Source organism: Actinomyces oris (genome assembly GCF_001553935.1).
Taxonomy (GTDB): Bacteria; Actinomycetota; Actinomycetes; order Actinomycetales; family Actinomycetaceae; genus Actinomyces; species Actinomyces oris_A.
The window spans coordinates 1,147,146-2,069,891 of the sequence record NZ_CP014232.1; the positions used below are offsets into that span (position 1 = coordinate 1,147,146).

708 protein-coding genes, 12 tRNA genes, 3 rRNA genes, 8 pseudogenes and 2 riboswitches (1 of these 733 cut by a window edge) are annotated in these 922,746 nt (G+C 68.6%); of the genes and pseudogenes, 418 read left to right on the forward strand and 313 right to left on the reverse strand.

Annotation, left to right across the window (positions count from 1 at the left end):
- Positions 1–74: 74 nt before the first annotated feature.
- From AXE84_RS04845 to AXE84_RS04855, 3 genes are read left to right on the forward strand one after another with little or no spacing between them, the layout of a single operon-like run.
- Positions 75–425, forward strand: a complete 351-nt coding sequence (locus AXE84_RS04845) for a PadR family transcriptional regulator (protein WP_060957056.1) — start codon at positions 75–77, stop codon at positions 423–425.
- Positions 422–1,411, forward strand: a complete 990-nt coding sequence (locus tag AXE84_RS04850; RefSeq protein WP_060957057.1) for an ATP-binding cassette domain-containing protein — start codon at positions 422–424, stop codon at positions 1,409–1,411. Before AXE84_RS04845 ends, AXE84_RS04850 begins: the two co-directional genes overlap by 4 nt.
- On the forward strand, positions 1,408–2,199 hold the full coding sequence (locus AXE84_RS04855) for a hypothetical protein (RefSeq protein WP_060957058.1): 792 nt from the start codon (positions 1,408–1,410) through the stop codon (positions 2,197–2,199). Before AXE84_RS04850 ends, AXE84_RS04855 begins: the two co-directional genes overlap by 4 nt.
- On the opposite strand, the gene dnaB is transcribed toward AXE84_RS04855, so the two are convergent.
- The gene (gene dnaB, locus AXE84_RS04860; RefSeq protein WP_009406849.1) at positions 2,190–3,614 is read right to left on the reverse strand and encodes a replicative DNA helicase; all 1,425 of its coding nucleotides are present in this window, start codon (positions 3,612–3,614) and stop codon (positions 2,190–2,192) included. The genes AXE84_RS04855 and dnaB overlap by 10 nt on opposite strands.
- Positions 3,615–4,376: 762 nt before the next feature.
- Between dnaB and AXE84_RS04865 the strand changes: the two genes are divergently transcribed.
- Entirely contained in the window at positions 4,377–5,831 is a 1,455-nt protein-coding gene (locus AXE84_RS04865) for an MATE family efflux transporter (protein ID WP_060958160.1), read from the forward strand.
- Between the two features lie 187 nt (positions 5,832–6,018).
- Here the strand turns inward: AXE84_RS04865 and rplI are convergent, their stop codons facing one another.
- From rplI to AXE84_RS04890, 5 genes are all read right to left on the reverse strand, one after another.
- Positions 6,019–6,474, reverse strand: coding sequence for a 50S ribosomal protein L9 (gene rplI / locus AXE84_RS04870; protein WP_003788450.1), 456 nt, complete (start codon positions 6,472–6,474; stop codon positions 6,019–6,021).
- A 15-nt stretch (positions 6,475–6,489) separates the two neighbouring features.
- A complete protein-coding gene (gene rpsR, locus AXE84_RS04875; protein ID WP_003783656.1) occupies positions 6,490–6,726 on the reverse strand; it encodes a 30S ribosomal protein S18 in 237 nt (78 codons plus the stop codon).
- Between the two features lie 84 nt (positions 6,727–6,810).
- Positions 6,811–7,416 (reverse strand): single-stranded DNA-binding protein, encoded by a 606-nt coding sequence (locus AXE84_RS04880; RefSeq protein WP_060957059.1) that lies wholly within the window; start codon positions 7,414–7,416, stop codon positions 6,811–6,813.
- Between the two features lie 27 nt (positions 7,417–7,443).
- On the reverse strand, positions 7,444–7,731 hold the full coding sequence (gene rpsF / locus AXE84_RS04885) for a 30S ribosomal protein S6 (RefSeq protein ID WP_003788455.1): 288 nt from the start codon (positions 7,729–7,731) through the stop codon (positions 7,444–7,446).
- Between the two features lie 259 nt (positions 7,732–7,990).
- Positions 7,991–10,513 carry a transglycosylase domain-containing protein gene (locus tag AXE84_RS04890; protein ID WP_236750162.1) on the reverse strand — a complete coding sequence of 841 codons (2,523 nt, stop codon included), beginning with the start codon at positions 10,511–10,513 and terminating at the stop codon, positions 7,991–7,993.
- 523 nt (positions 10,514–11,036) lie between these two features.
- Between AXE84_RS04890 and AXE84_RS04895 the strand changes: the two genes are divergently transcribed.
- Both AXE84_RS04895 and AXE84_RS04900 read left to right on the forward strand, forming a co-directional pair.
- A complete protein-coding gene (locus AXE84_RS04895; protein WP_060957061.1) occupies positions 11,037–12,341 on the forward strand; it encodes an anaerobic C4-dicarboxylate transporter in 1,305 nt (434 codons plus the stop codon).
- Between the two features lie 128 nt (positions 12,342–12,469).
- Positions 12,470–15,886, forward strand: coding sequence for a hypothetical protein (locus AXE84_RS04900; RefSeq protein ID WP_060957062.1), 3,417 nt, complete (start codon positions 12,470–12,472; stop codon positions 15,884–15,886).
- Between the two features lie 169 nt (positions 15,887–16,055).
- On the opposite strand, the gene AXE84_RS12985 is transcribed toward AXE84_RS04900, so the two are convergent.
- Positions 16,056–16,214: a hypothetical protein gene (locus AXE84_RS12985; protein ID WP_009406747.1), complete on the reverse strand. Its 159-nt coding sequence runs from the start codon at positions 16,212–16,214 to the stop codon at positions 16,056–16,058.
- A complete protein-coding gene (locus tag AXE84_RS04905) occupies positions 16,214–16,987 on the reverse strand; it encodes a class E sortase (RefSeq protein ID WP_060957063.1) in 774 nt (257 codons plus the stop codon). The genes AXE84_RS12985 and AXE84_RS04905 overlap by 1 nt, the downstream gene beginning before the upstream one ends.
- A 195-nt stretch (positions 16,988–17,182) precedes the next feature.
- On the opposite strand from AXE84_RS04905, the gene AXE84_RS04910 reads away from it, so the two are divergent.
- Positions 17,183–17,698 carry a cell division protein CrgA gene (locus AXE84_RS04910; RefSeq protein WP_010612883.1) on the forward strand — a complete coding sequence of 172 codons (516 nt, stop codon included), beginning with the start codon at positions 17,183–17,185 and terminating at the stop codon, positions 17,696–17,698.
- A 1,172-nt stretch (positions 17,699–18,870) separates the two neighbouring features.
- On the opposite strand, the gene AXE84_RS04915 is transcribed toward AXE84_RS04910, so the two are convergent.
- Together AXE84_RS04915 and AXE84_RS04920 are read right to left on the reverse strand one after the other, a co-directional pair.
- Positions 18,871–19,725, reverse strand: coding sequence for a rhomboid family intramembrane serine protease (locus tag AXE84_RS04915; protein WP_060957064.1), 855 nt, complete (start codon positions 19,723–19,725; stop codon positions 18,871–18,873).
- 187 nt (positions 19,726–19,912) lie between these two features.
- On the reverse strand, positions 19,913–20,434 hold the full coding sequence (locus AXE84_RS04920; protein WP_029316092.1) for a peptidylprolyl isomerase: 522 nt from the start codon (positions 20,432–20,434) through the stop codon (positions 19,913–19,915).
- Positions 20,435–20,611: 177 nt separating this feature from the next.
- Between AXE84_RS04920 and AXE84_RS04925 the strand changes: the two genes are divergently transcribed.
- Positions 20,612–21,157, forward strand: coding sequence for a hypothetical protein (locus AXE84_RS04925; RefSeq protein WP_009406927.1), 546 nt, complete (start codon positions 20,612–20,614; stop codon positions 21,155–21,157).
- Positions 21,158–21,293: 136 nt separating this feature from the next.
- Here the strand turns inward: AXE84_RS04925 and AXE84_RS04930 are convergent, their stop codons facing one another.
- The gene (locus AXE84_RS04930; RefSeq protein WP_060957065.1) at positions 21,294–22,052 is read right to left on the reverse strand and encodes a Rossmann-like domain-containing protein; all 759 of its coding nucleotides are present in this window, start codon (positions 22,050–22,052) and stop codon (positions 21,294–21,296) included.
- 580 nt (positions 22,053–22,632) lie between these two features.
- On the opposite strand from AXE84_RS04930, the gene AXE84_RS04935 reads away from it, so the two are divergent.
- Complete coding sequence (locus AXE84_RS04935) at positions 22,633–25,269, forward strand: CshA/CshB family fibrillar adhesin-related protein (RefSeq protein WP_060957066.1); 2,637 nt, start codon at positions 22,633–22,635, stop codon at positions 25,267–25,269.
- Between the two features lie 89 nt (positions 25,270–25,358).
- On the opposite strand, the gene AXE84_RS04940 is transcribed toward AXE84_RS04935, so the two are convergent.
- The 17 genes from AXE84_RS04940 to dnaA all read right to left on the reverse strand — a co-directional run bounded on the left by AXE84_RS04940 (position 25,359) and on the right by dnaA (position 41,000).
- A complete protein-coding gene (locus AXE84_RS04940; protein ID WP_060957067.1) occupies positions 25,359–26,207 on the reverse strand; it encodes an AraC family transcriptional regulator in 849 nt (282 codons plus the stop codon).
- Positions 26,204–26,653, reverse strand: coding sequence for a GyrI-like domain-containing protein (locus AXE84_RS04945; protein WP_060958161.1), 450 nt, complete (start codon positions 26,651–26,653; stop codon positions 26,204–26,206). The genes AXE84_RS04940 and AXE84_RS04945 overlap by 4 nt, the downstream gene beginning before the upstream one ends.
- A gap of 65 nt (positions 26,654–26,718) precedes the next feature.
- The gene (locus AXE84_RS04950) at positions 26,719–27,690 is read right to left on the reverse strand and encodes a quinone oxidoreductase family protein (protein WP_060957068.1); all 972 of its coding nucleotides are present in this window, start codon (positions 27,688–27,690) and stop codon (positions 26,719–26,721) included.
- A gap of 136 nt (positions 27,691–27,826) precedes the next feature.
- Complete coding sequence (locus AXE84_RS04955; protein ID WP_060957069.1) at positions 27,827–28,327, reverse strand: MarR family winged helix-turn-helix transcriptional regulator; 501 nt, start codon at positions 28,325–28,327, stop codon at positions 27,827–27,829.
- A 1-nt stretch (position 28,328) separates the two neighbouring features.
- Complete coding sequence (locus tag AXE84_RS04960; RefSeq protein ID WP_010612892.1) at positions 28,329–28,532, reverse strand: helix-turn-helix transcriptional regulator; 204 nt, start codon at positions 28,530–28,532, stop codon at positions 28,329–28,331.
- Complete coding sequence (locus tag AXE84_RS04965; RefSeq protein ID WP_060957070.1) at positions 28,529–28,918, reverse strand: hypothetical protein; 390 nt, start codon at positions 28,916–28,918, stop codon at positions 28,529–28,531. Before AXE84_RS04965 ends, AXE84_RS04960 begins: the two co-directional genes overlap by 4 nt.
- Before the next feature lie 103 nt (positions 28,919–29,021).
- Positions 29,022–29,546: an HXXEE domain-containing protein gene (locus AXE84_RS04970; protein WP_060957071.1), complete on the reverse strand. Its 525-nt coding sequence runs from the start codon at positions 29,544–29,546 to the stop codon at positions 29,022–29,024.
- Between the two features lie 93 nt (positions 29,547–29,639).
- Positions 29,640–29,715, reverse strand: a tRNA-Ala gene (locus AXE84_RS04975).
- 32 nt (positions 29,716–29,747) lie between these two features.
- Entirely contained in the window at positions 29,748–29,882 is a 135-nt protein-coding gene (locus tag AXE84_RS13055) for a DLW-39 family protein (protein ID WP_009396342.1), read from the reverse strand.
- Between the two features lie 30 nt (positions 29,883–29,912).
- Positions 29,913–29,986: transfer RNA gene (locus tag AXE84_RS04980), tRNA-Ile, on the reverse strand.
- A gap of 49 nt (positions 29,987–30,035) precedes the next feature.
- A complete protein-coding gene (locus AXE84_RS04985; protein ID WP_029316099.1) occupies positions 30,036–30,533 on the reverse strand; it encodes a DUF3566 domain-containing protein in 498 nt (165 codons plus the stop codon).
- Positions 30,530–33,211 carry a DNA gyrase subunit A gene (gene gyrA / locus AXE84_RS04990; RefSeq protein ID WP_060957072.1) on the reverse strand — a complete coding sequence of 894 codons (2,682 nt, stop codon included), beginning with the start codon at positions 33,209–33,211 and terminating at the stop codon, positions 30,530–30,532. The genes AXE84_RS04985 and gyrA overlap by 4 nt, the downstream gene beginning before the upstream one ends.
- Before the next feature lie 68 nt (positions 33,212–33,279).
- Positions 33,280–35,307, reverse strand: a complete 2,028-nt coding sequence (gene gyrB / locus AXE84_RS04995; RefSeq protein ID WP_009406855.1) for a DNA topoisomerase (ATP-hydrolyzing) subunit B — start codon at positions 35,305–35,307, stop codon at positions 33,280–33,282.
- Positions 35,308–35,633: 326 nt separating this feature from the next.
- Positions 35,634–36,311: a DciA family protein gene (locus tag AXE84_RS05000; protein ID WP_208854576.1), complete on the reverse strand. Its 678-nt coding sequence runs from the start codon at positions 36,309–36,311 to the stop codon at positions 35,634–35,636.
- The gene (recF, locus tag AXE84_RS05005) at positions 36,304–37,521 is read right to left on the reverse strand and encodes a DNA replication/repair protein RecF (protein ID WP_060957073.1); all 1,218 of its coding nucleotides are present in this window, start codon (positions 37,519–37,521) and stop codon (positions 36,304–36,306) included. Before recF ends, AXE84_RS05000 begins: the two co-directional genes overlap by 8 nt.
- A 13-nt stretch (positions 37,522–37,534) precedes the next feature.
- On the reverse strand, positions 37,535–38,665 hold the full coding sequence (gene dnaN / locus AXE84_RS05010; protein WP_003788502.1) for a DNA polymerase III subunit beta: 1,131 nt from the start codon (positions 38,663–38,665) through the stop codon (positions 37,535–37,537).
- 655 nt (positions 38,666–39,320) lie between these two features.
- Entirely contained in the window at positions 39,321–41,000 is a 1,680-nt protein-coding gene (gene dnaA / locus AXE84_RS05015; protein ID WP_060957074.1) for a chromosomal replication initiator protein DnaA, read from the reverse strand.
- A gap of 596 nt (positions 41,001–41,596) precedes the next feature.
- Here dnaA and rpmH point away from each other — a divergent pair.
- From rpmH to AXE84_RS05055, 8 genes are all read left to right on the forward strand, one after another.
- Positions 41,597–41,734, forward strand: a complete 138-nt coding sequence (gene rpmH / locus AXE84_RS05020) for a 50S ribosomal protein L34 (RefSeq protein ID WP_003788507.1) — start codon at positions 41,597–41,599, stop codon at positions 41,732–41,734.
- A gap of 52 nt (positions 41,735–41,786) precedes the next feature.
- Positions 41,787–42,104, forward strand: a complete 318-nt coding sequence (rnpA, locus tag AXE84_RS05025) for a ribonuclease P protein component (RefSeq protein ID WP_236750209.1) — start codon at positions 41,787–41,789, stop codon at positions 42,102–42,104.
- Between the two features lie 23 nt (positions 42,105–42,127).
- Positions 42,128–42,412, forward strand: coding sequence for a membrane protein insertion efficiency factor YidD (yidD, locus tag AXE84_RS05030; protein WP_029316102.1), 285 nt, complete (start codon positions 42,128–42,130; stop codon positions 42,410–42,412).
- Positions 42,413–42,505: 93 nt separating this feature from the next.
- Positions 42,506–43,690 (forward strand): membrane protein insertase YidC, encoded by a 1,185-nt coding sequence (gene yidC / locus AXE84_RS05035; RefSeq protein WP_060957076.1) that lies wholly within the window; start codon positions 42,506–42,508, stop codon positions 43,688–43,690.
- 50 nt (positions 43,691–43,740) lie between these two features.
- Positions 43,741–44,355 carry a protein jag gene (locus tag AXE84_RS05040; protein ID WP_010612904.1) on the forward strand — a complete coding sequence of 205 codons (615 nt, stop codon included), beginning with the start codon at positions 43,741–43,743 and terminating at the stop codon, positions 44,353–44,355.
- A gap of 2 nt (positions 44,356–44,357) precedes the next feature.
- Positions 44,358–45,002, forward strand: coding sequence for a 16S rRNA (guanine(527)-N(7))-methyltransferase RsmG (rsmG, locus tag AXE84_RS05045; RefSeq protein WP_010612905.1), 645 nt, complete (start codon positions 44,358–44,360; stop codon positions 45,000–45,002).
- A gap of 107 nt (positions 45,003–45,109) precedes the next feature.
- On the forward strand, positions 45,110–46,012 hold the full coding sequence (locus tag AXE84_RS05050; RefSeq protein ID WP_003788519.1) for a ParA family protein: 903 nt from the start codon (positions 45,110–45,112) through the stop codon (positions 46,010–46,012).
- Positions 46,012–47,613, forward strand: a complete 1,602-nt coding sequence (locus AXE84_RS05055) for a ParB/RepB/Spo0J family partition protein (protein WP_060957077.1) — start codon at positions 46,012–46,014, stop codon at positions 47,611–47,613. The genes AXE84_RS05050 and AXE84_RS05055 overlap by 1 nt, the downstream gene beginning before the upstream one ends.
- 4,480 nt (positions 47,614–52,093) lie before the next feature.
- Here the strand turns inward: AXE84_RS05055 and AXE84_RS05060 are convergent.
- The 8 genes from AXE84_RS05060 to AXE84_RS05095 form a co-directional block, all read right to left on the reverse strand.
- The gene (locus tag AXE84_RS05060) at positions 52,094–53,041 is read right to left on the reverse strand and encodes a D-alanine--D-alanine ligase family protein (protein ID WP_060957078.1); all 948 of its coding nucleotides are present in this window, start codon (positions 53,039–53,041) and stop codon (positions 52,094–52,096) included.
- 8 nt (positions 53,042–53,049) lie between these two features.
- Positions 53,050–54,363, reverse strand: a complete 1,314-nt coding sequence (locus AXE84_RS05065) for a PLP-dependent aminotransferase family protein (RefSeq protein ID WP_060957079.1) — start codon at positions 54,361–54,363, stop codon at positions 53,050–53,052.
- Positions 54,364–54,592: 229 nt separating this feature from the next.
- On the reverse strand, positions 54,593–56,032 hold the full coding sequence (gene thrC / locus AXE84_RS05070; protein WP_060957080.1) for a threonine synthase: 1,440 nt from the start codon (positions 56,030–56,032) through the stop codon (positions 54,593–54,595).
- A 229-nt stretch (positions 56,033–56,261) separates the two neighbouring features.
- Positions 56,262–56,588: a thioredoxin gene (trxA, locus tag AXE84_RS05075; protein WP_003788529.1), complete on the reverse strand. Its 327-nt coding sequence runs from the start codon at positions 56,586–56,588 to the stop codon at positions 56,262–56,264.
- Between the two features lie 109 nt (positions 56,589–56,697).
- A complete protein-coding gene (gene trxB / locus AXE84_RS05080) occupies positions 56,698–57,624 on the reverse strand; it encodes a thioredoxin-disulfide reductase (RefSeq protein WP_060957081.1) in 927 nt (308 codons plus the stop codon).
- An 87-nt stretch (positions 57,625–57,711) separates the two neighbouring features.
- A complete protein-coding gene (locus tag AXE84_RS05085) occupies positions 57,712–62,022 on the reverse strand; it encodes a murein biosynthesis integral membrane protein MurJ (protein ID WP_060957082.1) in 4,311 nt (1,436 codons plus the stop codon).
- Complete coding sequence (locus tag AXE84_RS05090) at positions 62,019–64,517, reverse strand: DUF6049 family protein (RefSeq protein WP_060957083.1); 2,499 nt, start codon at positions 64,515–64,517, stop codon at positions 62,019–62,021. The genes AXE84_RS05085 and AXE84_RS05090 overlap by 4 nt, the downstream gene beginning before the upstream one ends.
- Positions 64,514–65,023, reverse strand: a complete 510-nt coding sequence (locus AXE84_RS05095; protein ID WP_060957084.1) for an NUDIX hydrolase — start codon at positions 65,021–65,023, stop codon at positions 64,514–64,516. Before AXE84_RS05095 ends, AXE84_RS05090 begins: the two co-directional genes overlap by 4 nt.
- Positions 65,024–65,218: 195 nt before the next feature.
- Here AXE84_RS05095 and AXE84_RS05100 point away from each other — a divergent pair, with 195 nt between their 5' ends.
- The 3 genes from AXE84_RS05100 (at position 65,219) to AXE84_RS05110 (ending at position 69,581) form a co-directional block, all read left to right on the forward strand.
- Positions 65,219–66,706 carry a CCA tRNA nucleotidyltransferase gene (locus AXE84_RS05100; RefSeq protein ID WP_060957085.1) on the forward strand — a complete coding sequence of 496 codons (1,488 nt, stop codon included), beginning with the start codon at positions 65,219–65,221 and terminating at the stop codon, positions 66,704–66,706.
- Between the two features lie 10 nt (positions 66,707–66,716).
- Positions 66,717–67,916 (forward strand): Gfo/Idh/MocA family protein, encoded by a 1,200-nt coding sequence (locus AXE84_RS05105; RefSeq protein ID WP_081093079.1) that lies wholly within the window; start codon positions 66,717–66,719, stop codon positions 67,914–67,916.
- 156 nt (positions 67,917–68,072) lie between these two features.
- On the forward strand, positions 68,073–69,581 hold the full coding sequence (locus AXE84_RS05110; protein WP_060957086.1) for a glycoside hydrolase family 36 protein: 1,509 nt from the start codon (positions 68,073–68,075) through the stop codon (positions 69,579–69,581).
- Between the two features lie 43 nt (positions 69,582–69,624).
- Here the strand turns inward: AXE84_RS05110 and AXE84_RS05115 are convergent, their stop codons facing one another.
- Positions 69,625–70,935 (reverse strand): ATP-binding protein, encoded by a 1,311-nt coding sequence (locus AXE84_RS05115; RefSeq protein WP_060957087.1) that lies wholly within the window; start codon positions 70,933–70,935, stop codon positions 69,625–69,627.
- A 389-nt stretch (positions 70,936–71,324) separates the two neighbouring features.
- On the opposite strand from AXE84_RS05115, the gene cas3g reads away from it, so the two are divergent.
- The 5 genes from cas3g (at position 71,325) to csb2 (ending at position 78,203) form a co-directional block, all read left to right on the forward strand.
- Positions 71,325–74,114, forward strand: a complete 2,790-nt coding sequence (gene cas3g / locus AXE84_RS05120) for a type I-U CRISPR-associated helicase/endonuclease Cas3 (RefSeq protein ID WP_060957088.1) — start codon at positions 71,325–71,327, stop codon at positions 74,112–74,114.
- Between the two features lie 88 nt (positions 74,115–74,202).
- The gene (locus tag AXE84_RS05125; protein WP_060957089.1) at positions 74,203–75,018 is read left to right on the forward strand and encodes a hypothetical protein; all 816 of its coding nucleotides are present in this window, start codon (positions 74,203–74,205) and stop codon (positions 75,016–75,018) included.
- A gap of 24 nt (positions 75,019–75,042) precedes the next feature.
- Positions 75,043–75,618 (forward strand): type I-E CRISPR-associated protein Cas6/Cse3/CasE, encoded by a 576-nt coding sequence (locus AXE84_RS05130; protein ID WP_060957090.1) that lies wholly within the window; start codon positions 75,043–75,045, stop codon positions 75,616–75,618.
- A gap of 64 nt (positions 75,619–75,682) precedes the next feature.
- Positions 75,683–76,894 (forward strand): type I-U CRISPR-associated RAMP protein Csb1/Cas7u, encoded by a 1,212-nt coding sequence (gene cas7g / locus AXE84_RS05135; RefSeq protein WP_060958164.1) that lies wholly within the window; start codon positions 75,683–75,685, stop codon positions 76,892–76,894.
- Positions 76,887–78,203, forward strand: a complete 1,317-nt coding sequence (gene csb2 / locus AXE84_RS05140) for a type I-U CRISPR-associated protein Csb2 (RefSeq protein ID WP_060957091.1) — start codon at positions 76,887–76,889, stop codon at positions 78,201–78,203. Before cas7g ends, csb2 begins: the two co-directional genes overlap by 8 nt.
- Before the next feature lie 1,014 nt (positions 78,204–79,217).
- On the opposite strand, the gene AXE84_RS05145 is transcribed toward csb2, so the two are convergent.
- The gene (locus tag AXE84_RS05145; protein WP_060957092.1) at positions 79,218–80,144 is read right to left on the reverse strand and encodes an ADP-ribosylglycohydrolase family protein; all 927 of its coding nucleotides are present in this window, start codon (positions 80,142–80,144) and stop codon (positions 79,218–79,220) included.
- A gap of 128 nt (positions 80,145–80,272) precedes the next feature.
- Positions 80,273–81,829 (reverse strand): DUF4832 domain-containing protein, encoded by a 1,557-nt coding sequence (locus AXE84_RS05150; RefSeq protein ID WP_060957093.1) that lies wholly within the window; start codon positions 81,827–81,829, stop codon positions 80,273–80,275.
- Positions 81,830–82,100: 271 nt separating this feature from the next.
- On the opposite strand from AXE84_RS05150, the gene serC reads away from it, so the two are divergent.
- Together serC and AXE84_RS05160 are read left to right on the forward strand one after the other, a co-directional pair.
- Positions 82,101–83,180, forward strand: a complete 1,080-nt coding sequence (gene serC, locus AXE84_RS05155) for a 3-phosphoserine/phosphohydroxythreonine transaminase (RefSeq protein ID WP_060957094.1) — start codon at positions 82,101–82,103, stop codon at positions 83,178–83,180.
- 66 nt (positions 83,181–83,246) lie between these two features.
- Positions 83,247–84,437, forward strand: a complete 1,191-nt coding sequence (locus AXE84_RS05160; RefSeq protein WP_010612931.1) for a phosphoglycerate dehydrogenase — start codon at positions 83,247–83,249, stop codon at positions 84,435–84,437.
- 194 nt (positions 84,438–84,631) lie between these two features.
- Here AXE84_RS05160 and AXE84_RS05165 read toward each other — a convergent pair whose 3' ends face one another.
- From AXE84_RS05165 to AXE84_RS05200, 8 genes are all read right to left on the reverse strand, one after another.
- Positions 84,632–85,849: a Fic family protein gene (locus tag AXE84_RS05165; protein WP_060957095.1), complete on the reverse strand. Its 1,218-nt coding sequence runs from the start codon at positions 85,847–85,849 to the stop codon at positions 84,632–84,634.
- Between the two features lie 881 nt (positions 85,850–86,730).
- Positions 86,731–88,773, reverse strand: a complete 2,043-nt coding sequence (gene pknB / locus AXE84_RS05170; protein WP_060957096.1) for a Stk1 family PASTA domain-containing Ser/Thr kinase — start codon at positions 88,771–88,773, stop codon at positions 86,731–86,733.
- Entirely contained in the window at positions 88,770–89,897 is a 1,128-nt protein-coding gene (locus tag AXE84_RS05175) for a serine/threonine-protein kinase (RefSeq protein WP_060957097.1), read from the reverse strand. The genes pknB and AXE84_RS05175 overlap by 4 nt, the downstream gene beginning before the upstream one ends.
- Positions 89,894–91,396, reverse strand: coding sequence for a peptidoglycan D,D-transpeptidase FtsI family protein (locus AXE84_RS05180; RefSeq protein ID WP_060957098.1), 1,503 nt, complete (start codon positions 91,394–91,396; stop codon positions 89,894–89,896). Before AXE84_RS05180 ends, AXE84_RS05175 begins: the two co-directional genes overlap by 4 nt.
- Positions 91,393–93,090, reverse strand: a complete 1,698-nt coding sequence (locus AXE84_RS05185) for an FtsW/RodA/SpoVE family cell cycle protein (RefSeq protein WP_060957099.1) — start codon at positions 93,088–93,090, stop codon at positions 91,393–91,395. The genes AXE84_RS05180 and AXE84_RS05185 overlap by 4 nt, the downstream gene beginning before the upstream one ends.
- Position 93,091: 1 nt before the next feature.
- Entirely contained in the window at positions 93,092–94,522 is a 1,431-nt protein-coding gene (locus AXE84_RS05190) for a PP2C family protein-serine/threonine phosphatase (protein ID WP_060957100.1), read from the reverse strand.
- On the reverse strand, positions 94,519–94,995 hold the full coding sequence (locus AXE84_RS05195; protein WP_010612937.1) for an FHA domain-containing protein FhaB/FipA: 477 nt from the start codon (positions 94,993–94,995) through the stop codon (positions 94,519–94,521). The genes AXE84_RS05190 and AXE84_RS05195 overlap by 4 nt, the downstream gene beginning before the upstream one ends.
- A complete protein-coding gene (locus AXE84_RS05200) occupies positions 94,992–95,699 on the reverse strand; it encodes an FhaA domain-containing protein (protein WP_003788601.1) in 708 nt (235 codons plus the stop codon). The genes AXE84_RS05195 and AXE84_RS05200 overlap by 4 nt, the downstream gene beginning before the upstream one ends.
- Before the next feature lie 257 nt (positions 95,700–95,956).
- On the opposite strand from AXE84_RS05200, the gene AXE84_RS05205 reads away from it, so the two are divergent.
- Positions 95,957–96,040: transfer RNA gene (locus AXE84_RS05205), tRNA-Leu, on the forward strand.
- Positions 96,041–96,133: 93 nt separating this feature from the next.
- On the opposite strand, the gene AXE84_RS05210 is transcribed toward AXE84_RS05205, so the two are convergent.
- From AXE84_RS05210 to AXE84_RS05220, 3 genes are all read right to left on the reverse strand, one after another.
- Positions 96,134–96,694, reverse strand: coding sequence for a VanZ family protein (locus AXE84_RS05210; RefSeq protein ID WP_236750163.1), 561 nt, complete (start codon positions 96,692–96,694; stop codon positions 96,134–96,136).
- A gap of 88 nt (positions 96,695–96,782) precedes the next feature.
- Positions 96,783–97,070, reverse strand: a complete 288-nt coding sequence (locus AXE84_RS05215) for a YbdD/YjiX family protein (RefSeq protein WP_060957101.1) — start codon at positions 97,068–97,070, stop codon at positions 96,783–96,785.
- Positions 97,067–99,457 carry a carbon starvation CstA family protein gene (locus AXE84_RS05220; protein ID WP_060957102.1) on the reverse strand — a complete coding sequence of 797 codons (2,391 nt, stop codon included), beginning with the start codon at positions 99,455–99,457 and terminating at the stop codon, positions 97,067–97,069. Before AXE84_RS05220 ends, AXE84_RS05215 begins: the two co-directional genes overlap by 4 nt.
- A 264-nt stretch (positions 99,458–99,721) precedes the next feature.
- Here AXE84_RS05220 and AXE84_RS05225 point away from each other — a divergent pair, with 264 nt between their 5' ends.
- Together AXE84_RS05225 and AXE84_RS05230 are read left to right on the forward strand one after the other, a co-directional pair.
- On the forward strand, positions 99,722–101,305 hold the full coding sequence (locus AXE84_RS05225; protein WP_060957103.1) for an aspartate:alanine exchanger family transporter: 1,584 nt from the start codon (positions 99,722–99,724) through the stop codon (positions 101,303–101,305).
- 103 nt (positions 101,306–101,408) lie between these two features.
- Positions 101,409–101,717, forward strand: coding sequence for a thiamine-binding protein (locus AXE84_RS05230; RefSeq protein WP_060957104.1), 309 nt, complete (start codon positions 101,409–101,411; stop codon positions 101,715–101,717).
- A gap of 118 nt (positions 101,718–101,835) precedes the next feature.
- On the opposite strand, the gene mtnN is transcribed toward AXE84_RS05230, so the two are convergent.
- The 3 genes from mtnN to AXE84_RS05245 form a co-directional block, all read right to left on the reverse strand.
- Positions 101,836–102,579 carry a 5'-methylthioadenosine/S-adenosylhomocysteine nucleosidase gene (mtnN, locus tag AXE84_RS05235; protein ID WP_060957105.1) on the reverse strand — a complete coding sequence of 248 codons (744 nt, stop codon included), beginning with the start codon at positions 102,577–102,579 and terminating at the stop codon, positions 101,836–101,838.
- Positions 102,580–102,968: 389 nt separating this feature from the next.
- Positions 102,969–103,937 (reverse strand): helix-turn-helix domain-containing protein, encoded by a 969-nt coding sequence (locus tag AXE84_RS05240; RefSeq protein ID WP_060957106.1) that lies wholly within the window; start codon positions 103,935–103,937, stop codon positions 102,969–102,971.
- Positions 103,938–104,381: 444 nt separating this feature from the next.
- A complete protein-coding gene (locus AXE84_RS05245) occupies positions 104,382–104,864 on the reverse strand; it encodes an S-ribosylhomocysteine lyase (RefSeq protein ID WP_060957107.1) in 483 nt (160 codons plus the stop codon).
- A 40-nt stretch (positions 104,865–104,904) separates the two neighbouring features.
- On the opposite strand from AXE84_RS05245, the gene AXE84_RS05250 reads away from it, so the two are divergent.
- A complete protein-coding gene (locus AXE84_RS05250; RefSeq protein WP_060958165.1) occupies positions 104,905–105,729 on the forward strand; it encodes an alpha/beta fold hydrolase in 825 nt (274 codons plus the stop codon).
- A gap of 183 nt (positions 105,730–105,912) precedes the next feature.
- Positions 105,913–107,223: an AI-2E family transporter gene (locus AXE84_RS05255; RefSeq protein WP_060957108.1), complete on the forward strand. Its 1,311-nt coding sequence runs from the start codon at positions 105,913–105,915 to the stop codon at positions 107,221–107,223.
- Positions 107,224–107,423: 200 nt separating this feature from the next.
- Here the strand turns inward: AXE84_RS05255 and AXE84_RS05260 are convergent, their stop codons facing one another.
- The 5 genes from AXE84_RS05260 to AXE84_RS05280 all read right to left on the reverse strand — a co-directional run bounded on the left by AXE84_RS05260 (position 107,424) and on the right by AXE84_RS05280 (position 112,659).
- Positions 107,424–108,371: an ROK family glucokinase gene (locus tag AXE84_RS05260; protein ID WP_060957109.1), complete on the reverse strand. Its 948-nt coding sequence runs from the start codon at positions 108,369–108,371 to the stop codon at positions 107,424–107,426.
- Between the two features lie 193 nt (positions 108,372–108,564).
- A complete protein-coding gene (locus AXE84_RS05265) occupies positions 108,565–109,503 on the reverse strand; it encodes a DsbA family protein (protein WP_060957110.1) in 939 nt (312 codons plus the stop codon).
- 219 nt (positions 109,504–109,722) lie between these two features.
- Positions 109,723–110,220 carry a fluoride efflux transporter FluC gene (locus AXE84_RS05270; RefSeq protein WP_060957111.1) on the reverse strand — a complete coding sequence of 166 codons (498 nt, stop codon included), beginning with the start codon at positions 110,218–110,220 and terminating at the stop codon, positions 109,723–109,725.
- Positions 110,217–110,954, reverse strand: a complete 738-nt coding sequence (locus AXE84_RS13245) for a fluoride efflux transporter FluC (protein ID WP_236750164.1) — start codon at positions 110,952–110,954, stop codon at positions 110,217–110,219. Before AXE84_RS13245 ends, AXE84_RS05270 begins: the two co-directional genes overlap by 4 nt.
- Positions 110,947–112,659, reverse strand: a complete 1,713-nt coding sequence (locus AXE84_RS05280; protein ID WP_060957113.1) for a DUF2079 domain-containing protein — start codon at positions 112,657–112,659, stop codon at positions 110,947–110,949. Before AXE84_RS05280 ends, AXE84_RS13245 begins: the two co-directional genes overlap by 8 nt.
- Positions 112,660–112,739: 80 nt before the next feature.
- Here AXE84_RS05280 and AXE84_RS05285 point away from each other — a divergent pair, with 80 nt between their 5' ends.
- From AXE84_RS05285 to AXE84_RS05300, 4 genes are all read left to right on the forward strand, one after another.
- Positions 112,740–114,206, forward strand: a complete 1,467-nt coding sequence (locus AXE84_RS05285) for an amino acid permease (RefSeq protein ID WP_208854577.1) — start codon at positions 112,740–112,742, stop codon at positions 114,204–114,206.
- The gene (locus AXE84_RS05290; protein WP_060957114.1) at positions 114,203–115,069 is read left to right on the forward strand and encodes an inositol monophosphatase family protein; all 867 of its coding nucleotides are present in this window, start codon (positions 114,203–114,205) and stop codon (positions 115,067–115,069) included. Before AXE84_RS05285 ends, AXE84_RS05290 begins: the two co-directional genes overlap by 4 nt.
- A 231-nt stretch (positions 115,070–115,300) precedes the next feature.
- Positions 115,301–116,863, forward strand: coding sequence for an MFS transporter (locus AXE84_RS05295; RefSeq protein WP_060957115.1), 1,563 nt, complete (start codon positions 115,301–115,303; stop codon positions 116,861–116,863).
- Between the two features lie 114 nt (positions 116,864–116,977).
- The gene (locus tag AXE84_RS05300; protein ID WP_060957116.1) at positions 116,978–118,810 is read left to right on the forward strand and encodes an alpha/beta hydrolase; all 1,833 of its coding nucleotides are present in this window, start codon (positions 116,978–116,980) and stop codon (positions 118,808–118,810) included.
- Positions 118,811–119,193: 383 nt separating this feature from the next.
- Here the strand turns inward: AXE84_RS05300 and AXE84_RS05305 are convergent, their stop codons facing one another.
- The 3 genes from AXE84_RS05305 to mpaM form a co-directional block, all read right to left on the reverse strand.
- Positions 119,194–119,898: a response regulator gene (locus AXE84_RS05305; RefSeq protein WP_010612965.1), complete on the reverse strand. Its 705-nt coding sequence runs from the start codon at positions 119,896–119,898 to the stop codon at positions 119,194–119,196.
- Positions 119,895–120,953 (reverse strand): sensor histidine kinase, encoded by a 1,059-nt coding sequence (locus tag AXE84_RS05310; protein WP_029316124.1) that lies wholly within the window; start codon positions 120,951–120,953, stop codon positions 119,895–119,897. The genes AXE84_RS05305 and AXE84_RS05310 overlap by 4 nt, the downstream gene beginning before the upstream one ends.
- A gap of 400 nt (positions 120,954–121,353) precedes the next feature.
- On the reverse strand, positions 121,354–122,109 hold the full coding sequence (gene mpaM, locus AXE84_RS05315; RefSeq protein WP_060957117.1) for a daptide-type RiPP biosynthesis methyltransferase: 756 nt from the start codon (positions 122,107–122,109) through the stop codon (positions 121,354–121,356).
- A gap of 457 nt (positions 122,110–122,566) precedes the next feature.
- Here mpaM and AXE84_RS05320 point away from each other — a divergent pair, with 457 nt between their 5' ends.
- The 12 genes from AXE84_RS05320 to AXE84_RS05365 all read left to right on the forward strand — a co-directional run bounded on the left by AXE84_RS05320 (position 122,567) and on the right by AXE84_RS05365 (position 132,414).
- Entirely contained in the window at positions 122,567–123,520 is a 954-nt protein-coding gene (locus AXE84_RS05320) for an ABC transporter ATP-binding protein (RefSeq protein WP_010612968.1), read from the forward strand.
- A 31-nt stretch (positions 123,521–123,551) separates the two neighbouring features.
- On the forward strand, positions 123,552–124,388 hold the full coding sequence (locus tag AXE84_RS05325) for an ABC transporter permease subunit (protein WP_010612969.1): 837 nt from the start codon (positions 123,552–123,554) through the stop codon (positions 124,386–124,388).
- 400 nt (positions 124,389–124,788) lie between these two features.
- The gene (locus tag AXE84_RS05330) at positions 124,789–126,696 is read left to right on the forward strand and encodes an asparagine synthase-related protein (RefSeq protein ID WP_060957118.1); all 1,908 of its coding nucleotides are present in this window, start codon (positions 124,789–124,791) and stop codon (positions 126,694–126,696) included.
- Between the two features lie 31 nt (positions 126,697–126,727).
- Positions 126,728–126,976, forward strand: coding sequence for a PqqD family protein (locus AXE84_RS05335; RefSeq protein ID WP_060957119.1), 249 nt, complete (start codon positions 126,728–126,730; stop codon positions 126,974–126,976).
- A gap of 178 nt (positions 126,977–127,154) precedes the next feature.
- Complete coding sequence (locus AXE84_RS13400) at positions 127,155–127,283, forward strand: hypothetical protein (RefSeq protein WP_255304736.1); 129 nt, start codon at positions 127,155–127,157, stop codon at positions 127,281–127,283.
- A 51-nt stretch (positions 127,284–127,334) separates the two neighbouring features.
- Positions 127,335–127,463 (forward strand): hypothetical protein, encoded by a 129-nt coding sequence (locus AXE84_RS13405; protein WP_255304735.1) that lies wholly within the window; start codon positions 127,335–127,337, stop codon positions 127,461–127,463.
- Positions 127,464–127,582: 119 nt separating this feature from the next.
- A complete protein-coding gene (locus AXE84_RS05340) occupies positions 127,583–128,488 on the forward strand; it encodes an ABC transporter ATP-binding protein (protein WP_208854578.1) in 906 nt (301 codons plus the stop codon).
- Entirely contained in the window at positions 128,485–129,453 is a 969-nt protein-coding gene (locus AXE84_RS05345) for an ABC transporter permease (RefSeq protein ID WP_060957120.1), read from the forward strand. Before AXE84_RS05340 ends, AXE84_RS05345 begins: the two co-directional genes overlap by 4 nt.
- A complete protein-coding gene (locus AXE84_RS05350) occupies positions 129,450–130,367 on the forward strand; it encodes an ABC transporter ATP-binding protein (protein WP_010612972.1) in 918 nt (305 codons plus the stop codon). The genes AXE84_RS05345 and AXE84_RS05350 overlap by 4 nt, the downstream gene beginning before the upstream one ends.
- A gap of 65 nt (positions 130,368–130,432) precedes the next feature.
- A complete protein-coding gene (locus AXE84_RS05355; RefSeq protein ID WP_150116252.1) occupies positions 130,433–131,152 on the forward strand; it encodes a lantibiotic ABC transporter permease in 720 nt (239 codons plus the stop codon).
- A gap of 3 nt (positions 131,153–131,155) precedes the next feature.
- Complete coding sequence (locus tag AXE84_RS05360) at positions 131,156–131,902, forward strand: ABC transporter permease (RefSeq protein WP_010612975.1); 747 nt, start codon at positions 131,156–131,158, stop codon at positions 131,900–131,902.
- A gap of 86 nt (positions 131,903–131,988) precedes the next feature.
- Positions 131,989–132,414 (forward strand): lasso peptide biosynthesis B2 protein, encoded by a 426-nt coding sequence (locus AXE84_RS05365; protein ID WP_010612976.1) that lies wholly within the window; start codon positions 131,989–131,991, stop codon positions 132,412–132,414.
- A gap of 52 nt (positions 132,415–132,466) precedes the next feature.
- Here the strand turns inward: AXE84_RS05365 and AXE84_RS05370 are convergent, their stop codons facing one another.
- A complete protein-coding gene (locus AXE84_RS05370) occupies positions 132,467–135,436 on the reverse strand; it encodes a lysylphosphatidylglycerol synthase transmembrane domain-containing protein (protein WP_150116253.1) in 2,970 nt (989 codons plus the stop codon).
- A gap of 158 nt (positions 135,437–135,594) precedes the next feature.
- On the opposite strand from AXE84_RS05370, the gene AXE84_RS05375 reads away from it, so the two are divergent.
- Entirely contained in the window at positions 135,595–136,248 is a 654-nt protein-coding gene (locus tag AXE84_RS05375) for a hypothetical protein (protein WP_060957121.1), read from the forward strand.
- Position 136,249: 1 nt separating this feature from the next.
- Positions 136,250–136,666 carry a winged helix-turn-helix domain-containing protein gene (locus tag AXE84_RS12550; RefSeq protein ID WP_236750165.1) on the forward strand — a complete coding sequence of 139 codons (417 nt, stop codon included), beginning with the start codon at positions 136,250–136,252 and terminating at the stop codon, positions 136,664–136,666.
- A 148-nt stretch (positions 136,667–136,814) separates the two neighbouring features.
- Here the strand turns inward: AXE84_RS12550 and AXE84_RS05385 are convergent, their stop codons facing one another.
- From AXE84_RS05385 to AXE84_RS05395, 3 genes are read right to left on the reverse strand one after another with little or no spacing between them, the layout of a single operon-like run.
- On the reverse strand, positions 136,815–137,618 hold the full coding sequence (locus tag AXE84_RS05385) for an ABC transporter permease (RefSeq protein WP_060957122.1): 804 nt from the start codon (positions 137,616–137,618) through the stop codon (positions 136,815–136,817).
- Between the two features lie 4 nt (positions 137,619–137,622).
- Positions 137,623–138,486, reverse strand: a complete 864-nt coding sequence (locus AXE84_RS05390; RefSeq protein WP_060957123.1) for an ABC transporter permease — start codon at positions 138,484–138,486, stop codon at positions 137,623–137,625.
- Positions 138,483–139,640, reverse strand: coding sequence for an ABC transporter ATP-binding protein (locus AXE84_RS05395; protein ID WP_060958171.1), 1,158 nt, complete (start codon positions 139,638–139,640; stop codon positions 138,483–138,485). The genes AXE84_RS05390 and AXE84_RS05395 overlap by 4 nt, the downstream gene beginning before the upstream one ends.
- 144 nt (positions 139,641–139,784) lie before the next feature.
- Between AXE84_RS05395 and AXE84_RS05400 the strand changes: the two genes are divergently transcribed.
- Positions 139,785–141,299, forward strand: a complete 1,515-nt coding sequence (locus AXE84_RS05400; RefSeq protein WP_081093082.1) for a sensor histidine kinase — start codon at positions 139,785–139,787, stop codon at positions 141,297–141,299.
- Between the two features lie 127 nt (positions 141,300–141,426).
- Positions 141,427–142,161: a response regulator gene (locus AXE84_RS05405; RefSeq protein WP_010612989.1), complete on the forward strand. Its 735-nt coding sequence runs from the start codon at positions 141,427–141,429 to the stop codon at positions 142,159–142,161.
- Positions 142,162–142,380: 219 nt separating this feature from the next.
- Here AXE84_RS05405 and pulA read toward each other — a convergent pair whose 3' ends face one another.
- On the reverse strand, positions 142,381–145,305 hold the full coding sequence (gene pulA / locus AXE84_RS05410; RefSeq protein ID WP_060957124.1) for a pullulanase-type alpha-1,6-glucosidase: 2,925 nt from the start codon (positions 145,303–145,305) through the stop codon (positions 142,381–142,383).
- 349 nt (positions 145,306–145,654) lie between these two features.
- Here pulA and AXE84_RS05415 point away from each other — a divergent pair, with 349 nt between their 5' ends.
- A complete protein-coding gene (locus tag AXE84_RS05415) occupies positions 145,655–147,037 on the forward strand; it encodes a replication-associated recombination protein A (RefSeq protein WP_060957125.1) in 1,383 nt (460 codons plus the stop codon).
- Between the two features lie 249 nt (positions 147,038–147,286).
- Here the strand turns inward: AXE84_RS05415 and AXE84_RS05420 are convergent, their stop codons facing one another.
- Both AXE84_RS05420 and AXE84_RS05425 read right to left on the reverse strand, forming a co-directional pair.
- Positions 147,287–149,878: a (Fe-S)-binding protein gene (locus AXE84_RS05420; RefSeq protein WP_060957126.1), complete on the reverse strand. Its 2,592-nt coding sequence runs from the start codon at positions 149,876–149,878 to the stop codon at positions 147,287–147,289.
- A gap of 384 nt (positions 149,879–150,262) precedes the next feature.
- Positions 150,263–150,580 (reverse strand): DUF4235 domain-containing protein, encoded by a 318-nt coding sequence (locus tag AXE84_RS05425; RefSeq protein ID WP_010612994.1) that lies wholly within the window; start codon positions 150,578–150,580, stop codon positions 150,263–150,265.
- A gap of 447 nt (positions 150,581–151,027) precedes the next feature.
- On the opposite strand from AXE84_RS05425, the gene AXE84_RS12555 reads away from it, so the two are divergent.
- Complete coding sequence (locus AXE84_RS12555) at positions 151,028–151,345, forward strand: hypothetical protein (RefSeq protein WP_236750167.1); 318 nt, start codon at positions 151,028–151,030, stop codon at positions 151,343–151,345.
- A gap of 247 nt (positions 151,346–151,592) precedes the next feature.
- Here the strand turns inward: AXE84_RS12555 and AXE84_RS05430 are convergent, their stop codons facing one another.
- The 3 genes from AXE84_RS05430 to AXE84_RS05440 form a co-directional block, all read right to left on the reverse strand.
- A complete protein-coding gene (locus tag AXE84_RS05430) occupies positions 151,593–151,958 on the reverse strand; it encodes a hypothetical protein (protein ID WP_060957127.1) in 366 nt (121 codons plus the stop codon).
- Between the two features lie 81 nt (positions 151,959–152,039).
- A complete protein-coding gene (locus AXE84_RS05435; protein WP_060957128.1) occupies positions 152,040–152,489 on the reverse strand; it encodes a TetR/AcrR family transcriptional regulator in 450 nt (149 codons plus the stop codon).
- Between the two features lie 78 nt (positions 152,490–152,567).
- A complete protein-coding gene (locus tag AXE84_RS05440) occupies positions 152,568–153,635 on the reverse strand; it encodes a YdcF family protein (RefSeq protein WP_060957129.1) in 1,068 nt (355 codons plus the stop codon).
- A 483-nt stretch (positions 153,636–154,118) separates the two neighbouring features.
- Between AXE84_RS05440 and AXE84_RS05445 the strand changes: the two genes are divergently transcribed.
- From AXE84_RS05445 to AXE84_RS05495, 11 genes are all read left to right on the forward strand, one after another.
- Positions 154,119–155,351, forward strand: coding sequence for an integrase core domain-containing protein (locus AXE84_RS05445; RefSeq protein WP_060957130.1), 1,233 nt, complete (start codon positions 154,119–154,121; stop codon positions 155,349–155,351).
- Between the two features lie 251 nt (positions 155,352–155,602).
- Positions 155,603–155,747: riboswitch (TPP riboswitch) on the forward strand.
- 53 nt (positions 155,748–155,800) lie between these two features.
- Positions 155,801–156,907, forward strand: a complete 1,107-nt coding sequence (locus AXE84_RS05450) for a thiamine ABC transporter substrate-binding protein (protein WP_060957131.1) — start codon at positions 155,801–155,803, stop codon at positions 156,905–156,907.
- A complete protein-coding gene (locus tag AXE84_RS05455; protein ID WP_236750168.1) occupies positions 156,904–158,925 on the forward strand; it encodes an ABC transporter permease in 2,022 nt (673 codons plus the stop codon). Before AXE84_RS05450 ends, AXE84_RS05455 begins: the two co-directional genes overlap by 4 nt.
- Complete coding sequence (locus AXE84_RS05460) at positions 158,922–160,058, forward strand: ABC transporter ATP-binding protein (protein WP_060957132.1); 1,137 nt, start codon at positions 158,922–158,924, stop codon at positions 160,056–160,058. The genes AXE84_RS05455 and AXE84_RS05460 overlap by 4 nt, the downstream gene beginning before the upstream one ends.
- Before the next feature lie 328 nt (positions 160,059–160,386).
- Positions 160,387–164,040: a DUF3320 domain-containing protein gene (locus AXE84_RS05465; protein ID WP_236750169.1), complete on the forward strand. Its 3,654-nt coding sequence runs from the start codon at positions 160,387–160,389 to the stop codon at positions 164,038–164,040.
- A gap of 876 nt (positions 164,041–164,916) precedes the next feature.
- Entirely contained in the window at positions 164,917–165,972 is a 1,056-nt protein-coding gene (locus AXE84_RS05470) for a hypothetical protein (protein WP_010614312.1), read from the forward strand.
- Positions 165,973–166,133: 161 nt separating this feature from the next.
- On the forward strand, positions 166,134–166,625 hold the full coding sequence (locus AXE84_RS05475) for a hypothetical protein (RefSeq protein ID WP_060957134.1): 492 nt from the start codon (positions 166,134–166,136) through the stop codon (positions 166,623–166,625).
- 124 nt (positions 166,626–166,749) lie between these two features.
- A complete protein-coding gene (locus AXE84_RS05480) occupies positions 166,750–167,190 on the forward strand; it encodes a YbjN domain-containing protein (RefSeq protein ID WP_060957135.1) in 441 nt (146 codons plus the stop codon).
- On the forward strand, positions 167,190–168,017 hold the full coding sequence (locus AXE84_RS05485; protein ID WP_060957136.1) for a hypothetical protein: 828 nt from the start codon (positions 167,190–167,192) through the stop codon (positions 168,015–168,017). Before AXE84_RS05480 ends, AXE84_RS05485 begins: the two co-directional genes overlap by 1 nt.
- Before the next feature lie 389 nt (positions 168,018–168,406).
- Positions 168,407–171,442 carry a tetratricopeptide repeat protein gene (locus AXE84_RS05490; RefSeq protein WP_060957137.1) on the forward strand — a complete coding sequence of 1,012 codons (3,036 nt, stop codon included), beginning with the start codon at positions 168,407–168,409 and terminating at the stop codon, positions 171,440–171,442.
- 433 nt (positions 171,443–171,875) lie between these two features.
- Positions 171,876–172,742 (forward strand): glutathione S-transferase C-terminal domain-containing protein, encoded by an 867-nt coding sequence (locus tag AXE84_RS05495; RefSeq protein WP_060957138.1) that lies wholly within the window; start codon positions 171,876–171,878, stop codon positions 172,740–172,742.
- Positions 172,743–172,807: 65 nt separating this feature from the next.
- Here AXE84_RS05495 and AXE84_RS05500 read toward each other — a convergent pair whose 3' ends face one another.
- From AXE84_RS05500 to AXE84_RS05505, 3 genes are all read right to left on the reverse strand, one after another.
- The gene (locus AXE84_RS05500) at positions 172,808–174,154 is read right to left on the reverse strand and encodes a DUF4921 family protein (protein WP_060957139.1); all 1,347 of its coding nucleotides are present in this window, start codon (positions 174,152–174,154) and stop codon (positions 172,808–172,810) included.
- 90 nt (positions 174,155–174,244) lie between these two features.
- Positions 174,245–174,481, reverse strand: a complete 237-nt coding sequence (locus AXE84_RS12560; RefSeq protein WP_081093085.1) for a hypothetical protein — start codon at positions 174,479–174,481, stop codon at positions 174,245–174,247.
- On the reverse strand, positions 174,468–174,698 hold the full coding sequence (locus tag AXE84_RS05505; RefSeq protein ID WP_040322114.1) for a hypothetical protein: 231 nt from the start codon (positions 174,696–174,698) through the stop codon (positions 174,468–174,470). The genes AXE84_RS12560 and AXE84_RS05505 overlap by 14 nt, the downstream gene beginning before the upstream one ends.
- Before the next feature lie 194 nt (positions 174,699–174,892).
- On the opposite strand from AXE84_RS05505, the gene AXE84_RS05510 reads away from it, so the two are divergent.
- A complete protein-coding gene (locus AXE84_RS05510) occupies positions 174,893–176,503 on the forward strand; it encodes a cation:proton antiporter (RefSeq protein ID WP_060957140.1) in 1,611 nt (536 codons plus the stop codon).
- A gap of 199 nt (positions 176,504–176,702) precedes the next feature.
- Here the strand turns inward: AXE84_RS05510 and AXE84_RS05515 are convergent, their stop codons facing one another.
- Entirely contained in the window at positions 176,703–177,362 is a 660-nt protein-coding gene (locus AXE84_RS05515) for a GOLPH3/VPS74 family protein (protein WP_060957141.1), read from the reverse strand.
- A 255-nt stretch (positions 177,363–177,617) separates the two neighbouring features.
- On the opposite strand from AXE84_RS05515, the gene AXE84_RS05520 reads away from it, so the two are divergent.
- From AXE84_RS05520 to AXE84_RS05535, 4 genes are all read left to right on the forward strand, one after another.
- Complete coding sequence (locus AXE84_RS05520; RefSeq protein ID WP_060957142.1) at positions 177,618–181,298, forward strand: DEAD/DEAH box helicase; 3,681 nt, start codon at positions 177,618–177,620, stop codon at positions 181,296–181,298.
- A 516-nt stretch (positions 181,299–181,814) separates the two neighbouring features.
- Positions 181,815–182,066, forward strand: coding sequence for a DUF4244 domain-containing protein (locus AXE84_RS05525; protein ID WP_010615468.1), 252 nt, complete (start codon positions 181,815–181,817; stop codon positions 182,064–182,066).
- A gap of 200 nt (positions 182,067–182,266) precedes the next feature.
- Positions 182,267–182,581, forward strand: a complete 315-nt coding sequence (locus tag AXE84_RS05530) for a TadE family type IV pilus minor pilin (RefSeq protein ID WP_060957143.1) — start codon at positions 182,267–182,269, stop codon at positions 182,579–182,581.
- Between the two features lie 221 nt (positions 182,582–182,802).
- Positions 182,803–183,120 (forward strand): Rv3654c family TadE-like protein, encoded by a 318-nt coding sequence (locus AXE84_RS05535; RefSeq protein WP_060958173.1) that lies wholly within the window; start codon positions 182,803–182,805, stop codon positions 183,118–183,120.
- 190 nt (positions 183,121–183,310) lie between these two features.
- On the opposite strand, the gene AXE84_RS05540 is transcribed toward AXE84_RS05535, so the two are convergent.
- The 7 genes from AXE84_RS05540 to AXE84_RS05570 all read right to left on the reverse strand — a co-directional run bounded on the left by AXE84_RS05540 (position 183,311) and on the right by AXE84_RS05570 (position 194,868).
- A complete protein-coding gene (locus AXE84_RS05540) occupies positions 183,311–185,515 on the reverse strand; it encodes an ABC transporter ATP-binding protein (protein ID WP_081093087.1) in 2,205 nt (734 codons plus the stop codon).
- A complete protein-coding gene (locus AXE84_RS05545; protein ID WP_060957144.1) occupies positions 185,512–187,245 on the reverse strand; it encodes an ABC transporter ATP-binding protein in 1,734 nt (577 codons plus the stop codon). The genes AXE84_RS05540 and AXE84_RS05545 overlap by 4 nt, the downstream gene beginning before the upstream one ends.
- Before the next feature lie 197 nt (positions 187,246–187,442).
- Positions 187,443–190,367, reverse strand: coding sequence for a DEAD/DEAH box helicase (locus AXE84_RS05550; RefSeq protein WP_060957145.1), 2,925 nt, complete (start codon positions 190,365–190,367; stop codon positions 187,443–187,445).
- 261 nt (positions 190,368–190,628) lie between these two features.
- On the reverse strand, positions 190,629–191,468 hold the full coding sequence (locus AXE84_RS05555) for a zinc transporter (RefSeq protein WP_420480486.1): 840 nt from the start codon (positions 191,466–191,468) through the stop codon (positions 190,629–190,631).
- Complete coding sequence (locus AXE84_RS05560) at positions 191,465–192,103, reverse strand: DUF6318 family protein (protein ID WP_081093182.1); 639 nt, start codon at positions 192,101–192,103, stop codon at positions 191,465–191,467. The genes AXE84_RS05555 and AXE84_RS05560 overlap by 4 nt, the downstream gene beginning before the upstream one ends.
- A 534-nt stretch (positions 192,104–192,637) precedes the next feature.
- Complete coding sequence (locus tag AXE84_RS05565) at positions 192,638–194,419, reverse strand: M20/M25/M40 family metallo-hydrolase (protein WP_060957147.1); 1,782 nt, start codon at positions 194,417–194,419, stop codon at positions 192,638–192,640.
- Between the two features lie 140 nt (positions 194,420–194,559).
- A complete protein-coding gene (locus AXE84_RS05570; protein ID WP_060957148.1) occupies positions 194,560–194,868 on the reverse strand; it encodes a hypothetical protein in 309 nt (102 codons plus the stop codon).
- Between the two features lie 510 nt (positions 194,869–195,378).
- Between AXE84_RS05570 and AXE84_RS05575 the strand changes: the two genes are divergently transcribed.
- From AXE84_RS05575 to AXE84_RS05605, 7 genes are all read left to right on the forward strand, one after another.
- Positions 195,379–196,257: an endonuclease domain-containing protein gene (locus AXE84_RS05575; RefSeq protein ID WP_236750210.1), complete on the forward strand. Its 879-nt coding sequence runs from the start codon at positions 195,379–195,381 to the stop codon at positions 196,255–196,257.
- 618 nt (positions 196,258–196,875) lie between these two features.
- Positions 196,876–198,855: a ribonucleoside triphosphate reductase gene (locus tag AXE84_RS05580; protein WP_060957150.1), complete on the forward strand. Its 1,980-nt coding sequence runs from the start codon at positions 196,876–196,878 to the stop codon at positions 198,853–198,855.
- A gap of 291 nt (positions 198,856–199,146) precedes the next feature.
- Positions 199,147–199,833: an anaerobic ribonucleoside-triphosphate reductase activating protein gene (locus AXE84_RS05585; protein WP_236750211.1), complete on the forward strand. Its 687-nt coding sequence runs from the start codon at positions 199,147–199,149 to the stop codon at positions 199,831–199,833.
- 414 nt (positions 199,834–200,247) lie between these two features.
- On the forward strand, positions 200,248–201,879 hold the full coding sequence (locus tag AXE84_RS05590) for a catalase (RefSeq protein ID WP_167542068.1): 1,632 nt from the start codon (positions 200,248–200,250) through the stop codon (positions 201,877–201,879).
- A gap of 135 nt (positions 201,880–202,014) precedes the next feature.
- Positions 202,015–202,404, forward strand: a complete 390-nt coding sequence (locus tag AXE84_RS05595; RefSeq protein WP_060957152.1) for a hypothetical protein — start codon at positions 202,015–202,017, stop codon at positions 202,402–202,404.
- 140 nt (positions 202,405–202,544) lie between these two features.
- Positions 202,545–202,814 carry a type II toxin-antitoxin system Phd/YefM family antitoxin gene (locus tag AXE84_RS05600; protein ID WP_236750172.1) on the forward strand — a complete coding sequence of 90 codons (270 nt, stop codon included), beginning with the start codon at positions 202,545–202,547 and terminating at the stop codon, positions 202,812–202,814.
- Positions 202,811–203,212: a PIN domain-containing protein gene (locus AXE84_RS05605; protein ID WP_060957154.1), complete on the forward strand. Its 402-nt coding sequence runs from the start codon at positions 202,811–202,813 to the stop codon at positions 203,210–203,212. The genes AXE84_RS05600 and AXE84_RS05605 overlap by 4 nt, the downstream gene beginning before the upstream one ends.
- On the opposite strand, the gene AXE84_RS05610 is transcribed toward AXE84_RS05605, so the two are convergent.
- Positions 203,207–203,845 carry a malonic semialdehyde reductase gene (locus tag AXE84_RS05610; protein ID WP_060957155.1) on the reverse strand — a complete coding sequence of 213 codons (639 nt, stop codon included), beginning with the start codon at positions 203,843–203,845 and terminating at the stop codon, positions 203,207–203,209. The genes AXE84_RS05605 and AXE84_RS05610 overlap by 6 nt on opposite strands.
- A 456-nt stretch (positions 203,846–204,301) precedes the next feature.
- Positions 204,302–205,099 carry a CPBP family intramembrane glutamic endopeptidase gene (locus AXE84_RS05615; RefSeq protein ID WP_060957156.1) on the reverse strand — a complete coding sequence of 266 codons (798 nt, stop codon included), beginning with the start codon at positions 205,097–205,099 and terminating at the stop codon, positions 204,302–204,304.
- Between the two features lie 410 nt (positions 205,100–205,509).
- Between AXE84_RS05615 and AXE84_RS05620 the strand changes: the two genes are divergently transcribed.
- Positions 205,510–205,995, forward strand: a complete 486-nt coding sequence (locus tag AXE84_RS05620; RefSeq protein WP_236750174.1) for an excalibur calcium-binding domain-containing protein — start codon at positions 205,510–205,512, stop codon at positions 205,993–205,995.
- Between the two features lie 224 nt (positions 205,996–206,219).
- On the opposite strand, the gene AXE84_RS13250 is transcribed toward AXE84_RS05620, so the two are convergent.
- Complete coding sequence (locus AXE84_RS13250) at positions 206,220–206,588, reverse strand: hypothetical protein (protein WP_060957157.1); 369 nt, start codon at positions 206,586–206,588, stop codon at positions 206,220–206,222.
- Between the two features lie 46 nt (positions 206,589–206,634).
- On the opposite strand from AXE84_RS13250, the gene AXE84_RS13255 reads away from it, so the two are divergent.
- On the forward strand, positions 206,635–206,709 hold the full coding sequence (locus tag AXE84_RS13255; RefSeq protein ID WP_236750212.1) for an excalibur calcium-binding domain-containing protein: 75 nt from the start codon (positions 206,635–206,637) through the stop codon (positions 206,707–206,709).
- Between the two features lie 259 nt (positions 206,710–206,968).
- Here the strand turns inward: AXE84_RS13255 and AXE84_RS05630 are convergent, their stop codons facing one another.
- Both AXE84_RS05630 and dcm read right to left on the reverse strand, forming a co-directional pair.
- Positions 206,969–207,475, reverse strand: coding sequence for a very short patch repair endonuclease (locus tag AXE84_RS05630; RefSeq protein WP_060957158.1), 507 nt, complete (start codon positions 207,473–207,475; stop codon positions 206,969–206,971).
- A 3-nt stretch (positions 207,476–207,478) separates the two neighbouring features.
- The gene (dcm, locus tag AXE84_RS05635; RefSeq protein ID WP_060957159.1) at positions 207,479–208,828 is read right to left on the reverse strand and encodes a DNA (cytosine-5-)-methyltransferase; all 1,350 of its coding nucleotides are present in this window, start codon (positions 208,826–208,828) and stop codon (positions 207,479–207,481) included.
- A gap of 587 nt (positions 208,829–209,415) precedes the next feature.
- On the opposite strand from dcm, the gene AXE84_RS12575 reads away from it, so the two are divergent.
- From AXE84_RS12575 to AXE84_RS12585, 3 genes are all read left to right on the forward strand, one after another.
- Complete coding sequence (locus AXE84_RS12575) at positions 209,416–211,692, forward strand: DUF262 domain-containing protein (RefSeq protein ID WP_081093089.1); 2,277 nt, start codon at positions 209,416–209,418, stop codon at positions 211,690–211,692.
- Positions 211,693–212,077: 385 nt separating this feature from the next.
- Entirely contained in the window at positions 212,078–214,471 is a 2,394-nt protein-coding gene (locus AXE84_RS12580; protein WP_167542042.1) for a Z1 domain-containing protein, read from the forward strand.
- Positions 214,472–214,473: 2 nt separating this feature from the next.
- A complete protein-coding gene (locus AXE84_RS12585; RefSeq protein ID WP_081093090.1) occupies positions 214,474–215,538 on the forward strand; it encodes a PD-(D/E)XK motif protein in 1,065 nt (354 codons plus the stop codon).
- A 78-nt stretch (positions 215,539–215,616) separates the two neighbouring features.
- On the opposite strand, the gene AXE84_RS05640 is transcribed toward AXE84_RS12585, so the two are convergent.
- Genes AXE84_RS05640 through AXE84_RS05650 form a run of 3 tightly spaced genes read right to left on the reverse strand, consistent with a single transcriptional unit; the run spans position 215,617 to position 217,966 of the window.
- The gene (locus AXE84_RS05640) at positions 215,617–216,360 is read right to left on the reverse strand and encodes a hypothetical protein (protein WP_060957160.1); all 744 of its coding nucleotides are present in this window, start codon (positions 216,358–216,360) and stop codon (positions 215,617–215,619) included.
- The gene (locus tag AXE84_RS05645) at positions 216,357–217,166 is read right to left on the reverse strand and encodes an ABC transporter (RefSeq protein WP_060957161.1); all 810 of its coding nucleotides are present in this window, start codon (positions 217,164–217,166) and stop codon (positions 216,357–216,359) included. The genes AXE84_RS05640 and AXE84_RS05645 overlap by 4 nt, the downstream gene beginning before the upstream one ends.
- Positions 217,163–217,966 carry an ABC transporter ATP-binding protein gene (locus AXE84_RS05650; protein ID WP_060957162.1) on the reverse strand — a complete coding sequence of 268 codons (804 nt, stop codon included), beginning with the start codon at positions 217,964–217,966 and terminating at the stop codon, positions 217,163–217,165. The genes AXE84_RS05645 and AXE84_RS05650 overlap by 4 nt, the downstream gene beginning before the upstream one ends.
- 130 nt (positions 217,967–218,096) lie before the next feature.
- Here AXE84_RS05650 and AXE84_RS05655 point away from each other — a divergent pair, with 130 nt between their 5' ends.
- The 4 genes from AXE84_RS05655 to AXE84_RS05670 all read left to right on the forward strand — a co-directional run bounded on the left by AXE84_RS05655 (position 218,097) and on the right by AXE84_RS05670 (position 220,998).
- Complete coding sequence (locus AXE84_RS05655) at positions 218,097–219,161, forward strand: sensor histidine kinase (protein WP_060957163.1); 1,065 nt, start codon at positions 218,097–218,099, stop codon at positions 219,159–219,161.
- Positions 219,158–219,880 (forward strand): response regulator, encoded by a 723-nt coding sequence (locus tag AXE84_RS05660; RefSeq protein ID WP_060957164.1) that lies wholly within the window; start codon positions 219,158–219,160, stop codon positions 219,878–219,880. The genes AXE84_RS05655 and AXE84_RS05660 overlap by 4 nt, the downstream gene beginning before the upstream one ends.
- 120 nt (positions 219,881–220,000) lie before the next feature.
- Positions 220,001–220,732 carry a RelA/SpoT domain-containing protein gene (locus AXE84_RS05665; protein ID WP_150116254.1) on the forward strand — a complete coding sequence of 244 codons (732 nt, stop codon included), beginning with the start codon at positions 220,001–220,003 and terminating at the stop codon, positions 220,730–220,732.
- Positions 220,729–220,998: a hypothetical protein gene (locus AXE84_RS05670; protein ID WP_060957166.1), complete on the forward strand. Its 270-nt coding sequence runs from the start codon at positions 220,729–220,731 to the stop codon at positions 220,996–220,998. The genes AXE84_RS05665 and AXE84_RS05670 overlap by 4 nt, the downstream gene beginning before the upstream one ends.
- A gap of 156 nt (positions 220,999–221,154) precedes the next feature.
- Here the strand turns inward: AXE84_RS05670 and AXE84_RS05675 are convergent, their stop codons facing one another.
- Positions 221,155–222,318 carry a bifunctional glycosyltransferase family 2/GtrA family protein gene (locus AXE84_RS05675; RefSeq protein WP_060957167.1) on the reverse strand — a complete coding sequence of 388 codons (1,164 nt, stop codon included), beginning with the start codon at positions 222,316–222,318 and terminating at the stop codon, positions 221,155–221,157.
- Position 222,319: 1 nt separating this feature from the next.
- Positions 222,320–223,351 (reverse strand): phosphodiester glycosidase family protein, encoded by a 1,032-nt coding sequence (locus tag AXE84_RS05680; RefSeq protein ID WP_060957168.1) that lies wholly within the window; start codon positions 223,349–223,351, stop codon positions 222,320–222,322.
- Between the two features lie 299 nt (positions 223,352–223,650).
- Between AXE84_RS05680 and AXE84_RS05685 the strand changes: the two genes are divergently transcribed.
- From AXE84_RS05685 to AXE84_RS05710, 6 genes are all read left to right on the forward strand, one after another.
- Positions 223,651–223,815, forward strand: a complete 165-nt coding sequence (locus AXE84_RS05685) for a hypothetical protein (protein WP_236750176.1) — start codon at positions 223,651–223,653, stop codon at positions 223,813–223,815.
- Positions 223,812–224,528: an ABC transporter ATP-binding protein gene (locus tag AXE84_RS05690; protein ID WP_060957170.1), complete on the forward strand. Its 717-nt coding sequence runs from the start codon at positions 223,812–223,814 to the stop codon at positions 224,526–224,528. Before AXE84_RS05685 ends, AXE84_RS05690 begins: the two co-directional genes overlap by 4 nt.
- A gap of 19 nt (positions 224,529–224,547) precedes the next feature.
- Entirely contained in the window at positions 224,548–225,645 is a 1,098-nt protein-coding gene (locus tag AXE84_RS05695; protein ID WP_236750177.1) for a hypothetical protein, read from the forward strand.
- Positions 225,646–225,824: 179 nt separating this feature from the next.
- Complete coding sequence (locus AXE84_RS05700) at positions 225,825–226,997, forward strand: ABC transporter substrate-binding protein (protein WP_060957172.1); 1,173 nt, start codon at positions 225,825–225,827, stop codon at positions 226,995–226,997.
- Entirely contained in the window at positions 226,997–228,172 is a 1,176-nt protein-coding gene (locus AXE84_RS05705; protein ID WP_081093091.1) for a FecCD family ABC transporter permease, read from the forward strand. Before AXE84_RS05700 ends, AXE84_RS05705 begins: the two co-directional genes overlap by 1 nt.
- The gene (locus AXE84_RS05710) at positions 228,169–228,927 is read left to right on the forward strand and encodes an ABC transporter ATP-binding protein (RefSeq protein WP_060957173.1); all 759 of its coding nucleotides are present in this window, start codon (positions 228,169–228,171) and stop codon (positions 228,925–228,927) included. Before AXE84_RS05705 ends, AXE84_RS05710 begins: the two co-directional genes overlap by 4 nt.
- An 84-nt stretch (positions 228,928–229,011) precedes the next feature.
- Here AXE84_RS05710 and AXE84_RS05715 read toward each other — a convergent pair whose 3' ends face one another.
- The 5 genes from AXE84_RS05715 to AXE84_RS05735 all read right to left on the reverse strand — a co-directional run bounded on the left by AXE84_RS05715 (position 229,012) and on the right by AXE84_RS05735 (position 232,833).
- Positions 229,012–230,067, reverse strand: coding sequence for a tetratricopeptide repeat protein (locus AXE84_RS05715; RefSeq protein WP_060957174.1), 1,056 nt, complete (start codon positions 230,065–230,067; stop codon positions 229,012–229,014).
- Positions 230,064–231,488: an ATP-binding protein gene (locus AXE84_RS05720; protein ID WP_060957175.1), complete on the reverse strand. Its 1,425-nt coding sequence runs from the start codon at positions 231,486–231,488 to the stop codon at positions 230,064–230,066. Before AXE84_RS05720 ends, AXE84_RS05715 begins: the two co-directional genes overlap by 4 nt.
- 238 nt (positions 231,489–231,726) lie before the next feature.
- Positions 231,727–232,143, reverse strand: coding sequence for a hypothetical protein (locus tag AXE84_RS05725; RefSeq protein ID WP_060957176.1), 417 nt, complete (start codon positions 232,141–232,143; stop codon positions 231,727–231,729).
- 76 nt (positions 232,144–232,219) lie between these two features.
- On the reverse strand, positions 232,220–232,489 hold the full coding sequence (locus AXE84_RS05730) for a hypothetical protein (RefSeq protein ID WP_236750178.1): 270 nt from the start codon (positions 232,487–232,489) through the stop codon (positions 232,220–232,222).
- 5 nt (positions 232,490–232,494) lie between these two features.
- Entirely contained in the window at positions 232,495–232,833 is a 339-nt protein-coding gene (locus tag AXE84_RS05735; RefSeq protein ID WP_236750179.1) for a hypothetical protein, read from the reverse strand.
- A gap of 671 nt (positions 232,834–233,504) precedes the next feature.
- Here AXE84_RS05735 and dnaK point away from each other — a divergent pair.
- The 8 genes and pseudogenes from dnaK to AXE84_RS05775 all read left to right on the forward strand — a co-directional run bounded on the left by dnaK (position 233,505) and on the right by AXE84_RS05775 (position 242,124).
- Positions 233,505–235,364 (forward strand): molecular chaperone DnaK, encoded by a 1,860-nt coding sequence (gene dnaK, locus AXE84_RS05740; protein ID WP_060957177.1) that lies wholly within the window; start codon positions 233,505–233,507, stop codon positions 235,362–235,364.
- On the forward strand, positions 235,361–235,990 hold the full coding sequence (locus tag AXE84_RS05745; protein WP_003788850.1) for a nucleotide exchange factor GrpE: 630 nt from the start codon (positions 235,361–235,363) through the stop codon (positions 235,988–235,990). The genes dnaK and AXE84_RS05745 overlap by 4 nt, the downstream gene beginning before the upstream one ends.
- Before the next feature lie 193 nt (positions 235,991–236,183).
- The gene (locus AXE84_RS05750) at positions 236,184–237,215 is read left to right on the forward strand and encodes a DnaJ C-terminal domain-containing protein (protein ID WP_060957178.1); all 1,032 of its coding nucleotides are present in this window, start codon (positions 236,184–236,186) and stop codon (positions 237,213–237,215) included.
- Positions 237,212–237,709 carry a heat shock protein transcriptional repressor HspR gene (locus tag AXE84_RS05755; protein WP_060957179.1) on the forward strand — a complete coding sequence of 166 codons (498 nt, stop codon included), beginning with the start codon at positions 237,212–237,214 and terminating at the stop codon, positions 237,707–237,709. The genes AXE84_RS05750 and AXE84_RS05755 overlap by 4 nt, the downstream gene beginning before the upstream one ends.
- Positions 237,710–237,815: 106 nt before the next feature.
- Positions 237,816–238,373, forward strand: a pseudogene (locus tag AXE84_RS05760) (DUF418 domain-containing protein); the annotation flags it as partial.
- Positions 238,374–238,497: 124 nt separating this feature from the next.
- Positions 238,498–239,910: a DUF418 domain-containing protein gene (locus AXE84_RS05765; protein WP_060957180.1), complete on the forward strand. Its 1,413-nt coding sequence runs from the start codon at positions 238,498–238,500 to the stop codon at positions 239,908–239,910.
- A 161-nt stretch (positions 239,911–240,071) separates the two neighbouring features.
- Positions 240,072–241,400 carry a DUF418 domain-containing protein gene (locus AXE84_RS05770; RefSeq protein WP_060957181.1) on the forward strand — a complete coding sequence of 443 codons (1,329 nt, stop codon included), beginning with the start codon at positions 240,072–240,074 and terminating at the stop codon, positions 241,398–241,400.
- A gap of 259 nt (positions 241,401–241,659) precedes the next feature.
- Positions 241,660–242,124, forward strand: a complete 465-nt coding sequence (locus tag AXE84_RS05775; protein WP_010613357.1) for a hypothetical protein — start codon at positions 241,660–241,662, stop codon at positions 242,122–242,124.
- Positions 242,125–242,205: 81 nt separating this feature from the next.
- Here AXE84_RS05775 and AXE84_RS12865 read toward each other — a convergent pair whose 3' ends face one another.
- The gene (locus tag AXE84_RS12865) at positions 242,206–243,471 is read right to left on the reverse strand and encodes a sensor histidine kinase (RefSeq protein ID WP_420480493.1); all 1,266 of its coding nucleotides are present in this window, start codon (positions 243,469–243,471) and stop codon (positions 242,206–242,208) included.
- 3 nt (positions 243,472–243,474) lie between these two features.
- Positions 243,475–244,086: pseudogene (locus AXE84_RS12870) on the reverse strand (response regulator transcription factor); the annotation flags it as partial.
- A gap of 178 nt (positions 244,087–244,264) precedes the next feature.
- Between AXE84_RS12870 and AXE84_RS05790 the strand changes: the two are divergent.
- The 4 genes from AXE84_RS05790 (at position 244,265) to AXE84_RS05805 (ending at position 247,927) form a co-directional block, all read left to right on the forward strand.
- Positions 244,265–244,732 (forward strand): hypothetical protein, encoded by a 468-nt coding sequence (locus AXE84_RS05790; protein ID WP_060957182.1) that lies wholly within the window; start codon positions 244,265–244,267, stop codon positions 244,730–244,732.
- Positions 244,733–244,813: 81 nt separating this feature from the next.
- The gene (locus AXE84_RS05795) at positions 244,814–245,989 is read left to right on the forward strand and encodes an efflux RND transporter periplasmic adaptor subunit (RefSeq protein ID WP_060957183.1); all 1,176 of its coding nucleotides are present in this window, start codon (positions 244,814–244,816) and stop codon (positions 245,987–245,989) included.
- Positions 245,986–246,699, forward strand: coding sequence for an ABC transporter ATP-binding protein (locus AXE84_RS05800; protein WP_060957184.1), 714 nt, complete (start codon positions 245,986–245,988; stop codon positions 246,697–246,699). Before AXE84_RS05795 ends, AXE84_RS05800 begins: the two co-directional genes overlap by 4 nt.
- Positions 246,674–247,927, forward strand: a complete 1,254-nt coding sequence (locus AXE84_RS05805; protein WP_081093093.1) for an ABC transporter permease — start codon at positions 246,674–246,676, stop codon at positions 247,925–247,927. Before AXE84_RS05800 ends, AXE84_RS05805 begins: the two co-directional genes overlap by 26 nt.
- 221 nt (positions 247,928–248,148) lie before the next feature.
- Here AXE84_RS05805 and AXE84_RS05810 read toward each other — a convergent pair whose 3' ends face one another.
- From AXE84_RS05810 to AXE84_RS13270, 7 genes are all read right to left on the reverse strand, one after another.
- Positions 248,149–248,331, reverse strand: coding sequence for an Rv0909 family putative TA system antitoxin (locus AXE84_RS05810; protein ID WP_009407609.1), 183 nt, complete (start codon positions 248,329–248,331; stop codon positions 248,149–248,151).
- A 266-nt stretch (positions 248,332–248,597) separates the two neighbouring features.
- The gene (locus tag AXE84_RS05815) at positions 248,598–249,071 is read right to left on the reverse strand and encodes an MmcQ/YjbR family DNA-binding protein (protein ID WP_060957185.1); all 474 of its coding nucleotides are present in this window, start codon (positions 249,069–249,071) and stop codon (positions 248,598–248,600) included.
- A 217-nt stretch (positions 249,072–249,288) separates the two neighbouring features.
- Positions 249,289–249,498, reverse strand: a complete 210-nt coding sequence (locus AXE84_RS05820) for a helix-turn-helix domain-containing protein (RefSeq protein WP_010613349.1) — start codon at positions 249,496–249,498, stop codon at positions 249,289–249,291.
- The gene (locus tag AXE84_RS13430; RefSeq protein WP_060957186.1) at positions 249,495–250,256 is read right to left on the reverse strand and encodes a hypothetical protein; all 762 of its coding nucleotides are present in this window, start codon (positions 250,254–250,256) and stop codon (positions 249,495–249,497) included. The genes AXE84_RS05820 and AXE84_RS13430 overlap by 4 nt, the downstream gene beginning before the upstream one ends.
- A 382-nt stretch (positions 250,257–250,638) precedes the next feature.
- On the reverse strand, positions 250,639–251,358 hold the full coding sequence (locus AXE84_RS05830; RefSeq protein ID WP_060957187.1) for a hypothetical protein: 720 nt from the start codon (positions 251,356–251,358) through the stop codon (positions 250,639–250,641).
- 143 nt (positions 251,359–251,501) lie between these two features.
- Positions 251,502–251,882: a hypothetical protein gene (locus tag AXE84_RS13265; RefSeq protein WP_236750181.1), complete on the reverse strand. Its 381-nt coding sequence runs from the start codon at positions 251,880–251,882 to the stop codon at positions 251,502–251,504.
- Complete coding sequence (locus AXE84_RS13270) at positions 251,852–252,187, reverse strand: hypothetical protein (protein WP_236750183.1); 336 nt, start codon at positions 252,185–252,187, stop codon at positions 251,852–251,854. Before AXE84_RS13270 ends, AXE84_RS13265 begins: the two co-directional genes overlap by 31 nt.
- 244 nt (positions 252,188–252,431) lie before the next feature.
- Here AXE84_RS13270 and clpB point away from each other — a divergent pair, with 244 nt between their 5' ends.
- The gene (clpB, locus tag AXE84_RS05840) at positions 252,432–255,113 is read left to right on the forward strand and encodes an ATP-dependent chaperone ClpB (protein WP_060957188.1); all 2,682 of its coding nucleotides are present in this window, start codon (positions 252,432–252,434) and stop codon (positions 255,111–255,113) included.
- 152 nt (positions 255,114–255,265) lie between these two features.
- Here the strand turns inward: clpB and AXE84_RS05845 are convergent, their stop codons facing one another.
- The 3 genes from AXE84_RS05845 to AXE84_RS05855 all read right to left on the reverse strand — a co-directional run bounded on the left by AXE84_RS05845 (position 255,266) and on the right by AXE84_RS05855 (position 257,599).
- Entirely contained in the window at positions 255,266–256,297 is a 1,032-nt protein-coding gene (locus AXE84_RS05845; protein WP_060957189.1) for a DUF3152 domain-containing protein, read from the reverse strand.
- A gap of 85 nt (positions 256,298–256,382) precedes the next feature.
- The gene (locus tag AXE84_RS05850; protein WP_236750185.1) at positions 256,383–257,012 is read right to left on the reverse strand and encodes an RES family NAD+ phosphorylase; all 630 of its coding nucleotides are present in this window, start codon (positions 257,010–257,012) and stop codon (positions 256,383–256,385) included.
- A complete protein-coding gene (locus AXE84_RS05855; protein WP_060957190.1) occupies positions 257,009–257,599 on the reverse strand; it encodes a hypothetical protein in 591 nt (196 codons plus the stop codon). The genes AXE84_RS05850 and AXE84_RS05855 overlap by 4 nt, the downstream gene beginning before the upstream one ends.
- Before the next feature lie 538 nt (positions 257,600–258,137).
- Between AXE84_RS05855 and AXE84_RS05860 the strand changes: the two genes are divergently transcribed.
- A complete protein-coding gene (locus AXE84_RS05860) occupies positions 258,138–258,827 on the forward strand; it encodes a TetR/AcrR family transcriptional regulator (RefSeq protein ID WP_010613340.1) in 690 nt (229 codons plus the stop codon).
- Positions 258,828–258,983: 156 nt separating this feature from the next.
- Here the strand turns inward: AXE84_RS05860 and AXE84_RS05865 are convergent, their stop codons facing one another.
- A complete protein-coding gene (locus AXE84_RS05865) occupies positions 258,984–259,664 on the reverse strand; it encodes an HAD family hydrolase (RefSeq protein WP_010613339.1) in 681 nt (226 codons plus the stop codon).
- Between the two features lie 198 nt (positions 259,665–259,862).
- Here AXE84_RS05865 and AXE84_RS05870 point away from each other — a divergent pair, with 198 nt between their 5' ends.
- Entirely contained in the window at positions 259,863–260,873 is a 1,011-nt protein-coding gene (locus tag AXE84_RS05870) for a LacI family DNA-binding transcriptional regulator (RefSeq protein WP_060957191.1), read from the forward strand.
- A 206-nt stretch (positions 260,874–261,079) separates the two neighbouring features.
- Here AXE84_RS05870 and AXE84_RS05875 read toward each other — a convergent pair whose 3' ends face one another.
- Positions 261,080–263,911 carry a GH32 C-terminal domain-containing protein gene (locus tag AXE84_RS05875; protein WP_060957192.1) on the reverse strand — a complete coding sequence of 944 codons (2,832 nt, stop codon included), beginning with the start codon at positions 263,909–263,911 and terminating at the stop codon, positions 261,080–261,082.
- A gap of 248 nt (positions 263,912–264,159) precedes the next feature.
- On the opposite strand from AXE84_RS05875, the gene AXE84_RS05880 reads away from it, so the two are divergent.
- Positions 264,160–264,456: a PspC domain-containing protein gene (locus AXE84_RS05880; RefSeq protein WP_010613335.1), complete on the forward strand. Its 297-nt coding sequence runs from the start codon at positions 264,160–264,162 to the stop codon at positions 264,454–264,456.
- A 166-nt stretch (positions 264,457–264,622) separates the two neighbouring features.
- Positions 264,623–266,851 carry an NAD(+) synthase gene (locus AXE84_RS05885; RefSeq protein WP_060957193.1) on the forward strand — a complete coding sequence of 743 codons (2,229 nt, stop codon included), beginning with the start codon at positions 264,623–264,625 and terminating at the stop codon, positions 266,849–266,851.
- Positions 266,852–266,872: 21 nt separating this feature from the next.
- Here the strand turns inward: AXE84_RS05885 and AXE84_RS12875 are convergent, their stop codons facing one another.
- Complete coding sequence (locus tag AXE84_RS12875; protein ID WP_150116255.1) at positions 266,873–267,058, reverse strand: hypothetical protein; 186 nt, start codon at positions 267,056–267,058, stop codon at positions 266,873–266,875.
- Positions 267,059–267,153: 95 nt separating this feature from the next.
- On the opposite strand from AXE84_RS12875, the gene AXE84_RS05890 reads away from it, so the two are divergent.
- The 8 genes from AXE84_RS05890 to AXE84_RS05925 all read left to right on the forward strand — a co-directional run bounded on the left by AXE84_RS05890 (position 267,154) and on the right by AXE84_RS05925 (position 273,593).
- Positions 267,154–267,594, forward strand: coding sequence for a PTS sugar transporter subunit IIA (locus AXE84_RS05890; RefSeq protein ID WP_060957194.1), 441 nt, complete (start codon positions 267,154–267,156; stop codon positions 267,592–267,594).
- Complete coding sequence (locus tag AXE84_RS05895) at positions 267,594–268,085, forward strand: PTS system mannose/fructose/N-acetylgalactosamine-transporter subunit IIB (protein ID WP_009407462.1); 492 nt, start codon at positions 267,594–267,596, stop codon at positions 268,083–268,085. Before AXE84_RS05890 ends, AXE84_RS05895 begins: the two co-directional genes overlap by 1 nt.
- 108 nt (positions 268,086–268,193) lie before the next feature.
- Complete coding sequence (locus tag AXE84_RS05900; protein WP_010613332.1) at positions 268,194–269,126, forward strand: PTS mannose/fructose/sorbose transporter subunit IIC; 933 nt, start codon at positions 268,194–268,196, stop codon at positions 269,124–269,126.
- Positions 269,127–269,147: 21 nt separating this feature from the next.
- Positions 269,148–270,002 (forward strand): PTS system mannose/fructose/sorbose family transporter subunit IID, encoded by an 855-nt coding sequence (locus AXE84_RS05905; protein ID WP_060957195.1) that lies wholly within the window; start codon positions 269,148–269,150, stop codon positions 270,000–270,002.
- Between the two features lie 186 nt (positions 270,003–270,188).
- On the forward strand, positions 270,189–270,971 hold the full coding sequence (locus AXE84_RS05910; protein ID WP_060957196.1) for an HAD family hydrolase: 783 nt from the start codon (positions 270,189–270,191) through the stop codon (positions 270,969–270,971).
- Complete coding sequence (locus AXE84_RS05915) at positions 270,964–271,563, forward strand: hypothetical protein (protein WP_060957197.1); 600 nt, start codon at positions 270,964–270,966, stop codon at positions 271,561–271,563. Before AXE84_RS05910 ends, AXE84_RS05915 begins: the two co-directional genes overlap by 8 nt.
- Before the next feature lie 92 nt (positions 271,564–271,655).
- Positions 271,656–272,582 (forward strand): HAD family hydrolase, encoded by a 927-nt coding sequence (locus tag AXE84_RS05920; protein ID WP_060957198.1) that lies wholly within the window; start codon positions 271,656–271,658, stop codon positions 272,580–272,582.
- 150 nt (positions 272,583–272,732) lie between these two features.
- A complete protein-coding gene (locus tag AXE84_RS05925) occupies positions 272,733–273,593 on the forward strand; it encodes an HAD family hydrolase (RefSeq protein WP_236750188.1) in 861 nt (286 codons plus the stop codon).
- 50 nt (positions 273,594–273,643) lie between these two features.
- Here the strand turns inward: AXE84_RS05925 and AXE84_RS05930 are convergent, their stop codons facing one another.
- Complete coding sequence (locus tag AXE84_RS05930; protein WP_003788918.1) at positions 273,644–274,090, reverse strand: GNAT family N-acetyltransferase; 447 nt, start codon at positions 274,088–274,090, stop codon at positions 273,644–273,646.
- 226 nt (positions 274,091–274,316) lie between these two features.
- Complete coding sequence (locus AXE84_RS05935) at positions 274,317–275,678, reverse strand: serpin family protein (protein WP_208854580.1); 1,362 nt, start codon at positions 275,676–275,678, stop codon at positions 274,317–274,319.
- A gap of 290 nt (positions 275,679–275,968) precedes the next feature.
- Here AXE84_RS05935 and AXE84_RS05940 point away from each other — a divergent pair, with 290 nt between their 5' ends.
- Positions 275,969–277,333, forward strand: coding sequence for a PAS domain-containing protein (locus AXE84_RS05940; protein ID WP_060957200.1), 1,365 nt, complete (start codon positions 275,969–275,971; stop codon positions 277,331–277,333).
- 127 nt (positions 277,334–277,460) lie between these two features.
- On the opposite strand, the gene AXE84_RS05945 is transcribed toward AXE84_RS05940, so the two are convergent.
- From AXE84_RS05945 to AXE84_RS05960, 4 genes are all read right to left on the reverse strand, one after another.
- Positions 277,461–278,459, reverse strand: a complete 999-nt coding sequence (locus AXE84_RS05945) for a hypothetical protein (protein WP_236750189.1) — start codon at positions 278,457–278,459, stop codon at positions 277,461–277,463.
- Positions 278,460–278,705: 246 nt separating this feature from the next.
- Complete coding sequence (locus tag AXE84_RS05950; protein ID WP_167542043.1) at positions 278,706–279,911, reverse strand: methyltransferase domain-containing protein; 1,206 nt, start codon at positions 279,909–279,911, stop codon at positions 278,706–278,708.
- A gap of 92 nt (positions 279,912–280,003) precedes the next feature.
- Positions 280,004–280,079 (reverse strand) — tRNA-Thr (locus AXE84_RS05955).
- Between the two features lie 167 nt (positions 280,080–280,246).
- On the reverse strand, positions 280,247–281,140 hold the full coding sequence (locus AXE84_RS05960; RefSeq protein WP_060957203.1) for a DsbA family protein: 894 nt from the start codon (positions 281,138–281,140) through the stop codon (positions 280,247–280,249).
- A gap of 255 nt (positions 281,141–281,395) precedes the next feature.
- Between AXE84_RS05960 and AXE84_RS05965 the strand changes: the two genes are divergently transcribed.
- The 4 genes from AXE84_RS05965 to AXE84_RS05970 all read left to right on the forward strand — a co-directional run bounded on the left by AXE84_RS05965 (position 281,396) and on the right by AXE84_RS05970 (position 283,989).
- A complete protein-coding gene (locus tag AXE84_RS05965) occupies positions 281,396–281,848 on the forward strand; it encodes a hypothetical protein (RefSeq protein WP_236750190.1) in 453 nt (150 codons plus the stop codon).
- Between the two features lie 92 nt (positions 281,849–281,940).
- A complete protein-coding gene (locus AXE84_RS13275) occupies positions 281,941–282,519 on the forward strand; it encodes a hypothetical protein (protein WP_236750191.1) in 579 nt (192 codons plus the stop codon).
- Between the two features lie 324 nt (positions 282,520–282,843).
- Positions 282,844–283,374, forward strand: coding sequence for a hypothetical protein (locus tag AXE84_RS13280; protein WP_236750192.1), 531 nt, complete (start codon positions 282,844–282,846; stop codon positions 283,372–283,374).
- 192 nt (positions 283,375–283,566) lie between these two features.
- Positions 283,567–283,989 carry a hypothetical protein gene (locus tag AXE84_RS05970; RefSeq protein ID WP_060957204.1) on the forward strand — a complete coding sequence of 141 codons (423 nt, stop codon included), beginning with the start codon at positions 283,567–283,569 and terminating at the stop codon, positions 283,987–283,989.
- A gap of 94 nt (positions 283,990–284,083) precedes the next feature.
- Here AXE84_RS05970 and AXE84_RS05975 read toward each other — a convergent pair whose 3' ends face one another.
- The gene (locus AXE84_RS05975; protein WP_060957205.1) at positions 284,084–286,135 is read right to left on the reverse strand and encodes a serine/threonine protein kinase; all 2,052 of its coding nucleotides are present in this window, start codon (positions 286,133–286,135) and stop codon (positions 284,084–284,086) included.
- A 354-nt stretch (positions 286,136–286,489) separates the two neighbouring features.
- Here AXE84_RS05975 and AXE84_RS05980 point away from each other — a divergent pair, with 354 nt between their 5' ends.
- The 3 genes from AXE84_RS05980 to AXE84_RS05990 all read left to right on the forward strand — a co-directional run bounded on the left by AXE84_RS05980 (position 286,490) and on the right by AXE84_RS05990 (position 289,742).
- On the forward strand, positions 286,490–287,617 hold the full coding sequence (locus tag AXE84_RS05980) for an ABC transporter ATP-binding protein (RefSeq protein ID WP_010613314.1): 1,128 nt from the start codon (positions 286,490–286,492) through the stop codon (positions 287,615–287,617).
- A 181-nt stretch (positions 287,618–287,798) separates the two neighbouring features.
- A complete protein-coding gene (locus AXE84_RS05985) occupies positions 287,799–289,175 on the forward strand; it encodes a DUF4032 domain-containing protein (RefSeq protein ID WP_060957206.1) in 1,377 nt (458 codons plus the stop codon).
- 111 nt (positions 289,176–289,286) lie between these two features.
- The gene (locus tag AXE84_RS05990; protein WP_060957207.1) at positions 289,287–289,742 is read left to right on the forward strand and encodes a hypothetical protein; all 456 of its coding nucleotides are present in this window, start codon (positions 289,287–289,289) and stop codon (positions 289,740–289,742) included.
- 216 nt (positions 289,743–289,958) lie between these two features.
- Here AXE84_RS05990 and AXE84_RS05995 read toward each other — a convergent pair whose 3' ends face one another.
- The 4 genes from AXE84_RS05995 to ispF form a co-directional block, all read right to left on the reverse strand.
- Positions 289,959–291,200: a hypothetical protein gene (locus AXE84_RS05995; RefSeq protein WP_060957208.1), complete on the reverse strand. Its 1,242-nt coding sequence runs from the start codon at positions 291,198–291,200 to the stop codon at positions 289,959–289,961.
- Between the two features lie 167 nt (positions 291,201–291,367).
- Positions 291,368–292,366 carry a 23S rRNA (guanosine(2251)-2'-O)-methyltransferase RlmB gene (rlmB, locus tag AXE84_RS06000; protein ID WP_060957209.1) on the reverse strand — a complete coding sequence of 333 codons (999 nt, stop codon included), beginning with the start codon at positions 292,364–292,366 and terminating at the stop codon, positions 291,368–291,370.
- Positions 292,367–292,441: 75 nt separating this feature from the next.
- Positions 292,442–294,025, reverse strand: coding sequence for a cysteine--tRNA ligase (gene cysS, locus AXE84_RS06005; RefSeq protein WP_060957210.1), 1,584 nt, complete (start codon positions 294,023–294,025; stop codon positions 292,442–292,444).
- Positions 294,026–294,151: 126 nt separating this feature from the next.
- Entirely contained in the window at positions 294,152–294,790 is a 639-nt protein-coding gene (gene ispF / locus AXE84_RS06010; protein ID WP_236750214.1) for a 2-C-methyl-D-erythritol 2,4-cyclodiphosphate synthase, read from the reverse strand.
- 205 nt (positions 294,791–294,995) lie between these two features.
- On the opposite strand from ispF, the gene AXE84_RS06015 reads away from it, so the two are divergent.
- Together AXE84_RS06015 and AXE84_RS12990 are read left to right on the forward strand one after the other, a co-directional pair.
- Positions 294,996–295,472: a hypothetical protein gene (locus tag AXE84_RS06015; RefSeq protein ID WP_060957211.1), complete on the forward strand. Its 477-nt coding sequence runs from the start codon at positions 294,996–294,998 to the stop codon at positions 295,470–295,472.
- A gap of 919 nt (positions 295,473–296,391) precedes the next feature.
- Positions 296,392–297,099 carry a DUF559 domain-containing protein gene (locus AXE84_RS12990; RefSeq protein WP_167542044.1) on the forward strand — a complete coding sequence of 236 codons (708 nt, stop codon included), beginning with the start codon at positions 296,392–296,394 and terminating at the stop codon, positions 297,097–297,099.
- A 317-nt stretch (positions 297,100–297,416) separates the two neighbouring features.
- On the opposite strand, the gene AXE84_RS06025 is transcribed toward AXE84_RS12990, so the two are convergent.
- Positions 297,417–298,094, reverse strand: a complete 678-nt coding sequence (locus tag AXE84_RS06025; RefSeq protein ID WP_010613305.1) for a uracil-DNA glycosylase — start codon at positions 298,092–298,094, stop codon at positions 297,417–297,419.
- A gap of 119 nt (positions 298,095–298,213) precedes the next feature.
- Between AXE84_RS06025 and AXE84_RS06030 the strand changes: the two genes are divergently transcribed.
- The 3 genes from AXE84_RS06030 (at position 298,214) to groL (ending at position 302,300) form a co-directional block, all read left to right on the forward strand.
- The gene (locus AXE84_RS06030; RefSeq protein WP_060957213.1) at positions 298,214–298,855 is read left to right on the forward strand and encodes a LytR C-terminal domain-containing protein; all 642 of its coding nucleotides are present in this window, start codon (positions 298,214–298,216) and stop codon (positions 298,853–298,855) included.
- A gap of 6 nt (positions 298,856–298,861) precedes the next feature.
- Positions 298,862–300,361: a hypothetical protein gene (locus AXE84_RS06035; protein WP_060957214.1), complete on the forward strand. Its 1,500-nt coding sequence runs from the start codon at positions 298,862–298,864 to the stop codon at positions 300,359–300,361.
- 316 nt (positions 300,362–300,677) lie between these two features.
- Positions 300,678–302,300, forward strand: coding sequence for a chaperonin GroEL (groL, locus tag AXE84_RS06040; protein WP_060957215.1), 1,623 nt, complete (start codon positions 300,678–300,680; stop codon positions 302,298–302,300).
- 227 nt (positions 302,301–302,527) lie between these two features.
- Here the strand turns inward: groL and AXE84_RS06045 are convergent, their stop codons facing one another.
- The 7 genes from AXE84_RS06045 to AXE84_RS06075 form a co-directional block, all read right to left on the reverse strand.
- Positions 302,528–302,887, reverse strand: a complete 360-nt coding sequence (locus AXE84_RS06045; protein WP_060957216.1) for a WXG100 family type VII secretion target — start codon at positions 302,885–302,887, stop codon at positions 302,528–302,530.
- A 206-nt stretch (positions 302,888–303,093) separates the two neighbouring features.
- Entirely contained in the window at positions 303,094–304,512 is a 1,419-nt protein-coding gene (locus AXE84_RS06050; protein ID WP_060957217.1) for a hypothetical protein, read from the reverse strand.
- Between the two features lie 137 nt (positions 304,513–304,649).
- Entirely contained in the window at positions 304,650–306,248 is a 1,599-nt protein-coding gene (locus AXE84_RS06055; protein WP_060957218.1) for a sensor histidine kinase, read from the reverse strand.
- The gene (locus tag AXE84_RS06060) at positions 306,248–306,985 is read right to left on the reverse strand and encodes a response regulator transcription factor (protein WP_009407606.1); all 738 of its coding nucleotides are present in this window, start codon (positions 306,983–306,985) and stop codon (positions 306,248–306,250) included. Before AXE84_RS06060 ends, AXE84_RS06055 begins: the two co-directional genes overlap by 1 nt.
- A 252-nt stretch (positions 306,986–307,237) precedes the next feature.
- The gene (locus tag AXE84_RS06065) at positions 307,238–307,840 is read right to left on the reverse strand and encodes an NYN domain-containing protein (RefSeq protein WP_029316267.1); all 603 of its coding nucleotides are present in this window, start codon (positions 307,838–307,840) and stop codon (positions 307,238–307,240) included.
- A gap of 403 nt (positions 307,841–308,243) precedes the next feature.
- Complete coding sequence (locus tag AXE84_RS06070; RefSeq protein ID WP_081093096.1) at positions 308,244–309,092, reverse strand: PspA/IM30 family protein; 849 nt, start codon at positions 309,090–309,092, stop codon at positions 308,244–308,246.
- Positions 309,093–309,312: 220 nt separating this feature from the next.
- Positions 309,313–311,484, reverse strand: coding sequence for a TPM domain-containing protein (locus AXE84_RS06075; RefSeq protein WP_060957219.1), 2,172 nt, complete (start codon positions 311,482–311,484; stop codon positions 309,313–309,315).
- Between the two features lie 112 nt (positions 311,485–311,596).
- Here AXE84_RS06075 and AXE84_RS06080 point away from each other — a divergent pair, with 112 nt between their 5' ends.
- Complete coding sequence (locus AXE84_RS06080; protein ID WP_060957220.1) at positions 311,597–312,505, forward strand: type 1 glutamine amidotransferase; 909 nt, start codon at positions 311,597–311,599, stop codon at positions 312,503–312,505.
- A gap of 82 nt (positions 312,506–312,587) precedes the next feature.
- On the opposite strand, the gene AXE84_RS06085 is transcribed toward AXE84_RS06080, so the two are convergent.
- Entirely contained in the window at positions 312,588–314,282 is a 1,695-nt protein-coding gene (locus AXE84_RS06085; RefSeq protein WP_060957221.1) for a DNA repair helicase XPB, read from the reverse strand.
- A gap of 511 nt (positions 314,283–314,793) precedes the next feature.
- On the opposite strand from AXE84_RS06085, the gene AXE84_RS06090 reads away from it, so the two are divergent.
- From AXE84_RS06090 to AXE84_RS06100, 4 genes are all read left to right on the forward strand, one after another.
- The gene (locus tag AXE84_RS06090) at positions 314,794–315,093 is read left to right on the forward strand and encodes a hypothetical protein (protein WP_060957222.1); all 300 of its coding nucleotides are present in this window, start codon (positions 314,794–314,796) and stop codon (positions 315,091–315,093) included.
- A gap of 97 nt (positions 315,094–315,190) precedes the next feature.
- The gene (locus AXE84_RS06095; RefSeq protein WP_236750193.1) at positions 315,191–317,809 is read left to right on the forward strand and encodes a helicase-associated domain-containing protein; all 2,619 of its coding nucleotides are present in this window, start codon (positions 315,191–315,193) and stop codon (positions 317,807–317,809) included.
- 254 nt (positions 317,810–318,063) lie between these two features.
- Complete coding sequence (locus tag AXE84_RS12880; RefSeq protein ID WP_150116256.1) at positions 318,064–319,449, forward strand: hypothetical protein; 1,386 nt, start codon at positions 318,064–318,066, stop codon at positions 319,447–319,449.
- Positions 319,450–319,585: 136 nt separating this feature from the next.
- Entirely contained in the window at positions 319,586–321,250 is a 1,665-nt protein-coding gene (locus AXE84_RS06100; protein WP_261340411.1) for a DUF3027 domain-containing protein, read from the forward strand.
- A 24-nt stretch (positions 321,251–321,274) separates the two neighbouring features.
- Here AXE84_RS06100 and AXE84_RS06105 read toward each other — a convergent pair whose 3' ends face one another.
- Complete coding sequence (locus tag AXE84_RS06105; protein ID WP_060957224.1) at positions 321,275–322,111, reverse strand: uracil-DNA glycosylase; 837 nt, start codon at positions 322,109–322,111, stop codon at positions 321,275–321,277.
- 67 nt (positions 322,112–322,178) lie between these two features.
- The gene (locus AXE84_RS06110; protein ID WP_060958185.1) at positions 322,179–327,182 is read right to left on the reverse strand and encodes a DEAD/DEAH box helicase; all 5,004 of its coding nucleotides are present in this window, start codon (positions 327,180–327,182) and stop codon (positions 322,179–322,181) included.
- A 94-nt stretch (positions 327,183–327,276) separates the two neighbouring features.
- On the opposite strand from AXE84_RS06110, the gene AXE84_RS06115 reads away from it, so the two are divergent.
- A complete protein-coding gene (locus AXE84_RS06115; RefSeq protein WP_081093098.1) occupies positions 327,277–328,800 on the forward strand; it encodes an NCS2 family permease in 1,524 nt (507 codons plus the stop codon).
- 337 nt (positions 328,801–329,137) lie between these two features.
- Here AXE84_RS06115 and AXE84_RS06120 read toward each other — a convergent pair whose 3' ends face one another.
- The 4 genes from AXE84_RS06120 to AXE84_RS06135 are packed head-to-tail and all read right to left on the reverse strand — an operon-like array spanning position 329,138 to position 333,230.
- Positions 329,138–329,767: a hypothetical protein gene (locus AXE84_RS06120; RefSeq protein ID WP_060957225.1), complete on the reverse strand. Its 630-nt coding sequence runs from the start codon at positions 329,765–329,767 to the stop codon at positions 329,138–329,140.
- A gap of 11 nt (positions 329,768–329,778) precedes the next feature.
- Positions 329,779–330,198, reverse strand: coding sequence for a hypothetical protein (locus tag AXE84_RS06125; protein WP_060957226.1), 420 nt, complete (start codon positions 330,196–330,198; stop codon positions 329,779–329,781).
- A gap of 43 nt (positions 330,199–330,241) precedes the next feature.
- Complete coding sequence (locus AXE84_RS06130) at positions 330,242–330,883, reverse strand: hypothetical protein (protein WP_060957227.1); 642 nt, start codon at positions 330,881–330,883, stop codon at positions 330,242–330,244.
- 40 nt (positions 330,884–330,923) lie between these two features.
- On the reverse strand, positions 330,924–333,230 hold the full coding sequence (locus tag AXE84_RS06135; RefSeq protein ID WP_060957228.1) for a PrsW family intramembrane metalloprotease: 2,307 nt from the start codon (positions 333,228–333,230) through the stop codon (positions 330,924–330,926).
- A 394-nt stretch (positions 333,231–333,624) separates the two neighbouring features.
- On the opposite strand from AXE84_RS06135, the gene AXE84_RS06140 reads away from it, so the two are divergent.
- From AXE84_RS06140 to AXE84_RS06160, 5 genes are all read left to right on the forward strand, one after another.
- Positions 333,625–334,968 (forward strand): MFS transporter, encoded by a 1,344-nt coding sequence (locus AXE84_RS06140; RefSeq protein WP_208854581.1) that lies wholly within the window; start codon positions 333,625–333,627, stop codon positions 334,966–334,968.
- A 263-nt stretch (positions 334,969–335,231) separates the two neighbouring features.
- On the forward strand, positions 335,232–335,903 hold the full coding sequence (locus tag AXE84_RS06145) for a metal-dependent transcriptional regulator (RefSeq protein ID WP_060957230.1): 672 nt from the start codon (positions 335,232–335,234) through the stop codon (positions 335,901–335,903).
- Between the two features lie 449 nt (positions 335,904–336,352).
- Positions 336,353–336,515, forward strand: a riboswitch (cyclic di-AMP (ydaO/yuaA leader).
- A 3-nt stretch (positions 336,516–336,518) separates the two neighbouring features.
- Positions 336,519–337,331, forward strand: a complete 813-nt coding sequence (locus AXE84_RS06150; RefSeq protein WP_060957231.1) for a C40 family peptidase — start codon at positions 336,519–336,521, stop codon at positions 337,329–337,331.
- A gap of 210 nt (positions 337,332–337,541) precedes the next feature.
- Positions 337,542–338,480: a universal stress protein gene (locus AXE84_RS06155; RefSeq protein WP_010614264.1), complete on the forward strand. Its 939-nt coding sequence runs from the start codon at positions 337,542–337,544 to the stop codon at positions 338,478–338,480.
- Between the two features lie 101 nt (positions 338,481–338,581).
- Positions 338,582–338,654, forward strand: a tRNA-Arg gene (locus AXE84_RS06160).
- 117 nt (positions 338,655–338,771) lie between these two features.
- On the opposite strand, the gene AXE84_RS12610 is transcribed toward AXE84_RS06160, so the two are convergent.
- The 4 genes from AXE84_RS12610 to AXE84_RS06180 all read right to left on the reverse strand — a co-directional run bounded on the left by AXE84_RS12610 (position 338,772) and on the right by AXE84_RS06180 (position 342,040).
- The gene (locus AXE84_RS12610) at positions 338,772–339,692 is read right to left on the reverse strand and encodes a tyrosine-type recombinase/integrase (RefSeq protein ID WP_167542045.1); all 921 of its coding nucleotides are present in this window, start codon (positions 339,690–339,692) and stop codon (positions 338,772–338,774) included.
- A 110-nt stretch (positions 339,693–339,802) separates the two neighbouring features.
- On the reverse strand, positions 339,803–340,108 hold the full coding sequence (locus tag AXE84_RS06170; protein WP_167542046.1) for a hypothetical protein: 306 nt from the start codon (positions 340,106–340,108) through the stop codon (positions 339,803–339,805).
- On the reverse strand, positions 340,095–341,507 hold the full coding sequence (locus tag AXE84_RS06175) for a type IV secretory system conjugative DNA transfer family protein (protein WP_167542047.1): 1,413 nt from the start codon (positions 341,505–341,507) through the stop codon (positions 340,095–340,097). The genes AXE84_RS06170 and AXE84_RS06175 overlap by 14 nt, the downstream gene beginning before the upstream one ends.
- 95 nt (positions 341,508–341,602) lie before the next feature.
- A complete protein-coding gene (locus AXE84_RS06180; protein WP_060957235.1) occupies positions 341,603–342,040 on the reverse strand; it encodes a hypothetical protein in 438 nt (145 codons plus the stop codon).
- 427 nt (positions 342,041–342,467) lie between these two features.
- On the opposite strand from AXE84_RS06180, the gene AXE84_RS12885 reads away from it, so the two are divergent.
- Positions 342,468–342,764 (forward strand): hypothetical protein, encoded by a 297-nt coding sequence (locus AXE84_RS12885; RefSeq protein ID WP_150116257.1) that lies wholly within the window; start codon positions 342,468–342,470, stop codon positions 342,762–342,764.
- A gap of 500 nt (positions 342,765–343,264) precedes the next feature.
- Here AXE84_RS12885 and AXE84_RS13510 read toward each other — a convergent pair whose 3' ends face one another.
- On the reverse strand, positions 343,265–344,704 hold the full coding sequence (locus tag AXE84_RS13510) for a replication initiator (RefSeq protein WP_420480487.1): 1,440 nt from the start codon (positions 344,702–344,704) through the stop codon (positions 343,265–343,267).
- Positions 344,705–344,961: 257 nt separating this feature from the next.
- Here AXE84_RS13510 and AXE84_RS06185 point away from each other — a divergent pair.
- Positions 344,962–349,274: pseudogene (locus AXE84_RS06185) on the forward strand (DNA helicase).
- A gap of 70 nt (positions 349,275–349,344) precedes the next feature.
- On the forward strand, positions 349,345–349,659 hold the full coding sequence (locus tag AXE84_RS13065) for a hypothetical protein (RefSeq protein WP_236750195.1): 315 nt from the start codon (positions 349,345–349,347) through the stop codon (positions 349,657–349,659).
- Positions 349,660–349,758: 99 nt separating this feature from the next.
- Here the strand turns inward: AXE84_RS13065 and mscL are convergent, their stop codons facing one another.
- The 3 genes from mscL to AXE84_RS06200 all read right to left on the reverse strand — a co-directional run bounded on the left by mscL (position 349,759) and on the right by AXE84_RS06200 (position 352,048).
- Positions 349,759–350,199: a large conductance mechanosensitive channel protein MscL gene (mscL, locus tag AXE84_RS06195; protein WP_060957237.1), complete on the reverse strand. Its 441-nt coding sequence runs from the start codon at positions 350,197–350,199 to the stop codon at positions 349,759–349,761.
- Positions 350,200–350,301: 102 nt separating this feature from the next.
- Positions 350,302–351,087 (reverse strand): SAF domain-containing protein, encoded by a 786-nt coding sequence (locus tag AXE84_RS12615; RefSeq protein WP_081093102.1) that lies wholly within the window; start codon positions 351,085–351,087, stop codon positions 350,302–350,304.
- Between the two features lie 298 nt (positions 351,088–351,385).
- Positions 351,386–352,048, reverse strand: coding sequence for a 5-formyltetrahydrofolate cyclo-ligase (locus tag AXE84_RS06200; RefSeq protein ID WP_060957238.1), 663 nt, complete (start codon positions 352,046–352,048; stop codon positions 351,386–351,388).
- Between the two features lie 95 nt (positions 352,049–352,143).
- Here AXE84_RS06200 and glp (AXE84_RS06205) point away from each other — a divergent pair, with 95 nt between their 5' ends.
- From glp (AXE84_RS06205) to AXE84_RS06230, 6 genes are all read left to right on the forward strand, one after another.
- On the forward strand, positions 352,144–353,355 hold the full coding sequence (glp, locus tag AXE84_RS06205; protein WP_060957239.1) for a gephyrin-like molybdotransferase Glp: 1,212 nt from the start codon (positions 352,144–352,146) through the stop codon (positions 353,353–353,355).
- Positions 353,355–354,101: a GNAT family N-acetyltransferase gene (locus AXE84_RS06210; RefSeq protein WP_060957240.1), complete on the forward strand. Its 747-nt coding sequence runs from the start codon at positions 353,355–353,357 to the stop codon at positions 354,099–354,101. Before glp (AXE84_RS06205) ends, AXE84_RS06210 begins: the two co-directional genes overlap by 1 nt.
- A gap of 253 nt (positions 354,102–354,354) precedes the next feature.
- Positions 354,355–355,971: a type II secretion system protein gene (locus AXE84_RS06215; RefSeq protein WP_236750198.1), complete on the forward strand. Its 1,617-nt coding sequence runs from the start codon at positions 354,355–354,357 to the stop codon at positions 355,969–355,971.
- Between the two features lie 111 nt (positions 355,972–356,082).
- Positions 356,083–356,158, forward strand: a tRNA-Ala gene (locus AXE84_RS06220).
- 286 nt (positions 356,159–356,444) lie between these two features.
- Positions 356,445–357,710: a polysaccharide deacetylase family protein gene (locus AXE84_RS06225; RefSeq protein ID WP_060957242.1), complete on the forward strand. Its 1,266-nt coding sequence runs from the start codon at positions 356,445–356,447 to the stop codon at positions 357,708–357,710.
- A gap of 55 nt (positions 357,711–357,765) precedes the next feature.
- The gene (locus AXE84_RS06230; protein WP_060957243.1) at positions 357,766–359,298 is read left to right on the forward strand and encodes a glycosyltransferase family 2 protein; all 1,533 of its coding nucleotides are present in this window, start codon (positions 357,766–357,768) and stop codon (positions 359,296–359,298) included.
- Between the two features lie 180 nt (positions 359,299–359,478).
- On the opposite strand, the gene AXE84_RS06235 is transcribed toward AXE84_RS06230, so the two are convergent.
- Positions 359,479–359,805, reverse strand: a complete 327-nt coding sequence (locus AXE84_RS06235) for an ArsR/SmtB family transcription factor (protein ID WP_060957244.1) — start codon at positions 359,803–359,805, stop codon at positions 359,479–359,481.
- 120 nt (positions 359,806–359,925) lie between these two features.
- On the opposite strand from AXE84_RS06235, the gene AXE84_RS06240 reads away from it, so the two are divergent.
- The 6 genes from AXE84_RS06240 to rrf all read left to right on the forward strand — a co-directional run bounded on the left by AXE84_RS06240 (position 359,926) and on the right by rrf (position 370,285).
- Complete coding sequence (locus AXE84_RS06240) at positions 359,926–361,155, forward strand: MFS transporter (protein WP_060957245.1); 1,230 nt, start codon at positions 359,926–359,928, stop codon at positions 361,153–361,155.
- 209 nt (positions 361,156–361,364) lie between these two features.
- A complete protein-coding gene (locus AXE84_RS06245) occupies positions 361,365–363,359 on the forward strand; it encodes an OPT family oligopeptide transporter (protein WP_060957246.1) in 1,995 nt (664 codons plus the stop codon).
- A gap of 114 nt (positions 363,360–363,473) precedes the next feature.
- A complete protein-coding gene (gene ppgK, locus AXE84_RS06250; protein WP_060957247.1) occupies positions 363,474–364,247 on the forward strand; it encodes a polyphosphate--glucose phosphotransferase in 774 nt (257 codons plus the stop codon).
- Positions 364,248–364,857: 610 nt separating this feature from the next.
- A 16S ribosomal RNA gene (locus AXE84_RS06255) occupies positions 364,858–366,410 on the forward strand.
- A gap of 403 nt (positions 366,411–366,813) precedes the next feature.
- Positions 366,814–369,995 (forward strand): 23S ribosomal RNA (locus AXE84_RS06260).
- Positions 369,996–370,168: 173 nt separating this feature from the next.
- Positions 370,169–370,285: ribosomal RNA gene (gene rrf, locus AXE84_RS06265) — 5S ribosomal RNA — on the forward strand.
- Together the 16S, 23S and 5S rRNA genes form the textbook arrangement of a ribosomal RNA operon.
- Positions 370,286–370,502: 217 nt before the next feature.
- Here the strand turns inward: rrf and AXE84_RS06270 are convergent.
- Complete coding sequence (locus AXE84_RS06270; RefSeq protein WP_236750199.1) at positions 370,503–371,384, reverse strand: LysR family transcriptional regulator; 882 nt, start codon at positions 371,382–371,384, stop codon at positions 370,503–370,505.
- Positions 371,385–371,489: 105 nt separating this feature from the next.
- Here AXE84_RS06270 and AXE84_RS06275 point away from each other — a divergent pair, with 105 nt between their 5' ends.
- Entirely contained in the window at positions 371,490–372,437 is a 948-nt protein-coding gene (locus tag AXE84_RS06275) for an EamA family transporter (protein ID WP_060957249.1), read from the forward strand.
- Positions 372,438–372,448: 11 nt separating this feature from the next.
- A complete protein-coding gene (locus AXE84_RS06280; RefSeq protein ID WP_060957250.1) occupies positions 372,449–373,141 on the forward strand; it encodes an NAD(P)-dependent oxidoreductase in 693 nt (230 codons plus the stop codon).
- Here the strand turns inward: AXE84_RS06280 and AXE84_RS06285 are convergent.
- Positions 373,094–375,286, reverse strand: coding sequence for a dolichyl-phosphate-mannose--protein mannosyltransferase (locus AXE84_RS06285; RefSeq protein ID WP_060957251.1), 2,193 nt, complete (start codon positions 375,284–375,286; stop codon positions 373,094–373,096). The genes AXE84_RS06280 and AXE84_RS06285 overlap by 48 nt on opposite strands.
- 53 nt (positions 375,287–375,339) lie before the next feature.
- Here AXE84_RS06285 and rsmI point away from each other — a divergent pair, with 53 nt between their 5' ends.
- Both rsmI and AXE84_RS06295 read left to right on the forward strand, forming a co-directional pair.
- A complete protein-coding gene (gene rsmI / locus AXE84_RS06290) occupies positions 375,340–376,269 on the forward strand; it encodes a 16S rRNA (cytidine(1402)-2'-O)-methyltransferase (protein ID WP_060957252.1) in 930 nt (309 codons plus the stop codon).
- Positions 376,270–376,313: 44 nt separating this feature from the next.
- On the forward strand, positions 376,314–376,916 hold the full coding sequence (locus tag AXE84_RS06295) for an isochorismatase family protein (protein ID WP_060957253.1): 603 nt from the start codon (positions 376,314–376,316) through the stop codon (positions 376,914–376,916).
- A gap of 146 nt (positions 376,917–377,062) precedes the next feature.
- Here the strand turns inward: AXE84_RS06295 and AXE84_RS06300 are convergent, their stop codons facing one another.
- Entirely contained in the window at positions 377,063–378,139 is a 1,077-nt protein-coding gene (locus AXE84_RS06300; RefSeq protein WP_060957254.1) for a hypothetical protein, read from the reverse strand.
- Between the two features lie 255 nt (positions 378,140–378,394).
- Here AXE84_RS06300 and metG point away from each other — a divergent pair, with 255 nt between their 5' ends.
- From metG to AXE84_RS06335, 7 genes are all read left to right on the forward strand, one after another.
- Entirely contained in the window at positions 378,395–380,242 is a 1,848-nt protein-coding gene (gene metG, locus AXE84_RS06305; protein WP_060957255.1) for a methionine--tRNA ligase, read from the forward strand.
- A gap of 5 nt (positions 380,243–380,247) precedes the next feature.
- Entirely contained in the window at positions 380,248–381,174 is a 927-nt protein-coding gene (locus tag AXE84_RS06310; protein ID WP_060957256.1) for a TatD family hydrolase, read from the forward strand.
- A gap of 319 nt (positions 381,175–381,493) precedes the next feature.
- On the forward strand, positions 381,494–382,498 hold the full coding sequence (locus tag AXE84_RS06315) for a G5 domain-containing protein (protein ID WP_010613840.1): 1,005 nt from the start codon (positions 381,494–381,496) through the stop codon (positions 382,496–382,498).
- A gap of 197 nt (positions 382,499–382,695) precedes the next feature.
- On the forward strand, positions 382,696–383,583 hold the full coding sequence (locus AXE84_RS06320) for a resuscitation-promoting factor (RefSeq protein WP_060957257.1): 888 nt from the start codon (positions 382,696–382,698) through the stop codon (positions 383,581–383,583).
- Positions 383,584–383,712: 129 nt separating this feature from the next.
- Complete coding sequence (gene rsmA / locus AXE84_RS06325) at positions 383,713–384,807, forward strand: 16S rRNA (adenine(1518)-N(6)/adenine(1519)-N(6))-dimethyltransferase RsmA (protein WP_060957258.1); 1,095 nt, start codon at positions 383,713–383,715, stop codon at positions 384,805–384,807.
- The gene (locus AXE84_RS06330; protein WP_060957259.1) at positions 384,804–385,790 is read left to right on the forward strand and encodes a 4-(cytidine 5'-diphospho)-2-C-methyl-D-erythritol kinase; all 987 of its coding nucleotides are present in this window, start codon (positions 384,804–384,806) and stop codon (positions 385,788–385,790) included. Before rsmA ends, AXE84_RS06330 begins: the two co-directional genes overlap by 4 nt.
- Positions 385,790–387,700, forward strand: a complete 1,911-nt coding sequence (locus tag AXE84_RS06335; RefSeq protein ID WP_060957260.1) for an ABC-F family ATP-binding cassette domain-containing protein — start codon at positions 385,790–385,792, stop codon at positions 387,698–387,700. The genes AXE84_RS06330 and AXE84_RS06335 overlap by 1 nt, the downstream gene beginning before the upstream one ends.
- Positions 387,701–387,822: 122 nt before the next feature.
- Here the strand turns inward: AXE84_RS06335 and AXE84_RS06340 are convergent, their stop codons facing one another.
- Positions 387,823–388,368 (reverse strand): hypothetical protein, encoded by a 546-nt coding sequence (locus AXE84_RS06340; RefSeq protein ID WP_010613844.1) that lies wholly within the window; start codon positions 388,366–388,368, stop codon positions 387,823–387,825.
- A gap of 244 nt (positions 388,369–388,612) precedes the next feature.
- Between AXE84_RS06340 and AXE84_RS06345 the strand changes: the two genes are divergently transcribed.
- The 3 genes from AXE84_RS06345 to AXE84_RS06355 are packed head-to-tail and all read left to right on the forward strand — an operon-like array spanning position 388,613 to position 392,846.
- Positions 388,613–389,179 (forward strand): FHA domain-containing protein, encoded by a 567-nt coding sequence (locus AXE84_RS06345; protein WP_236750216.1) that lies wholly within the window; start codon positions 388,613–388,615, stop codon positions 389,177–389,179.
- 8 nt (positions 389,180–389,187) lie between these two features.
- Positions 389,188–391,380: an FHA domain-containing protein gene (locus AXE84_RS06350; protein WP_029316477.1), complete on the forward strand. Its 2,193-nt coding sequence runs from the start codon at positions 389,188–389,190 to the stop codon at positions 391,378–391,380.
- Positions 391,380–392,846, forward strand: coding sequence for a serine/threonine-protein kinase (locus AXE84_RS06355; protein ID WP_010613847.1), 1,467 nt, complete (start codon positions 391,380–391,382; stop codon positions 392,844–392,846). The genes AXE84_RS06350 and AXE84_RS06355 overlap by 1 nt, the downstream gene beginning before the upstream one ends.
- Before the next feature lie 126 nt (positions 392,847–392,972).
- On the opposite strand, the gene AXE84_RS13000 is transcribed toward AXE84_RS06355, so the two are convergent.
- Genes AXE84_RS13000 through AXE84_RS06370 form a run of 3 tightly spaced genes read right to left on the reverse strand, consistent with a single transcriptional unit; the run spans position 392,973 to position 400,140 of the window.
- On the reverse strand, positions 392,973–396,425 hold the full coding sequence (locus tag AXE84_RS13000; protein WP_167542048.1) for an RDD family protein: 3,453 nt from the start codon (positions 396,423–396,425) through the stop codon (positions 392,973–392,975).
- Positions 396,422–399,004, reverse strand: a complete 2,583-nt coding sequence (locus tag AXE84_RS06365; protein ID WP_060957261.1) for a transglutaminase domain-containing protein — start codon at positions 399,002–399,004, stop codon at positions 396,422–396,424. Before AXE84_RS06365 ends, AXE84_RS13000 begins: the two co-directional genes overlap by 4 nt.
- Entirely contained in the window at positions 399,001–400,140 is a 1,140-nt protein-coding gene (locus AXE84_RS06370) for a DUF58 domain-containing protein (RefSeq protein WP_236750217.1), read from the reverse strand. Before AXE84_RS06370 ends, AXE84_RS06365 begins: the two co-directional genes overlap by 4 nt.
- Here AXE84_RS06370 and AXE84_RS13285 point away from each other — a divergent pair.
- Entirely contained in the window at positions 400,133–400,381 is a 249-nt protein-coding gene (locus tag AXE84_RS13285; RefSeq protein ID WP_236750231.1) for a hypothetical protein, read from the forward strand. The genes AXE84_RS06370 and AXE84_RS13285 overlap by 8 nt on opposite strands.
- Before the next feature lie 13 nt (positions 400,382–400,394).
- Here the strand turns inward: AXE84_RS13285 and AXE84_RS06375 are convergent, their stop codons facing one another.
- From AXE84_RS06375 to AXE84_RS06390, 4 genes are all read right to left on the reverse strand, one after another.
- Positions 400,395–401,360 carry an AAA family ATPase gene (locus AXE84_RS06375; RefSeq protein ID WP_003787581.1) on the reverse strand — a complete coding sequence of 322 codons (966 nt, stop codon included), beginning with the start codon at positions 401,358–401,360 and terminating at the stop codon, positions 400,395–400,397.
- Positions 401,361–401,440: 80 nt separating this feature from the next.
- Complete coding sequence (locus AXE84_RS06380; protein ID WP_081093103.1) at positions 401,441–407,731, reverse strand: Ig-like domain-containing protein; 6,291 nt, start codon at positions 407,729–407,731, stop codon at positions 401,441–401,443.
- Positions 407,728–408,168, reverse strand: a complete 441-nt coding sequence (locus tag AXE84_RS06385; RefSeq protein ID WP_060957263.1) for an adenylyltransferase/cytidyltransferase family protein — start codon at positions 408,166–408,168, stop codon at positions 407,728–407,730. Before AXE84_RS06385 ends, AXE84_RS06380 begins: the two co-directional genes overlap by 4 nt.
- On the reverse strand, positions 408,168–409,625 hold the full coding sequence (locus tag AXE84_RS06390) for a sugar transferase (protein WP_060957264.1): 1,458 nt from the start codon (positions 409,623–409,625) through the stop codon (positions 408,168–408,170). The genes AXE84_RS06385 and AXE84_RS06390 overlap by 1 nt, the downstream gene beginning before the upstream one ends.
- Before the next feature lie 718 nt (positions 409,626–410,343).
- On the opposite strand from AXE84_RS06390, the gene AXE84_RS06395 reads away from it, so the two are divergent.
- The 3 genes from AXE84_RS06395 (at position 410,344) to AXE84_RS06405 (ending at position 413,538) form a co-directional block, all read left to right on the forward strand.
- Complete coding sequence (locus AXE84_RS06395; RefSeq protein WP_060958189.1) at positions 410,344–411,603, forward strand: oligosaccharide flippase family protein; 1,260 nt, start codon at positions 410,344–410,346, stop codon at positions 411,601–411,603.
- Positions 411,604–411,772: 169 nt separating this feature from the next.
- Positions 411,773–412,507: a CDP-alcohol phosphatidyltransferase family protein gene (locus AXE84_RS06400; RefSeq protein WP_010613856.1), complete on the forward strand. Its 735-nt coding sequence runs from the start codon at positions 411,773–411,775 to the stop codon at positions 412,505–412,507.
- A gap of 125 nt (positions 412,508–412,632) precedes the next feature.
- Complete coding sequence (locus AXE84_RS06405) at positions 412,633–413,538, forward strand: NodZ family protein (RefSeq protein WP_010613857.1); 906 nt, start codon at positions 412,633–412,635, stop codon at positions 413,536–413,538.
- 90 nt (positions 413,539–413,628) lie between these two features.
- Here AXE84_RS06405 and AXE84_RS06410 read toward each other — a convergent pair whose 3' ends face one another.
- Together AXE84_RS06410 and AXE84_RS06415 are read right to left on the reverse strand one after the other, a co-directional pair.
- Positions 413,629–414,804: a glycosyltransferase family 4 protein gene (locus AXE84_RS06410; protein WP_060957265.1), complete on the reverse strand. Its 1,176-nt coding sequence runs from the start codon at positions 414,802–414,804 to the stop codon at positions 413,629–413,631.
- On the reverse strand, positions 414,801–415,934 hold the full coding sequence (locus tag AXE84_RS06415) for a DUF1972 domain-containing protein (protein WP_060958190.1): 1,134 nt from the start codon (positions 415,932–415,934) through the stop codon (positions 414,801–414,803). The genes AXE84_RS06410 and AXE84_RS06415 overlap by 4 nt, the downstream gene beginning before the upstream one ends.
- Positions 415,935–416,642: 708 nt before the next feature.
- On the opposite strand from AXE84_RS06415, the gene AXE84_RS06420 reads away from it, so the two are divergent.
- The 4 genes from AXE84_RS06420 to AXE84_RS06435 all read left to right on the forward strand — a co-directional run bounded on the left by AXE84_RS06420 (position 416,643) and on the right by AXE84_RS06435 (position 424,562).
- Positions 416,643–418,199 carry a hypothetical protein gene (locus AXE84_RS06420; RefSeq protein WP_060957266.1) on the forward strand — a complete coding sequence of 519 codons (1,557 nt, stop codon included), beginning with the start codon at positions 416,643–416,645 and terminating at the stop codon, positions 418,197–418,199.
- 140 nt (positions 418,200–418,339) lie between these two features.
- Complete coding sequence (locus AXE84_RS06425) at positions 418,340–419,023, forward strand: hypothetical protein (RefSeq protein ID WP_236750001.1); 684 nt, start codon at positions 418,340–418,342, stop codon at positions 419,021–419,023.
- Positions 419,024–419,478: 455 nt separating this feature from the next.
- Positions 419,479–422,547, forward strand: a complete 3,069-nt coding sequence (locus AXE84_RS06430; protein WP_060957268.1) for a LamG domain-containing protein — start codon at positions 419,479–419,481, stop codon at positions 422,545–422,547.
- 1,043 nt (positions 422,548–423,590) lie between these two features.
- Entirely contained in the window at positions 423,591–424,562 is a 972-nt protein-coding gene (locus AXE84_RS06435) for a diaminopimelate dehydrogenase (RefSeq protein ID WP_060957269.1), read from the forward strand.
- Positions 424,563–424,634: 72 nt separating this feature from the next.
- On the opposite strand, the pseudogene AXE84_RS06440 reads toward AXE84_RS06435, so the two are convergent.
- Positions 424,635–425,713 (reverse strand): annotated as a pseudogene (locus AXE84_RS06440) (glycosyltransferase family 2 protein).
- Between the two features lie 208 nt (positions 425,714–425,921).
- Here AXE84_RS06440 and AXE84_RS06445 point away from each other — a divergent pair.
- Positions 425,922–426,974, forward strand: coding sequence for a glycosyltransferase family 2 protein (locus AXE84_RS06445; RefSeq protein WP_060957270.1), 1,053 nt, complete (start codon positions 425,922–425,924; stop codon positions 426,972–426,974).
- Complete coding sequence (locus tag AXE84_RS06450; RefSeq protein WP_060957271.1) at positions 426,971–428,023, forward strand: glycosyltransferase family 2 protein; 1,053 nt, start codon at positions 426,971–426,973, stop codon at positions 428,021–428,023. Before AXE84_RS06445 ends, AXE84_RS06450 begins: the two co-directional genes overlap by 4 nt.
- Before the next feature lie 363 nt (positions 428,024–428,386).
- On the opposite strand, the gene AXE84_RS06455 is transcribed toward AXE84_RS06450, so the two are convergent.
- From AXE84_RS06455 to AXE84_RS06475, 5 genes are all read right to left on the reverse strand, one after another.
- Positions 428,387–429,706 carry an MFS transporter gene (locus AXE84_RS06455; RefSeq protein ID WP_060957272.1) on the reverse strand — a complete coding sequence of 440 codons (1,320 nt, stop codon included), beginning with the start codon at positions 429,704–429,706 and terminating at the stop codon, positions 428,387–428,389.
- A gap of 746 nt (positions 429,707–430,452) precedes the next feature.
- Complete coding sequence (locus AXE84_RS06460) at positions 430,453–431,715, reverse strand: hypothetical protein (RefSeq protein WP_060957273.1); 1,263 nt, start codon at positions 431,713–431,715, stop codon at positions 430,453–430,455.
- A 114-nt stretch (positions 431,716–431,829) separates the two neighbouring features.
- Complete coding sequence (locus tag AXE84_RS06465) at positions 431,830–432,489, reverse strand: chain-length determining protein (RefSeq protein ID WP_060957274.1); 660 nt, start codon at positions 432,487–432,489, stop codon at positions 431,830–431,832.
- 242 nt (positions 432,490–432,731) lie between these two features.
- Entirely contained in the window at positions 432,732–433,493 is a 762-nt protein-coding gene (locus tag AXE84_RS06470; protein WP_060957275.1) for a TetR/AcrR family transcriptional regulator, read from the reverse strand.
- Between the two features lie 4 nt (positions 433,494–433,497).
- Positions 433,498–434,718, reverse strand: coding sequence for an acyltransferase family protein (locus AXE84_RS06475; protein WP_060957276.1), 1,221 nt, complete (start codon positions 434,716–434,718; stop codon positions 433,498–433,500).
- A 233-nt stretch (positions 434,719–434,951) separates the two neighbouring features.
- On the opposite strand from AXE84_RS06475, the gene AXE84_RS06480 reads away from it, so the two are divergent.
- From AXE84_RS06480 to AXE84_RS06495, 4 genes are all read left to right on the forward strand, one after another.
- Positions 434,952–435,023, forward strand: a tRNA-Gln gene (locus tag AXE84_RS06480).
- Between the two features lie 192 nt (positions 435,024–435,215).
- A complete protein-coding gene (locus AXE84_RS06485) occupies positions 435,216–436,208 on the forward strand; it encodes a bifunctional N-acetylglucosamine-1-phosphate uridyltransferase/glucosamine-1-phosphate acetyltransferase (RefSeq protein WP_150116259.1) in 993 nt (330 codons plus the stop codon).
- 137 nt (positions 436,209–436,345) lie between these two features.
- Positions 436,346–437,338, forward strand: coding sequence for a ribose-phosphate diphosphokinase (locus AXE84_RS06490; RefSeq protein ID WP_010613874.1), 993 nt, complete (start codon positions 436,346–436,348; stop codon positions 437,336–437,338).
- Between the two features lie 417 nt (positions 437,339–437,755).
- Positions 437,756–439,678 carry a hypothetical protein gene (locus tag AXE84_RS06495; protein ID WP_060957277.1) on the forward strand — a complete coding sequence of 641 codons (1,923 nt, stop codon included), beginning with the start codon at positions 437,756–437,758 and terminating at the stop codon, positions 439,676–439,678.
- A gap of 120 nt (positions 439,679–439,798) precedes the next feature.
- Here AXE84_RS06495 and AXE84_RS06500 read toward each other — a convergent pair whose 3' ends face one another.
- Positions 439,799–442,039 (reverse strand): YveK family protein, encoded by a 2,241-nt coding sequence (locus AXE84_RS06500; RefSeq protein ID WP_060957278.1) that lies wholly within the window; start codon positions 442,037–442,039, stop codon positions 439,799–439,801.
- A gap of 520 nt (positions 442,040–442,559) precedes the next feature.
- Here AXE84_RS06500 and AXE84_RS06505 point away from each other — a divergent pair.
- Complete coding sequence (locus tag AXE84_RS06505) at positions 442,560–443,933, forward strand: hypothetical protein (protein ID WP_060957279.1); 1,374 nt, start codon at positions 442,560–442,562, stop codon at positions 443,931–443,933.
- A 10-nt stretch (positions 443,934–443,943) separates the two neighbouring features.
- On the forward strand, positions 443,944–447,711 hold the full coding sequence (mfd, locus tag AXE84_RS06510; RefSeq protein ID WP_060957280.1) for a transcription-repair coupling factor: 3,768 nt from the start codon (positions 443,944–443,946) through the stop codon (positions 447,709–447,711).
- Between the two features lie 34 nt (positions 447,712–447,745).
- Here the strand turns inward: mfd and AXE84_RS06515 are convergent, their stop codons facing one another.
- Genes AXE84_RS06515 through AXE84_RS13005 form a run of 3 tightly spaced genes read right to left on the reverse strand, consistent with a single transcriptional unit; the run spans position 447,746 to position 450,029 of the window.
- Positions 447,746–448,423, reverse strand: a complete 678-nt coding sequence (locus AXE84_RS06515) for an ABC transporter ATP-binding protein (protein WP_060957281.1) — start codon at positions 448,421–448,423, stop codon at positions 447,746–447,748.
- The gene (locus tag AXE84_RS06520; RefSeq protein WP_081093106.1) at positions 448,420–449,511 is read right to left on the reverse strand and encodes a hypothetical protein; all 1,092 of its coding nucleotides are present in this window, start codon (positions 449,509–449,511) and stop codon (positions 448,420–448,422) included. The genes AXE84_RS06515 and AXE84_RS06520 overlap by 4 nt, the downstream gene beginning before the upstream one ends.
- Positions 449,508–450,029: a hypothetical protein gene (locus tag AXE84_RS13005; protein ID WP_167542049.1), complete on the reverse strand. Its 522-nt coding sequence runs from the start codon at positions 450,027–450,029 to the stop codon at positions 449,508–449,510. Before AXE84_RS13005 ends, AXE84_RS06520 begins: the two co-directional genes overlap by 4 nt.
- 943 nt (positions 450,030–450,972) lie before the next feature.
- On the opposite strand from AXE84_RS13005, the gene AXE84_RS06530 reads away from it, so the two are divergent.
- The 10 genes from AXE84_RS06530 (at position 450,973) to pth (ending at position 461,075) form a co-directional block, all read left to right on the forward strand.
- Entirely contained in the window at positions 450,973–451,839 is an 867-nt protein-coding gene (locus tag AXE84_RS06530) for a hypothetical protein (RefSeq protein WP_060957282.1), read from the forward strand.
- Between the two features lie 210 nt (positions 451,840–452,049).
- Positions 452,050–453,336, forward strand: coding sequence for a phosphopyruvate hydratase (gene eno, locus AXE84_RS06535; protein WP_010613885.1), 1,287 nt, complete (start codon positions 452,050–452,052; stop codon positions 453,334–453,336).
- A gap of 234 nt (positions 453,337–453,570) precedes the next feature.
- The gene (locus AXE84_RS06540) at positions 453,571–454,263 is read left to right on the forward strand and encodes an FtsB family cell division protein (RefSeq protein ID WP_060957283.1); all 693 of its coding nucleotides are present in this window, start codon (positions 453,571–453,573) and stop codon (positions 454,261–454,263) included.
- The gene (locus AXE84_RS06545; RefSeq protein ID WP_060957284.1) at positions 454,260–454,775 is read left to right on the forward strand and encodes a DUF501 domain-containing protein; all 516 of its coding nucleotides are present in this window, start codon (positions 454,260–454,262) and stop codon (positions 454,773–454,775) included. The genes AXE84_RS06540 and AXE84_RS06545 overlap by 4 nt, the downstream gene beginning before the upstream one ends.
- A 55-nt stretch (positions 454,776–454,830) precedes the next feature.
- Positions 454,831–455,856 carry an exopolyphosphatase gene (locus AXE84_RS06550; protein WP_060957285.1) on the forward strand — a complete coding sequence of 342 codons (1,026 nt, stop codon included), beginning with the start codon at positions 454,831–454,833 and terminating at the stop codon, positions 455,854–455,856.
- Entirely contained in the window at positions 455,853–456,722 is an 870-nt protein-coding gene (locus AXE84_RS06555; RefSeq protein ID WP_060957286.1) for a type I 3-dehydroquinate dehydratase, read from the forward strand. The genes AXE84_RS06550 and AXE84_RS06555 overlap by 4 nt, the downstream gene beginning before the upstream one ends.
- A gap of 299 nt (positions 456,723–457,021) precedes the next feature.
- On the forward strand, positions 457,022–457,609 hold the full coding sequence (locus tag AXE84_RS06560) for a hypothetical protein (protein ID WP_060957287.1): 588 nt from the start codon (positions 457,022–457,024) through the stop codon (positions 457,607–457,609).
- A 215-nt stretch (positions 457,610–457,824) separates the two neighbouring features.
- Entirely contained in the window at positions 457,825–459,057 is a 1,233-nt protein-coding gene (locus tag AXE84_RS06565) for an integrase core domain-containing protein (protein WP_060956695.1), read from the forward strand.
- A 704-nt stretch (positions 459,058–459,761) separates the two neighbouring features.
- Complete coding sequence (locus AXE84_RS06570) at positions 459,762–460,373, forward strand: 50S ribosomal protein L25/general stress protein Ctc (protein WP_060957288.1); 612 nt, start codon at positions 459,762–459,764, stop codon at positions 460,371–460,373.
- A gap of 99 nt (positions 460,374–460,472) precedes the next feature.
- The gene (pth, locus tag AXE84_RS06575; protein WP_060957289.1) at positions 460,473–461,075 is read left to right on the forward strand and encodes an aminoacyl-tRNA hydrolase; all 603 of its coding nucleotides are present in this window, start codon (positions 460,473–460,475) and stop codon (positions 461,073–461,075) included.
- Between the two features lie 11 nt (positions 461,076–461,086).
- Here the strand turns inward: pth and AXE84_RS06580 are convergent, their stop codons facing one another.
- The 4 genes from AXE84_RS06580 to AXE84_RS06595 form a co-directional block, all read right to left on the reverse strand.
- Positions 461,087–461,821, reverse strand: coding sequence for a response regulator (locus AXE84_RS06580; protein ID WP_060957290.1), 735 nt, complete (start codon positions 461,819–461,821; stop codon positions 461,087–461,089).
- Complete coding sequence (locus tag AXE84_RS06585) at positions 461,803–463,482, reverse strand: sensor histidine kinase (RefSeq protein WP_081093108.1); 1,680 nt, start codon at positions 463,480–463,482, stop codon at positions 461,803–461,805. Before AXE84_RS06585 ends, AXE84_RS06580 begins: the two co-directional genes overlap by 19 nt.
- Before the next feature lie 234 nt (positions 463,483–463,716).
- Positions 463,717–464,619: an ABC transporter permease gene (locus AXE84_RS06590; protein WP_060957291.1), complete on the reverse strand. Its 903-nt coding sequence runs from the start codon at positions 464,617–464,619 to the stop codon at positions 463,717–463,719.
- A gap of 69 nt (positions 464,620–464,688) precedes the next feature.
- On the reverse strand, positions 464,689–465,657 hold the full coding sequence (locus AXE84_RS06595; RefSeq protein WP_060957292.1) for an ABC transporter ATP-binding protein: 969 nt from the start codon (positions 465,655–465,657) through the stop codon (positions 464,689–464,691).
- Positions 465,658–466,091: 434 nt separating this feature from the next.
- On the opposite strand from AXE84_RS06595, the gene AXE84_RS06600 reads away from it, so the two are divergent.
- The 7 genes from AXE84_RS06600 (at position 466,092) to AXE84_RS06630 (ending at position 475,129) form a co-directional block, all read left to right on the forward strand.
- A complete protein-coding gene (locus AXE84_RS06600; protein WP_060957293.1) occupies positions 466,092–467,066 on the forward strand; it encodes a Bax inhibitor-1/YccA family membrane protein in 975 nt (324 codons plus the stop codon).
- Positions 467,067–467,279: 213 nt separating this feature from the next.
- Positions 467,280–467,687 carry an FKBP-type peptidyl-prolyl cis-trans isomerase gene (locus tag AXE84_RS06605; RefSeq protein WP_003787493.1) on the forward strand — a complete coding sequence of 136 codons (408 nt, stop codon included), beginning with the start codon at positions 467,280–467,282 and terminating at the stop codon, positions 467,685–467,687.
- Between the two features lie 368 nt (positions 467,688–468,055).
- Positions 468,056–469,942 (forward strand): dihydroxy-acid dehydratase, encoded by a 1,887-nt coding sequence (gene ilvD, locus AXE84_RS06610; RefSeq protein WP_010613899.1) that lies wholly within the window; start codon positions 468,056–468,058, stop codon positions 469,940–469,942.
- Positions 469,943–470,023: 81 nt separating this feature from the next.
- Positions 470,024–470,875 carry an ATP-binding cassette domain-containing protein gene (locus tag AXE84_RS06615; RefSeq protein WP_060957294.1) on the forward strand — a complete coding sequence of 284 codons (852 nt, stop codon included), beginning with the start codon at positions 470,024–470,026 and terminating at the stop codon, positions 470,873–470,875.
- On the forward strand, positions 470,872–471,786 hold the full coding sequence (locus tag AXE84_RS06620; protein WP_060957295.1) for an ABC transporter ATP-binding protein: 915 nt from the start codon (positions 470,872–470,874) through the stop codon (positions 471,784–471,786). Before AXE84_RS06615 ends, AXE84_RS06620 begins: the two co-directional genes overlap by 4 nt.
- 47 nt (positions 471,787–471,833) lie before the next feature.
- On the forward strand, positions 471,834–473,387 hold the full coding sequence (locus tag AXE84_RS06625) for an ABC transporter substrate-binding protein (RefSeq protein ID WP_060957296.1): 1,554 nt from the start codon (positions 471,834–471,836) through the stop codon (positions 473,385–473,387).
- 5 nt (positions 473,388–473,392) lie between these two features.
- The gene (locus AXE84_RS06630) at positions 473,393–475,129 is read left to right on the forward strand and encodes an ABC transporter permease subunit (RefSeq protein ID WP_060957297.1); all 1,737 of its coding nucleotides are present in this window, start codon (positions 473,393–473,395) and stop codon (positions 475,127–475,129) included.
- Positions 475,130–475,291: 162 nt separating this feature from the next.
- On the opposite strand, the gene AXE84_RS06635 is transcribed toward AXE84_RS06630, so the two are convergent.
- The 3 genes from AXE84_RS06635 to AXE84_RS06645 form a co-directional block, all read right to left on the reverse strand.
- Positions 475,292–475,825: a DUF4242 domain-containing protein gene (locus tag AXE84_RS06635; RefSeq protein WP_010613904.1), complete on the reverse strand. Its 534-nt coding sequence runs from the start codon at positions 475,823–475,825 to the stop codon at positions 475,292–475,294.
- Between the two features lie 154 nt (positions 475,826–475,979).
- The gene (locus AXE84_RS06640) at positions 475,980–476,303 is read right to left on the reverse strand and encodes a helix-turn-helix domain-containing protein (RefSeq protein ID WP_010613905.1); all 324 of its coding nucleotides are present in this window, start codon (positions 476,301–476,303) and stop codon (positions 475,980–475,982) included.
- A complete protein-coding gene (locus AXE84_RS06645) occupies positions 476,300–476,659 on the reverse strand; it encodes a type II toxin-antitoxin system RelE/ParE family toxin (protein ID WP_314195518.1) in 360 nt (119 codons plus the stop codon). The genes AXE84_RS06640 and AXE84_RS06645 overlap by 4 nt, the downstream gene beginning before the upstream one ends.
- Before the next feature lie 147 nt (positions 476,660–476,806).
- Between AXE84_RS06645 and ilvA the strand changes: the two genes are divergently transcribed.
- From ilvA to AXE84_RS06665, 4 genes are all read left to right on the forward strand, one after another.
- Positions 476,807–478,372: a threonine ammonia-lyase, biosynthetic gene (gene ilvA, locus AXE84_RS06650; protein WP_060957299.1), complete on the forward strand. Its 1,566-nt coding sequence runs from the start codon at positions 476,807–476,809 to the stop codon at positions 478,370–478,372.
- Between the two features lie 210 nt (positions 478,373–478,582).
- Positions 478,583–479,137 (forward strand): NADPH-dependent FMN reductase, encoded by a 555-nt coding sequence (locus tag AXE84_RS06655; RefSeq protein WP_060957300.1) that lies wholly within the window; start codon positions 478,583–478,585, stop codon positions 479,135–479,137.
- Between the two features lie 144 nt (positions 479,138–479,281).
- A complete protein-coding gene (locus AXE84_RS06660; protein ID WP_060957301.1) occupies positions 479,282–481,285 on the forward strand; it encodes an ABC-ATPase domain-containing protein in 2,004 nt (667 codons plus the stop codon).
- Positions 481,286–481,429: 144 nt separating this feature from the next.
- The gene (locus AXE84_RS06665; protein ID WP_060957302.1) at positions 481,430–482,380 is read left to right on the forward strand and encodes a hypothetical protein; all 951 of its coding nucleotides are present in this window, start codon (positions 481,430–481,432) and stop codon (positions 482,378–482,380) included.
- Between the two features lie 113 nt (positions 482,381–482,493).
- Here the strand turns inward: AXE84_RS06665 and AXE84_RS06670 are convergent, their stop codons facing one another.
- From AXE84_RS06670 to trhA, 5 genes are all read right to left on the reverse strand, one after another.
- Positions 482,494–483,222 carry a hypothetical protein gene (locus AXE84_RS06670; protein ID WP_060957303.1) on the reverse strand — a complete coding sequence of 243 codons (729 nt, stop codon included), beginning with the start codon at positions 483,220–483,222 and terminating at the stop codon, positions 482,494–482,496.
- Between the two features lie 152 nt (positions 483,223–483,374).
- On the reverse strand, positions 483,375–484,091 hold the full coding sequence (msrA, locus tag AXE84_RS06675; protein ID WP_060957304.1) for a peptide-methionine (S)-S-oxide reductase MsrA: 717 nt from the start codon (positions 484,089–484,091) through the stop codon (positions 483,375–483,377).
- 393 nt (positions 484,092–484,484) lie between these two features.
- Positions 484,485–485,891: a hypothetical protein gene (locus AXE84_RS12895; RefSeq protein ID WP_150116260.1), complete on the reverse strand. Its 1,407-nt coding sequence runs from the start codon at positions 485,889–485,891 to the stop codon at positions 484,485–484,487.
- Between the two features lie 229 nt (positions 485,892–486,120).
- Positions 486,121–486,606, reverse strand: a complete 486-nt coding sequence (locus AXE84_RS06680; RefSeq protein WP_003787454.1) for a GreA/GreB family elongation factor — start codon at positions 486,604–486,606, stop codon at positions 486,121–486,123.
- 335 nt (positions 486,607–486,941) lie between these two features.
- A complete protein-coding gene (trhA, locus tag AXE84_RS06685) occupies positions 486,942–487,652 on the reverse strand; it encodes a PAQR family membrane homeostasis protein TrhA (RefSeq protein WP_060957305.1) in 711 nt (236 codons plus the stop codon).
- Positions 487,653–488,023: 371 nt separating this feature from the next.
- Between trhA and uppS the strand changes: the two genes are divergently transcribed.
- The 3 genes from uppS (at position 488,024) to AXE84_RS06700 (ending at position 491,902) form a co-directional block, all read left to right on the forward strand.
- Positions 488,024–488,851 (forward strand): polyprenyl diphosphate synthase, encoded by an 828-nt coding sequence (gene uppS / locus AXE84_RS06690; RefSeq protein WP_060957306.1) that lies wholly within the window; start codon positions 488,024–488,026, stop codon positions 488,849–488,851.
- A 384-nt stretch (positions 488,852–489,235) separates the two neighbouring features.
- The gene (locus AXE84_RS06695; RefSeq protein WP_060957307.1) at positions 489,236–490,813 is read left to right on the forward strand and encodes a DEAD/DEAH box helicase; all 1,578 of its coding nucleotides are present in this window, start codon (positions 489,236–489,238) and stop codon (positions 490,811–490,813) included.
- Between the two features lie 234 nt (positions 490,814–491,047).
- Positions 491,048–491,902, forward strand: coding sequence for a hypothetical protein (locus AXE84_RS06700; protein ID WP_050783197.1), 855 nt, complete (start codon positions 491,048–491,050; stop codon positions 491,900–491,902).
- A 340-nt stretch (positions 491,903–492,242) separates the two neighbouring features.
- Here AXE84_RS06700 and AXE84_RS06705 read toward each other — a convergent pair.
- Positions 492,243–492,316 (reverse strand) — tRNA-Lys (locus AXE84_RS06705).
- A 271-nt stretch (positions 492,317–492,587) separates the two neighbouring features.
- Here AXE84_RS06705 and AXE84_RS06710 point away from each other — a divergent pair.
- From AXE84_RS06710 to pstB, 7 genes are all read left to right on the forward strand, one after another.
- Positions 492,588–493,250: a hypothetical protein gene (locus tag AXE84_RS06710; protein ID WP_060957308.1), complete on the forward strand. Its 663-nt coding sequence runs from the start codon at positions 492,588–492,590 to the stop codon at positions 493,248–493,250.
- Between the two features lie 259 nt (positions 493,251–493,509).
- On the forward strand, positions 493,510–496,437 hold the full coding sequence (locus AXE84_RS06715; RefSeq protein ID WP_060957309.1) for an RNA degradosome polyphosphate kinase: 2,928 nt from the start codon (positions 493,510–493,512) through the stop codon (positions 496,435–496,437).
- Between the two features lie 12 nt (positions 496,438–496,449).
- Positions 496,450–497,478 (forward strand): NUDIX hydrolase, encoded by a 1,029-nt coding sequence (locus tag AXE84_RS06720; RefSeq protein WP_060957310.1) that lies wholly within the window; start codon positions 496,450–496,452, stop codon positions 497,476–497,478.
- A gap of 177 nt (positions 497,479–497,655) precedes the next feature.
- The gene (pstS, locus tag AXE84_RS06725; protein WP_060957311.1) at positions 497,656–498,729 is read left to right on the forward strand and encodes a phosphate ABC transporter substrate-binding protein PstS; all 1,074 of its coding nucleotides are present in this window, start codon (positions 497,656–497,658) and stop codon (positions 498,727–498,729) included.
- 100 nt (positions 498,730–498,829) lie between these two features.
- A complete protein-coding gene (gene pstC / locus AXE84_RS06730; protein ID WP_060957312.1) occupies positions 498,830–499,846 on the forward strand; it encodes a phosphate ABC transporter permease subunit PstC in 1,017 nt (338 codons plus the stop codon).
- Between the two features lies 1 nt (position 499,847).
- Positions 499,848–501,071: a phosphate ABC transporter permease PstA gene (gene pstA / locus AXE84_RS06735; RefSeq protein WP_208854546.1), complete on the forward strand. Its 1,224-nt coding sequence runs from the start codon at positions 499,848–499,850 to the stop codon at positions 501,069–501,071.
- An 89-nt stretch (positions 501,072–501,160) separates the two neighbouring features.
- On the forward strand, positions 501,161–501,940 hold the full coding sequence (gene pstB / locus AXE84_RS06740) for a phosphate ABC transporter ATP-binding protein PstB (protein ID WP_003781705.1): 780 nt from the start codon (positions 501,161–501,163) through the stop codon (positions 501,938–501,940).
- Positions 501,941–502,389: 449 nt separating this feature from the next.
- Here pstB and AXE84_RS06745 read toward each other — a convergent pair whose 3' ends face one another.
- Positions 502,390–503,061, reverse strand: a complete 672-nt coding sequence (locus tag AXE84_RS06745) for a winged helix-turn-helix domain-containing protein (protein ID WP_060957313.1) — start codon at positions 503,059–503,061, stop codon at positions 502,390–502,392.
- Positions 503,062–503,268: 207 nt separating this feature from the next.
- Here AXE84_RS06745 and AXE84_RS06750 point away from each other — a divergent pair, with 207 nt between their 5' ends.
- From AXE84_RS06750 to AXE84_RS06775, 6 genes are all read left to right on the forward strand, one after another.
- A complete protein-coding gene (locus AXE84_RS06750) occupies positions 503,269–504,405 on the forward strand; it encodes a hypothetical protein (protein WP_060957314.1) in 1,137 nt (378 codons plus the stop codon).
- Positions 504,406–504,708: 303 nt separating this feature from the next.
- Positions 504,709–505,458: an FABP family protein gene (locus tag AXE84_RS06755; RefSeq protein ID WP_060957315.1), complete on the forward strand. Its 750-nt coding sequence runs from the start codon at positions 504,709–504,711 to the stop codon at positions 505,456–505,458.
- The gene (locus AXE84_RS06760) at positions 505,458–506,687 is read left to right on the forward strand and encodes a YgfZ/GcvT domain-containing protein (RefSeq protein WP_060957316.1); all 1,230 of its coding nucleotides are present in this window, start codon (positions 505,458–505,460) and stop codon (positions 506,685–506,687) included. Before AXE84_RS06755 ends, AXE84_RS06760 begins: the two co-directional genes overlap by 1 nt.
- Positions 506,688–506,890: 203 nt before the next feature.
- Positions 506,891–507,280 carry a DUF2516 family protein gene (locus AXE84_RS06765; RefSeq protein ID WP_060957317.1) on the forward strand — a complete coding sequence of 130 codons (390 nt, stop codon included), beginning with the start codon at positions 506,891–506,893 and terminating at the stop codon, positions 507,278–507,280.
- Entirely contained in the window at positions 507,280–507,708 is a 429-nt protein-coding gene (gene dtd / locus AXE84_RS06770) for a D-aminoacyl-tRNA deacylase (RefSeq protein ID WP_060957318.1), read from the forward strand. The genes AXE84_RS06765 and dtd overlap by 1 nt, the downstream gene beginning before the upstream one ends.
- Positions 507,709–507,756: 48 nt before the next feature.
- Entirely contained in the window at positions 507,757–508,263 is a 507-nt protein-coding gene (locus AXE84_RS06775; RefSeq protein WP_060957319.1) for a DUF3995 domain-containing protein, read from the forward strand.
- A gap of 174 nt (positions 508,264–508,437) precedes the next feature.
- Here AXE84_RS06775 and AXE84_RS06780 read toward each other — a convergent pair whose 3' ends face one another.
- Positions 508,438–509,274: a DUF559 domain-containing protein gene (locus AXE84_RS06780; RefSeq protein ID WP_060957320.1), complete on the reverse strand. Its 837-nt coding sequence runs from the start codon at positions 509,272–509,274 to the stop codon at positions 508,438–508,440.
- A 410-nt stretch (positions 509,275–509,684) separates the two neighbouring features.
- On the reverse strand, positions 509,685–510,710 hold the full coding sequence (locus AXE84_RS06785) for a threonine ammonia-lyase (protein ID WP_081093109.1): 1,026 nt from the start codon (positions 510,708–510,710) through the stop codon (positions 509,685–509,687).
- Positions 510,711–510,792: 82 nt separating this feature from the next.
- On the opposite strand from AXE84_RS06785, the gene AXE84_RS06790 reads away from it, so the two are divergent.
- Positions 510,793–511,710 carry a LysR family transcriptional regulator gene (locus AXE84_RS06790; protein WP_060957321.1) on the forward strand — a complete coding sequence of 306 codons (918 nt, stop codon included), beginning with the start codon at positions 510,793–510,795 and terminating at the stop codon, positions 511,708–511,710.
- A 52-nt stretch (positions 511,711–511,762) separates the two neighbouring features.
- Complete coding sequence (locus AXE84_RS06795; RefSeq protein WP_060957322.1) at positions 511,763–512,746, forward strand: ribokinase; 984 nt, start codon at positions 511,763–511,765, stop codon at positions 512,744–512,746.
- A 115-nt stretch (positions 512,747–512,861) separates the two neighbouring features.
- On the opposite strand, the gene AXE84_RS12900 is transcribed toward AXE84_RS06795, so the two are convergent.
- From AXE84_RS12900 to AXE84_RS06875, 18 genes are all read right to left on the reverse strand, one after another.
- Positions 512,862–514,064 carry a hypothetical protein gene (locus AXE84_RS12900; protein ID WP_150116261.1) on the reverse strand — a complete coding sequence of 401 codons (1,203 nt, stop codon included), beginning with the start codon at positions 514,062–514,064 and terminating at the stop codon, positions 512,862–512,864.
- Between the two features lie 2 nt (positions 514,065–514,066).
- Positions 514,067–516,262 carry a hypothetical protein gene (locus AXE84_RS12905; RefSeq protein ID WP_150116262.1) on the reverse strand — a complete coding sequence of 732 codons (2,196 nt, stop codon included), beginning with the start codon at positions 516,260–516,262 and terminating at the stop codon, positions 514,067–514,069.
- A gap of 172 nt (positions 516,263–516,434) precedes the next feature.
- Positions 516,435–517,235, reverse strand: a complete 801-nt coding sequence (locus AXE84_RS06800) for a hypothetical protein (protein WP_236750002.1) — start codon at positions 517,233–517,235, stop codon at positions 516,435–516,437.
- Positions 517,236–517,640: 405 nt separating this feature from the next.
- A complete protein-coding gene (locus tag AXE84_RS06805) occupies positions 517,641–519,848 on the reverse strand; it encodes a hypothetical protein (RefSeq protein WP_060957324.1) in 2,208 nt (735 codons plus the stop codon).
- A 24-nt stretch (positions 519,849–519,872) separates the two neighbouring features.
- Positions 519,873–521,063 carry a hypothetical protein gene (locus AXE84_RS06810; protein WP_236750003.1) on the reverse strand — a complete coding sequence of 397 codons (1,191 nt, stop codon included), beginning with the start codon at positions 521,061–521,063 and terminating at the stop codon, positions 519,873–519,875.
- A 26-nt stretch (positions 521,064–521,089) separates the two neighbouring features.
- A complete protein-coding gene (locus AXE84_RS06815) occupies positions 521,090–523,249 on the reverse strand; it encodes a hypothetical protein (RefSeq protein WP_060957326.1) in 2,160 nt (719 codons plus the stop codon).
- A 140-nt stretch (positions 523,250–523,389) separates the two neighbouring features.
- A complete protein-coding gene (locus AXE84_RS06820) occupies positions 523,390–524,466 on the reverse strand; it encodes a hypothetical protein (protein WP_236750004.1) in 1,077 nt (358 codons plus the stop codon).
- Between the two features lie 152 nt (positions 524,467–524,618).
- On the reverse strand, positions 524,619–526,802 hold the full coding sequence (locus AXE84_RS06825; protein ID WP_060957328.1) for a hypothetical protein: 2,184 nt from the start codon (positions 526,800–526,802) through the stop codon (positions 524,619–524,621).
- A 108-nt stretch (positions 526,803–526,910) separates the two neighbouring features.
- Positions 526,911–527,861, reverse strand: coding sequence for a hypothetical protein (locus AXE84_RS06830; RefSeq protein WP_060957329.1), 951 nt, complete (start codon positions 527,859–527,861; stop codon positions 526,911–526,913).
- Positions 527,858–529,942 carry a hypothetical protein gene (locus tag AXE84_RS06835; protein ID WP_060957330.1) on the reverse strand — a complete coding sequence of 695 codons (2,085 nt, stop codon included), beginning with the start codon at positions 529,940–529,942 and terminating at the stop codon, positions 527,858–527,860. The genes AXE84_RS06830 and AXE84_RS06835 overlap by 4 nt, the downstream gene beginning before the upstream one ends.
- A gap of 19 nt (positions 529,943–529,961) precedes the next feature.
- Positions 529,962–531,218, reverse strand: a complete 1,257-nt coding sequence (locus AXE84_RS06840; protein ID WP_236750005.1) for a hypothetical protein — start codon at positions 531,216–531,218, stop codon at positions 529,962–529,964.
- Positions 531,215–533,329 carry a hypothetical protein gene (locus AXE84_RS06845; protein WP_060957332.1) on the reverse strand — a complete coding sequence of 705 codons (2,115 nt, stop codon included), beginning with the start codon at positions 533,327–533,329 and terminating at the stop codon, positions 531,215–531,217. Before AXE84_RS06845 ends, AXE84_RS06840 begins: the two co-directional genes overlap by 4 nt.
- Before the next feature lie 19 nt (positions 533,330–533,348).
- Complete coding sequence (locus AXE84_RS06850; protein WP_236750006.1) at positions 533,349–534,635, reverse strand: hypothetical protein; 1,287 nt, start codon at positions 534,633–534,635, stop codon at positions 533,349–533,351.
- A complete protein-coding gene (locus AXE84_RS06855; protein ID WP_060957334.1) occupies positions 534,635–536,743 on the reverse strand; it encodes a hypothetical protein in 2,109 nt (702 codons plus the stop codon). Before AXE84_RS06855 ends, AXE84_RS06850 begins: the two co-directional genes overlap by 1 nt.
- Positions 536,744–536,778: 35 nt before the next feature.
- A complete protein-coding gene (locus AXE84_RS06860) occupies positions 536,779–537,666 on the reverse strand; it encodes a hypothetical protein (protein WP_236750007.1) in 888 nt (295 codons plus the stop codon).
- Between the two features lie 288 nt (positions 537,667–537,954).
- Entirely contained in the window at positions 537,955–540,108 is a 2,154-nt protein-coding gene (locus AXE84_RS06865) for a hypothetical protein (protein ID WP_060957336.1), read from the reverse strand.
- 35 nt (positions 540,109–540,143) lie between these two features.
- Complete coding sequence (locus tag AXE84_RS06870) at positions 540,144–540,836, reverse strand: hypothetical protein (protein ID WP_060957337.1); 693 nt, start codon at positions 540,834–540,836, stop codon at positions 540,144–540,146.
- Positions 540,837–541,312: 476 nt separating this feature from the next.
- The gene (locus AXE84_RS06875; RefSeq protein WP_060957338.1) at positions 541,313–543,415 is read right to left on the reverse strand and encodes a hypothetical protein; all 2,103 of its coding nucleotides are present in this window, start codon (positions 543,413–543,415) and stop codon (positions 541,313–541,315) included.
- Positions 543,416–543,862: 447 nt separating this feature from the next.
- Here AXE84_RS06875 and AXE84_RS06880 point away from each other — a divergent pair, with 447 nt between their 5' ends.
- The 8 genes from AXE84_RS06880 (at position 543,863) to ppdK (ending at position 557,585) form a co-directional block, all read left to right on the forward strand.
- Entirely contained in the window at positions 543,863–546,463 is a 2,601-nt protein-coding gene (locus AXE84_RS06880) for an ATP-dependent Clp protease ATP-binding subunit (RefSeq protein ID WP_060957339.1), read from the forward strand.
- Between the two features lie 586 nt (positions 546,464–547,049).
- Positions 547,050–548,498: a hypothetical protein gene (locus tag AXE84_RS06885; RefSeq protein WP_060957340.1), complete on the forward strand. Its 1,449-nt coding sequence runs from the start codon at positions 547,050–547,052 to the stop codon at positions 548,496–548,498.
- Entirely contained in the window at positions 548,495–551,011 is a 2,517-nt protein-coding gene (pelF, locus tag AXE84_RS06890; RefSeq protein WP_060957341.1) for a GT4 family glycosyltransferase PelF, read from the forward strand. The genes AXE84_RS06885 and pelF overlap by 4 nt, the downstream gene beginning before the upstream one ends.
- Positions 551,008–552,117 (forward strand): putative glycoside hydrolase, encoded by a 1,110-nt coding sequence (locus tag AXE84_RS06895; RefSeq protein WP_060957342.1) that lies wholly within the window; start codon positions 551,008–551,010, stop codon positions 552,115–552,117. Before pelF ends, AXE84_RS06895 begins: the two co-directional genes overlap by 4 nt.
- Before the next feature lie 202 nt (positions 552,118–552,319).
- A complete protein-coding gene (locus tag AXE84_RS06900) occupies positions 552,320–553,732 on the forward strand; it encodes an MFS transporter (RefSeq protein WP_060957343.1) in 1,413 nt (470 codons plus the stop codon).
- A 36-nt stretch (positions 553,733–553,768) separates the two neighbouring features.
- Positions 553,769–554,215 (forward strand): universal stress protein, encoded by a 447-nt coding sequence (locus AXE84_RS06905; RefSeq protein ID WP_060957344.1) that lies wholly within the window; start codon positions 553,769–553,771, stop codon positions 554,213–554,215.
- A 399-nt stretch (positions 554,216–554,614) separates the two neighbouring features.
- On the forward strand, positions 554,615–554,740 hold the full coding sequence (locus tag AXE84_RS13410; protein ID WP_255304779.1) for a hypothetical protein: 126 nt from the start codon (positions 554,615–554,617) through the stop codon (positions 554,738–554,740).
- 139 nt (positions 554,741–554,879) lie between these two features.
- A complete protein-coding gene (gene ppdK / locus AXE84_RS06910; RefSeq protein ID WP_060957345.1) occupies positions 554,880–557,585 on the forward strand; it encodes a pyruvate, phosphate dikinase in 2,706 nt (901 codons plus the stop codon).
- 66 nt (positions 557,586–557,651) lie between these two features.
- Here the strand turns inward: ppdK and AXE84_RS06915 are convergent, their stop codons facing one another.
- Positions 557,652–559,091: an alpha/beta hydrolase gene (locus AXE84_RS06915; RefSeq protein WP_060957346.1), complete on the reverse strand. Its 1,440-nt coding sequence runs from the start codon at positions 559,089–559,091 to the stop codon at positions 557,652–557,654.
- Positions 559,084–561,642 (reverse strand): bifunctional lysylphosphatidylglycerol flippase/synthetase MprF, encoded by a 2,559-nt coding sequence (locus AXE84_RS06920; protein ID WP_060957347.1) that lies wholly within the window; start codon positions 561,640–561,642, stop codon positions 559,084–559,086. Before AXE84_RS06920 ends, AXE84_RS06915 begins: the two co-directional genes overlap by 8 nt.
- A 411-nt stretch (positions 561,643–562,053) precedes the next feature.
- Between AXE84_RS06920 and AXE84_RS06925 the strand changes: the two genes are divergently transcribed.
- Positions 562,054–564,120, forward strand: a complete 2,067-nt coding sequence (locus AXE84_RS06925; protein ID WP_060957348.1) for a hypothetical protein — start codon at positions 562,054–562,056, stop codon at positions 564,118–564,120.
- Between the two features lie 37 nt (positions 564,121–564,157).
- Here AXE84_RS06925 and AXE84_RS06930 read toward each other — a convergent pair whose 3' ends face one another.
- On the reverse strand, positions 564,158–565,228 hold the full coding sequence (locus tag AXE84_RS06930) for an alpha/beta hydrolase (RefSeq protein ID WP_060957349.1): 1,071 nt from the start codon (positions 565,226–565,228) through the stop codon (positions 564,158–564,160).
- A 147-nt stretch (positions 565,229–565,375) separates the two neighbouring features.
- On the opposite strand from AXE84_RS06930, the gene AXE84_RS13415 reads away from it, so the two are divergent.
- The 23 genes from AXE84_RS13415 (at position 565,376) to AXE84_RS07035 (ending at position 585,379) form a co-directional block, all read left to right on the forward strand.
- The gene (locus AXE84_RS13415) at positions 565,376–565,501 is read left to right on the forward strand and encodes a hypothetical protein (protein ID WP_257721694.1); all 126 of its coding nucleotides are present in this window, start codon (positions 565,376–565,378) and stop codon (positions 565,499–565,501) included.
- Positions 565,502–565,587: 86 nt separating this feature from the next.
- Positions 565,588–565,869, forward strand: a complete 282-nt coding sequence (locus AXE84_RS06935) for a type II toxin-antitoxin system RelE/ParE family toxin (protein ID WP_010613968.1) — start codon at positions 565,588–565,590, stop codon at positions 565,867–565,869.
- A 43-nt stretch (positions 565,870–565,912) separates the two neighbouring features.
- Complete coding sequence (locus AXE84_RS06940; protein WP_236750008.1) at positions 565,913–566,167, forward strand: HigA family addiction module antitoxin; 255 nt, start codon at positions 565,913–565,915, stop codon at positions 566,165–566,167.
- Positions 566,168–566,225: 58 nt separating this feature from the next.
- A complete protein-coding gene (locus tag AXE84_RS06945; RefSeq protein WP_236750009.1) occupies positions 566,226–567,659 on the forward strand; it encodes a dihydrolipoyl dehydrogenase family protein in 1,434 nt (477 codons plus the stop codon).
- A gap of 107 nt (positions 567,660–567,766) precedes the next feature.
- A complete protein-coding gene (locus AXE84_RS06950; RefSeq protein WP_060957352.1) occupies positions 567,767–568,216 on the forward strand; it encodes an RpiB/LacA/LacB family sugar-phosphate isomerase in 450 nt (149 codons plus the stop codon).
- Positions 568,217–568,384: 168 nt separating this feature from the next.
- Positions 568,385–569,209, forward strand: a complete 825-nt coding sequence (locus AXE84_RS06955) for a class I SAM-dependent methyltransferase (protein ID WP_060957353.1) — start codon at positions 568,385–568,387, stop codon at positions 569,207–569,209.
- 54 nt (positions 569,210–569,263) lie between these two features.
- Positions 569,264–569,713, forward strand: coding sequence for an RpiB/LacA/LacB family sugar-phosphate isomerase (locus AXE84_RS06960; protein ID WP_060957354.1), 450 nt, complete (start codon positions 569,264–569,266; stop codon positions 569,711–569,713).
- A gap of 380 nt (positions 569,714–570,093) precedes the next feature.
- Positions 570,094–570,834, forward strand: a complete 741-nt coding sequence (locus AXE84_RS06965) for a TetR/AcrR family transcriptional regulator (RefSeq protein WP_060957355.1) — start codon at positions 570,094–570,096, stop codon at positions 570,832–570,834.
- Positions 570,835–570,929: 95 nt separating this feature from the next.
- Positions 570,930–572,594, forward strand: coding sequence for an MDR family MFS transporter (locus AXE84_RS06970; RefSeq protein ID WP_060957356.1), 1,665 nt, complete (start codon positions 570,930–570,932; stop codon positions 572,592–572,594).
- Between the two features lie 19 nt (positions 572,595–572,613).
- Positions 572,614–573,108 carry a methyltransferase family protein gene (locus tag AXE84_RS06975; protein WP_060958196.1) on the forward strand — a complete coding sequence of 165 codons (495 nt, stop codon included), beginning with the start codon at positions 572,614–572,616 and terminating at the stop codon, positions 573,106–573,108.
- Positions 573,109–573,191: 83 nt separating this feature from the next.
- Positions 573,192–574,259: an LLM class flavin-dependent oxidoreductase gene (locus tag AXE84_RS06980; protein WP_060957357.1), complete on the forward strand. Its 1,068-nt coding sequence runs from the start codon at positions 573,192–573,194 to the stop codon at positions 574,257–574,259.
- 48 nt (positions 574,260–574,307) lie between these two features.
- On the forward strand, positions 574,308–574,757 hold the full coding sequence (locus tag AXE84_RS06985; protein WP_060957358.1) for a hypothetical protein: 450 nt from the start codon (positions 574,308–574,310) through the stop codon (positions 574,755–574,757).
- Positions 574,758–574,938: 181 nt separating this feature from the next.
- Positions 574,939–575,151 carry a hypothetical protein gene (locus AXE84_RS12645; RefSeq protein WP_003780572.1) on the forward strand — a complete coding sequence of 71 codons (213 nt, stop codon included), beginning with the start codon at positions 574,939–574,941 and terminating at the stop codon, positions 575,149–575,151.
- Positions 575,151–575,366 (forward strand): hypothetical protein, encoded by a 216-nt coding sequence (locus AXE84_RS06995; RefSeq protein ID WP_060957359.1) that lies wholly within the window; start codon positions 575,151–575,153, stop codon positions 575,364–575,366. The genes AXE84_RS12645 and AXE84_RS06995 overlap by 1 nt, the downstream gene beginning before the upstream one ends.
- A 56-nt stretch (positions 575,367–575,422) precedes the next feature.
- Positions 575,423–576,844: a Rep family protein gene (locus tag AXE84_RS07000; RefSeq protein WP_060957360.1), complete on the forward strand. Its 1,422-nt coding sequence runs from the start codon at positions 575,423–575,425 to the stop codon at positions 576,842–576,844.
- Entirely contained in the window at positions 576,841–577,431 is a 591-nt protein-coding gene (locus tag AXE84_RS07005; protein WP_060957361.1) for a hypothetical protein, read from the forward strand. The genes AXE84_RS07000 and AXE84_RS07005 overlap by 4 nt, the downstream gene beginning before the upstream one ends.
- The gene (locus AXE84_RS12650) at positions 577,428–578,711 is read left to right on the forward strand and encodes a relaxase/mobilization nuclease domain-containing protein (protein ID WP_081093110.1); all 1,284 of its coding nucleotides are present in this window, start codon (positions 577,428–577,430) and stop codon (positions 578,709–578,711) included. The genes AXE84_RS07005 and AXE84_RS12650 overlap by 4 nt, the downstream gene beginning before the upstream one ends.
- A 37-nt stretch (positions 578,712–578,748) precedes the next feature.
- Positions 578,749–579,204: a hypothetical protein gene (locus AXE84_RS12655; protein WP_017195603.1), complete on the forward strand. Its 456-nt coding sequence runs from the start codon at positions 578,749–578,751 to the stop codon at positions 579,202–579,204.
- Positions 579,205–579,292: 88 nt separating this feature from the next.
- Entirely contained in the window at positions 579,293–579,661 is a 369-nt protein-coding gene (cmtR, locus tag AXE84_RS07015; protein ID WP_003780589.1) for a Cd(II)/Pb(II)-sensing metalloregulatory transcriptional regulator CmtR, read from the forward strand.
- Complete coding sequence (locus AXE84_RS07020; protein WP_060958197.1) at positions 579,658–581,562, forward strand: heavy metal translocating P-type ATPase; 1,905 nt, start codon at positions 579,658–579,660, stop codon at positions 581,560–581,562. The genes cmtR and AXE84_RS07020 overlap by 4 nt, the downstream gene beginning before the upstream one ends.
- 28 nt (positions 581,563–581,590) lie before the next feature.
- Positions 581,591–582,415, forward strand: a complete 825-nt coding sequence (locus AXE84_RS07025; protein ID WP_060957363.1) for an LLM class flavin-dependent oxidoreductase — start codon at positions 581,591–581,593, stop codon at positions 582,413–582,415.
- Between the two features lie 48 nt (positions 582,416–582,463).
- Positions 582,464–583,444: an arsenic resistance protein gene (locus AXE84_RS07030; RefSeq protein ID WP_060957364.1), complete on the forward strand. Its 981-nt coding sequence runs from the start codon at positions 582,464–582,466 to the stop codon at positions 583,442–583,444.
- Between the two features lie 576 nt (positions 583,445–584,020).
- Entirely contained in the window at positions 584,021–585,379 is a 1,359-nt protein-coding gene (locus AXE84_RS07035; protein WP_060957365.1) for a PAS domain-containing protein, read from the forward strand.
- 106 nt (positions 585,380–585,485) lie between these two features.
- Here the strand turns inward: AXE84_RS07035 and AXE84_RS07040 are convergent, their stop codons facing one another.
- A complete protein-coding gene (locus tag AXE84_RS07040; protein ID WP_060957366.1) occupies positions 585,486–586,772 on the reverse strand; it encodes a M48 family metallopeptidase in 1,287 nt (428 codons plus the stop codon).
- Positions 586,773–587,049: 277 nt separating this feature from the next.
- Here AXE84_RS07040 and AXE84_RS07045 point away from each other — a divergent pair, with 277 nt between their 5' ends.
- A complete protein-coding gene (locus AXE84_RS07045; protein WP_420480480.1) occupies positions 587,050–587,862 on the forward strand; it encodes a peptidyl-tRNA hydrolase in 813 nt (270 codons plus the stop codon).
- Between the two features lie 10 nt (positions 587,863–587,872).
- Here the strand turns inward: AXE84_RS07045 and AXE84_RS07050 are convergent, their stop codons facing one another.
- Both AXE84_RS07050 and AXE84_RS07055 read right to left on the reverse strand, forming a co-directional pair.
- Positions 587,873–588,436, reverse strand: a complete 564-nt coding sequence (locus AXE84_RS07050; RefSeq protein ID WP_060957367.1) for a GtrA family protein — start codon at positions 588,434–588,436, stop codon at positions 587,873–587,875.
- A 96-nt stretch (positions 588,437–588,532) separates the two neighbouring features.
- Positions 588,533–589,186: an HAD family hydrolase gene (locus tag AXE84_RS07055; RefSeq protein WP_060957368.1), complete on the reverse strand. Its 654-nt coding sequence runs from the start codon at positions 589,184–589,186 to the stop codon at positions 588,533–588,535.
- 83 nt (positions 589,187–589,269) lie between these two features.
- Between AXE84_RS07055 and AXE84_RS07060 the strand changes: the two genes are divergently transcribed.
- Positions 589,270–590,613 carry a M18 family aminopeptidase gene (locus AXE84_RS07060; protein WP_060957369.1) on the forward strand — a complete coding sequence of 448 codons (1,344 nt, stop codon included), beginning with the start codon at positions 589,270–589,272 and terminating at the stop codon, positions 590,611–590,613.
- A gap of 2 nt (positions 590,614–590,615) precedes the next feature.
- Positions 590,616–591,071: a YchJ family protein gene (locus tag AXE84_RS07065; RefSeq protein WP_060957370.1), complete on the forward strand. Its 456-nt coding sequence runs from the start codon at positions 590,616–590,618 to the stop codon at positions 591,069–591,071.
- 49 nt (positions 591,072–591,120) lie between these two features.
- Here AXE84_RS07065 and AXE84_RS07070 read toward each other — a convergent pair whose 3' ends face one another.
- From AXE84_RS07070 to AXE84_RS07080, 3 genes are all read right to left on the reverse strand, one after another.
- A complete protein-coding gene (locus AXE84_RS07070) occupies positions 591,121–592,161 on the reverse strand; it encodes a zinc-binding alcohol dehydrogenase family protein (protein ID WP_010613985.1) in 1,041 nt (346 codons plus the stop codon).
- Positions 592,162–592,460: 299 nt separating this feature from the next.
- Positions 592,461–592,796, reverse strand: a complete 336-nt coding sequence (locus AXE84_RS07075) for a winged helix-turn-helix transcriptional regulator (protein WP_010613986.1) — start codon at positions 592,794–592,796, stop codon at positions 592,461–592,463.
- A 137-nt stretch (positions 592,797–592,933) separates the two neighbouring features.
- Positions 592,934–594,040 (reverse strand): NADH:flavin oxidoreductase/NADH oxidase, encoded by a 1,107-nt coding sequence (locus AXE84_RS07080; RefSeq protein ID WP_010613987.1) that lies wholly within the window; start codon positions 594,038–594,040, stop codon positions 592,934–592,936.
- Positions 594,041–594,129: 89 nt separating this feature from the next.
- On the opposite strand from AXE84_RS07080, the gene AXE84_RS07085 reads away from it, so the two are divergent.
- Positions 594,130–595,065 carry a patatin-like phospholipase family protein gene (locus AXE84_RS07085; protein ID WP_010613988.1) on the forward strand — a complete coding sequence of 312 codons (936 nt, stop codon included), beginning with the start codon at positions 594,130–594,132 and terminating at the stop codon, positions 595,063–595,065.
- 2 nt (positions 595,066–595,067) lie between these two features.
- On the opposite strand, the gene AXE84_RS07090 is transcribed toward AXE84_RS07085, so the two are convergent.
- Positions 595,068–595,634: an NUDIX domain-containing protein gene (locus tag AXE84_RS07090; RefSeq protein ID WP_060957371.1), complete on the reverse strand. Its 567-nt coding sequence runs from the start codon at positions 595,632–595,634 to the stop codon at positions 595,068–595,070.
- Between the two features lie 386 nt (positions 595,635–596,020).
- Between AXE84_RS07090 and AXE84_RS07095 the strand changes: the two genes are divergently transcribed.
- From AXE84_RS07095 to dapC, 17 genes are all read left to right on the forward strand, one after another.
- A complete protein-coding gene (locus tag AXE84_RS07095) occupies positions 596,021–597,046 on the forward strand; it encodes an alpha/beta hydrolase (RefSeq protein ID WP_060957372.1) in 1,026 nt (341 codons plus the stop codon).
- Positions 597,047–597,177: 131 nt separating this feature from the next.
- On the forward strand, positions 597,178–597,765 hold the full coding sequence (locus AXE84_RS07100; protein WP_060957373.1) for a biotin transporter BioY: 588 nt from the start codon (positions 597,178–597,180) through the stop codon (positions 597,763–597,765).
- A 115-nt stretch (positions 597,766–597,880) separates the two neighbouring features.
- Complete coding sequence (locus tag AXE84_RS07105; protein WP_060957374.1) at positions 597,881–598,996, forward strand: LLM class flavin-dependent oxidoreductase; 1,116 nt, start codon at positions 597,881–597,883, stop codon at positions 598,994–598,996.
- 164 nt (positions 598,997–599,160) lie between these two features.
- Complete coding sequence (locus tag AXE84_RS07110; RefSeq protein ID WP_060957375.1) at positions 599,161–600,786, forward strand: ABC transporter substrate-binding protein; 1,626 nt, start codon at positions 599,161–599,163, stop codon at positions 600,784–600,786.
- Positions 600,787–600,803: 17 nt separating this feature from the next.
- Complete coding sequence (locus AXE84_RS07115) at positions 600,804–601,733, forward strand: ABC transporter permease (protein ID WP_060957376.1); 930 nt, start codon at positions 600,804–600,806, stop codon at positions 601,731–601,733.
- The gene (locus tag AXE84_RS07120; RefSeq protein WP_060957377.1) at positions 601,726–602,685 is read left to right on the forward strand and encodes an ABC transporter permease; all 960 of its coding nucleotides are present in this window, start codon (positions 601,726–601,728) and stop codon (positions 602,683–602,685) included. The genes AXE84_RS07115 and AXE84_RS07120 overlap by 8 nt, the downstream gene beginning before the upstream one ends.
- Positions 602,682–604,565: a dipeptide ABC transporter ATP-binding protein gene (locus AXE84_RS07125; protein WP_060957378.1), complete on the forward strand. Its 1,884-nt coding sequence runs from the start codon at positions 602,682–602,684 to the stop codon at positions 604,563–604,565. Before AXE84_RS07120 ends, AXE84_RS07125 begins: the two co-directional genes overlap by 4 nt.
- A 235-nt stretch (positions 604,566–604,800) precedes the next feature.
- Positions 604,801–605,760, forward strand: coding sequence for an ABC transporter permease (locus AXE84_RS07130; protein WP_060957379.1), 960 nt, complete (start codon positions 604,801–604,803; stop codon positions 605,758–605,760).
- 30 nt (positions 605,761–605,790) lie between these two features.
- Complete coding sequence (locus AXE84_RS07135; protein WP_060958199.1) at positions 605,791–606,777, forward strand: ABC transporter permease; 987 nt, start codon at positions 605,791–605,793, stop codon at positions 606,775–606,777.
- A complete protein-coding gene (locus AXE84_RS07140) occupies positions 606,774–608,981 on the forward strand; it encodes an ABC transporter ATP-binding protein (protein WP_060957380.1) in 2,208 nt (735 codons plus the stop codon). Before AXE84_RS07135 ends, AXE84_RS07140 begins: the two co-directional genes overlap by 4 nt.
- Before the next feature lie 106 nt (positions 608,982–609,087).
- Positions 609,088–610,755, forward strand: coding sequence for an ABC transporter family substrate-binding protein (locus AXE84_RS07145; RefSeq protein WP_060957381.1), 1,668 nt, complete (start codon positions 609,088–609,090; stop codon positions 610,753–610,755).
- Positions 610,756–610,816: 61 nt separating this feature from the next.
- Positions 610,817–611,524 carry a PH domain-containing protein gene (locus AXE84_RS07150; protein ID WP_081093111.1) on the forward strand — a complete coding sequence of 236 codons (708 nt, stop codon included), beginning with the start codon at positions 610,817–610,819 and terminating at the stop codon, positions 611,522–611,524.
- A gap of 75 nt (positions 611,525–611,599) precedes the next feature.
- Positions 611,600–612,802 (forward strand): MFS transporter, encoded by a 1,203-nt coding sequence (locus tag AXE84_RS07155; RefSeq protein ID WP_060957382.1) that lies wholly within the window; start codon positions 611,600–611,602, stop codon positions 612,800–612,802.
- A gap of 207 nt (positions 612,803–613,009) precedes the next feature.
- Positions 613,010–614,932 carry a translational GTPase TypA gene (gene typA, locus AXE84_RS07160; RefSeq protein ID WP_060957383.1) on the forward strand — a complete coding sequence of 641 codons (1,923 nt, stop codon included), beginning with the start codon at positions 613,010–613,012 and terminating at the stop codon, positions 614,930–614,932.
- Between the two features lie 15 nt (positions 614,933–614,947).
- Positions 614,948–617,782: a VanW family protein gene (locus AXE84_RS07165; protein ID WP_060957384.1), complete on the forward strand. Its 2,835-nt coding sequence runs from the start codon at positions 614,948–614,950 to the stop codon at positions 617,780–617,782.
- Between the two features lie 244 nt (positions 617,783–618,026).
- Positions 618,027–618,377 carry a ferredoxin gene (gene fdxA, locus AXE84_RS07170; protein ID WP_009394099.1) on the forward strand — a complete coding sequence of 117 codons (351 nt, stop codon included), beginning with the start codon at positions 618,027–618,029 and terminating at the stop codon, positions 618,375–618,377.
- 54 nt (positions 618,378–618,431) lie between these two features.
- A complete protein-coding gene (dapC, locus tag AXE84_RS07175; protein WP_060957385.1) occupies positions 618,432–619,640 on the forward strand; it encodes a succinyldiaminopimelate transaminase in 1,209 nt (402 codons plus the stop codon).
- A 16-nt stretch (positions 619,641–619,656) separates the two neighbouring features.
- Here the strand turns inward: dapC and AXE84_RS07180 are convergent, their stop codons facing one another.
- Entirely contained in the window at positions 619,657–620,892 is a 1,236-nt protein-coding gene (locus AXE84_RS07180) for an ATP-binding protein (RefSeq protein ID WP_060957386.1), read from the reverse strand.
- A gap of 239 nt (positions 620,893–621,131) precedes the next feature.
- Here AXE84_RS07180 and AXE84_RS07185 point away from each other — a divergent pair, with 239 nt between their 5' ends.
- Complete coding sequence (locus AXE84_RS07185) at positions 621,132–622,553, forward strand: citrate synthase (protein WP_081093191.1); 1,422 nt, start codon at positions 621,132–621,134, stop codon at positions 622,551–622,553.
- A 393-nt stretch (positions 622,554–622,946) separates the two neighbouring features.
- On the opposite strand, the gene AXE84_RS07190 is transcribed toward AXE84_RS07185, so the two are convergent.
- The 4 genes from AXE84_RS07190 to AXE84_RS12915 all read right to left on the reverse strand — a co-directional run bounded on the left by AXE84_RS07190 (position 622,947) and on the right by AXE84_RS12915 (position 628,040).
- A complete protein-coding gene (locus AXE84_RS07190) occupies positions 622,947–623,195 on the reverse strand; it encodes a ribbon-helix-helix domain-containing protein (protein ID WP_060957387.1) in 249 nt (82 codons plus the stop codon).
- Between the two features lie 65 nt (positions 623,196–623,260).
- Positions 623,261–624,109, reverse strand: coding sequence for a VOC family protein (locus tag AXE84_RS07195; protein ID WP_060957388.1), 849 nt, complete (start codon positions 624,107–624,109; stop codon positions 623,261–623,263).
- Between the two features lie 96 nt (positions 624,110–624,205).
- Positions 624,206–625,954: a VWA domain-containing protein gene (locus AXE84_RS07200; RefSeq protein WP_335339252.1), complete on the reverse strand. Its 1,749-nt coding sequence runs from the start codon at positions 625,952–625,954 to the stop codon at positions 624,206–624,208.
- Positions 625,955–627,476: 1,522 nt separating this feature from the next.
- A complete protein-coding gene (locus tag AXE84_RS12915) occupies positions 627,477–628,040 on the reverse strand; it encodes a hypothetical protein (protein ID WP_141676014.1) in 564 nt (187 codons plus the stop codon).
- 693 nt (positions 628,041–628,733) lie between these two features.
- On the opposite strand from AXE84_RS12915, the gene AXE84_RS07205 reads away from it, so the two are divergent.
- Positions 628,734–629,561, forward strand: a complete 828-nt coding sequence (locus AXE84_RS07205) for a class I SAM-dependent methyltransferase (protein WP_060957390.1) — start codon at positions 628,734–628,736, stop codon at positions 629,559–629,561.
- A 126-nt stretch (positions 629,562–629,687) separates the two neighbouring features.
- On the opposite strand, the gene AXE84_RS07210 is transcribed toward AXE84_RS07205, so the two are convergent.
- The 4 genes from AXE84_RS07210 to dapD form a co-directional block, all read right to left on the reverse strand.
- Entirely contained in the window at positions 629,688–630,443 is a 756-nt protein-coding gene (locus tag AXE84_RS07210) for a succinate dehydrogenase/fumarate reductase iron-sulfur subunit (protein WP_060957391.1), read from the reverse strand.
- Positions 630,440–632,401 (reverse strand): fumarate reductase/succinate dehydrogenase flavoprotein subunit, encoded by a 1,962-nt coding sequence (locus tag AXE84_RS07215; protein WP_060957392.1) that lies wholly within the window; start codon positions 632,399–632,401, stop codon positions 630,440–630,442. Before AXE84_RS07215 ends, AXE84_RS07210 begins: the two co-directional genes overlap by 4 nt.
- Positions 632,398–633,177: a succinate dehydrogenase cytochrome b subunit gene (locus AXE84_RS07220; protein WP_081093114.1), complete on the reverse strand. Its 780-nt coding sequence runs from the start codon at positions 633,175–633,177 to the stop codon at positions 632,398–632,400. Before AXE84_RS07220 ends, AXE84_RS07215 begins: the two co-directional genes overlap by 4 nt.
- Positions 633,178–633,354: 177 nt before the next feature.
- The gene (gene dapD, locus AXE84_RS07225; protein ID WP_060957393.1) at positions 633,355–634,338 is read right to left on the reverse strand and encodes a 2,3,4,5-tetrahydropyridine-2,6-dicarboxylate N-succinyltransferase; all 984 of its coding nucleotides are present in this window, start codon (positions 634,336–634,338) and stop codon (positions 633,355–633,357) included.
- Between the two features lie 60 nt (positions 634,339–634,398).
- On the opposite strand from dapD, the gene AXE84_RS07230 reads away from it, so the two are divergent.
- Positions 634,399–635,139: a histidine phosphatase family protein gene (locus tag AXE84_RS07230; RefSeq protein ID WP_060957394.1), complete on the forward strand. Its 741-nt coding sequence runs from the start codon at positions 634,399–634,401 to the stop codon at positions 635,137–635,139.
- Positions 635,136–635,906 (forward strand): hypothetical protein, encoded by a 771-nt coding sequence (locus AXE84_RS07235; RefSeq protein ID WP_060957395.1) that lies wholly within the window; start codon positions 635,136–635,138, stop codon positions 635,904–635,906. Before AXE84_RS07230 ends, AXE84_RS07235 begins: the two co-directional genes overlap by 4 nt.
- 46 nt (positions 635,907–635,952) lie before the next feature.
- Here AXE84_RS07235 and AXE84_RS07240 read toward each other — a convergent pair whose 3' ends face one another.
- Positions 635,953–636,387 carry a PLD nuclease N-terminal domain-containing protein gene (locus AXE84_RS07240; protein WP_060957396.1) on the reverse strand — a complete coding sequence of 145 codons (435 nt, stop codon included), beginning with the start codon at positions 636,385–636,387 and terminating at the stop codon, positions 635,953–635,955.
- A 109-nt stretch (positions 636,388–636,496) separates the two neighbouring features.
- Between AXE84_RS07240 and AXE84_RS07245 the strand changes: the two genes are divergently transcribed.
- The gene (locus tag AXE84_RS07245) at positions 636,497–637,861 is read left to right on the forward strand and encodes an AMP-binding protein (RefSeq protein ID WP_060957397.1); all 1,365 of its coding nucleotides are present in this window, start codon (positions 636,497–636,499) and stop codon (positions 637,859–637,861) included.
- On the opposite strand, the gene AXE84_RS07250 is transcribed toward AXE84_RS07245, so the two are convergent.
- A complete protein-coding gene (locus AXE84_RS07250; RefSeq protein WP_060957398.1) occupies positions 637,845–638,777 on the reverse strand; it encodes a PfkB family carbohydrate kinase in 933 nt (310 codons plus the stop codon). The genes AXE84_RS07245 and AXE84_RS07250 overlap by 17 nt on opposite strands.
- Positions 638,774–639,832 (reverse strand): ADP-ribosylglycohydrolase family protein, encoded by a 1,059-nt coding sequence (locus AXE84_RS07255; RefSeq protein ID WP_060957399.1) that lies wholly within the window; start codon positions 639,830–639,832, stop codon positions 638,774–638,776. The genes AXE84_RS07250 and AXE84_RS07255 overlap by 4 nt, the downstream gene beginning before the upstream one ends.
- Positions 639,833–640,010: 178 nt before the next feature.
- Here AXE84_RS07255 and AXE84_RS07260 point away from each other — a divergent pair, with 178 nt between their 5' ends.
- Positions 640,011–640,991 (forward strand): 1,4-dihydroxy-2-naphthoate polyprenyltransferase, encoded by a 981-nt coding sequence (locus AXE84_RS07260; RefSeq protein WP_060957400.1) that lies wholly within the window; start codon positions 640,011–640,013, stop codon positions 640,989–640,991.
- A gap of 18 nt (positions 640,992–641,009) precedes the next feature.
- The gene (locus tag AXE84_RS07265; protein WP_060957401.1) at positions 641,010–641,792 is read left to right on the forward strand and encodes a hypothetical protein; all 783 of its coding nucleotides are present in this window, start codon (positions 641,010–641,012) and stop codon (positions 641,790–641,792) included.
- 223 nt (positions 641,793–642,015) lie between these two features.
- On the opposite strand, the pseudogene AXE84_RS13290 reads toward AXE84_RS07265, so the two are convergent.
- A pseudogene (locus AXE84_RS13290) lies at positions 642,016–642,186 on the reverse strand (DUF1440 domain-containing protein); the annotation flags it as partial.
- 245 nt (positions 642,187–642,431) lie between these two features.
- The gene (locus AXE84_RS07270; protein ID WP_060957402.1) at positions 642,432–642,938 is read right to left on the reverse strand and encodes a hypothetical protein; all 507 of its coding nucleotides are present in this window, start codon (positions 642,936–642,938) and stop codon (positions 642,432–642,434) included.
- 225 nt (positions 642,939–643,163) lie between these two features.
- Here AXE84_RS07270 and AXE84_RS07275 point away from each other — a divergent pair, with 225 nt between their 5' ends.
- The 3 genes from AXE84_RS07275 to AXE84_RS07285 are packed head-to-tail and all read left to right on the forward strand — an operon-like array spanning position 643,164 to position 646,492.
- Positions 643,164–644,870 carry a cytochrome c biogenesis protein CcdA gene (locus tag AXE84_RS07275; protein ID WP_060957403.1) on the forward strand — a complete coding sequence of 569 codons (1,707 nt, stop codon included), beginning with the start codon at positions 643,164–643,166 and terminating at the stop codon, positions 644,868–644,870.
- Between the two features lie 39 nt (positions 644,871–644,909).
- A complete protein-coding gene (locus AXE84_RS07280) occupies positions 644,910–645,542 on the forward strand; it encodes a sigma-70 family RNA polymerase sigma factor (protein ID WP_081093115.1) in 633 nt (210 codons plus the stop codon).
- Complete coding sequence (locus AXE84_RS07285) at positions 645,539–646,492, forward strand: anti-sigma factor (protein WP_081093116.1); 954 nt, start codon at positions 645,539–645,541, stop codon at positions 646,490–646,492. Before AXE84_RS07280 ends, AXE84_RS07285 begins: the two co-directional genes overlap by 4 nt.
- Before the next feature lie 396 nt (positions 646,493–646,888).
- Here AXE84_RS07285 and AXE84_RS07290 read toward each other — a convergent pair whose 3' ends face one another.
- The 4 genes from AXE84_RS07290 to AXE84_RS07305 all read right to left on the reverse strand — a co-directional run bounded on the left by AXE84_RS07290 (position 646,889) and on the right by AXE84_RS07305 (position 650,206).
- Positions 646,889–647,968 (reverse strand): 1,4-dihydroxy-2-naphthoyl-CoA synthase, encoded by a 1,080-nt coding sequence (locus tag AXE84_RS07290; protein ID WP_081093117.1) that lies wholly within the window; start codon positions 647,966–647,968, stop codon positions 646,889–646,891.
- A 65-nt stretch (positions 647,969–648,033) separates the two neighbouring features.
- Positions 648,034–648,705 (reverse strand): response regulator, encoded by a 672-nt coding sequence (locus AXE84_RS07295; RefSeq protein ID WP_003787214.1) that lies wholly within the window; start codon positions 648,703–648,705, stop codon positions 648,034–648,036.
- On the reverse strand, positions 648,698–649,417 hold the full coding sequence (locus AXE84_RS13295; protein ID WP_236750012.1) for a hypothetical protein: 720 nt from the start codon (positions 649,415–649,417) through the stop codon (positions 648,698–648,700). Before AXE84_RS13295 ends, AXE84_RS07295 begins: the two co-directional genes overlap by 8 nt.
- A gap of 594 nt (positions 649,418–650,011) precedes the next feature.
- On the reverse strand, positions 650,012–650,206 hold the full coding sequence (locus tag AXE84_RS07305) for a hypothetical protein (RefSeq protein WP_010614035.1): 195 nt from the start codon (positions 650,204–650,206) through the stop codon (positions 650,012–650,014).
- A 195-nt stretch (positions 650,207–650,401) separates the two neighbouring features.
- Between AXE84_RS07305 and AXE84_RS07310 the strand changes: the two genes are divergently transcribed.
- Entirely contained in the window at positions 650,402–651,745 is a 1,344-nt protein-coding gene (locus AXE84_RS07310) for an arginine deiminase family protein (protein ID WP_060957405.1), read from the forward strand.
- 19 nt (positions 651,746–651,764) lie between these two features.
- On the opposite strand, the gene AXE84_RS07315 is transcribed toward AXE84_RS07310, so the two are convergent.
- From AXE84_RS07315 to AXE84_RS07350, 8 genes are all read right to left on the reverse strand, one after another.
- Entirely contained in the window at positions 651,765–653,030 is a 1,266-nt protein-coding gene (locus AXE84_RS07315; protein WP_236750013.1) for a galactokinase family protein, read from the reverse strand.
- Positions 653,027–653,869, reverse strand: coding sequence for a nucleotidyltransferase family protein (locus AXE84_RS07320; RefSeq protein WP_060957407.1), 843 nt, complete (start codon positions 653,867–653,869; stop codon positions 653,027–653,029). The genes AXE84_RS07315 and AXE84_RS07320 overlap by 4 nt, the downstream gene beginning before the upstream one ends.
- A gap of 22 nt (positions 653,870–653,891) precedes the next feature.
- Positions 653,892–655,310: a phosphoglucomutase/phosphomannomutase family protein gene (locus AXE84_RS07325; RefSeq protein WP_060957408.1), complete on the reverse strand. Its 1,419-nt coding sequence runs from the start codon at positions 655,308–655,310 to the stop codon at positions 653,892–653,894.
- 87 nt (positions 655,311–655,397) lie between these two features.
- Positions 655,398–656,261, reverse strand: coding sequence for a carbohydrate ABC transporter permease (locus AXE84_RS07330; protein WP_060957409.1), 864 nt, complete (start codon positions 656,259–656,261; stop codon positions 655,398–655,400).
- A complete protein-coding gene (locus AXE84_RS07335) occupies positions 656,258–657,211 on the reverse strand; it encodes a carbohydrate ABC transporter permease (RefSeq protein ID WP_060957410.1) in 954 nt (317 codons plus the stop codon). The genes AXE84_RS07330 and AXE84_RS07335 overlap by 4 nt, the downstream gene beginning before the upstream one ends.
- A 66-nt stretch (positions 657,212–657,277) precedes the next feature.
- Complete coding sequence (locus AXE84_RS07340; RefSeq protein ID WP_081093118.1) at positions 657,278–658,570, reverse strand: extracellular solute-binding protein; 1,293 nt, start codon at positions 658,568–658,570, stop codon at positions 657,278–657,280.
- Positions 658,571–658,715: 145 nt separating this feature from the next.
- The gene (gene gnpA, locus AXE84_RS07345; RefSeq protein ID WP_060957412.1) at positions 658,716–660,926 is read right to left on the reverse strand and encodes a 1,3-beta-galactosyl-N-acetylhexosamine phosphorylase; all 2,211 of its coding nucleotides are present in this window, start codon (positions 660,924–660,926) and stop codon (positions 658,716–658,718) included.
- 97 nt (positions 660,927–661,023) lie between these two features.
- Positions 661,024–662,235, reverse strand: a complete 1,212-nt coding sequence (locus AXE84_RS07350) for an ROK family transcriptional regulator (RefSeq protein WP_236750014.1) — start codon at positions 662,233–662,235, stop codon at positions 661,024–661,026.
- A gap of 644 nt (positions 662,236–662,879) precedes the next feature.
- On the opposite strand from AXE84_RS07350, the gene AXE84_RS07360 reads away from it, so the two are divergent.
- The 3 genes from AXE84_RS07360 (at position 662,880) to AXE84_RS07370 (ending at position 665,986) form a co-directional block, all read left to right on the forward strand.
- Positions 662,880–664,166 carry a quaternary amine ABC transporter ATP-binding protein gene (locus AXE84_RS07360; RefSeq protein ID WP_010614045.1) on the forward strand — a complete coding sequence of 429 codons (1,287 nt, stop codon included), beginning with the start codon at positions 662,880–662,882 and terminating at the stop codon, positions 664,164–664,166.
- Complete coding sequence (locus tag AXE84_RS07365) at positions 664,166–665,044, forward strand: ABC transporter permease (RefSeq protein ID WP_010614046.1); 879 nt, start codon at positions 664,166–664,168, stop codon at positions 665,042–665,044. The genes AXE84_RS07360 and AXE84_RS07365 overlap by 1 nt, the downstream gene beginning before the upstream one ends.
- A 66-nt stretch (positions 665,045–665,110) precedes the next feature.
- Complete coding sequence (locus tag AXE84_RS07370; RefSeq protein ID WP_060957413.1) at positions 665,111–665,986, forward strand: glycine betaine ABC transporter substrate-binding protein; 876 nt, start codon at positions 665,111–665,113, stop codon at positions 665,984–665,986.
- Between the two features lie 304 nt (positions 665,987–666,290).
- Here AXE84_RS07370 and AXE84_RS07375 read toward each other — a convergent pair whose 3' ends face one another.
- A complete protein-coding gene (locus tag AXE84_RS07375) occupies positions 666,291–666,758 on the reverse strand; it encodes a hypothetical protein (protein WP_236750015.1) in 468 nt (155 codons plus the stop codon).
- A 223-nt stretch (positions 666,759–666,981) separates the two neighbouring features.
- Complete coding sequence (locus tag AXE84_RS07380) at positions 666,982–667,554, reverse strand: hypothetical protein (protein WP_148229166.1); 573 nt, start codon at positions 667,552–667,554, stop codon at positions 666,982–666,984.
- Between the two features lie 215 nt (positions 667,555–667,769).
- Between AXE84_RS07380 and AXE84_RS07385 the strand changes: the two genes are divergently transcribed.
- The 3 genes from AXE84_RS07385 to AXE84_RS07395 all read left to right on the forward strand — a co-directional run bounded on the left by AXE84_RS07385 (position 667,770) and on the right by AXE84_RS07395 (position 672,691).
- Positions 667,770–668,870 carry an o-succinylbenzoate synthase gene (locus AXE84_RS07385; RefSeq protein ID WP_060957414.1) on the forward strand — a complete coding sequence of 367 codons (1,101 nt, stop codon included), beginning with the start codon at positions 667,770–667,772 and terminating at the stop codon, positions 668,868–668,870.
- 124 nt (positions 668,871–668,994) lie between these two features.
- The gene (menD, locus tag AXE84_RS07390) at positions 668,995–670,740 is read left to right on the forward strand and encodes a 2-succinyl-5-enolpyruvyl-6-hydroxy-3-cyclohexene-1-carboxylic-acid synthase (RefSeq protein ID WP_081093194.1); all 1,746 of its coding nucleotides are present in this window, start codon (positions 668,995–668,997) and stop codon (positions 670,738–670,740) included.
- Positions 670,741–670,951: 211 nt separating this feature from the next.
- Positions 670,952–672,691 (forward strand): S1C family serine protease, encoded by a 1,740-nt coding sequence (locus tag AXE84_RS07395; RefSeq protein WP_060957416.1) that lies wholly within the window; start codon positions 670,952–670,954, stop codon positions 672,689–672,691.
- A 23-nt stretch (positions 672,692–672,714) separates the two neighbouring features.
- Here AXE84_RS07395 and AXE84_RS07400 read toward each other — a convergent pair whose 3' ends face one another.
- Together AXE84_RS07400 and AXE84_RS07405 are read right to left on the reverse strand one after the other, a co-directional pair.
- The gene (locus AXE84_RS07400) at positions 672,715–674,085 is read right to left on the reverse strand and encodes an isochorismate synthase (RefSeq protein WP_060957417.1); all 1,371 of its coding nucleotides are present in this window, start codon (positions 674,083–674,085) and stop codon (positions 672,715–672,717) included.
- Between the two features lie 48 nt (positions 674,086–674,133).
- A complete protein-coding gene (locus tag AXE84_RS07405; protein WP_060957418.1) occupies positions 674,134–674,859 on the reverse strand; it encodes a demethylmenaquinone methyltransferase in 726 nt (241 codons plus the stop codon).
- Between the two features lie 376 nt (positions 674,860–675,235).
- Between AXE84_RS07405 and AXE84_RS07410 the strand changes: the two genes are divergently transcribed.
- The 19 genes from AXE84_RS07410 (at position 675,236) to AXE84_RS07500 (ending at position 699,494) form a co-directional block, all read left to right on the forward strand.
- A complete protein-coding gene (locus AXE84_RS07410) occupies positions 675,236–676,537 on the forward strand; it encodes a geranylgeranyl reductase family protein (RefSeq protein WP_009747861.1) in 1,302 nt (433 codons plus the stop codon).
- On the forward strand, positions 676,534–676,893 hold the full coding sequence (ndhC, locus tag AXE84_RS07415; protein WP_003787163.1) for an NADH-quinone oxidoreductase subunit A: 360 nt from the start codon (positions 676,534–676,536) through the stop codon (positions 676,891–676,893). Before AXE84_RS07410 ends, ndhC begins: the two co-directional genes overlap by 4 nt.
- A 62-nt stretch (positions 676,894–676,955) precedes the next feature.
- Complete coding sequence (locus tag AXE84_RS07420; RefSeq protein WP_175284728.1) at positions 676,956–677,570, forward strand: NADH-quinone oxidoreductase subunit B; 615 nt, start codon at positions 676,956–676,958, stop codon at positions 677,568–677,570.
- Positions 677,567–678,343: an NADH-quinone oxidoreductase subunit C gene (locus tag AXE84_RS07425; RefSeq protein ID WP_060957419.1), complete on the forward strand. Its 777-nt coding sequence runs from the start codon at positions 677,567–677,569 to the stop codon at positions 678,341–678,343. The genes AXE84_RS07420 and AXE84_RS07425 overlap by 4 nt, the downstream gene beginning before the upstream one ends.
- Complete coding sequence (locus AXE84_RS07430) at positions 678,343–679,731, forward strand: NADH-quinone oxidoreductase subunit D (RefSeq protein ID WP_060957420.1); 1,389 nt, start codon at positions 678,343–678,345, stop codon at positions 679,729–679,731. Before AXE84_RS07425 ends, AXE84_RS07430 begins: the two co-directional genes overlap by 1 nt.
- A complete protein-coding gene (gene nuoE / locus AXE84_RS07435; RefSeq protein ID WP_060957421.1) occupies positions 679,731–680,501 on the forward strand; it encodes an NADH-quinone oxidoreductase subunit NuoE in 771 nt (256 codons plus the stop codon). The genes AXE84_RS07430 and nuoE overlap by 1 nt, the downstream gene beginning before the upstream one ends.
- Positions 680,498–681,829: an NADH-quinone oxidoreductase subunit NuoF gene (nuoF, locus tag AXE84_RS07440; RefSeq protein WP_010614072.1), complete on the forward strand. Its 1,332-nt coding sequence runs from the start codon at positions 680,498–680,500 to the stop codon at positions 681,827–681,829. Before nuoE ends, nuoF begins: the two co-directional genes overlap by 4 nt.
- Before the next feature lie 3 nt (positions 681,830–681,832).
- Positions 681,833–684,583: an NADH-quinone oxidoreductase subunit G gene (locus AXE84_RS07445; protein WP_060957422.1), complete on the forward strand. Its 2,751-nt coding sequence runs from the start codon at positions 681,833–681,835 to the stop codon at positions 684,581–684,583.
- The gene (gene nuoH, locus AXE84_RS07450) at positions 684,580–686,223 is read left to right on the forward strand and encodes an NADH-quinone oxidoreductase subunit NuoH (protein ID WP_060957423.1); all 1,644 of its coding nucleotides are present in this window, start codon (positions 684,580–684,582) and stop codon (positions 686,221–686,223) included. Before AXE84_RS07445 ends, nuoH begins: the two co-directional genes overlap by 4 nt.
- Positions 686,216–686,923, forward strand: a complete 708-nt coding sequence (nuoI, locus tag AXE84_RS07455; protein ID WP_060957424.1) for an NADH-quinone oxidoreductase subunit NuoI — start codon at positions 686,216–686,218, stop codon at positions 686,921–686,923. Before nuoH ends, nuoI begins: the two co-directional genes overlap by 8 nt.
- The gene (locus tag AXE84_RS07460; protein WP_060957425.1) at positions 686,920–687,930 is read left to right on the forward strand and encodes an NADH-quinone oxidoreductase subunit J; all 1,011 of its coding nucleotides are present in this window, start codon (positions 686,920–686,922) and stop codon (positions 687,928–687,930) included. Before nuoI ends, AXE84_RS07460 begins: the two co-directional genes overlap by 4 nt.
- The gene (nuoK, locus tag AXE84_RS07465; protein ID WP_003787144.1) at positions 687,927–688,232 is read left to right on the forward strand and encodes an NADH-quinone oxidoreductase subunit NuoK; all 306 of its coding nucleotides are present in this window, start codon (positions 687,927–687,929) and stop codon (positions 688,230–688,232) included. Before AXE84_RS07460 ends, nuoK begins: the two co-directional genes overlap by 4 nt.
- Before the next feature lie 17 nt (positions 688,233–688,249).
- Positions 688,250–690,244, forward strand: a complete 1,995-nt coding sequence (nuoL, locus tag AXE84_RS07470) for an NADH-quinone oxidoreductase subunit L (RefSeq protein WP_060957426.1) — start codon at positions 688,250–688,252, stop codon at positions 690,242–690,244.
- 13 nt (positions 690,245–690,257) lie between these two features.
- A complete protein-coding gene (locus AXE84_RS07475) occupies positions 690,258–691,859 on the forward strand; it encodes an NADH-quinone oxidoreductase subunit M (protein ID WP_060957427.1) in 1,602 nt (533 codons plus the stop codon).
- Positions 691,856–693,469 carry an NADH-quinone oxidoreductase subunit NuoN gene (gene nuoN, locus AXE84_RS07480; RefSeq protein WP_009407422.1) on the forward strand — a complete coding sequence of 538 codons (1,614 nt, stop codon included), beginning with the start codon at positions 691,856–691,858 and terminating at the stop codon, positions 693,467–693,469. Before AXE84_RS07475 ends, nuoN begins: the two co-directional genes overlap by 4 nt.
- Positions 693,466–694,572 (forward strand): polyprenyl synthetase family protein, encoded by a 1,107-nt coding sequence (locus tag AXE84_RS07485; protein ID WP_060957428.1) that lies wholly within the window; start codon positions 693,466–693,468, stop codon positions 694,570–694,572. The genes nuoN and AXE84_RS07485 overlap by 4 nt, the downstream gene beginning before the upstream one ends.
- 162 nt (positions 694,573–694,734) lie before the next feature.
- Complete coding sequence (locus AXE84_RS07490) at positions 694,735–696,339, forward strand: OmpA family protein (protein ID WP_081093120.1); 1,605 nt, start codon at positions 694,735–694,737, stop codon at positions 696,337–696,339.
- A 13-nt stretch (positions 696,340–696,352) separates the two neighbouring features.
- Positions 696,353–697,915, forward strand: coding sequence for an OmpA family protein (locus AXE84_RS13300; RefSeq protein WP_060957430.1), 1,563 nt, complete (start codon positions 696,353–696,355; stop codon positions 697,913–697,915).
- 13 nt (positions 697,916–697,928) lie between these two features.
- Positions 697,929–699,494 (forward strand): OmpA family protein, encoded by a 1,566-nt coding sequence (locus AXE84_RS07500; RefSeq protein ID WP_081093122.1) that lies wholly within the window; start codon positions 697,929–697,931, stop codon positions 699,492–699,494.
- Between the two features lie 12 nt (positions 699,495–699,506).
- Here AXE84_RS07500 and AXE84_RS07505 read toward each other — a convergent pair.
- Positions 699,507–702,016 (reverse strand): annotated as a pseudogene (locus AXE84_RS07505) (DUF222 domain-containing protein).
- A gap of 460 nt (positions 702,017–702,476) precedes the next feature.
- On the opposite strand from AXE84_RS07505, the gene AXE84_RS07510 reads away from it, so the two are divergent.
- The 7 genes from AXE84_RS07510 (at position 702,477) to AXE84_RS07540 (ending at position 709,126) form a co-directional block, all read left to right on the forward strand.
- Entirely contained in the window at positions 702,477–703,964 is a 1,488-nt protein-coding gene (locus AXE84_RS07510) for an FAD-dependent oxidoreductase (protein WP_060957432.1), read from the forward strand.
- A 114-nt stretch (positions 703,965–704,078) separates the two neighbouring features.
- Positions 704,079–704,657, forward strand: a complete 579-nt coding sequence (locus tag AXE84_RS07515) for a GNAT family N-acetyltransferase (RefSeq protein WP_060957433.1) — start codon at positions 704,079–704,081, stop codon at positions 704,655–704,657.
- Between the two features lie 33 nt (positions 704,658–704,690).
- Positions 704,691–705,560: a zinc metalloprotease HtpX gene (htpX, locus tag AXE84_RS07520; RefSeq protein ID WP_060957434.1), complete on the forward strand. Its 870-nt coding sequence runs from the start codon at positions 704,691–704,693 to the stop codon at positions 705,558–705,560.
- A 2-nt stretch (positions 705,561–705,562) separates the two neighbouring features.
- On the forward strand, positions 705,563–706,105 hold the full coding sequence (locus AXE84_RS07525) for an AAA family ATPase (protein WP_060957435.1): 543 nt from the start codon (positions 705,563–705,565) through the stop codon (positions 706,103–706,105).
- Positions 706,102–707,133, forward strand: coding sequence for a phosphotransferase family protein (locus tag AXE84_RS07530; RefSeq protein ID WP_060957436.1), 1,032 nt, complete (start codon positions 706,102–706,104; stop codon positions 707,131–707,133). The genes AXE84_RS07525 and AXE84_RS07530 overlap by 4 nt, the downstream gene beginning before the upstream one ends.
- A 95-nt stretch (positions 707,134–707,228) precedes the next feature.
- On the forward strand, positions 707,229–708,494 hold the full coding sequence (locus AXE84_RS07535) for a sensor histidine kinase (protein WP_060957437.1): 1,266 nt from the start codon (positions 707,229–707,231) through the stop codon (positions 708,492–708,494).
- Positions 708,482–709,126: a response regulator gene (locus AXE84_RS07540; protein WP_009747718.1), complete on the forward strand. Its 645-nt coding sequence runs from the start codon at positions 708,482–708,484 to the stop codon at positions 709,124–709,126. Before AXE84_RS07535 ends, AXE84_RS07540 begins: the two co-directional genes overlap by 13 nt.
- Positions 709,127–709,146: 20 nt before the next feature.
- On the opposite strand, the gene AXE84_RS07545 is transcribed toward AXE84_RS07540, so the two are convergent.
- Complete coding sequence (locus tag AXE84_RS07545; protein WP_003787109.1) at positions 709,147–709,644, reverse strand: YajQ family cyclic di-GMP-binding protein; 498 nt, start codon at positions 709,642–709,644, stop codon at positions 709,147–709,149.
- A gap of 159 nt (positions 709,645–709,803) precedes the next feature.
- Here AXE84_RS07545 and AXE84_RS07550 point away from each other — a divergent pair.
- The 6 genes from AXE84_RS07550 (at position 709,804) to AXE84_RS07575 (ending at position 712,499) form a co-directional block, all read left to right on the forward strand.
- A tRNA-Tyr gene (locus AXE84_RS07550) sits at positions 709,804–709,885 on the forward strand.
- 110 nt (positions 709,886–709,995) lie between these two features.
- Positions 709,996–710,068 (forward strand) — tRNA-Thr (locus tag AXE84_RS07555).
- Positions 710,069–710,106: 38 nt separating this feature from the next.
- Positions 710,107–710,180, forward strand: a tRNA-Met gene (locus AXE84_RS07560).
- 30 nt (positions 710,181–710,210) lie between these two features.
- Positions 710,211–710,411 (forward strand): 50S ribosomal protein L33, encoded by a 201-nt coding sequence (rpmG, locus tag AXE84_RS07565; RefSeq protein WP_009395479.1) that lies wholly within the window; start codon positions 710,211–710,213, stop codon positions 710,409–710,411.
- 334 nt (positions 710,412–710,745) lie between these two features.
- Positions 710,746–711,321, forward strand: a complete 576-nt coding sequence (locus tag AXE84_RS07570; protein ID WP_236750016.1) for a MaoC/PaaZ C-terminal domain-containing protein — start codon at positions 710,746–710,748, stop codon at positions 711,319–711,321.
- Between the two features lie 506 nt (positions 711,322–711,827).
- Entirely contained in the window at positions 711,828–712,499 is a 672-nt protein-coding gene (locus tag AXE84_RS07575; protein WP_010614098.1) for a MarR family winged helix-turn-helix transcriptional regulator, read from the forward strand.
- 13 nt (positions 712,500–712,512) lie between these two features.
- Here AXE84_RS07575 and AXE84_RS07580 read toward each other — a convergent pair whose 3' ends face one another.
- On the reverse strand, positions 712,513–713,178 hold the full coding sequence (locus AXE84_RS07580; RefSeq protein WP_060957438.1) for a Maf family protein: 666 nt from the start codon (positions 713,176–713,178) through the stop codon (positions 712,513–712,515).
- Between the two features lie 34 nt (positions 713,179–713,212).
- On the opposite strand from AXE84_RS07580, the gene AXE84_RS07585 reads away from it, so the two are divergent.
- From AXE84_RS07585 to AXE84_RS07600, 4 genes are all read left to right on the forward strand, one after another.
- A complete protein-coding gene (locus AXE84_RS07585; protein ID WP_060957439.1) occupies positions 713,213–714,130 on the forward strand; it encodes a biotin--[acetyl-CoA-carboxylase] ligase in 918 nt (305 codons plus the stop codon).
- 88 nt (positions 714,131–714,218) lie between these two features.
- Entirely contained in the window at positions 714,219–715,367 is a 1,149-nt protein-coding gene (locus AXE84_RS07590) for an adenylate/guanylate cyclase domain-containing protein (RefSeq protein WP_236750017.1), read from the forward strand.
- Between the two features lie 217 nt (positions 715,368–715,584).
- Positions 715,585–716,256: a response regulator transcription factor gene (locus AXE84_RS07595; protein WP_029316521.1), complete on the forward strand. Its 672-nt coding sequence runs from the start codon at positions 715,585–715,587 to the stop codon at positions 716,254–716,256.
- An 86-nt stretch (positions 716,257–716,342) separates the two neighbouring features.
- The gene (locus AXE84_RS07600; protein WP_060957441.1) at positions 716,343–717,419 is read left to right on the forward strand and encodes a sensor histidine kinase; all 1,077 of its coding nucleotides are present in this window, start codon (positions 716,343–716,345) and stop codon (positions 717,417–717,419) included.
- Positions 717,420–717,471: 52 nt separating this feature from the next.
- Here the strand turns inward: AXE84_RS07600 and AXE84_RS07605 are convergent, their stop codons facing one another.
- From AXE84_RS07605 to AXE84_RS07615, 3 genes are all read right to left on the reverse strand, one after another.
- Positions 717,472–718,203 carry a VTT domain-containing protein gene (locus tag AXE84_RS07605; protein WP_060957442.1) on the reverse strand — a complete coding sequence of 244 codons (732 nt, stop codon included), beginning with the start codon at positions 718,201–718,203 and terminating at the stop codon, positions 717,472–717,474.
- A 101-nt stretch (positions 718,204–718,304) separates the two neighbouring features.
- On the reverse strand, positions 718,305–718,883 hold the full coding sequence (locus tag AXE84_RS07610; protein ID WP_060957443.1) for a GtrA family protein: 579 nt from the start codon (positions 718,881–718,883) through the stop codon (positions 718,305–718,307).
- A 40-nt stretch (positions 718,884–718,923) separates the two neighbouring features.
- On the reverse strand, positions 718,924–720,195 hold the full coding sequence (locus AXE84_RS07615; RefSeq protein WP_081093123.1) for a hypothetical protein: 1,272 nt from the start codon (positions 720,193–720,195) through the stop codon (positions 718,924–718,926).
- Between the two features lie 65 nt (positions 720,196–720,260).
- Between AXE84_RS07615 and AXE84_RS07620 the strand changes: the two genes are divergently transcribed.
- Together AXE84_RS07620 and purE are read left to right on the forward strand one after the other, a co-directional pair.
- Positions 720,261–721,556, forward strand: a complete 1,296-nt coding sequence (locus AXE84_RS07620; protein ID WP_060957444.1) for a 5-(carboxyamino)imidazole ribonucleotide synthase — start codon at positions 720,261–720,263, stop codon at positions 721,554–721,556.
- Between the two features lie 74 nt (positions 721,557–721,630).
- Complete coding sequence (gene purE, locus AXE84_RS07625) at positions 721,631–722,182, forward strand: 5-(carboxyamino)imidazole ribonucleotide mutase (protein ID WP_176713458.1); 552 nt, start codon at positions 721,631–721,633, stop codon at positions 722,180–722,182.
- Between the two features lie 228 nt (positions 722,183–722,410).
- Here purE and AXE84_RS12670 read toward each other — a convergent pair.
- Together AXE84_RS12670 and AXE84_RS12675 are read right to left on the reverse strand one after the other, a co-directional pair.
- Positions 722,411–723,760, reverse strand: a pseudogene (locus AXE84_RS12670) (ISL3 family transposase).
- A 754-nt stretch (positions 723,761–724,514) separates the two neighbouring features.
- Positions 724,515–724,703, reverse strand: coding sequence for a hypothetical protein (locus AXE84_RS12675; RefSeq protein ID WP_080553315.1), 189 nt, complete (start codon positions 724,701–724,703; stop codon positions 724,515–724,517).
- Positions 724,704–724,858: 155 nt separating this feature from the next.
- Between AXE84_RS12675 and galE the strand changes: the two genes are divergently transcribed.
- The gene (galE, locus tag AXE84_RS07640; RefSeq protein WP_060957446.1) at positions 724,859–725,851 is read left to right on the forward strand and encodes a UDP-glucose 4-epimerase GalE; all 993 of its coding nucleotides are present in this window, start codon (positions 724,859–724,861) and stop codon (positions 725,849–725,851) included.
- Positions 725,852–725,854: 3 nt separating this feature from the next.
- On the opposite strand, the gene AXE84_RS07645 is transcribed toward galE, so the two are convergent.
- Positions 725,855–727,351 carry an LCP family protein gene (locus tag AXE84_RS07645; protein ID WP_236750018.1) on the reverse strand — a complete coding sequence of 499 codons (1,497 nt, stop codon included), beginning with the start codon at positions 727,349–727,351 and terminating at the stop codon, positions 725,855–725,857.
- A 15-nt stretch (positions 727,352–727,366) separates the two neighbouring features.
- Complete coding sequence (locus AXE84_RS07650; RefSeq protein ID WP_060957447.1) at positions 727,367–728,641, reverse strand: LCP family protein; 1,275 nt, start codon at positions 728,639–728,641, stop codon at positions 727,367–727,369.
- 197 nt (positions 728,642–728,838) lie between these two features.
- Between AXE84_RS07650 and AXE84_RS07655 the strand changes: the two genes are divergently transcribed.
- On the forward strand, positions 728,839–729,714 hold the full coding sequence (locus tag AXE84_RS07655) for a glycosyltransferase (RefSeq protein ID WP_010614117.1): 876 nt from the start codon (positions 728,839–728,841) through the stop codon (positions 729,712–729,714).
- Between the two features lie 43 nt (positions 729,715–729,757).
- Here the strand turns inward: AXE84_RS07655 and AXE84_RS07660 are convergent, their stop codons facing one another.
- Both AXE84_RS07660 and AXE84_RS07665 read right to left on the reverse strand, forming a co-directional pair.
- Complete coding sequence (locus tag AXE84_RS07660) at positions 729,758–730,171, reverse strand: DUF2304 domain-containing protein (protein ID WP_010614118.1); 414 nt, start codon at positions 730,169–730,171, stop codon at positions 729,758–729,760.
- A gap of 23 nt (positions 730,172–730,194) precedes the next feature.
- A complete protein-coding gene (locus AXE84_RS07665; RefSeq protein WP_010614119.1) occupies positions 730,195–730,911 on the reverse strand; it encodes a glycosyltransferase family 2 protein in 717 nt (238 codons plus the stop codon).
- A gap of 252 nt (positions 730,912–731,163) precedes the next feature.
- On the opposite strand from AXE84_RS07665, the gene AXE84_RS07670 reads away from it, so the two are divergent.
- From AXE84_RS07670 to AXE84_RS07690, 5 genes are all read left to right on the forward strand, one after another.
- Positions 731,164–731,820 (forward strand): acyltransferase, encoded by a 657-nt coding sequence (locus AXE84_RS07670; protein WP_060957448.1) that lies wholly within the window; start codon positions 731,164–731,166, stop codon positions 731,818–731,820.
- On the forward strand, positions 731,820–732,953 hold the full coding sequence (locus tag AXE84_RS07675) for a DegT/DnrJ/EryC1/StrS family aminotransferase (protein WP_010614122.1): 1,134 nt from the start codon (positions 731,820–731,822) through the stop codon (positions 732,951–732,953). Before AXE84_RS07670 ends, AXE84_RS07675 begins: the two co-directional genes overlap by 1 nt.
- A 1-nt stretch (position 732,954) precedes the next feature.
- Entirely contained in the window at positions 732,955–734,022 is a 1,068-nt protein-coding gene (locus tag AXE84_RS07680) for a Gfo/Idh/MocA family protein (protein WP_060957449.1), read from the forward strand.
- 89 nt (positions 734,023–734,111) lie between these two features.
- The gene (locus AXE84_RS07685) at positions 734,112–735,410 is read left to right on the forward strand and encodes a lipopolysaccharide biosynthesis protein (protein ID WP_236750219.1); all 1,299 of its coding nucleotides are present in this window, start codon (positions 734,112–734,114) and stop codon (positions 735,408–735,410) included.
- 58 nt (positions 735,411–735,468) lie between these two features.
- Positions 735,469–736,728 carry a glycosyltransferase gene (locus tag AXE84_RS07690; RefSeq protein ID WP_236750019.1) on the forward strand — a complete coding sequence of 420 codons (1,260 nt, stop codon included), beginning with the start codon at positions 735,469–735,471 and terminating at the stop codon, positions 736,726–736,728.
- On the opposite strand, the gene AXE84_RS07695 is transcribed toward AXE84_RS07690, so the two are convergent.
- Complete coding sequence (locus AXE84_RS07695) at positions 736,709–737,821, reverse strand: glycosyltransferase family 4 protein (RefSeq protein WP_060957452.1); 1,113 nt, start codon at positions 737,819–737,821, stop codon at positions 736,709–736,711. The two genes, AXE84_RS07690 and AXE84_RS07695, sit on opposite strands and share 20 nt — an antisense overlap.
- A gap of 12 nt (positions 737,822–737,833) precedes the next feature.
- A complete protein-coding gene (locus AXE84_RS07700; RefSeq protein WP_081093124.1) occupies positions 737,834–739,501 on the reverse strand; it encodes a 7-cyano-7-deazaguanine synthase in 1,668 nt (555 codons plus the stop codon).
- A gap of 298 nt (positions 739,502–739,799) precedes the next feature.
- Here AXE84_RS07700 and AXE84_RS07705 point away from each other — a divergent pair, with 298 nt between their 5' ends.
- From AXE84_RS07705 to AXE84_RS07730, 6 genes are all read left to right on the forward strand, one after another.
- The gene (locus AXE84_RS07705) at positions 739,800–740,999 is read left to right on the forward strand and encodes a glycosyltransferase family protein (RefSeq protein WP_236750020.1); all 1,200 of its coding nucleotides are present in this window, start codon (positions 739,800–739,802) and stop codon (positions 740,997–740,999) included.
- On the forward strand, positions 740,992–741,186 hold the full coding sequence (locus AXE84_RS07710; protein WP_060957455.1) for a hypothetical protein: 195 nt from the start codon (positions 740,992–740,994) through the stop codon (positions 741,184–741,186). Before AXE84_RS07705 ends, AXE84_RS07710 begins: the two co-directional genes overlap by 8 nt.
- 2 nt (positions 741,187–741,188) lie before the next feature.
- Positions 741,189–742,238: a glycosyltransferase gene (locus AXE84_RS07715; RefSeq protein WP_060957456.1), complete on the forward strand. Its 1,050-nt coding sequence runs from the start codon at positions 741,189–741,191 to the stop codon at positions 742,236–742,238.
- Positions 742,235–744,241 (forward strand): DUF6541 family protein, encoded by a 2,007-nt coding sequence (locus tag AXE84_RS07720; protein WP_060957457.1) that lies wholly within the window; start codon positions 742,235–742,237, stop codon positions 744,239–744,241. Before AXE84_RS07715 ends, AXE84_RS07720 begins: the two co-directional genes overlap by 4 nt.
- 119 nt (positions 744,242–744,360) lie before the next feature.
- Entirely contained in the window at positions 744,361–745,665 is a 1,305-nt protein-coding gene (locus AXE84_RS07725; RefSeq protein ID WP_003787076.1) for a nucleotide sugar dehydrogenase, read from the forward strand.
- 43 nt (positions 745,666–745,708) lie between these two features.
- On the forward strand, positions 745,709–747,763 hold the full coding sequence (locus AXE84_RS07730) for a DUF6541 family protein (protein ID WP_236750021.1): 2,055 nt from the start codon (positions 745,709–745,711) through the stop codon (positions 747,761–747,763).
- Between the two features lie 36 nt (positions 747,764–747,799).
- On the opposite strand, the gene AXE84_RS07735 is transcribed toward AXE84_RS07730, so the two are convergent.
- From AXE84_RS07735 to rfbB, 3 genes are all read right to left on the reverse strand, one after another.
- Positions 747,800–748,141 carry a type II toxin-antitoxin system HicB family antitoxin gene (locus tag AXE84_RS07735; RefSeq protein ID WP_010614134.1) on the reverse strand — a complete coding sequence of 114 codons (342 nt, stop codon included), beginning with the start codon at positions 748,139–748,141 and terminating at the stop codon, positions 747,800–747,802.
- A gap of 175 nt (positions 748,142–748,316) precedes the next feature.
- Positions 748,317–749,951 (reverse strand): DUF6020 family protein, encoded by a 1,635-nt coding sequence (locus tag AXE84_RS07740; RefSeq protein WP_236750022.1) that lies wholly within the window; start codon positions 749,949–749,951, stop codon positions 748,317–748,319.
- 207 nt (positions 749,952–750,158) lie between these two features.
- Entirely contained in the window at positions 750,159–751,154 is a 996-nt protein-coding gene (gene rfbB, locus AXE84_RS07745; RefSeq protein WP_060957459.1) for a dTDP-glucose 4,6-dehydratase, read from the reverse strand.
- A 401-nt stretch (positions 751,155–751,555) separates the two neighbouring features.
- Between rfbB and AXE84_RS07750 the strand changes: the two genes are divergently transcribed.
- The 11 genes from AXE84_RS07750 to AXE84_RS07800 all read left to right on the forward strand — a co-directional run bounded on the left by AXE84_RS07750 (position 751,556) and on the right by AXE84_RS07800 (position 767,168).
- Positions 751,556–753,958 carry an N-acetylmuramoyl-L-alanine amidase gene (locus tag AXE84_RS07750; protein ID WP_060957460.1) on the forward strand — a complete coding sequence of 801 codons (2,403 nt, stop codon included), beginning with the start codon at positions 751,556–751,558 and terminating at the stop codon, positions 753,956–753,958.
- A 123-nt stretch (positions 753,959–754,081) separates the two neighbouring features.
- The gene (locus AXE84_RS07755; protein WP_060957461.1) at positions 754,082–756,148 is read left to right on the forward strand and encodes a rhamnan synthesis F family protein; all 2,067 of its coding nucleotides are present in this window, start codon (positions 754,082–754,084) and stop codon (positions 756,146–756,148) included.
- 99 nt (positions 756,149–756,247) lie between these two features.
- The gene (locus AXE84_RS07760; RefSeq protein ID WP_236750023.1) at positions 756,248–757,363 is read left to right on the forward strand and encodes a glycosyltransferase family 2 protein; all 1,116 of its coding nucleotides are present in this window, start codon (positions 756,248–756,250) and stop codon (positions 757,361–757,363) included.
- Complete coding sequence (locus AXE84_RS07765; protein ID WP_060957462.1) at positions 757,360–757,827, forward strand: GtrA family protein; 468 nt, start codon at positions 757,360–757,362, stop codon at positions 757,825–757,827. Before AXE84_RS07760 ends, AXE84_RS07765 begins: the two co-directional genes overlap by 4 nt.
- Complete coding sequence (locus AXE84_RS07770) at positions 757,817–759,826, forward strand: membrane protein (protein ID WP_010614144.1); 2,010 nt, start codon at positions 757,817–757,819, stop codon at positions 759,824–759,826. Before AXE84_RS07765 ends, AXE84_RS07770 begins: the two co-directional genes overlap by 11 nt.
- A gap of 35 nt (positions 759,827–759,861) precedes the next feature.
- Complete coding sequence (locus AXE84_RS07775) at positions 759,862–760,704, forward strand: NAD-dependent epimerase/dehydratase family protein (RefSeq protein ID WP_060957463.1); 843 nt, start codon at positions 759,862–759,864, stop codon at positions 760,702–760,704.
- A 75-nt stretch (positions 760,705–760,779) separates the two neighbouring features.
- Entirely contained in the window at positions 760,780–762,660 is a 1,881-nt protein-coding gene (locus AXE84_RS07780) for a rhamnan synthesis F family protein (protein ID WP_060957464.1), read from the forward strand.
- A complete protein-coding gene (locus AXE84_RS07785) occupies positions 762,657–763,754 on the forward strand; it encodes an acyltransferase family protein (protein ID WP_060957465.1) in 1,098 nt (365 codons plus the stop codon). Before AXE84_RS07780 ends, AXE84_RS07785 begins: the two co-directional genes overlap by 4 nt.
- A gap of 145 nt (positions 763,755–763,899) precedes the next feature.
- Positions 763,900–764,994 carry an NAD-dependent epimerase/dehydratase family protein gene (locus tag AXE84_RS07790; RefSeq protein ID WP_010614148.1) on the forward strand — a complete coding sequence of 365 codons (1,095 nt, stop codon included), beginning with the start codon at positions 763,900–763,902 and terminating at the stop codon, positions 764,992–764,994.
- A gap of 4 nt (positions 764,995–764,998) precedes the next feature.
- Complete coding sequence (locus tag AXE84_RS07795) at positions 764,999–765,865, forward strand: ABC transporter permease (RefSeq protein WP_060957466.1); 867 nt, start codon at positions 764,999–765,001, stop codon at positions 765,863–765,865.
- Positions 765,866–765,869: 4 nt separating this feature from the next.
- On the forward strand, positions 765,870–767,168 hold the full coding sequence (locus AXE84_RS07800) for an ABC transporter ATP-binding protein (protein WP_081093125.1): 1,299 nt from the start codon (positions 765,870–765,872) through the stop codon (positions 767,166–767,168).
- 28 nt (positions 767,169–767,196) lie between these two features.
- Here the strand turns inward: AXE84_RS07800 and AXE84_RS07805 are convergent, their stop codons facing one another.
- The 3 genes from AXE84_RS07805 to AXE84_RS07815 form a co-directional block, all read right to left on the reverse strand.
- The gene (locus AXE84_RS07805) at positions 767,197–768,297 is read right to left on the reverse strand and encodes a glycosyltransferase family 2 protein (RefSeq protein ID WP_060957467.1); all 1,101 of its coding nucleotides are present in this window, start codon (positions 768,295–768,297) and stop codon (positions 767,197–767,199) included.
- Between the two features lie 131 nt (positions 768,298–768,428).
- Positions 768,429–769,427 carry a glycosyltransferase family 2 protein gene (locus tag AXE84_RS07810; protein ID WP_060957468.1) on the reverse strand — a complete coding sequence of 333 codons (999 nt, stop codon included), beginning with the start codon at positions 769,425–769,427 and terminating at the stop codon, positions 768,429–768,431.
- Positions 769,424–770,536 (reverse strand): glycosyltransferase family 4 protein, encoded by a 1,113-nt coding sequence (locus tag AXE84_RS07815; protein ID WP_060958210.1) that lies wholly within the window; start codon positions 770,534–770,536, stop codon positions 769,424–769,426. The genes AXE84_RS07810 and AXE84_RS07815 overlap by 4 nt, the downstream gene beginning before the upstream one ends.
- Before the next feature lie 161 nt (positions 770,537–770,697).
- On the opposite strand from AXE84_RS07815, the gene AXE84_RS07820 reads away from it, so the two are divergent.
- From AXE84_RS07820 to AXE84_RS07830, 3 genes are all read left to right on the forward strand, one after another.
- Positions 770,698–771,819 (forward strand): glycosyltransferase family 4 protein, encoded by a 1,122-nt coding sequence (locus AXE84_RS07820; RefSeq protein ID WP_060957469.1) that lies wholly within the window; start codon positions 770,698–770,700, stop codon positions 771,817–771,819.
- Between the two features lie 151 nt (positions 771,820–771,970).
- Entirely contained in the window at positions 771,971–772,900 is a 930-nt protein-coding gene (locus AXE84_RS07825) for an SDR family oxidoreductase (RefSeq protein WP_060957470.1), read from the forward strand.
- Between the two features lie 54 nt (positions 772,901–772,954).
- Positions 772,955–774,532: a DUF2142 domain-containing protein gene (locus AXE84_RS07830; RefSeq protein ID WP_060957471.1), complete on the forward strand. Its 1,578-nt coding sequence runs from the start codon at positions 772,955–772,957 to the stop codon at positions 774,530–774,532.
- Between the two features lie 105 nt (positions 774,533–774,637).
- Here AXE84_RS07830 and rfbA read toward each other — a convergent pair whose 3' ends face one another.
- Positions 774,638–775,510 (reverse strand): glucose-1-phosphate thymidylyltransferase RfbA, encoded by an 873-nt coding sequence (gene rfbA / locus AXE84_RS07835; protein ID WP_060957472.1) that lies wholly within the window; start codon positions 775,508–775,510, stop codon positions 774,638–774,640.
- A gap of 203 nt (positions 775,511–775,713) precedes the next feature.
- Between rfbA and AXE84_RS07840 the strand changes: the two genes are divergently transcribed.
- On the forward strand, positions 775,714–776,295 hold the full coding sequence (locus AXE84_RS07840) for a dTDP-4-dehydrorhamnose 3,5-epimerase family protein (protein WP_060957473.1): 582 nt from the start codon (positions 775,714–775,716) through the stop codon (positions 776,293–776,295).
- A gap of 32 nt (positions 776,296–776,327) precedes the next feature.
- The gene (manA, locus tag AXE84_RS07845) at positions 776,328–777,518 is read left to right on the forward strand and encodes a mannose-6-phosphate isomerase, class I (protein ID WP_060957474.1); all 1,191 of its coding nucleotides are present in this window, start codon (positions 776,328–776,330) and stop codon (positions 777,516–777,518) included.
- Between the two features lie 55 nt (positions 777,519–777,573).
- Here the strand turns inward: manA and AXE84_RS07850 are convergent, their stop codons facing one another.
- Entirely contained in the window at positions 777,574–778,389 is an 816-nt protein-coding gene (locus AXE84_RS07850) for a TIGR03089 family protein (protein ID WP_060957475.1), read from the reverse strand.
- 329 nt (positions 778,390–778,718) lie between these two features.
- Here AXE84_RS07850 and AXE84_RS07855 point away from each other — a divergent pair, with 329 nt between their 5' ends.
- The 3 genes from AXE84_RS07855 to AXE84_RS07865 are packed head-to-tail and all read left to right on the forward strand — an operon-like array spanning position 778,719 to position 784,971.
- A complete protein-coding gene (locus tag AXE84_RS07855; protein WP_003787027.1) occupies positions 778,719–779,039 on the forward strand; it encodes a WhiB family transcriptional regulator in 321 nt (106 codons plus the stop codon).
- Entirely contained in the window at positions 779,036–783,043 is a 4,008-nt protein-coding gene (locus AXE84_RS07860; protein ID WP_060957476.1) for a glycosyltransferase, read from the forward strand. The genes AXE84_RS07855 and AXE84_RS07860 overlap by 4 nt, the downstream gene beginning before the upstream one ends.
- Positions 783,040–784,971, forward strand: coding sequence for a DUF5719 family protein (locus AXE84_RS07865; protein WP_060957477.1), 1,932 nt, complete (start codon positions 783,040–783,042; stop codon positions 784,969–784,971). Before AXE84_RS07860 ends, AXE84_RS07865 begins: the two co-directional genes overlap by 4 nt.
- Before the next feature lie 32 nt (positions 784,972–785,003).
- Here AXE84_RS07865 and AXE84_RS13305 read toward each other — a convergent pair whose 3' ends face one another.
- Complete coding sequence (locus AXE84_RS13305; RefSeq protein ID WP_081093126.1) at positions 785,004–785,480, reverse strand: metallopeptidase family protein; 477 nt, start codon at positions 785,478–785,480, stop codon at positions 785,004–785,006.
- Between the two features lie 60 nt (positions 785,481–785,540).
- On the opposite strand from AXE84_RS13305, the gene AXE84_RS07875 reads away from it, so the two are divergent.
- Both AXE84_RS07875 and AXE84_RS07880 read left to right on the forward strand, forming a co-directional pair.
- Positions 785,541–785,975: a DUF3499 domain-containing protein gene (locus AXE84_RS07875; RefSeq protein ID WP_060957478.1), complete on the forward strand. Its 435-nt coding sequence runs from the start codon at positions 785,541–785,543 to the stop codon at positions 785,973–785,975.
- A complete protein-coding gene (locus tag AXE84_RS07880) occupies positions 785,972–786,214 on the forward strand; it encodes a Trm112 family protein (RefSeq protein WP_060957479.1) in 243 nt (80 codons plus the stop codon). Before AXE84_RS07875 ends, AXE84_RS07880 begins: the two co-directional genes overlap by 4 nt.
- Before the next feature lie 58 nt (positions 786,215–786,272).
- Here the strand turns inward: AXE84_RS07880 and AXE84_RS07885 are convergent, their stop codons facing one another.
- Positions 786,273–787,157 (reverse strand): RDD family protein, encoded by an 885-nt coding sequence (locus AXE84_RS07885; RefSeq protein ID WP_010614167.1) that lies wholly within the window; start codon positions 787,155–787,157, stop codon positions 786,273–786,275.
- A gap of 14 nt (positions 787,158–787,171) precedes the next feature.
- On the opposite strand from AXE84_RS07885, the gene AXE84_RS07890 reads away from it, so the two are divergent.
- Positions 787,172–788,167, forward strand: a complete 996-nt coding sequence (locus AXE84_RS07890) for a stage II sporulation protein M (RefSeq protein WP_060957480.1) — start codon at positions 787,172–787,174, stop codon at positions 788,165–788,167.
- Positions 788,168–788,190: 23 nt separating this feature from the next.
- Here AXE84_RS07890 and AXE84_RS07895 read toward each other — a convergent pair whose 3' ends face one another.
- The 5 genes from AXE84_RS07895 to AXE84_RS07915 all read right to left on the reverse strand — a co-directional run bounded on the left by AXE84_RS07895 (position 788,191) and on the right by AXE84_RS07915 (position 793,891).
- A complete protein-coding gene (locus AXE84_RS07895) occupies positions 788,191–789,483 on the reverse strand; it encodes a DUF58 domain-containing protein (RefSeq protein WP_060957481.1) in 1,293 nt (430 codons plus the stop codon).
- A 65-nt stretch (positions 789,484–789,548) separates the two neighbouring features.
- Positions 789,549–790,652, reverse strand: a complete 1,104-nt coding sequence (locus AXE84_RS07900; protein WP_060957482.1) for an AAA family ATPase — start codon at positions 790,650–790,652, stop codon at positions 789,549–789,551.
- Positions 790,649–791,860 (reverse strand): DUF4350 domain-containing protein, encoded by a 1,212-nt coding sequence (locus tag AXE84_RS07905; RefSeq protein ID WP_060957483.1) that lies wholly within the window; start codon positions 791,858–791,860, stop codon positions 790,649–790,651. Before AXE84_RS07905 ends, AXE84_RS07900 begins: the two co-directional genes overlap by 4 nt.
- Positions 791,857–792,543, reverse strand: coding sequence for a DUF4129 domain-containing protein (locus tag AXE84_RS07910; protein WP_060957484.1), 687 nt, complete (start codon positions 792,541–792,543; stop codon positions 791,857–791,859). Before AXE84_RS07910 ends, AXE84_RS07905 begins: the two co-directional genes overlap by 4 nt.
- A 7-nt stretch (positions 792,544–792,550) precedes the next feature.
- Positions 792,551–793,891 (reverse strand): hypothetical protein, encoded by a 1,341-nt coding sequence (locus tag AXE84_RS07915; RefSeq protein ID WP_060957485.1) that lies wholly within the window; start codon positions 793,889–793,891, stop codon positions 792,551–792,553.
- 280 nt (positions 793,892–794,171) lie between these two features.
- Here AXE84_RS07915 and mtrA point away from each other — a divergent pair, with 280 nt between their 5' ends.
- The 3 genes from mtrA to AXE84_RS07930 are packed head-to-tail and all read left to right on the forward strand — an operon-like array spanning position 794,172 to position 798,572.
- Positions 794,172–794,852, forward strand: coding sequence for an MtrAB system response regulator MtrA (mtrA, locus tag AXE84_RS07920; RefSeq protein ID WP_003786992.1), 681 nt, complete (start codon positions 794,172–794,174; stop codon positions 794,850–794,852).
- Positions 794,853–794,886: 34 nt separating this feature from the next.
- On the forward strand, positions 794,887–796,770 hold the full coding sequence (gene mtrB, locus AXE84_RS07925; protein WP_060957486.1) for an MtrAB system histidine kinase MtrB: 1,884 nt from the start codon (positions 794,887–794,889) through the stop codon (positions 796,768–796,770).
- An 8-nt stretch (positions 796,771–796,778) separates the two neighbouring features.
- On the forward strand, positions 796,779–798,572 hold the full coding sequence (locus tag AXE84_RS07930) for a GerMN domain-containing protein (protein ID WP_236750024.1): 1,794 nt from the start codon (positions 796,779–796,781) through the stop codon (positions 798,570–798,572).
- A gap of 141 nt (positions 798,573–798,713) precedes the next feature.
- Here AXE84_RS07930 and hpf read toward each other — a convergent pair whose 3' ends face one another.
- Both hpf and AXE84_RS07940 read right to left on the reverse strand, forming a co-directional pair.
- Positions 798,714–799,364, reverse strand: coding sequence for a ribosome hibernation-promoting factor, HPF/YfiA family (gene hpf, locus AXE84_RS07935; protein WP_060957487.1), 651 nt, complete (start codon positions 799,362–799,364; stop codon positions 798,714–798,716).
- A gap of 216 nt (positions 799,365–799,580) precedes the next feature.
- Positions 799,581–800,504, reverse strand: coding sequence for a ComF family protein (locus tag AXE84_RS07940; RefSeq protein WP_060957488.1), 924 nt, complete (start codon positions 800,502–800,504; stop codon positions 799,581–799,583).
- A gap of 341 nt (positions 800,505–800,845) precedes the next feature.
- Between AXE84_RS07940 and secA the strand changes: the two genes are divergently transcribed.
- On the forward strand, positions 800,846–803,680 hold the full coding sequence (secA, locus tag AXE84_RS07945) for a preprotein translocase subunit SecA (RefSeq protein ID WP_060957489.1): 2,835 nt from the start codon (positions 800,846–800,848) through the stop codon (positions 803,678–803,680).
- A gap of 71 nt (positions 803,681–803,751) precedes the next feature.
- Here secA and AXE84_RS07950 read toward each other — a convergent pair whose 3' ends face one another.
- The gene (locus AXE84_RS07950; protein ID WP_060957490.1) at positions 803,752–804,267 is read right to left on the reverse strand and encodes an Rv3235 family protein; all 516 of its coding nucleotides are present in this window, start codon (positions 804,265–804,267) and stop codon (positions 803,752–803,754) included.
- A gap of 108 nt (positions 804,268–804,375) precedes the next feature.
- Entirely contained in the window at positions 804,376–805,218 is an 843-nt protein-coding gene (locus tag AXE84_RS07955; RefSeq protein WP_060957491.1) for a LysM peptidoglycan-binding domain-containing protein, read from the reverse strand.
- Between the two features lie 180 nt (positions 805,219–805,398).
- Between AXE84_RS07955 and AXE84_RS07960 the strand changes: the two genes are divergently transcribed.
- The gene (locus AXE84_RS07960; protein WP_010614183.1) at positions 805,399–805,947 is read left to right on the forward strand and encodes a hypothetical protein; all 549 of its coding nucleotides are present in this window, start codon (positions 805,399–805,401) and stop codon (positions 805,945–805,947) included.
- A 23-nt stretch (positions 805,948–805,970) separates the two neighbouring features.
- On the opposite strand, the gene AXE84_RS07965 is transcribed toward AXE84_RS07960, so the two are convergent.
- Positions 805,971–806,195, reverse strand: a complete 225-nt coding sequence (locus AXE84_RS07965; RefSeq protein WP_003786975.1) for a helix-turn-helix domain-containing protein — start codon at positions 806,193–806,195, stop codon at positions 805,971–805,973.
- A 203-nt stretch (positions 806,196–806,398) separates the two neighbouring features.
- Here AXE84_RS07965 and AXE84_RS07970 point away from each other — a divergent pair, with 203 nt between their 5' ends.
- From AXE84_RS07970 to rplL, 5 genes are all read left to right on the forward strand, one after another.
- On the forward strand, positions 806,399–807,079 hold the full coding sequence (locus AXE84_RS07970) for a hypothetical protein (RefSeq protein WP_081093127.1): 681 nt from the start codon (positions 806,399–806,401) through the stop codon (positions 807,077–807,079).
- Positions 807,076–809,079 carry an AAA family ATPase gene (locus AXE84_RS07975; RefSeq protein WP_060957493.1) on the forward strand — a complete coding sequence of 668 codons (2,004 nt, stop codon included), beginning with the start codon at positions 807,076–807,078 and terminating at the stop codon, positions 809,077–809,079. Before AXE84_RS07970 ends, AXE84_RS07975 begins: the two co-directional genes overlap by 4 nt.
- 84 nt (positions 809,080–809,163) lie before the next feature.
- Positions 809,164–809,646, forward strand: coding sequence for a DUF6912 family protein (locus AXE84_RS07980; RefSeq protein ID WP_010614187.1), 483 nt, complete (start codon positions 809,164–809,166; stop codon positions 809,644–809,646).
- Between the two features lie 271 nt (positions 809,647–809,917).
- On the forward strand, positions 809,918–810,439 hold the full coding sequence (rplJ, locus tag AXE84_RS07985) for a 50S ribosomal protein L10 (protein WP_009407225.1): 522 nt from the start codon (positions 809,918–809,920) through the stop codon (positions 810,437–810,439).
- 63 nt (positions 810,440–810,502) lie between these two features.
- Positions 810,503–810,892, forward strand: coding sequence for a 50S ribosomal protein L7/L12 (rplL, locus tag AXE84_RS07990; RefSeq protein ID WP_009747839.1), 390 nt, complete (start codon positions 810,503–810,505; stop codon positions 810,890–810,892).
- Positions 810,893–811,221: 329 nt separating this feature from the next.
- Here the strand turns inward: rplL and AXE84_RS07995 are convergent, their stop codons facing one another.
- Positions 811,222–812,055, reverse strand: a complete 834-nt coding sequence (locus tag AXE84_RS07995; RefSeq protein WP_236750025.1) for a hypothetical protein — start codon at positions 812,053–812,055, stop codon at positions 811,222–811,224.
- Between the two features lie 1,049 nt (positions 812,056–813,104).
- Here AXE84_RS07995 and rpoB point away from each other — a divergent pair.
- Positions 813,105–816,626, forward strand: a complete 3,522-nt coding sequence (rpoB, locus tag AXE84_RS08000) for a DNA-directed RNA polymerase subunit beta (RefSeq protein WP_010614191.1) — start codon at positions 813,105–813,107, stop codon at positions 816,624–816,626.
- Between the two features lie 180 nt (positions 816,627–816,806).
- Entirely contained in the window at positions 816,807–820,760 is a 3,954-nt protein-coding gene (locus AXE84_RS08005; protein ID WP_060957494.1) for a DNA-directed RNA polymerase subunit beta', read from the forward strand.
- 125 nt (positions 820,761–820,885) lie between these two features.
- Here the strand turns inward: AXE84_RS08005 and AXE84_RS08010 are convergent, their stop codons facing one another.
- The gene (locus tag AXE84_RS08010; RefSeq protein ID WP_060957495.1) at positions 820,886–821,842 is read right to left on the reverse strand and encodes a DUF4862 family protein; all 957 of its coding nucleotides are present in this window, start codon (positions 821,840–821,842) and stop codon (positions 820,886–820,888) included.
- 148 nt (positions 821,843–821,990) lie between these two features.
- On the opposite strand from AXE84_RS08010, the gene AXE84_RS08015 reads away from it, so the two are divergent.
- The 16 genes and pseudogenes from AXE84_RS08015 (at position 821,991) to AXE84_RS08085 (ending at position 850,257) form a co-directional block, all read left to right on the forward strand.
- Complete coding sequence (locus tag AXE84_RS08015) at positions 821,991–824,423, forward strand: sialidase family protein (RefSeq protein ID WP_060957496.1); 2,433 nt, start codon at positions 821,991–821,993, stop codon at positions 824,421–824,423.
- Positions 824,424–824,494: 71 nt separating this feature from the next.
- Positions 824,495–826,741, forward strand: coding sequence for a beta-galactosidase (locus AXE84_RS08020; protein WP_060957497.1), 2,247 nt, complete (start codon positions 824,495–824,497; stop codon positions 826,739–826,741).
- 126 nt (positions 826,742–826,867) lie between these two features.
- Positions 826,868–827,383: a hypothetical protein gene (locus tag AXE84_RS08025; protein WP_060957498.1), complete on the forward strand. Its 516-nt coding sequence runs from the start codon at positions 826,868–826,870 to the stop codon at positions 827,381–827,383.
- 157 nt (positions 827,384–827,540) lie between these two features.
- The gene (locus AXE84_RS08030) at positions 827,541–828,380 is read left to right on the forward strand and encodes a hypothetical protein (protein WP_060957499.1); all 840 of its coding nucleotides are present in this window, start codon (positions 827,541–827,543) and stop codon (positions 828,378–828,380) included.
- Positions 828,381–828,662: 282 nt separating this feature from the next.
- Positions 828,663–829,040: a hypothetical protein gene (locus tag AXE84_RS08035; protein WP_148229175.1), complete on the forward strand. Its 378-nt coding sequence runs from the start codon at positions 828,663–828,665 to the stop codon at positions 829,038–829,040.
- A gap of 97 nt (positions 829,041–829,137) precedes the next feature.
- Positions 829,138–829,650, forward strand: a complete 513-nt coding sequence (locus tag AXE84_RS08040; protein WP_060957500.1) for a hypothetical protein — start codon at positions 829,138–829,140, stop codon at positions 829,648–829,650.
- Between the two features lie 229 nt (positions 829,651–829,879).
- Complete coding sequence (locus AXE84_RS08045) at positions 829,880–832,492, forward strand: VWA domain-containing protein (protein ID WP_236750026.1); 2,613 nt, start codon at positions 829,880–829,882, stop codon at positions 832,490–832,492.
- A 125-nt stretch (positions 832,493–832,617) separates the two neighbouring features.
- Positions 832,618–836,199: a tubulin-like doman-containing protein gene (locus tag AXE84_RS08050; RefSeq protein WP_060957502.1), complete on the forward strand. Its 3,582-nt coding sequence runs from the start codon at positions 832,618–832,620 to the stop codon at positions 836,197–836,199.
- 1 nt (position 836,200) lies between these two features.
- On the forward strand, positions 836,201–838,930 hold the full coding sequence (locus AXE84_RS08055) for a hypothetical protein (RefSeq protein ID WP_060957503.1): 2,730 nt from the start codon (positions 836,201–836,203) through the stop codon (positions 838,928–838,930).
- 137 nt (positions 838,931–839,067) lie between these two features.
- Entirely contained in the window at positions 839,068–841,227 is a 2,160-nt protein-coding gene (locus AXE84_RS08060) for a hypothetical protein (RefSeq protein ID WP_208854549.1), read from the forward strand.
- A 38-nt stretch (positions 841,228–841,265) separates the two neighbouring features.
- A pseudogene (locus tag AXE84_RS13515) lies at positions 841,266–841,628 on the forward strand (hypothetical protein); the annotation flags it as partial.
- 150 nt (positions 841,629–841,778) lie between these two features.
- Positions 841,779–844,025, forward strand: coding sequence for a hypothetical protein (locus tag AXE84_RS08065; RefSeq protein WP_150116263.1), 2,247 nt, complete (start codon positions 841,779–841,781; stop codon positions 844,023–844,025).
- A gap of 30 nt (positions 844,026–844,055) precedes the next feature.
- Positions 844,056–844,979 (forward strand): hypothetical protein, encoded by a 924-nt coding sequence (locus AXE84_RS08070; protein ID WP_060957506.1) that lies wholly within the window; start codon positions 844,056–844,058, stop codon positions 844,977–844,979.
- A gap of 278 nt (positions 844,980–845,257) precedes the next feature.
- Positions 845,258–846,166, forward strand: coding sequence for a hypothetical protein (locus AXE84_RS08075; RefSeq protein ID WP_236750027.1), 909 nt, complete (start codon positions 845,258–845,260; stop codon positions 846,164–846,166).
- Positions 846,167–846,267: 101 nt separating this feature from the next.
- Complete coding sequence (locus AXE84_RS08080; protein WP_060957508.1) at positions 846,268–847,326, forward strand: hypothetical protein; 1,059 nt, start codon at positions 846,268–846,270, stop codon at positions 847,324–847,326.
- A gap of 393 nt (positions 847,327–847,719) precedes the next feature.
- A complete protein-coding gene (locus AXE84_RS08085; RefSeq protein WP_236750028.1) occupies positions 847,720–850,257 on the forward strand; it encodes a hypothetical protein in 2,538 nt (845 codons plus the stop codon).
- Positions 850,258–850,323: 66 nt separating this feature from the next.
- Here the strand turns inward: AXE84_RS08085 and AXE84_RS08090 are convergent, their stop codons facing one another.
- The 3 genes from AXE84_RS08090 to AXE84_RS08100 are packed head-to-tail and all read right to left on the reverse strand — an operon-like array spanning position 850,324 to position 857,735.
- A complete protein-coding gene (locus tag AXE84_RS08090) occupies positions 850,324–853,776 on the reverse strand; it encodes an AAA family ATPase (protein WP_060957510.1) in 3,453 nt (1,150 codons plus the stop codon).
- Complete coding sequence (locus tag AXE84_RS08095) at positions 853,773–855,098, reverse strand: metallophosphoesterase family protein (protein WP_060957511.1); 1,326 nt, start codon at positions 855,096–855,098, stop codon at positions 853,773–853,775. The genes AXE84_RS08090 and AXE84_RS08095 overlap by 4 nt, the downstream gene beginning before the upstream one ends.
- Before the next feature lie 51 nt (positions 855,099–855,149).
- Positions 855,150–857,735 carry a tetratricopeptide repeat protein gene (locus tag AXE84_RS08100; protein WP_236750221.1) on the reverse strand — a complete coding sequence of 862 codons (2,586 nt, stop codon included), beginning with the start codon at positions 857,733–857,735 and terminating at the stop codon, positions 855,150–855,152.
- A gap of 330 nt (positions 857,736–858,065) precedes the next feature.
- On the opposite strand from AXE84_RS08100, the gene AXE84_RS13310 reads away from it, so the two are divergent.
- Entirely contained in the window at positions 858,066–858,398 is a 333-nt protein-coding gene (locus AXE84_RS13310; RefSeq protein ID WP_236750232.1) for a hypothetical protein, read from the forward strand.
- 186 nt (positions 858,399–858,584) lie between these two features.
- On the opposite strand, the gene AXE84_RS08105 is transcribed toward AXE84_RS13310, so the two are convergent.
- From AXE84_RS08105 to hisN, 4 genes are all read right to left on the reverse strand, one after another.
- Positions 858,585–861,011 carry a tetratricopeptide repeat protein gene (locus AXE84_RS08105; protein WP_060957513.1) on the reverse strand — a complete coding sequence of 809 codons (2,427 nt, stop codon included), beginning with the start codon at positions 861,009–861,011 and terminating at the stop codon, positions 858,585–858,587.
- 239 nt (positions 861,012–861,250) lie between these two features.
- Positions 861,251–862,087, reverse strand: a complete 837-nt coding sequence (locus AXE84_RS08110) for an undecaprenyl-diphosphate phosphatase (protein ID WP_060957514.1) — start codon at positions 862,085–862,087, stop codon at positions 861,251–861,253.
- 247 nt (positions 862,088–862,334) lie between these two features.
- Positions 862,335–863,447 carry an ATP-binding protein gene (locus AXE84_RS08115; protein ID WP_029316541.1) on the reverse strand — a complete coding sequence of 371 codons (1,113 nt, stop codon included), beginning with the start codon at positions 863,445–863,447 and terminating at the stop codon, positions 862,335–862,337.
- A gap of 105 nt (positions 863,448–863,552) precedes the next feature.
- Positions 863,553–864,446: a histidinol-phosphatase gene (hisN, locus tag AXE84_RS08120; RefSeq protein WP_060957515.1), complete on the reverse strand. Its 894-nt coding sequence runs from the start codon at positions 864,444–864,446 to the stop codon at positions 863,553–863,555.
- Between the two features lie 270 nt (positions 864,447–864,716).
- Here hisN and AXE84_RS13455 point away from each other — a divergent pair, with 270 nt between their 5' ends.
- Positions 864,717–866,039, forward strand: coding sequence for an NAD(P)H-dependent oxidoreductase (locus AXE84_RS13455; RefSeq protein ID WP_208854550.1), 1,323 nt, complete (start codon positions 864,717–864,719; stop codon positions 866,037–866,039).
- An 82-nt stretch (positions 866,040–866,121) separates the two neighbouring features.
- Here the strand turns inward: AXE84_RS13455 and AXE84_RS08130 are convergent, their stop codons facing one another.
- The gene (locus AXE84_RS08130) at positions 866,122–866,673 is read right to left on the reverse strand and encodes an NAD(P)H-dependent oxidoreductase (protein WP_060957516.1); all 552 of its coding nucleotides are present in this window, start codon (positions 866,671–866,673) and stop codon (positions 866,122–866,124) included.
- A 46-nt stretch (positions 866,674–866,719) separates the two neighbouring features.
- A complete protein-coding gene (locus tag AXE84_RS08135) occupies positions 866,720–867,742 on the reverse strand; it encodes a zinc-dependent alcohol dehydrogenase family protein (RefSeq protein WP_051349190.1) in 1,023 nt (340 codons plus the stop codon).
- Between the two features lie 909 nt (positions 867,743–868,651).
- On the opposite strand from AXE84_RS08135, the gene AXE84_RS08140 reads away from it, so the two are divergent.
- The gene (locus AXE84_RS08140; protein ID WP_081093196.1) at positions 868,652–869,293 is read left to right on the forward strand and encodes a DUF6318 family protein; all 642 of its coding nucleotides are present in this window, start codon (positions 868,652–868,654) and stop codon (positions 869,291–869,293) included.
- On the forward strand, positions 869,290–870,129 hold the full coding sequence (locus tag AXE84_RS08145) for a hypothetical protein (RefSeq protein ID WP_060957517.1): 840 nt from the start codon (positions 869,290–869,292) through the stop codon (positions 870,127–870,129). The genes AXE84_RS08140 and AXE84_RS08145 overlap by 4 nt, the downstream gene beginning before the upstream one ends.
- 212 nt (positions 870,130–870,341) lie before the next feature.
- Here the strand turns inward: AXE84_RS08145 and moeB are convergent, their stop codons facing one another.
- From moeB to AXE84_RS08185, 8 genes are all read right to left on the reverse strand, one after another.
- The gene (gene moeB / locus AXE84_RS08150; protein WP_060957518.1) at positions 870,342–871,574 is read right to left on the reverse strand and encodes a molybdopterin-synthase adenylyltransferase MoeB; all 1,233 of its coding nucleotides are present in this window, start codon (positions 871,572–871,574) and stop codon (positions 870,342–870,344) included.
- Positions 871,575–871,629: 55 nt separating this feature from the next.
- Entirely contained in the window at positions 871,630–873,756 is a 2,127-nt protein-coding gene (locus AXE84_RS08155) for an ABC transporter permease (RefSeq protein WP_060957519.1), read from the reverse strand.
- Between the two features lie 42 nt (positions 873,757–873,798).
- The gene (modA, locus tag AXE84_RS08160; protein ID WP_060957520.1) at positions 873,799–874,794 is read right to left on the reverse strand and encodes a molybdate ABC transporter substrate-binding protein; all 996 of its coding nucleotides are present in this window, start codon (positions 874,792–874,794) and stop codon (positions 873,799–873,801) included.
- Positions 874,795–874,828: 34 nt separating this feature from the next.
- Positions 874,829–875,617, reverse strand: a complete 789-nt coding sequence (gene narI / locus AXE84_RS08165) for a respiratory nitrate reductase subunit gamma (RefSeq protein WP_060957521.1) — start codon at positions 875,615–875,617, stop codon at positions 874,829–874,831.
- Positions 875,614–876,381, reverse strand: a complete 768-nt coding sequence (gene narJ, locus AXE84_RS08170) for a nitrate reductase molybdenum cofactor assembly chaperone (RefSeq protein ID WP_060957522.1) — start codon at positions 876,379–876,381, stop codon at positions 875,614–875,616. The genes narI and narJ overlap by 4 nt, the downstream gene beginning before the upstream one ends.
- A 1-nt stretch (position 876,382) precedes the next feature.
- Positions 876,383–878,062, reverse strand: a complete 1,680-nt coding sequence (gene narH / locus AXE84_RS08175; RefSeq protein ID WP_060957523.1) for a nitrate reductase subunit beta — start codon at positions 878,060–878,062, stop codon at positions 876,383–876,385.
- Positions 878,062–881,838: a nitrate reductase subunit alpha gene (locus AXE84_RS08180; RefSeq protein WP_060957524.1), complete on the reverse strand. Its 3,777-nt coding sequence runs from the start codon at positions 881,836–881,838 to the stop codon at positions 878,062–878,064. Before AXE84_RS08180 ends, narH begins: the two co-directional genes overlap by 1 nt.
- Positions 881,839–882,052: 214 nt before the next feature.
- Complete coding sequence (locus AXE84_RS08185) at positions 882,053–883,384, reverse strand: MFS transporter (RefSeq protein WP_010614245.1); 1,332 nt, start codon at positions 883,382–883,384, stop codon at positions 882,053–882,055.
- Between the two features lie 319 nt (positions 883,385–883,703).
- Between AXE84_RS08185 and AXE84_RS08190 the strand changes: the two genes are divergently transcribed.
- A complete protein-coding gene (locus AXE84_RS08190) occupies positions 883,704–884,237 on the forward strand; it encodes a MogA/MoaB family molybdenum cofactor biosynthesis protein (protein WP_060957525.1) in 534 nt (177 codons plus the stop codon).
- Between the two features lie 43 nt (positions 884,238–884,280).
- On the opposite strand, the gene mobA is transcribed toward AXE84_RS08190, so the two are convergent.
- The 3 genes from mobA to glp (AXE84_RS08205) are packed head-to-tail and all read right to left on the reverse strand — an operon-like array spanning position 884,281 to position 886,899.
- Positions 884,281–884,940 (reverse strand): molybdenum cofactor guanylyltransferase, encoded by a 660-nt coding sequence (gene mobA, locus AXE84_RS08195; RefSeq protein WP_081093197.1) that lies wholly within the window; start codon positions 884,938–884,940, stop codon positions 884,281–884,283.
- Positions 884,941–884,959: 19 nt separating this feature from the next.
- Complete coding sequence (gene moaC, locus AXE84_RS08200; protein WP_060957526.1) at positions 884,960–885,472, reverse strand: cyclic pyranopterin monophosphate synthase MoaC; 513 nt, start codon at positions 885,470–885,472, stop codon at positions 884,960–884,962.
- A gap of 11 nt (positions 885,473–885,483) precedes the next feature.
- A complete protein-coding gene (gene glp, locus AXE84_RS08205) occupies positions 885,484–886,899 on the reverse strand; it encodes a gephyrin-like molybdotransferase Glp (protein WP_236750030.1) in 1,416 nt (471 codons plus the stop codon).
- A 178-nt stretch (positions 886,900–887,077) separates the two neighbouring features.
- Between glp (AXE84_RS08205) and AXE84_RS08210 the strand changes: the two genes are divergently transcribed.
- Positions 887,078–887,545: a molybdenum cofactor biosynthesis protein MoaE gene (locus AXE84_RS08210; protein WP_236750031.1), complete on the forward strand. Its 468-nt coding sequence runs from the start codon at positions 887,078–887,080 to the stop codon at positions 887,543–887,545.
- 87 nt (positions 887,546–887,632) lie between these two features.
- Here AXE84_RS08210 and AXE84_RS08215 read toward each other — a convergent pair whose 3' ends face one another.
- The 3 genes from AXE84_RS08215 to AXE84_RS08225 all read right to left on the reverse strand — a co-directional run bounded on the left by AXE84_RS08215 (position 887,633) and on the right by AXE84_RS08225 (position 889,569).
- Positions 887,633–887,944, reverse strand: a complete 312-nt coding sequence (locus AXE84_RS08215) for a MoaD/ThiS family protein (protein ID WP_060957527.1) — start codon at positions 887,942–887,944, stop codon at positions 887,633–887,635.
- Positions 887,945–887,965: 21 nt separating this feature from the next.
- Complete coding sequence (moaA, locus tag AXE84_RS08220; RefSeq protein ID WP_060957528.1) at positions 887,966–889,156, reverse strand: GTP 3',8-cyclase MoaA; 1,191 nt, start codon at positions 889,154–889,156, stop codon at positions 887,966–887,968.
- 116 nt (positions 889,157–889,272) lie between these two features.
- On the reverse strand, positions 889,273–889,569 hold the full coding sequence (locus tag AXE84_RS08225) for a DUF2249 domain-containing protein (RefSeq protein WP_003785642.1): 297 nt from the start codon (positions 889,567–889,569) through the stop codon (positions 889,273–889,275).
- Between the two features lie 258 nt (positions 889,570–889,827).
- On the opposite strand from AXE84_RS08225, the gene AXE84_RS08230 reads away from it, so the two are divergent.
- Genes AXE84_RS08230 through AXE84_RS08240 form a run of 3 tightly spaced genes read left to right on the forward strand, consistent with a single transcriptional unit; the run spans position 889,828 to position 894,103 of the window.
- Positions 889,828–891,009 (forward strand): hypothetical protein, encoded by a 1,182-nt coding sequence (locus AXE84_RS08230; RefSeq protein WP_060957529.1) that lies wholly within the window; start codon positions 889,828–889,830, stop codon positions 891,007–891,009.
- Entirely contained in the window at positions 891,006–892,409 is a 1,404-nt protein-coding gene (locus AXE84_RS08235) for a hypothetical protein (RefSeq protein WP_060957530.1), read from the forward strand. Before AXE84_RS08230 ends, AXE84_RS08235 begins: the two co-directional genes overlap by 4 nt.
- Complete coding sequence (locus AXE84_RS08240; protein WP_060957531.1) at positions 892,406–894,103, forward strand: multicopper oxidase domain-containing protein; 1,698 nt, start codon at positions 892,406–892,408, stop codon at positions 894,101–894,103. Before AXE84_RS08235 ends, AXE84_RS08240 begins: the two co-directional genes overlap by 4 nt.
- Positions 894,104–894,231: 128 nt before the next feature.
- On the opposite strand, the gene AXE84_RS08245 is transcribed toward AXE84_RS08240, so the two are convergent.
- From AXE84_RS08245 to AXE84_RS08265, 5 genes are all read right to left on the reverse strand, one after another.
- Positions 894,232–894,963: a helix-turn-helix transcriptional regulator gene (locus tag AXE84_RS08245; RefSeq protein ID WP_010613371.1), complete on the reverse strand. Its 732-nt coding sequence runs from the start codon at positions 894,961–894,963 to the stop codon at positions 894,232–894,234.
- Between the two features lie 261 nt (positions 894,964–895,224).
- Positions 895,225–896,343, reverse strand: a complete 1,119-nt coding sequence (gene rsgA / locus AXE84_RS08250) for a ribosome small subunit-dependent GTPase A (protein ID WP_060957532.1) — start codon at positions 896,341–896,343, stop codon at positions 895,225–895,227.
- Entirely contained in the window at positions 896,343–897,809 is a 1,467-nt protein-coding gene (gene aroA, locus AXE84_RS08255) for a 3-phosphoshikimate 1-carboxyvinyltransferase (protein ID WP_081093130.1), read from the reverse strand. Before aroA ends, rsgA begins: the two co-directional genes overlap by 1 nt.
- A complete protein-coding gene (locus tag AXE84_RS08260) occupies positions 897,806–900,082 on the reverse strand; it encodes an NADP-dependent isocitrate dehydrogenase (RefSeq protein ID WP_060957534.1) in 2,277 nt (758 codons plus the stop codon). Before AXE84_RS08260 ends, aroA begins: the two co-directional genes overlap by 4 nt.
- A gap of 223 nt (positions 900,083–900,305) precedes the next feature.
- The gene (locus AXE84_RS08265) at positions 900,306–900,806 is read right to left on the reverse strand and encodes a DoxX family protein (RefSeq protein ID WP_060957535.1); all 501 of its coding nucleotides are present in this window, start codon (positions 900,804–900,806) and stop codon (positions 900,306–900,308) included.
- A 374-nt stretch (positions 900,807–901,180) separates the two neighbouring features.
- Here AXE84_RS08265 and AXE84_RS08270 point away from each other — a divergent pair, with 374 nt between their 5' ends.
- From AXE84_RS08270 to AXE84_RS08280, 4 genes are all read left to right on the forward strand, one after another.
- A complete protein-coding gene (locus AXE84_RS08270) occupies positions 901,181–901,849 on the forward strand; it encodes a sigma-70 family RNA polymerase sigma factor (protein WP_010613374.1) in 669 nt (222 codons plus the stop codon).
- Positions 901,846–902,283 carry a mycothiol system anti-sigma-R factor gene (gene rsrA, locus AXE84_RS08275; RefSeq protein WP_060957536.1) on the forward strand — a complete coding sequence of 146 codons (438 nt, stop codon included), beginning with the start codon at positions 901,846–901,848 and terminating at the stop codon, positions 902,281–902,283. The genes AXE84_RS08270 and rsrA overlap by 4 nt, the downstream gene beginning before the upstream one ends.
- Before the next feature lie 157 nt (positions 902,284–902,440).
- Positions 902,441–902,515 carry a 50S ribosomal protein bL37 gene (locus AXE84_RS13520; protein WP_370538935.1) on the forward strand — a complete coding sequence of 25 codons (75 nt, stop codon included), beginning with the start codon at positions 902,441–902,443 and terminating at the stop codon, positions 902,513–902,515.
- Between the two features lie 294 nt (positions 902,516–902,809).
- Positions 902,810–903,544 carry a YczE/YyaS/YitT family protein gene (locus AXE84_RS08280; protein ID WP_060957537.1) on the forward strand — a complete coding sequence of 245 codons (735 nt, stop codon included), beginning with the start codon at positions 902,810–902,812 and terminating at the stop codon, positions 903,542–903,544.
- 18 nt (positions 903,545–903,562) lie between these two features.
- Here AXE84_RS08280 and AXE84_RS08285 read toward each other — a convergent pair whose 3' ends face one another.
- The 3 genes from AXE84_RS08285 to AXE84_RS13010 form a co-directional block, all read right to left on the reverse strand.
- Positions 903,563–904,156: a GDSL-type esterase/lipase family protein gene (locus tag AXE84_RS08285; RefSeq protein ID WP_003785741.1), complete on the reverse strand. Its 594-nt coding sequence runs from the start codon at positions 904,154–904,156 to the stop codon at positions 903,563–903,565.
- A 130-nt stretch (positions 904,157–904,286) separates the two neighbouring features.
- On the reverse strand, positions 904,287–908,114 hold the full coding sequence (locus AXE84_RS08290; RefSeq protein ID WP_060957538.1) for a multifunctional oxoglutarate decarboxylase/oxoglutarate dehydrogenase thiamine pyrophosphate-binding subunit/dihydrolipoyllysine-residue succinyltransferase subunit: 3,828 nt from the start codon (positions 908,112–908,114) through the stop codon (positions 904,287–904,289).
- Positions 908,115–908,317: 203 nt separating this feature from the next.
- Positions 908,318–910,495 carry a tetratricopeptide repeat protein gene (locus AXE84_RS13010; protein WP_060957539.1) on the reverse strand — a complete coding sequence of 726 codons (2,178 nt, stop codon included), beginning with the start codon at positions 910,493–910,495 and terminating at the stop codon, positions 908,318–908,320.
- Between the two features lie 876 nt (positions 910,496–911,371).
- Between AXE84_RS13010 and AXE84_RS13015 the strand changes: the two genes are divergently transcribed.
- The 5 genes from AXE84_RS13015 to AXE84_RS08315 all read left to right on the forward strand — a co-directional run bounded on the left by AXE84_RS13015 (position 911,372) and on the right by AXE84_RS08315 (position 917,792).
- Positions 911,372–911,545, forward strand: a complete 174-nt coding sequence (locus tag AXE84_RS13015) for a hypothetical protein (protein WP_167542050.1) — start codon at positions 911,372–911,374, stop codon at positions 911,543–911,545.
- Positions 911,546–912,023: 478 nt separating this feature from the next.
- A complete protein-coding gene (locus tag AXE84_RS08300; RefSeq protein ID WP_060957540.1) occupies positions 912,024–913,367 on the forward strand; it encodes a hemolysin family protein in 1,344 nt (447 codons plus the stop codon).
- Positions 913,364–914,443, forward strand: a complete 1,080-nt coding sequence (locus tag AXE84_RS08305) for a hemolysin family protein (RefSeq protein WP_060957541.1) — start codon at positions 913,364–913,366, stop codon at positions 914,441–914,443. The genes AXE84_RS08300 and AXE84_RS08305 overlap by 4 nt, the downstream gene beginning before the upstream one ends.
- Positions 914,444–914,786: 343 nt before the next feature.
- Positions 914,787–917,024 (forward strand): peptidoglycan DD-metalloendopeptidase family protein, encoded by a 2,238-nt coding sequence (locus AXE84_RS08310; RefSeq protein WP_236750032.1) that lies wholly within the window; start codon positions 914,787–914,789, stop codon positions 917,022–917,024.
- A 12-nt stretch (positions 917,025–917,036) separates the two neighbouring features.
- Positions 917,037–917,792: a glycerophosphodiester phosphodiesterase family protein gene (locus AXE84_RS08315; protein ID WP_060957543.1), complete on the forward strand. Its 756-nt coding sequence runs from the start codon at positions 917,037–917,039 to the stop codon at positions 917,790–917,792.
- Between the two features lie 32 nt (positions 917,793–917,824).
- Here the strand turns inward: AXE84_RS08315 and AXE84_RS13420 are convergent, their stop codons facing one another.
- The gene (locus AXE84_RS13420; protein ID WP_257721698.1) at positions 917,825–917,950 is read right to left on the reverse strand and encodes a hypothetical protein; all 126 of its coding nucleotides are present in this window, start codon (positions 917,948–917,950) and stop codon (positions 917,825–917,827) included.
- A gap of 43 nt (positions 917,951–917,993) precedes the next feature.
- On the opposite strand from AXE84_RS13420, the gene AXE84_RS08325 reads away from it, so the two are divergent.
- Positions 917,994–918,344, forward strand: a complete 351-nt coding sequence (locus tag AXE84_RS08325; RefSeq protein ID WP_060957545.1) for a ribbon-helix-helix domain-containing protein — start codon at positions 917,994–917,996, stop codon at positions 918,342–918,344.
- Positions 918,345–918,439: 95 nt separating this feature from the next.
- Here AXE84_RS08325 and AXE84_RS08330 read toward each other — a convergent pair.
- A tRNA-Arg gene (locus AXE84_RS08330) sits at positions 918,440–918,515 on the reverse strand.
- Positions 918,516–918,648: 133 nt separating this feature from the next.
- On the opposite strand from AXE84_RS08330, the gene argS reads away from it, so the two are divergent.
- The 3 genes from argS to AXE84_RS08345 form a co-directional block, all read left to right on the forward strand.
- The gene (argS, locus tag AXE84_RS08335; protein WP_060957546.1) at positions 918,649–920,334 is read left to right on the forward strand and encodes an arginine--tRNA ligase; all 1,686 of its coding nucleotides are present in this window, start codon (positions 918,649–918,651) and stop codon (positions 920,332–920,334) included.
- Between the two features lie 6 nt (positions 920,335–920,340).
- Complete coding sequence (gene lysA / locus AXE84_RS08340) at positions 920,341–921,801, forward strand: diaminopimelate decarboxylase (RefSeq protein ID WP_060957547.1); 1,461 nt, start codon at positions 920,341–920,343, stop codon at positions 921,799–921,801.
- Positions 921,802–922,288: 487 nt separating this feature from the next.
- A protein-coding gene (locus AXE84_RS08345) for a DUF5979 domain-containing protein (protein ID WP_060957548.1) crosses the window boundary here: on the forward strand, positions 922,289–922,746 show its 5' end (the start). 1,366 nt of this gene lie beyond the right edge of the window; 458 of the gene's 1,824 nt are visible here — the first part of the coding sequence; its start codon is at positions 922,289–922,291; its stop codon lies beyond the right edge, outside the window.

Here is a 922,746-nt window from a genome sequence, read left to right on the forward strand (position 1 = left end):
GACAGATCGGCCCCTGGGAAACAGCACGCCGGTCCAGTAGATAGACAACCTAGTAACTAGGTAGTCTATGAACCATGGACTCATCAGCGTCGCGCCTCCTGCGCGGATTCCTGGAACCCTGTCTGCTCTCACTGCTGGCCGAGCACGCCGACTACGGGCTGTCCCTGGCGCAGCGGCTCGCCGCCGCCGGATTGGACGAGGTACCCGGCGGCACGCTCTACCCGGCTCTCATGCGCCTGGAGAAGCGCGGCCTCGTCGCGGTCTCCTGGCGCCCCTCCACCTCCGGGCCCGCCCGCAAGTACTACGAGCTGACAGACGCCGGACACACTGAGCTCGCCGCACGACGGACCGAATGGCGCACCTTCTCCACGGCGGTCGGCGCTCTCATTGAGGGCCGCAGGGTACGCACGGAGGCCCCCTCATGAGCCGGCCCGAGGAAGCCAGGGACCCAGCACAGAACACAACGGCCGAGTGGTACCGAAGCTTCACGGTAGAGCTTGCCTCCCGCGGTCTGCCGTCCTCCGAGGTCGAGCGCACGGCTGCCTCAACCCAGGCGGAGGCCGAGGCGGCCGGGGTTCCGCCCGGCGACCTGTACGGTCCGGCAGTCCTCTACGCCCGCGAGGTCGCCTCTGCGCTGCGGGACTACCAGGCGGCAGCACCCACCCCGGCCCCACACAGCTCGTCACCCCACGCCACTGCTGACCTCGGCACCACCGACTTCGCCACCACATCTGCCAAGACTTCGCCCGCAACCCCCGTGGTCCTGCGCCTGACGGACGTCTCCGCGCGCCGCGGCAGGCGCACGGTCCTGTCCGGAATCAACCTCACCATCCACCGGGGCGAGGTCGTCGCCGTCGTCGGGGCCAACGGCGCCGGCAAGTCGACTCTGCTTCAGCTTTGCGCGGGCCTGCTGCGCGCAAGCGGTGGGCGCATCGAGAGGACGCCGAACTTCGGCTACGCGCCTCAGCTCGACTCCTTGGCACCGCTGCTGACGGTGGACGAGCACCTCCGGCTCTTCGGGGCGGCGCGCGGCATGCGGCAAGGCCGCTCCATCTCGACCGGCCGCCGTCTCCTGACCCGCCTGGGCTGGACCGCCCGCGGAGACCAGACCGCCGGGACGCTCTCGGGCGGGACCCAGCAGAAGCTCAACGTCGCTCTCGCCCAGCTCGACGCGCCCGACCTGCTCCTGCTGGATGAGCCCTACCAGGGCATGGACGCCCTGGCCTACGAGGATCTGTGGGCCCTCATCGCGGCCTGGCGCACCTCGGGCGCGGGCGTCCTGCTGGTCACCCACCTGCTGCGCGACGTCGACCTGGTCGACCGCGTCGTCGAGCTGCCGGCCCCGCAGGAGGACGCAAGCCGGACTGTCCTCCGAATGCCCCGGCGGGTACAGCGAAAGGAGTCCGCATGAGCACCTCGCCTGACCAGTCCACGCCACAGACCGAGTGGGACCGCTCCGAGGGCGCCCGGTTCCGGTCGAAGGCCGCGACCACGGGCCTGGTCGCGCTCGTCACCCTGCGTGAGCTCGCTCGACGACGCGGCGCACTCGCGCTGGCAACCCTCCTGCCGCTGACCTTCTACCTGGTGCGCCTGGAGACGCACTGGACCGCCATCCGGCTCCTGTCGATCGGCCTGGGCTGGGCGACGGCGACGCTGGCGCTGTTCACACAGGTCTCGTCCCGCTCAGTGGACCGCCGCCTGGCCGTAAGCGGGGCTCAGCCCGCAAGCCTGCTGCTGGGCCGATACCTCGCGGTGCTCGGGCTCGGGTGGATTCTCGGCCTGCTCTACAGCGGCCTCGTCCTGGCCACGATCGGCGACGAGCTCACCCACCCGAGTGCGGTGCCGGTCATGCTGCTGCTGACCGCCACCGTCGCCACTCCCCTGGGCTCCCTGGCCGCCGCCCTGGTTCCACGGGACCTCGAAGGCGCGCTCCTGCTGCTGTCAGTCATGGCGGTGCAGGTACTGGTGGATCCTTCCGAGGGCTGGACCCGAGTGCTGCCGCTGTGGTCGACCCGGGAGCTCGCGAGCGTCGTCGTGGAGAACCTGGGGCCCGAGACCGCCGACTACCTCCGCCGCGGGCTGGCGCACGGCGCCGCCATGGCCATCCTGCTGACGACGGCGAGCTGGGCCGTGGGCGTCCTGCGCCTGCGCACGGTCCGCCTCCCGGCCCCGGCCCCTGCCGGGCCGGCTTACTCGTAGGCGGGCTCGGGGGTGACGTCGCGCGCCATGTTGGCGAAGCGCGAGACGTGCCCCTGGAAGGCCACGGGGATGGTGCGGGTCTGCCCGTTACGGTGCTTGGCCACGATGATGTCGGCCTCGCCGGGGCGCTCCTCGTTGTTGTAGTACTCCGGGCGATGCAGCAGGACGATGATGTCCGCGTCCTGCTCCAGCGACCCGGACTCGCGCAGGTCGCTCATCTGGGGCTTGTTGCCGGTGCGCTGCTCGGGACCGCGGTTGAGCTGGGCGACGGCGATCACCGGGATCTCCAACTCCTTGGCCAGCAGCTTGAGGGAGCGGGAGAACTCGGAGACCTCCTGCTGGCGCGACTCGACGCGCTTGCCCGAGCTCATGAGCTGGAGGTAGTCGATGACCATGAGCCCCAGGTTGTGCTGCTGCTTCATGCGCAGCGCCTTGGAGCGAATCTCCGGCATCGTGAGGTTCGGCGAGTCGTCGATGAACAGCGGCGCGTTGGAGACGGGGTTGTAGGCCACGGCGACGTCGGTCCAGTCCCGGTCCTCCATCTGGCGCGAGCCGCGCAGCTTGTTCATGTCCACGCTGGACTCGGCGGCCAGGATGCGCATCATGAGCTCCATGCGCCCCATCTCCAGGGAGAAGTAGCAGCTGGTGATCCCGTGGTGGATCGAGGCCGAGCGGCAGAAGTCCACGGCGAGCGTGGACTTCCCCATGGCGGGGCGCGCCGCCACAATGATCATCTGGCCGGGGTGGAGCCCGCCGGTGAGCTCGTCGAGCTCGATGAAGCCGGTCGGCACCCCGGTCAGCGCCCCGTTGTCGCGGTTCTGGGCGGCCTCGATCTCCAGGTTGGCCTCGCCCAGGAGCTCGGAGACGGCGACGTAGTCCTCCTTCTCCCCCTCGTGGTGGGCCACCGAGTAGACCTCAGCCTCGGCCAGCGTGACAAGCTCGGCAATGTCGCCGGCGTCGGTGGAGTATCCGAGCTGGGTGATGCGGGTGCCGGCCTGGACCAGGCCGCGCATGAGCGCCTTGTCCTTGACGATGCGGGCGTAGTAGCCGGCGTTGGCGGCGGTGGGGACGGTGGCCATGAGGGTGGCCAGGTAGGGGGCGCCACCAATGCGCTCGAGCTCGCCGCGCTTGGAGAGCTCGTCGGCGACGATGAGCGGGTCGGCGGGCTCGGAGCGGTTGTAGACCTCGACGATCGCGTCAAAGATCGACTCGTGGGCCGAGCGGTAGAACTCCGGGCCACGCAGGACGTCGATGACGTCGGTGATGGCCTCCTTGCTCAGGAGCATGCCGCCGAGCGTGGCCATCTCGGCCTCAAGGTCCTGGGGCGGGAGACGGTCGAAGGCGGAGCTGTCGGTACGGACGCTTCCGCCGTCGGCGCCGCCCGAGCCGGCCTGAGCGCCCATGCCGTTGTCCATCGGCCACCTCCCGCACTGTCACGCCGGTTGGTCCCGGCTCGTCCTACTGCTCCCGACGACGGCCCGCGGCGTCAGGAAGACGCTCGCCCGCGTGGAGCGCGCGCGTGACGATAACGCCATCGGGCAGGCCCCGCAAACTCTCAAGTTCACCGGCCTTGGGGATATCGGCACGACCGCTGTGGGAAGACCCCCAACGCCTGGGGACAGAGGTGGGCAGGCTGTGGACACAGATGTGCGCACTGGTGGCGACTCCCCCACAGGAAGGCGACTTTTCCTTGGTATACCAGGAATCTGAGAGTTCAGGGTTCCTATAGGTTCTTCCCACGACATCACAATGTGATCTGTGGACAAGTGGGTAAACCTGTGGACAAACATCATCTTCGACTTGAGGTCCGCACCGTTTGTGACTCCCCTACAGGGTGGTCCGTTCCAGTTATCCCCAACCCCCGCCATCTCGGCCGAACATCGGCTTCATCAGGCATATCCTCAGCAAATATTCAGCCTTCTAGTACTTTCCTAGAACTCGAATAGTTGTGCGATCCCCCAGGACAATCCCGGCGATCCGTAGCCTCGGTCACGCCCAGGCTCCACCGCCGCGACCTCACCTCAACCTCATCCTCAACCTGGCCGTGAGGACCTCCCCGGACAGTCTCCCTCCGTGCTCGGAGCCGGCACCCGGCCCCTACCCTCGAGCACTCTGCGGTGGCGGCCACACGCCCTTCCCTCTCCGCGCGGTACCGCCCGGGGACCGCCGAGGCACTGATGCTCCGGCGCGGACCCCTGGTCCACAATGGGCCCGTGCCCAACACCAGTCGCCCCGCCTCCTCCGGCCTCAACCATCAGGTCCTGTCCCTGGCCGTCCCCGCTCTGGGAGCTCTCATCGCCGAGCCGCTCTTCATCCTGGCTGACTCGGCCATGGTCGGCCACCTCGGCGCGGTGAGCCTGGCGGGCCTGTCCCTGGCCTCGACGATCCTGACGACGACGGTGGGCCTGTTCGTCTTCCTGGCCTACGCCACCACGGCGACGACGGCGCGTCTATTCGGGGCCGGCCGGCGCACCGAGGGCCTGCGGGCCGGCGTCGACGGCATGTGGCTGGCACTCCTGCTGGGACTGGGCGCGGGCGCCTTCCTGGGACTGACCGCCCCCTGGCTGACCGCTGCGATGGGCGCCGACGGCGCGGTGGCTCAGGCGGCCGTCGCCTACCTGCGCGCCTCCTGCCCGGGGTTGCCAGGCATGTTCGTCGTCCTGGCCGCCACTGGTGTGCTGCGCGGTCTGTTGGACACGCGCACGCCCTTCGTCGTGGCCACGGGCGGGGCGGCCTTCAACGTCGTCGTCAACGCGATCCTGCTCTACGGCGTCGGAATGGGGATCGCGGGCTCGGGTGCCGGAACCGCGATCGCGCAGACGGCCATGGCGCTGGCGCTGGCCGGTCCGATCACCCGGGCGGCCCGGGCAGCCGGAGTGGGTCTGCTCCCCCACCGCGAGGGCCTGCGGGCCTCCCTGGGCAGTGGGGCGCCACTACTCATCCGCTCACTGAGCCTACGGGTGGCGATCCTGGTGACCGTGTGGGCGGCGACCGCGCTTGGGGAGGTGTCGCTGGCCGCCCACCAGGTGGTCAACGCCCTGTGGACCTTTGCGGCCTTCGCCCTGGACGCACTGGCTGTGGCGGCGCAGGCCCTCATCGGCACCGCCCTGGGACAGGCCCAGCGAGCGGACGCGGACTCGGCCGCACCGGAGGCTGAGGCCCTCACCGAGGAGGAGGCCGGGGCTGCTGCGGCGACCGCCGGCTGGTCCATTGACGAGCTCCTCAAGCGGATGCTGGCCTGGGGCGCTGGGACGGGGGTCCTTATCGGCGTGCTCATGGCAGCGGGCGCCGCCTGGCTGCCCCGCGCCTTCACCTCCGACCCGGGAGTCATCGCGGCCGCGACTCCAACGCTCCTGGTCGCGGCGAGCGCGCAGCCACTCGCCGGGGTCGTTTTCCTGCTCGACGGCGTGCTCATGGGCGCCGGCGACGGCCGCTACCTGGCCCGGGCGGGCCTGGTGACGCTGGTGCCCTATGTGCCGCTCGCGCTGCTCATCGGGGGCGGCGTGCTGCCGGGGGCTGACGGGGCGACGTCGGGCTTGGTGCTGCTGTGGATCGCCTTCGCCTGGGTCTTCATGGCCGCCCGCGGCGCCACCACCTACCTGCGCTCGCGCGGTACCGCCTGGCGCCACTGACCGGCCGCCCTCGCCGCCAGGTCCCTTCCCCGCGCGTTCGTACCTTGTGTCGTGCGTTCGAGGGGTAAAGGGTACGAACGCACGACCTACCCTACGATCCGGACAGCCGGCACGACCCACGACAACGCCGTCGGGCCGGAGCCCCCACGGGGAGGACCCGGCCCGACGGCGGAAGGATGCCCGGCGCTCAGCGCGCGGGGACGACGTTGACCTCGAGGGGGGCCACGACGTCGGCGTGCAGGCGCACGGAGGCGCTGTGACGGCCGGTCGACTTGATCGGCGGCACGACCTGGATCTTGCGGCGGTCGACGGCGGGGCCGCCGGCGGCCTTGACGGCGTCGGCCAGGGTCGCGGTGGTGATGGCGCCGAAGAGGCGGCCGTTGTCACCGGCGGTCGCGGAGACGGTCACAACGTTCTCCTGCAGCCAGGCGCGAGCGGTCTGGGCGTGCTCGAGGGACTCGATGGAGCGCTTGCGGCGCGCCTCGGCCATCTGGTCGATCTGGCGCTGGGCGCCCTTGGTCCACGGGGTGGCCAGCTTGCGGGGCAGGAGGTAGTTACGGGCGTAGCCGTCCTTGACCTCCACGACCTCGCCGGCGGAGCCGAGGTGGGAGACGTCGTGCGTGAGGATGAGCTTGGTGGTCATTGCGCGTGCCTCCGATCAGCGAGCCGAGCTCGAGTAGGGCAGCAGAGCCATCTCGCGGGCGTTCTTCACGGCCTTGGCGATCTTGCGCTGCTCCTGGACGGAGACGCCGGTGACGCGACGGGCGCGGATCTTGCCGCGGTCGGAGATGAACTTCCGCAGCGTGGCGGTGTCCTTGTAGTCGATGGTGCCGACCTTGATGGCCTTGACGGGGCTGACCTTCTTCTTCGGCTTGCGAAGTTGGGGCTTCGCCATGGTGGTACTCCTTGGTCTGAGCGCCTGGGCGCTCTACGAGATGAAAAGTGTTGTGTGAGGGAACGGGACGACGACGTCGCGGCTTTAGAACGGGGGCTCGTCACCGAAGGAGGTGGAGCCGCCCGTGGCCCACGGGTCGTCCGCGGCGCCGCCGGCGGGAGCGTTGTACCCGGACTGGCCCTGGCCGCCGAAGCCGCCACCGCCGTTGTAGCCGCCCTGCTGGGGGCCGCCCTGGTTGTATCCGCCCTGACCACCCTGGTTGCCGCCGAAGCCGCCGCCCTGGGGGCCGCCCTGACCTCCGCCGAAGCCACCCTGGCCGCCGCCGCGCGGCTGGCGGGTGACCTGGGCCTTGGCGTAGCGCAGGGAGGGACCGATCTCATCGACCTGCATCTCCACCACCGTGCGGTTCTCGCCCTCACGGGTGGTGTAGGAGCGCTGGACCAGCCGGCCCTGGACGATGACGCGCGTGCCCTTGGTCAGCGACTCGGCCACGTTCTCCGCGGCGTCGCGCCAGATCGAGCAGCGCATGAACAGGGTCTCCCCGTCCTTCCACTCGCCGGCCTGGCGGTCGAAGGTACGCGGCGTGGAGGCGACCGTGAAGGAGGCCACCGCTGCCCCGGAGGGCGTGAAGCGCATCTCGGGGTCCGCGGTGAGGTTCCCGACGACGGTGATGATGGTGTCTCCGGCCATGGCGTTGTCTCCGTTCCCGGTAGAGGCTCAGGCCTCGGGACGCAGCAGCTTGGTGCGCAGGACAGTCTCGTTGAGGCCGAGCTGGCGGTCGAGCTCCTGGGCGATCTCGGGCGTGGTGGTCATGTCCACGACGGCGTAGAAGCCCTCGGACTTCTTCTTGATGTCGTAGGCCAGCCGGCGCTTGCCCCAGATGTCGACCTTGTCCACGGTGCCCCCGTTGCTGGGGACGACCTGCAGCAGCTTCTCGAGCGTCGCGTTGGCGGTGCGCTCGTCCGTCTCGGGGTCGAGGATGATCATGATCTCGTAGTGACGCATGCTTGGTACCCACCTCCTCTGGTCTGTGGCGGTCACGGTCCTTCCGTGACAGGAGGGTGATGCGTGCGGCGCACCATCTGACGGAAACAGGCTTCATTCCGCCTTCCGCCCAACGGCGCAGCCAGTTCGCCACATTACCGGACAACCGGGTGGCCCTGAAAGCCAAGACGGTGGGCCGACGACGTGCCATGCAACACGTCGTCGGCCCACCGTCAGGTGCCCACGGGAGAGCGGAGGTCAGCCGTAGGGCAGCGAGGCGCTAAAGGACGCCCTGGTCGCGGTTGTTGCCGCCTTGGCCACCGCCGCCTTGGTCTCCGCCTTGACCGCCGCCGCCTTGGCCACCGTTACCTTGGCCGCCGCCTTGGTCTCCGCCTTGACCGCCGCCGCCTTGGCCACCGTTGCCGTTCTGGTCGCCACCGATGCCGTCCCGACCGTCTTCACTCGGCTTCTTCTGGGAGTCCGATGGCTCGGTCTTGTTCCCCTCAGGCTGCGGGGTGCCCTGCGGCGTCGGCTCGGCGGTGGGCTGCTGGGTGGGGGGAGCAGTCGCCTCCGGCGGAGCGGTGGGGGTCGCAGTCGCCTCCTCCTCCGGCTCACCGGTGGGCTTGGCGGTCTGAGGAGCCGTCCCGCCACGAGTGGCCAGCAGCTCGGCCGGCGCCGGGAACTTCTCGACCTCAAGCCCCTCATGGGCGACATTCATGTAGTTGATGAAGATGTCCGCCGGGTAGGTCGAGCCGGTGATCTCCTCGTACTCGCCCCAGGGCTCGATCGACTCCTCCGAGCCGTCCGTTCCCGACTGGTAGAGGGTGACCGCGGTGACCACCTGCGGGGTGAAGCCCACGAACTGGGCGGACTTGTTGTCCGACGACGATCCGGTCTTCGCGGCGACCGGGCGATCCATCTGGGCGGCTACCTTGTCCGCACTGCCGTTCGGGCCGGAGACGACCTGCTGGAGGGCGTAGGTCGTGTCCGCCATGACGTCCTCATCGAACTCGCGATGCCCCTTGGTGTCGGCCGTGTAGCGGTCCGTGCCGTCGGGGTTCTTGAGGGAGGCCACGATGTGGGTGTCGTGCCGGATGCCCTGCGAGGCGAAGGTGGAGTAGGCCGTCGCAATGTCGATCGTGTGCGGGGAGGCCGACCCGAGCACGTTCTGGACGAGCATGCGCTGCTCGGGGGTCTTCAGGCCCTCGGTTTTCTCCGGATAGCCGGCGCGGTTCGCCACCTTGGCGGTGACCCCTTTCTGATCCTGCAAATCCGGGGCATTCAAGAGCTCCTGATTGAGCTGGAGGTAGGGGGTGTTGAGCGACTGCTCCGTTGCCTGAGTGAGGCTGGCCCACTTCAGGGAGACGTTCTTGAAGTTCTGGAACTCGTGGCCCTCAATGGTCATCGGCGAGGTGGCCGGATAACCGCTGTCCAAGGACCACCCGTTCTCCAGGGCGGCCACCAGCGCGAAGGGCTTGAAGGTGGAGCCGGCCTGTGCAATGGCGTCAGTCGAGGTGTTGACCTGACTGATCAGGTAGTCCTCACCCCCGTAGAGAGCCAGCAGACCACCCGTCTTGGGGTCGATGGACACCAATGCTTTGCGCAGGTTCGGGGAGGCGCCCGGAGGCAGGGAGTGGACCGCGTTGACGGCGGCCTCCTGGTCCTTCTGGTTGATCGTGGTGACGATCTTGAAGCCGCCGGTGTCGATCTGCTCCGGCGAGATCTTGGCCTTGTTCTCAAGCTCGGCACGCACCATCTGCAGCAGGTAGCCGTTGGTGCCGGCGTAGACCTGCTTGGTCTGGGACTCCTTGACGTCCGGCATACCCGTCTGCTTGGCCTCGTTGTACTGAGCCTGGGTGATGTAGCCGTCGTCGAGCATGAACTGCAGGACTCGTCCCCACCGTTCCTCGGCCTTCTTCGGGTTCTCGGCCGGGTCCCAAGCGCTGGGCGACGGCAGGATCCCCGCCAGGAGCGCGGCCTCCGAGGGGCTCATGTCCTTGGCGGGATGGTGGAAGAAGGCCTGCGAGGCGGCCTCGATGCCATAGGCGCCACGACCGTAGTAGACCGTGTTGAGGTAGTCGCCCAGGATCTCCTTCTTGGGCTTCTCCCGGTCGATCTTGATGGCCATGATGGCCTGCTTGAACTTGCCGGAGTAGGAGCTGGTCGTGTCGACGTAGTAGTTCTTCACGTACTGCTGCGTCAGGGTCGAGGCTCCCTGGGTGTCACCTCCGCGCAGGTTGTTGACCAGGGCGCGCGCGATGCCCTTGGGGTCGACGCCCTTGTTGGAGTAGAAGGAGCGGTCCTCAGAGGCCACCACCGCGTTACCCACATAGTCCGGCAGGGTAGAGGCATCCACGGACTGCCGGTTGATCTCGGCGAACTTCCCCATCTCCGTGGTTCCGTCGGCGTAGTAGACCGTGCTGCTCTGAGCCAGCGCGAACTCACTGGGCTTGGGCACCTTGATGGTGTTGTAGGCCCACATGAAGGCGCCGACGGTGCTGAGCACCCCCAGCAGGAAGGCGCCCAGGACGAACCGCCAGCTGGGGATCCAGCGGTGGATCTTCCCCTTGCCGGCGCGGGGGTAGTTGAAGAAACGGCGCTTGCGCCCCGAGGCGGCGTCCTTGGAACGCTCGGCCGTCGACCGCTTGCGCCCCTTGCCGGGCTTCTTACCAGCCCCTGAGACCCTGCTCAGGGACTGCCGACCGGCGTTGGCCACCTGGGTCAGCTTGTTGCCGACGGGGCGGCTGGGTCCGCTCCCACTCGTGCCTTCTGCCACGCGCTCCTCGTTTCGGTTGACTGTCATGGAGGTGACTGGGTGCCGCGACGGCGCGGGGGATAACGCTCCGGTTGCGACATGAGGTCCTCATCATGACCGATGTTGGCTGCTGGCGCCGACTCACAGACCGGTCACCGTCCAGCAGGACCGCCGACGGCGATCGGGAGTGATCGCTGCGGACAGGCCGCATTGGGCGCCGACATGCGTCCAGTATGGGGGAACACGGGCCAGTGATGGTAGCGATACGGACCTGGGAACCAGCCATGACGCCGCCGACTCACGTTATCGCGTTGTCACCTAAATCGGCCTGAACAGTGCACTCATGCGCTTTGAGGGCCGTAGACAACGCAGCAGGGACCAGAATGTGAGTTGGCGCCCAGCCGGCAACGAAGCACACCGAAAACGGCCGGTATCAACCAGGACGATGGTCCCCGGCTGCTGGTGAGACACTGACCTCAATCCTCCCGCTAGGTCAGTTTCGCGTCTCGGCTCCTCGTCCGCTCGAGGAGCGCCACCCCTCACCCGTTCCGCCCAACCGGGGAGATCCTTCATGGACGCCAGCACAGCCCTTCAGACCCTCAGCATCATCCTTCAAGTCGCCATCATCCTCACCTGCCTCATCATCGGGGCGAAGAAGGGCGGGATCGCCCTCGGTCTCATCGCTGGGATCGGCCTGCTGGTCCTCGTCTTCGGCTTCCGCCTGGAGCCGGGCGAGGCTCCGGTCGACGTCATCCTCACTATCCTGGCCGTCATCGGCTGCGCGGCCACCCTCCAGCAGTCTGGCGGCCTGGACGTCATGATGCAGGTGGCCGAACGGGTCCTGCGTCGACATCCCGAGCAGATCACCATCCTGGGCCCCTGCGTCACCTGGTTCCTCACCGTCCTGTGCGGGACCGGCCACGTCGTCTACACGATGCTCCCGATCATCGCGGACATCGCCATCAAGAAGAACATCCGACCCGAACGCCCTATGGCCGCCTCCTCGGTCGCCGCCCAGATGGGCATCACCGCCTCACCGGTCTCGGTGGCCACGGTCTCCATCGTCTCCATCATCGCCAAGAACACCGATCGGCACTGGTCAGTCCTCCAGATCCTGGCGATCTCCATCCCGGCGTCGCTGTGCGGGGTCCTTCTGGCCGCCCTGTGGTCGATGCGCCGGGGCAAGAACCTGGACGAGGACGAGGAGTACCAGAAGCGCCTGGAGAACCCGGAGTTCCGCGCCACCGTCCACTCCAGCTCCGAGACCCTCATCGGCAAGGTGTTCCCGCCCCAGGCCTACCGCGCCACCTGGATCTTCCTGGGCGCCATGGAGCGCCTGAGCATGAACCTGGTCATCCAGATGGTCATGCTCGCCGCGGGGGCGCTCATCCTGCTGACCTGCAAGGTGGAGGCCGGCAAGATCGCCTCCACCGCCGTGTTCAAGGCGGGGGCCACCGCCATGTTCTCCATCTTCGGGGTCGCCTGGATGACCGAGACGGTCGTCCACGCCCACCTGGAGAGCCTGGAGCACAGCCTCTCGGGCGTCCTGTCCCAGCACGTGTGGATGTACGCCATCGTCCTGTTCATCATCGGCAAGCTGGTGAACTCCCAGGCGGCCGGCCTGCTCATCGTGGCCCCCATGGCCCTGTCACTCGGGGTGAGCCCGGTCGTCGTCGTAGGGTTCATCGGCGCCTCCTACGGGTACTTCATCCTGCCCACCTACCCCTCGGACCTGGCGGCGATCGGCTTCGACCCCACCGGCACCACCCACATCGGCAAGTACGTCATCAACCACTCCTTCCTGGTGCCGGGGCTCATCGGAGTGCTCACCTCCTGCGTCGTGGGCACCGCACTGTCCCAGATGCTGCTGTCCTGAGAGCTCGACGTCGTGCCGGTCGGTCGATGCGGCCGACCGTCGGGTGTGACGTCAAACACGCCGTCGAAGCCGTTCGTCTGGGCAGAACGTAACAGGAGCGTGTCATCGCGCTTGTCTAGGCTCGTGCCATGACAACTACAGACGCGGCCACCACTCCCGCCATCGCCCTGCGTTTGGAGCTGCTGGGACTCCCCGTTCCGGCACCGGTCAAGCAGAGTGAGGCGGACCGTCTCATGTCCCCGATTCTGGCTCGCCAGCGCGAGCTCTCCCGTCGGCTGGCTCACCGCCCCTGTGCCGCCGACCAGCGCATTCAGACCTTCCTCGACTCCTACCTGGAGGGCGCGGCCGTCACCCCGAGGCTGCCCCGCTCCACCTTCGTCCTGGACCAGCCGGGCCTGGCGCGGGCCCTGTCCCTGCCGGAGGACGCCACCAGCTTCACCTCCGACTACGTCGAGAGCTACCGGGTGCTCGGCGGCGTCCTGCACAACCCCCGCAACGACCGGCGCACCACCGCCGGCGTCTTCCACGTCGCCGAGGGCGGGCTGCCGATCCCCGATGACAAGATCGCCGTCCCACGCGATGTCTTCGCCCGCCTGCTGGCCCACGCCGTCGAGGCCCCCGAGGACCTGCTGACCCTGCCGTGGGCCTCCCGGCAGGAGGACCCGGCGCGCTGCTTCGTGTCCCTGCTGCTGCGCCCCGTCGTCGTGCCCAAGGTCCCCGGCTTCTCCGCCGAGCGCTCCATGGAGATCCGCTTCATCGCCCCCGGCGGCCTGGTCTCCAACCTGGACTTCGTCGAGGGCATCTTCGGCAACGGCGGCGACCCCTACCTGCCGGAGAACGACTCCTCCCTGGCCCCGGAGTCCTGGACCGGCCACACCGGCTGCGTCATCCTCGCCCCGCACCTGACCACCCTGACCAAGAAGGAGCTGGGCCTGCCCTCCTGGGAGGAGGCCACCGAGCGTCAGCGCCGCGACGGCCAGTGCTGGAAGGACGAGGCCGAGCTCTACAACGGCGGCAAGGCCTTCAAGTGCGTGGCTCGTGACGAGCGCGGCGTCATCGTCACCGTCATCGCGGACAACTACTTCGGCTACTGCAAGAAGGAGGTCAAGACCCAGATCGGGTACTCGGCCAACCTCTTCGGCTGCGTGGAGGAGGAGCACGCCGGCGGCGCCGTCGCCTACCCGCGCTACAACCTGGGCCAGGAGTACACCGACGTCCACACCCCCGAGGGCCTGACCCTCGAGCACGTCATCGAGCGCAACCCCGGCCGCTTCGAGGCGCGCCAGGACGGGTCCGCCGTCGTCGTGGCCGACCCCACCGTGGTGCTGGTGCCCGCCGGCGCCCGCTACTCGATGCGCAGCCAGACGATCACCTGGACCGGCCCCGACGGCCAGGAGGCCTCGATCCCGCTGCTCGTGGGCAACACCTACGTGGCCCCCAACGGCTACCGGGTCCACGCCAAGCACCGCGAGGGCGACGCCACCCAGTGGCACCTGGTGGGCACCGCCCCCTGGTCCACGCAGGCCCACAAGCCGGCCACCGTCTCCGGCGGCGGCAAGTCGGAGATCTCCAAGTCCCTCCTGGACGCCTTCGTCTTCGGTGAGGCCTACGTCGGCGACGTCGACGAGGACTTCGACGCCGTCCAGGCGATCCTGGACGGCAACTACGCCGACCGCTTCGTGGACCCGGCCAACAAGAGCGACAACCACCGCTCGATCCTCTCCGAGCGCCGCTCGCTGGGAAGCGTCATCAAGCTGCTGACGCCGTCGTCGATGTACACCGAGGAGTACAACGCCTTCCTGGAGTCGATCCCGGCCCACATCAAGGAGCTCGTCTTCACCGTCAAGCGCTTCTACCAGCCCAGCTGGGACCAGGACTGGCGCAGCCACTTCTCCGTGGGCATCATCAACGGCCGCAAGGGCAACTCCCTGCGCCTGGACGGTGAGGTCATCAAGGTCAACATGCTGCGCGTGGGCTTCGAGGACGACGGCGCCTGGCGCCTGCTGTCTCTGCGCCCGGACTTCTCTCCGGCTGCCAAGGTCCAGACCGAGGACGACATCACGGCCTCGATCGTGGCCCCCGGTGGCCTGGTCTCCACCCCGGACTCGCAGCTGTCGCGCAAGTTCGTCACCAACTGTGAGTCCCTGCTCTTCCAGCGGCCCGACGACGCGATCGTGCGCGGCTATGACAAGCAGACCGAGTCGGACATGTCCGATCCGCAGGCGGACCTGTTCATCTCCAACTTCCAGCCGCTGACGCCCGCTGACGCACGGGCGATGGCCGCCGACGCCCCCGGTCTGTCCCGCTTCACCCAGCCCATGCAGGACCTGGTGGCCCGCGCCGCCGCCCTGCCCGAGGCCGAGGACCCCGCCGAGGAGACCTACTGGGTCTCCACGGCCGACCCGCGCCTGGTCAACGAGGCCCCTACCAAGAACCCCCGCTACCTCCAGGTGCGTCCCGACATCGCCAACCCGAAGGACGTGGCGCTGGCGGACCTGACCAACCACCTCTTCCGGGATCTTCCCCTGGACGAGGCGCTGCGCCACAGCGTCGACGTCGTCGCCGCCGGGCGCCGCAACAACCCGCCCGAGGACGGGGTTCCGCCGCTGTGCGCCTACAACCCGCTGCACTACATGGAGCTGCCCGAGCTGTTCATGGAGTTCATCTCCTCCATGACCGGCAAGTCCCCCTCGACGACGGGCGCCGGTAGTGAGGGAGCGCTCACCAAGGCCCCGTTCAATGCGCTGCCGGCCATCTACGACCTCAACGCGGCCCTGCTGTCCTACGCCCTCAGCGGCTATGACGGCTGGCTGTCCTCGGCCGGCTATATCGGCCCGAAGGTGCAGGTGGCCCACGACATCTCGCTGCTCATCCCGGAGATCTTCTCGCGTATGAGTGCTGAGGAGCGCGACGCCCACCGCCTCGTCGAGGGCGGCTACCTCGAGCGCATCGAGGACTTCGAGTACGAGGGCCGCACCGTCCAGGCCTCGCGCCTGGGCTACCGCATGAACCAGGCCTTCGCCTCGACCTTCTTCGGCCGGATCTTCCTGCACCCCGACGTCGTCTTCACCGAGGAGATGCTGCGTCCCGAGCTGCAGGATGAGGCGGTCTTCGCCGACTCGGTGGACATCATCGTCACCACGCACAAGGTGGTGGCCGAGCACTACCGGGCCGACGGCTCCATCGAGTGGGCCGTGCCGCCACTGCGGGCCCTGCTGGAGATCATGATCGACGGCACCTCCCGTGAGGGCTGGGACCTGACGAGCCCGGAGTTCCGCGCCCTGTTCGAGCGGGAGAACATCCTGAGCTCGTCGTGGTATGCGGAGCGCCTGGACGCCAAGGTCGCACGCGACGCCCGTCAGGCCCAGCAGGCCATTGAGGACCTCACCCGCTTCTACACCGCGGAGAACAACGAGGAGGTCGTCGAGCGCCTCAACATCGAGGGGCGTTTGGCCGAGGCCCGCGCCTGGCTGGACAAGGTCAGCTCTCCGGCCTACCGCGAGCACCTCGTAGGCACGCTCGGCCTCCAGCCCTCGCTTGCCTGAGCGGCGTCGCGCCGGACCCGCACCGACTTCCCGCGGGCCCGGTCGCGCACCCACCCTCTCGCTGACGACGACGGAGCGCGTGTGGGGAACAGGAATCCTGTTCCCCACACGCGCTCCGTTCCTCACACTGCCTCTTCGTTCCGATGGAAGAGGCCTGACGGGCCGCCGGTCAGCCGACGTCGGCGTTGCCGGACAGGTGCCAGGTGGCGTTGGCCCAGGGGAAGACGTACTGCATGAGCACGTAGACGACTCCGGCGATGAGGATGAGCGACTCAATGGCCTTGAGCCACGCGGGACCCGGCAGGTGCCGCCAGATGAAGCCGTACATCAGTTGACCCCCGGGTCGTTGAGCACGGACTCCGGACGACCCTCGGAGCGATCCATCCAGTAGGCGAACTTCGCGTGGACGATCCAGCGCAGGTCATTACCGAACTCACCGGCGGTCGATCCGTGGCAGGTGGTCAGTGTGATGTACCGGTCCGTGGGCTGGGCGTCCGGCTGGTTGGGGACCGGGGCGATGACCTCGACCTGCTCGGGCTTGACGAGCTCGTGACCAGTCACCTTGAACACGTACCAGGTCTTGGCGGTGGAGACGATGATCTCGTCGCCCTCCTGGAGCAGGTCAATGCGGCGGAAGGAGTTGCCGTAGGTACGGCGGTGCCCGGCGATCGCGAAGTTACCGACCTCACCGAGCTGCTGGGTGTTGGTGTAGTGGCCCGCTGCGGCCTGGTCCAGAACGTCGGAGCCGGTGCCCTCCATGATGGGCATGTTGTTGTTGGTGACGCCGTACCACTTGGGGACGACGAGCATCCCGATGGTCTCCCCGTAGCCAACCTGCTCCATGACGGGCGGAGCGTCAGTGCGCTTCGTGCCCGCCTTCTGAGGCGACTGGACCTGCTTCTCGTGGAACTGCGTGGCCACCGCCTGCGCGCTGGCGTTGGCGTCAATGCCGGTCCACCACAGCTGCCAGCACAGGAAGAGGGCGACGACGAGGCCGGCGGTGATGAGCAGCTCACCGATTCCGGTCAAGGTGCCGTTGAAGATTCGGACAGCACGACTCTGGCCGGGTGCTCGGTGTCGCACAAGACCTCCTCTAGTCATCGCCCCTCCTCAGAATTGGGACATCATCAGGCTAGCGGCCAGTCTAAGGGGGTACACCCCCCACATGACCAGCCAGGAGTGGTGGACTCATCACAGGGCGCACCGCGAGGAAGCTTCACAGCATGTCCTAGGCTAGGCCCGGATGTATTTGCGGTGGTCTCATGCCACCATCCCCAACCAGTGAGGAGACCCAGGGTGGCCTTGGAGAAGAAGTCCACAGCGGACGACGCCGACAAGAGCTCGGAGAAGGTCTCGAAGAAGAGCTCTGAGAAGAACAGCGCAAAGAGCGCTGAGAAGGACAAGGGCTCGACGAAGGACTCTGCCGCCTCTGAGAAGACGGAGAAGAAGAGCAAGGCGGACAAGGGTTCGAAGAAGAGTTCGTCGTCGAAGAAGAAGCACCCTGAGCGCTCCGGCAACCCGGCCAAGGCCGCCAAGGCCCTCGAGGAGGAGTCGCGCGCCGCAGCGAACCGGGTCTCACGCACCCCCAAGAAGATCAAGGACACCGCCTCACCGCGCTGGTACGCCCCCACCATGGTGACGCTCCTGGTCATCGGGCTGCTGTGGGTTGTCACCACCTACCTCTTCCAGGGCAAGTACCCGCTGCCCTACTTCGTCGAGCACCATGTCGGCGACTGGCTGTTCAACGGCAACCTCTACATCGGCTTCCTCATCATGATGTCAGGCTTCCTCGGCCTGCTGCGCTGGAAGTGACAGTTTCAGACACTCCCGCGATCAGGCATCCGCGTCAGGCCCCCGAGCACCGGCTCGGGGGCCTTGTCGTGTCGTCTCGCCCCTGGGGATCTCCGGGCCCCGGCGTCCAGACGTGCGAGGTACTGACGAGGCGGGTTGAGCCGGTGGGCAGGGGTGCTTGATCGCATCGTCGAGGGGCCCGTACCGAGGAGGGGAACCGGGCTGGAGCCACTGAGTGTCCCCACGGCCTTGCGGGCATGGGCTCGGCCCGCGTCTCCTTTCTCCCCAGGTCGCCTGTGGATCCGTGGACAACCGACTCCCCACAACCCACGCCGACTTTCCCCATGTGTGGACACACCTGTGGATAACTACACGCTTGTGTTTCCACACCTGTGTCCACAGATGTGGATGAACCACAGGGATGTTCTTTCAGCCTTGTCATTCATGGCCGCACGGGCTGCTCGGTGCTTCTCAGGGGCGGTGCATCTCGTGTGCTGTCTCCTCACGTGGGAGAGATGTGGGTGTCATGCCTTCTGAGGCACTCGCTGGGAGGGGAGGCCGGGGCAGGCTGGTGGTCCAGGAGGCGAGGGCGGGGCCGAAGGGAAGAGGTCTGGCAGGTCCTGGCAGGTCGCTGGTGTCCACAGCGCTGACATTAACCCCGAATCGGGGCTGAACGACTAGGAAGAACCGCAGGATTCCAACGATCTCAGCTGGGCGCGCTGACGCCGGGCCAGCTAATGTCAGCGTTGTGGACACCGGGCCGCGCAGGAGTGAGTCCGGGGTTCTTGCGGCAGAGCCCAGCGCCTCCGTCACAGGTCCGCCCCCACCGCTCCCTGCCCGCTGTCTACACAGGGTCCCGGTGGTCATGGTTCGACGCCGGGTCCGCCCCGAGTCGGCGTGAGTCGGCCTGCTCCACGAGGGTCGGGATCCACTGACCAAGGGTTGTGCGTACTGCACGAAGGCCCCACCTACCCTCAGTACCCCCGACCCTCGACCAGTAACACCCACCCCTCGTGCAGTGCACCCAGCCGACGCCGGAAGCCACCACAGTGACCGGGCCAGCCACTTCGACAGGCCGAAGCAGCAGCTCTCCCATCTCTCTCCCATCTGGCGGACGCACCCAACCGGTGTCTTGAGACGTCATGACATCCGAAACTCTCAGAAGTCATGAGACAACACAGGGGCGGTGCGTCTCAGGAGAGGAGGGCCCGAAGCAGATCGAGCCCCACCAGAACCACCGCGACCGCAACGGTTCCAGCGATCCCCACGACCTGCCGCTTCCCCCGTGGCGCCCAGGCGTAGATCGCCGAGACGATCCCTCCAACGACAAGCCCACCGAGGTGCCCCTGCCAGGAGATGTTGGCCCCCAGGAAGGAGATGACGGCATTGACCGCCACCAGCGCCACGATTCCCGAGGTGTCTCGCCCAAAGCGCCGTTGCACGATGAACATGGCCGAGAACAGGCCGAAGACCGCTCCCGAGGCGCCCACCGTCAGCGTGAGCCAGGACTCCGTGTCCGGCCAGGAGAGCCAGTAGATCATCGTCGAGCCGCCCAGGGCGCTGAGCAGGTAGACGCAGGTGAAGCGCCACCGCCCGAGCACCGGTTCAAGAGCACCGCCCAGCACCCACAGAGCCCACATGTTGAAGCCGAGATGCATGTAGTTCGCATGCAGGAAGGCGGTGGTCAGGAACCGCCAGGGCTCGGAGGCGGCCAGTGCCGGCACGAAGCCCAGGCGGAGCTCCAGCGACTGCATCGTCACCTCGGGGATGAGGACTTGAAGCGCGTAGACGACGACGCACAGGCCGACGAGGATCTTGGTGACCAGGGCCCCGGAGGTGACGTTCCCGCCCAGCAGCGTGCGCGCCTGACGTCGGCCGGCCTGAGACTGACGAGCACAGTCCACGCAGTGGACCCCCACCGAGCTGGGCACCTGGCAGGCGGGACAGGTGGGTCGGTCGCAGCGCTGGCAGCGCACGTAGGCCACCGTGCCCGGGTGCCGCGGGCACACCGGCGGTGCCTGCTGCGGAAACGAGTTCGTCGAGGTCATCGGATGCTCCTGTGCGGACGATCGGGGCTTGAGCGGGTTGGGACGGGTGAACCGGATACGACGACGCCGCCGGGACGCGGGTCCCAGCGGCGTCACAGAGGCGAATCACACCTGATTCCGGTGCTTCGGTAGCGGTGCGGTGGGTGACCCCTCGTTGCTGAGCGGCCACCCCATGCCCTCGTGGAAACTACTCGGTGATGTCCACCGAGGTGATGATGACGTCCTGCACCGGGCGGTCACGCGGGTCGGTCTCCACAGCGGAGATCGCGTCGACGACGGCGCGGGAGGCCTCGTCGGTGACGGCACCGAAGATCGTGTGCTTGCCCTGGAGCCACTCGGTGGGGGCGGTGGTGATGAAGAACTGCGAGCCGTTGGTGCCCTTGCCCAGGCGGCGGCCGGCGTTGGCCATGGCCAGGACGTAGGGGGCGGCGAAGGTCAGGGAGGCATCGATCTCGTCGTCGAAGACGTAGCCGGGTCCTCCGGTACCGTCACCCAGCGGGTCGCCTCCCTGGATCATGAAACCGGGGATGACACGGTGGAAGATGACGTTGTCGTACAGCGGGGCGTGGGACTCCGCGCCGGTGCGTGGATCCGTCCACGCCTTCTGGCCGGTGGCCAGCCCCACGAAGTTGGAGACGGTCTCAGGAGCCTGCTCGGGGTAGAGCTCCAGGCGGATGTCACCGAGGTTGGTGTGAAGAGTCGCTTCCATGAGTGACATGGTGGCACGGTCGCGGGCCCATCGGCATGAACCCCTCAGTGGTGTGCGGTGCTGTTCACCCCAGGCAAAACGTCTGGACATCGTGTAGGCCAGGCCGCGCCGGGGTGCGACCATTGGTGCACGTTGCACAACGACCGTCTGTATCCGTTTCCAACCTGGGAGGCAACCATGTCCTGCCTGACGAAGACATGCTGCGACAAGAAGCTCGACACCACTCATCTGCGCAAGGAGGCAGCATCCCTTGCCGGATCCGTCGTCGGCCAGGCTGAGAAGGCCGCCCTGTGGGCTGCTCCGCACGTCAGCAAGGCCGCCGGGGGCGTGGCCCGCGCCGCCAAGGACGCACAGGAGCGTCTGGAGCCCGTGGTCCACGAGGCCCGCTACCGGGTTGTCGAGGACTACATCCCGCGTGCGCAGCGCGCCGCCGTGGCTGCCCAGGCTGCTGCAGGTACGGACGGTACCCTGACAGAGCGCGCCCAGCGCGTGGCTGTTGCCGCAAAGTCCGCCGCATTGGAGGTTCCCGTGAAGAAGCAGAAGAAGCACCGCGTGCTCAAGACCCTGGGTTGGCTCGCCGTCGCCGGCGCGGCCGCTGCCGGCGCCTACGTCGTGTGGCGTCGTAGCCAGCCCGTTGAGGACCCGTGGGCCGAGGAGTACTGGGCCGACTCCACCGAGGATGAGGCCGGCTACGGCATCAGCCCCGAGGACGCTCAGGCCTGACCGCCCCCTCTGAATTCACGACGGCGCCGCGCTGGCCATGACCCAGCGCGGCGCCGTCGTCGTTCCAGTCGTCATTGCCCGCCGCTGGGGCGCGACCGGTCTGAACCAGGAGGCCCCAGTGGCAAGGGCTGCCGATTCAGGCCCGATGACGGTGGACCCGGAATCCGGGGCCGATGTCGCCGGCCGGAATCATCTCAGCCAGGGAGGCGGGGTCGCTCAGTGAACTCGCCGCGATGAAACCGGTGATGGTGTCCACGCCGTAGTCGAGGAGCACCGGGTTGAGTGGCGTCGATGGCCCCACCAGGACGGTGTGCGCCTGGCGGGAGAGCTCGATGAGACGCGGCGCGGTCTTGTTGACGAAGCTCGATGAGGAGATGAAGACGAGGTCGCACTCGGGCAGGACGTACTCGCAGGCGCTGTCCGGCCAGTCGCCGGGCTGAAGGTTGCGCTCGAGGCAGATGTACTCGCCGGCGCCGGCCAGGGCGGCCTCGGCGAAGGGGAAGTGCCCGATGACTGCGACTCTCTTGCCGACGATCATCTCCCGGTAGGGGTCGAAGACCTGGCGCCAGGTCAGTCCCTCCCCGGTGGGTTCGAATCCGTTGGCCGCAGCCGTCTGCTCGCGCGAGTACCAGGAGTTGATGGCGGCCTGGCCGATGCTGGCCTCAGCCAGGTTCCAGGACTTCGCCAGGGCGCCGACGTCGCGCAGCGGCCGTCCGTCGAGCGGCCCGTCGTTGAGGGCCGGGCGGCTGCGCACATCCATGGTCCAGGCCGTGCCGACGCCGCCGGCGGAGTTGAGGACGCGGCTCCAGCGTGGCCCCTGTCCCGCTGTGCGCACGACGACGTCGTCGGGCAGTCCGTCAAGAAGCGCGTCGTAGATCTCCCAGGGTTGTGACATGACCTCATCCTTCTGCAACCGGGCGGTGACTGAGCCTTACCTATCCTAAGCAGTCCCGTCCGACGGCGCAGCCCTTCACCCCAGTGCCTCAGCGACTCCTCGAGGCATCGCCTCAGCGCAGACAGAACCGGGCGCCACCGCCCGAGCACCGCTGCCCGCACAATGAGCGCACGTACAATGAGCGCAGGCACAATGAGTGCACCGGAAGAATACTAATGCGTCACTTTCCGACCGATGACGCAATTCATTGACGACACTCAACCGTGATATTGATTGCTGTTGAGTTGCAGGAATCTCACCGTGATTCTCTGTGGAATTCCTTAATGCTACCGTGTCAAGGCCCATGACCCTAAAACTGAGGTAGCGCTTCATGCTTCGCCGATTCTTTGTCCGCTCACACCGGCGGGAACTGACGTCATCACGTCAACCCTCACGCCAGTCTCGTCGGAGACTGAGGAGCGGCGCCGCCATCTCGACATTTGCCCTGATTGCCGGCGCACTGGGCACAGCGACGCTCCCGGCTCCCCCGGCTGAGGCCGTTCACGGCAATCCTGCCGGAGGATCGGGAAAATACACCCAGGTGATCGACTGGATCGACTGGACCGAGATGACTAATACCTTACCCGGGAAAGGCACGAGAATCCTTCCCGACGGAAGCACCGGCGTGGTCTGGTCGACTCCCTCACGGATCTCCGGCGATAAGTGGCGAACCAGTCGATGCACCCTATCCAATGTGCGCACCACTGCCGTGGGAAAGAATGAGACGGGGCTGCCCACGGACCGGGGCCTGAGTGTCGGATACTATCCGGGTAACTGGAGGGGAGACGGCCTGGCTCGCCTTTACAACGACGGCACCAACTACACCGCCGGGGTTGCCAAGAAGCCCTATGCGACCTCATCGAACCTGCCTCTGGGCATTGCCAACCTGAGGGACTCCTCTACACAGCAGTTCCAGATCGAGTGCAGCGCCTACCTGGTGACCTCCGCCTCCCAGCCTGCGAAGAGCCAGCTGGAGCACTTCCCCAACAAGGTGGAGGTTCCGATGGAGGGTATCGTCTTCGCCGATGCTGAGGCCTCGAGCTGGCACATCCCGAACGGCCAGAAGGAGTACATCTCCGTTTCCCCGATCCCCTACGTCGCCTCCCAGAACGTCACCTACCGCCTGTTGGAGAGCGCCCGGCCACCGGGATGCATCACGAACTCCGTCGTGGGCAAGGTCTCCGTCTCCACCCCTGTTGGTAACCGGCCCGGCGTCAAGCTGCGCCCGGACGACGCCGAGTGCAGCGCCAAGGTTCCCAACGGCTACGGCCCCTCCTCGGTCATGCTGCTGAGCAACATGCGCACCGGCTACGTCGAGATCCACGGAGGCGGTCGAGGCGCCGTCGCCTTCGGTGTCGTCTCCTACATGGACTACGGCGACGCGCCTGAGAGCTACGGTGTTGCCGGCAGCGCGTTCCAGCCGGCCTGGAGCGGTGGGGAGCTGTCTGACAGCGGAGAGCGCAACATCGCCCGCGGCAAGGCACCGTATGAGGGCGACGCCGGAGACTGGTACAACCTGAGTGCGGCAACGGACCAGGGCAACGTGGCCACCACGAACTCCGCCGTCGTGCGTCTGGGTGCCCTGACGGACCACGATGACACCATCACCCACAGCGCTGACGCCTCGAGGGACAACACCACGGATATTGATGACGAGGACGCCCTGCCCGCCGGCTGGGACCGCGTCATCTGGACCGATATCGGCCAGAAGTGGAGCCAGGAGATCACCTGCTCGGGCAGCAACACCAAGATTGCCGGCTGGGTGGACTGGAACCGGGACGGCACCTTCTCCGCCGGTGAGCGCTCCGCGGTGACCTCCTGCTCCAGCGCCGGTAAGGCCACTGTGACCTGGACCGTCCCCCAGGACGCCAAGCGGAGCACCATCAATGGCAACGGTGCGGCCACCTTCATGCGTCTGCGCATCACCGGCGCCCCGCCCAACGGACGGGAAGCCGAGGACCCTCAGCCCACTGGCATCGCTGTCAACGGTGAGGTCGAGGACCACCAGGTGCAGGTCCAGCTGCCCAACCTGTCCCTGGTCAAGCAGGTGGACAACACCGCGGCCGGCTCCCTGGGTCTGTCCGCCAAGGACTGGACGCTCACGGCAACCCCCAAGCGCGGTAAGACCGCCTCAGGCGCCGGCGGCTTCGACTCCGCTTACCTGCCCCAGGGCCAGACGGTGCTGTCGGAGTCCTCATCGTCTCCCAAGTCGGCCGGGTACAAGGCCGCCGTCTCCTGCGTGCCGCACCCGAACTCGGATATCAGGACTCCGTCGTCGACGGTCAACTCCGCCTCCAAGACTCTGGATCTGGCCACCGGTGAGTGGATGCAGTGCACGATGGTCAACACGGCTCAGCCCGGTCAGGTCATCTGGAGCAAGGTCGACGACGCCGGCAACCCGCTGGCGGGGACCGTGTTCACGCTGGCCTCCCCGGCGCTCAACGGCGGTCAGAAGGAAGTGACCGACTGCGTCGTCACCGGTGGGAAGGCCACGTGCCCCAATGGCTCGGTGGACCAAGACCCTCGTGCCGGGTTCTTCAGGGTCTCCGGGCTCACCTGGGGCAACTACTCCATCACTGAGACCCAGGCGCCGGCCGGCTACCACCTGTCCTCCACCACCCTGACCAAGACCCTGGACGGATCGGCGCCGGCCGCGGGCACCGACGACGACACTCCCACCCTCGACCTGGGTCAGGTCACCAACACCCGGATCAAGGGGTCGGCCACCTGGACCAAGACCGATGAGCGGGGCAACCCCATCAAGGGTGCCCAGTGGTCGCTGGTTCCCCTCGACTCCAACGGTCGGCCCCAGCCGGACCAGGCCCGCACCATCACCGACTGCGTGGGCACCTGCGCCCAGGGCAGCCTGGACACCGATGGGAACCCCGGCGCCTTCAAGCTGGCGGAGCTGGGCTACGGCTCCTACGGGCTCATGGAGACCAAGCCACCGACCGGCTACATCCTGGACGCCACCCCCCGCACCATCACCATCTCCTCCCAGGGGCAGGTCGTGGCGCTGGGCAAGATCTCCAACCGCAAGTCGGCGGTGCCCGCCATCCCCTTCACCGGAGGGAGCGCGGCCGACACCTTCCTCATCGCCGGTGGGGCGGTGCTGGGGATCACGGCCCCGGTCATGATGATCCAGGCCTACCGACGCCGGCGGGCCCTGGACTCATGACCTGAGCGAACCATCGGGACGCACGTGATGGGCCGCAGACACCACGGTGTCTGCGGCCCATCGGCGTCAACCGCATCAGGCCGGATGCCTCACAGGAGCGGGAGGAGGATGTCGGTGACAGCGTCGACGGGCGGGGTGGTCGCCGGGTCGGTGAGATACTCCTCGATGATCGGATGGTCTCGCGGCTCCTCGCCCGAGCTCGGCAGCCACTGACCGTAGAGCCACCGGTAGGCGGCATGCATCGAGGAGTAGGGGCCGATGTAACGCATGATCGCGTGCCGGCCGGCCGGCACCACCCTCTCAGCAAGGCCGTGGGGAATCCTCATACCGGGGTCGACGACGGTTCCAGCCGCCGAGCGCAGATCAGCCGGAGGAACGGCGTCGGGATCGTCCTCATAGATGGCAACCATCAGACTCCCGGAGCCCACACGGTCTCTGACTCGGCTGAAGGCCCGGCCGATATCCAAATAGGAACCACGGTGCTCGGATACGGCAAGTCGATAGCCGCGGCGAGTCTCCACGCGCACCGCCCACCCCGGGTCCTGACTCACCGACGACGTCGATCCCGAACCGCAACTCATCGCCGGTGAATCGATCGATGCCGGGCGTCCATCGATGCGGAATCGACTGGGAGTCGTCCCATAGGAGCGGAGAAAGGCCCGACTGAACACCTCGGTGCCAGTGAACCCAGCTTTCCAGGCGATCCGTTCCACCGGCCACGAGGTCTCTGTGAGCATGGCGGCCGCTCGCTCCAGGCGGAGACGACGTACGGTCTGAGCGGCCGTCTCTCCGCGCACCGCCCGGTAGATGCGGTGCCAGTGATAGCGGGAGAACCCGGAGACGCGAGCGAGAGTCTCCAGGCTGAGGTCGTCGTCGAGATGCGCGTAGATGTAGTCGGTGACAACGTCGAGGTGGTGCAGGTACTGCTCGGCCCTCATGTGTTCGGAAGGACCCCGATGGACAGGTGGATCGAGCCGTCCGGAGCGTAGTACTCGTAGTCGGCCCGATAGTCACGGGCCAGGTCCTCGCGGGCCCAGACATCCACCCACGCGTCATAGACACTCTCCGGCCGAACATCAGCCAGCGTGACGATCTCGTGAGTAGAGGCCGGGACCGTCACAGTCACCTGGCCAGGGGGAACCGGACCTCCGGCCTCGATGCGCCTACCGATGACGAGGGTGTAGACACCGTCGACATCGTCACCGGGAGTCTCGTAGTCGGTGTAGACCGCATAGATGCCGGGGCCGACGCCGGGCTTCTCGGGTGCGAGGAGCCCGGCGTCGGCAGCGGCCTGCCAGTGAGGAGGGATGGTTCGGGCTGCCTCTCGGTTCGACGTCCGAAGAGGCAGGCCAACAACGTCGAAGGAGCCGATCGTTTCTCTCATGCGCACCATGATGCTCTTACGGCGCCCTGAGCTCACTGACGAATCTTGCGGACCTGGACGGGTCGTCAGTCCTGCGAGTGGGTCAGAACGATCTTGCCGGTGGTGGTTCCCGCGCGCACCGCGGTAACGGCCTGAGCGGCCTCCTGGATCGGGAGGCGGTCGGTGACGTGGACCTGGAGCTCTCCGGAGGCCACAAGCTCCACCGCGCGCCTCAGGTGGCCTCCGACGAGTCCTGGGTTCGCCTGGCTGAAGGCCCCGAGGTTAAAGCCGATGACGCCAATGCCCCGCAGCCACAGCGACGTGGTGCTCACCTGCTGGACCTCCGCCTGGGAGGCGTCCCCCAGCGCGAGGAGCCGTCCTCCCGTACGCAGCAGGTCGAGGCTGCGCAGCCTGGCCGGGCCGGCCACCGGGTCGGCGACGACATCGAACTGGGCGGGGTCGGCCTCGGAGAGGTCCTCGGTCAACCAGGCCTCGTCATAGCCCAGGTCCAGGATCTCCTGGCGCTTGGCCTCGCTGCGGGTGACGCCGACGACGCGGCCCGCACCGAGCAGTCGGGCCACCTGACCCATCTGCGATCCGAGGCCGCCGGCGGCGGCGTGGACCAGCACGCTCTCGCCGCGGCGCAGGTGGGCGATCTCCTCCAGGGCGACGAGCGCCGTCGTCGAGTTGGCCGGAACTGCGGCGGCCAGGATCGGATCGAGTCCCGCGGGGAGCGGTACGACGAGCTCCGCGGGGGCCACGGCGACCTGCCCGTAGCCGCCACCTCCGGTGATGGTCAGGGCGACCACGGCGTCCCCAACCCGATAGTCATCCACCCCGTCGCCGAGGGCGCGGACCCGGCCGCTCACCTCCAGCCCGGGAGTCCAGGGCAGGTCGATGGGCACGAGGCCCTCGGTGAAGAGCGCCTCGACGTAGCCGACGCCGGCATGGTCCACATCCACGGCGATCTCGCCCGGTCCGGGCTCAGGGGTCGGAGCCTCCTGGTACCGCAACCCGGACGCCGGACCATCGAAGCTGACGATCTGCATGGCCTTCATGAGCAACACCTTCCTGTATCAGTCATCGACACAGTATCAGATACCTGATACACGACACGGAGCAGCCCCGTTGCGATTCGCTGAGCCAGTGGTGATCGTAGGTCCGTGAACGCCTTGATCGTCGATGTCTCGGCCGCTACTCGGCGATGAGGTTGTCGCGCAGGAGGGAGGTGACGCGCCCGAGCATCTCGGTGAGCTGCTGACGCTCCTTGGCGGTGAAGGACTCGGCCATGCGCTGCTCGATGCGGCGTGCAACCTTGTCGGCGCGCAGTAGCAGGGCCTCACCCTCGGTCGTGAGTGAGGCGATGAGGACCTTGGCGTGGTCGGAGGAGGGGTGACGGGTGACGAGTCGTTTCTGCTCCAGTTTGGCGATGACGGTGGCCATCGTCTGCGGAGTGACCGCGGCGGCCCTGGCCAGCTGGGCCGAGGACTGCTCGGGCACGTAGTACAGGGAGAGCATGGCCGCGTACTGGGCCACGGTGAGACCGAAGCTCCTGAGGGCCTCGGTCTTGGCGGCCATCATGGCTTGCTCGGCGGACTTGATGTGTAGGCCGAGCCGCACCTCGGTGTCCTCGACGAGTTCGCGACGTCCTCGCCTCGGGGGCGGAATGTCAACGGTGCGGCTCACGGCGTTCATCCTAGGAGGCCTCGTCATCGGGGAAGAAGATCTCCTCGATGGTCAGGCCGAAGACGCGAGCGATGGTGAAGGCCAGGGGCAGGGAGGGGTCGTAGCGCCCGGCTTCCAAAGCGTTGACCGTCTGGCGAGAGACACCCAGCTCCTCGGCGAGCCGAGCCTGAGTCCAGCTGCGCTGGGCGCGCAGCACCTTGAGATCGTTCCTCACCGGTACCGCCAGGAGGACCACAGCATCCCGACACCGAAGAACAGAGCCCACGCACCGCCGACCCAGATGAGACTGACTCGAGGAGCCCCCACCTCCTCCAACAAGCTGTAGGCGATCGACGCGATGACTGTCCCCGCTGCGGAAATAACAAGCGCTTCCATCACCTTGCGCGCCTGCATCTCATCCGCCTCGCGCACTAAGCGCATCATCGCCCACGCGCAGATGAGGACACCAAGCATGGGAAGCAGTGCGAAGGCGAATCGCCATGGGTCGCCTTTCATGGATCGCGCCCATCTCAGGCCGACCAGAACTCCGACGGAGTAGAGAACGGCGCCGACAGTGAATCGGATGGAGTAGGCAGTACCTACCTTACGCTCGATAGTCATGGCTGCCTTCCGTCCATGGAGACAATGAAACGGATCAGTTGCCGGCGATCGACCGGATCAACCCTGACCACAACACGAATGATAGGGTCACCCTGTCATCAAGTCAAGGTCGCTTGACTTCCCGACGATGTCCTCCCGACCTCCCTGTTGTCATCAGGTACGCACTGCCCAGGGCCGTGCCGGCGATGACCGGGAAGGCGGGGATCACCCACCGGTGGGGGCGCACCTCGACCCCATGAGCTCGCAGCGTCCGCTTCGCGAAGATCCAGAAGGGCAGGACGAACGGCAGCGCCGTCACCACCCCCGGGGTGTAGCGCCGGGCCAGAGCCGCTGAGCCCAGGTGGCTGAAGGTGTGCATGCCGTAGCCGTAGAGCGCGGCCTGGTAGACGGGGGAGCGTCCGCGGGTGCGGTAGCCGTCCATGGAAGCAGCAGCCATGAGGACACCCATGAGACCGATCCCCAGGTAGACCTGCTCGCGCGAGCAGCCGTGACGTCGGATGTCCTCGGGCAGGAAGGGGACCTTGTCGAAAAGCGGGTGCGTCCAGCCCGGCATCGTGGCCAGCTCCTCGAGGTCATGAGCCAGCCACGAGAAGAACAGTCCCCCAGTCGCCAGTGACACAGGATCCATCACAGTCACCTCCAGTAATCACGGTACCGGAGAAAGAATCCCCGAGGCGGACCACCACGGCCCATCTCAGGGATCAAGGAGTATAAGAAACAGTGGTGGAGCCAACGGGACTCGAACCCGTAACCCCCTGCTTGCAAAGCAGGTGCGCTACCAATTGCGCCATGGCCCCTTAGGGAGGATGCTCACCGGTTCCGTCAGCTGCTAGTCAACGGGGTCGGTGACCTCGGCCCACGCGGCCCGCTCCATACGGGCCGCCTCGAACCTGAGCCACGCGGCATAACCCGCAGCGGCCAGGAACGAAAAGACCGCGGCTGATACGACTGCACGGTTCCTCATGAAACCTCCTCATCGTCTCACCGCGGACGGTGGGCCTAGCTGGACTCGAACCAGCGACCTCATCCTTATCAGGGATGCGCTCTAACCAACTGAGCTATAGGCCCTTGCGACCGGAGAAGATTAACCTGTCCGGCTATCGCAGACCAAATCCGATCACTCGTCCGCAAGCGTGAGATGGATCCCACCGACGAGGGTGGCGGTGATGTTGTAGAGAAAGGCGCCCAGCGTGGTCAGAGCGGTCACCAGCACGATATCCACCACGGCCACAATCGTGGAGACGGCCAGTGCGCGCGGCAGCTCGAGGTAGGCCACGATCGCGGAGAAGGTGTTGGAGCGCTCACCGGCGACCGTCTTGACAAGCTCCTCGATGGTGGAGAAGACGTGCATGGCGTCGAGCATGAACCACACGACCGCCGTGGCGACGATGAGCATGATGCCCGCGGCGAAGCTGAGCAGGAAGCTCGCCTTCATCACTGACCAGGGGTCGACCCGGGTCAGGGCCAGACGCACGCGGCGCGGCCCGGCGATGGTCTTCTTGCTCTTCTTGCTCTTGCCGCCCGACGCGCTGCCGGAGGCATCCGCGCCACCCACAATGGATGCGGCACCTGCGGACTGCCCACCGTCAGGGGACATGGAAACCGGCTGGCTCATGCTTCGACCTCACTCTCGTTGTCTTCCAACGCTACCGTGTCCGCCGCTGAGTCCGCAGGAGAGTCGCCAGTGTCACCTTCCGGGGCCTGGAGAGCCTGGGTCTGGTCGGTGGAGTCCGCAGAGTCGGCACTCGGGGCGCTATCGGCGGCATCGACCGCCTCCTCCATGTCCCGTTCAGTGCTACGGGCCACCGCGATGATGCGGTCTCCGGCGTCGGGCTTGGCGAAAGTCACGCCCTGCGTGGTCCGACCGGTCCGCGAGACCTCGACGACGGCGGAGCGGACCACCTTGCCCGAGGCCATGATGCACAGGACCTCGTCACCGGAGTCGGTCACCAGGGCACCCACGAGGTTGCCTCGGGCCTCGACGAGGTTGGCGACCTTGACGCCCAGGCCGCCACGGCCCTTGACGGGGTAGTCGACGACGTTGGTGCGCTTGGCGTAGCCGCCCTCGGTGACGACGAACAGGTCCGCGTCCTGCCAGGAGGGGTCGACGACGTCCATGGCCAGCAGGTAGTCGTCCTCACGGAAGCGCATGCCGGTGACACCGCTGGTGGCCCGGCCCGTGGGCCGCAGGGTGTCGTCGTCGGCGTGGAAGCGCAGCGACTGGCCGGCGCGGGAGACCAGCAGGAGGTCCTGCCCGGTGCTCAGGAGGCGGGCGGAGACGAGCTCGTCGTAGTTGCCCTCCTCGTCCTGGCGCAGGTTGATGGCGATGACGCCGCCGGAGCGGTTGGAGTTGTACTCGCTCAGGCGGGTCTTCTTCACCAGGCCGCGGCGAGTGGCCAGGACCAGGTAGTCGGCCTGGTCGTAGTCCTGCAGCTCCATGACCTGGGCGATCTCCTCGCCGGGCTGGAAGGCCAGGAGGTTGGCCACGTGCTGGCCCTTGGAGTCGCGCCCGCCCTCGGGCAGCTCGTAGCCCTTGGCGCGGTAGACGCGGCCGTAGTTGGTGAAGAACAGCAGCCAGCGGTGCGTCGTGGTGACGAAGAAGTGGTCGACGACGTCGTCCTCGCGCAGCGTGGCCCCGCGGATTCCCTTGCCGCCGCGGTGCTGGGAGCGGTAGGAGTCGGTGCGGGTGCGCTTGGCGTAGCCGGAGCGGGTGATGGTGACGACCACGTCCTCCTCGGGAATGAGGTCCTCCATGCTCATCTCGCCGTCGAAGGGCACGATCCGGGTGCGGCGCTCGTCGCCGTACTTCTCGACGATCTCTGCCAGCTCGTCGGAGACGATGCCCCGTTGGCGCTCCGGGGAGGCGATGATCTCGCGCAGGTCCTTGACCCGGGCGCGCAGCTCCTCGGACTCCTCCTGGATCTTGAGGCGCTCCAGAGCGGCCAGACGGCGCAGCTGGAGGGAGAGGATGGCCTCGGCCTGGGCCTCGTCGACGTCCAGCAGCCCCATGAGGCCGGTGCGGGCCTCCTCGGTGGTGGGCGAGCGCCGGATGAGCGCGATGACGGCGTCGAGGGCGTCGATGGCCTTGAGCAGGCCCTCGAGGATGTGGAGACGCTCCTCGGCCTTGCGCAGGCGGAAGCGGGAGCGGCGCACGATGACGTCGATCTGGTGGGCGACCCAGTGGCGCACGAAGCCGTCCAGGCTCAGGGTGCGCGGCACCCCGTCGACCAGGGCGAGCATGTTGGCCGGGAAGTTGTCCTGAAGCTGGGTGCGCTTGTAGAGGTTGTTGAGGACCACCTTGGCGACGGCGTCGCGCTTGAGGACGATGACCAGTCGCTGACCGGTGCGCCCGGAGGTCTCGTCACGGATGTCGGCGATGCCGGTGACCTGGCCGTCGCGCACGAGCTGGGCGATCTTGTCGGCCAGGTTGTCGGGGTTGACCTGGTAGGGCAGCTCGGTGACCACCAGGCACTGGCGGCCCTGGATCTCCTCGACGTTGACCACGGCCCGCTGGGTGATGGAGCCGCGGCCGGTGCGGTAGGCGTCCTCGATGCCCCGCCGGCCCAGGATGGTGGCGCCGGTGGGGAAGTCGGGTCCGGGGATCCGCTCGATGAGGGCGTCGAGCAGCTCCTCGCGCGAGGCGTCGGGGTGCTCGAGGTACCACTGGGCTCCGCGGGCGACCTCGCGCAGGTTGTGCGGCGGGATGCGGGTGGCCATGCCGACGGCGATGCCTTCGGAGCCGTTGACCAGGAGGTTGGGGAACCTCGACGGCAGGATGACCGGCTCCTGGTTGCGTCCGTCGTAGTTGTCCTGGAAGTCAACGCTGTCCTCGTCGATGTCCCGGAGCATCTCCATGGCCAGGGGCGCCATCTTGCACTCGGTGTACCGGGGTGCGGCGGGCCCCAGGTTGCCGGGGGTGCCGAAGTTCCCCTGGCCGGCCACCAGCGGGTAGCGCAGCGACCACCACTGGACCAGGCGGGCCAGGGCGTCGTAGATGGCGCTGTCGCCGTGGGGGTGGTAGGTCCCCATGACGTCGCCGACGATGCGCGAGGACTTGGAGAAGGAGGCGGTGGGGCGGTAGCCGCCGTCATACATGGCGTACAGGACGCGGCGGTGGACCGGCTTGAGCCCGTCACGCACGTCGGGCAGGGCCCGGCCCACGATGACGCTCATCGCGTAGTCGAGGTAGGAGCGTTGCATCTCCATCTGGAGGTCGACCGGCTGGATGCGCTCGGGGGCGGGTGCGTTCGTCGCTCCCTCGTCGCCGATGATCTCTTCAACTTCGTCGCTCACAGGATTCCTTCGTGTTCAGAGGAGGTCGCCGGCCGCGGGCCGGCGCTTCACGTGTGGCTCGGTGCCGCTCAGATGTCCAGGAAGCGGACGTCGGAGGCGTTGCGCTGGATGAAGGAGCGCCGCTGCTCGACGTCGTCGCCCATGAGGATCGCGAAGGTCTCGTCGGCGTCGGCCGCCTCATCGAGCGTGACCTGCTTGAGGATCCGGGTGGTGGGGTCCATGGTCGTCTCCCACAGCTCGTGGTCGTTCATCTCGCCCAGACCCTTGTAGCGCTGGATTCCGCCGTCCTTGGGGAGGCGGCGGCCCTTCTCCTGTCCGGCGGCCAGGAGCTTGTCGCGCTCGGCGTCGGAGTAGGCGAACTCGTGCTCGGCGTTGGACCACTTGAGCCGGTAGAGCGGCGGCATGGCGATGTAGGTGTGGCCGTGCTCGATGAGGGGCCGCATGTAGCGGAACAGGAGGGTCAGCAGGAGGGTGGCGATGTGCTGGCCGTCGACGTCGGCGTCAGCCATGATGACGATCTTGCCGTAGCGCAGCTTGGCGATGTCGAAGTCCTCGCCGATTCCGGTGCCGAAGGCGGTGATGAGGCTGCGGATCGTGTCGGAGGACAGGGCCCGGTCCAGGCGCGCCTTCTCCACGTTGAGGATCTTGCCGCGGATCGGCATGATCGCCTGGTGCTCGGGGTCGCGGCCGCCGACGGCGGAGCCACCGGCGGAGTCTCCCTCGACGATGAAGATCTCGGAGTCCGCGGCGTTCTTCGAGGAGCAGTCGCGCAGCTTGCCGGGCATGGAGGCGGACTCCAGGACGCCCTTGCGGCGGGTGGCCTCACGGGCCTTGCGGGCGGCCAGGCGCGCGGCGGCGGCCTGGGAGGCCTTGGTGATGATGGCGCGGGCGTCACCGGGGTGGGAGTCCAGCCAGTCGCCGAGCTGGGCGTAGACCGTCTGCTGGACGAAGGTGCGCGCCTCGGTGTTGCCGAGCTTGGTCTTGGTCTGGCCCTCGAACTGCGGCTCGGAGAGCTTGACGGAGATGACAGCGGTCAGCCCCTCACGGATGTCGTCACCGGTGAGGTTGTCGTCGCGCTCCTTGAGCAGGCCCTTGTCCCGGGCGTACTTGTTGACCAGGGTGGTCAGAGCCGTGCGGAAGCCCTCCTCGTGGGTGCCGCCCTCGGTGGTGTTGATCGTGTTGGCGTAGGTGTGGACCGACTCCGAGTAGGCGCTGGTCCACTGCATGGCGATCTCCAGGCTGATGGAGTGGTTCTCGCCCAGGGACTGCTCGGCCTCGAAGTCGATGATCTCGGGGTGGATGAGCTCGGCCTTCTTGGACTTGTTGAGGAAGGCGACGTAGTCGCGCAGGCCGTGCTCATAGCAGTAGGAGTCGGTGCGGAAGCCGACCTCGGGGGCGTCGGGGGCGGAGTCGTCCCCGGCGATCTCGTCGCCGGCGTCCTGGACGCCGAGGCGCTCGTCGGTCAGGGTGATGCGCAGGCCCTTGTTGAGGAAGGCCATCTGCTGGAAGCGACGGCGCAGCGTCTCATAGTCGAAGTCGACCGTCTCGAAGATGGTCGGGTCCGGGTAGAAGGTCTGGGTGGTGCCGGTGGAGTCGGTGGCCTCGCCCTTGACGAGCTCGGTGATGGGACGCCCACCGTCGGCGAAGGACATGCGCCACACGAAGCCCTGTCGGCGGACCTCGGTGTCCACCCGGGTGGACAGGGCGTTGACCACGGAGATGCCCACGCCGTGCAGACCGCCGGAGACGGCGTAGCCACCGCCCCCGAACTTGCCTCCGGCGTGCAGAATCGTCATGACGACCTCGACGGTGGGTTTGTGCTCGGTAGGGTGCTCGTCGACCGGGATGCCGCGGCCGTTGTCGCTGACGCGCACGCCGCCGTCGGCCAGGATGGTGACCTCGATGTGGTCGCAGTAGCCGGCCAGGGCCTCGTCGACGGAGTTGTCGACGACCTCGTAGACGAGGTGGTGCAGACCCCGCTCACCGGTGGAACCGATGTACATGCCGGGGCGCTTCCGGACCGCTTCGAGCCCTTCGAGGACGGTGATGTCCGAGGCTCCGTAATCGTGATTCACAGTGGCGTCCTGGTCAGACACGTGTCAGTTGCTCCTCAATCTGTGCGCATCGGGACCTCAGTGGTCCGATGTCTCCGTCCGGCCCCTTCACACGACGATCCTGAGGAGGATCGTGCGCACACGTAGGTGGGTACATCAGGACGGTCCTGGGCGCACCTTGGGCGGTTTCACCGCATTCTAGCGTAGATGGGCCCGTGAACCGTTGTGCCGTGAACAGCTGGGGGCGTGCCCGTGGTCACCTCTGTCCCGCGTGGATCGGCGCGCCGCCCGATTCCTGGCGCCCGAACCGTGTCTTTCCCACGACGACGGCCGCGGCCGGTGCGTTGACAATGATACCCGCGCCCCCGCTACCCGTAGGTATCGCGCGGACCGCGGGTGCCGCGCAGGCCGACTCCGCGGCGCTTCCAGGTCGGGCCGGCCGGCCCCAGGATCCGCAGCTCCACCGCGTCGCCGGTGCTGATCCCTCCGGCCTGGCGGCCGCCGGGCCCCGAGCGCAGGGCCTCGACGATCCTGGCCTCGATGGTGGGCTGGAGGAGCCGCAGTTGCTGGGCCCAGCTCGAGGACGAGGCGCGCAGGGTGATGCGACCGGCGTCGAAGGACTCGATGGTGCAGTGCTCGGCGACCTGATCGCCCACGATGGCCCGCCACCGGGCGACGACGCCGGCCACCGCGAGCTTTCCGGCCCAGCCGTTGTCGGCCACCATGCGGCGCAGCTCGCGCTTCCCGGTGCGGGGGTCGAAGGGGGTGGGGCCGGGCCGGTCGCGTCCCCGCGCCAGTCCGGGGCCGCGGTCGGCCGGGTCGTCGGGGTTCTGTCCCAGGGCCCGGGCCAGCTCGCGGCGTTGGTCCCAGGGCGCTGCCGGCTGTGCGTCCTTGCCCCCGGAACCGCCGGCCGGCTCGCGCAGCCGGCGGACGGGGACGCGGCTGTCGCCCTTCTCCCAGGCCTGGGCGCGCTGGCGGGTCAGGGCCCGCTGGGCCAGGACGTCGGGCAGTGGGCCATCGCCGGTGGGCGCGGAGGGCTCAGCCACGGGTGACCTCACCGTCGGCCACGCGGTACCGGGCGCCGGCGAGCTCGGCGGGGACGTCGTCGTCGACGGCGGCGGTCAGCAGGACCTGCTGGGCGCCGGCGACCATCTGGGCCAGGGCGCGGCGGCGCTGCTCGTCCAGGGAGGCGAAGACGTCGTCGAGGATGAGGACCGGCTCGCCGTCCCCGCCATAGGCGTCGACGTCGGTGCGCAGCATGTCGTACGAGGCCAGGCGCAGCGCGAGGGCCAAGGACCACTGCTCGCCGTGGGAGGCGAATCCGCGGGCGGGCAGACCGGTGAGGAACAGGCTCAGGTCGTCGCGGTGCGCCCCGACGAGGTTCGCGCCGCGGTCGATCTCGCGGGCGTGGAGCTCACCCATGGCGCTCTCCAGGCGCGTGGCCAGGGCGGTCTCATCCAGGAGCGTCTCCTCGCCGGCGAGCCAGGCCGTCTCGTCGTGGGGGTCGGGCTCCGGGTGTCCCTCGTGAGTCAGCAGGCTCGAGCGATAGGCGATCTGGGCACGGGAGCGCTGCCCACAGGTCCCCGAGACGGTCTCGTAGGCGGAGGCCACCCAGGGGCGCAGGCGCCGCACGACGTCGACCCGGGCGGCGATGAGCCGGGCGGCCGCCGCGGCGAGCTGGGCGTCCCAGACCTCCAGGGTGGAGAGCATGGAGGAGGTCGAGGAGCGGGCCGCGCGCGCAGACTTCAGGAGGCTGGCGCGCTGGGCGAGGATCTTGTCGTGCTCGGCGCGCACCCCGGCCAGGCCCGGGCGCAGCGTGACCGCCAGGTCGTCGAGGAAGCCCCGGCGGACCCCGGGCTCGGCGCGCACCAGGGAGAGATCCTCGGGGGCGAAGACGACCGCGCGCAGCACCCCGAGCAGGTCGCGGGGCCGGCAGCCGCCCCGGTTGAGGCGGGCCCGGTTCGCCTTGCCGGCAATGATCTCGATCTCCAGGACGCTGGGCCTTTCCCCGTGGACGGCCCGGGCACGCACGACGGCGCCGGCCGGCTGGGTCTGTCCCGGTGCCGCCCGTCGGACGAGGGCGGTGTCCGCGCCGATCCGGTGGGAGGAGAGGGTCGCCAGGTAGACGATGGCCTCGACCAGGTTGGTCTTGCCCTGCCCGTTGGAGCCGACGAAGGCGCTGGGGCCCGGCTCCAGGGACAGCACCAGGCTGCGGTAGGAGCGGAAGTCGTCCAGGGAGAGGTCAGAGACGTACATGCACCGTCGGGTCTCAGGCCCCGAAGCGGATCGGCATGAGCAGGTAGCGGAAGGAGGAGTCCTCGGTGCCCCCGATGGAGTCCATGCCGGTGAGCACCGCGGGCTTCGAGGCGTGGGTGAAGTCGAGGCGGACGTAGGGCTGGTTGAGGGCGCCCAGGCCGTCGAGGAGGTAGCCGGGGTTGAAGGCGGTGGAGATGTCGTCGCCCTCGAGGTGGGCGACGAGTTGCTCGGTGGCCTGGGCGTCGTCGCCCTGTCCGGCGTCGAGCTCCAGGTTGCCCTGGGTGAAGGACATGTGGATGGGGGTGGAGCGGTCCGCGACGAGGCTGACGCGGCGCACGGCGGCCATGAGCTCGTCGGTGCCCACGGTGGCGTGGATCGAGGTGGACTCCGGGAAGAGCCGGCGCACCGGCGGGTAGTCGCCGTCGGTGAGCAGGGAGGTGGTGCGCCGCCCGCCGGCCTCGAAGCCGATGAGGCTGGAGGCGGCCGACTCGCTGCTGAGGGCCACGGTCACGTCTCCGGAAGAGGTCAGGGACTTGGCGACGTCGGAGAGGGTGCGGGCCTTGAGCAGGGCCGTGGTGGACAGCTCGGTGTTGGACGGCGACCAGGTCAGCTCCCGCATGGCCAGGCGGTAGCGGTCAGTGGCCATGAGGACCAACGAGCTGCCCTCGACCTCGATCTGGACGCTGGTGAGCAGCGGCAGGGTGTCGTCGCGGGAGGCGGCGATGGAGACCTGGCCGACGGCGCGGGCCAGGTCGTGGGCGTCGATCGTGCCGGCGACGGCGGGCATGACCGGCAGTGCCGGGTAGTCGTCAGCGGCCATGGCCGCCAGGGAGAAGCGGGCCGACCCGCAGGAGACGGCGACCTTGTTGCCCTCGACCTCCAGGTCGACGGGCTTGTTCGGGAGTGCCTTGGCGATATCGGCCAGGAGGCGTCCGGAGACGAGGACGACGCCGTCCTCCTCGACGTCGGCGGCCACCTCACAGTGGGCGGAGACCTCGTAGTCGAAGGAGGCCAGGACGAGGCTGGAGCCCTTGGCCTCCAGCCTGACGCCGGCGAGCACGGGTACCGGCGGGCGGGCGGGCACGGATCGTGCAGTCCAGGTGACGGCTTCAGCGAGGATGTCTCGGTCAACCCTGAGCTTCACGGTAGGTGCCTCCGTCAATCGTGGTCGGTCGGCCGGTAGGCGTCGTGGCACTACTGAGCCGAGAAAAATACGTGGTGCCGGCAGGTCGCCGGCGGACAGTCGTCATGGGAACGGCGTCGCTGGGTACGCAGTCCTGGGTCGAGAGTGTAGACGGTAGTCCGTGGGAGTCACCCTGTCACCAGCGATCACCCATGCTCATCCCATGAGCCTTTCCGAATGACAAGCGCCCGGGGCCTGGTCCGGTCTCGTTGGCCGATCGTGCTTCGCGATTTCTTGTCATCTAGATCTGTAGGGGTAGTAGCACGTGTGGATGCTGGGGATAACAGGATTTTTCGCCGTCATGACGCCAGTGGCGCTGGGGAATGACACGTGGGTGGTTTTGGTGAGTCAGGCACCGTCCCGGTGGAGAGAGCGAATGACATCCCTGTCATTCCACAGTGGGGGTGCGCTACCTCCACAGCGACACGCTCGCTCCTCCACGTCCCCTCCTCAGCACCGTCCACAGCTGCGGTTGACGTGGTCCGGTGAAGGCACTCTTGGCAACCATCCGCGCCGCTCGTTCCTCGCGGCGCTCCCGCCAGTCCCGTCCACGCCTTCGAGCACCTTCACCGGACCACATCTGTCAATCGCGTGAATGATGCGTCCCGTCGTCGGCTCAGGAGGGTGACTGGGCGGCCTGCTTGATGCGGCTGGTCAGCTCGGTGACCTGGTTGAAGGTGGAGCGCCGCTCGGCCATGAGGGTGCGGATCTTCTTGTCGGCGCTCATGACGGTGGTGTGGTCGCGCCCGCCGAACTCCCGCCCGATCTTGGGCAGGGAGAGGTCGGTGAGCTCACGGCACAGGTACATGGCGATGTGGCGGGCCGAGACCATGGTGCGGGAGCGGTTGGCCGAGCACAGGTCATCGATGGTGATGCCGAAGTAGTCGGCGGTCTGGGCCATGATGAGGGAGGTCGTGATCTCCTGGCCCTCGGGGTCGGAGATGATGTCCTTGAGGACCATCTCGGCCAGGGTCTGGTCGACGGGTTGCTTGTTGAGGGAGGCGAAGGCCGTCACCCGGATGAGGGCGCCCTCGAGCTCGCGGATGTTGGTGGTGATGCGCGAGGCGATGTACTCCAGGACGTCGAAGGGCAGGTCGAGGCCCTCGGCGGTGCCCTTGCGGGAGAGGATCGCGATGCGGGTCTCCAGGTCCGGGGGCTGGACGTCAGCCAGCAGGCCCCACTCGAAGCGGGAGCGCAGGCGCTCGTCGAGCCCACCGAGGGCCTTGGGGGGCTGGTCGGAGGTGAGGACCACCTGCTTGCCCGAGGAGTGCAGGGAGTTGAAGGTGTGGAAGAACTCCTCGAGGGTCGACTCCTTGCCCTGGAGGAACTGGATGTCATCGACCAGGAGGATGTCGACCTCGCGGTAGCGGCGCTTGAAGCCCTCCATGCGGCCGTCGTCCTGGTTGCCGTCGCGCACGCAGGCGATGAAGTCGGAGACGAAGACCTCGGAGTTGACGTACTTGACGCGGATCCCCGGGTTGAGGGTCTGGGCGTAGTGGCCGATGGCGTGCAGGAGGTGCGTCTTGCCCAGGCCGGAGCCACCGTAGATGAACAGGGGGTTGTAGGCGCGGGCCGGGGCCTCGGCCACGGCCAGCGCGGTGGCGTGGGCGAAGCGGTTGGAGGAGCCGGTGACGTAGGTGTCGAAGGTGTATCTCGGATTGAGCTGGGAGACGTCGTGGGCCGCTGTGGGGGTCAGCAGCCCGGTGGGGTTCTGGGGGCCGGTGCCCCCGGGGCTGTAGGTGCCGGCAAGTCCCGACCTGCCGGGAAGGGACCCCGACATCGTCGACGGTGCTGAGGACGCGGAGGCCTGGGGTTGAGGCATCGGTGAGGGTGCGCTCGCCGAGTAGGGCGAGGGCTCGGCGAGCTGCTCACCGTAGGTGGGCACCATTGGTGCGGCGGGCGCGGCGGACACAGCCGATGCGGTGGAGGGCCCCGACGGCTGGGGTGGGACGGAGGGGGACGGGGAGGATGCCGGTGCGGGGGCGACGGTCGTCAGGTTGACCGGTTCGGGGGCCACCGGGTGCATGGGTGCCCGCGAGGCCTCCGAGGAGGTGTCGACCGTGACCTCCATGGGCATGGGGCGGCCCCAGACCTGGGTGATGGCGGCGCTGATGGGAGCACGTGCCTGCTCGACGATGTCCTTGGCGAAGGCCGATCCGACGACGAGGACGAGCGTGCCGTCGACGTCGATGAGATGGGTCATGCGGATCATGGACATCTTGCCCTGCCCCAGCTCTCCGGAGCTGGAGAGCACCTCGAGGGCTGAGAGCCATTTGGTATTGGCGGCGTCGGGCACGACGGACTCCTGATCAGCATGGTTGGTGAACCCGGTGACTGCAGCCCGACCGACGCCGGTCGGGACCCTGCGTCGATGATGACAGGGTTGTGTGGAACTGGCGAACCGGAAGGTCTTGACCGGGCGTCCCATCATGCTGGTTCTCCACAGCCTTGTCCACACCTGGGGACACACCGAGCGATGACTCACAGATAACGTTCAGAATAAACTCCGAAAACAGTAGGCATGGCCGGTTCCGATCATGTGCTGTCAGCCCGCGGAATGACACATGTGTCGTCATTGATGGGACTTTCGAGTCGGTACGCGCAGGTCCAGGAGTTATCCACATATCCGCAAGGGTGTGGACGCAGGACTTCCCACAGTCGTGGACACGAACGACCCCGCTTGTGGACGGAGTGTGGAGAGGGTGTGGATGACGCCACCGGTCACAGTGGTCACAGTCGGCCACATTCGTTTGACCGGCAAGAGGGCCAAACGTAGGCTGTTGCAGACGTTCGCGCGGAGTCAGGTCCCGAACCATGGGGCAGCCGCACGAGCGACAGTGCCGCGAACCTCGCGATGCACTGTTCCGATCACCTCAAGCAGGAGTTAAGCCCGTGAGCAAGCGGACCTACCAGCCGAACAACCGTCGTCGTGCCAAGGTGCACGGCTTCCGTAAGCGCATGTCCACCCGCGCAGGCCGCGCCGTCCTCGCTTCGCGGCGCCGCAAGGGCCGCGTTCGCCTCGCCGCCTGAGGTGCTCGGCGCGGCGCACCGATTAGCGCGGGGTGAGGACTTCACTACCGCGATTCGTCGGGGTACGCGCTGCGGGAACCGCAGGCTGGTCGTGCACTACCACGCCGGCGGGAGAGGGGATGACTCCCCGGCTCTCGTCGGCGTCGTCGTGCCCAAGAAGCAGGTCCCGTTGGCGACTCGCCGCAACCGCGTCAAGCGCCGGGTGCGAGCCCTCATGGCGCAGCGGGTCGGTTCCCTCGAACCGGGCGCCCGCGTCGTCGTACGCGGACTGGCAGGTGCCGACGGCGCCGACAGCAACACCCTGGGACGGGACCTGGACCGGCTGCTGAGCCGGTGCCGGGAGCGTCAGGACGAAGGGCGTCGGCGGTGAGCCGGCCGGTTGCGGGCGCAGCGATGGGCAGATGGTTGACACGAGTCCTTGTGGCTCCGGTGCGTTTCTATCAGCGCTTCATCTCGCCCGCCCTGCCGGCCTCCTGTCGCTACTACCCCACATGCTCGGCTTACGCCGTCACGGCGCTGGAGGTGCACGGTCCGATCAAGGGCCTGCTGCTGGCCCTGTGGCGTCTGCTGCGATGCAACCCATTGACCCGCGGTGGAGTCGATCATGTCCCGGACAGGGGGCAGTGGCGATACCACCATCCCCGTGACGTTCCGAGGTTCACGGTCGAGGACCCCTGACCGAACCCGCTGAACCGGCGGACACGACGCCGGCTCGAGCCCTGAGCCCACACTGATACCTCTCGCACGAGAACCCTCATACAAGGAGTACGGATGGACACGTTGCTGTGGCCCCTCAAGGTGGCCGTGGCCTGGGTCATGGTCACGATCCACAAGGCCCTGGTCCTCATCGGGTTCCCCGACGGACCGGGTATTGCCTGGGTGCTGTCCATCATCGGTCTGACGATCGTGGTGCGGCTACTCATCATGCCGCTGTTCGTCAAGCAGATACGAGCCTCCCGCGGGATGCAGCTCCTCCAGCCCGAGCTGCAGGCCCTTCAGGCCAAGTACAAGGGCAAGAAGGATCCCGAGTCGCGCCAGCGCATGAACGAAGAGATGATGGCGCTGTACCGCAAGCACGGGACCAACCCCATGGCCTCCTGCCTGCCGATTCTGGTGCAGATGCCCATCTTCTTCGCCCTGTTCCGGGTTCTGGCCTCCCTGGGCGCCGTCGCCGGTGGCACCTACGGACGTCCCTCGATCGGTCCGCTCACGCAGCAGCTGGCCGAACAGGTCCAGGCCTCCAGCGTCTTCGGCGCCAGTCTGTCCTCCTCCTTCCTGGGCAGCTCCGACACGCAGGTCAAGATCGTCACGGTCGCCATGATCATCATCATGTCGGTGACGCAGTGGTACACCATGGCGCAGCTGTCGATGAAGAACATGTCGACGGACTCCCTCAACTCCGACAACCCCATGATCCGTTCCCAGCGGATGATGCTGTACGTGATGCCGGTGATCTTCGCAGTCTCCGGCGTCAACTTCCAGATCGGTGTGCTCGTCTACTGGGTCGTCTCCAACCTGTGGACCATGGGCCAGCAGTTCTTCACCATCCGCAACATGCCCGCACCCGGCAGCGAGGCGGAGAAGAAGTACCGCGCCCGGATCAACGCCAAGCGGGCGCGCAAGGGCCTGCCCTCCCTGGAGGAGGAGGAACGGGCCGAGGCGATCGCCAAGGCCGAGGCCGAGGGACGTACCGGCGGCCAGCGGGTGCAGCCGGTGCGCAAGAACCGGCAGAAGAAGTCAGGCGGTCAGGGCGAGTCCCGCAGTGAGGCCTTCACTGACGACTTCGATGTCGAGCAGCTCGAGGACGCCGATGAGGACAAGGACTCGACGTCGGCCAAGAACGGTGGCCTCAGCGATGAGGAGATCGCTCGACGTCGTTATGAGCGCCGAGCTCGCCAGCGTCGAGAGGCGGCGGCTCGACGCAAGGCCCAGGCCAAGAAGAAGCACAACCGCTGAGACGTGCTCAGCGGCCAGATAACCCGGTTCCCAGCACAGATACGGATGACATGATGAGTGAGCAGCACAGTAACGACTCCTCCCAGCAGACAGCGGAGGAGGCCTCGAGCAGCCCCGTGAGCAACACCGTCTCGCGCCTCGAGGAGGAGGGCGAGATCGGTGCCGACTACCTCGAGGAGCTTCTCGACATCGCCGACCTGGGCGGTGACATCGACATCGACATCGATCACGGGCGCGCCTCGATCGCCGTGGTCGCCTCCGAGGAGGGTGACGAGCGCGAGCTCGCCGACCTCGTTGGACGCGACGGTGAGGTTCTCGAGGCCGTTCAGGAGCTGACCCGTCTCGCCGTCCAGGCGCGCACCGGTAACCGCTCCCGGCTCATGCTCGACATCAACGGCTACCGCGCGGACCGACGCACCGAGCTGACCAAGGTGGCCCAGGAGGCGGTCACCAAGGTCCTCACCTCGGGAGAGGCCGTCAGTCTCGAGCCGATGAACCCCTTCGAGCGCAAGGTGTGCCACGACGTCGTCGCCGCCGCCGGACTGGTCTCCGAGTCTGAGGGCGCCGAGCCGCACCGCTACGTCGTGGTCCTGCCTGCCGACGAGGAGGGCGTGGACGACGCTGCCGAGGACGCGGCCGACGACTCCGCTTCGGAGCAGGCCTGACCATGAGTGAGGAGCAGCGGGCCCAGGTGGAGGAGCCGACGGCGGAGATGCGGGAGATCTTCGGGGTCTCCTTCTCCGCGGCGGAGCACTTCGCGCAGATGCTCGCTGAGGAGGGTGAGCTGCGCGGTCTTGTGGGACCGCGTGAGCTTCCCCGCCTGTGGACCCGGCACATCGTCAACTCGGCGGCCGTGGTCCCCTTCCTGCCGGCCCGGGGAAGCGTGGCCGACGTGGGTTCCGGGGCCGGCTTTCCCGGTATCGTCGTCGCGCTGCTGCGCCCCGACCTCGACGTTACGCTCATTGAGACGATGGAGCGGCGCACGCAGTGGCTCTCCGACGTCGTTGAGGAGCTCGACCTGGACAATGTGACTATCAGGCGGGCCCGGGCCGAGGAGATCAAGGATCGCTATGACGTGGTGACGGCTCGCGCGGTGGCGAACCTGTCCAAGTTGGTGCGGTTGACGGCGCCCTTGCTCCGACCGGGGGGTGCCCTGCTGGCCCTCAAGGGCATGAGGGCGCAGGATGAGGTCGACGACGCCAAGTATGTCATTAAAAAGGCAAAGTTATCAGTTGCCGTTGTTCATGAGGTTGTCACTGCCGGCGAGGAAACGACGGCTGTCGTTGAGATTCGCCGCCCGAAGAACCGTTGAGATACGGCGCGCGTTCGGTGTAACGCGTAAGGATCGACCTGCTCGCGTAGACTCGTAACTGCCCGACTGGCTCGGGCTGTTGGGTCACCGTCCGAGGAGAAGCAGGTTTGTCCGGATCGTCTATCTTCGATCAGCTCCAGGCCGAGCACCTCGCATTAGACGAGGTAGCGGGTGGAGAGTTCCCACATCCCGAACGGACTCGTGTCATCGCAGTCGCCAATCAGAAAGGCGGCGTCGGAAAAACATCGACGGCGGTGAATCTTGCAGCGGCTTTAGCTGAAGGCGGGTTGCACGTCCTGCTCATTGATGCCGACTCTCAAGGTAATGCCTCTACGGCACTGGGGGTGGAGCATGATGAGGACAGTGCCTCCATCTACGACGTCCTCGTCGACGCCATGCCGATCAAGGATGTCGTCGCTAAGACGCGATTCTGTGAGTCCCTGTGGTGCGTACCGGCGACCATTGACGTGGCTGCGGTTGAGATAGAGCTCATCTCCACGGCCGAGCGTGAGTCGCGGCTGCGGCGTGCCCTGGTGGACTACCTGGTTTCACGTGAAACCGACGGTCTGGAGCCTCTCGACTACGTCATCATCGATTGCCCTCCGAGCCTCGGCATTATGACGATCAACGCCTTCGTCGCTGCGGACGAGGTTCTCATTCCGATGCAGGCCGAGTACTACGCTCTCGAAGGCCTCGCCCTGTTGACGCGCTCCATTGACAGGATCGCGCGTATTCACAATCCGGGGCTGGGAGTCTCCATGATTGTGCTCACCATGTTTGACGGACGTACCACCCTGGCTCGTGAGGTGGAGTCTGAAGTTCGTTCCTATTTCCCTGATGCGACGCTGGACACCAAGGTGCCACGTTCCATCCGTGTTGCCGAGGCCCCCTCCTTCGGTGCTCCTGTGGTGTTCTGGGATCCCCGGTCCACCGGCGCAATTGCGTACAAGAAAATGGCTCGTGAGGTCGCTCTGCGGGGCGCTCCCCGAATTGAAGGCGAGGAAGCCTGATGGCTCAGAAACGGCGCGGACTGGGACGAGGTCTGCAGGCGCTGATTCCCGAGGCGCAGAAGGAAAAGGTACCGGCTGCGTCTCGTCCTTCCGATGTGTTCTTCCCCGACTCCCGGAAGGACGAGTCGCGTGATGAGGATGCGGCGTCCCAGGCCACGCATGACGCTCCGGAGCCTGAGCCGGCCGCCGAGGCGCGCAGTACTCGCGATCTGGCCGCTACTCTCCTGGCTCCGTCTCAGCGGAAGCGTGGCTCCAAGAGCCGTTCGACTCGTTCGACGACAGCTTCCAAGACCGCTGCCTCAAAGACCGCTGCGCAGAGTAGGCAGACGAAGCCGGTTTCACGTGAAACCACGCCAGACTCGGAGACTGCTGCTCAGGCGACGGAGAAAAAGTCCACGAAGAAGTCGTCCTCTGCTGCCACGAAGCGGACGTCGTCGGCGGCGCCGAAGCGAGTAACCACGAAGGCGACAAAGGAAGCGTCTGTCGCGGTGGAAAAGCCTTCGCATGAGTCCTCCACGGTCGAGGATCCCCAGGAGGAGATTGCGCCGACGTCTGTTGCTCAGCCGGACGAAACGCCCGTGGTCCCCGAGGTTTCACGTGAAACGGCAGAGGAGCAGCCTGTCGCTGCCGATCTCGGAAGCTCCGATGCCGAGGAGGAGAGGACCGAGGAAGACCTGGCGGCGGTGTCATCTGACGCTGGCACTGAGGCGTCGGACGCGACCGTTGCTGAGGAGGAGACGGCGGATACAGGCGCGGACGACCTCGTTCCCGTTCCGGGTGCTCGCTTCGCTGAGATTCCAGTGGGGCTGATTCACCCGAATCCCCGTCAGCCCCGTCAGGTCTTCGACGAAGAGGACATCGCCGAGCTGGCGGCTTCGATTGCTGAAGTGGGTCTGCTGCAGCCGATCGTGGTGCGCCAGGTGCCGACTGCTCCGGGAGAGGAGCTTCGGTATGAGCTCATTATGGGTGAGCGGCGTCTTCGCGCTTCCAAGGAGGCCGGACTGGAGACCATTCCGGCGGTCGTTCGGGACACTGACGACGTCGACCTGCTGCGTGACGCACTGCTGGAGAACCTGCACCGCGTCCAGCTCAATCCCTTGGAAGAGGCCGCGGCCTACCAGCAGCTGCTGGAGGACTTCCAGTGCACTCACGCGGAGCTCTCCGAGCGGATCGCCCGGTCTCGTTCCCAGATCTCCAACACGCTGCGTCTCATGAAGCTGCCACCGTTGGTGCAGCGCCGGCTTGCTGCGAATGTCATTTCCGCAGGACATGCCCGCGCACTTCTGGGTCTTCCCAATGCGGCGGAGATGGAACGACTTGCTCAGCGTGTGGTTGCCGAGGGACTGTCAGTGCGCGCCACGGAGGAGCTCGTGGCCCTTCATGAGGAACCTGAGCCGGGACCGGATCAGCCGAGGGTCTTACGCGCTCGAAGCACCCCTCTCCCGGCGCTCTCGACTCGGCTGTCCGATGCCTTCGACACTCGCGTGAAGGTGACACGGGGAGCGAAGAAGGGGCGCATCACCATTGAGTTCGCGGGTGATGAGGACCTCGCCCGCCTGGTCGATGCGCTGGCGCCGGGAACGTCTCTTGACGAGGAGTAGCCTGCTCTGATCCTGCGATTCACGGTGGGGCCGAGACACTGAGTGTCTCGGCCCCACCGTTGTCTTAGCTGAACAGCCATTGATGGGTCTTGTGGATGGTCGACGGTCGTGTTTCACGTGAAACATGGCGCCACTCATCGGTGATCCCATGACTCGGGACGAACTCAGGGTGTCACTCACGGCGGCGAACGTGATTGTGTCAGCCCAGGGTTTCACGTGAAACATGTGGATACCGAGTTGTCCGTCATGCTGAGGCACGTTGACAGCGACGCACGCTTAGCCGGCCGAGGTGAGAGTGGTTTGTCGTCTCATGATGTGTGAGAGTTCCGAGTTCATGGCATCTGGGACGCTGGTGGGAATGGTGCCTACTGCATTCGTGAATGCGTGAATGAGCACTGACCAATGCCTCCCGCCACCCGCAGAGTGGGTCGACCTGGGGAGGGGGTCGGAACCGGCCTTTACCCTCCGCCTCGCGCCTCCGTGCTGAAGTCTGGGGGCAGGTAAGGGAAGGTGCGGCCGATCCCCAGTTGAGAACGGAGCGTCGCTGGAATACGACTTCGGTTTCACGTGAAACCACTGGTCACTACGGGTTCAGGGCTTGGAAGTACTACCGATGCTCGATCCATGAACGCCGTTGCGTCCTCAGATGCTTTCGTTGGCTCACCCCGAGACGATGAACAACCACCCCACGTTCCTACTCGAGCAGAGTCCTGGATGTGAGGAGACCAGATACAGACAGGTCCTGGTGCTCCTAAGGTTTCACGTGAAACACGGGAAGCGGTTGTCGCGCCGGCGCCAGAAGTATGTCGCGCGACCGTATCGAAGCGTAGCGGTACTGGTCGATGTGGTTTTCAAGCGGCGATAGAGGAGTGGGTATGGCAAAGCGCAGAGTCACGACGCCTCCCGCGTTGCGTTGCATGGGCGATGACGCGGATGAGGCTGTACGCGTACGTCCTCTTCAGAGTCGTTGCTAGATGCGCTCGAAACTGACGTGGGTCTCTCGCATGGATACGCAGACACGGTCAAAGCTCGCCGCGCCAGCGTCTCAAGAACGGGGGCGGTGGCTCCTGAAATGCTGAGTTCGTTGTCATGAACCTATGCGTCGTTGATTGCTCCGGGACGTCGGTTCTGTCGGTAGCGGGGAGACTGGGGATTCCCACGGTTTCACGTGAAACCGAGGGTCGAGTTGTCTCCCCTCCCCGTGGGGTAGGGGTGGTGCTCTGCGGGTCACCATCGCCTTGTCGTGGCCAGACAGATCCGCGGCAGGAGAAGGCCGCTTCCTGGTGAAACGCACGACCGCAGGGCCAGGCTGACCTCAGTGTGTCGGCCACGAACAGCGGAGGAAAGTACACAGGGGAACTCATACCGAATCCTCGTGAACGCTGGTTTCACGTGAAACCAGATGAGTGTCGATGGAGAGTGGATTTCGTTGAGGGTCTTCTAGCGGACGTGGTGCTTACGAATGTTGCCGATGAGTGGTCGGCGATGCCGTCTCAGCCCCTTCCCCGGGGGAGGCATCGGTTCGCATTCCAACAGTGAGGAGTGCTCGTGATGCTCACGTCTTCTGTAGCGCATCGGTTGGCGCACCAAGCGCGGCGTCAAGGGCGGAGTTCTGCATCGTGGCGCAGTGCTGAGGCATGGGTGAGGCTACTACTCGCAGGCGCCATGAGCGTGCCAGGCACGGCCAAGAGGTGCGCCGAGCTTACCTACCCTGGGAGAGCGGACCGCGGAATGACGTCGGCGCTGCCATGACGCCCGCGCCGTGTTTGTGAGTCGGTTTCACGTGAAACGTATGGTGAAGCCTCTGACGGTCATGATCCGTGAGTCTCTGCAAACGTCACCGAGCGCAGAAGCCGTGACTTCAAGCTGCTGATGAGATGTGATGCCCTCTCCCTCCTCGGAGGCAGGTAGGGCGTATGCCGTAGCCAGTGAGGAACAACTTGATGCCGCCTCCCAGTGCCCGGCAGCGGACTCGCGTTGAATACGTCGTGCTCGGCGGGATACGACGGACTGCTACCGCGAAAGAAGTGGCAGATGCATCTGCTTCGGGCGGGGCAGATCGTGTGCCGTCTGTTAGAGAAGCACGGCAAGTTCGATCGTGACAACGTGTGCCGCCTGACTGCGTTGGAGGCATGACAGCCGTTTCTCGGGGGCTGGGGCCGGTTTCACGTGAAACCAATGGCGAAGCCTCCGCCGGGAGTGGTCCATAGGACTCTGCAGATTGAACCGAGCATTGAGGCCGTCACTTCAGGTTGCCGGATGACCATTGATGGGACTCTCCTTGCCGGAGGTAGACCCGTCGTGTGCTGTAGCACGTGAGGACGAGCCGGACGCCGCTGCTATGTGGATATTGAAGGTCGGCCGTCGAGTACGTGGCGTCCGATGGGATGGAAGGCGTTGTGCTGAGATGAAAGAGTGTGGAAGATACATCTGCTTTGGCAGGTGCTGATCAAGTTGCCGTGCATTGGGAAGGACAAAGAATCCGAAAGTCACGATGTGCACCGCCGGACTGAAGGGGCAGGTATGGTGCACTTCCTGGGGGCTATGAGCCGGTTTCACGTGAAACCGCCGTAAGTCGTTGAAGAGCGCTCTCGTTCCGATTGGGCCAGCGGTGTCGCGTCAATGTTCGTAGGGTTCATCCTGGCGTGCGGGAACGGGATGCCATGCCTCCCCCGGGGGGAGGTACCGCTCGTCCCCGAGCGATGAGTACGACGTGAAGGTCCCGCACACGTTCCGACGCGAAGAACAGAAGTCGGTCATGCTCCTGATCGCATGTGCCGATAGTCAGTGTTGGGCACGGAGCCGCGCAGCAGACTACTCGACTCGTTCACTTGGATTGTGAATGCATCTGCCTCCGCATCGGCGCATGAGGACGACGGAGGAGACGATACAGCGGAGTCCTGACTGTGCTGACGCTATACCAACGCAATGCAGAGCATGTTTCACGTGAAACCGCGAGATCAACGGGGTAGGCGGTACGCGGAGCGATCTGGTTCATTACAGCAGTCCGGAATGCGTGCTGATCGATCAGAGGTCATGAGGGGTTTCGCGGGCCTGCCCATCGACCCGATGTGTGGGAGAGGCGGAGTGGCCGCTCCAGATAACGGAGGCCATCGGTGTTGAGCTCGTTCGTCAGGCTTCATTGGCAGATACAGGAACCTCCGGGGCCTTCGACACCCCTCCCCACCTACCCGGCAGGGAATCCTCGCTGGTTCGGCCACCCACTATCAGGGCAGGAGGGGCAGATAACGGCGGTCGTCATCGACCACCAGTAACGCGCCACGCGGTACGGTGGCTAGCTCCAGGGTATGGAGCCGGGGTTGTCATACATGAGCGTGTTCCATCCGAAACCGATCTATTGGGACGCCGCTTGCTGGCTTGGAGTACACCTACCCCGGGGATGGCTGTCCCTTATGGGAACCGTTGGGTGTCAGGCTGAGCCGGGCTGTATCTGGAACCGGGCCTCCTTCTCGTCATAAGGCCCACGCCCGTCTGCGCAGGAATCGAGTAAGGCCGCAGCCAACAGCAGGTTTCACGTGAAACAAATGGACGCAGTATCGGTAGTCGGTCGCGGGTGCCAGTGCGAGTCCTACGTGGCTCTGCGTCGACCTCGCTGGTGGCATTGCCCCATGCTGACGATGAGAGCCGATTCGTGTCCTGCTCGTCTGAAGCCGCCTACTCCCGCGTCTCCTTGTAGCAGCCGTGCGGCACGCCTTATCGCAACGCTGGGTAGACCGGATGCGCTACCGCGCTTCTGACGCGCCACACGGTCTCTCAACGGCACACGACGACATACTGAATGGGAGAAGGGTCTGTGCGCCGTGGACCTGGCTGAGACTTGCTGATTTGGTTGGTGGCACCGTTGACGTCTGCTTTCACGTGAAACATGATCGCGTTGCGTTGAGCTTGCGTGCTCCATCTCCCGATCGGCTAGTGCTTGGGTATGGGCAATGACGTCCATACCTGTGACCCGGTGGGCAGCATTGTTTGCCGTACGTTGCACTTGAAGCACATCAACGAGGGCGGCAGCGCCTTGCGTTCAAAGCACGCCGTTCCCCGAACGAAGGAACCGTAAACCCCCTCCTCAGCACGAGAAGCGGGAAGCTCATAAGCAGGTTTCACGTGAAACGCTGAGGATTCCGAATGTCCCGATGCTCTGTCCTGCCGTTACGATGCCAGCACTGATCGTTCTGACGGGACATTGAGGGCGGTCCGAGCAACGCCAGCCCCTGCCCTGTTCCGAGAGCAGCGTGTCTCGATGACCGTACGGCAGACGTGTCTCACCAGGCGATAACACACGCAGACCGCATCCGGTTTCACGTGAAACCGCAGGCCCTCCAGTTACTCGTGATGGAGCGTCGTTGAGAAGAAGACGCCGATGGGATATCCCCTCGACGCCCTGAGGAAGAGCATCCGGAAAACAACGGTGGCTCCACCCGACATGAGTGGAGCCACCGTTTCACGTGAAACCGAGCCGGCGTTACGGATGCACTAGTGGGTTCCTCACCAGCGCGTCATACAGCTCTTCTAGGGAGCCCTCCGCCTTGGCGGCGATAGGCAGCAGGGACGTTTCTGTCATTCCTGGAATGACGTTGACGTCGATGAACCACGGAGTCCCCTTGTCATCGAGAATGAGGTCGGTGCGCGAGAGATTGCCCAGCCCGAGAGTGGTGTGAACCGTGATAGCCGTCTTCTTCACCTTCTCGATGACCGCCTCATCCAGCCGAGCCGGCACGAAGTACTCCGAACGGCCCGGGTTGTACCGTGCATCGAAGTCGTACTGCCCATCGGTGACGACCTCTACCGGGGGAAGTGCGCGCGGCCCCTCTCCTGTGTCGACGACGGAGACCGCCAGCTCTGTCCCCGGGACATACCGCTCGATGAGGGCGCGTTCGTCATACGCGAAGCACGCCACCATTGCGGAGCGCAGTTCGTCCGCCGTCGATGCGTAAGAGACACCAAGGCCCGAGCCCCCCTGGTGCGGCTTCACCACCACAGGAAGTCCCAGATGACTGGCGACGACGGTAAGCACCTCCTGGGCCCCAAGTTGACTGAAATAGGAGTGTGGAAGCGTTAATGAATCAGGAGTAATCACTCCTCCGGTGCGAACACTTGCCTTGGCCGTCGGTTTGAAGGAGGCTCGCTGGCAGCCGTCGGAGTGCGTGCCGACATATGGCAGTCCCAGGGAGATGAGGACATTCTGAAGCCCCCCGTCCTCCCCGGGGCCGCCGTGAACCAAGGGCCACACGACGTCGGGCCCGAAGGTCTTGAGCGACCCAATGGTGCGTGCATCGATGTCCAGGACGAGGACGGTGTGCCCGAGATGCTTGAGCACCTGGGCGACACGATGCCCCGAGCGCAGGGAGATGTCCCGCTCGTGGCTCAATCCGCCGGCGAGGACAGCGATACGGAGTGGAGACTGGTTCATCGTCAACCTCAGATCTGGTCGGGTGCGGGCGCGTGGACGCCCTCGGACGGATGGGGACTGTGGGTGGGCCCGAACAGGCTCAGCAGCTCGAGATCGCGGGTCACGACGCCGGACAGCCTGCGCACCCCTTCACGGATCTCGGCGGGTTCGGGATAGCAGAAGGACAGTCGCAGGTGGTCCTGCCCCGCCCTGCCGCCGGCGTAGAAGGCCGTGCCGGAGACGTAGGCGACCAGGCTCGTGACCGCGCGCGGCAGCATGTCTTTGGCATCGAGTCCCTCGGGAAGCCGTACCCACACGTAGAAGCCGCCATCGGGCACGTTCCAGTGGCACATGGGCAGGAACTCCTCCAGTGCCGAGACCATGGCGTCGCGCCGCTCCTGGTACATGGCCCGGAATTCCACGATCTGCCGCTTCCAGTCGAACTGCTCCAGGTACATGGAAATCGAGAACTGCCCCACCGACGACGGGCACAGGATCGCCGCCTCGGAAGCCAGCTTCATCTTCTCCCGCACGGCCGGCGGGGCCACCGCCCAACCCACGCGGTAGCCCGGGGCGAAGATCTTGGAGAAGGAGCCCAGGTAGACGACGTCGTCGGGCGCGAGGGTCTTGAGCGCGGTGTAGGTCTGCCCCTCGAAGCCCAGAAGACCGTAGGGATTGTCCTCCACGATGAGGATGTGGTGGCGTCGGCAGATCTCAACGACCTGTCCACGGCGCTCCTCGGCGAGGGTCACTCCGGCGGGGTTATGGAAGTTGGGGAGGCAGTAGAAGAACTTGATACGGCGTCCTTCGCGTTCGAGGCGGACGATCGTCTCCTCCAGCGCCTCCGGGACGACGCCCCCGGCATCAATGGGCACCTGCTGCACATCGGCCTGGTAGGTCGCGAAAATCGACAGTGAGCCGACGTAGGTGGGCGCCTCGGTCAGCACGACGTCGCCGGGGTCGACGAAGAGCTCGGTGATGATGTCGACGGCCTGCTGAGAGCCGGTGGTGACGATGACGTCCTCGGGATCGGCCCTGATCCCCTCCAGGGCCATGACCTCGGTAATCTGCTCTCGCAGCCGCGGCAGTCCCTGCCCGTTCCCGTACTGCAGCGCCCGGCCGCCGTCCTCGCGGATCATCCGTGCAGTGGCCTCGGCCAGACGCTCCAGCGGGAGGTCCTTGAGGTTGGGCATGCCGCCGGCCAGGGAGACGACCTCGGGTCGGGAGGCGACGGCGAACAGGGACCGCGTCTCCGAGGCACGCAGTCCGTGGGCTCGTGCCGCGTAGCTGTCCAGCCACGGGTCGAGTCGGTTGCCCTTCACCTGGTTACTGCTCTCACTCACCTGCGGTCCTTCCTTGGTCGCCACTGATGCGTCCGTGGACCCAAGTCTGCCACGGACCCAGCCGTGCTCAGCAGCCAACGCGGGCTGGAGTATTCCGCAGTGTTTCACGTGAAACACGCTCCTCACCTCATCGCTGGGACGGCGCGCGCGCCGGACAAGGACGCGCCGCGCATCGTGGGTGCGATGCGCGGCGCGGTGAGGTGTCATTAGCCCTACGGGCCGACCTCGGTCAGCATTTCAGGGCACGCTCCTCGATGAGGGCGCGCAGAGGAGCCTCCTCGTTGTCGATCGTCTCGACCTTCTGGGGCCGGGCAAGCAGATCGGCGACGACGTCGGGGGTCTCCGGCTCACTCCCGAGCGCCTCGGCCACCGTCTGCGGGAACTTCGCGGCCTTGGCGGTCTCCATGACGAGTGTGGGGAAACCGGGCTCCATGACGCGCAGAGCGACCGTCACGCCGTCGGCGGTGTGCGGGTCGATGAGCCGTCCGGAGCGCTCCTTGACGGTGCGGATGGCCTCCAGCCGGTCGGCGTGCGTGGACGTGCCGGCGACGAAGCCGAACTCCTCGCGCAGGCGCGGGAGCTGATCGCGCAGGTCGAGCGTGCCGGTGGCCTCCAGCTCGGCCCAGCGCTGCACGAAGACCTCGGGGCCCAGCAGCGTCCAGACGAAGCGCTCCAGGTTGGAGGCCTTGGAGATGTCCATCGACGGGCTGGAGGTGGCCAGGGTGTCCTCCGCGGAACGGGGTCGGTAGATGCCGGTGGTGAAGAACTCCTCGAGTACGTTGTTCTCATTGGTGGCCAGAATGAGGCGGCGGATCGGCACCCCCATGGACCGGGCCAGGAAGCCGGCGTAGATGTTGCCGAAGTTGCCCGAGGGAACGCATACGTCGATGCGGTAGCCGGCGCGGCGCCCCTCCTCCACGGTGTCGGTGACTCGCAGCCAGGACCACACGTAGTAGACGGCCTGCGCGGCGATCCGGCCGATGTTGATGGAGTTGACGGCGCCCAGGTGATGAGCGGCCTTGAACTCGGCGTCGTTGCTCAGGGCCTTGACCAGCGCCTGGCAGTCGTCGAAGACACCGCGCACCGCGATGTTGTGGATATTGGCGTCCTGGAGGGTGTACATCTGGGCGCGCTGCACCGGACTCATGCGGCCAGCCGGTGAGAGCATGAAGACGCTGACGCCCTCCTGCCCCCTGAAGGCGTGCTCGGCCGCCGAACCGGTGTCGCCGGAGGTGGCGCCCAGGATGTTAAGGACCTGTCCGTGCTTGGCCAGCACATAGGGAATCGCCTGCCCCAGGAACTGCATGGCCAGGTCCTTGAAGGCCATCGTCGGCCCCTCGGACAGGCCCACGAGGGCCAGGCCGTCGGCGACCTCGTCAAGCCCGGTGACAGGGACGACCGGCTGGGGGAACCTCCCCTCTCCATAGGCGGCCCGGGTCAGCCCGGCGAGGTCCTCACGGGGAATGTCGGTGGCGAACAGGCCGATGACCTCCGTGGCCAGGTCGGCGTATCCCAAGGGCCGCCAGGCCTCGATCTGCTCGGGGCTCAGGGCGGGAAGACGGCTCGGTACCGCCAGGCCACCGTCGGGCGCCAGGCCCGCCAGAAGAACCTCCGTGAACTCGGCTGCCGCCATCTGGCCACGGGTGGAGATGTACTGGGTGTGCTGCATGTGCCGCCTTCTTGCCGTGTCGCATGCCCTGGTGCCGCGTGCGAATCCGGTGCGATTCTACGGGGCCGTGACGGCGGGTGTCAGATGAGGTTGGCAGACCGCCCGATGACGGAATCAGACATCAGACAACCCCTAGGACAGTGTCACGCGCATCGGCCCACCAAAACGCCTGAGTGGCGGCTCGGTGGGCCGATACGTGAGAGTTGGAGGGAGGGCGTATGCCCTGGGCTCAGGCCAGGACCTTCTCCACCTCGGCCTTGAAGGAGGCCTTGGGGCGCGAGCCGGCGAACTGGTGGAAGACCTCGCCGTCGCGCACCACCGCGAAGGTCGGGATGGAACGCACGCCGTAGGAGCGGGCCGTGGCCGGGTTGGCGTCCACGTCGACCTTGACGAACTTGACCTTGTCGCCGAAGTCGGCGGCGACCTCGTCCACGATCGGCGCCATCTGGCGGCAGGGGCCGCACCACTGGGCCCAGAAGTCGATGACGACGGGCACCTCGGACTTGAGGACCTCCTCCTCGAAGGTGGCGTCGGTGACGGCGAGAGCCTCGGACATGATTGTTCTCCTCGAACGTTGTGGGTGGGTGAGTCAGGATGGGACGGGGCCGGCGATGCGACGTCGGCGGAGCCGACTCCGCCCTGTGCTGAGTGGAGGCAGCCGGCCCTCAGGCCTGCAGAGTGGTCAGGTAGTGCTCGGCGTCCAGGGCCGCACGGCAGCCGGAACCGGCCGCCGTGATCGCCTGCTGGTAGGTGGGGTCGGCGACGTCACCGCAGGCGAAGACCCCGGGGATACGGGTGCGCTGAGAAGGCGCTTCGACCTTGATGTAGCCGGCCTCGTCGAGGTCGAGGACGTCGGTGACGAGCTCACTGCGCGGCACCTGCCCGATGGCGACGAACAGACCCGAGGCCTCAAGCCGGCGGCGCTCCCCGGTGACGGTGTCTTCCAGGGTGATGCCGGTCAGCGAGTCCTCACCGTGGAGCTCGACGACTTGCGAGTTCCAGGCGAAGGAGATCTTCGGGTCCTCCTGGGCGCGCTTGGCCATGACGGCCGAGGCACGCAGCTCGTCGCGGCGGTGGACAACCGTCACGGAGCGGGCGAAGCGGGTCAGGAAGGTGGCCTCCTCCATGGCCGAGTCCCCACCACCGACGACGACAATGTCCTGGTCCTTGAAGAAGAACCCGTCGCAGGTGGCGCAGTAGGACACGCCGTGGCCGGAGAGGCGCTCCTCCCCGTCGATACCCAGGTGCCGGTACTCCGAGCCGGTGGAGATGATGACTGTGCGGGCCTCATAGACGCCGTCAGAGGTGGTGATGCGCTTGACGTCGCCCTCCAGCTCGAGGGCGGTGACGTCCTCGTAGCGGATGTCGGCACCGAAGCGCTCGGCCTGCTCCTGCATCTGGGTCATGAGCTCGGGGCCCATGATGCCCGTGACGAAGCCGGGGTAGTTCTCCACCTCGGTCGTATTCATCAGGGCACCGCCGGCAGTCACCGAACCGGCCAGGATGACCGGATTGAGCTGGGCGCGGGCCGCATAGATGGCAGCTGTGTAGCCGGCGGGACCGGAGCCGACGATGACGACGTCGTGAATCATGACTCTCCTGACGAGCGGATAGGGAGCCGCAGTGCGCGGCTACCTGAGGTAACTGGTTACCAGTACGGCCTGTTCCCAGGGAAGGTCCTATTTGATTGTGACCTCAGTCACTGTCGCTTTGTAGGGGAACTCGGTGGGATCACTGTTCTTGGGCAGCTGGGTCACCCTGATGACGATGGTGTCGACCTCCTGGGGGTTGTCGACCTTGAGGGTGGTGCTTCCCGCGGTGAAGGCTCCCTGGGCGAGGAGCGTGCCGCCGCCCGCGTTGCTGAGGTCCGTGGCTCGGACCTCGACCTGTCCGCCCTCGTTGGTGCCCTGCAAGTCGATCTCTGAGACCTTGGCGCGGCTCTTGAGCTTGATCTCAATATCGATCGGCTGGGTCAGATCCTGAGTGCCGCTGTTGTGGGAGAACCAGGGGCGGCTCGTGTCTCCGTCAGCGAGGTACTGCTGGTTGTTGGCCGCCTGCGTGCTCGGGTTGTTGGCCACGCTCACGCCCGCGATCTCGGGCTTGGCCGCAGCCGGCTGGGGTGCGGGCTGCTGGCCGCCGCCTCCACCGCCGTTCTCCTGGGCGCTGGCCGAGGGAACGGTATCCGCGGCCGCGCGGTCCTTGTCTGCGAAGGGGATGCCGATCGTCTGGTACACGATGTAGCTGGCCACCACGAGCAAGGCGATGACCATGAGGAAGAAGGTGACCAGGACCGAGCTGGTCGTGCGCTGCTCGCGGCGCGCGGCCTCGGGGTCGACCTCCTCATCCTCGTCGTCATCGAAAGCCGGGAAGCTGCCGGTGAAGGGCTCGGCCGGGACCGGTGCCGGCCCGGGAACGGTCTCCGACGCAGTGGACAGGACATTCGGGATCGGGTTCGTCGGCCCCGTGACCTGGATGTAGGCGTCGTCGGCGGGCTGCTCCTGCGCAGCCGCCGACTCGGGCTGCTGCGGATCAGGGGCCGGCGTGGCCGGTGCCGTGGCAACCGAGGCCGCCTCCATGACGGAGGTCTGCTCGGCCGGTGCGTCGGAGGCGGCGGGCACGGACGGTGCCGGCTCCGGCTGAACCGGTGCGGGTGCCATCTGTCCCGCCGGGGCGCTGACCGTGGTGCTCTTGCCCGCGCCGGTACGCCGTAGCCTGTCCAGGACTCCGCGCGCCGCGTTGGCGACACCGGCTCCTGCGGCGCTGACGGCGGCCGTCGCACCTGCGGAGGCGCTGCCACTGCCACCGGTGGCGCCGTTCGACGAGGGGCGCTGGGACGTGGGGCGCTGTGTTGGCCCGGACTCGTGGTAGCCGACCACCTGGTCCCAGGTGCCCAGTGAGCGCGCCACCTCCGCTGCGGAGATGGGGGGCTGGCTGCTCCAGGTGCGTTCGCACAGCTCGTCCAGGACCGGGTCGATTCCCGGCACGAGCGTGGAGGGCTTGACCGGGACGCCGCCCAGACGAGGCGCGGAGGGAATGCCGGGGCGCTTGCCCGGCCACCGTCCGGTCAGGCCGTAGTAGAGGATCTCCACCAGGGAGCGGGCGTCGACACGGTCGGCGGCTGACGGGTCATGGCCGGCGACCCGGCTCTCCAGGTCGAGGGCGGCGGCCTCAATGCCCAGGCCGCTGACCTTCACCGTTCCGTCGGGAAGAACGCGGATGGACTCCGGAGACAGGTTGAGGTGGTGCAGGCCCTTGCGAGCACCGGCGTCGAGCGCCTGCGCGGTCTCACCGATGATGGCTCGCGCCTGCGCCGGGGGCATGCCCCGGGAGACCAGTGAGGAGAAGGTGCGTCCGGTCAGCGGCTCGGTGACGATGACGGAGGGTTCGGCGCGTTCGACGTCGTAGACCTGCTGGAGACGCTGGTCCTCGACCAGGACCGCCCTACTGGCCGACTCCAGGACGTTGTCGCGATGAAGCGTCGCATCGGTGAGAACCAGGATCGTGACGTCTCGATCCAGGATCGTGTCGACGCCACGGTGCCTGACAATACGCGGCAGGGTGGTGGACAGCGTTCCCAGGAGCCCGTAGCGACCACTGCCGATCGGCGTCGCCTCCGACATGCGTCTCCTTCCTTGAGATGGTTGTCCATCTGAACCAGTTGACCCCATCGTAACTGTCTGCGGGCTCCAGACCGGGGTGATGTGGCCCGTGTGGGCAGAGCTGTGTGACGGGTAGGCGGCGGAGCGCCCTGTGGCCACCCGGGACGGGGGAATGCTGGCCGGCAGTGACGGCGGGATACTCCCGGGTGCGTCGGCTGGGACGTGCCTCGGGGTGTGCCAGTGCTGGGAGGAGCCGGATGTGGCACCTGCACTCGGGGGCGGCGGTGCGGCTGCGGCCTGCGAGGGTGCCGGTGGTGGCGGTGCGAGCCGGTGGTCGGGCTGCCCGTGATAGGTGCGGCCCGCCACGGGCTGAGACGGGTGGCCACCCGCGGGCTGGGACCCCATTTGACCCGGCTGTCCCCAGGAGTGGATCTGCGTCTGTGCAGGCGGCGGCGGTGCGGGCGGAATCGCCTGCGTGCCGCCGGAGGTGTAGCCAACAGCACCATGCGCCACCGCTCCCGTTGACGCACCGGAGGGGCCTGAAGCCGCCTGAGCCGGCGGCGGTGGGGGCGGGGGCGCAGGCGCCTGGACCGCGGCCATCTGGGCAGTTGCCTGGGTCTGTGGCGGCGCCGGTGACAACCAGGCCGCCGCCGCCAGGACCGCTCGCCCGGGGGCGCCGGGTAGACGACGACCGAGCGTGGACAGGATCCGCGAGAAGGGCCGGAAGGCGACCGCGATTTCCTCGATCCTGACGATGCGCCCCATCAGCAGGTAGATGAGCGACATGACGGTGGCGACGACGGCGATGTGTCCGAGCGCTGCGGTCATGTTCGCCAGGGTGGAGTCGGCGTCGATGTCACCAAGCATCGCGTTGAGCAGGATCCCGACGACGACTGCGGGCGCCACCGCCAGGATGAGACGCAGGTGGGTGGTGACGATCTTGCGGCCGTCGAGGCTGGGCAGGTGGGAGCGCATCATGGGGATGACCACCACGCAGCCCCCGATCTGGCTGATCGTGTTGGCCGCGCCCGCCCAGGTCATCCAGTGGTTGGCCGGGGCGACGAAGTAGGCCAGGACGCACAGGATCACGGGGATGACGCCGACGACGACGTCGGCCAGCAGCAGCCGCTTGGTATCGGAGTAGGCCAGCATCACCCGCTGGGTCCCGAACCAGATCCCCTGCGGGACGATGCCCAGCGCCAGAGCGATGAGCATGGGGGCGCTGGCCTGTGCCTCGGGCAGGGTGATCGAGGGGGTGAAGAGCTGCAGGGCCGGGACGGCCAGGACGCAGATGCCCGCGGTGGCCAGCACCGTGAAGACGCCCGCCGAGCGCAGTCCCAGGGAGAGGTCCTCGCGCACGCCGGCCGCATCCCCGGCCGCGGCCTTCTCACTCATCCGGGTGAACAGGGCCGTGATGATGGAGGTGACCACGAGGGACTGGGGCAGCATGTACACCAGGTAGGCGTTGAGCCACATGGTCGTGGAGGGCACGATGACATTGGCGTACTCGGGCTGCTCGGAGGCCGTCACTGCGTAGGAGCCCAGGTTGGAGGTGATCCAGTTGCTCAGGCTGGCCACGCCCACCCCGGCCAGTGCCCATAGGGCCACCTTGACGGTCTTGCCCAGCCCCAGGCCCCGCACCCCGAAGATGATGCGTGGCCGGAACCCGGAGCGCACCAGGGGGATGTAGAGGATCAGCGCCTGGACCGCGATGCCCAGGGTCGTCGTCGCCCCGATGAGGGTGATCCGGCCCCAGCCCCAGACCTCTGCGCCTTCACCAGCGGTGTAGCGACCGTAGAGATGGAGGTAGAGCAGGATCGAGGCGATCGAGATGATGTTGTTGAGCACCGGGGACCACATGTAGGGCCCGAAGCTCGAGCGGGCGTTGAGCACCTGCCCCCACAGGGCGTACAGGCCGTAGAAGAAGACCTGCGGCATGAACCAGAACGCGAAGGCGAAGGACAGCGCGCGCCACTGCCCCTGGGCCAAGGAGTTGGCGTTGAGGGTGAAGATGAGGGGCGCGGCAGCGGTCGCGATGCACGTGACCGCCAGCATGAGCGTGGCCGCGGCGGTCAGGAGGCGGTTGACGACCTCCTCGCCGTTGCGCCGTCGCAGCGCCTGAACGATCTGCGGCACCAGGATCGCGTTGAGGATCCCGCCGATCATCATGTTGTACAGGTAGGTGGGCAGGTTGTTGGCCGTGTTGAAGGCGTCGGCGGCCCCCGACCCGGTGGCGCCCAGCGCCATGACGATCAGGGCGTTGCGCACCATGCCCAGGATGCGGGAGACCAGGGTCCCCGAGGCCATGATGGCTGAGGAGCGCGCCAGGGAGGCCTGGCTGCGCCCCTGGGAGGAGGATCGCCCGATCCGTACACGCTTGATGATGCTCATGCCGTCTCCTGTGCAGCCGGTGCAGCCGGGGCCACTGCGGTGCGGCGGCCTCGTCTTACTGTCCTCACCGTACCGATCACCACGATGGAGACCAGCACCCCGACGATGACGCCGGTGCCGCGTCCCTCCCAGTCGGCGCGCACGCGCATGTTGACGGTGGTGGGGGTGCCCACGGTGGTGCCGTCGGCGGCGAGAACCTGCACCGTCAGGGCGACATCGCCCGAGCCGACGGCCTGGATCGGCACCGTGACCTTGGCCTGTTGGTGGGCCGGGACCCGCACGGTCGTGGTGCGCGGGACCTGGAGGCGCTTGTTGTTCGAGACCAGGTAGACCTGGACCGTGACGTCCTGACTCAGGGAGGAGGTGATGCGCACCGGCAGCTGCGCCTCGGAGCTGATGACGTTGATGGTCGACGACGGCACCGCGGCCAGCGAGGAGGTGACGCCGGCCCCGGCCGCCTCGGCAGCGGGAACCTGGGCGTTGCGGGTCGCGGGGTCGGCCCGCCAGGACGCTGAGGAGACCACCGCCTCCAGGCTGGTGTAGTCGCCCAGCAGCGCGGCCGGCTCGGAGAGCACTGAGGAGATCGACTGCAGGGTCGTGGCCGTACGGCCGGCGGCGGTGAGGGTGTCGGCGGACAGCTCGTCGTCGTCGATCACCGTGTCCGGCGTCTCGGAGCGCTCGATCCGTGAGCTGCCCTCGTTCACGGCCGCGACCTCGTGCTGGGCGCGCTCCTGGAGGGCGCCCAGGGACTGGGACTGGACCCAGGGCACTGAGCGCAGGGCGGCCACCCGCTCCCGCACGACCGAGGACTGCACGGCGGAGGTCGCCCGGCGGGGCATCGCCACGATGATGTCCCGTTCCAGCACCGGGGCCTGGCGGACCAGAATGGCACTGTCCCCACGCAGCAGCTGGCGGGTGTCGAGTGCGGAGGCCTGGGCGCTCTGGGCAGTCGGATCGCCCTGATCGGAGGCCGCGGGTGTGGCGTCCTGGCCGGTGAGTGCCCCCGACAGGGACTGCTCCGGGATGAGGATCGCATGGTTCCCGGAGGCGCCCAGACCGGAGGGGGTGTAGGTGAGCTCGTCGGACGGAGGCAAGGACTCCGGTGAGGCGATGATGGTCGAATCCGGCTGCGCCAGGGCACTGACCGTGGTGGCGTCCGCGACGCTGGATGCCAACCAGGACACTGACGTCGGGGCCCCCGCCTTGACGATGACCGACTCCTGGGTGCGCCGCGCGGCCGTCTCGATGAGGCTCGTCTGCTGCAGGTGCGCCAGGGCGGCGGTGTCGGAGTCGCCCCACGGCAGAGCCACCAGGCTGTCGGAGTGGATGGCCCGTGCAAGAGCCGCGGAGAGCTGGATGACCTCGTTGGGGACCTGCGGGGCCTTGCCCGACGGCGAGGCGGTGGCACTGCCCCCCGGCTGCGGGGACGGGGTGGCGCTCGCCGAGGGGGCCGTCGTCGCCGGAGCAGTCGGGGGCGACGACGCGGAGGAGTCGGTGCTCTGGGGCGCCTGAGAGACGGCATCCGGCGAGGAGGGCTGGGAGCCGTTGTTGCGGGCGGCCTGCTCGAGGCTGGCCGTGGTGACACCGAGGGCCTCGACCAGTGACGGGTCGACGGCGGCGACGACGCCGTCGCCGGCCATGCTTACCAGGCCCAGGACCCGGTTGTGGATACGACTGAGGGCCTCCGTGCGCTCCTGGGTGTGCGGGCCGGACAGCACCGCCATCTCCTGAGCGGAGGCGGTGACCGGCAGGAAGACGGTCATGCGCAACGGCGAGACGGAGGCGCCGCTGTCCCACACGAGGATGCTGCGGTCCTGGGCCAGGGAGACGTCCTGGGTCGCCAGGGCGACGGAGACGCCGCGCGGCCCCCACTGGTCGGTACTGTTCAGCGGCAGCTCGTCGGCGGGGATGGTGATGGAGAACTGGGAGACGCCCCCCGGCTGGAGATCGTGCCCCAGCGGGACCGTGAACGGGTCCGACAACCCCGACTCATCGGTCCCGGTCAACCACTTGCTCAGGCCCCCGCTCGTGGACTCCGTGGATCGCTGCACCCGCGTCACCAGGTCCGCCCCGGTGATGGTCTGAGCGGTTCCGTTGGTGATGGTGCCGGTCAGGTTGAGGTCCTGATCGCTGCGGAGCACCTCGGGGGTCAGGGCGTCGATGCTCACAGTCACCTGGTTGGTGGGCTTCTCGCCCGTTGCCGGGGCCGTTGCCGGGGCCGTTGAGGGGGCCGACACCGGGGCCGACGCCGTGGACGGCTTCGCCGAAGCCGCCGGGGCGGCCGGTGCGATGTCCGCGGGGAGTCCGGCGGACTGCGCGAGCGGGAGCGTGCCGGAGCCCTGGTCCGCCTCGGCCACGGGCAGCGCGGCCACCGGCCACGTCACCAGGCCGGCCACCCCCAGTAGGGCGGCAATGGTCACCATCGCCCTGCTCCGCATCCGGGAGCCCAGCGTGGTGACCACCTTCGCGTACACAGAGGCGGCGGTGCCCGTCATCCATCCCCCACCAGGATGTCCCAGGCCGCGGCCACGATACGGCGCTCGTTGGGGTAGGCCAGGCGGTGGGAGACGTCGTCGAGGGCGACCCACTCGACGTCCTCGGCCTCATGGTCCGGGTCGTTCTCCGTGGTCAGCGTGCCGCTGACCGCCTCCAGCAGGAAGTGGTGCACCACCTTGTGGACGCGGTGCTCGTGGCCGGCGAACCAGTAGTCGATGGTCGCCAGGTGCCGAAGAACCCGACCGGTGATCCCGGTCTCCTCCATGATCTCGCGGACCGCGGCCTGCTCGGGGGTCTCGGCGCCCTCCAGGTGCCCCTTGGGCAGGCACCACTCCAGGCGCCCGCCCCGGTTGCGCCGGGCGATGACCGCGGTGAAGGCCTGCCCGTTCTGAACGTCGACGACCAGGCCGCCGGCGCTGGTCTCGTTGACGATGGGCAGGGCGCGCCCACTCGCCCGGTGGGCCGGGTTTCCGGCGCGGGGCGTGCGAGTGCGTGGAGAGGGCATGGGGACACTCTAGGGCGTTCGGGCCGCCGGGCGCCGCTGGCCGAGTACGTCGTCGCACACAACTGCGCCATCCGCGGACGGACGTTGGGGGCGGCGGTGACCGATGGTGGCCCGGTGCGGGATGGTCCTCACCACAGGGATGCTGAGGCCGAGGACGACGGCGCACCGGTGAGGGTTCATGGCAGGCTTGGGCCGATGACTGCGCACCCCGCTCCCGCTGACCCCGCCGACTCCCCGGATGCCGCCGAGAACCGCGGCCTGACGCCCCAGGCCCGTCGGGCGCTCGAGGGCCTGCCCCCCGCCCTGGCGGCCCTGGGCCACGCCTTCGTGCGCGCCGGGCACGAGATCGCGCTCGTTGGCGGGCCGGTGCGGGACGCCTTCCTCGGCGTCGCCCCCCACGACCTGGACCTGACCACCTCGGCCCGCCCCGAGCAGACCGAGAAGATCCTGGCCGCCTGGGGCGAGACCACCTGGGACGTGGGCCGGGCCTTCGGCACCATTGGCGCGCGCAAGGGATCCACCATCGTGGAGGTCACCACCTACCGCACCGAGGCCTACGAGGTCGGCTCGCGCAAGCCCCAGGTGACCTATGGCGACACCCTCACCGGGGACCTCACCCGCCGCGACTTCACCGTCAACGCCATGGCGCTGCGCCTGCCCGACCTCGAGCTCGTCGACCCCTGCGGCGGCCTGGCCGACCTGAGCGCCGGCATCCTGCGCACCCCCGTCAGTGCCGAGCAGTCCTTCGACGACGACCCCCTGCGCATCATGCGGGCCGCCCGCTTCGCCGCCCAGCTCGGCTTCGACGTCGAGATGGACGTCATGACCGCCATGGAGGAGATGGCCCCCCGCCTGGAGATCGTCTCCGCCGAGCGCGTGCGCGCCGAGCTCGAGCGCCTGCTCATCAGCCCCTGGCCCCGGCGCGGACTGGAGCTCATGGTCCACACCGGTGTGGCCGACGTCGTCCTGCCCGAGCTGAGCGCCCTGCGCGAGACCGTCGATGAGCACAAGCGCCACAAGGACGTCTACGAGCACACCCTGACCGTCCTGGACCAGGCCATCGACCTGGAGACCGGGCCCGACGGGCCCGTCCCCGGCCCCGACCTGGTCCTGCGCCTGGCCGCCATCCTCCACGACATCGGCAAGCCCGCCACCCGCCGCTTCCTGCCCGACGGCACCGTCACCTTCCACGGCCACGACCACGTCGGCGCCCGGATGACGGCCAAGCGCCTGCGGGCCCTGCGCTTCGACAAGCAGACCATCAAGGACGTCTCCCGGCTGGTCGAGCTCCACCTGCGCTTCCACGGATACGTCGACGCCGCCTGGTCGGACTCGGCCGTGCGCCGCTACGCCACCGACGCCGGCCCCCTGCTGGAGCGCCTCCACCGGCTCACCCGGGCTGACGTCACCACCCGCAACCGCCGCAAGGCCGCCATGCTGGACCGCGCCTACGACGACCTCGAGGAGCGCATCGAGGCCCTGCGCGCCGCCGAGGAGCTGGCCGCCATCCGCCCCGACCTCGACGGCGGCCAGATCATGGCCGAGCTCGGCGTGGCCCCCGGGCCGATCGTTGGCGAGGCCTACCGCTTCCTCATGGACCTGCGCATGGAGAAGGGGCCCATCGGCGAGGACCTGGCCCGCCAGGCACTGCGCTCCTGGTGGGCGGCCCGCCAGAAGAGCTGAGGGAGACAGAGTGCGTGAAACATCAAGGCAACTGCGGGTCGGCGTCGTCGGCATCGGGGCCCGCTGCTACCTGGCCGCGCTCGCGGACTCCTCGCCGGTCCCGGCCCGCCTCGTCGCTGCGGCCGACACGGCCCCTGACGCGGCCGCGCGCGCCCGGCGCCTCCTGCCCGAGGGCGTGGCGGTCGTGGCCGACCACCGCGACCTGCTGGGGCACGGGATCGACGCCGTCGTCCTGACCACGCCCGATGACACGCACGAGGAGCTGGCCTGTTTCTTCCTTGAGGCCGGTATCCCGGTCTACCTGGAGAAGCCCCTGGCCATCACCATCGAGGCCGCCGATCGCATCCTTGAGACCGCCTGGCGCACCGGCACCCGCCTGTACGTGGGCCACAACATGCGCCACATGGAGGTGGTGCGGCTGCTGAAGTCGATCATCGACTCCGGGCGGATCGGCGAGGTCAAGGCCATCTGGTGCCGCCACTTCGTGGGCAACGGCGGCGACTACTACTTCCGCGACTGGCACGCCGAGCGCCGCCACGTCACCGGCCTGCTGCTGCAGAAGGCCGCCCACGACATCGACGTCATGAGCTGGTTGGCGGGCTCCGCGCCGGCCCGCGTCGTCGGCATGGGCGGGCTCATGGTCTACGGGGAGGCCGAGCGGCGCCCGGCCGGGACGAGCGCCGGCACCGTCATGCAGGACTGGTTCAGCCTCGATCACTGGCCGGCCGACGAGGTGGACGGGCTCAACCCCGTCATCGACGTCGAGGACCACTCCATGCTCATGATGACCATGCGCAATGGGGCCATGACCTCCTACCAGCAGTGCCACTTCACCCCCGACTACTGGCGCAGCTATACGGTCATCGGCACCCGCGGCCGGGCCGAGAACCTCGGTGACGGGGCCGGCGACGTCGTCAAGGTGTGGACCGAGCGCACCGAGCACTACGCCGAGCGCGCCACCCAGGAGTACGTCATCGCCGAGGAGGGCACCGGGCACGACAGCGCCGACCAGCTCGCCATCGACGAGTTCCTGCGCTTCGTGCGCGACGGCGGGGCCACCGAGGTCTCCCCGGTCAGTGCGCGCGACGCCGTCGCGGCGGGGGTGCTGGCCACTCGGTCCCTGCGCTCGGGTTCCGTGCCCTTCGACGTGCCCGAGCTCGACGCGGAGCTGGCGGACTACTTCCACCGCGGGCAGCACAACTCTCACTGATCGACGGAAATCTCATCAACGACGCGGCTCCGCGTCATCTGTGAAGAAAATGTCGGTCTGTACGGTCGGTAGCACGTACAGTGCGAGCCGGGCGGTGCTGGTGCCTCGCGGGGGACCCGAGCCGCGGGCAGGACAGGCCGGAGCCGAGGAGAGCGCATGATTCACCACATCACCCTGACCGGGCGGAGCATCGCCCTGGCCTGCGACGGCACGGTGACCACCCAGCACGGGGCCGGCGGCGCCACCGGCGCGGTCTATGTCGAGGCCTCCCACCTGACCCTCCTGCACGACATGCGCGACGGCGAGTTCTACCGCACCGGCCAGAACTCCTGGTCGCCGTCGGGCTGGCGTCGCCTGAGCGAGGCGCCCATGCGCATCGCCAACGAGCAGCGTCGTCGGACCGCCGACGACGCCCCCTGGGACGACCCGGCCCGCCACCACTCGGCCTGGATGGCGGTCCTGGAGGACTCCGCCGGGGCGCTGCTCGTGGGCTGCCTGGACGGGCGCACGCCGCGGCTGCGCGCCGACACCGCGGTCCTGGAGGCCTTCACCGAGTCCGGCGACCCGGCGCGCTGGGTGATCCTGCCCGGCCCGGCCACCGCCGTCATGGCTCGCTACGCGCGCGAGCTCGGCGAGAGCCTGGGGGCCCGGGCGATCGAGCCGCAGAGCGTGTGGTGCTCCTGGTACTCCTACTACGAGGGGATCTCGCAGGAGGCCCTTGAGCGGGAGATCCCGCAGGTCGCCGAGCTGGGCTTTAAGACGCTTCAGATCGACGACGGCTGGGAGGTCGCGGTCGGCGACTGGGAGGCCGGCGAGAGCTTCAGCGACGGCATGGAGGCCGCCGCGAGTCGGATCCGGGAGGCCGGCATGCAGCCGGGCCTGTGGGTGGCGCCCTTCATCGCCCTGCCCGGCTCGCGGGCCGTGCGCGACTACCCGGAGATGTTCGTCCACAACGCCGACGGCGGACTGGCCGTGGCCGGCTCCAACTGGGGCGGCGACTACTACGCGCTGGACACGACTCACCCCACCGCCCAGACCTACGTGCGCAAGCTCATCGCCAAGATCGTCCACCGGTGGGGCTTCAGCTACCTCAAGCTCGACTTCATCAACGCCGCCGCCATCCCCGGGTACCGGCACCGCCAGATCGACCGGGAGGAGGCCTACCGCACCGGGCTGCGGCTCGTGCGCGACACCGCCGGGGAGGAGACCTTCCTCCTGGGCTCCGGGGCGCTCATCATGCCCTCCATCGGGCTGCTCGACGCGGTGCGGGTGGGGCCGGACGTGGCCCCTATGTGGGAGAACTACGCCTCCGACGACTTATCCGACGCCAAGGCCTACAACGCCCTGCACGCCGGCATCAACCGGCTCTGGCTGGGGCGGGTTATCGGGGTCGACCCCGATGTCGTCTTCTTCCGCCACCGCCGCAACCTCCTGGACGACACCCAGATGCAGTGGCTGCGGGACGTGGCCGAGGCCAGCCGCTACCGGTGCCTGTCGGACCAGATGACCTGGCTTGATGAGGAGGAGAAGGAGGCCGTGCGCGCCTTCCTGGCCGCCGAGGACGAGCCCCTGGAGATCCTGGGCCGCTACCGCTTCAGCCTGGGTGAGCGCCAGATCGACCTCACCGAGGCCATCGAGGGGACGCCGTCGGCCTACCCCCTGTGAGGCGGGGCTGGGGTGACGTCGGGGCCGGGAATCGGCTGAGGTCCTACGGTCCCAGCAGGGCGGCGGGCACGACGGCGATCCCGTCCTCGTCCCGGTAGGCCAGACGGCCGGTGGTCACCAGGACTGCGTCCGCGAGCCTCGGTCCGATCTTCTTGCGCAGCCAGCGCAGGTGCTTGGTGTCCTCCGGCTTGGGGGTGGCCCTTGCCTTGATCTCGATGGCGACAACCCGGCGGTCGGACCCTTCGAGGATGATGTCGATCTCCTGGAGCCCGCCTTTCGTGCGCAGGTGGAAGACCCGGGCGCTGAGGACCTCTGCATAGACCTGAAGACTCTGAATCACCAGGGACTCGAATAGTGAACCGAGTACTCGGGGGCGGCGCGGGGTGCCCCGAGGGCTGGTGAGGATCGGGTGGCCGACCCCGAGCACCTCGGAGGGACCGTATCCGAGAAGGCGGGCGGCCAGGGCCGGGTCGCACAGCTGGTGCTTGTCGGTCAGGTTGTTGCGGGAGAACTCGTTCTCGCTGGGGCTCCAGCCCGGAACCGGGTCCAGTAGCCACATCCCGCTGAGGTGGTCTCGGTAGGAGCGTGCCGTCGCCAAGCCCATGTCGGTGCTCAGGGGCCTGGTCGCCAGCTCGGCGATGGAGGTAAAGCTCGCCGTTGTGGCCACTGCGCTGGCGTAGGCCGTCAGCCACTCCCTCACGGTTCGTGAACGTCGCCTGCCGCCCGTCGCTTCTGGTAGATCATGTCGAAGCGTTTGTTCGATGTATCCGTCCAGCTGGGCCTTGCGCCCCAAAGGTGGCTGCTCCCTGATGGCGGGGAAACCCGAGCGGCAGATCTCATCGACGTACTGGTCGATCGTGACACTCGTGTACCCCTCGATCGGGGTCAGGGCGGAGAGATCCTGAGTGCCGAGACCACTGCCTAACAGGCGCCCCACCGAGACCGTTGGAGTCTCGATCGCGCGCTCGGCCAGGCTGAAGGGACGCATCCTGAGAGTGATGATCCGTCCTGCGCCGGTGTGGGTGGGGGCCTGGGACGGTGTGGAGGACCCAGTGAGCAGAAAACGGCCGGGAGAGGGATCGTCGTCGACAGCGCGACGTACCCGGTCCCACAGCTCGGGCATGCGTTGCCACTCGTCGATGACGAGAGGACTGGGAAGAGTGGTGAAGCGCGATCCGATGGCGGCGAGCTGGGCGCGTTCATCGGGATCGTCAACGGCAATGAAGGTAGTGCCGTGGGCCCTGGCGGTGCGGGTCTTCCCGACGGCGCGGGCTCCCTCGACGCTGACCGCCGGGACCGACCGCAGCAGCTCCTCGAGGCGCTGGTCCATGAGACGCGGCTGGTAGGTGGTCATGAACTGATCGTAAGGGCCACTTTGTGCTGCCGTACAGCCAAAAGAGTGGGTCTGTGGATAACTCTGAAGCCTGGGAGCGCTGGGTGACGATCAGATTGGTCGTGCCTTCATCGACTATTTGGTCAAGAGTTAATGATCGGTTTGGTCAAGTTCTATGTTGACCGCAGTGCCCCTCTGGACCCTCGGCGCAGCAGCGGGCAGTGACAGGGGGACTCACCAAGTGTAAGATGAGTCTCATCATCGCCGTGCCCCTCATGGGAAGCATCGGCTCCACAGCTGGTGGAGGTAGCGGATTATCAATGGTCCGCACGGAAGTGCTGGCGATGCTGCCCCAGGGGACTGGGGGTTGAACTTATCTATGGTTAGACCAAGTTCTCAGGAGTGTTGATGTGAGCAGCCTGGACTTCACAGACCTCTTCCGCGAGATCACTGGGCATGAGCCCAGGGACTACCAGGTGCGCCTGGCCGAGCGACTCGCCCGGGGAGAGCCGCCGTCCCACCTCAGCGTGCCGACCGGGATGGGCAAGACCCTCGCGGTCCTCATCGGATGGTTGTACGCGCTGGCACAGGACGCCGAGCAGGTAGGCCGACGTCGTCGGAGGCGGGTGGTCCCGCTGAGACTGCATCTCGTTGTCGACCGGCGTGCCGTCGTCGATGATTCCTTCGAGGCGGCGCAAAGGATCAGGAGGGCGCTCGCAGAAGGTGCGGGTGATCGGTCGGCGGTGAGATACGTGGCCGAGGTACTGCGCTCGGCTTTCACGATCCCTGCTGCAGCGGAAGTGCTCGAGGTGCGGCGCCTGCGCGGCGGGCTCGCTGATGCTGATCGAGACCTCACGGAGCACACACGCTACCCCTCGCGCCCAGCCATCATCCTGGGAACACTCGATATGACCGTGTCCCGTCTGCTGTTCCGCGGCTACCAGCTCTCGCCCTACCGCCGCAGCATCGATGCGGCGCTGACGGGGATGGATGCGTTCTGGGTCCTCGACGAGGCGCACCTCTCCAAGCAGGCCCTGACCACCTTGTTCGTGCTCCGCAGCGAGGAGAGCAGGCTCGAGGATCGTTGTGGTGGCAGCGTCCCGGGCCTGCAGGTCATGCCGATGACGGCGACACCCATGACGCTTCCCACCCTCCACCGGGGGGCCGACCAGGAGCCGACTCCCGGTCTCAGTCTGGACTGGGAGGAGGAGTGCCGCCTGGATCCGCAACTGGCTGCGCGGCGGGCGCATCGTGACGGTGTCCCGGTGGACGTTCACTGCGTGGATGGCAAGGCGGCAGCCGCTCTCACGGAGCAGGCATGTAGCCGCGCGAAGGAGCTGAGCCGGGGAGAGTCGCTGGTCGTCTTCTGCAACACCCTGGACACCGTCAAGAGGGTCGTGGCCGGGTTGAAGAAGCAGGCCCGAAAGCTGAAGGATCAGGCTCCTCACGTGGACGTCATGGTCGGCGGGATGCCTGCTCGCCGTGGAGAGCACGTCGTGGAGGGACTCTCGCCTTATCGGACGGGGGCCGAGGGCCGTCAGGACGCGCAGGCCACCGTCGTCGTGGCCACATCGACTCTGGAGGTTGGTGCTGACCTCGACTTCACCCACCTCCTGACGGAGAGCTGTCAGGCCGGCTCCCTGGTGCAGCGCCTGGGGCGAGTCAATCGGGTCGGCGCCCGCCTCGACGGCAGCGTGACCATCGTTCACTCCACCACGAGTAAGGACCCGATCCACGGCGGAGCCGCAGACGCCGTCGTCGAGCTGATCGGCGGAGCCACCACCCTCGGTGAGGTGGTGAAGCGGCTCGATGAGGCTGACGGGCGGGAGGAGCTGGTGAACGCGACTCAGGTCCCGGTCATCATCCCTCCGAATGTCTTCGCCGCCTATCTGCGCACCCTGGGGTCCCGCAACGACGCCCCGGTCCACCCATGGATCCGACCGCTGTCCGATCCACGGCCGGACACATTCATCGTCTTCCGCAAGAGTGTGGGAGACCTTGCCGGCGTCAGTTCCAAGGCCCTCCAGGAGGATCTGACTCGTTGGCGGCCCGATCTTCGAGCCGAGGCCTGGAGCATCCCGCTGAACGATGCTCAGGAGGTGGCGAAGCAGGCGGTGAAAACGCAGCCCCTCGTCATCATTGATCCGACGTCGCAGGAGCCGCGCGTCCTTGAGGCCGGGGATTCTCCTCCCGATCTGGTTCCCGGTCAGATCCTCGTTTTGGCGCCGAGTGACGGCAGCAACCCCTATGGGCTGGAGAACGCCGGCCGTGACTACTCCGGGCAGCACGTCATGCCTGGCGCCACGGCTGAGGAGGTGTCCAAGGAGTTGGTGTCCCTGGCGACGGGGACGGACCGGGGGACGAGCCGGAGGAAGGAGGTCATCCTCACGGACCTGTCCGGGGGTGACCTGCGAACTGACGACCCGTACGCCGACCTCCTGGAAGAGGCGGCCCTGCTCGCAGTGCCACCGGGCTGGCAGATCGTCGACGACGTCCTTGGCGCCGACAGTCTTCACCCATGGCTCCGCCTGCGACTCGTGGAGGTCGCCACCGAAGGTCCCGCGAACACCGAGGATGACGCCGACGAGCGCACCCTGTGCGGCCACGGAGACCGGGTGGGTGAGCGTGCGGGACAGTGGGCCCGAGCCATCGGCCTGCCCGAGAACCTGGTGGAGGACCTCGTCACAGCCGGGTATCACCATGATGATGGCAAGGATGATCCCAGGATGCAGGCCGCCCTCGGGGCTGCCGTGGATGAGAGCGGCTTCCTCGTCCTGGAGGAACCGGTTCAGCGGAAGCATCGAAGGCAGCTGAGCAAGTCTCGGCTCCCTCGCAGGTACTGGAACCGCTCCATGCGCATGGCCGGCGTTCCTTCCGGCTGGAGGCATGAAGCGGCCTCAGCGGATCGCTTGGAGGAGCAGCTGGAAGAAGGTGAGCAGACGGCGCACGATCCTGACCTGGTGATGCATCTGGTTCTCAGTCACCACGGACGCTTCCGAGGCCCAGGACCAGTGTGCCTGCCCGAACACGGACCAGCACCACGACATCAGGACCCGAATGAGGCCTCCTGGGCCGAGGCCATGAGTCGTTTCCACCGTCTCAATGATCGCTACGGCCCCTACACCCTGGCGCTGATCGAGACGATCCTGCGCCTGGCTGACTGGGACGTCTCGCAAGAACTGGAGCAGAACCATGAGTAGTGCGCCATGCCCTGATGAGCCTGCCGAGTACCGCCTGACTGCGCTGCCGGGAAATCGTGCAGCCTATGTCCTGGCGACCTGGGGACTGGTGTCGCTACTGCCGGGGGCGACGCTCCGCTTCGAGGGGGAGGCAGTCCCCGTCGTCGGCTATGGCGGGGATACGGATGAGCTGGTGAATGTGGCCGCTCGTGGCCTGGTGGAGCGGACCTGGGGCCTCGGGGAGCGTGGGTTGCGCGGCATCACCACGACGACGCCCGCGCGATCTGCGGTCAACGTCCTGTCACATGCCGGCTGGCGGGCCGCCGACAAGACGAGCGACCTCAGCGCATGTGGGCCGGTAGCCGTCTTTGATGCGTCGGTGACGTCGGCCGAGCGGTTGAAGAGTACGGGCATGCAGGATCTCCAGGTCCGCTCCTCGGCGTTGACCTTGCTCAGTGGCAAAAGCCATACCGCCAAGTCGGTGCAGGACACCTGGGGGCTGATGGGGGCGTCACTGACCACTGCCGACGATGCTGTCGCTGCGGGGGTGGCACACCTTGACCGACTTGTGCATGGCGACCTTGCTGTTGCCCGGGCCAAGCCGGGGCTGCGCTTCTCCGCCAGCCAGGCAACCCCGCGTATTACCAGCGGATCCGAGGAGTGCGACGTGTACCCGCTCGTGGATCTCCTGGCCGTCTGCGGGCACCTGCTCCTCCAGCCGCAGCAGCGTGAGATGACGCGAGAGTATCCGGCCAAGGCCCTCACCTGGGTGCTGCATCCGGTTCCCCTCACCATGGAGGCGATCATCGATCTGCACGAGTCCCCGCCGCCCGAACTGCCCTGGCACCGGTGGACATCCCTCATTCGCGGAACCGGATTCACAGCCAAGGTGACATCGTTCGCGCCCGCCCACCCCGGGGCATGAAAAAGGAAGAGGTGACAATAACCCATGCCTGATCGCATTGCAGTCCTTCCGCTGGTACAAGCGCTACCGGACCTAGGAACACCGGATGGCGTCCATCGCCGCGCCATGTCGTACTTGCCGGATCTCAGAGGCGCTTCGCGGTCGATTCGCGCAGACCTCGGCGTTTTGTACCGCCTGGCCCTACCAACCGAGTACGGCGGGCAGAAGGGTTCCCTGGTCATCAGATTCCGGGCCGATCTCGATCTGCCCGGAACACAGCCCATCGAGGCGCCGTCAGGGTTCGCCGTCGGTCAGCGCTTCACTGTCCGAGTCGTGGCCGAGAAACGCCATGCCGACGAATCGGGAAAGAACCGCGTCCGCGCCGTCCTCGACGAAGAAGCTCACGGTTGGGCCACCGATTTGCTGGGGCGCCACGGTCTGGGGGTCAGTGAGCTGACGGTCTCTCCGAGGTGGTTCGTGGGCCGACGAGGCGGACGCTCCTTCACGCTCCGCGATCTCGCCGGCACTGTGAACAGTATCAGTGAGGCTGGGGCATCCGCCTACCACCAGGGCATTGGGAGGGGAAAGGCCTACGGCTACGGAATGCCCCTGGTGCTGTGAGGGCGTGAATGAGAACTGTGTTCGACCAGTATGACAATAGATATGTAGATAAGGAGATTGAATGATGACAACGGCTCAAGAATTTCGCTCCACCATCGGTGCCCTCATGGAGGACAGTGCGGTGGCTGGAATCAGTGTGAACAGCAAATACGACTCATTGTCGGGAATGACCGTGACGCCGCCGGCGGGGACGATCCGTCAGAAGGGTGAAGTTGTCGGCTTCTTTGAAACTGTCGACGATGGGAAGGCGGCCACCATTGATACGTGGGGATCCCAGGCCTCACGGTGCGAGGTGCTTCTCGCTAGTCGCTTCAGAGGAGGAACCAACACCCTCGCTGAGGTGCTGGGTTTCCCCATGGTGGTCCTCGTCGATGAGGACGGAGAGGTGCTGACCACCTCCGTGGAGCTCTCGCACCGGCAGGCCGATGCCACGTGGAGGCTCATACGGAAAGAGCTCACCGACAAAGGGGTCGATTTCGAGGGGATCCAGAATGCCACCCGCTCCCAGCCGGATGCTCTGCTCACTGGATTCCCTACAGCGATCCCCTTCGGATGGTGGCACTCGCAGACGAAGCGCTCCCAGAAGGCTGTTGATGAAGCCAATAAGGGAGGGAAGAAAGGTGGGGGTAAGGATGCTCGTGAGCTGAATGCGACGCGGGATGAATTTCTTGGTTACTACGTCATGAATCCTGCGGAGTCGCGTTCTGCGAGACTGTTCACGTCGGAGATTATTGCGACTGGTGTGTCTGAGCGTCGTCGTATGGCTGGGAAGACGGATCCGCTCTTCGCGGCGACCAGTAATAAAACGACGATTCGGGGAGTAAAGCTTTCCACTCTGGGAATTGGGTCATTGCCTCCGCTTGATATTTCTGAGGCTCCATCAGATTTAACGTACAACTCTATCGTGGGGAAGGCTTTCTTCTCCCTTGCTGGGTTGAGGACATTCGCCTTCTCTCGCCCGGAGCCTGCGCGAGCGCTGGTGGTCAGCCTGACCCTGCTGCTGTACCGACTGCTGCAGGAACGGCTGGACTTGCGCGCAGGGGCGGAGCTGCGTCTGCGTGAACCGGGCCTCGAGGTCAAGGTCGAGAGGCACGGAGCGCCCTCCGAACCCCTCGCACTGCCGGAGGTCGACGAGCTGGTGGACCTCGTGCGTGACCTGGGCCAGGAGATCGGTTGGAACGGCGCCACCGTTGTCACGATCACCCACGACTCCCCGCTGGGAAAGATCATCCTGGACGTCGACGGGCGCAAGACCGACGGACGCAGCGATGACTGATCTGACCATCACGGCCTCATTCCCCCTCGGAGAGTTCAATGCGCACAATGGAGAGGGGCGTGCCGAATGGCCGCCGGCTCCAGCGCGGGTACTGGCCGCGATGCTGTCTGCCGCCCATGGCCTCGGAGAAGGCATCACCGAGGTCGAGGCACTCTTCCGGTGCCTTCCTCCACGAATCACCGCCCCTCCGGCCGGTGAGCGTCAGATCGGTTACCGGCGGTGGGTCCCCGTCAACAATGAGTTGAAGACGGACAAGAACGGTTCGCCGACCGGGATTGTCGACCGAAACGACCGTCTTCTGGAGAAGCAGGCGAAGGATCCCGAGTGCGGCATGATGGTCGGTACCGGCGCGGACGACGTCGTGCGTTGGACCTTCGCTGCCGATGGTCCGGCCGATCTGGGCATTCTGCAGAAGGTGGCGCGGTCCGTGGAGTACCTCGGGCGTCCAACCTCACCCGTGCTGCTCGACGTCGTCGACGGTGCTGTCGAGGTGCCACCTGGCCATTCCTGTTGGGAACCGGACCCGACGGGCTGGATTCAACTCCGGGTGGGAACAGAAGGACTCCTGGCTGCTTTGGACGCCCGAGAGGAGGAGCGGCGCCGCAGCACCGTGACGGGGACGCATCCATATATGAGCGTGCGACCCACCGCTCTCTATCGGCTCGTGGATGGGAGGTCCGGTGATGGGGCTGCGCCTGATACTCGGGAGCTGCTGCGCACGTGCTTGCTCTACCGAATGCTCCACAGTGGCAGGCAAGGGGCAGTTCTGGTGCATGCCTCCGATGCTGCTCTCGTCACGGAGCAGCTGCGAGACTCCCTTGGGGAGGCGGGCTGGATGCTGCCACTCATCGGTGGGTTGGGTCGCCGTCACCTGCCCGTCCTGCGGGGGGTGCTCGTGGCCGGGGGTTCTCGGCTTGCCTCCGTGGGACTCGCGGTGAGAACGGGGGTGGTGGAGGCCAGACTTGCCGAGACCAGGACATTGGCTTCCCTGCCTCGAGTTCTGCGGGCCGCTACGGCTCCTTCGTTACGGTGGACCACTGTTGTGCCGACGGCGGAGGAGCCTGAAGGCATCATGGACATACTGGAGGAATGCGCCTCGGGGCTCGGCTGCAGACTCGTTGGGGCTGAGCGTCACTCCGATTCACGAAGCGACGGAGGTGTCGATGTGCAGGAGAACAACGGGCGCTGGCACGTCTCGATCGCCTTCGACGCGGTGGTGCCCGGGCCGGTTGTCTTCGACGGCTCCCTCATGGTTCCCCTGGGGTCCACCACCTTGGCAGTGAACCCACGGCGACCTCGAGCCGACTAACATCGCAGGTCAGCCAGTGTCAGCCCCGCGCATGCGGGGGTAGAGGGTGGTACGACCCCTCCCAGCTGGACTCCGACGGGTCAGCCCCGCGCACGCGGGGGTAGAGGGTCGAACACCCCCGACGGCTCGGTGGAGCGTACGTTAGCCCCGCGCACGCGGGGGTAGAGGCTGGAAGCACCGCCAAGTCGCGGGGCCCGCGACGTCAGCCCCGCGCATGCGGGGGTAGAGGGCACATCACCGGCAGGGGCAGCATCCCGCTCAGGTCAGCCCCGTGCATGCGGGGGTCGAGGGATCAAAGGCCACCAAGGCCATGGTGTCGTCCGGTCAGCCCCGCGCACGTGGGGGTCGAGGTAGCGAATCGACGTGCTGAACCAGGTGTCGGCTGTCAGCCCCGTGCATGCGGGGGTAAAGGCGTGAAGTCGAAGCCGTGCACCGCGCGGTTCTTGTCAGCCCCGCGCACGCGGGGGTAGAGGCGAGCACACCAGCCCGCACCTGGTGGCCGGCTCGTCAGCCCCGCGTACGCGGGGGTATAGGGATGATGGCGGCGGCCAGCGAGGTGATCATGACGCGGCGGCGGCCGGTCTCAGTCATGGTGTTCCTTCCCGAGAGGATGTACCCTGACCAGGAGGGCGGGGATTGAAGATGCTAGTTCCATTTTCAATCCCCGCCGTCTCTCACTTCCGGTGCTTGCCGTTACCGTCCGGCGGCCAGGTGAGCCGCAGTGCGTCAGCCTCGCGTAAGCGGGGTACACGGACCTGCGGCTGACGCTGTCATGGGCAGGACCTGAGATGAGGGCGCCCGGCCCGGCCACCAAGACCTCGGCAGACCTCGCGGAGTCGAGCCCGTCGGCGGCTCAGTGTCCACGGTGCTGACATTAGCGGTCCCGCCGTCGAGGCGCCCAGCGGAAATCGTTGGAATTCCGCGGTTCTTTCTTGGATTGTGGTACCGGAGTGGCGTTAATGTCAGCCTTGTGGACATTGACGCCCCGCCAGGCGGCCGTGAACGCCCTGCTCCTCAGCCGGCCGCGACCTCGAAGGTTCCGACCCGCTCCGCGATCCCCGCCGCTAGGTCCTCGATCATCCTGGCGTCGTGGAGGCGTGTCCGCCAGCCCTCCGGGATTGCGCTGCGCCCGTAGAGCGCCCCCGCCAGCTGCCCATAGATGGCCCCGACGGTGTCGGCGTCGTCCCCCAGGTTCACGGCCAGCAGCGCCCCGTCGAGGAAGGTATCGGTGCGGGCGAGGGCCCACAGCACCGCCTCCAGACTGTGCAGGACGTAGCCCGACGACGAGATCTCCTCGCGCTCCTTAACCCGGTAGGAGCCGCCCAGGATTGACGCCAGCGCGGGGCTGGTCACCTGCTCGGCCAGGCCCACGGCCACCGCGTACAGCTCTGCGTGAGACGCCCCCTGGATGGCGGCTGCGATCAGGCGTCCGTAGGCCCCGCACGCCTCGACGCACTCGACGGCCGGATGGGTGGTGCGTGAGCTGTCGGCGCAGAATCGTCCCGCTGCCTCGAGGTCGTCGCAGAAGGCCATCGCGACCGGTGCCAGGCGCATCAGCGACCCGTTGCCCGCGCTCATCCCACCGGCCGTCTCACGGTAGGGCTCGCCGGTGGCCTCGAACTCTCTCAGGGCGGTCAGGGTCTGGTTGCCGATGTCGAAGCACCGGCCCGTGCTGCTGAGGTACCCGTCGCGGTACCAACGGACGAACCGGCCCAGCTGGTCGCCCGGATCGTAGGTTCCGGTCTCCACCAGGCTCGCTGCGATGCACAGCGCCATGGACGTGTCGTCCGTCCACTGCCCTGGCGCCAGACCGAATACCCCGCCGCCCACCATGTCGGTGACGGGCGGGAAGGAGCCGCGCGGCTGGAACTCCACGGTGGTACCCAGGGCGTCGCCCACCGCCAGCCCCAGGAGGCTGCCCACCATCCGATCCTCATGCATGGGGTCACAGTACAGAGGATGGGCGGAGGACGACCGGGAATGACGGCCCACGGGTGGCTTCTCGGAGCCGGACCGGCCGGTTCCGGGCGGTCCGGGCCCCCCGCCGGGACTCCGCCGTCGGGCCCGGCCTACTTGGTGGGGGCGCGGCCCAGGGTGAGGTAGCCGGGAAGCGTCTGGTCCTGGCCGGCGCTGGAGAAGCGCAGCGGCTGGCCTGAGTCGAGCGGGTTGACCACGCGCACCAGGATCGTGTTCTCCCCGGCCGGGTCCGCCGGGAGCTGCCCGGAGAAGGTCTGGGTCTTGCCGACCGCGACCTTGCGCAGGTCGCCGCTGAGCGTGGTGCGTCCGACCTCCATGCCGTTGGAGGTGTTGATGGCCACCGCCTCCACGTTCCAGTTGTAGTAGAAGGGCGCCACCCCGTTGTTGGCGATCTGCACCTCGACCTTGCCGTTGCGCATCCGCCAGCGCGCCACCGCCAGGTCGTAGCCGGTCTCGGCGGAGGCCTGCACGGTCCGCTCGCGCTCGGGGCCGTTGAGGGTCGTGGTGAAGGCCCAGTTGTCCACCAACCAGCTCGCGTGCGTGGCCTTGATGGAGGCGTTGATGTCCACCGTTCCTCCGTTGGAGCCCGAGGCCATGCAGCTGCCCGGGTTGCGCACGGAGCACTCCTGGATGCCCGGGTAGACCTCGCCGCCGATGGGGTGCTGCTGCCAGGCCTGGTCCGCCTTGGCCTCCTTCAGCTTCGGCAGGAAGTGCCAGTCGGCGGTGTCCATCGTGGCGTAGCCGAAGGAGTCGTCGTGGTAGCCGACGCCGCGCTTGACCGTCTCCGCGGACGGGTATCGCGCCAGCGTCGGCGTCACCTGGAAGGCGCCGTCCCAGGTGTCGATGAGCGTGTTCTGGTTCGCCGCCGACGGCATCCAGTTCTCGCCGGAGGGGTTCTCCCCGGAGACCTTGCCGTTCATCGGGTAGGTGTGCCCCTCACCCCAGAAGCCCACCAGGCCGTGGGTGATGAAGGCCAGGCGCGGGTCGCCGTCGTACTGCTGGCCCAGGGCCGAGACGAAGCCGGTGAGCATCGACATCATCTCGGGGTCGTTGTAGTCCGGCGCCAGCGACTGGCCCGGTGCGTTGCCGTTGAACGTGTACTCGTGGGTCGGCACCGCGTGGGAGCTCAGCAGATAGGCCGGGATGCCGCTGGGGCGCCCGGGGTAGTCGACGTAGAAGCGCAGCACCGCCTGGTGCCCGCGCGAGGCGATGGCGTTGAGGTGTGCATCGAGTTTGTCCCATGCGTACGAGCCGGGTCCGGTGACGACGTCGCTGACCGGCAGCGTCAGCCACTCCATCGTGTGGGGCGGGGCGTTGTCCTGCAGTGCCGGTGAGTGGGAGGCGTCCGCCGGCGCGAAGGGCATCATGCCCTTGAGCGGGTTGGCCTCCGGGGTGGCCGCCGCGGAGACCTCCGTCCAGGCCCGGTTGCAGTTGCAGGCCCGGAACCCGGTGGCCAGGGACACCACGGCGACCAGCGCCATGAGGATGGCGCCCAGGCGCGGCTTGCGTCCCCTGCGGAGCCGGTCGAGCACCTGGTGTCCCAGGGAGGGCGTGCGATCGGAACCTGGGCCGTGCGATTGCTGCGCGGCCGCCGACGTGGAGCCGGAAGCTGCTGCAGAAATGGTCTCGTCGTGCTGTGAATCGATCATGAAAACTTGTCAGGTAGGGACTTGGGCGTGGGTAAACCCTACCGGCCAGTTGAGCGGTCCACCTGTGCTATCGCTGACAACGTGCTCGGTTGACGGGGTGAAGGGTCTGTGCCACCCGTACTTTTGGAGGACATGAGAATTTCGCGCTGCGCCGCGTTCTGGCCGTGTTCTGGCCGCATTCCGGCAGCGGTTCGGCTGCGGGCCGGCGTCGGCGGGCGTCGCTATGCGGGACGAGATTGCCGCTGCGCGTATAAGCGGCAATGATGACTCCGTGCGCGTCTTCAATTTCTCCGCCGGTCCCGCCCAGCTCCCTCTGCCCGTCCTCGAACAGGCCGCCTCCGAGCTCACCAGCTGGGGCGGATCGGGAATGTCCGTCCTGGAGGTCTCCCACCGCGGAGCCGACTTCGTGGCCTGCGCGGCCGACGCCGAGGCCACCCTGCGCCGCCTCCTGTCCGTTCCCGAGGGCTACCGTGTGCTCTTCCTTCAGGGCGGGGCCAGTGCCCAGTTCGCCGGCATTCCCCTCAACCTGACCGCCCCCGGCGATACGGTCGCCTACCTCAACACCGGCCAGTGGTCCGCCAAGGCCATCAAGCAGGCCGGAGCCTACGAGCTCGACGTCGTCGTGCCGGCCGACGAGGCCGCCTCCTCTTACACGACCACCCCCGAGCCCGGCTCCTTCACGGTGCCCGAGACCGCCCGCTACCTGCACTACACGCCCAACGAGACCATCGGCGGCGTCGAGTTCGACTACGTGCCCGAGGCCGGCGAGGTCCCGCTGGTGGCCGACTTCTCCTCCACGATCCTCTCGAGGCCCATCGACGTCTCCCGCTACGGCCTCATCTACGCCGGGGCTCAGAAGAACATGGGGCCCTCGGGCCTGGCCGTCGTCATCGTGCGCGAGGACCTGCTGGGGCGGGCCCGCCCGGTGACCCCCACCGTCCTGGACTACCAGAAGATGGCCGACGCCGACTCCATGCTCAACACGCCCCCCACCTTCGCCATCTACCTGCTGGGGCTCATCGGCCACTGGATCGAGGACGGCGGCGGCCTGGAGGCAATGGCCGAGCGCAACCGCGCCAAGGCCGAGCTCCTCTACGGCTACATCGACTCCTCCGACTTCTACGCCAACCCCGTTCAGGAGCGCTCGCGGTCCTGGATGAACGTGCCCTTCACCCTGGCCGACCCCGCCCGCGACGCCGACTTCCTGGCCGGCGCCGAGGCCGCCGGGCTCACCAACCTCAAGGGGCACCGCTCCGTGGGCGGCATGCGCGCCTCCATCTACAACGCCATGCCGATTGAGGGCGTGCGCGCCCTCATCGACTACATGACCGACTTCGCCGCCCGGGCCTGAGCGCCCGCCGGCCCGCCGGCCCCTGCCACAACCTTCCCCCCGGACCGCTCTGCAGAAAGTACTTCCGTGACCACCAGCAGCGTTGACCACAAGTTCCGCATCCGCACCCTCAACGCCATCTCCGGTGCTGGCCTGTCCCGCCTGCCCGACGAGCTCTACGAGGTCGGCGGCTCCGTGGAGGAGCCCGACGCCCTGCTGGTGCGTTCGACCAAGCTCCACGACACCCCCATCGAGGACTCGGTCCTGGCCGTGGCCCGGGCCGGCGCCGGCACGAACAACATCCCGGTCGAGGCGCTCACCGAGCGCGGCGTGCCCGTGTTCAACACTCCCGGCGCCAACGCCAACGCCGTCAAGGAGCTGGTCCTGGCGGGACTGTTCATCGCCTCGCGCAACCTCATCCCGGCGGCCCGCTTCGCCCACACCCTCGAGGGCGACGACGCCGAGATCGCCAAGGCCGTCGAGGCCGGCAAGAAGCAGTTCGTCGGATTCGAGCTGCCCGGTCGCACGCTCGGCGTCATCGGCCTGGGGGCCATCGGTGTGCAGGTGGCCAACGCCGCCCTGGGGCTGGGGCTCAACGTCGTCGGCTTCGACCCGGGTATCTCCGTGGAGCACGCCTGGCACCTGAGCGCCGAGGTCGAGCGGGCTGACTCCATGGAGGAGGTCTTCCGCCGCGCCGACATCCTCACCGTTCACGTGCCCCTCATCCCCGCCACCCGCGGACTGGTGAGCACCCAGCGCCTGGCCCTCATGAAGGAGACCGCGGTGCTGCTCAACTTCGCGCGCGCCGAGATCGTCGACACCGACGCCGTCGTGGCCGCCCTGGACGAGGGCACGCTGCGCGGCTACGTGTGCGACTTCCCCTCCACGCAGGTCCACAAGCACCCCAAGTGCATTTCCCTGCCCCACCTGGGCGCCTCCACCAAGGAGGCCGAGCGCAACTGCGCCATCATGGCCGCCGACTCCCTGCGAGGCTTCCTCGAGGACGGGCAGGTCCACAACTCGGTCAACTTCCCCGAGGCCGTCATGACGCGTCAGGAGGGCACGCACCGGCTCGTCATCGTCAACCGCAACGTGCCCAACATGGTCGGCCAGGTCTCCACGATCGTGGCCCAGCACGGGCAGAACATTGCCAACCTGCTCAACAAGTCGCGCGGCGAGCTGGCGGTGACGCTGGTCGACGTCGAGGGCGAGATCGAGCCCAAGGTCCTGGAGGAGCTGCGCGCGATCGACGGCGTGCTGTCCGCGCGCGGCATCTGAGCCGGGGGCCCCGCGCTGCCGGGGGCATATCTGCACGGCCGAGGACATCCTGCGCGTGCGGGGACATTTCTGTGCGGCCGGGGGCATTCGACGCCGTCGGGGACAGCATTCCCGTCCCCAGACGCGCAGGATGGCCCTGGCCGGAAGGACACGCACCCGGCCGCGCGGAATGTCCCCGCCGTGACGACGTCCTGTCACATGTCCGTGGGAGCCTGCCGGTGCCCGAGTCCCTCGGCCACCTCGTCCATGAGGTCCAGGACGTCCTGAGCCCTCCAGGCTCGGCGGCCCCGGGAGACCTGGTATCCCCGAACGACACCAGCGGTCTCCAGACGCTCCAGCGCGCGCCGCGCCGCCTGCTCCGAGACTCCTGCTGCGTTGGCAGCCCCGCGAACATCCGTCACCGGCTGGGAGACCAGATGGCGTACGAGGTCACGGTCGGGGGTCCCAGCACGGGAGGACACACGATCCTGCATCTGCCTGTGCACGTCGTCGAGCTCCCGGCTCGCCCAGGCCCCGAGCTCCGCGGCGCGCTGCGCCGCATCGATGAACAGCTCGACCACCGCCAGCGGCGCCCCTGCTCGGTACTTGTCCAGGGCTCGGAAGTAGGTCCCTACATCGGTCAGGAGGATCGCCGACAGCGGCAGTGGTGCGTTGAGGCACAGTCCTTCCCCCGACAGGATGACGTGAATCAGCGCCCGCCCGGTGCGGCCGTTGCCGTCCGCGAAAGGATGGATCGTCTCCAGCTGGGCGTGCGCCAGCGCCGCCTTGGTCAAGGGCGGCAGGTCCGAGCGCCGTAAGAAGGAGAGCAGATCCTCCAGTGCGCTCGGCACTCGTTCATGGTGAGGCGGGACGAACATGGCGCCTGCCGGGGATAGGTCCGAGCCACCGATCCATACCGGCTCTTGCCGGAGCCGGCCCGCGATGGTTGGGGCCGAGTCCCCCAGCAGGGCCTGATGCATGGACAGCAGGGAGCTGAGGCCCAGGGGCCAGGGTGCTGCGGTGGCCGCCTCCATCGTTCGGGTGTTGGCCACGATGAGGGCGGCGTTTCCACTGCTGCGGTCGCCGCCGAAGGTCTCCTCCTCCACGATGCGGCGTGCCGACGACGTCAGGCGCTCAATGCGCGAGGACGCGCTCGACTCGCTGCGCAGAAGCAGGGGTGTGAAGGGAAGCAGGGTGCAGGCCGCCGTCGTATCGAAGCGCGTGATGGCGGACACTGCTGCCGCTTCACGTGCCATGACCTCGGTGGGGAGCTCGATGGCGGCGTCGGCGATATTCGGTACGACGGCCGAGTCGTAGGTGCGTGGCAGACGAGAGCGCTGCCGAGCGCTGAGAGCAGCGCCGTCCCGGGGGCGCCAGGGCAGGGTCTCCCAGGTCACGCGCGGCCATGAGGCAGCTGCGGCTGCATCATCCATTTCTGACACCCCCGGTCGATCTGATGACAGTTCACCACCATAAGTGTCAACAGAATGCGTGTCGAGTCTTGTGCGTACTGAGGCCGGGGCACATCCTGCGCGTGCGGGGACATTTCTGTGCGGCCGGGGACATTCTCTTTCGGCGGGGGACGTCTCGCGCGTGCGGGGACGGGATTGCTGTCCCCGACGGCGTCGAATGCCCCCGCCCGGAAGGACACGCACCCGGCCGCGCGCAATGTCCCCGTCGGTGGTGACGGCCTGCCGGATGGAGGTGCCCCGAGTTCGAGGACGCACCTGAGGGCTCCCGGTCTGTGCCCGCAGGGGCCGTGCTCGTGGCCTCAGGTGCGTCCTCGACGACGTGCGGCTCACCTGTCTGTGCACAAGGAGTGACAGGGCAACGGGTGGGGTGCGCCGGCGACGGATCCAGGGCTCGGCTGTCCGCACGCATGGAATGACGGGGGGCGTGGCCGCGACGGACTTTGGGACCGGTTGCCCGCACGAGGCGTTGCAGGACAACGATAAGGTGCGTCCGTGACAGGCCCCTGGGGTCAGCTACTCCCACGCAAGGAGTGGCAGAGGGACGGCAGGGTGCGCCGGCGAGGGACCCCGGGTAGTTGCCCGCACGAGGCCTTGCAGGACAACGGCGAGGTGCGTCCGTGACGGACCTTGGGGTCGGTTGTCAGCGCGAGGCACGGTAGGACGGTGACAGCGGGGCCGTCCTCACGCGCCGGGCCGGCCACGCCCCCGGGCCGATGTTGATCGTCGCAACACGACTCCATCGAAAGGACATGGTCGGTGTCCCAGGCCAGGAAAGCCTGGGGACCGACCAGTCACCTGAGCGAAGGGATCAACCAGAGCGTGGCGCCTGAACCTCCAGGCGCTCAGTTGACGCCTCCGCCTCCGCCGCCAGGATTGGGGTTGCCCGGTTGCTGGTTGTCGCCGCCTCCGCCGTCCTTACCGCTGGAGACCGTGAGGTTAACGGTCGAACCGGCGGGCACTTGGTCTCCGGCCTTCGGGCTCGTACCGATGACCTTACCGGCGTCCACCTTGTCAGAGGACTTGTAGTCCACGGTGACGTTGAGTCCGAGCTTCTGCAGTTCGGCAGTTGCCTCCTCGACGGTCTTGCCGTTGAGGTTCTTGGGAATCGTCACGGGACCGTTCGGCGCCTGCGTGGCCGCGCCGCTGGAGAAGTGCACGGTGATTGTGTCTCCCGAGGAGGCGCTGGAGCCCGCGGCCGGGTCGGAGGAGACGGCCTTGCCGCGCTCGACCTCCGCCGAGGCGACGTCGTCGCCCTTCTTGAACTGCAGGCCGGCGTCCTCAATGGTCTTCTTCGCCGTGGCCTCGTCCTGACCGGAGACGTCGGGGACGGAGGTATTGCCGGTGGAGAGCACCAGGTCCACCGTGGTGCCGCGCGCAACGGAGTTCCCCGCCGGCGGGTTGGTGTAGATGACCCGGTCCTTGGCGACCGTGGCGGAGTCCTCCTGAGAGGTGTTTCCGCCCTCGAGCCCGGCGTCCTTGAGGGCCTTGCGGGCGTCCTCCTGGGTCTTGCCGGTCAGGTCGGGAACCTTGACCATGGCGGATCCGGTGGAGAAGTGGACGGTGACGGTGGAGTTCGGCTCGACCTTCGTGCCCTTGCCCGGGTCGGAGGAGACGGCCAGGCCCGCGCTGACCTCCTCGTTGGCGACCTCGTCCTTGGCGAACTTCAGGCCGGCGCCCTCGATGGTCTTCCTGGCCGATTCCTCGTCCTGACCGGAGGTGTCGGGGACCTCCACCTTGCTGATGGTGGGGCTCGGCGTCGGGGTCGGGTGAGAGTCGAAGGCCCCGGAGGCCCACAGCCCGCTGGCGACGGCCAGGGCCATGAACAGCAGGAACACGAGGATCCAGACCCAGGCGTGGCTCTTGGGCTTCTCCTCGGGCTCCTCGGCCTCCTTGGCCGCCTGCATCGGAGAGGGCTCGGAGGCCACCTGGGCGAAGGTGGAGGTGGGCTGAACCGGCTCGGCCTCCGGTGAGGCCATGACCGAGGTGGCCGGGGACCAGGAGTCGGCGGCCGGCGCGGCCACGGACAGGCCTCGGACGGCCGCCTGCAGGTCGGCGCGCATGTGGGCGGCGTCCTGGTAGCGGTCCTCGCGGCTCTTAGCCAGCGACTTGAGGATCACCCGGTCCAGGGACTCGGGCACATCGGCCGCCAGGGACGAGGGGCGCTTGGGGATCTCCCGCACGTGCTGGTAGGCGATGGCCACGGCGGAGTCGCCCTGGAAAGGCGGCTGGCCGGTGAGCAGCTCGTAGAGAAGACAGCCGGTGGAGTACAGGTCCGAGCGGGCGTCCACGGACTCGCCGCGAGCCTGCTCCGGGGAGAGGTACTGGGCGGTGCCCACCACCGTGTGGGTCTGGGTGACCGTGGAGGCGGAGTCCTCAATGGCCCGCGCGATGCCGAAGTCCATGACCTTCACCGCGCCGGTGGAGGTCAGCATGATGTTTCCGGGCTTGATGTCACGGTGGACGATCCCCACCCGGTGGGAGTACTCCAGGGCGTCCAGGACTCCGGAGACGATCTCCGCCGCCTCCGCGATCGGGACGGCCTCGCCCTCGCTGAGGAGCTCACGCACCGTGTGCCCCTCGACGTACTCCATGACGATGTAGGGAACGGTACGGCTGGCGCCACCGGGCTGGAGGAGCTCCTCCTCCCCGGAGTCGTAGACGGCGACGACGGCGGGGTGGTTGAGGGCCGCCGCGGACTGGGCCTCTCGGCGGAAGCGGGCCTGGAAGGTGGGGTCGCCGGCGATGTCCGAACGCAGCAGCTTGATGGCCACGACCCGCGACAGGCGAGTGTCGTAGCCGAGGTGCACCTCTGCCATACCACCACGTCCGATGAGGTCGCGGATCTCGTAACGGCCCGCGAGGACCTGGGGGAACTGACTGGTCACAGTACCTCCTTGACAGGGATGCTCAGCATCAAGGCTGGCATGACCTGATGCGCATGGGCAAGCGTACCCGTGCTGTGCAGGGTGATGAGCGCGAGCGCCGGGATGACGACCCTCAGCGTCAGCAGGTTGAGGCCAAGGAAGGAGCGCCCTGAGGCGTGCCGGGCGGTGCGCGACGGCGTCGGCTCCTCGGCCGCGTGACGGCCGGGACGCACGGTGGCCGGCCGGGGCAGCTCACGGGTCTGCGGGCCACGGCGACCGGTGGCCTCCCAGCTGAGCGCCTCACGGGGATCCCACGCGTCCGTGGGGAGGTTCACCACCGCCCGGTCCAGGGCGCGGGCCACCTCGCGGGCGGAGTGCGGCCGGTCGGAGGGCTTCTTGGCGAGCAGCTTGAGGATGATGGCCTGGACCTGGGGCGGGACGGCGTCGGGGAGGGCGGGCACCTCCTCGTTGACGTGCGCGAAGGCGATATCGACCTGGGTGGCTCCGCTGAAGGGGCGTCGCCCCACCAGGGCCTCGTAGGCGATGATGCCCAGCCCGTAGAGGTCGCCGGCCGGGGTGGCCATGTTCCCCATGGCCTGCTCGGGGGCGAGGTACTGGGCGGTGCCCATGACCATGCCGGAGGCCGTCAGGGGGCGCTGGTTGATGCCGGTGGAGATGCCGAAGTCGGTGAGCTTGGCCAGGCCCTCGCGGTTGATGAGGATGTTGGAGGGCTTGACGTCCCGGTGGACGACGCCGGAGTCGTGGACGACCTGCAGGGCGCGGGCCACCTGCGCCAGGACCGGCAGGATCTCCGCGGGTGACAGGGTCCCCTTCTCGGCGATGATGTCGGACAGGGCGCGCCCCTGGACGAGCTCCATGATGAGCCAGCCGGTCCCGTCCTTCTCCCCGGAGTCCAGGACGACGGCGAGGTTCGGGTGGCGTAGCCCCTTGGAGTTCTTGGCCTCCGCACGCAGGCGGGACAGGAAGATCTCGTCACCGGTCAGCTCGGGGCGCAGGATCTTGGCGGCCACGGCACGTCCCGAGCGCAGGTCGGTGGCGCGCCACACCTGGCCCATGCCGCCCAGAGCGATCTGCTCGACCAGCTCGTAGCGGCCCTGGAGCTGGAGCCCGGCAACAGGTTTCACTGGTTCACCGCCGCATCGATGACCTGGGCGGCGACGGGGCCGGCGACCTTGCCGCCGGTGGCGCCGTCCTCGGTCTCGGCATTGCCGTCGAGCACGACGGCCAGGGCGATCTCAGGCTTGTCGATGTCGGTGCCGGCGAAGCCCACGAACCAGGTGGTGGGGCCGCTGTCGGTGCCGGTCTCGGCGGTACCGGTCTTGCCGGCGACCTGGACCCCGCTGACCTGGGCGCTGGTGCCCGTGCCGGTGGCCACGGCCTCCTGCATGAGGGAGGACAGGGAGGAGGCGGTGGCCGAGTCGATCGGGGTGCGGGCCACCTTCGTGGAGGTGGAGCTGACCTCGTTGAGGTCGGGGTCCAGGATGCGCGAGACCAGGTAGGGGGTCATCTGCTCGCCCTTGTTGGCCACGGTGGCGGCCACCATCGCCATCATGAGCGGGGTCGCCTGCACCGAGGCCTGACCGATGCCGGCCATGGCGGTCTGCGCCTGGGAGTCGTTGTGCGGGTAGGTCGACGGCGTGACCTTCAGCGGGATGGACAGGTCGGAGTCGAAGCCCCAGTTCTTCGCCTCCTTGGAGAGCTCCTCCTCACCGACGTTCATGGCCAGCTGGGCGAAGGGGGTGTTGCAGGACTCGGCGAAGGCTTTGGAGAAGGTGGTCCGACCGCCGCCGCAGGACTCCCCGCCGTAGTTCTCCAGGGAGTGGCTGGTGCCCGGCAGGGTGATGGTGTCGGGGGCGTCGACCTCCTGATCCGGGGTGATCTTGCCGGTGCGCAGCGCCGCCGCCGTGGTGAGGATCTTGAAGGTCGACCCCGGCGGGTAGCGGTTGCCGGCGATGGCCCGGTTGTCCAGGGGGCGGGAGGAGTCCTGGCTGAGAGTCGTGTTGGCCTCGTTGGCGGCGTTCCCGTTGCGGGTCGCGAAGGCCGAGGGGTCGTAGGAGGGGGTGGAGACCAGGGCGAGGATGGCCCCGGTCTTGGGGTCCAGGGCCACGACGGCGCCCTCGCGGCCGCCCAGGGCGTCGTAGGCGGCCTGCTGGATCTCGGGCTTGATGGTCAGCTCCACGGCCCCGCCCCGCTGGGAGTCACCGGTGATGAGGGTCTTGATCCGGGAGGAGAACAGGGAGGGGTCGTCCCCGTTGAGCACGGAGTTGCCCTCCTTCTCCATGCCGGTCATGGAGGCGAAGGCGGGCGAGAAGTACCCGGTCACCGGGGCGTAGAGCGGCCCGTTGGCGTAGATGCGCTGGTAGTCCTCAGAGCCCTGACCGTCGTCGGACTTCTGGGTGCTGGCGATCGTGGTACCGCCGGCCAGGAGGATCGGGCCCCGCTCGGTGTCGAAGTTGCGGCTGACGGTGCGGCGGTTGCGCGGATCGGAGTTGAGGGCCCCGTTGGCCGACCACGACTCCCACACGGACGGACGGGCCAGGCCCTGGACGCTCGTGACGGACAGGGCCAGCGTGGCGAACATGACCAGCACCAGGAAGGCGACCTGACGGATCTGTCGGTTCATGGCAGCTGCCTCCTGTCAGAGTCCTCAGTGAAGCCCGGGGCCCGCGATGAGCGCAGGGTCGCCCCGTCCGGTGCGGTGTGCGGCGGAGGCGGCGCCTCCGGGCTGACGGCGACGGCGGGGCGGGCGTCATCCGCCAGGTCGCCGAAGCCGGGTGCGGGCGATGGGGACGCGTAGCCCCCGGCGTCGGCAGGTGTCGTTCCGGTGGGCGCGTCGCCGGCGGCCTCCGGCGTCGTCTCCTCGGCTCCGGCGTCCTGGACCCGACGGCGCAGGGACAGCGGCAGCTCGGCGGTGTCGATGATCCGCGGCGCGTGGGTGGCCGGACGCCGGGCGGCGTCGGACAGGCGCAGCAGAAGGGCCAGGATGATCCAGTTGGCGATGAGCGAGGAGCCACCGTAGGCCAGGAAGGGCAGGGTCAGTCCCGTCAGCGGAATGAGCCGGGTGACGCCGCCGATGACCACGAAGATCTGCAGGGCGATGGCGAAGGACAGGCCCACGGCCAGGAGCTTGCCGAAGCCGTCGCGCAGCGAGACCGCCGTGCGCAGTCCCCGCTGGATGAGCACGAGGTAGAGCACGAGGAGGACGAGCGTGCCGGTCAGGCCCAGCTCCTCACCCAGTGAGGCGAAGATGAAGTCGGAGTTGGCGAAGGTGACCAGGGTCGGTGAGCCCTTGCCCCAGCCGGCGCCCATGAGCCCGCCGGTGGACATCCCGAACATGCCCGTCAGCAGCTGCCAGGAACCGCCGGCGGCGTTGTACACGGCGTCATCGGTGGCGTGGAGCCAGCCGTTGATGCGCTGCTGGACGTGGTGGAGGTGCGTGGCCGCGAACCAGGCCGCTGGGAGGAACAGGGCGGCGCCGATGAGCAGCCAGGAGGGCCGGTCGGTAGCCACGTACAGGACGACGACGAACAGGCCGAACAGCAGCACCGAGGAGCCTAGGTCCTTCTGGAGGACCAGGACGCCGATGCTCACGCCCCACACGATGAACAGGGGGCCCAGGTGCCGGGCGCGCGGCAGGCTCATCCACAGGACCTTGCGACCCGCCAGAGCCAGGTTGTCCCGGTTGGCCACCAGGTAGGAGGCGAAGAAGACCGCCAGCAGCACCTTGGACAGCTCGGCCGGCTGGAAGCTCATCGGTCCGATCCGGATCCAGATGCGGGCGCCGTTGATGCTCTGGCCGATCCCCGGGATGAAGGGCAGGACGAGGAAGACCAGGCCGGACCACATGGCCCAACGGTCCCAGCGCCTCAGACGCCGGTAGTCGCGCAGCAGCAGGAGCGTGGCGGCGAAGAGGATGACGCCCAGCAGCGTCCAGACCAGCTGCTTGGAGCCGACGTAGAACTGCCACTGCTCGTTGACCTCGTAGGCCAGGTCCAGGCGCCGGATCATCGCCAGACCGATCCCGTTGAGCGCCACCGCCGTCGGCAGGAGGACCGGATCGGCCCATGGGGCGGCGTAGCGCACACACAGGTGCATGAGGACGGTCAGGACGAGGAAGGCGATCGCCACGCCCACGGTCTGCGCCGGGGAGGAGCCGGTGCGGTTGAGGGCGGTGAGCACGAAGCCGCCCAGCCCCAGGACCAGGGCGACGCCGAGCAGCGCCGCCTCCGCCCACCGTCCCGAGTACTTCGCGACGCCGGCCGGTTGGATGGTCGCGACGCCCGCGGGGGCGCCCAGGGGGCCGGGAGCAGCAGTCATCTCACCCCTCCTGCCCGGGCTTGGCGGGCTGGGTCGGTGCGGCTGAGGTCGGCGACGGAGCGGCGGAGGGCGGGGAGATGGAGGACGAGGGCTTGGCCGTGGGACTCGAGGTGCCCTGCGGGGTGGCGGCCTGCTTGCGGTAGGAACGGACCGTCTTGTCCACGTAGGTCTCCGCGGCGCTCATCGACGGCTGGGTGACGGTGGCCTGGAGCCGCTCGCGGATGTTGTGGTCGAGGCTTTCCACGGGCAGGTCCGCGTAGGTCTTGACCGAGTGGCTCAGCTTGAGCGGGCCGACGGACTGGGGGATCCCCTGGTAGATGGCGACCTCGCCCTTGTAGGTGGAGACGTAGTAGCGGGTCTGGGTCCAGCGGTAGAACAGGGCGCTGGCACCGACGAGCGTGGCCAGCAGGACGAGGCTGCCCACGAAAACCCGACGGCGATGGCGGCGTCGGGCCTTCTCCTGGGTGGCGGCCTCGGCGGCGATGGCCTCGCTGACCTCGGAGGACTCCTTGGCGGAGGCGGCCTCGGGCTTGTCCTCCAGGGTGGCCATGAGGGCCGCGGCCTTGGCGGCGGGGCTGGCGGCCTCGGGCTCCTGGGCCTTAGCCTGCTCGTCACCGGCACGGTGGGCGGCGGCGGCGCGCTCCTGGGCGAGGCGCTCGGTGGCGGCGCTGCCCACCACCTGCGGGACGGTCTGGGGCTCGGGGTCGTCCTTGACGACGTCGAAGACGACGGCGGTGACGTTGTCCGGTCCGCCGGCGCGCAGGGCCAGGTCGATGAGCTGGTCGGCGGCCTGACCGGGGTCGGCGACGCCGGCCAGGACCTCACCGATGGTCTCGGCGGTCACCGGGCCGCTCAGGCCGTCGGAGCACAGCAGCCAGCGGTCGCCGGGAACGGCCTCGCGGATCGACTCGTCGAGCTGGACCTCGCCCTCGGTGTCCCCCAGGACGCGCAGGAGGACCGAGCGCTGGGGGTGCTGGCGGGCCTGGTCCCGGGTCAGGCGCCCGGTCTCCACGAGGTACTCCACGAAGGTGTGGTCGGTGGTGACCTGGGTGAGGGTGCCGTCGCGCAGCATGTAGGCGCGCGAGTCGCCCACGTGGACCATGGCGAGCTTGTTGCCGCTGCGCATGACGCCGATGCAGGTGGTGCCCAGGCCGGCGAGGTCGGGGTCCTGCGAGGACAGGGTGACGAGCTCGGTGTGGGCGGCCTGGACGGCGTCCCGCATGAGGCCCAGCAGCTCGCCGGCCTGGTGGGAGTCGGCGTCCAGGGGCATGAGGTGCTCGACGGCGACCGCCGAGGCGATGTCTCCGCCCGCAGGTCCGCCCATCCCGTCGCACAGGAGGCACAGGTGGGGGCCGGCGTAGCCCGAGTCCTGGTTGGACTGGCGGACCAGGCCGACGTCGGAGCGTGCGGCGAAGCGCAGGGAGATGGTCATGAGCGCAGCTCCAGCGTCGTTTGGCCGATTCTGACAGGAATGTTCATGGGGAGCTCCACGGCGCCGTGCACGGGGCGGCCGTCCATCATGGTTCCGTTGGTGGATCCGAGGTCCTCCAACCACCAGGCGCCGTCCTTGGGGAAGACGCGGGCGTGGCGCGATGAGGCGTAGGAGTCATCGAGGACCAGGGTGCAGGAGGGGGAGCGGCCGATGATGATCGACGAGGGGCTCAGGGGCACGGTCGAGCCGGCCAGGGGGCCCTCGGTGATGACCAGGCGGGTGGCGCTGCGGCGCCGACCCCTGGGAGGAGGGCCTGAGGGCTGCTCGGAGCCGCCCATGGAGCGTCGACGCGACGGGCCGGCGACGGGGGAGTCGGCCATATCGCGGCGCATGACGCGCACGATGAGGTACAGGAAGAACCACAGCAGGACTAAGTAGCCCAGCCGCAGGATTGTGAAGGCGAGTGCGCTCAACCGTTGACTCCGCTGTTCTGGGTGCCATCCCAGAACAGGATCTGGGTGCGGCCGATGGTGAGGGTGTTGCCGTCCACGAGCGTGACGGCGTCGACCCTCTGGCCCTCGACGAAGGTTCCGTTGGTGGAGCCCAGGTCGCTGGCGATGGCGTTGCCGTGCGTCAGACGGATCTCCAGGTGACGGCGGGAGACGCCGGAGTCGTCGACGATGATGTCCGCCTCAGAGCCACGCCCGATGACGGTGACCGGTCCGGTGAGCAGGTAGCGCTGGCCGTTGATGTCGACGATCGGGTGCGCCGGGGTGGCGGTGGCGGAGGCGGCCGGGGCGGCGGCGCCGCGCCGCGTGGAGGACTCGATCTCGATCGCCGGGGCGTTGGGGTTGTTGTTGACGAGGAAGGAGACCTCGACCGGGCCGACGAAGGAGTAGCCCTGGTCCGCGGCGTGCGAGGTGGCGACCTCCTCCATCTGGCGCACCATCTCGTCCTGACCCCAGGCGGTGATGCGCTCGATGCTCGGCGGGGTGAGGTGGATGCGGAAGATGTTGGGAACCACGGAGCGGTCGCGGGCGAAGGACGCGGCGCGCTTGTCCATGGTCTCGCGGAGCTTCGAGGCGATCTCGATGGGCTCGATGTCGTCCGAGAAACGGGACATGGCGCGGTTCGTGACGTTCTCGACGCCCTTCTCGAACTTGTCCAGGAATCCCATGGACAGTACCTCCCCCAAATATGGTGTGGCGGCCCCCGGGATGGAGCCGGGAGACGGGACTGTCCCGCCTCGCTATGGGCCTGCACGGACCTGCGTGCAGGCCGATACCGTTCCCATCGTAACGGTAGCGAAGCCATCGCAGGGAAGACGGCCCCCTCTGTGTGAGGTAATTGTGTCGTGAGCGGTCTCACGGCCGGATATGGCGGTGAGGATTGGACGTGGGCCGGGATGGCAGGCTAGTCTCATGCTCGCTTCTCGCGCGAGTGGCGGAATTGGTAGACGCGCACGGTTCAGGTCCGTGTGATCTTACGATCATGGGGGTTCGAGTCCCCCCCCGCGCACAGAACGGAAAGGCCCGGACCAGATGGTCCGGGCCTTTCGCTGTCCCCGGTTCCCGTGTCGGCCGCCTTGCTCGGGTCCCGTAGCGGGGCGGCCTACTCGACGGGGGTGGGTTCTACTACCCGCGCGTGCAGGCGGCGCAGCAGGTACCAGGCGGCCAGGGCCCCGGCCCAGGCGCCGACGGCGTTCTGGCCGACATTGGCCAGCGAAGGGCGCCGCTCCAGCATCGGCAGGAGGCTCTGGAGCACCTCGGCGCTCAGCCCGACCACGCAGCCCACCAGCGCCCACATCCACCAGGGGATGTCCCGCCAGCCCGCGACCGCGCAGAAGGTGGCCGGAGCCAGCATCACCAGGTTGAGGACGATGTCCTTGCCCTCGGAGCTGAGGAAAGCCGGCCCCACGGTGTCCTTGAGCTCGGCGACCTCGCGCCCGGAGGGCCACACCACCGCCACGCAGACGATGGCCAGCAGGATGACCGCCGCGACGCGGGCAATCCGCTCGTGAGAGGCGTGGCGCGGCAGGAGGGCCTCAGAGGACCTCGACCCGGAGGCTCTGCCGCCCGACGGCGAAGCGGCCGACGCCGGCGATGTCCCCCAGGAGGTGTCAGGGGACTCGGCGGACGTCAGTGCGTCGGGCGCGGGCTGCTGGGCGGGCACGCTCACGACGCTACCGCCCGCCTTCCGGGAACCCCGGAAGGCGGGCGGTAACGATCGGAGCACATCGGAGTGCGGGAGCGGCCCCGGCTCAGCAGCAGCTGGCGTTGATCTCCGTCTCGGCCTGCTTGGCCCGGGCGCGCCAGAACTCGCGCTCACTCATCGGGCCGTGCCCGGAACCGTGCCCTGGGCTGTGGGCGCCCCCGTGCCCGTGGGGGCACTGCGCGTGCTCGCGGGCGTAGCGCTCCAGGTAGCGGTCGTAGGCGGACTCGCCGGTCATGTCCCGCCACAGGGTGCGGGCCCGGGTCAGGACCTGTCGGACCCGACGTCGGGCGCTGGGTCGATCCGCCGGCTGCGGCGTCGAAGGAGGAGGTGTCATGACTTCTCCGCGTGGGCCTTGTGCGGGATGAGGGCCGGGTCGCCCACCTGCTCGTACTCCCGGGAGACCTTCTTCATGAGCGAGGAGGCGATCATCGTCTCGGGCGCGTAGAAGTTGGACTCCTGGTACGGGTCCTCCGACGTCGTCGTGTCCCGGTTGCGGAGCGTCTGGACGATGCGGATGAGGGCGCAGACCATGACGAAGGCCACCATGACCAGGAAGATGATCGACAGCGTCCCCTGAATCATCGTGTTGCGCACAATAGCCCGGGTCTCCTCGATCTTGGCCGGGTCGGTGAGCGTGCCCAGCTTGGCCACGGCCTCCTGATGCTGCTGGAAGTAGCCCACGAGCGGGTCGCTGGAGAAGATCTTCTGCCATGAGGCCGTGAAGGTCACGGCCGTGTCGAAGACCAGCGGGATCGCGGGGATCCACACCCACTTCGTGTAGCCCTTGCGCACCACCATGACGGTGACCACCAGAAGCGCCACGGCCGCGATGAGCTGGTTGGCGATACCGAACAGCGGGTAGAGCGTCTGGATGCCGCCGCGCGGGTCGGTGACACCCATGAGGAGCAGCGCCCCCCACGAGGCGACGACGACCGCCGTGGTCCCCCAGGCGCCCACGTGCCAGGACGGGTCCTTGAACTTGGGGAAGGCGTTGCCCAGCGCGTCGGAGAGCTGGAAGCGGGCCACGCGGGTGACGGCGTCGACGGCCGAGAGGATGAACAGGGCCTCGAACATGATGGCGAAGTGGTACCAGAAGCCCATCATGGCCCGGCCTCCGCCGATCTGGTGGAGGATGTGGGCGATGCCCACCGACAGGGTGGGGGCGCCGCCGGTGCGCGAGACGACGTTGGGCTCGCCGACGTCGCTGGCCAGGCGCTCCAGGGCCTCGGCACCCGTGTAGGTCTTGGGGTTGCCGTTGTCGTCCCAGGAGTCCCACTTGGGGGTGGGCTTGTGGCCCTGGGCGTCGGTGACGCCGAGGTTGCCGACGGCGACCTCGGCGAGCTTCTCGCAGTGGTGCTCGGGGTCGTCGGTGGTCTTGCAGGGGGCCGCGGCCACCGTCTCGGGGCCGGCGAGCTTATTCATGGTCGCCGTCGAGGTGTTCATGGAGAAGTAGATGCCCGGGCTCAGCGAGACCGCGGCGGCCAGCGCCATGATGGCCACGAAGGACTCCATGAGCATGCCGCCGTAGCCGATCATGCGGACCTGAGTCTCCTTCTCCACCATCTTGGGGCTGGTGCCCGAGGCGACCATGGCGTGCATGCCGGACAGGGCGCCGCAGGCGATGGTGATGAACAGGAAGGGGAAGAGGGTGCCGGCGAAGACCGGGCCCGCGGTGTTGAAGGCGAACTCGGTGACGGCGGACATCTCCACCAGGGGGCGCACGATGATGATGCCCAGGGCCAGGATCGTGATCGTGCCGACCTTCATGAAGGTCGACAGGTAGTCGCGCGGGGTGAGCAGGACCCACACCGGCAGGACCGCGGCCAGGAAGCCGTAGATGATCATGGCCCACACCAGGGTCTTGGGGGACAGGTGCAGGTAGTGGCCCAGGGGTGACTCGGCCACCCAGCGCCCGCCGATGATGACGGCGATGAGCAGGCCGAAGCCGACGAAGGAGACCTGCGTGATCTTGCCGGGCTGGACGAAGCGCAGCCACAGGCCCATCCCGATGGCGATCGGGATGGTCATACCCACCGAGAAGACTCCCCAGGGGGAGGCGGCCAGGGCGTTGACGCAGACCATGGCCAGGACCGCCAGGACGATCATGAGCATGACGAAGACGACGATGGTGGCCACGATGCCGCCGATCCGGCCGATCTCGTCAGTGGCCATCTGGCCCAGGGAGCGGCCGCCGCGGCGCATGGAGAAGAACAGGACGAGCATGTCCTGGACGGCGCCGGCCACGAGCACGCCGATGATGATCCACAGGGTGCCGGGCAGGTAGCCCATCTGGGCGGCCAGGACCGGGCCGACCAGCGGGCCGGCGCCGGCGATGGCCGCGAAGTGGTGGCCGTAGAGGACGACGCGGTGGGTGGGGTCGAAATCGCGCCCGTTGTTGATGCGCTCGGCCGGGGTGGCGTTGGTGTCGTCGGGGCGCATGATGCGCCGCTGGATGTAAAGGGCGTAGAAGCGGTACCCGATCGCGTAGGTGCACACGGCGGTGACCACGAACCAGATGGTGTTGACGTGCTCGCCGCGCACGACCGCCAGCATCCACCACCCCAGGACGCCCAGGGCGGTGATAGCCACCCATGTGGCGATCCGTATGGGTGTCCATCGATTGTCAGGACGTATGCCGACGGGGACGCCGTCGGCGTTGCGGATGATCCGCTTCTCCTCCTCCGGTGAGTAGGTCGGCAGAGAGGCTTCTGTCTGGGGCATCGGGATTCCGTTCTCGTCGTCGAGAAAAGGTGTGACGTCATCGTCTGCGGTGACTCTCCCAGGGTATTCCTCCTGGTGGCGGAAAGGAAGCAATCGTGAGACCAACGGCGGGGCGTTCGTTTCTCAACCTTGATATCAGCACCATTTATCCCACCTATTGAATAGTGCTTCCGGTGGCCGCTTCGCGGCCTCGCGCATGACGCCGGCCGGCCCGGGCGGGGAATTGGTGGCGTGCGGTTCGGGGCGTGCGACTAACCTGGCGTCGTGTCCGTGCTCCATCCCGTCCTCGACGTCCTCGCGCAGGCGCCGATCCTCACCGTCTTCCTTGTCATCGGCCTGGGGACCGCCGCCGGGCAGATCCCGTTGGGACCGATCCGCTTCGGCGCGGCCGGGGCCCTTTTCGTGGGCCTCGCGGTGGGCGCCCTCGACCCCCGGCTCGGTGCCGATCTGACTCTGCTGCGCAGCCTCGGCCTGGCGCTGTTCTGCTACACGGTGGGACTGGGCGCCGGTAATACCTTCTTCCGTGACCTGCGCAGGCAGCTGCCGCTCATGGCCCTGTGCGTCGTCGCGCTCGTGATCGCCGGCGCGGCGGGCGGCCTCTACTCCCACCTGACCGGGGTGAGCCCCGCCATGGACTCTGGCGCCTATGCGGGGGCTCTCACCTCACCGGTGCTCGACGCCGCCATCGAGGCGGCCGGGACCCAGGAGCCCGCCGTCGGCTACGCCCTGGCCTACCCCGTGGGCGTGGCCGTCGCGATCCTCATCGTGGCCGGGGTCGTGGGGCGCACCTGGCCCGGGCGCCGCGACCCGAGGCCCGCCAGCGCCGACGGGATCACCGCCACCAGCGTCTACCTCCTCCAGCGGGTGGCCCTGGGTGAGATGAAGGCCTTCAAGGAGGGCCGCATCCGCATCTCCTACCTGGAGCGCGACGGCGAGACGCGGGTCGTGGCCCCCGGTGAGGAGCTGCTGCCCGGGGACAAGGTCGTCATCGTCGGGGCGCCGGCCGCCGTCGAGTCCGCCATGCACGACCTGGGCACCGGGCTCCACAACTGCCTGGCCAAGGACCGCACCGCCGTCGACTTCCGGCGCCTGACCGTCTCCTCGACACGCGTGGCCGGGCGCACGATCGCCGAGGTGGACATGCCCGGGCGCTTCCAGGGCGTCATCACCCGCGTCAAGCGCGGCGACCTGGACCTGCTGGCCCGCGAGGACCTCGTCCTGGAGCTCGGCGACCGGGTGCTGGCGGTCGTCCCCAGCGACGAGCTGGAGAAGGCCGCCGACTGGTTCGGCGACTCCGAGCGCTCCATCGCCCAGATCGACGCCTTCTCCGTCGGGGCAGGCATGGCGCTCGGCGTGCTCCTGGGGCTGGTGGCGATCCCGCTGCCCGGTGGCATCACGCTGCGGCTCGGGGTGGCGGCCGGGCCGCTCGTCGTCGGCATGGTCCTGGGGTGGGTGGGGCGCACCGGACCCTTCGTGTGGGGGCTGCCGCACGCCGCCAACTCCACCATCCGCCAGCTGGGGCTGCTGTTCTTCCTGGCCGCGATCGGGCTGGCCTCGGGGCCGGACTTCGCGGCCTCGGCCTTCTCGATGACGGGACTCAAGGTGGGGGTGCTCGCCGCACTTATTGTGGTGGTCAACGCGATCGTCCTGCTGGCCGGGGCGCGGTGGGCCGGGGTGTCCGCGCAGCGCGCCTCCGGCGGCCTGGCCGGGCTCGTCGGGCAGCCCGCGATCCTCGCCTTCGCCCTGTCCAAACGCGATGACGAGCGCATCGAGGCCGGCTACGCGACCCTGTTCGCCCTGGCCATCGTCGTCAAGATCGTCATGGTCCAGGTCCTCGTGGCGCTGTAAGGGGTGACCTGGTGGCGGTGGGTGGGGGAGTGCCTCAACGACCTCCTCGCGGGTCAGCCCCACGTTGAGGGCGGCCCCGGCGGTGCCGGGCTAGCCTGGCCGCATGCTTGTCGCCTTCTCCGTGTCCCCGACCACCACTGACGCCCCTGACGGATCTGTCTCCGAGGCGGTGGCCCGGGCTGTGCGCGTGGTGCGCGACTCCGGCCTGCCTTATGAGACGACCTCGATGTTCACCACGGTCGAGGGCGAGTGGGACGAGTGCATGGACGTGGTCAAGCGGGCCTGCGAGGCGGTCGCCGAGGTGAGTCCACGCGTGGCGCTCGTCCTCAAGGCCGACATCCGCCCCGGCTGGACCGGCCAGATGGCAGCGAAGGTCGAGCGCGTCGAGGCCCGCCTGCGCCAGGCCGACTGAGCCGACTGAGCTGGCCCGGCAAATCGACCAAAACTTCATAAACGACGCGGCTCCGGGTCGATTCTGAAGATTCTGTCGAAGTGTGGGTGGAGAGGGAGGCGCGGGCGGCGTCAGCGACTCAGCCGAGCAGGGCCAGGACGACCGCGGCGCTGCGGGCGGCGGCCTCCTCGGCGGCGATGTGGAAGTCCTGGCCCGCCTCGGGGCCGCACAGGTCGGACACGCCGCGCACCGAGATGAAGGGGACGCCGGCGCCCGCCGCCACCTGCGCCAGCGCCGTCGACTCCATGTCGGTGCTCAGTGCTGCCGGGAAGACCTCGCGGGTGTCGGCGACGTTCGCGGCCGTCACGAAGGAGTTGCCGGCCAGCATCTGACCGACGCTCAGTCGCGCCGAGCCCGACGACGCCGTGGCGCCGCGCAGGGCCTCCTGGCCCACCTGCTCCAGTCGCTCCAGCAGGGCCGCATCCCCGGCGAAGGTCTCCGGCTGGCCCGGGGTCTGGCCGCGGGCGTAGCCGAAGGCGGTGGCGTCGGCGTCGGTGTAGGCCAGAGTTGCCGAGGCGCACACGTCGCCGACCTCGACCTGGCGGCCGAGCCCGCCGGTGGTTCCCGCCGAGACGACGGCGCTGGGGCAGACCTGAGCCAGGACCGTCGCCAGCGCGCTCGCGGCTGCCACGAGCCCGATGCCGCTGCGCACGACGATGAGCTCGCGCTCGCCGTCGGGAAGCTGGAGGGACCAGGCGCGTGCGGCCCCCGGCAGGGGCGGCGCCTGGGCGGCCGCGCGCTTGGGCAGGGCGTCGAGGAAGGGCTGGGCCTCCTCTGCCATGGCGCAGGAGACGATGACGGGTGCGGCACTGGTGCGACTCACGCGCCGAGCCTACAGGGGGTGGGTGGAGGGCGATGGGGTCAGTGAGGGCTGCCCTGAGGGTTGCCCTCTTTCTGGCTCCCGGCTCCCGGGCTCACTGGCGGGGACATTCCGCGCGGCCGGGTGCGTGTCCTTCCGGGCGGGGGCGTTCGACGCCGTCGGGGACAGGAATACGGTCCCCGCACGCGCAGGATGTCCCCGGCGGTGCGGAAAGGTCCCCGGACGCGCAGGATGTCCCCGCACGCATCGGGCCAGTTCGCCGTGTCCGCCGAGCCTTGCCCTGCTTCGCCCCACTGCCGGGCTTTGCCGTGTCTGCCGGGCCTTGCCCTGCTGCACCCCATCACCAGGCCTCGGGCTCCACTGGGTTCCGGTGCCCCATGGTCTACGACGCCCTACTGACCCGCGCCCTCGTCGTCCCGGGAGCCCGTGGCGGCGGTGACGGCCGCGGCCGGGTTGATGGGCAGCGCCCGGCGGGACTGGTCGCGGCGCAGCAGGAAGTTCCCCAGCCGGATCGGCCAGGCCACGTGGTTGATCCGCGGCCAGCGCAGCATGACGTAGTCGACCGCGTCGTCCACCTCCAGGCGCCGCGTCGAGTTGCCGACCCGCACCCACAGCGCCGCTCCGTCGTGCCCTTTGGTCGGCTTGAGGTAGACCGGCAGCGGGGATGGGGGCGCTGTCACCCGGCACACCTCCGCGGTCCCGTCCGGGGTGGGCGCGAAGTCCACCTGCGGCAGCGCCGCCGCGTTCGTGCCCATGCGTGTGCGCCACATGCCGCGCAGCCACAGCTCGAAACGGTCGGCGTCGGGCTGTTTGAGGGTCGTGTAGTCGGGGCCGAGCCCGATGAGGTTGCCGCCGTCATCGACGCCGAGCAGGAGCGTGCCGCCCGCGGAGTTCATGAAGGCCGCCACCGTCTTGGCCACGACCTCCTCCATGGCCTCATCGCGCTTGTCCGTGCGCAGGTTCCAGCGCGCCGAGGACTTGAACTCCAGGCGGTCGGACTCGCCCATCTGGGCGACCTCCGCGATCGGCAGCAGCGTGGGATGGTGCTGGACACGCGCCAGCACCGCGGAGGTTGCCACCAGCACCACGACCGCCACGCCGCAGGAGGTCGCCAGCATCTTGATCGAGAACAGGTCGCCCTCGTCGAAGATCCACCCCGCCAGCAGCAGCCCCAGCCACAGGCCGACAAGCGCGATGAGCGTGGCCGCCGCACCCGACACGGAGACTCGCCCGCGCAGCAGGAACCGCGTCAGCCGCCCCACGAGGAAGGACAGCAGGAGCAGCAGTGGCTGAGCGATGACCCACCAGATGAGGATGGGGTTGGCGGGGTTGGTGATGGTGACGGTCTCGATGCTCTCCACGTGCGTCAGGTTCTTTTCGTCTCGGTGCCTCGCGGCGCGGGCACAGGGTGGGCGGGGGTGGGCTGAGTGCGATTCGGGATGCGGTTGGTGCCGGTGCTGGTGCCGGTGCTGGACCGGGCCCGATGTCGGAGCCCGGCGACGGCGCGCCGTTCCGCTCCATGACTGTGCCAGCCCCGGTGTTGCCAGACTGTGAGGACTGTCCTCTCTGCGGTTCCTGGTCTCGGTGGTTCCTGGTCTCGGTGGCGCTTGGTTGTGCCGGCTCCGCGTCTCGCCGGCGGGGACATTCCGCGCGGCCGGGTGCGTGTCCTTCCGGGCGGGGGCGTTCGACGCCGTCGGGGACCGGAATCCTGTCCCCGCACGCGCAGGTTGTCCCCGGCCGGGAGGGAATGTCACCGGCTGGGAGGGAGTGTCCCCGGCCGGGCGGGACAGGGTCGCGCGGCTGCGTCAGGCCATGACCTGCGTCCACTCCTCGCGGGCGGCGAGGAAGTCGCGCACCGCCTCCTGGGCGGCGGCCAGCGAGTGGTTCGCCCCCCAGCCGCACTGGACCTCGTTGGCCGCCGGCACCTCCTGGGCGGTGAGGATGTCGCGGAAGGTCGCCTCCAGCAGCGGCAGGAACTCCTCGATCCCCACCCCCAGCATGAGGGCGTAGAAGCCGGTCTGGCAGCCCATGGGGGAGAAGTCGATGAGCCGGTCGGTGTGGTTGCGCATGAGCTCTGCGCTCAGGTGCTCGATGGAGTGCACGGCCTCCATCTCCAGGTGCGCGCGGTTGGGCTGGCAGAAGCGCACGTCGTACTTGACGAGCACGTCCCCGCCGGGCAGCTCCTTGCGGTCGGCCACGCGCACGTAGGGCGCGGCGACCTTGGTGTGGTCCAGGTTGAAGGACTCGACGTTCATCCTCGGCGTGCTCTGCTGGCTCGTCTCGCTCATGGGCTCAGCCTACGGGGCGGTCACGAGGCAGGATGGGGCCATGACTTCACTGGCGCGCATCGTTACGGGGCCCGACGACGCCCCCACCCTGGTTCTGCTCCACGGCATCACCGGCTCCGCAGTCTCCCTGGCCGAGGCCATCGACCACTGGGTGGGCCGCGGCTACCGGGTCGTAGCGGTCGACGCCCGCGGGCACGGCCTGTCCCCGCGGTGGGAGCCGGGCCAGCTCGAGCGGGCCGGGGAGGTCCTCGTGGAGGACCTCATCGCCGTCCTGGAGGAGTTGGAGGCCGCCTCGCGCGGCCGGGCCGCCCTGGGTCTGCCGACGCCGCCCGCCCCAGTCGTCATCGGTCACTCGATGGGCGCGGCCACCGCCATGGTGGCCGCCGTCCGTCGCCCCGACCTGGTCACCGGCGTCGTCCTGGAGGACCCGGCCCGCTTCGGTACCCGCAGCCCGCGCGAGCTCCTGGCCCGCGGCGCCGCCCGGGAGCGGGCTCGCGCCGCCGAGGTCGCCGACCTGCCGGCCGCCGTCGGCCGCGCCCTGGAGACCATGCCCGACGCCGAGGCCCTCCCGGGCGTATGGGCCTCCCAGCGCACCGACCCTGGCCTGCTGCTCTCCGGCGTCGTCACCCCCGAGGTCCCCTGGGACGAGGCGATGGCGGCGCTCGCCGTCCCCGCCCTGCTGCTCACCGGTGACCGGCCTGGCAGCGCCCGCGTGGGCAGCGAGGGCCTGGCCACCGCCTCCCGCAACCCCCGTATCACCCCGGTCCTCGTGCCCGGGGCCGGCCACCAGGTGCGCCGCAGTGACCCACAGGCCTTCTACCGCGCCGTCGACGCCTGGCTGGCCGAGGTCCTGCCAGTGGACTGAGGTTGGGTTGCAGGCAGCCGGAGAGCCACCGGCCCTCGCCGGAATGCCACCAGAGAGTCGCTGCCGCGCCACTGCCGCGCCACGGCAGCGCCACCACCGCGACCGCGGAAAGGGGGAGAGCTCCCACGGCGCGTCTAGGACGTCGGGGCGCAGCGCGCCGCCAGTCCGTGGGAGGATGCGCCCATGGCAGTTGTGTCGGACAAAGCTCGGAAGGCCGCCGTTCCCCTCCCCGGGGAGCGCACGCAGGGGGAGACCATCGCCTACCTCCTCGCGGCACTGACCATTGGCGCGGTGGGGCTCTACCTCATCCAAGACCTCTTCGCCCCGGCCTTCTTCGCCCTCACCCTCGTGGTGACGGTCCGGCCGATGGTGTCCTGGATGACGCGCCACCGGGTGCCGCGCGTGGTCGCGGCGACGGCGGCGATCGCGCTCATCTTCGCCTTCGTCGTCCTACTGTTCGCGGCCCTGGCCGTCGCCGTCGCCCAGCTCGTCGACACCCTGCCGCAGTACGCCCCCAAGTTCCAGGCGATCTGGAAGCAGGCCGAGACCCAGCTCAACAGCATGGGGGTCGACCAGTCCGCGGTGCTCAAGCAGGTCACCAATTTCCTGGACACCTCCCAGCTGGTCATGGTGGCCCAGTCGGTCCTGGGGCAGCTGACCTCGGCCAGCGCGATGCTCGGCGTCATGTCGATGGTGGTCGTCTTCCTCATGTTCGACACCGCCAAGATCGAGATCCGCACCGCGGCCCTCGGCGTCCTTAAGCCGGGGATGGCCTCAGCCCTGGCCTCCTTCTGCGAGGCGGTGCGCTCCTACTGGATGGTCTCGACGGTCTTCGGTCTCATCGTGGCCGTCATCAACGCGGTCACCCTGTGGTACCTGAACGTGCCGATGGCCATCACTTGGGGCGTGGTCTCCTTCATCACCAACTACATCCCGAATATCGGCTTCGTCCTGGGCGTGGTGCCGCCGGCGATCCTGGGGCTGGTGGACTCCGGCCCGTGGACGGCGCTGTGGGTGGTGCTGTCCTACACGGCGGCCAACTTCGTCATCCAGTCCCTCATCCAGCCCAAGTTCACGGGGGACGCGGTGGGGCTCAATACGACGACGACCTTCCTGTGCCTGCTGTTCTGGTCCACTGTCACCGGGGCGATGGGGACGATCCTGGCGGTGCCGCTGACCCTGTTCGTCAAAGCCCTCCTCATCGACTCCGACCCGCGCTCGCGCTGGGTGGGGATCTTCCTGTCCGCCGGCGACTCGCCGGTGCGCGACCCCGATGAGCTCGACCAGGGCGTACTCGACCAGCTCGACCTCGACGGTGACGGCGTTGGCGAGGCCGACCCCGACTACGGCCGGGCCGTCGTCGAGAAGCGCGCTGAGGTCATCAAGGAGCGTGAGAAGGCCAGCAAGTCGGCCACGCGCGCCAGCGGCGGTGGGGACGGCGACGACGTCGAGGTCTCCGCGCCCGCGGACTCGAGCCGGGCCACCAAGGACTGAGCTCAGGCCTGCGCCCCGGCGCACTGATGGCCGCAGGGCGAGCCTGGCGCTCAGGGAATCGGCGACTGCGTTTCGCCCCGAGAACGTACTTCTCCTCCAGATCACTGAGGTCCGTCCCCAGTCATCTGGAGGAGAACGCAGTCCTCGTGCAGAAAGTACGTTCTCGACGACGTGGCCTCCGGCCCGGCCGGCCGCGGCCCTCAGGGCTGGCGGGCCAGGTCCGCGGCCCCGACGAGCCCGGCCTCCTGACCGCCCTCGGCCAGGACCACCGGGATGGCGGGGCGGTGGGTACCGGCCGTGAGGTTGTCGGCGAAGGCCTTGCGCGTGGGGGCGAGCAGGATGTCGCCGGCCTCGGCCAGGCCGCCGGCGATGACGATGACCTCCGGGTCCAGCAGCGCGCACATATCGGCCAGTCCCACCCCCAGCCAGTGGGTGAGCTGCTCGTAGCACTCCAGGGCGGCGGGGTCCCCCTCGCGGGCGGCTGCGGTGACGGCCTTGCCGGAGATGTGCTCCGGGTCGCCGCCGGAGAGCTCGATGATGCGGGCCGCATAGCCGGGGCGGAACTGCGCCAGCTCCCAGGCGTTGACTCCCAGGGCCGTGCCGGCGCTGTAGCGCTCCAGGCACCCGCGCAGGCCGCACCCGCAGGGGCGCCCGCCGGGAACGACGTTGAGGTGCCCGATCTCCCCGCCGAATCCGGCCGCCCCGCGCAGGAGGTGGCCGTCAACGATGATGGCCCCGCCCACGCCGGTGCCGATGGCCACGATGAGGGCGTTGCGTTTGCCGCGGGCCGCCCCGAAGCGGGCCTCGGCCCACCCGAAGGCATTGGCGTCGTTCTCGACGACGACGGGCAGGCCCACGCCCTCGGAGACGACGTCGCCGATCCGCATCCCAGTCCAGTCCAGGTTGGTGCCGTGCGCCATCGTGTTGCGGTCGGAGGACACGAAGCCCGCCGCCCCGATGCCCACGGTGGCCACGTCGGGGAAGTCCTCCCGCAGCCGGCGCACCACCATCGTGATCGTGTCAATGATCGCCTGGCGGTCGGCGGCGGGGGAGTCGCGCCGAATCGTCTGAAGAACCTTCCCCTCGTCGTCGACGACGCCGGCCGCGATCTTCGTTCCGCCGACATCCACTCCGATGCTCAGTGCCATGCTCGCGCTCCTTGGTGAAACGACCGTTGCTGACGTCGCTGGTTGCGTCGTTGCTCGTCAGACGATCAATGGGATAAGTCATGGAAGAATAGCGTCCCCCGGCCCGCCCAGGGGGCGAGTCGGGGGAGGAGCCCCGGGGTGGGGCAGGAGCACCTGAGCCGACGGGCGCCGTCGGCGTTCCGCTGCGCGGCGGTCAGTGCGCCGATGCCGGTGCCGCGGGGCTCGCGGACCCGGTAGTGCCCTGGGCTCCCTTGGCCTCCTTGGCCTTGGCGGCCTGGCTCTTGACGACGGATGTCATGTAGTCGGCGTCCTGGTACCCGTTGATGTAGGTCTCGCCCACGATCATGAACGGGGTTCCCTGAATGCCGATGGAATGGACGTGGTCGGTGGACTCGGAGACGGCCTTGACGGTCTCGGCGGCGGTCATGTCAGTGCGGAACTTCGACAGGTCCGCCACCCCGGCCTTCTTGGCGAAGTCGACCAGGGAGTCCTCGGTGTAGGTCGGGTGGCCCTTGGGGTCGGCGGCGGCGTAGACGGCGTCGTGGAACTCCCAGAACTTTCCCTGCTTGGCGGCGGCCCGCCCGGCCTGGGCGGCCAGGGGCGAGGTCTCGCTGATCTGGGCCAGGTCGCGCCACTCGATGCGCAGCGTGCCCTCCTTGACCAGCTTGTTCAGCTCGGGCTCGACATTCCGGGCGAACTGGGTGCAGAAGGGGCAGGCGAAGTCGGAGTAGATGACCATGACGACCGGCGCGTCGACCTTGCCCTTGGCCTGGCCGTCGGCCGGGTCGCGGTGGATCTCGGAGTGGATGAGCTCCAGGGTCTGCTGGTCGGCGACCGGCGGGGCCGGTACGGGCTCGGGGACCGCGGCGGCCGAATCGGAGGAGGAGGCGGGCGCCTGGCTGGCGGCGGCGGCTTGATGGCGGCGGGAGGCGACGTTCTGCAGCAGCACTGCGGCGAGGACGGCCAGGATGACGGCGATGACCACGAGGGTGATGACCGTGGCGCGGTTGGTCCTCGACTGCGTCCGCGTCGGCGTCGAAGAAGGCGGCTGAACACTCATGGCAGCGAGTCTGTCAGAGGAGACAGGCCCCGCAATACGCCTGATATGGCTGATGAGAGCACAGTTCGTCACAGCCGTCTCGGGCCGATCTCGGCAGGCCCGCCAACCTCACGGGGCGCTCACGAGCCGCTTACGGCGCGCTCACGAAGGTCACCGAAGCTCATCGGCCCCGGAGGCGCCGTCGCCCATCCTCCGACCCACACACTTCGACCGAATCTTCATATTCGACCCGGAGCCGCGTCGTTTGTGAAGTTTTGGTCGAAGTGAGGCCGGGGCCGGCCCGGTGGCGCTCTAACGCAGGGCTGCGCCGGCAGCCAGCCCGAGTCCGACGGCGCCCAGCGTCCCCGCCGTCATGAGGGTCGCGTGCGCCAGGGCCGGCCCCCACCGCCCGGCCAGCAGCAGGCGCGCCCCCTCGACGCAGGCCGTGGAGAAGGTCGAGTACCCGCCCAGGAAGCCGGTCCCCACGACGGTCAGCGCGGTGGCGGCCCAGGTTCCGGAGTGCGGCGGGTCTGCCGCCCGGCCCACGAGCAGGCCCATGAGGAGGCAGGCGGTCACGTTGACGACGACCGTGCCCCACGGCATTCGCAGCATCCGCGACATCCAGGGCGCCCGCACCCCGGAACGACGCCGCTGCCGGCCTCCCGCCGCAGCCTCCCGGGCGACTCGGCTGCCGAGGCGGCTGACCGAGGTGTCCACGCCCCAGCGGCAGGCCGCCCCCACCCCGCCGGCCAGCGCCAGGGGGAGCCAGTCGGTGAGCCAGGTTCCCAGCCCGGCGGCGGCCCCGCTCATGACACCTCCGGGAGGCGGCCGCTGCCTGCGCGGTCCACTCGGCCTGCACTGCCCACACTGCCCGTGCGACCCGTGCGGCGCAGACGGCCGGCCAGCCACAGCCCGAGCCCGGCCGCCACCAGCCCGGCCACCATCGACCCCACCAGGTAGGCGGCGCCGAGGACCGGGTGGCCGCCGTCCCCGCTGGAGGTCAGGAGCCGGTGGCTCTCCAGGATGAAGGTCGAGTGCGTCGTCAGCCCGCCCAGCACCCCCGTGCCCAGGGCCAGTCGCAGGCGGGGGCGGCCTTCGCCGAGCGCCCCGAGCAGCAGCCCCAGGGCCAGGGCCCCGACGACGTTAAGGGCCAGGGTCGTGACCGGCAGGTGCCCGGGGGAGGCGGGCCAGGCCCGCTCCAGGGCCGCGCGTACCAGCGTGCCCGCGCATCCGCCCGCGGCGACCAGGGCCAGGGAGGCAGTCACGGACGGGGCCCGCCCGGCTGCCGATGGGGAGCCGGCTGCCGGCGGGGAGCTGGCTGCAGAGGGGGACGCAGCCACGGCTGGCAGCCGCCCGGCCACCCGTGGGGAGCCGGCTGCTGGCGGGGAGTCTGCGGCAGCTGCCGAGGGGGAGGGGGTCACGGACGGAGCCAGCTCAGTCCCCGGCCCGGCCCCGCCTCCGGCCCCCGACGTGGGAGCACCCCCGGCCCAGACCCCAGAGGCACCGCGGGTTCCGGCACCGGCGCCGGGGACGGCCTCAGCCATTGCGCTTGGCGATCTGGTAGTTGTCCTTGTTGAAGATGACGGTGTAGGTGGCCCCCTGCTTGGAGTGCTGCTCGCCCCAGGTGGCGGCATTGGTGGTGCCCCACTGGTTGGCGCTGGTCGGGGTCATGACGATGTACTCCTTGTCGGGGCCGCTCGTGCCCACCCAGGAGACCTCGGCCCGGGGCACCAGGTAGGCCAGCAGGGACAGGTCGGTGACCACCGTGGCCCCCTCGGGGATGGTGGCGATGGCCTCGTGGGCGACGGCCACCCGATGCGTCTCGGTTCTCTTCGCCTCGTCGCTCTGCTTGGCCTCGGCGGCAAGCGGGTCGAAGTTCTTGTTGGTGGCCTGCCACAGCGGGAGGTAGGGGGCGGTCAGCACCCCGGTGGCCACCGTGGTGAGGATGCTCGTGGCCACCACGAAGCGGTGCCGCAGCGGCACCGTGAGCCAGGTGGGGAAGGCGGTTGGGCTCCGGCGCGGGCCGTCGACGTCGGACTCGCCGGCGGTGCCTGCCTCCCCGGCAGCCAGGGCGGCCTGGGCGGAGCGCCCCATGACTGCTCGGCCATCGACCCCCACCTGCCTGACGGGGTGGTCGGCCACGTAGGAGCCGTGCGCCCGGCGCCGGGCGACGACGTCGAGCAGCGCCCCCAGCGCGATCGGCATGAGGGTGGCGTTGTAGTGCCAGTTGTCCCACACCCAGTAGAACTCCACCGACCCCAGGAACCGCCACGCCAGCGTCGGCAGCACCACGAGCAGCCACGGCGAGGTGACCCCGACGATTCCACTGGTGAGGATCAGCATGACGACCACCGTGGCCTTCTGGGTCAGGGCGTCGGGTGAGGTGGGCTGGTCCTGTGAGCTCAGGCCGTAGTCCCACACCCCGTTGATGTTGAAGGCCGGCAGGAACACCTGGATCGCGAAGAGGAAGGCCGCGATCCCGCCGACGATCATGCCCACGCCCAGGCGCAGCCCCCGCCGCCGGTTGCGGGCGGCGTCGTCCTGGGGAGCGCTTTCAGCGGCGTTCCCAGCAGCATCCCCAGCGGCGTCGAGGCCGTCGGCCCCACGGCCACCGGGCCGGATGACCGTGCACGTGCGGTACCAGGCCGGGACGGCTGAGGTGAGGATGACGGCCACTCCGATCATGAGCACCGTCAACCCCATGTCCTCCTTGACCAGGACCAGGGGCACCGACCAGGCCGTCACCGCCCCCCAGCGCCGCTCCACGAAGGCCACCGAGGCGTAGGCCAGCAGCGGCATCGCGAAGGCGATCTCATGGAACTGTGCCGCCACGGCCCCCTGCATCCCCCAGGACAGGACGTAGACGAGCCCCAGCCCACCGGCCACCCACTGATTCGTCAGGCGGCTGGCCAGGCGGGTCAGCGGCCAGGCCGAGAACGCCAGCAGCAGGTCCTGAGTGATGAGCAGGCTCAGGGGCGTGGGGAAGAGCCTCCAGATCGGCCCCAGCAGAATGAGGATCGGATGGAAGTGGTCACCCAGGAGGTTGTATCCGTCACCCTTGACCGGCACGATCGGGGTCTGGAAGTGGGCGTAGGCCTTGGCCAGCTCGGAGAAGATCGCCAGATCCCAGCTGGGCACCGGCTTCATCGTCTCCCACTGGACGATCGAGTAGTAGATCATCACCCAGGCGCCGATGACGACGACGATCGCAGCCGGAATCGAGTGGCGGATCTGCTCCTTGAGGTTCACGGCGCCGAGCCTACCCGTGTGAATCGGGGATGAACCTGGTAGCGCTAGGCTCGTGGCGTCACCCACGATCAGGAGACGAGATGCCCCTCACGCCGCCGCCCGCCGATTCCACCTCGGCGGCCGAGTCCTCGCCGCCTCAGCGGCCTGACCTCGACCAGATGGTGGACCACGACGCCGAGCCCCAGCTCCAGCGCCACCTCACCAACCGCCACGTCCAGCTCATCGCCATCGGCGGGGCCATCGGAACCGGGCTGTTCATGGGGTCGGGGAAGACGATCTCCCTGGCCGGCCCCGGTGTGTTCCTCGTCTACGCGGTCATCGGCGCCATCCTCTTCCTGGTCATGCGAGCCCTGGGCGAGGTGCTGCTGTCCAACCTGTCCTACAAGTCCTTCGCCGACGTCGCCCACGACCTCATCGGGCCGTGGGCGGGCTTCTTCGTGGGCTGGACCTACTACGTGTGCTGGCTGGTGACGGCTGTGGCCGAGGTCATCGTCATCACCGGGTACGTGAGGTACTGGTGGCCGGACCTGCCGTTGTGGATCGTGCCGGTGGCCACCGTGGTCCTGCTGTTCAGCCTCAACCTCGCCACCGTCAAGGCCTTCGGGGAGATCGAGTTCTGGTTCTCCATCATCAAGATCGTGGCCATCATGGCGCTCGTCGTCGTCGGTGTCCTCATGGTGCTGCGCGGGTTCACGGCGCCCAACGGCGCCCACGCCCAGTTCTCCAACATCTGGAGTGGCGGATTCTTCCCCAACGGTGCGAGCGGGTTCTTCGGGGCCTTCCAGATCGCCATCTTCGCCTTCGTGGGCACCGAGCTCGTGGGGACCGCGGCCGCCGAGGCCAAGGACCCGGAGGTCACCCTGCCCCGGGCCATCAACGCCATCCCGGTGCGCATCGTCCTGTTCTACCTGGGGGCGCTCGCGGCCATCATGGCCGTCACCCCGTGGCAGGAGATCAACCCGGAGGCAAGCCCCTTCGTGGCCATGTTCGCCCTGGCGGGGCTCGGCGTGGCCGCCAGCGTCGTCAACTTCGTGGTGCTCACAGCCGCGGCGTCGTCGGCCAACTCCGGGGTCTACTCCACCTCCCGGATGCTCTTCGGCCTGTCCTGGGCGGACAACGCCCCCCACATCTTCCGCAAGCTGACGGCCCGTTCGGTGCCGGGAGTATCCCTAGCCGTCACCTGCGCCAGCCTGCTCACCTCGATCCCGCTGCTCTACACCTCCAAGTCCATCATCGCGGCCTTCACGACGGTGACCACGGTGGCCAGCGTCCTGTTCATCCTCGTGTGGTGCGTCATCGTCGTGAGCTACCTGCGCTTCCTCACCCTGCGGCCCGAGCTTCACCGCGCCAGCACCTTCCGCCTGCCCGGTGAGCGTGGGGCGGCCTGGCTGTGCCTGGCCTTCTTCGCCTTCGTCATCTGGACCCTCACTCAGGCCCACGACACTCGCATCGCGGTCTTCGCCTCGCCCCTGTGGCTGGTGGTGCTGGGCGTGGCCTGGCTCGTCCACAGCAGCCGGCTCGCCAGGCAGCAGGAGCTCCAGTCGTGAGTGCCGGTGGTGGGTCAGTGACACCGGAGCTGTCGGTCGGGCCGACGTCGTCGGCCTGCCTGGAGGAGCTGCTCACCTGCGGGGTGGCTGCGGTCCGCCAGGCGGCCGCCTTCGCCCTGGACCCGGGTGAGGAGCTGCGCATCGAGGCCAAGGCCCACCGCAACGACCTGGTCACCCAGGTCGACCGCGGCGTCGAGGAGCGCATCGCCGGCCACCTGGAGGCCACGGGCGTGCCCATCCACGGCGAGGAGGCGCACCGCGTCGAGGACTTCGAGACCTACCGCGGGCGGGCCTGGGTGCTCGACCCCATCGACGGGACCCTCAACTACGTGGCCACCCACCGCGACTGGGCCATCTCCCTGGCCCTGGTCGACGACGGCGCGCCCACGGTGGCCGTCCTCGCCGACCCCGTGGCGGGCCGGCTCTACACGGCCATCCGCGGGCGGGGCGCATGGGTGCAGCCGCTTTTGGCGGGGTCGGCGGGCACCGACGACGCGGCGCCGCGGGCCCTGGAGCGGCTGGAGGACCTGCCCTTGAGCGAGGGCATGCTCATCGCCCACTACCAGCTCACGCAGGATGCGGGCATCGGCCAGGCCATCGAGGCCTCGCGCGGCATGCGCTGCTACGGGGCGGCCGCCCTGGAGATGGCGGAGGTGGCCGCGGGCGGCGCGGTTGTCTATGCCCAGCCGCGGCTCCAGCCCTGGGACGTTGCGGCCGGTGCGCTGCTGTGCACCGAGACCGGCGCGGTCCTGACCCGGATGGACGGGGCGCCCTTCGACGTGCGCCGCGCCGGCTCGCTCCTCGTGGGCACCCCGACCGCCCACGCCGAGGTGCTGGGGCACCTGCGCGCCGTCGGGGCCTGAGGCTCGCAGGGGCGGCGCACGTCGAAGGGCGCCCGCTTTCGCGCGGTCGTGCCTTATGCCTCGAGATCGAGGGTTCGAGGGTGCGACCGCGCGACCTACCCTACGACCGCGCGGTCGTGCAGCCGGGTGAGCGCTGCGCACAGGTGGTCGCCCCGGTGTTAATCTGTGTGGCGGTCGTTTAGGTCTGGGGTGCGTGCCGCCACCCGGGAACCCTCGCGAAAGGTGCGCCATGTGAGGCAGACACTCGTCTTGCTGCTGATCTGCACCGCCAGCTTCATGAACGTCCTGGACGTCACGGTCGTCTCCGTCGCGCTGCCTGACATGGGGGCCGCGCTGGGGGCGTCGCTGAGCGAGCTCCAGTGGGTGGTCAACGCCTACACCCTGCCGCTGGGGACACTCCTCATGTCGGCGGCGACGCTGAGCGGATCGATGGGGCGGCTGCGCCTCTTCCGCTGGGGGGTTGTCCTGTTCACGGCCGGCTCCCTGGTCTGCGCGCTGGCGCCGTCGGTCGGTGTCCTGGACTGGAGCCGCTTCATTCAGGGGGTCGGTGGCGCGATCTTCCTGGGCGTCGGCGTCCCCATGATCTCGGACCGCTACCAGGCCGGCCCCGCCCGGGCGCGGGCGATCGGTGTCTACGGCGCGGTCTCCGGTGCGGCGATCGCCCTGGGCCCGCTCCTTGGCGGAGGGCTCGTGCTGATGGCGGGCTGGCGCTCGATCTTCTGGGTCAACGTCCCGGTGGGCCTGGCGGTCTGGCTCGGATCGCGCTGGGTTCCCGAGGTTGGCGCGGACCGGGGCGGCGCTGCGGGCAAGGCGGCATCCAGGAAGGTCGATTGGCCGGGCACGGTGCTGTGCGTCGCCATGACGGGGGCGCTCACGCTGGCGCTCCTTCAGGGAAACACGTGGGGATGGGCCTCGCCCATGATTGTCTCCCTGCTGGCCGGCTCGGCGGCGCTGCTCGCCGCGTTCTGCCTCGTCGAGAGACGATCGGCCAGCCCCATGGTCGACGTCTCGATCCTCACCGAACCCACCTACGCCGGCAGCGTCCTGGTCGGCTTCATCATCCAGGCGGCCCTCATCGGGCCAATGGCCTTCCTGTCCCTGTACGCGCAGAACATCTACCGGCTCACCCCCGCCCAGACCGGACTGTGCTTCCTGCCCTTCAGCGCCTCCGCCCTCATCGTGGCCGCCACCTGCGGGGGAGCGGTCAGACGCCACGGAGCCAGGGCGAGCCTGCTGGGAATCGTGCTGGGCGGCGTCATCGGCTCCTGCCTGCTCATGCTCCTGCGCGGATCGAGTACCTGGCTGGTCCTCATTCCCGGGCTCGTCCTGGCGGGGGCCGCCACCGGGGCCACCGGGACGATCGTCAACCAGCTGGCGGTCTCCTCGGCCGATGAGGACACCGCGGGGATGACCTCGGGCTTCTCCGCCTCGGCCCGGCAGCTCGGCATCGTCATGGGGGTCGCGGTCATGGGTGTGAGCTATGAGCGCGTCATCCGGAGCGTGATGACGATGGCCCCGCAGATCGGTGTCCTGGGGCGGACTGCGGATCGGGAGCGTCTCATCTCCCTGGTGGCCTCCGGCAAGGGGCTGCGGGCACTGGACGGATGGCCCACCGCCATGACGGCTGACATGCGCTCCCACCTGGCACCGCTGGTCCGCTCCGCCACGGATGCGGGGCTCAGCGTCAGCCTGGGGGTGGGGGCCGCGGTGATGCTCGCCGTCGCGATCCACCTGGCCCTGACGGTCCCCGGACGGCGCGCAAAGAGCGAGGTCTCACACCTGTTCGCCTCGTGATCGTGCTCCCGCGCGGCCGTGGGTTATGCCGCGCGGTGTGGGTTCAGGGGACGACCGCGTGACTTACCCTACGAACACGCCGGGCATATGGGGGACACAGGTGGCCTTCGTAAGATGCCGCGCATGACAAGAACACTAAGGCAGCGCCCGGCCGATTCGGGGCGCGCCATCGCGGCGCAGGCGTCCGCGCAGTCCTCGATGACAGGTGGCGCATCGCGCCGTCGTCGCACGAGCATCGGTGTGCTGGCGGTCCTCGTCGGCGGATGCCTGAGCGCCTGCGGGACGGGACTGGCCCCCGCAGCGGGCGGCTCGGCCACCGTCGCGGGCCCGATTCCCTCCGGCCTGGAGTCCTTCTACCGCCAGGCCGTCAACTGGTACCCCTGCGCCGCCACCGACGGCGTGGAGAAGGCCTCGGAGACGACCGCCCAGGCGAGCGCCTCCACGACGGCCGCCACGGCCTCGGCGCAGGCAACCGCCGCCCCGAGCTCCGACGGCGCGACCGGCGCGACCGGGACGGCCGGCTCCTCCGAGGAGGAGACCGACACGGCCACCTTCAGCTGCGCCGTCATCACCGTCCCCCTGGACTACGCCAACCCCAAGGGCGAGACCATCTCGATCGCCGTGAAGAAGCGCGCCGCCACCGGCGGCCACGCCCAGGGCGCCCTGTTCATCAACCCCGGTGGCCCCGGCGACTCCGGGGTCTCCTTCGCCGAGCGGGCGGGCAACGCCTTCAGTCCCGATCTGCTCAACGCCTACGACATCATCGGCTTCGACCCGCGCGGGGTCGGATCCTCCACGGCCATCACCTGCTCCAGCGACGACGACTCATCCTCCAGCACCGCCGAGCCCTCCACCTCCGCTGGGGCCACGGCCTCGCCATCGGCAGGAACGGAGGCCTCGGGCGGCGAGTCCTACGAGGAGTGGGCGGAGTCAACTCGGCAGTCCTTCCAGGAGCTGACCGAGCAGTGCGCCTCCCACACCGAGCCCGCCGCCCTGCTCGACCACGTCGACACCGTCTCCGCAGCCCGGGACCTCGACATCCTGCGGGCGCTGGCCGGCCAGGAGAAGCTCAACTACCTGGGATTCTCCTACGGCACCTACCTCGCCTCCGTCTACGCTGAGACCTTCCCCGGCAACACGGGCCGCATGGTGCTCGACGGCGCCATCGACCCCTCCCTGTCCCTCGCCGAGCAGGGACTGGGGCAGGCCAAGGGCTTCGAGCAGGCGCTGCGCACCTACGTGGACTACTGCCAGAACTCCACCGGCTGCCCGCTGAGCGGGGGCACCGACGCCGGAGTCCAGCAGATCCGCGACCTCATCACTTCCGCCAACAGCACGCCCCTGGCGACCGGTGACCCGAACCGCACCGTGACCGGCTCGGACATCGTCGCCGCCCTGAGCGAGTACCTCTACACCACCGAGCAGAACTGGGAGCCCCTGAACAAGGCCCTCGACCAGGCCATCAACCACCGCGACGGCTCAGCCTTCGTGGCCTCCGAGGAGCAGGACACCTCCTCGAAGGACGACGGCGGCGGTGCCTTCCAGGCCGTCACCTGCCTGGACTACCCGGTGGAGGGTGACAAGACGACCTGGGCCGCGCAGTACGAGCAGGCCAAGCGCGAGGCCCCGGTCTTTGCGGACTCCGCGGTCGGCATGGACCTGGTGTGCAGCGTGTGGGGGCACAACGGGACCCGCAAGCCCACGCAGATCCATGCCCGCGGGGCTGCGCCGATCCTCGTGGTGGGAACCACCGGGGACCCGGCCACCCCGTACGCCTGGTCGAAGTCCCTGGCCGAGCAGCTCGACTCCGGCCAGCTGCTGACCTGGGAGGGCAATGGGCACACCGCCTACGGCGGCGACGCCTCCTGCGTCAACGACGCCGTCGACGCCTACCTGATCTCCGGCACCATGCCCAAGAAGGGCCTGACCTGCCACGGCAACGAGTAGACGTGTAGCCAACGACTCAGCGGGCGGGCCGAGGTGCACTCGGCCCGCCCGCTCACGTCACTGAGGGCGTGCGTTCGACGACAGGGGCGCAGGGGTGACTTTCCTCGACGAACGCGCGGCGGCTCAGGCGGCAATGTCGGAGCTTCTCGCTCAGCCCGGGTCTGCGGCAACAAGCATGTGTGTTCTGGTCAGAAGCTGTTATCCCCAGTTCCGAAAATTCCGCCAGTCGAAATCTTTGCTGAAAGAGGTGAGGTTGAGTGAGAAGGGGAAGAAGTGGAACATCGTTCGTCCTTTCCGGTTACGGTGTTGGCAACGCACTAAGTCTCTTGTTTTAAGTGACAGGGCGAATCGCCCGACCGGATAGGCGGATCGGATGAGTCCGATCACACCAGATTGTGCTGCAGGGCGTACACGGCTGCTCCCACCCGGTCTTGGACTCCGAGCTTGGCGATAATGGCGGATACGTGAGTCTTGACCGTGGCCTCACTGACTCTCAATCGAGTGGCAATCTGCTTGTTGGTCTTGGCGTCCACGACAAGTGTCAGCACCTCCCGTTCTCGTTCTGAGAGGGTGACCCCGTGGGGGAGGGGGGAAGGGGGCTGCTGCGCGTGAGTCGGAACCGGGATGGACTCCGAGGGGCGGGAGGAGCCGCTTGCCCACAGTCTGGCCTGGTCGCTGATGATGGCCGATGATGTTGGTGACAGGACGAGATTGCCTGCGACCGCCTGGTGGATGGCGCCGGCCAAGGATGAGGCACCATCCTCCTTGGCAACGAATCCGCGTACCCCCAGTGCCATGGCTTCGTCAACGATGGAGTCGGCTGTAAAAGTCGTCAGGATGAGGATCGCAATATCTGGTTTCTCCTCGAGAAGTGCTTGAGCCAGTGCGAGGCCATCCATCTTGGGCATCTGGACGTCCACGAGAACGGCTTGGACCCTGCTCTCGACCTCCGAGGAGTGGAAGAGGTCGAGCGCCTCCTGGCCGTCCTTGGCTGTCCAGGCAACGACGATGTCGTCGTTCCTGGAGAGAAGATCCGTCAGCGTCTGACGAACCAGGGCATCGTCGTCCGCAATACCAATACTGATCATGACTCATCCTCGATGACTCGGGTGGGTGGCTGTGAGAGAGGGATGGAGGCGGATGTCAGCCAGGTGCCGTTGTCCATCAACGTATCCAGTGAGCCGCCGACGGTTGAGAGCCTCTCCTTCATACCAAGAATCCCCATCCCGGAGGAAGGAAACCTGTGATGCGAAGAGAGGACCCCATTGGTCACAACCAGGCGAGCCTTGTGAGCGTCTTGACTCAGGGTGATGGTGACCGGTTGATCGTGATCCGCATGTCTCAGAACATTGGAGCACATCTCCCGAAGCACCCGGGAGAGGATGGCAGCTTGAAGGCGAGTGTAGTGCCCGTCTCCCCTGCACTGGTAGGTCACGGAGTAGCCGGACGCGGAGAGGTCGTCGGCGACGGCGCGCACGGACTCCTCAAGATCCAGTACGACGGTTCCCAATCCGGCGGCGGTGTGTTCATGATCGGTGTGCTCGTCCTCGTTGCTTCTTAGGGCTCGCAGCACGAGGCGCAGCTCGTGAAGTGCGTCGGCCGCGGTGGACTCGATCGCGGCGAACTCCTGCTGAGCGGCGACGGGATAGGAGGGATCTGCAGCCGCGCGTTGCGCCCGCAAGGCGGTCTGGGACATCGAGTAGGCGACGAGATCATGCATTTCCCGTGCAATTTCGGAGCGGATGGACTTCAGCTTCTCTGTGGCGGTTGATACTTCTTCTCTTAACGATGCCTCCGTGTGACGCAGTATAGATCCGGGAAGAAGGGTGCAGGCTGCGAGGAACAAATAAGAAACTGCATCCGGAAGGGGGCCTGTTGGTATGATGAGCGCCGCTGGGACGACTAACGCGAGAGTGAGTGCCACCCGCAGGGGAAGAAATGTCGCCAAGAAGAAAAAAAAGGCGGCGTTGGTGATGGTCATGTCGCTGGCGGGAACGTGTGGAACCTGAAGAAGCACGATCCATAGGGTCAGATAACCGAGAGAACCCCATATGGGGAATATGGGGATCAGGAATAGAGCAACAACTGTTAAGAGAAGAAAAAAGAGGCGCTCTGGGGTAGGTGATGTGACAAGGGTGAGCATGAGTGTCATGTTGATGACACCAACCATAGTGCCAATGGCGGCATATCGCCGCTGAGTTCGAGTGGCGCTCCGTAGATGCGTGCCCGGCCACCAGTGGGAGTGGGTTCTGATGGCATCTAGGAAGTTACTCACCACACTTTAATACCGGATAAATTATTGGTATGTCAAGTGCTATTTATGAACGTGAATTCGGGGGGATACCGGTTGTCGTGCGTTGCTGGTGGTAGGCGCTGGGGTGGGGTGGGTGAGGGTGGTACCTGACCAGCCTGCGGTGCCACTCTCCAAACCCCGCAAGCTGTCAGCACTCCCGACGAGGAACTGGGCTGCCGGTGGTCAGACAAGATCGGTTGCCTCACCCACTATGAAGGCGTGGGGTCAGGGGTGCTCGCGCCCGGGTGTGTCACCGTCGATTGACGGCGCCGAGGGTGACGCTGATGTGGTGGGGCAGGACCGGGTCTGGGGTGGATCGTTGGGTGGCCAGGAAGAGGCCGGCTCCCTTGAGGTCGTTGACGAGGTCCTCGGGCGCGACGAGGTGGTGCTCGGAGACGTGCTCCTGGTCGCGGCAGCGCAGGATGGTGCGTCGCCGGCGACCCACCTGGTCGATCTCCTCGGTGAGGTACGTATCTGGCTGGAGCTGGATGGTGCTGGTTTCAGCCGCCTCTGGGAGTACGTGATCGATGGAGGTGATGAGGGTTCCGCCGATCGCCATGTGGGCGGCCATGCATCGTATGGCCGCTCGTCGCTGCTCAGGATTCAACAGACTGATGGATGCCATGGGGAGGCAGACCGCCTTGAACAACTCCTTGATGTCGAAGGAGACCATGTCCGCCTGCCGGAGCTTGATCCGGTCTGCAGCTCCCGACTGGATGGCCCGCCGTTCTTTCAGTCGATCGGCGAGGAGGTTGAGCACGTCGATGCTGATGTCTGTGGCGAGCACGTGGTGTCCCGCGGCTGCGATGGGCACAGTGGTGCGTCCTGAGCCGCACGCGAGCTCGAGGACTCGCAAACCGGCCAGTGCCGGATCGGGCAGGGTGTCGAGAAAGCTGAGGATCGAGGTGATCTCGGTGTTGTCCCGGCGTGCGAGCTCCCAGCGTCGGTGAGCGTCGTCGTCGGCGTAAAGGCTGGGCGTATGGTTCGCTGCTCGTTCGTGAAGCACGGGCTATCACCTCCGGAACTCTGTGGTGGTCATCAGTGGCTCCTTCCCGTTGGAGGAGCGGAGTTCTTTCGATCTCACCATTCAACGATGGTGAGCTCTCTTGGGCATCGGTCGATCGGATGGGTCGACCGGCGGACGCGCCGAGGGGGCTGTGGGGGAACCCTGGTCGGGTAGTACGCGAGTCCGATCCGTTCATCGCAACAGATCGAGCATGCTGTGGGGCCTCGAGGTCTTGAGGCCGCCTCGATAGATGATTCGTCGCCTCGCCCTTTGAGGTGTTCTCGAAGGCCAGGAACTCTCATGCCGACGGGTGGGGGTTTTCTCCGTCCATCGGGTACCCCACATGGGCGATCCGCGCCGTTCCTGGCCCTGCCTAAGGTTTACGGGACAAACACGGAGCAGAAGAGGGCTGCCTTCGCCCGCACCTCCTCTTCTTCACGCGAGAAAGGAGCGCCTCATGATCGAGGCACGTGGATTAACGAAGCGCTACGGCGACAAGGTTGCTGTAGACAACATCTCTTTCACCGTCGAGCCGGGCACCGTTACCGGCTTCCTGGGCCCCAACGGCGCAGGCAAGTCCACCACCATGCGCATGATCATGGGCCTGGACAAGCCGACGACCGGCACCGTGACCGTGGCCGGCAAGAAGTACAAGGACCTCAACGCCCCGCTGTGCACCGTCGGTGCCCTGCTGGACGCCAAGGGCCTGCACGGATCGCAAACGGCCCGCACCCACCTGACGCAGCTGGCTGTGTCCAACGGCATCCCCGTCAACCGGGTTGACAAGGTCCTGGACATGACCGGACTCACCTCGGTGGCCAAGAAGCGGGTCAAGGGGTTCAGCCTCGGGATGGGGCAGCGTCTGGGCATCGCCGCCGCCCTCCTGGGAGACCCTGACATCCTCATCTTCGATGAGCCCGTCAACGGTCTGGACCCCGAAGGCGTCATCTGGGTTCGCCAGATCTGCCGCTCCCTGGCGGCCGAGGGACGCATCGTCTTCATCTCCTCCCACCTCATGGGCGAGATGGCCCAAACAGCCGATCGCCTCATCGTCATCGGCCGCGGCCGCATCCTCAGCACCGGTCCCGTGACCGACGTCATCGCCTCGGCCACCTGCGACACCGTGCGCGTCGCCTCCCCCCAGGCAACCGACCTCGCCGACCTCCTGGCCTCCCAGAGGATCGCCGTCGAGACCCCGGAGCGTGGCGTGCTCACCCTGACCGCCGCCCCTGCCGCTCGCATCGGCGAGCTCGCCGCCGCCCACGGCATCGTCCTGCATGAGCTGACCACCATCAAGGCCAGCCTCGAGGACGCCTACCTCGAGCTCACCGGCGGCAACACCGAGTACAACACCAGCATCCCCAGGGGCCAGGCTGACCAGCCGGTCGCCCAGCAGCACGCGTTGCGTTGAGCCTGACCCCGCAGACCTCAAGGAGAACCCCATGACCGCGATCACCGCATCCGGCACGAAGCTACGTGCCCCCCGCATCAACGGCCACCAAACCTTCGGCCGCGCTCTGCGCTCCGAGTGGATCAAGATCCGCTCTCTGCGCTCCACCTGGGTTACCTCTGCCGTCGCCATGGGCGTCATGGTCCTCTTCGGGGCGGCCACCGCCATCGGCTACCACGACATCCCGGAGCAGGTGGATCAGGCCAAGTACCAGATCACGTCCGCCGCGCCCTTCGGCTATATCATCGTCGCCGTCCTCGGCGCACTCCAAGTCACTGGGGAGTACGCCTCCGGTCAGATCCGCTCCAGCCTCACTGCGACCCCCCACCGGGGTCGACTCCTCATGGCCAAGGCCGCGGTCGTCGCAGTCTTCGCCTTCTTCCTGGGACTACTGTCAACCATGGCGACGTGGGCCGTCACCGTCCCCTTCCTCAAGGATGACGCCGGGAGTATCACCGACAGCGAGTACCTGGGTTTCTTCTGGGGCTCCGGACTCGCCTTCGCCGCCATCGCGCTGATGGGTCTTGCCTACGGCTTCCTCCTGCGCTCCACGGCCGGCGCCATCACGACCGTCGTCGTGGTGCTCTTCGTCATCATGGTGCCGTTGCAGATGATGGCCTCGCAGTGGGAGTGGGCCAAAGAGCTCGCGGGTCTGCTCCCGACCTCCGCCGACGCCGCCATCACGGATCCCTTCGCCGTGGCGAACACCTGGGGCGTTGAGGATACGGCGACCTTCCTCTCCCAGGCGCAGACGGCTCTGATATTCCTCGCCTGGACTGTGCTTCCTCTGCCCATCGCGGCGGCAATCTTCCTCACGCGAGACGCCTAAGGGGCGCACGCCTCGGGAGGATACGCCTCAGGGGCGCATAGGCCGGGGCGCCGACATCCTGCGGGGTGTTGGCGCCCCGTCGCGTCTGCAGCCATACGCAGTGCTCGTTCGGGTGCTGGAGGCGCAACACTTCGACCGAATCTTCATAAACGACCCGGAGTCGCGTTGTTTATGAAGATTCGGTCGAAGTGTGTGGTGGGTGGATGGTGGTGTCGAGCTGCGGGAGATAGCCGAATCCGTCATTTCCCAAGTGGTGCTCCCGCTCGTTGGACGAATGGGTGACCAGATATCAATCGACCGGATAACCCGAATGGCGGATTACATGGCTGTCCGGAACCGGCAGTATTAAGTCATCGACAACGACACACCAACGAGATCAGTGAGGAAGGAGGCGAGCGCCATGACGATCACCGCCCCGGAGATGACGGAATCGGATCACGCGGATAACCCGACGATCACCGTCCGGTCCGTCGATCAACAAGATAATTCCATCATCCTGCCTCAGGCATTCGCCATCGCAGTACCGGACACGGTCGAGGCTGACAACGTCATCAGCATCGCCGCCCCGCAGGCGACGATGATCGCCAGGCACGCCTCGGGCAGGCCTTGGCTCATGGTGCGCATGCCGCAGGCGTACGTCACGGCCTCAACAGCTCCCGGCACCAGTATCGTGGTAGTAGGAACGTGCTCCGCCTCAGTCGAGGATCTCAACAGAATCGCGCGACGCGGTGCCTCGCTCTCGGAAACAGCCGCCGAGGTCATGCGGTTCGACGGGAGCTTCACCGTCTACGCGCTGCGGGATGCGACGATCCTCGCCTGCGGGCCGGCGATGCAGACGCATCGCGTCTTCCACGCCCGCATCTTCGGCACCACCATCGTCTCGGATCGCGCCGATACTCTCGCGGCCCTGGGGAGGCTCCCGCTGGACACGGCAGCCGTGACTCGCTCCCTCCTGGGCAGCCAGCCCAACTTCGACGACGCCCAGCAGCCCATGTGGAAGGGCATCACCCCGGTGTACGGCGGTCACTGTCTCACCGTGGACGCCAGCGCCTCGACTTCGACCCATGCCTGGTGGCGGCGGCCGAGTCCGCGGTTGAGCCGCTCCGAGGGCGCGGCATTACTTCGAGAAAGGCTCCAGGCGGCAGTAGCCGTGCGCTCCCAGCAGCATCGCGAGCTGGCATGCGATCTTTCTGGAGGACTCGACTCCACGCCGGTGTGCTACTACGCCTCCACCGCACCTCAGGGGGTCACGGCTCTCACGTTTTACAGCGATGATCCTGGCGGCCGTGAGGACCTCCGCTGGGCTGAGATCGCCGCTCAGGCGATGCCTCGAGTCAGGCATGAAGCACTCTGGCTGGGCGATGCGCCGTCGTTCTACGAGGGAATCGGCGAGATGGACATTCCCGTCGATGAGCCCACCCAGGTGCCACTCACCGCCCCCCGTATCCTCTACGCGCTCGACCGCGATCGCGACCAGGGCGTCACCATGCACCTTCATGGCGCCGGCGGTGACCATCTCTTCCGCGGTGTCCCTGCATGGGACCACAGCATTGCCCGGCGCCACCCCATTCTCGGCTGGAACCGGGCCCGGGCGGAGGCCGCCGCGATGAAGCAGAGCAGCCTCACGGCGCTCCGGCGCCTCATCGACCGGCGATCGTACTCGCGCTGGTTGAAGGACATGGCGTACGAATCGGTGCGTCCCTCTGCGGAGACCTTCTCCCTCAGAGCAAGCGACTGGTACATACCGCCCCGCATCCCTGCCTGGATCGCCCAGGAGGCGCGAGAGGAACTCATCGCCTCCATGGTCGCCTCGGCCGAGCATGCCAAGCCGCTCTCCCCTGAACGTGGTGAGCATTTCGATCTGGCGAGCATCATCGACGCCTCGAGAGTGACTCGAGGAATGTCTCAGGTCGGCCTCCACCAAGGTATTGGGTATGAGTCGCCACTCATGGATGACCATGTCGTCGAGGCAGTTCTCAGTGTCGCCTACACAGATCGGGACAGCCCCATCGAGTGGAAGCCCCTCATGAAAGCAGCGATGCGCGGGATTCTCCCCGACGAATACCTGCTCCGAACCACCAAGGTGGGGGGGTCGCCACAGGCCGTTCGTGGATACGCACAGAACTTCTCGACAGTGAAGGATCTGCTGGACGAGTCCAGCCTCATGGATCTTGGGATTATTGACCGTCACGCCCTGGAGGAGTCGATTCGACCGTCGGAAACCAGTATGCCACCCACTCTGATTTCCCAGCTCATCAACACCGCTCTTTTCCTCAGGAACTCGCCCTCGGTGACGACTGCTTCCTGATCCCCCACGTCAACTGACCAAAGGAAGACACATGGCAAACAAGAAAGCCGCCCCTCTGCGGGTGCAGACCGATTACGGCGAGGTGGCGCTGGCCCCGAAGAGTGGGAAGTACTGGCACCTTAATTCCACAGCGGCACAGATACTCGATGAGCTCCAGACCGGGGGCGACGCCAGGAGCGCTACGGATGCTCTTGTGGCCACATACGGGATCAGTGCCGAGCAGGCCTCACGTGATGTCGCTTCGACCATCGCATCACTTCACCGTGAGGGTATCGTCTGATGATCCTCCTCCCAGTCCACCCGGTGAGTCACCGGGTCAGGGATGGCCCCGCCACCCCGCCTCCGTTCAAGGCCCGCTCCGAACTGCGGGGCCAGCGGCCCTGAACCGTCCCAGCTGACCACGACGTCACTCCACTGATCGGATGACAGAAGAAAGAACTCGAAAGGAGGTGAGCACTGTGCGCAACTACATTGCACCCGAGATTCACGAGCTCGGTGGATTCGCCAAGGAGACCGGCTTCGGCATCGGCGGCGCCCAGGAGGGCTGGTGGATCATCGCAGACATCTACGGTCCGAACCCGTTCTGATCACATTCAGAAACAATCACAGCACAGATCACCAACACAAGAAAGGAGGTCATGACAATGACCGCATACGCAACTCCGACCGTCCAGGAGCTGGGAGACTTCCAGACCCGTACAGGTGAGTGGGTCGGTCCATACACCGAGTACGTCCTCCCGTTCTGGGACTTCTCCTACGAGGGCTGATCCCCCGTAACCCCGGGAAGGAAGTGGGGGCGGGTCCTGCACCCGCCCCCGCCCCTTCTCAGATGCAGCCGCGCGCTGACAACAACCATCGAACGCACCCGCGCCAAAGGAGGAGAACCATGCCGCAGATGACTCAAGCCCCTGCAGTCCAGGCCTCACAGCTCACCATGTCGTACGACGACAAGACCGTGCTGGCCGGAACCTCCTTCACCATCCCGCGCGGCTCCGTCCTGGCGCTCCTGGGACCCAATGGCGCAGGCAAGAGCACGACCATCGATATCCTGTGCGGGCTCAAGCGCCGCTCCTCGGGATATGTGCGGGTCCTGGGGATCGATCCCGCCCACGCCGACGAGGCGTGGCGAGCGCGAGTGGGCGTGGTACGTCAGTCCTGGCGTGATCACGAGCGCTGGCGCGTCGGCGACCTCCTGCATCACCTCAGCCAGTACTACGGCGCTTATTCCTCCTCTGAGGCGGGATGGGACCCCGATGAGCTCCTGCGCGTCGTTGGTCTGTCCTCGGTCGCTGCGAAGCGCATCCGCACGCTCTCCGGTGGCCAGAGACGGCGGCTCGACGTCGCCATCGGGCTTGTCGGCAACCCCGACATCCTCTTCCTCGACGAGCCGACCACCGGTTTCGACACCGAGGCGCGCAACGAGTTCCACGCACTCATCCATGCTCTGGTCGCGCGGAAGACCCTGACCATTGTCCTGACCACTCACGACCTCAGGGAGGCCGAGGAGCTCGCCAGTCACGTCATCGTCCTGGCCGAGGGGACGGTGAGGTTCCAGGGCACGGTGGAGGAGTTCGGACAGCGGGTGCAGGTCAAGGACCGCATCAGCTATACGGACCGGGGTGAGTTCCACGTGCTGGAAACACCTCCCGATGCCACCGTCCCCACTCTCAAGACGCTCGTCAACACCGCAGGCGAGTCCCTCGAGAATCTCGAGGTCCGACGCGCCACGCTGGAGCAGCTCTACCTGCGCATCACCAACGAGGCCGCACACGCCCGGAGGGCCGCATCATGATGGCGGCCGGAAGCCCCAGCGGAATCGTCGCCCTTGGATACCGGCGCAGCCTCATCGAGCTGAGGAACAACCTCGGCTCTCTGCCAGGTCATCTCATGTTCCCAGTCATCGCGGTGGTCACGATCTCCATCGTCCGTCACAGCGACGCACTCGCCGGCCGGGGCGCCTCCTTCGGGAACTACGCCCTCATCGGCATCCTGCTCATCAACACGCTGCTGTCAGGCGTCATGGGTGCCGCCTCGACCGTCATGCAGGAGAGGATGGACGGCACCCTGCTCAGGTCGAGCTGTCTGCCCCACGGCACGACGGCGTACGCCATCAGCAAGGTCCTCAGCCACTTCCAGCTCGCCGTCACCGCATTCGCGGCGGCGCTCCCGCTCCTGTGGCTGGTCACGGGCCGCACGGCACTCTCCCCCGTGAGCACCGCGGCCCTCCTCGTCGTCGCTCCTGCCGGGCTCCTCTCACTGCTCCCGCTGGCCGTCGTCGTCGGCGCGACGCTCAGGAGTCCGCGCCAGCTCAGCCTTGCCTCCATCAGCGTCATGCTCATCGGAGCAGCCTCGGGGGCGTTCCATCCGATCGCAGGATCGGGAGGGCTCACGCAGGCGGGTGCGATGACGCTGCCGACCTTCTGGGTGAGTGCGAGCCTGCGCAACGCCCTCCTGCCCGAGTCCTCCCACTCGGGTGATCCCAGCGACCTCACGGTGCTGCTCGGTGGCCTCATCGTTCCCCTCATCTGGCTGGTCATCGGGATCTCGCTGGCTCGCAGAGCCCTGCGCCGCGCCTCCAGGTGCTCCGGCGGTCGACGAGGCTCGGCCCGGCACAAGGCGTGCGAGGGCGGCCAGCGCGCACGCAGAACGAGCCCACAGAACCCACGAGCCTCCGGTGCTCGGGCGCGCCATCAAGCCGCCACGAGGCGCAGACGCCGATCCACGACGCAGACAAGACAGAGGAGCATCGCCCGATGAGCGACATCGTCACCACCCATCAGCTCAGCAAGCGTTACGGCGACCGACAGGTCGTTCACGACGTGGACCTGCGGATTCCCGAGGGCGTCGTGTACGGGTTCCTGGGACCCAACGGCGCTGGCAAATCGACCACGATGAAGATGCTCCTGTCCCTCATCCGCCCGAGCAGCGGGAGCATCCGGATCCTCGGTGAGCCGATGACGCGCGAGAACCGTCACAGGCTCCTGGGCCGGATCGGCTCGCTCATCGAGTCCCCTCCGGGGTACGGCCACCTCACCGGCGCGGAGAACATGCGCATCGTGCAGCACCTCCTCGGTCTGAATGACGACGACGTGCGTGACGCCGTGCGGACCGTCCATCTCGAGAGGCACATCGACAAGAAGGTGCGCGCCTACTCCCTCGGCATGAAGCAGCGCCTCGGCATTGCCATGGCGCTGGTCCGCCGGCCCCGCCTGCTCATCCTCGACGAACCGACCAACGGCCTCGACCCCGCGGGGATCGAGGAGATACGAGACCTTCTCCAGCGGCTCGCCGAGCGCGGGACAACAGTCATGGTCTCCTCGCACCTGCTCGGTGAGATCGACAAGACGGCCACCGTGCTGGGCGTCCTGGCCCAGGGACGACTGGTCTTCCAGGGGAACCGCTCGGAGATGCTCGACGTCACCGCGCCGGACATCCTGATCGACTGCGCGGCCCCATCGCGCGCCTGCGAATCCCTCTCCTCCCTCTCCCCGATCCTCGAGCAGAGGTCAGACCGCGCTCTCATCAGGCTGCGTGGGATCACACGGGAGACAACTGCGCAGGCCATCTCCAGCCTGGTCGGCCGAGGCATCGACATCTACAGCGCCGTCCCGGAGGAGCAGACGCTGGAAAGCGCGTTCATGCGGATGACGCAAGGGGGTGGCATCCGGTGACAGCGGCAACCCGGACCTCGATCAGACCCCGCCCTTTACGCGTCCTGCGTGCTGAGTACTCCAAGATGAGGAATCTGAGAATCCTCCCCCTTCTGCTCTTCCTGCTCCTCGGTGCGGTGGGCATCGCAGTGCTCTTTGCCCTCGGCGCCGGTGTTTCCGTCGATCTCAAGGCTCCTGACGGGGATGGCTGGAAGGTGCTGCTCGGTGGCCTTCACGCCGGGGTGTGCCTCCTGGCTCCGCTCCTCATCGCGGTCATCGCCAGCAGGGTGACGGAGATCGAGCGCGCGGGCAATGGATGGCTTCTCTTTGCGGCGTCGGGAACAACACCTGGGCAGCTGTGCCGTGCGAAGTTCCTCGCCCTCGGTGCGCCACTGGCAGCCGTCTGCGTGCTGTGGGGACTGTGCGTGCCGATGTGGGGGGCACTGCTTGGCGTCCCCGCCCCAGTGCCCACCGGCAGGATCGTCGCGTACACCGCCTCGGTGTGCGTCATCAGTCTTGTCATTCTCGCGCTCCAGCTCCTCATCTCCTTGGCATCGGACAACCAGCTGCTGGCAGTAGGAGCCGGAATGCTGGGGGTGCTCCTGAGCATGATCGGCGCTATGGCGCCCACCTGGGCGCAATACCTCACCCCCTGGACCTATTACTCCCTCGTTGTGCCCATGACGTTCGCGGGATCCGATCCCGTGTACCTGGACGCGCCCTTCCCCGGGGCGCTGGTACTCGCCATCGCGGGCGCCGTCGCCTTCACCATCATCACCACTCGTCTCGACCGCAAGGAGGTGTAGGACATGGGAGTCTTCATTGCGGAGCTGATCAAGATCCGGCGCTCAGCGGCGTGGATTCTCGCCGCACTCGTCCCTTCCGTCACTGCCGTGGCCAGCGCCATGGGAGCCTGGACCTCTGGCGGCTTCGAGGATGGCTGGAACACCCTGTGGATCCGATCGATCGGCCTCTACGGGATGCTGATGCTCGGCGTCGGACTGTCCGTCCTGGCCTCCCTCGTCTGGCGCGCCGAGCACACCGGGAACAACTGGAACGCCATGACCGCCCAACCGGTGGCCGCCTGGAGGCTGGCCTCCGCCAAGGTTCTCGCGCTCGCCCTCCTCGCGACCTTCATGCAGGCAGTCCTCCTCCTGACCGTGCTCTTCCTGGGAAAGGTGGTGTTCCACCTGCCCGCTTGGCTCCCGGCTCGCTACTACGCCGTCAGCGTCCTCGTGGTCGTGGCCAGCGTGCCCGTCTGCGCGGCACAGTCCGCTCTGTCAGCGAGGTCCCGCTCGTTCGTTCTTCCCGTCGTGATCGGGTTCGTGCTCACGTGCGTCGGTGCCGTTCTTCTCGCCATCAAGGTCAGGGCGGCCCTGATCTACGCCTACTGCCTCCTGGCTCATACCACTCAGCTCGGATCAGGCTCTGGGGCGGACGCGTCGGCGCTCACGATCCAGTCGGCCACCCTCACCGTCGTTCTGTCCGTCGCGCTGACCGCGCTCTGCGTTCTTGCCACAGCGCGCTACTTCAATCGGACGGACACGCACGCCTGAGTCCCTCCCACCCGTCACTGACCGCCCATCGCCACCACCAGGGCATCGGCAGCAAAGCCGGCTCGCATTCAGAAAGGTGTCCTCTCATGAGCCAGATGCTCCCCACCACCCGCCACTCGATCAGCCTGGTCCAGCGCACGAACATCGCCGTGCTGGTCGGCCTGTCCCGCCTCCTGCGCCATCTCAAGCCCCACCGTCTCCAGCGCCTCATGTCCTTCGTCGTGCGGGGCGCGCAGCCCGCCGACTACAGCATCGCCCGCGACGCCAGGGATGACATCCTCTCCGCCAGCGCCGTGTGCCGCGGGGACAGGGCGTGCCTCATCAGGTCGGTGGCCGCGATGCTCCTGTGCAGGCAGCGCGGCTACGCGCCGACGTGGTGCGTCGGCGTCGTCGCCACGCCCCCCTTCGCCGCCCACGCCTGGATCGAGGCCGACGATCGCATCGTCGATGAGCCTATCGACGCGTCGTACCTGCGGACTTTCTACCGCGTGGGCGCCTCCGCCCGGGCGTGACCGGCCCGCACCGACGGCACCTTCATGACGGGGCCCTGTCCGTGCACGCGCGCTACAGGTCTCCGACCTTCTGTAGGCGCTGGAGGCTGAGCCAGCCCACCGGGATCGGGATCCAGAAGGTCACCAGGCGGTAGACGATCGCCGTGGACAGCGCCACCCCGTAGGGGACGCCGGCGGCGACGAGCCCGGCGGTCAGGGCGAGCTCGACCGGCCCGATACCGCCGGGGGAGGGCACGATCGAGCCCACCGTGTTGGAGGCCAGGTAGGTGATGGCCAGGACCGCGAAGGGCACCGTGTAGCCGAAGGCCCACAGGCTCGCGCTGAAGGACAGGATGTAGGACAGGCTCAGCGTGAGTGCGCCGCCCACGCCCAGGGCCAGTCGCATCGGGTTGGACATGACCCACACGAGCCGTGGCCACACCTGGCGGTAGGTGGGCTCGATCTTGGCCCACACCCAGGTGCGCGCCTTGGGGATGGTCAGGACCACCGCCGCCACGACGACGACGGCGCCCGCGGCGACCAGCACCCAGCCCGAGGGCAGGGTCAGTCCCGTGGACTGGCCGGTCATCGCCGCCAGCACCACGAGCAGCACCACGGTGACGATGAACTGGACCACCTGGACCAGGGCCACCGTGGCCACGCCGACCGCGGTGGGCACCCCCTTGCGGTTGAGGAAGCGCAGGTTGATGGCCGCCCCGCCCACACCGGCCGGGGCCACGAGTGAGACGACGGCGCTGGCCAGGTGCACCTCGGTGGAGCGCCACAGGGAGAGCCGCTCGGGACTGAAGGCCACCAGCGTGAGTCCGGCGCCCACGTAGGTCGCCACGGAGAAGACCAGGGCCGCCAGCATCCACCAGACATTGGCCTGCGAGACGGCGGTGGAGACCTGCTGGAAGTCCATCCCGGCCATGAGCGTCCACACCGCGACCAGTCCGACCACCACCATGAGGACAACACGCGTGGAGAAGCGGTTGAGGCGGGCCGGCTCGGCGTCGGCCGTGGGGGTCAGTGCCACGAGGGCGTCACGCAGGTCCTGGAGCACCTGCCGGCTGGCGCCGCGCCGTCCCATGACCTCGCGGGTCTGGCGCGGCAGCACCACCCGCTGGAGCATGGGGGCGATCGAGGCCAGCTGCGCGGTGGTCAGTGAGCGGGAGGCGGCGTCGATGGCCCGCTCGGCTCCGACCGCCAGCGCCGTCAGCGCCAGGGCCTGAGCCAGGTCCACGCGGCGGGAGAGCTCGGAGGAGATCGTCTCGCCCGAGGCCCAGTCCAGGAGCCACAGCCTCCCGGACTCGTCGACGACGACGCTCGAGGCGTCGATGCTCCCGTGCGCCAGCCCCGCGGCGTGAGCGCGCTGGAGCTGGCTCCACAGCTGTTCCAGGACGTCGTCGTCGACCTCGGCCCCCAGGTCGCTGATGGAGCGGGCGCCGACGACGTGGTCGGTCACCAGCAGCATGGACTCGGCGGCCTCGGCCATCCCCAGCAGGCCGGGGGTGCGCACCTGGGCGCGGCGGGCCTCCATCGTCATGAGGGCGGCGTGCTCGGCGGCCGGGCGCAGGGACAGGTCGCGGGTGGGGGACAGGCCCTTGACGCGGATCTGGTCCCAGATGTTGGAGAGGAACCCGGCCACCTGCCGGTCGGCGTCGAGGAGGGTGACGTTGCGGCGCTCACCTGCCGAGTCCCACACGGCGTACATGCGGTGGACTGAGGCCCGCTCCTGGGACAGGGCCTCGCTGGAGGCCTCGGCCAGGACCGCGGCCAGGTCGACGTCGGTGGCCGGCTTGATCGTGTTCGCCTCCGCCGAGGTCTGCGTGCTCCCGGTCCCGGCCGTGTCCACTGGCGCCGAGTCGAGAGGGGAGGCGGCCTGTCCGCTCGATGGGGCGGCGGTCGCGTCGGTGACCTGCTCGTCAGCGGAGGCCTCGTCGGCGGCGGGCTCGAGGCCCGCGGGCTCCTGTGGCGGTGGGTTCAGCGGGTTCTCGCGCACCTGCTCACGGACCTGCTCGGTGTAGCCCAGGGGGGCGTCGGTGGTGACGACCCAGGCGCGCGCCTCGGGGGCACGGTCCATACGGACCACGCGTACGGCGTCGATCCCGGCCCGGCGCAGGGCGCGCACGAGCGTGACCCCGTGGGCGCGGCGATCCTCGACCCCGAAGACGTAACGGACCAGCAGGCCGACGACGCGGCCCAGCAGCAGGGACAGCACCGCGCCCGGCAGGGTCAGGGCGCCGCGCAGTACCGCCATGCCCAGGACCGCCCACAGGGCGCCCCAGCCCGAGCGCATCACGGTGGAGCTGTTGCGGTCGCCGGCGGCCGTGAGCAGGCCGGCCATGGAGGCGAAGACGGTGGAGACGCCCAGCTGGGCGGTGCCCGAGGCGGTGACCGTCAGCCCCATGACCAGGGCGGTGGGGCCCCAGACCACGAGGCCGGTCATCGCGGCGACGGCGACCAGGTGACCGGCGATCCCCGACAGGACGGCTTGGCCCAAGGAGCGCCAGGAGCGGCGCAGGACCCGGTCCAGCAGAACGGCCAGCGGCACGATGAAGGTGACCAGGCCCTCAATGGTCTGCAGGGGGAAGACAAGGATGCGGCGCAGCACCACCGCCAGGGCGTTCTGGACGTCCTGGGTGACGCCGGTCGTGGTCTCGCGGGCGTAGATCGCCAGGACGAGGACGGCGAAGATGCCCAGGAGCGTCAGGGTCAGGTCGAGCAGATCCTCCGTGCGGCGCAGGCGGTGCGCGGTGGTGTCCACCAGGAGCGTCGTCGAGCGGGGGGCGGCGGGACCGGAGACCGGGGCGGGCTCGGCCACCGGGGCGACCCCGATGACGGGGATGCCGACGGGCGAGGTGGAGGTCGACTCCGCTGAGGGTGCAGAGGATATGGAGGGCGCGGAGGCGGCCGAGGGGACGGGAGGCGCGGGTTCCTGCCGGGCGACGGCGGTGGCGGGCTCGCCGGGAGGCTCGGTGTGCATCGAGGCGTGGTCGAGGTCGCCGGCCGGCGGGGGCGAGCCTGGTGCCGCATCTGTCATGACGCCGATTCTAGGGGGAGAGCCTGGGCGGACCCTCCTACGCCGGAAGGAGCCGCGCGGCGGCGTTGGTCTGTTCAAAGTAGTTTGCAACGCAAACCAAAGGGCGCTATCCTGGAGCTGGTTTGAAACGCAAACCCATGTTGACGAGGAGGTTCACCATGAGTGCGGCCACTGAGGATCAGAGGATCCCGGCGGGGCCCGATGAGGCCCTCGCCGTCGTCGAGGCCCAGCGGAGCGCCTATCTCAAGCGGCACAGGGTCAAGGCGACTCCGGTTCTGGTCGCCTGGGGGCTGGCCTGGCTGCTCGGCTATGCCGCCCTGGCCCTCTCCCGCAGGGCGGACTACAGCCTGCCGCTGGCGCCCTACCTATTCTTCTGCGGCTGCCTCGCGGCGGCCCTGCTGTTCACCTTCGCCTATATCGTCCCCAAGGTGCGCGGCATCCGCGGCCGGAGCAGCCGAGAGGGCACCTACTACAGTCTCGCCTGGTTCCTCGGGATGCCGCTGAGCGCCCTCATCCTCAGCCGGGTCAATGCCTTCCTGGCCGACCTCAACACGAGCCAGGCCAACGAGGTCGCCAGCGTGGTGTCCAACGCCCTGCCCTGCCTCGTCGTCGGCGTCATCTTCCTCATGAGCGCCGCACTGTGGAATGAGGTGGTCATGGGGGTCCTGGGCGGCTGGATCCTCCTGGTCACCCTGGTGGTCACGATTGTCGGGATGCCCTGGGCCTGGTGGATCATGTCCGTGGCCGGTGGGGGCGGCATGCTGGTGGCCGCCGTCGTCGCTGCTGCCGCAGAATCGAAGCGAGGTGCGTGACGTGACCGGAGGGGTCAGGGTGCAGCGGCCCGAGAGGCCGGAGAGCGCCGGCCGGGCAGAGGGGTCGGCTGAGTCGGCTGAGTCGGCCGGCGCCGGAGCCGAAGTCTTCGCTGCCGCGACGGCCTCCGCCGTCGATATCGACCCCGTTATTCACGCCCAGGCCCGGCTGCGGATCATGGCGACCCTGGCCGCCGTGCCCGTTGGCGACGAGCTGCACTTCCCGCGGCTGCGCGAGCTGCTGGACATGACGGCCGGCAACCTGTCCACGCACCTGTCCAAGCTGGAGGGGGCGGGCTACGTGCAGCAGAACAAGACCTACGCCGGGCGCAGTCCAGCCACCTACCTGGCACTGACCCCTGAGGGGCGCATCGCCTTCGATCGGTACGTGCGCAACCTGCGCGCCCTGCTCGACGCCTGAGGTCCTCTGGGTCGGCCGCGACAAGGGGCGGCCGGCTGGTACGGGGACCCGTCCTCCAAGCATTCAGCAGGACATCGACTCCCTGCTCAACCACTTCCCCAAAGCCGGGTGAAGGCGGGGTGGTCGAACGGTGCGCGGTGACGATCTGCTAGCGCACGCCGCCGGTGCGGCGGGCGACAAGGACCAGCAGACACCACATGACAGCGCCGACACCGACGATGGAGAGCAGGAGAGGAACCATGCTCGCCGCGTCCAGTTCCCCGGCCGTCAAGGCGGTCGATCCCAGAGACAGTGTCATGCTGACAAGCCCTTGGGGGATGGCGTAGGCCAGAGGGTTCTGTGCCGCTCCCAGGCCGAATCCGAGGACGCAGCCGACGAATCCCAGTGCCACTGGCGCGGCGAAGGACCGCATGAGCATGCTCAGCAGTGACTGCAGGGCGATGAGCGGGATGATGCTGACCACTGCCAGAAGATTGGAGGCGATGACGGTGCTGGGCATTGCGAGACCGAGACCCATCACGAATGCCCCCGAGATCCAGGCCAGCACGATGAGCGCCACCTGCATGGCCAGCACCGGAAGCACAATGACCAGGGTCTTGGCCAGGACGACGGATACCGGGGAGTGCGGGGAGGTCCGCATGGCGTTCCAGCTCGTGCCCCGGTGCTCCATCCGCCATGCGGCGGAGGCCAGCAGGGCCACCCCCAACGAGCAGAAGAACATCGAGTAGAACAAGGATATCTGGGACGTCAGAGCTCCCCATTCCGCGGAGAAGACCCCCAGATTTCGGTAGAAGTTGAAGGTGCCGGTGATGACTGCGAGCAGCGGCAGCAGAACGGCCACCACCCACACCGAGGAGCGCTTGAGCTTGATGACCTCGGCGGCCAGCAGGGACGGGAAGCCGGTGTTGCCCGCGCGGCGGGTCGTGACGGGAATGAGTGCAGAAGTGCTCACGGGACTACCTCTCGATCTTGTCGAGCCGGTGGGTGACAACGGTGAAGAGGAGAACCGTCAGGATGAGGAAGCCGGCGATCCACCCCGCCGGGACGTCGATGTAGGTGACGTCCGGCTGAGAGTGCGCGGTGGCGCTCATGGCGGCGGGAGTGATGAGGGCGTAGTACCCCCAGGGGGTCCATTGGACTATCTCAGGTGGTACGAGCAGGGTGAAGATTCCGATGAAGCCGCTGAGCAGCCCGGTGCTCATGACGATCATCTGGTTCTCCACCACGGCTGCCAGCCACAGGAAGTAGGCGCACATGGCCAGGTCCACGCAGATGAGGAGAGTCGTGTACGTGGCCCAGGGGCCGACGTCGAGCGCCACCGACAGTCCTCTGAAACGGGCGAGCGTGATGATGCCCAGACTCTGACCCGTCACAGCTGGGACGATGAGGAGTGACAGGGCGACGAGCTTGGCCCGGCACAGGGTTCCCGGCGTCAGGCCGGAGGCGGCGGCCAGGTTCCAGCCGGAGCCGGTGTGTTCGATATCCGTCTGCCGGCTGGCGAGCACGGAGACGAGGATCGGCCCGATCATCGCGTTGAAGAAGCCCGTGGTCAGTAACAGCCTTGCCCACGGCATCGCATGCGGGTCATGGGAGCTCTCCGTGAACGACGCGCTGAAGAGGCTCATGCTGCACAAAGCCACCGATGTGCCGACGATCAGCGCCGTGATCACAGGCGTGCGCAGCCGGCGCATCTTGAGGAGCTCGACACCCACAGCCGTCAGGAAGCCGGGTGCGGATGACTGCCGGGAACCGGGCGAGCCATGATCCGACGTCGGAGCAACGACGGCGGGGACGGAGGAGAGTGCAGCGCTGGTCGTCACAGCACACCTCCGCGACCGGTGAGGTCCATGAAGACGTCCTCGAGGCTCTGGGCCTTGCGCCGTACCTCGTGCAGCTCGACGCCGGCGCTCACCAGCCGGTTGATGAGCTCGGCGACCGCCTCCTTCGACATTCCCGGGATGCGCACGCCCTGTGGCGTCAGCGTCGGGCCGGTGGCAGAACCGGTGACGGGAACAGCGGTCCGGTTGGGCGAGGCGGACGCATCGGGGGCGCCGGCCGCCGTCGCCGCCGCGAGTGCCTGCGCCGGTACGAGCCCGGCCAGGACCTGAGGGCTCAGGACGGCCTGCGGCGTCGGGGTGGCGACGAGCACGTCCGGCACCGAGCGCTCCATGAGCTCGGCGCGCGTGCCCTGGAAGACCAGGCGCCCGCCCGACAGGATGCCGAGCGTGGACGCCATGCGGTCGATTTCGTCGAGCAGGTGGCTGGAGACCATGACGGTGACGCCCTCGCCGGAGAGCTCGACCAGCAGCCGGCGCACCTCCTCGATACCGGCCGGGTCCAGGCCGTTGGTGGGCTCATCGAGGATGAGCAGCTCGGGCTGGCGGGCCAGCGCCAGAGCGATCCCGAGGCGCTGCTTCATGCCCAGTGAGTAGGTGCGCACCAGGCGGTCCTTGTGCTCGGTCAGGCGCACCAGGGCGAGGGCGCGACTGATCTGCTGGTCGCTCAGTGCCTGCATCTTCGCCGCGATCCGCATGTTCTCCGCGCCCGTGAGGTGGCTGTAGCCGGGCGGGTTCTCGATCATCGAGCCGGTGCGCGACATGATCTCGGCTCGCGTGGTCGGGCTGAAGGGCCTCCCCAGCACGCTGATCTGCCCGCGCGTGGGCGCCAGGAGTCCCAGCAGCATCTTCATCGTCGTCGACTTGCCCGAGCCGTTGGGGCCCAGGAAGCCGTAGACGGCCCCGCGGGGCACCACGAGGTTGAGCCCCTCGACGACGGTGCGCCTGCCGAAGGTCTTGGTGAGGTCGTGGGTCAGGACGACGGCGTCGGAGGCAGGCGCTCCCGGGGCCGGCCCGCCGGCCTGCGGGAGGCGAGCCGGAGAGGAGGTCCGGACTGGCTGAGCCGGCGTGCTGGAGGCGGCCGCCTGCGCCTGGAGAGGTGCTGAAGGCGCTGGTGGGATGCGATGCGAGGTCGTCATGGGAACAAGGATGCTCGCGTCGGACCTGGTGAGCATCAGCCCGTGGTCTGCTCCGGGAATCGGTGGGATGGCGGGACTCATACCCGGGTATGAAATCCTGGCGGCGGCCTCGGAGGCGTGCGGTCGCGACGGTACGGTTCAGGCATGAGAAAGCGGCTGGGGCGTGAGGCGGCGCGGGCCGACTCGGTGGACCCCGCCCCGACCGGGCCGGCGGCGCCGGTGGGATCGACCCCGGTTGCCTGGCGCGACCCGCGCTCGGTCCCGTGGACGAGCGCGGTCGACGTCGTCATCGCTCTGGCCTTCTTCTTCCTGTTGTGCCTTGGCCGGCCCGACTCGGCGTTCTGGCTCGTCGACGGGGCGGGGCCGGTGCTCCACGCCCTGCTGGTGGGGGCCTGCGCCCTGGCTCTGGCCGTCCGGCGCCGCTGCCCGCTGCTCTTCGTTGTGGTGGCCGGCATCTGCCTGAGCGCGCACCTGGTGTTGTTCACGGGGTTCTCCGTCTTCTTCGTCGTGACCGGTCTGATCGCGGTGGAGACGACGCAGTCCCGCTTGGAGGCGCCGTGGCGGTGGGTGGCGCTCGTCCTCGAGATCGTGGGCGTGGAGCTGACGACGGCGCGCGTGTTTCACCTCATCGGCGGCTACGTCCACGCAGGTGAGGCACGGTCCGTGGTCGTCGTCAATATCTGGCTGGTGACGATTGTGGCGGCCTTCGTCGGCGCTGCGCGGCGCCGTAGCCGTGACCGCTACAACCGGGCCCTTGAGCGGGCCTCGGTGCTCGAGGCGCAGCAGGCCACCGAGCGGCGCCTCGCGGTCATCGAGACCCAGCAGCGCATCGCCCGTGACGTCCATGACCTGCTCGGCCACAGTCTCACCGTCATCGCCATGCAGGCCGAGGGAGCCCGGGCCATCCTGGCCACCGACCCGGCCTCCGCCGACGAGGCCCTGGCCGTCATCGGAGAGACCTCCCGTCGCTCCGTCGACGAGGTGCATGCCCTGGTCGACATGCTGCGTTCCGATGCCGGTGCCGCCGGTGTGGGAGGTTCCGGGGCTGGAGGCCGTCCCGCCGGTGGTGCCGGCGGCGGGGCTTCCGGCACTGTTGAGGCCGGAGCCGAGGCTGGCACCGGAACCGGAGAGGCGACGTCGGGACAGCACGTGGAGCTTCTGCGCGAACCCGTGCGTCAGGCGCAGCGGGCGGGACTGCCCGTCACCCTGGAGGCCGACCCGGCCGGCCGGGTTCCCCCGGCGGTGGCGCAGGTCCTTCACCGGGTGGCCCAGGAGTCGCTGACCAACGTGCTGCGCCACGCTCCCGGTGCGGCCACGAGAGTCTCGCTGCGCACCGGGGCGGGGCGCGTCATCCTCGTCGTCGAGAACGCCCCGGTCCCGGAGTCGCTGGCAGGAGATGCGGATCCGATGCCGAGGACCGACGACCCGCATCGTGAGGACAGAGGCGAACAGGTGGACGCCGTGCCAGGGCAGACGCCACACGCCTCGGCCGCGACGTCTCGTCCCGCGGTGAGCGTCTCCGAAGGTCTCAGGCACGGCGGCTTCGGCCTCATCGGCATGCGTGACCGGGTTGCCCAGGTCGGAGGCACCTTCACCGCCGGTCCCACGGCTGAGGGCGGATGGAGGGTGACGACAGAGCTCCCCTGTGTTCCACAGTGAGAGCCACCTCTGCTCATATGGCGAACATCGCAGGGGGGCGTCGGTACCTCGTCAGCACAAAACCGCACCAGCCGAACCCGAAGGGCGGATACTTCCGGTGAGTTACCGTCAAGAAGGGGAGGCACCTGTGATCCGCCTGGGTCTGGCCGATGATGAGCCGCTGTTCACCATGGGGCTGGCCATGCTGCTGGGGGCGCAGCCGGATATGGAGGTCGTCTGGCGCGCCGTCGACGGCAACGACGCCCTCAGGTGCAACGCCGCCGACCCCGTCGACGTGCTCCTCCTCGATGTGCAGATGCCCGGGCTGGACGGGCTGTCCGCGACCCGGGAACTCATGGCCCGTGGCGTCACCGGACGGGTCGTCATTCTGACCACCTTCGACACCGACGGTTACGTCATGGGTGCCATCGAGGCCGGTGCAGCCGGTTTCCTGCTGAAGAACACCCCGCCCCAGGACCTCATCGCAGCGATCCGCACTGTCCACGATGGCGACTCCGTCATCTCCCCGGGACCCACTCGCCAGCTGCTCACCGCCGTGCGCACCGGCCAGTTCAGCGGCGTTCTTCCTGGGGACGGCGCTGGCCGCCATGCCTCCCAGGACTCAGTCGAGGCGGTTCGGGCCGCCGAGGCCTCCCAGCAGGTCGCGGGCCTGACCCAGCGTGAGCGCGAGATCCTGGCGCTTATCGCCCTGGGGCTCACCAACCAGGAGATCTGCGACCGGGAGTGGCTGTCCATGCCCACGGTCAAGACCCACGTGAGCCACCTGCTGTCCAAGACCGGCTGCCGAGATCGGGTTCAGCTGGTGCTGCTGGCCCTGCGCGGCGGCGTCATCGGCCTCGATGACGTCCTGGGACGGGCGTGAAGGTGCACGCAAGCTCCTTGAATCAGCCGCCTGGAACCGGTTTGTGTCACTGTGGGCGACTTTTAGGGCTGATCGCCTCCTTGGTCCTCCGTGGCTTGCGAGCATCTGCCCAGGTCAGGACGGTGTGCTGGTTGCGTCGGGGCACCCAGGGCCGGGGAATAGTCGCCAAACGTGACACTTCTCCTCGTCGGGGAGCCGCCCGGGAACGAGCGCGCCCCCTCAGCGGCTCTGGGGCTCTACCAGGACGGCCACGGTGCGCGCCGGCACCGAGATCGTCCCGCTGGCACGGTCGAAGCCGGTGCGGCGCACCACCTCATCGGCCCCCTCGGCCTGAATGGGGCAGAGGCGGAAGTCCCGGCCCGCCAGCTCGGGCAGCGGCTGAGTGAGCGTCTGGCCCGAGGCGTTGAAGACCACCAGGACGGCGTCGAGCTCGGGGTCCACGTCGCTCCCGCCCCGGGTGTCGTCGATGAGCATGACGATCACTCCCGCCGGCGCCCCGAAGCCCGCCCCCGGGAAGCTCAGCTTGTCCTGGATGAGGCGGGCCGAGCCCAGGCTGAACAGCGGCGTCGAGGCGCGCAGCCGCAGCAGATCCAGGGCCTGGGAGCGGGCCGCCGCGATCTCCTCGGGCGAGGGCCGCAGCCAGTCGTCCTGCAGCAGCGGCCCCTGGATCGCCCAGGAGCCCTCGTTGCGGCTGGCCGGCGGCAGACCCCGCCCGAAACCGTTGGACTGCCCCGTGAAGTCAATGGCGTTGAACCAGTCCCCCGAGTTGTAGGAGTCCCGGTCCAGTGACTTGCTGCGCAGCAGTTCGGTGCCCGCGCTCCAGAAGGACGGCGACTGCGCCAGCGCCACCGTGGCCAGGCACACGGTGTTCATCCGCACCCGCTCGGCCACCGGCATGCCCTGGGGCAGCTTGTAGGCCAGCAGGTCGTAGAGCGTCTCATTGTCGTGGGCGTCGACGTAGTTGACGTTCTCCTGGGGGTGGGAGGCGAAGGCCGCCGGCGCCCCGTTGTGGATGAGGTCGATGCCGCGGCGCACCGACCCGTCCGAGATCGTCATGACGTAGTCCTTGAGGTTGCCCGCCAGACCTAGGCGCACCAGGTCGGTGCGGTGGGCCAGGTCCGCCGACTGCTCGTTCCAGCCTCGATGGTCCAGGCCGCTGGGCTGCGTGAGCAGGCCGGTGCCGAAGCCCTGGAAGACGCGGTGGTCGGGGTCGAAGGCACCCCCGCCGTGGACGGCGTCACGCAGGCGGTCGTTGAAGGCACCGATCCCGGTGCCGTCGAGCTGGCCCTGGGTGGCCTGCATGAACAGGGCGTTGCCCGCCACCTCCCCGAAGTTCCACCCCTCCCCGTACAGGTAGATGGAGCGGCCGTCGACGCCGTCGGCCTCCAGCGTCAGCTCGTCCAGGGCCGCCCGCACGCGCTCCATGACGGCTCGCGGGTGGTGGCCCATGAGGTCGAAGCGGAAGCCGTCGACCCGGTACCAGCGCGCCCAGCGCACCACCGAGTCGACCATGAGGCGCGCGCACAGGGCGTTCTCCGTGGCCGTGTTGGCGCAGCAGGTCGAGCTCGTCACCCGCCCGACGGCGTCGAGACGGTGGTAGTAGCCCGGCACCACCTGGTCCAGGACGCTGCGCGGGTCCTGCCCGCAGGCGGCCGTGTGGTTGTAGACCTGGTCGAGGACCACCTGGAGGCCCAGATCATGCAGGGCCCCCACCATCTCGCGGAACTCGACGACGCGCGCCCCGCCGTCCTGGTGGCCCTCGGTCGCGTAGGAGCCCTCGGGGGCGCCCCAGTGGAGCGGGTCGTAGCCCCAGTTGTAGGCGTCGTGGTCGGCCACCTCCGCGATGGCCGCCTGCTGGTCGGCCGAGGCCGGGTGCGCGCCGTCGGGGATGTCGGGGTGGCGCTGGGAGCCGCGGTGCTCGGGGATGGTGGCGATGTCGAAGGTGGGCAGCAGGTGGATCGTGTTCATGCCGGCCCGGGCCAGCTCGGCCAGGTGGCGCACGCCCGCTGAGCCCGCCACCGTGAAGGCCCGGTAGGTGCCGCGCAGCTCGGGCGGGACGGTGTCGTCGGCGGCGGAGAAGTCCCGCAGGTGGAGCTCGTAGATGCTGCGGGCCGAGTCGTTGCGGACCGCCGGAGCCCGGGTGGTGGCCCACTGCTCGGGGGCCAGCCGCGGGTCAGCCAGGTCGACGGCGACTGAGCGGGTCGAGTCCGTTGTCAGCGTCGTCGAGTAGGGGTCGGTGACGATGTTGGTCTCCACGCGTCGAGTGCTGGGTACGTAGACCCGCACTTCCCACAGGTACTGGCAGCCGGCGGTGATGGGGGCGCCGGGGGCGCTCGGGCCGGGCTCGCCGCTGGGGGTGCTCAAGGTGGCGCCGGCTGGCTGGTCGGGGCGGTTGGTGACGACCCAGCGGCCGTCGCCTTTGCGGACGGCCGGGGTGCGTCGCGGCGGGCCGGGGACCTCCGGCACCGAGCCCAGCGGGTCGCTGGTCTCCCAGGTCAGGAGGGTGACGGCCTGCGCGCTGGGTGCCCACAGGGCGAAGGAGGGCAGGCCGCCGGTGAAGGTGACGCCCAACTCGGCGCGGGTGGCGGCCTCGGCGTAGAGATGGTCCAGGAGGATGGCGGTCTGCACCCCGGTGAAGGCGTCGAGGTGGGCGTCGCTGACGTCGGCGGCCTCGGTGGGGTCCGGGAGTCCGACGTACTGGGCGATGGCGACCTGGCCGGTCAGGGCGGAGGCGACGGCAGCGTCGTCGAGCAGGGGGGTGCCGGCGGCGTCGGTCGCGCTCAGGGCGATGTAGCCCTCCAGGTGGGGGTGCGCGGCGAGGACCTCGTCGGGAAGGTTCCCGACGATGCGCAGCGGCGTGACCGTCGGGGCGGGCATGCCGTCCGCGCCCAGGATCTGGCCGTGGATGGCTGCGGCGCCGCCGTCGGGCGCGGTGATGAGACGCAGGGCGAGGCCGGAGCCGAGAAGGGGGTGACCGGCGTCGGTGACGACGACCTCGCGGTCCATCCCCCGGGGCAGCAGCGACAGCGGCCACGCCAGGATGGTGGGGGTGACCCAGTAGGCGCGCTGCTCCTCACTGCCGGCTACGGGTGGAAGGGCCGTGGTGGTGTCGAGTGTGCAGGTGAGTGTGTAGGTGAAGGTCATGGGGTGTCCTGCCGAGTGGAGGCGCCGTGGTGGGACGCCGCCGGTCCTGCCGGTCGTGTCGCGTGCGGCCCCGTGTGCGGGGGTCGGCAGTGGGGCCGCGCACCTCGTAGTCTCCCCCGGGTGGAGGGGCCATGTCAGCCCGATGGTGGGAATTGTCCTGCTCGGCCTGCGGTGCTTGGTCCGCTGGCTGTCTGCTGGCTGTCCGCGTGCGGGGCCGTTTCGCGCGGCCGGTGACATTTCTCTGCGGTCGGGTGCGGTTCGCGCGTGCGGGGACAGGAATCCGGTCCCCGCACGCGCAGGATGTCCCCGGCTGCGCGGACATGTCACCGTCAGGCCCTACGCTCGAGGCATGGCTCGCCGTACGCCCGAACCGGAATCACCCTCACTGTTCGACGCCGCCGGCCCCGACGGCTCCGGCCTCGTCGACGACCCGGCCCGCCCGCTGGCCGATCGGCTGCGCCCGCGGGTGCTCGACGACGTCGTCGGCCAGGACCAGCTGCTCGCCGACGACGCCCCGCTGGGCCGCATGGTCGCCTCCGGCCGTTTGTCATCGATCATCCTGTGGGGCCCGCCGGGCTGCGGCAAGACGACGATCGCTCGGCTCCTGGCCGACCGCACCGGCCTGGTCTTCGAGCAGGTCTCGGCGACCTTCTCCGGGGTGGCCGACCTGCGCAAGGTCTTCGCCGCAGCGGCCCGCCGCCGCGAGATCGGGCAGGGAACGCTCCTGTTCGTCGACGAGATCCACCGCTTCAACCGGGCCCAGCAGGACTCCTTCCTGCCCTACGTCGAGGACGGGACGGTTGTCCTGGTCGGCGCGACCACCGAGAACCCGAGCTTCGAGCTCAACGGCGCCCTCCTGTCACGCTGCCAGGTCATGGTCCTGCGCCGCCTGGATGAGGCCGCCCTGACCGAGCTGCTGGCGCGCGCCGAGTCCCTGATGGGTCGCAGCCTCGCTCTGACTGAGGATGCCCGCACCGCCCTGCTGTCCATGGCCGACGGCGATGGCCGCTACCTGCTGGGCATGGTCGAGCAGGTCCTCGCCGCCCAGGACGCAGACGGCCCGGAACCACTTGACGTTGAAGGGCTGCGCAGCGTCATCGCCTCCCGGGCACCCCTGTACGACAAGTCCCATGAGGAGCACTACAACCTCATCTCCGCCCTGCACAAGTCGATGCGCGGCTCCGATCCGGACGCCGCCCTGTACTGGCTGGCGCGCATGCTGAGCGGGGGCGAGGACCCGCTCTACGTGGCGCGCCGTCTGGTGCGATTCGCCAGCGAGGACGTCGGCATGGCCGACCCGGCCGCCCTTCAGATGACGCTGGCGGCCTGGGACGCTTACGAGCGCCTGGGATCGCCCGAGGGGGAGCTCGCCATCGCGCAGGCGGTCGTCTACCTGGCCACCGCGCCCAAGTCAATCGCTGTCTACCGCGGCTACGGCCGCGCGGTGCGCCTGGCCCGACAGACCGGCTCGCTCATGCCGCCGGCCCACATCCTCAACGCCCCCACCCGACTCATGAAGGAGCTCGGCTACGGCGAGGGCTACGAGTACGACCCGGACACGACCGACGGCTTCTCTGGTGCGGGCTACCTGCCCGACGGCGTCGAGCGCCGGCCTCTCTACGAGCCCACCGCCAACGGCCACGAGCACCGCATCCGTGAGCGGCTGGAGTACTGGGAGGGTCTGCGGGCGCGCAAACGTGGCGAGGACGTTGGTGAGGGAGGCGCCGGCTAACCGAGCCAGGCTGGGACTGAGATGTAGGCCAGTTCCTGACCCGCCTCTCATCGACAGGGACAATCGACGCCGTCGGGGACATCTCTGTGCGGCCGGGTGCGGTTCGCGCGTTTGGGGACAGGAATCCGGTCCCCGCACGCGCAGGATGTCACCGGCCGGAGGGGAATGTCCCCCACCGCGTGTGATGTCCCCGGTGGGAGGGGAGGGGAGTGTCCCCGGCCGAGCCCACGGGGTGAGGCCGACGTCCGCCTACTCCCCGCCGCGGCGCACGGCCTCCAGCATGAGGGTGGCCACGTCCGTGACCCGCACGTCGGCGCCCTCGGAGGCGACGCCGTCGGAGAGCATCGTGGTGCAGAAGGGGCAGGCCGTGGCGATGACCTGAGCGCCGGTGCCGATGGCCTCGCGCGAGCGCTCCACGGCGATGCGCGTCCCGATGGTCTCCTCCATGAAGGCGCGCGCCCCGCCGCCCCCGCAGCAGAAGCCCCGCTCACGGCTGCGCGGCATCTCCACCGTGGTCGCGCCGGTCGCCTCCAGCAGCTCGCGTGGCGGGGAGTAGACCTGGTTGTGGCGGCCCAGGTAGCAGGCGTCGTGGTAGGTGACCGTCGGGATGACCGACTCGCCCGTTGCCTTGCTGGCGGTCTCCCCGCCCGACGGCGCCGCCGGGGCCCCGGCCTGCGGCTCGGCGGCCTCGGTGCTCGACGTCGGGGCGTCCCCGGCCGGTGAGTCGCCGTCCTGCCCGGTGGCGGGTGCCGGCGTGGCCGGGGCGGCGGAGGCCGCTGGGGCGTCGGGCGCCGTCGAACCACCCGCGGCCTGCGGCGGCGCCGGGCGCAGCCGACCCTCGCGCACGAGCCGGTTGAGCAGCTGGGTGTAGTGGACGACCTCGTAGCGGCCCCCGATCTGCGGGTACTCCCGCGAGATCGTGTTGAAGCAGTGCGCGCAGGTCACCACGATCCGCTGCGCCCCGACCTCGCCCAGCGTCTCCACGTTCTGCGCGGCGAGCATCTGGTAGAGGATTTCGTTGCCAGCGCGCCGGGCCGGGTCGCCGGTGCAGGTCTCGGCGTCGCCGAGGACCGCGAAGCTCACCCCCGCGGTGTGCAGCAGCTCGGCCACCGCCCGCGTCGTCTTCTTGGCCCGGTCCTCGTAGGCGCCGGCGCAACCCACCCAGAACAGGTAGTCGACGTCCGCGGCGCTCTCGACGTCGTCGCCGATGACCGGCACCTCGAAGTCCAGGTTCTTGGCCCAGTCCAGGCGCTTGCGCGCCGGCAGCCCCCACGGGTTCCCCTTGGACTCCATCTTGCGGAACATGCCGCCGAGCTCCTTGGGGAAGGCCGACTCCATGAGCACCTGCTGGCGGCGCACATCGACGACGTGGTCGACGTGCTCAATGTCCACCGGGCACTGGTCCACGCAGGCCCCGCAGGTGGTGCAGGCCCACAGGACGTCGGCGGGGATGACCTCCCCGGCCAGGGGCGCCGGCCGTGTGGCCACACCCGTCTCGGTGGGGGCCGCCTTGGCTGCCAGCAGCGCGCCGAGCACGTCGCCGGTGTGGGCGGTCCCCGGCTCCAGGCCCAGGTTCGTCTCGCGCGCCAGACCGTCGTGCATGCCCAGCGCCTTGCCGACCAGCCCACCGGAGGTGGGGCGGGAGGCCACCATCTCCTCGGTGACGTCGCCGGGCTCGACCCCCAGGGCGCTCGCGGCCCGCAGGTAGGGGGCGGCCGCCGCGTGGTGGTCGCGCAGCGCCATGACGAACAGCTTGGGGGACAGGGGCTTGCCGGTGTTCCACGCCGGGCACAGGTCCTGGCAGCGGCCGCACTCGGTGCAGGTGGAGAAGTCCAGCAGGCCCTTCCAGGTGAAGTCCTCGATGCGGCCCACGCCCAGGCGCACCTCGGGGCCCTCGCCGGAGTCGGCGGCCTCCATGGCCTCCTCCAGCGTGTCCATGGTGGCTTCTGTCAGGGGCTCGTCGCCGACCATGAGCGGCTGAAGCGGGCCCAGCGCCTTGGAGCCGTCCACCTCGCGGCGCGCGTAGACGTTGAGGATCGCCAGGAACCGGTGCCAGGCCACACCCATCGAGGGCTGCAGGCCCACGACGACGAACCAGGTCATCGACAGCACCACCTTGATGGTGGCGACGATGAGAATCGCGTTGGCCAGGGCGCCGGCGCTCGCGGGTGCGAGCAGCGGGCCGGTCCAGGCCGTCAGGGGGAAGTGCGTCCAGGAGGCCAGGGCCTGCTGCGCCGGGTCGGGGGAGGCGGCCAGGTGGGCGTGCTCCAGCATCCGCAGCGCCAGCACGCAGGCGACCACGCCGATGATGGTGGCCTCGACGAACTTCGCCTGGGCCGACGACGAGCCGGCGAAGCGCGAGGTGCGCGGACGCTTACCGCCGTCGGAGTCCGGGGTGTAGGGCGGGGCGGCCCGGCCAGCCCGGGTCAGGCGCCAGCGCAGGATCGTCAGACCCACGATCCCGAAGGTGGACAGCCAAGCGATGATCTCGACGACCCAGGCCCACCAGGCGGCGTGCCCGATGAGCGGCAGCGCGAAGTCGGGCCCGCCCAGCACCTGCCCGTATCCGGCCACGAGCGTGAGGAACAGCAGCGGGAAGGAGACCATGACCAGCCAGTGGGCGGCCTTGATGAAGGGGCGGCCCTTGAAGGCGGTGTGGCCCACGAGCGCCCCCAGCGTGAGCGCCAGGCGCTTGCCGACCGGGCGAAGGCGCTGCGGTGCGGTTGCGCGGCCCACGGCCATGCGGGCGCCAATAGTGAAACAGGCGCGTGCGAAAACTGCGATACCGATCGTCGTGGCGATGACGACGATGACGACACAGACGATCTGCACGGCACTCATCGGGGCGGGTTTCCTCAGGTCTCCGAAGGCAAAGGCGGAAGCGCTGGGAGGTGGCCGGAGGCGCCCCGGAAGGTCGCCTGCGCGGCACACCGTTGGCGCTCCCCGCCAGCCTACCCGGGGGGTGACTGGGAGTTGGAAGGGGCGCGGTCTGAGTGCCGAGGCACCACAGTGGAAAAAGTGTCACGATTGGCGACTTTTCGGGGCGCGGCCGGCGGCCGCGAGCTAAGCCGGATCCTCGGAGACTGGCTCTGACCTGCGAAGACGCCGTGGTGCCGAGTGTGCGGAGGTCCCTCGCGAACGGTGCTCGGGCGGGAAAAGTCGCCAATCGTGACACGGGACCGCAAAAAAGTGTGCCGACCCCGCTATGGGGCCGGCACTGAGTCCTCAGGCGCTGATGGCGCGCTGCGCGTAGGGGGAGTCAGGGCGGCGGGCGCTGTACCACTTGGCGGCCTGGCGCAGTCCGAGCTCACGCACCAGGGTGACGGTGGCCCCGGAGATGATGGCGAAGGTGACGATCTCGGCCAGCTTGTAGTTGAGGACCTGGTCCTCCTCGCGCGGGGCCGGCTTGCCGGAGATCGCCCGCCAGCCAAGCGCCACGACCTTCTCAGCCACGAACCCGGAGGCGAGCGTGGCCACGGCCGCGGTCGCCTTCCACATGAAGTCGGTGGTCTGGTCGATCTGGGCGGGGTCCTGGTCGCTCATGAGTCCTCCTTGCGCCCGGGTCGGGCGGCGTCGTGGGTACCTGCGTGCTGGCGGCGGACCGATGGTGTCGGCCCGTTCCGCCCCGATCATGCCGCACCTGGGCCGACGGCGCAGCCAGTGCCCGCCCGCGTGGCGCCAACTGCCGGGCCCGGGTGGGGGGATTCTCGTGGCGCCAGGCGCTTGAACGAGCAGGGCGGATGGCATCAACGCATTGGATTGTTAAGACGTTTCAGGGGAAGCCTCAGTGGTTTCCAGAAAACTGAGTGGCAGGTGCCTTGTGCTCGTCAGTTCGCCCTGTTACCTTCCTTTGTGAGGTGTTGGAAATTTCCTGATCCTCCTCGAATGGTCAGGATGTCGAGGGATCTACGGCTGGTGGGCTCGCCTGCTGAAGAATAGGCGCCGCGCTTGCTTGATGGGGGTGCATGAATGCTGCGAGAGAACAGTAGCGTGAGTGCCCTACTGACGTATGTCATTGTCATTGTTTTCGCTGCGCTATTTGTTGCTGTCAACTGGTCGGGTTCGGGAAGAGTCTTGTCACTGGCCTCCGCTGCTGTCATTGCCTGCGCGTTGATGGCGCTTCACTCAAAGTCCTTCGCCGCGGCTGTCGGTGCCGCGCTTCTCCTCGTGCCGCTGCCCTTGATAGCGGTGTGGACGAACGCCGGCTCAGCGACGGGCGTCATCGGGCCGCTGGTTCTCTTGGTCGGAGTCGCCTGCTGGCGAACCTGGAGGTCCGCAAAGAAGGTGGGGCTGAAGCAATCTGGTTGAGTCGGTCGGCTGGAGCTGGCCTATCCCTTCGTGTGTGAGGGTGGTTGGGGCGTGTGGTAGCTCCCGGGCCGACGGTGCAGTCGGTGCCCGCCCGCGTGGCGCCAACCGCCGGGCCCGGGTGGTCGTGCCGTGCGCCGCGCGTTCGGGGGTCAGGGCTCGAAGCGGTGCCCCACCCCACGAACGCGCGGGAGAGTGATGGGTGTCGTGGCGTGCGATGCCGAGCCCCTGCCTGAATGGGGCGGCGGGCTCAGGCCTGGGCGGGACGGATGGCGGCGTTGATCTGTGCGGCCAAGCCTGCGGGGTCGTCGACCGTGAGGTAGAGGTGCGTGAAGCGCTCGTCCTCCAGGGTGACGACCAGGGTGTTCTCGTAACCGGAGATGTTCCAGAACTGCGCGGTGCCGTCGGCGTGGAAGGTCCCGGAGAGTTTGCTGCCGGCCTGCAGTCCGGGCCCGCGCCAGCCCTTGGGCTCGTGGCGCAGGCCGGGGTCGTGCGTGGCGCCGCGTACGTGCGCGAGCGGGAACTCCAGTCGGGAGGTGTAGGACCACATCTTGTCCAGCCCGTGCGGCTCAACGCTCAGGGAGGTATCGGTGATGGTGACGGTGTTGCGGCTCATGATGTCTGCTCCTCTCGCGGGCAGGTCGGTTGGGTGGAAGTGAGCTGGTGATCTAGCAGGTGGGCGCGGGGCTGGAGCGGATTACGTCGGCGGTGAGGCTGATGTCTTTCCGGTCGCTGTGGCCAAGGTCGACGTCGTAGCGCCGGCCCGCACCAGCAGGCGTCGGCCCAGCGCCTCGGCGGTGATGCCCGCCCGGCTCAAAGCGACCTCGAGGGCCTCGCGCACGGCCGGGTCCCCGGGGGCGATCTCCATGAGTGCCACAAGGATCAGGTCGAGCTCCTCGTGTCCCACCCCTGCGGCGTTGGTGGAATCGCCGGGGGTGGCCGCCGGACTCAGAGCGGCCAGCGCCTCAGTGAGGCAGCGCTGGAAGAGCCCGTCCTTGGAGCCGAAGACCCCGTAGAGGCTGGCGCGATTGACGCCGGTGGCCCGAACCAGATCGTCTACAGAGGCTCCCGCAAAACCGCGCTCGGCGAAGACCGCCGTGGCGGAGCTGATGGCCTCGCTTTCGATGAAGGTGCGTCGTCGTCCCATGAATCCAGAATAGACGTTCTGGAACGGCTAGTCAAGAACAATCGTTCTGAAATTCTTGGGCGGGAAAGGCCGCCTCCCTCAGCCGATATGCCCCGTCTGCGCGCCGAGGACCAGCAGCGCGTACAGCACGGCGAAGACCCCGGCAACGGCGGCGCAGGCCAGGGCTGGGCGGCGCCGGTAGGTCAGCACGGCGACGTACTCACGCAGCCAGGCGTTGACGATGTAGAACCAGGCCGTGCGCGCCGGCGCGACCGCCCACGGCACCCCCATGTCGGAGGCCAGGATCGCGGTGCGCACCGCGTGGAAGGAGCTCGTCATCAGCAGCACCTGCGGGTCCGCCATGCCGCGCTCAGCCAACAGGTCGCGCGTGTAGGAGATGTTCGTGCGAGTCGTCGTCGAACGGTCCTCCAGGAGGATCCGCTCAGGCGGGACGCCACGGGCGATCGCGTAGTCGGCCATGGCGCGCGCCTCGCTGGTCGGCTCGTCGGCGCCCTGCCCGCCGCTCATGACCAGCAGCGGCACCCCGGGGCGCAGGCCCTCCTCGTCGCGCCAGGCCTCGATGCCTCCGGCGATCCGCGAGCCCAGCAGCGGCCCGACCTTCCCGTTGATGAGGCCGGCGCCATGGACCACGACGACGTCGGGGTGCGGCATGGCTCGGCGTCCGCCCCAGATTCGCTGCACTGCCGTCTGGCCCAAGAAGATGAGGAGGAAGACGCCCAGGTAAGCGCAGGCGCAGAACATGAGCGCGGCAACCAGCAGGGCCCAGGGGCTGCCGGTGGCCACGAGCGCGACGGCGGCCATCGGCGTGGCGATGAGTCCCAGGCCGGCCGCCAGGCACAGCAGGTTGCTCAGGCGCCGGCCCTCGCGGCGGATGAGGACGACGCCGTTGAACATGAGCAGGAACGGCATGAGGGCGATGAGCAGGAAGAAGGCGACGCTGCCCAGACCCACCGGGATCGTGAGGACGGGGATGAGGGAGGCCAGGTGGTGCAGTGCTCTGACCGTAGTGCCGACCAAGAGCAGGAACAGGAGTCCGTTGCGAAGCCGGCGGTTGTCGCGGCGTCGCGAGAACCTGAGGAGCCCCCACCACAGCGCCAGGGCGGCGACGTCGACCAGCGGAGCGGGGAGGAACCAGGGGGTGCTCATGGGGTGGTTTCCTCTCGTGGTGCAGGGGGTGGGTTTGTCCTGGGTGCGGGAAAGGCGGGGCCTTCCCGGCATGGCACGGGACGGTGGGTGCTGATGGGGCGGCGCTCATCATAGAACCGGGGCCAGCTGGTGCCGCCTCGCGCTCATGCGATCAGGTTAGGAGGCGGCTGCCGGTAGGTGTGAGCGTCGTTGGGACGATTCGTGGGAGGCGGCCCTCCACCCTTCGGAGGACGGCGTGCGCCCCGACTCCTCCCTGGGGGGAGATGGTCGGACCGGCCGGGTACCGGCCGTCGGACCCGCGCAGTCGTACCGTAGGTCGCGCTGTCGAGGGTTAAAGGTACTGTGTTGTCTCATGACTTCTGAGAGTTTCGGATGTCATGACATCTGAGACACTGGTGGGGTGGGTTGCCTGGGGTTATGGGTAACTCGATTTCGCCGTCTCGTCGTGAGCAGGTCATAGGTTTTGACTCCAGGACCAGTGGGATGAGCGTGGAGGAGTTCTGCGCTCAGGTGGGTATCTCGCGGGCCTCGTTCTACCGGATACGCCGACGCGCTGAGCACGAGGGCCTGGCTGCCGCGCTGACACCGCGTTCACGGGCCCCGCGCCACCCGGCGCGGGTGTGGGACCAGGGCACTGATGAGCGCATCGCCCAGGTTCGCGCCGACCTGCTCGCCGCCGGCCGGGAGGCGGGTCCGGCCTCGGTGTGGTGGGTGATGAGCCAGGGCGCCAGCGTTCCGGCTCCCTCGCGCGCGACGATCGCCCGCAGCCTACGCAGAGCCGGCCTGGTGGTCCCCGCCCCGCGCAAGCGGCCCAGGACGTCGTACAAGCGCTTCACCCGCAGCGCGGCCAACGAGCTGTGGCAGATCGACGGCTTCCAATGGCACCTGGAGGACCGTCTGGTGACCGTCTACCAGGTCGTTGACGACTGCTCGCGGGTCATCACCGCCCTGAGGGCCTGCTGGGGCGGTGAGAGCGTGGCAGGCGCCCGCATGGTCCTTGAGGAGGCCTTCGCCACCTGGGGGCGTCCGGCGGCGATCCTGTCGGACAACGCGCTGGCGTTCAACACCAGCCGTATCACTGGCCCGGGAGCCACCGAGAAGTGGCTGGCATCCCTGGGGGTGCGTCCCATCAGCGGGCGGGTGGGCCACCCTCAGACCCAGGGCAAGGTCGAGCGCTCCCACCAGCCGGCAGCCGCCTGGCTGCGCGCCCACCCGGCCAGCACCCTTGAGGAGCTCAACGCCGAGCTGGACCGCTTCACCAGCTACTACAACACCGAGCGCCAGCACCAGGGCCACGGCGTCGCACTGACCCCGCTGAGGGTATGGGCTCAGACCCCCAGGGCGCTGGCCAGCCCAGCCCCCATCGACCTGGAGCGCCTACCAGCCGGTGGCGGCCCCATCAGCCTGCCCGACCCCGCCGATCCCGACCAGGCCGTGGACCGCGCCCGACGCACCGTGATGTCCAACGGGTGCGTGTCCTACAAGGACCGTGCACTGTCACTGGGCCAGACCATGCGCGGCGTCGAGGTCACCCTGATCGAGTACACCACGCGCCTGGACCTCTACGACCCCGACGGGCGCCGCTTCGTGTCCCTGCCCTGGCCCCAACCCACCCAGAGGCAGCAAGGCAACCGCTCCACCATCGACACCAAGAAACCGCCCTACCGACTCATCCCGCTACCACCCCGACGCCCCCGAACGTCTCACAGGTCATAACCCCAACCAGTGTCTCAGAAGTCATGACACCCAAATGTCTCAGAAGTGAGGAGACAACACAGAGGGTTAAAGGTACGACCGTGAGGATTACCCTACGATCACGCGGAAAGGCGATGATGTGGAAAGGCGAACGCGTGGGACAGCGATGCGGGACGGTGCCGCGGCAGAGCCCGAGTGTGAGACAGGGCTCGGGTGCGTGGCGCGGGCCGGATGGAGTTGGTGTCAGTGGGTGCCCTCGAACTACAGTTGACCTGCAACGACAGGGGAGCGCCCCGTCGTCGGCCCGGCCGCCACTGGCCGATGGGCCGCCTCCGACGGCGCTGAGAGTGCGGAAACCCGCAGACCCTCGAACCTGCTCCGGTTAGTACCGGCGAAGGAAGTCGAGACCATCTCCCCGGCGCGCCGCAGGTGGTCGCCGGGCCCTCCGGAGAACCATCCAGGAGGCACACATGAGCATCCAGTCCAACCCCCGCTCGGGCCGGCCCGGCCACCCCACCCCGGCCCTCAGCCGCCGCGCCCTGCTCGCCGGAACCGCCGCCGGCGCCGTCGGCCTGAGCCTGGCCGCCTGCGGCAAGGGCAAGAAGGCCGGCTCCCAGGCCGACTCCAAGACCGTCACCGTCGTCACCCACGACTCCTTCCACGTCTCGGAGGACCTCCAGAAGGCCTTCACCTCCGAGACCGGCTACACCCTCAAGATCGCCACCTCCGGGGACGCCGGCGCCCTGGTCAACAAGCTCGTCCTGACCAAGGACGCCCCCCTGGGCGACGCCGTCTTCGGCATCGACAACACCTACGCCACCCGCGCCCTCGACCAGGGCGTTATCGACACCTCCGCCACCGTCACCCTGCCCAAGGGCGCCGAGAGCTATGTCGTCGCCGACACCCCGGCCCTGGCGCCCATCGACGTCGGCGACGTCTGCCTCAACATCGACACCGGCTACTTCACCGGCAAGGGCCTGACGCCCCCGGCCACCTTCGAGGACCTCACCAAGCCCGAGTACAAGGGCCTGTTCGTGGCCATCAACCCCACGAACTCCTCACCCGGCATGGCCTGGCTGCTGGCCACCATCGGCCACTTCGGCGCCGGCTCCTTCGCCGACTACTGGAAGCAGCTCATGGCCAACGGCGCCCGGATCGCCGAGGACTGGAGCGCCGCCTATGAGACCGACTTCTCCGGCAGCGGCAAGGGCACCTACCCCATCGTCGTGTCCTACGCCTCCTCGCCCTCCTTCACGGTCTCCAAGGACAAGAGCTCCAGCTCCACCTCCGCCCTGCTGGACACCGCCTTCCGCCAGGTCGAGTACGCCGGCGTCCTCAAGGGCGCCGCCAACCCCGAGGGCGGCAAGGCCTTCGTGGAGTGGATGCTCTCCAAGGCCGTCCAGGAGGACATTCCCGGCCAGATGTACATGTACCCGGTCCTGCCCGACGCCGCCTTGCCCGAGGCCCTCACCAAGTTCGGCCAACTGTCGAAGTCGCCGGTGAAGGTCGAGCCCAAGGAGATCACCACCCACCGCGAGGAGTGGCTGAACACCTGGACCGAGGCCGTCGGCAAGTGAGTACGCCGGGTGAGGAGACCGCAGGGGCCGCCGACGCCGCCGCGCGAGCCGACGCCGGAGCCTCCCGGAACGCTGAGCCCGCCGGGACGCCCCGCCGGGCTCGGGCGGTGGCCGGGGGGCCGCGCTCGGCGGACAGCTCGGGAGGCGGTCCGGTCCGGCCCGACGCCGCGCGAGCCGGCGGGCCGGGCGCCGGCGGCCCCCGGCCCGGTTGGGGTGAGCGGGCCGGCTGGACCCTGGCCGTCGTCGGCCCGCTGGCCTTCCTGGCGGTCTTCTTCGCCTGGCCCGTGGCCACGCTCATGGGCCGCGGCCTCGCCCCCGACGGCGCCCTGGACCTGAGCGGCTTCGGCGAGGTCCTGGCCCGCGAGCGCACCTGGCGGATCCTCACCCAGACCCTCACCCAGGCGGTACTGGGCACCGCCGTGTGCGTGGCCCTCGGCATCCCCGGCGCCCTCGTCCTCTACCGGCGCGCCTTCCCCGGCCGCGACCTGCTGCGCGGGGTGGTGACCGTGCCCTTCGTGCTGCCCAGCGTCGTCGTCGGCGTCGCCTTCCACGCCCTGGTCACCCGCGGCGGGCCCCTGGAGGCCCTGGACCTGGACGGGACGCTGACCGCGGTGGTGGCCGCGCTGGCCTTCTTCAACTACGGGCTCGTGGTGCGCACCGTGGGCACCATGTGGTCGCGGCTCGACCCGCGCGCCGTGGAGGCCGCCCGGGCGCTGGGGGCCTCGCCGATGCGGGCCTTCGCCACCGTCACCCTGCCCGCGCTGGCCCCCGCCATCGCCTCAGCCGCCTCCCTGACCTTCCTGTTCTGCGCCACCGCCTACGGGGTGGTCCTCGTGCTCGGCGGGGTGGGGATCGGCACCATCGAGACCGAGATCTACCGGCTGACCACCCAGTACCTCGACCTGCGGGGCGCCGCCGTCCTGTCCGTGGTCCAGCTCGGCGTCATCGCCCTGGCCCTGTGGGTGGCCGAGCGGGCGCGCGCCGCCACCCAGACGCGCCTGCGCCTGCGCACCGAGGTGCCCGCCGGGCGGCTGCGGGCCGCCGACACCCCCGCGCTCGCGCTCACCGCGGTCACGGTCGGGGGGCTGCTGGTGGCGCCGATGGCGGTGCTGGTGGTGCGCTCCCTGCAGCGCGACGGCGCCTGGACCCTGGCGAACTACACCGACCTGGGCTCGACCGGCGGGCGCAGCTCCCTGCTCGTGACCGTGTGGGAGGCGGCCGCCAACTCGGTGTCCGTGGCCGTGGCGGCTGCGGCCATCGCCCTGAGCCTGGGGGTCGCGGTGTGCCTGGTGGTCTCGCGCCGACCCCGCAGCCGGGCGCTGGCCCGGGTCATCACCGGGCTCGACGCCGCCTTCATGCTGCCGCTGGGCGTCTCCGCCGTGACGGTCGGCTTCGGCTTCCTCATCACCCTGGCGCGCCCGCCGCTGGCCCTGACCCGCTCCTGGTGGATCCTCCCGCTGGCGCAGGCCGTCGTGGCCGTGCCGCTCGTGGTGCGCACCCTGCTGCCGGCACTGCGCGCCATCGATCCGCGTCAGCGCGAGGCGGCCGCCGCCCTGGGGGCCGGACCCGGCCGGGTGCTGGCGACCGTGGACGGCCCCCAGCTGCTGCGCGCCGGCGGGCTGGCGGCCGGCTTCGCCCTGGCGACGTCGCTGGGGGAGTTCGGGGCGACGTCGTTCCTGGCCCGCCCCCAGGAGCCGACCCTGCCGGTGGTCGTCTACCGGCTCATCGGCAGCCCCGGCTCCCAGAACCAGGGGATGGCGCTGGCCGGGGGTGTCGTCCTGGCGGTGGGCAGCACCGCCGTCATGCTCGGCTGCGAGTGGCTCCAGACCCGGTTCGGCCCCGGGCGGGGCGGGAGCGCGGGTACGACGACGAGGCCCGGTGGGGCGTCGGTGCATCGATCCGCCCCGCAGCGCGCAACCTCCGCGGATGCCGGCCAGCATGCGGCGGGCGCGACGGGCGGAAACAACAAGGCGGCCCGGTCGCGCGGGCCCAGGACGGACGGAGGCGAGCGGCCATGAGCCCGACTGCCAGTGACACCAGTACTTCGACGGGCCTGTCCGTGCGCGGGCTCGCCGTGACCTACGGGGACCTGCACGCCGTCGACGGCGTCGACCTGGAGGTGGCCGCCGGGGAGGTCGTCGCCCTCCTGGGGGCCTCGGGCTCGGGCAAGTCCTCCCTGCTGCGCGCGGTGGCCGGCCTGGAGGATGTGGCCGCCGGCGAGGTCGCTTGGGACGGGCGGAGCATGGTGCGCGTGCCCGTCCACAAGCGCGGCTTCGGCCTCATGTTCCAGGACGGCCAGCTCTTCGAGCACCGCGACGTCGGCAGCAATATCGCCTACGGGCTCACCGACCTGCCGCGCGCCCAACGGGGCGAGCGGGTGCGCGAGATGCTCGAGCTCGTCGGCCTGCCCGGCTTCGAGCGGCGACGCGTGACGACCCTGTCCGGCGGTCAGGCCCAGCGGGTGGCCCTGGCCCGGGCGCTGGCCCCGGCGCCGAGGCTCCTCCTGCTGGACGAGCCCCTGTCCGCCCTGGACCGGGCCCTGCGCGAGCAGCTGGCCACCGACGTGCGCACCATCCTGCGTCGGGGCGGTACGACGGCGCTCTACGTCACCCACGACCAGGACGAGGCCATGACCGTGGCCGACCGGGTCGGCGTTATGGAGGCTGGCCGCCTCCTGCGCCTGGACACGCCCCAGCGCCTGTGGGCCGACCCCGCAAGCAGCAAGGTGGCGCGGTTCCTGGGCTTCGACGTCGTCGGCGACCTTGCCCTCGCCCCCGGCGCGCTGCGCGTGGTGGAGGCCGCTGAGGGGGAGCCCGGGGAACCGGGGGAGCGGGGCAGCTCCGTGCAGGCGGAGGCGCCGGCGACAGCGGAGACCCTGCCGGCCACCCTGCCGGCCACTCTGCCGGCCACCGTGCTGGCCTCGCGGCTGCGTCGCGGCCAGTGGGAGGCCGAGGTCGAGCTCGACCCCGAGCGGCTCGCCGGGCTGGTGGGGTCGGACGGGCCGGCTGAGCCGTCCGGCGTCGAGGCTGATGCGGCGGCGGGTCGTGAGCCGGCCCGTGCTACCCGTGCTACCGCCCTGACCCGGCGCCCCCACGCGTCCGGGGCGCGCGTCACCCTGAGTCTCGACTCCGCCCGCACCGCCCGGCTGTAAGACACGGGTGCGGAAGCCCCGTCGTCGCGTTCGTACCTTATGCCGCGCGTTCGAGGGGTAGAGGGTACGACCTCGCGACCTACCCTACGACCGCGCGGGGACGGCGGCTCCTGGGATGAGTGGCGTCCGATCGTGTCGCAGTGCCGTTGTAATCTGCGCTTGTCGGCCGGAGCAATCCGCATCCCCTGCCCGCATCGGCCGTCCACCGGCGGTCATCGGCGTCCCCATCGACAGGCCTGCGGTGCGCGGGGCGCTCGGGTCGACCCAACTGATTCGGGTGAGCGGGTCGACGCACATCCCTACACCACCCATGAACCGCATGAACTCCATGAACTCTGACAATCTGCCCGTTTCCAAGGTACCCATGCCCGTCCAAAGCTGGCAGAAGAGTCTGCTCGACCTCTCGATGCGCAACCCCCTCATCAATCGCACCTCTGGCCACGCCGTGGAGCTGCGCGTCCCGCCAGCGCTCATTGGTGAGTTCGAGGACCTTGTTAATGACAAGGAATACATCACGATCGCCTCCGGGCGATACCGCCCGTCGGGGCTGTCCGACGGTGAGCTTCAGCGCGAGCAGGTCCGAGCAGAATCGCTCCTGAGGGAACGAACCGTCGAGGTCGAGCTGGTACCCAAGGACGAGTACGTGCAGCGCCTTCAGTCCCTGGCCACCAGCGCCCGTACCGCCGTTGAGGAAACCGGTGCCAATAATCTGTACCTGGCCATCGGCACCTTGCACTGGGACAGTGACGGTAGCCGCCTGCACTCCCCGCTCATCCTCATCCCGGTCAACCTCGAGCGCACCGGAGACGACTTCAGGCTCATCCTGGATGAGACAGGCGTCTCCACGCCCAACTACTCCTTCCTGGACCGCTTCGCGCGGGACACCGGTATCGAGCTCACCGAGCTGAGGACTCCGAAGCTCGACGAGCACGGCATCGACCTGAGGGTCACTCTTGACGGTGTACGCGACCGTCTGCGACGCGCCGGCTGGGACGACGTCGTCACCCCCACGGTCCACCTGGGACTGTTCCGCTTCTCCACTTACCGCATGTGGAAGGACCTCGAGGACCACTGGCCGACGATCTCCGCCAACCCACTCGTCGCCCACCTCATGTCGGGAGGGCGCCAAGACTTCGTGGACCCGGTCGGCCCGGCCGACAGGGACCTCGACATCGACGAGGCGACCCAGAACCTGCCCCTGGCCGCGGACTCCACGCAGGCCCGGATCGTGGCCGACGCCGTCGCCGGACGAAGTCTCGTCGTCGAGGGACCGCCCGGAACGGGCAAGTCCCAGACCGTCTCCAACCTCATCTTCCGGGCCCTGGCTACGGGGCGGACCATCATGTTCGTCGCCGAGAAGAAGTCCGCTCTCGACGTCGTCGCCCGCCGCCTGCGCGAGGAGGCCGGCATCGGGGCCCTGCTGCTCAACCTGCACGACAACGGCATGAAACCGACCGAGGTCCGCCGAGCTCTGCGCCGCGCCCTGGCCCTGCGGCGAGGAGAGTGCGGAGACGGTGCCGGTGAGGTGGCCGGCTGCTCCACTCCGGCCGCGCTGCGTGCCGAGTTGGCAGTGATCCGCGCCGAGCTCGACGCCTACCGCCGCGGCCTGTACGAGCCGGCTCCGGGTGGCCCCTCCTACAGTGGAGCCCGAGAGGTGCTCGCCCAGCTCCGGGACTCCGGAGAATCCGGGGACCGTGCCGATTCGGCGGCCTTCGAGGCTCGGTCCGCCCTTGGGGAGCGGGCCCGAGCCACAGGCCTGGACACCTTCGATGCCGCTGCCCACAATCGGCTCATTGAGCGCTACCGTGCCGCTCTGGACAAGCTGCGCCGGGCTCTGACACCTGAGCTGCTCGACGTCGTCCTGGCCCACCGCGACCAGGTCCTTCAGGGCGCCGCCGCCCATGCCGAGGCGCTGCGCAGCGAGGTCAACCGGCGTCGCAGCGTCATGAGCGTGCGCGAGCTGATCCGCACCTACGGCGACCTCATCACCGCCCTGACGCCCTGCCTGCTCGTCTCGCCCGACTCGGTGGCCCGGTTCTTCCCGGCCAACCGCCGCTACGTGGACATCGTCGTCTTCGATGAGGCCTCCCAGATCCGGGTGGCCGACGCAGTCGGTGCCATGGGCCGCGGCCGCAGCGTGGTCGTGGTCGGCGATCCCAAGCAGATGCCGCCGACCCCCAGCGCCGGCGAGACACGAGGGGAGCAGGTGCCCGAGGCCGACTCCATCCTCGCGCGCTGTCTGGACAGCGGCCTGCTTCAGCGCCGGCTCACCTGGCACTACCGAAGCCGGGACGAGTCCCTCGTCGCCTTCTCCAACCGCCACTACTACGACGGCCGGCTGCGCACCTTCCCCAGCCCACTGACCATGGCCACCGGTTCCGACGACGGCCCAGGCGGTCACGGGATCTCACTGCGGCGGGTCCAGGGCAGCTACTTCCGTCCGGAGGACCGCGCCCGACACTTCGGTGCGTCTCCGAACACGAACCCCCTCGAGGCCAAACGAGTGGTGGACGAGGTGCTCAGGAACTTCGAGGCATCCCCCGACCGCCTGCCCTCACTGGGCGTCATCACCTTCAACGATCGCCAGCGCGACCTCATCGAGAACAGCCTGCGCGAGGTTTCCTCGCCCCGAGTCATCGAGGCCCTCGACGCCCGCGACGGCCTGTTCGTCAGGAACCTGGAGAACGTCCAGGGCGAGGAGCGCGACACGATCCTGTTCTCAGCGACCTTCGCCGCCAACTCTCGAGGTGACTTGCCGCTGAACTTCGGGGTGCTCAACCACGTCGGTGGAGAGCGTCGTCTCAACGTGGCCATTACCCGGGCCCGCAGGCAGGTCATCGTCTTCACCAGCTTTGACCCTCAGGACCTGCACGCCGAGCGCACGTCTCACCGAGGAGTCAAGGACCTGCGTGCCTACCTCCACCAGGCCGCTGAAGGACGGGCCCCACGGGCCCTGCCGGCCTCGCTGAGTCCTCTTAACTGGCACCGCCGCGAGATCGCCGAGGCGCTGGAGGCGGCCGGGCTCACGGTCCACACCGGTGTCGGCCACTCCACCTTCGAGATCGACCTCGTGCTGGCGCGCGCCGGCCAACCTGACCTTCCCGCCGTGGCTGTCCTGCTCGACGGGCCGCAGTGGAACAAGCGGGAGGGCGTCGTCGACCGCGACCTGCTGCCGGTCGACGTCCTGCACACCATGGGCTGGCAGCGGGTCGAGCGGGTCTGGATGCCCGAATGGGTGGCAGATCCGAAGGCCGTCGTCGCCCGACTCGTCACGGCAGCCGGCGGCTACTGGGTGCAGCCGACGGTGTCAACCGTCGTGCTTGAATCGGAGCGGACTGACCATGCCGGGGACGCTGCGCCGCCGATTAAGGACGATGCGAAGGCTGATGGCCCGGACCTCGCGCCTGTGGACGGGGAGACGATGGCGCCTGCTGCCGGCCCGCGTGCCCCGGGGCAGGAGTACACCGCTTGGAGCCCGGCAGGCGTACGCCCCCTGGAGATCCTCAACCGGGCAGGTACTGACCCGGAGGCCAAGAAGGTACTCGTGGAGGTCGCCACCACCATCTGCCAGGTCGAGGCGCCGATCTCCAGGCGCCGGCTCTACGTCAAGATCTCCCGCGCCTTCGGACTGTCGCGAACCGTCAAATCGCGCGAGGAGTCGATCAGGACGGCCCTGGGCGAAGCCTTCGCCTACTTCGACGAGGACGGCTTCGTGTGGGCCACGCGGGACGATGCGCTCGCGGCTCCGACCTACCGTCGCAATGCTCTGGACCATGTGGACTCTATTCAGGAGATCCACCCGCGCGAGCTGGTGGGGCTCATGGCTCAGGCACGTGCTAAGAACCCGGAGTGGGCTTCCCGGGAGGACCTGTTCATGTGGGCGCTCAAGCGTCTGAGTGCGAGGAACCGCAGTCTCGCAGCGCGTGGGGTGGTGGAGGCGCTCACCAAGGCCCTCAAGGACGTGGAAGGTGTGGGCGCGTAGCTGTCGGACCCGCCGTCGCGGTCGTACGTGAGGTCGCGCGTTCGAGGGGGCGGGGGTGCGAACGCGCCGACTTCCCTACGAACGCGCGGGATCGGCTCAGCTGAGGGCCTGGTGGGGCTGCTCGCAGTCGAGCGGGTGGTGCCTGGCGTCGTCTGGTCACAATGCACGAGGGTTGGGTGCTACTGGAGGAGGGGTGGGGGTACTGGGGGTAGGTGGGACCTTCGTGCAGTACGCACAACCCTTGGCCAGTGGATCCCGAACCTCGTGGAGTAGAGCGCCCCTGAGTCGGGAGCGGGCCGAGGCTGGCGTCGCTACAGCATCGGGCCGTGCTGCAAGGACCCCGGGGCCACTCCGCCACTGGACCCGTCGTCGCGTTCGTACCTTATGCCGCGCGTTCGAGGGGTAGAGGGTACGACCTCGCGACCTACCCTACGACCGCGCGGGTCAAAGCCGTTGGGCCACCTGTCGATCACGGAAAGGTCTCGCGGCACGTCCCAGCAGGGCGGATCACGCCCGCAGTGACGCCGTGATCCTTATCACTTATCGACGTTCCCAGGCTTGCTTCGGTGCGGGCCACATCGGGACTTTTCTCCCGTGTGGCGCCGCCGTTGTGGGCGGGCGAGAAGCCATAGCGTCGGAGGAATGGCGAGGGGGAGCCGCGCTCGGATGCTGAGCCTGGCGATGCCAAAAGATCACGAACAGGTCGCAGTTGAAGTCTCCAGTTGAGTAGCATCCACAGTGCTGGCAGCCGTGGGCGCCTCTGCGCTGGGCTCGTGTGTCGGCGTTGTCGCCGGCCCCGGGGTCGAGTGTCTCCCTCCTCGGCAATCGGCGCCTTCCTCAGTGATAATCCCGATCCTCCACCGCAAGGAGCCTGACATGTCCGCCTACGTCCGCTACTACCGGCGGCTTCAGGCACTCACTCAGCGCCTGAGCACCTACCTGGACCGGTTGGAGGCTCGCGCCCGGGAGTTCGGCGTCAGCTCGGCCCGCACCGCGATGGAGATGCAGATCACCGACCCGGCCTCCGTCTCCGCCTTCCGCTCGGAGGTCGAGGCCCAGATCATGTTCCTGCACACCAAGGCCCAGCGGGTCTTCGCCAAGCACTTCGCCCCCTTCCTGGACATCGACGCCGACCTGTCCATCGACGAGGACCGTCAGCTCTCCGCCCGCCTCCAGGATGCGGCCAACCTCGTGGGCGGCTTCGAGGTGCGCCTGCGCAACATCATCGAGGAGGTCTTCGCCCCCGGCCGCGCCGAGCAGGCCCGCGAGGAGTGGAACCGCGCCATGACCGACTGGCGCCAGGCCCAGTTCTCCTTCACCTGCGACAAGTGCGGCGACCCGGTGCCGCTGCCCGAGCTCTACCACATGCCGGTGTTCATCACCTGCCCGCGCTGCAAGTCGCGCGTGGCCTTCCAGCCCACCGAGGCCATGGCGGCCGCGCCCACCTGGGCCAAGGAGGTCGCCAAGACCACCTGCTACGCCGAGTGGCAGAAGTCCGAGTCGGAGCAGGCCGCCGAGGAGGGGGTGGGCCTGGCCTTCTTCTACTACGTCGACTACGCCATCGCCCACCACCTCATGATGAACCGGCTGCTGCCCTTCTACGTGCGCTCCCAGGGCGGCCAGGAGGCCCTGCGCCGCGACGTGCGCAAGGCGCTGGAGACCCGCACCCACCAGCTGCGCCCCGACGAGGTCTCCCCCCAGTACCACGCCATGGAGTACGTCAACTTCATGGGCGGCCTGGGCCGCTCGGCCCAGATCCTGGGCCAGGAGGGCCTCGAGGACCGCCGCGAGCTCATCCTGCAGACGGTGCGCGACATCATGCGCCCCGACGAGCCCCTGGCCCGCTCCATCCTGGACAACACCTTCACTGAGGAGCTGTGGAGCCAGCAGGCCCACGCCGCCGACCAGCTCTCCTGCGAGGTGCCCCGCTAGCGTTCCCACCCGCCGTCCGCCCGGCCTGGCACGCAGGCGGCGCCCAGACGGCTCGAGCCCGACGGCGCATCGCGCGACTCCTTCGCCCTCCCGTCGGCTTGTCAGCTCTTCGTCCCCCGGGCGGCCCGACGCCGCTCGGAACCGTTCCCGAAAGGACCACCATGGTCGGCTTCCGCAAGAAGTCCCAAGACAGCGCCTCCTTCTCCCGGTCATCCGGTGCCAGGGCGGACGGGAGAGCGGGGGCCGCCTCCGCGGGTGCTCCCCAGCGCACCCGCGCCGGGCGCAACGAGCCCACCGTGCGCACCGGCAAAGGGCGACGCAGCACGGCCGCCGGCCGCCGCGGATACACGACCTCCGAGCAGATGGATTCGCGCTGCCTGACCCTGGCCGAGTCGGCCTCCGGTGTCCTGGGCCGTTCCCTGGATCAGGCGCTGGCACGACTCCCGGAGGGTCCCGGCGCCCCCGCCGCCTCCCGGGGCTCCGCCGGGCCGGCGGGCTCAGGGGTCCCGGCTGCCGGGAGCCGCCCCGACGTCGTCGGCTCCCCGCGCTCGACTAGGGGTCGGGGGGCGTCAGCGGGTAGCGTGCGCAGCACACAGGTCGGCGCCGGCCAGGTCGACACGGTCGCGGACATCGCCTCCGACATCGAGTTCTGACGGCCCGCCCTGCGTCACCACCGGCCCCGAGCCGGCTCCTCAACCGTGTGCCGCACCCCCCAGGCGGCGCCATCCGCACCGAATCCGCATCACGTCCCGCACCGGGTAGGAGGCGAGAGATCCCATGAGTGCCCAACCGGCTCTGACCCTTCAGCGGGTCGAGACCTGGCTGTCCCAGCACGGCATCACCGCCGGCCCTGAGGAGGACGGTGCCGTCTTCATGGGCTTCCCGGGCTGCGACATTGGCGTCTACCTGCATGACGAGGAGGACGCCCTCGTCGTGGCCGGCATGTGGCGTGGGCGCCCGGCAGCCGAGCGCCTCGATGAGATGCGGGCCTTCATCGACGCCCAGCACCGTTCCACCTACGGCCCGGACCTGGCCGTCACCCCCGCCCACGACCCCGGCCACCTCCTGCTGAGCACCCAGATGGTGGCCTACGTCGGCGCGGGCATGAGTCAGGCCCAGCTCGACGCCTTCATGGACATGGGCCTGGGCATGACCCGCGCGTTCTTCGCCACCGTCCAGGAGCGCTTCCCCGAGCTCGTCACCTGGGAGGAGGACTGATGGCCTGGTGGAATCAGCCGGAGGGGTCGGTGACCCCGACCGTGACCCTCAGGCGGCTCGCCGCCTGGATGGCGGAGCGCGGCCACCGATACGACCTCGACCTGTCCGAGGGGGTGGTGCACTTCTCGGTGGCCGGATTCGACTACGTGCTCATGGTGGTGGACCGCCGGATCCTCGCCGTGCGCGCCCACCACCGGCTTGCCGCCGCCCTGCCCGGTTCCGCTGAGCTCTCGAGGGTGCGCGCCGTGGCCCAGGAGGTCTCCAGCGGCCGGCTCATCCCCGCCTTCTACACCGAGGTCGACGACGCCGGCCTGGGCCTGTGCGCCGAGGTCCTCACCAACATCGGGGCCGGGCTCGACGACGCCCAGCTGGCCGGCACCCTGGACTTCATCCTCGACGGCGTCGATCAGGCCCTGCGCGAGGTCCTCAGCCTTCTGGCCGCCCAGGACGCCGCTGCCGACAGGCGGCCCGGCGTCGGGCCGGAGACCGAGGGTGCGTCCGATGCCGATGGCGAGCGCGACGGGGCGACCGTGATCGCCCTGCCCGAGGCGCCCCGGCCCGCCCGGGCCGCAGACGACCCCACCGACGTCGCCGGCGCTGCTGAGGCTGCGGGAGGTCAGTCCGGGCAGGAGGGCGCGCAGACTCCCGCGGCGACGACGCAGGGCGTGACTGGCGGCACGACTGTCGGCACGGCTGCGGGCATGGCGGATGCGACTGTGGAGATGGCCGCCGTCGTCGACGGGCCGGTCCCCGGCATCCCGGGTGATGCTCAGGGCGGAACCGGGGCTGAGACAACCGACACCCCCAAGCCTCTGCTGGTGTCCTAGCGCGCCCCGGGCTCCCAGAACCGGTGCGGCGGCATCCGTTGGAAACACTGGAGTGACGGGCGCCGGCGTCGGAGTGGGCGGCCCTGGTGCCGACTGGTGCGGGCGGCGGCGCCCGACCCCGACATGCCCCGCGGCCGAGTTGCCGCTGGCCGTTGCAGTAGCGGATTCTATAACTGTTCGGTAACACTGGATGTCGGACAACCGCCCTCTGGACGAAAGGAGCCCGAGATGCCCATGCCGCCGTTCACCGGTGAGCGGTGCGGGACGACGCTCCACCCACGGCATCCCTGGGGTCGGCGGAGCGCATTCCGTGCGTTCTTGCAGCACACGGTGGAAGCCTTCGCCTCATGACGGTGCAACGTCAGGCTCCGCCCGGAAGGACAGACTCCATGACCACACGCGAAGACATCCTCGAGCGTCTGGCCTACGCCGATGCCCTCGGCCCCGGCCCCCAGACCTCGGCCCTCATCGCGGAGGCCGTCAGCTGGGCGGACGCACTGGGCGACGAGGACCTGCGGATCGCCACCCGGCTGGCCCTGACCGAGGCCTACCAGCAGGGCAACGAGGCGTGGAAGGCGCTGGCACCCTTCTCATGGAACCTCGGCCGCTACCAGCGCCGCCCCGAGGCCTTCGACGACGCCCAGGTGCGCACCCTGCACTGGCACTTCAAGTGGGCGGTGGCCGTGGCGGGCGCCAACCCCAGGGTCTCCAAGGACAAGGTGCGCCAGCTCGAGGCCAGCCTCGAGGAGTTCTACCGCTCCGGGGGCGCCTCCATGCACGTCGTCCACGGAGAGCGCGCCTCGGTCGCCGGCCTGCTGGGCCTCGAGGAGGAGGCCGCTGAGGAGCTGGCCGCCTGGCGGGCCACCCACCGTGACGAGAATGCCGACTGCGAGGGCTGCGACCCCATGCGTCAGGTCGCCTTCGCCTACCGCACCGAGGCCTGGGAGCTGGCCGTGGCCACCGCCGTGCCCGTGCTGACCGGCGCCGTCAGCTGCTCCGTGCAGCCCCAGACCACGCAGTCCCTCGTGCTGCTGCCCCTGTTGGCCTCCGGCCGGCCCCGGGCGGCCTGGGAGGCGCACCTGCGCTCCTACCGGGAGATCCGCCGCAACCCCAAGGCCCTCATCTCCCTGGCCTACCACCTGGAGTACCTGGCCCTCGTGGGGCGGGTGGACCGGGGCCTGGAGCTCCTGCGCCGCCACCTGTCCTGGCTGGCCCAGGCCGAGTCCGCCTACGTGCTGCTGTCGGCACTGCGCGGCATGAGCCTGGTGCTGCGCGAGGCCGAGCGGGCCGGCCGCGGCGAGGAGGCCCTCGGCGTCGAGGTTCCGGCCGCCGACCTGTGGTACCCGCTGCCGGGACTGGAGGCCTCCACCACCATCTCGCGCGTCTACGCCGAGATGACCGGCTGGGCCCGGCGCCTGGCCCAGCAGTTCGACATGCGCAACGGCAACTCCACCATCTCCGACCACCTGGAGCGCTCCCTGGCCCGGGCCGCCTTCGACGCCGCCCCCGGCGCGGTCCACGGGCTGGGCGTGGAGGTCGACCTCCTGGAGCCCTCCGAGGAGCTGCCCGAGGCGGCCCAGACGAGCCTGACCGTGGACGAGGACGGCGCCGCACCCGACGTCGCCTCCCTCCTGGGCCTGGTTGCCGACGACAACGGCCTGGTCCAGGAGCACGCACCCCGCACGACGTCGTCGAGCCAGGAAGCGGCCGGCCGACGCGCCCGCGCCGCCACCAGCCACCAGAGCGGCGACGCGCCCTTCCCCCTGGTGGATCTCGTGCGGCCCCGGCCGGTGCGTAACGGTGAGGAGGCGGTGCGCCGCTACGTCGACCACCGCCGCACCATCGGCTCCTCGACGATGGACTACTGGTACGTCGTCGACCAGGTGGCCACGCGCGACCTGCTGCCCCCGCGCGGCGAGGAGATCCCGGGCCTGGAGTACCACACGGGACTGCTGCGGGCCGCCGCCATGACCTGCCGCACCGAGATGGATGAGGCCATCGCCGAGCGCCTGCGGATCCGCCCTCTCATCGAGCTGGCCTTCGGGCCGCTGGGCGCCTACTACGTGGACCTGCTCAACCTCGACAACGAGATCACCGCCGACTCCATTGCCGAGCTATCCCAGGACGTCTTGCGCGATGAGCGCCTGCAGCGGGCCACCTCCCTCATCGGGCAGATCGAGGCCCAGGTCGAGGACCTGGTGTCCACCGAGCTGCTCGACCCCGGGGGTACCGACGCCCTCGTCCTGGCGGCCGACGCCCTGCTCGTGGGGGCCTCGGTCCTCACCGACCTGCACGCCAAGGACGAGGCGCTCGGGGCGATCCAGGTCGTCGCCCGCGCCGCCGAGGCCGTCCCCGAGGACCGCCACGCCGAGCGGATGGACGACATCCTCGACATGGCGCGCGCCGAGGTCCTGGCCGAGTGCGGCGACGTCTACAACGGCTGCCTGCTGGCCGAGGAGGTCATGCGCCGCCACGAGAAGGTCTCCCCGGTCCTGGCCGCCCGCGGTCGGCGCCTGCTGGGCATCTCCTCCATGGAGGTGGGTCAGTTCGATGAGGCCATCGCCCAGTTCCGCGAGCAGGCCAACATCATGCTGGCCGCCGGCATCACCCTGTACGCCGTGGCCTCCCTGCTGTCCCTGGGCTCGGCGCTGGAGGCCTCCGAGCGCTACCTGGAGAGCGCCGAGGTCCTGGAGTCCGCGCTGTCCCTGGCCCAGCGCACCGGGGCCACGAGCATCGCCCTCTACCTGCACCGGCTCCTGGCCCAGACCGGCATGGCCATGGGCGAGGAGGAGAGCGTCGCCGAGCACTCGCTGGAGGCCGCCCGGATCCTGCAGGAGCAGGGGCGCCGGGCGCTGGCGGGGGAGTACCTCGCGCACGCGGCGATGGCCGTCTCCAATCTCAAGGACAATGTGCGCGCCGCCGCCCTGTTCCGCCAGGCCGCCGACCTGGAGGACACCCGCACCGATCAGGGCTGCCTGGACCGGGGGCGGGCGCTGCGCCGCTCGGCGCGGGCGCTGGTGGACGACCTCACCCTGCCTATGGCCCGGGGGAGGCTCGACGAGGCCCGCCAGATCATGGAGGAGGCCCGTCAGGCCTTCGCCGGCGTGGCCGACACCGAGGGCTACTCCTCGGCCTGGGAGATCGGCGACTGGCACGACGACATGGCCTGGATCCTGTGGCGCACCGGCCAGAACTGGCAGGCCGTCCAGCACTGCGAGTCCGCCTACGACGGCTACATGGACACCGAGGACCGCGACTCGGCCTCGCGGGCCCTGTGCATGCTGGCCCGCCTGCACGCCGAGCGCGGCGAGCGTGACGAGGCTCTGGCCGCCTGCGCCCGCGTGCGCGACCTGCTGGGCGAGCCGCACTGGGACGGTCACGACGCCCTGGAGTTTGTGGCCTCCGTGGAGGAGACGCTGCGCTGACGTGTGGCGCGGGCTCTGCCGCCGTGATGAGGCCCCGGCCCGCAATGCTGTCCTGGGTTGTGACGCCGCTGTGGCTCGCGGCCGGGGACAATCGACGCGGCCGGGTGCGTGTCGCTCCGGGCGGGGGCGTTCGACGCCGTCGGGGACCGGAATTCTGTCCCCGCACGCGCAGGATGTCCCCGGCTAAGAGATAGTGCACCCCGACGCGCAGGATGTCCCCGGTCAGTGAGGAGTATCCGGCGTCGGCGGGCGCGGGGTGGACGATTCCGCCCCGTGTGAATCGGGTGACGGTGGCCGATGCGCGAGGAATGATTAGCCTTGGGCATCACGACCCCTCGACGACCCTCCCGGGAGGCACCCCTTGGCCATCGCAGCCTCACACCGATTCTCACCCAGCGGCGACCTTCCCGTAGACCCTTCCGGGAGGTACCCCTTGGCCATCGTAGTCTCATACCGATTCGTACCCAGCGGCGACCTTCCCGTAGAGGCGGAGCGCTACCGACTCGTGGCGTCGGGGGCCTGCCCGTGGTGCCGCCGCGTCCTCATCGCCCGGCGCCTGCTGGGCCTGACCGAGGCGATCCCCGTGTCCTGGAGTTACGGCAAGGGCGCGGACGGGTACTGGGAGCTGACCGGCCCCGACGGCGAGCCCGGCGTGGATCCGGCGCTCGGCGCCCGCTCCCTGGCCGAGGTCTTCGAGAAGACCCCCGGCTATACGCCTCCCCCCACGGTCCCGGCCCTCGTGGACACCACCACCGGCCAGGTCGTCAGCGACGACTCCGGCGACCTGCTCTTCGACCTGTCCACCGCCTGGTGGGACCTCCACCGCGAGGGCGCCCCGGACCTCTACCCGCTCAACCGCCGCAACTCCACCGACGCCTGGGACGCCTGGATCGGCTCGCAGATCAACGTCGGCCACGCGGTGGCCACCCACTCCCAGGACCCGGAGAAGGCCGCGGCGGCGGCCAACGGCGTCCTCGTGGGTTTCGACGTCATCGACACTCTCCTGGCCCGCGCCACGCGGATGGAGGCCTCCCGCGAGGACGGCCTGACGATGCTCGACGGGCCGGCCTTGTCCGCCGTCGTCGCCATCGGCCAGTACCTGTGCGGCGACAAGCCCACCGGCAGCGACATCCGCCTGTTCACCACCGTCCAGTCCTACGAGTACGGCGGGCGCCAGCACTACCCCGGCGGGGAGGCGCCGTCGATCTCCTTCTGGCCGGCGCTGGCCCGCTGGTTCCGTGCCCTGGAGGGCCGCTCGGGCTGGGTGGGGCCGGAGGAGCGCAGCGCCCTGGGCTGCTGAAGACAGCGCCGGGCCGACGATGGGCTGGCGCTGGGCCGGCGGCGTCGGCCCGGGCCTGCCGACTGCTACGGCCGGGCGGTGAGAACCGGGTTGTACAGGAGCCGGTTGGGTGTCGTCGGGCACTCCTCGCCCACGGCCATCGGCGCGATGAGCCGGTCGGCCCGCAGGTCCTCCAGGCGCGCCACCACGCGGTCGTGCAGCGTCCACGGGTCGATGGTGTTGAGGTAGATCTTCGTGCCGCCCTCGAAGCCCGCCAGGGTGGAGACCCGCCACTTGAGCGTGATGTGCCAGGGCATGGGCTGGTCCACGTCGAGCGGCTTGTGGTGCCACTCCTCGTTGCTGGGCACGTCCGCGCCCGTGGCCGCGTGCAGGGCGTGCACCAGGTCGGAGACGGCGTCGACCTCCTCACGGCTCATGAGCCACGGCTCGGGCATGGCCGACGTCGAGTACACCTCCAGCGTCGGGTAGCGGTGCCCGAAGCCGGCGAAGGCCACCGCGTGCTCGTTGCTCGCCACCAGCAGCCCCTGGTAGGCGGCGTAGTCCACCGCCATCTCGTTGTACAGGTTGGGGTTGGCCCGCACCTTCTGCAGCTCCAGCTGGCTGGTCACCCCGCGCTCGTCGATGCCCACCAGCTGCTTGTGCAGGTGGTCGAAGCTCGCCCCGGCCGGCCGCAGCCAGTTCTGGAAGACGGCCACGTAGCGCACCCACCGGTTGGCCTCGTACAGGCTGTGCATCGCGTGGATCGCCAGGCGCGTGTAGGCGCGGTGCTCGGCCACGCTCAGCGTCCCCGAGCCGGCCAGGCCCGTGGTGTCGTGAGCGTCGTCGGTGAAGTGGCGCCGGCCGATGATGACGTCATGGCCCCCGGCGAAGAAGGCCGCCAGGAAGGTGCGGCGGGTCCGCTCGTCCATCGAGTCCCAGGAGTCCGGGTCCGCGCCCGCGGCCGCCAGTTTGGTGCGCGCCACCCGCTCCACGTGCTCGACGCCGGCCGGATCGGCCAAGTAGGCCTCCATGCGCTCGCGGGCGGCGTCGGGGATCTCATAGCCGTGGTTGATGTGCCAGTAGTCGAAGGAAAGGATCTCGAAGAGGTTGGGCACCCGACGGAACTCGGCCACCGTGTCGAACAGGGCGGAGGCGGCGACGGCGTCGAGGCGCTCGAAACCGCCGTCGGCCCCGCGCACGAGGCGTGCCTTCTCCGGGGGCGTCTCCAGGTAGCGCGCCGAGCAGAAGGCGCAGCTGTGGGTGCGGTCGGCCTCCTCCAGCGGGCGGACCTCTGCCACCGGGTGCGAGATGGGGCGGTTGGCGCGGCCCGGCACGGTCCACACCTCGGTTCCGGTGAAGGGGCTGATCTGCTTGACCGTCCCGTCGGCCAGGCGCGTGAGTGGTTCGGCGGAGGGTGAGTACGGCATGAGCATGCTTCCATTGTGACGCCTTACGCCGCTCCTGCGCGCCCGGTGGCCCCGATGGCGGGCCCGGCCGGCCTCTGTGGACGGGGCGAGTCCTGCCTACAGGGGAATGATCTCGATATGTCGTCGATCCTGTGACGTGAGCGCCTGCACCATGCGTCCGTCCATGGTGGCGAGAACAGCGTTGTGACGTGCTGCGAGATCCACCAGGTGCAGGTCGGTGACTTGTTTTGGGCCCTTCAGTCTCGAGAAGCTGATGGACGGCTTGGCAGGAGGGACATCGTCGACAAGGAATACGTGATCGTCAAGCAGTCGCAGGCGATCAGTGGTCGTCATCTCGGTACTGCTCGATGAGCTCTGGCGTCACCACATGAGCCTGCTGGCCTGCGGGCGGGAAGAACAAGGGGATCCCGTGCCTGCTGGTGCGGCTCCCGTGGGAGATTCCCTGGAGCGCGAGATCGGACACGGCGCGTCCGAGTGACACTCCGTCGCGATGAGCGCGTTCACGAGCCAGGGACAGGACCCGGTCGTCGATCTCAAGTGTCGTCCTCATACGATCATGATCGCACCAGCGCATCACGTCATCAATGAGCCGATGAACTGTTGTGGATTCTGATGGCGGACCCGGCCGGCCGAGGTCGGGGTAGTCTCTCTGGCTCGTGCGGACCTGCGCCGGGCCCGGCCCTGCGCCCCGCACTTCCCCCCATCCCCTGCACCCCCGCACCCGACTGGAGACAAGGAGACGATATGGCCGAGGTCTTCACCTCCCTGCTGCTCATCGTCGCGGTGGCATTCGTGGCGCCGCTGATCTCCTGGACCATCCCCAAGCGGCTCGTGCCCGAGGTCGTCCTGCTCATCCTGGGCGGGATGCTCATCGGTCCCCACGGCTTGGGGCTGGCCGTCGAGGACTCCTCGATCGAGCTGCTGCGCGAGCTCGGCGTCGCCTTCCTCTTCCTCATGGCCGGCTACGAGATCGACATCAACGAGCTGCGCGGGGCGGGCGGGCGCCACGCCGCCGTCGCCTGGCTGCTCTCGCTGGGGCTGGCCTTCGGCGCGGTCAGTGTCATCGGGGTGACCGGAGGGGCGGCGTCGGCCAACGGCATCGCCATCGCCACCGCCATGACCTCCACGGCCATCGGCACGATCCTGCCGATCCTGCGCGACCGCGGCCTGCTGCCCACGGCGGTGGGCGCCTCGATCCTCAACCACGGCGCCGTCGGCGAGGTCGGGCCGGTCATCGTCATGGCGCTGCTGCTGGGGTCGCGCTCCACCTGGGCGAGCATGGTGATCCTGGGTGTCTTCCTCATCATCACCCTGCTCATTGTTCGCTTCACCAGCCGCGTCAAGCGCGTGGGGCGCCGCCTGGTCGAGGCCATCCACCTGGGGGCCTCGACGACGGCGCAGACCACCATCCGCGCTACCGTCCTGCTCCTGGTGGGGCTGTGCGCCATCGCCGCCATCTTCGACCTCGACGTCATCCTGGGGGCCTTCGCCGCCGGCTTCGTCCTGCGTCACGCCCTGCCCGAGGGGGATGCCGAGTTCGAGGAGAAGCTCGACGGGCTGGCCTATGGGTTCTTCGTGCCGATCTTCTTCGTCACCTCCGGCATGGGCATCGAGGCCGGGCTCAATGCCGGGGACCTGGTCAACCTGCTGGCCTTCTTCGTACTGCTGGTGCTCGTGCGGGGCGTGCCGGTGTGGCTAGCCTCCCGGGCGGAGCGGCGCAGGGACGGCTCGCGCGCCTACTCGATACGTCAGAGCCTCCAGATCGCCGTCTACTCGACGACGGCCCTGCCCATCATTGTGGCCGTCACCCAGGTGGCGGTCAGTGCCGGGGCCATGTCGACCTCCTTCGCCTCCACCCTCGTGCTGGCCGGGGTGCTGTCGGTGCTGGTCCTGCCGGCCGCCGGGCTGGCGCTGGGTCACCGGAGCGACCACGTGCCGGCCAACGAGGTGATGCGTGTGGTCCAGGGGCCGGCCGCTCCTGACGGGCGCACCCCCGAGGAGGCCACGGTCCCGGTCGGTGAGCATGTCTCGGAGCCGCGCCGACCGGCGTCGCCGCCTGGCGGCATCAGGCTGCCGGTGGGGGAGCGCACCCCGGCCGCAGGAGTGAAGCGGCCGGCGCAGCCCGACCTCGTGGGCCTGCCGGACCTGCGTGCGCAGACGACGCCGGCGATGGCGCGCCTGGCCGAGCTGGGGATGCACGCTCGGGGGCTGTCGCTGGAGGAGTCGCACCGCCTGGCCGCGCGCCTGGTCGAGATCGAGCAGGAGCACGCCCTGTGGCGCGAGCGCTGGCACCGCGCGCGCAGGCACGGCGGTACCTCCCGGGCGGCTCGACGACGTCGGCCCCGCAGCGAGTGACGGCCTTCTCGCCGACGGGGACATCTCACGCGGCCGGGGACGTTCCGCTCCAGCCGGGGACGTCTCGCGCGTCCGGTGACAGGATTCCGGTCCCCGACGGCGTCGAAGGTCCCCGCCCGGAAGGACACGCACCCGGCGGCGCGGAATGTCCCCGACGGGGCCGGAGTGGGGGCGGTGGTTCCCGGAGGGCCGACCCCGATCAGCTCGACGAGGCCGCCGCAACGCTCCCTGCGGCGATGATGGCCATCGTCACGGCCTCCACGGCCCGCTGCACCGCACGCCCCACGGGGTTCTCCCCCGAGAGCTCCTTGATCCGGCGCTTGAGCTCGCCGCGGCTGAGACCCGTCTCCTGCTGCGGCAGGACGGTTGGTGCGACACTGAGCGCCTGTAGGATCGACAGCAGGGCGACGTCGGAGGCAGTCGGCGGCTGCACCCCGCGCAGGGCGGCGTCGATGCGTGCGCGCAGCTGCCGCTCGGGGAGGGGGTCGAGCGTGGGGTAGCTGGGGTTCAGTGACCCGAACAGCCCGCCGGTGTAGATGCGCACCACCCCGGCCGCCTCCAAGGACTGGGCGATGTTGCGGGTGGGGTTGAGCCTGCCCCAGGACACCAGGGAGGAGAATCGTTTGCCGTCCTTGGCGGGCAGGATCTCCAGGGCCCGGTCCAGGACGGGGTGCCCGGTCGGCTCGGCGCTGACGATGTAGATGCGGGGGTTGCGCTCCTCGGTCAGGCTGATACGGCCGGCCAGCAGCAGATCGGTGAGCAGCGCCCCGGTGAGCCCGTAGGCCGGATACGTCATGCGGCTCTCCGGCTTACCGGAGTCCTTGGTCAGCAGTAGGAACAGTTCTTCACAGGTCAGCATCGCGTTCATGAATCCAGTACAACGCGCTGTCATCGGAATGTGATCCCTCCCGGGTGCGAGATCCGGACCCGGGAGGGGTCCTCCTCACGGGGGATGCCTCCACCCGCCCGTCCGACCGGGCTACGGTCGGTCGCTCACCCCACCTCTCACCTCCCCCACGTGACCGGGTGCGAGACCGGTGTCGTTCGCGCCCAGCGTGCGATCAGCGGCCGGATGACGTCCGAAGCTGTCGTACCCCGCGTCTAACCTGGGGACATGGCTCGCGCGATTCGGCATGACGACTGGCCGGTGGAGCTCACTGATGACCAGATCATCAGTCGGGTCGGCCACCGGGCCTTTGAGCGCGGCCTGGACTACGCGCGCAAGGGGCGGGTGCGGGGTATCAGTGTCGCCGGGGACGGGGACATCATCAGCGCCCAGTCCAAGGGCTCGGGCGCGCACACCTACCAGACCATGGTCTTCCGCAAGCAGGGCGCCCGCAGCGCCCCGGCGTCCTGGGCCGGCACCTGCTCGTGCCCGGTGGGCAGCGACTGCAAGCACACGGCCGCCCTGCTCATCGCCGCGCGCACCCTGGCGCAGGCCGAGCCCGACGCCGCCGCCCCCTCCGGCGGGCCCGCCCCCTGGGAGAGCCGGCTGACCGACCTGCTGCAGGTCGAGCGGGCCCCGCGCCGTCGGATGGCCCTGGAGATCATCGACGACCCCGGCGACATGTGGGGCACCCCCGCCGGCCTGTCCATGCTGCCCCTCATCGAGGGCAAACGTGGCTGGAACCGGCAGGGCGCCGCCTGGACCCAGATCGTCTCCGGGGGCCTGGATGACGACGTCGACCCCACCGTCATGGGCGTCCTGCGCGAGCTGGCTGGCATGGCCGGCGGCTACGGCTTCTACTACGCCGACGACCGCCTGTCCCTGACGACCGCGCCCGCCCGCGTCTGGGACGTGCTGCGCCGCGGGGTGGCGGCCGGTCTGACCCTCACCACCGCCCAGCGCCACGGCATGCCCGTCTACCTCTCCGAGGGGCTGCGCGGCGGCATCCACCTCACCCGGGAGGACGACGGCGGTATCGCCATCACCCCCGCCCTGGAGATCGACGACGTCGAGGAGCTGCGCCGCCTGCAGGTCCCCGGACTGCGCCTGAGCTTCTCCCTCATGCCGATCGGCGACCCGGTCCACGGCTACTACACGTGGATGCCCGGGCGCGAGCTGCTCCTCATGCCGCTCGAGCCGCGCCCCACCGAGGCCCTCTCCCGGGTGCTGCAGGGCGACGGCGAGGCCATCACCATCCCGGCCGGGGACGTCGAGCGCTTCGAGACCGAGCATCTGGAGGCCCTCACCCGGGCGCTGCCGGTCCTGTCCGCCGACACCTCCATCCGCATGCCGCGGCCCACGACGCTGCGCGCCGCGCTCGCGGTCAACGTTGATACCGCCGAGCACCACCTGAGCACCGAGTGGTCCATCCGCTACGTCGGCGAGGATGGCGAGGTCCGGAGCAGTCACGCCCTGCCCGACCTGTCCGCGGCGGCCGAGGGGCACATAGAGGGCGGGACCGCCGGCCGGGACATTGACGGGGAGACCCGCCTGGCCCGCGAGGTCCTCAACCACCTCCTGCCCCTGGCCGGCCGGCACCCGGCCCTCTGGCAGCCCCTGGACCTGCGCGGCATGGCCACGGCCCGTTTCATGACAGAGACGCTGCCGGTCCTGCGCGAGCTGGAGGCCTTCGACATCGAGGTCGACGACGACGTCCCCGACTACCGCGAGGCCGACGCCGCCCCCGTCATCACCACCAGCGTCAGCGACGACGAGGACCGACCCGACTGGTTCTCCCTGTCCGTGCGCGTCCACGTGGGCGAAGAGGAGATCCCTCTGGCGCTGCTCATGGCGGCCGTGGCCGGCGGGGAGCCTGAGGTGCTCCTGGAGTCGGGCACCTGGGTGAGCATCGACCGCCCGGAGATCGAGGCCCTGGCCCGCCTCATGGAGGAGGGCCGCGAGCTGGCCGACCCGCAGGCACAGGGTGAGCTGCGGGTCAGTGCCCTGCACGCTGGCTACTACGAGGTCCTGGAGTCACTCGGCGTCATCGAGCGGGCCACGGCTCGCTGGAAGGAGCGGGTCGGGCGGCTGCTGGAGCGGGCGCGCGCCGCCGAGGCCGCGGCCGAGCCCTCCGGTGGACGGTCCGTCGGAGGTGACGACGCGGGCGGCGCCGGTGAGAGGGCCGGTGAAGGGGCCGGCGAGGCGGCCGTGCCCGCGGGGATGCGGGCGACGCTGCGCCCCTACCAGCTCGAGGGCTACCGGTGGCTGGACTTCCTGCGCCAGGCGGGTCTCGGCGGGGTCCTGGCCGACGACATGGGACTGGGTAAGACCGTCCAGGTGCTCGCCGCCGTCCAGCGCCTCATCGAGCAGCGCGAGGAGGCCCAAGGGAGCGAGCCGGCCGGCTCCGGCGGCCCCGGTGAGCCGGAGGGGACCGGGCCGGTGCTCGTCATCGCGCCGACCTCCGTCGTCGGCTCCTGGGTGGAGCAGGCCGAGCGCTTCTGCCCGGGGCTGCGGGTGCGGGCCGTGAGGCGGACGGCCGCCAAGCGAGAGGAGACGTTGGCGCAGATCGTGGAGGGAAGCGACGTCGTCGTCACCTCCTACACGATCGCGCGCCTGTGCGAGGAGGAGTTCATCGCCCAGGACTGGGCCTGGGTGGTGTGTGACGAGGCCCAGTTCGTCAAGAACCACACCTCGGCTACCTACAAGGCGGTGCGGCGGCTGCGATCGCCGTCGACCATCGCGATCACGGGCACGCCGCTGGAGAACTCGCTCATGGACCTGTGGGCGCTCATGAGCATCGCGGCGCCGGGGCTACTGCCCGACCCGGAGCGCTTCGGGCAGGTCTACCGCAAGCCGATCGACCGCGGGGACACCGAGGCGCTGGGGCGGCTGCGGCGCAGGATGCGGCCCTTCCTGCTGCGGCGCACCAAGGAGCAGGTGGCCGCGGACCTGCCCGCCAAGACCGAGCAGGTCCTGTCCGTCGAGCTCGGCGCCAAGCACCGCAAGGCCTACGACCAGCGCCTGGCCCGCGAGCGGCAGCGGATCCTCGGACTGCTGGAGGAGGACACCGCCCAGTCGCGCTTCATCGCGCTCAAGGCGCTGACCACCCTGCGGCAGATGGCGCTCGACCCGGCGCTCGTCGACGGCGAGGACGGGATGGAGCCTGAGGCCGCCGAGAGCGCGGGTGGCGGGGAGGCCGGCGAGGCCGGCAAGGCCACCGGCGGGACGGGAGGTTCCGGCAGGAAGACGGCCCGCGGCGCGAAAGCCGCGAGGGGCAGGGCTGCTGGCGCCCCCGCAACGGGCCGTAGGGGACCGGGGAGGCGGCCGAGCCCGTCGGCCAAGGTCGAGGTGCTGGTCGAGCACTTGGGGCCGATCCTCTCCGAGGGGCACCGCGCCCTCGTCTTCTCCCAGTTCACGCGCTACCTCTCCGGTGTGCGCGAGCACCTGGAGGCCACCGGTGTGCGAACCGCCTACATGGACGGCTCCACCCCCGACCGGCAGAAGGTCATCGACGCCTTCCGGGCCGGCGAGGCCGACGTCTTCCTCATCTCCCTCAAGGCCGGCGGCTTCGGGCTCACGCTCACCGAGGCCGACTACGTCTTCCTGCTGGACCCGTGGTGGAACCCGCAGGCCGAGGAGCAGGCCGTCGACCGCACCCACCGGATCGGCCAGGACAAGCCGGTCATGGTCTACCGGCTCGTTTCGGCCGACACCATCGAGGAGAAGGTCATGGCCCTCAAGGAGAAGAAGGCCGAGCTCTTCGCCCGGGTCGTCGAGGGGGCCGGGGAGGCTGAGGCCGGCGGTGAGGGTGCTGGTGCCGCCGGTGGTGCGGCTGCTGCGGCGGGCTCGGGCGGACTCAGCCCGGCGGCCCTGACCGCCGCCGAGATCCGCGAGCTCATCGAGGGCTGAGGCGCTCGACGTCGTCGGGCGCCGCCGTGGGCCGGCCGTCCCCACAGTCCTGCACTGGGGCCCGGCCCGGTTGCGCCCGGGTGGGGGCCTTCTGCGCGGCTGGGGACATTTTCTTTCGGCCGGGGACATGCTGCGCGTGTGGGGACGGGATTGCTGTCCCCGACGGCGTCGAATGCCCCCGCCCGGAACGACACGCACCCGGACGCGCGGAATGTCCCCGACGGGGAGTGATGGGGTGGGGCCGGGGCAGTCTGCGGCTATTCCCCTACTCCCTTCTGCCTCCTTCTGTGCCAGCTGGCCATCGCGTCACGGGCGCCTGCAGCGGACCCATCCACGCCGATCGGCCAGGGTTCAGGCGGTCCCCGATGCCACAGAGCCGGGACTGCAGGTGGTCTCCACAGGGCTGACAAGCCCCTGAGCGCGGCGGCTCGGGGCGGCCCGATGCTGGTGGGGCGGGCACGGCGCCCGCTGGGGAGCGGCGGTGTGCTGGTCCCCACCGACCAGAGGAGAACCACCATGAGGAGACCCACCCGGACCACCTTGCGTACCCTGCGCACCAGCGTGATGCTGGCCCGCCCGAGTGACGCCTCAACGCTGCCGGCGCTCCTGCGGCGCTTGACGAGCAAGGAGGAGGGCATGGCCACCGCTGAGTACGCCATCGGCACCTTGGCGGCCGCGGCCTTCGCCGGCCTGCTGCTGGCGCTCATGCGCTCGGGCAGCCTGAGCGGGGCGTTGCAGTCCATCATCGAGTCGGCGCTCTCGGTGTGATGTGCGCCGTCATCGCAGCAGGTGGGCGCGCTCGCCCCCGAGTGGCCCGGGCACCCGGCGGTGGCCGACGTCGCCGCCCGGGTCCCGCTTCCCGCCGGCCCTCCAGCCGCGCGGAACCGCATCCCTCACCTGGTCGCCGGCCCCGTCGAGGCCGCTGGGGCGGTGACCAGGGCGGGTGCACCACAGGAGGAGAGGAGGGGATGGTGACGGCTGAGACGGCGTTGTCACTGCCCGCCGTCATCCTCGTCCTGCTGATGGTTCTGGCGGCGGTCAGCGCCGGAGTCACTCAGCTGCGGGTGGCCGATGCCGCCCGCACGGCCGCCCGTCAGGCCGCCATCGGCCAGGAGGACTACGCCGGCGCCGCCCAGCGCGTGGCCGGAGGGGTGAGCCTCGGCGTCGAGCAGGGCGAGCTCACCTGCGTCACCGTCGCCCGACCCGTCCCCGGCCCCCTGGGCGGCCTGGGCCTGACGGCCCGGGCCCGCGCCTGCACCTACACCGAGCCGAGCAGCCCATGAATCGCCATGGAGACCGGAGCCGACAGATGGCCCATGCTCCGGATCCGCTGGCCTTCCCCGCCGTGGCTTCCACCGCGCTCGCGACCTCCAGCCGGGAGGCCGGCCGGCCGTTCTGCCGCCCAGCTGGACGATCGGCGCAGCAACCGGCCGCCCGGGGCGCCAAAGGAAACAGCCCCGGGTGGGACGAGCGTGGCTCGGGGACTGTCTACGCGCTCGGCGTCATCGCCGTACTGCTGGCCGCGGCAGTCGGCATCGCGGGCCTCATCCAGGCCCAGAGCGCCGCCGGTCGGGCCAGGGCCGCCGCTGACCTCGCGGCCATCTCCGGTGCCACGGTCCTGTCCTCGGTCGTTGCCCCCGGCGACCCCTGCGCCATGGCGCAGCGCGTGGCTGCCGCCAATGGCGCCTCGGTGAGCGCCTGCTCCGTGGCCGGTGAGGACGTCACCGTCAGCGTCGTCGTCCCGACGACGATCCTCGGCCGACCCCGCCAGGCCACCGCCCAGGCCCGCGCCGGCCCTGTCGACGCCCCGCCTAAGCCGTGAACCGGCCCAAACCCGGGTGTGCACACGGTGCGCCCGGGCGCCTGAGGCGTCGAGGACGCACGTCAGCCTTCGACGACGCCTGTCACGGGTACAGTCCGCGAGGCCTACCGTGCATCCTCGAGGGTGGGGACCGGCGAGAACCGGCCTCCACTCGGGCCGGCGCCGCCGGACATCGGGGGCAGCCCGGGCCTCAGTCCTCGACGGCGACGGTGGCGCCGCCCGCGAACTGGGCCGCGTGGAGGCGCGCGTAGGCACCGCCCGCCGCGATGAGCTCATCGTGGCTGCCCTGCTCGACGATGTCGCCGTGCTCCATCACCAGGATGGTGTCGGCGTCGCGGATCGTGGACAGGCGGTGAGCGATGATGAAGCTCGTGCGGCCCTCGCGCAGCGCGTTCATCGCCTGCTGGACCAGCAGCTCGGTGCGGGTGTCCACCGAGCTGGTGGCCTCATCGAGGATGAGCACGGCCGGGTTGGCCACGAAGGCCCGCGCGATCGTGAGCAGCTGGCGCTCGCCGGCGGAGATGTTCGCGGCGTCCTCCTCCAGAACCGTGTCGTAGCCCTGCGGCAGGGCCTTGATGATGTGGTCGACGAAGCACGCCCTCGCGGCGGCCTCGACCTCCCCATCACTGGCCCCGGGCCGCCCGTAGCGGATGTTCTCGCGGATCGTGCCGGCGAACAGCCACGGGTCCTGCAGGACCATGCCGGTGCGGCGACGCACGTCGTGGCGCGTCATGGTGGCGATGTCGCGCCCGTCGATGAGGATGCGTCCCCCGTCGAGCTCGTAGAAGCGCATGAGCAGGTTGACCAGGGTGGTCTTGCCCGCTCCCGTGGGCCCCACGATCGCGACCGTGTGCCCGGGGTCCACCCGCAGCGACAGGTCCCGGATGAGCTCGACCTCCGGGCTGTAGGAGAAGCGCACGTGCTCCATCTCGATGACGCCCGGGCCCGCCGGGCTCTTCGGCGAAGCCGCCGCGGCGCTGGGGCCGGTCCCCGCGGCCCGGCCGGCATCCGTGGCCTCCCCGGCGGCATCGGTGGACGCGGTGCCCGCGGCGCCAGCAGTACCTGCGGCACCAGCGCTTCCCGGTGCGACGTCGTCGGGACGCTCCTCCTCGGCGTCGAGCAGCTCGAAGATCCGCTCGGCGCTCGCGGTCCCGGACTGCACGGCCGTGGCCATGCCGCCGAGCTGGCCCAGGGGCTGGGAGAACTGCTGGGAGTACTGGATGAAGGCCTGCACATCGCCCAGGCGCAGCGACCCGGAGGCGACCATGGCGCCGCCGACCACCGCGATGGCCACATAGTTGATGTTCCCGATGACCAGCATGATCGGCATCATGATCCCGGAGAGGAACTGCGCGCGCAGCGAGGCCCGGAGCAGCTCCTCGTTCTCGGCTGCGAAGGCCTCGCGCACCGAGGCCGTGCGCCCGTAGACCTGCACCAGGGCGTGCCCGGAGAAGGACTCCTCCACCCGGGTGTTGATCTTGCCGGTGCGCGCCCACTGGTGGGTGAAGGCCTTCTGCGAGCGCGGTCCGATCACCCCGAAGACCACGCCCATGAGCGGGAACATGATGAGCGCCACCAGCGCCAGCTTCCAGGAGATGGAGAACATCATCCCCAGCACGCCCACCACCGTGAGGATCGCGGTCAGGGCGCCGGACAGGGACTGCTGGAGGGTGTTGGTGATGTTGTCGACGTCGTTGGTCAGGCGGCTGAGCAGCTCGCCGCGCTGGACGGTGTCGAAGTAGCTCAGCGGCAGGCGGTGGACCTTGTCCTCCACCTGGGCGCGTAGCCGGTAGAGGGCCTTGATGGTGATGCGGTTGATGAGCCAGCCCTGAAGCCAGTTGAGCAGGCCCGAACCCACGTACAGGCCCAGCACCACCGTCAGGATCCGGCCCAGGCGGGCGTAGTCGATGCCTGCGCCGGGAATGACATCCATCGCCGAGAGCATCGTGGCGAAGTCATCCATCCCCCGCGCCCGCAGGGCCTCGATGGCCTGGGCCTTGGTGGTGCCGGCCGGCAGCATCGTGGAGACCACGCCCTCGAAGATGACGTTGGTGGCCTGCCCCAGCACCTTGGGGGCCGCCACGGCCAGCGCCACCGTGCCCACCGCGGCCAGGGCCACGACCACCAGGGAGACCCGGTAGGCGCCCAGCAGGCCGACCATCCGCTTGAAGGAGGGCCAGAAGGCCTCGGCCTTGCCCGGAGGCGGACCGTCGTGCCAGTCGCCCGAGGCGGCCTGCGCCTCAGCGGCCAGCTTGAGGTCCTCCTCGCTGAGCTCATCGGGGCCGACGATGGCGCTCGCGGCGGTCCGCGCACCGCTCCCGGCCTTCTTGCGGGTGTCTCTGTCGGCGTTCCTGCCGGCCTTCTTGCCCATGGGGCTGCTCGCGTTCCTGCTCATGCTGCGGCCTCCGCTCCGAGCTGGGAGGTGACGATCTCGCGGTAGACGGCGCAGGTGGCCAGCAGCTCAGTGTGCGTGCCGCTACCCACCAGGTGGCCGCCGTCCAGGACGAGGATCTGGTCGGCCTCGACGATCGTGGAGACGCGCTGGGCTACGATCACCTTCGTGATGCCGGCCGTCGCCGGCCCCATGGCCTCGCGTAGCCGCGCGTCGGTGGACACGTCCAGGGCGGAGAAGGAGTCGTCGAAGATGAGGATGTCGGGCCGGCGCACCAGGGCCCGGGCGATGGCCAGGCGCTGACGCTGACCGCCAGAGACATTCGTGCCGCCCTGGGCTATGGGCGCCTCAAGGCCCCCGTCCATCTTGGAGACGAAGTCTTTGGCCTGGGCGACTTCCAGGGCCTGCCACAGCTCGTCGTCGGTGGCCTCCTCGCGCCCCAGGCGCAGGTTGGAGGCCACGGTCCCGGCGAACAGGAAGGGCTGCTGAGGCACGAGCCCCATCTGCGACCACAGCGCCTCGGGGTCGGCCTCACGAACGTCGGTGCCGCCGATGAGCACCTGCCCGCTGCTGGCCTGAAGCAACCGGGCCAGCAGCCGCACCACCGTGGACTTGCCCGACGCCGTCGAGCCGACGATCGCCGTCGTCGTCCCGGGCTGGACCGTGAAGCTCACCTCCGCCAGGACGCGGGCGTCGGCGTCGGGGTAGACGAAGGTGACGTCACGCATCTCAACCGTTCCGGGGGCCGGGAAGGTGTCGACGGCGTCGGGGGAGGAGGTGATGGTCGGCGACGTCGCCAGCACCTCGCTGATGCGCTCGGCGCACACGGCGGCGCGCGGGATCATGATCGTCATGAAGCTAGCCATGACGATGCCCATGAGGATCTGCATGAGGTATGACATGAAGGCGATGAGGGTGCCGACCTCCACGTCGCCGTCGCCGACCCGGTGGCCGCCGAACCAGATGACGCCAACGATCGTCACGTCCAGCACCAGCATCACCAGCGGGAACAGCAGGACGAAGAGCTGACCCACGCGCTCGCCGACCCGCGCGATGTCGCCGTTGGCGTCCTCGAAGCGCTCGGTCTCGGCCTGCTCGCGCACGAAGGCGCGGATGACTCGGATACCGGTGAGCTGCTCGCGCATCACCCGGTTGATGGCGTCGAGCTTGTCCTGGTAGGAGCGGAACAGGGGCAGCATGCGGCCCACGATGAGGCCCACCGCGACCAGCAGGACCGGCACCGACACCCCGATGAGCCACGACAGACCCGGGGCGCGCGTGACCGCCATGACGATGCCGCCCACCGCCATGAACGGCGCCGTCACCAGCATCGTGGCGCTCATCATCACCAGCATCTGGACCTGCTGGACGTCGTTGGTGTTGCGGGTGATGAGCGAGCCCGCCCCGAAGGCGGAGATCTCCCGCTCGGAGAAGCCGCTGACCCGATCGAAGACCTCGCCGCGCAGGTCCCGGCCCATGCTCATCGCCGCGCGCGCCGCCAGGTAGGTCGCCGCGACCGAGCACACGCCCTGGGCCAGGCTCACCCCCAGCATGAACGCGCCCATTCGCCAGATATATCCGGAGTCCCCGGTGGCCACACCTTTGTCGATGATGTCGGCGTTGAGGGTGGGCAGGTACAGGGAGGCCATCACCTCAGCGAACTGAAGCACCAGGACGCACACCAGCAACCCGGTATAGGGGCGCAGGTGCGTGCGCAGTAATCGAAGGAGCATGCTGGGAACGTATCAGCCTCACGGTGCGTGAGGGCGAGCATCTCATGAATATGAGGGAGAGCGTCTTATGAATGTTGGTTCATGCCCGCGTAGGGGGCGGGCTCACGTCGCGTCAGGTCCGGCGGCTGGATTGACCGTGTCGGATGACTTCGCCGCCGCTCCTGCGAGGTGCGACTCGCCAAGCAGCAGGTCGAAGCTCAGTTGCCTCTGGTCACTGGGGTCGAGGGGGCGTCCACGTCGTCCGTTCTGGACAGGTCTCGGTGAGCGGGGTCGGCGGTTGAGGCGCTCTGGGGTGCCGCATCAATCAGGAGCCGCAGCAGGACGGCGGCCCCGGCCTTGTCCAGGGGCTCGTTGTTGTTGCCGCACTTGGGCGACTGCACGCAGGAGGGGCAGCCGCTCGCGCAGCCGCAGCCCTCGATGACGGCCAGCGTCGCCTCCAGCCAGTCGCGCCCGGCCCGGTAGCCGCGTTCGGAGAAGCCCGCCCCGCCGGCGTGCCCATCGTGGACGAAGACCGTGGGCGCCCCCGTCTGCGGGTGCATCGCCGTTGACAGCCCGCCGATGTCCCAGCGGTCGCAGGTGGCCAGCAGCGGCAGCATCCCGATGCTCGCGTGCTCGGCCGCGTGCAGGGCCCCGGGCAGGTCGGTGGGCTCCAGGCCCGCCGCCTCGCAGACCTCCTGGGGGATCGTCCACCACACGGCCGCGGTGGGCAGCACGTGCTCGTCCATCTCCAGGGCGTGCTGTGAGACGACCTCGCCGCCCGGCAGCGCCATCCGCTGGTAGCCGGTCACCTGACTGGTGACCTCCACCGAGCCGAAGGACCAGGTGATGGCGGCTGCGCCCGTGGGCTCGGGGGCGTCACCGGGGGATGAGCCGGCCCGCCCGCTGCCGGCCGGACCGGGGCCGGTACTGGCTGGAATGGAACTTCCGCTGGGACCGCCGCCGGGACCGGCCGGCTCTTCCGGCTCGCGCGCCGATGGCTCACGGCTATCGCCCGGCGTCGTCTGACCCGACCGGCCCCAGACCTGCTGCTCGCGCTCGGCGATGATGCGCACGCTCGAGCGCGACCGGGCCCGCGTGCGGTAGCCGACCGCCGCCTTCTGCCGCACGAGGGCGACGTCGTCGGCCAGCTCCTCGACCACGTAGACGCGCCCCTGGTGGACGTAGACCGCGCCCTCGTGGACGGTGGAGTCGGCGGCCGCGCCGTCCACCGTGCCGATGACGACGCCCGTGTCGGCCTCCACCACCGGCACCTCGGGCGGGCCGTCGCCGCGCAGGGAGGTCAGGTCCTGGGGCCGCCCGGGCAGGTTGACGTTCCAGAACCAGCCTGTGGGCCGACGCCGCAGCGCGCCCCGCCCCTCCAGCTCGCGCAGCAGGGCGTCGTCGGACAGGCCGAACAGGGCCAGGTCCGAGGCCCGCAGGGGAGCCTCGGAGGCGGCGGCACACAGGTGGGGCGCGAGCACGTAGGGGTTGGCCGGGTCGAAGACCGTGGCCTCGGGGGCGGCGAAGACCGCCTCGGGGTGGTGCACGAGGTAGGCGTCCAGTGGGTTGTCGGAGGCGATGAGGACGGCCAGGCCGCGGGTGCCGGCGCGCCCGGCCCGGCCCGCCTGCTGACCCAGCGAGACGCGCGTGCCCGGCCAGCCGGCGATGAGGACCGCGTCCAGCCCGGTGACGTCGATGCCCAGCTCCAGGGCGTTGGTGGTGGCCAGGGCCCGCAGCCGGCCCGAGCGCAGGTCGGTCTCCAGAGCCCGGCGCTCCTCGGGCAGGTAGCCGCCGCGGTAAGCCGACACCGTGCCGACGAGCTCGGGCAGCGAGAGCCCCAGCGTGTGGCGGGCCCGCTCGGCCACGACCTCCGCCGAGCGACGCGAGCGCACGAACACCAGCGCCCGGGCGCCCACGCTCAGCAGGTCCACGAGCAGCTCGGCGGCCTCGACGACGGCGCTGCGCCGCGCCGAGGGATCCTCGCTAGGGTCGCCCGAGTCCGGTTCGGCGCTGCCGGGTGGGGTATCGCCGCTCGTGACCGGAGGCCGGCGGTGGGTGGTGGAGGCGATGGCGTCGGTGCCGGCCCTCGGCGGCGCCTCTGTTCCCGACACGTGCTGCGGGGACGGCGTGACGTTGGGGGCGGGGAGGCTTTCGCCGTCGGCGCTCGCGGGCCGGGGTGCGTCGGGGCTCAGGGAGCCCGAGGGCGCCGGACCGCCCTCGCCGGGAGCCGGCAGCACCCAGGGGTCGCGCAGGGCCGGCTGCCACAGGGCCAGGGTGCGCTCCCCGGCGGGTGCGGCGTCGTCGGTGACGGCCACGACGTCGTCGGGCTCGACGCCGATGAGGCGGGCCGCGGTGAGGGCCGGCTCGGCCGCCGTCGCCGAGGCGCACAAGACGACCGGCTGCGGGCCGCGCGGGCGCAGGCGCGCCACGAGCCGCAGGAGGCGACGCAGCACGAGGGCGACGTGCGCGCCCAGGATCCCGCGGTAGGCGTGGCACTCGTCGATGACGATGTAGCGCAGGCCCCGCAGGAGGCGGCTCCAACGCTCGTGGCCCGGCAGCAGGGAGAAGTGGAGGAAGTCGGGGTTAGTCAGGACGACGTCGGCGTGGGCGCGCACCCAGTCGCGCTCGGGCAGGGGAGTGTCGCCGTCGCAGGTACCGGCGCGCACCGTGCGCAGGGAGCCCGCGGGCGTGCCGGCCTCGCGCTGGACGGCCTCGAGCTCGCCGACGAGCCGGGCTAGGGCAGCGGCCTGGTCGGCGGCGAGCGCCTTGGTGGGGGAGAGGTAGAGGGTGGTGGGGCGCCGGGTGTGGGCGGAGATGCGTGAGCCGGCACCGGGGGACTGGGCGGCTAGGACGTCGGAGAGCGCCGGCAGCCAGGCGGCCAGGGACTTGCCCGAACCGGTGCCGGTCGCCAGGACCGTGTGGCGGCCGGTGTGGGCGGAGTGCGCGGCGGCGACCTGGTGCGTCCAGGGGCGCTCGACGCCCAGGCGGCGGTAGGCGGCCACGAGGTCGGGGTCCGCCCAGTCGGGCCAGTCGGCGTGACGGCCAGGGCGGGCCGGGGTGCGCTGGAGGTGGACGAGCCGGCCGTCGCGCCCACCGATGGACTCCAGGAGCCCGGTGAGGTCGCGTGCGGTCCCGTCTGCCATGGGAAACAGTGTGCACCACCGGTGGATGGCGGCGTCTGACTGGTCTCCGGCGGTGGGTTGTGGGGTCTTGGTGTCACGGATGGCGACTTTTAGGTCGTCCGTCGGCTGGCGTGCCTGGGCCTGTAGGGCTCTGGCCTGCGCATATGCGCCAGGGTGCGGTGGTTGTCGGGCTGGGATGCGTCTAAAAGTCGCCGTTGGTGACACCGCGTTCGCTGAGCGAGCCGGCGGCCTGCGGTGCGGCTGCGTGTGTTGGGGTGGGGGTCAGTGGCCTTGGGCTTCTTCGGCGTCGTCGGTGAGGTAGGTGACGATGCGGACCAGGTCGTAGGGGGTGGAGGTCTCGGTGGTGGTGATGGTGCCCTCGATGGGTCGCCACTGGTCCTCGCCTTGGGGGCGGTACCTGGTCGTCCAGGTCGTGGTCAGAGTGGTGGTGACGCCGGTGGCGGTGTGCTGGTAATGGTGGGTCACCGTTTGGTGGGGGTAGGGGGCGCCGGGGTCGGTGGTGGTTGTGGTGGTGCCGTCTCCCCAGCCCCAGGTGTAGGAGGTGGGGGTGAACTCCACCTCGATGGAGGTGCCCAGGATGGTGGTGGTCTGGTAGCGCACGGCGGGGTTGGTGTAGACGATGAAGGCCTTGGAGATGATGACCTTGGGGCCTGGGGGCTGGCGGGTGATGCCCGAGCCCGAGGCGATCAGGGTGGCGGCCTGGCGGGTGGTGACCGTGACCGTACGGCCACCACCGGCGGTGGTGGGTTGGTCGGGCTGGCCGGGGCGGTTGAGGGTGGCCAGGTTGCACTTGTACTTGTCCAGCCCGTAGGCGTCCTTCTCCGGCGAGCACTCCCGATGCGACTGCTCCTCCCACATCGACGGATCCGAGGCCCTCACAGACGGACGCTCCTGAGACGCAGGCTCACCAGAATCCGACGCGCTCTCTTGAGGGATGGTCTCAGTCACCTCCCCATAGGTTTCCACTCCTGCGTCCGTATTTCCAGCAGTTACATTAGATTCAACAGTGGTGGAGCCCGAACTTGCGTTTCCGGCATTTTGTATCGGAAGTATGAGTGGAGCGACAAGGGTGATTAAGGCAATGGGGTGCAGTGTCATCATTTGGCCACCTCAACCCCGCCAACCAACCATCCACCATCAACATACCTGACGCCAAAGTTGAGACTTCTCCCTTTGTCTGGAGCGGATGTCTTGGCCGACCCTCCATCTCCGGGATGAGAAGTCATGGCGCCATAATCTACAACAACCGCCACGCGATTGTAGTCACGCCCCTCTAGTTTTTCGTAGTATGTCACGTTGGCGACATTCTGCTCCCATTTGTCAATCCATCCTCCGGTAGTGTGCAGGCTGGTGGCCCTGTTGATGGCTGATTGGCAGAATTTGCATTGATCTTCGCTCATCTTTGCTAGTTCGGTGGTGTTGCCGGTCATGAAGGCGTAGCGGTAGAGGTTGAGGAAGTAGCCGACGCTGGCTGCTGCGCCCTCGGCGCTCTCCTCGTTCAGCTGCGGGGGCTTGGCCGGGGCAGGTTCGGCCAGGGCGGCGTCGCGCTTGGCGCGCAGCTCAGGAGTCAGAGCCGCTTCCCGCGAGGCAGTCGCCGAGGCGTTGGCATCCGCGATGCCCTTCTCCGCCCGGGCAATAGCCGCCGACGCACTGGCACTGGCGCTCGCACTGGCCTCCGCCTTGGCGTCCCTCACCGAGCAGGCCGCCACCCCCAGCGCCAGCACACACACCGCCACCAACCCGGCCACACCCCTCCGGTGTCCGAAACGAGCTCCGGGTCGGGGTCTGTGTGCTACCAATAGGTCTCCGCTCGACCGCCCTGGACAATTTGCCGGAGCCTGCTGCTCCGCGTGCCCGCCGATGCCGTCGAGGTTCAGCTCGGCCTGACGGTGGTGCGCGGTGGAGCGTTGCGTTGGTGGGGTTGAACGGCCAGGACCGGGAACTGGACGCCGCACACCCGAGGGCTTGGGAAATCGTAGGGACGCACTCATCACGGAAGCCTCCTCGCCGCCGAAACAACTCCATACCCCGCCCGGCCGGGCGACACTGCCCGTCCAAGCGGTGTATTGACACTACCCGCACCAACACCCTCGCACCAGCCCCCTGAGGCCCCCTGTGGAAAACCCTGGAAGGAGACTCGCCCAGTCCCGTTACTGGCGGCCGGGACCGTGATTCACTCCGTGTATCAACAGGCCGGGGCCTCGGACCGCTCGCCAGGAGTGGTCCGAGGCCACAAAGCCGTCCGCGTAGTGCCGCCTTTCTGCGCCGCTCTACACCGTCGTGGCCACCTGGCCAGCAACGGGGGTGCCGCTGGGAGCGGCCCCGGATGTGGTACCGGCACCCCTGGCGGTGCGCCGGGAACCGGCCTGCAGGAGCACGAGCACCAGCGGCGCCACCGGCACGATCGCGAAGAACACGGTCACCCACACCGCGCCCAGGCTGAGCATCTCGTGGATGAGCAGGACCGCGGGGGCGAGGATCACCACGATGATGAAGGCCGCCAGCGCCCCGACCACCGGCCGCACCCGCCTTGGCGCCAGCGCGGTCAGCGCCAGGGCGAGCGTGGGAAGGACCAGGACGTAGGCAGCGCCGGGCAACAGCACCATGAGCGGCACGCAGGCCGCTGCCAGCAGGAGCAGCGCCGCGGCGAGGGTCTCCTGCCCGAGCCCCTCCTTCCAGCGCCGCACCACGAAGTGCGCCGTGAGCCCGGCCCCGATCAGGGCCCCGCCGGCGAACATCCACACCAGCAGCGGGTTCGGCCCGAGTCCGCTCTCCGGCGCCCACTTCATCGCCATGGCCCCGCGCTGCACCAGCCCCGCGGCGGCAGAGGCGAACGCGGCCCGCCACGTCAGGCCCCAGACGCTCCCCAGGACCCGCTTCCAGCGCAGCGACTGTGCCCGCACCGCAACGACGCCGAGCGCGGCGATGACGGCCAGGCACCCCAGCCCCGTCCCGACCGCGGCCGGGTAGCGCACCGTCAGCCCCCGCCACAGCTGGAAGAAGTGAAGGTCGCCGTCGGCCGTGAGCGTGGGGGCCTGCCCGTCGAAGGCCCAGGCCCGCGCGAGGTCCAGGACCTGGTCGCCGTAGTGCTGGAGGGTCGAGTGGTCGACGTAGCGTGGGGCGTCGGTGGGGTGGTGGTAGTGCTCGGCGTCCCCAATCGCCGCGATGTTGAGCACCGTGAAACCCTCGGGGATGAACGCCGCCATGTCAGTGGTGTTGGGCATGCGCGCGTACAGCGAGGGGAGGAGCGAGCCGGCTACGGGCTGCTTCACGTGGCTGAGGAAGTAGCCGGCGACGGCGCTGTTGTTCGAGGAGGTCTCGAACATGAGCGCCGGACCGCTCGTGCCGCGCGCCTCGAGGTTGAGGACCAGGTCGACGTTCTTGTAGTCGGCGCGGTGGTGGCGCATCTCGTTGCGGGCGCCGACAAGGCCGACTTCCTCGCCGTCGGTGATGACGATCTTCAGCGAGTTCTCCGGTTGGCGCCCCTCGGCCTTGATAGCCCGGAGCGTCTCGACGATGGCGGCCACGCCGTAGCCGTCGTCGGAAGCCCCGTAGGAGTTCCCTGGAACCTTGCGTACTACCCCGTCTTCGTCCTCCTCGACCGTGGACGAGTCGTAGTGGGCCATGAGCGCCATGGTGCGCTCGGACTTCCCCGGTACGTCGACGACGATCGTCTCAGCCGGCGCGTCTTTGATCTCCGTCTGCAGTTCTGCGGGGAGCGTCTCCAAGTTCTCCTTGTCCTCCGGGTTAGTGAGGTCGAATAGCGGGTCGGAGTGCACTGTGGGGGTGTAGCCGAGGTCGGTGAACATGCCGATGACGTCGTCGCGTGCCCGGTCGTGCGCCTCGCGGCGCAGGACACTGTGGGGCTCGTCGGCGAGGCGGTTGATGGCGGCCATGGCGCGCTCGGCGGAGAACGTGGTCGGGTCGGCGGTGGTCGGTGTGGGGGAGGGCAGGATGAGGACGCTCAGGCCTGCCACCAGCCCCAGCAGGGCGGCGATCGGGGCCAGTAGGCGCCGGGTGAGACCGGGCGCGGAGAAACGGCGAACAGTCATGGTGTCAGCTTTCCGGACGTGAATCGGTGGTGAACGGGGGAGGAGGGGCGGCGTCGCCTTCACGCCTGTGGCTCACCGGCGGTGAGGATGGGGCCCGGGATGCGGCGTGGGGAGCGAAGGCGACGCCAGGCGTGGCCGGCTCAGGCCTTGGGCCAGGCGACGACCAGGCAGACGGCGATGAGGGCGACAGTCAGCGCCACCTGCGTCCAGCCGAGCCAAGCCCGGCGACGCGGCAGGCTTGGCAGATCCGGCCACAGCGTGATGCCCCGGACGATCCCGTACGGGCCGGGCAGCAACACCGCCGCCAGGATCCAGGTGGGCACGTGCGCCCAGGGCCCCGAGACCGGGTGGGAGATGTGGGTCTGACCTGCTGCGACGGAGGTCGGGAACGGTGGAAGGGAGAGGTATCCGTGCTCATGGAACCAGGCTGTCGGAGCGTGATCGTCCATACGATCCAGCCACCTGGTCGGTCGATGTCTGGTCAGCCCGACAACACCGTGACGGTCCACGAGAAGGACGGGGTGGCGGGGTGAGGTGGGGTGTCCCGTCCGGGTCCGGGTGAGCGCGGGTAACGGTGATGCCGGCGAACGGCCTCCCGTGTGGTTCCGGGCGTGCTGAGGACCCTGGAGTGATGGGGAGTGTCCACATCGGATACAAAGGCGGCAACGAGTACTGAGCGCGTCGGACAGAACCGCATGATTCCGTGGTTCGTATCGCTGGGTGAAACGTTGTTGGGCTCCTTTGTGTCCGATTTGGACACCATGCCCTTGGCTACTGGGGCGTGAAGTCTCTGGTTGTTGTGTCTCGGGACATGGGTGACAGTTCTGTGTCACGGCATCGGTGACACTTCGATGGGTCCTGGAGGCCACAGGCTGACGGATGCTCCAGTTGACCACAGAGTGACGGCGGCCGGGTTGCGTCCACTCCACAGACGGGCGGCAATGAGTTCCGTGAACACCATGGACGCTGAGCTGCTCGCCGCGGTGCGTGGCTGCTACGGAGCGGTTCGCATGCGGGACCTTGACCTGTCTCGCACCCAGCGCCGTCACATCGCCTCGCTGGTGAGGACCGGTGAGCTCATCGCCTATGAGCATGGGGTTGTCGGTATCCCGGGTGCTGAGCGCGCCGTTGTTCTGGCGCGCATTCATGGAGGGCTCCTCACCTGCCAGGCCGCTATGCGCTACTACGGGCTGCCCGTAGCCCATGGGGCCGAGCAGGTTCACCTCGTGGTTTCGGATAGCGGACGATTCGCAGCCGTGGGACGTGAGGTTATCCATGTCGATCGGAGCCAGGGCTCAGCATCTCCGACTCGTTTCCCCGTACAGGCACTTCCTGAGGCTCTGGCGCGTTTTCTGCGCTGTCACCTCCAGGACGACTCCCCACTCATCGCTCTCGATGCGGCACTTCATGATGAGCGCGTCACTGCCGAGCAGATTCGCAATCTGCTTCGTGGCCCTGGCTCGGCTCGGGCGCTCGCACGACTCGATCGCGCCAGTGACCGGGCCCGTTCCCCGTTGGAGACGCTGGCGCGTTTGGACCTTGAGGCTGCGGGTTTGGGCTTCGAGGTCGGAGTGGAGATCGAGGGGGTTGGTGAGGTGGACCTGGTGGTCGAGGGATGGGTGGTCGTAGAACTGGACGGCTACACCTACCACTGCGACGAGTACCAGTTCGCTCTCGACCGATGGCGCGACCGCCGGCTTGTTGCCCGTGGCTTCCTGCCGCTGCGCTTCACGAGGAAGGATGTCTACGCGCATCAGGTCGTTCCGGACGTGCTGAAGGCCGTGGAGTGCTGGGAAGTGTTCAAATCTGCCACAAAGGCTGCTGTGAGTCTCGGATAGAAAATACAGAACCGCGCAATTCTGCGGTTCCTGCTGCTCAGTGAACGGCGCCTGAACCTCTTTGTGGCAGATCTGGACACAGAGCCCCTCAAGGAGGTCATCGGCTGCTCTGGTGACGGCTCCTCAGTGAGAGTGACGGGGCGTCCAGGGTGATGATGTTGGAGTGAATCCCCAGTAGGTCAGATGACGTCAGTATCGATAGTCATGACAGGTCAATCGGGTTGTCCGGGGAGCGGTCTCGTGCTGGGTCGAGGTCCACGCTCCTGGCCTCATCCCAACACGCCGGGCAGGAGTGATCTGGGCCTCATATGTGCGCTCCGGGCGGTCCTGCTGGCTTGTGTTCCAGCTTTGACGGCATCCGCGAGATCGTGCGGGAAGGCGACGCCTATCGGGACGAAAGTCCATACCTCTATCGCAAGATGTTGTGGTTGAGATACAATTTAGACACAAGATGATGTGTCTCATTGGTGTGATTTGGGCGTAGGGTCGGCACCGGTGCCGCCGACCGCCCCGCTCCCCGCAGGCAGCGCGCAACCGCTGACGGCACCCGGAAGGACTGGCCCCATCGACGCTCGACGGGGCCGCGAACAGGAACGAGAAGGACCATCGGAGAGACCCGTGCTCGAGAAGAACCTTGCCTCCACCGCCCCCGCAGCTGACGGCTCGGCGCAGCCGCCGGCCGCCACCCCCGCCACCGACCCACGCCTCGTGGCCCCCGGCTCGGCCGACTCCGCCGTCGCCCGCGGAGAGCGCCCCACTGTGGACGCCATCGCCACCATCACCGAGTACCTGGACCGCTCCGACTGGCGCGTCAACGCCAACGCCAACCAGGGATACTCGCTGGGCGGGATGATGCTCAACACCTCCGGCAAGGTCGTCGCCAACTACTGGCTCAGCCAGGTCTACTCGGCCGCCGCCGGCCAGGCCCACCGCAACGCGGACCTCCACATCCACGACCTGGACATGTTCGCCGGCTACTGCGCCGGCTGGTCCCTCAAAGATCTCCTCCAGCAGGGCTTCAACGGCGTCCCCGGCGCCATCGCCGCCGGCCCCGCCAAGCACTTCTCCTCAGCCGTCGGGCAGATCGTCAACTTCCTGGGCACGCTTCAGAACGAGTGGGCCGGCGCCCAGGCCTTCTCCTCCTTCGACACCTACATGGCGCCCTTCGTCCGCCTGGACGACATGACCTACGACCAGGTCAAGCAGTGCATGCAGGAGCTCATCTTCAACCTCAACGTCCCCTCGCGCTGGGGCACCCAGACGCCCTTCACCAACCTCACCTTCGACTGGACCTGCCCCGCGGACCTGGCCGACGAGCACCCCCTCATCGGCGACGACGTCTGCGACTTCGCCTACGGCGACCTTCAGGCGGAGATGGACCTCATCAACCGCGCCTTCATGGAGGTCATGACCGAGGGTGACGCCGAGGGCCGCGTCTTCACCTTCCCCATCCCCACCTACAACATCACCCGCGACTTCGACTGGGACGCCCCCAACACCGAGCTCCTGTTCACCATGACCGCAAAGTACGGCCTGCCCTACTTCCAGAACTTCATCAACTCCGAGCTCGACCCCGGCATGATCCGCTCCATGTGCTGCCGCCTCCAGCTCGACCTGCGTGAGTTGCTCAAGCGCGGCAATGGCCTGTTCGGCTCGGCCGAGCAGACCGGCTCGGTCGGCGTCGTCACCATCAACATGGCCCGCCTCGGCTACCTCTACGCCGACGACGAGGCCGCCCTGACTGCCCGGCTCGACGAGCTGCTCGAGATCGGCCGCGACACCCTGGAGCTCAAGCGCACCGTCATCCAGCACCACATCGACGCCGGCCTGTTCCCCTTCACCAAGCGGTACCTGGGCACCCTGGACAACCACTTCTCCACCCTGGGCGTCAACGGCATGAACGAGATGGTTCGCAACTTCACCCGCGACGCCTATGACCTGACCGACCCGCGCGGCCACGCCATGTGCGTGCGCCTCCTGGACCACGTGCGCGACAAGATGGTCGAGTTCCAGGAGGCCACCGGCCACCTCTACAACCTCGAGGCCACGCCGGCCGAGGGCACCACCTACCGCTTCGCCAAGGAGGACCGCAAGCGTTACCCCGGCATCCTCCAGGCCGGTACGGAGACCAACCCCTACTACACGAACTCCTCTCAGATCCCCGTGGGCTACACCGACGACCCCTTCGAGGCCCAGGAGATGCAGGAGGAGCTCCAGACCAAGTACACCGGCGGCACCGTCCTGCACCTGTACATGAACGAGCGGATCTCCTCGGCCGCCGCCTGCAAGGAGCTGGTGCGCCGCTCCCTGACCGCCTTCCGCACGCCTTACATCACCATCACGCCGACCTTCTCCATCTGCCCCGTCCACGGCTACCTCGTGGGCGAGCACCTCACCTGCGACAAGTGCGCCGAGCTCCACCCCGAGGCCGAGCCGGTCGAGTGCGAGGTGTGGACCCGCGTCATGGGCTACTTCCGCCCGGTGCGCTCCTTCAACATCGGCAAGAAGGGCGAGTACGCCGAGCGGCAGATGTTCACCGAGGTCGCCGCCGGTGGTCACGGCCCGGCCATCTCGCGCCTGAGTACGGTCAGCGCCTGAGAGGACCCGCCGGGACCGCTGGGCGCCGTCGGATGATCCGGCGACGGCGCCCAGCGGGCTCGGTGTCGCGACGACGCCGGCCCTCGGGTCGGTCCCGCAGCCCGGCAGTTCCCCGCAGTCCCGACGACGTCCCGAAAGGAGGGGGCAGTGACCTCACCGCAGACACGTCCGCCGACCGACTCGCGCACCGCCCGGCCGGCCCGGGTCACTGAGGACGGTGCGGGCCGGGGCGCCTCCGTCGGCCCCGACCGCCGGCCCGCCGACGACCTGGTGATCGCCGGGCTCGTCCCCATGAGCACGGTCGACTGGCCCGACCGCCTGACCGCGACCGTCTTCCTGCAGGGCTGCCCCTGGAACTGCTTCTACTGCCACAACCAGGACCTCATCCCCACCCGCACGCCCGGCCAGGTGGCGTGGGAGGAGGTGCGCGCCCTGCTGCGCCGCAGGCGGGGGCTGCTCGACGGCGTCGTCCTGACCGGCGGTGAGGCCCTGCGCCAGGACGCTCTGGCCGACGCCGCCCGCGAGGTCATCGACATGGGCTTCCAGGTGGGGTTGCACACGGCCGGGCCCTACCCGCGGCGGCTGCGGGACATGATCGAGGCCGGGCTCGTCAGCTGGGTGGGGCTGGACATCAAGGCTCTGCCCGAGCACTACGGGCAGGTGGTCGGCCGGGCGAACGCGGCCGTGAGGGCATGGGAGAGCCTGGAGGTGCTCATCGAGGCGGCCGGCCGCGGCGGGCCCGACTTCGAGGTGCGCACCACCGTGGTGCCCGGGGACGTGACAGCCGACGACGCCGTGGAGGTGGCTCGGCGGGTGCGCGCGGCGGGGGCGCGGGTCTACGCCCTCCAGCAGGCCCGCTCCGAGGGGACGAGCGGCGAATTCGACGTCGTGGCGCCCGGCTGGGACGGGACGTGCGAACGTATGGCCGAGCACATCGAGGCCCTGGGCTGGGACCGCTTCACCTACCGCCCGGCGTAGGGGCTGCCGTGGAGGGCGGTGTTCATGGTCGGTGTCCGCTGGTCAGCCGCCGATGCGCTGGTGGTGACCGCCGGTGAGCTTGGGCGGCGGCCGACACCCACCTACACATTAGTGATCCCATTTAGTAGAGCAACTACTGAGACATCTCCTTATTGTTCGGCTATGGTTGCTGACGGGCGGTCATCTCGTCGTCGCGGCTGACAGCGGTCAGCGGTACCCACGGCGCCCCGACCGGCTCAGGCGCACCTCGCGCCTTGCGATACCCCGGCCCGCTGGCCGAGCAAGGAGATACCCATGAATGACACCAACCTGCCCGAGACCCCTCAGGACGGTGCTCCCGCCGGCTGCCCCATGTCCCGCGCCGGCCTCGGCGAGCACCTGCCCAGCCGCAACAACGCCGCCGGCCAGGGCCGCATGACGATGGCCAACGGCTCGCCCGTCTACAACAACCAGGACTCCATGACCGCCGGGCCCCGCGGTCCCGTCGCCCTCCAGGACGCCTGGCTGCTGGAGAAGCACGCCCACTTCAACCGCGAGGTCATCCCCGAGCGCCGCATGCACGCCAAGGGCTCAGGCGCCTGGGGCACCTTCACCGTCACCCGCGCCATCCCCGAGCTCACCCGCGCCGCGATCTTCTCCGCCGAGGGCAACCAGTGCGAGCTCTTCATGCGCTTCTCCACCGTGGCCGGGGAGCGCGGGGCCGCCGACGCCGAGCGCGACATCCGCGGCTTCGCCATGCGTTTCTTCACCTCCGAGGGAAACTGGGACGTCGTCGGCAACAACACCCCCGTCTTCTTCTTCCGTGACGGCAAGAAGTTCATCGACCTCAACCACGCCGTCAAGCGCGACCCCCGCACCAACCTGCGCAGCCCCAACACCAACTGGGACTTCTGGACCAGCCTGCCCGAGTCGCTCCTCCAGGTGACCATCACCATGTCCGACCGCGGCATCCCGCTGTCCTACCGCTACATGCACGGCTTCTCCTCGCACGCCTACTCCTTCATCAACGCCGAGGGCGTGCGCACCTGGGTCAAGTTCCACTTCCGCTCCCAGCAGGGTCTCGCCAACCTCACGGACCAGGAGGCTGCCACCGTCATCGCCGAGGACCGCGAGTCCAACCAGCGTGATCTGTACGAGTCCATCGAGAAGGGCCAGTACCCCCGCTGGACCATGTACGTCCAGACCATGACCGTTGAGCAGGCCGAGGCCCTGACCGACTTCAACCCCTTCGACCTGACGAAGATGTGGCCCAAGGCGGACTTCCCCTTCCAGGAGGTCGGCGTCCTCGAGCTCAACAGGAACCCCGACAACTACTTCCAGGACGTCGAGCAGGCCGGCTTCACGCCCCAGAACATCGTGCCCGGCATCGGATACTCGCCGGACCGGATGCTCCAGGCCCGCCTCTTCTCTTACGGTGACGCCCAGCGCTACCGCCTCGGCGTCAACCACCACCAGATTCCGGTCAACGCCCCGCGCGGCGTCGCCTGCCCCCACGGCTTCCACCGCGACGGCGCCATGCGGGTGGACGGCAACGCCGGGTCCCAGAACGCCTACGAGCCCAACTCCTACGGCAACTGGCAGGACTCGCGCGAGCTCTCCGAGCCCGTCCAGGCCGGAGGCGACGTCGCCATGTACGACTTCCGCGAGGACGACCACAACTACTACACCCAGCCCGGCATGCTCTGGCGCGCCATGACGCCCGAGCAGCAGCTCGTCCTGTGCGAGAACACCGCCCGCGCCATGGGGGACTCGACCCTGCAGATCAAGCACCGCCACATCTTCAACTGCTACCACGCGGACCCCGACTACGGCCGTGGTGTGGCCCAGGCTCTGGGCATCGACATCGACAGCGTGGACCTCGACGGCGCTACCGCCGACTCCTACGAGCTGTGGCTCGCGCGCAACCGCGCCAACGCCGAGCTCGACGTCCCGACGTCGCCCGCGGCCCCCGCCTCGGCCGCGAACCTCGGCCCGGCCGGCCGCGACACCAACGTGGCTGACCCGACCACGCTGACCGACCCGATGAACGACCCCTACGTGCTCTGAGCACTCTGAGCACTGCGTCCCGGTACCCGACGGCGGCCCGCCACCTCCCAGACGGAGGCGGTGGGCCGCCGTCGGAAGTCGCGGTGGGGAGCGGTGTCCATGGTCGGTGACGGGCCGCACATTTAGCCTCGAAGCATGAGTTACGACCTCCTGATCTTCGAGCCGGACTCCACGACCGATGAGGACTTCCCCCAGTGGTGGAAGCAGGTGGTCGCCCAGTGGGACGGGCCGCGCGACTTCAGCACCATCGACGGCTCCACCCCGGCGATCAGGTCTATCTACCGCGACCTCATCCGCGCCTTTCCGCCGTTCAACGGCCCCGACGCGCTGAGTGAGGCGGAGCTGGAGGAGCGGGAGGCCGAAGGGCTGCCGGTCGCCGACTACACCATCGGCGCCGACTACATCTACATCAGCGTCGGCTGGTCGGACGCGAACGCTCTGGTCAAGATCGTCGGCCAGATGGCCTGGACGCAGCGACTCGCGGTCGCCTACGTCAGCGAGGACAACTCGATCTTCCGGCCTTAGCGGCGAGGGGGCTGACGCTGAGTCTCGAGCCTTCGACCCTGCCTCCGCCCCACAGTCCCAAAGTAGTACATGTAGAACCTTTGTCGTATTCTCGTGTCATGCGTGCAGCGGACGTGCCGGTTTCTCCGGGGAGTAGGACTGTGGGACTGCGGGAGGTCAATCAGCAGGCCGGGCGGGTCTACCGTGAGGTCGAGTCCACTGGTGTACCTGTGACGGTCACCGACCGTGGCCGCCCGATCGCCCAGATCGTCCCGATCCGTGATGACGAGACCTGGTACGGGCGGATGGTCCGTGAGGGCAAGGTCCGTCGAGCCGCAGACGACTGGGCGCTGCCCGCCAGGCGGTGGGGGGTGCCTGAGGACTTCGACCTGGAGCAGTTCCTCCTCGGTGAGCGCGAGGAGGACAGGTGATCTACCTCGATGCCTCGGTGGCGCTGCTCTCCCTCCTCGGGCAGCCCGGAGCCGATGAGGCCGCGCAGCTCATCATGGATGCGCACGCCACCGAGGGGCTGGTCTCCTCCTGTCTGCTCACGGTGGAGATGGCTCGGGCGGCGCATCGGGAGCGCTTCGATATCCACGTGGTCGATGAGTTCATCGCGGGGGTGGAGCTCGTCGAGATCGGCCCGGATGTCATTGCGCGCGCCAGCGCCCTGACTGGTGAGCTGAAGTCTCTCGATGCCATTCACCTGGCGACTGCGACGCTGCTGGACGATCCTCGCCACCCGGTCACGGTTCTGACTCATGACGCCCGCCTCGCCGACGCCGCCCGGTCGCGGGGGCTGAGCGCGATCGACCCGCTGGGTTCATAGCACCTGATAGACCTCCTCGAAGGGCAGGCGCGGGTTGCGTTCCTGGTAGGCGTCTGGCCCCGGGTGACCGACGTTGATGACCAGCAGCACCTCCACGTCCTGACCGGCGAAGAACTCGGTCGCCAACGCCTCAGCGTCGTCTCCGTTCATGGGGCCGGCTGCCAGCCCGACGGCGCGAATCGCCTGAATGACGTAGGCCGTCTGGATCAGCGCTGAGGCGCGTGCCCAACGCGCCCGCATCTCCGCCCCGCCCTCCTCCAGCAGCCGCTGGTAGCGCTCGCCGCGCGGGTGCAGCCGCGGCAGGGACCCGGCGAAGGAGCGGTCGGCTGCGCAGACGAGGGTGAGAGGCGCCCCTGCGGCCTGCTCGCGATTACCGCTGGGAAGACAGGGAAGCAGGCGCTCCCGGGCTGCCGCCGATCGGACGGCTACCACCCGTAACGGCTGGGCGTTGACCGCCGTCGGCGCCCACTTGGCCAGCTCGTGGATCGCCCGCAGCTGGGCGTCGGTCACCGGCTCGTCGGTGAAGGTGTAGGCGGTGCGTGCCCCGCTGAACAGCAGCGAGGCGTCGGGCTCGGTCAGGATGGACTCGGCGGGCACGGGGCCAGGAACCGGAACGGGGGAGACGACTGCCATGCTCCGATTGAAGCACGCGCCGTCTCCCCCGGGGCGGATGTTGTCCCGACAAGGCAGTCTTGCTGTCCCCGCCCTTGCTCTCCTCACCCTTCTGACGTGCGACCTCGCAGCGGGTCTCCGTCACACGGGCGATCCGTGCGATGGCGGAGAGTGTGCGCTGTGAGGGCCACAGTCCTGCTGCTCGAGAAGTAGCCGTTCTTCTCGATGGGAGGGTGAGGCTCCGGGCCAAGCGCTGTAGGGAATGAGGCAGGAAGTTATGGATGAGAATGCCGCTCCTGGCGCTCGGCCTGATTGTGGTGGTCTGTATCTCCTCCTCGTGTCCCGTGCAGACGGGGCGCCTCGGGCGCCGTCAACAGTGAAGCTGTCGAGAGCAAGCCAACCGGAGCCGGTGTTGCGAGGGTGTTGGCGCAAACGCTTATGTTCCCGCAACGCTCGGGCGGGGTGGCGGGGAGCGTTTCAGTACAGGAGGAGGGGCAGGAAGGCGCTGAGGTTGTTGAGGCAGTGGATGCTTGCCGGGTAGAGCAGGTTGCGGTCGGTCTCGACATAGAGCAGCCCGCAGCTGAGCCCGAAGAAGGCGTGCGGGATGACGCTCAGTACCTCGGAGAGCGCGAACGAGTGCATGTGCAGCGCACCGAACAGGACGCTGGAGACGACAACAGCCACCCATGTCGGTGCGAAGCGCTTGATGAGCCCAATGAGGAGCTGACGGAAGAACATCTCCTCAACAATCGGCCCCACGATCCCGAGCACGACGACGATGATGATCGGCGGGAACATCTGAATGACTTCGGCAACGCTGGCGTCATTCTGCAGGATTGCTCCGGACAGGCCGGCGAGGTTGAGCAGGGCCGAGGATGCCAGGCCGCCGACGAGCTCGATCACCAAGGTGGCGAGTCCACCCACGATGAGAGTGAGGACGGCCCGCCGCTTACGGGCCGCTACCTGACGGGCGGCCTGGGCCAGCGGGTGGTGGAAGGCGACGCAACCGACGGCGAAGAGAGCGATGTAGAGCGCGGGGCCGGTTGTGGGGCCGGCGTCCTCGGAGATGAGAAAGTGGCCGAGGTGGAGGGGGAAGAAGAAGGCGTAGACGCTTGTGAAGATGACCAGCGCGACGGTGCTCAGCCGGTCGGGATGGGTGCTTGCCGTCGGAGCCGAGACCGGAGCGGGGCTCGGAGCGGAGTCCGACGGCGAAGGATTCGGTGCTCCGAAGGCGGTCGGCGTCTGCTGGGACAGGGAGGTGCGGGAAGTGCTCATGGCCGGAAGTGTGGGGCGGCCGGCCCGAGAGCGGCATCGCCCCGGCGGCTGAGCCGCGGTGCGCCCCTCAGACCCTGGTTCGTCAGACTCCGGTTCGGCTCCCTAAGCCTCGCTGAGCTCCCTGAGCGCATGGGTGGTCGGTTGCCGTGGGGGTGGAAGTCCACCCATAATCGTAAAAATAAAGGACAATTGCCAGGCGGTCTCACTTCAATTTCTATTCTCAGCGAGAGTAAATAACGCGTGTATCAATGTGATTGCATTTTGGGGCGGCGTGAGTTGTCGCTACTCCTGGAGTGTTTCAATTCTCTCGGCTAGCCGTTTACTATCCCTTCTCGCCACTCGAGGCTTCCGTGACCACGTCCATGTTGCCCCCTATTTCTCCCATATTGTCCCGCTCCTCGGTGGCGCCAGTGTCTTCGTCGACGCTGCAGCACCGAGGGCTGCTGAGGTCGGCGGCGCCCGTCCTCCTCGCCCTGGTTCTTGGCGTTGGAATCGCCGGCTGCGACGACGTGTCCAGTGCCAGCAATGATGCTGCGTCATCTGCTGCTTCGGCGGAGTCCCAGCAGGATGCCGCTGGTGGTGACTCCGCCGGCTCCGAGGAGGCACCGGCCGAAGAGTCCGGTGATGAGCCTGCCGCGGAGCCGACGGAGGACTCGTCCGGTTGGAGTGGCTGGCTTGGCGGCTCGGACTCGGGGGAGGGCTCCGAGTCAGGGGCGGACTCCGAGTCGGAGTCTCAGAAGAAGTCGGAGTCGGCACCCGAGCCTCAGAAGGAGTTCTACGCCAACTGCAAGGAGGCCAAGGCGGCTGGGGCTGCGCCGATGTACAAGGGTGACCCTGGCTACCGTCCTGAGTTGGACAGAGATGGGGATGGTTCTGCCTGTGACAAGAATGGGTAAGGCCAAATTGCTGCCGCTGGGAGTCGCCGCCGGCGCTCCACTCAAGGTTTGTTGATAGGTGTCTCGTCATGTCGCGTGGAGTGCTGTGCGGCATGACGTGACGCAACGTGCTGTCTTTTGTTTTCCCCTATCGAGGTTCTCATGAAGGTATTTCCATCCCATTCTGGATTCTTACTGTCCTCCTGCACTGGAGTGAGCCGGCTGGCCGCGCGGATGTCGGGTCGTCAGAGGACGGTGGTGAGGTCGGCGTCCGCGGCCTTGGCCATGGCGACCTGCGCCGGCCTGGCCGGGTGCGGGATTCCGTCCTTGGCTGACGATGCGGGGGCGCCTGCACCGGCAACATCTCCGACGGTGACTGCTTCGCCGTCGCCGTCACCCACTCCGACTCCCTCCCCGTCGCCTACTCCGAGTCCCACCCCATCCCCGACCCCGAGTCCTACGCCGTCGCCGATGCCGACGACGCAGGCCCCGCGGTCGGAGTCTCCTGCGCCATCTACGACGCAGGAGCCCGAGCCGACACCAGAGGCGACGACGCAGGCCGGTGGTGGCGCAGCGGCTCCCGCGCCCGCCGAGGAGCCGAAGCAGGAGAGCACGTACTTTCCCAACTGCCGGAAGGCGAAGGAGTCGGGTGCGGCCCCCTTGCATCGGGGCGATCCTGGATACCGTGAAGAGCTGGATCGGGACGGGGACGGCGTCGCCTGCGAGATCAAGTAGGGTCGTGTCGACGCCCGCCGTCTAGAACAGCGGGCGTGAGAGTCTTCCACCTGCTCCATGTGCGTCGTTCGCAACGTCCAGGCGTCGCGCACGACGCACATCGGCTGGGAGCGGCCCGTGGGCTCAAGGCTTCGCTGACACTGTCTGAGGTGACTGGGCTGCCGACTGACTCCGGTCCAAGCCCTTGCCGTGATGACAAGCAGTATGCCGGAATTCCACACAAACAGCCTCGTCTGGAACCCTGCCACCGGGTACCCATCTACTCGGTCCGGGCTTCGGTGGCTCTCTGGTGGCCCTTGGTCGCTGCGGTGACTGTGCGGGCTACGAACTCTGCTGCACCGTCAGAGTCCTCGTGCTCCCAGATATGGATGACCGTCCATCCAAGGGCGTTGAGTTTCTCATCGGTGTCACGGTCACGGGCCTGGTTCCTCGCGATCTTCCACCTCCACCACTCGGAGTTCCGGCCGGGCATGGTCCCGTGCTCAGGGCAGCCGTGCCAGAAGCAGCCGTCGACCTGCACCGCCACTTTCTTCCCGGGGAAGGCAATGTCGACCTTGCGACGTGGAATCCCCGGGACCTTGTACTGCACCCGATACCGCAGTCCTATCCGCCACAGCGCTCGCCGCAGTTCCATCTCTGGGGAGGTGTCACGCCGTGACAGGTTGGAGTAGCGAGCGCTCACCTTCGGATCGGCGGGCTTGTCGCGTGCTGGTTCGGGAGCGTGCAGCGGGTCGGACGAGCCATCATCCGATAGCGCAGGCTGCATACATCACCTCGTCAGTAGCTTGCGGACCGCCTCATCAGGACTTGCTGGAGCGGCGTCTACCGCATTGAGGATACGGCGGCCGGACGCTGTCGACTCGAGGATGCGGCGATCGCGGTCACAGTGCATCTTGAGTACGTTCCAGACCACGCCTACGTTGACGCCGTTCCCCAGCTGCTTGTAGGTCTTGGCGTCGGGTTGGCCTGCAAAGGAGAACTCATCGGGAAACCCCTGAAGGCGGGCGGCCTCCCGAGGTGCCAGCCTGCGACGTTTCTTACCGACGATGCTGGTTTGTGTGATGGCGACAAGTGCGGGAACGTAGGTGGGCGGCTTCGCGCGCAGGCCGGACGGACGGAAGTGCATGAGACAGTCCCAGAGGGACTCGATGTCCTGTGCCTGCCACTCGAGCTTACGGCGCGACGGCGGGAAGTTCTTCACGCCAGAGGTGGTCATCCACGCCCGGCACCAGGCCGCGTTGTCAGTGAAGAGCTGCGCGTTCTTGTGCAGGAAGTTCATCTTCCAGGCGGGAACGTCGTCGAGCTCTCCTGACTCGATCTGGATCTCCAGGTCCTCGATCGTCTGCCAGGCATCGACCCAGATGGGGAACCCAGGCAGTTTCTTTCCCGGATTGTGGTGGCGAAACCGCTGCACCCAGTCGTCCCAGGCACAGATGCAGTCCTTCTCGGCATCCGACAGGTCGTAGCCCTCGACGTCAGCGAGCAGGTAGTCATCTATCTGCCAGTCGACTGGCACATCCGCGTACAGCTCTCTAGGCCTCGCCACAGGCTGGGGTTCCGTTGACCCGATGCCGTTAGGGTCGTAGGTGGCGGTGATGAAGACTCGCTCCCTGACCTGGGGCCGCCCTCCCCGCTCTGGTCCGAGCTGATGTGGCGAGAGGATGGCGGGGGTATCTGCGACGCGATACCCCTCCTCCCTCAGGGACTCGACGATGACCTCCCACTCGTGGGCGTGGCGCGGCCCGGCGAGATTCCGAACGTTCTCGAGGAGAAGCACCGTGGGGTGACGCTCCTGAACGATCTTGAGGATGTTGAAGTAGAGCGTGCCCCGTACCTCGTCCAGCATCCCGGCCTGGGCACCGGACTTAGAGAAGGGCTGACATGGGAACCCGGCGGCGAGGATGTCGTGGGGCTGGATCCTCTCGGAAACACCGTGTTCGCCCGCATCAACTGTGATGTCGCCGAGGGCGCCGACACCCCAGTTCTGCTCGTAGATGCGGGCGGCGTCCTTGTCGATTTCTACCGCGTAGGTGCATTGGCCGCCCATCCCAGACAGGGCCGCGTGGAAACCCCCGATACCCGCGAACAGGTCAACGTAGTAGAAAGGGATGGTAGGCACGGAATAAGCTTAGCCGGTTGAGAGCCAAAAGCCGGCCCGACCTCACGAAACTGCAGAAGATCACAAATTCGTTACTGAAAGGTGTCGCCTATATGTCGAGTATTTCGATGCTCTGCCGAGCATGGCCACGGATCGCACCGGGCTGTCGGAGCGCAACAGATAGGCGCGGACCAGATGAATACTGACAAAAACACGCGACTGCAGAGGTGACTTGCTGTAAGGGCAACAGTGTGGTTGCTGTTGGCCATCCTGTACCGATCGCACTTATCGTAAGATCTGCCCATACTAACGGAACGGACCCCTGTTGGGGTGCTCAGCTACGTTCTAGTCAACATCCGGTGAAGCGGGCTCAACAGGACTACGATCCAGGCTGACGCATCTGCAACGCAACGCTCAAGAGCTTAGGAGGCAGAACCAGTGTAGAGCGTCGCTGGACCAACCGCGGTTCAGCAGAACGAGCCGAAATCAACCAATTGAAGGAATTAAAGAGGTCGCCCAACCGCTCGTCCCAGCATCATGGGCGAAACCAATCATACTAGCCATGCCGTCCTAACCACACCCTTCCCTATCAACTAAGGTAATCAACAATGGATGTTGATGAGTCTATGAGCAGTACTAAGTTATCCGGCTACCAAAGTGCTGCGAGCAAAGCTAATGCTGTCGCAAGGATGTACTTTCTTGGGAATCAGCCGGCTGAGCCGCTGGGCCCTGGAAGCAAGGAAAAGAAATCGGCGCTAGTGTCAATGGGGCGATTCGTTGGCCTTGAACTCGACGATGTTGCCGGGAAAGGCGAATGCGGACGACTCATCGCTGAACGACTGCAAGTTACCTGGGGCGCGGACTGTGTGTCCTCGGGTGACACGGTGACATTAAAAGGACTGAATCTACTAATTGATTCCGCTGTGAAGTTACAGTTGAAATCGGGTAGGCGACCGTGGCGGGCCTTTGTGCGCGACATCATGGCCTTGAATCCGGCACCAAAATGGAACGACATTGAGGAGACGAGCATGCAAGAAGCAATCTCAGAATTGGAAGTAGACATTCTTGAACAAATTAAGGGGTTGATGCAACCTGGGCTAACCCCAAAGGGAGTGGAGGTAACCAGCGGCACAGATTCCGTTTCAGTCGCTGAAATGACAGAAGGATCTTGGCGCAGTCTTCTTGTCGATGTGCAGGGGTGGCTACATCTTCCTGAAGAGATCGACACAACTTCGACAGAGGCTGCGGATCGGTCATTGGCAAAACTGCTTGGACTGAAGAATCCAGAAAACGCGTCCACTGAAGAGCTTCTGACGACACTACTGAATAGACTAGAGAAGGCAAACGAATTACGTGAGGAGTTCATCGACGCCCTAGAAGACGAGACCGAAGGCACTGTTACGTTGGCGACAGCTTCGGCTGAATGGGTTGAAAAATGGGAAGACGTCGAAGACTCACAAGAAGTAGAGACTAGCGGACCTATTATAGCCGAAGCCAGCGTCTGGCCTATTACGGAATTTCGTGAGCATGCAAATGAGGAAGACCTCAACCTATCCCCCTCTTACCAAAGAGCAGATGTTTGGCCGACAGGAGACGCACAGCTACTTATTGAGTCTATTCTCAGAGGAATCCCACTTCCATCTGTAATCTTGCTGAAAACAAATGATAGTGAGGGGGATCACTTCGAGATCATTGATGGAAAGCAACGCTTGACCTCCATCCTTAGATTCACGGCTTCACACCCACGAGCCCTGGACAACGTTAGAGCCAAAGCCAAGAAGTGGGGAGTCGACGAAGATGATCTCATCGATTGTTTCCAAAGCGATTACGCCAACAGTTTCAAAAAGCAATGGCGTTCTCATGAAACAACGAGACTGACTACAGCGGTTGAGCGGGCTATGTACTTCCCATTTCCTCTCAGAAAGGGAAGCAGATCTACGTTGATGGGTGAACTAGAGCAGGTACAGGGGAGATACTACTCAGAAATTCGAATGCTGACAATTCCGGTTGCGGACGAAACTAAAAAGGTCAGAGACCTTTTCGAAAGGCAGTCCAAGTACCGCATCCCCGTAATTATCTACAGCGAAGCATCCAGCAAGCAAATCCATGAGGTGTTCAGTCTATACAATCGGCAGGGTAAACGTCTCAACGCCGAAGAGATTCGGAATGCTGCGTATCATGAGCTAGATTTCATGCGAGCACTGCTGGTAACGAGCGGAGATGCTGATGAACCTGAAAAGGTCGCCCCATTCCTCATGGAGTCATGGGAACAAATTTCTTCGACAGGTGAAGCGTTGGGAGACGCCAACGGAACTTATGCAATGAAAACCGCGGGATACAAACGTACCAAAGCGTTGTCCTGGGTTGTTGCTGCACTTCTTGTCGAAGATGGAGGCATAGGAGGAAGATCGACGGCGAACCAAATTAACGCACTTCTTAAACGAATTCAGGAAAATCCAAGTGATCCTCTGAGAGACCGGCACCGTATTCTTAAGGTCATGGAGATGCTCGATGGCGCGATTGATGCTCACCAGATCCTTCCCGACGAAACGTGGAGTGCCCCGTTTAAAACCAGCAGCAGGTGGCAAGAGTTGCAGTTGGTTTCTTCATTCATCGCTCTAGCTGCCGCCTATAGTGTGCGTAAAGACAAGTTGGAGGATGATGTCGATGATGCTGTGTACGCGATTCAGGAGGCTTCTAAAGCATGGAAGCGACCCAGCAAAACTCAGTCTCGACAGCAGTGGCAGTTCATCGGGAAGGTTGTAAAAGAATTCCTTGAGGTTCTAGATATCTCTGTGGAAGAGGCCGACGATACTATACGGCGAACCTATGGAACATCTGGACTTGCAGAACTGGCATACTTGAGTTGCGAAGAGAATCGGTGAGTACATGGTTCTTCCGGAGGTCTCGGCAGAAGAAAAATATACGCGTATCAGCATAGGATGGCAGGAGCGCTATAATCAGGTTCTCGAGAATTATGCCTACCCCAGCGGGCAGGTCATTAAGGATGATTCTGCCTACATATGCGACAGAGCCATTCTACCTACGGGCGATTCTCGTTGGCCCAACACGCGCTATCGAAGTGGAATCGTCATTGGCGCTATTCAATCTGGGAAAACGGCATCCATGATTGGATTCATGGCGCGCGCACTCGACAAGGGTGTGAATGTCATTGTTCTACTTGCTGGTAGGCAGACAGCATTATGGCGCCAGACTATGGATCGAGTACGCTCTCAACTTCTAGGGGGAAGTTCGTCGCTAGGGGAATGCGTGTTTATCCCATCTATGCGTTCAGGAGGTGAACGCTATGCCGTCAAGGGCGCCTACGCCATTAACGAAAAACGGGCAGAACGAGCATTTCGGAAAAGAACACCCATTGTGTTTGTTGCGATGAAAGAGGTCAACCATCTTGCCTCGGTGAGTCGTATTCTTAGCAACAACGTATTCCCTGCTGCTGCCAAATGCGGTGTAGACGTCAATCTGGTCGTTATTGACGATGAGGCGGATGACGCTTCCATAGCCGACGACCAGGTGAAACCTGATGGTGATTCGTTCCAAGAAATCAAGAGAATTCCGTTCGGGATTCTCGATCTTTGGGCAGATAGTGCGGTGCCAACGAGAACCAAAGCAGGACATGTCTATTCTACGTACATTGCCTACACGGCGACGCCCCAGGCAAACTTTCTTCAGAACAGCGAGAATCCGTTGGTTCCGAAAGACTTTGTTGCGGCGCTACGCACACCCGGTGCGTCCGGAATGTTGTGTCCCCGGGAGATCACGTACGATGGAGGAAATGTAAGGAACTGGTATATCGGGGCAGATGTCTTCTATGGTCCTCTCGCAGACTGTTTCTGCAGACTGATTGATGAATCTATTCCGCCCGATGATAACGAGAATGCGGCTGCAGACGTAGGTAGAAAAAATGGGTCAGCGTCTATCACCATAGAGTGCGTTGACGAAGAGCTACTCAAACGGGGACTGCGGGCCTACATCATAGCCGCAGCAATATCGACGATTCGGTCAGGAAAGTTGGGCCCGAGTACTGCCGCCGGTATGACATTCAGTTCGGTCAGTGAGGTTAAAAATAAAGTGGCCCCTGTTACATCGATGCTGATCCACCCCTCAGCCGACCTAGACGATCACTTTAGCGTAAAGGACGCAATCACCTACTGGTGGGATGGGGAAGGAGGAAAGACCGGTGAAGGAGTGATTAGTGATCTTGAATCTCTACGGCAGGCTTGGATAAATCAGTATGAGGAGTATCGTATCTCGGCCTCGAAAATTGCGAAAGAGTATGCCGATAGGTTCGATATTGTTGATTTACCAACTTGGAGCGAAGTCGAAGAGGTGATAAGGCGAGAAATCGTTCCGTGCACTAGGATTGACGTCATCAATAGTCGTCCGGATTCAGATGAACGACCGCAGTTCGATCCACGAGCGGACAGCTGTGGAGTTTGGCGTCCTCCGGTCAACCAGTCATCTATTTTTATTTCTGGTAACGTGATGTCTCGCGGTCTGACTTTGGAAGGTCTGCTTACGACGGTGTTTCTCCGGTCATCGAATAGCCCGGTCGCCGACACCCAGATGCAGATGCAGAGGTGGTTCGGGTATCGGGGAAGGGCGTTAGATCTTTGTCGCGTGTACCTTACCGAAGAACAATTGAATTTGTTCTCGGAGTATGCTGAGGCTGATCGAGTTCTCCGTCAACAGGTAATTTTAGCGATGCGTGCCGATGAATCTCGGCTTCCGGGTGTGGTGGTCCTTCAAGGACGAAGTTTTCGTCCTACCAGCAAGGTGTCGTCCTTGACGACCAGTACGCTCTCGCCGGGACGCAGACCCGTCGTGCGGTATATGAATCATCCAACCGACGACATTGAGAATCAGTGCCTTGTGAGAGATTTATTCTTAGCGGAAGACGCAGGTGTCGTGGGTGTCCCAGGTGGGCTGGTGACATCTGCGAGTTATTCGCTTATGACTGTGGCTGATGTACTTGACAACTTGAGATACAAGTTTCACGGCCAGGAGGCAGATGAAGTTGGAAAATGGAGTGCTGCTGCGGGACTAGTCGGTATCCATCCAACCGAATCCTGCTACGTCCCCTTGTATCGTGCTCCGGCAGTCAACGAAACTAAGGTTTACCTAGGAGGTAGGTCGCCGTACTCGTTGGCTGCCTACCTAAGACTGTGGGCTGCCAGCATTGGACGGAAAGTAGACGGACTCATGACTGACGAGACTCCGCCTCAGCGATGGAACCTTAAGTACTCTGCCTCAAGGGAAATGCAACAGCCTAGATTTCGGTTTGGCCTGAGGTATGGCTCGGGCGCGTCTATAAATGCGGGCCCGCTCTTCAAGTTGTCGACAAGCTATGGCGTACCGGTCAAACCGATGCGAAGGAGGGTCTCTGGCTGTGAATTGGAAGCAGAGTGGGGGGCTAGGCGTGCAGTTGAGTATGGATATGCCGGAGACGATGTATTTGATGCAATCGTATTGGATGAGCCTGTCAGAAGGCTCGAAGATGGGACTCGTTGCGAGGGAGAACTAGGCCTCGTACTTTTCCAGTTGATTGATCGAGGTAAGGGTGAGGTTTCGTTGTCGGTAGGTATGAGCATTCCGGCGGGCGGACCCGACTATGTGCGTGCGGCTAACAATAGAAATCGGAGATAGGTATGTGTGGTGATATTGATGGCGCTGCTACGTTTGAGGTGTTAAGGAAAGCAGTTTCCAAGTCTCGGCGTGCTCAAGGGAGAGATCAACGTTATGTGCATTGGGTTGGTGATAGCCGTAAGCTTGCGTATGCTCGCGATCATCGCGGCCGATTGGAACTGTTCATCTCTGAAGATTCGTTGGAATCTCACGTAGACTCTGTTGCTCGACGACTGGACTTGAATGTCTGGAGAAGCGATCGCGGTGGGGTTTTGCGTGCGAATCGAATCGTGTTTCCAGCTGGGGACCACGTGGACGCGCTGTTTACCGCAATTTTGGTCGAACTTTTAATTCAGGGTATTCATGTAGATGCCCAGAAGGCATTTTCAGCCACGGAGCGCCTTATTGCATTAGCATTTAAAAGCGAGGACAGAAGGGTGAATGCTCTCACAGGTCTTGCCGCTGAACTTTCGTTACTGGAGGGCCTGGTCAGGTCGCGGCGTTTTTCGGACGACGAGATTGGTCATGTGTGGACAGGTCACTCCCAATCCAGTAGAGATTTTGTTCTTGGTGACGTTGGCGTGGAAGTTAAGGCCACGACGCAAGGGGTCAGTCGGCACCACATCCAGGGGTGGTATCAAGTAGAGTCAGGGGTCTCTGTGGGCGATGATGCGTTCGAGTCACGTCTTTTCCTGCTTTCCGTGGGTATTCACTGGTTGCCGGTTGGTGTGGAGGGGCGAACGGTCGAGGGTGTCCTGATGGGAATGCGGAGCGAACTTTCTGACCATGTCTGGCAGGGATTAGTTCAGTCGGCTTGCCGATATTGTGGTGAGAACTATGTTTTCGATGTCACTGGATTGAAGTCAGAGGAAGCGTTTCGACGTCCGTTTCAAGTAGGGTTTGTGAGGATGTATGATATGAGTCATGATCGAATTGATCTTCTTCATAGTGCGGATGTTCACAAACATGCGCATGTAGTGGGGGATAGTGTGTCGTTTGATATTGTTTTACCGGAATTTATTGATGGTACCAATCCAATTTCTGGGTGGTCGGCGGTTCTGGGTGCTCTTACTGATTCCCGCGAGTAGGGGAAATAGCGCCGTTACCCGCTTCGGCTCGGACTTTGAGGGACCGCGGCCGGCCCCGTACGTGTGGCGTCCTGATGCTCATCCGTCCGCCCGCACCAGCCGGACGATGCCGGCTATCTGGGCGGCCGTCGTCCAGGCCAGGATGATGAGTCCGGCGGAGGTGACGTCCGCCCGCGATGTGTCGGCCGCCAGCCAGATCTGGGCTGCCTGCCCCGGGAGCCAGCGGGCGGCGTCGCCCAGGAACACGGCCAGCTGCGGTGCCAGAATCACCAGCGCTACGGCCGCCGTCGAGGCACCGATAACGCTGTGCAGCGCCGCACCGAGCCCAGCCGACAGCAGCAGCACCGCCGTCAACCAGACCACGGTCCTCCCTCCGGCCCACAGTGCCACCGTCGACATCGTCGGGCACGCCGCCAGGCTCACCCCGACCAGGACGCTCGCCGCCACCAGTCCCGCACCGGCCAGCACTATGAGTCGTGCCACCGCCAGCCGCCCCCGCGCCGGCATCACCAGCAGACTCGTCATGCCCTGCGCCGTGGAGTGCTCAGCTCCCGCCGAGGCCACCCCGGCCGCCACGAAGCCGATCTGCACCGCCAGAGCCCATACCGGAGCGACCTCCTCGAACCCGAGGCCCCGCCCATCCACCACGTCACGCAGAACCGACATCATCGTTACGGCCGCCGCCGTGCCCGCCACCGCCGCCGACCACCACATCGCCGGCAGCGTCACCACCTTCACCAGCTCTGCGTGCAGCGCCCGCCCCCAGACTGTCGTCACCCCAGCGGTGGCCCTCACCCTGCTGGTCGCACCGGCCCCGCTCATGCGTCCCGCCTCATCCACACCCAGCAGCACACCGCCGCACACCCGCCCGCCCACGCCGCGCAGACGGCGGCCGCCATCGGGATCGACAGCAGCTCGACGAGCCGGTCGTAGTTGAGCGTCGTCGGGTTCGCAATGAGCCGCACCGCCGCCGTGTCCGGCAGGAACCGGGCCGCATCGGTGGACCTGATGAGCAGCACCCCCGGCGAGAGCATCGTCGACATCGCGACGAGAGCCGTCATCGACACCAGCGCGCTGCGCGTCACCATCGCCAGCGCCATCGACGCCAGCGCCGAGAACACCCACCACGTCAGGATCCCCGTCAGCATCCACCACGGCACCAACTCGAAGGGCACGTTCGCCCCAAGCAGGTGCCGGCACAGCGCGAAAGTTCCTGCCCACGCCGTCGCCAGCAGCACCGTCGCAGCCCCCAGCACCACGAGCAGCTTCGCGGCCACCGATGCCCCGCGCCGCGGCAGCACCAGCATCGTCGTCGCCACCTGACGTGGAGCGCTGGAGGCCCCACTCACGCGCGGATCACTCGCGTACTCGCTGACCACCACACTCACCGCCAGCACCACGATCCCCGTCGTCCCCACGTACAGTCCGATGACGCCGACGTCGCCCAGCCGCGCCGGCGCATCCGGGTCTCCGGCCGCCAGCCGCGCCGCCAGGTCATGATCCGTGTAGTACTCGATCAGGAGCGGCAGGACGACCGCCAACGCAGCCCCCAGCCAGACCCCCGGCAGACCCACCGTCTTGCGCACCTCCGCCTTGAGGGAGCGCACTAGTGCCGGCGCCGCGCTCATGAACGGGCCCCGTCTTCGCGCTCGGTCCGGCCCGCCCGGTCGGCCCGTCCAGTCCGGCCAGCCTGACCGGCCCCACCGCCGGCCCCGCTGCCGGTCTCGCCCCCGGTCGGGGCGGTCAGTGAGAAGAACGCCTCCTCCAGGTTCGCGTAACCCGCCGCGACCTCCTCCAGCGTCCCGGCCGCCCGCACCCGCCCGCCGGCGATGACGACGACGTCGTCGGCCACCTCAGCCAGCTCGGCCAGAACATGACTGGACAGCAGGACCGTGCCCCCGGCATCGGCCCGCTGCCGAAGCAGCCTGCGGATCCACCGGATCCCCTCCGGGTCCAGGCCGTTGACCGGCTCGTCGAGGATGAGCACCTCCGGGTCGCCCAGCAGTGCCGTCGCCAGCCCCAGGCGCTGCCCCATTCCCAGGGAGAAGGTGCGCACCCGCCGCCCGGCCGCCTCACTCAGCCCGACGACGTCGAGTACCTCAGCCACCCGACGCCGGCTGATTCCCGCCCCCGAGGCCACCCAACCCAGGTGACCGCGGGCCGTGCGCGAGGGGTGCGCGCCCGAGCCGTCGAGCACCGCTCCCACCGTGCGCAGCGGCTCACGCAGCTCGCGGTAGGGGCGCCCGCCGATGAGCGCCCGCCCGCCGTCGGCCCGGTCCAGACCCAGCAGGCACCGCAGGGTCGAGGACTTCCCAGCGCCATTCGGCCCCACGAATCCGGTGACGCGGCCCGGACGCGCCTCCAGGCTCACGCCGTGAAGCACCTCCCGCGCCCCGTGCCGCTTGACGAGGTTCTCAATAGCGATCATGGGTCAACTCCAGCGCGCCGAGCGGCAGCGCGCATCGGCCGCCCAGCCGAGGCGGTCCCGCCACCTCAGACCTAGGTCCGTCAGACCCAGGTTCGATGAAGCGCCCGAGCCGCCTTCCTAGACTGGCCGCGTGCCAGCCCCAGACGTCCCACCGCGCCACTCGCCGTTCGGGCGCGCCATCACCGGGCTGACCGTGATTGTTCTTGGCCTGGGCACCCTGGTCGGCTACTCCCCGGATCCTTCTCGGCGCGCCCAGATGACGGTGCTGCTCGTCATGGCCGGGCTCGTCGCCGCCTCCCTGTGGCTGCGGCGGCGCGACCGGCGTGCCCACGAGCGGCGCCTGACCCAGGAGACCGCCGCGCGCGCCGTCGCCGAGGACCGCCTCGTCATCGCCCGTGAGCTGCACGACGCCGTCTCCGGCAACCTCGGCGCCATCACCGTGCGCTGCGCCGTGGCCCGGCGCCTCGAGATCACCCCCGACGGGCTGCGAACCGCACTCGACGACGTTGAGACCGCCTCCCGCGAGGCCACTGACGCGTTGCGGCGCATGCTCGCCGTCCTGCGCGACGAGAACATGCCCCCGATGCCCGGGGCGCTGGCGGCGATCCCGGCGGGAGACGCGGCGGCAGCCGGCCCCGGCCCCGTCAACAGCCTCGCCGAGGCCCTTCTGGAGCTGATCGGCAGGGCCCGCCGCACCGGCGTGGCCGTCGATCTCGACGCCGATGCGCCGCACATCGGCGCAGATGCGGGCGCTGCCCGACCCGCGGCGATGACCGATGGTCTCCCGGCTTCGACGGCGCAGGCCGCTACCCGGGTCGTGGCCGAGGCCCTGGCCAACACCGCCCGCCACGCCGGCCCCACGCGCGCCCGCGTGACTCTTCGCCGCGAGTCAGGACGGCTGCGCATCGCCGTCGTCGACGACGGGCCCGCGACCGGATGGGAGCCTCACCCCGGGGCCGGGCAAGGACTGCGCGGACTTCACGAGACCCTGACCGCGCTCGGCGGAACCCTGACCGCCGGCCCCCGCGCCGACGCTCCCGGCTTCGCCGTCGAAGCCATCCTGCCCGTCCCCACCGACGACGCGGCCGGGGCCACCAGCAGCACCCGGCGTTCCGGAGACAGCACGGGCCCGGAACGCAGACCCACCAGTGAGTCACCGGTTACCGATCCCAGGAGCGACAGGGGCAAGCCATGATGGACTCCAGCAACGCGCCGACCGACAAGACCGACGAGGCTCCCGGCGCCCCCATCCGGGTCCTCATCGCCGAGGACCAGGCCCTCCTGCGCACCACCCTGGCCGCCCTGCTCGAGGCCGAGCCCGGCATGAGCGTCGTCGGCCTGGCCGAGGACGGTGCCCGTGCGGTCACCCTGGCCGCCGAGCTGCGCCCCGATGTCGTCCTCATGGACATCCAGATGCCGGGCCTGACCGGCATCGAGGCCACCAGAAGGATCTGCGCCGACCCGGCGCTCGCGGCCGCGCGCGTCCTCATCCTCACCATGTTCGAGATTGACGACTACGTCCTGGGCGCCCTGCGCGCCGGCGCCTGCGGCTTCCTCCTCAAGGATGCCGACCCGCAGGCTCTCGTCGACGCCGTGCGCACCGTCCATGAGGGGCAGTCGCTGCTCAGCCCCCAGGTGCTGGCCCGCCTCGTGGCCCGCATGCCGCGCACGGCATCGACCGGCACCTCCCGTAGCACCTGGACCGGTGAGGTCGAGGCCCTCACGCCCCGCCAGCGCGAGGTCCTTCTGCTCATCGCCCGGGGTCTGTCCAACAGTGAGATTGAGGTCGAGCTCGGCATCACCCGGGCCACTTGCCGCAGTCACATCACCGCGCTCCTGGCCCGCCTGGGCGCCCGTGACCGCGCCCAGCTCGTCATCGTCGCCTACGAGGCCGGCCTCATCAGCCCCCGTTGAGGTCTGTCATGATGCGAAACTGAGGGTCTCGTTCGCTTGTCCTACCGTCGCATAGACTCGAGGCTACGAGGACGAGGCGTGAGAAGCAGTGACGTCAGGCTGGATGGAGGGGAGGGGAAGATGCTCTCCAAGAGTGCGGTACGTAAGGCCGGCTCGGTGATGCGACGTCAGGCTGAGGGGAAGGCGTCTCAGGAAGAGGTGGAGCAGGCGCTTGCCGTCGTTAGTGCCTTTCGGGCCTCCTTCGCCGGCCCGCTGGAGGCCGCAAGCGGCGAACTAGCAACTCTTCTGGAAACCCACCAGATTCAGGGGGAAGTGAGTCAACGTCTCAAACGTATGCCTACGATCCTGGAGAAGATCACCTCCAGGGAGTCGAAGCTGGACCTGTCACGAATGCAGGACATTGGCGGTTGTCGCGTGGTGTTGTCTTCGAACAAAATCAGTGAGTTGCGTCGTTTGGAGGCATGTGTACGTGAGCGTTGGGCGGAGGCAGTGAGACGCACCTCGGACTACGTGGGCAGGCCACGAGCATCGGGTTATCGAGCTGTGCACGTGGTTGTTGAGCAGGATCAACGGCTTATTGAGATTCAACTGCGTACGCAGCGCATGCATCAGTGGGCGCAACGCGTCGAAGGGCTGAGTGCTGCTTTCGGTACCAACTATAAGCAGGACGGAGAATCTTTGGTCCAGGAGTATGCGAGACTCACCGCAAAGATGTACATTGCTCTCGATGTCGGTGAGATTCCAGGTCATGAAGACCGGCAACAGTTCGAACGTCTCAGTGCGCTGATCGCTGAGGAGCTGGCAGGACTTGGTAAGAATGTTGGACCCATGTTCGGAGGGGAGAGTATATGAGCGCCAGAACTGGTTCCATCCAGCAGTTCCTTCTCATCTATGACCGTAAGCGAGACGAGCTCTTGTCTCACGAGTCGTTCGGAGAGGATGCTGTGGCCGCAACTACTGCGTACCGTGCCGCTGAGATCGAGTACCAGAATCACCCCGAGATGGACATCGTGCTTGTCGGAGCTAAATCATTGGAGACGATTAAAGTCACGCACAGCACCTACTTCACCGGATCAGCCGCGCGCCTCCTTGATGAGATTCGCGCCGGTGTGAGTTGACTGCCGTGCACTGAGCCGGTTCCCTGACCGAGGGGTGGGCGCGAGGTCGTACCTTAGGGCGTGAGATCGAGGGGTAAGGGTACGACCTCGAGACCTACGGTACGACCTCGCGGAGACTGGCACCGCCCTGGCCGCCCCAACCGCCCCGGGCCCGCCTCACCTCCGCTCCTTGAACACCAGTCGGCGCTGTGCCACATAGCTGGCCACGTAGATGGCCCCGTCGCCGAGAACCTTGGCGATCCCCAGCGGAATCCCGACCGCCGTGAGCGCCTTGAGCATCAGGTAGCTGGCCGCCAGCAGGCTCACCGCCAGGACCGCGTAGCGCACCGCCGTGTGCGCCACTGTCCCGCGCTGCGCCCGGAAGACCCGGCGATTCATGAAGAAGTTCGCCGTCCCGGACACCAGCCGCGCCCCCACGACCGCCGCCAGCAGGCTGCCCGTCATCGCGAAGATGACCATGACACCCAGCCAGTCGATCCCGAAGCTCGCCAGCGACGCCCCCATGAACCGCAGCAGCGGAGCATAGATCCGCGCCGAGTCCTGCACCGGCCGGAAGTGGGAGGAGGTGTTGCCCGGCTCGTAGACCGTGGTGATCTCCACCTGCTCCACCGCCATCCCCAGCTCGTGAGCGCGCAGCAGCGCGGAGAGCTCGTACTCGTAGCGGTCCCCGGGAACCTCCTGCAGCCACGCCAGCCTCCCGGCGGGGTAGCCGCGCAGGCCCGTCTGGGTGTCGCCAAGCCTCCAGCCGGTCGCGCCCCGGAACAGCAGGGCAGTCACGTCGTTACCGATCCGGCTGCGCAGCGGAACCGGCCCGGTGAAGCGCCGCACCCCCAGGGTCATGTGCCCGGTCTCGCGCACCCGCGCGGCTACGGCCTCAATGTCCGACGGCGTGTGCTGCCCGTCGGCGTCGGCGCACACCACATCCGCGTCGGGCCAGGTGGCGGCCGCGTGAGCCAGGCCCGTGCGCAGCGCCTGGCCTTTGCCCTGGTTGACCGGGGAACTGACGACCTCGGCGCCCTGGGTGCGGGCGGCGGAGAAGAAGGGCGCGTACTGCGGCCCCGAGCCGTCGTCGACGACCAGCACCGCGCAGTCCCGGCGCGCCCCGCGCAGACGGGCCACGAGCACGGCCAGGCGCTCATCGGGCTTATAGGCCGGGATGAGGACCACGAGCGTCACCGCCACCCGGGGACGGCGCTCGCCCCCGCCCCGCGCCGCGGTCCGATTGACCGCCGTCCGATTGGCAGCGGTCCGGTTCGCGGGGGCGACGACTCGCGGCAGGATGCGCGGCGAGATCTGAAGGGCTGTGTCGGTGCCGCTCATCTCAGGCTCCGTTCGCGATGTAGAGGATGTCGGAGGTGTCGCGCTCGCCCCCGTTGGAGGGCTGGTTGATGATCGAGCCGTTGAAGTACATGGCTGACGAGCCGCCGCCATCGATGTTGTAGGCGCAGGCGCACCCCAGGTCGGCCATGATCTGGGCGAGCTCGGTCATGGTCACGCCGCGCGAGTAGCCCTCGTTGCGGCCGTCGACGACGACGAGCTTGAGGTGGTTCGTCTCCACCCACCCCACGGCGGTACGCGGCTGCTTGCCCTGGATGGAGTGGTTGCCGACGTTGGTGTCCACCTCGACCTGGTCGATACCGGAGAGCACCTTGGAGTTGTTGACCAGCGCCGGCCCGAAGGACAGCGTGTTCCACACGCCTGCGTCCAGAAGCGTCTGGGCCTTGGTAGTGGTCTCGTCGTAGACCTCCACGCGCCCGTCGCTGTAGAAGGCCATACCGTCGCGCGTGCCGCTGTCGCGGTAGATGACGCCGTTGCGGATGAGGATGCCGTCGCTGCGGAAGCCGTAGTAGTCGCCGTTAATGGCCAGGATCGCGTCGTGCTCGGAGGCCATCGTGGTGGGCTTGGCGACGATGTTGGTGCCGTAGGAGTTATTGGCGAAGGCGCTGCGCAGGTCGGTGGCGTTGGTGAGCTTGACGTCGGCCACGTAGTAGGTGATGGTGTCGCTGCCCGAACCGGTGGAGACCTGCTCAATCTGGATGCTCGTATTCGATGAGGAGTAGGAGTTGTCACCGACCGTCACGTTCGTGGCCGGGGTCGCCGAGGAGCCTGCCGCCTTCTGCGCCTTGGCCTCCAGGGCGGTGACGTCGCCGACCTCCACGTGGTCGATGACGAAGCGGTCGAGCGCCCAGGCGCTGGTGCCGGTGGCGGCCAGACCCAGGACGGCGGCGCCACCCAGGAGGAAGCGGCGGCGCGGGTGCTTCCGGGACGTCGAGGAGCGGTCGCGCCGGCCGGAGTCGTGGTCCTGGCCGGACTGGGGTGACTCGGGCAGGCTGAGGGTGTCGGAGCTGTGCATGACTCAACCGTGTCGGCCCCGCGTATGCCAGGCGTAGGTTGACCTTGTGGGTCTCCTGTGAAGCCGCACCGGGCGGAACGACGCTGAGAATGCCGGCGCGTCAGGTGTCAATACTCCCGGAGGGTGAGAGTCCTGCGCGCAGATGGTCCCTGAATTCCTTTCAAGGGGCCTGACCTGGGCATACAGTGAAGGGAGAGCGGGTAGCTGGTGCCCGTAGATGGTGCCCACCGTGAGAATCGGCGGCAAAGGAGGCGGTCGTATTGTCGGAACGGACTCTGCGCATTATTCGCATTGTGGTTGTGGTGCTCAACGTGATGGTGGCCGTCGTCTCCTTCCGGCGGGGAGACACCTCGGCCATGGTCATCGCCATTGCTGTTGCCGCGCTCTTCCTGATCCAGCTGGCCCGTTCATCCTCCGACGGTAGAGGCTGTGGTCGAGACGACCGGACGCCTCCGAGCTCATGAGCGCCGTCGGCGATGCCCCGGCCCACCTCCTCGAGGTTGAGGGCCTGTCCGCCTGGTACGAGCGCGATCGCCCGGTCCTCACCGACGTCTCCTTCACCCTCGAGGCTGGCGAGGCCGTGGGCCTCATCGGCCTCAATGGCGCCGGCAAGACCACGATGCTCACCTCCCTGTGCGACGTCCACCGTGGAGCGCGCTTCGATGTGCTGCGCTATCGGGGGCGGGAGGTGGACCCTGGCGACGAGCGCTTCAAGGCTGCTCGCTACCTCAGCCTCGCCGACGACTCCTCCTTCCCCACCTGGAACCTGGATGCCTTCATCGGCTTCCTCGAGCACGCCTATCGCCTGCGCCCGGACCGTGGCCGCCTCGAGGAGTTGATTGAGGGATTCGACTACGGTCGCTACCGGACCACCTCCTTCTCCCGGCTCTCCAGCGGTTCACGGAAGAAGGCCAACCTCATCGCCGCCTTTTACCTGACCACGCCCCTCCTCTTCCTGGATGAGCCCGTCGACTTCCTCGACTTCACCGCCACCGAGTTCCTGTACCGCAGCATCAACGACGCTGCCGCATCCGGCCGCTCGATTCTGCTCAGCTCCCACATCGCTGAGTCCTTCACCCGCTGCACCCGGCGCCTCTACGTGCTCTCCGCCGGCCGGATGACCGGTCCCTTGACCACCCCCGAGGAATCCGATGCCGTGGCGGCGCTGGTCAGTTAGCCGGGCCGCCCTGAAGGCGGTGATCGGACAGTTCGTGGGGCGTCAGACCGTCCTGGTTGCCGTCATCCTGTGCGCCCTGGCCATCTGGTTCGGGGCGTCGACCGACCTCCGTGTCAACCCGCGCGTCGCGGTCACCGGACTAGTCCTGGCCGCCGTCGGCCTGACGTCCACCATCGCCTCGACCTGGATCGGCTCCGGCCGCTGGGACGACCTGGCCCGCTTCCCTCTCCGGCGCGACGAGCTCGCCCGAGCCACCTGCCTCGTGGCCAACGCCGTCGTCATGCTGGAGGCGGTCGTGCCCATCGTCCTGTTCGTCCTGCTCGCCGGTGGCGGAGGAAGTGGCCGGAGTCCCGGAATGGGCATTACTGCGACGACGGCGGTGGAGATGGTCGTCGTCGGGCTGGGGGCCGGGGCGCTGGGGCTGATCCTGTGGGCGGGGGAGCGGGCCTGCCTGCGCTGGACGGCCGCTGGGGCTCTCGTTGTTGGGACACTCCTCTGGTGGCTCGCGCCCGCGGCCTCGGCCCTCCTTTGTGAGGCCTGTGCTCTGACTGCGATGGCGCGTTCCCGAGATCTGCAAGCGCGCCGCACACAGGTGGGAACTGTCCGGGGTGGCCGCCGCAGCCTGGTCCTGGGCGAGCTGGCCACCGTGCGCACCACGCAGGTCAATACTCTGATGATGCTTGCGGTCGCACTGGTCTTCACCTACACCATGGCCAGCCGTGGGCTGATCATTCCGATGACCATGGCCTTCGTTGTCGTCAATACGCCACTGAATGCCTACTTCTCCCGCTACCTCAGCACTCGCGCGGTGGTGATGGCCGCACCCGGATCGAGACGGGTCATGGCCGCCTATGCCAGGGGCCTCGCACTGTTGTATATGGCGTCCAACTGTCTGGTGGGTGTGTTCGTCGTCTGGCTGGGCGGCGGTTTTGTCGAGACCGTTGTGGCCGGAGTGGTGGCCTCGCTCGCTGGAGCGGTGACTGCGGTCCTCCTGGAGATCTACTGGCCGCTGACGGGCTGGAAGTCCGAACGTGACGTCATGCGTCACCCACGCAAGTACCTCCCGCCGGCTGCGGCGCTGCTCGCCGTCATGATCGTCCACGCGCTCGCGCCGTAGTTGGCCCGCTCGGCCTGCGGCGACTCGTCGCGAGCGGACCCCTGTGCCAACCTCTACATACCTCCCGTAAGATTTGTATGACCTTACTAAAATTAGATGAGATCCCTTGTCAAATTAACTGAGGTAGCCCTAAGGTCCTAGGTGCTTTGTGTTCGCCCTCGCCTCACCGAAGGACTCTTATGCGCCGTCGTACCCTGCTCATGGCCCTCCCACTGACCGCCGTCCTCGCCAGCTGCGGAGTCGCCTCCCGCGCCGGCAAGGGCTCCAGCGCCGGCGCCTCCGCGGGCGCCTCCAACGGCGGCTTCGAGGTCACCGACGTCGTCGGCCGCAAGGTCACCTTCAGCGCCCAGCCCAAGAGGATCGTCCTGAGCGAGTCTCGCCACGTCTACTCCCTGGCCTTCCTCAACAAGACCAACCCCATCGACAAGGTGGTCGCCTGGGGCGAGGACCTCCAGAAGGCCGCCCCCGACTTCTACGAGAAGATCCTCTCCGTGGCCCCCAAGGCCGCCGACCTGCCGAAGATCGGCAACATCGCCAAGGACGGCCTGCCCATCGAGACCCTGGTGAGCCACAAGCCCGACGTCTTCATCATGACTCTGGACGCCTACAACTCCGCTAAGGAGAAGGGCTACCTCGAGAAGCTGGACGGCCAGAAGATCACCTACGTCGTCACCGACTTCCGCCGCGACCCGGTGAAGAACACCGTCCCCTCGGTCACCCTCATGGGCGCCGTCTTCGACAAGCGCAAGGAGGCCGAGACCTTCGTCAGCTTCTACAAGAAGCAGGTCGATCCCATCGTGGCCAAGGCGAAGTCCCTGTCCTCCAAGCCCACCACCTTCTTGTGGCGTGGCCCGGGTGTCAACGACCCCGGCTCCACCTACTCCACCGCGAACCTCGGTGCGATCGTCACCGCCACCGGCGGCACCAACATCGCCGACAGCCTCCTGTCCGGCGAGGAGGGCGTGCTCACCCCCGAGCAGGTCATCGCCTCCAACCCCCAGCACATCATCGCCACCGGCGGCGAGTGGCAGCAGCAGAAGATCAAGGACACCGCCCAGACCAGCTACGTCCACCTCGGCTACAAGGCCGACGAGGCCTCCGCCAAGGCCAGCCTGGAGCAGCTGAAGAACCAGCCCGGCTACGACCAGATCCAGGCCTTCACCGACCGGCACGTCTACGGCATCTACCACCAGTTCTACGACGCCCCCTACAACTTCATCGCCTACCTCACCTTCGCCAAGTGGCAGAACCCCGAGGCCTTCTCCGACGTCGACCCCGCCAAGGTCTGGAAGGACTTCCACGAGCAGCACATGCCCTGGAAGGCCGAGGGCGTCTTCTTCGCCGCGATCTGATGGGGGACCCCCACGTCACGGCTCCTTCCGACGACGTCGCAGCGCACCAGTCCGATACCGGCCGGGTACCGGACGGTGCGGCGTCGACGACGAAGGCCGACGGGCCGGCCGATGCGCCCACGGACACGGCGGCGTCGGCCTACGCCTCCTACCGCCGTCGAACCGCGCGGCGAGTCGCGATGCTCCTGGGGCTGGCCACGCTGCTCCTGACCGTCTTCCTCGTGGCCCTCATGGTGGGGCCCCTCGGGTTCAGCCCGGCCCAGGTGCTCGGAGCCCTCTTCGACGCCGACTACGACCCGTGGGTCGCCAACATCGTCATCAACCTGCGCCTGCCGCCGGCGCTGCTCGCGGTCCTGGTCGGCGGGGCACTGTCCCTGGCCGGCGTCCAGATGCAGACGATCCTCGACAACCCGTTGGCCGAGCCCTTCACCCTGGGGATCTCGGCGGCCTCGGCCCTGGGGGCGGCGCTGGCCATCGTCACGGGCCTCGTGCTGCCTGTGGCCACCGGCGCCACCCTGCCGATCGTGGCGATGACGGCGGGGCTGGCGGCCTCCCTCACCATTGCGATGGTCTCGAGGCTGCCCTCGGTGACCAAGGAGATGACGATCCTGCTGGGCATCGCCCTGGTCTTCAGCTGCCAGGCGCTCCTGGCGCTCGTGCAGTACCGGGCCTCCACCGAGAGCCTCCAGCAGATCGTGTTCTGGTCGATGGGCTCCCTCATGCGCGCCACCTGGCCGGCCGTGGGCACCGTCTCGGCGGCCCTGCTCGTGGCCACGCCCGTCTTCTGGGTCAACGGCTGGCGGCTGACCGCCATCACCCTGGGGGAGGCGCGAGCCGCAGCCATGGGCATCAACGTGGCGCGCCTGCGGGCGTGGACCCTGGTCGGCGTCTCGTTGCTGGCCGCCCTGTCCGTGGCCTTCGTCGGGATCATCGGGTTCGTGGGACTCGTGGGGCCGCACATGGCCCGTGGCCTGGTGGGGGAGGACCAGCGCTTCCTCGTGCCCGCTTCCATCCTGTGCGGCGCCACTCTGCTGACCGCCGCCCACACCGCCAGCCAGCTCATCGTGCCGGGTGTCGCCGTCCCCGTCGGCATCCTGACCGCCCTGGTGGGTGTGCCGGTGTTCCTCACCATCATCTTCGGACGTCAGCGCTCGGCGGTCAGGAGCGGTTCATGAGCCTCATCCTGAACGACCTCACCTTCTCCTACGGCAGGCGGGCCGTCCTTAAGGGTGTCGACGCCACCTGGGAGACGGGCCAGACGGTCGGGCTGCTCGGCCCCAACGGCGCCGGCAAGTCCACCCTGGTCACCTGCGTGGCCCAGCTGCGCCGCCACCTGGGGGAGGTGAGCTTCGCCGGGCGCCGGGGCCACGACCTGCGCGGCACGATCGGCTACATGCCGCAGGGACTGCCCGGCGACGCCGCCCTGACCGCCCTGGAGTCGGTGCTCACCGCCTCGCGGCGCGGCATGACCTGGCACACGAGTCGTGCCGACATCGACCTGGCCTGGAGCGCCTTGGACGAGCTCGGGGTGGCCGAGCTGGCCGACCGCCCACTGGGCCAGCTCTCCGGCGGGCAGCGCCAGCTCGTCGCCCTGGCCCAGACACTCGTGCGCGAGCCCGGACTCATCCTGCTCGACGAGCCCACCTCCGCCCTCGACCTGCGCCGCCAGGTCTCGGTCCTCTCCCACGTGCGCCGGATCTGTCACCGGGACACTGGCCGCCTCGCCGTCGTCGCCCTGCACGACCTCAACCTGGCGGCCCGCTTCTGCGACCGCCTCGCCATCCTCGCCGGCGGGACGATCCGCGCCGAGGGGCCGCCCGCCGAGGTGCTCCAGCCCGACATCCTCGCCGAGGTCTACGGGCTGCGAGTGCGGATCGTGCCCGACGGCGACCACGTCATGGTCGCCCCCGAGGCCGAGCAGGGGGCTTGAGCCGGTTCGTCGTCGTGAGCCGCTGTATGCCGCACAGCAGGGGCGCGCGCCGTCCTGCTGGACGTCTCGCCACCGGGGTCGGTGTCAGTCCATCGACAGGCGGGCGGCGATCATGCCGCCGATCAGCATCAGAATCCCCATCCCGAAAGCCCCGGCGAGGATCGCGATACCGCCCATGAGGAGCTGGATGGTGCCCGCACCGAGAGCCAGCCACGTGAGCAGGAGCAGCAGAGCCCAGGCAGTGGCGAGCCGGTGACGGCGGATGAAGGAGCGCGTCATGATCCGGCCGCGGCCGGCGAAGGCGGTATGCAGTGCCCGCACCCGCCGTCCCACCACCCGGAAGGTCAGGGTTGCGCACAGGGCCAGGGGCAGCAGAAGAAGCCACGTGGGCAGGTTCACCAGCCACACGAAAGCGGCTGACATGAGCATGAGCGCGACGCACGCGAGCAAGCCGAGATGAAGGGCTCGCACAGTGCTTAAGAAGATGGAGTCAACGGCCTCACGCGCCTGGATCGGATCAGAGGTTTGAGCCGCGTATGCGGCAGCGGCCTTGGCCGCACCGACATGGTCCCGTTGGTTCTGGCGCAGCTGAGCGAGGTGGAGGAGGGCGCTAGCGTGTGCGGGTTCCAGGGCGAGTGCCTCCTGCAAGGAGGCCTCCGCCGCCTGCGCGTCGGTGTGCATCTGCACCCGCGCTAGAAGCGTGTGGTGATTGGCCGAGCCCGGCGAGAGCCTGACTGCCTCACGCGCGTAGAACTCGGCCTCCTCCGTTCGCCCCATCCCGGCCATCGTCACAGACATGAGATGGAAGACCTGACTGTCCTCCGGGGCCAGGTCCAGGGCGGTCCTCAATGAACGCTCCGCCTCCGGTTCCCTGTCCTGGGCGATCAGGGAACAGGCCAGAAGCCAGTGGGCGTCGGGATTGTTCGGAAGCGCCGCGACGGCTCGGCGGGCCGCGGCCTCAGCCTCCTCGGGGCGATTCGCGCTGCCGTGAGCGGACGACAGCGCCATATAGATGGAGCCGGCCTCGTCCGGGTAGTTGGCGAGCAAGCGGGTCAGGATCTGCATGGCCCGCTCGTACTGGCCGGCGTCGATGAGCCAGTCGGCCCGGTCCATCTCCTGACGGTAGACGTCGTCGCTCATAGCATGCGGTGCCGTTTCATCCACTCGCGCAGCTCCGCATACTCCCCGGAGACGTCGGCGTACTCGACGACGGCGCGCGCGGTCTCGAACCAGGGGCCGCTCGAGGGGCGGACTTCCTTGAGGGCCGCGTACATGTCCTTCATGTTCATGAGCCGAGGCCGGCCGGTGCGCACCGAGTCCATGAGTGCGTTCTCCGCGGCGGAGTCGCACACGTGCGACAGGTCCGCTCCGGTCAGGCCCTCGGTGGCCCGCGCCAGGGCCTGCAGATCGATGCCCTCCACGGGTCGCTCGCGCAGGTGCGTGTGCAGGATGGCGGCGCGCGCCGGCTCGTCCGGCGGCAGGACGAGCAGGGTCCGGTCCAGTCGTCCCGGCCGGCGCAGCGCCGGATCGATGTCCCAGGGGGCGTTGGTGGCGGCCAGCAGGTAGACGCCATCATTGTCACTGCTGACGCCGTCGAGCTCCTCGAGGAGCTGGTTGACGGTGCTGCGCATGCTCGAGTTGCGTGCCAGGGAGCGCTTGATGCCGATGGCGTCGAGCTCGTCGAGGAAGAGAACACAGGGGGTGTGCCTGCGTGCCTGCTGGAAGATGTTGTGGAGGTTGGCCTCGGAGTTGCCGATATAGGGGTCGAGGATGTCGGAGATCGTTACCGACAGGAACCCGGCTCCCATCTCACCGGCCACGGCGCGGGCGATGAAGGTCTTGCCCGTCCCCGGCGGGCCGTACAGGAGCAGGCCGCCGCGCAGGCTCTTGCCGTAGAGCCGGCGCAGCTCGGGATTGCGCATCGGGGCCAGGAACGACGCCTCCAGCCGGTTCTTGACCTCAGTCATGCCGCCGACGTCGGCCAGGCGGATGCCGGCCCGCTCCACCTCCCAGTCCGTGGGGGCGCCGGGGTTGTCGGCCTGGACCGAACGGGGCTCGGAGAGAGCCGGGTCGGCGTCAGAGGACCCGGGGGACTGCGAGGACCCCGAGGACACGAAAGGTGCGGCCGGTCCGCCGCCGAGGTCCTCCTCGGCCCGCCGCCAGTCGAAGTCGCCGGTGCTCCCGGTGCCGTCCGGCGTCGTCGAGCCGGTGGCCACTGGAGCCTGTGGCGGGGTGGGCGCTGGGGGAGTGGTGGCCGCTGAGGGCGGCGGTGAGGGGTGAGAGGCCTCGGCCGGCAAGGGCGCTTCGGCCGCCGGCTCTGCCGCAGTGCCGGCCGTCCTCCCGCCGGGCGCCTGAGCGGTCTGCGGCGAGAGCGCCCTGGACATGAGGGATCTGGCAGCCTCGTCGGTGGGGGCGTGCTGAAGGGCGATGGCGCAGTGAGTCACCGCTTCGGCGCCTCGACCGACCCCGATGAGGAGCTCAGCCAGATGGGTGCGCAGCCGGACGTCGTCCGGAGCGGCCTCCACCGCACGTGTCAGAGAAGCAATCAGTGGGTCGGTCACTCGGTCAGTCTAGAGGCGGACAGTGACACGGGTACTGGTGCCACCGTGTGGAACGGCCCCTCGCTGCGTGCACCGCGTCACGGACATGCGAACTGACTCCTCGGTTGGAAGCTTCTCTACTCTCAGGCCATGACAGCTTCACCGCCCGCCCCATCCGACCAAGGGTTGAGGACGGCCTTCCCCGCCACGCTCCTCATCGCCCTGGCCGCGCTCGCGCGCATCAGCCGGTAGCGCGCGTTCAGGAGGCTGAGCGCAGCCGCGTCGTCGGAAGAGGAAGCTCGATGGCGCCGATGAGGTCCACGGACTTGGCGATGTTGGTGGCCGAGAGGTCCTCCATCGCCCTGGCGACGATGACGCGGTCCCGGTGAATCTCGCGGATCCTGACCCGGGTCCAGCTCGCCTCGCCCGTCTGCAGATTGTCCTCCTCAAGGAGCCAGTCCTCCGCCAGGAGCCGCAGACCGATCTCGTCCAGGACCGCCTCGGCCTCGTCGAGCTCCATGGCCTCGCCGTGCCGGACCCACAGCCGGTCATACGGGATGAACCGGCCGTCCGCACTCATCTCGATATAGCCCACGTGCTCGCCGTCCTCGCGACGCAGGTGGTCGAAGACGTCCTCAGGATCGGGCAGGCCTGCCTGCGGGTGGGGAGCGCTCATACTCGCGAGGCTACCGGGCTGGCGAATGCCTCCACACCGGTGCAGGCCTGTCGTTTCCGACGTGGCCTGATCTACTTCAAGCCACGAGTGGCTGATAGCGCTGGCGGGCGGCTTCACCGGAGGTTCCGACCATATTTCCAATGGCCGCCCAGGACATCCCAGCATCCCGAGCACCTCTGATGGCATCAAGGACGTGTCGTTCGGCCTGGGCCTGTTCAGCAACTGCGTCTCGCAAGGCCGCTAATGCGGCCACGTCGACCTCATCGGCTGCGACTGGCTCGTAGTTCTCGAAGCGGGCGGCCAGCTCGTCGGCATGCGCCAGGATCTCGTCGACAGTACGGGGCATCGTCATCACCTCAGAAACTTCTCTCGGGCACGCATGGCGTGGACGATGACGATTGCGGTGATGCCTTGAATGTAGCCAATCTCGAGAACAAGGGCAGCCCGGTTGGCTCCCAGGAGCATGGTGAAACCATCTCCCATGTCCCAGGCCCGGATGGGGTGGTGATAGGCGTGAAGGATGTCGGCCTCGCTCAGGCCGTGCTTCAGCGCGATCTGGCAATGATCGGATCGTCCACAGATCCAAGGTAACTTGCGATGTGCTGTGTGGTCGAGGGGTGTGGTCCCGGGGTGACGCTGGTGGATGCCGCAGATGCCTTGGCTGACATCGGCGTCGAGCGGGGCGCTCATACGTGCCAGGCTGATGGGTGTCGCCACATCGGTGCAGGCCTGTCCCTTCTGCGGACTGGTGTCACGATTGGCGACTATTCGGGGTGGTGCGGCATCGGTCGGCAACCTCGCAGAGGTGACTTGGGGGCGTCTGTACTGGTCAGGGCTGGTTGTGGGGAGGGGGAGTGTGGCGGGGCGAGGCTGGTGGGCTCTGAAAAGTCGCCAATCGTGACACTTCGGTGGTGCGTGGGGCTGGGTGGGCTGATCGAGAACGTACTTTCGCGCCGAGGACTGCGTTCTCCCACAGAACTCTCGGGTGGGGCCTCAGTCATCTGTGGGAATGTGCAGTCCTCGGCACGTATCGCAGTCCCCGTATGGGGCTGGGATGCGCCGCTCTGACGCGGCCGGAACCGTCCGTCACCTTGTTGCGGCCAGGGCGCTTCGCGAGGCAAGTGGCTCGCGCTGCGTCCGTGTTGCAGGTCAGTGTCGCAGGTCACTGTAGACCTCGGGAATGGACTGCGACCCACCAAGGTTGAGCCAGTCAGACTCAAGGTTGTATGCAGTCAAGTTGACAGAGCCTGACTCAATCACAATCCTGAGTGCATACGACTCAACCTGAAGGCGCCGGAACCTCCGGCCCTCACAACAGACATCAACTGACCACAAACCAGCAATCACAAGGAGCACACCACATGGCACGCGCTGTCGGTATCGACCTGGGTACCACCAACTCTGCTATCGCCGTCCTCGAGGGTGGCGAGCCCACCATCATCCCGAACGCCGAGGGCGGCCGCACGACCCCCTCCGTCGTCGCCTTCTCCAAGTCCGGCGAGATCCTCGTCGGCGAGATCGCCAAGCGTCAGGCGGTCACCAACGTCGATCGCACCATCTCTTCGGTCAAGCGCCACATGGGCACTGACTGGTCCGTCGAGATCGACGACAAGAAGTACACCGCCCAGGAGATCAGCGCCCGCATCCTGGCCAAGCTCAAGGCCGACGCCGAGGCCTACCTGGGTGAGCCCGTCACCAACGCGGTCATCACCGTCCCGGCCTACTTCAACGACGCCGAGCGCCAGGCCACCAAGGAGGCCGGCACCATCGCGGGCCTGACCGTGGACCGCATCGTCAACGAGCCCACCGCCGCGGCCCTGGCCTACGGCCTGGACAAGGGCAAGGAGGACGAGCTCATCCTCGTCTTCGACCTCGGTGGCGGTACCTTCGACGTCTCCCTGCTCGAGGTCGGCAAGGACGACGACGGCTTCTCCACCATCCAGGTGCGCGCCACCAACGGTGACAACCGTCTGGGCGGTGACGACTGGGACGCCCGCATCGTCGACTGGCTGGTCAAGCAGGTCAAGAGCAAGGACGGCGTGGACCTGTCCAAGGACAAGATCGCCATGCAGCGTCTCAAGGACGCCGCCGAGCAGGCCAAGAAGGAGCTGTCCTCGGCGACCTCCACGAACATCAACCTGCAGTACCTCTCCATGAGCGAGTCCGGCCCCATCCACCTCGATGAGAAGCTCACCCGCTCCAACTTCCAGGAGATGACCGCGGACCTGCTCGAGCGCACCAAGATTCCCTTCCACAACGTCATCAAGGACGCCGGGGTTAAGGTCTCCGACATCGACCACGTGGTCCTCGTGGGTGGCTCCACCCGCATGCCCGCTGTCGCCGACGTGGTGCGCGAGCTGACCGGCAAGGACCCCAACAAGGGCGTCAACCCCGATGAGGTCGTCGCCGTCGGCGCGGCCCTCCAGGCCGGCGTCATCCAGGGCGACCGCAGCGACGTCCTGCTCATCGACGTCACGCCGCTGTCCCTGGGCATCGAGACCAAGGGCGGGGTCATGACCAAGCTCATCGAGCGCAACACGGCCATCCCGACCAAGCGCTCCGAGGTCTTCTCCACCGCCGAGGACAACCAGCCCTCCGTGCTCATCCAGGTCTACCAGGGCGAGCGCGAGTTCGCTCGGGACAACAAGCCGCTGGGCACCTTCGAGCTGACCGGCATCGCCCCGGCCCCCCGCGGTGTGCCCCAGATCGAGGTCTCCTTCGACATCGACGCCAACGGCATCGTCCACGTCTCGGCCAAGGACCGCGGCACCGGCAAGGAGCAGTCCATGACCATCTCCGGCGGCTCCGCCCTGCCCAAGGAGGACATCGACCGCATGGTCAAGGAGGCCGAGGCCCACGCCGAGGAGGACAAGAAGCGCCGCGAGGACGCCGAGACCCGCAACTCCGCCGAGCAGCAGGCCTACTCCATCGAGAAGCTCCTCAAGGACAACAAGGACAAGCTGCCCGAGGACGTCCACTCCGAGGTCTCCGAGGCCGTCGCCGACCTCAAGAAGGCCCTCGAGGGTGACGACATCGAGCCGGTCAAGACCGCTCAGGAGAAGCTGAGCTCGGTGGCCCAGAAGGTCGGTGAGGCCCTCTACCAGGCCGACGCCGCCGCCCAGGCCGCGGGTGACGCCTCCGCTTCCTCGGCCGGCTCCACGTCCTCCAACGACGAGGACATCGTGGACGCCGAGATCGTCGACGACGAGGACTCCAAGTGACCTCGGCCGGCCCCACCCCCGAGAACGAGGGCATCGACCCCGAGCTCCAGGCGGCCGTCGAGTCGGCCTTCGAGGAGGTGCCCGACGACGTCCGTGAAGGACTCGCCCAGGGCTCGCCCGAGGGCGCGGCCGGCCAGGCCGACGCCGCCTCCGATGAGGCGGCGGGGGAGGATCCCCTGGCCCAGGCGCAGGCCCAGGCCGCTCAGGCGGCCGACGACCTGGCCCGGGCCCGGGCGGACCTCTACAACCTCCAGCAGGAGTACCAGGGGTTCGTGCGCCGCTCCCGTGAGGGCGCGGCCTCCCACCGGGACGCCGGTGCGGCTGGCGTCGTCGAGGCTCTCATCCCGGTCCTCGACGAGATCGAGCTGGCCCGCCAGCACGGCGACCTGACCGGCACCTTCGAGACCACGGCCGGCAAGCTCGAGTCGATCCTGGCCGAGAAGTACTCCCTGGAGCGCTTCGGCGCCGTGGGTGAGGTCTTCGACCCCACGCTGCACGAGGCCCTCATGGCCACCGAGTCCAGCGAGGTCACCGAGCCCACCATCGCCGCGGTCCTCCAGCCCGGTTACCGCCTGGGTGAGCGCGTCGTGCGCGCCGCCCGCGTCCAGGTCGCCAACCCGGCCTGATACCCACCGCACCACATACCCCGGCCCGACGGCGGACCCGAGCCAGCAGCTCTGGCGGGTCCGGGTCCGCCGTCGGGCCGGCAGGTGCATCAGGACGCCCGAGGCCCCAGGGCCGCGGCGCCGTCCACCCCCATCTACAGCTTCAGCAAGGAAACCCCCACGATCACCCAGATAAGGAGGCGGTGACGCGACCATGGCCAGTCAGGACTGGATGACCAAGGACTTCTACGCGGTCCTCGGCGTGAGTAAGGACGCCGACGCCGCCGCAATCAAGAAGGCCTATCGCACACTCGCGAAGAAGTACCACCCCGACCGCAATCCCGACGACGCCGCAGCGGCCGAGAAGTTCAAGGAGATCGGCGAGGCCTACGCGGTCCTGTCCGACGAGGCCGAGCGCAAGCAGTACGACGCGATCCGCTCCATGGCCGGAGGCGGCGCCCGCTTCCAGGCCGGTGGCCCGGGAGGTGCCGGCGGTGCCGGCTTCGAGGACATCTTCTCCTCGATGTTCGGCGGTCAGGGAGGCGGCGTCCGCTTCGAGACCGGCGGCGGCGCCCAGCCCGACCTCGACGACCTGCTGCGCATGTTCGGCGGCACCCCCAGCCCCACCCGCTCCGGCGGCCGCCCCGGCCCCTTCGGCTTCGGCGGCTTCGGCTCCCAGCCCCAGCCGCAGAAGGGCGCCGACGTCCTGACCTCAGCGACGCTGGACCTGCGCGACGCCGTCGCCGGTACCACGGTGGAGCTGACTGCGGACGGGCGCACCATGAAGGTCCGTATCCCGGCCGGTGTGCGCGACGGACAGAAGATCCGCCTGCGCGGCAAGGGCCGAGCCGGCCTGAATGGCGGCGAGAACGGCGACATGGTGGTGACCATTAGCATCAAGAAGCACCCCGTGTACTCGGTCGACCCGGTCGACGGCGCCAACCTGCGCATGGACCTGCCGGTCACCCTGCGCGAGGCCGCCCTGGGCGCCACGGTCGAGGTTCCGCTGCTCGACGGCGGCACCTCCAAGATCAAGATCAAGCCCGGAACCTCCTCGGGCACCGTCATGCGCCTGCGCGGCAAGGGCGCCACCACCCGGAAGAAGACCGGCGACCTGCTGGTGACCATCCAGGTGGCCGTCCCCAAGAAGCTCTCCAAGGCCGCCAAGGAGGCCCTTGAGGCCTTCGATGAGGCCATGGGTGACACTGACCCGCGGGCCACCCTCATGGAGGAGGCGGCGAAGTGAGCCGGCACCGGGCCGGGCAGGGCCTGGGGCACCTGGCCGACGACGCCGCCGAGCGCGCGGTCTACGTGGTCTCGGTGGCGGCCGAGCTCGCCGGGATGCACCCCCAGACCCTGCGCCAGTACGACCGGCTCGGACTGGTCAGCCCCGCCCGGACCCGCGGGCGGGGCCGGCGCTACTCCCACCGCGACGTCGAGCGCCTGCGCCGCATCCAGTCCCTGTCCCAGGAGGGCATCAACCTCGAGGGCATCCGCCGCATCCTTGCCCTGGAGGCCCGCGTGGAGGAGCTGGAGGCCGACAACGCCCGCATGCGCAGCCGCGAGGCCGTCGTCCAGCGGATCTTCGCGGCGGCCGCCGACGGCGAGGTCCAGGTCGTCGCCCCCGGCCGCCAGGGCCGCGGGCCCGCCGGGCGCCACCCCGAGGCGGGGCGCGGACGTCCCGCAGGTACAGCGGGAGGCGCGAGCACTGCGCTCGTGCCCGTGCGTCGGTGGTACTGACCGACACGGATTGGCACTGACTGGGACTGACGAGCGCCGGCGGGCAATGATGAGCGCCGGCGCGTCCTGGATGCAGACACTGAGACGCGGTCACTGATGCGGTACTGAGCCCATCGGCCTGGCTGGCGCCTGCGGCTGGCTGGCACTGTTGGCCCTGTATGCCGGTGGACCGCGGCCGGATGGCCGGCTGACAGGGCTGCGCCGACTGGCCTCCGCCGTCGGCCGCCGCTCCATGACCGTCTACCTGAGCCAGACGATCCTGTTCGGCATCATCTTCGGCGTCGTTCCGCTCCTGGTGACGGGCAGGCGCCTGTGGATGGGGCAGGCCTCGGCCGCCCTCGTCGCCCTGGGCGTCTGGCTGGCGAGCATGGTCCTGTGTCTCCTGCTGGAGCGCGGCGGTCATGCCGGACCCTTCGAGACCCTGCTGCGCACCGCCGTCGCGCGCAGTGAGCGTAGGAGGACGACGCCGCCGCCCCCGCCCGCCGTCTGGCCCGGGATGCAGGCGGGACCGTGGCCGATGATGCAGATGGGGACCCACCCGGGAGCGCCGGTGCCGATGCAACCGGGCATGCCGCCAGTGGCTCAGCCGGGAGTCCAGCCGGAGGCACCGGTCCAACCGGGCATGCCGCCTGCGCCGCAGCCGGGACCGCAGCCGGCCCCCTGAGTCGGCCCGACCAGGGGCCGTCCGCCGGAAGAATGGCCGGGCGTCAGGCTCCTCCTTTCGGTGGAGACGATCTCGGCGCTTAAGGCGGACGCCGCGGAACCACTGGATTTCATACGGTCGAGTCATGAACACGACGACTTCCTCCGCGACCTCATTCACTGGTTCCCGCGGCCTGCGCTACCCCGCCCCCGACGTCGCCCGCGGCTTCATGCTGCTGCTCATCGCCCTGGCCAATGTGGGGTCGTGGGTGGCAGGCCCCGAGGGCCGTGCGACATCGACCGCCGACAGGACCTGGGCCTTCATGAGTGCCCTGTTCATCGACCAGCGCGCCTACCCGCTGTTCGCACTGCTCTTCGGCTTCGGGCTGGCCACCATGGTCAACCGGCGCATGGCATCGGGCATCGACGCCTACTGCCAGCAGCTGACCGGCGGGCTCCGGGCGCCGTCGGCGGCTGAGATCGACCAGGCCCGGGAGCAGGCGGCCGTCGACGCCCGCCGCCTCGTGCGGCGCCGCGGCCTGTGGATGGTCCTGTTCGGGCTCATCCACGGAGCCTTCTTCCCCTCGGAGATCATCGGCACCTACGGCATCGTCGCCGTCGTCTTCGCCGGGTGGTTCGCCCACAAGCACCACAAGCGCCAGCTGGCGGTGTGCGCCCTGGTTCTTCTGTCCCAGTTCGTGCCGGTGGTCCTGGCCATGCTCTTTGGTCCCGGCGGTGAAGCGGCCGCCTCCGGCGCGGCGGTCCCCGCCCCGGCGGCTGCGGCACCCACCGGAGCAGGTGAGTCCATGGCCTCAGCGCTTCCCTGGTTCGTGACCAACGTGTTTGGGTGGTTCTTCACCGCTCTGAGTGCGGCCTTCACCACGATGATTCTTCCCGCCGCCTTCCTCGGCGCCCGCCTGGCCGACACCGACCTCATCTCCCACCCCGAGCGCCACCGCGGCCTGCTGACGGTGGCCGGGATCGGTGGTCTGGCCCTGGGGGCGCTCGGTGCGCTTCACCAGCTCCTGGTCCCGCTCACCAGCGCTCAGCCCTGGGCGGCCGACTCCGTCCTGATCATGGTCCTGGGCCTGGCCGGGGGCTGCGGCTGGCTCGCCGTCCTGGCCCTCTACGCCGGCGGGCCGACGGCGGACAACCGGCTGACCGGCCTCAAGCGGCTGCTGTCCAACGTGGGGCGCCGCTCCATGACCGCCTACCTGTCCCAGACGGCCATGTTCGCCGGCATCTTCGTCATCGCGCCGCGACTGACCGGGAGGTCCGTGTCGCTGGGAGAGGCGGCATCCGCCGCGGTGGCGGTGATGGTCTGGCTGACGACCGTGGTCCTGTGCGCGGTGCTGGAGAGGCTCGGCATGCCCGGTCCCTTCGAGGTCCTGCTGCGCGCCGCCGTCGCCCGCAGCGAGCGCAGCCGCACGAACCCGTTCCCCCAGCAGGTCCCCGACCAGCGCACGGCCCAGCTCCCCGGCCAGCCGACGAGCGCCCCGGTGCCGCCCGCCCCGTGGGGTGCTCAGGTCCCCGTCGCCCCGGTTCCCGCCGGAGCCTGAGAGCGGGGCGGGTGACCGACGCCATCGCGAGAGGGAAGAGCCCTGGTCCTTGGGGAGGAGGACCAGGGCTCAGCCCATCCTCCCGGGAGGAGAGGCGCGACCCGTCACGATGGCCCCGGCGGCGGAGGTGCCCTCGGCTGCCACCCTCTAGCGTGGAGGGCATGAGACTTGCGACGTCATTCACCGGTGCTCGAGGGGTGCGCTATCCCGCCCCGGACGTGGCCCGTGGCTTCATGCTCCTGTTCATCGCCCTGGCCAACGTCCCCTTCTGGACCGCTGTGACGCACGTTTCCGCCCCATCTGATGCCGTCGACACGGCATGGCTGTGGGTGCGCTCCCTCCTGATCGACTCGCGGGCCTACCCGCTGTTCGCGATGCTCTTCGGCTTCGGACTGGTCACCATGGTCAACCGGCGCATCGCCTCAGGTGCCTCCTCCTATCTCAGCTCCCTGCCCGGCGTGGAGGCCGGCCGTGAGCCGACGTCGCAGGAGGCGGCCTGGGCCCGTGAGCAGGCCACCGTCGACGCACGTCGCCTGGTGCGGCGTCGGGGCCTGTGGATGATCCTCTTCGGCGCCGTACACGCCCTGCTCTTCTCCGGTGACATCATCGGCCCCTACGGCCTGGTCGCCGTCATCTTCGCCGGCTGGATCGCCCGCAAGCACTGGAAACGGGCCGTGGCCTTCTGCGCCGTCGTCGTTGTTGCCGGCGCCGTCACGTTCCTCAACATGGGCAGCTTCCTGGCCTCCCAGGGGGCCGCCTCGGCGACGGACGCGCACCAGGGGGCCGGCGCCTCGACCGATACGGTCCTGTCCTACGTCTCCGACGGACTCCTGGCCTGGGGTGGAAGCCTGGTATCGGCGCTGTTCTTCTCCATGATCGTTCCGGCGATGTTCCTCGGCGCCCGGCTGGCCGACACCGACCTCATCTCCCATCCCGAGCGCCACCGCCGGCTCCTGGTCGCCGTCGGCCTGGGCGGTCTGGGGCTCGGTGCCGCTGGCGGTATCGGGTTCGCCGTGTGGGCCGCGGGTGGACCCCTGGCTGCCTGGACCATGCCGCTTCATGCGGTTACGGGGGTGGCCGGGGCTTGCGGCTGGTTGGCGCTGTTGGCCCTGTACGCCGGCGGGCCGCGGCCGGATGGCCGGCTGACGGGGTTGCGCCGGCTGGCCTCCAGCGTGGGACGCCGCTCCATGACGGCCTACCTCAGCCAGACCTTCCTCTTCGCCATCATCTTCTTGGCCCTGCCCGCCATGACCGGTATCGAGCTTCACCTGGGAGAGGCCCGGGCAGCAGGGATCGCGCTGGCGGTCTGGCTGACGACGGTCGGGCTGTGCGCCGTTCTGGAGCGGGGTGGACACACCGGTCCCTTCGAGGCCCTGCTGCGCACCGCCGTCGCCCGTAGCGAGCGCCGGCGCCGGCCGGCGGCCCCTCCTGCCCCTGCGACCCCGGCCTCACCGGTGGGTGACTCCAGCACGTACGACCTGGCGCGCTGAGACCCCGGAGCACACGTGGGTTCCCCAAGCGATGGGTAGGACTTCCCCCGTGACCTGGCCGGTTCCTGTCCCGGCGTCCTTCAAGGATCCCGTGTGGTGAAACGGCCCGATGACCGCCTTCGCGGCGCGTCGTCGCGCCATGTCCTGAGGACTGTGAGTCACCCCGCAGAGTGTGAGGGTTGACCTGATCGTTTCACAGGGCATCGTAGACACGGTAGCCTGCCTGCGTCCCCAACTCTGAAGGAAGCGAACAGCCCTCATGACTCAGCCCCCCAACCCCGGTCAGCCCTTCTACCAGCAGCAGCCCTCGGCCCCCTCGGCTCCGGTTCCGGGGCAGCCCTACCCGCCCCAGCAGCAGTTCCAGGGCGCGCCCGGTGCCCCTGCCGCTCCTGGTGCGCCTGGCGCCCCCGGTCAGCCCTTCCCGCAGGCTCCGGCGGGGGACAGCTTCATGGGCAACCTCTTCAATGTCTCCAAGCCCTTCGCCGAGAAGTTCGGCAAGGTGTTCTTCTACATTGTTGCCGGCGGTCTGATCGCGGTGTGGCTGTACAACGCCTACCACGCCGGTTCTCTGGCCGGTGACCTCGACTACGAGTCGGGTAAGCGGTCCTTCGCGTTCGGAACCTTCGTTCTCGACCTGGTCTTCAACTCGCTGTGGACCTTCGCCCAGATCGGCCTGGTCCGCCTCTTCCTCGAGCTGGTCATCAACTCCGGCAAGAAGAACTGAGTCGCCGCCCGGCGGAGTCTCGTCTCCGCCGCAGCCAGCTGCTCGACCCTGACGGTCGCCGGCCCGCGTGGCCGGCGACCGTCAGTCGTTGGAGCCGGCTGCGCTCGAGTCGTCCCCGGCCCCTCCCACCGGCAGCTCGAGGACAGCCGTCAGTCCGCCGTCGGGGTTGGCGCTCAGGTGCAGCTCGCCACCGTGCGCGGTGGCCACGGCCGTGACGATGGCCAGGCCCAGTCCGTGCCCGGAGCCCCGGGTCCGCCCCCGCCCCTCGCCACGCACGAAGGGCTCGCGCAGGGACTCCACGCTCTCGGCCGCCACCACGGGGCCCTCGTTGCGGATCGTCAGGCGCACGCCGTCGTCCAGACGCGCCATGCCCACCGTGATACGACCGCCCTCGACGTTGTAGCGGGCCGCATTGCGCAGCAGGTTGGACACGCTCTGGCGCAGCAGCACCGGATCCCCGGGGACCCGGGCGGGCAGCAGATGGGTGGAGACGTGAAGGTGGCGCTCAGCGACCTCCGGAGCGATGAGGCCCAGGGCGTCACGGACCGTGGCCTCCATGTCCACGTCCTCGACGGCCAGCTTGCCGGACTGGGCGTCGGCCAAGTCCAGCAGGGCGTCAATCGTCTCCCGGTTGGCGCGGTTGGTCTCCAGGACCCGGGTCAGCACCCGGCGCAGGTCCTCGGCCGAGGCCTGCGGGTCGGACAGGGCGACGTCGATCATCGTCTGCGTGGTGGCCAGGGGCGTGCGCAGCTCGTGGGAGGCGTTGGCCGCGAACCGGCGGTGGACGGAGAAGGACCGCTCCAAGGAGGCCAGCATGTTGTCGAAGGTGTCCGCCAGGTCGTGGATCTCGTCGCGTGGGCCGGACAGGTCCAGCCGCTGACTGAGGTCGCCCGAGGCGGCGCGCTTAGCCGCCGCATTCATCGAGGACAGCGGCTGCAGCATCCGCCCCGCCAGGATCCATCCGACGGTCCCGGAGAGCACCACGAGCAGCGCCAGCGCACCGACGGCAGAGCGCATGATGCTGCTGAGCAGATCGAACAGGTTCGTGTCCACCTTGGCGACCTCGCCGACCTGCGAGACCGGCACGGCGGCGGTCTCCCCGACCGGGTCGCCGATCTGGATGCTCAGTGTGACGTAGCGCGTGTAGAAGTAGACCAGGGCGATGAGGACCACTCCGGCGGCCGTCACCATCCCGGCGTAGGTCAGGGTCAGACGGGCCCGGATACTCAGGTGCCGGGCGCGACGCAAGCGCTCCGGGCGACCCGGCCGGGCGGCGTGGGCGTCCCTATCGGCGCCGGGCCGCGCCGCGCCGTCGACCCGGGGCTCCGGATGCCCCTGCCCGCTCATGCGCGGCTCACCGAGCTTGCGACGCAGGTGGGAGATCGTCACCCGCGTGGAGTTGGTGAAGGGGTCGGCGTTGGCGTCCCATGCCTTCTCCAGGAGCGTCTCTGCGCTGAGGACCCCGCCCTCGGCCTCCATGAGGACCTGAAGGACCGCGAACTCCTTGGGGCTGAGGTGAATGAAGTGCCCGTCGCGGTAGACCTCCCGGCGGAAGGGATCCAGGCGCACCCCGTGGGCCTCGAGGACCGGGGTGCGCGCCGGCTGGCTGCGCCGCCCCAGGGCCCGCAGCCGGGCCACCAGCTCGGGGAACTCGAAGGGCTTGGTGAGGTAGTCGTCGGCCCCGAGCTCGAAACCGCCCACGCGCGCGTCCAACGTCCGGGATGCAGTGAGCATGAGGATCCGCGTGCTGGGGTAGTCGCGCACCACCCGCCGGCAGACCTCGTCACCGTGGACCACGGGCAGGTCCCGGTCCAGGACGATGATGTCGTAGTCGTTGACCGCCACCTGCTCCAGGGCGCTGGCCCCGTCGCCGACGACGTCCACGGCCATCGCCTCGCGCCGCAGCCCGGTGGCGATGGCCTCAGCCAGGTACTCCTCATCCTCCACGACGAGCACGCGCATCGCCCTGCCTCCTTCATTGTGGATTCTTTCGGCTGGTCCCTCAGCGAACCAGCCCCTGTGTTGCCACAACATAAGCGAATTTGTGAACCCCATGGCAACACCGCTCCCGGTTGGCTGTTCCCCGAACGAACGGACGCCACCGCGTCCCGACCCACGTGAGCCGAAAGGACCCTCTCCCATGAAGCAGCCCCTCAACACCCGGATCCTCACCCGCGCCGCCACCGTGCTGACCTGCGCCGTGTGCGCCGTCGGACTCATGACCGGATGCTCCCAGGGCTCGAAGGCGGACTCGGCCGCCTCCGCCTCCGCCTCCAGCGGGGACGACTACCTGCTCAAGATGGCCAAGTGCATGCGTGACAAGGGCATCGACGTCTCCGACCCCGACGCCAACGGCAACGTGCAGTTCCCCGACAACGAGGCCGCCACCAAGGCCGCCCAGGAGTGCGAGCAGATCGTCGGCCCCGCCCCCGGCACCGAGGACCTCGCCAAGCCCGAGACGCAGCAGGACCTGGTCAAGGCCGCCGAGTGCCTGCGCAAGGAGGGCTACGACGTTCCCGACCCCGAGGCCGGCAAGGGCATCCAGATCAACGGTGACATCCCCCAGGACGTCATGAACAAGTGCTTCTCCCAGGTCGGGAGCAAGTAACACCGCGCCCTTGCCGGCGCCACCAGACCACAGGCTCGCGCGGCCAGGCCGCCGCGCAGACACACTCAGACAGGCAGACACATGGATCAGACCACCACCTCCACGCAGGCCGACGACGGCTCGACCGGCACCGCGGACAAGCCGGGCGCGGCCCACCGCACCCGACGCCGGGCCTTCCTGGCCATGGGGGCTGCCGCGATCCTGGCGGCGGGCGCTGGGGCGGGCGCCTTCGCCTCCAGGTCGGGCCCCTTCGCAGCCAAGGCCAAACCGACGACGTCGACCTTCAGCGGAGCCACCGACACCATCACCAAGGGCGACCTCCAGGGGCAGACCTCCGTGTCCGGGACCCTGCGCTACTCCGACTCGCGCAAGTTCAAGTCGGGCTTCGAGGGTGTTCTCATCCAGGTGCCGGCCTCCGGGACCGTCCTGACCCAGGGTGACGTCCTCTACCGCACCGGCAGCGAGACCGCCTACCTCATGCGCGGCAACCTGCCCGCCTGGCGCAGCTTCGAGGCCGGCATGGAGGACGGAGAGGACATCCGCCAGCTCGAGACGGCCCTGAGGGACCTGGGGTACTTCGACTACGAGCCCGACGACCACTTCAGCTGGGCCACCACCAGCGCCATCATGAAGTGGCAGAAGGACCTCGACATGTCCCGGACCGGGACCATCCCGCTGGGACGGATCGTCTTCACCCCCGGGGACCTGCGCGTGGGGACGGTCACCGCCCGCGTGGGGGACCGCGTCGCCGCCGACACCGAGCTCTTCGACGTCACCTCCACCACCCAGGTGGTGGACGCCAACATCAAGCTCTCCGACCAGAAGCTCGCCGTCGTCGGCACCGCCGTGACCATCAAGCTGCCCGATGCCAAGACCACCGCCGGGAAGATCACCTCCGTGGGTACCCCCACCGAGAAGTCCTCCGGCTCCGGGTCCGGGGCTGGATCCGGCTCCGGTGAGTCCAAGGAACGAGTCATCCCCATCACCGTCACCCTTACCGACGCCTCGGCGACCACCAACTTCCAGGAGGTCTCCGTCACCGTCGACCTGCCCAGCGAGAAGCGCACGGGTGTCCTGTCGGTGCCGGTCGGGGCCCTGCTGGCCCTGAGCGCCGACCAGTACGGCGTCGAGATCGTCGAGTCCGGCGGCACCACTCGCAAGGTGCCGGTCACCATCGGGCTGTTCGCCGGCGGGCGCGTGGAGATCTCCGGTGAGGGTATCTCCGAGGGACAACGAGTGGTGGTGCCGCAGACATGAGCCGCATCCTGTCCCTGCGCGACGTCAAGCGCACCTACGGGGAGCCGCCCGTGGCCGCCTGCGCGGGCGTGAGCCTGGAGATCGATGACGGCGAGTTCGTCGCCATCGTCGGCCCCTCAGGCTCGGGCAAGTCCACGCTCCTCAACCTCATCGGCACCCTGGACCGGCCCAGCTCCGGCACCGTCGAGATCGACGGCGTCGACGTCGGCTCCCTGTCCGACGCCAAGCTCTCGGCCCTGCGGGCCAGCCGCATCGGCTTCGTCTTCCAGCAGTTCCACCTGGCAGACGGCGTCAACGCGGTGGACAACGTCGCCGACGGCCTGCTCTACAGCGGGGTCCCCCGCTCCGAGCGGCGTCGGCGCGCCCGGGCCGCCCTGGAGCGCGTCGGCCTGGCCCACCGGCTCGACCACCGCCCCCACCAGATGAGCGGCGGCGAGCGCCAGCGCGTGGCCATCGCCCGGGCCGTCGTCGGCGATCCCCCGCTGCTGCTGGCCGACGAGCCCACCGGGAACCTCGACTCCACCTCCGGGGCCTCGATTGTCGAGCTCCTCCACGAGCTCCACGCCCAAGGCACCACCATCATCGTCATCACCCACGACAACGAGCTGGCCGCCCAGCTCCCCAGGCAGATCGCCATCCGCGACGGCCGCATCGTGGGGGACTCAAGCCTGAAGGAGATCGTCCATGACGACGTCTACGCTCCGGCGTGACCGGTCCGCGGCCGAGCGGGGCGGCCGCGCCCAGGCCCGGCGGATCCAGCGCTCGCGGCTGCGTCTGGCCGACGTGCTGCGCCTGGGAGGCACCGGCATCAGGGCCCGCCCCACCCGCGCCTTCCTGTCCGCACTGGGGATTGCCATCGGCATCGCCGCCATGATCTCGGTGGTGGGCATCTCGGCCTCCAGCCGCGCCCAGCTCTCCGCCCAGCTCGACTCCCTGGGGACGAACCTGCTGACGGCCACCGCCGGTCAGGACCTGTTCGGTAACTCCTCCTCCCTGCCGCAGGACAGCGTCGGCAAGGTCCGCCTCATCGACAACGTCCAGAGCGCCTCGAGCACCGGGCTGGTCAAGAACTCGCTGGTTTACCGCACTCCGCTCATCGACAAGAACGCCTCCGGCGGCATCACCACCCTGGCCGCGGACAAGTCACTGCTCGACGTCGTGGCCGGACAGGTGGACAAGGGCACCTGGCTCAACGAGGCCACCAGCAAGTACCCGGCAACGGTCCTGGGGCAGACGGCCGCCCAGCGCCTCGGCGTCGTCTCACCGGGAACCAAGGTGTGGCTCGGCGGGAACTGGTTCACCGTGGTCGGCATCCTCAAGCCGGTGGTACTGGCTCCCGAGCTCAACAACGCCGCCCTCATCGGTCAGGGCGTGGCCAGCGACCTGCTGGGGCACGACGCCAAGCCGACGACGGTCTACACGCGCAGCCAGGACGCCGCCGTCCCCACGGTGCGCAAGCTGCTGGCGCCGTCGATCTCGCCGCAGGCCCCCAACGAGGTCAAGGTCTCGCGCCCCTCGGACGCGCTGGAGGCTAAGAACGCGGCCGACAAGGCCTTTACCGGTCTGCTGCTGGGCGTGGGCTCGATCGCCCTGCTCGTCGGCGGCATCGGGGTGGCCAATACGATGATCATCTCGGTGCTCGAGCGCCGTCGGGAGATCGGACTGAGGCGGTCCCTGGGGGCGATGCGCGGACACATCCTCGTGCAGTTCATGACCGAGGCGCTGCTGCTGGCCTCCCTGGGCGGTGCCCTGGGGTGCATCATCGGGATCGGGGTGACCGCCGGGATGTCGGCAGCCAACGGCTGGCCCTTCTCCCTGCCGGTGATCGCCGTCGTCGGAGGTCTGGGAGTCACCATCGCCATCGGCGCCCTGGCCGGCGTCTACCCGGCCGTTAGGGCCTCCCGCACTCCTCCGACCGCCGCGCTCAACGCGCAGTAGGCGAGTGCCGCCGACCCGAGGGGAGGAGGATGAGACGTCCCGGTGGGAGACGGCTGGGCCCCGCGGTGGCGGCACCGGACTGTGGCGGCCGGTGTCTGAATGAGATGGGGAGAGCCCAGCTGGCCGGGAACGCGTGAGGGCCCCGCACTGAACGGTGCGGGGCCCTCACTCCTGCGATCAGAAGACCGCGGTGCCTGTGGGTAGGCAGGCTCTCAGCCGGGTCACTCCGTGCCGAGCTTGCCGTCGACGGCGTCGCGGGCGGCGTCGATCTTGTCGTCGTACTTGCCGCCGGTCGCCTTCTTGGCAGCACCGGCTGCGGCGTCCAGCGCCTTGTCGCTGATCGCCTCGGCCTTGTCGGAGCTGAGAGCGTCACCGGCCTTCTTCGCCAGGTCATCAAGTCCCATCTGTGTCTCCTTCCGTCGGGTGGCCAGACGTCGGATGACGACGGCCTCGGCTGAATAGTGCCAGGTTTGCGTACCTTCGTCATCTGAGGGCGGCTCGGCCCCTGGGTTGCGGCCGGGGACCTTTCCTTCCAGCCGGGGGCATTCGACGCCGTCGGGGACCGGAATCCTGTCCCCGAACGCGTAGGACGCCCCCGCAGGGACGTATCCGCACCCCTACGCGCGCAATGTCCCCGGCCGTCCTGCCGTGGCGTCAGCAGTGCCGGGCATCACCACTGCCAGGTGGGGCGGGCGGGGGAGCCTGCGGCGTCGGCCAGCAGGACGGCCTCGCGCACGCGGTGGGTCAGGAGGGACAGGACGAGCCGGTAGGAGTCCTCGACCATGGCGGTGGCCTCGTCCGCGCGGTAGTCGGGGCTGGTGAGGTCGATGCTCACCCAGTGCCGCTTGGACTGGTGGAAGCCCGGCTCCACCCACTCGAAGGTGGCCCGCACGGCGACGACGTCCTCGGGGTCGAGCTTGACGTTGGCCAGGAGACGGCCGTCGGTGTGGGGAATGAGCAGCAGGAAGAGACGAGGGCCCACTGAGGCGACAGGGATGTCCCACTCGGGCTTGTGTCCCGCCCAGGCGCCGGGCAGCGAGGCCGCCGTGGCCAGGAGCTCGTCGCGCCGGGCAGCCACGGTGGCCTCGCCGACGCGCGTGGAGGACCCGTCGGGGCGAGGGCTGCGGTGGAGTGGTGTGGTCATCGACGTCGAGCCTACGGTCTCCCTGCGGCGGGGGACATTCCGCGCGGCCGGGTGCGGAACTTCCGGGCGGGGTCATCCTGCGCGTGCGGGGACGGGATTGCTGTCCCCGACGGCGTCGAATGCCCCCGGCCGCACGAGAAAGTCCCCGGCCGCGTGGAGTGTCCCCGACGGCGAGGACCGGCGGCGGGAGGGAAGCCGGGGACGCGCGCTGAGCGGGTCAATCCGGCACGACCTCCAGGAGCTCTCCGACCGAGCACCCCAGGGCCTTGCAGATGGCGCAGAGTGTGGAGTAGCGAATGGCCTTGGCGCGGTCGTTCTTGAGCACTGAGAGATTGGCGGTGGTGACCCCGACCTTCTCGGAGAGCTCCACGAGCGTCATCCCACGGGCGGCCAACAGCTCATCGAGGTGGCAGACGACGTGACTCACACGAGCCCCTCGGTTTCTTCGCGCAGCACAGTGTTCTCCGCGGCCAGGGTGCGAGAGCGCTGGTACACGCGGTGCAGCGCGAGCAGCAGATGCATGGCGAGGATGAGGATGATGATGCTCTTGAGGGCCGGGATGTCGTTGCCGGTGGGGATGAACCCGGTCAGCTCTCCGTCTGCTCGGGCGCCGGTGAGGTACTCGTCCGAGATCGCCATGCCTGAGATGTGCAGCGCTAAGGTGCTCAGCTGTTGTCCCAGGAGCAGCCAGAACAAGTGGCCGCCCCGAGTGAAGAGGTGGTCAACGAATCCCTTACGATCCGGGCGGATCGCGGCGATGAATCGGATGAAGGCGACTGCGCAGGCTGCGATAAGGAGGAGGTGGATGGCGATGATCAGGCCGACGAGGAACCGCGCGCCGCCGGACATCCCATGCAGAATCCCGTGGCTCACCGAGTAGCCACCGAGCATCTCCATCGTCGCGTGCTTGAAGGACAACTGCTGGTCCAAGGCGGGGTCGCTGTCGGTGAACTCCAGCAGCAGTCCGCGGCCGTCGATGAGGCCCCACAGGTTAGAGCCGAGTATGTAGAAGGGGGAGAAGCAGAGCAGTGCGAGAAGGAAGGAGGTGAAGGTCAGGCTACCGGGGCCGACTCCGGCGTCGGCCCCGGGTATGGAGTTGGTGTCGGGCTGGTTGGCGGCGGCCATCCCGCCGTTGAGAGCGGTGCCGGAGTCGGCGTCCGAGTCGGTTTCGGTGCTGGCAGTCATGACGACACTCCATATCGACTATCGATGTATCGATAGTCGATATGGTGCGCTTGGGGGCTCGCCGGTGTCAAGCATTCTTCCGGGATGTGCACCTGCCGTTCGGCCACTGCCGACGGCGTTGGGCCGAGGCGGTGCGCACTGCCGGGGAGGTGGTGTGCGGTGGGGGACATTGCACGCGATGGGAGACGTTGCGCGCGGCCGGGTGCGGAAACTTCCAGCCGGGGGCATCCTGCGCGTGCGGGGACGGGATTGCTGTCCCCGACGGCGTCGAATGCCCCCGGCCGCACGAGAAAGTCCCCGACCGCGTGGAGTGTCCCCTCCCGTGCAGGCCCCGGCTGCACGGGAAAAGTCCCTGACCGGAGTGACGTGCCCCTGGCTGTGCTCAGTGGATCGTCTCGAGGATGGTCGTCCGCAGCTCATCGATGGACTGACCGCTGGACCCGGCGTTGACGGCGATGATGGCGTACTTCCCCTTCTCCTTGGTGGGGGTTGCAATGAGGGAGCCGTTGACCGTCTGGCCTCCGATGTTCGCGGTGTAGTTGAGCACGGCCGCCTCGCCATTGGCGGTCTGCTCGGTGGAGTAGCCGGTCGAGGTCCCTCCGGGGATCGAGGTGAGGGCAGGGCTCAGCTCATCCTCGGTCGGAGGTGCGGTGGCGGGAACGACGGTCTTGGAGACGTTGGCGTTGCCGAGGTACGGCTCGGTGCCGGTGTCGGGGGCCTTGTAGTAGATGTCGGATGTCCCGTCCAGGGGGGTGGCCTGCCAGCCCTCGGGCACTGCGAAGGAGATGCCGACGGTGGGGGCGGTGATCTCCTGGTAGCCCGCGGGCGTCGCCTTGGGGAGATCGCTCTTCGTGGCACTGGCGGAGGCGCTGGCGGAGGCCTTGTCGTCGTCCTTGTCGGTCTTGTCCGCTTCGGCGTCCTTCTTGCTGTCCTGGGTCTCGCTGTCCTTGGCGTCGCCCTTGTCCGATTCCGCCGAGCTGTCGGAGGCGGCTGAGCTGGATGAGTCGGAGCCCTCACTGCTCTGAGAGCAGGCGGTCAGAACGGGGGCGGCGGTCAGAGCGAGGCCGGCCAGCAGGGTCGCAGCGGTGCGTACGGGTTTCATGATGCTCCAGTGTTTGAGTGCGAGTGTGACACCAAGGGCATCACGTCTTGGTGGGATTGCACGATGGGGATGGTTCCCCATCGTGGACTGAAGGGAGGCTTGCGGTTACTGGGCTGCGACAGGCTGGCTGTCGCCTCTGCTCGTCAGTGGGCGGTCGTGAGGATGGTGGACACGATGGTGTTGACCTCCTGGTCGCTGCCGGCCGTCACGGCGATGCGCACGTAGGTGCCCGACGACGTCGGAACGGCGATGACCGCGCCGGCCGTCTGGACGCCCTGAACCTGTGCGGTCGAGGTGTCGACGGCGGCCTGCCCGTAGGTGGATGGCTTGGTGGAGTAGCCCGTCGGCGTGCCTCCCTGCCGGGTGATGGTCTCGTCCAGGCTCGCCTGGGACGGGGGTGTGGAGGAGGTCTCGGCCTCCTTGGCGACCGCGACGCTGTTGAAGGACAGGCCGCCGCTCTGCGAGAACCGGCCGTAGAAGGCGTCGGTGCTGTTCAGGCGCTGGGTGAGAGTGGACGGATCCACCCCTGGGCCCGGGCGAGCAGCGCCTTCTGGGCCTCGGGAAGGGCATTGAGGTCCTCCCAGTCCTCGGGGATCGCGAAGGTGAGGCCGGATGTCGGTGCGGTGACCGCCTGGTGGCCCGCTGGGATGGAGGGGGCGGCGCTGCCGGAGGCGCTCGCGCCGCCCCCGCTCGACGACGTCGCCGCGGCTGCGGGGGCCGAGCCGGTCGCTGTCGCTGCGGCCGAGCCCGCCGACGAGGGGCTGGTCTGCGAGCAGCCCGCCAGGATGAGGATGGTGGCCAGAGCCAGGGTGGCGCGCGTGGTTCTCATGGTGTCTCCGGGGTGAGGGCGTGATCGTGACGTGACCATAGCGGTGTCGTCGAACAGCGGTGTTTCAAGCGGTTGGTTGGCATGTTGCAGGTCGGCGCGACGACCGGCGGAATTCCAGCGGCAGCATCTCAAGGAGTAGCCCACGTCACTGCTGGTCCCAGAAGTTGAGTGGAATAGACTCAACTCTGCGAAGGTTGTGGTGACCAGAAGACGCAACACGTCACTACCTCTGAAGGAGATCCGCATGGACACCAACTACACCACCAAGTCGCAGGAGGCGATCTCCGGGGCCATGCAGGCCGCCGCCGCGGCCGGCAACCCCCAGATCGAGCCCGCGCACCTGCTCGTTGAGCTCCTCTCCCAGCCCGACGGCGTCGCCGCCGGACTCCTGGCCGCGGTCTGCCCCGACGCGGCGGCCCGCCAGGCCGTCGGCGCCTCCGCGCGCCGCATCCTCACCCAGCTGCCCGCCTCCTCGGGCTCCTCCATGACCCAGCCCCAGCCCTCGCGCTCCCTGCTGGCCGCCCTGGAGGCCGCCTCGACGGTCGCCAAGGAGCTGTCCGACGAGTACATCTCCACCGAGCACCTGCTCATCGGCTTGGCCAAGGGCGACACCTCCGGCTCCGCCCCCACCGTGGCCCGCATCCTGGCCGACGCCGGTGCCACCCCGGAGGCCCTCATCGAGGCCCTGCCCCAGGTCCGAGGCTCCTCCCGAGTCACCTCCGCCAACCCCGAGGGCACCTACAAGACCCTCGAGAAGTACGGCACCGACCTCACCGAGGCCGCCCGGGAGGGCCGCCTCGACCCGGTCATCGGCCGTGACGCCGAGATCCGCCGCGTCGTGCAGGTCCTGTCCCGGCGCACCAAGAACAACCCCGTCCTCATCGGGGAGCCGGGCGTGGGTAAGACCGCCGTCGTCGAGGGCCTGGCCCAGCGCATCGTCGCCGGCGACGTCCCCGAGTCCTTGCGCGGCAAGCGCCTCATCTCCCTGGACCTGTCCGGGATGGTGGCCGGCGCCAAGTACCGCGGTGAGTTCGAGGAGCGCCTCAAGGCGGTCCTCAAGGAGATTAAGGACTCCGACGGGGAGGTCATCACCTTCATCGACGAGCTGCACACCGTCGTCGGCGCCGGCGGCGGCTCCGAGGGCGCCATGGACGCCGGCAACATGCTCAAGCCCATGCTGGCCCGGGGCGAGCTGCGCATGGTGGGTGCCACCACCCTGGACGAGTACCGCGAGAACATCGAGAAGGACCCCGCCCTGGAGCGCCGCTTCCAGCAGGTCTTCGTCGGTGAGCCCAGCGTCGAGGACACCGTGGCCATCCTGCGCGGCATCGCCCCCAAGTACGAGGCCCACCACCAGGTGACCATCTCCGACGGCGCCCTCGTGGCCGCCGCGACCCTCTCCGACCGCTACATCACCGGTCGCCAGCTGCCGGATAAGGCCATCGACCTGGTCGATGAGGCCGCCTCCCGGCTGCGTATGGAGCTCGACTCCAGCCCCGTCGAGATCGACGAGCTGCGCCGCCGCGTGGACCGCATGCGCATGGAGGAGGCCTACCTGGACGAGTCCATCGAGGACGTCTCCAAGGCCGACCCCGCCGACGTCGAGCGCCTCGAGCGCCTGCGCGCCGAGCTGGCCGACGCCTCCGAGGAGCTGGCCTCGCTCAACGCCCGCTGGGAGGCCGAGAAGGCCGGCCACAACAAGGTCGGTGAGCTGCGCGCCGCCCTGGACGAGATGCGCACCCGCGCCGACCTGGCCGAGCGCGAGGGCAACTTCGAGGAGGCCGGCCGCCTGCGCTACGGCGACATGCCCGCCCTGGAGCGCCAGATCCGCGAGGCCGAGGCCGCCGACGACGCCGCCGAGCAGGCGGCAGGCGAGCCGATGATCGCCGAGCAGGTCGGCGCCCCCGAGATCGCCGAGGTCGTGGGGGCCTGGACCGGCATCCCCGTGGGCAAGCTCCTCCAGGGTGAGACCGAGAAGCTCCTGACCATGGAGGACGTCATCGGCGAGCGCCTCATCGGCCAGAAGGCCGCCGTGGCCGCCGTGGCCGACGCGGTGCGCCGCTCGCGGGCCGGCATCTCCGACCCCGACCGCCCCACCGGCTCCTTCCTCTTCCTGGGTCCCACGGGCGTGGGCAAGACCGAGCTGGCCAAGGCCCTGGCCGAGTTCCTCTTCGACGACGAGCGTGCCATCGTGCGTATCGACATGTCCGAGTACTCCGAGAAGCACTCCGTGGCGCGCCTCGTGGGTGCCCCTCCCGGGTACGTCGGCTACGAGGAGGGCGGCCAGCTCACTGAGGCCGTGCGGCGTCGGCCCTACTCCGTGGTCCTGCTCGACGAGGTCGAGAAGGCCCACCCCGAGGTCTTCGACATCCTCCTGCAGGTGCTCGACGACGGCCGCCTCACCGACGGCCAGGGGCGCACGGTCGACTTCCGCAACGTCATCCTCGTGCTCACCTCGAACCTGGGCAGCCAGTTCCTCACCGACCCGCTCACCAGCCCCGAGGAGAAGCGCAACGGGGTCATGAGCGTGGTCCAGGCCTCCTTCAAGCCGGAGTTCCTCAACCGCCTTGACGACATCATCATCTTCGAGGCCCTCTCCAAGGAGGAGCTGGGCGAGATCGTCGGCATCCAGCTGGCGCGCATCGCTCAGCGCCTGACCGGCCGGCGCCTGAGCCTGGAGGTCACCGACGCCGCCCGCAGCTGGCTGGCCGACGAGGGCTATGACCCCGCCTACGGGGCCCGGCCGCTGCGCCGCCTCGTCCAGCGCGAGATCGGCGACCGCCTGGCCCGCATGCTGCTGGCCGGGGAGGTCCTCGACGGGCAGAAGGTCGTCGTTGACAGGGTCGATGGCTCTGAGGGGCTCACGCTGCGGGCCGAGGGCGAGGCGCACCTTCCGTCGGCCTCCTCGGCGGCGTCGCCGGCCTGATCCCGGAACCCGACCGCACCAGTCGCCTGACGCGGAGGCTGTGACAGGCCAGTGATGAGGGGGCGGGCCCACCTGAGTGGTGGGCCCGCCCCTTCGTGCTGCGTGCTGCTGGCTCACGCTGCCGGCTCATGCTGTCAGCGGCGTCGCGGACCTCAGCCGGGCTGGTTGTCCTGGGTGGGCCAGGCGTTGTAGACGCAGCCGCCGGCCAGGTCGTGGCTCTGCTGAGCCATGAGTGGGGCCTTGAGGCCGGCCCCGGCGCAGAACTCGTGCTCGTGGCCGAGGAAATGGCCCACCTCGTGGTTGGTGACGTAGGTGCGGTAGGAGTCGACGTCGGGGTAGGTCACGGCGCCCCAGTTCCACCGGTCGGAGTTGATGACCACGTTGTCCCCGTTGCGGCAGCTCCACATGCCGCCGGTGTCCAGCGGTGAGCACAGGGCGTCGGCGCTGGGTGGCGTGGCGATGTTGAAGGTGAAGTCCGCGCTCGCGGGGTCGGCCACGGGCTGGAAGGACGTGTTCTGCGCGGTGGGCCAGCCGCGCTCGTCATTGAGGATGCGCTCCACGATGGGGGCCGCGGCTGCGGCGTCGACATGCGTGCCGCCCTCGACTCGCAGCACGTAGCGGTAAACGGTGGCGGCCGCGGGCTGGGAGACGGGAACGGCCGGCGCAATGGTCCAGCTGCCGTTGCCGACGGCGCCGGAGTGCGCGAAGCCCTCGGAGTCCAGCTGCGGGGACGGCAGCGCCGAGGCCGACGGCGTCGGTGAGGCTGAGGGGGCGGCCGAGGCCGACGGCGAGGCCGCGCGGGCAGTGGACGCCCGGGCGGAGGACTGGGCGGCGGCCTTGGCCGGGGTTGAGGACTGGCGTGCGGAGGAGCCCAGCGACAGGGCGAAACCGGGGTGGAGCCCCCAGACCCGCAGCCCGACGACGATCAGGGCCAGCGCCACGACGAAGGTCGTGCCGTACAGGAGCCGGTTGCGGGCGCGACGCCGACGTCGCTCCCGGCGGGCGATGGTGAGGGCTCGCCGGCTGGCGGGATCGGGGGCGTCCGACGAAGGGCGCTGCGGGGAGGGCCGGCCCTCGGGGCTGCGTCGATGACCGGCGGATGTTCGACGGCGTCCAGATGTCGACGACGAGGCGCGGCCGGGGCGGGAGGGGCGCCGCGGCGGCTGCGGGGTCGAGGGACGCATGCGACCATCGTAGGGGCGTGCGTCCGACCAACCCGCCGGGAGGCATCCCTGCGCGCCCAAGGTCACATGCGGCGTCGGGGCAGCCTCAGACGATCTCGTAGCCGATGTCGGGGGCGAGCGCCTTCAGCAGGGCGTAGAGCGTGGCGTCGGCCAGCGGGGCGGTGTCCCGGGGCAGAGCCGGCAGGCTGTCGCGCGCGGGGGAGAACAGCACTGTCATCTCGCCCCCGGTCATCGTCGAGCGGGCGCGCAGGCCGTCGACGTCGGGCAGCTGAATCCGGATGGCGCGCGCCCAGGCCCGGCACGTCGAGCGCGGGGCGCTGTCGAGGCTGACCGAGGCGCCGTTGCGCAGCGCCCAGGTACTGGTGAGATCGAGCAGGCGCAGCGGACGAGTCGCCTCCCAGACCTGCAGAAGAGGCATATCGCTGCGCGTGTCGATGACGCGGGTATCGGCGAAGACCTCCGCCACGCACGTGAGCAAGTCACCGGCGGTGTAGAGGACCCCGTGCTCCGGATGCTCCCCCGTCGGCAGCGGGTGCGGATCCCAGCGGCATCGCGGGTGCGGCCCCCAGGTCCGCAGCTCGCCCCACGGCAGGGGGTGAGGGCTGAGCGCGAAGGCGACGCGGGCGAGCTCGGCGTGCTCCACCGTCACGATGTCGTCCGGGCGGGTGTCGAGCGTCGACGGCGGCTGCGGAGGATTCTTCGGTCGGGGACTCACCGGTGGTCCGCATCCGAGAACTGCTGGACCACTGCCGCCGGGTCCCCGCCGGCGATCAGCCACTGCGCGGGTGTCGCCCCGTCGAGCAGCTCGGGATCCGACGTCGTCATCCGCGCCTCGATGGTGGCCGGCGTCAGCCCCTCGCGCAGGGCGGGCACCACCGTTGCCAGGCCCGGGATCGGGCGGCCCTCATGGAACTGCCACGTGGGGAATCTCAGCGACCGCCCCTCGCGGTAGGCGTAGAGGGTGCGCCCGGCCGCGCGGGTGATCGTCGTCGTTGTCCGGCTGAGCAGGGTGGCGACCTGGCGGGTACTCAGAGAGCGCGCCAGCGTGCAGGCCGCCTGGACGGCCTCATGCTGGGCGGTGAGCTGCTCGGCGTACGTGCGATCGGACAGGACGCGCTCCACTGTGCGGGCTGTGGACTTGCTGTGGCCGCGAGGGGTGGTTCGAGCCAGGAAGTCGGTCATGCCGGCGGATACCGGGCCGACGCCTCCCTGCGATGTGCGGGCAGTGGCCTCGCGCATCGCGTCCGCGAGCTCCTCGTCGCTGAGGTCGAGGTGGTCGAGCAGGCCGGCAAGAACAGTCATGGAGTGAGTGTAATGCACTGAGTGTGCATGTGCATGCATCCATGATGCGTCTCGGTGATTTCTGGCGGGGTCGGCGGCCTCGTCGTTGGAGAGGCTCGCGGCATGTATTTGAACCGGAAACAAGAATCTCGTAAGTGTTATGCAACTGTGACCAACGCGGTGCTGCACTGCGAACCTGGATGAAATCACAAAAGAGTCTGGGTGGCGACGGGAGGTTGTGGCGGCCAGCAATCCCAGCAGCCCCAACAGACCGCATGGTCGGGGAACTCTGTGCTGGTAGGAGCCGGTTAATTGTGTGAAAACTGAGACCAAGTCGTCACTCACGTCACGGGGAGGGCACGTGGAGGTCACACTTGAGCGGATTATTCCGATGAGGGCCTTTCTGCCTTGCAATTCTCTTACTGGAAGGTGCCATGATGCCGCCATGAACACTGTCAGTACCCCGACTTCGCCCCAAGCTGCCCCGGCTAGGCGGCGCGGACCCGGGCGCCCCCGAGCGGGCAGCGAGGACAAGCGAGCACGCATCCTCAATGAAGCCGTGGTTCTCTTCGGAGAGCACGGGTATGCCGGCACCTCCCTGGCCGACATCGCCAACGCGGCAGACATTTCCAAGGCCGGACTCCTGCACCACTTCTCCTCCAAGGACGAGCTCTTCTGCAAGGTGCTGGAGCGCCGTGACCGCGAGGACGCCCTGAGCATTCTCGTGGAGTCCCCGGCCGTCGAGGGCGACGCCGCCACGGCCCCCGTCGACACCGTCGGCAACCTGGACACCCTCGACGTCGCGGGTGTCTCCGACCTTGACGGCAACCCCTGGGCCCTGCTGGAGCGCTACATCGAGCTACTCGAGCGCAACGTCGCCCACCGGGACCTCACGGCGATCTACACCGCGACGGCAGTCTCGGTCCTCGACGCCGAGCACCCCGCGCACCGGTGGATGGCCAACCACCTCAACAGCGCCGTCGAGCGCTTCGAGTCCAGCTTCGAGGCCGGCAAGACCGCCGGGATCGTGGACCCGCAGATGCCTTCGCGCCTCGTGGCTCGCAGCCTGGTCGCCCTCATCGACGGTCTCCAGCTGCAGTGGCTGTGCTCGACGACGCCCGGGACGGCCGCCTCGGAGGCTCTGTCCACCGACCTGGTGGCGGAGATCCGCCTCTACGCCGACTGCCTGCGCAGCCAGTGGGAGGTCCAGGAGACCCCGGAGACCCCTCAGCGGCCCAAGGCGGCCTGACGGTCACAGGCGCCGCGTCGCACCGGACTCGGCACGCCACGAATCCTCATCAGAATCCCTATCCATCCCATCCGGCTCGGGAACCTCGTGTTCCCGAGCCGGTCCTGTACTCGGGCGCCGGTCGTGAGCGGGTGGCCCGCTCGGCACCGGCCCGGTTCAGCGATCCGCCCACAGCAGCAGGTGTGGGGTGATGGAGGCCAGGTCCGGGACGACGACGAGGCCGGGGTCGGCCGGGAAGTGCTTGGTGGCTCCGATCTGCACGACGTGGATCCCGTTGCCCCGGGCCGAGGCCGCCCCCGTGGGGGAGTCCTCGACGACGACGCAGTCCTGGGGCCGCAGGTCGAGGCGCTCGACCGCCGTGGCGTAAGGCAGTGGATCGGGCTTGGCCCCGACGCCGTCGTCACCGGTGACCAGGACGGCGAAGACGTCGCCGAGCGCGGAGGCCACCTTCTCGACGATCCGGCGCGGTGAGGCCGAGACGATCCCCTGAGCCAGCCCCACCTCCGAAAGCGCCGAGGTGATCCGCAGCGCTCCGGGCAGCAGGGGAGGGGCGGCGCTCACGGAGGCCTCGACGTCGTGCGCGATCGCCTCGAAGACCTCCTGCGTGGCAGGGTCGTCCCAGGAGCGTGTGGCGCCGGTGGCGGCAATGAGCTCACGGGCCTGACGGATCGAGGCCCCCGTCATCTGGGCGACGAGCTCGGGGCGCGGGTCACCGCCCAGGGCCTGGCAGTGGTGGATGAATGCCTCGTCCCAGAAGGGCTGGGAGTCCATGAGGGTGCCGTCCATGTCCCACAGGACAGCGCGCACCGTGAAGTTGGGAGTGGGGGAGGTCGTCATGAGAAATAGCCTAACCGGAGGGTGGCGCAGCGCACAGGGTCTGGGCGTGCTGCCTCATGACCCGCCTGCCGGTGCTCAGGGCTATGCGCTGCGTCGTCGTCCTGGCAGACTGCCGTCAGGACGTCAGGTGGTGCACGCGCCCGATCCCAACAGGGTGTGCAGGTGGCGGCGCAGTCGGAGGGGCCGGGAGGAGAGCGGGTGGGCGACACCTACAGGACCACGATGGCGGACGTGGCCAAGGCGGCCGGCGTCTCGCGCACGACGGTGTCCTTCGTGCTCAACAACCGCGACGGCGCTCGGATCCCACCGCAGACCCGTGAGCGCGTCCAGCAGGTGGCTGCCGAGCTCGGCTACCGCCCGCACGGCGGGGCGCGGGCCCTGGCCTCGCGCCGATCCTCCCTCATCGGCCTGGTCTCCGAGATCGTCACCAGCCCTTTCGCCGCCGCCACGATCCGCGGGATCCAGGACACCGTCCGGGCCGCCGGCTACACGCTGTTCATCGTGCCGACCTCGACGGAGGCCACTGTGGAGGCCGAGGCCTTCGAGACGCTGCTGAAGTCCCGGGTCGAGGGGATCATCTACGCCACCGGGTGGAACTGCCGGGTTCGCATGCCGGCGCAGGCCCGCGAGATCCCCACCGTCCTGGTCCACTGCATCGACCCGGTCTCCGGCCTTCCCTGCGTGCGCCCCGACGAGGAGCAGATGGGGCGCCTGGCCGCGCAGGCGCTCTTGGAGGGCCATCACCGCGACATCGGTGTCATCGAGCTCGACCCCAACGACGGTGAGGCCGCCCCGGGGCGGCGCATCGGCTGCCGGACCTACCTGGAGCAGGCCGGCATCCCCTGGAGCACCGTGCACGTGGCCGTCGGTCACGGCACCACCCGGGACGGGTACGCGGCCGCCTCCCGCCTGCTGACGGACCATCCCTGGCTGACCGGGCTGGTGTGCGGCAACGACTGCATGGCGATGGGCGCCTATGCCGCGATCCGTGAGCAGGGGCTGCGAGTGCGCGAGGACGTGGCCGTCATCGGGATCGACGACCAGGAGCTCATCGCGGATCAGGTCCATCCGGCCCTGACGACGGTCGCGCTGCCCTTCGAGGAGATGGGCCAGGTGGCCGTCTCCCACCTGCTGGCCCTCATGGAGGGCGAGGAGGTGCCCGCTGAGACGCTCCTGCCGGGTACGATCATCCGTCGCTCCTCAGCCTGACAGCGCATCGTGCCGTCCATGTGGCCGGGGACATTGTGCGCGTACGGGTGCGGAGCCCTCCTAGCGGGGGCGTTCTGCGCCGTCGGGGACAGGATTCCGGTCCCCGACGGCGTCGAACGTCCCCGACCGCACCGAAATGTCCCCGAGGGCGTCGAAAGTCCCCGGCCGCAGGGGAATGTCCCCGGCCGTGAGGGAGACGCTGCCGCTCAGGAGCGCCGACGGCGTAGGCGCAGTGCGTAGGCGCCGGTCGCGGCGGCGGCCGCCCCCAGGGCGCCCAGGGTCAGGGAGGTGCCGGTGCGGGCCAGCGGGAAGCGGGCGGAGACGCTCTTACCGGCCGCAGCGGCGGTGGGGCTCGCCGACGCCGATGCCGCCTTCGCCTGGCCACGGGCCGGCCCCTGGACGGCGGGCTTGCCGGCCCCGGGGGAGTCGGGGCCCTCGGCCGGGGCGCCGGCGTCCTGGACGGAACCCAGGTGCCACAGGCTCAGAGAACCCAGATGCGCCGTGCCGCCCTCGGCGTAGAGTGAGACCCCCGTGGCGTCCTGTTCGGGGTAGACGGTCTGGGTGATGACAGGAGTGCCGTCGGCCGCGAAGACCTCCACGGAGTGGGCGTCAACAATGATGCGCAGGTGGACCTGTCCCTTGCTGTCCGGTGACAGCGGCGCGGTGGACCGGGCCGGGAACTTCGGGGAGAAGTCGGTGACCCCGGAGTGGGTGCGGTCCACGACGAGCTGCTTGGCCTGGGAGTCGTAGCCGATGAGCGTGTACTGCTCGCCGTTATCGAGGACCTTGAGACCGGCGAAGGAGGAGGCGCTGGGGCTCAGGTCCACGCTGATGTCCAGAGAGGTGCCCTGAGCGGCCTTGCCCAGAGAGGTCTCGCCCACCGGGATGTCGGTGTCCTTCCGGATGAGCTCCTGGCCGGTGCGCAGGGACTCCAGGGCGGTGACGGGCTGGGCGGTCAGGCGCAGCTTGCCGTTCACCCGGGTCAGTCCCATCTCGCGCACCGTGGACATGGCGGTACGCCAGGTGGTGGTGGGCAGGTCGCGCACATAGGCCCAGTTGCTCATCCAACCCACCTGGTAGCGCTTGCCGTTGGGGACGTTGTCCCACGTGACGGCCGCGTAGTAGTCCTTGCCGTAGTCCAGGCGTGGGACGACGTCGGCCCCGGAGAAGGCCTTCGTGTCCGACTGGAGGATCTGGTCGACCATGAGGTGGCCCCAGTCCTCGGCGTTGCCGTTGCGGTCCTCGATGACGAGGCGGGCCTTGCGGCCCTTGTAGGCCGCCACGTTCATGCTCGTCCACTCCAGGGTCCCGGAGTTGTTGCCGGTGGCGGAGGCGACGACCTTTCCGTCCACGACGAGGTTGACGGAGGTGTTGTCCGCGATGGGGGAGGCCTTCTTGTCCGAGGCGCGCACCTCGTCCAGGAGGATGTGTCCCCAGCCTCCGGTGGCCGTGTCGGTGACGACGATCTGGGCGGACTTGCCCTTGAGGTCGCTGACGTCCCAGCTCTGCCAGTTGAGCTCCTCCAGGTTGCGGCCGGTGGCCGAGCGCACCACCTTGCCGTCAACGATCAGCTCGACGACGCTCACCCTGGAGCCCCCGTCGGCGCCGCCCTCGGGGCGGGGGTTGTTGCCGCCGCCCATGAGGAGGTTGAGGTAGGCGGAGTCGATGGTGAAGGTCGGCGAGGTGGCGGTGCCGGTGGGGGCGTCAGAGCCCTGCCCGGTGGCGGCGTCGAGATAGGTGTTGAGCAGCCCGGCGCTGGAGTGGTTGACCAGCGGCTGCTGGCCGGGGGTGGCGCCCTGAGGGGGCGTGGCCGCGAAGGCACTGCCCTCCACGGTCCAGCCCTCCCAGGAGCCGTCGAAGCCGGCCAGGAGCCTGCCGCCGCCGTTGTCGCCGGTGGCCTGCGGGTTGTAGGGGTGCTTGCCGCCGGCGGTGCGCAGGTTGATATAGGACGAGGAGACCGTGAACTCATCCGAGGTCAGCGTGCCGGTGTCGGCGTCGCCGCTGCCGAAGGAGTCCACGTAGGCCTTGCCCTGGTGCCCGGGCAGGTCCCCGGTGGCCGGGCCCGAGCCGAAGGCGGCGCCGTCGGCCTTCCAGCCGGCGTAGCCGTTCTCGAAGTCGGCCAGGGTCGTGCCCTCCTCACCGCTGTAGTGGGGGATCTCGTCGGGGGTGAAGGTGGTGCCGTCCCAGCTGCCCACGAAGTACTGGGCCGAGTCGGCCACCGTGACTACCAGGACCCACTTGACCTCCTGGGAGCTGCCGTCGACCGGCAGCGGGAAGAAGTCCGGGCACTCCCACACGGCCGAGGTGATGCCCTCCCCGCCGAAGCTGGACTGCTCGGTCCAGTGGATGAGGTCGGGGGAGGAGTAGAAGGAGACGCGGTGCTCGGTGGCGTGGGAGACCACCATGGTCCAGCGCCCGGAGGCCTGGTCCCAGAAGACCTTCGGGTCGCGGAACTCGTTGGAGCCGATGTCCAGGACCGGGTCACCGTTGTTGTACAGGTTCCAGGTGCGGCCCTTGTCCGTGGAGTAGGCCAGGGACTGGGACTGGTTGCCGCCGACGTCGGCCCGCGTCCACACCGCGACCATCGCCGGGTTGTCCGGGCTGCCCAGGCCGGAGGTGTTCTTGGTGTCGATGACCGCTGATCCGGAGAACACCCCGTACTGCGAGGTGTGCGGGATCGCCACCCCCAGCTCCTGCCAGTGGACCAGGTCCTTGGAGACGGCGTGGCCCCAGGACATGTTGCCCCAGTCCGAGCCCTCGGGGTTGTACTGGTAGAACATGTGGTACTCGCCGTCGTAATAGACGAGCCCGTTGGGGTCGTTCATCCAGTTCTTCTGGGGGGTGTAGTGGCTCTGCGGGCGCCACCGCTCGCCGGTCTGGTCGGCCTTCGGGGCCGTCGGTGCGGCTGGTGCGTTTGGTGCGGCGGAGACCGGTCGGGCCTGGCCGGAGGCGGCTGCGGGCATGGAGGCCAGCGTAGAGGCGGCCGCCAGCAGGCAGAAGGCGGTCAGGGCGCTGAGTGCTCGGGTGGTCCGACTCATGTGCTGTCCTCCGGGAAGCGGGCTCGGCGTGAACGAGGGCGGGCGCCGTTGCGGGTCGGGGCGATGGTCAGGGCCTGCCGCCCCGTTTCCTACGCCGATCCGATAACGCGCGTTAGCGCCGGTAATAAGTTACGCGGACCCTCAACGTCGGGCAAGCAATCATGGGGGCGAGTCCCGATCAACATCGGGGACGTCTCAGGGTGCTCCCCGATACCCAGTGGCGGGCCTCGTCACCCAGACTGGTTGCCATGACGCAGCAGCAGTACCCCGGTCAGTTCAGCCACTCCACCCGCTCCGAGGGTGAGGGCGCCTCCTCCGGCCGTTCGGGAGAGTTCTTCCGTTTCCGCGACTCCCTGCCCCGGCGCTCCCGTGAGCACCGCATTCTCGGCGGTGTCTGCGGGGGTTTGGCCGAGGCCTGGAACATGCCCGTGACCGCGGTGCGCGTCGGTGTGATCCTGGCCAGCTTCCTGCCCGGCCCCATGTTCCTGGTCTACGTCGGAGCCTGGTGCCTCATGCTCGATGAGCCCGCACCTGCCCAGTACTGACTGATCGGCTCTGCGCCCGCCTCGCCACCTCCGGTTCCACGGGTGACGCGGCGGGCGCAGTGCGTGGCAGTGCCCATCGGCCGCGGCCCGGCGCCCGCTGCGTCCCCGGCCGTGACACGGGGGCGGTGGCTTCGCGGGAAGGCGCCGTCGATGGGAGGATCGAGCCGTGACCGACACCGTGAATGACGCCGTGACTGCTTCAGCGACCAGCATCGAGTTCCTCTCCGCCTACGACCAGGGCTTCGCCCGCGTCGCCGCCGTCACCCTGCCGGTGGTGCCCGTCGACCCGGCCGCCAACGCCGCCGCCATCATCGAACAGGCCCGCACCCTGGCAGACGACGGCGTCTGCCTGGCCGCCTTCCCCGAGCTGTGCCTGACCGGCTACGCCATCGACGACCTCCTGCTGTCCGACGTCCTGCTGTCCGACGTGCTCGCGGCCATCGAGACCCTGCGCGCCGCCAGCGCCGACCTCCTGCCCGCCCTCGTCGTCGGCGCGCCCCTGCGCCTGGGTGACCGCCTCTACAACTGCGCCCTGATCATCCAGGGCGGGCGGGTGCGCGGCGTCGCCCCCAAGTCCTACCTGCCCACCTACCGAGAGTTCTACGAGAAGCGGCACTTCGCCCCTGGTGACGCTCTGCCCGCCGGGGTGGAGAGCATCGAGCTGCCCGGCGTGCGCAGCGGCTTCGACGGCGTCGAGAGCGCGGGCGGCGCCGAGCCGGTCGCCCGGGTCCCCTTCGGGGCGAACCTCCTGTTCGAGGTCGAGGACGTCCCCGGCCTGACCTTCCACGTCGAGGTCTGCGAGGACATGTGGGTGCCCGTCCCGCCGTCGTCGCTGGCGGCGCTGGCCGGGGCAACGGTCCTGGTCAACCTCTCCGGCTCGCCCATCACGGTGGGGCGGGCCGAGGACCGTGAGCTGCTGGCCCGCTCCTCCTCGGCCCGGGGGCTGGCCGCCTACGTCTACGCCGCCGCCGGGCAGGGCGAGTCCTCCACGGACCTGGCCTGGGACGGCCAGACCCTCGTCTACGAGAACGGCGAGCTGCTCGGCACCACCGAGCGTTTCCCCGACGGGCCGCGCGCCACCGTCGTCGACGTCGACATCGAGGGCCTGCGCGCCGAGCGCCTGCGCCAGGGGACCTTCGCCGACAACGCCCGCACCCTGAGCTCCCCGGTCGCCGGCGCCCCGACCGCGGCCACCACCTTCACCGACCCGGCGGCCTTCCGGCGCATCCGGATCGACGCCGCCGACCTGGCCGCCCCGCGCACGGACATCGGCCTGCACCGCCGTGTGGACCGCTTCCCCTTCGTGCCCGACGACCCGGCCCGACTCGCCCAGGACTGCTACGAGGCCTACAACATCCAGGTGGCCGCCCTCGTCCAGCGCCTGGGGGCCATCGGCAACCCCAAGATCGTCATCGGCGTCAGCGGCGGCCTGGACTCCACCCACGCCCTCATCGTGGCCGCCCGCGCCATGGACCGCCTGGGCCGGCCCCGCTCGGACATCCACGCCATCACCATGCCCGGCTTCGCCACGAGCGCCGGCACGCGCCGCAACGCCGAGGACCTCGCCGTCGGCCTGGGCTGCACCTTCGAAGAGCTCGACATCCGGGCCACCGCCACCCAGATGCTTACCGAGATGGGCCACCCCTACGGCGAGTACGCCCGCAACGGGGTCCTGCCCGAGGGGGCGAGCGAGCGCGAGCTCTACGACGTCACCTTCGAGAACGTCCAGGCGGGCCTGCGCACCGACTTCCTCTTCCGCATCGCCAACCACCGCGGCGGCATCGTCCTGGGCACCGGGGACCTCTCCGAGCTCGCCCTGGGCTGGTGCACCTTCGGGGTGGGCGACCAGATGGCCCACTACGGCGTCAACGCCGGCATCCCCAAGACCCTCATTCAGCACCTCATCCGCTGGGTGGTTGCCGAGGGGTTGTTCGACGAGGCCGTCGGCCGCACGCTGCTGTCCATCCTGGACACCGAGATCAGCCCCGAGCTGGTCCCGGCCGAGGCCGGCGGCGCCATCCAGTCAACCCAGGCCAAGATCGGTCCCTATGCCCTGCAGGACTTCACCCTGTGGCACGTGCTGCGTCGAGGCTCGCGCCCCAGCCGCATCGCCTTCCTGGCGCACCGGGCGTGGGCGGACGCGCAGAGCGGGGACTGGCCCGAGGGGCTGCCGCAGGCCGAGAGGGTCGCCTACGACCTTCCCGAGATCCGGCGCTGGCTCGAGCTGTTCCACCGGCGCTTCTTCACCAACCAGTTCAAGCGCTCCACCCTGCCCAACGGGCCCAAGGTGGTGGCCGGCGGTTCGCTGTCCCCCCGTGGGGACTGGCGCATGCCCTCCGACGCCGCAGCGACCGCCTGGCTGGCCGAGCTCGAGCGCAACGTGCCGCGGGCGTGAGACCCCCGTGAAGAACCGGGACTATTGTCCTATGATGTGAGGCACAACACAATGTGCTTCCTGAGGCTCGCTTTGTTCGGGATTGATTTGAGCAAAACGCATATTTCCGGCGAAAAGTTCCGGTGATGTGTTGGTAACGCGCGTTATCTTCATTGGTTTTGTGCGCTTCTGTGTGAAAGTGGTGGGCGCATGAGTGGTGGCGATCACGCTGATCCTTTTTATCGTCGCCCTGTCACACACGTTGCTGTTGCCCAGGCCATACACACCTTCGGCGGCAGCCCGGATGGGAAAGGTCCCCGCCCATGGTCTGCCTGGTCGTAGCCGCGCACGGACACCTGGCTGAAGGTCTGGTTGCCTCCTCAGCGATGATCGTCGGTCCCAGTGACGACGTCGTCGCCGTCACCTTCGAGCCCTCCGAGGGCCCCGATGACCTGCTGGCGAAGTATGCCGCCGCGGTCGAGGCCTCCCCCAGCCAGGAGTACCTCATCCTCGTCGACCTCTTCGGCGGCAGCCCCTACAACGCCGCCGCCCGGTTCGCGGCGGGACGCGACGACGCCGACGTCGTCACCGGCGTCAACCTGCCCATGGTCATCGAGGTCCTGTCCCGACGTCTCACCGGCGCTGGTCTCGTCGAGCTCGTGGAGGCCGCCCGCACCTCCGCCGTCGACGGCGTCAAGGTCCTCTCCGAAGTCTTCACCCCTGCCCCCACCACCACTTCCGACGATGAAGGAGACGAGCTCTGATGGACGTCAAGCTCCTGCGTATTGATTCCCGCCTGGTTCACGGACAGGTCGCCAACAACTGGGCCGGATCCCTGGGCGCCGAGGCCATCCTCGCCGTTTCCGACGGCGCCGCCAACGACGAGCTGCGCAAGACCCTCATGCTGCAGACCGGTGGCGGCAAGGTGAAGGTCCACGTGCTGGGCGTGGAGAAGGCCGCCCGCGTCTACAAGAACCCCAAGTACGAGACCCTCAAGGCCGTCATCGTCGTCGAGACCCCGGCCGACATCGTGCGCCTGCTCGACCTGGGCGTGGAGGCCAAGGAGGTCAACGTCGGCGGCATGACCTTCAAGCAGGGCACCAGCCAGGTCTCCCAGGCCGTCTACGCCAGCCCTGCCGACGTCGAGGCCTTCAAGGAGATCGACTCCCGCGGCATCAAGCAGTACATCCAGCAGGTGCCCTCCACCGCGAGCTCCGACCTCATGGGGGCCCTCAAGGAGAAGGGCCTGCTCTAAGGGCGCGGCTCCGTCCCCACACCTCCCTCAGACACCTCCATCCCGTCACCCTTCGGTGGTGGGCTCAGCAGGAGTGTCCTGTCAACCCTCACATGAGAGAGACATACCGTGCATGACATCAATCTGATCCAGATCATTCTGGTCACGCTCGTGGCGTTCGTCGCGGGTATGGCCAGCGTCCTGGACGAGCGGCAGTTCCACCGCCCGCTCGTCGCCTGCACCCTGACCGGGATCGCCCTGGGCAACCCCACCATTGGCATCATGGTCGGCGGCTCCCTGGAGCTGCTCGCCCTGGGGTGGATGAACGTCGGTGCCGCCATGGCTCCCGACTCCGCCCTGGCGTCCACCGTCTCCACCATCATCGCGGTGGCCTCGGTCGGTGACGCCTCCTCCACCAAGAGCGCCATCGCGGCCGCCATCGGTGTGGCCGTCCCGCTGGCCGTCGCCGGCCAGGCCCTGACGATCTTCGTACGAACGATCGCCATCTTCTTCGCCCACCAGGCGGACCGCTTCGCGGAGCAGGCCAACTACCGGGGCATCGCCATCATGCACTTCACGACCCTGGGCCTGCAGGGACTGCGCGTCGCCATCCCGACCGCAGTGGTTGCCGGACTGGCCTCAGGCGACACGGTCAAGCACGCCCTCGACGCCATTCCGAAGGTCATCACCGAGGGCCTGGGCATTGCCGGAGGCTTCATCGTCGTCGTCGGTTACGCCATGGTCATCAACATGATGAAGGCGCGCAAGCTCATGCCCTTCTTCTTCCTGGGCTTCATCTTCGCCACCTTCGCCACCACCGTGGGGGGCTCGGCCTCGGTCGGTGACCACAGCAAGGGCATCGACAAGTGGGTCATCAACCTCGCTCCCAACGGCGCCACCCTCGTGGCGCTGGGCATCCTGGGGGCCTGCCTGGCCGTCATCTACGTCCAGCTCAACCCCGAGTTCCATGACTCCGTGCGCCTGCCCGCCGCCGCCTCCCCCGCAGCCAGCAGCGGCTCCAGCAGCGACCTGGATGACGACCTCGACGACGAGCTCGACTGAGCTGGAAGAAGGAAGACTGTTATGACTACTGAAACCGCTCCGGCCACCGCGGAGAAGATGCTCACCACTCGTGACCTGCGCCGGATGTACTGGCGCTCCACCTTCCTGCTCGGCTCCTTCAACTTCGAGCGCATGCAGGCCATGGGCTTCTGCTACACACTCATGCCCGCCATCCGGAAGTTCTACCGCGACGACAAGAGCGCCCAGGCCGCCGCCCTCAAGCGGCACCTGGAGTTCTACAACACCCACCCCTGGGTCTCCTCGGTCGTCTTCGGTGTTACTGCCGCCATGGAGGAGCAGAAGGCCAAGGGTGAGGAGATCTCCGAGGAGACCATCACCTCGGTCAAGGTCGGCCTCATGGGGCCGCTGGCCGGCGTCGGCGACCCCATCTTCTGGGGGACCGCTCGCCCCGTCCTGGCGGCGCTGGGCGCCTCCCTGGCCCTCAACGGCTCGATCGTGGGCCCGCTGCTGTTCTTCGTCGGCATCAACCTCCTGCGTGTGCTCACCCGCTGGTACGGCCTGAAGTTCGGCTACGAGCGCGGGACCGAGATGGTCACCGAGGTCGGTGGTGGCCAGCTCAGGAAGATCACCCAGATGGCCGCCATCATGGGTCTGTTCGTCATGGGCGCCCTGGTCTCCAAGTGGACCTCCATCAAGTTCCCGACCGTGGTCTCCTCAGTGAAGAACGACGACGGGATCATGGTCGACACCACTGTCCAGAGCATCCTCGACCAGCTGCTGCCCGGCCTGGCGGCGTTGGGCCTGACCTTCCTGTGCATGTGGCTGCTCAATAAGAAGGTCAACGCCCTGTGGATCATCCTGGGCATGTTCGCCGTCGGCATCCTGGGCCGCTGGACCGGCTTCCTGGGAGTCTGACGACGGTATCCGCATCCCGTCCCTGAGCGGGGAGGGCGCTGGAGGACTCGCCTCCGGTTCCCTCCCCGCTCCACACGCTCGGTAGAATGCTGAAGGCTTCTTCCGGGCCTCGCCGGCGTCTGTTCGTCCCATCCGCTCCGTTTCGACGTCGTCCCCGTTCTCCGCCCCCTCAAGCAAGGAACCCGCGTGACCCGACTCCTCGTCACCGACCTGGACGCCACCATCGTCTTCGACCGCTCCGTCTCCCCGGCCGACCGCGAGGCCATGGCCCGCTGGCGGGCCGCCGGCAACCTCCTGGCCGTGGACACCGGCAAGTCCTCCTTCGCCACCCGCGACGTCCTGGCGCCTCTGGGCGTCGACTTCGACTACGGCGTCGTCTTCACCGGGGCGGTCCTCATCGACGGCAGCTACCAGGTCCTCTCGGCCTGCTACCTGCCCGACGGCGTCGCCCGCGACGTGGCGACCCGCACCGTCGACTTGCCAGGGGTGACCACCTACGCCACCTCCATCGAGACCGACTACATCCTGGCCGACAACAACGAGGAGATTTCCTCCATCCTCGCGGTCTTCGAGCATCTGAGCCTGGAGGAAATGGACGCCCACCGCTTCATCGGCGTGCCCCTGCGCGTCACCGACGACGCCCTGCGCGAGAGCCTCCAGGATGACCTCACCCGGTGCTGGGAGGGCGTCCTGGACTGCCACCGCAACCAGGAGTTCCTTGACCTCGTGCCCGCCGGTGCCACCAAGGGCGCGGGACTGCGCGCCCTCCTGGACGGGCCCCTGGCGGGACAGGACATCGAGGTCTGGACCATCGGCGACTCCTGGAACGACCTGGACATGCACGCCGTCGCCGACCACTCCGTCGCCCTGCCCTGGTCCCCGCCGGAGGTGACGGCTGCGTGCGAGACGACCACGGGCTCCATGGCCGAGCTCATCACCACGATCCTGGAAGGAGACCGGCATGAGTGAGAACAGTAAGACCGACGTCGGAAGAACCCTGGGAGTCCGGGTGCGCGACTGGTTCAACGGCGGGGATCCCGACGGGCGCGCCAAGCTGCGCGCCTGGGCCACCGGGGACGACGGCCGCTGGCGCGGCTACACCCACTCCATGGGCAAGTACGTCACCTGGCTCATGGTCATCGCCTGCGTCCTCTACCCCTTCACTCGGGGCATCGGCTCGATCGTGGCTCTGCTCGTGGCCATCTTCCTCATGGGTGGGCGTGCCATGATCGAGCGGCAGGTGCGCCGTGACGTCTCCGACCTGGAGGAGGCCAAGCGCCAGTGGGGGCTCACCCGCAACCCCGAGTACCTGCGGTTCATGACCCTGCGCGCCGAGGGGCTGCTCGAGGACAACAAGATCCTCACCCCCGACTCGCGCAGCCTCCTGCAGGGCTACGCCCAGTGGGCCCACGAGCGCCTGGAGCGCGAGGACAAGAAGCAGTCCAAGAAGGCTCGTAAGGCGGAGAAGAAGGCCCGGCGGGAGAGTACGGTCCAAGACGCTGACGAGTCCGCTGACGCTGCGGCGAAGAATGAGGAGAATAAGGCTGCTGACGGCTCCTAGCGATTCCGGGCGACTCCTGGGCGGCTCGTAGGCAGCCCGCGAGCCGCTCTGAGCAGCTGGAGACCGGCAGAACCTGAACGGAAAGGACTCCCATGCCACGCAGGCTCATCTCCACCGACCTGGACGGCACCATCGTCTTCAATGGGACAATCTCGCTGCGTGACCGCGAGGCCATGGCCCGGTGGCGGGCGGCCGGCAACCTCCTGGTCATCAACACCGGCAGGTCGGTCTCGGCGCTGGAGCACGTCGTGGTGCCAATGGGCCTAGAGTTCGACAACGCCATCCTCTACACGGGCGCCGCCATCGTGGACGCGGACATCCGGGTGCAGTGCTCCACGGCGCTGCCGGCCGGCGTCGTCGAGGACATTCTTGACTTCGTCGAAGGGGCGCCGGGCGTCACCGTCTTCACCACCGGGCTGGACGAGGACCTGCTCGTCTACGACACGATCGGCTCCGGCTCCGAGCTGCTGACCCTGTTCCGGCCGGCCACCCGGCGAGAGCTGGACGGGCGCGAGGTCATCGGGGTGCCGATGCGCTTCACCGACCCGGAGATGGCCGCGCGCACCGAGACCTACCTGCACCGGCGCTGGGAGGGGCAGGCGGTGGGCTTCCGCAACCAGGACTTCATCGACGTCGTGCCCGCCTCGGCCTCCAAGGGGGCGGGCCTCAGGCGGCTGGTGGCGGGCCTGTCTGAGCCGCCCGCCGGGGAGGCGGCCGGGGCTGCCGGAGAGGGTGCGTCCAGGGCGGGCGCGGCCAGCGGGGCCGGGGAGGCTTCGACCGGTGAGGCGAGCGAGGCGCCGGTCGGCGGCTCGGCGGGGCTCGGCGTCGGCCCGGGGACGGCGGAGCCGGTGGAGACCTGGTCCATCGGGGACTCCTGGAACGACATCTCCATGCACCAGGCTGCCGACCACTCCTACGCCCTGCCCTGGTCGCCGCCGGAGGTGGTGGCCCAGTGCGACGGCACGGTCTCCAGCCTCGCCGACCTCATCGACTCCCTCATGGGGCGACCGACCCTCTAGTCCCCACACACTTCGACCGAATTCTCAAAAAAGACGCGGCTCCGGGTCGTTTCTGAAGATTCGGTCGAAGTGTTGCGGTGGTGCGGCGTTGGTGCGCTGATGCGCCGAGGCGCGGGGCGGGAGCGGGCGGCGCGGGCTATGCTCGCCGGCATGCGTCTGCTCGCCACGGATCTCGACGGCACCCTCGTCTTCCACCACGTCGTCGGGCAGGCCGACGCCGAGGCCCTCGTGCGCTGGCGGGCGGCCGGCAACCTCCTGGTGCTGGCCACGGGGCGCTCGGTGCGGCTGGTGCAGCACGCCGTCGAGGTGGCCCGGGCCTCGACGTCCATCGGCCTGGACTACGACTACGCCGTGTGTGCCACGGGCACGACCGTCATCGACGCCGCCGGTCAGGTGCACTGCACCCGGATGCTTGAGGCCGACCAGGTGCGGGCGGTCGTGCGGGCGATCGGCGACGTCGTCCAGGCCCCTGTCTCCGTGTTCGCCTCGACCCTTGAGCGCGACTACGTGCTGGACGACCCGATCGGCCTGTCCACTGACCAGCGCACGCCGCCGGACCGCTTCACCGCGGCGCCTCTGTCGCAGGTCGCGGGCCTGGGGGTGACCTCGATGCCGCTGCACATCCCCGACTTTCGGGCTGCTGCGGCGCTGGCCCGAGGCCTGGAGGAGACGGTGGACGGCATCAGCTGCACCCGCTCGACCGGTTTCGTGGACGTCACGGCTGCAGGCGAGTCCAAGGGGACGGGCCTGGGCCGGCTCGCTGAGCTCCTGGCCGAGCAGGGCGTGGAGGTCAGTGAGATGGCCGCCGTGGGCGACTCCTGGAATGACATCTCGATGTTCGAGCGGGCCGACGTCCCCTGTGCGATCGGTGGCGCCCCGGACGAGGTCGTCGAGGCCGCTGGCGGGCGCACCACCCCGAGCGTGGCCGCCTTCATCGACGCCCTGCTGGCTCAGCGCCCCCCACACTTCGACAGAAACTTCAAAAAAGACGCGGCTCCGGGTCGATTCTGAAGATTCGGTCGAAGTGATGGCGGTAGGAAGGGGCCCGCGGGGCGTGCCTCTCAGGCCTGGGCGTAGCGGTAGACGTTGGTCTCCCGCAGCTCGAAGCCGGCGCGGCGGTAGAGGCGGTTGGCGGCCTCGCGCGTGGGGCGGGAGGTGAGGTCCACGGTGCGCGCGCCCAGCTTCCCGGCGTGCTCGACGGCGGCCTCCACGAGGGCCTGCCCGGCACCCTGGCCGCGGGCCTCACCGTCGACGACGACGTCCTCCACCCAGGCGCGCAGGCCCGTGGGGATCGTGAAGGTCGCCAGGGTGAGCATGCCCAGGATCGGTGCGCTCTGGCCGGCCTCGGCCTCGGGGCGGAAGACGAAGAGGAAGACCCCCTCCTGAGCGATGAGGGCCTCGCACTGCTCGGCGGTCAGTGCCGGGGCGCTGCGGGAGAGCTGCGGGATGAGGCGCTCCATGGCCTCGACGATCTCCGGGCTGGAGGTGGTGACGAGCTCGACGGTCATGAGGAGTTCTCCTGCTGGTTGAAAAGAGGTGGCGGGCCGAGACGGGCTGGTCCCGCACCGGCTTCCTGTCAGCCCTGGAGCCTACCGCCTGGAAGCGCTCCGGGCGGCGAGACGTCCCACCGACCGGAAGAATCTGGCGGTGTGCCTCGACCGGTGAGGTGGAGCGTCCGGATTGTGAGGGCGCCTGGGCTGGTGGGATGCCCAGGTCGACTGCTGGCGGGCCCGGTCAGGCCGAGCCGCCGATCGTCTTGACCGTGGGATCCATGACGACGGCCTCCAGCAGGGCGGTTCCGCTGGTCAGGTCCCGCAGCCGCAGCACGTAGGGGTGGTCCACCGTGAATGTGATCGGCTTGGTCTGCGGCCCCGGTGCCGCCATGGCTTCCCCCGCGGCCTCACTCAGAGCGGCCGCGACCGTGCCCTCCTCATCCAGGATGAGACGCACCTGCTGGACCACCTGGGTCAGTTCGAGCTTGGGCGCTATCCGGTCCAGGCCCACGGTCTTGAGCCCCTGATCCTTGAGGAAGTCGAGGAGATCCTTGGGCTCGGAGGTGAGGTCCAGCTTGGGCAGGGACAGCGCCACCTCTTTGGTTTGCGCCTTGTCCAGGGCCTTGGAGGCTTCCGCCCACGTCCCGGCATCCATGGCGCTCGGGAGGGTACCGGCGTCGGGAAGGACGACGTCGAGAGCGAGGTTGGAGTCCTTGCCGTCCTCGCCGCTGGCGTAGGCCAGGCGCACTGCTGCCCAGCCCTTCCCGGTGGCGTGGGGGATGGAGTGCGTGCTGTGCATGAGGTCGGCCTTGACGGTCTTGCCCCCGGCGAGTGTGAAGTCCTCCTGGTGGGTGCTCTCGGCCGAGAAGGGGTTGTCCCACTGGGCCGCGAAGAGCAGCGCGTTCTGCACCACCAGGCGGGTGTCCTCGGTGACCTTGATGCCGCTGTTCGGGATGAGCCCGGCCGTGTTGCGCGAGGCCCAGGCGTCAAGGTTCTCCTTCATGGAGCTCACGCCGACCTGCTCAATCTCGGCGGAGAACCAGCGCAGCACCGCATCGAGGTAGCTCTGCTTGACCTTGAAGTCCTTCTCGTCAGCGATGAGGACATGGTTGGCCAGGTGAACGAGCGGCTTGTCCGGAATCGTGTCCGGGTCGAAACCCTTGAGGTCGCCGTCGTAGCGGCTCAGGGAGTTCTGGATGGCCGACCAGGCCCGGTCGCGGTCCTCACCCGAGAGCCCCAGGAGCGCGTCATAGCCCTGGCTGGAGGCGTCCGTGGCGCCGTCGGCCAGGATCGCCAGGGTCAGGGCGAGGCTGAGCGGGGAGGCCATCGCCGTCGTCGATGAGTCCTCCTTGAGGTAGTGGGTCAGGAGCTTGCTCCCGAGCTGGTCACAGGCGGTGGCGGCCTTGGCAGCCTCGGAGGTGACGTCGGAGAGACTGACCTTCTCCCGGGTGACTTTGGAGGTCAGCTGCGTGCCCGACGCCAGGGAGCAGCCACCCAGCAGCGCCACTGCTGCGGGAACCAGGGCGCCCAGTGCCAGCACCTGGCGGCGGGCCAGGCCGCAGTGCTTGGAGGCGGACAGTCTCACGGAGTCAGGCGGGATCATGACGCCAGATTAGGGAGCCCACCCTGCCCTGTCAGGGCCTTGGCGCGCTTCCGTCGTGGGGAGTCATCCCCGGCTGCCCGCCGGCGGGACCGCTGCGACCCCATCGCCCTCGACCACTCGATCGGCAGAAAACGGCCCCATCGCGCCGTGACCGCGGTGACGCGTTCTTCCTGCGGGATCGGCTGCCTCGAAGGCCGGCCAAGAGTAGGCTTCCGACCAAGGTCCCACAACGCCCCGCAGGCCCCGCAGCTCCGACGCCGCGCGCCTGCGCCGCCCCAGGAAGGTCACTCATGGTCGAGTCCGCAGCTCACGTCGAGCACGTCTTCGCCGCCGACGAGCTCTTCTTCTCCACCACGGACTCCCACGGGCGCATCCGCCGCGCCAACTCCACCTTCATGCGCCTGTCCGGCTACCCGCGCGGCGCCCTGGTGGGGCGGGCCCACAACGTCGTGCGGCACGCGGACATGCCCGCCGGCCTGTTCCGCTCCATCTGGGACGCCATCGAGGAGGGCCGCGCCGCCAGCGCCTACATCACCAACCGCTCCTCCGACGACGGTCACTACCGCGTCTTCGCCACCATCGTGCCCTCCGGCTCCGGCTACCTTTCCGTGCGCACCCTGCCGATGCTCACTGACCTGCGCGACGACATCGAGGCCGCCTACGCCCGGGTCCGCGACGTCGAGGATGCCTCCGCCGCGGCCGGCTCCACCCGCCGGGAGGTGGCCGCCGCGGGGCAGGCCGCCCTCCAGGCCGAGCTGCAGGCCCTGGGCTACGCCGACGCCATCGACTTCACCCGCCGGGTACTGGTCGCCGAGGTCGGCGAGCTGCTCGCCCACGGCGTCGGCATCCCCGACAGCCCGCAGACTGAGGGCCCCGTGGCCCGCATCCTGGGTGCCATGGGCCGGATCGAGGCCGAGACCGCCGGGCTGGTCGGCATCCTCCAGGAGGGCCAGCGGCTCGCCGACCTCCTGGGCAAACGGGCCGGCGAGATCGAGGCCCTCTCGACCCGCCTGGGCACCCTGCGCGAGGCCATGCGCGCCGTCGGCACCGACGTCGAGGTCCTGGGCCACGGTGAGCAGGCCGACGACGTCGCCGCGCGCTGCCAGCAGGTCGACGCCCTGGTCCTGGAGTGCTCCGAGCAGCTCCACCCGCTGAGCAGCCAGATCGAGGCGCTGCGCGGCGACCTGGACTCGGTGAGCTTCCGCATCGCCCTGGCCCGCCTGCACAACCTGGCCGCCGGGCTCTTCGCCCTGCAGATTCTCCAGGGTCAGGACGAGGTTGACGCCAACGACGCCGTCGGCAGCCTCAGCGAGCTGTGCTCGGCGCTGAGCGACGGCGCCGACAACCTGACCCAGCGCGTCGGCCTGCTCGACGCGCGCCGCGAGCTGGTGGGTGGCGAGCTGGATGTCGTGGCCGAGGACCTCGGCGTCATCCAGGGCCCGATCCTGGAGGTTCTCGAGGCGGCTGCGGCCGCCGGCGCCGGGCAGGCCGATTCCGTGACCACCGCCCGCACTCTGGCCGAGCAGGGCTTCGGTGAGGCCCGGGACCTGGCCGACCTGGCCGTGCGCCTGCGCGACCTCGAGGTCCCCTTTGAGGCCGAGGCCATCAACAGCGCCCTGGCCGACGTTCGCGCCGCCCTGGCCGAGCTCGGCTAGCCGGCCGCTGCGCCCGCGAGAGCACGATGAGCCGTCCGCGGGATCGTAGGGTAGGTCGCGCGATCGTACCCTTTACCCCTCGACTGAGAGGCATAAGGTACGACCGCGCGGGGGAAGGTGCTGGCGGTCATCTCCACAGGTCTTCTACAGGGCGCGCGGCGTGGGCGATGGTCGCCGGGAAGAGACTCAGGATCCGGGCGCGCAGTACGTCGAGGTGGGTGAAGTCGGCCCAGATGAAGCGCTCGATGCGCCAGCCCATGCGAGTCAGGGCGTCCTGGCGCTGCTTCTCCTGCCACAGGTCCTCGGGGGTCTTGTACTTGATCCGTCCGTCGAACTCCGCCAGTACTCGGTACTCCGGCCAGGCCTCATCGGGGAAGTAGAGGCGGGAGCGGTGGACGTCCGTGATCGCCATCTGAATTCTCGGAGCCGGTAGACCCAGGGCGCGCACCAACCAGTGCAGCAGCGACTCGCCTGGTGATTCGGTGAAGGCCGAGGCCATGGCAACGACGGCACGTGCACGCCGTGCCCCGGCACGTCGGCCCTGCGCCGTGACGGCGGCTTGGAGCTGATGCCGGGCAGCCTCGACTCGGCGGCTCGACTGGGAGTACTGGTATCGCGACGGACGGGCGATAGCGCGGAGCGCCGACTCGACCACGCACACCGAGTCGTGGGCGGGAAGGTCGAAGGCGCAGTCGACCGTGGTGCGCATCAAGGTGCTCACAGGCAGGCCCGAGACGGTGGTGATGTCCTTCCGCGGCAGCGTCAGGTGTCGTCGGCGCAGGTACGTGAGGCGTCGTGCCCCAGGTGGGAGGGGAAGCTTCTGGTGAGGATGGTGCGGACTTGAGGGGACGACGACGCTGACATCCGGCTCACGCTCCCGCAGCCACAGACCGTGAACGAGTGCGGCGGACTCGTGGCTCAGACAGCGCGCGGACTGGACCTGCAGACAGGCGGCGGCGCAGCGGGCCAGGCTGAGGCGCTTGTCGGCCTCCCACCGGGGGAGGTCCTGTGCGCCGATGTCCGCGTAGATGCCGCGAAGGATCCTGACGGGGTTGCGCATGGTGGCCGGTGGGCCGGCGGACGCGACAACGGGTGGTAGCTGAGGCGGTTCGGGATAGGGCTCCATGCGTCAAGCGTGATATGTGGGCAGATGAGGTGGCCACCGCAGCATCTGAGCCTTGTGGATGCAGCAGGGAACGACAGTGCTGTGGCCACGGAGTGACGGCGTCGTGCCGGCTGTTCGGTTCGTAGGGTAGATCGCGCGGTCGTACCCTTTACCCCTCGACTGAGAGGCATAAGGTACGACCGCGGCGGGTCGGGATTCTCGCGACAGCACTGGGAGAGCCCCGCAGCCCCTAATTCGCGCCACGTCCTAGTCCCGTACCAGCTCTACGAGCACCTCGGCGTGCTCGGTGTGCGGGAACATATCGAACAGGCGCGAGCGCACCACCCGCATCGAGGGCAGGTGCGCCAGGTCCGCCGCCAGCGTGCGCGGGTTGCAGGAGGAGTAGAGCACCCGCTCCACGCCGGAGGCCTCGATCCGAGTGGCCAGCTGCTCCCCGATTCCGCGCCGGGGCGGGTTGACCACGAGCAGATCCGGGCGTCGCGCCCCGGCGGCTGGGTCCAGAACGCGGGCGTCACCGGCTTCGAAACGCACCAGGGCCGGGTCCAGGCCCATGAGGTCGGCCGCCGCACGCGCCCCGTCAATGGCCGACGCCGAGACCTCCACACCCAGCACCCGACGGCCGGGCGCCGCCAGGGCCAGGGCGAAGCCGCCGACGCCGCAGAACAGGTCCCACACCCGGGCCGGCTCGGCCTCCTCGGCCCAGGCGCGGGCGGTGGCGTAGAGCGCCTCGGCCACGGCCGTGTTGGTCTGGAAGAAGGAACGGGTGGGCAGGTAGAGGGGCAGCTCGACGCTCTCGGCGCGCCGGCCTGCCTGGCCGCCCAGCTCCGGTGACGGCAGGCTCAGGCGCATGAGGAGGCGGTCCTCCTCGGTCAGGACGATCTCCTCGGGCCCCTCGATGACGGCCTGGTGGACGCTCTGGATGTTGATGGCGGCCACCGCTAGTTGGGGCAGGCGCCGGTGCAGGTCCGGCACGGCGGCGCGCAGCCGCTCCAGGTAGCGGCGGGAGCGCAGGACGAAGCGCACCATGAGGTCATCGTCGGGCGAGGCGGTCACCAGGACGTACTTGAGTTCGCCGCGGCGCGAGGGCACGTCGTAGGGGTGCAGGCCCAGGTCGGTGATGAGGTCGGCCAGCACCGGCAGGGCCTCCTCGATGGCGGGCACGTGCAGTGGGCAGGTGCGCAGGTCGACGCCGCGCCCGGCGCCATCGAGGATCCCCAGGGTGGGGTGTGCGGCGGTCCCGGCCACCGCCATCTTCGCCTTGTTGCGGAAGCCGGTGGGGGCGCTCGCCGCTGGCGCCTGCCACAGGTCGGCCGGGATGTGCTCGGCCAGGAGGGCGGCGACACGGGACTGCTTGGCGGCCAGCTGGTCGGGTATCGGCAGGGACAGGTGGGGGCAGGAGCGGCAGGTGCCGGCGTCGTGGAGGGCGCAGGACGTCGCGTCTGCTGCGGTCACCGACATGTCCCCTCCCGGTGGTGCGCTCGTGGCCGGCCGTGGGTGGGGCCGCGACAGGCGCGGCCGGGCCCCGGACGGCTGCGGGCGATGAGTGGAGCCGCTTGTCGGACTCGAACCGACGACCTGCTGTTTACAAGACAGCTGCTCTACCAACTGAGCTAAAGCGGCGCGCGGCCGGCCAGGCGGCCGCAGGTGCGTGGGACAGTCTGACACAGACCGCCCCGGGGCGGGAAACCGGGGGAGACGGTACTGCGTCCGTCGCCGCCCGGGCCTGTGAGTGCCGGGAGGAGCCTGTGCGGGGCCACGCCGCCCCTGGGGCGGGCTCCAGCGCGGGATCAGCCTTGCTGAGTCGGCTGAGGGCTGGGCTGCGCCGTCGGCGTGGAGCCGGTAACGAGCTCGGTCAAGGAGGTCGGAGTCTGGAGCTTGTTCAGGTCGACCTTCTCACCCTTGAAGAAGACGGTGGGGGTGCCCTCCAGCTCCCGGGCCTTGAAGGCCTCGTCGCCGAGCTTGACCCACTTGCCGTACTTGTCGGCGTCGACGGCGGACTTGAACTTGGCGGAGACCTCCTTAGGGACGTTCACCTTGGTGGCGGCGGCCACCAGGCCCTCCACCGTCATGTTGCTCTGGTTCTTGGTCTGAATGGCCTGGGAGAAGATCTCGAAGGCCGCGTTGTGGAAGCTCAGGGACTGGGCCGGGGCCTCATCGAGCACCACGCCCATCGCGTTCATGACGACGCTGGTCCACTCCTGCTGGAGGAGCTTGCAGGGGTGGAGGGCCAGGGTGATCTTCTTGTCGCTCAGGAGCTGGTTGATCTCCTGGGTGTGGAGGCCCTCGAACTGGGCGCAGTGAGAGCAGGAGTAGTCGAAGTAGATGTCGAGGACGGGCGCCGAGGCGGCGACGGTGTCGAGAGCAGCGCCCTCGCCGTAGGTCCAGGAGGCGTCGGAGAGAACCTGCTTGGGGATGCCGCCCTGGTTCGCCTTCGCGGTGGCCAGGCCCTCGCTCGGTGCGGGGAACTTCGAGCTCTTGGGGTTCTTCTTGGCGTCGACGCCGAGGTAGACCAGATAGCCGAGCCCTCCGACCACGCTCGCGCCCGCAGCCCCGATGAAGCTGCGGCGGGCAATGGTGTTGCGGCGCGCGCGACGGGCCTCGGCCTCGCGCAGCTCCTTGGCCTTGAGGCGCGCGGCCTCACGGCGCTGGGCCTTGGTCTGGCGGGGCTGGTTACTGGACACGCGGTGCTCCTTGTGATGCGGTGACGAGCGGACGACCAAAAAGACGAATGGTCAATGAGTGACTGCTGTCGTGACGACATTCTGCCCGACGATCCTGGAGGAAACCACGCCTGGTGTCTGCCGGTGGCGGATTGTGACGCATCGGTCGTCATTGTCCCGGTGCGTGCAGCCGGGGTCGGGCAGAATCAGGGGAAATCAGACCGAGCGGTCCGAGAAGGACCGGGTGGGGGGATCATGACCATGATGGATGGACCGATGGACGGACCTATGGGCGGCCAGATGGAGGAGCAGATGGTCCTGCTCCAGAACATGTCGACTGACTGGGGAAACTGGATGCAGTCCGTGGGTGCCCAGGAGGTCATGGTAGAGGTCGAGGGGGTGGGGACTCGCGCCGCCGTGACGAGTCGCGTGCTCAGACCCCGCGGCCTTCTGCGCCGCGCCCAGTGGGCCAAGAACGAGATGCCCGTTGAGCTGGTCCGCGACGCCGTACGCCTGCGGGTGCTCATGGCCCACCCCCGTGGTGGAACCTGGACCTGGGCGCTGCTGTCCATGAAGAGCAGCGAGGGATACAAGCTCATCTCCGACTTCGACTACGACCGCGAGCCGGTCCTCGACCCGCCCTACACGGCGGAGGACTGTGCCAAGGAGCTGGAGGTCTTCCCCCGCGACCCCGGTGCGATCCCCGACTGGATGAAGATCGGGGTCTGAAGGCAGAAGAACTGGCTCGGAGGGATGCAGCAGGGGCAAAAGGTTCGCGGCTGCATCAAGACGTGTAAAAGCGAGAGGTAGGGGACGAGTTGATGTCAATCGTGTCTGGAGCTGACGACATTTCTGTTTTCTCGAAGTTCCAGGACCTTGTTCGTGGTTGGTTGCCTGAAACTGGTGCCGCAAGAGTTGATATCGAGTACAACGTCATTGCCTTGACTGGTGATGTTATGACCTGGATTATGGTTGATGGCGAGCGAAAGTCGGTCCATCTGCCGAGTGATCTAAGTTTCACAATGTACGATATTCGTCCGGCTCAGGCGGATCCTCATCGGGGTGCGTGGTTGTGGTCGCATTTTTGGATGGAGGCTGCTGAGGGGGTGCTGCATCAGGAGTGCGACTGGATGCGTGAGCCAGCGATTGATGATGATGAGCCAGTGATGGATGGAGATGCTGCTCTTGAGCTGGACTACTATCCGCGGGATCCGCAGTGGATTCCGGAATGGATGGCAACCAAGGCTGCGGCGCATCAGAAGGTGAGGGAAGCTCGGGAACGCCGTCGCCAGCGAGACCGTGAGCGGCGGGCTAAGAAGAAGGCTGAGGCTGCCCAGGTTGAGGGCAATGGTGCTGATGAGCCTGATTCGGGTAGGGCTGGCCGCTCTGGCGATGAGTGAGCGGGGAGCTGCGTGAGTGAGATGTGGGAGCCCGAGGCCGTTGCTTCCTGGGGTGGCTACTACACCATGCTGGAGGAGGTGAACCAGACGCGTGTCGGGAAGGAGTCGAACTCGTGCCTGCTACTCGAGCGAAAGTTCGCAGCCAAACCAGAGAAATACAACAATCTCGTGATGGAATTCAAGTATTCGAATCCAGTAGACCCCGCCAAAATGACCAATAGTGAGAGAGTGCCGACTAGATTTGAAGCAACTTGGACCGACGCTAACGGAATCCCTGACCGCAAACGCTTTGAAAATACTCCTAGATAATGAAATGAGGAGACCGTGGAAACCCAAAGTGTTGAAGCAGTGAAGCTGCTTTCACGTATCGAAAAATCTTTACGGGAGTTGATTGATGAGGCCGGGGGTAGTCGTGTTGACTTGGAGTCAAACTCAATCGCGCTCGCCGGGAGAGAACTATGTTGGGTAACAGTTGACGATCAGCGTTCTCTCGTACGTCATTCTAGTGCTCTCAGTTTCGATGTGGGTGATCTCCGTCGGGTTCAGGCGGATCTGCATCGGGGTGCGTGGTTGTGGTCGCATTTTTGGATGGAGGCTGCTGAGGGGGTGTTGCATCAGGAGGCGGACTGGATGCGTGAGCCGGTCATTAGTGCACGGCCGATTGGTGGTGCGGATGCGGTTGTTGAACTGGAACGTTATCCGCGGGATCCGGAGTGGATGGCAGCCAAGATAGCGGCGTATCACGAGGAGGAGGCCCGGGAGCACCACGAGGTCGCTACTGAGGCTGCCCGGGCTGAAGGCAATGGCGATGATGAGCCGAGTTCGGGTAGAGTCGGTCGCTCTGATATTGAGTGAGCAGGGAGTTACGTGAGCGAGATGCGGGAGCCCGAGGCTGTAGCGTCCTCTGGTGGTTACTACACGATGCAGGAATCGGCGCCGGAGGTCGATCCCGCCAGACGATCCGTGCCGGGTCCCGTGACAGGCTACGGGACCTTCCCTGCGCCTGGGGCTCCGGGTGCGTCGGCCCCCGGGATGGTACCTGTGCCGATGATGGCTCCGGTACCCGTCAAGGTACGTGCTCCATCTGGTGCTGAGGCGTGGGGTGCGGGGCTGTTCGGGCTGCTGGTGTTTCTGCCGGGGGTCAACGTGCTACTGGCTGCGATCGCGATGATCGTGATCGGCCTGTGGAACAAGAAGGACCTGCGTGAACCGGCGCGGACGAATCGCCGCCTGGCGGCGAGCTGGGGGCTGACGCTGCTGCTGGTGGAGCTGGCTCTGGTAGCGATCCAGATTGCCGTGTTCAGCATCGCGGGTCGCTACCTGGATTCGGTGCCTTTCAACCCGTGGGGCGCCCCGCTCATCATGGCGCTGGCCATGGTCGGGGTCCACGTGCTGGTGTGCGTCATCCAAGTGATCCGGGCCTACCGCGGCACGACCCTCCGCTTCGGAGGCTTCCCCTTCTTCCGCTGAACGGGCCCGCTCTGGAGCCGGCATTGATCCAGCGCCGCCAGACACCGGAGGCGGAAGCCGTCGGACACCACGCGTCCGCCGCCGGAGCGGCATCTCAGTTCCCGTACGGGGTCAAATTCGGAATCGGCATCAGCCCGGCAAAGGACAGAATCAATATCACGGCCCCAATGCCCAGCATGGCCACGACCAGGTTCCTTCTACCGTTGTCACTGGAGATGAAGGAATTGAGGATATGTGCGCCACCGCGTCGAGTCGCCGTACCCCACGGCACCAGCCACAGGACCAGAAGGTGTAGGGCGACCTCCAAGAAAAAGATGGTGTAGATGCGGACGGGCAGCGGGATCGATCCAAAAGCCACGGAGTCTTTCTCCCCGAAATCTGACCAGAAAATGGTCCTCAGGAAGAGGAACGACGTTCCCGCAGCCAGAAGAAAAGCGAAGCCGGCAGATATCGCCGAACGCACCAGGTACCACGGGGTCATCGCCCACATGCGGGAGTTGTCCGACGGCGAGGTGCCGCCCCGCTGGAGGCGGTTCCACCGCCGAGCGTCCTGGGCCCGGCCCACAGTGCCAGCCACTGCTGACAGAATCGCCCCAATGATCGCCATCCATGCCGGTCTGAACATCCCGATCGAGGACAGCATGAACAACAGGGCCAGCATCGCCATCGGGTGACGCGTCGGCTCCTTCGCCCACTGGGGCAGCTCCCCTGGACGTCTGGGGGAGCCGAACCGGCGCACCTGTGCCCCGGGGGCGCCGGCTGCCATCGGTCCTGTCATCGCTCCCGCCGACGGCGCGGCCGTCGGAGCAGCGACGGCCTGGGAGTAGCCGGGCTGATACGCCGTCGGATGCTGGCCGGAGTAGGGGAACATCGGCACCTGCCCCGACAGCGCCGGCCGCGGGTACGCCCCTGAGGAGGCTGCAGGCGCAGGAGCGCCCACGCCGTACTGCATCGACTGCGCTCCCCGTGAGGGCATGGCCGAACTGTTCTGGTACCACTGGCGCGGCGGGATGGCCGGTGGGGGCTGGGTGGAAGCGCCGGAGGGAGCCGACGGCGCCGAGTAACCGTATCCGCCCTCCGCACCGGAAGCTGCGGAGACGGGACTGCCGTATGAGGCCGGGGACGCCGAGGTCGCACTGCGAGCATCGCGAGGCGAGCCCGGGGTCGAGCCGTAGCCAGGAACGAAAGTGCTGGTGGTCCGCTCCAGCTCACTGGACTCCGGCTCCTCGTCCTCGGGCCCCAGGAGCCGGTCGACCGCCTCCTGCCCGGTCCCGCCCTCGGCGATCTCATCGAGCACCTCCAGCAGGCCGTCCGGGCCCAGACGGTTCTCCGCCTCAGGGGCGAGAGCCGCTGTGAACGCCCGCGCCAGCGCCGGGTTCTCCTCCTCCAGGTTGCCCAGCTCCGGTGTGCCCGCGTAGACGCGCCGGAAGACCACCTGCCAGGCGCCCGAACCGAAGGGCGCCAGTCCGGTGACGGTGAACAGGAGCACGCCCGCGCAGGCGTACCAGTCGACGTCGGCATTCGGCTCCCCGCCGTCGAGCATCTCCGGGGGGATGAACCCCGGCGTACCCGTGACCTGGCCGGTCTGCGTGAGCCGGACGTCGTCGGCCACCTGGGCGATACCGAAGTCGATGAGAACCGGCCCCTGTGCGCCGAGCATGACGTTGGAGGGCTTGAGGTCGCGGTGGATAACGCCGGCGGCGTGCACCGCGCGCAGGGAGTCGACCAGCCCGTGGGCCAGGTCGGCCAGGTCGCGGGCGTCAGTGGTCAGGTCGTAGACGCCCTCGTGCTCCACCTCGTGCTGCAGGGTGGGGCCCTCGATGAGCTCGGTGATGACGAAAGTGATGCCCTGGGAGCCGTCCCCGGTCTCGATGTCCAGGATGCGCGCCACGCGCGTGTCCCTCACCCGGGCCAGGACGCTGGCCTCCCGGTCCAGACGGCGCCGAGCGGTGGGGTCCGCGGCGATCTGCGGGTGGAGGATCTTCATGGCCACATGGCGCCCACCCTCATCGGTGGCCTCCCAGACCACGCCCATGCCTCCGGCGCCCAGGCGACGCAGAAGTCGGTATCCCCCCACTGAGGTGCCGGCGCGCAGCTTGCTCAAGGTGACCGGCTCGCCCGGGTGCGCGTCGAAGTTCTGCGTCATGGCCCCCACAGTACCGGGCCGGATTCGCTCGTGGGCGCCCCGACGCTGTGGGGCTCTTCGCCCGACTGTGGGCCATGTCGCGGGAGTAAAGCCAGTGATAGAGCCGCATTGTGGGTATCGGGTCGGGCGGTGTCCGACGACGGGGATGGGGAGGTCTCCACCGGCCGCCATCGCCGTCGAGGACCGCCCTGACTGATTGCTGAGAATCTCTGGTCAAAGTGGGGAACCTGTGTCAAGATGAGCCCGTCCGCGGTCGAACGGCTGACCGCGGCACGTGTCAATGCGGACACGCATCGGCACCTTTCACGACGGATCGTCCGGCACGTACCTGCCGGTGAAGGGATAGCACTACTCATGGCAACTGTGACTTTCGAGAACGCCACACGTATTTACCCGGGCAATGACCGCCCCAGTGTTGACGCTCTCAACCTCGAGATCGCCGATGGCGAGTTCCTCGTGCTCGTTGGCCCCTCCGGCTGCGGTAAGTCCACCTCCCTGCGCATGCTTGCGGGCCTGGAGGACGTCAACGCCGGTCGCATCCTCATCGGTGACCGCGACGTCACCGACGTTCAGCCCAAGGACCGTGACATCGCCATGGTCTTCCAGAACTACGCGCTCTACCCGCACATGACCGTGCACGACAACATGGGCTTCGCCCTCAAGATCGCCGGCACCCCCAAGGCCGAGATCGACAAGCGCGTGCGCGAGGCCGCCAAGATCCTCGGCCTGACCGAGTACCTGGACCGCAAGCCCAAGGCCCTCTCCGGTGGTCAGCGTCAGCGTGTGGCCATGGGCCGCGCCATCGTGCGTAAGCCCAAGGTCTTCCTCATGGACGAGCCGCTGTCCAACCTGGACGCCAAGCTCCGTGTGCAGACCCGCACCCAGATCGCCTCGCTCCAGCGCTCGCTGGGCGTCACCACGGTCTACGTCACCCACGACCAGACCGAGGCCCTCACCATGGGTGACCGCATCGCGGTCCTCAAGGACGGCGTGCTCCAGCAGGTCGGCACCCCGCGCGAGATGTACGACCACCCCGCCAACGAGTTCGTCGCCGGCTTCATCGGCTCGCCGGCCATGAACCTGGGGCAGTTCACGGTCAAGGGGGACGTCGCCACCGTCGGCGCCGCCAAGATCCAGCTGTCCAAGGCGACCCTGGACGCCATCACCCCCGAGGACGGCGGCAAGGTGACCATCGGGTTCCGCCCCGAGTCGCTCGACGTCGTCTCCGCCCAGGACGAGCACTCCATCCCGGTGCGCCTGTCCTTCGTGGAGGAGCTGGGCTCCGACGCCTACATCTACGGTGAGCTCGTCGGCGCCGAGGAGTCCGAGGCCAAGCTCGGCTCCGGTGAGGACTCCAGCCAGATCATCGTGCGCGTGCCTCCGCGTACCGCCCCCGAGCCGGGTGAGACCGTCTACGTGCGGATCCGCCCCGGTCAGGAGCACATCTTCTCCGCCTCCACCGGCAAGCGCCTGCCCGCCTGAGGATGCTGAGCACGACGGCGCCGTTCCCCTTCCCGGGGGCGGCGCCGTCGTCGCGCTCACCGCGAGGGCAGGTGGTCCACGCCGCCCGGCGGAGGAGTTCAGCGGCCGGCACTGTCAGAAGTGTGGTCGGCGGCTCATGTCTTGGAAAGCAAATTGGGTTCTGGCCTGAAAGAATGACCCTATGTCCCAGTCCATGAAGATCACGGCGGCGACCATTGATCCGGCGCTGCTCGACCTCCCCTGGGAGACGCCGCTTGAGGAGTGGCCCACCGAGGTCCTCGCCGCGCTGCCCCGTGGTCTGTCCCGCCACATCGTGCGCTTCGTCAACCTCTCCGAGCGCGTCATCGCGGTCAAGGAGATCGGCGAGTCCGTGGCCCACCGCGAGTACGAGCTCCTGCGCGACCTGCTGCGCCTGGGGGCGCCCTGCGTGCATCCGACGGCGGTTATCACCGGCCGCACCAGCGTCACCGGTGAGGAGCTCAACTCGGTGCTCGTCACTGAGCATCTGTCCTACTCCCTGCCCTACCGGGCGCTGTTCAGCCAGTACATGCGGCCTGAGACCGCCACCCGACTCATCGACGCGCTCGCCGTGCTGCTGGTGCGCCTGCACCTGCTGGGCTTCTACTGGGGGGACGTGTCCCTGTCCAACACGCTCTTCCGCCGCGACGCCGGGGCCTTCGCCGCCTATCTGGTGGACGCGGAGACCGGGGAGCTGTACCCCGAGGGGCTCACGGACGGCAAGCGCCTCTACGACATCGACGTGGCCCGCACCAACATCATCGGCGAGCTCATGGACCTCCAGGCCGGCGCCCTGCTGGAGCCGACCGTGGACACCATTGAGGTGGGGGACCGGATCGTCAGCCGCTACACCGAGCTGTGGGACGTGCTCACCGCCAAGGAGTCCTTCTCCATGGACGAGCGCTGGCGTCTGCGCCGCCGGGTCGAGAAGCTCAACGAGATGGGCTACGACGTCGCCGAGCTCGCCATGAACACCGACTCCGACGGCAACCACATCACCATTCAGCCCAAGGTTGTCGACGCCGGCCACTACCACCGTCAGGTGATGCGACTGACCGGCCTGGACGTCCAGGAGCGTCAGGGCCAGCGCATGCTCAACGACCTGGAGGCCTATCGGGCCATCACCGGCCGCAGCGAGGACCCCATCGAGCTGGTGGCCCACTCTTGGCTGGCGGAGGTCTTCGAGCCCACCATTCACTCCGTCCCCGTCGAGATGCGCCGCAAGCTGGAGCCCGCGGAGATCTTCCACGAGATTCTCGAGCACCGCTGGTACATGTCCGAGGCCCAGGACCGCTACGTCACCACCCAGGAGGCGGTGGAGGACTATGTGGCCACGGTGCTGCCCCAGCACCGCGATGAGCGGGCCTACCTGGGGGTCGGCGACACCCAGGAGATGGAGGCGATCGTCGTCGACGACGACACCGATGAGCCGATGCCCGAGGACGACGCCGAGTTCGCCGCCCGCGACGAGCAGACCCTGGCCGACTACACTGCCAACCCCTTTGGCTTCACCGCCGGTATGAAGTTCAAGGGGGAGTAAGGCTCGCTGAGCAGACCGGGCGGTGCGTCGTCGTTCGCGCCCGGTAACGCCTGGCCGGTTGATAGTCTGGCCTCGATCAGCTGAGGCGATGAGAAGGGCCGTGACGGGGATATGAGCCAGGACGTGCCCGCATTCCAGGCCCTGCCCGGGGCCACGCCGGACAACAGCGCCTTCATCGACCTGTACTTCGACCCGTCCGTCTCACTGCCGGGAAGGAGCACCGTGTCCATCACGATCAACGGCTGGTCGATGCGCCTGTCCGCGGGCCAGTTCGTGAGGGTCTCGGTGCCGCCGGGGCCGGTGAGCGTCGTCGTTGACCACTACGCGGCCTTCCTCAGTCCCAAGCCGCGCCTTGAGTTCGTCATGCAACCCGGCCAGGTGGTCCCGGTGTTCTACCGCGCCTCGATCCTGAACGGCGACCCGGGGGCTCTGAGCATAGGAAAGCACCACGGCATGTCCCGAACCGAGAAGGGATCGCTGATCTTCGTGCTGGTGGTGCTGTTGCATATTCTCGTCGCTGGCGTGGTGCCGTTGTTGATTATCTTGAGCCGGGGGATGCCTGAGTAGCCCGCCGGTGCCCCTGCTGCTTGCGGGTGCGGCCTACGGGCGGGGACATTGCGCGCGTAGGGGTGCGGATCCTTCCCTACGGGGGCATCCTGCGCGTTCGGGGACAGGATTCCGGTCCCCGACGGCGTCGAAGGTCCCCGGCCGTAGAGAAATGTCCCCGGACGCGTGGAAGGCCCCCGGTGGGTGGTGCCAGATGTCCCCGGCGGCGTGACGCTTCTAGGCGCCAAGCTCCTCGGCGACCATGGCCATCTCCTCGTCGGCACGGCGGCGCAGCTCACGGTGACGCGTCCAGGAGGCCAGCGAGACCTCGGTGATGGCGTCCACCAGCAGGAAGGCCCCCACGGCCGCCATCCCGCCCGGGATGCTGCCGGTCGAGCGACGACGGCGCACGGCGGCCCCCACGAGGGCCCCGCCCAGACCCGCCTCGAGCAGCGCGGCACCCCGCACCGCCCACGGCTTGTCCGTCACCGTGCGCACATAGCCCTGCCAGAAGGCCGAGCCCGGGGTGGAGGGGTCAGCCAGCAGCAGGCCCACGCTGCGGCCCACCGCGTTGGACAGCCCGCGCGGCTCGTGCACGACGACGCCGGGAACCTCCACCGGCGCCAGGCGGCCGGTGAGGACCTCCAGCACCCAGTCGGGCAGGCCCAGGGCATCAAGCATGGCGGCGAATCCGTCAATGCCGGGCTTGACGATGGCGGCGGCCGCGGCCTCCAGGTCCGCGCCCGGGACGGCGTCAACGATCCCCGACGCATCGGTCAGGTCGGCCAGCAGCTCATCCACCAGGGACCTCAGGGCCGGGCCGGGCTCCTTGACCCCGCCCCACACGTAGCGTGACGTCATGCCCCAGGAGAAGACGGCGTCGTCGTCGGGGTCCCCGGTGGGGATGGCGCGGATGGACATGTCCTCGGAGTCGGAGGTCAGCACCAGGGCCGGCAGGGACTCCTCGTCCCAGCCGAAGGTGCCCAGCTCGGTGCCCTCACCGGAGTACATGACGATGCGGCGGTCCAGGCTCGGCGTCGAGGCCACCGCCAGGGGGCGCTCCAGCAGGGTGGCCTGCAGCGGCACCATGTATGCGCTCATCGGGGAGATCACCACGGTGCGGGCACTGGCCGAGCCGTGGTGGGAGATCGAGGGCAGCTCGACGTCGTCGGGCAGGGCGTTGAAGGTCGCCGGGCCCACGGCGACGTCGGCCGTGAACTGCCGGGCCAGGGACTCCACGAGCTCACTGACGCTCGGGCCGGGCACAACGCCCCCGCGCGAGGGCGGCGTCACCGCGACCCGGCCCTCGACGTCGGTCATGAGGGTCAGGCTCAGCAGGTGGGTGGTGGCCGGGAACCACTCCAGGCGCACGACCACCCCTCGCTCGGCGAAGGCGTCGGCGACCGCCTCCGGCGTCGTGCCCGGCGCGATGAGCACGCCGTCGGTGCGGTTCCAGCGCTGCGAAGCGTCCTGGGCCATGGGGACCTCCTGTGGATCGGATGCGGCCCATTGTGTCAGCAACGGGGCCGTCATGGGGAAGTGTAAACCGGGCGCATTTCCTGCCGGGGCGGCCGGAACCGTCGGATCCGGTGGATCGGCCGGCTTGACCGGCGCAGTCGGGGGACGGCCGGCCCTGAGCGGCGGGGTCAGCTGCCGGCGCCGGCGGCCCGACGCCGCAGGCGGTCGACCTCGTAGAGGCTGATACCCGTGGCCACGGCCGCGTTGAGGGACTCCACGCTGCGGCTGATCGGCACCGAGGCCAGCACGTCGCAGGTCTCGCGCACCAGGCGGGACAGGCCCGCGCCCTCCGCGCCGGTGACCAGCACCAGGGGTGAGTCGGCCAGGGTGAGGTCCTCGACGACCGTGCTGCCCGAGCCATCCAGGCCGACGACGAAGCAGCCCTCCTTCTTCAGCTGCTCCAGGGAGCGCACGAGATTCGTCTCGCGGGCCACGCGCACTCGGGCGGCGGCGCCGGCCGACACCTTCCACACGGTGGCGTTGACGCCCACCGAGCGGCGCTCGGGGATGATGACGCCGTCGGCCCCGAAGGCTCCGGCGCTGCGCAGGACCGCGCCCAGGTTGTGGGGGTCGGTCACCTGGTCCAGGGCCACGAGCAGCGGCGTGCGGCCCAGGGCGCGGGCGCGCTCCAGCAGGTCGCGGGCGGTGGTGTACTCGTAGGCGGGCACCTCGATGGCCACGCCCTGGTGGGTGGCGGAGTCGGTCAGGGCGTCCAGGTCCAGCTTGGTGGTCTCCAGCACTGGGGCGCCCAGCAGGGCGGCGCGGCGCACCACGGCGCCCAGGCGCTCGTCGGACTGGGAGGAGACCGCCATGAAGACCCGGGTGATGGGCACCGAGGCGTAGGCGGCCTCGGCCACAGCGTTACGTCCGCACAGGATCTCGTGGCCCTCGGGCACATCGAAGCGGCGCTTGATCTTCTCCAGCTGCTTGGCGCGAGTGGGCTGGGCGGCCCGGGACTCGGCGCGGGCCTTCGCCCGGGCCTTGGGGTGGCCGACGCGGTTCTCCGCGCGCGGGGTGGGGCCCTTGCCCTCCAGGCCCTTGCGGCGCTGGCCGCCCGAGCCCTTCGTGGGGCCCTTCTTCGAGCCGGGGCGGCGCTTGGCGCCGGGGTACTGCTCGTTGCCGGGCATCCGGCCTCCTGTTCGTGACGGTACGAGTTGATGCGAAAGAGTCTGCGAAAGAGTCGTAGGTGGTGGGCGGGCCGCTCAGGCCAGGTGCCAGCGGGCGCCCGAGGGGGAGTCCTCGACGACGACGCCGGCCCCGGTCAGCTTGTCGCGCAGGGCGTCGGCGCGCGCCCAGTCCTTGGCGGCACGGGCCTGGGCCCGCTCGGCGAGGTCGTGGCGGATGAGACGGTCGAGGGCCTCCATGGCGGCGCCGCCCTGGGAGGAGCCGGCGCCGTCGAGCACCCGGGCGCGCCAGGGCTCGGCCAGCGGGTCCAGGCCCAGGACGTCGAGCTGGGAGCGCAGGTCCAGGGCGAGGCCGGTCACCGAGGCGCACAGGTCGTCGTCGGCCCCCTGGCCGCCGCTCGGGGCGGCCTGGGTGAGGGCCACGTTGAGGGCTTTGAGGGTGGCGTGGACGACCGCCATGGCGCCGGCCAGGTTGAGGTCCTCATCCATGGCGGCGGTGAACTCGGCCGGCAGGGTCCGGGCGCGCACCTGCTCGGCGGGGGCGTCGACGGGGTTGGCGTCCTCGCCGTCGCAGAACTCGTAGGCCCGCAGGATCGCGCCGGACAGTCGCTCCCACAGGGCGGCGGCGTCGGCCAGGGTCTCCTCGGAGAACTCCACGGTGGAGCGGTGGTGGACGGTGCCCAGGGCCAGGCGCAGCACGGCGGCGTCGTAGCGCTTGAGCAGCTCGGCCACCACCAGGGAGTTGCCCAGCGACTTGCTCATCTTCTCGCCCTTGATGGTCACCCAGGCGTTGTGGACCCAGTGGCGCGCGAAGCCCCAGCCGGCGCCGTGGGACTGGGCCTGCTCGTTCTCGTGGTGGGGGAAACGCAGGTCGATGCCGCCGCCGTGGATGTCGAAGGTCTCGCCCAGGTAGCGGCGCGACATGGCCGAGCACTCCAGGTGCCAGCCGGGCCGGCCCCGGCCCCAGGGGGCGTCCCAGGCGGCGTCGGCCGGCTCGGTGGGCTTGGCGGCCTTCCACAGGGCGAAGTCGCGCGGGTCGCGCTTGTCGGCCTCGACGTCGTCATCGAGCTGGGACTCGTCCTCGGTGGTGGCCAGGTCCTCCAGTCGCTGGTTGGTGAGGGAGCCGTAGCCGGGCAGGGAGCGGACGTCGTAGTAGACGTTGCCGGACTCTCCGACGTAGGCGTGGCCGGCGTCCAGCAGGCGCTGGACCAGGTCGATCATCTCGGGGATGTGGCCGGTGGCGCGCGGCTCATAGGTGGGGGCGTCCACGCCCAGGGCACGGTAGGCGGCGTCGAACTCCCGCTCGAAGCGCTGGGCCCAGGCCCACCACGGCACCGGCGGCTCGGCTGCGGCCGACTTGCTGAGGATCTTGTCGTCAATGTCCGTGACGTTGCGGATGAGGCGGACCTCCTGGCCGCCGCGCTCGAGCCAGCGGCGCAGGACGTCGAAGGCGATGCCGCTGCGCATGTGGCCGATATGGGGCGAGCCCTGGACGGTGGCACCACACAGGTAGATCGTCACCAGGCCGGGGGTGGCCGTGGGGGCCAGCGGCACGATCGCGCGGGCGGCGGAGTCGTACAGGCGCAGGGCTGGCTCGCCCGCTCGGGCGGCGGAGTCGGCGGGGCCCGCGGACTCAGGGGACTCAGTGGGAGTGATGCTCACAGGCACAGGCTACCTGGCCGCCCGCCACCGGTGTCTACCAGGACCAGGACTTTTTCCCGAGGTGCCCGACGTCGGGGTCGTGCCTTAGTCCTCGTAGTCGGAGGGTGAGGGGTACGACCTCGAGGGCTAACCCACGACCGGGCGAACGGCGTTGGGCCGCGGGTAGACCAGGGCTGTGGCGACGGCGAGCAGGCCCTCAGTGCGGCCCAGGAAACCCAGGTGGTCGGTGGTGGTGGCGCAGAAGGAGACCCGGGCGGAGGCGGCCTCGGACAGCGCCCGGGAGGCCTCGGCGGAGCGGGCGGCCACGCGCGGGCGCTCGCCCACGAGCTGGACGGCGATGTTGCCGATCTCGAAGCCGGCCTCGCGCACCCGGCGGGCGGCCTCGCTCAGGAGCGCAGTCCCGGAGGCCCCCTTCCACTGGGGCTCGGCGGTGCCGAAGTTCGAGCCCAGGTCGCCCAGTCCGGCGGCCGAGAACAGGGCGTCGCAGCAGGCGTGGGCGACGACGTCGCCGTCGGAGTGACCGGCAAGGCCCACCTCGCCGGGCCACTCCAGGCAGGCCAGGTGCATGGGGGTGCCCGAGTCGGGGGCGGCGAAGGCGTGCACGTCGGTGCCGATGCCGGTGCGCGGCAGGAACTGGGCGATCTGGTCCAGGGCGATCGTGGCTGGGCCGGCGGCGTGGCGGGCCCGGGAAGGTGCCGGGGCCTGTGAGTCAGGGGCGGCGGGTGCGGCGTCACCGGGGACGACGTCGGTGGAGGTGGCGTCCATGGGCTGAGCAACGTGGGATGACTGGTCTGGCTGGCGTGCGGACATGGGGCCGTGTCTACCAGATGGGACCTGGCCGCGTTCTGAGCGGCCCGGCCGATCGTCGTCGGCCCGGTCTGGTGGAGGGGCGCGGCAGGATGAGGAGACGACGTGCGGGTGGAGAGTTGTCCCCGTAGCCCTCCAAGCCGGGCGCCGTTACGTTGCCGTCATGATTATCTGGCGTGGCTGGGGCATTCTCAGCGTCTTCATCACTTTACTGGTGGCGGGCATTGTGGGGTCGACCTTCCAAGCGTTTCTTGGCAGCGGCAACACGTCGGTCTTTTTCGGGTATGGACTCGGGCTCGTCCTGGCTGGGGTGGCCAACTACTTCTTCGGGCGTCAGGTGAATGAGCTTGCTCCCGCCAGGAAGATCGAGGCGTTCAAGGACCAGATGCGCCACGAGATGTGGGACCGCGTGGCTCACGGGTCCTTTCAGGTGGGGCCGGGAGCGCCTCCGCCGGCAAACCGCGACGAGGCGCATCAGCAGGTCGAGCACGTCGTCGAGCAGGCGAGTGCGAACGCTGCGAAGGGTCTCCGTAACATCCACTCCGTTTTCTTCATCCCGGTCCAGTGGATCGGAGCGGTCGAGGGCGTGCTGGGAGTGGTCCTGATCGTGCTGTCGGTCGTGATGTCCTTCTCCGGCTGATCTCCGGCTGAGCAGCCCTCACGGGCGCGATTCCACCGACGGGGCTGGCCTGCGTTGAAGCGGGCTATTGCGCTGCTGGTCAGAGGAGCAGGGCAGTCAGCCGACCTGCTGCGAGCCGATGCGGCGTATCAGGTGCGGGGTTGGTGTTGTCTTCTGGTGGGGTGTGAGGCCTGTGGTGGTGTAGTGCACGAGGTTGGGGTGCTATTGGGGGAGGGTTGGGTGTACTGCATGGGGGTCGGGGGTTCGTGCAGTATGGATAACCCTTGGTCATTGGATCCCAGCCCTCGTTGAGTAAGGCCTGGCCGGCAGGTGGCTGGGCCGGCCCCGACGTCGTCTCAGGACAAGCGGCTCCCGACCCTCGTGGAGTACGGATTTTCAGGTCGGGTGCGGAGCCACAGGTGCGCGAATGCGACCTCAATCCACAGGGCTGGTCGCAGTGGGTGACCCGCGCCGTCGCAGTGCGCAACCTTGAGATATGACTCCGCGACCTTCAGCCCCCGGCACTGTCTCCGATCTGCGCCCGCGTCTGCTGCACACATCGCGCCGCTCCCGCCGCGGCTGTCTTCCCTCGCGTTCGTGGATCCGTTTGGCCCGTGGATACTACTGGCTGCCGGATCGTGATGCTGAGCGCTGGCAGCATCGTTACACCCTGTCGTTGGCGCGGGCTGTGGTTGCCCAGCGCACCCAGTTGTCCACGGCCTATCTGTCGCACACATCAGCGGCTCTGGCGCTTGAGCTCGACATGTTCTCCCAGGAGCCCGATGTCTATCTCGCGGTGTCCAGTGCCCCGAACCAGGTCCATACCGTTCTACCCCGTATCTGGGTTCCGGCCCGTGGTACACCCTCGCTGATCTCCGAGGGGCCCTCGGACTCTTCTGGGTGCCGGGACGTTCATTTGTGGCGACGCCGTCTTGGGCTGATGCCGCATGAGGTCGAGTCCGTGGGAGAGACGGTGACGACGACGGCGGTGCGCACGGCCTATGACTGCGCCTTCGACGAGCCAGCGCACAACGCGCTCGCCATTGCGGACTCGGTGCTGCGTCGCTGTTGTCAACCGGACCGGGAGCGGCCCGAGTTGTGTTTGGAGGCGATTGATCGAGTGAGGCAGGAGTGGGCCCGTACGCTCAAGCGTGAGCCGAGACGCCGCGGGGTGGCTCAGGCCCGGGCGGTGCTGGGGCTGGCGACGCCGTTCTCCGAGTCGGCGCTTGAGAGCGCAGTGCGGTGGCTGGTCCTGGTTCTGGGGCTGCCGATCCCGCAGGTGCAGTACCCCGTCGATACTTCCGAGGGGCGTTGGTGGGTGGATATGTGCTGGCCGGACAGGAGACTCGTCGTTGAGGCTGACGGCAGGAAGAAGTACCAGGGGGCTGAGGACCTGTGGAAGGAGAAACGGCGCCAGGATGGGATTGAGTCGCAGGGGTGGACGGTGCTGCGCGTGTCCTACGGAGACATGATGCGTCCAGACCAGCTCGGCGCCAAGATTCTGACGAAGTTCCCTCCTGCGGAGGTCTCGCGCCTCCGGCCCCGGCAGGAGTTGGAATGGGCGGGTATGCGTCTGGAGACCTGTCTGCGTGAGGCCTCGTTGCTGGGGCAACGGCTTCCCCGAGGGTCGGCTGAGCTTGGTCTATGAAGCACGGGCAGCCGCCGTTGACCGTCGGAGTACATGTGAGGCTGCGTGCTCTCAGATGGAGTCTGTTGATCTCGCAGTGCCGGCAGGACGCCAGATGGGGCGAGGAGCTGCGGGCGCGGGGGTTGGTGTTGTCTTCCAGTGGGGTGTGAGGCCTGTGGTGGTGTAGTGCACGAGGTTGGGGTGCTATTGGGGGAGGGTTGGGTGTACTGCATGGGGGTCGGGGGTTCGTGCAGTATGGATAACCCTTGGTCATTGGATCCCGGCCCTCGTGGAGTAAGGCCTGGCCGGCAGGTGGCTGGGCCGGCCCCGACCTTGTTTCAGGGCAGGCGCCAGTCCACGGGCGCGGCCCCCATCTCGGTGAGGATCGTGTTGGCGCGGCTGAAGGGGCGCGAGCCGAAAAACCCGCGCGAGGCCGACAGCGGGGACGGGTGCGGCGAGGCGATGATGGGGGTCTGCCCCAGCATCGGGGTGAGCGACTGCGCCGGCCGCCCCCACAGGATCGCCACGAGCGGGCCGCCGCGCTCCACCAGGGCCTCGATCGCCCGCTGCGTCACCTTCTCCCAGCCCCAGCCCTTGTGCGAGGCCGGCGCCCCCGGGCGAACGGTGAGCACCCGGTTGAGCAGCATGACGCCCTGCTGGCACCACGGCGTCAGGTCCCCCGATGTCGGCCTGGGCACGCCCAGGTCGCTGACCAGCTCGCGGAAGATGTTCTCCAGGCTGCGCGGGGGCTTGACGCCGGGCGCCACCGAGAAGCTCAGCCCCATGGGGTGACCCGGGGTGGGGTAGGGGTCCTGGCCGACGATGAGGACGCGCACGTCATCCATCGGGTAGGTGAAGGCGCGCAGCACGTCGGTGCCCGCTGGGAGATACCCGACGCCGGAGGCCACCTCCTGGCGCAGCCGCTCCCCGATCTCATGGACCGTGGGCTCCACGGGGGCCAGGGCGCTCGCCCAGGAGGGATCGATGATCTCAGACAGGGGCTTGGCGGAAGTCACGCCATGAGCCTAATGGCCCATCGGCAGCACCTGCAGGATCTTGTCGGGCCGGATACCGCGGCCGTGTGAGCCGGACGTGGTGAGCAATACCCGACGAATGACGCTCGGACCGGTATCTTGTGGGCGTGAGCAACTATGACTACCCCGAGGACGAGTTCGACGTCGGCGATGATGACGGCCCGGTTCCCGTGGGCGTGCACCGGGCCCAGGTGCCCAGGTGGCGCAGCTGGGTGCCGCTGCTGGCGATCATCGTCATTGTCCCGGCGCTCGCCTGGGGCGCGGTGACGCTGTTCCTCAACGGCTCGGGAGGCTCCGGCTCGTCGGACGCGGTCTCCTCCTCTCAGCCCGCCCAGGGCGGCCAGGCCGGTGGCAACAAGAACGCGGACAAGAACGCGGACAGTGCGAACAACAAGGCCGGCGCCGCCTCGGCCAAGCCCAGCGCCTCGGCCAGCGCCTCCGGCAACGTGGACTTCACCACCAGGGTCACGGTGTCCAACGGGACGAATACCGAAGGCCTGGCCAAGGGGGCCAGCGAGAAGCTCACCAACGGCGGCTTCACGGCGGTGGAGGTCATCCCCGGGATCTATGAGGGTGAGGAGCCGGCCAAGTCGACGATCTACTTCAGTACCCCGGAGGCCCGTTCCGCCGCCGAGGAGATCGGCAAGCGCCTGGGGGTCAGCAATGTGACGGAGGGGACCGAGGAGAACACCCAGGGCGCCCCGATCGCTGTCATCCTGCGTGATGACTACAAGCCGCAGTAGAGGGGCATGAGGCCACTGGCGCTTCTTGGGCGTCGTCGGTTCCTGACTCTCGCCGCGGCGGTCCCGCTCACCGCCGCCGCGGCCCTCTGGGGCGGGGCTCATCTGATGGGCACCGGTCGCCGCGCCCCGACTCTGCTCAGCGGCGGCCTCATTGTGGGCGGGGGCGGGGCCCTGTACCCCCTGGCCCCGGGTCACACGGTTGCCTACGTCTCGGGGACCCGCCTGCCCCAGGCTCCCGAACCGTGGGGCTTGACCACCTCGCAGCAGAGCGCCCTGGCCCGTCAGGCGCTCGCCCGCCGCAAGACGGCCCGTCTCCCTCAAGGCCGGTGGGCGGACCTGGCCGACGGCGCCCTGACCGATCTGCTGGCCCTGACCGGACCCGCGTTCATGCCCGACCCGCCCCGCCCCGCCGGTCCTGCTGTCGCGTCGGCCCGGCTGACGGCGTCTCCGGCTCCCGTCCCCACTGCCGGCGCTGCCTCCGCCGCCTCTGGGAGCGCCGGCCTGGAGGGCCGCGACTCGCGCGAACCCCTCCCGCAAGGGGCGGAGGTCTTCCCGCAGGGCGCGGTCGTGGCGGCGCCCGTGAGCATCTGGCGCTACGTCTGGCCCCGGGACGCCGCCTTCGCCGCGGCCGCCCTCAGCGCGGTGAACCTGACCGGCGAAGCGCTGGGCGTCCTGGGCAACCTGGCGTCCTGGCAGCGGGCCGACGGCGGCTTTGAGGCCCGCTACACCAGCAGTGGCCGAGTGCCGGACCACCGCCCGGCTCAGGCCGACGGCGCCGGGTGGTTCCTGTGGGCTGCGGGCCGGCTCCTGGCCGACGGCGTTTCCGCCGCCGACCTGCGTGACCGCCTGGGGGCACCTCTGGTGCGCGCCGCCTCCCGGCTCCTGGAGATCACGGACACGCCCTCCCACCTGCCCGCGGCCTCGCCCGACTACTGGGAGGTCGCCGAGACGGTGCTCACCCTGGGCACGGCCGCCCCGGTGCTTCTGGGGCTGGAAGCGGCGACAGCGCTGACCCGGGCCGGGATCGACCTCGGCGGCCCCGCTCAGGCCCTGGCCGACCGGGTGGCGGCGGTGCGCAGCGCCATGGAGCGCAACTTCGCCCCCGCCTGGGGCCGCCACCTGCGGCGCGACGACGTCGATGCCACCATCGCCCTGGTCCTGCCGCCCTTCACCCAGCCGCTGACCGGGGCACGAGCGGTGCGGCAGACGGCGACCGAGCGCATGCGCCGCCCCGCCGGGGGGCTCGCTCCGGGAGCGGGCTGGCGTGATGACGGCGTGTCCTGGACGCCGGAGACCGCCCTCATGGCCTGGTCGGCACTGTCCCTGGGGATGGAGGAGGAGGGAACCCGGCTGCTGGCGTGGCTGGAGGCGCACCGCACCGCTGCCGGAGCCCTGCCGGAGAAGGTCTTGGCCGACGGCGCCCCGGCGGGGCCCGCGCCCCTGGCCTGGACCTGTGCACTCATCCTGCTGGCCACCGCCTCACGGCCCGCAGACCCGCCCTCCTGACCCGGGCGGCGGCCCCGAGGACACGACCGGCTGCCGGACCTCCCGCTGGACCACCCGCGGGCCCGGCGGGATTCCCTGCTTCGCCGTCGGAGGATTCAGTGCCGATGAGAACTGAGCTCCTTGCACTCAAGGGCTGAGAGTGCCAGCATTGCGGTTAGCACTCGGGCACCTCGAGTGACAAAGCATCCTTGAATGCACCAAGTTCATCCAGGCTGGAACGTGAGGGCCGGCGTCGGGCGTGACGTGAACGCCCGGGACCGACCCGTCCGTCGCGGGCACGAACCGGCCGCCCCTACCACGCAGTGGAGGAAACTCAATGTCCAAGATCATCGCCTTTGACGAGGAGGCCCGCCGCGGCATGGAGCGCGGCCTCAACACCCTCGCCGACACCGTCAAGGTCACCCTGGGCCCCAAGGGCCGTAACGTCGTGCTCGACAAAAAGTGGGGCGCCCCCACGATCACCAACGACGGCGTGACCATCGCCAAGGAGATCGAGCTCAAGGAGCCCTACGAGAAGATCGGCGCCGAGCTCGTCAAGGAGGTCGCCAAGAAGACCGACGACGTCGCGGGTGACGGCACCACCACCGCCACCGTCCTGGCCCAGGCCCTGGTGCGTGAGGGCCTGCGCAACGTCGCCGCCGGCGCCAACCCGATCGCCGTTCGCCGCGGTATCGAGAAGGCCGTCGCGGCCGTCGTCGAGCGCCTGCTGGCCGACGCCAAGGAGGTCGAGACCCAGGAGGAGATCGCGGCCACCGCCTCCATCTCCGCCGCCGACGAGCAGATCGGTGCCTTCATCGCCGAGGCCCTGGAGAAGGTTGGCCACGAGGGTGTCGTCACCGTCGAGGAGTCCAACACCTTCGGCCTCGAGCTCGAGGTCACCGAGGGTATGCGCTTCGACAAGGGCTTCATCTCCCCCTACTTCGTCACCGACCCCGACCGCCAGGAGGCCGTCCTGGAGGACGCCTACGTCCTGCTGGTCGAGTCCAAGATCTCCAACGTCAAGGACCTGCTCCCGCTGCTGGAGAAGGTCATGCAGACCGGCAAGCCGCTGGCCATCATCGCCGAGGACGTCGAGGCCGAGGCCCTGGCCACCCTCGTCGTCAACCGCATCCGCGGCACCTTCAAGTCCGTGGCCGTCAAGGCCCCCGGCTTCGGTGACCGCCGCAAGGCGATGCTGCAGGACATGGCCATCCTCACCGGCGGTACGGTCATCTCCGAGACCGTCGGCCTCAAGCTCGAGAACGCCACCCTGGAGGACCTGGGCCAGGCCCGCAAGGTCGTCGTCACCAAGGACGACACCACCCTGGTCGAGGGCGCCGGCGACAAGGAGGCCATCGAGGCCCGCACCGCCCAGATCCGCATGGAGATCGAGAACTCCGACTCCGACTACGACCGCGAGAAGCTCTCCGAGCGTCTGGCCAAGCTGGCCGGCGGCGTGGCCGTCCTCAAGTCCGGTGCCGCCACCGAGGTGGAGCTCAAGGAGCGCAAGCACCGCATTGAGGACGCCGTGCGCAACGCCAAGGCCGCCGTCGAGGAGGGCATCGTCGCCGGTGGTGGCGTCGCCCTGCTCCAGGCCGCCGAGGTCCTCGACACCCTCAAGCTCGAGGGCGACGAGGCCACCGGTGCCGCGATCGTCAAGGTCGCCGTGGAGGCCCCGCTCAAGCAGATCGCTGCCAACGCCGGCCTCGAGGGCGGCGTGGTCGTGGACCGCGTGCGCAACCTGCCCACCGGTGAGGGCCTCAACGCCGCCACCGGCGAGTACGTCAACCTGCTGGCCGCCGGCATCGCTGACCCGGTCAAGGTGACCCGCTCCGCCCTGCAGAACGCCGGTTCCATCGCCGGTCTGTTCCTGACCACCGAGGCCGTCGTGGCCGACAAGCCTGAGCCCCCGGCCGCCCCGGCCGACGGCGGCGCCGGCGACATGGGTGGCATGTACTGATCGACGCGACTGCTGACGAGCCAGTCATCACCCGGTAGCCCGGCCGCGATGTCGGCCGGTCCCGGAACCACGGCGGGCCGTCTCTCACACACGTGAGGGGCGGCCCGCCGCCGTATCCGTACCTGTCCGTACTGAGCGGGTCGGCTGGGCCTGTGTGGTCAGCTCGTGTGGCGCACACGCTGAAGCGGGAGGCGGCACAGTCCTCGCCGGCCCGCTGTGAGCACCTCCTACCAGCCGCCCAGGGGCGCCGAGCCGGCGGCCGGTGCGGGTGCCGGTGCAGGAGCGGGAGCCGGCGTCGGGCCGGTGAAACGTCCCTGGTTGGAGGTCTCGGCGTCGTCGTAGCACACGGCGGCGTTGTCCAGGGCCAGGCTGATCTGATCGAGGTTGGACTGCACCTGGAGCTGGGTGAGGTGCCAGTCGGCCGCGCAGGCGGCCATGGAGTCCGATGCGGTCCCGGTCCAGCAGGACTGGAGCAGGCCGATGTCTCCCCGCATGCCGTCGACCTCGGTCTGGATCGTCGCGATGCGGGTACGGGTTCGGGCGGCGGTGTCGGCCACCGCGGCGGTATCGACGGAGTAGGCGGGCATGAGGGGCGTCCTTTCGTGAGAGGCGGCCCGAGGGCCGTGCGCGGTGTGCTGGTGGTGCACTGACGTGCGCGCTGTGCCTCTCACGGTAGGGGCCCGGCCGGCGGCGTACCGGGCGAGGAGCCGGCCCTGTGGAGTGGGCCTGCAGATCGTGGCCTGTGGCCCCGCAGACGGCGGGTCGTCCCTGAGAGAAGGGCCTGCCGGGCGCCTCAGAGGTTCCCGGCGCCGTCGTCGATGATCTCCTCGGTGATGGGAGCGATCTCGCCGGTACGGGCCTCGCGCAGCTCCTTGGCCTCCTGGGTCTTGGCTCGCAGCTTCTCGGTGAGCTTGTCCCGCTCGGCCTGGACCCGGGCGCGGCGGTCCTCGGCGTCGTCGGAGCGGTTGCGCGAGCACATGAGCAGGTCCAGGTCCGCGATGCAGGACTCCATGGAGGCGGTGTGCGCCATCGCCTCCTCCCCGTCCTTGTCCTCGCGACCCTCGCCCCGCTCAGCGGGTGCATCGACGGGGTGGCGCGCTGAGGCCACGGCCGGGATCCCGCGGGCGGGGGTACGCGGCGAGGGGGCGCTCGATGGGGAGGCGGATGAGGACGGAGCCTCCGGCGATCCTGAGGACGCCATGGAGGCCGGGGAGGCGGGCGGCGTCGCGGTCGAAGCCGTCACCGTGGATCGCAGGGCCCTGAGCGCGGTTGAGTCCAGGCGCAGGGTGTCGCCGTCCCGGGCGGGGCCGGTCGTGGGGTCCTTGACGGGCAGCGCTTGGAGGCCCAGCGGAGGGGTACGGGGGGCGCGTTCGGCGGTCTCGTCCGGCTGCTCGGCAGCCCCGGGAGCGAGGTCTTCGACAGCGGTGGGGCTGGCCGATAAGGCCACCGGGGCGGGGTGCGCCGGTTCCTGCGCGGCTGCGGCCTCCAGGACCGCCGGATCGGCCTGCGCTCCCCGCTCCTCGGCGAGCTTGGTGAGTTTCTCATGGAGACGCCGCTGCTCGGCTGACAGGTTCTCCCGGGCCGGGTGCTCCCAGCGCTCGCCCAGTGGGGAGTGGAAGAGGTGCTCACGGTCCAGGAGCCGGGAGACGATCGTCAGGCGGCCGCGCAGGTACTCCTCCACGGGGATGTGGGAGTACTCCTCACGCAGAAGCCGCACGTACTCGGTGTAGGTCTGGGGGTCCACGGCCAGGGTTCCCAGGTCGGCGTCGATGAGGGCCTGGGCGTCGATGTCGTCATCGGCGAGCATGTGCCGCTTGAGGTTGACGATGAGGCTGCACACCCGCTTGACCGTCTCCATCGGGACACCCAGGTGACGCAGGTCGGCCTCAGCGAAGGCTGCCGAGGCGGTCTCGTCCTCGCCGCCGTTGCCGCGGATGACCTCCTCGACGTCGGAGGAGAAGACGCAGCCGTGGTACCAGCAGGCGATCCGCATGATGTCCGGGTTGTGCGACTCCTCGGCCAGCTCATCGACCCGCGCGAGCATGTCGATGAGGTGGCGAAGGTTGTGGAAGCGACGATCCGGTGTGGACCAGCGCTCAATGAGGAGCTCGCCGGCGGAGCCGATCGCCTCTGGGGGCTGCGTGGCGCCGATCGCCTTCACCGAGCGGGTGAAGGCGGGCAGAAGCCATTGCGGTGCTTCGATAACACCCATGGGTCAGTCTCCGTGTTGGAAATGGAACGCGTGCCATCGTAGGACTGTCCTCGCCGTGACGTCGACGTGACACAGTGTCTGGCGTGCCACTCTTGTCATTCTCCCCGGCTGACGGCCTCCCGGAGGTGTGGCGGGGCCTACCAGGCCGGTGCGGGCGGCAGCTCGATGTGGACGGTGGCGCCGCCGCCGGGGGTCTGGAGCATCTGGACCGTGCCTTTGTGAGCGGCCACGATCCCCAGCACGATCGCCAGTCCCAGGCCGGAGCCCCCGGTCTCCCGGTTGCGGGAGGTGTCTGAGCGGTAGAAGCGCTGGAAGACCTTCTCGGCCGCCTCCGGTGGCACGCCGTGGCCGTGGTCGCGGACCTCGACGACGACGACTGGCTGCGCCGTCGGGTTGGCGCGCGGGGGCGCCATGCCGATGGCGATCTCCACCGGCGTCCCGGAGGGGGTGTGGCGCACCACGTTGCCCAGCAGGTTGGTGAGGATCTGGGAGAGGCGGTCGCGGTCACCGATGACCTGGAGCGAGGGGGCCTCCTTGCCGGCGGCCTCGTCGCGGGGGTCGAGGGGGATGAGTCCGCAGTCGCGCTCGGGGGCCAGCACCATCATGTCGCTCAGGGCCCCGGCGGCCAGGTCGGTGAGGTTGACCGGCTCCATGGACATTTCCCGGCCCTCGTCGATCCGGGCCAGCTGGAGGAGGTCATCGACGAGGCGCCCCATCCGGTTGGACTCGGTCTCGATGCGCCCCATGACCTCACCGGTCTTGTTCGCCGGCACCCCGCCCATCCGGTATAGCTCGCCGTAGCCGCGGATCGCGGCCAGGGGGGTGCGCAGCTCGTGGGAGGCGTCGGAGACGAAGCGCGTCATCCGCTCCTGGGCCACGACCTGGGCGGCGAAGGAGCTCTCGTTCTGGGTGAGCATCGTGTTGATCGCCCGCTGCAGGGAGCCGACCTCCGTGGTGCGCGGCTCGGTGACCAGGATGCGGGCGGACAGGTCGCCGTGGGCGATCCGGGCGGCCACGCCCTCGATCTGGCGCAGGGAGCGGAACGAGCGGTGAACCAGGTAGGTGGCGAAGACGGCGCCCACCGAGATGATCGAGACGTCAGCCAGGGCCACCACGAGGCGGGTGCGCTCGACGGTCTCCATGACGTCGCTCAGCGGGAGGGCCAGGGCCACGGCGCCGGTGTACTCGCCGGTGTTCTGGTCCCGGATGAGCAGGGTGATCATCCGCCACTGGTGGCCGGGCTGATCGGAGTTGACCGTCGTGATCGGGAAGTCGTTCTTGTCCGCGTGGGCCAGGGCGCGCCGGTAGTCCAGGCCCTTGATCTGGGGGCGGCCGTAGGTGGCGGCGGTGTCCGGGGAGATCCACTCCCCGTTGCGGCTGGGGTCGAGGTACTCGGCCTTGACGTAGTAGTTCGAGGGGAAGGTGGTGCTGCTGGTCCCTCCTTCGCGGATCTGGGCCAGTCCTTGGCTTCCGATGGCCACCGAGGTGGTGCGCAGCTGGCTGTCGATCTGGCCCATCATGTGGCTGTAGAGCAGTGAGGTCACCACGAAGGAGACGACGATGAGCCCGATGGCCAGCAGACCGGTGGTCATGAGGGTCAGGCACGTGCGCAGCGGCATCGCCTGCCACGGCCGCTGAATCGCGGTGATCGGGTGCCATCGGCCCCGTTTGATCGGGCGGTGCTGCTTACCGGACGACTTGGCCGGGCGCGTGCTCCCCCCACGCGCCGCCGCCATCACTCGGCCTTGGGTTCGCGGAGCATGTAGCCGACTCCGCGACGAGTCTGGATGAGCGGGGTGACGGGCTGGCCGTCAGCGCCCTGGATCTGGTCCACCTTGCGGCGCAGGTAGGAGATGTAGGACTCCACGATCGCGGCGTCACCGTTCCAGTCGTACTCCCAGACGTGGTCGAGGATCTGGGCCTTGGACACGACGCGCCCGGCGTTGAGCATGAGGTAGCGCAGGAGCTTGAACTCGGTGGGCGACAGATCCACCTCGACCTCGGCGCGGTACACCTCGTGGGCGTCCTCGTCCAGGACCAGGTCGGCCACGCGCACGACGCCGTCGTCCTGGTTCTCAATGGCGTGGGTGCGGCGCAGGATGGCGCGGATACGGGCGATGACCTCCTCCAGCCCGAAGGGCTTGGTGACGTAGTCATCGCCGCCGACGGTCAGGCCCTGAACCTTGTCGGCCATGTCGTCGCGGGCGGTCAGGAAGAGGATCGGGGTGGTCACGTCGCGCTCGCGCAGGCGTCGTGCCACGGTGAAGCCGTCCATGTCGGGCAGCATGACGTCGAGGACCACCAGGTCGGGAGACGTCTTCTCCACTGTCTTCAGTGCGCCGTTGCCGTCGCCCGCGATCGAGACCTCGAAGCCTGCGAAGCGCAGGGACGAGGCCAGCAGGTCGCGGATGTTGGGTTCATCGTCGACGACAAGGAGGTGAGCTTCGGTGCGGGACTGCTGGGAACGCTCCATGAGTCTCACCATTCCTTCAGTTTCTGGTCGTTTCCTGAACGACGTCCGAATGGTCGCTGTTGATAGGTCAAGTGGTTGGTGTGACCTCGTTCCAATTGTAGACCCAGGGAGTCTTGCAGTTCCCACAAAACGGGGGAACTGTGTGGTTGTCGGTTGAAGCGGGGCGATCGCCGGCGACTCCTCGGTAAGTCGGGCTGTGACATGAGACGGGGCGACGACATGTGTCGCCGCCCCGCCGTCGGGTCAGAGAAATCAGAGGAAGGCGAGAGGGTCGAAGTCCTCCAGAGGGATGATGCACACGCGTGGCAGCGGGATGGTGAAGGCCTTGACGTCACTCTCCAGGTCGTAGACCGTCAGGCCCTCGCCCTCCAGGGCGGCCAGCTGGGCGTTGAGGAACTCTCGGAAGCACAGGATCCCCACCTTGGCGCCGGCCTGCAGGAGCCGCTCGATGTGGGGGATGTAGTCGCCGTCGTGGCTGCCCAGCAGGACGTGGGCCTCCTGCCCGGACTCGGCCCGTTCGGCCAGCGCCTCCAGGGTGCGCTGAATACCGATGTCGACGACCTTCTCGTCGTTGCTGCCGGACCCGGCCAGCGGCACGGGGCGATAGTCCATGGCCAGGAGGGCCTGGATGAAGCTCATGGGCATATGGCCGCTGGTGGCGTTGAGGAAGAACAGGGCACGGGCCTCGTTCCCCTCGCCCTCGGCGGTGCCGGCGGAGGACAGTTCATCGCAGTATGCGAGGACTCGGTCCCAGCGGGGCCGCTCCTCAGGTTCGGGACGCCGCCCCAGCACACTCATGCCGAGAGTGGCGTCAATGTTCTCGCCATCGACGAGAAGATAAGTCGGTACGCTCATGAGGCTCATGCTACCGGTCACGGCGTCCACTAGCCTCCGGCGACGCTCGATGACACCGCACCGATACCGGTCTCCCCGTGCCGACGACGCCGTCGGGTGCGGTCTGCGCGACCGGGGACAAAACCTTCCCGGTGGGGACGATCGACGCCGTCGGGTGCGGAAATCCTGTCCCCGCAGGCGTGGGATGTCCCTGGCCGGGACGGACTGTCCCCGGGCGCGCGGAATGTCCCCGGCCGGGGCCCGTGTCGGCCCGGGGCGGCCCGGGTCGGCCTGTGTCGGCGGGCGTCGGCCGACGTCGAGGCGCACGAAGCCGCCCGGTACTCATCGGGATGATGAGTACCGGGCGGCCTACGGGGCTGAGGCGCCTAGGTAATGCGGCGAGGTCAGCTCAGTTCAGCTCAACTCAGTAGGAGGACGTCTCCTCGCCGGCCGGCTGACCCTGGTTCTTCAGGGCCGCGAAGGCGGCGTTGATCGCGTCGTCGTCACCGTCGGTGATCTGGGCGGGGGCCTGCTGCTGGGCGCCCGGAAGGGCCGGGTTCTGCCCGGACTTCAGGGCCGCCAGCCGGGCCTCGGCCTCCAGGCTGGCCCCGGAGGCCTCGAGCTCGGCGAACTGGGACTCCAGGGAGGAGCCGGCCAGCTCCATCTGCCCGGCGGCCTGGGCCTCGACCCGACGCACCTGGTCCTCGTAGCGAGACAGCTCGCTGGTGGGGTCCAGGACGTTGATGGAGCGGATGGCACCCTGCACCTTGACCTGGGCCTCGGCGGTCTTCTGGCGGGCGATGAGCTGGTCGCGCTTGGAGCGCAGCTCGCCGAGCTTGACCTCCATCTGCTGCAGGCCGGTCTTGAGCTGCTCGACGACCTGGCGCTGGGAGGCGATCATCGGCTCGGCGGCCTTGGCCTCGTTCTCCGCCGTGATCTGCTTGGTCAGCGCGATCTTGGCCAGTGAGTCCCACTTGTCCGCGCCGGCCGTGTCACCGCCGGAGCGCAGCTGGTCGGCCTTGCGGGAGGCGGCCAGGGCCTTGTTGCCCCAGTCCTTGGCCTCGGCGACGTCGGCGTCGTGGTCCTTCTCCGCCAGACGCAGGTTGCCGATCGTCTGGGCGACGGCGTCACGGGCCTCGGCGATGGACGCCGTGTAGTCCCGCACCAGCTGGTTGAGCATCTTCTCCGGGTCCTCGGCGCGGTCCAGGAGCGCGTTGATGTTGGCGCGGGTGAGCTGGGCGATGCGCCCCAGGATCGACTGCTTCTCAGCCATGGTTGTTCGTCCTTCCGTCGAGCTGCGACGTCGGTGTGGGCAGATAGTGGGCAGGTATGGACCCGGCGCTCGCCGGGTGGTCGCCAGGTGGTGGCCGGTGGGCCAGGCGAATCAGGCGTCATGATCGCAGGTCCCGGCGCTCGGCGTCATGCGGGCGGGGGCCGCATCGCTCAGGGCATGACTGGCGGGCGAGTGAGGCGGGCGGTCGGGAGGACGCGGCTCAGAAGTCGCCGCCGCCGTCGAAGAAGCCGCCGCCGCCACCCGAGAAGTCCCCGCCGCCGGAGAAGAAGCCGCCGCCTCCGCCCCAGTCGCTGTCATGGTGGTGGGAGCTCCAGCCGCCGTAGTTGTGGCCGCCGCCCAGCAGCAGCCCGCCCAGCAGTAGCGAGCCCAGGTCGAGCCCGCCGCCTGAGCGGCCGTAATCGCGGGAGTAGGAGTAGCGCTCACCGGAGTTCGGGCTCCACGAGCTCGACGATCCGCGCACGTCGGCCTCGGCCAGGGCCTGGGCCTGGGCCACGAGCGGCTCGGCCGCCGCGACCTCCGCCAGGGCGGCCACCGGGTCAGTGGTCTGGACGGTGGTGGCGGCCGTGGCGTGACGGGCGGCCTCACTGAGCGCGGTGCGCGCCGAGGGGCCCACCGCCCCGCGATAGGTGGTGATGTAGGAGGTCACGGACTCCACCTGGGAGTTGAGGCGGGCCAGGCGCGAGCCCAGGGAGGCCCGGGCGCGCGAGTCGTTCTCCTCGCGCTCACGGGCTGGGGCCAGGGCAGCGTCGATGGCGGCCTCGGCCCGGGCCAGATGGTCCAGGGCGGCCAGGGGATCGCCGCTCGGGTTGGCGCCACTGGCCTGACGGCCCTCGGCGACGGCGGCCTCGGCGTCGGCCACCAGCGGGGCCAGGGTCGCCGCCGGCACCGCGCCCTCCAGGCGCTTGGCGTCCACCAGGTCCGAGGAGATCGAGGCGATGGCCGCCTCCAGGTCCTTGGCCGCGCTCTGAAGGCGCTCGCGGGCCCCGGTGACCTGTGCGGCCAGCTGACCGGCCTGGGCGATGGAGCCCTGGGCGATGCGGACCTGCTCGACCGCCGTCGCCTCCTGGGAGGCCTCGACGCTGGCGCGGGCCTGGTCCAGGGCGGTGCGCCCGGCGGCCAGCAGGCGGCGGGCCTGCTCGGGGGCCTGGGCCACACTGGTCAGAGAGGAGGCCGGGTAGGCGGCGCTGAGCGTCACCAGGATCGTCTCGGCCATGACGATGGCCTGCTCGGTCTCATCGGCGCGCTGGGCGGTCTCGCCGATCGACGTCGGCAGGTTCGCCTCGATGCCGCGACGCTTGTTGAAGGCCTCCTCCTGAGCGCGGATCTCACCGACCGCCTCCGAGCAGTGCTGGAGGATCTCGGTGTACATCTGGCGCTGCTGCGGCTCGGTCTCGGGGATGTCGTCGTCGAGGATCTTGCGCAGCTCGAAGCACCGCGACAGGTGCTTGCGGGCGCTGTCCAGGGCGGCGGTGAAGGCGTCCGTGGCGGACAGGCCGAACTGCGCCTGCGCGTAGGACAGCTCCTCGGCGGCGGCGCGCACCGTGTCATCGGCCTGGACCAAGGCGCTGCCGGCCTGGGTGCGCAGCTGCTCCACCGTCATCGCCGCGGGGCCCGCGGGCTGGTTGCCGGGGGCGCCGCTCTGATTCCTGCGCTTGCCGAACAGCATGTCGTCGTTCTCCTTGTTCTTCCTGCGCTTGTACACCGTCCAGGCGGCGGCCCCGCCGGCCGCGACCGCGCCCCCACCCAGCAGGAGCGGAAGCGCCGAGGAGCCTGAATCACCCGAGCTGCCCGAGCCCGATGAACCGGACATGTTGTCCGGGATGGCGGCCACGGCGTCGTCATAGTTGCCTGCGCTGAGCTGCTTCTTGATGGCCGAGTCGATCCGCTTGTAGTCGGACTCGGAGAACTTCGAGGAGTTGTCGTGCGCCTGCAGCTTGTAGCTCTTCGAGGCCGAGCCGTCGGAGGGGATGTTGATGACCAGGAGCATGTCGTCACGCCCCAGCTTCGTGTCCTTGAAGGCCTGCGCGGCGATGGCGGAGGCCTTCTGGCTGGAGTCGGAGACGGTCAGCACCCACAGGCCCACGCCGTACTTGGAGGACATGGTGTCCACGGCCTGCTGGGCCTTGGAGGCATCCAGGATCCCGAGCTCATCAGTGACGTGCTCGGTCAGGGTGGTCGACGCCGCCGGGAGGGCCCGGGGCACGCCCGCCGAGGTCTGTGCGGAGGAGGCCAGGGGCGCGGTGCCGGCCGTCGTCGGAGCGGCCGCGGCGCCGGCAGAGAGCCCCAGCAGCCCCAGGGCGGCCGCCGTCGCGACGCCGGAAAGGGCCATCTGGTGCCAAGGACGAGGGAGTGGGGGCTGCTGGTTCTTCATCCGGGCAATCGTCCCCGCCGGGTCAGGGTGTGAGCAAGTCGTTTCGCCTCAGGCGGCACGCCTGCGCCTGTCACCGCGCGCAGGCAACCGAACCGGCGGCAGAATGTCGCCCATGACTGACACGCTCACGATCACCGTCATCGAGCCGGAGGAGCTCGCGCCCGTCGGGCGCCTGGGGGAGTGGCTCTTCGCCGAGGGCGCCTCCCTGCGCATGGTGCGCCCCTGGCGGGGCGAGCCCATCCCCTCCCTGGACGAGATCGGCGACGGCCTCGTCGTGCTGGGCGGTTCCATGAGCGCCCACGACGAGGGCGAGCACCCCTGGCTGGCGGACCTGCGTGAGCTGCTGCGCGGCGTCGTCGCCGACGACGTCCCCGCCATCGCCATCTGCCTGGGTGCCCAGGTGGCCGCCGAGGCCCTCGGGGGCTCCACGGCCGTGCCGGCGCTGGGCAACGACGAGGTCGGCGTCGTCGAGCTGACCATCACGGCCGCCGGCGAGAGTGACCCGGTCTTCGGGGCCGTGGCAGCCGAGGCCATCCGCGCCGCCCACCGCGCCGGAATCCCCACCTCCGACGGCACCCGCCTGCCCGTCATCGTCTCCCACCACGACGCCGTCACCCAGCTGCCCGAGGCCGCCACCCTGCTGGCCTCCTCCGACCGCTCCCCGGTTCACACCTGGCGGGTCGGGCGACTCCTGGCCTTCCAGCACCACCCCGAGTCCGACCCGGCGCGCGTGGCCTACTGGCGCACCCGCGACGCCCTCAACGACCTGGCCGGGACCATGGACGCGGCCTCCCTCCAGGCCGCCCGCGATGCCCTGGAGGTGGCCGCCGGCCGGAGCGCCGCGCCGGGCGCCGCCGGAACCCACGGGGCCACGGCCGCCGACCTGCCCGAGGCGGCCGCCAGCGCCGGGGCCGCCACCCGTGAGCAGGCCGAGAGGGTCGACCCCGCCATCCAGGCCTTCGGCCGCGGCCTGGCCCGCGTCCTCGTGCGCAACGTGCGCGCCCGCCGTTTGGCGCGCTGACCGGGCCGCCGGACCTCACTGGCCCGGCCTGTCCGGCTGGACGGGTTCGTCCGGCTGCGCCTCGTTCACCGCCGGGCCGGGCTCAGCTCTTCCCGGTGAGGTTCTCAGCGTCGATGATGGCGTAGGCGTAGCCCTGCTCGGCCAGGAAGCGCTGCCGGTGGGCGGCGTACTCCTGGTCGGCGGTGTCGCGGGCGACGACCGTGTAGAAGTGGGCCTGGCGGCCGTCCTCCTTGGGGCGCACGATCCGCCCGAGCCGCTGGGCCTCCTCCTGGCGCGAGCCGAAGGAGCCCGAGACCTGGATCGCGACGCTCGCCCCGGGCAAGTCGATGGAGAAGTTCGCGACCTTGGAGACCACGAGCGTGCGGATCTCCCCACAGCGGAAGGCGTCGTAGAGGCGCTGGCGCTCGCGCACCGTCGTCGCCCCGGTGATGACGGGGGCGTCCAGGTGCTCGGCGATCTCGGTGAGCTGGTCCACGTACTGGCCGATGACCAGGGCCGACTCGCCCTCGTGGCGGGCCAGGAGGGCCTCGATGATCGGCAGCTTGCGCGGTGAGCAGGCGGCCAGGCGGTAGCGCTCGTCGGGCTCGGCGGTCGCGTAGGCCATGCGCTCACCGGCGTCGAGGGTTAGGCGCACCTCGGTGCAGATCGCCGGGGCGATCCAGCCCTGGTTCTCCAGGTCCTTCCAGGGGGCGTCGTAGCGCTTGGGGCCGATGAGGCTGAACACCTCGTCCTCGCGGCCGTCCTCGCGCACCAGGGTCGCGGTCAGACCCAGGCGGCGGCGCGCCTGCAGGTCCGCGGTCATACGGAAGATCGGGGCTGGCAGGAGATGGACCTCGTCATAGACGATGAGCCCCCAGTCGTGGGAGTCCAGCAGGTCCAGGTGCGGGTAGACGCCCTTGCGGCGAGTGGTGAGCACCTGGTAGGTGGCGATCGTGACGGGGCGGACCTCCTTGCGCGAGCCGGAGTACTCGCCGATCTCCTCCTCGGTCAGGGTGGTGAAGCGGATGAGCTCCTCCTTCCACTGACGCGCCGAGACCGCGTTGGTGACCAGGATGAGCGTCGTCGTCGAGCTCTTGGCCATGGAGGCGGCGCCCACGAGAGTCTTGCCGGCCCCGCAGGGCAGGACGACCACGCCCGAGCCCCCCGCCCAGAAGCTCTCCACCGCCTCGCTCTGGTAGGGGCGCAGCTGGAAGGTGTCGGGGGAGTCGGTCAGGGTGATGGGGTGGGCCTCGCCGTCGACGTAGCCGGCCAGGTCCTCGGCCGGCCAGCCCAGCTTGATGAGCACCTGCTTGAGGTGACCGCGCTCGGAGGGGTGGACGACGACGTCGGCCTCCCCGAGCCGCGTCCCCAGCAGGCCCTTGGTGCGCTTGGAGCGCATGACCTCCTCCAGGACCGGCACGTCGGTGGCGTGCAGGACCAGGCCGTGGGCGGGGTCGGTGAGCAGCTGGAGGCGGCCGTAGCGGCTCATCGTCTCGGCGATCTCGGTGAGCAGGGCATGCGGCACCGGGAAACGCGAGTAGGTGATGAGGGTGTGGACGACCGTCTCTGCGTCCAGGCCCGCGGCGCGTGCGTTCCACAGGGCCAGCGGCGTGATTCGATAGGTGTGGATGTGCTCGGGGGCGCGCTCCAGCTCGGCGAAGGCGGCGATGGCGCGGCGGGCCTGCCCGGCCTGGGGGTGGGCGACCTCCAGGAGGACGGACTTGTCGGACTGGACGATGAGCGGGCCGTCGGGTGCCGAGGGCGCCGGGGACGCAGGATCGCTGGGCGTAGCGGACATGGGCGGGAGTATCCCAAGCCGGGGCAGCGCGCCGCCGTGATGGAGGAGACGTTCCTCTTCCAGCGGGAGGGGCGGCTTCCAGCGGGAGGGGCGGGCTGGGCTGGCCTTATGCCTGGGCGCGAGTGCAGTTGACAGCGCTCAACCAACAGTGACGACACATCCATTCGCGTCATGACCGCGCAAGCGCAGCTGACGGCCCGGATCCTGGGCTGCCGCGGTGGCGTGCGGGCCGTGGGGTGCGAACGCGAGCCCCGGAGGCGGGTAGGAAGACGCCGCAAGGGGCCAGGAAGGGTGACATCTGCGGGGTTGTGTCCAAATCGGTGACAAAGGCTCGAGACGGACTTCAACCTGCGAAAGAAAACCGCATGATTCTGCGGTTCGTCTTGCTGGCCTCAGGGGTGGTGAGGTCCCTTTGTATCCGATTTGGACACCGGCGCCCTCCCCGAGGCCCGGCCGAGTCTCCTTCCATAGGATGAGGTATCCAATCGAGCGGACTGTTTAGGGTGACGGCATGAACAACGAGCTCAATCAGACTGGAGGCGACCACGAGGACTCCAGCGCCGGTCAGCGCGGTCGCAGGGCTGGCTGGTCGGAGGCCATCGAGGAAGCATTCAAGCCGGCTCAGGGGCCGGCGACGCCGTGGTTCTGGCCCGTGGTCTACGGCACCATGCTGGGAGTCGCGATGGGGGTGGCGGCACCCGGTCCCTGGTTCTTGTGGCTGCCGGTGGGGTGGGCGATGGGCCTGGCCCTTGGAACCGCCTTCAAGACGAGTGAGGGCTCGGAGTCCTCCGAGGAGGCCGAGAGAGAGTAGCTGGCACTTGCTAGTTGTACTTCCCCGTTTGTATGTCTGCCTTTTCGTCCCCGCCCCGCTCTGTCCGTGACTGGGGTGGGGGCGTATTTTGGTGCGGATGAGCCCTTCCGCCTCCACCCAGGACCTCGCCGTGCACCTGACGGCGCTGCCGGACCGCGAGGTCGCCGCCCTGCTGGTGGCGCGCCCGGACCTGGCCGCGCCCCCGTCCTCCTCCTTCCTGGCGCTGGCGACCCGCGCGGGGGCCCCGGGCAGCATCGAGTACGCCCTGGCCGGGCTGGATGCGCCGACGCTGGCCGTGGCCGAGGCAGTGGTGGCTCTCAGCCGGCCCGATGAGTCGCGCCGGGCGGGCGGAGCCGGGCCGACCGAGGTTGCCGAGGCCGCCGAGGCGGCTGGGAACGGGCAGGCCGGCGGTGCCGGTGGGGCCAGCGGCGAACCGGCCGACGGCGAGCCTCTCGGTGATCCCGCAGACCACCCAGCCGACCCGGCCAGTGCGGACAGTGTTGACCTGGCCACCCCGGCCGACCAGGCCACCCCGGACCGCCCGGACAGTGCTGACCTGGCCGGGCTGGTCGCCGCCCACCTGCCACTGCCTGCCGAGCAGGTCACCGAGGCACTGGAGCACCTGGGCCGGCTGGCGCTCGTCATCGAGGGCAGGCCCCTGGCCGCACTCGAGACCGCCTTCGGGCCGCACCCCTTCGGCCTGGGGCCCTGGGTCGCCGAGCCCCTGAGCGCCGAGCAGCTGCCACCCACCCTGGAGGAGCTGAGCGAGGAAGCCGCCGGTGGAGGCGGTAAGCCGGTCATCCCAGCGGCCTCCGTGGAGATGCTCCAGGCCCTCACCTGGGGGCCGCCCGCCGGCACCCTGCGTGCCGGCGGCACCGCACCGGGAGCGGCCCCACTCATCGAACGCGGCTGGCTGGAGCGCAGCAGCGACGCCCACGGGCGCACCCGCTTCATCCTGCCGCGCCAGGTCGCCCTCGCCCTGCGCGGCGGCCGCCTGACCCGCGAGCCCCTCACCGCACCCGAGGCCGGCGACCTGGAGACGGTGGGCGCCGACGTCGTCGCCTCCGAGGCCTCCTTCCACGCCGAGGAGACCGTCCGGCTCGTGGCCGCCCTCCTGGAGGAGTGGGGCCGCGAGGGCGGCACGATCCGCCGCACCGGCGGAGTGAGCGCGCGCGCCCTGGCCCGTACCGCCGACGCCCTCGACCTGGAGGCCGACGCCGCCGCCCGCATCATCGAGATCGCCGCGAGCGCCGGGCTCCTGGGGCTCGACGACGACGGCGCCACCTGGGTGCCCTCCTCCCAGGCCGCCGGATGGCTCACCGACAGCCTCCCCCAGCGCTGGGCGCCGCTCGCCCTGGCCTGGTCGGGCAGCGCCCGCACCCCCTGGCTGACGGGCACCCGCGACGACGACGGCACCCTGCGCGCTGTCCTTAGCCCGGACCTGGAGGCCGGATGGGCGGCGCGACTGCGCGCCCGAGTGCTCGCCCTCCTGGGTGACCTCCCGCCGGGGACCAGCGCGACCCCCGCCTTCGTGCGGGCCGCCCTGACCTGGCAGAGCCCCCGGCGCACCATCCCCGGCGGGGCCGTCTCCGCGGTCCTGGCCGAGGCCGAGACCCTCGGGATCACCGGCGGCGGGGCGCTCACCGAGGCCGGCAGGATCCTCGCCCGACGGGCAGCAGCGAGCCTCGCCGAGCAGGACCCCGGACTCAGCGGCAGGCCCGGCGGCCCCACCGACCCCGGAGACGCCGGCCGCGCCGAGGAGGCGGGTGGTGGGGCACACGCCGAGCCGCTGTCGGACGACGAGGCCCTCACCGCCCTCGAGGTGGCGCTCGCCGCAGACCTGCCGGCCGCCGTCGAGATGATCCTCGTCCAGTCCGACCTCACCGCCATCGTGCCGGGCCGCCCCGCCCCCGAGCTGGCCGCGCTGCTGGAACGCACGAGCGTCGTCGAGTCGCGCGGCGGGGCGCTCACTGTGCGCTTCACGCCCGAGTCGGTGCGCGGCGCGCTCGACGTCGGCTACCGGGCCGAGGAGATCACCCAGGAGATCGGCCGCTACAGCCCTGCGCCCCTGCCGGACTCGCTGAGCGTTCTCATCCAGGACGCCGCCCGCCACCACGGGGCGGTGCGCGTGCGGGCCGTGTCCGCGCTGCTGCGGATCAGCGACGAGGCCACGGCCGCCGGGCTCCTGGCCGAACCGCGCCTGCGGGACCTCGGCCTGGACCAGGTGGCTCCCGGGATCCTCGTGGCCACCGCAAGCGCCGGGCAGGTGCTGCGCGAGCTGCGCGCCACCGGGCTGGCGCCGGTGACCGAGGACGCCAGCGGGCACCTGGTGGTCGGGCCGGCCACCGCGCAGCAGGCCCGCCGGGCCCCCGAGCCGACGCGCCCCGGCAGCGAGCACTCGGTGCGACGGCGTCGGCCCGGAAGGCGCGAGCTGACGACCCTCGTGGGGCGGCTGCGCGTGGGGCAGGAGGCGCTGCAGGCCGCCGAGGAGACGGCTGTGGCCACCGACCCGGTGCACGCCCTGGCGGTGCTGCGCCAGGCCCAGTCCTCGCGCTCGCGGCTGCGGCTGAGCCTGGCCGGCCCCGACGGCGCCGTGCAGGAGCGGCAGGTGCGGGTCATGGCCGTCGAGCCGGGGCGGGTGCGCCTGCGCGACGTGGTGCGCGAGACCGAGCTGACCGTGGCCGTCCACCGCATCGTCTCGGTCGAAGCCGGGTGAGAAAACAGATGGAACACACCCTATCATTCATCGAGATTCCCACCCACCCCACAGAAGAATGTCGCATTTTTTTGTAGACGGCATTTACAGAAATGCCACATCAGGGTTGACGGCGGATCGTTTAGTTCCTAAATGCCTGAGCGCATAAGAAGTTATCGTTAGTACATCTATGGCCAGGAGAGATTTTCGAAGCCACCTTGAAAGTGATTTATCTCACTTCTGGGCGCATTGTGGTGTGTTGTATTGTATGTTGCATGAGTATAAATACTTCAGAGAGTTCAAGTTCCCGGGTTTTAGCTGGGCGGCATCCAAGTTCTTTGTCGCTAGTGTGTGTCGAAGCGGCACTATCGATATTGTTTGTTTATGCTGTATCGAAATTTAAATTCATTGAACCTGCACTGAAATCATTTCTAAGTGAATTGAGTGACGAGCGAAATAGTGCAAGCCTATTGTCTGAGCTTGTCGGGCTCGAGGTAGGTGTTGCAGCTTTGGCTGTAGCATTTGTTGGAGTTAACTCTCTTTCGTGGAAAGACGTAAGTAAAATGTCGGCATGGAGGGCAGAGTGGGAGGCGAATCGACAACATAAGATATATGTGTTTATGGTATCTCTCGGCATGCTATCTGCAGTTATTGCTATTCTTGGCGGCGTCGAGTCATGGCAAAAGGACTCTAAAACAAGTTGGGCGATAACTGCACTTTTGTTCGCGATATTTGTGTTTGTAGCTGCCCTCCCCTCTGTTATGCCTGATGATGGGCTCAATTTTCTCAGAGAATACCGAGTTAGGCTCGCTTCTTTAAAGAGGGTGGATAAATTTGCGTCCCGCATAGATCCTCAACTTCAGTTTCGTAAAGAAGTGAGTGTTGTCGAGAATAGGCGGACTTGGATTCGCGATCTGGATATAGTTCGGACTTATTTTCCGTATGGATGGGCGACTTTGTGGGTCATAGTTCCTTTGTTGGCCTCGATTGTGACACAGGTTCAGTTTTCGGCTTTGAGTTCGGTGCTGTGGGCTGCTGCAATGTTGGGACTATCTATCGGGGTGTCATTAGGGTTGTCAATGAAATTAATTTCGCGCAGAGATGGGGAGGTGTTTTCACACTTTATAAAAGCGTCGGCGGCGTACCTTCTAATTCTTATGTGGTCCCTGAGATCAATGGTTGATGTGATAAATGTGTTGTTCAGTCGCATCCAAGAGCAAGTCGCGATTTTAATTGCGATAGGGGTTCTAGCTCTAGTAAACATCGGAGTATTCTTACTTTTTTCCAAAATCCCTCGTTTGTGGCGCGTTAAAGTCTTCCAGAAGATTTTTGTCGTGGAAGCGGATTCTGTGTTACATTCCGCTCGTCAAGGGCGCCGTGAACTCGAGTTGGCCCAAAAAGAGGTTGACCAAGAAGAAGGGGTGAGAGTTGAGGATGTTTGGTCTAAAAGGATTGAGGAAGATTTTATGAATTCCGAGTCAGTTCGCTCTAGCGCCAAGGTGGCGCTTCGGTATTTTAGGCTTATGGGTATGGCAGGTGATATGGGTTATGGGAAAATGCAGTTCGGAGGAGCGGCGAAATCGGGAGAATCTGTGCGAGTAGGCATTAGCGTGAAGGTTGAAGGAAGTAGAAAAATTGAAGTCGAGGTAGTTAAAGAGTGATGGTTGATTTAGTGTGACAATCATAGTTAAACCTATGTTCAGGGTGCCCTCAGGAACTAATTTCTGTCGCGAGGATGTGCCCAGGCCAACCCGCGCGGGCCGGGGCAGTTCCAGGAGCCTCCCCTACACTGGCCGAGTGACCGACACGATCGACCCTCACACCGACGCCTCAGGCGAGCCCGCCACCGGGGCGCGCACCTCCACGGCGACCCTGGAGCGCCCGGTACCGGACGCGGCCTCGCCCTCTCCGACGCAGGCCCGCGTGCCCCGCGCCGGTGCCCTGCCGACCCCGGCCGAGCAGGCCCTGGCCGCCAAGGACAAGACCCTCACCTCCCCGGCGGCCATCGAACTGGCCCGCCGCGCGCTGGAGGAGGTCACCGACCCCATCACCGTCGGCGAGTACGTGGCCGCCGCGCCCGACGCCGAGCGCCTCGTCACTCACCTGTTCGACTGCACCCTGAGCGGCTACCGCGGCTGGCGTTGGGCGGTCACCCTCAGTCGCGTCCCGCGCGGCCGCACCGCCACCGTCTGCGAGGTGGAGCTCCTTCCCGGCGAGGAGGCCCTCCTCGCGCCCGCCTGGGTCCCGTGGGCCGAGCGCCTCGAACCCGGCGACATCACCCGCTCCGATCGCCTGCCCCGCAAGGAGACTGACGAGCGCCTCGAGCCCGGGTGGGAGGCCACTGGTGAGGACGCCGACGCCGTCGCCCTGGATGAGCTCGACCTGGGCCGCCCCCGGGTCCTGAGCGCTCAGGGCGTCGCCAGCGCCGCCGAGCGCTGGTACGGCGGCGACCACGGCCCCGAGGCTGAGGGCGTCCGCAAGGCCCACGCGACCTGCTCCACCTGCGGCTTCTTCGTGCCGATGGCCGGCGCCCTGCGCGCCATCTTCGGCGTGTGCGCCAACGAGTGGGCCACCGATGACGGCAGCGTCGTCTCCCTGGACCACGGCTGCGGCGCCCATTCCGAGACCGATCTGCCCGACCAGGGTCCGGAGTGGCCCATCAACCCCTCGCGGGTCGACGACCACCTCATGGTGCCGCTGAGCACCAACGGGCTCGATCTGCGTGAGGGCCGCAGTATCGCCGAGCTCGCCGCTGAGCAGGGCGACGACGTCGACGCCGAGCCGGGTGGTGCCTCCGCCGAAGACTCGGGAGACATCGCAGGCGCCCCCGGTCAGGGAGCCGGTGCGGAGTCGCCTGCTCAGGATGCCGAAGGCCCGGCTGATGGCGCGAAGACCACCACGGACTCCGACGCCCAGAAGGCTCAAGCCGAGGACGGCGCCGCCGGCACGGATGCCACTGCGCCCGCGGCCGAGGAGCAGTCGGAGGAGCCCGGGACGAAGACCACCAAGAAGTCCGCTGCGTCCGAGCAGAAGCCCGCCGCGAAGCGTTCCCGTCGCGCGGCCTCCTCGACGCGCCGCCGTCGCACGGCCGACTCTCCCGAGGAAGCCTCCGAGGAGCGCAGCAGCCGCCTGGTGGGGCTCGACCTGGGAGAGCTTGAGCGGGCGACCGCCGCGGCGTCGGCCTCCTCGGCCCCCGATGCCGCGAGAACCGCCGAGCCTCTCCAGGCAACCGCGGAGCAGTCCTCACCGGCACCCGCCGGAGCCGAGTCCAGTGACACGCCCAGCGAGCGGGCCGCCTCGGCCCGAGCCGCCGTCGCCGGCCTGTCCCTGGCCCTCGGGATCGACATGCCCCAGGACGACGCAACCTCCGACGACACCGAGAGCGCCGAGGTCGACGCCCTCGCGGAGCAGACGCCGCGGACCCTCGCCGAGCTCGAGGCCATCCTGCCCAACCGCTCCTGATACCGCGTCGGCCGCGGCCCGACGTCATGCCTCGGCGAGGCGCTTGGCGGTCGCCAGCACCTCATCGAGCATCGTCTCGGTGAGGCGACCGGTGAACGTGTTCTGCTGGCTGGGGTGGTAGCTGCCGAGCAGCGTCACCGGCCTGCCGTCGGGCCTGGTCAGCTCCGCCGTCGCCCCGTGGCCGAAGCGCGGCTGGGGGCGGGGGAGGGCCCATCCGGCCTCGCGGGTGACCCGCAGCACCGCGCCCCATCCGATCCCGCCCAGCGCCAGCATCACCTTGACCTCGGGCATGAGGGCGATCTCGCGGGCGAGCCACGGGGCGCAGGTGGCGCGCTCGACGGTCGTCGGCTTGTTGGCGGGCGGGGCGCAACGCACGGCGGCGCCCATGCGCGCCCCGGTGAGCCGCTGCCCGTCGCCGGCCGCCGTCGAGGTGGGGGATGTCGCCAGCCCCGCCCGGTGGAAGGCCGCCCACAGCCAGTCCCCGGAGCGGTCCCCGGTGAACATGCGGCCGGTGCGGTTCGCCCCATTGGCCGCGGGTGCCAGCCCGACGACGTAGATGCGGGCATCCGCCGACCCGACACTCGCCACCGGTCGCCCCCAGTACGGCTCATGGGCGAAGGAGGCGCGACGGCCGGTCCGGGCCACCTCCTCACGCCAGGCCACGAGCCGGTCGCAGGCACGGCACACCGTGATCCGGGCGTCGAGTTCGGGCAGATCCGACGACGAGTCGGCCAGGCGCGCCACATCGGCGGCCGATCGGGCCACGGGTGTGGCAGCAGTAGCGGGATCCTCGGGCCACCCGGTCCCGGGAGGGACCGGGGAATCGAAGAACGCTCCGGTGACGGGGTGCGGATCGGCCATGTCCTCATTGTGGACGCGTGGAGCGCACCATGGGCCGGCTTCTGTTACCGGTGAAGGGCCGGCCCGCTCATCGCCAGGCGGCCCCGTAAGGGCCGACGGCGAGCCGCATCCCCCTGGGGTCGCGCACGAAACCGGCCTGACGCAGGAGGTCGCTCACGGTGGGCTCCAGCGCGGTGACCCCGTTGAGGGACTCCACCACCGTGCGGCGCCTGGCCGCCGCTGCCCCCTGGCGCGCGAACATCGCCTGCCTGTCGGCCGCCAGCGCGGTCAGGGCGCGTGCCAGCTCCTCGCGCGCGGACGTGTAGGAGATGAGGACCTTGAGGTTCTCTGAGGCGTAGAGCACCGGGGCGCCACCCAGCACGACGACGCTTGCCCCCTGGCGCCGGACTGGCGGGCCGCTCGTCTCCTCACCGTGGCCCCCGGCCGACTCGCCGAGGTCGGCGGGCAGCACCGGCTCGGGCCACGGCACCCCGCGCCCGACGAGACAGGCCGGGTCCTTGAGATCGAGCACGACCGGTGTCTCCGCCGCGCCGGCGGGGCCGGGGGTGAGGGACCGCAGCCGCTCGACGCTCTCCCGCTCGGCGAACTGCGTCGGCCCCATGCCCTCAATGAAACCGCCGCGCAGAACCATCCCGGTCTCCTCCATGCGCCGTAGGACCGGCATGAGGGGCCCGAGCCCTCCCACCCCGCTGAAGGCCAGGGCGAGGTCGCGGGAGACGACCCCGTAGCGGTCCAGCAGTGACTCCACCTCCGCGATCGCCCGCTCCTCATCGCCCGCCGGTGCGCACGACAGCCTCACCCAGGAGGTGGAGGCCACCACGGAGGACAGCCGCCCGGCCGCCGTCACCTCCCCGGCGCTCGGTATCCCCATCATGAGGCGGCGGCCCCGGCGGCTGCGCACTCGCCGTGAGGGCGGGGCGGTACGTGTCCCGGCCGCGGGCACCAGTGCCCGGCGCACCGGTTCGAAGGAGCGGCCCGTGGCGGCCCCTTCACGAACCAGCTGCCAGAGCTCCTCCCCGGTGACTCCCGTCTCCCGGCCCTCCGGCGCCTCCGACTCACCCGGGGCGGTCGCCTCCCCGGCGACCGGCGCCAGGGCGGAGTCCGTGGGGAAGAAGGCGATCTCGCCCGGAGCGGGGATGTCATCGGCCCCGGTCCTCACCCGGGTGGGACCGGTCCGGGACGCGGCGTCGCCGATGGGTCGCGCCTGCCAGACGACCTCCCCGGCGGCGATGAGCTCATCGAGCATGGCCGGCCGGTAGTCGGTCACACGCGCGGGCAGCACCACTGACTCCCACAGGCCGGCCGGCAGCCACACACCCTCCAACGCCGCCAGGGCCTCTGCCAGGGCGTCGACGCCGCCGCCCGGCTCATCCAGGCCCGCCCGCTCCAGCACGAGACGCTGGAGAGCCGAGGGTGGCACTGGTGCGACGGCGGCCCGCGCCCGGTCCAGGGAGCGGTGGCGCACCCGGGTCAGGACCGCCGGCTCCATCCACCCCGCCGCACTCAGGTCCACGAGGGAGCCGTCCCCGGCCAGCTCGGCCAGGGCTCCTTCCGCCACCGCCGCCCCCAGCCCGAAGGCCTGCGCCACGCGCTGCGGTGTCACGGTCGTGTGGGTGCGCGCGTAGCGCAGAAGCAGGTCGTTCAGCGGCGAGCGGGCCGCCACCGTCCGTTCGACAGTGCCACCGGCCTCAGCCCGCTCCAGCGCCCAGTCGGGGACCTCTGCTCCCAGGGCCCGTTGCAGAGCCGAGGCGTCCTCGACCCGGGCCCACAGTTCCTGCCCGCCGACCCGCACCGCGGCGGCTCGGCGAGCCCCGGCCAGCTCGGCGAGCGCCCGATCGACCTCGCGCTCGGCTGAGTGCTTGTCCGCGCCCTCGAAGCCGTCGCAGGCCCCGTTCGCACCGTCGCGTTGCCCGTCCTTCCCCGGGACCCGCCCGCCGACGTCGGTGCACCGCTCGACCAGCTCGGCCGCGCTCAACGGGCCCAGCTCATGCAGAAGATCAGCGATCGCCTCGGCGTCGGCGCGTACCCGCCTGCCGGGGGCCAGGTGCTGGAGCTCGGCCTCCACCTGGGCCAGGACCTCGTCGTCGAGCAGGTCCGCGATGCCGGCGTCGCCCAGCAGGGCGTCGAGCGCCTTGGGGTCCAGGGAGAGCAGCTGGGCCCGGCGCTCGGCGTGGGGCAGATCCTCCTGGTAGATCAGGGTGCTCGCGTACCCGAACAGCAGCGGGTGGGCGAAGGGCGACGGCTCACTGGTGATGGCGTCGACGACGCGCACCCGGCCGGAGGCGAGACGCTCCATGAGGTCGGTGAGCGCGGGCAGGTCGTAGTACTGCTGGAGGCACTCGCGCGCCGCCTCCACGCTGACGGGGAAGTCCCGGAACTGGCGGGAGGCCTCGAGCAGCTGTCCGGCTTTGACCCGCTGGAGCCACAACGGCGTGCGGCGCCCCGGGCGGGCGGCGGGCATGAGCAGGGCGCGGGCTGCGCACTCGCGGAACCGGGCCGCGAACAGCGCCGTCGTCTCGATCCGGCTGCGCACCAGGGAGGAGATCTCTGCGGCGTCGAAGGTGATGAGCCCGGCCCCCGGGAGGTCGCCCTCAACCGGCGGGATCTGCAGGACGATGCCGTCGTCGGCCACGATGATCTGCGGGCGCACCCCCAGCACCTGGTGCACCCGCTCCCGGATCGCCATCGCCCAGGGCTCGTGGACGCACCGACCCAGCGTGCTGTGGACGATGATCCGCCAGCTGCCGGACTCGTCCTCATAGCGCTCCAGGACCAGGGTCTCATCGGTCGGCAGGGCGCTGGTGGCTCGGTACTGCTCGCGCAGCAGCGCCAGCAGGTTGCTGCGGGCATGAGCGTCCAGTCCCGCCTCCGTGAGCCGCTGCCGCAGTGCCCGCTCGCCCTCCGACTCCCCGGCTCCCGCCTCCGACGGCAAGGAGCTCTGCGCCTCACGCAGGAAGACGCCCTTGGCGAGCCCGGTGGCCGCAGGCCTGCCCAGCCCCTCGCCCTTCCAGAACGGCAGGCGGGCGCTGCGCCCCTCGGCCGGGTCGACGACGACGCGGTCTCCCGTGATCTGGCGGATCCGCCAGCTCGACGTCCCCAGCGTGATGATGTCGCCCGGGCTGGACTCGTGCACCATCTCCTCGTCGAGCTCCCCGACCCGCCGCCGCCCGGCATCCTGCGCCCCCTCGGGCAGGACGACGGGGAACATGCCCCGGTCCGGGATCGTTCCCGAGGAGGCCACCGCCAGCCGCTGCGTGCTGGGCCGGGCACTGAGCTCACCGGTGGCGCGGTCCCATACGATCCGCGGCGAGAAGTCCGTCAGATCCGCCGAGGCGAAGCCGCCGGCCAGCAGCTCCAGGACCGAGTCGAAGGCCGGGCGCGGCAGCGAGGAGTAGGGGGCCGCCCGCCTGACGGTGGTGAACCAGGCCTCGGCCGTCAGCCCCTCCGCCACACTCACCGCGGCGACCGTCTGCTGGGCCAGCACGTCCAGAGCGTTGGACACCAGCTCGGTGCGCTCGATCTCCCCGGCGCGCATCCCCTCTGCGGCGACGACGGCGTCCACCAGGTGAGTGCGCTCCACGGGGTAGATGACGCCGCGCGGCCGCCCGCCCACCCGGTGGTCGGCGCGCCCCACCCGCTGCAGGCCCGCAGCGACCGACGGGGGCGGCGCCACCTGGAGCACGAGGTCGACCGAGCCGATGTCGATGCCGAGCTCGAGGGAGGCCGTGGCCACCACGCACCTCAGCTCGCCCGCGGCCAGCTCCCGCTCCACGCCCAGACGCTGTTCCTTGGAGACTGACCCGTGGTGTGCCTTGGCGATCACCGGGGCGCCCGCCGCCAGGGGCTCGGTGTGCGAACCGGTTCCCATCTCCCAGGACTCCCGGTGAACCGGCGCCTGCGGCGCCGGCGCCACCGCCCCGAGACGCGCGGCATAGGCCTCGTTGAGGTGCGCGGTGAGCCGCTCGCAGGCGCCCCGGGAGTTGACGAAGACCAGCGTCGTGCGGTGGGCCAGGACCTGGTCGAGGATCGCGTTCTCAAGGTGCGGCCAGATCGAGGCCGACACCCGGGCGGGCACCCCCGCACCGGGCTCGTCAGCCCGCCCCGCCGCCATGGCTCGACCCAGCGCCTTATCGGAGCGCCAGGCCTGCGAGGACCCCGCCCGTCCGAGCCCGGAGGGCCGGGAGCCGCGGCCGCCGCCCGCGCTCGTGGGGGCTGCCAGGGCCCGTTCCATCCGGGTGCGCCGGTCCAAGATCGCCGGGATGCGGGCCATGTTCTCCACCGGAACGGACACTGTGACCTCCGGCGCCGCCCGGCCGTCGTCGGAGATGATCGTCACCGGGTGCGGCCCGCCGAGGAAGCGGGCGACCTCCTCCGGCGGCGAGACGGTGGCGGACAGGCCGATGCGCTGCGCCGGCCGCCCCAGGAGATCATCGAGGCGCTCCAGGGACACGGCCAGGTGCGTGCCGCGCTTGGAACCGGCGAAGGAGTGGATCTCGTCGACGATGACCGTCTCCACTGTCCGCAGCGTCTCCCGCACGGCGCTGGTGAGCATGAGGTAGAGCGACTCCGGCGTCGTAATGAGGATGCTGGGCGGATGGCTGCGCAGCCGACGACGCTCCCGCGCGGGCGTGTCCCCCGAGCGCACCCCCACCGAGATCGGGCGGGTGGGGCCGACGGCGCAGATTCCCGCCAGCGGCCGGCGCAGGTTGCGCTCCACGTCCGCTCCCAGCGCCTTGAGCGGGGAGATGTAGAGGACCCTCACGCCGTCGGCCCCGCCCTGCGCGCCCCCTGGCGCCGCCGCGTTCCCCTGCTCCTCCGCGGCCGGCTCCTGTCCTAGGTGGTCGATGGCGGACAGGAAGGACGCGAGCGTCTTGCCCGAGCCGGTGGGGGCGATGACCAGGGCGTTCTCACCCCGGCCGATCGTGGCCCAGGCCCGCTCCTGCACCGGGGTGGGACCGGTGGGGAAGGCGTCGAGGAACCAGATGCGGGTGGCTGAGGAGAATCCCTCCCAGCCCGGCTCGCGCGGACCTGCCGCGGCGGCCGGGTCCTCTGCTGCCTCGGTCACGGCCATCACCTCCTCCCATCCGGTCTCACCGACCATCCTTCCACGAGGGTGTGACAGTAATTCCGGGGTCTAAGCGATGGGGCGAGCGCCGGCGGCAACGATGACGGCAGCGCTCAGTTTCGCTCAGCGCGTGATGATCTGGAAGAATGCCGCCGTGAGCACACGTACCCCGACGAAGGCCTCATCTTCGTCCTCGCCCAGTCAGGTCTCTCGACTGGATCAGTTCTTCCACATCACTGAACGCGGTTCGAGCATCTCCCGAGAGATCCGTGGCGGTATCGTCACCTTCTTCTCGATGAGCTACATCCTCGTCCTCAATCCCGCGATCCTGTCCAAGGCGAGCCCCCCGGGAACCGAGGCCCAGCTCGCCGCAGGCACCGCCTTCGTCGCCGCAGTCATGACGATCCTCATGGGCGTCGTCGCCAACTACCCGATGGCCCTGGCCGCGGGCCTGGGGATCAACGCGATGGTCGCCTACACCCTCGTGGGCACCCAGGGCATGACCTACGCCGACGCCATGGGCCTCATTGTCATCGAGGGCATCATCATCCTCGTCCTCGTGCTTACCGGCTTCCGGGAGGCCGTCTTCAAGGCCGTCCCCGACCAGCTCAAGACCGCGATCTCCGTGGGCATCGGCCTGTTCATCGCGCTCATCGGCCTGGTGGACGCCAAGATGGTGCGCCGCGGCGGCACCCCCCTGGAGCTGGGGCTGGGCGGCTCCCTCCAGGGCTGGCCGGTCCTCGTCTTCCTCTTCGGGCTCTTCCTCATGGTGGTGCTCCACGTGCGCAAGGTCCGCGGCGCCATCCTCATCGGTATCGCCTCGGCCACGGTCCTGGCCATCATCATCGACGCCGTCACCCACCTGGGTCCCTTCAACGATGACCCGGAGAAGGGCCCGCTTAACCTCACCGGCTGGTCCCTGTCCGAGCCGCGCCTGGACGGCTTCCCGGTGGACGTGCCGAGCCTGTCGACGCTGGGCCACTTCAGCCTGCTGGGCAGTGTGCACAAGGTCGGGATCGTCTCGGTGATCCTCCTGGTCTTCTCCCTGCTGCTGGCCGACTTCTTCGACACCATGGGCACCATGGTCGCCATCGGCGCCGAGGGCGACCTGCTCGACGAGCACGGCAACCCGCCCAAGACGCGCGAGATCCTCGTCGTCGACTCCCTGGCCGCCATCGCCGGTGGTGTCGGGGGCGTCTCCTCCAACACCTCCTACGTGGAGTCTGCCGCGGGCGTGGGGGAGGGGGCCCGCACGGGCCTGGCCTCAGTGGTCACCGGCTGCATGTTCGCCCTGTCCATGTTCTTCGCGCCGCTGGTCAAGATGGTCCCCTACGAGGCGGCCACCCCGGCGCTGGTGGTGGTCGGTTTCCTCATGATGATGCAGGTGACCGACATCGACTGGAAGTCCCCGGAGATCGCTCTGCCGGCCTTCCTGACCATCATCATGATGCCCTTCTCCTACTCGATCACCAACGGGATCGGGGCCGGCTTCGTGTCCTACCTGGTCATCGAGGTCGCTCAGGGGCGGGCGCGGAAGATCCACCCGCTCATGTGGGTGGCCTGCGCGATGTTCGTCGTCTACTTCACCCTCGCCCCCATCAAGGCGATCCTCGGCGTCTCCTGACGAGGGGCGACGGCCTCCGGCGGAAGCGCTGGAGGCGTCCTCCCATTGGGAGATGACGGTGTCAGTGTCCATATCTGCAGCAAAGGCCGTGAACGGTCTCGTTCCTTCGCAAGAAAACCGCATGATTCCGCGGTTCTCGCTGGTGAGGTGAGCGGTGCTGAGTCCCCTTTGCTGCAGATATGGACACTCCAGCGCCTGTGGGCGGCATTCCGCTCCTCATCACCCGCGCCTCACGCCCCGGCCAAGGGGGCGTTTCACGTGCTTCGGAGGTCGACGAGGGGCGGAGTCGGCGGTTCTGCTTGCTGACTGAAGCGGGCTGCGGGCAGCGGTTGGGTGTTCACCATTGGTTGAGGATGGTGGGGTAGGTGTCGGGGGTGCCGAAGGTGAAGATGGCGCCGTTGGCCACGGGAATGGATCGGGTGGCTAGCTGGGTGGCGCGTTGGTAGTGGGGTGAGTCGGAAGCGAAGAACATCTTCCAACCCGGCAGGTATCTGTAAGGCGGTGGAGTTGGGGTGACCGGACGGTCTTCGCGAGTCAGGGCTCCGATCACGCCGGGGGCGAAGATGCTGGCGGTGGTGTGCATGAGAGCGTCGGCCAGGTCCTCGCTGGCATCCAGGGCGGCCCCGAGCGCCTCGCCGACCATCAGGTCCACGCTGGCGTCTCCAGGGTTGGGCATGTTGAAACTTAGTGTGAGCTTGTTGCCCTGGTTGATCTGTCCGGAGAAGGCCGGGGCGACGCCGAAGCTCTCACTTTCCCAGTCGACTTGGGCCTGCTGGATGCGTTGGAGGAAGTGGTCCTGGGTGATGGGTGGTGACTGTTCGGCTTCCTGAGGGCTGTCGGCGGTGGGGCGCCACAGGTCCAGGGAGGGGTGCAGCGGCCTGACTCGCTGAATCCACTCCCACACCCGACGCCCCTCCGAGACTGGGTCGCCGAGTGCTTGTCGCCTGAAGCTGAGGTCCCATCTCATGGTTGTCTCCGTTAGTGGAAGTACTGGGGGTACTCGATGTAGGGGTCGTGCTCTGTGTGGTTGACCCACTGGTCGATGACCTGTTGTGGTGTGATGCCAGGTGTAAGGACAGTGTGTCCGTCGATGACGCTGGTGGTGAACCACAGCACTAGATTTGGGTCGGGGTTCAGTGAACGGACCCAGGCGGCGATATTGGCCGCCTCCTCAAAATCTAGTCCGCTGGCAGAGATCAGTCGATTGTCTTTGAAATGGCTGATGATTGTTGATGGCCCTTCTGGATTAAGAACGATGTCGGCATCTGTTATGTCTTCCTCGCTCCAGCGCAATGCTCTGCTGTCTGACCATTTTCTTGACCCTTCGTAAAGAAAAGTGTCGACATCGACAATAATGTGTCCTGGATTGATGGCTGGGTAGAGGTAGTTGACGCCCATGATGTATTTGTTGTATTGAGTGCTCGGGTAGTCGCCGTAAGAGTCACCATTGGTTGAGGATGGTGGGGTAGGTGTCGGGGGTGCCGAAGGTGAAGATGGCGCCGTTGGCCACGGGAGCGGTTCGGGTGGCCAGTTGGGTGGCGCGCTGGTAGTGGGGTGAGTCGGAGGCGAAGAACATCTTCCAGCCCGGAACGTAGTAGAAGGGGTAGGGGCCGTCCCGGTTGAGGTTTCTGGTTGGGTGGTCGCTTCGCGACAGTCCTCCGATGGTGTTAGGAGCGAAGGTGCTGGCGGTGGTGTGCATGAGAGCGTCGGCCAGGTCCTCGCTGGCGTCCAGGGCGGCGCCGAGGGCTTCTCCGATCATGAGTCCGATGCTGGCGTCTCCGGGGTTGGGCATGTTGAAACTCAGCTCGAGCTTGTTGCCTTGGTTGATCTGTCCGGAGAAGCCTGGGGCCAGGCCGAAGTCGGGGTCGTCGGAGATGGCTTGTACGCCGTGGATTAAGTGGAGGAGGTAGTCCTGGGTGATGGGCGGGGCCTGCTCAGCCTCCTCACGGCTTTCGGCGGTGGGGCGCCACAGGTCCAAGGAGGGGTGCAGGGGCCTGACCCGCTGAATCCACTCCCACACCCGACGCCCCTCCGAGACCGGGTCACCAAGAGCCCGCCGCCTCATGTGTAGGCGCCATTCCATAGTCGCTGTCCTTTCCTAGTGGTGCTGATTGGCTGAGATGCTAGTTGGGTGGCGTGTAGAAGAGCTCGATCTCGGCAGGGAACTCGCCCCAATCCTGCTTCTCTCTGAGGACGTCGAAGGTTTCTTTCTCTGCGATGTGCCATTGGATGGGGGTGTCGGTGCCGGTGGCTCGCACGGCCTTGACCTGGTCTTTTCCGATCTGGAGCAGTCCTTTTTTGACGCGTTTCACCTCGCCTGTCACTGGGTCGGTCTTGTAGGTGCTCTTTGGTTCGTTCGACCAGTGTCCTTTGATGGGGTTGGCGTAGCCGGGGCCTTTGGCGTCGATGAGGGCGAAGCCGTCGTAGCCGTCGAACTCGACGCCGTTGACGATATAGGACTGCTCGATGGGGACTCTGGTGATCTGCTCCTCGTAGAGTTGGGAGCGGGCGGAGCCGTAGTTCTTTCCCTTGCCCCACAGGCCGGGGCCGCCGTCGGATCGTCCGGGTCTGGGGGTGCGCAGTCCGGGGTAGTGGAAGCCGTTGCGAGGGCTCCACATGGAGGTGCTGGCTGCGCCGGTCTCGTCGTGGAGGAGTCTGCGGCGTGCGTTTCGGGCGTAGTGGCGCCATGCGGTTCGGTCGGTGCGCCACAGGTAGGAGGCGTACCTGGCCTCGCGGGTGGCGGCGTAGGCGCCGCGGGCCATTTGCCCGCCCATGGCGCTGGCGGCTCCACCGCCGACCGTGGTCAGCGCGGCTGTCGCCAGGTCCAGGGCGATCTCGGCTGGGGTGTGGGTGGACAGGTAGCGGGCCACCGTGCCCCGTGGGTCGCGCATGAGGGCCGCTGCCCCGCGAGCGCCCCCGAACACGGTGGCCACGCCCATGCCGATATCGAAGGCCAGGCCGAGCGTGCCCCCGGACAGGAGGATGAGGGCCCCAGCCAGAAGCATCAGCCCCAGCTTCTGCTCCCAGCTCAGCGACTCCCACACCGTCCCCAGCGCATCAAGAAGCCCCGCCAACCAGTAGGGCTGCCCTTCGCCCAGGCTGTCGGCCATGCTCCGCGTGAGACCGGGAACCATGGCAATGACGAGTAAGCCGGCCACCACCGCGCACAGCCCTGCGAGCCGTGCCCTCCACCACTGCTCCGGCGCCGGATCGAGCTCGGCGCGCGCCGCCTCCTCCCGTGCGATCCGCAGCTTCGCGGGAGTCTCCAGCAGCAGTCTCGGCTCGCGGAACGTGGCCGCCTCCATGAGCGTCATCCACGCCCACCGCCACTCGACCCCGACGACGGAGACCAGGCAGGCGCCGTCGGCCAAGAAGCGCCCGAAGGCATTGCGTGGCACTCCAGCCCAGACGCGCCACCGCCACGGGCCCCATCGGTTCCCGTAGTTGTCGCTCTCGAGGGTGCTCACATACCCACCGCTCCACAGTGTGCGGCTATCAATGACCCAGGCCAGAGCCAGCATCAGGAGAAGAATGACGCCACGTCCCTGCCCGTAGCCGGTCAGCGATGCCGTCACTTCAATGGGCCACGACGGCGCCTCGCCGCCCGTCTGCAACCACATCACGTAGTCGGAGGCGTTGCGCCCCATGTGGTCGACCACCGCCACCCACCACGTCCACAGCGGCACCACCGGGGAGAGAATCTGCAACGCGGCCCTGTATCCACCGCGATGCACCCGAGCACGGCGCCACAGGGCGATCCCCAGCCCGATCGCCCCGGTCACCAGTCCGGTGATAATTGCGTGCCCGGCGTAGGGGAAGATGTTCCCGGCAACCCCGGAGAACGGGCTCAGGGAGTAAGTCGTTGCGCCGCTGCACTCCACCTGGCGCACCCCGCCCTTGGGGCAGAGAAGACTATCCAGGAGGCTGCCACCACCGTTCAGGAGCGTGATGCGGCGGGTGACCTCCTCGACCACTTCGAAAGCGGCGCCCGTCGCCACCCCCAGAACGATCCAGTCGCTCACCAGGAAACGGCGCACCCGCCCTGGAGCCACCAAAGTGAGAACCGCCAACGGCGTCAGCTTGAGAACTTCCTCCACCAGGGAGGCGACCACTATGGATGCGGCTGTGCTGGACGGACTGACGCCGGCGGCGCTGCAGACCCACAGGCTCGCCATGGCGATCAGCAGCGCCAAGGGCATCCCGGTGGCGAACACTCCCGAGGTCAGTGCCCAGGAGACGGTCTTGGCTCGGGCCAGAGTGAACCAGCACACCACCAGCCACATGCACCCGATCCAGGCCCCCAGTGCGGTGCGGACCGTCGGCGAGACCACCACGGCCACGAGAACCACCAGCAGCGCGAACCAGGAGGCAACGGCCCGCACTCGGCGCAGCGCCAGGAAGATCCGGGACCTCGACGTGCGGTCACGCAATCGTTCCCACCACTCCTGTCTCGGCGGTCGTTCCGACGGCGTTGTTTCCTCCTGGCCCTCTCGCTCGGGTGGGCGCCGTGAGGCCGGCCAGATCCGAGGAGGCTGCTCGGCTCCTGGGCTCGGAATGTTCCTATGGCCGTGATCGTTCAACGCCCACCCCTCTCTCATACGCCGTTCAGCGGCGTGACCATTTTGTTACCAAACGGCTGGGAGCGGGGCTGCTTCTGCGTGATCCCGTTTCGCGTGCCCTCGCCGGGGCCAGTGCTCACCACGAGGAATCGTTGGCGCGTCTAGGGCTACCCTTCTCAGACGGGGCCTTCGTCGCCCGCCTCGCGCCTTTCGGCCCCATCCCTGACACTCGTCAACCCGCCCCACGTCGTCACCACGTCAGGACATGACCCGCATGACCTCACCGCGCCGCCCCGGCGGTGGCATCTTCGCCTCCTTGAGATTCCACAACTACCGGCTCTGGTTCCTGTCCGCCCTCGTGGCCAACACCGGGACCTGGATGCAGCGCGTGGCGCAGGACTGGCTGGTGCTGCGTGTCCTCACCGACGACTCCGCCTCCGCCACCGGCCTGACCACGGCCCTGCAGTTCCTCCCCATGCTGCTGCTGTCCGCCCACGCCGGCCTCGTCGCCGACCGGGTCGATCAGCGCAAGTTCCTCATCCTCACCCAGAGCGCCATGGGCCTGGTCTCCGCCGTCCTCGCCCTCGACGTCCTGGCCGGCACCGCCCGCCTGTGGCACGTCTACTTGGCCGCCTTCCTCACCGGCGTCGCCGCCGCCTACGACGCCCCCGCCCGCCAGACCTTCGTGGCGCGGATGGTTCCCGCCGAGCACCTGTCCAACGCCGTGGGCCTCAACTCGGCCTCCTTCAACGCCGCGCGCCTCCTGGGGCCGGCCCTCGCCGGCGTCGTCATCACCTGGGTCGGCGCCGGCTGGGTCTTCGCCGTCAACGCCGCCACCTTCGTCTTCCCGGCCGTGGCGCTGGTCGCCATGCGCGTGAGTGAGCTGGTGGACATGCCGCGCGCCCGCCGCGCCGCCGGCCAGCTCCGCGAGGGTCTGACCTACCTGCGCGGCCGCACCGACCTCGTCGTCATCATCGCCGTGGTCGCCGTCGTCTCCATGCTCACCCTCAACTTCCAGGTCACCATGGCCGCGATGGTGCGCACCGTCTTCCGCCTGGAGTCCGACGCCTACGGCACCGTCTCCTCGGTCTTCGCCGTCGGCTCCCTCTCCGGGGCCCTGTGGGCGGCCCGACGGCGCAACCCCCGCCCCCGCACCGTCGTGGTGGCAACCCTCGCCCTGGGGGTGTTCACCCTCCTGCTGGCCGCCATGCCCACCTACCCGACCTTCACGGTCATGACGGTCCCGGTGGGCCTGTGCGTGCTGACCCTCCTGACCAGCGCCAACCAGACCGTGCAGATGACCACCGAGCCGTCCATGCGGGGGCGGGTCCTGAGTATCTACATGATGTTCTTCCTGGGGTCGACGCCGCTCGGCTCCCCGCTCATCGGCTGGGTGGCCGACGCCTGGGGGCCGCGCATCGCGATCGCGGTTGGCGGCATGAGCGCTGTCCTCACTGCGCTGGTGGCCGCCGCTTGGAGCTACAGGCACTGGAACCTGTCCCTGCACTACTCCTCCACCCGCCCCTACCTCCGGGCCGCGCCTAAGTCGCCGACACCACCGAAGCCGCCGCAGTCCCCGCAGCAGACCCATGCCGACGACGCCGACTAGCGCCGACTGACACCCGCCAGACGCCGGTTCACATCGCACGACCGGACCGCACCGAGCTCACAACGAGTAATACGTACGCTACCCATGGCGCATCTCCCCGGCACTGGGGAGTCCTCCCCAGCCGAGGATCGGCGCGCTTTCAGACGGTACTGGCCCACATCACAGGATGCCGCCTATCCTTGCGAGGAACGCGGTTCGGTGAGCGAGCCCTTCCGAAGGCATCGAATGTCCGCGGTAACCCACCTCAAGCAGGAGCCCACCCCATGACCGAGCTGATCGACACCACCGAGATGTACCTCAAGACCGTCTATGAGCTTGAGGAGGACGGTGTTCCCCCGCTGCGTGCCCGCATCGTCGAGCGTCTCGACCACTCGGGCCCCACGGTCTCCCAGACGGTGGCGCGCATGGAGCGTGACGGTCTCATCAAGGTCGCCGAGGATCGCTCCCTGGAGCTCACCGATGAGGGGCGCAGGCGCGCCACCGACGTGATCCGCAAGCACCGGCTCGCAGAAAGACTGCTCCTGGACGTCATCGGCATCGAGCGCCGATTCGTCCATGAGGAGGCCTGCCGCTGGGAGCACGTCATGAGCGAGCAGGTCGAGGAGCGCCTCGCTGACATCCTCGACGACGTCTCCACTGACCCCTTCGGCAACCCCGTCCCGCCGCGGACCGCGGAGCACCCGAGGCCCTCCGCCGACGAGGTCAGTGTGGACCGCTTCGCCGGACGCGAGACCACCACGGCCGTCGTCAGCCGCATCGGGGAGCCGATTCAGGCCGACGCGGAGATCATCGCCGGCCTCGAGGACGCCCAGATCGTCGCCGGGGCTGAGGTTGAGCTGCGTGTCAGTGCCGGCGGGGTGAGGCTCGTCGGGCCCTCCGGTGACCCCGTGGTGCTGGCCGACGACGTCGCCCGCCACCTCTTCGTGCAGCGCTGAACGACGGCGCTCAGCCTGTCTGCCAAGGCCCTCAAGGGAGCCTGAAAAAAACCTGTGCAGGCAGGGGGTTCGAGGAGTGTTTCTCGTCTCGTTAGATGAGATGCGAGGGGCTGTCTCGCGGTCCGGCTGACGGCCTGCTGAAGGTCCCCTCTGTGAGGTCCCTCAGGCGCTGGGACAGAGGGCCTATGGTGGGATCTCGACGATGAGGGCGCAATTTTTCCGCGGAACCTCGCGCATTTCTGGTTTCGCCTGCGAGTGTGTCGATGGACTAAGGTCCCGGGGTTAATATGGATAAAAGCGAGAAGCGCTTCATAGTGCTTCGGCTCACAACAGTGTGTGACAACTGGCCGTGACGAAGCGTGCGTCTGTCATGTAGCGTTCAGGTCGTTGCCGCAGACAACCGTCTCGGCGACGTCTCGGATCGGGGCTTAGTCCTGCCACTCGGTCTGAGGCACGTGGAACCAACAACTCAAGTGGCAGGAACGGGGGAACCAACTATCGGTCGCCCAGGCGAACAGCCGAAGCGGCCTTGGGGTGAAGCCCGCATCTGCGGGCCGGACGTCTCCAGTCCGAACCCGACAGCTCACCTCGTCGGCTCAACAGGAGAAAGCATTCATGTCCTCACGCACCACCGCACGTCACCGCAAAGCCACCCGCGCCCTTACCCCACTGGATGACTTTGCTCCCACCGCGCGCCGCGGTCTGGCAGTCGCCGCTTCGTCCGGCCTCGCCCTGACCATGATCGCTTCGGGAGCCAACGCCGCCGGCCACACTGAGGTCACCTCCTCCGGCACCATTGAGGCTTCCGGCGTGACCCCCGGGGTCGGCATCTTCGCCGCCAACGCCCGCGAGGCCCTGGCTGCCCGCCAGCAGGTCACCATCTCCCAGGCGAGCTGGGTCACCGAGGCCGCCCCCGAGGTGGAGGCTGTCGCCCCCGCTCCTGCGGCTCCTCAGACGCCCGCCGCCCCCGAGGCCCCCGCTGCTCAGGCTGAGCAGAACTCCTCTGAGGCCGCCGCCCCGGCTGCTGCGGACCAGGGCACTGACGCCGCTGCCGCTGACACTCAGGCCACCCCGGCGGCCGCCGCGCCGACCGGCACCGCCAACTCCTCTGTCGTGGCCATCGCCATGCAGTACGTGGGTGCCCCCTACGTGTGGGGCGCCTCCGGCCCGAGCGCCTTCGACTGCTCCGGCTTCACCTCCTACGTGTACGCCCAGGTCGGCATCAGCCTGCCCCGCACCTCCGGCGAGCAGGCCGTGGCCGGTACCCAGGTGTCCGCCTCTGAGGCCCAGCCTGGCGACCTCGTCACCTGGCCCGGTCACGTCGGCATCTACGCTGGTGACGGCAAGGTCATCGACGCCGGTGACGAGTCCACCGGTGTGGTCTACCGCGAGATCTGGGGCTCCCCGAGCTTCGTCCGCGTCGGCTGATCCCAGACGCTGAAATCCTCACCGTGAGGGGTGAGCGCCAGATGGCGCTCACCCCTCACGGCGTGTCGGGAGGAGGGCTGGAGTCGGCCGTCGAGGCGCTTCTTGGGGGCGAAGCGAGGAAATCCTCCTCATGTGGTGGTCCACACACACCTTTTCGAGGCAGAATGTTCCATGGGTCGTAGACCGTGATCTCGAGAAAGGGCAGATCCCATGACTGATGACAACGTCGTCCTCGTCGGAGTCGATGGTTCACCGGAGTCCCTGGCGGCAGTGGACTGGGCTGTGGCACGCGCTGAGTGCCAGGGCTGGCGTGTTCACATCCTGTGCGCCTACTCCCTGCCCTCCTTCACCACTGCCTCCCTTGACGGCGGCTACGCAGCGCTCGACGACTCAGCCATCAGGTCCGGCGCCCAGGCCGTCATTGACGAGGCCGTTGAGCGCGTCAAGAAGGCCGGAGTCACCGTCACCTCCTCCCTGGAGACCGGGGACCCCGCCGGGGTTCTCGTCGACCTCTCCGAGGAGGCGGCTCTGGCCGTCGTCGGCACCCGGGGAGGCGGTGGCTTTGCCGACCGGCTCCTCGGAACCGTCTCCTCCGCCCTGCCTGCGCACAGCCACTGCCCGGCCGTCGTCGTTCCTCGGCACAACGAGGGCGCCGACTACACGCCGGTGCGGCGCATCGTCGTCGGGGTCGATGGCTCCTCCTCGGCTCGCCGGGCCCTCAAGTGGGCCGTGACCGAGGCGGAGGCGTGGGGTGCCGAGCTCACCGCCATCGCCGCGGTGCCGATGGCCTCCGGTGCCGGGGCGCTGGCCTGGCTGCCTGCCGCGGTCGATCGTGAGCAGGTCCTGGCCGATGTCCGCTCCGGACTCGACCGCGCCATCAATGAGGCCCTCGAGGGCCATGAAGGCGTCACGGTGCGCCGCCACGCCCTGGACGGAAATCCGGCCGAGCTCCTGGCCGAGTTCTCCACCGCTGTGGACCTCATCGTGGTCGGCTCGCGTGGACGCGGTGGTTTCTCCGGGCTCCTGCTGGGCTCCACCAGCCAGGCCGTCCTGTCCCACGCCTCCTGCCCCGTGCTGGTGGCCCCCACGCACCACGCCAAGGGGGAGCGGCGCACCTCGCGCACCTCCACCCCGTGGGGCCGGGCCTGAGGCCCCACTCGCCGCGGTGAGCCCATCGTTGCTCGCCGCGGCGCCACCCCGCGGCCCGAGTGGTCATGGGCGGGTCGATCCGCTGGTAGTCTTCCTCTCAGGCCCTCGTAGCTCAGGGGATAGAGCACCGCTCTCCTAAAGCGGGTGTCGTTGGTTCGAATCCAATCGAGGGCACTGACACCTTTCCGCGTCATCGCGGGCGTCAGCACCTCACCCGGTCCTGGCGCTCCCTCCCTTCACATCAGATCGCGTGTGCCATACGTATGTGGATGCTGGTTTTCGCCTGGAATCTCAGGGTTTCGCGCTGCGCTCGTCCAGCATGGTGACCAGTCGGCGCTCCTCGTCAGTGCTCACTAGGTGCAGGTATGCCCCTGTGGTGGTCACGGAAGCGTGGCCTAGCCAGGCGCTGACGGTCGCCACGTCGACGCCCTTGCGCAGCCACTCGCACGCCGCTGTATGGCGAAGATCATGGATTCGACGGCCGCCGCTGATCTCGTCCCACCGCACCGACCGTCTCATGTTGCTGCGGTTGAGCGGACCGCCCCGCGGGGAGGTAAACACAATGTCGTCTGGTTTCAGGCCACGCAGGCGCCGGCTGATGATGAGCGCAGGGCGTTGCATGAGCGGGACCTTCCGGACCTTCCCACTCTTGGGTGCCTTCTCCGGGAATCCGTCGCTAGCGCTTCGCCTCACGCGCAGAGCGGTGGCGATGCCATCGTCGTCGATCACGACGTCGCGGGCACGTAGCGCCCTGAGCTCACCCCACCGCAGGCCCGTGTAGGCCAGCACGATAATCACGTCCCCGTACGGGCCTTCCGGTGCCATCGTCTCGACCTCTCGCCACGAGAACGGGTTAGTCGCTGCCCCGATGGCATTGGTTCTCGGGATCCTGATGCCCCGGACGGGGTTGCGGTCGACGACGGCAAGTCCTTCGAGCCACGAGAAAAAGGCTGCAACTGTGATCAGTGTCCGGTGTTTTGTGCCCGGACTGCCACTGATTGACTCGATCAAACGAGAAATCACTTGAGGATTGACGTCGCAGACACGATGGGCGCGTAGCCACGCGGGCAGTGACGCACATATCCCTTTGTCCCGTTGCAGCGTCGACGCGGCAACAACATTACGGCGGTGCTCCAGGAAAAGCGGCAGCCACTCCTGGACCTTTTTCACCGCACCGACGACGTCGATTCCCGCTGCTAGCTGACGTTTCATGCGGCGCTCCCACGCACGCGCATCGACCGGATTGTCAAATGTTCGCGTAGCGATCGCAGTTCCGCCGTCGTAGATGTAAGCGCGCCATTTGCTGCCAGCTCTTGCGACTGTCATTCGTCTGTGCTCTCAGAGATGAAAGTGTGGATATTCTCTGCAATGAAAAGAATGTGCTCAGAAAGATCGTCACAGTACTGGGCGTACACTCTTTCGTGCTCCATCTCGTCAGCCACTGCATCGCGCTCGTCAGCACAGACTTTGTCCTGCATGAGCTGAAGCTCGATCTCGTCAGCGATATCGCCGGCCCTCAGGGCCTCATCGCGTACGGCACTGGCCCTGAGGCGGAGCTGCGCCGCCACAAAGCTGGGCACCCCTCCGGGGAGGGCGGCAGCCCGCTTCCTGATCTCAGTCGACGACAAGCGCCGGGTTCTCATCATCACTTCTGACTCCTGGTGCTGGCGGCAGTCCATTGAGTGTGGCGTCATCCACCAAGAACGCCCTCACTCGCTGGGGATTCTTAGGGGTAGTCAACTTCCCGTCGCGCGCCACCATCGTGGTGGCATATGCCGATCCTGGCATTCCGTATAACTCCTCCGGGCGGGTTCCCATCTCCCATTGTTCGCGGTTGACCACCATAAGCGAGTCTGCCACTCCGCTGGATGCCATGATAATCCGTGACGTGAAAAGGTCACGAGCTCGCAGTGCATCTTTTCTTGGGTCCTGGAGTGCGGAAACGACAGAGATCGATGCAGCGCGACCTCGAGTCAGAATCGCGCGCAGGTTCTTGTCAACGCTCTTCTCTTCCTTTGTGGAATCCGCCGCGTATGTGAGCATCGCCGCCTCATCGATCATCACCACGATCCCCGGATAGGCCGGGCAGAGTTCGGCATCCCTCACTCCGTCACAACGCATCAGCTCCAGGCGGTCATCGAGCAGGGCATTGATTTCGGCGAGCAAATCAGCCGCCTCCGCGTAGGTGCGTGCCCGTTTTTCGAATATCTGTTTGTATGCTTCCTGCTCAACTCCACCTTTGAGGTCAATGCCATACATTTTGATGCTACGCGCTTGAATCTGAGGAGTCATCCCTACGGCGATACCACCAAGTACGCTGCCCTTCCCGGCGCCAGTCATGCCGACAACTAGGGTATGACCGCCAATGATCGGGATCATCCACTGCTTGCCGGTCACGGTGATCCCCACCAGCGCCGACCCCACTGGAGCACTGGCCGCATCAGCAACCGGATACTCTCTAACCTTAGCGAGCGGATCCGGACCCACGACGACAGTGAGGACCACCCCGGCAGCGTCATCAGGAGATGGCTCTGCCGTGACTGATGCGCCCAACGCGGACCCCAGCCGCTCCGCGGCTTTGGCCGTCTCAGCGGGAGACATGCTCGGCAGCGAGCGAATAGTGACCTCGAGACCGCGGGGCACACGACGAATCGCCGTGACTTCGGGAACGTAGAGGTCCTCAATGATGTCGTCGCCGACCAGCGCATGATGGCGAACTCGGCGCTCCAGACCGGCAGCAGAGCACGCCGAGATCCAACGCAGCTCCCGCAGATTCCGTAGGACGCGATCGACATCGTCGCGCCTCCAGTACGCGAAGATGGCCGCCCGGCTTGACCACGGCATCTCACTCGGGCGGAGAGTGGTGCGAATGGGCACACGGTGCCAAGCCAGCCACGACGCAAACGCGCACGCTATGACGATAGCCACCGCGACGAGGGCGAACGACCACCGATTCCGCTCCGCAGCGATGAACCCCCAGACAGAGAGTGCTGTGAGGGTGGTGGTGACTGTGGTTGCTATAGCCACCGTCAGTTGGCGCTCCCACCGGCGGAGCATCGGGCCACGACGACGGACGCGGCGCCGCCCGGCATCAGGCTGATCAAAATCTGCTGCGGTACGCATCAGCGACCGCCCTTCCCGCCTGCGGACTCATCTTCGAGGAGCTCAACCTTCGGCTTCGAGGGTGCGGACGTTGCAGGGTTCGGAACCTCTACGAGCCTGTCGCAGGTAATGGCCTGGCGTGTCTCCGCACGATCGCCGAACGATGTCACGGCGTACTGCTTGACCCACACGCGGCCATCCATCCTATAAAAATGGCCGAACTTATAGTTACCTCGCTCGATAACCGAGATCGTGGTGCCAGTGTCAGGTCCACCCCAACGACTCGGGCCGACCACGCCGGTCGCGTACGTTGGGTCGCCGCTCTTGGCGAGCTGGGGCGTACCGTCCTGCCGCATGCGTGGCCTGGCATCCTCCGCGGTCAGATCCTTGCCCATACCAGCAAAAATGACGTCAGAGAACTGGGTCGAGTCGTACTCAACGTCAGACAGGTCAAGCATGATGAGCTCCTCAATGTACCGAAACCGATACAACAGATGTTCGCTTCGGTGCACACGATAACCCCCGTCTCGGTAGGCGTCAACCTCGGCGTGAATACTGGTAGATCGGAGAAAAATAGACACATATAAACTGGAGCTACGTGCCGTCCTGTGAGCATGTTCTGCTGACCATCTATGATCATAACCGGTACGGTAAGTGTCGCGTCAGCCGCACCAAAGGCCTTGTGCTGCCTCAAATCCTGAGTGTCGTTCTCACACATGAAAACTTCCGACGGGCGGCGATGCTGAGCTGCACCGAAGCTGACGGATGTCCCGCAATGGCACTACGAAGTGGCCGTTGAGCGGGGTGGGGTGTCCGCATTCTTTAGGTACATACAAGTCTTATGTGATGCATTGCATAGTTCGCTGGTTCGGTAGCATCGCGGTCATGGATGACCTGGAGCGCGAGAGGTGTCGAGCCAGCTGTGAAGCGATGGCCGCGGGGGCGATCGCCGCCGCCAGGGCGCTAGCTGATGGGGAGGCTCGACCTGACCAGCCTGACCGGCAGGTTGTCGAAGCTCTGAAGGCGCTGGCGACTGCTCAGGCCACCCTCACGGAAACGCAGCGAGCACTCATCAATGCAGCGCTAGATGCTGGCGTGAGTGTGAGGAGGACGGCGGCGGCTGCTGGGCGACCAGTGGTGACGGTGCAAAAATGGCGGAAAGACGCCAAAGAATCGGATTGACCGTAACTTCTCTCTACAGGATCAAGGGGGCCGCCTTCGGCGGCCCCGGTTGGCGGCGCGCTCCTCGCGTCGCGCGCCGCCAACCCACTAACGTGCTTGTGCCCTGCATCGCGAAATGCGGGACACGGATCGAAAGAACCGCAACATCACACCGAGAAACGCGGCACGCCACGAGATGCCGCCCCCGTACCACATCGGCACCAGCGCAGCGATGATGAGGCACCGCCGCGGGCCGGAGGGCAGGCGGGCCTGATGAAGCGCGCCCGAGCGCACACGCGTGACCAGGACAGAATCGCGCAGCAGCCAGTGATAGCGGCGAGACGTCCACCGCCATCCTCAACGACAGTCGGCACCGTCGCGCTGCCGGTCATCCATGGTCGGATGATCCGACCCCAACAGTGCGGAAATCACCAGCCAGGAAGCCATCAAGGTACCGCCTACCGGAGCCACCATTCTCTAAGCAACTCTGGTTGCCACCGAGGCCGCAACAGTCATCGCACTCACCCGCCGTCGAGCAAGATGCCTGACCCGGGGTCCGGAGGAGCCCAAGCCAACGCGGTACCAGGATCGCGCTCGATCTCACCGCGGATACGTCGCGCGTCCCGCGACCAGGACGTGGCCGATGCGTGCCGCCACACAACACTGTCGCCCAGTACGGAGCCTCGAGCCTGTGAGCAGTAGTCCTGTCTACGCCGACGGCAACGCGTGAGACTCAAACGATCAGGGCTCCAGTCCCGTGACGTACTGAAGGCCCTTCCGTGCCAACCGAATGAGCGGTGTCCGCCGCCACGACACCGATAGGAGCGCTGCAACTGCGAGTTGTGTGCCTCGCAGCACCGGCGATGACGAGCGCCATCCGCTCCGCCGCCAGGACGACCGCACCGCCAGGCATGTGCAGCTTGAGTCATCCGTCGAATGTGACTGCGCCGGGCAATCTCATCAGGTGACGGGGTGCATGGCATCTCCTCGTCATTGCCGTCAGAGCCGGCAGCAACTACGTCCTTGAGAACGTAATTGATGACCTTCGACATATAGCCCGAGGCTCTATAAGCCTGCTGCTCCGAGCCAATCACGTCGGCGCGGAGCTGAGCACCCCATCGCAGAGTCCGGCCCGACGGAGAGGAGGTGGACACGCCTGCGCAAATCCTCTCCAGAGTCGATGCGCGCTGAGAGCCAGGCTCGGACCAGATGAACCGCCGGTCCGCCCCGGTAACGCCGAGATCGACCTCAGACACCGACAGCGGCAGCGAGATCAAGACATGGAAATGGATCAAACCGCGGCTCTGCCACTCCGCGACCCGAACATACGACAACCGGGCCGAAGAGGTGCCCGTCACCCGGGCCAGCCAGTCCGACAGCGCGTCCGTGGTGCGCGTGAAAAGACGTGGAGCACATCCGTTGAAGTCGACCGCGCCGCTGTAGTCGTATGAGGCGAGGTCAATAGGGACGCCACGCAAAGGCGAGTCATGACGATGGCGCCGACCGCACTGGCACAGCGGCGGAGCACCCGAGGCTGGCGACTTCGGCACCCGGTGGACTTCCCCGAAGGAAGGCGCGGTCAGAGTCAACAGCACGAACCTCTCACCGGCATCAACCCGAGCCCGAAGACCGCTGTACACGACTGCTCTGACGTCGCCTCTATACAGACGTGCACAAGATGGACACGACAGCACCGAGCGTGACCCGCAACGGATACTAACGACGCCAGACCGTCCCGATGCCTCGTCGTCGTAGCGCATCGGGACGGGGTGCCGACACGGCAGGCGTGCAAGCAAAGCCTCGTCCTGCGCGGCGAGGTCAGTATCACCCTCTAGCCTCGCTCTAACCATCTCCGCCAGCACCGGGCCAGCCAGACGATCAGCCTCCGAGAGATCCCCGGCCACCAGTGCCCGAAGAAGGTTCATATGCGCTTCCGAACCGGTCGCTGACACAGACGTCATGTAAACTGCGCCCGAACTCCTAAAGCGGGTGTCGTTGGTTCGAATCCAATCGAGGGCACTGACACCACCGGGTCAGTTCGGCAAGCCTCGCTGCCGGGCCGGCTCGATGAGTTCCACCAGGGCTCGTCTGGATGAGGGCGCAGACGCACTGCGCTGCGGCCGATGCCGGTCGGCCCATATCGCCGCCGGCCCATGGGGCGTGCCACGCCGCGGTGCGTCTCCACGCCCAAGGGTCGATCGGCCTATATCTTGAGCGTATGACGCCTTCGTTCTTCTCCTTCGGCCGCAAACGGCGCGATGCTGCCCTGCGGGAGGAAGAACACAAGGGAGCCCGATCCTCGGCCGGCTCGGATCAAACCGCGAGCCGACGGCGTTTCGCCGCGGATCTGGGGGCTGTGGCCGCGGCGCCGCGTCAGCCTGAGTCCGCCCCCGCGCCGGCACCCCCCGCCCCGCGCGCCCTGCCCCGGCACCCCCGCTGAGCGCGGCGGACGTCGAGCGGCGCGAGCGCATTGACACGGCCCTGTCCACCTGGCGCAGCCAGCTCGTGGACCTGGGGGGCGTCGCCAGCCTGGACGACATCACCCTGCTCGACGGCGTCGTCGACCTCACCGCAGCACACCCCTCCGGCCTGGCTCAGCTCTACGCAGGCCGCCCCACCAACCTGTCCAGCATCGTGCGCGAGCGCAACGCCCTGGGTGAGGCCCGCCAGTCCCTGCGCGAGGTCTCGGCGCGCACTGACGTCCTGGCCCGCCAGTTCGGCGTCGCCCCGGTCTACCTGGCCATTGGGGTGGCCACCTGGAACGAGACGGTCCCCGAGGACGGTGAGGACGACGGCAGCATCCACCTGGCCGACGGCGCCTCACCGGAGGCGGACCTGACCGCCCAGATCCCGCACGTCGAGCGCATCGCTGCCGAGCACGCCGCCCGCAACGCCCTGGCCGCCGCTGGCCTGACCGTCCCCGAGGCCCCCTCGGCCCCGCGCGTGCGCACGGTTAACGCCCCGGTCCTGCTGCGCCCCGTGCGCCTGACCACCGCCACCGCGGACGCCACCCTCACCCTGGACCCCACCATCGAGGTCAACCCGGTCCTCACCCGCGCCCTGCGCCGCTACCAGTGCACCACCGACATCGGGGACATCGCCCGCGCCGCCCTGTCTTCGGCGGGCTTCACACCGCGCGCGGCCCTGGCCCGCATCGGCGCCCTGGGCCGGCAGTTCCTGCCCGGCTTCGAGATCCACGAACGGCTCGTCGTCGGCGCCTTCGTCCACCCCGGTCAGGCCCTGGTGGAGGACTTCGACGCCGTCCTGGAGCGCTCACGCACCTCCGCCCTGGTCGCTGCCATCGCCGGGGACGAGGGCGCCCGCGAGGCCCTCAGCGTCGAGCTGCCCCCCGCTGTCCCCACCGATCGCGTCCCCGGCGCCGAGCGCGGCGTGGGTGATCTGGAGCCCGCCCAGCTCGACGTCATCGAGGCGGTGGGCACCGGGGCGAGCTTCCTCATCGACGCGCCCCCCGGCTCCGACGTCGCCGGCACCCTGGCCGCCGTCTTCGCCGACGCCGCCGCCTCCGGACGCACCGTGCTGCACGTGCCCGCCACCAGCGCCGACGGGCACGCCGTTGCGGCCGCCCTGCGCGAGGAGGGTCTGGGATCCATGGTCCTGGACCTCACCGAGGACGCCGCCTGGCGCCAGCACGCCTCCGAGGGCATCCGCGAGAGTCTGGGCGTCCAGCCGCCCCAGCTCGACGTCGCCGGGATCATCTCCATGCGGGACCGTCTCACCTCGGTCCGCTCCCGCCTGGACCGCTACGTGCGCGCCCTGCACCGGCCCCGCGAGCCCTGGTCGGTCTCCGCCTACGAGGCGCTGCAGAAGCTCGCCGAGCTCACCAGCCGCCGCGACCGGGCCACCACCCGGGCCCGCATCGACGCCGAGCACCTGGGTCGCCTCGACGAGGACGGCCGAGAGCAGGCCCTGACCCTCCTGCGCCGCGGGCACGCCCTGGGGCTGTTCACCCCGGAGGTCTCCTCCAGCGCCTGGAACGGGATCCCGGTGGAGGACATGGACGAGGCCACCGACGCTCTCGTCCACCTGCGTGCCCTGGCCAATGACCTGCTGCCCACCATCCAGGAGCACACGGCGGTGGTCGCCCGCACCACCGGCCTGAGCCGGGCCCGCAACCTGGGCCAGTGGATCGAGCAGCTTGACATGTTCGACGGCGTGCGCGAGTCCCTGGACGTCTTCCTGCCCGAGGTCTTCGAGCGCTCCGCCGCCGACATGGTCATCGCCACCGCCTCCAAGCGCTGGCGCGACGAGCGGGGCATCCACATGGACGGCTCGCGGCGCCGGCGCTTCACGCGCCAGGCCAATGACCTGGTGCGGCCGGGCCGCGTCGTCGATGACCTGCACGCCGAGCTGGTCAAGGTCCAGCGCCGCCGCGAGGTGTGGCGCCGCCACGACCCCGACGGCGGCTGGCCCCGCCTGCCCCAGGGCCTGGACGAGATGCGGCGCACCGCCGGCCGAGCCCGCGGCGCCGTGACCGAGGTACAGCCGCTGCTGGGTCGCGCCCAGGACTCCCCGGTGCTCATGGAGATGCCCCTGGAGGATCTCCTGGAGCTGACCCGCTCCCTGGCCGCCGACGACCTCACCGCCCAGAAGCTCCCGGAGGTCAACCGCATCCGCACCGAGCTCGAGAGCCTGGGACTGAACGACTTCGTGGCCGACATGGCCGCCCGCGGCGTCGAGGCCGACCAGCTCGAGCCCGAGCTCACCTACTGCTGGTGGTCCTCCCTGCTGGCGCAGACCCTCGCCGCCGACCCCGACCTCGGTGGTCTCGACGCGCGCGCCCTGTCCCACATGGCCGTCTCGCTGCGCGAGCTCGACGCCGCCCACACGCGGTCCCTGTCGGGCCCCGTGGCCCAGGCCTGCGCCCGGCGGGTGCGGGCCGCCGTCGAGCAGGACAAGGCCGACGCCCGCGCCCTGTATATCGCCCTGGCCCGCGAGGACGGCGTCCCGCTGCGGGAGATCATCGACGCCCACCCCATGGCCCTGCTGGCCCGGCCGATCTGGATCGTCCCGCCCACACTCGTGCCCCAGATCTTTTCGCCCACCGCGGTGGTGGACCTGGCTGTGTTGGACGCCTCCACGCCCATGCCCGTCCCGCAGGTGCTGCCCGCCTTCGTGCGCGCCGAGCAGGTGCTCGTCGTCGGCGACTCCCGGCGTGCCACGACCGGCCTGGCCGCAGAGCTCGGCCCGCTCCTGCCCTCGCGGACTCTGCCGACGGCCCGCAACAGCCTCGACGCCGGTATCGCCTCCTTCCTGGCGGCCAACGGCTACGAGGGGGTCGTCGAGGCCGTGCCCTCCCCGCCGGGGGACACCTCCCTGACCCTGGAGCTCGTGGACGGGCGGGGCATGCCGGCCCCCGGGCAGACCGCGGTCGAGACAGTGGAGGCCGAGGTCTCACGCGTCGTCGACATGGTCATCGACCGGGCACTGACCCGTCCCGAGGAGTCCCTGGCCGTCATCGCCCTCAACCGGCTGCACGCCGACGCCCTGCGCTCGGCCATCACCCGGGCGGCCGCCGGCGCCCCCGCACTGGAGGAGTTCTTCGCCCCCGGGGCGGCAGAGCCCTTCACCGTCGTCGAGCTGGCCGAGGCCCGCGCCCTGCAGCGCGACCACATCATCATCTCGGTGGGTTACGCCAAGACCCCGCACGGGCGCACCATCCACAACTTCGGGCCCGTCTCGGACCACAGCGGCATGGTGGGGCTCGTCGAGGCCCTGTGCGCCTCGCGGGGCAGCACCCAGGTGGTCTCCTGCCTGGCGGCCGCAGACATTGACCGCGACCGGCTGCGCGCCCCTGGGGCCCGCCTGCTGCGTGAGGTCCTGGCCCGGGCCGAGGACTCCTCCCAGTCCGGCAACTCCGCCGGCAAGGTGCCCGACCGGCTCCTGGTGGACCTGGCCGAGCACCTGTGGCGCAAGGGCCTGTCGGTCGTGCCCCGCTACGGGACCGACGGCGGCGTGCGCATCCCGCTGGCCATCGGCCACCCCGACTACCCCGACGAGCTGCTCGTGGCGGTCCTGACCGACGACGTCGATTACATCTCCGAGCCTAGCCTGCGCCGGCGCGACCGGCACCGCGTCGAACGCCTTGAGCGGCGCGGGTGGCGCGTCCACATGGCCTTCTCCGCCGGGGTGTTCGTGGACCCGGAGGCCGAGGCGAAAGCCGTCGAAGAGCTCGTCCTGGCCGTCCTGGTGGAGCGCCAGGGGGAGGCTGCCCCCGCCATGGAGGCCGTGCCGGACCGTGTCGACGACGCGGTGCGCGCCGTCCCCGAGGCGCCCGAGCCCGAGGCCACCGAGGCCCACGAGCGCACCGAGCGCCCTCGCATCGCCCAGGGGCTGCCGCTGCAGGCATATTCCGACGACCAGCTCGATGACCTCATGGCCTGGATCCGCTCCGACGGCGTGGGCCGCTCCGAGGCAGGGGAAGTCGAGGAGCTGCGGTCCGCTCTGGCGCTGCGTCGCCGCGGATCGGGGATTGACGCGGTCCTGGCCAACGCCGTGCGGCGCACCCGCTGAAGCCGCCCGAGCGGTGCTGGATAACGCAGTGAATGACCGGGTTGCCGTGAGTGATGCCGCGAGTGACGGCGTGAACCACACAGTGAATGACGCCGCCGTGACCGGTGGATCGGGCCGCGGGCGGGCCACGGAGGCGGAACCTGCCGCAGACAGAGGCGTGACGCCCGGACGCGGGCGCGCGCGGCGCCGTCGTCGAGTGGTGGCCCTCTCGCCCCGGGACCAGGCGCGTGTGGCCCGCGGTCAGAACCCGGAGGACCTGGCGAGGCCTGACTACGAGCACGACGCCCTCAGCGGTCCCGCAGAGGGCCTCGACGCCCCCACCCCCGGCGGTGCGGGCTCCAATGACGCCCGCCTCCGACGCGACGTGCCCCCTCACTGGGGCTGATATCGAGCCGCCGTGGGCAAGGGGAAGGCCCCGCCGATCAGGAGGATCGGCGGGGCCTTCCGGTGATGCGATAAGGCGATGCTCAGATCGCTGCGGGACTCAGCGCTTGGCGGCGAGCAGGTCGCGGATCTCGGTGAGCAGCTCGACGTCGGAGACCTCGGCGGCCTCCTCGGCGGCCTTCTGCTTGGCCATGCGCTCCTTGACCTTGTTCATCGGCATGACAATGGCGAAGTAGACGGCGATGGCGATAAGGAGGAAGTTGATGATGGTGGTGATGATCGTTCCGGGCATCACGTAGCCCTTAGCGTTTGTGGCGAGCTCCTGGGCGGTGGCCAGGTGGAACGTGTACTTACCGTCCTGGTACAGCGAGAACGCTCCCAGCGAGTCGAAGTTCGGCTGGCCGATGAGCTGACCGAGGATGGTCATGATGACGGTGGTGATCGAGTCAACGATCGGCTTGAACGCGCCACCAATGATGACGGCGACGGCGAGCTCGAGGGCGTTGCCCTGGGCAATGAACTCCTTGAATCCCTTAATCATGGCGATCCTTTCTAGCGGCGCGGGCAGACGTCTGCCGGGAGTGCGCCATCGGGGGCTGAAAGTGAGAGTGTCTTATCATTCGCGTAAGACGTCGCAGCGGCATTAGGGGCTCAGCGCAATGCCGAGCGTGCTATTCGTAGCCGCGCCAACTACCAGAGTAGCGCTACTTGCAGGAATAGCCAGTGTGATAAGTGTTACTTTCTTGTTTCCTGTCCATTGTCCACCCTCTCCGACCTGCTGAATCATCACTACTCGCGCTCCGGAACAGAGAACCGTGCTGCGCGTTCCAAAAGGTGCAGCCGGTATTCCTTGGGAAATGCTCAGAGAAGACTCTTGAAATCCTGGTGATTCCTGGTCGGTTGGTGAAGAAGGTGTGTCAGGGCTTCCTGTGGGACTCGGTGTCGAGGTGTTCCCCGGGTCTTTCGGTGCGGTGGGGGACTCGGACTGCTCTCCGGGATTCTGTGCCGTCCCGCCCGAAGAGGTGCCGTCCTGACCCGGCGGCGCCCAGTCCTCAGAGGCCTGCCCGATGATGTCCACCCGCGCGCCAGGGCGGGCCAGCTCGGCGCCGACGTCGATAGGCACCTGGACCAGTCGCTCGTCGTCTCCCAGCTGCTGGGCCAAGGAGCCGCTGGTCATCGAGGCCGTCAGCACCGTGCCTTTCTCCAGGGAGATGGCGGCCCGACTCCCGACCGCCTGCCCCGCGGAGGTCAACGGGGACTGGGGGAGGGCGCCGGCCGGAAGGTTGCTGATCGAGACGTCCTGCTCGGTGAGGACCGCGCCGGCGCTGATCGAGCGCGAGGCGACAAGAACCTGCTGCCCGCGTTCGGGGCCGGGACGCAGCACGCTGAGGGCCACCAGGACCGCGGTTCCCAGGCAGAGTGCCACCACCAGGTGGCGATGGCGCCACAGCAGAAGCGATGGACGGCCCCCGGCCCATCCGGTCCATCCGGCCCGGCCACTGGGGCGGGCCGGACGGGAGTCGGAGGCGATGGAGCGCGGCGACCCGCCGTGATCCTGAGGATCCCGAGAGGCGCTGAGAGAGGGGTGGAGGGGCAGTCCGTGGCGAGGTCTCATGTCATCAGGGTCCGGTGGCCGGTGGCCTCCCGGCACGCCCACTCCTTGGCATTGTGGACAGAGGGCGCCACCGGCGAGCCTGTGGCCCCCGGAGGCCCGCGGCGTCGGTGGCTCAGGACTCCGACGACAAGGAGTGCGCCGGCGAGCCGGCAGCCAGCAGGAACCACTCCTGGGCCGTGATGACGGCGTCCACGGGCTCGTCATGCTCCTCCATCGGCAGCGGCCCGGGCACCAGCTCCTCGGGGTGGAGGATGGCGAAGGTGTGCGCCTCGGGGGAGCGCAGCGGCAGCATCCGGTCGTACCAGCCGCCGCCCTGTCCCAGGCGGCGCCCGGCGCTGTCCACGGCCAGTGCCGGAATGATGAGGGCGTCCACCTGGCCGACCGCCTCGGCCGGCAGCGTCGGTCCACTGGGCTCCGGAGGGCGCCTCGGGGCCCGCTCCGCCAGGTCCTCACTTCCCTGGAACAGCCCCCAGCAGCGTGCCAGACGGGGGCCGAGCACCGGCAGCAGGACCTGGACGCCGCCCTCGTGAAGCCGCTCCAGCAGTAGTCGGGTACAGGGCTCTGCCCCCACGGACACGAAGGCCGCCACCCTCTGTGCGCCGGCCACCGCCTCCAGAGCGTGCTCAGTCAGTGCCTCGCAGTCCGCCGAGTGCCCCTGGGGCGGGTGGTGGTGATGGGCGCGTCGGTGCGCCCGCAGCACCTTGCGCAACTCGTCCTTGGCGTCGTCGAGCTCGAGTCGGCCCGTGTCGGGAAGGTCCAGCGCGCCGGTCGTCATGGCCCCATCCTCGCAGGTGATGACGCGTCGTGTCTGAACCGTTCGTCCCGGCGGGGCACGGCGCATGTCGTCAACCTGACGGTAACCTGAGTGCCATGAGAACAGTGGCCGAGCACCTGGCCGCCTGCCTGGAGATCGCCCAGGCGGCAGCACCCCTCGACGTGGTCCTCCCCGACGCCGTCGGATGCGTCCTGGCCCAGGACGTCGTCGCCGGAATCGACCTGCCCGCCGTGGACCTGGCTGGACAGGACGGCTACGCGGTCATCGCCCAGGACGTCGCCGAGGCTGATCGCCACAACCCGCTCGTGCTCGACGTCGTCGACGCGGTGCGCGCCGGCGACATGCGCCCCTGCCACCTCGTCTCCGGTGCCGCCGTCCTCATTGACTCCGGCGCCCCCATGCCGCTGGGCGCCGACGCCGTCATCCCCTGGGCCGACACCGACCGTGGCGAGTCCCGGGTGACCATCCACCGCGCCGTCGCGGCCGGCGACAATGTCCGCCGCCGTGCCGAGGACGTGAAGTCGGGCACGACTGTCCTCAAGCGAGGCTCGCGCATCAGCGCCCGCCATGTGGCCCTGCTGGCGGGCCTCGGGATGCACCGGGTGCGCGTGCGCCCCGCCCCGCGCGTCGTCGTGGTCTCCATCGGGGACGAGCTGGTCGAGCCCGGCCAGTCCCGCGAGGCCGGGGACGTCTTCGACGCCAACGGCCACGCCCTGGCCTGCGCGGTCACCGACGCCGGCGGCCAAGCCTTCCGGGTGGCCGCCGTCCCCGACGAGCTGCGCGCCCTGGCCGACACCATCGAGGACCAGCTGGTGCGCGCCGACGTCCTCATCACCACCGGGGGCTTGAGCGTCGGGCAGGGCGACACCGTCAAAGACGTTCTGGCCCCCCTGGGCTCGGTGCGCTTCGACGCCGTCGCCATGTCCCCGGGCCGCCAGCTCGGCGTCGGGACGGTCGAGGGGACCCCGATCTTCTGCCTGCCCGGCGACCCGGTCAGCGCCCAGATCGCCTTCGAGACCTTCGTGCGCCCGGTCCTGCGCCAGATCGCCGGACGCACCTCCCTGCACCGCTCCAGCCTGGCGGCCACCATCTCCGAGGGCTGGCACTCCCCGAGCGGCAAGCGCGAATTCGTCCCCGTGCACGTCAGCGGCTCGCCATCCCGCGGATACCGCGCCGAGCCGACGGCGCCGCCGGGCACGGTCCGACTGCACGGCCTGTCCGAGGCCAACGCCATCGCCGTCGTGCCCGAGGACACGAGCACCGTGGTGGCCGGTGACACCCTCCACTGCCTTCTGCTGGACGCCTGATGTCCGACTCTGCCCCGACGACGCCCGCCGACTCCCTCGGCGGGGAGCTGCGGCGGGCCATCGCCGGCCTGCTGCTCGGGGCCGGGATGCCGGCGCGCTTCACCTGGCCGGTACGCCTCGAGCCTGAGGCCGCCCTGGGGGAGCGGGAACCCGGTGCCACGCAGTCGCCCGAGCGCCCCTCAGTCGTTGTGCGCGAGCTGCGGGCCGAGGATGAGGCGCCCTGGAGGGCGCTGCGGCTGGCGGACACCGACCGGCTCGCCCCCTGGGAGGCCACCTTGCCAGCCGGTGGCGGGGAGACGCTGAGCACCTTCCCGGTCTTCCTGCGTCGCCAGACGCGCCGGGCCAGGCTCGCCGAGGCGATGCCCTTCGTCGTCGAGGTCGACGGCGCCTTCGCCGGCCAGATCGCCGTCGACCCGATCACCTGGGGGGCCACGCGCAGCGCCCAGGTCGGCTACTGGATCGGCTCGGCCTGGCAGGGCAGGGGGATCATGCGACTGGCCGTGGCCCTCGTCCTGGACCACCTGCTGGGGCCGGTGGGGCTGCACCGCGTGGAGATCAACGTGCGCCCCGACAACGAGCGGAGCCTGGCCCTGTGTCGCGGTCTCGGGCTGCGGGAGGAGGGGCTGCGCCGCGGCTACATGCACATCAACGGCGCCTGGGCCGATCACCTCTCCTTCGCGGCCCTCGCTGAGGAGGTTCACGGGCCCGAAGGCACCGGCTTCGAGCAGCGACTCGCGCGCGGGTGACGATTTTTCACGGCGGTCGCGCCGGTGGGGGTGGGGTGCTCGCGGGGGAGCGGCGGGTGTGCCGACGGCGCGTTCGGGCAGGCTGTCTGCCGGTCGGTCACGGCGTGCCTAAAGAGGTGAAAGGAACGTGTGTGACTCATGTGGCGACAGGGGTGTCGTACTGACAGTGTGACGTCGTGAATCCCAGGTATTTCGAAGGAAAGCCGGAGTGTTCCTGCTCGGGGGCGAGGGCAGGCGCGCTTACGGTTGCTGTGTGGGAATCGAGATCTGGGCAGTCATCGCCCTCATCACGGTTCTCTCCGTGTACCTCCTTCCGCTTTTAGTGGGGCGCCGCGAGATGGCTCGCCGCTCCAATGTCCAGGACCGCTACTCGGCTGAGCTGCGGGTCCTGGCCACGGGTGCGGCCGCCGTCGAACGCGACGACACCTGCGCGAACAGTGGGCATGCGGAGCTCTTTCGACGTCGACCGGAGGTGAGGGTGATGAACAGGCCCGCCGTGAGGAATGTGCGCGCCCTGCGCACCGAGCGCGAGCTCGACCGTGCCCGCCAGGTTCACGCCCAGGGGCGTGAGCGCCGCCGGGTCGCCGCCTCGCACCGTGGGATCGTCGCCAGCGTCCTGCTCGGAGTCACGCTCGGCGCCTGGGTGCTGGGCCTGGTCACCGCGCTGCCCTGGTGGCCCGCCCTGCTGCCCTCCGCCCTGCTGGGGGCCTCGATGGTGGCCGGGCGCCGCGCCGCTCTGGCCTCGGCCGCGGCGGACCGCCGTGAGCGCCGCCGCATCGCCGAGCTCGAGCAGACTCTGGTGACCCTGACCGGCCGGCGCTCCTCCGCCTCAGTCGTGGCCGCGCCCCGCTCTGTCGCCAACGGCGTGCGCAGCGCCTCCAGTGGTGCTGGCAGTGCTGTCAGCGCCAGTGCGGCCTCGCCGGCCGTGTCCGCGGTGTCGGCTGAGTCGGTCGAGGCTGCCGGCGACTCCGGCGCGCAGGACTCCTTCATCGAGCGCCTCACCCGCGAGGGCGCCCAGCGCCCGGCCGCGCGCTCGGTGTCTGCCGAGTCGGCTGGGTCCACTGAGTCCGCTGTGTCCGCCGAGCCCGTCGCCGGCAGCCCCTCCGAGGCGACCAGCAACGCTGACCTGCGCCCCTCCCAAACCATCGACTCCGAGGAGGAGCGCCTGGCCAGGCTCGACGCGGACCTTGATGACGAGACCGCTGCCGCCGTCGCCGCTGAGCGTGAGGCGACCCGCCGCGCCTCGGTGTACGTGCCCTCCCGCCACGCCGGCCGGGTCACCCGGGACATGGGCGTGCGCGAGGCGGTCTCCCGCGACGGCGACGAGGAGAGCTCGCCGCGCACCAAGGACTTCGTCGCCTCCCTGCCTGCCTCGACCTCCCGCAGTCTGTCCGGCTGGGGCAAGCTCTTCGCCGAGGCGAGCGCCATTGAGCAGGAGGCTCAGGAGCGCGCCGCTGCGGCCCCCTCCCCGCAGGCTGCCGCTGAGCCGGCCCGGCGCGCTGCCGACTCCGCTCCCCAGGCTGCCTCCCGCACTGCTTCAGAGCCTGCCCCCGCGGCCGCCCGCCCGCAGGCCCCTGCCGCTGCCCCGGCGGCGACGGAGGGAGTCGTCAAGGAGGAGGCGACGACGTCGACCCCGCCCCAGGGTTGGCGACCGGTCCACGTCCCCGCCCCGACCTACACGCTGGCGGCCCGCGCGCCCCGGCGCTCCTACGCCGACCCGGTGGTTGACCCGGGCACCTCCGCACCGGTGCCCGCCCGCCCGCAGTCGGCCCGCGGCTACATTCCCGCTCCTGTGGAGGATGAGGAGGAGCTCTTCCACCCCATCGACCTCGACGCGATCCTCGAGGGGCGGCGCGCAGCCGGCGAATAGCGCCGGGCGCTCCCGCGGCACGCCGCCGGGCGACCCGGGTGCGGTGGGCGGGCTCACCGCCACCGAACTTGCCAGGACTCCCGACGGCGATGCTAGGATCGGTCCGCACTTGGGGCTATGGCGCAGTTGGTAGCGCGTCTCGTTCGCAATGAGAAGGTCGGGGGTTCGAATCCCCCTAGCTCCACCACCTCGAAGGTCTGCCCCGCCAGGAAACTGGCGGGGCAGACCTTTGTCGTGGATGACGTGGACGAAGGCGGTGCAGAAGTGATCTCCGTCACGGGTGTTAGGTGTCAGGTGGTGGAGGTGCGCGGAATTGCGGGGACGTGACGGGCTGGCAGCACGATGTGGCAGACCGTCGAGGACGGGTGTTCGAGACTTTTGTCTGCGGTGACGGCGATCTCGTGCGTATCCTGGACAGGAAACCAACCGAGTGGACTGTTAATGGGGGGAGTACCTTGCCGCAGCATGATCGGATGAGGCGCCGCAGTTTTCTCATGGGCGGTCTTGCCCTCGCCGCCTCGAGCACTCTTTTACCTGAGCTGCAGACGGCGGCTCACGCCTCCCCGGCCCCGGCCGCCGGCCCTCCCGCGGCGCCCTCGCAGGTGCTATCGGATATGCAGGACCCGCGCGCCTGGACCCTCTCATCTCCACACGGCTCCATCCGCCCCGACACCTCCACCCACTCCCATGGGAGCCAGTCGCTGGAGATCACCACCACCGGTGACTTCGGCCGCCCCACCAGTGCGGACCTGACTCTGTCGGGCATCGACATGACCGACTGCCAGTGGGATCTGTGGCTGCGCGCCGAGGACTATCGGCAGATCGAGAGCATCCAGCTCGAGCTCGGAGGGGAAGGGGAGGACTGCCTGCGCCTGGACGTGGCTCCCGACATGCGCACGCTGCGCACCGGTACCTGGTGCCGGGTGACCGTCAACCGCGCCGCCGAGCGCGCCGTCGTCGGCCATCCTCGGCTGGACCGGGTGACGCGAGTGCGCCTGAAGATCGTCCCCGCCTCCGACTCGTCCTCGAGCCGCCTGTGGCTCGGCTACCTGGCCACCCTGCCCTCGGCCGCCAGCGGCATCGTCTCCATCTCCTTCGACGACGGCTACGACAGCGACTACAAGACGGCCCGGGCGATCCTGCAGGACTGCGGCATCGGCGCGGCAACCTCCTACGTCATCGCCGACAAGGTTGGGCTGCCCGGCCGCATGAGTGCCAACCAGCTCGCCGAGATGCGTGAGCGTCACGGCTGGGACATCGCCGCCCACGCCTCCACCGACCTCACCACCCTCGACGAGACGGGGGTGCGTCGGGAGCTGGAGACCATCAGGTCCTTCCTTCTCGAGCACGGCTACCCCGAGGGTGCCGCCCACTTCGCCCTGCCCATGGGGCGGTACAACGACCTCGTGCTGCGCACCTCCCAGGACTACTTCACCTCGATGCGCACCATCGAGAACGCCCCGGAGACCCTCGCGCCGGGGGACCCGTTTCGGCTGCGCGTCTTCTACTGCGGCTCCTACACCACCGAGTCCCAGGTTGAGAAGGCGCTGGCCCGCTGCCGGGAGCACCGCTGCTGGACCCACATGGTCTTCCACCGCATCGACGAGCAGCCCGACGGCGCCCCCGAGTCGATCAGGGCAGACAGCTTCGAGCGCTTCATGAGGCGAGTGGCGGACTCCGGCCTGCCCGTCAAGACGGTTCCCGAGGTCATGCGCAGCCAGTCGCCCGCCCTGGCCTGAGGCGCCGTCGCCTCCTGGAGCGGAACCGGCACCCCGATACGGAAGGACTGACGCTATGACCTGGTCCTTCGGCCTGCTCGTGCTGCTGGTCTGCCTGGTCATCCTGCTGGCCTGCTTCGCGGTCAAGCTGCTGTTCAAGCGCGGGACGCGACTCCGGGCGGTCCGCAGAGAGGGATACGGCGAGAAACGGGGCGCAGGGCGCGGTGGGGTGGTCGCTGTGCGCAGCGCGGTGACGACGCCGGACGAGGCTCAGCGATCGGCCGACGCCACCGGGCTGCCCCGGGCACTCATGCGGGCCGGTGGGCCCCTGCCCGCCGTCGTCGTGGCCCTCGGCGTGGCGGGGTGGATGTGCTGGCGGATGCTGGTCAGCCGGCACCACGTCCTGGACGCGTGGATCGTGTGGACCTTCGATGTCCTCTTCGTGATCGTGGCCGTGCAGCTCGTGGTGGCCGGTTTCGAGGGGCGTGTCATCGGCCGCGGCGAGGCGCATCGGGTCGCCGTGCTCGTGCCGCTCTACAACGAGGATCCCGACGTCGTGGTGCGGATGCTCTCCGCCCTGCTGCACCAGAGCTCGCCGCCGGCCGAGATCCACGTCGTCGACGACGGCTCCACCCAGGGCGCCTATGTGGCAGAGCGGGACTGGTTCATCCGGCAGGCGGCGCTGGCCGGCATTTACGCCAGCTGGCAGCGCACCCCCAATGAGGGCAAGCGTCACGCGCAGGTGCACGGTTTCAGGAAGATCCGTGACGCCGACCTGTTCGTGACCGTCGACTCCGACTCCATGCTCGACGCCGAGGCCCTCCATGAGATCGTCCAGCCCTTCAGTGACCCCCGGGTCATGTCGGTCGCCGGTGTCATCCTGGCGATCAACAACCGGGAGAACCTGCTCGCCCGGGTCACCGACGTGATCTTCGTCGGCCAGCAGCTCATCGACCGCTCCTTCATGTCGCAGCTCGGCTCGGTCATGGTCAACTCCGGCGGCCTGGCCGCCTACCGGTGCCCCATCCTGGCCGAGAACATCGACACCTACCTGAACGAGAGCTATCTGGGGCGGCACGTGGAGTTCTCCGACGACTCCTTGCTGACCCTCTTCGCCCTGCTGCACGGCAGGACCGTCCAGCAGCCCTCGGCCTTCGCTTTCGCCTGGATGCCCGACCGCTGGAGCCACCACTACCTCCAGCAGGAGCGCTGGTTCCGCGGCTCCTTCATCCGCGGGCTCTGGCGCATCCGCTTCCTGCCGGTCCTCTCGTGGGGCTGGTGGCGCCAGGCCACCGGGTGGATGCAGATCTGGCTGGTGATCTCGGTCTTCGTCTACCTGCTGCTGTGGCGTCCGCTCGTCCTGGGCGGCGGTGTGCCGCCGACGGTGGTGCTGGTGCCTTTGGCGATCGGGCTGGCGCAGAGCTCGCGGTACATCTCCGTGTGGCGCTCGGACACCACCGGCCCCCAGAGGTACGCCAGCCTCCTCCTGTCCCCGGTGGCGACGCTGTGGTCCGCGCTGATCCTGCGTCCCCTGCGGGTCTGGGGGATGGTCACCAGCGCCAAGATGGGGTGGAACACGCGCCAGCAGGTCGAGGTGACCTCGCAGTGAGTCGGTCGCGCCCGCTGCTCACGTCCTACTTCGCTTACTTCGACCCGTGCCCCACTAACACTTCGACCGAATCTTCAGAAACGACCCGGAGCCGCGTCGTTTCTGAAGATTCGGTCGAAGTGTTGAGGCCGACGACGGAGGCTTGTCCTGGCGCCGTGAGAGTGCGCGCCCGGGCGGTCGTCAGTCCGGCCACTGCCCCTTGCCGGCGGGCAGGCCGACGGCGGCCAACAGCCCCGGAAAGCGTTGCTCGATGACGTCGTCGCGCCGGGTGATGCGCCGGTGCTTGCCCTCGCGCTCGGTATGCATGAGCCCCGACTCGCGCAGCACCCGGAAGTGGTGCGACATCGTGGACTTGACGACGTCGTAGCTCAGGTCCCCGCAGTACAGGGCGCCCTCATCGGCGATCCGACGCAGGACGTCACGGCGGATGGGGTCAGACAGGGCGCCCAGGATCGCGTCCAGGGAGATGTCGCCCGCCTTGGGGTGGAAAAGCTCCCTGTCCTTCACGGTTCGTCCCTGCCTCTCTGTCCCAGCCTTCGCCCCCGGTGCGCACCGGACGGGGGTTGACAAAGAGTATCGTCTCCTACAATTCTTAGTACGTCAAACATCGAACTAAGGAGGTTTGAGATGACTGAAGAAGCTAGTGGCTCATCGCGCGTGTCCGTCGATGACAAGAGAACGCCGCCGAAAGGTGTCCGCGTCTCGACCATGGGCTGGCTGTCCTTCTTCACCATGTTCGTCATCGGGACCGACACCTTCCTCGTCGCGCCCCTGCTGCCCCTGCTTCAGCGCGAGCTCGACGTCCCCCTGTCCCGGGCCGGTTGGCTGGTCTCCGCCTACGCCTTGGGGTACGCGCTGTTCGCCCTTGTGGCCGGTCCTGTCTCGGACCGCCACGACCGACGGCGGGTCATCCTCTCCGGCCTGGCGGCCTTCGCCGTTCTTACCTGCGCGTGCGGTCTGGCCTGGAGCTTCTGGAGCATGGTCGCCGCCCGCTTCCTGGCTGGCGTGAGCGCCGCCTTCGTCAGCTCCCAGATCTGGGCCTCCATCCCAATGACGGTGCCCCGGCCATCCATCATCACGGTCATGGGCTACGCGACCGCGGGACTGGCCGTTGCTCAGGTGGCCGGCGTGCCGATCGGCTCCTACCTGTCGGTCAGAGGGTGGCAGCTGCCGTTCTTCGTGGTCGCGGCGGTCAGCGTTGTCCTGTGGGGACTTCTCTTCCTTGCGTTCCCGCACGTGCGCCCGGTGGGGGAGTCCGTCGACGTCGTCGGCTCCTACCGGAGGGTCCTCGGCTCTCGGGTGTTGCGGTGGTCGCTCCTCGCCTACCTCGTGTTCCAGACCGGCAACTACGCCTCGTTCTCCTTCATCGGCTCCTGGTTGGCCAAGGACTTCGGTGCCTCGCAGACCGCTATCGGGAAGGCCATGATGATGATCGGACTGGGAACTGCGCTGGGGTCGATCCTCGGTCCGCGGCTCGTTGCAAGGGTCGGTGAGCGGCGGTCACTGTGGGCCGGCATTCTCGTCCAGGGTGCGTTCTACCTCCTGGCCGCGGCGATGCCGATCATTGCGCACACCATGTGGGGTGCTGTCATCGCCTTCGCGGCGGCCCTGGTCGTCTCCGGCTTCCTCCTGCCGGTTCTCATGGGGCAGCTGCAGGCCCACGCCGGCCAGGCGCGAGGAACCGTCTCCTCACTGTCGAACACGGCAATGTACCTCGGCGCCACGGTCGCCGGCGCCGTCGGCGGAGACCTTCTCACCCGACTCCCCGGCTTCTGGGGCCCCAGCCTCATGACTGGTCTCGCATTCCTCCTGGCCATCGCCATCTACAGGGGTGCTGGCGCCCTGACCTCCGAGTGAGCCGGGCGCTGCATGGCATCGCTTCTGAACACTTCGACCGAATCTTCAGAAAAGACCCGGAGCCGCGTCGTTTCTGAAGATTCGGTCGAAGTGTTGAGGACGACGACGGCCGCCCTGATCCGTTGTGCATCGAATGAGCTGTTAACGATCGTTTTCGGACACGGTGCTACTCTCACCCCGGAATCATCCCGACATCGAGAGATCTCACCATGTCCACAACAACCTCACGCGGCTCCACTGCGGCGAAGCCGTCCAGTGCTGGCTCCGGCCCGGTCAAGGAGCTGACTGCCCGCGGCATCGTCATCGGCGGCATCATCACGCTCATCTTCACCGCGGCGAACGTCTACCTCGGCCTCAAGGTGGGGCTCACCTTCGCCACCTCGATCCCGGCCGCCGTCATCTCCATGGCGATCCTGCGCCGCTTCTCCGATCACACGATCCAGGAGAACAACATCGTCCAGACGATCGCCTCGGCGGCCGGGACGCTGTCCGCCATCATCTTCGTGCTGCCCGGACTCATCATCGTGGGCTGGTGGACCGGATTCCCCTACCTCCAGACCGTCCTGGTCATCATCCTGGGCGGCATCCTCGGCGTCACCTACTCCATCCCGCTGCGGCGCGCGCTCGTGACCAACTCCGACCTGCCCTACCCCGAGGGCGTGGCCGGCGCCGAGGTCCTGCGCGTGGGCGACACCAGCGAAGGGGCCGAGGAGTCCAGCCGTGGACTGGGTGTCATCGTGCGGGGCTCCATCGCCTCGGCGGCCCTGTACTTCCTCAACGCCCTCAAGGCCATCAGCGTCGACATCTCCGGGGTCTTCCGGGTCGGTGCCGGCGCCACGATGATGGGCACCTCCCTGTCCCTGGCGCTGGCCGGCGTGGGCCACCTGGTCGGCGTCGGCGTCGGCATCGCCATGATCGTCGGCCTGCTCATCTCCTACGGGGTGCTGCTCCCGATGCGCACCTGGGGCGCGGCAGTGGCCGACAAGGACCTCGCCGACTTCGTGGGCGCCACCTTCGCCAGTGAGGTGCGGATCGTCGGCGCCGGCGCCATCGCCATCGCCGCCATCTGGACCTTCCTGAAGATCCTCGGTCCCATCGTCACCGGCATCCGCGAGTCCCTGGCCTCCAGCGCCAAGCGCGACGCCGGTGAGGAGATCCCCCTGACCGAGCGCGACCTGTCGATGAAGACGGTCATCGGCGTCACCGTCGGCTCCATGCTGCCCATCGGTGTGCTCCTGTGGCTGTTCCTGCACGGGACCTCCGTGGCTCACCACGCCACGGGCCTCATCATCGTCTCCATCCTCTTCATCCTGCTGACCGGACTGGTCGTCGCCTCGGTGTGCGGCTACATGGCCGGCCTCATCGGCTCCTCCAACTCACCGATCTCCGGCGTCGGCATCCTCGTGGCGGTCACCGCGGCCGCGCTGGTTCGCACCATCGCCACCACCTCCTCGCCTGACGACGTCCGCACCCTGGTGGCCTACACCCTGTTCGTCACCGCGGTCGTCTTCGGCGTGGCCACCATCTCGAACGACAACCTCCAGGACCTCAAGACCGGCCAGCTCGTCGACTCCACCCCGTGGAAGCAGCAGGTGGCGCTCGTCATCGGTGTCGTCTTCGGCGCCATCGTCATCCCTCCGGTGCTCAGCCTCATGCAGGGCGCCTTCGGCTTCGCCGGCGCCCCCGGCGCCGGTGCCGATGCTCTGGCAGCGCCGCAGGCGAACCTCATCAAGCACCTGGTTCAGGGCGTTCTCGGTGGGGACCTCAACTGGAGCCTGCTGGGGCTGGGCGCCCTCATTGGCGCCGTCGTCATCGCCATCGATGAGATCCTGCGCCGCAACACCAAGTACTCCCTGCCGCCGCTCGCCGTCGGCATGGGCATGTACCTGCCCACTGCCGTCACCGTCATGATCCCGATCGGTGCCGCCCTCGGTCACCTCTACGACCGCTGGGCCGAGCGCACCGCCAACCCGGAGCGGGCCAAGCGCATGGGCACGCTCATGGCGACCGGCCTCATCGTCGGCGAGAGCCTCGCCGGGGTGGTCTACGCCGGGATCGTCGTGGCCTTCGGCGGCAAGGCGGACCCGCTGGCCATCATGCCCGAGAGCTTCGCAGGCATCGCCCCCTGGGTGGGCGTGGTGCTGTTCGTCGGCACTCTGTGGTACCTCTACCGGGGCGCCCGCCAGGAGAGCACTCGCGACTGAGGGGCGCTGCTGGAGTCTGTGGCAGCCATTGTTTCCTCCGACCGTCCTCGCGGTCGCCGTCCCTGCACTAGGCTGGGCGGCGGCCGCGAGGACGCGTAGTACCAGGAGGACCTCATGACTTCGACAGCACCAGCAGTTTCCGTGGCATGCGGGATCGACATCGGCGGATCGGGCGTCAAGAGCGCCCTGGTCGACCTGGCCACGGGCACGTTCATTGGTGAGCGCGTCCGCATCGACACTCCCGAGGAGTCCACACCCGCGGCCGTCGCCGAGGTCTGCCGCGAGCTCCTCGAACAGCTCGAGGTGGGCGACGACGTCCCGGTCGGCGTGGCCCTGCCCGCTCCGATCGTCCACGGCACGGTCCCCTTCATCGCCAATCTCGACAAGTCCTGGACGGGCGTCAACCTCACCGAGCTCATGCGCGAGCACCTGGGCCGGCCGGTGACTGGGCTCAACGACGCCGACGCCGCGGGCCTGGCCGAGGTCGCCTTCGGTGCCGCCAAAGACGTGCCCGGGACCATCATTGTCACCACCCTGGGCACCGGGATCGGCTCGGCCGTCATTGTTGACGGAACCCTGGTCCCCAACACCGAGCTCGGGCACCTGGAGATTGACGGCTACGACGCCGAGAGCCGGGCCTCGGCCGGGCAGCGCACCGCCCAGGACCTGTCCTGGAAGAAGTGGGCCAAGCGCCTCCAGCGCTACTACTCCCACGTGGAGATGCTCTTCTCCCCGGACCTGTTCGTCGTGGGCGGGGGCGTCTCCCGCAAGCACGAGAAGTACCTGCCGCTGCTGGACCTCAAAACCCCGATCGTGCCGGCCCAGCTGCTCAACACGGCAGGCATCGTGGGGGCCGCCTACCAGGCCTCCCGCGCCCGCGCCTCCTGAGAACCCGCGCAGTCCGGCGCGACGCGATGCAGAGCGGAGCAATGGTGAAGCGAGGCGTCGGAGCGGGGAGACTAGACCTGGCATCCTGAGAACATAGGTGTGACGCAGGTCGCGCAGAAGTCGTTTGACAGGAGTCGGCTAGGCGTGGCTATAGTACTCCTCGCTGCCGACGCAACCGCACGGTTCGACGGCGGTGCCGGACGGCGGAAGCGCCGAACCGGAAGGAGTAATCCTACCGGTGTGGAAAAAGCAGAATAGTTCAGAGATCAGGGTCACGCGATCCGAATTTGATTCCCGAACGACAGCCTGCTTATGCTAGTCCGGTCGCCTTCGAGAGGCAAGCAAGGAGTTCTTCCTGGTCTTAAATCTCGGTGGGTGTGTTGTTTGAGAACTCGATAGTGTGTCATGTTTTTTATGCCATGGCCCTGGGGGCTGCGCATGATTTTGGTTGTGTGTGGTTTTTGGGGCTTGTTTTGTTTTGGTTTGCCTGGTCCTCATTTCTTTTGTTGTGGGGGTTGGGTTGGGCCTGGTCTGGTTTTCTGGACTGTTGTACTGACGTTGGGTTCTGGCTGGCTGTTTGTGGTTGGTTGGGGCCTGGTTTTGTTGGTTTTGTTTGGAGAGTTTGATCCTGGCTCAGGACGAACGCTGGCGGCGTGCTTAACACATGCAAGTCGAACGGTGAAGGGATCAGCTTGCTGGTTCTGGATGAGTGGCGAACGGGTGAGTAACACGTGAGTAACCTGCCCCCTTCTTCTGGATAACCGCATGAAAGTGTGGCTAATACGGGATATTCTGGGTCTGTCGCATGACGGGTCTGGGAAAGATGCGCCTTTGGGTGTTTTTGGTGGGGGATGGGCTCGCGGCCTATCAGCTTGTTGGTGGGGTGATGGCCTACCAAGGCGGTGACGGGTAGCCGGCCTGAGAGGGTGGACGGTCACACTGGGACTGAGACACGGCCCAGACTCCTACGGGAGGCAGCAGTGGGGAATATTGCACAATGGGCGCAAGCCTGATGCAGCGACGCCGCGTGAGGGATGGAGGCCTTCGGGTTGTGAACCTCTTTCGCCAGTGAAGCAGGCCCGCCTCGTTGTGGGTGGGTTGACGGTAGCTGGATAAGAAGCGCCGGCTAACTACGTGCCAGCAGCCGCGGTAATACGTAGGGCGCGAGCGTTGTCCGGAATTATTGGGCGTAAAGAGCTCGTAGGCGGCTGGTCGCGTCTGTCGTGAAATCCTCTGGCTTAACTGGGGGCTTGCGGTGGGTACGGGCCGGCTTGAGTGCGGTAGGGGAGACTGGAACTCCTGGTGTAGCGGTGGAATGCGCAGATATCAGGAAGAACACCGGTGGCGAAGGCGGGTCTCTGGGCCGTTACTGACGCTGAGGAGCGAAAGCGTGGGGAGCGAACAGGATTAGATACCCTGGTAGTCCACGCCGTAAACGTTGGGCACTAGGTGTGGGGGGCCTTTTCCGGGTCTTCCGCGCCGTAGCTAACGCATTAAGTGCCCCGCCTGGGGAGTACGGCCGCAAGGCTAAAACTCAAAGGAATTGACGGGGGCCCGCACAAGCGGCGGAGCATGCGGATTAATTCGATGCAACGCGAAGAACCTTACCAAGGCTTGACATGTGCCGGTCGGCTCCGGAGACGGGGTTTCCTCCTTGTGGGGCCGGTTCACAGGTGGTGCATGGTTGTCGTCAGCTCGTGTCGTGAGATGTTGGGTTAAGTCCCGCAACGAGCGCAACCCTTGTCCCGTGTTGCCAGCACGTTGTGGTGGGGACTCGCGGGAGACTGCCGGGGTCAACTCGGAGGAAGGTGGGGATGACGTCAAATCATCATGCCCCTTATGTCTTGGGCTTCACGCATGCTACAATGGCCGGTACAGAGGGCTGCGATACCGTGAGGTGGAGCGAATCCCTTAAAGCCGGTCTCAGTTCGGATCGGTGTCTGCAACTCGACACCGTGAAGTTGGAGTCGCTAGTAATCGCAGATCAGCAACGCTGCGGTGAATACGTTCTCGGGCCTTGTACACACCGCCCGTCACGTCATGAAAGTCGGCAACACCCGAAGCCCGTGGCCCTACGGGGAGCGGTCGAAGGTGGGGCTGGTGATTGGGACGAAGTCGTAACAAGGTAGCCGTACCGGAAGGTGCGGCTGGATCACCTCCTTTCTAAGGATTGATTGCGGGGGTGGCTTCCTGGCCGTGTGTTGTCTGGATCGTTGAATGGGTCTGGGCCGGCTGGGGGGTCTGCCCTTGCGGAAGGGCCGGGCAGCCGACTGTCGTGCACTGGTGTGCGGGGTGGTTGGTTTGTCTGGTGCTGGCATGAGAGACACGCCCGCTGCTGCCCTGTTGGGTGGTGGTGGGTGCCCCCGCGTGCGTTGGTGTGTGGGGGTGGCATGCTGTCGGGGTTCTGGGGCAGTGCGCCCTGGTTGCCTGACCCGTCTGGGGCTCCTGATTTGTTGGGGGTTGTGGGTGGGTGTGGGTGGGTTGGTTGTGAACTGTATAGTGGACGCGAGCATCTTACTGTAAGATTTCTGCGACAAAATTGTTTCTTGTTTTGTTCGTGTGTCTTTGTTGTTTGTTTTTTTGAGCGTTCGGTGGATGCCTTGGCATCAGGGGCCGATGAAGGACGTGGTGGCCTGCGATATTCCTCGGGGAGCCGGCTGGCGGGCTGTGATCCGAGGGTTTCCGAATGGGGGGACCCGGCACGAGTTATGTCGTGTCACCTGCATCTGAATTGTATAGGGTGTGGGGGGTGACGCGGGGAAGTGAAACATCTCAGTACCCGTAGGAGAAGATATTCCGTGAGTAGTGGCGAGCGAAAGCGGATGATGGTTAAACCGTGTGCGTGTGATACTCGGCAGGGGTTGCGTGTGCGGGGTTGTGGGGCTGTCCTGTCCTCTTCTGCCGGAGAGGGGGCGCGTGTGCTGGCCGGTAGCTGAATCGTCTGGGAAGGCGTGGCGTAGTGGGTGATACCCCCGTAGGCGGAACTGGTTGGTGCGTGTCTGGGACAGTATTGCCCGAGTAGCACGGGGCTCGTGGAATCCTGTGTGAATCTGCCAAGACCACTTGGCTGCCTGAATACCTCCTGATGACCGATAGTGGATAGTACCGTGAGGGAATGGTGAAAAGTACCCCGGGAGGGGAGTGAAATAGTACCTGAAACCGGGCGCTTACAAGCCGTCAGAGCCTTCCGCACCTTGTGTGTGGGGGTGGTGGCGTGCCTTTTGAAGAATGAGCCTGCGAGTCAGTGGCGTGTCGCGAGGTTAACCCGTGTGGGGTAGCCGTAGCGAGAGCGAGTCCGAATAGGGCGTTTGTAGTGGCGCGTTCTGGACCCGAAGCGGGGTGATCTACCCATGGCCAGGTTGAAGCACGTGTAAGAGCGTGTGGAGGACCGAACCCACCTAGGTTGAAAACTGGGGGATGAGCTGTGGGTAGGGGTGAAAGGCCAATCAAACTCCGTGATAGCTGGTTCTCCCCGAAATGCATTTAGGTGCAGCGTCGCGTGTTGCCCGGCGGAGGTAGAGCTACTGGGTGGCTGATGGGCCCCACAGGGTTACTGACGTCAACCAAACTCCGAATGCCGTCGGGTCTAGCGTGGCAGTGAGACCGCGGGGGATAAGCTCCGTGGTCGAGAGGGAAACAGCCCAGATCGCCGGCTAAGGCCCCTAAGCGTGTGCTAAGTGGGAAAGGATGTGCGGTCGCGCAGACAACCAGGAGGTTGGCTTAGAAGCAGCCATCCTTGAAAGAGTGCGTAATAGCTCACTGGTCAAGTGATCGTGCGCCGACAATGTAGCGGGGCTCAAGCACACCGCCGAAGCCGCGGACCCATGACATGGTTCCCTTCACCGTCCGGCTTGCCCGGGTGGTGGCAGGGGTTGTGGGTGGTAGGGGAGCGTCCTGCACCGGGGGAAGCCTGTGGGTGACTGCTGGTGGACGGTGCGGGAGTGAGAATGCAGGCATGAGTAGCGATACTAGGGTGAGAAGCCCTAGCGCCGAATGACCAAGGGTTCCAGGGCCAGGCTAGTCCGCCCTGGGTGAGTCGGGACCTAAGGCGAGGCCGACAGGCGTAGTCGATGGATGACGGGTTGATATTCCCGTACCGGCGAAGCACCGCCCATGCTGACGCGCGGGTGCTAACCCACGCCCAACCACCATATAGGCCGCATGTGTCAGGTTCGCCTGACGGTGTGGTTGTGGTGGTGGGGTCTGGGGATCCTCCGTGCAGGTAGGCAAGCGTGTTAACAGGGGTGACGCACAGTGGTAGCCCGGCGGACCTGATGGCTTGGTCCGTTCAAGCGCGCAGCCCGTCTCCCAGGTAAATCCGGGGGACTGTCTTTGATGACGGGGGTGAGGCGTGATGGTGACCTCACGTTGGTGGGGGATAACAGGGTGATCCTGGGGTGCCGAGAAAAGCCTCGACGCGATGGTGCCAGCCGCCCGTACCCTAAACCGACACAGGTGGTCGGGCAGAGTATGCCTAGGCGCACGAGTGAATCATGGTTAAGGAACTCGGCAAAATGCCCCCGTAACTTCGGGAGAAGGGGGGCCTGATCCCTGAAGCCCCATCGCGGGCTAGGGGGGAGGGTCGCAGAGGCCAGGGGGAAGCGACTGTTTACTAAAAACACAGGTCCGTGCGAAGCCGTAAGGCGATGTATACGGACTGACGCCTGCCCGGTGCTGGAAGGTTAAGAGGAACCATCAACCCCCTCGGGGGTGAAGTGGTGAATTTAAGCCCCAGTAAACGGCGGTGGTAACTATAACCATCCTAAGGTAGCGAAATTCCTTGTCGGGTAAGTTCCGACCTGCACGAATGGCGTAACGACTTCCCCGCTGTCTCAACCATGAGCTCGGCGAAATTGCAGTACGAGTAAAGATGCTCGTTTCGCGCAGAAGGACGGAAAGACCCCGGGACCTTTACTACAGCTTGGTATTGGCGCCCGCTATAGCTTGTGCAGGATAGGTGGGAGACTGTGAAGCCGTTACGCCAGTGGCGGTGGAGTCGTCCTTGAAATACCACTCTGGTTATGGCGTGCGCCTGAACCTGGGCCCGTGATCCGGGTTAGGGACAGTGCCTGGTGGGTAGTTTAACTGGGGCGGTTGCCTCCTAAAGTGTAACGGAGGCGCTCAAAGGTTCCCTCAGCCTGGTCGGCAACCAGGTGTTGAGTGCAAGTGCACAAGGGAGCTTGACTGTGAGACCGACGGGTCGAGCAGGTACGAAAGTAGGAACTAGTGATCCGGCGATCCCGTGTGGGTGGGTCGTCGCTCAACGGATAAAAGGTACCCCGGGGATAACAGGCTGATCCTGCCCAAGAGTCCATATCGACGGCATGGTTTGGCACCTCGATGTCGGCTCGTCGCATCCTGGGGCTGGAGCAGGTCCCAAGGGTTGGGCTGTTCGCCCATTAAAGCGGTACGCGAGCTGGGTTTAGAACGTCGTGAGACAGTTCGGTCCCTATCCTCTGCGCGCGCAGGAGACTTGAGAAGGCCTGTCCCTAGTACGAGAGGACCGGGACGGACGAACCTCTGGTGTGCCAGTTGTCCCGCCCGGGGCACGGCTGGTTGGCTACGTTCGGGAAGGGTAACCGCTGAAAGCATCTAAGCGGGAAACCATCTTCAAGATAAGGTCTCCACAAGAAGGACTTGTCCTTTTTGGTAGGCCCCCAGCAGACTACTGGGTTGATAGGCCAGGAGTGGAAGACCGGCAACGGTCTGTGAGCTGACTGGTACTAATAGGCCAACACAAACAACAACACCCCAACACGCCAGTGGTTAAACCCTGGCGGGGGTGAGCAACCACAGTAAAGCGAAGCGTCCACTATACGGTCCACACCCAACCCATACCACCAACCACACACAGTGTGCGTTGACAGGCGGCCCGATAACAGAATCACAAGAACACACTGACGCACTGCCCACGTAGTCGTCTCGGTGGTCACAGCGACAGGGAAACGCCCGGCCCCATCCCGAACCCGGAAGCTAAGCCTGACAGCGCCGATGGTACTGCACCCGCCAGGGTGCGGGAGAGTAGGACACCACCGAGCACACACTTCAACTGGCCCGGAACCGCCACGAGCGGCTCCGGGCCAGTCACTTATGCTCTCCTACCAACACGACGCTCAACACCACCCTGCGATGCAGGCGCACGTATCACGATGACTCTCATCCCTCCTGCCGCGGGATCCATCGTCGGTGCAGGAGTAACTGTTCTGAGCGTTCTTCATGGTGGCCGCGTACGGTGCCATGCTTCTCGCCCCGCATCTACGCCGTCGTCGCGGTGAGCGACAAGGGGCGTTGGCCTGTGGGCATGAGGATGGAGTCAACGAAGGCCTGCGCCGCCGGGCTGGGGTTGAAGGAGTCCCACGCGAGGTACTCCACCCGTACCGGACTGTCGCTGACGGGGATGCACACGCATCCGGGCGCCTCTCGGGCCACGCTGGGAGCGACAAGAGCGACCCCCAGTCCCTGACGCACCAATCCGGTGAGGAGGTCAGCCGTGTTCACCTCCAAGCTCACCTCACGGCGGAGCCTAGCCCTTTCAAAGGCCAGATCGGACTGCTCGCGTCCCGACGACCCCTCCGGAAAGTCCACGAACGGCTCGTCTGCCAGGTCCTTCAGGCGGAGTCGGCGTCGCCCCGCCAATCGGTGCCCCTCTGACAGCACCGCCACCAGGCGCTCCTGTGAGAGCTCTCGCGTCTGCACGCCCCGCGGAGTCACGCCTTCCGCCAGGCCGAGGACACCCACGTCCAGCTCCCCAGCCGCAATACGACGCAGGAACTCATCACTGCCACCAGTGCGCACGTGAACGCCCACCTCGGGATAACTGCGACGGAAAGCGCCCAGAACCGCCGCAATATCCACTGCCGTCACAGTCGGGATCACCCCGATGGTCAGTGACCCCCGGATCTGTCCGTGAGCGGCCGCTGCCGAGGCCTTCGCGCGCTCGGCCGCCTGGAGGCACAACCGAGCCTGCTTCACGAACGCCTCCCCAGCGGGCGTCACCTCCACCTTGCGGCTCGTGCGCGCGAACAGCCTCACCCCGAGCTCGCTCTCCAAGGACTTGATCTGCCGGCTCAGAGCCGACTGCACCACGAAGCACCGCTGAGCCGCGCGCGTGAAGCTCTGTTCCTCAGCGATGGCCACGGCGTACCTCAACTGCTGCAACTCCACCCATCAATCTTATGCGCGCATCGCTCCCATCTCATCCATGTCATCGACGAATCGATGCGCGCACCTCAGGCTGGATGCATGACGACTCATGCCGCCCCCTCTCAAGCCACGTGCGACTCCAAGTCGGCCGCGCCCGGCGGCGCCCTGTCAGGCCGCCGGACGAGAAACGCCTGGATTGCTCTGACATCCCTGGCACCGGCCGTGTGGGGGACGACGTACATCGTCACCACCCACGTCCTTCCCCCGGGGCATCCGGTCTTCGCGGCACTGATGCGGACACTCCCAGCGGGTGTTCTCGCCCTCCTCGCCTCCCGGACGCTGCCGCACGGAACGTGGTGGTGGAAGAGTCTTGTCCTCGGAGCCCTCAACATGGCCTGCTTCTTCCCCCTCCTCTTCGTCGCCGCGCAGCGCCTGCCCGGAGGTGTGGCCGCGACACTCGGGGCCGCGCAACCGATCATCGTCGCAGGCTTCGCCGTTGCCGTCCTGGGTGAGCGCCTATCGGCATGGAGACTGATATTGGGCGTGGTCGGCGTCGTCGGTATCGCTCTCGTCGTCCTGGGACCACAGGCGCAGCTCGACGCCCTCGGGGTGACGGCCGGCTTGGGCGGAGCCGCCTCGATGGGGCTGGGAGTTGTGCTCACCAAACGGTGGGGCAGGCCCGACGGTGTCAGCGCCCTTGCCCTGGCCGGATGGCAGCTCACCGGAGGCGGCCTTCTGCTCATCGTGCCCGCCCTCATCATCGACGGCGTTCCGACCGGAATCGATACGGCGGCTGTGGCGGGATACGCCTGGCTCGGGCTCGTAGGAGGGCTGGCCGCCTACGTCCTGTGGTTCGCGGGCATCCGCAGGCTGCCGGTCACACCGACGGCGCTGCTGGGCCTGCTCTCACCTCTGAACGCCGCGCTTCTCGGGCACGTCATCGCCGATGAGGCACTCACGCCCTTCCAGTTCCTGGGGTTCGCGCTCGCTCTCACTGCGATGAGCGCAGGTCAGCTCGCCCTTCCCTCCTCCCGCTCCTCCTCGTGAAAGGACCCCGCATGAGAATCACCGTCCTTGGTGCCACCGGCATGGCCGGGACCGCAGTCGTCAACGAGGCGCTCAGCCGCGGTCACGAGGTGACCGCCGTATCCCGACGGCGTTGCCATCGGGTTGGCGCCCGCCTCACCTCGCGCCTGCTGGACGTCACCGACGTCGAGGGCGTGGCCGGTCTCCTGACAGACAGTGACGTGGCCGTCGTCGCACTGCGCCCGCCCGCCGGACACGAGAGCGACCTGGCCCGACTCACGACGGCCGTCCTGGACGCCGCCTCCAGGGGCCAAACGCCCCTGCTTATCATCGGGGGTGCGGCTGCGCTGAGTTCGCCCACGGATCCCAGCACCCTCGCCATTGACGACCCCACCATTGTGCCGCCGGCCTGGAGAGACGTGGCCCAGGCGAGCCTCGATCAGTTCCGGGCGTGCCAGGCGCACCGCTACAAGGGCTGGGTCTATCTCAGCCCTCCGGCGATCTTCGCTCCAGGAGATGCCACCGGCTCCTATCGCCGCGGAACCACCATGCTTCTGCGGGACGCCCGCGGGCAGTCCCGCATCAGCCCTGAGGACCTGGCGCTCGCCGTCGTCGACGAGCTGGAGTACCCCGGCGGCGAGCAGCACATCACCGTCGTCGCCGGGACCTGCGGCGACTCAGATCCAGGACGACAGGAACATGTGGGACACCCAGAAGGAACGTGAGACCGTCTGCCCGGTCCAGATCGGCCACCAGAAGGCGGCTGCTGCGCAGGCCAGGAGCGTGACCACGATGATGAGGCCGATGCCCTCGGTGCGGATCTGCCACGTGGGGGCCATCGTCCACTTCGCCAGGGAGGCCCACGGCCTGCGTCGGCTGCCCGGCTGCGGCACTCCGCCGTCGGACCATTCCGGCGTGGAGGCGCCCGACGACGTCGAGGGGCCGGGATATCCGGTCAGCTCGTCATAGGCCCGTTCCTGGGCCGCATCGGTCCGCGGGTCGCTGAAGGGGATGCCGGGCTCGAGGTCGTCGTCGATGCCGGTCAGGGCCGGGTTGATGCGGTAGATGCCGGGGTCGGTCTCCTCCATCGGCGGCGTCCACACGGCCGTGCGTGAGAACTGCGGGCCGAAACCGAGGAATCTGGCGCCCATGCCGCGCCACGGCCGGATACCTGGGCCGATCTGCCGTCTGTGGAGGGCCACCATCTGTGCATCGGCGCTTGCCGAGCCGGGCAGCGGTGGCAGCAGCCCGGATGCCATGCCCAGCGCCAGCACGAGGACGAGCACGACGCACGGCACGAAGGCCACCGTGTAGAAGGTGAAGATGGTGCGATCCCGGTACTGGAACCAGGGCACATACAGGCCCAGGTAGCCGATGAGGGGCACCCAGGCCCGCCAGTCGCGGTTCTTCACTCCAATGATGATCACGGCCACGAGCGCCACCACGGCCGACCACCAGATGACGATGTTCCCGATCGAGGTGATGGCTTGAATGCAATCGCCGCCCGTGCAGGTCTGCGGCACCTGAGCCTTGTCCTCCCAGAAGAAGGATGTCGGTCGGGTCTGCAGCAGCCAGCCGGAGGGCTTCGACTGGTACGTGTGCGGAGAGTCCAGGCCCACGTGGAAGTCGTACATCTGCTGGTGGTAGGCGATGAAGTCGTTGATGTTCTGGAACGTCGAGTCGTCCACGTACCCGGATAGCCAGGGGGCAGGAACCGGCAGCCCCTGCTTGATCTGCTCGGCCGTCCACCCGTGCTTGAAGGCACCCAGGTGGGTGAACCAGGACCACCAGCAGCCGACGTAGACCACGATGACCAACGGAATCGCCTGCAGGAAGTCGCTCACGCCCTGGGCGACCGTCCCCTCCAGGAACCAGGCCCGTGCCCCCACTCGCCGTAGCGCCATCGTGTCCCAGAAGACGACAGCGATGCCGCACACCGCGACGAGGTAGAGCCCCGACCACTTGATCGAGCAGGTCAGACCCAGCGCGATGGCGGCGGCCAGCAGCCAGGGACGGATCGTGGCTCGCGGGGCGCGTGCCCCGGGCACGGTCCCCGCCATCTTGCGAGCCAGCCTCGCTCGCGACCACTCCCGATCACGGACCAGGCAGTATAGGGTCAGGGTGGTGAAGAAACCGATGAAGACGTCCAGCAGCCCGATGCGGGACTCGGTCAGGGCCACGCCGTCGATGGCCAGGAGCAGTCCGGCCAGGCCCGCCAGCAGCGGTGAGCGCGTCAGGCGCATTGTCAGGCGCGTCAGCAGCATCACCGTGAGGATTCCGGCGACGGCCGGCATGAACCGCCAACCGAAGGGTGACTCCGGACCGAAGATCTCCATGCCGGCGCCGATGAGCCATTTGCCCAGCTGAGGGTGGACGACGTAGGCGGCCTCCGTGGATAGCCCGGAGAAGTTTCCGCTGGCGAAGGCCGCATCAGAGTTGGCCGCCCAGCTCCCTTCATAGCCCAGGTGCCACAGGGAGTAGGCGTCCTTGACGTAGTAGATCTCATCGAACATGAGCGTTCTGGGGTGGTTCAACCCGATGAGGCGCAGCAGCGCGGCGATGAGGCCGACGACGCCGGTGACGATCCACCCGCGCGCCCTCACGCCGAGGGGCAGCACGGCCCTCACCGGGCCCAGCCCGAGCAGGGTGCGCAACTCGTTCTCAGTGCGCTCGACGACGATGGGCTCTGCTGGTGTAGGGCCCGTGGGCTCGGCCGGTTCCTGGGCGGACTCGGCCAATGCGGGGTCCGCGGCCTCATCCCGCCCTGAGACGGGTTCCTGTGCTCGTTCCTGCTCCGCGTCCGGACCGGGGGCACCGTCGCGGGACTGCTCGGGGGACTGTTCGGGAGACAGCGCGCTCGGAGTCGTCACACCCCGAGTGTAGGCGGAGGCTTCATCGAGGGCGCACCGACATACTGTGTCCTATGACTGAGAGCAGCCCGCCCGCACCGGCCGCCGCCGACGACGCCAACGTTGATCCCGTTGATGCTCCCGCCGCCCACAGCCCGGATCTGCGCGGCGGGACGATTACCCTGGCCGCCACTCCGATCGGCAACGTCTCCGACGCCTCCCTGCGTCTGCGCCGTGCCCTGGAGCAGGCCGACCTCATCGCCGCCGAGGACACCCGCCGGCTGCGGTCCCTGGCTCAGCGCCTCGACGTCGAGCCCCGTGGGCGCGTCATCGCCTTCCACGAGCACAATGAGCGCGAGCGTGCCGCCGAGCTGCTCGAGGCTGCCCGCGCCGGCCTGCGCGTCCTGGTGGTCTCGGACGCCGGGATGCCCTCGGTCTCCGACCCCGGGTACCGGCTCGTCCAGGCGGCGGTGCGAGAGCAGGTGCCCGTCACGGTCGCACCGGGCCCCTCAGCGGTGCTGACCGCCCTGGCCCTGTCCGGGCTGGCCTCCGACCGGTTCTGCTTCGAGGGTTTCCTGCCGCGCAAACCGGGGGAGCGGCGTCGTGCCCTGGAGTCCCTAGCCACCCAGGAGCGCACCATGATCTTCCTGGAGTCCCCCCGCCGCGTCCACGACTCCCTGGCCGCCATGGCCGAGGTCCTCGGCACTGATCGCCCCGCGGCACTGTGCCGGGAGCTGACCAAGACCCATGAGCAGGTGCTGCGGGCCCCCTTGTCCGAGCTGGCCCGGGCCACGGCCGACGGCGTCCTGGGGGAGGTGGTCCTCGTGGTCGCCGGAGCCGAGCCCGTCGTCGCCAGTCCTGAGGCCGCCGCGCGCAAGGCCCTGGCGCTGGCCGAGGCCGGCATGCGCCTCAAGGCGGCCGCGGCCCTGGCGGCCGGTGAGGCCGGTCTGCGCCCCAACGAGGTCTACCGTGCGGCCTTGGAGCTGCGTGACACCGCAGACTGAGCCGACCGGGCTCCTGTCGGGGCCGATCCCGCTATGGTCGTGTCATGAACACCGAGCACCGCACCGGTTCCCAGGCCCCCGCTCGCCGGGCCCTCATCATCGTCGACGTCCAGCCCACCTTCTGCGAGGGAGGTGCCCTGCCGGTGAGTGGCGGCAACGCCGTCGCCGAGCGCATCGCCGCCTACCTGTCCTCTCACCGGGGGGACTACGACCTGGTGGTCACCACCCAGGACTGGCACATCGACCCTGGAGAGCACTTCTCCAGCGAACCCGACTTCATCGACACCTGGCCCGTTCACGGCGTAGCCGACTCCGCCGAGGCCCAACTCCACCCCGCCCTGAACGGACTCGAGGCCGACGCCGCCGTGAAGAAGGGCCAGTACGCCGCCGCCTACTCCGGTTTCGAGGGCGTGGACGAGGACGGGCGCACCCTGGCCGGCATCCTGAGCGCCGCCCGTATCGAGGCCGTCGACGTCGTCGGCCTGGCCGAGTCCCACTGCGTCAAGGACACCGCCCTGGACGCGGTCCGACAGGGTTACCGGGTGCGGGTCCTGACCGATCTGACCGAACCGGTCAGTCCCGAGCTGGGACGCATCGCCCGCGCCGACATGAGCGCCGCCGGTATCGAGCTGGCCCCCTCCCACTGAAGGACCGCTCGCATCAGTCACCGGGGCTGCCCGCCAGGCTGCTCACCGGGGCCGGTCGCCGCGGTGGCCCCGAATCACCCCGAAAACACCATGGGTGCCCTCGCCGATTGCCTCGGCGAGGGCACCCATGCGTTGCCTGAGACGGGCTACTGGGCCGGCCAGCCGCCGGGCTGCTGGTACTGTCCGGGCTGCCCGGGCTGCGCCTGCGGGTTGTGCTGGCCCTGCTGGCCCTGCTGCATGGGCTGAGTGAAGACCGAGGGCTGCGCGGCCTGAGGCTGCTGCTGAGCCTGCTGCTGCCCTGTCCACCCGAACTGGGCGGTCGGGGCCACCTGCGAGTACTGGGGCTGGGCTCCCGCTCCCGCGGCCGAAGCTGCGTAAGGGGCCTGCTGGGGGGCCGGCTCGGGCTGCTGGTACTGGGGCTGCTGAGCGTACTGCGCCGCCTGGGGCTGCTGGTCGGACTGCCAGGCCCCCTGGGTGTAGACCGTCGGGGTCCCGGGCGCCGCGCCGCTCGTCGTGCTGAAGGCCTCGCCCGCCGTGGTCGGAGCCGTACCGGCGGCTGCCAGCTTGGAGCGCCAGGCCATGCCGCCGGCGCCCATCGCCAGGCCCACCACCGCCATAATGATCGCGCCGACAACCCCGAACAGGGACATCAGAGTGGCCGTTGCCGACGAGGGGGCGATGATCTCACCCATGGAGACTCCCGCCGTGCTGTTGCAGTCAACGGTGTAGGCGCCAGACTTCTGGGAGGAGAAGGTCGAGAAGAGCTTGCCGCCCTTGACCTTCGTGGATGACGAGCTGGACTTCGTGTTGACGTCGTCGCCATCAGGAGAGGTCACCGAGCACTCCGGAGCGTCGTCGCCGTCGCTGTAGAACAGCCCGTAGGTGCTGCCCTTGTCCAGCTTCACCGTGGCGGCCTGGTCGCCTGGCAGGTCGGTGATGGTGGCGTTGTACTGGCCGCGGGTGACCGCCGAGCCGATTCCGCCGATGATGGCGATGAGGAGGATGGCCAGGCCGGCCGCCGCCAAGGCTGTCGGGGCGGCCAGGCTCCTGGACGTCGTCGGCTGGCTCGCGGCACCTGAGTAACCGCCCTGAGGCGACTGGAACGGGGCGGCCGGCGGGTACTGCGAGGGCTGAGGCTGACCGCCGGCGAGAGCCGGGTCGTAGCCGTTGGCCGACCAGCCTGCTGAGCTCGCTGGGTACTGGGAGCCGGGGTACTGGGACATAACTGGCCTTTCTGGTCCATCGTGTCCGTGAGAGGCGCGTGGGAACACATCATGACGGCGTGCACGGCAGCAACGCGATGCTGGAAGCTCGCAGCGCACCCGAGACCTCACAGGAGGTGTCGATATGTCGGAACAATCACCGGGCGGGAGCCGCACGACTCGGACAGACTACCGGGAGGAGGTGGTGCCCCGCAGGCGGTGGACCAGATCTGTGCCGTGGACTGAATCGGTCGGGAACCCGATAGGCTGACCTCCATGACCCACATCCTGTCCGCAGTCGCCTGGCCGTACGCCAACGGCCCGCGTCACATCGGCCACGTCGCCGGCTTCGGTGTTCCCTCTGACGTCTTCTCGCGCTACATGCGCATGGCCGGTCATGACGTCCTCATGGTCTCGGGCACCGATGAGCACGGCACCCCGATCCTCGTCGCCGCCGACGAGGAGGGCCTCAGCGCCCGTGAGCTCGCCGACCGCAACAACCGGCTCATCGTCGAGGACCTCGTGGCCCTGGGCCTGTCCTACGACCTGTTCACCCGCACCACCGCCGGCAACCACTACCACGTGGTCCAGGACATGTTCACCACCGTGCGGGACAACGGCTACATGGTCCAGCAGGTGACCCGCTCGGCGATCTCCCCCTCCACCGGGCGCACCCTCCCCGACCGCTACATCGAGGGCACCTGCCCGATCTGCGGCGCCGACGGCGCCCGCGGGGACCAGTGCGACACCTGCGGCAACCAGCTCGACCCCACCGACCTCATCAGCCCACGCTCGCGGATCAACGGTGAGACCCCCGAGTTCGTGGAGACCACTCACTGGTTCCTCGACCTGCCCGCCCTGGCTCAGGCCCTGGGTGCCTGGCTCGACGAGCGCGAGGCCTCCGGCACCTGGCGGCCCAACGTCATCAAGTTCTCCCAGAACCTCCTGGGGGACATCCGCCCGCGCGCCATGACCCGGGACATCGACTGGGGCATCCCGGTGCCCGGCTGGGAGGACCAGCCCACCAAGCGCCTCTACGTCTGGTTCGACGCCGTTATCGGCTACCTGTCCGCCTCCGTGGAGTGGGCGCGCCGCAGTGGCGACCCCGATGCGTGGCGTGCCTGGTGGAACGACCCCCAGGCCCTGTCCTACTACTTCATGGGCAAGGACAATATCGTCTTCCACTCCCAGATCTGGCCCGCCGAGCTCCTGGGCTACAACGGCCAGGGCGCGGCCGGCGGCGAGCCCGGGCGCCTGGGCGTGCTCAACCTGCCCACCGAGGTCGTCTCCAGCGAGTTCCTCACCATGGAGGGCAAGAAGTTCTCCTCCTCCCACGGCATCGTCATCTACGTGCGTGACTTCCTCGAGCGCTACCAGGCCGACGCCCTGCGCTACTTCATCTGCGCGGCCGGCCCGGAGACCGCGGACGCGGACTTCACCTGGGCGGAGTTCGTGCGGCGCACCAACGGCGAGCTCGTGGCCGGCTGGGGCAACCTGGTCAACCGCACCGCCTCCATGATCCACAAGCGCTTCGGGCAGATCCCTGAGTCCGCCGAGCTGGAGGACATCGACCGGGCCCTGCTCGACGCCGTCGAGGCCGGTTTCGCCTCCGTGGGAGACCTCATCGCCCAGCACCGCCAGAAGGCGGCCCTGGGGGAGGCGATGCGCCTGGTCGGCGAGGCCAACAAGTACGTGGCCGACACCCAGCCCTTCAAGCTCAAGGGTGAGGACCCCGCCACCCAGGCCCGCCTGGCCACGGTCCTGCACACGCTGGCCCAGGCGGTCACCGACCTCAACCTCATGCTCTCGCCCTTCCTGCCGCACGCCGCCAACGACGTCGACCGGGTCCTGGGCGGAAGCGGCCGGATCGCCCCGATGCCCCGCATCGAGGAGGTCGACGAGCTCGACCCCGACCACCTGCCCGAGGCCTTCGACGGTCGCTCCGGCTACCCGATCATCACCGGCGACTACCAGGACGCCCCCACCTGGGGGCGCCACCCGGTGACCGTCGGCACTCCCGTGGCCAAGCCGGCCCCGGTGTTCACCAAGCTGGACGAGTCGATCGTCGAGGCCGAGCTGGCCCGTTACGCCGACTCCGTGCCCGACGACGTCACCGGCTCCTGAGATCCATGGGCTCGAAGAAACGCGACCGCTCCTGGCCGCCGGCCGACGCCGTCGCCCCGTTGGCGGCCCCGGTCACCGACAACCACACGCACCTACCGGTCGCGGCGGACGCCGGCGGCCCCGGCTCCGAGGCGCCGCTGAGCGCCGCCGAGCTGGTCGAGCGCGCCGCCGCCGTGGGCGTGACCCGCGTGGTGACCTCCGCCTGCGAGGTCACCACCTGGCGGGAGAGCCTGGCCCAGGCCCGTGAGCTGCCGGGAGTGCGCGTGGCCCTGGCCGTGCACCCCAACGAGGCCGTCCTGCACGCCGGAGTGCGCGAGACCGGCCCCGACGGGCTCGAGCCGCGGGCTCAGGAGCACCATGCCGAGCCGCTCGAGGAGGTCATGGTGCGCCTGGAGGAGACGCTCAGGGCGAACGCCGACGTCGTCGTCGCCGTCGGGGAGAGCGGCCTGGATTTCTTCCGCACCGGTGAAAAGGGGGCCGTCGCCCAGCGTGAGGCCTTCCGGGCACACATTGCCCTGGCCAAGGACCTCGACCTGCCCCTGCAGATCCACGACCGTGACGCGCACGCCGCCTGCGTGGAGGTCCTCAAGGCCGACGGCGCCCCCGAGCGCACCGTCTTCCACTGCTTCTCAGGTGGGCCGCAGCTGGCCGCCGCCTGTGCTGAGCACGGCTGGTACGCCTCCATCGCCGGCCCGCTCACTTACCCGGCCAACGACTCTCTGCGGGAGGCGGTCGCCGCCCTGCCCGACGCGCTGCTCCTAGTGGAGACCGACGCCCCCTACCTCCCGCCCAAGCGCTGGCGCGGCCGCCCCAATGCCTCCTACCTGCTGGGTGACACGGTCCGCTTCCTGGCTGAGCAGCGGGGCCTGAGTGAGGAAGACCTCTGCCGGCGTCTGCAGGCCACCACCGAAGCGGTCTACGGGGCCTGGTGATTGCCGTGGGTCGGCCGAGGACCGACGGGAACCACCCGGGCTCAGACCTATGGACCCTGACATCCTGCGGGGGAGGAGGTCGCCATCCCGGGAAGAGGAAAAGAGGGCGCAGCAGTGGTGCCGTGGCCGGTTTTGTCCGGACGATGCCTCCCAGGTTGACATCGTTCTTCCAGGGGTGTCCCAGGTGGGTGACAGGTGGGGATCAGGGCCTGTCTGCACGGTTCCATCACAAGCGCACAGGGTGTGAGCAGGTGCATTGGCACGCCCCTGGGTCATCGGTTACGGTGACACGCAGTCGTCAAACGAAGGAAGTTCTATCGTGGGTCGTCACTCCCAGACCAGCTCCCTGAGTACTACACTCTCCGGCCTTGGCTCCTTGGCCACCAAGAAGCGGACCGCCTCCGGTGGTCACGGCCGTCGTCGCGCCGAGGGGCCCGCCAAGACCTCCCTGACCCCCATGCTCTTCAAGGCAGGGGGTGCAGCTGCGGCCTTCTCCCTGGCGGTCTCCGGTGCCGCCTACGCGGCCATCTCCGCAGGGGATGACGAGGGTAGCTCCTCCGCGGGCGGTTCCTTCGGGCTGATCGGCGGTGAGTCGGACGGACAGGCCAAGGCCGCCGCCACACCGAAGGCCGGCGCCGGCAAGATCGCCAGCGCCCAAACCTCCACCACCACCGTCGATGAGCCCCAGGTTCACAGCACGGTGAAGAAGGAGACCGACTCCCTGCCCAAGGGTGAGACCAAGGTTGAGACCGCCGGCGTTGATGGTCTCGTGCGCACCACCTACGAGGTCACCACTCAGGACGGCAAGGAGGTCTCCCGCACCCCGATCGCCCAGGTCGTCGTCACCAAGAAGGTGGACGAGGTCGTCCTGGTGGGCACCGGCGAGCAGCAGGCCCAGCAGGAGGCCGCCCAGCAGGCTCAGTCGGCCGGTGACGGTCAGGCCGCCCAGGCCAACGGGGGCAGTGAGGGCTCGAACAGCAGCACTGCGGCGCCCGCGGCCAACCCCGGTGCGGGGACCGACCCCGACAGCGCCAAGGCCATCGCCCGCTCCATGATGGCCGGCCACGGTTGGGGGGACTCCGAGTTCTCCTGCCTGGAGAGCCTGTGGACCCGTGAGTCCAGCTGGAACTACCAGGCCGAGAACGCCTCCTCGGGCGCCTACGGCATCCCCCAGGCGCTGCCCGGCACCAAGATGAGTGAGGTCGCCGACGACTGGGCCACCAACCCCACCACCCAGATCACCTGGGGCCTGAACTACATCTCCGGCCGCTACGGCACCCCCTGCTCGGCCTGGGCTCACTCCGAGTCCGTCGGTTGGTACTGAGCCGAAGCGGCCCGCTCGGGACGGCATCTCGCCTCGCGGCACCCGGAACGTCGTCGACGGCGCCCGTCTCCTAGTGAGACTGGCGCCGTCGCCATTGTCATGGGACGCAGGTCACGCCGGCGTGAGGTGCTTTATTGTCGTCGCCGTCACGCTTCCACTACCGTGGCACTCGCCGTCAACTGGAAGGACGTCTCCCCATGACTCCCCTCGCTCGTTCCCACGACCACGCCTTGCCGGAGGAGCCGCAGGACGCGGCCCAGGAGCAGCACGGCATGCGCACCATCGCGCTGCGCGCCGGCCTGGCGGCTCTGGCCCTGTCGGTCGCGGTCTCCGGGGCCGCGTACGCCGCTGTCCGCGCGGGGGAGCCCTCGCGCACCTCCGGTGTCGAGGCGGACGCGAAGGGCACCGATGGTCTGGGGGCTGAAGGCGGTCGCAGCCGAGTCTCGGTCACGCCGAGTACCCAGAAGGTCACCACCGAGACGGTCGAAGCCGCCGACCCCCACGGGTCGGTCCAGCAGGAGAGCAGCGATCTGTCTGAAGGCGAGACCAAGGTGGCCACGGCGGGTGTCGACGGCGTCGTGCGCACCACCTACGAGGTCACCACCGTGGGCGGCAAGGAGGTCTCCCGCACTCCTGTCGCCCAGGTCGTCGTCACCCAGAAGGTCGATGAGGTCGTTCTGGTGGGCACCGGGGCGGCCAAGAAGCAGGAGAGCAAGCCGGAACAGTCTCAGGGGCAGGGCCAGTCTCAGGGGCAGGGTCAGACTCAGGCACCCTCGGAGTCCTCCGGAGGTTCTGGCGGTTCGGCGTCCGGCGGCAGTGCCGGCACGACCGGCGGCGGTGCCGGAGACGACGGTGTCTGGGCCCAGCTCGCCCAGTGCGAGTCCGGCGGCAACCCGGCGACCAACACCGGCAACGGCTTCTACGGCATGTACCAGTTCACCCTGGAGACCTGGCAGTCCCTGGGCGGAACCGGCTACCCCCACGAGGCCGATGCCGCCACCCAGACCGCCATGGCCAAGAAGCTCCAGGCCCAGTCCGGCTGGGGCCAGTGGCCCGGCTGCGCCGACAAGCTCGGCCTGCGCTGAGCGGCCCGAGCCGCGTCCGGGGCGTCGCGCACGCCCCGGGGCTCGATCATCCCGATCATGCAGAGAGCATGCGGCATGTTCCCAGACATCTCACAGTGACAAAAGGCGGGCGCCGGTTACTGTGTCCCCATGACGTTGCCGGCCCCCGAGTCACAGGTGCCCCCGGCAGGAGCCGCCCCCATCGACGGGCACGACCCTGCAGGAGCCTGTGAGGCCACCTCCGAGACCCCCGCCGAAGCCGCCCGAGCGGAGCACACCCACCAGGACCCCCGGGATCCTGAGGATCACGGCGCCTCCGCGGGCTCCCGGGCCGCAGGCCTCCTGGGCCCCGCTGAGGTCCGCGGCCTGTCCCAGGCGCTGGGCATCCGCCCCACCAAGACGCTGGGGCAGAACTTCGTCCACGACGCCGGCACCGTGCGCCGCATCGTCAGGAGCGCAGGCGTGCGCCCCCAGGACACGGTCCTGGAGATCGGGCCGGGCCTGGGCTCCCTGACCCTGGCCCTCCTCGAGACCGGGGCGCGAGTGGTCGCCGTCGAGATTGACCCCGCCCTGGCCCGGGCGCTCCCCATCACCGTCGCCGACCGCATGCCGCCGGCCGCCGGCCGCCTGACCCTCATCCAGGCCGACGCGCTGAGCATCACCGGCCCGGACTCGCTGGGCGATGCCGGGGCCCCTCCCACCCGCCTCGTGGCGAACCTGCCCTACAACGTGGCCGTCCCCGTTCTGCTCACCGCGCTGGAGGCCCTGCCCAGCCTGGAGAGCGTCACCGTCATGGTCCAGGCCGAGGTCGCCGACCGCCTCGCCGCCGAACCCGGCTCGCGGACCTACGGGGTCCCCAGCGTCAAGGCCGCCTGGTACGCGGCCGCCCGCCGCACCCTGACCATCTCCCGCCACGTCTTCTGGCCCGTGCCCAACGTCGACTCCGCCCTCGTCGAGCTCGTGCGCCGTCGTCCCCCCACCACGCGCGCCACCCGCGAGCAGGTCTTCGCCGTGGTTGATGCCGCCTTCGCCCAGCGCCGCAAGACCCTGCGCAAGGCCCTGGCCAGGCTCGCCGGAGGGGCCGACGCCGCCGAGTCCGCCCTGCGCGCCGCCGGCATCGACCCGACGCGGCGCGGCGAGACCCTCGACATCACCGCCTTCGCCGCCCTGGCCGAGGTGCTGCAGCCCGTCGCCGCCGATGAGACCGCCGCGCCAACGCCTCCCACCTCACAGGAGCAGTCATGAGCCATCTGCGTGCCGTCCCCGACGGCCCCACCGGTCCGCGCGAGTCCACCGTGCCGCCCCGCAGCGGCTCGGCCAGCTCGGTGCGCGTCGAGGCCCCCGGCAAGGTCAACCTCTTCCTGTCCGTCGGCGCCCCCGGCCCCGACGGCTACCACCCGCTCACCACGGTCTTCCAGGCGGTCCGCCTCATCGAGACCGTCACCGCCCGCAGGCAGTCCGCCCAGGACCACGGCACCGTCACCCTCACCCTCGAGGAGCCCGACGCCGACGTGCCGGCGGACGAGTCCAACCTGGCCGTGCGGGCCGCCACGCTCCTGGCGCAGACCACCGGCGTCAGCGAGGGCGTCGACCTCCTGCTGCGCAAGCGCGTCCCCGTCGCCGGCGGGATGGCCGGAGGATCCGCCGACGCCGCCGCCGCCCTCGTGGCCTGCAACGCCCTGTGGGGCACGGGCCTGTCCCTGCCCGAGCTCTCCGCCCTGGCCGCGCGCCTGGGGGCCGACGTCCCCTTCCCCCTGACCGGGGCCACGGCCGTCGGGAGCGGCCGCGGCGACCTGGTCACCCCGATCATGACCCGGGGCGCCTACCACTGGGTCTTCGCCCTGGCCGAGGAGGGCCTGTCCACCCCGGCGGTCTTCCACCGCTTCGACGAGCTGACCGGTGGCGGGCATCCCGCCGTGCGCGATGTGCCCGAGGCCCTCACCGCCGCCCTGCGCGCCGGGGACGCCCAAGCCCTGGCCGGTTCCCTCCACAACGACCTCCAGGCCGCCGCCCTTGACCTGCGCCCCGAGCTGGCCGAGGTCATCGCCGTGGCTGAGGAGGCCGGGGCCCTTCGCGCCATCGTCTCCGGCTCCGGCCCCACCATCGCCGCCCTCGTCGAGGACCCCGGCGACGCCCAACGGGTCTCACGCGCACTGAAGGCCTCGGGCCTGGTCGCCGACGTCCTGCGCGCCGACGCCCCCGTGGCCGGCGCCCGGGTGGTGGGCTGATGGCGCACCTGCTCGGCGTGGAGAACCTGCGCCTGACCGTCGGCTCCCGCCTGCTCCTGGACGAGGTCACCCTGGGACTGGAGGACGGCACCCGCGTCGGCGTCCTGGGCCCCAACGGCGCCGGCAAATCCACTTTCCTGGCGGCCCTGGCCGGTCGGCGCGAGCCCGACGGCGGTCGCGTCACCCGCACCGGCGGCGTGAGCGTGGCGGTCCTCAGCCAGGCCGACGACCTGCCGCCGGGCGCCACCGTGCGCACCGCCATCCACGGCCAGGCCCCCGAGCACGAGTGGGCCTCCGACCCGGCCGTCCGTGACATCCACGCCGGGCTCATCGCCGACCTCGACCTGTCCGCCGACGTCGCCACCCTCTCCGGGGGCCAGCGCCGCCGCGTCGCCCTGGCCGCGGTCCTCACCCGCCGCGCCGACGTCGTCATCCTCGACGAGCCCACCAACCACCTCGACGTCGAGGGCGTGGACTGGCTCGCCCGCCACCTGCGGGCCCGCTTCAACGGCCCGGGCGGCCGGGCCTCCGGCGCCCTGGTCACCGTCACCCACGACCGCTGGTTCCTGGACGCCATCTGTACCAACGTGTGGGAGGTCGTCCCCGGCATCGACCCCGGCGGCGGGCGCCCCCAGGTGGCCGGCCGCATCGAGACCTACGACGGCGGCTACGCCGCCTACGTCCTGGCCCGGGCCGAGCGCGCCCGCCAGGCCGCCGTGGCCGCCGTCAAGCGGGAGAACCTCCTGCGCAAGGAGCTGGCCTGGCTGCGTCGCGGCGCCCCCGCCCGCACCTCCAAGCCCCGCTTCCGTATCGATGCCGCCGAGGCCCTCATCGCCGACGTGCCGCCCCCGCGCGACACCGTGGCCCTGACCGCCATGGCCACGGCCCGCCTGGGCAAGAAGGTCCTCGACCTGGAGGACGTCACCGTGCGCTACCCCGGGCCGCCCACTGACACCGGCGAGGCGACCCAGCGGGAGATCCTGCGCCGCGTCACCTGGCGGCTCGCGCCCGGCGAGCGCGTCGGCGTCGTCGGCGTCAACGGCGCCGGCAAGACCACCCTGCTGCGCCTGCTCGAAGGCGTCCAGGAGCCCACTGAAGGCCGCGTCGCCCGCGGCAAGACCGTTCAGGTGGCCACCCTGTCCCAGTCCACTCACGAGCTCGACGCGCTCGCGGACCTGCGCGTCGTCGAGGCCGTGGCCATGGTGGGGGAGAGAGTCATGGTCGGGGACAAGGAGATGACGGCGGCCCAGCTCGTCGAGCGCCTGGGCTTCACCCGTCAGCGCGCATGGACCCGGGTCGGGGAGGTCAGCGGCGGGGAGCGCCGTCGCCTCCAGCTCCTGCGCCTGCTCATGACCGAGCCCAATGTGCTCCTGCTCGACGAGCCCACCAACGACCTGGACACCGACACCCTGGCCGCCGTCGAGGACATCCTCGACTCCTTCCCCGGCACCCTCGTGGTCGTCTCCCACGACCGCTACCTCCTGGAACGGGTGACCGACCACCAGGTGGCGCTGCTGGGCGATGGCAGCGTGCGTGATCTGCCCGGCGGGGTCGAGCAGTACCTCCAGATGCGCCGCGAGGCCATGGGCGGCGTCGGGGGCCCGAGAACCTCAGCAGGCGCTGCGGCATCCGCGGCGACGCGGACGGCAGGCGAGTCCACCTCTGAGCGCAGCGCCTCGAGCGGGGCCCGCCGACACGAGGCCCGCAAAGCCCTGGGGCGCATCGAGCGCAAGATGGAGCGTGCGGCTCAGTCCCTCGCCGCCCTGCACGCGCGCATGGAGGAGGTCTCGGCAGACCCGAACCGGGTCGGGGAGCTGGCCGAGCTCGGCCGTGAGCTCGTGGCCGCTGAGGCGACCCACGCCGATCTGGAGGAGCAGTGGCTCGAGGCGGCGGAGGCGCTGGAGGACTGAAAGGCGCCGTGGCGGCCCTGGGGCCTTGTCGCTGGAAGCAGTGGGGAGGGAGCGGGGCTCGGGGAGAGGGATGAGGCGGGGACTGGAGCGGCGTCGTCGCTGCTCATGACTGCCCGGGCCGCTCAGACGACGGGGGCGACCTGGCGGGCCAGCTCGACGAGATGATCCAGGTTGGGGGCGATGTCCTCGGCGGCGGCACCCCACAGGCGCATGACCAGGTCCACCGGGACTGTGGGCAGGCCCGCCAGCCTCAGGACGACGACGCCCTGGGTGGGGCCGTTGGACTCGTAGAAGGCGGAGAACCCCACCATGTCCGGGCCCGGCCGTAGACGCACCAGCTCGGCCTCGGGCAGGAGCGCGGCGACGAGATGACGCTGGGTGGCACGGCGCCCCTCCTTGGAGCCGTCATCCTTGGCGATCTCCAGACTGAGGTCGACGACGAAGGGCGGATGGGCGACGTCGTCGATATGCATGAGACGGGCGAAGCGCCCCTGGCGCTCCATGGCCTGCAACTCGTTGAGCAAGGACTCCAGCTCGGAGCGCCACTGCGGTCCGGTCACTCCCAGGTGGGCGCTGCGGTGCCTGGCCTCCTCCCGCGCCCACCCCGGAGGTGGGAAGGGCGGGATGATCACCCATCGCTGGGGATCAGGAGTGACCGCGATCTGCACTGTGTGTTCCTTCCGAGACGTCATCCGACTGCGAGGCAGTGGGCTGGGCGCCTACCATGTCTGTCCTATGAGGACCCGAGAGCGACATACGACAATTATGCCTGCATCCGCACGCCGACGTGTGGTCCGCGTGCTGGTGGATGCGGGGCTCATCATCGCACTGTGTGCCGTCACGGAGCGCTGCTGTGGAATCTTATTCGCTGTCGGGGCGGTTGTGCTGCTTCTTGCTGTGATGACTGCCATGATGGCGATGACAGGCGCCACACCCGGTGGGCTGGTGACGGGGGTCCGGCTGCGGAGGGTTGCGGAGACGAATAGCCCTCCTGGACGCTCGGCGGTGATTTACGTCGCATTTTTAGGCCTGTCTTTGGTGGCAACCGCAGGGCTGGCCCCCTTGGTGTTGTGGATTCTCTCACTATGGCGTGCTGAACAGCGCACCTGGTTCGACCGACTGGCCGGAACGGTTCTTCTCAGTGCCAGGCCGACCTCGGTGTCAGCCTGCTCCCTGGTGGTTGAGGGCTCAGTAATCCCAGTTCTGGGGCCGATTGTTCTCGGGCGTCGGCCGGCCCCGATCGAGTCCCACCCCGATGCGCAGCTCGTCGCGGTGCTCCGTTCGGAGGACTCCGTGTCCAAGACGCACGCTCTTTTCGTGCCCGCTTCGGATGGGGTTCTCGTCACAGATTTGGGTTCGACGAACGGCACCCACATCGAGGACGAGGAGGGGGTTCACCGACTCTCACCCGGCCGAGCGGAGTACGTGCACCGGGGACGGCAGGCATACTTGGGTGACGGTGTCTGTATCGTCCGTTGAGGAGAAAAATGATGACAAACAGCCCGAACAGCAGCGCGAACAACGAGGTCTGGTGGACCGAGGGTTCGTGGACAGGCGTGGTCACGCCACGTGCTGTGATGATCCTGCCCCCGTCGGTGCCGCAGGACCTCACCGAGCGCCTGTGGCGGCTGCTGCGCAGTGAGGAGGCCTCGCTGACGCGGGCCCTGGATGAGCTGGTGATGGGGATGGGCGGACGTCTGGGTGCGATCCCGGACTTCGTGCTCGCCGTCTCGGCGCCCGAGGACGTCTTCCACGTGGCGCTGCGCGGTGCCCCGCAGATGGAGGTCGACGGCAAGGCGCTCGACGCCTCCGCGGTCACCACCTGGTTCGAGACGACCGTGACCGCCCCCAACTCGGTCATCGTCAGCGCGCCCGACGGCGCCGGACAGGTGCGCCGCCCGGCGGTTGACGCCGTCGTGAGCACCGGTCACCTGGTGCTGCGCGGATCGGAGAAGTCGAGCGGGACCCCGTCCCCCAGCCGTGCATCGTCGAAGGGGTCCGGTGACTCCGACGACGATGACCCTGACCCGGCTGGTCCTGACTACTCCACCGCTTCTGCCGGCTCCGCCGGAACCCCCGCTGCTGCCGTGAGGACCTCTCGGTCCTCCCGTCGGGCATCGCGCCGCGCCTCGCGCCGTCAGTCCGCCTCGTCGGAACGCTCGGAGCAGGACGACTCGTCTGAAGGGGCGCCTGCCGAGACCGCTGCTTCCGCTGACGTCGTCGACGACCTCATCGAGATCGCGCAGGACAACGCCGAGCAGCAGGCCCTCGATGGTGCCGAGCTCGCCGCGTCCCTCGAGGCCGCTGAGGCTGCTGCAGCCGACGAGTCCACCGCCGGTCAGTCCGAGGACTCCACCGAGGACTCCGACGCCTCCGAGGAGCCTGCCCTGAGCGCCGACTCCGAGGGACCCGCTGACCTGCTGGCCGTCGTGGCCGGTATCTCCGAGGCCGCTGAGGTGACCGAGGTGACCGAGGTGACCGAGGTGACGCTGTCGCCCGAGCCGGTCGAGTCGGTCGAGGCCCCTGTTACGATCCCGGACGCCCAGACCCCTGAGGCTGCTGAGGTCGCCACCCAGTCCTCACCGGAGACCTCCGATGAGGATCTGCTGATCGCCCCCGTCTTCGATATCCCGGCCCTGCCGATCCCCTCCGCTCAGGAGGCAGAGGCCATGATCCCGCCCCCTCCGCCCCCGTCGAGCGAGGATCTTGAGGCTGCTGGTATCAAGGACGCTGCCACTGAGGTCACCGAGGTCGCCCAGACCCCGGCCGACTTCGTGCCCGTTGAGGCCGCCGAGGCCGCTGTGGTCGCGGAGGCCACTGCTGTTGCCGAGGCCGCCGCGCAGGCGCACGCCGAGGAAGAGCCCGTACGCTCCGGGGACCACGACGGTCAGACCATCAACGGCCTGCCCGAGGACCTCTCCCAGGAGCTGCGCGCCGAGCTGCTCAACCAGGGGCTCGGTCCCCTGGAGCCGAGCCAGTCGGCGGAGGCCGCCGAGCCGACCGGATCCGCGTCCGCGGATGCTGCAGTGGTCGAGTTCGTGCAGCCCTCCGGCGGCGAGCCGGCGACCGCGGAGCTCGGTCGTGGGGACCACGACGGACAGACCATCAACGGCCTGCCCGAGGACCTGGTCGGCGAGCTCGTCTCCCTCGTGGGCACCGGGCCCTCCAGCCCGGCCACCCCGGTCTCGGCGAGCTCTCCCAGTGAACCCGACGCCATCCGGATCGTGCTGTCGGCGGTGTGCCCCCAGGGTCACCCCAACCCCACGAACTACACCGTATGCCGCGTCTGCGGAGCTGAGCTCAACCGTCCGGCCAAGTCGGTGGCCTGCCCCCCTCTGGGGCGAGTGGTCACCTCCGGCGGCGAGAGCATCGAGCTCAACCGTCCCCTCCTGGTGGGTCGCAACCCTGTGGCCGACGACATCACCAGCGTCGCGGAGGTCCCCCTCCGCCCGCTGACCGTCGCCAGCCCCAACCAGCTCGTCTCCCGCAACCACATCCTCATCGACCTGGATGCGTGGAGCGTTCTGGCCCAGGACCTGGGCAACTGCAATGGCACCGTTCTCAACCGCCAGAACGAGGCGCCCGTGCGCCTGTCCTCGGCGAACCCGGTGCTCCTGCGCAGCGGAGACGTCCTCGACCTCGGCGATGGTCAGACCCTCGCCTTTGAGAACCTCCCCTGATGCTGGATCACAAGGGACCGCCTCCGGTCATCTCCGGGTTCACGTACCTGGAGAGACTCGGAGCGGGAGGCTACTCCACGGTCTACCTCTTCGAGCAGCACATGCCCCGCCGCGAGGTCGCGGTCAAGGTCATGAACGCTGACGTGGAGGACAAGACCGCCTCCCGCTTCGAGTCGGAGGCGAACCTCATGGCGCGGGTCTCCTCCCACCCGGCCATCCTGTCCATCTACGGTGCGGGCGTCTCCGCCGATGGCCACCCCTTCCTGGTCATGGAGTACTGCCCGCCGCCGCAGCTGGGCGCCATCTTGCGCCAGGGTCCCCTCAATGTCGCTGAGACCCTGTCCACGGCGATCCAGATCGCCGGAGCGGTGGAGACCGCTCACCGGGCCGGCATCGTCCACCGGGACATCAAGCCCGCCAACATCCTGTTCACCACGTACCGTCGTCCGGTGCTCTCGGACTTCGGCATCTCCGCCATGAGCGGCCCGGAGGGGACCGAGGAGCTGCGGGGGATGAGTGTGCCCTGGGCCCCGCCCGAGCAGCTGGTCGGGATGCGCTCGGCCAATCCCGCCTCCGACATCTACTCCTTGGGGGCGACCACCTTCGCGATGCTCACGGGGCGCAGCCCCTTCGAGACCGACGGAATCCCGGATGTCTACGAGCTCTCCCGCCGTATCGTCAAGGACCCCCTGCCTCCGCTGGGGCGCCAGGACGCCCCGCCGTCGTTGCACCGCGTGCTGTCGGTGGCGATGGACAAGAACCCGGACTCGCGCTACCCGACGGCGCTGGCCTTCGCCCGCGCGCTTCAGCAGGTCCAGGCCGAGCTCGACCTGCCGATCACGACCGTTGACCTGTTCCAGGAGCCGGACAAGGCCGCGAAGTCGGCTCGGCGCCCCAGTCACGACGAGACCGACACCGCCACGAAGATGGGGGTGTTCAACCAGGTCGATGTCACCAGCGAGCACATCGCCATGCGGGTGGAGCCCGACGGCGAGGACAAGGGCTCGTCGTCGGACTCGGAGGCTGGTGAGACGGGCCGCCCGAACCGCATGCGGGGCGTGCTGACCGGTCTGCTGGTCGTGGCCATGGTGGCGGCCGTCGTCGCCGCGATCGTGGTCTCCCAGAACCAGGACAAGCAGAAGAAGCCCAACAATCCCATTGCCACGATCGCCCCGCAGCCCGACGCCAACCCCCTGCAGGCCTCAGTTCCCATGGTCGGCGATATTGTCGGCGAGGCGCAGGGCGACGGCACGGTGAAGTTCAGCTGGGGTGAGCCGGAGACGAACTGGTCCGGCAGCTACCTCTACCGGGTCAAGCTGCCCGATGAGGAGACCGAGCTGGACTCCGTGCGCACCAATGAGGTCGTCGTGGACGCCCAGCCGGCTCGCACCTGCCTCGAGGTCACCGCGGTGCGCGCGGACGGTAAGGCGTCCCCGGCCAAGACCGCCTGCGTCGACACTCCCTGAGGTCGCGTCCCGAGGGGATCACGCCCGAGACGTCGTTGAGTGAGCGCCGTCGAGACCATAGCCACTGGGGCCCGCACTCCTGTCCAGGAGTGCGGGCCCCAGCGCTTGAGGGAACCGGTGCGGGACTCAGACGACCTCCACCTTGAAGGCGATGCGGCCGAAGAAGATCGTGCTGCCCTCCAGGGCGGACAGGGCCTTGTCCGGAACGGCCTCGACGGTGCGCCCATCGCGGTACTCCACCCGAGTCCCGTTGGTGGAGTGCAGGTCGGTGACCCACACTCCGTCCAGCAGCGGGAAGATCGCCGCGTGCGTCTTGGACACCGAGCGGGTGGGATCGTCAAGAGCGACGCGCTCCGCCCCGGGGTAGGCCGAGATGTTGTCGGGGTCGCGGCCCACCACCGTGGGCTCGTGGATGAGGATCGGGTTGCCGCCCAGCAGCGGGACGAGACGTACCGACAGGGCCGGAGCGGCCGAGGAGGCCGACGGGAGCGACGGCGTGGCAGTCTGGGCGCTCGCGTCAGGAACCGGGGTGAGCGGGGACCGGGAGGCACCTGCAGCGGGGGAGGAGACCGGCGTGGCCGCCTCCGGCACGCTGCCTGCACTGCGCCTGGACACACCCGTGCGGGGCTGCTCCGGCGCCTGAACGGAGGCGGAGCGCTCGTGACGAACGGTGCCGGCATCCGCGGCGCGTGCATCGCTGCGGGACTCACTGGGGACGGCGCGTCCATCCGTGGGCGAGGGGATTCCCGGCCCCGCGAAACGGTGTGAGGCGTGAGGCCGGCGCGAGGGGGTCTCCTCCGGGACGGCCGCACTCGTCGCACTGCCGGCGGAGTTCCGAGCATGGCTGCGGTGGCTGCGCACGGTCGGGTGTGCCGTGCCCTCCGAGGCGGCCGGGACACCACCGGGCACGGTGGCGGGGTTGGTCAGGTCCATCGGGGAGGCGTGCTGCGCAGGCGCCGAAACCGTCGTCGGCTGCTGGGGCAGGCCGTCGTCGGAGACGACGACCCCTTCCGGCAGGGAGTCCACCGTGGCGGCATCAACCGAGGTGGGAACCGAGGACCAGGGCACCGAGTCGATGAGGGCCTGCGTGTTGCGGTCCCCCGAGGGCAGGATGCTGGAGGTGTCGAAGGTGTGCGCGACCTCCGGGACGGGGCCGGCTCCGGCAGCGAAGCGCTGCCGCTCGGTGGTGAAGAGGCTCTCGCGACGAGGAACGCCGGGCTGTGACACCGACTCTCGCTGATCCTCGGTAGGTGCAGCAGACGAGCCGGAGGCCTTCTTGCCGGTGTGACCGGGCTGAATCCTCCAGCGCTGGGCGTGGGCGTGTCGTGGTTCCATCGTTTGTGATGTTACGGGTTCTGTGGCTTGTGAGCGCGGGACTTGTGGTGTGGAAGTCGCATCGTGCGACGTGGAGGACTGGGATGCCTCGGAATCATCAGCAGTTTTGGAGGATTCCGCTGAGGGCGTCGTCGCTTCGGACTGCTGCTGATCGGCCGGGTGCTCAGATGAGGGCGGCGCATGGGTCGAGGGTTTCTCGGCCTCGTCACCCCGGCTGTCGGTGTCATCCGTGGGCTGAGACGGTGCGTCCTCCACAACGTCGAGCGTAGCGGTTTCGGTGTCCATCGGCGAGGGCTGCTGCGACGCGGCGTCGTCGGAGCTCGATGATGCGGTTGCCTGCGGCTCCTCGACGTCCGCCTCGGACGGCTCGTTGGATGGTTCCTCGACGTCGGCAGCCGGTTCCTCGACCGGTTCCTCGACGTCGGCAGCCGGTTCATCGACCGGTTCCTCGACGTCGGCAGCCGGTTCATCGACCGGTTCCTCGACCGGTTCCTCGGCGTGCTCGTCAGCCGCCTCCTGGGCTTCCTCAGCTGGTTCCTCGGCTTCCTCGGCCGGTGCCGAGCTGATCGGCTCTGATGATGCCGCTGGTGCCGTGTCGTCCGCTGTCGGCTCTGTGGCCTCGGTGGGGGTGGCCGGTGCCGGCTCCGTGTCCTCCTGAGTGGGGGAAGTCGCCGCCTCGGTGTCCTCCAGGGCCTCGGGGGCGGTTGCGACCGCGTCCTCGTCGACCGGCCCCGTCGGGGGTCTCAAGGACTTCTCCACCGCCGGCCGGGACTCGGCCCGGGCTGCAGCCATCGCAGCGGATGCCTGAGGGTCCATAGGGGTGGCGGAGGCGACGGCAACGGCCTGGGCGTCGGTCTCCACGATCGCCGGACCGGCGGAGGCCGCCGACTTCGCAGAGGCCGACGATGAGACGGTCGCCGCCTTGGTGGCCTTGGCCGCGCTCTGAGACGTGGCTGTGGTCGCCGCGGCAGCTGTGCTCAGGGCCTGTTCCTCGGCGGAGGTTTCTGAGGCCGTTGATGCGTAGCCGCTCGACGAGCCAGTACTCAAGGCACGACCAGCATGGCGTGCGGGTCGCCCCGGGCGGGCCGGGCGGGGCCGACGGATCGAGGAGGAGACCGGATCCGACGTCGTCGGGTGCGCGCTCCTGCCGGAGGACTCGGTGGCGCCGGCCTCGGTGCTGCTCTGGGGACCCGCCGTGGTGGCCTGCTGCGCCTCCTGTGCCGCCTCCTGACCTGAGCGTGCGCGTGTCGAGCCCGGACGAGGGCCGCGTTTCCTGGCCTTCTTGCCCCGAGCCGCCTTCCCAGCCTTCTTCTCAGCCTTGCGCTCAGCCCGCTCGGAGTGCTGAGTGCGGGAGGCGGACTCGTCTGGTGCCTCAGCGGCCGGAGAGGAGGGGGCCGCGGCGGGCTCCTGGCTCGTGGTGCTCTGCCCGCCGGAAGGAGACTCGGAAGAGGACAGGGAGGCGCGCCTGGCAGCATCCCACGCCTCACCGATGTCCTGGGCGGAGGATGCCTCCGGTGCCTCGGCCCCGGCATCGGCCCGGGGGCTGGAGGAGTCGGGCTCGGTGGCGGGGCGCCCCTGCGGCTCGGTCGCCGAGGAGACGGGCCGCGCAGGACGCTTCGTTCTGCGGGCGCTGAGCAGCGCCATCCCGGAGAGCTTGTCGTGCCAGCCGCGCCCCTCGGGGTCGGCGGCCGCCGTACGCATGAGCGCGATGGTGCCCAGGCCGAGCGTGGTGATGCTGACGGCCAGGATGAGATCGGCGTGGAGGAAGGAACCCAGAGGTGAGGGGGTCTGGTGGCGGGCCCCCAGCATGCGGATTCTGAGCAGCCTCCCGCCCAGGGACCAGCCGGTGGCGGCGATGGTGAGCCAGCGCGCCCCGACGACCAGCCCGAAGGCGATGAGTCCACTGGTCAGCACCGGGCGGCCGCCCACCCGCCAGATGACGGCGGTCAGGCCCCCCACCAGAAGTGAGCCGATGACGAGATCGATGACCCCGGCGACCACGCGTGCCCGCACCGGGGCCGGGGGGAGGCGGCGGTGCGCAGAGGAGGTCGTGTGCGAGGACGTCCGGGCCGCACCTGGCTCCGAGCCCCGGGAGCCGTCGCCGTGCGGGGAATCGGGGGTGCTCGGCGCCGTGCCGTACGGACTGACGACGTCGGTGCGCGTCGCGTCATCGGACCGACGGGAGGACGCCGGTGGGCCCGCAGCGGTCGAAGCGCTGCTACGGGCGTCAGCAGTGATCGTCATGACCGCAACCTCCTGGGGGGACGTGACCGCCTGCCGGCGGGATGGACGAGGGAGCGCGGGGACAGACGGGCCCATACCCGCCCCAGGCGCGAGCGCTCCGCCCCCATGCAGCGGACGATCGCATCTGAGGATTCCCACAACTCCCCTAGAGCGTACGATGGCGGCTCCCCGGAGCTGAAGACCTGGGTGTCAACTGCTCCGGCGAATCGAGGCAGATCGACCTGCGGGAAGTGAGGAGCCAGCTGCGCAGCCGCCTCCCTCCGAGTGGCTCCCCACCCGGGGTAGCGTCCCAGGTCGCGGGCCCGGTCGAGGATCTCCTCCCAGGCCCCCAGGGCCTTACCGACACCGGTGCGTGCGCGCCGGCGGCGGCGGCGCCAGGCCTTCCACCCCAGGACCGAGCCTACGATCATCGTGATCGCCAGGATGGAACCTCCGACGGCGATGACCGCGGTCGGCAGACCGCCCTTGTCCTTGTCCTGGGGGTCGTCGCGCTGCGGGTCCTCGTAGTTGGGGGGCAGCTGGGCCGGGTCCTCGTTGGGCAGCGGGGGCTGGAGGACGTTGGGCTCGGGGTTGGAGACCTTCTGGGTGGTCTGCTGCTGGGGAACCTGGTCGCGGTCCGGCGTGACGTCGAAGGACACCCAGCCCAGCCCCTCGAAGGGGATCTCCACCCAGGCCTTGACGTCCTCGCCGGTGACGGTCTTGGCATCGCCGTCGGTGGCCGGGTCGAAGCCCATGACGACGCGGGCCGGGATGTTGAGTGAGCGGCACATGAGCATCATGAGCACCGAGTACTGCTCGTCGTCGCCGATGAGGGAGTCGGCCTCCACCATGGAGGCGATGCGGGCGGCCCCGTGCCCGGGTTGGGAGGGGCTCTTGGTGCCGTCGGAGTAGTAGCTCGTGCGCAGGCGCTGCTGGAGCGCCCGGATCTGAGCGATGGGGTTGGACTCGGCTCCGACGATCTCCTTGGCCAGGGAGGCCACCGACGACGGTACCTGCTCGACCGGTCCCAGTGAGGTCTGCGCCAGGGAGGCCTTGTTGAGGGAGGCCTCGGAGGGTGCGGTGTAGGGGGCGACCCGCTCGGTGAGAACGTCGCCCGAGGCCAGGCCGCTGGTGGCGATCCCGGTGGAGGAGAACTTGTCGTAGTACATGCCCTCGCGCAGGGCCGATTGACGTGGCCCGGAGGACTCGATGCGGATCGTCTCGGGCATGGTGGGCACCCAGGGGAAGCTGTAGTCCTCGATGGTCAGGGAGGAGGTCTGCTTGCGCCCGTCGAGCCGGCTGGCCGTCAGCTGGGTCTTGTCACCGATGCGCTCGAAGCGCGACTGCCCGTTCTCGTTCTGGCCGATGTGGGCCGACAGCCCGTCGTAGGAGTCCAGGGCGGCGATGCGGATGCGTCCGCCTGAGGGCAGGTTGATGGGCTTCATGAGCCGGGTGTGGGCCTTGTCGGTCTCCAGGGTGCGCACCAGGGACAGTGGGCTGGCGTACTCGGTCACGTCCAGCGGCGGCTGGAACAGGTCGCGCACCACCGTCCGGGAGGTGGGGACGGTGGGGGTGAGGACCATGGCGGCCAGGGAGGTGACCAGGAGCAGCACGGCGGCGATGACCGTCCCGCGCAGGGCCGCCCGACCCAGGTCCCCGGTGGAGCGGGCGCTCGTGGTGCCCGAGGTCGTCGAGAAGGAGTTCAGGTCCAGGGCCTCGACGACGTGACTGCGCCGCTGCCGCAGGGAACCGCAGGTCCACAGCGCCAGGATCCCGACGACGAACAGGACGCCCAGCACGGTGGGGCGCACGGCCTCCTGCCCACCCCAGCCGATGCCGACGGCGGGCAGGCAGGCCAGGATCAGGCCAGCCAGGACCTCACGGCCCGCCAGGATGAGGCGGGTCGCCAGCGCTGAGACCACCAGCCCGGTCAACCAGGGCAGCACCGTCATGCCGCTGAAGGAGCTCAGCGGCATCGGCACGGTCAGGGCGTCTCGCCATACGGTGATCGTGGAGCCCAGCACCGTCTTGATCGCCGTCGTCCCGGAGCCGACATCGGTCAGCAGCCACGGGGCCACCAGGACGTGGACCAGTGCCAGGGCCGCCATGCTCGGCAGCACGGACAGGCGCAGGCGCGAGCAGACCAACGAGGTCAGGGCGCCAAAGAGTGCGCCGTAGCCGACGGCCAGGCAGCCTGCCACGGAGGCGAAGACCGGCAGGAAAGGGACCGCACCGATGGCGAGGATCCCGGCCATGAGGACCAGCTCGAGGGTCGCGGCCGCCAGCGTGGGCGGCTTGGTGCCGCGCCGGGGAGGCAGGAAGCGGCGGGCGGAGAGGGCCGGCCGGGAGGGGCGCGACAGGAGCGGGCCGGCGCCGGTGATCGAGCGGGCCCGACGCGTCGTCTCGTTGCTGTAGAGGCTGCGCGTGCGCGACGACGTCGCCGTCGACCAGGAGACGGACTCGTCCGAGCCGCTCAAGGGCGCGGCGGTGACCTGTGAGGGGGCCTCGGCCGGAGAGGACGCCCCGGCCGGCGAGGCGCCCGAGATCGGGGAGCCCGCGGTGCGGGGGGAGGCGGTGGTGAGGGTCGTCGTGGGGGTCATAGTGCTCGCCTCAGGGCGGTGGGAAGCTGCTCAAGACGGTCCATGTCCACGACCGGCATGGTTCCGGCGTGGTGGCGCGACAGGCCGTGCTGGCCCGCGCGCAGGGCAACGGTCACCATGGGCAGCGGGGCGAAGCCGCGAGCCCGGGCCAGCACGGCGCGGTCCACCTGTTGGCCGGTGACGAGGACGACGATAGAGGCATCGGGGTGCGCCGTGCAGGCGTGTCGCACCAGGAGGTCACAGCCGAAGTCGTCCTCACCGGTGCTCAGCAGGCAGGACGTGTCCAGCATCCGCAGGGCGGAGGAGGTGGGCAGGGCCCCGATCTGGGTGATGAAGCGGACCTCGCGCCCGTCCTGGATCGCGTCCATGGCCAGTGAGCAGGCGATGGACACCGCGGTCTCGAAGTCCTCCTCGCCGGCATAGTCCTCCTGGCGGGTGGACAGCAGGACGAGCAGGCTGGAACGGCGGGTCTCCTCGAACTGACGCACCATGAGCCGGCCGGTGCGGGCCGTGGTGCGCCAGTGGACGTTGCGCCGGTCATCGCCGGGGACGTACTCGCGCAGGGCGTGGAAGGCGACGTCGGAGCTGGACAGGTCCTGTGTGACGGCGCCCTCGATGTCCCGCAGGACACCGTGCAGGACCGTGCCCAGGCGCACGGTGCGCGGGTGGATGTGGATATGCTGCGGGGTGCTTAGGGAGCGCTCGCGCTGAAGCAGCCCCACCGGATCGCGCTGGACCGCCAGGACCGGGCCGACGGTGACGATGCCGCGGCGCTGCGTGGGCAGGACGAAGCCGCGCTCGTGGACGGCCCCGGGGGTCAGGGTCGGCACGACGAAGACGGCGCGCCCCGGCCCCACCGGCATCTCCATGCGCGAGGGAAGCAGCGGCCGGGTGCGGGGGTTGGTGACGGTCAGGCGGATGAGGGCATGGTCGCCCACGGTGACGCGGGGCTCGAGGAGGTTGTGGTTGACCGAGTAGCCGCGGCGGGGGATGAGCCACAGCCAGGCGCTCACCGCGACGATGCCGACGGCGGCCGCGGCGCTCCACGCCTCCTGCCAGCCCATGACGGCCCCGGTCAGTCCGCACGCCGCCAGCAGCACCAGGCTGCCCCATCCGATCGGGGTCACGGTGTGCATCAGCCAGCGCAGTGGCCGCAGCGCCGCCGCGGCCAGTGCGGTCAGTGCGGTCAGCCGGGACTGCGAGGGCCTGGCGCTCAGGGCCTCGCTCGCGGAGGTCGACGACGCGGCCGACGACGCGGACTGCGCGGACGCCGGCGTCCCCGAGGATGTCGGGGCCGCGGCGGAGGAGGTGGATGCGCCGGACCGGCCCGCCGAGCCCGGACGGGCCTGGCGGGCAGGTTTCTTTGACGTCGTCTGAGGCGTCATGCGGTTCAGTCGCGGGTCGTGGGGGCGGGGACCTGGGCCAGGGCGGCGGTGATGACGCCGGAGGCGGTGGCGCCGGTGAACTCGGCGTCGGGGTCCATGACCAGGCGGTGGGCCCACACGACTTCGGCGAGGTCCTTGACGTCGTCGGGCAGGACGTAGCTGCGTCCCTGGGAGGCCGCCCACACCCGGGCGGCCCGAGCCATGCCGATGGCGCCACGGGTGGACACGCCCATGCGGGTCTCGTCGGCTGCACGCGTGGCCTCCACCAGCGCTCCGATGTAGTCCAGTACCGAGTTCTCGATGTGGTTCTCCGCGGCCAGGTCGGCCATGGAGGCCACCACGGAGGAGGCCACGACCGCGGACAGGCTCTTGGAGCGGTCCGGGTGGGCCGAGCTGGACAGGATCCGGGTGAGCGCCTCCCGGTTGGGGTAGCCCACGGAGGTCTTCATGAGGAAGCGGTCGAGCTGGGCCTCGGGCAGGCGGTAGGTGCCGGCCTGCTCGATGGGGTTCTGGGTGGCGATGACCATGAAGGGGCGCTCGGTCGTATGACGCACGCCGTCGACGGTCACCTGGGACTCCTCCATGACCTCCAGGAGGGCGGACTGGGTCTTGGGGCTGGCCCGGTTGATCTCATCGGCCAGGACGATGGAGGAGAAGATCGGGCCGGCGTGGAAGTCCCATGTGCCGGTCTTCTGGTCGTAGATCGTCACACCCGTGATGTCACTGGGAAGCAGGTCGGGGGTGAACTGGATGCGCGAGTGCGTCCCCTGCACCGAGGCCGCCAGGGCCCGGGCCAGGGCCGTCTTGCCGGTGCCGGGAGCGTCCTCGAGCAGGAGGTGGCCCTCGGAGAGCATGGTGGTCAGGGCCAGCTTGATTACGTCCTCCTTGTCGAGCAGCGCCTGACCGACGTTGTTGACAATGGTGGAGAAGGCGTCAGCGAACCATGTCGCGTTCTCGGGAGTCATCGGCATGGAATCAATGATCCTTCGGGTGGAGAGAGGTGGGTGTGTGACTTGTTGCGTACTGGGCATCGATCCGGTTAATGAACCGGTTATTGCTGGGTGCAGGTGATGGTCTGGTCCCAGTTCGGCGTCCTGTGCGGGAACGTGTGTCGGGCGTAGCCGTTCTTGTCGAGAGCGATCTCCTCCTCGTTCCAGGCAGGCTGCCAGTTCCAGGTGTCCCAGTACCAGTAGCCGCAGGACACGGTGCTGTTGGGGTTTCCGGAGATGTCGAAGACCATCTGGTAGCAGGTGCCCCAGGGGCCGAAGGGGTGGCACCTCTGCGTGTAGTCCACGTAGAACTGCTGCTCAGTGCCGACCGGGTAGGCCTGCTTCTTGTCAGCGTCATCATCGTCGTCATCGTTGTCGTGCTTGGACGGCCGGGTGACGGTGTCGCAGCCCCACTCGGAGGTACCGGCGTTGGTCCGGGCCCGCACGCACCAGGTGAGCGACTCACCGCGCTTGAGCTTGCCGTCATAGGTGTCACCGATCTCGACGTTCTCCACGGACTTGCCGCCGTCGTCGGTCTGCTCGTACTCGGCGCCGGCGCCGCTGTTGGCCCCGGGGTTCCAGGAGCAGGAGACCTTCTTCTGCTTCTTGCCGGTGAGCTCACAGCTGACCGAGGGAGCCGACGGCGGGCCGTAGGGCGCCACCGGCGAGGAGGCGACGACGTCGGAGTACTGGCCGCCGCCGTTGGTGCGGGCGTAGACGGTGTAGGCATGCCCGTCAGTCAGTCCCCGGATGGTCGAGGAGCTGGTCCAGGTGACCTGATCGACGGAGTACTCCACCGTCAGCTCGCCCACGCTCCAGCCGTTGCCGGCGCGGGGTGAGGCACTCACGGACAGCTCGCCGCTGTTGCCGGTGGCCTTGACGGCCGGGGTCGACGGCGTTAGCGGGGTCGGCTTGTAGGCGTAGCTGGCCTGGCCCGAGGTCTTGGTGCCGTGACCGTTGTCGGCCTCGACCCAGAAGGTCCAGGTCCCGCGCGAGACCGAGACCGTGGTGGAGGTGGCTCCTCCCACGTTCTTGGAGTCGCTGGTGTGCCCGTTGGAGTAGTGCAGCGTGTAGCTCACGGGGCTGCCGTTGCCGTTAGCGGCTTGCCAGCCGATGGTGACCGTGTCCCCGTTGGGGGTGATGACGGGAGTCCCGGGGGTGCCGGGCTCGCCGTAGGGCGTCACCGAGTTGGACGGGGAGGACCACTCCGAGACCGTCCCCTGGCTGGACCTGGAGCGCACCTGAGCGGTGTAGGCGCGTCCCGGGGCGACGTCGAAGGAGGCCGAGCTCCCGGAGACGCCCGTCTGCACGCTGCCGTCCGACAGGCGCACGTCATAGGTCGTCGTGCCCCCGAAGGGGTCGTCCACCTCGGTCCAGGTGGCGGTGACCTTGCCCGAGCCGGCTGTCAGTGTTGGCGCAGCCGGGGTCTTAGCGGTGGCGTTGTGCTGGTAGGACACCGTCGCGGCCTCGGAGTCGCCGTACTTGTTGGTGGCCACGACCTGGATGCTGTAGCTCTGACCGGGCGTCAGGCCGCTGATGAGGCAGTTCGAGGTCGAGCAGGACTGCTCGGTGCCGTTGACACTGACCTTGTAGCCGGTGATGGGGGAGCCGTTGGCGGAGCCGTCGGCCCAGGACACGCGTGCCGAGTCGGCGCCCACGGGGGCCACGCTCACCCCGGAGGGGGCGGCGGGGGCCACCCCACCGACCTGCACGGTGATGGTGCCGGTGACGGCCCGGGACTCCGAGCCGGTGGAGTCCAGCACCTTGTACTGCGCGGTGATGGTGCCGTGGAACCCGCTGTTGGGGGTGATCGTCACGGTGGTTCCCGAGGCGCTGATCGAGCCCTGGCCGGAGGTGATCGTCGGGGTGCCGGACAGGGTGATCGGCTTGTCCGGGAAGGGGTTGCTCACCGCCTTGGACACGTCGGTGCTGACCGCCTCGCCGTTGCGGGACTCCAGGTTGATCGGGGCGGTGGTCATGCGGGGCTTGTTGGAGGCGCTGACCCGCACAGGCAGGGAGGCGCTCACCGGCGGGTTGACGCCGTCGGAGACCGTGATCGGGATGGAGCCCGTGGTGCCCTCGGCGGTCTTGTCGGAGGCCTTGACCGACAGCGTCGAGCCGCTCAGGGAGATCTCGAATCCCGCGGGGGCGGGACCGGCCTGGAAGGAGAGCTTGTCACTCGGGTCGGGGTCGGTGGCCATGGCTGCCAGATTGGCCGTCACGGCCCCCTCGCCGGGGGCCACCGTTACCTCGGTGGGGGTGAAGGTCGGCGGCCGGTTCGTCGAGGACTCCACGATGATCGGCAGCGTGAGCGTCGAGCTCAGGGCGTCCGAACCGGTGCCGTCGGCCACGGTGAAGGTCACCGAGGTCTGCCCGGTGAAGCCCGAGTCGGGGGTGAAGGACAGCGTGGACCCGCCCGAGGCGACCTTGGCGTCCTTGGTGCCCTTGGCCATGTGGATGGAGGAGGTGTCCGAGATGACGGGCTTGGTGCCCTCTCGGGTGAGGATGTAGGAGGACAGGCTGATGTCGGTGGTCTTGTCCGCCAGCACCCGGGCGGGCACGGCCGAGGGGTTGATGCGGGGCCGCAGGGCCGAGCGGGCCGGCACCACGACGACGGCGTGGCCGGTCAGCCCGTCGGCGTCGGTGATCGTGTAGAGCACGAGCCGCTGGGTCTCGCCCACCGTGAGGCTCAGGGAGTCCTTGCCCACCTCGACGTCGGGGTCGGAGGAGGACAGCTTGAGGTCCCACGGCGAGCCGTCGGTGTCCTTGTCGTTGTCCAGGACCGGGACGGTGACCTTGCCATTGGCGTCGACCTGGTCGACGGTGACGTAGTCGTCCACGCCCACCGGGTTGGCCAGGGGTGCGTTGTTCGAGACCTGGACGGTGACGGTGCCGGTGTCGGTGCCGCCGCGTCCGTCGGAGACGGTGTAGGTGACCGAGTGGTTGCCCTCCTTCTCCGGCAGGTCGAGCACCAGGCGGCCGGCGCGGGTGGACACGCCCAGGGAGGGGTCGGAGGAGACCGGGTCGCCCTCCAGGGACAGGCTGTCGCCGTCAGTGTCCAGGTCGTTGGACAGCACGTCCACGGCCACGGTGCGTCCGGGCTTGGCCACGACCAGGTCGTCGGTGGCCACCGGGGCCACGTTGAGGGGCGAGGCCTGGGCGACGCCCACCCGGACCGTACCGGTGGCCTGGGCCCCGAAGCGGTCCTCGACGACGTAGGTGAAGGTGTCGGTGCCGGTGGCCCCCTCGGAGGGCGTGTAGGTCAGCCACGAGGAGTTGATCTCCACCGAGCCCAAGGAGGGGGCCTGGTTGAGGCCCACGAGGCTCACCGAGTCGCCGTCGGGATCGATGCCGTCCAGCGGCACGGTGATGTTCGTGGCCGAGCCGGCCAGGGTGCGGGCCTCCAGGTTGCGCGGTGAGGGCGCGGAGTTGTGCTCGGCGTCCTGGGCGCGCACCTCTACGGTGAGAATGCCCGAGGCGGTCTGGCCCTGGTCGTCCTTGGCCGTGTAGGCGTAGGAGGTGCGGCCAGGCTGGTTGCCGGCGCGGAAGCGGACGGTGTTCTCGCTGACCCAGGCGGTGCCCAGCTCGTCGCCCACCAGGCTCACCTGGGAGTCCACCGACAGGTTGAGACCGGCGGGGGAGGAGTCGTTGTCTAGAACCGGCACGGTGACGACGTCGCCGGCTCGCACGACGGCGGTGTCATTGGTGACCACCGGTGGCTGGGGCTGGGACTGGGTCACCGGGACGATGGACACCTTCCCGGTGGCGCTGGAGGTGCCGTTGGTGACCGTGTACTCCGCCGTCAGGTTGGCCGGGACGGTGCTGGCCGCGCTGATCTGCAGCAGGGAGTGGTCCACGACCGTGACGGTGACCCCGGAGTCCGGCGGGGTCTTGACCGACTGCAGGACCAGGATCCCCCCGGAGGGGTCGAAGTCGTTGGTGAGCGGGGCGATGGTCGTCGAGCCGCCGTTGCGCAGCAGGGCGGTGTCGTTCTCGACCTCGGGAGGCACGCTGGCGTCGGCCTTGGGCGTGACGTCCACGCGCACGATGCCCTGGGCCGTGTTGGCCCCGTCCATGACGTCGTAGGTGAGGTAGTAGGTCTGGGCCTGGGCGTTGGCCTCAGTGGAGAAGGTGAAGACACCGGCCTGCTGGTCGATGCTGATCGAGGTTCCGGCCGGGGCCTCCTGCACCGCGGCCAGGCGCAGGGTCCCCCCGGAGGGGGAGGTGTCGTTGTCCAGGGGCGAGACGACGGTCTTGGAGCCGGCGACGACGCGCACGTGGTCGGCGTTGGCGATCGGCTTGGCCGACTGGGCCGGCTGCACGTCGACCTTGACCACGCCGGAGGTGGTCTCCCGGCCGTCGGAGACGGTGACGGTCAGGTCGCGGGTGCCGGTGCCGGCGCCCAGCTCGCGCACCGTGACGGTGCCCTCGTTGGAGACCTTGGTGTCCAGGCCCTCGCCCTGGGCGGAGACCAGGTAGAGGTCGTCCCCGTCGGGGTCCAGCCAGTGGCCCAGCACGTCCAGGGAGCCGGAGGCCTTCTCGGCGACGGTGAGGGTGGGGGTGGTGATCTGCTTCGGGGCGCCGTTGACGTCCCAGCCGTGGACGTCAACGGTGGCGACGGCGGAGTCGCTCATCCCGCGGCCGTCGTCGGCCGTGTAGGGCACGGAGAAGCTGCCGGAGGCGTTGTCCGGGATGTCCATCCGCAGAGCCAGTCCGCCCTGGGCCTTGGTGGCCTTGAGCGACCCGCCGTTGTCCTGGGGAGTGGCGGTGAGGACGTCACCGTCGGGATCGGAGTCGTTGGCCAGCACCGGCAGGAGCGCGGAGCGGCCCGGGCGCACGCCGAAGCTGTCGTCGGCCGCCTTGGGGGGATGGTTCTCCTCGGTGCGCTCCGGCGGGGTCTGGGAGTCCGAGGTGTTGGCCGAGTCGTCCTTCTGATCGGCGTTGTCGTCGGTCTGGGCGGTCTTGTCCGTCCAGTCGTCGATGAGGACGAGGTCCTCGTTGGGTAGCCACACCGAGCCCGTGTCCAGGTCGTTGAGCACGATGGCGTCGCGGTTGACCCGGAAGATCGGGGCGGAGGAGGAGGCGAGCTTGTCGTCGTGGGCGGTGTCGGTGCCGCCGCCGAACAGTCCCGAGCAGCTGCGCACGAACTGGCCCGAGCCGGACCAGGCCGCGTAGACGCACTTGCCCAGGCGCACCGGCTGGGCGGGCACGCCCTCCGGGGCAGAGCCCTCCTTGGCCGACGGCGTTCTGGTGACCTTGCCCCCGTCCATGGGGACGGAGATGAGCTCGTTGCGGGAGGCAACCAGGACCGAGTCCGCCTCGGGGCCGGGCTGCTGGAGCACCAGGCCGGAGGTCCCCAGGCTGACGGACTTGCCCTCGGGCAGGTGGAGGATGCCGGTGCCGCGCTCCAGGACCACGGGCTGGTCGCCGACGGCGGTGATGGCCAGATCGGTCCCGGCGGTCAGCTTCAGGGAGGTGTTCGTGGCCTCCTTCCAGCCCTTGTCGCTGGTCTCCAGGGAGACCAGCGACTTGCTGGTGGCTGAGACGGCGTGGATGGCACCGTCCTTGCCGATGGCGGCCACGACGTCGGGCATGCCGGTCACCACGGGGGCGGCCGCGGCCAGCGAGCCGGCCTCCTTGGCCTTGGCGGCGCGGATGGTGCCCTGAACCTTGTCGACTGCCATGACCCGGTCCCCGCCCTGGGCGATGGTCACGCCCTTGGTGAGCTGGGTGCGCCCGGAGAAGGCGACCTGGGAGGGATCGACCGAGGAGACGGAGGCGTCGCCGGAGTCGGGGACCAGGATGTCCTCGGCGTTCTGGGTGACGTCGAAGGAGGATGAGGAGGTGCGGATCGCGCCGTCGACCTCGCGGGAGGGGTAGTTGAGGCGGGCCACCAGGTGCTTGGAGGTGGAGGTGACCCATACGCCGCCGTCGTTGAGGTGCAGGTCGGCCTGGGCCACGCCCTCGTGGAGCCAGGCGGCCGTTCCCAGGGCGGTGACGCATACGACGGCGGCCAGCGTCGACAGGCGCTTGCGCAGTCGCACGCGCTGGGCGCGCGACTGGGGGATGCGGAAGGTCGCGGCCAGTCGGGAGGTGGTGGTGCCGGAGGTCAGGCCCGAGCCGACGTCCTGAACGTCGTCGGATCGGGAGTCCCGGCTCCGTCGCCGGGGGCGCAGGGCGCCGGCGGCGCGGGCGAGCAGACCGGGACGGTCCGCGGCGGACGCTTCGGTCTGAGCGGTGCGGGAGTCGGATCGGTTGCTTCCGCCGTCACCGGCACCGGAGGTGGCTGCGGCGGAGTCGATACTGCTCGACGGGGTGTCGGGCGTCTCGAAGTCGTTGCGTGAAGTGGTCACTGGGCCTCTTGAGGACTACGGGATGCGACCTCCTGGACGAGGGTGCGTCGCAGCATCGTCGAGGAGGTGGTGGGTGTGTAGGGCAGATAGATCACCGAGGCCCCGACCTCGGCCATCTCGGCCTCCAGACGGCGGCCCTTGTCGGTCCCCTTCCAGTCCGTGCCCTTGAACAGCACGTCGAAGGGGGAGCGCTTCCAGGCCAGGCGCTTGTCCTGGTCGTAGTCGGGGACCACGGAGTCCACCATGCGCAGGGCGGCCACCATGGCCATGCGCTCGGCCAGGGGCACGATGGGGCTGCGCCCCTTCATCCGCTCCAGCGACTCGTCGGTGGCGACCCCCGCGATGAGGTGGTCGCAGCGCTTGGCCGCCTCGGTGAGGATGTTGAGGTGCCCCACGTGCAGCATGTCGAAGCCGCCGGGGACGTAGCCGGTGATCATCAGTAGGCTCCCTTTCCGCCGATAACCGCGCGCAGCGTTCCGGCGAAGATCTTGGCGTCCAGGGCTCCGCCCCGGTTCTCCACGTAGTGACGGTCCAGGGCCACGGTCGAGGCCCAGGACAGGTCCGAGCGTCCGGAGATCTGCCACAGGCCGGTCAGCCCGGGCTTGACCAGAAGACGACGCAGCGCCTCGGCGTCGTACTTGGCGACCTCGACGGGAAGTGCGGGGCGGGGCCCCACCAGGCTCATGTCCCCGCGCACGACGTTGATGAGCTGGGGGAGCTCGTCGATCGACAGGCGGCGGATCCAGCGGCCCACGCGGGTGATGCGCGGGTCCTGACGGTCCTTGAACATGACCTCGTTGCCGGCGTCGCCGCCGGCCTTGACCACCGAGGCGCGGCGCGCGTCGGAGTCGATGTACATGGAGCGGAACTTCCACATGGTGAAGGGCTTGCCGTCCTGGCCGACGCGGGTCTGGGTGTAGAAGACCGGACCGGGGGAGTCGAGGCGGATGGCGAGTGCGGTGGCCGCCAGCAGCGGCGAGATGAGGGCCAGCCCGAAGGCGCCGGCGAGGCGGTCGAACAGGGCCTTGCCCGCGGCACGCGTGCGGCGGGTCTTGACGGCGATGAGACCGGTCCAGCCGTTCGTCACGGTCAGGGCCCGCATACGCCCGGGCACGACGTCCTGCAGCCCGGGGGCGACGACGAGGCGCACCTGGGTGCCCTCCAGACCGCGCATGAGGGTGACCAGATCCTCGGGGATGACCGAGCCGACCGTCATGACGGCGTCGATGCGCTCGGCGTGCAGGGTCTGGGCGATGTGCTGGGGGCTGCGCACGGGCTCGGCCGAGTGGAAGGCGCGGTCCTGCCCGGAGGACAGGTAGCCCACGATGAGGAAGCCGTCCATGGGGTGGCGGCGTAACTGGGTGAGCATGGGCTGGGAGCCCGAGCCCATAACGATGAGGGTGCGACGCAGGGCGTGCCCCTCGAGACGGCGGCGGCGCAGCCAGCCGGCCTCGATGGAGCGTCCGGTGACGGCCAGGAGGAGCTGAACCGCCAGAGTGGCCAGCAGGGTGGTCCGGGCGACTCCGGACAGGTCTGCCAGCAGCAGGGCCACTGGGAGGCTCACGGCGGCCGCGGCGACAAAGCGGCCCGTGCCGGGGCCGGCCTGCTCGACGGTGTCGATGCCCAGAGCGCCCAGGAACCAGGCGATGAGCACCATCGTGATGCCCACGGTGGTCGCGGACCAGACCAGTGGCAGGTGGCCGCCCAGCAGGCCGAGCCAGAAGGGGACGGCGACGGCGAAGAGGTCGGACAGGACGAGCCAGATGACGAGGTCGTGGCGCGTGCGTGCCCAAGGACTGCGCGGAGCGGTGGGGGAGGTGGCGTCGGCTGCTGCTGCTGTCGAGGGACGCCGGTGCTGCTCGCGCTGGGGCAGTGTCAGGGTCGAACTAGACAAGGTGGACTCCGCAGGGATGATCGTGGGTGGGCAATAACTGGTCGGCTAGTGCTGACGGGACGTCGTGAACAGCAGCGTTTTAGAATGCTACTAAGTCTTGCGGACGTTATTTGTGGGAAGTGGCCAAGATCGCAGGGGCAAGATGAGGAGTCGAGAGGTTTCTGAGATGTCTGTATGTTACAGGTGCACAACGATATGGAGGTGTCAATGCGCCTCTGAGGGACCTTTCAGAGTTCTTCCAGCAGGCGGCGTTGTTGCAGGTCAGGGCCGGTTTGCTGGGGTTGTGCCAAGGAGGGTGGGTGGGGGACCGTCTATGTCACAAGACGATAAACAAAAGATACCAGGTCACCGGTCCTGATGCGTCTACTCTCGTGCCTGTCTTCGGGCGTCTTTCCGATGCCGGATTGTGACCTTCCTACAACATCAGGAGTGCTACGTGACCCAGTCGAGTTCTTCGGCGCCCCGGTCGGCTTCCGAGTCGGCCGGGGCGCAACCGGCCGCCGGCGGCGCCCCGGCGGGTGCCGCTGAGTGGGGGCGACCTGCGGATGGCTCAGGCGCCGCAAGCCTCTCGGGGGTTGAGGTGAGTGATGGGGCCGTCCCGTCGCGCGCCTCGCGTCCTTCGCTGCTGCGGCGGCTCGGCGGGGTCCTCAAGCGGGGGTCGTCGTCGGGCGCCAGCTGGTCATCTGTGGGAACCACAGCCGTGGCCAAGGTGGTGGTCATGGGGGTCTCGGGCGTCTTCGGCCTGGTCAACACCAGTCTCATCATTCGACACTTCGGGGCGGACGCCTTCGCCCAGTACGGTCTGCTGGCCACCTTCCCCACCCTCATGCCCTTCACCGACCTGGGCATCGGCGCGGTCATCCTCAACACGGTGGCGAGCTCGACCGACCCGGCCCACGACTCGACCGTGCGGCGCACGATCACCACCGCCGTCCGCGTGCTGCTCGGCTCCGCCCTGGTCATCAGCACCGTCGGCATCGTCATCCTGTTGCTGGGCGCCTGGCCCGGGCTGCTGGGGGGCAAGCTCATGGAGGGCGGCGGACTCACCGCCACCGTCTGTCTCATCATCTACGCCGCGGCTCTGCCGCTGTCCGTGGGGCAGCGGGTCATCATCGGCCTGGGGCGCTCCACCACCCAGGTCATCAGCCAGGGGATCGTCTCCCCGGCCATGTCCTGCTTCCTGCTGCTGGCCATCGTCACCGGCCTGGGCCGCGGCAACGCCGTGTCCATCTACTCCTACATCGCCAACGCCCTGGTCTCGGTCATCTGCATCGTCGTCGCCTGGCGTGCCACCCGCCCCCTGTTCAAGGGTGCCTTGAGGGACGTGCCGCGGCTGCGCAGCGTGCGCGGCGTGCGCATCGTCAACACCGCGGGCCCCCAGCTGTTGCAGTCCCTGGCCATCCCGATCGCCTTCCAGACTGACCAGCTCCTCCTGTCCCACCTGGGGCAGTCCCAGGCCCTGGCCGAGTACGGCCTGGCCAACAGGCTGTTCAACATGCTCACCCAGACCGTCATGGCGGCCGGCGTGGCCATGTGGCCCATGTTCGCCAGAGCCCGGGCTGACAAGCGCGTCGAGAGCCCCTTCAAGCCGGCCATCGCCTTCAGTGGGGGCGGCTTCCTCCTGGCTCTTGTCCTCGTCGCCATCACGCCCTGGGCCGCTCGGGTCATGTCCGGAGGCGAGGTCGTTCTGCCGGCCGCGCTCGTGTGGGCCTTCGCCGCCTATGTCGCCGTCGAGGCCGGCAAGCAGCCGCTGGGCATGTACATGACCGATCCGCGCGGCCTGCAGTTCCAGGTCGTCCCGGTGCTCATCCTGGTGCCGATGAATCTCGCCATCTCCTGGGTCCTCATTGGGCCCTTCGACGCCGCCGGGCCTATCCTGGGCTCCGTGATCTCGGTGGTCCTGTGCCAGATCCTCCCGTATGCCTGGTGGGTGCGCCGGGACGTGGCCAGGCGCCGTCGAGAGCTGGCCCAGCAGTGAGCCCCTCCTCGTCGGCAGTCGGTACCGAGCCGGCTCGCGCAGCCCGGGAGCTGACATCGCGTCCCGATGCTCGACCGCTGCGCCACGTCCCCCGACTCCCTCCTCTCGCCGTTCCTCATCTGTCCACCACCCGGCCCGGCTTCCCGGGCCCCGCTCAAGGAGAAGCCTCATGAGCTCCCCCGCTGGTTCCCCCACCATCGCCGAGAACATCAGGGCCCTGTCCCGGGCTCAGAAGTCCAAGGCTGGTGCCCCCCTCTACTCCCGCATCATCAACCGCCCCGCGGGCCGGGTCCTGGCCGCGATCGCCCACCGGCTGGGCGCGACCCCGGACCAGGTGACGGTCCTGTCGGCACTGTGCACCTACAGCGGTATCGCCCTCATCGCCCTGTGGCGTCCCACAGTCGTGTCCGCCGTCGCCACCGCCCTGCTGCTCATGTTCGGATACGCGCTCGACGCCGCTGACGGGCAGCTGGCGAGATTACGCAACGGTGGTTCCAAAGCCGGTGAATGGCTTGATCACGTCGCCGACGTTATCAAGCTCTCGACAATTCACGGGGCCATTGCGATCTCGCTGTTCCGTTTTACAGAATTACCGTCCCCGGTCCTGCTTATTCCGCTGGCTTTCGGGGCGGTTCAGAATATTCACTTCTTCAGTTACATCCTGACGTATCAGCTGCGTTATCACGGTGGGACGCCTTTGGCTAAGGACGAGTCTCGCCCCGGCATTCTCAAGTCGGTCCTGTCGGCTCCCACGGACTACGGGCTCATGTGCTTCGTGCTCATGACCCGCTTCGCGCCCACGGTCTTCCTGTGGGTGTACGGCATCATGCTCCTGGGCTACGCGGGCTACGTGGCGCTGGCCCTGCCCAAGTGGTACCGAGACCTGCGTAACGACCTCCAGTAGGCCCTCGCCGCCGTCGGCCTCGTCGGGTGTGGTGAGGCCGGCCCGTGACGGGCTGCGGTGAACCGATCACCGGCACTCCCGCTGGGATCTCCATCTATTCCCCCTCATATCTGTTAAGGAATCTTATGGCTCTGCTAACCGGCCGCAAGGCGCTACTGGTCTATACGGGACGCAAGGACGGGCTGGGCAACCGCGTGCGCGCGCTGCTGTCCGCCCAGGAGCTCGCCCGGGTCGAGGACCGCGACCTCTACTACGTGTGGAGCACCGACGAGTACTTCGGCCCCCGCATGGATGAGCTGTGGCGCTTTGAAGGGGGGAGTTCCGTGTCGCGCCTGACCTCCCGGGCGCTCCTGCCCGTGGCCCGCTACCGTCAGCCCAAGGGGGTTCGGATCACCGCCGACCTGCGCCGTCGCCACCTGTGGCAGATCCACTCCCACGGCCTGCCCGTCACCTGGGAGGACCCGGCTTGGAAGGGGAGCGCCGCGGAGGGGAGGGCGCCCGCCGGGCCGCGCCCCTGGACCGAGCGGCTGCGCGAGCTCACCCCGGTTGACGAGATCGCCGACGAGGTCCGCTCCCTCTACGACGCCCACCTGCGGGGACGCCCTTACGTCGGCATCCAGGTGCGCACCCACGCGGTCTCCCACGCCAAGACCATCGAGTCCTCCCCGGTGGAGTGGTTCGCCAACCGGATGCGCCAGATCCGTGCCGACCACCCCGACGTGCCCTTCTTCCTGTCCTGCGACACTCCCGAGGCCCAGGACCAGCTGGCCGGTGAGTTCGACGGCTGCGTCTTCCTGACCGACAAGGGCGGGTACAACACCGTCAAAGGCGTGCGCTCGGGCCTGGTCGACCTCTATCTGCTGGCCAGCTCCCAGCACCTCATTGGGGCCTCCTTCTCCAGCTTCGTGGAGATGGCCGTCTTCCTGTGTAACGGCGTTGTCCCCTTCGAGCGGCCCGACCAGCCCCTCGACGGCGAGTTCAGCCTCTCCCTGGGGCTGGCCGAGGACCCGCTGCGCCCCGCCCTGCGCTGACGCCGCCCCGCACCTCGATCAGCCGGCGGGACGCCTGCCGGCGGGGTCGGGCGGGAGGGGTGCTCCCGCCCGACCCGGCGGACCAGGGCCTCAGCGCCTGACGAGCTCGTCGATGATCCGCGTCATCGTGGCGCGGTACCCGGCTACGGAGAAGCGCTCGGCGGCCTCGCGCTCGCCCTGCTCGGCGAGCCGGGCTGCCAGGTCCGGGTCGGCCGCCAGGGAGCCGAGGGCATCGGCCAGGGCCTGCGCGTCGTCAGCGGGCACGAGCAGACCAGTCACCGAGTCGGTGACGACCTCGGCCAGGCCCTGGACCCGGGAGGCCACCAGCGGCCGGGCCGCGTGCATCGCCTCGACGGCCGTGTTCCCGAAGGGCTCGGCCCGGGAGGGCACGACAACGGCGTCGGCGGCCTCCAGGACCGGCCAGGTGGGGTGCACGTAACCCAGCAGCTCGACGTGCCCCTCCAGGTCCTCCTGACCGGCGCGCTCACGCAGCTCGGCCTCGTACCACTCGTAGCCCGGGAAGACCGAGCCGCACACGCTTAAGGAGGCATCCACCCCCGAGCGGCGCAGCAGCCCGACGGCGTCGAGAGCCACGTCTACGCCCTTGCGCGGGGACAGGCGCCCCACCATGGCGACACGGAAGGAGTCCCCGGGCCGCCTGGAGCGCAGGGGCTCCAGAGGCTGGTCCGGCCCGGCGACCCCGTTGTGGACCACCTCCGTGCGCGAGGCCAGTCGCGGCTGAGCATCCAGGAGCGCGTCGCGGGCCGCCCCGGAGTTCGCCACGATCCGGGAGGCCGCCAGCAGCGGGGCGTTGAGCCCGGTGCGGATGATCCGGCGCTGGGTGTCCTCGGCCTCATGCACGTGGGCCAGCACCGGCACGCCGGCCGCGCTCGCGGCCACCGGCCACCAGGGGATCGTCACCGTGTTGCTGAGAACCACGTCGGCGCGGCTGGCACGGATGACCGACCGCAGGCGGGCGACCTCGGGGGCGGCCTGAGCGGACAGCTTCGCCAGGCCGGTGGGGCTCAGCAGGGCCTTGCGCAGGACCGTGAAGGGCATGACGGCCACGCGGGCACCGGCGTCGCGCAGCACCGCCACCAGGGGGCCGTCCTGCGGCAGGGCCACGAGGACCTCGTGGCTGGTCTCGATGAGTCCGTGAATGGTCTCCACCAGCTGCCAGTCCGAGCCGTACAGGTCGGGGGAGGGGTGGGCCACGAGGACTCGGACGGCACCGGTGCGGGTGCTGCCCGTCCCGCCCCGGTTCACCAGCCGGCCTTTCCGGTGCGACGCCCGGAGGGGCGCTGGCGGACGGGGCCCTCGAGGGCCAGGCGCCGGGCCAGGGCCTCGTAGCCGGAGGCCACCTCGTCCCAGTCGTAGAGGGCCGCTCGCTTGCGGGACTCCTCGCCGCGTGCGCTCTGGGCCTCGACGTCGGACTCGGCGGAGACGACCAGGGCGGCCACCTCCTCGGGCGTGGACCAGTAGCGGCCGGCCTCGCCCAGGACCTCGCGGTTGAAGGAGACGTCGAAGGCGTCCACTGCAGCCCCGGCGCCGATGGCGCGCAGGAGGGAGGGGTTCGTGCCGCCCACGGAGTGGCCGTGGTAGTAGACCAATGCGCCGGAGTAGAGGGCGTCGAGCAGATCCTGGTCCCACAGGCCGCCGAGCAGACGGACCCGGTCGTCAGCCAGTGACTGGATGCGGGCGGTGTAGTCGTCGGCATAGGGGGCCGAGCCGACGACGACCAGCGGCAGCGTGGCCCCGGAGCGCACGTAGCCCTCCACGATGACGTCGACGTGGTTCTCCACCTCGAAGCGGGCCACCACCAGGTGGAAGCCCTTGGGGCCCAGGTCCAGCTCGGCCAGGCGCGAGGTGTCCGCTGAGATGCGGGGCGCCCCGTAGGCGAGAAGGTCGGTGGGGGCGTTGAACTCCTCGGTGTAGTAGTCGGCGATGCCCTGAGCGTCGGCGATGAGTGCGTCGGAGTAGCGCACGGCCAGGGCCTCGGCGGCGCGGTAGTAGCGCTTGCCGGTGGGGCCCCACTTACCGCGGCGCCACTCCAGGCCGTCGACGTGCGTGGCCACCGGAATGCGTGCGGCGCGCAGGGCCGGCAGGAAGGGGGAGTTCGCGGCGTTGAAGACGAAGGCCGCGTCCGGGTGGGTGCGCCGCAGCAGGTGGGCCACTGACAGGGCCGTGTGGGACAGGGTCTCCAGGCTGCGGTTCTTCACCGAGGGCAGTTCGACCAGCCGCATCCCCAGGTAGGTGTTGGGAAGCGGAGTGTCCGGCTCAGGGTTGCGGCAGTAGACGAGGACCTGGTGACCGCGGTCGGCCAGACGCCGGCCGACCTCCTCAATGGCGGTCTCGAAACCTCCGTAGCGGGCGGGGACGCCTCGCGTCCCGATCATGGCGATACGGAGCCTGTCCGGGTTCACAGCAGTCAACGGAGTCCTTTCAAAGGGCGGCGGGGCCGCTCAGGGATGGGAACCAATGATCCCCCTCGATGCGACTACCGGTCACGACGACGGCGGAGGATCGTCGAGGAGGCTGATGGGGGGGCGATGGTGACGGTGATGACGGAGATGAGACGACGGGCGAGGCGGCCAAGAGCTGGGCTCACGCCCATGAGGTCGCAGGTTCCTGCGGGGCGCCTGCGGGCTGGTGGCCTCGCACCCGCCCGGTACAGCCGGTCAGCAGTCTAGAGGCAGGTGCTGCAGGTAGACACCGAACGAGTCGTCCCGTTCATTTCTCCGGCGCCTGGGAGTGCGGGGGTGGGGCGCCGCCCTGGTGACGCGCCGGAACTATGGTGGAGGGATAGCGTTCGACTGGTCCACACCACCTGGGCGAAGACTGAGTATTCCAGACAAGAATCAGGTGTGGCACTCACTGCGGGTTAATGAGAGTCTATCTGTGAGAAAAGCGGGTGGAGGGTGCCGCCTCGCTCGAGAAGTGACTGATTGCACAATGAGGGGCGGAACAAAGGCTCCTTGAGTCGTTATCAAAGCGTTATCGCTGTAATACTCTCGTGACCGGCGCCGGTCTCGCTGCGGTGAGGCCGCCCCGTTCGTACTGCGCCACCCACCCACGTTCCCTCACGTCTTAAGAACGGAGCACTCGTGCATCCTTCCCGCGCTGTCTCCAGTGTGGGGGCGGTTCTGACCGCCCTCCCCCTCGCCCTTGGTGCGCTCGTCGCCCCCACTGTTGTGGCGCCCCCGGCCGCTGCTGCCGGGCAGACCACTCTTGCCTCCCCTCAGCCTCTACCCACTGCTCAGATGGACGGCATCGTTCTGGACCAGGCGGTGGTGGGCAATACCGTCTACGTCGTCGGGGAGTTCAAGAACGCTCGCCCCTCCGGCGCCGATGCCGGTGAGAACGAGTCGCCTCGGTACAACGCCATGGCCTTCGACATCACCACCGGGGCGCTGCTGGACTGGGCCCCCAAGGTCAACGGCAAGATCAATGCGGTCGAGGCCTCGGCCGACGGCTCCACCATCTACCTCGGCGGCAACTTCACCTCTGTCAATGATGAGACGGTCTATCGGGTGGCGGCAGTGGACGCTGCAGGCAAGCGCAAGCCGCTGGGGGCGTCGGCCAACGGCATGGTGATGGATCTGGAGATCTCTCCCGACGGCTCGACCCTGTACCTGGCGGGCTCCTTCACTCAGATCAACTCCTCAGCGCGGCAGCGCGCCGGCGCCGTGGATCTCAAGACGAACAAGGTCACCAGCTTCGCTCCCCAGGTCGACGACTCCCTGGTTCGTTCCATCACGGTGGCCACTGACAACTCCGCTGTGGCGATCGGTGGCTCCTTCACCTCGGTGGGAGGTTCCTCCGACGCCTACGGGATCGCCGTTCTGGAGAAGGACGGCTCTGTACGGAACACCAACATCTCCAGCGTCATCCGCAATGCGGGTTCGAACTCCGGCATCATGAGCCTCAAGTCGGACTCTCGGGGTCTGTACGGCACCGGATATTCCCAGGAGGGGACCTTCGAGGGGATGTTCCGGGCCAGCTGGACCACCGGGGATATCGATCTCATGGCCGACTGTCACGGTGACACCTACGACGTGCTGCCCACCAATGACGTCATCTACATCGCCAGTCACACCCACGACTGCAGTAACATCGGCGGTTTCCCCGACCGTTCCGATACGGAGGGGGTCTACCACCATGCTGTGGGCTTCTCCAGCACGGCGACGGGCACCGTGCGCTCCAACACGGCTCGTGGCTACAGCGACTATGCGGGAATGCCCGCCCCCACGCAGTACAACGGCTTCCTGCCGGGGTTCCAGATCGGTGAGTACAGCGGTCTGAACCAGGCCGTGTGGACCGTTGAGGGTAACAGCCAGTACCTCGTCTACGGCGGTGAGTTCGTCGCGGTCAACGGCACCAAGCAGCAGGGCCTTGTCCGTTTCTCCATGAGCGGTGGCGATGTCAACGCCGCTGAGCCCGGTAACGAGGATGCCGACAACGGCAACAACGGCAACAACGGCAACAACGGCAATAACGACGACGGCGACAACGGCAAGGACAAGCAGGACAAGAAAGACAAGAAGAACAAGAAGAAGAACAAGAAGAAGCAGGACGACTGGGATGACCAGGATGGCTGGGACCAGGGCGACTGGGACCAGGCCGGCTGGGACGACAACCAGGGCGGCGGCTGGTGGTGGTGACCATGAGGCCTGTCGGGTCAGCGGATCGCCGCGGGGTATCCCCCGAATCGTCCGGTTCTATCGTCAGCGGGGGTGTGCTTCCCAACTCAGTGGTCGCTGAGGGTGACGCAGTGCTCGGCGGAGGTCGTACGCTTCGGCACGTGTCACGAACTCGAATGCTGATCCTCCCCACTGTCCTGGTGCTGGGCCTAGGGCTGGCCGCCTGCGGAGGCGGAAAGTCTCAGAGCGCTGCCAGTCCCTCCGCCTCCGCCGCAGCCTCTGCCAGCGGCTCGGCCTCCGCTCAGGCCGCCCCCTCGAATGTCGCCACACCGACGGTCCAGACCGCGAAGCCGACGGTGGCGCCTGCGTCCCCCTCGGGTGACGTCTCGACCCCGGACGCCTCCTCGATCGACCCCAAGGCCGTTGAGACCGGTGACCTGTCGAAGGATGAGTACCCCGAGGTGGGCCTGGACAAGTCTGTCCGCGTTGACGGGGACCTGGTGATCTCCCTGGGGCAGATGCAGGCGAAGGACTTCGCAAGCGCTCCCGGCGAAGTGGGAGGCGCTGGTGTCCTGATCCCGGTGACGGTGACCAACAGGTCCAGTCAGGAGCTGCCGCTGGCCAGCGTGCTGTCCACCACCGTCAACTACGGCGAGGGTGCTGGCACTCCTGCCTCCGAGATCGTCTCGGCCTCGGATGCGGTGCCGGCCAAGCTCGCCGCCGGTGAGACGGTGACTGTGAATCGAGCCTTCGTCATCCCGGCGGATGGGCGAGGGAATGTCAAGGTCGTCGTGGACCTGGGGGCGGGCCGTGGGGCCGCCACCTTCCGGGGGTCTGCCGGCTGACCCAGGACGAGTCCTCTGAGGGTGTTGACCGCCCTTCCGTGTCCCGTATCCAAGCGCCGTCCGTTGCTCATGAAAGTGAGCGGCGGACGGCGCCTTGGCGTGCTCGGCGAACCGCTCGGGAGGCCTCCGCCAGAGGCCTTGACCGTTGCTTCGCTGTGACATGGGGCGAATCGGCACTAAAAGCAACCTGAGTCGCGTCTATATAGAAGGTGGTTCCGATCGTGGGGACTTATGAGTGCTGCGGGATCCTTGAAAAGACTGGAGTATGGCGGGATTTGAACGAGGGGTCGGTGTGTGGCGGAATTGTTCCGCTCTGTGGTGTACGCCAAAACAGAGGTGGGCTGGTTGTTGGCGGTGTACGATAAGCGCGCCCGTCGACCCGTGTCGGGCGCGGAATACCAGCCATTCGTAAGGTTGCGTGTCCGTGATCTGAGTATGTTCTGAATGGAATACCTGTGAAGCTCCCCCGCCGACTCCTGAGCGGCCTGCTGGCCGCGGCTCTCGTTCCCATCGGTGCCGTCACGCTCGCTCCGGCCTCCCCTGCCGCCGCGGACCCGGCGCCCGCCCCCGCCGGCGCTGCCGGCACTCCCAGCACCGTCTCCGCCGACGCCCTGCCCACCGCCCAGATCAACGGCATTGTTTGGGACCAGGTTGTGGTTGGGGACATCGTCTACGCCGTCGGGAAGTTCTCCGCGGTCAGGCCGGCAGGGTCGCCTGCCGGTCAGAACGAGTCATCGCGCAGCAACGCGATGGCCTACAACATCAACACCGGCGAGATCGTCGACTGGGCGCCCACCACCAACGGCACCATCAACGCCATTGCCGCCTCCGCCGACGGGCAGACCCTCTACCTGGGCGGAGATTTCACCACGCTGAACAACCAGGCCGCCTGGCGCGTCGGAGCAGTCAGGGCCTCTGACGGCCAGCGCGCTCCGCTGGGCGCCTCGGCCAACGGCAGCGTCAAGGCCCTGAGCGTCTCCCCCGACGGGCAGACCCTCTACATCGGTGGGGCCTTCACCCAGATCAACTCCTCGGCCCGTCAGCGCGTTGCGGCGCTCAACCTGGGCAGCCAGCGGCTGACGAACTTCGCGCCGAAGATCGACAACTACTACGTGCGCAGCATCGTCGAGGCCGTGGACGGCTCGGCCGTGGCCATCGGCGGCGCCTTCGAGTCCGTCGAGGGCAGCGACAAGCCCGGTCACGGGATCGCCATCTTCGAGAAGGACGGCAGTCTGCGCAAGAACAACGCCTCCAGCGTGGTCCACGGCGCCGGCGCCGAGGCCTCCGTCATGAGCGTCAAGGCCGACGAGCACGGTCTGTACGCGTCGAGCTACTCCCGGCTCGGCACCTTCGAAGGCGTCATGCGCCTGAACTGGGTCACCGGGGACATCGACTACATGGCCGAATGCCACGGCGACACCTATGACGTCCTGCCCGCCGGTGACGTCGTCTATGCCGCCAGCCACTCCCACGACTGCTCCAACATCGGTGGCTTCCCGGACGTCTCCTACCACTACCACAACGCGATGGCCTACACGAATGCCGCCACCGGAACGGTGGGGGAGAACAAGGTCGCGGGCTACAAGAACTACGCGGGCCAGAACGCCACCACGAACCTCAACTTCTATCCCGACTTCACGCCGGGAAAGATCTCCGGCGCCATCCAGGCGACCTGGACCGTTGAGGGCAACGACAAGTACGTCGTCTACGGCGGCGAGTTCCTGGCCGTCAATGGCACCGCCCAGCAGGGCCTGGTGCGCTTCGCCCGCCGTGACATTGCCCCGAACAAGCAGGGACCCATGGACAAGGGCGGTGCCTTCAAGGTCTCCGGCACCTCGCCGCGCGCCGGGGTCGTCTCCCTGTCCTTCAAGGCCAACTGGGACCGGGATGACAAGACCCTGACCTACAACGTCTACCGCGACGACATGAACAGTCAGCCGGTTACCAGCCAGACGGCGACCGCCGGCTTCTGGGAGCGCCCCGACCTCAGCGCCACTGACGTCGTCGATCCCGGGAGCACGCACCGCTACCGGGTCCAGGTGACCGACCAGTGGGGCGCCTCCACGGTCTCGGACTGGGTGACGGTCAAGGCCGCTGAGGGTCAGGGCCTGAGCAAGTACGGCGCCCGGGTGCTGGCCGACGGCGCCGCCCACTACTGGTCCTTCGACGAGACCAGCGGTGACAAGGCCGAGGACTTCGTGGCCCAGCGCAACCTGACGATTCGTGGCAAGGCCTATAAGCGCGGAAGCGGGTCCGTCCTGGGCTCGGGCGCCTCGCTCGGCCTGACCTCGGACGCCACGAACAAGTCGCACGCCGCCACGCGCGTCGCCTCCCAGGCCCCCACCACCTTCTCCATGGAGGCGTGGGTCCGCACGACCTCGACCTCGGGCGGGGAGATCATGGGCTACGGCTCCTCAGCGGCCAACCAGTCGTGGAACCGTGACCGCATGGTGTACATGCGCAATGACGGCACGCTCAGCTTCATGCTCTACCCGGGCAAGCTGACCACGATCACCACTCCCAAGAGCTACAACGACGGGCAGTGGCACCACATCGTGGCCTCTCTGAGCCCGACCGCCGGTGCCATGCTCTACGTGGACGGCAACCTCGCCGCCTTCGACGCCGCCATGACCGCGGGTGAGAGTTACTCCGGTTACTGGCGCATCGGTGGGGACGCCCTCGGCGGTGTCAACGGTCAGCCCTCCAACACCAACATCCAGGCCGACATCGACGAGGCCGCCGTCTACAGCACGCCGCTGTCGGCGCGGCAGATCGCCGAGCACTACACCGCCGCCACCGGCAAGCAGGTCGAGCCGGACAAGGGTGATGGCAAGGGCAAGGACAACGCCGGCAAGGACAACGCCGGAAAGGACAAGGGTAAGCAGCCCGAGGGCAAGGCCCTGCTGGACGACTCCTTCGAGCGCAGCGTGAACGGCGGCTGGGGCAAGGCCCAGGCCGGCGGTGCCTGGAAGACCACCTGGAACGCCGCGGCATTCTCCGTCGATGGCACCAGCGGCCGGATCGCCATGGCCGGTCCGCGCTCCTCGGCCTCCATCATCTCCGACCCGATCAAGTCGACCTCCACCGACGCCGTCGTGGACTTCTCCCTGGACGCGGTGCCCACCGGTAACGGTGCTTTCATCTCCTACGCCGCCCGCACGACCAAGGCCGGTCAGTACCAGGCCACGGTCCGCATCGGCAGCGCCGGCAACCCGGTGGTCACGGTCTCGCGCGTGGTCAAGGGCAAGGAGACCTCCCTGGGCTCCTACGTCATGAAGCAGCCCTACACGGCCGGTCAGCCGCTCCACCTGCGCATGGTGGTTGACGGCGCGGAGTCGACCAACATCCAGACCAAGCTCTGGGCCGGGGACACCGAGCCCGCCGAGTGGGGGATCGAGGCCGTTGACAACGACAAGACCCTCAATGAGGCCGGAACCGTGGGGCTGACCACCTACATGTCCGGCTCGGCCGGACCGGAGACCGTCACCCTGTCGGTCGACAAGGTCACCATCAAGCAGCACTGACGCCGTCGAGCGCAGCGCGCATACGGGGCGGGCCGGGAAGAGCTGATCTTCCCGGCCCGCCCCGTTCTGATCGCGTGCCGAGAGGGGATGTCGGGCAAGTGCGATACCCAAAAGAGGCGCTCGTATCCGGTGGGGCGGGCGGACAGGCGGAGCCCTTCGACTTCGACGCCTTCATCGCTGCCAAGGCGGCGAGGACGTCGTGAGTACCTACTGTGCTGGCTCATGGCTTCTGGGAGGTTCGGATGTCATGACATCTCACGTCATCGGTGGGGTGGGTCTGCCGGGTGGGAGGGCTGCTGCTTCGGCCTGTTGGAGGGGGCTGGCCCGGTCACTGTGGTGGCTGACGGCGTCGTCTGGGTGCACTGCACGAGGGGTGGGTGTTACTGGTCGAGGGTTGGAGGTACTGAGGGTAGGTGGGGCCTTCGTGCAGTACGCACAACCCTTGGCCAGTGGTTCCCGACCCTCGTGGAGCAGGCCGACTCACGCCGACTCGGGGCGGGCCGGCTTCGAACCATGACCACCGGGACCCTGCGCAGGCGGCGGTCAGGGGGTGGTGGGGGCGGACCTGTGACGGAGGCGCCGGGCTGTGCCGCAAGAACCCCGGACTCACTCCCGCGCGGCCCGGTGTCCACAGCGCTGACATTGACGAGCCTGCCGTCGGTGCGCCCAGCGGGGATCGTTGAAATCCTGCGGTTCTTCTTCGGTGTGCGGCGCCGGTACGCCTTTAATGTCAGCACCATGGACACCAGCGACCTGCCAGGACCTGCCAGACCTCTTGCCTTCGACCTCGCCCTCGCCTCCCGGACCATCAGCCCGCCCAAGGCTCCCGCCCGAGCGAGTGCCTCAGAAGTCATGACACCCATATGTCTCAGAAGTCAGGAGACAGCACATCAGGAGACAGCACAGACGTGAGCACTACTGCCTGATCCCGACAGGCACGTGTAGCCCTGTCGGCCAGGCGGCCACTCCCCGACATGTCACACGCAGGCAACACGGAGCGTCCCTAGGATCCTCCTTGTAGTGAGAACCCACTAGGAGGAACCATGATCAGGGTAGCGATCAACGGATACGGCAACCTCGGCCGCGGTGTCGAGCAGGCCATCACCAAGAACGCGGACATGGAGGTCGCCGTCGTCTTCACCCGGCGCGACCCGGCCACCGTCACCACCCAGGGGGCGCCCGTCGCCCACGTTGACGACATGGCCGCCTGGGCCGACAAGGTTGATGTCTGCCTGAACTGCGGAGGCTCGGCCACCGACCTGATCGAGCAGACCCCGGCCGCCGCGGCCCTGTTCAACACGGTCGACTCCTTCGACACCCACGCCCGCATCCCCGAGCACTTCGCCGCCGTCGACGCCGCCGCCAAGGCCTCGGGCCACGTCGCCCTGATCTCCGCCGGCTGGGACCCGGGCCTGTTCTCCATGCTGCGGGTCCTGGGCGAGGCCGTCCTGCCCGATGGCGCCACCACCACCTTCTGGGGGCCCGGCGTCTCCCAGGGGCACTCCGACGCCCTGCGCCGCATCGACGGCGTCGTCGACGCCAAGCAGTACACCCGCCCGGTGGAGGCCACCGTCGCCGCCGTTAAGGCCGGTGACGACGTCGAGCTGACCACCCGTTCCATGCACACGCGCGACTGCTACGTGGTGGCCGAGGAGGGCGCCGACCTGGCCCGCATCGAGCGGGAGATCGTGGAGATGCCCAACTACTTCGCCGACTACGACACCACCGTCACCTTCATCACCGCCGAGGAGCTGGCCGCCGAGCACGCCGGGATCCCGCACGGCGGCTCCGTCATCCGCCGTGGGCACACCTCCGAGGGCGTGGCTGAGACCGTGAGCTTCGAGCTCCAGCTCGGCTCCAACCCGGAGTTCACCGGCTCGGTCCTGGTCGCCACGGCGCGCGCGGTGGCGAGGCTGGCCGCTCGCGGCGAGACCGGTGCGCGCACCGTTTTCGATGTCACGCTCGCCGACCTGTCCCCGACGAGCCCTGAGGAGCTGCGCGCCCACTACCTGTGAGGCGGGCGGACAGACCGAGGCGTCCCGCTGCAGGCACCGTGCCTGCGGCGGGACGCCTCGGCTCCGGCTGAGTCAGTCGCGGATGAGGGGGACATCGACGTCGGGCAGCTCGCCGCGGCGGGCGGCACGCAGGAGCCTCATCCCGTCGCGGGTGGCCTGCGCCGCCGTGATGAGCGGGCGGCGAGTGCTCAGCAGCTGGCGCCGGCCGCCGCGCAGGACGATCTCGCGGGCGGCCCGGCCCGCCGTGGCCACCCACCGGCGCTGTGTGGCCCGATCCAGGTGCAGCCCCGCGTACAGCAGCCGGTTGCGCACGTTGTAGTAGTAGTAGATGTCCGACTTGGCGCGGTCGGGCTGGTCGTCCTCGGAGTGGGTGCCGCCCTCATCGTGGACGGCCACGGCGTCGCGCACCAGGGCCAGGCTGCCCCCGGCCGCCAGGACCCGGGCCGAGAAGTCCACGTCCTCCCAGTACAGGAAGTAGCGCGCGTCCAGGCCGCCGGCGGCCTCGAACAGGTCCGCCGACAGCGCCAGACAGGCACCCGAGAGCCACGGCTGGGTGCCGCCGGGGGGAATCGGGCGCGGTGAGCGGCGCGAGCGCATCGAGCCATCGGCCAGGCACACGACGATCCCGTCGGAGACAATGCGGCCACTGGAGTCCTTGAGCACCGGCGCCACCAGAGCGAGCCGGTCCGCGTGCGCCCTGGCCGCCAGGCGGATGAGGTCGGCCCGGGCGATGACAGCGTCGGGATTGAGCAGGACCAGCAGGTCGGCTCCGAGCTCGCGGGCCCGGGCCGCACCCAGGTTCATGCCGCCGCCGAAGCCGGTGTTCGTCTCCGGCAGGACCGCCTCCCAGCCCCGCGAGGAGGCCAGCGCCACCAGTTCTTCGCGGGCGGCGGGTGTGGAGTAGTTGTCGACGACGATGATGCGGGCCTCGGGGAGTCCTCGGCCACGCGCGCCAGCGTGCGCCCCAGGAGCTTCGCCGAGTCGTAGCTGACGACGATGACCGCCGTGCGCGAGAGCAGCTCGCCGCCGGAGAGAGCCTCGGAGGCCTCGGTGATCTCGACAGCCTGGGCGGGGGCGCCGGTGGCGGGGCCGATCGGATTGGCGGCCTCGGGGGTCTCGGCGCCCTGGGCGGGGTCAGCGGTGGAGGTCATCGGAGCAGGAGCCTTCCGGGTGCGGGGCGGTGTCGGAGCGGTGCTGGCGAGGTCGGGTACGGCGGGTATCGCGCCTCCGAGAGCCGGGGGTGCGACGTCGTGACTCGGGTGCTCCCGGCGTGGGGCGCACCCGCTTCGTGATAGTACCGTTAGACCCTGATATCACGCCGCGATCCGCCGGCAGGCGGGAGGAAGGACGGGGCTGGACGTGCACCTGACCATCGCGATGCTCACCTACCGTCGCAACGACTACCTCGCGCAGGTGATCCCCGAGCTGCTGGCGCAGGCCGACGACGTCTGTGATGCGCAGACGACGGTGAGTGTGCTCATTGTGGACAACGACCCGCAGGCCGGGGCGAGGGCCGTCGTCGAGGCCGCCCGGGCGGCCCTGGGCGGCGAGCAGCCGGAGGCGGCGGAATCGTCCGGGGCGGCTGACTTGGACGCGGCGGCGACGTCGCGGCTGGTCTACGTTCACGAGCCCGAGCCGGGCATCGTGGCCGGACGCAACCGGGCCCTGAGCCAGGCCCACGGCTCTGACGCCCTCGTCTTCATCGACGACGACGAGATCCCCTCACCGGGCTGGCTCAAGGCCCTCGTGAGCACCTGGCGCGCCCAGGGCTGCGCCGCCGTCACCGGCCCCACGCCGCCGACCTTCGAGGTCGACCCCTCGGCGTGGGTGGTCGCTTCAGGTGCCTTCGACTCCTGGGAGGCTGCCGACGGTGCCCAGGTCCGCAGTGCCGACACCGGCAACCTGCTCCTGGATCTGGCCGTCGTCGAGGGCCTGGGGCTGCGCTTCGACCCGCGCTACGGGCTCACCGGCGGGGAGGACTCCCTGTTCACCCGCCAGCTCACCCGCGCCGGCGGTGTCATCCGCTTCGCGGCCGGGGCGGTGGTCACCAAGCGCGTGCCCGCGGCCCGCGCCCGGCGCACCTGGGTGCTGGAGCGCTCCTTGCGCTCGGGCTCGTCCTGGGCCCGGGTGCGCATCGACACAGCCGCGCCCGACGGCGGTGCCTCCGGCAGGCTCGCCCGTCTCAGGCTGCGCCTGGGCTATGGCGCCAAGGGACTGGCCAAGGCCGGAATCGACGGGGCTCGCGCCGGCGTGGCCCGCATCCGCGGTGACGTGCCCGCCCAGGCCCGCTACGAGGTCTCCTCGCGCGGGGGACTGGGCATGGTCGTGGGCGCGCTGGGCGTCCACGTGCGCGAGTACGGACGCCCCCGGCGCCGGAGGAACACAGCACGCCCCGGCAGGAGCAAGGCATGAACCGGCTGACAATCGCCATCCCCACCTTCCGCCGCCCGCAGGACCTCAAACGGGCCGTCAGTGGGGTCCTGGAGCAGGCCGGGGAACTGGTTGGCGGCTCGAGTGCCGAGGCCAGGGAACCCGAGGGCGATGCCGCGGGCGCGGCGGATACGGACGGGGGCGCAGGCAGGGGCGTGAGCGACGTTGAGGTCCTCGTCATCGACAACGACGCCCAGGGCACCGGGCGCGAGGCCGCCCTCGCCGCAGCGGCCGACGCCGGGGTGCCGGTGCGTTCCTCCGCGGAGGGCTCGGAGGAGCCCGGGGGCGTGGGCCTGCGCTACGTCATCGAGGAGAGGCCCGGTGTGGCGGCGGTGCGCAACCGCGCCCTGGACGAGACCGGTGGGCGCGACCTGCTCGTCTTCATCGACGACGACGAGGAGCCCGAGCCCGGCTGGCTCGCCGCCCTCGTGGGGATGTGGTCCTCGACCGGCTGCCAGGCGGTGGCCGGACCCGTCATCCCCGCCTACGATGTCGAGCCCGAGGCGTGGGTGCGTCAGGGCGAGTTCTTCGTGCGCAGAACCTGGCCCACTGGCACGGTCCGCCCGGTGGCGGCCTCCAACTGCCTGCTGCTGGACCTGGGTTTCGTGCGCCGGGCCGGGCTGCGCTTCGATGAGGCCTTCGGCGCCACTGGGGGAGAGGACACGCTCTTCACCCGCCGGCTGAGCGCCGCCGGCGGTGTCATCCGCTGGTGCGATGAGGCGCGCGTGCGCGACCACGTGCCGGCCTCGCGCCTCACCCGCCCCTGGATTCTACGACGTCAGCGCTCCCACGCTGCCACCTCGGTGCGCGTGGAGCTGGCCCTGGCCGGCGGCGGGGCTCAGCCGGCCATCCGGGCCAAGGCCGCGGCCGGTGGCCTGGTGCGCATCGTCGTCGGCGGCCTGCGAACCGCCGGCGGAACCCTCATCGGCAGCCCCCGGCACGCGGCCAAGGGGGCTCGGCTACTGGCCCGTGGCCGCGGCATCCTGGCGGCCAGCGTCGGAGGCGGCGTCCACCGCGAGTACGACCACTGAAGGCCGGGGCTACTGGACGAGGGCAAGGTGTACTCCACGGGCGTCGGGGGGGGTCGTGCAGTATGCGCAACCCTTGGCCAGTGGGGGCCTTGCTCCTTGCTGCTGGACATAGGGGCACCCCCATCGTGCCTTGGATCGACAAGATCTACCTGCGGCGGCTAGGACAGAGCAACGTTCATATCCTCCGGTGTGCTCGTGCCAATCCAGTTAACCTGAGCGCCTCCCAATACTGAGCCGGCTCCCGGTGGTCCGCCACACTTCCGTCATCCTGTGGGTCTGCGCTGTCCGGGCGCATATCCTCGGCCCGCAAGATCAGCATCACCGACAGGCCGCGCCTTCGTAGCTTACTCGCCCACGCCTCAATCAGCGGGTCGCAAGAATGCTTGCTGTGGTCGAGGAAAAGGTCAAGGCAGATATCAATGATACAAAGCCGATACCAACTCCGCCGAGCACAAAAACGAAAGGCGTTGAAGTAAGATCGGCGACCACACCCCCCAGGGTCAGGCCCGCCGTCATGCCGAGGCTGCCAACCGTACCGATCACCGCATAGACCCTGCCGAGGAAATGTCGATCGATCGTCAACTGTATCTGAGCTGCCAGTGCGCCGCTCAACAGCACCAGCGGGAGGCCCTGAATGAAGAACGCCACCGCAGCGACCCAGAAACCGGGCCAGATTCCCGGAACAGCAAGAGTCAGTGCGTAGACTCCGAGAGCCAGGGTGGTCACCCAACGAACGCTCACTGTGTCAGGGGTCACTAGCAGTGCAAGTCCACCGAGCAATGCTCCGACGGACGTGATGGCAAGCAGGAGGCCGTAGGTGTCGCCGCCGCCTTTCAGTGCCTCCATGACGTAAACGACGAGAATAGACTCCGGCATCCAGCCGAAAAGGTTCCAGAGTCCAAATACCGCCACAATGTTACGCGCAAAAGTATTTCGCCAAGTCACAACAAGGCCATCCCGCAATTCCTTCATGAAGGCGCGTATGCGACCTTCAATAGTTATGGTCGTCGGTTGGATGTTAACTTCCGCCGTACTCTCGTCACAAGTGTTCCCTTGGCGACCTTCATCGTGTTGTCCCTCGGCTGACGACTGATCAAGTATCAGTAAGTGTGAGCGCTGAAGAGAGTGTAGTGCGAGCGCAATGATGAGCAACATTCCTGCACTCAAAGTGAATGGCGTTGTCGCAGACCACCCTACCAATGCGGCGCCAACAAACGGGCCGATAGCTCCGTTGCCAAGCTCTTGCATCCACCGGATGGTGGCATTCGATTTCAGGTACTCGTTAGGTTCTGTTAAATCCGGGACAACCAGTACTGACGCTGCGTCATAGAATTCTTCTAGCGTGCCGAAGAACAAGGCGAATGCACAGAGCAGAAGGATAGAACCGGTGCCTAGGTAGAGCGCCACGGCGAGCCCCATTAAAAGGAGCGCACGGGCTAGGTTAACCAGGTATAGGGTCCGCAACTTGCTCCATCGATCAAGCATGACGCCGATCGGTATAGAGAGGAACACCTTGGGCAACGTTGCTACGGTAGCAACTAGTGCGACCTCCAGAGCTGAGTCGGCATACGAAGCGGTCAGCACAGCAAAGGCAGCGACCCGGATCCCATCGACGACGTTTGACCCCAGAGAAACTGCGGCGAGCTGTAAAATCGGCCCACGCACTAAGGTGCGTGCGCTCATGGGAGTACTTCCTTGTGTATCCAAACGCTCGGTACTACTCGTCCACCCATACAACGATAGAATTCGGTAAGTCCGGCGTGCTCCGGACCGTCGAGTCGGCATGAATCCGCCGACACCTGGACGTATACCATCGAGAGATCATGAAGAGTTTGGACTGAAGCAGGTGTGAGTAGGATGCCGTTGGTGTGCACAGTCACGATCATTCCAAGTTCCCGCGCATACGCCACCTGATCACGCCACCTCGGGATCATCAAATACTCCCCGTCAGTAAAATCGATCTGCTGTACTGCTATGGCATCTGCTTGGTTGATGACGTCCATAATTTCCCGTGACTCAGTCGCTCTTTACGGCCCGGCCCTGAGGTTGAGTAGCAGTAACTGCACGACAGGTTGCATGTAAGTAGAGCCTCGATCTGCACTCGCTGCAGGTGTGGATCCTCGGGCGCCCTACGATGAACGATTATGTCATCCAACCACCCGACTTGTCGCAAGGCTGCCGCCGGTGACTTTCGCCCCCCGGATCATCAGAAGATAGAGGCAAGACATCATGCCCACAGCAGCTGGCCCAGCCCCGGACCACCCGGGACCACCAACAAGGTAACGGGTGTCCCCGACGTCCTGCCCATCACTGCACGAAGCTCGGGGGCTACTGGAGGAGGGGCGGGTGTACTCCAAGGGGGTCGGGGGGTCGTGCAGTATGCACAATCCTTGGCCAGTGGGTCCCCACCCTCGTGGAGTGCGTTGGGATCACGCCTGCTGGGCGGGCGCCGTGGAGTCGGAGGACGCGTCCCGTGGTGGGGCGGCCGGCTCGTCGTCGGCGCCCAGCTGGGCGGCCTCACGCAGGGGAGGTTGCAGGACGGCGGCCCCCAGGACGATGGGCAGGTAGGCGGGAAGCACCGTCCAGGGCCCCACGAACACGTTCTGCACCACGGTCAGGGCCGCGAAGAACAGCCAGGGCGTGGCCTTGAGTCGCCCCAGGTCGCGCATCATCGCTGCCAGCGCCATTCCGGCGATGAGCAGCAGCAGGAGGCCGCCCGGGATCGAGGCCGCCGCCCACATGTCCATGAGACCCGAGTGGAGCTCGATGCGGCCGCCGAACATGAAGTTCTCGACGTACCCGTTGTCCGGGTCGTAGCCCAGGGCGGCCATGCCTTGCTTGGCCACCCACAGGTCCTCGAAACGGGGCTTGACGCCGGCGCCGTACCCCCAGGGCCGGTTCTGGAACAGGGCCCAGGAGGCTCCCAGCTCGGGGCGGGCGGACAGCAGCAGCCCCGCCGAGCTCGAGGACTGGGCGATGGTCCGGTTCTGGGCGTCCTCGCCCAGGGTCCCGGACTCCGAGGCCATGACGACCCCGGCCATCGCCACGATCCCCACGACCGCCAGGACGAGGATCTGGGAGATCGCCAGGCGCCGGGGAGCGGGCACGTGCCATCGGGCCCAGGACGCCAGGGCCTGCCAGATGACCGTGCCCAGGATGATGGCCAGGAAGGCCAGGGTGGAGCGTGAGTCGGAGACGAGGAAGACGCCGCTGAGCACCAGCAGGGCCGCGATCTGCACCAGCCGGCGCCGGTCGGCGACGAGGCTGAGGACCATGATCGTCACCGCCGCACCGACCCCGAACTTCCACGGGTTGGTGTTGGTCTGCAACAGGGGTAGCGAGTCCAGGAACATGCCGAAGCCGACTGCCAGGGCCGCGCGTCTTGTTCCCAGCCGGCGTGCCCCCCACACGAAGACGGCCACCGCGCAAGGGACGGCCAGCAGGCTCAAGGTGGTGACACGGCGGGCCCAGGCCTCCACGATGAAGCTGTTCTCGGCCAGCAGGGACATGATGTAGGCCGTGCCCGCCGCCAGGATGGACAGCACGAGCAGCAGCGAGAAGCGGCGCGCCTTGCGCACGGCCGTCCAGGTGATGGGGACCGAGACGAGCGCGACGCAGTCCCCGACGCTCAGGGCGGCCGTCAGCTCGCGGCGCACACCCACGCAGACCAGCAGGACGACGGCGATCGCCATCTCCAGCCGCCGCCACGTCGTCCCCGGTTCCCGGCCCGTTCCGGGATCAGTGTCCGACGGCGTTTGCGAGCCCTGGTAGGAGGTGGCCTGCGACCATGTCTGGGCCACGGCCGGTCAGGCGTCTTCCCGAGAGCGACGACGCCCAATGATGAGCAGCGGGTCCTCGACCTTGTCCTGCGGGTTCTTCTGACTCAGGAAGTACAGCAGGATCGCCATGATGGCGCCGGCGGCCAGTCCGATGGCGGTCCCGATCAGTGCGGTGGACACGGCCGACAGGCTCGAGCGGGAGGAGGGGGTCGTGGGGGAGTCGACCACCTTGAGGGATGCGGTGGTGTTCCCCGCTTGCCCGGAGCTGGACAGGTCACGGGCCACCGAGTCCAGGGCGCTCAGCTCGGCCTCGGCGATCCTGTGGGCGCGTTCGGGATCCGTGCTGGTGCACCGGATTTCCACCAGCGTGGTGCCGGTCTTGCTGGTCACCGACACGGACCTGCGCAGCTCGTCCTGGCTGATTCCTGTGTTCTTGGAGACCTCCGCGAAGGTGCTCTCCGAGGTTCCGATCTCCACCAGCGTCGGCATGACGGAGGTCAGGTAGTTGAAGGTGCTGGGGAGGTTGGCCTCACCGTTCTCCACGTACAGGTTCGCGTTGGCAGTGGAGGTGTACTGCGCCGGCGTCAACAGGCCGAAGACAGTGCCGATGATGGTGCCCAGCACAACGTGCATGACCACCAGGACTGCGTTCTTGCGCAGCGCGATGATGAGGGTTTCCGGGTCCATGGGTTCCGTTTCGGTGATTGCGGGAGCAACAGAATAGCGCGCCGTTTGGGGCGAGAGCCGGGCACGGGAAGTGAATCACCTCCTTCCCGGGCAGTTCTCAGAACTCGTCGGGGCGTTGGGGCTCGAGGATTGCAGGCACGTGCAGGATGATCGACCGGTCGGGTAGTGACCAATGCGACGAGCCTCCGCCAGGCGGAGTAGAGCCCACGACGACGCAGGTGTGAACGACTCCGGGGCGGTGCTCAGGGCCCGTCGGAGCCCCCGGTGTGCGAGTCGACCCCCGGCCCCAAAGTGCCCTCGGAGCCGCTGGAGCCCCTGGAGTCGCCTACGGGCCCGGAGTGGAGCGTGGGCTCGGCCTTCAAGCCGCGCAGGCCGTTCCAGGCGAGGTTGACCATGTGGGCGGCCACCTCCTCCTTACTCATCGAGCGGTTCTCCAACCACCACTGAGCCGGCATCGCCACGATACCCACCAGCATCTGGGCGTACAACGGGGCCGTGCGCGGGTCGAGGTCGTGGGCGGCGAACTGCGAGGCGAGGATCCCGGAGACCTCGATGGCGACGTCGGCCAGCAGCGTCGAGTATGTACCGGCCGCGCGGTCCGAGCCCGCCGAGAGGATGCGGAAACCGTCGGGGGAGTCCTCGATATAGGTCAGCAGGGCCAGGGCGGCCCGCTCGGCGATCCGAGAGGCCGAGCCGGAGGCGTCGGATCCTCCCTGTGCGTGCCGGTCGGCCTCCGGCGCCGCCGTGGCGTCCGTGGTGGGATCTGCGATAGCAGAGGAGATCGCGGCCGAGATCGTGGTGATCTCCCGGTCGACGACGACGGCGTACAGGCCCTCCTTGCCGCCGAAGTGCTCGTAGACCACAGGCTTGGACACCTGGGCGCGGGCCGCCACCTCCTCCACACTCGTGGCGTCGAAGCCGCGCTCGGCGAACAGTCCGCGGGCCACGGCGATGAGCTGTTCGCGCCGCTCGCTGGCGCTCATGCGGGTGCGTTTGGCGGCCATGGCCCTAGACCCCGCTGCTGCGGTCGGCCGGCCGGGCGGAGCGACGGCGCTGGGACCACTGGGCGAAGCGCGCCGAGGCCAGGGCCCCGGTGCGGCGGGCCAGCCGGTGGCTGGGGGCCTCGATGTAGCGCTGGAACCTCCAGGTCAGCGGCGCCGAGACCACCGGCGCCAGGATGAGCACCCACCACGGCGAGATCGAGTGCGTCAGCAGCCGCAGCGAGACCACGACCGGCTCGTGCACCAGATAGAGGGAGAAGGACATGAGCCCCAGGTACTGCACGGTGCGCGAGCGCAGCAGGCCGCGCAGCGCCCCGGCCCGCACCACGAGGTGGACCAGGTAGGCCGCCGCCGCCAGGGTGACTGCGTTGGCCAGGCGCTGGGCTGTGTGGCTCTCCATCCCCGGCCACCAGGCCAGGGTGATGAGCAGCAGGCACACCAGGGCCTGCGCCGTCGCCCAGGGTCGGGGACGCTCGGGCACCGGGGCGGGGTTGTGCCCCCAGGCCCAGCCCATGACCGCACCGATGGTGAAGACCGGCAGGTAGCTGCCCGAGCCGGGGCTGGCGGTGATGACGGGCACCGCCAGGGCCGCCACCACCGGCAGCCAGGAGATCCGCCAGCGGGCGCACAGGGCCACCCCGAGGATCATCAGGGGCAGCACGAAGGAGAAGATCGCCTCGGCGTGCAAGGACCACAGGACGGTGTTGCGGTAGGCGTGCTTGGGGATGAGCAGGTACTCCATGAGCATCTGGCGCGCCCCGAGCCCCACAGGGTGGGTGACGGTCATCCAGTGCCCCAGCGCCGGATCCTCCGAGCGCGGCACGAGCAGCATCGCGATGACTGCGAAGGTGGTGGAGGCCGCCGCCGGCAGCCACAGGCGCACGAAGCGCCTAGGGGCGTAGTCGACCCAGTCGAAGCGCCGCCCCTGGGCGTGGCGGCGGGCCACCGGGTAGGTCAGGGCCACGCCGGACAGGACGAAGAAGATGAGGACGGCCTCGTGGCCCGCCCACAGCAGGTGGAGGGGGCTCTGGGTGAGGATCCGGTTGAAGGTGCCGGTGGGGACGGTGCCGGGCCGCGCCCCGACCTCCGCCAGCGCGGGGACGGTCTCCAGGGCGTGGTGGATGAGCACGACGACGGCGGCCAGCCCGCGCAGCCCGTCGAGCTCGATGAGTCGCACCGCTGCCGGCTTGCCGGAGGAGGGAGGGGGAGCGGAGGGGGAACTGGACATGCCCCCATCCTGCCCTGTCCTCCCGGCCGACCGCGAAGTCCGAGGAGTGTGGCATGCGCCCCGCTCGGGCGGGAGGCTCGGTGCCAGGTCCGGTCCTGGAGGCGACCAGGACGCAACCGTGCGCGACCGGGGCGCGCTGAACCGCCGCGTAAGGTGCCGAGCGCGACCGGGACATGAGAGACTGTCCCGGCGTCTCGCCCCTCGCCGTTGGGCTCGGGCCGGGATGTGTCCTTTCCGCCCTGGTGTAGCGGCAGCACGCAGGCCTTTGGAGCCTTGAGGCCCGGGTTCGAATCCTGGGGGCGGAGCGGCGTAGCATGAGCGGCGTTGGGGTTCCCTCGCTCTCACGCCCGACGACGGTCACCCGGCCGCCGGCGGTATACGCGCCAACCGTCCATCCGTACCTGATTTCAGAAACCGTTGGAGTCCGTCCCCGGCCTCCGCCCGGTCGCGGCCGGAGACGTCGGGAGCCCGGGCGCGAACCTGTGAGAAGAGGACACGTGACGCCAACCGCACCCGCCGCCGTCATCGTCATGGCCGCAGGCAAGGGAACTCGTATGCGATCGGTCACCCCCAAGGTCCTGCACCGGATCGGCGGTCGCAGCCTGGTGGACCACGCCGTCACCGCGGCCAGGGGGCTGGAGCCCCAGCACCTCGTCGTCGTCGTACGCCACGAGCGCGACGCCGTCATCGCCCATCTCGCCGAGGTCGCCCCCGACGCCGTCCCGGCCGACCAGGACGAGGTCCCCGGCACCGGGCGGGCCGTCGCCTGCGGGCTGGCCGCCCTGCCCGAGGACCTCACCGGGCCCGTCGTCGTCACCAGCGGGGACGTCCCGCTGCTGGACACCGCCACCCTGAAGGATCTCCTGGCTCAGCACCATGAGCGAGGGGATGCCGTCACCCTGCTGACCACCGAGCTCGAGGACCCCACCGGCTACGGGCGCGTCGTGCGCGAGGCCGACGGCACGGTCTCGGCCGTCGTCGAGCAGCGCGACGCCAGCGAGGCCCAGCGCGCGATCCGCGAGATCAACGCCGGCGTCTACGTCTTCGACGCCGCCCACCTGCGTACCGCTCTGGCGACCCTGGGCACGGACAACGACCAGGGCGAGGTCTACCTCACCGACGTCGTCGCCCACGCCCACCGGGCCGGGCGGTCCACCAGCGCGCTGGTCGCCACCGACCACTGGCTCGTCGAGGGCTGCAACGACCGTGCCCAGCTCGCTGAACTCGGCGCCGAGCTCAACCGCCGCGTCCTGGCCGACTGGATGGCCCAGGGCGTCGGCGTCGTCGACCCCTCCTCCACCTGGGTGGACGTCACCGCCGAGCTCGCCCAGGACGTCACCCTCGAGCAGGGCGTCCTCGTGCGCGGAAGCACCCGGATCGGCCAGGGCGCCCGCGTGGGCGCCTACGCGATCCTCACCGACGCCGTCATCCCGGCCGGCTGCGTCGTGGCCCCCTTCAGCCAGCTCGACGCCGACGCCGCCCAGGCCTGACGCATGAGCGCACCGCAGCTTCGGCCCCGACCGGTGAGGCCGTCGTGGCTCTGCCGGCCGAAGCGATCACTGACCTTCACCTCCGTCTCCAACAGTCACATCGAGGGCCGCACCGGCCGTGAGAAGGGAACCACGTCATGACGGGCATCATTACCAAGGGTGAGAAACGGCTGGTCGTTGTCTCCGGACGCGCCCATCCCGAGCTCGCCCAGGACGTGGCCAGCGAGCTCGGCACCGAGGTGCTGTCCTCCACGGCCTACGACTTCGCCAACGGGGAGACCTATGTCCGTTTCAACGAGTCGGTGCGCGGCTGCGACGTGTTCGTCGTCCAGTCCCACGGCGACCGCGTCAACGACTGGCTCATGGAGCAGCTCATCATGGTTGACGCCCTCAAGCGCGCCTCCGCCAAGCGCATCACCGTGGTGGCCCCCTTCTTCCCCTACGCCCGTCAGGACAAGAAGCACCTGGGGCGCGAGCCCATCAGCGCCCGCCTTGTGGCCGACCTCTACAAGACTGCCGGCGCCGACCGCCTCATGAGCGTGGACCTGCACACCTCCCAGGAGCAGGGCTTCTTCGACGGACCCTGGGACCACCTGTGGGCCCAGCCGGTGCTCGTGGACTACGTGCGCACCCGCGTCGACCCCGGCAACGCCGCCGTCGTCTCCCCCGACGCCGGCCGTATCCGGGTGGCCGAGCGCTGGGCCAACCAGCTCGGCGGCACCCCGCTGGCCTTCGTCCACAAGACCCGGGACGTCACCCGCCCCAACGAGTCGGTGGCCAACCGTGTCGTCGGCGACGTCGAGGGGCGCTCCTGCGTCCTGGTCGACGACATGATCGACACCGGCGGCACCATCGCCAAGGCCGTCCAGGTGCTCCTGGACTCCGGGGCCAAGGACGTCATCGTCGCCGCGACCCACGGGGTGCTCTCCGGGCCGGCCGTGGACCGGCTCTCCACCTGCGGGGCCCGCGAGGTCATCGTCACCGACACCCTGCCGATCCCCGCCGGCAAGCGCTTTGACCAGCTGACCATTCTGCCGATTGCGCCGTTGCTGGCCCGGGCCATCAAGGCGGTGTTCGACGACGGCTCGGTGGCCTCCCTCTTCGACACCGTCGGCGTCGCCGGCGCCTGAGGCCGGAGGGCCTGCTCCTCGCAGGACCCCCATAGCCACCGCGCGCTAGTTCCGGCCTTCACTCTCCCGACCTCGCTGGGCCCCGTACCGGGGTCCGGCGAGGGCGTCTGTCATGGGGCGGGCTCCCCATGACGGCGAGTCGCGCTCAGGGCGTGGAGCACTCTTCAGGTAACGATTATGTTGCAATCCGACCTCACGGTCGCGTAGCGTGGTGCCGTCATGGATTTGTGACCTTTTCGTTCTCTCTTCGTGCTCTGCATGAGTGGACACGCTCCCTGAAGCAACACGCACTACCAGTTAAATTAATCGTTATCACAGACATTCGACCGGCGACTCACGTGGGCCTCATTCGCTCTGATGTCAATGGTGTGCCGTGATCCCCCTGCGCGTTGCTCGCCATATGTACCGGAGGTTTCCGTGCGTCGTCTCTCCACCATCCCTCGTCTCGCCATCATCCTGTCCCTCCTGCCGCTGCTGCTCGCCTCGATGGTCGTCCTGACCCCCGCCGCGCCGGTGGCCATGGCTCAGGAGGCCGACGCCGATGGGAAGGACCAGGGCGACGGCTCGGACAACGTCGGTGACGACGAGGGCCCCGCCGCTGCAGGCGCCGACCCCTCCGGCCAGTCCTCTCGTGAGCCCGTGTACACGGCGGCACCCCTGCCCACGGTGCAGATCGACGGCGTCGCCTGGGGGCAGCTCGTCGTCGGCGACGTGGTCTACGTCGTCGGCAGCTTCGACAACGCCCGCCCGGCCGGCGCTCCCAAGAAGCAGCAGCAGGTCGCGCGCTCCAACATCCTGGCCTATGACCTCAACACCGGGAAACTCATCGAGGACTTCGCCCCCACCCTTAACGGGCCAGGACGCAGCCTGGCTCTCTCCCAGGACGGCAAGACCCTTTACGTGGCCGGGGAGTTCGACCAGGTTAACGGCGAGTGGCACAGCCGCTTGGCGGCCTTCGACCTCACTCAGGGGCACGGAACCCTCATCTCCTCCTTCAAGCCCATGTTCAACACGACCGTCAAGGACATCGCGGTCGCCGGCGACACCCTCTACGCCGGGGGCTACTTCACCAAGGTGAACGGTCAGCCGCGCGTCAGGGTGGCCGCCCTCAAGGCCTCCACCGGCCAGCTGCTGAACTGGACCGCCTCCGCGGAGGGGCCCAATGCCCAGGTGTACGCGATCGAGGTCTCCCCGGACCACTCCAAGGTCGTCATCGGCGGCTCCTTCTCCTCGGTCAACGGCTCGAGCAAACCCGGCTACGGGATGGCGCTCCTGAGCGCCTCCACCGGCGAGGTGCTGCCCATGCCCGTCAATGACATCGTGCGCACAGCCGGAGAGAAGGCCGCCATCTTCGACATCGCCGTCGACGACGACGGTTTCTACGGCACCGCCTACTCCGCCGTCGGACGCCTTGACGAGGCCAACCTTGAGGGGAGCTTCAGGGCGGACTGGGACGGCAACCTCGTCTGGCTCGAGCCCTGCCACGGTGACACTTACGGGATCGCCCCGACCAAGGACACCGTCTACACGGTGGGGCACGCCCACTCCTGCGAGACCATCTACGGGTTCCCCAATATGCCCGAGGTTCGCAAGGACGGTCCGCACCCCCTGTATGTGCGGGCCATGGCCTTCACCAACAGCCCCGATATCACCATCCGCCACCAGGGGGTGGTCGACGGGTACCAGGACTGGTCGACGTCGGGCTACAAGAGCCCCACGATCATCGGCTGGTACCCGGACCTGGAGGCGGGCAAGTACACGGGTATGTCCCAGGCCGCCTACAAGGTGGACGTCACCGACTCCTACGTCCTCATGGTGGGTGAGTTCGTCGAGGCCAACGGCACGACCCAGCAGGGGATCGTGCGCTACCCCAAACGTGCGGGCCAGCCCACGCTGCCCCCCGAGGGCAAGGCCGAGACCCTGGCCGCCAAGGCGGAGGTGACGGCCCCGGGCTCGGTGAAGGTGGGGTTCAAAGCCACCTGGGACCGCGACGACCCGACCCTGACCTACAGCCTCTACCGGGATGACGAGACCACGCCGGTGGCCACTGAGAAGATCGGCGACACCCGCTGGGCTCTCATGAACCACAGCCTGGAGGACACCACCTGCGCGCCTGGTGATCACACCTACCGCCTGGTGGTCTCCGACCCCAGCGGCAACACCATCACCGCCCAGATCCCCAGTGTCACGGTCCCCCAGACGGCGCAGAACAACAAGGAGAAGGGCAAGAAGGCGCAGCCCGCCGCTGAGGCGAAGGACGCCGCCAAGGACGCGGACCAGGGCGGCAACCAGCAGGACGCCGATGAGGACCAGGCCGCCGATGAGGAGGACGACAACTAAGCGGCTCGGGGCGCCGCGGGTTCCTGGGCTGGGACCTGCCTAGCTGGCTCGGTGCAGACATGAAGGGCGGGTCCGATGCTTGCATCGGACCCGCCCTTGACGCTGGTGCCGGCAGCCGGCTCACCAGGAGCGGCGCGTTGACTGCCCGCGGCGACCAGCCGAGGCCGCAGAGGACGCCGAGGCGGAGGCTGAGTGCCGCGCCGCTGAGGAGGCCGAGTACGCCGAGGCCATCTGCTGACCGGGCTGGATCGACGGCGGCGGAGGCGGCGGCGGGGCGTCCGGCGGATCAGGACTGCGGTGGCGTCCTCCCGCCGACGCCGACACCGGCGTGAGATGGCGGGTCTGCTCGATGGAGGACTCCTCAGGCAACGGCGTCACAAGAGTCAGTCGAGGCTTGGACATCCGCCGGCGTCGAGCCAGAGTCTGCCGGCGCGAGGGCGCCTGCTGACGCATCGACGTCGAAGGCGCGGTGGAGGGGCTGGTCTCAGGGGCCGAGTCCTGCGTGCGTGCCGCGACGCGTGAGACCTCGGTGGCAGCCGCGGGCTCGGGAGCCGAGGAGGTCGGCTGGACCCGACGCCGGCCCGTCGTCGTGGGCAGGGAGGAAGCGTCCTGCCAACCGGCCGATGACACCGGGCGGTCCGCCGACGGCGAGGTGATGCGCCGCCGAGTGGGCACGCTCGGCGCGGAGCTCGAGGTGGGCGCCGAGGCGCGCCGGCGCCCGGTGGTCGGCATGGCGGCGGGGGAGCTGGCGGAGGAGGATGCCGCGGTCGGCGTCGGTGCCGGAGGGTACTCGTAGGAGGGCCCTGCCGAGGGGGCGGAGGAGGCGGGCGAGGCTGAGGACCCGGAGGAGGCCGAGACGGTCTGCCCGGTGGGCAGGGCGGTGCTGCGGCGAGTGGGGCCGTCGGGTGCGCCCGGGAAACGGTGGCTCCCGGAGGCCGGGGCGGCTGTATAGGGCTGAACCGCGATCGACGGGGAGGCCGGCACCGTCAGGTCGGCGGGGGTGGGCAGCGGGGGAGGTAGTGGCGCGTGTCGGTAGGTGGCGGTGGCCTCGGGGGCCGACTGGGATGAGGTGGTCTCGGCCGAGATGGTCCCAGCCGAGGCGCCCGGCGCGGGCTGGTCGGCCTGCTGGCGCTGCATGGCGGAGGTAATGCCCGAGGTGAAGCTGTGTGCGGGGGCCAGGGCGGGATCCTGGGCGGAGGGCTGCGCCGAGGACTGATCGGAGACCGAGGCTGCCGAGGCCGACGACAGCGGTGCCGCACTCATGGAGGTGGGGGAGTGCGTTGACGACGTGGTGGGCACCGGGGAGGCCGGGGTCGGCGTCGGTGCGGGGGCCTGGGCCGGCTCCTGGGCGTAGGGCACTGGTTGGGCTGGCGGGTACGCGGAGTCGGAGAACGCGGGCATCGCGGTCGTCTGCTGCGGCGACTGCGGGGTCGGGAAGGCCGGGGCCGGTGCGGAGGAGGCCGTCGGCTGAGAGGTCGGTGCCGGGGTCGATGTCGAAGCCGGCAGCATGGGCGCGGAGCCGGGAGACGGCATCGAGGCGGGGGCCGCCTGCGGGGCCATGGCGCCAGGATCCTGGATGCCGGAGACCTCAGGGGAGACCGGGGCCTGGTACGGGGCCGGGAGCTGTTGATACTGGTAGGGCGGCTGCGCCTGCACCTGAGGCTGCGCGGGCGGCTGCTGGCTCGGTCGCAGCAGGTCCGAGGTCTTCTGCCGCAGGGCGCTCAGCGTGGCCGCCGTACGTCCGGGACGGTTCTCGGCGACACTGTCGCCGCCATGGCCGCTGTCGCGGCGGTGACGGAACATCGCATAGGAGACGGAGGCCAGAAGACCCAGCAGCAGGCCGGAGACGGCCGCGGCTTGGGCGCCGGGGCGCTCCATGGTCGTGTTGGCCGTGGTGGCGGGCGAGGTGGTGCTCGTCGTCATGCCCAGGGCCTGCTTACCCAGCAGCTCACCGGAGGAGAGCTCCTTGTTGAGCGAGTTGGCCGTCGCCTGGGCCATGTCGACGGCCTTCTGCTTGCTGTCGGCCTTGGCGGTGATGGACAGGACCAGCGTCTCAGGCGGGTTGGTGACCGTCAGGGCGTCCGACAGGTCGGTGGTCTCCATGTTCAGGTTGGCCGCCGCCGGATCGAGGACCTTCGGGCTCGTGGAGAGCTCCACGAGGGTCGGCATGAGGTCCTTGGCCTGGGTGGAGAAGGATGGGGTCTCCTTGGACTTGGGCTGGATGCCCAGGGTCGTGGTGGCCGCGGCGACCGGCTTCGTCGCCAAGGCCACTCCCAGCCCGGCCAGGATGCACACGAGCAGGATGACGAGGCAGGCCACAAGGTTCCTGCGGATGGCGTGAAGGATCTGCGACGGCTGCACGCTGCTCCTCATCTGGTCTGGGGATGATCTGGATCTGGTCGGTTCCGGCGGCCCGTCAGGCACCGTGGGCCGCATGGCCCGGCGGATGCTGAAAGGCTACGGCCCAACCCTAACTGTAAGATCACGCTTAGGTCTCGGCGACTGTAGTAGCCTTCGCTGCGCCCCCGGCCACGCCTGGAATCCTCAGACGTGGGGGAGCGGGCGATGTGGTGAGTCTTTCACCGGAACCGTGTGACGGGCGAGGGGTCCGAGGACCCCGCACCAGCAGTGAAGAAGGCGTCGGGGTCGGCCCAGCCGGGGCGACGACGTCGGACTTCTTCCGGTTGCTCCTGACCTTGGTCAGGGCCTCGGAGGCTCTTCCAGCATCTTCCCGGGTACTTCTCACAGCAGCCTGTGGCGGCTTGCCGCCCCACCGGCCGTCCGCCGACAAGCCACGTATCAACCACCTACCGACCACCTACCGACCACCGACTCGACCACCGTGACATCACCGCGGTCATGACAGAACAAGGGAGGAACGATGTCCTTCGTCAGGACCCTGTTCATCGTCCTCCCCATGGTGGCCGCCGGTCTGGCGGTCCTCATCTTCGTGGCCGACCGCATCCACCGCCGCCCCATTGTCGGGGCCGGCCTGGTCATGGGCGCCATCGGCTTCGTGCCGGTGTGGGTGATGATCCCCTTCGAGCCCAATGTGCCTCCGGCCACCCTGGCCTGCTTCCTGGTGATCGTCGCCCTCCTGCCCGGTTTCTCGTGGCGGCTGACCAGCGGTGACTTCATGGTCGCCACCGCTTGGTGCCTGGTGGGCCTGTCCGTCGCCGCGGGCTCGCCGCTCAACTACGTCCTGTCCGACGTCGTCTTCGGCGCCCTGCCCGCCTACCTCGCCGGACGGCTGCTCGTGGAGCGGCTCGGGCTGCGGCGCATGGCCGAGGTCCTGGCGGTCGTGTGGATCGTGGTGGCGGTGCTGGCGCTGTTCGAGGCCGTCACCACCATCAACCCCTTCAGCTACATCACCATCGACAACAACCTCTACGAGGAGTGGGCCCCGCCCCTGGCTCGGGGCAGTTTCACCCGCGTCGAGGGGGCCTTCGGCCACCCCATCGCCCTAGGCGTGTGCCTGGCGGCCGGTATTCCCCTCATCCTGGCCACGCGGTGGAGGCCCGGCTACCGGATCGCGGCCGGCGCCCTCGTTCTGGGGGCGACCATCCCGACCTTCTCCCGCTCGGCGATCGCCTGCGCCGTCATCGCCGTCATCCTCAGCCTTATGCAGGTGCACACCAACATCCCCGCCCTGTGGCGGATGAGCTTCCTCATGGTGCTGGTCGGCGTGGGCAGCGTGCTGCTGCCCTACGTCCTGGGCGTCTTCGACTCAGCCGGCCGTGAGCAGGAGGACTCGGCCGGCTACCGCGGCGACATCCTCGTCCTGGTGCGTCAGCTCAAGCCGCTGGGACTGTCCCCGGTCTACCAGAAGTCAGGGGACTCGGTGTCCTGGGGCGGCTACAGCTCCATCGACAACCACCTGCTGCTGACCGCGCTGCGCTTCGGCTGGCTCCCCGTGGTGCTCATCATGGTGGGGCTGCTGGTCTACGGCTTCCGGGCCGTCGTTCAGCGTTCCAACCCCGCGCAGATCGCCCTGCTCAGCCTCATTCCGGCCTACGGCACGGTCGCCTTCATCACCCAGATCGGCACCGTTGTGTGGCTCATCGCCGGCATGGCCGCCTCAGCGCAGGTCTCCGTCCTGCTGGAGAACCGCAACAAGACCACGGGTGGGGGCGTGGGCGTCGTCGCCGGGCACGCCAACCCCTGGAACCGGATCCGCAGCGGGGACTGGTCCTGCCGGGCCTTCGCCGGCCGATCGGTCCGGCCCGTCAGTGGTGCTGATGCGGGGAGTCACTAGACTCGCGGCCGTGCTCCTGACTGCGCTCCTGCCTCCGCTGCTCGCCGACGCCGACATCGCCCGTACCGTTCGCGCCGCCTCCTCCCGCTCGCGCACCGACCGCAGCCTCGTCGTCGCCCCGGGCGCCCGGCCCGCCGTCCTGGCCGCCATGGCCCTGGGGGAGGAGGGCGTCCAGAGGGTCGCCGGCGGCGACGCGCCGGCGACCGGCTCCGCCGAGGTCTCCGGCACGCCCCTGCTCGTCGTCACCGCCACCGGCCGCGAGGCCGAGGAGACCGCCCTGGCCCTGCGCAGCTACCTGCCGGCCGACGACGTCGCCGTCATGCCCGCCTGGGAGACCCTGCCCCACGAGCGTCTCTCGCCGCGCGCCGACACTGTCGCCCAGCGCCTGTCCGTCCTGCGCCGCCTGGCCCACCCCGAGGAGGGTGGGGCGATCCGTGTCCTCATCGTTCCCGTGCGTGCCCTGTTGGCCCCCGTCATCGCCGGGCTCGGCGAGCTTGAGCCCGTTCAGCTGGCCCCCGGTCTGACCGTCGGCCTGGAGGAGACCGCCCGCCGCCTGGAGGCCGCCGCCTACACGCGCGTCGACATGGTCGAGTCCCGCGGCGAGTACGCCGTGCGCGGCGGCATCCTCGACGTCTTCCCGCCCTCCGAGCCCCGGCCGGTGCGCGTGGACTTCTTCGGCGATGAGATCGACGAGGTCTCCTCCTTCGCCGTCGCCGACCAGCGCACCATCGAGACGCTGGGCGCCGTGACCGCCACCGCCTGCCGCGAGCTGGTCCTCACCGACGCGGTGCGCGAGCGCGCCGCCGCCCTGGTCGACGCCGTCCCCGGCGCCGCCGACATGCTGGAGAAGATCAGTCAGGGCATCGCCGTGGAGGGCATGGAGTCCCTCGCCCCGGTGCTGGTCGAGGCGATGGTCCCGCTGCTCGACCTCGTCGGCGACCGGCTCACGGTGCTGCTGGAGCCCGAGCGGGTGCGCAAGCGCGCCGAGGACCTGACCGCCACCACCACCGAGTTCCTCGCTGCCGCCTGGACCTCAGCGGCCTCCGGCGGCACAGTCCCCGTCGACCTGTCCGCCGCCGCCTTCGCCCACCTGGCCGAGGCCCGAGCCCTGGCCCTGTCCTCCAACCGCGGCTGGTGGTCCTTCACCGCCCTGGCCGCCGGCCCCGAGACCACCCGACTGGACCTCAGCGACCCCCACACCTACCGCGGCGAGCTCGAGCGGGCCGTGGCCGACCTGGGCCGGCTGGCCCGCCAGGGCTGGACCGTCGTCGTGGCTACCGACGGTCCCGGACCCGGCCGGCGCATGGCCCAGCTCCTGGGCGACGGCGACGTCCCCGCCCGCATCGTCGACCAGCTCTCGGAGGTCGGCGAGCTCGGCCGCGACGGCGACTGGGCCCCCGACCCGGCCACCCCTGCCGAGGACACGGTCGACGAGACCGATGCCGATGGATCGGCCGGCGCCCCGACGGCGGGCCCCGGCGACGGCGTCGTGCGCGTCACCCAGGCCAGCGCCGGCCATGGCTTCCTCGCCGAGGGCCTGCGCCTGGCACTCATCGCCGAGTCCGACCTCACCGGGCGGGCCTCGGCAGGCCCCCGCGAGCGCCGCAGTCTGCCGGCCCGCCGCGCCCGCCGCTCCGTGGACCCCCTGTCCCTGCACGCCGGGGACCTTGTGGTTCATGCCCAGCACGGGGTGGGGCGCTTCATCGAGCTGAGCCGGCGCACTGTGGGTGGGGCCCGCTCCTCGGCCACCCGCGAGTACCTCGTCATCGAGTACGCCCCCTCCAAGCGCGGCCAGCCCGGCGACCGACTCCTGGTGCCGACCGACGCCCTGGACCAGGTCACCAAGTACGTCGGCGGCGACAGCCCCGCCCTGAGCAAGATGGGCGGCGCCGACTGGGCCAAGACCAAGTCCAAGGCCCGCAAGGCCGTGCGCGAGATCGCCGGCGAGCTCGTGCGCCTCTACGCCGCCCGCGCCGCCACCACCGGTCACGCCTTCAGCCCCGACACCCCCTGGCAGACTGAGCTGGAGGAGGCCTTCCCCTACACCGAGACCCCCGACCAGCTCTCCACCATCGACGAGGTCAAGGCCGACATGGAGAAGGCCCAGCCCATGGACCGCCTCGTGTGCGGCGACGTCGGCTACGGCAAGACCGAGATCGCCGTGCGCGCCGCCTTCAAGGCCGTCCAGGACGGCAAGCAGGTCGCGGTCCTGGTGCCCACGACCCTGCTGGTGAGCCAGCACGCCGAGACCTTCACCGAGCGTTACGCCGGCTTCCCGGTGACCGTGGGGGCCCTGTCCCGCTTCCAGGATGCCGCCGAGTCCGCCAAGGTGCTCGAGGGCCTGGAGAAGGGGAGTGTCGACGTCGTCGTCGGCACCCACCGTCTCATCACCGGCCAGGTGAAGTTCAAGGACCTGGGCCTGGTCATCATCGATGAGGAGCAGCGCTTCGGGGTGGAGCACAAGGAGACCCTCAAGGCGCTGCGCACCAACGTGGATGTCCTGTCCATGTCCGCCACCCCGATCCCGCGCACCCTGGAGATGGCGGTCACCGGCCTGCGCGAGATGTCTACCCTGGCGACCCCGCCCGAGGACCGCCACCCGATCCTGACCTACGTGGGCGCTTACGAGACCAAGCAGGTCTCCGCCGCGATCCGCCGTGAGCTGCTGCGCGAAGGGCAGGTGTTCTTCGTCCACAACCGGGTCGAGGACATTGACGCCACCGCCGCGCGCCTGGCCGAGCTGGTGCCCGAGGCGCGCGTGGCCACCGCCCACGGGCAGATGAACGAGCACCAGCTCGAGGCCGTCATCGACTCCTTCTGGCGCAAGGAGACCGACGTGCTTGTGTGCACCACGATCGTGGAGACCGGGCTGGACGTGTCCAACGCCAACACCCTCATCGTGGACCGTGCCGACCGCATGGGCCTGTCCCAGCTCCACCAGCTGCGCGGGCGCGTGGGGCGCGGCCGGGAGCGGGCCTACGCCTACTTCCTCTACCCCTCGGACAAGCCGCTGACCGAGACGGCCCTGGAGCGCCTGCGCACCATCGCCACCAACACGGATCTCGGGGCCGGGATGCAGGTGGCCATGAAGGACCTGGAGATCCGCGGCTCGGGCAACCTGCTCGGCGGCGAGCAGTCCGGGCACATCGCCGGGGTCGGCTTCGATTTGTACGTGCGCATGGTGTCCGAGGCCGTGGCCGCCTACAAGAAGGCCCTGGCCCGCTCCGGGAAGGCCGGGGCCGACGTGATCGGCTTTGAGGAGGGCGACGAGGAGGACGTCGAGCTGCGCATCGAGCTGCCCGTGGACGCCACCGTCCCCGAGGACTACATCCCCCACGAGCGCCTGCGCCTGGAGGCGTACACGAAGTTCGCGGCGGCGCGCTCGGGGGAGCAGGTCGACGACGTCCTGGAGGAGCTGGCCGACCGCTACGGGCCCGTGCCTGAGGCGACCTCCCGCCTGGCGGCGCTGGCACGCCTGCGGGCCCTGGCCGCCGAGCTGGGGGTGCGCGAGATCGTCGCCCAGGGCAAGTCGGTGCGCTTTGCCCCGGTGGACCTGCCCGAGTCGGCGCGTATGAAGGTCACCCGCCTCTACCCGGGCACCGTGCTGAAGCCGGCCACGCGCACCATCGTGGTGCCTGCCCCGGGCACCAACCGCATGGGCGGGGCGGCCCTGTCCGGCGAGGAGGTCGTGCGGTGGGCCGAGGTGCTCCTGCGCGCCGTCGTCCAGGGCGACGCCTCCTACGAGACCGAGGCCACCACCTACCGCAAACGCCGCTGACGCACGTGCTAATAACAAGGGGAGCTTGATCGCCTCAACCGGTGATCCGGCCGTCCTGCATGGTCAGGACCCGGTCGCAGGCCTCAGCCACCCGTGGATCGTGCGTGGCGATGATGAGGCTGCCGCCGTGACGAGTGCTCTGGGAGATGAGCAGTGACGTGACCTCCAGGGCGGTGGTGGAGTCCAGCGACGCCGTGGGCTCATCGGCCAGGATGCAGCGCGGCCGGTTGACCAAGGCCCGCGCGACGGCCACACGCTGCCGCTCCCCGCCCGAGAGCCGCGGGGGTGTGGTCGCCTCGGCCCAGCCGATCCCGACGTCGGCCAGGGCCTGTCTGGCCCGCTCGTGCCTGACCCTGCGCCTGGTGCGGGGCCTGCTGTACTCCAGGGGAAGGGAGACGTTCGCCAGCACGCTCAGATGGTCGATGACCGCGCCGCTCTGAGGGATGAGGCCCAGTAAGCGGTTACGGGTCCGGGCTCGCCCATCCGGGCTGGAGGGAGCGGGGACGCCGCCAACGAGGACGCTTCCGGAGGTCGGTGGGATCGTCAGTGCCAGTACGCCCAGCAGGGTTGACTTGCCGCACCCGGAGGGCCCCATCACCGCTACCGACTCGGATCGGCCGATGGCAAGTGACACCGAGTCGAGTGCGTGGACCGGCTGACCGCCACGGTGGTAATCGACGCTGACCTCGATCAGCTCCAAGGCCCCCGTCATCGGACTGTCCCGGATCGCGCGAACTCGAATCGCACACGGCGGACTGTCGTCATGAGAAAGACCAGGTAGATGATGATGAGGGTGCTCCCGGCTGCCGCTGCGGCGCCCCTCAACAGAGTGCTGGCCGCCAAGGCAAGAAGCGTCAGAGCCGGAAGCACCAGCATGGTGACGGCCAGGAAGGCCGCCAGGCGTATGGTGAGCTGAGCCGACGTCGCGCCATAGAGATGACGCAGCAGCAGGTCGGCTCGTTCGCGTCGCAGCACCGACCGAATGGAGGCGCTGTAGGCGATGGAGACCAGGGCAGTCAGTCCCAGCAAGCCGACGCCGTGCATGGCAGCCCACACCACCAGCTTGCGGAAGCGCTCGGGCTGATCGGCGGCCAACCGGTGCGGAACCAGGGCGAGCCGATCCTGCCTGGCAGCCGTGAGGAACTGCTCGGTGTCGTCGTCGGTGGCGGAGAGCAGAACCGTGCGCCACACGGCCTCCTCCTGCTCGGTGCTATCCAGGTGATCCAGGCTCGAGGGCGGCAGCGCGATCAGCACCGACCTGTCCAGGTCGATTCCCACCGCAGCGGGGTCGAAGAGCGAGGCCGACGACGGCGTTCTGCCTGCCACCGGCACGCTGCGACCTCCGACGTGCAGCGGTCCGTCCACAGGATGGGGGACCTGACCCCCAACCATGGCGCAGGGTGCCGGAGAGCAGAGCCTGGCTCCGGTCATGGCGTTTTGAGCGGCCTGCCCGACGACGATCACCACTGGATTGCCTCCGGCGAAGGAAGAGTCGTCGACCTCCACGTTGCCGAGGATCATCGTGTAAGCGGAGCCTGAGGCGATGCGATCACCCAGGTCCTCCATCAAACCAGTACTCGGATCGTTGTCCAGATCCCCGAGGTAGTAGGGCGTGAAGGTGGTGGCATCGAGCTCGCGCAGACGCTGGGCCGCCATGACCACTGACGACTGGGTCATCACCTCGGCCAGTGTCATGGTGAGGATGGCGCTGACCAGCGTAAACATGAGAGCGATACCCGCGGCGCTCCCACGGTGGCGCCATGCGGCCCCCAGAGCGCCCGCGATCTCGGTGTGGATCATGCTCCGACACCTCTGAGCTCGAGATGCAACCAGATGGCGAAGGTGATCCGGCGTGCCATCCACAGCACGGCTCCGCCCACCACCGCCCCCACGGCCAGAACCTCCAGCTCCGGCAGTGCGGGAGGAGCCTGAGCCACCAACGCCGTCGCAGCGCCTGCTCCCAACGCACCGACTGCGGTCCCCGCGATGACCCGAAGCAGCTCCCGGCCACAGCGCTCGCGGACCAGTGCCGCCTCGGTGGCGCCGATCAGGCGACGCAGCCGGATCTCTCCGCGTTGCTCAGGCAGTGACAGTGCCAAGGACATGACGGCGCAGACGATCCCCAGAGCGGCGAACAGTGCGGCCATGGCCACTGTTGAGTCGCGCACCAGGGACACCAGTGCCGGTTGCCGCCGGGTGCTCTCGACTGTCAGCCCGGACTCCTCCAGCACAGAGCTGACACGTGCGATCAAGGCCGGGTCCGTGGTCCCCAGGAGCATCTGCCCGGTGCCCAACGGCGCGTTACCAAGCGGTTCCACAAACTGAAGGCTGCTGGTTGACGGCGTGACTCCCGGGACGCTCACGGTGCCGAGTACGGTGCGTCCGGCAGGTGCCAGCGGAGCTTGTCCACGTGCCCTCCACACAGTGCCCGAATAGGTCCCGCGGATCACAAAGAGACCGTGGCGCGAATCGGTATTCAGTGGGCCGGCCCAGTCGATGCGCTGCTTGGGATCGAGGACCACGAGGATGGGGTCACCATCGCCTTGGGAGGTCTTCACCGTACTGACGCCCTCCTCAGTGAGAAGTGCCCGCAGTCGCCGGGCGGCCGTGAGCTGCTGTTCCTCGGTTGCGGAGCGAGCCGAGCTGGACAGCGTGAGGGTCGTCGTCGGCCCAGGTATGCCGTAGGTAGCGGTTGACCGGGTCTGACCCCACCACAGCACCGCCAGAGCCAGAAAGGCAACCAGCATCCCGTAGGCGACTGACAGTGCCCCGTCTGCCGATCTGCCGGCGCGAGGGAGGAATCTGTCCCTTGCGCTCGCCAGTCGGGGAGCGGACGGGCTGCGATCCTCACAGCCGGTGACTCTGGTGGGTGGGCTGATGAGCGAGTACCTCCTTGACGGCCGCCCCGCATGCTGACGGGCAGGTGGCAGACGTGGGATGAGAGCGCGGCCGGTCAGTCGTTCTGTCTACCTTATCTCACCTATATCTACGGTGCCGTGCCGATCCCGCCCGCGCAACCGCTGGTCACTGCACGAGGGCCGGGGGCTACTGGGGGAGGGATGGGTCTACTCCACGTAGCTGGGGCCATCGTGCAGTACGCACAACCCTCATCCAGTAGATCCCCGCCCTCGTGGAGTAGACCGACCTTCGTGCAGCACGTGTGCAGGATGTCCGGAACCGCGCCGGTGGGCTGCGGCGGATCGGCTGCGTGCGTCGTCGCAGGCGGAACGGTAGGGTCGGGGGCAGAAATGTTGTGACACCATGTCGCCCTCCGGCGTCGTCCCCTTCCAGGAGCAGACCGTGACCCGAAGCCTTGCCGTACGCACGCGCGTCCTCGCCGCCAGCGCTGCACTCCTCCTTGCCGTCGGGGTGCTCGCCGGCTGCTCTGACCACCCCGGTCAGGTGGCCGACATGCACTACACCGGCCTGGACGGGGCCCGCCACTCCGTGGTCGTCAGTGAGAAGGACGTCGACGTCGTCGTCAAGGAACTGGACTCCGCACTCGGCCGGGAAACCCTGGAGCGTCAGGGCGTGAACCGGCCTCAGATCGCGGGACTCCTCGTTCAGGCCCCCGCCATGGTGGAGGTCGGCCAGGCCCACGGAGTGACCGTCACTGACGCGCAGACCGTGCAGTGGTCCAAGGAGCGCCTGGGCTTCGAGCCCCGCCAGGCGGCAACGATCACCTATCTGCGGGCGATTGTCCTGTCGGGCAAGTACCAGGAGCTCGCTCAGCAGGGGCAGCAGGGGCAGGCCGTGATCAGCGAGCTGCAGAAGCTCTACGGCACGCTCGACGGCGACGTCTCCCCGCGCTACTCCAACAAGGCTCAGACCTGGTTGACCCAGACTGATCCCCGTCTGGAAGCGGGCAACAACCCCTTCGGAGGTGGCCTGCAGCAAGCCCCTCAGCAGGATGGTGGCCAGCAGCAGGCGCCCCAGCAACAGCAGGGTGGAGGCCAGCAGCAGGCCCCGCAGCAACAGCAGCAGCCTCAGCAACAGGCTCCTCAGCAGGGCGGCCAGCAGCCCGCCGACTCCGGCCAGACCGACGGGCAGGGCCAGACCGGTCAGGCCGACGGTGCTGCCGGCGAGGGCGCCCAGGGCGCCGAGCAGCCCGAGACCAGCGGCCAGTAGGGCCGTACAGGGCCCCCAGGACGACGGCGGAACCCAGGGACCGCCGTCGTCCAATGTTTCTCGCCGGGCGTGAACACTGTGCAATCCTCAGGACCATGGCCCTCGTGGTGGGGGAGTCGGCCCGCTAGGCTGATCCCGCATTCGGCAGTCGCGCGCGAGCGTGCCCGACGCCGACGACCGCATCACGATCCCCTCAGCAAGGAGCACCAAGTGGCCCTCATCGAGAACGTTCACGCCCGCGAGATCCTCGACTCCCGTGGCAACCCGACCCTCGAGGTCGAGATCCTCCTGGAGGACGGTGCTTCCGCTCGCGCCGCCGTCCCCTCGGGCGCCTCCACCGGTGCCTTCGAGGCCGTTGAGCTGCGCGACGGCGACAAGGGCCGCTACGGCGGCAAGGGCGTGGAGAAGGCCGTCGACAACGTCAACGACATCATCGCCCCCGAGATCATCGGCTTCGACGCCGCCGACCAGCGTGGCCTCGACCAGCTCATGATCGAGCTCGACGGCACCCCCAACAAGGGCAAGCTCGGCGCCAACGCCATCCTCGGCGTCTCCCTGGCCGCCGCCCAGGCCTCCGCCGAGTCCGCCGGCCTGGACCTGTTCCAGTACGTCGGTGGCCCCAACGCCCACGTCCTGCCCGTGCCCATGATGAACATCCTCAACGGTGGCTCCCACGCCGACTCCAACGTGGACATCCAGGAGTTCATGATCGCCCCCATCGGCGCCCCCACCTTCCGTGAGGCCCTGCGCATGGGTGCCGAGGTCTACCACGCCCTCAAGGCGGTCGTGAAGGAGCGCGGCCTGTCCACCGGCCTGGGCGACGAGGGTGGCTTCGCCCCCAACCTCGACTCCAACCGTGAGGCCCTCGAGCTCATCGTCGAGGCCATTGAGAAGGCCGGCTACAAGCCCGGCAAGGACGTGGCCCTGGCCATGGACGTCGCCTCCTCGGAGTTCTTCGACGAGAAGACCAAGACCTATCAGTTCGAGGGCGAGGCCCGCGACAACGCCTTCATGGTCGACTACTACGAGAAGCTCATCACCGACTTCCCGATCGTCTCCATCGAGGACCCGCTCTCCGAGGACGAGTGGGACGACTGGAAGGCCCTGACCGACAAGATCGGCGACCGGGTCCAGCTCGTCGGTGACGACTTCTTCGTCACTAACCCCGAGCGCCTCGCCAAGGGCATCCAGCTCGGCGCCGCCAACGCCCTGCTGGTCAAGGTCAACCAGATCGGCTCCCTGACCGAGACCCTCGAGGCCGTGGAGATGGCCCACCGCGCCGGCTACAAGTCCATGACCTCCCACCGCTCCGGTGAGACCGAGGACGTCACCATCGCCGACCTGGCCGTGGCCACCAACTCCGGCCAGATCAAGACCGGCGCCCCCGCCCGCGGCGAGCGCGTCAACAAGTACAACCAGCTCCTGCGCATCGAGGAGGCCCTCGGCGACGCCGCGGTCTACGCCGGCGCCGGCGCCTTCCCCCGCTTCCAGGCCTGAGCCTGACGGCGACCTGCCGACGTCGAGCCGCTGACTGACGCGACGCCTCAGCCGCGCCTCGACGACGACGCACCCCACCGCTTCGGGGCAGACGGGTTCTCCCGCCTGCCCCGAAGCGTCGTCTACGGAGCAGTGCCGCAGCATGGCCGGTAGGGGTGGGCCATGACCGAAGCGTGAGCAACGCGCCCGGTGGGGTGCGTCCTCGTGCGGCCCGGGGTGAGGCAGGATGCCGGTATGACTCCACGCCGCCCCTCCTCCAGCCAGTCCGGGACGCGCCGCGTCGCCGGCGGCGCCCGGCCCCGCCAGGTACCGGCCGAGCGGGCGGCATCAGCGGGCGGATCCGGGGCCGGATCGTCCCGCTCCCGGTCCCGGGGCCTGCCGACGGCGGTGCCCGAGCGGACCCTGCCGCCCCGGGTCGTCATCCTGGCGGTCGTGTGCCTGCTGGCCTTCGTCGTCATCTTCACCTCCCTGCGCGCCTACCTGTCCCAGCAGGCCCAGTACGACGCCGTCGTCGACAGGATCAAGGAGGCCTCCGACACCTCCACCACCCTGGAGAACGAGTTGGCCCAGTGGAAGGACGACACCTACGTGCGCTCCCAGGTCCGCGAGCGCCTCGGCTACGTCATGCCCGGCGACACCAGCTACGTCGTCGTCGGCGCCGACTCCATGAAGGAGACCGAAGCCAGTGGTGGGGCCACCCCGGGCTCCCAGGACGCCCCCTGGTACAAGGAGCTCCGGGACTCCTCGCGGGCCGCCGGCCAGGCCGAGAGCACCGCCCCGGCAGGAGCGAAGGACGGGGCGGACGGCAAGACCCTCAACCCCGCCCAGAAGGATCTGCCGACCGGAGAGCCCAGCCAGGCACCCACCGATCCGCCCAAGACCACGCCGAAACCGGCCGCCACCCCGCAGACGAAGGAGACCCCGTGAGCCCCACGCCCCAGACGCAGGAGCCGGTGTCGTCAGCCGACCTCGAGGCCCTGGCCGAGCAGCTGGGGAGAGTGCCGCGCGGAGTCGTCGCCATCGCGGCCCGCTGCGTGTGCGGTCGCCCCACCGTGGTACGCACCGCCCCGCGTCTCGACGATGGAACCCCCTTCCCAACCAGCTACTACCTCACCCACCCGGCCGCCGTGAAGGGCTGCTCCACCCTGGAGGCCGAGCACCTCATGGAGACCTTCAACGCGGACCTGGCTGCCGACGCCGAGCTGGCCGCCGCCTACGCCTCCGCCCACGCCGACTACCTGGCCCGCCGCGCCGAGCTCGGGCAGGTCCCCGAGATCGAGGGTGTCTCCGCCGGCGGCATGCCCACGCGCGTCAAGTGCCTCCACGCCCTGCTCGGGCACACCCTGGCCGCCGGAGCCGGCGTCAACCCCATCGGCGACCGCACGCTGGAGGCCCTGCGCGAGCGCGAACTGTGGGATCCTGAGCGCTGCTCCTGCTGAGCGGCAGGGACGCCCTGCTCCTTCCCTTCCCGACCGAGCCCAGGAGGCCGCCGCTATGACCCGCGTCGCCGCAATCGACTGCGGCACCAACACCATCCGCCTCCTCATCGCCGAGGCCGACCGCGACGACTTCGGGCGCCCCCGCCTGGAGGTGCTGCGCCGCCGCAACGAGATCGTGCGCCTGGGTCAGGGCGTGGACCGCACCGGCCTGCTCGACCCCGAGGCCCTGGAGCGCACCCTGGCCGCCGTGGCCTCCTACGCCGCCGACTGCGCCGAGCTGGGCGTCGCCCCCGGGGGCGACGTGCGGCGCTTCGTGGCCACCTCCGCCACCCGCGATGCCCGCAACCGCGAGGACTTCGTGGCCGGGGTCAGGCGCCTGCTGGGCATTGATCCTGAGGTCGTCAGCGGCCAGGAGGAGGCCCGGCTGTCCTTCACCGGCTCGCTGCTGGGCGCCGGTGAAGACGAGGGCACGCCGGAGTCGGGGGAGCGCGCGCCCGCGCCGCGGCTCGTCGTCGACCTCGGGGGCGGCTCCACCGAGCTGGTCCTGGGCGTGGATGAGCCCAGCGCCGCCATCAGCCTGGACACCGGCAGTGTGCGCATCACCGAGCGCTTCCTGGCGGGCGGCGTCACCCCCGAGGCCGAGGCCGCTGCCCGGGCCGAAGTACGTGGCCTGCTTGATGAGGCCGAGCGGGTCGTCGACCTGTCCGCCCCGGGGAGGCTGGTCGGCCTGGCCGGCACCATCACCACCGTCACCGCCCACGCCCTGGACCTTCAGGCCTTCGACCCGCAGGCCCTGAACGGCGCCGAGCTGAGCCCACAGGCGGTCCTGGTCTCCTGCGAGGCGATCATCCACTCCACGCCCGAGCAGCGCGCCTCCTGGGGCTACCTGGCTCCCGGCCGTCGCGACGTCATCGCCGCCGGCGCCCTCGTGTGGAGCGAGGTCGTCACCCGCGTCATGGAGCGGACCACCGCCGCCGGGCGCCCGTTGCAGAGGGTCACCACCAGCCTCTACGACATCCTCGACGGCATCGCCCTGTCACTCGTGCCCGAGCCGGGGCCGGCCGAAGGGGCCCCGGCGTGAGCGTGACGCCGCTGACCTGGGGCGGACGCAGCATCCCCGGCCCCGGCGGCCTGCCCGCGGTGGCCGTCTCCCTGACCGGGCCGAGCCTCGCCCAGGCGTGGACCCAGGCATGCAGCGCCATCGACGCCGGTGCTGACGTCCTCGAGCTGCGCGTGGACTTACTTGAGGATGCCTGTGCCCTGGCCACCCCCGCCCCACTGGATGCGGCCACGGCTGCCGCCCAGGTCCTGGAGTGCCTGCGGGGACTGGGGGAGGCCATCGACGCCACCGACGGCGCTGATGCCGGAGCCCCGGTGCTGCTCACCTGCCGCACCGCCGCCGAGGGGGGCCGGGCCCAGCTGGACGACACTGCCTACGGCTCCCTCCTGCGCTCCGTCCTCGACGGGCTCGCCGACTGGACGCCCGAGCGCCGCCCGGCCGCCATCGACGTCGAGGTTCAGCGCGGATGCCTGCCTCAGGTCTGCGCGCAGGCCCACGCACTGGGCATCGACGTCGTCGCCTCCTTCCACGACTTCGAGGCCACCCCCACCGATGAGGCCCTCGCTGAGGTCCTGGCCCGCATGGCCCGCGAGGGCGCGGACCTGGCCAAGATCGCCGTGTGGCCCACCGGTGCCGATGATGTTGCCCGCCTCCTGGGCGTGTGCGCGCGGGCCACGGCGGGCGCGGGGGAGGGCACCGGCCTGGGGGTGCCCGTGGCCGCCATGTCCATGGGGGCGCTCGGGGCGGTCAGCCGCGTTGCGCCGGCCTTCGGGTCGGCGCTGACCTTCGCCGTCGTCCCCGACGAGCAGGGACAGGCCCGGGCATCCGCACCCGGCCAGCTCCCGATCCAGGACGTGCGCCGCTGCCTGGAGCTCCTGCGGGCCTGAACGATGTCCGCACCCGCGCGTTCGTAGGGTAGCCCGTGCGTTCGAGGGGTAGAGGGTACGATCCCGGCACCTACAGTACGAACGCGCGGAGCCGGCGGGTTCCGGGCCGTTGTCCTGGGGATGATCCCAGTTCCTCACCCGTTGAGTGCCCACATGGCCGGGGCATGGGGACAAGTGCCCGCCTCCGGCCGCAGTGAGCATGGGCCTCCGGCTGCACGGCGCGAGTAGTCTTCGCTGCACCCGCGGTGTCTTGCGACGGGTCTGGTCGCAGGCGGGAGCGGGAACGAAGGAGGGTGGGCATGGCCGAGTACGGGCGGCGCGGTGTCGTCGGCATGGGGCTCGCCGGCGGGGCGGCACTGGCGCTGGGCGGATGCGCCCCAGCGCAGGAGGACCAGTCGCGGCCGGGGGCGACGCCGACGTCGGATGGCCGTTTCGAGAGCTTTACCGAGTACGTCCCCGTGACGCTGGAGATCCGTACCGATCTGGGACGCCTCGACAGACGCATGCCGGGCGTCACCATCTCCTCGGCCCACTGGGTCATGCAGTACCAGCAGGAGCAACGCGAGGTCCTGCCTCCGCAGGACCGCCCGATATGGATACACGGGGTGATGACGCTCGATCCCGCCGGCAGCCAGGCCCTGGCCGAGGCCTCAACCGGAAAAGCCGATCCGCTCCCCGGTATCTACCCCGACCTGCGCCAGTACGTCCCCGAGGGCAAGGTCTTCACCGCGGTCCCGAAGGAGAAGGCCGATGCGATCCTCGACATCGAGCACATGATGGAGGATGACCCGAGTCGTTTCAATTCTCCCCACTTCGAGACCGAGCGGGTCGCCATCTGCGCTGACGCCAACCTCCTGATCTTCACCGCGACGGAATGGCATACGTGACGGGGCTGAGCTGCTGCAGGCCCGCGGCCCGCGCGGTCGTGGGGTAGGTCGCGAGGTCGTGCCTTCAACCCTCTGTGTTGTCTCATGACTTCTGAGAGTTTCGGATGTCATGACATCTGAGACACTGGTGGGGTGGGTTGCCTGGGGTTATGGGTAACTCGATTTCGCCGTCTCGTCGTGAGCAGGTCATAGGTTTTGACTCCAGGACCAGTGGGATGAGCGTGGAGGAGTTCTGCGCTCAGGTGGGTATCTCGCGGGCCTCGTTCTACCGGATACGCCGACGCGCTGAGCACGAGGGCCTGGCTGCCGCGCTGACGGCGCGTTCACGGGCCCCGCGCCACCCGGCGCGGGTGTGGGACCAGGGCACTGATGAGCGCATCGCCCAGGTTCGCGCCGACCTGCTCGCCGCCGGCCGGGAGGCGGGTCCGGCCTCGGTGTGGTGGGTGATGAGCCAGGGCGCCAGCGTTCCGGCTCCCTCGCGCGCGACGATCGCCCGCAGCCTACGCAGAGCCGGCCTGGTGGTCCCCGCCCCGCGCAAGCGGCCCAGGACGTCGTACAAGCGCTTCACCCGCAGCGCGGCCAACGAGCTGTGGCAGATCGACGGCTTCCAATGGCACCTGGAGGACCGTCTGGTGACCGTCTACCAGGTCGTTGACGACTGCTCGCGGGTCATCACCGCCCTGAGGGCCTGCTGGGGCGGTGAGAGCGTGGCAGGCGCCCGCATGGTCCTTGAGGAGGCCTTCGCCACCTGGGGGCGTCCGGCGGCGATCCTGTCGGACAACGCGCTGGCGTTCAACACCAGCCGTATCACTGGCCCGGGAGCCACCGAGAAGTGGCTGGCATCCCTGGGGGTGCGTCCCATCAGCGGGCGGGTGGGCCACCCTCAGACCCAGGGCAAGGTCGAGCGCTCCCACCAGCCGGCAGCCGCCTGGCTGCGCGCCCACCCGGCCAGCACCCTTGAGGAGCTCAACGCCGAGCTGGACCGCTTCACCAGCTACTACAACACCGAGCGCCAGCACCAGGGCCACGGCGTCGCACTGACCCCGCTGAGGGTATGGGCTCAGACCCCCAGGGCGCTGGCCAGCCCAGCCCCCATCGACCTGGAGCGCCTACCAGCCGGTGGCGGCCCCATCAGCCTGCCCGACCCCGCCGATCCCGACCAGGCCGTGGACCGCGCCCGACGCACCGTGATGTCCAACGGGTGCGTGTCCTACAAGGACCGTGCACTGTCACTGGGCCAGACCATGCGCGGCGTCGAGGTCACCCTGATCGAGTACACCACGCGCCTGGACCTCTACGACCCCGACGGGCGCCGCTTCGTGTCCCTGCCCTGGCCCCAACCCACCCAGAGGCAGCAAGGCAACCGCTCCACCATCGACACCAAGAAACCGCCCTACCGACTCATCCCGCTACCACCCCGACGCCCCCGAACGTCTCACAGGTCATAACCCCCACCGGTGTCTCAGAAGTCATGACACTCAAACGTCTCAGAAGTCATGACACTCAAATGTCTCAGAAGTGAGGAGACAGCACAGTGCCTTCAACCCTCGACCGCGCGACCTAAGGATCGACCGCGCGAGCCGGTTCGGCTTTGCTGAGGCTCGTCGCATGCGCCCGGCGGGTCGGCGGTGTCCATGGTGCTGACATTGAACGCGCACCGGTGTCGTACACCGAGAAGAAACCGCAGTATTCCAACGATCCTCGCTGGCCGTTTCGGCGGCTGGCTCGTTAATGTCAGCGCTGTGGACACTGGGCTGTCGGCCCGCTCCCACCCCGAGTCGGCCTACTCCACGAGGGTGGGGAACCACTAGCCAAGGGTTGTGCATACTGCACGAACCCCCGACCCCCGTGGAGTACCCCCGACCCTCCTCCAGTAGCCCCCGACCCTCGTGCATCGCGTCCAGACGACGACGGGAGCCATCCGGGTGCCGACCGGCCCTGCCAGGTGGGGCGCCTCACCGGCTGTGCGGCTGTTCGCCCGCCTCACCCATGCCGTAGTCTTGCCCACGTTGCCCCGGCGAGGGACGCGCCAACACGGCGCGCATCCGTGATCGACGTGGTGGTACCTGGCGGTACTGCGCGTCGTCGCGCCCAGCCGGACCACCATCAGCCGCGGGGCACCGGGCCCCGCCTCATCCGCAAGGAGAGCCACATGGCCAACAACGCCATCACCCTCAAGGCCCAGGACCGCACCGAGTTCGGCAAGGGCTCGGCCCGCCAGGCCCGCCGCGCCGGCCAGGTCCCCGCCGTCGTCTACGGCCACGGCACCGAGCCCCGCCACCTCCTGCTCGAGGAGCACGCCACCCGCCTGGCCCTGCGCAGCAACGACAACGCCCTGGTCGAGCTGGACATCGCCGGCGGCGAGACCCTCCTGGCCCTGGCCAAGGACGTGCAGCGTCACCCCATCCGCCCCGGCGTGCAGCACGTCGACTTCCTCCTGGTGGACCGCAACGAGCGTGTCGACGTCGAGGTCCCGGTCACCGTCATCGGTGAGGCCGCCCCCGGCACCATCCACATGATCGAGGCCGCCACCGTCTTGGTCTCCGCCCCGGCCGTCTCCGTGCCCGAGGCCATCGAGGTCGATGTCACCGGCGTCGCCGCCGGCACCGTCCTGACCCTTGCCGACATCGCCCTGCCCAAGGGCGTCGAGGCCGTCGCCGACGCCGAGACCGCCGTGGTCAACGTGGCCAACGAGCACGCCGTCGCCTCCGAGGTCTCCGAGGAGGCCCCCGCTGAGGGCGACGCCGAGGCCGAGGCCGAGTGAATCGCGCGTGATTGACATGCCCAGCCATGACGACGCGCCGGCAGACGCCTCCCGCACCACCCGTGCCGCCCGCGCCGGGCTTACCCCGGGGTGGGGCGCATGAGTGAGGCCTGGCTCGTCGTCGGGCTGGGGAACCCCGGGACCCGGTACGCCCGCAACCGCCACAACGTCGGCTACATGGTGCTTGACGTCCTGGCCGAGCGCACCGGGTCCCGGTTCTCCCAGCACAAGAAGGCTCGCGCCCGCGTGGCCGAGGGCAGGCTGGGCATGATGCCCGGCGGAGCCCCCGGCCCCCGCGTCATCCTGGCCGAGCCCTCGGTGCTCATGAACCTCTCCGGCGGCCCCGTGGCCGGGCTCGTCTCCTACTACGGGATCGACCCCGCCAGCCGCCTGCTCGTCATCCACGACGAGCTCGACCTGCCCGCCCACGAGCTGCGCCTCAAGCGCGGCGGCGGCGAAGGCGGTCACAACGGCCTGCGCTCCATCAGTAAGTCCATCTCCACCAAGGACTACGCGCGCCTGCGGGTAGGCATTGGCCGCCCGCCGGGCCGCCAGGACCCCTCCGACTTCGTCCTGTCCGACTTCCCCGGCCGCGAGCGAGCCGACCTCGGCGTCACCCTGGAGCAGGCCGCCGACGCCGTCGAGCAGGTCGTCACTCTCGGTTTCGACGACGCCCAGCAGCGCCTCCACGCTCCCCGCTGACGTGCGGTCCCTCAGGCCATGAGGCCGGTCTCGTAGGCGACGACGACGGCCTGGACCCGGTCGCGCACATCGAGCTTGGCGAGCACGTTGCCCACGTGGGTCTTGACAGTGGTGGCCGAGACGACGAGGTGCGCGGCGATCTCCGCGTTCGACATGCCCTGACTCATGAGCACGAGGATCTCCTTCTCGCGCGGGGTCAGTGACTCGATCCGCGGATCGCAGGAGGACTGCTCCGGCGCCTCCGAGCTCGGCAGGGAGGCGGCGAACATCTCCAGCATCCGCTGGGTGATGCGCGGCGAGACGACCGCCTCCCCTGAGGCCACGGTGCGGATCGCCTCAGCGAGCTCGGTGGGCCGGGTGTCCTTGAGCAGGAAACCGGAGGCTCCGGCGCGCAGCCCGGCGAAGGCGTACTCGTCCAGGTCGAAGGTGGTCAGGATGAGTACGCGCGTGCCCGGGCACTCCTGGGCGATGCGCTCGGTGGCCTCGATGCCGTTCATGCCCGGCATGCGCACGTCCATGAGGATGACGTCGGGGTGCAGGGCCCTGGCCTGGGCCAGGGCGGAGGTGCCGTCGGAGGCCTCGCCGACGACGGTGATGTCCTCCTCGGCCTCCAGCACCATGCGGAAGCCCATGCGCATGAGCGCCTGGTCGTCGGCGAGCACGACGCTGACCGGGCCGCGGACCTCGCCGGGGTGCTCCGACCCTCCAGGCTGGAGAGGATCGCCGCTCACAGGGGCGTCTGCCATGAGAAAGTCCCTTCGTCATGCTCGTCCCAGCGCAGGACCGCGCGGACTCGCCAACCCGTGGGAGTCGGGCCGGCCTGTACGGTCCCACCATAGACCGATGCGCGTTCACGCATGCCGATCAGCCCCTTGCCGGATCCGTGCATCGGGCGCGTGCCGGGGGCGGCGTCGTTGTCCACGGTGAGGACCACGGTGCCGATGTGCCGCTCGACGTCGACGCTGACGGCCGGCGTCGTGGGCGCGTAGCGCAGCACGTTGGTCAGGGCCTCCTGGGCGATGCGGAACACGGTGAGCTGGAGGGCCTTGTCCTCCGGGAGCGCCGCGCCCACCCACCGGTAGGTGACGGGCACTCCTGCTGCCTCGAAGCGTTTGACGAGCTCGGTGATGTCGGCCTGCTCGGGGGAGGGAGCCAGGGGCAGGTCGCCGCGGGAGCGGTCGCCCGCACCGTTGGTGGCCTGCTGGCGCAGGTTGGCGATGGGGGCGCTGGGCTCGACCGGCGTCACCGTCCCCAGGGGGGCGAACTCGGGCACCGGCAGGTCGCGGACCTCGTGCTGGTGGGCCGACGACGAGGAGCCCTCTGAGGGGGCTGAGGGCTCCGGGGACTGCGCACTCCTGCCCGTCAGGTTCCAGCGGGGGCGGCCGGCGGGGTCGGGCTGGTCGGAGAGTGGCGCCGCGCTGTCAACACCGGCTGAGGAGGCAGGTCCCGATGATGCCTCCGAGGCGGTGGCCTGCCCCGCGGCGACTGAGGGGTCCTCTCGCAGGACCCCCACCAGGCGGCGGGTGTCGGCCAGGGCACTGCGTCCGGCCTCGGCCAGGGTCTCCATGGCCTGCTTGGCCGTGGCCGGGTTGCGCTCCACGGTGGCGGCGGCGCCGTCGGCCATGGTGATCATGACGGCCAGGGAATGGGCGACGACGTCGTGCATCTCCCGGGCGATGCGACTGCGCTCCTCAGCGGCCGCCAGCAGCGCCGCCTGCTCACTGGCCAGAGCCATTCGGGTCGAGCGCAGCTCCATGGCCTTGAGCCGCAGGCGGGCGGAGCGGGCGTTGAAGCCGACCAGGATGCCGACCAGGATGAAGAGAACGAGGATGACGGTGGTGCGCAGGAGCTCCCCAACCGTCATGCTGGGAGTCGTCAGGCTGAGGTCCGCCGTGAGAACCGCCAGGGAGATGGCCCCCGCGGTCCATGCAGCGGCCGGCCTGCGGTGCGAGGCGATGGTGCCCAGGGCGAAGGGGAGTGACATCAGCCCCATACCACTGACGCCGAGGGTCGCGTACAGCTGCTGCTCCGTCGTGAAGTGGAAGAACCGCAGGACTGCGAACTGATAGACCTCCGGGATCAGGAGGATGGCGGCCCAGCTCCACACGGGGCAGCGCCGACGAAGTGCCAGCGCAATTCCCAACAGCGCGATCGCGATCAAGGCCAGGGGCAGGATGGGGTAGGTCTTCACCGGGCTACTCGGCCGCAGGAGAAAAGCGATACCCGTGACGAGGGTGTAGACGATGACGCCGGCGGCGATGGAGATGTCGACGATCATCGGGTGGCGGTGGTACCACGAGCGGATCGTGCGCAGCAGTCCCCGTGGCTCGGGCGCGAGCTCCAGGTCGTCCTCATCGGGCATGGTGGTGCTGCGGCCGGGCTGAGGGGGTGGCAGCTGGCTGGACATAGGAATCAGTGTGTCATTCCAAGGGGTCGTGATCGACGCTGACGTGTGCGGTTGAGGGACCCGCTTGCGACGATGAGGGCTCTTCCCTCCCTGGTCGGAGGCGGGGATCGCCGGGCCGGGGGAGGGCGTCGCGGGCAGGGAACGGATGAGGGTCCGTAGAAGTGCGGGGTCGGTCAGGGGCGCGGGGGCTGACATGGGTATCACCTCCGGGCTGACTGCGGGGGAGTGTCCCGCTCAGGCGTCGCGTCGGGAGAAGACGAACCAGGCGGCGATGAGCGGGACGAGCGCCCAGGCGGCGAAGACCGCGATGGCCTGGCCGTGGGTGAGGAACTGAGCACCCTGCCCGCCCCACTCGGTGGTGCGCTGGAACGGGTCGGAGACGGCCTGGGCGACGGTGCTGGGCAGGCAACCGATGATCTTGAAGACCCAATCCCACTTGCTGGCCGCGAGCTGGAGGGGAGCGGTGATGATGAACAGGAGGGAGACGATCACGGTGACAGTGCCGGCGGTGGAGCGCAGCAGGAAGCCGAGCCCCAGAGCCATGAGTGCGATGACGGCGAAGACCAGGCCCGAGCCCCAGATGTGACCGGCGTAGTGCGAGTCGGTGAGGGAACCGGCGTGCTCGCCGATGAAGGGCTTGGAGATCGCCCAGGAAAGGAACACGGACAGGCTTCCCAGGAGGAAGGAGACGACGGCCAAGACCACTGCCTTGGCCAGCAGGAGCTGCCCGCGCCTGGGGACGGCGGCCAGGGAGGAGCGGATCTGACCGGAGGAGTACTCCCCGGTGATGATGAGGGCTCCCAGGACCGCGACCACGACCTGCCCGAACGTCAGACCGGAGGTAATGAAGTCCTTGGCCACGTCCTGGTACTGCTCGGAGCGTCCGAAGGCGGCGGTGAGGCCAGCGCCGAACAGAACGGTCAGGGTGATGGTGATGAAGGAGGTGATCCAGGACGAGCGCAGGGACCAGAACTTGATCCACTCCGCGCGCACGGAACGCAGGAGAGTCTGGCGGCCCTGAATGTGTGGGCCGGCTGGGCGCGGGGCTCGACCTGCAGGGGCGGTCCCGACGGCGCTGCGTGCCGGTGCGGGGCCTGCGGGAGCGGCGGAGGCGTGTGCTGGAATGTGGCTACTCATGGCTGGACCTTCTGGAGTGAGACGAATGGAGCGGTTGATGGCGAGCGCGGCGCGCTGAGGGCTCGGGCCTCAGCCCCGGGCAGAGGCCTGCGGCACGGCCTGTGGCACGGCCTGCTGCACCTGGTTCTGGGAGGTGGGATCGGCGCGGTACTCCACGGAGTCGCTGGTCAGAGTCATGTAGGCCTCTTCGAGGCTGGCGCGGATGGTGGTGAGCTCGTGCAGGACGATGCCGCCCTGGGCGGCCAGCTCGCCGATGGTGGCGGCGGTGGTCGCGGTGGTCTCCAGGACGTTGGGGGCCACGGGCCGGGCGGCCAGGTTGCGGGAGGCCATGAGCTCGGCGAGCTCGGTGGCCTGAGGGGAGGCCACGCGCACCCGATCGGTGGTGGCCGAGGCGATGACGTCGTCGACCGGGCCGGCCGTGAGGATCCGGCCGCGGCCGATGACCAGGAGGTGGTCGGCGGTCTGGGCCATCTCGCTCATGAGGTGGGAGGAGATGAACACGGTGCGGCCCTCGCCGGCCAGGCGGCGGCAGGTCTCACGCACCCACTTGACCCCTTCGGGGTCCAGGCCGTTGACGGGCTCGTCGAACAGGAGCACACCGGGGTCGCCCAGCAGGGCTGCCGCGATGCCCAGGCGCTGGCCCATGCCCAGGGAGAAGCCCTTGACGCGCTTCTTGGCCACCGAGGTCAGGCCAGTGATGTCGAGGACCTCATCGACCCGCTTGGCGGGGATGCCGTTGGAGGCGGCCAGCTGGCGCAGGTGGTTGCGGGCGCTGCGCGAGCCGTGCAGGCCCTTGGCGTCCAGCAGGGCGCCGACCTCGCACAGGGGGGCCGACAGCTGCCGGTAGGGGCGCCCGTTGATGGCGACCTTGCCGCTGGTGGGCTTGTCCAGGCCCATGATCATGCGCATCGTGGTGGACTTGCCCGCCCCGTTGGGACCCAGGAAGCCGGTGACGGTGCCGGGTTCGACGGTGAAGGAGATGTTGTCCACCGCGGTCTTCTTGCCGTAGCGCTTGGTGAGATTGACTGCCTCGATCATGATGTTCTCTCTTCCACGTGGGCCTCTGGCCAGGGGGTGGATGGATCTCCGTGGTTCCTCCAGGGGGCTGCTCCCACGGAGCAACCGGATGGCTCCAGCCTAGGAAAGCGCCGTCGTCGGCGAATCGGCCGAGGTGACGAACCCGGGTTCGGCCGGGGTGGGTCCGTCAGGGGGAGGAGGGTCCTCCTGGAGGATGAGAACCGATCGGTCGATGTGACGCCGTAGGGCGTCGAGGAGACGGCGGCACTTGGTGCGCGAGTGGGGATCTCTCCCCACATGGCTACGTTGTGAGGGAAATAGGTTCCCCTGACCAGGCGGGGGCTGCGCATAATATGCGCAGTTTCCGGTGCCGGTCCGTGGCGGCCGGACCGGACTGCGAGCGGCGGCCTCTCCGGGCCGACGGTCCCAGCCCCCTCAGAGAGGATGAGAGGAACATGTCCAATCCCTTCTTCAGCCGAAGCACCGCCTTCAAGGAAGGCGGCCATGCGCCTGGGACCGCCCCGGCCCAGACGCCCAACGGCTACCCCACCATGCCCGGCTACCAGGCCGGCCAGTACGGCCAGCAGGCAAGCGGCTACGGCCAGCAGTACGGTCAGGCCGCCGGCCAGTACGGCAACCAGTACGGTCAGCAGGTGGCCGGCTACGGCCAGGTGACTCCCGAGCAGATGGCCGGCCTGGAGACCCAGTACCAGGCGCCGTCGGCCACCAACGCGGACATGCGCCGCATGACCTACGACGACGTCATCATCCGCACTGCCGGCATGTTCGCCGTCATCCTGGCCATGGGCGCCCTGACCTGGAGCCTGGTGACCAATGAGGCGACTTTCGGTATGGGCGCCGCGGCGGTGCTCGCCGGCGTCATCGGCAGCATCGTCCTCGGTCTGGTCAACAGCTTCAAGCGGGAGCCCTCCCCGGCCCTCATCCTGGCCTACGCGGCCTTCGAGGGGCTGATGCTGGGTGGCGTCTCCGGCGTCATGGAGGCCCGCTACGAGGGGATCGTCGTCCAGGCCGTGCTCGCGACGCTGGCCACCTTCGGCGCCATGCTCGCGGCCTACTCCTATGGCGGCTTCCGGGTCCAGGGCAGGTTCCGTCGAGTGGTGGTCGTGGCCACCTTCGGCTACATGATCTTCAGCCTCATCAACTTCGTCCTCATGGTGACCGGCGCCACTACTGGCGCCTGGGGCCTGCGCTCCCTGACCATCATGGGGATTCCGCTGGGAGTCCCGCTGGGAATCCTCGCGGTCATCCTGGCCTCCTTCTTCCTGGCGATCGACTTCGAGTCCATTGAGAACGGGGTCCGCAACGGGCTGCCCCGGCGCTACGCCTGGGCGGGGGCCTTCGGCCTGGTCGTCACCCTCGTGTGGCTCTACGTGGAGTTCCTCCGCCTGCTGAGCTACTTCCGCGACTGAGCGCACGGCGCGGGGCCGGGCCCGGTTCGCCCGGTCCGGCCTGACACCACCACCTCGGCTGGGGCCGGGACGCATGTGATGCGTTCCGGCCCCAGTTGCATGCTCGCCCACCCGGCGGTGCCGCCCCGGCTGCTGTCCGCCCCGGTCACCGGGTTCGCGCTGGGCCGAGGCCCGCTGCGGCGTCGAACCGGGGGCCTCACGTAGGCTCGCCGCATGATCAACACCAACATGCCCTCCGTCGAGGGCGCCAAGGGCACGAAGCCCACGCTCACCTTCCCCGGGACCGAGGCCCCCGAGGGGCTCCAGGTCCAGGTGCTCGACGCCGGCGACGGCCAGGTGGTCGAGGCCGGCGACACGATCGTGGCCAACTACCTGGGCCAGATCTGGGGCGGCGACGTCTTCGACAACTCCTACGACCGCGGCCAGCCGCTGAACTTCCAGGTCGGCGTCGGCATGGTCATCCGCGGCTGGGACGACGGCCTCGTGGGCCAGCGCGTCGGCTCGCGCCTGCTGCTGTCCATCCCCTCCGAGCTCGGCTACGGCGACCGCGGCGTCCCGCAGGCCGGCATCCGCGGCGGCGACACCCTCGTCTTCGTCACGGAGATCCTCGGCGTCATGTGAGCCAGGCCCACTGAGCCACTGACCGCGCGTTCGCACGGTAGGTGCCCAGGACCGCACCCTGACAGTGCGTCCCGGAGCCCTGCTGTGCGAACGCGCGTCTGCTTCCGTGACGCAAGCCCGGTGTTCCGCAAATCGTGGTGGTGAGCGTGGCCCTCCTCGGGAGCGGGACGACGGCCCGAGACCGCGCCGGGGGTGGTCTTGGCGCGTCTCAGTGCGTCTCAGCGCGTCTCAGGGACAGGAAGCGAAGCGGCGCCCGGAGCCAACGAGGGCTACGCTATGGCAACACGGCGTCGTGAAGCGCTGGCCACCCCCTGAGGCCGGCTCCTTACGACGCCGTTCCAGTCCGTCTGCCCGAGAAGGAATCGCTCATGCCGCAGTACCGCAGCGCCACCTCCACCCACGGCCGCAACATGGCGGGCGCCCGTGCACTGTGGCGTGCCACCGGCGTCAAGGACTCCGACTTCGGCAAACCGATCATCGCCATCGCGAACTCCTTCACCCAGTTCGTCCCCGGGCACGTGGGCCTGCGCGACGTCGGACGCCTCGTGGCCACCGAGATCGAGGCCGCCGGGGGCCTGGCCAAGGAGTTCAACACCATCGCCGTCGACGACGGCATCGCCATGGGCCACGACGGCATGCTCTACTCCCTGCCCAGTCGCGATCTCATCGCGGACTCCGTGGAGTACATGGTCAGCGCCCACTGCGCCGACGCCCTCGTGTGCATCTCCAACTGCGACAAGATCACCCCGGGCATGCTCATGGCCGCCATGCGCCTCAACATCCCGGCCATCTTCATCTCCGGCGGCCCCATGGAGTCGGGCAAGATGACCGCCGCCGACGGCACCACCCGCAAGCTCGACCTCATCGACGCCATGATGGACGCCGCCGACCCCACCGTCTCCGACGAGACCATCAGCGCCATCGAGCGCCTGGCCTGCCCCACCTGCGGCTCCTGCTCGGGCATGTTCACCGCCAACTCCATGAACTGCCTCACCGAGGCCCTCGGCCTGGCCCTGCCCATGAACGGCACCCTGCTGGCCACCCACGCGGACCGCGGCGAGCTCTTCAAGCGCGTCGGCCACCAGATCGTCGAGATCACCCGGGCCTACTACGAGCACGACGACGCCTCCGTCCTGCCGCGTTCCATCGCCACCAAGGCGGCCTTCGAGAACGCCATGAGCCTGGACATCGCCATGGGCGGCTCCACCAACACCGTCCTGCACCTGCTGGCCGCCGCCCAGGAGGCCGAGGTCGACTTCACCATGGCCGACATCGACCGCCTCTCGCGCAAGGTCCCCCACCTGGCCAAGGTCGCGCCCTCGACGAACCTCTACCACATCGAGGATGTCCACCGCGCCGGCGGCATCATCGGCATCCTCGGCGAGCTCGACCGCGGTGGCCTGCTGGAGACCACCACTTCCAACGTCCTGGGCACCACCCTGGGTGAGGAGCTCGCCGCCTACGACATCGCCCGCCCCGGCCCCGACGGCGTTCCCGGCTCCCAGGTCAGCGAGGAGATCCGCACCGGTTACCTCGCCGCCCCCGCCGGCGTGCGCACCACCGAGATGTTCTCCCAGGCCTCCCGCTGGGAGTCCCTCGACACCGACCGCGCTGCCGGCTGCATCCGCGACATCGAGCACGCCTACTCCGCCGACGGCGGCCTGGCCGTCCTCTTCGGCAACATTGCCGAGAAGGGCTGCATCGTCAAGACCGCCGGCGTGGACGAGTCGATCCTGACCTTCTCCGGGCCCGCCGTCGTCTTCGAGTCCCAGGAGGACGCCGTCGCCGGGATCCTCGGAAAGCAGGTGAAGTCCGGCGACGTCGTCATCATCAGCCACGAGGGACCGCGCGGCGGCCCCGGCATGCAGGAGATGCTCTACCCGACCACCTACATCAAGTCCATGCACCTGGGTAAGGAGTGCGCCCTGCTCACCGACGGGCGCTTCTCCGGGGGCACCTCCGGGCTCAGCATCGGCCACGTCTCCCCGGAGGCGGCAGCCGGGGGGCTCATCGGCCTGGTGCGCAGCGGCGACGTCATCGACATCGACATCCCGGGCCGCTCCATCTCCGTGCGCCTGAGCGAGGAGGAGATCGAGCGCCGCCGCGCCGAGGAGGAGGCCCGCGGCGAGGACGCCTGGACCCCGCACGTGGACCGCCCCCGCAAGGTCTCCGCAGCGCTGCGCGCCTACGCCATGCTCGCCACCAGCGCCGACCTGGGCGCCGTGCGCGACCTCAAGCGCCTCGGCATCAAGTAGCTCTCAGCGGCCGTCAGGGACGACCAGGGTTGACCAACTGCATATTTGAAAATCGTTGTCACTTGCACCTAGGGTTTGCGTGTGACAATCGTTCTCAGATCGCTGGTGGTGCGATCCGGCAGCACGACGTTGGTCAACGGCGTCGCCCTCCGCCTGGCCCCCGCAAGCCGGACCGCCCTGGTCGGCGCCTCCGGGGCGGGCAAGTCCCTCACCTGCGCCGCGCTCGCGGGTACCCTCCCGGCCTCCCTGGAGGTCGCCGGCTCCCTGACCGTTGAGCCCGACGTCGCCGACGCAGGCAGCGACCCGCGCGCGAGCTCCGACCAGGCGGACAGGGCAAGTGGCGTCAACCTGCTGGGTCTGCCCGCCGCCCGGCGCCCCCGGGGCAGCCGCATCGCGCTGGTCCCGCAGGACCACTCCACCGCCCTGCACCCGCTCATCGCGGTCGGCCGCCAGATCGCCCTGGCCTCCCAGGCGGCCGGACGCAGCCGGGACGAGGCAGATGAGCGAGCCACCGACTACCTCTACGCCGTCGGGCTCGACGAGTCCTTCGCCGACCGCGTCCCCGGGCGCCTCTCCGGAGGCCAGCGCCAACGCGTCAGCCTGGCCCTGGCCCTGGCCGCCGAACCCGCCCTCATCATCGCCGACGAGCCCACCACCGCCCTCGACGTCGTCGCCCGCGCCGAGATCCTCGGGCTCCTGAGCTCCCTGACCAGCCTGCCCCAGGCCCCCGCCCTGCTCCTCATCACCCACGACCTGCCCGCCGCCGCCATCTGCGAGAACATCGCCGTCCTCCACGACGGCGCCATCATCGAGTCGGGGCAGACCCGCTCCGTCCTGACCCGCCCCGAGCACCCGGTCACGGCCGCCATGTGCGAGGCCGGCGCCGAGGAAACCATCGACGGGGCCCTGGCCGCAGCGGGAGCCGCCGCATGAGCGGACTTGAGACCCGTGGCCTCAGGCGCTCCCACCCGGGGGCGGGCGGCGAGCGGCGAGAGGTGCTGCGCGGCGTGGACCTGCGCCTGGAGCCGGGGGAGAACGTGGCCCTCATCGGACGCTCAGGATGCGGCAAGACGACGCTGCTGCGCGCCCTGCTGCTGCTCGACTCCCCGGGGTCGGAAGACGCCGGCGAGATCCTGCTCGACGGCGAACCCGTGCGCCGAGGCGGAGCCCGAGCGCTGCGGGCCTTCCGGCGGGCTGTGCAGTACGTGCCCCAGGACGCCGCCGCCACCCTCCACCCGCGCCGCTCAGTGCTCGCGCAGGTGGCCACCCCGCTGCGCACCCTGGGGGTGGTGCGCGACCGTGAGGAGGCCACCAGTCGGGCCCGGCGGGTGCTGGAGAGCCTCGAGATTCGCCGCGAGATATGGGAGAGCCGGCCCCACGAGATCTCCGGCGGCCAGGCGCAGCGGGTCTCCATCGCCCGGGCCCTGGCCCTGTCCCCGCGCTACCTCCTGCTCGACGAGCCGGTCTCCGGGCTCGACCCCGCCCTGCGCCGCCAGACCCTCGACCTGCTCGCCGCCATCGAGGCCGACCCCGACGCCGCCACCAGCGATGAGCAGGAGCCCCCCGCCAAGTCCGGCGTGAGTGGCGAGCCGGAGCCCGCCCCAGCTGGTTCCGGCGCCGTGCCCGCCCCAGCTGGTTCCGGCGCCGTGCCCGCCCCAGCCCTGCTGGTGGTGTCGCACGACCTGGCCGCCGTCGCCCGCGTCTGCCAGCGGGCCCTGGTCATGGACGAGGGCTCCATCGTCGAGGACGCCCCCATGCGCCGCCTCCTCACTAAGCCCACGCACACGGCCACCCGCGCCCTGCGCGACGCCGTCCCCACCCTGCCGACCGCCGCCACCGACTGACGACCTCCCGACCGATGACACCCCGACCCAGGCCCGAAGGAGCACCCATGTCCCTGCCCGCCCCCGCCGTCACCCGCCGCCAGGTCCTCGCCGCCCTCGGCCTCGGAGCCGGAGCCGCCGCCATCGCCTCCTGCTCGCGCAGCTCCTCGGGCGACGGTCGCATCCGCCTGGCCATGTTCCATGCCCCCGAGGGCAAGCTCAACCCACTCACCGACGGCCTCAAGCTCACCCGGTGGTCCTGCGCCGAGAGCCTCACCACGCTCAACGCCGACGGCGATGCCGAGGAGCTGCTCGCCACCGCATGGAAGCGCGAGAGCGAGACCACCTGGCGACTCACCCTGCGCGAGGGCGTCACCTTCCACGACGGCACCGCCCTGAGCGCCGAGAACGTGGCCGCCGCCCTCACCTTCGCCGCCACCGCCGCCAAGCCGCCGCGCGTCCTGGACGGAGTCAAGCTCACCGCGAAGGCCGACGGCAAGGACCTCCTCCTGACCACCGCGGCCCCCGACCCCCTCATGCCGCAGCGCCTGTCCAGTCCCCAGCTCGTCATCCTGTCCCCGGCCGCCTACCCCAGTTCCGCCGACGGCGCCATCGACCCCGTCGGCCACGGCACCGGCGCCTTCATCCTCAAGCAGGCCAACGGCTCCTCCGGTGCCACCCTGGAACGCAACGACAAGTACTGGGGCACGAAGGCCACCGCCCCCGGCATCGACGTCACCTACGTTCCCGACGGCGCCGCCCGCGCCAACGCCCTGCGCACCGACACCGCTGACATCGTCGAGGCCGTCCCCGTCGCCCAGGTCGGCAACATCGACAAGAACCTTCTCCACGAGGTAGCCACCCCGCGCACCTCCACCCTCTACCTCAACACCCGCTCCGGCCCCTTCGCCGACCCCGCCCTGCGCGCCGCCGCCCGCAATGCCGTCGACCCCGCCGCCCTCATCAAGACCGTCTTCGAGGGCCACGCCGACTCCCCCGTCGGACTCCTGGGGCCGGCCGTGCCGTGGGCCGCCGAGCTGCGCGCCTGGAAGAAGGAGACCTACCCCGGAGCCTCGGGTGCGGCCGCCACCGGCAAGGTCCCCGGCGCCACCGCCGCCGGGACCGTCCCCGCCGGCACCGCCATCACCCTGGCCTCCTACACCGACCGCCCCGAGCTCGGAGAGATGGTCCCCCTCCTGGCCCAGCAGCTCGAGGCCGCCGGCTTCAAGGTCACCCAGGACGTGCGCGAGTACAACCAGATCGAGTCCGAGGCCCTGGCCGGCAAGTTCCACGCCGTCCTCGTGTCGCGCTCCACCGTCCTGGACTCCGGCGACGCCGTCGCCTACATGACCGCCGACTTCTCCTCCTCCGGCTCTTACTCCATGAGCGGCCTGCACGACGAGAAGGTCGACGCCGCCATCTCCCAGGCCGCCGCCACGCAGCCCGGCGACGAGCGCCACAAGGCCATCATGGCCGCCGAGCAGGCCATCCTCGCCTCCGGCGCCGCCATCCCGCTGGCCCACGAGCGCGTCATCCAGGGCGAGGCCGCCGGGGTCACCGGCGCCCAGCGCGACCCGGGCGAGCGCGCCCTCATCACCTCGGCCACGACCGTGAAGAAGTGAGCGGCGTGCTCACTCGGCTCGCCGGGTGCCTGCGAACGGGCGACCTCGTCACCGGCATCTCGCGCCTGCTCGCCCTGGCCTGCCTCGTGGGTCTGGTGGGCATGCTGCCATGGCTCTCGGGCAAGGACCCGGCCCTGACGATCCTGCGCGCCACCTCCTCCGACCGGGAGCCCACACCGGAGGTCCTGGCATCCATCCGCAAGAGCATCGGGATCGACGGCGGCCCCCTCCACGTCATCGGGCACTGGCTGGCCGGAGTGGCCCGCGGCGACCTGGGCCGCTCCTGGGTCTCGGGAGCCGACGTCGGCCCGGACGCCGTGGACGCCTTCGGAGTCTCCCTGAGCCTCATGGCCGCCGCGCTCGGCGTCGGAGTCATCGTGGCCGCCGCCCTGGTCCTGCCCGCCCTGCGCGACGGGCTGCGAGGGCGCCCCCGGCCCCGCGGCGGCGCCGCCTCCGCGGTCCTCATCTCCCTGCCCGAGTACCTCCTCGCCCCGATCCTCATGCTCGTCCTGGCCGTCTACCTCAGGATCCTGCCGCCCTTCGGGTGGGGCAGCCCCGAGAAGGTCATCATGCCGGCCCTCAGCCTGGGCCTGCCCACCGGCGGCTACCTCGGCGGACTCGTCTCCGACGCCGTCACCGCCACCTTCTCCGAACGGTGGGTGGCCACCTGGTCCACCGCCGGCATTCGCGGCCGACCCCTGGCAGGGGCCGTGCTGCGGCGGGCCCTGGCACCACTGACCGGGCAGGTGGCGCTCGTCGTCGTCGCCCTGACCGGCGGCGCGGTCGCCGTGGAGAAGATCTTCGCCATCCCCGGGCTGGGGCGCGAGCTCCTGGACGCCGCCTCCGCCCAGGACGTGCCGGCCCTCCAGGCCCAGATCCTGCTGCTGCTCGCCCTGGCGCTGACCACCGGCGTCATCGCCGGAGCGGTCCGACGCCTCCTCATGGGGCGGGCCGCTGGGGCGGGCGGACTCACAGCACCGCCCCCGGTGGAGCACCCGGGGCGGGCTGCCCGCGTCATCGCCGTCAGCGGTGCCGCCCTGCTGGCCCTCATGGTGGCCGTCGGGATCCGGCGCGACCCCTACGCCGTCGTCGCGGACAAGCTCGCACAGCCCAGCGCAGCCCTCCCGCTGGGCGCCGACTCGCTCGGGCGCGACGTGCTGGCACGGGTGGCTCACGGGGCCGTGTCCACGGTGAGCGGAGCCGTCATCGTCACGGTGGTCTGCTTCGTCATCGCCATCCTGGTGGGGCTGGCGCCGCGGGCGGCCACGGGGTTCATCGAGGTCGCCAACGCCGCCCCGCCGATCCTGGCCGGCCTCATCGTCGCCGGCGTCTCCGGGCCCAGCGCCACGGGCGCCGCCATCGCCGTGGCCGGCGTCGGCTGGGCGCCTCTGGCCTCCCACGCCGCCGGGCTCGTCGCCGAGAACCGGCAGCGCCCCGACGTCTTGCTCGCCCCGGTCCTGGGGGAGGGGCGGTTGCGGATCACCCTGACCCGGGTCCTGCCCGCCGTCGTCGGCCCCCTGGCGCGCCACGCGGCCCTGAGGCTGCCCGGCAAGGCCCTGGCCCTGGCCGCCCTGGGATTCCTCGGCCTGGGCGCCCAGAGCCCCGCACCGGAGTGGGGGCTGGTCCTGTCCGACGCGCTGCCCTACATCGAACGGGCCCCCTGGGCCGTGGCCACGCCCGCCGCCGCCCTCGTGGTCCTGTCGATCACATCGGTCGCCGCCTCCCGTAGCATGCGGCGCTGAGACCGCGGGGACCGCTGGAACCGTTGAGCCCGCTGAGGCCCGGTGGCAGCGGCCCGGCTCTGGCCCGGGCCGGGCGCGAGGGCTGCGCCGTCGGGCACAGACGATGAGGCGGGCGCCAACCGCGCAATGGGTTGGCGCCCGCCTCATCGGTGGACCGGTGCCTCAGCCCTCCAGGGCGTGGAGGCGGTCGATCGGGGTGGAGACGGCCTCGCGGGCGCGCACCACGGCCTCCTCATCGGGGGCGTCGTAGAAGCACAGGCACTTGACCGTGTCCTCACGCACGTAGGTGCGCAGGAAGCTCACCTCCGGCACCTGGGCGTACTTGGGGGAGTTGGCCTTCTTGCGCGCCAGGTAGGTCTCCATGGAGATCTCCTCGGGGATGTCCCACTCCACGAGGTAGTCGGCCTTGCGGGCCAGGGCTCGCACGTCCTCCAGCTCGGCGCCCACGAGGCGGACCTCGTCGGGGCCGGTGACCTCGGCGTCGGCCGCAGCGGACCGGACGGCCTCGGTCAGGCCGGTGACGTCGTCGGAGTCGAGCTCGACGATGGTGAAGATGCGTTCGTGACTGGCGGTGACCTGCGACTCCAGGACGGAGGCGCCGGCGGCCTCAACGGCCTGGGAGACCTGCGCGATGAGGGCCTCGGCGGCCTCGCGTGACGGGGTGGTGGGGACGAGCTCGAAGAGCTGGAGCGACATGGCGGCTCCTTTCCGTAGGGTGTGCGTACCAACCTTGCGGTCCGTCCGAATTATTCCCGCCGGCTCCGGTGAACTGAGGACGTGCTCGCTCTGCGGACACATCGTACGGCGCAGTATCGTGAGACCCGATGAGGAGGTGGGGGCATGACGTGTATTAGGCGGCGACGTGAATCCCGAGAGTTCCGCCGAGGGCGTGAGCGATACGTGCGAGCATGACGCCACCGGGTGCTTGAGCGCCGTTTTCAATCGCTGAGATGACGGACTGACGTGTTCCTGCGCGTCGGGCCAGTTCTGTCTGGGAGATTCCTGCGGCCGCACGCGCGTTGTAAACCAGCTCGGCAAGTTGGAGGCGGGCCTCGGTCTCGATGGCAGCCCGGTTGTACTCGGCTCGCTCGGCCTCGGTCATGGCGGCCAGCGACTCCTGCCTGAGCTGCTCCCACGAGGTGGTGACGGTGGAGCTGTTCGCGGCGGTGCTCATGATCTTCTCCCGTTCTTCTCTTCAGCGTGCCGACTGGCCTCGTGAGCGGCTTGCGCTCGCCTGGCGCGCAGGACCTCGGTTCGCTCGTTCTGACGTTGCTTGCGGAACGTTGTGAGAGTGACGACTCGGCGGTCCGGGTCGAACACGTACGTGATTCGGCGGTTGACGTTCTCGCAGGGGAACCGCAGTTCATGTAGCCCGTCGCCGAGTGGTCGGGAGTGTGGCATACGGAGCATATTGCCCTGCAGGGCAAGCCGTTCGAGGACCCGGTCTATCGAGGCCTTGCCGGTGGGAGTCAGTCCCGCGTACCAGATGCGCACCTCCTCGGAGAACTCAATCGACCACCTCACACTCACGCCATGACTATATCATCGGGAGGATATCCTCTCTAGAGGATGTCTGTTCTGGCGGTGACACTGCCTCGGAGATGCCAAGGCATCGCAATCAGCGCGCGCCACCGCCGGCTTGAGCCGGGCGGCGCCTGGCCCGTTACGCTGTCACTCGTGAATGAGCTCGACAGCGTCAGCAGCAACGGAACTCCGGCCTGGGACAGCGCCCGCTACCTGCGGGAGATCCTCAAGGCCCCCGTCTACGAGGCGGCCGAGCACACGCCCCTGCAGGAGATGCCGGCCCTGTCGGCCCGCCTGGGCAACACCGTCGAGGTCAAGCGCGAGGACCTCCAGACCGTCCACTCCTTCAAGATCCGCGGCGCCTACAACGCCATGCGCTCCCTGAGCCCGGCCGAGCGCGAGCGCGGCGTCGTCACCGCCTCGGCCGGCAACCACGCCCAGGGCGTGGCTCGCTCCGCCGCCCTGCTGGGGATGAGCGCCATCATCGTCATGCCCACCGTCACCCCTCAGATCAAGGTTGACGCCGTTCGGGCCCTGGGTGGCGAGGTCCGCCTCCACGGGGACAACTTCGATGTGGCCAAGGCTGAGGCCACCCGCCTGGCCGAGGCCGAGGGCCTGTCCTACATCGCCCCCTTTGACGACCCCCGCGTCATTGCCGGCCAAGGCACCATCGGTCTGGAGCTCATCCAGCAGGACGCCCACCTCGACCGCGTCTTCGTGCCCGTGGGCGGCGGCGGGCTGGCGGCCGGCGTCGCCGTCCTCATCAAGCAGCTCATGCCCGGGATCAAGGTCATCGGCGTCGAGCACGAGGAGTCGGCCTGCCTCAAGGCCGCCCTGCTGGGCGGGGAGCCCATCACCCTGCACCACGTGGGCCTGTTCGCCGAAGGGGTGGCCGTGCGCCGCATCGGCGAGGAGACCTTCCGCATGTGCCGGGCCCTGCTTGACGACGTCGTCACCGTCTCCTCCGACGAGACCTCCGCCGCCGTGCGTGACATCTTCGACGACGTGCGCGCCATCTCCGAGCCCTCCGGCGCCCTGGCCCTGGCGGGACTCAAGCGCTACGTCGCCGAGCACCACCTGTCCGGCGAGCGCCTCGCCTTCATCCTGTCCGGCGCCAACCTCAACTTCCACCAGCTGCGCTACATCTCCGAGCGCAGCGAGATCGGTGAGCAGCGCGAGGCCATCCTCGGGGTCACCATCCCCGAGGAGCAGGGCTCCTTCCTACGCTTCGCCTCGGTCCTGGGGGCCCGCTCGGTCACCGAGTTCAACTACCGCCTCTCCGCGGCCCGCACCGAGACCGACCCCGCCCGCATCTTCGTGGGTGTGCGTATCGCCCAGCGCCAGGAGCGCGCCGAGATCGTGGCGGACCTGGAGGAGGCCGGCTACGACGTCATCGACCTCACCGACGACGAGCTCGCCAAGGTCCACGTGCGCTCCATGATCGGCGGGCGCGCCACCCCGGGAGTGCCCGAGCGCCTCTTCTCCTTCCTCTTTCCCGAGTCGCCCGGAGCGCTGGCTCACTTCCTTGAGGTGCTGGGGACCCGCTGGAACATCACCCTGTTCCACTACCGCACTGACGGCGCCGACTACGGCCGCATCCTGTGCGCCTTCGCGGCCGGGCCCGACGACGTCGAGCTGACCGAGCACATGGACCGCCTCGGCTACTCCTACAACGAGGAGACCGCCGACCCTGCCTTCCGTTTCTTCCTGGCGCGATAATCCGGGACAAATTCGAGCCTCATCCGCCTTCTTCGGAAAGACACACAAGGGTGGAGTGTGTTGTGGCAGGTATCATGCAATAGGGGGTCGCTCTTTCTGTTGGAACTCCCATAAGGTTATTGCTAAATCATTTGTCGCGGCCGGGTGCGCCAAAGGAGTCTTCGCCTGACGCCGAACCCGACCCGGCTCATCCCGACCAGGAGAAAAAGCATGACCCGTCTTGCCGTCGTCGTCGGTTCCGTTCGCCCCAACCGCGTGGGTGGCTCCATCGCTCAGTGGGTGGTCGACCAGGCCAACAAGATCGAGGGCGTTGAGGCTGAGATCGTCGACATCGCCTCCTTCAGCCTGCCCCTGTTCGCCGAGGAGATCCCCCCGCGCATGGCCGTCCCCAGCGACCCGGCCGGCGCCGCCTTCGATGAGGCCCTGAAGTCCTTCGACTCGCTGATCTTCGTCACCCCCGAGTACAACTTCTCCATCCCCGGCGCGCTGAAGAACGCCATCGACTTCCTTCAGCCCGGCGCCGTGGCCAACAAGGGCGTGGGCGTGGTCGGCTACTCCTACAGCGTCGGCATCCGCGCTGTCAGCCACCTTCAGCAGATCCTCCAGGGGATGGGTGCCGCTGTTGTGGCCTCCAACGTGTTCCTGTCGCTCAACACCGACTTCGCCGACGGCGTCTTCTCGCCGGCCGCCTTCCACGACGCCGAGGTCCCGGCCATGGTGCGCGACGTCGTCGCCCACTCCGACGCCCTGGCCTCCCTGCGCTGAGGACTCCGAGCTCGGCCGTTCGGCTGAGCCGGAGGACGCCAGTCCATCACGTCGCCGTCGGTGGCACCCGCGGGTGCCCCGGCGGCGACGTCGTTCGTGCCAGGGGTGCCGGGACGCGCTTCGGCGGGTGGGTAGGGTTTCCCCATGACTGAGCGCAGCGAGCGAGGCGGTTCCCGCCGGTACGACAGGGGCGGATACGGCGAGCGCGGTGACCGGGGAGGCTCTGGTGGCGACCGCGGTTATCGAGGTGACCGCGGTTATCGGGGCGGCTCGGGCTACCGAGGAGGCTCGGGAGGCGGTCGTGGAGGAGACCGGGGTTACCGGGGCGGCTCCGGCGGTGATCGCGGAGGAGACCGCGGCTACCGGGATGGCGAGCGCGGCCGCTCGCGCCGCGTCTATGACGACGAGCCCCGCGACGGCCTCCTGGCAGATCTCGTCGGCCATCTCCACGCCCTGGACGGACGCTCCTACGCCGCCTACAAGGCGATCGTCGGACGCTACCGGGCGCCCGCCGGCTGGTTCCTGCACATTGACCGCGTCCAGTCCGACCCCTACGCCCCGCCCACGCGCATCCACGTGGACGTGCCCACTGACCTGCACGGCCTGGAGCTGCTCGACGAGGCCGACCTGCTGACCAATGCGGACCGGCGCCTGGCCGTGGGCGACTTCCTCACCCGCGAGCTGCACGCGGGCTTCCGCGGCACGGCGCTGTCCATCGCCTCCCCGGGACAGGAGATCCTGCAGCGCTCCAGCATCATCCTGCGCCCCGAGGAGAAGAAGGAGGGGACCGGCTGGGTGCTGGAGGTCCGCGCCCGCCTGGCCCTGCCCGCCCAGGGTCGCTCCATCCAGGGCCACGAGGCCTCCCGGATCGTGGGGCGCGACCTCGTGCGCGAGCTGGAGGAGGCCATGGACCTCACCGGCGAGCGGGGCGACCGGCTCGTGCGCCACGTCGCCACCCTTGAGGACCACCGGGCCCTGACCGCGACGGTGGCCCGCAACGGCTGGGTGGCCTTCCTCGCCGACGGCTCCGTCCTGCCGCGCCGTTCCGGGGTGAGCGACGATCCCCTGGACGGCGGTGTTCCCCTCCAGGCCCCCGAGTCCATGGCCGCCACGGTAGAGCTCCCGCACGCCGGGACAGTGCGCGGCACCGTCGTCGAGGCGGGCGTCAACGTCATCGTCGGAGGCGGCTACCACGGCAAGTCCACGCTGTTGAGCGCCATCGAGCGCGGCGTCTACCCACACGTGCCCGGGGACGGGCGCGAGCTCGTCGCCACGGTCCCCGACGCCGTCAAGGTGCGGGCCGCCGACGGGCGCGCCGTGACCGGCGTCGACCTGACACCCTTCATCTCCCACCTGCCGGCCGGGCGCGACACCGCCTCCTTCACCACTCGCAACGCCTCGGGATCCACCTCCCAGGCTGCTTCCATCGTCGAGGCCGTCGAGGCCGGCGCCACGACGCTGCTGCTGGACGAGGACACCTCCGCCACGAACCTGCTCATCCGCGACTCGCGCATGCGCGCGCTCGTGGCCGCCGAGCGCGAGCCCATCACGCCTCTGGTGGACCGCATCACCGCGTTGTTCCGCCGGAGGGGCGTCTCCACGGTCATGGTCATGGGCGGCTCCGGGGACTACCTGGACGTGGCCGACCGGGTCCTGCTCATGGACGCCTACCACCTGTGCGACGTCACCGAGCAGGCCCGCCGTGTCGTGGCTGACCAGCCCCGGCCCCTGACCGGGCTGGAGGACTTCGCCGAGCCCCGGCAGCGCGTCCCCGAGCCCGCCCCGCCGCGCACCCGCCGGGGGCCGGTGCGCACCCGCGCCCACGGCACCTCCACCCTCGTCCTGGACCGGGAGGACATCGACATCTCCGACGTCGGCGGCGTCACCGACCCGGGTCAGGCCGAGGCCATCGCCTACGCCCTGCGCGCCCTGCTGGAGCAGCGCTTCGACGGGGTCTCCCCACTGCGCGAGTGCCTGGACGACCTCGAGGCCCTGCTTGATGAGGAGGGCCTGGACGCCCTGACCGACGAGCGCGAGCGGCCCGCCTTCCTCGTGCGCCCCCGCATGGTCGACGTCGCCGCGGCCGTCAGCCGCTACCGCAAGCTCGAGCTGGCCTCCCTCCCACACACTTCGACCGAATCTTCATAATCGACCCGGAGCCGCGTCGATTCTGAAGATTCGGTCGAAGTGATCGGCGATCCCGGTGTCCACAACGGCACCGTCGGCCCGCTGTTTCCTCAGGGCGGTGGGCGCGCCGAGTGAGGGCCGGGGCGTTGCGGGCAGCATGGGGGCATGACCGCCGCGATCTCCTCCCCGCCCCTGTCCGACGCCGAGGCCCTGCGCCCGCTGATGTGGAACGAGACCGGTCTCGACGGCGTCGCGTGCGCGCGCCCGGACCTCAGCCACGACTGGCTGCGGGTCGCCGCCGGCGTCTACGCGCCCCGCGCGGCCTGGCAGGAGGCCGCGTGGATGGAGCGCTACGAGCTGCTGCTCGAGGCGGCGCACCGGAAGTACGGCGAGGACCTGGTGCTGGCGGGCGCCTCCGCCGTCGCCGCCTACGGGCTGCCACTGGTGGGGACGGTCCTGCGCCGGGTGGAGGTCGTGGACGGGCACCCTGGCCGGGTACGGACCTCCTTACTGAGGCGCCACGTGCGGCGCCGTGGCACTGAGGTCGTCAGAGTGGGCGAGCATCTCGCCGTCGCGCTGCCGGACGCGCTCATTGACCTGGCTCGGTGGAACGGCCTCATGGCGGGAGTCGCCGCCATGGACGCGGCCCTGCACAACGGACTGTGCTCCGCGGAGGCCCTGGAGGAGGCGCTGGAGCGTCTGCCCGAGACGGCAGGTGGCGGCCCTCGTGCGCGGCAGGCTGTGCGCCTGGCCGACGGCCGCTCCGAGTCGCCGGGCGAGTCGATGTCCCGCGTGCGCATGTGGGAGCACCGGCTTCCCAAGCCGGAGCTGCAGGTCAGTGTGCGGGTCGGGTCGGAGCTCTACATCCTGGACTTCTACCGGCCGGATCATGGGGTGGCCGGCGAGTTCGACGGTCGGGTCAAGTACCGGTCGGCCTCCTTCGGGCAGGACCCGGAGGATGTCGTGTGGCGTGAGAAGCTCCGGGAGGACGCGCTGCGGGCCTCGGGCCTGACGGCGGCCCGCTGGACATGGGCGCAGGCCTGGGGCGACGCCGGGGCGCAGATGCTGCGACGACTGGCCGCTGCCGGGGTCAGGCCCACTGGCCGACGTTGGTAAATCCTCCCACACTTCGACCAAAACTTCAGAATCAACCCGGAGCCGCGTCGATTCTGAAGATTCGGTCGAAGTGAGTGGGTCAGTGGGGGCTGGCGGGGGCTGCGCGGCTCGCGCTAAGCGGCAGAGCCGGCCCGGTACTCGGCGCGGTACTCGCTGGTGCGGGTGTGGATGAGACGGGGGATGGAGATGGTCTTGTCGAAGCTGCCGTCGCGGTAGCCGGCCTGGAGGTTGAACAGCACCATGAGCCGCAGCGCCATGGGGTTGCTCGTGCGAGCCACACGACGCAGCGTCGAGACGGGCATCTTGCGCAGGATGCCCGCGATCTTGCCAGCGTCACGCCAGTTGGCACGCACCGCTGGAACGTTGAGACGGTTGAGGGCCTCGACCTCGCGCAGGAAGAAGTCGGCGCCCTCCCTCTCTGCCGCGCGCCACCAGCCGGCGCGGTAGGTGGCCTCGAGCTGCTTAACGGCGTCACACAGGGCGTCGTAGTCGACGCCGACGACCTCGGTGCGCAGCTCCTCGGCCCGGATCCGCTCCAGAGCGGCGTGCGCCAGCGGCAGGATGGCGCGGGCGACGGCGTCGACGGCGTTGTTGCGGGTGAGGCGGTCCGTTTCCGGCAGGGGCTTGCCGTCGCGGGGCAGGTGCGCGTCGACCTCCTCCAGGTGCGCGATGGAGGTGCGCAGGTCGCTGGTGAGGCGGGCGGTGGAGCGCGGAACCCCCATGGCGATGAGCAGCTCGGTTGCGGCGCGCCACTGGAAGTCTGTGTCCTCAGACCAGTGGGTCTCCGGCTCTGCCCCCGCTGGAGGCCGGTCCAACGGGGTGCTCGTCTGCTGGCTGCTCATCGGGGTTGAGCCTCCTGTCGTGCGCAGGGAAACAGGTCTGGGCGTGGCGGGCGCTCACAGCTGGGAGTGCTGGCCGGCGACCGAGGGACAGCATCTCAACGCAACGTGTGAGAAGGCTGATGATTGACCCGTCAATGGCTGAGGTCGTGCCCTCAGGCCGGTGCGTCGTCGGGGGCCAGGATGTCGGTCTGGGCGGGCAGGTCCGTGATGCCGACCGGGCAGGTGACCCCGTTGGGGCCGTGGTTGCAGTAGCCGCCGGGGTTCTTGTGCAGGTAGGCCTGGTGGTAGTCCTCGGCCAGGTAGTAGGGGCCGCCGAACTGAGCCGGCGCGTCCGCGGCGTCCTCAATGGTGGTGACGCAGGTTCCCAGGCCTAGGCGGGTCAGCTCGCCCTGGAAGGCCTCGCGGATCCGCACGGCCGCCTCACGCTGGGCCGGCGTCGTCGTCCACACCGCCGAGCGGTACTGGGTGCCGACGTCGTTGCCGTGACGGTTCAGGTGCGTGGAGTCGTGGTTCTCCCAGAAGGTCTTGAGCAGGGTCTCCCCGCCTTCGCCGCAGACAGCAGGGTCGTAGACGACGCGTACCGTCTCGGCGTGACCGGTCGTCCCGGTGCACACCTCCTGGTACGTGGGGTTGGGCGTCTGGCCGCCCATGTAGCCCACCGACGACGAGATGACGCCGTCCTGGCGCCACAGGATCCGCTCCACGCCCCAGAAGCAGCCGGCCGCCAGGTAGATGGTCCGACTGCCCTCGGGCCACGGCCCGTCCAGGGCAGTCCCCAGCACCGGGTGGTCTCCGGGGGCGGGCAGGACCGGCGTCTCGCGGCCGGCCGGCGCCGATCCGCTGAGCGAGTGACGAAGGGCGTTGAACATGAGGACACGCTACTGCGTCCGGCCCCTATTCCCGCCCGCGCTTCACTGACCGCGAGGAGCGGCTGGGGTGGAGGTACGGGTGCGGGTGTCAGTCAGGCGCTCGGTGACGACTCCGGCCCGCAGCTGTTCAGCCCCGGCTGAGTGAAGGGACCTTTCTAGCAATCCAGAGCGTATTTGAATTCAGTAAACATACCTTTCTATGAAGTTAATAACTATAATTAGTGACCTGGACCACAACCTGTAGACCCCGTTGTTGTGTTTGGTTCTGCTTCAAAATTTTGATCAACATTACAAATATTTACTTTAGGATTATTTTTCTGAGCGTCTTTGACTGAAGATTATTCGATCCGATTCAATGGAGGTGGTTAATACTATGGTCGGGATCATTTTACTCTACTTATTGTTTGAGTTCTTCTGCTGCAACTTCCCACTTCCCTGTTGTGGGGCTTCGAGGGTAAGTGGGTTTACTTGCCGATCGAATCTTCTAGCCGATATCTTGGTCCCCTTTATTGCCTTGGATCTGCCGGCTCTCTTCGGGTTTTGGTACGACTTTCTTTCTTCGGCTTGGGTTCTACTGCGTTGAGTGGACCTACGTCTATCCTTTTTAGTGATAGTGATGTCGGTGCTTGACTTCGCATTGGTCGATAAATTGACGTAGATAAGTCCAGAAGGGAGAATGGTGGCCCTATCGGTGCTGGCTTCGACGCTTTGCCTGACCTCGCTGATATCTAGGTTCTTCAAGATATCCCATGCTTTTCGGGCAACTTTTTCCCTCCTTCCTTTGTTGACTAAAGGTTTTCTTACTTCCTCTTTGATCAAACTGTAAATTTCTTCTGGTACTCCAAAATAGTCTCCCGTTCTGGGATCTACGGCGATGTGAAGTAACTTCGAGAATCTACTCCTTTTTTCTTTGGGTGACGTTGAGATCATCTGAACGAAGGGCCACAATTGAGCAATAAGCAACAGGCCTGCAAACTCGTCATTGTCGTCAGTCTGACCGTTGTCGCTCCTGGCGATGTCGTCAGTCTGATCACTGTCGCTCCTGGCGATGCTAGTATGTCTAGTGCGTCCCTTGCCGTACTCTGGTGGTTCTGGTGGGCGGGTAGGAGAAACTGCTTCTAAATGGTTCTTCCATGAGGGGAACTGAGGTGTTTTGGAGCCCTTCTTGTTTGTGCCTATTTTGAAATAGGATACTGATATAATTTCCTGGGCCCCTCTGGAAATTTTTTGAATTTCTTCAGGTATGCTTGAGAATTGCTTTCTCGCTTCGCTTATGGCTTCACCAATATCACTGCCACTTCGCCCTTTTGCTTCGAGGATGAATTTTGCTCCCTGTAGTCCGTTAGGGTGTTCTGTGTATGCCAGCAGGTCTGGTCTTTTTCTTTTGGGGGTTGATCTTCTATTCTTGCCGAGTTTTTCTTCGTATATAAGAGCATAGACCGCGTCTAGGTGGACGGTGACCTTCGCGTTAAGTAGTCTCGTTGCCATCATGGAGCATTGTGCCATGCCGAGATTGTAGCTAATAGCAGATTTTTCACTGTTGTCAAGAAAATCGAAGTAGTGATTCCTTTGAAACTCCTTGTTTTCGTCTAGGTCTTCTAGTCCATTTTGGGTGAGACACTTACGTAGTTCCAAATTTTTGTCGGGCCGTTTTAGGTGCGGGACGTTGAGGGCAGAGTATATGCTGGCGTCTCCGACACACATAGCGTGAGTGAGTACTTCATCTGCTGAAAAATCTTCGTAACCCTCTTTTTTCAGGGTGTCTTCAAATTTATCAGTGGTGTAGTATAGGCGAGGCATTCGAGATCGACCTTTAATTTTAGGTGATAATTTTAAATGTGGTGGAGCGGTGTGTTTCTGTTTGGAGGCTGGTTATAGCTCTGGTGGTGTCAGGGGTTCTGTGGCCTTGATCTGAGCATGGCTAGTTTCGGCACTCATTCCTGTCTGAGACGTTGACCCCAGGAACGAAAGCGCTACTGGGGTCAACTTTGTAATACCTAGGGGTTGTTCGGTGCTGACCGGTCTAAACTCAGACCCGCTCGACCTTGACGATCTCGGCCTGGATCTTCCGGCCGTTGGGGGCCTCATAGGAGACAGTGTCGCCCGCGCGGTGCCCCATGAGAGCCTGCCCCAGCGGGGCGTCGGGGGAGAAGACCTTGACGCCGTCGGGCACGTCCTCGGTGATCTCCTGGCCGCCCAGGGCGAAGACCTGCTCCTTGCCGGCCACCTTCGCGGTGACGATGGTGCCGGCCGAGACTGAGCCGTCGTCGGCCGCCTCGCCGATCTGGGCGTTTTCCAGGGTCTCCTCCAGCTGGATGATGCGCGCCTCGTTGAGCCCCGCCTCCTCGCGGGCGGCGTGGTAGCCGGCGTTCTCTCGCAGGTCACCCTCCTGGCGGGCCGCCTCCACGCGCTGGGCGATCTCCTTGCGCTCGGTCGTCTTGCGGTGCTCGAGCTCGGCGGCCAGCCGGTCGTAGGCCTCCTGGGTGAGCCAGGTGCCCTGTGACTGCTCGGACATGGGTCCTCCTTGGATGACTGGTGATGGTCGCTCGGCAGCCGGTCGGTCACCTTGCGACGACGACACCCGGCGGCTCCTCGTGGGGCCGACCGGGGTTGAAGCGCGAGTCTACGCCGCAGCCTGAGGGAATGCTGTGCGGTTGGCGAAAGGTGCTGGAATACTCCGGGGCTGGGGTTGGGCGGCGAGGCGGGCGAATCCGTGCTGGCCCGCCTGATCGACGTCGTCGCAGGGGTTGGGGGAGGGAGGCGGACAAAGCAGCCGGCTCGACGGCGTGGCGGGCCGCCCGCCGGGTCCAGCAGCCTTCGTGGCCGGCCTCCCGCAGCCCGCCGTCCCCGTTAGCGCAGAACCGCCAGGAAGCAGGCCACGCACTGGCAGGCCCACGCGGCCACGGTGCACACGTGGAAGATCTCGTGGAAGCCGAACCAGTGCGGCAAGGGGTCGGGAGTCTTGCGGGCGTAGACGATGGCGCCCAGCGTGTAGGTCACGCCGCCGGCCACCAGCAACCACACGATCGCGGGGCCGCCCGCCTGCCAGAACTGAGGCAGGAACCAGACTGCCACCCAGCCCAGAATGATGTAGAGGGCGGTGGTGAACCAGCGCGGGGCGTGCATCCACAGCAGGTTCGTGGCCGTGCCGATCGCCGCCCCCGCCCACACGATCCCCAGGACCAGGGTGGCCGTGCGCGTCGGCAGCAGCGCCGCCGACAGGGGCGTGTAGGTGCCGGCGATGAGCAGGTAGATGTTCGCGTGGTCGATCCGCCGCAGGGTGGCCGCGACCTTCGCCGGCCAGTGCCCGGTGCCGATGTGGTAGACGCCGGAGTTGGCGAACAGCAGCAGCGAGCAGGTCAGGTAGACGGCGCAGGCCCATTTCAGGCCCGCTCCCGGGGCCAGGACCGTCAGTACGATGCAGGCCGCCAGGGCCAGCGGCGCGGTACCGGCGTGGATCCATCCGCGCAGCCTGGGCTTGACGGAGGCGATGACGCCCTTGGCGCTCGTGGACGCGGCGCGGCGCGCGGCCGGCGACGTCGAGGGCGATGTCGGTGACATGGGCGTGAGTGTCCTTCTGGGTGGTGTGGGGTGGGGTGGGAACGGGTTGATGCTGAACCTTACGACTCCGTAGGTTACGTGAGCGTAGGTTGCGGTGGTAGCCATCCCTGCGGCGATGTGACGCGGCAGGCATGGTGGTCTGTGGCGGCAGGTTCCGCGGTCGCCGTCGCCAGAGCCGGTGCGGCCCGGCCCCCTGGCATGCCTCTGTTGTGCCCCGGCAACCCTGGGTGAACCTGATGGGCGGATTTGGCTCGGCTGTGAGCCGGCTCGTCCAGCGCGGGAGGGGTCTCGCGCGATAGCGTTGGAGGTGGCCCCGCGCCGTCGGGCCCCGTCCCCCAACAACCCCACCGAGGAGCCTCGAGGAACACGGCATGGCAGGCGACAACCTCCTCTACGACATCTACGAGCGCCGGCTGGCTGCGCGCATCGACCCGGCCACGGTGCCCCACCACGTGGGTGTCATCCTCGACGGCAACCGCCGCTGGGCCAAGTCCATGGGCTTCGGGGCCGCGCAGGGCCACAAGCGCGGCGCGGACAAGATCGAGGAGTTCCTCGGGTGGGCCGAGCAGATGGGGGTCCAGGTCGTCACCTTGTGGCTGCTGAGCACCGACAACCTCTCCCGCGACCCGGCCGAGCTCTCGCCCCTGCTGGACATCATCGCCCACGCCGTCGACGAGCTCGCCGAGACCGGCCGCTGGAGCCTGCGCCTCGTGGGCGCCGTCGACCTCCTGCCCGAGCCTCTGGCCGAGCGCCTGCGTGCCGCCGTCGTCCGCTCCCGGCCCTCGAGCGCGGAGGTCTCTGGGGCAGGCGGGTCGGCGGGCGAGGCCGTCGAGACCGTTGAGGCCGAGGACCGGCGCATGCAGGTCAACATCGCCGTCGGCTACGGGGGCCGGCAGGAGATCGCCGATGCTGTGCGCGAGCTGCTGCGCGAGCGGGCCGCCGCCGGGGCAAGCCTGGAGGAGGTGGCCGCCTCACTCAGCGAGGAGGACATCACCGAGCACCTCTACACCAAGGGCCAGCCCGACCCCGACCTGGTCATCCGCACCTCGGGTGAGCAGCGGCTCTCCGGGTTCCTGCTGTGGCAGTCGGTGCACTCCGAGTACTACTTCTGCGAGGTCAACTGGCCGGCCTTCCGGCGCGTGGACTTCCTGCGGGCGCTGCGCGACTTCGCCAGCCGGGAACGCCGCCTGGGTAGGTAGTTTGCCTCATCACGTGACTGAATGACGTGGCCGTCGGGGGCGGTCCTGGGGCCTTAAGTGTCACGAATGGCGACTTTTCCGCCTGTTCTGCGGCCGCTGTTTCTCGGGCGTGCCGTAAAACCGCTGGTCATAGCGTTTCGCGGGCCGCCGCATCGAGTGCCTGCACAGTGAATAGTCGCCCGTAGTGACACTTTGCGGGATCTCAGGCAGGATGGCTCCCTGGTCCGGGCGCCGCCCGGCCTGGCTGGTGCCCTGGCCCCGGCGCGCGTCGCCCCACAGACGCTCCGCGCCGTTGAGCCGCGTACGCCGGCACCTCACGCACCGACGCGCACGCTGCCAGCGACACGCGCCGGCGTGCCCGCGGTCCCAAACGACAGGATCCTCGTGGCCGCACACCGCACCTCCGCCTCACACCGCTTCGCCTCCGGGAAGACCCCGGCCGCGGGTGAGACCACCTTCGCCGACCTCGGCGTGGACTCAGACCTCGCCGCCGACCTCGACGCCCGCGGCTTCACCGCGCCCTTCCCCATCCAGGCCGCCACCCTGCCCGATACCCTCGCCGGGCGTGACGTGCTCGGCCGCGGCCGCACCGGCTCGGGCAAGACCCTGGCCTTCAGCCTGCCGCTGGTCCAGCGTCTGGCGCAGCAGGACAAGGCCCGCCCCGGCCACCCCATCGGCCTGGTCCTGGCCCCCACCCGTGAGCTCGCCCTCCAGATCGCCGAGGTCATCGAGCCGCTGGCCCGCGTCGTCGACATGGACGTCACCACCATCTTCGGCGGGGTCTCCGCCAAGCCCCAGGAGAAGGCCCTCAAGGCTGGGGTCGACGTCGTCGTCGCCTGCCCCGGCCGGCTCCTGGACCTCATGGGGCAGGGACTCGTCAGCCTCGACGAGGTCGAAATCACCGTCCTGGACGAGGCCGACCACATGGCCGACCTCGGCTTCCTGCCCAATGTTCGCCGTATCCTGCGCGCCACCCCGCAGCGCGGCCAGCGCCTGCTGTTCTCCGCGACCCTGGACAACGGCGTGGACACCCTGGTCAAGGAGTTCCTCCACGACCCGCTGCAGCACTCCGTGGACCCCTCGACCTCGCCCGTGGACGCCATGACCCACCGCGTGTGGATGGTTGCGGACAAGACCGCCAAGGACGGCATCGTGCGGCGCCTGGCCTCGGGGGAGGGGCAGCGCATCCTGTTCACCCGCACCAAGCACCTCGCCCGGCGCCTGGCCCGCAAGCTCGTCCAAGCCGGGATTCCGGCCGTCGAGCTCCAGGGCAACATGAGCCAGAACGCGCGCGAGCGCGCCATGCGGGCCTTCTCCACCGGACAGGTGCACGTCATGGTCGCCACCGACATCGCCGCCCGGGGCATCGACGTCTCCGGCGTCGAGCTCGTGGTCCACGTCGACCCGCCCGCCGAGCACAAGGCCTACCTGCACCGCTCGGGCCGCACCGCGCGCGCCGGGGCCGCCGGCAGCGTCATCACCCTGGTCCTGCCTGAGCAGAAGCACGATGTGCAGGTCCTGCTCAAGAAGGCGCGGATCCGCGCGGACATCGAGCGTATCCGTCCCGACGACGACGCCGTGTCCGCCCTCGTGGGGCAGGTCGCCGAGGCCGTGGCGTTGGAGGACATGCCCGAGGGTGTTGCCATCAAGGGCGGCAGCCCCAGCGGTCGGGCCTCCACCGGGCGTCCGGGGCACGGCCACGGAGAAGCGGCGCGCGGCCGGTCCGGTCGCGGGGCCAAGGGTGGTCAGGGCGGCCGGGGTGGCCGCAGCGGGGGAGCGCGCGGCGGGCGCGGCGGGAATGCTGGGCAAGGCGGGCGCAGTGCGAAGCGACGTGGCGGAAGTGGCGAGCAGGGCGCCGGGCAGCCCTCCGGCCGGGGCGGCCTCAGCGGCGGCTCCCGTGGACGTGGAGGCCGCGGTCGCGGGGCCAAGGGCGGTCAGGGCAGTCAGGGCACTCCCGCCTGAAGAACCGCGTGAGGCGGCATTCGGCGTCAGGTCATGGGCTTTGACGATGTCGCGTCACGAGTTGCGCGCCCCATGGCTGTGTCGGTGGGCGGCGTCATCGGCGCGGCGGTTCAGCCTCAGCTCCGGCCGAGCGGAACCGGGATGCCGGTGCTACCGTCGAGTGGCTGACGGCGATCAGGAAGGTGGGTGGAGAGCGTGGCAGCGCACCTCTCGCGGCGAGCCCTGACCGGCGTGATGGCGGGCCTCATCCTGGCCGGCTGCGCTTCGCAGGGACCGCAGCGAGCGGCAACGCACTCGACTCCGCCGCCGTACCTGCGCTCGCGCGGGGCCGGCGCTGCGCCAAGCCTGCGGCCGACGTCGGGCGACCTGTCGGTTCCCGCCGCGTTCTCCTACACCGATGATGAGGACGAGACCTCCGACTGCATCTTCTACGCGACCACGGGAGCGCCGGTCGGACTGGTCGTCTACCTCGACGGCGACGGGCAGTCCTTCCACAGTGAAGGGAACCAGGACCAGGACGAGAGGTCCCGCGGTGGCCTGGCCGGCGCCGGGGGAGTCGTCGAGGCGGCGAGCGCTCGCGGGTACGACGTGGTCTCGGTGCGCGCTCCCGGAGACGACGGGACCTGGTGGCTGGAGGATCAGGACGGCAAGATTCACTACCTGGAGCAGGCGCTCGACTACGTGGTTGCCGAGTGCGGCGCCACCACGGATCGGGTCTGGCTCGTGGGCTACTCCGGCGGCTCGGAGTTCATCAGCCAGTGGTTCTTCCCGGCCTACGCCGAGCGCATGGCGGGTGGGGGCTTCCTGCTCTTCGGGGGCGGCGACGCGCCCGAGGAACAGGCGGCCTTCTCCTCAGGCGCCAAAGAGCGGCTCTGGCTGAACTGGGTGACCGGGACGCGCGACGTGCCCGCCAACAGCCTCGACGGATTCGATGGCAGCGGGCATGCCCGCAACAGCCTGGCCTACTACCGCTCGGTGGGCTTCGGCCACACCTGGAGCGAATGGCCCGACGACGACCACGGCAGCATCACCGAGAAGTTCGGCAGCTACGTCGGTCGCGTGCTCGACGCCGCTGAAAACGGAAAATGACCAAGCTGCCGCGGAGGCTGGATGGTGAGTCTCCGGAGCAGTCCGCTATCCGCGCGGTGCGGGCCCCGGGGCCAGGTTGTCGCTGTGGCAGAGTGAGTTGTGCTTGCATCCGGCCATCTGGGTGGTGTCAATCAAGCGAGGCTCAACGCGGGCGTTCTCTCCCGTTCCCGCTGGTCGCGGCATCCGCCCCGTGTGGATCGGTGGCACCTGCGCTCACTGGATCCCAGCAACCATCACGCAGCCCGAAACCACGTGTCGACAAGGTGAAGAGGGGATGCTGCTGCCTGCACCCCGGGCATGAAGAAGGCCCCGGTCCCTGGTGGGGCCGAGGCCGGTGCGGTACCCCCTGTGGGGCTCGAACCCACGACCTTCGGATTAAAAGTCCGCAGCTCTGACCAACTGAGCTAAGGGGGCGTGCCGACGGCCGGAAGCAGAGTCCAGACGCCATCGGCAGGGGCCAGCATAGCCGGACAACCGACCACCGTGTCGAACCGGCCCTGCCGCACGCCGCTGTGAGCCGGGTGGTTGTGGCAGTGCGGCCGCCCAGCCCCGCCGGCGAGCCCTCGCCTCCCTCCGTCTCCCCACCGTCGGCCGGAAGTGAACCCATGGGGGAGCGTCCACGCTCCTGCGAGACAATGGGGTCGTGCGTCGTCGCCGGCGCGCCCGCACCGCGTGAGGAGTCCCCATGGCCCGCCAGTTCCACCGCCCCGCCCGGCTCGACCCCGAGGCCGCCGAACAGATCGAGGGCAGCACCGACACCGCCGTCGCCTCCGAGCTCGCCCACCGCGCCGCCCAGGCCCTCATCGGCGGCTTCCCCGGCACCGAGACCGAGGACGACCCCATCACCCGCTCCGGCATCGTCGCCGCGGTCGCCACCAACGGCATCGACGACATCGCCGAGCTGTGGGCCGACTCCCCGGCCACCACCCTGCCCGGCACCCTGTGGCGCCTCTTCCTCGTGCGCGAGTGGATCCGCCGCGACCCCGAGCTCGTCGCCCGCCGCTACGCCACTGTCATCGACCTCACCGAGGCCGACGACGCCATGAACGCCCGCCTTGAGTCCGCCCTCGGCGAGGCGCGCCCCGTGCCCTCCCCGACCGACCTGCGCGAGCGCCTCGATGCTGTCCTGGCCGGCAGCGTCGAGGGCTCGGTCACCGAGATCGCCCCATTGCTGAGCGCCACCGCCGGATTCCTGCGCGCCCTGGCGGCCGGCTCCAACCCCGTGTGGATCGAGGATGACACCGACGAGCTCGCCGACCGCGTCACCCGCCGCGACTCCGCCCTCCTGGTCACCGCCGATGAGCTCACCGACGCCGCCCGCCGCGCCGCCGCCGGACTCCTCGACTGAGAGGGCCTTGCGCAGGGGCGATCCGGGCGCGAGATGTCCAAATTGGATACAAAGGCCCGAAGTAAGCGTGTGAAGGTAGATCAGAACCGCATGATTCCGCGGTTCTGTCAGCGGCCTGATCGGGCCGCAGGCTCCTTTGTCTCCGATTTGGACACGATCGGCGCCATCAGCGAGGGCATGCGCGCTGTGCCTCGCATATTCGCCGAACTGGAGCGGACCTCCGCCCCACAAGGCCGCCCGGACGTGGGACCATGTGGCCATGACCAACGACGCGCCCCACTCCGCCCCCACCCCGCTCTCCCGCTTCCTGGGCGGGTGGATGCGTCACCCCAGCCCCCAGGAGCCCGAGCAGGTGCCCGACGCCGCCAAGGCGACCGAGGTTGTCGAAACCGCTGAAGCCACAGAGGCCGCCGAGTCGGCGGTCTCGCCCGAGGCCGCGAGCACCGATGGACCGGCTGTCTCCGCCGAGGTCCCCGGCCCCGACACCCAGGGCGAGCCCGACGCCGCTCCGACCGCCCCCGGCGACTCCTCCACCGGTGGCGCGGCCCCCGTGGGGCAGGAGACCCCTGAGCGCGCGGAGGCCCCGGAAGAATCAGGCGACCCGGCCGACTCCACCGACCCGCACGACCCCGACGACCCCGAGGGCGCCGAGGAGACGGTCGAGGAGGAGCACGTCATCGAGGTCGCTGACCCGCGCGACTTCGCCGACGACTCCGGCCCCCAGTACGAGGACGAGGACTTCGACGACATTGTCGACGGCGAGGCGGCCCCCGCCCCCGGCCCCATCGGCACCGCGACCCCCGCCATCGCCCCCTCCTCCATCACCTCCGCCAGCTCGCACTCGGCCCCGTCGGCCGCCGAGGCTCAGACGGCGCCGGCCGCCACGGCATCGGGGGACCCGGGTCTGCCCGCTCCCGGCAGCGCCCCCAGCGCGGGCCCTGCCGCCGGCTCCGCCAGCGCCCCCTCCGCGCCCTCCTCACTGAGCGCGGCCGACACGGCCGGTGCCGACGCCGCCGCCGACGCCGCGGCCTCGGCTGCCTCCGCCGACACCGCCCAGGGGGACCCCGAGGATCTCCTGCCGCCCCTGAAGTCCTTCAAGAACCGCTTCATCGACCGCGAGCTGACCTGGCTGGACTTCAACGAGCGCGTCCTGGAGCAGGCCGAGGACCACACCCTGCCCCTGCTGGAGCGCGCCTGGTTCCTGTCGATCTTCTCCTCCAACCTGGACGAGTTCTACATGGTGCGCGTCGCCGGGCTCATGCGCCGCATCAAGGCCGGCATCACCCCGGTGCGCGCCTCCGGCCTGGACGCCCACCAGGTCCTGGCCCAGGTCACCAGCCGCACCAAGGAGCTCACCGCCCGCCAGGCCGCCCTCTTCCAAGAGGACATCCGCCCGGCCCTGGCCGAGCACAACGTGAAGATCCTTGGCTGGGACGAGCTCAACTCCGACCAGCAGGAGCGCCTGACCCGCTACTTCCGCCACCAGATCTACCCGGTCCTCACCCCGCTGGCGGTCGACCCTTCCCACCCCTTCCCCTACATCTCGGGCCTGTCCCTCAACCTCGCCGTCATCCTGCGCAACCCGCGCAGCGGCAAGGAGCACTTCGCCCGCATCAAGGTGCCCGACTCCCTGCCGCGCCTCATCCAGGTCCCCGGCCGCGAGCTCGACGCCGCGGACAAGGCCGCCGGCTGCGCCGTCATCCCCATCGAGATCGTCATCGGCCAGCACCTCGACCACCTCTTCCCGGGCATGGACATCCTGGAGCACCACCTCTTCCGGGTCACCCGCAACGAGGACCTCGAGGTCGAGGAGGACGACGCCGAGAACCTCCTCAAGGCCATGGAGAAGGAGCTCGAGCGGCGCCGCTTCGGCGACTGCGTGCGCCTGGAGGTGGAGGACACCATCTCCTCCTTCACCCGCCGCTACCTGGTACGCGCCCTGGGTCTCAAGGGCGACGACGTCTTCGAGCTCCCCGCACCCCTGGACCTGACCTGCCTCAACCAGCTCCACGACCTGGACATCCCCGACCTGAAGTACCCGCGCTTCGTGCCGGTGACGGCCGCGGGCCTGGCCGCCTACGAGTCCTCCTCCGCGCCGGACGTCTTCGCCGCCATGCGCGAGCACGACGTCCTCCTGCACCACCCCTACGACTCCTTCTCCACCTCCGTCCAGGAGTTCGTGGCCCAGGCCGCCGCCGACCCCAAGGTCCTGGCCATCAAGCAGACCCTCTACCGCACCTCCGGCGACTCCCCGATCGTGGACGCCCTCATCGAGGCCGCCGAGGCCGGCAAGCAGGTCGTCGCCATCGTCGAGATCAAGGCCCGCTTCGACGAGGAGGCCAACATCTCCTGGGCCCGCAAGCTCGAGCGCGCCGGCGTCCACGTCGTCTACGGCATGGTCGGCCTCAAGACGCACTGCAAGCTGCTGCTGGTCGTGCGCCAGGAGTCCGACGGCCTGCGCCGCTACTGCCACGTCGGCACCGGCAACTACCACCCCAAGACCGCCCGCGGCTACGAGGACCTGGGGCTGCTGACCTGCGACCGCGACGTCGCCCAGGATCTGACCACCCTGTTCAACCAGCTCTCCGGCTACGCCCCGCGCGCCCGCTTCCGCCGCCTGCTCGTGGCCCCCCGCGGCCTGCGCGACGGGCTCGTGGAGCACATCGAGCAGGAGATCGCCAACCACAAGGCCGGCCTGCCCGCCTGGATCCGCATCAAGGTCAACTCCATCGTCGATGAGACCGTCATCGACGCCCTCTACCGCGCCTCGCGCGCCGGGGTGCCGGTCGACATCGTCGTGCGTGGCATCTGCGGCCTGCGCGCCGGTGTCGAGGGCCTCAGCGAGAACATCCGCGTCCGCTCGATCCTGGGGCGCTTCCTGGAGCACTCGCGCATCTACGCCTTCGCCGGCGGCGGCCAGACCGAGCTGTTCATCGGCTCGGCCGACCTCATGCACCGCAACCTCGACCGCCGCGTCGAGGCCCTGGTGCGCATCACTGACCCCGCCATGGTTGAGGACCTCGAGTGGCTGGTCACCCACTGCGCCTCCGACGACGTCGCCTCCTGGCACCTCCAGCCCGACGGCTCCTGGGAGCGTCGCCTCCTCGACGCCGAGGGCAACCGCCTCGAGGACATCCAGGACAGCCTCATGGCCCGGGCGCGCTCGCGCGTCAAGGGCCGGCACTGAGACGGCCGTGCCATGAGCCCGTCCAGCAAGAAGAACCGGTCGCGCGAGACCGTGAAGGCCGCCGGCGCCCTCGTGTGGCGTGAGAACGGCAAGCACCTCGAGGTGCTCCTGGTCCACCGCCCCCGCTACGACGACTGGTCCATCCCCAAGGGCAAGGTCGAGCCCTGCGAGTCGGTGCGCACCTGCGCCGTGCGCGAGGTCGCTGAGGAGACCGGCGTCCAGATCATCCTGGGCCAGCCCCTCAGCCGCGTGCACTACAAGATCGCCGACGGCTCCCGCAAGGAGGTCCACTACTGGGCCGCCCGCGTCGCCCCCGAGGCCTCGGCCGCCGTCGCCGCCCGCTGCGCCGTCAAGCCCGCCTCGACCAAGGAGATCGACGCCGTCGAGTGGCTGCGCGTGGGACAGGCCCGCAAGCGCCTGACCTACTCCTACGACCGCGACCTGCTCGGCGAGCTCGTCGACCTGTGGGAGGACGGCAAGCTCGACACCTGGACCCTGGTCCTCGTGCGCCACGGCCGCGCCGTCAAGCGCTCCGTGTGGAACCGCCCCAAGGAGCGGGACAAGGAGACCGACGAGGCCACCCGCCCCCTGACCCACGACCAGGGCGAGACCCGGGCCCGCGCCCTCGTCCCGATCCTGGCCGCCTACGGGGTGGGGCGCGTCCTCACCAGCCCCTGGAAGCGCTGCGTGGACACGGTCGCCCCCTACGCCGCGGCCGCGGGCCTGGACCTGGAGATGGCCGACGCCTTCACCGAGATGGCCCATGCGGAGAGCCCCAAGGGGGTGCGCTCCGTGGTCAAGAAGGTCCTTCGTGTGCGCGAGGAGCCGACGGCGCTGTGCACCCACCGTCCCGTCCTGCCCACCATCATGGAGGTCGTCTCCCAGTACGCCCCCGGCCGGCTCCTGCGCTCCGTGCCCGACCGAGACCCCTGGCTCAAGACCGGCGAGATCCTCGTGGTCCACATGGCCCGCCGCCCCCGCGGCAAGATCCGCGCCGTCGCCATCGAAAAGCAGCGCCCCGTCCTGTCCGAAGGCCGCTGACCGGGCCACGCCCTGCGCACGGGGCCTCACAGTGACGGTCCTCATAGGGATCGTTTACCAACCGTTTACCCCGGTCACCCGGAACCTTCATCCGGGGCGCCTATCGTGACCGCTGCCTGACAATCACCCGGTATCCGACTGGACCCCCGACCCCCTCTGACTGAGCGAGGAGAGCCCGTGCTCCTGACCCGTCGCGGCGCCCTGGGCGCCCTGAGCGTGGCCACCCTGACTGCGCTGACCGCCTGCGGGCGCGACGCCGGCGCCGCCGACCCCAACGCCTCCAGCGACCTGGTGGGGGAGATCCGCGGTGCGGGCGCCACCTCCCAGTCCGACGCGCAGGACGCCTGGATGAACACCTTCATGGGCGCCAACCTGCGCGCCACCGTCGACTACGCCGGCGGCGGCTCCGGGGCCGGGCGCACCAAGCTCGTCGAGGGCGCCGTCGACTTCGCCGGCACCGACACCCCCATGACCGTCGACGAGATCAGCCGGATCGGCGGCGCCGTCGAGCTGCCCCTCTATATCTCGCCCATCGCCGTGGCCTACAACCTGCCCGGCTTCACCGGCGAGTCCCACGTCAACATGACCGGCGAGGTCCTCGCCAAGGTCCTCTCCGGGGCCATCACCCGCTGGAACGACCCCGCCCTGGCCGCCCTCAACCCCGGCGTCGCCCTGCCCGACCTGCGAATCATCGTCGTGGGCCGCTCCGACGACTCCGGCACCACCAAGGCCCTGACCACCTACCTGGCCACCGTCGCCCCCAAGGCCTGGCCCCACGAGCCCGAGGAAACCTGGCCACTGCGCGGCGGCCAGTCCGGCGACGGCACCGCCGGCATGGTCCAGACCGTCTCCGCGGCCACCGGCACCATCGGCTACGCCGACGCCTCCAAGGTCCCCGCCACCCTGGGCACCGTCGCCGTCGGCTCCAACGGGGCCTACGTGCCCGTCTCCGCCAAGGCCGCGGCCGCCGCCCTCGATGCCGCCACCCTGGGCTCCGAGGCCGACGAGACCCGCCTGCTCTACCAGCCCAGCCACGACGCCGCGGGCGCCTACCCCATCGTCCTGGTCTCCTACCTCGCCGCCCGCCTGCGCTACGACGACGCCCAGATCGCCGCCGTCGTCAAGGCCTACCTGCGCTTCGCCGCCTCCACCCGGGGGCAGGACGCCTCCACCAAGGCCACCGGCTGCGCCCCCATCACCCGCCAGATGCGCGAGAAGATCAACGCAGCCATCGACAAGATCGCCGCCTGACGGCCGCCCGGCCGGCCACCCCGACGTCGCACCGAACCACATGACCAGCCAGCACCCACCCGCCCAGCCGCCGCCCCAGACACCCCGAGGAGGGTCAGCCGTGGCCAGCACCACCGCACCGCCGTCGTCGCCGCCCCCAGCGGGCACCGCGACCGCCTCCAGCAGTGCCGACGACGCCATCATCCAGCCCGGCAAGGCCCCCGGGCAGACCGGCAACCGGATCTTCACCGGCCTGTCCTTCGGCGCCGGCACCTTCATCATGGTGGTGCTCGCCCTCGTGGCCGCCTTCCTCATCCGGGAGGCGCTGCCCGCCCTGACGGCCTCGAGCGAGACCCTGGAGTCGGTCTCCTTCATGCGCGACCGCAGCCTGTGGGGCTACGTGGCCCCGCTCGTCTTCGGCACGCTGTTGTCCTCGACCATCGCTCTGGGCGTTGCGGTGCCGCTGAGCATCGGGGTGGCCCTGTTCATCTCCCACTTCGCCCCGCGCCGCCTGGCCCAGGCCCTGGGCTACATGGTGGACCTGCTGGCCGCGATCCCCTCCGTGGTCTTCGGCCTGTGGGGATTCCTGTGGCTGGTGCCGCTGCTCGACCCCCTCAACACCTGGCTGAGCGAGCACCTCGGATTCATCCCGCTGTTCGCCGACTACACGGCCCCGGCTAAGAACATCACCACCGCCTCCCTGGTCCTGGCCGTCATGATCCTGCCGATCATCACCGCCACCATCCGCGAGATCTTCCTCCAGACGCCCACCCTCCAGGAGGAGGCCTCCCTGGCCCTGGGCGCCACCCGCTACGAGATGATCCGCCAGGCCGTCCTGCCCTTCGGCCGCTCCGGCATCATCTCCGCCTCCATGCTGGGGCTCGGGCGCGCCCTGGGGGAGACCATGGCCGTCCTCATGATCCTCTCGCCCGGCATGGGGCTGAACCTGCGTATCCTCCAGGCCGGCCAGCACCAGACCATCGCCGCCAACATCGCCTCGCAGTTCCGCGAGGCCTACGGATTGAGCGTCAACGTGCTCATCGCCACCGGCCTGGTCCTGTTCATCATCACCTTCGCGGTCAACTCCCTGGCGCGGTGGATCATCGCGCGCCGCTCCGAGTTCTCAGGAGCCAGCTGACATGACGCCCACGAACACCCCCGAGCCCACCGCCGGCGCCGCTCCCGACGGCGCGGTCTCCCGCCCCGACCCGGCCGCCGCTGCCGGTGCGGCCGGCGAGACCGGCACCCCCGCGCCCAAGTCACTCAAGGCCGCGCTCGCGGCCGCCGAGGCCCCGGCCGCCCCCGTCGACCCCTTGGCCGACCCGCCCACCATCGAGGGCGTGCCCCTGACCTCCTACCGCCTGCCCGACTGGTTCATCTGGGCGGCGCTGGGAACCGCCTTTGTCGTCGTCGGCGGGATCGGCCTGCTGGCCGGGTGGAGCATCGCCGCCGTCGTCGCCCTGACCGCCCTGGTGTGGGTGGTGGGCGCCACCGCCGTCTCCTGGGTGCGCGAGGGCGAGCGCTGGGGCCGCAACACCCTGGTGACCCTCCTCATCTACCTGTCCTTCGCCGTCGTCATGGTGCCGCTGGTCTCCCTGGTGTGGATGGTCCTGTCGGGCGGCTCGGCCCGCTTCGGCTACGACTTCCTGACCACGAACATGCGTGGCGCCGACGCCTCCAACGGCGGCTTCTACCACGGCATCGTCGGCACCCTCCAGATCACCGGGATCGCCACCCTCATCTCGGTACCCCTGGGGCTGTTCACCGCCGTCTTCCTCGTGGAGTACAACGGCGGCTGGATCGCCCGGGCCATCACCTTCCTCGTCGACGTCATGACCGGCATCCCCTCGATCGTGGCCGGGCTGTTCGCCTACTCGATCTTCCTCATCGCGGCCGGTCCCCGCTACCAGGCCGGCATCATCGGGGCCGTCGCCTTAAGCGTCCTCATGACGCCGGTGGTCATCCGCGGCGTGGAGGAGATGCTCAAGCTCGTCCCCTCCCACCTGCGCGAGGCCTCCTACGCGCTGGGCGTGCCCAAATGGCTCACCATCGTCAAGGTCGTGCTGCGCACCGCGGTGGCCGGCATCACCACCTCCGTCATGATCGCTATCGCCCGCGTCATCGGCGAGACCGCCCCGCTGCTCATCACTGTGGGCCTGACGATCCGCACCAACACCAACCCGCTGGACGGCTCCATGTCCACCCTGCCGGTACTCGTCTACGACCAGTACTCCCGCGGGGAGGCCGCCGCCATGGAGCGGGCCTGGGCCGGGGCACTGACCCTCATCATCCTGGTCATGCTGCTCAACCTCGCGGCCCGCCTCATCTCCAAGTACTTCAGCCCTAAGGGTGGCCGGCGCTAGCCCGGCCGGAGCCGCCGGGACCACTGTGCCCGCATCGACCCCAGCGACCCCAGAGCCCTCAGCAGTCCACCTCAGGTAAAGGAACCGACGTGTCCAAGCGCATCGACGTCATCGGCGAGAACATCTACTACGGCGACTTCCTGGCCGTGAAGGACGTCAACGTCGTCATCGAGCCCAAGTCCGTCACCGCCCTCATCGGCCCCTCCGGCTGCGGGAAGTCCACCTTCCTGCGCACCCTCAACCGCATGCACGAGACCATCCCCGGTGCCCGGGTCGAGGGGCAGGTCATCGTCGATGGTGTCAACCTCTACGGTCCCGGCGTCGATGCCGTCCAGGTGCGCCGCGCCATCGGCATGGTCTTCCAGCGGCCCAACCCCTTCCCCACCATGTCCATCGCCGAGAACGTCCTGGCCGGCGTGCGCCTCAACAACCGGCGCATCAAGAAGTCCGACGCGGACGACCTGGTGGAGGCCTCCCTGCGCGGGGCCAACCTGTGGGACGAGGTCAAGGACCGTCTGGACCGGCCGGGCCTGGGACTGTCCGGCGGCCAGCAGCAGCGCCTGTGCATCGCCCGTGCCATCGCGGTCAAGCCCGCCGTCCTGCTCATGGACGAGCCCTGCTCCGCCCTGGACCCCATCTCCACGCTCGCCATCGAGGACCTCATCTCCGAGCTCAAGACGGACTACACGATCGTCATCGTCACCCACAACATGCAGCAGGCCTCGCGCGTGAGCGACATGACCGGATTCTTCAACCTGGAGGCCACCGGCAAGCCGGGGCACCTGGTCGAGTACGACTCCACCGACAAGATCTTCTCCGCCCCCAGCCAGCAAGCCACCGAGGACTACATCTCGGGCCGCTTCGGCTGAGGATTGAGGGGCCAGGTGTCACGAATGGCGACTTTTCGGGCCGCCTGAGGCCGGTCCGAGCGTCCCCTGATTCACGTCCCCGCAGGTCAGCGCATGACACGTTGATCCGGGAGCTCTTACCGCGCAGGTAAAAGTCGCCCGGAGTGACACTTTCGGGCGCCGTGCGTGACACGGCGGTGCGGTCACGAGGGGGAGGCGGGCGACAGGGCGCTGGGGAGAGAGGGGGACGTCGGGCCGGAGAGCGCCAGTCGGCGCGAATGCCGCTCGCGGCGGCTTGAGTTGGAGCCCGGGGCCCGTCACGGCCCGACGCCGCCCACGAGTCTACAGGTCCGGGCTCCGGGCCGCGGCGGTGTCCACCCAGTGAATCCACCCGGCGGTCAGGGAGACGTCTGGGCTGCTCCTGGCTGGGGCCGACCCGGGCCTTCTCAGGCTCCCCGGGGCCGGCGTACTCAGGCGTCCTCGGGGGCGTCCAGGCGGTAGCCGACGTTGCGCACCGTGCCGATGAGGTTGTCGTGCTCGGTGCCCAGCTTGGCGCGCAGGCGACGGATGTGCACGTCCACCGTGCGCGAGCCGCCGATGTAGTCCTCGCCCCACACCTCGTGCAGGAGCGCGTCTCGGGTCAGGACCCGCCCCTGGTTGGCGGCCAGGAACTTCAGCAGCTCGAACTCCTTGTAGGTCAGATCCAGGATCGTGCCGCGCAGTCGGGCCGTGTAGGCGGTGACGTCAATGACGAGGTCACCCACGTCGATGCGGTCGTCGTCGGTCTCGTCCACGACCGGGACGTGGGCGCGCAGCAGCCGCAGCCGGGCCGACAGCTCGGCGGGCTTGGCGCCGGCCATGACGAAGTCGGCGGCTCCCCAGTCGATCTGCACCGCGGCGGCGCCGCCCTCCTCCACGATGAGGATGATGGGCGGGCAGTCCATGGGGCCGGTGAAGAGCTGGCACAGGGCGCGGGCCCGGGTCAGGTCCCCGCGGGCGTCGATCATGACGACGTCAGCGCTGTCCACCTCCGCGTAGGAGGAGGGCATCGGGGGGAGGCACTCCACCGGGGAGTCGAGGAAGGCAGTCGCCGGCAGGACGTCAGTGGCGTCACTCTCACGAGTGAACATGATGATCCGCATGGCTGCTCCTTCCGTGGCTCGCGACCAGGAACCGCCGGCGCAGTCGAGTTGACCAGCGGCGATACTGTTGGGACAAGTCAACCACACCTGGTCGCAGGCGGAATCTCCTGGGGCAACGACTGTCCGGATAGTGACCGTCCGCGAGGAGTGCGGGGCGGGGCCGCAGTGAGGTCGCAGTGGGCCCTGCGGCCGCCCGGGTGTGGGACGATGCGTGCTGTGACTACCCACCACCGACGAGCCCAACCGGCCGCGCGCACCCGCAGAGCCTCCCGCGGCTCGCGCCATGACTCCCATGCCGCAGCCGTTCCGACGGCCGCCGGTGGCGCGTCGGACTGGGCCAGCGTCATCGGCGCGGGCGACTCCCACGCCTCGGCAGGGCCCGACGGTTCGGAGGCAGCCGTGGCCTTGGCCGGCTCGGATGCCTCCGGCGAGACGGCCGCCTCCTCCGACGCTCCAGAGGCGGCCCGCTCAGCGGACTCAGGTGACACTGCCGACCTCGCCGAGGACCTGGGATACGCCACCCGTCGCGCCTCCAACCGCCCCAAGGAGCCGGGCCTGGTGGACCCGGCCTGGACCCGGCTCGCCTTCGCGGGCGTGGTGCCGCTGCTGCTGGCGGTCGGCTCAGTGCTGCCCGGCTGGGTGAGGCTGGCCCTCGTGGCCGTCCTGGTGCCGGCCGCCGCACAGGGCTGGCCCGCGCTCGTGCGCGCCCGGCACGACCTGGGCGGCACGATCGTCATGACGATCAGCGGACTGTCGGCCGCCGTCAGCGTCTACCTCCTCGACGACATGGGGGTGGCCGGCCTGATCATGGCCTTCTCGATCCTGCTGGCCTTCGTCGGCCAGATGCTGCGCCGCGACGGCCGGCACAACCTGGTCGAGGACCTGTCCTCAACGGTGGCCGGCTGCCTGGTGGCGGTCTCCGGCTCGGCCTGGTGCGCCCTGGAACCGGGGCTGGCCGACCCTGCCATCGTTGTGCCCACCTGCCTGGCGCTGTTCGTCGGCGCCGTCCTGACCGTCCTCAACGTGCGCGCCCGGATGCTGGAGGCCCTCACCGTCACGGTGCCGGCCCTGTTCGCCGGCGGCGCCGGCTACGTGCTGGCCTCGGCCGGCTTCTTCGGCCTGTCCCACATCAGTGCGACCGCGGCCCTGCAGAGCGCCGTGGCCTGCGTGGCCGTCGGCTTCGTGGCAGGGGTCCTCATGGCCTCGGGCAACCGTGTCCTGTGGACCCATCGGTGGGTGCCCGGTGGGCGGGCGGCGGTGGCCTCCGCGCTCGTGCCGATCCTGTCGGTCGGCGTACCGGTCTACGCCATCGCCCGCCTCCTGGGCGGCTTCATCGCCGGCTGAGGGCGGCCGACCGGGCCCGCGAGGGCCTGAGAACGCCACGTCACGGCGACCGGATGTCCAAATCGGTGACAAAGAGACTCCGAGGCCCAGCGGTCACGCGAAGAAACCGCAGAATCATGCGGTTTCGTCTGGCGCACCCAGTGCTCCTCGCCGCCTTTGTGTCCGATTTGGACACCGCGGTGCCGATCCCGCCCGGATCTGCGGCTCCAGAGCGCGCCGGACACTCAGAGCGCCGGCGGATCCGCGCGGCCCGAGCGGGCGGCGCGCGTGATGCGGCCCGGGGGGACGTCGTAGGCTGCGGGCATGGCATTCACGCTTCCTGACGACCTGGCACCCGAGCTCTACCCGCTGGCCTGGCTGGCCGGCACCTGGCGCGGCTACGGCATCCTCACCTACGGCGAGACCGTGCCCGAGCAGGCCGTATACCAGGAGATGACCTTCGACCACGACGGCGGCCCCTACCTGCGCCAGACCACCACCATCTGGACGGTCGACGCCACCCGCTCCAAGAACCTCGACTTCGAGATGCCCGGCCTCCAGGGCGCCTCCCTCCTGGCCCCCGCCCAGATCTGGTCCACCGAGACCACCTACTGGCGGCCTGTCGGCCAGGAGCAACCCGATGGCGCCGAGACCACTGAGCCCGCCGAGGACGACGCCGACACCAAGGGCTCCGGCGGTCCGCTCGTCCCCGTCACTCAGCTCGAGCTCGTCTCGGCCGACCCTGCCGGCCACGTCGCCGTCTGGGAGGGCTGGATCCAGGGGCCGCGCGCCCAGGTCGGCACCCAGGCCGTGGGCCGGGCCCGCACCGCTGTCCCCGTGGAGGAGATGACCCGCATGTTCGGGCTCGTGGGCGGCGACCTCATGTGGACCCAGGACATGGCCGCCTTCGGCCAGAGCGAGGTGACTACTTACGCCTCCGGCCGCCTCGGCCGCGTCGACGACTTAGATGACCCCGCCGCCCAGCCCGGCTCCGCCCTCGACCCGGCTGAGCCGGAGGGCGAGTCCTCCACCTCCTCCTCTCCCGCCTCCGACGACGCCGAGCCGACCGCCTGATGCGCCCCTCCCCGCTGCTGAACCGACCCGGTGCCGTCGCCTCCGCCCCGGACGACCCCGACGGCGCTGTCCCCGCCCACCTCGGCGACCCCGGCCGCGAGCAGGCCGCCCTGGCCGAGGGGCGCGCGGTCTGCGCCCTGGCGCGCGACGTCGTCACCGTCACCGGGCAGGACCGCCTGAGCTGGCTGACCACGCTGTCCAGCCAGGTGCTCACCGGCCTGAAGCCCGGTGACGGCGGCGCAGAGACGCTGCTCCTCGACGCCCAGGGCCACATCACCCACGCGCTCGCGGCCCTCGACGACGGCCGCACGCTCTGGCTCGTCACGGAGGCCGGCCGCGGCGAGGCGCTGGCGACCTTCTTGGACTCCATGCGCTTCATGCTGCGCGTCGAGGTGACTGAGCGTGCCGACGTCATGGCGCTGGGCGCCCTGGGGGAGGGCCTCGAGGCCCTGGTCCAGGCGGCGCGCGACACCGCGCCGGACGCCTCCGATTCACCGGCCGAGGCCGGTGACGCCGAGCCTCAGGGCTCACTCATCGGCCTGTGGCGCGACCCGTGGCCGGGCGTCGTCGAAGGCGGCACGAGCTACGACGTCGGAGCGGACCGGCCCCATCCCGGCCAGGGCTACCGGGGCGGTTTTGTCCTCGTGCCCGATCGGAGCGTGAATGCTGTGGTGAGCACCTTCCTCGCCGCCGGGGAGGGGCGGCGCCTGGCCGGCGCCCTGGCCTGGGAGGCGCTGCGCATTGAGGCCGGCCGCCCCCGCTGGGCCCGCGAGGCCGACGCCCGCGCGATCCCGCACGAGCTGGACTGGCTGCGCACGGCCGTGCACCTGACGAAGGGCTGCTATCCGGGCCAGGAGACGATTGCGCGCACCCTCAACCTGGGCCGGCCTCCGCGCCGCCTCACCGTGCTCCAGCTCGACGGACTCGGCGGCGACCTGCCCCAGCCGGGGGCGAGCGTGCGCATGGGGGAGCGGACCGTGGGCGCCGTGACCTCCGTGGCGCGCCACCACGAGCTCGGCCCCATCGCCCTGGCCCTGCTGCGCCGCGCCGTGCCCGCGGGCGAGCAGCTGACCGTCGAGATCACCGAGGTCGATGAGGCCACCGGCGAGACCATCCCCGTCGGCCGGGTCGACGCCGCCCAGGAGGTGCTGGTCTCCCCCGAGGGGCGCGCTCAGGCCAGTCCGGCCGAGCGTCCCGGTGCGGAGCTGCGCAAGGGCCTGCGGCTCTGAGCCGTCCGGTCGTGCACCGGATCCCGGGCGCTCCCGGGACTGCTGCTCTGGGACCCGAGCCCGATGTCTGCCCGGAATGGTCGGGGCTGCGCCAGCGGCCGGCAACCGTCTGACTGTCGGCCGCCGCGTGAGGCCACCACTTTTCTCGCTGGGCGTGGCAACCTCTCTGGGATCGTTGACCGGCGACCGATAGCCTGGGGCGTGTGAGCGTCCTTTATGCTGTGTCATTCTTTCTCTCCGAGGCGGTCAGGTGGAGCTGGTTGGCCGCCCAGTTCATCTCCCTCGTTATGGGGGTCTGGGCGCTGATCGACTCCCTGATGCGGCCCGCGGAGCACTACGCGGCGGCCGGTAAGAACACCAAGCGATTCTGGAACCTGGTCAACGCGGTGGGCACAGTGGTGGTCGGCCTGCTCGGGGCCGCCTCGATGTTCGGCCTGCTGGGCGTCGTGGCCAGTGCCGTCTACCTGGTGGACGTGCGCCCCGCCCTGCAGGCGCTGGCACCGGTGCGGGTGCGCTCCTCGATCCGCATTCCGGGGCGGGCCTCCCAGCGCCGGCCGGGGCGCGATGGGCGCGGCAGGAGCGCTGGTCGCTGATGCGCGCCGTCATCCAGCGAGTCAACCGCGCGGCGGTCCGGGTCGACGGCGAGGTGGTCGGCGAGATCACCCGCCCCGGCCTCATGGTCCTCGTGGGCGCCACGCACGACGACGGCCCCACCCAGGTGGCCACGGTGGCCCGCAAGATCGCGGACCTGCGACTCCTGGAGGACGAGCTCTCGGTGACCGACGCCGGAGCGCCCGTGCTCGTCGTCTCCCAGTTCACCCTGTACGCCGACACCCGCAAGGGCCGGCGCCCCACCTGGAACAAGGCGGCCCCCGGTGAGGTGGCCGAGCCTCTGGTGGAGGCCGTGGCCGAGGACCTGCGCGGGCGCGGCCTGGAGGTGGCCACCGGCCGCTTCGGCGCCGACATGAAGATCGACATGGAGGCCGACGGCCCGGTGACGATCCTGATCGAGGCCGAATAGGCCGAGGAGGCCGAGTAGGCCGAGGAAGCCGCCGAAGGGGGCGCTGAGATGACGGGACGCTCACGGGCGGTGGTCATCGCCATGATGCTGTGGTGGGCCGTCTTCGGCTGCATCAGCGTCTCCTGGGCGCTGGGCTCCCCGTGGCTGGTCGACACGGTCCTTCAGGGCGACGGGCTGAGGCTCGCCCAGGAGCGGCCCACCTGGTTCGTCGTGGTCGTCCTCGTCTCCGGGCTGGTGAAGTTGGGGTTCGTCGTCTTCGGCTTCGCGCTCCTGCGCCCGGATGTCATCAGGGTGCCGCGCTGGATGCGCCTGGCCTTCGGCTGGGTCTCGGGAGCCATGCTCATCGCCTACGGGATTGCCGGCTCGGTGCCGGCGATCCCGACGATCTTGTCGGGGGAGCCGCTCTCCCACTATGGATGGTGGCGGCTGGTTCTGTGGATGCCTCACTTCTGGGTGGGCGGGATCCTGGTGCTGGCCGCGACGGTCGCCTACCTGCGCTGGAGCCGGCCCGTGGCGATCGATCCCGCCGTGCATGCGGGCCCTGCTGGACGCTGACTCCCGTGGCGGGTGTCCATAGAAATGACACTAGCCCGCACAAGCCACCCGCCCACCACCTAGAACCACGGAATCACGCGGTTTTCAAGCCAGCACCAACCTCTCCGGGCATCCAATGTCATTTCTGTGGACATCGGGCGTGGCCGGGCGAGGTAGGTCGATTCCATGCATCGCCTATGGGTGGGTGGAGAGAATCCGTTGGACATCGGTGACGATCCTCCCTGAACGCACATTGTTGGCCGTGAAGCGGATGGGTGTATAACCCTGCCGGACCAGTTCGCGATCGCGTTCCCGGTCGTGGTGGAAGGACCAACGGTCGGAATGGAAATCGTAGCCGTCCAGCTCGATGACAAGCCACCCGGCCACCACCAGATCCACTTCTCCAACGTCTGAGATGACCATGCCGTCGGAAACATCTATTCCAGCGTCCTGCAGCTGAACTCTGGCCAGGGTCTCCAGTGGGCTGCGAGCGCGATTGCTGGTGCGCTTCAGGCGATTCCGGCCAAGAACACAGCGAGGACCGCGCAGATATGCGGATACCTGCTGGCGAGTCGTTCTGCCCCGATGCAGGGCTGCGTCGGCGGCGACCAGAGCCGTCCACTCTTCTGCGCAGCACAGTAGATCGGCGATGCAGCGGGCGAGGGAGACAACCGGGAAGTCTTCCAGCCGAAGGACGGAACGCCCACGAGTCTCGTGTCTGTGCTCACCCCATAACGGAGGTAATCGACGTCCTTGCGGAGTCAGAACATGGACACTGCGCGGTGGAGAAGGGAGCGGAAGGCCGTAGTAGGCGGCTGCATGCTCGTAGGTGATAAGACCTCGGTGGAGGCGGGCGATGAGGATGCGTCGGTCGGTGCCGGGCAGCGCTACGATTCCGTGCGGGTACCGTTTGAGCTCGCCCGCGTCTACCAGGGCCTGGAGGCGGCGGCGCCCGGTACGGTTCAGATGTAGATCAGCCTGTGCAACGGCGCCAAGCGCGTCGCCGATGCGGGTCAGCACATTGTCGTCCATGAGACAATTCTTGGACTGCCGGAGCTGAGGCGCTAGGAAGTGGCTGGTTCCTGTGGATAACTTCCGGCGTTGACGAGCCGCGTCTCCTGCTTGACGTCCACAGAAATGACATTGGATGCCCGACAAGGTTGGTGCTGGCTTGAAGACCGCGTGATTCCGTGGTTCTAGGTGGTGGGCGGGTGGCTTGTGCGGGCTAATGTCATTTCTGTGGACACTCGTGGCCGCGGGAGGGGCCGTGGTGGGGTGACGCAAGGGCGCTTGTGGCGGCGCGGGCCGCCGGGGCAGAGGAGAGGGCCGGGTATGCGCCCCCGACTGCGCTCCCCGGCCCTCAACCGAGTGTCGCCTGATTCTCCGCATCGGCTCAACGGGGAGTGGTCCCCAACCGGCCGTCAGGTATGGATTGGCCGGCTTCAGCAGTTGAGGGTCTGGTCGGTGCCGACGACGGAACCGGCGGAGATGCCGGCGAGCTCGTGGTCGTCGGCGTTGCCGCCGGTGCAGACGATCGCGCAGGGTCCCTGGCGGGTGGGGTCGGCCATGAGCCCAGCCAGGCTTGCAGCCCCGGCGCCCTCGGCCAGGGTGTGGGCGTGGGTGGCCATGAGGCCGACGGCGCTTTGGATCGCCTCGTCGTCGACCAGGATGAAGTCGTTGAGGCTGCGGCCCAGCACCGACTGGGTGAGGGTGAAGCTCGCCCCGACGGCCAGCCCCGCCACGCGCGTGCGGCTGTGGACGGTGGCCGGCTCCCCGGAGGTCCAGGCGCGGTGCGCGGCCGGCGCGGCGCTGGACTGGACGCCGATGATCCGGCACCCGGGTGCCAGGGCGTCGCGCACGAGGCAGGCGCCTGCCGCCCCGGAGCCTGAGCCGACCGGCGCGTAGACGGCCTCCAGGCCCGGGTGGCGGCGGAAGAGCTCGAGGTAGACGGTGGCGTGCCCGAGCACGATGGCCGGCTCGTCCCCGGGGGAAACCATGCGCATCCCCTCACGCAGGGCGAGGGCCTCGGCGTGCGCCAGCGACTCGCACATCGTCTCTCCCTCCACGACGACCCGAGCCCCCAGCGCGCGCACCGCGGCCACCTTGCGGGTCGGCGCGCCCACCGGGACGACGACGGTCACGGGGACCTCGCTGCGGGCACCGGCCCAGGCCAGGGACTGGGCGTGGTTGCCGGTGGAGGCGGTCACGACGCCGCGGCGCCGCTCCTCGGGGCTGAGCGCCGCCATGAGCGCCACCCCGCCGCGGACCTTGAAGGCGCCGGTGGGCTGGACGTTCTCGTGCTTGACCGTGACCTCCACCCCGGCCTCGGCGTTGAGCAGCGGGTAGGACCAGGCGGGAGTCTCGGGCAGGACCCGCGAGACGGCCTCGTAGGTGCGCAGGACGGCGTCGAAGTCGAGGCCGGACTGGGTGTCGGCGGGAGCCTGGGGCAGGGTGTCGGTGACGGTCATGGCTTCATGATGCGGGCGGCCGGAGTATCGGTCCAATGAATCTTTTGACGAATACCCATCGATACAAGACATACTTGGTGGCGTGATCGATGTGCAGCAGCTGAGGGCCCTCGTGGAGCTCTCCCGCCTCGGCACCGTCTCGGCCGCCGCCGAGTCCCTGGGCTTCAGCCAGTCCACCGTCTCCCACCAGCTCGCCGCCCTGTCGCGCGCAACCGGCGCGGTCCTGCTGACGCGGGCTGGACGCGGCGTGCGGCTCACCGAGGAGGGCCGGGCGCTGGCGGTGCGGGGTCAGGAGGTCCTCGACCTGCTGGATCGCACCGAGCGCGAGGTCGTCTCCATGGCCTGCGCGGAGGCTGGGCGCGTGCGCCTGGCCGCCTTCCCCTCCGCGGTGGCCTCCCTGGTGCCGGGGGTGCTCGACGTCGTCGGCCGGCAGTACCCGGGCCTGGAGGTCGAGCTCGTCGACGCCGAGCCGCCCGAGGCCCTCGACGCGCTGCGGCGCGGGCGGGTGGACGCGGCCCTGTCCTTCTCCTACGTCGACGACGACGCCGGCGAGGGCCTTCAGGCCGAGCACCTGCTCGACGACGTCCTCTACCTCGTCACCCATCCCGGCGGCATCACGCGCATCGCCGACGGCGCCCAGTGCCGGTGGGTGACCGGCTGCGCGCGCTGCCGCGAGGAGCTCCTCGCCGTGGGGCGGGCCAATGGGTTCACGCCCGAGACCGCCTACGCCTCCGACGACTACGTGGCCGTGCAGGCGCTCGTCGCCGCCGGGGTGGGGGCGGCCCTGCTGCCCGGGATGGCGCTGAGCGCCTACCGGCACGAGGGGGTCCAGGTGCGGCCCCTGGCCCGCGAGCAGCGGCGCGTCGAGGTGGTCACGCGCGCCGAGCAGCCCCGCCCGCTGGCCATCGACGTCCTGGTGGAGGCCTGCCAGGCGGCGGCCCGCCGCACGAGCCTGCGCCGCCCTGCGGTCAGGACCGGTAGGAGTGCTGCCTCACGGTGAGGTGTGGTGTGATGGGACGTGCGTCCGCGCTGCATCACAGAGAGGAACGGACATGGGAGCTGGTGTGCGAGCTGTCCTGGGTGACGTATCCGGCGAGGTCGCCGTCTTCGGGTCCCTCAATGCCGACCTGACGGTCCGAACGGAGCGCTTTCCCAAGCCCGGTGAGACGATCAGCGGGGAGGACCTGGTGATCCTGCCGGGAGGCAAGTCGGCGAACCAGGCGGTTCAGGCCGGTCTTCTCGGCGCTCACGTGAGGATGATCGGGGCAGTCGGGGCAGATGGTCACGGCGACCTGCTCATCGATTCCCTCCAGCGCGCCGGTGTGGACACCTCCGCGGTTCAGCGCGAGGACGTGGCCACCGGCACCGCGATCATCACCGTGGACTATGCGGGGGACAACACCATCGTGGTGTCTCCCGGTGCGAACGGGAGGGTGAACGTCTCGACCGCGCAGCAGCACCAGGGCGTCATCGGCGAGGCCCGTGTGCTGGGGCTGTGCATGGAGGTCAGCCCTGAGGCAGTGGAGGCCGCGGCCCGTATCGCCCACGACGCCGGTACCCGCGTGGTCTTCAACAACTCTCCGTTCCACCCGGTCCTGTCCGCCGGGCTCCTGGAGGCGATCGATGTCTTGGTCGTCAACGAGCATGAGCTCGCCAACATGTTGAAGCCGGGTACGAGCGACGTTGCGGCCGAGCCGGAGGGTGACCGGGCCGACGACGCCACGGACTGGGGCGATTGCGCGAGGCGGTTGGCCGCGATGGGGATTCCCTCCGCGGTGGTGACTCTGGGGGGCCGCGGGTCGATGGTGATCGAGGGGGAGGAGATCACCCCGGTCGATCCTTTCCCGGCTGATGTCGTGGACACTACCGGTGCTGGTGACTCCTTCCTGGGCACGCTGCTGGCGGCGCTCGCCGCAGGGGCGGGACTCAAGGAGGCGGCAGGTGCGGCCTCGGCCGTCTCCGCCTTCGCGACGACCTCGGTGGGGGCGCAGGCCTCCTACGGGGACATTGCCGCAGTCGAGCAGCACTTCGGATAAGCGCGGCTCGACGAGCGGGCGAGAGAGCCGAGGCGACTCGCGGCGGCCGAGGAGACCTGTGAGCCTTGGGGAAGCGGCGGCAGGAGACTGCCCTGCCGGCCCGCCGGGCCGCGCTTCATTCGTCCTTGAACTGCTCAAGGTTCTCGGTGTGCGGGTGGCCGTCATCGGTTGAGCTGAGCCAGAAAACAGGGACGTACTCGGTTTTGCCGTCATCAGTAGGTACCTCGTCCTGGACGAATACTCCAGTGCCTGTCGGTGTGTCCGAGATCCAGGCTAACTTTCCGGACACGTCCACTTTTGCGCCAGTGTCGACGTGCAGAAGACTGGACTTCTCGCTAGCCTCGGCATCATGTTCTGATTCATTCGAAGAGGTGGGCACTGTTCGTATCCACCCTCCGAACACAATCTCCGTGACGTTGGGGATTGTATTCACTACATGGCCATGGATGTCTAGCTGTGTGACCGTGGTGGTGTCTGGAAATTCTGAGACACGCCCTTGGAGTGCTGTTTCTGAAGACAACAGTAGTGTTGTCCTGCTGGCGCCGACCAGCCACTGATCGACGGGGATCTCGGCGGCTGGATCAGACTTCTTCTCCAGTGAGAAAACATGAAGTTTACCTCGGCCGGAGCCGCCGGGAAAGAAATCCTGAGCTGTCTCCACCGCGAGGACGTTGTTCGTTAGCGCTTGTCCGAGAACCAGGTCGGGCAACTTCTCCTGGCGAACCACGTCCCCCGTTCTGGCGTCAAGAACGACGACGTGAGTGCTTCGACTGTATACAGTGATGTCAGGGTAGTTCGCATTGCTTTCATAGAACGCGGTGACGTGAAGAAGTACTGATACATGCCGCCCGTCAGGGCTGGAAACCAGTGTTCCAGAAGTACGAGAATCCATCTGGTTCTCTGGTTCCGTCAAGTAAGCTGTACTGTATGTACGTGAAGGTGTTGAGTGCTGGAACGCCCTCAGTGACTTCGCCCATTGAGGATTCCTAGTCTTCGGGTCGTAACTGATGACAGCCAACGCGGATGCGTCATCTATACTGCCGTTGTTGTACTGGTAGAAGTAGGTGTTGATTCCCCCGAAGGCTGTTTGCAGCTCGAACTCGCTGAATCTGTAGTTGTGTCGAATTTCGAGGTCATCGCGTCGAGGTTGTTCCAAGTTAAGGTCGGTTACCGTGACTCGAGGAGCTTCAGGAGCATACTGAGTATCGGACGGGTAAGGAGTTAATGAGAGCGCAACCAGTGACGCTGCGGCAGTGATTTGAATGAGGCGACGGCGATTCAGGAGAATGGAGGGTGTCGTGCTGGTATGTTTTTCCATGCTTACTTTCCTGTCACCCCAAAGACTCGGAACGTACTTCCTTGAGTTGGTTTGGGATCAAGGTAGGAAGCGTCGTCAGTTCTGTCGGTGACATTGAGTGCGACAACAGTGGCCCCCGGGGTGTTCATGACAATCCTGTCGGAGGGTGGATGCTCTTCGGTGAACATTTCATGAGGATTGTATTTAAGGCCGTCTACGTAGGAGGATGGGGGTAAGTAGGTGGTGTTCGGGGCAAGTGGGATAGTAGTCTCTGGGCTCCCATCTCCGGGCTGGATGGTGATCGCAGCCATATGTGTACCCTCGTGGACCTTTGATGTGAACCCGACTCGTGCTCCGGCAATCCCGGAGTGGTGAGCAGGATCTGATACTGCCTGTGTGGAGGGGTCAAAGATGGAGGAAACTCTGGCCGCTCCTTCTTTGTTGATCGACACTTCGAAATCATCAGATGAGGTGGCATCGGAGGGTGGGTAGGTGACGATGCATCCCGAGGCTATTGACGCGTAGGAGTTTAGTCCTGAGGTCACTCCGAGGGGAATGGCTGTGTGGGGCTCTGATTCATGTGCGGCTGAATCCAAGGAGATTGCCTCGGCGGATGCCCCGCCATTTGAGTTCATGGACTCGGTGTTGTATCTGGCTATCCATCCGCCGATTATAGGAATATAATGCCTGCTGTAGACGGGGTCGACTACGACTTCAGTAACTTCGGACGTGACGCTCGGATCTGTGTCGCGGGCAACTGTCAAAGTTGCGTGAGGGACGTAGTGGTCCCCGGAGTACTCATCGTAAGAGACGCTGAGGATAAAAGTATGATGTCCGGCTGGGCCCCAGTATGTGGGTGCCGTCTTTGAGTCGTCTCCGTCATGAGATGAGAGCGTCCATAGTTTTGATTTGCTGTGTAGTGAGTAGGCCGTATTCCCGTCAAGGAGAGTGGAGTCTGTCATTTGAAGTGTGCCACCGGAGTTGGTTGCCTCCAGGATGATGTCGCCAGTGAGGGCATCGAGTACTAATGTTCTGGATAAGATGCCATCATCGGGGTAGTCCAGAATGGCACTTGTCTCCATTCTTGCGGCGACATACTTCCGGTTTGGGCTGACAACCAGTCTTCCTTTCTTGTCCCGTATATCGTCGGATAGGTAGTGGGCTCCGGGGTGTCGGTATGACCAACGGGTCGTACCGTCGGAAGGATTGAGGGAGGTGATTCCGTCTGCGCTCAGAACAATGGGTCCTCCAGCTCCTCCGACAATGTCCATGATGTTGACGAACTCTGCACTCCAGGCGGCGTCGCTGTTGAGTGATGTTGGCATAGAGGGAGTTTCTATGCTGCCAGGGTTGGCTGTCGTGTGTGATTCGGGTCGATGCAAGGTGGGGGCTGCTACGAAGCCGGCGAAGAGCAACGTCGGCAGGATGACAATACAGAGGTAGGTGCCGCGTTGTTTAGTGCTGATGCTGAGTGGTGCAGTTTTTCTATTCTTCTTCTCGTCGCTGGCTTGACTTCTGGTTGCCGGTTGATGGAGGCGCCCCCAGTAGGTGAGGTCGCACTTGATGCTCGGATTCCGAGGAACGTAGTTTTGTGTGTAGTGGAGGCTAGAATTTGCTAGAAGGGCGATGGCGATAGATGCGGGAACGCAGGGAATGATGCTCAGGGTGGGTTGAAAAAAACCGGTGACCTGGTAGTCGTGCCACCACTTGCTAGCCGTGATGGCGGTTGCCATTAATCCGCCGATGAGGATGAGTGCCGCAGATATGCCAAGCCACCGGCCAGGGTGGCGTGACTCTCGTGGGCTCAGGAGCCATCCGAATGTGGTGACGACTGCGAGACCAATTAGGTAGGCGGTGGTTCCGACGCTGCCTACGGGGGTGCGAGGATCCCAGGCGAGCCGAGCTCCCTCAGGCCACAGCAGGTAGATGGCGGCCGTGGAGGCAAACATCGCTAACACTCCGCCCCAGCGCAGGGCGCGCAGGGCGAGGACACCGCGCGGTGGGAAGACCTCGCCCTCGCTCATGCCTTCGGTCTTGCCCTCGCTGTCGCCGGCGTCGGTTGAGGCCCGGTCGGCCTCAGTGGCATTGCGGCCGGGACGGCCCTCGGGCTCCCCCTTGTCCGGTTTCCTCAAGGCATCGTTGCCGGAATCGGCAGTGCTCGGTTGGGTACCGGGATCGGTGCTGGGCTGATCGGTGCCGTGCTCGTCGGCGTCAGGCATGGGAGGCATGAGTCTATTGTGGTGACCGGATCGTGATGGGGAGGCCGAACGAGAAAGAACGCTGGGGATAGTTCTCCCCTCCGTAACGATCGGAGCCACCGTGCCCCAGGAGGCGGTCTCACGTCGCTTCGGTCGCTCCCAGTGCCACCGTCGGGGCGTCCTGGCGCTCGTCTCAGTTGTTCTTGAACTGCTCGAGGTTCTCCGTGTGGTGGTGTCCGTCGTCGGCGGCGCTGAGCCAGAAGCGTGGCGTACCTGCTTCCCGGTATCCCTTGTCGTTGATGACAACCTCGCTCATGACTAGCCCCGGCCCAGTGGGGACTCGTCGCGCCACGGCGCTATCGGTGTCCTCGTTGTAGACCGTTCCCGAGTTCGTGTCGACGACCTCCCAGTGAATTCGACCCTCATCGGGAAGATAGGTGCACCGCCTGATCCACCCTCCGAGAAGGATCTCGCTGGAATTGGTGAAGGAGGCCAGGTGCTTGCCGTGAAGATCGACCTGCGTCACGGTCGACGTGGTGGTGGAGTCGTGAAGGTGGACGGGCTGTGAGGACAGGAGAAGAGAGCTCTTTCCAGAGCCTGCGAGCCACAGGCTTGTGTTGAAAGACGTCGGAGATGACGTTGTGTCCGTCAGTGAGAAGACGCTGATGCGTCCCTTGCCTTTCCCCGCGGGATAGTAGGCGTCAGCTGTCTCGACGGCGAGTGAGTCGCTGGTCAGGGCCTGGCCCAGGACCAGCCCGTCGACCTCCACCGTGCGCACCGGCTTCCCGGAAACTGCGTCAAGAACGACAACCGTCGTCCGCTGCTCGGCGGGGACGACAGGTGTCTGCCGAGCGGGGCGGGGGCTGTCGTCGGCGACTTCCGGTGGACGCAGCACCAGGGAGAGGTACTTCCCGTTCGGGCTCACGGTTGCATAGCCTGCGGTACGGGAGTTGAGGACGTCTCGAGCCAGCTCCTGCGCTGCCTGAACATCCATGCCGTTGTCGTGACGTCTGTAGGCTGCAATCCTCGGCGTCAGGGACATAGCCCACACGGGCTCTTTGTCAGAGGCCTCGTATCGTGCAATGAGTGTCGATTCCTGGTTCTTGGTGTTGAATGACTGGATGACGCAGATGTCAGCTCCCTGCGCGGGAAGGTAGGAGGGATCCTGAGATCCAGGATTGCTTATCCAATCGCTCGCCTTGTCTTGGCAGTCCTTCATCTGTTCCGCTGTGAGAGACGTCGGTGACATGGGTGGTGCCGTGCTCGAAGATGACGCACGTGAATTGGAGTGGCAGGCGGTCACCGTGAGTGACAGCAGCAGTGGAAGCGCCACCATGAGCGCTGTGCTTCGATGGCTTATGAAGGCAATGCTGTGTGGGAACTTAGATTTCACGTCAACCTACCCGGGGAACCCGTAGATTCGGAAAGACTGTGATGCTATGGGGAGATTAGGGGTATTGTTGACGATGGCGAGAGTGGCTCCGGGAGTACTCAATGAGGAGATGTGGTGATAATCGTCCCGGCTGACAGCGGTGTCCTTCATGGTGGAGTTATATTCTCCTGACTTTAGCGGGTAATAGGTTGATCCTGGCTCAACTTCTGCGAGCGGAATGATCCTGCTGTCACCCGTTTTGATCGTGATGTGGCCATCGCCCGTGGTGATAACAGAACTATTTCCATCTGTTGTGTTGGTGGCAGGTGTGCCGTTTTCAATGTTCGTTGCCGTAATCCCCACTGCTGTGACATAGTGCGGAGACTGGTCGAGCGGTGCCACCGTCATGGTGGCAGGATTGAAGACCGTTCCGATACTGCTGGATCCCTTCCATGTTGAGGATTCCTCAAGGCTCCTGATCCCGACGGGGTGTCCGTCCGGTGTCGTCGCCGGAAAGACTGAGATCGTGCCGGTGGAGAGGGATGCTGGGGCGTTGATGCCCAGCGTTGTGCCCAAGTCGAAGGCGCGAGTGTCCGCACCGGGCGCCTCGCTGAGGGCGTCCAGGCTGATGGCGTGGGCTCGTCGTGCCTTCAGGTCGTCGTTCTCATGATTCTGTGTTGGGGTGCGATCGTCGTAGACGCCGATCCACCCTCTGGCGGAGATGATGTCGCCGAATTCCTGCTCGTTAAGGGCTCCGGTAACCTTCCTGGGCTGGGAGGGGTTAGCCTGAGGTAGAACTATGAGAGAGTCGCTACCGCTATCGTATCCATAAATGAAGCTCGCGTGTCCTGCCGTGCCCACGTAGGCGGCGACGGGATTCGGTACAGTATCTTTGTAGAGGTGGATGTCCTTGAGGTCCCACATCCGTGAGCCGTCAGTCAGGGAGTAGGCGACGGTACCGTCAAGAAGAGCTGAATCGCTGAGTTGAAATGTGTTTTCATGGTCCTCGGTCTGACGGGGATGCTCCAGAATGACCTTCCCGGTGACGGCGTCGAGAACCAGCGTCGTAACCGGTGACGTGCCGTCGAGTTCACGCCATTCCGGGCTCATGGACGAGTAGATCGTCGGATCTGTGGCAACGACTGCCACGTATCGCCCGTTCGGACTGGTGATGAGTCCCAGATCCCCTGACGCGACGGGATCCGTCTCAAGCAGCTGGCTGCGGAACTCAGCGCCGGCACGGCGGTACTGCCAGCGCGCCGAGCCGTCAACTGGGTTGATCCCGGTGATCGCGTCCTTGGTGAGGAGGATCGGGCCTGCGGCGCCGCCTGCGATATCGAGGAAGCCGTCAACATCCTTCACCCACGTCTTTTGCGTTCCGAAGGACGTGGGATATGAGGGGAGCCGGGCATCATCGATAGCAGATGCGGTGGTCTGCGTGACAGTGGGGGTGTCGGCATATGTGCTCTTCACCGTGAGGTAGGGGACGCCGAAGCCTGCCACCAAGGCAATTGCGGGCAGGAGCGCGAGGGAGGCCGTGCTGAGGCGTCGAAAGGGATGTCCTTGCAGAGCTCGGAGGCACCCCTGCCACGTTCCGGTGCTGCGAGGGCGGCTGAACCGGGGGTCCAGTTCCTCGGGAGCCGGATCACCGCTGGACGGCTCCTCGGTGGGGAGGATGACTGAGCGAGCCGCCCAGAGCCCGATGTGCGCCATCACGATCAACCCGCATGCCGCGATGCCCATGGTGAAGGCCAGGAGCTCGCCCAGACGGACACCGAAGGTGGAGGACGTCTTCCGCCACAGTTTCAGGACCGGAAGGCAGGCGTAGACGGTGCATGCCGCGACCGCGGCCACGGGCAGCAGCTTGAGGGCGGTGATGACAGCGTTCAGGAGCTTGCTCTTCCCGGCGGTACGGTAGTAAGGCGTGGGCCATACGGATGCGCCGATGATCCACAGCACCAGTAGTGGTGCGCATCGTTTCCATGACTGAGCGACCGCTATCCGACCCACGCCTTTGATGCCGCTGTTCCAGGCGAAGAACAGGATCACAGCCACGATCAGTGTGATGACGCTGCCGGTGAGCAGGGCGCGCATGTACGCCAGCAGACGTGGGTGATCGCTGAGCACGGCATCGTCGTGATCGAGGGGCGCCGGAGATACCTCGGCGTCGGCACAGGCGGTCTCCTCGGCTTCGGAAGCTGAGCACGAGGTGGGCTGAGAAGATGTGGATTCCATGATGGTGCGTGGGTCGTGGTGATGTCAGTGGTTCTCGAACTGCTCGAGGTTCTCGGTGTGCGGGTGGCCGTCATCGGATGAGCTGAGCCAGAAGGCGGGCTTGGACTCCGTTGAACCCTTTCCATCGGGACTCTTCTGCTCGACGAGCAGCCCGGGGCCGGTCGGCACGTCACGTTCGAAGGTGCTCTTTCCGGTAATGTCGATTGTCTTCTTAATGCTGGGATTGACGAGTTGCTCCTCGGCTGCCTCCCGGGAGGGACTGAGAGACTTCCTCTCGTCATCTGATGCTGCCTTCGAGCGTTGCTGATAATCGCTGGCTGCTTTGGGGTTCGCGAACCGGTGGATCCAGCCGCCGGGGTGGATGGCAGTCACTCCGGAGATGCTCCCGGCCGTGCTTCCGTCGGTGTTGAGGAGGGAGATGGTGGTCATTATCGAGCACTCGTTGAAGCAGTCGTCCGGAAGAAGATTGGGTGCGAGCATGAGGTTCTCTCGGGTGGCTCCCACCAGCCACTTGTCGGTGGGGAAAGGGGAGGGCTGAGCGCTCGTGTCTGTTAGGGAGAAGATGGTGATGGTTCCCTTCCCGGAGCCGGCCGGGAAATAGTTCTGGGCGGTCTCCACGGCCAGGGCGCTGTTGGTGAGGGCCTGCCCCAGGATGACCCCGGAGGCCGTGGCGTCCCTGACCGTCTTGCCGGTTGTGGTGTCAAGGACGACGATATGTGTGCGGAGATCGGCTGCTGTCTCTCCCGACTGCTGCTCGGAGGGAAGAAGGATCAGTGACAGGTACCGTCCGTCAGGACTGACGACGGCGCTCCCCGTCGACGAACGATCCATGTTCTCGCTCATCGCACGTTGGGCGTTGTCTGCGTACTTGGTTCTCTCTTGGTCGGCGACTGCGGGTTCGATAGAAACCGCCCACTGGAACTTATCAGTGGAACGCTCTCGACTCGCGACGGTGGTTGCCATTTCTTTGGCAGTGGAGCCAGTACCTCCAGCTACGTACGATGTGCTCATGGTGACAAGGCCGCTGGCAGTCGACAACGGTTGGTTGTCCATGTCGCTGATTGAATCCTGCGGCTTGGCAGCATCTGCTTCCTGAGCGTTGAGGGAGGAGATGACTGGATCATCATCACTCTTCCCAGTAGTGCATGAGCCGATGGTGAGCGCGAGTGTCACGGCTGTGGCGAGTGCCGACAGTCTCCGGAACGTGGAAGACATACGGGGATTCGGAGGATATGTGGTTCTCATCTCTGGCCTCCTGTGACGCCGAAGATCCGATAGGTATCTCGGCATCTCTGGTTGTCCTTGCCGGGTCCAGAACTGCAACCGTCGTAACCTATGCCGGTTGTATTGAAGATGACAACGACAGCGCCAGGAGTCCTCACTGCCGTTGCTGGCCTTTCGGAATCGGCGTGCTGGGAGAAGAGTGGTTGGATCGGCGCATTGTCCTTGTCGATCAGTTTCTGGAATGGCTGATACGTGGAACCGGGTGTGATGGGGATGGTGGTGCCGGGCGAGCCGTCGCCGGGCCGAATGACGAGTGCAGCGGAGGCGGAGCCGTCGTCGGCCGGTACCTCAACGATGCCGGTGCGAGCGGCGGCGAGGCTCCGATCCTGTGACACCGGGGTGACCGTGCGGGTGGCTGGATCGAAGACCGTTGCTGCTCGTGAGTCCTTTGGGGGGTAGGGGAGACTTGCGTCCCGACTGATGACGGGATAGGTGACGATGCTGCTTGAGAGATGTGACGCCTCCGTATTGATCCCCGAGGTTGCTCCTAAGGGAAAGGTTGTGGTGTCGGCGCCGTCTACCTTGGCCAGTGCATCCAGACTGATCGCCTCAGCTACTGGGTTTCCTGACGTATCGGTCTCGCCGGTGTAGCGTGCAGCCCATCCGTTGATGAAGAAGCTGAAATAGTTGTCGAGCGCATTCGATTCAGACGGAATTTCTGACAGGGTGTTCGGAACCTCGACCTCGGCGGTAGGGTCGTTTTGAGGAAATACCCTGGTGGTTACTGTCGACCTATAAATGCTGGTAGGTGTGTTCTTGAAGGAAGGTTCTTCGGAAGACGTCAGGATGAATGAGGAGTGTCCGGCCGGGCCGGAGTAGGACGCGCCGGAGCTCCCCGGGAGAGTCCACATCTTGGCCCCGTCGGTCAGTGAGAAGGCGGTGTCGCCGTCGAGTACCGCGGAGTCGGTCAGCTGAAGCGGGCCACCGCTACCTTGACGCTCGAAGACGAGCCTGCCGGTGAGGGCATCGAAAACCAAGGTGTCGCCGGTGGATTCTACGAACTTGGGTGACAGGATTCTAAGCGCGACGTACTTGCCGTCAGGGCTGGTGATGAGCCGACGTGCGTTGGGGGTGGAAGTGGAGGAGGCGAATATGGCCTGCTTACGGCTGTAGCTCCACAGGACACTGCCGTCCTTGGGGTTCAGTGCCATGATGCCGTCGTCGGTGAGGAGGATGGGGCCGCCGGCGCCTGCGACGGTGGTCACCTCAGTGGAGGAGATCTCCTTGCTCCAGGAAGCCTTCGGCGCCAGCGAGGCGGGTGGCTCCAGTGAGGCGTCGGCGGGGGCCTTGGCGATGACATGGTGGACCGGGTTGATGAGCGCCCATGTTCCAGCGATGGCGGAACCGAGCGTCAGTGCGGGCGCAATGATGAGGGCCGCGAAGTAGACGCGGGTGCGGCGAGGTACCCGAATGCGCTCGTAACGGGGGAGCCCCTTGTCGGTTTTCTCTCCAGTCTGGATATGAAGGCGGCGCCAGCGGCTCGGGTCATTGGGATCCCCGATACCTGCCTGGGTGGTGCGCATGCGCAGGTAGTGCAACAGTGTGCCTGCGCTCAGGAAGAGCGCGGCTGAGAGCGTCACTCCAGCCAGGGCCAGGAGGAACAGGACGGAGAATCCGGTCTCCTGATAGGTGTCCCACCACGCCAGAGTCAGGGATGCTGAGGTCGTCATGCCCAGGGCCGCCATGACCGTGGTTACGATCGTTGTCAGGATGGGGCCCTTCTTCTCACTGAAGTTGAGGAACGGCCAGACCAGTAGCCCTCCGAAGAACATGCACCACATCAGTGTGGAGGCCTTGTCCGGGACGAGGCTGCTGGTGTCATTGAGATCTCGGCTCAGCACCAGTGCGGTCGATCCGAACACGACGGCGCCGAGGAGTCCGGCCCACCGCAGGGCACGCAGGGTGAGGGTGCCGCGAGGTGGGAAGGGATCGGCCTCGCTGGTGCCGGTTGCGGCCTCGCTGGGCTCAGTGGCATCGCGGTCGGCGCCGTCTTCGGCTTCCCCCGTGTCCAGCGCCGTCGAGGTTTCGTCGCTGGAGTCGGCAGTGCCCGGCTGGGTGCTGGGATCGGTGTCGGGCTGATCGGTGCCGTTGTCGTCAGTGTTGGGCGCTGAGGGCATGGTCCTATTGTGGTGACCGGATCGTGATGGTGAGGCGGAACGAGGCAGAACACGGGGGATAGTTCTCCCCGTTTTTCCTTGAGATTGAAGTCGGCACGCCCCAGGAGAAGGTTGCGTGCCGGCTTGCGGCGGCCTGTGCCTCAGTTGTTCGTGAACTGCTCGAGGTTCTCGGTGTGCGGGTGGCCGTCGTCGGCGGCACTGAGCCAGAAGACAGGCTTGCGCTCCGTTGAGCCGTTCTCGGTGTGGACATCCTGGTAGATGACCAGTCCGAGGCCATTCGGCACGCTGCGTTCGTCCACGGTCATGTCGGTGGTGTCCGTGGTCTGGCCGGTGTCGATGTGGACGAGCTGTTTCGGGAGCTTCCGGAGCTTCTGGCGTGCCTCCTCAGTTGCGTCATTGTTGTCCGGAGACGCATGCAGTGTGTGGACAAGACTGGCGGCCGCTTTCGGGTCCCGGTACTGACTGACCCATCCTCCGGGATGAACAGCGGTGACTCCAGGCAGGGTGGCGATAGTGTGCCCATCGGTACCGCGCCGCGTCACGGTGTACGGGGCGCAATACAACGTGCACTCGTAGGGCGGCACGTCCGGCGCCAGAAGGAGGTCCTGCCCCGAGGCGCCGATGAGCCACTGGTCGGTGGAGAACGAGGATGGCTGCGCGCCGGAATTCTTGATCGAGAACACGTGGATGGTTCCCTTGCCGGAACCTGCCGGGAAGTAGTTATGGGCGGTCTCGACGGCGAGGGTGCTGTTGGTGAGGGCCTGCCCCAGGACGATTCCGGAGACCTCGGCGGTTCGGACAGCCTTGCCGGTCTGCGTGTCGAGGACGACGACGTGCGTGTGCCGGTCGGTCGGCGGTACTCCGCTTTGCGACTCATCAGATGTCAGGACCAGAGACAGGTAACGGCCGTCGGGGCTGACGATCATGTCGCCAGCATGTGACTGGCTCGTTGTGTGGTCGTGTCCGTATTCCGTATCCGAGATACTGTTCGGCATCTGGCGGTCGGCGGCTGATGGCGTAATGGACACCGCCCACTGGAACTGATCGGTTGAGGGATCTCTGCTGACGATCCTGGTGACGTCCGCATCCGGTTTCTTGGTGGCTGTGCCAGTGTTGTAGTTGGTGCTGATGAAGAGTTTCCCTGTTTTGGTCGTCAGCTTCGTCAGCGAAGCATCACGCAGTTCCTGTGCCGAAACACCCTGCTTGAGGTCCTCCACGGACTGGGAGGAGAGAGACGTGAGCGCCGGCTCTTGACCGTATGCGCTGATGTTGCATGAGGCTATCGAGAGGGACAAGGAGACGGATGCGGCCACCGCCAGCATGCGGCGATACGGAGTGTGGTCACGATGCCCTGGAGTGAGTGAGATTCTCATTTCTGCTCCCCCGTGATTCCGTATATCCGATATGTGTGCGGGCATCGTTCGCTCTGGTCGTACTTCCCGCGGGTGTAGTCTCTTTCGGTGTCGCCGGTGGCATTGAAGATGGCGATGACGGCTCCGGGAGTTCTCATCGCTTGTGCTCGTTCGGCGGTGCCGCCTGGAGTGCTGCTCGCCAGGAGGGTCGGAGGAAGGTCGGTGGAGCCGGGAGTGATGGGGATCGTGGTTCCGGTGGAGCCGTCTCCGGGACGAACAGTGATGGCGGCCGACAGTGAGCCATCGTCTGCTGGTATGTCGACGAACTCGACCGGCGAGCCGGTGAAGCCCGGGTACTGGGCGATAGAGGTGACAGTGAGGGTGGATGGATCGAACACCTTCTCCGTACGTGGCTCCGACGGAGAATCTCGCCGACCGTTGTCCAATCTGATGGGGGAGTAGGTGACGATGCTTCCGGAGCTCAAGGATGCAGTGGTGTTGATCCCTGAGGTGGCCCCCAGGGGGAAAGTCCTCGTGTCGGCGTCGTCGACCTTGGCCAGCGCGTCCAGGCTGATCGCCTCGGCCACAGGGTTACCCGACGAATCGAACTCGCCGGTGTAGCGTGCAGCCCATCCCTGAATGAAGCAGGTGGGGTCGGCTGGGTAGTCATAGTAGTCGGGAGGATTGGCAAGCACATCATCGACCTCTACGGCAGCCGAGAGGTCCTGCTGTGGAGTGACGCGGAGAGTGATTGTTGACTTGTAGGACTGGGGGGAATTTTCATGACGTCGATCATCGCTGTACTGGTCCAGAATGAACGACGAGTGCCCAGCAGTTCCGGAGTAGCTGGTTCTGTGGTAGCCGGAAAAAGACCAGAGCTTCTTCCCGTCGGTCAGGGAGAAGGCGGTGTCGTTGTCGAGGATCGCGGAGTCGGTCAGCTGAATTGGGCCTTCGGTGCCTTGACGTTCAAAGACGAGCCTGCCGGTCAGGGCATCGAAGACCAGGGTGGTGGCGGCTTCGCCCTCTTGGGGAGATGCGATGAAGTTGGGGAGCTGGATTTGGGTGGCCACGTACCTGCCGTCAGGGCTGGTGATGAGTCCAGGGCTGTCGGAGTAGCTGTTGGGGGCGAATGTGGAGTGCTTGCGCTCATAGCTCCACAGGACGCTGCCGTCCTTGGAGTTCAGTGCCAGGATGCCGTTGTCGGTCAGGAGGATGGGGCCGCCGGCGCCCGCGACGGTGGTCAGCTCGGTGGAGGAGATCTCTTTGGTCCAGGAGGCCTTCGGCGCCAGCGACGTGGGAGGCGTCAGCGAGGAGTTGGCGGGGGCGGTGGCCGTGACGTGGTGGACCGGGTTGATGAGTGCCCATGTTCCAGCAACGGCGGAACCGAGCGTCAGCGCAGGGGCAATGACCAGGGCCGCGAGATAGGCGCGGGTACGGCGGGTCACCCGAATGCGCTCGTAGCGGGGGTGACCCCGGTCGGTCTTCTCTCCGGTCTTGCGCCGGAGGCGGCCCCAGCGGCTCGGATCCTCGTCATCGCCGAGACCTACCGCGGTACTGCGCAGGTAGTGCAGCAGTGGGCCGATGCTCAGGAAGAGCGCGGCTGAGAGCGCTACTCCAGCCAGGGCCAAGAGGAACAGGACGGAGAACCCGGTCTCCTGGTAGGTGTTCCACCACGCCAGAACCAGGTGTGCTGACGTTGCCATCCCAAGGGCCGCCATGACCGTGGTCATGATCGTCGCCAGGACGGGGCGTTTCTTGTCCCTTAAGTTGAGGAACGGCCAGGCCAGTAACCCTGCGACGATCATGCAAGTCGTCAGTGCTGAGACCTTGTCCGGGATGAGGTTGCGGGCGTCCACCAAGCCCCGGAGCAGTGCCAGCGTGGTCACTGCGAACACGACGGCGCCGAGGAGTCCGCCCCAGCGCAGGGCGCGCAGGGTGAGGGCACCGCGCGGTGGGAAGGACTCGCCCTCGTTCTTGCCTTCGGCCCCGCCGTTGCTTTCATCGGCGTCGGTTGCGGCCTGGTCGGCCTCAACGGCATCACAGTTGGCGCTGCCTTCGGCCTCACCCGTGCCCTGGTCCGTTGAGGGTTCGTCGCCGGAGGCAGCAGCGCCTGTCTGGGTGCCGACCCCTTGGCTGCTGGGATCGGTGTCGGGCTGATCGGTGCCGTTGTCGTCAGTGTCGGCGTCGGGCGTAGGAGGCATGAGCCTATTGTGGTGACCGGATCGTGATGGTGAGGCGGAACGAGGCAGAACACGGGGGATAGTTCTCCCCTCCGTGGAGATCGGAGCCACCGTGCCCCAGGAGGCGATCTAACGTTGCTTCGGTCGCTCCCAATGCTTCCGGTCGGGTGCGGTGACGCCTTGAATAGTGCCGAGCTTTCGCCCCCGGGTATCGACGCGGGTGAGCGTCACCGACACGTCGTTGCGCCATCCGGTAGCCAGCGACTGAGGGGACAGGAGCAGGGCGCCGTCGTCGATCCCGGTGAGCCACTGGTCGGTGGCGAAGGATGCTGGAGCGGCGGACGTGTCGGTCAGGGAGTAGACGGTGACCGTCCCCTTCCCGTCCCCGGCCGGGTAGTAGGTCCGGGCGGTCTCCACGGCCAGGGCGTCGTTGGTCAGCACCTGTCCCAGGACGAGCCCCGAGACCTCCACGGTGCGGACCGTCTTCCCGGTGGCGGCGTCGAGGACGAGGACGTGGGTGCGCTGAGCAGCGACGTCGAGCGGGTTGCGGTCCTCATCCGAGTCATGAAGCACGGGCCTCATCTGCGGTGGACGCAGGACGAGGGAGACATAGCGGCCATCGGGACTGACGACGGCGTAGCCGGCCGGCCGCCAGGCGAGGAGGTCGCGGGCAACGTCCTGGGCAGAGCTGCCGTCGTCGTAGAACCAGTTGACGACGGCCGGCGTGATCTCACGCGCCCACAGCACCGAGCCGTCCGAGCCGCGGTACCTGGCGACGATCGAGCTGTTCGGCCCCGACCGGTCCTGTCTGCCGCGTTGCGCCTTCTCCTTCTCCGTCAGTTCCGGAGCAGAGACGTAGAGGTAGTCCTCGCCGACAGGCAAGGCATCGTCATCAGTGCTGGTGGGAGTCTTCGAGATGCGCTCCTTGACCTGCGAGGCGCTCAGGGCGGTGGACTCCACCTGCTGCAGCTGCGAGGTGTTCGGGCTGCAGGCGCTCATGGCCCCCGCGAACAGGACCGCCGCAGCCAGGGCTGAGCCGACGACTCGCCGGCGACGGAGGTGAGGGCGTGTGCTGGTCATGACGATGCTCCTGAGATGCCGAAGATGCGGAAGGAGTGGGAGCCCTTGTCCGGGCCGGTGGCCATGATGACGAGGGTCGTTCCCGGCGTGCTCAGGGTGGTGAGCAGTGGATCCGACGACGGCGACGGATTATCGATGGTCCAGAAGTGCCGAATCCCGGGCGGGTAGTAGGTGGAGCCTGCGGGCACGTCCACCGTCGTCGGGGTGCGCTCCCCACTGCTGACGCTCAGGACGCCGCCACCGCCGGACTCGGCGCGGGCGAGACTGGCGTAGGACAGGAGTCCGGCCTCCTGCGCCGAGTGGGAGACGGTCCGGGTCTGGGGGTCGAAGATCGCGGCGGTCGTAGTACCGCCCTCGAGTTCCTGGGGAGATGACGGCATGTAGCCGGCTCCGTGACCTACCGTCCGTGGAGGCAGAGTCGTCAGCGTGCTCGTGGCGCGGGAGGCAGTGATGTTGGCTCCCGACGTCAGGCCCAGGTCATAGGTGGTGGTGTCGGCACCGGCGACGCCCGCCATGGCGTCCAGGTTGACGGCCTGCGCCGCCCAGCCTGTGGGGGAGGTCTGGAAGTCGATCGGTGTGGGTGTCTGTGTGAAGGCGGCCACCCAGCCATCGACGACGAGAAGGTCGCCCCGGCCGTCGGTGAGAAGCGGGGCGCTCTCACGGCGTACCGAGGGGGCGGTGTCGGGCATGAGCGTGTAGATTCCGTACACTCCGTCGCTGGACTCTTCCCCATCGGGGCGTCGTTGCGTGCCCCGCAGGAGGAAGGTGGAATGACCGGCCGTGCCCGAGTAGGGCCAGGTATCAGGTGAGACGGAGACATCCTCCTTGTCGATGGACCACAGTCGGGAGCCGTCGGCGAGCGAGTAGCCGGTGGCGCCGTTGAGCAGGACGGAGTCAGTGAGCTGGAGGACGCCTTCCTGCCTGAAGCCCTCGTAGGTGACGCGCCCGGTCACCGTATCGAGAACCACCACCAGGGGGTCGATACTCATTCCCTCCGGCTGCTCGCCGTCGGTGGCATCGAGGGTCACCGCGAGGTGACGGCGGTCCGGGCTCGAGTAGCAGCGGATGAAGCGCGCGTGCTTGCGCGGATAGGTCCACCGGGTCGAGCCGTCGGCGGGATTGAGGCCGACGACGCCGTCGCTGCTCAGGACGACCGGCCCGGCAGCACCGGCCACCACCTCCGCCATGTTGTGGATGTCCTGCGACCAGGCCGCCGTCGAGGCGAAGGACCGGGGCAGCGCCGGAAGCGCAGAGGTGTCGATACTCGCAGCGGTCGACGGCGTGACCCGGCTCGCGACCAGGTGCGGGACCGTGGCCGCTGCCCCGAGGGCGAGCGGCGGAACGACGATGAGAATGACCGCGCCGAGGACGCAGCGCCACGAGAGGCGGGGCAACCGAATCCTCCGCAGACCTCCCAGCCGCGCCCTCAGGTGCTGCTTCTGCGGCGGCGGGAAATAGGTGGCCCGGGTGGCGCGAACCAGGAGATCGGTCGCCGCCAGCAGGCCCAGGCCCAGTGCCCCCACCGCCAGTGTGAGTAGCTGGTCGATACTGACCGAGGTGCTGCGCAGCTGGGCGTGCCACAGGCGAAGAAGGACGACGGCGAAGCCGCCCGAGAACACCAGGAAGCACAGCGGTTGGAAGAGGACCGTCTTCCTGACGAGCGCTCGCGGTGAGGTGGGATAGCTCTTCAAGGCGAAACGCGCGTTCTCTCTCCACTTGAAGTAGCCGGCGATCCATATGAGCACGGCCAGGCCGCCAATAAAGCCCCCGCCCCCCTTCATCGCGTCACCGGGATCCCCCATCCCGCTCTGGTAAACGAGGAACAGCACGGCCATTGCCCCGACCGCCAGGAGCCAGCCGAGGCGCAGGGCCCGCAGAGCCCACAGCATCGTGAGGACGCGTCGCGGAGGATCGGGTACCGAGCCGTCCGAGGCGCCAACGGAGTCAGCGGCCTCCGCGGTCTCCGCGGTCTCGGTGGCCTCGGCGGCCTCTACGGACTCCGCAGACTCCGCAGCCTCGGCCGAGCCGGCGGGTGCAGGGGACTCGGCGTCCTGGGACTGGTCACTGGGCTGATCGGTCATCGTGCTGTCTCCCGTGCCGCTACTTGCTGGTGAACTGCTCGAGGTTCTCGGTGTGGGGGTGTCCGTCATCGGCAGAGCTGAGCCAGAAGAGCGGGGTGTAGGTTGTCTCACCGCTCGCCTCAGTGCTCGTCCGGCCGACCACCAGCCCGGGTCCGGTCGGGACTCCCAGGTCTTCGACGATCGTTCCGGTGACATCCACGCTGCTTCCCGTGGAGACATTGACGACCTGCCGCGTCAGGCCCTGCAGGGCGGCGTTGAGAGAGGCCGGTTTCTCCTTCTTGCCCGCCGCTGCGAGGTTGGCCGACGCATTGACGGCCGCCGGGTCACTGACCTGCGTGACCCAGCCGCCCGGGTGCACGGCCTCAACACCCTTGATGGTTGAGCGGACCTTCCCGGAGGTATCCACCTGGGTGACGGTCGATGCGCCGGAGTTGCTTTCCGGCCCGTACGGGGAAGGCGGCTGCGGTGACAGCAGCAGCGAGTCGGTCCCGGCCCCCGCTAGCCACTGATCGGTGGCGAATGACGAGGGCGGGGCGGATGGGTCGTCCAGCCCGAAGACATGGACTTGGCCCTCCCCCGTGCCTCCGGGGAAGTAGTCGTTGGCGGTCTCCACGGCCAGAGAGCCGTTCGTCAGGCCCTGCCCCAGGATCACTCCGTTGAGCTCCTCCGTGCGCACCACGGTGCCGCTCGTGGCGTCCAGGACGACGACGTAGGACTCCTGTTCGGCGAGCCTCTCCTCGAGCTGCCCGTGATGCGGGGCGAGGATGAGGGAGACGCGGCGCCCGTCGGGGCTGACGACGATCTCTCCGCTGGTTTGGGACGTCATCAGGTCTGAGACGTTGTGCTGCGGGGCGTCTGAATTCTCCAGAGCGTCGCGCGATGCGCCCGGCGGCGTGATCGCCACCGCCCACTTCAGGGCGCCGTCTGATCGGTTCCGGCTGACGAGGGTGGTTCCCACGGGCGTGCGATGGTTCTTCTCCCAGTTGATGAGCACCGTGATGGTGCTGTTCTCAGTGGGAAGCGTTGGGAACTCCATGTCCGGGCCCGTGTTGGCGTCGGCCTCTAGGCTCGTGACCTGCTCGGCGGTGAGTGCAGTGGCCTTGACGGTGACCTCCTGTGTGGTCTGGATCGGGGCTGAGGTCAGCTGACCGGTGCAGGCGCTCAACGGGAGGGCCAGTAGTACTGCGGCAAGGAGCAGCCGGGAGGATCGATGTCGACGGTGGGCAGGTCCCGTGGACGTGCGGTGGGGGTGCCGGGCGGCGGCTTGTCGGCTCATGACGAGGCTCCTACCAGTCCGTAGAGACGAATGCGTGTACCGGTGGTCTGACTCTCGTCGGTGGGGTGCAGAAGCACGATGGTGACGCCCGGCGCGCTGAGTGCGCTGATGCCGTCGTTGCCTCCTGGTGTATTGACGGAGAAGTCGTCAAGGTCGGCGTTGGGACCGCCTGTTCGTGGATCGAAGAAGACTGTGCCGTTCTCCAGGGGGATGGAGGTGGCTTTCGACTTGTCTCCCGACTGAAGGCTGATGCGTCCCTGTCCGTCGTCGGCGCGGGTGATCCCGACCGCGGTGACGAGCCCCGGATCCTGGGGGGCTGCCAGCACGGCGCGTGTCCTGGGGTTGAAGGTGGTGGCGACCGTGGACTGGTCCTTCCAGCCATCGGGGCCGGGGATTGCGTTCGGCTCGACCGGGGTGGGCGCGGTGGCCGGTAGGACGGCCAGCCTCCCGGAGAGAAAGGACGCCATTGGGGCGATGCCGAGGGTCTGGCCCAGGTCGTAGGCATGGGTGTCGGCGCCGGGCACCTTCGCCAGGGCGTCAAGGGAGACGGCCTGGGCGCGGTGAGCCTTCGAGTAGTTCCAATCGACATCGACGAACTCATCCTGGGTGGCCTCGGGGTAGGTGACTGTCCAGCCCTCGACGATGAGCGGCTCCCGATTGGCGTAGGCGGCCGGAACGTCCCTGACGACACCGCGGGGGTTGGTATCCGGGACGAGTGTGAAAAGGCCGATCCCGTTGGTGCTACCGGGGATCTTCTCCGCGAGAATGAGGCTGGCGTGCCCCGCTGTGCCTGTGTACGGGGAGCCCTCCTCGGAGAGATCGAGGTCAACGTCGCCGAGCCGCCACATCACGGAGTCGTCGGCCAGCGAGTAGACGGTGCTGCCGGCCAGGAGGACGGAGTCGGTGAGCTGGACGGCCTTGCCGTCGTGGAAGTGCTCGTTGGTGACCCGTCCGGTCACGGTGTCCAGGACGATGGTGAGGGTCGATTCCAGACCGTAATCGCCGTCGGAGCTCTTGCTTTGGAACTCCAACTCCCCGAGCGTCAGGGCGACGTGGCGCCTGTCCGGGCTGGTGATGAGATACGGGCGCTCACCAAGGACGCCGTTGACACGTCCCCCGTACTGGGCGAACTTCTTGCCTTGACGGTCGTAGTCCCAGCGGATCTTCCCGGTGGAGGGATCCAGGCTGATGAGGCTGTCATCGGTGAGGACGAGGGGGCCTGCGGCCCCTGCGGTCACGTCCAGCGCGGAGGGGATGTCGTGGGTCCAGGTCGCCTGAGACGGGAAGGAGGTCGGGTAGTTGGGCAAGGTGGCGGGGGCGGCCACAGGGATCGGGCGGGGCCGGTCCCAGTTGTGGGCGAGGTAGGCGCTTGCGCTGAGCACGAGGGTCGGGGCCAGGAGGATTACCACCAGAACGATGCGCGGCCCCCAGGAGCCGGCGCTCCGGAGGTGGGTGGGCAGAAGGCGTGAGAGAGGAGCGGACCTGGCACGCAGCCGTGAACGGAGCGAGGAGGCCTGTGCGACCTCGGGGAAGAAGGAGCGGGTGACGCGCTGGAGAAGATCGAAGGCGAAGAAGGAGCCCAGCCCCAGGGCCGCCATCGCGAAGGCGAGTAGCTCGCCGGCGCTGGCGTCCAGCGGCATAAAGATGTCGTGCCACAGGCCCAGCGCGCCTCCGGCGCTGAGCAGGCCGCAGGTGGCCACCCCGGCAACGGGCAGGAGCCGCTTGATGATGCGCCGGCATGCCCGTACCCGATGCTGCCAGTCGACCCAGTACTCGGCACGCTCCTGCCAGGCGAGAATGCCGATCCCCCACAGGACGAGCGCCGTGACCAGCGGCGCGAGACCGAGGTAGAGGAGCACCCAGCGCATCGTCAGATCAGTGCGCCACGCCAGGTAGAGGCCGGCCGCTACGAGGACGGTGAGCAGGGCGCCGACCTTCAGCGCCCAGAAGAGGCCCTCGAACCGCCGCGACCAGACCTGACGGCGCTCCTGAGGCGTGCGGGGACGCCGACGGCGGGCAAGGGCTGATAGCGAGGAGTAGGGATTCTCTGAGGTGAGGGGAGTGGGAGCCGCGAGGGGCTCCGCGTCCTCGCCCGTGGATTGATCGGTCATCGTGCTGTCCTTCGTGCCGCTACTTGTTGGCGATCTGCTCGAGGTTCTCGGTGTGGGGGTGGCCGTCGTCGTCGGCGCTGAGCCAGAACTGCTGGGGGTTGCCGTTGCCGTCGGCGGTCTCACGGCTGATGAGCAGGCCGGGGCCGGTGGGGACACCGACCGATTCGGCCTTTCCTCCCATGAGGTCGTGCGTGCTTCCGGAGTTCAGGTCGACGATCTGGGTGGACAGGGCGTCCCAGGCTGCTCGCGTCTGGTCATCGTCCTTCCCTGCGGTGCTGGCGGCGAGTGTGGCCGCGGCGGCAGGATCGCTGAAGCGTTGAAGCCATCCGCCGGGATAGACCCGATTGACACCGGTGATGGTTCTGCGCACTGTGCCGTCCGTACCCATCTGGGTCACCGTGAACGGGCGGAACCGGGTGCTCCCATCGTTGCTGGCGGTGGGGGAGTACGGGGACAGGATGAGTGAGTCCTGGGAGGCGCCGATGAGCCAGTGGTCACTGGAAATGGTCGATGGCTTGTCCGCAAGGTTGCTCAGCGGGTAGACGGAGATGACTCCCTGACCCTCGGCTCCCGGGTAGTAGTTCTGAGCGGTCTGGATGGCCAGGCTGTCGTTAGTGAGGACCCGCCCCAGGATCAGTCCGGAGACCTCCACCGAGCCCTCGAGCTTCCCCGTCTCGGCGCTGAGGACGACGACGTAGGCGCGCTGGGCTGAGAAGTCGTCGTCCTGAGCCGTCCGGTGCGGTTGGAGAATGAGCGAGATGTGCTTCCCGTCGGGACTGACGACGCCCACGCCGGAGGACTTCTGCTTGAGAAGGTCGTAGGTCTGCGTTTGGGTGGTCGAGTCGCGGTCACCGTCGCCCAGGTCGCCGGTTCTGAAAATGGGGTGATTGAGGCGGGCGGCCCACTGAAGGGTCTTGGTCTTCGGCTCGTCGTCGGTGCTCCCAGGTTTGTCGCTGGTGACGACTCCTGAGGACACAGAACCATCATCGGATTCGGGTAGTGAGTTTTCCGCGCTGACCGTCCCGTAGCGAGTGGGCAGGTTGCGGACAAAGACGGAAGAGAAGTGCTTCCGTTCGGACTCCACCTGATCTGCACTGAGCGGGGTGACGGAGACTCCCGCCGACGACGTGGTCGCCGCAGTCTTTGGGGATGAGGAGCCGCAGCCTGACAGTGGCAGTGAGACGAGGAGCGCTGCCACCAGGGCGCGAGCGGCGCGGCTCGCCGCCGAACCGGTGCGGTGACGGCGCATCGACGGTATGGGGGCGGGCATGGGGCTGGGCTTCGTCGCGTGTGTCGTGTGGCGCATCATCGGGCTTCTCCTCCCACGGCATAGATGCGAGAGGTGCCGGTATACCGCGTGCCTGTCCGAACCATGATGATGGTGGCGCCGGGAGTGCTGACTGCGGTCACCAGACTGTCTTCATGGTTGCCGTCGGCCAGTACCAGATCCTTGAGCTGAGGGTTGTAGAGCTTGTCTCCCGGCGGAGCGAATGTTGTCCCCGGCGCCAGAGGGATTGATACGCCCGATGACCCGTCTGCGGGCTTGACAGTGATCCGTCCCTCGACGGCTTCACCGACGGCGATCTGGGTGATGCCGACGGAGGCGGCGGCCAGTCCCGGCGTCTTAGCCGCTGCCGTCACCTCACGTGTCCAAGGGTTGAAGACGGAGCCGACAGTGCCGGAGGCCTCCCACAGGAAGCGGTCCGAGCTGGAGTACTTCTTCTCAGGCTTCTCAGCTGGGAGAGGCGGGAAGGTCACGAGGGCTCCGGCCTTCATGGAGGCGATGTCGTTGACCGCAGAGGTCATGCCGAGGTCGTAGGCCCGAGTATCTGCTCCGGGAACACCGGCCAGGCCGTCGAGGCTGACGGCCTGGACCTCCCGGTCCTGCGGATCGTTATCCCTGGACCACGACGGCCTGGACTGTTTCCCACGAGGCTTGTCAATGACCATCCAGCCGTCGATCACCAGAGGATCATCCGCCTTGCTGTAGTCAAATTCGATACGTCCGTCTGACCGGGGCGTGAGGGTCGGGAGCTCATGGGTGGCGGTGGGATTATTCTGTGGGACCGCAGCGTCATGGTATGTCGCGGGGCGACTCAGGACGAAGGCTGAGTGACCGGCTGCGCCGGAGTAGGCGGCCTGGGCGGACTGGGAGCCTGAGGCGCCGTCAACGGTGAGCTTTCGAAGGTCCCACATGGTCGACCGGTCCTTCAGCGAGTAGGCGGTGGTGCCGTAGAGGACCGCCGAGTCGGTCAGCTGGAGGGGACTGTCGCCGCGCCAGTCGAAGACCGTTGCCCCGGTGATCGTGTCGAGCACGACGGTGGCTTTCGGCGTCGAAGGACTGAGATTTCCGTCCGTTCCGGTCATGGACGTGTAGACGACCGGCTCTTCGAATCTCATCGCCAGGTAGCGGCCGTCGGGGCCGGAGATGACGTCTGTCGCGGTTGCTCCCTTACGCTGGTAGCTCCATCGGTTCGAGCCGTCACGGGGGTCGAGCCCGATGGCTCCATCTGAGGTGAGAACGATGGGGCCGGCGGCTCCGGCGACCACGTCCTGTCCGCTCGCCAGATTCTTGGTCCACATCTCCTTCGAGGCGAAGCCGGTGGGATACGCCGGCAGCTGGTCGGCGTTCACCGACGGGCCCGTGGACTGAGTGATGGTGGGCCGGTCGGACGTCGTCGGATGGCCGAGGTAGGGCACGGCGAAGGAGGCGACGAGCGCCACGACGGGAACGAGGGCGAGCAGGGCTCGAGGGCCCAGGGCCCGGAGGGAGGAGCGCCACGGTCGCCGCAGCTGATCGCGCAGGTCGTGTATCCGCTCCGAGATCGGATTGGGAACGTAGAGCGACTCGTCGGCATAGGGCTCGAACAGAGCGCGCAAGGCCCGCAGAAGAATGTCTGTGGACAGCAGCATGGCGAAGGCGGCGACACCCATGATGTAGGCCAGGGCCTCGCCCAGGCTGACCGCGTAGGTGGAGAACACGAACCTCCAGAGACTGACGATCGGGAGGACGGCGTACACGGCAGCAGCCGGGACCAGGACGGCGGGCAGGAGCATGAGCGCTGAGCGGGCCGCGGTCAGAGCCCTGTTGCGCATGCTGCGGCTGTCATGGCGCGGCTCGGGCCAGAGGACGACCCCGCACGCCCACAGGAACACGGTCAGCGCCAGCCCCTTCCAGGACAGCAGGGGGAGCTTGAGCAGCACCTTGGCGATCCCGCTGCCGCAGATGACGCAGAGGGCGGCCGCGGCCACCATGCCGAGGAAGCAGCCGAAACGCAGCGACGTCAGGGCAGCGATGATGCGCTGATGGCGGCGTCTGCGCCGGTTGAGGGCCGCATCGGCCTGGTCGGCGCTGTGGCCGGAAGCGGAGGGGGAGTCGTCGATGGGGTGATCGACGTCGGCGGCGCGTGGCATGGCGTGGGGTCTTTCGTTGTGGGCCGGCTCGGGTACTACTTGGTGGAGAACTGCTCGAGGTTCTCGGTGTGGGGGTGGCCGTCGTCGGCGGCGCTGAGCCAGAACTGCGGGGTGAAGGTGATCGTGCCGTTCTCATCAGAACTCTTCTGACCGATGACGAGTCCCGGCCCCGTGGAGACACGGTGCGTCCACACGCGGTCGGCGTCATCGTCGTAGACCGCTCCGGAGTTGGTGTCCACCACCTCGCGGTGAAACCGCTTCTCGTCGGGCAGGTACGTGTTTCGACGCACCCACCCGCCCAGGATGATGCCGGAGGAATCCGTGAAGGTGGCAAGGTGCTTGCCGTGAAGATCGACCTGCGTCACCGTTGAGGTGGAGGTGCCGCTGCCGCCAGGAGGCTGCGAGGACAGAAGCAGAGAGCTCCTACCGGAGCCTGCGAGCCATAGGCTGGTAGGGAAGGACGTGGGGGAGGCGGACGGCTCCGTCAGCGAGAAGACGCTGATGCGTCCCTTGCCTTTCCCCGCGGGATAGTAGGCGTCAGCGGTCTCGACGGCGAGTGAGTCACTGGTGAGGGCCTGACCCAGGACCAGCCCTGAGACTTCCACTGTACGTACGGGCCTACCGGAGGCTGTGTCGAGCACAATGACCGTCGTGCGTTGAGCGGCCAGGTTGAACGGCGTCTCCAGAAGTCGTCCGGGATGATCCTCTTCCGCCTCCGGGGGACGCAGCACCAAGGAGACGTATTGTCCGTTCGGGCTGACGGTCGCGTATCCAGAAGTGCGCGCCTGGAGGATGTTTCCCGCCTGCTGTTGCGCCGAGTACATGTCGCTTTCATAGTCGGTGAAGTCGGCGGCCTGCGGGGATACTGATACTGCCCATTGGGGATCGCCGTCGGGCGCGTCGAACCGGGCGACGAGTGTCAAGTCGTGGCCTTCTGTGTTGAATTGTATGGTGATGCAGACGACTGCGCCCTTCACAGGAAGATATGACGGCCCGTTGTACTTGCCCTCCTCAAGGCAGCTCTGTTTCTCCTCTGTGGAGAGCATCGCCGATGAGAGGGATGGTGCGGTTGTCGGAGCAGGTGCGGTGGGCTGTGTGTGACAGGCGGCAAGTGTGGAGATCGTCAGTAGAGCGAGTGCGGCACAGGCGGTCCTACTCTTCCGTATGGTTCGCAGAGCTGTGTGTGAGTGATTCTGTGATTCCATGTCTACCTACCCTGGAATGCCATAGAGCCGGAAGGCGTGTGATCTGAAAGTGAATTCTGGTGAATCATCGAGGATGGCGATGGTGGCTCCGGGGGTGCTGAGTGCGGAGATAGTCGGAGGGTAGGTGTGTTCGCCTGCTAAGGGTTCTAGGCTGGAGTTGTAGGATAATGGTGGTTGGTAAATGGATCCTGGTTCGAGGTCGCATACGGGGATGATGCTGCCATCGCCCGTCCTGATCGTGATCTGACCATCGCCCGTGGTTGCCTCCGGGAGATGACGTGATGCTGTTGCGGGCTTTCCATCCTCTGGGTCGGTCGTGGTGACCCCTACGGCTGCGACGTAGTGGGGTGCCTGCCCAAAGGATGCCACCGTCATGGTGGCTGGGTCGAAGATCGTACTGACGGCGTTGAATCCTTTCTGGGTGAAGAGGTCCTCGTAGTCCTCATCGCTGTCAATCCTTCCAACCGGCGAGCTGTCGGGGAGCACGGACAGCGTTCCGGTGGGGAGTGATGCTGCGGCGTTGATTCCCAGGGTCGATCCCAAGTCGAAGGTGCGGGTGTCCGCGTTGGGTGCCTCAGCGAGGGCATCAATGCTGACTGCGTGCGCGCGACGTGCGGTCGGTGGATCGTCCTTGACGTTTCTCTCGGCGTGGTCGTCGTAGATGCCGATCCACCCCTGCGCGGTGATGACCCGGCGCGGCTTGCGCTCGTGGAGTACGCCAGCGACTTTCTTCGGATGAGACGGATCAGATTGCGAAATCACAGTAATTGCGTCGCTTTCGTCGATACTTTGAAGAATGAAGCTGGAGTGGCCGGCTGTTCCTATGTGTGTTCTGTCGGAACTACCGCTGCTTTTGACGCGCAGTTTCCTGAGATCCCACATCTGTGATCCATCGCTCAAGGAGTAGGCGACCGCCCCGTCAAGGAGCGCTGAATCGCTCAGCTGAAGTGTATCGTCATGGTCGTTAACGTCTTGGGGGTGCTCCAGCACCGCCTTCCCGGTGACAGCATCGATGACGATCGTTGTCCTCGGGGACTCACCTTCCAGGGGCTTCGGTTGTGACGTCAGTGACGTGTAGACGACAGGATCGTCAGCAATCGCTGCCACGTAGCGGCCATTCGGGCTGGTGATGAGACCCTGATTCCCTGACGCAACAGTATCTTTGGAATCCGACCAGATCAGGAACTGCGAGCCGGCCCGGCGATACTGCCAACGAGTCGAGCCGTCGCTTGGGTTAATACCGGTGATGGTGTCATTCGTGAGAAGAATCGGCCCGGCGGCCCCACTGACAATATCGACGAGGTCGCCGACGTCCTTCACCCAGGCCTTCTGAGACCCGAAGGATGTGGGGTAAGTGGGCAGTTGGGAGGCCTCAAGTTCGGAGGTTGTCGTCTGCGTGATGGTGGGGGTGGAGGCGTGCGTGCTCTTCAACGTGAGATAGGGGATGCCGAAACCGGAGACCAGAGCAATGGTTGGCAGGAGCGCGAGAGCCGTGGTGAGAGGGCTGAGAAAAGAGGGGGCTTTCGGGCGAGGGCGGTGCCTGTGGGAAGTGACGTCCGTAGGGTGGGTGGGCTTGGAATCCGAATCTTCAACGGTAGCCTCGTCATCCAAGGGAGCCTCGCCGGAGACGAAGGAAGAGCGGAAGGCATTGAGGGACATGTGAGCCATGGCGATCAGCCCGAATGCGGTGATGCCCATCATGAGGGCCAGCAGCTCCCCGAGGCGGACGCCGTAAGTGGCCGCGGTTTCCTGCCACAGATCGAGGACCGGAAGACAGGTGTAGACGATCCATGCCGCAACGCCCGCCACTGGAAGAAACTTGAGAGCGGTGAAGGTGCGTGTGAGAAAGTCGTGCGTGTTGTCGGTGGTGTGGTAATCGGAGGGATCCGTCCAGCAGACCATGCCCACCAGCCAGAGCGGAACAATGAGCCAGAACCGGTTCCATGAGCGGCCGAGCGCTATGTGTCCCACGCCCTTGATGCCGCTGTTCCAGATGAAGTACAGGGCGACCGCTGCAAGCAAGGCGAAAACGCCGCCGGCGAGCAGAGCTCGCAGAGCGGTGACGGTGCGCTGAAGGCGGTGGTTGCGATGCTCGAGTGCTGCGGCGAGCTGGTCATCGGTGGCCTCGTCTGCGGCTTCGAGATCGGCGGTAGGTGGCATGGTGTGCGGCCCTTCGTCGCGGGGAGGCTTGGGTACTACTTGGTGGAGAACTGCTCGAGGTTCTCGGTGTGGGGGTGTCCGTCGTCGGCGGCGCTGAGCCAGAACTGCGGGGTGGAGGTGGTCTTGCTGTTCTGGCCCTCACCGGTGGTGGTCTCCCGGGAGACGAGGAGCCCTGCAGCGGTGGGTAACGCGACCTCCTCTACCTTGAGTCCCGCGACGTCGGTGGTGACGCCGGAGTCAAGGTGGACCAGCTCGGTGGGGGTGGACTGATCCGTGCTGTCGGTGCCGTCCTTGACCCGTCCGACCCAGCCGCCCCGATAGATGTCGGTCACGCCGGTGACTGTTCCGACGACGTCGCCGCTCTCGCTCAGGCGGGTCAGCGGTTGAGCGCCGAAGTGCCCTTGGCTCATGTTGGACGGCGCCAGCAGCAGGGAGTCCTGGGTGGCTCCGACGAGCCACTTGTCGGTGGGGATCGTGGCCGCCTTGGCCGTCGGCTTGGCCAGGGAGTACGTGGTGATGGTGCCGTGTCCGTTTCCGCCGGGGTAGTAGGCCTGGGAGGTCTCCACGGCCAGGGTGTCATTGGTGAGCACCTGGCCTAGGATCAGCCCCTTGACCTCCTCAGTGCGGACAGTCCTTCCGGTCTCGGTCTCGATGACGAGGACGTAAGCACGCTGGTCTGCGACGGTGAAGTCCTGATTCTCCTCCCGTGCCTCGTAGGGATCGAGCATGTCAGCGGGTCGTAGAAGGAGAGACGCGTGACGTCCGTCAGGACTGACGACTGCGTATCCGGATGTCGACTCGAGAAGCTGACCTTCGGCGGCCATCTGAGGTGTCGTTGTCTCCCCCAAGAGCATGTCAGCAACAGAAGGGGTGATTGTAGACGACCACACAATGCCTCCCTCCGTATTGTGTTTTACTAATGTTGTCTGACCGTTGTGGGTGTCATACATGCTGAGCGGGCCACTATTGGTCGGAAGTGGGGCGACGCCGGAGTGGCTGAAGTACTCTCCCAGTTCGACATTCTTGGCTTCACCGGTACTGAGTGAAGAAGCTGAGGGGGTCGATGCCGCGGAGGGGGTGCTGGTGATGGGGAAGCATGCTGCTAGTGATGTCACCCCAAGGGAAAGTGACATCAGCGCGCCGGTGATGCGCAGAAGGTGGTTCGAGTGTTGCCTGCTCGAGCAGAGGGTGTTGTCGGCGACTCTCATTGCTGTGTGGCCTCCGTGATCCCGTAGAGGCGATAGGATCGGTTCTCAAAACTGGGGCGCGCGGTGGGGTTGAGGATGATGATGTTCGCTCCTGGTGTGTGAAGCGCAAAGATGTCTGTGAAGTGGCTGAGGGGGATGGCCATGTCCTCCATGTCAGGGTTGTATCTAAAATGTCCTGGGGGGTAGAAGATGCTGCCTGGCGAGATGGGGAAGGAGGTTGCGGTGTCGTTGCCCATGGAGGAGATTTTTATCTTGGCGCCGGCGGACGCTCCTGTGCTGGTAGATGAGATTCCGACTGCTCGAATGAGGCCTGATATCTGACTGGCCGACAGTGTTGTCTGTGTTGAGGGATCGAAAATCGTTGAGATAGTGGTGGAGTCATCCCAATCAGGAAAATCGTCATGGTCGCCAATGTCGCGTGCCGGCGGGGGCAGCGTTGCCGGGAGCATGACGATTTTCCCGGAGGTCAGTGATGCTGGGGCGTTGATGCCGGCGCTTCGGCCGACATGATGAGTGGGCGCGCTGGTGCTGCCTGGCTTCGCAAGCGAGTCGAGGTCGGCGACATGCATCTGCCACCCCAGGTCGTCGGAGCCGTTAGCGGTTGTGGGGGTACCGTCACTGAAGATGGCAGTCCACCCATCGATCACCAATGGTAGTGCCGCATTTGACATGAGAGGGACTGGGGGAGTGGTGTGAACCTGGCTGGGGTCGTCCTGGGAGATAAGGGACAGACTCCCGTACTGCAGGATGCCTGTGCCATCCACGCGGTCTTCGGAGTGTCCCACAATGAATGTTGAGTGTCCGGCAGTCCCGAAATACCTTTCTCGCCCTCCCTCTTCGATGCTGACGCCAAGCTTCTTCAGATCCCATTTTTCGGTCTTGCTGCCGAAGGTGTAGATCTTATGTCCGTCCAGGATCGCAGAATCGGTGATCTGAAGGGTTCCGTCGTCGGAAATGTGGTCATTGACCACTTGGCCGGTGATGGTGTCCAAGACGATTGTTATCGTTGTCTGTTCAGTGAATGGAAGGTGCTTCACCTTGCCGGGGCCGGAGATGCGAAAGGCGATGTGCCGGTGGTTGGGGCTGACTACGAGAGTGCGAGCGTATTTCTTCCCTGCTTGTTTACCTATGGAGTCGAGGAATGTCTCGTATGTGGCTCCCTTTCTCGCATAGCTCCATAAGGTGCTTCCGTCAATGGGGTTAATTCCTAGGATGCCGTCGGATGTATGGACGACGGGGCCGGCGGCCCCCGCCACAATATCCAGGACGTTGTCGATGTCCTTGACCCAGGCCGGCTCGCCGGCCAAGGAGGCGGGGTAGGCGGGAAGATTCTCGGTGACTGATGGCGGAGCCAGCCTCTGAACGGCCTTATTGCGTCGGCTCAGCGGGACGGCCGCCGCGCCGGCAAGGAGGACGGAGGGTGCCAGCACCAGAGCGGCACGTGCGAGCGTCCGACGTCGCGGGCCCTCGGGATACTGAACCGGCCTTCTGGGCTGCCGGAGGCGTGTCCACCATTTCCGCTGGTAGAGCTCCGGAGGCAGTACGGCGGCCCGGAGCATGCGAATAAGAATGTCGGTGATGCTCAGGAGTGCCAGTCCCGCCGTTCCCGCAGCGACGGCAATGAGGTCCACGGTGTTGATCCCGGTGCGGGAGAGCACGGAGGACCACGTCGACAGACACTCCCACATCATCCAAACGGCGAACACTGCGATCCCACCCATCGCCAGGACGGTGACCGCGGTGCGTATCACGGCGATGGGGGAGCCATGGACGGAGTCGCGGAACCTCGAGGGCCGAGGGCGGATGATGACGGTCGCCATCCAGAGAACCCCCATGACGGCAGGGGGCATGCCCCACAGAGGGGCGGTGCGAACGCCGCTCGGCCAGGCGAAGAAGAGCACAACAGCTCCGATGACGCTGAGCAGCGCCCCGATTCTCAGCGCCGGCAGGACGGGCAGTAGACGTTGCGCGATATCCGCGACCCCTCGCTCGGCCTCCCGTGCTTCGGTGTCAGCGGCCTGACCGGTGCGCGTGTTGTCGTGGTCGGTCGGCGCAGTGTCGTCATGGCCGGCGTCGGCGGGAGAAGGCACGGGAGGCATGGCCTCCATTGTGGTGGGCCGTCTCGGATTGTGCGGCAGAGTATGTGGGGCAGTTCTTCCCATGCCGCTCGAATGGTCTGGCTTCACGGCGCCCGCAGACGCGCCGACGCCGTCTCTGCCGCCGCGGTCGTACCTGATGTCGCGCTGTCGAGGGTTATAGGGTGCGAACGCGCGACCTACCCTACGAACGCGGCCGGTGGGGTGGTGCACCAGGCGTGTGGTGCCAAGGGCGGTGCGCCAGCCGGGAGGGACCCCTGCCCTCATCTTGAGCCGACCCGACTCAAGGCTTACTCACGCCTACCGCGAACAGGGGCATGGCCCGGGCGTCGGCCTGGTTAGCCTTGTCAGCACGTGCTCTCAGCGCCATCTCTCCGCGGCGCTGCGACATCCCTCGCCACCACCGGACGAGCGGTCCCGCACTGAGCGCGTGCCGAGGAGGAATTACTGATGTTTGAACGCTTTACCGACCGCGCCCGACGCGTCGTCGTGCTCGCGCAGGACGAGGCGCGGGCCCTGAACCACAACTACATCGGCACCGAGCACCTCCTTCTCGGCCTCATCCACGAGGGCGAGGGAGTGGCCGCCAAGGCCCTGGAGTCCATGGACATCTCCCTGGACGCCGTGCGCAGCCAGGTCATTGAGATCATCGGCGAGGGGCAGTCCGCCCCCACCGGCCACATCCCCTTCACGCCGCGCGGCAAGAAGGTCTTCGAGCTCTCCATGCGCGAGGCCCTCCAGCTCGGCCACAACTACATCGGCACCGAGCACCTGCTCCTCGGCCTCCTGCGCGAGGGCGAGGGAGTGGCCGCCCAGGTCCTGACCAACCTCGGCGGGGATCTGTCCAGCGTGCGCCAGACCGTCATGCAGATGCTCTCGGGCTACGAGGGCAAGGAGACCGTCAACGCCGGCGGCCCCTCCAAGGAGGGCACGCCCTCGGGCAGCGCCATCCTGGACCAGTTCGGCCGCAACCTCACCGCCGCCGCCCGCGAGGGCAAGCTGGACCCGGTCATCGGCCGCAAGAAGGAGATGGAGAGGGTCATGCAGGTCCTCTCTCGGCGCACCAAGAACAACCCAGTCCTCATCGGGGAGCCCGGCGTGGGCAAGACCGCCGTCGTCGAGGGCCTGAGCCAGGCCATCGTCCACGGCGACGTCCCCGAGACCCTGCGCGACAAGCAGCTCTACTCCCTGGACATGGGCTCGCTCGTGGCCGGCTCGCGCTACCGCGGCGACTTCGAGGAGCGCCTCAAGAAGGTCCTCAAGGAGGTGCGCACCCGTGGCGACATCGTCCTGTTCATTGACGAGATCCACACCCTCGTCGGTGCCGGCGCCGCCGAGGGCGCCGTCGACGCCGCCTCCATCCTCAAGCCCATGCTGGCCCGCGGCGAGCTCCAGACCATCGGGGCCACCACCCTGGACGAGTACCGCAAGATCGAGAAGGACGCCGCCCTGGAGCGCCGCTTCCAGCCGGTGACCGTCGAGCAGCCCAGCATCGAGGAGACCATCGGGATCCTCACCGGCCTGCGCGACCGCTACGAGGCCTTCCACCGCATCGTCATCACCGACGAGGCCATTGAGGCCGCCGCCAAGCTCGCCGACCGCTACATCAACGACCGCTTCCTGCCGGACAAGGCCATCGACCTGGTCGATGAGGCCGGCGCCCGCCTGCGCATCCGCCGCATGACGGCTCCGCCCGAGCTGCGCGAGATCGACGAGCAGATCGCCCAGGTCAAGCGGGAGAAGGAGTCCGCCATCGACGACCAGGACTTCGAGCGCGCCGCCTCCCTGCGCGACGACGAGCGCCGCCTGGCCGACGAGCGCGCCGCCAAGGAGAAGGCATGGAAGTCCGGCGACCTCGACCAGGTCGCCGAGGTCGACGAGGCGCTCATCGCCGAGGTCCTGGCCATGTCCACCGGCATCCCGGTGGTCAAGCTGACCGAGGCCGAGTCCGCCAAGCTCCTCAACATGGAGGCCGAGCTCCACAAGCGCATCATCGGCCAGAACAAGGCCATCGAGGCCCTGTCGAAGTCGATCCGCCGCACCCGGGCCGGCCTGAAGGACCCCAAGCGCCCCGGCGGCTCCTTCATCTTCGCCGGCCCCACCGGCGTCGGAAAGACCGAGCTGGCCAAGGCCTTGGCGGAGTTCCTGTTCGACGACGAGGACGCCCTCATCCAGCTCGACATGTCCGAGTTCGCCGAGAAGCACACGGTCTCGCGGCTCTTCGGCGCCCCTCCCGGCTACGTCGGCTACGACGAGGGCGGCCAGCTCACCGAGAAGGTGCGTCGCCGGCCCTTCTCCGTGGTCCTGTTCGACGAGGTCGAGAAGGCCCACCCGGACATCTTCAACTCCCTGCTGCAGATCCTGGAGGACGGGCACCTCTCCGACGCCCAGGGCCGCGTGGTCGACTTCAAGAACACCGTCATCATCATGACCACCAACCTCGGCTCCAAGGACATCGGCAAGTCGGTGGCCACCGGCTTCCAGTCCACCGAGTCCGGCGCCATGGACTACGAGGAAATGAAGTCCCACGTCAACCGCGAGCTCAAGCAGCAGTTCCGGCCCGAGTTCCTCAACCGCGTCGACGACCTCATCGTCTTCCCGCAGCTGACCAAGGAGGAGGTGCGCCAGATCGTCGACCTCATGATCGTGCGCCTCGACAAGCGCCTGGCCGAGCAGCAGATGACCATCGAGCTGACCGAGGCCGCCAAGGACCTCCTGGCCGAGCGCGGCTTCGACCCGGTGCTCGGCGCCCGTCCGCTGCGCCGCGCCATCCAGCGCGACATCGAGGACGCCCTGAGCGAGAAGATCCTCTTCGGCGAGCTCGAGCGGGGCCAGAAGGTCATCGTCGACGCCGAGGGCGAGTCCATCCTGGGTGAGTTCATCTTCCGCGGCGAGCCCTGGGAGCAGGGCGAGGCCGAGGTCGCCGCACTGCGTGAGGCCGAGGACGCCGCGGCCGGCGGCGGGGGTGGGGCCTCCAGCCCGCTGCGCATCTCCACTCCGCCCATCAGTCGTGGCGGCGGCGCCTCGCCGGCTGCCGAGCCCGGGCGCTGACCTCGCCGGGTCCCGCCCGGTCCAGTTCCCTTATCAGTTCCATACGATGGGCCGCAACCCCACTGGGGTTGCGGCCCATCGTCGTCGCCGCGCATGGGAGCCCTCAGACTGCAAGACGCGTTGGCACGAACCTCGGGGGAGGTGGTGGGGCTGCCTTGCCCCTGTGCTCATTTTTCCAGGTGGAGACCATGATCGTGGGCGCACGAGATTACGGGGTGTGATTTATGGTTGTGAATATGTACGGGTCGCGAGCTCGACGTCGCCGCGGAGCGGACGCATGAAAAGTGAATGAAATCTGAGTGAATCAAGGGAATGTTCTGAGAGTTTGGCTTGGCCGTCTCATGTCTGTCCTCTGCCGGATACAGTGGAGTGACGATCCGTCGAAAGTCGTCCCTCGGACATGGTCGATCGGTGTCGTCACCCGCCTCGCGCGGGGCCGTCTCAACCGTCATCGCCCCTACTCGTCCTCACTGTCCGTACCTGTCCGCCCTCATTCAGACTGCCGCGACACTCCTCGATCGCGGCGCCGGAATGTCCGGCTCGGATCGCCCGTGCGTGCTCACGCATTCTTGGTGCCGCTACTCCCATGACCCAACTCAGATACGAACCGCGACATTTCCACCAGCATCGTTTTCCGCGTCTGCGAACCGCTAACGCTACTGCGACCCTGGGCGTCCTCGGCGTGGTGGCGGCGGTGCTGCCCTGGGTCGGCTGGCCGAAGCAGGGCACCGTCGGCGTTCTGGTCCTCACGGTCCTCATCGGCCTGGGGCTGGTCACGGCGCCGCCCACCCGGGCCCTCAAGCGCGGCGGCATCGCCCCGGGCGCCCGCTGGCACTGGGGTGCGGCCATGCTCCTGGGCATGTCCCCGGCGATCCTGCTGGGCTTGAGCTTCCCCGTCGTCTCCCAGAAGATGGCCGCCAGCACGGTGAGCGGCACGGGCCTGCCGGTCATCGTCCTGAGCGTGTCAGTGGCGGTGCCCTGGCTCAGTCAGATCATCGGTACCCCCGTCTACCGGCTCCTGGGCGACTCCATCGGCCGCGGCCCGCGGGCGGTCCTGGAGCGCTACTGCTCCATCTGGCCGGCCCTATTCCTGTGGGCGCTCCTGCCCACGGCGCTGGAAATCCTCGTCGTGGCCGCCGTGACCGGCTGGAACCTGCACGTCCTGGGCGTCCACACCGCCCTGCTCCTCCTGCACGTCGTCTTCGTCCAGTCACTCATCGTCGCCGACGTCGCCGGGCGCCGCCGCCTGTGGTCAGTGGGCTGGCTCTGCTACGCCGTCGCGCTCGTCGCCGAGCCCACCTGGTGGTACCTGCCCCCGCTGGTGGGAACCCTCAGCCAGCTCCTGTCCATGGGGCGCTCTCTGGGAAAGATCCTGCGGCCCCGCGGGGTCGCCACCGGCATCCTCGTGCAGGACATGCTGCGCGGTGCGATCCTGGGCGGAGTGCTGTGGTCGGACAAGTTCTTCCTCTTCCTGGGCGCCGGTCGCGACTTCGACGTGGCGCTGGTCTACCTGTGCCTCCAGCCCGCCGTCGTCGCCTACTGCTACTACTTCGCGGTCACCGCACCCCGGGTCAACACCGAGATCGCCCTGTTCCAGACGGTTCTCAAGCGTGAAGGCATGGCCAGCCTGCGCGAGCGCGGACGCACGCTGCGTCGGCTGCTGGACGCCAGCCTCATCCGCGCCTGCATCGTGGGGGCCGCCGGCGTCATCGTCGTCGTGTGCTCCATGGCGCTCATGTCCACCGAGCAGGTCCCGCTGGTCCTCGAGGTGTGCCTCGCTTCGACCCTGTTCACGGTGCTGACGCTCCTGAGCTACGAGATCGACCACATCGGCGACTCGACCACCGCCCTGCTCCTGTCCGGCATCCACGTGGCGATCGCCGCGGCCGTGCTGCTCAAGGTGGCCGACGCCGCCGCCTACCTGCCGCTGGCCGGCGTCGACCTGCTGCTGTGCGCGCTGGGGCTGCTGCTCTACCGCAAGCGGTGGGCCGCACCCGAGTACTCCTTCTTCTGGGGAAAGGCCATGTCCTGGTGAGCTCGTCATCCTCCTTCCGTGCCCGCCTGGAGAGCCTTCCGCTGCGATACTCGGCTCCCGCTGGCGGCTACGCCCCGATGCCCAGCCCCGACGACGCCCCCGGCATCGGCGACCGGGGCGAGGAGACCGGCCCCAGGATCAAGGTCGGCCCCGACGGCTACGGCGTCGTCGTCACCACCGGCGGTGCCCCGAGTGGGCCCTCGGCCGCCAGTCCCTCCGTCGGCTCGGCCACCCCCTCCGCTGCCACGCCACCCACGGCTTCGTCCGGCATGCCGGCCGCCACTGAGTCGGCCTCCACTCCGGCGGTTCCGGCCGCACCGATCTACGGCGTCGTCCAGACCCCGGCGCCGGCCGGCTATGGCGTGGTCCAGCCCCGCCCCAAGAGCCCGGAGCCGACCTCCCCGCAGAGCCCCGACGCCCTGGACGCCCCGATCTTCGGTGCGGTGAGCTCGGCCGCGCCGGCTGCGTCGGGCGCCTCGGCCCCCTCGCCGGTGGAGCCGGCCACCCCCCGCTCCGCCGCCTCGCCGACCCCCGATGACGCCGATACCCCGGGCACCTCTGGTACCCCTGACGCCTCGGCCTCCGAGGCCGCCGCGGCCGGAGCGCCCTCTGAGCCCTCTGACTCCTCTGAGCCTTCCGTGCCCCCGGTGCTCGGCGAGCCCTCGGCCCCCGCCGAGCCGGCCCCGCGGGAGCCGGTCGGGCCCGCGCCCCAGCAGCCCCAGCAGACTCCCGCCCCCACCGCCATCGCCTGGGAGTCCGTGGCCTCGGCCGCCTCCCACGCCGCCGCGATCCCCCTGTCCCAGCAGGCCGCCCAGGAGGAGGCCGAGGACGAGGAGGCCCCCGCCGGCGCGGCCGAGCTGCTCCCGCCCCCCGAGGAGCCGGAGCCCGAGCCCGATGAGCAGGTCCTGCCCGACGGCGTCCCCGAGGACGGCGTCTACGTGGACGTCGATGTCGCCATCGTCATGGAGTCCACCTACCCCTACCTCAAGGGCGGGGTCTCCGCGGTGGTCCACGACATCATCACCGGCAACCCGGACCTCACCTTCGGGATCATCCACATCACCTGGGACTCCCACTCGCCGCTCAAGGACCTCTACGGCATGCCGGACAACGTCGCCTGGGTGAAGGTCCTCTACCTGTCCATGGAGGAGCACCAGGAGGACTTCCTGCGCGCCCGCCCGCGCGACCTGCGCATGAACCGCCGCCAGCGCCGCGAGCTGTCCCGGCGCATCCTGGGCGCGATGCTCTCCCTGGCTCAGGACGGCCAGACCGAGCCGCTGTGGGACCTCATCAGCGAGGGCCTGAGCGCCTCGCGCCGCTACCCGGTCTGGGCGATCCTGGGCACGCGCGAGTTCATGGAGGCCTACCACGACATGATGCCGGACCTGGGGATGTCGATGACCGACATCTTCTGGTGCCTGCGTGACTTCTTCTCCCTGGCCTACGCGGTCCTGGCCGAGCCGGTCCCGCGCGCCCAGGTCTACCACGCCCACACCACCGGCTACGCCATGCTGCTGGGCGTCAACGCCGCCCGCGAGCACGGCACCAAGGTGCTGCTGACCGAGCACAACCTCTACGTGCGCGATACCGTCAACACCCTCCTGGAACGCCGGCTGGACCTCAACGTCAGGCTCACCGACTACCGCACCTTCGACGTCACCGGCCGCGAGCGCATGTGGATGGCCTGGTGGCTGGAGATGGGGCGCCTGTGCTACCCCTACGCCTACGCCTCCACCTACCTCTACCCTCGGGCCATCACCGAGGCCAATGAGCTCGGCGGCGACGCCGGGCGCGCCATCGTCATCCCCAACGGCATCGTCACCTCGGAGTTCGACGCCTCCTACGCCGCGCGCCTGGCCGCCATCGAGGAGATCAAGAAGGAGGGCGCGGACAAGCACCTGTGGAAGCTGGTGTACATCGCCCGCGTCGTGCCCATCAAGGGGCTGCTGGACATGATCGACTCGGTGCGCCTCATGGTGGACCGGGGCCTGAACATCCACCTCGACGTGTGCGGGCCCACCGAGCACATGCCCTCCTACTTCGAGCAGTGCCTGACCCGCATCGTCGAGCAGGGCCTGGAGAGCGTCATCACCATCCGCGGCACCGTCAAGGTCCGTGAGCTCCTGCCCGAGTTCGACCTGTTCGTCCTGCCCAGCTACAACGAGGGCCTGCCGGTCGTCTCCCTGGAGACCATGGGGGCCGGCATCCCCACGGTGAGCACCGACGTCGGCGCCGTGCGCTCGGTCGTCGAGGACATGATCGTCACCGACGACGGACAGACCTGGGACCCCTGCGGCATCATCATCGAGCCCGGCGACCCCACCGTCATGGCGGACAAGGTCCAGGAGGTCATCAGCGACGTCGATCTCTACGAGCGTCTGAGCCTCAACGCCCGTGGCCGCGTGGAGGCGGCCTACGACCTGGTCAAGGTCAACGCCTCCTACAACACGATCTACCGTCAGGGCGGCGCCGGTGAGCAGGCCGGCGCCCGCGCCGACCAAGGAGGAGCATGAGGAGCAGCACCGGCGGCGTCGGAGCCTGGATCCGTTACGGCAACCCGCTCGAGCCCGGGGAGCTGGACTTCGCCATCGCGCACTACCGGGCGGCGATCCTCCAGCCCTGGGAGACCGAGGCGGCCGCCCGCCTCAAGGAGGCGCGACCGGACATGACGGTCCTGGCCTACCGGTGCCTGTCCTCCACGCGAGACTTCGAGCCGGACTCCATGCGCGCCTCCGGGCTGTCCTACCGCGAGGCCCGACGCCGCGGCTGGCTCGCCAGGCGTGACAACGGCGACCTGGTCGAGTGGAACACCTACCCCGGCCACTTCCAGGCCCGCGTGTGGGACCCCGACTACCGCGCCCGCTGGGTGGAGGAGGTCTGCCAGGCCACCGCTGAGACGGCCTTCGACGGCGTCATGGCGGACAACGACGTCTTCGACGACTACTACGGCCTGGACCTCCCCCTGGACGGAATCGCCGACACCGCCGCCCTGCGCGCCGAGCTGAACATCTTCGTGGACCAGGCCGGTGCCGGCCTCAACGGCGTCGGCAAGATCCTCATCCCCAACGTGGCCGAGGCCCGCCGGGAACCCGGCCGCTGGGAGCGCCACTCGGCCTGGGGTGGTGGCTTCGACGAGTGCTGGCTGGGCTGGGGGGACCATCACCTCTTCGATGAGGCCACGGCCCTGGCCCAGATTCACGAGCTGCGAGGGCCGGGCCTGTCCATCGTGCGCACGCCCGACGGCGGGGGCGGCGGCTCCATGTCCGGTGCCCGCACGTCCCCCGGCCTCTACGGGCTGGCGGCCTTCTGGGTCTTCGGGGGAGGGGAGGGCGCCTACACGGCCACCGGTCACGACGACTACTCGCGCACTCCCTGGTTCCCCGCCCTCGACGCCGACCTGGGGCGCCCGCTGGGACGGCCCCGGAGGACCTCGGGCGCCTGGGTGCGCGAGTTCGAGGGCGGAGTGGCCGCCGTCGCGCTCGGCGAGGAGGGAGGCGGCACCGTGCGTCTCCCGGCGGGCCTCAGGTCACCGGGGCCCACCGGGGACCCGGACGGTGAGGCGCTGGCTCTGGAGGTGCGCCTCAGCGCGCATCGTGGGATGATTGCCCTGCGTGCCTGAGTCATGACCCGGTCCGGCTCGTGCGAGATCCGATAATGGGACTAAAGACCTGTCAAACGTTAGTCATGTTGGGTGGATCATTGACCTGCTTGACTTCCTGAGATCCTCGCCGTCCCGTACAGCGTTCTCTCGGGCAGGAAGTGCGGCGTCCGTCTCGGGCGGCGTTGACAGAGTTCCACAGGGCCCAGGACAAGGATGACCTATGGCACAGACTTCCCAGAATAGCGCGGCGGACATCGCGCACAAGCCCATGATGAGCACTGCTCAGATCCTGCTGATGAACGTCGGATTCTTCGGCATCCAGTACTCCTTCGGCATGCAGCAGAACATCATGTCGCCCATTTACCAGTTCCTCGGCGCTCAGCCCGACGAGCTGCCCATCCTCAACCTGGCCGGACCCGTCACCGGTCTGCTCATCCAGCCGCTCATCGGGGCGCTCTCGGACCGGACCTGGAGCGAGAAGTGGGGACGCCGTAAGCCCTTCTTCCTGATCGGGGCCGTCGGCTGCTCCATCTTCCTGTTCCTCATGCCCTTCGTCACCGCCGTGTGGATGGCGGTGCTGTGCCTGTGGCTGCTGGACGCCTCGAACAACACGGCCATGGAGCCCTACCGGGCCTTCATCGGCGACCGCGTGCCCGACAAGCAGCTCGCCAAGGGCTTCCTCGCCCAGTCCCTGTTCATCGGCGCCGGCTCGGCCCTGGCTGGCGGCACCCTCGCCGTCCTGGAGAAGATCCTGAAGGGCGCCACCGCCGCGGGCATCCCCTACTGGGTGTTCGGGGCCTTCATGGTGGGCTCGGTGTGCTCCATCGGCTCCGTGCTCATCTCGGTGCTCTCCACCAAGGAGCTGCCGCCCACGCCGGAGGGCTTGGTCGAGCTCGAGCGCAAGAAGCGGGAGGAGGGCCCCTTCGGCTTCCTCAAGGACATCGGCGTCGCCATCGTCGAGATGCCCCGCGGCCTGAAGAAGATGGCCCTGGTCTACCTCTTCCAGTGGTACGCCATGAACGTCTTCTGGCAGTACCTGGGCCTCATGTGCGCCGTCACCTACTTCGGCGTGAACCTGTCCGACCCGGGGTACGCCAAGACCGAGGCCTTCAACGACGCCTCCGGCTTCGCCACCGGGCTCATGGTCGCCTACTACGTCTCCTGCACGGTCGTCGCCCTCTTCCTGGCGCGACTGTCCAACCGCATCGGCCCCAAGCACGTCCACACCGCGGCGCTGTTCCTCGCCGCCGTCTGCCTGGTCCTGCTCACCCGCATCGGCGGCCCCGACAACACGACGGTCCTCTACCTGCCGATGATCGGCATTGGTGTGGCCTGGGCCTCAATCGTGGGCATACCCTACGTTATGGCCACCGAGATGATCCGCAAGGAGCGCCGAGGCGTCTACATGGGCGTCATCAACATGATGATCGTCGTCCCCCAGCTCCTTCAGACCCTCACCTTCGGTCCCATTTACAAGCACCTGCTCGGCAACCACCCTGTCAACGCCATGCTCTTCGTCGCAGTCTTCCTCGTCATCGCCGGCCTGCTCATCGAGTGGATCGACACCGACAAGGACGCCGACCCGAGGGTGCGCGCCGCCGCCATCGCCGCCACCAAGACTGCCGTCGCCTGATCGGGCGCATATGCGCCACATGAAAGGATGACACTTGTGACCTACAACACCATTGTTGCCGCAGTCGGCAATCTTGAGGAGAACACCCACGTCATCGATCGCGCCTGCGAGATGGCGCGACTGTGTGACGCCACCCTTCTCCTCGTGGCCGGCTACGACCCCGTCTCGCCCCGGGACAAGGCTCGCATCAACGAGTTTGCCCCCGTCGCCGATGTGCGGGTCGGGCTCACCGAGGACCAGGCCTACGCCGTCGTCGAGAAAGCGCGCGACATCGCAGTCGAGCGCGGCGTCGGCCTCGCCCAGGGCGTCGTCGTCGAGGGCACGGCGGTCGATGCCGTCACCCTCGTCACCTTGGAGACCGAGGCGGACCTCGTCATCGTCGGATCCAAAGGCGTCGATTCGCTGTTCGGCCGCATCTTCGGAGCCGTCTCCGTCCAGGTGCTCCGCAAGTCGAAGTGCGACGTCCTCGTCGTCGTTCCCTAGTCGCCGGATAGACGTCGGACGCACGCGTCGGATCCTGCGCGATCGGACCGGCGGCGGATGCCCGCCACGCGGAAGTGTGGCGGGCATCCGCCGCTATGTTTTGAGGTTCTTCGTGTGTGAGGGCGTGGTCGGGGTGAGCGGGTGCCGGTGGTTCGGCGTCTCGGGGTACGTGGTCGTACCCGGCGGCGCGCGGTCGTACCCGGCGGCGCGCGGTCGTACTTTAGAGGGGCTCTAAGGTACGACCGCGCGGTTTTACGTACGACCGGGTGGGATCGCGTACGACCACGTACCCCGAGACCCCGACGAGGAAAGCCCCGCACAACCCCATCCCCACGACACGAAGAACCCGTTTTGAGCAGTTGTCGTAACTCCTGTGATACGTGGGGCCGGGCTGGGCGCATGGTGGCGCTGCGTCTGCCCGGGTGGCCCCGCGCCCCGACCCGCTCCGGGGCGCCCGACGGTGAGTCCCTGTCCACCCGCATCACCCTGCCGGGACACACCGGCCTGCTGGCGCTGCGCCCTTAAGCCCCGAGGCCGGCCGGCGCAGCCCTGTTCGCGGCTGGATGAGTCACCTGCAACATGGGACCGAAGTCACATAGAGTGCTTCGCGTGCGCCTGCGCGTGCACGGAGTCCCTAGTTCCACAAGAACCGAAAGAGGCAAGGATGCCCAAGTACGTGTACCGCTTCAGCGAGGGTGACAAGGACCAGAAGGATCTCCTGGGAGGCAAGGGAGCGAACCTGGCGGAGATGACCCGGCTGGATCTCCCCGTTCCCCCCGGCTTCACCATCACCACCGACGCCTGTCGCGCCTACCTGGCCAGCGGCGAGGTCCCCGAGGAGCTCTCGGTTCAGGTCACCACCGCTCTGCGTGGAGTCGAGGAGGAGCTGGGGCGCGAGCTCGGCGCCGCCGAGGATCCCCTGCTCGTCTCGGTGCGAAGCGGCGCCAAGTTCTCCATGCCCGGCATGATGGAGACCGTCCTCAACATCGGCCTCAACGACGTCTCCGTCCAGGGCCTGGCCGCCGCCAGCTCCGACGAGCGCTTCGCCTGGGACTCCTACCGCCGCCTCATCCAGATGTTCGGCAAGACCGTCCTGGACATCGACGGCGACCACTTCTCCGACGCCCTGGACGCCAAGAAGGACGCGCGGGGCGTCTCCATGGACTATGAGCTCCCCGTGGACGCCCTCCAGGAGCTGGTCGAGGAGTACAAGGCCATCGTCAAGGAGCACGCCGGCATCGACTTCCCGCAGGATCCCCGCTCCCAGCTGGACATGGCCACCGAGGCCGTCTTCCGCTCCTGGAACACGGAGCGCGCCCACATCTACCGCCGCCGCGAGAAGATCCCGCACGACCTGGGCACCGCGGTCAACGTGTGCACCATGGTGTTCGGCAACATGGGGGAGACCTCGGGCACCGGCGTGTGCTTCACCCGCGACCCCTCCACCGGGCGCACCGGTGTCTACGGCGACTACCTGGTCAACGCCCAGGGCGAGGACGTCGTCGCCGGTATCCGCAACACCCTGTCCCTGGCCGACCTCGAGCGCCTGGACAAGGCCTCCTACGACGAGCTGCGCTCCATCATGCGCCGCCTGGAGACCCACTACCGCGACCTGTGCGACATCGAGTTCACCATCGAGCGCGGCAAGCTGTGGATGCTCCAGACCCGCGTGGGCAAGCGCACCGCCGCGGCCGCCTTCCGTGTGGCCACCCAGCTCGTCGACGAAAAGCTCATCACCATGGACGAGGCCCTCACGCGCGTCTCCGGCGAGCAGCTCACCCAGCTGATGTTCCCCCAGTTCGACGACGACTCCAGCCGCGACCTGCTCACCCGCGCCATGGCCGCCTCCCCGGGCGCCGCCGTGGGCTACATCGCCTTCGACAACGACGAGGCCGTCTCCCGTGCCGAGAAGGGCGACTCCGTCATCCTCGTGCGCCGCGAGACCAACCCCGACGACCTGCCCGGCATGGTCGCGGCTGCCGGCGTGCTCACGGCCCGCGGCGGCAAGACCAGTCACGCCGCCGTCGTCGCCCGCGGCATGGGCAAGACCTGCGTGTGCGGTGCCGAGGCCCTCGAGGTCGACTCCGCCGCCAAGACCCTGCGCATCGCGGGACGCGAGGAAGTCCTCACCAGTGAGGACATCATCGCCATCGACGGCACCACCGGCGAGGTCTTCCTCGGTGAGGTCGGCGTCGTCGACTCCCCGGTCATGACCTACCTGCGTCGCGGCCTGGACGAGGCGCTCAAGGCGGCCGGAGACGAGGACACCCGCGAGCTCGTCACCGCCGTGGACCGCCTCATGCGCCACGCCGATGCGGTCCGCCGCCTTCAGGTGCGCGCCAACGCCGACACCCCCGACGACGCCCGCCACGCCATCCACCGCGGCGCCCAGGGCGTGGGGCTGTGCCGCACCGAGCACATGTTCCTGGGCGAGCGCAAGCAGTTCGTCCAGAACCTCATCCTGGCCTCCTCCGACGCCGAGCGCGAGGCCGCCCTGGCCGCCCTCCTGCCGCTGCAGAAGGGCGACTTCATCCAGATGTTCGAGACGATGAACGGCAAGCCCATGACGGTGCGCCTCATCGACCCGCCGCTGCACGAGTTCCTGCCGGACCTGACCGAGCTGAGCGTCAAGGTGGCCGTCGACCGCGAGCGCGGCGAGCTGGACCCGGCCGACGAGGAGCTCCTGGCCGTGGTGCGCAAGAGCCACGAGGCCAACCCGATGCTCGGCCTGCGCGGGGTCCGCCTGCTGCTGACCATGCCGGGCCTCATCGAGCTCCAGGTGCGCGCCATCGCCGAGGCCGCCGTCGAGCGCCTCAAGGCCGGCGGCGACCCGCACCCCGAGATCATGATCCCGCTCATCGGATCGGTGCGTGAGCTCCAGCTGGCGCGCGAGCGCGTGGAGCACGTGCTGCAGGAGGTCTCCCAGGCCTCCGGCTACGCCCTCGACTTCCCGGTGGGCTGCATGATCGAGCTGCCGCGTGCTGCCGTCACCGCCGCCCACGTCGCCGAGGAGGCCGACTTCTTCTCCTTCGGCACCAACGACCTGACCCAGACCACCTGGGGCTTCTCACGCGACGACGTCGAGGGCTCCTTCGTGGGCCGCTACATCGACGACGGCATCTTCGGGGTCTCCCCCTTCGAGACCATCGACGCCGACGGCGTGGGCGGCATGGTGCGCCTGGGCGTCGAGGGCGGCCGCTCCACCAAGCCGACGATGAAGATGGGTGTGTGCGGCGAGCACGGCGGAGACCCCGAGTCCATCGGCTTCTTCCACCGGGTCGGCCTGAACTACGTCTCCTGCTCGCCCTTCCGGGTGCCGGTGGCCCGCCTGGAGGCCGGGCGCGCGGCCGTCGCGGACAAGGCTGAGTAACCGGGTAACCGGAGAGCCGAGTAACGCGGCTCGCGGACCAACAGCGCCGTGGGGGTCGGGCTGGGATCAGGAGGCCGGCGACGGCGAGGCGATACCCAGGCGCCCGCCCAGCCAATCGAGCTGGTCGGCCAGCGCCGGCCCCCACACGGCCCAGGTGTGGGCGCCGTCGTACTGGCGGGTGCTCACCGTCATCCCGGCCCTCGTGGCGGCCTCGGCCAGAACGGGCACGGCCCCGCGGTAGCTGGTGTCCTGGCGGCCCACCGACACGATGCCGGCGATGCCGTTGTAGCGGCCAGGTGGGGCGGAGGACATCAGGGAGAGCGGGTCGTTGGCCTCGTAGGCGGCACGGTCCCCTCCGAAGCCCTGGGAGATGGTGCGCTCCACGCTGCCCAGCGAGGGGTGCTCCTCGGCACTGATCGCCAGGAAGGTGCGGTAGACGCCCGGTGAGCGGGTGACGACCTGCATCGCGCAGGTGCCCCCGTTGGACAGGCCGGCCACCGCCCAGTGGGCTGGGTCGTCGTCGACCTGCAGGTTCGCCCGGATCCAGGCCGGGACGTCCTTGTCCAGGTAGGTGGCCACCTTGCCGCCCGCCTTCGTGTCGGAGCACAGGGGATTGGCGTACGGGCTGCCCAGGAGGTCGGCGACGACGACTACCGGGGCCAGACCGTGGTGGTTGGCCGCGTAGGCGTCCATCGTGTCCTTCAGGTTTCCCAGCTCGAACCAGTCCGACGGGCTTCCCGGCTGCCCGGTGAGCAGGACCAGGACCGGCAGGGCCGGGCGCTGAGAGCCCAGGTAGGCCGGCGGCAGGTAGATGAAGGCCCCCCGCGGTGTGAAGCCCTTCGTTCCGGACTGGTCGCCGGCCGGGATGTCGGCGGTGACCGCCTCGCCGCGGGCGGGCATGTCCGACGGCGGCCTCCAGGTCTCCTCCAGCGTCCCTTTTCCGCGCACGGGTGCCGGAGACCGGGCCGCGGCGCCCTGCAGACGGCTGAGTGGCGTGGTCGCCACCCCATAGCCCAGGACCGATGCCAGGGTGGGGTAGGAGGCGAAGAAGGTGTTGATGGCCAGCAGGGAGGAGGCCACCACGGTCACGAGGCTGGAGGCGGACTCCGTGGCGCGCACCAGGCGGCGGTTACGTGAACGCACCGCCCGCTGACGTCCCTCGGTGCGGTTGCCGGTGACCAGTTGGGCGATGACGAGGCCGATGACGCCCACCCAGGTCCACACGAACCAGCCGACACCGTCGGCGACGGGATGCCAGATGACGTCCACGGCCAGCCAAGAGGTCACTGCGCTCACTGCTGCGGCAGCAGGCACGACGAGCTGGCGAGGCCAGGGCAGGTAGCGGGTGCGCCGCCACCACAGCCAGGCGATGACCACCGCGGCCACGACCACGCAGACCGTCCCCATCCACGGCTGAAGGATGTGGACGGCCTTGAGAGCGCCCACGACGCCGCTCGACGCCTGCACGTCGGCGGTGGGCGCGCCAGCACCGCTGATCTCAGTCACGGTTCATCAGCACATGGGCGAAGCGCGCCGTCTGGGAGGGCTTGAGACCGGGCAGGTAGGCCCGGGCGATGGCGATCCCCACCGTGGGCAGGTCCACCAGGTCGGGAACCGCCAGGTACATGGGCACGGAGCGCGGCTTGAACTTGCGCTTGTAGGCGTGCAGGGAGCCGAATCCGTAGGCCGGCTCCAGCACGGAGGCCAAGAGGTTCAGGAGCGGGTCGAAGCGTGAGGAGGAGCCGCCGTCGGCCGGTGCGGAGCGCGACAGCGGCGCCCCGGACAGGGACAGGATCTCCAGGCCCTCGGCCTGGGCGTCCTGGGCGGCGCGCCCGATGAGGTACTCCATGACGGGCCGGAAACCGCCCTCGCGGCGCCGCATGAAGTCCAGGGTCAGGCCGATGACGCGCCCATCGCGGTAGACCGGCAGCCAGGAGGTGACGCCCTGGACGGTTCCCTCGGCGTCCACGGCCAGCAGTAGGCGCGTCTCGGCGTCGTCGAGCTCGGCCAGGCCGCCCAGGGTGAAGCCCATCTCTGGCAGCGGCTTGTCGCTGGCCCAGGCCTGGGAGATGGCCCGGATCTGGTCGCGCCGGCCGGCGGGGCAGTCGCGGAAGCTGGTCCACACCGCCTCGACGCCCTCCTTCTTGGCGTGGTTGAGGGCGGTGCGCACGTCCTGGTAGGCCTTGCCGCGGAAGGCCAGGTCCGGTAGGTCCAGGACGGCCTCCTCGGCCACCTGCATGATCGTCCAGCCCATGGCGCGGGCGGCCTCCATCGCCGGGGCGTGCACCGAGTACAGGGCCGGGATGAGTCCGGCGTCGGTGGCGAAGTCGGCGAAGTCGCGCACCGCCTGGGCCACGTCGGCGTCGTCGGCGGCGGGGTCCCCGACTGTCAGGGCGACGTCGCGGCTGGGCCGGTAGGAGAAGCCGGCCGTGCCCGCCTCGTTGACCCAGGCCTCGTTGCCTTGCCAAGTGAGCATCCACCCCAGGGTCCCGGCGCCGCGGCTGCGCACCAGGTCGATGAGCTCCTCGCGGTCGGAGATCCGGGTGCGGGCGGGAGCGGACTGGGCCAGCCACACCCACAGGATCGTCAGGAGCCACACCAGGACCGGCACCCACCCGGTGAGCAGGTGGGCCAGCGGGGTCAGGGGCTCGACGATCAGGCTCATGATGCCGCCGGTGCTGATGGGCAGCAGGTAGGACACGTAGGTCTCCAGCAGGGCGGGCCAGGTCGCGTAGGGGGAGAAGTCGTGAGACATGAGCAATCCCCCGGCGACGGTCAGGACCGCCCCGCCCAGGAGGGTCAGGATCCAGGCGACGACGGCGCGACGAATGACGCCGGGGCGCGAGCCCAGGGTGAAGCGCCTCCTGGTCCACACCACCAGGCTGATGACCACGATGTTGAGCAACAGCGGCACCAGCAGGTGCCCCGAGCGCAGCCAGCTGTGCAGGAGCTGGGTCGTGGTGGGACCTGACGCGGGCATCTGCTCGCCGATCTTCTCCACCAGGGCGAACAGGGCCGCGCACACCCCCAGGAAGATCTGCAGGGCGATGGTGCCGTAGGCCGCTGAACGGCGCCCCCGGCGCAGGCCGTCGGCCAGGACCAGCTGCAGGAACGCCGGCATGCACATCAGAAGCTGCTCGACCGGATAGATGACGGCGTCCTTGGGCAGGATGGCGGGGGTCAGCCCGTAGCGGGCGTCGGCCAGGGGGCCTGCGGCGTTACTCACCACCGCCAGGGCGCAGCTCACGGCCCAGCAGGCCACCAGGAAGGCCACGAGCTCGCGCTCCGAGCGCCGGGGCAGCTCCTGGGAGGGGGCCGTCTGCTGCCCACGCTCCAGGACGACTCCCATGATGAGGCCGATGACCCCTGCTCCCAGGCGGGCCAGGGCGCCCACGGTTCCGGTCACAGCGGCCGAGACGACGAGGACGGCGAAGGTTGCCAAGCGCGTACGCCGTCGCCAGGACGGACGCATGACACTGGTGGAGGCCGCCACCAGGCCGGCGGTGGGCAGGCTGATGCCCTGGATCGGGGCGAGGACGAGGTAGGGGGACCAGGCGTCCCACACGTGGCGGATGAGGGGGTAGAGCGCCTGGGCCAGGACGATGCCTCCGGCGCAGGAGACGACGGCGGTGGCCAGCCACCGTCGAGTGCCCAGGAGCCGCTCCAGCAGCACGCCGACGGACAGCAGCATGAGGCAGCCGGTCACCGGCAGCAGGTGACCGGGGACCGCCCAGGCGGTCAGCAGGGTCCACACCCGCTGGGGCTGGTGGATGTAGGCGGACAGGGCGATCTGCCCCCGGGACCCCCAGGGCAGCAGGACGATCCCGATGACCAGGGTCAGCGCGGCACAGCTGGTCGCAGCCGGCGCCGGGGCCAGCCAGGCGCGCGCGGCCCGCCGGGCTTGACGCGCGTAGACGCTCAGGTGCGAGGGCTCAGACGCAGGAGCGGCCGACGCCGATGACGGTGATGGTGCGGGCGATGAGGTGGAGGAGGGCGCCGGGGAGGGCGCGAGCTCAGGTGCGTCCGGGGGAGTCGTGGTGGATGAGACCGACGGCATGAACGCTCCTCAGGCGGTAGGAGATGGGAGGCTGGTGAGGCGATAGGGGATGGAGGGGCTCCCCGCAGGGAGTCGACCAGCGACATTCTTTCCCACTTCCCGGGCATCCTCATCCACCTCGAGGCGGATGCGACCATGAGACCGGTCTCTCCAAGAATCGGGGATAACCCTAGGAGGTAACCGCGATCTGGCTGTGTTTCCGCGGTTTTCTCCCTGTGTGGGGGCTGATGTGACGGGGGCGCGGCCCACCCGTCGTTGCCGTCATGAGATAGTCTGCCGTGTGCTGGCGGTCGTAACAGGATGGCTGGGCGCTGTGTTCGTGGGTGACTCGACTGAGAGCCGCCCGCGCGCGTGCCCACCTGTGCTGGGGGCCATCGCGGAGCAGGACGACGAGGAAAGGCGGCCCGATCCATGGCCATGTACGAGCTCGACGGCAACCACCTCCTGCCCGTGCGCCTGGGTCGCTCCGCTGACGCCATCACCCTGTCTCACAGTCTGGTCGCCATCCAGCGTCAGATCGTCGATGTCCTGCGCCGTCCACTCTTCCCCCTGTCATGGGAGGAGCTCGAGACCGGGGCGAGCCTGACCGCCCTGGACGCCACCGGTCAGGTCGTCGTCGTCGAGGTCCTGGAGAACGTCGACTCCACGGGGCTGCTGGCCGCCATGTCGCGTCTGACCCAGGCCGCCACCGCGGGCCGCCGTGAGATCGCCAGCAGGTACGCCGGCGGGCTGGGGGCCTTCAGCCAGGACTGGAACGAGTTCCGTGAGGCGATGCCCGCCCAGGTCGAGGCCGGGCCGAGGCTGACGATCCTGAGCGCCTCCCTGGAGCCCGACGTCGTTGGAGGGCTGGGAGTACTGGCCTCCTCCGGGCTGGAGATCCACGAGGTCGACGTGCGTATCGTGGATGAGTCGCGCATCGTCGTCGTGGTGGAGAAGATCTCCGGAATGGACGTGGCCGCCGGTGGGCCGCTGCTCGTGGCCCGCGCCCCCCGGCCGGCCCTGGCCGGTTCCGCTTCCGCCGGCTCGAACGGCTCACGGGCCATTGACGCCACGGAGCAGGCCGAGCACATGAGTCCGGTCACCGGACCCATCGAGATCGTCATGCCCGCCGAGCCGGCGCACACCCCTGAGACCGAGGGCACCGAAGACGCCAGCGCCACCATCCCGGCGGGGGCTTTCGCCGCGACGGGTGCCGCCGATGCGCTCTCCGAGCTGTTCGAGCCGGTGGCCGTCACCGCCGAGCAGCCCCAGGTGCATACCCTCTTCGCCCAGGGCGGGGAGGAGTCCTCACCCGAGGAGCCCGATGAGGCCGGCGCCGCCCCGCCCGCCGGGCAGGCCGCGTCCGAACTGGCTGAGGGGGCTGCGGAAGCCCCGGCCGATGACGCCCACGCACAGGGCCCGGCCCAGGACGCCGCTGACGGCGCCGCTGCAGCCACCAATGAGGGCGCAGCCGATGCTGTCCGCGGCCCCGAGACCGAGCACGAGGCTGATCCCGAGGCCCCTCAGAGCCGGCCCGAGCCGGACCCGGAGCGCCCCGACAGCGCCCCGCAGGCGCCCGCCGCCTCCAAGCCCGAGAACGACTCTGGTGACTCCGACCACCCCGACCATGAGGCCGGTGACCGCGCTGCCGGTGGACACGACGCCGCCGGCAGTGCAGGCAGTGTCGGCAGTGTCGGTCAGGACCTGGCCGACATCCTCAGCGGGGACACCGTGGCCGTTCCCGCCTCCGTCGACCTGGGGGAGGAGCCCTCCGCCGACAATGCCGGCCACCGGGGACGCCCCGACTCCGCCGATGACTCCAATGCCGGGCAGCGGGCCGTCGCCGCCCTGGCCGGAGGCGTGGACATCCTTGGTGGGAGCAGCCTGTCCGGAGGCAGCGGTTCAGCGGCGTCGGCCGGCTCGGCACCTTCCGACGCTCCGCTCGGTCCGGACCGAGCCCCGCAGGCCGGCGAAGCCCCGAGCGAGCCCGGTTCGCGCACCCGCATGGGACGGCGCTCGCGGGCGGCGCACTCCCAGTCCGAGGCATCCTCGGCCGCGCCCGCCGCGCAGGCCTGGTCCACCGTCGCCCCCAACGAGTCCCGCCCGGAGGCGCCCACCGGCGCGGTGCCCCTCGTGTCCTGGGAGCCGCTGCGCGGGTCGGCCGACGGGCTCGACCCGGTGGCCGAGGCACTGGGCGGGGACCCCTCGAAGTCCCTCCTGGTCCAGGAGACCGCGGAGCTGGCGGCCGTGGCGGCCTCGCTGGGCAAACCGACCCAGATCGTCTGGCAGCGGCTGCGCCGAGGCATCTACCACGAGGCGATCCTGTCGATGGAGGGGGTCATCACCCTGTCTGACGGGCGATCCTTCACCGACCCGACGTCGGCCGCCAACGCCGCCCAGGCCGTCACCGACGCCGACGGCTGGCGCGTGTGGCGCGTGGGGGTGCACGGTCCCCACCTGGGGGAACTGCGCGACGACCTGGCCGACCGCAGCTTCTGAAGCCCTGGCCTGAGCCGCCGGCCGTCGTCGGAGCGGATCAGCGCAGCACGTAGGCGGCCATCCAGCGGCGCAGGGCCGAGAAGACCTGCTCTCGCACGGGCGGCTCGGACAGCGTGAGGTCATGGACGCCGCCGGGGAAACGGGCGATGGTCACCAGCTTGCCGAGCATGACGGCGCGGCGGGCGGTGGCGTCGGCGTCGATGATCGTGTCCGCGCTGCGCGACTCCGGAGTCCACGTCACCCCGAGGCGGGTGGAGGCCGCGCCCATGGACAGCACCGGGCAGCGGATGTCCAGGCCCTGGGCGACGCGGTTGTGGCCCTCCATGACGGCCTGGAGCCAGCCCACGCGCACGGGCGCGGAGGGCTTGATCGACCAGGCCGGGTTGATGTCCCAGCCGGTCACGTAGGGATCGTCGGCCCAGGCCGGATTGGGCAGCTCGCCGTCACGCTCGGGCACCCAGCCGTCGGTGATGGAGAAGACGCGCGCCGGGTCGACCCAGCCGTCGAGGATCGACATGCGCGGGTCGCGCAGCGCCAGGGTACGCAGGACCGAGTCGCCGACGGTGCGCACGATCTCGGAGCCCTGGAGCGAGAGCCAGGCGGAGTTCAGAACCAGGGCGCGCAGGGCCCCCGGGTGGCGGTCGGCCCACAGGGAGGCGACGAGCCCACCCGTGGAGTGACCCGACAGGACGAGCTCGGCCTCCCAGCCCTGCTCGGCGCGGATGGCCGACAGGGCCAGGCCCAGGTCCTCGTCGTACTCGGCCAGCGAGGTGCACCAGCCCAGCATCTGGCCCTCGCGCCAGGAGCGGCCGTAGCGGCGCAGGTCCAGGGCGTAGAAGGCCCCGCCCAGGCGGGAGATCTCGCGGGCCAGGTGGGTCTGGAAGAAGTAGTCGTTCCAGCCGTGCAGGTAGAGGTAGATGAAGGTGGGGGTGGTGGGGGTGCCCGGCAGGGCGCCGGGGTCGAGGGCCGGCAGGTGGCGCACCAGGGTGGCGACGGCGCCGTCGTCCTCGTCGTCGGGCAGCAGCTCCAGGGTGCGGGCCTCGAAGCCCGGGCCCAGGAAGTCCGGCCCCCAGGCGTCCACCGGCGCGTGCTCGGTCGTTGCGTTCACGATCCCATGATGGCACCGCTCTCTGGAAGGGGGCGCCGCGACGGAATTCTCACTCACCAACCAAAACTTCAGAAACGACCCGGAGCCGCGTCGTTTCTGAAGTTTCTGTCGAAGTGAGGTGGGTGGGGTGCAGCTGCGGCGGCATCGATGGTGGGAGGGCTCCTCGGTGGGCCGCTGACGAAACGGGCCTCGGCATCGACCCTGACGACCGCCTTCGGCATCCTCCTCCTGGGCGTCTGCACCGTCACCGCCTACGACCTCCTGGCCGCCTGAACGAGTTGTTGGCGCCGCCCCACTGCGTTCGCCTGCCAGGGAGTCGAGCCTGGCCTGTATGACGCCATACGTTATACACTGCAGGTGTGATCAGGTCGTTCGGTAGTAAGGACACTGAGCGGTTGTGGCACCGAGAACGAGTCCCATCGATTGACCCTCGCATACAACGGGTTGCCTTGCGTGAGTTACGTCAGATCGCTTCTGTGCAGTCTGTCGATGAGCTGAGAGTGCCGCCGGGGAACCGACTCGAGGTGCTCAAAGGTGATCGGGCCGGCCAGCACAGCATCAGAGTGAATGACCAGTGGCGGATCTGCTTCGTATGGACTGGCGCTGGAGCGGAGGAGGTTGAGATCGTTGACTACCACTGAAACGAACAGCAAGCACGCCCCTGTTCATCCGGGGGAGGTCCTCATGGAGGACTTCATCGAGGGATTCGGTATCACCCAGAACAAACTGGCTGTTGCTATCGGAGTGCCGCCGAGGCGTATCAATGAGATCGTGCACGGTAAGCGTGCGGTGACTGCGGATACGGCGCTGCGGCTCGGCAAGTACTTCGGGGTATCAGCGCAGTTCTGGTTGAACCTGCAGACCCAGTATGACCTTGACGTGGCGGAGGACCGTCTTTCGATGCAGATCGATGCCATCACTCCTCTGCGAGTGGCCTGAGGTTCGACATGCCGCGCAGGTCGGCCGGCCGGCCAAGATGCGTGGCAGCATCGGTGGCATGAGCAAGGAAACAGTGCCTGAGCAGACCAGCACCTACGATGTCGTCGTGATCGGTGGCGGGCCGGCGGGGGAGAACGTCGCCCAGTACGCCATCAAGGGCACCGACCTGACCGCGGTCCTCGTTGAGGGCGAGCTCCTGGGCGGCGAGTGCTCCTACTACGCCTGCATGCCCAGCAAGGCGTTCCTCGTGCCTATCGAGGTCGCGGCGGCGTCCGCCAACCTCAGCGGCCTGCGCCCGGCCGAACTGTCCGCGCTCGATCTGCTCAAGCGTCGTGACGAGTGGGTTTCCCGCTATGACGACGCTGGCCAGGTGCGTTGGGCCGAGGGTGCCGGTCTCGACGTCGTTCGCGGATGGGCACGCCTCGACGGCGAACGGCGCGTCGCCGTGAGAACCGCTGAGGGGGAGCGGGTCCTTCGCGCCCGCCGCGCTGTCGTTCTCGCCACTGGCGCGCAGCCCGTCATGCCTGCTGCGTTCCAAGGCCTTGAGGCCTGGGACTCGCGTGACGCCACCGGCGTGCAGGAGATCCCGCAGCATCTCATCGTTGTCGGTGGCGGGGTCGTCGCCTGCGAGGCCGCCACGTGGATGTCCGCCCTGGGCTGCGATGTCACCATGCTGGTGCGTGGTCCCCGCCTCCTGTCGGCTGCGGAGTCCTTCGCCTCCCGACTCATCGAGGAGGCTCTCACTGCCCGCGGTGTCACCGTCATGACGGATGCCCGGGTGACTGCCGCCGAGCGGTCCCAGGCCAGTGACACCGGGCTCGGTCGTATCCATGGCGGCTCTGTCACGGTCACCTGTGCCGGTCGAACCATCGAGGCCGATGAGATTCTGGTCGCCACCGGCCGTCGCCCTCTACTGACCGGCATAGGGCTGGAGACCGTCGGCCTGGAGCCCGACGACGTCCTGGCCGGTCGCCTTCCCGACTGGCTCTACGCCGTCGGCGACGCCAGTGGCGAGGCCCAGTTGACCCACATAGGCAAGTACCGAGCACGCGTCATAGGGGAGAGGATCGCCGCCCTTGCGGCTGGCTGCGAGCCCGAACCAGTGCCCGAGAGCATCCCGGTCCCACAAGTCGTCTTCACCGATCCTCAGCTCGCCTCCAGCGGCCTGACCGAGCAGAGGGCCCGGGCCCTCGACCACGACGTCGTCACCGCCCAGGTCGGTTACACCTCGGCTGCTGGAGCTGCCCTCCTGCGCGACGATGCCCACGGTGAGGCCAAGCTCGTCGTCGACCGGCAGACGGGGGCCGTGCTGGGAGCCACCTTCGTGGGCCCTGGTGCGGGTGAGCTCATCCACGCCGCCACCATCGCTATCACTGCGGGCGTCCCCGTCCATCGGCTGCGTCACGCCGTGCCCGCCTACCCCACTGCCAGTGAGATATGGCTGCGCCTCATCGAATCCCTCCCGAGCGAGTTGCTCCACCCGAAGAGGTGATATGCGGCGGCGCCACGTGGCGTCCATGGGAAGCGGATGAGAGGTCTTCAGCGACATCAGCCTGGAGCAGCCTCGCCTTCCGTGACGAGGCCTGAGAGACTTGGCGCATGCGAATCGCCATCGGTGCCCCGGGCAATGGAGCCCTCCTGAAGGACGCTCTTGCGGAACGACTGGCTGAGGACGGGCGTGTGAGCGACGTCCTCGACCTGTCCACGCCGGAGATCACCTACCCGGAGGTCTCCTTCCGGGTCGCCCGGGCAGTCGCCGAGGGGCGGGTTGACCGGGGGCTTCTCGCCTGCGGCACCGGCGTGGGAACGGCCATCGCGGCCAACAAGGTGCCTGGGGTGCGTGCGGCGACCGCGCACGACCTGCTCACCGTGCGCGGCTCGGTGGAGAACTACGACGCCCAGATCCTGTGCATGGGACAGAACGTCATCGCCGCCCCCGCCGCCTGGGCGCTCATCGACATCTGGCTCGACCTGCGCCACGACCCCACCAGCAGCTACGGCCCCAAGGTCGGCGAGATCACCGCCTACGAGGCGCGCCTCCACTCCTGACGGCGGCTCCATCGAGCGGACAGGTGCCCAGGGCACTATCCGCAGTCTCTACGTGCGTGACCCCTGACGGAAACCCATCGAGTCCTTTACCAGCGAGGCCTCCTATGAAGGAGAATGAATGTGATTGTCAGTATCGACATCGGTGGTGCCGTCTCCTAGGATGAGATCATGGTCGGCGCAGGGGTTCAGGAGACTCTCTTCTTCCCGCTTCTGGGGCGGGCTCGTGCTGCGCGAAGCTGGCCGAGCTGCTTTCAGGACTCCTGGTCCGAGCGCCTGGTCTCGATGGTCTCCGCCTTCCGCCCTGGCGTCGAGGACATGGATATGGGCGAGATGCCCGCCGCCGTCTACGCCTTGCGCCACCTTGCCGCCGTGACGGAGATCCGGCGCTACCTGGACACCCACCCCGAAGCCGCCGTCGTCGATCTCGGCTGCGGATTGGATCGTCTCGTTGACGAGGTCGACAACGGTCGGGCGCTGATCTACAACTTGGACTTTCCCGACGTTCTCGAGTCCCGACGCACCTGGGTCGAGCCCCATGAGCGAGAGCGGGAGCTCCCCTTCTCCTTAACCGATCATCGCTGGATGGATGAGGTCGACGCCAGCGGCGGACTGATTGCCGTGGCCTCCGGGGTCTTCTACTTCCTGGAGACCAGCTCAGTTCGAGACCTCGTCAGCGCGATGTCCCACCGCTTTCCCGGCGGCCGTCTGGTCTACGACTCCGAGTCCCCGGAGATGGTCGCGATGAGCGAGCAGGCCGTCCGGGATCGAGGAATCGACGCGGCCCCCATGCCCTTCCGGGTCGCCGACCCCTGCGCCGCACACGCCTGGAGTCCCCGCGTCTCCCAGATCAGGGTGAACTTCGACCTGTCCTCCTACGCCGCCGATCCCTCAGCCCTTCCTGCGCAGGTACTCGAGGGCTGCGCTCAGATGAGGCAGGGTCGGGCTCTCTATGAGGTCATCGCCGATTTTGCCGTCTCAGGGGAACCCTGCTGACTCATTGACCGGGGCATACTCGCCTTCCGTGACGAGGCCTGAGAGACTTGGCGCATGCGAATCGCCATCGGTGCCCCGGGCAATGGAGCCCTCCTGAAGGACGCTCTTGCGGAACGACTGGCTGAGGACGGGCGCGTGAGCGACGTCCTCGACCTGTCCACGCCGGAGATCACCTACCCGGAGGTCTCCTTCCGGGTCGCCCGGGCAGTCGCCGAGGGGCGGGTTGACCGGGGGCTTCTCATCTGCGGCACCGGCGTGGGAACGGCCATCGCGGCCAACAAGGTGCCTGGGGTGCGTGCGGCGACCGCGCACGACCTGCTCACCGTGCGCGGCTCGGTGGAGAACTACGACGCCCAGATCCTGTGCATGGGACAGAACGTCATCGCCGCCCCCGCCGCCTGGGCGCTCATCGACATCTGGCTCGACCTGCGCCACGACCCCACCAGCAGCTACGGCCCCAAGGTCGGCGAGATCACCGCCTACGAGGCGCGCCTCCACTCCTGACGGCGGCTCCATCGAGCGGACAGGTGCCCAGGGCACTATCCGCAGTCTCTACGTGCGTGGCCCCTATCGGAACTTCATCGAGGTCGCTGTCTACGAGAGTGTCTGAGGACCGCCCAGGTACCGCAAGAGCATCCGTGTCCAAAACGGACACAAAGGAGTCCGAGGCCCGACATAGCCGCTGACTGAACCGCGGAATCGCGCGGTTTCTTTCTGTTTGTCCGAACTGGGGGCAAGCCTTTGTGTCCGATTTGGACACCGCCCAGCACATCATGGCCGGTCGCGCTGCGCTTGGGGGCGCGATGTCCGGTGCACGGCCTGCGTGAGGAACCTCGCGCACGCCTGCATTGAGTGCAATGATGCACTGAGTGCAAAATGATGGTGTGACCGGAACCGACCTGCGCGCCACCCAGGCGCAACGCACCCGCGCCGCCATCCGTGCCGCCGCGCTCACCCTGACCCGGGAGCGCGGCTATGCCGCGATGACGGTGGATGACGTCGCCGCCCTCGCCGGAGTCTCCCGGCGCACTGTCTTCAACCACTTCGCCTCCAAGGCCGACCTCCTCGTCGTGGGCCTGGAGCCCCCGGCGCCCGAGGTTGTCGAGGCCTTCGTCGACGGCTCCGGAAGCCTCCTGGAGGACCTCGGTACCCTGCTCGCCTCCGGTGCGGAGACTGTCGAGTCCGAGCGCGGCTGGCTCCTGTCCTTCCCGGAGATCGTGCGGGACAACCCCGAGGTGGAGCGCGCCGTCCACGAGCGGCTGCGCATCGTCGCCCAGTCCTTGGCGGAGGCCGCCGGCCGCCGTCTGGGAGCCGAGCCCGACGACCCGCGCACCCGCGCCGTCGTCGCCCTGGCCATGGCCATCCAACGCAGCTCCCTGGATCTGTGGTGCGGGCGCTCCCACCCCTGGGAGGAACGCCGCGAGGTGGCGGCGCGCACCGAGCTCACCGAGCCCGCCGGGGCCTCCGAGAGCCCCGAGGTCTCAGGCCAGTGCCCCCAGTCCCACTTGGTCGACGCCGTTCGCACCATGGTCGAGGCGATCTCCGAGGTCGTCACTCCGCCCCGCTGCGACGCCTCAGCCTCCACCGCTGCCGGCGACCCAAGGCCGTCGAGCTCGCCGAGGTAGCCGCGAGGGCGGCTCGCCCCTCCTTCTCGCGCCTGACTGAACCAGCTGTTTCCATCCTTTTCCATCCTTTGCCCTCAACCGACAAGGCCACACCTATGACTCAACGCACTTCGACGCCGGCCTCCGCCGGCACCGCCCTCCATGAACCGGGGGCGGAGTTCCACCCCGACCGCCGCTTCTGGGCCGTCTACGCCTCGCTCCTGATCGTCATGTTCCTGTCCGCCATGGACCAGACGATCGTCGGCACGGCCCTGCCCACCATCGTGGGCGATCTCGGCGGCGCCGCCCACATGGCCTGGATCCTGACCGCCTACACCCTGGCCATCACTGTGGCCATGCCGGTCTACGGCAAGCTCGGCGACCTTGTGGGACGCAAGAACCTCTTCCTGGTGGCCATCGCCCTGTTCCTGATCGGCTCGGCCCTGTGCGGCACCGCCGACTCCATGACCCAGCTCATCATCTACCGCTTCATTCAGGGGCTGGGTGGCGGCGGCCTCATGATCTCCTCCCAGGCGATCACCGGCGACCTCATCCCGCCGCGCGTGCGCGGCACCTACATGGCCCCCATGGGAGCCATGTTCGGCATCGCCTCCATCCTGGGACCCATCATCGGTGGCTGGCTCACCGACTCGGTCTCCTGGCGCTGGACCTTCTGGATCAATCTGCCGATGGGCGTCCTGGCCTTCATCGCCATCTTCCTGGTGCTGCGCCTGCCCAGCAGTCGCCTGACCAGCCCCATTGACTGGTGGGGGCTCGGGCTCATGAACGCCGGCGCCATCGCCATCGTCCTCATGGCCACCTGGGGCGGCAACCAGTACGAGTGGACCAGCCCGGTCATCATCGGCCTGGGTGTGGTCGGCCTGGTGTGCTGGGGGCTGTTCGGCTTCGTCGAGACGCGCGCCATCGACCCCATCCTGCCCTGGACGATCCTCACCAGCCGCACCTTCATCGTCTCCACGCTCGTCGGCATGCTCGCGATGGGCGGCATGATCGGTGTGCTGAGCTACCTGCCCACCTACCTCCAGATGGTCTACGGCTACTCGGCCACCACCTCCGGCCTGCTGCTGGTGCCCATCACCATCGGGATGCTCGTCTCCTCGATCCTCTCCGGTGTGCTCGTCTCGCGCACCGACCGCTACAAGTTCTACCCGGTCGCGGGACCCCTGGTCGCCGCCGGCGCCGCCTTCTGGCTCTCCCGCCTGTCGACGACGTCGCCCGTCTGGCAGATCTCCGCGGCCACCTTCCTCATGGGAGCGGGTATCGGGCTGTTCTTCCAGCTCCTGGTCACCGTGGTGCAGAACGCCCTGCCGGCCAAGCACCTGGGCACGGCCACCAGCGGCAACAACTTCTTCCGCGAGGTCGGCGTCTCCCTGGGCGCCTCGCTCATCGGTGCGGCCTTCTCCTCCGGCCTGACCTCCAACCTCACGGATCGGATCGGGGCGCTGACCCGCAGCGCGGACCCGGCCGTCCTGGGGGAGCTGGCCCAGTTCAAGGACGCCGACACCTCCTCGCTCACTCCCGCCCTGGTCAACCAGCTGCCCTCCGCCCTGCACGACGCCGTGGCCGGCTCCTACGCTGACGCCCTCCTGCCGATCTTCGGCTGGATGATCCCGCTGTTCGTGGCGACCTCCGTCGTCGCCCTCTTCCTGCCTGAGGTGCCCCTGTCCCAGAAGACCGCCATGGAGCAGGTCGCCGAGGCCGAGGGTGCTGCCGAGGCTGAGGGCAGCGAGCCGACGGCGTTGCGGGATGAGGTGCAGTAGGTGAGAGGATGGCCTGGTGATGGAACAGATCATCAGGCGACCGCCCCCGGCAGTGCTGCTGGCGATCGCGGGCGCGGCGCAGAGCGCCATGACTCGTGGTCGGACAGCGACACCCGCGTCGGTGGCGGCGGCCACCGCCGTCGTCGGAGGCTCGCTGTGCCTGCTCGCCGGAAGCGCAGGCACCTTTCTTCGCCACCGCACCACCGTTGACCCGGTGAGGGTTGAGCGAGCCCAGCACCTCGTTGTGGACGGCCCCAACCGGCTGACGCGCAATCCCATGTACCTGGGTTTGACCGGCCTGCTGCTCGCGCACGCGATCGCGCGCAGGAGCCCGTCCGCGCTGATCCCGCTGGCCGGCTTCGTCTGGCTCATCGACCGCCACCAGATCCCGGCTGAGGAGAAGGCCCTGGAGGAGAGGTTCGGGCAGGACTACCTCGACTACAAGGAGGCCGTTCCCCGCTGGCTGGGTACGCCGTGCACCCACGGGTGCTGCCGATCCCTCTGTCGGCGCTGAGGGCATGCGGCGCCTGAGGGAGGGGTGACCCGAATCGCGCGGTCGGACGGAATGATCCGACGGCGCACGTAGTTGAAGGTTGCATGAAAGCATTCGGGTTTCTCAGCTTCGGACACTATGGACACGGTCGCGGCCCTGGCGACCCCGACGCCCGCCAGGCGCTCAAGGAGGCCGTCGAGATCGCCGTCGGCGCTGACGAGATCGGCGTCAACGGCGCCTACTGGCGCGTCCACCACTACGCCCGCCAGGCCGCCGCGCCCATCCCGCTGCTCTCCGCGGCCGGCGCCCGCACCCAGCGCATCGAGGTCGGCACCGGCGTCATCGACATGCGCTATGAGAACTCGCTCTACCTGGCTGAGGAGGTCGCTGCCCTCGACCTGCTCACCGACCAGCGCATTGCCATCGGCATCTCCCGGGGCTCGCCGGAGCAGGCCCTCCGTGGCTGGGAGACCTTCGGCTATACCGGCGGCGTCGACCCGCGCGGAGTCGACGTCGCCCGTGTCCACACCGCCCAGTTCCTCGACGCCGTCCGGGGTGTCCCGCAGGCGGACCTCGACACCAGTGGCGGTATGGCACCTGGCGCGAGCTCCCGTCTGCGTATCGAGCCGCACGCCTCCGGTGTGGACCGCCGCCTGTGGTGGGGTGCCGGCTCGCGGGAGACCGCTGAGTGGACCGCCCGCCAGGGTCTGAACCTCATGAGCTCGACCCTCCTGACCGAGGCCACTGGGGAGGGCTTCTCCCACCTTCAGGCCGAGCAGATCCGCCGCTACCGCGAGGCGTGGAAGGAGGCCGGCCATGACTGGACCCCGCGTGTGAGCGTTTCGCGCTCCATCTTCCCGATCGTCTCCGAGGTGGACCGGAAGTTCTTCGCGCTGCGCGGTGAGGACTCCCGCGACCAGATCGGCGTCATCGACGGCCTGCAGTCGACCTTCGGGCGCACCTATGCCGCCGAGCCCGACGTCCTCATCGAGCAGCTCGCCCAGGACGAGGCGCTCCATGCCGCCGACACCCTCATGCTCACCATCCCCAGCCAGCTCGGCGTCGACTTCAACCTCCACATCCTGCAGGCCTTCGCCGAGCACGTCGCCCCGGCACTGGGTTGGCAGCCCAACACCGTCGGACCGGTGATGGGCTACTCCCTGGAGGTGTAGACCTCCGGCACCGGTCGCCGTCCCGTCCGGTCGCGATACGGTTCCGTCATGGAGGACGCAGGCGATCAGGCCCCGGTGGTCGTGCACGACCTCGTGATGCCACAGGAGGACGATGGGCCGGATCGCGAGGAGCTGCTGACGGAGCGGAACGCCCTGGTCGATCGGGTGAAGGAGCTGAGCCCGCTGCTGCGCGACATCCATCAGCCGGTCCTGGAGATAACGGCAGCGATCAACGACGTGAAGGCCCGCATCGACGAGATCGACGCGGAGCTGCTCGACCGTTCGGTGTCGGCGGCGGCGAAGCTGCTCGCGGACGTCGAGGAGCCGGTCGGCACTGCGGAGCGCCGCGAGGTGGTCGAGGCGAAGTGGAAGGTGTTGGACGTGGACCGCCGCCGGATGCTCGTGGACGAGCTGGTGACGGTGACCATCGAGCCCATCACGCCCGGTCACGTGAAATTCGACCCCGACCTGATTCGGATAGAGCCGCGTCGCGACTGACTCATGAGTCGACTCGTCATTGCAATGGTGAGTCGACTCGTGGGAGAATGGTTGCAGACAAGAAGATCCCACCGGGGCCGCGACTTAGAAGCGCGGGGTTCTGCTCCCGGATGAGTAGCCGGTCAAACAGCCCAATTACCGTGGCGGGGAACCGGAAGATACTCATGTCTGAGGACTTCCGATGTCTGTCGTTATCGACGTTCCCCGCGCATCCGCGCTCGACCGCCCTGGCCTCGATCAGGGCTCCACTCCTTCTCCGCAGGCAGACGGCCTCGATCCCGTCATCGCCGCCGCTCGTGCTGCTGGTCGTCTGGCCGGTGAACGCCTGGCTCGCACGCCCCTGACCCCGCGACAGCGCGCCGCGGTCGCCGCCGTGATGGGCGGTGGTCACTGATGAGCGCCAACTCCGCCGCCTTCGACCACGTGAACGGCTTCCGCTGGCGACAGGGCGACCCCTCCCTCGCCGAGTCCGAGGCACGTCTCTACGACCTCGGTGTGCTCCGCTCCGTGCTGGAGGAGTCCGTCGAGATCGCCGTCGCCGTCGCCGACGCCCGCGCTCCGTCGCGTGGCCTCGTGGGATCATTTTGGGTCTCATTTGGGGGTCAATAGGGGGTCATTTAGGCGCCGCACTCTCTCTGAGGCCCTCCGCGCTGTCCGCGGCGGGGGTGGTCGCCGTGGCTAAGCAGGAGAACAACCCGACGAGCATCGGGCTCACGCAGTACCTCGATCCGTCTTACTGGACCTGGGCTGCCGAGGACCCGAACGGGGCCGCGCTGCTCCAGCAGGGAGCCGAGGCGATCCTCGCCTACGTGGTGCAGCGGCTCGAGGCCACCGGCTGCGAGGTCGTCGAGGCCTACGGCATCGTGCATGACAAGGACGAGCGCGAGGTCTGGAGCGACACGGAGAAGGCTCTGGTGATCGAGCCGAAGCCCGATCACCTGCACGCGGTCATCAAGTTCGCCAGCCGTGCGAAGAGCGCACCGCTGGATCGGCTCGCGTTCGGCATCGGCGTCGAGCCCCAGTACGTCGAGAAGCCGGGCCGCGGGCGGTACGCCTACGACAACATGCTGTCGTATCTGACGCACGTGAAGTACGCGGACAAGCACCAATACGCGCCTTCGGAGGTCGCTACGGTGCGTGGGCCTGACTACCTCGGGATCGACGCCCAGCGTCGGGAGACCTGGCTCAAGGGGCGCGCGCACGTGAAGAAGAAGGTCGTCGCCGAGAACTTCGAGGACATGCGCGAGCGCGTGCTCCAGGGCGAGTTCACGCGGGATCAGATCATGCTCACGGACGAGCTGTTCGACATCTACTCGCGGCATCAGCGGGAGATCGACGACGCGCTGTCGGCCTACGGCCAGCGCCGCGCATACCGGGCGGCGGCGAAGCTCCGCGCCGTTGAGTTCTCGACGCACGTGGTGTTCGTCCATGGGGATGCCGGGATCGGCAAGACCCGGTTCGCCACGGACTTCATCACCGAGGCGATCAACGCGGCGAACGCGCACGGCGAGCGGTGGCAGGTCTACCGGGCCGCGACGGGGAACCCGCTTGATGACTGGCGAGGCGAGGAGGTGCTGCTGCTGGACGATCTGCGGGCCTCGGCGATGGATGCGAACGACTGGCTGCTGCTGCTTGATCCGTACAACGCCTCGCCTGCGAAGGCTCGGTACAAGAACAAGGGCGAGGTGGCCCCGCGCCTTATCGTCATCACGGCGACGATCGAGCCTGTCGAGTTCTTCTACTACGCCCGCCAGAAGGGCAAGGTGGACGAGGCGTTGGACCAGTTCATCCGCCGCTTGGCCTCGGTCGTGAAGGTCTATCGTGCCGACGACATCAATCGTTACCTCGTGCAGCACATTGGGAAGATCAAGCCCTACGAGTGGCACCAGTGCAGCATCCCGACCGCCGCACACACGCCCGGCATGTACGGCAACGCGTATCACCAGAACGTCGGGTCGCGGGAACTGACCTACGGTCCGGAGACCTCGGGGGAACATGACGCTGAGGGCGCGGTTGCTGAGCTGCTGGGCGGGCTCGCGGTGCGGAGCCCTGACGTGCCGCTGGCGCTGATCGGAGGTGCCGCATGAGCACCGAACGCGATGCGCTCTTCCAGGGGGTCGAGGGGGCCGGAGGCCCCTCGCAAGCAGCCGGGGAGGACATGAGCGCCAGCGAAATGTCCGACACGGCTACTGCTTGCCACTCTTGCGTACAGGTGGAGCAGCAGACCGACTCCCAGGTGAACACCGGTCGGGCTGATGTGGAGGCTGTGCGTCAGAGTCACGGCGGCGCGAAGCGTCGTCGTGGGGGCCGCGCGAAGCTCGATACCGACTTCGGAGAGGAGACGCTCGCGGCGCTTCGCACTCGTGCGAAGCGGCTCGGGCTGGCTCCGAGCACGTGGGTGCGGACCGTCGTCCGGGATGCCCTCCACGCCTCTCGGAGCGAGGAGTTGGACGCCGCCGTGGCCGCGCACCTGCTCGGGGTCGAGGCGCGGGTGCAGGCGTCGGTGGATGCTCGCGAGCTGGCCGCGCAGATTCGCCCGCTGGCGATCAACGTCAACGACCTCGACCGCCGGGCGCGGGCTGGTGAGTCAGTGGCGCTGTCGGCGGAGGTGCCCGAGCTGATCGAGTTGCTGCGCGAGGTCCGCGCCCTGCTCGGGGATCGGGCGGCCTCATGAGCACCACGCACTACAGCCCGAGCGCCAGCGCCGCCGACACGGAGCGCTATATCCGTGGCAAGGAGGACGAGCGGGGCATCGCGATCACGTGCGATGTGCCGGGAGGCCCCGGCGCGTTCTCGGCGCGCGCTCGGTCGCTCACGCAGAACACGACGCGCGAGGTCGAGGCGGTGCATTACCGCCAGTCGTTCAGCGACGAGGAGTTCGACCCGAAGAGTCCGGAGGACGTGCAGCGGGTGAACGATCTCGGTTATCAGCTCGCGAAGAAGATGCACCCGGATTCCGACTGCCTCGTAGTCAGTCATGTGGATGGGCGGGGCAAGAAGCCGCACAACCACATCTTGGTCATCAACCACAACAACCGGACGGGGAAGGCGCTCTCGGACTATCGCACGTTCCACGACCGCAAGGCCGGGAATCAGCGGGGCGTCCAGTCGGCGAACGACCAGCTGATGCGAGAACACGGGCTCTCGGTCGTGAAGCGGCTGGAGCACGCACCGAAGGACTGGGAGCTGCGCCGCGAGGACTTCGCCGAGGGATCGCTCGACCGCGAGATGGGCGACCGGATGAGCGCGGCGCTGGCCGATCCCCGGGCGGTGGACAAGGCCGGTCTGGTCTCGGTGATCGAGGAGCAGAACCAGCGGCTCGGCGATGACGGGGAGCGGGTGCCGCGGATGCGGTTGCACAGCCCCGTCAGCAAGAAGGGCAAGCGCGCCGGGCAAGAGACCTGGACGCTCTACATCGAGGATCGCCGCGGCGAGTCCGGCCGCGCCGAGCGCCGCAAGCGCGCGAGCGCCCTCTCGGCGGACTTCACCCCGGAGGGCGCGCAGGCGTTCTTCGACTACCACCAGCAGCAGAAGGAGAAGGAACATGAGCGCAGCGCTCGACAGGCTGAAGCAGCAGAACGAGCCCGAGCAGTCGCAGCAGCTCGGCAGTCCGGAGACGATGGAGCTGTTGACCTCGATCCTCGCCGCCGTCGAGGCGCAGAACACGAGGATCGCCACGCTGACCGAACAGCAGAAGAAGCTCGCGGGGTTCGTGAAGGTCATGGACGAGGAGACGACGAGGCGGCTGGAGCGGATCACGGCCCCGGCGTCGACCTCCTCGCCCTCCAGCGACGTGTCCGCGAGGATCGCGAGTATCGAGAGCAGGCAGAACGAGATCGCGAGCACGCTCGGCGAGTTCGCGCAGAGTCTCAACGGCGAGAGCTTGAACGCCGCGTCGCGGAGCTTGGTCGCGGAGGCGCAGAAGAATCGCGCGGCTACGGCCTCGGCGATTGAGGGTCTGAAGGCGCAGGTCACAGCGAACCAGAAGCTCGTGAGCCAGGTCGGCGGCGCGGTCCAGCGGATCGAGAAGCGCACCGAGGAACGGGTCGAGAAGGCTGTCGAGCAGGTCGCCGGGGAGGCTTCGGCCACGATGACCGCGAGCCTCGACGCCTCGAACGCGCGGGCGGAGCGGATCATCGCCGCGACGGCGAAGCTGGAGGCGCGACAGCTCTGGTCCGCCGCCGCCGCGATGTGCCTCGTTCTCCTGCCGGTGGCCGTGGTCGTCGCCGGTCTCTGGATGGGCATCGCCGGGCTCATCACGGGTGTTCAGTGGGCGCTGGACGTGGACGGGAGCGTGTGGCTCGGCATCGGCCGGTGGCTCGTGGTCGGCGCTGGCCTCGCCGGGGCCGGCTACGGGCTCTTCGCGTCCGTCCGCTGGGTTGCGGGTCTCGTGGAGACCTGGAAGGGCCGCGGGATGCCGAAGTGGCCCCGCTGGCGCAAGAGGTGATCACGCCTCACGAGGGCAAGCGCGCGCAGCGCGTGCGGCAGCCGCGACAACTGGACATTAGGTCAGCGACTGCTGTATAGTTCAGTGCATGCTGACCATTGCTTCGCGTCTTGACGTCATGAACCGGCTCGGCCGGGCCATGGCCGACCCGACGCGCTCCCGCATCCTGATGTCCCTGCTCGACAGCCCGAGCCACCCCGCGGTGCTCTCGCGCGAGCTGGGGCTGACCCGCTCGAACGTGTCCAACCACCTGACCTGCCTGCGCGACTGCGGGATCGTGGTCGCCGAGCCCGAGGGCCGCCAGACTCGCTACGAGATCGCCGACCCGCACCTGGCCGCGGCGCTGACGGCACTGGTCGATGTGACCCTCGCCGTGGACGAGAGCGCGCCGTGCATCGACCCGGCCTGCTCGGTGCCGGGCTGCTGCGCCGCGAGCAGTTCGGGGGACGCCTCGTGAGCGCCGCCTGCGGCTGCGACGAGCCGACGACCAGCCCCGCGGACGAGGCAGAGGAGGCAGAGCGCCCGTGGTGGCGTGATCCCGGCCTGGTCGTGCCGATCCTCTCCGGCGTCGCGTTCGGCACCGGCCTGGCGCTGGAGTGGTCGGGGCTGCACATCGCGGCGCTGGTCGCGTTCTGGGCGGGCCTGCTGCTGGGCGCGTACACGTTCGTGCCCGGTGCGATCCGGAATCTCGTTGTGAAGCGCAAGCTCGGGATCGCGCTGCTGATGACGATCAGCGCCGTGGGCGCGGTGATCCTCGGCTACGTCGAGGAGGCGGCCGCGCTGGCGTTCCTCTACTCGATCGCCGAGGCCCTGGAGGACAAGGCGATGGACCGCGCCCGCGGCGGGCTGCGCGCGCTGCTGAAGCTCGTGCCGGAGACCGCGACCGTGCTGCGCGACGGGACCTCCGCCTCGGTCCCGGCCAGGGAGATCGCCGTCGGCGACGTGCTGCTGGTCCGCCCTGGCGAGCGGGTCGCGACCGATGGGCTGGTCCGCTCGGGCCGGTCGAGCCTGGACGCTTCGGCGATCACCGGTGAATCGATCCCGGTCGAGGTCGCGCCCGGAGAAGCGGTGTCGGCGGGCGCGATCAACAGCGCCGGCGTGCTGGAGGTCGAGGCGACCGCCGCGGGCACCGACAACTCGCTGACCACGATCGTGGAGCTGGTAGAGCAGGCCCAGGCCGAGAAGGGCGACCGAGCCCGGATCGCTGACCGGATCGCCCGCCCGCTGGTGCCCGGCGTGATGGTCCTCGCCGTCCTCGTCGGCGTGCTCGGGTCCCTGCTCGGCGACCCGGAGACCTGGATCACCCGCGCCCTGGTCGTCCTCGTCGCGGCCAGCCCCTGCGCGCTGGCGATCGCGGTGCCCGTCACCGTGGTCTCCGCGATCGGCGCGGCGACCAAGTTCGGCGTCGTCATCAAGAGCGGGGCCGCCTTCGAGCGCCTCGGCGGCATCCGGCACCTGGCCGTGGACAAGACCGGCACTCTGACCCGCAACCGGCCCGAGGTAACCGCCATCGTCGCCGCCCATGGGTTCGACGATGCGCAGGTGCTTGCTTGGGCTGCCGCCGTGGAGCAGCACTCGACGCACCCACTCGCCGCCGCCATCGCCGCCGCGGGCCGGGGAACCCCCGCCGCGCAGGACGTGGCCGAGGAGGCCGGGCACGGCATCGGTGGCCTGGTCGACGGCCGCAGGGTGGCGGTGGGCAGTCCGCGCTGGATCGACGCCGGTCCGCTCAAGGCCCGGGTTGAGGACCTGGAGGCCGAGGGGCAGACCTGCGTGCTCGTCACCGTCGACGGCTTCCTGGCCGGGGCGATCGGCGTCCGCGACGAGCTGCGCCCCGAGGTCCCCGAGGTCGTGCGGACCCTGCGCGACCAGGGCGTCGAGGTGAGCATGCTCACCGGCGACAACTCCCGCACCGCTGCTGCGCTGGCGAAGCTGGCCGGGATTGGCGACGTGCACGCCGAGCTGCGTCCCGAGGACAAGGCTCGCATCGTCGCCGGGTTCTCGGAGACGTCGCCGACCGCGATGATCGGCGACGGCATCAACGACGCGCCCGCCCTGGCCGGGGCGACCGTGGGCATCGCGATGGGCGCGACCGGCTCCGACGCCGCGATCGAGTCCGCCGACGTCGCCTTCACCGGCCACGACCTCGGCCTCATCCCGCAGGCTCTGCGCCACGCCCGCCGCGGCGGCAGGATCATCAACCAGAACATCGTGCTGTCCTTGGCGATCATCACTGTGCTGCTGCCGCTGGCGATCACCGGCGTGCTCGGCCTGGCAGCGGTCGTCCTCGTGCACGAGGTCGCCGAAGTCGTCGTCATCGCCAACGGACTGCGGGCTGCGCGTGCCCGCAAGCAATAGGTGTTCCGTCCAACGCCATAACTCAGACATGCGCTACGGGAACCCGCTCTACCTGGCTGAGGAGGTCGCTGCCCTCGACCTGCTCACCGACCAGCGCATTGCCATCGGCATCTCCCGGGGCTCGCCGGAGCAGGCCCTCCGTGGCTGGGAGACCTTCGGCTATACCGGCGGCGTCGACCCGCGCGGGGCTGACGTCGCCCGTGTCCACACCGCCCAGTTCCTCGACGCCGTCCGGGGTGTCCCGCAGGCGGACCTCGACACCAGTGGCGGTATGGCACCTGGCGCGAGCTCCCGTCTGCGTATCGAGCCGCACGCCTCCGGTGTGGACCGCCGCCTGTGGTGGGGTGCCGGCTCGCGGGAGACCGCTGAGTGGACCGCCCGCCAGGGTCTGAACCTCATGAGCTCGACCCTCCTGACCGAGGCCACTGGGGAGGGCTTCTCCCACCTTCAGGCCGAGCAGATCCGCCGCTACCGCGAGGCGTGGAAGGAGGCCGGCCATGACTGGACCCCGCGTGTGAGCGTTTCGCGCTCCATCTTCCCGATCGTCTCCGAGGTGGACCGGAAGTTCTTCGCGCTGCGCGGTGAGGACTCCCGCGACCAGATCGGCGTCATCGACGGCCTGCAGTCGACCTTCGGGCGCACCTATGCCGCCGAGCCCGACGTCCTCGTCGAGCAGCTCGCCCGGGACGAGGCGCTCCATGCCGCCGACACCGTCATGCTCACCATTCCCAGCCAGCTCGGCGTTGACTTCAACCTTCACATCCTGCAGGCCTTCGCAGAGCATGTCGCCCCGGCACTGGGGTGGCAGGCCAACACCGCCGGACCGGTGACGGGCTATTCCCTGGAGGTGTAGACCTCCGGCGCCGGTCGCCGTCCGGTCCGGTCGCGATACGGTTCCGTCATGGAGGGCGCAGGCGATCAGGCCCCGGTGGTTGCGTGGATGGAGCACCACCAGGTGGTCCTGTACCTGGGGGCGCTCGTGGCCGGCGCCGGCCTGGGGCTGACTGCTCCTGCAGCCGGCCGTCTTCTTGAGGTGGCGATCTCCCCGGTGCTGGTCACGTTGCTGTACGCGACCTTTCTCGGCGTCCCCTTCCATCGCTTGCGGGCCGCCTTCGCCGACGCCCGGTTCATGACGGCGCTTCTGGTCGTCAACTTCCTGGTGGTGCCGGCGGTGGTCCTGCCTCTGTCCCGACTGGTGGCCGATGAGCCGGGGCTGCTGGTCGGCACCCTCCTGGTGCTCCTGGCGCCCTGCGTCGACTACGTCATGGTCTTCACCCGTCTGGGCGGCGGCGCATGGTCGCGCATCCTGGCGGCATCTCCGGCTCTCATGCTCATCCAGGCCCTTGTCCTGCCACTGTGGCTGGCCGTTGCCGCCGGCTCACCTGGGGTCCAGGGCGGTGGTATCAGCTGGCGGCCTTTCGCGCAGGCCTTCGTCCTCATGATCGCACTGCCTATGGGGCTGTCGATCCTTACGCGGCGCGCCGCACCCCGGGTCCGGTCCGTCGCCCGGCTCGCATCAGCGACGACGGCGCTCATGGTTCCGCTCATGATGGCGACCCTGGTGCTCGTCGTCGCCTCCCAGGTTCCCCATGTCGCCTCCCGGCCCGACGTCGTCGCCCGGGTGGTTCCGCTCTTCGTGACTTTCGCTCTGGTGATGCCGGTTGTGGGAGACATCGTCGGGCGCATGGCCCGACAGGGACGTCAGGAGCGTCTGGCGCTCGCCTTCTCCGGGACCACCCGTAACTCGCTGGTGGTTCTGCCGTTGGCTCTGGCGCTGCCCGATTCCATGGGGATGGCACCGATTGCGGTGGTGACTCAGACCTTGGTGGAGCTCGTGGTCATGGCAGTCGGTGTCCGTCTGCTTCCCCGCCTTATTCGATAGAGCGGGGACAGAGGGGTTGTGGAGACGAAACCGCCGCAATGATGTCGATAAATGACGTGGCCTGTGGGTCTCGGACTTCTCCGAGCCCCACAGGCCCCTGTCGTTGAGGGCGGCATCGCCTCTGGATCCCATATTCCAGAGGGGACTCAACCCTCCTTCGCCAGAGCGGCTCACGCCGAGCTCCCTATCAACTCGGGCGGCCTCGGAATCCGATCGGTCATCGGGCTCCCCAACCCTCGCGACCAGTTCCGTCCGGCGGCGGTCACTATGTAACCCGTTGCTCCTGTGGGAGCACTTCAATGTACCTGAGAGTAGTCTGGGAATCCATTCGCGGAATTTGTTTCGTTTTTCCGAGGCTGGATACTGCCCTTTTCTTAAGGGGGTTAATGGCGTTAATTCTCAGTGTATTTTAAACGTATAGGTAATCCTTCTGCGTTGATTCTCTTTCAGGTGTTGTCCCGGAAATGGGGTGTATTGTTCAGCCGTCCAACCGTCAATCAACGGGTGGAAGGTGGTGGTTGTCCGGCTCAGGGCGCCGGATACCGCCGGCCCCCGATCTCCAAGGAGCAGTTGCCTATGCCGCAGGTCACCGGAGCCGTTCATGAGGTGGGTGTCGACCAGCTCTTCTTCTCCACCACAGACGCGCGTGGTGTCATCCGCCACTCGAACAACGTCTTCATCGAGCTCTCGCGCTATCGGCGTGACGAGCTCTCTGGCGCCCCGCACAACATCATTCGTCACCCGGAGATGCCCGGTGGCGCCTTCAAGGCCATGTGGGACACCCTCAAAGCCGGCAGCCCCTTCGCCGCCTACGTGCGTAACCTCGCCGCCGACGGCAGTGAGTACGACGTCTTCGCCACCGTCACCCCACTGTCCGACGGCGGCTACCTCTCGGTGCGCACCCGTCCGGTGTGCTCCGACCTGTTCGACACCGCCTGCGCCATCTACAGCGACGCTCGCGCCGTCGAGGATGAGGCCATCCACGCCGGGGCCAACCGCCGGGCGGCGGCCGAGGAGGGGTTGAACCGCATCGCCGAGAAGCTGGCCGGAGCGGGCCTGTCCTCCTACGAGGAGTTCCAGAACACGGCCCTGCCGGCGGAGGTGGCGCGTCGGGAGGAGCTCTCCGAGGGTATCCCGGTGCGCCCGGACGCCACCGGGGACCTGCGCGTCATGCTCGACTCGGTCACCAGGATCGCCGCCGGGCTCGACTCGTGGATGTCCGGTCAGCAGCAGCTCGCCGAGCTCTCCGCCTCCCTCAAGGCCGCGGGGAAGGGACTGACCCGAACCCTGGAGGACCCTCGCCTGAACTCCTCGCACATCTCCGCCCTGGACCGCTCCGACCCCCGGGTCAAACCCCTGGCCGACCTGCTGGACCTGTGGACCCAGATGCAGGGCCTGGTCAGTCCCCTCGTGGCGAGGCTCGTCGACACCCTGGCCCAGCTCGACACCAACGGCGCCCGCACCCGCTTCCGCATCGCCCTGGCCCGTCTGCACACCACCATCAGCTCGCTGTTCACCGTCGAGCTCATCGACGGCGTCGGAGACCCGCAGTACTCGGCGCAGGCCATCCCCGACCTCATCGAGTCGCTCCGTGAGGGCATCGCCGAGATGGAGCGTCAGGCCCAGGCCCACAGTGCGCTCGCGGCCCAGGCGGTCGCCTACATCGGCGAGGCCAGCCGCATGATGACGATCCCGAACCAGCTCCTCATGCTGTGGACCGGATCGGCCGCGTCGAGCGACCCGGAGCTGCCCGCCACCGCCGCAGAGCTCTCCAGTGCCGCCTCCGGCGTGGTTGAGTCCGTGGGCCGTCGCCTGGCCGAGCTCGATGACCTTGCCGCCCGCTGCCAGGCCGCTCATGTCGCCGACAACTTCGCGGAGCTGAGGGAGGCCCTGGACTCCTTCACGACGGCGGCCGGTGCCGTCGCCCCGAGCTGAACCGGTTCGGCGCCGGTCGGCGAACGTATCCGTTCACCAACCGGCGCCGCTGCGCTGACCGGAAGCCGATCGGGCGCTGACGGGGTCGTCGTGACCCCGGCGGGCCTCAGTTCTGGCCGGGCCCGTCGCCTGGCCACAGGCGAGTCGAGGTGTCGGGGACAGCTGTGTCGGAGAATCCCGTGGACCCGCTCACAGATCCCGTCGGTGAGCCGTACCCGTAGGGGGTGGGCTGCTGCGGCCCGACGGGACCGGCCATGTTCGGGGGCGCTCCAAAGGCCGCCTGTCCGACAGGCGCGGTTGCCACCGGAACGGGCACGGGAACGGGGGAGGCCCAGCGCAGCTCATCGCGAGGGAGGTCGTAGGTCACGCCGGGGTAGCGACCGAACTGCTCCTCGCTGGGCACGGCCGAGGAGGTGGAGTTCAGCACCGCCAGCATCTGCTCCGGCGTCGGCCACGAACCGGACCGCCCGTTGCCGCTGGGAGCCGACGGCGGGAACCATGCCGTGGACTCCGGTGGGCGGATCATGATCCGCCCCGGGCGGCTGCGGTCGCGCAGGGCGTGGGCGCGCCAGGTGATCACCGGGTGCGTGGACCGCCAGACGGTCACGTGGAGCCACAGTCCCTTCTCCCGCGTGGCGCGATCCGCCACCGCGTGGGTGTTGACCTCGGCCCCCAGGTACTTGCCCCCGGAGAGCACCCCCACGACCCCGGGTACCCCCTCGGGCGCGTAGGAGTAGCCGTGGTTGTCCGCCGTGTACTCCTGGGCCCGAACCAGCGCTTTGCCCACCAGCGGGACGTTGAGGCCGAGGGTGACGAACAGCAGACGCAGCATGGAGATGTGACCCGCGGCGAGGTGCCCGACCTCGTGCCCGATCACGAAGCGCAGCGCCTCAGGGTCGCGGGCCCGGCCGCCGATCTCGAACAGATCGGAGTTGACGACCACGAAGCGCCGGTAGCCGTGGCCGGCTGCGAAGGCGTTGATCTGACCGTTGCCCATGGTCACGTAGGCGTCGGGAACCCGGCGCAGACCGAACTGCCGGGCCGCCTCAACCACCATCCGATAGCCCTCCGGGAACTGGGTGGGACTCATCTGGACCGCGGTCGCACGAAGCTTGGCGTACAGCATCGCGCGCGCCACCCACAGGATGATCGGGATGACGGGCACCAGCAGGAGGAACCGCGCGCCGCCGCCCGCCTCGCTGAGGAAGAAGTCGCGAACCTGAGCCCCCAGGCCGGTCGGTTCAGGCACGGCCACCAGCCAGATCACCAGGGCGATCCACGCCAGGTAGGCCAGTGCAGTCGCCAGGCTGGTCACGACCAGGAGCGGGATCTCGGCAGGGTGACGCAGCTGACGGATGCCCTTGAAGCCGTGAATGGTCGCGCCATTGAACATCCGTGGACGGGAGGTCGGTACGGCCGGCGGCGTCGGGTCAGAAGAGCCGAGGACGGTGGATGGAACATGTGGTGGCATGACGGCAACCTAAACGACTCGCCGCTGGATTCATCTCCTGCCCCAGGAGGATCTTCGCGCCTCGCGTATCAGTCGTCTGGTGGGAAAAGGTGTGGTTGGTCGCTTCCCGCGAACGGCGCTGTCGCTCCAGCAGTCCTGCAGGAGGTGGGGAGCCGGCGGGACCTGACGCCGTCGATCGCGACCCCGTAGGCTCCTGCCCGTGCCGCACTCCGCATCTCCGTCCTTGCCGTTCTTGTCGTCGCAGCCCCTGCCCTCCCTGTCCGGGAACCCGGACCACGCCGTGCCCTGGGGCATGCAGATCGCCGTGCGCTACGACAAGGTCCACCCACCCCGGAGGATCGACGTCGCCGAGGCGGCCGCCCGCGCCGTCGTCTGCCTCCTGGCCTCACCCGCCGCCGCCCCCGGCGGGCCGTGGAACCCGGCCGTCGACTACTGGCGCGACGGGCGCATCCGCAAGCTCGTGCGCCGGGCCCGCGGCAAGCGCTGGGAGGAGGTCCAGGCCATCGACGGCGTCACCGTCACCCAGGACGGTCCGGCCGGCTGGGGGCAGGCCGCTGCCCGCGCCTTCGTCCCCGGGCCGGTGCGCCCCCTGCCCGGGGCCCTGGCCAAGACCCAGGTGGAGGGCACCCACTTCCCACCCGGTGACGAGCTGCCCCCGCCGCCCGCCGAGATCACCGCGCGCGTCGCCCAGGACCCGGCCGCGGCCGAGGAGATCGCGTTCACGGCGGCGTCGGCCTCCACCGGTGCCCTCGTGACGATCGAGGTGACCCCCCTGCACGAGATGACCTCGGGCAAGCTGGCCGCCCAGTGCGGCCACGCCGCCCAGCTGGCCTGGGAGAGCAGTGCCATGCCGCCCGCCCTGAGACAGGCATGGGCCGACGACGGCTACCGGGTGCGCGTCGTCGTGCCCAGCCGGGAGCAGTGGGAGACCACCACCCGGCCCGTCAGCGTCACCGACGCCGGCTTCACCGAGCTCGACGGCCCCACCGAGACGACCCGCGCCTCCTGGTGAGGGAGGTTCCTCAGCGATCAGCGTGCTCGGGCTCCGGCACCCCGCGGAACACCCACAGCCGGATGAACACGTAGAGGTAGATGCCCTCGCAGCAGGCCGAGATGACGCGCGCCAGCTCGGCGTTGACCCCGAACCAGTGCAGCAGCGAGGACAGCCCCAGGATGAAGATGACGTACTGGCTGACGACCCCGGCCATGTAGCCCGCCCCCTGCTGGACGACGTGCCCGTGGGCCTGGAAGTTCAGCCACCGGTTGAGCAGGAAGGAGTAGACGGCCGCGATGGCGTAGCCGACCGTGACCGCCACGGGGTAGAACCAGTGGAGGTGGTTGTAGAACACCCACAGGCAGGTGATGTCCAGGAGGAAGGCGGAGCCGTTGATGATCGCGTAGCCGATGAAGGTCACCGGCAGCCGACGGCGCACGAAGCCCGGCAGGACGGAGTGGATCGCCGTGATGAGGCGCAGGAAGACCTCCGGGGCGCGGCGGGTCGTGGAGGCGGAGGACTCGACGGTGGACGCAGCTCCTTCAGCGGTGGTGGTCCCGGGGGCCCGGTCGTCCGTCGCGGTTCCTGCCATGAGGTGTCCTTCCCTGTGAACGCTCCTGTCAGGGGGAGTCTTCCCCGACCGCGCCGCCTGGGCAAGTTCCGAAAGGAGGAACAGTGGCCCGCCGGCTCATCCTTGTGGCGCAGAGGCGGCCGGCGTCAGGGCCTGGGCCACCTCGCGGCGCAACAGCTCGCCGCCGGCGTCGGCCGGGTGGTGGATAGTGCGCAAGCCCACCTCGCGGGCCGCGGCGATGTTGGTGGCGCTGTCATCGACGAACAGGGCCTGGTCCGCCTCCACCCCCGCCAGCTCCAGCAGCCGGTGGAAGTAGGCGGCATCCGGTTTGGCCACCCCCAGCGTGCAGGAGTAGCCGTCGATGTCGCACAGGCCGTCATAGCCCAGCTGCTCACGCATCCAGGCCCGACGCTCCCACTGCTGATTGGTGGCCAGGACCGTGGTGTAACCCGCCTCGCGCAGGTCCCTCACCAGCTGCCAGGCCACAGGGTCGGGTGTGGCCCGGTGCCACATCTCCAACAGATCCGATGCGCGCAGCTCCAGCCCCAGGCTCGTCACCACCCGCTCCAGCAGCTCGGTCAGGGTCTCCCGACCTGCCAGGGCGTCGGTCTCACCATCGATCATGGCCTGGGCGAAGGCGGGGCCGCCGCCGCGGGTCAGCGCCTCGCCCCACGGGGTGCCGATGAGCTGCAGAACGCCGTCAGCATCGAGCAGGATGGCGCGCACGGGCGTGGACGAGGCGGGCGGGATGACCGGCTGAGAGATGCTCACGCCTCGATTCTGCCCTACCTCGCGGTGGGTTTCGGCCGGGAGGTCGGTCGGGCCGTGGGGTGCACCGGTGGAAGACTGGGGCCATGACTGATGCCGCCAGCACGCCCACCAGCGCCCCCGCCCGTGCCACCGCGATCCTGCACGACGACGACGCCTACACCGACTCCTTCATCGACTTCGTCACCGCCTCACCCAGCTCCTATCACGCCGCCGCCGAGGTCGCCCGCCGCCTGGAGGCAGCCGGCTTCACCGGCGCCGACGAGACCGTCACCTGGCAGGAGGACCTGCCGCGGCGCGGCTACGTCATCCGCGACGGCGCCATCGCCGCCTGGGCGCTGCCCGAGACGCTCAGCCCGGGGGCGGGCGTGCGTATCGTCGGCGCCCACACCGACTCCCCGGCCCTCAAGCTCAAGCCCGCCGCCGCCCTTGTCCGCTCCGGCTGGCAGCTCATCAACGCCGAGGTCTACGGCGGCCCCCTGCTCGCCTCCTTCCTCGACCGCGAGCTGGGCCTGGCCGGACGCCTGACCACCCGCGACGGCGCCGTCCACCTCGTGCGCACCGGACCCATCGCCCGCGTGGCCCAGATCGCCCCGCACCTGGACCGCAGCGTCAACGACACCCTCCACCTGGACCGCCAGACCCACCTGCTGCCCCTGTGGTCACTGGCCGAACCCGACGCCGCCCCCGACGCGGTCGAGACCCACCTGTGCGAGCTCGCCGGCATCGACCCGGCCGAGCTCGCCGGCCACGACGTCCTGACCTACCCCACCCAGGCGCCCGCCCGCTTCGGCCGCGACGGAGAGTTCCTGGCCTCCTCCCGCCTGGACAACCTCTCCTCCGTCCACGCCGGACTGGTCGCCCTCGAGGCGCTCGCGGTCGCTGGGACCGAACTCGCCGAGCCCGTCATCCTGGTCGCCTTCGACCACGAGGAGGTCGGCTCGGACACCCGCTCCGGGGCGGGCGGTCCCTTCCTCGAGACGCTCCTGCGGCGCCTGGCCCGCGCCCTGGGCGTCAGCGGTGACGGCCTCGATGCTCTCCTGGCCCGCTCGACCTGCGTGAGTGCCGACGCCGGGCACAGCGTCCACCCCGCCTACGCCCACCTGCACGACCCGGCTGTCCAGCCGCTCATCAACCATGGCCCCCTGCTCAAGATCAACGCCCAGCAGCGCTACGCCACCGACGCTGCAGGCGCCGCGATCTGGGCGCGGGCCTGCACGGCGGCGGGCGTGCCCAGCCAGGACTTCGTCTCCAACAACGCCGTGCCCTGCGGCTCCACCATCGGCCCCATCACCGCCACTCGCCTCGGCATCACCACGGTCGATGTCGGCGTGCCCCTGCTGAGCATGCACTCGGCCCGCGAGATGTGCGGCGTCAAGGACGGACCCTGGCTCGCCCAGGCCCTGCACTCCTACTGGCAGGGGGCCTGAGCATGGCGGGGAAGCGAGCCGGCCGCAGGGACCGGCCGGACTCGCCGATCCGCGCCGCCGGCGTGCACGGCGCCGACCCCTGCCCCTGCGGCAGCGGCGCAACCTACGCCGAGTGCTGCGAGCCGTTCCACGACGGCGCCCCGGCGCCCACCGCGCAGGCCCTCATGCGCTCGCGCTACACGGCCTTCGTCGTCGGCGACGAGGACTACCTCTTCCGCACCTGGCACCCGCGCACCCGCCCCGAGGGGCCCTACTGCCACCCCGGGACCCGATGGACGGGACTGACCATCCACGAGACCGTCGACGGCGGGGTGGACGACGAGACCGGTATCGTGGAGTTCACCGCCACCTACCGCAGCGGCGACGGGCGCGGGGCAGTGGTGGACGACGCCCTGCGCGAGCGCTCCCGCTTCACCCGCCGCGCCGGCCGCTGGCTCTACCTCGACGCCGTCGGATAGCCCGTCGCGTCCGGCGATCGGGGCCCGCTTCGGTCCCGATCCGGTCGACTCAGCCGGCGTCGGTCACGACGATCTTCCCCACTGCGCGCCCGCTCTCGATGAGGCGGTGAGCTGCCCGTATCTGCGCAGCATTGCGAGGCGTGAGCGTCTGGGACGCAGTGCCACGGATTCTTCCGCTGTCGATGAGCTCGGCGATGGTGGAGAGGATGTGGTGCTGGGTGATCAGATCGTAGCCGTGCCTGGGGCGGGCGAACATGAACTCCCAGTGCCAGGAGATGGCCTTGTCCTTGAGTGCGTACAGGTCCAGGTCGCGCTCGTCGTCGATGGCGACGATCTCCCCGAAAGGACGAACCACTGTGGTCAGCAGCGGCACGCGCCCTCGGCTCTGCGGGGTGAAGACGTAGTCGACGCCGTCCGGTGCGATGGCGAGAACCTGCTGTGCGAGGTCCTCGGCGAAGTGGTCCACCACTGCGTCGGCACCCAGCGACCGGACCCAGTCGCGGGACTCCTCACGTGAGGCAGTGGCGATGACGGAGACATCGGTGAGGGCCTTGGTCAGCTGGATCACCATGGAACCTACCCCTCCTGCGGCTCCCAGCACGAGGATCGTGCCTGCGGAGTCCCTACCCAGGTGGAGCTTGTCGAAAAGAGCCTCCCATGCGGTGAGGGAGGTCAGGGGCAGCGCCGCCGCACTTGCGTAGTCCAACGAGGTCGGCTTCGGTCCAACGATGCGTTCGTCCACGAGCTGCAGCTGTCCGTAGGAGCCAGGACGCTCCAGTGCTCCGGCGTAGTAGACGTCATCGCCGGGCTGGAAGAGGGTGGTCTGCTCGCCGACCGCGATGACCGTTCCCGCTGCATCCCATCCCAGGATGCGTTCCTCACCGCCGGCGTGGTTGAGGGAGGCGCGCACTTTGACGTCAACGGGGTTGACGGACAGTGCCTTGACCTCCACGAGGATGTCGTGGCCAGTGGGAGCCGCTGGGGCGGGGACGGTGGCATCGACCAGGACATCCGGGATGTCCACCGAGCCTCCGGATCGAGTGACGACAGCGGTCATGGTGCGTTGGGTGTCAGGGCTGCTTGGGGGCATCGATAGCTCCTTGCTCATCGGCTTGTGCCAGGTTCGACGGAAGTGCACCGTCAACGAGCACAGACCGTAGTCAGAAGAAAGTGGTTACCCGCAACGACCTCTACTATCAAGAAGATAGTGGGGTGCTCGTGAGTCTGCTGTGACGACGTCCGGATGCTCCGGGACTCGTGGGTGCGCCGTAGGCTCGCAGCACCCTCGGAGTCCGATGTCGAGGGCTGAGGTGCGTTCCCGACGAACTGTGCGCGGTGGCGATTCCCCGGGGCATAGCCCTGGGAATCGCCTTCACGTCGACACGCGACCTACGGGGTCGACCTCGCGTGAGTCAGGGCATGCGCGTATCGGGACTCGGCCCATTCTCGAAGCGCGAACACCGGTTCGACGGCGCTCCGGCCGACCTCCGTCAGGGAGTACTCCACGTGAAGAGGAACCTCTGGGATCACCTCTCGATGCACGAGTCCGTGGTCCTCCAGCCGGCGCAGCGTAGCGGTCAGTACCTTCGGCGAGATTCCTTGAAGGCGGCGTTGCAGCTCCCCGAAGCGCAACGATCCCTCGGCCAGTGCGCCGATGGCCAGCGCGGACCACTTGTTGGCCACGACGTCAAGAAGATCGCGGCACGGGCACTGCGAGGAGTACACGTCTCCGCGGTGCCTTTGCGCACTGGGTGCCGTCGAATGGCTGCTGCCCAAGGATCTACCTCCAGGAGATGGATACGTCGCATGCGACTGAGGACTTCCCAGGAGATAGTACTGGTGGAGGGCGGACGGAGTCCCGCTCAGCTCCAGGTGCCGCGCCAGTACTGGATGGGCCAGGGGGCCTCCTCCCAAGAGCGCACCCCCAGGTCGGCCGCCCAGCGCAGCGGTAGGTAGGGGTCGCGTAGGGCGGCCCGGCCCACGGCGATCGCGTCGGCCTGTCCGGAGATGAGCGCCTGCTCGGCCTGGGCCGCCTCCTCGATGAGGCCCACGCCCACCACCGGGACGTCGCTGCCGGCCACGGCCCGCTTGACCTGCTCGGCCAGCGGCAGCTGGTAGCCGGGCCCCACCGGCACCGCGGTCGGGACGTTCCCGCCGCTGGAGATGTGCAGGACGTCGACGCCGGCTTCCACCAGCTCGCGGCTAAAAGCGGCGGTCTCCTCCCCGGTGACGCCGCCCTCGGCCCAGTCCGAGGCCGACAGGCGGATGTCGAGCACCGTCTGCGACCCGATGGCCTCGCGCACGGCCCGCACCACCTCAAGCGGGAAGCGCTGCCGGTTCTCCACGCTTCCGCCGTAGGAGTCGGTGCGTTGGTTGGACAGGGCGGAGCGGAACTCGTGGATGAGGTAGCCGTGGGCTCCGTGGATCTCGACGACGTCGTAGCCGGCCTCGACGGCGCGCCGCGCGGCCGCCGCGAAGGCCTCCACGAGTCTGCCGATCCCGGCCTCGTCCAGCTCGGTGGGAACCGCGTGCTGGGGGAAGGGGATCGCGCTGGGGGCCAGCAGCTCCCAGCCCTCCAGGGTGCCGCTGCGCGCACCCTCCACCTTGGGGCGCCACGGAGGGGTCCCCGACTTGCGTCCGCCGTGCCCGATCTGGATACCGGCCAGGGCCCCGCCGGCGTGGATCGCCTCCACCAGGCGGCGCTGGCCGGCGACCTGCTCATCCGACCACAGCCCCAGGTCGTTGGGGGACAGGCGCCCCTCGGGGGTGACCGCCGTGGCCTCCACGATGACCGTGCCGAAGCCGCCCACCGCACGGCTGGCGTAGTGGGTCACGTGCCAGTCGGTGACCACGCCGTCCTGCGCCTCGACCGAGTACATGCACATCGGCGGCAGCCACAGGCGGTTGCGGGCAGTCAGCCCGCGCATGGTCATGGGCTCAAGAATGCGCAGCGCGCTCGAGGTGCTCATGGCCTCACGCTACTCTCCCGACCGCTCGGCCGACATGGGGCGGGAATCACCCGTGCGACGACCCCCATGGACGCCATAGGCTCCCGGGCGTGATCTCGCGTCCCGTCCCCGTCACCGACCCTCGTCACCGGCCCGCTCCCATCACCCACGGACCCGACGACGTCGCCCTCGTCTTCGAGAGCGGCGGCATGCGTGGGGCCTACACGGCCGGCCTCGTGCGCGTCATGCTGGAGGCTGGGCTCTCCTTCCCCTGGGTCGGGGGCATCTCGGCGGGCTGCACCAACACCTGCAACTTCGTCTCCCGGGACACCTGGCGCACCCGTGAGGCCTACCTGGGGCTGACCACCGACCCCCAGGCCGGCGGCTGGGGCAGCTTCGTGACCGGCAAGGGCTACTTCAACTCCGAGCACATCTACCTGCACACCTCCGCGCCCGACGAGTCCATCCCCTTCGACTGGGAGACCTTCGCCGCCTCACCCACCACGGTGCGTCTGGGCGCCTTCCGCTGCGACACCGGTGAGGAGGTCTACTGGGGCCTGGAGGACATGCCCACCATGGGCGACCTGCTGGTGCGGGCCCGGGCGTCGTCGTCGATGCCGGTGCTCATGCCCATGGTCGAGGTCGACGGCGCCCCCTACGTGGACGGCGCCGTCGGACCCACCGGCGGCTTCGCCATCGACGCCGCCCGCGCCGACGGGTACGACAAGCAGCTCGTGGTCATGACCCGCCCCGAGGGCTACCGCAAGCCGCCCATGCGACGCCACGAGATCGAGATTCTCCAGCGGCTCTACCCCCGCTACCCGGCCCTGGTCCAGGCCGTCATCGACCGCTCCGAGAACTACAACCGCACCGTTGAGGAGCTGGAGCGCCTGCGCAGCCGGGGGCGCGTCTACCTCTTCCGGCCCGAGCGCATGCCCATCGCCAACGGCGAGCTGCGCTACGACCGCATCATCACCGCCTTCGAGGCCGGTCTGGCCCAGGCCCGCCGCGAGCTGCCCGCCATCGAGGCCTTTCTGGCGAGCTGAGCTCAGTGCGGCAGGGCGACGCCGTAGCGGGCGATGTCCTGGCCCTCATCGAAGCCGAAGGTGATGATCGGGGGCACCGGCTTCCCGCCGTCGAGGGAGGCGGCCAGCAGGTCCAGGACGTGGCGCTCGTGCGGCGGGACCGCCTCGGGCAGGTCGGTCAGTGAGAACCAGCGCAGGCCCCCGTTCTTGGCCGGCTCGCGCACGCTTGGCGTGCCCGCCCAGGTCCGCAGCGTGAAGAACAGGTCGATGCGCTGCTCCAGGGCCGCGCCGCCCAGGTCATTGGTGCGGTGCATCGCCGTCAGCGCGTCGAGGTCCTTCACCTCGACGTCGATTCCCAGCTCCTCGTCGGTCTCGCGCAGAGCCGCCTCCAGGACGCTCTCGGCGGCCTCGACGTGCCCCGAGGCGCCGCAGGCCCAGTGCCCGTCCATGTAGCCGGTGTTCTGCCGCAGCTGGAGGAGCACCTGGGTCGCCGTGCTCGCCGCTCCGGCGTCCCGTTCCACGGTGCCCGGAGCGGGACGCAGAAGGTAGACGTAGGCGGCGGGAACGAGGGTGAAGGAGTGGGCGGCCATGGCGACCACCGTAGCCCAGGTGCTGGGGCGGAGCCGGGCGGGCGGGGTGAGTGGGGAGAGCTGTCGGGATACGGGGGACAGGGACTCATGAAACCATCAGGAATGTAGGCGATGCTCCGGTGCAGTCAGTCATCAGTGGCCGTCTGTGGCAGTTCCGCCATGTGCCCGTCGGGGCATCTGAGAATCACCTCGACGGTAACGCTGCCGGCTCGACGTCGGACAACTAGGATTCGTCCTGGGGTGACGGGAGATCTCGGACCCCGCCCGCGGACCCGACGTCACTGCCGACCGTCAGCCGTCGACACGATCAATGATGACCGATGCCGACCCGAGCCCGACCGACGCCCCATTGACGTCGATTGACGACGCTGCCTGAGGAGGACTTGATGCAGACCAGCCTTACTCGGCTCACAGCCGACGACGGAACGCGTCTGGTCGTGCACATCTGGCTCCCCGAGTGGCTCATCGACGGCTCCCTCCTGGTGGCCGACGCCCCCGAGGCCGACTCCCCAGCACCCACCTCGGCTGCGACGCGCCCACAGGTACCCGGCGCCGCCCGCCCCCGGGGCATCATCGTCATCGCCCACGGCATGGCCGAGCACGCCTCGCGCTACGCCCGCTTCGCCGCCTCCGCTGTGGAGGAGGGCTATGCGGTCCTGGCCGGCGACCACCGCGGCCACGGGGCCACCGCCGCCCCGGGCGGCTTCGGCTTCGTCGCCGAGAAGGGCGGCTGGGAGAGGGTCGTGGCCGACATGGGCACCGTGCTGGACGCGGCCCGGCGGGCCTGGCCCGATGTTCCGGTCTTCCTCATGGGCCACTCCTGGGGCTCCTTCCTGGCCCGCGACCTGGCCGCGCGCCGCGGCGGTGAGCTGGCCGGCCTCATCCTGCTGGGGACCGGCTCAGGAACTGGTGCGCTGACCCGTCCCGCCGCCGCGGTCTGTGCCGGGGAGTCCCGGCTGCGCGGCCCGCGCCACCCCTCTCGGCTGCTCAACGCGCTCGCCTTCGGCCCCTACCAGCGCCACTTCGCCCCCAACCGCACCGAGGCCGACTGGATCAGCCGGGACGTTCACGAGGTCGACCGCTACGTCGCCGACCCCTGGTGCGGATTCGTGTGCACCGCGAGCTTCTTCCGCGACCTCGTTGCCGGAGGAAGGGCCGTCAATACGGCCGCCCACGCCGCGGCCGTGCCCGCGCAGCTGCCCATGCTCCTGGCCTCCGGTGACCGGGATCCGGTCGGCGCCATGGGGCGGGGCGTCCAGCGCTCCGCCACCCTCTACCGCCGCGCCGGCGTGCGGGAGGTCTGCGTCATCCTCTATCCGGGCGGGCGCCACGAGCTGCTCAACGAGACCAATCGGGACCAGGTCACCGGCGACATCCTCACCTGGATCGACGGACACCTGCCTGAACTGTGAGAACCGACGGGTAATCACGGAGTCTCAGGCGGATACCCGGGTAATTCTTGTAGGAAACCTACAAGTTGCGCGGTGGCTCTTCGGTAGGAACCGGTCGTTCGTCAACTCTGCGATCCCCGTAGGGTGGAGTCATGGTCACCAAACTCTCCTCCACGTCAACCGCCGGCAGCCTCGCCCACAGTCCCGCGCTCGCCCGCGTTCGCGAGGCCGGCCTGGTCCTGGCGGGAACGCTCGCCCTGACCCTCATCGGCCAGATCGTGATCCCCCTGCCCTTCACTCCGGTGCCGATCTCCATGGGCACCTTCGCAGCCCTTGGCGTCGGAGCCGTGCTCGGCTCGCGCCGTGGCGCCCTGTCCGCGATGCTCCTCGGCGCCCTGGCCGCTGTTGGGGCTCCGGTCCTGGCCGGTTGGACCGGGGGCACCGTCGTGACCTTCGGTTACGTCATCGGCTACACCCTCATCGCCGCCATCGCTGGACGCGCCGCCACCGTGTGGTCGCGCCACTCCGGCTCCGCAACCTCCCGGGTCGCCACCGGCGTCGCCCTCATGCTGCTGGCCTCGGCCTCGGTCTACGTCCCGGGCCTCATCTGGCTGAAGGTCGCCACCGGCGCCAGCTGGAGCACTGCCCTGAGCCTGGGCCTGGTGCCCTTCATCGCGGGAGACATCCTCAAGTCCGTGGTCGCCACCGGCCTGCTCCCCGCGCGCAGCCGCCTTGGCTGATCACCCTGACTGCGTGAATCCGACCCTCCCTGTGCCCCGCCGGGCTCTGCGCTCGGCGGGGCACACGGGCCTGAGGGCCCGCTTCGGGGTGGTCGGAGGGGGTTAGAGTGCCCGTATGAGTCAGCCCGAAAGGCGGGCCGTACCCGTCCTGTCCGTCATGGACATGGTCCCCGTCAGCGCCGGATGCAGCCGCACCGACGCTCTTACCGACATGATCGCCCTGGCTCGAGCCGCCGATGCCGCCGGCTATGAGCGCTACTGGTTGGCCGAGCACCACGGCTCCACCACCTACCTGTCCTCGGCGACCATCGTCCTCATGGGGCAGGTCCTGGCCGCCACCGAGCGTCTGGGTGTCGCCTCCGGCGGGATCATGCTGCCCAACCACGCCCCGCTCGTCGTCGCCGAGCAGATCGGAACCCTGGCCACCCTCTACCCCGGCCGGGTTGATCTGGGACTGGGTCGGGCCCCGGGCACCGACCGGCGCACGGCCGCTGCACTGCGCCGGCGGGCCTCCGAACCGGGTCGTTTCGCCGAGGAGATCCTGGAGATCCTCGCCTACCTCGGTGACGAGCCCGTGCCGGAACGGGTCCCCGGCTCCCTCCTCCTGGGCTCCCCCGGCAATCCCGACGACGCCCTCCACGCCCCTGAGCCCGGCGGCCCCCGCGTGCGGGCCATCCCCGGGGAGGGCACCCACCCGACCGTGTGGGTGCTCGGCTCCTCGGTCAACGGCGCCCGCGTGGCCGGCCGGCTCGGACTTCCCTTCGCCGTAGCCTCGCACTTCGCCCCGGTCCAGGCCGAGGCGGCGATCGCCACCTACCGCTCCGTCCTGGAGTCCCGTACCGAAGACGCTCCCGGCCCTCAGTACGCACCGGATGTCCCCCGGGTCGCGGCCGCCGTCAACGTCATGGTGGCCCCCAGCCAGGAGGAGGCCCGCCTGCTGTTCAGCACCGCCATGGCCGCCGCTGCCCGCATTGTCGGCAACCGGCCCGGGCCGCTGGACCCGCCCAGCCAGGACCCCGAGGCCTGGCGCGCCTACGCGCCCGGCCGGGAGGGGGCCGTCGAGGCGGCCATGTCCCTGTCCTTCGTGGGCACGGCCGACGACGTCGCCGCCCGCCTGCGTGAGCAGGCCGCCCGGTGGGACCTCGACGAGATCCTCGTGGTCACCTACGCCCACGACCCGGCCCTGCGGCGCCGCTCCTATGAGCTGCTCGCCCAGGCCTGGACCGCCTGAATACGCCAGTCTCTCACGGTTTGACGCGCGTTCCACGTGTCGGCCCTGTTTCCATGGCGGGCGTAATATGCCCGCCTATGGGCGGCGCCTGAGCCCCTCAGCGTGCCGGAAACCCTCTGATCCAGTGACGAATCCCCGTCGGTTCCATGCCCCATGGAGGTCGCATGAACAACGCCCTGACAGTGTCGCGCCGTGGCTTCGGGCTCGGCGCGGCCGCCTTCGGCCTGCTCCTGGTCTCAGGATGCTCGCGCGGATCGGGTTCGGAAGGAGGCGGGCTGGGTAGCGGCAGCGGCAAGCTGACCCTGGCCTACAACTCCGACGGCCCCCACAAGACCTGGGCCGAGGCCGTGTGCCACTCGGTGTCCAACGTCCTGGGCATCACCATGGAGCCCCTGCCGGTGGCCCAGTTCTCCGAGATGCGCTCGGCCATCACCAAGCACACCCTCCTGGGCGCCTTCCGTTCCGGATGGTTGGCCGACTACCCCTCGCTGGAGAACTTCCTCAACGCCACCTTCCAGACCGGCGCCAGCGCCAACGACTCCCAGTACTCCTCGAAGACCTTCGACGACCTGCTCGATAAGGCGGCGGCCGCCACCGATCCCCAGACCGCCTACGGCTACTTCCGCCAGGCCCAGTCCCAGCTCTTCGCCGACCTGCCCGGCATCCCGCTGTGGTACCAGAACGGGATCGGCGGATACTCCCGCAACGCCTCCAACGTCGACTTCAACTGGATCGCCACCCCGGTCTACGAGGAGGCCCGCTCCAGCGCCAACGGCGGCGTCATCCTGGCCAACAACACCGAGCCCCAGAACTCGCTGCTGCCCACCAACACCAACGAGTTCGGTGGTGGGCGGGTCCTCGACCTGATCTATGCCGGTCTGATCCGCTACGACAAGGACGGTAACGTCATCAACGAGGTGGCCTCTTCCATTGAGACCACGGACAACCAGCACTACACGATCACTCTCAAACCGGGCTGGACCTTCTCCGACGGCAGTCCGGTGACCGCCGACTCCTTCATCAAGGCTTGGAAGTTCGGCGCCCTGCTGTCCAACGCCCAGCTCGGCTCCTCCTTCTTCGAGCGGATCAAGGGCTTCTCCTACGACGAGGACTCCGAGCTGACCGGGTTGACCAAGGTGGATGACCTCACCTTCACAGTCGAGCTGAACGCCCCGGCGTCGGACTTCAAGATCAGCCTGGGGCACTACGCCTACTATCCGATGCCGGACTCCGCCTTCAAGGACATCAAGGCCTACGGCAACAAGCCCGTGGGCAACGGCCCCTACCGGCTCGTCTCCTGGGACCACGACAGCCGGATGGTCCTGGAGCCCAACCCCGCCTACGCCGGCGGGCGCACCGTGGCGAACAAGGGCGTCACCTTCAAGCTGTACACGAGCTACGACTCGGTCTACAACGACCTGCTGGCCGACGCCATCGACATCGCCGACGGAGTCCCCGACTCCTTCCTGCCCATCTTCCAGAAGCAGCTGGGCGAGCGTGCCATCAACAAGCCAGCCGCATACTTCCAGGGACTCGCCATCGACGTCACCCACGAGCACTGGAAGATGGACGAGGAGGGACGCGCCCGCCGTGCCGCCATCTGCCGGGCCATCGACCGCAAGCTCATCTGCGACAAGCTCTATTACGGCACCCGCACGCCCGCCAAGGACTTCACCGCTCCCACCGTTGTGGGCTGGACGCCGGATGTCCCGGGCAATGAGGTCCTCACTTACGACCCGGACGAGGCCAGACGCCTGTGGGCGCGGGCCGAGGCCATCTCCACGTTCTGAGGGAGGAAGAAGGAGACATGCTTCGCTACGTCGCACGCAGGCTGCTGCAGATGGTCCCGGTGTTCTTCGGTGCCACGCTGCTCATCTACGCGATGGTCTTCGCCCTGCCGGGCGACCCGATCGCCGCGCTCGGGGGCCAGCGCTCGCTCAGCCCCGAGGTGATCGACCAGATCAAGGCCAGCTACCACCTCGACAAGCCCTTCATCGTCCAGTACCTGCTCTACCTCAAGGGACTGTTCACCCTGGACCTGGGCCAGTCGCTGCGGGGGACCGAGTCCATCCTCGACGTGCTGGTGCGGGCCTACCCGATCACCATCAAGCTCTCCCTCATGGCCCTGGCCTTCGAGGCCATCGCGGGCATCGGCTTCGGCCTCATCGCCGGGGTGAGGAAGGGCGGCTGGTTCGACGCCACCGTCCTGGTGCTCTCCCTGGTGGTCATCGCCGTGCCCACCTTCGTCATCGGCTTCGTCCTGCAGTTCATCGTCGGGGTCCGCCTGGGATGGCTGCCCGTGACCGCCGGCGAGAGCCCCGGCTTCACCGAGCTCCTCATGCCCGCCATGGTGCTGGGCGCCGTCTCCTTCGCCTACGTGCTGCGCCTGACCCGTACCGAGGTGGCCGAGAACCTCACCGCCGACCACGTGCGCACCGCCCGGGCCAAGGGCCTGAGCGGGGCCCGCGTCATGATCGTCCACGTCCTGCGCAACTCCCTGGTCCCCGTCGTCACCTTCCTGGGTGCGGACCTAGGGGCCCTCATGGGAGGCGCCATCGTCACCGAGGGCATCTTCAACATCAAGGGAGTGGGAGGCACCCTCTACTCCGCCATCATCCGCGGCGACGGCCCCATGGTCGTGTCCTTCACCACCGTGCTCGTGCTCGTCTTCATCATCTCCAACCTCCTGGTGGACCTGCTCTACGCCGCCCTGGACCCGAGGATCCGCTATGCCTGAGAACACCACGTCCCCCACTACCCGCCCGGGCCAGGAGCGCTTCGTCATCGCCGACGACGAGATCGGCCTGGGCGCCGTCGACGCCGTCGCCGACGAGTCCGCCCCGGCCTCCGTCTGGGTCGACGCCTGGAGGCAGCTGCGCCGTCGGCCCATCTTCTGGGCGGCCTCGGTGCTCATCGCCGTGGCCGTGGCCTTCTCCCTGGTCCCCGGGCTCATCGCCCCGCGCGACCCCGGCTACTGCACGCTGGTCAACTCCTACCAGGGGCCCTCCTGGGGCCATCCCTTCGGATTCGACATCCAGGGCTGCGACATCTTCGCCCGCACCGTCCACGGCGCCCGGGCCTCGGTGAGCGTGGGCATCTTCACCACCCTCGTCGTGGTCCTCGTGGGCTCGGCCGTCGGGGCCCTGGCCGGATTCTTCGGCGGGTTCTTCGACGCGCTACTCTCGCGCGTCACCGACATCTTCTTCGCCGTGCCCTTCGTCCTGGCGGCCATCGTCGTCATGCAGATGTTCCGCAACGACCGCTCGATCCTCACCGTCATCCTGGTCCTGGCCCTGTTCGGCTGGCCCCAGATCGCCCGCATCACGCGAGGCTCGGTCATGAGCGTCAAGAACGAGGACTACGTGACCGCCTCACGGGCGCTGGGCTCGGGACGCATGGCCATGCTGCTGCGCCACGTCATGCCCAACGCGGCCGCCCCCATCATCGTGACCGCCACCGTCGAGCTCGGCGTCTTCATCGTCTCGGAAGCTACCTTGAGCTTCCTGGGCATCGGGCTGCCTTCCTCGGTCGTCTCCTGGGGTGCGGACATCGCGGCCGCCAAGGACGCCCTCAACAGCCACCCCAGCGTCCTGCTCTTCCCCTCCGGCGCACTGGCCCTGACCGTGCTCGGCTTCATCATGCTCGGCGACGTCGTCCGCGACGCCCTGGACCCGAAGGCCCGCAAGTGACACCCTCCAACGCATCTACCGCCACCGCCTCAGGCGCCTCCGACAAGACCTTCGCCCCCGCGTCCTCCTGGAAGGCCGAGAGCGACCCCCTCCTGGAGATCCGTGACCTGGAGGTCGCCTTCCGCTCCTCGACCGGGCTCGTCCCGGCCGTGCGCAAGGCGAACCTGACCCTCTACCCCGGCCAGTCGGTCGCCATCGTGGGGGAGTCGGGCTCGGGCAAGTCCACCCTGGCCCACGCCGTCATCGGGCTGCTGCCCGGAACCGGCCGGGTCACCGGCGGCACGATCCGCTTCCAGGGCCGCGACATCACCCACCTGGGCACCCAGGAGCTCACCGCCCTGCGCGGCTCCTCCATCGGCCTGGTGCCCCAGGACCCCATGTCCAACCTCAACCCGGTGTGGTCCATCGGCTTCCAGGTCAAGGAGGCGCTGCGGGCCAACGGCCTGGCCGGCGTCGCCGACGACCGCCTCGCCCACCTCATGGCCGAACATGCCGGGCACGCGGGGCGCACTGGGCACGCCGACCGCGCCCAGAAGGCGGCCCCCTCGGCCGGCGGGCGCATCGACGTCGACGAGCAGGTGGCCCTCCTGCTGGAGCAGGCCGGCCTGCCCGAGGCCTCCCGGCGGGCCAAGCAGTACCCTCACGAGTTCTCCGGCGGCATGCGCCAGCGCGCCCTCATCGCCATCGGCCTGGCTGCCCGCCCCGACCTGCTCATCGCCGATGAGCCCACCAGCGCCCTGGACGTCACCGTCCAGCGACGTATCCTCGACCACCTCCAGACCCTCGTGCGCGAGCTGGGCACCGCGATGCTCTTCATCACCCACGACCTGGGGCTGGCCGCCGAGAGGGCCGAGCACATCGTCGTCATGCACCGCGGCCGGGTCGTCGAGTCCGGCCCCAGCCTCGAGGTGCTCCAGGATCCCCGTCACCCCTACACCCAGCGCCTGGTCAAGGCCGCCCCCTCCCTGGCCTCCCGGCGCATCGAGTCCGCCCACGCCCGCGGCATCCAGGTCACCGACGACGAGCTCCTGGGCGCCAGCCTGGGATCGAGCGCCACCGAGGAGATCCTGCGCGTGGAGCACCTCACCAAGGTCTTCGAGGTGCGCGGCGCCAAGGGCAAGGACAAGACCCTCACCGCCGTCGACGACGTCAGCTTCGGTATCCGCAAGGGCACGACGACGGCGCTCGTGGGCGAGTCCGGCTCGGGCAAGTCCACGGTCGCCAACATCATCCTGAACCTCATCGACCCCACCTCCGGCAAGGTGTTCCACGACGGGGTGGACCTGTCCACCCTGGGGCCCAAGGAGCTCTTCGCCCTGCGGCGCATCATGCAGCCGGTCTTCCAGAACCCCTACGGCTCCCTGGACCCGATGTACTCGATCTTCCGCGTCGTCGAGGAGCCGCTGCGGGTCCACGGGATCGGCACGGCCAAGGAGCGCGAGGCGCGCGTCGCCGAGCTGCTCGACATGGTCTCCCTGCCGCGCTCGGTCATGCGCCGCTACCCCCACGAGCTCTCCGGCGGTCAGCGCCAGCGCGTCGCCATCGCCCGCGCCCTGGCCCTCAAGCCGCAGATCGTCGTCCTCGACGAGGCGGTCTCCGCCCTGGACGTGTTGGTCCAGGCCCAGATCCTGCGCCTGCTGTCCGACCTGCAGTCCGAGCTGGAGCTGACCTACCTGTTCATCACCCACGACCTGGCCGTCGTGCGCCAGATCGCTGACGACGTCGTCGTCATGGAGCACGGGCGCATCGTGGAGTCCGGGGCGGCCGACGAGCTCTTCGCGAACCCGAGCCAGGACTACACCCGCGAGCTCATCCGGGCCGTCCCCGGAGCCGGCATCGACCTCTACGGCGATGAGGCTCCCTCGAGGTCCGAGAGCTGAGGATAGACGTCTGACGACGCGGCGGTGGACATCAATCCGCCGCCGCGTTTCATTTCCCCTTTTTAACCAGGTGAGCGGTTTTTGAATGCTGGAAATGTATCCATTGCGTTTCACTCGACAGGTATTGTGACCTCATTCATTTGTTCGTACACGGTGTCACCTCCAAGGCTGTCAGGTGCTCGTGCTGCGGGCCGGTGATCCAAGCATCGGTGGGTTGTCCCAAGGAGGAGAACGCATGCTCCCGTACCTGGCGCGCCGGATCGCGAACTACGCGGTCCTGCTGTTCATCGCCACGTCGTTGGCGTACCTGCTGGCCTCGGCCTCCCTGGACCCCTCAGCCCTGTGGAACCGTCAGGACCCCTCCCTCAACTGGGACGCCATTCACGCCAACCTCGTGAAGTACAACATCAGCCACGACCTGCCCGTGTGGGACCGCTACGTCACCTGGCTGCGCAACGTGCTCTTCCACTGGGACTGGGGGCGCACCCCCAAGGGCGAGCTCATCAACACCCTCATCGGCACCAAGATCTTCGTCTCGGTGCGGCTGGTCATCCTGGGTGCAGCCATCGGCATGGTCGGGGGAGTGGCCCTGGGGGCCTGGACCGCCACGCGCCAGTACCGCTTCTCCGACCGCGCGATCTCCCTGATCTCCATGATTATCATCTCCACCCCCGCCATGGTCATCGCGATCCTCCTGCAGGTCCTGGCCGTCCAGATCAACCGCAGCTCCGGCTTCCAGATCTTCGAGTTCACCGGTGAGGGGGAGGGCGCCCTCGGTCGCCTCCAGCACCTGCTGCTTCCCACCCTGTCGATGTCGCTGGGCGGTATCGCCTCCTACTCCCGCTTCCAGCGCAACCTCATGCTCGACACCCTGGGCGCCGACTACGTGCGCACCGCCCGCGCCAAGGGCCTCATCAAGCGCAAGGCGCTGACCCGCCACGCGCTGCGCACCGCGCTCATCCCCATGGCCACCTACTTCGCCTTCGCCCTGGCCACCCTGTTCACCGGTGCCGCCATCACCGAGCGGGTCTACGGCTGGCACGGCATGGGCGAGTACTCCATCAGTGCGATCGCCGGTATGGACATCAACGGGGTGACGGCCGTGGTCGCCTTCTCCGGGCTGTGCACCCTCACCGGTGCGCTCCTGTCCGATGTCTTCGTGGCGATCGTCGACCCGAGAGTGAGGGTGAGCTGACCCATGGCGCGCAATGCTGAACCCAACGGTATGGCCTCCATCGGCAAGCAGATGACGGTGGGTGGCTACACCCCCGTCGAGCAGGGCGGGGAGGCCCCACTGAGCCCCGAGGACCTGGGCGACATCACCAAGGAGACCCCCAGGGACTCCCGGCGTCTGACCCGCAGGCAGATCATCACCCGGCGCTTCTGGCGCAACAAGGGGGCCGTCGTCGGAGCGATCGGCTTCCTGCTCATGGTGCTCTTCGCGCTCCTAGGTGGCACCGCGACCCACTGGACCTTCACCGACGTCGACTCCTCCGCCTTCCTGCAGGCCCCCAGTGCCGATCACTGGTTCGGCACCACCCAGGGCGGCCGCGACGTCTACGCGATGGTCGTGGAGGGCACCCGCAAGTCCATGATGATCGGCGTCTTCGTCGCCCTGCTCCAGACGGGCATCGCCGCCGTCATCGGGTCCTCGGCTGCCTACTTCGGCGGCTGGTGGGAGAAGATCGCCCTGTGGGCCACCGACCTGCTCCTGGTGGTGCCCTCCTTCCTCATCATCGCGATCCTCTCCCAGCGGGCCGGAGCCGCCAAGGGCTCCATCGTGCTGTTCATCATCCTCCTGGCCGGCTTCGGCTGGATGCTCACGGCCCGCGTGGTGCGCTCCCTGACCCTGAGCGTGAAGAACCTGGAGTACGTCAATGCCGCCCGCTTCATGAACGTGCCCAGTCCCGTCATCATCGCCCGGCACATCCTGCCCAATATCGCCTCCCTGCTCATCGTGGACGCCACCATCAACGTGGCCTACGCCGTCATCAGCGAGACGACGCTGTCCTACTTCGGCTTCGGGGTCCAGCCGCCCAACACCTCCCTGGGCACCCTCATTGCCGAGGGGCAGCGCTCCGCGACCACCTACCCCTGGATCTTCCTGGCCCCGGCCGCCGTGCTCGTCCTCATGCTCCTGTGCGTCAACGTCATGGGTGACGGTCTGCGCGATGCCATCGATCCCTCGTCCAAGTCAGGAGGCAAGGCATGAGCCCCACGAGCAGCACCCGCACGTCCGCCGAGGCCACGAAGAGTGCCGCGGCCGTGCCCGCCGTCGATGCCCGCAGAGGCGACGACGCGCTGCCGGACCCCACCAGCACCGCCCCGCTGCTGGAGGTCTCCGACCTGAAGGTCTCCTTCCCCTCCGAGGACGGGCGCGTCAACGCCGTGCGCGGAGTCAATCTGTCCGTCGCCCGCGGTGAGGTGCTGGCCCTGGTCGGCGAGTCCGGTTCGGGCAAGTCCGTCACCTCGACGGCGGTCATGGGACTGCTCGACGACTCCGCCGAGGTCACCGGGTCGGTGCGCCTCCACGGCACCGAGCTGCTGGGGCGGCCCGACGGCTACATGTCCCGCATCCGCGGTTCCCAGGTCGCCATGGTCTTCCAGGACCCGCTCAGCGCCCTGACCCCCGTGTACACGGTGGGCGCCCAGATCGTCGAGGCCCTGCGGATCCACCAGCCCGGCATGAGCGAGGCGGACGCCCACAAGCGCGCCGTCGAGCTGCTCGACCTGGTGGGCATCCCCAACCCGCAGGTGCGTGCCAAGGCCTACCCCCACGAGTTCTCCGGCGGTATGCGCCAGCGGGCCGTCATCGCCATCGCTATCGCCAACGACCCCGATCTCATCATCGCCGACGAGCCCACCACGGCCCTCGACGTCACCATCCAGGCCCAGATCCTTGACGTGCTGCGCACCGCCCAGAAGGAGACCGGTGCCGGCGTCATCATGATTACCCACGACCTGGGGGTCGTGGCCGGCATGGCCGACCGGGTGGCCGTCATGTACGCCGGGCGCATCGTGGAGACCGGCGACGTCGATGACATCTTCTACCGCTCGCGCATGCCCTACACGATCGGCCTGCTCGGCTCCCTGCCCCGTCTGGACGCGCGCAAGGACTCGGCCCTGGCCACCCTGGAGGGCAACCCGCCCTCCCTGCTCGAGCTGCCCCGAGGGTGCCCCTTCATCCCCCGCTGCCCCATGGCCCAGGCCGAGTGCGCCCAGGAGGAGCCGGAGCTCACCCTCGTGGAGCGCGAGGGGACCGACGGCCAGGAGGCCGGCTCCGGCGCCCAGTACTCGGCCTGCCACCGCCGCGACGAGATCGAGCGGGACCAGCTCGACTACTCCCACATCTACCCCGTCCCGGCTCTCAAGACTCCCGAGACCATGAGCCTGCCGCACGCCGAGCGCCCCGAGGTCCTGCGCGTCACCGACCTCGTCAAGGAGTTCCCCCTCATGAAGGGCGCCGTCTTCAAAAGACGCGTGGGCACCGTCCACGCCGTCGACGGCGTCTCCTTCGACGTCCGCCGGGGCGAGACCCTGGCCCTGGTCGGCGAGTCCGGATGCGGCAAGACCACCACCCTCATGGAGGTCCTCTCCCTCCAGGCGCCCCAGGAGGGCACGATCGTGGTCCTGGGCAAGGACACGGCCGACCTGGGGCGGGCCCAGCGTCGCCAGGTGCGCCGCGACCTGCAGATCGTCTTCCAGGACCCCATGGCCTCCCTGGACCCGCGCCTGCCGATCTTCGACATCATCGCCGAGCCACTGCGGGCCAACGGCTGGAAGAAGGCGGACATCGGGCCGCGCATCGAGGAGCTCATGGGGCTCGTCGGGCTCGAGCCCAGCCACGCCAACCGCTACCCGCGCAACTTCTCCGGCGGGCAGCGCCAGCGCATCGGCATCGCCCGCGCCCTGGCCCTCGAACCCAGCCTCCTGGTCCTCGACGAGCCGGTCTCCGCCCTGGACGTGTCCATCCAGGCCGGCGTCATCAACCTGCTTGACGAGCTGCGCGCCACCATGGGGCTCAGCTACCTCTTCGTGGCCCACGACCTGTCAGTGGTGCGCCACATCGCCGACCGCGTCGCCGTCATGTACCTGGGGCGGATCGTGGAGATCGGCGACGTCGACACCATCTTCGAGGCCCCGGCCCACCCCTACACCCAGGCCCTGCTCTCGGCGATCCCCATCCCGGACCCGGCCAAGGAGCGCGGCCGCAGCCGCATCGTCCTGGAGGGCGACATGCCCAGCCCCGCCAACCCGCCGTCGGGTTGCCGCTTCCGCACCCGCTGCCCGAAGTTCGCCTCAGGACTCACCGACGACGAGCGCTCGGCCTGCCTGGGAGCCATGCCGGAGTTCCGCTCCCAGGGTGAGGACCACGACGTCGCCTGCTACTACCCCGAGCGCACCGCGGTCTTCTGACGTCCCTCGCCCCGAGTCCACCCATCGCACTGTCCACCGATCCAGTCCACCGATCCTGCCCACCACCGCGCGCCGACGACGGCGCCCTTAGTGAACGGAGAATCCCATGAAGCTCAACCGTCGCATGTTCCTCGCCACGACGACCTCCGCGGCCGTCCTGACCGCCCTGGCGGCCTGCGCCAAGAACGGCTCCGGCTCCTCGGGCTCCACCGCAGGTGTGCCCACCGCCGCCCCCGACGAGCTCCAGGACGGGGGCACTCTGCGCTTCGGCATCGGCTCGGCGCCGGCGAACTGGAACGCCTTGACCGTGGACGGCAACATTGTCGACGTGTGGCTGGTCATGAAGTTCGTCTCCCCCTTCACCGTCGACTGGGCCGCGGACGGCAAGGCGACGCCGAACCCCGACTTCCTCACCAAGCTCGAGGCCGCGGAGGTCGGCGGCAAGACCGTGGTCACCGTGGCCGTCAACGAGAAGGCCACCTGGGGCAACGGGCGCAAGTGGGACTCCGAGGACATCAAGGTGTTCTTCGACCATGTCAAGGACCCCAGCTACTCCTGGGCCACCGTCGAGGGGCTCGAGAAGGTCGAGAAGGTCGAGATCGTGGACAAGCAGACCGCCAAGGTCACCTTCAACTCGATCTACCCCGACTGGTCCTACCCCCTGGCCGGCATCAGCCCCAGGGAGCTCATGGCCGACGCCAAGACCTTCAAGGAGTCGATGGCCGGCGCCACCAAGTTCAACAACGACTACTTCGCCGGCCCCTTCAAGATCAAGAGCTACGACGAGTCCAAGCAGGTCATCACCCTGGAGCGCAACGACAAGTGGTGGGGCGCCACCCCCAAGCTCGAGACCGTCACCCTGCACGTCCTGGACGACTCGGCCTTGGGGCAGGCCTTCGCCAACAAGGAGATCGACGTCCTGGACTACATCTTCTCCGCCGACGTCTACCAGCAGGCCAGCGGTCGCGATGACGCCGAGGTCCGCCAGAACACCGGCCTGCAGTGGCGTCACATCATGTTCAACGCCTCTTCCGGCCCTCTGGCGGACAAGGCCGTGCGCCAGGCCATTGTCCGGGCCTGCGACCGCGAGGCCATTGCGGCCTCCGACCTGGCGGGCCTGCCCGTGGACGCCAAGAAGACCCTCCTGGGCAACCGCTTCTTCCTGCCCGTCCAGGAGGGCTACCAGGACAACTCCACCAGCTGGGGCCACGACGTCGAGGCCGCCAAGAAGCTGCTCGACGGCGCCGGCTGGGTGGCCGGATCCGACGGCGTGCGCGCCAAGGACGGCACGAAGCTCGAGCTGGTGATGACCATCCCCTCCAATGCCCCGGTGGCAACCAACGAGGCCAACCTCCTTCAGAAGCAGCTGGGCGAGGTCGGCATCAAGCTCAGTGTCTCCACCGTCGAGATCGATAAGTACTTCCCGGAGTACATCAACAAGAAGAACTACGCGCTGACGGCCTTCACCTCCGAGAAGACCCAGTACCCCCTGGCCAACGTGGGCCAGTACTACGCCTCGACCAGCCAGTCCAACTACACCGGGCTGTCCGTCCCCGAGGTCGACCAGTACGTCGCCAAGATCGGCTCGACCCCCGATGGCGCCGAGCGCAACAAGCTCGCCAACGAGCTCGACAAGATTCTGTGGGAGAACGTCTTCAGCATCCCGATCTACCAGCGCATGCAGCTGACGGCCGTGCCCAAGACGCTGCGCAACTTCGGCGCCCAGGGACTGGCCTCCTTCCGGCCCGAGCGCATCGGCTACGTCAAGAGCTGAGCCGGTGCCCGCAACCGGACCGGATGACGACGGACGTGAGCGTGTGCGGCATGATGCGCCCGTGCAAGAAGACGTGCCCACCACCATGACCACCACTGTGCCCCCTGTCATGCCGACCGTCGTCATCCGCTCCCTGCCGGCCCGCCTCGGCACCGCCCTCATCGGCCTGGCCTCGGCGGGGATGTCCCTGACGATCGGCCTGGCCGACGGCGCCGCCCACGGGCTGCGCACCCTGGCCTGGGCGGGGCTGCTCACCTTCCTCACCTGGCTGCTGTGGTGGGCCCCGCAGATCACCCTGACCCCGCAGGCTCTCACCATCCGCAACGCCTGGCGCACCCACGTGCTGGACTGGGGCGAGGTCGAGATGTGCCGCACCCGCTGGGGGCTGTCGGTCGTCACCCGCGACGACGTCGAGGTGCGGGCCTCGGCCGCTCCCCGCCGCGGCGGCATGGCCGAGTCCTTCCGGCGCCGCCAGGAGCTGCGCGAGCAGCAGGAGCGGCGCGACGGCCTGCGGGCCACCGAACCGGCCCCGGCGGTGCGCCCGGAGTACCTGGTGGGGGAGGGGACCTACCGCACCAACCTCGACACCGGTGACGCCGGGGCGCTCATTGAGGCCTACGCCGAGCAGGTGTGCAGCCTTCCTGCTCAGGCCGCGGACGATGCGGCGCCCGGCGCGGCCGCCGGCGTGAGCAGCAGCCTCAACCGCCCGGTCGTCGCCGCCGCCGGACTGCTCGCCGTCGCGCTCGCGGCCGTGACCGTGCTGCTGTGAGATGACCTACCACTGCTCCGATGGACGGCGAGACGGACGAGCACGCACGGGGAGTGCGGCGGGAGGGGTAGTCGAATGAAGCTGTTGGTGGAGGACCACGTCGTTGAGTTTCTCGTGTCGCGAGGCCTGTATGTCCTGGCGAACTCGGCAGTTCCCGTATTGCTCGCGATAGCTGTCGCATCGGAGGGTTACAGTGCCTCCGGTGTCGGGCTGGTTCTCGGCGTGGGTGCGCTGCCGGGCATCTTGGGTGCGTTGTTGGCTCCGCAGATGCTGGTCCACGTCAGCCCCAAGACCATGTTCGGCGGTGCGGCGGCCGCATGGATCGTGATCTGTGGTGGGATCGCGATACTGAGTCGTGCCGGCTCGGTTGGCCTCGGCGTGTACGTCACTGTGTCGTTCGCCTTGGAGTTTGTCGCATCGATCATGTATCCAACGATGGGGTCCTATGTCGCAGACCTGGTGCGGTCGGATCTGCTGGATCGGATGAATTCTGCCAGGGCTGTCGTCGCTGGCCTGTGCGCGGTCGCCGGCCCTGGAGTTATTGCGCTGGTGCAGTCATGGCGAGGTGTTTCAGATGCTTGGTGGCTGGTATCCCTGCTGATGCTCGTGTGCCTGCTGTCGCAGAGCCGCCTGCCGAAGGGGCGTAGAACGGGTGGTGCGGATCGTGTGACTGCGCTGAAGCGGGGCCTGCGGGCCGCTGCACGTTCCCGAGGTGTTCTCGTTGTGCTGGTCGGCTCCGGGGTGTGGCACTTTACTGTGTGGGGAAGTTACATGACGCTATGCCCCGTCGTGCTGCGCGATGAGTATCAGGCGTTATGGTTCATCGGTGTCAGCGAGTCCCTGTTTGCGGTCGGTGGGATCGTGGGGTCCTTGGTTCGTCTGCCATCCCGCTTGTCGCGCCCAGTGCTGTGCCTGGTTGCGCTTCTCAGCTTCGTTCCGGTTCCGGTCAGCGTGGTGCTCGGTGCGCCTCTGTGGCTGGTCGCTGTGTCCCTCTTCGTGTCAAGTGCTGTGATTGCGTCGACGAGTGTGGCTTGGGAGACGTTTCTTCAGTCTCGAGTTGAGCGTGACGCACTGCCCTCTGTGTTCGCCTTGGACTACCTCGCCGGGGATGGTGTCGCTCCGCTTGGGTATGTGGCTGTTCCTGCTCTTGCGGTGTGGCTGGGGCAGGGGGCGGGTGTGCTGGTGGCCGCTGGGGTATGTGTCGTGGTGCTGCTCGGTTGCCTGTGGGCGTATGCCGTTTCTCCGGAGGTGGAGGACGTCGAATCGGCTGCGGAGTGACCGTCAGCTCGTGGTTCGCAGTTCCGCAGGGGGTTGAAGCTGCCGGTGCCTGAATGGTTGAGGTGAGGGGCGGCACATGTCGGGTGTTGGCCCGGCCATGGCAGGTCGCGACCGGTGTCCTCTAGTCTTTCTCTGTTTCGTGCCCTGTGGTCGGTGCCTGAGCGGTGCCTGGCCCGCGGCGTCCTCCCACCGGAAGAAGTGCCCCCTATGAGCGTGCGCCAGGATCTGCGCAACGTCGCCATTGTCGCCCACGTCGACCACGGCAAGACCACTCTTGTCGACGCCATGCTTTGGGAGGCGGGGGCCTTCGGGGCCCGGGCCACCGAGGAGACTACAGGTGAGCGCGTCATGGACTCCGGCGAGCTGGAGCGCGAGAAGGGCATCACGATCCTCGCCAAGAACACGGCGGTCCATTACTCGGGCCCCTCCGCTGCGGATGCCGGCTGCCCCGAGGGCATCGTCATCAACGTCATCGACACCCCCGGCCACGCCGACTTCGGCGGCGAGGTCGAGCGCGGGCTGTCCATGGTCGATGGCGTCGTCCTCCTCGTTGACGCCTCCGAGGGACCCCTGCCCCAGACCCGCTTCGTGCTGCGCAAGGCCCTGGCCGCGAACCTGCCGGTCATCCTCGTGGTCAACAAGGTGGACCGCCCCGACTCCCGGCTCGACGAGGTCGTCTCCGAGTCCACTGACCTGCTGCTGTCCCTGGCCAGCGACCTGGCCGACGAGCACCCCGACATCGACCTCGACGCCGTCCTGGACGTGCCCGTCATCTACGCCTCCGCCAAGGCCCGCCGCGCCGACACCGAGGCCCCGGCCGACGGCGAGCTGCCGGCCAACGAGAACCTCGAGCCGCTCTTCCGCACCATCATCGAACGGATCCCCGGCCCCTCCTACGAGGAGGGCGCCCCCCTGCAGGCCCACGTCACCAACCTGGACGCCTCACCCTTCCTGGGCCGCCTGGCGCTGCTGCGCATCCACAACGGCACCCTGCGCAAGGGGCAGACGGTGGCCTGGGCTCGCCACGATGGCTCCCTGTCCTCCGCCCGCGTCTCCGAGCTCCTCGTCACCGAGGGGCTGGATCGCAAGCCCGCCGAAGAGGCGCACGCCGGCGACATCGTCGCCGTCGCCGGGATCGAGGACATCACCATCGGCGAGTCCCTCGTGGACCCCGAGGACCCGCGGCCCCTGCCGCTCATCACCGTGGACGACCCGGCCATCGCCATGACCATCGGCATCAACACCTCCCCGATGGCCGGGCGCACCAAGGGCGCCAAGGTCACCGCCCGTCAGGTCAAGGACCGCCTGGACCGCGAGCTCATCGGCAACGTGTCCCTGCGGGTCCTGCCCACCTCCCGACCCGACGCCTGGGAGGTGCAGGGGCGCGGCGAGCTGGCGCTGGCGATCCTCGTGGAGCAGATGCGCCGCGAGGGATTCGAGCTGACCGTCGGCAAGCCCCAGGTGGTCACCCGCACCATCGACGGCAAGCACCACGAGCCCATCGAGCGCATGACCATCGATGTCCCCGAGGAGTACCTGGGCGCCGTCACCCAGCTCATGGCCGCCCGCAAGGGCCAGATGGAGACCATGACCAACCATGGCACCGGCTGGATCCGCATGGAGTTCCTCGTGCCGGCCCGTGGCCTCATCGGCTTCCGCACCCAGTTCCTCACCGAGACCCGCGGCACTGGCATCGCCTCCTCCATCGCTGAGGGCTACGCCCCCTGGGCCGGCAAGATCGTCTCGCGCACCACAGGCTCCCTCGTCTCCGACCGCGCCGGGGCCGTGACCGCTTACGCGCTCATCCGCCTGCAGGACCGCGGCAGCTTCTTCGTTGAGCCCACCCAGGAGACCTATGAGGGGCAGGTCGTGGGGGAGAACCCCCGCGGCGAGGACATGGACGTCAACGTGGTCCGTGAGAAGCAGCAGACCAACATGCGCTCCTCGACGGCGGACACCTTCGAGGCCCTCGTGCCGCCGCGTCGCCTCACCCTGGAGGAGGCCCTCGAGTTCGCCGCCGACGACGAGTGCGTCGAGGTCACCCCGGAGGCCGTGCGCATCCGCAAGGTTATCCTCAACTCCCAGGAGCGTTTCCGCGAGAACGCCCGTCGTCGTCGTGCCGAGGTCTGAGAGGAACCGCCGCCCATGAGCCAGTCCGTCAACCGTGGGGAGAAGCCCGCCGCCCCCGAGGCCGCAGCCGACGCCGTCGAGCCCGTTGAGACTGCTGCACCGGCCGAGTCCGTTGAGCCGGTCGAGAAGGCTGTGGAGGCTGAGGAGGCCGTGGAGGCTCTGGCCGCCGAGCAGCCTGAGATGAGGGCGGCCGAGGGCGACTCCGCCAAGGGCGGGGACGCCGATGACACCCCGACCCTCAACCTCGATGAGGAGTCCCAGGATGATCCGGACGAGGAGCCCGGCGCCGAGGCCCACCAGCCTCAGGAGGCCGCTGAGGCTGTCGAGGCCGTGAAGCCCGCGGAGGTGGCCGAGCCGGCCGAGTCCGTCGAGCAGGCCGAGGAGGTTCCGGCCGTCGAGCGGCCTGAGGCTGGGGCGGCCGAGGGCGACTCCGCTGAGGGCGGGGACGCCGATGGCACCCCGACTCTCAACCTCGACGGCGAGTCCCAGGACGTTCAGGACGAGGCGGCTGAGTCCGCTGCGCCTGTCGCGACAGCCGAGTCCGTCGAGCAGGCCGAGCAGGTTGAGCAGACTGAGGCGGCTCCGGCCGTCGTCGAGCAGCCTGAGGAGAAGGCGCCCGCCGCCCAGGACATCCGCGAGGTCGCTGAGCAGGGCACAGACGAGACCTCCGCCCCTGACGACGAGTTCGTCGAGCCGGCCGTTTCCGAGCCGGCCACGTCCGAGCCGGCTGCGGTTGAAGCCGCCGAACCGTTGGCGACGCCCGCATCGACGCGCGTCGTCGACGAGGTCGCCACCCCTGCCGAGGCCCTCTCGCCCTATGAGTCGGCCGGCGCCGATGCGGCTGCCGAGAACCGGCGGGGCACCGCATGGAGCCCCGACTCCGGCGACATGCCGCCGTCGATCACACCGAAGAGCCTGTCCGGGGCATCGCCTTCGGCGCCCGAGCAGACCACTCCCGCCGTCGACGCCGCCCGAGCCGCTGAGCCCACTAAGGGCGAAGCCGATCCGGTGGGGGACGACGCTGCCGCTGCCGTCCCCGGGACCCTGGCCGCGGCCAAGAAGGCGCACAAGCCCGTCAAGGCCCAGAGCATCGCGAAGAAGACCAACGGCGGGGCAACCGGGTCGGGCGCCTCTCGCCGTCGGCGCCTCATCCCCGCCGCCTGCGCCGCCGGGGCCGCGGCCCTGCTGCTGGCCTGGGGTGGCATCGCCTGGTGGACCACCCAGCACATCGCCTCGGGCACCACCGTCTCCGGCGTCGATGTCTCCGGCCTGAGCCCCAAGAAGGCCCACGAGCGTATCGGCAAGGGCATCGGCGACCAGCTCGCCCAGCCCGTCACCCTCACCGTCGGGCAGGGCAGCTCCGAGCTCGTGCCCGCCAAGTCGGGTATCTCGGTCGACACCGACGCCTCGGTCAAGAAGCTCACCGGATTCACCCTCAACCCCCTCACCCTGGCTCAGCGCCTCGGCGGCCAGCACACCGACGCCGTCATCCGGGTCGATTCCACCGCGCTGCGCGGCGCCCTGGAGGACAGGGTCGATGCGATGGCCAACGGTGCGGTCTCGGCGACCGTGACCCTGGAGGGCACCAAGCCGGTCATCACGCCCGCGAGCAACGGCATCGGACTCGACGTCGAGGCCTCTCTCAAGCAGATCGGCGGCACCTGGCCCCTGGGGAAGAAGACCCTGGCCATGGCTGAGGGCACTGCGATCCCCGCCATCACCGACGAGGAGGCCTCCACGTTCGTGAACGGCACGCTCACGCCGCTGCTCTCCAGCGGACTGACCGTGAACACGGCGGCTGCCGACCCGCAGAGCAAGAGCCCCGGCGCGGCGGCGGCCTTCTCACCGCAGGACACCGCCGAGATGCTGAAGATCTCCTCCGAGGGCGGTAACTTGAGCGCCACTTTCGACCCGACCGCACTGCGTGACGGCGTCGTCGCCAGGGTCGGCCAGGTCGAGACCCCCGCCCAGAACGCGACCTGGAAGATCGACGGCTCCGCCACCGGTGCCCCGGGTGCACGCCCCCAGTACGTCCCCGCCGCCCAGGGCAAGGTCATTGACACCGCGGCCCTGTCCGCAAGCCTGCTCAAGGCCGGCACCACCGCCACCGACGCCGCCGGCCGGACCGTGACCCTGCCGATGGTCGTGGCCGAGCCGACGGTGACGACGCCGCAGAACGAGTGGGGCATCAGCGAGATGATCGGCGAGTTCGCCACCCCGTACAACGCCGGGGACGCGCCTCGCACCCAGAACCTCACCCGCGGGGCCGAGCTCGTCAACGGCACGGTCGTCAAGCCCGGCGAGGTCTTCTCCCTGGAGAAGACCCTCGGTGAGGTCGACTACGAGCACGGCTTCGCCGACGCCGGAGTCATCTCCAACGGGCAGCACGTGGACTCCCTGGGCGGCGGGCTGAGCCAGGTGGCCACCACCGTCTTCAACGCCGGCTTCGAGGCCGGCATGGACGACACCGAGCACCACGCCCACCAGTACTACTTCGACCGCTACCCGGCCGGGCGCGAGGCCACCTTGTGGACCGGCAAGCTCGATGTGAAGTTCACGAACTCCACGTCCCACGCGGTACTGGTTCAGGCCTGGCTGGACGGGGAGCAGATCCACGTGCGGATGTGGTCCACGAAGTACTACGACGTGTCGATCACCTCCTCGGACCGGTTCAACTTCCGCCCGGTGTCCACGGAGCGCAAGTCCGGTCCTGGCTGCGAGCCCTACTCGGGCGGCAACCCCGGCTTCGACATCACCGTCACCCGTACCCGCAAGCACGAGGGCAAGGCCCTGCCCGACGACGTGCTCACCACCCAGTACGCCGCCGACAACGACATCGTCTGCTCCTGACCGGGGCGGGCGGTTCGCGGACGGGCCAGTATTCCTCAGCGCTTCACGGTTCTCCGACATCGGTGCTACCTGTGACATTCGCGCCGCGGCAGTGACGTAATCGCGGTGTGGCAACCCTGAGTTTTTGGCGTGCTGACGGCCACTGTCTCACCTCTTGGGCCGACGGGCACTGGGGGACCATACTTGGCCCGACCCCGCTCACCCGCGCGGGCGGATTCCCCTGAGAAGAAAGGACACTGCTGCCATGACGTACGTCATTGCCCAGCCCTGCGTCGACGTCAAGGACCGTGCCTGCGTCGACGAGTGTCCCGTCGACTGCATCTACGAGGGTGAACGCAGCCTCTACATCAACGCCGACGAGTGCGTCGACTGCGGCGCTTGCGAGCCCGTCTGCCCCACCGAGGCGATCTTCTACGAGGACGATGTTCCCGAGGAGTGGGAGGACTACACCCGCGCCAACATCGACTTCTTCGAGCTCAAGGGACTCGGCTCGCCCGGCGGCGCCCAGAGGACCGGCGCGCTGGACTACGACGACCCCATGATCGCCGCCCTGCCCCCGCAGAACGAGGAGTGGAAAGAGGCCAACGGCTACTGAGCCGACGGGCCGGGGGTGGAGACGCCCCTGGCCCGTGAGGAAGAATCAGGGCCCGTGACCACCAGCGCGACACCTGAGACCGCCTCCAGCCTCCACCTGCCCCGCCGACTCGCCCTGCCCGACTTCCCCTGGGACTCGCTGACCCCCTACCGGGAGCGGGCCGCCCAGCACCCGGACGGCGTCGTTGACCTCGCGGTGGGCACGCCCGTCGACCCCACCCCCGAGATCGCCCGCAACGCCCTGTTCTCGGCCGCCAACGCCCCCGGCTACCCGACGGCGGTCGGTGCCCCCGTGGTGCGTGCCGCCATCGCCGAGTGGATGGAGAGACGTCGGGGCGTGGCCGGCCTGGGCGATGACGAGGTCATCCCCACCATCGGCTCCAAGGAGTCCGTGGCCCTCCTGCCCCTGCACCTGGGGGTGTGTCCCGGCGACCTCGTTCTGCACCCGCGTGCCGCCTACCCCACCTACGACGTCGGCGCCCGCCTCGTGGGAGCCACCCCGGTCCCGGTGGACACCGACGCCGACCCCGCCACCTGGGGCATCACCGAGGACGCGCCCGTGGCCGTCGTCTGGCTCAACAGCCCCGGCAACCCCGACGGGCACGTCCTGAGCGTCGAGCAGATGGCCCGGATCGTCGCCTGGGCCCGGGCACGGGGCGCCGTCGTCATCTCCGACGAGTGCTACGCCGAGCTCGGCTGGGAGGCGCCGTGGGACACCCAACCGATCCCGAGCCTCCTGGACCCCCGGGTCGGGGGAGTGGAGGGCCGAAGCGGCCTGCTCGCCCTGTACTCCCTGTCCAAGCAGTCCAACCTGGCCGGCTACCGGGCGGCCTTCCTCGCCGGTGACGCGCGGCTCGTGGGCGCCGTCACCGAGGTGCGCAAGCACACCGGCATGCTCATGCCGACTCCGGTGCAGGCGGCCCTCGTGGCCGCCCTCGGCGACGAGGCGCACATGGAGGTGCAGAAGGAGGTCTACCGGGAGCGCCGCGAGGTCCTCGTTGAGGCGACCGCCGCCGCCGGGCTCGTCAACGACCCGGCCTCCGTGGCCGGCCTGTACCTGTGGCTCCGGGGGCCCGAGTCGATGAGCGCCTACGAGCTCGTGGGGGCCTTCGCCGAGCTGGGGATCGTCGTGGCCCCCGGCGACTTCTACGGTCAGGCTGGGGCCGGGCGGGTGAGGATGAGCCTGACCGACACCGACGAGCGAGTGGCCGCCGCCGCCGCGCGCCTGCGCTCGCCCGAGGCCGCCGCCCTCTTCGCCGGCTGAGGCCGGCCGGTCCCGGTCAGCCCACCTCGGGCCACTCGGAAGTGAGATAGGCCCCGACGGCGCGGTGCTGGAATCGGTAGGGCCTACCGCGCCGGATGATCCTGCGGGTCAGGTCGAGCCGCTGCGCGGTGGGGCCTGCGTCCGTGGCCCTCTTGTGCCCGAGCCGGTTGGCGATGTTCGTCAGAGAACGCTCCTCGGGTGCGAGCTCGGCCATTGCCTCGACGAACTCCCTCTCGCGCGGTGGGAGCCGGTCGAGAATGCGCTGCACATGCGCCTCCGCCTCGTGGACCGCCTGCCTGCTCCATCCGGTGCGGACGTGTTCGGCGGTGATGATGCTGTCGGTGCTGGCGTGCCAGGCGCACTGCCCGGCGAGTTGGAAGAGGAACGGCTCGCCGCAGGAGAGCTCGATGATGGCGCGTTGGGCGTCGGGCTCCATGAAGATCCGGTCTGTGCCGCCGTCGGCGGTGGTGATAGGCCACCCCTGGCTGATGAAGGGGTGGAGTGCGGTCAGAAGGTCGTCGTCGTCGATGGTCTCCAGCGTGGTGGTCTGGAAACGACGCGCGAAGGTGGCACCGGATCGGGCTCCGGCCATGTCCGCGAACTCGGGCAGCCCGGTCAGGTAGACGGCGATAGGAAGCGCCGAGCCAACGCTCAGGCCGCCGGGAAGGGGCGTGGGCTCCTCGTGAGTGAGTGCGTCACCCAGGGCGATGAGCAGCTGGGAGCGCGCGTGCTCATCAGTGATGTTCTGGACCTCGTCGATGTGGATCATCACCACGGCATGGCGCTTGGTGGCCGCACGGCCGATCTCAATGAGCAGATCGGTCAGGGCGGAATACGGCTCGGGACCGTCCTGGGCTCGCACGGACAGGGAGATGCCGGAAGCGGCCACGGACTCAACGCGGCGCAGCAGGTCGCCGATGCGCTGCTCCCTGGCTGCTGGCAGACCCGCCGTGTCGGCGAGGGTCAGTAGAGCCGAGGCGACTCGCTTGATGGGGTCGCTCCCTGACGGGATACGCAGCTGTGGCGTGACCCAGTCGCCCGCATCCAAGGCCTCACTCGCGATCCGACGCACCAACGCGGATTTTCCGGAGCCGGCTTCCCCCAGGATGGTGCGGCCGCGCTCGTGGATGCCTGCGGCGCGGCGCGGGCGAAGAGCGTCGCGCCAGTCGCTGAGGTGCTCGATGCGCCCCGCCCACACCAGGGGCACCGTGTCTGATCCTGGGCTGAACGGCGAGTCAAGAGGAGTCCTCATGATGATAAGTTTATCAATGAGCGACTGGCTTGATAAGTTTATCAAGCCCGGGTGGGTATCCGGCTGCTGCCCCCGGCGGGCTGATCCGGGCTGATCGGCCGATCCGGTGGCCCGCGATGAGTCCATGAAACGACGCCGTGACGACACACCCCGTACAGTGGTCGTTGGGCCCGCCGGAACCCCGTGGGCCCAGGTCTCGCCGTCGCGATGCGTGCGGCCCCGAGCCCCCAGGAGGCATGATGACGAGCACCCCCACCACCGCCGCGGACGAGCAGCCCGATCAGAGCCGGCCCAGCGCCGTCGGCGGTCCTGGCCTGCTGGCCGTTGACGGCCATGAGCTTGAGCTGCCGCGCACCCCGGCGACCGACGGTGCCGACGGCCTGGGCGTGTCCAAGCTGCTGGGCTCCACCGGCGTGGTGACGCTCGACCCGGGCTTCACCAACACGGCGTCGTGCACCTCGCAGATCACCTACATCGACGGCGCGGCCGGGATTCTGCGCTACCGCGGCTACCCGATCGAGGAGCTGGCCAAGTCCTCGACCTTCCTGGAGGTCGCCTACCTCCTCATCAACGGCGAGCTGCCCGACCGTGAGTCCTTTGCGCGCATGGAGCGGCGCATCTCGCGCCACCGGCTCCTGCACGAGGACTTCCGTGGCTTCTTCACCTCCTTCCCCTCCTCGGGCCACCCGATGGCGATCCTCCAGGCCGGGATCGCGGGCCTGGCCACCTACTACGAGGACACCCTCGACCCGCACGACCCCTACGAGCGCGAGCTCGCCACCGTGCTGCTACTGGCCAAGATGCCCACGATGATCAGCTACATCGCCCGGCGCGCCATCGGACTGCCGCTGCTCTACCCCGACCCGCAGCGCTCCTACGTCGAGGACTTCATCCGCCTGACCTTCGGCATGCCCTTCCAGTCCTACGACATCGACCCGGCCGTGGTGCGGGCCCTGGACATGCTGCTCATCCTGCATGCCGACCACGAGCAGAACTGCTCGACCTCCACCGTGCGCCTCGTGGGCTCAGCCGACGCCAACATGTACGCCTCCGTGGCTGCGGGCGTGGGCGCCCTGTCCGGGCCGCTGCACGGCGGCGCCAACGAGGCCGTCCTGCGGATGCTGGACACCATCCAGAGCTCGGGGATGAGCACGGCCGAGTTCGTCCGCAAGGTCAAGGACAAAGAGGACGGAGTGCGGCTCATGGGCTTCGGCCACCGGGTCTACAAGAACTACGACCCGCGCGCCGCCATCGTCAAGGAGACCGCCCACGATGTCCTGACCCGCCTGGGCTCCGACGACGGCGACCGCAAGCTCGAGATCGCCATGGAGCTGGAGGAGACCGCGCTGCGCGACGAGTACTTCGTCTCGCGCAGCCTCTATCCGAACGTCGACTTCTACACCGGCCTCATCTACCAGGCGATGGGCTTCCCCACGAAGATGTTCACACCCCTGTTCGCCCTGGGGCGCCTGCCGGGCTGGATCGCCCAGTACCGCGAGATGATCGCCGATCCCGCCAAGCGCATCGGGCGGCCCCGACAGGTTTACGACGGTTCCACCGAGCGCCACTACGTGGCCATGCACCGCCGCAAGCACGACGACGGCCAGTACCCGGACACCCGCGCCGGAGTCCCCAGCCTCGACCGCGTCACCAGGGTCTGAGTCACCAGGGTCTGAGGTTCACGGGCCACGCCGGTTGCCCAGGGCTGATTGTCTGTGGCCGGTTGTCTGGGGCCGGGCGGTGCGGTTCGGGAACGTACATTCCCGACGACGACTGCGTTCTCCCCCAAACCTCTGAGGTCCGCCCGCAGTGGTTTGGGGGAGAAGTACGTCCCCGACGCAGAAGTACGTTGTCGATCATCCGCTTGTGGGGTGCCACCAGTTGCTCGTAGATCGGGCGGCTGTCGCCGAGGGTGAACAGGGGATCTCCGGTCGACACGAAGGCCACCCCGGGCAGTACTCGACCACATCACGAGGGGCTGCCTTGCGCTCCATCGAATCAGGATGCCTGTTGCAGAGGTGAGGTGGGCCCCTGGTCTGGTGGGCGTCAGTCGATCACGCGACGAAGGCTCGTACGGCCGAGCGAATGATCTCGGAGCGGCTGGTGCCGTCCTTCTCAGCGCGCTGGTCGACCGCGGCTACCAAACTGTCGTCCATGCGGACTGGGACGACCCGCGCCGCACCATCCCCGATGGGGCGGCGTCCTCGCTTCTTCAGCACGTCGACGTCGTATCCACGTTCCGCTTCGTCAGCCCACTCCTGGATCATCTCGTCGGTGACTGGCACGCCATTAATGGATTCCATGCGACAAGTGTAATACGAAATGTCTGCCTGAACGTCGTCGAGACCGTCATGATGAGCTCTGCGGCCTACAGGCCGGTCAGGTCGATCTTGCCCATGTGCAGGAGCTTCTCGCGCGTGGCGGCGTCGGCCATGAGCTCGGCGATGTTGTGGGGGACGACCTGCCAGGACACGCCCCAGCGGTCGATGCACCAGCCGCAGTGCTCGGCCTCGGGCACGGCCGACAGCCCCGCCCAGTAGCGGTCGATCTCCTCCTGGTCCCGGCAGGAGACGATCATGGAGACCCCGCGAGTGAAGGTGAGGTCCTGGGAGGCCCCCGAGTCCATGGCCGCCATCCAGGTGCCGCGCAGCGTGAAGTCGGTGAACATGACGACCCCCGCCTCCATTGGCCCGGCCTCCCCGTAGCGACGCAGGGCCCCGCGGCGGGCGTCGTCGAACAGGGCGATCCAGGCCTCGGTGGCCTCCTCGGCGTTGGCGTGGTTGGGGCCGCCGAACATGAAGGAGGGCAGGATGAAGGGGCGCGGCTCGCCGGCCGGGTCGGTGAGCATGAGCTGCCAGGTCATGCCGAAGCGGTCGCGGACCCAGGCGTAGCGCGGCGAGAAGGGGTACTCGCCCAGCTCCATGAGCACACCGCCGGTGGACAGACGCTCGTAGAGCTCATCGAGGTAGGTCCGGGCCTGGTCTTCGCCGCCGAACAGGAGCGGGTCGAAGTTCAGGATGCAGCTGATCGACGGGTTCGGGGCGTCCTGGTCACCGCCGTTGATGAGCGAGAGGCGGAAGCCATGGATGCTGACCGTGGACGCGTACCCGGGCACCTGCTCGACGACGGAGCCCTCACGGAAGGCGTCGGCGTAGAACCGGGTCGCCTCATCGGCGGTGCCGTTGCACCGGATGGCGGGAGTGATGTGCTGGTCCATGTGGACACCGTAGCGTGACAAGCGTTGGGGCCGCTCCGGAGAGGAACGGCCCCAACACTGTGATCGACAAGCCGGGTCATGCCCGGGTATCACCGGCTATGAGGTGACCTTGCGGCGGTAGTGGAGAACTGCTGCGCCGGTGAGTAGCCCGAGGATCGCCAGGGCCGTCAACCTGCTCGCGTTGATCCCTGTGTTGGGGAGGGGGCGCTTTGAAGCAGTAGTTGTCGGAGAGGCCGTGGGCGTCTGGGTGGGTGCTGTTGCGACGGCCGGAGTGGGCGTCGAGCCTCCACTCGGTGCGGGTGTTGGCTGGGTGCTGGGCGTTCCGCTGTCGGGTGGGCAGTTCTCGCCGACGACGCAGACACCGGGCTTGTCCTGGGTGGGGAAGCCGGGGTCGGGGTCGCACTCGTCTCCGACCCCGTCGTTGTCGTAGTCGGTCTGACCCCAGTTACTGACGTCGGGGCAGTTGTCTTGGTCGCGTGGCGTGTTGTCGCCGTCATCGGTGATATCGACCTGGGTGGTGGCGACGGCGGTCTGCCCGTCGGATTGAGTGACGCGTAGGCCGATGACGCCGCTGAACTCCTGGCTGAAGGTATGGGTGATGCGCGGGGAGGTTCCGGTCTCGTCGTAGACGCCGTCACCGTTGAAGTCCCACTCATAGGAGGTCAGGGAGCCAGAGACTGCGTGGGAGGCTGCGGCATCGATGTCGACAGGATCTCCGACCTTGGCGACATAGGGGCCCTGGATCCAGGCGAAGGGCTTGTTGAGCTCGCTGCTGATGGCCTTGTTGACGAGGTCGCTGACCTGATCGGGCGAGGAGGCGTTGGCGGTCGTGCCCGTGCTGGAGGTGACCAGCGTCTGGAAGCTGGTGGAGTTGAGGTCTCCGGTATCAATACCGTAGACACTGACCGGGTCTACTTCGTAGGCGGCCTTGGCGACGGAGGCGGCGGTGTAACCAGTGCCCGGCTCGGGGTCGCGTGGAGGCGCGTCACCGATGACAACGACGATCTTCTTGACCCCATTGTGCCACTTCATGTTGACGGCCTGCATGACGCCGCTGTAAACGCTGGCGTTAGTATTGCCGAGATTCCCTCCCTCGTAGGTTAGAGAACTCAGCCCTGCATCCAATGTAGGTATGTCGGACGTGAAATCGACGTCGGTCCGGGCTAGGTAGTTCTTTGGGTTGTACTGAGGGTGGTCTTTGTAGTCTACGAGTGCGAATCGATAAGACAGCGCCTTCTTGCTTGTTTCTTCCGCTATCGAATGAATCTTCGATCGAACTGCCTCGACATTACTGTCCATCGAGCCCGTAGAGTCTACAACGAACGCGATATCGATATCCTCTCCATTGCTTTTGGGGCTCTTGATGGATGGGACCCCGATTTTGGTCTCTATGAGTTTTGCTATCTCTTCGTGTCCGATGAGATTGGGGTGGTAGAATTCATTCGGGTCCCCGCTTGTCTTGGCGTGCGTGTTTCCATTTTGGTCTTCCTGCCCCTCTGTCTCAAAGAACTCATTAATCCAGCGGTGATGATTGACGACAGGGAATGATGGGTCTGGTTCATGTCCATTGAATGAGTTGATGACGCCATCTACGTAGGTTACCTTCAGGCTTGGGTGTGAGCTATTCCATTCAGAAACAAGGTCTGATTGAATGACCTTTGCGTCGTCACCGAGTTTTCTGACTGCCGCGCCGGCATTGTATGAATCTGTCCATAATGCGTGGCTGTCCCTGAGGGTAAAATTATCCTTGGATGATAGTCGAGGGTAGCCTACGATGACCACCTGGGCGTTGTCGTCTAAGCGATCATCAATTGCCTGAAGAATGTCAAGAGTTTGCTTCTTCACCCGTGGTAGCTTAGAGTTAGCGCCATCGATTTTCTGACGGCAAGTGGCAGGGTCTCTCATTCCAATCATGAAACACTGCGAAACAATATCGGAAAAATTGACATCGTTGCCACCGATAGTGAACATCACTAAATTTGTGTTAGAGTCCAATTTTTTCATTTGGGCACCTAGGACGTCGTCCGAAACGTTGCCGCTATGTGCAATATTATTTAATATTGCGTGAGCTCCCTGATCGTTAAGCCAGTTCACGTAGTTGTGCGCCCAATTGCGAGAACTTCTGTAGGCTGTCTTGTCATCGCCGTAGTAGTGTCCTGCGCCATTCCCGGCAGAATAAGAGTCTCCGAGTAGGGCTACTCTGAGGGGAACGTTGGTTGTGATCGCGGCAGAGGCGGTTGGAAGAGTGGTAGGTAAGGGAAGTTCCTGGTTGAATAGTAGTAATGTGACTAGAATGATGAAAGTTAACTGTTTCATGTAGTGTGCAACGTTTGGCTTGTCATGTTGTGAAGGGCGATTCACTTCGGTTTCCTTTCGATCTTCGACACTATGCTTCTGTGTATCCTTGATGGGGGCGCCCCCCCTGGGGTGGTGATCTAAACCTTCGCCAACTCAGTGGACGTGCCATTGTGGAGGTCACTTTAGGTATCTAGACATAGCATAATAGTATGGCAATACTATTATTGCCTGCATTGGGTGGGGGGGTGGGGTCGTTGGAGGAAAGATATACTGCGAGAAACATGTCATCAATGGGTCGCGTACCTCCATGTCTTCCGACCCATGAGGCTGGGATGGTTGGCCCTGGATCATTCTCCCATCCGTGATGTTCAGCGTAAGCAATAAACTGATTCATGAGTTCTTTTGGGTCAATGCTTTCATCTCTGAACCACCGTCTCAGGCGAAGTCCTGGATACTTATATTCAAACCATTTTGGAAGTGGGGAGTCGTTGGTATAAATAGCCTCGTGGCCGAGGATTTTCTTTTTTCCCATCGGGTCGTTCTTGAGGGCCCTCAGTCGTCTCGCCTCATATGACAGGGGGCCTCCTGGGCCATATGCCCAGGTAAGGCCACCCCCGATAGTAAGGCCTCCTGCAAGTGTGCTGCATCCGATTGTTGTTAGCAATTTTCGTCGAGATGGGCGTGGGGGTGGTTCGGTGTGCTCTGCGGGGTTGGTACTGGGGTGTGGGGCTGCCGTATTCATGTCACAATTCTATAACGCCCGTGCGTTAGGTGTGCATTTTTGCATGCTGATGCTTGTCAGTGTTTCCTGGGCATCATTTGAAGGCATGCTTTTATGCATCCTTAACTTGGAATGGTGCTCTTCTGTTTTAGTTGTGGTAGCGTTCGGGCTCATTATGGGGGTAATTATCGTAACGGATTATTTTCTGAGGTGCGGGAAACTGGAGCGTATAAGGTGCGGCCGGGTGGCTTCAGACGATCCGAGGGGCGGAGGCACTCTCGCTGTGTCGGGTTCCCCGTTGCGCGCGGTAATACCTTTCGTCTCGGCTGCGAAGTGTTGCGGGAATAGTTACGCAGCTGAGTCTGGATCGACGGCTAAGGTGTAGTCGATGGCGACTAGAACTTTCCCGTTTTTGGATGGTTCTCTTCCTTTGAATCCAATATATAGCTCCATGTAGTCGTCGGGTTTTCGGTGTGCGTGTTGGGCAATCCACGCCGTAGGGGTGGTGATGCGGGTTTCTTCTTCCCATCCGTGAGACTTTGCGTAGTCTATGAACTCGTCCCTGAGTTGCTCGGCAGGTTTTGATGGATCTTGGAACCATCGTTCGAGATGAACTCCTGGGTACTTCCAGGTCGTCCAACCTGGAAGCTCTGACTCTTCTGTTTGGACAGCTTTCACTCCGAGAATGGTCTCGTGTCCCATTGGGTCGTTTTTGAGTGCCCCCAGTTGTCTCGCCTCATGTGAGAGGGGTCCTCCGGGGCCGAAGGCCCAGGTGAGTCCGCCTCCGACGGTCAGGCCGCCAGCAAGAGTCCCGCAGCCAATGCGAATCAATAGCTTGCGGCGAGACAGGCGTGAGGAGGGAACTGTGGATTCTGATGCAGGGGTGTGGGGATCTGAGACTGTCGTAGTCATATGGCGATTTTATGAATCCATTAGGGTAGTTGTGTGGGTTGGCGCACTGAGGTTAGTCAGTGTTACTGAGGGGGTTTTGCCGTGGAGGTTCGTCGCCATGTGTGCCGCTACGATGAGAGGCTCTCGCTTGACGGGGAGGGGATGGCGTTGTCTCAGGCGTATCCAAGTCCGACAACAATCGAGCCGTTGAGCGGGTCAGTCTCGCGCTGCCCGATATTGGGGCGACAGTGAGGGGCATGCCGTCAGTCGGCTCCGTCCCGCCGTGGTGGCCGATCCATGACTCGGGTGTGGACGGTCTGGGATTCTTCGTCCAGTCGTGGCTCTTGGCGTAGTCGGCGAAGAGGCTCGTGAGCTCCGCGGGAGTCCTCCTTGCGTCATAGAGCCGCCGACGTAGCGAGACGTCCCCGTACTTCCACTGAAACCACGTGGGCAGCTCCCATGAATCGGTGAAGACGGCGGAGATTTCGAGAATGGTCTCCGCCCCCATTGGGTCGTCTCGGAGCGCTTTCAGCCCTCTGGTCTCGTAGGGTGGCGCCCAACTCGGTCCGTACGTCCACTCATGCTCTACTGCGATAACGAGCCCGCCATCGATGGTGGGGTTGGCAGCACCCACGAGCATCCGCCGCCGATTTGCCTGTCCTGCTCCGGCAGACGCCCTATCGACCTCCACTCCGAAGAGGTTAGGCTCGCCTTATGAGCAAGAAGTTTGCTGCCTCCACCGCCTCCGCTGACCTTCCGCTGCCTCACGCCGACCGTCCCATCGCCTCCGCTCCCGGCCACTGGGTCCTGGCTCGCGCCGGCAAGCGCGTTCTGCGCCCCGGTGGGGCCGCCCTGTCCGCTGCCATGCTCAGCCATGCCGGCCTGGCGGGCGCCGACGTCGTCGAGCTCGCCCCGGGCCTGGGGCGCACCGCCGCCGAGATCATCAAGGCCCACCCCGCCTCCTACACGGCCATCGACCGCGACCCCGACGCCGCCCGGCGAGTGGCCGCCGTCGTCGGGGACCTCGGCACCGTCCGCCAGGGCGAGGCCGCCGACACCGGCCTGGATGAGGCCAGCGCCGACGTCGTCGTCGGCGAGGCCATGCTCACCATGCAGGGGGACAAGGGCAAGGCCGCTATCGTCGCCGAGGCCGCCCGCGTCCTGCGCCCCGGAGGGCGCTACGCCATCCACGAGCTCGGCGTCACCCCCGACGACATCGACGAGGACTACTACACCCAGCTGCGCCGTGACCTGGCCCGCTCCATCCACGTCAACGCCCGCCCCATGACGGCGGCCGCCTGGAAGGAGCTCATGGAGGGCGCCGGACTCGTCGTCGACTGGGTCGACACCGCCCCCATGGCCCTGCTCAAGGTTGGCCGCAACATCCGCGACGAGGGGGTGGGCGGCTTCCTGCGAATCGCCCGCAACGTCGCCGCCGACAAGGCGCTGCGCCAGCGCGTCCAGGAGATGGCAGCCACTTTCAAGCGCTACGAGAAGGACATGGTCGGCATCGCCCTCGTCGCCCACAAGCCCGAGTCCTGAGCCCCGCTTCTCCCCGGTCGTCGACGTCGCGGTCGTACCTTGGGTCGCGCGTTCGAGGGGTAAAGGGTACGAACGCGCGACCTAAGGTACGAACTCGCGGATGCGTCCCTACTTGTGCAACGGGCCCTAGTCGTCGTGGGTCGCCCCGCGCAGACCGGCGCGCAGCACCTCCCGGTTGAGCAGCGCGATCGCCTCGATCGGGATACCCGCCGGGCACGCCGGCAGGCACTCGCCGAACTCAGAGCACGGCCCGAAGAGCGCATCGAGCTCCCGCGTCATCGCCCGGGCTCGACGGCCTCGTTCGATACGCCCCTGCGGCATGAGCGACAGGTGCGCCAGCTTCGCCCCCGCGAAGAGCGCCGCCGCCCCGTTCGGGCAAGCCGCCACGCAAGCCCCGCAGCCGATGCAGGCGGCGAAGTCCAGTGCCCGCTCCGCCTGCAGGTGCCCCTGGGCGACGTCGTCGGCATCCGGCGCGGTCCCCGCGGCCACGTCCACGGTTCCGCCCGCCCGGATGAGCTCATCGAGTGCCGTGCGGTCCACCACCAGGTCCCGGATGACCGGGAAGGCCGCCGACCTCCACGGCTCCAACCGGAAGCGCGTGACCCCGGGGAAGGCCCGCAGGTGCTGACGGCAGGCCGGGGTCGTGTCCAGCGGCCCGTGTGGCACCCCGTTGACGAGGAAGCCGCAGGCCCCGCACACCCCCTCCCGGCAGTCCGACTCGAAGACCACCGGTTCGCCGCTGGCCTCGATGATCTGGTCGTTGAGGCGGTCGAGCAGCTCCAGCAGACTCATCTGGGGCTCGGCGTCCTCCACCACGTGGCTCTCGAAGAAGCCCCGCGCCCGCGGCCCGTCCTGCCGCCAGATCTCCAGCTCGATCCTCATCGGTAGTCCCTCACCTGCATGGGCACCAGCGAGAAGCTCAGCGGCTCCGTGCGGCGCGTGTGCCCGCCGTCGTCCCCGGTCTGCCAGGCCGATACCGAGCACCAGGTCTCGTCATTGCGCTGAGCCTCGCCGCCCTGGGTCGCGTACTCCTCGCGGAAGTGGGCGCCGGCGGACTCGCGCCGGTCCAGGGCGTCAAGGATCATGACCTCGGCCAGCTCCAGGAAGTCGGCGACCCTCAGCGCCTTCTCCAGCTCCTGGTTGAGGCGCGCCTGGCCACCGACCACGGTGACATCGGCCCAGAACTCCTCGCGCAGGGCGCGCACCTCCTCCAAAGCGCGCAGCAGCCCCGCCTCGGAGCGGCTGACCCCGCAGCCGGCGTAGAGGATCTCACCCAGCCGGCGATGGAACCACACCGGACGGTGGGTCCCGCCCACCGCCATGAGCGCCTCAATGCGCGCGCGGGTATCCGCCACGGCCTGAAGCGCCTCCGGCGCGTCGGGGCTCAGGGGCCTACTGCCCACCAGCCCGGCCAGGTAGTTCGGCACGGCCAGCGGAAGCACGAACCAGCCGTCCACGCTGGCGCTCAGCAGCGAGTTCGCCCCCAGACGGTTGGCGCCGTGGTAGTTGTTCGATGCCTCCCCGCCCACGAACAGTCCCGGAATGGTGGACATCTGGTCGAAGTCCACCCACAGCCCTCCCATCGTGAAGTGGGCTCCCGGGGCGATGCGCATGGGCACCTCGTAAGGGTCCTCCCCGGTGGCATCGAGATACATCTCGAACAGGTTGCCGTAGCGCGAGGCGATGGTCTCCTTGCCCAGCCGCTCCAGCGCGTCGCGGAAGTCGAGGTAGACCGAGTTGCGCAGCGGCCCGACGCCGCGGCCGGACTCGATCTGCTCGCGGGCGTTGCGCGAGGCCACGTCGCGCGGGGTGAGGTTGCCGAAGGCCGGGTACTTGCGCTCCAGGTAGTAGTCGCGCTCGTCCTCGGGGATCTCGTTCGGGGGCCGCTCATCCCCGGGGCGCACGGGCACCCAGATGCGTCCGTCGTTGCGCAGCGACTCGCTCATGAGCGTCGTCTTGGACTGCCAGTGGGAGCTCACCGGCAGCGCCGTGGGATGGAACTGCACCATGCAGGCCGAGGCGAAGGCCGCCCCACGCCGGTGGGCGCGCCAGGTGGCGGTGGCATTGGAGGCCATGGCCAGAGTCGAGTAGTGGTAGACGCTGCCGTAGCCGCCGGTGGCCAGCACGACGGCGTGCGCGGTGTGGGCCTGTACCTCGCCGGAGAGCAGGTCCCGGGTGACGATGCCCTGCGCGCGGGAGTCGGCCACGATGAGGTCGAGCATCTCGGTGCGGGTGTGCATGCGGACGCTCCCGGCAGCGACCTGCTCCTGGAGGGCCTGGGCGCAGGCGATCTCCAGCTGCTGACCGGTCTGCCCGCGCGTGTAGTAGGTGCGCGAGACCTGCACCCCGCCGAAGGAGCGGGTGGCGAGCTGGCCGCCGTACTCGCGGGCGAAGGGCGCCCCGATCGCCTCCATGTGATCGATGACCCGGCCGGACTCCAGCCCCAGGCGCACGACGTCGGCCTCCCGCCCCCGATAGTCCCCGCCCTTGACGGTGTCCTTGACGAAGCGCGCCAGGGAGTCGCCGTCGACCTTGCGGGCCCGGGCGGCGTTGATCCCACCCTGCGCGGCCACCGAGTGGGCGCGCCGCGGGGCGTCGTGCAGGCTGAAGCACTCCACCCGGTAACCCAGGCGCCCTAGAGTCGCGGCCGCCCCGGCGCCGGCCAGTCCGGTGCCCACCACGATGACGGTCAGCTTGCGGCGGTTGGCGGGATTGACCAGGCGGTACTCGTCGCGCCGGCGCTCCCAGGCCTGCTCGGGCGGACAGTCCGGCAGGCGCGCATCCAGGTTCTCGCCGACGTCGTACAGGCCGCCGACGGCACCCGGCACACTCGCGCTCATCCGATCACCCCCGTGCAGATGAGCACCGGCAGCAGGCCGTTGACGACGGCGACGGCCAGGGCCACGCCCAGGGCGAGGGCGCGGCAGGCCTTGCGCAGCCTGGGGCCGGTGCCGCCCAGATCGATGACCACGTTCCACAGGCCCTGCGCCAGATGGAGGGAGAGTGCCAGCATGACCAGGCTGTAGAAGAGCGCCATGCCGGGGCGCGACAGGCTCGCCACGAGGTTGTGGTAGGCGCTGACCTGCAGCTCGCCGTTCGACGTCGTCGGCGCCTGAAAGCTCTCAGGGGCGATGAGGCGGCCGATGGTCAGGTCGAGGACGTGGATGAGGACGAAGACCCCGATGAGGACGCCGGTCGCCAGCATGGAACGGGCTCCGATGGTGCGGGCGGGCAGGGCCCGGCGCCGGAAGGCCCCGCGAGCGCTCCTCGCCCGGCGCCACAGCGCGATTCCCGCAGCCATGTGCGCCACGACGCAGGCCCCCAGGGCCAGGCGCATCGCCCACAGGAGCCCCTCGTGCGGCAGGAGCGGGTAGGCGACCTGCCGCAGCCAGGCGGCGTAGCCGTTGAAGGCGTGCGGGCCCGCGAGAACCTTGAGGTTGCCGACCATGTGGACCACGACGAACAGGGCCATGATCGTGCCGGTGATCGCCATCGTCGCCTTGAGGACGCGCTGTGAGGCCCACACGGGGGTGCGGCGCCTGCGCCGGGGAGGAAGCGCGTCGCCAACAGGCTGAGCAGACTCGGGGACACGGGCGGCCGTGGATATCGCAGCCATCTGCCCTCCCCTCCATTGCGTAGAACAACCCATCACTATGATAACGAACACTGTGATGCTGGTGTGGGGAATGCACCTTGTCCTTAGGGGGCGTCCAACGCCACCGGCCGCCTCCCGCGGCTGAGGCGGAAGACGGCCGGTACGAGAATCGCTGCGGCGGCGAGTCGGAGGAGAGCCCTACTGGCCGGCGTGCTGGGGCGAGCCCAGCTCAATGCTCTTGCCGCCGCGGGCCAGCGCCTCGACAGCGCCGGACTGGGAGTTACGGCGGAACAGGACGTTGGAGGCGCCGGCCAGCTCGCGGGCCGGGACCACGCGCGGCTCTTTGAACAGGCCGTGGTTGCCGGGCACCACGCCGCCCTGCGGCATGAGGGAGACCTTCGTGCCGGCCGTCAGGTACAGGCCGGCCTCGACGACGCAGTCGTCACCCAGCGGGATCCCGAGCCCCGAGTTCGCCCCCAGCAGGCAGCGCTTGCCCAGGGCCACGCGCTGGCGCCCACTGCCCGAGAGCATGCCCATCGTGGAGGCGCCGCCGCCGATGTCGGAGCCGTCGCCGATGACGACCCCCTGGGAGATGCGGCCCTCGACCATGGAGCGCCCCAGCGTCCCGGCGTTGTAGTTGACGAAGCCGGAGTGCATGACCGTGGTGCCCTCTGACAGGTAGGCGCCCAGGCGCACGTTCGCGCCGTTGCCGATGCGCACCCCCGAGGGCAGCACGTAGTCGGTCATGCGGGGGAACTTGTCCACCGAGTGCACCTGGACGGGGCGCCCTACGGCGGCGCGCAGGCGCATGCGGGTGTTCTCGAAGTCCTCGGCACGGCAGGGGCCGGCGGAGGTCCACACCACGTTGGGAAGGCGGGAGAAGATCCCGTCCAGATTGACGGTGTTGGGCTTGACCAGGCGGTGGGACAGTGTGTGCAGGCGCAGGTAAGCGCCGGCCACGGTCTGGGGGGCGTCGTCGAGGTCGGCCCAGGTGCGCACCACGGTGGTATGCACGCCGCGGGCCTCATCGCGCCGCTCCATGGCGCTCAGGGAGGCCAAGAGGTCGGCGTGCCCCTCCTCGGGCTCGTCGCCGAGAACCGGTCGGGGGTACCACACGTCGAGGGTGTTGCCGTCGTCGGTCACGGTCGCCAGGCCGAGACCCCATGCGCTGCGAGTCGTCATGGGAACACCCTACGGTCCCCGGTGGCTGACCGTCGCCGGTGGGCGTGCGAGAATCACCGCATGGCGCGCACGACGATCCACCTCATGCGGCACGGCGAGGTGCACAACCCAGGCGGCATCCTCTACGGCCGTCTGCCCGGGTACCACCTGTCCACCCTGGGGCACCAGATGGCCCAGCAGGTCGCCGACGTCCTGTCCGCCTCCGGGCACGACATCACCCGGGTCATCACCTCACCCCTGGAGCGGGCCCGGGAGACCGGCGCCCCCACCGCCGCCGCCTTCGGCCTGGCGCCGACAACGGATCCCCGACTCATCGAGGCCGGCAACTCCTTCGAGGGCGTGGCCGTCAACCGCAACCGCTGGATCCTGGCCCACCCCACCTACTGGTCCAGCTACGTCAACCCGCTGCGCCCCTCCTGGGGCGAGCCCTACCGGGAGATCGTCGAGCGCATGCGCGGCGCCGTCGTCTCCGCGCTCGACCTCGCCGAGGGCCACGAGGCGCTCCTCGTCTCCCACCAGCTGCCCGTCTGGTCGCTGCGCCTCTTCCTGGAGGGCCGCCCCCTGGCCCACGACCCGCGCCGCCGCCAGTGCGCCCTGGCCTCCCTGACCTCCCTGACCTTCGAGGACCGCACCCTGGTGGGGCTGGCCTACTGGGAGCCGGCCGGTGACCTGCTGCGCCAGGCCCGCGACATGGTGCCCGGCACCTCCTCCGCGCAGACCGCGGGCAGTGTCAGCCCCGGCAGCCCAGGTAGTTCTGCCAGCCCTGTCAGTCCCGCCGGGCACGCCGAGGCGGCCCGGTGACCCAGCAGCCGCCCTCGCGCCCGCTCGGCGGCGAGGTCGTGCGCACCGGCCCGCCCGGCGAGGTCAGCCGCCCCGGCCGCGCCCGCCCCGCCCCGCGCCGCCCCTGGACCGGACAGGACTTCGTGTGGTGGCACACCGCCGCCGTCCTGACCGCCACCCGCCAGGGCCGCCGCCCCAACCCGGTCTCACCGACCATCGACCCCGTGCGCCCCGCCCTGGGATCCGGGGAGGTCATGCTGGCCACCTGCGACGCCGAGCTGCTCATGTGGCGGCGCGGGGACGCCACCTACAACCCCTCCCGGGGCTTCTTCCTGGCGGGCGGCCCCGTCGGCCTGGCCCTGACGGCCGCCTTCTTCGGTGGACAGGCCTACCTCAACCACCGACGGCGCCGCGCCGCCGAGGCCGACGCCGTCGAGAAATGGCGCCACCTGGCCGGCGCCCGCCTGACCGTGTCCACCCACGGCATCTACCTGGGCACGGGGGAGGGCGTCATGCCCATCTCCTACGCCGACATCCAGGAGGTCCAGCTCACCGCCACCGGTGAGATCGTCATCGCCGCCGCCAACGCCTCCGGATCGGTGCGCCTGAAGATCCGGGCCCAGTGGGCCGAGCTCGTCCTCATCCTGTGGTCGGTGCGCTACATGCCCGAGCACCCCCAGCTCATCGGGCGCACCTGGATCCCCGGCGACTGGCTCATCCACGCCGCCGCCCACGGCTACGACGTCGACACCACCCCCTGGCCCCAGGCACGCCCCGCCCTACCCTGAGGCCGGAGCGCCGAGACCGGGCCGGCGCGCACCCGGTGAGTGCTGGTCAGTGTGAGTCGGTCCCGGAGCGGTCGGTCCCGCCGGCCTCAGGATTCTCGTCAGCTCCGTCATTGCTGTCGTCGGGAGCGCCGGTGGGCTCTTGCGGGTGGTGCTTGCGACGACGGATGTCCTGCTCCAGGTCCCTGAGGAACTCCGGGTCGTCGTCGGGCGCCATGGGCCGAGGACGCTGCGGGCGACGGAAGGTCGTGCCCTCCTTGGAGGACCACACGGTGGGCTCGACGTAGCCGCCGCGCTCCTCAGCGGCCTTGACCCGCGAGAAGATGATCCAGGCGATCGGGCCGATGGTCGGGAACAGCACGACCAGGGTGATCCACAGGTACTTCGGCATCCGCGCCGGCATGCTCTCATCCGGCGTGCGTGCGCAGTCCAACAGGGCGTACAGCGTCAGAGCGAACACCAGGACGATGAGGACGATACGCATGGTCCAACCCTAACCGAGCCGGAGAGCCCCGCAGACCCCTCACCTGCCCGAACCCTCTCGGCGCCCCCGCCTCATCCCCAGTCGGCCCGGGCCGTGGCACGATCGTGGGGTGCCCGCCCCGCCCGCCCTCCGCCTCCTGACCGGCGGAACCGCCCCCGACGACGTCGCCGCCCTGCGCACCGCCCTCGCCGAGCGTCTGGCCCTGCGCGGCCTGCTCACCAGCGCCGATGGCCGCCCCGCCCCCGCCGCCGAGGACGGGGAGGACCGGGCGGTCTCGCCGCTGCCGCTGCTCGTCCCCATTGCCCCCGGGGAGGACGAGGGGCAGGTCCGGTCCGACCTGGCCCGTCGCATCACCCGCGTCCCGGCACGCACAGACCTCATCCTGCGCACGTCGGGCTCCACCACCGGTACCGGCCGACTCATCGCCATGAGCGCCGCCGCCCTCATGGCCTCCGCCCGGGCCACCCACGCGCGCCTTGGCGGCCCGGGAACCTGGCTCCTGCCCCTGCCGGCCCACCACGTCGCCGGCCTGCAGATCCTCATCCGCTCCCTGGAGGCCGGAACCGAGCCCGTCGTGGTCGACACGAGCTCAGGATTCAGCCCCACGGCGCTCGCGGAGGCCCTGAGCTCGGCGCGTCGGTCCACCGGGGCGGCCGCCTCCCGGCTCTACGTCTCCCTGGTCCCCACCCAACTGGTGCGCGTCCTGCAGGACCCGCAGGCCCGCCCGGCCCTGGCAGGAGCCGACGCCGTCCTCCTGGGCGGCGCCGCTGCCGACCCCGCGCTCCTGGACCGGGCCCGCGGGGCGGGCGTCACCGTGGTCACCACCTACGGCATGAGCGAGACCGGCGGGGGCTGCGTCTACAACGGCCACCCCCTGGAGGGGGTCGAGATCACCATCCAGGCCCCCGACGCCGCCGGCGCTGGCCGCATCCTCATCTCCGGTCCCGTCCTGGCCGAGGACTACCTCGACACCCCCGGCCACAGCCCCGCAGGCAGTCCCAACGCCGGCGAGGGCTTCCACCGCAACGGCACCAGGCGAGTCCTGGCCACCTCCGACCGCGGCCGGCTGCACCCCGACGGGCGCCTGGAGGTCCTGGGCCGCCTGGACGACGTCATTATCACCGGGGGCGTCAAGGTCGAGCCCCGCCACGTGGAGGAGGCCCTCACCTGTATCGACGGCGTGGCCGAGGCCTGCGTCGTCGGCCTGTCCGACGAGCAGTGGGGAAGTGCCGTCGCCGCCGCCGTCGTGCTTGAACCGGACCGGCAGCCGGGCGGCCTGAAGCAGCTGGACGGCGCCGCCCTGCGCGAGGCCGCCCGTGCCCGGCTGGACGGCGCTCACGCCCCCAAACGGGTCCTCATCCTGGAGGCCCTGCCGTTGCGCCCCAGCGGGAAGGTCGACCGACGCGAGGTCGCCCGGCTCCTCGCCGCGACCACGACGGATGTGACCTCGGAGCTTTCTACACCAGAGCCCTGATCTCCGCCTCACTCGGGCAGGTGGCCGGGCCGAAGTGCGTCGTGGTCAAGGCTCCGGCCACATTCGCCCAGCGCAGCGCCGTCGTCAGGTCGACGCCCCGGGCCAGGGCCGCGGCCAGGACACCGGAGTGCGCGTCACCGGCCCCGTTGGTGTCCACCGGCGTCACCGGGATGCTTGGGGTATGACGCGCCGCGCCGCCGTCGGAGAACCAGGAGCCCTGCTCCCCGGCCCGCACCAGCACGGTTCCGAGCCGCCCCGATAGCGCCTCGCAGACGCCGGCGTGGTCACCGGCCTCCACCCGCAGCTCCAGGCGGTCTGCGAGCAGCCCGGCCTCACGCTCATTGAGCGACCAGACGGGCCCCAGCGCACCGAGGTGCTCCAGCGAGCTCATGGGGACCGAACCAACCATGGGGGAGACGTCGAACAGCGCCGTGCACCCCGCTCGGGCCTCGGTCAGTCTCCCGGCCAACCGCTCCAGCGCCACCCTGGAGGCCTCATCAGCCAGGGAGTAGCCGGAGAGGTAGACGACGTCGTCGCCACTCACCTCCAGGTGGTCGAAGGCATCCACCGGACCACGAGTCTCGGCCCCGCAGGTGGAGATGAAGGTGCGCTCGGCCCTCGCATCGGTCATGGCCACGCAGTAGCCCTGGTCGCCGGCTGCGACCGGGCCGACATGATCCACCCCGATCTCCTCCAGGGCCCGCCGGGCCGCCTCGGCGAAGGGCCCCTCGCCCAGCGGCCCCGCATACAGGGTCTCGACACCCATCCGGCGGGCGGCGGCCAGCACGTTGAAGCCACCACCGACCGCCATGGAGGACTCGTCGGCGAACACGTCACCGCCGGGCTCGGGAATCGCCTCGATGCGCAAAGTCAGGTCAATGACGACCTGGCCGGTGTGAATGACCCGACCCATCATGGCCGCCTCTGCTCCGGAGCGTCTTGCTGACAGCGCCCGCCGCCGCGAAGCGCCAGAAGCGCATCACAGACCGGCTCGAGCCGCAGGCCGGAGCGCTCCAGCACTCGATCGACCAGCTCAACAGGAAGAAGATGGGGCGCGTTCGCCCCCAGGACCGCACCGGCCATCGCGGCAATGGTGTCAGTATCTCCCCCGAGCCCAGCGGCGAAGCACAGTCCCTCCAGGGGCCGCTGCGCGAACTCCCGCACGATCACCAGCGCGCAGGGGACCGACTCGGCCGACTCCACCGAGGTTCCGACGTAGGTGCGCAGATGCTCGGCCAGGGCCTCCCCGTGCAGGCCGCGACTCGTCTCCAGGGCCAGCCGGGTGCGGGCGGCAACGGAGGCCTTCTCCGTCCAATGGCCAGCCTCGGGGTGGGCGGCCACGAAGTCCAACGCCGCCCCCAACGCACCCGCCGCGTCGACGCCGTCGATGGCCGCGCTGACCGCTGCGGCGAGGAGACCTGCGGCCTCGAAGCCCTGCCGGGTGTCGTGGGTGACCAGGCAGGAGGCCTGAACGGCCCGGGCCAGCGCGTCGCCGTGGGCATTCACGGAGAAGACGATGCCCACCGGGGCCACCCGCATCGCGGCGCCGTTGGTGGTGCCCTGTCTGCCGGTGCAGTGCGGGTCTGCCCCGGCGCGCACCCGCTCCAGAGCGAGCTTGGTGGAGGGTCCCAGCAGGTCCAGGGACCCACGGGCGCGCATATCGTCCTCCCAGCGCAGGAGGGCATCGGCGAGCTGGTGGGGGTCGATGCGGCCGCCACCGTCGATGAGGAGACCGGCCAGGATGAGAGCCTGCTCGGTGTCATCCGTGACGGTGCCGGCAGGTACTGAGGGGGCGATGGGCTGCTCGGCGACGGCGTCTCTCAGCCCGGTGATCTCGCCGTAGCACCGGCGGATCTGTGCCGGGCTCATCGACTGGGTGGGCATCCCCAGTGCGTCGCCCAGGGCCAGCCCGGTCAGCGCTCCCAGGGCGCGTTCGCGTGCCGGGGGCTCAGCCGCCACGGGCCCAGGCATGGGTGAAGGAGTGCGAGGGCGGGGATCGGGCTGTCTCACGGAGGTCCTTCTGGCGATCGCGGTGCCGGTTGCCTCACCGGCCGAGGTGTGTCTCAGGCACTCGCACCGGTGAGGGCCACGGCGCTGGTAGGGTCACTGCCGCCTACCCTAGAGGACTGCGAGAGAATCGGAGGAAGCCGTGAGCGGCGAGAACGGCGAACACGCGCAGGACAGCGGCCCCCGCGCCACCAGCTGGGGGGAGGTGGTGCGACTGCGCACCCTGCCGGCCGCCGTCGCCCCCGTCATCCTGGGCGCCGGGGCAGCCGCCGCGATGGGGGAGCTCTCAGTGCTGCGGAGCCTGCTGGCCGCGGGCGTGGCCCTGGCGCTGCAGATCGGCTGCAACCTGGCCAATGACTACTCCGACGGCGTGCGAGGCACCGACGACGATCGCACCGGGCCGCCGCGACTGACCGCCTCCGGGCAGGTCGCCCCCCGCACCGTCAAGCTCGCCGCCTTCGGCTGCTTCGGGATCGGAGCCCTCCTGGGCCTGGCACTCGTGGTCCTCAGCGGCCAGTGGTGGCTGCTCGCCGTCGGCGCCGCAGCGATCGCGGCCGCCTGGTTCTACACCGGAGGCTCCCACCCCTACGGCTACGCCGGCCTGGGGGAGGTCTTCGTCTTCGTCTTCTTCGGCCTGGTGGCCACGGTGGGCACCACCTACGTCCAGGCCGGCACGGTCCCGGGGTGGCTGTGGCCCTCGGCCTGCGGGATCGGACTGCTCGCCTGCTCCCTGCTCATGGTCAACAACCTGCGCGACATCGACACCGATCCCGCCCACGGCAAGATGACCCTGGCGGTCCGCCTGGGGGAGACGGGTGCCCGGCACGCCTTCTCCCTCATGCTTCACGTGCCTCTGCTGCTGGGGGCCGTCGCCCTGGTGTGGGCGCGCGAGACCGGATCGGCCAGCCCCGTCGACGGCGGCGGGCACATCAGCCCGCTGCTGACCCTGGTCATCGCGCTGGCGGCGCCGCTCCTGCTCCTGCCACTGGTGCGGCGGGCCACCGCGCCGGTGCGCTCCGGCGCCCGGGGGCGCGATCTTATTGCCTCCCTGCGTGACGCCGGCCTGCTGGAGCTGGTCTACGGCGTCGTCTTCGCCGCCGCCACCGTCATCATCACCCTGTGAGCCCGGGGCGGGGCGGACGTGGACCACACGAGTCGAGACCTCGAGCGGTCAACGAAGTACATCGAGTGGGTACCCGTTCCGGCGCGCTGGATCGAGCGACGCTTCCTCGTCTTCACCGCGCTGCGCAACCCGGGATACATCCTCCTCCATCTCTTCTTGTTCCCGTTCCTGACCATGACCGCAGGATTCGCCGCCGAATTTCTTCTGGCGGCTACGGGGGCGTCCAACCAGACCATGACGGGCGCCTATGTCCTCGGTGGCCTGGTCGTGGCCGCTTTCATCGCCTACCGACTGCTGAGCTTCACCGTGTTCAACGCCTCGGGCGTGCACATCTTCCGGTTCATCGGATGCTGGTGGTGGCAGACCGACATCCCCTGGGTGGCCTTTCGTGAGACGGCGCGTGTGAACCTTGACATGGGGCTCCGCACGAGCAGCGGCTTGACTCCTCCCGATACGCACAACCTGGCGCTGCATCTGACGACCATGGAGGAGTGGGCCGGGTTCGTCGAGGCCGGGGTGGGTCAGGGCGATCGCTCTGTTCCGGTGGCGGGCCTCCCGCGGAGGGACCGTCTGGCGCTGGCCGAGGCCTTCGAAGCGCAGCACTACTCCTGGCCGCTGGACGACGCATCGACGATCGTTCCAGGATTCGTGCGCCAGTCTCACCCCGATGGGCGGCGTCAGGAGGCTCAGGAGCGCATCGCCCGCGACTGGCGCGCCCTCATCGAGTGGGCGGAGCAGAAGCAGTACCTGCCCAGGCGGCTCTACCCCTTCGAGTCCTACCCGGGCTTTCTTCCCTGGTAGATCGGACCTCACGACCCACGGGACCTGCGTATGGAGCCGGCGACCTCCCCGTGACATGCACCGCATGAGGGTCGGGATCCACTGGTCGGGGGTTGTGTGTACTGCACGAAGGTCCCGCCTACCTGCAGTACACCCGACCCTCCTCCAGTAGCCCCCGACCCTCGTGGAGTACTGGCGGACGCCGACCGCCGCACCGATGAGAGACGAGCCAGACCTTGAGGGCTCAGCGGGCCGGTTCGGCGTCGAGCGGAACCCACGGGTCGGGCTGGTGGGTGATGCGGTTGCGCACGTCCCGACGCACGAGCTCAATCGACCACAACCAGATGACGTGCCCCAGCGCCTCGGAGAAGTGCTCCGCCCAGGTCTGCCCACCGGCGACCCACGGGAAGAGTGAGAGACCGGGCCGGTGGACGGCTTGCAGATCGAACGGTGTCTTAGTCGTCCGTTGTCCACCGGCCCGGCCTCCCGGAAGCCTGGCACGGGAAGCGGCCGGGCCGCAACGTCGTCATGATCCCCTCGCTCGCCCCGTTGCGCCGTGGTTCGGCCGACGTCGAACCGTGGAGAAAAGCCGGCGAGGGCCTCGCCGCAGCCATTGCTGCCACGAGGCCCTCGCCAGACGGATAACGCAGGTCTACCGGCTCAGTTGCCGCCGCCCTGCTGGGTACCGGCGCTGCTATCCGCACCGCCCTGCTGCTGGCCGCCAGGCTGCTGCTGGCCCTCGCCACCCTGCTGCTGACCGGGCTGCTGACCGCCGGGCTGGTTGTCGCCCTGAATGGAGCCACCCTGCTGCTGACCACCCTGCTGGGTGTCACCGCCGGGCTGCTGGCCTCCCTGCTGGGTGCCTGCGCTGCTGTCCGCACCGCCCTGCTGACCGGGCTGCTGACCACCCTGCTGGGTGTCACCGCCCTGCTTCTGACCCTGGGGGATGGTGGGCTGGGCGCTTCCGCCGGTGGCGCCACCGGTGGCTTTGCTGTCAGCGCTGGGCGTGGCAGCACCGCCGTCGCTGGTCTTGCCCGCGGTCTGGTTGGTGGCCGGAGTGGTCGAGTCGCTCGAACCGGAGCCCGAGCAGGCCGCCAGACCGAGGCCGGCGGTGACGATGAGGAGCGAGGTGGCGAGGGTCTTGGCACGTGTAGCGGTGAATCGCATGAGATCTCCTATGCGGTTGCTGGTGCAGTGTCAGTGCGGGATGGCCCGCTCTTGCGGATCCGGAGACGCCGTCGTCCATGGAGCTCGAGAAAGAACCCGACGACGCCCGTCATGAGTGATGATCGTCATAGACGGCTATGCGGTTGTTCGGCAATCCCCGTTGCCGATGGCTCCGAACCTCTTTCGAGACTAGCAACAAGAAACTGACCGAAAGGGTGAAGTATCGTGACAACCGTCTCGAGTCTGGTGGTCATCGGGCTGCTGGGAGGGCTCATCACGGGTATCTCCCCGTGCGTTCTTCCCGTGCTCCCCGTCATCCTCCTCTCCGCAGGAGCACAGGGCGCACGCGGCGATGGCGGCGATGACAAGGGGGCCGACGGCGGCTTCGCCTCCCGCTTCCACCCCTACCTCGTGGTAACCGGCCTTGTGGTCAGTTTCACGGTCTTCACGCTCCTCGGATCGACCGTGCTGAGCCTGCTCCACCTGCCGCAGGACCTCATCCGCTGGGTCGGCATCGTCATGCTCGCCCTGATCGGCCTGGGCATGATGGTCCCGAAGGTCATGGAGATCCTCGAGCGCCCCTTCGCGCGCTTCCAGCGCTTCGGCGGCTCGAAGAACCCCTCCAACGGCTTCCTTCTGGGCCTGGTCCTGGGCGCTGCGTACGTGCCCTGCGCGGGCCCGGTCCTGGCGGCCGTCGCCGTCGCGGGAGCCACCGGGAGGATTGGCGCCGACACCGTCGCCCTGGCCGTGTCCTTCGCCGTCGGCACAGCGATCCCGCTGCTGGCCTTCGCCCTGGCCGGACGCGGTATCACGGAGAGGATTCAGGCCTTCCGCACCCGCCAGCGCGCCATCCGCGTCACCGCCGGCGTCGTCATGCTCGGGCTGGCCGTGGCCCTGGTCCTGGACGCCCCGGCCGCTCTCCAGCGCCGCCTGCCCGACTACACCGCCTCCCTTCAGGCCCGCACCGACGACCTTCTCCACGGTGACTCCTCTTCCGGCCCCTGCCGCCCCGGAGCCGCCACTCTCGGTGACTGCGGCCCCCTCCCTGCCATCGACGGCGCAGTGGCCTGGATCAACACGCCCGGCGACCAGCCCCTGACCCAGCAGAGCCGCGCAGGCAAGGTCACCCTGGTCGACTTCTTCGCCTACTCGTGCATCAACTGCCAGCGCTCGGTCCCCGGCATCGAGAAGCTCTACGAGACCTATGCGGCCTCCGGCCTGCAGGTGATCGGCGTCCACTCCCCGGAGTACGCCTTCGAGAAGGAAGTGGACAACGTGCGTGGCGGCGTCAAGCACCTCGGCATCACCTACCCCGTGGCCGTCGACTCCAACCTGACCACCTGGACCAACTTCGACAACCACTACTGGCCCGCCCACTACCTGGCCGATGCCCAGGGCAACGTCCGCCAGACCCATGTCGGAGAAGGTGGGGAGGCGGCCACGGAGAAGCTCGTCCGCGAGCTGCTCATGCAGGCCAACCCGAAGGTGACCCTCCCCGCCCCCGTCTTCTCCGAGGCGAAGGACGACGCCGGCACGAACAGCCCCCGCACCCCCGAGACCTACCTGGGCTCGGATCGGGCCTCCGGCTTCGTCCAGGGAACCCTCGACAAGGGACAGCACACCTTCTCCTTCCCCTCCCGGCTCCAGGCCGACACCTTCGCCCTGGACGGCACGTGGACAGTGGAGCCGCAGTCCATCACCCCGACCGAGGGCAAGGGCCGCCTGCGCCTGTCCTACCGCGGTAAGCAGGTCAACCTCGTCGTCTCCGGCGAGGGGGACCTGACCTGGACGGTCAACGGGAAGACCCGCACCACCCACGTCTCCGGCGTGCCCAACGGGATGGAGCTGGTCCACAGCGAGGAGGTGGGATCGGGCGAGCTCGAGCTGGAGGCCTCGCCCGGACTGCAGCTCTACTCCTTCACCTTCGGGTGACCCGGCAGTGAGAGCGGACATGACTCAGGAGACGGTGCGATGAGCCTGGCGACGCTGGAGGCCCGGACCGGGACGCGCACCGTCTCCACCCGCGGTCTGGCCTACCATTCCCCTGTGATACGCAGCAGCTGCGCCGGCTCGGAGGGAGAATGGATCGCGCAGGTGGCCGACGGTGACACCGACGCCTTCGCCCGCCTCTACGACGCCTGGTCCTCTCGGCTGTTCGCGCTGATCCTCCAGATCGTCGTCGACCGCGCCCAGAGCGAGGAGGTCCTCCAGGAGGTCTTCCTCGAGGTGTGGCGCACGGCCGGCTCCTACTCCCCGTCGCGGGGCAGCGTCCGGGCCTGGCTGGTGACCATGGCCAGGCGCCGGGCCATCGACCGGGTCCGCTCCTCCCAGTCGTCCCGGGAGCGGGAGAGCCGCTGGCGTGACTACATGCCCGACGTCGACCAGACGGTTCAGCAGGTCGAGGACAGACTCGTGGGCGAACAGGTGCACCGGGCGCTCGAGGCGGTGGGGGAGCCCTACCGCTCCACCATTGAGCTCGCCTACTTCACAGGTCTGACCCACCGCGAGATCGCCCGCCGCACGGGCACGCCGCTGGGAACGGTCAAAACCCGCATCAGGGACGGAATGGCACGGTTACGACGAGAGCTGGGGGTGCAGTCATGAGCGACCGCGACGACACTCACGAGGACGCCATCAACGGCGAGGCCGATGCGCAGGGCACCAAGGGTCTCGACGGGGCGCAGAGTGGAGACGATCTCGAGCGCTTCGACGACGAGCTCGACTCGGAGACGGCCGCCCTGCTGGGCGCCTCGCTACGGCCCGTGGACCCGCCGACAGCGATCCGCGCCTCCCTTCTGGAGACCATTGCGCGCGAGCTTCAGACGGAACGCGCAGACCAGGCCGACCACACCGCGGAGGAGGAAGCCGGCGACCGCGACGCTGTCGGCGGCAGTAACAGTGGCAGTGGCAGTGACCGCGACAGTAACGGCGACGGTGATGGCGACTCGGTGGACTCTGAGGTCCTCAGTCTCGATGCGCACCGCCGGCGCCGCGCGGCCTGGCGCACCGGCCTGCTGCGGGCGGCCGCGGCCGTGGTCCTGGTCGGTGTCGGCATCGGTGTGGGGCGCTGGAGCGTGCGGGGCGCGGTCGATGAGGCCATGGACTCCATGGCGAGCTCTATGGCGTCGACCCAGCACTACGCCCACCTCAACCAGGCCCAGGACGTCCAGCGGGTCACCGACACGATGCCCGACGGGCACGTCGCGACCCTCACCTGGTCCCGGGACATGAGCATGACCGCGCTGACCCTCCCGGCCGCCATGAAGGAGTCCGCCAGTGGGCGCAGCCTCCAGGTCTGGCTCAAAGAGGGGGAGACGACCACCTCACTGGGCGTCTACGACCCCCGTGACGGGGCCGGCTTCTCCTTCCTCGACGTCATGCCCAAGCCCGGCCAGCAGATCGTCATCACCGTGGAGCCGGCCGGAGGGTCGGCCCAGCCGACGACGCCGCCCCTGGTCACCCTGCGAGTGAGTGAGGACGCCGGCCGGTCCGGCGCCGCCACCGGTTCGCCGAGCCCTGCGTCCTCGGCCGGTCCCACTGGAGACTCCGCCTAGCGGTGGACCGGGGTGGGGCGCGGTGAGTCGGGATGACGTGAGCACCTGAATCGTGATGTATGTAACAGTAAAGTCACTCTCGAGACACTGAGCCCAATGCTGACGGACGTCAGTACCTCTCGGGTGATTCCCCGTCATTCCGCGGTTTCCTGAGGCTGGGCGGATGTGGTCGGCGACGAGGGCGGTCATCGCCGCGATGAGCGGACAACAATGCGCACTTCTATTTCCGACTCCGGCGGGAATCAGCGGAGAATCTCGAAGGTGCGATCTCCATTGAGATCGTTTTCTTCATCTCGATACTCGCCACAATTCTCACCACAATTCTCACCACAATTCTGAATGCCCTCGATACATTGCGCCTGGCCCCTCATATGCGGTCGCGATGACGGCTCCGGGTCAGAAGTAGTACGGGAAGGGCGACCAGTCGGGAGTACGGCGCTGTAGGAATGCGTCGCGCCCCTCCACGGCCTCGTCGGTCATATAGGCCAGGCGTGTGGCCTCACCGGCGAAGACCTGCTGGCCGGCCAGGCCGTCGTCGGCCAGGTTGAAGGCGAGCTTGAGCATGCGGATGGCCTGTGGGGACTTGCCGGCCACGGTGGCCGCGTACTCCAGGGCCCGTTCCTCGAGCTCGGCGTGGGGGACCGCCTCATTGACGACGCCCCAGCGCTCGGCGGTGACGGCGTCGTAGGTGCGGGCCAGGAAGAAGATCTCGCGGGCCCGCTTGTCCCCGACCTGCCGGGCCAGGAGCGCGGAGCCGTAGCCGGCGTCGAAGCTGCCGACATCGGCGTCAGTCTGCTTGAACCGGGCGTGCTCGATCGAGGCCAGCGACAGGTCGCACACGACGTTGAGGCTGTGACCGCCGCCGGCGGCCCAGCCCGGGACGGCGGCGATGACGGCCTTGGGCATGGTGCGGATGAGGCGCTGAACCTCCAGGATGTGGAGCCGGCCGGCCCGTGCGGTGTCGAGGCGGGCCTGGGCGGCTGCCACGTCGGCCTCGTGGCTGTAGGCGCGGTCCTCGGGCTCGCCGGCGGCCGTTGGGGACTGTGGTGCGGCCTCCCGCTCGTAGCGGTAGCCGTCCCGGCCGCGGATGCGCTGGTCGCCGCCGGAGGAGAAGGCCCAGCCGCCGTCGCGCGGCGAGGGGCCGTTGCCGGTGAGGATGACGGCGCCGACGTCGCCGCTCATGCGCGCGTGGTCCAGGACCCGGTAGAGCTCATCGACGGTGCGGGGGCGGAAGGCGTTACGGACCTCGGGCCGGTTGAAGGCCACCCGGACCACCGGCAGGTCCCGGAGCCAGGTGCCGTGCTCGTTTCGAACGCAGCCCCTGTGGTAGGTGATGTCCGTCAGGGCCTGCGCCTGCTGCTGGGAGGGCTCCGTGCCGGCTTCGGCGTGGGGAAAACCGGACACCTCCCGCCAGCGGTCGGGGGAGAAGATCTCTGAGACTCGGCGCGGCAGCGGGTGGGCGGTGGTGGCGTTCATGGCCTCAGCGTAGGGCCGGCGAGGCTCGTCCCGCTCCAGGGTGCCGGAAGCAGTCGCCGTCGCCCTTAGTTCCCCAGGGCTGCGGCGATGAGTTCGGTGCGCGAGGTGTGGCCGAGGCGGTGGAGGACCTCGGAGACGTAGATGCGCACGGTGTTCTCAGAGATGCCGAGCTTGCGGGCGATGCGCCGGTTGGTCAGCCCCTCCAGGAGACAGGTGTAGATGTCTCTCAGACGGGGTGGCAGCTCGTTGACCAGCTCCTGGATGCGGGCCTCCGCAGTGGCGCGCTTCTGCTCGGACTGGTAGGCGCTGACGAGCATCTTCGTGGGGCGCGAGGACATGACGGGCTCGCCGCGGCTGGCGCGCAGCAGCGCCGCAGCGACGTTCTCGGTGCTCTCGTCCTTGGTGATGAAGCCGTTGACGCCCTCGGCCAGGGCCTCGGCGAGCATCTCGTCACGACTGAAGACGGTGAACATGACAATGGGCATCCGGGGGAAGCGCTCATAGATCGCTCTCGCGGTCTGAGCGCCATCCATATCCGGCATGTCGCTGTCCAACAGGACGACGTCAATGGGCTGCTGCCCGGTCATGAGCAGGCTGATGGCCTGCCGTCCGCCGGAGGCGGCGGCGACGACGGTAATGGCCCGCTGCGAGTCGAGCTGTTCGGCGAAAGTGGTGCGAATGAGCGGGTCGTCATCAACGATGAGGACTCGCAGGGAACGCAAGGTGTGGCTAGGCATAAGCGGCTCCGTCCGGTGACGACATGAGGGATATCGCATTAGTGGTTGGTGTGGCGATCTCGTTCCAGGGAAGGCTGGCGAGAACGGTCCAGGAGGCTCCGATCCGGTTTGAGCTCAAAGAGCCTCCGGCATTCTCGAACCGGTCCTGGAGGGCCCATAAACCGTACCCCCCGTGCATCTCCTCAGGCACCTTCTGATCATGCCAGGGTGAGCTGAAGCTGATGAAAAGGGTGTCCTGCTCCTGCTCCACGACGAGGGAGACAAGATCGTGGGGGAAGTTGTACTTGAGGGCATTGAGGGTGTTCTCGCGGATGAAGGCGACTAGCAGCCGGCCGAGTTCGGAGCGATGCAGCGCCGGAATCCTCTCGATACCGTCGAGGTCGGCGTCCAGAACGATCTCGCGCTGCGCCAGCGTGGAGGCGCTGGAGTCGATGATCTCCTGAAGGGTGGGCTCCTCCTTGGGTGGCCCCTGGGAGACGGCGAGGTTGTGGATGAGCAGGCGCAGGTGGGCGAGGGCCTGCTGGGTCCGGTCCTGCAGGTCGAGGATGCGGTCACGGTCATCGCCGTGGGGGAGCCTGATGGAGCGGGAGATGATGAGCATGCGGGTGAGGTCGGCGGCCAGGTCGTCATGGAGGCTGTCGGCGATGTCGCGGCGCAGCTGCTGAATGAGCTCGGCCGCGATCTCCTTGGAACGCTCCGCCTCCCGTTGCATCTCCTCCAGGCGGTCTTTGGTGTTGCGGATCAGGAGCCCGAGGGAGGCGGATAGGGTTCCCCAGAATAATGTCCAGACTGCCACGGGAAGGAAGGGGATTCCTGCAATGAGCTGCGCCAGAAAGAAAACGGAGAGTTGGACAAGAGCGAACTTGGGCTTCCTGACCGCTATGAGATCGGCAACTATTGCGTATACGAGAATCCATGCCCATGATAGCTGTGATGCTGATGCATAGAAGACGATGAGGAGTGTGGTGGAAAAAGTGAATATCCCGAGTCGTCGATCTTTTGCGTAGATATATGGAAAGAATGAGAGTATCTGAAAGATTTCCCCAATAATGATAGAGCTTATATTGGCTCTTAAAGTGAGGTAAGTGTAAGTGTCTAGGAGAATGAGGGAGGCTATAACTGAAATGAAGATAACTCTCCTCAGTCGGGGCAAAAACCTCTGGTGTCGCATCCAGAGTCGTGATAGGAAGCTATCGTTCTGCATGGTCCTTGAGGTGAGTGCTGAGGGTTTATCTCGAGTGCTTGGCGGTGGAAAAATGCTGTCACCCCTAAGGGGTGAGCTTAGGGGTGACAGCGTGTGAAGTTATCAGGAGTACCAGCGGTTCGTCTTCCAGTCGCACCAAGCACTGGGGGGGAAGATGCACCAGTCGGGACGGGGCCGCAGGAAGGCGCTCGCTGAGTCGTCGTGTCGTGCGGGGGTGGTGGCCGGCGCGGCGCTGGCCGGAGCGGCGAAGCCCGCCAGGAGGAGGGCGACAAGGGAGATGCGGACAACAGATTTCATGGAGTGAACTCCTGTCTCAGGGGGTGTTATGAACAATTTATCTTACCATTCCTGTGGTTTGCGCCAACTGCGTTCTTCGCCGTCCCGGTTGATTCTTCGCTCAACAAAACCTGTCGGTGGTGGGCGACGGCGGTGGCGCGGACCTTTCCTCGTGACCGGGCTGAGACGCCCCTGACCTCCGACTACTCTGGGCCCATGACACAGACCGGTGTGACTGCCAGCCGTCCCTTCGTTCCCGTGGCCGAGGGCGGAGGGCGAATCGACTCCGAGACCGGCGCCCTGCGCGAGGTGATTGTCCACCGTCCCGGCGGGGAGATCGCCCGCCTGACCCCCATCAACGCCGACTCCCTGCTCTTCGACGACGCCCTCAACATCCCCCGGGCCCAGGCCGAGCACGACGCCTTCACGGCGATCCTGCGCTCCGAGGGCGTCATCGTCCACGACTTCCGCGAGCTGTTCACCGAGGTCCTGGCCGTCCCCGAGGCCCGCCGGCTGGTCCTGGACGAGGCCGTCGGCCCCGACGTCGTCGGCGTCTCCGCCTCCGAGCTGCTCATCGACTACTTCCAGTCCCTGCCCGACGCCGACCTCGCCGAGGTGCTCCTGGGCGGCATCACCCGCAGCGAGCTGCGCGAGCGCCTCAGCTCTTCCGAGGGGCGCGACCTGTTCTCCTCCACCTACCTGTCCACCCTGGAGGGGCCGTTCGTCGTCACTCCGCTACCCAACCTGCTCTTCACCCGCGACGCGTCGGCCTGGCTCTACGGCGGGGTCTCGGTCAACTCCATGGCCCTGGAGCCGCGCCGTCGTGAGGCCATCGGCTATGAGGCCGTCTACCGCTACCACCCGGCCTTCGGCCCGCGCCTGGCCGAGCTCGCCGGCTGCGATGACCCGGAGGCCCGCCTGTGGCGCGAGGTGGGGCGGGTCTCGGCCGCCTCGACCATCGAGGGCGGCGACTTCCAGATCCTGGGCAACCGGACCCTCGTCATGGGCCTGACCCACCGTTCCACCGCTGCTGGCGTGGAGCGCCTGGCCTCCCAGCTCTTCGCTTCCGGCGTGGCCGACCGGGTCATCGGTGTCCACATGCCCGACGCCGCCTTCTACACTCAGCTCGAGGCCGTCATGCACCTGGACACCCTCATGACGATGGTCAGCCCCGACACCTATCTGCGCTTCCCCGGCTTCACGGAGGTCACCACTGTGGAGATCGAGCCCGCAGCGGCTGGACGCTCCCTCCAGGTGACGGTCCATGACGGCTCGCAGATGGATGCGGTCCTCGCCCGCGCCGCCGGCATCGACTCCTTCCGCGTCATCAGCCCCGGCGCCTCCGACGAGGCAGAGGCCCTGCGCGAGCTCGCCCGGGACTCCTGCAACGTCGTGGCCCTGGCCCCCGGGCGCGTCATCGGCTACGCCCACAACCAGCGCGCCAACGACGCCCTGCGCAAGGCCGGCATCGAGGTCGTCGAGACCCCCGGTGTCGAGCTCGTGCGTGGCCGCGGCGGCTCGCACTGCATGACCTGCCCCGTCACCCGCGACGCGGTGTGAGTCCGGCCGGTCAGGGCGCTCAGGACAGCCGGCAGGCCCCCGGGCCCGGCCTGGTGACGATCACCGCGGCCTGCTCGGCGCCCGGCTCGCGGTCCCGGTAGGCCCCGATCCACTGCGCGGCGAAGGTCTCGGCGTCGTCGGCCCGCACCAGGGCGTACACCGACCCGCCCCACCCGGCGCCGAAGGAGGAGGCGCCGATGGCGCCCGCCTGGCGGGCCAGTGACACCATGAGCCGGGTCTGCGGCACCTGGTTGCCCAGGCCGCGGTCGGCCAGCTCCTGGGAGCGCCGGAGGACCTCACCTACGTCCGGGTCGGCCGCGGCGATCATCCGGGCACCGGCGGGAACCAGGACGAGGGACTCGGTGAGGAACTGCTCGATGCGCCGCCTCTCGTAGCCGGGCTCGCACAGCCCCAGCAGTTCCTTCAGGGCCGGGTCGCTGGCCGCCTGCTCGCCGGTGGCCTCCCCGATCAGGTGCCTGACGGCGCCGGCCAGGGAGGCGTCAGTGCGTCCGGTGGTCTCATTCCACCTGGCCAGCACCGCCTGGACGGTGCTCGGCCCGCGGTTGTAGTCCTCCAGGGCCGCGCCGGTCTTGTGGGCCAGCACCCCGCTCACGCCGACGACGAGCGCCCACTGGGTGGGGAAGGAGATGGTCTGATCGATGCGCATCGGGTCGAATCCGGCCAGGAGCAGCCGGTCCTGGGCGCCGCACAGCATGCCGGTGTGGTCCTCGCTCCCGCCGCGGGTGCCCACCCCGCTGGTCCCCGGCAGGTCCCGCCACGCCCGTCCGCCCTCCACGGCGGCGAGGTATCCGGCCAGGGACAGCCGGTCGGGCATCGACTCGACCCACCGGGGATCCTTGTCCCAGCCGTTGAGGGAGGCCAGGGCCAGGGCCGTGGCGCACACCAGTGCGGAGGACGAGCTCATCCCGGAGGCCGGCGGCAGGTCCGAGGAGAGGGTCAGGTGGGCTGCGGCGCCCGCCCCGAAGTTGAGGGTGAGGCGGTCCAGCACGGTCTGAAGGTAGCGGCCCCAGTGGCCCGGCTCCAGGCCCGGGTCCACCCCGGCGCGCAGGGTCACCGGATCGCCGCAGTCCGTGGTGGCGGTCAGGGACCCCAGCGGCCCGGACACGCGGCGCGCCCGTGCCGTGATCGCCCGGTCGACGGCGCCGACCAGGACCGAGCCGCCGGCGTAGTCGGTGTGCTTGCCCAGCACCTCGACGCGCCCGGGCACCCGCCAGGCGGTCTCCTCGGGCGCCTCACTCAACGCCCCGTGCGTTTCCTGACTCACAGCGACACCTCCGTCCCGGACAGGCGGGCCTCGACCTCGGCGATGTCCTCGCGCCGCGACAGGTCCAGGACTCCGCCGGTTGCTGCGAGGACGGAGACCGGACCGGGCAGGGCGCGCACGGCGTCGACGATCTCCAGCTCGCCGCGCGGCGAGGGGGTGATGCGGCGGCAGGCGGTGAAGATCTCCGGGGTGAACCGGAAGGCGTTCATTGACACCGGGGCGTGGGGCCCGGCGGCCCGGACCACCTCCGCTGAGGGCTTCTCCACGATCTCCTCCAGCGCCCCGTTACGGGCGCGCACGAGGGCGAAGGCGGCGATCCGCTCGGCGGGGATGTTGGACTCGGCCACCAGGGCGGCACGTTCGAAACCGGCCAGGGCATTGCCCCGGTGGCGGGCCAGGTCGCGCAGCACCTGACGGGGGTAGTAGTTGTCCCCGTTGACCATGAGGAAGGGCTCCCCGCCCACGGCGGCCTCGGCGGACAGGACGGCGTCGGCCGTCCCCAAGGGGTTGACCTGGACGGCCAGGTCGATCGTGAGCCGGGTGAGCTCCAGGGAGTCGATGTGGCGGCGGAAGTCCTCGTGCTCGGGCCCCACGACCAGGACGGCCCGCTCGATCCCGGCGTCGACCAGGGCCGAGAGGTTGTAGTCGATGAGCCGGTGCTCGCCGATGGGCATGAGGGCCTTGTAGCCGATGGCCGCGGCCGTGGCCTGCTGGGAGGTCAGGCCGGAGCCGGCCGGGCTGCTCGCCCGCATGCGTGTGCCCAGGCCCCTGGCCAGGACGACGGCGACACGGGTGCGCTCCGCCGCGCCGTCCACCGTCTCAGTGATCGCGTCTGTCATGGGTTCCTTCCTCCTGCCCGTCTCAGGCATCCAGGCCGTAGTGGCTCGCGACGGCGGCCGCGGTGGCCCGGGCCTCGTCACCGGTGGGCATCTCGGCGAAGACCCGCAGGAGCGGCTCGGTCCCCGAGAAGCGAATCGTCACCCAGCCGCCGCAGGTGAAGTAGACCTTGCAGCCGTCCTCCCACGAGACGCGCTCGATGTCGTGGGTGAAGTCGGGCAGGTCGTGAGCGCCGAAGATGCGCTCCTGAAGCTCAGCACGCCGCTCGGCGGTGAAGCCGTAGGCGTTCTCCACCATGACGAGCTCACCGTACCGGGCCACGATGTCGGCGTAGAGCTCGGAGAGCCGCTTGCCCGAGGCCGCCACCGCCTCCACCAGCAGCGAGCCGGCGTAGACCCCGTCCTTGCCGGGGATGTGACCGCGCACGGTCAGACCCCCGGAGGACTCGCCCCCGATGACGGCCCCGGTCTCGGCCATCTTGGCGCTGATCCACTTGAAGCCCACGGGCACCTCGTAGCAGACCTGCCCGTGGGCGGCCGCGACCCGGTCCAGCAGGTGAGTGGTGGACATGTTGCGCACAGCCGGACCGCTCCACCCCTTGCGGGTCAGCAGGTAGTCGTAGAGCAGGACCAGGACCTGGTTGGGGGTGAGGTAGGCGCCGGTGTCATCGATGATGCCCAGGCGGTCCGCGTCCCCGTCGGTGGCGATGCCCAGGTCCGCACCGGACTCGACGACGGCGTTGCGCAGGGTGGTGACGGTCCCCTCAGTGGGCGAGGGCATGCGGCCCCCGAACAGGGGGTCGTGGCGGTCGTGGATGACGTCCACCTGGCAGCGGGCGGTCAGCAGGATCGTCTGCAGGCTCGTCTCGGAGACCCCGAACATCGGGTCCAGCACGATGTGCATGTGGGCGTGGCGGATGGTCTCGGTGTCGAGCTTGTCGATGATGGCGTCCAGGTACCAGTTGATGGAGCGCTGGATGGTGACCAGCTCGCTGGAGCGGGCCTCATGGGCCTCGACGCTGCGCACGTCCGTGTCCGTCAGGCCCCGCAGAGAGGCGGTGAGCTCGTCGGTGACCGCCTGGTCGGCGTCGCGGCCGCCGGGCAGGAAGATCTTGATGCCGTTGTACAGGGCCGGGTTGTGGGAGGCGGTCACGGCCATCCCGTAGGCGGCCCCCAGGCGGCGCACCGTCCACATGGTGGTGGGGGTCGGGGAGGGACGGTCGATGAGGGTGACCTGGATGCCGTTGCCGACGAGCACCTCAATGGCCCACCAGGCGGCGGTGTCGGACAGGAAGCGCCGGTCGTAGCCGATGACGATGCCCTGTTCGGCCGTGCCCTCCTTCAGGATGCGGTTGGCCAGCCCCTGGGTCAGGAGCCTGACGTTGGCGCGGGTGAACTCATCGCCGATCACGGCTCTCCAGCCGCCGGTGCCGAAGTGGATCATGGGGGTTCCTCTGCGGAGGCGCCGTTGCCCGGAACGGGGCGGCGAGGTGGATAGGGGTGTGGTGAGGGAGGGCGCTGGGGGAGGGGCTCAGCCCTTGACGGCGCCGGCCGCCAGACCGGACTGCCAGAAGCGCTGCAGGCCCAGGAACAGCACGATCAGGGGGATGACGCCCAGGAGAGCGCCCTGGAGGAGCGCCCCGTACTGGGGGTTGAAGTAGGTCGACATGCCGTAGATCCCCAGGGTGACGGGCTTGAGCTCGGCGGAGTTGATGGTCATCAGCGGCAGGAAGAAGTTGTTCCAGGTGGCCACGAAGATGAACAGGAAGATGGTCACCATCGCCGGTGCGAGCAGCCGCAGCACGATGGTGAAGAAGATACGGATCTCGCTGGCCCCGTCGATGCGGGCGGAGTCGATGATCTCGTTGGGCACCGAGGAGTCGGCGTAGACGCGGCCCAGGAAGACCCCGAAGGGGCTGACCGAGCACGGCAGGATGATCGACCAGACGGTGTTGGTCAGGTGCACGGCGTCGAGGACCAGGTACAGCGGGATGGTCAGCAGCGCGATGGGCATGAGCAGGCCGGAGAGGATGACCACCTGGACGGCGCCCCGGCCCGCGAACTCGAACTTCGCCAGGCCGTAGCCGGCGGCCACCGACAGGAGCGTGCCCAGCACCCCGGCGACGCTTGAGTAGAGCAGGGAGTTGAGGATCCAACGCCAGAAGAGCCCCTGGGTCCAGCTCATGAGCGCGCTGTAGTTGGTGGAGAAGCTGTTGCGTCCGGAGAACCACCACCCGGAGGTGGTCAGCAGGTCGGAGTTGGACTTGGTGGAGGAGACGATGAGCCAGTAGACCGGGCCGAGCATGTAGGCCAGGACGATGACCAGGACCGCGATGGTCACGGCCCGTGCGGGCACCGACGGGCGCAGCGAGCGAGGAGTGTCGGTGGGCTTCACTTGTCGATCCTGTTCTGTACGAGGGCGTAGAGGGCGGCCAGGGCTCCGGCCACCAGGGCGATGAGGACGGAGATCGCCGAGGCCGGCCCCGAGCCGGACGGCGAGAGCGCACCGGTCATCGAGTTGTAGGCCATCATCATTGGCGTGTAGTCCAGCCCCATCCACTGGTTCTGGCTGTACAGAACAGTGGGCTCGTTGAACAGCTGCACCGTCCCGATGATGGAGAGCAGGACCGCCAGCAGCGAGGCCGAACGAACCATGGGGATCTTGATGCGCCGGACGATCTGCCACCCGGTGGCCCCGTCGATGCGGGCGGCCTCGTAGAGCTCGCGGGGCACGGACTGCAGGGCCGCCAGGAAGATGAGCATGTTGTAACCGGTGAAGGTCCACGTCGTGATGTTGGCCATCGACCACAGGATGATGCTGCGGCCGAAGAAGTCCACCTTGAGGCCCACCAGTCCCAGCAGCTCATTGATGGGGGAGAAGCTGGGGTTGTACATGTAGAGCCACATGATCGCGGCCACGATCCCGGGGATCGCGTAGGGCAGGAAGAAGCCCAGGCGGAAGACCGTCACCCGCTTGACCAGGAGGGAGTCGAGCACCAGCGCCAGGGCGAGGGCCGCCAGGATCATGACCGGGACCTGGACCACGCCGAACAGCAGGACCCGCCCCAGTCCCTTCCAGAAGGCGGGCTGTCCCGCCGCCTGGACGTAGTTGTCCAGGCCCACGAAGGTGCTCACCTTCTCCCCGCCGCCGTAGAGGTCCGAGCCGGAGGCGACGTCGCGGAAGAAGGACCGGTAGACCGACACCACGATCGGAATGAGGAAGACGACGGCGAACATGGCCAGGAACGGGGCCACGAACCCGATGCCCGCCCGGGCCTCCCTGCGCTTTCGCAGCGAGGTGGTGCGGATGGCGGATGCGCCCGTGGTCGTTGTCGTCGTGCTCATGATGCTCTCACTTCGATCGTGGTGCCGGTGGCTGCCTGTGTCTGCCGGTGGGCTGTGCTCGATCGCCTACTCGGCGACGGGCAGGTTGGCGTCCTTCAGGGAGCTGACCGAGGTCTTCTGGGCCGCCTGGAAGATCTCATCGACCTTGCCGGTCCCCTTCCCGGCCGCCTCGGCGGCCTTGGTCATGGGGTCGGCCAGGGAGGGCCAGGTCGGCATGAAGCCGAACTTGGAGTTCACGGCCGCGTTGGCCTTGGTGAACTCGGCGTAGATGTCCTGGCCTCCGAAGAAGGTGGAGATGGTCTGCGGGGTCTTCACCGGGGCCTTCGCGGTCAGGACCAGTCCCTGGGTGGCCAGGTCATCGACCTGGGTGTTGAACCAGTCGTTGAAGGCCATGGCCCCCTCGGGGTTGGAGCAGCCCTTGAGAACGGCCACGCCCGAGCCGCCGTCGGGACCGGACATGGCCTTGTCACCGAAGGCGGGCAGCTGGGCGACCGCCCAGGACCCGGCATTGGGGGAGTCCTTCATGGTGTCGGCCAGGAGCGCGCCCTCCCAGGCGGCTCCGATGGTGCCGATGAGCTGCTGGTCGACCAGCGCCTTGCCGAAGGAGTCGTCCCAGCGGTTGGCCACGAGGGCCGTCTTGGAGTCCAGGACCCCCTGCCAGAAGGAGGAGACCTTGGCGGTCTCGGGGCTGGAGACGTTGACCTTCCACTTGTCGTTCTCGGCGCTGAACCACTGGGCATTGGCCGCGGCCGCCTGGCCCGCCAGGGTATTGGGGGCCTCGTCGGGCTCGAAGGCCAGGGCGTACTTGCCCTGCTCGGCCGCCTTCTTGGCGACCTCGGCCAACTCGGCGCTCGTCGTGGGCACCTTCAGCCCGAGCTGGTCGAAGGCGGCCTTGTTGTAGAAGTAGACCAGCGGGCCGGAGTCCTGCGGCAGGCCGACAACGGTCTTGCCCACGGTCATCAGCGACATCGACCCCTCGGAGAAGTGCTCCTTGTACTTCTCAGCCTGGGCGGAGACGTCAGTGAGCAGGCCGGAGGTGTAGAGCTTGGGGATCTCGGCGTAGCCGACCTGGGCCAGGCAGGGGCCGGTTCCGGCCTTGACGTCGTTCTCCAGCTTGACGTTCATGTCCGCGGCCTTGCCGTCGAACTTGGTGGCCTCGACCTTCATATCGGGGTGCGCGGCGTTCCAGCGGGCCACGATGTCGTTGACCTTCGTCATCCCCTCGCCGTCGGGCAGGCGGTGCAGGTAGCGGATGACACCGCCGGAGGAGGCCGATCCGGAGGCGCCGGTCGTGGCCGAGCAGCCGGCGGCGAGCATCGCGAAGGCGAGCAGCGAGGCGGCCAGTGCGTGTTTCTTCATGGGAGTTTCCTTCTTCGTCATTGAAAAGGCCCGGCGTCTGCCGGAAGGAGCGGGGGCGCGGCGGGGCGGTGACAGGGAGCTGTCGGCGCTGTTGGTGTTGTGGGCGCGCGCCCGTGAGTGGAGTGTGGATATGGAACGGGGGTGCTCACTGCGAGGCAGCGGTGAGCCACTGGTGCCCTCCTTCCTCCAGACGGACCGTCCGGGGGCCCTGGGGCGTCGGCACCGTCGTGGTGACGGGCTCCAGGGAGTTGTTGATGACGAGGGTGGTGCGCCCATCGGGGTAGGCGGCCACCTCCACCCTGGGGTCGAGGGCCGCCCAGGCGGAGAAGTCCTCCTGGCACCCCGCGGCCCAGAAGATGGCCCGGTGCAGCAGTCGGGAGTTCTGGGCGCTGTAGGGCAGTCCCGTGGCGTAGACCGCCCGGCCCCTCCCCAGCTCGTGGACCGCGAGGCGGACCTGGCCGTCCGCGGCGTCGAGCACCCGGGTGGCGGGACTGGTGACGACGATGTCGGGGGTGCCCTCGCCGTCGTCGAGGCCGCCGGTCAGGTCCCGGGTGATGAAGTGCTCCTGCACCTCGGGCGGACGACGGCGCGTGCTCAGGCCCCAGCCGATCTCCCGGTCGACGCCCAGGACGTCGGCGAGCTGGAAGGTGACCCCGTGGGCGGGGTGGGCGCTGGGAGCCCCGACCCCGATGAGGCCGCCGCCGGCGGCCACGAAGGAGCTGACCTGGGCCACCAGCTCCGCATCCGCCCACTGCTCGCCCCCGGAGAAGGCGGTCCCCTCGGCGCCGGCGCAGATGAGGACCTTGACGTCCGGGGCCAGGCCGGCGCGCACGTCGTCGAAGGACAGGAACTCCACGTCCACCGGCAGGCCCGACAGCGCCTCAAGGACCCCCAGGTAGGTGTAGGTCTGGCGGTACCACAGGGCGTGCGCGACCATATGCGTCATCCAGGAGCGCAGGCGGCCCCAGGAGTTGATGACCGCGACCTTGAAGCCCGGGGTCAGCGGACGCAGCCCCGCGGAGCGCTCGTGGATGGAGCGGAACTCCGCGACGATCTGCTCGACGCGGTCGATGAAATCGGGGTGCTCCACGGCCAGGGACAGGTAGCCGCCGTAGCCGATCCGATCCAGGGGGGAGCGCACGATGGCGCGCCGGGCCTCCAGCCAGCTGCGGTTGGCCTCGGAGACGGGATCGCCGCCCGGGTGGAAGACATCGGGGAAGAAGTACGGCAGGAACCGGCCCTCGGTGTAGCGCACGTGCGGGATGTCGGCGATCATCCGGCAGGTCGCCCCCGATCCGACCGAGCCGACGACGGCGTCCAGGCCGGTGGTGGCGAAGTGCTCGCCGTAGGGCTCGGTGCCGATCCAGTTGTCGCCCAGGAACATCATCGCCTCCTTGCCCTGGGCGTGGACGGCGTCGGTCAGCTGGCGCACCCGGGAGCACACAAAGCGCTGCTGGAAGTCGATCCAGTCGCGGAAGGCGCGGGTGGGAACCCGGAAGGGGGAGTTGTAGTAGCCGGCGTCGACGAAGTCCTCCGCGGTCAGGCGGTAGCCGTACTCCTCCTCGAAGGCCTCCAGGGCGGGGACGCTCACCGAGGCGGAGTAGCCGAACCAGTCGACGAAGCGCTCGGTGGCGTCGGCGCCGTAGACGAGGGTGAAGTGGTAGAAGAAAGTGGTGAAGCGGACCACGTCCACCTCGGGGTGCTCCGTGAGCCAGGCGCTCAGGTGGGCGCGCACGTGGGACCACGTGGCCTCGTGGCGCACGTCGAAGGGCTTCTCCTTGACGCGCATGGGGTCCTCGTCCCAGCCGTTGGTGAGGTAGTTGTACATCTGGGTGGGGTCCCAGGTCTGGATCGCCAGGAAGCTGACGGTGTAGACGTGCCCGGCGAGGGTCTCGTGCACGGTGACCGTGCGCCCGTCGGCCTCGATGCTCCACGCGGTGGCGGGCAGTTCCTGGCCGGTGGTGCGGTCGTGGGCCTGCCACCAGCGCGTCACGTCGCAGCCGGTGTCGGGGCGGACCTGGTCGGCGAACCAGGAGGCCAGCAGGTCGATGCTCACGGGGCCGTCGGCGGTGGCGACGACCCGGTCGGACATGAGGAAGATCCGGGTGGCCTCATCGGGGTGGGCGTCGGCCCAGGCGTTGTCGCCGCGGCCCACGAAGTAGGTGGAGTAGACCTTGGTGGCCAGCTCCGAGACGATGCCGGGCAGCTCGGTGCCGTCGGAGTTCCGCACGGCGTCGGCGCCCAGGCGGGCGATGAGGCGGCGGACCTCCTCATCCATGCCTGTCTGGATCGGCAGGGTGAGGCGTCCCCCCGCCTGAGAGGGGAGCGGCGCCGCGGGCTGGGTCTGGAGAGACATCAGCACTCCTTCGGGCTGAATAGTCTGAACTCCGAACAAACTACAGCATGCGGCGCCCGTCTGCTACTGGCGAGGCGGTCGATATGCCTGGTGGCACCTAGGATGTGGGCCTGAGATCGACCAGGGTGGGGTTGTCGAGCACGGACTCCAGTGCCACGAGGGCGGCTCCATGTGATGAGGCCCACTGCCCCAGGTGGGAGGTCTCCAGTCTCACGGCGGCGCGCTGGTCCAACAGTCGATCCCTCAGGGCGGAGGCGGTGGGGGAGATGAACACGTCGGCGAAGGCGGCCAGGTACCCCGACAGCACGATCACCTCGGGGTTGAGGACGTCCGTGAGGATCGCCAGGGCGCGCGCGAGCGCCCGCTGGGAGAGCTCCAGTCTCCGGGTGAGCTCGGCATCCCCGGCGTCGAAGCGCTGGCGCAGGAGCTCGATGCGCTCATCCAGGGAGGTGGTCTCGTCGCGCACCGCGTCGCCCGGCGGGTAGATCGAGGTCAGGGCCTGCAGTCCGGAGCGGGTTTCCCAGCAGCCGCGCCGCCCGCACCGGCACTTCAGGCCCTCGGGCTCCACGGGCATGTGGCCGACCTCGCCGGTCAGGCCCAGCCAGCCGCGCAGGAGGTGGCCGTCGGAGATGATGCCGGCGCCGATCCCTTCACCGCCCGACAGGTAGAGCAGGTTGCGCACCCCGCCCTGCGCGTAGCGCTCGTAGGTGGCCAGTGCGGCGAGCTTGGCGTCGTTCTCCAGCGTGATGGTGGGGACACTCCTTTCGGGGCCTAGGCGTCGGGAGACTGCGTCGCGGACCCGGTCCGCCACGGCGACGTCGTGCCACTCCAGGGTGGAGGAGTAGCGCACGGTGTTGTCGGCATAGTCGATGATTCCGGGCTGGGCCAGGACGATCCCCGGCACTGTCGTCCCCTGCTGCGTCAGCTGCTTCAGGGCCTGGGACAGCATGGCCGCGACGTGCTCGATCATCGCCTCGGGGCGGTGTCCGACGTCGTCGACGAGCTCGCAGCGGCGCGCGTTGACCTCTCCGGTCAGGTCTGTGACGGACAGGAGTAGCGATGCCCCGCTGATCTCCAGGCCGATGCCGGCTGCTGTGCGGGGGGCCGGGCGCAGGCCCGTGCTCGGTCTGCCGACGTTGCCGGACAGATCCGGCTCCTCCTCGGTGAGCAGTCCCCGGGAGCACAGCTCGGCCACCAGTGTGGAGACCGTCGCCTTGGACAGTCCCGTCTCACGGGCCAGGCGTGTGCGCGACAGGGCGGGACTCATCTGGAGGTGGCGCAGGATGAGCGACATGTTCGAGATGCGCACGTCGGCGTGGGCCTTGGGGCTGTGTGTGCCCGGACCCCCGAGGGTTCCCCAGAGGTCTGGGCCGCCTGCCGGGATCCATCCTGCAGCCGGCACGGTCGTTCCCTCCTCCGTCGGTGTCCCGATTGGTCCTGCGGACCGCGGGCGTGCCCCTCAGCGTAGTGATTCCAGGTGAGCGGGGAGTGGGATTCGGCGGGCGTCCTGCTTGCTCTCTTGTGGCGCGGAACGGGCTGCGACGTAAATGAGACTATCACCACATTCTGCGGCCCTGAGGAGTTCCGGTTGCACATACGGACGTTGTTGGTTATGAGTCACGTTTGGGTGCGTGCTTTGTGGGACTCTGAGGAAGGCTCGATGTTCGTGATGATTTCAAGCATTCTCGATGCTTATGGGCGTCCATGCCCGACCGTGCTCGCCGGGTGGGTTCCGCCCTGTTCTGCGGCCGTGGCGCCGGACACGCTCGCGGGCGTGTCAAGGCCCGAAGTCCTCTGAATTCGCAGGATTCTGCGCCTGCTCAAATTGACCACTCGAACACTGCGCAGGACTATAAAACGGGCTTGCCGTCGTCGCGGGGTCCGGACGCGGCTCTCACAACTCGTCTTCCGGACTCTCGCGGCCAGGCCAGGAGCTAGATCGTGAGGAGTGCAGTGAAAGTCATTGAGGCCAACCATGTCTACAAGGTCTTCGGGCGGCGACCGTCCGACGGCGTCAAGAAGCTCAAGGCCGGCAGGACGCGGGACCAGCTGAGGAAGTCAGGGCAGACCGCCGCCGTCATCGACACCTCCTTCGATGTCGACAAGGGCGAGATCTTCGTGGTCATGGGCCTGTCGGGCTCCGGGAAGTCCACCCTCATCCGCATGGTCAACGGCCTGCTGCCCATCACGGCCGGCAGCATGACCCTCTACGGGGAGGACCTGGCGCACGTCTCGAAGTCGAAGCTGCGCGAGCTGCGCCGCGAGCGCGTGTCCATGGTCTTCCAGAACTTCGCCCTCCTGCCGCACCGCACGGTGGGTGAGAATGTCGCCTACGGCCTGGAGGTCCAGGGAATGGGGCGCTCCGAGCGCGAGCGCCGGGCCGAGGAGGCCCTGTCCATGGTGGGCCTGGAGGGCTGGGGCGGCTACAAGCCCGGCGAGCTCTCCGGAGGGATGCGCCAGCGCGTGGGCCTGGCCCGGGCCCTGGCCGCCGAGACCGACATCCTGCTCATGGACGAGGCCTTCTCCGCGCTCGACCCGCTCATCCGCCGGGAGATGCAGGACCAGCTCATCGACCTGCAGGGCAAGCTCGGCAAGACGATCCTGTTCATCACCCACGACCTCAACGAGGCCATGCGCCTGGGGGACCGCATCGCCATGATGCGCGACGGTCGCGTCGAGCAGGTCGGTACCGCCGAGGAGATCCTGCGCGACCCGGCCTCCGACTACGTCTCTCGGTTCGTGGCCGACGTCGACCGCACCCGGGTCCTGACAGCCGGCTCTATCGCGGAGCCCCCCTACGCAGTCCTGGGCTCGGACCGCAGCCCCCACGCCGCCCACAAGCTCCTGCGGGAGAACCAGCCGCCGTGGCTGCTAGTGCAGAACCGCGACCGCACACCCTTCGGCTACGTCTGGGAGGACGACGTCGCCCGGGCGGTCAAGGAGGGCTCCAACGCCCTGCCGCTGTCCACGATCCACGAGATGCCGGTCGTGTCGCACTCGACCCCCGTCAACGAGCTGTTCGCCCACGCCGCGCAGCACGCCGCCCCCATCGTCGTCGTCGACGACGACGGACGAATCTCCGGCGTCATCCCGCGCGTCACCCTGCTGGCGGCCATCAGTGAGCAGAACCAGGAGGCCGGGTCATCCAGCGCCGCCAGCGCCGATCTGGCCGCGGAGCAGACCGATGAGCAGGCCGGCAAGGCCAGTGAGACCACCGAGGCCGAAGGAGCCGACGCCTGATGATTCCCGTACAGACTCCTCTTCCCAAGATTCCCCTGGGCACAGCGGTCGAGGTCCTCATTGAGTGGATCCAGGTCCACCTCCATGGCTTCCTCACCGCGATCTCCCGGGCCGGCACCCTGGTCAACGACAACCTCGTGGACCTGCTCCTGGCCGTGCCTCCGCTGCTCATGGTGGTGGTCTTCGTCCTGGTCGCTTGGATGGCGAAGTCGTGGAGGCTGGCAGTGGGGACCGCCGTCACTTTCCTCATCATCATCTCCCTGGGCCAGTGGGTTAACGCGATGGAGACGCTGGTCCTGGTGACCCTGGCGACCCTGACCGCTCTCGTCTTCGCCGTCCCCCTGGGGATCTGGGCCGCCCGCAACAAGTACGTCAGCGTCCTCATCCGCCCGGTCCTCGACCTCATGCAGACGATGCCGGCATTCGTCTACCTCATCCCCTCTGTCCTGTTCTTCTCCATCGGGGTGGTGCCCGGGATGTTCGCCACGCTCATCTTCGCGATGCCCCCCGGGGTGCGCATGACCGAGCTGGGCATCAAGCAGGTGGACAAGGAGACCGTGGAGGCGGGGCGTTCCTTCGGCGCCACCGACTGGCAGATCCTGCGGGGCATCCAACTGCCCCTGGCCGTCCCCACCATCATGGCGGGTGTCAACCAGGTCATCATGCTGGCCCTGTCGATGGCCGTCATCGCGGGCATGGTCGGTGCCGACGGCCTGGGGAAGGAGGTCGTCAAGGCGCTCGCGACGATCGACATCGCCAAGGGCACCGAGGCGGGCCTGTCCATCGTGTTCCTGGCGATCTACCTGGACCGGGTGACCGCGGCCCTCGGGGCGCCGCGGGAGAAGGGCTCGCTGCTCTCACTGATCAAGAAGCGGTGACCCATGACTCGACGACGCTTTTCTACTTCGCCCTCACCGGCGTCGGGCACGTATCAAAGGAACACCATGCAGACCTCCCGCCGCATCTTCACCACCGCTCTGGCCTCCCTGGCGGCGGCGGGGGCCCTGTCCGCCTGCGGTCAGGGTTCGGGCGGGAGCAAGCGGCTCCGCCTCGGGTTTCTTCCGTCATGGAGCGATGGGCTGTCCATGACCCACCTGATCAAGACCCAGCTGGAGAAGGCCGGCTACCAGGTCAAGCTCATGGATCTCAGTGAGGCCGGACCGCTGTATGCGGGCCTCAGCCAGGGGGCGGTCGATCTCTTCCCTTCTGCGTGGCCGGACGTCACCCAGAAGAGCTACATGGACAAGTACCGCACCTACATCGAGGATCTGGGGACCTATTACGACTCGGCCCAGCTGTGCTGGTCCGTCCCGGACTACTCCTCCATGCAGTCGATCGAGGACATCAAGCCACACGCCTCGCAGATCGACAACAAGATCATCGGTATTGAGCCGGGTGCGGGTCTGACCAAGGTGTCGCAGGAGGACGTGATCCCCGCCTACGGATTGGAGGACCTGAAGTTCCTGACCTCCTCCACCACCGGGATGCTGGCCGAGCTCAAGAAGGCCGTCGATGCCAAGCAGGAGATCGTCGTGACCCTGTGGCACCCCTTCTGGGCGAACACCACCTATGGCATGCGGGACCTGAAGGATCCCAAGGGCGCGCTCGGCAAGGGGGAGGGGCTCCACTTCCTGGGGCGCGAGGGCTTCGCGCAGGACTACCCGGAGATCGCGAAGTGGCTGGGCTCCATCAAGATGGATGAGGCCACCTACGGCAGCCTCGAGGACCTCGTCGTCAACACCTACGGCGAGGGCCGGGAGGATGAGGCCGCCATCGCCTGGGCCAAGAAGTATCCGCAGTACGACTTCAAGAAGTCCTGACGCCGGCCGGCCGTAGGGCTTGGGGGTGCGCCCGCCGGGCGGTGCACGTGCGAGCCGCTGGGCGGTGCGGTCGGACCCGCCGGGCGGTGCAGGTGGCCCACCGACGGGGACATTCCACGCGGCCGGGTGCGTCCTGCTCCAGCCGGGGGCATTCGACGCCGTCGGGGACCATAATCCGGTCCCCGCACGCGCAGGACGTCCCCGGCCAGAAGAATACGCACCCGCACGCGTGGAATGTCCCCGGCCAGGACCGGCACCGTCGCGCGACTCGCGCTCTGAGCGCAGTGACGGCGGGAGGGGGCTCTCAGTCCTCGATGCGGTTGCCGTCCTCATCGAGGTAGTAGCCCTCGTCGTCGATGGGGCGGAAGGTCATCCGGCCATCGGCGATCTCCTCGGCGAAGTGATCCCGGGTCATCAGCCGGGTCTGACGACCGCGTTCCTTCATCTCCTCATAGGACATCGAAGTCTTCCACGGCTGTTCCAGTGTGCACGTGATGAGCATGAATAGCGCCCAAGTGACCACGGTCAACTGGACGACGGAGTACGGTGCGAAGACCATGCCTGCCGGCACCGCGCCGATGGCGGGACAGATGAGAGCTGCCACGGTCCGCTGCACCGCATTCATGTCGTTGGTGCGTTGGATGCGCATGGTCAGGCGCATCGATGCTGCGTCGAGCGTTTCTCGCACCGCGGTCGCCAGAATGGCGAATCCTGTGATCTGGTCTGAACTGAGTCCGGCGCGAGTGAGGGTGGACCAGATGGCTACGACCACTCCAAGAGTGATTGCCTCAAGAATGCCCAATCCGATCCGCCCGTACACCACCCCCCACAGGGGGACCGCTGGCTTCCAGGGGCGGTCTGGTGTGTTGGTGACGTCGCGTGTGCTAATATGCCCTTCCCCTGACGCTCCAAGCTCACAGGTCACGCTCTCTCACCCTGGCAAGCCTGTGATCGTCATCGCAGTTGAGGTCTGTCGAGGCGGCCGGGTCCGCCGGCTACAGCGCCGCGTGGGCCAGTGCGATGCGCCGGAGCTCGGGCAGGTGCTTGCGGGCGTCGCGGAAGTTGGTGGTGACGTACTCCGGCGGGATCGGCTGGGGCTGATGGATGCGCTCTTGGAGGGCGTCGTATCCGAGCGAGGTGTCCCACGGCCTCTCAATGAGGGCGACGAAAGCCATGAACGGCAGCCACGTGAGAGCCGTCAGCGCCGTCGTCGATGCCGGGGCGAGGAGGCGAGCGGCCAGGAATCCTGCGACCGCGGGGCAGGTCGCGGCGATGATCGTCAGCAGCAGGCCATGAGGATCCCGTGAGCGCCAGGCCCGCATGATGAGCCGGTGGGCCGAGGCGTCGATGAGCTCGCGAATCGCCACCGCCACCAGGGAGAACAGGCACGCCCTGCCGAATCCCAGCCCGGTGCGGGTCAGCGCCGACCAGATCAGCACGATGACCGTCAGGCCGACGGCGCTGGGCAGCCCGAGAACCAGGCGGCCCACAACCATTGCGGAGACGGGTGTGGCGGGCTTCCAGTGATGACGCCCTGCGTCCCCTGACCCTGTGCTGCCCTCGTTCATGACGTCCCCTCGGTGTGATCGCGAATTCAACCGCACGAGCCATTCTACAAAGGCTCGTGGGCAGGGGCCTGCGCTCACGGTCGCGCTCGACACCGGCACAGGGGCGCGAGACGGCGCCGGACAGTCCACTGCGCAGCCCCGTGGGCGTTTGCCGAGGTGGGCCCCGCCACCCTTGTCCCGGTTTCGTCGTCTTGATTGAAGATCGTGCGTATTCTGTGCCCGTGAGTCCGGACCATCAGCATGCCAACGGCGAGATCGACATCGCCTCTCTTCATGCTCAGGACTCCACCGGACTGCTGGCTCGCATCGACCGCGCGGTCGTCTGGGACATTCCTCTGACGACGCCGTTTCGCGGCATCACCCGCCGCGACGGCGTCCTGCTCCATGGCCCCGGGGGCTGGGGCGAGGTCGCGCCCTTCTGGGACTACGGGCTGGAGGCCAGCGCTCCCTGGCTCGCCTCAGGACTGTGTCAGGCCCTGGGCAACTCCCTCCTTCCCCGCTACCGCGAGACCATCTCCGTCAACGTGACCGTCCCTGAGGTCGGCGCTCAGGACGCCTCCGATCTGGTGCGGGCCTCCGGAGCCAGGACCGCCAAGGTCAAGGTCAGCGGCAGCAGTGACAAGCGCTCGGCGGACCTGGAGCGCCTCGAGGCGGTCCGCTCAGCCCTGGGGCGTTCCGGCAAGGTGCGCATCGACGTCAACGGCGCCTGGGACCTGGACACCGCCCGCGAGAACCTGCCCCTCATGGACCGGGCTGCCGGAGGGCTGGAGTACGCCGAACAGCCCTGCGCCACCGTCTACGACCTGGCCGACCTGCGCCGCGCCGTCGACGTGCCCATCGCCGCCGACGAGTCGATCCGGCTGTCGGCCAACCCCCTGGAGATCGTCCACCGGCGCGCCGCCGACGTCGCCATCCTCAAGGTGGCCCCGCTGGGCGGGGTGCACCGGGCCCTGGACATGGCCGAACGCCTTGGACTGCCCGCGGTCGTCTCCTCCGCCCTGGACACCTCCGTGGGCATCATGGCCGGCGCGACCCTCGCCTTCAGCCTGCCCTCCCTCAACCACGCCTGCGGTCTGGGAACCACGCGCCTGCTGACCCAGGACGTCGCCGACCCCAGCGTTCGCCCCAGCAACGGGACCCTGCGTCTGGACGCTGCCGCCCCCGTCTCCGAACGCCTCCTGAACGAGGTCAAGGCGGGGCCCTACCTCACCACGCACTGGCAAACGCGCCTGCTGCACCTGGCCGGCGCCCTCCACGCCCGCCGCCAGCGCGAGGCCCGCGACCCCAGCCGGGCCGTGGCCGGGTTGCCGCTGTAGCCCCACCCCAGCCGTGCGCAGGGCTCACCGTACTGTGACCAATCGCAGGGCGGCGCAGGCGGGCCGCTCTCGTATCCTCGCCCCTGTGACCGACTCCCCGGAGCGCCCGCAGCTCCCGCCCGCCATGGCCGACGCCAGCAGTCTCGTGGCGGCCCTCCTGGCCGAGGGCGTGCGCGAAGTTGTTCTGTGCCCGGGATCGCGCAGCGCCCCGCTGGCGGATGCCCTGGCCGATGCCGCCGACGCCGGGCACCTACGGCTGCGCGTCGTCCTGGATGAGCGCAGCGCCGGTTTCATCGCCCTGGGGGCCGCCCGGGCCCACGCCCTGAACGGGCACAGCCGCTGTGCCGCTGTCGTGACCACCTCGGGCACGGCCGTCTCCAACCTCCACCCGGCCGTCAGTGAGGCCGACGCCGCCGGCATCCCCCTGCTCGTCATCAGTGCCGACCGGCCCCACGAGTTGGTCGGCACCGGCGCCAGCCAGACCACCGAGCAGACCGGGCTCTTCGCGCCGGCCCTGCGCCTGGGCGTGGATCTGCCCGCTGACCTGGCCGCCGACCTCGGCGGCTGCGCGGCCGACGCCGCCATCGCCGGGCAGGTGCGCCGCGCCGTCGCCGCCGCCACCGGGACCCTCAGCCGGGATCCCGGGCCGGTCCAGATCAACGCCCGCTTCCGCCCGCCCCTGACGGCGCAGGACGCAGCGGAGGGCGCGGTGCCGGCCGCTCCGGTGCCACCCTCCCCGCCCATGGTCCCGGCTGCCCGGGCAGCTGTGCTGGACGGAGCCCCGGAGGCCAGTGCTGGCCAGCCGGCCGGCCGCGGCTCCTCCACGCTGGGGAGGGGGATCGTCGTCGCCGGTGACACCGCCCACCCGGGCGTTGGCTCCCTGGCCAGGTCTCTGGCCGAGCACCTCGACTGGCCGCTCCTGGCCGAACCCACCTCCCAGGCCCGCAGCGGCCCGCAGGCCCTGAGCCGTTACGCCGAGCTGCTGGGCACCCCCGCGGGTCGCGGGCTCGCCCAGCAGGCCGACCACCTCCTCGTCCTGGGCCACCCCAGCCTCAGTCGCTCCATCACCGCGCTCCTGGGGCGCGACGACCTCGACATCACCGTCCTGACCGAACGCGCCCAGTGGACCGACGTCTCCGGACGGGCCCGACGGGTCGTCCCCATGGACGGTGCCCATCACGAGCCCGACGACGCCGCCCTTCAGGCGGCCCGGCTCGCCGCCCGGCTCGGCCTGGAGAGCGCCCACGCGGCCTGGACCGACTCCTGGCGCCGGGCCGTGGCGGATCTTCCCGAACCGGACCGCTCCAGCAGCGCCGACGCCCTGGCCCGGGCCGTGTGGGAGGCCGGCCAGGCCCCCGGCGCCCCCACCCTTCTGCTGGGCTCATCCATGACGGTGCGGCGCCTGGACCGACTCGCCCAGCCCGGCGCCGCCGCCCCGAAGGCGGTCGCGAACCGCGGCCTAGCGGGCATCGACGGCACCATCGCCACCGGGATCGGACTGTGGATGGCCTCAGGGGAACCGGTTCGCGCCGTCATGGGTGACCTCACCTTCCTCCACGACGCCATGTCCTTGAACCGGGGCGTGCGTGAGGAGGAGGCCGACCTGCAGGTGATCGTCGTCGACGACGGCGGGGGTGCGATCTTCTCCCAGCTTGAGTACGCCCGCACCACGCCATCTGCCCGGTTCGAACGGCTCTTCACCGCCCCTCAGCGGGCGGATATCGCTGCGCTGGCGGCAGCCCTGGGGGCCCGCGTCCACGTCCCCAACGATGTCGCCGCCCTCCGCAGGCTCCTGGCCGAGCCGGTCGACGGTATGAGTGTCGTCATCTGGGAGACCACGAGGCACGGTCCTCACACCGTGACAACATGAACGACGATAGAGATGGACGGCAGCCAGCGGGATAGGGCCTGCGGCAGTGGACTCGACTCTCCCTGAGCCCACTGCCGGACTCTCAGCCCGCTGCGATACAACAGTTACACGATCCACAGCACAGCCTCAGGGAATCATCGGAAACGGCACAGAGCCCTGGTGTTGTCTACTCGTGGATCTGAGAGGGCGACACGCCCGAGGAGGAGCACAGATGAGCGGATACGACGAGACGAACCCGGAGGCATACCGGCCCACTGAGCCCGAGGCGGCGGCGGACGGCGCTCACTCCGGTGTCGACTCCTGGTCCGCCAGCAGCCAGGCCAGCCCGGCAACGGCGTCTTCCGTCAGTGAGGGCGCGAGCGTGTCCGAGGACCACGGCGGCTACGCGGATCTCTCCCAGGCCTACACTGCCGACGCCTCCCACTCCGAGCCGGTCCTGCCGCAGGGGGCGGGCGTGCGGCGCTGGGACGAGACCCGGCAGCTGCCCGCCGAGCCGCCGACCTCGCAGATGCCCGCTGAGCAGTCCGCGTCGCCATACGCGCAGTCCGCCCAGGGGCAGTACCAGCCCCAGCAGCCGTCCTACCAGCCGCAGCAGCAGCCTCAGGGGCAGTACCCCGCCCCTCAGGTGCAGCAGGCGGCGCCGTCCAGTTACTCATCCGCCCAGCAGCCCTTCCAGGGGCAGCAGACGCACCTCGGCTCGCCCTATACGAGCGTCCCGACGACGCCCGGTGGCTACGCGCCGGCCGGCGCCCCCACCGGGGAGTCCTTCTATGCGGCCTCGAAGGCCACAGGTGCTGACAGCGGCACCAAGAGGCGCCGGCGGGGGCCGGGCTGGTTCGCCCTGGTCGCCTCCGTGCTGGTCGCCTCCCTGCTGGGGGCCGGCGGTGCCGTAGGAGCGATCAAGGCTCTCGACGCCCGGGACGGCGGCGCGTCACAGCGCTCCACGGCCGCCCCCACCGCCATCGCCACCGGGAGCACGACCAAGACCGTCGACAGCGCCGGTCAGGCCCCCGACTGGGAGGCCGTCTCGGCAGCCGTGTCCAACGCCGTCGTCTCCATCGCCGTCGCCACGGACAGGGGCGAGGCCCTGGGCTCCGGAGTCATCTTCGACAAGGAGGGGCACATCATCACGAACAACCACGTGGTGGCGGGGGCCTCGCAGATCCAGGTGACGCTGGCCGACGGCCGCGTCTATGACGCCGAGACCACCGGTACCGACCCCGCCACCGACCTGGCGGTCATCCAGCTCAAGGACGCCCCCGACAACCTCACCGTTGCCCAGCTCGGAGACTCCGACAAGTTGGCCACCGGTCAGGACGTCATGGCGATCGGTAACCCGTTGGGTCTGTCCTCCACCGTGACCACCGGCATCATCTCCGCCCTCAACAGGCCCGTCGTCAACTCCCAGAATGAGGACGGCTCGGGTGATTCGGCGGTCTACACCAACGCCATCCAGATCGACGCCGCCATCAACCCCGGCAACTCCGGCGGCCCTCTCTTCGACGAGAAGGGGCGGGTCATTGGGATCACCAGCTCCATCGCCACCATGGGCCGCTCCGGCGGCGGCGAAGGAGGCTCGGGGAGCATCGGCATCGGTTTCGCCATTCCCGTCAAGCTGGCCGACAAGGTCGCCAAGCAGCTCATCAAGTCCGGTGCCGCCACGCATGCCTACCTGGGAGTCACCCTCGACACCGATGGCGCCACGGCCGACGGCGAGAAGCGCGCCGGCGCCAAGATCACCTCGGTTGAAAGCGGTTCGCCGGCTGACAAGGCCGGACTGAAGACGAACGACGTCGTCGTCGCCATTGATGGGAAGACCACCGCCCAGGGGTCGGCTCTCACCGGTTACGTGCGTCAGTACTCCGCCAACGACAAGGTCAAGCTCACGGTCATCCGCAACTCCAAGAAGCAGGACATTGACGTGACCCTGGCCGAGCGCAAGGACTCCTGACGCGATAGCTGCCCAGAGTCGTCTCAGAGACGCACGCCGAGTGCCCCCAGCATGGGACGCATCTTGGCGGTCGTCTCCGCCAGCTCGTCGATCGGCTCGGAGTCCGGCATGATGCCGCCGCCCCCGAACACTCTCGCGGGGGACTGCGGTCCGGGACCTCCTGTGGGCAGCTGGGCGCTGCGCAGCGCGATGCACCACTCGCCCTCGCCGTGCCAGTCCACCCAGCCCACGGGCCCGGCGTAACGTCCCCGATCCATGGACTCGGCCTCCTCAATGAGGCGCGCCGCCGCCTGGGTTGGCGTCCCGCACACGGCCGCCGTCGGGTGCAGCGCATCCACCAGGGCCAGCGCCCCGGTGTCCCCGGCAACAACCCCGGTGACATCACTGGCCAGGTGCAGGACGTTCGGCAGCGTCAGGACAAAGCGGGCGGGGGCCTCCACCACCGAGCACAGCGGCTCCAGCGCCGTGATCGCCGAGTCCCGGGCCAGCTCATGCTCCCGGTTGTTCTTCTCTGAGCCCTCCAGCCAGGAGGCCAGACGCGCGGTCGCCAGAGCGTCCTCGCCGGCGTGCCGGCGGGCCGTACCGGCCAGCACCCTGCTCATGAGGCGTCGATCCCGCAGGCGCAGCAGCAGCTCGGGACTGGCGCCCACCATCTGGTCGACGGCGAAGACCCAGGTGGAGGGGTAGTCGCTGGCCAGGCGCCGCAGGACCGTACCGGTGGCCAGCGGCCCGCCCGGGTAGGCCAGCACGTCGCGGGCCAGGACCACCTTGCGGGCCTGCCCCGCACGCATCCGCTCCTGCGTGGCGCAGACCGCCCGGCACCACTGCTCCTCGCTGAGCGCCCCGGCCTCAACGGCGGTGGTGCCGCCGGAGTCCCCGGAGTCCCTGTCGGTGCCGGCCTGCTCCCGGTCGACCGCTGCACGAGCATCGGCCACCAGCGCCGTCAGGAGTGAGCCGGGATCCGGGTGCTCTGGCTCAGTCCCGTCGTCAGTCCCGGACACCGCGGTCGTCAGCCAAGCACCGGAGTCGTCGAGCCCAACGAGGACCTCGGGAACCACCAGAACCGAGGACTGCTCGGAGCTGGGGGAGAAGGTGATCGCGCCCAGCGCCACCGGCCCGGTCCCGGGGCGGACCAGCGCATCACGCCACCAGGCCGCGCCGACCACGGCCCGCCACGCGGCCCGCAGTGTCTCAATGCGATCCGCCCCGTGGGCCTCGATCACCAGGGCGCGGCCCAGGCCTATGAGTCCGCGCCCCTCGTGCACCCAGGAGCTGACATCCTCACGGCCCGCCAGCAGGTCGATGAGAGCCAGCCCCTCCAGTGCGTCCTCGGGCAGCTCGCGGGTGCGGAAGGACAGCCGCGGCGGGGCGGCCAGGCAGTGCTCTGCCCTCACGACTCTGCCCTCACGACGTCGGCCCCGGGGTGCTGCTCAGGTCGGTTCTCACTGCTCGCCCTGGGCGGGCACGGGCCGCGTGGCCCGGTGAACCGCGACGATCCCGCCGGAGAGGTTCTTGTAGCCCACGCCCCGCCATCCGGCCTGCTGCATGAGGCCGGCCAGCTCCCGCTGGTCCGGCCAGGCCAGGATCGACTCGCCCAGATAGTCGTAGGCCTCGGTGTTCGACGAGACCAGGCGGGCGGCGGCCGGCAGGGCGCTGCCCAGGTAGAAGCGGTATAGGTGGCGGAAGGGCGGCCAGGTCGGGGTGGAGAACTCCGCGATGACGATCCGCCCGCCCGGAACCGTCACCCGGCGCATCTCCGACAGTGCCCGCGCCGTGTCCTGCACGTTGCGCAGCCCGTAGGAGATGGTGACGACGTCGAAGCTCTCGTCGGCGAAGGGCAGCGCCGTGGCGTCCCCGGCCACGAAGGCGATCTCGGGATGGCGGCGCTTGCCCTCGGCCACCATGCCGGTGGAGAAGTCGCAGGCCACGACCTCGGCGCCGTCAGCGGCGTACTCCACCGAGGAGGTGCCGGTCCCCGCGGCCAGATCCAGGACGCGCATCCCCGGCCTCGCGGCGACGGCCGCGCGCGTCACCCGGCGCCACATGTGCACCTGGAACAGGCTCATCACGTCATTGGACAGGTCGTAGCGGCGCGCGACAGCGTCGAACATCCCGGCGACCTCGCGCGGGTCCTTGGCGAGGCTGGCTCGCAGGGGGGATCGGCTCATGGGGTCATCATCGCAAATCCCGGCCGCGGTCACGCCGCCGAGGCGTGCCGCAGACTGCCCCAGAGCGATCTGCGACCACCCCGGCCTCGCTCTAGGACACAGGTCCCGTCCGACAGTGTTGAAATTCGTCACTCACTTGCAGCGTAATTCTGGGGCGCCGTCATCTGTCGTCGAGGTGGGGACTTCTCTGAGGATTGCCGTCACGGCAACGAAAACTGCGGTTCTCCTCCTGTCTCGCCGTTCCCGTCATGGAGGCGTCGGCCGCCTGGGTACAGTCGGCACAGGCTCCGCCCCGTGCGGGGCCTGCATTACGGTGCCAACTGTGATGCCTATGACAACGCCCGCAGTACCAGTAGTGCCGAGGAGGGAAGCCAGAGTGACCCAGGCAGCCGCCCAGTCCAGCGCCTCCGCCTCTGCCGACGTCATCGTCGTCGGGGCCGGCCCGGCCGGGTCCTCGGCGGCCTACCACATGGCCACTCTCGGTCTTGACGTCATCCTCCTGGAGAAGCAGGAGCTCGGCCGGGACAAGGTCTGTGGGGACGGCCTGACCCCCTCGGCCGTGCGCGAGCTGGTCTCCATGGGGATGGACACCACCGGCTGGCAGCGCAACCGCGGCCTGCGCGTCATCGGCGGCGGGCACCTCCTTCACTTCCCCTGGCCCGAGCAGGCCTCCTTCCCCTCCTACGGGATGGCCCGACCCCGCGCCCTGCTCGACCGTGACCTGGCTGAGCACGCCGCCGCGGCCGGCGCCCGTCTGCTCACCGGCGTCACCGTCACCGGCCCCGTCACCTCACCCACCGGCCGTGTCACCGGCGTCGAGGCCCGCCCCACCAACCGGGTCGCCTACCCCGGCATCGAGGGGCCCACCACCTTCACCGCCCCGTTGGTCGTCGACGCCGGAGGCGTCTCGGCCCGCCTGGCCACCGCCGTCGGGCGAACCAAGAACGAGCGCCGCCCCATGGGCGTGGCCGTGCGCGCCTACTTCCGCTCCCCGCGCGCCAAGGACGCCTGGATGGAGTCGCGCCTCGAGCTGTGGGACGGTACCCCCGGCAAGTCCGACCTCCTGCCCGGCTACGGCTGGATCTGGTCCGTGGGGGAGGGGCTGGTCAATGTCGGACTCGGCTCGGTCTCCTCGCGCGCTCAGGCCACCGCCATCGACTACCGTGCCGTGTTCAACCGCTGGATGGACAACGTCCCGGCCTCCTGGGGCTTCACCAAGGAGAACCAGGTCGGCGGCCTGGTCAGCGCCGCCCTGCCCATGGCCTTCAACCGCAAGCCGCACTACGCCGACGGCCTCATGCTGCTGGGCGACGCAGGCGGCATGGTCTCGCCCTTCAACGGCGAGGGCATCGCCCAGGCCCTCATGTCCGGCCGCCTGGCCGCCCAGGCCGCCGCCCAGGCATCCGCCCGCACGACCACCTCCGGCCGTGAGCAGGTCCTGGCCCAGTACCCCAAGGCCCTCAGCTCCGAGATGGGCGGCTACTACACGCTCGGCCGTGTCTTCGTCGCCCTCATCGAGCACCCCGAGGTCATGCGCCTGTGCACCCGCTACGGGCTGCCGCGCAAGCGCCTCATGAAGCTCGTCACCAAGCTCCTGTCCGACGGGTGGGAGCGCCGCGGCGGTGACGGAATCGACCACTTCATCCAGCTCCTGACAAGGATGGTGCCGGAAGCATGAACCCCTACGCCTCCCTGCTCATCATGGCCGCGCTGGCCCTCCTGGTGGCCGTCGGCGGTCTGGCCATGAGCGCCATCATCAGCCCCGCCCGGCGCAACCGGGTCAAGGTCGCCAACTACGAGTGCGGCATCGACCCCACCCCCGCCAACACCGAGCACGGGCGCTTCCCCGTCTCCTTCTACCTGGTGGGCATGACCTTCATCATCTTCGATGTCGAGGTGGTCTTCCTCTACCCCTGGGCGACGGCCTTCGGGCGCCTGGGCTTCTTCGGGCTGGGGGCGGCCGTCCTGTTCATCGGCCTGATCACCGTGCCCTACATCCTCGAGTGGCGTCGCGGCGGACTGGACTGGGACTGAAGCCGCTCTGACCGGCCAGGACCCAGCCCGACGATCCCAAGGAGAACACAGCAGTGAAGAGCATGAAGAAGCACAACGCCTACATGGCGTCCATCCCGTCCAAGCGGAATGACCCCTACGCCGCCGCTGCCGCCGAGGTGGACAGCCCGGGCTTCCTGCTGACCACCGTCGAGAAGCTCGCGGGCCTTGCCCAGGCCCGCTCCATGTGGCCCGTCACCATGGGCCTGGCCTGCTGCGCCATCGAGATGATGGCCGCCGGCACCCCCCGCTTCGACATGGCTCGCTTCGGCTGGGAGGTCTTCCGCGCCTCCCCGCGCCACGCCGACGTCATGATCGTCTCGGGCCGCGTCTCCCACAAGATGGCCCCCATCGTGCGCAACGTCTACGACTCCATGCCCGAGCCCAAGTGGGTCATCTCCATGGGGGCCTGCGCCTCCTCGGGAGGCATCTTCAACAACTACGCCGTCGTCCAGGGCTGCGACCACATCGTCCCGGTGGACATCTACCTGCCGGGCTGCCCGCCGCGCCCCGAGATGCTCCTCAACGCCATGCTCGAGCTCACCCGCCAGATCGAGAAGAAGCCGCTGTTCAAGCACCGCGAGGAGATCGCCCGCGCCGTCGAGGCCGCCGCGCTGTCGGCCACCCCCACCCATGAGATGAAGGGCCTGCTGGCATGAGTGAGAAGAACACCCCGGCACACGACTCAGGCTCCGAGGCCCTGACCGAGACTCCCGAGGCCCCCGCCGTCCCCGAGGTCGCCGGCACCCCCGTGCGCCCCGAGCTGCGCCTGGAGGTCATCACCGCCCCCACCGGCCAGTTCGGCGCCTCCGACGCAGGCGACACTACCGGCTACGGCGAGCACCGCAGCGTCGTCACCCTCGCCCCCGCCGCCGCGCGCCCCTACGGCGGCTGGTTCGACGACGTCGTCGACGCCCTCATCGAGGATCTCCAGGAGGCCGGTACCGACCCGGCCGCCGCCATCGAGAAGGTCGTCATCGAGCACGACGAGCTCACCCTGTTCATCGCCCGCGAGCACCTACTCGACGTCGCCCGCCCCCTGCGCGACGACCAGGACCTGCGCTTCGAGCTGTGCCTGGGCGTCAGCGGCGTCCACTACCCCGAGCTGGCCGGGCGCGAGCTGCACGCCTGCATCCAGCTCATGAGCCTGACCCACGGCGGACGCCAGCTGCGCCTGCAGGTCGCCTGCCCTGAGACCGACCCGCACGTGCCCTCCCTCGTCTCGCTCTACCCCGGCAACGACTGGCACGAGCGCGAGACCTGGGACCTCATGGGCATCGTCTTCGACGGCCACCCCCACCTGACTCGCACCGCCATGCCCGACGACTGGGTGGGCCACCCCCAGCGCAAGGACTACCCGCTGGGCGGCATCCCCGTCGAGTACAAGGGCGCCCAGACCCCGCCCGCCGACACCCGGAGGTCCTACCGCTGATGAGCACCGCACGCACCTTCCGCGCCTCCGGCCCCGCCACGGACGAGCTGTCCGCCGGCGCCGAGCAGTTCACCGTCAGCGGCGGGGACTGGGACGACGTCGTCGCCCAGATCGCCGAGCGCGACGAGGCCGACCGCCTGCGCAACGACCGGATCGTCCTCAACATGGGTCCGGTCCACCCCTCCACCCACGGCGTTCTGCGCCTGGTCCTGGAGGCCGACGGCGAGGTCGTCACCGAGGTCCGCGTCGGAACCGGCTACCTGCACACCGGTATCGAGAAGAACATGGAGTACCGCACCTGGGTGCAGGGCGAGACCTTCGTGACCCGCATGGACTACGTGGCCCCCTTCTTCCAGGAGGTCGCCTACGCGCTCGCCGTCGAGAAGCTCCTGGGCATCACCGACGACATCCCGGAGAAGGCCACCGTCACCCGCGTGCTGCTCATGGAGCTCAACCGCATCGCCTCCCACGTCGTGGCCGTGGGCACCGGGGGCAACGAGATGGGCGGCACCACGCTCATGACCATCGCCTTCCGCTGCCGCGAGAACATCCTCAAGGCCTTCGAGATGGTCTCCGGGCTGCGCATGAACCACGCTTACATCCGTCCCGGGGGCCTGGCCCAGGACATCCCCGAGGGCTTCACCGAGTTCGTGCGCTCGGTCATGCCGGACATGAAGAAGGACCTCCACGAGCTCGAGCTCCTCCTCCTGGAGAACCCGATCCTCAAGTCCCGCTTCATCGGTGTGGGGGAGATCAGCCTGGCCGGCGGGCTCGCCCTGGGCCTGACCGGGCCCTGCCTGCGTGCGGCCGGCTACCCGCTGGACCTGCGGCGCACCAACCCCTACTGCGGCTACGAGACCTACGACTTCCGGGTCCCCACCTACCGGGTCTCCGACTGCTACAACCGCCTGCGCATCCGTCTGGACGAGGCCTACGAGTCCCTCAAGATCGTCTCCCAGTGCCTGGACCGCCTCGACGAGATCGCCACCCGCGGCGACGACCCCTCCAACACCACGATGGTGGCCGACCCGACCATCGCCTGGCCAGCCCGCATGTCCATCGCCACCGACGGCCAGGGCCAGTCCCTGGAGCACGTGCGCGAGATCATGGGCAGCTCCATGGAGTCCCTCATCCACCACTTCAAGCTGGTGACTCAGGGCTTCCGAGTCCCGGCCGGGCAGGTCTACCAGACCGTTGAGCACGCCAAGGGGATCCTGGGCGTCCACGCCGTCTCCGACGGCGGCACCCGCCCCTACCGGGTCCACTTCCGCGACCCCTCCTTCTCCAACCTGCAGTCGCTGGCCATGATGGGGGAGGGCGGCATGATTGCCGACCTCGTGCCCACCCTGGCCTCCATCGACCCCGTCCTGGGAGGCGTGGACCGCTGATGAGCACCACCGAGAACGCAGTCAACCCGGCCGTCGAGACCATCGCCACCGTCAGTGCGGTCGGCCCGGTGGGCACTGTCGCGCAAGCCGCTGTGGCCGCCGGTTACAGCGCCGAGGTCGCCCAGAGCCTGCAGGTCGACATCGAGCGGATCATCGCCCGCTACCCGGCGGGCAAGGAGCGCAGCGCCCTCATCCCGATGCTCCACCTCATTCAGTCCGTGGACGGCTACGTCTCGCCGGCCGGCATCGCCCTGTGCGCCGCCCGGCTCGGTCTGGAGCGGGCCGAGGTCAGCGCCGTGGCCACCTTCTACAGTCAGTTCCGCCGCCACCCGGTGGGCACGTACCACGTGGGCGTGTGCACCAACGCCCTGTGCGCCGTCATGGGTGGGGACGAGATCTGGAAGGCGGTCACCGAGCACACCGGCCTGGGCGCCGAGGAGACCAGCGAGGACGGCACCATCAGCCTCGAGCGCGTCGAGTGCAACGCCGCCTGCGACTACGCCCCCGTCGTCATGGTCAACTGGGAGTTCTTCGACAACCAGACCCCCGACTCCGCCGTCGCCATGATCAAGGCCCTCGAGCGCGGCGAGGACGTCGCCCCCACCCGCGGCCCCGAGACCGTCCCCACCTTCCGCGAGAACGAGCGCCTGCTGGCCGGCTTCGAGGACGGCCGCACCGACGAGGGGCGCGGCCCCGGCGAGCCGACCCTGCGCGGCCTGAGCATCGCCCGTGAGCAGGGCTGGACCGCGCCGAAGGAGGAGACCAAGTGAGTGACACCGCCACCTACACCGCGCCGGGGACCCTCACCCCGGTCCTGAGCGACCTGTGGGACCAGGAGCGCTCCTGGACCCTGCAGGCCTACCTCGACCACGGCGGCTACGAGGGCCTCAAGAAGGCCAAGACCCTCAGCTGCGAAGACCTCATCAGCCTCATCAAGGACTCCGGCCTGCGAGGACGCGGCGGCGCCGGCTTCCCCACGGGACTCAAGTGGTCCTTCCTGCCCCCGGTCGACGGCGGCCCGCGCTACCTCGTGGTCAACGCCGACGAGTCCGAGCCGGGCACCTGCAAGGACATTCCCACGATCATGTCCAACCCGCAGGCCCTCATCGAGGGCATCGCCATCACCTCGCGCGCCATCGGCGGCGACCACGCCTTCGTCTACCTGCGCGGCGAGGTCCCCCACGTCTACCGCCGCCTGCTCAGCGCCGTGCGCGAGGCCACCGAGTCCGGCCTGCTGGACACCGGCTTCGGGCTCGACGGCCAGCAGCGGCTGCGCATCACCGCCCACGCCGGTGCCGGCGCCTACATCTGCGGTGAGGAGACCGCCCTGCTGGACTCCCTGGAGGGCCGCCGCGGCCACCCCCGCCTCAAGCCGCCCTTCCCCGCCGTCGCCGGCCTCTACGCCCGGCCCACGGTGGTCAACAACGTCGAGACCATCGCCTCGGTCCCGGCGATCCTGGCCCGCGGCGCCCAGTGGTACTCCACCATGGGCACCGAGAAGTCCAAGGGCCACGGCATCTTCTCCGTCTCCGGCCACGTGGCCCACCCCGGCCAGTACGAGGCCCCCTTCGGCATCACCATGCGCGAGCTCATCGAGCTCTCCGGCGGCATCCGTCCCGGCCACGAACTGAAGTTCTGGGTGCCGGGAGGCTCCTCGACGCCGATCTTCGGCCCCGACGAGCTCGACGTCCCCCTGGACTACGAGTCCGTGGCCGAGGCCGGCTCCATGCTGGGCACCCGCGCCCTGCAGGTCTTCGACGAGACCGTCTCCGTGGTGCGCGTGGTCACCCGCTGGACCGAGTTCTACCAGCACGAGTCCTGCGGCAAGTGCACCCCCTGCCGCGAGGGCACCTACTGGATGCGCCAGATCATGCTGCGTCTGGAGGCCGGTCGCGGCCTGCCCGGCGACGTCGAGAAGCTCGAGTCCATCGCCTCCAACATCGCCGGACGTTCCTTCTGCGCCCTGGGCGACGCCTCCGCCACCCCGGTCCTGACCGGCATCAAGCGGTTCCGCGAGGAGTTCGAGGCCGGCTACACCGCCGCCGCCGACGAGCTCTTCCCCTACGCCGCCTCCTCCGTCTTCGAAAGCGCACGGTGAGCCATGACTGCTGAGACGACCACCAAGAGCTCCGCACCCGCGGCGCCGCCGGCCCCCGAGATGGTCCACATGACCATTGACGGGCTGCCCGTCGAGGTCGAGAAGGGGACCCTCCTCATCCGTGCCGCCGAGCAGGTCGGCGTGCGCATCCCGCGCTTCTGCGACCACCCGCTGCTCGCACCGTCGGCCAACTGCCGCCAGTGCCTGGTGGAGGTGGCGATGCCGGGGCGCGACGGCGTCGTGCGGCCCATGCCCAAGCCCCAGCCCTCCTGCGCCATGACCGCCATGGAGGGTATGGAGATCTCCACCCAGGCCACCAGCGAGGTCGCCGCCAAGGCCCAGGCCGGCACCATGGAGTTCCTCCTCATCAACCACCCGCTGGACTGCCCGGTGTGCGACAAGGGCGGCGAGTGCCCCCTGCAGAACCAGGCCCTGGAGCTCATGGCCTCCGGCGCCCAGTCCGCCACCCGCTTCACCGACGTCAAGCGCACCTTCCCCAAGCCGCTGCGCCTGACCAGCAACATCCTGCTGGACCGCGACCGCTGCATCCTGTGCCAGCGCTGCGTGCGCTTCGCCGACCAGATCCCCGGCGACCCCTTCATCGCCCTCCAGGGCCGCGGCGGCGGGCACCCCTCCTTCGACATGGACGGCGAGCCCGAGCACGCCGGGGGCCTGTACTCCGAGCAGATCGGGCGCTTCGACGCCCGCGTCCTGGACTTCCACACCGAGGCGCCCCAGGAGGGGCTTGACGCCGACCTCCAGACGATCCGCGGCGTGCCCTCCCTGAGCGCTCTGGGAGACCTGACCGGCCCAGGCGGCGAGCCCGGGGCCTCCGGCGGCACCGACTACGGCCCCGACCTCGGCGCCGGCCGCGAGGACCTGGACGCCTCCGGGCGCCCCTTCGCCTCCTACTTCTCGGGCAACATCATCCAAATCTGCCCCGTGGGAGCCCTGACCTCCGCGAAGTACCGCTTCCGGGCCCGCCCCATGGACCTGGTCTCCACCGACTCCGTCACCGAGCACGACGCCTCCGGCTCCGCCATCCGCGTCGACATGCGCCGCGGCGTCGTCCTGCGTCACCTCGCGGGCAACGACCCCGAGGTCAACGAGGAGTGGATCACCGACAAGGACCGCTTCGCCTTCACCTGGTCCTCCCAGCCCGACCGCCTCACCGTGCCGCTCGTGCGCGACGAGGAGACCGGCGAGCTCGTCACCACCTCCTGGTCCGATGCTCTGGATGTGGCCGCCCAGGGGCTGGCCCGTGCCGCCGCAGACGGGGGAGTGGGGCTCCTGCCCGGAGGCCGCCTCACCCTGGAGGACGCCTGGGCCTGGTCCCGCTTCGCCCGCACCGCCCTGGGCACCAACGACATCGACCAGCGCGTGCGCAGCCACAGCCAGGAGGAGGACTCCTTCCTGGCCGCCCGCGTGGCCGGCACCGGGCTGGGCGCCGTCACCTACCGCCACCTGGAGCGGGCCGGACAGGTCCTGCTCCTGGGCCTGGAGCCCGAGGACGAGTGCGGTTCCCTGTTCCTGCGCCTGCGCAAGGGCGTGCGCGCCGGCGGCGTCAAGGTGGCCACCGTGACCACCTGCCTGAGCGCCGGCAGCCGCAAGCTCTCCGCCCAGGCCGTCCTCACCCCGCCCGGTGAGGAGGCCCGCGTCGTCGCCCACCTCAGCCAGACCCACCCCGAGCTCGTCGAGGCCCTGCGGGCCGACGGCGCCACCATCCTCATCGGTGAGCGCGCCGTCCGCGTCCCCGGCCTGCTGAGCGTCGCCGACGCCCTGGCCACCGCCACCGGCGCCCACCTGGCCTGGGTGCCGCGCCGCAGCGGCGAGCGCGGCGGCATCGAGGCGGGTCTGCTGCCCGGCCTCCTGCCCGGCGGTCGCCCCGTGGCCGACCCCGAGGCCCGCGCCCAGGTCGAGCAGGCCTGGAACCTGGGCTCCGAGCACCTTCTGCCCGCGACACCGGGCCGCGACGTCACCGCGATCCTCTCGGCCCTCCTGGAGGGGAGCCTGGGCGGCGCGGTTGTCGGCGGCATCGACCTGCGCGACTTCCCCGACCCGGGCCTGGCCCGCGCGGCCCTGGCCGCCAGCGGCTTCACCGTCCAGCTCGAGGTGCGCCGCAGCGAGGTCAGTGAGCACGCCGACGTCGTCCTGCCCGTGGCCCCGGCCGTGGAGAAGAACGGCACCTTCGTCAACTGGGAGGGGCGCGTGCGCCCCTTCGGCCAGGCCCACGTCTCGCGCTCGCGCACCGACCGCCAGGTCCTGGGCATGCTCGCCGACGAGATGGGAGTCGACCTGCAGGTCGACGACCTGGTCGTCCTGCACGAGCAGCTCGCCGACCTGGGCCTGTGGCGCGGGCAGCGCCCGTCGGTCGCCTTCGGGCCCGCGCCGGCGGTCTGCGCCGCCGCCCCCGCCCCCGCCGACGGCGGCGTCGAGGCCCGACTGACCACTCACAAGCCCATGCTCGACGCCGGGCGCCTCCAGGACGGTGAGCCCTTCCTAGCCGCCACCGCCCTGCGCCCCGTCGCCCGGGTGGGCGCCGACCTCGCCCAGCGCCTGTCGCTGGCAGCCGGCCAGGAGGTGACCGTGGCGACCGCCGCCGGATCCATCACCCTGCCGGCCGTCGTCGGAGGCGTCAGCGACGGCACCGTGTGGCTGCCCGAGTGCTCGGCGGGCTCCACCGTCCACCAGACCCTGGGCGCCGGGCACGGCTCCCAGGTCACCGTGACCCATGCAGCGGAGGTACTGAGGTGAACCCGATCTACGCGGCTCAGGCCGCTGCCGACGACGCCCTCCCCAACGGGGGCGTGACCGCCGACTTCTCCGCCGAGACCTGGTGGCTGACCCTCATCAAGGCCGGCTTCATCGTCGCCTTCCTCATCGTCAGCGTCATGATGGCGCTGTGGGTGGAGCGGCGCGGCCTGGCCCGCATGCAGACCCGCCTGGGCCCCAACGTCAACGGCCCCCTCGGCCTGCTCCAGGCGGTCGCCGACGCCGGCAAGCTCATCATGAAGGAGGACTTCTGGCTCAAGGGGGCCGAGAAGGTCATCTACCTCCTGGCGCCGCTCATCGCCGCCTTCAGCGCCTTCATGGTCTACGCGGTCATCCCCTTCGGGCCGCAGGTGAGCATCTTCGGCCACTCCACGCCCCTGCAGCTGACCGACTTCCCGGTGGCGGTCCTCTACATTCTGGCCATCACCGCCTTCGGCGTCTACGGGATTATCCTGGGCGGCTGGTCCACGCACTCCACCTACCCGCTCTTCGGTGCCGTGCGCAGCGCCGCTCAGGTCATCTCCTACGAGCTGAGCATGAGCCTGTCCATCCTCACGGTCTTCCTGGCCTCGGGGACCATGTCCACCTCCGGGATCGTGACCGCCCAGCAGCGCATCTGGTGGGCCGTGGCGATGCTGCCCAGCTTCATCATCTACGTCATCTCCATGGTCGGTGAGGTCAACCGCCTCCCCTTCGACCTGCCCGAGGCCGAGGGCGAGCTCGTCGCCGGCCACATGGTCGAGTACTCCTCGATGAAGTTCGCCTGGTACTTCCTGGCCGAGTACATCAACATGTTCAACGTCTCGGCCGTGTGCGTCACCCTGTTCCTGGGCGGCTGGCGCTCGGCGATCCTCAGCCTGTTCTGGGAGGGCGCCAACTCCGGCTGGTGGCCGATGCTGTGGTTCGTCGCCAAGGTGTGGGCCGTCATGTTCTTCATGATCTGGACCCGCGGAACCCTCGTGCGCATCCGCTACGACCACTTCATGAAACTGGGCTGGAAGGTCCTCATCCCGATCTCCCTGGTCTGGTTCGTGCTGGTGGCCGTGGTGCGCGCCTTCCGCACCTTCTCGGGCGCCTCCGTGCAGGCCCTGCTGCTGCCGATGGCCGTCGTGTTCTGCGTCATCATGTTCATCCTCTTCCTCATCCCCGACAAGGAGGAAGAGGAGGAGCTCTACGAGGACTATGAGGACTACGACGACGAGGATGCGGACGACGAGGACGTCGAGATCCTGGACGCCGAGGACGACCACGTCGCCTTCCTCGAGGGCTTCCCGGTCCCGCCGCCTCCGGGCAGCTCCCTGCCGCCCTCACCGCGCGCCCGCCGCGCCGCCCTGGCGGCGCAGGCGACCGGCGCGGCCGGTGACTCCGAGACCGGGGCGGCCACCGCCGTCGGCCTCCTGGAGGACACCGACGTCGATGACGACGACGCGGCCGGTTCCGCGGATTCCGCCGCCTCTGCCGAGTCCCCCGACTCGGCTGACACAGCCGGCACGACAGTCCCGGCCGGTAAGGACGCAGCCACCGCCCTGCCCACCTTCACCCTTGACCTCAAGGCCGACCCGGCCGGCGGCAAGGACACAGACACGGCCGCTGAGGCACCCCAGGAGGGAAAAGATGACTGATCGCCCCCACCGTTCCCGGGGCTCGCAGCACGATAAGTGGCTGCGTGACGCTCCCTCCGCGCTGGCCCGCGCCTTCGCGCCCGTGGCCGGCTACGGGGTCACCATCTCCTCGATGTTCCGCCCGGTGGTCACCGAGCAGTACCCCTTCGAGCCGCCGCGGGTGATGCCCCGCTACCACGGGCGCCACCAGCTCAACCGCTACGACGACGGCCTGGAGAAGTGCATCGGCTGCGAGCTGTGCGCCTGGGCCTGCCCCGCCGACGCGATCTACGTCGAGGCCGCCTCCAACGAGCCCGGCGCCCAGTACTCGCCCGGCGAGCGCTACGGTCGCGTCTACCAGATCAACTACCTGCGCTGCATCTTCTGCGGCATGTGCATCGAGGCCTGCCCCACCCGGGCCCTGACCATGTCCACCGACTTCGATGAGCTCGTCGGCCCCGGCCGTGAGGGCCTCATCTATGAGAAGGAGGACCTGCTGGCCCCCGTGCCCGAGGGTGCCGTGTCCGCGCCCCACCCCATGGTCGAGGGCACCGAGGACGGCGACTACTACCGCGGGAAGGTCATCGGCTCCACCCAGGCCCAGATCGACTGGGTGCGGAGCCACCGTCCCGAGGACCCCAGCCTGGAGTCCGCCCGCGCCAAGGCCGTCCCCGCCTCTGGCCGGGACAGTCGCCACACCGTGAAGGGAGCCCTGCGATGAGCACCCTGCTGATGACCGGAGCCCCCGCCGTCGCCCCGACCGCCCTGACTCAAGACGGTCACCTGGGGCTGGGCGAGGCCATCGTCTTCGGCGTCGTCGCCCTGGTGACCGTGGCCTGCGGCATCGGCGTCCTGACCGCCAAGCGCGCCGTGAACGCCGCCATCAACATGATCGGCATCATGATCTCGCTGGCCGTCCTCTACATCGTCAACGAGTCGCCCTTCATGGGCATCACCCAGGTAGTGGTCTACACCGGCGCTGTCATGACCCTCGTCCTGTTCGTCATCATGCTCGTGGGGGTGGGCGGTGACGAGCCGGTGGGTGCCGCCGGTACTGTCATGAGGCGCCCGGTCCTTATCCTCCTGGGACTGGGGCTGGCCGGCGCCCTGACCGCCGTCGTGTGGCGCTCCACCCTGCCGAAGCCGGCCGGTCTCAAGGACGGCGCCAAGGCCGCCCCCGACCTGCTGGCCGTCACGCTCTATCACGACCACGTCGTCACCATGGAGCTGACCGCCATCCTGCTCATCGTGGCCGCCGTCGGCGCCCTGACCCTCACCCACCGCCAGCGCATCCGGGCCCGGCTCAGTCAGCGGGCGGTGGCCGCGGGCAAGATGCAGGACTACGCCGCCAAGGGCGCCCACCCGGGCCAGAAGCCCATGCCCGGCGTCTACGCCTCCACCAACTCCGCCGCCGCCCCGGCCCTGGACGCCCAGGGCGAGGCCGTCGAGGAGTCCGTGCCCCGGGTCCTGCGGGCCCGCGGCCAGGGCCTGGAGCTGTCCGACGTCTCCCCGGAGATGGGACTGGCCCAGCGCTCGGGCACAATCGTCTCCCGCCTGGCCGGTGCCGACCAGGCCGGCGCAGGCGACAGTACCCGGGGCCCCCGGGACGCCCGCCGCTCCGGGATGCCGTCCATGCCGGGCGCCGCCGCCCCCGCCGTCAAGCAGCCCGTCCTCAGCGATGACGGGGCAGCCGACTCGGCCGCCCCGGAGCAGAAGGAGGAGAAGTGAGTCTCCCCATCACCGTCTACCTCATCCTGGCCGGGGTGCTGTTCACCCTGGGGGCGCTCACTGTGCTGCTGCGCCGCAACGCCATCATCGAGCTCATGGGGGTTGAGCTCATGCTCAACTCCGTCAACCTCGTCCTGGTGACCTTCTCCCGGATCCACGGCAACCTCACCGGTCAGGTCTTCGCCTTCTTCGTCATGGTGGTGGCCGCCGCCGAGGTCGTGGTGGGTCTGAGCATCGTCGTATCCATCTTCCGCACCCGCAGGTCCACGTCGGTCGACGACGAGAACCTGCTCAAGAACTGAGGGGAGAGACCACCGACATGCTTCCCGCTTCTGTCACCGCCGTCGTGACGCCCCTGACCGAGGCCACCGGCCTGGCCTCCTGGGCCTGGCTGCTCATCGCCGTCCCCGCGGCCTCCGCCGCCTTCCTGCTGCTGGCCGGCCGCCGCTCCAACGCCTGGGGCCACTGGCTGGGCCTGGCCGCCTCCTTCGCCGCCGCCTGCCTGGGCGTGGGGATCCTCGTGCAGGTCCTGGGCCTGCCCGTCGAGGAACGCGTCATCGGCCTGCCCCTCTACCACTGGTTCTCCGCCGGGAACCTGAGCGTCGACGTCGGCCTGCGCCTGGACCCGCTGTCGCTGACCTTCGTCACGCTGGTCACCTGCGTCGGCTTCCTCATCCACCTGTACTCGGTGGCCTACATGGCCCACGACCGCGACCGGCGCCGCTTCTTCGCCTACCTCAACCTGTTCATCGCCGCGATGCTCACCCTGGTCCTGGGTGACTCGTACATCGTGCTCTTCGTCGGCTGGGAGGGCGTGGGCCTGGCCTCCTACCTGCTCATCGGCTTCTGGAACACCGCCGACGCCGACGCCCCCCAGGGCGAGCAGGCCACCAGCCGCGAGAACGCTGCCGCCGCCAAGAAGGCCTTCATCATGAACCGCGTGGGCGACGTCGGCCTCCTGCTGGCCATGATGACGATGGTCGGCCAAGTCGGCTCGGTCTCCTTCGACGCCATCTCCGCCGCCTCCCTCGACGGCTCGGTGAGCACCGGCTGGCTCACCGCCATCGGCTTCTTCCTGCTCCTGGCGGCCTGTGGTAAGTCCGCCCAGTTCCCCCTCCAGGCCTGGCTGGGTGACGCCATGGCCGGCCCCACGCCGGTCTCGGCCCTCATCCACGCCGCCACCATGGTCACCGCGGGCGTCTACCTCATGGTCCGCTCCGCCGCCGTCTTCGAGGGCGCCCCCAGCGCCCAGACGGCCGTGGCCGTCATCGGCGCCATCACCCTGCTGCTGGGGGCCGTCATCGGAAGCGCCAAGGACGACATGAAGAAGGTCCTGGCCGCCTCCACCATGAGCCAGATCGGCTACATGATGCTGGGAGCGGGCCTGGGTCCGGTCGGCTACGCCTTCGCCATCTTCCACCTGCTCACCCACGGCTTCTTCAAGGCCCAGCTCTTCCTGGGGGCCGGCTCGGTCATGCACGCCATGGGCGACCAGGTCAACATGCGCCGCTTCGGCGGCCTGCGTGGCGCCATGACGATCACCTGGGCCACCATGGGCATCGGCTGGCTCGCCATCCTGGGGGTGCCGCCCTTCTCCGGCTTCTGGTCCAAGGACCGCCTCATTGAGGCCGCCTTCGTCGGCGAGGGCGCCAAGCCCTGGATCCTGGGGACCATCGCCCTGCTGGGCGCGGGCCTGACCGCCTTCTACATGTCCCGCCTGTTCTTCATGATCTTCCACGGCAAGCAGCGCTGGACCACCAAGGACGACCTGGAGGGCGAGGTCCACCCCCACGAGTCCGGCTGGCTCATGACCCTGCCCCTGATCGTCCTGTCCGTGTTTTCCGCGGGCATGGGCGGGCTGCTGACCTACAACAACATGTTCGTCACCTGGCTGGAGCCGGTCACCGGTCACGCCGAGCACGGCGAGCCGGTCCTGCCGGCCACCGTCATCATGGGCGCCACCCTCGCCCTGGTCGTCGTCGGGGTTCTCGTGGCCTGGTGGATGTACGTGCGCCGCCCGGTGCCCGTCGTCCTGCAGCCGGCCAACCCCCTGGTGGAGGCCGCCCGCAAGGACATGTACCAGGACGCCATCAACGAGGCCCTGGCCATGCGCACCGGCCAGGGACTGGTCCTGGCCACCGACGCCGTCGAGCGCTACGTCGTCGACGGCGCCATCGAGGGTGCCGCCGCGGGCACCGGCGCCCTGGGGCGCCTGACCCGCCGTACCGAGTCCGGGTACGTGCGCTCCTACGCCGGCTACATGCTGGCCGGAACGGTCCTCGTACTCATCGCCGTCCTGGCCGCCAGGTTCTGAGAGGACACGACACATGCCGACTCTTCCCGCATCGCTGCCCGTCCTGACCGTCATGGCGGTCACGCCACTGGCCGGGGCGCTCCTGCTGTGGCTGGTCCCGCCACTGCGCCGGCTCCACGCCCGCGCCGTGGGCCTCGTGTTCTCCCTGGCGGTCCTCGCCCTGGGGCTGTGGGCGCTGAGCGCCTTCGACCTGGCTCAAGCCAGCACCGTCCAGCTGACCGACACCCACTCCTGGATCCCCGCCATCGGCGCCTCCTGGGCCCTGGGCGTCAACGGCCTGGGCCTGTCCATGGTGCTGCTGGGCGCCTTCGTCACGCCCTTGGTGCTGCTCGCCTCCTGGGGTGAGGTCCCCGCCGACCGGCAGGGCCTGTTCACCGGGCTCGTCCTGACGCTGGAGTTCTTCGTCGTCGTCATCTTCTCGGCCCGGGACCTGCTCCTGTTCTACCTGTGCTTCGAGGCGATGCTCATCCCGGTGTACTTCCTCATCGGCTGCTTCGGCGGGCAGAATCGCCAGCGCGCCGCCCTGAAGTTCCTCCTGTACTCCCTGGCCGGCGGGCTCATCATGCTCATCGGCGTCATCGCCGTCTCCCTGCACTCCGCCAAGAACGGCGTCCCCAGCTTCCTCATCGACTCGGTGGCGGCCAACCTGCACGTGTCCACCTCCGCCGGTCACTGGATCTTCCTGACCTTCTTCATCGCCTTCGCCATCAAGGCGCCGCTGGTCCCGGTCCACACCTGGCTGCCCGACACCGCCGAGCAGGCCACCCCGGGCACCTCGGTGCTGCTCATCGGCATCCTGGACAAGATCGGCACCTTCGGGATGATTACCCTGGTCCTGCCGATCTTCCCGGAGGCCTCCCGCTGGGCCGCCCCGGTGATCCTGGTTCTGGCGGTCGTCTCCATCATCTACGGGGGCCTGGCCGCCATCGCTCAGGACAACCTCTACCGCCTCATCTCCTACACCTCCGTGAGCCACTTCGGCTTCATGGTCCTGGGGATCTTCATCGGCAACCAGGTGGCCGCCAACGGCGCCATGGTCTACATGGTGGCCCACGGGCTGTCCATTGCTGGCCTCTACCTGGTTACCGGCTTCATGGCCCGGCGCACCGGGACGGTCGCCATCAGCGAGCTCGGCGGCATCGCCCGGGTCATGCCGCTGGTGGCCGGCACCTTCCTGGTCAGCGGGCTGGCCTCCATCGCCCTGCCGGGCCTGAGCGGGTTCGTGCCCGAGTGGATGGTGCTCACCGGCACCTTCTCGGTCTCGCTGGCTTTGGGCGGGGCGGCCGTCGTCGGCGTCGTCATCGCCGCCGTCTACATGCTGCTGCCCTACCAGCGGGTCTTCACCGGGGCGCCCGCCCCCGAGCGCGTGGGCAGCCCCGACCTCGACGGGCGCGAGCGCCTCGTCGTCGTCCCCATCATCGCCGCGATGCTCGCGCTCGGACTGGCCCCGGGCGTCTTGACGTCCGCCTTCGACGACGTCGCCCGGCAGGTCGCGCTCACGGTTACCAGCTCCTCGCAGGCTGAGGCATCAGCCCGCGGCGCCGGTGACAGCCCCGATGCCGGCGGGACTGACGCTCCGGCCGCCTCCACCGCTACGGAAGGGAACACCAAGTGAGCCCCTCAGCCACTGCCCCGATCGTCAACTGGGACGCCCTGACGCCGGTCCTCATCATCCTGGGCGCCGGTGTCCTGGGTGTCCTCGTGGAGGCCTTCATCGCTCGTCCTGCCCGTCTGGCCATCCAGTCCACGCTGAGCTTCCTGGCCATCCTGGCCTCCGGGGTCTCCCTGTTCCTGCGCTGGGGCGAGGTCAAGGCCGCCGGGGCCGCCGCCGCGGCCGTGCCCCAGTTCCAACTCCCCAAGGGTTTCCTGCCGGGCGCCCGCATGTCCGCGGGTCTGACCGAGGACCCCTTCTCCATCGCCGCCCAGGGCATCCTCCTGGTCATCGGGCTGCTGGCCGTCCTGGTGATGGCCGACCGCACCTCGGTCGGTGATGGGGCCTTCGCGGCCCAGGCCGCCGACCGGCCCGGCAGTGCGGAGGAGAGCGAGTCCATCCTGGCCGGCTGGACCACGACCGAGATCTTCCCCCTGACCCTGTTCTCACTGGGCGGCATGATGCTCTTCGGGGCCAGCAGTGACCTCATCACGCTGTTCGTCATCCTGGAGATGATCTCCCTGCCGCTGTACATCCTGGCGGCCACCGCCCGCCACCGCCGGCTCCTCAGCCAGGAGGCGGCGCTGAAGTACTTCGTGCTGGGGGCCTTCGCCTCCGCCTTCCTCCTCATGGGCTCGGCCCTGCTCTACGGGGTGGCCGGCGCCGTCGACTACAAGACCCTGGGCGAGGCCGTGAGCAGCGCGGCGGGGCAGGACTGGCTCATCCTGGCCGGCCTCATGCTGGTGATCGTCGGCCTGCTGTTCAAGGTGGCGGCCGTGCCCTTCCACGCCTGGAGCCCGGACGTCTACCAGGGTGCCCCCACCCCGGTCACCGGGTTCATGGCCGCCGGCGTCAAGGCCGCCGCCTTCCTGGCCCTGGTGCGCTTCTACTACCTGATCGCCGGCGCCATGGGCTGGGACCTGGCCCCCGCCCTGTGGGCCGTGGCGGCACTGACCATGCTCCTGGGCACCGTCGTCGGGGTGGTTCAGCGCGACGTCAAGCGCATGCTCGCCTACTCGGCCATCGCCCACGCCGGCTTCATGCTCATCGGGATCGGGGCCTACTCCAAGGCGGCGATCTCCGCGCTCAGCTTCTACGCCCTGACCTACGGGATCGCCACCGTGGGGGCCTTCGGCATCGTCACCCTGGTGCGCTCCCACCGCGACGGCTCCGTGGGCGGCGAGGACGGCGACTTGGATGCCTTCAAGGGCCTGGGACGCCGCAGCCCCTGGGCGGCCGGTGCCATGACCGTCTTCCTGCTGTCCTTCGCCGGAGTGCCCCTGACGGCCGGCTTCATGGCCAAGTTCCGGCTCTTCGCCACCGGCCTGAGCGGCAACGGGACGCCCTTCGTCATCCTCGCCGTCGTCTGCTCGGCCGTGACCGCCTTCTTCTACATGAGGCTCATCGTGCTCATGTTCTTCCATGAGCCCGACGGCGAGCGCTCCGTGGTCGTGGGCAGCCGCGGCCCGATCATCCTGGCGGTCAGCGTTGCGGTGATGGCCACAATCGGGTTGGGCATTTTGCCGCAGACCGCCTTCGACCTGTTCGACCAGACGGCTATGCTCCTTCCGTGATCGGATCACTGCCGCTGAGCGCCCCCGAGTTGGAGTCGCGCATCATCCCCGCCCTCCAGACCATTGAGGACCGCCTCATGGAGGTGGTCACCAGCGCCGACGAGACCATCAATCCGCCGACCTCGCACCTGGCCGAGGCCGGGGGTAAGCGCCTGCGTCCGGTCCTGGCCCTGCTGACCGCCCAGCTCGGCGACCCGGCCCTGGCCACCGGTGAGGAGATCCGCGACGCCGGGGTGGCCGTGGAGCTGACCCACATCGCCACCCTCTATCACGACGACGTCATGGACGAGGCCCCGCTGCGCCGCGGCGCTCCGAGCGCCCAGACCGTGTGGGGCAACTCCGCCGCCATCCTCACCGGCGACGTCCTCGTGGCCCGGGCCTCCCAGCTGATGGCGGCCCTCGGCCCGGAGGCCGTCATGGCCCACGCCAAGACCTTCGAGCGCCTGTGCATGGGTCAGCTCCACGAGACCCTGCCACGCCCGGCAGGTACCGATCCGGTCGACCATTACATCCAGGTTCTGGCGGATAAGACCGGCTCCCTCATCGCAGTGTCCGCGCGCTACGGGGCGATGCTCACCGGTGCCGGGACGCACACCGAGCAGATCGTGGAGGAGTTCGGCGAGCGGATCGGTGTGGCCTTCCAGCTGGCCGACGACGTCATCGACCTCATGAGCGACTCGGCCACCACCGGCAAGACCCCCGGCACTGACCTGCGCGAGGGAGTGGACACCATGCCGGTCCTCCTCCTGCGCAAGGCCCTGGCGGCCGGCGAGCTCGACGCCGCCGGCCAGGCCATCCTCTCGCGCCTGTCCAGCGGCGACCTGTCCGATGACGCCTTCCTGTCCGACGTCGTCGCTCGCCTGCGCGAGCACCCCGTCCTGGCCCGTACCCGCGAGATGGCCATGGACTGGGCTGCTCAGGCAGTGGAGGGCCTGGAGGGACTGGAGGAGGCCGTCCTTGACGGTACCCGGCAGCGCCTGGCCCAGGCTGGCATTGAGGGCGAGGCCGCCATGGCGGCTGAGGCTGACGCCGGTGAGCGAGTGAGGCAGGTGCGTGCGGCCATGGAGGACTTCGCCCGCATCCTCGTGGACCGGGCCGCCTGACCTGCAGGCCTGAGAACTGATGAGGCTCCGCAACTATCCATGACTCCCCATGGGTTCATGGGGAGCAAATGGGGAGTGATGGGTAGTTCCCCATCGTGGGTAGTGGATTGCGGCGAATAGGGTGCCAAGTACGTGTTCCCAATGCGTTGAAAGGTTCCCGACATGCCGTCCTCCACGCCGATGTCTCCTGACGCCTGCGCCCGACTGACCCGACGTGGTGTCCTGACCCTGCCCGCCCTCGCTGGTGCGGAGGCTGTCCTATCGGGGTGCGGGATGCTGAAGAAGGGCGGTTCCGCCACCTCTGGGAAGAGCTCGGGTGCCGCGTCCCCACGCGCTGTTGCCACCGCGACTGGTCCGCATGGTGGGGTGATGCTGGAGGCGGAGTGGAAAGGGGCTCCGCTCTTGGTTGAGGTGGGGCCCACCGCAGTCAACGACAAGTACGCTGTCGTGCGCTTGGTGTTCACAACGACCTCGGATGAAAATGTGAGCCTGTCTCAGCCGTTCGGCTTCGTGGATCATTCGGGGACGATGCTTGCGATCAGAATGCTCTCTTTGGATAAGGGCTTGGTGTATCGCGAACTCGACGAAGAAACACGTCATTTATATGATGGTGTTGAAAAGGGTAAACCCTTGGAAGTATTTCCAGTATTTCATGCGCCGCCCGAGGGTGTTGGCGTCGTGGAGCTGCTCCTTCCTAACGTGGGTATTGCTGCAGGTGTTCCGGTTTTGAAGGATACCGAGGCTGATTTCTCAGTGGATGATGTGCTGTCAAAGGCGAAGCTCGATGAGTCGGAGGCGGGGCCGTTCAAGATCGAGACGATGTCGCTGGCTGCTGATGATTCGGCGGATATGAAGCAGGATGAGAAGTCGACGACGGTGACGGTGGCTGGGGATGTCACGTTTGCGACTGACTCCGATCAGCTGTCGGATCAGGCGGACGGTGTGTTGGCGAATGTGGTGGAGCAGATCAAGAAGTATCCCTCTGGTGGGGATCTGACGATCACGGGGCATACCGATGATGTGGCTGATGATGCGCACAACCAGGATCTGTCGGAGCGGCGGGCCAAGGCGGTGTCGGAGCGGCTCAAGAGGCTGACGGAACTGTCTAAGTGGAAGGAGTCGGTCTCGGGTAAGGGGGAGTCCTCGCCGCGAGTATCGAATGACTCCGATGAGCACCGACAGGCTAACCGTCGTGTGGAGATCACGCTGACGCCCTCGAAACCCGCCGAATCCAGTGCGTCACCAAGTGCGAGTGCGGCACCGTCGGCAACCTCGATGCCTAAGGCTGCCGGTCCTGCGGGCAAGGGGCCTGAGGGGGTCGATGTAACGATTCGAGATAAGGTGGCGCGCATGTCAATCGATAGTGTCACTCGGGTGGGCAAGTTCTTGATTGGCACCGTCCGGCTTGAAGCGGAACAGGATGTCATGATGCCTGCTGCGTGTCTTGTTTTGCCTGAAAGTATTGAAAGTCTGGGGTGGGTGGCTCTGCAACATGATATGTTTAGGTTCGGAGCCTATAGTCTGACAATTCTCGACGGAGGGAAGCGTTACCTGGAGGCTGGGTTTAGCTTCTCGGACGGTCGTGGCAGCTTGTTGACCAACCAGTTCGTTTATGATCTCGTTGCGGGTGGTGTGCTGAGTATGCCTGCTGTATGGCCTGACCCCGGTGGGGACAGAGTCGTTGTTGACTTGCCGGACGGGAACAATCCGATTGCGCCGCATAGGATTATCGCTCGCCTCACCGACATCCCGGTCCTCAATGCTTGAGGAGGCTGTGGGTATGCCTGTCGTGAATTCTGTGTTGGTGTCTCGTCGCACGGTGCTGTCAGTTGCTGCTGCTGGTACGGGGGCCGTCCTGTCGGGGTGCGGGGCGCTGAAAAAGGGTGGTTCTGCTTCGTCGGGGAAGAGCTCGGGTGCTGCGTCCCCGCGTGCTGCTGCCACCGCGACTGGCCCCCATGGTGGGGTGATGCTGGAGGCGGAGTGGCAAGGAGCCCCACTCTCGGTCGAGGTGGGGCCCGTCGCAGTCAACGACAAGTACGCTGTCGTGCGCTTGGTGTTCACAACGACCTCGGATGACAAGGTAAGCCTGTTTCAGCCATTCGGCTCCACGTATCGTCCGGGGACAATGGTTGCGATCAGGATGCTCTCTTTAGATAAGGGGCTGGTCTATCGTGAGCTGGATGAAGAAACACGTCATTTATATGATGATGTTGAAAAGAATAAGCCTCGGGAAGTATTTCCAGTATTTCTTGCGCCGCCCGAGGGTGTCGACGTCGTGGACCTTTTCCTTCCTTATGTGGGTGTCGCTACGGGCGTTCCGGTTTTGAAGGATACCGAGGCTGATTTCTCGGTGGATGATGTGCTGTCAAAGGCGAAGCTTGACGAGTCGGAGGCGGGGCCGTTCAAGATCGAGACGATGTCCCTGGCAGCTGACGATTCTTCGGACACGAAGCAAGATGAGAAGTCGACGACGGTGACGGTGGCTGGGGATGTCACGTTTGCGACTGACTCCGATCAGCTCTCGGCTCAGGCTGACAGTGTGCTGGCGACTGTGGTGGAGCAGATCAAGAAGTATCCCTCTGGAGGGGAACTGACGATCACGGGCCATACCGATGATGTGGCCGGTGACGCACACAACCAGGATCTGTCGGAGCGGCGGGCCAAGGCGGTGTCGGAGCGTCTCAAGAAGCTGACGGACTTGTCTGCGTGGAAGGAGTCGGTCTTGGGCAAGGGGGAGTCCTCGCCGCGGGTCCCAAATGACACTGAAGAGCACCGACAGATCAATCGTCGTGTGGAGATCACGCTGACGCCATCAAAACCCGCCGAAGCCAGCGCGGCACCGAGCGCGAGCGCGGCACCGTCGTCCGCGATGCCAAAGGCTACCGGTCCTGTGGGCAAGGGACCTGAGGGTGTCGATGTGAAGATCGACGGTAAGACCGTGCGCATGGTGATCGACCATGTGGTTCGAGCCGGTGGCTACTTGGCTGGAACAGTGGTGGTCACCTCCAGCGAGAAGGTCAGCATGCCGGTTGCTCCCTTCTCCTTGCCTGGAAATATGATGGATATGCGTGGCCTCGGAGTTTTTGGTGTGAGTGGTATAACTATCCTCAGCGGTGGGTTGAGATATCTGGAGGCCGACTATACGTATTCCGATGGAAGTAGATATCCTTTAGCGAATGGCTTTGTGTACGATCTTGAGCCTGAGGCATCCCAGTCCCTCCCGGTTGTGTGGCCGGATGTCGGTGGGAGCAGTGTCACGATTGATATGCCGGCAGGTGAATATCTTTATACGAAAGAGCGAGTCGTCGCTCGCCTCACGGATATCCCGGTCGTCAATGCTTGAGGAGGCTGTGGGTATGCCTATCGTGAATTCTGTGTTGGTGTCTCGTCGCACGTTGCTGTCGGTTGCTGCTGCTGGTACAGGGGTCGTCCTGTCGGGGTGCGGGGTGCTGAAAAAGGGCGGTTCCGCCACCTCTGGGAAGAGCTCGGGTGTCGCGTCCCCACGTGCTGCTGCCACCGCGACTGGCCCCCATGGTGGGGTGATGTTGGATTCGGGGTTGGACGGGAAGGCTGTTTCGGTTGAGGTCGGTCCTGCCGTCGTGGTTGATGATCACACGGTGGTCAGGCTTGTGATGTCTAATCCAGGTGACGGGTACTATTACGTCTCTAGTGCGTTTGGGACGATGGGGTCGCCGCTGTCGTTGCTGGACATCAAAATGTTCTCTCTAGGTAAGGGACTCGTATTTCCTCAGTTGAGTGTCGCGGGCAGCGATTTTCTTGTGGAGGTGAGGAAGGATAGGCCTCTTGAGCTGTTTCCGGTGTTTGCCTCCTTGGGTGGCGGGATTAACGCCGTGGAGGTTCTTCTGCCGCATCTTGGAATGGTAGTCGGGGTTCCGGTGGTAGATGAGGCTCATGCCGGATTCTCGGTCGCCGACGTGCTGGCAAAGACAGAGCTGGTCAAGAAAGGTCCTGGACCGTTCAGGCTGCAGAGCCATACGCTTTCTGCTGATGGGGCATCGGATACGAAGCAGGATGAGAAGTCGACGACGGTGACGGTGGCTGGGGATGTCACGTTTGCGACTGACTCCGATCAGCTGTCGGATCAGGCGGACGGTGTGTTGGCGAATGTGGTGGAGCAGATCAAGAAGTTTCCCTCTGGTGGGGATCTGACGATCACGGGCCATACCGATGATGTGGCTGATGACGCACACAACCAGGATCTGTCGGAGCGGCGGGCCAAGGCGGTGTCGGAGCGTCTCAAGAAGCTGACGGACTTGTCTGCGTGGAAGGAGTCGGTCTCGGGCAAGGGGGAGTCCTCGCCGCGGGTGCCGAATGACTCGGACGAGCACCGGCAGGCTAACCGTCGTGTGGAGATCACGCTGATGCCCTCAAAGCCCGCCGAGGCAAGCGCGCCGCCGAGCGCGAGCGTGGCACCGTCGTCGACCGCCATGCCGAAAGCCGCAGGACCCGTAGGTAAGGGGCCTGAGGGAGTAGACGTGATCGTGGACGGCAAGAGACTGCATATGACCATGGAGCGCATGGTTCGGATAGGGAGGTATCTGACCGGCTCGTTAGAACTGAGCTCGCAGCAAGAAATGGACCTTCAGATGTCGTCGTTCGCGCTGCCGTCAACTATGCAGACCCTGGCGGACTGGGTAATGGGCGGGGTGTACAGCCTCACCCTTTTGAGCGGGGGCACGCGATACATGGAGGCCGATTTCGAGTCCGCTGATTGGGGGCGGTTGCCTGCGGCCATGACAGCTCTCGTAGGATCGGTCCATCCCGGTGAACCGCTGCGTCTTCCAGTTGTCTGGCCAGACATCGGAGGCGATTCAGCCGTCATCGATATACCAGGAGGCGAAGCAAGAGGCCCAGGTCGAGTCGTCGCCCGCCTCACCGACATCCCGATTATCAACGCGTAGTGGCCCGGTCACTTAGAAGGGTGGGGCTTGGTCGATGAGGGGTGCGAGTTGGAGGGTGTGGGCGGCTTTGGGGTAGGGGTGGGTTCGTAGTCTCCGGGTTTCTGGCCGGGTTGGGGGCCGCGGGTCTCTAGCCGCGCCCTGCCGTTGGTGTTGGTGCCGAAACGGGCGTGGTTGTGGGCCTGGTTGTCGAGTGCTCTGTCAAGGGCCCGGTTGAGGCGGTTGAGGATGTCGTGGCTGATCTGCTTGCTCAGGTCGGCTGGTACGACGGCGCCGGGGACGTGGTGCTGGTGGGGGCCGGTCTTGCGGGGCAGGCGGGTGATGGTGCCGTTGGGGTGGCGCTGGTAGACGGTCTTGTCGGGGGTGTACCAGGACAGGACCCCGCTGGTGTTGTCTTTGGTGAGGGCCCATCCGGGGGTGTGCTTGAGGCGGTGGTGGGCCTCGCACAAGGTGACGAGGTTGTCCAGGCTGGTGGTCCCGCCCTGGCTCCAGGCGGTGAGGTGGTCGATGTCGCACCGCTCGGCGGGGGTCTGGCAGGTGGGGAAGACACAGGCCCGGTCGCGGGCGCGCACCAGGTCGGCCAGGCCGGCCGGGGGACGGTAACGGGTGCGGCCCACGTCGATCACGACTCCGCTTGCTGGGTCGGTGACCAGGCGCCTCCAGGTCCCGCCGGCGGCCAGGGCCCAGGCAGTCAGGGCCGGCACCGCCACGCTGCGCACCCCAACCCGCACCTGAGCAACCCCGGTAGCCGCGGCGGACAACGAGACAGCAGGCTGAACGGCGGGCTGGGCGTTGGGAGCAGCAGAGCACGACGCGGCGGGCGAGGAGTCGTGAGCAGCAGAGCGCGAGGCGGCGGGCTGGGAGGCGGGAGTGGCCGGGGTGGGTTCGGGCAGACTCCTCCCGTCAGCGGTGGACAGACCTCTTCTGCTGTTCAGGGACGCTGCATCGTTGCAGGCCTCGGATGTGATGGCGGCGATCTGACCTGGAGGGGCTCCACTGGACTTCAGATTGCGGGGCTCCTTGAAGCACTCACCGCCTCCGGGGTCACCGCTGTCGGTGGTGTCTTCTGGCGGAGCCAGGCCACCTGGGTCGGTCAGGCTGGTCAGGGGGACGGTGACCTGGACATCGATGTGGATGCCCTCTGGGAGGGGGAGGTGGCCGGTGCCTGAGGGAGTCCACCACGGACTGGCGGACCCCACCAGGGAGCTCAAGGCCCCCAGGAGGCCTTCCAGGGGCACCCCGTCAGGCAGCAGACGACCCAGGGAGGCAGGACGCCTGGGAGGAGAGAACGAGGCAGGCACTGAACCCAGCTCACTCACACCGCCAAAGTCTCCAGTGCTGCTGCCGAGACCGCCACCACCGCCAGTGCCGCCACTGGTGTCGTTGTCGGGGGCTTGTGTGGGTCTGTGGTAGGCGGTCTGCTGGCTGGTGCGTAGTGTGGACAGGGCCATCGCGCCCAGCGCGTCGGCTCTCAGCTGGGCCAGGGTGCGCTGCTCACCGCAGGCCCTGGCGCTGGCGGCGATCGCGTCCAGGGTCGCGTCCAGCAGCAGGGCGTCCATGGTCGGCAGTACGAGCCGGACCTGGGAGATTCCTTCGCCGGCGGGTTTGGGGCGTGACACGCACCGCCGGGAGACATTGACCCGCACCCGCTCAGCATGCCCGGCGGGGTCGACCTCCATCAGGGCCCGCTCAATGTCGCGTCCCACCTGGGACACGCTGCGCCTAGGTGCCTGAGGCAGCACCCGCTCCTGAACCGCCAGGGCCACCGGGGCCGGCACGCCCTCCAGGCGACGAGTCACCAAGGACGCCTTGGCTGCATCCAGCACCCCGCACCGCTCCATGGCCTCGGTGGGCCCGAAACCGACGTCCATCAGCGCGCTACCGTGGTCCACGACCTGCCCGGCCTGAGTTCGAGACAGCCCCAGGCGGGCCGACAGCAGGCAGGTGGTGTTGAACCGCCGCTCCTCAAACCCCACCACCGGTGAGACCGCACCGTCTGGGCCCCACTGATCCGGATGACTCGACAGCTCACCACAGGCGGTCAGGCACGCCGCCGCCAGGGCCTCGCCCCACGCGGCCCACGCCGCCAGCCGGTGACAGGCCGCGGCCAGCTCCCCCAGACCCCGTGCTCCCAGGCCAAGCAGCCCAGTAGCACCGACCTCCTCCACGGACACGACCCTGTGTCCATCAGCAGCGGCCACCAGCGTCGCGTCAGCGTCCGAATCGCCTGCGAACAAGCCCTCACCATCAGCACTGCCGGCGCTCTCAGCGTCAGAGCTCTCACCACCGACGCCGCCGCCACCGCCATCGCCGTCGTCGTTGGGGTTCTGGGCGGCCACCAGCAGCCGGGACAGCAGCCCCTCGACCACACCGGCCAGCGCTCCACCGCCGGCCAAGGACCCCAGCAGGCCCGCCACGTCCTCAGTGCAGGTCACAGCCCCCGCCGACGCGTCCCCGGCGGGCGCGACCAGCACCTCGGCCGCACCACCGGCCGGGACACGAGGAAGCACACCGCCTTCGAACATATGTACAGTATAGCCCGAATCTCCGCCACCCGCACGGCGAAACAGCACTCAGAATCACCGGCACAGCAACGAAAACCAGGAGCCTTGCCCCTCATGATCGGAGGTACACGGAGGTGGGGTGGGGCGGTCCTCGTACCTGCACACCGAATCCGGACTTGCGCCTCGAACCCTCACCCGCCTCCTGTGCCCGCGTCGCGCTCCCGCCTCCCCGAGTGGACCGTTCCGAACTGCCCTCCTCGCACCCACCTTCGGAACCGACCTCTCGCCCCCACCTCCACTCCGACGTGACGCGGCTCAAAGCCGCGTTGTTGCCCGCGCCCTGGGGGAGTCCCCGCCTTCCTCCATAGACTGTGGCGCGGTACCCCGTCGTCGCCGTCGCCCCGGACCGGAGCAACCGGTTCTCCCGGCAGCGGGAACGCGGGTGCTACGTCCACGTCCCCTGAAACAGGAACGAAGAACAGTGAACGCACGTCCTCTCAATGTCGCCGTCATCGGAGCAGGCCCCGCAGGCATCTACGCCTCGGACATCCTCTCGAAGTCGGGCATGGAGGTCTGTATCGACCTGTTCGAGCGGCTTCCTGCGCCCTACGGGCTGGTGCGCTACGGCGTCGCCCCCGACCACCCGCGCATCAAGCAGATCATCGTGGCCCTCTACAAGATCCTCCAGCGCGGGGACATTCGGCTCATCGGCAACGTCGAGGTCGGCCGTGACATCTCGGTGGCCGAGCTCCAGGAGCACTATGACGCCATCATCTTCTCCACTGGAGCCGACACCGACGCCCCCCTCGACATTCCCGGCGTCGACGCCCCCGAGTGCTACGGCGGCGCCGACTTCGTCTCGTGGTACGACGGTCACCCCGACCACCCGCGTACCTGGGACCTGAGTGCCAAGGAGGTCGCCGTCATCGGCGTCGGCAATGTCGCGCTGGACATTGCCCGCGTCCTGGCCAAGCACGCCGACGACCTCATGACCACTGAGATCCCTGCGAACGTGGCCACCACGCTCCAGCAGTCCCCGGTCACCGACGTGCATGTCTTCGGTCGCCGCGGTCCGGCTCAGGTGAAGTTCACCCCGCTGGAGCTGCGCGAGCTCGGCAAGCAGGCCGACGTCGACGTCCTCGTCGACGAGGAGGACTTCGAGTACGACGAGGGCTCGCAGGCGGCCCTGGCCTCCTCCAACCAGCAGCGCCAGGTCGTCAAGGCCCTTGAGGGGTACGCGATGCAGGAGCCGGAGGACCTCACCGCCTCCCACCGCATCCACATCCACCTCTTCTCGGCGCCCCACGAGGTCCTCACCGACGACGACGGCCACGTCGTCGGCCTGCGCACCGAGCGCACCCGCCTGACCGGCGACGGCAACGTCACCGGCACCGGCGAGTACCGCGACTGGCCCGTCCAGGCCGTCTACCGCGCCGTCGGATATGCCTCCAGCGCCATCGAGGGCCTGCCCTTCGACGCCGAGCGGCACGTCGTCCCCAACGAGGGCGGCCGCGTCCTCGGCGAGGACGGCAAGCCTCTGACCGGCCTGTACGCCACCGGCTGGATCCGTCGCGGCCCCGTGGGCCTCATCGGCTCCACCAAGTCCGACGCGCAGGAGACCATCACCAACCTCGTGGCCGACGCCAACGCCGGCCTGCTGCACGCCGAGACCAGCGACGAGGCCCAGGTCGGTCACGACGCCATCATCGCCCTGCTGGAGTCCCGCGGCATCCCCTTCACCAACTGGGAGGGCTGGGAGCTGCTGGACGCCTATGAGCGCGAGCTCGGTGAGGGCTACGGTGAGGTCGTCGTCACCGGAGGGGCCTCCAAGCCGCGCGAGCGCGTCAAGGTCGTCTCCCGCGATGCCATGACCGCGATCTCTCGCTCCACCGAGGTTCCCGAGGACCTCATCGGCCAGCCCGAGACGGGTCGCGTCCCCGAGCGCGTCGCCCACCGCCTGGCCGACTGAGCCGAGCACGGTCTACGGCTCAAGCCCAGCCGACATCGCATCACCCGTCCGGCACCGGTCCCCGCGGCCGATGCCGGACGGGCGTCGTCACCGACACGGAGAGGAAGAAGTCCGATGAGAACCCGCCGTATCCGCTTCGCCGGCGGAACCAACCGCTGGGCGCGTGACCTCTATCTGCGTGCCTTCCCCGAGGATGAGCGCATTCCCTGGGCGCTCATCCACGTGCTCAGCCTGCGCCGCGGCGTCGACCTCGTCGCCTGGTGGGACCAGCCCGCCGGATCGACCCGTGCGGCCCGCCCGGATCCTGTCGCCCTGACCTGGACCGTGCGTCGCCCCGGCTCCCGCCTGCTCTTCCTCTTCTACCTCGCCGTCGACGACGCCGCACGCGGCCGTGGCGTGGGCACCCGCCTCCTGGCCGAGCTCGAGCGCCGTCACCCCGGCTGCACCATCGTCCTGGACGTCGAGCCCGTCATCGCCGAGGCCGACAACGCCGAGCAGCGACGCCGTCGGTTCTCCTTCTACGAGCGCTCCGGCTTCCGCGACACCGGGTACGCGGTCCAGGACTCGACGGGGGAGTACTGGACCCTCGCGCGTGAGGCGCCGGGAACCACCTTCGATCCCGACGACTTCCGCGATGCCCTGAGCTGCCTGGACTGCATCACCGCGCGAGTGGTCCCGCGCCAGCAGACATAGGTCAGACACAGGTTCATCCCATAGTCTCCACCCATGACAAGGACTCACCACTACAACGGTCTCAAGACCGCCGTCCTCCTGGGCGGCATGTGGAGCCTGCTTCTCCTGCTCGGCTACGTGCTGGCCCGGGGGACCGGCTCCGCCATCTGGCTGGTGATCGCGCCGGTCATCGGCCTGGTGCAGACCGCCCTCGGCTTCTGGAACTCCGACAAGATCGCCGTGCGCTCCATGGGCGCCATCGAGGTCACCGAGGCCCAGCAGCCCCAGATGTACGCCATCGTGCGTGAGCTCTCCGCCGCTGCCGGCCAGCCCATGCCGCGCCTCTACGTGGCCCCCACGATGAGCCCCAACGCATTCGCCACCGGCCGCAGCCCCTCGCACGCCGCCGTGTGCTGCACGCAGGGCATCCTCCAGCTCCTCAACGAGCGCGAGCTGCGCGGCGTCCTGGGCCACGAGCTCTCCCACGTCTACAACCGCGACATCCTCACCTCCTCGGTGGCCGCGGGCATCGCCGGCGTCATCTCCTCCATGGTCACCATGGCCATGTGGTTCGGCGGCGGCAACCGGCGCGACCGGGACGGCGGCAACATCATCGCCGTCCTGCTGCTCTCCCTCCTGGCGCCCCTGGCCGCCGCCATCACCCAGTTCGCCATCTCCCGGACCCGCGAGTACGACGCCGACCACGACGGCGCCGAGCTCACCCAGGACCCGCTCGCCCTGGCCAGCGCGCTCAGCAAGCTCGAGGCGGGCATCTCACGCGTGCCCATGGGGCAGGACCCACGCCTCGAACCGGTCTCCTCCATGATGATCGCCAACCCCTTCGGGAGCCTGCGCAACCTCTTCGCCACCCACCCGCCCATGGACAAGCGCATCGCCCGCCTCGAGCAGATGGCCGGGTACTGACAGTGCCACTGACCGTCGTCGGCGGACTACCGGCAGTCGGCAAGACCGCCGTGTGCCGGGAAGTCCTGCGCCTGCGGGCCGAGGCGCGGCCGCGGAGTCGACCACCGACCTGGTTGCGCATCGACTCCATCGAGCAGGCCCTGCGGGACACTGGCGAGATGCTCCCCGGCATGCCCGCGGGCGCCGGATACTACGTGGCCGCCGCTGTGGCCCGGGACGTTCTGGCCTCGGGCGGGGACGTTCTGGTCGAGTGTGTCAACCCGCTGCCCATCACCCGCCGCCTGTGGGAGGAGACGGCCTCGGCCGCGGGCGCCCGGTTTCTCTCCGTCGAGCTCATCTGCTCCGATGCTGCCGAGCACCGGCGCCGCGCCCAACAGCGGGGCAGCGATATCGAGGGCCTCGAGCTGCCGGGGTGGCAGGAGATCGCCCGTCGCGATTACGCCCCTTGGCCCGAGGCCGACCTCCGCCTCGACACCGCCCGGCTCACCGTCACCGAGGCCGCCCGGGCCATCGTCGACCTCGGCCTCGCGGATGGAACCCGATGACGGTGGACAGGGGAGTGGACACTCCACCTCCCACTGGAACCGACGACGACATCGCCCCACGCATCAGGGCCGCCGTCGACGCCGGCGAACTGCGCGGCGTGACGACCGGACCGGTCGAGCGGCTGGGGACCGGTGAGAGCTACACCGCCTGGCGAGTCGGCTCCGGGGAGCAGGCCCGGGTCCTGCGCCTTCCACGACGCCCGCCCCATGACCTGCCTCGCTCCATGCAGGCCGAGTTCGAGGTCCTCAGACGCGTCCCACCCGAGCTGGGAACCAGCGCCGTCGCCCTGGAGACCGGCAGCGACAACCCGCTCGGCACCCCCTACATGGTGACCACCCACGTCCCCGGTCGGGCCCTGTGCACCGCCGACTGGAACCCGCGGTTCGCCACCGCCCTCGCCCACCAGATCGCCCGCCTGCACGAGGCTCTCGCCACCGCCACCGCCCCCGCGCCGTCGGCCGCCTTCGTGCCTAGCGCCGACGAACAGGGGGAGGAGCTGGCGACCTGGTGGGGAGAGCATCATCCGCAGACCCTCACCGACCCCCGCGTCCGCGAGCTCCTGCCCGCCTGGCGCCGCGAGCTCGACCGCCTCGCCCCGGCCTTCGAGGCGGTCCCCACCCACCGACTCATCCACGGCGACGCCGTCGCCCCCAATGTCATCCTCGGCCCCGACGGCCTGCCGCGACTCATCGACTTCGAGTGGTCCGGGCCCGGCGACACCGCCAAGGACCTGGCCCTCATCGGGGGCCGGGTGACCGGCGGGCCCTGGTACCTGCCCATGACGCCCGACGACGTCACCGCCTTCGTCACTGAGTACGCGCGGTACTCGCGGTCCTCGCGGCGCTCGCGGCTTGCGCAGGACACGGGTGCCGCCGACCTGCAACGGCTGCTGGAGCGCCGCGAGGCCTACGAGCTTCTCGACCGCCTGGGCAACCTCCTGTACTGCCTCAGCCGCCCCGGCGAGGCCCGCTACGGCAGATGGGCCGACGAGCTCGCTCGCAGCCTGACCGCCCGACTCGGTGGCTGAGCCGCCCGCTTCACGGCAGTGTCGGGCTAGCCCCACCATGGTTCCGCCAGGTGGCAGGATTGGGCGCGATTCCGGCCCTGAGGAGGATATGAGGCATGAACCGATCAGCATGGGCCGCGCGCTACCGCCAGCTCGGCAGGGACGCCGCCTTCCTCCTCCTCAGTGGGCCACTGAGCCTACTCGCCTTCTACCTGCTTGTGCCGCTGACCGCCCTCGGCGTGGTCACCACCATCATCTGGGTGGGGCTGCTGGTGCTCATCATCGACCTGAGCATCGCCGGGGGCTTCGCCAACATCGCCCGCCTCGCCGTGGCGCGCGTGGACGGGCGCGAGCCGGTACCCGGCGGCTACCTCGAGCCCGAGCCGGGGGCCTCCGCGCGCCGTCGGCTCTTCCGGCGTTTGCGTGACCCTCAGCGCTGGATGGACCTGCTGTGGGCCGTCATCTACTTCCCGGTCTCCCTCATCACCTGGATCATCAGCGTCGTGTGGCTGGCCCTGGCCGTGGCAGGTCTCCTCGCCCCCATCGCTGACATCATTCTTGACCTGGTCCTCGATCCGGCCGTGGGGCAGCGCCAGGGGCTGGCTCATCTTCTAGGCCTGCAGCCGGAGCTGTTCTGGGACATCGGATTCAACCTCACCTGCGGCATCGTCTTCTCCTTGACCGCCCCCGCCGTCCTGCGGGGCCTGGCCGCCATGCAGATCGGGCTCAGCCGCGCCATGCTCTCCTGGCGCAGCGAGGTCAGCCGCCTCCAGACCTCCCGGGCCGCCGTTCAGCGCGCCGAGGCCGACACTCGCCGCCGCCTGGAGCGCGACATCCACGACGGCCCCCAGCAGCGCCTCGTGCGCCTGCGCATGGACCTGGCCCGTGCCCACCGGCAGGCCGAGAAGGACCCGGCGGCCGCGTCGGCCATCATCCAGGGTGCCATGGAGCAGACCCAGCAGACTCTCGACGAGCTGCGTCAGCTCTCCCGCGGTATCGCCCCACCCGTCCTCATCGACCGCGGCCTGGCAGCCGCCATCACCGAGGCCGCCACCCGCTCCTCCGTCCCCGTCACCGTGAGCACCGAGCTGCCGGACCTGCCCGACCACGTCTCCCAGGCCGCCTACTTCGTGGTCAGCGAGGCCCTGGCCAACCTCAACAAGCACTCCGGGGCCACAGCCGCCGGCGTCGATGCCCGCGTCGCCGACGGCGCCCTGCTCGTGAGGATCAGCGACAACGGCATCGGAGGGGCCTCGACCGCCAAGGGACACGGCCTGGCCGGCCTGGTCGAGCGCCTCAACGGGGTCGACGGTAGGCTCACCATCACGTCCCCGACCGGCGGACCGACCACACTGGAGGCGAGAATCCCGTGCGCGTTCTGATCGCTGACGACTCCGTCCTCCTGCGCGAGGGACTGGCACTCATCCTGGCCGACGGCGGCCACGAGGTCGTCGGGGGAGTGGGGGACGGTGAGGCCCTCGTGAGCGAGGCCCTGCGGCTGCGGCCCGACGTCGTCGTCGCCGACATCCGCATGCCGCCCTCCCACACCGACGAGGGACTGCGGGCCACCACCCGCATCCGCGCCCAGTGGCCGGGTGCACCCATCCTGCTGCTGAGCCAGTACGTCGTCGCCGGCTACCTGCCCGAGCTCCTGGCCGACGGCGGCGGCGCCCTGGGCTACCTCCTCAAGGACCGGGTCGGCGACATCGACGCCTTCCTCGGCGCGGTCGAGCGGGTGGCGCGCGGCGAGCTCGTCCTGGACCCCGACGTCGTCTCCCAGGTCCTCCAGCGAGGCCGGCGCGACGACCCGCTCACCGAGCTCACTCCCCGCGAGCGGGAGGTTCTGGCCCTCATGGCCGAGGGCCATACCAATGCCGGCATTGCCAAGATCATGGTGGTCACCGAGGGGGCCGTGGAGAAGCACACCCAGCGGATCTTCGCCAAGCTCGGCCTGCTGCCCGACGCCGCCGTCCACCGCCGCGTCAAGGCCGTCCTGACACTGCTGTCGGCCTAGTCGCCGGGGGCGAGCACCGTTCAGCGGTAGTTGACGAACTGGAGGGCGGCGTCGACGTCGAGGTTCTTCAGCAGGGCGATCACCGTCTGGAGGTCGTCGCGGGACTTGGAGGTCACGCGCACCTCGTCGCCCTGGATCGTGGCCTTGACGCTCTTGGGGCCCTCGTCACGGATCGCCTTGGTGATCTTCTTGGCCACCTCCTGGGTGAGTCCCTCGCGCAGCGGGCAGGCCAGGCGGTAGATCTTGCCCGAGGGGCGCGGCTCCTTGTCCCCCAGATCCAGGGCCTTGAGGGAGACGCCGCGGCGGAAGAGCTTGGACTCCAGGACGTCCAGGATCGCCAGGACCCGCTCGGCCGTGTTGGCCTCCAGGGTGATGGTGTCGCCTGACAGGCTCACGGAGGCGTCAACGCCGCGGAAGTCGTAGCGCTGGGAGATCTCCTTGGCGCACTGGTTGACGGCGTTGTCCACCTCCTGACGGTCGAGGCGGGAGACGACGTCGAAGGAGGAGTCATTGGCCATGGCGGCAGTCCTTTCCGGGGTGGGGACTTCAGTCGCCCCGAGTCTAGGTGGGTTGTTCTGTGAGGAGGGTCCTACGGGGGCGATTGGCGTTTCGCGCCGCTGCCTTGCTATTCTTCCACGGCGCCAAGCGATGACCGAGGGGTCGGAGCGCGGAGCCAAGGCGGGTTGCCCGAGCGGCCAATGGGAGCTGACTGTAAATCAGCCGCGTAATGCTACGGGGGTTCGAATCCCTCACCCGCCACGGCGATCACTCGTGATCGCACCTCGCCATCCGGCGAGGGCCGCAGTGAGCGAAGCCACGGCGGAACGAATTGCCAGAGCGATTCGAATCTGCCTAGGATTCGGCTCGTTGCCCCGATAGCTCAGTCGGCAGAGCGTCTCCATGGTAAGGAGAAGGTCAAGGGTTCGATTCCCTTTCGGGGCTCTCACAGCGGGGGCCATTGGCCCCCATTGTGTTCCTATGGCGAGGTAGCTCAGCTGGTTAGAGCGCACGACTCATAATCGTGAGGTCGAGGGTTCGAGTCCCTCCCCCGCTACGCAAGCTTTCGAGTACGGCGTTCCGTCGCATGCTCGAGGATCGACACGAGGAGACAAACGTGGCCAGCAAGTCCGCCGACGTTCGCCCCAAGATCACTCTGGCCTGCTCGGAGTGCAAGGAGCGCAACTACATCACCAAGAAGAACCGTCGGAACACCCCCGACCGTCTCAGCATCGCCAAGTTCTGCGCTCGCTGCGGCAAGCACACCGAGCACCGCGAGACCCGCTGAGCATCGCACAGCGATCCCGGTCTCGGCCGGATAGCGAGCCCCGTTGACATGACGTCGGCGGGGCTTCGTCGTCTCCTCGAAGCGGGTGCCTAGCATCGTGAGGGTGAACGGTCTAAGCTCCTGTGACGACGCCGTCGAGCGGCTCGCAGCAGTCCTGAGTGGGGTGCTCGCAACGAGCTCTTCCGAAGTGTCTGACCGCGAGGCTCACCGCCAGGCCCGGCGGGGAGCGACGGCGATCCTCCCCGCTGTGCATGCCCTGCACCGGATCCAAAGCCGGCTGCGGGACTGCCGGGGAGAGGCTGCCTGGGATGGCCTGGTGCACCGCCGTTGCCGTATGAATGCGAGCCCCACGGGTGGCGGCGTCGCCCCGGGGCCGGCCGCGGCCGATGGGGGCTCGATCCGGCAGGTCGAGCGCGCAGGGTGGGAGCTCCTTCAGGCGACGGCCGAGGTTGCGGTGGCGGGGTGGTGCTGGACGGTGACCCACGAGCTCGCTCGCCGTACCCTGCCGCCACGGCAGAACACCGTCGACAAGCGGAAACTCACGGCTCTGGAGGCCAGATTTGATACGCCGTCCGACTCCGTGTTCTACCGGCTCACTGACACTGATGTGGACTCCTGGGCACAGGCCAGCGGAGACCGGAACCCCATCCATCTGCTGCCCGGAAGAGCGGCTGCGGCGGGGCTGTCGGCCGGCTCCCATGAGGTCGTTGCTCACGGCCTGCTGCTCGGAGCGATCAGTCTCGCACTCGTCCAGTCTTCGCCTTTGCGGCAGATTGGCCTGGTATTCATTGGTTCTGCTGATGTTCCGGCCTCCGAGTGCGGCGCGGAGGAGTCGTGGGCGATGCTCGCCGTCGATCCTGTCAGCGGAGACATCACTCAGGGCCGGCGTCCCGTCCTGCGCCGCCAGTGATTCCATCCATCCCGTCAACGCCACCCGGAGATGGTGCGGAATCCAGGTAGTCTCCCTATCGGTACATGAAGGAATAGTGATCGCTTACTGGAGGGAATTCTGACGGAGATTCATTACCGCCTTGAAGGAAGTGACGCGAAGACGTGAAAATAAATTATAGACCCCCAGCCAACCATCGGTAGATGGGGATGATAGCGTAACAAAGGTGGGTATTTGGGATGTCAAACTGATGTATGTCAGGTGACATGAAGTCAGTGCCTGAATTGTTTTCCTGCACAGAAGTGGATCTCCGAGATCCGCTCAGTATCAACGAAAAGTGGAGGGGTTGCCTGTGTTTCCAAGGTTGCCTGATGTTGTGGGTCACTGTGGTGGAGTGCTGAGTCTCCGACCGAGTGTGATAAAAAAGAAGTGGAGCCGCGCTTGTATGAAAGCCAAAGTCGATCAACAAGTTCGTGCTCGAGGGTTCGCGACCTGCCACAGGTCGGTGCTGAGAGGAGTCGATAAAGGTGATTACCGCAGAGCGGACGATGGTGGAACCGACGGCCTGCGTCGAGGATGTCGAGATGACGTGGACTCAGAGCGATCAGGAAGCCGTTGAGGCCACCTATGGCCAAGAACTGGCCGGGGCTGCGGGATCTCCCGAGGACGGTCTGGAGCCGGCCGGTGGCTGCGGCCAGAGCGACTCCTTGGAGCAGAAGGGCTTCCGTCGGCTCGATGAGATCGAGATGGATGCCTGGCGCTCCTTCCTGGCGGCCTCCACCTCCGTCACCGCCCGTCTCAATCGTGAGCTCGAGGCCGGGTGCGGCATCTCCATGCACGAGTACGAGATTCTGGTGCGCCTGTCCGAGGCTCCCGACCAGACTCTGCGCATGTCCACTCTCGCCGAGCACGTCTCGCACTCCCGCTCACGGCTGACTCACACGGTCCGGCGTCTGGAGAACGTGGGTTACGTCGAGCGCAGCTCCTGCGACTCCGACCGTCGCGGTGTCAACTGCACGCTGACGCCGCAGGGTCTCAGCTTCCTGCGCGAGGCTGCTCCGGTGCACCTTGACGGCGTGCGCCGCCATGTCGTCGACCGTCTCAGCCGTGAGCAGCAGGTCGCCATGGCTGAGCTCATGAAGGTCATCGCCCAGGCCCCGGACTCCTCCTGCGGGCTCTCGGCGGCCTCGGCCTCCTGAGGCTCCTGCGCGATCAGTGGGCGTCGTCAGCCGGTTTCGTCACCGGTGGCGGCGCCCATAGGTCTGTCCAGACCACGTCCAGGTCCGCCAGGAGCCGGCGTAGCAACGGCAGGGAGATGCCGACGACTCCGTGGGGGTCGCCGTCGATCCCCTCAATGAAGGCCCCGCCCAGGCCGTCGATGGTGAAGGCTCCGGCGCACCACAGCGGTTCCCCGCTGGCGACGTAAGCCTCGATCTCGGTCTGGGACGGGGAGCCGAAACGGATGGTGGCCGAGCTGACCCCCTCGGCGATGGCGCCGTCGGCAGTGCGCACCAGGAAGTGCCCCGTGTGCAGGGTGCCGGTGCTCCCGCTCATGGTTCGCCAGCGCTCGCGGGCGTCGGCGGCGTCGGCGGGCTTTCCGACGACCTGGCTGCCGATCTCCAGCATGGAGTCGCAGCCCACAACCACCTCGGCCTCCTGCGGGTCTGTGGAGGCCGCGACGTCGAGGGCCTTGGCTCGAGCCAGGGCCTGGACCTGCTCAGCGGCGCTCGGGGCCGCTAGCCCGGCCTCGCGACGCCTGCGGCTCAGTTCCTCGAGCACGGCCCCCTCATCGACGTCGGAGACCCGCACCAACGGCTCGACCCCTGCGGCTCGCAGGGTGGCCAGTCGGCCGGATGACTTCGAAGCCAGGAGAATCACGCTGCCAGCCTATACGGGCCGGTAGGCTCGGCTCATGACCTCAGGCGGCAGCCCCTTCTCGCGTCTCGACACCGTTCCCGTCACCGGATCCACCCAGGACGACCTGCGCACGGCCCTCACAGGGCCCGAGCAAGAGTCCTGGCCGCACCTGTCGGCGCTGCGAGCACTTGCTCAGACCGCGGGCAGGGGGCGCTCCGGGCGCGCCTGGGTCACCCCCGACGACGGAGGTGCCCTCCTGGTCTCCGTGGTGCTGCGGCCCCTCGTCCCCGTCGAGCGCCTGGCCTGGCTGCCGCTGCTGGGCGGCCTGGCCGTCCGCGACGCGCTGGCCCCCCTCGTCGAGGGCCTGCCCTGGCGTGTGGGGACCAAGTGGCCCAACGACGTCGTCGCCCTGCCTGATGACCCGGCGGCCGTGCCCGCAGTGCCCGGCTGGGCCGGCACGCGCAAGATCGCCGGCGTCCTCAGCGAGCTCGTCACGCCAGAAGCTGCTCAAGGGACTGCAGCTCACGGGCTCGCGTCCGACGTGGTTCCCGCCGACCGTGACGAGGCCCCCATGGTCATCCTCGGGATTGGCGTCAACATCGGGCAGGCGGCCGAGGAGCTGCCGGTTCCCTGGGCCGGCTCCCTGCGCACGCTGGGGGCGGTCGGTGCGGGACGCGGACCGGCGCTGACAGACGCAGCGGAGAGCATCCTCACGGCGATCGGCCACCAGCTGGCTCGGCTCGTCGGGCAGTGGGAGGATGCCGGTGGCGACGTTGATGCCGCAGACGGCGCGCTCGGGCGCCGTCTGCGCTCAGCGCTGACCACCCTGGGGGAGCGGGTCAGTGTCCAGGCTCCTGATGGTGAGATCGGTGGGCTGGCTGTCGACGTCACCCCCGCCCTCGTGCTGCGCACCCAGGCCGGTGATACTGAGGTCCGTGCCGGCGACGTGACCCTCGTGCGCGTGGAGAGCTGAGGGGCCGTGAGAATCGCGAACTCGTGGCTGTTCTGTATGGACGGCCGCCCAATGGGCATAAGCGTGTGATCTGCGCTACTGTGGCATGGTGACATTAGACAGCCAAGCGAGCCGGGGGCTCGCACCGAACTCCCGCGGGGACGTCCCCACGCAGAATGCGCACGCGGGTGCTCGTCGCGTTGAGGGAGAGGTCGCAGCTGAGGTGGACTCTGCTGAGAGAGCCACCCTGGCGGGACACGAGAGTCTGCTGCTGGGGGAGTCCCCCACCCTTACCCTGACCGAGCTGGCTCAGCGAGCCGGAACCAGTGTGGAGGTGGCGCAGAAGTTCTGGCGCGCCATGGGCTTCGCCGATGTCCAACCCGATGAGGTCCGCTTCACTGCCCAGGATGTCGCCGCACTTCAAGACACCGTGGTGCTGCTGGATGAGACCAGCGATTCCTCCCTGGCCTCGGCCAGCGTGCTCGAGCTCCTCAGGGCCCAGTCCTACACCATGGACCGCCTGGTCCTGTGGGAGTTGGAGACCTTCGTCACGGACCTCAGTGAGCGTCTCGGGCTGGATGACACCGCCGCACGGCTGGTGGCCCTCGATCGCATCGACGGCCTCGTGGAGCTCCTGTCGCGCCAGCTGACTTACGTGTGGCGCCGCCACATGGCCTCCATCCTGGGGCGCACCGATGCTGAGGTGTCGACCCGGGGCAGGGAGGACACCGGCCCCGACCTCTACCCGCTCATCCGCTCCCTGGGCTTCGTCGACATCGTCTCCTTCACTCAGCGGGCCCAGGGCATGAGCAAGGCCGCACTGACCCACATGCTCGAGGACTTCGAGAACACGGCCCGGGACGTCATCACCTCCCGAGGGGCGCGGGTGGTCAAGACGATCGGGGACGCTGTCATGTACATCTCTGACGACCTTCTCATCGCCGCCGACGTCGTCACCGCCCTGGTCGATGAGCTCCAGAAAGGGCCGGACGCCATCCGGGTGAGGGCCAGCCTCGTCGAGGGGCGGGTCATCTCCCGCTCCGGGGACGTCTTCGGCCCCACCGTCAACCTGGCCTCCCGGCTCGTGGACGCGGCCGAACCCGGCGGTATCCGCCTGGACGAGTCCACCGCCATGGCCATCCTCCGCTCGCCGGAGGCGGCACGGTACCGGGTGGGGCAGTGCCATGAGGTGGTGGCCAAAGGGCTGGGGCAGATCGTGCCCTGGTCGCTGGAGCGGACCTCGCCGACCCGCCCCTGAGTCGGAGCCGTCGTTCCGTTACCATCTCGTGATTTTCTGTCCGTTCGGCTTGTGAACGAGCCTCTCGAGCTCGAGGTTTTCCGCGGTATCGTCGCCGAAACGTGTTCTTGGTGTGAGCGGGTGGGGGAGTCGCCGCCCCGGAACTGGTCACGTCTTGGTATCTTCTCCACCCCTGGGACGATGGCGGTGGGGCGTGTCGTCACCTAACATCGCGGATGTGACAACTGTTCTGCTCGTCGAAGACGACCCTGCCATCTCCGAACCCCTCGCCCGCGCCTTTGGACGCGAGGGCTATGAGGTCCTGACTCATGGCACCGGTAAAGGCGCCCTCGAGGAGGTCTCGGCCGCTGACATCATCGTCCTGGACCTGGGGCTGCCGGATATCGACGGCCTGGACGTGGCCCGTCAGGTGCGGGCCCAGGGCCTAACCATTCCGATCCTCATGCTCACCGCCCGTAGCGAGGACTCCGACCTCGTCGTCGGTCTGGATGCCGGAGCCGATGACTACGTCACCAAGCCCTTCCGCCTGGCCGAGCTGTTGGCGCGCGTGCGGGCGCAGGTCCGCCGCGCCTCGGGGGAGGCCACCGAGGATGAGTTGAGCGTCGGTGAGATCCGAGTCGACGTCGCTGCTCACCGGGCCTTCGTCGGTTCGCGCGAGCTGCAGCTGACAACCCGGGAGTTCGAGCTGCTCCGGGTCCTGGTGCGTGCCGGCGGCAAGGTCGTCTCCGGTGAGGACATCCTCAAGGAGGTCTGGGGTGAGGACCCCACCGGCAGCCCCCAGACCCTCCAGATGCACGTGACCTGGCTGCGTCGCAAGCTCGGTGACGATGAGGAGCGGCCTGCGCTTCTGCTGGCCCAGGAGGACGGTTACCTCCTGAGCGTCGGTTGAGCCGCTGACCGGGAGGGCCTCCCCGGAGGAGTGACGGGTTCCCACGCCGCCTCGATGAGCTGATCGGGGCTGAAGGAGGACGTGCCATGCGGCGTTACGCCATGACGATGACGATGTCGGCGGTGTCCGTGGCCGTCGTCCTGCTGGGACTGCCGCTGGGTGGCGCCTGGATCGTCAGCGCGTTGCGCTCCGCCGGAAGCGGTGACCGGGTCATCATCATCGGCACGGTCATCCTCACGGTTCTGGTGCTCACCGGTACCGCGCTCACGGCGGCCTCCGTTGTGGCCTCCCGGGTCTCCAGGCGCATCTCGGCCCCGCTCATCTACCTGGCTGCTGAGGCCGAGCAGCTCGGCAGCGGTCAGGTCCGCCCGAGGCTGCGCTCCTCGGGGATCGAGGAGATCGACCTGGTCCAGGCCGAGCTTGTGCGCTCGGCCGAGCGCGTGGCCGGGCGCATCGCCGCTGAGCGACAGTTCGCCTCCGATGCCTCCCACCAGCTGCGCACGCCGCTGACCAGCTTGTCACTGCGTCTGGAGGAGATCGAGCTGCTCGCGGGTGAGGAGGAGGTGCGGGCGGAGGCCCACGCCTGCCTGGAGCAGGTTGAGAGGCTCACCGGCGTTGTTGAGGACCTGCTCAAGGTCTCGCGCCGTTCCGGGGGCGGGACCACGGAGGCGCTTCACCTCAAGGACATCTTCGCTCAGCAGCGCGAGGAGTGGGAGCCGGCCTTCGAGCAGGCCGGGCGCACCATCACCTTCTCCGATGAGATCAGCCACCCGGTGCTGGCCACGCCCGGGTCCCTGGCCCAGGTGCTGGCCACCGTCATTGAGAACTCCCTGCGCTACGGGGCCGGGACGACCTCGGTGAGTGTGCGTGGGGCCAACGGCGGTCATGCGGTCTTCATCGACATCGCCGATGAAGGAGAGGGCGTGGCCGAGGACATCGCACCGCACGTCTTCGAGCGGCATGTCTCCGGCTACGGCTCCACCGGCGTCGGGCTGGCCCTGGCCAAGGACCTCGTCGAGGCCGACGGCGGCCGCATCGAGCTGTCGCAGCGCAGCCCGGCCGTCTTCTCCATCCTGCTCAACGCCGTCCCCAAGTCCCTGGACCCTAACAACGTCCTCCCGCAGGGCGCGCTGGTCTCGGTGGGCCGGCGTCGTCGCTTCTGAGTCGCTGCTGAACCCTCGCGCGACGACGAGGTGAGGGCTGAGAGGCGGGGCGTCAGGACTTCTGGCGGCGGGACTTGACGATCTTTGAGACGGCGGAGGCGAGCATCGGTGCCACCGAGATGAAGACGATCACCAGGATCATCGTGTCGATGTTCTCCCGGATCCACTCGAAGGAACCCAGGAAGTAGCCCAGCCAGGTGATGCCGAAGGCCCAGAAGGTGGCGCCCAGGACGTTGAAGGTGATGAAGTGGCGGTAGTGCATCTTGCCGACGCCCGCGATGACGGGGGTGAAGGTGCGCACGATCGGCACGAACTGGGCCAGGGTGACGGCCTTGCCACCGTGGCGCTCGAAGAAGTCCGAGGTGCGCTCCACGTACTCCTGCTTGAACAGACGGGAATCCGGCTTGTTGAAGATCGCCGGCCCCGCCTTGCGCCCGATGAGGTAGCCGGTCTGGTTGCCGGCGACGGCCGCGAGCCACACGAGGGGGGCCGCCACCCAGATGTGGACGGGAACTCCTTCGGCCGGGTTGGTCTCGCCGATGGCCACGAACATCCCCAGGGTGAACAGCAGTGAGTCACCGGGCAGGAAGAAGCCGATGAGCAGGCCGGTCTCGGCGAAGATGACGAGCATGACGCCGAGGATGGCCCAGGGGCCGATCCAGCCGACGAAGGCTTTGATGATGAAGGTGGCGTCGAGCCACTCGGGGCCGAGCATCGGTGCGTGGACTAAGGGGAGGGCGGTGGGCAGGTTCAGCGCCGGTGCCAAGGAAGTCAGGGCAGTCACCGTGCAAGGCTAAACGCTGTCCCGGCGGCCATGCCGTGAGAGCGATCCCCTCGGGGCTGTGGCATCGGGCACCCCGCAGACCACAGTTGATCGGACCGGTCCTATCGGGGCTCAGGGGCGAGCTGAACGGGAACGGCCGCAGACTCGGGCCCGCTGCCTGCCTGCCCCTGGGCGGTGGTGTTGTCGGTACTGTCGGTGTCGTCGCCGGGGGAGCGGTCCTTGTGCCCGGTGAAGACGATGTAGTGGTAGAAGACGAAGCGGAATGCCGTCCCCAGGCCGAAGCCGACGACGTAGGCGGCGACATTGTCCGCCAGCGGGGAGGTCAGCCCCAGGACGTGATGGGTGAACAGCAGGCAGAACTGTGTGATGGCGATACCGCCCAGGTTGGCCAGGACGAACAGCGTGGCCTCGCGGGCGACGTTCTTCTGGGTGCGGCCCCGGTAGGTCCAGTAGCGGTTCGCGATCCATGAGAAGACGGTCGCCGTCGAGGAGGCCATCAGCTGGGCGGAGTTGGGGTGACCGGAGAGGACACCGGTGGGGCCGTGCTGGAGCAGGTTGAACAGGCCGACGTCGATCACGTAGGCCGCAGCGCCCACCATGCCGAACTGCATGAACTCCTTGACGAGGGCGATGAGCCTCTGGGTCAAGGAGTTGCCGGAGGAGCGCGTCATGGCGGGCATCCTATGCCGATCACAGTCAGGTCACGCAAACCGGGGCCGCTCACGGCACCCAGTGAACACTGACGCTGCCCAGGTCCCACACCCACGAGACCCACAGCAGCTGGCCGGCGACGCAGGCCGCCAGCAGGGCCAACCGTCGGCGGATGGTGCCGGCCGCCGCGGCCAGCGCCCAGCCCACCGGGGCCAGGGGCAGCAGGAGACGCAGCACCGACGTCGTCGGATCGAAGAAGACCAGGAGGTAGAGCAGGTAACCCAGGCACCAGAACCAGGCCGCGGGCCCCAGGGCCCGCAGGCTCGGGGCGCTCAGGAGCAGGCCCACGGCGACAAGCACGACGACCAGCAGGGCCGGACCCAGGTGCGGACCCACCCAGTCGCCCAGGCGGACTGCCCACTGCACGACGGGCGCCAGGTCCGCCCCACGCCAGGAGGTCTCGGTGGCGGTGTAGGCGTCCTGTCGGCCCGTGACCAGCCAGGCGATGACCGGCCAGCTCAGGGCCGCCGAGCAGGTGAGCAGGGCCAGCGCCAGCAGTCGCAGGCGTGCGCCCGGCGCCTGAGGGGCGTGACCCGGCAGAAGACGGGAGAACCAGGTGGGTGGGACCCAGCCCCGGGCGCAGGCCACCTCCCAGACCCACCACAGCCCCAGCGCCGCCCCCAGCGGGACACCGATGGGGCGGGCGAAGCAGGCCGCCAGCGCCACGGGGATAGCGGCCAGTGCCCGCCCACGGCTCACCAGCCACAGCGTCAGCCCTACCAGGACCAGCCCCAGGGGCTCGGCGTAGGGGACCTGGAGAACCGCGGCGCACGGCGAGGACCAGACCAGAGCCACCGCCCACAGGGAGGCCCGGCCGCCCGTCAGTGGTGAGAGCCAGCGGTCCATGACGATCGCCGCCGACGCCGAGGCCAGGACCGACACGAGGGCGGCGCGCACGTAGAAGGACCAGCCGGTCCATCCCAGCAGGGAGGCCACAGCGCTCAGCAGTGGCATGAAGGCCCACGTGTTCTGGGCCACTCGTCCGTCGTCGCCGACGGGCAGCCGCTCCGGGTAGCCCTCCTCAACGATCCGGTTGTACCAGCCGGCGTCCCAGAAGCGCAGGTGCTCCTCCCAGGACGGCGCGGCCCCAGCCCACGGGGTGACGGGCGTGTCCTGGGCGCCCAGCCGCAGAATGATGAAGGTCAGGGTGCTCGCCACCGCCCAGACCGTCAGGACCTGGAGCCAACGGCGCGGCCCCGAGGCAGCGCCGTGCGTCGAAAACGAGGGCAGGGCCTGGCGGGAGGTGGAGGACGCGGAGGACTCTGAGACGGGTGGGGTCACGGCCCCACCCTACGGTCTGGACCCGGGCGCGGTGAGGATGAGCGACATGCGGGTAGCCTTGGGGTGTGAGCGCACCCATCGTCGCCGTGATCGGAGGCGGGCAGCTGGCCCGCATGATGCAGGAGGAGGCCAGTGCTCTGGGGATTCACCTCAGAGCACTGGTGGAGGCCGCGGACGGGTCCACCGGACAGGTGACCCCGGACGCCCCCGTCGGGGCCGCCGACGACGAGGCTGCCGTGCGCGCCGTCGTCACCGGGGACGGGACTGACGGGCCCGCAGGGGGGCCTGCCTCGGTTCTCACCTTCGAGCACGAGCACCAGGACTCGGCCCTTCTGGAGAGGCTCCAGGCCGAGGGAGTCAGTGTCCAGCCCACCCCGCAGGCCCTGACCCTGGCGCGCGACAAGCTCGCCATGCGGAGGATGATGAGCGGGGCCGGGCTCCCGCAGCCCGCCTGGGCGGAGATCGGCGGGCCGCAGCAGGAGAGCACCGAGCAGATGGTCGATGCCATTGAGGCCTTCGCCGCCGAGCACGGCTGGCCCGTGGTCCTCAAGACGCCGCGTGGAGGCTATGACGGCCACGGGGTGCTGCTGGTGCGCAGCGCCGAGTCCCTGCGCCAGGGCGAGGCGGCCGAGTGGATCGCCTCGGTGGCGCGCGCCCGAGCTGGCCAGGGCGACGGCCGCGGGGCCGGAGGGGGAGGCAGCCTCGGAGGAGCAGCGGTGACCAGTCTCCTGGTGGAGCAGGCGATCCCCTTCACTCGCGAGCTCGCCGTCCTGCTGGCCCGCACCCCCAGCGGGCAGGTCGCGGTGTGGCCGGTTGCCCAGACGGTCCAGGAGGACGGCATGTGCGCCGAGGTCCTGGCGCCGGCGCCCGGTCTCGACTCGGCCGCCGTCGAGGAGGCCGAGCTCATCGGCCGCACGGTCGCCGAGCGCGCCGGGGTGACCGGGGTGCTCGCCGTCGAGCTCTTCGCCGTGGAGACCTTCGGGGAGCCCACGCGCCTGTACGTCAACGAGCTGGCGATGCGTCCCCACAACTCCGGGCACTGGACCCAGGACGGGGCCGTCACCAGCCAGTTCGCCCAGCACCTGCGGGCGGTTCTCGACCTGCCGCTGGGGGCCACGGAGGCCACGGCGCCCACCACCGTCATGGTCAACCTCATTGGCGGCCGTCGCGAGCCGGGACCCGATGTCCTGGCCCGGGCCATGGCCGCGCACCCCGAGGCCCGCATCCACCTCTACGGCAAGCAATGGCGAACGGGACGCAAGCTCGGGCACGTCACCATGACGGTCGGCCCGGACCAGGAGGTCGCCGACGTCGTCGAGCAGGCGCGCGGGGCCGTCGCCATCCTGCGCGGGGACGCCTGAGCCGGCCGCATTCAGACCACGGCACGCAGGACACGACAGAACACTGCAGGACACCGAAAACAGGGAGGACGTTGATGAACGAGGTCAGCGCAACGACGGCGGACATGCAGGACGCGGGACGACCGGTGGTCGGCATCGTCATGGGGTCGGACTCGGACTGGCCGGTCATGGGGGCCGCAGCCGAGGTCCTCGACGAGTTCAAGGTGGCCTATGAGGCCGACGTCGTCTCCGCCCACCGCATGCCCACCGAGATGATCGACTACGGGCGCACCGCTGCTGAGCGGGGGCTGCGGGTCATTATCGCCGGCGCCGGGGGAGCGGCCCACCTTCCCGGAATGCTGGCGGCCGTCACCGAGCTGCCGGTTATCGGGGTGCCGGTGCCGCTGAAGTACCTCGATGGCATGGACTCTCTGCTGTCCATCGTGCAGATGCCCGCCGGGGTCCCGGTGGCCACCGTCTCCATCGGCGGGGCCCGCAATGCCGGGCTGCTGGCGGTGCGCATCCTCGCCTCCGGTCAGGGGCCGGAGGCCGCTCGCCTGGGGGCTGCGATGCGGGCCTTCCAGATGGACCTCAGCGAGGTCGCCCACGCCAAGGGCGCCGCCCTGCGCGAGCGGCTGCAGGATTGATGATCAACCGTTTGCGGGACGAGCGCGAAGGTCGCTGGCTGTGTCAGGAGCCGGCCTTGAAGGCCTCTTGCCAGAACTCATCGGCGTCCTAGTCGGCTTTCATTCCCAGGGCATTCAGTGGGATGCGTTGATATTCGCCTAAAAGAGAGTGCAGCCTCAGACCTGAATCATGACAGATTGATGGCTCTTCGTGTTTGAGGGTGTGGTAGGTGGGGCTTGTCGGCTGGTTTAGGTGGTTGCTGCCGGGTGGTCTTTGAGGCGTCCGGTGTGGATGAGGCTGCGGATGGTGTAGCTGGTGAGGTTGCGGAAGTCCAGGGCGATGCCGCGTAGGTGCTCCAGGCGTCCGTTGATCGCCTGACGTGGGGCCGTTGGAGGTGCGGGGGCGGTCGAAGTAGGCCAGGACGTCCTGGCTGCGGCTGATCAGGGTTCTGGCCAGTGTCTGGATCTCCTCAAGCCCGTCGGGGATGGCCTGCCTCAGGGAGTCGATGAGCTGTTGCGTCAGGTACTTTCCCAGAACCGCCTCCTCGGCGCGGTAGGCCTGGATGAGGCGCTGGTAGACGCCCCAGGAGGCCTGGACCGCAGCGTGGCGATCATCAGCGAAGAGGGTCTCGAGACGCTCGGTCTGGGCGTCGGTGAGCAGGCCGGCCCCGGTCAGCGGAGTGCGCCGGGCCCGGTAGAGCCGGTCACCCGCTCGGCCCCGCCGGCCCGTGATCGCCCGTTGGATGCTACGGCGGCACTGGTCGAGCTTGTCTCCTGCTAGGGACACGACGTGAAAGGGGTCCATGACCGCCCGGGCCTGTGGGAGCTCCTCGCCGGCGGCGCTCTTGGGACCCGGTGAAAAACCGCCCCGTGGCTACCACCTCGACCCGCCCACGCCAGTCCTGGTCGCGCTGGGAGAGCCAGGTCTTGTAGGGGCTTCTTGGACCGGCCCGGGACCACGTCCACAAGCCGGGCCGGACCACTGCGGTCGCGTACGGGGGTCAGGTCGATGATGACGGTGACATAGCGGTCGCCCCGCCTGGTGTGGCGCCACACAGAGGGGGTACCTCCCGTATGAGAGCGAAGCGCGCGGGGGAGTCGTCGACGCCGAGGACCTCCACCCCCTTGAATCGGTCGGGCGCCTCGTTGAGGATCTGCTTGGCTCGGGTCAGGATTGCGTTGTTGGTGGTGTGCCAGGAGATCCCCAGAGCGGCTGCCACCCGACAGACCGACATGCACTCCAGGGCAAGGGCCCGCAGCCCCCACTCCACCGCCGCGCGGGTCAGCCGGGTCCTGGGCTCAGCCAAGCTGGAGGTGTCCTGTCTCCACACCCGGCGGCAGTGGGTGCAGGCGAAGCGCCGCAGGCGCACCACCAGCTGCGTGGGCCTCCACCCCACCGGTACGTGGGCCAGGCGCCGTCCCACGAGCCCGCCCCTGGGCGCCGCAGGCCTTGCAGAAGGGGTCCTCGAACCCGGTCGGCATGCGGCACTCGATCACCGCGCGCTCCGCCGTGAGGTGCTGGCCCACCGCGGTCAGCCCCAGGGCGTCCAGCCCCAGGAAGGTCGTCAGATCAGGGCCGGTGAAGGTAGTCTCAGGCACATCGAGGTCTCTCAGGTGGCGTGTGTAGTAGCTCCCATCATCGGGGGACCTCGACCCCTACCCGGCGTAACGACGCGCCCGCCCCACCTATACACTTCAATAGGCTTCACCTACCACACCCCCAAACGCGAAGAGCCGGTTTGTCCTCTCATTGCAGGGGGTTGGCATGTAAAAACCCCCGATTTGGGCGTGCTCTGACGAGCGAGAGGCCTGGGGGTGTTGTGGGGTCAGTCTACACGGGTTTACGAGGTGCGAGGGGGGTGGGCAAAGGGCGCACCGATCTGTGTTGTCTCATGACTTCTGGGAGTTTCGGATGTCATGACATCTCAAGGCACTGGTGGGGCGAGTGGATCGGTCCTGATTGCCGTTGCTTGCCTCGTCGGTAGGGGACTGACCGGGCTGCTCGCAGTCGTTCGGATGGCTCCCGGCATCGTCTGGACGCAATGCACGAAGGTTGGGTGCTACTGGAGGAGGGTTGGGTGTACTCCAGGTAGGTGGGGCCTTCGTGCAGTACGCACAACCCTTGGCCAGTAGATCCCGACCCTCGTGGAGCAGGCCGACTCGGGCCCACTCGAGCCAGTTCTGGGCGGACCCGGCGTCGAACCATGACCACCGGGACCCTGTGTAGACAGCGGGCAGGGAGCGGTGGGGGTGGACCTATGACGGAGGCGTCGGGCTGTGCCGTAAGAACCCCTGACTCACTCCTGCGCGGCCCGGTGTCCACAGCGCTGACATTACCGAGCCTGCCGGCGAATCACCCAGCGGAGATCGTTGGAATACTGCGGTTCTTCTTCGGTGTGCAGCGCCGGTGCGGGGTTGATGTCAGCACCGTGGACACCCACACCCCGTCATGCTCCGTCATGCCTCGCCCCTCAGCCGCCCTCGCCTCCAGGGCCACCAGCCTGCCCCGGGTTCCCGCCCGAGCGAGTGTCTCAGAAGTCATGACACTAAGATGTCTCAGAAGTGAGGAGACAACACAGTACCCCCAAGGTGCGACCTCGAGCCTGAGGATACGAACTCGTGAATGGCGGGTAGACGACGCGTGGATCTCGCGTTCGTTTCTGTTCGTTTCTGAGCGAGCGTGGGTAGACTGTGGACATGAGCATTCTCGTTGCTGGAGGCGCCGGCTACATCGGCGCGCATGTGGTCCGACTTCTCCTCGAGCGCGGGGAGGAGGTCGTCGTCGTCGTCGATGACCTGTCCTACGGGACGCCGGAGCGAGTCAAGGGAGCCTCCCTCGTCGAGCTCGACGTCGCCAGCGGCCAGGCCCCCGAGGCTCTCGCCGAGGTCATGAGCACGCGCGGCGTCACCGCCGTCATCCACTTCGCCGCCCGCAAGCAGGTGGGCGAGTCCGTCGAGCGCCCCGCCTGGTACTACCAGCAGAACGTCGGCGGCCTGGCGAACATGCTGCTGGCCATGGAGACGGCCGGCGTCAAGCAGATGATCTTCTCCTCCTCGGCCGCCGTCTACGGCATGCCCCCGGTAGAGGTCGTTCCCGAGGACATCGACTGCCACCCCATCAACCCCTACGGCGAGACCAAACTCATCGGGGAGTGGATGATGGCTGACGCCGAGAAGGCCTGGGGGCTGCGCTGGGCCGGCCTGCGCTACTTCAATGTCGCCGGAGCCGGCTGGGACGACCTGGGCGACATGGCCACCCTCAACCTCATCCCCATGGTCCTCGACCGCCTCGCCAAGGGCGAGACCCCCAAGATCTTCGGCACTGACTACCCCACCCCCGACGGCACCTGCGTGCGCGACTACATCCACGTCAAGGACCTGGCGGTCGCCCACATTGCCGCCCTGGACTACCTGGCCGGCGGCCAGGAGATGGCCGAGCACGTCTTCAACGTCGGCACCGGCCAGGGCGCCTCGGTGCGGGAGGTCGTCTCCAAGGTCATCGCCTCCACGGGCCTGGACCTGGAGCCCGAGGAGCTCGCCCGCCGCGCCGGCGACCCTCCCCAGCTCATCGGCAACGCTACCCGCATCGGCGAGGTCCTGGGGTGGAAGGCCGAGCACGACCTGGACGACATCGTCACCTCCTCCTACACCTCCTGGCAGGCCGACCCCAACCGGCCCCACTTCGGCTGAGCGTCAGGACTGGTTGAAGTCCGCGGCCGTCAGCTTCCCGTCGCGCAGCTTCGAGAAGAAGTTCGGGGCGGTGGTGTCCTGCAGCAGTACCGTCTCGCCGATGTCGGCGTCCTCGGGGGAGTAGGCGGGGTCCTCAATGGGCGGGGCGCCGGTCAGACCGCTGCCGGAGGCGGAGCGGAAGGCCAGGACCATCTGGGCGATGCTCATGGTGCCGGCGCTACGATCCACCGTGAGCGCGTTCGTGCCGGCGTCGACCAGCGCGTCCTGCCGGGAGAAGGAGAAGGCGGTGGACGGCGCTGCCGCCTTGGATACCACTGCGGAGATGACGGCGCGCTGGCGCTGACCGCGACCCACGTCACCGTTCGGGTCCGACTTGCGCATCCGGGAGTAGGCCAGCGCCTTCGTCCCGTCCACCGTCTGACACGTGCCCTGAGAGGTGTCCCAGACCAGGCCGGAGTCCTCATCGGCGACGTCGTAGTCCAGGCAGACGTTGACCCCGCCGACGGCGTCGACCATCTGGGACACCCCGGTCATGCCGACCTCCACATAGTGGTCCACGGTCAGCCCGGAGAGCTTCTCCACGGTCTGGACCAGCAGCTTGGGGCCGCCGAAGGAGTAGGCGGCGTTGATCTTGTTCTCCCCGTACTCGGGGATGTCTACGTAGGTGTCGCGCGGCAGGGAGGTCAGGCTCGTCTGCCCGTTGTCCGCCTTGTGCAGCAGCATGACGGAGTCGGCACGCGCCCCCTCGGTCTCGTCCTGAACGGCGCCCCCACGTGCATCCGATCCCACGATGAGCCAGGTCTCGCCGGGAGTGTCTGCCGCCCCGGACAGGGCATCGACGCGGTGGAGCTGGGAGGAGACGTCGTTCCACAGCCAGGCGACCCGCGCTGCGATGAGAGCCAGGACGACGACGATGACGACGACTGTCCAGCCCACGATCCGGCGCCACCTCGGACGGGAGCGCTGCGGTCGCCGCGGACGCTCGGGCCTGAGCGACGGCCCACCCGCAGCGGGCTCGCGCGGGGACTGCGGGGCCGAGGAGCCCACGGGGTAGGTGCCGCGCCGCACGGGCATCGCCTGAGTGCGCTCCGGCTCGGACGCGCCGTTGCCGACGCCGGCATCCGGCTCCAAGGGGATGGCGCTCGACCCGGCCCGGGCGTGGCTGCCTCGCTGAGACGGCGCGGAGGAACGACGCGGCTGGACTGAGGGCGGCTGCTGGCCCTCCCGCACGGAGGCGGACTGAGCCGAGGCCGGCTGGTCACTGTCGTTGCGGCCCAGGACCGAGTGCCGCTGAGGGCGGCGGGCGGTCGGCGATGACGGGCGGCGCGGGGAACCGCCGGCAACGTCAGTGGGCTGGGCGACGGCCTCGCCGCCGGACGCCTCCCCGCGCTCGCGGCTGCGCTGGTTGACAGCATCAATGGGGCGCTGCCTGCGTTGAGGCCTGCCTCCACCGGAGCCCGGGGTGATTGAGGGCGGGAGTGAGTCGTCTGTCGGAGTCACACCACTGATTCTGCCTCAGGCGGGGCAGGCAGGGGTGGTCGGCTTCGCGGCGGGTTGCTGCTGAGGGGTACTCGCATTGGGGGCCTGAGTGGTCGGCGCCTGCGTCGGGGTGGCCTGGGAGGGGTCGGAGGTCTCAGCCGACTCGTCAGTGCTCTGCGAGGAGGAGTCGTTCGTGGTGGCGCTCGAGTCCGACGAGGCCGGGGCCGAGGTGTCGGTGGGGACGGGCTTGTCCTCCTCGAGGGCCTTCCAGACCTTCTTGGCGCCCTCAGAGGGGACCACCTGGTTCGGGTCAGCCGCGGGCTCGTTCGGCATAGTGACGAAGTTGATCTTGTCGATGCCCACGCCCTGGATGGAGTAGGCCAGACCCGACAGGTTGCCGATCTGACCGATGCGCTCAGACGTGGTGAGGGTCTCCAGGGTGCTGGTGAGGAAGCCGGACTGCGTCAGGAGGCTGGAGGACAGCGCCTTGGAGGCCATCGCTCTCATGAGGTTCTGCTGACGGGTGATGCGGGAGAGATCCGAGCCGTCGCTCACCCCGTGCCGGACACGGGCGTACTGCAGGGCGTTCTCGCCGTCCAGCTTCTGGCAACCCTCAGCGAGCTTGAAACCGGTGTACTCGGAGTCGTCAATGGCCTCATCGACCTGCACGTGGACGCCGCCGAGGGAGTCGACCACCTTGGACAGACCGGTGAAGTCAACGACGATGAAGTCGTCGATGCGCACGTTCGTCAGCGTCTCCACCGTCTTAAGGGTGCAGGCGGCTCCAGAGGCCACGGCCTTCTTGTCGTCACTGCTGCTGCCGGCCCCCTTGGCGAAGGCGGAGTTGAACGGTGCGTCCTCGCTGGCCTCGGTCTTCCCGCCATCGAGGGTGGTGCACTCGGGGATGTCGACCAGCGTGTCGCGGGGGATGGACACGGCATCGACGCGCTTGCGGTCGGCCGAGATGTGCATGACCAGCGCCGTGTCGGAGCGGGCCACGGAGACCTCGTCATCGCCTTGAGAGCCGTCGACGTTGTTGCTCCCCGCGCGCGAGTCGGTGCCCAGGATCAGGAGGTTGACGGCACGACCCTCGTAGCTGTCCGGCGGCTTGGTGCCGGGCCGGTCCTCCTCGGACAGGAGGCTGTCGATGTTGAACCAGGTGATCCGCGACTGGATGTTGTGCCACGCGAAGCCCGCGGCGGAGACGACGAAGATCGTCACCGCGAGCAGGCTGAGTCCTACTCGGCGGGCCAGACGGCGTCCGAGTTCCTTGGAGGAGTGCCGCGCGTGCGGCTTACTGAACTGAGGCACGGGAGCGATCATAGGGAACGAGACTGCTAAACCATATGGGTCTGCCTACACCTGATACATGAGATTTACCCAATGCGGGGTGAAGACCCTCACACGGGTAACGGGGCTAGGCTTTCTCTGTGACCAGTGTTGCCAAACCCACGCCGAACAGCGCCTCGGCCACTCCCGCCAGTGCTTCGAATCAGGTACGGGAGGGCTTGGGCGCCGATGCCTTCGCTCCCGACGAGCAGAGTGTGCGAGTGGTGACGGTCGCCTTCAACCCGGGAGAGGAGCTGGAGCGCTTCCTGGCCTCCTTGGCCACGGCGACGGCGCGCAGACTCGTCGTCGTCATCGCGGACAACGGCACCGAGCACGATGTCGTCACTGCTGCTGCTCAGCGCCACGGGGCGCGCGTCGTCGGGGACGGCACCAACCTCGGTTACGGGGCGGGCGCCAACCTTGCGGCCGCGGATCTGGAGGAGGACTGGATCGTGGTGGCCAATCCTGATCTCGTCTGGAGGCCCGGGAGCCTGGACGTCCTCATCGATGCGGGCCGGGCCAACCCGGCGGCCGGCTGCCTGGGCCCCCTCCTGCTCAATCCCGACGGCACCGTCTACCCCTCCGGGCGCGCCCTGCCCTCCCTGGTCAAGGGCGCCGGGCACGCCGTCCTGGGCAGAATCTGGCCGGACAACCCCTTCTCGGCCGCCTATCACACGGCCGGACAGGGGACTTCTGAGGAGACCCGAACGGTGGGATGGCTCTCCGGGGCCTGCCTGCTGCTGCCCGCTGCCGCCTGGAGGCGCCTGGAGGGCTTCGACGACGAGTACTTCATGTTCTTCGAGGACGTGGACTTAGGGGAGCGGGTCGGGCGGGCCGGCTGGCTCAACGTGCAGGTGCCGGGCTCCGTCGTCGTCCACGAGCAGGGGGCCAGCTGGAAGGCTCGCCCCGAGAAGATGATCCGGGCGCACCACGCCTCAGCCCGGCACTACCTCAGGGGCGTCTACGACGCCCCGTGGCAGGCGCCGGTGCGCTGGCTGCTGACTGGCGGTCTGCGCCTGCGTGAGGAGTTCGAGGTTCGCGCCTCCCGATCCTGAGGGGGAAGCGCCCGGTGCGCTCGCGGCGCCTCGGGGTCAGTCCTCAGTCGTCGGCCTCAGTAGTGAGCCGTGCGGCAGCGGGGGGCTCGGGGGCATTGTCCAGGGCGATGCGTCGAGCCAGGTGAGTGATCTGGCGCTCTCTGGCGCTGTTGCGCCGGAAGGAGGAGAGGATCTGCGCCAGGAAGGCAATGACCAGGGCGTAGAGCAGGAAGTCAGTGCCTCGCCCGACTCCCATCCGGTGCGCGATCGAGCTCATCACCCAGGGGAAGGTGATGTTGAAGACGGCGAAGGCCACGAAGGCCAGGGTGACCAGCCTGCGGGCGGCCATGTGGCGGGCCCCGCCGGGGGTGCGCAGCATCATCCAGCCGACGGCGATCACGGCCAGGATCAGGGCGGCCTGGATGTAGAGCTGGTGGTTCGTGATCGGGGTGACCTGGGCGGCGAACTGATGAATCATGGGCTGTGCCTTCCGTGCCGGGCTCAGGAGAAGAGCAGGTCGACCAGGATGTTGACCGAGTTCCACAGGGACTGGCCCTTGGAGCGGGAGTACTCGGTATAGACGATGTGCACCGGGAACTCGCGCCAGGGCATGCCGGTGGCACCGATCTTGCGAATGATCTCGCTGGCGTGCGCCATCCGGTTCTGCTTGAGGTCGAGCTGCTCCAGGACGTCGCGGCGGATCACCCGCAGGCCGTTGTGGGCGTCGGTCAGGCGCATGCCGGAGGTGTGCGAGCTGACGGCCGCCGCTGTGCGCAGGACGAGTCGCTTGAGCCAGCCCACCGGGGACGGGCCCTCGAGGAAGCGTGAGCCCAGGACGACGGCGAGATCCTCGTCGCGCGCCGCGGCGACCATGGCGGCGGCATCGGTGGGGGAGTGCTGGCCGTCGGCGTCGAAGGTGACGACGTAGTCGGCATTGGTCTTCTCCAGGACGTAGGAGAAGCCCGTCTGCAGCGCTGCGCCCTGGCCGAGGTTGATCGGGTGGCGCACCACGACGGCCCCCGCGGCCGCGGCCTCCCGGGCCGAGGCGTCCTTGGAGCCGTCATCGACGACGACGACATAGGGGAAGATGGTGCGAGCCTGGGAGATGACCTCGCGCACGACGGTCGCCTCGTTGTACAGGGGGATGACGAGCCAGGTGTCGGTGACCGGGGACACCGGGGTGGGCTCCCCGGTCTGCGTTGCGGTGGAGGTAGTCACCACCGCATTCTTGCACGCGAAGATGGGGCGCCAGCCCTCTTGCGGGAGGCGGAGGCGGTCGGCGTTGGTGGGGTAGGTCTCCTTCGGGGCGTGCCCAGGCGTCGTCTCATGAGGATCAGTCCCCTAGGATGGGGCAGGTCGTGCAGCGCCGCCGCCTCGGGCGACCGGAGCGGCACGGCTTCCGGCAGCCACCAGGCTGCCCGGACTCATTCGATCGTCAGGGCGGTGCGAGCCGCCCGCACAGGAGTCGCCGTGGCCACCCGCATCGCCCCGTCCGCCGATGTCTCCGAGGAAGCCGTGCTCGGAGAGGGCACCAGCATCTGGCACCTCGCACAGGTCCGTGAGCACGCCGTCCTCGGACGGGACTGCATCGTGGGGCGCGGCGCCTACATCGGTGAGGGCGTCGTCATGGGGGACAGCTGCAAGGTGCAGAACTACGCCCTGGTCTACGAGCCGGCCCGCCTGGCCGACGGGGTCTTCATCGGTCCGGCGGTCACGCTGACCAACGACCACTTCCCCCGGGCCGTCAACCCCGACGGCTCGCTCAAGTCGGCCGCCGACTGGGAGCCCGTGGGAGTCACCATCGAGCAGGGCGCATCGATCGGCGCCCGCGCCGTGTGCGTTGCCCCGGTGCGCATCGGGGCCTGGGCCACGGTGGCCGCCGGCGCCGTGGTCACCAAGGACGTCCCCGCCCACGCCCTGGTCGCCGGAGTCCCTGCCCGCCGCATCGGCTGGGTCGGGCGCGCCGGCGAGCCCCTCACCCCCGCCGACCCCGGCCCCGACGGCGCCCCGCGCTGGCGCTGCCCCGTCACCGGGACCCTGTACGAGCAGTTCGATGCCGAGCCCGCTGCCGGGTCCGGCGCGCAGTCCAGCTCCGAATCCACCACCATCCGAGAGGTCACCCACTGATGTCACGCGAGTTCATCCCAGCAGCCAAGCCGATCATCGGGCAGGAGGAGCGCGACGCCGTCGACGCCGTCCTCACCTCGGGCATGGTCGTCCAGGGGCCCCAGGTCAAGGCCTTCGAGGAGGAGTTCTCCGCCCAGGTCGTCGACGGCGTCCACTGCGTGGCCGTCAACTCCGGCACCTCGGCCCAGCACGTGGCCACCCTGGCCAGCGAGCTCCAGGAGCGCGCCGGCGGGGCCCCAGAGGTCATCGTCCCCTCCTTCACCTTCGCCGCCACCGGCAACTCGGTGGCCATCAGCGGCGCCGTGCCGGTCTTCGCCGACATCGACCCGGTGACCTTCACCCTCGACCCCGCCAGCATCGAGGCCTCCATCACCGAGCGCACGGCGGCCATCGAGGTGGTCCACCTCTACGGTCTGCCCGCCAACATGCCGGAGATCCTCGCCATCGCCGAGCGCCACGGCCTGGCCGTCTTCGAGGACTGCGCCCAGGCGCACGGCGCCGCCATCGACGGCAAGCCCGTGGGCACCTTCGGAGCCTGGGGCTCCTTCTCCTTCTACCCCACCAAGAACATGACCAGCCTCGAGGGCGGCATGATCACCACGGCCGACGCCGAGCTGGCCCGCCGCTGCCGCCTCATCCGCAACCAGGGCATGGAGCAGCAGTACGCCAACGAGCTGGTGGGCCTCAACAACCGCATGACGGACGTGGCCGCCGCCGTCGGCCGTGTCCAGCTGACCAAGCTGGCAGGCTGGACCACTGCCCGCCAGGCCAACGCCGCGCGCCTCAACGAGCTGCTGGCGGGCGTCGACGGCGTCGTCACCCCCTTCATCCCCGAGGGCTACACGCACGTCTACCACCAGTACACGATCCGCCTCGAGGGGGCCACGGGCGCCGAGCGCGACGCCGTCCAGGCCGCCCTGCGCGAGGAGTGGCAGGTCGGCAGCGGCGTCTACTACCCGATCCCCAACCACCGTCTGGCCTCCCTGGCCCACTACGCCGAGGGCCTCGAGCTGCCCGGCACCGAGAAGGCCGCCCGCGAGTGCCTCTCCCTGCCGGTCCACCCCTCCTTGAGCGAGGCGGACCTGGAGCGCATCGGCCAGGCCGTGGCCGCCACCGTCAAGGCAGGTGCCTGACATGAGCGAGAACGTCGCCCTCGACGGGCAGGCCACCACCGCGCTTCCCGAGGTCCACTACCTCACCGACAAGGGCACGGCGGACAACCCGTTGCGCGTGGGCCTCATCGGCCTGGGCTCCATGGGACGCCACCACGCCCGGGTCATCCGTGCCACCGAGGGCATGGATCTCGTGGCCGTGGCCGATCCCGGCGGCGACCGCTTCGGTGTGGCCGGAGAGTTGCCGGTCCTGCCCGATATCCACGCCCTCATCGACGCCGGGCTGGACGCCGCCATGGTGGCCGTCCCCACCGTCTACCACGAGGACGTCGCCCTGGCCCTGGCCGAGGCGGGCGTGCACACCATGGTGGAGAAGCCCATCGCCCACGACGCCGCAGCGGGCCGCCGCGTGGCCGCCGCCTTCGCCGAGCGGGGCCTGGTGGGCGCCGTCGGCTACGTGGAGCGCTGCAACCCCGCCCTGCGGGCCCTGCGCGAGCGCCTCGACGCCGGCGAGCTCGGTGCGGTCTACCAGGTCCTCACCCGCCGCCAGGGCCCCTTCCCGGCCCGTATCAGCGACGTCGGCGTCGTCAAGGACCTGGCCACCCACGACATCGACCTCACCGCCTGGGTCGCCGGCGCCCGCTACACCTCCGTGGCCGCGCAGGTCACGCACCGCTCCGGCCGCCAGAACGAGGACATGATGGTGGCCACCGGTCTGCTGGAGGGCGGCATCGTCGTCAGCCACCAGGTCAACTGGCTCACACCCTTCAAGGAGCGCGTCACGATCGTCACCGGGGAGAAGGGCGCCTTCGTGGCGGACACCCTCACCGGGGACCTCACCTTCCACGCCAACGGCACCGTGGCCTCCACCTGGGACCAGGTCGCCGCCTTCCGGGGGGTCAGCGAGGGCGATGTCATCCGCTACGCGATCCCCAAGCGCGAGCCGCTGGCCCTGGAGCAGGAGAACTTCCGCGACGCCGTGCGCGGCGTGGCCCAGCGCCACGTCACCATGGCCGAGGGCGTGGCCACGCTCGACGTCGTCGAGGCGGTCCTGACCTCGGCGAGCGAGAATCGGACGGTCACTTTGTGAGTGGCTCCGCCAAGGGCGCCGCAGGCGATCCTGCGGCGCCCACCTCAGGCGGCTTGATCGGGCGGGTTCGCCGCCGCGTGTCGGCGCTTCTGGAGTCCTCGCCGTTGCTGGGGCACGTGCTGACCCTCGTCACCGGGACGGCTGTGGCCCAGGTGGTCAGCTTCGGCATGTCGATCGTGCTGGCGCGCATCTACACACCTCGTGACCTGGGACTGATGGCGATCTACACCTCTGTCGCGGGAATCCTCGTCGCGGTGGCGGCACTGCGCTACGACATGACGATCATGCTCCCCAAGAAGGAGCCCGAGGCCCTGAGCGTGGCCCGCTTGGGACTGGTGTGCATCGCTGTCGTCTCGCTGCTGGCGACGGTGGCGGCTTTCCCCCTGCACGGTCTGGTCACCCGGTGGTGGGGGCATGAGGTCGCCTTGTGGATGCCCTTGGTGGGTCTGACCACCTTCCTCATGTCGGGGGTGGAGCTGTTCAAGTTCTGGTTCAACCGCTCCAGCAACTACCGCGCCATCGCCATCAACCAGGCCGAGCAGCAGATCGGCGTCAACGTCGGCCAGGTCGGCCTCGGCCTCGCGGGAATGGGGGGGATGGCCGGCCTGATGCTGGGCTTCACCGCCGGCCAGGTCTTCGCCTTCGGAAATCTGGGACGCCAGGCCAAGGAGCTGTGGCGCCCACTGCCCCAGGAGGCGCCGTCCCTGAGGTGGGTGGCCCGCCGCTACCGGCGCATGCCGCTGCTCAACGGCCCCAACGCCCTGGCGGACGCCCTGCGCCTCAACGGCATCCAGCTGCTCATCGCGAACTACTCGGTCTCCGCGCTGGGCCAGTTCCAGACGGCCTGGCGCTACCTGGACGCACCACTCATCCTCATCAACGGCGCGGTGGCCAAGGTCTTCTTCCAGAAGCTCTCCACGATCGAGCCCGGTCAGATGAGGCCGTTGGTGCGGGTCACCATCAAGCGGGCGGTCCTGATCGGCATCGTCCCCTTCGCGCTCATCTACGTGCTCTCGCCGTGGCTCTTCCCGTTCCTCCTCGGAGCCAGATGGGCCGACTCCGGGAGCTTCGCGAGGGCCCTGACCCCGTGGCTGTTCATGCTGCTCATCACCTCGCCGATCTCCAACCTGTTCGTCGTCACCGAGCACCAGGACTGGATGCTGGGTTTCGCCCTGCTCTACACCGCCGCGCCCCTGGCCTGGCTGCACTGGTCGCCGCTGGAGGTCATGCCCACCTGCTACGTGCTGGGTCTCATGATGGCGGGTCTGCTGGTGCTCAACGCTTTGCTGGCCGACTACGCGGCCAAGCAGTTCGACGCACACGGGTCCGCCCGGACCGGAAGGAGACATGGACATGACTCCCACGAAGCCGATGTCTCAGACGCCTGAGGTCAGGACGTCCACCGCCCGCGGCTCCCAACCTCTCAGACCGATGAGGAGCAGTGACGTGCACGTTGTCTTCACTCCCTCGTGGTACCCGGACCGGAACCGCCCCCACAACGGTTCCTTCTTCCGCGACCAGGCGCGCATGCTTCAGCGCAGCGGGATGCGAGTGGGCGTCATCGCCCTGGAGCCGGTCTCCTTCTGGCAGGCACGCCGCGAGCTGACGGTGGATGTCGAGGAGGGGATCGTCGTCGTGCGCGGCACGGTGCCCACGATCCCCAAGGGCGTTCTGCCCGGGGACCGGATGGTGGCTCGCGCGGTGGCCGCCCGAGCGGTACGGCTCTATGAGGAGACGATTCGCAGCCTGCCTGAATCCTCCAGCAGCGGTGGGGGAGAGTCGGTTCCCGACGTCGTTCACGCCCACTCGGTGTTCACCGGCATCCATGTCGGCCGCTACGCCGCCGAGCGCTGGGGCGCCGCACTGGCCATCACCGAGCACCGTCCCAGCTCGACGGACCGCAGTGTGCATGGGTGGCGGTACCGGGCTCTGCGGCGCGACCTGCGACGTGCCCCAGGGCGCGCCGTTGTCTCCACCCCCTTCGCGGAGGTCCTGAGGGACTACTGGCGGCTCGGGGAGTGGAGGAGCATCGCCCTTCCGGTCAACGACGAGGTCTTCGATGTCCCCAGGCCAGCCAACCAGGATCGGCATGGCGACAACGCCAGGGCCCTGACCGTCTGCCACGTCTCCCACCTGGGGCGTAACAAGCGCCCCGAGGAGACCATCCGCGCCGTCGCCCGGCTGGCCCGCGCCGATGTCGCCGCCGGGCGCGAGCCCACACGCCTGCTCCTCGTCGGAGGGGAGGCCCACGAGATCGAGCCCCTGCGAGAACTGGCTCGGGCCGAGGGCATCGAGCAGACCTCCACCTTCACCGGCCGGGTGCCCCACGACGAAGTCAGCGGACTCATGGCTTCCAGCGATGTCTTCGTCCTGGCCAGCGAGGTCGAGGCCGGGGGCACCGTCCTGGCCGAGGCCCAGGCTCTGGGGCTGGCTTGCGTGGCCACGCCCACCTGGGCAGGACGATTCATGGTCGAGCCCGAGACCGGCGTCGTCCTGCCCGCCGCGGCCCAGGTCAGCGACGACGCCCTCGTGTCCGCCCTGACCGAGGCGCTCACCCACGTGACTGACTCCATCCGCGCTGGGGGCTACCGCCCCGAGACCATCCGGGCCCGCGCCCGCCAGCGGTTCGGGGAGGCCACCTTCGTCAGGGCCTGCCGAGAGCTCTACGAGCAGGCGCGCGGCGAGATCACCGGGAGTGCACGCTGATGGCGGCCTCGTAGGCGCGTCCGTAGGCGCCCGCCACCTCCTCGGGGGAGAAGGCCCGTGGCAGCGTGTCCTGGATGTCCTGGGCCGTCAGCCCCTCGCAACGGTGCATGACGTCGATGACGGCCCTGGCCCACGTGAGAGGGTCGTCCTGGCTGACGATCTCAGTGACGGAGGGGTCCAGGAAGCTCGTATGCGCGCCGCGGTCGCTGGTGACCACCGGCCGACCCGCCGCGAGCGCCTCGGCGGCCCCCAGGAAGAAGGTCTCTGCCATCGTCGGCACGAGGAAGAGGTCGTTGACGGACAGAACCTCCCCGACGAGGTCATCGGGGAGCTGACCGGTCAGCTCCAGATCGACGTTCAGGCTCTGGGCAAGAGCGGTGCAGTGCTCGGCCAGGGGGCCGTCGCCCACCCAGGTCAGTCGGGCGGGGACACCCAGCTCCGTCAGCGCCGCGACTGTTCTGACCGCCAGGTCCGGACGCTTTCGCTCGATCAGTCCCCCGACTCCCACGATCTGCAGGACGTCCCGCCCCAGCTGGACGGCCCGACGCTCGGCGGGCCTGCTGGGACGAGTCACTTCATTGGGAACGGTCAGGATCTCGCCGTGAGGGCGGTAGGCCCTCAGGTCGGCGGCGAGTTGGTCGGAGACGGTGGTGACGACGTCGGGCCTGCGCTCCAGACGCAGCACCACCTGGGCCCCTGCGCGCGCGATCGTGCCGAGAGCGGCCCCGCCATTGGCCAGTCCCGACCAGTGCTCGGTGTGGAGCCACGGCTCGCGCGGCCGCCTCAGGGCATAGGGCATGAGTGTGGAGATGGCGTGGGTGTGGACGATGTCGCTGCCCGCGGTCAGCGTTCCCAGTGCCCGTCTGGCGGCCAGCACCTCATGAGGGCGCGAGGGCGTCATGGGCAGCCGCACGACCGGCACACCCATGACGCGAGTACGTCTCGTGCCGTCATCGACGTGAGCGGCGACGAGGTGGACGACCCGGATGTCGTGTCCGGCGGCGGCCATCGAGGCGGCGTGCCGGGCGACGAAGATGCCCAGTCCTGCGGAGACCTCTGTGGGGAACCAGGTGCTGACGATGGTGACACGCATGCGTTCGCTCCCTTACGCCTTCTGCCCTGAGGAGTCGGCGGCCGCCGGTGGGACGTCGGCGACGGGCAGGTCGGTGAACAGGCGGCACCTGCGGCACCAGGTGTCGGTGATGAATGCCCGGGCCCAGAACCCCAGGAGGGTGCGCCCCGTCATGAGCTGGACCGCGGCCGCCGGCCGGGAGGTGTCGGTGATGAAGGCGTCGAAGCTCATGGGCGAGTGCAGAGTGGCCCACGACGAGGCGGTGCGTTCGGCCAGGTGCAGCAGGTGCAGGCGGGAGAGCACCGCCTTGAGGCGGGAGCGGGTCGTCTCGTTGACCTGCGTCGGGGTGAAGTAGGCCAGGTCGGCCTGTGAGGTCTGCTCCTGACCGGATGCCCGGGCAGTCGCCTGAGCCCACAGGCGCCCGATGAAGACGGCGTAGAAGTCGCGCGTGGCTGTCAGCTCGACGGCACCGCGGTGCCAGGCGTCCCAGAACTCTACGTCCAGCATGGGCAGGGCCCATTCCAGGCCCAGGTGCTCGTAGGCGCGCACCGAGTTGTTGATGTACTTGGTCTGCCGCTCGCGGACGTTGTAGGACTCCAGGATGCTCTGCACGTCACGGGGGCTGCCGGTAAACGGCCGCAGCGCCAGGAATTCCTTGACCTTCCTGGTCCGGTAGGGGTCAGCCCAGGCCTGGTTCTGCTCACCCTGGAGCCCCTGGTGGTGGGTGATGATCGCTTTGGCCACCTGGCTGCGGGTGGCGGGAGGCCCGTCGAGCAGATGCTCGTCGTGCATGTTGCCCACGATCGTGTGCCCCGGCAGCAGGATGTCACCGGGCCGCACCGTCCCGCGTGCCAGGAGGGTGCGCAGCGCCCACCAGTCCTGGACGTGCGGCAGGGCCCCCAGGGCGTAGCCATCCGTGAGGAAGTCGGCGGCCTCCTGGGTCTGCCACGCCTCGCGCAGGACGGCCGGATCGTAGTCCACGGCGTGCCACTCCAGGCCCACGGCCTGGGCCACCTTCCGTGAGATCTCGACCTCCCGGGCGCCGGGCCGCCCGTAGGTGAAGGCCACTGCCCGGTCCAGTGCGTCGTGGAGCGTCAGCCAGGCGACCAGCAGGCGCGAGTCCAGCCCGCCCGACAGCGGAATGACGAGCCTGGGGGTGCCCGGGCGCCGGTCCAGGTCCACCAGGAGCCGTCCCATGACGGCGTCGAGTGCCTCGGTGAGTAGGTCGGAGAACTCCTCGGGGGCGACGACTGCGTCCGTCTCCTCGGAGAACTGCGCCACGGAGTGGTTAATGGTGCGTACCCGCCCCGTGGCGCGATCAATGCGCACGACGGTGCCCTGCTCGGTCTGGTGGATGCCGGCCAGCAGGGTGTCGCTGCCGGTGACGAACCCGGCGTCGAGGAACTCCCGGCGGGCCCGGGCGTCAAGGCGTGGAGCGGAGACGGCCTCACGCATGAGGGTTGCGTCGTCGCTGATGACCAGTCTCTGTGCGTCGCTCATCCCGTCCTCAAGGGACCAGAACAAGGGCCATGAGCGCAGACGGTCCTGAGCCAGGACGACCTCATCCTCGTCGATCTGGATGGCGGTCAGGCGCCCCGGGTGGGAGACGAGGACCTCGGGGTCGGTCGGGTCCGAGCAGTCGTGGTCGGCCCGCACCCACAGGCCGTTGCCGTCGTTCACGGTGTCAACTGATGTCGTCACCCGGGACCAGTGCGGGCTCCTGAGCCGGAGATCAACCTCGATAGCGCTCACCGTATCCTGCCTTCTCAAACCTGCTGACCAAGGGTGGTTGGTGCGTCCGCCCCGTCTGACGGCGCCCAGTGTGTCACAGTTATGACACGTGACGCGGTTGACGCCCGGCGGGCACCAGCGACATGCTGTGGTGGCTGGCAACAGACATGTGTCTCGTCGGTTCGGTCAGGTGTGAGATGCTTTCTGGGCATCCCGCGGGGCGGATTGTCCGCCTGCGGGACCAAGGCACAAGACAAGAGGTGACCTCGTGAGCGCAAGCAGCATGGATGGTGGAGGCGGGGCTGGCAGGCTCATGGTCTTCCATACTCCCTTCCCCCTCCAGTCGGGCCGCCTCGCGGCCTCCATCCTGCGGCCCCTTGCGATGCGTCAGGCCTTCACCGACATCGGCTACCGGGTCATGGAGGTCAGCGGATACGCCGCTGAGCGGCGTCAGGCCATGCGCCGGGTGCGAGCGGCGATCGCTGCCGGTGACGTGCCCGCCTTCGTCTACGGCGAGAACGCCACCATCCCCAACGCCCTGACCGAGCCCCGTCATCTGCCGCCGCACCCGCTGCTGGACCTGTCCTTCTTCCGCGACTGCCAGCGTGCCGGGGCTCCCGTGGGCATCTTCTACAGGGACATCTACTGGCGTTTCCGCCAGTTCCGGCAAGGGATCAACCCGATCCTGGAGGCCGGTCTCCAGGCGACCTACCGCGGTGAGCTTCTGGCCTACCGGCGCCTGGGCATCCACCTCTTCCTGCCCAGTCGGGCCATGGGCCGCCATGTTCCCTTCCTCACTCCGGATCGGGCGAGCGCCCTGCCCCCCGGCGCCCCGGTCGTCGAGGCCGGGGACGTGGGCCGCCCGGTCGGCGAGTCCCGGGACAAAGCGGAGCTGGACCTCCTGTTCGTCGGGGTCCTGCAGGACAACTACCGACTTGACGCCTGCCTGAAAGCTGTCAGCCAGACTCCTGGAACGCGCGTGACACTGTGCGTGCGCCAGGAGACCTGGGAGGAGACCCGCGAACACTACGCCCCGCTCCTGCCCGCCGGGCGGGCCGACGTCGTCCATCGCTCCGGCAGTGAGCTCCTTCCGCTCTACGAGCGCGCCGACCTCGGGGTGCTGTTCACCGAACCGAACCCGTACTGGGACTTCGCCGTCCCCTACAAACTCTACGAGTACCTGGCCCACGAGCTGCCCGTCATCGCCGTGCGTGGCACCCAGACCGGGCGTCTCGTCCAGGAGATGGGGATCGGGTGGGTGCTCGAGTACGACGTCGAAGCCCTCAGCGCACTGCTGCGTCACCTGCGTGAGACGCCTGAGGAGATCGAGGCGGTGCGCCGGCGTATGCGCCAGGTCGTACCGAGTCAGACCTGGCAGGCCAGGGCTCGCCAGGTGGCTGAGGAGCTCGCCGGATCGCCTGGAGTGCCGGCGAGGCACCAACCCGTGAAGGAGCGCGACCATGGCTGACAACATTGGGAAGCCCGCTCGCAGGCCCCGTGCCGTGATGGTCAGTCGGCTGTTCAGGCCCGAGCCCGCCGCCGCCTCCCTCGCTCTGGGGGCCATCGCCGACGGCCTGGTGCGTGAGGGCTTCGACGTCACTGTGCTCACCAGCCGGGCCCCCAGGAGTTCGAGGTCCGCGACGATCCTGGGCTGACTGTGCGACGCGCCCCCGTCCTGCGCGACAAGGCCGGCTACGTCCGCGGCTACGTGCAGTACATGTCCTTCGACATCCCACTGTTCTTCCGACTGCTCCTGGAGCGCAGGCCGGATGTGGTGATCTGTGAGCCTCCCCCGACAACGGGCGCCGTGGTGCGCGTCGTGTGCACCCTGCGTCGCGTGCCCTACGCGTACCGGGCGGCCGACCTGTGGTCGGACGCTGTCAAGGAGACCACCGCTCCGCCGGTGGTGAGCGCCGTCCTCACTCGGCTGGAGAACTGGGTGCTCAACGGCGCCTCCACCCTCATGACCGTGCACGAGGGGATGGAGGAACGGCTGGCGGGACGGGGGATCTCGGCCCGTACCCGTCGGCTGGGCTTCGGCATCGATACCGACGTGTTCACGCCCGAGGGCCAGCGGGTCGATACCACCGGACCGCTGTTCGTCTACGCGGGAACCGCCTCCGAGGTGCACGGCGCGGAGATCTTCGTCGAGGCCTTCAGGGCGCTGCTGCAGCGCGATCCGACGGCCCGCCTGGTCTTCATCGGCCAGGGGGAGTCCTTCGCCGAGATCAGGAGCCAGGCCGAGTCCCTGCCTGAGGGGGCCGTCCAGGTCCTCGGGCGCATGTCACCGGAGCAGACCGCGGAGTGGATCCGCTCGTCGGTCGCGACCTTGGCCAGTGTCAAGCCGGGACCCTACGGCTTCGCCTTCCCGACCAAGGCCTTTGCCTCCGCCGCCTGCGGAACCCCGGTCATCTATGCGGGGGCCGAGGACGCGGGCCGCCAGGTGGTCCAGGAGGGTCTCGGTGTCGCAGTGCCCTACGACGCCGACGCGGTGGCCCAGGCCATGGCCGACCTCGCCCTGAACGAGAGCCCCGCCGCCGCACCCGCAGCCTCTCAGGCCCGTTCGGCTCCGGTCGCCACGGCTGTCCGCCCTGCGACGCAGCTGCGGGCCTGGGCCCTGGAGCACGTATCCGCTCGCCGCCTGGGACAGGTGGCGGCTGCCATCATCAACGAGATCGTGGCAGAAGGCAGGTCCCGTCGCCGATGACCGCACTTCTTGAATGGGCGCTGTTCCTTCCGCTGGTGCTGTCACTGGTGGCGCTGTTCTACGGCCCCGGCTACTTCCTGGCAACGATCTTCAATGCCGGACCGTTCGTGGTCAGGGTCGTGGCCGCACCGGCATGGACCTTCGCCTTCGTGGGGCTCACCAGCGTGCTCATGCACCATTTCGGTGTGGTCTGGAGCAGGTACAGCTACACCACCGTGCTCCTGCTCCTGGCGGGTGTCGCGGCACTGAGCCGGGCGATCACGTGGCGCTCGCGTCCTGGGGGGATGGAGAGGGTCTGGCAACGGGCCAAGGAGGTGCTGCCCAAGTTTCTGGGTGTCATAGCAGCCTGGCTGGTGACGATCCTGCCGGTCATCAGCGCCATGGGACCGCGTCTCATCATGCAGGGCGGGGACGCCCCCTACCACTACAACCAGATCTGGTTGATGGCGCGCACCGGAAACGCCGACCCGATGTCGGCCAACCAGGGGCTGCTCGGCCTGAGCGACGGACGTTCCTACTACCCCAACGTCTGGCACTCGCTGGGCGCGCTGATCGACTTCCGCTCCCAGTACGCCCTGGTGGCGGGCAACACCCTGCTTCTCATGGCACCTCTGGTGTGGGTCGCCGGTATCGCCGTCCTGTGCCAGCGCCTGTTCCCCGAGAATCCTCGCTCCTGGCTCTGGGCGATCGCGGCGACGTTCCTGCTTCCGGCCTTCCCCCTGCGGCTCGAGCTGGCGGCCGGCATGTGGCCCTACGTCATGGCACTGGCAACGGTTCCGGGCTTTCTGGCCTGGCTCCTGGAGGCTGGTCGCGACTGGCGCGTCCCATGGAAGAGGTGGCTGGGGCGGATCGCTACCGGAGCCATTCCTCTGGCTGGTCTGGCGATGGCGCACCCGGCCGCCGTCGGTGTCGTCTTCTGGATCGTCGCTGCGCTCGCTGTCTGGCTGCCCGCGCAGGCGGCCGTCTCGGCGCATGCTCAAGGAGACCGGAGAAGAACCTGGCTGCTCGCCGCTGCCAGTGCAACGATCTGCCTGCTCATCGTCGCCTTTATCGTCTCACCGGGGCCGCAGCAGACGCAGTTTGGCCGCTACCCCGAGCGCGGTTGGGGCCACCTGGGCCCCAAGCTCCTGGTCATGGCGACCCTGCGCCTCAAGGGCACGGACCTCCATCACCCCTCAAGCGTCATTTACGTGGCGGTCCCGGTCCTGACCCTCATCGGTCTGGCGGTCGCCTGGAAGAACCGCCGGACCCGGTGGCTGTGCGCGCTGTGGCTGGCGTTCATGGGCGTCCTGCTGGGAAGCCTGGTCTCCATCCCCGTGCTCACTCACGTGGCCAGCCTTCACTACGTGAACTCTTATCGAGTCGTGGGCACCTGCACGCTCACGACTGCTCCCTTGCTGGCGCTGGCGATGTCTCACCTGTTCGAGAGGGTGGCGGCGCGTCTGAGACTCCCCCTGGGGTGGAGCACCGTCACCGTCGTCGTCCTCATCGTCTGGCTGACGACCTCGATGCTGTGGACGCTCATGCGCAGCGACCTTCACGACGCTGTGTGGCCGGCCAGGCTCGAGGAGCCGCGTTACAGCTTTGACGCCGACGAGCTGGCGTTGATGACGCGTCTGCGGGCGGAGATCCCGCCCGAGCAGCTGATGACGGGAGACCCCGCCTCGGGAATGGCCTTCCTGCCCGCGGTGTCCGACATCAAGGTGACCTCCTACTACATGGGGCGGTCCTTCTCCGACCCCGACGGCGAGTACCTCGCCCAGCACTTCTCAGATATTCGTACTGATCCCAAGGTGTGCAGCATTCTGCGCAAGCACCGCATCCACTACTTCTACGCGGACCGGGACACCAAGTTCAACGGCATCCCCAACTCCAGGTTGCGTCCTGGCTTCTACGACGTCGACCTCTCCGAGGGCTTCACCCTCATCGATCAGGGCGGCTCCGCAGCGGTCTACCGGATCGACCTGTGCTGGACACCCGACGAGCAACCGCGGGCTACGTGAGGGACGAGGCGCGGTCACTGCACCGCGCTCCCGCACTGACCCTCCTGACGTGACCTCTCACGAGGACGAACGAGTATGGTTGACTCGCCACTCTTGAAGCCACGGAAGGACCAACCCGCATGCGCATCGCCGTCGTCGCCCTGGGCAAGATCGGACTGCCCCTGGCCGTCCAGTACGCAGACAAAGGCCACGAGGTCATCGGGGTCGACGTCAACCCCGCCGTCGTCGAGGCCGTCAACGCCGGGACCGAGCCCTTCCCCGGCGAGGCCCACCTGGCTGAGAAGCTCGCCGCCCTGAGCCCCGCCACCGGCAACGGCGCCCTGCGCGCCACCACCGACTATGCCGAGGCCATCCCCGAGGCCGACGCGATCGTGCTGGTTGTGCCGCTCTTCGTCAACGACGCCACCTGGGAGCCGGACTTCGCCTGGATGGACGACGCCACCCGCTCCCTGGCCGCCCACCTGACCCCCAACACCCTCATCTCCTATGAGACCACCCTGCCCGTGGGCACGCTGCGGGGTCGCTTCAAGCCCATGATCGAGGAGATCAGCGGCCTGAAGGAGGGGACGGACTTCCACCTGGTCTTCAGTCCCGAGCGAGTCCTCACCGGCCGTGTCTTCGCCGACCTGCGCCGCTACCCCAAGCTGGTGGGCGGTCTGGACGAGGCCGGTACCCAGGCCGGCATCGCCTTCTACGAGTCCGTCCTCGACTTCGACGAGCGCGATGACCTGCCCCGCCCCAACGGCGTGTGGGACATGGGAACTGCCGAGGCCGCTGAGATGGCCAAGCTCGCCGAGACCACCTACCGCGACGTCAACATCGGCCTGGCCAACCAGTTCGCCGTCTACGCCGACAAGGCCGGCTTCGACATCGAGCGCGTCATCGAGGCCTGCAACTCCCAGCCCTACTCCCATATCCACCGCCCCGGTATCGCGGTGGGCGGGCACTGCATCCCGGTCTACCCGCGCCTGTACCTGTCCACCGACCCCGACGCCTCCGTGGTGCGTACCGCCCGCACCTTCAACGCCACGATGCCCGCCTACGTAGTGGGCCGGGCCACCGAGGTGCTCGGTTCGCTCAAGGGCCTGCGCGTCGTCGTGCTGGGAGCCTCCTACCGCGGCAAGGTCAAGGAGACCGCCTTCTCCGGCGTCTTCCCCACCGTGGAGGCCCTGCGCGAGGCCGGAGCCGAGGTCCTCGTCCACGACCCCATGTACACCGACGAGGAGCTGGCCGGCTTCGGTTGGACCCCCTACCACCTGGGGGAGCAGGTCGACGTCGCCATCGTCCAGGCCGACCACCCCGAGTACGGCGAGCTCTCGGCCGCCGACCTGCCCGGGCTGCGTCTCCTGCTGGACGGCCGCCGCGCCACGGACGCCGCCAAGTGGACCGGTGTGCCGCGCCTGACCATCGGCGGAGGCGAGTGACCGCAGAGGCCTTCTGAGACCAGCAGCAGGAATGGCTGCGAGCATGGCAGCGGGGCTGAACGCAGACTCCGGCTGGAGCCTGGCGGCCGCCACGCTCGTCATGGCCGGGCTGCTGCTCGTACCCGGCTGGGTCATCGGACGATCCGCCCGCCTGGGGGCGCTGCCGTCCCTGGCGGTGGCCCCGGCCATCGGTTCGGCGCTCATCGGGGCGGCGGAGATCCTCACCCACGCCCTGGCGCTGACGTGGCGTCCCTGGGGCTGGGCGATCATCGCCGCCCTGAGCATCGGATCAACCCTCCTCATGCGCCTGGTGGCCGGCCCTGCAGCGGGGCCAGGGCGTCAGGGGATGCCGTGGAGCCGGGCCGAGCGGATGATCCTGGCCGGTGGTCTGAGCGTGGCCGTCCTCGTGCCGGCCGGGGTGATCCTGTCCTGTCTGCCGAGCCCCGGCTACCCCGCGCAGGCCTTTGACGCGACCTTCCACCTCAACGCGGTGGCAGCCATCCGAGAAGGGGGCAACGCCTCCATGCTGGGGGGCCTGTCGTCCCTCTACTCGGGTCGCGCCATCTACTACCCCACCGTGTGGCACGGGGCTGTGGCATTGGCGCCGGGCGGTCCGGTCCCGGCCAGTACTGCCGGGATCCTGGCTCTGACTGCCGTGATCTGGCCGCTGAGCCTTCTGGGGCTACTCGCCCGGGTCACCGGACTCGACTCCGCCTCCGACTCGGTCGGCGACGGTGCCGAGCGACGCCAAAAGGTGTGTGCGCTCGCCTCGGTGCTCGCGCTCAGCGCTGGGCTCGTGGGTTTCCCCTTGCTGCTCATGACCTCGCTGGCGGTGTGGCCCTACGCCCTGAGCGTCCTGGGGCTCCCCGGCGCCCTCGTGCTCTACGACCAGATGCGTGAAGGCGCCGTATCGAGGCGCCTTCACCTGACATGGGTCCTTCTCGTGCTGGCCGTCGCCGGAGGCGTGGTGGCCGCGCACGGCACCGGTCTGTTCAACCTGGCGATCCTCACCCTGCCTTTCCTGACCGACGCCGTCGCCTCCTGGTGGCGCCGCAGCGCCGGCCGGAGGGGCGGTCGAGTCCTCCTGGCGGTCGGGGCGGCCGGGGTCATGCTGGCCCTGGCCACGGGGGGCTGGCTCATGCGCGGCTCCCTGGCCTCCGTCCTGGGCTACGAGCGTCCTGCCGGCGGAGTGGCCGGCGCCGTGGCGACCCTGGGCCAGGCACTCATCGACCTCCCGATGTACGGGGCGGTCCCCGGCGCCACCGTGCCCATCGGGATCGCGTATGGCCTGCTCACCCTGGGGGCGGCATGGTCGGCACGCTCGCGGCGGGACCAGCGCCCCTGGCTCGTCATGTGGCTGCTGGCGCTGACTCTGCTGGTCCTGACAGGGGGGCCGCAGTGGGCGGGTCGGCAGCTCGGCTCGCCCTGGTACCTGCAGAAGGCCCGAATCCTCCCCCTGGCCATCCTGCCGTCTCTGATCCTCCTGGCCCAGGGTGGTGCCGGGCAGCCCGGGCAACGACTGTGGGCGCTGCTGCGCCGGACGGCCTCGCGACTGGGCGGAGCGCGGCCGAGGCGGATGGCGGCCGCCATGCTGGTTGCGATCGTGCTCCTGCCGGTGGCGGCGCGAGTCCCCGTGGAGCGGGCCCTCGTCGCCTCCGTCTACGATCCGCAGCGCATTCAGTACGGGACCTTGCTCACTAAGGACGCCATCACACTCATTCAGCGCTCCCGGAGCAGGCTGCCCGACGACGCCGTCGTCCTGGGGGCGCCGTCGAGGGGGGCTGCCCACCTGTGGTCCCTGGGCGGGGTGCATGTCGTCTACCCGATGCGCGCCGCAGCTGCGCCGGGCACCCCGGAGGCCGCGCTGGCATCAGCCTGGCCCTCCCTGGGGCAGAAGGGCTCCCAGACCTGCGCACTTCTCAACCAGCTGGGAGTGCGCTACTTCTACAGCAGCTCGGATGCGACGGCCTCGGGCTCGGTCACTGGCGCCGCCCCCTTGCGCTGGGACGCGCGCCTGACTCAGGTCCCCACCGAGGGGCTCGAGCTCATCGACTCCGAGGGAAGCACCGCCCTGTGGCGCATCACCGCCTGCGACTGAGGCGGTAGCCGTCTTACTGAGGTGATAGGGGGCGGGTCAGGAGACCGCGGCCAGTTTTTGCACGACGTACTGATTCAAGCTGGTGGACTGCTCTGCCGCTTCCATGGCCAGGCGTCGGTGCAGATCCTCACCGAGGCGCAGCTGGAACTTGCCCGAGTAGTGACGGGTAGACAGAGGTTCTGGCACCGCTTCCCCCGACGCAAGGAGGTCGGCGACTACGTCACTGACGAGGTTGCGTAAACCGGACAACGCCAGCTCAGGGGTTCCGGCCAGCCAGGAGAGTGAAGGAAATTCGACGCAGGTGGCGACGAACTCGTCGTCCTCCGCTGACCATGTCACGCGGAAGCTGTACCTCGCAGTGTCGATGGCTGTACTCATTTTTCCATCTCCCCCTTCTTCTCAATGGCGGCGAGAACCTGCCTCACCTGGTACGGCTTTGCTCGCCCGTGGTCATTCTGGATGTTGACGCGAGGATCTCCGGGCCAAGGGGTTTTAAATACTGCATGCGATCCACCGGTACTTCGAGGCTTCCCGAAGTAGTGCTCACAGACCTTCATGAGTTCTGTGTAAGCGATTCCGCGTGGGTTGTCCTGCATCTTGGCGAGGATCTTCGCGACGCTTGGCATCTCAGAATGGTACCACATATAGTATCATCGCTTGTGGTTGTTCCTCGAGAAGAGGGGTGCAAGGCGGCTCGGTCGGTCCCCAGCAGGACGGCCAGGCCGATCGGCGCCGCCATGATGAGAGGCGCCATGTATCGGAACGGCGTGACGGTGGGGGCTGCGACCATGAGCGTCGCCCACACCAGGATGACGGGGGCGTAGATCGCCACCCACTCACGCCTCCCGGCATAGACGAAGCCGACCACGCTCAGAGCCGTCACCCACATCCAGGTTCCCGGGCCCGGCGTGAGCTCCATGGCCCGCACGGCGGCACCCGCCACCGGGCGCACAGGTCCTGGCAGGAGCGAGTGGTTGACGACACCGGCGCGGGCGTAGGAGCGGATCAGCTCATCACGGTCGGCCGGGTGATTCGAGACCACGGAGATGAAACGGGACTGACCATCGGTGCCGACTGGATCGGCGTCGAAGCGCCACAGGTTGGTGGTATGGATGAGGAAGCCGGTGACGAATGGCCGAGGGCACGCCACCAGGGCCCGTCCCCACGCGAAGAGGAACTGGCCGCGGTGCGCATCGAGGTAGGCCCCGTTGAAGGCCGGCGAGTCCTTGACCGGATCGACACTGGAAGGCCGGTAGGCCTGTTTCCAGGTCTCGGGAGCCAAAACGTTGTTGAAGACCTGCCGACTCGCCGGCGGCAGGCAGTCGGCGTCGTGGGTCAGGGTGTAACCGACCGTCTGCAACGGGATGCCCACGGCCTCCTCGGCGTGCTGGGAGCGAGTCGTCAGCGCTGAAGGGGTGACCACGACGATCAGGACCACTGCGCTGACCGCCAGCGCTCGGCGCAGACGCGCCCTTGACCACCACGCCATCAGGGCCAGGATGACCAGGACCACCGGCAGGGCGTTACTGCGCATGAGCGCGAAGCCCGCCAGGACCACAACGACCACGGCGGTACCCCGCCGTGCCGACAGGAGTCTCCCAGCTCCAGCGCGCACCGCCAGCAGCACGGGGACAAGCGCAGTGGCGAACAGTGAGAAGGCCGAGTCCTTGACCGCGGCGAAGGAGTAGTCGGCCATCAGCGGCATCAGTGCGCAATAGGTGATGACAGACCCGCTCGCCGCGCGCGAGGCTCCCTTGCGGTCCAGGAACACGACAAGACCGCTCACGCAGGTCGCCCACAGCAGCATCTGCCCCACCGATAGCAGCACGACGCCGACCGGGTCGCCTCCGAGCATGCGTCCCAAGCGGAACGGGGCCCCGGCGACCAGCCTGTAGGCGATGGGATGCTGGGCCCCGGTGCCGAACGGATCCGTCAGGATCCAGGCCGTATCGTTCATCGAGGCCATCGGCCACAGGTGCGCATACAGCAGGGACCAACAGGTCAACGGGATCAGGAAGGCCCACGCTGCCAGCCGCCGCGCGCGGTGGCGATTGTCGCCCTGCTGCGATCCGGTGCTTCTGCGCCGCGCGGACAGATCCACCAGGGTCAGGAAGCCCCAGCACGCGGCACCGCTGACAGCCAGGGCGATCAGCAGCCGCACCGGGTTGAAGGACCCCTCCAGGAGCATTCCGGTGGTCCTCTGGACTCGGCCGACCAGGTGCGAGACGGTGTCCACCGCCGCGAACGCGGATGCGAACAGGCATGTCGTCACTGCCCGACGTCGCAGGCGACCGGGGCGGGAGGTTGGGCGCAGGGCGGAAACACGTGTGGGGCCCCCGCGGGGACCCCACACGTCACGACTCATCGATGGCGGCTCGATGGCGGCACTGCTCGGTCACTGCCCCTGGGCGGCGTACTTCGCCTCAACCTCGGCCTTGAGCGGGCGCCACCAGGCCTCGTTGTCTCGGTACCAGTCGATGGTGGCCTGCAGGCCGGAGCGGAAGTCGGTGAACTTCGGCGCCCAGCCGAGCTCCTCGACTAGCTTGGAGTTGTCGATGGCGTAGCGCATGTCGTGGCCGGGGCGGTCGGCGACGTGCTCGTAGTCGTCGGGAGCGTGGTCCATGAGCTCCAGGATCAGCTCGACGACCTCCTTGTTGTTCTTCTCGCCGTTGGCGCCGATGAGGTAGGTCTCGCCGATGCGGCCCTTCTCAATGATGTCCCACACGGCGTCGTTGTGGTCCAGGACATGGATCCAGTCGCGCACGTTCTCACCGGCGCCATAGAGCTTGGGGCGCACGCCATCGATGAGGTTGGTGATCTGACGCGGGATGAACTTCTCGATGTGCTGGTAGGGCCCGTAGTTGTTCGAGCAGTTGGAGATCGTGGCCTCCACGCCGAAGGAGCGCACCCAGGCGCGCACGAGCAGGTCGCTTCCGGCCTTGGACGAGGAGTAGGGGGAGGAGGGGTTGTAGGGGGTCGTCGGCTCGAACTTCGCCGGGTCGTCCAGCTCCAGGTCCCCGTAGACCTCGTCGGTGGAGATGTGGTGGAAGCGCACCTTGTGGCGGCGCACCGCCTCCAGGAGGGTGAAGGTACCCACGAGGTTGGTCTGGATGAAGGGGGAGGGGTCGCGCAGCGAGTTGTCATTGTGTGACTCGGCCGCGAAGTGGACGACGACGTCGGCCTGGGCCACGAGCGGGTCGACGACGTCGGCGTCGGCGATGTCTCCGACGACGAGCGTGACACGGTCATCCAGGTCTGCCAGCGAGCCCTTGTTCCCGGCGTAGGTGAGCTTGTCCAGGACGGTGACGGTGGCATCGGGGTGGCGTACCAGGGTCTGGTGGACGAAGTTGGCGCCGATGAAGCCGGCGCCTCCGGTGATGAGGACGTGCATAGAACTCGCTCCGATACGTGGGAACTGGGGGCGCTGAGCGCCCATCATGGCCGACGCCATCATGCCACAGGAGCTCGTTCGAGCCCACGGGAGGCCGTGGGGCGTGGCCGCTGGGCAGGCGCAGCCGGACTGAGGGCTCCGGGGCGGTGAGACTGGATTGCAATAGTTGCGTCGTGAAGCGGTTAAACCGCGGAGCCTCAAGAAAAGGTGGGGGAGTGGGTGGGATTCTGGGCGCCGATGCGTCCGTCGGCGTCACGCTCCCTCCGTAACTATCAGTAAACTATCAGCAATCTCTTGGAAATTGCTCAGAAATTAGATTTCGTGCCTCTCGAGGGAGCGCGTCGTCGGTTGTGATGGTGAGGCCTGATGGACGCCCGTCGGTATCACCTCAAAGGAACCCCATGAACGTCCCTCGCGCTCTTGGCCGCATCGCCCCTCGCGGTGGCCATCGCCTCAGCGGCCATGCCGGTGGTCTCAGCGCCCATGCGCACGCGTGCCGCTCCGCCGGGCTCATCGCCCTGTCCTCACTACTCCTGTCCAGCCTGGTGCCCGTGGCCGGTGCCGCGCCGGACGCCGGTGACTCCAGTGGCCAGGGCGAGGCCCCCGCACCGGTCCAGATCCTCGACCTGACCACCGCCGGCGGGCAGGCCACCGAGGTCGCGCAGTCGGGTCTCGACGACGCCCAGACCTCGACGGGGGAGGAGGCCGGTTCCGCCGCTGCCGCCTCAGCGAGTGCGACGCCGGTGCGCAGCGCAACCGCTGCCGTGCCCGCTCTCGCTCAGGCCACGGGCGCAGCCGACGCGCCGGCCCCGTCGATCCTGCCGGTGGCTACGGACCCGCAGGCGGACGCCACCCTGCTGACCGACCCACTCGAGGTCGACCGCTTCTTCGTCGCCGGCTTCACCTGGGCCGGCAGCGCCGACCTGCCCGAAGGCGTGCGCATCTACCTGCGTGTGCGGGAGAACGGGACCTGGTCGCCCTGGTACCTCAATGAGGCGGCCGACGCCGGCCGCGATGACCGCGCCACCTCCGGCACGGGGGAGTTCGTCACCGGCGGGGCCGACGCGATCCAGGCCTCCGTCGTCGGCAGCTCGCTTCCCGCCGGGCTCAAGCTGGCCCTGGTCCCCTCCCGCCCGCAGGGCGAGGAGGTCCTTGATGCCGGGGATCTCACGACCACCCAGGCCGCACCGACCCCCGTCATTGAGGATGCCTCCGCCACTGAGGACCATGGCGCCCGGGTGGAGCCGGCTGCCATGGCGCCATCTGCGAGCCCGGCGTGGGCCACTCAACCGGCCGCTGTATCAGCCGCACCAGCAGCTGCGCCCGCCCTCGCACCGGCTGCGACATCCGCCAACGGTCTGCCGGTCGCGGTGACCACCCGAGCTGAATGGGGGGCCAATGCCTCCTACATGAGCTGGGATCCCGAGTACGCGAGAGCCGGCCACGTCGTCGTTCACCACACCGCAGGCACCAACAGCTACTCCGCAGGCCAGTCCGCCTCCATCGTGCGGGGCATCTACTACTACCACGCGGTCACCCTGGACTGGGGCGACATCGGCTACAACTTCCTCGTCGACAAGTTCGGCACCGTCTTCGAGGGGCGCTCCGGTTCCGTGGCAGCACCGGCCGGCAAGATGAGCATCGGGGCGCACGCCCGAGGCGTCAACACCGGCACCATGGGCATCTCCATGATGGGGGACTACAGTGCGGTGTCCCCCTCGGACGCCCAGCTCAGCTCCGTGGGCAAGATGGCCGGATGGTTCCTCAAGCGCGCCGGTATCTCCGATGTCACCGGCTGGGCGGGCCTGCACGTGTGGACCACCGAGCGCTACCAGGCCGGCTCCACCATCTCCATGCCCCGCATCCTCGGGCACCGCGACGTCGGCTACACCACCTGCCCCGGCAATGTCGGCTACTCCAAGCTCGGCGCCATCCGCGCCATTGCAAAGGCGCAGGGCTCCGCCCCGCAAGGTGGAAGCAGCAACGCGCCGTCGACCGTGGCCCAGGACCATCCGGGAGCCGTCGCCCTGCGCAGCGCCCTGGGCGTCAACGGCTGGATCGGAGTGGCCACCACTGGTGTCTACGCCTCCTCCAAGGGTGGGGTCTTCCAGCGCTTCGAGCACGGGGTGGGCTACTGGAGCCCGGCGACCGGTGCGCAGTTCGTGGGCGAGCCGGTGCTCAGCGCCTGGGGCGCGTACGGGTACCAGACCGGGTCCATGGGTTACCCGCGCAGTGGTGGCGTGGTGGGAATCGGCGGCAGCCGCCACCAGATCTTCGAAGGCGGCATCGCCTACTGGCGCCCCGGGGGCCGGGTCAGCTTCATTCACGGCTCGATCCTGAATGGCTGGGCCGCCTCGGGCTGGGAACGCTCCTGGCTGGGACTTCCCACCTCTAACGAGACTGCCTCCACCAAGGGTGGGGTGTTCCAGCGCTTCGAGCACGGGGTGGGCTACTGGAGCCCGGCGACCGGTGCGCAGTTCGTGGGCGAGCCGGTGCTCAGCGCCTGGGGCGCGTACGGGTACCAGACCGGGTCCATGGGTTACCCGCGCAGTGGTGGCGTGGCGGGAATCGGCGGCAGCCGCCACCAGATCTTCGAGGGCGGCATCGCCTACTGGCGCCCCGGGGGCCGGGTCAGCTTCATCCACGGCTCGATCCTGAACGCCTGGGCGGACTCGGGCTGGGAGCGCTCCAAGGTGGGGCTGCCTACCGGGCACGCAGTCCGCCAGGCCAACGGCACCATGATCCAGACCTTCGAGAAGGGCAGCATCTCCGTGGCGCCCAACGGGAAGGTGACCATCCGCTGACATCCCGCGCCGGGGGAGCGGCGAGGCGGCCAGGAGTGCATGAGACAGCTCATGAGACACTGGCCGCCTCGCCGCTTCCTTACCAGCCGCCTTCATCGACCACCTGCCGGGAAGGACCTCCACATGAACCGAGGACTCGTCTACTTCCACTTCGATCCTCATCATCAGGTCCGCGACTACGTCCTGGCTGCGCTCAGCTCCCTGCGGCCCCATGCCGACCACATCCTGCTGGTCTCCAACTCACCCATCGGCGAGGCCGATCGCGTCCGGCTGGAGACCTGCTGCGATGAGATCCTCCAGCGCCCCAATGAGGGACTCGACGCCGGCGCCTACCGGGCCGGCCTGGAGCACCTGGGCTGGGACCGGCTCGCCGACTTCGACGAGCTCATCCTGACCAACCACACCTACTACGCGCCGCTGCGGCCCTGGGAGGAGGTCCTCACCCGCGCCGAGGACTGGGGCGACATCTCCTTCTGGGGCATGACCGAGCACGCCGCCATGCGTCCTCACCCCTTCCTGGCCAAGCGCGAGCTGCCCCGCCACCTCCAGTCCCACTGGATCGCCGTGCGCCGCGGGCTCCTGACGGACCCGGCCTTCCGTGAGTACTGGGAGAAGATGCCGCCGGTCTCCTCCTACCGCGACTCCATCCAGTGGCACGAGTCGCGCTTCACCGGCCACTTCGCCGAGCTCGGCCACACCTGGGAGGTCGCCTTCCCCGTGGACCGCTACCGATCGGAGAACCCGGCCATCGAGGAGGCCCCGGCGCTGCTGGCCGACGGCTGCCCCCTGCTCAAGCGCCGCGCCCTCTTCCACGACCCGCTCCACCAGGACCGTCAGGCCGTCGTCGGCGGGGAGCTGCTGGAGGCCGCCGTCGCGGCCGGCTACAGCGAGGACCTCATCCTGTCCGACGTCGTCCACACCGCGACCGCCCGCGACCTCATCGTCAACGCAGGCCTCACCGAGGTCGTGACTGGGTGCGCCCCCGGAGCCGAGGGGGGCGGTGCGCAGACGAGCCCGCCTGCGCAGCGGTCTCCGGGCTGCGTCGTCGTCCACGTCCCGGCCGGGAAGGAGGCGGTGGAGCGCGCCGAGGCCGATGGTCTTGCCCGACGCCTGGCGAGCGTGCCGGCGCACTGGCGGGTCGTGGTCACCTCGCCCATGCATCTGGATGCCGCCGACCTGGAGCGGGTCACTGGCCGCTGTCCCACACAGGAGGACACACAGGAGGACACAGAGGAGGACTCGGCACGTGGGGGAGGGGGCGTGTCCTTCCGCGCGGTGCGCGACCTCGACCCGCGGGGCACGATCGCCTTCCTCACCCAGTGCGACGACCTCTGGGATCCCGGGCGCGCCGCTGCCGGCGGCGACAGCGACGAGGGTGATGACGGTGACGCCCTGGTCCTGCGGATCACTGTGGGGCCCGCCGCCGGCCCCGGTACACGGGCCGACGACGTCGCCCACCGGCAGGCGCTCGACTGCCTGCTGGACTCGCCGGGGTACGTGGCCGGCCTCATCGACCTCTTCAGGCGGCACCCCGGCCTCGGCGTGGTCATGCCCGCCGCCGGCCACATCGGTCAGGCCCACGGAGGGCCGACATGGGACGGGCTGGCCGACGCCGCCAAGGTGCTGACCCGGCGGTTCGGCCTGACCGTGGAGCTCGATCCGCTCGCTCCCGTGGTCCCGGTCGGCGCGATGTTCCTGGCCCGCCCCGCAGCACTGCGCACCCTGAGTGACGGGGCCAAGGAGCTCGTGCGGCTCACCGATCAGGCCGCCGCCGGCCCCGAGCAATCGGCCCAGCGCCTCAAGCGCGCCCGTGCCGCTGAGGTGCTCGAGCTGCTGACCGTCTACGCGGCCATGTCCAGCGGCTACCATCCCCGCGAGGTCCTCACCCCCACCTGGGCCGGGCGCCTTTACGGGGCTCTGGCCCACAAGCATCGCGTCGTCACTGCGGACCTTCCGGCCCACACCGACGAGCAGGTCAGGTTCCTCCAGGCCCGGTTCGGGCCCCGGGCCGGAGTCGGTGCCCGGGTGCGCACCTACGTCGATGTCCATCACCCCGACATGGGCAGTGCGCTCAAACCCGCCTACCGCTATCTGACCGGTGGGGCCTCAGACCTGGCGCGCACCGTGACGAGTGCCGGCAGGCGTCTGCGTGACGTTGGCCGTCATCGGGGGAAGGACAAGGGGGAATGAGTGAGGTGTTAGCATACCGTGAGGTGCTCCCCGCACCTCCTGCCGGCATGGTCGGGTATGCCCGTGTTGGAGCCCTTGTTGGAGCCCCAGCCTCGATCAATGAGTCACGTGAGGATCTTTGGCCTGTCCATGAAGAAGATCAGCGTCGTCATCCCCAGTTACAATGAGGAAAAAAGCGTCAGGTTGATGTATGACCGACTGAACTCGGTATTTCGCACGCATCTTCCTCAGTACGACTACGAGATCATCTTCGTCGATGACTACTCGACGGACGGCACCCGCGGCGCGATCCGCGCCCTGGCGGGTGAGGACAAGCGGGTGAAGGCCGTCTTCAACGCCCGTAACTTCGGTTTTCATCGGAATGTCTTCTCGGCGCTCACCTACGGCTCGGGGGACGCGACCTTCATGCTCTTCGGCGACCTTCAGGATCCCCCTGAGAACCTCCCGGAGTTCGTGGCCCGTTGGGAAGCGGGGGCCAAGGTCGTCATCGGGCAGAGAAGATCCTCTGACGAGGGCTTCATCATGACGGGATGCCGTCACCTCTACTACAAGCTCATCGACTGGTTCGCCGACACCCCTCAGATCGCGCGCTTCACCGGGTACGGGCTCTATGACGTCGAGTTCATCGATGTTCTGCGGCAGATCGGTGATATTCAGCCCTATTTCAAGACGGTGGTCGCCGAGTACGGAATCGGGCTCGAGATCGTCCAGTACGATCAGGCCCAGTCCTCCCGGGGGAAGTCGAACTTCAACTTCCTGCGCAACTATGACTTCGCCATGCAGGGGATCACCAGCTCCACCAAGTTGCTGATGCGCATGGCCACCTTCGTGGCCACCTTCGTCGGCATCATCTGCCTGGGTCTGGCCACCTTCGTCCTGGTCAAGAAGCTCATCGACTGGAACGCCTATCCGGTGGGTGAGGCCTCGCGTACCGTGGGCCTGTTCTTCCTCGGCTCCATTCAGCTGTTCTTCATCGGAATCCTGGGTGAGTACATTCTCAGCATCAACGGGCGCGTTGTCAGCAAGCCCCGCGTGGTCATCGGTGAGCGCCTCAACTTCGGGCCCTCCGAGGGGCCGTCGAGCTTCGGGCTCAGTCGTGGCGTGACACGCTCGAGCGGAAGCGCTGCGGAGGATGTGAGCCGCAGCGAGCCGGCCGGCCCGTCGTCGCAGACGGGGCCCTCCGTGCAGGAACGTCCCGGCGGGAACGCCTCTTGAGCGCCTACCAGGAGAAGCTGCGTCCACTCCTGGCGCAGTTCGGGCGCTTCCTCGTCGTCGGCGGCATCTCCTTCAGCGTTGACTTCGGCCTCTTCACGGTGCTGTACGGGTTGGGCGTGCCCCACCTCATCGCCAGTGCGACATCCTTCTCCACCTCGGTGGTGCTCAACTACATCCTCTCCAGGCGCTACGTCTTCGAGGCCCAGGAGAATGTCAGTGTCCTCAAGGAGTTCACGCTGTATGTTCTGCTCAACGTCGTCGCACTGGGCCTGAACACACTCATCCTCTACGTCTGCGCCGACCTCGCCGGCATGAGCCCCTTCCTGGGGAAGATCCTCGCCACGGCGATCGTGCTCATCTACAACTTCATCTCCCGCAAAGCCCTCCTGGAGCGCCTTGGCGCCTCCGGCGGGGCGACCGCTGTCCACCACTCCGATGAACAGGCAGGCTCCCGTGTCCGGTAAGTCCGCGAAGAACAGTACGGATCAGGTCAAGAACAACGACGCCGAGAAAGCCGATCACGACTCCACGCCGCAGACCCTCTCCGCCGCCGGCCTCACCGCACGGATGCGCGCGCTCACCGACGCGATGAGCGATCAGGGACGCCGGCTGGTCGAGCGCGTGGTGGACAGCCGCCTGGGCTCCTGGTGGAGCAGTACCGAGCGCCCCGGCCTCGTGGACTGGGCATTGCTGGGCGTCATCCTGCTCGGCGCCTACGCCTTCTTCCTCTACGGGGACGTGCGAGCCACCTTCGAGCACTCCTTCAACTTCCTGGACTCGGTGTTCCAGGGGCGGGTGGGAGACTTCTACCAGATCGCGATCGAGCACACCTCGACCGGTCACCCCGCGGTCTACGACATTCCGCTCTACCTGCTCTTCGGACTGTGGAACCTGCCGACGTACATCATCTACCGGATCACCGGCTTCCACTACCTGCTGTCAACGCCGGCGCAGCTGTGGCTCAAGACCATGATGGTGCTCGCCGCACTCCTGGCTGCCAAGGTGCTGGTGGACATCGCACGCGATCTGGGAGTCGGCCGGCAGCGCAGCAAGTGGGTCGCCTTCTTCTTCCTGTCCTCGATGACGCTGTTCGTCCCAGTCTTCGTCATCGTCCAGTACGACATCATCATGATCGTCTTCATCCTGCTGGGGCTGCGCGCCTACCTGCGCGGCCGGCTGGGCAGGTTCCTGCTGTGGTTCGCGATCGCCAACACCTTCAAGCTCTTCGCCATCTTCATCTTCGTGCCGCTCCTGCTGCTGCGGGAGAAGCGACTGCGTGTGGTGGCCCTTCAGTTCGGCGTCGGACTCATTGGCCTGGTGGCTTGCCGGGCCATTTACCACGGCAACGTGGCCTACAAGGCGTCCACCGGCGGGTTCATGAGCAGTATGCTTCAGAGGCTCACGGCCGTGGGGGTGCCGTGGCAGAGCAGCATGATTCCGATCTTCGTGGTGTTCATGGTCGGGATCGTCATCTTCGCCTACCTGCGCCGCCCTCAGGGGACGAAGGCCTTGGCGGCCGACGCGGTCTACATCTGCATGGCCATCTACCTCGTCTTCGCCACGATCGTCCCGCTCAACCCCTACTGGGCCGTCATGGTCTCACCTTTCGCGGTGCTCATCATCTTCCTCAACCCGCGCCACGTGCTGCTCAACTCGGCTCTTGAGACGGGCGTGGGAACCGCCTTGTTCCTCCTGTACGCCTTCACCGGCTACTCCATGTACAACCGGTCGATCCTCGATCAGCTGCTCCTGCCGCACCTGGTCGCCCCGACGGCGCAGCCCCGGTACGAGACCCCAGCACATTTCCTCGAGGCCATGGGGGTCACTCGGCAGGGGGCCTTCATCGTCGGCTTCATGATTGCTTGTGCCCTGGCGATCCTGGTCGTCAACTTCCCGCGTGCCGCGATGGTGGAGAGCCTGGGCCAGGGGGAGCGCATCCCGCGCTCGGTGGCCTGGGTGCGTCTTCTCATGCCGGCAGGCTTCAGTGCGCTCGTGCTGATCCCCTACTTCGTACCCGCCGTTCCAGTGGTGTACTCGGCCTCCACTGACGCCCCCCGGGCGGGGAGTGCCAACATTCTCGAGGACGGGGCCAGCATCGCTGAGACGATCACCCTGCCGTCCACCGTGGAGGCCAGCTCCCTCAACATCGCCTTCCTGGCCGAAGAGGTGCAGTGGCTGGACTCCTCAGTGGTCAGCGTCGAGGTCACAGATGCCTCGGGTGCCCGGGTCTTCAGAACCGAGGCCCCGGCGAACTCCCTCCACGACGGCCTGCACAGCTTCCCCGCCGACGGGCTCGTCCTGCGCGGTGGAGAGAAGTACACCGTAACGATCACCAGCAGGATGACCGAGGGCGGATATGCCCGCGTCATGATCAACCCCGCAGTGGACCAGTTCCCGACCACGGAGAACGGGACCACCGTCCACGGTGACCTCCTCATGACCATTGCCGGCAGAACCAAGTGATTGCTCCGCAACCACACCTGTTAGGATGCAGAACCATGGCAAAGACAGTTCTCGTCACTGGAGCCGGCGGCTACATCGGTCGCCACGTCGTCACTGCTCTCCTGGAGCGCGGCCTGGATGTCAAGGCCCTCGACCTGCGACTCGACGGCGTCGACGAGCGGGCGGAGAAGGTCTCCCTGGACCTGTTCTCCGGGGACGCCGACATCTACGACCAGATGGGGCGCCCCGACGTCGTCCTGCACATGGCCTGGCGCGACGGCTTCAAGCACGCCTCGCCGGCCCATATGGACGACCTGGCCAAGCATGTCCACCTCATCGAGAACCTCTACGCGGGCGGCCTCAAGCACCTCGCTGTCATGGGAACGATGCATGAGGTCGGCTACTGGGAGGGGGCCATCGACGAGAACTCGCCGTGCAACCCCGCCTCGCTCTACGGCATCGCCAAGAACGCGCTGCGGGAGACCACCTTCCTGTCGGCCAAGGCACACGACGCCGTCGCCCAGTGGATCCGCGCCTACTACATCGTGGGTGACGACAAGTTCGGCAACTCGATCTTCTCCAAGCTCCTGGCCGCCGCAGAGGAGGGGCGCACCACCTTCCCCTTCACCACGGGTAAGAACCGCTACGACTTCATCTCCGTGAACGAGCTGGCCAGGCAGATCGCGGCGATCGTGGACCAGACCGAGGTCAACGGCGTCATCAACGCCTGCACCGGCGAGCCCATGAGCCTGGCCGAGCGCGTCGAGGCCTACATCCGGGACAACAACCTGAACATCTCCCTGGAGTACGGGGCCTTCCCTGACCGTCCCTACGACTCGCCGGGCGTGTGGGGCGATCCGACCAAGATCCGCCGTATCCTCGCCTCAAGCGCGAGCTGACACGCCCCGAGAAGCCGCATCCCCTTTTTCTCCTGCCGCGGCAAGCGGCCCGAACCACTGCCCAGAAGGGACATCATGGCAACGCTTGGCGAGGACCCGAAGCGACTCGGCATCTTCTTCTTCTTCGACGCTCAAGGGGTCGCGGACTCCTACGTCGAGGCCCTCCTCGCCGACATGGTCAAGAACCTCTCCGAGCTGGTCATTGTCGTCAACGGCGAGCTGACCGCCACGAGCTACGCCAAGCTGAGCGCCTTCACGGACAACATCATTCTGCGTGAGAACAAGGGGCTGGACGCCTGGGCCTACAAGACGGCCCTGGAGAGCTACGGCTGGGACAGGCTCGTCGAGTTCGACGAAGTCATCCTGTTCAACGCCACCATCATGGGGCCGGTGTACCCCTTCGAGGAGATGTTCACCGAGATGGCCGGCCGGGACATCGACTTCTGGGGCATCACCTGGTTCCATAAGGTGCCCTATGACCCCTTCGGGCATGCGGCCGAGGGGTATCTTCCGCGCCACCTCCAGTCCCACTTCCATGCCTACCGGCGCTCCCTGGTCTCCTCCAAGGCCTTCCAGGACTACTGGGACAACCTTCCTCAGATGAGCTCCTACGAGGACTCGGTGGGGCTTCACGAGGCTCCTTTCACCCAGCGCTTCGAGCGGCTCGGCTTCACCTCCGACGTCTACGTCAACACCGAGGACCTGGAGGGGTACACCTTCTCCCCGGTGCTCTTCGCCCCCAAGCGACTCATTGAGGAGAAGCGCTGCCCGATCTTCAAGCGCCGTTCCTTCTTCCACGACTACCAGGACCTGGTTCGCCAGTCCGTCGGCAACACCTCCCTCGAGCTCTACGAGTACCTGCGAGACCACACCGACTTCGACACGAACCTCATCTGGGACAACGCCCTGCGCTCGATGAACATGGCGGACCTGGTCAAGAATCTCCATCTCACCTACGTTCTGCCCACGCAGGCGGTGGTCCACGAACCCAAGCCGCAGAAAATCGCCCTCATCGCGCACCTGTACTACATGGACCTCCTCGAGCCCACGTTGGCCTACGTCAAGTCCATGCCGGAGGGGACGGACCTCATCCTCACCGTCGGCTCCCAGGAGAAGGCGGAGCTGGTGGAGGAGGCCTGCAAGGATCTTCCGTACAACGTGACCGTGCGCCTCATCGAGAACCGGGGGCGGGACGTCAGCGCGCTCCTGGTGGGCTGCAAGGACATCATTCACGACTACGACCTGGTCTGCTTCACCCACGACAAGAAGGTCACCCAGGTCAAGCCCTACTCGGTGGGGGACGGGTTCGCGATCAAGTGCTTTGAGAACCTGCTGGCCACGCGCGACTTCGTCAAGAATGTCATCGCTACCTTCGACGCCGAGCCGCGTCTGGGGCTCCTCGCTCCCACCCCGCCCAACCACGGAGACTACTTCCCGGTCTTCTCCATGGGGTGGGGGCCGAACTTCGAGCGCACCAAGACCCTCCTGGAGAAGGAGCTGAACCTGAGTGTCCCGATCGATGAGAGCAGAGCTCCCATCGCCCCGCTGGGCACCATGTTCTGGTTCCGTCCTGCCGCTCTGAAACCGCTGTTCGACCACGACTGGCAGTGGGAGGACTTCCCGCCTGAGCCGAATAATATTGACGGAACCATTCTCCACGCCATCGAGCGCGCCTACGGTTACGTCGCTCAGGCATCCGGCTACTTCTGCGGCTGGCTCTTCTCGGACTCCTTCGCCCGTATCGAGATCACCAGCCTGTCGCACTATGTTCAGGACTTCACTCATGCCGTCGCTGAGAACGGCATTCTCGGCTACGAGGATGACATGGTGAACAACCTCCGCAAGCGGGGCGCTGAACGCAAACGGATCAAGAAGCAGGTCGCGCGCTGGGTCCCGGCCCCCCTGCACAGGCCGCTTGTGAGGGCGTACCGGCGGGCCCGGAGGATCGGGAGGTGACAGTGGCGGATACGGCGATATCGAGCCGGCGGACGGCCAGGAGACCCAGGGTTTTCTACCTGGACCTCATCCGGGCGCTGGCCGCTGTACTCATCGTCCTCACCCACTTCAACTATCACCTGCGCGAGCACGGAGGCGGCTACGTCCTAACCTTCCAGCCCTTCGGTGTCTATGTGGGCGCCCTGGGCGTCTCCCTGTTCCTCATCATCTCTGGTGCCGCCCTGACCCTGACCTACCGGCGGCCCATCAACCTCAAACGCTTCTACTGGAAGCGGTTCGTCAACATCTACCCGATGTTCTGGACCGCCTGGGTGCTGGGGACTCTCTACTACTTCCTCATCTTCAACGGGCGGCCTCCCAACGCCGCTCCGGCGAAGTCCTTCATCTTCACGCTTCTGGGAGTCGACGGCCTCGCCGCAGCCTTCGGCTGGCCCACGATGTATCTGCTGGGGGAGTGGTTCCTCGGCTTCATCCTCCTGTACTACCTCGTCTTCCCGGCGCTGCTGTGGGCCATCGACCGCTTCCCGGTCGTCACCGGCGTCGTGCTGCTGGCGGCCTATGCCGCCACGGTGTTCATCATGCAGCACTACTTCGGGGGCTACCGCTCGGCCATGATTCTCACTACCAGGCTCCCCGAGCTGGCCTTCGGCAGCTATTTCGTCCGCTATGTCCGCCGGGTCCACGGGGCCACCGTCATCCCGGCAGCTGCGGTCCTGGCTGTCTGTGCGATGCTCCCCGAGGAGATTCCCGAGGACGTGGGCACCACCATCGTGGGCATCTCGGCCTTCCTCATCCTCGTGGTCGTCGGTCGCTATGTGGCGATCCAGCCGGTTCGCGCCCTCGTCAGCCTCATCGCCCGGTACTCCTACCCGATCTTCCTCGTCCACCACGTGGTGATCCTGCTGGTCCTGCAGAAGGTTGACGTCTACGGCTTCTACCCCCTTCAGCGCTACATGCTGCTGGCAGCCGAGTTCGTCCTCATTTTCGCCCTGTCAGTGGGGCTGGAGAAGGTCTCCGGCATCGTCGTCGACTTCGTCACCACCGCCTTCAAGGGCATGAGCTGGCGCCCCGAGGTGTCCGAGGCTGAGCGCTGAGAGTGGCGTGCAACCAGTCGGCGTGTCGAAGGCAACGGCATCTGCCGGCACGATCGGCTCTGCCAGCGCCGAGAATAGTGATGCGGTCGAGGAGCGCCCTGCGCGTGTCCCGTCGGCCCGAATCGACTACGCAAGGGAGACCCTCGTGACCCGTACCTGCCTTGTCACAGGTGGTGCCGGATTCATCGGCTGCGCGATCTCGCGTGACCTGGCCGACGCCTTCGACCGCGTCGTGGCCCTGGACAACATGCACCCGCAGATCCACCCCTCCCAGGCTCGCCCTGCCGAGCTCGACGAGCGTGTGGAGCTGCGCCGCCTGGACGTGTCGCTCGCCGAGGACTGGGACGCGCTCCTGGCCGAGGTCGCACCGGACGTCATCGTCCACCTGGCCGCGGAGACCGGGACCGGTCAGTCCCTCACCGAGGCCTCCCGGCACGCGAATGTCAACGTCGTCGGCACCACCCAGATGCTCGACGCCCTCGTGCGCCACGAGAGCCGTCCCAACAAGATCGTCCTGGCCTCTTCCCGGGCCGTCTACGGTGAAGGGAAATGGATCGATGCCGAAGGGCGCCCCTCCTACCCCGGGCAGCGCACCCACGCGATGCTCGAGGCCGGCCAGTGGGACTTCGCCGGCCTGACCCCCTCGGTGCAGTCCTCAACCGAGGTCAAGGCATCCCCGGCCAATGTCTACGCCGCCACCAAGTTCTGCCAAGAGAACCTCGTGACCTCCTGGTGCGGCTCCTTCGGCGTCACCCCGGTGCTCTATCGGCTTCAGAACGTCTATGGCCCCGGCCAGTCCCTCATCAACCCCTACACCGGCATCGTCTCCCTCTTCGCCCGCCTGGCCAAGCAGGGAAAGTCCATCCCGGTCTACGAGGACGGCCAGATCGTGCGGGACTTCGTCTTCATTGACGACGTCGCCTCCGCCATCGTGGCCGGCGTCCTGCACTCGCCGGCCGCCGCCCTGCCCTACGACATCGGCCTGGGGGAGCGGACCACCATCATGCAGGTCGCTCAGGCCATCGCCGAGCACTATGGAGCGCCGGCCCCGCACGTCACCGGACAGTTCCGCGACGGAGATGTGCGCGCAGCCTGGGCGGACACCGCGCGCGCCCGCCAGGCGCTGGACTGGGAGCCGCGGGTCGGTGTCACCGAGGGCATCAACCGGCTGTGCGACTGGATCGATGCCCAGGAGGGGGCGGTTGCCCCCACGCCCACCAGAACTGCGACGGAGGTGTGAGCCTATGACGCTCTCTCGCCTGCTCCGCTCGGAGGACGCCCGCCAGACGCTGGACCTCACCCTGCGGCTGACTCAGCGCTCGGTCTCCTCGGAGTTCAAGGGAACCACCCTGGGACGCCTGTGGTCCTTCATCAACCCCCTGGCCACCATCGCCATCTTCGCCCTCATCTTCGGCGTCGTGTTTCGTAACGGGGTGCCGCCGGGCCGTAACTCCGGCATCGACTCCTTCGCGCTGTGGATCGGCATCGGGGTGCTCAGCTGGACCTTCTTCTCCAGCGGCATCATGGCCTCCATGAACGCCCTGGTGTCCAACTCGGGGCTTCTCACCAAGGTCTACTTCCCCCGCCAGGTCCTCATCTACTCCGCGGTGCTGTCCCTGGCCGTGGACTTCGCCTTCGAGCTGCTCGTGCTGATCATCATCGCCATGTTGATGGGCGGTCCCGGGGTCCTCCTTATGATTCCGGCGCTGCTCGTCGTCACTTTGTTGGCGGGCATGTTCGCCGTTGGGCTGGGGCTCATCCTGTCCATCGCCACCGTCTATTTCCGGGACCTGGGTCACCTGTGGCAGATCTTCAACCAGATCTGGATGTACGCCTCCGGTGTCGTCTTCCCTCTGAGCATGCTCGACGGCGTCCAGAACCGCCTGTTGGACGCCGGATGGCAGGTCAACGGCGCACCGATCCCCATCACGACGATCGCTCGGCTCAACCCGGCCGAGATCTACCTCGAGGCCTTCCGATCCTGCCTGTACGACTTCGCCCTGCCGTCGCTACCGGTCTTCCTGGCCTGCCTGGGGTGGGCGGTCGTCATGCTCTCGCTGGGCCTGGTCTTCTTCCGCCGGCACTCGGCGAGCATCGTTGAGGAGCTCTGATCAGATGACTGCAACCACCGGATCGTCCGCATCATCAACGTCGTCGGCGCAGGGCTCCTCGGCAGCATCCTCGGCCCTGCCGGCCGTGCGCATTGAGGACGTCTCCAAGCGCTTCCGGATCTACCACCACCGCAACCAGTCCCTCAAAGGCGCCATTCTGCAGCGCAGCCGTGGCGTCTACGAGGACTTCTGGGCGCTCAAGGACATCACCTTCGACATCCCCGAGGGCAAGACCTTCGGGCTCATGGGGCACAACGGATCGGGCAAGTCCACCTTGCTCAAGTGCATCGCCAAGATTCTGGCTCCCGACTCGGGCTCCATCACCGCCCGGGGGCGCATGGCCGCCATGCTGGAGGTCGGCTCGGGCTTCCACCCCGAGCTCTCCGGGCGGGAGAACATCTTCCTCAACGGTGCCATCCTGGGGATGAGCCGCAAGGAGATCGAAGCCAAGTTCGATGACATCGTTGACTTCTCCGGAGTGGGTGAGTTCATCGACCAACCGGTGAAGAACTACTCCTCGGGCATGTACGTGCGCCTGGGCTTCTCGGTGTCCATTCACGTCGAGCCGGAGATCCTCCTGGTTGACGAGGTCCTGGCCGTCGGTGACATGGAGTTCCAGGAACGGTGCATGGACAAGTTCGCCGAGTTCCGCGAGGACGGTCGCACCGTCGTCGTCGTCTCTCACGGCCTGGCGCAGATGCGCACCTTCTGCGATGAGGTCGCCTGGCTCGACCACGGCCGGCTCAAGGAGGTCGGGCCAGCCCCCGAGGTCATCGACAAGTACTCCGATATCACCCATGGCGCCAAGAAGGTCAAGGACGGCATCGGCACCCGCTTCGGCAGCGGTGAGGCCCAGATCAGCCGCATCGAGCTGCTGGACCGCACGGGCCGGCCGGTGAACTCCCTGCGTACCGGGGACGAGGCCACTATTCGCCTTCACTACCGCTGTGAGGAGACGATTGAGAAGCCCGTCTTCGGCTGCTCCATCGACACCCGGGAGGGCATCTTCGCCTGGGGACTTCACGGCCTCGACGACGGCTTCCAGCCCGAGAGGATCGAGCCGGGCGAGGGGGCCGTGGACGTCTCCATACCCGCCATGATGCTGCGGCCGGGGGCCTACCTCATCTCCGGCTCCATCCAGCCCTGGCAGCTCTCCAGCGTCATCGACGCCTACCAGAAGGCCACCGCCTTCGACATCGTCCCCGGACCGCGCATGGAATCCGGGGGCCTGGTGGCCCTGGGGGCCCACTACGAGCGGATCACCCCGCCGCGCCCCATGGTCAAGCACACCAAGAACAGCTGAGGCTCGGCGGGGCGGGCAGGGCCGCTGCTCAGCCTCGCCGAATCCTCTTGATGTGCTGAGCCACGGTGCGGAAGAAGGGCTTGACCGTGGCCTCAACGCGATCGATCTTCGCACTGATGTCGTAGGTCTGATTCAGGACCTGCTGCGTCGTGCTACGGAGCTCGTCGCGCACCTCATTGCGCAGTTGGTCGATGCCCGAGCCCAGCTCGTGCATGGTCCCCTTGAGATGCTCGATCTCCTTGTCCTGCTTCTCCAGTCTCTCCTGGAGACGGTGGTAGTACTCCGCGGAGACCAACAGGAGACCCAGGTTCTCGGAGTCCACCGGTACACTCCGTGGAGCGGCGGCCGCGGCCTCGGTGCCCTCCAGGGACAGGCGGGCGTAGCGGTCCCGGATGGCGAGGTTGTCGGTGCGGTGGTGGACGGCGTCGACGACGACGGAGTTACCCATCGTTCCGTCGGTGGAGTCGCGGTGGTGCCAGTGCGCCAGCGGCTCCCCGTCGATGAAGCCCACCGGGGAGGTCGCCAGCAGACGCAGGTTGAAGTCCCAGTCGGCCTGGGTCAGCAGGGTCCCGTCCCAGTGGCCGATGCGGTCGGCCACCTCACGGCGGATGAGCTGTGAGATCGGTGGGACGTAGTTGGCCACCATCGTGTCGATGAGGGTCCAGCTCTCCTTGTCCTGGGCCAAAGGCCCCCGGCAGCGCTCAGTCAGTCCCTCCTCCGTGACTATCTCATCGATCAGGTCGCAGCGCGCCGCCACGGCGCCGTGCTCGGGGTGCTCATCGAGGTGGGCCACGCAGGCGGCCAGGAAGCCGGGCTCCCAGGAGTCGTCGTCGTCATGGATCGCGAAGAACTCGCAGGAGGAGGCGGCCAGACCATCCTCCAGGGCGGCCTCGCGTCCGTGAGAGGTCTCATTGGTGACCACCCGGATGCGCTCCTTGAGCCACTGGGGGGCACTGGCCAGAGCGCTCTCCACGGGCTCGGTGCTTCCGGCATCATTGACGATGACGAGCTCGAGCTCCTGGAAGGACTGCGCCCCCACCGACTGGACCGCTCGCCTGAGCATCAGGGGACGGTTGCGGGTCCGGGTCACCACGGTGACCCGTGGGGATTGTGTGGCGGGTCCAGCCATTGCGGGGTCCTCCTTGATCCGATGCGCGTGCAGCGTGCTTGACGGTACTGCCCGGCGACGCGGGCGTCTGACAACGTCGGTTCGGTAACTGTAACGGTTAGGGGTACGAAGGGCGTAGTCGTGTGCCGCCATCACTGGCTACTCGACGAACCCCTCATCCGCCGATACAACTCGCGCGGCAGGCCGGCGGACGCCTGAACAAGTCCCGCCACCACCGGACCGCGCTGCGGTCCCCGCAGGGAGCGCACCAGCGTACGGGCCAGTGCCTGCATCACCACCGGGGCCGGGCTGTGAGCGGCCGCCGTCAGAATCCGATTGCGGGTGTTGACCCGGATGAACATCGGTGACTCGGTGCCCGAGGAGGAGGCGTGCTCGTGGCGCGCCACGGCCTCGCGCACGTAGACGACTCGCCAGCCGCGTTCACGCAGGCGCCAGGACAGATCCGTGTCCTCGTAGTACATGAACAGGTCCTCGCGGAATCCTCCCAGGGCCTGCCACGCCTCACGTCGGATGGCACAGGCGCCCCCGCACAGGCCGAAGACCTCGCTGGGGGAGTGCTCTCGCTCGGCGGGCACCAACCAGTCCCGGTCGTAGCCGTTGCCGGAGGCATCCACCAGGTTGCCCGTGGAGTTGACCAGGACCTCCCCCTCGCCACGGGTAGCGGCCTGGTCATCGAGCCGGGTCCACCGCCCGGTGCGAGGGGAGACGAGTGCGTCCGGCCGCCCTGGGGCAGCCGGCTTCCAGCGGCCGGCCAGCAGGATCCGCGCCGTCGCCGCAGCCGGAGCCACTGCGGACGGCGGGGCGCTCAGGGCGGCCAGGAGGGCCTCGAGGAAGCCGGCCTCGGCCACCGCGTCATTGTTGAGCAGGACGAGGACATCCTCAGCCATGCCTCGGGCCCCGAGGTTGACGCCGGCACCGAAGCCCCGGTTCTCGCTCGACTCGACCACGGTGAGTCCCTCCCGGCGCAGACGCTCGGCTGAGCCGTCACCGGAGGCGTTGTCCACGATGACGAGCCCGTCCCGGTCTCCCAGCTGCTCACGGATGGAGCTGGCCGCCCGGATCGTGAGTTCGGCCTGGCGCCAGTTGACGATGACGACGCGGGCTGAGGGACGCCTGACGGGCTGGGTCACACCGCACCCCCGATGAGGGCGTGATAGACCTCCGTGTGCGCGGCGGCGCAGGCCTCCCAGGTGAAGGTCCGGGCGCGCTCGCGGCCGGCCTCGGCCAGCTCGTCGTGCTCCGCTCCGATGGCCTGGGCGAGCTGACCGGCGATCTCACGCGGCGAGGTGGGGTCGGCCAGCAGGCCGGCCTGTCCGCACACCTCGGCCATGCAGGTCCCGGCGCTGGTGACCACCGGGGTCCCGTAGGCCATGGCCTCCAGGACCGGCAGGCCGAAGCCCTCCCAGATGGACGGGAAGCAGAAGGCGCGGGCGCCGCGATAGGCAGCCGCCAGCTCGTCGTCGTCAAGCCGACCGGTGACGTGGACCCGATCGCCCAGCCGGGCCAGCAGCTCGCGCTCGGCGGCGTCGTCTCCCCAGCCGGCCGGGCCGACGAGGACCAGGTCGAGGCCGCCGGCGTCGTCGTGCTCCTCGATGAGGAGGGCAAAGGCGCGCAGCAGTCCCAGTAGGTTCTTGCGGGGCTCACGCGTGCCCGTCCACAGGATGTAGTCGCGCGTCAGGCCCCGGGTGGCCCGGAAGTCCCGGACCTGCTCCTCGGTGACGGCACGGGTGCGCACTCCGTGCGGGATGACGTAGAGACGGGCGGCGTCGATGCCCGCCGCGATACAGTCGTCGGCGGTGGCCTGGGAGGGGACGATGATGGCGCTGGCCTCGGTGATGACGCGCTCCAGGGACCGGCTGAAGTAGGCGTTGCCACGCGCGGTGAAGTGCTCGGGTGAGCGCATGAAGGCCAGGTCGTGCACGGTGACGACCAGCGGCAGCGAGGTGGGGGGCAGTGCCCAGGTCGTGGCGTGGATGAGCTGAGCGCCGGGCAGGATGGACTCGGCCCGCGGCAGTCCCAGGCGGTTCCAGGACTCGTACAGTGCCGTGCGAGGCAAGTGGGAGGAGCGCACGGGCATCGGCGGTAGTCCGACCTGGTGCGGCGAGGCGGCTCCTTGGTGGTGGGCGGCGATCCCGGCCACGGGTACGCGCCGAGCGCGCAGGGCCTGGGCGAGCTCGACGATGTAGGTGCCCGAGCCTCCGGGGACGGGCTGCCACAGCTGCTCCACCACCATGCCCACCCGGGGGCCGCGGGGGCGGGCCGGTGGACGTGAGCCGCCGGTGGGGGAGGACGTGGTGCGGGAGACGGGGGAGGGGGCCGGGGAGTGCGCCGGGCGGGAAGGAACTGCGCTCATGGGCTCAGAGTACGGGGTGAGCGCGCGCTGCGCGGTAGCCTACCGCCATGAAGGTTCTTCTTGATGCGACGGCGATCCCGGCTGATCTCGGAGGCGTGGGGCGCTATGTCGACGACCTGGTCCCCGAGCTCATCGCCTGCGGCGTCAACCTGGCCATGGCCGTCCAGCAGCGGGACGTGGCGCACTTCTCCGCCAAGGTGCCCCGGGCTCACCTCTTCCCGGTCTCGCAGTCCATGGAGTCGCGCGGCGCCCGGATGGCCTGGGAGCAGACGGGGCTGCCGGCACTCATTCACCGGCTCCGTCCCGATGTCCTGCACTCGCCCCACTACACCTTCCCGGCCCTGCACCAGGTGCCCGTGGTCGTCACCCTCCACGACGCCACGTTCTTCTCCCACCCGCAGGCGCACTCGCCCCTCAAGCAGAAGTTCTTCACCAACGCCATCCGCCGAGCCGTGCGGCGGGCCGACGCACTGGTCGTCCCCTCACAGGCCACTCGCGACGAGACCATCAAGTACGTCGGTGGCGACCCCGAGCGCTTCCACGTCGCCTACCACGGAGTGGACACCTCCGTGTTCCACCCGGTCGACGACGCCGAGCGGGCCCGCGTGGCCGCCTCCCTCGGACTGGAGGGCCGGCGCTACATCGGTTTCCTGGGGACCCTGGAGCCTCGCAAGAACGTCCCCAACCTGGTGCGCGCCTGGGCCAGCGTCTTCCGCGACTGCGAGGACGCCCCGGCCCTGGTCCTGGCCGGCGGACCCGGCTGGGACGAGGACATTGAGCCCGCCCTGGCGCAGGTGCCCCGGCACCTGAGCGTCCTGCGGCCCGGCTACCTGCCCCTGGAGGACCTGCCCGGATTCCTGTCCGGCTGCGAGATCCTGGCCTATCCCTCCATCGGCGAGGGCTTCGGCCTGCCGGTCCTGGAGGCCATGGCCTGCGGGGCCGCCGTGCTCACCACCCGCGAGCTGAGCCTGCCGGAGGTCGGGGGCGACGCCGTCGCCTACTGCGGATCGGATGCGCAGGCCATCGCCCGGGGCCTCGTGGTCCTGGACGCCCAGCCCGAGCGGCGCCGGGAGCTGGGGGCCGCCGCCCTGGAGCGGGCCGCCGAGTTCACTTGGAGGGCCTCGGCTCAGGCGCACGTCGAGGCCTACCACGCCGCCATGGCGCGCTAGTGCCCATTCCTGAGCAGATCACGGTACGCCGTCTGTCCTTGGTGATATCGGCCAACGTGGCCACCGCACTCGTGTAGTGTTCATCGACAGGCTGATGGCTCATGGTGAGACGTCAGCAGGACGACGTTCTGCGGGAAGGAAGAGACGGCCAGTGAAAGAGACCATACCCCTGCAGACCGAGGGAACCTCCCTCCCTCGTGCCGGGCGCGACGAAGGGGAGACGCGCGGACGTGTTCTCGTCACCGGCGCCAACGGTCAGCTGGGGCGTGCTCTCATGGCCCTGCTGCCGCAGGCGGGATTCGATCCCATCGGCGTCGACCTGCCTGAGGTGGACATTTCGGATGCGGCCGCCATGTCCTCCTGGGACTGGACTGGCTACGACATCATCATCAATGCCGCGGCCTGGACCAACGTGGACGGGGCGGAGACCCCTGAGGGGCGCCGTCTGTCCTGGCGGGCCAACACGGTCGGCCCGGTCAACCTGGCCCGGGCGGCCGTCCAGCACGGCCTGACCCTGGTGCACCTGTCCACCGAGTACACCTTCGACGGCGTGACGGCTGTCCACACCGAGGATGAGACCCCCTCACCGCTGGGCGTCTACGGTCAGTCCAAGGCGGCAGGGGATGCCGCTGTCAGCGTCTGCCCCCGGCACTACCTGGTACGCACCTCCTGGGTGGTCGGCGATGGCAAGAACTTCGTCAAGACGATGCTCTCCCTGGCCGAGCGCGGTATCAGCCCACAGGTTGTGGCCGACCAGACCGGGCGTCTCACCTTCGCCTCCGATCTGGCAGCCGGCATCATCCACCTCATTACCTCGGGCGCCGAGTTCGGCACCTACAACCTCTCCGGTGACGGCCCGATCCTCTCCTGGGCCGATATCGCCAAGCGGGTCTACGAGAGTGCAGGCCACAGCCCCGATGAGGTCACTCCCGTCACCACTGAGGAGTACTACGCCGGTCAGGAGGGGATTGCGCCGCGGCCACTGAGCTCGGCCCTGGACCTGGCGAGGATCAAGGCCACAGGCTTCACCCCGGCTGACTCCACGGAGCGCCTGGACGTCTATCTTCAGGGTCTCCTGTAGGTTGTCCCTCGCTGGATTGCATTCCCCCATCCCTGTTTTCTGCCGGAGATCAGTATGCGACGTGAGCTCATCAAGTACTTACGACTGCCGACCCTGGACCGCTCACGGGCCGGGGCGGTAGCGTCGCGGCGTCCGGCACTGCTTGGTGGGCTCCTCCTGGTTCTCATGCTGCTGACCGGACTCGGGTGGGCGGTGTCCTCACCAGTGGAGTCGTCCCCTGATGAGGACTTCCACCTGGGGAGCATCTGGTGTCCTCGCCCGGTGGGGGAGTACTGTCAGACCAGCGTTGTCAACGGTCGACCGGTGGCTCGGGTCCCGGTGGCGGTGTCGGACGACTCCATGAAGTGCTACAACTTCCAGCCGGACAGATCGGCGGGGTGTGCTCTCGGTTACAACGACTCGGAGATGGCCTGGACCAAACGCTTTGATCATAGCGGGGCGTACCCGGTCGGCTACTACCACTTTCATCACCTCTTCGTCGGCAAGGACGTGCAGACCTCGGTCCTGGTGATGCGCGCCGTCAACGTGCTCATCGCTGTGGCGCTACTGGGTGTGGTCGGTTTCTGTGCGCCACAGCGGTTAAGGCGTCCAGTCGTGGCTGCGATCGTCGCCTCGTGGGTGCCGATGGGTATCTACTTCATCGCCTCCAACAATCCCACCTCGTGGGCCGTGTCCGGGTTGATGGCCTACTCCGCGGCGACATATATGGCCGCGCAGCAGAAGGGGCGTCGGCGCACTGTGCTGGTGATCTGCGCAGTGATCGGTGCCGTGATGTGTCTGACGTCCCGATACGACGCCGCCTTCTTCCTCCTCGTCGTCGGCCTCGCCCTGCTCTTCGTGGTGCCATGGAAACGTGGAGGATGGGTGGGGCTGGGTGCCCTGGGTGGAGTGGCCCTCCTTGGGGTCGGCACCTTCATGGCCTCGTCCCAGGTGTCGAAGGTCGCATACTTCTTGCGTCTTTTCGAGGCGTCTGATCCCGCGAATTCCGCCAACAAGCAGTCATTCTTCGAGAAGCTCCTCATTGGGCTGGAGACAGCGCCGAAGTATCTTGGTGGATTCTGGGGACACACATGGACCCCGGGGTGGCACGACGTTCCTCTGGGAGATCGCGCACCCTATGTGCTCACCATTATGACGGCCGGCGCTTTCGTGGCCATCGCCTTACGCCGTGGCGGGTGGCGGAAGTGGGCCTCCATGGCCATCATCGTGGGGGCGATGGTCCTCCTTCCGGCCGTGTTCTATGCGAACGGGGCCATGGAGCACATCGAGCTCTACCAGGCGCGGTACATCTTCCCGCTGCTGGCACCCACCTTCTTCCTCATGCTGGCCGTTGACCAGGATGAGGACTCGTGGTTCACGGTTCCGCAGGCCGTGTGGGTCACCGTCTGTGCTTCACTGTGTCAGGCAATCACTCTCCATACGCTGCTGCTGCGATTCGTTCAGGGAGTTCACAAGCGATGGGAGCTCAACCTCGACAAGCACATCGAGTGGTGGTGGAGCGTGCCGGTCTCGCCCATGATGGTCTGGTTCCTCACGACATGCGTCGCCACCGCGGCTGTGGGGGTCGCCATGGCGATGCTGACGCGTGCGCCTCAGGGGCAAGAGGAGCCACAGGAGTCGCAGGAGTCGTAAGCGTCGTCAGCCGTCGTCAGCACTGTGGGTGGGTGGCGCATTGGCGCCACCCACCCACAAGGCATGAGGAGGAGAGGAACGCGCCGGACGCTCCGGCGGGGTACCTCAGGACTGCTGGTTCTCCAGCAGGCCCAGGAGGTAGGCGCCGTACCCGGACTTCACCAGGGGCTCGGCGCGCTGGCGCAGGCCCTCGTCGTCGATGAAGCCCATGCGCCAGGCGACCTCCTCGGGGGCGCCGATGTTGAGGCCCTGACGGTGCTGGACGGTACGGATGAAGCTGGTGGCGTCGGCCAGTGAGTCGAAGGTGCCGGTGTCGAGCCAGGCGGTGCCGCGGGGCAGGACCTCCACGGTGAGCCTGCCGGCCTCCAGGTAGGTGCGGTTGACGTCGGTGATCTCGTACTCGCCGCGGGCGGAGGGCTTGAGGTTCCGTGCGATCTCGACGACGTCGTTGTCATAGAAGTACAGGCCGGGAACGGCGTAGTTGGAGCGGGGCTGGGCCGGCTTCTCCTCGATGGAGATCGCCTTGAAGGTCTCGTCGAACTCGACCACGCCGTAGGCCGTCGGGTCGGCGACCTGGTAGGCGTAGACGACGCCGCCGTCGGGGCTGGTGTGGCGGCGCAGCTGCGTGCCCATGCCAGGGCCGTAGAAGATGTTGTCGCCCAGGACCAGGGCGGCGCTGTCGGAGCCGATGAAGTCGGCGCCCAGCACGAAGGCCTGAGCCAGGCCGTTGGGCTCCTGCTGAACCGTGTAGGACAGGTTGACGCCGAGCTGGGAGCCGTCGCCCAGGAGGCGGTGGAAGGAGGGGGCGTCGTGGGGGGTGGTGATGACCAGGACATCCTGGATCCCGGCGAGCATGAGGGTGCTCAGCGGGTAGTAGATCATCGGCTTGTCGTAGACGGGGACCAGCTGCTTGGAGGTTCCCAGGGTGATCGGGTTGAGTCGCGTGCCGGAGCCTCCGGCCAGAATGATTCCTCGCATGCTCCAAGCATGGCCCATTCCGGCTCCGAATGGCGCCAGGATCGGGTGGATCGGGAGCTCAAGTCCGTGGTTCCCGGCACGTTGTGCCCCTGGCGGCCTCGTCCTTCGGGGTGTTGGTGGGCCGCGCCGATAGACTCGGGCAATGGCGCCTGACGGATACGGGGCGCCGAGACCGAGACCTGTGCGCACAGAAGGGGCCATCAATGGGGCAGATCGAGTTGGGCAAGCCGCTTGCCGTCGAGGAGACGCCGATTCCGGGATTCCTGCGGATCGACCTGACTGTTCACGGGGACAACCGCGGCTGGTTCAAGGAGAACTGGCAGCGGGAGAAGATGCTGGCCCTGGGGCTGCCCGACTTCGGTCCGGTTCAGAACAACATCTCCTTCAACAACGAGGTCGGGGTCACCCGCGGTATCCACGCCGAGCCCTGGGACAAGTTCGTCTCGGTGGCCACCGGCCGCGTCTTCGGCGCCTGGGTGGACCTGCGTGAGGGGCCGTCTTTCGGAGCCGTCTACACCTGCGAGATCGACCCGTCGGTGGCGGTGTTCGTGCCTCGGGGCGTGGGCAACTCCTACCAGACGCTGGAGCCCGATACCGCCTACACCTACCTGGTCAACGACCACTGGTCGGCCGATGCCCAGTACACCTTCCTCAACCTGGCCGATGAGACGGTGAACGTGCCCTGGCCGATCGCACTGAGTGAGGCGATCCTCTCCGACAAGGACAAGGCGCACCCCCGCCTGGCCGACGTCACCCCTTTCCCGGCTCCCGGTGCCCAGGCCTAGGACGTGCCCGCGTACCGGTACGGTGAGGTGCTATGAGACGACTTGAGCCGGCGCGCCAGCGGTACGCCTGGGGGTCGACTTCCGCCATCCCCGCCCTCCTGGGCAGGGCTGACGACGGCGACCCCTGGGCTGAGGCCTGGTACGGGTCTCACCCGGCCGGTCCCGCTCAGGTCGCCGAGGGCGGCGTGCTGTCCGAGCTCATCGAGGCCGAGCCGGAGCGTCTCTTAGGTGAGGACATCATCTGGCGCTTCGGGCGCAGGCTTCCCTTCCTGCTCAAGCTCATCGCTCCTGAGCAGCCCCTGTCCCTCCAGGTCCACCCCAGTCAGGCTCAGGCCGCTGAGGGCTACGCCCTGGAGGACGAGGCGGGCATCGCCCTGGACCACCCCTGTCGCAACTACAAGGACACGAACCACAAGCCGGAGATGGTCCTGGCCCTCACCCGCTTCCAGGCGGTTGCCGGCTTCCGGGCCCCGCGCCGCGCCGTCGAGGTCCTGGCCGGTCTGGACAGCCCCTTGGCTCGCCGGATGCGCCGCACCCTGCGTCTGAACCCCACCCGCTACGGCATCCGGCAGGTCTTCTCCGACGTCGTCTCATCCGCAACCCGTCCCAGCCCCCAGGAGATCGACGCCCTCGTCACCGAGATCGCCGCCAGGTTCGAGGCCGGTACGTCCCCGTCGCTGCGGGTGGACTCCAATGTTGTGAAAATGGCCGGCACCTTCCCCGGGGACCCCGGCATCGCCGCCGCGCTCCTGCTCAACCCCGTCACCCTGCAGCCCGGTGAGGCGCTGTTCGTGCCCGCGGGAAGCGTGCACGCCTACATCTCCGGTCTGGGCGTGGAGGTCATGGCCTCCTCGGACAACGTGCTGCGCGCCGGACTGAGTGCCAAACACATCGACGTCCCCGAGATGCTGGCCTGCGTCGACTACGTGGCGGCGCCGCCGGTGCGCCCCGCCCCCGAGTACCTCTCTCGCGCCACCCGCGCCTACTACGCGCCGGTGGACGACTTCGAGCTCATGGTCACCACCGTGGTGACCGCTGACGGGCGCCTGCCAGTCCCCGGACGGGGGCCACGCATCCTCCTGGCCGTCGAGGGCGCCGTGACCCTGGTGACCCAGACCGACTCCCAGACGCTCGCCCAGGGCGAGGCCGTCTTCGTCGGAGCCGACGAGCGCAGCCTGTCCGTCGAAGGGGAGGGCACCCTCGTTCAGGCCGACGTCCCCTGACCCCGATGCTCACCGGGACGTCAGCGGGACGTTAGCGGGACTGGGGCCCGCCGGCTCACGCGGTGATGCCCTCCTGGATGTCCTCCTGGATGCCCTCCTGCCGGATGGCGGCCGCGGCGACGTCGTCACCCGCCTCGGGGGTGAGGACCACCGCCGTGCGCCCGGTGCGCCAGGCGACCAGGACCTCCTGGAGCATCTGGGCCGTGTCGGGGCTGCGCACCAGGACGGCACGCGAGGCGGAGTGTCTGCCGCTTCCTGAGGGGGCGTCGGCCGCCTCGACCCGGGCCGCCAGCTGGGCGCGCGTCAGCACGGTGAGCCTCCCACCCGACGGGGCAGTGCCCCCAGGAGCACCCGGAGCCGCAGGCGCAGCGGCCTCGGAGGTGAGGTCTGTCAGGCACACCGAATCAGCAGCGGTGCTCACCGGTGTGAAACGGTCGGGGTAGTGCATGAGGTCGGCGGCGCCGTCGAGCACGAGGGCGGGCAGCTCCTCTGGCCAGCGCAGCGCCAGCGAGGCGGGAGGTACCAGCGCCTGTGCCTCGGCCTCGTCGTAGAGGCTCTCCGGGGTGAAGGCCACACTCAGCTCCGGGATGAGGCCGGCGGTACGGATCTCCTCGTTGCTCCCCAGGAGCACACTGCGCCCCGCCAGCCATGTACCGCAGGCCCAGGCGACGCTCCGCCAGTGCGGGGGGAGGGCCACATGGACTCCGTCACCGGGCACCGACTCTGATGTGACGAATCCCGCGATCTTGGCCAGCCACATGGACAGGACGTGCCCGGTCAGCTCGACTCGTTCGTCGATTCCATAACAAATGAGCCACGGTCTGTCGGCATCCTGAGGGCCGGGGAGCAGCGGCAGCAAGGGATCACGCATGACCCCGATTGAAGCAGATCCCCAAGACTTTCAGGAACCTCCCTGCTAGCGCCCAGCCGGTTGGGGCATTATGCAAACGTGCGCCAGGTTCACTGAAATCCCCTGACACGCCGTGGGTATTTCTGCTGTCAGGCAGGCAGCGGGAGCCTCTCAGGGGTTTTGTAGGAAGCCAACATATGGTGGCAACCAGATGGGGGTATTCCTTGATATATCAAGGGATGATGTCAACGGTCACGAGAGGGTGAAGTTTCCCTCCCCGGCTTGACTGGCCTTGTCTCACACGCATGTAATTCTTACTGGCAAGAAGCTCGGATCGAAGGGAGGCCGGCATGTGGAACATCCTCGGCGACGGCCCACTGAAGCACCCAGAGGAGCCTGACGCGGAGGTACTGTCGCTCCTCTTCGGTGGCGGTGACGACGTCGATGAAGGTCCTCTGGCGTGGCAGGAGCGCGCTCTGTGCGCGCAGACGGACCCAGAGGCCTTCTTCCCTGAGAAGGGTGGTTCCACACGCGAGGCCAAGCGAGTCTGTGCGACTTGCGAGGTTCGTGAGGAGTGCCTCGAGTACGCCCTCGCCAACGACGAGCGCTTCGGTATCTGGGGCGGCATGTCGGAGCGCGAGCGGCGCAAGCTCAAGCGTCGCGCAGTATGACGCCCGCCGGCTCCACTCAGGGAGCCAGTCGGGTAGGAGCCCTGGCCGTCGTCGTGTCGGCCGGGGCGAGCCCGTTTCTGGCGCAGACGCTGTCCGCGATCACCTCACAGACCTGTGCGCCCGACGTCGTCCTCATCGTCGATGTCGCCTCGCGAGCCAATGGGTTGGGGGACGGAACCCCGATCGAGGAGCTCGTGGAGCGGTCGGGGCTGGATGGCGTCACCGCGGTGCGTGTCGTCAGGGCCAAGGAGGCCAAGAACTTCGGAGACGCCGTCTCCCGAGGGCTGACCGCCTACGCCGGACTCGTGGCCGCCGGAAACCGCAAGCGCCGCAGCTCGGAGGCCCCCGACGGCGCAGAGGACTCAGATGCTGACACCACCTCGAGCGGGCCGCGCACCTCGGTGCGGGATCTGCTGCTGTCAAGCTCGGGTCCCATCACCGGCCCCACCGGAGCGCTCTCACCGATCACCGCCTACGAGCAGCGGCTCGTGGCCCCCACCGAGGCTGCTCCGGAGATGCCAGAGCACCAGGTGTGGTTCTGGCTGCTCCATGACGACTCCGCGCCCGCTGAGGACTGCCTCGAGCGACTGCTCACCGCCGCGACCAATGCGCGCTCCGTGGGGGTCGTCGGACCCAAGCAGGTGGGCTGGGACAACCCCGAGCTGCTCCTGGAGGTCGGGCTGCGAGCCACGGCCTCGGCCCGGCGCGCTAACGACATCGTCCCCGGAGAGGTCGACCAGGGCCAGCACGATGACCGCAGCGACGTCCTGGCCGTGGGAACCGCCGGGGCCCTCATCGACCGGGCCGTGTGGGAGGAGGTCGGCGGCATCGCCCCGTGGCTCGGCCCTTTCGGCGACGGCCTGGAGCTCTCGCGTGCCGCGCGCCTGGCCGGATATCGCGTCATCGTCGAACCCACCGCCGTTATCCGCCACCGGCGGGCCTCCTACCAGGGGCTTCGCCGTCCCGCATCGGTCTCGCACTCCTCGAGTGCACAGCCCCGCACTGATGCTGAGGCCATCGAGGTCGCGCTTCCCGAGTCCGATCCGGAAAGGTCCTTCCGGGCTCGGCGCAGCGCCCAGCTCACCAACTGGGCGGCTTTCTCCACCCGGCCCATCGGCCTGCTGCTGACCTGGTTCGTCATCCTCGGACTCATGCGTTCGTTGTGGCGCCTGGCCTCCAAGGCTCCGGCGCTGGCCGGCGACGAGCTCGGTGCGGCTCTGGCCGTGGCCGGACGCAGCCGACGAGTCAGGGCCGCCAGGCGCAGGCTCGCACAGCACACCAAGGCACCCGCATCCGCGTTGGGGCGCCTCTACGTCACGGCGTCCGAGATCCGCGGGGTGCGGCGTGACCGCACCCGCCAGGAGCGCGAGCGTCGCGCCCGCGCGGCGGCACCCAGCGAGCTCGAGCTGCGCGAGCTCGCCGCACTGGCCCGCAGTCGACGCCGCACCTTGGGGGCGGTCATGGTGCTGGTGCTGGCACTGAGCACCTACGGCCTGTCCCGGCTGCTGCTGACCCGCTCCATCACCGGTGGGGCCCTGCCCCTGTTCAGCGGAGGCTGGCGTCAGATGTGGGACAGCGCCTGGAGCACCTGGATCGCCGCCGCGGACGGCTATCCGGGTGGCGTCACCCCATTGCTGGGCATCCTGGCGCTACCGGCGGCTCTGGGAAGACTGGTGGGGCTGGAGACCAGCGCGCTCATCAGTGCCCTGGTGCTCCTGGCCGTGCCCCTGGCGGCGCTGGGGGCATGGTTCGCCGCCGGCACAATGACCAGGAAGGTGGCGCTGCGGGCCTGGGCGGCACTGGTGTGGGCCCTGTCTCCCAGCCTCCTGCTCGCCCTGGGCCACGGGCGTCTCGGCGCTCTTCTGGTCCACCTCGTTCTGCCTTGGGCGTTGTTGGCCCTGGCCCGCGCAGTAGGCGCTGACCGACGCGACCTCGTGCTGTCCGGACTGGTGGGTGCTCACCTGCTCACCGACGAGGAGCGCGCCGAGCTCGACCGCTTCTCCACCGAGAAGGTCACCGACCTCGCCCACCTGGATGAGGAGGCGCAGGTCGAGGATGCCACGGAGGCTGAAGACGCCGAGGGTGCTGGGGACGCTGCGAGCGACCCCGAGCTCTCCCAGGATGAGGCTGCTGAGAAGACCCCTGCCCCGAATGATGCCTCGGACGATGAGGCACATGACCTCGGTGAGGACCCGGAGGAGACCGGCCGTGCCTCCCGCGCCCTGGCCGCACGGGAGGCCGAGGTCGACCTGCCCCCCGCGGAGAAGTACGGCTACGGGTCGGCGACGGCCGCCGCCGTCGCCGGATTGCTGCTGAGCGTCGTCGTCGCGGCCGTCCCGGCCACCGCCGCCGTGCTGGCCGTCATCATCGTGCTGCTGTCGGTGACCACCCGACGCGGGTTCAAGCTCGTCCTCACCCTGGTGCCCATGCTGGTCACCGCCGCACCGGCCTGGTGGGGCGCCTGGCGCCTGGGCCGGAGCGCAGGGTGGGCCGAAGGGGTCCGGCTGCTGCTGACCGACATCGGCCTGCCCGTCTCCGCGCCGGCACCGAGCAGCCTCGACCTGCTGGTCGGCTCCCCGATGGACCTGGATGCCCTCGTGTCCTCCGGGGTCCTGAGCGTTCTGCTGCGGGTACTGCTGGCGCTGATTCCGGCCCTGGGCATCCTCGGGCTCTTCGTTGCCCGGCGTGTCCGGGTGGCCCGCACCGGTATCCTCCTGGCCGTGGGCGGCCTCCTCCTGGCCGGGCTGTGCCTGCGCACCCCGACCGGGCTGGGCTCGGATGTCGCCGGAAGCGGCCTGGCTCCTGTCAACGCCTGGTCCGGGGCGGGTCTGTCCCTGGCGCTGAGCGGCTTCCTCGCAGCGGCCCTGACCGCCGGCGAGACCATGTGGTCCCTGCTCGGACAGCGGTTCACAGGCGGCCGTCGCGCCCTGGAGGGCAGGATCCGGACGGATGCCGACGCGACCTCCTCGCCGGCCGGTGATCTCACGGCGAGACGGAGGCGATCGCGTCGCCTCAAGGCAGCCTTCACGACGGCTGCCTGTCTCGTCCTGCTCGCCCCGGTGGTGGTCGGCGGCGTCTGGTCCTACCAGGCGCACCGCGCCGGCAACCCGCGGGTCCTGGCGCTGCACTCCACACCCCAGCAGATCCCGCTCATCGCCGAGCAGTTCCAGGGCTCGGAGGCCGCCGGACGAGTCCTCAGGCTCACCTCCACGCCGCAGGGGCTCCAGGCCACCATCTGGCGCGGGCCCGGGACCCAGATCAGCGACGTTCTGCCCGGAGCGGTCAACGCCGAGGCGCGCACCCGTGCTGCAGCGGCGCTGGCCGATCCCGGACTCAAGCCCGCCAAGGGCGGTCAGCGCACCAGGCCCAGCAGCACCTCCTCAGGTCAGGCTCTCGTCCTGGACGATCCGGCTGACGCCGAGCTCGCCCAGATCGTCACTCGCGCCACCGCCGGCCAGGACCAGGGAGCTGCCGACGCCCTGGCGGCCCACGGCATCGCCGTCGTCGTGCTCGACGACCAAGAGGGCGACGCCGTCACCGCTGAGGCCCGTGTGGGCCTGTCCTCGACGCCCGGACTGGAGCAGCTCGCCCAGACCGCCTCGGGCAACTCCTGGCGGGTGACATCCTCGGCGCACCCCGACTCGGCCCGCCTGAGTCTCCTGGACTCCGGCGGTGAGGTCACCCCGGTCGCCTCCACCGGTGCCGGATCGGGGACCCGCACCCGAATTCCCGCCGGAGCCGGCCCCCGCACCCTGGTCATGGTGGAGCGCTCCGACGCCGGCTGGAGCGCCACCCTCGACGGCCGGCGCCTGGAGGCCACGACGGTGCGTGCCCAGGACGGCAGCTGGAAGCAGGGCTTCGCGGTCGGCTCCGAGGGCGGGGAGCTGGTGGTCACCCACACCCGCCGGTCCACTGCCGCCGCGACCTACACGATCTGGGCTGTCTGGGCCCTGACCCTGGTGGCGGCACTGCCCCTGCGACGCGGAAAGGAGATGGACTCATGACGCAGCACCGTCAGGACGACACCGACAGCCAGCCGGAGTCACCGAAGAAGCCCGAGCCCCAGACCCTGCAGCATGAGTCGATGAGCCCGGACCCGCAGCCCGTCGACGACGAGGCCGTCTCCGTGGACAAGACCGACGACGAGACCACGGATGAGATCGTGGACGAGGAGCCGGAGGAGGGTGCGGACAGTCCCGCCGGTCAGGACCAGGATCCAGGCAGCGACTCCCCCCACGAGGACGCTGACGAGGTCCCCCACACCGATGCCGAGGATGCTGCCAACACCGACGCCGAGGCGTCGGATGACACCGATGCTGAGAAGGTGGATGAGACTGGCACCCCCTCCACCACCCCCTCCGCGAGGCGGCGGAGGAGCGCCACCGGTACCAGGCGGCACCGCCGGTCACTGGGGCGGATGGTTGCCCGCGGCGTCGGCGTCCTGACCTCTCTCGCGCTCGCCGCAGCCGTCGGAGGAGTTACCTGGTGGGGGCACGCCGCGCCGACCACACCGACTCCCCAGCTGCAGGCCCTGAGCCTGGCTCAGCCCGGGGGCCCCACCACCTACGTCTGCCCGCACGCGCCCACCAATACGTTGCGGGGCACCGACGTCGGCGCCATGGAGTCCACCACCGCCATCGTCCCGGCCAAGGGGGCTGGTAGTGCCGAGTCGGCCACTTACGCGGGTCGGAGCATCCCCACTGATACCGCCACCTCCACGAGTACCGCCGAGGGCGGCATCCTCACCCTCGCGCCCGCGGACGGCCGGGTGGCCAACGCCGTCGGGGCGGTGACGACCTTGACCAAGAGCGGTGACTTGCGGGGGCTCACTGCTGCCCCCTGCACCCAGCCGTCCGCCATGTCCTGGATCGTGGGCGGCTCCATCGCGGCGGGCTCCTCGGCCGAGCTGCGACTGGTCAACCCCGGCGTCACCCCCGCCACCGCGAAGGTCACCCTCTACGGTTCCATCGGCCGGCTCAGCCTGCCCAGCAACGGGGAGATCACCGTGCCCGCGGGCGGCTCCTCCTCCCTGGCCCTGGAGACGAAGGGCAGCCAGGATCCGCGCATCGCCGTATCCGTTGAGGCCGACGGCGGTTCCGTGGTTCCCACTCTCGTCACCGAGTCCCTCGACGGGGAGACCCCCGCCGGCACTGACGTCCTCACTCCGGGAGCCGCACCGGCCACCGACCTGGTGATCCCCGGAGTGGAGATCACCGAGCCGGCCGCCCAGGGCGAGGTTCCCGACGCCAAGACCGGTGCCGACTCCTCCGACACCCCGGCCGTGCGCATCGTTAACCCCGGAGCGGACCCGGCAACTGTGTCGGTGACCATGCTCGGCAAGGACGGGGCCCGCCCGCTGAGCGGGGCGCAGTCCGTGACCATCGACGCCGGCTCCGTCTTCGACATCCAGCTGGCCGGCGTGCCCGCCGGCACCTACGGCGTGCAGGTCACCTCGAGTGCGCCGGTGGGAGCCGCCGCCCGCTTGGTGCGCAGCGGTGGTGAGTACCCTGCGCGCTCCAAGGCCCTCGTCCATGACCAGGCGTGGGCGCAGGCCGCATTGCCGGGAGCCGCGGACTCCGGCCTGCTGGCGGTGCCGCGCGCGGCCTCCCTGAGCTCAGCGGTCACCGTGGCCAACAGCGGTGAGACCACCTCGGTGACCCTGTCCTCCCTCGACGGCTCCTGGAAGCAGGACGTCAAGGTCGCCAAGGGCGCGTCCGTCGTCGTCGAGGTGCCGGCCGAGGTCTCCGCCCTCCGCCTGAACGCGGCCGGCCAGGAGAGCTCGTCGGGGACCTCACGCACCTCCAGCGGCCTGGCCGCCGCCGCCATCGTGACCGCGCAGGCCGGCGGAGACCTGGCCGGCACGCTCATCTCCACTGTGCCGGCTCAGCCCGACGCCACCGTTCAGGCCCAGCGCCGCATCCTGCTGGACTGACGACACCGAGCCCCGGGGCGGGCGAGTCCGTCTCACAGGGCCGAGCCGGGATCGATCTCCTCGGGGCGGCGTCCCAGCATGAGGGCCACCTGCTCGACGACGACACGGTGCACCAGGTCGGCCAGCTCGGCGTCGTTCGTGGCCCGGGAGGCCACCGGCCGGCGGTAGATGACGACGCGTGCCGGCAGTCCAGCACGGGGCTCAGCGGTGAAGCCCCGTCCCAGCACCACCGAGCGCTCCCAGGGCGCCGGATCCGAGGGCGGGACCTCCTCGACGGCGAACTGGATCTGATCCACCGACGGCCAACGTCTGGCCAGGTCCTGGGCCGCGTCCACGACGAGCTCGTCGAAACGCTCGGCGCGGGTGCGCCAGGCCGGCAGGTTCGGTGGCAGAAGCGGGCCGCGCAGCCCCCGGCCGTGCCGGTCGCGACGACTGCTCGGGCGTCGCCCCGGGGCCGCGGTGGAACGCGGAGGAATCTGCCCGGGCGAGAAGGGGAACAGGTCGGTCACATCGGCCAGCCTAGGCGGCGTCTGGATGACCGGCGGGCAACGGCACGGTAACCTGCGAGCGTGAGAAGAGTCCGACACTGCCGCAAGCCCGGCTGCGAGCGCCCAGCCGTGGCCACCCTGACTTCCGTCTACGCGGACTCCACGATCGTGCTGGGGCCACTGGCCACCGAGGCCCAGCCCGAGGCCTATGACCTGTGCGATAAGCACGTCTCCTCCTTCACGGCCCCTCGCGGCTGGCAGATCATCCGCCTGGCCACCGAGTTCGAGCCGGCGCCCCCCAGCGAGGACGACCTCCTGGCCCTGGCCGACGCCGTTCGTGAGGCCTCCCGCGCTCCGCGCCCGGTTGCCGCGCCGGCTGAGCATCGGCCCCGTCCCGGCGGGATCATGCCGGCCTCCCTGACTGCCCCGCTGCCGCCCCCGCCGGAGATCGCCGAGGACGAGATCCTGCGGCGCGGGCACCTGCGGGTCCTGCGCGGACAGAAGGGGGACGCATGAACCGGCCAGACACCGCACCCGCGCCTGAGCAGCGGGCTGTCCTTCCCTCCGAGCTGAGGTCCGCCCTGCGCTGTCCGCTGAGCGGCGACGAGCTCGTTGACGGCCTTGACGAGGCCGGTCGCCCCGCACTCGTCTCCCGGAGCGCGGGCCTGGCCTACCCGGTGCGCGACGGCGTGCCGATCCTCCTGGTCCACGAGGCATCACGCGTGCCCGCTCCCGGTTCCGACCCTCAGGGCTGAGGCGCCGCGCCCCCACTGCGACCCGGATGGCCCGTCGTGGGGCCGAGCCCGGGGTGGTTCAACGCCGTCGGGTCTCACCACCGCCCACCCCATAGGGCGGGCGGGCCATGTCTCGCAGCACGTCCTCCTCCAGCCGGCGGTTACGGCTCTCCAGCACCAGCTCCCGGTTGCGCCGCTCGGTGAGGACCGCGGCGAGGAACCGCTCGGGGTGCGTGCCGGCGGGAGGCGGGGGAGAGACGTATCCCTGGACCTGAGAGGCCAGGTCGAGCCCCAGCTGGTGGCGGGAGGAGGGCATGAGGGAGGAGGCGCGCTGCAGGAAGGTGCGCGCCGTCAGGCTCAGGCCCCCGGGCAGGGAGCGCAGGTCCGTGCCCGCCGCCCATTGGACCAGCTCGGGGGGCATCAGCAGCGGTGGCGCCGCGTGGGAGCGGTGATGCTCTCGAACCACGTAGGTGCCGGCCAGCATGTCCCCGAACCTCTTCCCCCGCTTGGAGACGATGCTGGCGCACAGGGCCGGCACGGCCCAGGTGCCCCAGATCTCGACGACGGCCAGCAGAGTGCGCACCAGGCAGTGGCGCAGCCTGACGGTGCCGCCGTCGTCGCGCACCACCCGGGCCCCCGTCACCATGCGGCCTAGGCTCCGGCCCCTGCTGAAGAGCTCGACGAGCAGGGGGATGACGACCAGCCAGGCCAGGGCCACCAGGGACAGCAGCGCCTTGAGGAGGGCGAGGTCCTCCTTGAGGGCTGAGCCGTCGCCGATGACCAGTCCCATCACCGCGAACACGGACAGTGCTGCCCCTAGGGCGTAGACGGTGTAGTCGATGAGCCCCGAAGCGATGCGGTTGGCGACCGTTGCCGGGGTGATCTCCAGGGCGACCGCCTCGCCGGTGATGAGCAGCTCGGGCTCGATCATTCGCTCGGAGGATGTGGGGGATGCGGCCGTCATGACAGACTCCTCGCGTGGATCTTGATGCCTTTTCCGCGGCGCACCGCGATCAGTGGGAACGTCTCGATGTCCTCGTGGGTCGTGGCCACCTCAGCGGGGCCGAGACTGATGAGCTCGTGGTTCTCTACCGCACCTGTGCCCGCCATCTGTCGCGGGTGCGTTCGGCCGCGCCGGATCCGCAGCTCATCGCCGAGCTGTCCTCCCGAGTGGCCGCGGCTCGCGGTCGCCTGACCGGAACGCGGGAGGTGAGGAGCCACTCGGTGCGCCGTTTCGTTCTCCAGTCCGTGCCTGCGGCCCTGTACCGCATCCGGTGGTGGACCTGCGGGGTCATGGTTGTCGAGATCGCCCTGGCGCTGGTGGTGGGGATGTGGACCCTGCGCAGTCCTGAGGCCATGTCCGCTCTGGGCAGCCCTGAGAAGCTGGACGCCTACGCCCACGAGGCTTTCGAGTCCTACTACTCCACGTACTCCGCCCCCGACTTCGCCGCTGCGGTGTGGACGAATAACGCCCGTATCGCAGCGATCTGCGTGGCCGGAGGGATCACGGGTTTCCTGCCGCTCTACATGCTGTACCAGAACGCCGTCGTCGTGGGACGGGCCGGGGCCATCATGACCGACCACGACATGCTCAGTGTGTTCCTCTCGCTCATCTCGCCTCACGGCCTGCTGGAGCTGACCTGCATCTTCATCGCCGGTGCGGCCGGGCTCAAGCTCTTCTGGACGATGCTGGTCCCCGGCCGGCGCAGCCGCGCCGCCGCCCTGGCCGCCGAGGGACGCGCGCTCATCACGGTGGCTGTGGGTCTGACCGCCGCCCTGGCGGTGGCCGGACTCATTGAGGCCTTCGTGACTCCGGCCCCCATTGCCTGGCCGGTCAAGATCACCATTGGAGCCGGCGCGCTGGCACTGCTGTGGGCCTACACCCTGATCCTGGGACGCTCCGCCGTCGCCGTAGGAGCCACGGGTGACCTCGAGGAGGACGAGGCCGGGTACGTCCAGCCCGAGGTCGGCTGAGCCGGCCGTCGTCGCGGTGCGCCTCATAGTCGCCCCGCAGCCTTGAGGTCCAGGTAGCAGTCGGCCAGTGCCGGGGCGAGTCCCTGGTCGGGCGCCTCCACGACCTCCACCCCGCCGCGGCTCAGGCGGCGGCGCACGGCGTGCATCTCCACCAGGTCCTTCTCCGCGGATGCGGCCACGTACACCGAGTCGGTGTCGTCATGCGTCGATCTGAGCTCCTCCAGCTCGGGGTCCAGGGCCGAGGCGAGAACGACCGTGTGCTCCCGGGCCAGAGCCGCCAGCGTCCGAATCATCGTCGCGTCCCCGGCGCTTCCGTCCAGGGCGGAGATGACCACCACCAGTGCGCGCTGCGAGAGCGTGGTGCGCACCAGGGAGGCCACGAGGGTCCAGTCGAGCTCGGTCAGACGCGGCTCCACATCGGTCAGGTGCTCGGCCAGCTCGGTCATGAGCACCGGTCCGGCGCTGCCCCGCACCTGCGCGCGCACGGCGTCGTCCATGGCCAGGACGTCGACCCGGTCGCCGGCGCGGGAGGCCAGGGCCGCCAGCAGCAGGGTGGCCTCGATCTGGGCGTCGAGCCTGGGGGCGTCTCCCAGCCGGGCGGCGGACAGGCGGCCGGAGTCGATGATGATGAGAACCCTGCGATCGCGCTCCGGGCGCCAGGTGCGTACCAGCACCTCGCCCCGGCGAGCGGTGGAGCGCCAGTCGATGGAGCGCACGTCGTCTCCGACGACGTACTCGCGCAGGGAGTCGAACTCGGTCCCCTCCCCGCGCACCATGACGGCGCTGCGCCCGTCCATCTCCCGCAGCCGGGCCAGGCGCGAGTGCAGGTGGCGACGTGAGCGGAAGGCCGGCAGGACCCGGACGGAGGCGGGAACGTCCAATGTCGCCTGCCGCCCCGCAATGCCCAGGGGACCGATGACCCTGACGGTCAACGGTCCCGCCCGGCGCTCCCCCCGGCGCCGGGGCGTGAGCACTGTGGAATGACGACGGCGCTGGGCCGGTGGGAGGGTCATCGCCCCGCGCTCGTGGGTCGCTCCGGCGCTGGGGGGCCAGGCATCGCGCAGCAGGAGGCGGGCCGTGCGCCGACCGGTGTTGGTGAGTGTCAGCGTCGCGGTGATCGACTCACCCAGCCGCACTCCGTGGCTCACGGAGCGCGAGGCCCGCAGCACCGCCGGCGAGGGGGCGCTCACCACGTCGATCACGACGAGGACCGTGACCACGCCGGCCCAGGCCAGCACGGTGGTCGGGCGCGGGACGATGAGGACCAGGGCGATCCCCGCAAGCATCGCCCACACGGCGCGCATCGTCAGGAACATGCCACTCCTGTCGTGAGTCGGTCAGGTGATCAGTTCTGTGCTCGTGGCCCCCGGCGGCCGATGCCTCAGCGCGGGACCGGAACGGTTCTCAGCACGGCCTCGATGACGGACTGAGGGGTGATGCCCTCCATCTCGGCCTCGGCGTGCAGCTTGATGCGATGGCGCAGAGCCGGCAGAGCCAGTGCCTTGATGTCATCGGGAGTGACGAAGGACCGGCCGGCCAGCCAGGCCCAGGCCCGTGACGCGGCCAGGAGCGCCGTGGCCCCGCGCGGTGAGACCCCCAGGGCCACCGAGGGCATGGAGCGGGTGGCGCGCACGAGATCCACCGCGTAGGCCAGCACCTCCGGCGTGACTCCGACGGTGCTCACCTGGGCCCGGGCCTGAGCCAGCTCGTGGACCCCGGCGACAGCCTGTAGCCCCGCCGAGAGCAGGTCGCGCGGATCAAATCCCGAGGTGTGGCGGGAGAGCACCTCGATCTCCTGAGCCCGCTCGGGCAGGGGAAGCACCAGCTTGAGCAGGAAACGGTCCAGCTGCGCCTCGGGCAGCGGGTAGGTCCCCTCGTATTCCACCGGGTTCTGGGTGGCGATCACCATGAACGGATCCGGCAGGGCCCGGGGCTCGCCATCGATGGAGACCTGACGCTCCTCCATGGCCTCCAGCAGCGCCGACTGCGTCTTGGGCGGGGTGCGGTTGATCTCGTCAGCCAGCAGGAGGTTGGTGAACACAGGACCGGCCCGGAAGGAGAACTGGGCGCTGCGGGAGTCGTAGATGAGTGAGCCGGTGACGTCCCCGGGCATCAGGTCGGGGGTGAACTGGATGCGCTTGGTCTCCATGTCCATCGCCGTGGCCAGCGACCGCACCAGGAGAGTCTTGGCCACGCCGGGGACGCCTTCAAGCAGGACGTGCCCGCCGGCGAGCAGGGCGATGACCAGCCCGGTCACCGCGGCCTCCTGACCGACGACGGCCTTGCCCACCTCACTGCGCACGGCCACCAGGCGCCTGCGCGGGTCGGAGCCGGCCTCCCCGTGGGAGGAGGACGAGGAGACCTGGGTGGCGCCGTGGGTCCCCGAGGCGTCCGGGCCCTCAGGGGCCTGGGGATGGGGGGCACTGGTATCCGCCTCGCCTGCGATGCCCGGGGCGCGGGTGGGGTCGGTGCTGTCCGTGCTCATGTGGAGTGAACCTCGCTCTCGAGTTGGTCGAGCTGAACTGCCAGGGTGGCCAGGGCACTGTCGCTGGATGGGGGCGGACCGTAGAGAAGAGAGTCCACCGTGCCCGGGGCAACGCCGGAGGCCAGGGAGACGGCGGCGATGACGTCACGGCGCGAGGTCCCGGGGGGCAGGCCCAGCGTGGCGCCCAGGCGCAGCGCGGCACCCGAGCGCAGGGCTTGAGCCGCCCGGGGCCGGTCCGAGCCCTGACGGTAGAGACGCCCGCGGGCCACCGTGGTCTCGGTGGAGCGCACGATGACGGGCAGGTCCTCGCTCACGATGCCGCCGAAGCGACGACCCTGAACGATCGCCAGCACGCCGGCGGTGACAAGGAGCTGGAAGATGAGGACCGGAAGCCAGGGGGGAGTGGAGGGGGAGTTCCACACGGAGGGGGACTCCAGGTGCTCCGCGTCCAACCACAGCACGCGGCTGTGGTGGCCCAGCGCGCGTACTCCCAAGGCCGCGTGCCCCTCCTGGGCCAGGTGCGCGTTGGTCACTGGTGCGGGATCAGGCAGGACTCGCAACGTGGCACCGCTGGGCAGGGAGTCGGTGGCATAGGCGTAACGGTCCTCGCCCACCGGGAAGCAGCCGACGGCGTCGCCATCACCCTGCAGGGATACGGAGGCGCGCGTGCCGGCAAGGCCCCGGGCGGCCTGGGCGTCGGCGTCGTCGCACTGCGGCGCCAGGGTGGAGGAATCCGCCGCCGCGGTGCCCTTGGCGGTCATGCCCGTCAGCCCTTTCAGAGCGTCGCTGCCGCCCTTGGCGCCGATGACAACGACGTCGCCGCCCGCCTCGGCCAGGGCCCGCCTGTCCTGGTCGCTGAGCCGGTCGGCGTTGACCACGGCGATGGTCGCGCCCTGGCGGCTGGCGTCCACGGCCTCGGAGAGGCTGCCCGCCTTGCTCACGGAGATCCCCTCGTGGCGCAGCAGCTCGGCGAGCGCCATGGTTCCCCGGTCCTTGGGGTTGTCGATGGCCAGGGGCGTGGTGGAGGTGACGGTCCGAGTCCACACAGTCACCAGGACGGGGATGAGCATGAGGGCCACCGCGATGACACCCGGGCGCCACCGGCGCCAGCGCCGGGACCAGTGTGGTGCCGTCCCCCGGGCCTGGGAGGCCTCGGCCGGGGAGGGCGGGGGAGCGGAGGGCTGCGACGTCGTCGTGGAGCTGCTCATGCCGGTGTCCCCGGGGCCTGGGCCGAGGCGCCGACGAGGGCGCGTCCGGAGGTGAGGGAGACCCTGGCCATCTGATCGGCGAGCTCGCGCATCTGCTGGTCCTGGGTGCTGGTGGAGACGACCCGACCGTAGAGGACGGCATCGAACAGGTGGGCGGCCTCGTACAGCGGGGACACCACCCGGTGCTCACCGAGGGCCCGGTGGGTGAGCGTGGCCGCCTCCAGCGCCGTCATGCCCGGGTACTCGTCGATGATCCCGCGTTCGTCGAGGGAACGGATGATGGCGCGGAAGCGTTCGACGACGGCGGTGGCGAAATCGGCCTGTACGGCCGCAGCGTCCGCGGCTCGGGTCAGGGTGTCGGCATCGCGGTCGTCGGTGAGCACCGACAACGACGGCGGCGTCACCACTCGGCGTGCCGAGGAGAGCCTGGTCAGCAGGAGGATCAGCAGCGCGATGCCGGCGGCGACGACGAGGACCACGATGAGCGTCGACACCCAGGGAGGAGCCCCGGGGACCATGCCGTCGGTATCGAAGAGCCCCCTGATCCAGCTCCAGAGCCGGTCCCACAGATCGTGATGATCGTGGTAGATCGGTCGGGAGAGCTCCCTGCCCGCGGCGCGCCGCGCCTCGTCGGCGTCGGGGGTCGCCGGGGTCTGCGCGCTGATCGTCCTGAGAGGTATCACGACCGGCTCATACCCCGGCGGCGTGACGCAGCTCGACGTCCAGGCCCTCGGAGCGCATCCGCAGGTCGGTGTACATGAGCGCGACCACGGCGGAGTCGAAGGGCTGGATCGCGGCCTGGATGAAGCTGTTGAGCAGCGTCGATGCCACCAAGATCGCGATGGTCATGTTCGGGGCGGCGTAGACGAGCCCCTGCATGACGAGGGACACGCCCTGAGACACGATCTGGACGGCGAAGAAGACGATGATGAAGGAGAGCAGGCGGATGCCGACGATCCGCCAGAAGTAGCCCCGTGTGAGGGTCCAGGAGCGGGATATCCCCTCAAGGACGCCGATGTTCTCCAGGACCAGTGCCGCCGGTGCCAGGGACAGCTTGCATATCAGGGCGAAGGTCAACAGCCCGAGCACGGCGATCACCGCCAGAATCGCCAGGATGGCGAGGATGATGGTCCCGGCGGAGTCCTCATCGGCCCCGTAGGCGATGATGTTCCCCAGGAGAGCCCAGCCGATGCCGAAGGCGATCGCTGTGACGACGGCGGTGATGACGGCGAGGATGAGCTCGATGAGGAGCGTCTGGCCGATGAGCGCCCACATTCTCGGCCGGGTGCGCCGCCACACGTCGCTCAAGGACGCCTTACGGCCAAGAATGGTGCGTGAGACGGTCACGATGATCAGGCCGATGATGATCGAGGTGGCCAGCATGCTCAGCACGCCGGTCACGCCGAGCTGGATGAGCAGACCCACCAACGATGACCCGATGCTGTCCAGGTCGGTCTCTGAGAACTCAACCTTTCCGGATGTCAGGTCCGTCAGGCCGAGCCGGGACATGAACAGGGCGACGCTCCCGGCGGACAAGAGTCCTGTAATGCCCATCACTACCAGTGAGGGTATGAACATCGCCTTGGGGTTGGCGCGCAGGGACTCGAAGGCTCCCCCGAGGATCTCCCCGATGGACAGTGGCCGTAGCGGAATGATCGAGGGCTTGGGGGCCAGGACTGACGTGTAGCCGCCGTAGCCCGGGTATCCAGGGGCACCAGGGGCTCCTGGGTACCCGGGGTCTCCCGAGGTGCTGGGGTAGGGAGTGTTGCCGGGGCCCGAGGAGCCTGGGTAGCCCGGCTGGCCCACCGGTGGCGTGTGGTAGCCGCCGTAGCCGGGGTACTGGGAGCTTGGTGCTGAGCCCGGTGCTGAGCCCGGTGCCGGGTAGGAGGGAGCCTCGGTGAAGGCTCCGGCGTCGGGGGCCTGCCACCCATCCTGAGCGCCTCCGGTGCCGGGGCTGCCGGAGGTGGCGGGGGCCTCGCGGCCCGGAACGTCGCTCGGACCGCTGCCGTCAGGGGGGAACTCGGTACTCATAAGCCCATGCTGTCATGTTCGGCCGTCGTCGTGCCCTCCCCCTGGAGGAGGAGATATGCCGCTGGGGCTGTGTGGGGGGGCGGCAGGAGTGCCCGGGGTGGTTCTGGGGGTGGGCTGTGAAGATCACGGTTCGGCCGCAATATTCCCGGCTTCCGGGCGTGCTGACGCCGGTTTTTCCCGTAACTGAGGGGATTCTCTTAATTTCCTGGGGAAACTGTGGGCGCCGCCTCGGTGGCCTGGATGTCCCTCGGGTCCTGGGGCTCATGCCAAGATACGGGCTATGAGCACGCGCATTCTGGTCGTCGACGACGATGCATCCCTGGCCGAGATGATCGGTATCATGCTGGAGTCGGAGAGCTACACGCCCACACTTTGTCATGACGGGGCCAAGGCCCTGGACGCCTTCCATGAGGTCAACCCCGATCTGGTCCTGCTCGACCTCATGCTTCCGGGGCTCGACGGCGTCGAGATCTGCCGGCTCATCCGCTCCGAGTCCGACGTGCCGATCATCATGCTGACCGCGCGGACTGACACGCAGGACGTCGTCGCCGGCCTTGAGGCCGGTGCGGATGACTACGTGACCAAGCCCTTCAAGTCCAAGGAGCTGCTGGCCCGCGTCTCCACCCGTCTGCGCCGCACCAACCCCGGTGCGGCCGAGCACGTGCGTGCCGGGGACCTCGACATCGACGTCGCCGGTCACCAGGTCAAGCGCGGAGAGTCGGTCATCTCCCTGACGCCGCTGGAGTTCGAGCTGCTGGTGACCCTGGCCCGCTCGCCGTGGAAGGTCTTCACCCGTGAGGAGCTCCTCAGTCAGGTGTGGGGCTACCAGCACCCGGCTGACACCCGTCTGGTCAATGTTCACGTTCAGCGCCTGCGGGCCAAGATCGAGAAGGACCCCGAGCGTCCCTCGATCGTGGTGACGGTGCGCGGTGTCGGCTACAGGGTCGGCGAATCCGCGTGAGCGACCGCGCATCGGGCGCCATACAATGAACCCGATGCGTAATTCAGGGGGCACGTCGATGGGTTCATCGGTGGGCACCGCGGAGGAGGGCCTGGTCCGGCGTCTTCCTCTGCCGGGGCTGCTGCGCCGCAGCCTGGAGGTGCGCATGGTGTGCACCGCCACCGTCATTGGTCTGCTTCTCATCGTGCTGCTGCTGACCTTCGTGACCGACCGGATCCGTTCCGAGGTGTTCGCCGATCAGCGCGACGTCATCCTCGCCGACGCCGCGCTGCGTGCCAGCGTCGCCCAGGCCGAGTTCGACTCCACCACGGCAGTCACCGTTGACGAGGTCTCGGCCGCCGCGGAGCGACAGGTCAACGGGGCCAAGAACTCGATCTCCTCCTCCGGCGGGGTGGGGGTTCTCATGCTGCGCAACCAGGAGGAGACCTCGACGACGGTCGTTAACGACCTGGAGACCGACACCCGCCTGCGCTCCCTCATCACCAGTGAGATGTCCCGGGCCCTCGACGAGGGCGGGGCTCGCACCCAGTACTGGCAGTCGGTGGCGGTACCCAATGATGAGGGCGGCACGGATCCGGGGCTCATCGTGGGGACCCGGGTGAGTCTGCCCCTGGCCGGGGAGTACGACCTCTACCTCGTCTACAGCCTGGCCAGTGAGCAGCGCATCGTCTCTCTGGCGTCGCGCAACATCACCATCGGGGGACTGGGCTTCCTGGCCATCCTCATCGTCGTGGTGTGGGCCTTCACCAGATGGGTGCTCAGTCCCGTGCGGCACACCGCCCGGGCCGCTGAGCGGCTGGCCTCCGGGCTGCTGGCCGAGCGGTTGAGCATCCAGGGGGAGGATGAGATATCCACCCTGGCCAGGTCCTTCAACCACATGGCGACCTCGCTGGAGGACCAGATCGAGCGCCTGGAGTCCCTGTCCAAGGTGCAGCGTCTCTTCGTCTCTGACGTCTCCCACGAGCTGCGCACCCCGCTGGCCTCGATCCGCCTGGCCACCGAGCAGATCCAGGACGCGCGCGAGGAGATCTCCGATCCCTTCGCCCTGCGCAGCATCCAGGTCCTGTCCAACTCGGTGGACCGCTTCGAGACCATGCTTACCGACCTGCTGGACATCTCCCGCATCGACTCCGGGAACGTCAAGCTCCGGCTGGAGGAGAGCGACCTCGCCCAGGTGGTCGACACCGTCATCGAGACCACTCAGTTCCACTTCGATGCCACCGGCACCGAGCTGCGCCTCCACCTCCCCGAGGAACCGGCCACCGCGGAGATCGATGTCACCAGGGTCGAGCGCATCATCCGCAACCTCGTGGTCAACGCGCTCGAGCACGGTGAGGGCAAGCCGATGGACGTCACCGTTGCCGTGGACGCCGACGCGGTGGCGGTGCGGGTGCGCGACCACGGCATCGGCATGAGCCCCGACGTCGTCGCCAAGGTCTTCGACCGCTTCTACCGAGCCGACCCCTCGCGCAAGCGCAGCCTGGGGGGGACCGGTCTGGGACTGTCCATCGCCATGGAGGACGCCCGTCTGCACGGCGGTCGCCTGTCTGCCTGGGGGTGGCCGGCTGACGGCTCCTCCTTCCTGCTGGTCCTTCCCCGCACCCAGGGGCCCGACGGCGGTCCTGGCCGCCTCAGTGGCCCCGGGCCGCTCGAGCTCGTCCCGCAGGACGCGCCCGCGGTGGCCCGCGCCGGCATCCCCATCGACGAGGAGTCCCCCTTCTCCCCGGTCGGCCCCTTGGGGCCCGCGCCCGCCACCCGCCGGGCGCGCCAGAGCGTCGTCCTGGGTGACATCCCCCTGGCCGGGGAGAGCCATGACGCGGTCACCGAGGACGTCGGTCGGGTCGTCGTCGTCCTTCCCGGCCAGGAGCCCGCCACCCGTACACCCGAGGAGACTGAGGAAGAGGGGTGGCGCCGATGACGCAGCCGATGAACCGTGACGCGTTCACCCAGGGGTGCGGGCCCGCCGAGACCGCCGAGACCGCCGAGACCGCCGAGCCCACCGACTCCATCGGGGCCCTGAGGGTGGCCCCGTCCCGTCTGTCGCGACGTGGCGCGCTGGGACTGCTCTCGGCCACGGCCGCCGGAGTGCTGGCCGGCTGCACGGCGCTCCCGAGCTCCAGCGGCGTCACCCGCTCCGGGGTGGCCGCCTCTGACACCAATGCCCTCATCGAGACCGCGCCCGGACCGGGTGAGGGGGACTCGGCCGAGGACATTGTCAATGGCTTCCTGCGTGCCGCCATCGCGGGGTTCTCCGACGACTTCGCCACCGCCAAGCAGTTCCTCAGCGATCACGCCGTCGCGCAGTGGAAGCCCCTGGAGACGGTGAGCGCCTACAGCGGGTCGACTGAGCCGCAGGTCTCGGTGGCGGCCAACGGCTCCTTCACGGTGACCTCCGGGCAGGTGGGGGTGCTCAACTCCCTGGGTGTCTTCACCCCCGCCCCGGAGGGGAGCACCTATGCCGGCGAGTTCTCCCTGGCCACCAACTCCACCGGGCAGTGGCGCATCGTCGGACTGCCCCAGGGCATCCTGCTGCCCTTCTCCCGACTCATGCAGAACTTCGCCGTCAGCTCCCTGGCCTTCCTATCCAGGGACCGGTCCAGGTTCGTTCCCGAGCTGAGGTGGTACCCGCGCGCCTCGCAGGCCGACTCCCTGGTCTCCGGGCTGCTGGCCGGGCCCTCGGAATGGCTGGCGAAGGGGGCCTCCAGCCTCATCCCGCGCAACGCCGAGCGGGCGGGGCGGGGGGTCGTCGTCGAGGGCGGCACCGCCACCGTCCACCTGAGCGCGGACTCCGACCCCGCCTCGGAGGACGCCCGTGGGCTCATGGTGGCCCAGATCGAGCAGAGCCTCGTCCAGATCAGCGGTATCGACCACGTGCGAGTGCTCGCCGGCACCGTCGATCTCGGCGCCCCCGCCCAGCTGACGCCCATGGCCCCCGAGGTCGGAGGCATTGTGGGCATGTCGGAGGGCTCCGTCGTGCGCGGCACAGGGGCCAGACGCATCACCCTGGCCAGTGACCGAGTCCTGGGGACCAGTGATGCCCGCAGCCCGAGCCTGGGGGCCGACGGGGCCGTCTACGCGTTGTCGGCCTCCAGCCTGCTGCGCCTACCCCGAGGGCAGGAGTCCGCCAGCGTCATCCTCTCGGTGGGGGATCCCTCCGCGGGCGCCGGCGGACTGGGGGCGCCGATGGGTGACCGGCACGGCTGGGCCTGGTTGCTGGCCGAGGGACGGCTGACCGCCGTCAACGGCTCGGGGCAGCGGGCCACTCTGGAGTCCTCCTGGCTGCAGGACGGCGCGGTCACGGCCTTCGACCTGTCCGTGGAGTCCGAGCGGATCGCCGTGCGGCGAACCGACGGACGGGTCGCCGTCGCCGTCATCATCAGAGACCAGGACGGCCGTCCTACCGGGCTGGGGCCGGCGCTGGAGATGCCCCGCGCCAGTGGGGCGGGCACGAGCGGACTGTCCTGGTGCGCCCCCAACGCCGTGTGCGTCCTGGCCACTGCCGGCACCGAGGGCGGGGGCGTGCCGGAGGTGCGTCTGGTCCAGGTCGGCGGGGCGGTCAACACGCTGGTCGGGGTGCGCGGGGCCCGCTCGGTCATCTCCGACCGCTCCGAGGAGTCCCTCCTCATCATCGACGAGGGCGGGCAGACCTGGCAGCGTCGTGGGGCGATGTGGCGGGTGCTCACCTCCGAGGTCTCCGACCCCTCCTTCCCCCTGCCCTGACCCGCTCGCGCCACCACCTGCCGCGCGCCTCGTGCCCCGCGACGCCTTCCACACGCAGTTCCGGGTGCTCCCGGTCGGTCATGACCATGGAGCACCCGGATATCAGGGGTGGATCACCCTGTGCCGCGGGGTCGGACGGGGCTACAGCACCTGGGCGTCCAGGCGGATGACGCCGTAGGTCCACCCGTGACGGTGATAGACGGCGCAGGGCTGCTTGGAGGACTTCTCGATGAACAGGTAGAAGGGGTGTCCCACGAGCTCCATCTGGTAGAGGGCCTCGTCAACGGTCATCGGCCTGGCCTCGTGCAGCTTCTGACGCACGATCACCGGGGAGTCGCCGAGCTGCGCCTCAACGGCGACACCCGGCTCAGTGGGCGCAGAGGGGGAGTCCTCGATCGGTGCGTCACCGGTGTCGGGGACGAGGGCCTCCTCCACTCCGGGAGCTGCCTGGAGATCCTCATTCGGTGCGGCCACGGTGTGGCGGCGGTGGTGGTCCTTCTTGCGGTCCCTGGCCCGGCGAAGGCGCTCGGTCAGCTTGCCCATGGCGATATCAAAAGCGGCGAAGCGGTCCGATGAGGAGGCCTCCGCCCGGATGATCGGGCCCTTGGAGACGACAGTTATCTCCACTCTCTCAGCGGTGTCGGCCTGGCGCGGGTTGCGCTCGTGGGTGACCTCCACCTCGACGCGCTGGACCCGGGGGTCGAACTGCTCAACCTTGACGGCCTTGTCCTCGACGTAGTCGCGCAGGCGAGAGCTGATCTCGGCGTTACGACCGACGACGGTGATATCCATGGTGGAACCTCTTTCTGGGCTCGTGGGCCGGCCCTGACGGGCCGTGTGCGACAAGTACCCGCCACATCTCACAGCGGGTTCGGGACTGGTGTCATCACCTCCTGATCACCTCGTGAGGGCCCTCAGGCACCGAGGCAGGAATCCGGTCGACTGTCCTTGTCGGCCCCGGGAACCGCCTGTGCGTTGTGCCACATAAGGTACACCATGTGGGACCGTTCACGCCTCCCTTTCGTGCGCGCCGCGCCCGGAAGAACCCTCCTGATCGCCGCAGGCGGACAAATCCAGATCTTCCGGATCCATGGTCAACGCAGATGCAGTGTCGTCTCGTGGTTGGCGGGAGGGGCCGGTCGGTACCGAGATACGCGCATGTGCCGGGGGTGGGGCGGCACTGAGCGTCAGCGCACCCAGAACCCGTCCGCCGCCCGCCCGTAGCGCCCGGGCGCAGGCGCCCAGAGTGGCCCCGGTGGTCACGACGTCGTCGACCAGCAGGATCGGTAGGCCGGTGACGGCGGCCAGCAGGCGCGGAGCCTCGGCGCGGTTACCCCGCCGCTGGCGGGCGGATCGGCCCGCCTGGTGCGTCCCGCCGCCCCGACGGCGCAGCAGGTCCGTGCTCAGCACGAGCGCCGCGGGGCACTGCTCGGCCCACTGCGCGCAGATCCCGCGGGTGAGAGCATCGGCCAGGCGGGCCGCCACCAGGCGGCCGCGTAGACGGCGCACGATCCCGGAGGGCGCCGGGACCACGAGCAGCGCCCGCGCGTCCTGGGGCGAGTCGGCCCAGACCTCCTCCGACGGGTGTCTCAGCGCCCACCAGCGCCCCAGGCGCCGACCGGAGTGGGCCATCGCCTCCGACAGGTCCTCCCGAGCGCCGTTCTTCCACCCCAGCACCATGGTGCGCACCGGCCCGGTGTAGGAGGCCAGGGCCCAGATGTCCAGGTCTCCGGCGGCGTCAGCGTGCTCCACGGCGAAGGGATCGGCCTCGAGCAGCTCCCGGCACTGCGGGCACAGCGCCGTCTCCCAGCGTCCGCAGCCCGCACAGCTGTTCGGCAGCCCCAGGGACAGGGCCGGGGAGAAATGCTCCGTCAGGCCCAGCGGCAGGCCAAGTGTGGTGGGACGTCGGGGCTGGCGGCAGTGGTGCTTCATGTCCTCACTGTGACGCAGGCGGAACCTTCCCGCTCCTGGCGGCAATCGTTGTCCACACGCCGAGGGGGCGGCCGTCGTCGTTGTCCCCTGTGGCCTCGTGCCCCACCTGTGTCCTCGGTGGGAAGAATCTCGGTGCTGGAAAGACCTGCGCCCAGCGAGGTCCACTAGAGTACGGAGGCAGGTAGCCGGTGAGACCTGAGCCGATACCGAGCCGATCCTGGGCCGAATCCGAGTCGATGTCGAGTTGATTGCGAGTCGATTCCGGGGCGGCCGACTCGACCGACACGGCCTGCGTCTCATCGTCGCTCTTCGCAATCTGACGTCCCAAGGGAGAATGCAGCGTGTCGATCGTGGACCGGATCCTTCGCATTGGCGAGGGCCGCACCCTGAAGAAGCTTGATGCCATCGCCGATCAGGTGGAGGCTCTCGCCGACGAGTACAGCGAGCTCTCCGACGCCGAGCTGCGCGAGATGACTGATGAGCTCAAGGAGCGCTACCAGGACGGCGGGGAGAGCCTCGACGACCTGCTTCCCGAGGCCTTCGCCACGGTGGTGGAGGCGGCCGACCGCGTCCTGGGCATGCGCCCCTACCACGTCCAGATCATGGGCGGGGCGGCCCTCCACCGCGGCAACATCGCCGAGATGAAGACCGGTGAGGGCAAGACCCTTGTGGCCACGATGCCCTCCTACCTGCGGGCCCTGACCGGCAAGGGCGTCCACGTCGTGACTGTCAACGACTATCTTGCCGAGTACCAGTCCGACCTCATGGGGCGCGTTCACCGCTTCCTGGGGCTGACCACCGGCTGCATCCTCGTGGGCCAGACCCCCGCTGAGCGCCGTGAGCAGTACGCCTGCGACATCACCTACGGCACCAACAACGAGTTCGGCTTCGACTACCTGCGCGACAACATGGCCCAGCGCCCCGAGGACCTGGTCCAGCGCGGCCACGCCTTCGTCATTGTTGACGAGGTCGACTCCATCCTCATCGACGAGGCCCGCACCCCGCTCATCATCTCCGGCCCGGCCAGCGGCGACGTCAACAAGTGGTACAAGGAGTTCGCCACGATCTCCGAGCGCCTGCGCGCGGGCAAGGACTACGAGGTCGACGAGAAGAAGCGCACCGTGGGTGTGCTCTCCGCCGGCATCGAGCGGGTGGAGGACTACCTCGGGGTGGACAACCTCTACGAGTCGGAGAACACCCCCCTGATCGGCTTCCTCAACAACGCCATCAAGGCCAAGGAGCTCTTCCACCGGGACAAGGACTACATCGTGCGCGACGGCGAGGTCCTCATCGTCGACGAGCACACCGGCCGCGTCCTGCCCGGCCGCCGCTACAACGAGGGCATGCACCAGGCCATCGAGGCCAAGGAGCGCGTGGAGATCAAGGCCGAGAACCAGACCCTGGCCACCATCACCCTCCAGAACTACTTCCGCCTCTACCCCGAGGGCTCACGCTCGGGCATGACCGGTACCGCCGAGACCGAGGCCGCCGAGTTCGCCGGCACCTACAAGATCGGTGTCGTCCCGATCCCCACCAACAAGCCCATGATCCGCCAGGACCAGCCCGACCTCGTCTACACCACCGTCGAGGCCAAGCTCGACGCCGTCGTCGACGACATCGCTGAGCGTCACGAGCTCGGCCAGCCGGTCCTGGTAGGCACCACCAGCGTGGAGAAGTCGGAGATCCTCTCCGAGCGTCTGCGCGAGCAGGGCATCCCCCACGAGGTCCTCAACGCCAAGCAGCACGCCCGCGAGGCCGCCGTCGTGGCCATGGCCGGGCGCAAGGGCGCCGTCACCGTGGCCACCAACATGGCCGGACGCGGAACCGACATCATGCTGGGCGGTAACGCCGAGCACATCGCGGTCACCGCCCTCAAGGAGGCCGGCCTGGACCCCGAAGAGAACGCCGAGGAGTACGAGAAGGCCTGGCCGCAGGCCCTCGCCGCCGCCAAGGAGTCCTGCCGGGCCGAGCACGACGAGGTCGTCGAGCTCGGCGGCCTCTACGTGCTGGGCACCGAGCGCCACGAGTCGCGACGCATCGACAACCAGCTGCGCGGTCGCTCCGGCCGTCAGGGGGACCCGGGCGAGTCCCGCTTCTACCTGTCCATGGAGGACGACCTCATGCGCATGTTCGCCTCCGGGCTCGCTCAGCGCATCATGTCCTCGGGCGCCTACCCCGACGACGTGCCCCTGGAGTCCAAGATGGTCACTCGTGGCATTGCCGGGGCTCAGCGTCAGGTGGAGTCGCGCAACTACGAGATCCGCAAGAACGTCCTCAAGTACGACGACGTCATGACCGAGCAGCGTGAGAAGGTCTACTCCGAGCGCCGCCGCGTCCTGGACGGCGAGGACCTCGAGCCTCAGATCGAGGTCTTCCGGAACCAGGCCGTCACCTCCATCATCGAGGCCGGTACTGCCGAGGGGCGCCCCGACGAGTGGGACCTGGACGCCCTGTGGGGCGAGCTCGGCCGCCTCTACCCGGTCGGCCTGACCCAGGACGAGATCGTCGAGGCGCTGGGCGGCAAGGACGCGCTGACCTCGGAGCGCCTCATCGAGGAGCTCAGTGAGGATATCGCCGTGGCCTACGAGGACGCCGAGGCCCGCATCGAGGCCAACGCCCTGGCCCATGTCCAGCTCGGTGAGGAGCCCATGCGCACCCTGGAGCGCCGCATCCTGCTGGCCGTGGTGGACAAGCGCTGGCGGGAGCACCTCTACGAGATGGACTACCTCAAGGAGGGCATCGGTCTGCGGGCCATGGCCCAGCGCGACCCGCTCGTGGAGTACGCCAACGAGGGTGCCCGCATGTTCAGGGCGATGATGGAGGGGATCCGCGAGGAGACCGTCGAGCAGATCTTCGCCAACGTCACCCGTTTCGACGCCGCCGCCCAGCGCGCCGCCGAGGATGGCACCGTCGAGGCCGCCCAGGCCGTCGCCAAGGCCAACGCCACTGCCGCGGCAGGCATCCGTGTGGGTCAGGCCGGTGGTCAGGGCCGCGGCACGGTTCTGGGGGACACCGGGCAGGCCTCCATGGAGCAGCGGGTCACCTACTCCGGCCCCAGCGAGTCCGGTGAGGAGGAGACCTCAGGGGCCTCCTCGCGCAGGGCCTCCCGGTCCAGCGCCAACTCGGGCGGCAACCGGGCCGAGCGCCGTCGCTCCAAGAAGAAGCGCCGGCACTGAGGCTCAGCGAGAGCAGACACGACTGTCGAGGATCCCGTCGGAATCCGGCGACCAAGCCGGTTCCGACGGGATCATGCCATCTCCAGACCGGTGAGGATCCAGCGCTCGCGCAGCAGCTCCAGCCGGGCCGCAGCGGCCCGGACCCGGTCACCTTCCTCCAGCAGGACCGTGGCCTCGCAGGCCCCCGACATCGTCAGCTCGGTGCGCACGCTGCGGATGCGTGGCCGCCGCGGGCTCGTCTGGCGTCCCAGGATCCGGGCGGCCAGGCCCGCCCGGCGGGCGAGGGCCTCGAATAGGGAGGGGCTGGTCCAGCGCACCAGGTGGTCCACGGGGCGAAGCCCGGCCAGGACCTCGCTGGCGGCAGTCACCACGATCGCGGCCGTGCGTGAGGCGTCGGCTCCGGCGGCGGACCGTCGTGTCAGGGAGGTTTCCCGTGCGAGGGCTTCGGAGCCGTTCACGGGCTTGGAGGGCTTGTGCGGAACCGCCCGAGTCGGCGTCGGGTGACTCGGTGAGGGGCGGCTGCGACGTTGAGCGCCGGTCTTGCGGCGTGCGGGGCGGATGGCTTGGGCGGTGGTGGTCGCGGTCATGGCGGACTCCTGACAGTGGGCGGGTGCCCAGTGGGCACGAAGTGTGAGGCGGGTCGGGGCGGTGTTCGACGTCGGCGGTGGAGGTCGCCGGTGCTGGTGCGTGGCGGTTCATCGTGATGGCGCCTGACCTCCTGTCGTCGTGCCCGGTGCGGACAGGGAGTCTGGGACGCTCAGGACCGCGCCGGGGCGGATCAAGGACGGGTCGGCGCCGATCTCCTCGGAGTTGGCGCGATACAGGGCCGGCCAGGCCTGCGCGATCCGGGCTGGGCTGGAGCCGGCGGGCAGTAGGTGGGCAGTGATCGACCACAGGCTCTCGCCGGGCGTGACGGTATGAGTGGGGCTCGAGGAGGGTGGGGCGTCGGGGCCGGTAGGGGGCTGCGGCGTCTGGCTGCCCGGCGGCGTCGAGTCCGCTGACTGGCTTGCGTCCTCCGAGTCGCCAGAACCGGTCGAAGCGCTCGACGGGGACTGCTCAGGCGGCGACGGCGTCGAGGACTGCGACGACGGTGAGGAGGGGGCCGAGCTGGTGGGGCGCCATCCCAGATCGTCCCCGCCGCCGGTCTCTTGAGTGGCCAGCGCGGGCGCCGAGGACAGGGAGACGAGCAGCGCTGAGGCGGTGATGCGTCTGACTGCAGGCGCTCCCCAGGTAGCCAGGACTCTGGCCGCCAGCGTGGAGGTGCCGCCAAGACCATGGGGGTCGGGCCCCTTCTCCCCGGCAAGCGCCATCAGGGCCACGAGGGCGGAGACCACGTGCCACAGGGCGCCTAGGGTTCCGCATGCACAGGTCCCGGCGACGACGGCGTCGGACAGCTCGCTCAGCCCCCAGGACTGCGGCGGGACCGTCGCGAGCTGCTCCGCCGCGCTGTGAGCCGTGCGTCCCAGAAGGATCAGGACAGCTCCTGACGCGCAGGCCAGGAGTGTCAGCCGTTGACGAGCCCCCATGTCACCCTCCATCACCGATGATGTCGTTTGATAATGTTAGGTGTACGCCTGTGATGTGATGATGTCAATAGTGACGATGTGACATGTGTCGGCCCTGAATCGTGGTAGTGGAGGTCTCTGGTGCTGGCGGAGCGCGGCGTGAGCCGCCTCGGAGTGCTTTCCTCGGCGGGCGGACTGTGGTGAGGTGGGTTCATGGACTGGGACGCGATGATTGCCGACCTGGAGAGCAGCTTCGATGCTGAGCGCCGTGCGGACCTGGTGGCGCAGAGTGCCGAGCTGGCGGAGGCCGAGCATGCCTCCATCGAGCTCGTCGACCGCTTGCGAGGCTCGGTGGGCCGACTCATCCACCTGCGTACTCGCAGCGGCGTTCCCGTTGACGGCGTGGTGTGTCGGGTCGAGCCCTCTTACGTCCTCGTCGATGAGGGGGAGGGGCTGCAGACCGTTGTTCCGGTGGGGGCGGTGGCCACTGCGATGGCGTTGGCCGGTCCGGCGCCCCGGGATGGCCGACGTCGGCCCACGCTGACGGCTCTGATGCGTGAGGTCGCTCGGCGGGGTGCGCGGGTGCGCCTGGTGGTGGGCTCAGGAGAAGTAGTGGGGCGCCTGGTCCGGATCGGGGCGGACCATGTCGATGTCGCCGTCGCCCCTGAGGGCGGGGTCCGCTCGCATCGCGCTCCCGGGGCGGGCGGTGCAGGGGTCATCAGCGTCATGACTGCTGCCATCGAGGTGCTGCGCAGTCGCTGACGTCGGCTGGTGGGCAGAGAGGCTCAGGGTGCCCCGTCCTCGTTCCAACCCGCCGCGACCATGGCCCTGGTAGAGGCGAGCTGGCGCTGGATGTAGTCCTCCAGGGCCTGGTCCTCGATGCGCCAGAGCTTGCGGGCGCCGACCTGAATGGCAGGGAGGTCACCGGTGCGGATGAGGGCGCGCACGGCCTGGGCGGAGAGCTGAAGCTGCTCGGCGACGTCGGCGATGGTCAGGAATCGTGTGCTCATACCACGATGATCCCACTGCCGGATCCTCTCCACAATTCTTAAAGACACTTGTGGATAACCTTGAGGTACTATTTTATCCCAACGATGATTGCAGGAGATCAAGGAGGATTCCCGTGATGTCATCTCGCCGCAGCCGTTCCCTGACCGCTCCCGAGCGTCCCCGCGGCGGTCGTTGGCGCCGTCCTGCCTGGAAGGACCCGCGCATGGCCGGGGGAGTGGTGCTGGTGGCCGCTGCCGTGGCCATGGGGGCCTGGGCGGTCGACGCGGCCGCCGACACCACTCGCGTCTATGTGCTCTCCCAGGATGTCGCTCCCGGGGCAGACCTCACTGCCGAAGGCGTTCTCACGGTGGTCGAGGCCCATCCCGGCACCGACGCCTATGTCGAGGCCGGGCACCTGCCGGACGGTGCCGTGTCCACGCGCTCCATGCGCAAGGGGGAGCTGCTGGCCACGGCGGCCGTCAACAGCGGTCGGGAGCAGGACCTGCGGCCGGTGGTCCTCAATGTCGCCTCCAACCTGCCGGCCTCGACCAAGGTCGGCGACTATGTCGATCTGTGGGTTGTGCCCAAGGAGGGCGTGGCGGGCCGCCCCGCGGCCCAGGCGTCCGCCACCGCGCAGGCAGGACAGGACGGACAGAGCGCTCAGAGCAGTCCAGGAGACCAGTCGGGACAGGCCGAGGGGACCGGAGCCCGCCGCGTGGCCACAGGGTTGGTGATCGCCTCGGTCGGTGAGACCAGTAGGGGGCTGATCTCCGGGCCCGGCACCGGGGTGGAGGTCAAGGTCCCCGAGGCCTCCCTCGCCGCCGTCCTCAGTGCCGTCGGGCAGGAGGGGGCGCTCGTCCTGGTTCCCACCGGCCAGGAAGCACCGGCGGAGAAGGCCTCGTGAACGCCCCGGGGGCCGGACTCCTCCTGGCTCTCAGTGGCGACGACGCCGACATCCTGCGGGCGCTGAGCCAGGCGGGAAGCGGGCTGTGCGTCGTGCGCCGATGCGCCGACCTGCCCGAGCTGCTCTCAGCGGGGATGGCCGGACTGGCGAGCTTCGCCCTGCTGGACACCGGATTCGACGAGATCGACCGCACCGTCCTGGATCGCCTCGCGCGCGCCGGCCTGAGCGGTCTGCTCCTGGTGGAGAGCCACGAGGAGGAGCGCTGGCGCAGTGCGGGATGGCCGGTTCTCAGACGCGACACGGACCCTGGCCGCATCTGCTCGGCGCTGCAGGACCTCGTGCGTCGCGGCGGAGCCTCCAGCGCGGTCTCCGCCGGGCCGGAGGACCCGAGCACCGACTGGCTGAGCGCCACCACCCCCGCTTCGACGGACTCGAACGCCGCCGCTCAGGAGGCCGCCTGGCTCGAAGAGCTGTGGCGTCAGTCGCCCGACTCCCCGGAGGGTGGAACCGCGTTCTCGCAGCCGCCCCCGACCTCCCCTGAGACCGCAGGCGGGCAGGGCCCGAGGCAGAGCCCGCGGCGCGACCGGGAGCCGGCAGCCATGGATATGCCGGAGCCCGCCTTCCCGGATGTGATGAGTCGGGCGGATGATGAGCCTGACGGGAGGATCGTCCTGGTGTGGGGGCCGCACGGCGCTCCCGGGCGCTCGACGGTCTCCGCCTCCCTCGCCCACGGCCTGGCCGCCTGCGGCGGTGCGATTCTCGTGGATGCCGATGTCGAGGCTCCCAGCCTCGTCCAGCTCCTCGGCATGCCGGAGGACTCCTCGGCCCTGGCCGGAGCGGCCCGCCTGGCCACCCACGGCCGTCTTGACGCCGAGAGCTTCCGACGGGTCCTGGCGCCGGTGGGCGACGAGCTCTTCCTGCTGGGCGGTCTGGGGAGGTCCGGGCGCTGGCGCGAGCTGCCACCGGCCTCGATGACCGAGGTATGGGCGCAGTGCCGTCGGGCCGCGGCCTGGACCGTCGTCGACGTCGCCGGCGGGCCCGTCGATAACGACGTCGATGACTTCACCCTCGAGCCCGGGCGTGGGGCCGTGACGGCCGACCTGGTATCGCACGCTGACGTCATCCTGGTCGTCGGCGGGGCCGACCCCGTCGGGGTGCGCCGCCTGCTCCAGCTCCTCGATGAGATGGGGGCCTCCATGAACCCCGCCGGCCGGATCGAGGTCGTCATCAACCGGGTGCGGGCCTCGGCCGCAGGGCCCTCTCCCCAGCAGGCTCTGCGAGAGGCGCTGGCGCGCTTCGGTGGACTGGAGGACATTGTGCTCCTGCCCGACGACGCGGCGACGGCCGATGCCTGTCTGCTCCAGGGCTGCACTGTCCTGGAACAGGCTCCCGCCAGCGCACTGGGCAAGGCCCTCAGCGTACTGGTCGACCGTATCGATCCGAGGGTGGCTGCGGCCCGCAGGACTCGCTCCCCGCGTCGTTCCCTGTTGCGGCGCTCCAAGAGGCGCGGTGGGCGTCGGGAGCGCGGGGACTCCGAGGCTCGGGCCACAACCGCCAGAAGCAGGAGTCGCTCACGTACGGGCCGTGCGGCGGCCAGGAACCGCCGAGGCGGGGACGGGGGACAGCCGGTTGGTCAACGAGTGCCGGCTGCCCAGGCGCCTAGTGGACCCACTCAGGTTCCGCCGCAGTTCCCTCTGGGCCTGCCGCCGTCGATCCAGCCCATGAATCAGCAGGTGAACCAGCCGCCGGGGCGGCCGCCGGAACCGCCTCCGAGCAGCCCGCTGGCTCAGACGCCGCCACCGGAGCAGGGGCCGGCCCCCGGCTCGCCGCACCGGCCGTGGGTGGCGCCTTGGCCGGGTGCGGCAACGGCGTCGGACGCAGGAACGCCCCCGGGGCAGGTGCGAGGCCCGGATGACGGCCGCGGCCGGGCCGGGAGGAACGATGAGGGTACGGCCGGCCCTCCACCGGTGCCGCCGGGGACCGGGCGACACCGCTACTGAGGCCCGGCGCTCGAGTGGTGCCGGGCGCGCGGACTCCGTGCGCTTCCGGGGAGGTTGAGCGCGGAGGTAGGGCAGACTGGACACATGCGCATCTACCTGCCCGCCACCGCCGCCCACCTGCGCGCAAGCGTCCTGGGCTCCTCGCACCAGCCGCTCACGGCTCACGCCGCCACTCCCGCTCTTGCTCAGGCCCTGCCCGAGGAGGATGAGGAGGGCCTGGAGGTCTCCGCCTCACTGTGCGCCGCCGACGCCTCCGTCGTCCTGCTGGCCGAGCCCGAGGCCGCGGGGCTGGCCGACCGGCGCATCGTCATCGCGGCCGACGTCGAGGCCGAGAACGTGCGCGAGCTTCCCGTGGAGGGCGATGTGCTGCCCGGCACGATCGAGGTCACCGGCGAGATCTCCTGGGAGGACGTGGCCGCCCTGCTCGTGGACGCGCCCGAGGCTCAGGCCGATGTGCGGGCCGCCCGGCTCGGAGACGAGGATGCCTTCGAGCGCGCCGCCGAGGCCGATCTGCTCTGGTACGACGTCACGGAGCGGGAGGCACTGGCCGAGAGCCTCGGTGTCTGACGCAGCCGGGACCACTTCTGACGAGCGCTCGCGGTGACGTGACTAGTTCCACGGCCGTTTGCCTTGCGCGCCGGAGGCCGCTGCCGGGTATGGTGCTCTCTGCCAAAGACCGCAGGTCGCCCGCTCCGGCGGGACCAAGTCCACGTCAGGTGGGGCCGGCGCAGGTGAGAACGAGACTTCTTCGGGCGTGCCCGAGATCGAGCCCCGTGCCCACCGGCGCGGGGCTTTTCCAGTGAATGGACCCCTGCGGCATACCACGGAAGGAGGGCCCATGGCACGGCCTGACAAGGAAGCAGCCGTTGCTGCGCTGGCGGACAAGTTCCGCCAGGCTGACGCGGTCCTGCTGACTGAGTACCGGGGACTGAGCGTCGCCCAGCTCAAGGAGCTGCGTCGTTCCCTCGCCGGTAACGCCGAGTACACCGTGGTGAAGAACACGCTTGCTGCGATCGCCGCCCGCCAGGTCGGGCTCGAGGACTTCGCCGACGACCTCACGGGCCCCTCCGCCCTGACGTTCGTCACCGGTGAGCCGGTCGAGGCCGCCAAGGCTCTGCGTGACTTCGCCAAGGACAACCAGCAGCTCGTCATCAAGGGCGGTGTCATGGACGGCGCCGTGCTGTCCGCCGACGGCGTTGACAAGCTTGCCTCTCTCGAGTCCCGCGAGGTGCTGCTCGCCAAGACTGCGGGCGCCATCAAGGCGTCCCTGTCCAAGGCTGCGTACCTCTTCGCCGCACCGGCCTCCAAGGCCGTGCGCACCGTCGACGCCCTGCGCGAGAAGCAGGAGACCGCGGCCTGAGGCCGCACGCGTCATCCACCAACCCTGCGCGCGCAGGAACCTGATAAGGAAGGAACGCCCATCATGGCGAAGCTGACCACCGAAGAGCTCATCGAGCAGTTCAAGGAGCTCACCCTCATCGAGCTGTCCGAGTTCGTCAAGGCCTTCGAGGAGACCTTCGACGTTACCGCCGCCGCCCCGGCCGCCGTGGCCGTTGCCGCCGCCCCCGGCGCTGCCGGTGGCGACGCCGCCGCCGAGGAGAAGGACGAGTTCGACGTCATTCTCGAGGCCGCCGGCGACAAGAAGATCCAGGTCATCAAGGAGGTGCGCGCCCTGACCTCCCTCGGCCTGAAGGAGGCCAAGGAGCTCGTTGACGGCGCTCCCAAGCCCGTCCTCGAGGGCGCCAACAAGGAGGCCGCCGAGAAGGCCAAGGAGCAGCTCGAGGGCGCCGGCGCCACCGTCACCCTCAAGTGAGTCTCTCCCCGCTGCCTGAGGCGGTCTGAGGGTCGCCGAGGGCCGGGGAAGCCCAGTTTCACCGGGTCCCGTCCACCATGAGGTGGGCGGGACCCGGTCGCGCTCCGGGGCCCTGGTGCCGTCCGTCCTCTGTGCGCTGCGACGTCGTCGGGCTCGGGGTGGTGGGGGATCGGGGACGTACATGTGCGCCCAGGACTGCGATGTCCTCCAGACCACTGAGGTCCGTCCCCAGTGGTCTGGAGGAGAACGCAGTCGCCGATCGGAAAGTACGTTCCCGACGCCGTCGGGCGCGCTTGATGAGTCAGGGCGCGACGTCGGGAACCGTGACCTCATGGCACCAGCACTCCGGGTGGACGCTCGCCCCACAGCCCGCCACCTTGAAGCCCGGCCACCGGTGAGAGGCGGGAGACCACCTCCAGGGGGAACATCGACAGCAGCCGGTCGGCCTGGGTGCGCATGTCGCTGAGCGAGGACCACGTCGCCCGGAAGAACCTCCACCCCAGCGACTCGAGCTCGTCCTGGCGGAGCTTCTCGAGGAAGACGTCCTCCTCGGTGTGGTACTTGGTCCGGCCGTCGAACTCCGCGACGACATGGTGATCGGGCCAGCCCAGGTCCAGGAAACGATCCTTGGACAGCCCCGGAACCGGGAACTGGGCAATGGCCCGAGGCAGCCCCACCACGAGCGTCATCCACCGCAGCACACTCTCCCCGGGCGAGACTGCCCAAGGGGTGGCAAAGGCCAGTACCGCACGCGCCTGCGCTATCCCTCGCCGCCCCCGATGACGTGCCACGAGCTCCTCCCAGCAGGCGTGAGCCGAGCGCAGCCGCGTGGCACAGGAATCGCGGTGCCACGGATCAGGTCGGCAGTGCCGGTTCAGGGCCGCATCGGCGATGGAGAGCGCATTGTGCGGGGGCTCGTCGCAGGCGCAGTCGAAGGCGGTGCGCAGCACGGACGTGACGGGAACCCCTCCGATCACCTCGATCTCCTCGTCGCGCAGCTGAAGCCGGCGACGGTGCATTCGGATCGGGGTGGCCTCGGGGTGCGTCGTATCGATGGGGGTCGGTACGCCCGACGACGGGTACCGGAAAGCGGGCAGTGTCGTTGTGGTCAGACGCGGGTTGCCGGAGACGGCGAGGTAGACGTCCGGCTCACCTGTCCACATCGCCAGGCCATGAATCAGGGCTGCCGATGTGTGAGACAGGCAGGTGGCGGAGGGCAGGAGCTGTTGCGCGGCAATCGCACGTGCTAAGGACACCATGAACCGCTGCTCCCAGCGTCGCCTGCCCGGAACTGCGTGCAGGTAGGCGCCCGGCAGAGTCGCAGCAGACCAGAATTGCGCGACGCGTGGAAGCCCTTGCGGCGGCCTGAGTAGATAATGGTCGGCCGAAGGTGCGCCGGGACCGGGCAGATGGGAGCGGGGCGGCTGGCAGTGGCTGCGATGGGGCTCATGCAGCGAGTCTTCCCACGAGGATCGGGGTATGACGAGCGCAAAGCCCCGTGGGTGTGGACTCGCCGGAGTCTGAAGGCAGGAGTGCTTCGCTGTGGATCCCGCAGCGGCCACGGAACATCCGCTTCCCGGCCGAAGGATGGGATCGACGTGCTTGTCACGATGTCGTCGGGTCGGGACGGCCAGCAGGTGGGTGGGATGGAGGGTGGTGGGGGATCGGGGACGTACATATGCGCCCAGGACTGCGATGTCCTCCAGGTCACTGAGGTCCGTCCCCAGTGGTCTGGAGGAGAACGCAGTCGCCGATCGGAAAGTACGTTCCCGACGCCGTCGGCCGGACAGGATCGGGCGGGCGCAGAGGCTGCGGGGCCGAGGACGTGCAGGGCTGCGGGGCCAGGGGAGTGGGTGGCTGGGCGGCAGCGCGCGGGGGCTGGGTGTGCCGGGCGCGAGCCGGCCGGCACCCCTCAGTCGATGGGCCGCACCGAGGGACTCAGGTCACGCAGTGGACACGGGTGGGGCAGTATGCGCGACTGTGGTGGGAATCGCAAGGAACCAGGGCGGATCGGCGTGGAGTCCTTGACGTCGGCCGTGTACGCTAGCGCTTTGCGTGCATTGTGTGTATTGGTGCGAGGAGTATCTGCCCTCCGTACGGGCTTCGGCCCGTCGGAACCCTGGCGGGCGTGAGCCCGACAGTGCAGATTCTACTCAACCCGGTGCCCGCAGTGTGCGTTGTGTGATCCCCGATCTGAGGGAAGGATCCCCCTTTGGCTGCCTCGCGCACCTCCGCACCCACTGCTGCTGACATCGCCGCTCGTACCGCGTCGCGTCGTATCAACTTTGCCAAGATCGCCGAGCCCATGCAGGCTCCGAATCTGCTTGCCCTCCAGACCGAGAGCTTCGACTGGCTCGTCGGTAACGAGAGGTGGCGCGAGCGGATGACCGCCGCCAACAAGGCGCACCCGGGCTCCCTGCCCGAGACCTCCGGTCTGGAGGAGATCTTCGACGAGATCTCCCCGATCGAGGACTTCGGCGAGACCATGGCCCTGTCCTTCCACGACCACCGCTTCGAGGAGCCGAAGTACACGGCCGAGGAGTGCCAGGAGAAGGACCTCACCTACTCCGCCCCGCTCTACGTGGTGGCGGACTTCGAGAACTTCTCCACCGGTGAGATCAAGTCCCAGACCGTCTTCATGGGCGACTTCCCGCTCATGACTGACAAGGGCACCTTCATCGTCAACGGCTCCGAGCGCGTCGTCGTCTCCCAGCTCGTGCGCTCGCCGGGTGTGTACTTCGAGCGCACCACCGAGAAGGCCACGGACAAGTACGTCTACAACGTCAAGTTCATCCCCTCGCGCGGTGCCTGGCTCGAGTTCGAGATCGACAAGTCCGACCGTGTCGCGGTGCGCATCGACCGCAAGCGCAAGCAGGACGTCACCGTCTTCCTGCTGGCCCTGGGCATGGACGAGTCGGAGATCCGCAAGGAGTTCGCCGACTTCCCGGCCCTGACCTCCGCCCTGGACGAGGACCGCAAGATCACCACCCAGGACGAGGCGCTCCTGGACATCTACAAGAAGATCCGCCCCGGTGAGCCGCCGAGCGTCGAGGCCGGCCGCACCCTGCTGGAGAACTTCTACTTCAACCCCAAGCGCTACGACCTGGCCAAGGTCGGCCGCTACAAGATCAACAAGAAGCTGGGCCTGGCCTCGGACCTGACCGAGTCCACCCTACGCATCGAGGACATCGTCGCCGCTCTGCGCTACCTGCTGGCCCTGCACTCCGGCGCCGAGACCGTCGAGGGCGTGCGCGACGGCGAGATCACCGAGATCGCCGTCGAGTACGACGACATCGACCACCTGGGCAACCGCCGCATCCGCGCGGTGGGTGAGCTCATCCAGGCGCAGGTGCGCACCGGTATGAGCCGTATGGAGCGTCAGGTGCGCGAGCGCATGACCACCCAGGACGTCGAGGCCATCACGCCGAACACCCTCATCAACATCCGGCCCGTGACGGCCGCGATCAAGGAGTTCTTCGGCACCTCCCAGCTCAGCCAGTTCATGGACCAGAACAACCCGCTGGCGGGCCTGACCCACAAGCGCCGCCTGAGCGCCCTGGGCCCCGGCGGTCTGTCCCGTGAGCGCGCCTCCATGGAGGTCCGCGACGTCCACACCTCGCACTACGGGCGCATGTGCCCCATCGAGTCCCCCGAGGGCCCCAACATCGGCCTCATCGGCTCGCTGGCGACCTTCGGGCGCATCAACCCCTTCGGCTTCGTCGAGACCCCCTACCGCGTCGTCGTCGACGGCCAGGTCACCGACGAGACCCACTACCTGACGGCCGACGACGAGGACCGCCACGTCATCGCCCAGGCCAACGTCGCCCTCACCGAGGACGGCCACTTCGCCGAGGACCACGTCCTGTGCCGCGTCACCGGCGGTGAGCCGGCCCTCGTGCCCTCCTCGCAGGTGGACCTCATGGACGTCTCCCCGCGCCAGATGGTGTCGGTGGGTACCTCCCTCATCCCCTTCCTCGAGCACGACGACGCCAACCGCGCCCTCATGGGCGCCAACATGCAGCGCCAGGCCGTGCCGCTCATCCGCCCCGACGCCCCGCTGGTGGGCACGGGCATGGAGCGGCGCACCGCCGTCGACGCCGGTGACGTCCTCGTGGCCGACAAGGCCGGTGTCGTCACCGAGGTCTGCGCGGACTTCGTGCGCGTGGCCAACGACGACGGCACCGAGATCGTCTACAAGGTCGCCAAGTTCCGCCGCTCCAACCAGGGCAACTGCTACAACCAGCGGGTCGTGGCCACCGAGGGCGAGCGCGTCGAGGTCGGCACGGTCCTGGCCGACGGCCCCGCCACCAACGAGGGCGACCTGGCCCTGGGCCAGAACCTCCTGGTCGCCTTCATGACCTGGGAGGGCCTCAACTACGAGGACGCCATCATCATCTCCCAGCGCGTGGTCGCCGAAGACATGCTCACCTCGATCCACATCGAGGAGCACGAGGTCGACGCCCGCGACACCAAGCTGGGCGCCGAGGAGATCACCCGCGACATCCCCAACGTCAGCGAGGAGACCCTGGCCAACCTCGACGAGCGCGGCATCATCCGCATCGGCGCCGAGGTCCGCAGCGGCGACATCCTCGTGGGCAAGGTGACCCCCAAGGGGGAGACCGAGCTGACCAGCGAGGAGCGCCTCCTGCGCGCCATCTTCGGTGAGAAGGCCCGCGAGGTGCGCGACACCTCCCTGCGCGTGCCCCACGGCGAGTACGGCATCGTCACCGGCGTGCGTGAGATCGACGCCGCCTCCGACGACGCCGAGCTGCCCGCGGGCGTCAACCGCATGGTGCGCGTCTACATCGCCCAGCGCCGCAAGATCACCGTCGGTGACAAGCTCTCCGGCCGTCACGGCAACAAGGGCGTCATCTCCAAGATCCTGCCCGTGGAGGACATGCCCTTCCTGGCCGACGGCACCCCGGTCGACGTCATCCTCAACCCGCTGGGCGTGCCCAGCCGTATGAACGTCGGACAGGTCCTCGAGCTGCACCTGGGATGGGTCGCCTCCCGCGGCTGGGACGCCACCGCCGCCCGCGAGGCCGGCGAGGCCTGGACCGCCAACCTGCCCGAGAACGGCATCAAGGCCGAGCCCCGCACGCCCGTGGCCACTCCCGTCTTCGACGGTGTGCGGGACAACGAGCTCATGGGGCTGCTGGGCTCCACGCTGCCGACCTCCGACGGCCTGCAGCTGGTCGAGCCCAACGGCAAGGCCCGCCTGTTCGACGGCCGCTCCGGTGAGCCCTTCCCGTACCCCATCTCGGTGGGCTACATGTACATCCTCAAGCTCCACCACCTCGTGGACGACAAGATCCACGCCCGCTCCACGGGTCCGTACTCCATGATCACCCAGCAGCCGCTGGGTGGTAAGGCCCAGTTCGGTGGTCAGCGCTTCGGTGAGATGGAGGTGTGGGCCATGGAGGCGTACGGCGCCGCCCACGCCCTCCAGGAGCTCCTCACCGTCAAGTCCGACGACGTCAACGGCCGTGTCAAGGTCTACGAGGCCATCGTCAAGGGCGAGGACATCCCCGAGCCCGGCATCCCCGAGTCCTTCAAGGTGCTCATGAAGGAGATGCAGTCGCTGTGCCTGAACGTCGAGGCCCTGGACGCCGAGGGCGTCGCCATCGCCCTGGACGACACCGACGACGACGGCTCGCGCGCCGCCGATGAGCTCGGCTTCGACCTGGGCCGGCGTCCGGGCGGGGCCATGGCCTCCACGGTTGACGAGATCTGAGTGGCCACCGCCTGGTGACGACTTCGTGACAACTTCATCGAGCCCCGGTTGAGGGCGGGTGGCCCACCCGCCACCCGCCCTCCCACCAGGCTCGCAGGCGCCGTCGGAGTCATGGAACAACGACGACGGAACGCCCCCAGACCACCACCTGATGAGATTTCACCATCGGAAGTAGGAACTGTGCTCGACGCCAACGTGTTCGACAGGATCCAGCTCGGCCTCGCCACCGCGGAGGACATTCGCTCGTGGTCCCACGGCGAGGTCAAGAAGCCCGAGACCATCAACTACCGCACCCTCAAGCCCGAGAAGGACGGCCTCTTCTGCGAGAAGATCTTCGGCCCCACCCGGGACTGGGAGTGCGCCTGCGGCAAGTACAAGCGCGTGCGCTACAAGGGGATCGTCTGCGAGCGCTGCGGAGTCGAGGTCACTCGCTCCAAGGTGCGTCGCGAGCGCATGGCCCACATCAAGCTCGCCGCGCCGGTCACCCACATCTGGTACTTCAAGGGCGTGCCCTCGCGCCTGGGCTACCTGCTCAACCTCGCGCCCAAGGACCTGGAGAAGGTCATCTACTTCGCGGCCTACATGGTCACCGAGGTGGATGAGGAGGGCCGCCACGACGACCTGCCCTCGCTGCGCAACGAGCTGGAGGTCAAGAAGAAGCACCTCGAGGAGTCCGGCCAGGCCGAGGTCGAGGCGCGCCAGCAGCGCCTCGAGGAGGACCTCGCCCAGCTCGAGTCCGAGGGCGCCGAGGCCTCCCAGCGCGACAAGCTCCGCAAGACCGCCGAGCGTGAGATCACGGCCATGCGCCGCCGCAACCAGCGCGCCCTGGAGCACATGGACAAGGTGTGGGACCGCTTCGTGAGCCTCAAGGTCGGTGACCTGGAGGGTGACGAGGTCCTCTACCGCGACATGGTTGCCGACTACGGCATCTACTTCAAGGGCTCCATGGGTGCCGAGGCCATCCAGGCCCGCCTGCGCAGCTTCGACCTCGAGGCCGAGGCCTCCGCCCTGGCCGAGATCGTCGAGAACGGCACCGGCCAGCGCAAGACCCGCGCCATCAAGCGCCTCAAGGTCGTCAACGCCTTCCGCATGACTGGCACCGCCCCGGAGTCGATGGTCCTGGACAACATCCCGGTCATCCCGCCGGACCTGCGTCCCATGGTCCAGCTCGACGGCGGCCGCTTCGCCACGAGTGACCTCAACGACCTCTACCGCCGCGTCATCAACCGCAACAACCGCCTCAAGCGGCTCATGGACCTGGGCGCCCCGACGATCATCGTCAACAACGAGAAGCGCATGCTTCAGGACGCCGTCGACGCCCTGTTCGACAACGGCCGCCGCGGCCGCCCGGTCACCGGCGTGGGCAACCGTCCGCTGAAGTCCCTGTCCGACATGCTCAAGGGCAAGCAGGGCCGCTTCCGCCAGAACCTCCTGGGCAAGCGCGTGGACTACTCCGGCCGTAGCGTCATCGTCGTCGGCCCCCAGCTCAAGCTCCACCAGTGCGGTCTGCCCAGCCAGATGGCCCTGGAGCTGTTCAAGCCCTTCGTCATGAAGCGGCTCGTGGAGCTCAAGGAGGCCCAGAACGTCAAGGCCGCCAAGCGCATGGTCGAGCGCGCCAACCCCAAGGTCTGGGACGTCCTGGCCGAGGTCATCCGCGAGCACCCCGTGCTGCTCAACCGCGCCCCCACCCTGCACCGCCTGGGCATCCAGGCCTTCGAGCCCCAGCTCATCGAGGGCAAGGCCATCCAGCTGCACCCGCTTGTGTGCGGCGCCTTCAACGCCGACTTCGACGGCGACCAGATGGCCGTCCACCTCCCGCTGGGCGCCGAGGCGCAGGCCGAGGCCCGCATCCTCATGCTGTCCTCGAACAACATCCTCAAGCCCTCCGACGGGCGCCCCGTGACCATGCCCAGTCAGGACATGATTATCGGCACCTACTACCTCACCTCCGACCCCGACCCGGCGGTCGAGGTCGAGCGCGACGCCGAGGGCAACGAGATCGTCCCGGCCTTCTCCTCCTTCGCGGAGGCGGTTATGGCCTACGACTTCGGCAAGCTCCACGTCAACGCCGCCTGCGACATCCGCTTCGAGGAGGGCATCGCCGCTCCCGAGGGCTGGCAGCCGCCCGAGGGCTGGAGCGAGGGCGACCCGATCACCCTGCGCACCTCGCTGGGCCGGGCCCTGTTCAACACCTCGCTGCCCGAGACCTTCCCCTACGTCAACTACATCGTTGACAAGAAGCAGCTGGGCAACATCGTCAACGCCCTGGCGGAGAACTACTCGCGCGTGGAGGTGGCCGCCTCCCTGGACGCCCTCAAGGCCAACGGCTTCTACTGGTCCACCTGGTCCGGTATCACCGTCGCCTTCGCCGACGTCGTCTCCCCGGAGGCCAAGCAGGAGATCCTGGTTCGCTACGAGAACGAGGCCGCTGAGATCGAGGAGCAGTTCGAGCTCGGTGCCCTCACCGAGGACGACCGCTACGCCTCCCTCATCGACATCTGGACCAAGGCCACCGCCGAGGTCGCCGAGGCGATGCGTGAGAACTTCCCGCAGCGCAACACCGTCTACCAGATGGTGGTCTCCGGGGCCCGAGGCAACTGGGACCAGATCCGCCAGCTCGCCGGTATGCGCGGCCTGGTGGCCGACCCCAAGCAGCGCCTCATCGAGCGCCCGATCAAGTCGAACTACCGCGAGGGCCTGAGCGTCCTGGAGTACTTCATCGCCACCCACGGCGCCCGTAAGGGCCTGGCTGACACGGCGCTGCGTACCGCCGACTCCGGCTACCTCACGCGCCGTCTGGTCGACGTCTCCCAGGACGTCATCGTCCGCGAGGAGGACTGCGGCACCCGCAAGGGCCTGACCAAGCGGATCTTCTCCTGGATCGACGCCGGCGACGAGCGCATCAAGGAGCCCTCGGAGATCCTGGGCACCACCGTGTTCGGCACCACCCTGGCGCGCGACGCCATCGACGCCGAGGGCAACCTCATCATCGAGGCCGGCGCCGACCTGGGTGACGCCGAGATCCAGGCCGCCATCGACGCGGGCATCGAGGAGATCACGGTGCGCTCCGTGCTCACCTGCGACTCCAACGTCGGCACCTGCGCCGCCTGCTACGGCCGCTCGCTGGCCACCGGTAAGCGCGTGGACATCGGTGAGGCCGTCGGCATCATCGCCGCCCAGTCCATCGGTGAGCCCGGCACGCAGCTGACCATGCGTACCTTCCACACCGGTGGCGCGGCCGGCGCCGCCGACATCACCCAGGGTCTGCCCCGTGTGCAGGAGCTCTTCGAGGCCCGCACCCCCAAGGGCGAGGCCGCCGTGGCCGAGGCCGCCGGCACCCTCAAGATCGAGGACGACGCCGACGGCAAGCGCCTGGTCATCACCCGCGACGACGGTGAGGAGGACGTCATCGTCCCGGTCTCGCGCCGTCAGCGCCTGCTGGTGAACGACGGGGACCACGTCGAGCCCGGCCAGGCCCTCACCGAGGGTCCGGTCGACCCCAAGAAGGTCCTGCGCCTGCGCTCGGTGGCCGCCACCCAGCGCCACCTCGTCGAGGAGGTCCAGGAGGTCTACCGCTCCCAGGGCGTGGACATCCACTCCAAGCACATCGAGGTCATCGTGCGTCAGATGCTGCGCCGCGTGACCGTGCTGGACTCCGGGGACACCCGCCTCCTCCAGGGCGACCTCGTGGACGTCATGCACTACCGCGCCGAGAACCGCCGGGTCATGGCCGAGGGCGGCAAGACCGCCACTGGCCGTACCGAGCTCATGGGAATCACCAAGGCCTCGCTGGCCACGGACTCCTGGCTGAGCGCCGCCTCCTTCCAGGAGACCACCCGCGTGCTCACCGAGGCCGCCATGAACGGCAAGTCCGACCCGCTGCTGGGCCTCAAGGAGAACGTCATCCTCGGTAAGCTCATCCCCGCCGGTACGGGCCTGGCCCGCTACTCGGACATCGAGGTCGAGCCCACCGAGGAGGTCAAGGCGGAGGTCTTCTCCCGCGTGGACCTGGGAGACGGCGTCTTCGGCGAGTCCGTCGCCCTGGACGACTTCCACTTCGGCGGGGACCTGCGTGCGGACTTCTCCGACGACTTCCGCACCGGCTTCTCCAGCAGCGAGGACGTCGAGTTCTGAGCGAGCCACCACCGGGTCCACGGGACCTGAGGCTCGCATAGCGTTCGGCCCGCTCCCCACCAGGGGAGCGGGCCGAACGCCGTCAGAGGCCGGGCGTGAAGGAGCCGGGCTCGGAGGAATGGGGCTCAGGCACTGAGCATGGTCTCGCGGACACGGCTGACCCAGGCGAGCTTGTCCTCCAGGGAGGCGCTCGCCGGAGTGTTGATCTTGAGGCCCTCGTAGACCTGGACGCCGTCGGCGGCCCGCATCGTGGCAGCTACCCTCTCCGCAGTGAGCCAGCTGGTCGGCTCGTGCTCGGCCAGCGGCAGGTGCGCGTCGGCCCACGCCCAGGCCCACTGCGTCTCCTCCGGTCCGGCGCCCGAGATCATGACGCCGCCCAGCACTCCCGCCTCCACGAGCTCGCGCACGTGGCTCTCCGGGGTGGACGGGTCATGGGTCTCGATGACGGAGCGCCCCCAGTTGACGGTGATGAGTGCCGCGGTGTCCCGGCAGGCGTCGATCTCCTGGGCCAGCGTCAGGAAGGCCTTTTCCGAGGGGCCCACGCCGCCCTCGGCATCGCAGTGCTCCACGATCATCCCCAGGCCGCGGGAGGCGAAGTCCTCGCTCAGCTCACTCAAGGAGGCGTGGAAGGCCTCGGGGGTGGCCTGGTGGTGCGGCGCCGAGTGCAGTTCCACCCGGGTGACGAGCTGCGCGCCGGCCGCCTCGTGCAGGCGGTCGACGGCCTCCAGCAGGGAGCGGGTGTAGGCCAGTGCCTGAGCGCGTCCGTCATCGTCGGGGGAGGCCAGGCCGAAGACGGGGTTGGCCCCGGCGCGCCCCATGGTGCCCGGGATCGCCGTGATGACGCACTGGTCGAAGCGTCCGGCCAGCTGCTTGGCCAGCCATGGCTCCGGGGCGTCCAGGGCCTCCCGGAAGGGCAGCTCGATGCCGTCGACCCAGCCGAGGTCGGCCAGTGCGGCGTACAGGGCGGCGGCACCGCTGCGGTCCTCGTCGTCGGGCGGAAGCATGGGGTAGGCACCGACGACGAAGGGCACGGTGCGGGACTGGGCAGGTGTGTCAGTCCGATTCTCTGAGGTGGCGGACATGTGGTCTCCTTGAGGTGCAGGGATCGTGCTACAGTGCGCGATACGTCAGACATCATATGACTGGATGTGCGGTGGCGCACCGTCGCGCACGGCACTGCCGGTCGTTCAACGCCGGCGGGCAGCCGCTACCGGCACGAAGGATCTCCCCATGCTCTTCGATCTCACCGCATCCGACACCTCCCCCCTGAGCCTCAGCGAGGAAAATGTCGCTGCCCTGGCCGCCTGCGGGCGCGGCACGATCCTTCTCGATGTCGCCGCCCGCGCCGACGCCACCCTCATTGCGTTCACCGGTACCAACGGACGGATCACGCTGTCGCTTCGCGCCGGCCGCCTCGACGGCGAGCAGGTCCTCGGCGCAGTCGGCCGTCCGGAGGGGTCCTCCGGAGCCGGGAGTGAGAGCGGCATTCAGCACCGTGTCCTCGACGCCGAGGACGCCCTGGGCCTGGACGACGGCCGCCCCCACACCATCGCCGTCACCGTCAACGAGACCGGCACCCACCTCTACGCCGACGGCTACGAGTGCTTCTCCACGACGCTGACCGCCTTCCTCGCCCAGATCGGGTTGACCGACGTGCGCATCGACCCCGACGGGATCGCCGCGGTCACCCGCCTGGCCGCCTGGGACGAGCCGCTCAGCGACCGCGCCGTCATGGCCCAGTCCCTGCCCGCCACCCCACTGGTCCAGTTCGCGGCCAGTGAGCTCTCCGCCCGTGACGCCCGCCGTACCGGAGCCCTGGCCACCGGCTCCATCCGGGCGCTGCTGCGCACCCGCGGCCGCGGCCAGGGAGGCACCATCATCGCCGCGAGCGGCCAGGGCGGCACCCTGCACCTCGACATCGACGCGGGAGGTCTGAGCTACCGGGTCCTGCCCAGTGAGGACTCACCCGAGACCGAGCCCCTCATCGAGGCGCGAGCCCCGGGCCACTGGGACGACGGGACCTGGCACGACGTCGTGGTCACCTCTGGGCGCGGCGCGGTGGAGATCCATGTCGACGGCTACCAGGTGGCCCTCGTCCCCGGCGGTGCCTTCCTGGCCGACATCGCGCCGGTGACGCGTGTCGTCGTGGGCGCCGACCTGGACGGCAGGCGCCTCTTCGGTGAGGCGCAGACCGCCATGATCTACGACGCCGCCCTCACCGACGCCCAGGTCAAGCGCCTGGCCGCTGCCGCCCCGCTGCCCACGCGCGCCCTGTTCGACACCGGCTACCACGGCGCCCGGTCCTACCGGATCCCCTCCCTGCTCACCCTGGACAGCGGCGTCATCCTGGCCGGCGCCGACCAACGCGTCTCCATCCCCAACGACGCCCCCAATGACATCAACCTCGTCATGCGTCGCAGCCTCGACGGTGGGGCCACCTGGGAGGAGATGCGCACCCTGCTCAGCCTCCCGGGCACCGGGGCGCTGGGCGCCAGCCTCATCGACTCCGTCCTGGTCCAGGACCGCTCCACCGGACGCGTCATCTGCCTGGTCGACCAGTTCCCCGGCGGCATCGGCCAGCCCAACGCGGCCGTCGGCACCGGCTTCGATGAGCAGGGGCATCGCGTGCTCCACAACCGCGCCGGCGAGCTTTTCGCCGTCGAGCCCGACGGCAGCGTCGTCACGGAGGCCGGCGAGGCCACCGACTACCGCATCGTCCTCAGCGGCGATGACGCCGCAGGGGTGCGCGCCGGCGACGTGCTCCTGGGCGGCCGGGCGGCCGGCAGCATCTACCTCGCCCACGAGCAGGCCCCCGAGGACTGCCTCTTCCAGCACCGCGGCTCCCACCTGCTCATGATCACCTCCGACGACGACGGCGCCACCTGGTCCGAGCCGATCGACATCACCGCCCAGGTCAAGGCCGACTGGATGTGCTTCCTGGGAACCGGCCCCGGCAACGCCATCCAGCTGACCGCACCGGAGCACGCCGGACGCATCCTCGCACCCGTCTACTACAGCCACGAGGCCGGCGGCACCGCCTACCTGTCCTGCGCCGCCATCTACTCCGACGACGGCGGGACCACCTGGACCCTGAGCGCCTCACCCAATGACGGACGCGAGGTGATGGGCGCCGTCGTCCACTCCCGGGACCTCGCCGACGAGCGGGCCAGCCTGTACGAGTCCGTCCTCGTCGAAGGAACCGACGGCGCCGTGCACGTGTGGGCTCGCAACCAGCACCCCTCGGGCAGAGTCGCCCACGCCGTCTCCCACGACGGGGGCGTCACCTGGGGGGAGGTCGACTACGACGAGCAGCTCTCCGAGATCTTCTCCCAGCCCAACGCCATCGCCATCACTGGCCTGGAGGGCGCAGCGGCCGTGGGGGACGGCGACGGCGTCAAGGGTGCGGTCGGCCGGGGGATCGTCTTTGCCAACGCCTCCCGGATGCTGCCCTTCCGCGGCTGCGGCGTCCTGCGCCTGAGCTACGACGACGGCGCCACCTGGCCCCACAACCGGGTCATCAACCCGCGCCACTACGTCTACCAGTGCATGGCCCAGCTGCCCAGCGGCGACATCGCCCTACTGTGGGAGCGCGAGTGGCAGGGGCTGTTCCTGACCACTGTGCCGCTGGCCTGGCTGACGAGCTCGCACTCGACCATCAGCTGAGCCCGACCGGCCCCGCCGACCCGGGTGCCCGCGGTGCACGGGGCGGGGAAGAGGTGGGGGAGAATCGCCCCATGACGAGTCCCTCGCCCTCAGCCTCCACACCCCGCCCCGCCCCGCACGAGCTGCTGGGACTGACCAGCCCCGCCTACGGCGGCGACTACAACCCCGAGCAGTGGGATGAGGCCACCTTCGCCGAGGACCTCGAGCTCATGGCCGAGGCCGGCGTCAACCTGGTCTCCCTCGGCATCTTCTCTTGGGCGCGCCTCGAGCCGCGCGAGGGCGTCTACGAGCTCGACTGGCTGGTGGAGATCGTCGACCGTCTCCACGAGGCGGGCATCGCCGTCGACCTGGCCACCGCCACCGCCTCCCCGCCCGCCTGGATGGCCACCGACCACCCCGAGTCCCTGCCGATGAACGCCGACGGCGTGCGCCTGGGCCTGGGCTCACGCCAGCAGTACTGCCCCAGCTCCACCGTCTACCGGAAGCGCTCCGCCGCCCTGGCCGCGGTGCTGGCCGAGCGCCTGGGCGACCACCCGGGCGTCGTCATGTGGCACATCGGCAACGAGTACGGCTGCCACACCGCCGAGTGCTTCTGCCCCGCCTGCGCCCGGGCCTTCCGGGCCTGGCTGGCTGACCGCTACGGCGACGTCGAGCGCCTCAACGCCGCCTGGGGCACCGACTTCTGGTCCCAGCGCTATACGAGCCTGGAGCAGGTCGCCCCGCCCGCCGCCATGCCCACCTTCCCCAACCCCGCCCAGATACTGGACTGGAGGCGCTTCAGCGACCACCAGCTGCGCAGCCTCATGGAGGCCGAGGCCCGCATCCTGCGGGAGCGCTCGACGCGGCCGGTGACCACCAACTTCATGGGCGACTTCCCGGCCACCGACTACTGGCGCTGGGCCGAGGCCCTCGACATCATCTCCGACGACTCCTACCCCGACCCCGCCGACCCGGCCGCCGCCCACGAGGTCGCCTGGGCCGGTGACCTCATGCGGGGCCTGGCCGGAGGGCGCCCCTGGATCCTCATGGAGCAGGCGCCCAGCGCCGTCCAGTGGCGCAGGCGCAACTCGCCCAAGCGCCCCGGCCAGCTCCTCCTGTGGTCCCTGGCTCGCGTGGCCCACGGCGCCGACGGTGTCCTGCAGTTCCAGTGGCGCCAGTCCCGCCGGGGCGCCGAGACCTTCCACTCCGGCATGGTCCCCCACGCCGGGCGAGACAGCCGCACCTGGGAGGAGGTCGTGGCCACCGGGCAGGCGCTCGCACGCCTCGGGGCGGTCCTGGGGGAACCGGTGCGGGCTGAGGCGGCCCTCGTCGTGGACTGGGAGAGCCAGTGGGCACTGAGCGCGGCCATCGGCCCGGTCGAGGTCGGTGAGCGCTTCGAGGCGGCCCGCGCCTGGCACCGCAGCCTGTGGGAGGCCGGGATCGCCACCGACATCGTCCCGGTGGGCCGGAGCCTGGAGGGCTATCGCCTCATCATCGTTCCCGCCGTGTTCATCGACCGCCCCGAGCTCGCCGAGCGCCTGGAGCGGGCGGTCGCCGCAGGCGCCCAGGTCGTCGTGGCCGGTCCCACCGGGGTCGTCGACGCCAACGCGGGAGCCGTCCTGGGCGGCTACCTGGGATCCCTACGGCCGCTGCTCGGGGTGCGGGTCACCGATCACGCCGCCCTGACCGGTCAGGTCCAGCAGCCCGATCCCCGAGGCGAGCTCGTCAACCGCCTCAGCCGCGCCGTCGGGACTCCCGCCGCCGAGACCTGGACGGGACTGGAGGCCGTCAGCGAGCCCCTGCGTCGAGTCCTGGACCGGACGGGAACGCCCGCCCCCGATCTGCGCGCCGGCGGCTGGGCCGAGGAGCTCCGTATCGACGAGGTGCTCGAGGGGGCGGCTGAGAACACCCGGGCGGGGCAGGGCCGGCAGTCGGTCGAGGTCGTTGCGGTCTTCGACGGCCGCGGCGGGGGAGCGGATCTGACCGGGAGGCCCGCCATCACCCGGCGGTCTATGAGCGGGGCAGGAGCGGGGTGGTACGTGGCCGCCGACCTCGACGCCCTCAGCCGAGCCGCCCTGTTGACACTGGTGTGCGCGCACGCCCGGCTGCGACCCGTGGTCGCCGACCTGCCTGACGGCGTTGAGGCCCAGCGGCGCGGGGACGTCCTCTTCCTGCTCAACCACTCCGACCGGGCTGCCGAGGTGGCCGGAGTCGTGGGCGCCGACCTGCTGAGCGGCCAGTCCTGCACCGGCCACGTGATCGTGCCCCCGCGCTCAGCGCTCGTGGTGCACCACCCGCCGAATACCCAGGCCTCCTCTTCGAGCACAACCCTGACGTGAGGCAGTAAGTGGGGCCGACAGTGCCTGGAGGTGAGCCGTCAGCGGTGGCGCGGCGACACGGGGTTGACGACAAGGTAGTTGCTCAACAGGACATCACACGAAGGTGGCGGCGTCTACACTGTCGCTATGACGATCCCCAACGGCATCCCTGAAGACTCGTCGCAGTACTACACGAACCAGCCGCAGACGACGCATCCCTATGCGTACACCGAAGGGGCGGCGCCATCCGCGCAGCCGGTCGGACGTCAACCCCTCCGCTCTCGCATGAACATGACACCGGAGATCTCCCACAGCATCATGAAGGATGCCGTCATGATGATTCTGGGAGGGCTTGCCGGCATGGGAATCTTCTATGCTGTGACCAGGTCCTTTGATGAGCCATCCGGCTATGCGATCTTCTTCGGCATGGGTGCCGGATTCCCCTTCGGGTGGCGAGCACTGTCGTTCATGGATCCCATCATTAATTCACTTAGATTCTCATTTAGAACTAAGGGGAAGGTTGATGTTCCGCTTATTTTCTATGTGATGCTACTTTTTCCTTACTTTCTGTACATTGTGAAATTCGGTTTGGCTGTGATGGTTGGTATCCCTGCGCTGGTGTTCTCGGTTGCCAGGCACTTGTGGCATGTATTCTTGGACTAGTTGACAGGTGTGGCTGGGCTTGTGTGAAGGTCACTGGTGCGTCAAACGCGGCAGTGAATAGTGTTGCAGTGTTGGGGCGGTGACGCCCGTACTGATTGTCGAGGGGTGCCGATGGTGGGTGACTCTCGGAGTGTTATCGTTCGGTTGAGGTAATGATATGAGTGAGATTCCTGAAGCCGCTGAGGCTCGTGATCCAGAGACCTCCGCAGACAGGCTGGGGCAGCTGGCGGACCTGTATCCCGAGCTGTGCACCCTCATCGTCGTGAATCCCTCGTGCCCCCCGGAGCTGCGCCAGTGGATCATTGAGGAGCGGGGCTCCGGCTCCAAGGAGGCGGCGGAGGCGTGGAGTCGCCACCAGGCCCGGCAGGCGGCCACCCAGACGATTCCGGTGCAGGCGCACCAGACCCAGCAGATGCCGCCGGTGCCGATGCAGACCCCGCCTCAGGGGATGCAGCAAGCACCCGTGCGAGCAAACTCCCGCGCCAACTCGTCATGCGGAGGGATGGCGCTGGGGTGCCTCGTCATCTCAGTGGTTGTCATGGCGCTGATGTACGGTTGCATCCACGCCGTCGATAAGCTCGGATCCTCGCATTCCGGCTCGGAGGCTAGCGCGACGCCGGACAAGGCGAGCCCGGCGCCTGCGGGTTCGATCACCACGGATCTCTTTCAAACCCCCTCGAAGAACATCGTGTGCGAGGTCGTGGATGGTCAGCTGAACTGCTTCATTAATGAGCGCTTCTATGCTGACAACGGCCAGCAGGACTGCGATGACACTCTGTTCGCCCTGAGTGTCGGTACGGCGGACGCTGCGTTGGCGTGCGGACTCATCTTGGATGGGCATGAGGGTGAGAACATGCAAACCCTGGAGTATGGGACGACGAGCGAGAGCTCGGACGGCAACTACGCCTGTTCATCCAGTGAGGACGGAGTGAAGTGCTGGAATCAATGGACAGGAAAAGGATTCTCCTTGAACAGGAACTCATATGAGCTCTTCTGACGGCGAGGATCGGAACGCTGCTGGCGCAGTGAGGGTCGGCTGTACTTCTTTCGTTACTGAGAGGTGCCGAGGATGAGTTTTCCGTCATTGTCTGAGCCGCCTGCCGATTCCTCCTTGAGTATGCACCAGGGACGTTCACCCGCTGAGGTCGAGTTGTCTTCACCTGGGCCCTCGGCGAAGATAGCTCGGCGCAGCAGGGCGATGTCGGCCAGTATTATACTTACCGTCATCGGATGCTGTTTACTCGGGTGGGGTGTCTACGCACTCCTCACATCGATCCGCGTGTTCGCCATCGTCTTCGATGGCGCGACGCTCGTCAGCTGGAAGGCGGTCGTCGCCGTGATCGCGGGGGCTCTGCTGGCATTCGTCGCCGTCGTCATGGCGATCGTTGCCGTCGTGAGATCCAGGCCGAAGACGCTTGCCGCGATCGTTCTCCTGTGCGGTGTGGTTCTGCCCGCGATCGCGGCGGGCTCCAGCGGTTACGTGGGAGTTGAGGCGCTACGGAGGAATACCTTCATCGAGGCTCGCCACTATGCCGGCGACGTGCGCCCCGAGAGTGTCGATGCAGTCCTTGCCAAGGTGGAGTCGATGGGGATTCCTTTGTCGTGGCGCCATGATCTTGTCGAGCTGCTGCGCCAGAGCAGGGAAGGCGTTTCATAGTCGTGCTTAAGATGGTGAGCCGTGTGGCAGGACCGCGAACGTGATGGTGTGGATCTGCTCCGGCGGTGTCCAGCAGACGAGAGGATGATGAACGATCATGGCGCAGATTCCGAAGGTTCCCAGCGCGGGCTCCTGGACGAAACAGCCCTCCGCAGGGGAGGTCAGCAGTGCGGGGGCTTCGCCCTCAGAGGCGGCTGCCACGCTGGGGACGTCCGGCAGCCTCCGATCGAGTGACGCCGATACGAGTAGTGGTGTCGGATTCGGTTCGGGGACCGATGGCTCGATCTGGCGCTCCGAGAGCTCCTCGATCCACGTGACCAAGGCCCCCGAGGGGCTCCTGTACATCGCTTTGGCAGCGGCCGTTGTCTCGATCGCCCTGTCCGCACTATTTGAGTCGGTGGTTGTGGCGGGCATCAGCTGGGTGCTTGCGGTGCTGGTGGGACTGGGGGCCGCTACGGTCTTTGTTGTTCGCAACGCCAAGCGCCAGACCAGTCCGTGGTATCTCTATTCCTCGCGCCCCCAGCTTCTGTACCGACTGTCGGTGCTGCTGTGCTTCCTGGCCATTGTGGCCACATCTGTCAGAATTGCTTTGTTCGTGGGTAGGATGTGAGTGACATATGACCCGGCGTCACAGTTACTGTGAACTGATCCATCGATTGAGGCGGTTGGCCGTCAACGTCCTGGCAGTTCTGGGCGTCACGATCCTCCTGCTCGCAGGGGGTGTGCTGCCCGCTGCCCCTCAGGCTCTCGCCGCGCCCCAGAAGGATCAGTCCTCCGGGCCTCTCAGCTCATTCGGGGCTTGCCTCTCAGGTAAGGGCGAGGGGTCGTTGGTCCTCCTGATGGACCAGTCGGGTTCCCTGAGGCAGTCGGATCCGGAGAAGGCGAGAGTCAAGGCGAGCCAGTACCTTGCGCAGCGTCTCGCGGCCTTCGCCGACTCCTCCAAGGCCACGTTGAAGGTGAGGGTCGCGGGATTCGCCTCCGACTATCACGCGCTGGGCGATTGGGTGACGATCAACTCAGGTTCCCTGGCTGAGGTCGGCAAGCAGATCACCGCAGCCGGGGACGATCTCAAGGACTACGACACGGACTACTGGACTGCTCTGGAGGGAGCGCGCCAGGACCTGGCGGGACATGACCGCTCAGAGTGCCGGGCGGTGGCATGGTTCTCGGACGGCGCCTACGACCTCGATGTGCGGGACTCTGAGCAGTCCCAGCAGGATTTCGGCACCACCAAACCCTATGCTCCTGGCTCCGCCTTGACTGACGAGTCGGGCGTGAAGACGGCCGAGTCCGCAGGAAAGCAGGACATCTGCCGGCCCACTGGACTCGCTGACCAGCTGCGTTCCTCCCACATCACGTTGCTGGGCATTGGACTGAGCAGCGGAGACTCCAACTTCGATTTCATGAAGAGAATCACGCTCGGTGGAGGGGCGAATGCCGCTAAAAACTCAGTTGAGTCGTGCGGCAATGTCTCCGATCCACCGGGTGGATTCTATCCGGTGACGGATATCGACTCACTGCTCATGGCGTTCGACTCGATCTCCGCCCCGGGGCGCTCGGTCTCCAGCAGCACGACCAAGATTTGTCAGGGCGACGTGTGCTCCGACGGAGAGACCAGCTTCGTCCTGGATCGTTCGCTGCGCAGCGTACATATTCTGGCCTCGTCGGATACGCAGGGACTGGAGGCCGACCTCTACGCCCCTGGTTCTCAGACGCCCATCGCGATGACATCGGACTCCAGCGGCCCGCAGAACAAGCAGGGCGTCTCATACGAGTGGATGACGGGGCGGACGCTACGAATCGACCTTGACTCCGCCAACGCCGCCGCATGGAACGGGCAGTGGCGCCTGGTCTTCGTGGACAGGCGGTCAGCCTCAGCAGGACATGAGGTTCATGTCAACCTTCACCTCAGCTCGCCGTTGTCAATGGCCTGGAAGAACCTGGGACAGACGACCCTGCGCCAGGGGGAGGCGGTGCCGAACGCCGACCTGAAGCTGGTTGACGGCGTCGGAGGCCCGGAGGTTCCTGCGTCGGATCTCACCGGTCCAGTCTCCCTGAACGTGTCGCTGAAGGATGCGAAGGGAAAAGAGCACACCCTCTTCACGAGCACCGACCCGGCCTCTCTGTCCACGCCGCAACGGATCACGATTCCCAAGGACGCTGCTCTCGGCAGCGGCACCCTGACCACCAGCCTCACCCTGACAACGGGTGATGCCACCAGTGCCAGCGGCTCACCCGTCAAAGGCACCACGCTCTCGCCATCGCTGGTCTCGACCGCGGTGACTGTCTCGCCGCCGTCGAACTACCCGACCCTGGGTGACCAGATCGACTTCGGTCGCATGGATGGTCAGACCGCGGCCAGCGCCGACCTCAAGGTCACCGGGCCGGGCTGTGTCTGGATCGGGGACGGTCAGACCACTCTCACCGGCTCCCCGAAGGAAGCCGGAACCGTCACGCTCTCGGCTCAGGCGTCGTCGAAGGACACGTGCGTCAAGGTCGAGGAGGGGAAGACGGGAACCGTACCGGTCAAGCTGGCGGCTCAGGAGCACGCCAACGGCGCGGTGACAGGAACCGTGACCGTCACAGTGGCTCCGCTGAACAACCAGGGAGAGCCCCAAAGCGTCGCCGTCCCCTTCAAAGCCGACATGCGCCGCCCGCTCAACGTCGGCACCGCATGGACGGCATTCATCATCGCGCTGCTGTGCGGAGTGCTGATCCCGATCGGAGTCCTCTACCTCCTCAAGTACCTCTCGGCAGTGATCCCCTCGGGCTCGCTGGTCGCGGGCACGACTGTCGTGGACGTGCCCCGTGACGGAACCTCTCCCAGGATCGAGCTGCCCTCCCAACGGATGAGGATGTACTCCCTGCGGGGCCGCACGCGCACCTTTGAGATGGACGGCTACCGACTGCGCGCCATCATGGGACTGTCGCCTACTGCGGTCCCCCGGGTCGAGCTCGTCGAACCGGAGGTTCCATCGGTCTCCGGGGCGACTCCCGGATCACGTGGTGGGCGGGCGGTCGTGCCCCTGGGAGTCCGGGGCCAGTGGATCGCGGTTGCCGACCAGTCGTCGCAGTCGGACGACGCGCGGCGGGTGACCCTGATCGTGCTGGCAGCCTCACTGGACGACGCCGTCCTGGCCAAGGTTGTGGACGATGCCCGCGCCCATCTTGCCTCTCGCGTTGACTCGATCCTTCCTGCTGAGCCGGCCGGGGCGTCGACTTCAGCAGCAGAGGGGCGAATCGGGACTCTGCCCACAGCGGGGACATCGATGGCGGAGGCCGGGGGCGGCTTCGGCTCCCTCAATCCGGTCGACGACAGTCCTTTCACCGGCTTCCCGACCAGTTCGGGGACGCCGTCGCCACAGGTGTCCAGCCCAGAGGTAGAGGCAGACGAGCGTCCCTCGTCCAACTCCGATCCTCAGGACCCTCCGGCCGCCCTGCCCACGTTATAGCGTCTAGTCAATGGGGCGCGCCTCGTAGAGAGCGCACCGGAATCATGGTGGTTATCAGTCCGTGACCTGCGGCGATACGGCCACTCATATAATGCCGAAGGCTGGCAGAAAGGAACGATCGAACCATGCACAAGGTCCTCGTCGTCGGATGCGGTGGGTCAGGCGCCAGAACGCTGTCCTACATGCTGGACCAGCTGCACGCGGACCTGGCGGTCCACGGGATCGATGAGGTGCCGGGCTGCTGGCAGTTCCTCAACGTCGACACCCCCCTTCAGGAGGAGCAGGGCGAGGCGGTGGCCTCGGTGAGCCGCCAAGGGGGCTCCTATGTGGCATGCGGCGTCGCCAACGGTGAGTACCGCGTCGTCGACGAGGCTCTGACTCAGTCGGTTCAACGTAACGGCAGTCAGGGGCTGCGACAGCTGGCCACCTGGATGCCTCGCCGCCCCAAGGACGTCGCCTTCCCCGTGACAGTGGGTGCCGGACAGTTCCGGGGGATCGGTCGCCTGCTCGTTCTGACGAGGCTGCGTGACATCTCGCAGGCCGTGCAGTCGGCTCTCGCACGCATGGTGAGCCCCAAGGCTCAGGAACAGGCGGCCCTGGTCTCACAGGCGGTTCCCGGAGCCGGTCCCGCCCCCGACACCACGGCTCCGCCCCTGGTGCTCGTCGTCTCCTCGATGGCTGGAGGGTCTGGGGCGTCCATGACCCTCGATGTGTGTCGCCTCATCGCAGGAGTCAACTCGACGCCGGCGATCGACCCCCAGCTCATCTCGGTGTTCCTCTACACCGCCGAGGCCTTCGCCTCGGTACCGGCACACATGCGCTCGGGTATGCCGGGCAACACCCTGGCCATGCTGGGGGAGATCGTGGCCGCCCAGGCGGGGGCCGACGGCGCCGCGGCCGAGCTCGACCAGCGGCTCTACGAGACGCTCGGACTGACGAATCGGGCGGGGCGGGCTTTCAAGCGAGTCACCCCGATCGGCCTGCGCGCCGGCGGCTCCGGCGCGGTCTTCGGGGACGGCACCACCGAGGGAGTCTTCCGGGGGATGGGGCGCGGCCTGGCGCGCTACATCTCGTCGTCGGCCTTCGACGACTATGTCTCTTACGACATCGCCAACCAGGTCTCCATTCCGGGACGGGACATGACCAGCTGGGGCGTGGATCCCACGGACACGGCGTGGGGCTCCTTCGGCTACGCGTCGCTGAGCACCGGGCGGGACCGGTATGCCGAGTACGCCGCCCAACGCATTGCTCGGCGTTCCGTCGACCACAGCCTGGACGGATTCCGTTTGGTGGGTGACACCACCGGTGACACTCAGCGACTTGCCGACCTGTGGGCGCATCGTCAGGACAGTGAGCTGAGCAGCCTGGGACTTCCCACCTCCTCCGGCTCCCCGGTCCTGGCGGGAAGCTCGGCGGTGGACCAGGCCACGATCGACTGGTTCCTGAGTGATACGGTCTCCTCGACCGTCAACAAGTCCGTCCTGGGGGGCCACGCCAAGGACGCGGTCAAGGCCGTGCTGGCTCAACGGCCCCAGGCCGAGGGAATGCCGGTGACCGAATGGGCTGACGGGATGAACCGGTGGCTGACCACGTCCAAGGAGTCGGCCTTCATGTCCGAGCTTGAGCGCGCCAGCCTCAACTACGCGCTCAAACGAGTCGATGAGATGGCTGACCGCCTCGTGGCCACCACCCGGCAGGCGATCGCCGACCTCGGACTTCCTTACGCCCTGTATCTGTTGGGGCGGCTGCGCCAGCCCGGGGGCGTCCTGGACACGCTCATTCCTCGGGTCGCGGCGATGGAGCATCTGGCGCCCCAGCACCCCCTGTCCTTTCCCGACTCCCTCCTGAACCAGCTGCGCGGCATGGGCAAGGCCGTTCTGGGCGGAGCAGGGCTCGGGGAAGTGACCGGCAAGCTCGAGTCCGAGCTGCAGCAGTCGGCATTCCACTGGCTCAGCGCGCGAACCGCCGCTCATCTCGCCACAGCGATGCGCGACATGATGACCTCAGCCGTCAAGCCCTTGGAAGACGTCCTGGACGATGCCCGCAAGGTCCTCGTGGACGCGCGGGCGGTCCGCGCCAGCCAGCAGGGCATCGCCGACGTCACCACGGACGTCTACAGCGCATGGCCCCAGGAGCCTCAGCCCGGCCAGGCCGACGGCAGCATCGTGCCGCAGCGGTTCGCCACCGCCCACAACGAGGTCGTCCTCATGCCGGTGGAACAGTATCCCGGACGGTTCGAGGAGCACATCTCCGACGCCGTCGGCGGTGAACGCGACTTCCACCAGGCGTACTCCCGTACTGTCCAGGAGGTCCTCTCCGGGACCTGGGAGCAGGGGGCGGGGGACAAGCCCCCGGAGGATCTGCTCACCGTGACGACCGCGTGGGTCCCCGCAGGCCTCCAGGGCGCCACCGGAAGCGCCCTTCCCACACCGGCCCGGTACGAGCTGCGTCTGCGCCCCTCGGAGGTCCTGGGCCGCGCCCGAGCGTTCGTCGCACGGCGCGGTGAGGCCTTCGAGGTCTTCTGCAGCCAGTCCCTGCGAAGCTTCCTCACCGACGAGACGGTGGGCGAGCACGAGCGGTCTCAGCGGTCGCAGGCCGTTCTCACCGGCCTGAAACGGACACTGGAGATGGCACGGCCCCTGGTGGAGATCAGCACCGAGACCTACCGCTCTCTTCACAACGGTGACACGCCTGCGCTGGCATACACCTTCTCGCCCATCCCCCTGCGCAATCAGAGCGTCGCCCAGGACTTCCTCGACTACCTCGACCAGGAGTCGACCATCGATCGTGAGCTGGTGCACGACCGAGTCGACAAGGCCCTGGGGGACGAGGACGTCGCCCGCATTGACGTCTTCGGCTCCTACCCCCGCACCCTGCCCGTGGCCTACTCCGGCCTGCTGCGCTCCGTGCGCGAGTCCTGGGACCGGGCCCACGGCTCGGCGGGAGCCCGGGACGCGTTCTGGCGGTTCCGGCGAGCACGTCCCCTCAGCGGTGGACTGCCCTTCGGTGACGCGGAACGCCTCACCATGGTGCGTGGCTGGTGGACGGCCACCCTGGCCGGCGGGATCGAACGAGCGCCGTGGGGCGGCCACTCCGACACCCAGCCGGTACGTGTCTGGGACACCGAGGAGCAGGAGTGGGTGGCCTTCCCCGCTCCCATGCTCACTCCGCCGTCACGAATGATCACCGCCAACGCCTGGCTGCCCGCGGTGCTGGAATCATCCCTTCTGGCGTATCTGCGCGTGGGCGAGGACGGTCTACAGGCCTTCAGGCCCTGGCGGGTGCTGCGCCGATGGGCTGATGCCTCCGTCAACGAGCCGCAGATCGCCTTCGGGGTGTCGACTCCGGTCGACGAGACCGTATCAACGCTCCTGGGCCGGGGACAGGTCGACGGTCTCACTCCGGCCGCCGGAATCGATCAGCTCACGGATCCTGAGCTTCGACGCGAAAAGCTCTTGAGCTACTGCGACGTGATCCTCGGTGACCTGGAGCAGAACTACCTGCCTGGCCCTGGAAAGGCCGATGAACCCGGGCACTTCACCAACTACCGCAGACGTTCCCTGGTGGAGACGACACCTTTGACCATCGATCTTGCCCAGGACATGCACGACGAGCTCAGTCACGTTCGTAGCGTTGTCGCCTCAGCTCCGCCCGCCTCGGATCTGGGCGCCTCGCCGACATCATTCGGATCCGGAATCGAGTACTGACATGGAATCATCAGGGCCTGCCGAGTCCCGGTCTGTATCGGTCTTCGTTGCTCCGCCGAGCCAACGGCCTGTTCTGTCCGCGCTTGTCGACCTGTCCGCCGCTGGGCTGCTCGCTCCCTTCGCCTGGATCGAGAGCGACGGCGAGCCGGACAAGGCAGCGGACCGCTACGACCCCGTCGCCGTGTGGGTCGATCACGGGCAGGTGACAGTGAGCACCTTCTCCCGGATCGTCAACCGCCATGACCTGGAAACGGTCCGGCTGCTCGTCGTCGTTCCTGTGGGGCATCCCGCTCAGGACGCCCTGCCCGCCAGCGCGGAGCAGTTCTATCAGCTCCTTGGGGTGCCGCAGCACGCGCGCCGGGAGAGCCTGCGCGTTATCGTTCCCTACTCCGCGCAGCCGCTGGCCGCCGAGCTGGGGCGCATCGGTTGGCGCAAGATCATGCTCTCCCCGGAGTCCACATCCGATCCGGCCTACAGCGCCATCCCGTGGTGGACCAGGCCGGAGACGGTACCGGGATCAGCCGCGGTCGGTCTGGCGGTGCAGGCCGGTCTGTGCGGGGCCGTCAATGCGGCGCCGCATGACGGACAGCGTGAAGACGTCTCCTACGACATCAACGTCGTGCGCAGCTTCGTCCGTATCGTTGACGCCCACAGCGTGGAGGACCAGCTGCGCCGTCAGGTCACTGAGGTCGGAGAGAGCTTCCCGCAACCCACCCGCGCCGATACCGGTGTCCGGGTCCCGGCGTATGCGGATCCTGAGGCCAGGGTCGCCGCCGTGGCACAGGCCTGGCAGGAGCGCCACATCCACTCGTTGAGACGTCCTCAGGTGCCGATGCCCGAACGCGCCGGTGCGCGCCGCATGGGGGCCCTCGAGGCGCTCAAGCTCTTCTTCTCCTTCCTGGTCAAGGCGCTCATCGGAGCTCCCGGTGAATGGCTCCGCAGCCGTGTTCGGGCCGCCAAGGCCTCCATCGCCTCTGGAGTGGCGTCGGCGGTCTTCGGTGAAGGATCCGCGGTACAGGTCGTCGTCGGAGGCGTGGACTCCAACGGGCGGACCGTCGGCTGGAACGAGCTGACCGATGCCGCCAAGCGTGCCAGCGACACGTTGCCCGCGGACTTCCCACGGTCGGGTCAACCCGTCCAACGGGATTTCGGGGCCTTGTGGCAGGACCTGGTCTCAGGAACGATCGCCCTGCTGGACGGCTCGGCCCACTCGTCGCTGGGCATCCAGGCCTACGAGGGGTACCTGCCGCGACGTGATGCCATCGCCGCACCTCCCGGCCCGAGGAGTCGCATCGAGATCACCGAGCCACTGGGCGACCTGCCGGCCGGCACCGTGCTCCACTCCTGGGACCAGCTCGAGATCGACCGCGTCCGCACCTATCTGCAGCAGCTCTCCCAGTCCCAGCACTCCCAGGGCCCAGAGGCGGCACGCCAGCTGGCGGAGATAGACCGGTGGCGAGCCGACAACAGCCGTCGCCTTCTGCCGCGCCTGGGCGCCGTTCTCTCCAACTGCTTCACCTCCACCAGGAACGACGTCGCCGCGCTGTCCCACGAGCTCCAGTCGCTTCTCGGGCAGGAGCCCGGCGGGGAGCTGGAGCAGCGCCAGCGCAGGCTGGCCAGGATCCTGCGTCTGTTCCTGCTGGTCCTCGTGATCGTCCTGGCGGTCCTGGTGGTGAGTAAGACCATGGGCCGCATTGGCTGGCTGTACTTCGCGCTCCTTGCGGTCGTGACAGTCATCGGGTGGCTGGCCGTCTCGATATCAACCTTCGTCTCGCAGCAGCGTGAGGTCTTCCGCATCCTGTTCAGGATCGAGGAACGAGACCAACGCATCCCGCTGCTCACCGCGAACCTTCGGCTGGCGGTAGAGGACCTCGCCGCCCAGGGGGCCGCCTACTCACAGTTCAGGCGCTGGGCGACAATCGTCTCGGCCTTCTTGGAGGACCCGCTCGGGGCCCGTGACACAGGACCCGACCGGAGCTCGCAGAAGGTTGTGCTCCCTGATGCCATCCAGCGGGTCGAGGCAGAAGCCTCGCCTGAGCACCTCGCCGACGCCGCTGCCTCCTTGCGCACGAACGTCTTCACCGTGGGCTGGCTCACCCAGGCCTGGGAGACGATGCGTGCCGGTATTGGCGCGGACCTGGACCCTGAGCAGCGCAACCGTCTTGCGACCCGGCAGCTGGTGCTGACGGCGGAGTCCGGTGAGGCGGGAAGCGCCTTGAGCAACTGGGCGCAGGGTCTGCAGACCAAGGGGGTGCGCTCGGCCCAGGCGAGTCAGATCTGGCAGAAGTGTCTGGCGATCCTCTCGGGGGATCAGGGCCCCGACCCCCGGCTCACGGTGATGACGCCCTCGGGGGAGCGGCGTCAGGTCTCCGCCTACTGCCATGATCTGACGACCGGGGGCTCACGATCAGTGGTGCTCGATGTTCTCGGGCCGGTGGCCCGTTCGGGCCCGCAGTCCCTGACAGTGCCCGACCAGTCCTGGCTCAGCCAGTGGAACGACGGGTTGTCTCCCACGATGGTGCTGGTCGAAACCACGAACCCGATTGCGCCGGCTGACTTCATCTACCCGGATCACGACCAGAGCCCGAGCGGCCCGCTCGCCGGGATGGACTACTTCAACGTCGGACGGGACCAGATGGCGCCTCCTGGCAGCGCCGGTTCCTCCTCCAACGGGGCTCCGGGCGATACGCCCGCAGGGCCGGAACCCTTGTCCGGTCCTCTCGAGTACTAGCGGGCAACGGGCCGCACCTGAGCACATCAACTGTGGCAGCGTCACTGAGCCCGTTGTCTCCCCTCACATACCGACCCTGAGGACACTCAAATATGGCTATCAGTTTTCGTGAATTCACGCATGCAATGACGCAATGGATGAACGAGGCACCTGAAGAGGTCAAGCAGCACCTCCGTGCCTCGTCATGGAAGTCCCTCATGCTCACCGGAAAGGATGTTGACGGCGGAACGGTCTTCTCCCCTCAGGAAATCGTTGACCGTGTGCTGGACGGGAACAATGAGCTGACCATGACCGTGGCCCTGCCGGTTGCGCTCATGCTCAACAAGAGGTTCGGTCCCAAGGAGGGGGTCAGCGTCCAGCCGGGGGAGCAGGGAGCCGACGCCGGCGAGACTCCGTCCGGGAACGCCCCCTCGCCCGATGTTCCCGTCGCGCAGGAGGACACCCACGAGGAGCCGACGCCGGAGCCGGACCAGGCGCCGCAGGCCCCTTCCGATGAGGAGACGATCGAGTGGATCTTTCCCGCCTACGACTATTCGCGTGAGGATCTTGACCGACCTGAGGAGGGAGGGCGAGTCTCGGTCACCGTCAGTGACGTCGGAGGCAGCCTGCGCTACACCTGGCCCGATGCGAAACAGTCCGAGGTCTATCGGGTGGTCATCTCAGACCTGGAGGACCCCTACAGCCCGGATGACTTCGACGAGGTGGCCGTCACTGAGGGGCTGAATGCACTGGACTCGGCCCCATGGACAACGGCCGTGCGCTTCGTCACCGTATGGGGCTACGAGCGCCTCGGCGATGACGAGAAGTATCTGGGGCAGTGCCGGCGAGTCGCCAGTCGCGTCGTCGTTCACCCCGTGGCGCAGTGGTCCCTGAGCTTCAACTCCGAGTCCCGGTGCGTTGACGCCTCCTGGGAACCTCCGGTGGCTCCCCCCGGGGCCACGGTGAAGGTGCGCACCGCCCGCCTTCCTCTGGAGCAATCGGTCGGGCGCTATCTGCGCGGGAGTGCCTGGCTCAGCTGCGAGATCCCGAACAATGGAGCAGGATTTCAGGACTCTGAGAATCTCGTGGGGGGAAAGCAGTACAACTACGTTGCCGCCGTCGAGGCCCAGATCTCCGGGGAGACCTACACCTCCACGCCGATGCGCCAGCAGATCACTCCCGAGGTGGAACGCGAGAAGATCGTCGACCTGGGCATTGCTGACGACGAAGGGAGTGACCCGGCACGCGGGTCGGCTCTGCGACTGACGTGGACCCAGCTGTCTCAGTCCTCCGTGACGGTCTACCGCACCCAGAGGCCTGTGGACCCGGCGGCATCCGATCGAGCCACCGTTCCCGAGGAAGCACTGGCGAACGCGGGCCTTCCCCAGGACGCGGCCATCACTGCGGCCGCAGGCATCGAGCAGCTCGACACCTCGGCCCGGCAGCTGCGCACGATCTCTGCGGTTCCATGGCCGGACGGGCATGAGTGGGACACCATCTACTTCACCCCGGTGACCTTCCACGGTGATGGGGAGGTGACGATCGGCACGACCGTCCAGCGCAAACGTGCCACCAGCATCGAGAACGTCACGCTGACTCGCCGTCTGAACTGGGATCTGGTGACATTCACCTGGCCGGGCGATGCGACTCTTGTCGAACTGCGCATGACGGCTCTGGACGCTCCGTTCGATGCCTCGGCAGCGCCTTTCATGTCCGTGACCCATGAGGACTACCAGGCTGATGGCGGCTGCGTCATCAAGAACGGCCTGCCCGCTCCCGGCGGGCGCCTCCACCTCAATGCGATCACCTACATGTCCGGCACCCAGATCTCCTCACCGCCCGTGAGCATTGAGGTTCCCTCCTTGTGGACCTACCAGTACTCTCTCAAGTGGCCGGGCGACGTGAAGGTCATGGGCGGTTTCATGCGTCAAGCGGTGGCGCGTTTCGGGCACACCGTCGTGGAGATCACCGTTGAGGCCCTCAGGGGGGTCCCAGATCAGTCGGGAGCCATCGGACTGGCCCTGCTTCATAACCCCTCGCACCTTCCTCTCCACGCCGCTGACGGGCAGCGAGTCAACTTGTTCCTGGAGCGCCCCACCAAGGACAACCACCCGCAGGCTGAAACGTCCGTCCAGGTGCCGCCTAACGGCCAGCCGCTGTCACTATGGTTCGATCACTCGAAATTCCCTGCCGGATACTTCAGGCTGGTTATCGACTCCTATCCACTGAGCGCCATTGACGAGAAGGCTCGGCATCTGGCGCTCGAGCACTTCGGTCTGGTCGATCCTTCCCTGTCTGCTCTCATCAAGAGGGGGTGACCCTGGTGGGAGACGACTCTGATCCGAATGTCGGGTTGATGTCGGGATGCGAGCAGCTTCTCTACACCAATGTCGACCATGTCGTTGACGGGGTAGAACGCTCGGGGTGGCAGACGATGACGCAGACTGCCGGCCTGAGTGACGGTGATGCAAGCACGCTCTACGCGCTGATCGACCCCACCCTCAATCCCGTCACGCCCCTGTCCGGATTCCCCACGGAACAGGAGGTGGCGGCAGCTGATCGACGCCTGGCACAGTTCTGGACGGACGAGGGCCTGGTACTCGTCCACACCGCTCCGGCGGGGAACGACACAACGGGACGGCCCAACACCATGACCCATGTGGTGCTTGCCAAGCACCACGAACCAGCGCCCGACCTACGAACCATTGACCTGTGGCGATCACCCGGCTGGGTGACTCCCTTCGGGCCCGAGCAGGTGAGGCAGGCGGAGCTTCCCGACCCGGCGTCGCTGCGACCCGGCGCCAGCGTCGACGACGACACGGTAGCCGAGTTCCTGGCCGACGGCTCGCGGAGCCCGGCCCTGGTTGCCATGGCCGACGCTCTCGAGCCGGGGCTGCTCCAGACGATCCGCGCCCAATGGGATGGCGTGCCATCTGACCAGGCACGCAGGAGGAACACTGTGGTCCTCGCAGTGTCCTCGACCGATGAAGCCGCCCTGTGGATCGGGGCGCTGCTGCGCACCTGCGCCCCGGCCACCGGACGGTACCTGAGCTACTCCGTCCTCCAAAGGATCCTGACGCCCTCGGACGTCGAGATGCTCCTACAATCTCGTATCGACGTGGCCTGCGTTCCGAGACAGGACCTGACGAACATGGGGGAGTCTCGACCGGGCCTGGTCGTCATCGACCCCAACGAGAGCGGCGCTGTCGAGCCGGCGCCGACGACGTCGTGGGGACGCCTGGTGGCGTTGATGAGTCAGGACCTGGGAGCGTGGGTCGCCGCCTACGAAGGAATGAAGGACGTCCTCAGCCTCCTGCCCGATCATTCCGATCTCAGCCCGGGGTGGCCGCTGGCCGCGGCCGAGGCCTGCGATCCTGGGCTCCTCGAGCCTCAGCAGGAGGAGACGCCGAGTTCTTCACAGGACGAGGAGGCGCGCGCACAGGATGAGGCGGAGCTCATCGAGGTGGAGCTCGTGTCGTGCTACCCGAGGTCGATGGTCGGTAATGACTACCTCGCAGCTGTGGTGACTGATCGCGTACTCGGCTCAGCGACGCAGAACCCCGCCGCCTGGTATGCGCGCCTGTCTCGGATTCCCCGGTGGGCACCAGTGAGTGGACTCGTCAGTGGGCTCTGCGAACGCTACCTCGATGCCGCGTGCCGCGAGGTCCGGTGGATGACCGACCTCGAACGCCCCGTCTCCGAGCAGGCCAACCGTTGCCTGCGTCAGTGGAGCGGGATGCCGGAGCATCGGTCCACGGTCGATGCAGCACTCGCGCAGGCCAAAGAGCGTGTCGAGGCCGAGCAGCCGGGCACTGCGGGGGGCCTGCGCGTCTTGGACCGTATGCTCCGAGAGCACGTCAGCGTCTCGACCCGGACATGCGATGTCCTCCTGCAGGGATGTGCCGACATGATGCAGCCGGCCGCCTACGGTTCTCGTGAGCAGCGTGAGATTCTTGCTGTGCCTGCGACATCGCTCAGCCGTAGCCTGCTGGCCGACCGGGTGAGCTGGCAGCTCGATAGCGAGGAGCACTCTGGGCGACTAAGGGTCCTGCCCAGTCTCAGTCGTGAGGTCCTGGACTGGTTGAGTCAGGACAACGAGCCCGGGAATCGAGTACAGATCGAAGCACAGGTCGCTTTGACGCAGCTCGCCGCTGGTGGGAAGGACGCCGGCAGGGCATGCCGCGCGCTGGGGCGCTTGGGGGGACTCTTCAGTCTTCAACCCACGGTGGTCGAGGTGCTGTCGCAGCAGGCGACGCCCGATATGTTGCAGTACCTCCCTCATGGCTGTCAGAACTTCCACGAGATCTTCTCCGAGGTCTTGGCCAGGAGGTATGACTCGGAGAATGCGGATAAGGTGGCCCGGACTCATCTCGAAAGTTACGGATTCACTGATCGCTCCCTGACTATCGGCATAAATCACCGTTTCTCCCCATCTGCTGCCATGAGCCTGGTCGTGCTCAGTCGAGGGATGCCTCTGATGAGCCGTCGTAGCGACGTTGAGGCTCTGCACTATGCTGGCAACGTGCTGAGCGCCTTCTGTGCACTGGCGGCTCACCATCACGACCTCGGCCGCGAACCGGTGCGTCAGGCAATGGTCAAGGCCCTGGCGGTGCTGCTGGCCGGAGTCTGGAGCGGCAAGCGCATTCTTCTTGAGGGCGTCGTCTGGAAAGGGGACGGCCCCGAGGTTCGGTCGGTGAATCAGAATCTGGAGCAGGTGATGGCGGAGCTTCCCGATATTCTCCAACGGCACCCGGAGTACCTGATCTCCGATGATGACAACGGGCCGGGTGTGCTGATGCAGCCCTTGGTCCGGAACCTCTATTTCAGCAGCGGCGTTCGCATGTCAGAAAGCATGGTGGCTCAAGCTGATGAGCAGGTGAGTCAGCTGAGGCAGTCTGAAATGGAGTCCTCCGCCCTGTTCTCAGGTAAGCATGATGCAGCTTTAGCGACAGCTCGTGCTGTCATCGCTCGCGGCGGGGCTGGGGCGGTCGAGCTGTGGCGACCGATTCTTTATGACCTGTTTGATCATGATGCCGGGGCCCGCCGCTGGGTCGATAAGACCCTGCTGTCTGCTGCGAGTCGTGGTTCCGGAAGCCGTCGGAGGATACTGAGATGACACTGAGACTGCTGTGGGAAAGGAAAGCCAATGCCTGACATCCTCGCGAGTGGGCAGTGGAGGGAGTTCTCGGTGAGCAACCGGGGTGCTCTGGAGATCGGCCTGGTCGCTCCCGTGCCCGCCACCCTGGAGGTTGTGGGGACCTCGAGCGCTCCGAAGTATCTCGGGGCTTCGCGCGATGCCGTCGCGTTTCCCGGAAGAGCGGTGTCGGCTGAGCGGCCCGTCATCGTTCGTGCCAACGTGTCATCCCAGGAGGCCTTCCCCGGCGACTGCGTCGTCGACCTGTCCTTCGACGCCGCCGGGGGAGAGCACGCCTACCTCATCAGGGCAATCCCGGTGGCGGGCCAGGCCAGCGCCCCACTCCTCCAGCTCACGCTGGAGGATGACGCGATTCGTGTCCGTCCAGGTGAGGGAGGCGTGGCGACGCTCGGGCTGGGGGGCTGGTGCGCCAAGCGCCGGCAGGAGTCCGGGGCGTCCTTGATGCCAACGGTCACAGAGGTCATCCTCGACGCCTCCGCATCCATGGTGCAGCACCGGCCCCGCGTGGAGTCGTTCCTGGACTTTGTGGCCGACTTGTACGCAACCCTGGGCATCGCGGCACCTCACGTGCGTTCCCTCAGCGTCGGTGGCTCAGTCGATGCGTCTTCAAGGGGGATGGGCGGGATCGGCTCAGTGCAGGTGGACCCCGATGCCCGGGGCAGGCGCATCGTCGTCACTGACATTCCCTTGGAGACGGGGCGCTGCGAGTGCCTTGTCCTGGGCAGCCCGGAGATCGTTCGTGCGCTGGCCCCCCACAGCGGGGCGCCCTACTTCGTGCCCGATGGTGATGCGTGGAACGAGCTTCTGCGGGAGGATGCGGCTTTCACCTCGCAGACTCTCGCCACCATGGACCCCCTTCTGGACTGGCTCGCTCAGCCCGCTTCATCTAATGTGTCGATTGGAACGTCATCATGAGTTCTGCGTGCCCCTACTGTTTCACTCCGATCTCTCCGTCCGAGATATTCCTGAGGTGCACCGGTGGGTGTGCCGAGGTCCCGGACCCCCAGGCCTCCGCTTACGCCGGCTATGAGACGAAGCGCACTCCTTTCTATCGAGAGACTCTGAGGCAGGACGTCAAGGTTCTTCCGAGCGCGGTGAAGTGTCGGCGTTGCCAGTCGATGTGCGTGCAGGAAATCTGCAGGATCTGCCATCGAGACCTTCCGCAGGGCTGGCGCGATGCCAACGTGTTCACCATGGCCATCACGGGAGCGCGGGGGGCGGGTAAGTCCGTCTATATCGCCGTCATGGTCAACGTGCTGCGTCGGTATGCGCAGGAGAGGGCGTGCACGGTGCAGCCGTACACGCGCCGCACCCAGGACGCCTATAACTCCGTGTACTATCGGCCGCTGTTCAAGGAGAATGTGGCCATGGAGGGCACCCACCCGTTGGGTGTGGGGGTCTTCCTAGAGAGCGATCCTCTGATCTGGGAGGTCTCGGGGGCTCGGTCGGGGCGCCTGTACATCGTGATGCGGGATGTTCCGGGCGAGGATATGGAGAACCTCACTGGTCGGCCGCCCGCGTTCAGCTTCCACGATCGAGCCGACCTGGTCATCTTCCTCTTCGACCCGATCCTGCTGGACTCGGTGCGTCAGGTGCTCTCCGGCATCATTCCGGACGTCGATAAGGGAAGACTGGGCGCGCGATCCGGGGAGGTGCTGCCGGCGATCATGGGGCTCATGGAGTCCGGTCGGGCGCTCCTGGCCCTGACGGTCTCCAAGTTCGACTCCCTTCACCAGCTGCCCCAGGCGATGAGCCCGATGGCGCCGGCGCTGGCCAATCCGGCGGCACACGTCAACCGGGATGACACCATGATCCTGGCTGGTATGCAGGAGCCTGACGCCGGTAGGCTGCTCATGGAGGACCTCGACTTCCTGGATGCTGAGGTGAGGTCGCTCTTCCAGCTGATCGGAGAGAAGTCGGTGACGCTCCTGGCTGAGCAGGCCAAGACGAACCGGCAGATCCATGACTATCGGCACTTCGCTGTGTCTGCGGTCGGTGAGTCTCCGAGGCACAACGAGCAGCTCACCGAACGGGGTATCTCTCCGTTCAGGGTTCTCGATCCGGTGCTGTGGGGCATGCACGTCAGGGGCCTGACATTGTGACGCACTCGGCAAGGCCGCCGGCTCCTCGTGTCCGGGGCGCCGGTGGCGTAGCCTCGGGGTCGTAGAGACCCCATCGGTACCCTCTGGCAAGGAGCCTCATCGTGTCCCGTCCTCTCTCCCGTGGGCCGCAGTTCGACGACGACGCAGAGGCGGATGCGGCCGTCGACCGTACCGGCCGCATCGATCACATTGATCGCGGACGGCCCACCGAGCGGATCGACCTCGACCAGCTGGAGGCGCTGCCGGAGGCCACGGAGGCCATCGCCATGCCGCCGGGAGGGGAAGGATGGGGGTACCTGCCGCCCTCGACGTCGACCCCGCAGCTGGCCGCCTCCCCGGACCAGCGCGGCCAGTACACGCAGGTCCTTCAGCCCATGCCCGCGGCGCCGCAGACGATGGCCATGGGAACGCCGCCGGTCTACCCGGCTGAGCCGGTCTACGCCGACCCCGAACCCGCGAGGCGCATGGTCTCCCAGATGCCGGTGCAGGAGACCTGGGGCGAGCCCGAGCCGGAGCCCCCGGTGGTGCTTCCGCGCCCGCCTGAGCGCCGTCGTACCGCCGCCCTGCCGGTGGGGACGATCATGGTGCTCGTGGCCTGCGGGGCCCTGGGGTGGGGGACCTACACGCTGCTGAGCACGCTGCACGTCTTCGAGATCCTCTCGACTCAGAGCTGGACGCCGAACTGGGCCGCCATCGGTGCCGTCGGCGGTGGCGCGGTGCTCGCCTTCGTCGCATTCCTCGTGTCCTGCTCGGCCCTGGCCAGGGCCAAGCCGAAGGGTCCTGCCGCCCTGCTGGTCCTGGCGGCACTGTTCCTGCCCCTGGTGGCCACAGGAGCGGGTATCTACTACGGGGCGGGCGTGCTCAAGACGCACACTCTGGCCGAGGCGGAGAGCTTCTCCGGTCAGCTCAAGATCGGCAATGTCGACCAGGCGCTCAAGGCGCTGCAGTCCGGGGTCTCCTTCCCGGGACGGGACGACCTCATCAGCATCCTCAACACGGTCAAGGACAAGGCCGCCGAGCAGGGTGTGGCCCCGTCGGACACGGACTCGCAGGGGACCGACCAGTCCGGGGACCAGCAGGACGGCTCCCAGGACGGTGGCGGTCAGGAAGGCGGCGACGGCCAGCAGGGTGAGGGAGACTCGGCCGGAGGCCAGGGCTAGGGCTCAGGTGCGGTAGGACGTTGGGCGTACCGAGGACGGGCATGACCGTGCTCATTCGCGGACGGTGCGGATCGCATATCAAGATCGGGTCACGAAACTGGTGCACGGCCGGTTTCTATGAGGTAAAACTGCCGTGTTTGATTCCCTATCGAAGGCAGACCTGTGTCCAACAGCAGTTTTCCTCCCGACCCTTCGTATGGCACTGGTGAGGCTCCAGTCCCTGCGCCCCCGACGACGTCGGGGCCGGAGACCGGCAGCTTCCCTGCTGTGCCCGTGCCGCCTCCGCCGAGTGCCCCCGTGCCCGAGGCGTACAGCGCGACCGAGGTCCCTGTGCCCCCGGTCGCCGCAGGCACCGCTCCTGCAGCGCCGGTGCCACAGGCTCAAGGCGGATTCGTGCAGCCCGGGCAGGCCGCTCAGCCTTCGCCCCTGGCGCAGACCTTCACCGCCTGGTTCCGCGGCCCGGGCCTGACCTCCACGGCCCTGAGCCTGGCGATCGTGCTCGGATCTGCAGCCATCAGCGCGATTCTCACGCTGGTGGCCATGTCGACCATGGACTCGACGAAGATGTTCCCGACGACTTTCTCCACGCTGCCGCTGCTCATGGGCTGGAGCCTGGGCGGGCAGTTCGTCATGTCAGGGTCGAACTCTTACGAGACCGTCACCCTGACCTTCACGCTGCTGCCCATGGGGGCGCTGACCGCCGCCGGCATCGGGGTCTTCTGGCTGGCGCGCCGCCGAGCCGCGGTTGACGGGTCGGCAGCCCCGCTGGTCCCGACCCTGGCGCGGGCCGGAGCCGAGGCTCTGGCTGTGGCCCTGGTGGCCTGCTTGGTGACGGCACCGTTCTCCATGACCGCCACGATGATGGGGCTGAAGGTCATGACGGTCTCCTCCTCCGCGCTGATGACGATCCTGTTGGTGACTGTGGTGGTCTTCGTCGCGCTGGTGGTGGCTCGCAGCGGCGGGTCGCTGCTCGAGCGCCTGCCGAGCCCGGTGGTGCAGATCAGCCGTGAGCTGGGCGCCTTGAGCACCGCACTGGGCGTGGTCCTGGGGATCTTCATCATCGTCGCCTACATCGCTGCGGTACTGATCCAGGGGTCGGGTTTCGCCTCGATTCTTCTGTTGCCGGTGCTCCTGCCGAACCTGGTGCTGCTTGCTCTGGGCATGGGATCCCTGGGAGGTATCACCCTGGACAAGAGTGAGGCCGCAGCGGCCCTGGCCTACTTCCTGCCGTCCTTGGGCGGTAAGGACGGCGGCGACGCCTACGCCTGGACCTGGTTCGGCAGCTGGTCGATCCTGCTGTTCGCGGCCATGATCGTGGCCATCGTGGCGGCGGCGCTGCGCGTGGGTGTCAGGCGTTCCCGCACGGGGCGGACCGAGTGGCAGCGCGTCTGGCAGCTTCCGCTCGTGGCGCTGGCCCTGGGGGCGATCGTCTTCTACGGGCTGCTTCCGTTGCGTTTCTCAGGCGCTGACACCCCGATGCGTTCCTCGGGCGGTGGATCCGGCCACTACATGTCTGTGAGCCTGCAGCCCAACGCCCTGACCTTCCTCCTGGTTGGGGTCGTCGCGGCGATCATCTCGGTGCTGGCGGAGATGCTCCCCCTGTGGGCTTACTCCTCCTTCCCGGCAGTGCTGCAGCTGGCCGGTGGGAAGAAGGCCAGTGCGGCCTGGCGTGCGGGCAACTCCGGCGTGGCTCCGACGTCGTCGGCCCAGCAGTGGGCGTACAGCACCGACCCGGCCACCGGGGCCAGCATCGCCACGGACCCGACCACCGGTGCCGTTTTCTCCATGGACCCGGCGACCGGCCAGTGGGTGGAGACCACGCCGGCCTCACAGGCCCCGGCTCCCGGCTTCGGCGGTGCGGCTGCAGGCGCGCCTGCTTCGGGCCAGCTGCCCGAGCCCGCCCCGATGAGTGCGGCCTCGCGCAAGAAGGTCATTCTGGGACTGTCTGCCTTCGGAGTCGTGGTGGCACTGGTGGTGGCCGGCGTCGTCGCGCTCAACGTCGTCAACGGCATGCGTGGCCCTGACAAGGCGGTCGAGAGCTACCTGACGCTCCTGTCGGAGGGGAAGGCCACTGAGGCCACCAAGATGGTGGACCCCGGTGTCCCCAACGACCAGCGCAAGCTGTTGACCGACGACGCCCTCAAGGCCGCCAAGGCGAGGATCAAGGTCACCAAGATCGAGGAGCCCACCATCACTGGTGACACCGCCACGATCAAGGCTCACCTGTCCCTGGATGGGAAGGCTTTCAAGTACGACTTCACCGCCTCGAAGACGTCGGGCTCTTTCGGGCTGGACAGCTGGAAGGTGGATAAGCCCCTCGTGGTCTCCGCGGACTTCAGCTCCTCCGCGCTTCCGGGGCTGAAGGTCGCAGGGGTTGCCATCGACATGGCCAAGGATAAAGACGGGTTGAGTGGGTATCGCTCGACCCAGGTCGCCTACCCCGGTGTCTACCCGGTGGCGGCGCCGGACTCTGTCAGCAAGTACCTCACTGCCAAGGAGACGTCCTTCACGTTGATTCCTACGGGTGAGGGTGCGAGCGCGGAGGCGGAGTCGGTGGGCACCCAGACGGTGAATGCCACTCCCACTGACGAGCTCAAGACCAAGGCGTTGGCGAAGGTCAAGGAGCAGACGAAGACCTGCGCGACCGTCCCGACGAACTCGGACAAGCCCTGCCCCTTCCAGCTCACCACGGACATGACCTCGTTGTCGGTGGAGAAGGACGCCACGAAGGTGGAGTTCTCCAAGGACATCAGCAATGACCTGTCCTTCACCTCCGACGAGATCAGCATCTCCGGGTCTCCTAAGCCGACGACCTTCGACAAGAACCCCAGCCCCCGCAAGGCGAAGTTCACCTTCTCCGGGAAGGTGGAGCTGCCGGAGGGCGGCGGCGATCCCACCATCACCATCGAGTCCAGCAGCAGCGTCTTCTAGGGCCACTGGCCGGTGCCGGCCGCTGGGTCGGCACCGGCCAGCAGGATGCGTTCGCGGCGCGTCGTCTCAGGCGGTCACCTTCAGGGTGGAGCCGCCCGAGGCGACGCGCCGCACTGCGATGCGCTCGGCGATCTGGTCGCGCAGCTCGGCCACGTGGGAGACGATGCCGACGGTGCGCCCACCGGCGCGCAGGTGGTCGATCTGGGCCATGACCGCCTGGAGGGTGTCGGCGTCCAGGGTGCCGAAGCCCTCGTCGATGAAGAGGGTCTCCAGGCTCACGCCCCCGGACTCGGCCGAGACGACGTCGGCCAGGGCGAGGGCCATTGACAGGGAGACGTAGAAGGTCTCCCCGCCCGAGAGGGTCCGGGGGTCGCGGGTGCGCTCGTCTCCGAGGTGGTCGACGACGGCCAGCCCGAGTCCTTTGCGGCGCCGGCGTTGGCTGGTCTCCTCGGCGACCCGGATGAGCTCGTAGCGCCCGGAGGACATCTGGGACAGGCGCTCGTTGGCGAAGACGAGGACCTCCTCGAAGCGGGCCTGCAGCACCCAGGTGGCCAGGGGTGTGCCGGCCTCGTTCTCCCCGCGGGCGAGGTTCGCCACCCGGATGAGGTCGGCGCTGGAGCCGGCCGCCTCCTCATAGGCGGTGGCCGCCTGCTCGACGCCGTCGACGGCCCGGCGCAGGTGCTCGTGGGACTCGGCGGTGCGTGCCTGAGTGGAGGCGGCCTGCCGGGCGGCGGCGTCCGCCTGGGCGAGCTCGGCGGTGGCGGCCTCGAGGCGGTCCTCCTCCTGGCCGCTCAGGGCGGCGATCTGTGGGTCCTCCAGGCCCAGGCGGACCCGCTCCCGGGCGGTGGCGGCGGCGCGCACGCTGGCCGCCAGGGCCTCGATGGCGCCGCGTTCCATGAGTGCCGCCGTTGCCTGGGCCACACTGGTGAAGCCCTCCTCTGTCAGCGCGGAGGCCAGGTCGGCCAGGGCGCTGCGGGCCTGGGCCAGGGCGGTGCGGGCTGTGTCGACGTCCTGGGAGGCGTCCTCGGCCTCCTTGGCCCGCACGAGGAGGGCGGCGGCGCGGGTGGTGACGCTCGGCCAGGTCCCGCGCGCCTCCAGGCAGCGCTGCTGGTCCTGGGCGAGGGCCTCGCGCTCGGCCTCCAGGCGGCTGCGGGCGGACTCCTGGGCGGAGCGGGCGGCATCGAGTGCGGCGCGCTCCTGCTCGGTGCCGGCATCGAAGGCGTCGAGCCGCTCGACCAGCTCTTCGACGCCGTCGGCTGCGGCCCGTGCCGTGGCCAGGGCGGTGGCGGCCGCCTCCAGCGCCTCCTTGGCGGCGGGGGCATCCATACCGTCACTGGTGCGCTGGGCCTCCTGAAGCCGGGTGGCACAGGCGTCGCGCTCCCGGACGGCGCCGCTGAGCGCCTCGTCGGCCTGCTTCTGGCGTTCCTCGGCCGCCTCGACCTGCTGCCGGGTGGCGCCATCGGTGCCGGCGGAGGCGGGGGAGGGGTGCGTGGTCGAGCCGCACACGGGGCAGGGCTCGCCCTCGGTGAGCTCACCGGCGAGCGCCCCGGCGGTCCCGGAGATCCAGGCCAGACGGGTGGCACGAACCTGTTCGGTCGCCTCCCGCGCGAGCGCCGCTGCCTGAGCGCAGGCATCGTCCCGCTGGGCGAGCTGGGCGCTGAGCTGCCCGACGGCCAGGGCCGCCCGGTGGCGCTCCTCGGCCCGGGCCCGGCGGTCCTGAAGGCCGTCGAGGCGCTCGTGGGCCGCGCGTGCCGCCTCCAGCGTCTCCACCAGGGCGGTGCGCTGCGCGGGGCGCTCGGCGAGCTTCTCCGCGCGCTGCTCCAGCTGGCCGGCGGCCCGCTGCAGCTCCGCCTCCCGCTGCTGTAAGGCGCTCTCGCGCTCAGGGAGGCCGGCCTCCAGGTCCACGAGGGTCTCGAGCTGCCCGTGCTCGCGACGGCAGTGGTGCGCCAGGTCGTCAAGGCCGCGGGGGCTCAGGGCCTCAGCGCGGTCCGACTCCGATTCGCCGGCCGCTATAGGGGGCTCTGCCGCGTCCGAGTTCTGTGGGGCCGTGTCCACTTCGGCATCGCCGGCCCTCGCCTCGCTGGGTTCATCCTCAAGGGCGGCGAGCTGGCGCTGCGCCTCACGGACCAGGGGCTCGACGAGGGCGGCGGGCGTCACCGCGGCACCATGACTGTGGGTGTTGCTGCCGGTGGCCTCCTCTGCGCTGCCGGCACTGGTGACTCCGGCCTGTTCGGCCAGGTGGGCCAGGCCGCTCTGGTCGGCACGGGAGGCAAGTGCAGCGACGGCCTGCTGGGCGCGGCGGTGGGCGGCCTGCTCGGCGACCAGGTAGGGCCGCACCCGGGAGGCTCGTTCGGCGGCCTGGAGACGCCGGGCGTCGTCGGCCTCCTGCTCGGCGCGCTCGGCCAGCCGCTCCTTCTCCTCGATCAGTGCCCGGCGTCGCTCGAGGAGGTCGTGGAGGCTCTGGGCCTCCTCACGAGCCGACTGCGCCCGAGTGAGGGCCGTCCCTGCCGCCTCAGAGCGAGCGTCGGCCGATGCGACCCGGTTGTGGGAGGCCTCCAGAACCTCAGCCCCGATGCGGCGAAGAGCCACCAGGTCCGGGGCGGCTCCGGCCATCGCCGCCTCCAAGGCTTGGGCTGGTGCCGGGGCGGGGGCGTCGTCGGCCTCCTGAGGCTCCGTACGGCCGGCGTCATCCATGGGCAGCAGCAGCGCCTCCTGGGTCCCTCCGGATGGGAGCTCCTGAGACGAGTTATCCGGTGACGAGTCCTCCGAGTGAACTGCCTGATCGACGTCGGCCTCCTCGCCGGCATCTGTGGTTCTAGTGGGGGAGGGGGCCTCGGTGAGGAGGGGGTGCCGTCCCAGGGAGGCGACCTGCCCTCGCAGGTCGGCCGCGGCCTGCTCGACCCGCCGGGCCCCGTCCCGGGAGGCCTGGATGAGGGCGTCCTGGATGGCGTCGTAGATGCCGGTGCCGAAGACGTCCTTGAGGAGGTGCTGTCGCTCGGAGGAGTCGGCGCGCAGGAACCGGGCGAACTTGCCCTGCGGCAGGACGACCGTCTGCGTGAACTGCTCCCGGCTTAAGCCCACGGCGCGCGCGATCTCCGCGTCGGCGTCACCCACGCGGGTGACGGGCTCATCGAGCGGCTCCCCGCCGACCTCGGCCAGGTGCCAGAGCTTGACGGTGCCGTTCTGGGTGGTGGTTCCCTGGCCGCGCCGCTTGGCCCGCTCGTAGGTGGGGGTGCGGCGCACCCGGTAGACGCCGGCGCCGGTGGAGAAGACGAGCTCGATGACGCTCTCGGTGTGCGGGCCCACGAGGGTGGAGCGGATGCGCTCCTTGGAGGAGTCGGCCGAGTCGGCCACGTCCCCGTAGAGGGCGAAGACGATCGCGTCGATGATGGTGGTCTTTCCCGAGCCGGTGGGGCCGGTGAGCAGGAATCGGCCCGAGGCACCCACCGCGTCGAAGTCGATGTGCTCCCGCCCTGCGTAGGGGCCGATGCCGGTCATGGTCAGGGAGTGGATCCTCATCGCTCGCTCCTCGCGCTCGCCAGGGCGGACTCATAGGCGCTGCGCAGGACGCCGCGCTCGGAGGGCTTGGGGGCGCGCCCGCAGACGTCGTCGAAGAAGTCCTCGGTAATGCGCAGCGGGTCGGCCGCGGCGGTGACGGCGATGCGCTCGCGGGCGGTGCGCGTGGGGGCCTCGTGCTGGAAGGCCAGGAGGCTGGGGAATCTCTCCTTGAGGGTGGCCAGGGCGCCGGGTGGCCGCTCGCCCTGGAGGATGACGCGCACCCAGGCGCCGGTGGCGTCGTCGAAGGCGGGGGAGAGGAGTTCGGGCATGGTGCCGGTCAGGGTGCGCACCTGGTGCAGGACCGGGGTGGGGATGCGCTCCAGACCGGTGACGCCGTCGGCGCTGAGATCCAGCAGGACGGAGGACTTGGTGGCGGAGTTGCGGGCGCCTTCGGCCTCGTCGAAGGAGAAGGGCAGGGGCGAGCCGGAGTAGACCAGGCGCGGGCCGGCGGGCCGGGTGAGCTCCTGGGGCCGGTGGAGGTGGCCGAGGGCCACGTAGTCGAGGCCGCCGCTGCGCTCGGCCAGGGGCGAGCCGCCCAGGGTGTTGAAGACGCCGGAGGGCACGGAGTCGATGCCGCCGACGCGGATGTCTCGCTCGGACTCGCAGGCCTCGCCGCCGACGACGAAGGCGTGGGCCATGAGCAGGCTCGGCAGGCGCCGGCTGCGGGCCGAGCGTAGGCGGTCCAGGTCTGCGGCCACGAGGCGCAGGGCGGCGGAGACGACGGCCTCGTGGGAACGGGGCAGGCGCGGGCGCTCCGGCGGGTTGGGCTGAGTGGTGGTGCCCTCACCCTCGGCCTGGTCTTCCCCTGCTGTGTGCTTCGTGGAGGTCTCTTCGCCGAGGCGTTCGGCGAGGAGGGGCGGGAGTATTTCGCGGGCGGCGTCGGGGTCGAGGTAGGGCAGGGCGTGGACGATGGCGGCCTCGTTGCCGTCGGCGTCGGGAAGGATGATGCCGCGGTCGAGGCCGGCGGTGCGGGCCCGGATGATGAGGCCCTCGCGCATGAGGTCGGCGGCGAAGCCGAGGCGGCGGGCGGAGTCGTGGTTGCCGGGGGTCAGGACCACCCGGGTGCGCTCGGTCAGGCGGCGCAGCGTCTCGTCCAGGAGGGCGACGGCGTCATTGGGCGGGATGACCCGGTCATAGACGTCCCCGGCGACGAGGACGGCATCGACTGACTCGGCGGCGACGAGCTCGACGAGGTGGTCGGCGAAGGCGGCGTGCGCGTCATCGAGCACGCGCCCGTGGAAGGTGCGCCCCAGGTGCCAGTCGGAAGTATGGAGGATCCGCATGCCGACACTGTCTCACAGCCCACCGACATCAATAACGGCGGCCTGTGGCGGTCAGTCGCCGGCCTCCTGAGCTGGGTCCTCCTCGGTGCCGTCCTGCTCGTCCTCTGAGCCCGACGGCGTCTCGAAGAGTTTATCCGCATCCTCGAATCTGCCGGCGGCACGATAAGCCTTGGCGAGGTTGTTGCGTGAGGTCAGGGTGTTGGGGTGGTGGGGTCCCAGGATGTGGGTGAGGTCGATGAGGTTCTGCTCGTGCAGGGCGATGGCCTCATCGAGCCTGCCGGCATCCCGGTAGGCACTGGCGAGGTTGTTGCGTGAGGTCAGGGTGTTGGGGTGGTGGGGTCCCAGGATGTGGGTGAGGTCGATGAGGTTCTGCTCGTGCAGGGCGATGGCCTCATCGAGCCTGCCGGCATCCCGGTAGGCACTGGCGAGGTTGTTGCGTGAGGTCAGGGTGTCGGGGTGGTGGGGGCCCAGGATGCGGGTGCGATCGGTGAGGGTCTGCTCGTACAGGGTGATGGCTTCGTCGAGTCTGCCCGCGGCGCGGTAGGCGCTGGCGAGGTTGTTTCGTGCCTGGAGGGTGTGGGGGTGGTCGGGGCCCAGGAGGCCTTCGAGGTCCTTGAGGTTCTGCTCGTGCAGGGTGATGGCTTCGTTGAGTCTGCCTGCGTCCTGGTAGGCGCTGGCGAGGTTGTTTCGTGCGTGGAGGGTGTGGGGGTGGTCGGGGCCCAGGAGGCCTTCGAGGTCCTTGAGGTTCTGCTCGTGCAGGGTGATGGCTTCGTTGAGTCTGCCTGCGTCCTGGTAGGCGCTGGCGAGGTTGTTGCGTGCGTGGAGGGTGTGGGGGTGGTCGGGGCCCAGGAGGCCTTCGAGGTCCTTGAGGTTCTGCTCGTGCAGGGTGATGGCTTCGTCGAGTCTGCCCGCGGCGCGGTAGGCGCTGGCGAGGTTGAGACGTGAGGTCAGGGTGTGGGGGTGGTCGGGGCCCAGGATGCGGGTGCGGTCTTTGAGGTTCTGCTCGTACAGGGCGATGGCGTCGTTGAGTCTGCCCGCGTCCTGGTAGGCGCTGGCGAGGTTGTTTCGTGCCTGGAGGGTGTGGGGGTGGTCGGGGCCCAGGAGGCCTTCGAGGTCCTTGAGGTTCTGCTCGTACAGGGTGATGGCGTCGTTGAGTCTGCCTGCGTCCTGGTAGGCGTAGGCGAGGTTGTGGCGTGAGGTGAGGGTATCCGGGTGGTCGGGGCCCAGGAGGCCTTCGAGGTCCTTGAGGTTCTGCTCGTACAGGGTGATGGCGTCGTTGAGTCTGCCTGCGTCCTGGTAGGCGTAGGCGAGGTTGTTGCGTGAGGTCAGGGTGCTGGGGTGGTGGGGTCCCAGGATGCGGGTGCGGTCCTCGAGGATCTGCTCGTACAGGGCGATGGCCTCATCGAGCCTGCCGGCATCCCGGTAGGCGCCGGCGAGGTTGTTGCGTGAGGCCAGGGTGCTGGGGTGATCGGGGCCAAGGGTGTCGCCCGCCCGCGTAACAGAATCAGTGAGGGTAAGTGCCAGTTGTGGCATCCCAAGGTCGGCTGCATTCCGTATCGTCGTTGCGAGTATTACGACGAAATCTGGATCGGAAAATAATGGGCGAGAGTGGTCTTGAGATGTGACCGCGCCTATTTGTTCAACGAGATTTCGTGTTTCCTGTCGCTGCTGTTCAAAATTAGCTAGTTGGCCTATGTTAATCTTGTCGAGGATGGTTGTTGCGTATATGCATGCTTTGTTAAATTTCCCTTGTTCGCTCAGGTAGGTTTCGCGGTAAACTTGTCCTTGAAGGCGGTGGACGATGGTCTTGTTGCCGTCCGTGGATTCTTGAATGATTGATGATCTCTTCAGGAATGACAGGGTATCTCGTGCCGCGTCGGAGTCATCTTCGAGCGCCAGAAGCCAGTGAGTCGGCACTCCGGAGGCGGCGAGGAGAGACAGTATGTCAAGGAGTGATGTGACATTCCTCTCCTGCTGTGGGTGTTTGGTTCTGAACTGCTCCAAGGCCTGCTCGTACGCCATGAATAGCGCGACCCCAACGGCGTCTGGGTAGTCATCGCCCTCGAGGCGACTGATGCTTGACTCGAGCGAGTGGGTGCTCAATCTTATGAAATACTCTGAAAGGGAGTAGTGTCCCCACTTGGCTGTTGCCGCGGCTTGGGTTACGGCGACAGGTAGGTCGCCAAGCGCCTCTGCGATCTGGTCGGCTGCATCGCGATGAGCGTCACCGGTGCGTTGGCAGAGAAGAGCGATCGACTGCTCGCGATCAAAGACGCCGACTGCCATCGGTGACCATCCCAAACTGTCCCAGTCAAGGCGACGTGTGGTGGTGATGATTACCCGGACTCCGCTGCCCTTGGGAGTGAGACCCTTCAGGTCGTCGAGGTTCTCCACGTTGTCGAAGACGACAAGGCGGTCCGCCGCATCTGCTGAGTGTAGCTGATCCAAGAAGCGTCGAATAATAGTCTCCGGAGGAATGTCCTTCGGTGCATCGATACCGATGCGCAGTGCGAGCTCGTAGAGATCGGCAATGAGTTCCTTACGTGAGCCTGCATTGATCCATGCGACTAGGGGCCATTCCTCCTCGCATCTGGCCGCAACGGCAGCGGCCAGCTGAGTCTTGCCGCTTCCTCTCATCCCCGTCAGCACCGTACGAGGCTCGGCGCGAGTGAAGATGGCATCGAAGAGCTCATCCTGCCCTTCTCGCTTGACGAAGCCTGCGCTGACCCTGGGGCGGCTACCGAAGCGAATCCGCGTGGGAGGGGCAGATTGGTTTCGAGTGACCGCGCTACGGATCTCCTTGATATCTGTAGCCATCGTCTTGGTGCCGGTAGCCACTTCCCTCAAACGGTCGTTAGTCTCTGCTTGCCCCTTCGACAGTTGCTCCTGCCCGGCAATAAGCTGATCCGAGCCTGTGAGTAGCTGCTTGAATGCGGCCCTATCGAAACCGCATGAGCCTGGTGCGAGATGGATGAACTCTTCGGCGACGATGCGGGTCAGGTCATCGAAGAAGGACTCGGCTGCTGCCTCGACGTTCTGGCGGCGGCCGGCCGTCCGCCGTCGGAGGTAGGCCTCGAAGTGATCCGGGAACCGCACCGCCTCCAGGACTGCGGCGTCGTCCCCGCTGAGCTCCTTGAGCGCCACCTCCATCTCGGTGACGGCTCCAGCCAGGGTGGATTGGGCGACTCCGGTCCGCTCGTACCGCTCGCCGGCGGCATCCACCTGCTTCTGAAGTCGAGACTTGATGGGCGCTTCCAGCGGATTCTCCTGTCCACCTCGCCCCTGTTGCAGACGTCTTAGGCTGCGCCATGCGTTGAGGGCATCACCTGGCAGTGACGCCGCGCTGCTCCACGAAGGATCAACGGCCACAGCGGCTCCGCGCATGACCAGCCCGGCAAGGCTGGTGGTCATGGACAGGACAGCGAAGGAGAGGGGATCGGCCATGCCGCTATCGTACAGGCGGTCAGTGGCGTCGAAGCAGAATTCTTACGGCGTCCCGAAGAGCTTCTCCGCATCCTCCATTCTTCCAGCGGCGCGATAGGCGCTGGCGAGGTTGCCGCGCGAGGTGAGAGTGACAGGGTGAGCAGGTCCCAGGGTGCGGGTGCGGTCGATGAGGTTCTGCTCGAACAGGGAGATGGCGTCGTCGAGTTTGCCGACTTCTCGGTAGGCGCCGGCGAGCGTGCTACGTGAGGTGAAGGTGTCGGGGCGGTCAGGACCCAGAATGCGGATGAAGTCGGTGAGGTTCTGCTCGAACAAGGGGATGGCCTCGTCCAGTCTGCCCGCATCCCGGTAGGCGCCGGCGAGGCTGTGGCGTGAAGCCAAGGTTCGAGGGTGGTCGAGGCCCAGTATGCGGGTTCGGTCTTCGAGGTCCTGTTCGAAGAGAGAGATGGCCTCGTCGAGTCTGTCCGCATCCCGGTAGGTGCTGGCGAGGGTGCTGCGCGAGCTGAGCGTGTGGGGGTGGTCGGGACCCACAAGGCGGGTGAAGTCGGTGAGGTTCTGCTGATACAGGGCGATGGCCTCGTCAAGTCTGCCCGCATCCCGGTAGGCACCGGCAAGCTGGTTGCGTGCGGTGAGGGTGTCGGGATGGTCGAGACCCAGAGTGCGGGCGACGTCGTCGAGGATCTGCTCGTACACGTCGACGGCTTCGTCGAGCCTGCCCGCATCCCGGTAGGTAGCGGCGAGGTTGAGACGTGCGGCCGAGGCGCCTGGGCTGTCGGGGCCCATGATGCGCATGGCGTCTGCGAGGATCTGCTTCTTCAGGGTGATGGTCTCGTCGAATCGGCCCGCTTCCCAGTAGACTCCGGCCAGTTCGTCGCGTGCGGTGAGGGTGCTGTGGTGGTCGGGGCCCAAGACGCGGCTGCGGCCGCTGAAGACCTGTTCGTATAGGGTGATGGCTTTGTCGAGCCTGCCGCTCGCTCTGTAGGTGCCGGCGAGGTTGAAACGTGAGGTCAGGGTGCTGGGATGGTCGAGGCCCAGGACGCGGATGGAGTCCTCGAGGATCTGCTCGTACAGGGAGATGGCTTTGTCGAGCCTGCCCGCATCCCGGTAGACGCCGGCGAGACTGTTGCGTGAGGTGAGGCTGTCGGGGTGGTCGGGGCCCAAGACGTCGCAGGCCCGGGTCACGGAGTCAGTGAGGCCAAGGGCCAGCTGCGACATCCCAAGGCTGGTCGCGTAGTGCAGTGTCTCGGCGAGCTTTGAAGACACCTGTGGCTCAGAAAACAGTGAATGAGAGTATTCCTGTGATGTGACTGAGAGAAACTGCTCGATGAGATGGTGGGTCTCGTCTCGCCGCTGTTCACCATCCTCTAGGCGGTTTACGTCAATCCCTCTGAGAACTGATGCGGCGCACCCACGCGCCTGGCCGAGCTTCTTCTGGTCATTGAGGTAGGTTTCCCGGTACACCTGTCCCTGGAGCCAGTGAATGAAGGTTTTCTCGCCGTCGCTGGATTCACGGATGACGGAAGCACTCTTCAGAACAGACAAGGTGTCGCGTACTGCATCGGAGTCGCCGTCGAGCCTTAAGAGCCAGTGAGTCGGCACTCCGGAAGCAGCCAGGAGGGACAGCGCGCCGAGGAGCGATACGGCGATCCTCTCCTGCTGAGGGTGCGTGGTTCTGAGCTGCTCCAGGGCCTGTTCATAGGCCATGAGCAGTGCGATGCCGACGGCGTCGGGGTAGTTGGCACCCTCGAGGCGACTCATGTTTGACTCGAGCAAGTGATGATTCAGCCTGTCAAAGTAGCCGGATAAGGCGTATCCACCCTGTTGTGCTGTCGCGGCGGCTTGGGTGATGGCGACAGGCACGTCGCCCAGCGCATCCGCGATCCGGTCAGCAGCTTCGCGGTGAGTGTCACCGGTGCGCTCGCACAGGAGGGAGACCGACTGCTCCCGATCGAAGGCGCCCACCGCCAACCGCAGCCACCCCAGGCCGTCCCAGTCGAAGTGACGCGGGGTGGTGACGAGGGTCCGAACCCCAGCACCCTCGGGGATGAGGTCCCTCAGGTCGTCGGGATTCTCCACGTTGTCGAAGACGAAGAGGCGGTCCGCTGCCTCTGCTGAGCGCAGCCGATCCAGGAGACGCTGAACAATCACCTCCAGAGGGATGTTCTTCGGCGCATCGATACCGATCCGCAGCGCGAGCTCGTAGAGACCGGCAATGATGTGCTTGCGTGAGGCCGCATGAATCCACGCAACCAGGGGCCAGCCCTCCTCCTCGCACCTGGCCGCAACCGCAGCGGCCAGCTGAGTCTTGCCGCTTCCCCGCATCCCCATCAGAACTGTGCAAGGCTCGGCGCGAGCGAAGACGGCCTCGAAGAGCTCATCCTGCCCTTGCCGCTTGACGAAACCTGCGGCGATTGCGGGACGACTTCCGAAGCGAATACGCATGGGAGAAGCGGATGGGTGGCGTGCGGTCATGCTACGAAACTCCCCGATGTCCTTAGCCGACTCCCTCAGCGGCTCGTGAGTGTGTGCTTACCCCAGGGGGTGGTCGTGCCGCCTATCGTACAAGCGGAGGACGACGCAGAAGCAGGATTCGTACGGCGTAGGAGCCCGACGCTGAGGACCACAGAAAACACGCGGGGCAACGGAAAGATCCGTTGCCCCACGTGAAGAATGCCGGCGGAGAGGAATCGACGTCGGTGAGACGGGCTTCGTCAGGCGGCGATGGTGCCGGCGGAGACCAGGGCGATGATGATGAGGCCCAGCAGCACGCGGTAGACGAGGAAGGACGTGAACTTGTTGGAGGACACGAAGCGCAGCAGCCAGGCGATGGTCGCGTAGGCGACAACACCGGAGACGACGGTCGCGACAATGGTGGGCGTCCAGCCCACGGTGTTGCTGATGGTGCTGGCCTCCGTTGCGGCCTCCAGCAGACCGGCTGCGACCAGGGACGGGATGCCCATGTAGAAGGACAGGCGCGTGGCCGTCACCCGGTCGAACTTGAGGAAGAGGCCGGCGGAGATCGTCGCCCCGGAGCGGGAGATACCGGGGAACACCGGGGCCAGGGCCTGGAATGCGCCAATGATGAGGGCGTCCTTGACGGTCACGTCCTTCATGCCCTTGGTGAGGTTCTGCTGGTGGTCGGCCAGCCACATGGCCCCCGACCAGATGATGAGGGCTCCGGCGATCACCCACAGGGAGCGGACCGGCCCCTCGATGAAGTCCTTGAACAGCAGTCCGACGGCGGCCACCGGGATCGATCCCAGGATGATGCCCCAGCCGAGCGTGTAGTCGGGGTCCTGGCGGGCCTGCTGGTTGCTCAGTCCCCTGAACCAGGCGGTGACGATGCGGACGATGTCGGCCCAGAAGTAGATGATGGCGGCGATGATCGCACCGACCTGGATGACGGCGGTGAAGGCGGTCATGCCGGCGGAGTTGATCTCGTAGCCGAGGAGCTTCTCGACGATGTTGAGGTGGCCGGTGGAGGACACCGGGAGGAACTCGGTGATGCCCTCGACGATGCCGAGGAGGATGGCGTGCAGCCAGTTCAAAGGGACTCCTGGGGTGGATGGATGGTGGACTGACGGCAGGTTACCGGCGCACGGGGTGGGGGAACGGCCGGGTCACTGTGGTACCCGCCGCAGCGGTGGCGGTTCAGCCGCGCGGCGACACCGGGGCAAACGCCCAACTCTGCGGCCGCATATCAGTTTGTGTCCCTTTTATAACGTTGGAGGCGTGACAAGTCCAGCCCGCGCGACCTCGGCGTGTGGCCGAGGAGTGGCCGTTGGCGGTTGCGACTCACTCCATGACGAGGTGTGCTGCGTGCTCGCGCAGGTACTCGCGCAGATAGGGGGCGGCGAAGTCGACCTTGCCATAGCCGGCAGTCTTGATGATTCCGGCGGCGAGCAGCCGGTTGCGGTAGACCGACACGTAGTTGACGGGGCGGTCCATGCGTTCGGCGATGTCAGCGATCTGTGACGGGCCGTCGTCCTTGGCCATGCACACGAGCATCGTGCGGTCGACGTCGGACAGGTCGCGCAGCGCCGGAGCGTGCACCAGGTTGCCGAGGCGCAGGCGGGCGGCGGTCGTTCCCGCGGCGACTGCTGGCTGGGTCACTGGGCCATCGCCGCTGTGTTTCCACACCTGATACCCCACGAGCTGGATCATGAATGGGTAGCCGCCGGTCGCATTCGCGCACTCCTGAGCCAGGTCGTTGCTCAGCGCTTTCTCGCCCGCGTTGAAGGTTGACTTCAAGGCGTTACAGACGTCGTCGATGGCCACCTCGCCGAGCTCGATCCGCTCGGCCCGGCGCAGGAAGGTGGTGATGTCGTCATTGAGGAGCTCCTCAACGGCCTTGGGGAGGCCTGCCATGAGCAGGCCGATAGGAGCCCCCTCGCGAATGAGGTGCTGTACCTCTGCGGACAGTGCTCGCAGCTCCTCGCGCGGAATGGCATGTACTTCGTCGATCGTGAGCAGCAGACCGGTGCCGTGTTCCGCGAGCCACTGGGTCAGTGCTCGCGCCTTCTGCCGCCAGGAGGGCTCAGGGGTGGGTGCGTGCTCGAGTGTTGCGCTACCGCCACCAAGCGGTGTGCTCAGGCTCAAGGAGGTCAACCGTGAGCGCTCCTTGCCGGCGAGCTGCGACAGCTGGCGAGTGAACTCGGCGGCGAGTCGGTCCATGAGCCCCTCGCGTGCGGTCTCATCAACGACCACCCAGCCGCGCTCTCGTGCCGAGTCTCCCAGAGCGGTGAGCATGACGGTCTTCCCGACGCCCCTGGCGCCAGTGATGAGCTCTAAGAGCCCAGGCGCTCCTGGGCCGTCGTCGAGGCTTTCCAGAAACTCCTCAATGACGCGGTTGCGGCCAACAAGCAACGGAGGCGTCGCGCCCGCTGTCGGTTTGAAGGGGTTGGCCATGTGTGATCGTCTCCACTTTTGCGCGTTTTAGATCTTTTAGATCTTTTATAACTTCGGGGCGCACTGGTGTCCAGCAGATGGGGTTGCGGCTCAAGCGGGGCCGACTCAGTCCGTCTCGGCGCTCAGGTGGTGCAGGGCGACGTCGTGCAGCAGCGAGTTCGTGGCCACCGCGTTGCCCCCGAAGGGCCCGGGCTCGCCGTCCAGGGAGGTGAAGCGCCCGCCCGCCTCGGTGACCACGGGCACGAGCGCCGCCATGTCGTAGAGCTCGAGCTCTGGCTCGGCGGCCAGGTCGACGGCGCCCTCGGCCACGAGCATGTAGGACCAGAAGTCCCCGTAGGCGCGGGTGCGCCAGCACGACTGCATGAGCCCCAGCATCCCGCGCAGCCGCTTGGTCTGCGCCCACCCCGACAGCGAGGAGTAGGACATCGAGGCCCGGGTGAGGTCGTCGACGCCGGACACCGACAGCCGCCGCGCCGAGCTCAGGGAGCGCCCGGTCCAGGCTCCGCCGCCGGACACGGCCCACCAGCGCCTCCCCAGCGCGGGGGCCGAGACCAGCCCGACGACGCACTGGCCGTCCTCGATGAGGCCGATGAGCGTGGCCCACACCGGCACTCCCCGCACGAAGTTCTTGGTCCCGTCGATCGGGTCGATGACCCACTGTCGCGAGGAGTGCCCGGTGGTGGGCAGCTCCTCACCCAGGACGGAGTCGCGCCCGCGCGCCCGCCCCAGCTGTTCGCGGATGACGCGCTCGGCCTCCTTGTCGGCCTCGGTGACCGGCGTGAGGTCCGACTTGGTCTCCACGGTGAAGTTGCCGGCATCGAAACGGGCCAGGGTGAGGCTGTCCACCTTGTTGGCGATCGTGTGCGCCAGGTGCAGGTCATCGCGCCAGCGCCGCTGCTTGGCCGGGGGTGCCGTCGGCGCGGGGGGCGCCGCTGCCGGTGAGGGCGCCGCGGGCGGTTCCGGAAAGACTGGGCGCTGTGGGCGGGGAGTCTCGCTCATGGCACCACGGTAACGGGGGAGCGGGCTCGGCGAGACCCCACCGTCGTCGGGCGCGCCACCCGGCAGGCAGCCCGGCGCGTGCCGAGCCGTTACCTCGCCGTGAGATTCCAGGTGACGTCAGAGGTGCGGTGGAGGTGTGGGCGAGAGGTGGGTTTTTCTCGTTATATTGCGGAAGAACGGTGTCGGTCATCGCACGGATAGGTGCCTTCGATTTGGCGGCCCGTTATTGGTTCGTTACGCTGACGGGCATGACCCAACCCGGGAGGCTCAATGCAGCATAGTGCCGGTTTTACCAGGGATGACGTCGTCACAGCGGCCCTTGAGATCGGTGTGGACCGGTTCACGATGGGCAAGGTGGCGCGTCGGCTCGGGGTGAGTGCGGCTGATCTGGGGCGCACCGTCAGCTCTCGTGACGACCTGCTCGTGGCTTGCCTGGAGCGAGTGTCCGCCGACGCCACACTGCCCCCCACCGGCCTGAGCTGGCAGGACTACCTGCGTCGGCTCTCCGACTCGCTGTGGGACGTGCTCGACGCCCATCCCGGCCTGGACCACACCCTCATCAACCTGGCCTGGGCCTACGTGCCCTTCATGTCGGTGGCCAAGCGCGCCCACAACGCCCTCGTCTCCGGTGGCCTGCGCAGCGAGGACGCCTACCTGGCACTCAACTACACCCTCTCGACGGTTCTGACCGCCCACCAGCAGGCGGTCGCCATGGCCGAGACCGTCGAGTCCGACCGTCATTCGGGCCGGAGCGAGCGCGGCATCGACGTCGCCACCCGCATGTGGGACGAGCGCTTCGGCGACTCGAATGCCGCCCTGGGCATGCGTGGGCCCAATGAGCTGCACAGTGGCGACGATGCCGACCGCGTCCCCTTCCGCCCCAAGGAGTCCTGGCTGGACCGCGGTGCGATGGCCCCCAAGCTGGAGGTCATCATCGGCGGCTTCTCCAGCCTGAGCGACGTCCTGTCCGGCGCCGGGAGCCCCGGCGCCTCACGGGGGCCATCCCCCGCCTCACAGTCCAACGACACCAGGGAGTCCTCCGTGAACACTCTCGTTCTCGTCTTCCACCCCAACATCTCCGAGTCCCGGGTCAACAAGGCCCTGGGGGCCGCGGCGGAGTCGCTCGGTGGCAACATCACCGTGCGCTACATGTACGACATCTACCCCGACTTCAACATCGATGTGGCCACCGAGCAGGCGGCTCTGCTGGGTGCCGACCGCATTGTTCTGCAGTACCCCATGTACTGGCTCTCCTGCCCGCCCCTGCTCAAGAAGTGGCTCGACGACGTCCTCACCTTCGGCTGGGCCTACGGCTCGACCGGCACGGCCCTGCACGGCAAGGAGCTGCTCCTGGCGGTCAGCGTCGGCGGCGCCGGCAGCGCCTACGGCCGCGAGGGCGCGCACATCTACACGATCCACGAGTTCCTGCGGCCCATGCAGGGAACCTCGCGAGTCATCGGCACCAAGTACGCGGTGCCCTTCCTGTCGGTGGGTGCCCTGGAGATCACCGATGAGGCCATCGCCCGCCGGGCGCAGGACTACGCCGCGGTCCTCCAGACCCCCGAGCTCCCGCTGCTCGATATCTTCGGCTGAGACACCCGTGAGACGCCCCGGGGGCCCAGACCGGCGAACCGGCCTGGGCCCCCGGGCATGTGGACGCTGCCTGCCGGCGGACTCAGCCGCGGAGGTCCAGAACCGGCAGGTCCGTGGACTGCAGGGTGGCGGCGTAGTCCTCAGCCCGCTGAGCCAGGGCCTCATCGGTGATGGTGAGGGTCCCGGTGGTGGTAAAGGGCTCGAGGTAGGTCATCTGGACCATGTTCGCCGTCGCCTGGAGGGGCCGCAGCAGCTCGGTGAGCGTGTAGCCGTAAGAGGACTCGTGGCTGTAGGCGTCGCCGGGGCCACCGGTGCTCACGGCCACCAGCAGCTCCTTGCCGGCCAGGGCCTTACCGGTTGAGCCGTAGGCCCAGCCGTAGAGGAGCACGTCGTCCTGCCACTGCTTGAGCAGGGCGGGGGTGGAGTACCAGTACATGGGGAACTGGAGGACGACCCTGTCGGCGGCCTCCAGGGCGGTCTGCTCGGCGGCGACGTCGACCTTCTGGTCGGGGTAGAGGTCGTACATGTAGCGCACGGTGACGTCGTTACCGAGGGCCTCGGCCTTGGCCGCCAGGGGTCGGTTGGCGCGCGAGGTGGACATGTCGGGGTGGAAGACGAGAACGAGGGTCTTCATGAATGCTCCTGTTGTCAGACGATGATGGTGGGGTGTGCGGATCGGCTCAGGGCTCCAGGAGCACCTTGATGGCGCGGCGCTCGTCCATGGCCTTGTAGGCCTCTGCGGCCTCCTCCAGAGGCAGGCGCAGGGTGAAGACCTTGCCGGGGTTGATCTCGCGCTTGAGGATGCGGTCGATGAGGTCGGGCAGGAAGCGGCGCACGGGTGCGGGGCCGCCCAGCATGTGGATCTCGGCGAAGAAGAGCTGGTCGCCGGGCAGGGAGACGCCGTGGGCGACGCCCACGTAGCCCAGGTGGCCGCCGGGGCGGCAGGAGGCGATGGCCTGCATCATCGAGGTCTGGTTGCCCACGGCCTCGACGACGCCGTGAGCACCGTAGCCGCCGGTGACCTCCTTGACCTTCGCGGCGCCCTCGTCGCCGCGCTCGGCGATGACGATGTCGGCGCCGAACTCGCGGGCGAGCGCCGCCCGGTCCTCGTGACGGGAGAACGCGATGACCTTCTCAGCCCCCAAGGCCTTGGCGGCCAGGACGGCGGACAGGCCCACGGCGCCGTCGCCGACCACCGCGATGGTCTTGCCGGGGCCGGCCTGGGCTGCGACGGCCCCGAACCAGCCGGTTCCCAGGACGTCGGAGGCGGCCAGCAGTGAGGCGATGATCTCGGGGTCATCGGGCTTGCCGCCGGGAACGACGACGAGAGTGCCGTCGGCCTGGGGGACACGGGTGTACTCGGCCTGGGTGTCGCCCATGAAGCCACCGTTGGCGCAGCGGGACTGGAAGCCGTCCTCGCAGATCTCGCAGGTGTTGTCGCTGATGCAGAAGGAACCGACGACGAAGTCGCCGACCTTGACGCTGGTGACGTCGTCGCCGACCTCGACGACGGTGCCCACGTACTCGTGGCCCATGGGGCGTGCCTCCTCCACCGGGGAGATACCCCGGTAACGCCACAGGTCCGAGCCGCACACGCAGGCGGCCTCGAGCTTGATAACGGCGTCGGTGGGCTCGATGACGTGGGGGACATCGCGGTCCTCGACACGGACGTCTCCGGCGGCGTGCATGACGACGCCGCGCATGGTGGTGGGCAGGGTGGGAGCAGAAGCAGTCACAGGTATGTCCTCACATCAGTTCTGGTTGATATGTGAAGACTAGGTGCGGGCCTTGGTGCGGGTCCACCGCCCAGCAGGTTGTGTCAGGGCAACCCTGCGGGGCCGTGGGGGACCGGTCCTGGTAGGTGAGGTTGGTGTGTATCGGCCCGAGAGCAGGCGAAGACCGGTGCCGGCGAGCGGGCAGCGATGCTCGCGGGCGGTCGCGGGTGATCGCGCTCGGCCGAAGCCGGGGCGCGGGCAGCGCCGTTCCCTACCCGGCCTTGCTGCCCGACGCCGTGTCCCGGGTCCTGCGCGGAAGAGGCAGAACCAGCGGGGTCCCGGTGAGCGGGTCGGAGGGGACTTGGATCGCTGGGCCGAGGACATCCCCAGCTTGTCAAGGTGGTGTCGGGTCGTTTCCCGGTGGTCTGTCCTGAGCACGCTCCCGGCTGAGCGACAGGCTCGGTGGGGTGCCGTGGTGGCTGTGTGGTGGTTGGTGGAGTCGTGCGAGGTCAGGTGGCGCCGATTCACCGCGGGTCACACAGCCGCAATGAATCCCTCGCGCCCCGGTCGAGGGTGATGGCTGTGGGCTAGGTGATGCGACAGGGGTGCCGACTGTTCTGAGGATTCTTGTTGCGGGGTTTTCCACAGGGTGACCTTAAGGGGCTGGTGCGGGGGCGTTGGGGCAGGTAATGTCAATGCACCGTCTGGACGGGCAGTGTCGCCCGGCCGGGTGGGGTGTGGAGTTGTTTCGGTGGCGAGGAGGCTTCCGTGATGAGTACGTCCCTACGATCCCCCGAGCCCACAGATACCCGGCGGCCAGCATCCGGCTCTAGCCAGGTCACCACCTTGAAGCGCCGCCCTGCCGCGCACAGCCGCCACAGGGGCGTAGCCGGGTTGGTGGCGGTGTGTGTGCTGGCGCTGGGGGTGGCGGCCTGCTCGGTGAGGGACGCCAAGGCCGAGGCCAGTGCGAGCGCCAGTGCCAGCGCGTCAGCGGCTATTGCCCGGGCGGAGAAGGGCATCGCTGACGCCAACGCAAGTGCGACCGCCTCGCGCGAAGCCGCCCTGACCCCTGAGCTGCGCGCCAAGCGCGACGCCGCCCTGGCCGAACCCGCACCAGCCAAGCCCCCACAGATGAACGAGGAGAGCGCCGAGGGCGCAGCAGCCAGCGTCGGCTACTTCCTCAACCTCTACCGCTACGCCTTCATGACCGGCGACACCACCGAGTTCGCCGCCATGAGTGACGACCGCTGCAAGTTCTGCAAGTCCACCATCGACGACGCCAACGACATTCACAGCAAAGGAGGATGGGCCGACAAATGGGATCAAGAAATTGTCAGCATGACTTACTATGAGAAGCTGGAAGGCTACGAATACAACAGAGTCAAGGTGATCGTCAACTACGGAGCAATGGCTTCCTACTATGGCGACGGACAGAACCCATCAACCTCTGAAGCAACATACGGTCAAGAAGTTAACTTCGGAGTTCGATACAGTAACGGCAGATGGATGGTCGGGGCCGTTGAGGCGGTTTCTAAATGAAATTAGAAAGACGCAGCATTATTGCTGCCATAGTTTTGGTTCTGATCCTCACAGCCCCCTCCCTCCGAGCCGACGACCAGGCCGACAACACTCCTGGGACCAGACTAGGGGCAAGAAACCTCGACGGTGGCAGCGAGGCCTATGGGGAGGTGACTGAGACCATCCCTCAAGAGAGTGCGCCGGATTCTGGTGGGCCTCCGTCTCAGGAGCGTCCGACCGTTCAGGCCTCGGATCCGTCGATGTGGGAGGAGCAGTCGCACCGGGAGTGCTCGCCCGAGAAGGACGCCTACGGGCTGGACAAGTACAAGTGCAACCTGGCCACCCTCAACCGCCCCGGCCAGCCCGACCAACCCACCACCGCCGGTGGTGGCCGTACGGTCACGATCACCACCCGTCAGGCCGCCACCCTGATCGCCTCGGGCTCGGGCATCACCCGCCAGCCCCCAGGCCCCAAGGTCATCATCTCCAAGGCCTTCATCGTCTACACCAACCCCAGCCCCCAGCACCAGACCACCACCATCCTGGGCACCTCCATCGAGGTCGAGTTCACCCCCACCTCCTACACCTGGGGCTGGGGAGACGGCACCACCACAACCACCACCGACCCAGGAGCCCCTTACCCCCACCAGACCGTCACCCACCACTACCAGCACACCGCCACCGGCGTCACCACCACTCTGACCACCACCTGGACCACCCGGTACCGCCCAGCCGGCGAGGACCAGTGGCGGCCCATCGAGGGCACCATCACCACCACCGAGACCTCCACCCCCTACGACCTGGTCCGCATCGTCACCTACCTCACCGACGACGCAGAAGAAGCCCAAGGCCACTAACCCCCACACCCAGCACACGCGGCTGCACCCCAGACCACCAGGCACACTCCACGACCGGTGTCACAAACGGCGACTTTTAAAAGCACACCTGGCCGATGGTCATCGAGTTCTGCCACGTATGCGCAGGTCAGAGCCCCATAGGCCCGGGCACGTCAGCCGATGGATGGCTCAAAAGTCGCCAATCGTGGCACCAAGGCCCGCTGATGCCGCGGTCAGGGTCGGCGAGACCCCCAGGCCCTCATGCCGCCCTCAAGGTTGAGGAGCCGGCCGGGGTAGCCCGCAGCCTTCAGTGCCTCGATGGCGCGGGCCGAGCGCACCCCAGCGGCGCACACGACCACGGTCGGGCGATCCCCGTCCAGCTCGTTCATCCGTGCCACGACCTCGCGCAACGGAATGTGCAGCGCGCCTTCCATCGGTTCGAGCGCCACCTCGATGTCCTCACGTACATCCAGCAGCGCCGGCGGCACATCGCCCTCCAGGAGCCTCCTCAGCTCGGCTGCAGAGACATCCCCCACTCCTGCCCCCAGGGCCTCACCCCCGGAGCCGGGCTCCTGTGGCTGCGTGTCGGCCTCGGGAGTCCGGGGAACCACGCAGGTATCAGCCTCAGCGACCAACGCGGTGATCGTCGGGTTCTTCCCGCATACTGGGCAGTCCGGGTTCTTCGCCACCGGAATCTCCCGCAGGTGCGCCCCCCAGGCGTCGAGCAACGCCAACCTCCCCAGCAGCGGCTGCCCGCCACCGATCACCAGCTTGAGCGCCTCAGCGGCCTGCATCGTCCCGATGATGCCGGGCAGCACCCCCAGCACCCCGGCCTCCGCGCAGGAGGGCACCGAGCCTGCGGGCGGCGGGGCGGGGTGCAGGCACCGGTAGCACGGTCCCCGGCGCGCGTCGAAGACCCCCACCTGCCCGTTGAACCCCAGTACCGCCCCGTGCACCAGCGGCAGCCCCAGCATGACGGTGGCGTCATTGACCAGGTACCGCGTGGGGAAGTTGTCCGTGCCGTCAATGACCACGTCCCAGCCGCCCAGAAGGTCCCCGGCGTTGTCCGCCGTCAACCGCGTCCAGTGGGCAACGACCTCAACATCGGGATTGAGCGCCCTGATCGCCTCGGCCGCCGAGTCCACCTTGGGGCGCCCCACGGCCGCCGTGGCGTGGATGACCTGGCGTTGCAGGTTGGACACGTCGACGTTGTCGTCGTCAATGAGCCCGATCGTCCCCACTCCGGCGGCCGCCAGGTACAGGGCCGCCGGCGCCCCGAGCCCGCCGGCACCGATGAGCAGGACCCGGGACGCGCGGATGCGCTGCTGCCCCACGAGCCCCACCTGCGGCACGAGCGCATTGCGGTGGTAGCGCTCCAGCTCATCGCGGCTCAGCGGTCGTAGACGCTCCTCGGCAATCACCGATCCGCAGACGCCATCGCGCCCGCTTCCCTCAACAGTGCTCACTATGCCTCCCTCATCCTCGCCCGGTTCTTCATCCAAGGTCTCAGCGCCGCGGTCCTCAACCCCGGCGAGCCAGGATACGCACCTGCACCGCCTTGATGACGCAGCAGACCTCCCGGCCCTCGGTGATGCCGAGCTCGGCCACGGCACCCGCGGTGACCGCCGCTGACAGCCGCTGCCCCTCCTCGAGCTCCAGGCGCACACTCACCAGCGCCCCGGAGCGCTCCAGCCCCGTCACCCGGCCGGTCAGGACGTTGCGGGGACTGCCGTGCGGTGCCTGCCGGTAGAGGGCGACGGCGTCGGGCGGCACCAGCGCAATACCCGGTGCTCCGGGGTGCAAGACCTCGTCATGGTCGTCCCGGTGGCCCTGCTCGCCGACATGCCCGTCAGTGGCATCCTCCCGGGGGCGGCCATGAACGACCTGCCCCGACGGCAGCCGCAGTCCCGGCGCCTCGGCGTCGCCATCGACGACCCCGGTGAGCACAGCCGTCCCGGTTAGGTGGGCGACGAAGTCCGAACGCGGCGCGGATAGGACCCGCGCCGTCGGCCCCTGCTCCACCACTCGGCCCCGGTCTAGGACGACGACGTCCTCGGCCAGCGCCGTCAGGTCCAGGACGTCATGGGTCACCAGGAGCAGTGTCAGCCCCTCCTCGGCGCACCGGCGCGCCACCAGGCGGCGCATCTCCTGGCGGGCGGTCACGTCCAGGGCGGCCATCGGCTCATCCAGCACCAGCAGGCGGGGGCCCGTTGCCAGCGCCCGGGCCAGCGCCACCCGGGCCGCCTGACCGCCCGAGAGCGCGCCTCCCGGGCGGGAGGCCAGATGATCGGCCCCGACGGCGGCCAGCTCGGCGCGGGCCCGACGCGTCGCCTCCGCTCGGCTCACCCCCTGGCAGCGCAGCGCGAAGACCACGTTGCCCAGCACAGACATGTGGGTGAAGATGCCCGGCTCCTGGCTGAGCAGCGCCACCTGGCGCCGCCCCGCCCGCACGAAGTCCCCGGGACCGTCCAGGACTCGCCCGCCCAGCACGACCTGACCGTTCTCGGCATCCAGCAGGCCGGCCACCACGGAGCAGACCGTCGACTTGCCCGAGCCGTTGGGGCCGATGAGCGCCGTCGTGCGCCCCGCCTCCACCTCCAGATCGACGACGACGTCACGCTCAGGCAACTCAAAGGCCACCTGCAGGTCCTGGTCGCGTCCGCCGTCCCGAGGTGACTCGGGAATCCGCTCGTCCCCGCCTTGGGTGGAGACCTGCGCGCCTCGGGGCTCCGACGCAGCGGCGTCGTGGTCCTGACGCCCCCGGAGCCCGCGGCGGGGCAGTAGGTGGGCGGCCGCCCTGCTCCAGTCGATATTGGTCGCCCCGACGATGACGAAGGACAGGCCAATGAGCACGGTGGCCAGGGCCAAGGAGGTGGCCGTGTCCTTCTCCCGCTCCAGGTAGATGGCCAGCGGCATCGTGCGGGTGACGCCTTCCTTGGAGCCGGCGAAGGCGATGGTCGCCCCGAACTCGCCCAGGCTCCGGCCCAGGGCCAGGGCCGTGCCCCGAGCCAGAGCGGGTGTTGCCAGCGGCAGCGTCACCTGCGCCAGAACCCGCCACGGGCCGGCCCCGAGGCTCCGGGCGGTGACTTCGGCCCGCTTGTCGCGGCTGCGCAGCGCCGCCTCCAGGGTGACCACCAGGAAAGGCATGGAGACGAACACCTGGGCGATGACCACCGCGGTAGTGGAGAAGGCGATGGGCACCCCCCACTCCTTCAGGTGCGCCCCCAACAGGCCGCGGTTGCCCAAGGTGGACAGCAGTGCGATACCGGCCACCACCGGCGGCATCGTCATCGGCAGCACCGCAAGGATCCGCGCGATCCTCACCCCCGGCCAGCTGCGGGCGAGCAGCAGCGCCAGTGGCACGCCCAGCACCACGCAGACGACCGTGGAGCTCAGACAGGTGCGGATCGAGAGCCACAGGGCGGCTTGCGCCGACGGCGTTGCCAGCAGCTGGGGGAGCTGCCCCCAGGACACGCGCGTCCCCATACCCACCAGGGGCAGGACGATTGCGCAGCCCCCCAGGACGGCCAGCGCGGTCACGAGGACGGGAAGAGGAGAGCGAGAGGCCCGCCCACGCCCCAAGAGGGCGCGGACGGGCCGCCATGCCGACTGCTGCTCGGAGCGTGCAGTGGGGGACATCTCGTTCACAAACTCATGTCTACCAGGCCGCCGATTCAGGCCGGCAAGCCGTCACGGAGCGGTCGTCTCCACCGTGGGCTTGTCCGCCTCCGGGGCGGAGGACCCCTCAGCGGTCGCGGCCTGGGACGGGGCAGCGCTGGCTTCGGAGCTGGCCCCGGTGCTGGCCGCGCTGCCCGGGGCGGAGCCCCCGGCGCTGGAGCTCGCCCCAGCACTCGCCCCGGCAGCGGTGCTGCCGGGCTTGCCGAAGCCGTGCTTGGCCAGGATCTCCTGGCCGGCCTTGCCGGTGACGGCATCGATGAAGGCCTGCGCGCCCGCAGGGTTCTCGGGCTTGGCGGTCTGGGCGATCGGGTAGTGGTTGACGACGCCGCCGTCGGGGATGTCGATCTTGTCCGCCTTGTCCTTGGCGGCCGCCGCGTCGGTGGTGTAGACGATGCCGGCGTCGGCCTCACCGGACTCGACCTTGCCGCGCACGTCGGTCACCTTCTGCTCCTCGGAGACCGGCTTGAGTGTGATTCCCTGGGCCTCGGCGAGCTTCTTGGTCGCCTCACCGCAGGGCACCTCGGGGGCGCAGATGACCAGGTTGGCGCCGTCCAGCGACGAGTCCAACCCGGTGATCTTCTTGGGGTTGCCCTTGGGGACGATGAGGGTCAGGACGTTGGTGGCGAACTCGGTCTGGTTCCCGACCAGTTTCTGGTCCGCAGCGGTCTTCATCGTGGAGTTGTTGGCCGTGGCCAGGACGTCGGCGCTGTCGCCACCCGCCAAGGAGGCCACCAGGTCCTGGGAGCCCTGGAAGTCGAAGGTGACGTCCAGGCCGGGATTGTCCTTCTCCACGGTCTTCTCGATCTCCTCGAAGGCCCCCTGGAGGGAGGCCGCGGCCAGGACCGTGACCTTGCCGGTCGCCTTCCCCGCGCCACCCGAGGTGCCTGCGGAAGCGGCGCCCGAAGCGGCGCCGGTGGAGCTGTTGGAGGCGGACCCGCCGCACGCGGCCAGACAGACGGCGGAGAGCAGACTGACGGCGGCGATGGCCGCACGACGTGAGATACCCATACGTTGTCCTTTCGTGACGGCGGGAACGTCCGGTTCAGGCTCCCTGAGAGGGAGTGACGTCGTTGGCCCCCTGGTTGCCGGTGCCCTGGGTCCGCACCGGGGTCCAGCCGCGTGAGGTCTGAGCGGTGGAGGTGGCGCCCTCGCGCGAACGGTAGACCACGTAGGGGCGGGTCACGTAGCCCACGGGCGCGGAGACCACGTGGACCAGGCGGGTGAAGGGCCAGATCGCCAGGAGCAGGAAGCCCGCGATGACGTGGAGCTTGAAGGAGACCGGCACGTCGGCCATCAGCTCGGGGCGCGGCTGGAGGACCAGCACCGAGCGCAGCCAGGGGCTGATCGTCTCGCGGTAGTCGTAGCCGTGGGCGTCGGCGAGCTGGTTGAGGACCGTGGCCGCCGAGCCCAGCAGGACCGGGACGATGAGGAAGCAGTACATGACCAGGTCGTTGCGGGTGGTGGCCAGGCGCACGCTCTTGACGACGATGCGCCGGTAGATGAGCCCCACCAGGCCCACGATCGTCAGGATGGCCGCCAAGGTTCCCAGGTAGGTGGCGCCCAGGTGGTACATATGCTGGGAGACGCCCAGCATCTCGGTGACGTCCTTGGGCACCAGCAGCCCGACGACGTGACCGCCCATCACCATGAGGAAGCCCAGGTGGAACAGGGGGGATGCCAGGCGCAGGATGCGGGACTCGTTCCACTGCGAGGAGCGGGAGGTCCAGCCGAACTGGTCGGTGCGCCACCGCCAGATCATGCCTGCCACCAGCAGCACCAGGCTGGCGTAGGGCAGGGCCACCCACATGAGGTTCTGCTGAATCGGGCTCATGTCATGCTCTCCTGGCTGCTTGTGAAGGGGGAAGGATCGGCGACTGGTGCCGAGCCCGGCACGGCGGTTACACCGGACAGGCTCGGGTTGCGCACGGGAATGGTCGGGAAGGGCAGGGTGTCGGTGACACCGACGGTCTCGGTGGGCGGCCCGGCCGCCACCAGGGCGCGTACGCGCTCGGCGGTGGCCTCGTCGATCTGCGGCAGAGTCATCGAGACGGCCTCCACCAGCCCCGCGTAGGGGGAGGCGGCGTCGGCCAGGGCGCTGCGCAGCACCTCGATGCCCTCCCGGTGGGAGGACAGGAGCGCACTGGCCACCTCGTCGCCGCTGCGCGCGGACAGCTCGAGGACCACCGGCAGGTAATCGGGCAGCTCGTCGGCGGCCATCTCGTAGCCGGCCGCCGCCAGCGCCTGCTTGAAGGCCAGCAGCGCGGCGCCCCGATGCCGGGTGTCGCCCACCGTGTAGTACGTCAGGTACAGGCAGCAGCGCCGACGGCGGTCGAAGACCTCCACGTAGTGCTCGGCCATGGCCCGCTCACCGCGGCGCCGCGCCTGCGCGATGAACTCCTCCAGGAGGACGGCCACCTCCGCCGGCAGCGTGGCCAGCTCGGCCTCGACGGCGGTCAGGCGCGTCTCCAGAGTCCCCTCAGCCGGGTAGTCCAGCAGCAGCGAGGCCGCCATGTGCACGGTGGCTCGCTGAGAGGGTGTCAGGTGCACCTCGGCGGGTTTCTCAAGAACCCGGGGGGCGCGGACGAAAGAGACCATCTCAGAGGTCCCTGGGGGCTGCGACCGCGGGGCCGGTCGAGGAGTCGGCCGCCGGGGCCTGACCCACCGGCTCAGGAACACCGACCTGCGGCATGCCCGGGCCGGCGGCCGGCACCGGCTCGCGGCGCACGGTCGGCAGCGGCAGGCTCACCGGGCCGCCGTTCATAGCGCCGCCGCCCTGGCCGTGGAAGGAGGCGACGTCGGGGTGGCACCCGGCCGGGGCCCCCTCACCCAGAAGGGTCATGACGTCGTTGCCCATGGACTCCATGCCGCGGGGGACCTCGGGCTTGGCGGTGGGGATGACGTAGCGGTCGTCGTACTTGGCGATGGCCAGCAGCCGGTACATGGCCTCCAGCTTCTTGCCGTCCAGGCCCACGGCGGCGGCGATGGCCGGGTCGGGCTCGCGGCCCAGGCGCACGTCGCGCATGTGGGAGCGCATCGCGGCCAGGCGCCGCAGCACGAGCTCGACCGTGTTGGTGTCACCGGCCGTGAACAGGCCCGCCAGGTACTCCAGCGGAATGCGCATGTCGGAGACAGCCGTGAGCAGCACCTTGTAGTTCTCACCGTCCAGTCCGGCGGCCGCGACCTCGTCAACGACCGGGGAGAGCGGCGGGATGTACCAGACCATCGGCATGGTGCGGTACTCGGGGTGCAGGGGCAGGGCCACCTCATAGGTGTCGATGAGGTCCCAGATGGGGGAGGCCTGAGCCGCCTCGATCCAGTTGTCCGGCACGCCCTCGGCGCGCGCGCCCGCCACGACCTCGGGGTCGTGGGGGTTGAGGAGGATCTCGCGCTGGGCCATGTACAGGTCCTGCGGGTCCTTGACGGCGGCGGCCTGCGAGACGCGATCGGCGTCGTAGAGGAGGACGCCCAGGTAGCGCAGGCGGCCCACGCAGGTCTCCGAGCACACGGTGGGCTGGCCTATCTCCAGGCGCGGGTAGCACAGGGTGCACTTCTCGGCCTTGCCGGTGGCGTGGTTGAAGTAGACCTTCTTGTAAGGGCAGGAGGACACACACATGCGCCAGCCGCGGCAGGCGTCCTGGTCCACCAGGACGATGCCGTCCTCAGTGCGCTTGTACATGGCGCCCGACGGGCAGGCGGACACGCAGGTGGGGTTGAGGCAGTGCTCGCAGATGCGCGGCAGGTAGAACATGAAGGCCGACTCGATGTCGGTGCGCACCTTCGTGCTCATCGCCTCGATGATCGGGTCCTGCTGGAGGGTCTCCATGGACCCGCCCAGGTCGTCATCCCAGTTGGGACCCCACTTGATGGTGGGCATGTACTCGCCGGTCAGCTGGCTCTTGGCGCGCGCCACCGGAATCGCAGGGGAGTCCTTGGGGGCCGAGAGCAGCTTGTCGTACTCGTAGGTCCACGGCTCGTAGTAGTCCTCGACCGTGGGCATCTCCGGGTTGGCGAAGATGTTGACCAGGCGGCGCAGGCGCCCGCCCGAGCGGGGCCGCAGGCGGCCCGAGGCCGTGCGCTCCCAGCCGCCGCGCCAGGTGTCCTGGTCCTCCCAGCCCTTGGGGTAGCCGACACCAGGGCGGGTCTCGACGTTGTTGAACCACATGTACTCGGTGCCCTCGCGGTTGGTCCAGGCCTGCTTGCAGGTCACTGAACAGGTGTGGCAGCCGATGCACTTGTCGAGGTTCATCACCATTGCGATCTGGGCCATGACCTTCATCAGAAAGTCACCTCCTGGTTGCTGCGGCGACGGATAAGCGTGACCTCGTCGCGGTTGTTGCCCGTGGGGCCGATGTAGTTGAAGGCGTAGGACAGCTGCCCGTAGCCGCCTGCGAAGTGGCTGGGCTTGAGCACGATCCGGGTCAGGGAGTTGTGCGTCCCGCCTCGCCTGCCGCTGGTCTCAGTCAGCGGGGTGTTCATGGTGCGCTCCTGGGCGTGGTGCATGAAGACCATGCCCTCGGGGATGCGGTGGGAGACAATGGCGCGCGCCGCCACGATGCCATTGCGGTTGTAGGCCTCGACCCACTCGTTGTCCTTGACACCGATCTTGTCGGCGTCCTGGGGGCTCATCCAGATGGTCTGGCCCCCGCGTCCCAGCGTGAGCATGTGCAGGTTGTCGAAGTACTGCGAATGGATCGCCCACTTGTTGTGCGCGGTGATGTAGCGCACCGCGACCTCCGCCGTGCCCGCCTGGCTCGTGGACACCGAGCCCGGCGCGGCCTCCCCGTACAGGGCGTGGAAGTCCAGTGGTGGCCGGAAGATTGGCAGGGACTCGCCCATGTCCCGCATCCAGTCGTGATCGAGGTAGTAGTGCATGCGCCCGGTCAGGGTGTGCCAGGGCTTGGCATGCTCCACGTTGACCACGAAGGCCGAGTAGCGCCGTCCGCCGTGCTCGGAGCCGGACCACTCCGGGGAGGTGATGACTCCCTGGGGCTTGACCTGAGTGTCGGCGAAGGAGATGTGCTTGCCTGCCTCCTCCTCGCTGAGCTCGACCAACGTGGTGCCGGTGCGCTTGGACAGCGTGTCCCAGCCCTCGGTGGCGATGCGCCCATTGGTGGTGCCCGACAGCGTAAAGATGGCGTCGGCGGCGCGGATATCGGTGTCGAGCAGCGGCCGGCCGGCGGCCACGCCGTCGGAGGAGACCCCGTGGTTGCGGGCCAGGCGCTCCACCTCCGGACCCGGCTTGAGCATGATGCCCTTGCAGGGAATCCCCAGCTTCTCGGCCAGGGGGCCCAGGGCATCGAACTTGGCCCGGATCTGGGTGTAGTCGCGCTCGGTGGGCACCAGCTTGGGCATCGTCACTCCCGGCACCCACTCCTGGGGCAGGGAGGACACGTCACCGTGCGCCATCGTCAGGGCGTCGGGGGTGTCGTGCGTCAGGGGCGCGGCGACGACGTCGGTCTGGGTGCCCAGGTAGCGCGGCGCCCAGGCGGAGATGAGCCCGGCCAGGGTCTGGAAGACCTGGAAGTCGGTGCGCGCCTCCCAGGGCGGGTCGATGGCCGCGTTGAAGGAGTGCACGAAGGGGTGCATGTCGGTCGAGGAGATGTCGTGCTTCTCGTACCAGGTGGCCGCCGGCAGGACGACGTCGGAGTGCAGGGTGGTGGAGGTGTTGCGGAAGTCCGCGGTCCACATGAGGTCGAGCTTGCCGGTGGGGGCCTCGTCGCGCCAGGTCACCGAGGCGGGACGCTGCTCGGGCGGGTTCTCGACGGCGTTGACGTCGTTGTCCGCACCCACCATGTGGCGCAGGAAGAACTCCGTGCCCTTGGCCGAGCTGCCCAGCAGGTTCGTACGCCACGAGCACAGGATGCGCGGGAAGTTCTCCGGGGCATCGGGGTCCTCGCAGGCGAAGCGCAGCTCACCGGAGCGCAGCTGCTCGACGACGTAGTCCTTGGGGTCCATGCCAGCCTCGGCGGCCTGCTGGCCCAGGAGCAGCGGGCTGCGGTTGAAGGTCGGGTAGGAGGGCGTCCACCCGCGCTTCATGGCCTCGACCATCGTGTCGGTCGTGGTCTTACCCGCCAGGGTGCCCGGTCCCAGCGGGGAGGCCAGGCGCTCGGCGGAGGTGGTGTCGTAGCGCCACTGGTCGGTGGTGAGGTACCAGAAGCCCGTGGCGATCATCTGCCGGGCCGGGCGGTGCCAGTCCAGGGCGAAGGCGTACTGCTGGAAGCCGCTGAGCGGGCGGACCTTCTCCTGACCCACGTAGTGGGCCCAGCCGCCGCCGTTGACGCCCTGGGTGGCGCACATAGAGGTCAGCGCCAGGATCGTCCGGTAGATCTGGTCGGCGTGGTAGTAGTGGTTGATGCCCGCGCCCATGACGATCTGGGAGCGGCCGCCGGACTCCACGGCGTTGAGGGCGAAGTCGCGCGCCACCTGGATGATGGCGGGGCCGGGAACACCGGTGATCTCGCTGGCCCAGGCGGGTGTGCCCGGGACGGTGGCGTCCTGGTAGTCCGCGGGCCACTCGCCCGGCATGGACGGGCGCTCGACGGCGTACTGGGCCAGGAGCAGGTCGTAGACGGTGGTGACCATGCGGTCCCCGATGCGGGTGACCGGCACGCCGCGGCGCACGACGCCGCCGCCCACGGAGCCCTCGGGGGTGGAGGAGCCGGGCAGGTCGAAGCGGGGCAGGAGGACCTCGGCGGCCTGGACCTGGGGGCCCTCGCCGTGCAGGTCCAGAATGCTCATGACCGGGTCGACACCCTCCATGAGCAGGTTCCACTTGCCCTCACCCTCGGGGGTGAAGCGGTCGGCCAGGGTGCCGCCGGGGTCGGCCGGGCCGCGCTCGCGGTCCCACACGAGGGGGCGGAACTCGTTCTTCGGGGCGCCGGTGGCGACGCCGTTGACGTCGGAGGCCGTCACGAAGCGCCCGGGCACGTAGCCGGTGCCGTCGGGGGAGGGGTCCAGACTGATGAGGAAGGGGGAGTCGGTGTGACGGCGCATGTAGTCCAGGAAGAAGGACTCCTCGCGCTTGACGTGGAACTCGGAGAGGATGACGTGACCCATTGCCTGGGCCAGGGCACCGTCAGTACCCGGAGCCACGCGCAGCCACTGGTCGGCGAACTTGGTGTTGTCGGCGTAGTCGGGGGAGACGGCCACGACCTTCTGCCCGTGGTAGCGGGCCTCGGTCATGAAGTGGGCGTCCGGGGTACGGGTCAGCGGCAGGTTGGAGCCCCACATCATGAGGTACTGGGAGTTGTACCAGTCGCCGGCCTCGGGGACGTCGGTCTGGTCCCCGAAGACCTGGGGTGAGGCCGGCGGCAGGTCGGCGTACCAGTCGTAGAAGGAGAGCATCGTGCCGCCGATGAGCTCGTGGAGGCGGCCGCCGGCTCCGTAGGAGACCTGGGACATGGCCGGGATGACGCTGAAGCCGGCGATGCGGTCCGGGCCCCAGGCGCGGATGGTGTGGACGTAGGCGGCCGCGACGATCTCCATGGCCTCGTCCCAGCCCACGCGGACCATGCCGCCCTTGCCTCGGGCGGACTTGTAGGCCTTGGCGGTGGCGGGGTCACCGGTGACCTGCGCCCAGGCGGCGACCGGGTCGCCGTCGTTGTCGGCCTTCGCGGCGCGGAAGGCATCCAGCAGGACCGAGCGCACGTAGGGGTAGCGGATGCGCGTGGGGGAGTAGGTGTACCAGGAGAAGGCCGCGCCACGCGGGCAGCCGCGGGGCTCGTACTCGGGCATGTCCGGCCCCGTGGTGGGGTAGTCGGTGATCTGCTTCTCCCAGGTGATGATGCCGTCGGAGACGTAGACCTCCCAGGCGCACGACCCGGTGCAGTTGACCCCGTGGGTGGAGTGGACCATCTTGTCGTGGCTCCACCGGTGGCGGTAGAAGGTGTCGGCCTCGCGCCCTCCGGTGAGGAACAGGCGGCGGGCGTCGGCAGAGGCTTGCCCTCGACGCAGGTACGAGCCCAGCGTGAGCAGTCCGGGGGCGTTCTCGACCTGCTGGTCGGGCCCAGGGACGATCCCGGGGCCGGTGGTCTGGGAGCCGGTGGTGCTCATCAATGGTCCTTCGGTCCGTGAAGCTGATGGGTGGTCAATGTTGTGTTTGTGTTCATCGGTGTTCAGCGTGGGGGCGCGGCGGTCCGGCGGGCCGATGGCGACCGGACGGGCACCGAGCGCCCCCGACGGGGCAGGCGGGCGAGCCGTTAGCCGCCGCGCCGTTGTCCCCGTCAGTCGGTTATGGGTGGCCCGGGCGGACGCCGGATCCTGGAACTCAGCCCGGGAACGGGGCTCCCGGTCGGGCATAGCGCATCCAGCAGATGACCGCGCACACGGCGCAGTAGGCGACCGAGATCCAGAACCAGGCGGTGGTGCCCAGGGAGGCGATGGCGACGCCGACGATGAAGGGGCCCAGGCTGGCAACGGCAGCCGTGAAGCCGATGGCGCCGCCGGCCTGCCGCTTAGGCATGATCATTGGCATCTGCTTGAAGGTGCCGGCGTTGCCCAGGCCGGAGAAGAAGAACATCGCCAGCATGGACCACAGGAACCCGGGGAACTGCGCCGGATCGGTCGGATGGAGGTAGAAGGTGGTGACGGCCAGCGTGGCACCCATTCCGATGATGGAGATGAAGGTCCAGATGGCCCCGCCGAAGCGGTCGCACAGGGGCCCCCACAGCATTCGGACCACCGACCCGATCAGTGGCCCGAGGAAGGCGTAAGTCGCCCCCAGGGGCAGAAGTGACTTGTCGAAGTGCTCGGCCAGGGGCGAGCCAGGCCCGTAGGTGTTCTTGATGAGGAGTCCGAACTGTGCGGCGAACCCGGAGAACAGGCCGAAGGTCGCCACGTACATGAGCGTCATGTACCAGGTGTCGGGGTTGGTGAAGATGTCGATCTGCTGGCGGATGTTGGCCTTGACCGGGACGTCCTTGAGCAGGGCGAAGGCGAGAAGCGCGGCCACGATGGTCCACGGGATGAAGAAGACGGCCACGTTGTGGACCCAGACCTGGCCGCTGCCGGCGTGCTGGGGGGCGATCCAGGTGATGCCCAGCAGACCGAAACCCATGAGCCAGGGGCTCAGCAGCTGGATGATACTCATTCCCATGTTCCCGACGCCCGCCTGGATCCCCAGGGCGGTACCGGTCAGCCGCTTGGGGAAGAAGTAACCGGTCGAGGGCATGTAGCCGGAGAACGAGCCGCCCCCGATCCCGCAGGCGAAGGCCAGGGCGAGCAGTGTCCCGAAGCTCGTCTCAGTGCTCTGCACCGCGAAGAACCAGCCGAGCATCGGCAGAGCGTAGAGCAGGGACGACCATGCGACGAGCTTGCGGGTGCCGACGATCGGCGGCAGGAACATGTAGATGAGGCGGATCAGGCCGCAGGACAGGCCGGGCATGGCGGCGAGCCAGTACAGCTGGCTCTCGGTGAGCTTGAAGCCGATCTCGGTGAGCTTGGGGGCGATCGCGCTGGGAAGGAGCCAGACGCAGAAGGCCAGGATCATCGAGTAGGTCGAGACGATCAGTGTGGTCCAGGCGATCTTCGCGGACCAGTTCTCCGGTTCCTCGGGGTTCCACCCTGTGAGGACGCGACCGGAGGTGTCGAGCGTGGACATAGGGCTCCTGCTGTTGTGGGGCTCGGTCCGCTGGGCGACAGCGCCCTGGACCTGAGACTGTTTGGAGAGGGTCGGTGAAAGCCTGCGGACTCACACCGCGATCAATGATGCATTGAGTTGGTCAGATCTTCATGCAAGGGACGAATGTCTGAGCAATACGAGGCGAAACCGACATCTCAGAGGTGACTAAGGGCGGTGAATTAGGTTCAACATTAGTTGCCTAATTGAGGTTGTCGGTTGGATCGGGACGTGTTGCCCTTGAAACTCCGGGTGGGAGACGGAGGAGCCGCGCGGGGTGTAGGCGGACTACGGTGGGTCCATGAGTGAGACCCCCATCGTCCAGAAGGGCCTGGCGGCCCTGCCCGAGCCCGTCAAAGGCGCCGTCATCACCGTCTCCGACCGCTGCGTCAGCGGTGAGAGAGAGGACCTCTCCGGCCCGCTGGCCCAGCGCCTCCTGGCTGAGCACGACGTCGTCGTCGAGAAGGTGGACCTCGTGCCCGACGGTGTTGAGCCGGTGCGTGAGGCGATCAGGCGGGCGGTGGCCGGCGGCGCCCGGGTGGTCCTGACCACCGGCGGTACCGGGGTGACCCCTCGGGACCTCACCCCGGAGGCGACGGCACCACTGCTGGAGACCCGCATCGAGGGCATCGAGGCGCAGATCCGCGCCCACGGGCTGACCAAGACACCGCTGGCGGGACTGTCCCGCGGGCTGGTAGGCGTGACCTCTCGCGGCGCCGAGGGCGCCCTGGTCGTCAACGCCCCCGGCTCGCGCGGTGGGGTCAAGGACACCGTTGCCGTCGTCGGCCCCCTGGTGCCCCATGTCCTGGAGCAGCTCGGCGGCGGCGACCACTGAGCACGCTCGAGCACTACTGAGCGATTCGGATTGAGCCGGGCTGCTACTCGGAGCGGCCCGAGTCCCAGGAATGGACCTCGGCCCAGGTGTCCAGATCCCGCACGACATCGCGAGCCGTGGGGATGGCCTTGACGCGGAGCGTCCCGAGTGCCCGGCGCACAGCCGTGTCCCGCAGAGGTGTGCCGCCCGGGGCGACGGCTGCGGCCAGTGCTCGGCGGCGGTAGAGGCCCAGCAGGTACTGGGTGTGCTCGCCGTCGCGGGCGCAGACCCCGTCCAGCTCCGGCTCGGTCTGCGCCAGCGCCCGGTGCAGGGCCGGCAGCGCCCTCCAGGACAAGGGCGCGTCGCAGGTGAGGATCCCGGCCAGTCCCGCAACCGGGGCGCTCCGTCCTAGGACATCCAGCCCGGCCGCGATCCCGGCGACGGGTCCTCCCAGGGGAGGGTCCTCCAGCGCCCGCAGGACGCCGCACGGCAGTGCGACCTCCGGCGGTGCGACAACGCACACGCGCCCGAGCGGAAGGCCCTGTTCGCGAAGCTGCTCCAGGCCGGCCAGCACGTGGTCGAGCAGGCGCAGCCCCCGGGCGACGACGTCGGGCTTGGAGGCTCCGTCCAGCCGAGCCCCGGTCCCGCCGGCCAGCACAATGACATCGGCGGTCTCGGCGCCATCGGGGGCCTCGGCGACTTCGACCGCATCCGCGGTGCTCACGATGGCGCCGACCGTCTGCTCAGGCAGCGTCACCGCGGTCACCGCGGTCACCGCGCACCCAGTCCCCTGAGCGTCCCCCGGACTTGGCGACCACCTTGGCCTCGCGCAGCTCGACGCCCCGGTCCACTCCCTTGACCATGTCGACGATCGCCAGTCCCGCCACGGTGGCGGCGGTGAGTGCCTCCATCTCCACGCCCGTGCGGTCGGCCGTGCGCACCGTGGTCTCGATGCTCACGCCGCCGTCGACGATCTCCAGGTCCACGCGCGCCCCGTGCACGCCGATGACATGCGCCAGGGGGAGGAGCTCGGGGACCTTCTTTGTCGCCGCGATCCCGGCCACGCGGGCCACGGCGAGCACGTCGCCCTTGGGGACCGAGCCCCCGCGCAGGGCGTCCACGATCACCTCCGAGCAGGCCACGAAGGCACTGGCGCGGGCCTCGCGCACGGTCGGGGTCTTGGCGGTGACATCCACCATGTAGGCGGCTCCCGCCTCATCCAGGTGGGTGAGGGTGATCTCGGGGCGGGTAGTCATAACAGGCTCCTTCACTGGGATACGGGGCCGCGCCCTGTGGGCGCAGTCCGGGGCTCTTGACGGCGACCTGCAGGGGCGGCGGTCGCCGAGCTCGATGAGGTGGACAGCGGGATGAGGGGCAGCTCGTCGCCGACCTCGACCGCTTCAACCTCGGCGGCCACCACCGCCAGCGCCTGCGCGGCGGGCAGCGAGGCCACCAGGTGCGAGCCGGAGCCCAGCCGGTGGGTGGGCGTCACCCAGGGCAGGCCCGCACCGTCACCGAGGTCGGAACTGACTCCTAAGCCGGTGGGGGCCTCGGTGAAGCGCACCGGCACGTGCTGGCGCCGCCCCGGCGGGGTCCGCCAGCCCACCGCCGCGCGCGCCGTCAGGACAGGCCGACCCGGAAGCAGCTCTGCGCCGCCTGCCGCATCCTGCCCGGCCAGACGGGCCAGCGCCGGCGCCACGATCGTGGTGAAGGAGACCAGGACACTCACCGGGTTGCCCGGCAGGCAGATGATCGGCACCCGCCGGCCGTCGTCGGCGAGCACCCAGCCATGCCCCTGGGGCTTGCCCGGCTGCATGGCCACCTTGACGAAGTCCAGGTGGACCGGGGCCTCCTCGCCCCGCTGCGCCTGAGCCAGCATCGTTAGAGGATCGAAGGCTCCCGCGGACACGCCCCCGGAGGTGACGATGAGGTCGGCGCCGGCCGCGGCCTGCTGTAGGACCTCAGCCAGGGCCTCGGCCGTGTCGCCGCTGCGGGCCACGCTCGTGCACACGGCCCCGTGCTCGGTGACCAGCCCGGCCAGCAGCAGGGAGTTGGAGTCGGGAATCGTCCCGGGCTCCAGCGCCTGGCCGGCGTCACGCAGCTCGGCCCCGGTGGACACCACCGCCACGCGCACCTGCGGCCGCACCAGCACCGAGCCGAGCCCCACGGAGGCCAGGGCGGAGATGGCCGCCGCCGACAGCCTCGTCCCCGCCGCCATGACCGGATCACCCGCGGCCACGTCCTCCCCGGCGCGGCGCACGCTGAGGCCCGGGGTCGCTGCCGCGCGGATCTCGACGCGCTCGGGAATCGGGTGCGGGCCGGGAGCCTGGTCGGTGTCCTCCACCTTGACCACGGCGTCCGCGCCCTCAGGCAGCATCGCCCCAGTCATGATCCGCTGGGCGGTTCCCTCCGCGAGGGGCCGCGGTGCGGCGCCGGCCGGAACGTCCCCGCTCACCGGCAGAACCACGGGCGTGAGCGGGCAGGCGCCGGTCGTGTCCTTCGCGCGCACCGCGTAGCCGTCCATCGCCGAGTTCGTCCACGGCGGCACCGGGACGGCGGCGGTCACGTCCTCGGCCAGCACCCGGCGGTGCGCCCGCCCCAGCTCCAGGCGGTCGTCCTCCAGGGGTGAGAGGGTCTCCAGCACCTGGGAGACGTAGTCCTCCAGGGGGATCATCTGCGCCATAGCGGTCCTTCCTTCGGCGGGTACCCTGCGGGCTGCGACCTCAGGGCGGGCGGTCGCGGGGCCGGTGCCCGAACGTCCGGGGCCTATCATGCCCGTTCAGCCGGTGAAGCCCACATGGGTATGCTCGCGGCCGACCATCCGATCACGCCCAGCCCGCCGCCCCGATCGAGGAGACCCCGTGACGCCCAGTCCCGACCAGCCCAGCCGGCCGCTCCCGGCTCCCACGGCCCGCGTGGTCCGTGCCGAGGTCACCGAGTCACCCATCAGCGTCACCGAACTCGCCGACGCCGTCCAGGACGCTGCCGCCGGCGCCGTCGTCACTTTCGAGGGCGTGGTCCGCAACCACGACGCCGAGCGCGCCGTCACCGGCATCGGCTACTCCTGCCACCCCACGGCCGGCCAGGTCGTCGAGCAGATCGCCCAGGACGTGGCTCAGCAGGGGCGGGTGCGGGCCCTGGGCGTCGTCCACCGCGTCGGCGACCTGGGCGTCGGGGAGGCAGCGCTCGCGGTCGCCGTCAGCTCCGACCACCGCGCCGAGGCCTTCGCCGTGTGCAGCCAGATCGTCGAGGAGGTCAAGGAGCGCCTGCCCGTGTGGAAGCGCCAGACCTTCACCGACGGCTCGAGCCAGTGGAGCAACATCGCCTGACGTCTTATCGCCGAGCCTGGAACGTCCCGGGCAGCCTGGTGGAAGAACGGTCGGGTTACGCGACAACTGTCCGGCTCGATGCGGTGGTCACCCGCCAGCGAAGGGCGGGAGCACGTCGACGGCGTCGCCGTCGGCCAGGGGCGTGAGCGAGTCCGCCGGGGTGGAGACCGAGTTGACGAGGAAGCTGCAGATCGGGATGACCCGCGCCATCTCCAGGCCTCGACCGGAGAGCTGCTCGCGCAGAGCCGCCAGTGTCGTGCCGGCGGGCAGGTCCAGGCGCTCCTCGGGGCGCCCGGCGGCCTCAGTGGCCGCGGCGAAGTAGCGCAGGGTCACAGAGATCTGCGCCTGACCGGCGTGCGCGTCCGCCTGGGGCGACAGCTCGGGGGGGGGGTTCGTCATGGGGGCTCCTGAGGAATCGGGTCAGCCACCGATGGCCGACATGGTGCGCTGCGGGCGAGCGAAGCCGTCGCTCTCGGTGTGGGGACTGTCCGAGCCGTGCGCGCGGGGCTTGCCCCAGGTTGCGCCGGCCCAGATGCGGATGAGCTCGTCGTCGTCGGCGCCGGCGCGCATGGGGCCGCGCAGGTCGGTCTCGGTGCTGGAGAACAGGCAGGTCATGAGGCGCCCGTCGGCCGTGATCCGGGTGCGGTCGCAGTCCGAGCAGAAGGGGGCGGTGACCGAGGCGATGACGCCCACCGTCCCGGCCGGATGCTCCTGGCCCGACGCGCTTCCGGCGGCGACCCGCCACAGCGCCGCCGGACGACGGTCCGGGCGGCCCACCTCGGTGAGGGTGAATCCGGCCTCCCGCAGCACCCCCAGGATCTGATCGACGCCGACGACGTCCTGGCTGCTCCAGGTCTCGCGCGGTCCCAGCGGCATGTGCTCGATGAACCGCAGCTGCCAGCCACGGCGCAGGCACTCGGCCAGGAGACGTGGCGCGCGTTCCTCCACGGTGGCGGGCACGGCCACGGCATTGACCTTGATGGGGTCCAGGCCGGCCTCCTGGGCGCCGGCGATCCCGGTCAGGACATCGGCGAGCCGGTCGCGGCGAGTGATGGCGGCGTAGTCCTGCGGGTCCAGGGAGTCGATGGAGATGTTGACGCGGTCCAGGCCCGCCGCCCGCAGCCCGGCGGCCCGCTTCTCCAGGCCCAGGCCGTTGGTAGTCAGGGCGATGTCCGGCTTGGCCCCGGCCGAGGTCCGCAGTGCGGACAGTGCACCGACGATCTCCTCCAGGTCGCGCCGCATGAGCGGCTCGCCACCGGTCAGGCGGATGCGCTCAACTCCCAGTCGTTCGACGGCGATGCGCCCCAGGCGGGTGAGCTCGGCGGTGGTCAGCAGATCCGGGGTGGGCAACCACTGGAGACCCTGTGCGGGCATGCAGTAGGTGCAACGCAGGTTGCAGCGGTCCGTGATGGACAGGCGCAGGTCGCGCACGGTGCGCCCGTAGCGGTCGACCAGCTGCTGGGGGACGCCGTCGGCAGCCGGGGCCGACAGGCCGGGACGTTCGGGCAGGTCGGGTAGCACCGGCCGGGTCGTCGGCATAGGCAGGTCCGCGGAGGCTCCACGGCTCCTGCTCGGGCCGACGACCGCGGCATCGAATGGTGCTGGCGTCATGCGTTGAGCATATCGGGAGCGCGCCGACGGTATGGAGCCAGGCCCGTTGAGGCCCCGAGCCCATGGCCGAAGCCGAGTGCTAGGGACCGCGGGCGCCTTCCGCCGGCCGGTCGCGCTCAGGCGGTGCGCAGGATCTCGACGCGCGCGAAACCCTCGGACTGCTCCAGCAGCGTGTGCTGGAAGGTGAAGGGCAGCTGGTCGATCTGGGCCAGCAGCGGGGTGGGCACGTGCGGGGCCACCAGGTCGAAGCCCTCACCGGGGTTGAGGGAGGAGGCGGCGCCAATGACCGCAGCGTGGCGCAGACGGTGCGGGATGGCGCGCGCGTCCAGGGTGAGGCGCTCGTCGCTGTGCTCGTGGCAGCCGCAGCTGGACTTCTTCTCAGTGACGGGCAGCAGCTCGGGGCTCTCGCTCATAGGGCTCTCCTTCGGAGTGTTTCGTACTGGTGTGCGTGACCTTACTACCACCGCAGGGCCGGCTGGAACGACTGTCCACCGCCAGTGGAACGGCTGTCCACTTCTGCTGGCGCGACTGGCCACCTCCGCTGGCGCGGCCAGCCCCATACAAACCTACCGAAACTTCATAAGTGACGCGGAGCCGTGTCGTCTATGAAGTTTTTGTCGATGTGAGTGCGTGGTGCGTGGGTTTGCGGCGCCGTTGGATACGGTTGGGCCGTGGAGACGGACCGACTCAGCCAGGCGCTGACCAGCCGCGTGGCGCCGCGCCTGGTGGCCCTGGCCCTGGGCGCCGCCTGCATCCTCATGGGCCTCAACGCCGCCCTGCTGCGCCTCAACCTGCCGGCCCCCATCAACGGGGCCGAGCTGGCGGCGCTCCACGGCCCCCTCATGCTCGTCGGCTTCCTGGGGACTGTCATCGCCCTGGAACGGGCCGTCGCCGCCCGCACCCCCTGGGCCTTCCTCGCCCCCCTGGGAAGTGCCGCGGGCTGCCTGGCCCTCCTGGCCGGTGCCCCCGACGTCGTCGGCCGGGGACTCATGACCGGCGCCGCCGGCGTCCTGTGCGCCATCTACCTGCGGGTTCACCGCCGTGCCCCCAGCGCCGCCGTCGACGTCGAGGCCATGGGCGGGGCCGCCCTCCTGCTGGGGGACGTCCTGTGGCTGGGTGGGCGCGGCATGGAGGACGTCGTCCCGCTGTGGCTGCTCTTCCCCACGCTCACCATCATCGGCGAGCGCCTGGAGCTGGCCCGCATCGCCTTCCTCGACGAGATGGTGGAGACCGTCGTCGAGGCGCTCTCCGGCGCGGCGGTCCTGGGCGCCTGCCTGCTTCTCATCGCACCGGGCTCACACCTCGTGGTCGGCCCGGCCCTGCTGGGACTGGCCGTCGTCATGGCCTACTACGACGTCGCCCGACGCACGATCCGCCTGCGCGGCGGGGTGCGCTTCATGGCGGCCTCCATGCTCGCCGGCTACGTGTGGCTCGCCCTCGCCGGGGCGGTCTGGTCGCTGTGGGGCCTGCAGGGCCTGAACGGGGCCGCCTACGAGATCGTCATCCACTGCATCACGGTGGGCTTCGCCTTCTCCATGATCCTGGCCCATGCCCCGGTCATCATCCCCGCGATCGTCCACCGGGCCCTGCCCTACCACCGACTCATGTGGCTGCCCTACGTTCTGCTGCACGCCGGCCTGGTGGTACGCGTCGTCGGTCTGCTGGCGGAGGCCTCCGCGGTCTGGAAGGTCGGCGGTGCCGTGGGAGTGGCGGCGATCCTCGTCTTCATGGTCCTCACCCTGGGGCGCGTCCTGACCTCCGGCAGCATCCGCAAGCCGGTACGGTTCGGACCGCCGGATGCGGCCGCGGCATCCGGATCGACGACGTCGCAGGCGACAGGGGGCCGCGCATGAGCCTGTCCATCGGTTCTCCCGGTACCGGGTCCACCCCCCGGCCCGGCTCGCTTCCCGGCCCCGGACGAGCAAGCGGCCCGGGCCGTCCCGGCAAGAAGCCCTCCCGGCGCACCACCCAGGTACGTCGCAACGCCCTGGTCATGGCCTGGCTGCTCATTGCCGCGGTCCTGGCGGCCCTGACCATCGTGGGCCCGCTGGTCTCCTGGGGAACCTGGCTGCCCCTGCATGCCCTGCTCCTGGGCGGGATCGGCAGCGCCATCACCATCTGGTCCGCCCACTTCGCCGACACCCTCCTGCACCGCCCGGCTCTGGGTGGTGCGGCCCTCCTGGACGCGCGCCTCTACGCACACAGCCTCGGCACCGCCGTCGTGCTCACCGGCATCACCATGGGCCAGCAGGCGGTGGCGCTCGTCGGGGCGGGTATCGTCATGGCCCAGGCCATTGCGGGCGTCGTGGCCATCACCGTGCAGTACCGCAGGGCCATCGCCCCGCGCCTGGCCTCCCTGGCCCTCCACTACGCCGTCGCCCTGGTCCTGCTGGCCACCGGTGCGCTCCTGGGCTTCCTCATCTCCTGGTCCAACGCCCACGGGCGCTCCGCCCTGGCCGACGGCTTCTACCTGGCCCACACGACCACCATGCTGCTGGGCTTCGTGGGTACCACGGTCCTGGGCACGCTCACGGTCCTGTGGCCCACGATGCTGCGCACTCCCATGGAGCCGGTCGCGCCGCGCTGGACCACTCGTGGCCTGCCCTATCTCGTGGGCGGCACCGCGCTGGTGGCCGCTTGTGGGCTGTGGCCGCCCCTGGCGGGTCTGGGCACCCTGGTCTACCTCGGCGGCGCCTGCGCAGTCCTCGTGCCCGCCTACCGCACCGCCCGCCGGGTCCCGCCGACCTCCTTCGCCACGGCCTCCGCCACGGCCTCGGTGGCCTGGTTCGTCGGCTGCGTCGCCGTCCTGGGGGCTCGCATGTCGCTGGCCGACGACGCCGCCGCTGCCCGTGAGGTCATCCACTCCCTGCGCCTGCCCCTGGCGGCGGGTTTCGCTCTGCAGATCCTCGTGGCGGCTCTGAGCTACCTCACTCCGGTGATGCTCGGAGGCGGCCCCGCGGCCACCCGGGCCACCAACGCGATCATGGACCGCTTCGCCGCCTACCGGGTCACCGCCGCCAACGCCTGCCTCCTGCTGGCGCTCTACCCGGGGGCGCCCTGGCAGGTGCGCGTCGTCGCCGGCGCCCTGGCCGCGCTGGTGACCTCCTACCTGCTGGCGGGCATGATGCTCAGCCTGCGCGAGGTCTCCCAGCGCAAGCGCCCGCCGCGTACCCTACGCACCCCGGCCGACGCCGACCCCACCTCCGACCCCGCGGGCCACCGGTCCGCCCAGCCCCGAAGGGGAACCCGATGACGAAGACGCCCGACGCACAGGCACCATCCCCTGATGAGGCCGCCGCCCCTGAGACTGCTGGCTCCGAGAACGCCCCTTCTCAGGACGCTGCCTCCCAGGAGACCGAGCGCAGCGGCGCCGACAGTGCGGCTCAGGCCCCCGGCGACACTGCTGGGCGCGCGGCGACGGGCGCCGGTAAGCCCGAGGGCGCCCACCGTCGAGCGGTGACGGCCGGTACCGCCCCCGCCATCGACCGCAACCGCCGCCCCCTGACCGGCGGGGCCGGCCCGGCGGCGGGAGACGGGACCGCCGCCTCGTCCTCGGGCGGCCTGCTCCAGTCCGCCGACCGCCGCGGTGTCCTCATGGGGCTGCTCACCGCCGGAGCGGCCGTCGTCGTCGGCAGCGTCATCGGCAACCGGGGTCAGGGCGGAACCACCCAGGACGTCACGCCCACCGGCAACACCGTCAACGCCACCATCACGGTGGAGGGCCTGCGGTTCGTGCCGGACACGGTCGATGTCACCCCCGGCGACCGGCTCGTTATCACCCTGGACAACACCGCCGACCAGGTCCACGACCTCGTCCTGGCCACCGGCCAGACCACCGGGCGCATCGCCGCCAGAGCCAAGGGCACCCTCGACGCCGGCATCGTCGCGGGTCCGATCGAGGGCTGGTGCTCCATCGCCGGCCACCGCGCCCAGGGCATGGTCTTCCACGTCACCGCGGGCGGGGCGGCCGCCGCCGGCCACCAGCACGGCGATCACCAGCACGGCGGTGGCCAGAGCAATCAGGCCGGCTCCGGCAAGGACGCGGTTCCCGACTATGCGGCCCAGCTGCCCGCAGGCTTCAAGGCCTTCGATGCCGCCCTGCCACCGGCCCCTACCAGTCCCGACGGCGGTCCCATGACCCACCGGCACACCTTCACCGTCAAGGAGCAGGTCATGCCGGTCGGCGCCGGTGTCACCCAGCGGCGCCTGACCTTCAATGGGCAGGTTCCCGGCCCCGTCCTGCGCGGCAAGGTGGGGGACACCTTCGAGATCACCCTGGTCAACGATGGCACGATGAGCCACTCCCTGGACTTCCACGCCGGGATCACCCCGCCCGATCAGGCGATGCGCTCGATCAACCCCGGGGAGTCCCTCGTCTACACCTTCACGGCCCAGCACTCGGGGATCTGGCTCTACCACTGCTCCACCTCGCCGATGAGCCTGCACCTGGCCGCCGGCATGCATGGGGCTGTCATCATCGATCCACCGGGGCTGCCGGCCGTGGACCGCGAGTACGTCATCGTCGCCTCTGAGGTCTACCTCGGTCCCGAGGGCGGCGAGCCCAACACGGAGAAGATCGCCGCCAAGACCCCCGACCTCATGACCTTCAACGGGGTGGCCTTCCAGTACCACCAGCAGCCGCTCAAGGCCAAGGTCGGCGAGCGCGTGCGCTTCTGGGTTATGGCCGCCGGCCCCTCACTTCCGACGTCGTTCCACACCGTCGGACTGCAGTTCGATCAGGTCTTCTTCGAGGGGGCCTGGACCCTGGGTGGTCCGAACCGGATCGGGGCCGCCTGGTCCGGCGGCTCCCAGGCCCTCGGCCTGCAGCCGGCTCAGGGCGGATTCGTCGAGTGCGTGGCCTCCGAGCCGGGCCACTACGTGTTCGTGACGCACTCCTTCGCCGACATGGAGAAGGGAGCTCACGGCGTCCTGGAGGTCAGCGCCTGAACCCGGGGCTCCTCAGGCCGCGGTCAGGACAGCCCCCGAACGCCGCTTCGGCCCCGGGCGACTGTGCCCGGGGCCGAAGCCTTGCGATCTAGAAGTGGTGGACGGGTGATGCTGTTGCAGCCGCGTGCTCAGGCGACGTCGGCGTGGACGATCTTGAGGTCCGGCTCCTCGTGGACGGGCTGAGCCGAGCTGATCTGGCATCCGTCAGGCCCGTTGGGCAGGAACTTGAGCCGCTCATATGCGGCCGGGTCGGGGCCGACGACGGCCCGGAGGAAACCCTCGTGCATGGTGCACACCAGGTCACGCGGCCGGTGGTTGCGGGTGATGAGCGGGCAGGAGCGCAGGACGACGGTGTCTCCGGAGACCTCTGGGGCGAAGCCCATGACCGCGAGGTAGGGGATGAGGGCGGTGACCCGGTCCACCTGCTCGCCGTCGACCGTGGGCTCAGCAATGGTGCCGGGGGTCAGCTCGGCCCAGCGGCGACCGATCTCCAGGGCCGTGGCGCGGGCGTCCTCGCCCTCGCCCAGGGTGTCGGCGATCGCGTCGAGCAGCAGCAGGTAGGCGTCGACCATCTGCTGAGGGTCGGGGGCCGTTGAGGCGTAGCGCAGGGCCGGGCGGCCCCGCTTGCCCGTCGGCTTGGTGGACACCGTGACGAACCCGGCGTCAACCAGGGCGTCGAGGTGCTCACGGACGGTGTTGTGGTGCAGGTTGAGTGCGCTGGCGACCTGAACGGCCGTCATCGCGTCGTTAGAAGCCTCCACGACCTCCAGGACGCGCCGGCGCGCCGCAGAGAGGTTGGCGCGTGCGGACAGGTCGCCCAGGGCGGGACGTGGGAGCGAAGGGGTCGGACGGTTGTGCATGTCCTGAGACTAACGCGCTTTCGCTTGTGGGAACCGTCAAAATCGGTGTGTAGTTGAATCCTGCAACGGCTGTGTGATGTGAGTTCTAGCACATGACGTCCAATAGGGGCTCTGACGAAACGTGAAAAAACTCAGTATTGACGCCGTTTCTGGCGGGTCGACGCCCTGTACCAGGGCAAACGGCCCTCGAGGTTGAGGATCGCGCTGTCAACGAAACTGTGACGTGCCCTGAGGGGCTCGCGCGGTGCCGCCGGGAGTGTTTCAGGGCCGGGTGGGGTCCTCGGCCTCCAGTGAGGGGGCCAGCAGCCGGCGGAAGGACTCCACCCTTGCGCGCCGCTCCTCGCGGGCAGCCGAGGCTCCCGAGGCGTCCGGCCCGTCCGCCGTGCTCGCCCACTCATCCAGGGCGCAGTCGACGACGCCCTCCTGATGGGTGCAGCCCCGCGGACAGTCCTCGGCCACGCCGGCCAGGTCCGGAAAGCCCCTCAGAACGTCGGCGCTGCCGACGTGGGAAACCCCGAAAGAACGCACGCCGGGGGTGTCGATGACCCAGCCGCCCCCGGGCAGCTCGAGGGCCTGAAGACTGGTGGAGGTGTGGCGGCCCCGGCCGGTGACCTCGTTGACGTGCCCGGTGGCGCGGTCGGCCCCGGGCACGAGCGCGTTGATGAGCGTGGACTTGCCGACCCCGGAGTGGCCCACGAGGACTGAGACGTCGCCGTCAAGCGCTTGGCGGACCGCTTCGACACCGTCGTCGGGCCGCTCGCCGCAGACCTGTGAGGGCCCGGTCTCGGGGCCGTGGGGGCGCAGTCGCGTGGCCAGGCAGCGCACACCCAGGGGGCTGTAGAGGCCCGTCAGCGGGGCGGCGTCGGCCAGGTCGGTCTTGGTGAGCACGATGAGCGGCTCCATGCCGGCGTCGTAGGCGGCCACGAGGTAGCGGTCGATCATGCGTGGGCGCGGCTCGGGGTCGGCCACGGCGGTGACGATGACGAGCTTGCCGGCGTTGGCGACGATCGCTCTCTCGGTGCCGGCTCCGTCCCCGTCCTCGGCGCTGCGGCGCAGCAGGGTGGTGCGCTCCTCGATGCGGACCATGCGCGCCAGGGTGCCCTTGCGGCCGCTGGTGTCCCCGACGACGGCGACCCGGTCCCCGACGACGACCTTGCCCCGCCCCAGCTCACGGGCCTTCATGGCGGTGATGTTGCCGCTGGAGTCCTCAGTGAGGCTGGGGTCGTCCAGGCGGATCCGGTAGTGGCCGCGGTCGATGCGGGTGACCATGCCCAGGGCCGCGTCGGCGTGACTGGGGCGCTGCTTGGTGCGCGGGCGCGAGCCCCGGCCGGGGCGGACCCTCACGCGCGGGTCGTCGGTGCCGATGTCGCGGCGGGCCATCAGACACCATCTCCGGGGGTCTCCGGCTCGCGATGCGAGGCGGTGGCGGGCCCGGTACCGCCCCCACCGGAGGTGGCCAGCATGGCGGCCCACAGGTCCGTGAAGCCGGGCAGCGTCTTGGAGGTGCACTCGACGTCGTCCAGGCTCACCCCTTCCACGCTCAGGCCGATGACGGCGGCGAAGGTCGCCATCCGGTGGTCGGCGTAGGAGCGCAGGGCGGCGCCGTGCAGTGGGGCGGGGCGAATGATGAGCCCGTCGTCGCTCTCCTCGGCGTCCCCGCCCAGGAGACGGATCTGGGTGGCCAGGGCCGCCAGGCGGTCGGTCTCGTGCCCGCGCAGGTGCGCGATGCCGGTGAGGACGCTGGTGTGGCCCTGGGCTCCGGCGAGAGTGGCCAGGGCCGCCACCGTGGGGGCCAGCTCGCCGACGTCGGACAGGTCCGCGTGGATCCCGGTCAGCCGCCCGGAGCCGTGAGCCGTGAGCAGCCCGTCGGTGAGCCTCGCCTCCCCGCCCAGGCGGGGGAGGAGCTCGCGCCAGGCGTCGCCGGCCTGGGTCGTGGCCGCCGGCCAGTGGGGGACACTGACTCGGCCCCCGGCCACGAGGGCGGCCGCCAGGAAGGGGCCGGCGTTGGACAGGTCCGGCTCGATCACGACCTCCCCCCCGCGCGGACGCCCGGCGTGGACCCGCCAGGTGCGCTCGCCGTCACCGGCCCCGGGGGCGGGCTCGTCCACGGCGATGCCCCGCTCGCGCAACGTCGCCACCGTCATGGCCACGTGCGTCAGTGAGGGCACCGGCCCGGTGGGGGTGAGCTCCAGGCCGCCGGGCAGGAGTGCTCCCAGGAGCAGGAGGGCGGAGACGAACTGGGAGGAGGCCGAGCCATCGACCGCCATCCGAGTGCCCTCGGCTCGCAGGAGGGCGCCGTCGCCGGGGCCGACTCGGAAGGGCAGGAAGCCGGGCGCACCGAGGTGGGTGACGTCCGCGCCCAGGGCGGCCAGCGCGTCGAGCAGAGGCGCCATGGGGCGGCGCCGGGCGGCCTCGTCCCCGTCGAAGACGACCGGGGCGTCGGCCAGCGCGGCCAGGGCGGGCACGAAGCGCATGACGGTCCCGGCCAGGCCGACGTCGATGCGTCCGACGCCTTCGGATCCGGTCTGCACGTGCAGCGGCAGGGGAGCCGGCGTGACGCGCAGGTGCGTGCCGGTCTCGTCGAGGTTCTCGAAGCGGGCGCCGAGCACGCTCAGGGCGGCGAGCATGAGCTCGGTGTCGCGCGAGCGCAGGAGCCCGGTGAGTGTCGTCGGCGCGTCGGCGAGCGCGGCCAGCAGCAGGGCCCGCGCGCTTAGCGACTTCGACCCCGGCAGCTCCACGACGGCCTCGAGCGCCCCCGCCGCCACCGGCGCCCGCCACGGCTCGGCCGATCCTGCCGAGGCAGCCGAAAGGGCCGCAGGGACGCCAGCGCCGGGGGCATCGGTCATGCCAGGGCCTCGATGACCGCGTTGAGGGTGGTCGAGGGTCGCATGGCGGCGTCGGTCAGGGTCGCATCGGGGCGGTAGTAGCCGCCGATGTCCACCGGGGAGCCCTGGACGGCCAGCAGCTCGGCCTGGATCGTGTCGATGAAGGCCTCGAGCTGCTGGGCGATCGGGGAGAAGACGGCGGCGAGTTCGGGGCTGGTCTCCTGCGCGGCCAGCTCGCGGGCCCAGTACAGGGCCAGCCAGGCGTGCGAGCCGCGGTTGTCGATCTGCCCCAGGCGGCGTGCCGGGGAGCGGTTCTCCTCCAGCAGCCGGGCCGTGGCGGCCTCCAGTGCGTCGGCCAGGACCTCGGCGCGTTCGTTGCCGCTGACCTGGGCCACGTGGTGGAAGGCCTCCGCCAGGGCCAGGAACTCACCCAGGGAGTCCCAGCGAAGGTAGTCCTCCTCGAGGAGCTGGCGCACGTGCTTGGGGGCCGAGCCCCCGGCACCGGTCTCATAGAGGCCGCCGCCATTCATCAGCGGTACCACCGAGAGCATCTTGGCGCTCGTGCCCAGCTCGAGGATGGGGAAGAGGTCCGTGTTGTAGTCGCGCAGCACGTTGCCGGTCACCGAGATCGTGTCCTCGCCGCGGCGGGCGCGCTCCAGGGACAGGCGCGTGGCCGCCACCGGGTCCAGGACGCGGATGTCCAGGCCCACGGTGTCCTCATTGGCCAGGTAACGGTTCACCAGGTTGATGAGGACGGCGTCGTGCCCGCGCTCGGGGTCCAGCCAGAAGACGGCCGGGGCGCCGGTGGCCCGGGCCCGCGTGACCGCCAGGTGCACCCAGTCGCGCACGGGGGCGTCCTGGGTGGTGCAGGCCCGCCAGATGTCGCCGGTGGCCACCTCGTGGGATAGCAGCACCGCACCGGGCTCGGCCCCAGCCCCCTCGACCGCGACGACCTCCACGGTGCCGTCGGCCGGGATGAGGAAGGTCTTGTCGTGGCTGCCGTACTCCTCGGCCTTGCGGGCCATGAGACCCACATTGGGCACCGAGCCCATCGTGGCCGGATCCAGAGCCCCGTGGGCGCGGCAGTCATCGATGACGGCCTGGTAGACCCCGGCGTAGGAGGAGTCCGGGATGACGGCGAGCGTGTCCGCGGTCTGGCCGTCCGGCCCCCACAGGTGGCCGCCGGCCCGGATCATGGCGGGCATGGAGGCGTCGATGATGACGTCACTGGGCACGTGCAGGTTCGTGATGCCGCGATCGGAGTCCACCATGGACAGGCGCGGTCCGGCGGCCAGCTCGGCCTCGATGGCGGCGCGGATCTCCTCACCCTGGGGCAGCGAGTCCAGTCCCGCCAGGATCGAGGCCAGCCCATCCTCGGCCCGCAGACCCGCCTCGGCCAGGACCCTCCCGTAGGTGGAGAAGACCCCCGGCAGGGCGGCGCGCACCGCGTGACCGAAGATGATCGGGTCGGAGACCTTCATCATCGTGGCCTTCAGGTGCACCGACAGCAGCAGGTCCTCATCCTTGGCGGCGGCCACCTGCCCGGCGAGGAACTCATCCAGGGCGGCGGCACTCATGAAGGTGGCGTCCACGACCTCCCCGGCCGTCACCGGCAGCGACTCCCGCAGAACGATCGGCTCGCCGCCGTCGGCCGGGCGCAACCGGATCTGCAGGGTGCCGGCCTCGGGCACGACGACGCTGCGCTCATTGCGCCGGAAGTCCCCGGCCCCCATCGTGGCCACGCGGGTGCGCGACTGGGGTGACCAGGCCCCCATCGAGTGCGGGTGGGAGCGGGCGTAGGCCTTGACGGCCGCCGGGGCGCGCCGGTCCGAGTTGCCCTCACGCAGGACGGGGTTGACGGCGCTGCCCTTGACGGCGTCGTAGGCGGCGCGCGCCTCGTGCTCGGCGGGCGTGGCCGGGGAGTCGGGGTAGTCGGGAATCTCGTGGCCCAGGGCCTGGAGCTCGGCGATAGCGGCCTTGAGCTGGGGCAGGGAGGCCGAGATATTGGGCAGCTTGATGATCGTGGCCGCCGGGGACTGGGTGAGCTCACCCAGGCGGGCCAGGTCGTCGTCGGCCAGGGAGAAGGCCGCCAGGATGCGTCCCGCCAACGAGATGTCCGCCGTGCCCACGCTCACGCCCGCCCGCTGGGCGAAGCCGCGCACGATCGGCAGGAAGGAGTGCGTCGCCAGCATCGGGGCCTCATCGGTCCAGGTGTAGACGATGTCGGGCTGGGCGGCCTGCTCCGACTGGGGTGACTGGCTTGCCTGAGCCGGCTGGGCGGACTGGACGGTCATGAGTGCTCCCTAGCGTGTCGATGACGTGTCTGCGCGTGGTGGTCAGCGGTGCGGGCGCGTGCGCGCGCCGCGACCGGTCGGAAGTGGACCGGGGCGAGAGTAGCCGCCGCCTGTGAAGCCCAGGTGACAGGTGCCGGAGCGCTGCAGGCGGAGATGGCGGTGGGCCGACGTCGGCCCCTGGCCCGGAGCCAACGGGAGCCGACGTCGGCCCGACCAAAGGCGCTCAGGCAGTCACGTAGCGCTGCTGAACGGCCTCGTTGGCGGCCTGCATCGCCTCGCGCTGCTGACGGGCGTTGCGCACCTGCCAGGCCAGGGACGGCCTGCCCTGACGGTCGACGGCGGCCAGCGCGAGCCCGGCCCCCAGGGCGGCCCCGCGCAGCAGCCCGGAGAGGGCCTCCTTGCGGGCCTGCATCCCCTTGACCGCCCAGACGGGGTTGTTGACCACGGTGAGGGGCACATTGAGGGCCGCCAGGATGGTGGCGTTCGTGCGGGGTGCCCGGCCGGTGGCCAGCCCCAGCCCGGCCACGAGGCTCACGGCACCCGAGGCGCGGGTGAGCAGCCGGGCGTCGGAGGCCAGCACGGGCGGCAGGCCGACCCGCTCCAGCGTCGGGGCGACCTTCTCGAACTTCTCCACGTGGCGCGAGGGGCGCACCAGGGCATCGAGTCCATCGACGATGAAGGGCGCGGCGAGCATGGGGCGGGCGAAGGAGCGCAGAATGTTCATGCCCCCATCCTGGCCTACGCGGGCGGCTCGGGCCAGCGATATCGCTGCTCGAAGGTGGTGCGTGCCTCGCTCAGGGCGGACGGGGAATGAAATCAGGGCGCCATCGCGTTGGCCGGGACATGAGTATCCAGCACTCGATCGTGTCGCCGACGAGCCGGACCGCCCGCCGGCGGGGCGCACCGCCGAGTGGGCCGCGCGGCCGCCGAGAGCGGCCCGGCCGACAGGACCGGCGCCGTCGGCACCGGGATCTGCCGGGAGGACCCGCCACGATCACGGAGGCGACGACCGAGACGATGACTGAGACTGAGACGGTGACCAAGGCTCGTGGCGTCGGTCGGGTCGAAGACTCCCCGGGCACGTTAGGCTCGTGGCTGATGACGGACATCGACGACCACACTGATGAGATCACCCTGGATGAGGTGATCGATCCTGACGATGGCGCACGCGATCTGGACCGGGCGCCAGCCGATGAGGACGAGGCCGCTCGGGCCGCCCGTTTCGAGGCCGAGGCCCTGCCCTACCTCGACCAGCTCTACGGCGCCGCCCTGCGTATGACCCGCAACCGGGCCGATGCCGAGGACCTCGTGCAGGACGCCTACGCCAAGGCCTTCGGCTCCTTCCACCAGTACCGGCCCGGCACCAACCTCAAGGCCTGGCTCTACCGGATCCTGACCAACACCTTCATCAACTCCTACCGCAAGAAGCAGCGCGAGCCGCTCCAGTCCGACGCGGAGACGGTTGAGGACTGGCAGCTGCACCGGGCCGCCTCCCACGACTCGGTGGGGCTGCCCAGCGCGGAGAACCTCGCCCTGGACGCCCTGCCGGACTCCGACATCAAGGACGCCTTGGGCCAGCTCACCGAGGACCGGCGCCTGGCCGTCTACCTGGCGGACGTGGAGGGCTTCTCCTACAAGGAGATCGCCGAGATCATGGACACGCCCATCGGGACCGTCATGTCCCGGCTGCACCGAGGTCGCCGCCAGCTGCGCGAGCTGCTGGCCGACTACGCCCGAGAGTACGGATATGGGGAGGAGGAGAAATGACAGACCGCATGGAACCGGGAACCCCCGGCGACAACAGCGCCGATCCCACCAAGGGCCCCAAGACGGCGGACGGCTCCCAGGACTGCTCCTGCGCCGAGGCCCGCGCCCACCTGGAGGCCTTCCTCGATCGCGAGTGCACCGCCGACCTGGCCGAGCGCCTCGCCCAGCACGTGGCCACCTGCTCGCACTGCTCCCGCCTCGCTGACGCCGAGACCCACTTGCGGGAGATCCTGCGCTCTCGGTGCGCCGAGCAGGCCCCTCCCGAGCTGCGCGCCCGGGTCCTGGGGCGCCTGTCGGCCCTGCGCGCCACCGCGGTGAGCGTGACGACGACGTCGACCACGACCCGGACCCAGGCCTCCGCCTCCGGGCGGGTCGTGCGCGTCGTGGAGTCCCGGGTCGAGTCCTCCCGGACCGTCCGCTTCGAGCACGACTGAGGGAGCAGCCGGGCCCCGGCTGCGACGTGCGCCGACGTGTGGTCGCCTTCACCGGCTGGTCAGCGGCGCCAGACTGGCCCAGGCGCGCCGCCGTGTGCGAGAATCAGCGGCGTTCCGTGCCCCCTCGTGGGGCGAGTCAAGACACGAGGAGGCAGTGATGAGCAAGCGCGGTCGTAAGCGTCGTGCACGCGCCAAGTCCAGCGCCAACCACGGCAAGCGTCCCAACGCCTGAGCCGGGTAGCGCACTGAGCGCAACGCCCTGAGACATACAGCCGTCGGCCGGTCACCACTCATGGTGACCGGCCGACGTCGTTCTTAAGCCGTCCCGGAACTGTCCTGGTCAGGCACCGATTCGCACTCACAGCCTGGGTCCTTCGGCCTTGACGGTCATGAGACGGTGAGGTGTGAGCCGCGGAACATGGCCTGATTCGTGGTGAGGGGACACTGTCCAGCCTCTCACCGAGAAACCCGGTGGTGTCTCGTGGGTATGGCCTTGCCGGCTCCTCCTCAACGACGGCGGTGTGACATGAACCTGAAGAACCTGACAGCACCAGACCAGTGGACACTCTCTGACAACTCGCTCCTGCGGCGCATCCTCGTGTGCTTCCTGGGGGAGGTGATCACGGCGGTCGGGATCGCGATCTGCCTGGAGGGCAAGAGCGGTGTTGACCCGTTCACCGCCTTCCTCCAAGGCATCTCCCACGTCTCTGGGATCTCCTTCGCGGCGATCGTCCCGATCGTCAACATCATCATGCTGATCCTCGTCTTCCCCTTCGACCGGTCCATCTTCGGCCTGGGGACAGTCATCAACTTCACCGTCGTGGGTGTCCTCGTGGACTACTTCCGCCCGATCTACCGCAGCTTCTTCCATGTCGAGTACTCCTTCGGCAGCATGCTGCTCCACCTGGCGATCGGGCTGCCGCTGTTCTGCCTGGGAGTCTCCATGTACATCACCTGCGACCTGGGCCAGTGCCCTTATGACGGGATCGCGCCCTCGCTCAGGCGGCACTTCCCGCGCTACAGCTACCGCGTCTACCGGCTGGTTCAGGACATCGTCACAATCTTCCTGGCCCTGCTCCTGATCAGGTTCGACCTCTCGCTGGGCATCGTCGCCCTGGGTACGGTCATCATGGGCTTCTTCATCGGCCCCATCGTCGGTTTCTTCAACAACCACGTCTCCAACCGCCTGGTGGGGATCAGCGGCGACATCTTCGCCGTCGCCGAGTCGTCGTCTGACGAAGGCTCCCCGGCGCCTGCCTGACCGGCGGGTATCGAGGCCTCAGGACTCGGGGCGCTCGACGCCGAGCCACTCGTACCAGCCGCGGTGCAGCACCAGCCAGGCCAGCAGACCGTACCCGGCCTGGCCCGGGTGCGTGCCTCCGGCGGCGGCGACGTCGGCTGTCCACTGCTCGTGGTTGCGCAGCGGCTCGAAGGCGTCCACGTAGGGCACGTTGCGCCGCAGGCACACCTCCTCGGCGGCCTGGGACAGCTGGGCGGTGGCGTCGGGGTCGGCCTCCGGCAGGGGAGGAGGCCCGACGACGAAGCACTCGCGGTGGTCGGAGGCGGCCGTGTCGAGGATATTGGCCAGGGCCAGGCGGGAGCGGGCGTAGGAGATGCCGGCGAGCACGTCGGCGACCCCCAGCCCCACGACGAGCCGGTTGATGCCGGTGTGCGTGGAGCGCCGGGCCACCTCGGGCCCCCAGCGGTCGGACATCTGCGCGGTCGTCTCACCGGGAACCGCCAGGGAGGTCCACAGGATGTCGGCGTCCCGGGGTGTACGGGCCATGACTCGGCCCGTCCATCCCAGGGCGCGCCCGTCACCATGACCGGCCACCAGCTCGTCACCGATGAAGCTCAGCCTCGTCTCACGCATGACAGCGCCTCCTCATGCCTCATGATCCCTCATGCTGTCTTGACATTATCGTGACCTTGCGCTGTGACGGTGGAGGCTGACGGCATTTCGGCGGGGCTGACCCGGGAGGGGCCGGTGGACCGGCCTCGTCTCAGTGGCGGGTGAAGGCCTGGCGGAGGATCTCCTCCTGCTGGGCGCGGTGGAGACCGGCGGTGCCCACGGCCGGGGCGGCGGCCTCGGGCCGGGAGACCAGCGTGGGCAGGACGCCGCCGGTCAGGTCGGTTGGCAGGTTGAGCGCCAGGTAGGGCCACATGCCCTGGTTGGCGGGCTCGTCCTGGACCCACACGAGCTCGGCCCCGCTGAAGGGGGCTAGTGCCTCGGCGATGGCCGAGCTCTCCAGCGGGTAGAGCTGCTCGAGGCGGACGATGGCCGTTCTCGTGTCCCCGGTCTTGGTCCGGTGGGCCAGCAGGTCGTAGTAGACGCGACCCGAGCACAGCAGCACCCGGTCCACGCCCTGTTTCTGCGCCGAGGTCAGGACGGCGTCGTCGGTCTCCCCGATGACCGGCTGGAAGGTGCCGGAGGTGAAGGCCTCCACCGGGGAGCAAGCGGCCTTCAGACGCAGCAGCTGCTTGGGGGTGAAGACGATCAGCGGGCGGCGCGGGCGGTGGTAGGTGTGCTCCCGCAGGAGGTGGAAGTAGCTGGCGGGCGTGGAGGGCTGGGCCACCAGCATGTTGTCCTGGGCGCACATCTGCAGGTAGCGCTCGATGCGGGCCGAGGAGTGGTCGGGTCCCTGCCCCTCCTGGCCGTGGGGGAGCAGCATGACCAGGCCGGAGCGCTGCCCCCACTTCTGGGCGGCGGAGGTGACGTACTCATCGATGACGGACTGGGCGCCGTTGGCGAAGTCGCCGAACTGGGCCTCCCACATGGTCAGTCCCTCGGGGCGCTCCACGGAGTAGCCGTACTCGAAGGCCAGGGCGGCGTACTCGCTGAGCAGGGAGTCGTAGATCTCCAGGGGCGCCTGGTCCGGGGTCAGGAAGCTCAGGGGCGTCCACTCCTGCCCGGAGGTGTGGTCGTGCAGGACGGCGTGGCGCTGGGCGAAGGTGGCGCGGCGGGCGTCCTCGCCGGCCAGTCGGATCGGCACGCCCTCCATGAGCAGGCTCCCCAGGGCGATGAGCTCCCCGAGCCCCCAGTCGATGCCGCCCTCGCGGGTGGCCTCGCGGCGCTTGGAGAGCATGGCCTGGAGCTTGGGGTGGACGGTGAAGGACTCGGGCCAGGCGACCTGGGCGTCGCCGATGCGCTCGACGACGTCGCGCGGCACGGCCGAGGTCCAGCCGAGCATCATGCCGGTACCCGCCCGCTGGGAGTAGGGGATCTCCAGGGAGGACAGGGGCACGCCCACCTTCGTCGGGTCCGACAGGTCCTGTGTGGAGGTGTCGGTGGCGTCCCCGGCGTCGTCGGAGCCCGTGCCCCCGGTGACCTGGATGCGGGCCTCGGTGAAGACCCGCTCCAGCTCGTCCTGGTAGCTCTTGGCGATCTCCTGGGCCTCCTGCGGGGTGATGTCGCCGCGCCCCACGAGGGCGGAGGTATAGACGCCGCGGGTGGAGTCCAGCGAGTCGATGAGCCGGTACATGAGCGGCTGGGTCATCGAGGGGTCGTCGCCCTCGTTGTGGCCGCGGCGCCGATAGCAGATGAGGTCGATGATGACGTCCTTGTGGAAGGTGCGTCGGTACTCGTAGGCGTGGCGGGCGGTGCGGGCCACCGTCTCGGGGTCGTCGGCGTTGACGTGGAAGATCGGCACCTGCAGGCCCTTGGCCAGGTCGGTGGCGTAGATGGTGGAGCGGGCCGAAGCCGAGCCGGTGGTGAATCCGATCTGGTTGTTGACGACGACGTGGACGGTGCCGCCGGTGCGGTAGGCGGGCAGCTGGCTCATGTTGAGGGTCTCGTAGACCACGCCCTGGCCGGCGAAGGCGGCGTCACCGTGGACGAGGACCGGCATGACCGTGTAGCCCTTCTCGCCCAGGCCGATGCGGTCCTGCTTGGCGCGCACGATGCCCTCGACGACGCCGTCGACCGTCTCCAGGTGGGAGGGGTTGGCGGCCAGGGAGACGCGGGTGGAGACGCCGTCGGTCCCGGAGAAGACGCCCACGGTGCCCAGGTGGTACTTGACGTCCCCGGTGCCGGCGCCCTCGATGACGCCGTTGCCCTCGAACTCGTCGAAGACCTGGCCGTAGGACTTGCCGGCGATGTTGGTGAGCACGTTGAGGCGGCCGCGGTGGGCCATGCCGATGACGACCTCGTCGAGGCCGTCGTGGGCGGCGGCGTCGAGCAGGCGGTCCAGGGCCACGATGAGGGACTCCCCGCCCTCGAGGCTGAAGCGCTTCTGGCCCACGTACTTGGTCTGCAGGAAGGTCTCGAAGGCCTCGGCCTGCTCCAGCTTGGTGAGGATCCGACGGCGCTCCTCGTCGGCGATGTCCTCCCAGTCGCGCTCGAGCCGCTCCTGCCACCAGGCGCGCTGCGCGGGGTCCTGGATGTGCATGTACTCCACGCCCACGGTGCGGCAGTAGGCGTCGCGCAGCATCCTGAGGATCTCGCGCAGGGTGGCCCGGTCGCGCCCGCCCAGGCCCCGGGTGGGGAAGGAGCGGTCCAGGTCCCACAGGCTCAGCCCGTAGGAGGTGATGTCCAGGTCGGGGTGACGGCGCAGGCGGTAGGTGAGCGGGTCGTTGTCGGCCGCCAGGTGGCCGCGCTGGCGGTAGGCGTGGATGAGCTCGGCCACGCGCGCCGGCTTGCCGGTCTCCAGCTCGGGGTCGTAAGTGGTGTCACGCACCCACTTGACCGGCTCGAGGGGAATGCGCAGGGACTCGAAGGCCCGGTTCCAGAAACCGTCCAGTCCCAGCAGCTTGCGCTCCACCAGGCGCAGGAACTCACCGGAGGCGGCGCCCTGGATGACTCGGTGGTCGTAGGTGGAGGTCAGGGTGACGACCTTGCCGATGGCCTGGCGGGCCAGGGTGTCGGGGCTGGCACCGGCGAAGGCGGCCGGGTAGTCCATGGCGCCGACCCCCACGATGAGCCCCTGGCCGGGCATGAGGCGCGGCACCGAGTGCAGGGTGCCGATCATGCCGGGGTTGGTCAGGGTCACGGTGGTACCCCGGAAGTCGTCAAGGTCCAGCTTGTTCTCGCGGGCCTTGGCCACGAGGGCCTCGTAGGCCTTCACGAACTGGGACAGGTCCATGAGGTCGGCCTGCTTGATGGAGGGCACCAGCAGGCGGCGCTGCCCGTCGGAGCCGGGCACGTCGATGGCCAGGCCGAAGGCCACGTGGGCCGGCTCGTGCAGGACCGGCTTGCCCGCCTCGTCGACCCCGTAGGAGACGTTCATCGAGGGCATCTCGGTCAGGGACTCGACCACCGCCCAGCCGATGAGGTGGGTGAAGGAGACCTTGCCGCCGCGGGTGCGGGCCAGGTGGGTGTTGATAACGGAGCGGTTCTCAATGAGGACCTTGGCGGGCACGGCCCGGGCGGAGGTGGCCGTGGGCATGGACAGGGAATCGTCCATGTTCTTGGCGGTGCGGGCCGCCGCACCCTTGAGCCTGGTAGTGCGGTCCTCGTAGGCGTCACCGTCCTGGTCATGAGCGGGGTGGCCGGCCTGGCGCTGGGCGTAGGGGGAGGTCGGGGGCGCGGTGTCCGACGGCGGGGCCGGCGGCAGGTCGGAGCGCGTGACGTCCTGGACGGCGGAGGAGCGGCGCAGGGAGGAGGCGGCCTGGGGCGTGATGGTGGCCCGGCGCGGCCCACCGGCGGCCGACGACGCCGAGCCGTTGGAGGAGGCAGGGCCCGGTTGGTGCAGGCCGGCACCCGGATCGGTCTCGAAGAGCTCGCGCCACTGCGGACTCACGGAGGACGGATCCGCCGACCAGGCGGCCCGCATCTCCTCCACCATCCACTCGTTGGCACCGAAGCCTGGGCTGATCTGGTCCTGCGTGGGCACGTCGGGTCTCCTCGGAGCTCGTCAGTCTCCCGTTCCGACACTGGGAGCCTCAGCGGGACCCCGGGGGAGGAACGGCGGTGTTCACAGGACATCCTAGAAGGTGAAGGGCGTCTCATGCGAGCAAATACGGGACCAAAGACACATGCGTGTCCTGGGCGTGATGCGCTCGCGGCTGCGGGTCCGGCTGGCCCGGTAGCGGCGATCTACAGGTCTCGCCACTCCTCGAAGGCGTCGAGCCGGGACGTATCGCCGTCTTCGAGCGTGCGAGCCACCGCCTCGAGCAGATTCAGCCGAGGGTCCTCTTCGCGTCGGAGCCGCTCCAGGTTCATCTCGAATGACCAGTTGCCTGTCGTCACGCCCTCTGCCAGAAGGGCCTTGAGGGCTCCTCCGGACTCCTTGCGGTGTTTAGGAGAATGGGCAAACAGGTAGAAGTGGCATTCAGCAAGTAAAGGTTTCTCGTCATCGCTGGCGAGGGAGATCGCTTTCTCAACCAGGCTGATCGCCTTCTTGTCATCAGATTTGGCGAAGAGGATCTGAGCGTAGTTGCCGAGGTTGTTGGCGTTGGTGGGGTCGGCTGTGATGGCTCGTTGGTACATGTCCTGGGCCTGGTCCATGTCGCCGCGGATGTTCTTGAGGAAGATGGCGTAGTTGCCGAGGTTGTTGGCGTTGGTGGGGTCGGCGTCGATGGCTTGCTGGTACATCTGCTCGGCCTGGTCCATGTCGCCGCGGATGTTCTTGAGGAAGGTGGCGTAGGCGCCGAGGTTGTTGGCGTTGGTGGGGTCGGCGTCGATGGCCTGCTGGTACAGCTGCTCGGCCTGGTCCATGTCGCCCCGGATGTTCTTGAGGAAGATGGCGTAGTTGCCGAGGTTGTTGGCGTGGTGGGGGTCGGCTGTGATGGCTCGTTGGTACATGTCCTGGGCCTGGTCCATGTCGCCACGAATGTTCTGGAGGAAGATGGCGTAGTTGCCGAGGTTGTTGGCGTGGTGGGGGTCGGCTGTGATGGCTCGTTGGTACATGTCCTGGGCCTGGTCCATGTCACCACGAATGTTCTGGAGGAAGAGTGCGTAGTTGCCGAGGTTGTTGGCGTGGTGGGGGTCGGCTGTGATGGCTCGTTGGTACATGTCCTGGGCCTGGTCCATGTCGCCGCGGATGTTCTTGAGGAAGATGGCGTAGGCGCCGAGGTTTCTGGCGTTGGTGGGGTCGGCTGTGATGGCTCGTTGGTACATGTCCTGGGCCTGGTCCATGTCGCCACGAATGTTCTGGAGGAAGATGGCGTAGGCACCGAGGTTTCTGGCGTTGGTGGGGTCGGCTGTGATGGCCCGCTGGTACAGCTGCTGGGCCTGGACCGTGTCGTCCCGGATGTTCTTGAGGAAGGTGGCGTAGGCACCGAGGTTGTTGGCGTTGGTGGGGTCGGCGTCGATGGCCCGCTGGTACAGCTGCTCGGCCTGGCCCATGTCGCCGCGGACGGTGTGCAGGAAGTCGGCGTAACTGGCGAGGATAATGGCGTTGGTGGGGTCGGCGTCGATGGCCCGCTGGTACAGCTGCTGGGCCTGGCCCATGTCGCGGCGGACAATGTGCAGGAAGGTGGCGTAGGCACCGAGGATGTTGGCGTTGGTGGGGTCGGCGTCGATGGCCCGCTGGTACAACTGCTGGGCCTGGCCCATGTCGCGGCGGACAATGTGCAGGAAGGTGGCGTAGGCACCGAGGATGTTGGCGTTGGTGGGGTCGGCGTCGATGGCCCGCTGGTACAACTGCTCGGCCTGGCCCATGTCGCCCCGGATGTTCTTGAGGAAGGTGGCGTAGGCACCGAGGATGTTGGCGTTGGTGGGGTCGGCGTCGATGGCCCGCTGGTACAGCTGCTCGGCCTGGTCCATGTCGCCGCGGACGGTGTGCAGGAAGGTGGCGTAGGCACCGAGGTTTCTGGCGTTGGTGGGGTCGGCGTCGATGGCCCGCTGGTACAACTGCTCGGCCTGGCCCATGTCGCCCCGGATGTTCTTGAGGAAGGTGGCGTAGGCACCGAGGATGTTGGCGTTGGTGGGGTCGGCGTCGATGGCCCGCTGGTACAGCTGCTCGGCCTGGCCCATGTCGCCCCGGATGTTCTTGAGGAAGGTGGCGTAGGCGCCGAGGTTGTTGGCGTGGTGGGGGTCGGCTGTGATGGCTCGTTGGTACATGTCCTGGGCCTGGTCCATGTCGCCCCGGATGTTCTTGAGGAAGGTGGCGTAGGCACCGAGGATGTTGGCGTTGGTGGGGTCGGCTGTGATGGCCCGCTGGTACAGTTGCTCGGCCTGGTTCATGTCGCCCCGGACGGCGTGCAGGAAGATAGCGTAGGCACCGAGGTTTCTGGCGTTGGTGGGGTCGGCGTCGATGGCGCGTTGAAACATGGCGTTCGTTGAAGAAGGTGAAGCGCCTTCTATGAACATGGTGAAGGCTGATTGGCCTGTCTGTTGCACGGAAAGCGTGATATTTTGTAGTGTCGCAAATGTGCGCTCTGAGATTTTCCAATCTGCTTCGTCGGCGATGGTATCAAGAACTTCCCATTGATCCTCTCCTACTTGGCGTAAAAGGGGGGTGGTGTGGTTGATGAGTCTTGTAGCTTCTTTCCAAGTGTCATCCCAGTCGACTGTTTCCCATACGTCATCCTTGTGTGACAGGGAAAGGGAAGTCAGTTGATCTCTTGAGGCGGGGCCTAGGCCGATGCGACGCCAGTCCGCCGCTGCTTTGATGAGCGCTCCACACTGTGAGTGTTTATTGAGTTCGTCTGCGAATTTGGAGCGTACTGCTTCGGCGCATCCAAGTAGGGGGCCTAAGCCGACATTCTTGATTTGTGATAGCTGGTTTGCATAGGAGGTAAGTCTAACGTCATTGAGCTCTTTTGTTGACAATGACGGGCTGAGCGTGAGCCTTTCGAAGCGATTGACCACATCCCATCCCACTACTTTCTCGTTACTGCGATCGCTGTGTTTTACGTATTGTGAGTGCATCATGGTGGCTACGATGATGCACGAATTATTGACCCATCGGTTGAGTTGACCCAGTGTGAGACTTTGGTTTGACAGAAATCTGTCGAGATCGTCTAAGATGATAATTGATTCGGGTGGCGGCTGTTGGTTACTGTTGAGAAATTTCTCAATGTCGCCGGGACCTAGGGGGAACCAGCAGTAGGTGTTGGGCCATTGGGAGCGAATCGTCTCTATTGCTAGGCGCGTTTTTCCGGCCATGGATGTCCCCTCAATGAGGACGGGTATCCTGTTTCTGAGGTGCTCGACCAGTTGATCCTGGATATCCCGATGTACGAAGTCGGTGATATCTTTACGATCAGAGCGGTGAACTCGCAGGGAGTAGAGGTCTTTGTGGCTCAGATATTTATTTCCGATGCCATTCTTCAAGACGCCTGCCGTATCGGTGATTTGCTGTCTGTGGAAGCGTGCTGAGAGCCACTCGCGGAGCTGAGGTGTCGTGGCTGTTATGCCTCCGATTGCGTTGAGTGCCATGCATGCTGCGGCCCACTTGGGGCCGAGTGTGCCGAGGTATGGAATGGCTGCACCTACCACTGCGCCGCAGGCTGGCGCAAGGAGCCACCAGCCGGACTGGCCCGGATCAGTTGGGTGGACCGCTTTCTGCGGCTTTCGAGACAGCATCGCAACCTCCGCGCTCACTTAGCCTGTGGTGTAGGTTACCCCAATCGTGAGAAACCGGTCTCTCTGCGATGGCGGTGCGACACATGATGGCTACCTCGGCTTCGATTCCGCCGCGGTGGTACCGTTCGGTCACTATGCGATCGGCTTTCCGCCGGGCCTCGAGGCGCCGCACCCGCACGCACCGCGCCTCCCCGCCCGCCTCTGACCACCCCCACCCCGACTCGTCCGCCTCCAGCGTCCACGCCGCGTCCCACGTGGGGGAGGGGCCCGCATGATCGACTGGCTCATGATCGCCGTCGGCGTGGTCCTCACCGTGGGCACCGCCCTGTTCGTGGCCGGTGAGTTCTCCCTGGTCGCCCTCGACCCCTCCACCGTCGAGACCCGCGCCGCCACCGGGGACAAGCGCGCCACCACCGTTCAGCGGGCCCTGGGGCGACTGTCCACCCTCCTGTCCGGGGCCCAGGTCGGCATCACCCTGACCACCGTGCTCTTGGGCTACACCATGCAGGCGGCCCTGGCGAACCTGCTCACCGGCCTCATGAGCCACTGGCTGGCCGTCTCCGTGGCCACTGGCGCCGCGGTGGTCATCGCCCTCATCGTCGTCAACGCCTTCTCCATGGTCATCGGCGAGCTCATCCCTAAGAACGCCACCCTGGCCGACCCCATGCGCGCCGCCGGCCTCGTGGCCCCCTTCCTCATGGGCTTCACCACCCTCCTCAAGCCCCTCATCATCCTGCTCAACGGCGCCGCCAACGCCGTCCTGCACGCCATGGGCATCGAACCCGCCGAGGAGCTCAGCGGCACCCGCAGCGCCGGCGAGCTCGCCTCCCTCGTGCGCCACAGCGCCGAGGAGGGCACCCTCGACGCCTCCACCGCCACCCTGCTCACCCGCTCCATCGGCCTGGGGGCCCTGACCGCCGTCGACGTCATGACCGACCGGGGCCGCCTCCACACCCTCGAGGCCGACGACTCCGCCGAGGACGTCGTGCACCTGGCCCGCGCCACCGGCCACTCCCGCTTCCCCGTCATCGGCCGCGACATCGACGACGTCATGGGCATCGTCCACCTGCGCCGCGCCATCGGCGTCCCCTACGAGCGGCGCGCCGACGTCCCCGTCGCCTCCACCTCCCTCATGACGCCCGCGCCCCGCGTCCCCGAGACCATGCCGCTGGCCAACCTGCTCGTCGAGCTGCGCGCCCAGGGCTCCCAGATGGCAATCGTCGTCGACGAGTACGGCGGCACCGCCGGCGTCGTCACCCTCGAGGACGCCGTCGAGGAGGTCGTCGGGGACGTCGCCGACGAGCACGACCGCCGCCGCGCCGGCGCCCACCTCGACCCCTCCGGCCACTGGGTCGTCCCCGGGTGGATGCGCCCCGACGAGCTTGCCACCCGCGCCGCCATCCAGGTTCCCGACGACGGCCCCTACGAGACCCTCGGCGGCCTGGTCATGACCGAGCTCGGCCGCATCCCCGCCGTCGGCGACGTCGTCGACCTGCCCCACGCCTCACTGACCGTCGACGCCATGGACGGCCGCCGCGTCACCCGCCTCCACGTGCGCCCCAAGGACCCCGAGGCCGCCCCCGGAAGTCGAGGACCAGAGGGGGAGCGCCGATGAGTACTCCGCCCGCCCTCCTGCTCACCGTCATCCTCCTGGCCGGCAACGCCTTCTTCGTTGGCGCCGAGTTCGCCGTCACCTCCTCACGCCGCAGCCAGCTCGAGCCACTGGCCGAGGCCGGCGACGCTCGCGCCGCCACCGCCCTGTGGGCACTGCAGAACGTCTCACGCATGCTGGCCACCGCCCAGCTCGGCGTCACCCTGTGCTCCACCGGCCTGGGCGTCGTCGCCGAGCCGGCCATCGCCCACGCCCTGGAGCCCCTGCTCGCGGCCGTCGGCGTCGGGCACGCCGGCTCCCATGCCGTCGCCGTCGTCATCGCCCTGGTCATCGTCGTGGGCCTGCACGTCGTCGCCGGGGAGATGGTGCCCAAGAACATCTCCATCGCCTCCCCGGAGAAGGCCGTGCGCTGGCTCGCCCCGCCCCTGGTGTGGTGCTCGCGCGTCTTCAGCCCCGTGGTCAACGCTCTCAACGGCTTCGCCAACGGGGTCCTGAGGGTCCTGGGCATCGAGGCCAAGGAGGAGATCGCCGCGGCCTTCAACGCCGAGGAGGTCGCCTCCATCGTCGAGCGCTCCACCGCCGAAGGCGTCCTGGAGGACTCCACCGGCCTGCTCAGCGGCGCCCTGGAGTTCTCCGAGGAGACCGCCGGCAGCGTCATGGTGCCCCTGAGCGAGCTCGTCACCCTGCCCCAGGACTGCACCCCGGAGGACGTGGAGCGGGCCGTGGCCTCCACCGGCTTCTCCCGCTTCCCGCTGGTGGCCGACCAGGCCGCAGTTGAAGAGGGGGAGGAGCCCGTCATCACCGGCTACCTGCACCTCAAGGACATCCTCTACGCCGACGGCGCCGAGCGCACCGAGCCGGTACCCGCCTGGCGCGCTCGCGCACTCGTGCCCGTCGGCTACGACGACGAGGTCGAGGAGGCGCTGGCGGCCATGCAGCGCTCGGGGGCCCACCTCGGGCACGTGCGCAACGCGCAAGGGCGCTTCATCGGGGTCCTCTTCCTGGAGGACATCCTCGAAGAGCTCGTCGGCGAGGTCAACGACGCCATGCAGCGCGAGGAGCACCAGCGCCGTGATTAAATCGTGATTTAACGGCCGGAATCGGCGGATTCCCACAACATGGGCTGCCTGGGGCGACCATCGTCGATCGCTGCTCCAGCGCTGGTGGCCAGGCGCTGATTCCTTCGTATGGCACGCGAATCCGGTTAGCGGCCAGCTGGTCGGATGGAACCCCTGGGGTTTGTGTGAGAAGTGCAGGTCACACAAAGGTGTGCTGGTTCTCCTGGCAAGACTCACAGCGGACCGCTACTGTTTTAACCGAGTACAACCCAGGCTGTCGCTCTGGCAGCCACCATGTCGCCACAGCCGGGAGACCGGCCGCAACGACTTCCCTATGACACTCAGCCACCTGGAGGCTTCCCACGTGACCCCGCAGCCCATGAGCCGACGCCAGCGTCGCGAGGCGGAACGTGCTGCCGAAGCCGCTCGCCACGTCGCTGAGGCGCAGGCCGGAACTGCCCCGTCGTCACCGTCGGCGACGCACACCACCCACGTCGCCGGAGCCACTCGCCGCTCACGTCGCGACCTTCACGCTCACCGTGCCGAGAACGGCGCCGCCTCCAGCCCCGTTACCGCTCCGAGCCCATCGGCTCTCCCCGACGTCCCGGTCGCCCCGCAGAAGCAGAACCACCCGCAGCGGCCCGTAGCGCCGGCAGCACCTGCGACAGTGGTTTCAGGCACGCGGAGGGGAGCGCGCTCAGGGGACGGTTCAGCGCCGTCGGTCACCGTAGACCCGGCGCCGTCGCAGCCCGTTGCACCGATGAGCCGGATGGCCCGCCGGCGTCAGAATGCCAGTGCACAGCCCGAGCAGCCGCAGGCCTCGGTGCCTCAGGCGCTCAGCGCCGCATCTGCGGCCCCATCGGTCTCCTCCTCATCCTCCTCAGCGCAGGTTGCCGGCGACACTCGCCCCACTCGACGCTCTCGGAAGGACCTGCGCACCGCCCAGGTCTTCGAGGACCCCGAGCAGACGAGGGAGAGCCCCGCCGTCGAGGGCGCTGCGCAGCCCGAGGCTCACCGTCCCGAGAGCCACTCCGAGCGCCGCCACGGCCAGCACCGTTCTCATCGCGGCCACCAGGCTGTGCCCGCCGCGGCACCATCAACGCCCTCGGCGCTGTCGCCGCTGGTCGCAGCCTCGCTGGCCGAGTCCACCTCAGGGCTCGAGCCGGCAGACACTCACCCCGCCGGTGCCGCGCCGTGGTGGGCCGCTAGTGGCACGGCTCTTGCTTCGCCTGGTGACACACAGGGTGACGGTCATCGGCACGCAGTCGCGCAGTCGACCCCCGCCGAGCCGGAGGCCGGGGTGGCCTCCGAGCCCGCCTCCCGATCCGCGGGCCGTCGCCGGCAACGCGCCTCCGCCGCAGCCCCAGCCTCGACCGCCTCGGCCAAGCACGTCGTCGCCTCCACCCTCCACCACACCGCCACTCAGACGCCGCAGGCTGAGCCGTCAGCGCTCGCGGAGCAGGCTCCCGAGACGCCCCACGAGATCCGCTTCTCGCAGCGGATTACGGACTTCCGAGGTGCCGAGACCATCGAGGTCCCCGAGGTCCGCAAGATCATGGCCGCCCGCAAGGCCGGGGTGCCGCTTGCGGACGAGGAGACCATCCGCGCCATCAAGGCCGCCCGGAGCACTAGGAAGACCAAGTCCGAGAAGTCAGCCGCCCAGGCCAAGCGAGGCGAGGCGGCCGATGAGGCCGGCTCCCCGACGTCGTCGGCCAAGGCCAAAGCGGCATCGAAGCCGGACACCCACCGCGACTCCTCGACCGGACCTGCCCCCGCCCGTCCCGTCCGGCGCCGCACCGGCTCAGGGATTCTGGGGCGCACCGCCGTCCTGTCGGTCCTGGCCGTCGCTACGGTGCTCGCCCCCCTGTCCAACCACCTCGACAACACCCCACTGGCCTCGGCCGCCATGAAGATGCACTCCAACGGCTCGGCCACGCAGAGCCCGGCCGCCGGCGGCACGAAGGCATCCTCCGTGGCCAGCGCCGTGCTCGGCAGCGACGACCTGGACGAGGACTCCGACACCCAGCTGTCCAACGTGCCCGACGCCGCCACCCGCGCTCGGATCCGTGAGGCCTTCCAGAACGCCGCCAAGACCTGCTCCTCGGCGACCGGCGCCTCCGGCGACACCACCGCCTTCAGCTCCAAGCCGCAGCTGTTCTACCCGATGCTTCCGGGCACCTACGAGATCTCCTCCGAGTACGGGTACCGCACCCACCCCACCCTCGGCTACCGCAAGCTGCACGCCGGGCAGGACATGGCCGCCCCCGTGGGGACGCCCATCTACGCGGCCGCCGCCGGCACCGTCACCACCGCCGGCATGGTCGACGGCACCGGAACCATCACCATCAAGCACGAGATCGACGGCCAGGTCTGGTACACCAGCTACCTGCACATGTACGAGGACGGCATCCACGTCAAGGTCGGTGACACCGTCACGGCCGGTCAGATGATCGCCGGCGTGGGTAACACGGGCCGGTCCTCCGGTTCTCACCTGCACTTCGAGGTGCGCACCAAGGACGACACCGCCGACGAGTCCACCGTGGAGCCGTGGGGCTGGCTCAAGCAGCACAACGCCGTCGAGCTCACCACCAACTGCAGCTGAGGGAGACCCACTGTGCCGCCTGCCGCGTCACGAACCCGCCGTCCTGCCGTCATCGCCCACCGCGGCGGCGGACGTGAGGTTCCCGAGAACACCTGGAGCGCCGTCGAGCACGTGGCCGCGCTCGGGCTGGAGTGGATGGAGACCGATCTGCGGCTGACCGCCGACGGAATCGTCGTGCTCAGCCACGACGAGGACCTGCGGCGTACCGCGAACGACCCCCGCACCGTCGGAGAAGTCATGTGGGCCGAGCTGGCCGACCTCGACTCCGGCGACGGGCGCGGCTTCGTCCGGCTCGACGACGCCCTGCACGCCCAGCCGGCGATGAAGTTCAATATCGACCTCAAGGACTCCAGCGTCGTCCAGGCGGCCCTGCAGACGGTGCGTGACGCCCAGGCCCTCGAGCGAGTCCGGTTCGCCTCCTTCTCCGCCCGTCGGCTGGCCGTGCTGCGCCGCCAGGAGCCGCGGGCCATGACCTCACTGGGAGTCAGTGACGTGCTCGGACTCATGCTGCGCAGCGAGGCGGCCGTCCCCCTGCCCCAGACCCGCTGGGGCTGGACCCGCGGCAGGGTCGACGCCGTCCAGGTGCCGGAGAGCTACCACGGTGTTCCGGTGGTCACCCGCCGCTTGGTCGCCTCCGCGCACACCGCGGGCCTGGAGGTCCACGTCTGGACGGTGGACGACCCCGAGCGGATGCGCTACCTGGCCGACCTCAACGTGGACGCCATCATGACCGACGTCCCCAGCCTCGCCCTCAAGACCCTGGGGTGACGCTGGGCGAGGCGAGTCGCACCGCTGAGCAGTCATTCATGTTCGTCGGTCTGCCCCACCCGCAGGCACTGCGTTACCTCGAAGTTGGCGTCGCCGTTGACGGTCGTGGTCGACGCACCATCTTCCATGTCATGGAGGTCACTGATCTCTACCGTCACCTTGTTCCACCCGCCGACCACTGACCGACCAGATAGAGCCGCTATGTCTCCTGATTCCACACGCGCCCCTTTCACTGATGCTGAGCAGACCTACTACAACCAGCTCGACGAGGACGTCACCGCAGGCCGTATCCCCGCCGTCGGACGCGGAACCCACCGCGACGGCTCACGCATCAGCGACACCGACCTCGACGCCATCCTCCGTGGCCGCCCAGGCCTCGGACAGTCCCACGCCACCGGCCGCGGACGCTCCCCGCGCCGCCAGGTCCGCCTACCCGAGCACACCAACGCGGCTCTTGACGCCTACATCGAGAAGCACGGCACTACCGCCAGTGCCGTCATTCGCGATGCCGTTGAGGCTTATCTTTCCCATGAGAACACGCCAGCCGCATGATGACCGGTCTGAGCCATGGACACACTGTTGCCCCGTTGTCATGCCTCGAATACATGAGCAAGCCCCCGTCGCGGGTGGCGACGAGGGCTCGGGAGTGGTGCCCCGGACAGGATTCGAACCTGCGACCTTCTGCTCCGGAGGCAGACGCTCTATCCACTGAGCTACCGGGGCCCGAGGCGTGACTGTACCAGCGTCCCGGTCCCGGAGTGAAACCGGCGCGAGACATGCGACATGTCCCACGATGCCCTGCAGCCGCCGGGCTCGCTCGTGATCCGGCCCGCCCGTTGACGGTACGCTGACGCGCGTGACCCTAGAAGAGCTTGCCGCAGCCATCCGCACCGTCCTGGAGGAGGCCTCCGCCGAGGGCTCCCTCGCCCTGCCCGCCGCAGAGATTCCCGCCCCCCGCGTCGAGCGCCCCCGCAACCGCGACCACGGTGACTGGTCCACCAACGTGGCCATGCAGCTGGCCAAGAAGGCCGGCACCAAGCCGCGCGATCTCGCCGAGCTCCTCGTCCCTCGTCTTGAGGCCCTCGACGGCATCGCCTCCGTGGAGGTCGCCGGCCCCGGCTTCCTCAACATCCGCCTCGACGCCGCCAGCGCCGGCGAGCTTGCCCGCTCCATCGTCGAGGCCGGTCAGGCCTACGGCCGCAACGACTCCCTGAGCGGCCAGCACATCAATCTCGAGTACGTCTCGGCCAACCCGACCGGGCCGGTCCACCTGGGCGGCGCCCGCTGGGCCGCCGTCGGCGACTCCCTGGCCCGAATCCTGTCCGCCTGCGGTGCCCAGGTCACCCGGGAGTATTACTTCAACGACCACGGCACCCAGATCGACCGCTTCGCCCGCTCGCTGCTGGCCTCCGCGCGCGGCCAGGAGACCCCCGAGGACGGCTACGGCGGCGCCTACATCAGTGAGATCGCCCAGCAGGTGACTGCCGACGAGCTCGCCGCCGGCCGCCCCGACCCGGCCACCCTGCCCGACGCCGAGGCCACCGAGGTCTTCCGCTCCCGCGGCGTCGATCTCATGTTCGCCGCCGTCAAGGCTGAGCTGCACGCCTTCCGCTCCGACTTCGATGTCTTCTTCCACGAGGACTCCCTGCACACCTCCGGTGCCGTCGAGCGCGCCATCGCCCGGCTGCGCGAGCGCGGTGTCATCGAGGAGCGCGACGGCGCCACCTGGCTGCGTACCACCGACTTCGGGGACGACAAGGACCGCGTCCTCATCAAGTCTGACGGCAACGCCGCCTACTTCGCCGCCGACCTCGCCTACTACCTGGACAAGCGCGAGCGCGGCGCCGACTGCGCCGTCTACCTGCTCGGGGCCGACCACCACGGCTACATCGGCCGGATGATGGCCATGTGCGCGGCCTTCGGGGACACTCCCGGCACCAACATGCAGATCCTCATCGGCCAGCTCGTCAACCTTGTGCGCAACGGCGTCCCGGTACGCATGTCCAAGCGCGCCGGCACCATCGTCACCCTGGAGGACCTGGTCGACGCCGTCGGCGTGGACGCGGCCCGCTACGCCCTGGCCCGCTCCTCCATGGACTCCATGATCGACATCGACCTGGATCTGCTGGCCTCCTCCACCTCCGACAACCCCGTCTACTACGTCCAGTACGCCCACGCCCGGACCCGCAACGTGGCCCGCAACGCCGCCGAGCACGGCGTGAGCCGGGACCCGAACGAGGCGCCCTTCGAGCCCGGTGCCCTGGACGATCCGGCCGACGCCGCCCTGCTGGGGGTCCTGGCCCAGTTCCCCGCCACCGTCGCCCAGGCCGCGCAGCTGCGCGAGCAGCACCGCGTGGCCCGCTACCTCGAGCAGCTCGCCGCCGCCTACCACGCCTGGTACGGCGCCACCCGCGTCACCCCGCGCGGGGACGACGCCGTGGACTCCGGGCACGTCGCCCGCCTGTGGCTCAACGACGCCGTCGGGCAGGTCCTGGCCAACGGGCTCGACCTGCTGGGTGTGAGCGCACCCGAGAGGATGTGAGAGTCGATGACTGACCAGATTCCCGCCGGAGAGCCGCCCCTGGGGTCACTGGCCTGCCCCGAGCCCGAGGACCGTCCCGACCTGTGGCCCACCACGGCACGGCGCACGGACGACGGCGAGCTCGTCCTGGGCGGGCTGACCGTCTCCGAGATCCTCGCCGAGGCCCCCAGCCCCGTCTTCGTCCTGGATGAGGTGGACCTGCGTGGCCGCGCCGCCTCCTGGGCCGCTGCCATGCATGAGGAGTTCTGGCCCAGCTATGGCATGGCCGGGGGAGAGGCCTTCTACGCCGGGAAGGCCTTCCTGACCACCAAGGTCGCCCAGTGGGTTCTCGAGGAGGGTATGGGCATCGACACCGCCAGCCGCGGCGAGCTCGCCGTGTCCCTCGCCGCCCTGCAGGAGGTGGACGGGGAGGAGGCCACCACGGACGCCACCTGTCTGGGCCTGCACGGCAACGGCAAGACGCAGGCCGAGATCGCCGTCGCCCTCACCCACCACGTGGGCCACCTCGTCCTCGACTCCCTCGAGGAGGTCGACCTCGCCGCCCGCGCCGTGCGTGAGCTGCGCGCCAGCGGCGTCTACGGGCCCGAGGAGACCGGCAAGGTCATGGTGCGTCTGACCACCGGCGTGCACGCCGGTGGTCACGAGTACATCTCCACCGGTCATGAGGACCAGAAGTTCGGCCTCTCCGTCCACGGAGGCGCTGCCCGGCGGACCATCGACGCGATCATCGCCGCCCCCGAGCTCGAACTGCACGGGCTGCACTCCCACATCGGCTCCCAGATCCTGGACCTGGCCGGCTTCCGGGAGGCCGTCGGCATTGTCCTCACCCTGCGCCACGAGGTCGCCGTCGACACCGGGCACCTGTGCCCGGAGGTCGACCTGGGCGGTGGCTACGGCATCGCCTACACCGGGGCCGACCCGGTGCCGCCCAGTCCGGCGCAGGTCGCCCGCACCCTGGCTGAGGCCGTGCGCGAGACCTGCGAGCGTCTTGGGGATGAGGTCCCCACCGTCTCCATCGAGCCCGGTCGCGCAGTAGCCGGCCCGACGACGGTCACCCTCTACACCGTCACCGGCCTTAAGCGCGTCGAGCTGGGGGAGGGGGCCTCGCGTCTCTACGTCAGCATCGACGGCGGCATGAGCGACAACATCCGCCCCGCCCTCTACGAGGCCGCCTACACGGCCCTGGTCGCCAACCGCCGCCCCGACCCGCAGGCCGGGCTGGTGCGCAGCCGGGTGGTGGGCAAGCACTGCGAGTCCGGCGACGTCGTCGTGCGCGACGTGGACCTGCCCGCCGACCTGGCCGTCGGTGATGTGCTGGCCGTGCCCGCAACCGGCGCCTATGGGCGCTCCATGGCCTCTAACTACAACCTCTTCACCCGCCCCGGCGTGCGCTGGGTGCGAGAGGGCGAGTCGGGCTGGGTCCTGCGCCCCGAGACCATCGAGGACCTCATTCGCCTCGAGGGCTGAGGTCTCCGTTCGGTCACTGGCTGAAGCGCCGTCGTCCCAGGAACAATTCCTGCGACGACGGCGCTTCTGTATATGTTCTGATGAAACGATGAGGTGCCCCTGGGAACAACAACAATCTTAAAGAAGGCTGGGTGTACCTGCTTTGAAGTCGGGGTGAACGGTCGAATGTTTTGGAGGGCTGGCACAACTGACGTGTGGACTGCCTGATAGGGGAGACACAGCGGTGGTGTAGCTTCGCCACATGTGTCTTGTAGCATTCCTACAAACTAGAGGGCTTCAGGATGTGTGAAACAGCAGTTTTGATTGTGATGAGACTGTGAGGTCGCGCGTGTTTTGAGTGTTCCCTGTTCCCAATCAGTCGGTTTGTGACACAGTGGTCTTGGTCATCACGGGGCGGCCTTTCCCTCTTCTGAACAGATGGTGGGAACGTTCGGTGATGTTTCACAAGGCAGACCCTTGTCATCTATGCCAGGAATCCGGAGAACCCATGAACACAATGTCCACGGGCGCCGCCTCTCGGCCGGCCCTCACGCGAGGGGCGGTGAGGGGGGCCGCTGCCATCCTCACTCTCTTCCTTGTCGCGATCTTGTCTCAGTTCGCCCCCCAGGCGAGCGCTGAGCAGAACAAGAGCGTCAACGTCACCAACCTGTCTCTGACACGGGTGGACGGCAACAACGTTGAGCAGGACGGACAGCTCAACACCTACGATCTCGCCCGCCTCAGCTTCGACTGGAGTGGTGTCGACGCCAACCTCAAGAGCGGCGACTCCTTCACGATCGGTCTGGGTGAGTACTTCACCAACCTGCAGAACAGCGAGACCCACCCCATGACCGTCGAGTACGGCGGCAAGGATGTCGAGGTCGGTACCTGCACCCTGACCGTCAAGGACGTCACCTGCACCTTCAACTCCAAGGTTGACGAGCTCAAGGCCGCCGGCTTCCACAA

Bases quoted from the DNA above. Each gene is read 5' to 3' on its own strand.
- rsrA (WP_060957536.1), top strand. From the start codon at position 901,846: ATGACAGACCGCATGGAACCGGGAACCCCCGGCGACAACAGCGCCGAT.
- AXE84_RS07725 (WP_003787076.1), top strand. From the start codon at position 744,361: ATGCGCATCGCCGTCGTCGCCCTGGGCAAGATCGGACTGCCCCTGGCC.
- AXE84_RS05530 (WP_060957143.1), top strand. From the start codon at position 182,267: ATGGTGACGGCTGAGACGGCGTTGTCACTGCCCGCCGTCATCCTCGTC.
- AXE84_RS05310 (WP_029316124.1), bottom strand. From the start codon at position 120,953: ATGCTCACCCTTGTCACATCACCTACCCCAGAGCGCCTCTTTTTTCTT.
- AXE84_RS05355 (WP_150116252.1), top strand. From the start codon at position 130,433: ATGAGGAATCTGAGAATCCTCCCCCTTCTGCTCTTCCTGCTCCTCGGT.
- AXE84_RS06950 (WP_060957352.1), top strand. From the start codon at position 567,767: ATGCGAATCGCCATCGGTGCCCCGGGCAATGGAGCCCTCCTGAAGGAC.
- trxB (WP_060957081.1), bottom strand. From the start codon at position 57,624: ATGATTCACGACGTCGTCATCGTCGGCTCCGGTCCCGCCGGCTACACA.
- AXE84_RS04925 (WP_009406927.1), top strand. From the start codon at position 20,612: ATGTCCTGCCTGACGAAGACATGCTGCGACAAGAAGCTCGACACCACT.
- AXE84_RS12885 (WP_150116257.1), top strand. From the start codon at position 342,468: ATGGATGACCTGGAGCGCGAGAGGTGTCGAGCCAGCTGTGAAGCGATG.
- AXE84_RS12880 (WP_150116256.1), top strand. From the start codon at position 318,064: ATGAGTATAAATACTTCAGAGAGTTCAAGTTCCCGGGTTTTAGCTGGG.
- AXE84_RS05465 (WP_236750169.1), top strand. From the start codon at position 160,387: ATGAACTCTGACAATCTGCCCGTTTCCAAGGTACCCATGCCCGTCCAA.
- AXE84_RS05935 (WP_208854580.1), bottom strand. From the start codon at position 275,678: ATGATCCCGCCTGACTCCGTGAGACTGTCCGCCTCCAAGCACTGCGGC.
- csb2 (WP_060957091.1), top strand. From the start codon at position 76,887: ATGACTGATCTGACCATCACGGCCTCATTCCCCCTCGGAGAGTTCAAT.
- AXE84_RS13455 (WP_208854550.1), top strand. From the start codon at position 864,717: ATGCAGCATAGTGCCGGTTTTACCAGGGATGACGTCGTCACAGCGGCC.
- AXE84_RS06655 (WP_060957300.1), top strand. From the start codon at position 478,583: ATGACCCGTCTTGCCGTCGTCGTCGGTTCCGTTCGCCCCAACCGCGTG.
- AXE84_RS05445 (WP_060957130.1), top strand. From the start codon at position 154,119: ATGAGCGTGGAGGAGTTCTGCGCTCAGGTGGGTATCTCGCGGGCCTCG.
- AXE84_RS05975 (WP_060957205.1), bottom strand. From the start codon at position 286,135: ATGACGCAGAACTTCGACGCGCACCCGGGCGAGCCGGTCACCTTGAGC.
- pth (WP_060957289.1), top strand. From the start codon at position 460,473: ATGAGTGAGGCCTGGCTCGTCGTCGGGCTGGGGAACCCCGGGACCCGG.
- AXE84_RS06415 (WP_060958190.1), bottom strand. From the start codon at position 415,934: ATGATCGGGACGCGAGGCGTCCCCGCCCGCTACGGAGGTTTCGAGACC.
- AXE84_RS07675 (WP_010614122.1), top strand. From the start codon at position 731,820: ATGTCACGCGAGTTCATCCCAGCAGCCAAGCCGATCATCGGGCAGGAG.
- purE (WP_176713458.1), top strand. From the start codon at position 721,631: ATGAACGAGGTCAGCGCAACGACGGCGGACATGCAGGACGCGGGACGA.
- AXE84_RS06895 (WP_060957342.1), top strand. From the start codon at position 551,008: ATGAGGAGCAGCACCGGCGGCGTCGGAGCCTGGATCCGTTACGGCAAC.
- AXE84_RS06830 (WP_060957329.1), bottom strand. From the start codon at position 527,861: ATGACCAGCACACGCCCTCACCTCCGTCGCCGGCGAGTCGTCGGCTCA.
- AXE84_RS06985 (WP_060957358.1), top strand. From the start codon at position 574,308: ATGGAGGACGCAGGCGATCAGGCCCCGGTGGTCGTGCACGACCTCGTG.
- AXE84_RS06155 (WP_010614264.1), top strand. From the start codon at position 337,542: ATGACTGATGACAACGTCGTCCTCGTCGGAGTCGATGGTTCACCGGAG.
- AXE84_RS06980 (WP_060957357.1), top strand. From the start codon at position 573,192: ATGAAAGCATTCGGGTTTCTCAGCTTCGGACACTATGGACACGGTCGC.
- AXE84_RS07090 (WP_060957371.1), bottom strand. From the start codon at position 595,634: ATGGCCGCCCACTCCTTCACCCTCGTTCCCGCCGCCTACGTCTACCTT.
- AXE84_RS05115 (WP_060957087.1), bottom strand. From the start codon at position 70,935: ATGACCACCTACCAGCCGCGTCTCATGGACCAGCGCCTCGAGGAGCTG.
- AXE84_RS06665 (WP_060957302.1), top strand. From the start codon at position 481,430: ATGACCGCCGCGATCTCCTCCCCGCCCCTGTCCGACGCCGAGGCCCTG.
- AXE84_RS06470 (WP_060957275.1), bottom strand. From the start codon at position 433,493: ATGGCCGCCAAACGCACCCGCATGAGCGCCAGCGAGCGGCGCGAACAG.
- AXE84_RS07830 (WP_060957471.1), top strand. From the start codon at position 772,955: ATGCGACGTGAGCTCATCAAGTACTTACGACTGCCGACCCTGGACCGC.
- AXE84_RS05395 (WP_060958171.1), bottom strand. From the start codon at position 139,640: ATGACGACCTCGCATCGCATCCCACCAGCGCCTTCAGCACCTCTCCAG.
- AXE84_RS06320 (WP_060957257.1), top strand. From the start codon at position 382,696: ATGACTCCCCTCGCTCGTTCCCACGACCACGCCTTGCCGGAGGAGCCG.
- AXE84_RS08185 (WP_010614245.1), bottom strand. From the start codon at position 883,384: ATGTCCACGCTCGACACCTCCGGTCGCGTCCTCACAGGGTGGAACCCC.
- hisN (WP_060957515.1), bottom strand. From the start codon at position 864,446: ATGAGCGAGACTCCCCGCCCACAGCGCCCAGTCTTTCCGGAACCGCCC.
- AXE84_RS06115 (WP_081093098.1), top strand. From the start codon at position 327,277: ATGACGGCAGCGCTCAGTTTCGCTCAGCGCGTGATGATCTGGAAGAAT.
- AXE84_RS06590 (WP_060957291.1), bottom strand. From the start codon at position 464,619: ATGAGTAGCCACATTCCAGCACACGCCTCCGCCGCTCCCGCAGGCCCC.
- AXE84_RS06955 (WP_060957353.1), top strand. From the start codon at position 568,385: ATGGTCGGCGCAGGGGTTCAGGAGACTCTCTTCTTCCCGCTTCTGGGG.
- AXE84_RS07270 (WP_060957402.1), bottom strand. From the start codon at position 642,938: ATGCGATTCACCGCTACACGTGCCAAGACCCTCGCCACCTCGCTCCTC.
- rfbA (WP_060957472.1), bottom strand. From the start codon at position 775,510: ATGCGAGGAATCATTCTGGCCGGAGGCTCCGGCACGCGACTCAACCCG.
- AXE84_RS08325 (WP_060957545.1), top strand. From the start codon at position 917,994: ATGTCTCCTGATTCCACACGCGCCCCTTTCACTGATGCTGAGCAGACC.
- AXE84_RS07850 (WP_060957475.1), bottom strand. From the start codon at position 778,389: ATGCGTGATCCCTTGCTGCCGCTGCTCCCCGGCCCTCAGGATGCCGAC.
- AXE84_RS08280 (WP_060957537.1), top strand. From the start codon at position 902,810: ATGAACCTGAAGAACCTGACAGCACCAGACCAGTGGACACTCTCTGAC.
- AXE84_RS06885 (WP_060957340.1), top strand. From the start codon at position 547,050: ATGACCCAACTCAGATACGAACCGCGACATTTCCACCAGCATCGTTTT.
- AXE84_RS04880 (WP_060957059.1), bottom strand. From the start codon at position 7,416: ATGGCCGGAGACACCATCATCACCGTCGTCGGGAACCTCACCGCGGAC.
- AXE84_RS04930 (WP_060957065.1), bottom strand. From the start codon at position 22,052: ATGTCACAACCCTGGGAGATCTACGACGCGCTTCTTGACGGACTGCCC.
- AXE84_RS13405 (WP_255304735.1), top strand. From the start codon at position 127,335: ATGACAATGACCGCATACGCAACTCCGACCGTCCAGGAGCTGGGAGAC.
- AXE84_RS06775 (WP_060957319.1), top strand. From the start codon at position 507,757: ATGACGGGACGCTCACGGGCGGTGGTCATCGCCATGATGCTGTGGTGG.
- AXE84_RS04900 (WP_060957062.1), top strand. From the start codon at position 12,470: ATGACAACTACAGACGCGGCCACCACTCCCGCCATCGCCCTGCGTTTG.
- AXE84_RS07140 (WP_060957380.1), top strand. From the start codon at position 606,774: ATGAGCCCCACGAGCAGCACCCGCACGTCCGCCGAGGCCACGAAGAGT.
- AXE84_RS07145 (WP_060957381.1), top strand. From the start codon at position 609,088: ATGAAGCTCAACCGTCGCATGTTCCTCGCCACGACGACCTCCGCGGCC.
- AXE84_RS06715 (WP_060957309.1), top strand. From the start codon at position 493,510: ATGACCAACGACGCGCCCCACTCCGCCCCCACCCCGCTCTCCCGCTTC.
- rsgA (WP_060957532.1), bottom strand. From the start codon at position 896,343: ATGGCCCGCCGCGACATCGGCACCGACGACCCGCGCGTGAGGGTCCGC.
- AXE84_RS05930 (WP_003788918.1), bottom strand. From the start codon at position 274,090: ATGACCGTCGAGCTCGTCACCACCTCCAGCCCGGAGATCGTCGAGGCC.
- AXE84_RS05555 (WP_420480486.1), bottom strand. From the start codon at position 191,468: ATGATGACACTGCACCCCATTGCCTTAATCACCCTTGTCGCTCCACTC.
- AXE84_RS07995 (WP_236750025.1), bottom strand. From the start codon at position 812,055: ATGTGGACAGGTGAGCCGGACGTCTACCTCGCCGTCTCCGGCAACCCG.
- AXE84_RS05090 (WP_060957083.1), bottom strand. From the start codon at position 64,517: ATGACGGGCACCGCCGCCTCTGTGTACGCGAAGGTGGTCACCACGCTG.
- AXE84_RS07780 (WP_060957464.1), top strand. From the start codon at position 760,780: ATGGCAACGCTTGGCGAGGACCCGAAGCGACTCGGCATCTTCTTCTTC.
- AXE84_RS05470 (WP_010614312.1), top strand. From the start codon at position 164,917: ATGTCCGCCTACGTCCGCTACTACCGGCGGCTTCAGGCACTCACTCAG.
- AXE84_RS07070 (WP_010613985.1), bottom strand. From the start codon at position 592,161: ATGCCCCCAAGCAGCCCTGACACCCAACGCACCATGACCGCTGTCGTC.
- AXE84_RS06530 (WP_060957282.1), top strand. From the start codon at position 450,973: ATGTCGCCCTCCGGCGTCGTCCCCTTCCAGGAGCAGACCGTGACCCGA.
- AXE84_RS06870 (WP_060957337.1), bottom strand. From the start codon at position 540,836: ATGCTCGATCCCTACGAGGCACGGGAGGAGAATCAGGACTTCACCGTC.
- AXE84_RS08180 (WP_060957524.1), bottom strand. From the start codon at position 881,838: ATGAGCACCACCGGCTCCCAGACCACCGGCCCCGGGATCGTCCCTGGG.
- rplI (WP_003788450.1), bottom strand. From the start codon at position 6,474: ATGACCACCAAGCTCATCCTCACGCACGACGTCTCCCACCTCGGCTCC.
- AXE84_RS06825 (WP_060957328.1), bottom strand. From the start codon at position 526,802: ATGCCTCCTACGCCCGACGCCGACACTGACGACAACGGCACCGATCAG.
- AXE84_RS07500 (WP_081093122.1), top strand. From the start codon at position 697,929: ATGCCTATCGTGAATTCTGTGTTGGTGTCTCGTCGCACGTTGCTGTCG.
- AXE84_RS08265 (WP_060957535.1), bottom strand. From the start codon at position 900,806: ATGAACATTCTGCGCTCCTTCGCCCGCCCCATGCTCGCCGCGCCCTTC.
- AXE84_RS13300 (WP_060957430.1), top strand. From the start codon at position 696,353: ATGCCTGTCGTGAATTCTGTGTTGGTGTCTCGTCGCACGGTGCTGTCA.
- AXE84_RS05710 (WP_060957173.1), top strand. From the start codon at position 228,169: ATGAGCCTCATCCTGAACGACCTCACCTTCTCCTACGGCAGGCGGGCC.
- AXE84_RS07905 (WP_060957483.1), bottom strand. From the start codon at position 791,860: ATGAGCAGCTCCACGACGACGTCGCAGCCCTCCGCTCCCCCGCCCTCC.
- AXE84_RS05335 (WP_060957119.1), top strand. From the start codon at position 126,728: ATGGCAAACAAGAAAGCCGCCCCTCTGCGGGTGCAGACCGATTACGGC.
- AXE84_RS05475 (WP_060957134.1), top strand. From the start codon at position 166,134: ATGGTCGGCTTCCGCAAGAAGTCCCAAGACAGCGCCTCCTTCTCCCGG.
- AXE84_RS12985 (WP_009406747.1), bottom strand. From the start codon at position 16,214: ATGTACGGCTTCATCTGGCGGCACCTGCCGGGTCCCGCGTGGCTCAAG.
- AXE84_RS05440 (WP_060957129.1), bottom strand. From the start codon at position 153,635: ATGAGCACCCCCTGGTTCCTCCCCGCTCCGCTGGTCGACGTCGCCGCC.
- AXE84_RS05800 (WP_060957184.1), top strand. From the start codon at position 245,986: ATGAGCCGCATCCTGTCCCTGCGCGACGTCAAGCGCACCTACGGGGAG.
- AXE84_RS04915 (WP_060957064.1), bottom strand. From the start codon at position 19,725: ATGACCTCGACGAACTCGTTTCCGCAGCAGGCACCGCCGGTGTGCCCG.
- AXE84_RS06795 (WP_060957322.1), top strand. From the start codon at position 511,763: ATGGGAGCTGGTGTGCGAGCTGTCCTGGGTGACGTATCCGGCGAGGTC.
- AXE84_RS07395 (WP_060957416.1), top strand. From the start codon at position 670,952: ATGAGCGGATACGACGAGACGAACCCGGAGGCATACCGGCCCACTGAG.
- AXE84_RS06755 (WP_060957315.1), top strand. From the start codon at position 504,709: ATGGCATTCACGCTTCCTGACGACCTGGCACCCGAGCTCTACCCGCTG.
- AXE84_RS05715 (WP_060957174.1), bottom strand. From the start codon at position 230,067: ATGAGCGACGACGTCTACCGTCAGGAGATGGACCGGGCCGACTGGCTC.
- AXE84_RS05855 (WP_060957190.1), bottom strand. From the start codon at position 257,599: ATGACTGTTCTTGCCGGCCTGCTCGACCACCTCGACCTCAGCGACGAG.
- nuoI (WP_060957424.1), top strand. From the start codon at position 686,216: ATGACTGATCGCCCCCACCGTTCCCGGGGCTCGCAGCACGATAAGTGG.
- AXE84_RS05585 (WP_236750211.1), top strand. From the start codon at position 199,147: ATGAGCACGGTCGACTGGCCCGACCGCCTGACCGCGACCGTCTTCCTG.
- AXE84_RS06970 (WP_060957356.1), top strand. From the start codon at position 570,930: ATGACTCAACGCACTTCGACGCCGGCCTCCGCCGGCACCGCCCTCCAT.
- AXE84_RS05775 (WP_010613357.1), top strand. From the start codon at position 241,660: ATGACTCAGCCCCCCAACCCCGGTCAGCCCTTCTACCAGCAGCAGCCC.
- rplJ (WP_009407225.1), top strand. From the start codon at position 809,918: ATGGCACGGCCTGACAAGGAAGCAGCCGTTGCTGCGCTGGCGGACAAG.
- AXE84_RS06090 (WP_060957222.1), top strand. From the start codon at position 314,794: ATGAACAACGAGCTCAATCAGACTGGAGGCGACCACGAGGACTCCAGC.
- trxA (WP_003788529.1), bottom strand. From the start codon at position 56,588: ATGTCCGAGGCTCTCGCCGTCACCGACGCCACCTTCGAGGAGGAGGTC.
- mscL (WP_060957237.1), bottom strand. From the start codon at position 350,199: ATGATTAAGGGATTCAAGGAGTTCATTGCCCAGGGCAACGCCCTCGAG.
- narH (WP_060957523.1), bottom strand. From the start codon at position 878,062: ATGAAGGTCATGGCCCAGATCGCAATGGTGATGAACCTCGACAAGTGC.
- AXE84_RS07460 (WP_060957425.1), top strand. From the start codon at position 686,920: ATGAGCACCCTGCTGATGACCGGAGCCCCCGCCGTCGCCCCGACCGCC.
- AXE84_RS07805 (WP_060957467.1), bottom strand. From the start codon at position 768,297: ATGGCTGGACCCGCCACACAATCCCCACGGGTCACCGTGGTGACCCGG.
- AXE84_RS07795 (WP_060957466.1), top strand. From the start codon at position 764,999: ATGACGCTCTCTCGCCTGCTCCGCTCGGAGGACGCCCGCCAGACGCTG.
- AXE84_RS08060 (WP_208854549.1), top strand. From the start codon at position 839,068: ATGAACGAGGCACCTGAAGAGGTCAAGCAGCACCTCCGTGCCTCGTCA.
- AXE84_RS06050 (WP_060957217.1), bottom strand. From the start codon at position 304,512: ATGGGTGTTATCGAAGCACCGCAATGGCTTCTGCCCGCCTTCACCCGC.
- AXE84_RS12915 (WP_141676014.1), bottom strand. From the start codon at position 628,040: ATGACTACGACAGTCTCAGATCCCCACACCCCTGCATCAGAATCCACA.
- AXE84_RS05795 (WP_060957183.1), top strand. From the start codon at position 244,814: ATGGATCAGACCACCACCTCCACGCAGGCCGACGACGGCTCGACCGGC.
- yidC (WP_060957076.1), top strand. From the start codon at position 42,506: ATGGACACGTTGCTGTGGCCCCTCAAGGTGGCCGTGGCCTGGGTCATG.
- rpsR (WP_003783656.1), bottom strand. From the start codon at position 6,726: ATGGCGAAGCCCCAACTTCGCAAGCCGAAGAAGAAGGTCAGCCCCGTC.
- AXE84_RS05450 (WP_060957131.1), top strand. From the start codon at position 155,801: ATGAGCATCCAGTCCAACCCCCGCTCGGGCCGGCCCGGCCACCCCACC.
- AXE84_RS04865 (WP_060958160.1), top strand. From the start codon at position 4,377: ATGCTCCGGCGCGGACCCCTGGTCCACAATGGGCCCGTGCCCAACACC.
- AXE84_RS05650 (WP_060957162.1), bottom strand. From the start codon at position 217,966: ATGATCGCTATTGAGAACCTCGTCAAGCGGCACGGGGCGCGGGAGGTG.
- AXE84_RS07250 (WP_060957398.1), bottom strand. From the start codon at position 638,777: ATGATGGGTCGGGTCATTCACACCGGCCAGGTCGTCATTGACCTGACT.
- AXE84_RS05750 (WP_060957178.1), top strand. From the start codon at position 236,184: ATGGCCAGTCAGGACTGGATGACCAAGGACTTCTACGCGGTCCTCGGC.
- AXE84_RS07135 (WP_060958199.1), top strand. From the start codon at position 605,791: ATGGCCTCCATCGGCAAGCAGATGACGGTGGGTGGCTACACCCCCGTC.
- AXE84_RS07100 (WP_060957373.1), top strand. From the start codon at position 597,178: ATGGTCACCAAACTCTCCTCCACGTCAACCGCCGGCAGCCTCGCCCAC.
- AXE84_RS05180 (WP_060957098.1), bottom strand. From the start codon at position 91,396: ATGAACCGACAGATCCGTCAGGTCGCCTTCCTGGTGCTGGTCATGTTC.
- AXE84_RS05805 (WP_081093093.1), top strand. From the start codon at position 246,674: ATGACGACGTCTACGCTCCGGCGTGACCGGTCCGCGGCCGAGCGGGGC.
- AXE84_RS07340 (WP_081093118.1), bottom strand. From the start codon at position 658,570: ATGAAGAAACACGCACTGGCCGCCTCGCTGCTCGCCTTCGCGATGCTC.
- AXE84_RS07080 (WP_010613987.1), bottom strand. From the start codon at position 594,040: ATGAGCACCTCGAGCGCGCTGCGCATTCTTGAGCCCATGACCATGCGC.
- AXE84_RS08285 (WP_003785741.1), bottom strand. From the start codon at position 904,156: ATGCGTGAGACGAGGCTGAGCTTCATCGGTGACGAGCTGGTGGCCGGT.
- AXE84_RS07860 (WP_060957476.1), top strand. From the start codon at position 779,036: ATGACGCCCGCCGGCTCCACTCAGGGAGCCAGTCGGGTAGGAGCCCTG.
- AXE84_RS07530 (WP_060957436.1), top strand. From the start codon at position 706,102: ATGACGGTGGACAGGGGAGTGGACACTCCACCTCCCACTGGAACCGAC.
- AXE84_RS13275 (WP_236750191.1), top strand. From the start codon at position 281,941: ATGTCAATCGTGTCTGGAGCTGACGACATTTCTGTTTTCTCGAAGTTC.
- AXE84_RS05520 (WP_060957142.1), top strand. From the start codon at position 177,618: ATGGCTCGCGCGATTCGGCATGACGACTGGCCGGTGGAGCTCACTGAT.
- AXE84_RS07955 (WP_060957491.1), bottom strand. From the start codon at position 805,218: ATGGAGGGTGACATGGGGGCTCGTCAACGGCTGACACTCCTGGCCTGC.
- groL (WP_060957215.1), top strand. From the start codon at position 300,678: ATGTCCAAGATCATCGCCTTTGACGAGGAGGCCCGCCGCGGCATGGAG.
- AXE84_RS06880 (WP_060957339.1), top strand. From the start codon at position 543,863: ATGTTTGAACGCTTTACCGACCGCGCCCGACGCGTCGTCGTGCTCGCG.
- AXE84_RS12575 (WP_081093089.1), top strand. From the start codon at position 209,416: ATGGATGTTGATGAGTCTATGAGCAGTACTAAGTTATCCGGCTACCAA.
- AXE84_RS05995 (WP_060957208.1), bottom strand. From the start codon at position 291,200: ATGGCCCAGGACGCTTCGCAGCGCTGGAACCGCACCGACGGCGTGCTC.
- AXE84_RS05345 (WP_060957120.1), top strand. From the start codon at position 128,485: ATGATGGCGGCCGGAAGCCCCAGCGGAATCGTCGCCCTTGGATACCGG.
- AXE84_RS07380 (WP_148229166.1), bottom strand. From the start codon at position 667,554: ATGAACGAGGGCAGCACAGGGTCAGGGGACGCAGGGCGTCATCACTGG.
- recF (WP_060957073.1), bottom strand. From the start codon at position 37,521: ATGTACGTCTCTGACCTCTCCCTGGACGACTTCCGCTCCTACCGCAGC.
- AXE84_RS05095 (WP_060957084.1), bottom strand. From the start codon at position 65,023: ATGCCCTCTCCACGCACTCGCACGCCCCGCGCCGGAAACCCGGCCCAC.
- AXE84_RS07695 (WP_060957452.1), bottom strand. From the start codon at position 737,821: ATGCGTGTCACCATCGTCAGCACCTGGTTCCCCACAGAGGTCTCCGCA.
- AXE84_RS05420 (WP_060957126.1), bottom strand. From the start codon at position 149,878: ATGAGTGCCGTGCAGATCGTCTGTGTCGTCATCGTCGTCATCGCCACG.
- AXE84_RS05220 (WP_060957102.1), bottom strand. From the start codon at position 99,457: ATGCCCCAGACAGAAGCCTCTCTGCCGACCTACTCACCGGAGGAGGAG.
- AXE84_RS08010 (WP_060957495.1), bottom strand. From the start codon at position 821,842: ATGTCCGCCACCTCAGAGAATCGGACTGACACACCTGCCCAGTCCCGC.
- modA (WP_060957520.1), bottom strand. From the start codon at position 874,794: ATGGGTATCTCACGTCGTGCGGCCATCGCCGCCGTCAGTCTGCTCTCC.
- AXE84_RS13295 (WP_236750012.1), bottom strand. From the start codon at position 649,417: ATGCAACGGGAGGCGGAGCGTTCCAAGGAGATCGCGGCCGAGCTCATT.
- AXE84_RS05370 (WP_150116253.1), bottom strand. From the start codon at position 135,436: ATGACAGATGCGGCACCAGGCTCGCCCCCGCCGGCCGGCGACCTCGAC.
- AXE84_RS05980 (WP_010613314.1), top strand. From the start codon at position 286,490: ATGGCAACTGTGACTTTCGAGAACGCCACACGTATTTACCCGGGCAAT.
- rplL (WP_009747839.1), top strand. From the start codon at position 810,503: ATGGCGAAGCTGACCACCGAAGAGCTCATCGAGCAGTTCAAGGAGCTC.
- dapD (WP_060957393.1), bottom strand. From the start codon at position 634,338: ATGACGACTCGCAGCGCATGGGGTCTCGGCCTGGCGACCGTGACCGAC.
- AXE84_RS05660 (WP_060957164.1), top strand. From the start codon at position 219,158: ATGATGGACTCCAGCAACGCGCCGACCGACAAGACCGACGAGGCTCCC.
- AXE84_RS05485 (WP_060957136.1), top strand. From the start codon at position 167,190: ATGGCCTGGTGGAATCAGCCGGAGGGGTCGGTGACCCCGACCGTGACC.
- AXE84_RS07120 (WP_060957377.1), top strand. From the start codon at position 601,726: ATGCCTGAGAACACCACGTCCCCCACTACCCGCCCGGGCCAGGAGCGC.
- AXE84_RS05735 (WP_236750179.1), bottom strand. From the start codon at position 232,833: ATGAGCGCCCCGCTCGACGCCGATGTCAGCCAAGGCATCTGCGGCATC.
- AXE84_RS07710 (WP_060957455.1), top strand. From the start codon at position 740,992: ATGGCTGACAACATTGGGAAGCCCGCTCGCAGGCCCCGTGCCGTGATG.
- AXE84_RS06945 (WP_236750009.1), top strand. From the start codon at position 566,226: ATGAGCAAGGAAACAGTGCCTGAGCAGACCAGCACCTACGATGTCGTC.
- AXE84_RS05285 (WP_208854577.1), top strand. From the start codon at position 112,740: ATGCCCCTCACGCCGCCGCCCGCCGATTCCACCTCGGCGGCCGAGTCC.
- AXE84_RS08215 (WP_060957527.1), bottom strand. From the start codon at position 887,944: ATGACGAACCCCCCCCCCGAGCTGTCGCCCCAGGCGGACGCGCACGCC.
- AXE84_RS05255 (WP_060957108.1), top strand. From the start codon at position 105,913: ATGGCAGTTGTGTCGGACAAAGCTCGGAAGGCCGCCGTTCCCCTCCCC.
- AXE84_RS06035 (WP_060957214.1), top strand. From the start codon at position 298,862: ATGAGGCCACTGGCGCTTCTTGGGCGTCGTCGGTTCCTGACTCTCGCC.
- AXE84_RS07035 (WP_060957365.1), top strand. From the start codon at position 584,021: ATGCCGCAGGTCACCGGAGCCGTTCATGAGGTGGGTGTCGACCAGCTC.
- AXE84_RS07190 (WP_060957387.1), bottom strand. From the start codon at position 623,195: ATGGAATCCATTAATGGCGTGCCAGTCACCGACGAGATGATCCAGGAG.
- AXE84_RS08300 (WP_060957540.1), top strand. From the start codon at position 912,024: ATGATCGACTGGCTCATGATCGCCGTCGGCGTGGTCCTCACCGTGGGC.
- AXE84_RS07895 (WP_060957481.1), bottom strand. From the start codon at position 789,483: ATGTTCCTGACGATGCGCGCCGTGTGGGCGATGCTTGCGGGGATCGCC.
- AXE84_RS06835 (WP_060957330.1), bottom strand. From the start codon at position 529,942: ATGACCGATCAGCCCAGTGACCAGTCCCAGGACGCCGAGTCCCCTGCA.
- AXE84_RS05515 (WP_060957141.1), bottom strand. From the start codon at position 177,362: ATGCTGACCTGTGAAGAACTGTTCCTACTGCTGACCAAGGACTCCGGT.
- hpf (WP_060957487.1), bottom strand. From the start codon at position 799,364: ATGGATATCACCGTCGTCGGTCGTAACGCCGAGATCAGCTCTCGCCTG.
- AXE84_RS06465 (WP_060957274.1), bottom strand. From the start codon at position 432,489: ATGGACCCGGAAACCCTCATCATCGCGCTGCGCAAGAACGCAGTCCTG.
- AXE84_RS05130 (WP_060957090.1), top strand. From the start codon at position 75,043: ATGCCTGATCGCATTGCAGTCCTTCCGCTGGTACAAGCGCTACCGGAC.
- gnpA (WP_060957412.1), bottom strand. From the start codon at position 660,926: ATGTCTCTCCAGACCCAGCCCGCGGCGCCGCTCCCCTCTCAGGCGGGG.
- uppS (WP_060957306.1), top strand. From the start codon at position 488,024: ATGGCAGGCGACAACCTCCTCTACGACATCTACGAGCGCCGGCTGGCT.
- AXE84_RS07335 (WP_060957410.1), bottom strand. From the start codon at position 657,211: ATGAGCACGACGACAACGACCACGGGCGCATCCGCCATCCGCACCACC.
- AXE84_RS05110 (WP_060957086.1), top strand. From the start codon at position 68,073: ATGATTCACCACATCACCCTGACCGGGCGGAGCATCGCCCTGGCCTGC.
- AXE84_RS05770 (WP_060957181.1), top strand. From the start codon at position 240,072: ATGAGACTTGCGACGTCATTCACCGGTGCTCGAGGGGTGCGCTATCCC.
- AXE84_RS05425 (WP_010612994.1), bottom strand. From the start codon at position 150,580: ATGAGCGACCAGGACCCCGCCCAGATCGACCAGACCACCGACTTCATG.
- AXE84_RS05550 (WP_060957145.1), bottom strand. From the start codon at position 190,367: ATGGCAGACGGGACCGCACGCGACCTCACCGGGCTCCTGGAGTCCATC.
- AXE84_RS05040 (WP_010612904.1), top strand. From the start codon at position 43,741: ATGATGAGTGAGCAGCACAGTAACGACTCCTCCCAGCAGACAGCGGAG.
- AXE84_RS13245 (WP_236750164.1), bottom strand. From the start codon at position 110,954: ATGGCTGAGGCCGTCCCCGGCGCCGGTGCCGGAACCCGCGGTGCCTCT.
- AXE84_RS08075 (WP_236750027.1), top strand. From the start codon at position 845,258: ATGGCCATCACGGGAGCGCGGGGGGCGGGTAAGTCCGTCTATATCGCC.
- AXE84_RS06080 (WP_060957220.1), top strand. From the start codon at position 311,597: ATGACTGACACGCTCACGATCACCGTCATCGAGCCGGAGGAGCTCGCG.
- AXE84_RS06330 (WP_060957259.1), top strand. From the start codon at position 384,804: ATGAGCCATCTGCGTGCCGTCCCCGACGGCCCCACCGGTCCGCGCGAG.
- AXE84_RS07430 (WP_060957420.1), top strand. From the start codon at position 678,343: ATGAGCACCGCACGCACCTTCCGCGCCTCCGGCCCCGCCACGGACGAG.
- nuoL (WP_060957426.1), top strand. From the start codon at position 688,250: ATGCTTCCCGCTTCTGTCACCGCCGTCGTGACGCCCCTGACCGAGGCC.
- narI (WP_060957521.1), bottom strand. From the start codon at position 875,617: ATGAGCCCGATTCAGCAGAACCTCATGTGGGTGGCCCTGCCCTACGCC.
- glp (WP_060957239.1), top strand. From the start codon at position 352,144: ATGAGAACAGTGGCCGAGCACCTGGCCGCCTGCCTGGAGATCGCCCAG.
- AXE84_RS05680 (WP_060957168.1), bottom strand. From the start codon at position 223,351: ATGCACAGCTCCGACACCCTCAGCCTGCCCGAGTCACCCCAGTCCGGC.
- AXE84_RS07425 (WP_060957419.1), top strand. From the start codon at position 677,567: ATGAGTGAGAAGAACACCCCGGCACACGACTCAGGCTCCGAGGCCCTG.
- AXE84_RS05230 (WP_060957104.1), top strand. From the start codon at position 101,409: ATGCTTGTCGCCTTCTCCGTGTCCCCGACCACCACTGACGCCCCTGAC.
- AXE84_RS07970 (WP_081093127.1), top strand. From the start codon at position 806,399: ATGGCCGGGGGAGTGGTGCTGGTGGCCGCTGCCGTGGCCATGGGGGCC.
- AXE84_RS06225 (WP_060957242.1), top strand. From the start codon at position 356,445: ATGAGGCGCCGCAGTTTTCTCATGGGCGGTCTTGCCCTCGCCGCCTCG.
- AXE84_RS06960 (WP_060957354.1), top strand. From the start codon at position 569,264: ATGCGAATCGCCATCGGTGCCCCGGGCAATGGAGCCCTCCTGAAGGAC.
- AXE84_RS06395 (WP_060958189.1), top strand. From the start codon at position 410,344: ATGGGGGTCTCGGGCGTCTTCGGCCTGGTCAACACCAGTCTCATCATT.
- AXE84_RS05570 (WP_060957148.1), bottom strand. From the start codon at position 194,868: ATGGACGATCACGCTCCGACAGCCTGGTTCCATGAGCACGGATACCTC.
- AXE84_RS05350 (WP_010612972.1), top strand. From the start codon at position 129,450: ATGAGCGACATCGTCACCACCCATCAGCTCAGCAAGCGTTACGGCGAC.
- AXE84_RS06210 (WP_060957240.1), top strand. From the start codon at position 353,355: ATGTCCGACTCTGCCCCGACGACGCCCGCCGACTCCCTCGGCGGGGAG.
- ispF (WP_236750214.1), bottom strand. From the start codon at position 294,790: ATGGACGCCACCTCCACCGACGTCGTCCCCGGTGACGCCGCACCCGCC.
- rsmA (WP_060957258.1), top strand. From the start codon at position 383,713: ATGACGTTGCCGGCCCCCGAGTCACAGGTGCCCCCGGCAGGAGCCGCC.
- AXE84_RS08055 (WP_060957503.1), top strand. From the start codon at position 836,201: ATGGAATCATCAGGGCCTGCCGAGTCCCGGTCTGTATCGGTCTTCGTT.
- AXE84_RS07740 (WP_236750022.1), bottom strand. From the start codon at position 749,951: ATGCTCCTGGAGGGGTCCTTCAACCCGGTGCGGCTGCTGATCGCCCTG.
- AXE84_RS06900 (WP_060957343.1), top strand. From the start codon at position 552,320: ATGGCACAGACTTCCCAGAATAGCGCGGCGGACATCGCGCACAAGCCC.
- AXE84_RS06230 (WP_060957243.1), top strand. From the start codon at position 357,766: ATGACCTGGTCCTTCGGCCTGCTCGTGCTGCTGGTCTGCCTGGTCATC.
- AXE84_RS05865 (WP_010613339.1), bottom strand. From the start codon at position 259,664: ATGACGACCTCCCCCACTCCCAACTTCACGGTGCGCGCTGTCCTGTGG.
- AXE84_RS07800 (WP_081093125.1), top strand. From the start codon at position 765,870: ATGACTGCAACCACCGGATCGTCCGCATCATCAACGTCGTCGGCGCAG.
- AXE84_RS13055 (WP_009396342.1), bottom strand. From the start codon at position 29,882: ATGAGGAACCGTGCAGTCGTATCAGCCGCGGTCTTTTCGTTCCTGGCC.
- AXE84_RS06760 (WP_060957316.1), top strand. From the start codon at position 505,458: ATGCGCCCCTCCCCGCTGCTGAACCGACCCGGTGCCGTCGCCTCCGCC.
- AXE84_RS07060 (WP_060957369.1), top strand. From the start codon at position 589,270: ATGACTGATGCCGCCAGCACGCCCACCAGCGCCCCCGCCCGTGCCACC.
- AXE84_RS06700 (WP_050783197.1), top strand. From the start codon at position 491,048: ATGGCGGGCCTCATCCTGGCCGGCTGCGCTTCGCAGGGACCGCAGCGA.
- AXE84_RS07775 (WP_060957463.1), top strand. From the start codon at position 759,862: ATGGCAAAGACAGTTCTCGTCACTGGAGCCGGCGGCTACATCGGTCGC.
- AXE84_RS05965 (WP_236750190.1), top strand. From the start codon at position 281,396: ATGGACGGACCTATGGGCGGCCAGATGGAGGAGCAGATGGTCCTGCTC.
- AXE84_RS08095 (WP_060957511.1), bottom strand. From the start codon at position 855,098: ATGCGGATCCTCCATACTTCCGACTGGCACCTGGGGCGCACCTTCCAC.
- AXE84_RS07110 (WP_060957375.1), top strand. From the start codon at position 599,161: ATGAACAACGCCCTGACAGTGTCGCGCCGTGGCTTCGGGCTCGGCGCG.
- AXE84_RS06865 (WP_060957336.1), bottom strand. From the start codon at position 540,108: ATGCCACCTACCGCCGATCTCGAAGCCGCAGACGAGGCCACCGATGAC.
- AXE84_RS05435 (WP_060957128.1), bottom strand. From the start codon at position 152,489: ATGGGACGACGACGCACCTTCATCGAAAGCGAGGCCATCAGCTCCGCC.
- AXE84_RS06350 (WP_029316477.1), top strand. From the start codon at position 389,188: ATGATGACAAACAGCCCGAACAGCAGCGCGAACAACGAGGTCTGGTGG.
- yidD (WP_029316102.1), top strand. From the start codon at position 42,128: ATGGGCAGATGGTTGACACGAGTCCTTGTGGCTCCGGTGCGTTTCTAT.
- AXE84_RS05400 (WP_081093082.1), top strand. From the start codon at position 139,785: ATGAGAAAGCGGCTGGGGCGTGAGGCGGCGCGGGCCGACTCGGTGGAC.
- AXE84_RS07405 (WP_060957418.1), bottom strand. From the start codon at position 674,859: ATGAGCCGATCCCCCCTGCGAGCCAGCCTCGCCAAGGACCCGCGCGAG.
- AXE84_RS06120 (WP_060957225.1), bottom strand. From the start codon at position 329,767: ATGAGATGGGACCTCAGCTTCAGGCGACAAGCACTCGGCGACCCAGTC.
- AXE84_RS08240 (WP_060957531.1), top strand. From the start codon at position 892,406: ATGACGAAGACGCCCGACGCACAGGCACCATCCCCTGATGAGGCCGCC.
- AXE84_RS05610 (WP_060957155.1), bottom strand. From the start codon at position 203,845: ATGGCAGTCGTCTCCCCCGTTCCGGTTCCTGGCCCCGTGCCCGCCGAG.
- AXE84_RS07290 (WP_081093117.1), bottom strand. From the start codon at position 647,968: ATGAACGCCACCACCGCCCACCCGCTGCCGCGCCGAGTCTCAGAGATC.
- AXE84_RS06245 (WP_060957246.1), top strand. From the start codon at position 361,365: ATGTCCACAACAACCTCACGCGGCTCCACTGCGGCGAAGCCGTCCAGT.
- AXE84_RS07305 (WP_010614035.1), bottom strand. From the start codon at position 650,206: ATGAAATCTGTTGTCCGCATCTCCCTTGTCGCCCTCCTCCTGGCGGGC.
- AXE84_RS07545 (WP_003787109.1), bottom strand. From the start codon at position 709,644: ATGGCCAATGACTCCTCCTTCGACGTCGTCTCCCGCCTCGACCGTCAG.
- AXE84_RS05525 (WP_010615468.1), top strand. From the start codon at position 181,815: ATGAGGAGACCCACCCGGACCACCTTGCGTACCCTGCGCACCAGCGTG.
- AXE84_RS07750 (WP_060957460.1), top strand. From the start codon at position 751,556: ATGAACGTCCCTCGCGCTCTTGGCCGCATCGCCCCTCGCGGTGGCCAT.
- AXE84_RS05185 (WP_060957099.1), bottom strand. From the start codon at position 93,090: ATGACTGCTGCTCCCGGCCCCCTGGGCGCCCCCGCGGGCGTCGCGACC.
- AXE84_RS06435 (WP_060957269.1), top strand. From the start codon at position 423,591: ATGATCAGGGTAGCGATCAACGGATACGGCAACCTCGGCCGCGGTGTC.
- AXE84_RS07295 (WP_003787214.1), bottom strand. From the start codon at position 648,705: ATGCCTAGCCACACCTTGCGTTCCCTGCGAGTCCTCATCGTTGATGAC.
- AXE84_RS06070 (WP_081093096.1), bottom strand. From the start codon at position 309,092: ATGGCTGAGAAGCAGTCGATCCTGGGGCGCATCGCCCAGCTCACCCGC.
- AXE84_RS07940 (WP_060957488.1), bottom strand. From the start codon at position 800,504: ATGAAGCACCACTGCCGCCAGCCCCGACGTCCCACCACACTTGGCCTG.
- AXE84_RS05700 (WP_060957172.1), top strand. From the start codon at position 225,825: ATGCGCCGTCGTACCCTGCTCATGGCCCTCCCACTGACCGCCGTCCTC.
- AXE84_RS07840 (WP_060957473.1), top strand. From the start codon at position 775,714: ATGGGGCAGATCGAGTTGGGCAAGCCGCTTGCCGTCGAGGAGACGCCG.
- AXE84_RS06060 (WP_009407606.1), bottom strand. From the start codon at position 306,985: ATGGAGCGTTCCCAGCAGTCCCGCACCGAAGCTCACCTCCTTGTCGTC.
- AXE84_RS08070 (WP_060957506.1), top strand. From the start codon at position 844,056: ATGCCTGACATCCTCGCGAGTGGGCAGTGGAGGGAGTTCTCGGTGAGC.
- AXE84_RS08130 (WP_060957516.1), bottom strand. From the start codon at position 866,673: ATGAAGACCCTCGTTCTCGTCTTCCACCCCGACATGTCCACCTCGCGC.
- AXE84_RS06240 (WP_060957245.1), top strand. From the start codon at position 359,926: ATGACTGAAGAAGCTAGTGGCTCATCGCGCGTGTCCGTCGATGACAAG.
- AXE84_RS08045 (WP_236750026.1), top strand. From the start codon at position 829,880: ATGGACCAGTCGGGTTCCCTGAGGCAGTCGGATCCGGAGAAGGCGAGA.
- AXE84_RS04940 (WP_060957067.1), bottom strand. From the start codon at position 26,207: ATGAGGGCCGAGCAGTACCTGCACCACCTCGACGTTGTCACCGACTAC.
- AXE84_RS12645 (WP_003780572.1), top strand. From the start codon at position 574,939: ATGTCTGTCGTTATCGACGTTCCCCGCGCATCCGCGCTCGACCGCCCT.
- AXE84_RS07600 (WP_060957441.1), top strand. From the start codon at position 716,343: ATGCGGCGTTACGCCATGACGATGACGATGTCGGCGGTGTCCGTGGCC.
- AXE84_RS06750 (WP_060957314.1), top strand. From the start codon at position 503,269: ATGCGTGCTGTGACTACCCACCACCGACGAGCCCAACCGGCCGCGCGC.
- AXE84_RS06065 (WP_029316267.1), bottom strand. From the start codon at position 307,840: ATGAGCGTACCGACTTATCTTCTCGTCGATGGCGAGAACATTGACGCC.
- AXE84_RS07420 (WP_175284728.1), top strand. From the start codon at position 676,956: ATGAAGAAGCACAACGCCTACATGGCGTCCATCCCGTCCAAGCGGAAT.
- AXE84_RS05100 (WP_060957085.1), top strand. From the start codon at position 65,219: ATGACTGCGCACCCCGCTCCCGCTGACCCCGCCGACTCCCCGGATGCC.
- AXE84_RS07105 (WP_060957374.1), top strand. From the start codon at position 597,881: ATGAGTCAGCCCGAAAGGCGGGCCGTACCCGTCCTGTCCGTCATGGAC.
- AXE84_RS06875 (WP_060957338.1), bottom strand. From the start codon at position 543,415: ATGCCTCCCGTGCCTTCTCCCGCCGACGCCGGCCATGACGACACTGCG.
- ppdK (WP_060957345.1), top strand. From the start codon at position 554,880: ATGCCCAAGTACGTGTACCGCTTCAGCGAGGGTGACAAGGACCAGAAG.
- AXE84_RS05645 (WP_060957161.1), bottom strand. From the start codon at position 217,166: ATGAGCGCGGCGCCGGCACTAGTGCGCTCCCTCAAGGCGGAGGTGCGC.
- msrA (WP_060957304.1), bottom strand. From the start codon at position 484,091: ATGTTCAACGCCCTTCGTCACTCGCTCAGCGGATCGGCGCCGGCCGGC.
- AXE84_RS06635 (WP_010613904.1), bottom strand. From the start codon at position 475,825: ATGTCGCTCCAGCTCTTCGAGCTCGTCCCCACCACCCCGTCACGCGAG.
- AXE84_RS07960 (WP_010614183.1), top strand. From the start codon at position 805,399: ATGGACTGGGACGCGATGATTGCCGACCTGGAGAGCAGCTTCGATGCT.
- AXE84_RS06405 (WP_010613857.1), top strand. From the start codon at position 412,633: ATGGCTCTGCTAACCGGCCGCAAGGCGCTACTGGTCTATACGGGACGC.
- AXE84_RS06045 (WP_060957216.1), bottom strand. From the start codon at position 302,887: ATGCCCGCCTACTCCGTCGATACCGCCGCGGTGGCCGACACCGCCGCC.
- AXE84_RS06075 (WP_060957219.1), bottom strand. From the start codon at position 311,484: ATGAAGAACCAGCAGCCCCCACTCCCTCGTCCTTGGCACCAGATGGCC.
- AXE84_RS07980 (WP_010614187.1), top strand. From the start codon at position 809,164: ATGCGCATCTACCTGCCCGCCACCGCCGCCCACCTGCGCGCAAGCGTC.
- rfbB (WP_060957459.1), bottom strand. From the start codon at position 751,154: ATGCACGTCCTCATCACCGGAGGCGCCGGCTTCATCGGCGCCAACTTC.
- AXE84_RS07820 (WP_060957469.1), top strand. From the start codon at position 770,698: ATGAAGGTTCTTCTTGATGCGACGGCGATCCCGGCTGATCTCGGAGGC.
- AXE84_RS06560 (WP_060957287.1), top strand. From the start codon at position 457,022: ATGGCCGAGTACGGGCGGCGCGGTGTCGTCGGCATGGGGCTCGCCGGC.
- AXE84_RS12905 (WP_150116262.1), bottom strand. From the start codon at position 516,262: ATGCCTGACGCCGACGAGCACGGCACCGATCAGCCCAGCACCGATCCC.
- AXE84_RS04905 (WP_060957063.1), bottom strand. From the start codon at position 16,987: ATGACTAGAGGAGGTCTTGTGCGACACCGAGCACCCGGCCAGAGTCGT.
- AXE84_RS05665 (WP_150116254.1), top strand. From the start codon at position 220,001: ATGCTCTCCAAGAGTGCGGTACGTAAGGCCGGCTCGGTGATGCGACGT.
- AXE84_RS08050 (WP_060957502.1), top strand. From the start codon at position 832,618: ATGCACAAGGTCCTCGTCGTCGGATGCGGTGGGTCAGGCGCCAGAACG.
- AXE84_RS05985 (WP_060957206.1), top strand. From the start codon at position 287,799: ATGTCCCAGTCCATGAAGATCACGGCGGCGACCATTGATCCGGCGCTG.
- aroA (WP_081093130.1), bottom strand. From the start codon at position 897,809: ATGACCGATGCCCCCGGCGCTGGCGTCCCTGCGGCCCTTTCGGCTGCC.
- AXE84_RS06515 (WP_060957281.1), bottom strand. From the start codon at position 448,423: ATGACGGGGGCCTTGGAGCTGATCGAGGTCAGCGTCGATTACCACCGT.
- AXE84_RS08225 (WP_003785642.1), bottom strand. From the start codon at position 889,569: ATGAGCGAGAGCCCCGAGCTGCTGCCCGTCACTGAGAAGAAGTCCAGC.
- rpmG (WP_009395479.1), top strand. From the start codon at position 710,211: ATGCTCGAGGATCGACACGAGGAGACAAACGTGGCCAGCAAGTCCGCC.
- AXE84_RS12650 (WP_081093110.1), top strand. From the start codon at position 577,428: ATGAGCACCACGCACTACAGCCCGAGCGCCAGCGCCGCCGACACGGAG.
- menD (WP_081093194.1), top strand. From the start codon at position 668,995: ATGGCCGACGCCAGCAGTCTCGTGGCGGCCCTCCTGGCCGAGGGCGTG.
- AXE84_RS06460 (WP_060957273.1), bottom strand. From the start codon at position 431,715: ATGGCGATCGCCGTCGTCCTGCTGGTCTGCGTGGGTGTGCGCCGCGAG.
- AXE84_RS07185 (WP_081093191.1), top strand. From the start codon at position 621,132: ATGACGAGCACCCCCACCACCGCCGCGGACGAGCAGCCCGATCAGAGC.
- AXE84_RS07880 (WP_060957479.1), top strand. From the start codon at position 785,972: ATGAACCGGCCAGACACCGCACCCGCGCCTGAGCAGCGGGCTGTCCTT.
- AXE84_RS13310 (WP_236750232.1), top strand. From the start codon at position 858,066: ATGGATGAACTCTTCGGCGACGATGCGGGTCAGGTCATCGAAGAAGGA.
- AXE84_RS07210 (WP_060957391.1), bottom strand. From the start codon at position 630,443: ATGAGGATCGAGCTGGAGATCTGGCGGCAGGACGGGCCGCGGGCGCGG.
- AXE84_RS05330 (WP_060957118.1), top strand. From the start codon at position 124,789: ATGACGATCACCGCCCCGGAGATGACGGAATCGGATCACGCGGATAAC.
- AXE84_RS07475 (WP_060957427.1), top strand. From the start codon at position 690,258: ATGCCGACTCTTCCCGCATCGCTGCCCGTCCTGACCGTCATGGCGGTC.
- AXE84_RS05460 (WP_060957132.1), top strand. From the start codon at position 158,922: ATGAGCCCGACTGCCAGTGACACCAGTACTTCGACGGGCCTGTCCGTG.
- AXE84_RS13410 (WP_255304779.1), top strand. From the start codon at position 554,615: ATGGTGGCGCTGCGTCTGCCCGGGTGGCCCCGCGCCCCGACCCGCTCC.
- AXE84_RS06995 (WP_060957359.1), top strand. From the start codon at position 575,151: ATGAGCGCCAACTCCGCCGCCTTCGACCACGTGAACGGCTTCCGCTGG.
- AXE84_RS06570 (WP_060957288.1), top strand. From the start codon at position 459,762: ATGGCCAACAACGCCATCACCCTCAAGGCCCAGGACCGCACCGAGTTC.
- AXE84_RS06660 (WP_060957301.1), top strand. From the start codon at position 479,282: ATGACTGAGCGCAGCGAGCGAGGCGGTTCCCGCCGGTACGACAGGGGC.
- AXE84_RS05845 (WP_060957189.1), bottom strand. From the start codon at position 256,297: ATGCGTCCCTCGACCCCGCAGCCGCCGCGGCGCCCCTCCCGCCCCGGC.
- AXE84_RS07915 (WP_060957485.1), bottom strand. From the start codon at position 793,891: ATGAGTACCGAGTTCCCCCCTGACGGCAGCGGTCCGAGCGACGTTCCG.
- AXE84_RS05430 (WP_060957127.1), bottom strand. From the start codon at position 151,958: ATGAGCCGCAACACCGTCACCATCACCGATACCTCCCTGAGCGTTGAG.
- AXE84_RS13000 (WP_167542048.1), bottom strand. From the start codon at position 396,425: ATGACGATCACTGCTGACGCCCGTAGCAGCGCTTCGACCGCTGCGGGC.
- AXE84_RS06300 (WP_060957254.1), bottom strand. From the start codon at position 378,139: ATGTCCCAGTACCCCGGCTCCCAGTACCCAGCGAGCTCAGCAGGCTGG.
- AXE84_RS07445 (WP_060957422.1), top strand. From the start codon at position 681,833: ATGACTGCTGAGACGACCACCAAGAGCTCCGCACCCGCGGCGCCGCCG.
- AXE84_RS05480 (WP_060957135.1), top strand. From the start codon at position 166,750: ATGAGTGCCCAACCGGCTCTGACCCTTCAGCGGGTCGAGACCTGGCTG.
- rpsF (WP_003788455.1), bottom strand. From the start codon at position 7,731: ATGCGTCACTACGAGATCATGATCATCCTCGACCCCGAGACGGACGAG.
- AXE84_RS05510 (WP_060957140.1), top strand. From the start codon at position 174,893: ATGGCCGAGGTCTTCACCTCCCTGCTGCTCATCGTCGCGGTGGCATTC.
- AXE84_RS05895 (WP_009407462.1), top strand. From the start codon at position 267,594: ATGGACGTCAAGCTCCTGCGTATTGATTCCCGCCTGGTTCACGGACAG.
- AXE84_RS07965 (WP_003786975.1), bottom strand. From the start codon at position 806,195: ATGAGCACACGATTCCTGACCATCGCCGACGTCGCCGAGCAGCTTCAG.
- AXE84_RS05300 (WP_060957116.1), top strand. From the start codon at position 116,978: ATGCCGCGCATGACAAGAACACTAAGGCAGCGCCCGGCCGATTCGGGG.
- nuoE (WP_060957421.1), top strand. From the start codon at position 679,731: ATGAGCACCACCGAGAACGCAGTCAACCCGGCCGTCGAGACCATCGCC.
- AXE84_RS05575 (WP_236750210.1), top strand. From the start codon at position 195,379: ATGGACGCTGAGCTGCTCGCCGCGGTGCGTGGCTGCTACGGAGCGGTT.
- AXE84_RS12990 (WP_167542044.1), top strand. From the start codon at position 296,392: ATGCCGCATGAGGTCGAGTCCGTGGGAGAGACGGTGACGACGACGGCG.
- AXE84_RS05790 (WP_060957182.1), top strand. From the start codon at position 244,265: ATGAAGCAGCCCCTCAACACCCGGATCCTCACCCGCGCCGCCACCGTG.
- AXE84_RS07030 (WP_060957364.1), top strand. From the start codon at position 582,464: ATGGAGGGCGCAGGCGATCAGGCCCCGGTGGTTGCGTGGATGGAGCAC.
- AXE84_RS06800 (WP_236750002.1), bottom strand. From the start codon at position 517,235: ATGGATGTTCAGGCAGCGCAGGAGCTGGCTCGAGACGTCCTCAACTCC.
- AXE84_RS07115 (WP_060957376.1), top strand. From the start codon at position 600,804: ATGCTTCGCTACGTCGCACGCAGGCTGCTGCAGATGGTCCCGGTGTTC.
- AXE84_RS06640 (WP_010613905.1), bottom strand. From the start codon at position 476,303: ATGAGCACCGCCGCGAACAGCTCCACCGTCACCACCTCGTGGGAGCAG.
- AXE84_RS06275 (WP_060957249.1), top strand. From the start codon at position 371,490: ATGACGACTCATGCCGCCCCCTCTCAAGCCACGTGCGACTCCAAGTCG.
- ilvD (WP_010613899.1), top strand. From the start codon at position 468,056: ATGCCGCAGTACCGCAGCGCCACCTCCACCCACGGCCGCAACATGGCG.
- AXE84_RS05945 (WP_236750189.1), bottom strand. From the start codon at position 278,459: ATGGAGCCCTATCCCGAACCGCCTCAGCTACCACCCGTTGTCGCGTCC.
- lysA (WP_060957547.1), top strand. From the start codon at position 920,341: ATGACTGACCAGATTCCCGCCGGAGAGCCGCCCCTGGGGTCACTGGCC.
- AXE84_RS13510 (WP_420480487.1), bottom strand. From the start codon at position 344,704: ATGACGTCTGTGTCAGCGACCGGTTCGGAAGCGCATATGAACCTTCTT.
- AXE84_RS05925 (WP_236750188.1), top strand. From the start codon at position 272,733: ATGCGTCTGCTCGCCACGGATCTCGACGGCACCCTCGTCTTCCACCAC.
- AXE84_RS05890 (WP_060957194.1), top strand. From the start codon at position 267,154: ATGGTCTGCCTGGTCGTAGCCGCGCACGGACACCTGGCTGAAGGTCTG.
- AXE84_RS06845 (WP_060957332.1), bottom strand. From the start codon at position 533,329: ATGACCGATCAATCCACGGGCGAGGACGCGGAGCCCCTCGCGGCTCCC.
- AXE84_RS04890 (WP_236750162.1), bottom strand. From the start codon at position 10,513: ATGACAGTCAACCGAAACGAGGAGCGCGTGGCAGAAGGCACGAGTGGG.
- AXE84_RS06840 (WP_236750005.1), bottom strand. From the start codon at position 531,218: ATGAGCCGACAAGCCGCCGCCCGGCACCCCCACCGCACGTCCACGGGA.
- AXE84_RS08040 (WP_060957500.1), top strand. From the start codon at position 829,138: ATGGCGCAGATTCCGAAGGTTCCCAGCGCGGGCTCCTGGACGAAACAG.
- AXE84_RS07095 (WP_060957372.1), top strand. From the start codon at position 596,021: ATGCAGACCAGCCTTACTCGGCTCACAGCCGACGACGGAACGCGTCTG.
- AXE84_RS04945 (WP_060958161.1), bottom strand. From the start codon at position 26,653: ATGAGAGAAACGATCGGCTCCTTCGACGTTGTTGGCCTGCCTCTTCGG.
- AXE84_RS05375 (WP_060957121.1), top strand. From the start codon at position 135,595: ATGAGTGCGGCCACTGAGGATCAGAGGATCCCGGCGGGGCCCGATGAG.
- narJ (WP_060957522.1), bottom strand. From the start codon at position 876,381: ATGGTCTCTTTCGTCCGCGCCCCCCGGGTTCTTGAGAAACCCGCCGAG.
- AXE84_RS07285 (WP_081093116.1), top strand. From the start codon at position 645,539: ATGAGCGACCGCGACGACACTCACGAGGACGCCATCAACGGCGAGGCC.
- AXE84_RS07215 (WP_060957392.1), bottom strand. From the start codon at position 632,401: ATGAGCGCGAGTGTGCCGGGTGCCGTCGGCGGCCTGTACGACGTCGGC.
- cas7g (WP_060958164.1), top strand. From the start codon at position 75,683: ATGACAACGGCTCAAGAATTTCGCTCCACCATCGGTGCCCTCATGGAG.
- AXE84_RS05500 (WP_060957139.1), bottom strand. From the start codon at position 174,154: ATGCTCATGCCGTACTCACCCTCCGCCGAACCACTCACGCGCCTGGCC.
- AXE84_RS06455 (WP_060957272.1), bottom strand. From the start codon at position 429,706: ATGAGCGCACGCACCTTAGTGCGTGGGCCGATTTTACAGCTCGCCGCA.
- AXE84_RS07130 (WP_060957379.1), top strand. From the start codon at position 604,801: ATGCTCCCGTACCTGGCGCGCCGGATCGCGAACTACGCGGTCCTGCTG.
- AXE84_RS07885 (WP_010614167.1), bottom strand. From the start codon at position 787,157: ATGACGGCCGCATCCCCCACATCCTCCGAGCGAATGATCGAGCCCGAG.
- AXE84_RS06710 (WP_060957308.1), top strand. From the start codon at position 492,588: ATGGCCCGCCAGTTCCACCGCCCCGCCCGGCTCGACCCCGAGGCCGCC.
- AXE84_RS07310 (WP_060957405.1), top strand. From the start codon at position 650,402: ATGACACAGACCGGTGTGACTGCCAGCCGTCCCTTCGTTCCCGTGGCC.
- AXE84_RS06975 (WP_060958196.1), top strand. From the start codon at position 572,614: ATGGAACAGATCATCAGGCGACCGCCCCCGGCAGTGCTGCTGGCGATC.
- AXE84_RS04920 (WP_029316092.1), bottom strand. From the start codon at position 20,434: ATGGAAGCGACTCTTCACACCAACCTCGGTGACATCCGCCTGGAGCTC.
- ndhC (WP_003787163.1), top strand. From the start codon at position 676,534: ATGAACCCCTACGCCTCCCTGCTCATCATGGCCGCGCTGGCCCTCCTG.
- AXE84_RS12585 (WP_081093090.1), top strand. From the start codon at position 214,474: ATGTGTGGTGATATTGATGGCGCTGCTACGTTTGAGGTGTTAAGGAAA.
- rsmI (WP_060957252.1), top strand. From the start codon at position 375,340: ATGACTGAGAGCAGCCCGCCCGCACCGGCCGCCGCCGACGACGCCAAC.
- AXE84_RS07855 (WP_003787027.1), top strand. From the start codon at position 778,719: ATGTGGAACATCCTCGGCGACGGCCCACTGAAGCACCCAGAGGAGCCT.
- AXE84_RS07280 (WP_081093115.1), top strand. From the start codon at position 644,910: ATGAGCCTGGCGACGCTGGAGGCCCGGACCGGGACGCGCACCGTCTCC.
- htpX (WP_060957434.1), top strand. From the start codon at position 704,691: ATGACAAGGACTCACCACTACAACGGTCTCAAGACCGCCGTCCTCCTG.
- AXE84_RS04970 (WP_060957071.1), bottom strand. From the start codon at position 29,546: ATGGATCCTGTGTCACTGGCGACTGGGGGACTGTTCTTCTCGTGGCTG.
- AXE84_RS07365 (WP_010614046.1), top strand. From the start codon at position 664,166: ATGATTCCCGTACAGACTCCTCTTCCCAAGATTCCCCTGGGCACAGCG.
- AXE84_RS07570 (WP_236750016.1), top strand. From the start codon at position 710,746: ATGAATGCGAGCCCCACGGGTGGCGGCGTCGCCCCGGGGCCGGCCGCG.
- AXE84_RS06055 (WP_060957218.1), bottom strand. From the start codon at position 306,248: ATGGCGGCGGCGCGTGGGGGGAGCACGCGCCCGGCCAAGTCGTCCGGT.
- AXE84_RS06140 (WP_208854581.1), top strand. From the start codon at position 333,625: ATGACCCGCATGACCTCACCGCGCCGCCCCGGCGGTGGCATCTTCGCC.
- AXE84_RS06505 (WP_060957279.1), top strand. From the start codon at position 442,560: ATGTCCTTCGTCAGGACCCTGTTCATCGTCCTCCCCATGGTGGCCGCC.
- AXE84_RS05630 (WP_060957158.1), bottom strand. From the start codon at position 207,475: ATGCAGCCTGCGCTATCGGATGATGGCTCGTCCGACCCGCTGCACGCT.
- AXE84_RS06475 (WP_060957276.1), bottom strand. From the start codon at position 434,718: ATGTCCAGTTCCCCCTCCGCTCCCCCTCCCTCCTCCGGCAAGCCGGCA.
- AXE84_RS05060 (WP_060957078.1), bottom strand. From the start codon at position 53,041: ATGAACCAGTCTCCACTCCGTATCGCTGTCCTCGCCGGCGGATTGAGC.
- AXE84_RS06145 (WP_060957230.1), top strand. From the start codon at position 335,232: ATGACCGAGCTGATCGACACCACCGAGATGTACCTCAAGACCGTCTAT.
- AXE84_RS06180 (WP_060957235.1), bottom strand. From the start codon at position 342,040: ATGCTTGACCTGTCTGACGTTGAGTACGACTCGACCCAGTTCTCTGAC.
- AXE84_RS06585 (WP_081093108.1), bottom strand. From the start codon at position 463,482: ATGTCCAGCCAGCTGCCACCCCCTCAGCCCGGCCGCAGCACCACCATG.
- AXE84_RS06295 (WP_060957253.1), top strand. From the start codon at position 376,314: ATGAACACCGAGCACCGCACCGGTTCCCAGGCCCCCGCTCGCCGGGCC.
- AXE84_RS05145 (WP_060957092.1), bottom strand. From the start codon at position 80,144: ATGCATGAGGATCGGATGGTGGGCAGCCTCCTGGGGCTGGCGGTGGGC.
- AXE84_RS13010 (WP_060957539.1), bottom strand. From the start codon at position 910,495: ATGTTTCAACGCGCCATCGACGCCGACCCCACCAACGCCAGAAACCTC.
- AXE84_RS05305 (WP_010612965.1), bottom strand. From the start codon at position 119,898: ATGATCAGTATTGGTATTGCGGACGACGATGCCCTGGTTCGTCAGACG.
- AXE84_RS08270 (WP_010613374.1), top strand. From the start codon at position 901,181: ATGACGGACATCGACGACCACACTGATGAGATCACCCTGGATGAGGTG.
- AXE84_RS05905 (WP_060957195.1), top strand. From the start codon at position 269,148: ATGACTACTGAAACCGCTCCGGCCACCGCGGAGAAGATGCTCACCACT.
- metG (WP_060957255.1), top strand. From the start codon at position 378,395: ATGACCCACATCCTGTCCGCAGTCGCCTGGCCGTACGCCAACGGCCCG.
- AXE84_RS07680 (WP_060957449.1), top strand. From the start codon at position 732,955: ATGAGCGAGAACGTCGCCCTCGACGGGCAGGCCACCACCGCGCTTCCC.
- mtrB (WP_060957486.1), top strand. From the start codon at position 794,887: ATGCGTAATTCAGGGGGCACGTCGATGGGTTCATCGGTGGGCACCGCG.
- AXE84_RS06670 (WP_060957303.1), bottom strand. From the start codon at position 483,222: ATGAGCAGCCAGCAGACGAGCACCCCGTTGGACCGGCCTCCAGCGGGG.
- AXE84_RS05640 (WP_060957160.1), bottom strand. From the start codon at position 216,360: ATGAGCGGGGCCGGTGCGACCAGCAGGGTGAGGGCCACCGCTGGGGTG.
- AXE84_RS05360 (WP_010612975.1), top strand. From the start codon at position 131,156: ATGGGAGTCTTCATTGCGGAGCTGATCAAGATCCGGCGCTCAGCGGCG.
- AXE84_RS08135 (WP_051349190.1), bottom strand. From the start codon at position 867,742: ATGCGCGGCGTCGTCATGCACGCCGCCGGAGACGTCCGTGTCGAGGAC.
- AXE84_RS07730 (WP_236750021.1), top strand. From the start codon at position 745,709: ATGGCAGCGGGGCTGAACGCAGACTCCGGCTGGAGCCTGGCGGCCGCC.
- AXE84_RS05270 (WP_060957111.1), bottom strand. From the start codon at position 110,220: ATGAGCGGGGCCGCCGCCGGGCTGGGAACCTGGCTCACCGACTGGCTC.
- AXE84_RS08015 (WP_060957496.1), top strand. From the start codon at position 821,991: ATGCTCTTCGATCTCACCGCATCCGACACCTCCCCCCTGAGCCTCAGC.
- AXE84_RS07720 (WP_060957457.1), top strand. From the start codon at position 742,235: ATGACCGCACTTCTTGAATGGGCGCTGTTCCTTCCGCTGGTGCTGTCA.
- AXE84_RS06600 (WP_060957293.1), top strand. From the start codon at position 466,092: ATGTCCAATCCCTTCTTCAGCCGAAGCACCGCCTTCAAGGAAGGCGGC.
- AXE84_RS07180 (WP_060957386.1), bottom strand. From the start codon at position 620,892: ATGAGGACTCCTCTTGACTCGCCGTTCAGCCCAGGATCAGACACGGTG.
- AXE84_RS05200 (WP_003788601.1), bottom strand. From the start codon at position 95,699: ATGGGATTCCTGGACAAGTTCGAGAAGGGCGTCGAGAACGTCACGAAC.
- AXE84_RS05215 (WP_060957101.1), bottom strand. From the start codon at position 97,070: ATGACACCTCCTCCTTCGACGCCGCAGCCGGCGGATCGACCCAGCGCC.
- AXE84_RS07165 (WP_060957384.1), top strand. From the start codon at position 614,948: ATGAGCCAGTCCGTCAACCGTGGGGAGAAGCCCGCCGCCCCCGAGGCC.
- AXE84_RS06385 (WP_060957263.1), bottom strand. From the start codon at position 408,168: ATGATCACCGGCTACGTCCCCGGCGGCTTCGACATGCTGCACGTGGGG.
- moaC (WP_060957526.1), bottom strand. From the start codon at position 885,472: ATGACTACCCGCCCCGAGATCACCCTCACCCACCTGGATGAGGCGGGA.
- AXE84_RS05725 (WP_060957176.1), bottom strand. From the start codon at position 232,143: ATGAGCGCTCCCCACCCGCAGGCAGGCCTGCCCGATCCTGAGGACGTC.
- AXE84_RS06540 (WP_060957283.1), top strand. From the start codon at position 453,571: ATGACTCCACGCCGCCCCTCCTCCAGCCAGTCCGGGACGCGCCGCGTC.
- AXE84_RS05320 (WP_010612968.1), top strand. From the start codon at position 122,567: ATGATCGAGGCACGTGGATTAACGAAGCGCTACGGCGACAAGGTTGCT.
- AXE84_RS12675 (WP_080553315.1), bottom strand. From the start codon at position 724,703: ATGACTTCTGAGACACTCGCTCGGGCGGGAACCCGGGGCAGGCTGGTG.
- AXE84_RS07195 (WP_060957388.1), bottom strand. From the start codon at position 624,109: ATGGACCAGCACATCACTCCCGCCATCCGGTGCAACGGCACCGCCGAT.
- AXE84_RS12900 (WP_150116261.1), bottom strand. From the start codon at position 514,064: ATGGAAAAACATACCAGCACGACACCCTCCATTCTCCTGAATCGCCGT.
- AXE84_RS05590 (WP_167542068.1), top strand. From the start codon at position 200,248: ATGACGATGGCCAACGGCTCGCCCGTCTACAACAACCAGGACTCCATG.
- AXE84_RS05675 (WP_060957167.1), bottom strand. From the start codon at position 222,318: ATGAGCGGCACCGACACAGCCCTTCAGATCTCGCCGCGCATCCTGCCG.
- AXE84_RS07205 (WP_060957390.1), top strand. From the start codon at position 628,734: ATGAGCAAGAAGTTTGCTGCCTCCACCGCCTCCGCTGACCTTCCGCTG.
- AXE84_RS07610 (WP_060957443.1), bottom strand. From the start codon at position 718,883: ATGCCCGCCATGACGCGCTCCTCCGGCAACTCCTTGACCCAGAGGCTC.
- AXE84_RS06490 (WP_010613874.1), top strand. From the start codon at position 436,346: ATGACGGGCATCATTACCAAGGGTGAGAAACGGCTGGTCGTTGTCTCC.
- AXE84_RS05150 (WP_060957093.1), bottom strand. From the start codon at position 81,829: ATGATCGATTCACAGCACGACGAGACCATTTCTGCAGCAGCTTCCGGC.
- AXE84_RS08020 (WP_060957497.1), top strand. From the start codon at position 824,495: ATGACGAGTCCCTCGCCCTCAGCCTCCACACCCCGCCCCGCCCCGCAC.
- AXE84_RS05250 (WP_060958165.1), top strand. From the start codon at position 104,905: ATGACTTCACTGGCGCGCATCGTTACGGGGCCCGACGACGCCCCCACC.
- AXE84_RS05165 (WP_060957095.1), bottom strand. From the start codon at position 85,849: ATGGATGATGCAGCCGCAGCTGCCTCATGGCCGCGCGTGACCTGGGAG.
- AXE84_RS06365 (WP_060957261.1), bottom strand. From the start codon at position 399,004: ATGACCCCCACGACGACCCTCACCACCGCCTCCCCCCGCACCGCGGGC.
- ppgK (WP_060957247.1), top strand. From the start codon at position 363,474: ATGACTTCGACAGCACCAGCAGTTTCCGTGGCATGCGGGATCGACATC.
- AXE84_RS06375 (WP_003787581.1), bottom strand. From the start codon at position 401,360: ATGCCGATGACTCCCGAGAACGCGACATGGTTCGCTGACGCCTTCTCC.
- AXE84_RS06150 (WP_060957231.1), top strand. From the start codon at position 336,519: ATGTCCTCACGCACCACCGCACGTCACCGCAAAGCCACCCGCGCCCTT.
- mtrA (WP_003786992.1), top strand. From the start codon at position 794,172: ATGAGCACGCGCATTCTGGTCGTCGACGACGATGCATCCCTGGCCGAG.
- AXE84_RS06745 (WP_060957313.1), bottom strand. From the start codon at position 503,061: ATGCGGATCATCATGTTCACTCGTGAGAGTGACGCCACTGACGTCCTG.
- AXE84_RS05415 (WP_060957125.1), top strand. From the start codon at position 145,655: ATGGCTCGCCGTACGCCCGAACCGGAATCACCCTCACTGTTCGACGCC.
- AXE84_RS07760 (WP_236750023.1), top strand. From the start codon at position 756,248: ATGAGTCACGTGAGGATCTTTGGCCTGTCCATGAAGAAGATCAGCGTC.
- AXE84_RS07050 (WP_060957367.1), bottom strand. From the start codon at position 588,436: ATGGCAGGAACCGCGACGGACGACCGGGCCCCCGGGACCACCACCGCT.
- AXE84_RS05670 (WP_060957166.1), top strand. From the start codon at position 220,729: ATGAGCGCCAGAACTGGTTCCATCCAGCAGTTCCTTCTCATCTATGAC.
- AXE84_RS06680 (WP_003787454.1), bottom strand. From the start codon at position 486,606: ATGTCCGAGCAGTCACAGGGCACCTGGCTCACCCAGGAGGCCTACGAC.
- AXE84_RS07660 (WP_010614118.1), bottom strand. From the start codon at position 730,171: ATGATTCATCAGTTCGCCGCCCAGGTCACCCCGATCACGAACCACCAG.
- AXE84_RS05505 (WP_040322114.1), bottom strand. From the start codon at position 174,698: ATGAGGACGACACTTGAGATCGACGACCGGGTCCTGTCCCTGGCTCGT.
- AXE84_RS05565 (WP_060957147.1), bottom strand. From the start codon at position 194,419: ATGACTGTTCGCCGTTTCTCCGCGCCCGGTCTCACCCGGCGCCTACTG.
- AXE84_RS05730 (WP_236750178.1), bottom strand. From the start codon at position 232,489: ATGCCCCGTACTGTCGACGAGATCCTGGCGCATGCCGACGAGCTGGCC.
- AXE84_RS06550 (WP_060957285.1), top strand. From the start codon at position 454,831: ATGACCCGCGTCGCCGCAATCGACTGCGGCACCAACACCATCCGCCTC.
- AXE84_RS05545 (WP_060957144.1), bottom strand. From the start codon at position 187,245: ATGCTCCTTCGATTACTGCGCACGCACCTGCGCCCCTATACCGGGTTG.
- AXE84_RS05990 (WP_060957207.1), top strand. From the start codon at position 289,287: ATGAGCCAGGACGTGCCCGCATTCCAGGCCCTGCCCGGGGCCACGCCG.
- AXE84_RS07865 (WP_060957477.1), top strand. From the start codon at position 783,040: ATGACGCAGCACCGTCAGGACGACACCGACAGCCAGCCGGAGTCACCG.
- AXE84_RS08105 (WP_060957513.1), bottom strand. From the start codon at position 861,011: ATGACCGCACGCCACCCATCCGCTTCTCCCATGCGTATTCGCTTCGGA.
- AXE84_RS06625 (WP_060957296.1), top strand. From the start codon at position 471,834: ATGTCCCTGCCCGCCCCCGCCGTCACCCGCCGCCAGGTCCTCGCCGCC.
- rlmB (WP_060957209.1), bottom strand. From the start codon at position 292,366: ATGCCCGGCAACGAGCAGTACCCCGGCGCCAAGCGCCGCCCCGGCTCG.
- AXE84_RS06095 (WP_236750193.1), top strand. From the start codon at position 315,191: ATGAGCCCTTCCGCCTCCACCCAGGACCTCGCCGTGCACCTGACGGCG.
- AXE84_RS04845 (WP_060957056.1), top strand. From the start codon at position 75: ATGGACTCATCAGCGTCGCGCCTCCTGCGCGGATTCCTGGAACCCTGT.
- AXE84_RS06720 (WP_060957310.1), top strand. From the start codon at position 496,450: ATGAGCCCGTCCAGCAAGAAGAACCGGTCGCGCGAGACCGTGAAGGCC.
- AXE84_RS07005 (WP_060957361.1), top strand. From the start codon at position 576,841: ATGAGCACCGAACGCGATGCGCTCTTCCAGGGGGTCGAGGGGGCCGGA.
- AXE84_RS06200 (WP_060957238.1), bottom strand. From the start codon at position 352,048: ATGACGACCGGCGCGCTGGACCTTCCCGACACGGGCCGACTCGAGCTC.
- AXE84_RS07040 (WP_060957366.1), bottom strand. From the start codon at position 586,772: ATGTTCAATGGCGCGACCATTCACGGCTTCAAGGGCATCCGTCAGCTG.
- AXE84_RS04965 (WP_060957070.1), bottom strand. From the start codon at position 28,918: ATGACTATCGAGCGTAAGGTAGGTACTGCCTACTCCATCCGATTCACT.
- dnaB (WP_009406849.1), bottom strand. From the start codon at position 3,614: ATGGACAACGGCATGGGCGCTCAGGCCGGCTCGGGCGGCGCCGACGGC.
- AXE84_RS06400 (WP_010613856.1), top strand. From the start codon at position 411,773: ATGAGCTCCCCCGCTGGTTCCCCCACCATCGCCGAGAACATCAGGGCC.
- AXE84_RS08245 (WP_010613371.1), bottom strand. From the start codon at position 894,963: ATGCACAACCGTCCGACCCCTTCGCTCCCACGTCCCGCCCTGGGCGAC.
- AXE84_RS07585 (WP_060957439.1), top strand. From the start codon at position 713,213: ATGACCTCAGGCGGCAGCCCCTTCTCGCGTCTCGACACCGTTCCCGTC.
- AXE84_RS05340 (WP_208854578.1), top strand. From the start codon at position 127,583: ATGCCGCAGATGACTCAAGCCCCTGCAGTCCAGGCCTCACAGCTCACC.
- AXE84_RS06925 (WP_060957348.1), top strand. From the start codon at position 562,054: ATGGCCATGTACGAGCTCGACGGCAACCACCTCCTGCCCGTGCGCCTG.
- AXE84_RS08305 (WP_060957541.1), top strand. From the start codon at position 913,364: ATGAGTACTCCGCCCGCCCTCCTGCTCACCGTCATCCTCCTGGCCGGC.
- AXE84_RS06940 (WP_236750008.1), top strand. From the start codon at position 565,913: ATGGAGGACTTCATCGAGGGATTCGGTATCACCCAGAACAAACTGGCT.
- AXE84_RS07735 (WP_010614134.1), bottom strand. From the start codon at position 748,141: ATGAGTACAGCCATCGACACTGCGAGGTACAGCTTCCGCGTGACATGG.
- AXE84_RS06130 (WP_060957227.1), bottom strand. From the start codon at position 330,883: ATGGAATGGCGCCTACACATGAGGCGGCGGGCTCTTGGTGACCCGGTC.
- AXE84_RS13430 (WP_060957186.1), bottom strand. From the start codon at position 250,256: ATGACTGCCAGCACCGAAACCGACTCGGACGCCGACTCCGGCACCGCT.
- AXE84_RS05920 (WP_060957198.1), top strand. From the start codon at position 271,656: ATGCCACGCAGGCTCATCTCCACCGACCTGGACGGCACCATCGTCTTC.
- AXE84_RS05880 (WP_010613335.1), top strand. From the start codon at position 264,160: ATGACGCAGCAGCAGTACCCCGGTCAGTTCAGCCACTCCACCCGCTCC.
- AXE84_RS08115 (WP_029316541.1), bottom strand. From the start codon at position 863,447: ATGGCCAACCCCTTCAAACCGACAGCGGGCGCGACGCCTCCGTTGCTT.
- AXE84_RS05915 (WP_060957197.1), top strand. From the start codon at position 270,964: ATGAGTGAGAACAGTAAGACCGACGTCGGAAGAACCCTGGGAGTCCGG.
- AXE84_RS07370 (WP_060957413.1), top strand. From the start codon at position 665,111: ATGCAGACCTCCCGCCGCATCTTCACCACCGCTCTGGCCTCCCTGGCG.
- moaA (WP_060957528.1), bottom strand. From the start codon at position 889,156: ATGACGCCAGCACCATTCGATGCCGCGGTCGTCGGCCCGAGCAGGAGC.
- galE (WP_060957446.1), top strand. From the start codon at position 724,859: ATGAGCATTCTCGTTGCTGGAGGCGCCGGCTACATCGGCGCGCATGTG.
- AXE84_RS07900 (WP_060957482.1), bottom strand. From the start codon at position 790,652: ATGAGCACGGACAGCACCGACCCCACCCGCGCCCCGGGCATCGCAGGC.
- AXE84_RS05325 (WP_010612969.1), top strand. From the start codon at position 123,552: ATGACCGCGATCACCGCATCCGGCACGAAGCTACGTGCCCCCCGCATC.
- AXE84_RS12560 (WP_081093085.1), bottom strand. From the start codon at position 174,481: ATGACGACCACTGATCGCCTGCGACTGCTTGACGATCACGTATTCCTT.
- AXE84_RS07320 (WP_060957407.1), bottom strand. From the start codon at position 653,869: ATGACAGACGCGATCACTGAGACGGTGGACGGCGCGGCGGAGCGCACC.
- AXE84_RS08260 (WP_060957534.1), bottom strand. From the start codon at position 900,082: ATGACCGTCCAGTCCGCCCAGCCGGCTCAGGCAAGCCAGTCACCCCAG.
- AXE84_RS08235 (WP_060957530.1), top strand. From the start codon at position 891,006: ATGAGCCTGTCCATCGGTTCTCCCGGTACCGGGTCCACCCCCCGGCCC.
- AXE84_RS07325 (WP_060957408.1), bottom strand. From the start codon at position 655,310: ATGATCCACTTCGGCACCGGCGGCTGGAGAGCCGTGATCGGCGATGAG.
- AXE84_RS06580 (WP_060957290.1), bottom strand. From the start codon at position 461,821: ATGGCAGACGCCCCTGTGAGCGGCGATCCTCTCCAGCCTGGAGGGTCG.
- AXE84_RS06355 (WP_010613847.1), top strand. From the start codon at position 391,380: ATGCTGGATCACAAGGGACCGCCTCCGGTCATCTCCGGGTTCACGTAC.
- AXE84_RS12865 (WP_420480493.1), bottom strand. From the start codon at position 243,471: ATGAGCGGGCAGGGGCATCCGGAGCCCCGGGTCGACGGCGCGGCGCGG.
- AXE84_RS04955 (WP_060957069.1), bottom strand. From the start codon at position 28,327: ATGAACGCCGTGAGCCGCACCGTTGACATTCCGCCCCCGAGGCGAGGA.
- AXE84_RS05260 (WP_060957109.1), bottom strand. From the start codon at position 108,371: ATGGCACTGAGCATCGGAGTGGATGTCGGCGGAACGAAGATCGCGGCC.
- AXE84_RS13270 (WP_236750183.1), bottom strand. From the start codon at position 252,187: ATGAGAACCACGCGCGCCACCCTGGCTCTGGCCACCATCCTCATCCTG.
- AXE84_RS08065 (WP_150116263.1), top strand. From the start codon at position 841,779: ATGGCCGACGCTCTCGAGCCGGGGCTGCTCCAGACGATCCGCGCCCAA.
- trhA (WP_060957305.1), bottom strand. From the start codon at position 487,652: ATGTCACCGACATCGCCCTCGACGTCGCCGGCCGCGCGCCGCGCCGCG.
- typA (WP_060957383.1), top strand. From the start codon at position 613,010: ATGAGCGTGCGCCAGGATCTGCGCAACGTCGCCATTGTCGCCCACGTC.
- AXE84_RS05490 (WP_060957137.1), top strand. From the start codon at position 168,407: ATGACCACACGCGAAGACATCCTCGAGCGTCTGGCCTACGCCGATGCC.
- AXE84_RS06450 (WP_060957271.1), top strand. From the start codon at position 426,971: ATGAACCGGCTGACAATCGCCATCCCCACCTTCCGCCGCCCGCAGGAC.
- AXE84_RS06850 (WP_236750006.1), bottom strand. From the start codon at position 534,635: ATGCGCCACACGACACACGCGACGAAGCCCAGCCCCATGCCCGCCCCC.
- AXE84_RS07155 (WP_060957382.1), top strand. From the start codon at position 611,600: ATGAAGCTGTTGGTGGAGGACCACGTCGTTGAGTTTCTCGTGTCGCGA.
- AXE84_RS06785 (WP_081093109.1), bottom strand. From the start codon at position 510,710: ATGACCGTCACCGACACCCTGCCCCAGGCTCCCGCCGACACCCAGTCC.
- AXE84_RS04895 (WP_060957061.1), top strand. From the start codon at position 11,037: ATGGACGCCAGCACAGCCCTTCAGACCCTCAGCATCATCCTTCAAGTC.
- AXE84_RS06810 (WP_236750003.1), bottom strand. From the start codon at position 521,063: ATGTCTTCCACGTTCCGGAGACTGTCGGCACTCGCCACAGCCGTGACA.
- AXE84_RS07230 (WP_060957394.1), top strand. From the start codon at position 634,399: ATGGCGCGCACGACGATCCACCTCATGCGGCACGGCGAGGTGCACAAC.
- AXE84_RS08025 (WP_060957498.1), top strand. From the start codon at position 826,868: ATGACGATCCCCAACGGCATCCCTGAAGACTCGTCGCAGTACTACACG.
- AXE84_RS08090 (WP_060957510.1), bottom strand. From the start codon at position 853,776: ATGAGGATCCACTCCCTGACCATGACCGGCATCGGCCCCTACGCAGGG.
- AXE84_RS05615 (WP_060957156.1), bottom strand. From the start codon at position 205,099: ATGAGCACTTCCCGCACCTCCCTGTCCCAGCAGACGCCGACCGCCTTC.
- AXE84_RS12610 (WP_167542045.1), bottom strand. From the start codon at position 339,692: ATGAAACGTCAGCTAGCAGCGGGAATCGACGTCGTCGGTGCGGTGAAA.
- pstA (WP_208854546.1), top strand. From the start codon at position 499,848: ATGACGCCCACGAACACCCCCGAGCCCACCGCCGGCGCCGCTCCCGAC.
- AXE84_RS05055 (WP_060957077.1), top strand. From the start codon at position 46,012: ATGGCTCAGAAACGGCGCGGACTGGGACGAGGTCTGCAGGCGCTGATT.
- AXE84_RS06520 (WP_081093106.1), bottom strand. From the start codon at position 449,511: ATGATCCACACCGAGATCGCGGGCGCTCTGGGGGCCGCATGGCGCCAC.
- AXE84_RS05940 (WP_060957200.1), top strand. From the start codon at position 275,969: ATGGTCGAGTCCGCAGCTCACGTCGAGCACGTCTTCGCCGCCGACGAG.
- AXE84_RS08190 (WP_060957525.1), top strand. From the start codon at position 883,704: ATGAGTGAGACCCCCATCGTCCAGAAGGGCCTGGCGGCCCTGCCCGAG.
- AXE84_RS07535 (WP_060957437.1), top strand. From the start codon at position 707,229: ATGAACCGATCAGCATGGGCCGCGCGCTACCGCCAGCTCGGCAGGGAC.
- AXE84_RS06815 (WP_060957326.1), bottom strand. From the start codon at position 523,249: ATGCCCTCAGCGCCCAACACTGACGACAACGGCACCGATCAGCCCGAC.
- pulA (WP_060957124.1), bottom strand. From the start codon at position 145,305: ATGACCTTCACCTACACACTCACCTGCACACTCGACACCACCACGGCC.
- AXE84_RS04855 (WP_060957058.1), top strand. From the start codon at position 1,408: ATGAGCACCTCGCCTGACCAGTCCACGCCACAGACCGAGTGGGACCGC.
- AXE84_RS06605 (WP_003787493.1), top strand. From the start codon at position 467,280: ATGATCAACACCAACATGCCCTCCGTCGAGGGCGCCAAGGGCACGAAG.
- AXE84_RS04985 (WP_029316099.1), bottom strand. From the start codon at position 30,533: ATGAGCCAGCCGGTTTCCATGTCCCCTGACGGTGGGCAGTCCGCAGGT.
- AXE84_RS06620 (WP_060957295.1), top strand. From the start codon at position 470,872: ATGAGCGGACTTGAGACCCGTGGCCTCAGGCGCTCCCACCCGGGGGCG.
- AXE84_RS06110 (WP_060958185.1), bottom strand. From the start codon at position 327,182: ATGGCCGTGACCGAGGCAGCAGAGGACCCGGCCGCCGCGGCAGGTCCG.
- AXE84_RS05245 (WP_060957107.1), bottom strand. From the start codon at position 104,864: ATGAGCGAGACGAGCCAGCAGAGCACGCCGAGGATGAACGTCGAGTCC.
- AXE84_RS05540 (WP_081093087.1), bottom strand. From the start codon at position 185,515: ATGAGCAGGAACGCGAGCAGCCCCATGGGCAAGAAGGCCGGCAGGAAC.
- AXE84_RS05690 (WP_060957170.1), top strand. From the start codon at position 223,812: ATGAGCGCCGTCGGCGATGCCCCGGCCCACCTCCTCGAGGTTGAGGGC.
- AXE84_RS07515 (WP_060957433.1), top strand. From the start codon at position 704,079: ATGAGAACCCGCCGTATCCGCTTCGCCGGCGGAACCAACCGCTGGGCG.
- AXE84_RS07220 (WP_081093114.1), bottom strand. From the start codon at position 633,177: ATGGCTGCGATATCCACGGCCGCCCGTGTCCCCGAGTCTGCTCAGCCT.
- AXE84_RS08100 (WP_236750221.1), bottom strand. From the start codon at position 857,735: ATGAGAGGAAGCGGCAAGACTCAGCTGGCCGCTGCCGTTGCGGCCAGA.
- AXE84_RS06280 (WP_060957250.1), top strand. From the start codon at position 372,449: ATGAGAATCACCGTCCTTGGTGCCACCGGCATGGCCGGGACCGCAGTC.
- AXE84_RS06855 (WP_060957334.1), bottom strand. From the start codon at position 536,743: ATGCCACGCGCCGCCGACGTCGATCACCCCATCGACGACTCCCCCTCC.
- AXE84_RS06335 (WP_060957260.1), top strand. From the start codon at position 385,790: ATGGCGCACCTGCTCGGCGTGGAGAACCTGCGCCTGACCGTCGGCTCC.
- AXE84_RS06920 (WP_060957347.1), bottom strand. From the start codon at position 561,642: ATGCCGTCGGTCTCATCCACCACGACTCCCCCGGACGCACCTGAGCTC.
- AXE84_RS05875 (WP_060957192.1), bottom strand. From the start codon at position 263,911: ATGAGTCGGACCACCCGAGCACTCAGCGCCCTGACCGCCTTCTGCCTG.
- clpB (WP_060957188.1), top strand. From the start codon at position 252,432: ATGGACACCAACTACACCACCAAGTCGCAGGAGGCGATCTCCGGGGCC.
- AXE84_RS07240 (WP_060957396.1), bottom strand. From the start codon at position 636,387: ATGCGTATCGTCCTCATCGTCCTGGTGTTCGCTCTGACGCTGTACGCC.
- AXE84_RS13415 (WP_257721694.1), top strand. From the start codon at position 565,376: ATGGTGGGAGGGCTCCTCGGTGGGCCGCTGACGAAACGGGCCTCGGCA.
- AXE84_RS06125 (WP_060957226.1), bottom strand. From the start codon at position 330,198: ATGGGCGTCAACTACCTCTACCCAGCCATCAATCCAGGACACATTATT.
- AXE84_RS05815 (WP_060957185.1), bottom strand. From the start codon at position 249,071: ATGACCACACCACTCCACCGCAGCCCTCGCCCCGACGGGTCCTCCACG.
- AXE84_RS06805 (WP_060957324.1), bottom strand. From the start codon at position 519,848: ATGGAATCCACATCTTCTCAGCCCACCTCGTGCTCAGCTTCCGAAGCC.
- AXE84_RS05595 (WP_060957152.1), top strand. From the start codon at position 202,015: ATGAGTTACGACCTCCTGATCTTCGAGCCGGACTCCACGACCGATGAG.
- AXE84_RS05810 (WP_009407609.1), bottom strand. From the start codon at position 248,331: ATGGGACTTGATGACCTGGCGAAGAAGGCCGGTGACGCTCTCAGCTCC.
- rsmG (WP_010612905.1), top strand. From the start codon at position 44,358: ATGAGTGAGGAGCAGCGGGCCCAGGTGGAGGAGCCGACGGCGGAGATG.
- cmtR (WP_003780589.1), top strand. From the start codon at position 579,293: ATGCTGACCATTGCTTCGCGTCTTGACGTCATGAACCGGCTCGGCCGG.
- fdxA (WP_009394099.1), top strand. From the start codon at position 618,027: ATGACGTACGTCATTGCCCAGCCCTGCGTCGACGTCAAGGACCGTGCC.
- glp (WP_236750030.1), bottom strand. From the start codon at position 886,899: ATGGCGCAGATGATCCCCCTGGAGGACTACGTCTCCCAGGTGCTGGAG.
- AXE84_RS06780 (WP_060957320.1), bottom strand. From the start codon at position 509,274: ATGGACGACAATGTGCTGACCCGCATCGGCGACGCGCTTGGCGCCGTT.
- AXE84_RS06015 (WP_060957211.1), top strand. From the start codon at position 294,996: ATGATTATCTGGCGTGGCTGGGGCATTCTCAGCGTCTTCATCACTTTA.
- AXE84_RS05190 (WP_060957100.1), bottom strand. From the start codon at position 94,522: ATGACCATCTCCCTGCGCTTCGCCGCACGCTCCGACGTCGGCCTGGTC.
- thrC (WP_060957080.1), bottom strand. From the start codon at position 56,032: ATGCAGCACACCCAGTACATCTCCACCCGTGGCCAGATGGCGGCAGCC.
- dnaK (WP_060957177.1), top strand. From the start codon at position 233,505: ATGGCACGCGCTGTCGGTATCGACCTGGGTACCACCAACTCTGCTATC.
- manA (WP_060957474.1), top strand. From the start codon at position 776,328: ATGAGACGACTTGAGCCGGCGCGCCAGCGGTACGCCTGGGGGTCGACT.
- AXE84_RS07065 (WP_060957370.1), top strand. From the start codon at position 590,616: ATGGCGGGGAAGCGAGCCGGCCGCAGGGACCGGCCGGACTCGCCGATC.
- AXE84_RS06085 (WP_060957221.1), bottom strand. From the start codon at position 314,282: ATGTCCGCTACGCCCAGCGATCCTGCGTCCCCGGCGCCCTCGGCACCC.
- AXE84_RS07930 (WP_236750024.1), top strand. From the start codon at position 796,779: ATGAACCGTGACGCGTTCACCCAGGGGTGCGGGCCCGCCGAGACCGCC.
- AXE84_RS06105 (WP_060957224.1), bottom strand. From the start codon at position 322,111: ATGGCCGATCCGCACCCCGTCACCGGAGCGTTCTTCGATTCCCCGGTC.
- AXE84_RS08145 (WP_060957517.1), top strand. From the start codon at position 869,290: ATGAAATTAGAAAGACGCAGCATTATTGCTGCCATAGTTTTGGTTCTG.
- AXE84_RS08030 (WP_060957499.1), top strand. From the start codon at position 827,541: ATGAGTGAGATTCCTGAAGCCGCTGAGGCTCGTGATCCAGAGACCTCC.
- AXE84_RS07025 (WP_060957363.1), top strand. From the start codon at position 581,591: ATGCGCTACGGGAACCCGCTCTACCTGGCTGAGGAGGTCGCTGCCCTC.
- AXE84_RS06370 (WP_236750217.1), bottom strand. From the start codon at position 400,140: ATGCACACCGTGACCCCGATCGGATGGGGCAGCCTGGTGCTGCTGGCG.
- AXE84_RS06595 (WP_060957292.1), bottom strand. From the start codon at position 465,657: ATGATCGAGGCAGTCAATCTCACCAAGCGCTACGGCAAGAAGACCGCG.
- AXE84_RS06345 (WP_236750216.1), top strand. From the start codon at position 388,613: ATGGCGATGACAGGCGCCACACCCGGTGGGCTGGTGACGGGGGTCCGG.
- AXE84_RS04850 (WP_060957057.1), top strand. From the start codon at position 422: ATGAGCCGGCCCGAGGAAGCCAGGGACCCAGCACAGAACACAACGGCC.
- AXE84_RS05705 (WP_081093091.1), top strand. From the start codon at position 226,997: ATGGGGGACCCCCACGTCACGGCTCCTTCCGACGACGTCGCAGCGCAC.
- AXE84_RS07490 (WP_081093120.1), top strand. From the start codon at position 694,735: ATGCCGTCCTCCACGCCGATGTCTCCTGACGCCTGCGCCCGACTGACC.
- AXE84_RS12895 (WP_150116260.1), bottom strand. From the start codon at position 485,891: ATGCCTCGCCTATACTACACCACTGATAAATTTGAAGACACCCTGAAA.
- AXE84_RS05970 (WP_060957204.1), top strand. From the start codon at position 283,567: ATGATGGCTCCGGTACCCGTCAAGGTACGTGCTCCATCTGGTGCTGAG.
- AXE84_RS07255 (WP_060957399.1), bottom strand. From the start codon at position 639,832: ATGCCTGGGCCCGTGGCGGCTGAGCCCCCGGCACGCGAACGCGCCCTG.
- dtd (WP_060957318.1), top strand. From the start codon at position 507,280: ATGCGCGCCGTCATCCAGCGAGTCAACCGCGCGGCGGTCCGGGTCGAC.
- AXE84_RS06310 (WP_060957256.1), top strand. From the start codon at position 380,248: ATGGGCTCGAAGAAACGCGACCGCTCCTGGCCGCCGGCCGACGCCGTC.
- AXE84_RS04950 (WP_060957068.1), bottom strand. From the start codon at position 27,690: ATGAAGGCCATGCAGATCGTCAGCTTCGATGGTCCGGCGTCCGGGTTG.
- AXE84_RS05365 (WP_010612976.1), top strand. From the start codon at position 131,989: ATGAGCCAGATGCTCCCCACCACCCGCCACTCGATCAGCCTGGTCCAG.
- AXE84_RS07755 (WP_060957461.1), top strand. From the start codon at position 754,082: ATGAACCGAGGACTCGTCTACTTCCACTTCGATCCTCATCATCAGGTC.
- AXE84_RS07950 (WP_060957490.1), bottom strand. From the start codon at position 804,267: ATGACCGCGACCACCACCGCCCAAGCCATCCGCCCCGCACGCCGCAAG.
- AXE84_RS05765 (WP_060957180.1), top strand. From the start codon at position 238,498: ATGAACACGACGACTTCCTCCGCGACCTCATTCACTGGTTCCCGCGGC.
- AXE84_RS06565 (WP_060956695.1), top strand. From the start codon at position 457,825: ATGAGCGTGGAGGAGTTCTGCGCTCAGGTGGGTATCTCGCGGGCCTCG.
- AXE84_RS05830 (WP_060957187.1), bottom strand. From the start codon at position 251,358: ATGAAACCCGTACGCACCGCTGCGACCCTGCTGGCCGGCCTCGCTCTG.
- AXE84_RS05085 (WP_060957082.1), bottom strand. From the start codon at position 62,022: ATGAGCATCATCAAGCGTGTACGGATCGGGCGATCCTCCTCCCAGGGG.